Raw genomic sequence first — 922,746 nt, 5'->3', positions numbered from 1 at the left:
GCGTTCGAAATGAGAAACGGTTGCACATCAACATATTACTGGCCTCCCGCCTGACCCGGAGCGGTTTCGCTGCCGGCGACTTTTTCGTTCTGTTCCATCATGCGGTGATAATTCATCAACGCATCGCGGATGGCCCGCGTCTGGACATCCCCTTCGCCTCCGAAAAACTGCGGAAACTGGGGAGTGGCCTTCTTGAAGTTTTGCGGCATCGCTGTGTAGGGCGTGATCCATTTCGGATTTGAAATCCACAACAACGTCCAATCAGGTCGCAATCGTGATTCGACCCGGTTCAGGTTGGGTCCCCGTTTGTCTTTGGGGTCGGTCGATGTGTATTCCATGCCGCCGAATTGGTGACACTTCACGCACAAACCATCCGGACGAGGAATGTTGAACAGCTTCCAGGACTCCTCGAGATAATGCGGATACTTCGCATTTTGTATCGACAGGTACTCCGGTTCGCGCTGCGGGATGTCCTGATACGGATACTCCGCCCCGTTGACGGCGGCAAAATAGTTGGCCAGGACCAGGGCCTCCTCATCGCTCATATTGAACTTGGGCATCCGCAACACTGTTGAGAAACGCAATCGGTCCGGGTTTTTGAGGAATTTATACAGCCAAGGCGTTTGGACCTTGATCCCTTCCTGGTACAGCGGCGGTGGTGACATTTGCCACGCATCGCCCGATTGCAATTGGCTGTCCTGTTCGACCAAATATTTCACCAAGAATCTTGCGAACTCTCCGCCGCGACCCTTGTTGTTGGACACCAACTGTTGAGCTGGGACTAACATCGGTTCAGAAGGAAGCATCAATGTTTCGCCGACTTGAAGCGGTTCCCAAAGCTGGAATGAATACTCTTGATCTTCGATGGCGTCATCGGGATCGGGAGTTGCTGTGGCCATGCCGTGGAAACTGATCACCGGCAGATCCCGAGCCTCGTCGTACTCCGTGGCCGGCAGATGCATCGTCTCGCCGGTTTCTCCTTGATGAATGGGCTTCAATTTATAAAGCAGTTCAAGTGCCTCCGGATATTCGCCGCTGGTATCGGTGGCCAGCAACTCTTCCGGGTCGATCGCCGCAAGAATCTCCGGCATGTCGACCATGTGACAACCGGTGCAATTGTACTTCTTCAGCAGCTTCTCGCCCTCTAGGCGGTCCTTGTCCGGCCCGGTCGGCGTATACACATACTCCGACTCGGGTGGATCAGCCGTTAAGCCCAACACAAAGGTGACGACCGCTTCGTTTTCCTCTTCACTGAAGGGGAATTTCGGCATCCGCAATCGCTCGTCGTAACCCTTGGTTTCGATCTTGCGATAATCATAACTCCGCGGAGCACGCAGCTTTTGCCACGCAAAACCTGGGCGGCCGTGGTGATTGATTTGGTCGTAGAAATAGGCGACCGCCAGTTCCGTTTCAGGGTTTTCATCAGCGGGAAAGCTTTCGTTCTCCGCATTCATAACGGCCAATTTGGCCCGTTCCGCCGTACTGGAACCGTTGGGTTCACCGAAGTGGTGCAGATATTCCCCAATGTGTTCAAATGCCAATTTCGAGGGATCCTTGCGTCCCCAGTCTTGTAGCGCGGTTCCGATCGGACGAGCGTCTTCAAAGCCAGGAATGTCATGGCAACCGTAACAGCCATAGCGCGAAATCGTGCGACGGCCGATGTAACGCAGCTTCATTTCTTCGGTGATCGTCTCGCCGAACAATTCAATTTCATCCCCCTTGATGGTCTCTTCCGTCATATTTTCGGGAAGCTTACCATCAATCATGGCTTGCTTGGCCGACCGCAGAGAAATGGCCTTGGCCAGGAACATTTGCACCATCTCATCCAGTGCTGATTTATCCGCTTCCACACCCGGACCGTTCCACTCAAGCATGCCGAAGTTCTTCGAGCCCCCTTGTTGCAGGTAAGCAGCAATGTCCGCTGCCGGGTCAATGGTCACTCCGTCTTTGACTTCCGGATCCAAAAACAGATCAGGCATCTTTGTGCGGGCATGGTAACGGCTGGGCTCGCGAATCCAGGTATACAACCAGCGGAATCCCGCTTCACCGGGGAGCAATTTTTCATGCACTTTTGTCAGGTCCGGACCGAAGTCGGACTGGCTCTCCGGGAAATCAGCGTGATTGTGGCAATTCAAACATCCCCGCGTGGCGAATGTCTGTTTGCCCCGTTCGGCTTCCGGCGTATAGCCTTCCTCGGGTGACAATTCGTCAAATGCTTCAGAACGGCTCATTAAGTAAGCAACCGTTCCGGCAATTTCGACAGGACTGTATTTCTTGGCAACTTCATCTTGTTGGTTCGACAGATGGAAGAACTGCGGCATCCGCGTCGAAGGACGGAAGCTTTTGGGTTCTTCGACCCACACTTGCGTCCATCCGGTTGTCACTTTCGACTTGATGTGCCGCAACGAAGGACCGACCTTACGCAGCTTGCCGGGAATCGCGTTGGGGTCTTCAGCAATCTTGGCCGCTTGTTCGGGGGTGCTGGGTTCCAGACGCAAATCCGGTCCAATGGATTTCAAACCGTCATAGCCGCGAATTTCGTGGCAGCCAAAGCAACCGAATTTTTCGACCGTTTCCCAACCGTCAACCACTTTAGGAGCACTGGCTCCGAACTTGGGATGTTCAGCCAATTCTGTCACGCCATGGTGGCACTTCAAGCAGGTCGACTCCTTGAAGCGATCGGGATACATCGGGTTTTCCCAAAAATGGTTGTGGAAGTACTCGTATTCCTTCTTCCACTCTGCGGCAATGACCGGATCGTTGGGGGTATGTGAGGCATTGTGAAAACTGGTTCCCGAGCCTTGACCATCATGGCAAATCGTACAGCCGAATTTCGCCTGCGAGTGCGGACTGGATGCCGTGATAAATAAATCGGTCCGGGGATGCGTGGCGAATGGATGGGGGTATTCGCTTTCGGGAAAATCGGGAACGTTTCCAGCCCCCACACGATCTGTCGCCAGATGGCAGGTGATACAACGGTCAAACCGAGGAACGTCCTTCATTCCTCCCAGGTTGATCGTCAAATCCGGTAGCCAAATTTGTTGGATCTTGTTTGTGGGGTTGAGGTCCAGCAGCGGAACATTCACGAACGTCTTTTTGGTAATGGCCACCCAAGACTCTGGCTCTTTGGCCAGCCGGTCACCCTGAATACGGACAAAGTCCTCGGTGTGGTCCTTGAGTTCTTCCTTTGCTGCCGACTGGGCGGAGCGGAGTTCCTTCAAGACTTCAGCATTATTGTTCAAGGCCGCCGTTTGCTCGTCGAGCTCTTGCTCCATGTCGGAGACGATGGCCTGTTTGCTGTCAAAGATTTCCTTCAATTGGTCCTGACGGGCTTTGGGGGCATCCTTGCTGATTGCTAAATCATAATCGGCCCGCGCTTTGTCACGCTCCGCCCGTTTAAATTTTACAGAACGATTCAAAGCCAATGTGACGGTCGAGAGTTCGGCGATCTCTTTTTCAATCTCGTCCACTTCTGCCTGCCGACTCTTTACGTCGTCCTCGGCGTCTTTGAGTTTGCCTTTCAAATTCGCTTCGGTTTCCAAGTAAGCCTTATCGGCAATCGCCTTTTCTTCACGCTCGGCGCGCTCGGCGTCTTTCTTGGAGAATTCGCGTTGATAGACCCTCCACTCGTCGTCGTAATCTTTGACGAGCATCAATACCGTTGCGAACGTGAGCACAAGCGCGCTGATGGCAAACACCACGTGCATTCGACTCGGACGTCGCCAGAATTCTTCGTTAGCCGGCATGGTCTTCCAGACTTTCGTTTTCAACAATCCGACAGTCCGCTTCAAATGCGGCGCTGCGGATACCTCATGTCGTTTTCAAAGCAACAACTATCACGACGGACAGTGAATCATCAACTTGCCCAACGGGCCTAAATGTTGAAGAAGTATTCCGGGATCGCGACGATATATTTCAGGTTGAAGGTCCAACGCAACAACATTTTGATTGGCAAACAGGCCATGAACAAAAACAGGTTTGCCAACACGAAGTAGCGGATGAAACCCATGTGTCGGAAAAACTTGCGAAAAATTGTCACCGCCATCAACGGCGGCAGCACCAGCAAATAGGCGCCCACCAATATCAGACCCACTGATTCCCGCAACAGGATCATGACAAACTGCTCAAATCCACTTGAGCCTGGGGCAGCAATGGGAGGAGTCCGACCCATCCAAGCCCAAAAATACTCCGACAAGTTCACGTTGTTGAGCACCTCCAACTTGTGGGGGTCCCAAGGCTCATAAATGCCGAAAAAGTTCCAGTTGGGACCTCGCAAAAACGTCCCCAACACGATCAGCCCAATCCACAACGGCAAAAAGCCGAACATGAAGGTCAGAATCGCGAATTTTCGTTCATTGAACGAGTAATAACCGTTGCCCCGTTTATTGAAATCGATGTAGGGCAACGCCATCAGACCCACCAGAATCACAGACGGCAGCACCACACCGGCCATCCAGGGGTCGTAATAAACCAGCATTTCCTGCAAACCCAGAAAATACCACGGCGCTTTCGAGGGGTTGGGAGTCTTGACCGCTGAGGCCGGTTCTTCCAGCGGGGCTTGCAAGACGCATCCCCACAGCACCAACAGGGCGGTTAAGGCCACCATGCAGATCAATTCGGTATAAACCAGATCCGGCCAGACCAAAACCTTCTCGTTATCATCTTCTCCGTAGAGCGGCTTGCCGGCGGCAATGCGATCGTCGTTGTCATTGGCTTTGCGGAAATACAGCCAAGTGAAGTATCCCACGATAAATAACATTGAGACAATCGGCACGTTGTCCGGTTTGCCCACGATTTGACGGAAGTCGTAATCGGTCATGCTCAAAGCGATGAACACGATCGTCACATTCAGCAACACCCAGGCAACGGTGACGTTGGCCAGCACTCGCCTGAGCAGGATCATCAAGACGAACAGGCCGACTGTGCCGAAGAAGTACAACACCGGATTGGCCAACGCGTCGATGCCCGTTTTGACAAACTGCGGCATACGAATCAAAAACGCACTGGGATCGCTTGTTCCCGTGAAGTGCGTGACGGCCAACAAAAAGAAGCCCATGGAGATGATCGCCCAGGTCGTCGTATAGGCCAAACTGGGCCCGTCTGACCAATGCTCTCCTTCATGACCTTTGTCGCCGCTTTCGTGGTCATGCTTGCCGGGACCTTCGACATAAGCGCGAAAGGCCCAAGCCGCATTCATTGCAAATAGCAACAAATACAGCCAGCCGAGACCAAAGATCACTTCGGACGTGAGATCGGGATGATGCATCGACGATTAACTCGCAAGCAAACCAGTTGTGTGACTTAAATTTCACTGCAACGCAATACGCCGCCTAACACGACTCGGTGACGCCGTTACAGCGGTTGGCTGATGCCGCCGTCTTTGCGAACACGCCAGAAGTGGATGGCAATCAATGTCGCCACAACCAACGGAATGAAGACGCAGTGCAAAATGTAGAAACGATTCAAGGTGGCTTCACCGACAAAACGACCGCCCAGCAACACAAACCGTGCGTCACTGCCGGAGGTAATCAGGTCGAAACCGCCAATATTCAAAATCTGAGCACCTGGACCTTCACTCCCCAAAAACGGAGTCGCGCGGGCCATGTTGGAACCGACTGTAATAGCCCAAATGGCCAATTGGTCCCAAGGCAACAGATAGCCGGTAAACGATAGCAGGAGGGTCAGCACCAGCAGCAACACGCCGACCACCCAGTTGAATTCGCGTGGAGGTTTATAACTGCCGGTCAGAAAGACGCGGTACATATGCAGCCACACCGTAATCACCATTCCGTGGGCGCCCCAGCGGTGAATTTCCCGCATGATGCCCAGCGTCGCCACATCCCGCAGCGCGAGTATGTCGTTGAATGCGTGTTCGAGCGTGGGTCTATAGTAGAACATCAGCAACACGCCGGTGACCGTTTCCACCAGGAATAGGAAGAAGGTAATCCCTCCCATGCACCAGGTGTAAGACAGGGCGATCCCCTGTTTTTTGATCGAAACCGGATGGAGATGCAGGAAGAAGTTGGTCAGCATCACCACCACGCGGTTGCGACGGTCGTACGGCGCCGGATGCCGAAAAACGCTCTTCCAAATTTGCGACTCGCGAATATATTCGCCGATTTTCATCGGTGACCTCGATTGCGCCGTAGTGAATTAGTGAAACTCAACTCTACTGCCGTGACCTTTAAAAACTATTGCCGTCAGCCCCGTCTTAGGCACCAACGAAGGACTTGGGATCTTCCCATTGCCCCATCTCTTCTTGGAACTTCAGGCCTTTGTCGACCTCCAGCATGCCGTCAGCGGCGACGACGATACCATGTCGCTCCAACGGTCGCGGCGCGGGACCTTCGAAGTTGACTCCATCGATGTAAAATCCCGAACCGTGACAGGGGCATTTGAATTTTTGTTCCCCTTCCAACCAGTTCGGCGTGCAGCCCAAGTGTGTGCAAACCGTCGACAAGGCGACGATCACGTTTTGTCCTTTGTAGCGATCCGTGTGCACCACCCAGATGCCACGTTCCGCTTTCCATTTTGTCGAGACCGTGCCGAAGTCGTAATCTCCCGGCGAGCCGATCTTGAATTTGCTCGGTGGCTCGACCAACACATTGGGCAAACCGAAGCGAACCAGTGCCAACAACCACGCGCTCGCTGAGCCAGCCAGCATGACCCATGCTGCGGCGAAAGCCGACGGCACGACTAGCAGTGCGGCCAAAAAGCTGCGGCGATTCTCATCCACTGCTGCCGGAACTGGCTTGGCTTTGGGCTTACGGGGCGGGACCGGCATTTTGGGCGGCATCTTCTTGCCGTCCGCGTCGGTCGCGGCAGGAGCCGCCTTCTCACCCGCTGCTTGTTTCTCGTTGCGAAACGCGGCCAGCATTTCCTTGACCGACGGTTTGTCGCCGCTGGCGGTCGTTGCCGCTTTAGCTGGAGCTTCTTTTTTCTTCGCCGGGGCTGCAGAACCTGCCCCGCCACCACTCGCCTTTTGGGCGCGGGCGGCCGCTAGTATATCTTTGGTGGATGTCGGTTTGGCGCCGGAGGCGGCCTTTGCCTTGGGCTTCTCAGCCGCAGGAGGAGCCGCTGCTTTCTCACCACCTGCTGCCGCTGCTGCGCGTGCCGCCGCCAGAATATCTTTCGTCGACGTCGGCTTCTTAGCTGGAGCTGCCGGCGCGGACTCTGCGGCGGGTGCTTCCTCTGCAGGTGTTTCGGCGGTTGTTTCTTCCGGAGCAGGGGCCTCGACAACCTCCTCAGCCGGAGCGTCCGATGAAGATCCGGCGGATGCCTCGGCGCGACAAAACGCCAAGATGTCCGCGGTGGTCATGTTCTTCCTGTCTGGAATCTTTGCCATGCGGTTCCAAACCAATCCCTAAAGGCAGACGAGACGCAACCAATTCAGGGCGATACCTTATCGCTCGTTGATTGTGCCAATCGCTGACAATTGCTTGAAAATTCGACTCGATGGTTCAGGCGCATCGTGATTTCCGCATCGATGAAATGCCGGATCATTCACAATGATTTGAGGAGCCTCAACGTATTCTCACAACCGGCGCTGACTGCGACTGTAAGAATTCCTGATTGACGGGTCTTCTTCGATAAGTAAAGGATTTTGGCATGAAGAAACCCAGCTGACAACCGAGAAGCTCCGTTTCCGGACCGTTTTCTCAGTTCCAGGAATGCCACTCAAGTCGTTTCCCAGGCACGAGAAGCATGCAGCAACCCACAGCGCCGAATATTCGATCCAGCATCTGATTGCACTCCAAAACCACCGAAAAACTGCCCGCCAACCCCACGCGCCATGAGGGATTTCACGCCCTCCAATGCGTCGATTCAGGCCTCCGAGACGCATCGACCGAATTGAATCGTTCCGCAATTCCATACACAATAAGGAACATGCCCTCCACCCCACCATCGCCATTGATCGCTCAACTCGATGAACTCATTCGTCGGGATCCCGCACAGCGCGGGTTGATCGGAACCGAGCGAGAATTTGGCGCATTGTGCCCCGGGCATCTCGCCGCCGCTGCCGCCGAACTCGCCGAAAATGCCCGTTCGGTGGGGATCGTCACCGGCTTTTTTATTCCCGGCGGCCAACCTCCAGCCGCTGAGACCGACGGACCGCTTGGCTCCTTGTTTTTAGCAGCGATTCTGGAAAAGTTGGGAGTCGAGACCCACGTCATCACCGACAGTCGCTGTCATACGGCCCTGTGCGCTGCCGCACGAGCCATGGAGTTCCCCAGCGATCGCGTGTATCAAACCGTGATCGACGACAACGACACCGGCGAGACGTTTTTCCAATCCGCCCCCGGTAAACAACTGACGCACCTGATCGCCCTCGAACGGGTCGGCCCCTGTCACACCGCTGATTCGCTCACCATTCAGCTCCGCGGCGGGACGGTTCCGCTCAAGGAATTCCAGCAACACGTACCGCCGGCCGCCCATGACCGCTGCCACAACATGCGGGGCGAAGCGATAGACGCCTATTCCGGGAATCTCCATCGCCTCTTCGAATTCGTCGCCCAATCACGATCCGATATCAAAACGATTGGCATCGGCGACGGCGCCAACGAAATCGGCATGGGGAGCATCCCCTGGGAAAACCTGCATCGGCGACTGGAAGGAGACCACGCCGGCCGCGTTCCCTGTCGCATCGCCACCGACTGGACCATCGTCACCGGCACCAGCAACTGGGGCGGCTACGCCCTCGCCGCCGCCATCGCCCATCTAAATGACGCCCCGCAGCACCTCGCCCCCTACGACTCCGCCCAGCAGTTCCACGTGCTCGAGCAATTCGTCCTACACGGCCCCGCAGTCGACGGCGTCACCCGCCGCCAAGAACCAACCGTCGACGGCCTGCCGTTTCTGACCTACATCCAACCGTTGGAAGGAATGCGGCAACTGTTGGGGATCGACTAGCAGACACTTCCGATCAGAAGCTCAATGCTGTGAATCGCATGACAACCTTTCCACTCTCAGCGTCAAATCCTTCGATGTAGGCTCCACAATTTCCCGCACCGACGACATATACTAAGTTGTCATTGCGTACAACGGACACATAGTGATTGCCCAAGGGCAGACTCATAGAAGACGGAGGAATCGTTCCCCATACATCGGCTTCCCACCGAACTTTATCTCCAACATAGAATCTCAGTAAATCGTCTTCGCTAAGTATGCTGCGATCATAAATCGTCACCCAAAAGCGACGCTCATCATTTGTGAACGCAAAACCTTTCTGGAGAGCGCCTCTAGTTTTCACGGAACTCAGAGGAATCACCAACTCTGCGGATGTGCCATCTAGTACAACATTGTCTCCGGAGACCGTGACTTCATTGGGGGCGTTACTAAGCACCGTCCAGTCAAGTTCCGTATTATCGTCGCCTTTGATTGTTACGTGCTGTTTTTGAATGGCCAGACCGTGCATGCCGTCGCGAAACACAAAATACGTTGAAGCTCTGTCGTGACGCACAGATCCAAATTCCAGCACGGCCAAATACCAATCAGGCAACGGAATCTTAAGACGCCCCTCGCAGAATCCCACAAACCTCGCCGCATCAGCCCTATCAATTTGATAATCTCTTTTGGCGGGGAGCCCTGTGGTTTCTGGCGTCCGAAGTTCATCGCGGTTGGTTCTTTTCTGAGCCGGCCTCACGACAAGCAATTCGAATGCCGCTGAGAGGCTTACCGTATCGTTGTCGTCCATCGTCAACAGACGTAAATCATTCTCTGAACAACTCCAAAGCTCCCGATTCCATTTTACGAACAACTCTCGGTTCGTGATCGCTTTTTCGGCACCTGCAACTATCTCTCCTGTGCCTGCCGACAAATCATCGCAATGCCCAACGTTCACAGAAAACAGAAGCCCACTCACTAGACAAAAGCAGATTAAGTTAACCTTCACGACCGAGAGCCATTTCATCGAGTTTCTCCGGGAAAAGTAAAGTCCGAATATTCGCGTGGCATGTAAAAAAGGAGAAGGCCTCTGTTCGGAATCGTCAAATCGATGTTACCAAAAATTGCCGCCCCCCACCTCAATAATCCGTCACCCTCCATTCGGACTTTCCTACAACTGACGGCGATGCATCAAATTGACGAACTTTTTTTGCCGAATTGGAATGAATTCGGGAACCAATCCGAGGAATGGGTCGTCTTCATCAGGTAGTGCGACGGGCAACAACCCAGGCCTGGCGCGGATTCGCGTACAGCGAATAGAAGATCTCAATGAGCACAGATTCAGGAGTTTCTCTATGTCCGTCTTGCGACTTTCGATTCTGCTCAGCGTGGCCGCTATTCTGGGTTGCGGAGAGTCCGTGCCGACCAAAGAACTAGCCCATAAAGTTCCCGCGGATTGGGAGACGGTAAAAGCTGACAATTATTTTCGATTCCGTGCGCCGTCCAACCTACAAAAACAAGACGTACAGGGATTCGATTCATTGGTCGGAGAATTCGTCAGTCCAACACTAACATTATCTTTTGACTATGGAGCTTACTCTGATCCGCTCGACAGGGAGGGGTTCGAAGGATTCTGGACCACGATTGACGGACGTCGTGCTCGTATCGCTCGAAACGAGGAACTCATCGGAGTCCACTTTCCGGATGTCAACGGGGGGCCGAAACAACCTATGACTACCAAACTGACTATGATTGCCAAATTAAACGGCGCTCCTCCAGAAATTGGTGAGACCATTTTTCAGACAATCGAGTTTGGCAAATAACTTTCATTCAGCGCCTCTATTGGGCACTTCATTGCCACGCCCAGCGCATCGATGCGGCTCAGCAGGAGCTTCGCCCTCCCGGTGGGGCTTCAATAATCCACGACTCCACCATCCGCATCCAATTTCGGACCCCGCCAGCGGTATTTGTAATTCGGATCCGCCGCCACCTTGGCCAGCGCGGTTTCGTCAATATCTACACACAGCCCCGTCCCCTCCGGCAAGGTCACGTGCCCGTCGTCGGTCCGCTGCCAATGCGGCTTGACGATTGTCCCTAGCAGTTCATCGTCGTACGCTTCGTGGATCAAAAACAACGGTACCGAGGCGGCGACGTGGAAACTGGCTGTCATGCCCAAATACGATTGCGTGCAGTGCGGCGCGATGGGCGTCATGTAGGCCTCGGCCAGCGTGGCGATCTTTTTCATCTGGCTGATGCCTCCCGTATAGCCGCAATCGGGCTGTACGATGTCCAGCACCTTTTCCGCCAGATACGGCAGGATGCCCCAAATCGTGCGGTCCCGTTCCCCGGCGGCGAGCGGAATGCGGATTTGTTGTTTCAGCCGTTTGAAGACCTCAATATTTCCCGGCACCGCCGGCTCTTCCAGAAACAACAGGTTGTACGGTTCGATGGCGGCGGCGAATTGAATCAGCATCGCCGGCGGCACGGCGCTGTGCGCATCGAACATCACCGTGCCATCGGGGCCGACCTTTTCGCGAGCAGCGCGGACCGACTGCACCATGCGTTCAATCTGATCGGGATTGCCCGACTGCGGTTGCGGCCCGCTGCCGACCTTGATCGCCTTGTCCGTGGGATAAACGCGAATCTTCTCCCGTAGCGGCCCCCCCAATAGGCGATACACCGGCACGCCCCACAACTGCCCGGTGATATCCCACAGCGCCATATCGATCCCGGCAATCGTGTGCAGCATAAACGCCCCGCCGCGCTGATTCCGCTCCGCCCGATACAGCACCTGCCACAAATGCTCAATCCGCGTCGGATTCTGCCCGTCCAACATCTCAAACATCGAAGCCGCCAACGCCGCCGCCACCGTTGGCACAACCCCCTTGATCTCCCCCCACCCACTAATGCCATGATTCGTGTCGATCTTAACGTACACCCGATCCCGACAAATGTTGGGCGTCAACCGCGTAATCCGAATCGACGAAGTCCGATCCAAAACCGCCCCCGCCGGATCCGCCGCAAGAGCATCCCCAGCAAACAACGCCGTCCCGGCGGCTGCCCCCATTGATCCGAGCAATGTGCGTCGCGGAATGTGTGTCTCATGGGATGGTGAGGTCATAGTCAGCTCCTCGATGCGCTTCGTGAGTTCTTGGCGGCAGGATATGTAAGCCTCCATTGAACCGCGCCGCGTCGCGAATGCCAAGTCGTTCGGACATCAGTGGGGAAGCACGGCAGCAATTCGGATATCAACCGAGGAAATGTTTAATCCTCCGCACGCCCCTCGATCTGTTATTATATGATGTGAGGCGTGCTGCTTTTCGGATTTGAATTCACCGACGCATATCTGCGGGCTATCCGCGAAGCCGGCGACTTGAACCACCACCAAAGGGTGGCATTGAACTTTTCTTCGTAACCGGGCAATGGAGTCGGTACCGATGACTAAAGACGATGCAATTCACCACGCTAAAAGATTTCTTGGCGAACAAGGGATAGAGTACGATACCTTATCTTTAGTACGGTGTTTGGATGAGCGCGAAACACCCACGGTAAGAAACATCACAACGCCGACCATCAATGGACCACTCAACAAAGTGTGGCAGGTCAATTTTCGCCGTGCACAACGGTCACATACCGAATGGTTTGGCTCAGAAGAGGTTGAAATGGTGTCCGATAATAATAGCATTACAATCTTCATCGATGATGACACTGGTAGCTGTGGTTTTTTGCCGACACTGTAGAGCGGTAGGTCAGGCAGCCGCCTGACGCGCGGTTGAATGCCCCGCGTGATTCCCGTCAGGCGGCTGCATGACCTGCGTCTCTCTAACATGTGTGTTAAGTGAGGGTTTTTCAAGGGGATGTTAGGCAGGTTCGACAACAACATCTTCTGCAATGACATCGCCCACTAGATCACCTTCGAGATGTGCAATCACCAAAGGCGTACTGGGTACCCTTGGATTTCCAAAAGAGTCAAGGAATGGGGAACCGTGTGCAAACAAGACTGCTTTTATCTCTGCGTTAGGAATCGGCTGCCATTTCAAGTCAATTACAGTTAGCGGAAATTCATCACGACCATCTCGGAAAAGTTTTGTGACTAGCACGTTACTAAAAGTAACGAAAAACGTTCCATATGGTGGAATCGTTTCCACAAATTCTAGACACAACGATCTACCCTCCTCCGTGAACACGATGCCATTGATATCAACTACTTCAAGATGCCCATCGTTAGCCAATGCTACTCTCCGAAACCAGAAATTGGAGAACGGAACTCGTTAGTGTTGTGGTTTAAGATGCGGTTGCCATGAATGTCAATACGCGGCCGGTAGCCTTTCTGCAGCGAAACGTCCTCCGGGTGCCAATACTGACTTGCCCAGCAGTGTTTCCCCTAATTCACCCTACAACGCTTGAATCGCGTAACAACAACGCCCAATCACTCCCCATCTCCCCCCTCCGCACCCGCCTTCTCCGCTTCCTCCGCCGCAGCCACCCGCGCTCGGATCTCCGTATCGCACCCCTCCGCAAGAGCTTTCATCACGGGATCCTTTTCCAACTTCACGTTGGAGCGCACGCTGCCCATTGATTTGCGGCCGCCGATTTCGATGAGGACGGCGTAGACCCGTCGGCGGATGCGTGCGTCTTTATGTTTTAGATAGGGCAACACCGGACCTTCGGCGAGCGGTCCCATTTGAATCAGATACCGCACCGAATCATCACCGGAAAAGAAGTCCGTCAGTGCGGTGGCGAGCGCACGCGCGGTGGTGGGCGTGTTTAACTCGACAAGGGCCTGCATCAAGGCGGCGCCATCGTCAGGCGAGTGATGTTTCCCGCCCATTTGCAGAATCATTTGTTCGGTGTCGTCTGTTTTCCAATGCAGGATCGCCGGGATCTGATCCTTCAGACGAAAGAAGGGCTTGCCGATGGTTTGTTGCAACACCTTGGCAACCTCCTCGCGCCGCTCGTCATCCACATCCATCCGAGCCAATGCTTTGAGAGCCTTTTCGGGACGGCTGGCGTTTTCCTCTTGCAGATCGCGAAGGGCCCAGTCTAATTCCGCTTCACCCGGACGAGCTTTTCCGGAAATGTCGGCGCTGCGAATGGCGTTTTCGTCCGCTTGTCGTTTTCTTTCCTCCGCCCGCAGTTTTTCCTCGGCCGCTCGTAGTTCGGCTCGGCTGGGCAGGTGCTCCGGCAATTGGGCGGCTATGGTCACCAACCCTGCATCCGCATCGACGTTTTCCGGTTGCCCCCAATCCAGGCTTTCGGCAAACACTTGTGCATTCTCAACCGGTGCTACCACAAACTGATACTGGCCGTTCCCCAAAGCCTCCATGGCGACGAGTGAAAGTTTATTTCCGCCGTTGTCGAGCGCTTCGGTTTGATTTTGCAGATACAGTTGCACCAACTCCGGGCTTCCCTCAGCGCCGTGGACTTCGACACGCACCACTTTCTCGTCGCCATGCTGGAGCACCAGTTCTTCAATATCGGGATCCGGAATCGGCGTCGGCAATTGCGCGCGGATTTGGATCTCGCGACCCTGCACGTCCGACACGGATCCCACACCAATTTGTTCAGCAAATTCGCGAAGATTGATCGCCGGGCCGACGAGAAACGTAAACGTATTGTCCTGCCGCCCCATATTGAGGACGCGTGGGTAAGGCAAGTCCGAGCGGATCACCTTGTATTCAAAGCGGACAAATCCGGGACCCGCTTTGCCCCACTGCTTTTTGTGTTCTTGCAACGCTTTTTGTGCAGCGGCGTCTTTGTTCTGTTTGGTTTGTTGCGACGCGCGCTCCTGTGCCCCCGCATAGATGCTGTAAGCGGCGCGGAAGATTTTTCGATTCAGATAGCGGTTCGCAGCGGCTGTGTCCCCCACGACGTTATTGATCACAACCGTCGCCACTTTCTCCTTACCAAAATTGGAAAGGAGCGCCTCTTTGTCACGATCACCGCGTGCCTGGCGTCTCTTTTTCAGGCTCGCCTGATACGTTTCTTGTCGCTTCGCTTTTTCCCCTTCGCTCAAGTCTTCTGCAGCGACGCCTTCATTCGATTGGCCTGGTTCACCCTCATCGGCAATTCGCTCTTCAGCTCGATTCCGCGAAGAGACAACCATGCCGATGATCGTGCCAATGCCCAACAGAAGCACAAAGCCGCCCACGATACCGCCGATCAACAAAACCCGCTTGTCGAGGTTCGCTCCGCCACCGGATGACGACCGTTGTCGCGAACTGCCCGCCGCACCACTTCGGTTACCGGGAGCTTCAACGGTCGCACTGCAACCACGACAACGAAACGTCCGCCCCGCTTTGTCATCCGAGAGCTTATACGTCTGCCCGCACGTAAAGCATTCCGCAACAATGGCCATCGCCTGATTCCTTCGAGGAGTTCGTCTCAGGGTAAGTCAGTAGGTGAATACAAACGTATTCAGAAGAAATGCCAGGGCCACAGACTGGGGCCGCTAGAAACGCCTACCATATCCCAATAAAGACACCGCCGTCAAATCGAAAACTTCGCCCCAACTACTGTGCCCGTAGGGTGCGTCGCGACTCACCTTTCTCGCGTAGTACGGTAGATTTGCCTACCCCCAAAAACAACGCAGCCCCGTAGGTCAGGCTCCCGCCTGACGGGATTCACCTTCGATAATCAACGCCACAAGTCTTCCTGCCGTTGCCCGGAGCCGCGTCTTATATGGTCTGGGATTGAAAATGGGGTTGCCTTCACAAATCGGTCAAGTTGATGTGAAAGTACCATAAGCAAAAGCTCGTCAGGGCATTGACCAGCACAAGTATTGCCAGAGCAGCGATTCCTCCACGATAGACGCCGCGGGTCACGCGTGAGGGATCATGCCGCAACGCGTACCGTCCCCCCAGCAGACCTCCTGCGCCGACCACCAACATGTGTACGCATCCAGTCACAACTGGAAGAGTGACCAACCCGTATGTAAAGAGACTGTTGACCGGCGTAAGCCTCACCAATGCGATCAACAACGCTACCAACGAATGGTATGTATAGAATGTAAAACGAAACGGTTCGATCGCAAACGCTAAGAACCAACATAGAAAGTGCAGCCCGGCATAATACACGCAGACCTTGCCAGTGGTAATCAGCATACGCCGTTTTAGCTCGTGCAGGTCAACCTGTTGCGGCAACAGAGTATCCGGAAAGGTGGATTCAGACGATTGATGGATATTCATTCGTTGCTTCCTGGCTGCGATTCGAAGTTGGTTGAAAAGCCAGCGTACTCATTGGCAGCAGCGAAAGAAAGGCCTTCTAGTGAAGGTGTGCGGGTACCATTTCTGACGCTTCTAACATTGTCGTCGGCGAATGCCCATCACACTATCCCAACCGCGGGTGGCCCCGAAAGATCCTTTTGGGGCGGCGCAGCCGCAGGAGAGGGTTGCGAATCGTCAGCAACTCTGCGGCAAAGCTCTTGCCAACTTCGTCGGCCCAGATAGAAACGATCTGGGCCACCTGCGGGGGCAGCAGCCTCAATTGTTGTTAGATGTCGGCGCTGTCGTCTCGATCTGCTTGATCGCCTCGGCGGCCATCCGGCGGGTATCTTCGTCGGGGTCCAGCAGTGCTTTGCGAAGTTCCGGAATCATGGATTTCGCGGCCGGCCCGATCTGACCCAGATGTTGAATGGCCTGGCGGCGTTGGAAACCGCTTCCATGCTTAATCATCTGGTTTAACGTCTGGAAGTGAACCATCAGATCGTCTTCATCTTCAAAGAGTTCCCGCAAGCTTTCTCTTTCCTGTTCTTGTTGCTTAAACCACTCGCGCATCCCTTGCTCAGCCTCGTCTCGCTTCTCACCTTTCAATCCGAGTGCTTCGATCAACTCGGGAACGAGCTGTGGGTCCGGTTCAATATCGCTCAGCGCATTGACTGCCCAGCTGCGGACGAAGCGGTCCTCATCCTTCAGCAGCTTGCGTAGCGCTGGTACGGCAGACTTCGCATCGAATTCCAACCCTCCCAGAATTCCGATTGCCATTGCTCGGACGGTTGCTGGGTATTCTCCCGATGCAATCTTTACAAGATAAGGCACTTCAATCTTCGTATGACCAGAAGAGATCATCGGCATAAGGTAGGCAGGAATGGACAAAGCGACCATGGTCCCGCGCTGCTTCTGTGCGTTCTCAGATTGTTGGTCTTCGTCGTCGGTAGGAAGACTGCGGTACGACTCATTCAATACGTTTTCATACGTTTCCCATGGCAAGGAGTTCAGCAGCTTAAGCAAAATCGGCCCAACAGGTTTGTCCTCCGGCGTGGCGGACAGCAGCACGTAGAACATCGTCATTCGCGTGGATGCGGTAGATGATTTGCTGAGTATGATTCGTTCCAGATCGGGCAATGCTGTCTGCGCTTCCGGTCCCATGGCCATCAGCACTTCGGCTGCCGCACTGACAACACTTTCGTCCTTGTTCTTCAGCGCCTTGAGCAGTTCGGGAATCAGCGGATTTGCTTCCTGTCGGAAGGCGGCGCGTTTCTTGCGTCCATCGGGATCAGAATAACTTCCTCCTTCCCAAGCCCAATCCCAGGGCGAAAACTCAGTTAGCTCGTTTTCCACAAAGCTCGCTGCCTGTTCGCGGACCTCCGCGTCGGAGTCATTTAACCGATCGACCCAGTATTTAAGAGGCTTGCGGGCAGCCACCGGGTCTTCCCACCCAAACACCGATGCCACACACGAAAGCTGAACCACAAGAGCAAACAGAATAGACCGTTGCATGGCGGTGTCCTCGTTGACGGCCAGTTGCGGGAAATGTGCCTTCTGGAGCGGCAAAACGCTATAAATCAAATGCAAGAATGCGTCAATGCAGGATACCAAGCAGAGTGCTGTTGCCGTATACGCGAGAAGCTCGCGATTTGCAGGAGCCCGGTAGGTCAGGCAGCCGCCTGACGAGACTCACGTTCGATTTCAACCCCACCAAACGGGCGCCGGGCAGACCGGATTTCTAGCATCCCTTGCTACTTGGTGCTCGGTTGGAATCCGAGCCATTCTCGCCAGATTCTTGCATTCTCGCAATGTGGGTCTAGCATCGACGTAGAATCTTTCGCGAACGGTAGCCAGCAATTATCATCGTAGCCGGGCAGCGCAAGCAAGGTCATTCGGTGAATTAGGTCTTCGAAATTCTCCGCAAGGAGATAACCGTTGCCTTTCGCGTGTTTGATGCTCAAAAACCGAATGGCTTCTGGGCAGCAAGACGATTCATCAAACACCAAATCGTCGCCATTTGCGCATGTCTGTAAAATACAAACGTGCCGCCACGGATCTAGTAATCTTTCCCCTTCAGAGCGTTCGAGCATTGTTTGACGCTCTTGCTCAAGATATACAACTTCTTCCAAACTCCAAATCAGAAACATTTCTCCTCGGAAAAAAAGCGTCCTTAGAGTTTGAGGGATAATCGATTTGTCCACGGAGCGTACGTGGATGTTTACTTCTTTCGAAAATTGTGTAACGACCCGTTTAAAGCTAGCAGGTAGAGGCTTGCCAATCGTCTTTTCCACTTCAAGTACTTCTTTGGCGGTAGCAGGTGGTGCCACCTCAAAGTGAACGACACGACCACCTTTTGCAACCAATAGATCTCGAGCCGTTTCCCAATCTTTAACCCACGTATCCCATGCAGCCATTAGCGATTCTCCGGCAAACGTTTGCGACATTCGCGTTTCAGCTACATTCGGCTGTAGCCCAACCACTCTCTCCACGCCTTCGCATTTTCACATTCAGAATCAAGGTGCCAGGCTGGCTTATTGACAAAAGGCCGGATTGCACAGGAATCCCATATTGGAATGCCAATATCTGTCATTCGATCAACAAACTGTTGAAAATTGTCCCCCAGTTTGCACTGATGCGTTTCCACATGTTTTAGGTTTAATAGAACAACTTCTTCCTTATTCTCTGGATCCAGATTGATCGCTATATCGTCACCACCGCTACTAGTTTCCACAAGTAGAACACGTCGCCAAGGGGCGAATAACGAATCCCCTTCGTTCCCTTCGACTATTTCTTGCCGCTGCAATTCCAAGTGAGGCAGACGTTCAATATCCCACATGACCGACACAGCAAACACGTCCTTCAACGATTCGCTACAGGAGGAATTGTCCGGTAAATTGGCGAGAACTGAGACCCGTTGGGAGAAATTCAACAAGACCTCCCGGTAACTTGATGGAATGGGATATCCAAGTTGTTCTTCAACTTCAATGATCCGTGAGTGTAGTGCAGGAGGGTCGACTTCGAAGTGTGTCAGCGTTCCCCCGCGATTCACAACGCAATCACAGATTCTTTTCCACTCCTGCACCCAGTTATCCCAAGTCGGCATTATCGATTCTCCGGAAGTGTCGATGGTCGTCTTGATTTGAATGCAATTTGATGGCAGAAAATATTTAACCCTGCAGTTTCACCACGGGCCAATAACCCTTCACACTACCCCAACCGCAACCCCGCCGGCAGGCTCTCACCGAACACGATCCCTTGTTCGTCCGCTTCCAACTCCCCACCATCGCGCACCAGCGTTACAAAGTGTGCCGGGGCGTCGTGGTCTTCCAGCCAATCGACCACCCGCTGCCGCGTCTCGTCCGATATGTCGCGATAGCGGTCGCCGGTCTTGCGGGCGAGTTGCATCAGCGTGAAGCCCAAGACCGGATCGGGATCGCGGGTTTTGAGCAACTTGTCGATCCAAGCTTCCACAATCGTCGGCGCCAGCACGCAATTGAGCGGACCGTGTAAGGGGGCGCGGGCAGCGGCGCGGCCCAAGGCCCATGCGGCTGCTTCACGAATCGCAATCGCGCCCTCGTTGCTGATGATCTTTAACAAGACCGTGCCGAGTTCCTTTTTGACATCGAGGCTTAAGGACTCGAGCGAACCGAGCAGTCGCAGCACTTCGACAATCCCCGCGCCGCCGGATGGCTTGCCTTTTTTCTTTGACGACTTCGGACGATTGCGTACCGCCGCGAGTAACGGAGCGGCCAACGTCCAATGTTGCCCCGCCGCTAAGCCGCCGCCGATCCGCCGCCACAAAATCCAAAACTCCGCCTGACAAGTCGGGTTGGCATGAATCAACTTGCCCTGCAATTGCCGCCACGTCTGGGCGACGCGCCAATCATCGACCGCCATGCCGAAACCGGGCCGCAACGAATAACCCAGCAGGTTCAACCAACGCGCTTCGTGCGTCATGCTCAACTTGCGGCCCGCTTCGACCTCCATCAAGCATTCCCACATCTCTCGCAACAACGACGGCGGCCATTCATGCCGACTCATCCCCGCTGCGGTCGCCAGCCGTTTGACCAATGATTTGGGATCACCCGCATCGGTGAAGGTCTCTTGGATCAAGGCCCGGCAGGTGGCAATGGTCTGTTCATCCACAAACCCCGCCGATTCGCCGCCACCAGTGTGCGCTTCACGGTCAGTGTGCGTGGCAGCGCGGACGTCGAATTGCAATTTCCAAGTCCGCGGATCGTCGACTTCACTGCACCACATGTCCATCGTGCCGATCGCCGTCAAACGTGCATGCAAATGCACCGGCAAGATATTCCCGTCGGAGCTACGCGACTTGAGCACCGTCCGAATAGGCGGCAGCGCCGACATCTGTTCGCGGTCAAAGGGCACCGCATCACCCGGTTGATCGGTCAGCCGCGTACTCGATACAAAAATCGGAAACTCAACCGGCTCACGGATCCGCAAATGAAACGCGCGGTCGGTGAGATCCACTCCTTGTTCGTCTTCAATACCCGCCGGCAACAGACAAACCGCCGTCGTCTCGTCGTTCTCCGCCGATTCCGCCCCGACGTAATACGTCCGCGGCAACCCGGCGGCAATCTTTTCACCCACCCCGCGGCGCACCATGCCGTAGTACGCCGCCCCGTACGCGACCGCCAAATCGAGCCGGTCGTTCTTGAGCACCAACGGTTGCCAATCGGAGCCCGCCCCCGGCGAAAACCATTGCGATAACTGATCCATCATCCGCTCGCGCAGCGTCGTCGATTCAAACAACCCGCCATTAAAGACCACAATGTCGGGCCGCGCCGGATCGTGGTCGACCGGATCATCTTCATCGGGACGCGCATCGTGCCGATGCGCCGATAAAAAGGCCGCTAGGTAACGCGTGATCGCCGGGTCGGGCGCGTAGGGCAAACCGAATTCCTGAAACCCCGAACTGCGTCGCGATGGCTGAGCATCGAGTTCAACAGCGGGCAAAAAACCATCCAACAAAATCCGCCGCACATCCGCTTCGGAAACTTCTGTTTGCAATCCACCGCCAATCAGTTTCGATCCCCCGCCGGGCAGATTGATGACAAACGTCTCCGGCGGATTCGCACCGAGCAGCGCTTCCTTAGCGCGGCGGCACGTTCGCACAAGCACCCCCCATTGGCGCGGCGAAAGTTTCTTACCGCCTGCGGTCAGTTTTCCTTCGACGTGATGCGCGAGCGCCAGGTCCAGGTTATCGCCGCCCAGAATTAAATGATCGCCAACCGCCACGCGATGAAACCGCACCTTCCCCGCACTACCGGGACGGACGCGGATCAAGGTAAAGTCGCTCGTTCCGCCGCCGACGTCGCAGACCAAAATTTTCTGTCCCGGTTGGACATGATTTTGCCAATCGTTGCGATGCCGATAAATCCATGCATAAAACGCCGCTTGCGGTTCTTCGAGCAACACAATCCGCGGCAACTGAGCTTGCGCCGCCGCCTTAACCGTCAACTCGCGCGCTACCTCGTCAAACGACGCCGGTAGCGTGATGGCGACGTCTTGTTGTTCCAATGGATGTTCGGGAAACCGATGATTCCAGGCCGCGCGAATATGCGCGAGAATGCGACTGCTGACATCAATCGGCGAAAGCATTTCCACACCGTCCGCCCCATGCCAAGGCAGCAGCGGCGATGTGCGGTCAACTCCCGAATGGCATAACCACGACTTGGCCGAACCGATCTGACGTCCGGGAACCGTCTCGCCATGATCCCGCGCAAATGCCCCCATGATATAGGAACAATTCTCATCGCTCCAAGGCAGCCGAAGTGCACCCGCAGCAAATTCTCCGGCGGCTGGTTCGTAATGAAACGACGGCAATGTCTCGCGCGCTTCGACCTCCCCAGCAGCGACCAGTTGCGGAACATCAAACGTACAAACCGTGCCGCTCTCGTCGTCGGTGTCGACATACGCCACCGCACAATTCGTCGTCCCCAAATCAATACCGACGACAAACCGGCTAAGCGTACGTTCGTTATCCGTGGGATCAGGCATATCGGAGCGGGGCAGGGGGGGGGTGTTAGAGATGTCGGTTTTTTACCACAAACGCATGCGCGCACACGGATGGTAGAATTCCCGCCAGCCTCGGGCAAGCGAATCCCCGGAAGCGTTAGGCCATCACTTCGCTGATCGGCGTGGGATCGCTGACCAGATGCGACGGGCGGCCTTGCGGTGTGTAAAACATTTTGTCGGGGTTGATCCCCAGCTTAGAATACACGGTCGACACGAAATTCTCCGGAGAAAGAACACGGTCAATAGCCGTATAGCCTTTGCGATCCGTGGCCCCAACTACGGTATTTCCAGGAGTGCCGCCACCGGCCATCAGCACCGACATGGCATTGGCCCAGTGGTCGCGGCCCGGTGCGGTACGCCCCGCGAGTTGGGAAATCTTCGGCGTGCGGCCGAATTCGCCCAAGGCGACAACGACCGTCGTTTCCAACATGCCGCGTTGGTCGAGATCCTCAATGAGCGCCGACACCGTTTGGTCCCATTCCGGCAATCGCTTGCGACACGCCGGGAAGATGCTGCCATGGTGGTCCCAGCCACCATCATAAACAGTCACGAACGGCACACCCGCTTCGACCAATCGCCGGGCCAAAAGACAGCGTTGTCCAAAACCGTTGCGGACATACGCTTCACGCGTCTCATCCGTTTCGCGGCTAATATCGAAGGCCTCTTGGGCTTCCTGCGAAGTAACGAGATCGTAGCCTTGCGAAAAATATTCGTCATAACCACCGACCGGGTCACCGGCAGCTTTGTCGGCGATCCGCCGCAACTTATCGACCTGTGCGCGGATATCGGTCCGTCCCGCAAACCGTCCGGTCTCCAATCCGTTGGGCAGAGCAACGTCGCGGACGCGGAATTTTTCTTTGTTGGGATCATCAGCTACGACAAATGGGGCGTACTTGGCACCCAAAAAGTTGGGTCCGCCTGAGCGCGCCATTCGCGGCATAGAAAAATATTGCGGCAAGCCAGTCGGTTGACCCAATTCGTGAGCAACCACCGAACCCAGACTGGGATGAAAACTAACAAACGCACCGCAACCGACCGGAATCCGCGGCGGCGCACCGGTCATCATGTAGTGGTTACCGGCGCCATGGTTCCCTTGGTTATGACGAATCGAGCGAATCATCGAGAACCGGTGCAAATTGCTCGCCAGTTTCGTCATGTGCTCTGAGAAGTGAACTCCCGGCACGGACGTGGCAATCGGATCAAATTCGCCGCGAATTTCCGCCGGGGCCTCCGGTTTTGGATCGAACGTCTCAAAATGGGTGGGTCCGCCATCCATCCAAATCAAAATACAATTCGTCGCCTTCTTGCGACCGTTGGCCACAGCATCACTCGCGTGCGCTTGCATCCGCAATGCGTCAACAAAGTTCCCGCCAAACAGCGCGCCTAGGCCCAACTTTAGGCAGTCACGACGTCGAAATCCTTCGCAATTGGTCGAAACGGTCATTCAAAAATCCTCAATCAAAGTCTTTTCGCTAACTCCAGTTGCCGCACGAATTGAGATATTAGTATATCCTGATGAACACCCTTTGCCCAGACATCCTGACCAGTTTATCCCGGCGGAATGTGGCCGTGTGTTCACTACTTTAGCAGGGTGCCTAGTATCATTTTCGGCAATCACCCAGCGGGAATATCAATCCCGTCGGCATCACTGTCACGGTTTGACGCGCTGGAGGCCCCTACTATTCTCGACTTAGCCAGGGGGCCATCGGTCGCCAACCAACCATGTTTAACGTCAACTCACTCCGAAGCTGTTTTCGGCTGCGTCATCAACGACACCACAATCAACGTCAAAAATCCCAACGGAATCGTCACGATTCCCGGTTGGCTGAACGGCACCAGCGCGTCTCCAGCGGGCAGGCCATAGACTTTGGTGTAGGTATCCGCACTCAGCAGAATCCACCCCAGCGAACTGGTCATGCCGACCACCACAGCGGCGATGATTCCTTGTCGTGTCGTCCCTTTCCAGAACAACAACATCACCAGCGCCGGCAGATTCGCCGAAGCAGCAACACTGAAGGCCCAGCCGACGAGGTAGCTGACGTTCATCTCTTTGAACACGATGCCCAACACAATCGCGATCGCACCGACAAAGACCGAAGTGATCTTTGCCACGCGGACTTTTTCGCCATCATTCAACTCCACACCGAACGCGTGTGTGACCAAGTCGTGCGTAACTGCTCCGGCAGAGGCCAAAATCAATCCACTGACCGTGCCCAGCACCGTCGTAAAGGCGATCGCTGAAATCGCTGCAAACAGCCACTCGTTCATGCTCCGCGCTAACAACGGCGCCGCCATGTTGCTATTGGTAACGTCCATCGACCCACTGGTCATCGCTCCCAATCCCATGTAGAGCGTGAGCACATAAAAGAACCCGATACTACCGATCCCCACAATCGTACTCTTCCGCGCTGCGGCGGCATCTTTGACTGTGTAATAACGAATCAAAATGTGCGGTAACGAAGCGGTCCCGCAAAACAGTGCCAGCATCAGCGACAGAAAATTCAATTTGTCCAGCAGCTTCGTGCTGCGGATTCCGCTAAACGTGGGATGCTCGCCCGGACGCAACACTTGGTTGCCGGCGGTCGGTTTTTGGTAATAGACCGTCGTCGTTGTTCCATCCGGTTCGGTGATTTTCTGATTCCCCCACAGCACGACTTCGCTGTTTTGCAATGTGCTGAAAAACGAAAGAAACCCGAGCTTCCCGGTCCGTGACTCCCCACCGGGCAACTTCGTGACATTCCCCACCGGATGCAATTCCGCCTCACCCTTTTTCGTGCCTTTAACTTGGCCGTTGACGAGAGTTATCCCGTCCGTGTTTTGGGTCACGGACTGCGCTTCACGCAGCACCAATTGGCCCGGCGCGATTTCGGCTTCGCTCCAGACCGAGACAATCCCCGTTGCGTCATTTCGATAGCGGCGAAACTTCGTGTCGGTCCATGGCCCCTCAGGCGGCACCGGGCTTGTCCCTTTTAGCGCAGGGAGTGCGGCAAACTCCGACGCGGTGCTCACCGGACCCAGAGTTTGAAACGCATAACCATCCTCCCCACCCGCTTTAACCTCAAATCCACGCTCAATAATCATCCACGTCAAAATGGCGCTGAACAGAACCAACAGCGAACCCTTGAGGAACTGCACCCAGGTCGTTGAGACCATGCCGGCGGAAACGACGATCAAAATCACCGTCACACCCACTAAAACGACTCCCACCCAGTGTGGAAATCCGAGCAGCGGTTGGACCAACACGCCCGCGCCGACCATTTGCGGAATCAGATAGAACACACTGACCGCCAACGTGCTGATGCCTGCGGCCAATTTAATGCCCCGCGATTCAAACTTCGCATCCAGCGCGTCGGCAAATGTGAACCGCCCCAACCGCTTCATCGGTTCGGCAATCACAAACAGCGCCACAATCCAGCCGGCGAGATAGCCGATCGAGTACAAAAACCCGTCGTACCCATAGAACGCAATCATCCCGCAGATGCCCAAAAACGAAGCCGCCGACAGGTAATCACCTGCAAAGGCGATGCCGTTAACGAACCAGGGAATCTGACCGTGGGCAGTGAAATAGCCCTGCGAGGATTTCGCCTTACTGCCTAAATAAAAACTGAGTCCCAGCGTGACGGCGACGAATAGAAAGAAGAAGACCACAGCCTGGGGGGAGGGTTCGTAAATCATTTCTCCACCTCTTTCACGGCGACATCCTCATCGTCCGGTTGGCACATCCAGCCATAGATCAAAGCCAACAACACAGCAGCGATGATCAAGCCAAATCCGTACAAAATCGCCAGATTCACCCCGGCAAAGGGTAGGACTTCCATGGTTTCCGGCGCAAAGGCATTCAGAAACACAAACCCGCCATACAGCAGCAGGTACACACAGAAGAGCACCATCCCGATTCGTGCGTTGCGTTGTCGCATATCAACCTCGTCATGAGTTGCTGTGATATTTGAGAAACAACCAGGATAACGAGCCTCGTTGACGGACGAAACCGTGTCCGCTGGGTATTGCCGCTTGCCTCAGCCGCTCGATTTACCGAGCAGACCCTGTGAACCGTGTGTCCCGCCGTGCCAACCGCTCACTTCTTTTTTTCCCAAGACCTTAATATCATCAGGGGCACGAAAGCAGATTTCAGACTTATTTGGCCGGGAAAAAACCGGATTCTTAGCGGAATAGCGTAGACAGGGAGAGGTACCGATGGCTGGCGGAAATCCGTTTGGGGCAGAAACGAAAATCAAAACTGTGGGGGGCGAGTACACCATCTTTCGGCTGGGCAAGCTGATCGAGGACGGAATCGGCCATATCGAAAAACTGCCATATTCCATTCGCGTCCTGCTGGAAGCCTGTCTCCGCAACGTCGATGGCTTTGTCGTCAATGAAAGCGACGTCACCAAATTGGCTGCCTGGGATGCCAAAAACGTCGCCCGCGACGAAATCCCCTTCAAACCGGGCCGCGTCGTATTGCAGGACTTTACCGGCGTACCCGCTGTCGTCGATCTTGCCGCACTCCGCAGTGCCATGGTCCGCATGGGGGGCGACCCACAAAAAATCAATCCGCTCGTCCCCTGCGATTTGGTCATCGACCACTCCGTGCAGGTCGACGAATTCGGCACATCACTCGCGCTGATGCACAACGTCGAGCGCGAATTCGAGCGCAATCAAGAACGGTACCAATTCTTGCGGTGGGGCCAACAAGCGTTTGAGAACTTCCGCGTCATCCCGCCGGCAACCGGTATTGTCCATCAGGTGAATCTGGAATACCTCGCCAAGGTCGTGCTCACCCGCGACGGCGTTGCCTTCCCTGATAGCCTCGTTGGCACCGACAGCCACACCACAATGATCAACGGCCTGGGCGTCGTCGGTTGGGGTGTGGGCGGCATCGAAGCCGAGGCAGTCATGCTCGGACAACCGATCTACATGCTCACGCCGGAAGTTGTCGGCTTCAAACTCTCCGGAAAGCTCCCCGAGGGAACCACCGCCACCGACTTGGTGCTGACGGTCACGCAAATGTTGCGGGCGCATGGCGTGGTCGGCAAGTTCGTCGAATACTTCGGCCCCGGTCTACAACAAATGAGCCTCCCCGACCGGGCCACTTTGGCCAACATGGCCCCCGAATACGGTGCCACGATGGGCTTCTTCCCCGTCGACGATGAGACACTCGCCTTTATGCGCCGCACCGGACGCACCAACGCTGAGGTCGATCTCGTCGAGCGGTACTACAAAGAGCAGGGGATGTTCCACACAGCCGAATCCGCTGATCCGGTATTCACCAGCACGTTGGAATTGGACCTGAGCACTGTCGTCAGTTCCATGGCCGGTCCCAAACGTCCGCAGGACCGCATCTTGCTGACCAACATGAAACAGCAATGGCATAAGGACCTGGCGGAAACATTCGGCAAGTCCGCACCGTCAGCGCCCGTTACCGTCCAGGACAACGGCAGCAGCTCGCAAATCACCGATGGCGCGATCGTCATCTCCGCCATCACCTCCTGCACCAACACCAGCAACCCTTCGGTGATGTTGGCCGCCGGTTTGTTGGCACGTAAGGCACGAGCCAAGGGACTGAACCGTCAGCCGTGGGTCAAAACCAGTCTCGCTCCCGGCAGCCGTGTGGTCACCGAATACCTCGAAAAGTCCGGTCTGAATGAAGACCTCGATGCTCTCGGCTTCCAAACCGTCGGCTATGGCTGCACAACTTGCATCGGTAACAGCGGCCCGCTCCCCACGGCCGTTTCCGAAGCAGTCACCGAAGGCGATTTGGTCGTCTCAGCCGTTCTGTCCGGTAACCGGAATTTCGAAGGCCGCATCAACCAACAAGTCAAAGCCAACTATCTTGCCAGCCCTCCGTTGGTGGTTGCCTATGCCATCGCCGGAACCACCGACATCGATCTCAGCAAAGATCCGCTGGGGCAAGACACGGATGGCAACGACGTTTTCCTCAAGGACGTTTGGCCTTCGCAAAAAGAGATCACCGACACGATCGCCAGTTCGCTCGACGCCGAAATGTTCGCCACCCAATACGCGCATGCCGCCGACGGACCGCCGGAGTGGCAGGCGATTTCCGGAGCTGAGGGGAACCTCTTCGCCTGGGATGCCAAGAGCACCTACGTCCAAGAGCCACCCTTCTTCGTCGACATGCCGGTCGAGCCGCTGCCGATTGCTTCCATCAACAACGCACGCTGCCTGGTCTCCGTCGCCGATTCGGTCACAACCGACCACATCAGCCCCGCCGGTGCCATCAAACCCGATGCGCCCGCCGGATTGTATTTGCAGGCAGAAGGCGTGGCCGTCAAGGACTTCAACAGCTACGGCAGTCGTCGCGGCAATGACCGTGTGATGACCCGCGGCACATTCGCCAACATCCGCCTGCGAAACCAACTCGCACCGGGCACCGAAGGGGGCGTGACGACCTATCTGCCGACCGACGAACAGATGTCGATCTACGATGCGTCGTTGAAGTACAAAGAATCCGGCACGCCGCTGGTCGTTCTGGCCGGAGCGGAATACGGCACCGGTTCTTCACGCGACTGGGCCGCCAAGGGAACCTACCTGCTCGGCATCCGCGCAGTGATCGCCGTTTCCTATGAGCGAATTCACCGCAGCAACCTCGTCGGCATGGGCGTATTGCCCTTGGAATTCCAAACCGGCGAAAGCCGCGACGCACTGGGCCTGGACGGCACAGAAACCTTCGACATCGCCCTGACCGACGACATCAAACCGGGCCAAGACGTCGAAGTCACCGCCACCAAAGCCGACGGCAGCACCATCAATTTCACCACCCGCTGCCGCATCGACACCCCGGTCGAAGTCGAGTACTACCGCAACGGCGGAATCCTGCACAAGGTGCTCAGGGACTTGGCCGCCAGTTAATCACGCCAAACCACAAACACAATGGAGCGCTCCCCATCACCGACTCCACCCCCTCGAAGCCGCCTACCACGCACGGGCACACTGCTGCTCATCGCTGTGGTGTTGCTGGTTGGCGGGGGAGCGTTGATGGTATGGTTGCCGTATCATCGTGATCAACTGCTGATTGCTGAGGTCGAACGGCTTGGCGGAGAAACAAAGTCAGAGGTCGTTCGTCCTGTTTGGATTCCCGATGCGGTGGATGATGAGTATTTGGAACTCTTCAGCAGGGTGCGGGTCATTGATTTGTGCCACACATCCGTTGATGACGCGGGACTTGAGCATGTGCGAGGGGCAATCAGCATTGCCAACCTTGAAGAGTTACAGCTTGATGGTGCCCAAATCAGTAATGCGGGGCTTGAGCAGATCCAAGATTTGAAAAACCTATCGGTCCTGTGGCTCGACGCTCCCTTGGTCAGTGACGCGGGGTTGGAGCATATTGGAACGCTGAGTAACTTGCAGACCCTATCACTGAATATGACTCAAGTCAGTGACGCCGGACTTCAACACTTACGAGGATTGTCAAGCCTTGAAAAATTATCGCTCGAAAACACCAAAATCGGTGATCAGGGTCTTGAGCATCTGCGTGGATTGAGCGACCTTGAATTTCTCTTTCTCCGTAAGACCAATGTCACGAGGACTGGAGTTGAGAAACTGCAAAAAGCCTTGCCGGACAGCCGGATTATTTGGAAAGCACCACCGAAATAGTTTACCAAAGGGGTGTTTTCAATGACCGATTCCGTTCCTAAAACGCGTTTGCCACGCACATGGACAATTGTGCTCCTTGGCGTTGTCCTGCTAGTCGGCGGTGGAGCGTTGATGGTGTGGCTGCCTTATCATCGCAATCAAACAGCGATTGCTGAGGTCGAACGACTTGGCGGATATACAGAATCAGTGATCGTTCGTCCTGCGTGGATTCCGAATGTGGTGGATGATGAGGATTTGTGGCTGTTTGAGCGAGTAATCGTAGTTGATTTAACCGCCTCCCAAGTCAGCTACGTCGGGCTTGAGCATCTACGAGGACTGACCAACCTTGAGGAATTGTGGATGGATAGAACCCAAGTCACTGATGTGGGACTTGAGTACGTCCGAAGGCTGAACAACCTTAGGACCCTGTCTCTTATCGATACGCAAGTCAGTGACGCGGGGCTTGAACATATTAGCCAGCTAATAAGCCTTCGGACATTAACTCTCGACAATACTCAAATCAGTGATGCAGGGCTGGAACATCTTCTACAGCTGACCAACCTTAAGGTGCTATGGCTTGATGGCACCCAAGTCACTGATGCAGGAACTGAGAAGCTCCGAAAAGCACTACCTGATTGCCTCTTCAACTGGACACTACCATCGGAATAACGCCAAACCACTGACACGCATGAGCGTTTGCCATGACCGACTTTGCCAAAAAAAGCCGCCTACCACGCACAGGCACGCTGGTGTTTTTGATTGGCGTTGCAGCCTTAATGGTATGGGGCCATCTCACCGGGAACAACAGTTTCACAAATCATTCGCCCTGACTGGATTCCAGATACAGAGCACACCAATAGAGTCCCGTTCACGGGGCTAATACCGCTGCGCGGAAAACCCGGTCAACCGGGTTGGCCAAAGGCGCTAGCCGGAGATCGGGTTGAGAGGAATGCTTCGGTCAAATTCTCTTTGCCACTTAGGACCGCAGTATGCTATCATTTCAGCATGAATCCAACCGCCATCAATACTGCACTCGACCGAGCGACCGATCCGTTGCTGAGCATTCTCAGTCCTGACCAGGCGCACCGAATTATTGATTTTCACGCCGATGCCGAAATGCAGGCCCGCATTGAAGTTCTTGCCCACAAGGCGAACGAGGGTGAACTGACGGACGAAGAGCGGGCCGAATATGAAGGCTACGCGCAAGCCAATCGGTTCATCGCCATCTTGCAAGCCGAGGCGCGCCAATGAGTGCACGATCGACCGCTAATTTCCTGACCGTCATGCTGATGATCATGTCTGCCGTATGGTTGATGCTGGGATATCTCGAACCTGCTGTTTCGCGAGAGGCGCGAAATATGGTGGGATATACGAATGTGTCGTTGAGTCTTGGTACCGTTTTTTTCTTTTGGATGGCGAAGCGGGAGGCGCGGACGAAACCGGACAACGACGCTAAATGATTCCGTCTTGCCAGAACCCGTTTCAAAACCCGGTTGCGCCTGTTCAGGAATCTATAATACAAGTGGTTGCGTGACGCGTCGGAGGGTTTTGAAACTACTTGTAGTGTCCCACTTAGAATGGTGACTGCCTTAGGTGCGACTGTGTTAAGCATTGAAGAAGTTGGCGGGGGATGGTTCGGCGGCGGGGTCTACTTTGTAACGATTTCGATCGATTGCGCATCCATTATTCAATTCAAATCGGATTGGGCGGAAGCATTGCGTTGGATTGCTGAGTGGCGTGAGCGCCGAGTTGGCCAATCAGGAGACGTGACGTTTCTGATCAGGTCCGAAACGACGGCGGGATCAATGTGCGAGTTCAAGGCATTTATTGGCGAACAACTGCTAACCAATCCATTGCCCCTTGCTGAATTGCAAGGTCATCGAGTCGATGTTGCACTTTTCTTGCTCCCGGAGATGGAACAGTATTTGGATCTGACTGTACTTCCGAATGACAATTGAGCGGCGCGCATTTTATGACTTTGGATCGCTCCGCAACGCGAAATGAATGAACGTTTTTTGGACGCGCTCGATATAGAGTCCCGTTCACGGGACTTCCCCCGCGGAACGCGGGTATGAACTACCGCTGCGCGGAAAACCCCGTAAACCGGACTGAATTGCCACTCTCGCAATCAACCAACAGCGCAAAAAAAATCCCGCCGTGCTGTCCAATGGACAGCCGGCGGGAATCCGGACTTGCGGGAATCCTTAACGTTGCATGCTTGTAAAGTCTTGGTCTGCTATTCGACGCGTGTCTCGAATTTCACGGCGCCGCCTTCTCCTCCCGCAAGCGGTTCATCCAATTCCCAGCGGAGAATCAGACTTCCCGCACCGTTGTCTTCGGTGACAAATTTGCCGGCGTGGTCCGAGGTCGCAGTCCCTTCAACATAGCTCAACCGCACGGTGAGGTTGTCCATGATGACCACTTCGTTCACCGGCAGGTCGCCAATGTTATCGTATCGGATCGTGAAGGTGACGATCTCTCCTTTTTCGGCCACATGTTTGTCAGCCAACTTCACAAGACGAATCTGACCCTTGCTCTTGTCGGGATCGTCGGTGGAGGCCAACTCTTGCGCGGTCCAGGTGGAATACACTTCGTTGGACCCGGTGGTTTTGGCAGCCAGCACCGGATAGGCGCGATGCGACCAAACCGCAGCTGCTTGCACAGCTTTGCCAATCACGGCCGCTTCGTCCTGAATCAACTCGCCGGCGACGATAAACTTGTAATCCTCGAAGGCGTTGATCAACTTCGTGTTTTCGACCAAGGTCACCGGCTTGTCGACCAACGACGTGATCATGTCGCGGTCCAGGCCACTGGCACGCTTACGCATCCGCACCCGCTCGCTGCCCAGGTTTTCTTGATGCTCGACGATCGCCGTGCGGTTGTAGTAGTTCACGCCGTATTCCGAAACTTCCGAACCGACCGCTTGATCGATGTCCGTTCCTTCACCCAGCGTGCTGATGACGCTCACTGCTGCAAAACGCGGCGAGTAGACAGCGACGCGGTTTGATTTTTTAATATGCCGCTCGCCGATTTCATCGCGGTACTCAGCGATCGCATCCTCCGGATCGAAACCGCCCAGGCCGTAACCTGTGTAATGCACCGACGTGGCCCGGTCGCCGCCATCGTAAATGTATTCGTCCGGATATTTCGCTTGCGAGGCTGTGTTATCCTCGGTGATCATCGTCGGCATCGCTGGCGGAAACAACGCATGCCCGCCCCCAAAGCCGACGCCGCCGGCTGCGTTTCCATCCAGGCAATCCTCAGGGCAGTACTCCGTCCCCATGCTCTGGCCGGACAGTTGTACAATTTCACCCGCTGTCGAGTTGCGACGCGAATTCACCCGTTCGGTTTTGGCCGATTCAACATGCACGGCCGATTCCACCGGGGCTGCGACGCCTGCGGGCGTCTCTTCAATCGCGTTGACGGTGAGTGTCTCGGTGTCGGTATTGAATGGATCACCGGAGACTTGGTTCCGGCTACTGGAACAAGAGCACAGTCCCAATAACAACAGTGCGGCGGGAACATAGCCCAGACGCATTGCCGCATGTCGCCATTGCTGTGCCGCGCTGTCTGTTTTTTGAATTGTCATGTTCCCGTGTCTCTGTATTTTGCCCGGAGAGTGGTATCGCTGTGTGTACAATGGACTGAATTGATTCGCTGGTTGAAAAATCTATTTGGTAATCATCCGTGCGGATGGGGCGGCAGCCTGACCGGGTGGTTGGGCCGTGGCCGAGACAGCAATCGGGGCATGGTCGCCGAAGAAGTCATCGTTGTTCCCTTGCATCAAGGGAATACGACCTCCCAGGCGGACAATGGCCATCGGCCGTCCGTAATAATCGGCGGCGGCGAGCGCATTTTGTTGCGGCGCCAAAACTTCCACTGGGACCTTTGCGTCGAATTTGATCGGATTGGCCAATTGCGGTTGTTCCAGATAAATCACTTTGGTGACCATTCGGCCATTGAGCGCCAACTCGATTTCTTTGTCGGAGAATGTAATGGGGATCGGGAAGTCAGCCGCTCTGCCGCGCGGAGGATGCAGACGATCCAGCAGTTCGATGCTGGGATACAACTCTGCTCCGGGATGTTGCGGCATGTGACTGATTCGAAAGCGATAGACATGCCCGACAAGCATGCCGATCTGTCCAGGGGCTGGGTATTCGTTGGCCTGTCCACCCGCACCGTAGAAGGTGACTTGTCCGTCTCCGGGAAGTTCCACCCGCACCGGCTGAAAGTAGTGACCGTCGGCTTTGCCGATCAAGCCCGCCCATTGTCCGGCGACGCCTGGTGGCGTGTTTTGGTTCAACGGGTAATAGCGGCCCGAGGACTGTGCCCAAGCCGTAGACCCCGTAGCCCATAATGCCAGTCCCGCGAAAAGGATGGTCAACGACCGGCCAGCCATGTTTCGGCGGAAGAATCCGACGAGCAGCTTGGCCGTATCTTGCCGTGTCTGTTCAATGCGCCACATCACGATTGACGTTCCAGGCAATAGAGAAGAGTGGTTGCGACCGAAAAAGTGTGTCGTCACTGTCCAAGCGTTTTATTGCTCGGGGAGTTCCGACGTCTCACGTAGAATTAATACTGTTCCCGCCGCGGGCCGGAGACCGTGCCGCCCTGATTTCTGGCGGCACGGTTCCGGTTAGATTGGCAGCGGTCGTCACATAGCTCGCCGAGTGCTTACTGTTGGGCACCCGGAGGGCAGTTTTGCAACTGATTGCCGTCGAGGATCGTACGAAGTTCGATTTGACTCGCACGGTGTTGTTTGAGGTGCTCGAACGGTTTCGCACCGTAGTGGCGTTCCTCGTACTCCACGTAGTTGACGGGATCGGGCATGTTGATACCCGGCTTGTGCTTGACATCAATCAGCAGGTCACGCGTCGGTCCCGGAATGTGCATTTTGGTTTTGTTCCGAACCGTGTGCGACCGCAGTCCGGCAGGACCACCGTACGGCAGGTGCGGAGGACCGGGCAGACCAATCGGCGTGCTGGTCATCGGTTGACCCCAAATCGGAGTTCCGTTGACACCACTGACCGGATTGTAGGCCGGAACGCCGCCTATTGGACGCGGGGCACCCATCATCATCGCTGTCGGCACGCCATCGGCACCAATGTATCCAATCGGCATCGGCGGAGCGTGCTGATCGTCCTTGCCGCTGATGTGACGAATGTGCGAGGCGGGAAGGACTTGACCATTGGCACCCGCAACGGGCATCCCATCAGCCATTTCCAGATCCATGTTACCGATGCGAATCACAGCCATGATCGAGCCACGACGGCTGGCTTCACGGACAGGATCAACACCCGGGTCAAGTCTCGTGGAGACCAAGGTTTCCACACCGGCAATCGCCAGTTCTTGATGTTCCGCATCCGGCAAGTAGATGACTTTGGTCACGAAGTTGTTGGCGTCGACTTGATCGATGTCTTCGTCCGTGAGTTGAATCGGAATCGGATTGTGCGACAAGTACGCATCGGTGGTCGGCTGCGACATGTAAACTTGCAGCGTGGGATACAGCACCATGCCGGCGCGATCGGGAACGTTGGTCAACTTCAGGCGATAGGTCGCGCCTTGATTGAAGTTGTACCGTCCCGGAGCCGTCAACTGCTCTTCGGCGAATCCGCCGTTGATCTGCCAGCCAATGCCCATGCCGGCCGGGCCGATAAACCGGAGTTGCGAAGTCTGCGTCGAAAACGGTCCGCCAACTCCCATGCCACCCATCATCGGCAACACGCCCGGGCCGGGACCGTCGACCATGGGTCCGGGACGCAACAAATGTTGGGCCGGGGGCGCGTGGTATTGGTTGGAATCGACCGAAGGATACCCGCCGGCTCCTCCAGGTCCACCGCCATTGCAGTCGTCTGGACAAGTCTCGTAAGAGCTGCAGCCGACGCTCACGACGACCACAGTGCTTAATGCCAAAAAGTAGGATCTCATCATAACCCCCTCGGGTACTTAAGTAATGTGACTGGTGCCAACAGGATCCATCTCGATGAAACGTCTCCTAAACACCCCGCTCCCGCTGCGACTCAAGCGCCGGATCCAATCGTATTCCTGCGCCGTTGTCCCGAATTTCTTTCTTGTGGATTGCAGTCGACCTACCTGCGGCCTAGCGAATACACTAAAACCATCAAACAGATCGCCCTGCAGCGGCATACTTACCAACAGGAAGCATCACCGCCTTTTTGTTCACGCAGTCGAATGGCAATTTCCGTACGGCATGCGATTACAATCAGTTTTTTCGGAATAACCCGCCCCGTTTCTTTGGTGAATTCAGTATTTTCGTAACATGACAAAAACCTTGCCCATTTTATGTGTGGCTGCAACTCTCATTGCTGCAATGGCTTACGGCTATGCTGCACCGCCAGAGCTGCACCGAGCAATTCTCCCGGATTTGCCAGCTGGGCCGCAAAATCAACAGCTGCCGGCCGATTTGACGCTGGCTCAGGCTGAGACCGAGCCCGAAGAGACTGCGGAAAAACCCGCAGAAACTCCTGCGGAGAAACCGCCTGAGAAGGTGGGCAACAAAGCCACAGCGGCCGATGCCCTCAGAAAATCGCGGGAATTGCTCTCTCAACACCAATCGATCCGTGCCAACGTCATCGAGACGGTCGAAATCGGCACTCACGGGTTCACAGCCACCGGTCGCTATTTGCAGCGAGGCAAAATGAAGCTGCGGTTGGAATTCGATCTACAAATCGGACAGACCATCGGAGCGATGATGGAAGTCTGCGATGGCGAGGTTTTGCATACCCGGCACATCATCGGCGAAGAGGTCCAACTCACGCGGCGCAATGTGCGCGAAATCCTAGAAGCGGCCAGCTCTAGCAAAGTCGCCACAGCGGACATGTTTATCGCTGAAATGGGCTTCGGAGGACTTCCCGGCTTGTTAGCTGCCATGGAACAGTCGATGACCTTCGACAACCTCAAAGACGATTCGCTGGGCGACAAGAGCGTCTGGATGATTCAAGGGACCTGGAACCAACAATTTCGCAGTCGATTCCTCCCGCCGCAACAAGCCAATGCCGGACCCCAAAATGGGCAACAGGCCGCGCAGCAGTTGCCTTCGCTGGTTCCCGATTTTGTGAAAGTGTTCCTCGACCGACAAACAGGTTTCCCCCTGAAGATCCAGTACCTGAAAAAAGTGGCGGGACGCAATCACGCGCGGCCGATGCTTACGTTGGCGTTCCGCGATATTGAACTCAACGGCGCAATCGACGATAGCGAATTCACCTTCATTCCACCGGAAACACCCACTCCCGTCGATCTCACGGCACTGTACAAAGAACGCATCCGCGCCGCCGAACAGGCTGCTGCACAACAAAACAATCCCGGCGCACCGCAAACCGGTCAACCACCGCAGAACTAGCGAGATGGGGTGGGCAGTAAGCGCTCATCGCTTTCCGACTCCGAGCAAAGCCGTGCAAAAGGCGGCATCACCCGACCGTCAATCCATCGAGATGAAACGCCGCGTTCATCGTGGTGACGACTGTCTCCTGCGGATTGTGGCGGATAATGTTCACGCCGCAATTCGCTTGTCGAATCGTGGGAGCTAGTTCCAACGGAACGCCCAGCAGAGTCGCCAGATAGACGCGATTGACGACGTTGTGAGCCACCACGACGATCGATTCGCCCCGGTGTTTCTCCAACAACCCGTTGAGCACCGGCGTGACCCGGGCTGCAACATCGCCGTACGACTCTCCTTCAAGATAGCCATGTTTCGCGGGGTTTTCGCGGAAATAGGCATACTCCTCGGCGAAATCCCGCTCGATTGAACCCCAGTCCAATCCTTCCCAACGGCCCACGTCACATTCGTTAATGTCCCCGGCCGTTTGCACCGGCAACTGGTGCGGCTTTGCAATTGCCGCCGCCGATTCTTGTGCCCGCAGCATGGGGCTGGCGTAGACTTGTGAGAGAGGAAACTCGCTCAACAGCGCGCTGCACGCGGCAGCCTGTCGCACACCCAATTTGCTCAGCGGCCCGTTAATCCCTTGCCCTTGCAAGATATAAGGCTGCTGCAAATTCGCATCCGTTGCGCCGTGTCGTACCAAAAACAAATAGGTCGTGTCCGAGGGGGGAAGAGTTTTCATCGATGAAATGACGGAGAATCCATTCTGGAGGTAGGAGTGAGGCTTGAGGGGACAGGGTTGAGGGTTGGCGGGGGGCAGTGTGAAGTCGGGACGTCTAGGGTGGCTTGAAAGACTGGTGGGAGCGTTGATGAACCATCCGGTCTCTCTTTCTGCTCACGCCTGTCCCCTCACCCCTCACGCCTAATTCAACAATGCTTGCACGTCGCCATAGGTTGCGTAAACCATCAAACCCAGAATCAGCACAATGCCCGCAATCGTCAAGCGTTCGTGCAACCACAGCAACCGGCGATCGATCGATTCGAGTAGATACATCATAATCTTGCCGCCATCCAGCGGAGGCATGGGCAGCATGTTGAATACGGCCAAGCTGATACTCAACGCATTCAGGAATTTCAGCATCCCGATAAATCCACCGGAGACAATTTTATCTCCCACAGCCACGATGCCCACGACGCCCGAAACTTCGCCGGCTCCGGTGAACAATCCGCCGATGGCTGCGATCATCGCCATGATCATATTGCCGATTTGCACGACCGGTTCCACTGAGATAGCCGACAGGCTCAACCCACCCTGCGAGACGTTGTAAACCGCCAAGCAGACAAACGAGAGCAGGATATTGGCGACCGGTCCACCAAAGGCAAAGATCAAACGTCGCGAAACGGGAATCTTCACAAACTCGTCATGATCTTCCACAGCCGGCAGGACGTAGCCTCCCAGGGGAATCGCCGACAACCAATAGTCGGTCTCACCCCGCCGCCAGCCCCAAACCTTCGGGCCGATGCCCACGGAAAACCGAGCGACCGGAATCTTGGTCCACCAAGCGGCGACCAAATGCCCCAACTCATGAATTAAGATCGCCAGTCCGATCAACAAGGCGCTAACGACATATCCCATCTCACAACTCCTAGAACGAGTTTCAAAACCTGGTTGCGCTTGTTCCGGAAACTTACAAATCAGTGTCAGCGGGACGCGTCAGAGGGTTTTGAAACAACTTGTAGCGAGGTTCTATTCAATTTGATCCTCAATTATCACGCGCGGCCGATGCATGTAAAGGCGGGTTCATCGAAATCGGGCTGAAGACGGGTGTTGATTTCTCGAAACAAACCGGCGCAAACGTTGCCTTACGAAACCGTTGCGGCAAGTTGCCTCACGGGATTCCCTCACTTGCCAACAAATACCCTCTTGGCGATGTCTCTCTGGATACTGTACAATTGATTTGTTGTCCACGGTGAAGATCATGTAGGGGATCAAATGTCACAAACACCGAATGAATTGTTAGATGCAATTTTGAAATTGTCCGAGCCAGAGCGACTAATGATTGTCGAGCGTTTGATGGACGATATCTCCGAGGACGCACCTGGTCTCTCCTCAGATGATCCTAAGTTTACTGACGAACTCCGCCGTCGTTCCGGCGACTGGAATCATGCCAAATCATGGGAGCAGGTCCGGGAACAGCTTCGGTAAACGTTATGGTCGTCTACTTTCATCGCGACGCAGACCGTGAGCTACGTGAGTTGTGGGAATGGTATTCCCAACGCGATTCCACAGTGGCAACACGATTCCTTCGCGCAGTAGACAACGCCGTCGAACGCATACAGTCCCACCCACCTTCTCATCCGATCGAATTAGACTAATTTCGGTGGGTACGCGTGCGGCAATTTCCGTTTCGATTGATCTTCGAACAGCCGGATGAGAATCGAATATTGGTCTTGGCAGTCGCTCATTCCAGCCGTGAACCAGAATACTGGCAGGATCGCATATAAGTTGCCCGATGGCGGTCTGCGGTGTCTCTTTGATTATCTTGTCGTCAGAAGAAATCCCGCCGGGTGCCACTGCTGGCTTGTCCAGGTGTGTCTTTCAATCGCTCGGTTTGCCCCTGACTGAACAAACCACAACGCGCGGTTTCGGCCCTCTCCATAAAACCACTCCCGTTTGATTGGCGTTTGCCTACCAAACCGTTATCGTGAAGCCGTTGTCCTAGCATTTTTAGCGGCAACATCCAAGATTTTCATCACTCACGACGCGAGAGGAAATAGACCATGGGTCGGCAACAGGTGAACGTCGCGATTATTGGCATGGGCTTTGGTGCGGAGTTTATCCCGATTTATCAACGCCATCCGCAGGCCAAAATGTACGCCATTTGCCAACGGTCCGAGGCGAAGCTCAACGAGATAGGCGACGCTTTCGGGATCGAAAAACGCTACACCAACTACGACGACGTCCTCGCCGACCCGGACGTCGATTTCGTGCACATCAACACACCAATCCCCGACCACGCACGGCAATCGATCGCCGCCCTCAAAGCAGGCAAGCACGTGATGTGCACGGTTCCCATGGCGACCAGCATCGCCGAGTGCGAGGAAATCGTCAATCTGGTCAAAGAGACCGGCCTCAAATACATGATGGCCGAAACCGTGGTCTATGCCCGCGAATTTCTATTCACCAAGGAACTCTACGAAAAGGGCGACTTGGGCAAAGTGCAATTCCTGCAGGCCAGCCATGTGCAGGACATGGACGGCTGGCCCGACTATTGGCCCGGATTGCCCCCCATGCACTACGCCACCCACTGCGTCGGTCCCTGTATGGCACTGACACGCGACGAAGCGGAGTACGTCTCCTGTTTCGGATCGGGCACGATTCGTGAAGAGTTGATCCCGAAATACAACTCTCCCTTCGCTGTGGAAACCACGCACATCAAATTCCGCAATTCGGACCTGACTGCCAGAATTCACCGTTCACTTTTCGACGTCGCCCGCCAATACCGCGAAAGCTTTGACGTCTACGGCACCAAACAAGCTTTTGAGTGGCCGTTGATCGAAGGTGAAGATCCGGTACTGCACACTGCCAAAAAACCGGAGCCGGAAATCCCCGAGCGGATCAAGGTCCCGGACTACGCGCATCTCTTGCCGGAAGAAATCCAACCCTTCACCACCGGCGGTGTCTATGATGCGGACGACCACCAACACCTCTCCTTCACACAAGGTGCCGGTCACGGCGGATCACACCCCCATTTGGCGCACGAATTCCTCTCCGCCCTGATCGAAGACCGCGACCCCTATCCCAATGCTGTGCAATCAGCCAACTGGACCTGCGTCGGCATCTGCGCCCACGAATCAGCCCTTAAAGGCGGAGAAATCGTCCGCTTGCCGGAATTCACCCTGTCTTAGTTGCGCGGCGCAAGGTTTAGCTAGCCACAGATTGAACACAGATGAAACACGGATCAAAAAAAGAAAAAGAACAAAGAACACTTCAATTGTGATGGCGATATTCGCAATTTCGAAGGTCGTTTACTCTTTGAAAATCTGTGTTTGATCTGTGTTCAATCTGTGGCAAAGAATCCTAACTAACCTAACCCAAAACTCCCACGGATTATCTCATGTCTGCCGTTCGATTTGCCGTTGCCGGGTTGAAGCACTTTCATATCTTGACGTTCGTCAACGGCATGCGCGCTTTGCCCGATGCTCAGTTCGTCGGGTTTTATGACGACGACCCAAAACTGCGCGACCAATACAGTCAAGAGTTCGGCGTGCCCGCATTTGCCTCGGTGGGTGAATTGGTCGAGGCGACCGAGCCGGAAGTCGTCGGGGTTGCTGTTGAAAACAGCAAAAAGGGAGCGGTGATTTGCGAATTGGCTGAGCGTGGTTGTCACGTCCTGGTTGATAAACCGTTGGTCACCAGCTTTGCGGATCTCGACGACGTGGAAACGGCGCATGTCAAAACCGGCAAGCAGATCGGTCTGATGCTGATGGAACGCTACAACGGACCGACGCGGGCGGTGCGGGAGTTACTGCAGTCTGGCAAGTTAGGTCGGATGGTCAATTTCACCGGCTTGGCGCCACACAAACTCAAACCGGCGGGGCGTCCGAAGTGGATGTTTGATGCCGACCTATATGGCGGCGTGTTGAATGACCTCTGTATTCACAATATCGATCTGAGCCGCTGGATGTGGGATGAGGAACCGGTAGCCGTGACCGCCGCCGAAGGCTGTTTGCGATTCACGCAGTACGACCGGTTCACCGACCACGCCGAGGTCTTCTTAGAGTTCGCCGACAGTTCGACGGCAATGCTCCGCGCCGATTGGCTCACGCCCGAGGGCTTCCCCGCGCACGGCGACGGCCGTCAGTTTTTTGAATGCACTGAAGGGACCATCGAAATCCTGGCCGCCCCCGATATCCACCGTTTGGGGGAAGGCACGATCCACTACGACGCCTGGGACGCCGAGCGGACCCAATTGGCCCCCGCACCGCCGGAAAAATCCGCCTTCGCCGATTTCGTCGCCCTCTGTCGCGGCACCCAGCAGGCGGAGTTATTCCCGTCCGACGGTTTCCGCTCCACCCGCATCACCCTCTACGCCCGCGAAGCAGCGCGGACGGGGACGAAGATTGATCTGCGTGATAAACTGTAGAGCGGAAGAGCATTTGTTCCTGAAATAAGGATTGCATCTCGTGACAAGCGCGCCAAATGTCATCGTTGTGGCCGGTCCCAACGGCGCCGGAAAATCTACGGCGGCGCCGGCACTGTTACGGGATTTCGCAAAAGTATTTGACTTCGTGAATGCCGACATTATTGCACAGGGCTTATCAGCATTTCACACCGATTCGGTCGCGATCCAAGCCGGACGTATAATGCATACACGCATTCACGAATTGGCCGAGCAACGCGCCAATTTTGCTTTTGAAACGACCTTAGCATCACGTTCATTTGCTCCGTGGCTGAAGGAATTGCGCGCCTCCGGTTATCTCGTCCATTTGGTTTTCTTATGGCTTCCTTCGCCGGAATTTGCCATTGGACGCGTCGCAATGCGCGTCGAACAAGGTGGACATCACGTTCCCGATGAGACCGTGGTCAGGCGGTATCATGCAGGGCTAAACAATTTCTTCCAGCTTTACCGTCCGGTTGCAGATTCCTGGTCGATCATCGACAACTCTGGAACTGGAGAACAAACACCGATTGCTTTATGGCAGGAAAATGCGACAATTGAAGTGTTGCAACGCGATATCTGGCAGAAACTGTTAGACGACTACTCATGATCAAGAAAAACGAGTCGGTAAATCAAAGCGAATCGGATTCTAGTGCCATCACTGCGCGGCTCTTGGATTTCGCGAAAATCGAGCAAGTCCTCAACGAAGTCGCCCGCAAGACCGTTCAGGAACACGCCCGTGCGGGGCGGAAGATTCCCGTTTGGCGCGATGGTCAAGTTGTCTGGATTCTGCCGGAAATCGAAGACGACGGCGAGAAGTGAGCGGCGGCTTACACAATTTTCGTCCGTCGATGCGCGCGGCTGGGCCAGTTGATGACCAGGGCGGCGATCACGACCACGACCACAATGGTGGAATTGCCATTTTTCGAGGCTTCATGCAACGAGCGAAATGCACCATCGAGTGTCCGGTCCGTCATCATTTTTTCTAGTGGGCGATACACCAAAAAGTAATCCGCAATTGCTCCCGCCAGCGCGAGTGCCACCAAGCCCAGTCCCAACCAGCTGCGGATCGATCCCAGCTCGCCATGTTTGCGGGCGAAGAAACCGGCCACCAACGCGGTTCCCAGCAGTCCGAATTCCAATACGTAATAATAGGGGAAACGGATCAGCGACAGTTGCATCCGTAGCTCCGAATCAACCTCCGGCGACCGGGTCAGTCCGACCGTGATCAACACAAACAACGCAGCTGCCCCCGCCCATGCAGCAGGACACAACCGAAATAACATCAAACAAAATCCCCACATCGTCGTCACCTTTCCGGTCACAAATCTCGTCTCGCCAACCGCTGGGCTTTGCCATTCTCTGCATCGGCGGCGATAATGGAATTCCGCCGACGGTGTTACTGAAACCAGTCGTAACAGTGTACACGAATCGTGCCGAAGGATGCGATCGTTGGTTGGGACTACACAATTATTTCGCCACAGATGAAACACAGATCGAACACAGATGAACAATTATGTCGCCAAATTCCTTCGTTTCTCACTGTTCGCTTGCGGATGTCTATTCGTCGCCGCGCACCTCGATTTGCTGCTGGCCACAGAAAAACCGGCTGCCACGACGCCCATCCACAGTCCGCTGACCATTGCCGACTCACTGGCGAATTTTCAGTTGCATCCCGATTTGAAAATCGAATTGGCCGCCGCTGAGCCGGATGTGATTGATCCGGTCGCTATCCGTTTTGACGAACAGGGGCGGATGTGGGTGGTCGAAATGCGGGACTATCCCAATGGCCCCGGTGAAGGCGAACCACCCAGATCACGGATTTCCGTGCTCGAAGATCGCGACGGCGACGGCCGGTTTGAAACCTCACAAGTATTCGCCGACAATTTGCTGTTTGCCACGGGCATTCAACCTTGGCAGGCGGGCGTGATTGCCACAGTGGCCGGAGAAGTGATCTACCTCAAAGACACCACGGGAGATGGAGTCGCTGACCTGCGCGAGACGTGGTTTTCCGGTTTCGTCGCCGAGAATCCACAATTGCGGGCCAATCACCCGACGCTTGCGCTCGATAATCATGTCTATGTCGCCAACGGCCTGCGTGGCGGAAGCGTCGTTACAGAACGGGAGCAATGGGACGGGGATGCCAAACCGGTTTCAATCAGCGGCATGGATTTTCGCTTCGATCCGTTAGCGGGAAAGCCCGAAGGGGTTTCGGGTGTGGGGCAATTCGGATTGTCGTTCGACGATTTTGCCAATCGTTTCACTTGCAGCAATCGCAACCCCTGCATCCACATCGTACTGGCCGACCGGTATATCAAACGCAATCCCTTCTTGGCTGTCGGGGCGGTGGTCAATGATGTCTCACCTGCCGGAACAATCTCGCGGGTCTATCCCATCAGCAATTTTTGGACAACCTCGACCCTGCACGAAGGGCAATTCACCGCCGCCTGCGGCGTGACCATCTATCGCGGCGATGCCTTACCCGCCGCGTTTTGTGGGAATAGCTTTACCTGCGAACCGACCGGCAACCTCGTGCATCGCGACGTGCTCACGCCCAGCGGAGCAACGTTTGCCTCAACACCGGGACGCGACAAAGTCGAATTCTTAGCCTCCCCCGACACCTGGTTTCGCCCGGTGAATCTGACCGTCGGCCCCGATGGTGCGTTATATGTCGTCGACATGTACCGGGCTGTCATCGAGCATCCACAATGGATGCCCGAGGAATTGCGGGACCGCACCGATCTGGAGTACGGCAACGATCGTGGACGCATTTGGCGGATCACGCCCAAGAATTGGAAACGGCCTGCGGAACAACCGCAACTCGCATCGGCGACGTCCGGGAAACTCGTCGAATCTCTAAACCACGACAACGCTTGGTGGCGCGAGACAGCACAGCGACTGCTCATCGAACGCCAAGCCCGCAACGTGCAGCCACAACTCGAACAACTCGTGGGCGGCGACGCAAAACCAACGGCCGCCGTGCATGCCCTTTGGACGCTCAATGGCCTCGGCGTACTGTCTGACGAAGTCATCGCCACGGGGCTGACGCACATTTCACCCCGTGTTCGCGAACAAGCGGTCCGGTTGTCCGAGACGCGTCAGAGCAAATCGCAGTCGCTACAAGCCGCCGTCATGAAATTGGCTGACGATAACGACCCACGCGTACGATTCCAAACTGCGCTCAGCCTCGGCGAAGCAGCCACCGACGAGGAACGTCTCACCGCCCTGGCCGATGCCCTTGCCATTGGCGGGGCAGACCACTGGACCCGTCTAGCTGTCTTCAGCGCCGCTCCGAATCACGAACAGGAATTGTTAAAGCGCTTATGGACCAAATCCGTCGCTCCGGAAAAACTAGCTCCGCTGGCTACGGAAATCGCTGCCTTAGTCAGTTCTCGCCAGAAGCCCAAGGAAATCGGCGGCGTGTTGCAAAACCTGACCACGTTGCCCGCAGCCATGCCGGACGCAGCAAAAAGGCAATTGCAGGCGGCGCTGATTAGCGGCTTGGGGCAAGGACTCGGGCGTCGCGGCGTGAAATTGGACGCCATGCTCAACAAACTCCCGGTAGAATTCGCCGACACACAAGCGGCGGTGCAGAACGTCTTCCAGCAAGCCAAATCCACCGCAGCCAACGCGGAGCAAGACCTCGCCGCCCGCACCGCCGCCATCCAATTATTACAGTACACAACCTTCGCAGACGCTGGCTCGACGCTGATGGAACTGATTGAAAATGATCCGGCCCAAGCAATTCGCCTCGCCGGCATCGATGTGCTGGCCGGTTTTCAGGATGGCTCGATCGGACCGTTTTTGCTGACCGGATTCAGTGGACAGACCCCAGCGGGGCGACGCGCGGTGATTAACGCGCTGTTGCGAAACGATGCCCGCGCCACGTTATTACTCGATGAAATTGAAGCCCAAACCATCGCTGTTGCCGAGTTGGGAGCCACCAACGTCAATCGACTGACCAAGCATAAAAACCCCGCACTGAAGACCCGCGCCGGGAAGTTGCTCGCCAGCGCGATTCCCGCCGATCGCAAAGAAGTGCTTGCCAAGTATCAAACAGCATTGACACTCAAACCCAATCCCCAGCAGGGCAGGGCGTTGTTTGAGAAAAATTGCAGCACCTGCCATCGCGTGAGCAATATCGGCGTGGAAATCGGCCCGGACATCGCTGACTCCCGTACACGTCAACCGGCCGCCCTGTTAACCGACATCCTCAATCCCAATCGCGCCATCGACGCCAACTATGTCAGCTACTCTATCGTGACGGAGCAGGGGACCACCGTCACCGGCATCATCGCCGCCGAAACCGCTTCGTCGATCACCATCAAACAACCCGAAGGAAAACATGTAACCGTCTTGCGGCAAGACATCGACGAAGTCATCTCCAACGGCGTCTCGCTGATGCCCGAAGGCCTCGAGAAAAACCTCACCCTGCAACAAATGGCCGACCTCATCGCCTTCATCAAAAACTGGCGCTACCTCGACGGCAACGTCCCGCTGCGCGAACGATGAAAAAAAAATCACCATGGAGGCACGAAGGACACGGAGTTTAAAAGACTGTAGACCATAGGCCGTAGACTATAGGATTGGACTGCCCACGCTATTCCTACGGACTACGGTCTAAAGCCTACAGCCTCTTTCCCCGTGTCCTCCGTGCCTCCGTGGTGAACCTTAAAAAATCACAAAATCAACATCGCATCGCCGTAACTAAAAAAGCGATACTGCTGGGCAATCGCTTCGGCATAGGCTTGGCGGATTAAGTCGTAGCTGGCGAAGGCGCTGATCATGACCAGTAGGCTCGACTTGGGGAGATGGAAGTTGGTCAGTAGGACATCGACCGCTTGAAACGTGTAGGGCGGGCGGATGAAGAGGTCGGTTTGATCCTGGTAGGCGGCAATTTTGCCGTTGCGGGCTGCTGACTCCAACGTGCGGACGCTCGTGGTTCCGACTGCCACGATGCGGCCGCCTTGTGATCTGGTGTTTCGCAACTGCTGCGCGACGGTTGCATCCAGTTCGCACCACTCCTCATGCATGCGGTGCTCGTCGAGGTTTTCGACGGAGATTGGCCGGAAGGTGCCGATGCCGACGTGGAGCGTCACAAATTCCTGCCCCACGCCTTGCTGTCTACACTCTTCAAGTAATTCCGGCGTGAAGTGCAACCCGGCTGTTGGAGCGGCGACGGCTCCGTAGCTGCGGGCGTAGGTGGTTTGGTAGCGTTGCCAATCGTCCGAGGTCGCCAATTCGCGTTCAATGTATGGCGGTAAGGGAACGGTTCCAAATTGCCGTAAGATCTCGACCGCATCCCCCTCTCGCTCAGGGCGGGCGAACCACCCCCCGTCGTCATCGCGTTCCAGCAGCGTCAAATGAAATTCGGCCGCCGAATCCGCGGGATGCGCTGGCAGCAAGGTAATCGACTCACCCGGCTGCAATTTGCCCCGTGTTTTGCTTAGTATCTGCCACCGCTGCTCGGCATCACAGCCGAGATACAACCCCTCCCAAGCCCCGCCGGTGGCGGTCCGCTTGCCGAGCAATCGTGCGGGGAGCACCTTGGTGTCATTCAAAACCAGCGTGTCTCCGGCTCTCAAATACCGCGGCAGATCGGTGATGTGCGCGTGTTCGATCGTGCCCGTACTGCGATCCAGGACCAACAATCGCGACCCATCTCGCTTTTCCGCCGGTTGTCGCGCAATCAATTCGCTCGGCAATTCGTAGTCATAATCAGAAAGCTGCTGCATGAATGGTATTCGTATCTGTTTGTGGGGTGGGCCGGTTTGATCTCGTCTTTACCCGGTCTGGCTGCGACAGTATATACAGCGCCCCTTCGGCAAAAAATGCCCGCGCGAAGTTTTCGCAGTCGGAAAATGACTCCCTTCAAGACAAAGGCTGACACGTGTCGCCACCATCCCCACCGATTCGCTTGGCGTTTTGCATCACGGATCTTGATCCGGGAGGCGCCGAACGGGCGTTGGTGCAGATCGTGACCCGCTTGGATCGCACCCGCTGGGAACCAGTGGTTTACTGCCTCTCAGCCCCCGGCGATCTGGTTGCTGTCTTAGAAGCGGCCGATATTCCGGTAACCTGTTTCGGAGCCAGCGGCTTGCGGAGCATTGGCGTGATACGGCAACTGGCCCGCGCCCTAAAACAGAACCGGCCGCAATTGCTGCAGACGTTCTTGTTTCATGCCAATCTGATCGGACGCCTCGCTGCACGCTGGGCGGGCGTTTCGCAGATCGTATCGGGCATTCGTGTTGCTGAAAAACGGATAAACTTGCACCTACGTTTGGATCGACTGACAAACTCGCTGGTCGCCTTCAACGTTTGTGTCAGCCAAGCGGTGGCTGATTTTTCGATAGAGCGCGGCGGCCTGTCGCCGAAAAAAACGATCGTGATTCCCAACGGTGTGGACTACGAAAAGTTCGCACACGCGCAACCGTTGTCACTGACTGAATTCGGCATCCCGCCCGACAGCCGCGTTGTCGTGACGGTCGGACGCTTGGATCCGCAGAAGGGTTTAACGTTTTTATTGCCGGCGTTTTCAGAAGTACACTCGCAATACCCCGATGCGCATTTGCTGTTAGTGGGCGAGGGACCTCAGCGCGAGGAACTACAGTCGATGACAAACGATTTGGGTTTGAACACGCACATACACTTCGCAGGATGGCAGCCTGATGTGCCGGGGATTTTGAAGTCGTGCGACTGCCAAGTGTTGGCCTCGTTGTGGGAAGGGATGGCCAACGTGGTTTTGGAGGGCATGGCGGCCGGTATTCCGATTCTTGCCACCGCCGTTGAGGGCGTCGCTGAGCAAATCGTCAGTGGGGAAAATGGAATCGTGGTCGAGGCTGGTTCGGCCTCGGCATTGGTTGTGGGGATGAATCAGTTGCTTGACGATCCCCAAAACGCGCAAACCATGGCAGCACGCGCGCAAGTGGTTGTAGAGGAGAGGTTTACGTGGGACAAGGTTGCCGCGCAATATGACAGTTTGTATGCGGAAATTGTGGGCATTCCTCCGCTCACAAAGAGTGAACCTGGGACATAGACAGGTGGTTTTTCCGGTTAATGAGAAATTTACAGTCGCCGCAACTTATTGTTTAGCAATGTGTTAGGAGCGAAATTTGATTTAGGTCTTGTAAAACTCACCAAATTTCCCTTGACCAATGGGATTCCCTTGGTAGATTTGGCAACCGATGGGGACGAGTGGGGGAAAGTGGTGAAAAATGCCTCTGACCGGGACTTTTAACAGAAGCATGGATGACAAGAGTCGATTCGCCGTCCCCAAGCGTTTGCGTGAACAATTTGGTGAGGAGGAACTTCGCAGTATCTACGTGGCTCCGGGAACGGAGTGCTCACTAGATCTTTACTCAAAGATAGCGTTCGAAGAATTAGCGGATCGAGTTGCTACCATGTCGCCAACGCGGGCCGACATCCGCAATTTCAAGCGGTTGTTTTATGGGCGAGCGGAAAGAGTCGACCTCGATTCCCAGGGACGGATTCGGATTCCCGAACGTCTCGTGACTTTTGCCGGTCTCCAAAAGGAGGTTGTCCTGATTGGTGTCCACGACCATGTTGAGGTCTGGGACGCTGCGGTGTGGCAACAATTTTTGGAGAATCACTCTACAGATTTTGACAGCATGGCGGCTGGCGTGTTCGAATGATCGCCCATGGCATGGATGCCAATTTTAAGATCAGGGAACCAGAACCCGGCAGTTCGCACCCGCATCACCGGGTACAACAGGCTTGGAGCTTGATGAACCCAGCGATGCACATGGAAACTCCGCTGGCTACCGGGCTGTGCGGAGAACGGTCGACAAGGATGCATGACCGGCGTGGGACGGCGTGGTTTACGAGACTGAGCCCTACTGCGGATCATTCGCCTCACTAGGGTAGCATGGATGCTGCCCGAGGGGATGATTCCTCGATCTTGCCGAGGAATTTGGTTTTTAAAACCTATCCGCATTATAGCCACCTTTCCTGCGCTAGGGAACATCTGCTCAGGTTTTTCCCTATCTGATCGATTTTGCTCAGCGGCTCCGCTTCGCGACTTGAGATCACTAGCGCTGCTCTCCATACTGCACAGCATGCCCAGCTCCTCTCCTTCTGACTCAACGCCGCCGCTATCCGTCCATCTCCCCGTGCTCATGCGCGAGGTGCTTCGCGCGATCAATCCGCAGCCGGGACAAATCATCGTCGACGGCACCGCCGGCGGCGGGGGGCATAGTCGCGAAATCCTCAAACGGATCGGCGAGACCGGGACGCTTATCGGCTTGGACCGCGATCCGATGATGTTGAAGTTGGCCGCCCAGAAGGTCCAGGGCGAAAATGTTCATCTGGTCCAGGCGTCCTACGCACTGTTACCGCAGGTCTTGGAGGATTTGGGGATCGCCCAAGTCGACGGTATATTGCTCGACTTGGGATTGTCTTCGGATCAATTGGCCGACCGGCGGCGGGGATTCGGGTTTGCCGCCGAAGGCCCATTGGATCTGCGGTTCGACACCACCGCAGGGGAACCAGCCTGGCAATTGTTGGAGCGGCTCAACGAAGAGGAGCTCGCAACAATTTTTATGGAATTCGGCGAGGAGCGTTTTGCCACACAAATTGCCGCACGCATTGTTGAGACGCGAAAACGAAAACCAATCCTCACCGCGCAGGATCTGACCACTGTCGTCACTGCAGAGGTTAGCTCAAAACGCTCAGCCCGTTCCGACCGTCAACCGGCGACGCGCGTGTTCCAAGCGCTGCGGATCGCCGCCAATGAGGAGTTGGGGCAACTGGAGGTTTTTCTCAAATCGCATCTCCAAGATTTTTTGAAAACTGGCGGCCGAGGAGCCATAATTAGCTTCCATTCGCTGGAAGACAGGTTGGTAAAAAACGCGTTTCGTGATAAACACCGCTTTCGTTTATTGACACCGAAACCGGTGATTCCGGCGGCAGTGGAGCAGAGGGCGAATCCACGGTCGCGATCGGCCAAGTTACGAGCGGTGGAAAGATTATGACGGATAACAATCAGCGGCAGGATGCCGACGAACGCCCCGATGAAGATACGGATTTTGATAGGGACGCCGACCAGTCGTCCAGTGCGGCAGCCGATTGGGGTTTGAAAAAGCCCAATTCTGGCATCGGCAAGGAAATCAAAATCGGTGTGACAATCTTGGCACTGATTTGCGGAATCTTTGGCTACGTGCTGTATAAGAAATCCGCGGATGGACTCCCCGATGTCGCGATTGAGGGCGACAAGGAAACAGACGACGAAACTCCGCCTGTCGAGAAGAAAAACAAAATCGTCCAAGCGAGTAGCACGACTCCGACCGAAGAGACTTCCACAGTCCCTGCGAATGCAGTCGCGGGCACGCTTGGTGAGTTTCCGGCGACCAATGCTCGTCAACCCGATGCGTATGCTGCAAATGCTCCAACGCAAAATCACGAGCAGCCGCTCCGGGACGATTACGATCTAATGGCCGAAGCGGATGCACTTGCCGATGCGCGCAATGCCAACGCCGGCCTGCTGGAAAACGATGAATGGGAGGCCGATCCAGCTGCGGGACAGTTGTCCGACACTACGGACCTGGCCGCTGACAGCTACAACGATTTTCCGCCCGCCCAAGACCATCCGCCCGCTCAGACCGAAGAGTTTCCCGAACCGAGCGCAGACGAATTCACGAGTCTGGACGATACGGCGAATCCGTATGAGGTTGCAGGGAACGACGGTGAAATCAGCACACTCCAAGACGATTCCACAACCTTCGCCGATCCAGCCGCTGAGCAATTTACTCAGGATGAAACACAGCTCGACGAGTTCTCAAGTCAAGAATTCGCCAACGATCGAGAATTTGCCGAAACTACAGAATTCTCAGACACGCAAGAGTTCGTAGACGAACCGGCGATGGGAAATCAGGAACCGGTGGTTGAGGATTTCGAGGTCGCTAACGACGAATTTGGTGAGTTGGCTGAGCCCCAGACTGCTGAGGTGAACGATTACCGCTCTCCGGTGAATGAGGAATTGGGCGGTCAGCTAGAAGAAATGACTGAGACCGAATTCGGTGAGCCGCAGCCAACCGACCCGCGCGTCGGGGAATTTCAGAATGTGACGCGACACACCGGGCAGGCGAGTAGTACGACGATTGTGCAGCGGACCGATGAATCACCGTTGGAACCAGAACAGTCGTTTGAAAATCCGACACCAGCCCAAGACCGCGTCAACGGATACCATGCCGTCAGCAGCTACCAAAACGAAATCGAAAGCACCAACCGCGCCGCCGCTCCCGATCAATTCACGGTGGATGAAACCGGGTTCGATGAACAGGGATACGTCGGATCGACCGATGTGGCCTCCCCCATTGCGCAGGACAACCAGACCTATGGTTTCGACCAACGGCAACAAGTCGAGGAAACCTTTGACACGCCGGTTCCCCACAATGGTCCAAGCTACGTCGTCGAATCGAACGATAGTTTTTGGTCAATCGCCCGGCAGACTTATGGCGATCCCAAATATTTTCAAGCTTTAGCCAAATACAACGAACGAACTATTCCCAATCCCAAAGCCATGCGGCCCGGCATCGAAATTGCGACCCCCGCAGCTGCTGAATTGGAGCAGTTGTATCCTGATCTGTTGGGGAACGTCGAACAGGTCGCGCGGCACGTGCCGGCAGTTGAGACCCCGATCGCGTCAGGTGACTTTTTGGATAGTGAGGAATTTCGCGGTCGCGTTGGTTACGGAACCGGAGAAACCATTTCTCGCGCAGCGGCCGATGCCTCGGGTTACTCGATTGCCAGAGACGGTCGTCCTCAGTATCGAGTCTCTTCGGGTGACAACCTAGGCACGATTGCTCGGCGGCATTTGGGGAAAGCTTCCCGTTGGGAAGAGATTTACCGGCTCAACCAGGACCGCCTCGCAGACCCAAATCGCCTCAAAATCGGCACGGTCTTGCGACTTCCCGACGATGCCCGCCAGGAAGCGGTCGTCAATCGCCCCACTTACAGTCGATAACCCTAGTGGGGTTCGTGCGATAAATTCAGCGCCATCCGTCTGATCGTCGCTGCGCGCGTGCCGCCGTTATTATCCAAATTGGGCGGTTTCGGAGGCGGCATGTTTGTTCGATTCGCGGGCGCCATCGTGGTGATCGTGCTGATCGCGTTGGCCGGGATTCGGCTGGAAAAAGAGAATCTCGAATTGCGCCGCGCAGTGAGTCTGCAGCACTACCGGCTCGAGGTCTTGGAGCGACGCCATGCGCTGCACCGTTTGAAGGTCCAGCAATTGGGAGCTCCGGCGCGAATGATTGAATCGTTGGAATCGGGGAAACTGCAAGTCTTGGCCCCCGCTCGTAAACCGACAAAATCAGCCAACGAGCTCATCGCTCGCGACCCGCAGCAGGCACGGCGCTTGTACTAACTGTACCGGGTCGCGTATCGTGGGTCGCACCCAACTGGTGTGTTTTGTGTGTGGGGAAAGTAGTGGCGATGTCTCAAGACCGACAACACGACGCCGCCAACGATCCCGCGCGTACTAGTTGGCGGGAATGGCTGTTGCGTTCGATGCTTGTCGGCGTGTGGTTGGTACTGGCTGGGCGGTTGGTGTTCTTGCAGATGATTCAAGGCCCACGGCTCAGGCAACAGGTCGAAAAGCAATGGGCCGCGCACGAAGTCTTACCGGCCCGCCCGGGCGATATTACCGATCGCAACGGACGCCTGTTGGCGACAACGGTCTCGGTGCGAAGCCTGTTTGTCGTACCCGCGCAGATCGAGCAGCGTTGGCAATTCGCCGCCCAATTGGCTGATGCCCTCGGACGCGATCGTGACCAGGTGTTCCAACGCATCTCCGCGCACGGCGACAAGCAATTCCTCTGGATGGCGCGGCGATTGACCGACGAACAGGCCGCCGTCATTCGCGATTTGGACCTGCCCCGCGATTGTTTCGGATTTCGTGACGAGTTTCTCCGCGTTTATCCCCAAGGCGAAATTGCCGCTCAAGTGTTGGGTATCCGAGACATTGATGGGATCGGTCGCGGCGGGTTGGAGGAGCACCTCAATGAGGCCCTACGCGGCCGCGATGGCCGACGCTCCGTGGCGCGGGATGCGCGGGGCCATGTGGTCGAGGTCAGCGAACGCATTACCCGTCCGCCGCAGCACGGCCAAACCGTTCGGCTCACCTTAGATGCGGTCATTCAGCTGCATGCGCAACGGGCGCTGCAAAAAATCATGCAGGACTGGAAACCAAAATCTGCTTGCGCCATCGTGCTCGAACCCCAAACCGGCGGCGTGTTGGCGATGGCCAATTGCCCCACATTTGACCCCAATCATCTCAACAACGTTCCCGATGAGGCTTGGAAAAACCATGCGATTGCATCGATATATGAACCAGGATCGACATTCAAACCATTCATCGTCGCCACCGCGATCGAACAAGGGTTGATTCAGCCCGACGAAATGTTCGACTGCGAGCATGGCGAATACCGCATGGGACGGCGGGTTCTGCACGATCACCATGGCTATGGCGAGCTGAGCGTGACGGACATTCTGGTGAAGTCCAGTAATATCGGCATGGCCAAAATCGGTGAGCGGCTGACAAATCCGGGAATCCATGCCACCGCTGTGAAATTCGGTTTCGGTCGCAAGACCGGCATTGAACTGCCCGGCGAACTGAAAGGGATGTTGCGTCCGTTGCGAAAGTGGAACAGCTACTCGACCGGCTCCGTTCCCATGGGGCAGGAGATTGCCGTCACACCGTTGCAATTGATCTCCGCCACTGCGGGACTGGCCAATGGCGGACGGCAATGCACACCGCACTTGGTGGAAAATCAGCGATCAGGAATCGCGGGGCCGGCAACTGTGATCGTCTCGCAAACGGTCGATGCCAATGTTGCGGATTGGATCGTGCAAGGCCCCATGACCGAGGTGGTGCGACGCGGCACAGGGCGAAATGCGAAGTCGAAGGATTATACGGTGTTCGGAAAAACCGGTACCGCCCAAAAACCCGATCCGCAAACCGGCGCGTATTCCAACCAGTTGCACGTCAGTTCCTTCATCTGCGGTGCTCCTGCGGAGAATCCGCAAGCGCTGGTGCTGGTGGTCGTCGATGAGCCTTCCGTAGGACCCAACCATTACGGCGGAACCATCGCCGCCCCCGCCGCAGCTCAAATCCTCAAAAAAACGCTCGAACAAATGCGCGAACGCGAAGTCGAACTAGCCACCCAACCACGCCAGTTTCGCTAGCGGCATGGCCGCTTGGTGCGAGCTTCCGCTCGGAGGGGGGGGGTCCGCTCCCGTTGGTCGCTGCGCGTTGCGAGTACGGTCTCCGGGAGGGTGAGGCTCCTGCCGAGCCGCGCGCTACTGCAATGCGTCATTTGGCCAACACGTTTGCAAGCCATCCTACAGTTACCGATGCGGCTCAGCAGGAGCTTCGCCCTCCCGACGGGCTTATTGACTAGGTACGTGCTGCGGTGAATTGGTTCTGTGGCGGAAAGGGGACGCGGATCATTGCAAGGTGCGGCTGCCTCCCTAGAATAGAAGCATTGCGGTTACCGTTCACTATTCGGGGAATCCATAGCGTGGTTTTATTAGAATTCAGCATGACGCCTTTGGGCAAAGGCGAAAGTGTGAGTCCCTATGTGGCGCGGTCTGTGGAAATCATTTCGCAGAGCGGTCTGGACTATCGTTTGCACGCTATGGGGACGGTCATCGAAGGAGAATGGGACGAAGTGATGGCCGTCGTGACCAAGTGTTACGAAGCCATGAGCGTCGACTGTGACCGCGTGACCTGTTCAGTCAAAATCGATGCCCGTCGCGGAGCCAGCGGTCGGCTGGTCTCTAAAGTGCGCAGCATCGAAGATAAAGTCGCCGGCGATCTCAAGACCTCCGAATCCTAAACCCAATCGACATTCGACAACTTCTCCCGGTATGGCCTGGGGGGGATGCGTTTCTCAAGGAGTATCATGGCAGACGAAAAAAACAGCGAACTGGCCCAAGTGTTGGGGCGGATTCCCAGCGGGGTGTTCATCCTCACCTGTGGTGACGACAACGGCAACACGACCGGCATGCTGGCCAGTTGGGTTCAACAGGCGGCCTTTGAGCCCCCCACGATTTCTGTCGTGGTTAAAGAGGGGCGCTATGTGAACGACTGGTTGGGGCAAACCGGCCGAGCGGTCGTGAATGTCATCAGTGAGTCACAGAAACAATTGCTCGGCCATTTCGGTCGCGGCTTCGAACCGGATCAACCGGCGTTTGAAGGTTTGGACATCACCACTGGCGAAACCGGTTTGCCGATCTTGTCGGACAGTCTGGGGTATCTGGAAGGCGAAGTTGTCGAGAGTCTCGCCGCTGGAGATCATCGCGTCTATCTGCTGAAGGTCATTGCCGCTGGCAGCGGTCCCCGCTTGGCGGATGAGTCCCCGATGATTCATATCCGTAAAAACGGTTTTAACTATTAACGGCGGCGATTCGTCTGGTCCTTGAGTTTGTATCTGCGATAAAAAACATGCCTGAAACAGCAACGATATCGACAATTCCCGCCCAAGCACTGCAGGCTCTGCGTCGCATCGTGGGGGAAACCAGTGTGCTTAGCGCCCACGAGCAAGTGCTGGTCTACGAGTGCGACGGGTTTGTGATTGAGAAAAACACTCCCGACTGCGTCGTCTTCCCCGAGACGACTGAGCACGTAGTCGCCATCGTAAAACTATGCAACGAATATAAGATTCCCTTCGTCCCCCGTGGCGCGGGAACCAGTCTTGCGGGAGGGTGCCTGCCCGTGGGCGGCGGCGTGATGATTGCCTTAACGCGGATGCGGGGAATTCATGACGTGAATTTGCGGGATCACTATGCAGTGGTCGGTCCCGGCACGGTGAACGTGCATTTGACGCAGCACCTCAAGGGAACTGGGTTTCACTATGCCCCCGATCCTTCCAGCCAAGGGGCGTGTACGATTGGCGGGAATGTCGCCACCAATTCCGGTGGCCCGCACACCTTAAAATATGGGGTCACAGTCAATCACGTCCTGGGCGCCGAAGTCGTCTTGCCCGATGGCGAGGTGGTGCAATTCGGCGGATATACTGAAGACAATCCCGGTTTCGACTTAACCGGCCTGTTTGTGGGCAGCGAAGGAACATTCGGCGTTTGTACCAAAGTCATCGTACGGCTCACCCGCGATCCAGTCGCCTATCGCACAATGTTGGGAGTCTTCGAAACCGTGGAAGATGCGACGCAAGCAATCAGCGGTATCATCGGGGCGGGCATTGTGCCGGCGGCTTTGGAATTGATGGATCAGGGAATCATCGAAGCGGTCGAACCCGCGTTTCATTTCGGATTTCCGCTCGACGCCGGAGCGGTGTTGCTGATCGAGGTCGACGGCTTGGAAGTCGCCGTCGATGGTGAAGCGGCACAGATTGTGGAGTTGTGTGAACAAAACAACGCCCGTGAAGTCCGCAAAGCCGATTCGCCGCAACAACGCGATTTGTTGTGGAAGTGTCGCAAAAAAGCGTTTGGCGCGATCGGCCGACTCAGCCCCAGTTACTGCACGCAAGACGGCGTGGTACCACGGACGAAGCTGCCAGAGATTTTGAAGTTCATTACCGAAGCAAGTGCCCGTCACGACATTCGCATCGTCAACGTGTTTCACGCGGGCGACGGCAACATCCATCCCATTTTGCTCTTCGACGAACGCGATGCTGAGCAGGTCAAACGCGTGCTGTTGGCCAGCGATGAAATCCTCAATCGTTGTATCGAGCTGGGCGGCAGTGTGACGGGTGAGCATGGAATCGGCGTCGAGAAAATCAACTTTATGAACAAGCTCTTCACCGAAGCCGATTTGGAAACCATGGAAGCAGTGCGAATTGCTTTCAATCCCACAGGATTGTGCAGCCCTCAAAAAATGCTTCCCACGGCTGGCGCCTGTGGGATGGAACACATCGAAAAATCGCATCCCGCCCGTCGGGCCGCTCTCTAATTTCGAAACTGACGATAGACCCCATTCCGGAATTCTCTGCTGATTATGACTACGACCGAGTCGTCCGACGAATTTACTCCTACAACATCCGATGAAGCCCGCGACTTTCTCGCAGAGAATTCCGCCGGGGCAGGCCGGGCTATCTTTCCGGTTGGTGGCCGGACAGCACTGCATTACGGTTATGCTCCCACGCAGCCCGGCTTTGCCTTTTCCACGTTGCGGTTGAATCGCACGATCGACTACCCGGCGCGGGACATGACGATCACCGTCGAGGCCGGGATTCGGATGGACGAGCTGACCGAAATTCTCAAAGCCGAAGGGCAGCGGTTACCGATCGACGTTCCGCAATCCTCGCGCGCCACGTTGGGCGGCGTCTTGGCCACCAACACCAGCGGACCGCGGCGATTTGGTTTCGGCACGATGCGCGATTACCTGATCGGCATCACATCCATCGACGCCGCCGGCAAGACGTTCAGCGCCGGTGGACGTGTTGTCAAAAACGTAGCGGGTTACGATCTGTGTAAATTGATGATTGGTTCGCTGGGAACCTTGGCGGTCATCACCCAAGTCACGCTGAAGGTCATACCGCAACCGGAAATGTCACAATTACTGTGGTGTGCCGCTGCGGATTGGCAGGCCGTGGAAGTCGCGCTCGAAAACCTACTGACTTCCGCAACCCGACCGGTTGCTCTAGAGGTACTCAACGCCGCCGCCGCTCACGAAATTGCCGCCGAAGCCCGATTGGATTTGCCTTCCAGCGGACCGATCTTATGCATCGGTTTTGAGGGAGCCGCACGCGAGACAGAGTGGCAAGCCGAAACCATGTCGGTTGAGCTGGAAGCAGCCGGGATTTGCGACGTTGCGGTCGTGGCTGATGCCGAGTCGCTGTGGTTCGCACTGACCGATTTCGCGACCTCATCCGACGAACCGCTCACATTTCAAGCCAACCTGCGTCCGTCGCGACTGGTCGAGTTTTCCGAATTAGCAACCTCCGCCGGAGTCTCGCTTGCCGCGCATGCCGGCAACGGAATTGTGATTGGGCACCTCCCGGATGAAGTGACCACGCTCGATGCTGCTGTGGAATTATTGTCCCCGCTACAAGCATTGGCGCATGAGGCGGATGGCAATCTGGTGATTTTTGATTGCGATGAATCGTGGAAACAGACGATCCCGGTTTTCGGCCAAGCGCGGCAGGACCGGGCGTTGATGCAGCGGATCAAACAGCAACTCGACCCCCGGGATATTCTGAATCCCGGGCGAGTGTTTACAAAAAACGCAATGTCCGCTGCCCAATGACGGGTGGCGCTATTTAGCGGGGAAGCACGATGCAGCATCAACGGACCGCGGGGACAGAACAACCGGGCTGGCGCTGGGGGCCGTTTACGTTTCGCCTTCCGTTTTATCATACGGGCATCACTTGGCCGGAATTTTTTCAAGGCATCTTCGTCGCCGGCGCCACAGGCTTGGGACTGGTCCCGTTGTTGACGGGACCCTTCGGACTGTCTTTTGAAGAGGCGGTCGCCTGCATTTTTATCCAATCAATGCTCATTAGTAGCGCGCCGATTCTATTCGGCGAGCCGTTCGCGCCGGGCTGGGTCACCCCCGCGTTGCCGTTGGCCATTGCCTTTATTTTGGCCGTCGATGGGAATGGGAATGCGGTCTATGGTACTCCCCAAGAGAAGTTCCAAATGATGACGGCGGTCTCGCTTAATTTTGCTGCCATCCTCTTTTTTATGGGTGCAACGGGATTGGGGCATCGGTTCATTCGCTGGTTGCCCGATGCGCTGAAGAGCGGCATCATTTTAGGCGCCGCGATCGCCGCCTTGATGCGGGTTATGTTGGATGAAAAAAAGGAGCTGTTGCTCAAACAACCGATCACGACCACTGTAGCCGTCGCGATCTGTCTGATTCTCACGTTTTCGCTGCCCGTGCAGCGACTCAAATTGCGGTGGCGGTGGCTGGCGAAATTCGCAGGGTTGGGTTTGCTCCCCGGATTCGTCATTGCTGCCATTGTCGGTCCGCTGCCATGGGTCAATGAAATTAGTTACAGTGATGCAATCAAGTCGATCGGGACCAACTTTAACGACATCATTTTGATCCCCCCTTTCGCTGACCTTTTCAACAAAGTTTCTCCCTTTGCGATCGGCTGGCCCAGTCTGACAATGTTTCTCGATGGGTTTCCGCTGGCCATCATGGGCTACGTAATCTTGTTTGGAGATCTGATCACCGGTGCGGAAGTCATACAGGATGCGCAGCCTAGTCGGCCGGATGAAAAAATCGTGATCGATGTCAACCGCAGCCACTTTTCGTTGGCGATTCGCAACGCCATGATGGCGCTGTTTTCACCGTTTTTTCCAACGCAAGGCTGCCTGTGGACCGGGGTGCATGTGATTGTTGTGCAGCGCTGGCGGGAAGGACGACAGGCGATGGACTCCCTGTATACTGGGATTTCATCGTACTACGTCTTCGGTGTGCCGCTGTTGTACATGATCTTGCCGTTGTTGAATGTTTTGAAACCATTGATGGGCATTGCCTTGTCGCTGACCCTGGTCCTCACCGGATTCGCCTGTGCGTATGTCGCCATGGGCATTTCGAAAACACCGATCGAACGGGGCGTCGCTCTGCTCACTGCAGTCTCGCTGGTGGTATTTCCCAATCCCTGGGTCGGCATGTCCGTGGGCATCGTGGCAACATTGCTATTGGTCGGCCTACCCAAACGCGATCCCGACCCCGCATAGGGAGCGTCGCGACGCACCTTTCTATGTAGTACGAGAGATACGCCTCTAAGTCCCCTCACAAGAGAATCTCTTTGCGCCTTGGCGTCTCTGCGCGAGGCCGATCTACCGCAACGGAAATCGATCCATTCAGTGGCAGTCTTCCCCGGTGAGCCGGTTTTCGATTTCATCGGCACGGGTGGAGACTTCCAAGATGCTGCGGCGGATTTCTTCGACTTCGACTGTGGAGCGTAGGTGTGAGTTGACCATCACAAACATTTCCCGCCCGTCGACTTCTCGAATCGCTAAACTGCCGTGTGGGATCTCAGAATTGAGTCGCAACGCCGTTTCGAAAAATTCCGGGTCGGCCGGGCAACAGATGCTATAGATCAACAGCAAACATTCCCCGGCATGATGGTCGCTCGGTTCGACAAACAACACCTGTCGGCGGCCGTCGGGTAATTCATGGTCAATACGATACCGCAGGTCTTGTCGTGTCCAGCGAATCGACGGGTCGTTTAAAAAAGCATCGGTCAGCAACGATTCCAAATCGCGCGTCTGTCCCAAGACTGCTTGCAGCAGTTGCGCTGCTTCGATGCCGTCACAGGGACGATTGTGTGGGCTTTTGGCCAACAGCAAGCTGAGCACTTCGCCCATGACCAGACTGACGCGGGGATTGAAATCGCGAATGTTCGGCAGCGCTTCGGTTGCAACCTGCGCCATCAATTCATCAATCGACTTGGCCACATACGGCAGGCGGCCGCTGAGCATCAAAAAGTAACAGACCCCCAACGCATAGACGTCGCTCGCGGGACTGGCCGGTTCGCCGTGGAACAATTCCGGCGCCATGAAATTCGGCGTGCCGGCTAAGTCTTTGGGAAATTGCCGCAGTGTGGATATCCGTTTCGCCAATCCAAAGTCGGCGAGCTTGGCAATGCCTTGATGATTGAGCAAGATATTGTCGGGCTTAAGGTCGCGATGCACGATCCCCGCGCGATGCGCCGTCGCCAGTCCGTTGGCGATTGTCGCTGCCAAAGCGGTGGCCCGAATCGGTGTCAATCGCTGTTCATCGCGAAGCAATCGTTGCAACGAGCGCCCGGCGACAAACTCCATTTCTAAAAAATGAAATCCTTTTTCTTGTCCAATCGCGTGAATCGTGACCACATTGGGATGGATCAACGACGCCGTGGCGCGGCCTTCGTTGACGAAGCGTTCGACGTAGTCTTGATCGATCTCCGCGGATTTGGGAGACAGAATCTTCAGCGCGCAGTACCGATCCAAATCGCGGTGCTTTGCCAGATACACCCGCCCCATGCCGCCGCTGCCGATGAGCGATTCCAATTCGTAAACGTTCAGGGCGCTGCCCAACAGGTCGTCGAATTCTTCTGAGGGTTCCGTATAATATGTGCCGTTTCCGTGCCAATCGTGAATCAGCAACGTTTCCTGCAGTTGGTCGCCCATGATCTCGGGCAAGATGGCTCCGCACCGCGTGCATTCGCCATCCACAGTGGCCAGACGCTCATTGCAGCCTGGGCAGAAGACAACATTGGGGGCGGCATCGGATTGTTCGGTGATGGAATTCACGGATTCAGTCACGGTTGAGGAAACAAAGTCTGCGAACGATCAAGGGGAGCGGTTCGTTCTATTTCAACAAGAATTGGCGACAGATTCCAATATACGGCCGACATAGGCGAATCACGGGTGTTGCTTTTAAAGAGTGATTCGCCAACGGAGCGAGAATCTTGATGGGTTCTCTCACCTTCCAGCAAGTGTTGCACAGAGACTAATTGACCCCATCCGGATTGCGCGGTATACCAGACGCGCAGCGGAAAAACAGCCAACTTTTTCTGGACGCTGCTCACTTCAATTTACTATGTCCCGCCCCGGAGTACAGCGCCGGATACGGTCATTTTCCCGGTAAGGGTCCCAGATTCCATGACGCATGAACCGCCGGAGGGTACCGACGAGCCGCTGCCGCCGAGGGAGAATGACCCGCCGGTCGAAGACATCTCAACCGATGTGGGCGAGACAGACGTGGCATTGCCCGAACAGGAACAAAAAGTCGAAATCAACGTTGTGCCGCCGCCGACGTGGTTCATGCGGACGGTTTTTCCCGGTCTCGAAGCCGTTGGCTGGATGGTGGGTACGCTGATTGCAATATTCACCGGCTCTATTGCAGCGGCCATAGTGGTGAGTGTGGTTTGGATAGTGGCTCACCCCAACAGCGAGTTCTCACCCACAATTATCGAACAAGAGGCTATGTTGCCGGCGCTGATTGGCTCACAAGTATTTTTGATCGGCTTTGCGGCGCTGGGTGTCTTTGTACGGTTCGGTACAAAATTCCCCCGCACGTTGGGACTGCGGCGGCTGTCGTTGGGGCATTTGCTGGTTGTGCTCGGATTGACGTTGCCGGTTCAGTTTCTCGCGCATGCCTGGTCGAGCTTGGCCAGTGACCTGTTGGAGTCGGTCGGCATTGCCATCTCGTCGCAAGAGTACATGGATCAAATGCAACAAATCCTCGGCGCTGGTCCACTGGTCATCATGTGGCTGTTGATGGCCGTTTGCCCAGCAGTGGGCGAGGAGTTGATCTTCCGCGGTATCATTGGAAACACGCTCGTGCGCAATTGGGGAGCGTGGTGGGGCGTGCTCGCCACATCGGTACTGTTTGGCGTGATGCACCTCATGCCTATTCAGGCCATTGCCGTCATCCCCTTGGGCATGGCGATGCATGTTGTCTATCTGCTGACCAAGAGCTTTTGGGCACCCGTCCTGTTGCACCTTGCCAACAATTCCCTGGCGCTGCTCATGATGGAAGCCGCCGGCGAGTTGAGCGAGGCGGAAGCTCAAACGCTTGAGGAGCCGTTGTCGGGGGGGATCCTCGCCGCATCGCTGCTGACAGCCCTCTGTCTATTCGGCATCCTCTGGCAAACCCGCCGCCTGTCCGGTAATGCAGATGCGGTGGAGGGCGAAGGGGAGATAACTTCCAATCCCGCGACGCCCATCACCTATCTGGCTGCGGCACTGAGCCTAGCCGGAGTCGGTGTGCTGACGTATTTGATGATCATGGAATAGCGGTCGGCACAGCATGGTTCTGGCGCACGCTATTGCTTGGGTTTGTCGACTTTCTTGCCGTACAAGAGGATATCGTCGAAATTCCCCGTGTCGTCGAATGAGCCGATGCCGACTTGGCCCCAGGTGAAATTCTTATCGACGGCCGTCATCACGGGTGTTTCCATGTCATCGAAATAAATATCGATCGTGCCCGATTCGACATTGCGAACCACGCGAGCGTGATGCCAATCGTCATCCCAGTTCGTCCCGTCGGTCGTTTTGGTGGAAATCGATTTCCGGTCGGCGTCGTTGACGATAAAGATGTTGTTGGCGTGCGGATCCATCTTCTTGCCCAGGTGCACATAATACAGGTGCGACGGGTCTTGGTATCCGAAAAACATGCACAAGTCGCGGTGGCCATAATCCTTAATCGTCGATTGCAATTGCACATCCAGCACGAAGTCGCTGACGTACAAGTCCTTGATGAATGCGCGGTTGTAGGGCGAACGATAGGGGGTTTTGAGCTTAATGCTTTTGTGTTGGCTATAGACGTGGTTATCTCCCTGGTGCGTGACCTTCCAACCTGCAGCGGTCGCTGGCAGCCAACGCTGAGCCTTGCCGCTTTCAAAGTCATCTTCAAAGATCAACGGCAAGCCATCAAGCGTTTTGTCCGGTTTCGATTTTTCGTCGGCCAAGCCCAACGAGACGATCGCCGCGGTAACGACGAGCAGAGCAGTAGAAATCCGCGTGAGAGTTTTGAGCGATATCATGTGATGTGTTCCTAGGTTAAATGTCTGTGATCGTCACCGGTAGTTTGTACTGTTGTGCCGGGTCACCGCCGTGCGCGAAACGCGCGCTGTAGTTCATCCAAACTGGTCACACCCTCGGCCACCAGCCGCAAGCCGTCCTGCTGCAGGCTGTGCATGCCTTCTTTTTTCGCTTGGGCGCGGATCGCTTCGGTCGTCGGGTCTTCAAGAATGACTTTTTTCATGCCGTCGGTCATTTCAATCAATTCAAACAACGCCACCCGTCCCTGAAAGCCCAACGCATCGCATTCTTCGCAGGGATCGAACTCCTCTCCTTGCGGAGCACGTCGGCACAGTTGTGTCAAATCCTTGGGCAACCCCGCTTTGGCCAGGAATGTGGGATTGGGACGAAAGACCTGTTTGCAGTCGTCGCACAAGCGGCGAATCAACAACTGGCTCACAATGCCGCGCACCGAATCGACGACCATTTGTGGACTTTTTGTCCATTCGACCAATTGCACCAAACCGGCGGCCGCATTGGTGGCGGCGAATTCCGAAACCAGTTTTCCTTCGTTGTGGAAACTGAGAAACGTGTTTGTGGTTTCCGCATCGGTCAATTTGTTGAGATAGATGATGTCCGCTTCTTGCCGAAAGCAACGCGTCATTGCTTCCTTCAAGGTTTCGTCGGGATTGAATTCGAACGCCGTAATGTTCGGTAATTCATCGCGGCCAAGATCCCCCATGGAAAACATCTGATTCAAATAAGGATCCAAGCCCCGCATCACGCCGTGCGTAGTCGAAGTGGTTCCGGAATTCGGCGGTCCGGCGACTCCCAAAAAACCGTTGGACGAAAGAACTTCACGGAGTTTCAGTTTGAGCTCCTCGTCACCACCCAGGTCTTCCAGCGTGATCAGTTCGTGCGACAAATCTTGCACGCGGATCACCAAACGCTCGCCGCTGGCCGTCGGGGTGACGGCGATGTCGAGGATGTATTTAAACCCCTCCAGCTCAGCCCGCAGACCGCTCGCTTGTTTTTTGTCGCGGACTTTCACGTTGAGCCCCGCCAACATTTTCAGCATCTGCGTGATGGCGTTTGCTTCCTGTTTGCCCAAGCGTCCGCCGGAGTAGGGCAGGCCGTCGATATATAACGTCAATTGCGACTGAGCACCTTTAGGATCGATCCGCATCATTTCCGCACGCCTCAGCAAAGCGTCGGTGACCAGTTCCTTGGCCGGAATCAGACCTACGTCGACCAATCGCTGGGCTTTGGCCAAGTTCGGATTTTGGTCGTTGGTCGCCCCTTTGAATTTGACGTAATCATACTCTTCGTCAACTGTTGGTTCGTCGTCGTCTTTTTTTCCAAATCCAAATATCATTGCCGGCTCCCGGCTGCTAGCAGCCTCAATCGTCGAGTACGGTCACGGGGCTCCGAAAACGGCACACCGTGATCCACTCCCTGGCGGAGAATGAACGGACACGACGTGCGCACCCTGACCGTCTGTTCGTCTTCTTTATGTCTGATCCCCTGCCCACGGCAGAGATGTTGCAAATCCCAAGCGGATTTCCTCTAAAATACCCATTTGAGCGCCCCACGACAACGCTGTACCGTTCGCAAACCGGCCGTCTCACCGGTTGGAATCCGCAAGTTGGCCGTTCGACGCTCCATTGAGGGGCAAGGAGTCCCCATTGGCGGTTTTTTCCGGGTGCGGGTCGTCAACTTGATGCAGCTTCATGAATTTGCGATCCAAGTAATCCTTCCATTTCCAAGCCCAGCGGCTATGGAAAGCTTGGCCGTGGTATTGTCCGATCGCTTTGTGGTCGCCCGTCGCCAGCAATGACAAAAAACTGGACTGCGGATGGAATTCCTCAAACGGCTGGTTTTGAAAAGACCGCTCGAGATTCTCCCACAGCACCGGCCCTTGCCGGACCGCATAGACGCCCGCTTTGGGAACCGGACTATCGGGGAAGGTTGCCGTATCGCCCACCACAAACACATTCTCCGCGCTCGTCGATTGCAACGTCGGGCGAGTCGCCAGAAAACCGTCGTCCGCCTTAGCCAAATCAAAGTGGCTCAACACCGGCGGCGGTGCAGCTGTGGTGGCGGTGATGATAATATCCGCGGCGAGACTCCGGCCATTTTCCAAGGTCAATTGACGGCCATCAAAATCCGCGACGCGTTGTTGCAGATGCGTCACAATTTCACGTCGCTGTAATTCCTCCCGAGCGAGTTGCTGCATTTTGGGCAGGTATCCCCGCAGAATTGTATCGCCCGCATCAATCAGATGCAGCTGAGCCGATATCAACCGCTTGGCCAGATATTCGTGTAGGCAAAACGAAACTTCTACCCCCGCTGCGCCGCCGCCCACGATCACGACGGACACCGTCGCGCTCTCGTTTCCATCCTGCGTCACCTCCACAAGCCGTTCCCGCAAACGGTGGTGAAACGTCGCCATCGGTTTGATGCTCAGTACCGCAGGTTGTTGCTGCAACGGGTCCGGAATTTTCGGCACCGAGCCAATGCCAATCGCAGCAACGTCGTACCGCAGCGGCGACCGGTTGGCCAACAGGACTTGTTGTTGCCCGGAATCCAATCCAATCGCTTCTTCATAAACCACGCGCACACCGCTCGCAGCAGCAAGTCGATCGAGGTCGATCTCCATTTCCCGCAGTTCATACAACCCCGCCAAGGTACCCGGTAACATCCCACTATAGGCCGCGCGGTTAAAGGCGGAAATCAATGTCACGCGCACAAGCGGAATCGGACGCTCTCGCCACTTGCGTACGATATGCAAATTCGTATGCCCCGCGCCGATCAGCACCAGATCTTGAGCAGGTAACGTTTCTTGCATGACAGAATCGGCGTTAGGATAAACTGTGCGGAATGAGTCTCAACCAATCGATCATCCCACAATCAAAGCAGCGCAGCAATCGACGGCCCAGACAAGGGAAAAAGGTAGTCGCCATTCCACCCCAGCAACCAACACCCTCAAGCCTCATTCCCCAATCCTCAGCCCCACCGTCGACTTGCCGTGGGCCGACTAATGTGTCACGATTTCAGTAATAAAAAATCTACAAGCCCAAACGCCCCCTAACGAGGAACCCTCCTCATGCGTGCTGTCATTGCCGTCGTTTGTCTGGCGATCATGATCGTCGTGATACTGCTCGCACCCTCCAGCAAGGCAACGGATGATGGTCCGACGACAATCACAGTGAAAATCGTCTTCGGCGCTGATGAACAGGCCGCTGCCTGGGATGGTCGTCTGGAAGTGGATGGCGGCGAAATTCTAGAGGTATCCGCAGCGATGCTGGAAGTGGGCGATCAACTTAACGCCGACACGCGCAGTTGGAAGATCAAAACCGGTGTCAGTCAAGGAAAACGCGTTTCATTCGCCGAGCCACAGCGAGAGATCTTTGTCAAACTACAATGCACCCCCGAGACGCTGTTGCGGGTCACAACCGAGCAGGGGGACTTTGAGGTCGCACCGACGAATCTCACCGCTGGCCGGCCGACGTCCTTGCTTGATGGGCGGGCTGAAGTGCATGCGTTGGGCAATGAAAAAATGGTCGCGCAAACCGAAACCGATGACGACTTCACCGCCATCGCCCTCGACGCCAACGGGCAGCGCCACGTTGCATGGATTGCTTTCGACACAACAGCACAGACCGACCGGCTGTGGATTCAAAACATCGACAAGCCGGGGAAAAAACCGGAGTTGATCACCGATGCCGTCGAAGTCGCTGACCTGCAACTGCTCAATATCAACGGCACACTCAACGCGTTTTGGAGTTCCTCCGGCACCGACAAGAACTGGGACCTTTACACCGCTGTCCGCGAAGAACGGGGTTGGCGTTCCCAACGACTGACCACTGCAACGGGAACCGATTTTCAACTCTCCGTCGCAGCGGGATCAGACGGACGCGTTTGGGTGGCCTGGCAATCCTTCCGCAATGGCAATGGCGATATTTACACCAAGGTCCGCAGCGGTGAGACCTGGTCTAAGGATTTTGTCGTCGAAGCGAATCCGGCCAATCAATGGCAACCGTCGATCACAGTCGATGCCGACGGCCGGGCCTGGGTCGGTTTTGATTCGTATGAAAACGGCAACTACGACGTCTATCTGACGAGCCTGACCGCCAAGGGCGCCAAGGGCGACAAGATTTCTGTCGGCGAACGCATCGCCATCGCACAATCCGCCGACTTCGAAGCGCATGCCAATGTCTTGGCCACCAGTGATGGCCAAGTCTGGGTGACATATGACGCTGCGGGGCCAAATTGGGGCAAGGATTTTCGCAACGGACCCACCATCGAAAACGGCCGCTACGCCGAACCGCTGCACGCATCGCGCCGCATGGAATTGCGTTGTCTCCACAACGGCAGGCTTGAGCAGCCTACCGAGCCGCTGCCGCAGATCTTGCCGCCGGAAAAAATCGCCGTCATCGACCGAGATCCAACCAGCAAACCGTCGCGCTATTACGATTTGCCCCAGTTGGCGACCGACGGTGATGGTCGTCTGTGGTTGATGTTCCGCATCTGCCGCCAAGGCTTTTGCCGACATCCTCCGCTCGGAGCACAGTGGAATATTTATGCCACCACTTATACCGAGCAGGGTTGGTTAGAACCGATACAGTTGCCACACAGCCAAGGCCGGCAAAACCAACACGTGGCGACCGCTTCCGGAACAGCCGGATCGTTACAATGCGCCTGGGCCGAAGGAAATCGTTTTGCCTCGGTCAATCGCAAATACGCCGTCCGCGCCGGTGCACTCCCCCCAATCACTGAAGCGGCCGCCGAGATTCCCTGCGAGTCGCTCCAACTTGACCCACCCGGCACGGCCGAACCCGCTCCGCAGATCGATTGGACCATCACCCGTGGCGGCGAAGAGTTCCAAGTCTATTTCGGCGACCTGCACCGTCACACAAATATCAGCCGTTGCATGCCCACGCTCGATGGCTGTCTGACCGACGCGCACCGTTATGCATTGGATGCGGTCGAGCACGACTTTTTAGCAGTCACCGATCACACCCGCGACGTCGACGCCTTCTCCTGGTGGCGCACGCAAAAGGCATCCGATCGGTTTCATATTCCAGGCCGCTACGTGCCGATCTATGCCTACGAACGTAGCAACATGACGCACGGCGGCGGGCATCGTAATGTCTTTTTTCTGACCCGTGGAGCGGAGGTGAGCCGCAGCGATCACTGGTATGCCGGTCGCAAACTGAAACGTCCCGACAATAACCCCACTGACACGCTCTACCCTTGGCTGCGCGAACGCGGCGATGCACTGACGGCAGCGCACACGCCTGAATACGATCGCAAAGCCAACCTCGGGACATGGACTTACAATGATCCGCAAGTCGAACCGGTGGCAGAGATCTTTCAAGGACTCCGCGAATCGTATGAACGTCCCAATTCGCGTGTCAAAGAAGAAGCTTCGTTGCAATATGCCTTGCATCAGGGATACAAACTCGGCTTCATCGCCTCCAGCGATCACCTTTCCACGCACATGTCCTACGCCTGTGTTTGGGCAAAAGAAAAAACGCGGGAAGCGTTGTTCGACGCCATTCGCGCGCGACGCACCTATGCCGCCACCGACCGCATCGGGTTAGATGTCCGTATCGGCGAAGCCCTAATAGGCGAGGAGGCACAAGTCGCCGGGGAGACCGTAACCCTCTCCATCCATGCCGAGGGGACGGCTCCGATCACCGATATTGAAATTATCCGCGACGGCCAAGTCCTCGACACCCTCCGCCCCGGCACGCCGTTGGTGGAAACCACTTTCAATGACCCCGCACCATTGCCCGGAAAAAGTTACTATTACGTGCGGTTGCTACAAGATGACGGCGCAATCGCCTGGGCGTCGCCGATCTGGGTCGCAAGATGAAGTCGCACAAAGGGGACATGAAAGCGTCCCCCCGCACGCATCAAGTGGTCAGCTGTGCCGCTTGCGCTTTCGGGCGGATGTGAGAGACCTGTTCATAAGCCAAGTTGTAGCCAAGTGCCGTATAGCGTGTGATGTGGACCTCTCCTGTTCCGATCGGTTTAGCGCTGGCTTTGACAACGCAAGTTCCTGCAAATCGGTCGTGTAACGTTTGGCTCTCATCGTCGAAGGTTGTCCACAGCAAATCGTAGAGCAGATAGTTCAGACCCAAACACCACAGGCTAAATCGCAATGTCATACGAAATACCGAGGGCTGTTCACCGCGGAGCGTAATGATTTTGGCACCGACCGCGCGATATCCGAGCGTCCGCAAGGGCGAGGCCTTGATGGCGGTCATGTACAGCCAGATCCAAATCATACAGGCGAGCGTTAAATAGGGCTCGACGTTTCCGATAGTTAGGGAGGCAAAAAATCCCATGAATAACGAAATCATGATTGAGGCTGCCACGACAGACAAATCAACAATCCATATCACCAGCCGTTTCCTGAGTCCGATGTAATCCTCGGATTTGAAATAAACGCCGGATCCTAAACTTGTATCGCGCGGCCGAGGGCTCATTGCGGCGATCTAATAAATCGGATGTCGTGTCGAAAAATGGCGAGTATCACGCAGCCTTATATCACACCAAGAAACTACAACGATATCCATGCTCCCGATCTCCAAAATGAACAGAGGTCAATTTCACCAAGAATCGAAAATCGGGATTTGCAGCCAATCCGACAACCCACACGCATCGTCGTGTCCAAGCCTGTGACCAGATCTAGAATTTTGCAGGTCAACTATGACACAGGTATTTGGTGACTAGGCTGAAGCAAGTCCGCGAGTTCTGTTGATTCTCGTATTTGATGAGAATCATGGTTGAGCGAATTGTCTAAAATCGTTTAGATAGTCGCTTCATGTAGTTTCAAAACCCTCCGCCGCGTCCCGCTGACACCGATTTGCAAGATGCCGGAACAAACACGACCAGGTTTTGAAGCTGGTTCTAACCAGACCGGTCGTTCAAGCCTTTATCAGAATAAACGAAACCGAAGAATGAATTCGACGAAACAGGATTCTCAATTTGCCTGGAGAGCCATGTGCATCTTCCTGGCCTTGGGAGGTTGGATTTGTTTGCTAAAGTTCATCGAGAGATTTGAGCTGATTTCTCCCATGAACGTCAGCTTGCTACGGTTGATTTCCAGCGTGATCTGTTTTGCCTGGCTGGCGAAGTATTCACTCCAAAAGCGCCTTTCGACGGCGATCCGCGCCACATTTCTGGTGTTCGTTGTCAGTATCACCTTGGAAATGTTCTTCGGATTTACCGAGGATGTCGTCGCTTGGAATGAGTTTGCGATTGTCGGGCAGAACAGCCAAACACGTCGGCTTATCGAACAAATCCTTTCCGGATTATGGTTTAGCAGCGGCTTGTTTTTAGTCTATTTGATGATCAGGTCACTGGAGCAAACCAGCCGACAACTTGAAACAGCCTTAGCCGAACTGCACGACTCACAGGAACAGAATATCCGCCGGGAACGCTTGAGCGCTTTGGGCGAAATGGCCAGCGGAATCGCTCACGATCTCAACAATACGCTGGCACCCGTGGTCGCCTATACCGAGTCGTTACTCACCATTTCCGACCTCTCCGTCGAACAACGTCGCCAATGTGAATGCGCACTGCAGGCGGCCAACGATGCCGCAGCTGTCATTAAACGCCTGGGATATTTTTATCGCGGTCAAGATGTAACTGTGACTAACGAATTGGTTTCGCTCAAAGAACTCGTCTCGCAAATTCCACTACTCACCCGGCCCAAATGGCGGGACGAGGCGCAACTCCAAGGCTGCACTCTGGACGTGCGGTTGGATCTAGAGGACGTTCCGCCCGTAAGAGGCAGCGCCGCTGAATTACGGACGGTGCTGACGAATCTTCTGTTTAATGCCGTCGACGCCATGCCCGATGGTGGGGTGATTACGCTCAAATTGTTTAAGCAGGAAGAATCCGTCGTCGTAGAAGTCATCGACACCGGTACCAGCATGTCCGACGAACAGGCAGCACGGTGCTTTGAACCGTTTTTCAGTACCAAAAAGGAAAACTCGGGACTCGGATTGAGCGTCTGCCACGGGATTGTGTTGCAACATGGCGGAGACATCGAGATTGACACCTCCCCGCAGCGTGGTTCGATCTTCCGCATCATATTACCGATTGCTGAAAATTGCCAAGCGGCCATCGCCAAGAGGCCTGCGGCATACGAACCGAAGACCGAATTGCGTTGTTTGTATGTCGAAGACGATGCCGCTGTTCGCGATGCATTCGCCACGATGTTTGACGCAATCGGTGTCCAATTGAAGGTGGCTGCCACTGGTGACATTGGCTTGGAGATGGTGCATCAGCACAGCTATGACGTGGTCTTCACCGATCTGGGGATGAACGGCACGGACGGCGCCGTCGTGCTGGCGACCATCAAACGCATACGTCCCGACCTTCCGGTCGTCGTCGTTTCTGGTTGGCCTCGCGAGGAAGTCAGCGCCTGGTTCACCGACAAAGCACAACCGGATCACATTATCGAGAAGCCGGCGATGCTCAAGGACATCGTACGCGTACTGGCGGCGATCGACACACCCGCCCGCACGGACGAATCGGTCAACGTCTGATCGGGAAGTCGCAACCGTCGCACTATCGAAACACGCGCCAGCGGCTCGGCGGCCAATAGGTGTGAGTCACGATACCGTCGAGGTGATCGGTCGGGACTGCGTATTTCGAATGACCTGGTGCACCCTCATACCACAATCGCGAGTCCTTGGACCGCGAAGAAAAATCGCCGAGCACAAAATACTCGTCTTCTGCAAGTTGAGCCGGGAACTCCACAGTCCCTGACATTGGTTCGAGGAAATGCTCAATTTTGGTTATGTAATTCAGTCCTCGCAAATGTTCTGGCAACTGTTGTTTCGCTCCGTCTATCCACACGGCGCCGTCGCGAATCACAACTTCCTCACCCGGCAGTCCGACCAACCGCATGACGTATCTAGTCGCAGGATCTTCAGGGTAGCGAAATACGATCATGTCCCATCGCTGCGGCGACAGATATTTACTGGCGATGATACGGTCTTGCGGGTGCACATGAGTGTCGAAATTGTCGACCATGGATTCATGGAAATTGTCCACGCAGATCATCAACTGCGGTGAAGGTTGTTCTCCCTCGATGATTTGGTATGCAGAACTGACGGCGCGGCTGCCACACTCTTTGCAGACGCCTTCCCAATGAGGCCCCATCAAGGTGGGAGCCATCGAATTGGAGGGTAAGGTAAATGCCTCAAAGAGGTGTTCCCGGACCGGGAAAGCCAGAGCGATTTGCACCAGGAATGTCGAGGCAAGAGTGGGAATCCATATCAGTAGCGACTTCCACCATTTCGTACGCAACACGCGAGAAATAATCAGAACTGGAGCGGCGAAAGCCACTGCCAGAATGGTGAACGCCATCACGGTTTGCAACTGGGGAAGAAGTGATGTCGTCACCCAAGCCAGTACCATCAGCGCGAGATAGGCCGCTGATATCAGCACGGTCGCCCAGAGTGCCCGCTTAATAGTCGCCGCTTCGATTTTGGCCATCCGCGCGCCCAACCACAGGATGATTGCCTCCAGTAAAAAATTTGTGAGGAGCGATCCGACCAATACAGCGATGAAAATTGTCGTGGTGAGCATGAGCGCTAATTCGATTCCATGTGAACACGTCGAATTCCGCCACCACATTTATTGTGGTGGCTTGTCGGAGTTCCACTTTACCGTCTTCGCCAACTTCCGGTCTAGAGTCGCCCAATTCCCGGACTGGGCACTGAACATGGAAATGAAATCTCCATGGACCACCTTGATGTATTCCATACCGACCGCCAGATTCTTTCCGTCGCCGACCGGGATTTTGAGTTCATCCCAGTTTCCGGTCACCGCGCTATAGGCATAAACCCGTTTGCCAACGGCCACACCCACTAGATTTAGGCCGAGAACCGGAGTGATCGGTTCCTGCTCGCCCTTTTCAACGTCCAACGGTTGAATGCTCCATTGGCCAAGCTGGGAACTGTAAGCGGCAATGCGTGCTTGATCTTCAGAAACAACCACCGCTGTCGCCAGCGTCTCAAGCATCCCCCCATTTTGGCCTTGCGCTCCCCCAAATCCTCCTCCCCCGAATAAGCCACCCCCACCAACCCCCCCCTGAGCTGGATTGCCTTGTAAATCGTCCGCGCCCCCTCCGCCGAACTGCGCATTCGCCGGTAACGTGGCCCACGTCACTATCACACTCATCGCAGCGATTGCCGTCAAACCGTACGCGAGTCGCTTCATCGTCTTCTCCTTATCTAAAAAGAGGCCGGCGCAATCCGAGCGTTGCGTCCTGGAGAATACAACGCGATTCCGGCGAGGGATTCACGGGGCAAATTGCGCCCGGAGAGACTGGGGGCAGAGAAATCGCCCTCGATCGGGTCAGCTTACGTTGCTGCGTGTGCTTGTCAGCTAAACTGATCCAACACTGGCCGGTATTAGACTTCCTGGGTATCCGGCGTATTGTAAATGCGCTGGCGTAAAAAGAATTTCCAGTACGTGTAAGTCAAATATCCGCCGACGCAACCGGGAATTACCCAGGAAACTGGTTCGATAGCGCTCATGTACCACGGCGGTTCGGCAAGGTCGGCCAACAGAAGGATGAAAGACATACTCAGAATCATGAGCATGACCGACAACGCGAAGACGAACATCAACCAACAAAAAACGAATCCGTAGAGGAAGGCGTGCGAAAACTTTTCAGGCTGCGGATAGCGGAGATGACAATAGCCGAGCACGGTGACCATCGGCCACCAAAACCAAAACACTACAGCTGCCAAATACCCGTGCGGGCGATGCCCAAACATATCTAAGAACCTCTCTGCGATCGAGGGAATTTCGACTTCCCCGAAACGTGCGTAAATCAGCGTCGGATACTCCCAAGCTACCACTTGCAGGAACACGCCAACAAGGAACAACGCCAGACCGCTGACAGCGACCATTGCAATGGCCGCATCGCGCCGTTGATGGAAAGGAACTGCCTGTAAGAGCGCGTTACTAGGAGTTTGCATGCGACCAATCCATGCGCGAGGAGGTGGTGGTCCATGGGGGAGCTATGATCAATAACGAGAACGCTCAGCATAATTCACTCTGCACAGAGCATTCACACGCAAATCACCCAAACAATTCCACCACCGGATGGCCTTCACTAATGCGCGTTGGGCGGCCCGCTTGGCTGTAGACCGCTTCGTCCGGTGAGAGTCCGAACGCGTGGTGAATTGTCGCCCCCAGATCGTCCGGGCTGACCGGGTGGTCTTGCACATAGCCGGCATGTGCATCGGTGCTCCCATATACCTGTCCGCCGCGCACTCCGCCGCCGGCCAAGACCGTTGATTGGCAACCGGCCCAATGATCCCGCCCGGCTAGCTTATTGATCTTCGGTGTCCGTCCAAATTCCCCCGTCACCACCACCAACGTTTCGTCCAACAGACCGCGATCGTCAAGGTCGTCCAGCAAAGCGGTGAACGAACGGTCGAACGATGGCGTACAGTATTCGTGACGCAACATCGCATTGCCCCGATTCGGCCCCCCGCAGACCGGTCCGTCGATGCCGTGATTGTCCCACAAATTGAACTGACAACCATCCGGTCCGAAGAAGGTCCAAAACAGATTCACCATCCGCACACCCGCTTCGACCAGCCGTCGCGCCATCAGAAAACTTTGTCCGTATTCATTGTGCCCGTAACGTGCGCGCGTCGCGGCCGATTCAAGAGACAGGTCAAACGCCTGTTTGGCTCCATTGTCCGACAGTAACGAAAACGCGTTGCGGTAGTGTTTATCCAGATCGGCACCTTCGGTCGAATGTTGTTGCAGGGCCTTCGTTCCCTCAATTTGCTCAAGCAGCTTTTGTCGTCCAGCGATGCGTCCCGCTGGGACAATCGGTTGAATCGCATCCACCTGGAACAACTCGTGCGACAGCGAATCTTTCTTTGGTTTGTTGAGCATGAACGGATCGAACGCCGGGCCCAAAAATCCGCCGGTTTGCCCTTTGAAAAATACCGAGCCGGTCGTAAACGGCCGCGGAACCGTGACCCACGCTGGCAAATCCCCGCACCCTCCCAACAGGTTATGTAAGATTGCACCAAACCCCGGATGGTCGCTGCGGGTGGGGAAGGTCTCGTTGGGACGTGGGTTCTTTTGTCCCAACAACGAGTCCATAATCGCCACGCCATGCGCTGCGGAGTAGGCGTACTGCGAGCGGAGAATCGCAAATTTGTCGGCCCGCTGCGAAGTCAGCGGCAACAAGTCGCCGATTTGTATCCCCGGCACGTTGGAATCGATCGGCTGATACTCGCCGCGGATTTCTAACGGAGCATCCGGTTTGGGATCCCACAGATCAATCTGCGAGGGGCCCCCGCACAAAAAGATGTAGATACAATTCTTGGCCGTCGCTGCCTGACGGGGATGGGCTGATGGCGTCTCTTCGGCCTGTAGCAAGTTCGGTAGACTCAACCCGGCCAACGCCAGGGGCCCCATCCGCAATAGGTCCCGCCGCGATATCCGCGGCGGACTGCCAACAGACGGGAACAGATTCAGCATCGCGGCCTCCCCAGGGGCTACAGGCTTGAGACGACAGGCTTGAGAAAAGGCGTGGGAAAACGCGCAGGCCAGTCTGGCAAACGCCCCTTGCCATGTCTACGGCCTACAGCCTAAAGTCTACAGCCTGAGAGAATTCGCTGTCAAAGCCAAGCCCGGCGGACAGTTGTCGCATACGGAGATCGAATATGCCGGCCGTTTATGAACATCATCGCACTGTGCTCGATGCGGAAATCGATGGATTGGGACACGCCAACAATGTGGTCTACCTGCATTGGATGATCGATGCCGCTGTCGCCCACTCCGCCGCCCAAGGTTGGACCGGCGACCGGTACCAGGAATTGGGGACCGGCTGGGTCGTGCGGCGTCACGAGATCAACTACTTGCAACCCGCGTTCGCCGGTGAGGAAATCATCGTACGCACCTGGGTCGCCGATATGCGGCGCGTGCAATCTCAACGACGGTTTGTGATCGAACGTGTAGAGGACAACGTCAAACTGGTCGAGGCCACCACGAATTGGGCGTTCATCAATTTCAAAACCGGAGCCCCGGCACGCATCCCGGCCGAAGTCACCGACTCGTTCGAGATTGTCACGGCCGAGTGAACCATGCGGGTACACGTCGAATCACAACTGGACTGCGATCCCCAGACCGCTTGGGAACATGCCAAATCCAGCGCAATGCTAGTCGCCGTTTCGAAGCCCATGGTGGACCTGCGCCCGCTGCGCGGCGAGGAATTCCCTAATACTTGGCAACAAGGCATGACCATCCGCTGCCGGTCGTTCCTGTTTGGTTTTTTGCCCCAAGGCACGCGGGAATTGTATTTTGAACGGGTGGATGACACGGCCCGCGAAATCCAGACTCGCGAACACGATGCGCTGGTGCGCCGTTGGGACCACCTGATCCGCATTCAATTCGTTAGTGTGGAGGCTAATCAAAATTCGACCTGCATCTATTCAGACACGGTCGATATCAGCGCAGGCTGGCTGACGTTGGGCGTTTGGCTGTTTGCAAGCTGTTTTTACCGTCACCGCCATCGACGTTGGAGACGGATGGCGGCGAATTTCTCAAACAGCGAGAATTCCTAAACAAGGCTTTATTAATTTTCTGTGAATTTTTCGTGAAAAAATCTTGTTTTCTGATTTAGCCTGCCTATGATTCTACTGACCCGGCTAGAGCAAACAGTCCAGTTTAATCGCTGGAGCGAGCGCCTGTTTGTTCGCCGGGTTATTTTTATGCGCCGACCGGTATTGCCTCCAATTGCCCGTGTGCTGCGATTGCCTGCCGCAGTGCCATGCACGAAATGCCAGGCTGCTGGGGAGCGGGCATGGGCCGCGAACCACGAGTTTCTCCATGCCCCAGGAAGTCGTGCCTAAGCACCCTCCTGCGGAGTTGTACCAGCGACGAAATACCGCCGCACCCACAGCATGTATGCCACGACCACTCCCATACCCAGGCCCGCCATCAACGGAATATTCATGTGTTCGAACATCCCCGATTGTTCAATGATTTTCAGTTGTTCCTCCGGCATATCCATTTCGCGGTAGAAGTCCATCATGCTGATGCGTGAAAACGTGACCAGCCCTGACAGCCCGAAAAGCAAATACACGACAAGTGTCGTCCACCAGGCCGACATCTTCATTTTGTACGTGGCCCACGCCAGATAAGCCAAGAGCGGAGCTAAGGCTAAGTAGACCAAGGTACCCGGCACACCTTTCAACAGGAATCCAAAGACCGGGAGAACGCTGCCATAGCTGAGCGACAGAGGCATCGAGAGCGCCCCAAATGCTAAAAACAAGCTCAGCGACAGCACTGGCAGTGGACACTTGTCGGTCCAGCGGGGATAGGTATCCTTAAACTCACACGTCGCCTTCACGTGCTTGCTCTGATAGAAAATGATAAAGATCCCAGGCAAGATAATGTACAGACAGCCCATCGTAGCCATCATCACCGTTTGGGCAATGATCATCGCCTGTGGGGGGACCTTCTGGTCCTGAGCAGATATGCTGAGCATGTTGGGCATCACAAAGCACATCATGATCAAAGACACGAGTCCCATGGCCAACCACATCCAGGCCAGCACCAAGGTCAAAGCGCGGGCCCAGCGGCGGGCCAGAGTTGAGCCCACTCCCAACCAAATGAGCACCACAGCCACCATCCCGTACATGCCAATGGCGGGTAGCATCATGCGAACGGTCGTCGGGGCCCCGGAGGCTGGGCTGGCGAGGGTCGACAGCAACATCATTGGAACCAGCATCGCCGAAAAACAGCCCATGATGATTTGCAGGATCCCGAACACAAGAAGTCCTGTGGATCGGTCATCGAACTGCGGACTGACAACGGTTTGATCGTCGCCGCCAGCGGCACCTGGACCACTTTTTGGCTGCGCTGCGGGTGGAAGAGTATCGCCCTCAGCCTTGGCGCGTTTTTCCGCATCATCCGCCTGCGAAGAGTCATCGTTGTCGTGATTCATAGCTCGCCCTCATCTAGCGCCTGATCGACCACGTGAAAAGCAGAACGACATCATACCATCGCAAGACAAGAAGTCCTAATTGATCAGCGCGGCGACAAAGAGGGGCTAAGAAATACGACCCGGATGGCGGGACTTAACTTGTATAGCTGTCTTGAGCGTGCCGCTTCGTTCAACAGCGAATCTGTGTTTGATCCGTGTTCAATCTGTGGCTAATGATGCCGTTCATCCTCACGCACAGCCGTCACCAGCGGCGTCGATTCCACCCGGTACAGCGTCGCATCAATTTCGCGCAGGCCGTGAAAGCTGAAGCTCCGCTCTGGAGTCAATTTCCACCGCGTCCAGCTTTCGATGATGGGAACCTCCGGCGCCGGGGCGATCAGCCATTGCGGGCGGCGCTCCAGCAGGTCACGGGGGTCGGGGAACTCTTCGTGCAGGCCGAGTTCGTAGGAAATCAGCGGGTGCGAATGATAGACCAAGACCGGTTGCCCGTCGGTCTCTGTTTTCACATCCTGCACAAAGCTGGCAAATTCTTGGTAATCCACGCGCGGTCCGACATTCGCGTAGTGGTAGTACAAGCCATGCGCGCCGAGAAATGCCAAGGCCATGACCGGCATCGCCAAATCGCGCCGCCAACGGATGGCGGCAATCGTCAGCCCGCCCGCCACCATCGTGGCTAAAGCAATCGCAATTGCCAGTCTCCCATCCGCCCGGAAGGAGACCACCAAGCCCCCGATTGCCAACACCGCTCCGGCAGCCAGTGGAAACCAGGCCCTCTCGCGTCGCGCGAGCAGCGCCGCCATTTGCTCCAGGGCCAACCCGGCCAACATGAACATCACCGGATAAACCGGCAACAACAAGTCATGCCGCTTCGAGGGAATCGCGCTGAAGAACACAAAGTACGCTGCCGCCCAGATCACCAAAAAGCGAATCTGCGTCCAGTTCTCTTGGCGACGATAAGCGGCTATCGCTGTCAACACCCCGATAAGTGACCAGGGGGCGATCCGTGTGAAGAGGTGGCTGATGTAATAATAAAACGGCTGTGTTTTCACCGACGAACCGGGTAACCGCCGCGCCAATTCGTTGTTAAGCACCGTTTCCCGAAACTCCGGCAGGCGCATCACGATCAGCAGCCAAGTCGCCGTGGCAATGGAAAAAATGATGAGGCCCGGCAGTGCGACACGCAGCTTCGCCACCGACGGCCGTTCGCCCTCACGCACCGCCCAGAGCACTAGGAAAATCCCAAACAAGCACGGTCCGACCGGTCCCTTGGCCAGGACCGAGGCTGCCATAATGATCCCCAGCACCGACGATTTCCACCACACGTCCTTGACGGCCACCAACACATAAATCGCCGCATAGACCGTCGCCGTCATCAGCATATCGGTCCGTGCGAACCACATCAGTTTGGTGAAATGATGCGAAGCAATGCAGGCCATGCAGGCGAAGAACGCCGCTGGCTGCCCGAGAAAATGCGCGGTCAATCGGTACAGCAACACCAGCAACAAACCGGCTGCCAACAGCGAGGGCAATTTGATCACCCACGGGGCCGTCGATCCCACCGCTCGGCACAACCCAGCAGCCATCCAATTGTAGAGCGGCGGTTTGGTGGCGATCAGGCCGTTGACCTCAAATTGGGTCGCCCAATGTCCGTGATGCAACAGGTCCATCACGTAGCCGACCTGCTTGTTTTGGTCGCCCTCGAAAAAATCATTGGGAGCGGACAGGCGCAGCATCGCCGCAACCGCGAATAACAGCACCAGCCAATAAGGATGCGTCAGTCGTCGCAACTCTTGATGTGGTAACTCAGTCGAGCCGATCGCATCCATCGTACAGCCAACATGTCTAAAAAAGGGCCGATAAGACGATTGAAAAAGCCGTACTTACTTTTGCCCGCCACGCGCGGGCGGTCCGTGACGTCGACCTCCACCACGCGATAACCTTCGATGGCAAACAAAACCGGCAAAAAACGATGCATGCCGCGATACAGTTTGACGGACCTCAGGCAACGGCGGCGAAAGAGTTTGAATCCGCAATTCACATCGCGCAGCGTATCGCCCAGCACCGTGCGGCGAATGGCGTTGGCGAGTCGTGACGAAAACCGCTTGCTGAGCGTATCGCGGCGTCGCATCCGGCGGCCGCAAACCATGTCGGCGGTCGCGGCCGCATCAACCAATCGGGGAATGTCCCGCGGATCGTTCTGGCGGTCGGCATCCATCATGATGACCCACTTGCCGTTGGACAGCGTAAAACCAGCGTGCAGCGCGGCGGTCTTGCCGCAATTGGTCTCCAGCCGCACCACGCGAACCGTCGGGTCGGCGGCGGTTAATCGCGCTAAAACCGAACCGGTGTAATCCCGGCTGCCGTCGTCGACGAACACGATCTCAAAAGTCCCCTCGACCTCCTGCATCGCCGAGATGATTTCGGCGTAAAGCGGCTCGATATTGTCCGCTTCGTTGTAGGCGGGAATCACAATCGAATAGACGGTGACTTGCGCATCGAGCGGCGTTGCCCGCGCGAAGGGGCGTTTGATGTCAGCGGTTTGTGATGAGTCGTGCATGACGTCCGCGGCCTTGTGGGAATCCGTTCCGCAACCGTTTTGAGGCGGCTAGTCCAACAGAGTTTCAAGATCGTGTCAAGGTGAAATTCACCGACCCGGGAACTGCGGTTGTCGCTCTTGGAGAGAGTGTGTATATGGTCGTCTCCAAACCGATATTGCCGACTCTTGCTGAGCCAATGATCCTATGAGTATGCCCGTAGAAAGTGACATCGTGCGGCCGGTTCCCGGTGCATCAGCATCACCGGTCTCCCTCTCAAAAGAGCAGGGGGGCACCCCCTTATGTTCCGCGCAGTTCCTGCGTTGGTTCCTCGTGCCGGCCACCTTACTGATGGCAGGAGCGGCCGCGTTCTACGTAGACATGCCGTTGGCCAAGTTCTGCTACGCGCGCGAATATCCCGGTTTTGTGCGGCATATCCTCGATAATGCTGAACCGTTTGGAGATGCGTATGGATTACTGTTGATTGTTTGCGGCTTGTTCCTGCTGAATCCCGCCGGACGCTTTGCCGTGCCCTGGCTGATCGCCTCGGGGCTTTGTTCGGGATTGGCGGCCGATGTCGTCAAATTGCTCGTCAGCCGCACGCGACCCCAGAGCTTCAATCTGAACATCACCAACGTTGCCGCGACCTTCAACGGCTGGTTGCCCGAGATGGGGGCCAAGTCCGAATTCCAAAGCTTTCCTTCAGCGCACACCGCTGTCGGAGTCGGTTTTGCCATCGCGCTGTGCCAGTTTTATCCCCGCGGCCGCGTGCTGTTTATCGCCATGGCCGTGATGTGTGGTATGCATCGCGTGCAAAGCTGCGCCCACTTTCTCAGCGACGCATTCATCGGTGCCGCTGTCGGCTGGCTCACCAGCCAGCTCATTCTTCATTCCAAATGGTGTCCCGCCGGACCTGCGCCGCTGGGGTTATCAACGACGGAACACGCTACAACATGAAACGCATTTTTCGCCACGAAACGTGGATTCTCATCGCCGCCCTGATTGCCTTCTTTACCAACCTGGGCGCCACGCGGCTGTGGGACGAGGATGAGTCCTTCTTTGCCGCCACCGCTGCTGAGATGCACCAGCGCGGGGAATGGACCGTGCCGTACTTCAACGGCGAACTCTTCTCGCACAAACCCCCCTTCATGTATTGGATGATGCTGGTTGGGTACGAGCTACTCGGCGACAGCGAGTTCGCCGTTCGCTTCTGGTCCGCGATTTTCGGGACCGCAACCGCTCTGTTGACCTATTACCTCGGTCGGCGGCTGTTTAATGCCGAAGTCGGTCTCTGGGCCGGATTGGCGATGACCTCGTCCTTGATGTTCGATGTCGTCGCCCGCGCCGCCACGGCCGATAGCTTTCTCGTCTTCTTTTCCGCCTTGTCGTTGTATGCCTTTATCTGTGGCAGCCAACAGCGAAATCCGGCGGTCTGGTCCGGCGAAGATACCCAAACACCCCCCGACGGGCCGCATCCATTGTTGCCAAGCACCTGGTGGACGTATGCAGCCATGTACGCCGTCATGGGCCTGGCCGTGTTGGTCAAAGGGCCGATCGGCGTCCTGCTGCCGACCGCGACTATCGGATTGTTTCTGCTATGCACATCGCCCGGCAAACCGCTCAGCGAAAGCTCCTCCTGGATTTCTAAACTTGGCGCCTCTGTGGCGATTTTTCATCCGCGGCTGTTTTTTAAAACCATTTGGCAGATGAAACCGCTCACGGCCATCGCCATGGTGACGCTGGTGGCCGGGCCTTGGTTCCTGGCGGTCAGTTTGCAAACCCGCGGCACGTTTGTGCTGGAGTTTTTGGGCATCCACAATTTCGGCCGGTTTATGAATTCGATGGACGGCCACAGCGGACCGATTTTCTATTACCTGCCGGTGATCATGATCGGGTTTTTCCCCTGGTCGATTTTCGCCGTGCAAACCTTGCGGGACACCGCGCAGCGGATTGGCAGTCGGGACCATTGGCGGATTCCGTGCTTGTTTTTGGTCTGTTGGGCCAGCGTGTTCATTGGCTTCTTTTCGCTGGCAAGCACCAAACTGCCCAACTACACACTCACCGCTTATCCCGCCTTGTCGCTGCTGACAGCGGTGTTTTTGCATCGCTGGATTCATCAAACCGCAACGGTTCCGGTCGGTTGGATTCGCTCGGCGTTGGGTACCTTCACCGCGGTCGGCGTTCTGTTGGTCGTGGTTTGTCCCGTGTTGGGCCTGTGGCGCGTCGAGGGCGTGCCGTTGCTGACCACGGTCGGCGTTTCCACTGCAGTGAGCGAACAATTGCCGCTGGCCGGTTTGATCCTCGGTATCGGCCCACTGGTCGGTGGAATTGCCGCAATGATGTTGGCCAAACGGGGCCGCCCACAGCAAGCCGTCGCTAGTATCGCAATGGCCTCGGTGGTCTTTGTCACCTGCGTGCTGGCCGTTGTTGCCGTGCGTGCGGATCGCCATCAGACCAGCGCCGAGATTGCCGACACGATCAAGTTCTTAGACCGGCAAGGCGAGGTACCCGTCGCCCAATACAAATACTTCCGCCCCAGCCTGATCTACTACACCCGCCGCCCCGTAGCTCCCTGCAAGACCCCCAAAGACATCCGGGATTTCTTCGCCAGCTCCGAGCAAGCGGTCATGATCACCACCGCCAAGAAACACGAGTCGATCAAGGAACTCTTGCCGGCCGACGTGGTCATTCTCGAGCAACGCCCACAGTTTCCCAAGCAGGGAACGGTCCTCCTCTTGGGCAAACAACCCCAACGCCTCGCCGGCCGCAACCGCACCACGTATTGACGCGACCTCTGCCCGTTTCGTAATTTGAAGCGTCAGCAGTTGGACCCCATTCGGTGCACACACTGGATGCGGACGCTCCCTGTCGACCCGCTAACTTCAAATTCGTACGCCGCTCCGAGGTAACCCATGACAACGGACAAGCCGAAGTGGTGGCAGAGTTGGATGGTCTACACGCTCATCGGGTTGCTGGCGACGGTTGGGCCGTATGTCGGCGGGTATTTCTTGCTAGGGGAACACGGGCAATCGATACAAGTAACGCGATACACGAGGACGCCCGTGGATATTGTAATCACAACCCACCCCCACTATTGCGGATTCAAGCATGATTGGATGCGAAAAGTGTTTGCTCCCCTTGGCTGGGCTGAAGCTAAATTGTCGGGCGAAGTTGTTCACATTTTTTCGCGAAACGGCAGGGACAGATACCAACCGGAATGGCAAGCTAAAACTTCAAATTAGCACACGACCCCGAGGTAACCCATGACAACAGACAAGCCGAAGTGGTGGCAGAGTTGGATTGTCTACGCGCTCATCGGGCTGCTACTGACGCTTGGGCCGTATGTGGGCGGGTATTTCTTGCTAGGACCCTCTGAGTCGCTCGCCTTAAGCCCCATCACGTTCCGTGAATACGAATACGAAACCCTGCGGATTGCATTCGGTCCGTTGGGTTGGGCGGAAGCTAAACTGCGTGGCGAACGTGTCGTCATTTCGAACAGAAACGAATTTCTTGAATGCCCCCTACCCGGCGATATTGATGATTACGAACCCGGCTGGTGAACACAAATAAGCACACGACCAGACCACTCCACACCAACTGGCATTTCCCATGCTATAAGTGTGTCCTCAAAATGGGAGGGCGAGGCTCCTGCCGAGCCGCGCTGAACCCTATCGCTTGCCACCGGCACGAAAATCTTCAATCGCGGGACCAACTGAAAGCGGCTCAGCGGGAGCTTCGCCCTCCCGTGACGCGGGACGACAATTGCGAAAACCTATTTTTGTAGCAAGGCTCTTAAGTGTGACAAAGCACAGGCATCTCTACGCCGGGTGCCACTGGTTTTGCCAGTGTCGAACCAAATCGGGGAGCCATGCACAAACACTGGCACCCCGTTTTTGCACAGGCATCCCTATGCAGCCCGTCGTGGGGCCTGCGATGGGCGGGGTTGGGCGACCGGTTTCTTGGCCGGTTTCCATTTGGGCAATCCGGGACGCAGGTACCGCCAATAAATCGCTGCCAATTCGCCTGCCGCTTTGAAGAAATCGGCCGGTTTCACGCGGGAGCCGGCAACGTCTTCCCAGTGCTCCAGTGGTTGCTCGTAAATCAATTCCTTCACGGCGGGCTGCGTGCCGCGGCGGTTGTCGATCAGTCGCGCCAAGATCTCGACGTCGAAGATCCACCGCGAAATGAACGCATCCTGCAGGACGTTGGCCAATTCGGGTGAGGCACGAAACAGCTTGGCTCCACACTGGGTGTCGTAAATGCTGATGCCCAGCGCCAACGAAGCCACATTGGCGAAGACGCGGCCGAGAAACTTGCGTTTGGCGAGTCGTTTGATCGAGCGTCCCAGCAACGGAATCCGCGTGCCGACGACAATGTCGATGTCATCGCGGCGGAGCATCACAAAGCGAAACACCGGAATCGCCTCCAGCGGCGTCGCCAGATCGGCATCCCAAAACCCCACGATGTCCGCTTCGGAGTTGAGAGCCGTCAGCATCCCCCGCCTGACCGCTTCAGCTTTGCCGGAATTCACATCGAGGTTGAGGACGTCAAACTGCGCCGGCTCTTCCTCATGAAGTTCTTGCAGAATCTGCAAGGTGCGGTCACTGCTGCCGTCGTTGACGAACAAGAACCGCAGCGCATGCTGATTGGCGGCGAAACGCCGAAATCGTTCGACATCCAACCGTTGAGCTTCATTAAAACAGGGCACGACTATTGTAGTATTATTCACGGGGTCATCCTTGACTATCCGTGGTGAGTCTCATCAGTTTTAAGATCGGGGCGGGAGTGTACGCGAAGGGCATCTTCGCGGCAACCGGACTTATACCGGGACTGCACTGCGCTGATTTGATCAGCTTTCGGCCATGCTTGAAAGACGCTTGATGCCCGTGATTCATTCCCCCGCGCCGCCTTCCACACGGTCACGAATCAATTGCCCGGTCGCTTTCGCCTTCTCGTATTCCGGTTTCAGCGCCGCTCGATAATCGCGTAGCGGTTTAACCAGCGTCCGTTTGAGCACCCGTTCGCGCTCAGCCCAGACCGCGGGGTCGAGACCGGCGTCGGTCGTTATGGTCCGCATCGCCTTCAAGGAGCGGTCGGCGGTCAGGAGTGTTTCGGAAACGTCGCTGATCATCACCGTGAATGATTTCGGTTGCACAGAACCGCGATCATACCAACGCGTCTGCAAGACCTGCAGCAATCCGTTAATGTAATCCCAACGCGTCAGTGGATCCGGCGCAGCTTCGGGATGTTCGATCAACAGATTCAAGGCATCCACAATGGTGCGGACCGAACGATCGCCTGCAACGCTGTAATACGTGGAATACAACCGGTGCCGCAGTTCATTCGCCGGGACACGTTGCTCGCCGGCGCGGGAGTACAATTCAGCCGCTTCGCCATGCAAGAAGTACGTGATCATCGGATCATACGGAAAGGCAAAGTTTTCCAACTGCCGAATATCAGACGGCGATTTGGTTTTTTGAGCTTGGCCTAGCGCTGCAAAATAACGCATGCGGCGCTGGTCGCGGGGATGAAAGTCGTGCCCCGCCAATTGATGTTTCACTTGTTGAATCACCGACCGCCCGGACGCTCCGGCGGTGACCTGTTCGCGGACCGAGGAGCGATAGGCCCAGTACTGGTCAGGATAATCGCGAATCAGCTTTTGCTTGCCGGTCACTTCCGCTAGATGCTCCAACACATCGGGATCGCCGGCATCATCACCCATTTGATCCAGCAACCGTCCCGTGCGGGGCATCAAAGCAATGCCGACTTCCTGCATTTTATTCGCCCAACGGATCACTTCACGGGGCAGGGTGCAGTGGAAATGGCCGCCTGAAATGGTATTGGCCACGGTCGGGGTCTCGGACACGAATTCCGTCAATTGTTCTTGGCTATGCGTCGAAAGATTCAACACGATCGACCAGTCCCAACCACAGCCTGCCAATGCCGCTTGCACATGGGGCCGATCCACACGCGCCAGCAGACCGGGACGCACTAAACCCGCCTCGGAGTTGCTGCCCAACAGCAACATTTCTCCCGCAGCCGTTTGCAGAAACATCACATGCGCAAACGCCTGCGAAAGCGTTTTGGCAGCGACACGCAACGGTTCAGCGCCGTAATCGATGTAGCGAAAACGTTGGGCAAAGATGCCGTCCGCCGTCAATTGATTGGCGAAATTTTGATAAAACTCAGCGGTGAAATAAGCAGAGTTGTGCGGCCGGGAACTGTATCCCGGTTCAGAAACAATCACGTCATACAACTTGCGACCGGCAACCGCGAGCAAAGCGGGGTCGGCCTGCCGCACGGAGACACGGTCATCGTCCAACGGGTTTTCGTTGGTTGTCGGTAGGATCTCATTTTGCATCAGATCCAAGTAGGCCCCATCCGCTTCGACGCAGACGATTTCCGTCAAGGGAAAGTGCAGGCTACTCGAAAGCGCTCCGCTGCCCCCCATTCCCAAAAAGAGTGCCGTCTCGGGATGTTCGTGCATCAAAAACGGCACGATGCCCGGCAGAACTTCTGCTGAAAATTGCGGGTGCAATTCCGTATTGCCGGGCAGGACCGTACTGGACAAACCGTTTTCGCGAATTTGCCATTGCGATCCCCGCCGTTTCCACAGCGTATAGGTCCCTTGTTTCCCTTCCACAAGTTTATGAAGCCGCGCGTCGTCGAATTGGCTCAACTCGTCGATTGCGAATTTGCTGCGGTAGGCCATAAAGATTTCGGTGGAGAACAACGTCCGCGCCGCAAGAGCGGGATCGTAAGACGTCCGCCAGACCGGGCTAATCGCAATGACCGCCAGACTGGTCAGCATGATGCCGCGTCGCCACCAACCGGCGAAAACACTTCCCGCTGAAACAGCAGCGATTCCAGCCGCCAGCCAGAGCAATCCAGCCGTGCAAGTCGCCAAAACCGCCGGACCCAACGCCGGGAGATCCAGCCAGCGGTAACAACAAAATCCCAGTGCAGCGGGAATCAATGCGAAACGTTTCATCAACAAAGCCGTCCGTGTGCTGCGGGTTAGGGCAGGGGCGGCGATGGCCAAACCCCAGGTCAGCCCCGCCGGAAGACAGAACAGCCAGAGTATCCCGCCGCGACCGGCCGTTAACCAAAACCGCGACGATTGATAGGCGTTCATCCACAAGGACCCTTTGACCAACAGCGGAAACGCCGCCGTCAAACAGACAGCCCAGGCAGCAAACAGAAAACAAGCATGCACGCCAATGCGGCTTTGACCAGCCTGTCGACGGCTGTGCCAGATGCCAAGCCCGACTCCCGAGGCCAATCCTAGGGCAATTCCGCCCCAGGCAATGCAGAGCATTTCAGCGGAGATCAAAAACAACTGCCCCGTCATCCGCAGCCAGTTTGCCGTAATCAATCCAAACACTGCCAGCGCAATCCAGGTGGCGACGCGGACTAGGTTGAGTGTCAGAAACGTGGGAGCGACATCGGCGTCATGTTCCGTGGTCGCTTCGCTATTGAATTCGACCGGATGCACCGATTGCCACAGACAGTATAGCCCGGCCACGCCCGCAAACACGGCAGCTGTCATGGCGGTGGTTTGAATTCCCAGCCAAGGTGCCAATCCGCAGCCTGCCACCAGCAATCCACACCCGAACCCGCCAACTTGCCACGCCAACGGCACCCGGCTGTAACCGACAAATTGCAATTGGCCCGCCTGCTTAACAAACGCCGCATCACTGCCGGCCGATTCGGCCAGAATCGACCAAGACTTGGCCAAGGCCAGACAGGGAATTCCTAAAGCGACCAGCGCCGCACAAAATGTGAAGGTAAATGCCGCTGTGGGAGAATCAATCAATGACGTTCCCCAACGATGCGCCGCCCAACCAATCCGCTGGATGAGATAGGGAAAAGCCCACGCCCAAGTCGCCGTGGCGAACAACAAGGTCCCGGCCACGGTTAATAGTTTCGTGTCCTGCGCCGGTCCCGTTTTGAGACGAAACCCAATCGCAATCGTGATTGCGGCGGCCAACAGCACGGCCAAGGAGACGGCGGGCGTATTTCCCATGAGTGCGGCAAACTGTGCTTGCCAAGCCCAAAGAAAGACCCCGGAAATACCACCGACGAGGAGACACGCTCCTTTAAAGAGCGAACCCGGCGAGACGGCGGCGCGAGCGAACTTCTTAAGATGACCGATGATCATGGCGTCCTTGCCAACTGAGAATTCGGCGAATGTGCAACGTGCAGCACGACTGGTCAAACGGTGTCACCAGAGCGAAAGCCCTACCTGCACGGATTTTAAGATGATTTCAAAACGTTCTGAGTCAGATTTTGAGAGCGGTGTTGTAATCGATCGGCAGATTTTGCCGCAAGAGCAGTCTTTCGGGCACAATTGGCAGGGGCCAGAACGTCAACAAAACCGCCCCGTCCTCAATGGTCGTCGAGAACGGGGCGGGGATTTCGGTTGCAGATCGCCCTGCAGCGCGCTGGTCGATCTTAGAATTGCCATTCGGTGGTCGTGTTGAAGCTTTCACCCCAAAACCAGTCACGGGCACGGTCAAAACCGTTGCCGCCGTTGAAGTAGTCTACTCCGCTTCCTCCGTACAAGTTGTCGTTTCCGGCTTCCCCGAACAGATAGTCGTTGCCAGCTTCGCCGTACAGGGAATCATTGCCGTTTCCGCCAAGCAGGTAGTCGGTGTCATTACCACCGTAGAGGCGGTCCGCCTGGTCGCCACCTGAGAGGACATCGATTCCGTCACCACCAGAAAGGGTGTCGTAGCCGGTTCCACCGATCAGGTAATCGTTACCCCATTGGCCAGCAATAAAGTCATCACCGGCATCTCCGTACATAGAATCGTCGCCCCCACCACCCCAGACTTTGTCGTTTCCATCTTGCCCACGCATGTAGTCGTTTCCGGAATCGCCGAAGAGGTAATCTTTGTCCCGGCCACCGTAGATCGTATCGTTCCCGGACCTGCCATACAGCCAGTCTTGTCCGGAACCGCCATATAAGGTGTCGTCTCCACCCCCTGCGTATAGGGTGTCGTGACCTTGTGATCCGTAGAGGGCGTCGTTGCCACCTTGGCTGTTGATGATATCATTGCCCCAGCCACCGACGAGTGTATCACTATTCGATCCACCGACCAGGAAATCGTCTCCATTTCCCCCGTCGGCGTGCGAACTGATATTCGTGAAATTGCGGAAGTAGTCGTTGCCCTCACCTCCCTGGAATTGAATGCTATTCACTTGGGATGTCCGGAAATAGCGGGTGTGTGTCTCTGAATCTTCAAAACCAACTTGGTGTTGCAACGTGACCTTCACATAACTACGCCCGTAATTTTGAACATACACAGTATCCTCGTTGCTCGTGCCTTCGATTTTCAGAATGCCACCCTCAAGGTCGATCGAGCCGGCCATCAAGCGGCGGTCTTCCAGGTTTTCAAAGCCCAGGCTGGCCTTGGTTTGCTTTTTCGGCAGTTTTCGTTCTGTCTTGTTCCTTAGTAATCTCATCCGTAGTTCTCGTTTCATATTGAATCCGAATCCGAATCCCACCGAATTGTTCCGGCTGAGACGCGTTTCAAATCGTGACCGTGAAATGGGGAAAGTGTCACACAGACATTTCGCTCGCACGAACCAAAGCGCGAGAACCGTAGATCTGTTACACCCTTTCCTCAGAAAAAACGAAATAACGTCCAAATGAGTGAAAAACACGCGAAAACAGGGGGAGAAGCTGTCTGCTAGAAATCCGCGATTGCCGCCGAAGACCGTCGGATGGGGCCGGGCAGCGGCGGTGGCCACACTGGGCGTGGAGACGGGCATTCTTTTACAGCCGCCACGGTACCGGTCGTTTCAACCCGGAAATGTGAATTATCAGGATCTGAGCTGGGATCTGCTGGGCTGGCAACACGATCGCGCGCACTGCTCCCCAGTCAAGGAGACCGGCCATGAGATCGGGAATGTGGCCACTGCATGCAAAAAAACCGCCCCAGTGCCGTGTAATACGGGCGGCTGGGACGGTTAGGTTTTGCCGTGATCGTCGCGAACCTCAGCATAAAGCTGTGGTTCTGAAAACATTTAGCAGCTGGTCTTTCTACCAGTAATAAATGGTCTTCGTGCGATCCCCGTCACCTTTGCTAAAGTCCATGAACTTATCGTTGTCGTTAAACCAGTAACTTCTATGGGTGTGTCGCACGAAGGTGTCGCTACCGGAACCTCCGTAAATGATGTCATAGCTGCCGTCCCCGCCATCTAAATAATCGTTGCCGGAACTGCCGCTGAGAAAGTCACTCCCTTTGCCGCCCCGCAAGGCATCATTGCCGGAACCACCATCGAGGATGTCATCCCCATCCTGGCCGTACAACCTGTCACCGCCTGCACCGCCACTGAGCATGTCATTCCCCGACTGGCCTTCTAATCGGTCGTTGCCATTCCCTCCTTTGAGAACGTCGTTGCCATAACTCCCGAACAGATAGTCGTCGCCGTTTCCGCCGTCGATCATGTCATTTCCACCGTGGCCGTACATAAAGTCCTGGCCACCTCCTCCGTAGAGGCTATCACTTCCTTCATAGCCATAGAGATAGTCCTTATCTGCTCCTCCATCGATTCGGTCGTTGCCACCAAATCCATGGATCACGTCAATTCCCGCTTCGCCATAGAGTCTGTCATTACCTGCTCCGCCCCAGATAGTATCGTTGCCGCTACCTCCATAGATCCTGTTGGTGGAATTGCTGTAGTATGAGACCCTCAGAGAGTCGTTCCCTCCACGACCGTAGAGTGTATTGTAACCGGTACCGCCGTGGAGAACGTCGGTGTTGGACCCGCCAATCAACCTGTCGTGCCCACCTTCACCATACGCAGTCGATCTGATGGACGTGTCATTGCGGAAGTAGTCATTTCCTTGACCACCCTTGAACATCACGTTAGTGACGTCGGAGGCACGAAAATATTGAACGTGCGTACTCTCGTTGTGCTGCAACGTGACCTTGATGTAATTGCTGTTGAACTCGTAATTTTCGACGACCACCGTGTCATTTGTGGCCGTGCCTTCGATGGTCACGACACCCCCTTCAAGATCGATCGATCCGGCCATCAAGCGGCGGTCTTCCAGGTTTTCAAAGCCCAAGCTGGTCTTGGTTTGCTTTTTCGACAATTTACGTTTGGTCTGGTTCCTTGATAATCTCATCGATAGTTCTCGTTTCATTTTAAATCCGAATCCGAATCCCACCGAATTGTTCCGGCTGAGACGCGTTTCAAATCGTTACCGTGAAATGGCGAAAGTGTCACACAGACACTTCGCTCGCACCCACCAAAGCGCGAGAACCACAGATCTGTTACAGCCTTTCCACAGAAAAAACGAAATAACGTCCAAATCGGCGAAAAACAGCGATAAACAGGCAAAAACAGCGTGTGCCAGTAATGCTACAATGAGCATGAAATGAGTGATATTCGTTACAGAGGCTTACTGAAATGAACAGCAAACGCAGTGTGCAGTCCGAGGACTTGCCGGGACCATTCTCCATTCCGGCCGCTTGGCGCGGTGCCGAACTCTTGCAGCGCGACGATTGGCTGATCGAATTGACTGCCGACTATTTGGGTGAAATCGAAGCGGCACTCAGCTGCGCGGAAGCGAGCGGACGTCCCGTCGAACAGGGAACGATCGCAGAATTTCCACTGCCCGAGTTGGGACAACTCTTGTCGGGTGTCCAAGATCAACTCGAGCATGGGGCGGGCGGGTGCATGATCCGTGGCTTACCGGTTAAGAAATTCAGCGAAGAACAACTCCGGCGAATCTTCTGGGGCATCGCCTTGCATCTGGGGACACCGGTCTCGCAGAGTGCCGCGGGAGAACGGATTTTCAGCGTTCGCGATGAAGGTTTTCAAGTCGGCCAACCGCAGGCCCGCGGACCGAACACCAAAAAGCGGCTCAGCTTCCACACCGATCGCTGCGATGTCATCGGATTCCTCTGCCTGCAACCAGCTGCACAGGGGGGCGACAATCAATTGGTCAGCTCAGCGACGTTATACAACGTAATCCGCGAGAAACGGCCCGACTTGGCACGGGTGTTGATGCAGCCCTTTTACTACGCGCGGCACAATGTCGATCAGGGCAATGAACTCCCCTATTGCCGGCAACCAATCTTCGCCTACCACGAGGGATATTTCGCCGCCGCCTATTTGCGCGTATTGATCGACCGCGCCTATGCGCTGCCCGAACGACCCGACATGACCAACGAACAACGCGAAGCACTGGCCTTTTTAGAGGAGACAGCTGCCGACCCGCAATTGCACATCACGTTCCGGCAGCAAGCGGGTGACCTGTTGTTCTTAAACAATTGGGTCACATTTCATCGCCGCGACGAATTCCAGGACGCAGAAGAACTGGAATTACGCCGGCACCTATTAAGAATCTGGCTCGCCGTCCCCAACAGCCGCCCCCTCGACCCCCTCTTCGAAGCCAACTACGGCGCCACCGCCGCCGGGGCTATCCGTGGCGGGATGAAACCCAAGGGGTGAAGTTAAGCGACGCTGCCACCCAAACGAGAAACATTTTACTACAATATGACTTGCGAGAATCGAGTGGCTTTGCGTTGGGCTGCAAACTCGCAGTCTACAAGTGATATGATGATCAAACTAATCATAAATTTATCCGACTGGGAATCCTCGAGGTGGACGGATGCATCACCCGTGATTCCATCCGTAAAGAAAGCCGTTGGATGATCTCTCGTGAGACGAGCGGCATTCACTTCCTTCACGCGTACTGGTCGCACCGACAGCGCGAAACCCCAAATTCATTTGACGTCTGTGCTTGATTGATGACCGCTCCATTTGCACCACCACCTAATAGACTTCAGATACTAGCCCTAACTGCTTTCCCTGCCGTATTCGTTGCCATACCGTTCCTTCGCTCCGAAGGTGTGCTCGGCTACATTGCCTTCGCTCTGGTGATCTACGCAAATATTGCTCTCTGGGGGTCGATGTTATACGGATTCATCGTAACCGTCGTGTTGGCTGACCGCGATCCTGATACACTCGAATCCGACGTCGATGATAGCGAAGCTCAAGATAGCGGATAACATTGCCGTGTACACAAAGGAAGGCGTCGCGCGTCTAAGAATGGAAAATCAACTCGCCTTCCCCCGTGAATGTGGTCGTTAACATGCATGAAATGTCTGAAACGATTCAACAACTCGTAACGTTTGCAAAACAGCTTGAACCCGCCCGTGGTTACTTCGGCCCGGAGACGCTGGTTGATCTTCTCGAACAGGATTCATACGCTTTGAACTCATTTCGTTCACTATTTGATGGTGTTACCGCGGAGCAACTCGACCATCTTGAGGACCAGGAAGAATATGGCTGGATTATCGCGGGTGCAGCAGACGAACTTGATCTACTGCCAGACGATCCTCGGCTGTTCAAAACTGACAGTGAACTTGCCGGGATACCAGCGGGTGAATTGCTTGGCGAACTCTGCTCTGCATGCATCGTCAATGACGTAAACGCTGTCGAGTATCTGGCAAATCGTATTGATGTAAACCAATTGGATCACAACAAACAACTCGCACTTGGCTACGCTGTCGGCAACAATAATGTCGAATACGTAAAAACATTACTGGCGAACGGCGCCGACCCTAATTCCATACAGAACTGGGGAAACACAACGATGCACGATTGCGCGTCGACGGTCTCGTCCAAGCAAATCTGGCAATTACTCATCCAACATGGGGGAAATCCAGATTTGCAAAACGACGAAGGTAAAACTGCCATTGACCTCTTGCGGGAAACCGGTCGATCGGACTGGATGGCATGATAACAAACGGATAAACGCGAGACAGAAAAGCCAGGCTGGCTCGCTTTGCTCGATCACATCAACCCCTGGTCCGGTGATTTTAGACGTTATCAACCACAGACTCAGGACCTGTCATGGATGAAAGCTCGTTTATCGCAGCGCTTAAGGAGTCCCCAGGCGACAGGGGTGTACAGCAACGGTATGCGGATTGGTTCACCGAAGCACGCGATTAAAGTAAATTGGCTATGACAACGTTCACCGCACGTGCCGGGTGAATTCAACCGTTCTGCCAGAGTCTGTCTGATTTCATGCCTCAACCCGATCCAGCGAGTATCAAGACCTTTGCATCGCCGAAAGATCTCGGCCGGTGGCTCAAGGTGCATCACGCCACCGAAAGTGAATTGTGGGTGAAGATATTCAAGAAGAAGTCTGGGATTCCGAGCGTGACTTGGGACGATGTCGTGATTGAGATGCTGTGCTGGGGCTGGATCGACGGCGTCAAGAAGTCAATCGATGACCAAGCCTATCTCCAGCGGGTCACTCCCAGAAAAACGCGCAGCAACTGGTCAAAAAGGAATAGAGAGCATGCGGAGCGTTTGATCAGAGAGGGCCGGATGATGGAGTCAGGACTCGTGCATGTTCGTGCCGCCCAAGCGGACGGCCGGTGGGAGAACGCCTATGCGGCCAGTGAAATGAAAGTGCCAGCGGATTTCCTAGCAGCACTGCAGAGCAATCCGCAGGCGAAGCAGTTTTTTGAAACGCTCAATAAATCGAGCCGTTATGTCATCGCGTACGGATTGACAAGTGCGAAGAGATCCGAAACCAGACAGAAGCGATTTGAAAAATTCATGGACATGCTAGCCAGCGAAGAAAAGCCGGACGTGGGCTTCAACAAGTCGAAAAAGGCATGACAATACAATCCGTTGCATCGGGGCTGCGCGGGGCTTGAAATCAACGTCGTTCCCCGCGGCCCTGTGATCTGGGAACGTTCAGCGATAAAGGTCGCCTCTCATATGGCTCGTGAAAAATCTCCAGCACAAACACGTTTCGACGACATCATCAAAAGTGCGGTGACATCGGTCCTTAAACCACTGGGATTCCGCAAGTCCGCGCTAAACTTTCATCGCCGCCACAATGACGTCGTTCAGGTTGTCAACTTTCAATCCAGCCACAGTTCGTCCTGGGACAAGAAGCTATTCTACATCAACGTTGGCCTTGCGTTCGACGCTGTTTGCCAACTGGCCAGTATCGAGATCCTCGAAAAGCCCAAAGAATACGAATGCGATTCCCGGGGGACGCGAGAGCGTCTCGAAAGACTCTTGGACAATGTGCCTGACCGATGGTCAGTACGCGCCAATGAGGATTCGAGTCACGTTGCCGAGTACCTGAATTCGGCGATTGAACAACTGGCCAAAGACCTGGAGTCAATTGACGGCCTTCAGGCATACCGCACTCATCGGTGGTTTGATCAGTTTCGCCCAAAGCCAGTGAATGCCCAGATTCTCTACATCCTGGGTGATCTGGATGGCTCGTGGAATGAAGTGACTCAACTCTGTGAACTCTTTGCTGATCGGCAGGCGATCAATCAGCCGAAAAGGTGGATCGAAAAATTGGGACTTACTAAACTTGCGGCAAAGTGCTGTACATAGAACCGCCTAACCATCCGTTGCACCGGAGCTGCGGGCCGCGCAGTTATTAAAATCAAAGTTGTTCGCCGTAGCCTGGTGACGCTGGTCGTTATGTTTCAAAGGCACTCAAATGATCTCACCTGATGACTTTCGCAACCGCTGGGCTGCCGCGCCATACGCGTCAAAACTAATTTCCGTATCTACCGCTTCGCTAGCTGGGCTGTCTATATCGGACAACACAGTTGCATTCCTTACGTCTGCCGGATTACCCGCCGATGCGGCGCCTTTCCTGAGCTTCGGCGAGCTTGGCGAAGGCACACTTCACACGGTAGCTGAACAGTATAGCCTTGCCTCAGACTTCGATTGCTATCACAAAATCGGTTCTGATGATGCGGGCAACCCGATCTGCTTCGATGGCACTAAACTCGATGCGATTGTGTACTTGGATCACGATGCCAAATTCAATTGCGTATTTATCAACGGATCCGTTTCACAACTTGCGGAGTCGCTACTCGTATACCAATCGCTTGTGCAGCAAACTCAGGAACGCAATGGTGAGGACGCTTATCTTGATGGTGACATTCCCGAGGACGTCTTGCTTTGGCTTGAAACCGAAATTGCTCGAATCGATTCTGCTGCTTTGGCCGATGGTTGCTTTTGGAACACTGAACTCGCCTCACTACGACAAGAAGCAACATAACCACGCGGTGAACCCGGAGTCGCGGGCCGCGCGGATCTTGAAATCCATGACAAAGGACCGATGTTGATGCATCCGAGCACACTGGAACTCGCCAGCAACGCTTGCTGTTTGATCTGGGATACTCGTTCGGTACAATAGAACTCATCAAGTCGTGCTGCCTTTGAGTGGTAGGCACTGTTGGCTATGGGAGCCCTTCTGCGCGTATGGATCGCCAGGAGGGATTTTTTTTATCGAATTGGCAGTGAGAATTTAGCCTTTCGTGACGATTGCGAATCAGATCTGCGCGACAAGCTAGAGCTGTTGGGGATTGTTGGGAACTGCCATAGGAAGACGTGGACCAGACGGATGCAACGAGCGTTGTTCTTAGCAACGGTTTTCACAACCTGCTTTGTGGCTGGACTATCGAATAGTGTGGCGCAGGAGACGGCAACACCACACCCACTTCTGCCATCGGACACTTCGAGCCCCCGCACAACGTTGAACAGCTTCCTTGCTGCGTGCAACGAACTTTACAGCTTGGCCGATACAGAAAAAACCGCCGCAGACTTTAACACCAAGGTGCTTCCTGCTTCTGAACGTATCATGGACTGCCTGGATTTGAGCGCATTGCCCGGCGAGTTGCGTGATACAGCAGGGATTGAGTCGGCCGTCTACCTGAAAGAGGTGTTGGATCGTGTCAAGTTGCCCGAGGAAGACGACATTCCAGGTGCGACCACTGCCGATGGTAAACCGCTCTCTCGATGGCGCATTCCCGGCACCCGGCTCAGCATCGTGCGCGTTCAGGACGGATCACAAGAGGGGGCATATCTCTTTTCTCCGGAAATGGTGCGGCAAGCCGCAAAAATCTATCGTGCCGCTGAGCAACTGCCGTATCGGAAGGACGGTCCCAAGGTCTCTCCCAGGTTCTATGATCGCTACGTGGCTCTCACAAAACGCCAGCCTACACTGACTGCAGACACTTCAAGTCCGCGTGGCACGCTGACTCTCTTCCTCGACACAATCAATCAAATTTCTGAGATGATCCGCGCGGAAAAGCACATCGATCGGACCGATCCGAAATTCCTCCCGCTGGTAACACAGGTCTATCGCTGTCTCGACCTCAGTGAGATTCCTGAGTATTCTCGCGACTATTATGCAGGCGAGGCGGCAGTCTGTCTTAAGGAAATTCTTGATCGCGTCACTGTGCCTCCTCCTGAGGAAATTCCGGGCCCGGAGAATCTTCAGGCTATGGAAGGGGGGGAGCCGCTTGTCCGTTGGCAGGTTCCCAACACCAAAATCACGATCGCGCGGGTTGCAGAGGGGCCGCAACGTGGAGAGTACCTTTTCACGGTGGGGACAGTGCAACGCGCCGCTGAAATGTATGAGGAGGTCAAATCACAACCCTATCGCACCAAGGGCCGCCCAGTCTCCGTTGGCTTTCACGACTGGTATCTATCGGTTCCGGCGAATCCAACTGTGGCGGATTGGGTCGATTGGTTACCCGATGGATTTCGACACCGCACCTTGGGGCTGGCCATTTGGCAATGGATTGGATTATTACTGGCCATGATCGTGGGGCTTGGCATCATGTTTACGATCTATTGGGTCGGCGGGATCCGTAGCGAGAGCATGCGTCAGCGGGGCTTGTTGCGCTATTGGATCACCACGCTGTTCGCAATCGTTGCGATGTTTGTGCCGCTGGTCTTCAAGCATGTCATCTGGGAGTATCTTTCCATCCGGGGAACGGCACTTTACGTCGCTCAGTTTTCCGCGGATATTGTCTTCCTCATGGCGTTGATCGCGGTCATCTTAGCGGTGAGCAGTCGACTGGCAGATTCAGTGGTTGCGTTGCCCAAGGTTCGTTCGCGCCAACTCGACGCAACTCTGGTCCGCATCCTTTTTCGGGTGCTTGGCATTATCGCGGCCGCGATTGTGTTCTTGGAAGGGGGGAGGTATCTGGGGTTTCCGCTGACGACTCTATTAGCAAGCGCAGGAATCGGTGGTTTAGCGATTGCGTTGTCAGCGCAGGGAATGGTCAAAGGACTGTTCGGGACAGTCACGCTTCTTCTCGACCGACCCTTTCGAGTCGGCGACCGGATTGTCGCCAACGGTCACGATGGTGTGGTTGAGGAAATCGGACTACGTTCTACCAAGATTCGATCGTTTCTATCCAACCATTTAATTTCCATCCCGAATGACCAGATGGCTGAAAGTGAGATCGAGAATGTCGGGAAACGGAAGCATATTAGCAGGATCTCTGACCTGCACATTCCCATTGATACGCCTCGCGAAAAAGTCGATCAGGCCGTCACATCCATTCGTGCGATCCTGGACAACCATGAGGGGATGGACCCGGAGTACCCTCCTCGGGTGTACTTTAACGAGTTCAATCCAGACTCGTTCAATATCCGTATCCTCTACTGGTATACGCCGCCAGACCTGTGGAACTACTACGCGTTCTGTGAGAAAGTCAATCTGCAGATCTTTAAGGTGTTCGATCAACACGGGATCCAGTTCTCGTTGCCGTTGCGTCACAGTTATTGGAAGCACGATGATGAACAAGGTCCGCTGGAAGTCACATTTTTGGGAAATGGCGTCGACGTAAAAACAGGGGTCGACGTCACTGCGGACACATCTGATCAGGCATCTCCTGGGCCTGGTTAAGCGTTGTGCTTCTCACCAACCCAGTGCCGCGAAATCCGATCTTTTGCTGCTCGACAATCCACCTTTTATTTGAGGGACAAACAGACAATTATGAGCGACGAACGGTCGCAGGCGGGTTGGCGGACTAAGGTTGGATTCGCGATCTTCGTGGTGAGTATCGGATGGCCGGTCTTGATTCCCCTCTTGGTACTATTGGGAGTGTCAGCAACCACGACCGCAGTCTTCAGCGGTATTATGGTTGTCGCGGCGGAATTCCTGTTGATCGCCGCAGCGGCAGTCGCTGGCAAAGAGGGCCTTGCGTTCATTAAAGCCATGGTGTTCGGCTTTTTTAAGTCGTATGGCCCGCCTAGCGAAGTGAGCCGCACTCGCTACACGATTGGACTCGTAATGTTCATGACGCCGTTAGCCTTCGGTTGGGCATCACCTTATCTCGCACATTACTTCCCAGGCCTTGCGGCTGGACAGCTGGTCTACAGCTTTAGTTTTGACGTGCTGCTGTTGATCAGCCTGTTCGTGCTTGGCAGCGGTTTTTGGGACAAGTTGAGATCACTGTTTCAGCACAATGCGTACGTGGTCATCCCGGAAAAACCCTCCGCAGAAAGTACACCGCAGTGAGGAATCGTCGACGGACACCGCGCGAAAATGCAGTGCCAACGGGGGGGTGTCAAAAACCCATCGAGGTTTAGACCTGCCAAGAATCGACCGTTTTCTCGAACTAAAGCACGTAGCGACGAATTCAAACCGTGTTTCGCTTCACAACGCCCGAACTCGCCCTGGTTTTTGCCGGCTAAGAAAAAGGTGCTCGATTAGGCAGCCATCCAGACAAGGTGCTGGCTGCTTCGGGCACAGCGCACAAAAAACCGCCGACGCGTTCACGCCGACGGTTGGAAGTCCATTGTACCTATCAAAACTTAGGCCGTCTGTTGCCGTTTGCGCCGTACTCCGTATCCGACCAAGGCCAAGCCACCCATGCCGAGTAGGGCGAAGGTGCTCGGTTCGGGGACGACGGCATTGTTGACATCATCAATCTCCGCAGAGATTCCACCGATGCCGAAATTCGCGCCGATATTGAGTTGCGAAAAGCTAGAGCTGGAAAGACTACCAGCGAGGAAATCTGAAATGGAATCGAAACTGCCCAGAAAGACCTCGCTGCCTCCCTGTGCGTTTGTATCCCGCTCCAAAACCATATGGTAACTGCTCCCGTCGTAAGCGAATCCACCGATGCTAAAATTGACACCGAGATTGAGTTGCGAAAAGCTAGAGCTGGAGAGACTACCAGCGAGGAAATCTGAAATGGAATCGAAACTGCCCAGAAAGACCTCGCTGCCTCCCTGTGCGTTTGTATCCCGCTCCAAAATCATATGGTAACTGCTCCCGTCGTAAGCGAATCCACCGATGCTAAAATTGACACCGAGATTGAGTTGCGAAAAGCTAGAGCTGGAGAGACTACCAGCGAGGAAGTCTGCAATGGAATCGAAACTGCCCAGAAAGACCTCGCTGCCTCCCTGTGCGTTTGTATCCCGCTCCAAAATCATATGGACCATTCCAGCATCTGCGCTCAACGGCACGACCCAAATCACAAAAGCAACGCAAAGGGTATTCAGCTTCATTGGTTTGCCCACTTTCCATACTGTTACGAAAATATTGTTAAGTCTGCCCCAACTAAAGTTGTCTAACCGAATCTATCTCGTTCCATCCTGAATCGTTGAAACCCCTAAATCAAGAAAAATCCCTCCAATTCGTACAATTCTCCCAGTTCGACATGTGAACAAGATTGTCGGGAAATGCACTGCGGTGTGCACAGCGCACAAAAAACCGCCGACGCATTTACGCCGGCGGTTTCCACAAACCGTTCTATGTCCAAAGGCCTTGGCTTAGAAGAACCAACCTCCTCTTTTCGATTCCACGCTATCGGTATATTCGAAGAACCAGTCGTGGGCGCGATCGTAGCCGCTACCGCCACGGAAGGAGTCGGTTCCGGTTCCGCCCCACATGTCATCGTTCCCGGCTTGACCGTACAGATTGTCGTTGCCAGCTTCGCCGAACATGTCGTCGTTCCCGTAGCCGCCGTACATTTGATCGTTGCCGCTTCCACCTTTCATGATGTCGTTGCCATCCTGGCCGAACATGGCGTCTCTGTCGCTACCACCATTCATTGTGTCCGCGCCGTTACCGCCATAGAGCACATCATTTCCGGCCTCACCGAAGACGGTATCGTTGCCGTCTCGACCATACAGCCGGTCATTATCTTCACCGCCAAACAGGAAGTCCTTGTTCGACCCGCCGATCAGAACGTCGTTACCAGCTTGTCCGTAGGCAATCGAAGAGATGTCCGTGTTGTTGACGAAATAGTCATCTCCGTTGGCGCCCACAAATTTAATTTGATTGACCTGTGACGGGTCAAACGTTTTCGTGATTTGCCCAGCTCCATTGACGGTCATGGTGACCTGGATTTGACCAAATTGCTGCTCTTGCACCTGGACCACGTCGTCAAAATTGGACCCTTCGATTTCAATCACTCCACCGTTGAGTTCAATCGACGCCGCCATCAATCGGCGATCTTCCAGGGACTCAATGTCCATCTTGCGTACTTGGGGGATCGTCATCTGTCTTTACCTTTCAGTTCGTTCAAAAAGAGTATTAAAAAGTACCGTGTAAGCCACGGGTGATAGTCTGCTTAGCGACGAGAATCCCCATTTGTTACATATCTAGGTAAGAATATCTGGAATACCTCAGGCTACTCGTGAAATCGTGAGTCCCCGATTGCCGTTGTTTCAAACCGAGCCTGCGACTTACGAAGGATTGGTCGAACGCATAGCGTGATTCGCGAAAAGCAGCAGAGGAAGAGGCCGCTCTATTGGGCAATGCCCAATCAGCCTAAAAACGAGCCACGAAATCGCAGAATTCTTCGGAATCATCCGCAAGCACAGGCGCGGGAGCAGAGCTGCCCCGTTGAGATGTCTCCCAACACTCGTATTCCAACACAGAGTTACAGCGCACAAAAAACCGCCGACGGTTGGGCGTTGAAATCGCTATCGGATTCCCGTCGCTTGTTCGCGAAACTTGCAGAGCAGTTTCAGGCGGAGGCGTCAGAGGCTTTGGCAACGACTCGTCGGGAACTCACTCGTGGTCCAGGGATTCCACGATTCCCAGGAACTTTCCGCCACTCGTCAGAAACTTTCCGCAACCAGGAAAGGGCTGTTCCCATCCCGCGGCCGTCCAGCAAATTTCTAACAGCAATGAAATGTTCTCTTCCGTTTCCGGAGTGTAGGTGAGCACGACGTATGACGTTTGCAGCGGCTCGGAGTGGAGAAAACTGACCCCCCGTAATGTCACGTCCTGCGAGTAGACTTGGATTTCGCCCAGCGGGCAATCGACGTATTCAATCTCGCCTTGCTCGAAATTCACCGGCAGCACTTCGATGGGCCAACACAGCGGATAGCGATCCCGAGCACGACGTTCATCCTGTCGCAGTTGGTCGTTCGGGGCACGCCGTTTGAAGAGAGACAGTTCGGCGAACCGGTCGTCATGACGAATACGTTTGAGCAAACGTTGGATCGCGGGCACATCCTGCCGCAGGACCTGTTTGACGCCATAGCTGAGCGTTGAATGTACCATCGCCTTGCTTCTCGCAACTTGATTAGGATGGAAGGATGAACCGCGGATGGGAACCATCGCCGCCGCAAGATCGACCTCACCGCACTAGCCCCGGCAGCGTGACCGGCGTGTTGTCGAAAGCCCGGTTCAGTCCATCTTGAACAACCATTACAAACGTAGTCCACAGATTTCCACATGTCAAATTCGCTCAACCCGCAGGGATTCCCTGGGACATTGCACTGATTTCAAAACCGGGTGAAATCTGTTCCAAAGGCTTACGATTTCGTGTCCACAGGCTACGTCTGAGAGACGCATCAGACGGTTTGGAAAGGTTTAGTAGGAACAATCCCTTAGCCTGCAAAAATTTCCAGAGATGATTAAAAAAGACAACAGCGCAACAAAAAAACCGCCGACGCATTCACGCCAACGGTTGGAAGTTCTATTGAACTCTTCAAAGCTTCAAGCAGCTTGTTGCCGTTTGCGACGGACACCGTATCCGACCAGGGCCAAACCACCCATGCCGAGCAGGGCGAAGGTACTCGGTTCGGGGACGGGATTGACGACAGACGCCGTTATATAAGTCAGGCCGTCGTAGGCGCCCAGTCCGCTCAGCTGTGTTGTGCGGGCATAACCATTGTTTGGATCATACGTGTAAAGATTACCACTCCAGTCAATCGCCCAAAACAGATCATTCTCCGGGTCATAGGCCATACCATTGTTGTTGGTGAACGCACCATCAAACAGCAGGGTGGCAGCTCCCGTCGAGCGATTCAGCTCATAAAGATCCCCCGGTCCAGCCTCATTACCGACGAGCCGATCGTTCTTCGAGTCGTAGCTCAATCCATCCGCGCCCACGCCGGGATCACCCACCAGCGAAGCAGCTCCCGTCGCAATGTTCATGGTGTACAAGCCACTTGGGGATTCCCCGCTTCCGTACAGGACATTATTTGTTGAATCAAATGCCAGTCCAAAGAGGTCTGTAATACCGTGGGAGCCGATCAGGCTGGCGGCGCCGGTATTCTGATCGACGGTATAGAGGCTCTCCGCGCCCCGCCCGTCAATCATGTAGAGCGTGTCGCTATTTGGGTCATAAGCAAGTCCCCCAAAATCATAAGTCACTCCCAATGCACCGATGTCGGTGAAGGCCAAAGTATTTGTGTCGATGCTGACTAGTACATCGCCAGTCTCCCGAACCGCATAAAGCGTTCCCGCTTGGGCAGATGCGACAAAGCCTAGACTGATCAAACCGGCAAGAAAAAGATGTTTCATGAAACGACTCTTGGCTACGAATGGGATGTTGGAAATGTATTGGTTGCTTAGTACAAGTCACCATTCTGCCTCCTCACAATTTGGATATCAAGCAAAATCGTCGTAATTCTCATAATCCCCCCAAACTGATGGGCGGGACGGCAGCGGCTGCCACGATTCAATCCGCCCCTTCGGCCAATTCGCGGCGCTCGATTCCGTCAGACGTTGCCTGCGCCATTCGATGATCCGCTGCGCGCGCACCCGTTCCGCCGGGGGGAGCCAATCGGCGATCGTAGCGCACAAAAAAACCGCCGACGCATTCACGCCAACGGTTGGAAGATTCAATTGTGCCAATCAAAACTCAAGCAGCCTGTTGCCGTTTGCGCCGCCAGCCGTAGCCGACTAAGGCCAAGCCGCCAATGCCGAGCAGGGCAAAGGTGCTGGGTTCGGGGACGACGGCCATATTGCTGAAAATCTCATAACCTCGCCACGCTTCGATTTGTCCGTCGTACACAAACAGTTGTCCGTTCGTGTATCCAGTATTGTAAGCGTTCGGAATGGAACCAGCAAATCCCGTCAGTTGAGACGCTCCCAGGAAATTTCCACTCAAATCGAAAACCAACGCTTGGGCGTTCAAATAATCGATCGCGATCAAGGCATTTTGGGTTTCGTCAAAACCCAGGGTGTAACTTTGTAATAAGGGCGAGCCGGCGGCAGCCAAGTCAAGATTGATCGTCCCGCTCAAAGTCCCGTCCACGCGGCTGACAACGTTCACTGTTCCGCCATTGTCGCGCGAATAAAACTGGTTTTGGGCAGCGTCGTAGGCCGGCATTGTCTGCACGCCATTTAACCCCGGCAGCGACGCTAACGTATTGGTATGCGAACCGGTGAGCAGGCCCGCTCCATCAAGCCCCACTGTCAGCAGGCCTCGATCCCCGCCACCATTTCCAGATTGGGCATTGTAGGTGATCAATTCCAGTGCATTGGTATTTGAATTGTAGTTGAATGCACGAATGTCAGCGTTATTCGGCTGAATCACTTGAATCGGAGCACCACCCGCCGCGCTCCAGACGAAAGCAGTAAAATCAGGACTCCCGCCGATTCCGCCATAGTATTGATTAAAGCCTGCATGATAAGCAATATTCATGTGGGTGCTGCCCGATATCGGCGGCGCCTGAAACAAATTGAACGTCGGGTTCGCCCCCGTCAAAATCCCTGCCTGAGCAGACGAAGCCAAACCCAGACTGACCAAACCGGCAAGTAGAATGTGTTTCATAGTGAAGAATCTTTGAATCGAATGTGATGCTGGAAATGAGCCGCTTGCCTAGTTCAAGTCACCATTGTGCCTCGTCACAATTTGGATATCAAGCAAAATCGTCGTAATTCTCATAATCCCCCCAAACTGGGGCGGGACGGCTGCGGCTGCCACGATTCAATCCGCCCCTTCGGCCAATTCGCGGCGCTCGATTTCCGCCAGACGTTGCCAGTGCCATTCGATGATCCGCTGCGCGCGAACCCGTTCCGCCGGGGGAAGCCAATCGGCGATCTCTCGACACAATTCCCACGGGCAAATCAGTTGTTGGCGATCCGTCAGCATGGTCTGTTCTCCTTACGCGTTGACAACAAGTTGGTGGCTGCCTTGGTCGTCTTGGCTATCTTGAGTATTCATCCGTTGAACATGACAAAATACGGGGTGTAGGTAGCCCGCCAAGAAAGCCAAGAACGCCAAGGCAGCCAAGGTATTCATGAAGTTGGCTCTGGCCTGACGCATAGTCCGAATTCAAAAACTTCGCAGCTCCTCAAGTGTCCACATCCAGGCTTGTTCCTCACCCGCTCCGAACTTGTATTTTTGAACCTGCAAATCGCTCGACGCGCGTTCGATGGTCCTCCAGGAAATGTTCACCCCCGCGGCCCGCTCGCGCAACGTGACGACCGAGACGGGGTGCTGGGCCAGTTGTTCGGTCAGCCATTCCTTGGCCCGCGACCGTTGCGACTTTTTCGCCGGGGCCGGTTTGCGTTCGGCCAGTAATTGATCGCTATCGACCTCCACCGGGTCCGGTTCCCAGGCGGGCAGTCCCGGTTCGACGATTTCGAACGCCAAAGCCGGTTGCGGGGGACCGAGGTTGTTTTTGACTTGTGAAAAGAGGATCCGTTGCTTTTGTTCCGGGTCGCGAAATAGACCCCACGAGACCCGCGCCAAGGCCACAAACGCCAGCGAACCCATTCCCCGATAAATCGCCTGTGTTGTGGCGGTGTTTTTATTGAAGTGCGCCAACAGCAACACGGCAATGTTCTGCCGTTTGGCCAAGCGGGCCAGGGGGGTATAAACGGCGCGGACTTCGTCGTTGCGGTTTTGATTGGCGTTGCCCATAAAGTCGGCTGCCGTATCCAAGATCAATAACCCGGCCGCCGGCACCCGCTCGAACAGTTCCTCCAAGTGGCCGATATCGGTCTGCAGATTCAAAAACCGGTCGCGAAACTTGCCGTCGATGAACTCTTCAATCCCGCTGTCCAAAATATGAATCCGCTCACGATCACAGCTGAGCATTTCGAAGCGTCGCGACAGCGTTTCCTCGTTGTCTTCGGCCGACAGAAACACGACATCCCGCGGTTCGCCGCCCGGGGACCCGTCCGGCCAGGACCAACCCATCGCCACCCGTGCGGCAAAGTCGGCGGCGGCAAACGTCTTGCCGATCCCCGGCTCACCGCTAAAGAGTGTCAGGCTGCCCAGAGGAATGCGGCCCGGCCACAGCCAAGCGGTCTCGGTCGGCTCGACGCTCCCCAGCGTTTTGGTTTTCAATCCAGAGGACGCACCGTTGAGACGAAAGGTGGCATAGTCCTCAAAATTCAGCTTGGCGGGGTCCAGCGGCTGCGAACAATCGGTGACTAGGCCCGCTTTGTCGAGGAGTTTGGATTGCAGAGCTCGCCGGGTGCCATACTCGCGAACTAGGCCGGCGTAGTAATCGGTATGCGTATCGTGCGGCACCGCTTCGAGCGCCTCTGCGAGCGTGGAGATGATGTTCAACTCGGAGCACTGCTGTTGGCCCAGTGCCGTTCCAATGGCCAACGGATTGACCGGCTGGCCTTCACCACGGAGTTGGCAAGCGGTGCGATAGATCGCTTCGCAAGTAGAACTGGCAAAATCGCCGCTGCCCACGAGATTACGCACCGTGTCAATCCGCTGCTCATTGAGCAGCAAACAACCAATCAAATGCAACTCAACATCTGCCTGTTGCCCGACCAGCGACTTCGCTCTGCGCTGCATAAGTTCCCCGCTGTCCGCGCAACAAAAAATTCCGCACCACGCCTCACCCATTAACGTTGCAGTTGCGCGCAAAAAAACGCCGACGCTTTCACGCCGACGGTGGGAAGATTCATTTGTGCCAATCAAAACTCGTGTAGCTTGTTGCCGCTTAGGCCGCCAGGCTTAACCAACCTTGGGCCAGGCCGCCGGGTCAAGCCTCGTCTCCCGCGATACCCAGGGGAGACGATTGCCTGATCGTGACCGGATTGCGACGCGACATGCTTACTGTCTTGGCGTGGCGTTGGGGTAGGCAGTGAGGGATACGGGTTGAAATCAATGGCAAACGAGTGTGTGCCGATTCGAGCCCATCGCACGGGAATATGGCACGTTGATCGATGAGATGAGTTTCTCGGACTTCTAACTGTGCCGAATAGCGACGTGATCAGCCGACGCGCGACGTAAAGAAAAAATGGAACGGTCTGCTGGGACCTGCTATCTGGAAGAGCTGTTTTCTCCGGAGGAAAGACAATAGAAAAGTGGATTTTTTCAATTAGCTCGACTGAAATGAATCAATCAATTAGGATGAATCAATCAATTCACTAGGAATAAATCCAGAGAATGAATCCAAGGGACTACGTCAATGTCTAAAGAAACGAAGAAGCAACTCGGGATCTTGAGTATTTTGGCGATTGGATTTTTTCTGGGTTTTATCGTGGCTAACAACAATTGGAAATATGAACCTAAAGCACTTGCGGCGGATGCCAATTCCACCGAAAAGTATTCACCAGTCAAAGCACGTGGCCGTGATTTCTACACACCGAATAGCGAAACCCTGCAACCCAACGAGATGCGTTTACTCGCCTGCGGAACCGGCATGCCTACAGCTCGTCCCAAACAAGCAGCCTCATGCTGGCTGCTCGAATTGGGGAATGGAGACAAGTTTATTTTCGATGTTGGGACCGGATCAGCAGAGCGCATCTCTGCTTTCCAGATTCCCTACAATTATCTTGATAAGGTCTTTCTGAGCCACCTGCATACCGATCATTTTGGTGATCTCGATGCATTGTTTGTCGGCGGGGCTCTGGCCGGCCGTCAGAAACCGTTGCGAGTATGGGGACCGAGTGGCGGCACTCCGGAAAGAGGCACCAAATACGCTGTGGACCACTTACGCAAAGCGCTTACATGGGACTTGGACGGTCGCAAGGGAATCACCGATCCACGGGGATACCATATCGAAGTCAACGAATTTGACTACCGGGGAATGAATAAGATCGTGTATCAGGAAAATGGCGTGACGATCCGCTCGTTCCCGGCCATCCATGCCCTTGATGGTCCCGTGAGCTACAGCTTGGAGTGGAACGGCCTGAAGTTCGTGTTCGGAGGTGATACCTATCCGAACAAGTGGTTTGCGAAGTATGCGAAGGATGCCGACCTAGCAATTCACGAGTGCTTCATCGCAGTGCCGGACATGATTACCAAGTTCAAATTCACGCCACAAAGCGCTCTCGCGGTGGGCACCCAGATTCATACAGCACCTGAAGCGTTCGGCAGCGTAATGTCGCTCATCAAACCGCGAATGGCCGTGGCGTATCACTTTTTCAAGGACTTTGACACGACCGCGTCGATCAATGATCGTATTCGGAAAACCTACAAGGGCCCACTGAGTCTTTCCATGGACTACATGGTATGGAACATCACTCCGGATGAAATTCGTGTACGGATGGCAGTAGTCGACGAAGATGTCTGGCCTCCTCCGGCCACCGAGAAGCCTCAGCTTCCCGATGCAAGCCAGAGAATTCCGTATTCGAAAGAAATTGTGAATGGGAAACTCGATGTACAGGATGTGATTCAGCCGACGTATGACGAAATCAACAAGAAGTATGGACTCAAAGAGAAGCAAGATTGAATGTTGATGCGTCGGCAAACCCAATGACGTTGATTGGTTCCACCGCTGGTGAACTCTGACTGCGATGCTCGAAACCGTTCTGAATTCGTCTCAGAAACCCGCTTGCAGTGACACACGCCGAAAAACCACCGTTTAGGGCACGTGGCCCCATATCCTAACCGCGTTTCGGCTCACATCCCCCGATTTTTCGCCATCGAGGCAAACGTGCTCTATCAGGCAGCCACCTAGACGACGTGGTGGCTGCTTATGGCTGAGAGACGCACAAAAAAACCGCCGACGTTTTCACGCCGACGGTTGGAAGGTCTATAGAGCGATGTCAGCTTCAAGCAACCTGTTGCCGTTTGCGTCGGCAGCCGTAGGCGACCAGGGCGAGGCCGCCGCTCCAGTTTGTCGAGGCGTGCTACCTTGGCCACTTTCGCAAGTTCGTCACCGAGCCCCTGCGGACGGTTCGAATTGAGAATAGAAATGAGATACGCGTCATGCAAAAAACGGCCGGCGAGAACACTGTCTCACCGGCCGTTGTTAAACGCCTCGCTGATTTTGAACTAGCGAGCAAAACCGAACATCGCAGGGCGATCGTTGCGGGATTGATTGCGACCTGCTCGCTGCTGATTGTTGCTGCGGCGGTTGTTCCGATTGTTAGAGTTGACGTTCTTGCGATTGTTGCGGCTGTTGCCCGACCAGCGACTTCGCTCCCCGCTGCATACTTCCCTCGCTGTCCACACCACATGGCTAGCCATATCCAGACCTCACTTTAAACACAGCAGTTGTGCGCAAAAAAACCGCCGACGCACCCGCACCGACGGTTGGAAGATTCAAATTTTCAAATCAAGCCTCACGCAGCCTGATGCCGCCGGCGCCGCCAGCCGTATCCGACTAGGGCGATGCCACCGATGCCCAGGAGGGCGAAGGTGCTCGGTTCGGGGACGGCGGCGGCCGTCGTCAATTTCAGTTGCACGGAATTCGTATTGTTGGATCCGGCAAAAATGCCTTGTTCGTTTCCAGGCACGGACGTGATGCTGCCCCCGATGGCAAAACTGCCTCCTGCAGCTGAGTTGAGATCTGTCAATGCAGCAGCATTCAACAGGATAGACCTCAATTGCAACCTGTCGCTCGACACATACTTTCTGGCACCATAAACCGTACCGCTGCCCAGGTCATCAAAGGTTGCTACAGAATGACTGCCAAGATTCGCAAAGGGAGTCACAACCTGGTGTAACTCATAATCATGATTCGTGCCTAAAACGGCGGCGGAATCCAGGATGAGTTCGGCAGCGATAATCGGCTCCGAAACTCCCGACAAATCGAAGCCCAAATAGTTACGAAATTCTATGGAACCAGAGTGCGATGGCCCAAGACTGGTGGATACTGGTCGGACGGGATATGCGGCATGGCGTTCACCGGCACAAAACCGCCCTTGCCGGTCATCCCCTCGTAGAACCGCGCCAGCATGTCGAGACCTGCCGCCTTGGCCACCTTCGCAAGATAGTCGCCAAGCCCCTTGCGCACGTTGCGTATCGAGAATCGAATTGAGAGACGCTTCAAAAAAAACGGCCGGCGAGAAACAGTGTCTCGCCGGCCGCGTCAAATTGTCCTGTTGCCAATCTACAGTTGATTCGGAATTAACGGGAAGATCCGAACATTGCGGGACGACCGTTGCGGGTTTGATTTCGCCCGGTACGTTTCCGATTTTTGTTGCTGTTGTTGTTGCGATTGTTGTTACGATTGCGGTTGTTGTTGCGGCTATTGGCATCGAAAATCACGGTTTTGCGATCATCGATGGTCGTGCCACCGGGACGACGGTTGTTTCCAGGGCGACCGTTGTACTTAGGTCGTCGGCTGTTGTTGGGACGACGTTTGTTTCCCCCCACGCTGAAAACCACGGTATCTTGATCATCGATGGTTGCTCCGCCACCCGGCCGCCCGCCTCCGGGGCGAGGATTCGAATAGTGACGGACGCGTTGGCGGGTCAATTTACCGTGCGGACGACCGTTGCTGGTCCAGGTCCAACCAAATTCGCGAACCAACTGACCGTTGTTGTCACGGAAGTAGCGATCGATGTAACGTTTTGAACCGGGATCGACGTACATCCGACCGGGGTCGAAGGCACTCTCACGCACGCTGACGCGTTCGCGTTTGACGTAGGTGTGATCGTTGAACGGATCGTAGTAGACATCGGTCTGGCTGCCGCCGCCGACGATGGGGTTCTGAGCTTTCGCTTCGACCGCCATGTTGCCAATTCCACCCAAGACCGCCACTGTTAAAAAGATTTGAAAAGCCTTCATCGTTGTTCCCCTTGTGTGTTTCGTGTGTTTCCCGCCACCGTTTCGTGCCCGTGACCACCACGACCCGCTGTTGATTGGCGACCTTTTGTGATGCTTGCCTACCCGATCGTTTCGACTGCCGGATATGCAAGTAACACAAAGCAACGGGTGTGCCAAAGTAACAAAAGGGTAGTCAACAACTTGTAAAGCCAATCTAAGAAAGCACTTAACAAGCCTCCGTCGCAGCGGACTCAAACCACATGCGAGTATCTTATTGACTCGCGTGTAGTCGTTTATTGGGCGCCAAGATGGTGTCGGTGTCATCCTATGGATAATGATTGAAAATGCGAGTTCACAAGGGGGATACCCAAAACGTCAAAATGCCGGGCACTAATTCTGGAGAATTGTTGTGGATTTCTGAAAATAACCGTCTATGCCGCTCTTTTGGCCGTTTTCGTGGACGTTGGGGGGGAAAGCGGAAGCCTAACGGGACGTGGGAACTGTGAAGAGTCACCGTCGTCACCGTCACTGCCCCAGCCCACGCTTCACCTGATTAGCCCCCATTTGCGCGCAAAAAAACCGCCGACGTTTTCACGCCGACGGTTGGAAGTTCTATTGAGCGATGTCAGCTTCAAGCAGCTTGTTGCCTTTTACGCCACCAGCCGTAGGCGAGCAGTGACACGCAGGTAATGCCGAGAAGTCCGGCGTAGGTGGATGGTTCGGGGACCACTGCAATGGGTTCGTTAAAAATTATGTTATCGATACCGATGTTGTTCAGGTCTGGTCCCACCTGTAGCCGGATTCCGTGATTGCTCGATAGGTTGACGGAGAAAGTTGAATGACTGTTCGTCGAATAGGGGACTTGAAGATTTGTTACCGAAAGAATCGGATTGTTCAGGTCTGATAAATCGTAAATGTGATACTGAGTATTGCCGCCATTACCAAGCGAGTTGCCAAGATCGAATTGATTCAGTGTGACTAGAGCATTGTTGATTGATCTGAGATCGATGATGAGAGAACTGCCACTGTCGGTATATGCAACGTTTGTAAGATCGTTGTAGCCGGTGGGCCAAGGGAACACATGGGATCGAAACTCAATATCCACTTCTGCAGTGTCAAAATCTGTTTGCCAGGTGTTGGATGGGAGATCAAAGGTGATTATTTCAGCCTCTATCCGTCCTTCAGAAGACAGCAGCACCACCACGCTAGCCACAGCCGATATGATCGCTCGCTTCATGTCGAACCCTTGTGTTGTAGTCCTTGGTGCTGACGAAGTGTGATAGCTCTTAAATCACGCAGCCTGTTGCCGTTTGCGCCGCCAGCCATAGGCGAGCAGTGACACGCAAGTGATGCCGATGAGTCCGGCGTACGTGGATGGTTCGGGGACTCCTGTGGCGGGGGCGGTTGAATGGACCGTGAGGAACACCGAATAGTCATCGGCATTCAAGCTCCAGTAGGCGCCATTCCACAGTTGAGCCTGTGAGTCATTGAGATTCAAAAACTCGAAACCGGTTAGGTTGCCACCGAATCGCAGGATGTCGAAACGATCATCTACCGAAAGTTCGCCGACGCTGAATCCATCAACAAAGGATAGGTTGACGAATGTATTGCCGAAGATACTGATGTCCCCAGTGATATCGACCCAATCGTATTGCGTTGAACTTTTATCGCCGTCGCCGTCTGATAGACCACCCAGTTCAATCTCAAACACACCGTCGTACTTCATATAGTTACCGTCAATAGAGTAGACGCCCGGTGAATTGCCTGGAGCCAACGTCCCTGAGTCGGAAAGGTCACCCAAATGTGTCCCCGCCCCGCCGAGAACACCATAGTTCTCAAAGTTGCTGTAGGTTATCAACGTACCATCGTTAATCAGCGTGCCGTTGTTGTCGAAGTAATCGTGGTTGGTAATGTTCCCAGAGTTCGTTAGCGTGCCGTCATTTCTGACGAAGCCTTCGTTGTAGAGTTCCCCGTCATTGTTGAGTTCTCCAAAGTTTTCGAGCTCGAAGAAGTTGTGAATAGATCCGTCAGAGGAGTTCGTCAGCGTGCCTCCATTTCTGAGGGTGTCGTTGTTGTAGAGTTCGCCCCCATTGTTGAGATCCTGGGAGTTCTCGAGTTCTCCACCGTTATCAATCTGCCCAGAGTTCGTTAGCGTGCCGTCATTTCTGACGCTGCCGTAGTTGTAGAGATCCCCGTCATTGTTGAGATCCTGGGAGTTCTCGAGATCTCCACCATTTTCAATCTGCCCAGAGTTCGTCAGCGTGCCGTCATTTCTGACGCTGCTGTCATTTCTGAGGGTGCCGTTATTATTGAGTTCCCCGTCATTGTTGAGATCCTGGGAATTCTCGAGATCCCCACCATTTTCAATCTGCCCAGTGTTTGTCAGCGTGCCGTAGTTTCTGACTGTACCATCATTATTGAGATTTCCGCCATTATCGAGGTCTCCTTGGTTTTCAAGTTCCCCGAAGTTGTGAATGTTCTCGGAGTTCGTCAGCGTGCCGTCATTTCTGAGGGTGCCGTTATTATTGAGTTCCCCGCCATTATCAAGGTCTCCTTGGTTCTCGAGTTCTCCACCGTTATCAATCTGCCCAGAGTTCGTTAGCGTGCCGTCATTTCTGACGCTGCCGTAGTTGTAGAGATCCCCGTCATTGTTGAGATCCTGGGAGTTCTCGAGTTCTCCACCGTTATCAATCTGCCCAGAGTTCGTTAGTGTGCCGTCATTTCTGACGCTGCCATAGTTGTAGAGATCCCCGTCATTGTTGAGATCCTGGGAGTTCTCGAGATCTCCACCGTTTTCAATCTGCCCAGAGTTCGTCAGCGTGTCGTCATTTCTGAGCGTACCGTCATTTCTGAGGGTGCCGTTATTATTGAGTTCCCCGTCATTGTTGAGATCCAGGGAGTTCTCGAGATCTCCACCATTTTCAACCTGCCCAGAGTTTGTCAGCGTGCCGTAGTTTCTGACTGTACCATCATTATTGAGATTTCCGCCATTATCGAGGTCTCCTTGGTTTTCAAGTTCCCCGAAGTTGTGAATGTTCTCGGAGTTCGTTAGCGTGCCGTCATTTCTGACGCTGCCGTAGTTGTAGAGATCCCCGTCATTGTAGAGATCCTGGGAATTCTCGAGATCTCCACCATTTTCAATCTGCCCAGAGTTTGTCAGCGTGCCATAGTTTCTGACTGTACCGCTGTTATCGAAGAGACCACTGTTGCCGATGTCGCCATCGTTGCTGAGTTCCCCCAAATTTGACAGCGTGCCGCCGACTTGAATCTCAATCTCGCCATAGTTGTAGAACGGATACAACGAATTGTGATCCATCCCAGAAACATAAATCGTATTCCCAGCTAGGTTGGGATCGGGCAGAATTTGACCGGCGTTTGCAATTTGGATTGCCCCAGCGAGAAGCATCGTCAAGCATGTGGCTAAGGCTCGAATTGTTCGCTTCAAAACACCATCTCCACGATATCTATATTGGATCAAATTCAACCGGATAATGGCGAGCTACCGCAGTGTCGCCCATCAACGTTCAAGTCGTCAACAAGAATACGAGCCATCTGCGGATACCCACATAGATTTGCGCTAATGCGCAAGATGGTTATTTGCCAGTAAAAGCGGGATCGGGATGTGGGTTTCCACAGCGCACAAAAAAACGCCGACGCACTCTCGCCAACGGTTGGAAGTTCTATCGAGCAATACAAGCCTCAAGCCGCTTGTCGCTGTTTACGACGGACACCGTATCCGACCAAGGCTAAACCACTCATGCCGAGCAGGGCGAATGTGCTCGCTTCAGGGACGCTGGCCAAATTCGTTTCGACCGTGATCGAATGAAAATTGACCCCTGAACCGTCATGGTTCGTTGTCGTCAGTGCAATCGCCTGATTGCCCAACCACGTATCACTCACGTTTGAGAACGCGTAGGTCGTTTGGCTGCTAACATCGTTTCCAAGTGATTGGATGCCAACTTGCGTGATGCACTACGACCTGGCCAGCAGGTTACTCAACCAGACGTTCGCGTTGATGTGGAATTCCCCACGCTGCGCTAAATTAGGCAGTCGATCCCGTCCAGCGCCATGTGAATCAGCAGTCCTAGTCCCACGAGATGCACCAAGTCGGCTGCGCGTCGCCAACCCAAAGAGCGTTCCTTGCCGCCCAGCATGAGCGGAAGTGCAAACATCATGGCATAGACCGCAATCGCGGGTATTGAGTGCAGCGGGTGGAAGCCAATGGAGCAGCGCTCGGGATCGTAGATGGGATCGGCAAGCAAGTGATCCAGGTCGACGAGCATTGTCGCTATCAGAATCAGCAGAACGTATCGCCAGCGGCTGCGATAGAAGGTGAGCGCCACGATTAAGGGCACAGCGAAATGTGAGGCCAAGTGCAACATGACAGCAAATTACAACCTTCGAGTCAGTCCATCAAGCTGAGGAGCGCGTCCGGACCAACGTGATTGCGAAAGAAGGGGTGTGTCGACTTCAGCAGCGAACAGAATCACATTTTATGGGGCGACTAGGGCAGCCGCACGGGACGCTTGATGGAGTTGTGTACCACTCGCTGGCCCCGACGTGGTCGTAAAAGAGCCCAATGGTTTACGTCGTAGCCAACAAAAAAAAGCCGACGCTTTCGCGCCGACGGTTGTCCTACCCCCAGGATCAATGTTGTCAATCACGCCCCCTGTTGCCGTTTGTGTCGCCAGCCGTAGGCAACTTGAAGCTGCGTGGGTGCTGCCGGAGAATGACACGGCTATCTCACGAGCCGTCCTGACCGTTACAGTTCATCTTCTTGTGCTGTGGTGGAGCTCAGGAAATGCACATCATCAGCCATCCCCACAATTAGGCGAATGAGACTGCCGATTGCCACGAGCACCAAGCCGATACAAAAACCGGCAACGCCACACGTCATTGTATAGGCCAACGTGCTCATGCTGAAGAAGGCCACTCCCATTGCGGATTCGGTGCTGAGAGTCCCGAATACGCCGGAAACAGACATCGCCAATCCGACTAACGTCATGATCCACACGACAACGCCGGTCACTCGAAACGCTCCCGCAATCACGGCCAAACCGTGATGATTCGGCGGACTGATCGCCCGACGTCTCCGCTTGGATGAGAAAGGCTCGGCAACAGGTTCGACGCTGGATGATGAGAGCCGTTCTGCGTCTTGCTGTGGGGGGAGTGGGTTGTCCACATTCAGGTACAAATCGGAGGGATCAGTCGAGGACACGAGGATATCCTCGTCCGGGTCGATCTGCCGAATTCGAATCGGCTTACCACATTTTGGACAGTTGAACCGTTCCGCAGCGATCTCCGGGTTGATATTCAACAAAACGGTACACATCGGACAACGTAGCGAGACAGTTGATACATTCATGGTCGTCTCCTCAGTCTGTAGCCCCAACCCTTCCACGCTACAGTTCCCCACTTCGAATTTCAAGAGAATTCTCGCAAGTGCGGCGAGGAACACAACCAGAATTCCCGCCGACCCAGACTGAAATGGGCTGACCGGTAGGTGCCCAGCGCAACAAAAAAACCGCCGACGTTTTCACGTCGACGGTTGGAAGTTCAATTGAGCGATTCAAGCCTCAAACAGCTTGTTGCCGTTTGCGACGGATGCCATAACCGACCAAAGCCAAGCCACCGATGCCGAGTAGGGCGAACGTGCTGGGTTCGGGGACGACTCCGACGGCGTCATCGGTCAAATAGAATGCATGTTCTTGGCCATTATTCGACCAGTTGTCGAATGTGCCCCCTTCTGATTCGTTGCCGTTTATGCCAAATCCACCCGAAGTGGTCTCCCAATAGATTTCGTCGCGGTCGAAATTGGCTGAGAGGTGCAATCCGATCCAATACGTGACGCCACCCGTTAACGCAAGGGGATTCTGCAGGTCGACCCAATAGGCGTATTCCGTCAAGCCAACCGCGGTATTTCCCGTAGCGGTTTTCTGAACGTTTTGTCCGGCTCCCGTTGCAAACGGGGCGGCCGCCGGCGTGCCACCGGCGTCGTTGAAGAGATAATAGTCGAGCGTGCCGTCCCAGGTCCCGCCCTCAAGGGTCCAGAAATGAAGGTCGGTTAATGTCGTGTCCTGGGCGAGCACGAAATCTTCGGCCTGTATCCATGCTGTCATCTCGTTGCCGGTTGATTGATCAGGCGCGCCGTTGTCGAAGACGACCCCCGCCTGCACCGCTCCCCCCATAACAGCCAGCAACAGTGTAGACGCTAGTGAGAGCAAAGCCATTCGCTTCATGATGTTTCCCCCCCTCGGGAATTTCAAAGGATGTTGATCCTACTTTATAGGCTGGCACAGGCGTTGAAATCCCCATAACCGTTCCAGTTGTTCCAGAGTACCGTTGTCTAACGACAATTCAAGCAATAAATAAAAAAACAGTGACTAAGGGTATACCCGTGTATAGCTAGGCCGTGGAACTGAAGAAAAGTGTTGTAACTTCTCGATTAGAGCGCAGTCCCACTTTAGGCAGCACATTTTTGCTGCGCACGTTTGGCATGAGCGAAAACCGAGTCGCAGGGGGCGTGAATTTTACTAGAGGGAACACGGCTTGTGACTGCGCGAGCTGTGCGTAACGGCGCTATTCACACCTGCGGAATGTACTTGTTGAACAACTCCGCATAGTCCTCACGGACCGGGCTGAAGACGTCTAGTACCACGGCGGGGCCGTTCACCGCGACGGCTTTGTGCGGTGTGTTGGGCGGGATGATGAACAGCGAGCCCGCTTCGCAAATGCGCGTCTCGTCGCCGATCGTCAACTCGACCTGCCCCTTGAGCAGGATGCCCCCTTGCTCGTGCGGATGGTCGTGCAGCGGGACGACGGCGCCTTCGTCCATTTCCAGATACGAGAGCATCAGGTTTTCGCCATAAGGAGTCCGCATTCGGCAACCGGGGACCGGTTCGATGGCTTGGATCGTGCTGATATCAATAAACGGCATGGTATCCCTTTCCGGCGTGGTGTCGCGTTCATTTTAGGTCATGGCCATCAGCCGCCTGTGCGGTGATATAACGAGTCCCGCAGTGCGTTGGCTAAGGTGTCGATGTCGCGGGCGGTGGTGTAGAGGTGGCAAGAGACGCGCAACATCCGTCGCCCGTGCCAATGGATCACCGGGACTTCGATGCGGTGTTTCTTCCAGAGCAATCCTTGCAGTGGATCGCGGACCCCTTTTTTCAGTGGGGGTTCATCGCCTGCGGGGAGGGGGAGGGCGATCATCGATCCGTACCACGCTGGGCTGTCGGGTAGGTCGCAGGACAATCCTGTCACTTCAGCGATGCGAAAACGCGCGTATTGCGCTAAGTCATGCGAACGTCGGCGGAAATTACAGACACCTGCTCGACACAGAAAATCGATGGCTGTGGGGATCGTTAATTGGGCTGCTGCATCGCGGGTGCCCGGCCAGTGGAATTCGTCCTGCCATCGCGCCTCGGCCCCGGCCAGACTGCCCCCCCAACTGATGACCAACGGCTCGAGCTGTTTTTGAACCCGCGGATGGGCATACAGAAAGCCGGAGCCAAACGGTGCTGCCAACCATTTGTGCCCGCTGGCGACGTAATAGTCGCAGCCCAAAGTATCGAGGTCCAGCGGCAACATGGCCAACGCATGCGGCCCGTCGATACAAACTGGCACGCCCCGTTTCTGCGCGCGGTTGCAAATCTCTGCGACGGGAAAAATCACCGCTGTCGGCGAGGCGATGTGATCCACGACTAACAACCGCGTCTTCTCCGTGACGGCCGTAAACAGCGAGTCGACCAGTTCGGTGGTGTCGGTCAGGGGATCGGGCAAGGTGTGGACGATGAGCTTCGCGCCGGCTTGTTTGCAGATCGTCCGCCAGATTCTGAGCACCGCGCCGTAGGCGTGATTCGTGGTGAGGACTTCGTCGCCCGGTTTTAAGTCCAACGACTTCGCCACGATGTTCATACCGGTGGTGGCATTGTCGACGAACGCCAAATTGTCGGCCGATGTCCCCACGAATTCGCCCAGGTACTCCGCCGCATGCATCAGTTCCGATTCCATCTGCCGCACAAAGAAGTCGAACGGCTGGGATTCCAACTGGTCGGTCCAACTGTGCCGCACGTTTTGAACTTCGCGGGCAGCGGGACCAAAGGAGCCGTGATTCAAATAGATCACGTCGGGCGGCAACGACCATTCCCGCCGCCAATGCCGCCAAGCAATATCGTTCTCAGCTGAGGTGTAGCTCATGAAGGTTTTCGAAAAAATCAAGGGGTGTAGGAGTCGTTTGTAGCTTGCTCAGGAGGAAACAACGAGACCGGGAATTATTCGTTCGCCTCGCCGTTGTTGGACCCCTTAAACAACTTGCGGCCCAGTCGTTGATTGTACGCTGTCCAACGGGATTTGACGTTGGGGTCGTCGTCGATATCGCGGAGAAATTCGTTCACCTTGGCATCGAGGTTGTCGATGTGATGCAGCACAACCGCTTCGGGCGTCATCGGCACCTTGGGGCTGCCGAAATCGTGTGTGCCATGATGGCTGAGAATCAGGTGTTTGATCCGCAGGGCGGTTTCTTCAGGGAAGGGCGTTTCGTTTTCGGCGTTCCAGTCGTTCAGTTTTTCATTCAGCATCTCAACGCCAATGACTAGGTGGCCCAGCAGTTGTCCGGCGTCGGTGTAGAGAAAACTGTCCTCGTAACCCAGCTCGCGGATTTTTCCCGAATCGTGCAACAGGACACCCGCTTTGACCAGATTGAAGTCGACATCGGGGTACAGCGGCGCGATCCGGTCGGCAACCTCCATCATGTTGACCGCATGTTCCAACAATCCCCCCAGGTACGCATGATGCGCTTTGGTGCCGGCGGGGGCTTGCGTGAAGCCTTGCATAAACGTTTCGTCGGCCAGAAAACGTTGGAGCAGCAACCGCACGTTCTCGTCGTCCAAGTCGGCGACCAGTTCCGTGAGCCGTACGGTCAGCCGCTGGACGTCGCAGGCCGCTTGCGGGGCGAATTCTTCGGGGTCGAGTCCGTCGGCTGGGACGCCTTCGATCTTGGTGAGGATCATTTGCAGCGTCCCTTGGAACATCTGCACTTTGGCCTGCACCTTGACGAAGTCACCGGAATCAATGTGAGCCATCGCCGGTTCGTTGACGTTCCACATCAAGCCGCTGATCGCGCCGGTTTTGTCGCGGAGATTGGCCAATAGATAGGTATTGCCGTTGCGGTTGGCCCGCAGTTGTTTGTCGGCGATGACATAGATTTCTTCGACGGACTCTCCGTCAACTAATTCACGAACGGTACGGCGTGACATACGGGGGACTTTCTTGCGGCGATGATCCGCCTGGGATAAGAGAATGCTGATATCGACGAATCGACGGCGGCGATTCTAATGCCTTGCCCAATCCCCCAACAAGGCAACAGCAACATTGGTGTGCCAATGGTCTCGCCCAGCCCGTAGGATGCGTCGCGCCGCACCTGTCTCACGTAGGACGATTGATCATCCCCCTGACCAATCCGCCGCACCCGCATGAACGAAAGGGATTAGCCACAGAGGTCACAGAGTGCACCGAGGAAAGAAATGGATGCTCTGCTCGGGTGCCAATGGCTCGGCCAGTGCGGTTTGCGACGATGGTCGGAGGAGGGATCTAAGTCGTGGGGCACAGTTGTTTGATCTCATACCATAAAGCGGGCGTGCCGATGTACTTACCCCAGGCTGACGATGCAACAACACTGGCAAAGCAGTGGAACCCCTTTTTTCAACAGCTCTGCTAGCGCGGTTTGCGCCACATCAGCCACAGCGGCGGGCCGCCGTTGGGGAATTGAATCTGCTGCGTGACCTCGAAGCCGTGCCGTTCGTAAAACGGTAGGTTCTGTTCTTTGCTGTTTTCTAAATAGGCGGGCATTCCTTCGCGGTCCATGCGCTCGAGCATTGGTTGCATCAGTTTGGAACCGATTCCTTGGCCGCGCAGTTCTGGGAGTGTGCCGATGGCGAAGAGGTAATAGTGCGGCTCGTGCGGATGGTTTCCGTCGACGACCGCTTGCACCTGCAACAGCCGCCGCAAGCCCTGCCAACGGACGGTGCGCAACACAGCGGGGAGTTGTTGGAGCGTTTCCAGCAAGCCGACTTGCGTGCTGATCCCCGGCGGCAACCACATCGTCGCCCCGGTGCCGTCGCTCATGAGGTAGTTTTCGTCGTGCCGTAGATAGAGCGTCTCGGCCATCATCTGAAAAAACTGACGAACCGCCGCCGAACGCCGGTGATCCTGCCGCACAAACCAATTCACAGCCGGATCATCATCAAAGGCACGGGCAATGATATCGATCACGGTCGAAGTCTGAGCAGCAGTCGCTTTGACCACCGCATCGCCAGTTTGAGAATCAGCTATGGTCATGGGGGCTTGCAAGTTTGACGCGGATGGTTTTAGGGCATCCACAATTTAGAAGATTGCCCGCTGGCACACCAGGAAGCTGGGCGCATTTCTCGTGTATAAGGGTGGTCAGCACTTGGCGAAATTGGTTGACGGGAATTCATGCGATTGGGGTAAATGAACATTTGACGGAACGCCGTGCTTTTAGTGGTCGGTTATACTGGGGCAAGTTAGAATTGACTGAACCGTCTCGTCTCGATGTTAACGCAGGACCAGACGATAGGCTGAATCATTTCAGGTTAGTTGTTTTTTTGTTTCGTCGACGTATTTCCCCAGCAAGCTGCTACCCCATATTGAACTGAGATTGATTGGATGACAGACGCGCACATCTTGCTCGAACACGTGTCGATGGTTCGACGGCTGCTTGTGACGAGCAATGATTCGGAGGTTGTCCGTGTCGGCAAACTCGGCGAGATCACCTATCTGGTTGAAGAACACATCACGCAAGACACACTGGAAGTTATCGATGTTTTTTTGACATCGGGAAAGCTGCCAGACGTCGCAAGGCAATGGTGGCAGTCGAAGCGTGACGCTTTTGAACCCTATGTGGGAAAGCGGCTGTTGAAGATCGGCATGGCTTGTGGCTCGCATCACCATCACCGTGAAGTGTATATCGATTCAAAGGCCGAAAGCATCGTGTTTTTGGTGGGCTTTGATCGTCCTGAAATGCTGCCGGAAGCACTTGAGGATGCAACACCAGCGGACCGCGCACGCTGGATATTCGATCATTCGTCCAGTGACACAAGGGCAGAAGGGCAACGGGTCGTGGAAGTCCTGTTGGCCGGTCGTGCTGCCTCGGAACTATCATCCGAGGAGTTGCTCCTGCTTGCCAAGGGCTACAACTGGTGGGGGCAGAACGAAAAGGCATTGGAGACGGCAAAACTTGGACTCATCCGTACACCGCACAGTAGCGAGTGGCTCTCCGATGCACGCACATACATCCATAACGCGTACCTTGAAGACCTTCCAGGGTTCCTCAGTTCGTGTGACGCGTACATTGCCGAAGAAATCGGTCCGGCGGCCTTTTGGCATCTCCTGAAAGCGGGTGCATTCATTGAGATCGCAACGGGAGAGCGGGAAACAGAAGAATACGAGTGGATTCCAGGTGATCCAATCAAGCATCCGGAATTACTGCGACCAGCAGCGGACGCAGTTCAGGCAGCCCTTGCCTGCGATCCAGGATTACGAGACCAAGCACAGGCACCAGATTGGGTTGGTGACTGGAACTTGAGATTTGCGGCATTGTTGCAAGAGCCAGCGTTTAGCCATTTGAAGCAATAGTGAATTAGGTGCAGAGGCCACATCGGTCGAGGGTACCGCTGAATTTCGCGATTGGACAGAGACAGGCATTCTGGTACGCTTAACCAGAAACAGCCATCAAAAAAAAACAAACCCCCGCTGCAAGACGATTTGCAGCAGGGGTTTAAGTAGAGGCGCCGGTCGGATTTGAACCGACGAATGGCGGATTTGCAATCAACTCGATCACTTAGTCGGGAAGGGGCCATCACAACGCAAGGAGATCATCTATTACGAAGGAGCAACGGTGCAGGCTGTTCGATATACCGACTGGAAGGCCCACTTCATTGTCCAGAATGAAGGATGGTTTGGACCGAAGCTAAAGCTCGGCGCTCCGCTGCTGTTTAATTTGCGTCGAGACCCGTACGAGAAAGCTGCAGATGAGTCCGGCAACTACGTGAAATTTCTAGGCAAGAAAATGTGGGCATTTGGGCCGGCCAAGCGAATCGTCCAACAGCATCTGGCTACGTTTGAAGCGTTCCCGTCACGTAAGGAGTCTTCCAACTCAAACGCTGACGAAATCAAAGAACAGATTCAAGAGGACAACGTCGGTCAGTGGGCATGCTTCCGAGGTTATCTGCCAAGAAAACATCCTTAGCGATTGAAAGGGGCTGCATCCTTGAATTCAAGTCAAATATTTTTGGTGGTGGCGGCAGTGGGGTTGACGCCAATAGCGATTTCTTATGGCGCGATGCCGCAAACCAGCCTTGAGTATTTATTAGATCTTTCTGTGGAGAGCACGAATGAGAAGCACATATTCCGCGCCATCATGGGGCTCTATCTAGCACTGGCTGTTTTTTGGCTCTTTGGCGCATTTAATGGGAAATTACGGCAAGCTGCCCTATGGAGTCTTGTCGTATTCATGTTGGGGTTGGCCGCTGGCAGAACATTGAGCTTAATAATGGACGGAATACCTCACATCCTACTTCTCGTATATTTGATGATGGAACTCGGATTCGGCGTTTTGGGCCTCCTGCTACTATCGCGGTCCGGTGCGTCGGTACCCGACAGTTGAACCTGCTTGAAGCACGCAGCGTAAGGTGTGGCGGTCACAGAACCCGCCTGCAAGTCGTAGAGCGACGAACGCGCCGAGGTTGGACAAACTTCAGCAGCGAATCACAGGCTTCAACTCGCACTGGTGTTCAAGACTTCTTGCCCCAGTGCCAATTCGCCAATAGAACCGGGTTCGTGTAGTCCCCAAGGCTGAGGAGTCCAGATCTGTCGAAGATTGGAGGATGCTCTACAGCCCACCGTGGAAAATTGTCTACGGCACCGGCAAGGCTTCAAACAACAAAGCAAGAAACCATGGCATAGTGAAATTTGGCAGTGTGCAAAACCTGAGGCGATCCTTTGGCGACCGTTGGAGGACCAAAGTCATGTCGCAAGTACTGGAAGAGTTGATGCTGCACAAGTCGATCGAGACAACCACCCTGGTACTTTGGCCAGAGTGAGCATCCACAAAAAAACAAACCCCCGCCGCAAAGTCATTTGCAGCAGGGGTTTGAGTAGAGGCGCCGGTCGGATTTGAACCGACGAATGGCGGATTTGCAATCCGCTGCCTTGGACCACTTGGCTACGGCGCCTTGTTGAATCGTTCTGTGTCGTCTTCTCTTCAGGTCGATCTGCCGAGCAGGATAGGAGCTGTCCCCGTTTTGGGTCAAGCCTGTTGCAGGCAAAATTTTCTGAAAACGTCAGCTGCGAAATCTGGGTAATCTAGAGGGCTGTTTCTGCCCCGTTCTTCACCACAAAATCCGCGGCCGGCATCAGCTGTCTCCCTCAACACGGTAAGGACCTGAGGAACACGGTTTCGGTTCGACCCGTGTCGAAGTCACCGTTGCTGACAGGAACATACTTCGTCATTCTCGCGAGGGGACTTTAGGGATTGCGACACGTTCAGGGGTGGAACTCGTTGAAACGAATGCGCTTATTGCGGCGCGGATTCGTGGCGAAATCAGATAGGGAGGCAGCTGTTAGCGTGAATCAGCGGTGCCGTAAGCCATCTCAAATTGAAATCACCTACAGCAGAATTGGCTGATAAACGTGAGGATGGAATCACGAAGGCCTGATGTATACCAATCCAGCTTCATCGACCGCTTGCTGCACCGCACGTTGGGCGGCCTCGATGAAATGCTGCGGTAAGGTATCAACTAGTTGCACAGCGATGTCCATCACGGTGATTTTCAACGCTTGAATTGGCTCACTATCAGGTGATGCTTCGCTCAGGCCCACTAACACGCCTTGGGAAATGGCATCGACGATCTCATCTAACTCAAAATCGTCATGCGGGAAATCTTCCTCGACAACTTCATTTGCCAGAACAACACCTGGTCCATCAAAATCGGTTTGGAAGCGAAGGCGTACGACTGCGAATTTCCCGGGTCCACCAGTTTGGTGCACGTAGCGACCGGTTTGCACCGTATCTTGATCCAGTGCCCAAAAGAAACGCTCTCGTGTGGGAGTGAGAACCTTGATGGACTCGACCATAAAAGGGCGATTTCCTTCAAACTGGCATCAGTGCCAAAAGGCAGCGTGCGGAGGACACCACTACGGGGTGTTCGACTTGAGGTTGAACGACCGCAGCCTCAAAACCCCAGTCCCAGGCCGTCCAGCTCGGATGTGGCTACTGTGCCGTCGGTGATTTTGAACATGGCGGGGAAGAGTTTTGCCCAGCGTTTGTTGCCGGCGGGGCAGTATTGGCGTCCGTTGCCTTCGATGGCGGCGACACCGGGGATGCGGGCGGCTAGGCTGGCGGAGTGCAGGAAGGAGAAACCTGGGCAGGTGAGATCCTGCACACAGAGGAACATCTCCATTTTCTGTGCCGCTGCGGCCATCAACAGGGCTTCGGTGTGCCCTTTACAGGCTTTGAGTGCGACGCCGGAGTAGCCTTGTTCGCGGCTGAGCAGCAGGGCGTCGTAGTCGATCAGCGATTCGTCGATGACGACCGGTTTGAGTTTGGCTGCTTCGTGCATCCGGTTTTCGGGATTGGCTTTGAGATCACGGTGCGTCGGTTGCTCGATGTATTGCACGCGGTCCCACGCTTCGCCCCGTTGGTCACGGATACGGGCCAGGAAATCGAGCACGTATTGCACGTCGGCGCATTTCTCGTTGAAATCGAGCGAGTAAAACCATTCGCTGCAACCCCGTGCTGCTTGCGCCTGCGCCGCCACTTGATCGATGGCCGCCACGCGAGCGACGTCCCAGTCGAGATCGTCGCCGTTGAGCTTAATTTTCAGATGCGTCAATCCGTCGGCGGCAATCCATTCCTCGAGCGTTTCCGGCAGATCATCGCCGATTGGTTCTTGGACGTCGGCCGTGGTTAGCGGATCGAGAGCGCCGACGAGATGATACAGCGGCATCTTGGGTTTGGGTGTGCGGAGCGTGTATTGATCCAAATACTCCCCTGCGAACTGCTCGTCGAGATATTCGGCGAGGTCGTAGTTCATGAACTCTTCGGAAAGCATGTCGTAGCTATTCATGTCCGCCGCGCGGCCGTAGGCATCATGCAAGGCGGCATCGAGCGGACTGGCGGCGACCATTTGCGCTAGCTCGGGGAATTCGCCGGCGATTTCCATTTTCTGCACGATCTTGCCAGCCATGTGCGAGTATTCGCCGGAGAGACGGTAGATCGTGTCGAGCGGATGATCGAACTCGGGATAGGCTTCGGCCAGTTCGACGGTTTGTTGGGCCATTTTTTTAATGGCCGCCGCCGATTGATCCGGCGTGACCTCAGCGGAAGGCCAGGCCCAGATATTGCCCAACGGCATGCTGCCGAACCCGGTGGCCACCCGGCCGTCCCGGCTTTCCACGTCGACCTCGACATTGATCAACTCAGTCGATTCCACGACGCGCCCGCCGAATTTGAGCGGCGTGCGGAAGTCCAATGATTCGAATGTACAACGGGCTTCAAGAATCCTGACGTCGGTGGACTTTGACATGGTTCCTATGCGGGTGAAATCAAACTCTGCGAAAATTGGGGAAATCGGACTGACTGATCTTAACCGCGGGCGCGCGGATGATCAAGAAATGTTAACAGAATCAGCTATTTCCGCCTGACTTGGGTGCATTGATCGTTCGCGAGAGGTTCACAAGTTGCGCGAAACCGTCGTCCTCACTTGCCCCGTCGGCGAAGACGGTACAAATGGGATGCCCCGCTTCAATCGTGCTGCCCGGCGGTGGGATGTCGGCGATTTGGGGTGACCAGGGCAGTGGCGGAGCGGCAAAACGGCTTTCCAAGTCGGGGACCGAGTAGGCCTCCGGGGCGAAAACAATCGCCTTGGCGCTGACGCCCGTTTGTTGAACGCGGGATAGGGCAACCTGCCGGCGAAAATCATCGTGGGACGAATGCTGCTCTTCAGTCGGACGCGCGTCCGCTCGGCAGGCCCGGCAATGCCAATCCAGCAGGGGGAGGTCCCAACACCGTTCGAAGACCTCGACCGATGCGGTGTAACGGGGATTCACTTCCGTTAGCCAGGCTGTGTCTCCATCGTATAAAAAATCGCAGCCAAACAAGCCTCGCATTTCTCCAAACCGCGCAATCGTTTGTCCCATCTCTTGGATTTGACGTTCCACGGCGTACGGCAGCGTGGTGGGGCCGATCGAGCCGCAATAGGCGAAGGGAGCGGCATGAAACTCCGTCACGCCGACCAATTGCCGCGTGACACCAATCAGTTCCGCTCCGCTGGGAAACGCCATAAACAGTGCGGAATAGGCCTCTCCGTCGGCCCGGCGTTGAAAATAGACCGGGGGGTGTCGTGATAATGAAACTGCGGCGGCGATGTTCCAATGGCTGATCCGAGCGCCGCCGGCGCTGTGGAGCGGTTTGCAGACCCATGTTCCATCCGGCTCCGGTTGATCTTGTTGATCGCGGACCTGAAGCACCGGGAAATCCTGTTCCTGCAGGTGGTGTGACAAGGCGAACGGATCGCGCACTCGAGCCAATGTGGCGGGGCTGTTGCCGAGCAGCGTCCGTTGTTTGGCGATGTCAGCGATGGTTTGGGGAAAGTTTTCCAATGCTCCGGTGTAGATCCAGTCTGCCGGCGGCAATTGGGCGACCGTGGCGGCGATATCGTTGGGGTAATGAGGAATGCGCACCACCGTGGCGGCGCGGGCCAGATCGGTGTCGGCAAACAGGTCCGCACAGACCGGCCCGATGCCCGCGCGGAGAGCCGAGAAAGCCGCTGCACGGGCACTGGCGCCGCAAATCAGCAGCGGCTGTGGATTGGTTGGGGGGCGTTCTTTGGGCATCGGTGTGGTTTGGCGGTCTGCGATACTGGAATTCCGGGGTCTGAATTGGTATAGATGCCGGAGTAACACTGCTTTTTTTGTGATTCATGTCAGGTCGTTACTGCGTGAGCAGAAGATTTTGCTTTCTTTCGAAAGCCCGGTCTCGCCGGATTGTGGTTGTTACCACAGGTGTTTTCGTTTGTCGAACGCAAGATTGGCGCGCCACGCTAGGATTCTTGTTTCTAGTTGTACGAAACTGATGATACGACGCCTCAGTCAAACTTAGGAGAGAAGCTTATGTCGATGTACGTTGGAGAATCGCTGGTCGGCGAAGGGAATGAAGTGGCCCATATCGATCTGTTGATCGGCGACAAAACCGGTCCGGTCGGTGCGGCATTTGCCAGTGCATTGGCTGATCAGTCGATGGGACACAGCAACTTGCTGGCCGTGCTCGAACCGAACTTGGCCGTCAAACCTTCGACCGTAATGATCACCAAGGTCACGATCAAGGGTGCCAAGCAAGCCGTGCAAATGTTCGGCCCCGCCCAATTTGCCGTCGCCAAAGCCGTGGCTGACAGCGTCGAAGAAGGTGTGATCCCCAAAGATCAATGCGAAGATTTGGTGATTGTCTGCGGCGTCTTCATTCACTGGGAAGCCGAAGACGACAAGAAGATCTTCGAATACAACTACGCCGCCACCAAGGAATCGATCGCCCGCGCCATGAAAAATGAGCCGAGCGCCGACGAAATGGTCGCCAAAAAAAGCGCCGCCAGCCACCCGTTCTCAGGTGTGTAACGCGGTCCCGGCGTAAACAGCAAAACTCTGCGAAGCGGGGTATCGCCTTGGCGCGGTGCTCCGCTTCTTAATTGCGCGGTCCTTTTAAATTATGCCGGGGGCCACTGCTGGCTTGTTCAGCCGTGTTTCGATCGGCCGCGCGTATGGCACTGGCGGACAAGCCGCCAGTGGCACCTTATTTTCGACTCGCCTACTCATGTGAAATTCACCATGAAACGCATTCTGATCCAACTCGACACGGACCCGCAGCCGAGTACCTTCGATCGCGTGGTTGCGGTAGATTCCGATGTCGACGAGCTGTTTAGCTATGGTGGCATCACCATCGAAAATGCCGAACCACTCGTGCATGGAGCGATGTTTACACGCGGTCCGAAGGACCTCAAAAGCACGGCGATATTTGTGGGTGGCAGTGACGTGTCCGCTGGCGAATCTGTGTTGGCCCAGGTGCAAAAAACGTTTTTCGGTCCGGTACGGGTCTCGGTGATGATGGACTCCAACGGCTCCAACACAACCGCCGCAGCGGCTGTGCTGTGTGCTCAACGGCACCTGGACCCCGCAGGCTGTGAGGCGATGGTCTTGGGCGGAACCGGTCCGGTGGGATTGCGGGCAGCGCAGATTCTGGCCGGCTTGGGGGCAAATGTTCGTTTAGCCTCGCGCTCGGTCGAACGGGCTGAACAAGCGTGTGCCACGATTCGCGCGCAGGTTGAAGATGCACAACTCAAGCCGGTCGCTACTGGGAACGATGCGGAAATCATGGCGGCCTGCAGTGGGGCCGGGTTGATCATTGCCGCTGGGGCAGCGGGCGTGCAATTCCTTTCTGCCGAACAACGCAGTTCACTCGAAGCTCTGAAAGTCGCCATCGACCTCAACGCCGTACCGCCAGTCGGATTGGAGGGTGTCGACATGATGGATACGGGGAAGGAAGTCGACGGCGTGATCTGCTACGGCGCAATCGGCGTGGGCGGCCTCAAAATGAGAATCCACAAAGCCGCTGTGCGACGGTTGTTTGAATCCAACGCGCAGGTGTTGGATACGGCGGCGATTTATGAGATTGGGCGAGAGATCGGGCAATAGGTGGTTTCGGGACGGCGCGGTTTGTGGTGCACCCTACGACAAGGAGACGTAGCTATGCGTTTGACTTTGTTGCCGCTGCTTGCTGTGGCTTTGCACTCCGTTCCGGTTTGCGCGGCGGATGATCTGGCGACGGCGCTCAAGCAGCCGATTCTTACGTTGGAACAATCGGCCAAGCAGGCGGCGGAATTCGTTGTGAAACGTATTCCCAAGTTGGAGCAAGCGGATTCCGCTGAAGCTTGGCAACGCGATGCTGAGGCCTTGCGGCAAAAGGTGCTGGAGGAGGTTGTGTTCAAAGGGGTACCCGCCAAGTGGCGCGGGGGACAGCCGCGGGTGGAGTGGCTGGATGTGATCGAAACGGAACGCGGTTACAAAATCAAGAAGTTGCGCTACGAAGCATTACCGGGGCTGTGGATTCCGGCGTTGTTGTATGAACCGGATCAGTTGCATGGAAAAATGCCGGCGGTGCTCAACGTCAATGGGCACGACAGCAACGGCAAGTCGGCCGACTACAAACAACTCCGCTGCATCAATCTGGCCAAACGGGGCATACTGGCGCTGAACACCGAATGGTTGCGGATGGGAGAGCTACAAGGTTCGGCCTATTCGCACGATGATTTGGCGACCCTTGATCTGTGCGGTGTGAGTGGGCTGAGCGTGTTCTATTTGGCCATGTCGCGGGGTCTGGATGTACTGACGACTCATCCCCACACTGATCTCGACCGCGTTGCTATGACGGGTCTATCAGGGGGCGGTTGGCAAACGATCATCCTCAGTTCACTCGATAAGCGGATCAAGGTTTCAATCCCGGTCGCCGGTTACAGTTCATTGACGCAACGGGTCCTTCACCACGACAGCATTGGTGATCTGGAACAAAACCCGACCGATCTGGTCCAGTCTGCCGACTACGTGCACCTGACCGCCTTGCTCACGCCGCGGCCGGCGCTGCTGATTTATAATCGCACCGACAACTGCTGTTTCAAATCGCCCACGGTCCGCCCGAATACCTATGAACCGGTTGTCCCGTTTTATCAGCAGGCGGGGGCTGCAGAGGCGTTTGAATATTATGAAAACACCGACCCCGGTACGCACAATTATGAACTCGACAACCGACAGCAGTTGTACCGGTTTTTGACCAAACATTGGTCGCTGGAGAACAGCGACGCGGCGGAGATTCCTTCGAACGATGAAATTATGGCCGCCGAGGAACTGACCGTCGGTGTGCCGGCGAACAACACCAACTTTCGCATCTTGGCCGAAGAGGTCGCGCAGCGACTACCGCGCGAATTGCCCGGCACGGCGAATGAGCGACGGCAACTGCTCAAACAAATTCTCCGCTGGGACGATCGAACAATTGCGGGTGAGCCCCAGGGGGAACCGACAACCGTGGGCGATCTGACGGTCAGCCGCGTTTTAATCCGCGACGAAGACTGGAGTCTGCCCGCTGTCATGGTTGCTCCGGAAAACTTCACCGCGTCCGTGATGTTCATCGCCGACAGCGGGTTTGCCAACCATGCTGACGAGATCGCAAAATTGGCCGGCGAGGGCAAACGTGTTGTCAGTTTCGATCCGGTGTTGATGGGTGCAGCGCAGCCACCGGGTTCGCTTTATCAACATGCTCAGTTGATAGCCACGGTCGGCGCGCGGCCGTTGGGTATCCAAGCGAGTCAGATTCTGGCTGCCGTCCGTTTAGCGAATCAGCATTTCGAAACCCAAGGTTTAAACGTGCTGGCGCGTGGCCCACGTAGCAGTCTTGCCGCACTCTGCGCCGATGCGTTGGATACAGACAACCAGATTGCCGCCGTGGAGACCGCTGAGTTGCCGGAAACGCTCAAAGCCTATCTCCGCGAAGGCCGCAAATACAATCGCACGCCGGAGACGTATTGTTTCGGATTGCTGGAGTACTTTGATCTGCCGCAGTTGCGGGCGATGGGGCAGGCGGAGAAATAATTGGTGCTGCTCGGATTTTTTAATTTGCGTTCGGGAGGCGGATCTTGAAGAATACGGTCATCGCCGTATGCACCGATGCTGGCGGTCGAATTTCAATTCCCGCGGAGGTCTCTTGATGACGGACATACGGTTAGCGATCGGCTTGGTCGCGTTGATGAGTGGGCTGATGGTCATGTCCAACATCTTGGCGATCGTCTTCGGCCTCCGACTCAAGCGATTGTTGCGTGACGTGCCTTGTATCGAGTCCTACGACGATTTGTATGATCTCAAGGCTGAAGTGCGCGTGCAGATGCATGGGGCCTTGTTGGGGATCGCGTTGATCTGTCTGACGCTGTTGGTGACGATTACCGGCACCATTCTCTATGGGCGGATGTTTTTCTTCGTGGCGATGCTCATGTTCTCATTATACGTCATTACCGCGTTTTGGCTGTCGTCGCTCGAAACAAAAGTGCGCGCGATTCCTGTGTCTAACGAAGAGTTTCAAAAGGAACGCGACCATATCACGCATGTGTGGGTCAAGAAGGCGTTCCCCGATTGGTAAGCTTGTGTGATGTCTCCGCAGTCATCGTAGGTCATGCTGTGCATGACGAATCGCGAAAGAGTGACGTTTCTCCAAGCAGCGTCATGCACAGCATGACCTACGGCTTTTTACGCGCCGCCGATCAACTATCCTCTGAAACTTCCGCCCCTTCGATGTAATCTCGCAGCAGCGTAAAGGCCGTTCGCTCCCGGTCGCCGCCGGTCTTTTCGACGAGGATGGCTAATGCGTCCATCTGTGTGGCGATTTCCGCAGCGGGCAACAGATGCACCCGCGTTGCCAAAATTGCAGCTTCTAAGACCGCATGTTTGGCGCGGTTGAAGCCGAAGAAATCGCGGAGGCGGCCTGTGTGTACGACTCGTGCTTGGAGAGTGGTCCGTTCTTGGGAATCATCGAAGTCGTCGATTTCGAATTCATACCAGCGGCAGGCATCTTCCAAGATCGTGCCCTCGATCACCTCGGCCGGCCGTGTGACGAGCGGAGCGGTGGGGAGTCCGATGGCGGCCTCGGCCAGCAACAACACATCGTCGACTACGTGGAAGACACCTTGTGGGCGTTGGCGGAGGTTTTGATAGGTCTGCGACGTCTTGAAAGGCCGGAGAATGAGTGAGGCCATCGCCTCATCCACAATCGGTCCCATCGGAGCCACATTCAGCCGCCCCGTGGTATCCAGCGTTGTAACAATACCTTCCAAAATCATCCGCGTTCCACCGGTCCGGTCTGTGATTCATTTGTCGAAGAGGAGGGTAATCATCGCAGAACCTCTGTCGCTGCGGAAGTCTGTCGTTCGTCGGGGGGGGTTCTTAGCCACAGATTGAACACAGATGAAACACAGATTCCGAGGCAGGGGGGATCTCTCCTAAATGAGTGGCTTCGCTTGTTCTCTTTGCTGCGTTTTCATCTGTCGGTGTCCTTTCATTGCAAAGTTTTGTTTCTTGCGCAAATTCTAATTTTCGAACCGGATTTCATCGTCGTGCGACTATTGGCGTGGATTGCCTTGTGTGACAGTTAACTGTCGGTTTGGGGGTTTCGATTCCGACGTTGTTGGATCTGTGTTTGATCTGTGTTCAATCTGTGGCTAATTTCCGAGCAACCACCACTACAGCGGCTTCGGCTGGCGAGGGGGTGGGGGGGATGTTAGACTGGATGTGTTGTGGAATTGATCAATGTCCAAGCGGTACAGGTGTGGCTGTGCGACTTGATGATGCGGAAATCATGCAGCGGGTGAAAACGGGTGATGTCGCCTTGTTTGACGAACTCGTGCGCCGTTATCGCGAGCCGCTGTTGCATGTTGCTTGGAGTAAATTGGGACATCGCGAGTGGGCTGAGGATGTGGTGCAGGAGGCCTTTTTGGCCGCTTATGCCGCGCGAGAGACCTACAACCCCGACTTTTCGTTTCGCACCTGGTTGTGGACGATTCTGCTGAATCTTTGCCGCCGGCAATGGAAACGCCGCGCTGTGAAGGGGCAGGAACTGACACAAGCGTTTCAGTCCGAACGCGGGCCAAGCGAACCAGGGCAGGCTGGGTTTCAAGAACCGATTTGCCACGACTGCGGATTGGCGCAGATGTTGGAGACGGAGCAACGTCAAAATGTGCTGCGGATGATTGCCCAACTTCCCGAACCGCAAGGGGACGCGATCCGTTTGCGGTTTTTTGCCGGTTTGAAATTCGACGAGATCGCCGCTGCCATGGAAAGTGCGGTCAGCACAGCCAAGGTTCGTGTCCGCAACGGCCTGCGGGAATTGACGCAGCAATTGCAAAACGACGACGAAGGTCCGCCGGGGCGCGGGCCTTGGGGTTGAATAGGAATACATCTCGAAACGGATAGTGCTTCCCAACCGAAATCATTGAGCGGTGTAAGAGCGATGAATTGTGACCAAGCCTTTGAATGTCTGACCGATCCTGAAACCGGCGACGATTCCGCATTGCAGGATCATCTCGATCACTGTCCGCGTTGTCGTGACATGGCGGAGATTCTCGAACCGGCGTTGCGATTTGTCACGGGCGATGCTGCGCAAGATTGGTCGACGTCGGCGTGGGAGCTCTCTGCAAACGTCGCGGACCCGGAGACACGGTCACAGCCGTTTTTGACCGAACAGGCGGTGCGTGTGGCGGAAGAGGCAGCGAGCGGTTTATCGGCGCGCAACGACCGGCAGCAGCGGACGCGCCGCAATCGCTGGTTGGCGGTCGCCTTATTGGCACCGATGTTCGCCCTGGCCATGTTCCTGGCCGAACAAGAAGACGCATCGAATGCACAACCGCCGCGACAATACCGTGCCAGCGGCCCGGCGCTGGGGACCTGTACACGGACCAGCGTGGCCATGCTCTCAAAACAAGATGAGACCGACCGCGAGTTCAACGCTTATGAAGTGGTCCTATCTTGCAATGTCTGCCATCTGTTGGATCGTCCGGTCCGTCGCGGCGCGCAAGATCCTCTCAAATTGCAACCGAACAAACCGGTCGAAGCAGGAAGCCATTGGGAGACGACGCCGGGGGCTGCGCATGTTTCGACCGGCATCTCATTTCGCTGGCAAATGGCGGCCCGCGCCTCTCAGAATCGCGCGTGCTGAGTTCGCACAAATCGATTTGCCCATCTCAGTGAGCAATCTCGATTTGAGACGTAAAAATTGGCACGGCTAGCGCTGATTTCGGCTTGCCGGTATCGTCCGATTCGGCTATTTACCTTCCACTCTCCGCGGTTTGATGCGCGAGACCAGTGTGTAATTTGCCGTGGCGGCTCGGTCCGCATGGTGGAATGGACGTGACGGTCTCGCATTTTTCAAATTTCGCGACAGTCAGATTCTCTCAACACTTCTGCGATTACACATCGAGTTCACATCTTCGACAAGCATCAGCGACAACATCGGGGCTAGGTTCTAGCTGCGGTGCGGTTTCTGCTCGTTTGGTTGGCGGCTAGTCCGCCCTGTGGGAATATATAGCAAATGAACGGTGTCCACATTGACACCCACGGCAGGCGAACTTTAGGGCGCCGACGGTGCGCTTGGTTATGCGCTCTGGCTGTGCTGGTGTTTGTTACGGCGGGTTCGGTCTCGCCGGAATTGGGATTGCGCGTCGCCGCCGCACAGGAGTTTGAAACCACATCCGTGCGCGAGCAGGGTCTGCTCAAGATTCGTCGCGTGGAAGTGGAAGGCAACCGCACCATTCCCGTCGATGCGATCGCCCGCAAAATTATGATCCGCCCGGACCAAGAGGTCACCTCACAACAAATCCGCGCCGAAGTTCAATCGTTACACAAGACACGCTGGTTCTTCGATGTGAAGCCGAATCTCCGCGAGGCGGACGATGGCGATGGGTACGTATTGGTGTTCAAAGTTCGCGAACGACCGATCTTGCAGGACGTGGTCTACAAAGGTAACGAGGAAATCAAAACCAAGCAGCTTGCGGCGATTACGAATCTGCGCAAAGGAAGTGCGTTCGACGTCAGCTTGAACCGTGATTCGGTGCGGGCGATTGAATCGTACTACCAAGAAAAAGGATTCATTCACTGTAAAGTGACGTTGGAGAAGGGGGACCACGAGGATGACCGTGAAGTGGTCTTTGTGATCGATGAAGGTCCCAAGGTTGTCGTCACCAAAATCAAATTCGAAGGAAACGATTTCTTTTCCGGACCGTTGTTGAGAACTAAAGTCGTTACCAAAACACGTAAGTTGGGATTCTTCGGCGGGAAATTCGACCCGGCCAGCATTCCCGACGATATCGTGGCCCTGAAGGAATACTATTTTAGTCTGGGATTCTTTGACGTCAAAATTGAAAACGACGTCAAGCAGTCCAAGGACGGCTCGAAGGTGCAGCTCACCTATACGATCGACGAAGGAATTCGTTATAAGGTCGGCGAAATTCGCTTTAACGGCCCTCGCGTGATTGCCGAGGAGACGTTTCGCGAACAACTCAAACTGCGCGAAGGGGATGAGTTCGACGAACGAAAACTGAACACCGACATCGCCATGATCAAAGCGGCCTACGGCAAATTGGGCCGGATTTTTGCGGTCGTGAATACCGGGTCGAAGTATTACGACGAACCGGGCAAGATGGATTTGGTGTTTGACGTCAACGAAGATCAGCCATATCGCATCAATAAAATTATTGTCAAATTCAAAGGCGAGTATCCGACGACTAAAGAGTCGACGGTCTTAGATCGCATTCCGATCAAACCGGGCGACTTGGCCGATCCGGCCGTGTTGAAGTTGGCAAAAAGTCGATTGGAAGGCTCGCAGTTGTTTGCCGGCCGAGGCCAACCGGGGGCGCCTCCCTCGTTGGAAGTCAAACAAATCGACAATGAACAAGTTGAAAATGCCGCGCGGGAGGTGGTTCGCGCCCAATACACCGATGCACCCGCACAGAATCCGATCGTGAGTAACAGCCCGCAAGGGGATCCCTTTGGCGACTCCTTGGGACTTCCGCAGGCTGACTGGGTCGATTCTCGGATGTTGGACTTGGAAGTGGGAGTCGAAGAAGCACAGACCGGACGGTTGATGATCGGTGCTGGTGTGAACAGTGATAGCGGATTGGTTGGATCGGTGGTGTTGGATGAACGCAACTTTGACATTTTTCGTCCCCCGACCAGTTGGGATGACATCTGGTCCGGACGGGCCTGGCGAGGAGCGGGTCAGCAATTCCGTTTGGAAGCCGTGCCCGGTACGGTCGTGAATCGGTATTTGGCCAACTGGCGCGATCCCTATGCGTTTACATTGTTTGACCGTGACGTGAGTTTTGGAGTCAGCGGATTCTTCTTCAATCGGATTTATAACGACTGGGATGAACAACGTTTAGGGGGCCGCGTCACCCTGGGGATGCAACTCGATCGCGAATGGTCCATTGGAACGGCGTTCCGTTTGGAAGATGTCGAAATCTCGAATCCCGACGTTCCGACACCCCCTTCGTTGGCAGAAGCAGTGGGCAACAATTTTCTGTCGACCGTACGCACCAGCGTTTCTCACGACACGCGTGATGCGGCGTTCTTGCCGAGCGAAGGACACTTCGTCGAAGCCGCCTATGAGCAGGCGTTTGGCGATTACAGTTACCCGAAATTTGAACTCGAAGGCAGCCAGTATTTTCAAGTGGGCTCGCGTGCCGATGGCAGTGGTCGCCAAATCGTGACTCTGCGGGGCCAATTTGGATACACCGGCGAAGATACGCCGATCTTCGAGAAGTTCTATGCTGGGGGTTACCAAAGCTTTCGTGGTTTCCGTTTTCGCGGCGTTTCACCGCGGGAGTTCGACGTAACGGTCGGTGGGGAATTCCTGACATTGGGAACGGTGGAATACATGGTGCCGTTGATGGCCAACGACAGTGTGCAGGCGGTTGTCTTCTCCGACTTTGGTACGGTTGAGGAAAACGTCACCTTCCGCCACTTCCGAGCCTCGGTGGGTGCCGGTCTGCGAATCACAGTTCCCGCCTTGGGACCCGTGCCGTTGGCCCTCGACTGGGCTGTGCCTGTGGCCGACCAACCGTACGACGACCGGCAGTTGTTCGCGTTCTACTTTGGTGTGTTTAACTAATCGGATACGGGCGAGTGCCAGTGCAAAACCCAACCTCTTAGCGAATTGCAAAACACTGGCAGAGCCAGTGGCACACTCGGTCTTTGGTGTGATCAAGGACTTATCGCGACTCAAAGGTATTCGCCGCATTGGAATTGCCGAATTCGCAGGCTGCGGGCGGTCTAGGCGGGATCGGTTGGTTGAAACAGCGGGTTGCGGGTGAGTCGTAGTTTGTGTGCCCAATACTGCGTTAAGACACCCAACGTGGTGATGCCGTATTTGAGACTTCGCTGAAAGTTGATGCTTGAGGCTTCGGCAAAGTAGCGGACGGGAACCGGGATGTCTCCCAGTTTGAATCCGAAACGGACAGCCTGTGCGAGAAATTGGCTGTCGAAGACAAAGTCATCCGAGTTGCGCTCAAACGGGATGGTTTCTATGACTTCGCGGCGGTAAGCGCGAAAGCCGCTGTGGAAGTCGCCCAGATTCTGCCCCAGTGCGATATTCTCCACGATCGTCAGCATCCGATTGGCGAAATACTTGTACGGCGGCATGCCCCCATCCAGGGCTTCTTTTCGCGTGCGAATCCGCGAACCGAGTACGCAATCGCAGATTCCCAACCGCAGGATTTCAACGGCCAACGGGATCACGCGACTGTCGTATTGATAGTCGGGATGGATCATCACGATAAACTCAGCTTGATGTTCCAGAGCGTAGCGGTAACAGGTCTTTTGGTTGCCTCCGTAGCCCAGGTTGTGCTCGTGCTCAATCACCGTCAGTCCCAATTCGCGGGCGAGTTCGACCGTGTTGTCGCTGCTACAGTCGTCGACCAGCACGATCTCGTCGACGGTCCCAGCGGGAATATCGGCCAAGGTTTTACGGAGTGTCGTAGCGGCATTGTAGGCCGGCATCACGGCGACAACGCGGCCTGTTTTTTCGTCAGACGCAGTCTCGGAATTACTCATGGAAGTCTGTGTGGGCATGGGGGAGTTTTTTTTGGGCAAATAGAATTGAACGGACCCGCGAACAAGATGTGCGGAAACGAGAAATCAGACATTTCGATCTGTATCCTATAGTCACCGTGCTCGAAAGGCTACCGCTGCAACAACCTGAGCGTGGCAGACCTCCAACCAAGCGTGGCCGTTTTTTCTCTAGCCACAGATTGAACACAGATTAAACACAGATTTTTTCGGGGTGAGATCAAAAATCCCAAACCGACCGCTTGCGGTCGCATTGTGCGATCTCGACCGGACAACGCGCCCGCTTAATTTGTGATACGAAACAATATGGTTTTTTGTGGGAGGGCGATTTGCCTGGGTGGACGTATTTGGGTCGATCAACAGAAGTCTTTGCAATAATTTCGCGCATCGCAGACACGCTTTGACCGTTTGCAGTGCAGGGGGGAGGACGGGCGGCAATCGACAGAAGCTGACGGCGGAATCTGGGCAGAACTTAACGGCCAAATGTGTCGCCTGGGAAAACACGTTGCGTTGCGGACTCAACTGCAGGTTGCTGGAAAGTCGCACGGGGAGTTGCTAGTTTAAAGCAGTCGAATGAACGAAATTTCCCTTAAAAAAACACGGGCGGCTGTATGACAGATCATAAACGTATTCTGACCCAATGGTGCGTCCCGGTCGGCGCTTGTCTCACGATGGCAGCGACGCTCTTCATGGCTGGTTGCGGAGGTGGCGGTAACGGCGATGGGACGGGCGGAGGAAATGGCAGCGGCGGTGGACGGCAATTTTTGGATATGGGCACAGCCCCGGCCGGCGGAGCATTCTTCACCGTTGGAAACGCGCTGGCTGAGGTGCTCAATTCGCAAAAAGGGGACAACGACTGGAAAGTCACCGCCAAAGGGACCAAAGGGACGCAGGAGAACATTCGCGGGATTGATTCCGGCAAGTTGAAATTGGGTCTGGCCAATGCTGCGATTACCTATTTTGCCGTACGCGGCGAAGAGGGTTGGGACAAAAAATATCCCATCAAATCGGTGATGACGCTGGCCCCCAATGTGGCCATGTTCATTTCCAAAGAGGGCGGCGGCCCCCAAACTATTACCGAACTCAAAGGCAAACGCGTTGTGGTCGGTCCCTCGGGCGCGGGATTTGAATTCTTTATCAAACCGCTGCTGGAAGAGCACGGCGTGACTTACGACGATTTTATTCCTTCGAACAACACTCAATCGGCCGCCGTGGACGAACTGGGCGATGGCGCTGTCGACGCAGCCTTTTTGGGCGGAGCGGTCCCCACAGCGTCGATCACACAGGCTTGTTCGACGCACGACATCCATTTCATCCCGTTTGATGAAGCCGCCAAAGCGTCGCTGATTGAAAAGTATCCCTTCTTCCATCCGGCGACCATCAAAGCGGATGTTTATTCCGATTTGACGGAGGACTTTGAAGGCTTGAATGTCGGCAGCATGCAACTCATCACACACGCCGACGTCGATGAGGAAATGATCTATCAGGTCACCAAGACCATCTATGAGAACGCCAGCGAAGTGCAAAAGAAGCATGCTGCGGGGAAAGCGATTAATCCCAAGGTTGTCGTGCGTAACACCGGCACCGAGTTCCACCCCGGCGCGATTCGCTACTACAAGGAAATCGGCATCTGGCCCAATGCAGACGCCGCTGAGCCTGCCGGTGAAGAACCCGCTGCCAAAGAAGAATCCGCTGAATAGGAAACGCACTCGATGATTGAGCGGATTAAGGGCGCGCTAATTCCGACATTAGCCGTCGTGTTGTGTCTGTTCACGTTGCTGGAGGTGAACAGCTTCACGCACTTGTTACAGCAGGAACAATCCAAGCTGGCCGTCTTTGCCATGCTGGGAATGGTGCTCTGTTTCCTTACCTTTCCACTGCACAAAAAACTTGAGCATTCGAAAATTTCGCAACTGTTCGATTTCGTGTTGGCGGCTGGGACGGTGGCGTGCTGCGGGTATGTGGTCGTGCAAATGGAGCCGTTGTTCGAGAGCTGGTGGATCGACGGTCAGTCGTTGGGCAATCGCGCGGGCATGAACCTTCCGGTCGACATGTACGTGGGACTGGTCGGTCTGGTGCTGGTGTTGGAAGCCACTCGTCGTTCGATCGGATTGGCGTTGCCGATTCTCGCCGTCGCTTTTTTGTTGTTCGCGTATTTTGGTCGCTCATTGCCGGATTGGGCGTTTCCGCACTCCGGTTTAGACCTAGACGGAATAGCCTCAAGTACATTCCTGCAAAGCACCGGTATTTTCGGTGTGGCTCTGAATGTGATGTTCAAATACGTGTTCTTGTTCGTGATCTTCGGCGCGATGCTGGAAATCACCGGCGGCACGCAGTTCATCATCGACTTTTCCGAAAAAATATTCGGCGGCAGCGCCGGTGGTCCGGCCAAGATCGCTGTTTTGGGCAGTGGGTTGATGGGTTCGCTGTCCGGCAGTGCGGTCGCCAATGCCGTCACCACCGGCACGTTCACGATTCCCATGATGCGCAACGCCGGATTCAAGCCGCACATTGCCGGAGGCATCACGGCCGCCGCTGCGTCGGGAGGAGCATTGGTCCCGCCAATTATGGGCGCGGGTGCTTACATGATGCTGGAGATCGTCAATCCCAAAGGAGGATTCGTCTCAATCATGAGGGCGGCCATTGTGCCGGCAATCCTCTACTACTTTTCGATCTTCATGATCGTACACTTTTCGGCCAAACGCATCGGTGCGCATGAGGTCGATGAGTCTGAAAGCAAAGACCGCACGATTTGGCATTTGCTGTTTTCATTTGAAGGCATCGTGTTCTTTGGGGCCTTAGGTTCGCTGATCGGGTTTTTACTTGTCCCGTATTCTGCGTTCCGAGCAGTAACTTTCACGCTCGGGGTGATTCTTGTTTTGGGCCGATTGCCGATCGCTGCAAGTTTTATCCTCCTTTGGACCGTGGCCGTCATTCTCTTGACTCGGAATCACTTCGAAGGATTCCAAGCGACAACGATTGGCGCAATCACACTTTTGGAACTCCTTCCAGTTCTCTGGGTTTTTCTGTTCAGTCGAGTTTTTCCTGAGCAATGGCTGTTGCTACGGAATTGGCTTTTTCGGGACAATCCGCGCAAAATCAATTTTCGGATGATTCGCGATGCACTCGTGAAATCGGCCCGCGGCGGGGTATCGCTGATTGCCGCTAGTGCCTGTGTGGGGATCATCATCGGGATTGTTCAAGCCACCGGTGTTGCCGGCGATTTCAATAGCGAGATTGCCAAGGTGGTCGAGCACAATCTGTTTTTCGCGCTCGTGGGTATCATGACGGTTTCGATTGTTTTGGGCATGGGAGTTCCCTCGGCCGTTTGTTATTTACTGATGGCGACGCTCATGGGGCCGCTGTTGGGTGAATTGGGCGTACCGTTGTTGGCCGCCCACATGTTCATCTTCTATTTTGGCATGATGTCCATGGTCACTCCCCCGGTGGCGCTAGCTGCCTACGCCAGTGCTTCGATTGCCGGTTCGACGATCATGCGGACCGCCTTTGCTGCTTTTCGATTTTCTCTCATCGGGTTTGTGCTCCCCTACATGTTCATCTATCGCCCGGAACTGTTGCTGATGAATATCAACGGAGGACCGGCAAACTGGGGACTTGTGGTGGTCGAAGTCGGGATTGCCGTGCTGGGAACGGTTGCCTTGGCGGCGGGGATTACCGGGTTTATGTTTCAGCGGTTCAGCGACCAAACCCGCATGATCGCCTTGGTGTCGGCAGTGCTGTTATTGGCCCCCCACAAGATCGAAATTGCCGCCGACGATCCGCCCTTTAACACGGTCCGCATTATGATGACCACAGCCGGGGCGGCGTTGTTTCTTATCCTAGCAGTCACCAACCGCATGGCGGGTAAAAAGTCTTAAGCTGCTGAACAACAAGGCAGCAGTGGCGCCCGCTTTTACTAGCAGTGCTGAACGAGCCAGTGGTGGGACCCGTTGTTGGTGTTACCGAACAGGTCTGGGTTGGTGTTACCGAACAGGTCTGGCTGAGTGCTTACGAGGGCTGTGCCAATGGAAATCGCAATGTGAATGTCGTGCCGCGGCCGACTGTGCTGGAGAGTTCGATTTGGCCGTCGGCCGACTGCAGCATGTGCTTGACGATCGCCAACCCCAGGCCGGTTCCCCCTTGGTCGCGTGAACGGCCGCGGTCGACGCGGTAGAAGCGTTCGAAGATGCGGTCGAGATGTTTTTGGGGAATACCGATGCCGGTATCCTCGACGACGATCACTCCCTGCGATTCTTCGGCGTACCAAGAGACCGTCACAGAACCTTCTTCCGACGTGTATTTGATGGCGTTGTCCACCAGATTGGATAGGATCGTATCCAGGGCTTCGTCGCCAATGGGCACGATTACCGGAGTTTCGGGCGCGTGTAGCGTGACGGTCACATGCTTGCGGTCAGCGGCTGGGCGATGGTGTTCTTTGCAGCGCTGGGCGATGTGGGCTATGTCGGTGGGCGCAGGAGCTGGATTTGCATCATCGGCTTCAATATGTGCCAACGTCAACAGGTCCCGCACGGTCGCGTCTAAACGCCCCGCTTGTTCGTCAATCGTATTCAAAAACCCGATGCGATGATCGACGTCATCGATGGCTCCGCTGAGCAGTGTTTCCACGTAGGCACGGATCGAGGTGATCGGTGTTTTGAGTTCGTGGGAAGCATTGGCGACAAATTCCTGCCGGACTTTTTCTAAGCGACGAATCTCAGTGATGTCGTGCGCGACGACCACTGCTCCCGGCGCCGGCTTCCCGGCCAAGCGGGCGACGCTCATTGCCAAGATTCGCGTCTTGGGAGTATGGATTTGCATCTCCCCCTGAATGGGCGCCGATTGTTTGAGAGCTGTTGTGATCCATTCCTGCAATGGCGGATTGCGAATCAACTCCCAAATCGGGCGGCCGAGCGCGGTCCCTTCGGTCAAGCCGAACATGCGACACGCTGCGCCGCCGGCGAGTATGATCCGTTGTTCCGAATCGACGGCGATGACACCTTCGGCCAGGCTGTCGATCACAATCCGTAATTGGTCCCGTTCGGTTTTCAGCTGACGTATTCGTCCGGCAACGAGGACCGACATTTTGGCCAAAGATTCCGCCAAGCCCGGGTAGGCGACCGCCGTGGTGGCGGAAAGGGGCATGTCAAAGCGGCCTTCGGTCATTTTTTCCAGCACGAGGGCCAAGTCCTGCAGAGGTTGGCGCATGCGGCGCTCCACTAAAAAATGGACCAGCCACGAGATGACCATCAAGGTGCCAATTGCCGCTGCGGTGCTCCACAGTACGGCACCGATATGATCCCGCAATGTGAAGGAAACGACGAGAATCAATACGCCGATGACCGCGATTCCCAAGCGGTAAACGGCGGTCCATCCGCCCCACTGTGAAGAGGTGTTTGCGGTCAAGGCGCGTTCAGTTGTCGATGAGCGGGTTGCGTTCACGGCTGTGCGATCGGCGAGGAAGGCCAACGGACATATTAGTTGGGAATGACGGCAATCATGTCGAGCGTGATGGTTCGCCCCGTGCGGCCCACGCCGCGCACTGCCGCTTTAGAAGCCGCGGGCGGACGTTGGGGGTTGTAGACTTGGGGACGGTAGTCATTCAACGCGCTGCTGACTGCCGCATCGGAGACGTAATATGTCGCTTTGGCTAGATGGTCGAAGTCGCTCTGCGATTTTTTCAGAATGGTCGCTAAACGTTTGAAGATTTCAGGAACCTGCGCTGTTGCACTGTTTCCGTATAGTCCGGAAATGTACACCCGCCGTCCAGTGCCGACAGTCGCGACGCGGCTAAATACCGGCGAGGAGGTCATCCAGGGTGGTGTGGAGAATGTCAACGGTGCTTGATCGGCATCGCCGTTGGCTGCGGGGAGGTAGGCGATCAACTCGATTTCGATGCTATCGGTTGCAGTCCACTCGACAGGGACATGCGCGGGAAGAGGGCCGCCTTGAAAGTGTGCGGCGATTTCATCTTCGACGACGGCCAAGTCGGTCATGGGATTCAAGAATGATTTGAGCTGAACGACTTGTGCGCGTTTCAAACTCAGAAACTTCAGGGTCTTCTCCAGATTGGCCAATGTGTTGCGCGTGCGAGCGGCGAGGTCGTCCCCTTTTTCCGCTTGTCCGGAGATATACACCACACCGCCGCGCGGCAGAATCGAAACCGTTGCCGGGCGTTCCTGGGCAGCGCCGGGGAGGGAAATATGTGAAACCTGTGGCGGACCGTCGCCGGGAATAGCTGCGACGGCATCCAGCGCGACTAATACGCCCGGTTGTGCCAAGGTTCCCGAGACGAATGTGATCGCCGGTTGGGCGTGGTGGGCGAGTTGTTTTTTCAGCACAGTTTGCACGGCATCTGCTTGTGCGTCATCAGCGAGATAGACGTTGAGTTTGACGACGCGTGTTAGGTCCGTGTCGGCTAGTTTGAGGACGTCCGGCAGTTGCGTGAGCAGCGCCTGTGTTTGGGCTGGTGCATCGTCTGGACCGATCAGTTTTCCGTCGTCGTCCAAAGGCAACAGCTGCGAGGTGTGGGCCAACGCCACGTTGTCGATGCTGACGGCAACGGCAAGCCCGGTTTGCGGATCGGTTTCGATCACTGAGATGCGGGTGTCGTCTGCACGGCATGGGGAAACAGATAAGGCGGCCACCACTATGCTTGCCGTTAGAATTTGCCAGTTCGTCATTTCGTTCCTCTTCGCACTCATGGTTGTCTTATTATCGGTCACACCAATGTTTCCAAGGCTTCGCCAATTCCAGCAATTCCATCGACCACAGCCTCGGTGGGGATGACCAATGGCGGACAGACTTTGACTGTCTCGCGATTGGTATGAAATAACATCACCCCCCGTTTGACCGCTTCCCAGACCAAATCGCGTGCCAGTGCTTTGTCTGGTTCGCCGGTGGTTGGATCGCGCAGGTGAATTGCGTTGAGTAGGCCCAATCCGCTGACCTGGGCGATGTGCTCGGGAAAGCGTTGCTGTAACTTTCGCAGTTCCTCGCGGGCGATCAGTCCGGTTCGGTCCGCTTTTTCGATCAATCCTTCATCAAAAATGACATCCAAGTTTGCCAATGCCGCTACACACGAGAGAGGGTGTCCGGCGTGTGTGGTGGTGATGTCGGCGGGGTTCAGCGTATCCAAAATCGCCGCTGGTCCCAACACCGCCGCTAAGGGCAGCGACGACGAAATTCCTTTACCCACACATAGCAGATCGGCGCGCACATCGTAATGTTCATGGGCGAACAGTTTACCCGTTCGTCCGAATCCTGTTTGGATTTCATCGAATATTAATAGAACCTCATGGGCGTCCGCCCAACGGCGCAATGCTTGCATATAGTCCACCGGGAAGGAGAGAGCGCCCCAACCTTGCAGGGTCTCGATGAACACGGCCGCGATCTGATCGGAGTGGACGTCACGTTCAGCCAGTGCGGCGATTGATTCGTCGAGTTGCGTTGGTCCGTCCCGATTGTCGCTGGGGAAAGGAATGTGGTGAATCGCCGTGTCGGGATGTTGCAGCCAGGGTTTCGCCGCCGATGTGCCTGAGAGTTGGTGCGCCCCTAATGTCCAACCGTGAAAATCGCCGCTAAAGGCGAGGAGGTGATATTTGCGCGGATCCCGTTTCTGCCCCCATTCCCGCGCCACTCGCAAAGCGGCCTCGATGGCTTCGGAGCCGACCGTCCACAGGTAAGCCTTATCCATGCCGGGCGGGGCCAACTCTACTAAGCGGCGGGCCAGTCGTACGCGGATTTCGGAGGCAAAACTGAACTGCGCCAACAATCCTTGCTCGACATGCGCTGCTAAGGCGGCCCGAATGGCCGGATGTCCGTGGCCGCTGTTGCAGGCGACGGCGGTGGAGCTGAAATCAATCCAGCAGTTCCCGGCCGCGTCGAAAACCTGATACCTTTCAGCACGGTCCCAGACAATCGGCGGCTGATAGCAATTTACCTGCGGGAAATACCGCACCGCATCGGCCAGAACTGGCGCTGTTTCGGGGGCGGGCAATGCTGTCGTGATCCGGCGAAACGGTGTCTCGACCGGTGTGCATGCCTGGGGTGAAAAGGTAAACGCATTCGGCAGACTGCTGCTTTCCCGCTCCGTCATGGCATTCCTGACTCGATATCAATATATTTTCGCCAGTGGTCTGGCGATGAGGCGTATTTTACTGCTGAGGCGTTAATCCTCAGTGCTTGCCTGCAGAATTGCAAGTCTCTGGGCGGTCGTAGCAACATGGGCGAACCATTGACGAGTCGCCCTGTCAATCGCTATACGCAATGGGCTGTTTTAAAACGAGACATGTCGGCATTTCGCGCGTCGCTTGAAGCAGGCGGGACCGATCACCGCTCCAACGCGCACCTTGCCGTCGAAAACCAACTCCCGCCGGGAGTGGGACTCTATAGATTTAGGAAACTGGACTGATGACGAAACGTGTCTACAACTTTTCTGCTGGTCCCGCGGTTCTGCCGGTGGAGGTTTTGGAGGAAGCCCGCGAAAATCTGCTCAGCTTGGGCGATACGGGTGTGGGGATCATGGAACATTCCCATCGCGGCAAGGCGTTTGTTGCCGTGTATGAGGAGGCGGTTTCGCTTTGCCGGGAGTTGGCGGCGATTCCCGACAATTATCACGTCTTGTTCCTGCAAGGGGGCGCCTCTTCGCAGTTCTTTATGCTGCCGATGAATTTCCTGCCTAAGGAGGGCACGGCTGATTATCTGGTCACTGGGTCCTGGGCCAAAAAGGCAGTGACCGAGGCGCAGCGATTTGGCAATGTGCATGTCGCCGGCAGCAGCCAGGATCGCAATTTTTGTTATATCCCCAGCGATTGTGCCTACAGCGACGATGCCATCTACACGCATTACACGTCGAACAACACGATCTTCGGGACGCAATTCGCAACCGTTCCGGATGTCGCTTGCAAATCGCTGGTGTGCGATATGAGTAGCGATATTTTCTCCCGGCCGATCGACGTCTCAAAATATGGTGTGATCTACGCCGGTGCGCAGAAGAATCTTGGCCCCAGCGGCGTGACGTTGGTCATCATCCGCGACGATTTGGTGCAGCAGGGACCGACAGACATTCCCACGATGCTGCAATACCGCACGCACGCCGACAACGACTCGATGTTCAATACCCCGCCGACGTTCGGCATTTACATCATGGGGCTGATCTTCAAATGGATCAAAGCCCGCGGCGGACTGGCAGCGGTTGGTGAACAGAATCGTGACAAGGCGGGCAAACTGTACGCTTACCTGGATCAAAGTCGTCTGTTTAACGGCACTGCTGATCTGGAAAGCCGGTCTCAAATGAACGTGACGTTTGTCACGGGCGATGCGGATTTGGATGCCAAGTTTATCTCGCAATCAGAAGCGGCGGGATTTAGCGGACTGAAAGGGCACCGCAGCGTGGGCGGCATGCGGGCCAGCCTGTACAATGCATTTCCCGTAGACGGCGTGGACGCGTTGATTGAATTCATGCAACGCTTCGAAGCCGAGCAGGGGTGAGATGCTGTTTGAGCTGCTGCTATGTTGAAACGCTGTGGGACGCGGCTTCGCGGTGGGTGGTCGAAGTCGTTCCCAGTCGAAATTTCTCTGAAGGACAGGTGAGCCGATCGTGAGTTTTTTCAAGAATTATCTCGAAAGGCACCAGCATCCCGGCAACCAATTTCTGCATCTCATTGGGTTGCCGATCACATTCGCCCTGCCGGTGTATTTTTTAGTGCATCACAACTGGCAGTGGGCGTTGGGGGCATTTATTGCCGGTTATGCGCTGCAATTCCTGGGTCATGCCATCGAGGGCAACGACGCGGGGGAGATGATTGTCGTCAAAAAACTTTTGGGCAAGCCGTACATTGCGGTCGTGCCTCGTTCAAAAGAGTCAAAGTTTGACGATTAGAGCGCCGATACTGCTTATGACGGTTTTAACGCGCCCGATGTGTCGTTTTATTGAGACGCATGCGCGGAGCTCTCCATTTTCCGGGTCGCAATCCGGGGTGTGGCGGGTTTTTCAACCGTCAGCGACGAGTTGGTCCTGGAGGGTTCGGGGGACCTTGCTCGCACGCGACAACTGAGAAGCAGATTCATCGGTACTTTTGCGGCAAGGACGCACCATGCGAAAGCGATCATTCCGGCAATTTGTCAGCCTGTTGTTGATCAGCTGCCTGTTCACCGGCTGTGCGAGCAACCCCACGTTGTCCTACCTGGGCGACGCCCAGTTGACAGATTATCGTGCCGACGCTGAACGGATTGCCTATCCTGATTCGTGCGAAGTCGCACCGGAATCCGCGACGTTTGCCAATCCGCCCCGCAATGTACGGGACCGGAACCACGACGAGGCGTGGGATATGCCGTTGGCAGAGGCCGTTCACTTGGCGCTGTTGCACAACAAAATTGTGCGAACATCCAATCGCACGGCAACCGGCGCTATTGCGGCTGGCTCGGCAGGCGGTACATCGACCAGCACTATCGTGAGCTCTCCGCAAGCGGTGGCGTCCGTCTATGATCCGGCTATTCAAGAAACGGGTGTGCTCTTCGGCGGTCGCGGTGTGGAATCGGCCCTGTCCGAGTTTGACACCCAGTTTACCACGAGCATGGTCTGGGGCCGTGACGAGCAAATTCAAAACAACCTGTTCCTCGCCGGCGGTATTCCCGACGGGGCGACTTTGCAGTCTGACACCGCTCAGATGCAAGCCGAGTTGACAAAGGTTCAAGCCAACGGTGGACAACTGTCGTTGAGCCACCTTGTGAACTACAACTACAACAACTCTCCCGGGAACTTGTTCCCGTCGGTGTATACCGGCAACGTGCAACTTGGCTATCGCTTGCCAATGTGGGCCGGTTCTGGAACGGAGTTCACGCGGATCGCTGGTCCGGCTTCAGAAAACATTACAGGGATCGGCGGTGTGAGCCAAGGTGTGGTCATCGCCCGGATTAACAATGACATCACGATTGCCGACTTCGAAATCCAAGTCCGCAATATGATCAAAGATGTTGAGGATATTTATTGGAACCTGTATCTGGCCTATCGCCGCTACGACGCTGAAGTCGTTGCCCGGAATAGTGCCCTGCGAACTTGGCGGGAAGTCAAATCGAAATTTGAAGTGGGAGCACGGGGGGGAAGTGCCGCTGACGAAGCTCAAGCGCGCGAACAATACTTCGACGCCAAAGCCCGTGCCGAAGTGGAACTGAACAACATTTACTCCATGGAGCTCGAACTGCGGCGGATGTTGGGACTGCCGGTCAATGATGGTCGGATTATTCGCCCCTCCGATGTGCCGATTACCGCCGAATTCATTCCCGACTGGTACGTGGCTTTGGCTGAGGCACTCACCCGCCGGACGGAATTGCGACGCCAAAAATGGAATATCAAGAGTCTCGATCTGCAGTTGATTGCAGCGGAAAACCTGGCGAATCCACGGCTGGACTTTGTCTCCGCCTACCAGGTGAATATGTTTGGCGACAACCTCTTCGGTAACAATGACAATGACAGTGTGGGAACGACGCAGGGACTCAACAGTGCCTACGAACGTTTGACACAAGGTAGCCAAACCGGTTGGCAACTCGGCTTCCAATTCTCGATGCCGCTTGGTTTACGGCGTACCTTGGCACAAGTCCGCAACATTGAGTTGCGATTGGCCCAGGCCCGCGAATTGTTGGCGACTCAGGAAGTTGATATTAGCCACGAATTGGCCAACGGCTTCCAAGCGTTGAATCTCAACTACCAAACGGCTCAAACCCGCTTTAACCAAGGCCGCGCTGCTCATTTGCAGTTGCAAGCCTTCGAAGCGGAGTACAAGGTCGGTACGAAGACGTTGGACTTGTTACTTCAAGCCCAAACGCGTTTGGCCCGCGCCCAAATTGAATATTTCAGCTCCATCATCGAATACACCAAGTCGATCACCAACATTCAATTCCGCAAAGGAACCTTGTTGGAATACAACAACATTCACTTGGCTGAAGGGGCCTGGAGTCCTGAAGCTTATGAAGAAGCCCTGCGTCGTGCCTGGGCTCGCAGCTACGCCTTTGAGTCGGATCTGATGCACACCGAACCGGCTCCATTCGTCAACGACGGCCGTGTGATGGGACCAGTGGAATTCACCTCTGAAGCGGTCAACATGCCCGGCCCGGCCAACGGGGGTGAGTCGATGGAACTTCCGCTGACCGATCCGAACGGTATCGTCCCACCCCCTCCCGCCCCTCCGCTGGATGGGGAACTGGAGGGAGAAGGCTCGATCGACTATGGCGAACCTGTCCCGGCCCTGCCACCGGCTGAGGGAAATTACGACAACGACGCCAGCATCAACTGGGACGCTGATTACGAAGAAGAGCAAGCTAAAGCCTTATTCGACACGCAAAGCGACCAGGAGACCGCGGGATATGAGAAGGTCAACTTCTCCGACGCGCCCGTGATCGACAGTGGGTATTGAGTTAGAGGCGCAAATAAACGCCCCCCACCACAAGAACACCCTCTCCCGCTGGGAGAGGGCCGGGGTGAGGGTTTTCAAGCTAGGGAAGGTTCTCACGCTCTTGGTGTTTTAGCGTGAGGACTTTTTCCGATGGTGGGTACCAAGCGTCCGACCTCGATAGATGCGTCGCGACGCACTCTGCAACAATGGTGGCTATTTTTATTTGTTGGCAGAGACGTGCTATGGGAGCGTGGGGCCTAAGCCGACGATGGAATCCCGTGGGATCTTGGCATCGAGCAATGCTTGTTCCAGGTTTTCTTCTGCACGAGCACGAGCTGTTGGGGCGCGGATTACGCGAACACGAATCCCATTTTCGTCACCCGTGGTTGCGGTTGCCAATTCCACGGCTTGCTCTAAGGTGATTTCTCGAAGCGTGCCATCCGTCTCGGCAGCAATCCAATATCCACGGTCTTTGATCGTAATCTGCAGGTCGCTGCGCGTACCCGCATGGGTGGTTTTTGGCTCATCGTCGGAGGGGGAAGGTTCTTTCTCGTTGAGGTCCGGCTTGGATCCTTGCACGGGAATCACGCCATCGCCGCCATCAAATTTCGGGAGCCAATTGCCGAGGAACGTTCCGGCAACGACTCCCAACACGACCAGTCCGCTACTGATCTTTACGCCGCGGGTGACTTTTTTGGTAATCGTCATCGGACTCCGGCCTCAATCCAACTTTTAAAAATGAAGGCGTTATTGCAGTGGTGGCGAAAACCCTAAGATGGCGTATTCAAAACGAGTGCGACGATCACTGTCATCGTACATCTTTTGCGTGACCTCGGCGACACCCGTGATGGCTGCCTGACGCACGGAGAACTGCGCGTCGGACCATGAGACGAGTAAGATGACCAAGTTCTTTGGCTGCGGCAATGCTTTGTAACGAGCATAGATCTCGGCGTTAAAGCGCTCGGGGGTCTCGGCGCGAAACTTAAACGTTTTTCCGGCAGCGGTCATGGTCGTCAAGTTGTCGTCGCCGATATGGATGTCCCACACGTCACAACGTTTGAGCAATTCCCGCCAGGTCCGCAGGTGTTTGACCATCTCTGCGGCGCGGTTGCCGGCCATGGTTTCGATTTCGCGGCGCAGTTCGTCGCGTTCCGCTTCGGACCGGGCTGCCAAGACGCGTTCGATGGTTTCCTGCGGCAAGCGAAATAGCCGCGAGAGGATTTCCCCCAGTTCTTGGATCTCCTCACGCGATTGTCGCAACTCATCGCTGATTTCTGTTTCGCGTTCTTGCATGGTCGAGCGCAACCGATTGCGCTCAATTTGCAATTGGTTCCGCTCCTGCTCAGCAACCTCTAGTTTGGCCAATAGCTGCAAACGGGCCAACTCCGCTGTGTCTTGCGCCGCATTCATTTTCTGAGCAACTTCGACCGCCTGCGTCTCGGCCGTCTCTTGGACTTCCATGTATTGCGCAAAGATCACGATCAACAGCAGATCCAACAGCGGTGTCAATTGAAACGAGAGTTTGCGTCGAGACAACTTCATGCCGGCTCCTCCGGCACGAGCGAGAGTTCGCGTTTGGCGCGGACGATGGTGTCCCGCACATGTTCACGATTTTCCGCCAGACGTTCGAACCGCGTTTCCAGGACACTGTTTAAGAACATCAGCAAGATTCCGGCTGAGAGTCCGGCGAAGGTCGACCAAATCGCGTCGCCGAAGCGGCTGACGATTGCGCCCACGGTGTTGGCATCCCCACCGGTTTGCAGGGCGGCACCGATGGCGAGAATCGTGCCCAACACGCCCGCCAACGCATAGGCTTCAATCATTGTGCGGCAGATGTTGTAGGAGGTTTCAAACGCCATCGATTGTAAATACCGTCGGCGTTCATCCAGGACGTTGATCCGCGAAATCAACATCCGCCGGTCCGCATCGCCATTGGGGTCCTGCAACACCTCATCGACATCCGCCAGAAAGGCTTCAATCTGATCGGAAAGATGGCTGGTGCCGTCGAAGAGACTGCGGTGTTTGAGGCCTCGTGTGAATTCATCTAGGGAGGCGGCAATTTTTTTGAGGTCGCGGCGAAACCAGATCCACAACAATATGAAAAACACAACGTGCACCGCGCAGGCAACTGCGATGATGAACGTCGACAGGGCGGAGAGATTACCGAGGGCAGCCGTCAATGGGTTCATGAATGCTCAGATTGTGTTGATGATCCGCAAAGGGCAAGACGGCGCCGGACGTTCCGGCGCACCGCTGAAAGCGTCTGTACAATAATTCCGCACCAACGGTCCAGGTCATTCTGGCATTTCCGGCGTGTACGGACAAGGGGACCTGACAACGGCGGGTTAGGGCATTGGGGCATGCGCGTCGGCCGACTTACGTTCCAGAATGTACACAGCACTGTCCGCACGGACATTAGCTGCCCAGGCCTGTTCGACGGCGCGGCCGCGGATAATGGCCAACTCCTTGACGATCCGCGCCTCTACCACGTCCACCAGATCGCGAAAATCGGGCATCGACATCAAATGCAAATTTGGCGTGTTGTACCACTGATACCGTTCCGAGGAGGAGACCGGCGCGCGGCCCCACAGCAATTGATTCCAACGGACACGCCAATGCCCATAGTTAGGCACCACCACCAAAGCCCGGTTGGCGACACGCAACATTTCTTCCAAAATCACATGCGGATGCCGCACCTGTTGCAAGGTTTGGCTGAGCACGGCGAAGTCGAATGATTGGCTGGGAAAGGCCTCCAACCCGAGATCCAAGTCGGCCTGGATGACCGGCACGCCGGCGGTCATGCATTGGATCATCGCCCGGCGGCTCATTTCTACGCCCAAAATCTCAGCACTTTTGATCCGCCGCAATTCGGAGAGCAATAGTCCATCCCCGCACCCCAAGTCCAACACTCGACTCCCCTCGTCGATGTGCTCCATGATCACACGGTCCGTCAGCGCGGCCGACGGATTCGGCATCTTGTAGCGGCGTTTTTCTTTAGTTCGACTTGTGGACATCGTGGGGGTATCTGCAGAAAAATCGAGGTGAATATGTCGCGTCAATTGGCGGCATACGCTTCGGCCAAAAATGGTTTGAGCATCTCTTCCAGTTGGTCGACTTCTAATAAGAATGAATCGTGACCGTAGGGGCTTTCGAGTTCCACGGCTGTCACATGCCGCCGCGCCTGAATCAAGGCGCTGACGATTTCGCGGCTTTGCGCGATCGGGAACAACCAATCGGTCGTGTAGCTTGTTACTAAAAACCGTGACTGTGTGGCGGAAAAAGCTTCGGGCAATGAGCCGTAGGCTTTGGCCAAATCAAAGTAGTCCATCGCCCGTGTCAGGTACAAATAGCTGTTGGCGTCGAACCGCTCGACAAAGCGTTTTCCCTGGTGATGCAGGTAGCTTTCGATTTGGAATTCTGTTTCGCGCATCAATTCATAGGCGAACTGGTCGCTGTGTTGCAGGCGGCGGCCGAATTTCTTTTCGATGGAAGCTTCGGACAAGTACGTGATATGCGCCACCATCCGCGCCAGTGCGAGTCCAAAATGTGGATCATCGTCCTGATTGTAATAGTTGCCTTTGTAGAAATGCGGATCCGTCACAATCGCCCGTCGCCCGACTGCATTGAAGGCGATGCCTTGTGCCGAGAGTCGCGGACCGGATGCTAATATGACCGCCGTGCGTAACATGTCGGGAAAACGCGCGGCCCATTCCAAGGCTTGCATCCCGCCCAGACTGCCGCCGATTGCTCCCAGCAACCGCTCGATGCCCAAATGCCGGACCAGGGCGGCGTGCACCTCGACCATGTCGCCAATCGTGACAAACGGAAACTCCAAAGCATAAGGGGTCTCCGTGCCCGGTTTAGGGGAGAGCGGCCCGGTCGTCCCTTGGCAGCCACCCAGTACATTCGCGCAGATCACAAAATACTTGTTGGTATCCAGGCCCTTGCCAGGTCCAATCAATTCATCCCACCAACCGGTTTTCTCATCCTTGGCCGAATGCCGTCCCGCCACGTGGGCATCGCCGGTCAAAGCATGGCAGACAAAGATCGCGTTGTCCCGTTTTTCCGACAGTGTGCCATAGGTCTCATAGGCGACATGGACCGGCCCCAGAAGGTTCCCTTCGGCCACCTTCAGGCTTTGCGGGGGGGCAAACAGGTCGACATACTGCGTCGAGACCAGACCGACCGACCGCTCATCGGCGTCTTTGTGTGGAGAATCTTCAGTGCTCATCGCCGCATTCGTCACAGCCACGACCAGTTCAATATCAGGGTCTCAAAGAAGTAAAATTGGAATCCGGGAGCCTCGCCCTCCCGTTGCGTTTCGTCTTGCGAACCGCTCGCCGATTCGCGTGGTATCATTTTCGCCGAGTTGGCGGGGAATTCAAGCGGTGCGGGAAATCAACGTTCTGGTTTTTTCGTTATTCCGTCGCCGAACCGCCGAAGTAAGAGCGATCCCGTTGATCGTAACCCTCGTACTCCAAAAGTTCATAAAGCTTTGACCGCGTTTGCATCCGGTCCAACAGTCCCTGTTGCGTACCCTCCGCAGCCAATTCCCGCAGTCCCGATTCGACCGCATTCATGGCAATACGGAACATCGAGACGGGAAATAGCACCGCCCGATACCCGATTTGTGATAATTCTGTGAACGACAACAGTGGACTCTTGCCATACTCCGTCATATTGGCCATTAAAGGGACTTCGACCGCTTCGGCAAATTGGGCAAATTCTTCCGGCGTTTGCAGTGCTTCGGGGAAAATCATATCGGCCCCCGCTTCGACATAGGCGCGTGCGCGGGAGACTGCCGCATCAAATCCTTCGGTAGCCCGGGCATCGGTCCGGGCAATCAGCACGAACGACGGATCATTGCGGGCCGTTGCGGCTGCTTTAATTTTACCTGCCATCTCTAGCTCGCTCACCAACGTTTTGCCACTTAGGTGTCCGCAGCGTTTGGGGAGTTGTTGGTCTTCCAGATGAATTCCGGCAATCCCTGCCGACTCAAAGCAGTGCACGGTCCGCTCCACGGAGAGTGCTTCGCCGAACCCGGTATCGGCGTCGGAAATCACCGGTATGTCGACCGCCTGCGCTAAGTAACGGCCTTGATCGACGAACTCTGTCAGCGAAATCAAACCGACATCCGGCACCGCCGCCAATCCCGCCGACAGGGCAGCACCGGATTGGTAAGCCGCTGCAAAACCTGCCTGCTGCGCCATCCGCGCGACCAGCGCATTGAACACGCCGGGAATCATGATCGGACTGTTTTCATAGGCCTGTCGAAATCGCGCGCCGGGAGTTGTTGTCATGGCGTCCATTGCTCCGCAGTCTGTTGTATTCTGTTAGGAGGGAAAATGGTGGGACTGTCTACCTTCGCACGTTAACCTTGCACGGCTATTGCCGTGGCTGTGGCATAGGCTCGGCAGTGGGAGAGCGTCACCATCACTTGCGTCACGCCGAGGCTGTCGGCGACTTCTTTCGCGCCGCCACTCATGAGAATGTCCGGTCGACCGGACTTATGGTTGCTGACTTCGATGTCCCGCCAACTCATACCGCGGACCCAACCGGTGCCGAGTGTTTTCATCACAGCTTCTTTAGCCGCCCACCGCGCGGCATAGTGCTGCAGGTATTCTTTGCGGCGCTGGCAATATTGAATTTCGTTTTCGGTATAAACGCGATTCAAAAACACCTCACCGTGCCGCTCGATCATGCGCCCAATCCGCACGATCTCCGTAATGTCCGTTCCAATGCCCAAGATGTTCATAGCTTGTGTAGGTCATGCAGTGCATGACGCGCCTCAATTGTATTTCAGTGCAAGATCGGTCTCTCAACGGGCATCGCGTAGCCCGTGAGGGCGAAGCTCCAGCTGAGCCGTTTTTTTTATTGGGAATCGTTCGTACAACTTAGAAAGGTGTGTTGCGACGCACCCGACCGGGGCGCTGGTCGTCCCAGCTTTTAGCTTACTGTGCGTTGTCGTTGCCGTCCAATAGGGTGGTCAGTTGCGCCAACGTTTCTCGATCGGGCTGGACGGTGGTTACGACGCGGGTTGCTTCTCCTGGTTGTTCGCGGGTGCAGCGAATCACTGGAATGGCTGTGCTGCAGCGACAGGAGGTGTATTCCAAATGGAGTCGGCCCCCTTCGGGAATCGCCGGCTGCTCTTCGTCGGTGAGCAAAGGCAAACAACGGTTTCCCACTGTTGATCCCAGCACGACCGACCGTTGCGGTTCATGCCACGATTCGCACGTCACGCAAAATGGTGCGTTGACCAAACGTGCTGCTACTAATGCGCCGGCTAGGCCGCCCAATAAGACTTCCAACCCCAGCAACAACCGCGGCCATTTGGCTGCTGACTGCAATAGGGACCAAGAAGATTTCGCGAGCGGCGAAAAGCGGAGGGTCAGGTAGTCGTCGAATGCATCGGGGGGAGGCGGGGTTTCACCGAAGGCGGGGTTGTCGAAAATCAAGGCCGCCTGAGATTGCTCATCCAGCCTGTCGCGTTCTGAATTGCGCCATAAGCGGTAGCTTTCGCCGATCTGGCCTGAGAGGGCGATGATGGTCATGAGCAGCGCGGCTGGCGGCAATAGGCGACGATAGTGCATACGGCATTGGCGGGCGATCTGGCCGATCACCCAACCGGCGGCTAGGCCTAGGACGATGCTATACAGCCCGAGTAATTTTAGTCGCGACGGTATGTAAGCGGCGGCGACCATCAACACCGACAGTGCGACGACGCACAACATCAGCCACGTCGTCAAACGTCCGGCGATTGTTGTCGCCGACTCGCGAGGCTTGTCCATGGTCCATCTCCCTTGTCAGGTCAAGGAGTCGCTGGCGGGTCAATCATTTTTGCGCGCTGAGCCCACAAGCAGATCGCACACGTTCCAGCACCTCTTGTCCCTTGGCCCGCGCCACGGTTGCGCCGTCGCGCAGAATATCGCGGACCGTGTCGGGGTCTTTCTCCAATTCCTCGCGGCGCTCACGCGCGTCGGCAAAGTAGGCCAAGGCTGCTTCGTACACTGCTTTTTTTGCATCACCGTAACCCATTCCCCCGGCGCGATACCGCCCGGCCAGTTCGGTTTGTTGGGCTTCCTCGGCAAAGAGCTGGTACAAAGCGAACACCGGACACGTTTCAGGATCTTTAGGTTCTTCAACCGTCTTCGAATCGGTTTTGATCGACATGACTTTTTTGCGCATTTTCTTGGGCGCTTCGAAGACCTCGATCGTGTTGCCGTAACTCTTCGACATCTTTTCGCCATCCGTGCCGGGGACCTTGGCGGTGGCGTCGAGTGTGTGTCCGGTGGGCAGCGTCAATGCTTCAGTCTCGTAGGTCACATTGAATCGCTGCGCGATGTCGCGCGTGACTTCGATATGCTGAACTTGATCGGCTCCGACGGGGACCACATCGCTATCGTACAGCAAAATGTCGGCGGCCATCAGGACCGGATAGGTGAACAGGCCTGCGTCGGCTGACAGACCCTTCGCCTTTTTGTCTTTATAGGCGTGGCATTTTTCCAGCAGGCTCATTTGCGTGACCGTCATCAGCAACCACGTCAGTTCTGTGACTTCAGGCACGTCCGATTGCAGGAACAGCGTCGCCTGTTGGGGATCGAGGCCCAAGGCCAGCAGGTCCACCGCTGCATCGTGCGTATGCTCCTGTAACAACTCAGCATCGCGAATCGTGGTCAGCGCATGCAGGTCGGCGATGAAGTAGAACGCTTGATCGTTGTTTTGCAGGGCGATGTATTGGGAGATGGCGCCGAAATAGTTGCCCCAATGAAATCGGCCGGTCGGTTGAATTCCAGAAAGAACTCGCATGAATTACGTCTCGATATCGTGTGCGGTGGTGAATGCTTGAATCCGGCGACCAGCATTGCCGGTGGCGGGGAGAGAATGGTTAGGTGCCGGTCTATTTAACGTGCGGGAATCTGCAATGTGCCGACGATGTCGCCGAGAGATTGACAGTTTTGCTCGGTCAAAATTTCGGTCAATTCGGTGACCAATTGCTGCGCTAGTCCTGGATTGTAGAAATTTGCCGTGCCAATTTGAACCGCCGATGCTCCGGCGATCAGGAATTCCATGACGTCGTCGATCGATTGAATTCCACCGATGCCGATGATGGGAACATTGACGGCTTGTGCCACCTGCCAGATGATCCGCAGCGCCAGCGGCTTAATCGCCGGGCCGCTCAGGCCGCCGATGACATTTCCCAGAATCGGTTTGCGACGCCGCCAATCGATTGCCATGCCTTGAAAGGTGTTCACCAACGAAACCGCGTCGGCACCCGCCTCGGCGGCAGCCTGAGCGATTTCCACGACGCTCGTCACGTTGGGAGTCAATTTGGCGATGACCGGCAAGTCACACGCATTGCGAACCTGCGAGACGACCTCAGCTGCCAGTCGGGGATCGGTGCCAAAATCGACGCCGCCGCTGACGTTGGGGCAGGAGATGTTCAACTCCAAGCCGGCAACCTGCTTGTGCTGCCCAACCTTGGCAGCCATCTGCACGAATTCTTCGGTATTCCGCCCCGCAATGTTCACGATGATGGCGGTCTCTAAGCCGAGAAGATAATCCAACGTCTTGGCGAGAAAGGCGTCGATCCCATCATTATCCAGGCCGATGGAGTTGAGCAGCCCGGATGAGGCTTCGACCGTCCGTGGGGGGGGATTGCCGATTCGCGGCGCAGCTGTGAGCGTTTTGGGAATGATGCCGCCCAATTGTTTGAAATCGACAAAAGCGGCCATTTCGCGGGCATATCCAAAGGTGCCGGAAGCCACGAGAATCGGATTTGCCAATTTAAGGCGGTTGAGTTGGACGCTGAGTTGAGGCACGAGAGTTTCGATGATTTTGGTACAGGCTTATTTGAGGGCAGGGGCGAAGTGAGATGGCACCCCACGTTGCCGGATGTCTGCTCATCGTAGCTACCAACGAATGGGTCGGCAATGATGGCTGTGGCACGAGGATTTCGGTCTGCGCACAAAAAACCGGCACTTCGCGCAGGTGGCGCGAAATGCCGGTTGGATCCATGGTTGTCCGCGGACAATCAGGCAATCCCAGAACGGTTCTGCCCGGTTGTGTGGCCCCGTGAATTCAATGGGGGCCCCGTGTTGTGCCCACACAGCAAGTGTGCAGGGCGTTTTGCTACTGCGTGTCTTAGAGCACACCACCGTGCGTACGGTAGGGTGTCGTGTGGTCGGGCATGTCCAGAAACCAAAAACGTTCCCAGGTGTTCGGAATGTGACGCAAGTTTTCCGACGTATAGATCAACTCGCGGGCCCGACGGTCGGGGCTTGACGAATAAATCGGGGTGACGCAACCCACACTGACCACAAAGAGTACGGCCACAGCCGCACCAAGAATTGCCTTCCGCATGTCAAACCTCCTGAATGACACAAAACCTCCGTGCTTGCTACAGATGGAGCATCACGGCTGAAATCCATTTCGCTAACACGGGAGATAATTCCCGCACTAGTCGACTCGTTACGATCATTTGCCGGAACGGCCCAGTGGGTGTTCCAATGAAAGTGTCTTCGTGTTTTGGGTCAAATTAGGGACGCGGTTGGCGGGCGTAATTGAGATGAAACCAGTTTTGTGAATCACTGGGGGGATTTTCGTCTCACCGCCAAAGTGTAATTGTGAATTGAATGTTTGTAAGTAGGCTTGCTAGCCCGGGTTGTGCGAATCGTGCGAACTGACCGAGGCGACCGAATTGGGATAGGCCGTTTGGCCCGGCAGGGAATTTGTGTTGCCCGACTCGGTATTCGACGCATTCGTACTGGGAGGTGTTTCTCCGCCCGCCGCTTGTGTCCCATGTTGTTGCGCCAAAGCCGATTGCGCGGCTTCGACTTCCAACTGCAGGACCTTCTCTTCCATTTCCTTGCCCGGTTTGAACGTGACAACGAACTTCTCTGGCACAAAGACTTTATCGCCGGTCCGCGGATTGCGTGCTTTACGCGCAGCCCGTTTCTTGACCTCGAAAACACCAAAGTTTCGCAACTCAATCCGCCCGTCGCGGACTAGGGTTTCTACGATGGCATCGAAGGTCTTCTGGACGATCTCTTTCGTCTTCAGTTGTGTCAGCCCAATTTCCTCGGAAATGGCTTTGACGATTTCTTTTTTGGTCACGACTGAAGTCTCCCGAAAGAGTGCCCGCCGGACGGTCCCGGCCTCACATTGAGCCAAAGGAATATGTCTCAACTGTAATGCCAAAACGGACTTAGTGTCAAGTGGATTCTCTGTGGACCGTACGCTTCGGCCCGTATCTGCTGCTAATTTTACCCAAAAGTTGTATTTGTATTTGACGTGAAACAACGTTGTGACTGAAAACACTGCACCGAAAGTTGTTGTGCCGTTTGGTTCTGCTGGCGACGACGTTCGTGAATAGCGTGTTGTGATTAACTCGTTATTCAGTAGTTGGTTACGGTGATTCTTCTGGTCCGCGTTGCCTGTCATTCGCTTCGTATTTCACGGTTCGTCAACCAAACTCCCAGGATCGCTGAGAGAGGATTGACGCACCCTTGTCTTGATCATCGGTCAGGGGGTGGACGCATAATCAACAAAACCGATAAAATTGGCAGAAGTTCGCCATTTTTCCTGCCGGCTGAGCCCGACATTGGCTCGATCGTCGTTGCAGTAGCGTGACACAACCTCTTGATTTAAAAAGATATCGGCTGTGCGCGACCGGTGGATTCAGATCTGAATCTTCGCCGCTTCCGCTTCGATCTGCTCTAGGCTGAAGAAATTCCCTTGCCCAGCGCCGGGACATTCTCGCTTCAAATCTTCCCACTCCGCTTCGCTTTCGAGATTCGATTCCCAGAAGGGCCAGGTGCGACATTGGATGGGACGGACCGGATAGATTGTGCAGCCCCGTTTTTCCGGATCGAAAAACGTGCAGTCTCCGTTGGCAAAATCTTTGAGCGTGCGGCGACCTGCGAAGAGCTTTGTGTGTTCGATCTTAACCCCACCGACCGGCTCGTCGAGGAATTCGGCGATTTGGTGCAACTCCTCGTCGGAAACCCAAACCACCCCCGGGGCTCCTGTGCAGCAATTGCCGCAGCCTGTGCACTCGAATCGTAAACCATCGCTGTACCAGGGTTTCTTCGACATCACCGACCGGCCATAATGCTATTTGAAAGAATACGGGATAGACTGCTGAAATGAGCGCAGGCGGAGTGACCGCCCGTGTCAGGGTAACCGCCAGCTGTCGTTGCCGAAAGTGAAAAGAGAACGCGTGGAAGCTGAAACGACCGAAAATGTTGCTGGAATCGTTCTCTGTGGGGGCGAAAGCCGCCGAATGGGGCAATCCAAGGCGTGGTTGCCCTTTGGGCCGGAGGTGTTGTTACAACGTGTCGTGCGCGTGCTGTCGACGGTTGTCTCGCCGGTTGTCGTTGTTGCGGCTCAGGGGCAGGAGCTTCCTGAATTGCCTGCGGAGGTGATCATTGCCCGCGATGAACAGCCGGCGCTCGGTCCGTTGGGGGGATTGGCTGCCGGTTTGCGTGCGTTGCCCGCATCGATCGAGGCGGCCTATGCTGCCGCCTGTGATGCTCCGTTGCTCAAACCGGAATTCGTCGTCGAAATCATTGGGCGTTTGAAATACCATGACATCGCGATTCCCCGCGACGGAAAATATCATCACCCCTTAGCGGCCGTTTATCGCCGCAGCGTCGAGGTGAAAGTCCGTGCCTTGATTGCTGAACACCGGTTGCGGCCCTTTTTTTTGTTGGAATCGTCGGACGTTTGTGAGATAGACGTCGAGGACCTGCGCTGCACGGACCCCGCGTTGGACTCGCTGAGGAATACGAATACCCCTGAAGACTATCAAGCTGCCCTTGCAGCAGCGGGCTTTGCCATGGAACAACAATGACCGGCGGTTCTTCCTCCCATCTCGATGTCCGCATGCGCGGTTTTTCCGCGCGGGCACTCGTTGCGCAGGTCCGGGAGTGGATCGATCAACAGTGCATTCCGCTCTCCGGCGAAGAGGTGGAGATAGCTGAAGCGCATGGTCGGGTGTTGGCGGCCGATGTTGTCTCGACCATCGACGTCCCCGAATTTTACCGTGCGGCGATGGACGGTTATGCATTGCGGGGCGCGGAGACGACCGGGGCGGGGGATTATAACCGGCTTGCCTTTGACATCGTGGGAGAATCGTTGCCGGGACATGCGTTCGCGGGCGGTGTGCAAGCCGGACAAGCGGTGCGGATCATGACCGGAGCCCCCATTCCCGACGGCGCCGATGCTGTGTTGCCAGCGGAGTATGCCAGCGAGAACGACAATCGTGTCGAGATCAGCACCGCCGTCGCTCCGCAGAAGCATGTCGCTCCCCGTGGTGAAGATGTCAAACAGGGCACAACAATTGCCGCCGCCGGCCGCCGCTTGCGTCCGCAGGATGTCGGTTTATTGGCGTCGGTGGGCTGCGCGACTGTGCCGATAATTCGACAACCGCGGGTAAGAATTCTGGCGACCGGAAACGAGATCGTACAACCGGGGAGTGAACGTAAGCCGCATCAGATCTTCGATGCTAATTCGCACCTACTCGGCGGACTGATTGCCCGAGATGGCGGCGAGCTGGAATCCTGTTCCGCGCTTGCCGATTCGCGAGAGGCGATTCGAGAAGCGCTGATCGCCCCGGGCGCCGATGTGGTGTTGGTGACCGGCGGGTCGAGTGTCGGTGCGGAGGATCATGCTCCGATGGTTTTAGCGGCCGAAGGCGAATTGGCGATTCACGGCATTGCCATGCGACCCTCCAGTCCGGCCGGCATGGGAACAATCGGCAAGCGGTTGGTGTTTTTATTACCTGGCAATCCGGTCTCGTGCCTCTGTGCGTATGACTTTTTCGCCGGCCGAGCAATCCGGTTGTTGGGCGGACGCAGTGCCGACTGGCCGTATGCTCGTCGAAGCGTACCGGTGGGACGTAAAATTGTTTCGGCTGTCGGCCGTATGGATTATGTCCGCGTGGCCATTGTCGATGGTCGCGTCGAACCATTGGCTGTCGGCGGCGCTTCGATCTTGTCCTCCACCACGCGGGCGGATGGCTTTGTCATTGTTCCCGAGTCGAGTGAAGGCGTCGCGCCGGGTGGTGAGGTGACGTATTATCAGTATGATTCGATCTCGTAAGCTTCCCTTTGGCGGATTACATGTCTTTGCACAATCTTGATGAGGCCGCACGGCAGCAGCAGTTTTTGGATGTGATTGATCGGGACGAAGCCCGTGCGCGATTTCATGCCCATTTGACGCTGCAACCGTTGGGTACGGAAACCGTGACACTCAGCGGATCGCTCAATCGTGTCTTGTCGGATGAGATCCGGGCAACGGTTGATGTGCCGGGATTTGATCGGGCGAACGTCGATGGTTTCGCGGTCCAGGCGGCTGATACATTCGGTGCCAGCGAAGATGCACCGCGGTCCGTTTCACTCAACGACGAAGTCATCACGCCCGGCGTGCAAGCGGGGATCGTGGTCCAGCCGGGGACGGCGACGCCTATTGCCACCGGCGCCGTTGTGCCGCGCGGTGCGGATGCGATTGTGATGATTGAACATACCGATGTCGTTGCTGATGCTGCGGATCGCAGGTTGGAAATCAACCGCGCTGTTGCGGCGGGCGGACATATTACGTTTGCCGGTACGGACATTGCCAAGGGAGAAACGGTTTTGCGGCGCGGGGCATTGCTCACCTCGCGGGAGATCGGTGTCTTGGCGGCAATTGGGCGGGACCGTGTCGAGGTGTTTCGCAAACCGCGCGTGGCAGTGATCTCGACCGGTAGCGAAATCATTCCTCCCGGCGCACCGAGTACGCCCGGCGCGGTTTACGATTCCAACGCTGCGATCGTGTCGGCCGCTGTGGAAGAATTGGGCGGCGAACCGGTTCCGCTGGGGGTGATTGCCGACGATGAAACGAAATTGCGGGCGGCTGTCCAACAGGGGCTTGATTGCGATATTGTCGTGCTCTCGGGTGGAACGTCGAAAGGGGCAGGGGATCTCTCGTACCGCGTGGTCAGCGAACTTTCAGACCCCGGCATTGTCGCGCACGGCGTGGCTTTGAAGCCGGGCAAGCCGATCTGTCTCGCTGTCACCGTCGGCAAACCGATTGTGATTTTGCCGGGATTTCCCACGTCGGCGATTTTCACGTTTCACGAATTCGTCGCCCCCGTGATTCGCGCGCTGGCGGCCCGCAAAGATGCCCAAGCGGCGACGGTGACCGCTACGTTGCCACTGCGGGTGAACTCTGAACGGGGCCGTACGGAATATCTGCTTGTCAGTTTAGTGCGCCGCGGCGACGATTTGGCGGCGTATCCAATGGGCAAAGGCTCGGGGTCGGTCACGACGTTCAGCGGGGCGGATGGGTTTCTCACGATTGATTCGCAAACGGAAATCCTGGATGCCGACACGCGCGTTGAAGTGAAACTTCTTTCCCGCGAATTGCGGCCGGCGGATTTCGTCGCCATTGGCAGCCATTGTGTCGGCTTGGATTTTTTGTTGTCGCGGATGGAAGAACGCGGGTTTGCGGTCAAGGTGCTCAACGTCGGCAGCCTGGGGGGACTGACGGCAGCGGCCCGCGGGGAATGTGATATAGCCGGCATTCATCTGATGGATGCCGCGACCGGTGCGTATAACCGTCCGTTTTTGAAACCGGGACTGACGTTGATCGAAGGCTACCGCCGCTTGCAGGGGATTGTTTATCGCCGGGGCGATGCGCGGTTTGAAAACAAAACGGCGGAACAAGCCGTTGCCGCTGCCTGTGCGGATGCTGCGTGTGCGATGGTCAATCGAAACACCGGTAGCGGGACGCGGATTTTGATCGACCAACTGCTGGCCAAGGTGCACCCGGATGCCGAGGCGCCGCCGGCCGGGTATGGCATTCAAGCGAAGTCCCACAACGCCGTCGCCGCCGCTGTCGCCCGTGAATCGGCCGACTGGGGCGTGGCGATCGAGACGGTGGCCAGTCTGTACGATCTGGCGTTCATTCCGCTGCAGGAGGAACATTACGATTTCGCCGTGCCAGAGGACCGTGCGCAGTCCGCCGCCGTTCGCGCGTTTCGTAATCTGCTCCAAGAAGCGGAAGTCCGCGACGAACTACGGGCCCTGGGATTTCAGCTGTGACAAATGTCGGACGCGTCGCACCTTTTTACGTAGGACAACAGACGGACAATACATCACACAACAGCATTGAAAAAGAAAACCTCACGCAAAGCCGCCAAGCCGCAGAGGTTTTGGCTGGGACGAACAGGTGTTCGTGATGGATGGTTCATGTTTGGGGAGACTTCAAACCAATTGTTTTCAACCGACCGTGTGGGCTTACGAGGGGCGGCTGTGAATTCATGGAGCTATGCAGATCTCTTTACGAACTTGGCGGCTTTGCGTGAGTTTTTTTTACCATTTGTGGAACGACTCAGAAGGCGTTTAGCTCTTTGGGTGAGACATGGGGTGTCCTCTGTTGGGCGAAAACCCTCACCCCAGCCCTCTCCCAGGGGGAGAGGGGGGTTTGTTGATGTTGTGCCGCGTGTATAGCACGGAGGATGAACGGTTATGTGGGAACAGATTGCGGCCCACGAACAATTGTGGTGGTGGTTGGGCGCGCTTTCCGTTGTGTCGTTTGTGGGGGCGTTGCTCATCATTCCGGTGTTAGTGACGCGGATGCGGGCGGATTATTTTGTTTCCGATCAACCGGCCGCTGGAAGTTGGCGGGCTCAGCACCCCGCGGTCCGTTGGATGCTGCTGATCCTGAAGAATTTGCTGGGAGTTGTACTGTTGGCGGCGGGGATCGCGATGATCTTTTTGCCGGGGCAGGGGCTGTTGACGATGTTCATCGGTTTGAGCCTGTTGAATTTTCCGGGCAAACGGCGGTTGGAGATCGCCTTACTGCGGAATCCGATTGTCTGGCGACCGATCTGCTGGATCCGTCGCAAAGCGGATCGTCCGATGTTGCAACTGCCTGACGGTGTGCGTCATTGATTGTTCTAATAGGGACTTGTTGCCTTCGGGGAATTAAAAAAGCCTCTCGCAAAGCCGCCAAGCTCGCCAAGGAGGTACCGGGATAAACTGATTTAGGAACGACGGCTGCGTGGTGGGGATAACTTTTTTAAAAGGAAATTGCTTGAGCAGGTAGGGCGTGAGCTATTTAAACCGCTGCTAGCTGCTTTGACATTGCATATCTCTTTGCGAGCTTTGCGGCTTTGCGTGAGGTTTTTCTTTTAGATTGGTTCACTCAAGCCATCGTAGGCACTTGGGGGGCTGATTTGATTGGGGGAATCTGTTGTCCTACATAGAAAGGTGCGTCGCGACGCACCCTACAATAAAAAAATCCCACGCAGGCCGAGGGGGCTAGCGTGGGATTTTGGTTTTTTATTTGTCCAATTGCTGGGCCGATTAGGCGGCGCGGCGATCGGATTCTTCTGGCGAGTAGGGCTGGTGTTGTGGTTGAGCCGGAGTACTCGCGGCGGGCGTATGGCCCGGGGGTTGATAGTCGTGTCGCGTTTCTTCCGCGATCTGCGGACGCGGTTGTGGGGTCGATGCCGCTGCAGGAATTTGCGTCGGAATCGGTGTCGAGGGTTCGCTGTCGGAAACTGTTTCCGGGGCGATGGCGACAGTCGGTGCGTAAGGGGCACTGGCGGCGACTTCGGGTGTGACTTCGGCGGCTGCCGGTGTCGCTGTGGGAATCGCTGCGGGCGTTGTTGTTTGACCCACCACGCCGGCAATTGCTGGCGGAGCGGAAACAATCGCAGCCCATTCGGGAGTCAGGTCGCTTAGCTCGGCGCAATGCGTCGTGATTTTCGACCAAACCTTATGAATCATACCGCTTTTGCACCACCGCTGGTACCAGCGGTGCACGGTACTGTCGTCACCAAACTGTTTGGGCAGTTTGTTCCATTTGCATCCGGTTTGTACGCGGTAGACGATGCCATTGATCATCCGCCGCCAATCGGCGCGTTTGCGTCCGGTGCGTTTGGGGGGCGAGTCTTCCAGCAACAGCGGGTGAATCTGTTGCCACAGTTCGTCTGACATTTGCCAGGCGTTGTCCAGTTCCGTCTGGAATTCCGTCATCCTTGTTTCTCCTGGTTTAGCACTCGAATCGTCCGTGATACTAGTGTGCATCTTTTCCATGTCCCGTTTTTGCCACCCTGTCCAAAACGTGGACGATGCTTCTTGCATCCTGAACGACACAGTCGAGGATTCAAGACCGGTCGGGATAAAACTAAAAATCGGGATTCGTTGCAACCCCGCTTTTAAGACGTTTGGAGGAAAAAGGAGAGGTTTTTTGGCAAAAATGCTGTTCTAAGATGGAATCGGCGGAATTTTGGCCAATCGGAACTGCCTGCTCCCCCCAAATCCGCGAAATGCGCGGTAGAGCAGCGAGGCCGATATGGATTGCGCGGGTGCCCAAGCGGAGGGGGGGGCACGGGCAACTGGGGGCTTTGAGTTGTTGTGGCAGAGTGTTAGCTCGTCCACTTATTGATGTACTTGATGGCTGAACCGAAGACATCGATGTTGAATATCTGCCCAAAGAAAAACACAAAGACGAGACAGACAGCCACGAGGAACAAAAGTTTGCCAGGGGAATCGAACATGGTTTCACCGGGGTTGGGATCGAGGTCGCAACATCCGTGCAGGAATTGTGATTTCTTGACCGTTTGACCGCACACGGGTTGTGAGCCTCATCTTGCGAATGAGGCAATCCACCTTGAATGCCGGTCTTCCAAAACTAGTTTGGCATCTCAAATGGGGCGTGGCGGGCAAATTTCGGGGGTTTGCTGGAAAAAATGGGGGCTTGGCGACTGGTTGCCGGTAATCTGTTGGACAATGTGGGACAGTCCGACCGGATGATGATGATTGTGTCGGATTTGAGCGATGGAAGGATCGAACGGTTTGCCGCAAGTCCGCACTCTCCGCGCCAGGAACAGCACATCAAATGACTCGGAGAATTCCAGCTATTGAAAGTGACGGATCGCCATTCAGATTTGCAATCCGTGGGACTACGATGTTTGTCACGCGCGCGATTTGAAGTCCGCCCAGAGACCGACAAAGTCGAAGGCCACGATGATTCCGAACAGCCGTTGATTCGTGTCGAGGACTAATACACGGTGGATGTCTTTGTCGAGCATCAATTGCGCGACTTCGGTGGCGGTTGCTGTGGGACCCACTGAAATGAGTTCCCGGGTCATGACTTCGCTGACGGGGACTTCAGCAAATTCTTCCAATGCGAAGGCGGAGACTCGCACGCTTTCCCAGCGTTGGCGTTCCGGGTCGAAATGCCGGGCCATGTCGGAATTGGCTTCTTGGGCAAATTCCGCATGTTCCTGTTCGAAATTGAGAATGTCTCCAGCGGTCACAACGCCGACGCAGCGACTTTTGCTGTCGATGACCGGCAATCCGGTGACGTGATTTTCGGTCAAGATGGTCATCGTTTCTTGCAAGCTATCCGTCGGGGCGACGGTGATGACATCGGTTTGCATAATATCTTGTGCCAATATGTTCTGGTTTGCAGGCTTGGTCATGGGGTGTTCCTTCCAGTGCGGTTCTCGGATCGCGGGGGGAATGTGATGCTCGCGGTCTTGCTGAAACGAAAATAGCCCGGTAGCCGTTACACAACGGCGGCCAGGCTTTCATAGCAGTCTTGTCTGGGGCCGCCTCACGTGAACGGCAAATCTGGAATCACTCTACCATACGCTCAGGCAGGGATACTAGACCGGCTTGGGGGATTTCAGCCGGAGGGCGTCGCCGTGCTGACCTTCAGGCGATGGTTGGTGATCTGCCTGAGGTTGCCGGACGCATTGAGCGGTTTCTTCAAAACCGTCAGAGTGGGTGCCACGAGCGGCGTGTCCGCCGACGGGCGGCGGGAGAGGTTCGCTAGTGCGTCCCGGTCCAGCCTATGGGGACGAACTGCATCCTTCCCCCAGCCACCCTAATGTTAGGGTTGCAATGCCATCGGCGGACGAACCGCCCGTGGCACCCACTGTTGACTACCGTAGTTGTCGATCTGTGCAGATTATCGAAAGTCTATACGCGCGCGGAGGATAGCCGGCGGGCGACCGTAGCAGGCTCCCGGTTTTTAGACCGGTGCAGAATTCGGCCGACCAGCAGCGGCCACCGTCAGAAACTGCATTCCGACAATGGCCTAGCGACGAGACGCCGCTAGGGACGGAACGGGCGACGATGGGTCGTTTGTCGTTCCGGGGTCCGCGATAACACCCAACCTAAAAACACTGTGATTAACGCCAAGTTACGATATGATTCCCAGGTCATCCCGTTGAATGTTGTTGCCACGAGATGGAATGTGCGATTTGACCAGTATTCGAGCGAAAGACTGCACAACGTGGCTGCGAGGAATAAGCTGGTTGCTAGTACGCAATGGACAACCCCGTGCCTGCGCCAGTCCGCCAATTGGTGAATACGTGAACGGAATACTCTCATCGGAGTTTCTCCTCAATGGGTGAGGCCGATGCCAAGTGGTGATACCAGCGACCAAAACGTATTGGCCGATCAGAACACCCACTGTTGACAGGGAGCGTTCATATCTGACACTGGCCTCGAAGTATGGCCCGTAAAGAACGTGAAGTGAAGTTAGAGAGTTGACAGACTTATCTAACTAAACCGTAGGCCACGTTTGGCGGCGCGGCAAATGAGAAGATGTTGCCGGATTGCGTTTTTTTCAAAAAAAACTGTGCCGTCTATTTGTCCTTTTGTGTCGCGAGAAATTCCACGAGGTCGCGGAGATCGAATGGCGTGAGCTGCTTGGTCAGATCCTCGGGCATGGCTGACTTGCCTTTCACGCGCTCTTCGATTTGAGCAATTGGCACCGTGATGGTTTTGCCATCGGAGGTCATCAGTTTTAGCCGGGTGGCGTCTTCTTCCTTCACGATCCCTGCGAGCGTCTTGCCCGACTCTAGGACCAGAATCGAAGTTTCATAGCCTTTGGCAATCGCCGTATTGGGATTCACAAGGGCTTCGAGAATGTATTGCCGCTTTTGCTGCTGACCGATCGCTGACAAATCGGGACCGACGTCGCCCCCTTTTCCACCGATTTTGTGGCAACGCATGCAGGAGACCGCTGTGCGTTCGAAGAAGATTTTTTTACCTCGCCCCGCATCACCACCGGTGAGTGCGTCGCGATGCAACGCAACCGGATCCTCGTTGCCGAGTGCTGCGTTGTGTTGTTGCACTGCGGCCACTACGTCCGCGCGCTGACGTTGGCCGGCTGCTTGTCGGACGTCTAAGCGGATGTTCTCGGCGATACTGTCGGCCGCTACCTCGGCGAGTAAGTTCAGCAACAGATCATCGGCGGCGGCGGATTTGATGTGGCCGAGCGTTTCCAAGGCGGTCTGTTGTTCCCGTAGTGAGCCGTTTGTGACGGTCTCGGCGAGTAGCGGGACGGCTCGGTCGGGGGCGGTTTTGGCCAATAGTTCGCGGCCGGTGTTACGCACGTTTGCGTCTTTGTCCTCAATGGCCAAGGCGACGGCGCCGGGGAGTTCCTGGGCATCGATGGCTGCCAACGCCCGTAGACATTCGGCACGCAACTTTGCCAGCTGTGCGGAATCGCTGACGAGTGCCAGGAGTTGCGGCCCCCATGTCGGGCCGCCAAATTTGCTCAGCACGTTCACCGCTGCGACTTTGACGTTTGGGGAGGCATTGCTTTGCAGTAGCGCGCTGAGGTCCGTGTCGATCGTGGCTGCTAGGTCTTGGATAGCCCGTGCAGGCAATGGCCGCCATAAGCCAGTGACGCGATCTTTGCCGTTGGGAGATTGCCAATCGGCCAGTGCCAAGAGGGCTTCGGTGCGGATCACATCGGGCAGCGATTCGTTCAAAGCGATGCCGGAAAGCGCTTTGGCGTTCGACAGCTCGCCTAATCGGAAATTCGCATTGATAATCCGCTTTTGCAGTGCCTCGTCGGTCAGGAATTCGGGGCGCTGCGATCCCGCTACAGCGGCCAATTCCGGGAAGGCGGGATTGATGGGCACGTCGTTGATGGCGCGAGCTGCTTCGACGACCAGTAGAGGGTCGGCATCATTTAGAAAAGTGGCAATCGCCGGGCTTTCCAACCGCCGCAGCGCTAAGAGAATTCCCATCCGTGCCGCTGCGGAATTGTCATCGGCATGTTTCAATAAATCCGCTTCCTCAAGGGCTGCCAAGCCGACCACACCGGCGTGCCGCAGATAGCGATCTTGGTTGTTGTTGGCGCGCAACATTTCTAGCAGCGGTTGGATCGTCTTGTTTTCACCAGACATTTTTCCCAGTGCCAGCGCTGCGAAGAAACGAGGGCGCGGGGCGGGATCGCTCAGTAAGGTGATCAATGCGCTGCGGGCGGAGGTGTTGTCTTTGGTGTCACCAATCGTCTTTGCCGCCTGGGCGCGGACTTCCGCATCGTCGTCGCTCAGCAGCGCGACCAAGGTCGCGAACGCCGGCTTGAGGTGTTTGACGCGGAGGATCTGGCCGAGTCCCCAAATCGCGTGCAGCCGCGCGAGGCGTTTGGCGGGGTTTTGTGCGACAGTGGTGAAAACGGAAACTGCTTCTGCGGCGGGACGCGCTGCCAACTCGAATTGTGCGGCTTGGCGAATTCGCTGATTGGGATGGCCGAGCAGCGTTTGTAACTCTTCATTGGATCGCGACGACATGCCGGCGCGGGTGAGGGCGAGGACCTCCGCCACGATCGGCTCGGCGCGGGTTTTGGGGTCGAAGACTTTATAGATGCGGCCTTTGCCGGTTTTTTCCCAGCCATTGACCCAGTTGAGCAGATACAGATTTCCGTCGTCGCCGAATTCGACATCGGACGTTAATAGTTGCCAGAGGAACTTGTGTTCGTCGGCGATTTTGTAGGACGCTCCGTCCGGTTCGACTGCGAATGAACGCACTCCGCTGATGGCTGTTGAACCACGAAAGTCGGAGAGGAAGAAGTGGCCGTTATATCGCTGCGGCAGACCTGTGCCGGGATAATAGGTCAGTCCGGATGGTCCATCGGCCAGATTCACCAGTGGTGGCAGATGGTAGGCGGCTTGTCCGTCGAATTTTGGGTGCCACAGTTTTTCCGCGTTCCAGGGTCCGCGCGACGTGGGGGAGGTGATGAATTGAAATCCAATCCGCCAACCGCTGTCGCCCCCTTCGACGATATAGACCAGCCGCGCTTTATCGCCGGAGTCGGAATTGTTATCGACCGTGAACAGGTTTCCAAAATCATCGAATGCCAATTCTTGCGGATTGCGCAGGCCGCTGGCGAAGACCTCTAAGTTTGAACCGTCCGGCTCACAACGGAGGACTGTGCCGGTGTCGGGATAAAACAGATGCCGCCCCTCGGTCTGAATGTTGATGCCGCGGTCGCCGATACTGAAGTACAATCGACCATCGGGACCGAAGCGTAATCCGTGCAGGTCGTGCCCTAAAAATCCAACGTGAATGCCGTATCCGGTGTGCAGTGATTCCCGGACATCCGCGCGGCCATCGCCGTCGGTGTCCTCCAATTGCCACAGGTCGGGCAGACAGGCGTACCAAAGTTTGCCGTCGCGGGCGAGGACACCGGCGCCGATGCCTACGGCGCGGTCGTTGAATCCGTCGGCAAAGACCGTGGCTTTGTCGGCACGTCCGTCGCCATCGCTATCGACGATCATCCGCACGCGGTCATGTTCTAGGCCGTAGCTGTCGAAGACCTCGGGGGAGAAATGTTTTTTATACATCGCCACGCGATCCGCGACGGTGCGGCAGGCGAGGTCGTCGTCGAGCCAATACATGTGTCCACGCGTGTCGGTCACGCCGGCGTGATGCCGGAAGGTTTCGGCGACGAAAAATCGTCCCTGTTCGTCGATGCAAAACGCGACCGGATTGGCCAACAGTGGTTCAGCGGCGAATAGTTCGACGCGGAATCCTGCGGGGATCTCCATGCCCTCAATCGCCGCGGCCCCTGCGTTGGACGCTTTGGCTACGGGCGGATCATAAATCTCACCGGTGCTTGGCTCGGCTGCGGTGAGGAAGTAAGAGTTTGCCGTAACAAGCAGAACAGCGAGTATCAGACGGGAAAAGTGATGCATGATGGATACGCAAGAATAATTCGTGTTGTTGATAGGGATTCAGATCGGTGAATAGACGAAAATAGCATTCGCCCCTGGATTTTTGAGGGGCCTGGCATCTAGCGCACCGGGAGGCATTACGTGATCAGTTCGTTGGTCACGTTGCCGGACGGGACGAGGCGATGCGGGCGGCCGAGCAGGTCGTAAATCATGCGATTGTGTTGCACGCCCAGCAGTCGATAGATCGTGGCAATGATGTCGCCGGGAATGAGCGGCGCGCGGGAGGGAAACGCACCGGTCGCGTCGCTGGCGCCATGCACATAACCGCGGCGGAATCCGCCACCGGCCATGAGTACGGAATAGCAATAGTTCCAATGGTCGCGGCCGGCATTTGCGTTGACCTTGGGAGAACGACCGAAATCGCCCAAGACGGCTACGATGGTTCGGTCTAACATGCCGCGTTGTTTGAGGTCGTCCAACAGGCTGGCATAGGCGGCGTCGAATTGGGGCAGCAGCGTGTTTTTTAGTTTGCCGAAGTTGTTGCCGTGCGTGTCCCAGGTGGCATTGGCATCGGGCGCCCAGGAGAGGGTGACCATCCGCGTTCCAGCTTCGAGCAGACGTCGCGCGAGCAAGACGCTTTGTCCGTAGATGTTGCGTCCGTAGGAGTCGCGGACCGCGGCGGGTTCGTCGGCGATTTGAAAGGCGGCTTGTGTTGCCTTCGAGGACAGCAGGTCAAACGCCTTTTGTTGGAAGTCGTTCATGCCGATCACACCGCGGTCGTTGACGGTTTTCCCGACCGTGTCGTCCAAGCGTCGGAACAGATCGCGGCGGGAATCGAGACGTGTGTTGGAAACGTCGGCCAATAATGTCAATTCGGGAATCGAGAAGTTCTTCTGATTGGGGTCCTTGAGTACGAACAGCGGGTCATAACCGCGACCGATGAAGCCGCCGAAAAATCCGGGCTGTGGCGGACCTTTGGCTCCTTCCTTGGTGATGTAGGGCAAGGTGACTTGCGGCACAATGGAACGATCCGAGGGCCGCAGCATGGCCATCACTGAGCCGGGGGCGGGGTAGTCGTCCGGTTTGGCGCCGCCTCCAATTTCGCCGCGATCATGTCCGGTGAGCGAGCAATAGACGGCCGCCGCATGGGCATTGTTCACGCTGTGGTGCATGGACCGCACCAAGGTTGCTTCGTGCATCCACTGTGCGGAGCGGGGGAGCATATTGCTGAATTGTACGTCCGGTACGCTGGTGGCGATGGGAGAGAACTCACCGCGAATTCCCTCTGCTTGATCCGGCTTCATGTCCCACATGTCGAGATGGCTGGGGCCGCCGTTTAAGAAAATGAGGATGCAGGCATCGGCTTGGGGGGGAATGTCGACGCTCTCCGCTTCGGCTTGCAATAATCGCGGTAGCGACAGCCCCGCCATTCCCAGTCCGCCGATTTGCAACAAATGCCGCCGCGAGACAACCGGCGTACAGCCTCCGCCGATCGAGGGAGCAATTTTTTGCGACTTCGCCATGAAGAGTCCTTGGGCAATCCAGCGTCGATAGAGGACGAGAACAAATCTAAGTTTGATTATACGTGTCGATCGAACCTGGCACAATCGGACCCCGCGGCCAATCCGAGAGTCACGTCGTCATTCGTAGCGGTGAATGACACGCATCAGCGCCTAATAAAAACCGAGACCGCCTGGTCGACGCGACACGCGGTCCGTCATACAATGTTGCCTGCGACCATTTCTTGCACGGAATCAGCATTTCGTGATTCCGCATTCGTGCTGGAGAGACAACGATGAGTTATACAGTGACACTCCTTCCCGGGGACGGTATTGGGCCGGAGGTGACCGCGGCTGCCCGGACTGTGATCGAGGCGACCGGCTTTACCATCGATTGGGATGTGCAGGAAGCGGGCGGCGATGTGATCGAGAAGTACGGCACGGCCTTGCCCGAACCGGCGCTGGACTCGATTCGTCGTAACGGCGTCGCTCTGAAAGGTCCGATTACGACGCCGGTGGGGAAGGGGTTCTCGTCGGTGAATGTGAAGCTCCGCAAAGAACTGAAGCTGTATGCGAACTATCGCCCCGCCAAAACGATGCCGGGTGTCAAATCGCGGTATGACAATGTCGATTTGATTGTAATCCGCGAAAACACCGAAGGGCTCTACAGCGGATTGGAGCACGAGGTGATTCCCGGGGTGATCGAAAGTTTGCGGGTGATCACCTATGAAGCTTCGGAACGGATCGTGCGGTTCGCATTCGAGACCGCTCGGCAATACGGCCGCAAAAAAGTGACCGTGGTCCATAAGGCTAACATTCTCAAGCTGAGCGATGGGTTGTTTTTGGATGTGGCACGGGTCGTGGCGAAGGATTATCACGAAATCGAATTGGAGGAATACATCGTCGACGCGACGGCTATGCGGCTGGTTATGCGGCCGGAGAGTTTTGATGTGTTGGTAATGGAGAATCTGTTTGGCGATATCATTTCGGACCTGACCAGCGGTCTGGTGGGTGGGTTGGGTGTTGCCCCGAGCGCGAACATTGGGACCCACTGCGCTGTCTTTGAAGCGGTTCATGGCTCGGCCCCGGACATCGCCGGCCAAGGCATCGCGAATCCGACGGCGCTGATATTGAGTGGGGCATTGATGCTGCGGCATCTACGGCAGCTGGAAGCGGCCGCCAATATCGAACATGCGGTGCATACGGTTTTGGCCGAGGGCAAGACGATCACGGGCGACTTAGGCGGTAACGCGACGACCTCCGAATACGCCGCTGCAGTGGCAGCAGTTGTCGAGCGTTTGCAAGACGAGGCGTAGGGTCGGTTTCACCGGCCGTTATCGTTTGGGCGGCCTGACGAGTCGTGTTTAAAAAGCACAATTGCGTGTCGAACCCGCATTCCTCCGGCACAACTGGACCCACGAAAACATAGATCCGGAGCAGCTCATGGTCGTTTTTGACGTGTCAGTGAATGGAACTCACAAATACACTGCCGGCATCGGCGATGCAGGGGCTTTACAGGCGACGGTGCATCACATACATCTGCAAGATCACGGTACGACATTTGTCGAGCAAATTTACGCGGATGTGCTCGGCGTGCATAAGGTCGGCGAAATGCGCCGATGGCAGAAGTTGCCCCTACAGGTCGGGGATGAAGTTGTTATCAAAATCACTGAGCGCGACGACTGTGATCCCGCTGTCGACACGGAAAAGTTTTCTGTCGAAGATGGTGATGGCATGAGCTTCGACCCTGAACCGTAACGTATGCGGCGAATGCAGTAGAAGTAGGGCCGGTTTCACCGGCCATTCCCGGTTGGGCGTTCTGAAGAATAGCTGTCCCATTCTGCAACTATACTTCGAACCCGCTATTGTCCGGTACAGCCGGACCTACTTGATCAGCGATGGAAATCGTGTCGACTTTAGTGGTCATTCCAGGTCACGGTCCTCTTCAGCGGCGCCATAGAACCACTAATGCCGTTAATACCCGTTGAGATTACATCCGATCTGTGATCAGACTTTGGCTCACTGGGTGTCGCTGCAGAATCTCGGCTGATACTTGCTTAGAGGGCAACGGATCAAGCGGTTGATGTTGTCGGGCCCTTTAATTTCCAGAGTGGGAGAAATGAGCTGTGAAACGACACGCCAAGACTTCGCGGAATCTGCGCATGCGTCGAGTGAGCCTAGTGGTCTGCATCGCCATAGTGCTTACGCTCACGATCAACATACGCGTTCAAGCCGATTTGCCAGGACAGCTTGGCAAAGGCCTGGGCGGGGCGGGCAAGAAGCTTGATCGGAATGCGATTCGCGCGGAAATTGAGAAGGCGCGGCGGGAAATGGAAAAGAAGCAGCGCGAAATGGAAAAGTCGCGCTCAAAAAATAGTCGTCGTCGCTCCACGAGGAATCGGTCCACGCGAAGTCGATTGACACGCAAACGGTCGACCTCCCGAGTCAGCACAGCAGGACCAGCGTTTGGTTATCGCGTCGCGACCGGGCAGAAATTTGCGTACTCCGTCCAATTGGCCTGGAGGGTGGGTGGCGTGGAGAAACGGATCGTGGGGCAACCGCTGTACCAAGTGCGATATCGAAATGGGAGCAAATCGACCATGCTGGTCGTCGGACGATTTCGGCACTTGCGCAAAAAAACTGATGAGGAAAACTTTCGGCATCTCGCGCGGCAAGATTATTGGCTCCAGTCGGTGCAGAATCTGGAATCGAAAAATCTGGGGGCAGGGGGACATCCGGCGGTCGGCGACGTGGATTTGCCCTATCTGATGGATGAATTCGTGACCCTTCGCCAGCTTGTGATACCGCATCTGCCTTATGCCGAAGACGGCAAGGAAGGCAAGAGTGAGAATGCCGTACTGACGCACTCTGCGGATGGGCCGACAATCTGGCGCGGGTTCACAGGGTCAGGAAGCCAAGGCAAATCGTTCTCGTCAGTCACCGCCAAACCGTTGGGAGGTTCGAGTGTGCAACTCAACATACGACGAGGCTTTGAAAACAAAGCGGACAACTTCTCCGCAGTTTACTCGTCTAGCGGAATTTTTGATAAGTCGCGTGGATTGATGGCCAGTCTACGGGGGACGTATACGCTTGTCGAAGGTGGCAAGAAGTTGACGGTGTCCATCAATGTCCAGCGGCTTTCCGGCGAAGGGTTAGCGAAAGCCAAAACGACAGCGCAACAAGACATGCAAGAGATGCCCAACGCCGCCTTGCCGGTGGAAGCGATGCGCAAGCCGCTGGCTTCGACTTATCGCGAATCCTATTCCGCAAATCGCATGCCTCGTCAGGGTGCTGCGGTTGGTTATTTTGATGAATCGATGAATCAACACTTCCGGGCGATCTATTTAGGACAGCGCTCGGACGGGGAGGCCAAAATCCAATTCTCTGGCAGCCGGGAGATTCGCTATGTGCGTCCCTCGAAAATGAAACAGCTGGGAACCGGGAAATAGGACTTTGGCTATTTCACAGCGGCGCTAGGCATTTCGCAGCGGCTATTCGCCGTCGACCTCCAGTGCTTTCTTAAGCGCGTTGCCAACGGCGCCGGCGTTGGTGGCGAGGATTTTGCCTTCGCGGCCGATGAGAATGTATTTGGGGAAACCGGTCACGCCGTAGGCGGCAGCGATTTTTGATTTGTCGCCGATGCGCTATGCAGGCTATCGGAAATGGCTAAACGGCCGCGTTGCGTTCCAGGGACTCGACCACGCGCGAAAACTCGGCATCGCTGCGGCTAAGTAATTGCAGCAATCGGGCGAGCGTTAAGACGGCGTCGCAGGTGGGAGAGGATTCCCGGAACCAGTAGCGCCCCGACGTAGCGCTGCCGCCGTAGACCGCTGAATTGTCGGTCATGGTGCGTGACATCGACTCGGACGTTGCGTTGCAGGCAATCGCGCCGGGGACTTGTGCGGCAACGGATTCCTCCTCAACAACCGGTTCCCCGGGATGTTGCGTTTGCATATAGCGGAGGAGCAAGCGGGTGATGTCGAGCGGCGCTATGATTTCGCCCCGTTCGTCCAAAACATGGCAGGTGCGGGCATCGTCTTCGATGAGCAAGCCCAGGTGCGCGCGGTGTAATCGGACTTCGTCGGCGAGCAATTCATAGTCGGCATCCCCGGCCGCCAGCGGACCGCGTTGCCGTAGCGATGTCTTGGTGAAGAACAATTCGCAGGGGAGTTTTTCAAAGGTGCGGGTGAGCAGGTCTCCGACCAAGTCGCTACAGCAACCGCAGACGACTTTTAGTGGTCGCAGCGCGTGAAAATGTTTTCCCAGTGCGGCTTCGTAAGGGAGGGCCGCATGAAACGCACGCAGTTGTCCGGCTTGACGGCTCGGTCGCGGGTTGGGACCGTCGGCCAATTGTTCGATCTCGTTTAACTTCGTCCCGGTAGAGATGGGGACGGCGCCGGCGGCTTCAAACTCCAATCCGGTCCAGACAGGGCTGCAGCCTGCTCCGGTGACGAAGACGCCCGCAGTGGCTTGCATGTGATTGACGGCAAATGAAAAACAGGGCCGCGTTACTTGGCCGACGTCGATCACGCGGCAGCTCATTGTTCGCAGGGCGCGCACCACGCCGACAGCAATATCGGGCGAACTGGGCCGCTCGTCGAATCCCACCACCACCATCGGTCCGAGTCTCACCGAAGAGATGTCCATCGGTGCGTGCAGACCTTCGCGGGCTTTGAGCGGTGAGCTGCGCCACAACAATCCCGCCAACCCCGCCGCATAGGCCGCCGCGCGTTCGCGGTTGAGTTCGTTTAAGTAAATTCCGCGAACCCCTTCGTCGGTGAGCAAGCTGGCACGTTGGACGCGGTTTTCCGTTTCTTTGAGATGTACGACGGTTCGCGGCGGGATTTGTCCCGTATCGTGACGATGCACGCATTCGCGACAAGCGGGATAAAACGCCGACAGCCGCGCCAGATGCACCGATTGTGAAATCAATCCCCGTTCGCCGGGGCATTGGTATTTCGTGGTTGGCTCGGTTGTGGGCATCGGAGTCGCTGTCTTATAGTCTGGGATACTGCTGGGAACGCCAGGAACTGTAGGCGAAACGAAAATCAGCGGTCAAGAAGGATTTTTCACCGAGAGGGAATTGTCACAGCAATATGTCCAACGCACACCGCATGCATCTCAAAGGTCCGTGGCAATATCGCTTGCATGATAGCGACAGCGAATCGAACGTGCCGGCCGTTGAAGGCCGCATTAAATTGCCGGCCAGTTGGCAAGATTGTTTCGCCGATTATCGGGGAGGAGTCCGGTACGAACGTCATTTCAATTGCCCGACCAACCTCGATCCGCACGAGCGGGTGTATGTGATTTTTGAAGAAATCGGCGGGGATGCGGTCGTCCACTTGAATGACACGCAGTTGGGCACAGCGGGGGGCGGCCCAGCGGGGCCGTTTGAGTTTGAAATCAAATCGCTGTTGCAGCCGCGAAATTTATTGACCGTCGACGTGACCTTCCATGGTGGGAACGAACAACCGGGGGGCTTGTGGGCTGCGGTGGCCTTGGAAATCCGTGGTGGGTGATCGATTGACCCAGTGTGTTGGCCGACGGTCGGTTTCGCGATTTGCGAAATCTTGTGTGTGGCCTTCAGCTATCGCAATCTATGTCGACCCATTTCCCAGGGCTAGGGTGTGAATTGGCCGTTGGCCAAAAAAAATGCGTCTGACGAACCATGCTGGCCGGTGAGTTAGGCGGCTGCTTCGATGGATTGATTTTGCTCGGTGTGCGCGAAGTAACCAATGGCGATTGGGGCGTCTTGATTGTCGTGTGCCGGGCGGGTCAGTTCGATGCGGGCGCCGTGCGGGAAGACAGCGGCGACTTTGATACGGACTTCGTCGCCGTCGACCGTTTCGCATTCAATTTGCGGCGAGACGGGCAGGGGGGGGCAAAAGGTGAGGTGCACGTTGGCACGGTTTTGTCCTGCGGCGAATTTGGCGATCGTTACCCCTTCTACGGTGACGCTCCCATCGTCGGCGTCGCTACGTGTCATCCATTGTGAAACTTCAGGGGCGTGCCACGGCATTTCTTCGTTCTCCGTTTCGATGGGGCCTGCGGTGGAAATCGTTCCTGCGAGTCGTGCTTCGAGTTGGGTATCGATGTCGTTGTCGGCGACGATAGGTTCGGTTTTGGTGTCCAGGATTTTGGGGACGGCTACTTCACGGGTGTTTTGCTGTCGGTGTCGAAACGTTGTTTCCAACGCGAACACTGTGACCACGCTCACGCAGACGACGGTGGCTGAGAACCACCAGGCGCTGGCGGCACTATCGGGGATCACGATCAGCAGCACCATGAGAGGAAAGAGTGTTAGAAACGCCGGTAAGGCGCCCCACAACCAGTGCTCGCCGCGAAAATCGAGTTGATGGAACAACGCATTAGAGCCGAGCCCTACGACCGTTAACAGCACGGCTGTCGCGCAGACCACTGCAGTGGGGGGGCCGGCGGAAAATGCGCCGGCTAACCAGCGGGCGAAGACGGTTAAGGCAATCAAATTGAGCCCGCACCAGAACGTGCCAGCCACGGCTGACTTCCAAGTCAGCCATCGCTCGCGTCCGTCGATCAACTGTCCGATAAACGCGCCCATCCCTCGCCTCCGTGGTTGTGGATGTGGAAGTTGTCAAACGCGGCAACTGGCCGTTGTGCTGGCCAGAATTCAATTGGGTACTGCTTCAGCACTGATCCTATCAGTCGCTTGATTTGCACTGGCGGGCAAGCCGCCAGTGGCACCCTCTTTCAACAAACTCTTATGCGCTCGCGGCGCTCTTTAGGTCAGCGGCTTTGTTGGTGGCTTCCCAGGTGAAGTCAGGATCGTTGCGTCCGAAGTGTCCGCCGGCGGCTGTTTTGCGGAAGATCGGTCGTCGCAGGTCGAGGTATTCAATGATGCCTTTGGGGGTGAGCGGAAAGAGTTCGCGAACAGCGGCGACAATTTTTTCCTCAGGCACAGTGTTGGTTCCGCCGGTTTCGACATGCACGCTGACCGGATCGGCGACGCCGATGGCGTAGGCCAATTGCACTTCGCACTCTTTGGCCAAACCGGCTGCGACCACATTTTTGGCGACGTGCCGTGCCATATAGGCGGCGCTGCGGTCGACCTTGGTGGAGTCTTTTCCGCTGAACGCGCCACCACCGTGTCGTCCCCAACCGCCGTAGGTGTCGACGATGATTTTGCGGCCCGTCAATCCGGTATCGCCGTGCGGCCCGCCGACTACGAAACGTCCGGTCGGGTTGATGTGGTATTGCGGCGTTTTTTCCATCAACTCCGCCGGGATTTCCTTGGCGATGATTTCGGAAATGACGAAGTCGCTGATTTCATTTTGTTCGACGCTGTCGGCATGTTGCGTGGAAACGACCACTGCGCTGCAGCGGACCGGGCGGCTGCCGTCGTATTCGATTGTGACTTGGCTTTTGCTATCGGGCCGCAACCAATCCACGGTTCCGTCGTTGCGGGCCTGGGTGAGGCGATTCAAAATTCGGTGTGACAGCGCGATGGGCAGCGGCATCAATTCGGGGGTTTGATCGCAGGCGTAGCCGAACATCAACCCTTGGTCGCCGGCTCCGTCGCGGTCCACGCCTTGGGCAATGTCGCCGCTTTGGCTGTGCAGTGCCAAGAAGATCCGGCACGATTCCGCATCGAAGCCAATGTCGGTGTCGGTATAGCCAATATCGCGGCAGACGTTGCGGACGATTTCTTCGTGGTGAATGTTCGCATTGGAGGTCACTTCGCCCGACAGGACGACTAAGTCGGTCGTGCAGAGTGTTTCGCAAGCCACGCGCGAAGCGGGATCCTGCTCGAGCAGGGCGTCCAGGATGCCGTCGGAGATTTGGTCGGAGACTTTGTCCGGGTGTCCGTTGCTGACCGATTCACTGGTAAATAAGTAGTTGGCCATGCGGCACTCCGTAACAAAAAGCGTTGTGGTGAATTATTTGGGGGAAGTGGGAAAGTTCAGTGACCGAGTCGAGCATTGCTCAATCAAGCCGAATTGGAGCCACTGATTATCAATGAACTGACCCGCGGATCGTTTTCTTGTCTGAGCCAACGTATCGTCAGATATCGAGGGCATAGAAAGTTGGCCGATTGTAGGGAACTTTTGCAATGGCAACAACTGACCCTGGTGAAAGGGGGACTGGTGATAAGGGGAATTAAGCTGCCCGCTTGCCGGATGAGGCTTCGCAGGATGCCGTTTTCGGCAAGACCTGGGATATCAAAGCAACGGTTCGGGCGGTGGCTCCTTGTTGGGCTAAGACCAATTGTTGAGCGCGGCGACCCATCTCCAGTCGCGTGGAACTGGATTGCAGCAGCGCTTGGATGCGCGTCGTCAATTCTTCTGCATTGTGGACAACCGCAGCGGCGTCGTTTTTCAGCAAAATCTCCACAACATCACGGAAATTGCGAGTGTTGGGGCCGAACAGGACCGCTGCCCCGTAGCCGGCCGGTTCGATCATGTTTTGCCCGCCGCGTTTGGTCAGGCTGCCGCCGACGAAGGCAATATCGGCCAAGCCCCAACAAGCGGAAAGCTCGCCCAGTGTGTCTAATAAAAGTACCGGAGGCCCGTTGGCGGAATCGCCGCCAGTCGAATCGCCACTGGTTACAGTACTGCGGCGAGTCAACGCGAAGCCTTGCGATTGGACCAAGCGGGCGACCTCTTCGAATCGTTCCTTGTGTCGTGGAACCAGGATCAACCGCAGCTTGGGAACGCTCTTGCGAATTTCCCGATAGGCTGCCAAGGCATAGTCCTCTTCGGGCGATTGGGTGCTTCCGGCGATAAACATCGGTGCGTCGTTGGCAATCGCAAAGGCGCGGCGGATTTCGGTGGTTTGGGGATTGTGGCGATCGGTTTCGACGGCATCGAATTTGATGGAGCCGGTCACGTGCACGCGTTCAGGCGGCGCACCGAGTGCACGCATCCGCTGGGCATAGATTTCGTTTTGAATGGCAAATGTGTGTACGCTTTCCAGGAGACCCCGCACGAGGTAACGAAAGCGGGTATAGCCGCGGAAACTGCTTGCGCTCAAGCGGCCGTTGATCAAAATTACCGGGACGTTTGTGCGATCGGTTTCCAGAATCAAATTCGGCCAAATTTCCAATTCGACCAACACCACTGCCACAGGGCGGAGTCGTCGGATGGCCCGTCGGACAGACCAGGTGAAATCGAATGGAAAGTAGCAGACCGTGTCGTCGGGGAATGACTTGTCAGCGACGTCGCGGCCGGTGACGGTTGTTGTGGTGATCACGAAGTGGTAATCGGGAAGTTGCTCGCGCAGAGCGGCGACGACCGGGCGGAGTTGCATGACTTCGCCCACACTGACGGCATGCAGCCACAGACAGGGCTTGTTGTCCTTGGGTTGGGGCACGCAGCCCAACAAGCGTTCATTCCAGCCGACGCAGTATTTGCCTTGAGTCAGCATCCGCCACAGGACGATGGGCGAGATGATGACCAGCATCGTCAAATACGTGAGATTCAGCGACCAACTTTTCAGGTGATTCAGCAGCCAACCTGGCACGGGGCATCCTTTCCCGATGGTGGAGCGAATTGATTGTTTGGCAAATCTCCCCGGGAAAGCCGAGGAGGGGGAGCCGTTTGTTATTTGTGCATGCAACAGTTTTTGAATTTTTTGCCGCTGCCACAGGGGCAGGGTTCATTGCGGCCGACACGTTTTCCGTGGTTGCGAATTGGTTCGATGGCTGTTTGTTCCGAGCCGGCATTTTGGCCGGGACTGGTGTCCGCCTCCGGTGTGGGGGCCGACTCATGAACCGTCGAAGAGACCTTCCACAGTGAGCCGAGGAATTCCGGATTCGCCTCTTCCAACCGAAAAATGGCGTCCGTCACGCGGTCGGCGACGCTGGTCCACATGGTTTCAAAGGCCCGCATACCTTGTTTTTTGTACTCGACTTTGGGGTCCTTCTGGGCATAACTTTGCAGTCCGATGCCCGACCGCAAGTGGTCCATGTAGTACAGATGGTCTTTCCAAGCGGTGTCGAGCACTTCCAAAATCAGCGCTCGTTCGGCTTGGCTGAGTTCGGGGCGATATCGTTCGTCGATTTTGCCTTGTACGTCCCGGCGGGCATCGCTGCGCGGCAGAGTTTGTAATTGCGAGGCGTCGAGTTCCGCATGCAGTTTTTCCTGCGTCCACTGTGAGAGTTTCTCCAGTGGTTGGATATTTTCCGGCGGATGATCGGGAGCGTCATCGTCGTCGCCGTATGCTTCCTTGAGAATTTCGTCCGCTTCTTCGAGCAATTCGCCGTTGCGATAAAATCCGCGGCTGGCGGTGTTGAGGACCTCGACGACTTCGTCCCGGGATTTGCTCTTGATGTCTTCAAAGTCGAGCTTCGACTCGAACCGTTCGTTGGCCCAACTGATCAAGCCTTCGCGGTCGGGGCGGTCGTTCGATCCGCGTCCGGCGAGGAATTTGTTGATTCCCAGGGTGACGGGGAAGTTGATTTCTTTTTCGTGGTAGAGCGTTTCTAGTTTTTCTAGAATCACGTCGATTGCGTCGGGAATCTCGATCTCTTTGAACGTTTCGGGATCCATACGCAGGCTGAACCGATGTTCCAGCCAGCCCGCCAGTGAGCGTTGGCTCCAATCATCGGAGAGAAAATCCTTCAGCGGCGTGAGGTCGAATCGTTCGATGGCCTCATGGGCCCGTTTGAGTAGATATTCGAACAGGTCATCGCGGCCGACCTTGCGCAATTCGCGGTCGTTGGTATTCAATCCATAACGGGCATTGGCCCATTTGGAAATTGTCAGCCAGTTCCATTCCCGTTTGTCTTCAGCATCGTCGGGCAGGTTCTCTTCGATTTGATCTTGAATGAGTACTTCCGATTGCCGTTGGGCTTGATCGGTCACGTAGCTTTCGAAATCATCCAAGTTCATCTGTTTGACGTCGCGGAAGTCGAGATCGACGCCCAACTCCTGACCGGCCCAGACCACAGCGGTTTGGTGTCCGTAGGCGGGGTCAAGAATTTCTGCTGTCATGCTGCGGACTTGGTCGGCGACCATCTCCATGATCAGTTCGCGGCAATTTCCCCCGTCGAGGATATGTTGGCGATATCCATAGACGCGTTTGCGTTGCTCGTCCATGACTTCGTCATATTCGAGCAGGTTTTTACGCACTTCGAAGTTGTATTCTTCGCGTTTTTTCTGAGCGCCTTCGACTCGCTTGCTGACCATGCGGCTCTCGATGGCTTCGCCTTCTTGCATCCCTAAACGGGTCAAAATGTCCTTGACCCAATCGCCGGCGAAGATCCGCATCAGATCGTCTTCCAACGACAGGAAAAAGCGGCTCGACCCGCGGTCCCCTTGGCGACCGCTCCGTCCGCGTAACTGCAGGTCAATCCGCCGGGCTTCGTGGCGTTCGGTGCCGATCACGTGCAGGCCGCCCAATTCGGAGACCTTCTTGCCCTCATCGGCCATGCCTTCGCGTTGGGCGATTTCCTTGGCGACCTCTTCAAATTCCGCTTTTGGAACATCTAGTCGTGACTCATATTTGTGCTTGAGCACTTCCCAGGCCATCGCCTCGGAGTTTCCTCCCAGGATGATGTCCGTTCCACGACCGGCCATGTTGGTGGCGATTGTCACGCCGCTGAGACGACCCGCCTGGGCGATGATGTCCGCTTCACGACCGTGTTGTTTGGCGTTGAGGACTTCGTGCTTCACGCCATATTTGCCGAGCTGCCTGCTGAGGAGTTCTGACTTCTCGATCGAGGTTGTGCCGACCAGAATCGGTCGTCCCGTCTGGTGCACTTCGCGGATTTCCTCGCCGATGGCGTGGTATTTTTCCTGATCGGTGCGGTAGATCATATCGGGCGAATTGATCCGCTGCATGGGGCGGTTCGTCGGAATCGCCACGACATCCAGCTTGTAGATTTTCCAGAATTCGCCCGCTTCGGTCATGGCCGTTCCGGTCATGCCGCCGAGTTTGTCGTATAGCTTGAAAAAGTTTTGCAGCGTGATCGTGGCCAACGTCTGGTTTTCTTCCTTGATCTTCACCCCTTCTTTGGCTTCGACCGCTTGGTGCAGACCGTCGCTCCAGTTCCGTCCCGGCATCAGGCGCCCGGTGAACTCGTCGACGATGACCACTTCGTCTTCCTGCACCACGTAATTCGTGTCCCGTTTGTACAGGAAGTGTGCCTTGAGCGCGTTGTCGATCAAGTGCGGCCATTCCATATTGCCGGTCGTGTAAAAGCTTTCGACGCCGGCTAATTCTTCAGCCTTGCGAACTCCCTCGTCGGTCAGATGCGCCGAGTGTTCTTTTTCCTTGACCTCAAAGTGCTCACCCTTTTTCAATTGAGCGGCGATGCGGTTGGCTTTGGCGTATTTGGTGACGTCGTCATAAGCCGGGCCGGAGATGATCAACGGCGTCCGGGCTTCGTCGATCAAAATGTTGTCGACTTCGTCAATCACGGCGAATTGCAGCGGGCCTTGCACCTGCAGCTTCTTCGTCGGTTTCATGTTATCGCGGAGGTAGTCGAAGCCAAATTCGTTGTTGGTTCCGTAGGTGATATCACAGGCATAGGCGGGTTGCCGTTCGTGCGGGTCCATGCCCCCTTGGATGGCGCTGACGGTCAGTCCGAGTCCTTGGTACAACGGCGCCATCCATTCCATGTCGCGCAGCGCCAGGTAATCGTTGACGGTGATCACGTGGACGTGACCGGCGACCGCGTTGAGCGAAACCGCCAATGTTGCCACGAGCGTTTTTCCTTCACCAGTGACCATTTCGGCGATGTTGCCGTTGTGCAGAACGTAACCGCCGATCATCTGGACGTCGTAGTGCCGCATCTTCAGGATGCGGATGCCCACTTCGCGGACACGGGCGAACATCTCGGGCAACAGATCATCGAGTGTTTCTCCCGTCGCCATCCGTGCGCGGAAGTCGATCGCCGTTTGCCGGAGTTGCTCGTCAGACAATTTTTGGACTTCTGGTTCCAGACTGTTGATCGTGTCCAACAAGGAACCAGGGACGATCGTGGTTTCCTCGCCGCGGCGGTCAAAGCCGAGTCGACGCATTTGTCGATCGTTGGAGGAACCAAATAGCCGGGTATATAAACCCAGGAACCATCCGATGAAGCTACTGACGGACTCACCGATTTTGTCTAAAAATTCCATAGCTCTGCCTATCAAGCCGCGTTGACGCGACCCCCGTGTCTCGGAAAGTGCGAGCAAACCCATCGCGCTGCCAGCGCGAACAAATCACGCCGGGAAACGCTAAATTCTTGTAAATTCTCTGCAGCGCGAAGTTTATATCTTGCCGCTCGCAGGGTCAATGCCGTCACTGGCGGCCAAAATTCGCCGTGATGCTGTCCGGCAGGAACATTGGATTTTGAAACGCGGATCCCTAGAATGATAGGCACTTGGGAAGCATCTCAAAACGTGGCCCTGGCCCATGGCAGAGGGCCTTTAAGTACTCGTTCCCTCCAGGGCACCGACATGTCTGAAGCGGAAAAATACCAAACCGGCGACGCTCCCGGTCCTCATACGCACGCTGAAGAAGTCATCATCAGTAGCGATACCCACCGCGAAAACCGCGTTCCCCCCGGCCAAACCCGCACGCGCAAATGGCCCGTTTTGCATTACGGCCGTGTGCCGCACGTCGAATTGGACACTTGGGAGCTAACCATCGATGGCCTGGTTGACCAGCCGTTGAAGTTTTCGTGGAGCGAATTTGGAGAGTTGCCCCGCGCGCAGGTTTTCTCCGATTTTCATTGCGTGACCACCTGGTCCCGGCTGGGGAATCTGTGGGATGGGGTTGCCGTACGGGAACTGCTGGAACGCGCCGGAGTGCAATCGGCGGCGCGATATGTGGTCGCGCACGGTTACGACGACGGTTGGACGACAAACATGCCGCTGGCCGATTTTCTCTCGCCCGACGCGATTTTCGCCGACCGGCACGACGGCCAACCGCTCAGTGCCGATCACGGTGGGCCGCTGCGTTTGGTGGTTCCGTTATTATATGCCTGGAAAAGTGCCAAATGGCTAAAGCGGATTGAACTGGTCGCCGAAGACCGTCCCGGATTGTGGGAGCAAGCGGGCTATCACAACCACGGCGACCCGTGGACTGAAGAACGTTTCGGCGGCTAAATCACTGTTATCCAATATTTCAAAGTCAATTTTGAACCCCCCAATGGAGCGATCCCATGACTGTGCAACCGATTCCTGATGGCTATCACACAGCGACCCCTTACATGATCGTCGACGGCGCCGGTGAGGCGATCGCATTCTACGAGAAGGCGTTCGGTGCAACGGAGTTAATGCGGATGCCCGGCCCGGATGGAAAGATTGGGCATGCCGAAATTCAGATCGGAGATTCACGGATCATGATGTCCGATGAGTACCCCGACATGGGATTTCGCGGTCCGAAGTCTTTGGGGGGAGCGGGAATCAACATGATGCTGTACGTCGAGGATTGCGACACGCTGTTCGCCCAAGCCCTCGCCGCCGGCGGCAAGGAACTCCGTCCGTTAGCGGATCAATTCTACGGCGACCGCAGCGGCACATTAGAAGACCCCTTCGGGCATGTCTGGACGGTCTCGACACACAAGGAAGACCTGACGATGGAGGAGGTGGCGGCGCGGATGCCGGATGGGGATTAGTTTCGCGGTGGGGATCGTGATCAGTGGTAGCAGCGATTGCGAAGCAATCGGTGTGCCGCAGGCACAGGGCGGTGCAATTCGGCGGTCCTTTGAGTCAGAACCGTCGAGATTCAGGCAAGTACAAATTGCGGCTTCTTACTGGCTGCGCCGGTCCCGATTGCGTTGCAATCGCGGCTACCTGGTTGTTTTTCCTTACGACCTCAGGAAACTGAGATGGCATTTCCTGGCGGCGACGTGTTACGATGTGACCATGATCCAATCCAACTCCCCTATCCCCGAACTGACCGACGAACAACAGCAGGCCCTGAAAGAGGGGAATGGAGTTGTCCAGGGAGAATCGTATCTTCTCATGCGACACGATGTTTTGTTGGATTGGTTCGGCTACACACCTGACCAACTGCGCGTTGAACTGCAGCCGGCTATCGAGCAGGCTGATCGGGGTGAATTGGAGGAGTGGAATCTTCAAGAATTCCTCAAGGATGTACGCCGTCCGGGCGATGCGAAATCGGAGTAATGGCTCGACTCTTCATCACGCCACAAGCAAAAATCGACTTGGGCGACATTTGGTCGTACATTGCTCAAGACAATCCCGCCGCAGCCGATGAACTTCTCGGGCAGATTGACACCGCGTTTGGCCTTATCGCTGCGACACCGGATATCGGTTTTCGACTCGACATGATCCGTCCGGGCATCCGCTGCAAGCCCGTGAAGCGGAACTACTTGATCTTCTATGATCACCGAGAGGAGACGGTCCGCATTCTTCGGATTCTGCATGCAGCGCGAAATTACGAGGATATGCTTTGATGCTTGCATGGTTCGACCGCGCAGCAATCGGTGTTCCGCAGGCACAGGACGCCGCAATTCGGCGGTACTCTGAGTGAGAACCGTCGAGATTCAGGCAACGCACAAATTGCGGCTTCTTGCCGACTGCGCCGGCCCCGATTGCGTTGCAATCGCGGCTACTCGGCGGTTTTTCGTAAACTCAGCCTCTCCGCACCCGTTGGTCACACTCGATTGCCGGTACTCGTCCCATTCGTACAATGCAACCACTTCATGGGCAGATTTGAACTAAGCAACGATTCAATGCCTTAGTCGTGCTCCTTCAGCCAAGCATGGACGGTCTCAACTTGTTTACGAATTTCGGTTTTCCTGTAATCGCTTCGATCCCTCCACTTCTGTTCTATGATCTCGATAAAAGCCCTATTTCCACGGCGAGCATTCTTGTAATCGGCTCCCTGATTCAAGAGGTATAGGACGACCTCAAAATCGTTTTGCGCCGCTGCCTGTGCAATTGGATGGCGCCCCACACTATCAGTCTTATCGATGTCGACACCGTGTTCGACTAGCAACCTTACGTTCTCAAGTGAGCTGTTACTGATCGCATAACGAAATGGTGTGCCAGAACGAAATCGATCATCAATCATAATTTCTAAGTTGGGATCCGCGCCTAAATCTAGGGCGGTCTTCAGCCAATACGTGCCGTCTTTTAGCGCCGCTAAGTGTGTCGCACATCGGTTTCCACTCGTGATAATGTCCGGATCAGCGCCGTGCTCCAAGAGTGCCTTGAAACTATCTCGTTTTTCTAGGTCTATTGCGACAATCAAGGGTGTGCTCCCATCCCAACTACGAGCGTCAAGTGATCCACCCGCGTCGGAGTACGCCTTAATCGCGACAGGGTCGTTTTGTTCGACAGCCGTCCAAATATTCACACCTCCCGCAGTAGCGCCGCAGCCGATAATCATCGAAGTCATTATGGACAAGAATCCAGATATGAATCGCATTATCTTCAGGCTTTTGACTGAAATTCTATGGCTAAATGGTTCGCTGCGACCTCCACGTCCGATTCCTCAACGCTCGTCGTTGATACCGGCGTTTTGGGCATGGCTCGCTGTGTACGACCGCAAGCGGTCGGTTTTGGATTTTAGTCGGCGGCCGGTGGGTGGATGACGTTGGCCAGTTGGGTGGCCATGGTTTTTACTGTCTCCGCTTGCTTGGGGTTGCCGGCGAGGTTGATTGTTTCTCGTGGGTCTTCTACGTGATCGTACAGTTCCCGTGCGGTGACTTTTCCGGTGTTGAAGTCTCGCCATTCGGTGTAGCGGTACCGGTTGTTGCGGACGGAGTAGCCCATGATTTTGGGGGGCTTGCCGCGGGTGTAGGCAGGGCGGGGGTGTTGGGTGTAGGTGGCTGGTTTGACGGTAGTTGCTGTGCCGTCGAGCAGTGGTTTGAGGCTTATGCCTTCCAGGTTGTTGGGAGCTGGGAGTTCGCACAGTTGGGCTAGGGTGGGATACAGGTCCAACAATTCGACTAAAGCCTCGGTGCGCTCGCCGGCGGTTTTTTGCTCGGGCAAGGAGATGATCAGCGGCACGTGGGCGTCGAGTTCGAAGTTGGAGGTCTTGCCCCATAGGTCGTGTTCGCCCAGATGAAAACCGTGGTCGGACCAAAACACGACGATCGTTTTTTCGCGCAGTCCCAAACGGTCCAATTCGTCGAGCACCTTGCCGATTTGCGCATCGACATAACTGATGGCTGCATAATAACCGTGTCGCAACTTGCGGGTTTGTTCATCCTTCACGGCGCTGTCGAATCCTCGCAGCAATTCGCGGCCATCGTGCATGGCAATCGCCGGGACGTCACGGGGGGCGTCGGGGTTGATCGGCAGCGAAATGTCGCTGAAGTCGTACATGTCCCAGTATTTTTTGGGTGGATTGAACGGCAGATGGGGTTTCCAGAAACCGACGGCGAGGAAAAAGGGTTCGTCTTTCAGTTCCTGCAGCGCTTCGACCGCTAGATTGGCGACACGGCCGTCGAAGTAAGCTTCGTCGGGAACGTCGCGGTTCTCGGCGCGAGGGACGCCGGCCGTATCGGGGGGGAGGTCCCCTTCGACCTTTGCCTTGTCCATACCGTGCGACGCATAGTGCATGACCGCTGGAACGCTCCAAGAATCGGGGTCACCTTTGTAGTCATCCTGCCGCCAATTGTGAAAAATTTTGCCGACGTCCCGCGCGTGGTAGCCGTTGTTTTTAAACAGCTGCGGCAACGTGACGATGTCGGGATGGTTTTGGCGGAAATGCGTGGGCAGGTCGGTCACTTGCAGCGTATCGGGCCGCAACCCGGTCAGCAGTGATGCCCGCGAGGGATTGCAGAGCGCCTGTTGGCAATAGGCCCGTTCGAACAGCAAGCCGCGTTGTGCCAACCGGTCAATGTTGGGCGATTTCACGGGAGCATTGCCGTAACAGCCCAGTTCGACACGCATGTCATCGACGGCGATGAAGAGCACGTTTGGGCGATCGCGGGGCGCATCCGCGGCAAGTACAACCTCGGTGAAGGTCAATACTAGTAGCATGGAGACCAAGGATGTTAACCAATTGCGACATGTGTGCATGATCGAGTCTGCTCCGTTCTTATTTCGTCGTCAAGAAGTCGATTAAGGGACTGTAACAGAAAAATCCGCAGTGGCCCACCATGTGGCAACGTTGTGTATGCCACTGGCCATTAACCAGATGCCGAGTGTCACTGCGGCGCCAACACTCATGATCGTGCGGGGGGCATTTCTGCGAATCAATCCGACGATTTGATCGTCGATGACGTTGGTTAGTTTGTCGCGGATTTCAATGAGATCGATTTCAGGGCCGTCACTGATGAGGGCGGCTTGAATGATCACCACCTTGACCACAGTCCAGATGATCGCAGCTTGGATTTTTCGCATCAACCAGCGAACTAAGCTGGGGAGAGCGGATTCGATACGTTCGCTGCGGAGCAACTGTTCCCCGGCGGCAGTTAGGCGGCTTTTTAATTCATCGCGGCTGACTCCGTGCAAGGCTTGTGTCATGGCGGAGTTGCCGGCGGGGTTCTCGTCTGTGATGCCCAACATGATGTCGAAAAGGCTGTTGAAGATTTTCCGTCCGATACCAAATTGTTTCGCGGCCCGGTAAAACGTTCGCGCGATTGTCAGACGCACTGCTACAAAAACGGCGAATCCCGTCGTCACCACCAGTGACAAGACCACGGCGATGATGCCGGGAAGGATCGAGCCGTCATCGGCCAGGTAATAAGCGAAGAGGGCCATCAACAAGCCGTAGCCTACTGCGGTTAACAACGCCGCCCACGCGAAAGTCTTTAGAGCAAATCCAACCAGTCCCAGCAGATCGCGAAAGGTGTCGTGAACGATTGGCATGGGTTAACCTTTTCCGTTTCCATTCGACGTTTTTTGCTGGCTGCCTCCGTCGCCAGTCGCGGGTATTGTAGCAATTTGAGCAGGGTTCCATGCGCGTAAGTTTTTCTTTAGGTCCACAATCCTTCACCGGATGAGCGAATCTAAAAGCCTGGCTCGTCGATTGCTCAGAGCAAGCGGCCGCTCTTGCTATGCTTGCACGATTCGGTTGCGTCGCTTCGCTATAAAAGCCCCGGACGGTCCGTTCGCGGAAAGGATCTGCTTCGCGATTATTTTGCGATTTGGCAACAGATGCTAAGTTGGACGATTGAATCGGTTGATGCGGTGAACTACACTGCGCGTGCTAGCGAGGATGAATAAAATGTACTGGTTTGCTGGCGATACGGCAAAGCACGCGTTAAGGGAGGAACAGTTGCGCTACGGTAGGTTGTGGTGTCTAAGTCATGTTGCTCGTTCTTAACCGTGTGGCCAATACTGTGTGAAGACTTTTCCCAGGATGGGGGAGTCCGATCCCACGACGGGATGGCCCTGCAGGTGCTTTTGGGCGCAGACAGGGCGAGTAATCGTTTTTTTTGTCACCACCGATACCGTTTCCGACGAGATGAACCGCTCGAAGGGGATCTCGTGGAAACCCTCGTAAAGGCTGGTCGATTCAGCATGTGGGTGATTGATGTCGACAAGGTTGTTGACAATTGAGATCACAAAAGCCTCTATGACTGAAACGAGGACGATTGCACGGTTTTGCCATTAAAGAACGGTGGCCGTCTCAAAACGTCGATTCCAGCCGATGCTGCGCGACACATTGAATTTCAAACTGACGATGATTACGTTTTATTTTTGCCATCGGCAGTCGTGAATTTTCCATCTATGCAATCCATTCAGTCACTCAGTCATGTATGACGGGGCCGACGGGTTCAGCCCGATGCTTTTAACGGAGTCAAGCACTATGAAGAAACCTTCTGATCAGATTTCACACGGCCATTCACGTTCCATTCCGCGAACATTCATTTTGGCCACAGCCGGGATCGCGATTCTCGGCGTTTGTGCGACCGTCAGTTTGGTGGCACAGGATGAAACCTCAACTCCGGCTGAGGTTCCCGACGAACTTCAAGCCGCGCTCGTTCCATTGGATAACAATTGGAAACAATGGTCGGATGAGGTCGGGGCCGAAATCGCGGCACTGTATGCCGCGGACAAAGGAGACACCGCTGCGTTGCGGCAGCATGTCAAGACGCTCAACAGTCGGATGGCTGTGATCAAACAGGCTTTGGCGGATCCCGCCTACCGTTCGATCGAGGCGCCGCTCCGCAATTTGTATGGGCAACTTGGCCGACGGTTAAGCATCATTGATGCGGCGTTGGATACCTTAGAACTGACACCGGAAGCCCGTACGGCTCGGTTGGACAGTTTGGGGAAAAGTGTAACCTCAGCGCTGAACGCTTTGGCAACACAACTCAAAGAAATCAAAAACGGTGAGAGCTGGTTGGTCTACTTGGATGCTCCCAAGATTCGTACTTCGCTAAAAGCAGGCGGCCCGGAGGCTGCGACGGTTTTGGCCGACGTGGGCAAACGGTTTGCCACCGCCGAAGCGAGCGAGGATGCCACCGTTCGCGATTTTGTTAGCGGCGGTAAATTCCAGTCTCTCAAAGCTGCTGCGGAGAACTATGTCGAGTACTCTGCCAATCCCAACACGACTGCGAATGCTGATAGCACGGGCGACGACCTGCTGGCATTGTTTCAAAGTCTGGACGCCTTCGAAGCCCAACCCGATTCTGTGGCCTCGGCAAAAATCCGCGAAGCACACAACCGTTTGCGGGCCGGTACGATTGACGGTGGCGCACGGATCGAAGAGGCGCTACGGGCGAACTACTTCAATTTCAATGTCCGCGTGATCGCCTCTGAGGCATTCGTCAATAAATTCGTGGCCGAAGCGCGTCAGGAAAATGGCCCGGTACGGGACTTCATCTTGGGGGCTCAGGTCAGCGGTAGCCAAGTGACAGCGACGGATGTCTCGTTTGATTTTAAACCGGACCCGAACCGAGTGCGGTTCAACATCAAACTCGCTGGACGCATCAACTCCAACACGCAGGGTGTGACCGATCAAGCGACAATCTTTACGCACGGTACGCATTACTTCTGGGCGAATAAGCCGGTGCTCTTCGATGGTGATCTGTTTTACACCGAAAACGCTGATATTGCGGTCAACGCCAACAACCAAACTGTCGGTGCCAGCACCAACTTCAGCGGAATCCCGATTTTCGGGGGTATTGCCGACAACATTGCCGTCGGTGAAGCTCAGAAGCGAAAAGGGCAATCCGAAGCTATTGCCCGGGGACGCGTGAGCAGTCGAGTGCTGCCGCGATTGAATGACGAAACTGACGCGCGTTTCGTGGCGGCCAATGCCGACATGGATGAAAATGTCGACAAACCACTTCGCGAATTGGGATTATTCCCTGACGCCAAGTCGTTTCGTACGACTGAAGACGATGTCACCGTCGAAGCACGATTGATGGGATCGGGTGAATTGGGGGCTGGATCTCCCTACGCCGTCTCTGCACCGGCCAACGGCGCGCTGGTTCAAGTCCACGAAACGTGGATCAATAACAGCGTGGATCGCATGGATTTGGCCGGCAAGACGATGAACGAAGACGAGTTGAAAATCTTGTTCGAAACGCGTCTCAAAAAGCTGTTGGGAGACGACTTCAAATTCCCCGAACCTGAAAAAGGTGAGGACGACTACGAAGAAGACGAGAGCGGACCGGCGACGTTGATCTTCGCCGACCAGGATCCGATTCGTGTTCAGGTCAGCAATAATCTGTTGATCATCCGTATTCGTGCGGGTATCCAACGTGAGGACGACGATGACATTCCGACCCAGGAAATTACCATCGAAGTCAAATTTACCGTCGACGGAGATGCGATTCAGATCGAACGCGAAGGTGGTATTCGTGTCGTGCCGGTCGAATCACCCGACAGCCGGTTGAAACAACTCGGTTTCGCTTCCGCGATGCGGGGGATTTTCCAACGGGCGACACCTCCACGGACGGTGAAGCGACAACGCGACGTTCAGTTTGAGGACAAACAAGTTCCGTTGAACATCTCAAATATCGAGGCGCTCGACGGTTGGGTCACGATTGAAGTCGATTGATGGTTTTGACATGTCGACGTGAACCAGGAAATACGAAAAAGCCGTGGCCGCAGGGTCGCGGCTTTTTTCGTAGGTGCGGCTGCCTGGTAAAAATCGCCCCAACCCGCTTATCCCATAGCCTCTTCGGGACCGATAAGGAAACAAGCGGGCGTTGTTGGTCACCTTTGGTGTGACTGCCAGCACTGTTCTCTCAAAACGGCGGATTGGGCCAATCCGTTCCGATCTTAAGTCCGTTCGTCATTTCAATCGGGTTTTGTATGGCTTCTACTGTAAATTCCAGGGCAGGCAAGGGCACGGCTAGGCCGGATGAGCGTCGCGCAAGCGCAGCGGACTTGCTGCCGGAAGAATTTGTGCCGATGGAATTTCTCGGCGGAGGGGCGATGGCCGATGTGTGGCGGGTGACGCATCGCGATTCCGGTGAAATGTTTGCGCTGAAAATGTTGCGAGCGGACTGGGCGGACTATACGGTCACGCAACGACTGTTAGAAAACGAAGCCGAAGTGGGCGCGGCGGTGAATAGCCGGTACGTGGTCAAGGTATTTGCGGCCGATCTCGAGAGTTCGCCTCCCTATCTGCTGATGGAATGGTTGGATGGAGAGATCCTGGAGAGCGTGCTGCACAAGCGGGGAAAATTAGCTTACATCGATGCTCTGTGGATTGCCCGCCAATGCGCCGAGGGTTTGGAATGTCTGCGTCAGGCTGGTTACACCCACGGTGACATTAAACCGGCCAACTTGCTGCTTGCGGCGGATGGAAGTTTGAAGTTGCTGGACTTGGGGTTCGCTCGCCGCTGTCGAAAAATCGACGCTGATCAAATTCCCACGGTCGACATCCTGACCGGCACACCGGAGTATTTGGCGCCCGAAGCTCTTTCAGCGGAGCCGAGTTGGGGAGTCGCTCGCGATATCTACAGCTTGGGCGTAACGTTGTTTCAAATGCTGACCGGCCGGTTGCCGTTTCAGGCACAGCAGCCGGGCGACCTGTTGCGGAGCCAGCTTGGGGCAACGCCGCCTAAGGTCCGGAATTTCGCCGCCGATGTGCCGCGTGAGTTGGAAGAATTGGTCGCCGCCATGTTGGCCAAACAACCGGTCCGCCGCCCGCAATCACTGGAGCGGCTGATCCGCGTGTTTATGGAATTGGAATTGGCCAACATTTCCAGCAACAACGGTGCCACTTAAGAGTTTGTTTGAGTTGCTTGCTCGGACAAAAAACCGGTGCGGCAAGTCAACGAAATCACGGCACATCCCTCTAAAACCGCGCAGATTTTGAGAAATGCGTGTATGATAGTACATGACATTTTCAGCGGCAGCGGCCGACTTGGCGATCCTGGTAGGCGCTGCCGGAATGCGTGAGTGGATGGACGTGGGATGGCTGTGTGGACGAAGCAATGGCTGCGGCGCCGGGTGTGCGGAGCGTCGATTTTGCTGTGGATGATCGCCTTGCTGTTGGGGTGTGCGACGCAACTCCGCGCGGACGATGCGGCGGAACCGGTCGATTTCAATCGTGACATCAAGCCGATTTTCTCGGACCGCTGTTATACCTGTCATGGTCCCGATGAAGAACAGCGGCAAGCGGAGTTACGCCTCGATCGCCGCGAGGGCTTGCTGGCGACCGTGGAAGCGGGCGAGGGGACGCACGTCGTCAAGCCGGGCGATCTCAGTAACAGCGAAGTCTTTTTGCGGATCACAAGCGATGACGAAACGCTGCGTATGCCGCCGGCCGATGCGAATTTGGATCTTACGCAGGGCGAAATTGATCTGATCAAACGCTGGATCGAACAAGGTGCGGTCTGGGACAAGCACTGGTCACTACTCCCCATAGCAGAGGTAACGATCCCGGAAGTGGCCGATTCTACTTGGCCGCGCAATGCGATTGATCACTTTGTGTTGGCCCGTTTGCAACGCGAAGGTCTTGCCTCCGCAGCGGAGGCAAACAAGGAGCGGTTGATTCGCCGACTGACGTTCGACTTAACCGGCCTGCCTCCCACGTTGGAAGAGATCGACACGTTTTTGGCCGATGACTCAGCCGAGGCGTATGAAAAGGTGGTCGACCGACTGCTGGCATCACCACGCTACGGTGAGCGAATGGCCGTGGATTGGTTGGATGTCGCCCGCTACGCCGATACCTACGGCTATCAATCGGACGTCTATCGTGCGATGTGGCCCTGGCGGGATTGGGTGATCGAGGCTTTCAACAACAATCTGCCGTACGATCAATTTATTACGTGGCAAATCGCCGGCGACCTACTACCCAATGCGACCCGCGACCAAGTTCTGGCGACTGCTTTCAATCGGCATCATCGGCAAACGAACGAAGGGGGCAGCATTGAAGCGGAATTTCGTACGGAGTATGTCGCCGATCGCGTCGAAACCTTCGGCACTGCCTTTTTGGGGCTGACGCTGCAATGTGCCCGCTGCCATGACCACAAGTACGATGCAATCACGCAAAAGAATTTTTATCAGCTGTTTGGCTTCTTCAATAACATCGATGAATCCGGGCTATATTCGCACTTCACGTCGGCCGTGCCGACACCGGCGCAAATGCTACCGACTGACGAGCAGGCCAGTCGCATTGAAACGACGCAAGCCGCCGTTGAGGCCGCTGAATCCGAATTGGCGGAACTGGCCGCCGCACGTGAGTCCGCATTTCAGGAATGGCTGGCGCAGAGGCCGCGGCCGACCACGGTGGCGGGGTTGATCGGTGATTTTCCTTTGGAAAGTTTCGATGACAACAAGGTCGCCAATCGCGCCGATGCAGCTCAACCGGGCAACACTTCCGACGGTCCGCAAATCGTGCCGGGCAAAATCGGCAATGCTTTGAAAATGAGCGGCGAAAACAACGTGACCTTTAAACTCGGCGGCGATTTTACCCGCGACGACCCGTTTTCGATCGCGCTGTGGGTGCAGACCCCCGATGTGAAAGAGCGCGCGGTAATATTTCATCGGTCCCGCGCCTGGACCGATTCGGGCAGCCGTGGTTATCAGTTGTTGTTGAAAGAGGGGCATTTGAGCGCCGCTCTGATCCATTTTTGGCCCGGCAATGCCATTGGAATTCGCGCCACCAGCCCAATGCCGGTTGGCGAGTGGGTGCATGTGGTGATGGCTTATGATGGCTCCAGCCGCGCCGCTGGTCTGAAGCTTTACGTCAACGGTGAACACGCGGAATGCGAAGTTGTGCGCGATAAGCTGAGCAAGCAAATCACCGGAGGTGGTGCGGATACACTAACGATTGGCCAGCGTTTTCGGGATCGTGGTTTTAAGAATGGATTGGTGGATGAATTTCAAGTCTTCAACCGTCCACTGACACTGTTGGAAGTCGCGGAGATTTATGACGGAGAAACATTGGCCGCGCTTTCCGATGTCGCTGCCGACGAATTGACCGACGCGCAGCGGCAGGCAATGTTAGCCTATTACCTGGCCAATCACGACGAACCGTATCGCGCGAAACTTGCCGCGTTACAAAAACTCCGCCGGGAGCGAAGTCAGCAAATCGACCCGGTTCCTGAAATCATGGTCATGCGGGAACTGCCGCAGCGGCGGGCGACGTTTCTCTTGCAGCGGGGGGCGTATGATGCGCCTGGGGCGCAGGTGACACCGGGAGTCCCGGAAGCGATCTTGCCCTTCCCGGAAAACGAACCGCTCAACCGTTTGGGGCTGGCACGCTGGCTGACCGATCCGCAACATCCACTCACAGCGCGGGTGGCGGTCAATCGTTTCTGGCAAGCGATGTTCGGCAACGGTTTTGTCACAACGCCGGAGGATTTTGGCAATCAAGGCGCCGCTCCAACGCATCCGCAACTGTTGGACTGGTTGGCTAAACGATTTATCGACTCCGGCTGGGACATCAAAGCCTTGCAGAAACTGATCGTGATGTCAGCAACCTACCGGCAAGATTCGCGAACGCGCCCGGAACTTCGTCGGGAAGATCCGCAAAATCTGCTGTTGTCCCGCGGTCCCCAACAACGACTCTCGGCGGAGATGATTCGCGATAATGCGTTATTCACGAGCGGACTGTTGGTCGAAAAAATTGGCGGGCCCCCCGTGAAACCGTTTCAGCCCGCTGGGTTGTGGAAAGAAAAATCGAGCGCGACATACACCCGTGACGCAGGGGAGGGGAGTCATCGCCGCAGTTTGTATACGTATTGGAAACGGACCTCTCCGCCGCCTGCGATGCTCACCTTTGATGCCGCGAAGCGCGACGTCTGCGCCGTCAAACGGCAAACCACGACCACCCCGCTGCAAGCGTTGGTATTGCTCAACGACCCGCAATACGTCGAAGCGGCACGCGGTTTGGCTGAGCGGATGCTTCAGAAGAAAGACGCGACTTTACAAGATCGAGTGGGGCAAGCCTTTCAGCTCCTCACCAGTCGCCGCGCGGCAGAGCGTGAATTGGAATTGTTGTCGCAACTCTATGAAGAACAACTCGCCGAGTTTCAACAACATCCCGATCAAGCCGCCAAGCTACTCGCCATTGGCGATCACCGCAGCGATGAGACGTTAGACCCCGCTCAATTGGCGGCGCTGACGGTCGTGGTCGAAACGATTATGAATTTTGATGAGACGGTCACAAAACGATAACAGCCAAACATAACCGGGAACCGGGAGGGCGAAGCTCCTGCTGAGCCGCGCTCAACCAAAGACTTAGCCAGTAAATATATCAGCCCGCAGATGACGCAACACGTGTCATCGCGGCTCGGCGGGAGCCTCGCCCTCCCGTTCTGCTTTTCGGTACAAGGGACATTCAACATGCTCAAGCACGATCTCGCTGCCAATCAACCGGGCCTACTGCAAAACCGTCGGCAGTTCTTTTCGCGTACCAGCGCCGGCATCGGCGGGATGGCGTTGGCTCAATTGTTGGGGGGTGGCGACTCCGCGATGGCGGGGGATACGGGCGGTGTGCTGCCGTCGACGCATTTTCCCGCCACGGCCAAACGGGTGATTTATCTGTTTATGAGTGGCGGGCCGTCGCAGTTGGATTTGTTCGATTACAAACCGGTGCTCAATGAACAAAACGGGCAGGAATTGCCGGATTCGATTCGCGGCGGACAACGCCTGACCGGCATGTCGGCCAATCAAGCAACGTTGCCGCTGGCCGGATCGGCCTTCAAATTCAAGCAACATGGGAAATCCGGCGCCTGGTTGAGCGATTTGCTGCCGCACATGGCGAAGATCGCTGATGATTTATGTTTCATTAAATCGATGCACACCGAGGCGATTAACCACGACCCGGCAATCACGTTTTTCCAAACCGGTTCGCAGATTGCCGGCCGTCCTTCGATGGGGGCTTGGCTGAGTTATGGATTGGGTAGCGACAACGAAAATCTGCCGACTTTCACGGTCCTAGTGACCAAAGACAAAGGGGGCCAACCGCTCTACGCGCGGCTGTGGGGCAACGGGTTTTTGGAGTCGGTCCATCAAGGCGTGCAATTCCGCGCGGGCGCTGATCCGGTGTTGTATCTGGGAAATCCGGACGGTATCTCCGCCGCTGGACGTCGCCGCATGTTGGACAAATTGGCCGAGCTACATCGATTGGAATACGAAAAAAATCTCGACCCGGCCGTGAATGCTCGCATCGCGCAGTATGAAATGGCGTACCGCATGCAAACTTCGGTGCCGGAAGTAACCGACCTCTCCAGCGAGCCACAGCACATTTTCGATCTGTACGGACCCGACTCGAAAAAGCCGGGCACCTTTGCCGCCAACTGTCTACTCGCCAGGCGATTGGCGGAGCGGAATGTGCGGTTTATACAACTGTATCATCAAGGCTGGGACCAACATGGCGGGCTGCCCGGTGCGATCAAGAATCAATGCCGCGACACCGATCAAGCCGCGGCCGCCCTGGTGACCGATCTCAAACAGCGGGGCATGCTCGACGACACGCTCGTCTTATGGGGTGGCGAATTCGGCCGTACGAACTACAGCCAAGGCAAATTGACCGCCGACAACTACGGCCGCGACCACCACCCCCGTTGCTTCACCGCCTGGGCGGCCGGCGGCGGCATCAAACCGGGCATCAGCTACGGATCGACCGACGAATACGGCTACAACGTCGCCGAAAACGGCGTCCACGTCCACGACTTCCAAGCGACCATTCTGCACCTGCTGGGCATTGATCATTTGCGGCTAACGTACAAACATCAAGGGCGGCGGTATCGGTTGACGGATGTGCATGGGGAGGTGGTGGAGCCGATTTTGGCGTGAGGGGATTCACCACGGAGTCACGGAGGGCACGGAGGAGAAAGGCAGGAAGGAGTGGCCGGTGGCCAGTGGTCAGTGGGGTGGGGGTGAACCTTTTTCTTTGGTTGACGGTCTAAGGTACCAATTCCCCTCGTTCCCAAACTCTGTTTGGGAACGCATTTTCACGAAGCTCCGCTTCGCTGGAATCGTGGCCGCTATTCCTCGACTGGCAAACGTTGCATGACAAAAGATGCCGCATATTGGAACGAAGCTCGCCAGCGTGTCATTGAGATGCGCTGCATTGACTCGCGCCATAATTTGGTATTTGGCAGCGATGGCCACAAGTACCAAATACTCAAACGTGTATCTGAAGAACGACTGTTAGAATTTGAATCGAAAAACGAACTGCAGCTTCCCGCTGAGTATCGATCGTTCTTAACATCCTTCGGTGCAGGCGGCGCGGGGCCGGGTTACGGCATGTACGACTTTCGTAAAGTCGAATCGGCCGGTGTCGAGAGACGATTTCATCTCACCGATTCCCAAGAATGGCCCGACGACGATGATGATCCGCTATGGGATTTACCGGGCCTGCTAAATATCTCGACGTCGGGTTGCAGTCATGACTGGTGGATTGAAATCAATGGGCCACAACCCGGGACGATGTGGGTGAACGCAGGGGATCGATTGCTGCGTAGTGATTCATTTGGCACTTGGTACGGGCAATGGCTTGATCGAGTCGAATGGGGCCTTCAGAAATTCAAGCTCATCACCGACATGATCGCTTCCGAAGCAAAGATTTCTGAAATTGCAGCCGAATGTGGTGTTGAGCCTAGGAAGTTCACATGGGATGGACTGGCCTACCTTCGCTTCGAAGGGATTCCAGGCTGCTACCAAGCCAATGGCAACTGCATTTGGTCTTACGATGTAGGCACTAGTTGGATCGCATAACGTGGCGACCTAAACAATTGATCAAGACCAGCGGCATTTGACTGGCCTACCATCCGGTCCTGCTTACCTCCCCAGGAGAATCGCCGTTCAGAAAATCAATCGGCACGAGTTGCTGCATGAGAGAAATTCATGAAGGTTTACCTTGTTTGCAAATCACATAAACAGGTGATTTCAGTCGGTGATGCTGATTTGGCACATAAGCTTGTTTTCCATCACAATTGGGCGTCCTCGTCGGCGATCTTGGAGGCGATCACCCGCTTCATAAGCGAACACGTGGAATGCGATGCTGGGTGGATGTCGGAAAAATCACTCTATGATATGGAGTTGTTCGGATATCGACGAGTTGACAATCAATACGGCATTCCGTTCAAAGGACCAGATTATATGACGATTGATGAAGCCACCCAGGCAATGCGTGAAAGGGCAGATGGCGATGATAAGAAATGACCTAATCTTAAACAGCGTGGTTCGGCCTTGGTGCTGCGTCGCCTGTCAGCCCAATAGTTGGAACAAACGAAATAATGCAGTAGGACCGCGTTCCCCCTCGTTCCCAAACTCTGTTTGGGAACGCATTTTCGCGAAGCTCCGCTTCGCTGGTGTCCCAGCCGGTATTCCTAAACTGGCAAAGGAAACAACGCGACATGCCCACCCCCCACACCCGTGAATTTCAAGCCAATGAATGGCCGCTCTACCGCGAGATACGCCTAAGAGCGCTGGCCGATTCGCCCGAGGCTTTCGGCAGTACGCTGGCGGGGGAACAGGCGCATCCGGAATCGTGGTGGGTGGACCGGTTGTTGGCGGGGGTGGCATCGGTGACCGATTTGCCGCTTGTGGCGGAGGTAGATGGCGAGCCAGCCGGGCTATCTTGGGGGCGTATCGAACCGGACCAACCGGACACAGCATACGTCTATCAAGTGTGGGTCGCACCTGATAGACGTGGACGGGGAGTGGGACGTTTGTTGCTCGAATCCGTGCTCGTCTGGGCAAAAGGCCAACGTGTCGGTGCAGTGGAATTGAGCGTGACCTGCGGCGACACACCGGCGCGGCAACTTTATGACCGCTCGGGTTTTGTCCCGTTTGGCGCGCCGGAACTGATTCGTCCCGGGGCTGAGTTGTTGGAGCAACCGATGCGATTAGAATTGGACAACGGCAACAAGGCTTGAAGCCACAAGCGGACAATAAGGACCGGCGAATGGGTGCCACTGGCGGCTCGTCCGCCAGTGCCGTGTCAGGCTGGGTTTTCCTTGTTTAGGGACGTCGATCTACGTGCGCACTGGCGGGCAAGCCGCCAGTGGCACCCCGAATTGGGGGCTTTAAATGCTTAATGGAGCGCAGTCGTTTAAACGAAGCTTGAGACCATAGGTGATTGAGTAGGACCACGTTCATGAAACTCATCGAACCGAACACGGCATACATCGAAAGTTACCGCTCGGCGATTGCGGAATTCGAGCAATCGGGCATCTCCGGGTTTTGGTATTCGTTTGGGGTGATTGATGATCCGGAAGAATATTTACGGCGAATCACTCAATACACGCATCGCAGCGGTGCGAGTGGTGATGCGGTTCCGGCGAGTGTTTATTGGTTGGTGGATGGCGGGGAATTCATTGGGCATACGAGCATCCGGCATGAGCTCAATCCGGCGCTTGAGCAACATGGCGGGCACATCGGTTATGCCGTCCGTCCGTCGAAACATCGCCAAGGTTATGGGCGAGCGATTTTGGGGTTCGCTCTCCCAATTGCGCACTCCTTGGGCATTCCACGTGCACTAGTGACGTGCGCTGCGGGCAATACGGCTTCGCGCAAGATCATCGAAAATAGCGGTGGTGAATTTGTGGACGAAGTCGATTGGCAGGGGACGACTGTGTTGCGGTTTTGGGTTGCAACTTCGCAATGAAAAATATGATTTGTCTGAGCAGCATCATTTGCGAAACACGAAATAAACCGCACCCGCTAGGCACAGAGCTGCCCAGAGGTAATCGAGTTTGAGCGGTTGTTTCATGTAGTACAGCGAAAAGGGGACAAAGACGGTCAGCGTGATGACCTCTTGCATGATCTTCAGTTGCCCCAGCGAGAGGGCGGTGTAGCCGATGCGATTGGCGGGGACTTGTAGCAGGTATTCGAAAAATGCCAGCGACCAACTGACCAGCACGGCTACGATCCATGGTTTGGTGTTGAGCTCTTTCAAATGAGCGTACCAGGCAAATGTCATAAACACGTTGGAGAGCAGCAACAGAAATACGGTTTTTCCGATCACCAGCATCGGCAAAATTCCTCCGTTCAATGCCTCCAGCAGAGCAGGGCGGCTGTGGGGGCCCGATGGCTGTGGAGAAGCAGTCTAGTTGGATTGCGCCGCCCCATAGCGGTCGCATTGTTCAAGGAGCACTACGTTGACGTTTCACTCTCAGCGGCGCCTGTGCGGATCCCGAGCGTAAACAGTAACGAGACACCCGCAATCACGATGATATACCACGCCGGGGAGGTCAGGTCGCCGGTTTGGGCGATGAGCCAGGTGTTGATCAGGGGAGCGGTGCCGCCAAAGATGGCGAGCGTGAGGTTGTAGCCCAGAGCCATGCCGCTGAAACGAAGACGTGGTGGGAAGAGTTCGGCCATGGCGACCGCCAGGGTGGCTTGCAGTGCGCCGACGAAAACGGCGAAGGCGCTCATGGAGACAATGGTCGCCATCATCGTTCCGCCATCGATCCAGCGGAACAGCGGGTAGGCGGAAAGGACCAGGGCCAGCGAGCCGAAACTGAGCACGGACTTGTACCCGATTCGATCGGCTAACCGACCAAAAAACGGCATTAAGATCAGCATCAGGAGCATCGTCAACGAGTTGATCAGCAGAGCGTGTGGGATCGACGGTTTGACGAAGTGCGTGAGGTAGGTCGGCATCCACACAAACAGTGTGTAGATCCCCACGCCCAGGCTCAGGGAGATGCCCGCCACTTGGAGTACGCGGAGCGGCATTTCTTTGACCGCTTGGATCACAGGCCGGGATTCGATTTTTCCGGAGGACTGCATGGCGACGAAATCGGAGGTCTCTTCCAGCCCGCGACGCATTCGCCAGCCGACAATGCCGATCAGTAGTCCGCCCAAAAACGGCAGTCGCCAACCCCAGTCGGTAATCTGCTCGGTCGTGAGCAGCATGTGGATCAAGGTGGCTGTCGCTGACCCGAGCAGGATCCCCGCCACCGCTCCGAACATCGTCCAACTACCCGACGATGCACGGCGATCTGTTTCAGCGACCTCGACCAGATAGGTGCAGGATCCAATGAATTCGCCACCGACGGAGAGCCCTTGTGCGAGGCGCAAGAGCACCAACAGGATCGGCGCTAACAGGCCGACTTCGTCGTGCGTGGGCAGAATGGTCATCAACGAGGTGGGAATCGCCATGGCGGCGACGGACAACTGCAGGGCGCGTTTGCGTCCCAGACGGTCCCCTATCTGCCCAAAAAACATCCCGCCAATCGGCCGCGCCAGATAGCCAGCGGCAAACACGCCGAAGGTCTTGATCAGGCCGGACGTCGCATCCGAGGACGGAAAGAACTGGCTGCTCATAAAAGGCGCCAGAAAGCCGAACACGGCGAAGTCGTACCATTCCAGGACATTGCCTATCGCACCGGCGAACATCTTCTTTAGGCGGCTGTTGCCCATGGGGACATCCTTGTGCGAGCCTGTTGATTGTGGTGGCGGCGAAATGATGCGCCACCACGGGTGAGCCTCCATGCGCTGCTGATTGGGGGCGTGTGAATTGTCACCGGCCCCCAATGCTTGTCACTGGCCGCTGAATTTCCCGAGTTCGTACTTGGCTCCGCGGAAGGCCGAGAGGTAGTTGGCATCCGTGGCGAGAGCGGCTTCGAAGTGCGTGTTGGCAGCTTCTGTGTTCCCGGCCATCAAATCGCGTTGGCCGATATAGAACTGGGCTTCACACTGTTGAGCTGCGGAGATGCGTTTGTCCTGTACCGCGGTGGCTGCGGCGAGCATTTCTTCGCCGGTGGATTGGCCCAGCAAAAAACGACTGACGGTTGCCACCCAGCCTTGGGGGCCTTTTCCAGAATCCAGCAGTGCTTGGAGTTCCGCGTGGCCCTGTTCCGTTTTTCCGGCGCGTTCCAATGCCAAGCAGCGCCACACCGACAAATGGAGGGCGGTCGGTTGGAGTTGGAGAGCTTGTTGAAAATCCCGGGCCGATTCGTCGAACTGCTTGGCGAAGAATCTTGCGAAACCGCGGTTGGCGAAAGCGGTGGCGTCTTTGGGATTGAGTTCGAGTTGTCGGGAAAAATCGGCGATGGCGGGTTCGGATTTCCCGAGCGACATGCGGGCTGTACCCCGCAGGCTCAATGCCAGCGACATCCGTGGATTGAGGCCGACAGCCGTGTTGAAATCGGTCTCGGCAGCTTCGTTTTCTCCTTTGTCGATCAGGCAAAATCCACGATTGATGTAGCCCATGGCAAAGTCACTTTGAATTGCCACCGCTTGCGTAAAGTCGGCAATCGCCTCGTCCAACTGGCCTTGCTGACGGAGAAAGACGCCCCGTTCGTTAAAGATCGTCGCATTGCGAGGAAATTCCTGGACAGCGGCGGTATAGGCGGCCGTGGCCCCCGCGACATCGCCGGAGACGGCCAACAATTTGGCCATGTTGATGTGCGACCCCATTTGCTTGGGGTTGTATTTAACTGCCTGGGCATAGTCGGCAATCGCATCCCGCCGACGCTCGGCTTGCTCCGCGCGAAAGGCTCGCAGGTCCTCAGGCGTGGCAGCTGTTTGGTCAAACAGCATGGAATCGACGAGGTTCGCTTGCTCGCGTGCAAACGCGCGTTGGTAAAGCAGGCTGGACTTGTCGTTTTTTTCGACATTGGGCCTATCTATGATTGTTCCAGCGGTTTTGATCGACGTATCCGCATGGGATGGTTTTCGCTCCAAGATCGCCAAGCAGGACATTCCGTACAGATAGGGGATGTACAGATTTGTGAATTTGTCATCTCCACCCCGAATCGCGAGAGCCTGACGGGCATCCTGAATCCCTTCGCGAATCAGTAAGCGATCCGCGGATTGCCGTCCCAATTCGATTTTCGCGCTGGCACGCAGATAAAACGAAACGGGATCTTTCGGCTCGACATTCAAGACCTGCGTCGCAACCTTGATGGCTTCGCGGTATTGTCCTTTTTGGTAGTAGTCGAAGCCGCGTTGGCGGATCGCTTCGTGAGGTGACTGTGGTTGTCGAAAGTTATTGGGTTGTTGAAACGGAAATTGCGCGACGGCCGAAGATTGCAGCGATGCTAAAATGACCAACAACGCGGCACAGCGGCCGACGGACATCACACCTCGGTGCCAAGTTGACAGTCGCCGTACTCTGGAAACACCGAAACCGTCGGTGGATTGTTGAAGATCGTTCATCGAAACTAATTCTTTCCGTGGATATGGTGACTTGGTCCTATGAGCAACAATGCGGAAGCTGTGGTTGTTGTTTTGTGTCATGCGACAGCGCGAATGTCAATGCGACGGGTGATTGAGTTGAAAAAATCACAAGTCATCGACGCGATCACTGCGGCAGAGTGTCCTGGAAGCTAAGAAGTTGGAACCTAAGCGGGGCAGACCGGTGAAGAGACGTCGGCTAGGGGGCTAGGAAATCTCGATTTCTGGTGGGAATTCGCAGTCGTAAAAGTCCTAAACTCCTTGACAGTTTGACTTCGGGACATTATTGTCAACGAGTCGTGGAACGTTTGTGGGATGCCCTGCTGCATTTTTGCGGTTGGGCAAGAGGTCGCGTTACAGCGTACCCCATGACATTTCTTGGAAAGTTGTTAAAGTTATTAGAGTGGTTTTGGCAGTCATTTGCGGCCGGGACACGGTTTATTTGAGCAAAACGGCTGTTGGAATGGGAATCAAAATTGACGTCATTTCCCGGAAATCTCCTCGCGTAGGTAGTCATGAGGAAGTCCGGCAAATGAAGACAAAGAGTCCAAGGTTTCGTGGGATCGTTCTCGTGTGGCCTTTTACTTTGTCTCCATGGGGTTTCGAGAATGTAAGTGTTTAGCGACATCTCTGGCCCGTGCCTTTAAGTCAAAGGCGCATTGTGCGATTTCGGCGACATGTAAGTGTTGTCACGCGCTGTGCGAACTTGGCGAAGGCGGTGACAAAGTGGGACTAGTGCCCACTTTTTTTCGTTGGTGGGTTTGGAAATGATGTGAGTCGTCGAAGTCGGGGTGTTGCTGTCGGCGGAGATATGGTGAGCACGGCGACCGGTTTTTCTGGCCGCAGCGTTGTTTGGCTCAAATTTTAGTTGAGAGGATTGCCTGGGACGCACTAACTCATGATTGGCGGTGCGGCATGGATTGGACGCGTGGCATCGTGAACGACGGCGGGTGAAGATGAACGAAATCGTCGGTACTTCCGGCACTGGGATGGCCCATCGGAACGAGAGACTGACGAGGAAGGACAAACATGAACGGCCCTGAGCTACTACGAATCGTCGATGCCTTGCATCGCGATAAAAATATCGACAAGGAGATCGTGTTCGAGGGGATCGAACAGGCGATCCTGTCAGCGGCGCGCAAACACTATGGCGAAGAAGAGACCTTCGAGATCAATATCGATCGTGAGACGGGGGAGTCTTCGTTGAAAATTAACGAAAAGCTACTAGATTCAGACGAGCTGGGAGATTTGCTGGGCCGCATTGCTGCACAAACGGCGAAGCAGGTGATGATTCAGAAGATTCGCGAAGCTGAGCGAGATGCGCTGTTCGACGAATATCAGGAAATGCGGGGGCACATTGTCACCGGTACGATCCAAAGCCTCTCGGGTGGTACGGCTGCGGTGAATTTGGGCAAAGTCGAAGGCATCTTGCCGCGTGGAGAGCAAATCCCGGGTGAGTCCCACCGTCCCAGCGAACGTGTTCGGGCTGTGGTGATGGATGTTCGCAAAGCAGGGAGCCGAGTCAAAATTATTCTCTCGCGGACGCACGCTGACCTTGTGCGGCGGTTATTTGAATTAGAAATTCCCGAGATTGGCGAAGGTGTGATCGAAATTCGCTCGATTGCTCGTGAAGCGGGATATCGTTCGAAGGTGGCTGTCTCCTGCAACGATCAAAAGATCGATTGCGTCGGGGCCTGCGTTGGAGTTCGTGGTTCGCGAATTAAAAATATCGTGGATGAGTTGGCCAGCGAGCGGATTGATATCGTCCGCTGGAACGATTCGTTGCAAGTCCTGGTTCCCAATGCCCTGCAACCGGCGGAGGTGGAAAACGTTATCCTGTGCCCGATGTTGGGACGGGTGCTGGTGCTGGTCCGAGATGATCAATTGTCGCTATCGATTGGCCGCCGCGGTCAAAACGTGCGATTGGCGTCCAAGTTGGTCGGCTGGGACATCGAAATCATGACCGAGGATGAGCTGAACGATCAACTGGAAAGCTCTGTGATGGCATTTGGGGAAGTTCCCCATATTAGCAATGAACTCGCGGAAAGCCTTGTTGCACAGGGTTTTTTGAGCTTCGACGACCTGTCAATTATCGAGCCGGATCAATTGGCCGAATTGGGCGGTTTGACCGAAGAACAGTGTGAAACGATCGTTGAATTCGCGGACCAGGAAAGCGAACGGCTGGAAAAAGAACTACAGAAGCGTCGCGCAGACGCTCGCATGGCAGCTGCGGCAGCACCGGCGGAGACGCCTGCTGAAACCACAACAGCGGCTGACACGGAAACGGCTGAGGGCGCGGAAGCGGCATCCGATACCGAAGCAACCGAAGCAACCGAAGCAACTGAAGAAGCAGAGAAGACGGAAGTGGCCGAGGCGGCTGCTGAGGAAACCCAAGAAGCGGTTGATGCCGAATCCGAAGTTGCGGCCAATGACGAGGAAGCAGTTGGCGAAACTGTTGCGGAGGAGAGTGTCGATTCCGCAGAGCAAGTCGCTGATGAGGAGCAGAAGATAGTGGCTTCCGGTGAGGAAGTTCAGGCACCGGAAGACGGCGTCGACGACGAGACTTTGACAAAAGCGGAGGCGTCGACACCGGAAGAGTAAAACATAGTAGCGATTCCAAAACTTGCAAATAGCCGTTGGGCATCTCGGAAGACGGGGTGGTAACGGCATTCGCAAGGTGGGAATTTGGATCAACGCCGTTGTCAGGATATTTGGCGATTACAATTGATCGCTGTCATTGACCAGACAGGGCGAAGCCGCCTCGGTTCAGGCGGCGCAAAGAGGTCTTTAGCGGTACGAGCTACTCGTGCCGGTCACTTACAAAACGCTTTGAGATCCAAGGAACGCCAAGTTCCATCTGGCTGATGCCGGGTGCGGAGCAAAGGCAAACGAGGATTTGAAGCTGTAATTTGGACGGTTTATCCGGGGAGTGTTTGGATTGAAGGTTCGGATCTTCGCTCTTGCCAAAGAGTTGAAAATGGACAGCAAGGAGCTGATCGATCTTTGCCGAAAGGTGGGGATTGAGATCAAAAACTCAGCCCTTGCCAGCATTTCGGAAGAAGAGCGAGACAAAGTTTTGGCAGCTGTTCAGAATAGCGACTCCGTTGAAGCGGCGCCGTCCAGCGCTACCGGTCCGCTGGCGCCGGTCCGTGAAAAACCACCTGTGGGTTCATCGACCAAAGTCCCGGAAATTAAAGTCATTCCCTCAAAGCCGGCGAAGCCCCGTGCAAAACCGCCTGAGGAAAAACCGGAAGAGGCTCCTGAACCTGTCGTTGAGGAACCGATCTCCAAGCCTCGCGATCTGGCTGCCGAGCAGATGATGGTGCCGGTGGAAAGCGCTTCGATGCGGTCCGCCGCAGGTAAGGCTGCTGCCGCCGGTCCGCTGGCGGGGATGCGAGCGAAGAAAGACGCGGTCGAAGAGCCACCCCCAGCAGCGGAAGAACCGCCAACTGTCGGGGATGAGCCTGTGGAGGAACCGCCTGTCGTTGAGGAGGAGGTGAAAGCCGATGCTTCCTCGACGGACGTGGCTCCCATGCGTCGCGGAGACTATATTCCGCCTGCCGGTCATGGTCGCGGGGGAATGAAGTCTGTCACTCCCATGGCACCGATTGGTAGTGCTGCGGATGCGGCACCACCCGCGACAGAAAAGCAACCACGCAAGCGCAAGTCTCCGCGGTTGCCGAGTTTGGCCGCACCGGCTATGGCAAAGCCGCCCGTGGCGCCGCCTAAACCCACAGAAGCGCCGGCCCAAAAACCGGATATCCGCTTGCCCACTGATGTAATGACGCAGTCTCGGCCGCTGCAAGAATACGTCAAACAGCACGCGGAAGATAAGAAGAAAAAGAAATCGGGCATTGTCCCCGTATCGCCGATATCTCCTGACGAGCGCAAGCAGAACAAACGGGGCGCAGGGCTGATCGAAACCCGCGAAACCCGTCAAGGTAAGCGGAAACGTCGCGGTGGACGAGATGATGACGACCGGCGTCCCCGGCGTGGTATGCGTCGCAAGTCGCGGCCCACTTCCACGATCCCGTTGAAGACGTCGGCCAAGATCGAATTCCCGATCACAATTCGCTCGCTATCCGAAGCCATCGGCCGGCCCGCTAAAACGCTGATGACGATGATGTTCCAGCGGGGCGAGCCGTTGACAATCAATGCCGGCTTGGATGAAGAGACGGCCATCGAATTGTCCATGGAATGCGGCGTTGATCTCGAGGTGCGTCACGAGCGAGACATCGAACTGGAATTGGTAGAAAAACTGACCGGCGGTGACGACGACGTGGAAGGCGAAACGATCCGCCCGACGATTGTCACAATCCTAGGTCACGTAGACCATGGTAAGACCACCTTGCTGGATGCGTTGCGTTCGGCGAACGTTGCCGATGGCGAAGCCGGAGGAATTACGCAGCACATCGCCGCGTATCAAGTCGAACACGAAGGGCAGAAGATTACCTTCGTCGATACTCCGGGCCACGCGGCGTTTGGTGAGATGCGGGCACGTGGTGCCAACGTTACGGACATCGTCGTATTGGTTGTTGCGGCCGATGACGGCGTCATGCCGCAGACGAAGGAAGCCATCAGCCATGCCAAAGCGGCCGGTGTGCCGGTCATCGTGGCGATGAACAAGATCGACCTGCAAGGGGTCGACGAACAGCGCGTGCTGCAAGAATTGTCGACGAATAACGTCCTACCCGCCGAATGGGGTGGGGACTACGAAGTCATACGGACCTCCGCCACGACCCGTCAGGGCTTGGACGAGTTGTTGCACACCATTGTGCTGACGGCCGAATTGCATGAATACAAAGGCAATCCGAATGTCCCGGCGCATGGCGTTTGTCTGGAAGCGTTCCGAGACGAAGGACGCGGTGTGCTGGCTTGGTTGATTGTTCAACAAGGGACGTTGCGCATCGGTGATGATGTCTTGTGCGGACCGGCTTACGGTCGGATCCGGGCGATATATGACGATCATGGAAACGAATTGGAGGAGGCGCCTCCCAGTACTCCAATCAAAGTCTCCGGTCTGGATGTCGTACCCGGTGCGGGAGATCACTTCTTCGCGATGGCCGATATTGACGAAGCCCGCGAAGCGGCGGAGTCGCGTCGTCAACGGGGCCGTGCAGAATCACTGGCAGGACGCGGGTTGCCGCGGACGCTGGAAGACATCCTGAATCAGGCCAAAGAGGGCGATGTTCAGGATCTGCCATTGATTATCAAAGCCGACACCCCCGGTTCGGGCGAAGCTCTGCGAAGCGAAATCGAGAAATTGGACCACCCGGAAGTGCGTGTGGAAATTGTGCACGAAGGGGTCGGTGGTGTGAATGAAAGCGATGTGACGTTGGCCAGTGCCACCGGCGCGATCATCGTTGCGTTCCACGTGGTCGCGGAAGACCGCGCCGCCGCATTGGCCGACAAAGAGGGGGTCGAAATTCGCCGTTACAGCATCATTTATGAAGTCTCCGATGACATCAAGGCGGCTCTGGAAGGGTTGTTGCGACCAGAATTGCGGGACGTACCGACCGGACGTGTTTTGGTGCTCAAAACATTCAGTATCAGCCGTTTCGGAACGATTGCCGGCTGCCGCGTGTTGAATGGCACGATCGACCGGAATAATCGCATGCACGTGATCCGTGACCAGAAAGTGCTGAACAATTATAGAATTGCGTCACTGAAGCGAGAGAAGGACGACGTCAAGGAGGTCCGCGACGGGATGGAGTGTGGTATTCGTCTGGAAGGGTTTAACGACGTGAAAGAAGGAGACCTGTTGGAAGCTTACCGGGTCGAAGAAGTCAAACGGACGCTTGAGTCCACGGCGGCAGGCTCTTAACGGCGACAGCCGCGCCGCCGGCAGGTGGGCGTGGTTCCGTACGATCCGGGTTGCGCAGGCCGCAGCACTAGTGACCACAAACCGACCGCGTTTGCTCAATGAACGAGAGTGGCGCGAGGATGGTTCCCCTGACATTTGGACGGTTGATTCATGAGTTCTCGACGCTCGGCGAAAGTCGCGCAAGCAATTCTGGAATGCGTGAGTTCCACCATTTTGTTGGAATTAAAAGATCCGCGGGTGAAAAATGTCACCGTGACCGGAGCGGAGGTCAGCGCGGATTTACGCTCGGCCAAGATCCGGGTTTCGATTTTGGGCGACGAAAAGACGCAAGCCTTGACGTTGCGCGGGTTGGAGTCGTCACGGGGGTTTCTGCAAGCCAAAGTCGCCGAGCGATTAGAGACTCGTTATACTCCGGTCCTGAAATTCGTCCTCGACCAAGGGGTCAAATTGAGTATCGAAACATCAGCGATTCTCCGCGATCTGAATTTGCAACCACTAACCGAGGAGGCGCATGATGCGGCGGATGAATCCAACGTCCCCGACCTCGATGAGGAATCGGATACCGTCCAGGACGGCACACCCTTGCCAGCCAGTCCAGTCGATAAACCTCCCCCCGCACCCGACGGCGAAGTCGGCCCGCCTTGATAACACCAGTGAGTCGTGAAGGCGCGTGATTCGGTGGCGCCCCTTGTTGTTGCGACAGGCTGTCATGGCGAACAAGCTGGTACCCACCTTATAAATCACGAAACTTGGCTGTGATTGAAATTTGAAACGGCCCCACATCGGTGTCATTGCTACAAATCATTCTGGAACCTCATGGCTGCTGCACAAAAAACCAAAGCTTCCGACCGGCAGGCCGTATGCAAACGGTTGCTGACGAATTTAAAAAAACGCTACACGGGAAAGCTGCCAAAGTTCGAGAAACCCGTGCTAGAAACGATGCTGTTTTCCGCCAGTTTGGAGAATTCCACCTGGGAGGAAGCAGAGGCGGCTCACGAGCGGCTGCATGCGGATTTCCATGACCTCAATGAAATCCGCGTCAGTTCGGTTAAAGAGGCCGAGACGGTTTTCTCGAACTTAAGCCATCCCGATTGGCGGGCGCTGCGCGTCCGTAGCGTCTTGCAATTTGTGTTCGAGGACACGTATTCCTTCGAATACGATGCTCTTAAACGCAAGACGTTGGAGTCGGCTAATAAGCAGTTGAACAAAATCTCGCATATGACTCCGTTCATGCGGCTGTTCACCTTGCAACACGCCCTGGGCAGTCATTTGTTGCCGGTCGATGATCGGATGAGCAATGCGATCGTCTGGCTGGGTTTAGCGGCACCGGGTACGCCGACGGAAGACGTTTCGAATATTTTGAAGTCATCCGTCCGCAAATCGGACTCGCCCTTGTTTTGCCATCTAATACGTTGTCTGGCGACTGACCCTAAGTACGCGAAGTTCTTCGAGACCATTAATAAACACGCGCCGGAGGAAGGTTGGGACTTGGAGACCGGCGTGGAACGATTGGATCGACTATTCAAACGCGGTCCTTCTGCGTTCCTAAAACCGAAGAAAAAACGCGAGACTTCAAAAACAACGAAGAAAACGACTAAGAAAACCACCAAAAAAACAACTAAGGCACGCGGCACAGCTTCCAAGACCGCAAAGAAAAAATCGACTGGTTCAGCGACCAAGAAAAAGCCCGCAGCCAGGGTTCCCCGCAAAAAGGCCGGTGTGAAAAAAGTGAAAGTTGCCAAGCCCAAGGCAACAAAGAAGGTGTCGCGTAAGGCCAAAAGCGTGAAAAAAACGACAACCCGCAAAAAGCCAACACGCTGAAACCGGCCCGCAAAGCCGTTGCTAATCGTGCCAACCACTCGCGGCACTTTTTGTCCGGCCCCTTGCCAGTGGCAGAACGGACTTGGTGGTTGGGGAAGTCTGCGAGTACAATAGCAGACGACATTGCGGTCGTTTTTTAAAGCGGCTATTTGCGCCGACCGCGCCGTTGGACAAGTTGACACGGTATTTGTCTGCCAATAGTTGTGATCACGGAAATCTGGTTGAGGAATCAACGCGCAATTTGACGTTCATTAGCTCGACACATCGGGGAGCACCGAAACATGGGAATCATGGGACATCGTAGCGTTTTACTCTTCCTGACTGGGATTGTTTTTCTCGGGAACCCACTTGAGATTCTTGCTGATGAAACGCTGCACGGCGATCAACTCGCCTTTGCGGTCGAATCCGACGACGATGCGCCGGTCCCACCAGAGAAACCGAAAGTCGACCTTTCCAACGGGCTGAAGATACAGCCGAATGAAGACAAGTTGGAATTGCTCAAACCGATTAAACCGCGCTCGGCCGATGAGCAGATGAGAGTCGAAGCGTTGACATGGTTCTCAGTGGGCCGCATGCGTCTGAAACGGGGGCAAAACCAGACAGCGCTCGAGGCGTTTCAAAATGCTTACAAGCATGATCCGCAATCGGTGGCGATTCTGGAATCGTTGATTGCGATGTCCATCACGCTGAATCGGGTCGACGACGCGATCGATTATTCAAAGAAGTTAGTAGAGGTCGCCCCGGACCATTTCCACTCGCTACAAATCTTGGGACGGCATCTTGCCCAACAAGGAAAGATTCCCGAAGCGATCAAGATGTTGGAACGGGCCATTGCGACTGTTGAATTCAACAAGCATTCGGAAAACTATGTGCGGCTCATGCGCGACCTGGGGATTTTGTATCGCGCTACATCCAATGCTCCCAAAGCCTCAGAAGCCTATGAAGTGGTGTTCGATGCGATTGAGCATCCCGAACAATACGATTTGCCGGACAATGTGCGGCGGCAATTGATGGCCGACGTGATGACCAATTATGAGCAGTTGGGCGACACGTTTTATCAAGGCAAAAACTATAAGTTGGCGATTTCTGCTTACCAGCGGGCGATCGAGACCAAGACCGGCAATATCGGCAATGTGATCTATCATCTTGCGAAGGCCTATTTGGAATCCGGTCAGCCGGACAAGGCGATGGAAGAGTTGCAGGCATACTTCGATGCACAGCGACAAACTCAAGGGCGCGCAGCTTATAAACTGTTGGGGGTGATTTTAGAAGCGCAAGGCAAGTCGGACCAATTTCTGCCTAAGCTGCGCGAATTGGCGGAGCGGGATCGGCGTAACGAAAAGCTGCAGTTCTTCTTGGCCGAAACGTTACTGTCGGCCGATGCCCTCGATGAGGCGGAACAAGTATTGACCCAAGCGCTTGAGCGGTCCAAGGACCCCGAAGGGTTCGCAGTGTTGGCCGGGATCTACCATAAACAAAACCGGCCCAATGAATTGTTGCATACACTGGCGCGGGCTTATGCGGGGCGCAACCAACTCAACGCGATCCAGGCGGAATTGAAGGCGATTGCCGAAGATAAGGAGCTGACCGCCAGCGTAATCGCCGAGGGGCGAAAACTTAATGAGGAAGAGTTCGACTTCGCCCACGCCTATGTGTTGGCAAATCTGGCGGAACGGGCTGACGAGAAAGCGCAGGCCGAAGAGTTTTATCGTACGGCACTGAGCAAAACCCGTGTTGCCGAACAAAAAAACTCGGTGTATCTGGAACTGTCCGACCTGTTGCGTTCCCAACGAAAGTTCGACGAAGCGGCTGAAGCGTTGCAGCAGGGTGTGGATGATCCCGCGTTCATCGCCGACTTGCAGACGCGGGTGTTGTTTTATTATTGGCTGTCCTACAACTTGGAACTTGCCGGCCAAACCGAAGCGGCTTTGAAAGCGATTGGTGAAGGCATGAAACTAGCGGGGCGACCCAATGCAATTTTGAAATTACGCGAAGCCTGGGTCTATTATCATAGTGAACGAAACGACGAAGCCATTCAGCGGTTTGAGGCGATCATCAAGGACTTTGCCAGTGATGCCACCATCGTCCGCAGCGCTAAGTCCAACCTTTCTAACCTCTACGTGCAGATGGGCGATCAGCAGAAGGGTGAAGAGATTCTGGAGGAAGTCTACCGAAAGCACCCGACCGAACCGGGGGTCAACAATGACTTAGGATATCTCTACGCCGACCAAGGTAAGAACTTGGAACAAGCCGAAAAAATGATCCGCATTGCGATCGAATCCGACCCGGATAACGCTGCGTACCTCGATAGTATGGGATGGGTACTGTACAAACGGGAAAAATTTGAAGAGGCGTTGCCTTACCTGAAGAAGGCATCGGAAGATGACCTCGGCCAGGACGGCACGATCTACGATCATCTAGGGGACGTCTATCAACGGCTGGAGAAAATTGATCTCGCGGTTGAGGCGTGGAAAAAGGCATTGGAACTCTCCAAAGTCGATGCGAAATCTAACAAGAAGCTAATCGAGCGTTTGAACGAAAAACTCAAGAATCATCAGTCGCCTCCTGGTGAGTTGCGCCCAGAGCGACCCGATTCGCCGTAGCAACCCGTTGTGAATGGCGGCACTGGCCTCCGTTTCTGGGGAGCACTTTGTTTACAACGGGCAGTGAGATAAATTTGCAGGTAGGACGGACAATTTTCAACCAGTTTCAAAACCCGCTGTGGTGTATGGTTTCCTCCGAGATGGGGAATTGCTGAGATGCATTACCGGGCTTTTGCATAGGTTTTTCTCTATCATCTGACGATTGACATGGCTGGACATTCACACTGGGCCGGGATTAAACACAAAAAAGGCATCGCCGATAAAAAACGGGGTGCCCTGTTCGGGAAATTGAGCCGCGCGATTATCGTTGCCGCCCAGAACGGTGGCGGCGACCCGGCCATGAACCTGACGCTGCGCTACGCCATCGACCGCGCCCGCAAATCGAGTATGCCCAAAGACAACATCGAACGCGCCATCAAAAAAGGCTGCGGCGATATGGGCGGTGTGGTCTACACCGAGATTCTCTACGAAGGCTACGGTGCTGAGGGAGTGGCCGTGCTGTGCGATGCGCTCACCGACAACCGCAACCGCACCGCTGGTGAAGTCCGCAAATGTTTTGAGGTCCATAGCGGCAATTTGGGCGCAACCGGCTGCGTTTCTTGGATGTTTGAACGCAAGGGATTGTTCCTCGTTCCGGCCGAAAATATCGACGAAGAATCGTTGTTCGAAGCAGCCCTGGAAGCGGGGGCGGAGGATGTCAAAGCAGTCGGCCCCGGATTTGAGATCACCTGCGATCCCGAGGTGTTCGATGATGTCGACTCCGCCTTGGAAGCCGCAAAATTTACGACCGAAATGTCTGAGATTACGCGCGTGGCTTCCAACACTGTAACGCTCGACGTGGCGGGAGGCCGTAAGGTTCTCAAATTGATCGATGCGCTGGAAGAGTTGGAAGACATCCAGTCCGTGACTGCGAACTTTGACATTCCCGATGATGTCATGGCTGAAGTCGAGAGCGAATAGCGATCGCTGCTCCGGATTGGTGATCGACTCGCTGCACGGTTCATCGTTGGAATTACGGGCTGATGCGCGGTCGTGTTGCGGATCTCACAAATTGGCGCACGATTCGTCAATACTCGCCCGTTAAACGCGAATTAGGAAAGTCGGTCCTTTAAACCAGAAGGATCAAACTCCATCGGGCACTGAGGGCAGGTCGAATTCCATTCCCCGGTGGGAATTGCCACAATTGCTGAGTCGCTTCATCGCTGAAAGTCGCCTGAAATGAGCATCGAATTTCACTGTCCCGGCTGCGACAAATTGCTCAGCACATCGGACGAAAGGGCGGGGTGGCAGGCGCAGTGTCCCCAATGCAGCACTTTGGTGACAGTGCCGCTCAATCCCGACACCCCCGCGGTCCTCGACCCGGTCGTTGGCCCAACAGCCCCGGCAGTGGGTGATACGACGCCCTCGGATGGCAGTTGCTGTCCCATGTGCGGCGCGGCGGTTTATTCGGTATCGGGCCGTTGCGCTCAATGCGGAGAACGCTTCGGTGTTGATGCAGCGGAGTCGGCCAAGCGGGATTTGGTTTACGCGGGATTTGGTGTGCGTTTCTTGGCCTTCTTGATTGATTACGTGATTGCTGGATTGATACCGGGCATTGCGATCGGCGCCCTGTTGGAAGTCGGAGACTTTGCGGGCGACTTTGATGATCCCGCCGACGAGACTTGGTTTATTTCTATGATCCTGGGGTTCGTCGTGGATTGGTTGTACCATGCTGTGATGGAAAGTTCGTCGCTGCAGGCGACATTGGGGAAAATGGCGATGCGGTTGATTGTGACCGACACGGAAGGGCGGCGGATTACTTTTTGGCGGGCGACTGGGCGCGCATTTGCCAAAATCCTGTCGGGGATGATGTGCTCTCTTGGCTATATCTTGGCGGCGTTCACAGAACGGCATCAGGCGCTGCACGATATGATTTGCGGCACGTTAGTGGTGCGAGCGTGATTTCCGCGTTACGTTATAGGTCGTCGTAGACGGGATAAGCCACTGGTCCGGGAGCACGCATTCGATGATCGAATTTCACTGTCCGTTTTGCGACAAGTTGCTGGCTACTTCGGATGATAAGGCGGGACATCGCGCGGATTGCCCTGATTGTGGACAGGTCGTGATCGTCCCTGACAGTTCTGAAGTTCAGACGAACACGCCGGATCAAGGGTTCTCCCGTGATACGTCGGCCGAAAGCGGCCAGGCAGCCGTGCAGCAGGATCCACAGGGCGAAGATTCATCGTTGGAAGTGACTAAGCCTTGCCCGATGTGCGGCGCTCAAATTAAGGCGGCCGCCATTAAGTGCCGATATTGCGGCGAAGAATTCGGCGCGTTGGGGGGCAGGGGACCTGGCACGACGGATGGGACCATCGTGCCCACGCCCATTGCCATGGGGGAGGTGATGAGCAGTGCCTGGACGATTTTCAAAGAGCAGATGGGAATGTGCATTGCCACCATGGTCATCGCGGCGCTCGTGTATATCGGTAGCCAATTCTTGCTACAACTTGTATTCGTGGGCTTTTCGGTGTTAGGTTCAGGTTTGGGCGAGGGCGGAATTGCTGTCATGGTTATCGCCATCGTGATTATGTATCTGTCGATGTTCGTTGTGCAGACGCTGGTCATGTTGGGCTGGCTGCGGATAATGTTGGCGGTCGCGCGAGGTGAACCGGCCGATTTGGGGCAACTGTTTAAATCAGGACGTTGGTTGTTCCGGGCTTGCGTCGCCAATTTTCTAATCGGCATGCTGATGCTGGTTTTCATGTACGGACCGATCCTTGCGGGGATTGGCATCGCCAGCGCGTTAGGAGCCGATGAAGGAATCATGATGTTGATCGTGTTTCCGGTGGCGTTTGTCGTTGGTATTTTGATGATGACGGTCTTATCGCAAGTCCTGCCGCTGATTGTCGACCAAGATATGGGGGCGATGGAGTCATTGCGGACATCGGTTTCTATCACCTCGGGAAATCGCGGGCAGTTGTTTCTGTTGGGGTTCGTCGGCATGCTGCTGTACATGCTGGGATTTCTGGCTTGCGGTGTCGGCGCGCTGTTCACGGTCCCCTATCTGGCGGTATTGTTTGCCGTCACCTATCTACGAATGACCGGTCAGGCGACAGTCGCTTGACGCGCTGGCGTTTGTGCGGAATGATCTATGCATTGAAAACAATTCTCCGCCTGACCGGCGACCCGATATCCCCCCGGTTACGACCGCACGAACGCCGTCGTCTGAATCCACTAGCAAGGAGCCGCTGACATGTCGATCGAGTTTCATTGTCCTCACTGCGATAAGTATCTCAAGACCAAGGAGGACAAAGCGGGACGGATGGCGGATTGTCCCGGTTGCAGCCAACAGATCGAAGTGCCAAGCATCTCGGATTTTCGCTACCAGGAAACCGATGCCGAAATGACCGGCCCGATTGAATACGGCGATGTCGACGTGATATCCGAAGAGACCAAGACGTGTCCAATGTGCGGACAAGAGGTCAAAGCGGCGGCGGTTAAGTGCCGGTTTTGTGGAGAGGAATTTGGTGCGCAGCCGTTAACCGATGGCCAGATTCGTCCGACGGTGATTGACGTTGGTGAGGTGATGGGGACGTCGTGGGACATTTTTAAAGCCAATTTGGGGGCTTGTGTGGGGGCGACCATTGTCGTGCTGATGCTCAATGGATTTGTGCAACAGGGAGTTGGCGGAGTGCAGACGCTGATTCTTGGTGACCAGGCGGGGAATCAGATGGGCTTGTTAATCGTCGTTCAACTCATCGGTTTTTTGATTTCGTTTGTTTTTCAAACGTGGCTTACCGTGGGGCAGATGATCTTCTTTTTGAATGTAGCCCGCGGCAAGGAAGCGACGATCGGCCAAGTCTTTACCGGTGGCGCGATGTTGCCAAACGCACTGGGCGCGCAGATTCTGTTTACAATCATGTACATGATCGGGTTTATCCTGCTGATTGTGCCTGGGGTGATCATCGCGTTGATGTTTAGTCAGAATCTTACCTTAATCGCCGATCGAAATCTGTCGGTGATGGATTCCTTGCAAACGTCACGTGAAATCACGAACGGCAACAAGCTGAGCCTGTTCACTCTGTTTCTGGCACTGTTCGGTCTGATGATCGTTGGGATCTTGGCCTGTTGTGTGGGCGTGTTTTTCACCGCCAGCTATGGGACGCTGATGATGGTAGTCGCCTATCTGCGTATGACCGGACAACATGTGGCTGTTTAATCACCCGATTAGAGTCTGAGTGCTTTTCTGAGGTCGTCATTTCGGTCATAGGGCACTTTGGTTGACGTCACTCTTCTCGCTGTGTTCGATCGGTTCCAATTCTGGGTGTGTGGGCGCGCTTACAGACTAGCCGCTTGGTTTGGGATATAGTCGAAAGTGCATGCAACCCAACTTCCGTCGTTCGGACTCAGTCTTCCTGAAGGCGCCTCCACATGACCACACAATTGCGCAGTCTCGCCGTTTGGAAATGGGGACTGTTGTTGTTGCTGTGGTGTGGTTGTCTGTATGGTGTGTTGCGGGTGACGGAGATCCCCGGCGATTGGGGGCATTGGATTTGTGGGCCATGGGGGTGCGGTCCAAAGTTGCAGGCGTTGGTTGCCTGTCATGGGTTTTGGCTGGTGCTGCTGGCTCCCCCGACAATCATTTTCTGTGCGGCGCTGCCTACGCGCCAGGTGCGACTGATCGGTACGCTGCTGGCCGGCTGGGGGGCGGCGGCGGTCTTGATTGTGACCCTCATCCAAGGTTGGACTTGGTTACCTGTCGCGCTGCATCCGATTTATTTCGGTCAACGCGTGCTCTTTTGTATCGCTACCACAGTCGAGATTCCCATAGTGCAGTTTGTCTGTATTGGTCTGCTTCTGCGGTATTTGGCGAAATCACGCGACCGGCGCGAAGCGGCTGAAGGGGACAGGGCGAACGAGCTTGAGGCGTGAGGCAATTGACGAGAATCGGCGCAGTGCGCAAGCCGTACTTCCTCAGGCCTGACACCTCAGGTCTCAAGCCTATCCGCTGCTTGTTGTTCACTGTCGGGCGGTTTACAATCGCATCCGCAATTAAAAAACTATTGTTGCCAATAGCTCCGACGGTCCCTCCCCACGTTCCCTCCTAAGTCTGAGTTGCCATGCCGCCGCAAGAATCGAATCCGTTATTGCGTCCATTGTCTATTTTGCTCGCCGGGGTTTCGCTCGCCATTGGTTGGGGGATTCGCGGGAACTATGGACATGAAACCGGCGCCATGTTTCCCGGAGCTTTGACAGCCATTGCTGTCTGTTTGCTGTCGGGGCGCGAGGATTGGCGGCAGCGGGTAGGGCAGTTCGCGCTGTTTGGCATGTTGGGTTGGGGCTTTGGCGGGTCGATGTCTTACATGCAGGTGATCGGCTTTTCGCAATCGGGGCATGCGCCGACGCAGTTGTTTGGATTTGCCGGTTTGTTTTTGATCGGCTTTTTATGGGCTGCGCTGGGCGGTATGGGAACGGCGCTGCCGGCTGTGATGGATAAGCAACGACTGAATAACATCTTTAAACCGCTCGTCAGTCTGTTAGCGATTTGGGTCGTGCTGTACGTGGCGCTGTTTCCCATCATGCGGCTTGTCCAAGCGTATCTGGAGATCGATGGCTTTCCCGCCCCCATGCAGCGACAAGAATCGGGGTTGTATTGGTTTGACAGCGATTGGTTCACCGTGCTGTTTGTGTTGAGCGGTGTGTTGCTGTTTGATTTTATCAATCGCCGCTGTAGCCAATGGCCTCAATTGTTGCTGTTTTCGGCGATCGGCGCCGTTGTGGGTTTGGGAGTGCTATTTGGATTGACGCAGCTGGGTTGGACGGAAGCGATCTACAACACGTTGGTACAGCATCAAGGCGTCTACGGCGATCGCTTCACCGCCGACCAATTGGCTGTGACGAATTGGCCGCCGATCATTCTGCACTTTGCCACCCATGAAAAATTCCTCTGTACTGGTGATCTGTTGGGAATTCTTTTGGGCTTGCTGGTGGGCATCACTGTCTATTTTGCTATGTACGGACAGTTTCGCGATGACTCCGGTTTGTTCTTGTGGATGGCCGTCGGTTGGTTTGTTTGCTTTTTGGCGCTGCCTGTGTTGGGCAGCTTACTTTTCATCACCATTGATGGAGTTCGCTATGCCTTTGCCGACATTGGTGGATTGCGAATGACGCCTCCGCGGGGGGACAACTGGGCGGGCGTGTTGGGGACGTTTCTGGGGGCGAGTATCTACCTGTTGCGGCATCAGCTCAAGGCGGTTGTTCTGGCGGGCGTGGTGTGCGGCATCATTGGCGGGGTTGGGTTTTCGGGGATCTCTTTGTTGCAGGGTCTGTTGTTGTCGGTGGGCAATGAACGGGTTTCGGCCGATCTGGCGATTCAACAGAAATGGACCGAGTGGCAGCAAACGGAATGGGAGCCGACGGATTGGATGGACAAGACACAAAAAATGCCCACGCCGGCATTTGTGAATGAACTCCGCGAATCACGCAAAGAAGAATTGGCACCGTGGCAGCATTTTCATCGCCAGAATTGGCACAGCTTTTTGGAACAGTCGTACGGATTCGTCAACGGACTGGCGGTGATTTTCGCGATGGCGATTCTGCTACCACGGGTTCCAAAGTTGGATGACGATGTTGTCCCGCGACAACGGTGGACAGAAATTGTCTCCATTACGTTCGCGTTGCCGGCATTGCTCTTTGTGAACATGTACAAAAACATCAAGGACTGGTCCCCACTGGAGGGGGCAAAAAAGCTGTTGCCGAACGTGATGAAAGCACCGTGGATCGACTTTGAAATGTCGGCCGGGGGGTGGTTCAATTTCTTCTTTACGTTGGCCACGGTGGCGTTTGTCGGTTTGATGATCGCACACACGCGGCGGCGGTTGGCGATTGTGCCTGAGAGTTGGATCGGTCGCGGGCAGTTGTTGTATTTTCTGTTGCTGTGGGCGTTTGTGTTGGGGAATTTTGCCAAGGCGCTCGCCTATTTTGGCGAAGGGCGATTGCTGACCGAAGGGATCATCATCGTCAATGCGGTGATTGCGACCGTCCTGGTGCTGCTCTTGCCGCGGGAAGGGGAACAGGTCCGGCAGTACGGCGAAGTGAACTTCAACCGCTGGCTGCTCGGTTCGGCGGTGTTGGGGCTGATTTTATTTGCGACTGTGCCATTCATCGAGCGGAAAAGCCTGCGCAGCGTTTACGGCGACGCCCGCGTGGGGCATGGCGGGATCAATCGGCGATTCGATCCCAACGCCAATTGGAATCGTATCCCGCTGCTCAAAGGGCAACAGCACCGTTAACGGGTGAGCCTGTTTTGAAGAGACTCATCTCTCGTGCTAGACAAGCAAGGTGCGTTGCGACGCACCTTGCGGGGCCTTGCTTATCTGAGGCCGGCGAGTTCTTGGAGTTGGTGCCAGTTTTCTAGTCGGTCTTGTTTAGATGCCAGTAACGTTTCCGAAGGGTTGCCGTCTTTGTCGAAGTGTTTGGAGAAGCGGCCTTCGCTGCGGCAGAAGTCGATGAAATCGACAACCTCTTTTGTCTTGGGATTCTTCCACCAATCGTCTTTGACGGACGGATTGCCCTGCAGCGACAGCCGTTTTTTGATCGTGTCCCCTTTGGTGGGATCATGAATCAACAGCGGAAAGGCTCGCGTGTCGACCGCCAGCCGTGCTTGGTCGGTGGCCATGTTGTCAGCGACGCCATGTTCGGGCTGGCAGGTTGTGTAACAGTTGATGATCGCCGGGCCGTCGAATTCCATTGCGCCGATGACGGACTTGTAGAAGTGATTGGTATGAGCGCAGGTGGTTTGCGCCACATAGGTGCGGGGATGCATCATGGCGATTTGCGCAATCTCTTTGCGGCGTTCCTGTTTGCCGGCATGCAGTTTTCCATGAATGGTCATCTTTGTGTTCTGACCGGCATATGTTGCCGTCGAGGCTTGTCCACCGGTGTTGGAATAGACCTGCGTATCAAGCACAAAGACTTTGATGTTCATCCCCGAGGCTAGCATGCGTGACAGCGATTGAAATCCGATGTCGAACATCGCGCCGTCGCCGCCAACACACCACAGGGGGCGGTCTTGCCAACCCATCTGGTCCCAGCGGCTGCGGATGCCCATTGCATCGGCGGCCACGTTTTCGAACAGCGAGTTGGTCCAAGGAACGAGATAGGGATTATACGGATAGGTTGAGGTATAGACCGTGTTGCAGCCGGTCGCGGCGGCGATGCCCCATTTGTCGCCGTGCATATTTCCAGTCGCCGAGCAGAGCATTCGCAGGGCCGTGCCTTCGCCGCACCCAGCGCAGGACCCTGCACCGCCGGTGTAAATGTGCGTTTGTTCTTTGAGCATCATGTCGATCAACAGATTGTCGTTGATATACGACTCATCGGAGGGGCCGATGTTTTTAAACAGGCGATGACTTTTACGAATGTCGGTCATCACCTGTTCGGTCTTGGGGACCATCTTGAGCGCCAAGTCATCGCAGACGGTCACGCATTCGGCGCAACCTTTGCACTTACTGGGATCGATGATGATCGCAAACCGTCCGCCTTCTTTGCCCTTCTTGATAGGGCCGTCGTAATACTTGCGCGTCTTGGACCATTGTTTTTCAAACATCCCGCGCTCGGTCTCGTCAGGGAGGCCGGTTAGTTTCTCTTCCAACGTTGATTCGGCCAAAACCTTGCCGAGGATCGCCGTGTCGGGGCAGAGAGTCACGCAATCCATGCAGCCAGTGCAGTTTTCCGTGACGTACTCGGGGATTTCCGGAGCCACGTAGCTGAAGTCGCGCAAAGTGGCTGTCCCGGCGGGAATCAAGGAACGCGCGGTCGTCAAATCGGCGGGAAGTGATTTTTCAGCGCCGCCTACTTCGTAACCATGAATGATGCGATCATTGAAGTCGTTGACATCCAGAATCGGCAGGTCGACAGAAATGTAAGGGGCGTCAACCAGCGTGCCGTAGGAATTGTTATTTTGCGGATCGCGTTCACTCGCCTCGTTCATGTTGGCGGTGGCGGTTTCGTCGACGGTCGCCATGTGATTTCCCTTTCCTCCCCGAATCACGAGGAGATTCAGACGGTTGGTTTGTTCGTGGGAGACAAGTCGGTTGTACTGAGACTGCGAATGCCGAAGTCGCCGGACATCAGGGGTTCCCGTTGTTGATGATGTCCCGCGGGACCTCATTCATTTCGCTGTAACCGCGTTTGACGCAAGTCAGGTTGTCCTGCACGACTTGCTCGCCTCGTTTGCCGAAATATTTTCGCAGGGCCTTTTCGACACCGGCGTACACTTCGTCATCGGACATCGCTGCGTCTTGTGAGAACGGGGTCAGCTTGAGAAACGCCCCGAGCAGCACGATGCCTTGCATCCGCATTTCCAAGTCGGCAACAGATGCCACATCGCGGGCAATGCTGACCATATCTAAGAAATTCAGCCGCAACTGCCTTTCACGAATGGTCTGTTGATGATGCGGTGGGACTCGTTTCCAGACGTCGGCGGGATCGGAATAGGGGCTTTGCATCACGATGGCCCCGCCGTCCACCATGCCGGTGAGCGGGTTGCCGCTGATGAGTGCGTTGGAATCGTTGAGCACAACCAGGTCGACGTAAGCCAATTCGCTATGGGAAAAAATATGCGAATCGGCAATCGTCAGATAATAAGTCGTCGGCAGACCTTTCTTTTCGGAGCCGTATTTTGGATACGCCTGGACGTCCTTGCCGAAGACCTGTCCGCCGATGGTGGCGATCACCTTGTTGGTGGTGACCGAGCCGAATCCGCCGACTGAGTGGCCGCGCATCGAGAAGGCGCCTGGGGGACGCAAATCGGGGTCTTCTTTGATTGCCAACGACGAAGAGTGTTTAATGCCGACGGAGAAGAAATCTTGGGAGTCAGTCATCATGTTGTCGAAGATGGCGATGATGTCTCCCGGACGCACATCGCGGCTGCCGAGTCCAGCGGCTCCGTGGTAGATTTTGGGAATACGATCGATCTTCTCGATGCCATTTTGACCGGTCATCGCATCACAAAACGCCGCTTTGATTTCACGGGTCAGGTGGTTCCCGGTCGTGGAGAGTGGATCATCCATCCGCTCAATCACCGTAAACGCTTTGCAATTTTCGAGGGCTTCTACAATCCGTCGGGAAGGGAAGGGGCGGAAGCAATAGATATTCAGGCAGCCCGCCTTGATCCCTTTTTCATCGCGGAGATAGTCGACAGTGATCTGCGCGGTCTCCATGTAGGACCCGATGCCGACCAGAATGTACTCGGCGTCCTCGCAGCGATAGCCGTCCACGAAATCATATTTCCGCCCGGTGTTGCGATAAAACTCTTCGAAGGCTTCTTCCAAGGCCGGCTCGACTTGGTCGTAATACCAACGCTGCGCCAATTTGCCCTTCATGTAGGAGTCTTGGTTTTGGACGACGCCCGACATCAGCGGATTGTCGGTGTCCATCAGATTCATCAGTTTGTCTTCAGGTTTGCCGATGAATTCTTTCATGAATTCTTCTTCTGGCAAACGGACCGATTCGACAGTGTGCGTGGTCAAAAAACCATCTTGCACGTTCAAAAACGGCGTGACGGACGCTTCTGCGGCGCGGCGGCTAATGAGACATAAATCACCCGCTTCCTGCGCGTTGCGGCCGAATAAAATGCCCCAACCGCAATCGGCAACGCTCATCACGTCGTCGTGCCCAGCATGCACGTTGAGGCTGTGGCTGGTCAGTGCGCGGGCCCCGATATTGAAGACCACCGGCAGGCGTTTGCCGGAGATGGTGTAAAGGACCTCCTTCATCAGCACGAGACCTTGCCCGGAGGTGAAGTTGGTCACGCGACCGCCGGCGACGGCAAAGCCTTCGCAAAATGTGGCAGCGGAGTGTTCGCTTTCCGGCTCGACGAAGACCAACTGGTCACCCCACATGTTGGGGATGCCATTCATCATGGCCGCGTTGAAGCCGCTGCCCATGGTCGTGGAGCTGGTGATCGGAAAGGCTCCCGATCCTTGGGAGATTTTGGTTTCAACCCAGACGACCGCTTCGGCACCGTCGCACGTCGTCGGAATTCCTGGATATTGGAATTTCGACTCGTGGTGTTCTCCATCCGGGGTTCCGGTCGTACGATCTAACGCATCCGTAGCCATATATGCCACATCCCTTCCCATGAATGAATTATCCGGAAAAGCACTGCTTCACGTGAAGCACGGCGCGCCGGATTATGTCACATCAAACGATGCCAGGTTCGCTCTGAAATAAAAATCCTTCTGTGTCTTCAAACAGCTCGTCGTGGTGAGCGTCTTATGTTGAATCGCTGTTGTATAAATTCGGCAACAGGTTTTTGTCAGCCCTGCCGCAACGATGGAGTCTCAGTTCGCTATTGTAGCTAACGCCAGGCTGGCTGGCGAGTCTTTCTTCTCTGTGCCATGAAAAACGCTGCCTGCAACCTCAAATTCCATGTCACTGGCAACCTGCGTCGACCGGTTGATTCCGTAACTCGACCGCCACTGTTTATAATAACGGAAGTCGTTGTTTGAAGAATATGTGAGGTTGACCGGTCCGGATATCTGTACTCCTCCCCAGCACTTTTTTCGCGGGAGCGTTGGTCGATGCATCGTACCATCCCGGAAATCATCGATCGACTCGACATCGACGATCCGTTGTTGCTGGATGGAGCATTGGCCACGGAAATGCAGCAACGAGGGTATGATATCAGCGGTCCGCTGTGGTCCGCGCGCCTGTTGTCGGACGCCCCGCAAGCCATTCGGCAATTGCACTTGGACTACTTGAGGGCCGGTGCAGACTGCTTGATCACGGCGACCTATCAAGCCACGATACCGGGCCTCTTGGAAGCAGGTTTGAATTCGCAGCAGGCGGCGGAGAGATTGGATCTCGCAGTTCGTATGGCTGTTGAAGCACGGCAATTTTTCGTAGGCGATCCACCACGAAGCTCCGCCCAACCGGTTCCTTTGATTGCGGCTTCGATTGGTCCGTATGGCGCGTATCGGCACGACGGTTCGGAATACACCGGTGACTACGGATTGAGCCAGACGCAACTTGCCGATTTTCATCGCCAGCGAATACACCAATTTGCCGCCAGTAATGCGGACCTGTTGGCCTGCGAAACGATTCCTTCGTTGCTGGAAGCCCAAGCGCTAGTGCAGGTGTTGGCTGAGGTACCGGGGACTCCAGTTTGGTTGAGTTTTTCGTGCCGGGATGAACAACACATCTGTCACGGCGAACGTATAGCGGACTGTGGTCAATTGCTGGATGAGGTGCCACAAGTGGTGGGAATCGGCGTCAACTGCACGGCTCCACAATTCGTGGAGCCATTGATTGAGAATTTGCGTACGCAGACCGACAAGCCGATCGTGGTTTATCCCAATTCTGGAGAAACATGGGATGCGGGCCGCCGGTGTTGGACCGGCACGGCAAGCTGCGATGATTTTGTGCGAGCGGCCCAGCGTTGGCGTGCGGCGGGAGCGCGGCTTATCGGCGGGTGTTGTCGCACGGGGCCGGAGCACATTCGTGCGTTGGCAACTGCGTTCTCACGCTGAGCTGATTTTGCGGGTCGATGCAACTCGTCTGGCGAAATCCGAAGTTTGCGGCAACTGATGCTTGCTCGAATTGTGTCGGCAGGGTATGTAAAGAGGATTGTCACAGCTTTGCTTGAATAGACGCACCATTTCCTGCGGAGATACCTTGATGTATTACCATATTTTGCACGTGAATTATTGGGCCGTGCTGGTGGCCACCCTCGCTAGTTTCATGTTGGGCGGGTGGTGGTATTCGGCGTCCGGCTTTGGCCGCAGTTGGTTAGCGGCGATCGGCAAGTCGAAGAATGAACTAGGTAGCCCGGCGGTGGCGATGTCTCTGACGTTTGTGAGTACATTTTTCACAGCCATTATTTTGGCGATATTGATCAACGCCTTGGGCGATCCCAGCTTGTTTCGGGGGGCCCGCTTAGGATTCATTTTAGGGGTAGGCATCGTGGCGACTTCAATGTTTTCCGATTACCTGTTCAGCGGCAACTCGCTGGAGTTGTTTTTGATTCAAGTCGGATATCGTGTTGTGTTGCTGACCATCATGGGGGGCATCATCGGCGTATGGGGTTAATGCGCCGCAAGAAATAATATGGATGCGATTGAATACCTGAAATCTCCGGCCAAGCAAGATCACGGAACCGTAGTTGCAATTTATGGAGCGGAGCAATACCTGAAATCGGCGGCGCTCAAGGTGGTTGCCGATCAGGTTTTGGGGCACGAAGACGAAGATGCGCTACCCACCCGCTTTACCGGCAATGATGCCGAATTGGTGCGGGTGTTGGACGAACTGCGCACGGTGTCGATGTGGAGCGATTGCCGGTTGGTGATCGTCGAGACTGCGGACGAATTTGTCTCGAGCTATCGCGCTGGTTTGGAAAAGTATCTCGACAAACCGGCGAAAAAATCGGTGCTAGTTTTAGATCTCAAGTCTTGGCCCAAGAATACAAAGCTAGCCAAGAAAGTTGCCAAGGTCGGATTGGACATCAATTGCGCAGCGCTCAAGCCGGCGCAAGTGCCGCGGTGGATTTCCGCCCACGCGCGGCAGAAGTATGGCAAGACCATTGACGGCCCAGCGGCGCAGATCTTGGTCGAACTGGCCGGAACCAGTTTGGCGCAGTTGGACACCGAGTTGGACAAACTGTCGACGTATGTCGGTGAGACTGAAAACATTGACGCTGAAGCGGTGCGGATTCTGGTCGGGGGGTGGCGCGCGGAGACGACCTGGGCCATGCTGGATGCAGTTCGCGATGGCCATGTCGGACAGGCGATCGGATTGTTGGATAAACTTTTGGCCGCTGGGGAAGCTCCCATGAAGTTGTTGGGGGGCATCAATTATACGTATCGCCGCATCGCTAAGGCGACGGAGATTTCCCGGCACGGTATGCCGTTGGCCGATGCGCTCAAGTCGACGGGAATGCAACCATTTGTCGTGGGGAAGATCGTCTCCTATATGCGGAGAATCGGCCGCCCCCGTGCGGAGAAGATCTACGGTTGGCTAGCGGACGCGGATATGGACCTCAAGGGAAGCAGCGCTTTGTCCGAGCGGGCGGTGTTGGAGCAGTTGCTGTTGCGGTTGGGTGGTCGCGCGGGCACTTGAGTGTTTTGAAAAGGGCGACGAGACGGCGTTACCGGGTAACGATCATCGCCGTCGCGTTGACGATCACTCTCCAGTGATTTATCTTGGCATCGTCGATTAAAAGAACTTAAACGAAATGGAATCTCGTTGTGAATGAAACCGCTTGTCATGCTTGGCATGTTGCTGCCGGAGGCCGTATGGTCGACTTTGCGGGCTGGGATATGCCCGTGCAGTATTCGACGATCATCGATGAACATAACGCCGTCCGGCAAGCAGCGGGGGTGTTCGACATTGCACACATGGGACGCATTTATTTTCGCGGACCCGATGCGGCGGTGGTGTTGGATTCGATCGTCACCAACGACGTGATTTCGATGGAAGTCGGCCAAGTGCGTTATGCGCTCGTCACCAATGACGCGGGTGGTATTTTAGACGATGTGCTGGTGTATCGGTTTCCGGATTTCTATCTACTCGTGGTCAATGCTTCGAATCGCGAAAAAATTGTCAGTTGGATCGAAAACTTTCGTGAAGGCTTCGACGTGGAAGTCGACGATGCAACACTACAGCAATTCATGCTGGCGATCCAAGGCCCGCTGGCCTTAGAGATCCTTTCCCCACACGTGGGAGTCGATCTTGCCGAAATGGGATACTACACCGCGGTTGAAACGTCAGTGTTGGGGCATCCCGGGCTGGTCAGCCGCACCGGTTACACCGGCGAAGATGGGTTCGAGGTGATTGTCAGCAACGAACAAGCAGTGGAATTGTGGGAAACGTTGATTGCTGACGGGAAAGAGCAGGGGTTGCTTCCGGCCGGACTGGGGTGCCGTGACACGCTTCGTTTAGAATCCGCCATGCCGTTGTATGGGCATGAGCTGAATGAACAGATCGATCCCTACACTGCGGGGTTGGGATTCGCTGTGAAATTGGATGTCGGTGATTTCATCGGCCAACCGGCCCTGGCTGCCGCCAAAGAAATTACGGACCGGCGTAAACGCGTAGGCTTAGAGCTGGAAGGCCGCCGCATTGCCCGCGAAGGTGCTGAATTACTGATAGGGGACGCTAAAATCGGAGAAGTCACTTCCGGAACGTTCTCGCCTACGCTGCAAAAATCGATTGCTATGGGCTACATTGACCAGTCGCGGTCAGATGTCGGTACAGTGCTTGAAGTCGACATTCGTGGAAAGCGGGCATTGGCGACCGTCGTCGCTTTGCCGTTTTATCGGCGTTCAAAACCGTAAGGAATCCTGTCATCCATCGACACCAGCGGTGGCATAGTTCGTGTGGTGCACGGCGAGGCCTATACAGGTCTCCAACTCGCCGCTGATCGGCAAAATCGAAAAAGGTCATGAAATTTGCCGGATCACAAGAGAATTGCCTGATCTTGCGTGAGGAGAAAACGCGCAGCCTTGGGGCCAAACTTCTCGAATTCTCGAACCGATATTGGTAACCTAAACGGTCCCCGGCGGGCGATGGCGATCCGCCTGGGGATTTCCTTGCGGCTTCCTTGATTCAAGGAAGCCGAAATCATGATGATTTCTAAATTGGCGACGCGAAAGAACATTCCATGGCTGACCGCTCTAAATATCAACAAAAAGTCATTAAACGGTTTTACGACAATCGAGAGCAAATTGACCAGCAGCGCTTGAGCGAGTTGGTCACAAATCTTTTTCTGGCGGAAGGCAAAAAGAAGCGCGCGACCTTGTGGGAAAAGGCTAGCGAAACGATGTTACGATTGGGAGTTCCCCAAAGCCGTGTCGATCATGTTGTCGCTCAGGCGGATCCGGCCATTTTGGCTGAAGTGGTCAAAGAAGTCGAAGGCGGGATACATCGTCCACGGCCCAAGACCAACAAATGAATCCGTGAATGATTCGTTCCCTGCGGAAGTTTCTCCGGGTAGAAAGGTGCGGCGCTGCGCAGACAAGAGCATCTTCGTTCATTGCCTGCGGCACCCATGGCCCAACTGCACGTCTGGCGTCGACGGAGCTGTTGCATGATTCGCTGTTACCCTTTTTTTGCACCGTCCAACTAGAAGCAGCACGATGAGCAATTCGCGAAGCAGGAAAAAGTCAGGCAGTTCCAAATCCCGGTCGCCGGTTGAAATGGCGATTATCTGGGGTGGGATTCTCATTCTCGTCGGCCTCGCGTTCTATGAGTTTAAGGCCCGATCGACCTACAACAGCAATTACCAAGCAGTCATGGATGCGTTTCAGGCTGCCGAAGAGAGTGGCGAATCGTTGACGGACGAAGACGTAGCCAAACTTGTGACCGGCCACTCCATTCATGAGAAAAATGATAAAATCGGCGCGAATAAATTGTTGGCGGAACGAATGGACCGGTACGAATTCAAGGGCTTGATACAGAATCGGGAGATTTACGTCTACTACGGTTCGCATGGAGAAGACGGCCTGGTGGACGATGTCTTTTATATCGGCGAACAACCAGCACCAGAAGGCGGTGCTCCGGCAAACTAGCATTGATCCCATAGAACGGTGGGGTCAAGTCGAGCGCCGGCAGCAGATGGTGCTGAAGAAACGCGTCGTCGGCCGTTTAGTTCCCTGCGACAGATACTGTGCGCTGGCTTAAGCGGACCGGCAGACTGAGGTGACCGGCTCTCCACAGGGGGTTTTGGCAGCTGTGGTCGGCGCGGCGATCGGATCTTCTGCGGTTGAATATGGGGCGGCGGCGTTCTGTTCGTCGGCAACGACTTCGCGCTCTTGTTCCGTCGACAAAAAATAGACCGCACCGAATGCCAAGGTCGTGATACCGGTTGCTGTGAACATCGTCGCGAATCCGAATTCGTCGATGATCATTCCCAACACGGGGGCAGCAATGAAGATGCCCACTTCGGTGAATCCCAAAATCAACGTGGTCCCCGTGCCGCGATTGGCGAGCGGGAAACAGCCCGAACCGACCGAGACGACCACTGGAAACAACAGTGCGTGTCCCACGCCGCAGACGGCGGCCGGTAGCAAAAAGTGCCATTCTTTACTGACGAGCAACAACAGCAGTTGTCCGCTGCCCAAAGCGGCCATGCCGATCAAAATCACGCGGCGCAACCCGATCAATTCCATCCAGCGAGCGGCTAAGACACGGCAGGTGAATGCGCAGCCGGCGTAGGCCAAGAAAAACGTGCCGATGCCTGCTAATCCCAAATGCGTTGCATAGCGGGTGAGAAACACGGTGGGAATCGTCAACGCCGCTCCCAGCACCACGGCAATCAGTAAAATTTGACCGGGCCAGTATTGAATCAATAGCTTGTGGGCGGCAATGCTTTGCGGGGGTTGGGTATGGCGATCATTCTGAGTGAGACGGTAGACAATCAAGAAATACGCAGTCGACAATGCGGCGGCGGTCCCAAATAAAGCGGAGAACTGCGGCCAACCGGAGGGAAGGGTGGTGAAGACCAAGTCTCCCACCAAGGGGCCGATAATCATGCCAACGAAACCGCTGCTTCCCAGGCTGGCGATGACTTCCGTTCGACGGTGGGCGGGTACGATTCCTTGGACGTAAACGATCGAACAGGAAAACATGCAAGCCATGCTGACGGCGAACAAAATCCGCACGGGATAGATGGTCCAACTCAGTTGGTCAGGAGCCAAAAACAGCAGGCTGCTGATCGCCAAGCATACCGAGGACAACCGCCAAAGCAGCCGCGTGCCGTAATGGTCGATGGCTTGCCCGATTCCGAACCGACAAATGACAGCCGCCAGCATGCCGACACCGACAATCGCTCCAGCGGTAGCTTCATCGCCCCCTAAAAATGCGACAAACTCGGCAAATCGGAACGTCAGCGCATTGGCAGTCACCAACAGCACATTGGAGACGTAACAGGTCCAGAATGTTCGATTGTAGATAGTAGCGGGAGGGTCGGGATGTAATTCAGCTGTCGTATCGGTGTTCATTTTTCGGGCGCGATCATCGCGCCGTAGGCTTTCCGGGCAAGAATTCGAGCGGAATCAGCTGCGAGTACACTGTGATTCGGGGCGCTCGGTAGGAAGGTGAGAACCGTTATGTACCGGTCCTGTCCAATCTTACGCACGACGACGGAACAAGAAAAGTGGAATTGGCCAAGTTTTTCGTTGGGCGCTCTGCAAGGCGAGCCTGTTTTGCTTAAAAAAGCGGGAGAATTGGTAAAAATACCAGTATCACCCCTCTTCAATCGCCGCGACGAGATCCTGGACTGCCTGTCGACCGTCTCCAAATAGCATCAGCGTGTTTTCAGCGGCGAACAGCGGGTTGGCGATTCCGGCGAAACCCGGGCTGAGGCTGCGTTTGATGACGACCACCGTGCGGGCCTTGTCGACATCGATGATGGGCATGCCGGCAATCGGGGAGCTGGGATCAGTGCGGGCCGATGGATTGACGACGTCATTGGCGCCGATCACGATCACCATGTCGACCTGTGCCAGTGTCGGATTGATTTTCTGCATTTCCAGCATTTGGTCGTAGCGGATATTGGCTTCGGCCAACAGAACGTTCATGTGGCCCGGCATACGTCCGGCAACGGGGTGAATGCCGAATTCGACAGTGATGCCACGGGACTCCAGCAGATCGGACAGGTCGCGGACCGCGTGCTGCGCTTGAGCGACCGCCATGCCGTATCCCGGCACAATCACCACTCGTCGCGCGGTATCCAGCATCATCGCCACTTCGTCGGCGCTGGTCGATTTGGTCGTCGCATACAAGCCCGCGTCATCTTGCGAGGAGGACCCATCCGTTCCAAATGAGGTGAACAACACACTCACAAGCGTGCGATTCATGGCGCGACACATAATCTGCGTCAAAATCAAACCCGACGCACCGACCAACGCCCCGGTGATGATCAAGATATTATTCTGCAGTACAAATCCCGTCGCAGCCGCGGCCAAGCCGGAGAGCGAATTCAACAACGCCACGACGACCGGCATATCGGCGCCCCCGATTCGCACTACCAGTGAGACACCCAGGATCGAAGCGACCAATACCACCAGCCAGTAGGCCATAACCGGTTGCGTCCCGTTGATGCACCAAGCGGCGGGAAGGAGTAGCAGCAGGGCGAGAAAGGCATTCAGCCATTGCCCTACGGGGAATTTCAGGCGATCCAGAAAATCCAACTCGCTGAACTTGCCAATGGCGACCAGCGACCCCCAAAACGTTACCGCGCCAATGATTCCCGAGGCGACCAGTGCCACTAACGTCTGTGTGGCAACCACCTCAGACTCCGTATCGCGAACTGCTTCGGCGCCGGCCACGAATACCGAAGCGATTCCGCCGAAACCGTTAAAGGTCGCTACCAATTGTGGGACGACCTTCATGTCGATTTTAACGGCCAAAACCCCGCCGATCACCGCCCCGATGGCAATGCCCGCAAATATGAGCTTGGGATCGACGATATCGCGATGCAGCAGCGTCGCCACTACGGCGATCAGCATGCCTGTGCCGCCTAGATAGTTTCCCCGCACCGCAGTCCGAGGGTGTGTCAGCCCCTTGAGTCCCACGATAAAAAAGATCGCGGCAATCAAATATGCAAAATTAATGAAAGCATCCAGCGCTTCGTTCGACACGTTCTCAATCCTTTTTCCGAAACATGGCCAGCATGCGGTGCGTTACAAAAAAACCACCCACAACATTCACGGTGGCCAGGATGACGGCTATGAATCCGAGCACCGTGGCGGTCGTAGATTTTTCGGATCCGGCAGCAATCACGGCTCCGGTGAGGATGATTCCCGAAATCGCATTCGAACCGGACATCAACGGGGTGTGCAATGTCGCGGGGATTTTGGTGATGACCTCAAAGCCGACAAATGATGCTAATGCGAAAATCGTGAGGCCGATGACCAGTATTTCCATCTGTGATTCTCTCCCTACTTGGATTCCAGGGGCGCAAGGCCGAGTCGTTCCCGCATGCGGGGGTGGGTGACTTGACCATCGCGACAGACGAGTGTCTCTCGAATCACTTCGTCTTCGAGATTGATCTCTAATTGACCCTCCTCGTTGAGAAGCGCCTGCAAAAAACTGGCGACGTTGTTGGCGAACATTTGACTCGCATGATATGGAATCATGGACGGTAAATTCGTTTCGCCAATGATCGTGACTCCTCCATGCGTGATGGTTTCACCCGGTGTTGTCAGGGCACAGTTTCCACCCCGCTCAGCAGCTAGGTCCACGATCACTGAACCGGCCGCCATCGCTTCTACCATTTCAGGAGTAATCAGCACCGGAGCTTTGGCGCCGGGCACCACTGCCGTGGAAATCACGACATCACTTTCTGCAACGACGCGGTGCATCAATTCTTGTTGTTTACGATAGAATTCTTCGTCCTTTTCGCGTGCGTAGCCTCCGGACTCGGCTGCTTCGCCCGACTCCAACGGCAATTCGACGAATTGAGCGCCGAGGCTTTCCACTTCTTCTCGGACGGCGGGGCGCAGGTCGTAACCGCTGACGACGGCTCCCAAGCGGCGGGTTGTGGCGATCGCCTGTAGTCCTGCGACACCCGCGCCAATGATCAGCACGCGCGCCGGTGTGATGGTGCCGGCAGCCGTCATCATCATCGGAAACATCCGAGGCAGCGCCGCCGCCGCCAACAACCCGGCTTTGTAGCCGGCGATCGTCGCCATCGAGGACAGGATGTCCATCGACTGCGCGCGAGTGATTCGCGGCAAGAATTCCAAAGCAAAGCAACTCACGCCTCGTTCAGCCAAACGGACAATCGATTCCGGATCAGAGAGCGGATCGTAAGCGCCGATCAGGACCTGTCCGGGGCGCAGGAGTTCCAAATCTGCATCGAGAAACTCCGGATTTCCTCCACCGCCGCGTATCTGCAGGAGCACATCAGCTGCGGCAAACACGGCGGCACGATCTTGTTCGACCGACGCATCTTGAGCGGCGTATTGCTCATCCGTATATCCGGCCGCCTGTCCGGCACCCGCTTCGACAACGGTTTGCAATCCCGACTTGGCAAACGTCTTGACCGCTGCCGGCACGATGGCAACACGTTGTTCGCCAGGGAAACTCTCTCGCACAGCTCCAACGGTTAGACCTGAACCTTGTGCTAACATGATCTGAAGGTGTCCTCTCAATCGCTGCAGAGCGTCATGGCATCCATTCGCCGTATGCTAACGTCGAGAGACAGCCAGGGAAACCTTGCCGGTTGGGCGCGCAAAGGGCGTTGCCCGTCAGAGGGGCTGCTAGTCGCATTTTCCTTCGCCTAAGGGCCCCAGAACTCCTGAACCGTCAATGAAAGAAGAGCTCAAAAGGCACAATACGACCGCCTGAGTTCGTGAAAACGGCTCGGCGGACCTCCTTCGGCACTTAACCAATTGATTTCCGACTCAGCACCTGCAAAAATGTGGGTTTTCCCTTTTCGCTCTCACCGGCATTGCCAAGGATTTAGCGGGACACAGGATGAACGGACAAGGTACAGCGGCGCAAAGCACTCCGATTGGTGCGACGCGCGAGGACGAGGATGTGATTCTGGTCCTGGATTTCGGGTCGCAGACGGCACAATTAATTGCCCGTCGCGTGCGCGAACAACACGTTTTCTGCCAAATCGTGCGGCATGACCTGACGGTCGAACGCATTCGCGAACTCAATCCGCGCGGATTGATCCTTTCGGGCGGTCCGGCGAGCGTCTACGGCGAAAACTCGCCACAACCCGATCCGGCGATTTTTGACCTGGAAATACCCATCTTGGGCATTTGCTACGGCATGCAACTCGCCTGTCGATCGCAGGGAAGCGAAGTTTCACCCGGCCAGCACCGTGAATTCGGCCGGACGGCTTGCCACGTAGTCGAGGGGGGGGATCTCTTTGCCGGGGTCCCCGAAGAGTCCATTGTCTGGATGAGCCATGGCGATCAGGTCCAGGATCTAAGCGACCACTTCACAGCACTGGCGACCACCGACACGTGCCCGTTCGCCGCCGTCAAACATCACACGCGAGAAATCTACGGGCTGCAATTCCACCCGGAGGTTACGCACACGGAACATGGCGGCACACTGTTGGGCAATTTCGTCCGCACGATTTGCGGCTGTACCGGCGGCTGGCGGATGAGTGAGTTCATCCAGCAAGAAGTCGAATTGCTGCGGGAACGCGTGGGGAACAACCGCGTCATTTGCGGGTTATCGGGCGGCGTCGATTCGTCCGTCGTGGCCGCGTTGTTGTACGAAGCGATCGGTTCGCAGCTTTCGTGCATTCTGGTTGACAACGGCCTACTGCGAGCGGGAGAAGCAGAATCGGTCGTGACGTGTTTTCAAGACCATTTCAAGACCGACTTGCATGTGGTTCGTGCCGAGGAATTGTTCCTCAAGGAATTGGCCGGTGTCACCGATCCGCAACGGAAACGCAAGATCATCGGCAAGTTGTTCATCGACGTGTTTCGCAAAGAAGCGGAAAGCATTCCCGATGCGACATTCCTCGCGCAAGGAACTTTGTATCCCGATGTGATCGAAAGCGGCGCCGATCCCGACGGTCCGGCGGCCACCATCAAAGCGCATCACAACGTTGGTGGATTGCCGGCGGAATTGGGCTTTGAATTGATTGAACCACTGCGGGATCTGTTCAAAGACGAAGTGCGTGCGATGGGGTTGGAACTCAATTTGCCTGAAGAAATGGTCTGGCGGCACCCGTTCCCCGGTCCCGGTTTGGCGGTCCGCTGCTTGGGGGAAGTCCGCAAAGAACGTTTGGAAACATTGCGCGAAGCCGACGCGATCGTGATTGACGAACTAACCAAAGCGGGCCTTTATCGCGAGGTTCGACAAGCCTTTGCCGTGCTGTTGCCGATACAAAGCGTGGGGGTCATGGGCGACGACCGCACCTACGACGACGTGATCGCTGTCCGCGCGGTCGCCACCGATGACTTCATGACGGCCGACTGGTTCCACGTGCCTTATGAAGTGCTAGGCCGCATCTCGACACGCATCATTAACAACGTCCGCGGTGTGAACCGCGTGACTTATGATATTAGTTCTAAGCCTCCCAGTACGATTGAGTGGGAGTAGGCACGTGGCCGGTGGCTAGTGGCCAGTCCCAAACCGATGGCTTCGCCGTCGTAAGCAGCGCCGCATGAAAATAGCGGCGACAATTTCGTGATCTGCCATGGAATACTTGTTACACGAACTACTCTCCGGAACGCGGGAGGTCGTTTGGTCGTCGACCGATGATCGATTCGTCGTGGACATCGACGTGCGGCCCGCCGGTTTGTTGTGCGGGGCGTTTAATCCGCTGCATAACGGTCATCGCGAGTTACGGACCGTCGCTGAACGGTTATTGGTCGGCGCAGTTGGATATGAGTTATCAGCACACAACGTCGATAAACCGTCGCTACCGCACGGGGAGATGCTCGCCCGCAGCCGACAGTTCGAAAAGTCTGTCCTAGCAATCACGGCAGCTCCCACGTTTGTGCAAAAAGCAGCGCTGCTGCCCGAAACCACGTTCATCGTGGGCATCGACACCGCTGTGCGCATCGTAAATCCTCGATTTTATGAGGCGAGCACAGCCCAGATGCACAACGCTCTGTCGACGATCCGCGACCAGGGCTGCAGATTTTTAGTCGCCGGCCGCGTCGTCGGCAACAAATTCGCCACACTCAGCGATATCCAGCTGCCGGTAGCGTTTGCGGACTTGTTTGCGGAGATCGCCGAAACAGATTTCCGTAGCGATCTTTCCTCGACCGGTCTGCGCGGAAATTGACAAGAACCCGTCCTTTCATTGTTGTGTCTTAGCAGTGGACGTGTGGACAACCGGTTTTTCGGATAAAAGGAGATGGTCGACCGCGAACGGCGGAGCCTAGGAATCTGAGGATTAAGAATTGGTCCCGTAGTGTTGAAGCGTCCGTCTCAAGTCGATAATATCCACTCTCTTCCGACCAAACGGTGCCCCAGTGCACCCGCGATTCGGTCGGCAAAATCTGATTTTGGCGGTGTAGCTCAGTTGGTTAGAGCAGCGGAATCATAATCCGCGTGTCGGGGGTTCGAGTCCCTCCACCGCTATTTTTTGCACTGTCCAATTCAACCGTTCGGTCATTGCGCCTCTGTTGGCAATTATTGCCACTGGGGCGTTTTTTTGTGCGCCGGGTGTGGGGGCTTTGGACAGTTGTGATGGTGCTCTGGGTTCGCTGCTTGGAATTGAATGGCCGTTGCTGCGTGCATCAGCTTTGCGAACTTTGATGCGGTGGATCCTGTCTAAAATGGTGTGCAGGGGGGGGGCGTGGGGGCGTTTATTTCTGTCCACCAAAGGTTTTGCGGCAAGTCGATTGAACACAAAACGATCCGGCTTGTTCTGTGTTTCAGCGACTCGGGTTGCGATTTCTTATTGAATTCTTGCGAGGGACGGACGTTCGGCGTCTTGTCTAGTCCTGCTTGCGAGGATAAGATACGTGAAAATAGATGTTGTGTCAATTATTAGCTAGCTTACTAAGTTGCTGGGCCGGTTTGTGCGGCAGTCCTCGCAGCAAATTGTCACTCCGCAGGTCGTTTTTCAATCACGAGGACACTAGTACATTGAAAATCCAAACTCAATGCCCGTCAATCCAACTTGTCGGACTTTTGGCTCTCTGCGCTGGGGCCTTGGGGTGCAATCAGGGAGGGGCGGAGCCGCAGCAGGCCCCTGTGCCGAACATGACGATCGCTCAGCCGGTACGGAAGCAAATTGTCGAGTGGGACGCTTACACGGGGAGGCTTGAAGCGGTCGACTTCGTGGAAGTACGCGCTCGTGTCAGTGGTTATCTGGAGACGATTCACTTTGATGAAGGGCAGGTCGTCAACGAAGGCGATCTGTTGTTTGTCATTGACCCACGTCCTTATCAAGCGGAGTTGAATCGAGCCTCGGCTGCTTTGCGTCAGGCGGAATCGGGGTTGCAACAGTCGCGGGCACAATTGACGGTCGCAAAGGCATTGAAGTTGCAAGCCGACGCGCGGCTGCAACTGGCCAATGCCCGTGTTAAGCGGACGCGGCAATTGAAATCACAAAATGCGATTACACAAGCCGACCTGGATCAAGATGAGTCGGCGAATCTTGAAGCAGAAGCGGATCTTGAAGGGGCCAAGGCGGGGATTACTTCTGCGGAAGCTGCTATTACAACCGAAATGGCAACCGTTGAGTCGGCGAAGGCGGAAGTTGAAACAGCAGAGTTGAATCTGGAATACACGCGCATTCGCGCACCGGTTAGCGGACGGATTAGCCGTGAGAATGTCACGGAAGGTAACCTTGTGAGTGGGGGAACCGCGACGTCGACTTTATTGACGACCATTGCTTCAGTCGATCCGATCTATTGCACCTTCGATGCTAACGAACAAGAGGTGCTGAAGTATGTGCGGTTGGACCAAGCGGGTACGCGGACCAGTTCCCGCGAGGCCAAGAATCCGGTGTATCTGGGGCTGGTCGACGAAACTGCTTTTCCGCATCTCGGGCATATGGATTTTGTTGACAATCGCTTCGATACGAACTCGGCGACGATGCGGGCACGGTGCGTATTTCCCAATGACGATTTCGTCTTAGTGCCGGGAATGTTCGCGCGGATTCGTATTCCCGGCAGCGCGTCGTACGAAGCGGTGCTCATACCGGATTCGGCGATTGGTACCGATCAGGCCTCTCAATATGTTTATATCGTCGTTGATGGCGTGATTGAGCGTCGGGGGGTCAAGCTAGGTCCGATTGTCGATGGATTGCGTGTTGTTCGCGAGGGTCTCAGTGGAGGCGAATCGCTGGTGATCGAGGGCTTGTTGCAAGCGCGGCCAGAGATGGCTGTAAAAACCAAAGCGGGTGAAATCGAAGTCATCGAGGATGGATTGCCGGACCAATATGCGCCGCTTCCCCCGGATGAGTGGATCTCCCCCTCGCCGGATCCCTTGCCGGCATCAGAGGTTTCGCGCCTCAATCAGCAAGCGGATCAAGGAGGCAACTCGCAGTGAAATTTCCACACTTTTTTATTGAACGCCCCATTTTCGCCACGGTGCTTTCGTTCCTGATTTTGCTGGTCGGAGGGCTCACCTATTTCTCGCTGCCGGTATCGCAGTATCCCAACGTCGTTCCGCCAACAATCGTGGTCCGCGCCAGCTTTCCCGGCGCGACTCCCCAGGTGATTGCCGACACGGTTGCCACACCGATCGAGCAGGAAATGAACGGTGTCGACGACATGCTTTACATGGAGTCGTCGTCCAGTGCCGACGGCACTATGCAGTTGACCGTCACGTTCAAGCTCGGCACGGACCTGGATGATGCGCAGGTGTTGGTGCAGAACCGTGTGGCGGTTGCCGAAGCGCGACTCCCCGAAGCGGTGCGGCAAATTGGTGTGACGACGCGGAAGCAGATTCCAGACATGTTGATGGTGGTGCACCTAACTTCGCCGGATAAAAGTCGCGACAACTTGTATATCAGCAACTTTGCCTTTCTGCAGATTCGCGATGCGTTGATGCGGCTGGACGGAGTGGGTGATATCCGTATCGCTGGCGGTAATGAATATGCGATGCGCGTCTGGTTGGACATTGAAAAGATGACGCATGTCGACCTGACGGCTGGCGATGTTGTGGAGGCGATTCGTCAACAGAATGTGCAGGTGGCGGCCGGGGTTATCGGACAGCCTCCCACCAGTGAGACCGGCGCATTTCAGTTAAACGTCACGACTCAGGGGCGTCTGAAGGAGACGGAGGAATTCGGTAGCATTATCGTCAAGCGAAGCGAGAATGGTCGTGTGACGCGATTGAGCGATGTGGCTCGTGTTGAACTCGGCGCTCAGGATTATTCTCGGTTGAGTTACCTCGACGGAAAGCCAGCCGTTGCCGTGTTGGTTTACCAGCGTCCCGGCACGAACGCTGTCGATACGGCTGAAGAAGTGAAGCAGACGATGGCCGGTCTGCAGAAGGACTTTCCCCAAGGGATTGGCTATGAGATTGCCTACAATCCCACGGAATTTGTGGAAGAGTCCATCAATGAAGTGTTCGTCACGTTATTGATCACCACGGCATTGGTGGTGCTGACGGTGTTTGTGTTTTTGCACCACTGGCGGCCGACTATTATTCCCGTGGTTGCCATTCCGATTTCATTGATCGGTACTTTTGCGGCCATGCAGTCGTTGGGAGTGACGCTGAATACCCTTTCGTTGTTTGGTCTTGTACTGGCGATCGGCATCGTCGTGGATGATGCGATCGTGGTGGTCGAGAACGTCGAGCGGCTGATTGGCGAGGGTCTGTCACCGCGCGAAGCGGCACATAAGGCGATGGACGAAGTCGGTTCTGCACTGATTGCAACGACATTGGTGTTGATTGCGGTGTTTGTTCCGACCGTGTTTGTTTCCAGTATCAGTGGGCAGTTTTACCAGCAGTTCGCTCTGACGATTTCGATATCGACGGCGATTTCGACGTTTGTTTCATTGACGTTGACACCGGCACTGTGTGCTTTGTTGCTGAAACCAAGAAACCAAGAACAGGAGTCCGCCGAAGGAGGCGATGCGAAGCCCCGCTCTGGATTCTCGCGGCGAATTTCTCGACTCTTGTCGCGACCGTCACGGTGGTTCAATCGTGGTTTTGATTTCACAAGCAACGCATATGCTGGCATGGTGTCGCGGCTGATCCGTGTTTCCGTATTTTCTTTGCTCGTGTATGCCTTATTGCTGGGATGTACCTGGTATAGCTTTGGGATGGTGCCGACGGGATTCATTCCGCAGCAGGATCAAGGCTATTTGATTGTCAGCATTCGTCTTCCAGACGGGGCCTCATTGGCACGAACGGACGAAGTCACAAAACGGGTGGCGGCAATTGGCAGTCAGATGGATGGAGTGGCCCATGCCGTGGGAATTGTGGGGCTGTCGGGCTCGACGTTTACCATCAGTCCCAACGCGGCGGTGACATTTCTTCCTTTGGAAGACGCTAAAGAGCGCGCTGCACGCGGGCGGGGGGCCGAAACGATTGCTGCCGATATGCGGATGGCCGTGAGTGAGATTAACGAGGCCGAAGTGTTCGTTATCCCTCCCCCACCGGTTCGTGGAATCGGTCGTGGCGGTGGTTTTAAAATGTACGTGCAGGATCAGAGCGGCGCCGGCCTCGACGCACTGAGTCAAGTCACTAATCAGATGGTTGCTGACGCCAATCAACAACCGGGACTAGTGCAGGTGTTTTCCAACTTCCGTCTTAGCGTCCCTCAGATTTACGCTGATGTGGATCGGACGAAGGCACAGATGCTGGACATTCCGATGAGCAATGTCTTCGAAGCTTTGCAGGTGTATCTTGGATCGGCGTACGTCAACGATTTCAATCTGCTGGGGCGGACGTATCGCGTGACCGCTCAAGCGGAGCCGGAATTCCGGGATGAACCGAGTGACATTCTGCGATTGCGAACGCGCAGTGCCCAGGGGACTAGTATCGCGCTCGGCTCGGTAGTGGAGGTCCGACGGACCGTTGGGCCGGATCGTCTGGTCCGTTTCAATTTGTATCCTTCGGCCGACATCAACGGAGCGACACTGCCCGGCTTTAGTACCGGCCAGTCGCTGGAGACCATGGAAAAACTAGCTGACCAGGACCTGCCGCCGGGCTTTGGCTATGCTTGGACCGAACTGTCCTATCAAGAAAAACAGGCCGGCAATACGGTGCTGTTTCTCTTTCCGCTGGCGGTGCTGTTCGCATTTCTAACCTTGGCGGCGCAGTACGAAAGCTGGTTGTTGCCGCTGGCGATCATTTTGATCGTGCCGCTTTGCTTGCTGTTTGCGATTGTCGGTATCTGGATGCGGGGCATGGACAACAACATCTTGACGCAGATTGGTTTTATCGTGCTCGTCGGCCTGGCTTGCAAGAACGCGATTTTGATTGTCGAGTTCGCGAAGGCCGAAGAAGACGCCGGCAAAGACCGGTTTCAAGCTGCGGTCGATGCCTGTCGTATGCGGTTACGTCCCATTCTGATGACGGCATTTTCTTTCATCCTCGGTGTGATTCCTTTACTGATTGCCACCGGTGCTGGATTTGAAATGCGTCGTGTCCTCGGGACCGCTGTGTTCAGCGGCATGTTGGGCGTCACCATATTCGGACTGTTCTTGACGCCGGTGTTCTATGTCGTCCTCCGGCGATTCGCTAAGCCGAAGTGACATTTTGCGATGTTGTCATCGGACAACGATTTCCGGACCGGCTTCGTAGAACGAACGTCCAAAGTTATGGCGGCACATGCAAAACTTTAGCTTGTTCCCCAAGTGAAAAATAAATCACAAAAGACGCGAAGCATTCAGCACGGCTAGGCCGTGTCCTCCGTGGCTAGAACCTTGCCTGTCAGACCAATTGTATCGAAAAAGGCACAGAAGGTTGCTCCCGCAAACAGTCATCTCATGTATTTTGCGACTGCCGTCATTCCTAATGTCGATTTCGTGTCTTTCGTTGCTTTCGTGGTTTCTTTTTTGGAAATGCAAATCTTCGCAACAGACGAAACATTAAAACGTTAGTCGCACGAATAATTACAGAGGATATTAGCTAAGGCTTGTGACGCTGAGGTTGGTTTCTAGTCGTGATTGGTACAAGCATATCAGGCTTCCCGCAGGTTTCTGGATGCCTTATCCTGTGGGTTGTCAGGACACTGCGCTAGGAACGACCGAAGGAACATCCAGTGACAGAATCGGATTCAGCTCGAGAACGAGATGTGGCTGCGACGGCGATACTTCGCGAGTTTCAAGACGATTGGGAAGCCGGCTTGCGGCCCAATCTGGAAGACTATGCGAAACGTGCGCCTGAGGATGTTCGCCGGGAAGTGCTCGCGGAACTGATCAATGCCGACTTGCGGCGGCGCAGAAGCTTGGGCGAAAATCCCTCGCCCACCGACTACATCCAGCGATTTCCAGCAGATCAACCAACCATCTCCGCCGCCTTCAGTGCGATTGACGATACGATTGTCACGGAGGGGTCGAAACGGGAACCCGACTTGGGGAGTACCGAAGTCGATATTGCTGTCGGCGAAATGTTGGGGAAGTACGAAATCCGTTCGGTCCTCGGCATTGGCGGGATGGGGATTGTCTTCGGTGCCTACGACTCGGTGATTCGTCGTGAAGTCGCCATCAAGCTGTTGAGTTCGAAGCACTCCACCAATGAAAATGCCTTGTCGCGGCTGCTGCAAGAAGCGCAGACAGCCGGAGCGATGCACCATCCGAATATTGTCGGTATTTATGACGTTTTGGAGGTCGAAGGTGCTTATTACGTTGTCATGGAAAAGGTCCCGGGCGATGATCTCAGCGAGGTGCTCAAAAAGTCGACGCGCGGATTCTTGGACTGGAAACTGGCAACGCGAATCGCCATGGATTGTTGCGACGCCTTGACTGCTGCGCACTCCCAAGGCCTGATTCATCGCGACATCAAGCCGCAGAATATAATGCTCACCGTCGAATCGACGGTGAAGCTGTTGGACTTTGGTTTGGCGAAATCTGACCAGGATTCCGAGAAGGCCTTAACGCAGCACGGGACGATTCTGGGCACGCCGGATTTTATGAGTCCCGAACAGTGCAGCGCCGGTGAGATCAACCCACTGTCTGACATTTATTCATTGGGCGCCACCTATTTTGACCTACTCACCGGGCATCCGCCGTTTACAGAGAGCGGCACGCAATTGCAGGTGATGTTCGCACATTGCAATCAACCCGTGCCAAGCGTGGTCGAAAAACATCCGGAAGTTCCGGCCGGTTGTGATCGGATCATTCAGCGAGCGATGGCCAAACGACCGGAAGATCGCTATCAATCGGCGGCAGAGTTGCGTAAGGATTTAGCTGCTCTGCTTTCCGAAGAAGCACCCCCGCCCGTTGCAGCCCCAGAGGAACCAGCGGCGAAACCCTTTCCTTGGAAGATCGCCGCCGGTGGGGCAATGGTGGTCGCTGCGTTGGCTGTGCTTTTCGCCTTGAGCGGTTTGTTCAACGACCGATCGGACGACGGCCTCAATACGGAGAACGGCAACGTTGTCGCTGAAAATGCCAATCAGAACGTCCCGACTTTCCGCGGCGTTACGGCCGATACGATTCATTTGGGAACGACGACCGCTTTCAATGGGCCCAACGAAGAACTGGGCCGGAATATGGTCATCGGGATGAAGAGCTACTTCGATAGCGTCAACGATGCGGGAGGGGTACACGGCCGCCGGATCGAACTCACGGTGCTGGATGACCGGTATGATCCCGATAAATCGCTAGAAAACATGAAGCAGCTTTTCGAGGACCGTAAGGTCTTTGCGGTGATTGGAAACGTTGGCACGCCCACGGCCAATGTGACGTCGGTTTTTGCCAGCCAGAATGGGCATCTGTTTTTCTCGCCGCTCACTGGCGCCAGTTTGCTCCGCGAAGATCCGCCGGACCGGTATATCTTTAACTATCGGGCCAGTTACCAAGACGAGACAGCGGCGCTGGTCAAGTATTTTGTCGAGACGCTCCGCATCCCCCCGGAACAGATTGCTGTGTTCGCGCAGAATGATGCCTTTGGTGACGATGGGTTTGCGGGCGTTGCCCGTGCGGTGAAGGGGTATGGTATCGATGTCGATCAACTGCTGCGTGTTGGCTATGACCGCAATCGGTTTAACATAGACGAAGCGGTTTCTACGATTGTTGATGACAAGAACGAGATACGCGCCATCGTTATGGTCTCGACCTACAAGGTGGCAGCCCGGTTCGTCAAACGGGTGAAGGCTGCGAAACCGGACATGGTGTTCGGCGCGGTCTCGTTTGTCGGCAGCCGCGCTATTGCCGAGGAATTCCGTGAAAACGGACCGGCGGACGGTGAAGGAGTCATCGTGACTCAGGTTGTTCCGCCGTTTATGTCCAATGCCACCGGGGTGTTGGAATATCGCCGGCTGTTGCAAAAATATAATCCGGAATATGAGCCGGGGTTCGTATCGCTGGAAGGATTTATTGCCGCAAAAATCTTCACAGAAGGTCTGCAGTTGGCGGGACCGGATTTGACCACGGAAACATTGATCGATGCTTTGCACCGCATCAACAAACTCGACATCGGGATCGGCCCGTTGCTTTCCTTCAGTCCCTCACGACACCAGGCATCAGATCGAGTGTGGGGAACTCGCCTCACCAAAGAGGGAGAGTTTGAATCGTTCGATTTAGAATAGGAGCACCGCAGTCCGCTCTGCTTTCATATTTGCAGCAATTAGTGAATTCGCGGCGATCGTTTTCGTTTTGATAAGAAGACTGAAACCTGTCGGCCGATATGGATTGGCCGATTCAGACTTTCTTGCGGAACAATAAGCCTTCGTCGGTGTTTATAAAGTATCACGATCACGGAACAAGGGTTCCCCCAACGCCATTCAGGAGAAGTCTTATGTCGTCACTTTGGAAACCGACACGCCGTGGCGTGTTGAGTACGTTGGCGTTCGGTGCGGTTTCGTTTTCTGTACCGGGACTGTTTGCTGAAGAATTAGCGGTGACGGCCAAAATGGGCGAAGGCCCGTTCTATCCGGACAAAATGCCGTTGGATACCGACAACGACCTGTTGGTGGTCAACGATGCAATCACGCCGGCGATCGGTGATATTACGCATCTATCAGGCCGCATCCTCACCGCTAGCGGCTCGCCGATTCGCAATGCGTTTGTGGAAATCTGGCAGGTCGATCACAACGGTGTCTACATCCATACCGATTCGGCGGGGGCCGGGAATCGGGACACGAATTTTCAAGGTTACGGACGGTTTTTGACCGATGCGAAGGGGCAGTATTATTTCCGCACCGTCAGACCGGTTCCGTATCCCGGACGGACGCCGCACATTCACTTTGGCGTTAGCAAAAACGGCAGGCGGATTTTCACCACGCAGATGCTCATCAAAGGCGAAAAACAGAACAAAAGCGACGGCTTGTTTCGCAGAATCGATCAACAGTCCCGCGACACGGTGCTGGTCGACTTCAAACCAATTCCCGATTCCAAAATTGGCGAACTGGCCGCTAACTTTGACATCATTCTGGGAGTCACCACCGAAGAGTTGGAAGACGGTAGCTTGAAAGCAGGCATCGGAAAACCTCAGTACCGAGGCCAGCGTGGTCGTTAGGACGTTACGGCTTGACCGGCAAGGGGATCGTATCTGTCTATACACCGAAGGCGTAGGTAAATCCCCATTAACCATCGCTCACGACCGGCTCGCCACACAGACGAAATTCTCGTCAGCAAGTTCCTGTTCCCCATGCCAACGGTAGGCACATAAGATTCCGTTCTTAGCGACGCTGTAGTCGACGCAGGCGACGTTCGTGGCTAGGCGGCTGGGGCGGTCGGCCCATAGCCAATAGTGTCCTAGAAAGACGGGTGGTGAATCGGCGGCGTAGACGGCGCGGGTGTCGACCATGGCGGTTGTCAGTGGTGTGTCGGGGGCGAGCGGGGCAGGGGGGAGGGCGTAATCGCGGAGGCTTTTGCCTTCTGGCGATTCAAACCAGCGGACGCGGACGTTGGTGCGGAGGTTGCCGTCCTTGTCCCGGTAGGTGATCCCCTCGGGCAGGGGGAATTCTTTGCCTTTGAGCACATCGTCGACGGCTAGATAAAGGTCCGAGCCCTTGTTGGTGGCATCGACCATGAAATCCGTCGTGACTCCGCCATAGTGCTTGAGCGCCGCTGTGATTGTCGCGTGGTGGCTGGGTTGCCAGCAGGCGTGCACGACGTTGATCCCCTCCAGCGACAGCCACATGGGTAGCTTCCGAAACCAGTCGATGGCCTCGGCACGTTCGTCGTCGGTGAGTTGCTTGCAGGTCGCGGCGAATTGACCGTTGTTTTTATCGCTGTGCTCACGCAGGTAGCGGTGCGGATCGGCCGGGTGGGGCGTACTCCAGGCAATTGCGTTGAATTCGTGATTTCCCATCACCGCTCGGGCGCTCCCGGATTCGACCATCGGTCTGACAATCTGCAGCACTTCGCGGATTTGCGGACCACGGTCGATGAAGTCGCCGACGAAGACCGCCGTTCGCTGCGGATGTGCGTAGTATCCGCGTTGGCGGTTATATCCCAGCTCCTCTAAAAGTTTGATCAATTCGTCCGCATACCCGTGGATGTCGCCGATAATGTCGTACATGGTGCAATCGCGTTTCCCGAGATTCTAAGTCTGTTTTTCACGCCCCCGCAGGTGAAGGGACGGCCCTATTTGTCACTAGGCCGATCGTAGACTGTCTAGGAATGTCCTGCAAATACCACCCGGGACGGCCCATTTTTGCGGTTGTAGAATGCGGAGCGAGTACCATGTCCTACGGAGGAACGTTATAATCCGCCCGCGGATGAGTATGTTTATTCGGTTGAGATCGCTGGCACATTTCCTCAATGGGAGGGATGTTGTAGCGTGGAATCATCCAGAATTATCGACCGCTCGGCCAACTCACGACACCGTCCGCGGTTTTCGCGCCGTCGGCGTAGGCACCTTAAAAATGGACACGTAGGAAAATAGAAATGTGGATGCAGGATGTCATAGAGATTCTCATCGCGATTGCGTTAGTGCTGCTTAACGGATTTTTTGTGGCTGCGGAGTTTGCGTTGGTGAAAGTTCGTGGCGGTCAGGTGGACGAGTTAGTGCGAGCCGGGCGCCCCTTTGCGCGAACGGGGCAATGGCTGGTGGAACGCATGGAAGGGGCACTGTCGGCCTGCCAGTTGGGCATCACCATGGCCTCGCTCGCTTTGGGCTGGGTGGGCGAACCGGCCTTCGCACACTTATTGCGTCCTCTGCTGGAAACATTGGGGATTCACTCAGAAGCGGTGCTGCACACGACCGCGTTTGTGATTGCGTTTAGTGTGATCACTTCGTTGCACTTGGTCATTGGCGAACAGGCACCGAAGATCTTCGCCATTCGTCGCGCCGACCAAGTGTTGTTGTGGTGTGCCTTGCCGTTGAAGTGGTTCTATTTGCTGACTTACCCAATGATGGTGGCACTGAACGTCTCGACGGCGTTATTGCTTAAACAAGTCGGGCTAGAAGGGGTCTCGGAGCACGATGCTCCGCACAGTGAGGATGAAATTCGCGCACTGTTGCGGCAATCGCATGTGAGCGGACATCTCAGCCGGGCGGAACACCGGCTGTTGCACGCGGTGTTTGAATTCGACGATATGGTCTGCCGACGGATCATGGTGCCGCGGGTCGAGGTGGAGTTCTTTGGCATCAACGATCCTCCTCGGCAGTGCATCGAGTTGGCCCGTCGCACGAAGCATACGCGCTACCCCATTTGCAATAACTCGCTCGATGAAGTGTTGGGCGTGATTCATGTTAAGGATTTGGTCGGGCTGGAAGTCAACGACGCGTTTGACTGGAACACCATTATGCGTCCTCCACGCAAGGTGCCCGAGAACATGCCGATCAGCAAGTTGCTCCGGCATTTTCAGGCAACGCACCAGTTGTTGGCGTTTGTCGTCGACGAATACGGCACGGTGATCGGCATTGTCACGTTGGAGAACGTGTTGGAACAGATCATCGGCGAAGTGGACGATGAATTCGATAATGCGGAACCGAATATCGTCTCACAAGGGGCGAATGAGTGGCTGGTATTGGGGACGACACCGGTTGATGAAATCAGCCGCCATTTCAAAATCGCCCTGGACGTGACCGACGCTGATACGTTTTCCGGGGTCCTGGTGAATAGCGCTCAACGATTGCTTTCCGTGGGCGACCGAATTGAACTGGGTGAATTTATCGTCGACGTGGTGGAAGTTCGCGACGACTGGGCAGCGCTGGTCCGTGTGACGCGTCCTCCGGTTGAGAGTTCTGAACCGCCGCAAGATTCGTCGCAGATTCCTGAGCAATAGGCCGATGCAAGTAGTTCGCTCTTGACTCCCTATCGGCTTGTGAACTAACGAGTAAGGATGCTCGGCTCGATAATTCACCCGGCCCAATTTATGGGGAACGGACTGTATGTGGTTGAACGCATTGGGAGGCAAGTCGTTGTTCAAAAAGAGGCATCCGGATATTGGCGCGCGGCCGGGGACATTGGTCATTTCCGCGGACGCCTCATCGCCGAGAATTCACGTGATGCATTTTACACCCGAGGAGTTGAAGGAAGCGGACGTCGCCGATACCGATCAACTACACGCGGCTCACGACCCGAACACGACCACCTGGGTTGACGTGCAAGGCTTCGGCGACGAAAAGTTGATCCGCCGGATCGCCGAGAGATTTTCGATTCATCCGCTGGCGATCGAAGACATTGTGAATGTCCCACAACGCCCCAAAGCAGAAACGTATGACGATCAGATTTTGATCATCGTTCGCATGGTGAATTCGATCGGGCAGGCCGATGTCGACATTGAGCAAGTCAGCATCATCCTCGGAAAAAACTATGTCTTAACCTTCCAAGAACGCTATGGCGATGTTCTTGATCCAGTCCGTCGACGCATCCGTAGTGGCAAGGGGCCGATCCGTACCGAAGGGCCCGACTATGTCGCCTATGCCATTTTCGACACGATTGTCGATGCTTACTATCCGGTTTTGGAGCAAATCGGTAACTATTTAGAAGACTTGGAAACCACGGTCATCGAACAACCCACGCCCCGCTTGCTCAAGAATCTGAATCACGTCAAGAACCGTCTGATCAATCTCCGCCGCGCTATTTGGCCGCAGCGACAAGTCGCTAATTCACTGGCCCGCGACGAGCATCCGCTGATTGATCCCAACGTGCGTGTTTACCTCCGTGACACGTATGATCATTGCGTGCAGTCGGCCGAAGTGGTGGAGATGTACCGCGAGATGGTTACCGGCCTGATGAACATGTATCTCGCGTCGGTCGGTAATCGTCAAAATGAAATCATGAAGGTGTTGACGATTACAGCTGCGATTTTCATTCCGCTGACATTCATGGCCGGCATTTACGGTATGAACTTCGACTACATGCCCGAATTGCACGTCCCCTGGGCCTATCCCGTGATATGGACTACCATGTTCCTCGTGGCCGGCGGCATGCTATTCTACTTCTATCGCAAGGGTTGGATTTGGAATCGCGATGACGACGAGAACATTCCGGGAAAGGACGACGATCCGTGAAGCGGGCGCGTGAGATGATCCACCGCCAAACGGAACGTAAATTCCGATATCCAGGAGCAAACCGATGATCGACGGCAAACGCCAATTTCGTATACAGCTCTGGGCGTTTGTGTCGATGTGGTTGCTGTCTTCTACGATCACATTTGCTCAACCGGACGAGAAACGCGTCCTGCGAATCGGCACAAAAGAAGCGGCACCATTTTCGATTCTCAATGAAGATGGCACCTGGAGCGGGATCAGTATTGAATTGTGGCGGGGTGTTGCCAACGAGATGGGGCTTCGCTACGAATTCGAAAATCTGCCGCTGGATGAAATCCTTGCCGGAGTGGAATCGGGAGAACTCGACGCGGGCGTTGCGGCGATTACGATCACGCACGAACGTGAGCAACTCCTCGATTTTTCGCATTCTTATTTCAATTCCGGACTGGGCATTGCCGTTGCGCAGCGTCAAACGACTAATTGGTCGGCAGTGGTGAAGCGAATCTTTTCCACGGTATTCTTGAAGATCGTGTTTACAATCTTTCTCGTGTTAATGGCGATGGGCACGCTGGTTTATCTGTTTGAGCGACGACGAAATCGGGCAGATTTCGGGGGCAGCGTCTTTAGAGGACTATCGAGCGGCATCTGGTGGGCCGCCGTTACCATGACCACCGTGGGGTATGGCGACAAGGTCCCCAAGTCTCCGGGTGGACGAGCGGTTGCCGTGTTGTGGATGTACACGGCGATCATCATTATCTCGATTTTTACTGCGTCGGTGACCTCAATTCTCACGTTGTCACAACTCGAGTCAAACGTTCGTGGTCCGCGCGACTTGCACAACGTCCGTTTGGCGACCGTGGCTGATTCGACCAGTGCCGCATATTTGCGACGTCAGGGCATTGCTTTCAAATCGTTTCCGGCGGTCGATCAATGCCTTGCCGGTCTCGAACGCAACCAATTCGGCGCAGTGGTTTATGACGCGCCGATTCTGCGATATATGGTGCACAACGAACATCCGGGCCTCATCCAAGTCTTGCCAGCGACGTTTGAAAAACAAGATTATGCGATCGCGATTCCTCCCGAGAGTCCGTTTCGCGAATCGCTCAATCAAGCCATATTGCAGGTGATCACAACACCACAATGGGATGAGACATTGCGGCGTTATCTGGGCGACTGACATGCCGTAGATGATGTTGTTGTGGGAGTTTTTACGAAACGACAGGGAGCCGTAATACATTGGCGACTTCAACTTTACTCTTGGTACTACTCGCACTGGGGCAGGTCGATCCAGCGGAGACGCCGGACGGCGGTGCGGCTGAAACAAAACCGCTTGTCGTGGCGACGAAGGAAAGCCCGCCGTTTTCGTTTCGTGGCGCTGACGGGCAGTGGAAGGGGATCAGCGTGGAATTGTGGCGGCATATGGCCAACGAATTGGGCCTGGAATACGAATTCCGCGAAATGCCTTTGGACGAAATGTTTGAGGGGTTGGAAAAGGGGGACGTTGACATCGCTGTCGCAGCGATCAGCGTCACAGCCGACCGCCACAAACGCGTGGATTTCTGCCATCCCTATTTCACAACCGGTTTAGGAGTCGCGGTTAACGCTGAGCACTCTTCGGGTGGTTGGAGAGTTCTCCGCCGGATCATTTCGACACGTTTGCTCACAATTGTCAGCATCATGATCGGGATCGTCTTGGTCTGCGGCATCTTGTTTTGGTTCTTTGAACGCCAATCCAACGAACAGATGTTCGGCGGGAAACGCCGCAAGGGGATCGGGATGGGGATGTGGTGGTCCACGATCGTATTGCTGGGACATAAGGGGGTTTTTCCCGTCAGCGTTTCCGGTCGGGTACTGGCCTGCGGCGCGATGCTGGCCAGTATTTTGCTGTTTTCAATCCTGACCGGCGTGATTACATCGGCACTCACGATCGGACATATGGACGTGGGCATTTCACATCCGGGTGATTTGCGGCGCATCAAAACGATTACGGTCGAACCGAGTACGAGCGCAGAATTTTTGCGGGCCAAACGCATCCCATTTCGCAGTTATCCCACGATCGCCGAGGCGGCGCAAGCGCTCGCCGGAGTCCGCTCAGAAGCGTTGGTCTACGATGAAGCGCAATTGAAATACTTGGCGAATACCGAGTACTACGGACGGATCCACGTCCTTTCCGTCTCGTTCCATACCCAAGATTATGCCATTGCCCTACAACCCGGCAGTCCATTGCGCAAGCCGTTAAATCAGTCGTTGCTGAATTACCGAGCCAGCGAAGGTTGGCACGAATTGGTGTATCGCTATCTGGGAGAAGAAGTTGTGGATTGAGATTCCACGGCCCAGTCGGAGGAAGAATGGCCCAGCCGCCTGGTTGGAAACGCCTACCGCAACGACCGATTCAACCGCGTGCGGTGGTATTCAGCGCGCTCAGCGGAGGTCATCGATGCAAAATCAGGCGCGGTAGCATCCGTGGACGCCGGAGCAGCGGTGCTGGTCTGTGTCGTTGACGGTGTGGTGGACGTCGGCAAGCTAATGGTTGTCCCATTGCCGGCATAACTCATCACGGCGGTTTGCAGCGTCAGGTCTTCTTCCAGCGATCGATTGGGGCGGATGCTCAGTTTTTCCAGCACCGCATGATAGGCATGGACCGCTTCTTCGGGACCGATGTCGCCATTAACGATCAGCCGCAGGAATTGCACGAAGGCGAGTTGGCATTCGGCGTTGTTGATTTTACGGCCGAATAGGGCGATCCGTGCTCCGTATTTTTGCGCTTCGGCGATCAACTTAAACGCATCGAGTGTCGTACCCGCGCTGCCGCCCAATACGCCGACGATTAAATGCGGATCGTAGGTGACCAGTTCCTCCATTGCCTGTGGGCCGTGGTAGACCATTTTTAAAAAGATGGGGCGACCAGCCGTGGCGACGCCGGCCAACGTGCGGGCAATCAGATCATTGATAAATCCAGCCTGCAATTCGGGGGCGACGGCGCCGGGAACGTTGGGGTCGAAGATCTCCAGAAAATGCCGAAACCCTTTCCGCTCCGCTTCTTCGCGAAACAGTTTGTATTGCTCCAGCGTGTGCAGGTCCAATTGAAGATCGTTGTTGAATGTAACCGAGAATAAACCCAAGTCCGCCCCGCGCGAGCGCTCTTCGGTTTTGCAGTCGAGATGTCCGCATTGAATGTGATCCAGTGACGCCGAACGAAACGGCTGCGCGGGTTCCTGGTATACCGCTCCGCCACGTACCACATGCACATCGGTGGTGTCGTTCGCGCGGGCGGCGGGGGTGATGGTGGAGTTGTCGAACAGTCGTTCGTTGATCGTCAAGACTTCGCTGGTGCTAGCCGACATGAGCATGATGTCGACGACGCCCTGGTGTATGATTTCACGGATCTGCTTACGGTATTCGGCCAACGTTTTGAACCGCACCTCACCATCATGCCGCTCGGGCGATTTTCCCGGTGCACCGATGCCGAACGCCATATCCGCATCCTTGGCGTCGGCGATGATGAATTCCTTGCATCCCGACGGATCAGCATGGATAGCGGCGAGTTTTTGATCCAGCGATTTTTGCATGATAGTAGCAATCCATTCCCAAGCTAACGGCTTCGCTGTCGTATTGGGTGGTGTTTTTAAAGGCGTGCGCTCACATTTGGCAATGGATCCGCTTATGCACATCGTGTACGACAGCGGACCCGTCGGTTGGGGACGAGGTCGGATTATGATCCGGCGAGGACTTTGTCGATCGTTTCGCGAAGTACACGGGCCGAGTTGGCCAGTCCGGTCCGTTCTTTGGGCCACAGGTCCAATTCGATATGCCCCAGCACGCCCTCCCGGCCGACGACGGTCGGTACGGAAATACAAACGTCGCGTAACCCATAGGCTCCGGACTGCAACGTTGAGACCGGCAAAATGCGGCGTTGGTCTAAGGCGATGGAGTGCACAACTTCGGTGATTGCCAAGCCGACGGCGAATCCGGCGCCCCCTTTTTTCTTAATCACTTCCGCTCCGCTGCCCCGCGTCCGTTTCTCGACGTCGCTGACAAGGGAAGGGGAGTAGCCGGGCCATTTGTCCAACGGCAGTCCGGCGACCTGCGCGGCGGACCAAATCGGCACCATGCTGTCGCCATGTTCCCCGAAGATCAGCGTCGAGACTTGCGTCGCGGGAACGTCCAACCGATCGGCCAACATGCTGCGCAAACGGATGGTATCGAGTTGCGTGCCCAGTCCGATCACTTTTTCCGGCGGCAAGGACAACTCGCGCGTTGTTAAATAGGTGAGCACGTCCACGGGGTTGGAAACGACGAAGACAATCGCGCCGGGTTTTGTGCCAACTTTACGCAAGTCGGCCAGGATGTTGCGGAAGAGGGCGACGTTGCGATTGATCAAATCGAGGCGGCTTTCGTCCGGCTTGCGTCGCAATCCGGCGGTGATGATGATCACGTCGGCATCGGCGCTGCCTTCGGGACCGGCGGCATAGATCTTTTGGTCGGCCGTTACACAACTCCCGTGCAATAGGTCCAAGGCTTGTCCACCGACCAGGTCGGCGTTGACATCGACCAGAGCAATTTCACGAACGATGCCCCCGCACTGTAACGCGAATGCCGCACAAGACCCTACCAAACCGCCGCCACCGACAATGCTGACTTTCATGATGCTTTAACTCACAAGTATTTCGTGTAGGGCCGGTTTGTTCGGCCGGGATGTTTTTATGGGAGACCTGCGGTCTTGTTGGGTGCGGGGTCAGGAGACCCGCGCACGACTTGCTGAGTCTATTTCTTGTCGATTGCTGCCATGACTTCGCTGGTGATGGCTTTGACCAGGGCTTCGATGTCGCCGCCTTCTGAACCGTTGTGACCCCCGCCGTTTGTTGTGGCACCCGAATTGCCTTTGAGGTAACCGGGGAAAGCCGGCGGGGGATTGAACGCACGGGTTTCCGGAAGTTTCTCTTCATAACCTTTGCGAAACGCGCTGTTGCCGCACAGGTCGCAATCGTCGGCGTGGAAACGAGGATCGTCGAAGCCAAGTTTTTTCTTCAGGTCCAACAGTTCGCGGCTTTCGCGCTCGTCTAGGTAGCTCACCGGGCCGAGTTGTTTGGCGAGTAACAAAATTCGGCAATAGGCATCGACGATTTCGGTCTTCCAGTACGCCTTCTCCAGATCGACATCGAAGCTGACCGTGCCGTGGTTGTTGAGGATGATTGTGTTGGTTCCCTTGCCCAAAAACGGCAAGACCGTATCTGCGAATTCTTGGCCACCGGGTGTTTCGTAAGGCGCCATCGGGACTTCGCCCAGAAAGACTTCGATCTCCGGTAGAATACATTGTGGAATCGGCTCGCGGGCGACGGCAAAGGCGGTCGCGTGCGGGGGGTGGCAGTGCACGACCGATTTAACATCGGGACGGGCTTTCATAATCGCCAGATGCAACAGGATCTCGCTGGTCCGTTTGCGGGTCCCGGCGATTTGGTTGCCATCCAGGTCGACCGCACAGATATCCTCGGGAGTCATGAACCCCTTGCAGATCATGGTTGGCGAGCAGAGCACGGCATTTTCACCGACGCGGATCGAGATGTTGCCATCGTTAGCGGCGGCAAAGCCCTTTTCATAAATCCGTCGCCCAATCTCGCAGATTTGCTCTTTGAGTTTGCGGTCGTTGACACCGGAGTTCCATTGGTTTTGCATGGTGGGTATTTCCTATCGGGTGTTGGTTATCGATTGTTTTCGGAAGTCATGCCGAGCATGACATACGGGTTAGATATTAATCGTGTCTAAGATGGCGGTGTTGTAGGCGTCGATTGGTTTGTCGCCGGGGTGGAACGGTGCGGCGGCTTCGGCTCCTTCGCTGATGGCGATGCGGCTGCCTTCAGCGGCGCCGCGTTCATCGAAGACCACAAACGGTTCGCCACGGCCCGCTTTGTCTCCGCGAATCCCTTCCAACGACAACGACGTCGCCACCAGCCACGTGGCGCCGGTTAGTTCGGGGTGACATTTTGACAAGGTCACTTTGCCGATCACATCCGCAATTCGCATGGCTGGTTCCTTAATGGTTTTGTGATTTTTTCGTAGGACTGGTTCCCGACTGTCGTCGTAAAACATCGACGATCAACGATGCCGGCGGCAGGCGGGAGCCTACCCTACGTGTTGCTGCTTTGAATATGGGTTACCACAGGCGGCTGGTTGTTTCCCAATTTGCCGGTGGATGCGGTTTTTGTTTACTAAAACGTTGTAACAGTGTCTTCATTGCGAACATGCCGATGTTGGCAGGATCGAGGGCAATCACATTGGCCCCCATTTCATTCATGGTTGTGGCGACATCTTCGCTGTGGCTAACGACGGTGGCACGAATCTTGGGTGAGCGATTCGCTAAACAGGCGGCCAAACGCGGCTGCCCGCTGACGATCGCCACACCGGCGTATTCTCCGCGACTCACCGCCGAAACGGCCAAACGTGCCGCGCTGGCCGGACTTTCCTGCAACTCTAGCTTCCAATCGCCCCCCAGTTGTTCCATGGCACGCATCACTTGGGGACCGGCAGTGACCACAGCCGCTAAAAACGTTGCGGACGTCACCGTCGAAGCTGCCGTCACACGTGTCCAAGTTAAACCTTGCTCGCGAATCAGGTCCCGCGCCGAGGGAGTCAAGATCGCCTGGGCAGAGATTTGAAACCGCCGGTCGCCGTTGATTTGTTCCTTGAGTAGATCCGCCGTGATGATCGCATCCGACAGGTAGGTCACACTGACCGCCGTTTCGGCCGTCTCGGCAGGACGCATCTCGACCGGGGCCGCTAGGTGTTTTTTCACCACAGCAGCAACAATCTGTTCGAGTGTCTGTTGGTCCGTATGCATCAGTCCGGAAGTCCAATCACCGCCCAGCGGACTGGGCATGTTTCATATCCGACGAGATCGCGAATGGACTTTCCATCGCTACTCAAAATCACTTGATCGCCTTGGCCGCTCCCCAGCGGGTCGATCGCCAGTTGTGGTTCTCCATCCGGTCCACCGGCGGCGTCCAACATTTGGACGACAGCCAGTCGCCAACCCGCCAGCGATTCATGTTTGACCGTGGCAGTGGCAGTGCCCACGACTTGTGCCAGGTTCATCTGTTGTTAATCCACGGCAAAAACTTGTTTCCCTAACCGACGGCTTCGCCGTCGTACTGTGCGACCCCATCACCATTAAATAATCCGCAAGTCATCGACCAACGCACAGCGGCGTTGGCGGGTGAACGTCAACGGGCTGGTGATTCCTTCGCCGGTCGGCGTGGCGATGCTGAATGACAAGTAGCCTTCGCCTCCCAGTCCCAATCCCGCGGAACTCGGCCCGTTTTTAACAAACAATGTTGTGTCCATCTCCCGGCCCATCGTGGTCATATTCCGCACTTCGCGAGTATGGATGATGCTCGTGTGCCGAAAGTTGTGTTCATGTTCTTTGGCCAGTTCAATCCCGTGCATCGCATTGCGGCACCGTACGAATGGAACGAAGGGCATCATCTGTTCTTCGGGGACGAAAGGATTGCTTTCATCGGTTTCGCCGTACAACAGATCCGTTCCGGCTGGAACCTGAACGCCGATCAACTCGGCCAAGACCGACGCATCTTTGCCGACCAGATCGCGGTTGAGCGTGTGGTGATCCGAGCCATCTTTGGGCGGATCAAAGGCCAGTTTCGTCAGTTGGTCGATCTGTTGGCAGTTCAATTGATACCCACCGTGACGCGGCATGGCGGAGAGGAGTTCGTCGAAGATCGATTCGACAGCGAAGACTTCTTTTTCACCAATGCACAACAAGTTGTTGTCAAAGGCTCCGCCGGTGATGATCGAGCGGGCGGCGTTGTCGATGTCGGCCGTTTCGTCGACGACCACGGGCGGATTCCCCGGTCCGGCTACAATCGCCCGCTTGCTGCTGGCCATAGCGGCCCGGGCTACGAATGGTCCCCCGGTCACGCAGATGAGTCGAACACCGCGATGCGCGAAGATCTCGTTGGCGGTTTCGATCGTCGGATTCTCAATGATCGTGACCAAGTTTTCTAAACCGGTCGCTTCATAAATTGCCCGGTTGATCCGCCGCGCTCCTTCGCAAGCAATCAAACGTCCCGCGGGATGCGGATTGCAGACCAACGTATTGCCGCCGGCGATCATTGAAATCGCGTTGCTGGCCAGCGTCGGCAGTGAGTGTGTTACGGGGGTGATTTTGCCGATCACGCCAAACGGGGCATATTCGGTGACGGTCAAGCCGTGATCGCCGCTGAGGGCGTCGCACTTGAGAAACTCGACACCCGGCACGAGTTCGATGATTTGTAGCTTTTGAATCTTGTGATCCAGCCGACCGATCCCGGTTTCTTCAAGTTCCAACCGCCCCAATTCCTCAGCCTGCGCCGTGCAAAGTTGTTTGATGCACTGCACGATTTTAACGCGATCGGATACTGGACGTTGGCTAAGTGCTTTGAAACCATCGCCCGCAGCAGCGACGGCATCGTCGACGGTTTGGAATACGCCCCAATCGCCGTTGCGATGGGTGCCGTTTGTCGACCGCCCGCCGTTCCCTAGTTGGGCCAGGACTTCTTGCACGACTTGCCGGATTGCTTGTTCGGTGGCTTGCATGATTGAAATTCTCTTTGGAAATTAGCTGTTATGATTCGTCGTAGGTTGTATCGGGGAATATCCAAACTTAAGTTTGTCAGGCGGCTGCCTGACCTACGGTCTCCGTTCAATCGCCCGCCTTGAACACTGATTTAGATTTCACATGCACCTGATCCACGATGCCGATGATTGCCGCGTCGATGGGGAGTGTTTTGGTTTGCGGGGTGAAGCGGGCGCTGGAACCTTGTACGCAGAGCACCACTTCGCCTTCGCCGGCTCCCACTGTGTCGACCACAATAAACGTGCGGCCGGTTGGTTTGAGGGAGCTTTGATCCTCTTCGTCGACACGCAGAGGTTCGACGATCAGCAGCTTTTGGCCGACCATTTCCGCGACCTTCTGCGTCGAGACCACGCTACCGGTAATGCGTGCCAAAAACATGGCGTGTCCTTGTTGTGTTTGTTTACCGTTTTGTCAGTTACCCCCCGGCGAAGCCGAGGGCTGAGAGAAAATGTTAATTAGGAAATCGCTTTGGCCGCTTGGCGAGCGACGATGATTTCTTCGTTGGTCTGCAGGACCCAAATCTCCGTCGCACTGCCGGCCGTTGAGATCTTTGTTTCTCCGTCCACCTTTTGATTCAATTCCGTATCCAACTCGATTCCCGCCCAGGCCATGTTGTCGCAGACCTGCTGGCGAATCAGTTGGCTGTTTTCACCGATGCCGCCGGTAAAGACGATCGCATCGGCACCACCGAGTACCGTTAAATAGGCACCGACGTATTGCCGAATTGAGGCGACGAAGACGTCGAGCGCCAATTGCGCTCCTGCATGTCCCTCGGCAGCCGCTTCCTCCAAGTCCCGTACGTCTCCGCTCAATCCACTCACGCCCAACAAGCCGCTCTTGTTGGCCAAATCCTCTAGTAACTCTGCCAAACTCTTTCCCGTTGCTCGCATTAACACCGGCAAGGCAAAGGGATCGAAATCGCCGACGCGATTGTTGTGCGGCAAGCCCGATTGCGGACTCATGCCCAAACTGTTGGCCAACGAGACGCCGTCCTTGGCTGCACAGAGCGAATTGCTGCCTCCCAAGTGGCAGGAGATGACCCGCAGGTCGTCCCGGCCCAGAATTTCAGCAATCCGCGTGGTGATGTAACGGTGGCTGGCACCGTGAAATCCCCACCGTTGAACTTGGTAATCCGTTCGCCAAGCTGCTGGAACCGCATAGCTGCGATTGGCCAGCGGAATCGTATCGTGGAAGCCTGTTTCCAATGCCGCCACGAGCGGAATTTCCGGACACGCCTCGCGCAACTGCCGCATGGCTTTTACATACGGGGGATTGTGCGCGGGTGCGATATCCGACAACTCCTCCATCGCCGCTAACAACTCTTCATTCACAACGCGTACACCGCTGAGCCTGCCGGCGAAAACCGTCTTAAACCCAATGACCGCCACCTCACTCACCGCGCCTAAGCAACCATGCTCCGCGTCGGTCAACTGTTCTAAACAGATTTTGACCGCCGCGGCGTGATCCGGAATGTGCCGTGTGGCAGTGTCGGAGTAATCTCCGATTTCCACCTGGCACGAACTCTCCGCCGAACCGATCCGATCAATCCCGCCCCGCGCAAGTTGCACATCGGACGACAAGTCAAACAACCGGTACTTAAAACTCGTAGAGCCGAGATTGGCGACGAGGACTTTCATGGACTCGAATCCGTTCTTATTAGTAGGCAGTAGACGGTAGACAGTAGGCAGTCACTTCGCTTGTCCTAGCGCGGCCCTAGACGAACATTTTCATGACGGCTGCTTCGGGGCGGGCGATGACGTGGGCGCTGACGAGTTCTCCTGAGCGTCCTGCGACATCAGCACCGGCGTCCACAGCGGCACGCACGGAACCCACGTCACCTTGGACGACGGTCGTAATGTAGGCACCGCCGATTTGAATTTGCTTGACCAAAGTCACGTTGGCCGCCTTGAGCATGGCATCCGTTGCCTCAATTTGGGCCACCAGTCCTTTGGTTTCGATCAACCCGATTGCTTCTCCACTCATGGTCTTCACTTGTCCTAACAAAATTTTGTGATTTGAATCCGCCGCATCATGCATAGATGCCGAGGCGGAGATTATTTGGTTGCTTTGGTCGAAGGGAGGATACCCGTCAGTTCTTCGTGCGGACGCGGAATGACTTGCACGCTGACGACTTCACCAATCTTGCTGGCAGCACTGGCACCGGCGTCGACGGCGGCTTTGACTGCGGCCACATCACCAACGGCGAACACTGTCACCAAACCACTCCCGACTTTTTCCCAGCCCGCCAACTCAACGTTGGCCGCTTTGAGCATCGCATCCGATGCCTCGATCAGGGCGATCAACCCCCGCGTTTCGATCATGCCTAAGGCTTCCATCGCTTTCGCCATCTCTCTCATCTCCTCGTGTTGTGAGACTAAGTGCTGCGGATCCAAAGATCCGCGGTTTGAAAAACAATTAAAAACATCCGCTTCAGTGTCTGTATTCGGCGGCGAATTTCATCGCCATGTCTTCATCAATGCTTGCAAGCGCAGTCGCTCGATGTTGCGTGCGGGACAATCAATTCGACCTTGGTCGCCCGATCGAGCGAGACGGCGTTTCCTTCGTCGGTGTCGAGGTGGACCTCCAACTTGACGTCGTCGCTGGCACGCACCAATAAATCTTCCAAGGTTGTCGTGCAGCCTTCGGACTCAATCCGCAAATGCAACCGGTCGCCGTCGGCAACGCCGTAGTAGGCCAAATCGGCTGGCCCCATGTGGACATGTCGTTCTGCGCGAATCACGCCCGCGGTCAATTCCACAACCCCTTTGGGGCCGACGAGCACACAGCCGGTCGTGTCGTGGTGATCGCCGCTGCAGCGGACGGGCAGGTCGATGCCTAACGAAATACCATCGGTAAACGCCAATTCGACTTGCGATGCATTGCGAGTCGGTCCCAAGACCCGCACGTCGGGCAGCATCCGTCGGCGAGGGCCGACAACCGCCACAGTTTGCGTGGCGGCGTAGTAGCCGTCCTGATACAAATCGCGCATCGGTTCCAGTTTGGCCCCTGGGCCGAACAGCACTTCCACGTGCTCGTCGGTCAAATGCACATGCCGGGCGGAGATATTCACCACCAGCGGATTGGGCTGCGCGGATTTGTCACCCAGTCGCGCGAGCAGGATGTCTCGCACAACGTGTTCGATTTGTGTTCTGCTAAATCCGTTGCTCAGTTGCGTCATAGAAGAATCAACCTGTTGTAATATGATTTCGCCGGTCCATTACGACTCGGCAATCGTGACTTCGACACCGGCGTCGGCAAAAATTGTCCGCCATTGATCCGTAATTCCCGCATCGACCACAACGCGGTCGACTTGCTCCAGAGGAGCCAAATGGGCCAATGCACGATGACCCAGTTTTCCGCTATCCGTGACGACCACGACTTCCTCGGCCACTTCCATCATGCGTCGTTCGGTTTCGACCAGCAGGGTGTTGCTGTTGAACAACCCGATTTCAGTCACGCCTCCCACGCTGATAATTAACCGCCGCACATGAATCTGCGCCAACGACGCCATCGCCACCGGCCCGAGTGCCACACCTGTTTTCGGGTACAGATACCCGCCGATTGCCACCAATTCGATATCTGGCTCGTTGGCCAACAAATTGAGAATGGGCAGCGAGTTGGTGACCACTTGCAGCGATTTGCCAATCAAGTGCCGGGCGACTTCGTAGGTCGTCGTCCCGCCATCGAGCAAAATCGCCTCTCCCTCCTCTATCATGGCCGCCACGGTTTTGGCGACCGCCTGTTTTTCTGAGAGGGCCCGGGTGCCCCTTTCAGCTAAGTCCGCTAATGATTCCCCGACATAGGCCGCTCCACCACGCGTGCGGCGGATATGACCGGATCGGTCAAGATGCTCCAGATCCCGTCGAATCGTAGATTCACTGACACCGGTCTGCTCGACAAGGTCTTGTAGAGACGCAAATCCAATATTTTCAACGGTTTGCAGTATTCGGTGCCGTCGTTCGTCCAATAACATATGCTCGAAATCCATTCAGAGTAACGCGTTCCCCACACCATTATTGCGTCACGATCTTTCATTATCAACCATAAACTGTCATAGAGGACGCGCAATTATGAACTATTGTGACAGGTAGTCCTCCAAAACCAGTCATGCCATATGTGCAGAGACGTGGTATTCACGCAACATGGGAGACAACAGTGATCTACTGGCGCGAAGCGCGCGCAGGCCCTGGGACGCAGGAAGTCTCGAAAATGAGCGTCTGAACCCGCGTCTAAGCGGGCGAATCGAGTGCGTCCGCCGCAGGCAGAATGCGGACGCGGCGGCCGTCGACTTCCAGCCGACCGGCGGCAAAGAGGCGAATCGCTTCGGGATAGGCTTCGCGTTCGGCCTCAAAGACCCGGGCAGCTAGGGTCTGCGGTGTGTCATCGTCTAACACCGGCACGGGGCGCTGCAAGATGATTGGTCCGTTGTCATAGATGTTGTCAGAGAAATGGACCGTGCAGCCACTCACCTTGGCTCCGCGGGCCAGCACGGCTTCATGGACGTTGCCGCCATAAAAACCGGCGCCGCAAAATGCCGGAATCAATGCTGGGTGGATATTCATCACCCGCAGCGCAAAGTCCTGGGGGATTTCGAGCAGCGAAAGATAGCCCGCCAAAACCACCAAGTCGACTTCAGCATCGCGACAGGCATCAAAAACAGCGGTGCTGAATGTGGAGGTCTCCTCGAAATCCTTACGCGAAATCACACGGCAGTCCAATCCAGCTGCTTGCGCCTTGGTGACTCCGCCGCAATTGGCGCGACTGGCAATCACCAGTGGAACTTCAGCGTCGAGTTGACCGGCGACCTTGTGTTCCAGCAGATTGGTGAGAGTCGTCCCGCCCCCGGAGAGTAGGACAGCCAACCGAATCGGGCGGTTCAGTGGCAGTGCAACGGGGCGAACGACAGGCATGATTCCATTAGCTTTCGGGTGGGGAAAACGGGGTGGCATCGTCAGTCATTTTCCGCAGACGTTCTTGCCGGATGCGACGATCCTTTGCGGAGATTCTCCAAAGGAACGCGATCAGAATCAAGAGTGCGACCGTGGCGACAACACTTCCCCAGAAAGGTGAGATGACCGGAGCGGGTTCTTGGCGCGGAAACCATTCGATCCGCTGCGCGATGAGCAATGGCGCAATCCGGACCGCATCTTGAGCGTCGTAGGCGTACAGCTTGAAGAAATAGCCGGTCACAGCGACTTCCTCCAGCACGTCTCCTCCACGGGGCATTCCGGGGGGCACCTCACGGCAGACAATGATATAGGGATGGGTGCGCGAGTCCTCGGTGAACAGATAGGCTTGATATGCGACCCCTAAATCGACGTCGCCATCGATGATCGGCATCTCTTCCACCCGACGAACATGCCCTTGCAGCGGGACGAGTTGGCCGCGATAGGCTTGCGGGTTCTTGAGCATATCGGCGTACAGAGAAAATCGATAACGCGGACCGTTCGGGTCTTTTTCGAGTGCGAGTTTCTGATTGTCGTAAAACTGTTGTTCAAAATTGGCCAAGTTTTTTTCGGCGACGGCCTGCTGTTGTTTGTAATCCCCGGCAGCGGCGTAATCCAGAAGTTGAAAGTAGGCGTCCCGTTCATCGTCGCCGATCCCCCGCGTCTTGTCCTGCACGCTGCTAAGTTCCGGGAGACCCTCGGGGGCGTCTTCAGCTATGGCCAAATGCACCGAAGTGAGGCCAGGGGCGAGCGAAATCAGTATGGCCAGCAGCGCGACGATCCCTCTGGCAGGGCAGGGTGGCCGGCTGCGAGGGATTTCAAGGAGTTTTGAGACAGGGGTCGCCATGTTGAAATTTGAAGGGTTTCGCAAAGATTCCGCTGAGATGAGAAGCGATTACTCGTCGAGGCATCCTCGATGCCACAGGGCCAGTTTCGCAGTTTCGGGGACGAATGTCGATGCGAGCGGCTGTTTGCTGGAGCAATTGGTTCTCAGAAACGACCTGTTTCTCAAGGGGTGTCAGGAGGGGCTATTTGAGAGGCCGTTGACACGTTCTGTGGTTTACCTATAATTCCCGCAACTTTTGAAACAGATTTTCTAACGTCAAAGCCCGTGGGCGCGAACCGGGTTGCGACAGACTTACCGATGCCCGTACAGGCAGATGGTTTTGCATGTTGTGGCGGCGTTTGCCGTGTGCGACTGACGGACCACATCTCATTATCGATCAGACGGACTTTGAGGACGCCCCCATGGCTGAAAATGTTGTTGAGTTTACTGATGGAAATTTCCAATCGGAAGTTCTCGAATCGGACGTGCCGGTACTGGTGGACTTTTGGGCCCCTTGGTGTGGACCTTGCAAAATGATTGCCCCCACGATCGACGAGTTGGCGAACGACTATGCCGGCCGCGTGAAGATCGGGAAAGTCAACACCGACGAAAACCAAGCGACTCCCACGAATTATCAGATTCAAGGAATCCCCACGATTCTGTTGTTCAAAGGGGGCGAAGTCGTTGACAAGTTTGTCGGCGTGGCCAACAAAGCCAAGTTCTCCGCCGCTTTGGATACGCACCTGAGCTGACCCCCCGCGGCGACATGACCGCTGCAGGTCGTGTTGCCTGGGTTTTTCAATGCTTCCAGGGAAAGGATTCCCGGAATGAGCGAAGACGTCACAAGCAGTTCGCCGCCAGCACAAACACCGAGCGATAGCGCTCCGCAACGCCTCGGTGAACATCGTGTGGACGGGCCGCATGCGCTCCGTTCCTCCGCGTCTCCCAGCACCGTCGCTGCAATGGCCCCGGCTGCCGCGTCACAGACTCCAGTTACTGCGTCTGAGGCACCAGCGGCTGAGTCGCAGACGTCGAGTGTTGATGTCGATCAATACGCCGGCCAGCAAATTGAAGCGAATTCGGCGGTGGAACCAGCTAGCGGTGTGGGACTGTTGCGCGAAGAGCGCACGCTGTTGCAGGCCAGCCAGATCGCCGAGCGTCTGAGGACGCAATTCTCCGAAATGGACCGCCGTGAACAACGGCTGAATGGTCAATTGGCCTTGTTGGACCAAGAGCGCCGCAGTGTGCGGTTGTGGGTGAGCCAATTCGAGGAAGAGGCCGAAGAACGCGACGCTCGACTGCATCAACAGGAATCGGACTGCACCGAACGGCTCCAACAATGCGCCAAGCTTGAACACGAATTGGAGCAGCAGCGGCAAGAACTGCTTCGATCGCAAGGTGAACTGGCTGCACAGCACACGGAACAGACGGCTGAGCTCGAACGGGAACAAACGCTGCTGCAAAACCGTGTTCGCTTTCAAGAAGAGCATCTCAAGAAGGCGCGGCACGAGCTGGAGAGTCATCAAGAGGAATTTCGTCGCGAACAACAACAGGCTGTCCAGGACCGTCAGCGGACGGCGGAAAGTCTCCGCTCCCAACGGGTGCAAGCCGTACGGTTTCGCGATTTGTTGGACCAGCGAGAAAAATCACTAGTCCGTGAACGTGAGCTGATCCAAAAACATCGACTGGCCAGTCAAGATAAAAATGACGCGGACCGCGAGCGGTTGCTCAACGAACGTCAAGCTTGGGACCGGGACCAAGAAACACAGCAATCCGAGCTGCGGCGCCAACAGAACATGCTCAAGTTGCACGCCGAAAACCTCGAAGCTCGGCGGCTACGGCTTGACCGGTTGCGGGCGGAGTTGGAAGACACGCACCGCAAGACATTAGAAATGCGGCTGTCGGTCGAAGAGGCTTGGGCGCAACTCGCTCAATCCACTGGGCCGGATGTCGCCAAGCAGCGGGTCGACGAAGCGCAAACCGCGTTGGCCGAACATTACAAGCAATCCCGTGAAGACCTCATCCAACACCGTCAGGAGTTGGAGCGTGCGCAAACGCAGTACCAGAAACAACGGGATGAATTCCGCGAAGAGCGACAGGCCCTAGCCGAATGGGTCACCGAACGGACGGCACAGTTGCAGCAGCGTGAGCAGCGGGCCGCGGAGGCGGAACAGACGCTCGAGAGCCGCGAACAAACCTGGCACCAAAAGCAGCAACAATGGAACCAGGAAAAAGCACAAGCCGAGGCGGTCATTCGGGATTTGCTCAAACAGATCTCCGACCAGGAATGCGCGGAGACTACGCCAGCGGTTCGCACTGCTGACCTCGAAGATTAAACGGTTCGACGGGATCGTGCACAGAACGAATTCCCGGTGCGTTCGCCCTTTCCGGCGGATTCGGTGAAACCGGCATGCTCAACCACCACTACGCAGTGCGGTCCCGTTTGACGGGAAACTGCCCGCGATGCGGTGGAAAATGTTGCCAGGTGACGAATCCCCCGCTACGCTAACGGTAGAGTCTGGGGACTTACCAGCTGAGAGGACCCTCCAAATCAGCCCTCCCGCCTCCCACAACGCACGGATCGTTCCACGATCGGCGTCCCTCAATGCGGTCGTGAACCGCGAACAGTACTGGACGGAGAACCACGTAATGTCACGCGGATGCATTCGATTGACGATTCTGTCGACGTTCCTGCTCAGCTCAGGACTACTTGCCGTTACGGCCATTCCCGCTGCAGGCCAGGATGGCGATCAAGCGGCAAAAAAAACGCCGCAGACCGCGCCAGGTGTGGTCATCATCAAACGCGCGCAAGTCAAATTGATTGATCAAGTGGAGTTAGCCTCAGCTCGCGAAGGAATTCTAAAATTCGTCGAGCCTCGTGAAGGGGACATCGTACACGCGGACCAGGTCGTGGCGGGACTGAAGGACGAAGTGGCACGTGCGGAATACGACACAGCCAAGGCACAGGCCGAAAACGATATCGAAGTCCGTTACGCCACCAAAGCCTTTGAGTTCGCTAAAAAAGATCTCGAAAAAAGCGAAGAAGCCAATAAACAAACTCGGAGGGCATTCGCGGACATCGATATCCAAGAGAAAAAACTGGCAGCCGACAAGTCCGAGTTGCAAATCGAACAGGCCAAATGGCAGTTTGATGTCAACAAGCGAAAAGCCGATGCCGCCAAAGCTGTGCTTGAAGAATTTTCCGTCGTGGCCCCCTTTGACGGGATGGTGACGGACGTTAAAAAGTCCAAAGGCGAAGCAGTCCGCGCGGGTGACATCATCCTGGAAATCACCAGCACGCGGCGACTGAAAGTCGAAGGCATGCTGCACTACAAGGATGCTTGGCAAATCAAGCAAGGCATGCCGGTCACTGTCACGCTCGACGTCGATGAAGAAATTCTGCCAGCCAAGAAAAATTCGTTTAAGGGACGTATCAAATTCGTGGCACTGGAAATCGACAGCGTTGCCAAAGACGTGCTGATCACCGCTGAAGTGGAGAATGCCGATGGTATTATGCGTGCCGGTCTGGAAGCGACAATGACCATCGACATACGTAGTGCCGATAAACGCGAAGCCGCTCGTTGATCCGACGTCCCCATTCAGGGTGGACGACTTCACTTGGACGGCTATCGATTTCTGAATCGCTTCGACGGCGAGTATTGCGCGGAATTCAATCTGCCGCTTGCCCCACTCGGTCATTGTAGAAAGTGTCGAGTGGCCGAGCCCGCAAAAGAGCTTTGCCCATCAGCAGTTATTGCATAAGTGGCAAACAAACTTGTGAGAAATCGAGACTGATTTTACGCGAACCCGTCTTGACCCTGTGTGTCCCATCTGCAACGATACTTCTATCGGGTCGTGGAAACGCACACGACGGACTATCCACTCGTGATATGGTCGGGGCTGGCGCACCGGTCGAAGCGGGAAGTTCTGTTGGGGAAAGGAGGTGGTCTAGTGGAATATGTTTGTTGTAATAGCCAGCGAGGTGGTTCCGCCTAGACGACAGCCGGCGGGCTGTCGAAGTTGATGGCAGCCACCGACTCGTAAGGATCAACATCGATCCATATTTACGAGAAACAACAGAGGCCCGGTTCTCGATGTGAGAGCCGGGCCTTTTTTTTATTAGTAGGCAGTCGGCAGTAGGCAGTAGACAGACGGCTGAGGTTGTTTGCTGTTTTAGTTGAACCAGATGGCGAAGCCGAAGAATTCTCCGCCGAAGACGCGCATGAGTCTTTGCCAGACGCGGGGGTCGGTCAGGGGGCCGTCTTCTAGGTACGGGTCGGCTGCGGTTCCCGATACCCAAAGGACAAGATCGAATCGTCGCGGCTCGGTGAAGACACGCCGCAGGTTGACCCCGCGGGCTTGCGACTCCTGATCCCCCCGCCAAAAGGGGATCAACCGTTTGCCTTGGAGGAGGAGTTCCATTTCGTACAAGAATTCGTGCCAGGCGTCGATCATTTCCTGCTGCACGCGGACGTTGGGCAATACGCCGGTTTGGTTTGGATTGGGCAACCATTCACGGTCATCGTCCTTTTCGGCCAGAATGCGTTTCCACGACAGTCGACTTTGTTCGATCATCGCTTCGAGATGCGCGAGCGCGCTTTCCATTCGTTCCGGGGCGACGACCGGAAAATTGATCAGGTGGATAAATGCGACGATGTCGAAGACACCATTATTGATCCAACCGGTCTGCGGCTTGCTTTCTTCTGTCAAATACGCATAGGGCGTTTTGTTGTTGGAGACCAGCAGGTGCCCAGCCCGTTCAAAAAGCTCGTGGCCATCGTACGCCAATGCTATGTCACAAAACGCCGACAACAAATGGCAATACCCCCGCAGCCAATGCACGTCCCCGCCGTCGAAGGCAATCAAGAATTTTTCGCCGGCGGCTTGATCTCCGCCGCGTGTGACGGTGGCTAGCAGCTTCCAGAGGGCTTCGTCTTGGTTGGCGTTTCCATCGGAGTTCAAATCCAATCGAATGCGGCCGAAATGTAGCGGCAGTTTGACATCGGTGGTGTCGACTTTCGCCAGCGTGGCTTCGGCGACTGTCAGCTTGGCAAGAAAGCTCTCCATGATCTTGCCTCCCGCCTCGTAAGTCATTTTTTCGGGATGGGAATTCTTGGGAATTGGTAAACGCAGCAGCGGAATCTGCCCCGCAACGAACCGCGACGTCCGCAAACCGTAGCGATGGTACGATTGCCCCAGATGTTCGACCGCCTGAAGAAACTGCACCACACCGAGGCTGAAGCGTGCCTGTTGGTCGTCCGGTTGTTGCGCGATCAATTTCTCCAAGGCCACAGCTGCCTCGGTCAGTTCCCCTTTTTCCAGGTAGCTCTCCACCACCGGTGGCTGCGGGACCGCGCCTGCGGCAACAACGCAATTGGCCGCTGGATGTAACAACAAAAACGCGGGCAGGATCAATAAACAACTGTGGTGGACTTTCATCGGTCGGTTCCCCAAATATTGCGGCAGTGGAAGTGCGCGCAGCAGCGAGAAGCGTAAATCCTCGGGTGATTCGGATTCCGCTATTCGGTTGCCGCAGGCGAAGTTTCTCCCTCAGACGCGACCGTTTGTCGTATATCACGCCGGTTCACAAGAATTTTCTTGAAAATCTAAGGAACTCCAGATTCACGCCATAACCTGCAAGATTCCGCGACAGAAATCGGGCAAGTCGTCCGGTTTGCGGCTGCAGACGAAATGCCGATCGACGACGACAGCTGTGTCTTCCCAAAGGGCACCGGCGTTGATCAGGTCGTCCTTGATTCCGGGCGATCCGGTCACGCGGACTCCCTTGTAGACGCCCGCGGAGATGGGAATCCAACCCCCGTGGCAAACAGCGGCGACCAGTTTGCCGGCGGTGTCGAAATCGCGAACCAGCTGGAGCACCTTGGGATCGCGACGGAGCTTGTCCGGCATAAATCCACCCGGCACAACCAACCCATCAAAGTCGGCCGCCTCCATGTCGTCGATCTTCGCATCGGAGACACAAGGGTAGCCGTTCTTTCCCGCATACGACGTATCAGCCTGAGGCCCGGCCACGGTGACAGTTGCTCCGGCTTCGATGAGCCGCAGTTTGGGGTACCACAGTTCCAGGTCTTCGTAAATGTCGCCGACAAAGATGAGAATCCGTTTGTTGGCGAGCGGTTGTGCGTTGGGCATATTGGGGCTCCTATAGCAATGGACGCGGGCACGCGGCCGAGAAGGTTCTTCGAGCGAAAGCTAACTGCATCAACCAGTAGCAGGGCAGGGGCTGGAAGGCAAGTTCATCTAGCGAACGATTGGAACCGTTTTATAATGGATTCCCGGCAACGCGGGTATTGTATCCGGCCTTGGTCGAGGTGCTCAACAATGACGACGAATTGGCTTGACGAACTGGAACAGCGCAGATTTTTAGGCCCTGAAGAAGGACCACACGCATTTTTTCCACTCGGCGCCTTCCAGGGATACCTTTTGTCCAAACAAGCGTATCGCGGCATCATCCGTTCGGCGCACAAACGACTCTTGTTGTATTCGTTGGGGATCACCGCGGTCACGACAGCGTTGGGAGTCTTCTTTGGGATCCACTTTTACACAATGACCTGGGGTGGCTGTATTCTAACATTGTTGAATTTCTAGCGGTCATGCGCCGCGTCACATGGCGCATGCATAAATTGCCTTTTGCCATTGGGTTTCGATACTTCGCGCGTTGGGCGGATGAGCAGAGTTTGTGGCAGGGTGTTTTATTGGGACTGATGTTTCTCGCAATGCTGCTGTTGGGAATGCGCCCACCCTGGGGGAACGCAGAAATGCCGTTGATCATGGCATACTTCCTCTGCTACTCAGGCAGCCTGCTGTTTAGTCGATACAAACAACTCCGCGCAGAAGCTCATATCGCTGAGTAAGCAGCAGCGCGTGGAATCAACTCCACATCGAGCGGCTTTGCCGGCGGATCATTTCCGACGTAATGTGCGGTTGCATTTCGACCTGTTCATCCGCTGCGGGGGCGGCGATGCCGGTGCGTTCGTGAAAGCGTTTGCGAATGCCCTTGGGCAAAAAGCGTGTGAGCTGCGACAGGGAATGTCTGCCGAAGCCGCGTCCCGGCATGTAGTCGTTCAGTGGGAAGCAGACATACAGCGAGTTTTTGGCCCGGGTGAGCGCGACGTAAAACAACCGCAGCTCTTCTTCGATCTCCGCTTCGTTCTTCGTCGCCATGTCGGAGGGGATCTTACCGTCCGCCGCATGTAGCACATACACGGCGTCCCATTCCAGGCCTTTGGCGGAATGGATTGTGCTGAGCACCAGATAGTCGTCGTCCAGCGTCGGCGGACCGGCGAGGTCTTGCGTCGAAGCGGGGGGATCGAGCGTGATTTCTGTCAGAAACGTCGCTCGGTCGGGGAATCGGTTGGCCAGTTGTTCGAGTTGCTCCAGGTCCCGCAGCCGCGCATCGGCGTGGTCGTATTTGCGCTGCAACAGGTCTCCATAGAACTCAAACACGCAGTGCACTTGATGCGGCAAGTCTTTCAGCTTCGGGCCGTTGAGGTTGCGCATCAGTTCCACGAACTTGGCCCAGTAATCCTTGGCGGCCGCCGGTGGATCGAACTCTTCCCAGACGCGAAAATCGCCGCCTGCGTCGTTGAGCAGCAACATCAGATCTCGCGTTCGCTTGGGGCCGATGCCGGGTAGCAATAATAAGACGCGGACTCCTGACACAAAATCGCGAGGGTTTTCGGCCAGCCGCATATAGGCCATCAAGTCTTTGACATGCGCCGTTTCCACAAATTTTAGGCCGCCGTATTTATGGAACGGTATATTGCGGCGGGCCAGTTCAAGTTCCAAAGTCATACTGTGCTGTGATGCGCGAAATAGCACTGCCTGTTTGCGAAGGTCGACACCCTTTTCGCGATGCGCCAAAATCTCGGAGATCACGAACTCGGTCTGTTCGTCTTCATCCTGGCAATGCACCAAGACCGGGGGTTCCCCTTGCGTTTGTTCCGACCACAGCTTCTTTTCATGCCGCTGTTGGGCTTGGCCGATCACTTCGTTGGTGACATCCAGAATCGGCTGTGTGCTGCGGTAGTTTTGCTCCAGTGGAATCACGCGGGTGTTGGCGTATGTCTCAGGGAAATCGAGGATATTGCGGACCGTGGCTGCCCGGAATGAATAGATCGATTGCGCATCGTCGCCCACGACCGTCACACCTTGCCCGTCGGGCCGCAGCAATTGCAGGATCTCCGCCTGCAGCAGATTGGTGTCTTGATATTCATCGACGAGCACGCAATCAAAGCGGCTGCGGATTGCTGTGCCGGCTGCCGGGTCGCTGAGTAATCCATGCCAAAACAACAGCAGGTCGTCGTAGTCCAGGACGGCGTTTTGTTCTTTGCGATCGACAAATGCGGCGAATAACCGGCGGAGGTCGTCTGCGTATTGCACACACCAGGGGAATGAGTTCGTCAACACGTCTTGCAGGCTGCGCCGCGAATTGACGCAGCGGCTATAAATGTCGATACAGGTACTCTTGCGAGGAAATCGGGTTTCGGCCGATGCGAGATCCAGCTCCGTGCGGAGTACGTTGATCAAATCCTCGGAGTCACTGCGGTCGTGGACTGTGAACTCCGGTTCTAAACCGATCGAGCGACCATGCATCCGTAGCAGTCGTGCTGCGACCGCGTGAAAGGTGCCGCCCCAGAGTTGTTTTCCACTGTACTTGCCAACACGCGCGCCTCGCTTTTCGGAGAGATGATTCAATTGCCTCAAAATACCGTCTACACGGCGGACCATTTCGCCGGCGGCGCGGCGGGTGAAGGTCAGCAGCAGAATCCGCGCTGGATTCACACCGTCGGCGATGAGATGCGCCACGCGGTGGGCCAGGGTGGTGGTCTTGCCTGTTCCGGCACCGGCGACAATCAACAACGGATCACGGCCATGTATGGCGGCGCTGCGTTGTTGCTCGTTGAGTGTACTTAAGATTTCGTCGATGACCGGCGTCGGTTCCATCGTGCTGCTGTGCTCCCTTCCCAGCGAGACGGTTCATCCGCCGCGGCTTGTAGGGGTATGATGACCGATGCGGTGGATGATGGGAAGCGCAGCACGGTGAAAGAGGCATTTGGGGGTGAAGGAATCCTTGGTTTCTCTGGTGATTCTCAGCGAATCGATGGAAAGAACACTGCTGGAGGCGTACTATTGCCGTGTCGACTTGGAAACCTGAATTGTTATGAAAATTCTCATCACTGCCGGCCCCACACGGGAATACCTAGATGACGTCCGCTTTCTGTCCAATGCCAGTAGCGGGCGGATGGGGTATTCGATTGCGCAAGCGGCAATCGACGCCGGACATGAGGTGGTGCTGGTCAGCGGTCCGGTGGCCTTGCCGGTTCCGGCGGGTTGTGAGTTGGTTTCGGTCGAAGGAACGCGGGACATGTACGACGCTTGTCTCGCGCGATTTGCCGAATGCGACGGGGTGATCGCTTCCGCGGCGGTTTGTGATTATGGACCGCGGGAACGGACCTCAGGAAAACGGGTCAAAACCGGCCTGCCGATTACGATCGAGTTGGTGGAAATGCCCGACATCATTGCCGAACTGGGACGGCAAAAGGGACAGCGTTGGTCGGTTGGGTTTGCGCTGGAAGCACAAGATCCTCACCGGCGGGCTGTCGAGAAACTGCACAAGAAAAACTGCGACGCGATCGTACTCAATCGCACGACAGCCATCGGAGCGAACGACAATTCCATCGAATTGATCGATTCTACCGATACAACCGTCGCAAAATGGACGGGCAGTAAAATCGACATTGCCCACCGGCTGATCGCGTGGATTGTCGGTACTCTTGCTGACTGAGCAGACGGCTCAGTGCCGGAGCCTCTTACCCAATCGCTGCTGTCGGTCAGGACGTTGCTCGAATACCACACCATATGTTGCGTTTTGGCAACATGCGACAGTTGGTGTGATAGGCTTTCCATGCGTGGACATGCGCCTCCATTTTTAGGAGGACGCGAATTGTCTATGGCTCGTGATGTTGGCGAATTCACAATGTCCCTACGGAATTGCCGCAGGCGGCGTTTACTTTCGATCCTACAGAACAAACGAAGCGTCCGATGAATTTTTCACGATTGAGAACCGACCTGACGGCCCTGGCGATGCTGGCGGCCACTGTCTTTGCGGCACTCAGCCTTGTCAGCTATGACCCGGCTGATGCCCCGGGGCAGAACGTCTATCCGCCCCACGAACATGCCAGCAATATCTGTGGCATCGCGGGAGCCCATTTGGCCCATATGCTCTTTAGCGTCATGGGACTGTCCGCCTATGCGCTGGTGGTCGGGCTGGTGGTGTTGGATGTGCGTTTGCTTGCGCGACGTCCCTTTTCGGATCCCTACGTCCGTGCGACCGGTTTCGGTTTGATCCTGCTCTCCTTGTCGGTCGCTTTTCGTACGATCAGCATTGGCTTGGGGAATGTTCCTGCCGTCGGTAGCGGCGGTTATCTAGGGGCATGGGGCTATACGTTGTTGGACCGTCGTTTTTCCACGGGGGGGACGATGATTTTCGTGGCCACCGGGATGGCGGCTGGATTGATTTTGGTCTGTGACGGGTTGATCCTGCGACTGATGACGCTACTGAAATCCGGACCGGGCAAGATTTGGGGGCGATTGAATCTCGTGTCCCGTTTCTCCAGCAGCAAGAAATTCGCAAATCGAATTGCCGAACCGTTTCGGCGTCGTGGAATGGAGACGGACGAGGATTGGGAAGAGCAGTTGGAAACTCATGCGGCGGCCAATGCCGTGGAAGAAGAAGCAAGCGTCGAAGATCCCTTTACAGACGAAGCCGATGAAGACACTGAAAAACCGCGTAAACCAATTCGCATCAACCCGCCCGTTTCAGCGGTCGGCGATCGCGATCGGCTGATGGTCAAGCTCGATGCCAATGCGGACTCGGTCGAAGAGGTCGCGTTGCCCGAGACGAGCCTGTTGGAAAACGCGGACGATTTTCCGTTTGAATATCTTTCGGAGAAGGCCCGCAAAGCGGCGGCTGTGCTGGAGCGGACGTTTCAGGAATTTGGCCTGAATGTTCGTGTTTCAGAAATCGACACCGGACCGGTGATTACGCAGTTTGAATTGGAACTGGAAAAAGGACTGCGGCTGAACAAGATTACCTCATTGGCCGATGATCTGGCGGTGGCGCTGCGCGTCCCGGCGGTTCGTGTCGTTGCGCCGATCCCGGGCAAAAACACCGTCGGTGTCGAGGTCCCCAACGACAAGCAAGTCATGGTGCGGTTGCGAGAACTGATTGAGTCCTCGCCTGAGCAAACGGAAAAACATCGTATTCCGATTTTCTTGGGCAAGGATGTCAGCGGACGCCCGCTGGCAGTCGATTTAACAAAAATGCCGCACTTGTTGATCGCTGGACGGACCGGAACCGGTAAGAGCGTCTGCCTGAATACATTGATCCTGTCGATGCTGATGACCCGCAGCCCGGCGGAGGTCAAGATGTTGATGATCGACCCCAAGATGGTCGAACTCAGCCCGTACAAACGGGTGCCGCACCTAATGCATCCGGTGATCACCGACATGAAAAAGGCCGAAGCAATTCTGGCTTGGGCGGTCGACAAGATGGAAGAACGTTACGACTTGTTGGCTCGTTGCGGCGTGCGTCACTTGGATAGCTACAATAAACTTGGCAAGGAAGAGGTGCTCAACCGGATCGGTGAAGACCCCGAATCGGAAGAAGCGCACAACATTCCCGATAAAATGCCGTACATCGTGATCATCGCCGACGAAATGGCCGACATGATGATGACTTCCGGCAAAGACGTGGAAGGACACATTATTCGCCTGGCGCAAAAATCGCGGGCGGTCGGTATCCACCTCGTTTTGGCGACGCAAAAGCCGACTGTGGACGTCATCACCGGCTTGATTAAATCAAACTTGCCCGCCCGGATTTCGTTCCAGGTAGCCAGCAAGACCGACAGCCGCGTCGTGTTGGATGAAATGGGGGCCGAACGGTTGTTGGGTAATGGCGATATGCTGTATCTCGCACCGGGGACGAGTAAGGTTACCCGCGCACAGGGGACATTTGTATCCGACGATGAAGTGAATAAAGTCATTGAATTCTTCAGTGACCAAGAACCGCAATACAGCCAGGAATTGGCGCAGATCAGTACCTCGGGCGGCGGCGCCACTGGTGGCATTGAAGCGATGCGGAAGCGTGACGATCTGTACGAATCGGCAATCGACGTCGTCATCCGCGAAGGCCGCGGTAGCGTCTCGTTGTTACAGCGGGCTCTGGGCATCGGCTACGGGCGGGGTGCGCGGCTGATCGACTACATGGCCGAAGACGGCATCGTCGGCGATTACAACGGCAGCCAAGCCCGCGAGGTGCTCTACACTCCGGAACAATGGCGAGCGATCGTCGAAGGGGTCGAGGAAGACGAATACGCGATGGCGGAGTGATCGACGGTATTCGTCGTGTGCCGTCGTTGTATTGATTCCTCAGCCCCTGCTCATTGGCAGTTGCCGTGATAGCGCGATAAGATTCCGGTAGTCAGCTGTTAGCCTCACCTTCTGATTAACGATGCCTCATGATGAGGACTATCGAGGCTCTCTCTGCGCATATCACGATGTGTGTCACAGTGATCGGCGCATGAGCTGGCTCACTCTACGCCGCCTCCGGGAGCAAGGCTAAAGCGGCCAAACCCGAAATGAAGGTCGCCATTACGATCGATCTCGCCCGACGGTTGCTCAAGGGGTATTCACTGCGGTTCATTCCAATGGCACACAGTTCACTGTGAACGGCAGGGGGCTATGCGGGCGTTAATCGCACCTCTGACGTCGATGTGCCTCAAACGGTCTCTATTCGGGCAACCAGCGTATGTTGCAAGGAATCCGGGACCTGGAAGATGATTGGCCACCACGCAGGCTTATTGCCGTTTCTGAAGAAGTGATTCTTGCGGCAACAACTGGAAATTCGATGTTATCTCGAAACGCTGGCGCCCCGAAGTTTGGTCATTCGGCAGGTTCGTCTTGACTAATTCCCAACTTTCGAGAGAATTCCGCTCCGAATTGTTCTGTCGGTGATTTTGCGTGCGGAGAAAAGGATTTCATCCCGCTCGGTCAAATTGCCGATAGTGTTATTCGCAAATTCCCCAACACCCCGTTTCAGCTGAAATCGACACAAGGAGCAGTCAGTGCCCGAAGACCAAAACCTCGAAATGGATTTCGAAGAAATCGACGGCGAAGAAGAGTACGAAGAGATCTCCGGCGAAGAAGTCGATCGCGTCGTGGAGTCCCTGGAAAAACTGATCGCCTCGGTTGACAGTGAAAACGTCAAGGCTTACCTCGACGATGCTCTGAACAGCATCTATTACCTCATCCATGACGAGGATGAAGAAATGGACGATGCGGAAATCGAAGACGATGCCCAAATCGACGACGAATTGGACGATACGTTCTCTGAAGCTGCCTAAGCGTTGAATCGTCTCTTGCGAGTCAAGACTCGCATCCCCAAACAAAAACAGCCACCCCGATTTCTCAGGGTGGCTGTTTTTTTGTAACTGATTGCCAATCCGCATGTTCCGTAGAATCGTTGGAATCCCTTCAGTAAACGCGGATTAGAGGTCGATAAAACAAACGAATGCCTTCGAATCGATGCGAAAATTGTCCACACGATTTTCTCGGAATTGGGCGGTTCGAAGAGCCTTCGCGCGTTGTTGGTTATATGGCTTTAAGAAAGAGGTCCACCGGATCGGTGGACTCGAACAAGCTATGAAGTTTTTCCACCTATTGATGTTGCTGCTGATACTGCGACCCTGTCCGGCGTGTCTGGCTAATGAGGTTGTCGCAGAGATTGTAACGCCGCAGGCGGTTGGAACGTTATCTCCCCATACAATCCAAGATGTTTGCAAATGCCCGCGCCCTCATCGTCGTGGGCATCATCATGCGCCGCAGCAATCGCCCGCTCAACATTCGTGTCCTTGCTGCTTCACTAATATTTGGGCCGCACGGGTCACTTCAACGTTCAGTCTGCCGCGCAATGGCGCGGAAGAAGGGACCTTGTTGGGTTTTCAGGAAGTCGATAGCACGCAGTTGACTTTTCGAACAATCATTGAAACGACACGCGTAGCGCTCCCCAACCGTGATGAAATATCGTTGCCTTTGCTTCTCTAGCGAACTTGAGGTCGATCGCGCGCCGATTCAGCGATCCCTCTGCTGCTGACGCTGGGATTTGATGACCTCCAGTGGGACATGCCTTGTTAGTGTCATCCCCTTCAGCCCGCGTCTTCTAAATCGCACACAACTGATGTTGGGGGGCGGAGATTTCTCCGGATAGTCGCCGCTCAATCGAGAATCGCTGAAAAAAATAGAGCCCCCCTTACTCCCATTAATGTGGAAAGTCACCACCATGAATTCCAAACCCTTTGGACCACTGCGGATCATTTTGACGTGCGGAAGCATTCTCGGCGCATTGGCCCAATGCGAAGCGGCCGATCCCGTGAAAATTGCAACTCGCAGCAAGACCGAAACCTCCATTGCTGCCAGCTCGCAGCAGGAAAAATATTCGTTCATCATGTTCTGGAAAAAACAGGATGAAGCGACGAACACAATGTGGAAGAACTTACAAGCCGGTCTGGCGGATCGGTCGCAACAAGCCAATCCCGTAGCAGTGCGCGTCAATGCTCCCGAAGAAGCGGCAATCGTTAAGCGCTTCGGCGTTAGCCGTGCTCCGATGCCATTGATGCTTGCCGTCGCTCCCAATGGAGCCGTGACTGCATCGTTTGCCAAAGTGTTGGACACGACCAAAATCGACAACGCGTTTGTCACACCGACGATGACCCGCTGTATGTTAGCGATGCAGAACCGCAAGGTCGTTTTGCTTTGCGTCCATGGCGACGATCAAACAGCCCCGCCGGCGGGTGTGACCGAGTTTAAATCGATCCCGTGTTATCAAAACACATCGGAAATCGTGCACATGCATGTCAGCGATCCTGCGGAAACGAAATTCCTCAAGGAATTGGAAATCCCGCGGACGTCGCAAACCACAACGACGGTTTTCATGGCACCACCGGGTGTGCTGCTCGGTAAGTATCCGGCCAACGTGACCAAGGCGCACTTGATTTCCAAACTACGGGCCGCTGGAAAGGGCTGTGGAGACAAAAACTGCAAACATTGCCGGCCGTAACTCTGAAACCAACTCTGGAAAGGATTCCAATATGACACTCACATCCATCATCTGGAAAGAGTTGCGAGAACGGCCGACAGCCATGTTCACCAGCGTGCTGGCGATTTTGCTGGGCGTGACCGCACTCGTGGCCATTCGCAATGTTACTGTCTTCTCTGAACAGGAAGTCGCCGGCAAGCTGGATACCTTGGGCGCCAACGTGTTGGTTTTGCCCAAAGGGGTCACGCTCCAAGATTACTACGCAGCCGACATGCACAAAGAAACGATTCCCGAAGAGCATGTGGCCGAATTGGCGATGGCCGGACTGACCGGTGTCGAGGGCTTGTCGCCGAAACTGTGCGTGCCGATTACATTGCAGGAGAAATCTGCCACGCTGACGGGAATTATGCCTCAGGCCGATCTGCAAACCATGGCTGCCTGGCAAGGTGGCCAGTTGTTCAAAAAACATATAGGTTGCAAAGCCAAGATCAACGTGGCCAATGCGGCAGACGATGCCCCGGAAGCCTTAGCACGTCGACGCACGATTCAGGATCTGCAGGAAAACGATGCCATTCTCGGCGCGGACCTAGCCGCCCACACCGGGCTAAAAACGGGTGATTCCATTGAGCTGTTGGGCGAATCGTTCACCGTGATCGCCGCCCTGGAACCGACCGGGACCATCGACGATACGCGTGTCTTCGCCCATCTGCACTCCGTACAACGGTTATCCAATGCGGGGGAAGTCGTCAACGTCATCGAGGTGATGGGGTGTTGCGAGGATGTCGCTAATGGACTGGTGACCGAATTGAGCACGATGTTGCCCAATACGAAAATCGTGACGATCGCCAATGTCGTCGAGACACAGGTCTCCATCAATCGCATGATGACGCGATTGTCGTATTTGTTTCTGGCAATTTTGATCGCCGTCGGCGGTGCGAGCATGGCCAGTGCGATGTATGCAAATGTGATGGAACGCCGTCGCGAAATCGGGACCTTGATGGCACTGGGAGCGACGCCGCATTTCGTCACCCGCCTGTTCCTGTTCAAAGCTGGTTTGTTGGGCTTGGTGGGTGGTATCGGCGGGTACCTGGTGGGTAGCGTTTTGGCGCTTGTCCTTGGTCCCAACTTTGCGGGAGTCGCCGTTCAGCCGATTCCGTCGTTGGCACTGATTGCCGCGGGGACCGCGATGTTGGTCTCCTTCGCCGCTAGTTACTTTCCGGCTCGCCGTGCGGCAGGCCTTGATCCTTGTCTTTGCTTCCAGGAGGTTTGATCGCATGTTACGACTCGAACAGGTCAGCAAACTGTATCGCAAACGGCAAGAAGAAATCGCCGCGCTGCAAGAGACCGATTTGGAAATTCCCGATGGAGACTACGTGGCCATCATCGGCCCCAGTGGCAGCGGAAAAACGACGTTGTTGTCATTGCTGGGAGGCATGTTGGCCCCCACAACCGGCAAGATGTGGATCGACGACGAATCGGTCTATGATTTGCCGATTGTCGATCGCGCCCGTTTGCGGCAGAAGAAGATCGGGTTTGTGTTTCAAACGTTTAACCTCGTGCCGTATATGACAGCGCGCGAAAACGTGCAAGTCCCGTTGTTTTTGGCAGGCACAAAGCCTGCCGCGCAGCAAGAACGAGCGACGGAATTATTGGAAAGCGTTGGCTTGGCGGACCGGATGGATCACAAACCGTGCGAATTGAGCACCGGCCAGCAACAGCGAGTCGCCTTGGCCCGCACATTGGCCAACGACCCCGATTTGATCCTGGCGGACGAACCGACCGGAAACCTCGACCCCGCATCGCGGCAGATGGTTCTGTCTTATTTTGAGAAGTTCAATCAAGACGGGAAAACCATCGTGATGGTCACACACGACATTGCCGCTGCACGTACCGCACAGCGGTTGATGCAACTCTCCGAGGGAGTTCTCGTCGAAATGCCCTGCAAACCCGTTTTGAAGTCCGCTTAAGGACCTCAGTGCTGCAAGGATTCGCCCGGCCGGTGTCTGTTCCCGGACCGGGCGTCTTTGCGGATACTGCATAGCAAGATCACGCGGTCACGGGTTTTACAATTGCTATAGTGAAGGTGTTGGTACCCACGCCGAGAAGATTGCTCCTGTTTCGAATCTTGGAATAACAAGAAGCTCAACGGCAATTCCTAGGACCGAAGCCGATATCGTCTATGGAATTGGTTTCAATCGGCAACATTGTTGAGCGCAGGCAAGTCAACTCGTTGTGATGCAGTTTGCTCAGGACTGGTGGCTAGTTGTCTGCGGAAGGCGGTCCCCATTGCGTCCCCTTGCCAGGGGGTAGAGGGTAGGGGCCCATATAGGTGGCGTTGTAAGTCCATTGCGGCATCACGAAGTGGAGGGGCTGGTTGAAAGTCGGTCGGCTGTTTGAGTCTCCACTCCAGCCACGCCGCCTCCGCGGCATGCGGGTCGTGTTGTCGGCAGGCGTGTTTTAGATTCCTGGCTGCCATTTGTTCCGGCGGGTTCAATCGATTCCAGAATGCGCGCGCCCACTTTCCGAGTTGTGCTCGCTGCCAAAAGAGAATTCCACCGAGCGCCGCTACGAACAGTACTCCCAGCCCCCATCGGCCATTTTGGTCTGGGGCTTGCTTGACGGTCTCTTCATGCGGCGCGGCAGCGACCTGGAAGGTGACTGCGGGCAAGACTTTTGATCCGTACTGCTCGGATTTCGGATTCCACCAAATGTATTTTATGGTGGGAAGAGTCCAGGTTCCGGGTTGCTGAAGTACATATGTGATCGTGTCCCGGCGCATTCCGCTGAACGCGCCTCGTTCGGTTTTATCGGTGACTTCAGGTTTTCCGATGTAGACCCGAATCCCACTCGGCACATCTGTCGGTGGCGGCGACAATGCCATGCCTGTCATCTGGTCAGCAGTTTGCGTGATGGATCGGTGGAAAATCGCTCCCCGGTTGGACGGCCCAGGTTGTGGCTGCCATGTCTCGGTGACGGTCATCTCATCGGTGGTCACCAAGAAACCGATGTCGGCACTGTCGGGAGGTCGCTGGATTGTGAATCGCATTGCGGGCACTTTTTCGACATGCTCGATACCCGGACCGTCGAAGTCGTTGCGGCTGGTAAAGCGAACTTCGAAGCTGGGAAGTTCGATGTCTCCCGCAGCTTGAGAGAACAGGGCAAATTCGTGCGTTTGAATGAACCACGTCTCGCCCTCGATGACTTTGGAGGAGACCACCGGATTGCTGACTTTGACGATCACGCATCGTGGAATTTGCGGCAGGGAAAATCCAGCCGCGCCCACAAATGGACCGGGGCTTCTTAATTCGACATAAAACGTCGTTCGCTGGCCGACCCATGTTTTTTTCGCGGGGGCAGAAATGTATACGAGTTTCACATCTGCTTTCGCCGACTGGAGGAATACAAACACGCTACACAGGCCAGCGAGACCACACATGGTTTGTCTGAGGCGTCGCCCACTCATTTCTCGTCCCCAGCTTTGCCGTCGGCTTGTTGATAGGCAAATTTGGCCTTCAAAAAGTCAGCCGGGTTGGTTTGAACCTGGCGGAGCCAAATCGACTGGATCGCCGCATCGGACATCGCCTGTGCCCCGGTGACCTCGGTCTCTTGTCCGCCGGGGGGCTTATCCTGATCGAAGACGACTTTGTCGGCCCCCTCGCGTTGGTCTCCGAGATCGCCGCCTATGCCATGAATCAATTTCGCCCGTGCTGCGGCGAGATCGCGGTTTTCCTGAGCTGCTTTCCAATCGGGGCGCTTTTCGAGCACCTCGTCATAGCTGGCAATTGCCTGGTCGTATTTACCAAGCATCAGCCAAGCATTCCCCAGATTGAATTTTGATTCTGGTGAGGAGACGCGCGAAAAGGCTTGTGTCGCCTTTTCAAATTCGCCAGCACGATACCAAGCGACTCCTTGCCGCAGCGGATCTTCAAACCGTTTGGCCGCTTCGGCAAACTCACCACGACTCATCAGCCGTTGTCCCTGTTGGTCGGGCGTGAACCACAATCCCAGCCATGAGACTGCCAAGACCATGCAGAATCCTCTCATGATGGTTTCTCCGCTTCAGCCAATTCACGACGACGAAATGATAATGCCACAACCAGCGCCAAGAGTGGGGTCAGCCAGTAGCCCGCTTCCTGCCAACGACTACTCTCGCCTGCGATGCCGGCGGATGCATTTCTTTCGGCAGACTCGGTGATGGCGGAAACATCTTGGTCGTCGATTGTGAGTTCTTGAACATTCGCATCTAGTCGCTCTGCTGCATCTTGCAATGTTTTAGTTTCCGGCAAGTCCGCATCAGCGAGCGCCAAAAACTGAATCGGAACGGGGCTGGCCGTTTGATTTGCAGAAGCGATTGTCTGTGGATCTGCAGCGACCGTGTTGGCGATGACTAACAACGATCCCCCATGAGATTCTTCGCGTAACAATGCAGCGGCCTTCTGGATGGCCAAGTCCAAACGATCCCCCGGGACGGGCATGATGTCGGGGCTAATCTCCGCGGCCATTTCGGCGACGACTGCGGTGTCAGCTGTCGGCGGAAGGACCAAATGGGCGGATCCGGCGTAGGCTATCAGCCCCAGCGGTTGGCCTTTCCGCGTTTTTGCGAGGTCGGCAATTTTCAGCTGCGCACGTTCCATGTGCGTTGTCGAAGTGGAATCGGTCTGCAGCATGCTCTTATCCGAGTTCAAAAGAATCATGAGCGGTTGAGCGTCTTCAACAAATGGATTCGGTTCCAACTTCCATGTCGGGCCGGCGATCGCAATGATGCCGAGCAGCCATGCAACGGGTAAGACATACCGCGCCAGGTCTCGCTTCGAGTGTTCACCCACAATCAGTGCGTTCAATAAATCCGGATGCATTTGCGCACGCCATCCGCGCAAAGGGTCCCGGCTCCGCTGCCAAAGCCACCACAAACCAATTGATAGTGGCGCCAGTATCAGCCATTCGGGCCGCAGCAAGTGAAAATTCGCCCATATTTGGGTCATCTCTGTAACTCCAGTTTGCCCGTGTCTGGATTGACCCGAATCACCAGGTTTTTCTGTACCGGCGCAATGGAACTGCGATATGAAAACAGGAGATAGGCTGTATGAACCAACGACAACAGCAACCCGGCGGCAAGTGGGAGATAATACAGTTGGCGACGGGGACGATGGCTGAAGGTTTTGACTTTGCTGGTCTCGATCCGGTCGAGCTCCGCGTAGATCTCCTGCAAATGCTTACGGTCCGCTGCAAAAAAATAGGATCCGCCTGTTGCGGAGGCGACGTCGCGCAGTGCCTGTTCGTCCAATTTGTCTTCACCCACCGTGGTCGCGTCGCCGATGGCGACGGTGTAGATGCGGATGCCCCGTTGTGCGGCGATACGTGCCGCCTCAATCGGGGGAACTTGGCTTTTCGTGTCGTTGCCGTCGGTGAGAGCAATCATCGTTTTGGCTGGCGCTTGACTCTCTTCGAATAGACTCACACCTAGGCCGATGGCATCGCCAAACGCGGTCCGTGGTCCCGCCATGCCGACTTGGCATTCGTGGAGTAGACGTCGCGACAAATCCAAGTCGGTGGAGAAAGGCGCCTGGAGATACGGGGCATCACCAAAGACCACTAGACCGACGCGGTCGCCGTCGCGCCGCTCTAGGAATTCCCCCAGGACTTCTTTGACAGCGGCAAGGCGATCCACTTTTTGCCCCGCCTCGTTAGTGAAATCCTTTTGTTTCATTGATGCCGAGAGATCAACAAGGAGCAGCAGATCGCGCGTGGGAAATTCCTTAGTGATCGGGGGCTCGATCCATTGGGGATGCGCCAGAGCACTCAAGACAAGCAACCACAACAAGCAGGGGATGATCAAACTTTGCGTTGCTCCGGACGATGCGTCGGAGTTGGCATTGCGGCCTGAGGCTTGAGCAATACGCTCACCAAAGGGGACGCGTACTGCCCGTTGATGGGCCTTCTGAGCCGGCACGAAGGCGCGGATTAGCCACGGTAGCGGCAAGAGGAGAAAAATCCATGGGTAGTCGAATGCAAACATTTTGAGAGACGTCGTCCCGGACTACGTGTCGGTTGGTACTGGTCGGCGGTGGTGGCGGATCCAGTTGGTTGCATAGTGTCGCAGAGCTTCCACGTCGTGCGTCTCGTCTGCATCACGGTAAATTTCGTTGGCCAACTGTTCTCCGACCTGCTGGGGCAGGGGAGTTGGAGAATGCGTGGCCAACCATTCCGTCCATTGTGGGCCTGACAAACCGGCCAATGTGGCTCGTGGTATCGTGACCAGCGCGGTGCGTCTTAAGATTTCCGAAATGGCCGCCGCCGTATGCGCAGAATCCAGCTCTCGAAGCGCCGCGCGGCGATACGCATTGGCCCGCCACTTTTGCCATGCCCGAATCATGAAAAATCCCAGTATTGCCACGAATAGGGCGAACAGCACATACCATCCGGGCGCCGGCGGCCACCAGGGAACCGGTGGGGGCACGACGATATCGTGCAAGCGATCAAGGCTGGTGGCGGAGCCATTCATGAAAAGTGGGGATGGTTTCCCAAAATTGCTCGGACTTGTGCCGGGACGGAATGTGCGGTTGAGATCGGCATCACGGGAACGCGCAGCACGCGGAAGGTCTCCTTCCACTGATCCAACCGTTGTTGAAACGCGTCTTGAAAACGCCGCGAAAATTCCGCACCCGCAGGGACCTCGTGAATAGTTGTCGAGTCGCTCGCGAGCATTCCGGGCGAACCGGAGAGGGAGATGCCCATCGGATCGTAGACGGCAACTACCAGGACATCGTTATGAGCGGAAAGCAATGCCGCCAATCGTTGCGTTTCGTCATCTGCGCCGTCGAGGTCGCTAATCAGTACCACAAGGTGATCATGTTTGGCAACATGCAATGCACGTTTGAGGGCTCGATTGAGCGTGGCTTCTCCGCCGGTGAATTCCGTTTCGGTGAGTTGATTGTTGGATTGTTCGATGACATGCAACAACTGCAGTACACGGGTTTGACTGCGATGCGGACGGACTTCGATGAGTTCCTCGTCATTGAAGACAATACCGCCGACGCGGTCGCCTCCATCGAGCGCTCGCCAAGCCCCTAAAGCGGCCAATTCCGCTGCGGCAACCGATTTCATGGACAGCCGGCTTCCAAAAAACATGCTGGATCGTTGATCGACAACGAGCAGGACCGGACGTTCTCGTTCTTCATTGTAGACACGAACGTGCGGCTTGCGGAGCCGCGCCGTCGCTTTCCAATCGATCGTGCGAACATCATCACCTTGGTGGTAATGGCGTAGCTCCGCAAAGGCAAGTCCCCGTCCGCGCAGGCGGGAAGCGTGTCGCCCGGATAACAATGAGCCGGCCGGTTGGCGTGGCAGCAATGAAAACCCGCGCGCATCCGCCTTGAGCAGCATTAATTCTTCTAATGTGACAGTGACGCGTGCTTGCATAGGGTTTGCCTCAAACCGGCACCACGTTTTTCAGTAGGGACTCAATGACTTCGGTGCGGGTGACTCCGGCCGCTTCGGCCTCGTATGTGAGGTGAATGCGGTGAGCCAAGCAGGCGGGAGCGACCGCCCGGATATTGTCGGGAGAAACGAAATCTTGTCCCTGCAGCCAAGCATGTGCGCGAGCAGCCGCATCAAGGGCCAATGTCCCCCGAGGACTGGCGCCCAGGCGAATCCAATTGGACAATTCCCCTTCATACTGATCGGGATTGCGCGTCGCAAGCACCAAATCGACGAGGTACCGCTCGGCCGCTTCGGCCACATGAACCGCATGCACTTGCCGTCGCGCTTCGAAAACGACGTCTTGTGGAATCGGCGAAATCGGTGCCGCAGCTGTTCCCGATTTCTCGCCACGGACCAGCCGCAAAATGGCCGCTTCGTTTTCACTGGCGGGATAGTCGACACGAACATAAAGCAAAAAGCGATCCATTTGCGCTTCGGGCAATGGATAGGTGCCTTCTTGTTCGATGGGATTCTGTGTAGCCAACACCAGAAATAAATCCGGCAGCTTGTGTGTCTCACCTGCCACGGTGACTTGCCGTTCTTCCATGGCCTCGAGAAGGGACGACTGAACTTTGGCGGGCGCCCGGTTGATTTCATCTGCCAAAATCAAGTTGCCGAAAATCGGTCCTGGTTGAAATTCGAACGTAGCGGTATGCTCTCGATAAATCTCCGAACCGGTCACGTCCGAGGGGAGCAAGTCGGGGGTGAACTGAATGCGGCCGAACTCGCTTTCGACGAGACTGGAAAGGGTCTTCACACTGCGGGTTTTTGCGGTACCGGGCAAACCCTCCATCAAGACATGCCCGTCCGCCAGTAGGGCGATGAGAATCCGCTCGACAACATCCCGTTGGCCAATCACCGAAGCGTTCATGGCATCCGCGATTTTCAATACCGCCTCACGGGGCTCCATTCCACACTCCGTCTACAAATCGATGAGCTTCGCCTAATTTACAAAGTCGTAGGCGATAATAATTAAACGATAGTCTCTCGAAGAGAGGTTGCATGGTCTTGCAACCAGCACATCCGTAAGACAGCAAAATCACCACCTTGTTTTTCGCCGATTGCGGGATTAGTGATCACAGTGCTGGCACAATGTAGCAAGAACCGGGCGCCCTGATCAGACGCCCGGTTCCAACCTACAAAGGGGCTAGTGCGTTGCACCTGAAAGCTTTTCCATGACCTCGTCCAGATTAAAGCTCGACGGCTTCTGCCGCGGCGGGTAATCTTTGAAAGTCGCTAAGAAATTGCCAGCGTACTGTTGCGCCGGGACAAGCAGAAAAGCGTGGTCCAACAGCCAGTCATAATAGGTGTTGGAGGTGATGTCCGCTTGCTCATACGGGTCGGCGCGCAAGTCATACATTTTGGGGAGTCGCAATGTAGTAAACGGTTCGGCCCATACCTTGAGTGTTCCCCGGGCACGCTGTTCAAGGAATACGAGTTTCCAGTTCTCAAACCGCATCCCCACGATTTGGCCATCATCGTTAAAGTAAAAGAATGACTCCCGCGGAGACTCCTTTTCTTTTCCTGTGAGGTAGGGAAGCAGGTTGTACCCGTCGAGGTGCACCTTAAACGACTTGCCATCGACTTGATGTCCCTTGAGGAGTTTCTCTTTGACATCGTCTTCACCCACGGCGGCGAGAAATGTCGGCAACCAATCCAGCCCGCTGACAATCTCATTGGAAACGGTGGCTGGTTTAATCTTTCCAGGCCAGCGAATCGCACAGGGGACGCGGAAGGCGCCTTCCCAGTTTGAGTTCTTCTCATTACGAAACGGGCTCAGTCCGGCGTCCGGCCAGGTGTTCTTGTGGGGACCGTTGTCGGTCGTGTAGAGCACGATCGTATTGTCGGCGATCTTCAGTTCATCGAGCTTGTCGAGCAGTTTGCCCACATCGGCGTCATGCTCAAGCATCCCGTCCGCATATTCCGTGCGGGACGTCAAACCGGGTTTGTCGCGGAGTTCATCCCTGACGTGCGTGCGAAAGTGCATCCGCGTTGCATTCCACCAACAAAAGAAAGGCTTATCCGCCTTCGTTTGCCGTTCAATGAAGTCGACGGCTGCATTGGACGTCTCGTCGTCGATGGTCTCCATCCGCTTTTTGGTGAGCGGACCTGTGTCTTCGATCTTGCCGTCAGCACTCGATTTGATCACGCCGCGGGGACCGAATTTTTTTCTGAAAGCAGGATCAACGGGGTAGTTGCGGTTTTCCGGTTCCTCTTCGGCGTTGAGGTGGTAAAGGTTCCCCAAGAATTCGTCGAAGCCATGATTTGTAGGCAAGAACTCGTCGCGGTCTCCCAGGTGGTTTTTACCAAATTGACCCGTCGCATAACCGTGCGGTTTGAGAAGCTCCGCAATTGTAGGATCTTCGGCTTGTAGGCCGAGTTCGGCGCCGGGAAGGCCTACTTTGGAAAGTCCGGTGCGGTAGGTGCATTGTCCGGTCAGAAACGTCGACCTGCCAGCCGTGCAACTTTGCTCGGCGTAGTAGTCAGTGAAAATGGTGCCTTCTCTGGCAATGCGGTCAATGTTCGGTGTGCGATAACCGACAAGTCCCATCGTATACGCGGAGACATTTGTCTGCCCGATATCGTCACCAAAGATGACGAGAATATTGGGCTTCTTCTCCTGTGCGCGCGCGTCAGATACGCTGATCGCAAACACGGTCAGGACCAACATGGAAAGCGACAAGGTACGAATAAGGGACCTCATGACGTCTAGTCTCCAAAAAGAAATGAGTTTTGTTGCAACTGCCAGAGGTGCTTAGATGTGATACGCCTTTGGCCCAATCTGCGGATAGAGGACAGTGTCATATTTCTAACGTGAATGCCGTCCCGTTGCAAGTTCCCTGGTATGCAACGGGCGTACGATCACTACTCGAAATTGCTCAATGAGCTATTCCTCTTTTTAGAGTTTGTACCTGTTATGAAGGATGTATGAAGGACCTACCTCGCTGGGGTTTGAAACAAAATCGAAGCAATCCCGAGCTTTCAGTCTATCCCCAGATTCACTGTTATGTTGTAGACGTTACAAGCGCGTTTTTTAAGCAATGAGCCTAGTGTAAAGGCTAGAGAATTCGTCAACAGGTGAACCGAGAACGCATTAATGGCCAAGCTATGTGCCGAACAACAGCACGCATGCATTATCACAAATGACACTTGGGGTGGGGTGCAATCGGCAGTGCTAGTGCAAAATTAGATCTGCGCGATGCTTGCGAAACACTGGTAGCGCGTGCGGCCGCTGAGTGTTTGGAATCCGGGAATCGGGTGAAAGTCACCCCTGACGCAGCAGTTTGGCTCCGCGGACGATATAAATCAGCCCGCTCCAAACCGTGGAAATGATCGCACCCCACAATAGGATATCGCGGAGGAGGAAAAACTGGTCGGCAGAGGCCGATTCGGTAATCTCGGGCGCCAGCGACATTAAGCTGGCGGCAACAGCGACGCACTGCAGGGCCATTTTGATTTTACCGCTCCAGGCTGCGGAGAAGTCTTTACCTTGTTGTTCCAAAAACCCTCGCAGACCGGTGACAAACATTTCGCGGCCAATCACGATCATCACCATCCAGGCATTGATCCCCGATCCGGATTTGGCCAACAGGAAGATGAACGCTCCGCAGATGATGAATTTGTCGACGAAGGGATCCAGGATCCGCCCCAGCACGGTCACCATACCGTATCGGCGAGCAATGAATCCATCGAGAGCGTCGGTCGCAGCCGCGATCACGAAGACAACGACGCTCGTCTTCCAATACCCACGATAGTCAATCAGCGCAAAAAGTACGATCGCCAAGATCAACCGGCTCATGGTGATCGCATTCGGCCAATTCAACGAATTTCGGCCGAGATGATTATCAGGTGCAGAGGACGTCTTTTCCGGTTTTGTGGTAGCCATAAATTCGCCGATTGCCTATGCCGTTTCCAGTTCCGATGCAATTCCCACTAAATCATAGTCATGCCGCGCGGTGATTTCGACCGGTACCATGTCTCCAACGTTGATGTCGGTTCCCGTCACGTAGATATTGCCGTCGATTTCCGGAGCATCGGCATACGTGCGTCCGAGCCAGGTGTCGTCCTCGACATGCGCGTCGATGAGCACGTCCAATTCATAACCGACCAAGGAGTCACTGAAATCAAAGGCAATTTGTTGTTGCGTCGACATCAATTCACCCATCCTTTGCTGTTTGACCTTTTCGGGCAGATGGTCGGGCAACTTCACTGCGGGGGTGTCCGGCTCTAACGAATACGTGAAGACACCCATGCGTTCGAATTTGATGTCGCTCACGAAATCCTTGAGTTCGCGGAATTGCGCATCCGTTTCGCCCGGGAAGCCAACGACGAATGTTGTCCGCATGACAACATTCGGAATCCGTTCTCGCAGTTTTTTCACCAGCGCCACGCTGTCTGCCTTGTTCACGCGCCGTTGCATGCGTTTGAGCATCGTATCATTGATGTGCTGCAACGGCATGTCGAGGTAGGGGATGATCTTGTTTGATGCGGCGATGGTGTCGATCAGTTGATCCGTGAAGTTGATGGGATACAAATACATCAGCCGGATCCAGTCAATGCCGTCGACTTGCTCCAATTCTTTGAGCAACTGGGTGAGGCGGACTTCGCCGTACAAATCCAATCCGTAGTACGTAGTATCTTGAGCGACGATATTCAATTCGCGTACCCCGTCGGCGGCCAATTCCTGGGCCTCAGCGATCACCAAGTCCATGGGTTTGGTGGCATGCTTACCGCGCATTTTAGGGATTGCGCAAAATGTGCAAGTCCGGTCGCAACCTTCGGAGATCTTTAGATATGCGAAATGCGACGGTGTGATGCGGAGCCGCGAGCGGTCGTCCAGTGCACGGATCGGGGCGGGGCGGAAGACCTCACGTTGTTCGCGTGCTCCGCCAATCAAACGATCGGCGACCCGGGTGATTTCTTCACGACCGAAGACCCCGACCACGTGATCAATTTCGGGCATTTCTTCCAGAAGGCTGCCCCCCATACGTTCCGGTAGGCAACCGGCTACAATCAATCCCTTGGTGCCGCCACGGCGTTTGAGATCCAACATCTCATGGATCACGCCTTTGGATTCATCTCTCGCGCTTTCGATGAAACCACAAGTGTTCACGATCACAAAATCGGCTCCGTCCGGTTCCGAGACGAGGGAATAACCGTCCAATGACAACGCACCGAGCATGCGTTCGCTGTCGATCAGGTTTTTAGGACAGCCTAAGCTGACAAACGCGTACGTCCCCTTGGAATAGCGCGTTTCCCCTTCGGGGTCGGCGACCTGGGGCAGGGGGGGGGCTGGCTGGTCAACAATCGGCAAAGATTTCATGGACAAACTCGACATTCGCTGTTGGCGACTCCCACCAATTGCAACGTCGGTTCATACGCGTTTTGGGCGCGTGGCGACCCCAAAAGTCGAAGTGACTTGCAACGGGCGGGTGATCAGTTGATTCGCCAAGAGTTTAGCGGTCCTAGAGCGAACTTGATAGGGAACGCCAGTTCCCTCGCGATTTCGGCAAGCTTAGTCATCGGCCGGGTCTAGACCATGCTTGGCATAGATTTCCGCCTTCAATTTGAGATCCTGCATGACGGCGAGGTCGCCTGTTTCTTCATCGTAGGCATACATTTCGTACGGCCGCAGTTTGGCGAATTCGACACGGTGATCCTTCATGATTTTCTTGAATTCCTCCAGGCTGGGGAATTTTTCGTGCTGCGCTTGATAAAGTCGAATCGCACCTTGCATTCCAAACGTACTGGCTTGGCCCGCCATGCGAAAATAAAGCGTCGCGACGCCGGAAACTGGATCGGTGATGTTCAGCTTTTGCTCCAAGACGGGTTGGATGTTGGGATCGTCGCGGATGGTCGTCATGTCGACGACTTCGGCGGTCTTCTTGCCGATTATTGAATCGGATTTACGGGCCGGGCCGGAACCGCCGATCGCATTGGGCTTTCGGCGTTCTACGGCATTTTTTCGGGGAGCCTCCATACCCATGATCCCCCCACCGCCAGCCGGGGGAGCAACGCCGGGTGGGGCGGCCGGTTGGCGTTTTTCTTCGCCCATTTTTTTCATTTCGTCACAGCCCACACAGACGGTTAATATCGCCGCTATCATTGCGTATCGCATACTTGGCCCTTTGTTGTCGAGTTGTGTTCGAATTGTCATCGTCCCGTCAATCCTTTGCCCATTCCCCATCTTCGTTGACGCCCGCTTTTTTGTAGCGTTCTGCTTTGTCTTTTTTGTCTTCCAGAACCATCACGCGGCCCGTTTCCGCATCGTAGCCGTATTTTTGATAGGGGGGGAGCATGGCGAATTTCATGCCTTCCACCTTTACGAGTTTCATGAATTCTTCGTAGGTCGGATAGCGATTATTCTCGACCTCGTACATAATCACGCGTTGTTGTGCTTGCATCGTACTCACTTGGCTGGTTACGGCGGTGTAGGCTGACATCGACTGCGAAATCGGGTCGCTGCCCCCGACTTTATTTTCCACTTCCACGATGTCTTTGTTCTGCAATTCGACCTGTGCGTCGAAGACCTCCTGCGTCAGCTTTTTAATATTACTCTCGCGCTTGGGCTTCTTGGAGTCTTCGCAGCCCAGACAAACCAATAACGACAAACAGGCGAGCAGAAATCGCATGGCGGACTGGTCCTTAGAAATCGATTATAACGTTGCGCGAATCGAATGGGCGGAGGTGATTTGATGCGTCCCTCAAACGTTTCTTATCTCCGGCCTAGGCCCAAGATTCAAGCCCAATCGACAGATCGAGCGCGTCGGACCCTAAAATAGGGAGCCCAACCCGTCGCCAACTTTCAATAATTAATGGGGCGGCAGTTGCCATTCGATGTCGCTGACGCGTTGCATTTCGTCGGTGCAGGTGAGATTGAAATTCAATGGAGTAATCGTCACGAAGCCTTCCGTCAGTGCGGCGACGTCGGAGTTTAGTTCGGTAGGCGGGGTTTGTTCAGGATGCAAACCGCTCCAATAGTAGGTCCGTCCACGAGGATCGGTCCGTTTTTCGAGCATCTCGCGATAGCGTTCCAACCCCATGGGGACGACTTTCACCCCCAACGGCCAGTCTGCTTGGCATTTGGGAAAGTTGATATTCCATAGCGAACCGGGCGAAGGGTTACCGGCGAGTAACTGTCCAATGAGATCGGTCGCCAACGCAGCGGTCGCTTCGTAGTCGGGGCGGGTATGCGTCGACAGCGAGACTGCAATCGATGTCACGCCGAAAAAGGCTCCTTCAATCGCAGCCGCGACCGTGCCGGAATACAGCACATTGATTCCCGCATTCGATCCGGAATTGATGCCGCTGACGACTAAATCGGGCGGGGGATCACACAATTCCAACATCGCCGCCTTCACACAATCCGCCGGGCTACCACCGACGGCGCGGCCGAAAAGCTGGTCGTCGTGATAGACTTCGTCGATAATCAACGGCTCAAGATAGGTGATAGAATGGCTGACGCCGCTCTGTTCGCTCGCCGGTGCCACCACCTGCACGTTTCCGAGATTTTCCAGCGCCTGACGCAGCGCCGCCAATCCCGGCGCGAAGATTCCATCGTCGTTGGTGAGCAAGATGTTTCTACTGTTCCCCAAAACAACCCTCCCTGCCGTGTTTTTCCTCAGCGGCGTAGTCGGCTTTCAACGACAGGTCCGCCTGATTGAAATGCAGTACAGTACGACTGCGGGACTCGCGTTCAAAGAAGAACTCAACGCGTCTATTTCATCTATCCTAAGAAACAAAAACTCTGGGTGCCACTGAACACTGCCTAACGAGCCAGCGGTGGCAGCCAACGCGGACTAATCACGTCGGGCATCGTTTTGAACCGCGTCGGCAGGTCAGTTTTGCGTGGATATTGCCCGAATCTACGGGGGTTTCCTCCACACGAAATACCTGCGAATTGTCTTAGGGAGGAAAATCCTAACGACACCACAAAGCATTGCGACAGACGCGGTGACGATGATCGGAGTACCGATCAGGAATGGCCACGGTGGAGTGTCTTCGTACAATGGGTGGAGTAGCGGCAGCACTGGTGGTAGTTGGTCAACGTCACGTGCGGCGTCGACAGCTGGAAGAACGATTGCGAACAAAGTCGAAAGGAACGCAACCACAGAAAGCCACTCCGAAATTGACACCATGAATCGTGGCGAATCTGGGGAGGCCTTTTGCATGGATTTACCGTATTAATGGTGATTTGCTACGACAGTCAGGTTGGCACCCGACGCGCGCGGAAATATTCAACGTATCACCTTCATTCAACGTAAAACCATAGCAGCGAAGGCGTCCGCGCACGTTGATCATGGTGACTTCTGCGGCGGCCGTAGGCAAGTCCCAAGTCAATTGCCGCCGATTTTGCCGCTTGCTATGATATAAGCCGCGTTAAATATGTATGAACATGCAACTTTGCCCTAAATACACGCGATAAAATCGCGAGGAGTCCCATTCGATGGCTGCCGATCAACACGACAAACACGTTTCACGACGCCGATTCCTGGCCACCAGCGGCGTTGCCGCCACAACAGTGGCCATGACTGCTAAAAGCTACGGCAAAGTCCTGGGCGCCAACGACCGCATCCGGGTCGGTTTTATCGGCGTGGGCGGCATGGGCGGTGGGCATGTGAAGGCCTGTTTGAAATTAAAAGAATCGGACAATTTGGAGTTTCTTGGAGTTGCCGACTGCTGGAAGACCCGCGCCGATGCAGCCGCCAAGCAATTGGATACCGATAGCTACAGCGACTACCGCAAAGTGCTGGACATCAAGGAAATCGACTACGTCACGATTGCCACCCCCGAACATTGGCACTCGACAATGACCGTCGATGCTATGGACGCCGGCAAAGACGTCTATTGCGAAAAGCCGATGACGCACTCGATTCCACAAGCACAGGAAGTCATCAAAAAGCAAAAAGAGACCGGCAAAGCTATCCAGGTCGGCGTGCAAGGCATGTCGGACGATAGTTACAGCTCGGCGGCGAAGGCAATCGAAGAGGGTGTCATCGGACAGGTCGTGCAGGCGCAAATCGAATACGTCCGCCGCTACGATACGCAAGGTCCTTGGCGGAAACGTCCTTCGGTCGAAGGGAAACCGCAACCGGCCGATTTGGATTGGGATGCCTGGCTGGGGCATGCTCCCAAGCTGGACTGGAATCCGCATCACTACTTTGAATGGCGGAACTATTCGCAGTATTCGGGCGGCATTTGCACCGACTTGTTCATCCACCGCATCACGCGGATCATGAAAGCCTGCAACTTGCTGTATCCCCGCCGTGTTGTCGGCATGGGAGGCATTTGGCAATGGCCCGATGGACGGGATCTGCCGGACAACTTCGAAATGATCTGCGAATATCCCCGCGGCATGACGGTGTACGTGTTAGGAACCATGAGCAACCGTGTTGGCATCGACCATTTGGTCCGCGGCTATCGGGGGACATTGTACTTCACCGGCAGCGGTTGGGTCGCCAAGGACAAGGATGGAAAGATCTTGGCTCAACACAAGAAATCCGGCGGCGAAGATATCGTGCTGCACCACAACAACCTGCACAACCACCTCCGCAATGGTGAGGAATTGAAGTGCCCGACCGAGTTGGGACTTGCCGGCGTTGTGGCTGTGAACATGGCCAACGAATCGTGGCGAACCAACCAAATGATGGGTTGGGATCGCAAGAACGAAAAAATGGTCCCCGCCAACGAGTTGGACCAATCGCATATGCCCGAAGAACAAGCGTAATTCACGCAGCGAGCGGATTCTCTCCAAAGCGGGAGAATCCGCTCATGTCGCTGCGGCGGAATTGAGCACCTCTTCCCACAGCGTCACGTTCTTTTCCACGCTGTAGGTTGCTTCTACGGTTGTGCGTCCCGCGGTTGCGAGTTTCCGACGTAAATCGATATCGTCAGCCAACCGCTCAATCGCATCGATCCACGCGGCGGTCGAATCCGCCAGCAAACCGTTTTGGTCGTGCGTGAGAATTTCGCTGTTCACTCCCACCGGAGAAGCAATCGCCGGAATTCCCAGCGCCAAATATTGCAGGACCTTGAGGCCGCATTTGTATCGTGCCCATTCATCGTCGGGCAGCGGCATCAGGCCGATGTCGAATGCTCGCAAGTCCTCGATTTCACGCTCCGCATTCCATGGCTGAAATCGGACTTTAATATTGTCGAGCGACGTCAATTCCGCCGGCGGTTCTCGCTCGGCGATGATTCGCAATTCATAGTCCCGGTCTGCCGGCAATTGCCGCAGCGCATCTGTGATCAAACCAAGTTGCGGATAATTCCCCGCCGTGCCCGTCCAGCCGAGCACAATGGGGCGATCTACGCGATGCGTCGGCGGTTGGTATTCATAACGCGACAGGTCCAACGAGGTGGGAATTACGACAGTACGCGGATTCTGTTTTTCGCTATAGGCTGCAATCAAACGATTGCCGGCGACGACGGTATTGGAAAGTGTTGCTAATTCTTGGAACTTCTGCGGAGCACTCAGGAAAACGCCGTCGTCGACATCCAATACGAGCGTCGGAGCGATGCGGCGGAATTGCTTTTCAAAGAACGTGATTCCGCTGCTAAACAATTCCCGTTCAACCACAACCACATCAAACCGTGACCATGCGGCCCGCAATAAGTCGAGCGTGCGCGCACCCGCGCGGGGCAACTCACTCAGTCGATTCCCCAGCCAAGGCCAACCACGGTATTTGGGAGGCTTGCTCGGTGCGACGACACAATGATGCCCCCGCTGCTCAAGATACGGCACGTATTGCAGAACGCGGAAGCGACTGCTGGGGACTTCGCGGCCGGATGTAAGAAACAATATCCGCATCGTGTTCCTATTCCGCCGAATCGCTGGAGGTGGGGAAATTGGCCTTCGGCCGTGCTACAACGGTCAATCCGCCCCCTTGCCGCAACCACGCCCAAACCTTAGCGGGTATCGCTAAGAGCAGTACCAATCCGGTTCGCGGTGCAGCGCAATGTTGAATCAAAGTCGCCGCTAAGCGCGAGTTGGGAAAACGGTCGCGCCACCAATAGCCAAGACTGCCCACAAGATTGTTGGCCGTCCGCTGGTAAATAATCCGATCGGTTTCAAAACCTGTTTCACTCAGCAACCGATTTACGGTACGGGGTGTGAAATGTTGCAGATGGCGCGGCAAATCAAGTGCATACCAAAACCGACCAAAAAAACGTCGGTCCCAGGCACCGAAATTGGGAACACTGAACATCAGCCAACCATCCGGCTTCAGGATGCGGCGAATCTCTCGCAACGTCGCCTGCGGATCGTGGAGATGCTCTAAAACCATCCACAGAAAGACAGCGTCGAAATGGTTTGCGGGAAGATTGGCCGACTCCAGCGTGCCGAGTTGTACGTTCAAACCGCGTTGCTGCGCGGTGGCGACCGCATCGGGTGAAAATTCGACGCCGCTGACCTCCCACCCCTGTGTTTTTAGTCGCTCTAAAAAACCTCCGTCCGCGCACCCGATTTCCAACGCCCGACGCTGGGATTGGGTGAGGGGCGGAATGTATTCTCCCCGTGGATCCAAGAACCACCGCAGACAGCGGCGTAGCGGCCCGACACGTTGGGTTGCCGTGGTTTGCGGTTTCGCAGAATCATCATCCGGGGCGTGGTAAGGCGCATATTCGGGAGGGTAATACGCGCCGATCGTTTCTTGCGTTGGTCGTGGATTTAAGTAAGCGTGTCCACAAACGCCACACTGCACCAAGTGAAACGTACCTGGCAGGCCCAACAAGCGATCCGGTCCGGTCAGCATCAAGTGGGGTTGGTCCGCGCCGCACAACGGGCAGCAGGTTTGTTCCCAGTCGACGTCTAACTCCACGCCTTTCGACTTGGTTGATTCACTGGTCGGCATCACTGTGGTCTCCATTTTGCCGAATGCGATCTCTGAAGCCTGCCAGATAGGACACAAACATGACTGCAAATTCGTTGCGGATAACGTACATCACTCCTCCATAGGCAACGGCTGCCAGGAGAGCGGCTACGATGGAAGATAATCGAAATCCCAGTTGGATAACACAGTACGCCACTGCTGCGGCGACAGCAGCGCCGAACAGGGAATCGCGGACCATGCGCAACACTCCGCCAAACCCAACGCCTTGAATCCGCTTGCGCAATAGCCACAACATGCTGGCTGCGTTGAATAGATAATAGGTCGATGTTGCCGAAACCACGCCGATGACTCCCCACTGCGGAGCGACTAAGTATTTAGCGATTGCGCCCAGCGTGAAGCCGACGACCGAAATCCGTACCGGTGTCCATGTGTCGTTGAGCACATAAAACACGCGAGATAGCATCTCGCCGAAACTCCCCGCGATCATGACCAATGTGTAGATTTTTACTAGCTGCGAAACCATTTCGGTATCGGCTGGCGTAAACTCACCTCCTTGGAATAAATCCTTGATGACCGGTGTGCTGAAAAACAACAGACCGACCACGACCGGTGTGAGCACAAACGCCAAAAACCGCATTGCATACGCCAACTCATCCTTGAGGCCTGCTCGATTTCCGGACGACGAATGTTGGGCAATCACAGGAAAGACCACCACCGATAGGCCGCTGGATGTGAGAATCAGCATCGCGCTGGTGATGGCCCAAGAATAGTCCAACAGCGGAATGCTGGTCGGCTGCAGCAAATAGCGGTCGACCAACGGATCGAGTTTGTAGTAAGCCGCTCCTGCGACCAGGGGCGCCATCATGTGGAGGATTCGTGATAACCCCGCATCGCCTCCGATTCGTATACGGGCATGCCGTAGGAATAACGGTAACTGGATTGCGGCCCCAAGGATGGCGCCGATCAGCACGCCGTAGGCGGTGGCGGCGATCCCCAATTTTTCGTGAAGCAGCCACGTCGATAGCACGGCGATGCCGCTTCCCAGAATCGGGCTCAGTGCCGGCAATAGAAAACGGTGGTGACATTGATGCAGCGCCTGCAGCACACCGATCATTCCGTTGGTGACCGTTAGCCAGACCACAATCCGAAACAGACCGACGGTCAGCTTCAACTGTTCTCCGGAGAAATTTGGATTGAGCCGCGCTATGAGCGGTTGGGCAGCCAGGCTGGCAAGAATGGCAAAACTGGTCGTCACCAGCAGCATCAATCCCACGACGGATCCGGCGGTTTCCCAGGCGGCGCGGCGTCCGAGTCGTTCGCGGCGTTCGACGAAAATCGGCACGAAGGCAAAGCTCAGGGTGCCAATCAAGATCGTGCTGATCACCAACGGCACCGCGCGGGCCGCCGAATAGGCTGCCTTCTGTTCCCCCGTGCCGTACAGATCCGCTAGGATTTTGAGCAGCACAAACTGCAACACCAAATGCCCAAACGAACCGGCGCTCAGCAGAAACACGGATTTCAAAGAACTCTGCCGTCCGGCCATCCGCGGTCACTTTTTTGGGGTTTGGTTGCCAGATCGTCCACGATTCAAAGCAGGGCAGGGGGGGCGGCTGCCAGGGCGAAATTAAATCCCGTCACCCTGCGACATGGCACAGTTGCATTCCGCGACACGTTCATCCTTGAGCAACGGAGAAATCGTATACGAAGCTTCCACCGCCACATCGGCCCAATCCTTGGCGGCCTGCTCTGAGACGAACGGCCCGAAAAATTGAAAACCTCTGCGAATCGTGCCCAGACAGACGATGAATTCGTGTTCGACACTCATAGGACGGCTCCGCGGCGAAAATTGCAATTTGTGTTCAGATTGTTCCGGGGCTGAGAACCGAGGGAACAAAGGTTTAGATTAAGCAAACCGCCGGATTTCGCCAACCCCTGAAACGGCCGCTTCTTCCAGGACTGGTAAATAATGAACCATTATACCTTCGGTTCGCTAGCAAATACGCGGTCATACGACTCTAGCGCCACACCGCCCAACCGCTCGGCGAAATCTCGATAGGCTTCGCGGCGGTAATCCCAATGATCGGCCCGGGCGACCTGCTCCAGCCAATCGCACAAATGGATCCGGCACAGATCGTCGAAATCCTCGGTCGACAATTCCGCCTCTTCCCCGGTGACGCGATTCCGGATGATGAACGGTGGCGTGCCGCGTTTGGCGCAAGCATCCAACGTCGAGCGATCCATAAAACAATTCCAAAACGCCAACCGTTCCGCCCGCTCGCCGATCAACTCTGCCACTTCGTCCCGTTTTTCCACGGGAAGTGTGAAGTCTTGAAAAAGCTCGGTTCCGTAGATCGAATGGAACATCGCTGCTCGGCACAATTCATCGCTACAGCCCCACGCCCGGAGGTCATTGTGCACGCCGATGGCATGGGCGATGTACGACTTCTTCGTATGCGCCACATCATTCGCTCCAGCGGCGATGAAATAGTCGGTGAGTTGTTTGAAGGTGGGGGAGGTCATGATGTGCGGATCCATTTTTCGAAAATAGTGCGTAATGTTTTATGCCGATGGATACGTGAGCGTGTTCAATAAGGTGACATGAATTATTGCCGGTTCACTCAAAATTCTCCATCCACTCAATTGCTTGAGGGATTCCTTGATCCAGCATCGGGAAATAATGATCGCCTCCGGGGATCGTCTCAAACGTGACATTTTTTCCTTGCGCGTCCAAGAGACTGACAAACTGCCGCGACTCGGAGATGCGGACAACTTGATCTCCTTCGGCATGAAATAAAAACAAAGGGCAGTGAAATTCCGCCACATGCGTCTGCGGGCAACTGCGGGTTAAAAACCTTTGGACGTGGGGGAACACCAGACGCAAAAGCGGATTCTTTTCGAGTTCGACCTCCATTTCCGTAAAGTCTGATCCGGGAGCATAGGCAACACAACCGCACAAACGCGGTTCATGTTCTGCAAACAATAATGCCAACGTGCCGGCCGAACTGTGCCCAGCGGTGAAAATTCGCCGAGGATCGACCGCGGGGACCTTGGTGAGTGCAAACTCCAAGGCATTCCGCGCATTCACGAGCCCGGCCCGTGCCAACACAAATTCGTCGTAAGCATCGCCCAAGTCGGAGCCGTCCGCATTTTCAGGGTCGTCGATATTTCCATCCAAGGAGTAGGCGACGACCGCAAATCCCGCCTCAACATAGGGGATGTGTTCCGGCGCCGAACCTTCGCCCACATTGCTTCCCCTGAGTAAATTAGTTCCCGCAGGCGCTATTAACACGCACGGCAGCGATTTGTCCGCATGCTCTCCCACCGGCAAGTACAGCCACAACTGCATCGCCGTTCCCGGGCCGCCCCAATTGCTTTTGAGTTGGAGTTTGGCGATTTGGAATGAATCTTCACCAACTGTTTTCAATTCCGGGTCCGGAAAATCGGGGATCGTCACGGCAGCTAGATTGTAGGGATCCTCATTTCCCCCGAATTCATCACTCTTCCAAGCCAGGAAAACCAATCCACCAATCACAGCCATGATAAGAAACGCAGTGGCTCCCGATCCGAGCAGGATTTTGGTCGATTGTGACATCGGTGCGGCCGCCGGTTTGGGCGATCGCGACTGAGCAGCCTTTTTCCGCGGGCGCACTTTTTTCGTCGTCAAGGGGGCCAACTCTTCTAAGTCCTCTTCAACTTCCACATCAATCCCCGCTCCGCATTCTTGACAACGCACCCGCCGCCCTTCAAGTTCGTCCTTGACGCGATACGTTTGAAAACAATCGGGGCAAGTAATATCGATCGCCATGGTGAACGCCTATGAATCGGTGAGTCTTATCTGGGAATCACGACCTACCTATGTCGTAGCGATGGCTCAATGCCATTTTGATGACCGCTAGCAGTAACGATCGTCCAATTCGTCGCCCAGTTCCCGCGTTGAATGATCTATAATCTACGTTTTCCTGTCACGCAACACTACAACAATTCCCGCCGGGCTTACCGTCTGAACCAAAACAACAACGCCAGGGCAATTAGCAGCACAATCCAGACGGCAATCGCCCGCCGTGTCGCTGTTTTGGCACGCTTGGCTTCCCACCAACTCCGCGGTCGGACCCCTTGGATCAAAAATGTGCCGACGCCGGCCAAATTTACCGAGATCACGTTTGCTACGGTTAATAACATCGCACCGCTTGCGAGACGATACTGGCCGGAACCAATCAGCATGCCGCACGCAACAAGCGGCGGCATCAGTGCCACCGCAACCATCACGCCGATGACCGCACCTGAAAGTCCACGGGTAAATGCCAATGTCCCAGCAGCCCCGGCGGCCAATGCTAAGAGGATGTCTCCCAGATTCACATTCGTCCGTGCGGCGATGGCTTTATTGTCTGGATCGACTCCGAAAATGAGTCCGATGATCACAGCCACCACAAACGCCACGACGACGCCACTCACATTCGCGACGAATGCCCGCCGCATCAACTTCCAATCTCCCAATGTTGTCGCCAGTGACAGAGCAACATTTGGCGTCAGCAACGGTGCAATCACCATCGCCCCAATGATCACCGCCACGTCGTCGCGAATCAGTCCCACGGCGGCCACGATGGCTGAGAGAAATGTCATGGCCAGAAAAACAGAAGTGACGCCGAGGTCCTCGACCACATTCGTATACAGTTCCTCGCGACTGATTCGCTGTTTCTCACCCAGCGTGGCTTCGGATTCACCGTTGAGGGACTCCTCCTCCTCGTCCTCATCGCCATTCACCGCTTCGGGGCGGGGCAGGACGGCTTCGACGGGGGAGAGGATCACGTGAAAGCCTTCGAGGTCGGCGTAGCGTTCCTCGAACCGGTCCATGATCGGCTCAGTTTCCTCAGCCGGGACGAGTAGATGCAGCACAATCTGTTGCGCATCCTCATCGCGCCACCGCCCAATCACCTCCCGCCCCTCTAGCAATTCGTCGAACTCTTGGTCAGCATCGTCGGGTAAAAAAATCTGCATCAACCGCAGTGCCATGAATTGCTTTCCGTCTAGGGGCTACTGAATAATTTGAACTATAAATCACTTGAGTTTCGCCGTCGTGAAATCATCATCCCGTAAAGCCAGGAGCGGGGGCGCACGCCCAATCACACCACCGGCAGTTCCCACGGTTTACGATACTCCGGGCGCGTCCGTAGCGCATTCGCTTCGTCATCGTCGATGAACGTTTCCGTTTCCGGGTCCAATTGCACTTGTCGGCCGACGCGCCAGGCGATGTTGCCGGCGTGGCAGAGGATTGACGAAGGGTGGCCGACTGTTTCTAAATCGGCGTTCGGTTTTTTTCGGCTCTTTATGCAGTCCACGAAATTCTGAATGTGCGAAAGGCCGTCGTTGTTGCCTGAATGTTCGGCCAACAATTTGTGTTTCGGTCCGTAAGCTCGCCAGCGGCGGTTGCCGATTACGATGTAACCCTGATCGCCATAGATCACCGCTCCCTCGCCTTCCCCTTCATGATTGTAGGGTGTCCAGACTCGCATTTCGTATGTGAGGATTTTTCCCGGTCCGTCCTCCTCACCGGGGTACTCGTAATTCACTTGCAAGGTGTCGGGCCACTCTTGGATGTCATCGAAGTACCACTTGCCCCCCAGTGCGGAGATTTTTGTGGGCATGTGCAGTGGCTTTCCTCCTTGGGCTTCGACAGCTGTGCTGAGTGCCCAACGCGCATAGTCCAAGCGATGCACGCCGTCGTTGCCGAGGTCCCCGGCGCCCAGTTCAAAGAACCATCGCCAATTGGCATGAAACCGCATTTTATTAAAGGGCCGTTTCGGGGCAGGGCCGAGCCAACGGTCGTAATCAATTCCGGCCGGCGGGCTGCTGTCTTGTGGGTGCCCCAATGAACTTTGTCGTGTACTTTCCCAGGCTTTGGCCACGAGCACTTTGCCCAGCGCGCCGGTGGCGATGTAATCTATCGCTGCTTGGAAATGCTCGCCTGTGCGGGCTTGCGTCCCCATTTGGACGATGCGGCCATGTTTGCGCATCGCCTGCACCATGCGTTGCCCTTCGACCATGTTATGGCCGTCCGGTTTTTCGACGTAGACATCCTTGCCCGCTTGGCAGGCCATGATGGTGGGAATTGCGTGCCAATGATCGGGAGTGCCCACGACAATCACGTCCAGTGTCGGATCGTCGATCAACTTCAGAAAATCGGTCTCGGCTTTTGGCGGATGGCCTTGGGCGATTTTGACCACCTCGACGCCACGTGAAAGTCGCTCAGGGTCGAGATCACAAACCGTGACAACATCACATTCCGCCAGGCCGGCAAATGCAGTGATCAAAAACTGCGCCCGCCCACCGGTGCCGATACATCCCACACGCAGACGTTCATTGGCGGGAGCTTTTGCCGCTTGCGCTTCGCTCATCAAGACCGCTGCGGCAGCGGTATTGGTGGCCACGGCTGCCGAACTCTTCAGAAAACCACGCCGATTGGTCGCCGACATATTCGTCTCCTCCTGGTAAGCCATGGATGCACTTGGAGCCGTCTGGGCAGAGGGCCATTATAGGGACATCGTCGGCAAACAGGCAAACGGAGGACGAAAAGCTCTTCCAGTATCGCGTGCGAAATTGGTTCGTCCGTTGGCCACGTGTGAAACGTGCAAAGAAGTGCACACCGCGCGCCCCAATGGGGCCCGGGTGTGCAAACACTTGCCGATCCACAGACGCGAACGCGCCGCTGGTGAATACCCGCCGGTTACTTGATGAACGAATCCAACGCACCTGTCTTGGAGAGAATCACAATCACGATCAACACCGGTGACACGAAACGAATCGTGAACAACCAGACCGCTTGCAACTTCTTTCCCAATTCGCCAAACGGGGCGAAGCCACTGTTGCGATCTTCGTAGCTGACAAACCAGCCGGCGAAAATTGCGATGGCTAATCCGCCCAGCGGCAGCATGTAGCGAGTTGTTAAGTTGTCGAGGAAATCCAAGACGTTCCCATCACAGGCCGAAGCAATGCCCAATCCCCAGACCAACCCCCCGAACAGGCAAGTGGCAATGGATCGTTTCATCTTCCATTCGTCGACGAAGTACGCAACCACGACTTCTAACAATGAAACGGCGGAGGACCAGGCAGCGAACACCACCAGCAGGAAAAAGAAGCTGGAAAGGGCGGCGCCGTATGGCATTTTGATGAACAGGGCCGGTAGCGTCTTGAACAGCAACCCCGGACCTCCCTCAGCTTCCAGGCCAGCGTGAAACACGACAGCAAAAATCACCGCTCCGGCCATCAAAGCGATGAGCGTATCCAGAAACGCAATGGCCATGCCGTCACGAATCACGTGCCGCTCACTCTTGAGGTACGACCCGTACGTCACGATCGCCCCCATGCCCAATGACAACGTAAAGAACGCATGCCCCAATGCCTCTAATACGGCCGCAGCGCTCAATTTGTGAAAGTCGGGTTTGAACAAGAAGGTCAACGATTGTTCCAAGCCACCGGTGTATCCGACGTAGAACAGCAGGGCAACGAGCATTAAAAATAGGATCGGCATCAGGATTTTGCACAGTTTCTCAATCCCGCCATGAATCCCACCCACCACTACGGTGATCGTCAATGCCATGAAGATCGTATGCCAAAGCGAAGAAAGGTTTGCACTACCCGCCACCTCAGCAAACGTTCCCTCGGCGCCCAATTGGGCATCGGGCATGGCACCCAAAGAGACTGCCAGAAAATGCAGCGCCCATCCAGCGACGACAGAATAGAACGATAAAATCAAAAACCCAGAGGCTACCGCCATGCCGCCGGTCAGATAGGCGAGTATCCGCCCCAGCACGCTCCCCTCAGCGGCGAGATTTCGCATCGCTCCCAGAATATCACTGCCGCCGCGACGCCCGATGATCAACTCCGCATACATCAACGGCAAGCCGACCAGGGCGATGCAGATCAAATAGACCAACACAAACGCACCGCCACCGTATTCGCCGGTGATGTAAGGGAATTTCCATATGTTCCCCAACCCCACGGCGCTCCCGACAGCTGCCATAATAAAGCCAAAGTTCGTCGCAAACCCGCCACGATCCGGGTTACCTTGAACGCTTGCATTGGCGAGTTCTGCGCCGTTTTGATTCGGTTGGCCACTCATTGTCGCTCCCCCCCTCCGAATGATTATCCTAGCCCATAGCGCGCAGCTATGGTGTTTTGGTAACGGTCACATAATAACCGAAGCGTAAATCAGCGGCGTTTGTTACAGGCAAATTTCCATCAAAGGCGCAAAAAATGGCAAAACTTTCGATTCTGGCCGATTGTCCCTCTGAAATAGTTTTCGACGCCGGTGAACGGGGCAGGGGAGTGTTCCTTACGCGTCGGAATGACAATTGGCTGGTCAAAACGCGAGCGGATTCTTTATGATTGCTCGCACGGGCCGTGGACGGAGCGCGGCCCTTGCCTCGAGTTCCGATTTTTACAAGCAGCGACTTTGAACAATCTCACAACCAGCCAACAACAGGCGGTCGACCACAAGGAGGGACCGTTACTCGTGCTTGCCGGACCCGGCTCGGGCAAGACGCGGGTGATCACGCACCGCATTGCCCAGTTGGTGCAAAGCGGCGTGCACCCCTACAACATTCTGGCGATCACCTTCACGAACAAAGCGGCCCGTGAGATGGGCGAGCGTGTTGACGCTCTGTTGCCGGATGCCAAAATCTGGGTCAGCACGTTTCACCGGTTCTGCGCACAATTGCTGCGAAAGCACGCACGCGGCGTCGGTCTGCAACCCAACTACACGATTCTTGATACCTCCGACCAACGGAGGTTGCTTAAATCGGTGCTCACCGAGTTGGGGCACGACGTCAAACATTTTCCGCCGGCCAAAGTAGCGGCACGGATCAGCTCCAGCAAAAATCGCCTCGTCGGCCCCGAGGAATTCGCTCTCAACCCCGGGGGAGGCATCGGCGATACAATGTTGCGGGTTGTGACAGAGGCGTACCCCGCCTATCAACGCGCTTTGCAAGATAGCAATGCGGTCGACTTCGACGACCTGTTGCTGCACGTGGCACGCTTGCTGGAAGAAAACCCCGCTTTAAGGAGCCAGCTGGACGAGCGGTTTCAATACGTTCTCGTCGACGAATATCAGGACACCAACCTGCCGCAATACCGCATCGTCCGCGCGTTGTCACAGGATTTTCCGAATCTGTGCGCCACCGGCGACCCCGATCAATCGATCTATGCTTGGCGGGGAGCGGAGATCGGCAACATCTTGCGTTTCGAGCAAGATTATCCCGACGCAAAAGTCGTCCGCTTGGAACATAATTTCCGCAGTACCAAGGCCATCTTGCGGCAAGCGGATTTGTTGATCGGTCACAATTTCAACCGCAAAGCTAAAGCGCTGCTGACGGAGAATGATGAAGGGCCGCCGGTCGAGTTATTGACGTTCACCGACGGCGCCGCCGAGGCGGAAGGGATCGCGCTGCGGATTCAAGACCTCGTTGATCAAGCAGGCAGAGCATGGTCGGACTTCGCAATCTTTTATCGCGTCAATGCGCTTTCGCGGAGCATCGAACGAGCGTTGGCCCGCTTTCACATTCCGTATCAAGTCGCCGCCGGGGTCGGGTTTTATGACCGGGCGGAAGTCAAAGACATCGTCGCCTACCTACGGCTGATCGCTAACCCGGCCGACCGCACCGCGTTTGAACGAGTCGTCAACGTCCCCGCGCGGGGTATCGGCAAAACATCACTCACGCGTTTAACCGCTTGGGCGACGGGGCAGGGGGGCGGTTTGTTGGAAGCAGCGGCGCGAGCAGAGGAGGTCCCCAAGCTAACGAAGCGCGCCATTAAAGCACTGCATGGGTTTTACGAATTGATCTCCCAACTGTCGCAACGCACGGCGCAAGGAGTCGCCGAGTTGATTACGCAGGTCGTCACACAAACTGGCTATGATCATTCCTGGTTGGATGACCCCACGGAACAAAACATGGAGCGCGCCGCCAACGTGGATGAGTTGATCTCCGCAGCCCGGCAATACGATGCAGCTCACGGCGACGACGCCACGTTGGAAGGATTCCTGGAAGAAAGCTCGCTGATCAACGATGTCGACAGTCTCGATGAACATGCGGGAAGCGTGACGTTGATGACCTTGCACGCCGCCAAGGGATTGGAATATCCGGTGGTCTTCGTCGTCGGTGTCGAACAAAACCTATTGCCGCACGAAAGGGCGATCAACAGTGACGACCCGCATGAACTGGAAGAGGAGCGGCGGTTGTTATTTGTGGGCATGACGCGGGCGGAAGAGCAGTTGATGCTCACGCAAACAGCAGTGCGGGATATTCGCGGCCAGCGCCTGTCGACGATCCCCAGCCCGTTTTTGTTCGAGATGGACCTCGCCGCCACCGTCGTGGAAACCGACAGTGAATATATCGCGTGGGATGATGACTATGCCCACGACCATTCACTGGACGACTTCGAACCGATCATCAAGCAGCGCCCTGAAGAAGATGCGCCCCGACCGCAAATGATGACCGCCGCCGACTTGCTCAATGGCACCAACACCCCGACAGAAATCCCGCGCGGTTTCAGCATCGGCATGGACGTCCGCCATCCGCAGTACGGCGTAGGCACCGTCCGCAACATCGACGGCTTCGGCCGCCGCAAAACCGTCACTGTCGAATTCGCAGCAGGGGAGTGCCGTAACTTCGACATCGCCAAAAGCCCGCTGCAACCGGTGGGGCAGCGTTAAGTGGAAGTGTTTTTTTAGCCACAGATGAAACACGAGTAAAGCACAGATCAAACAAGAGACGTGCATTCCATGCAGGAAACCTCACGCAAAGTCGCAAAGGCCGCTAAGAGCCGGGCATGGTGAGTTACTTTGCTTTGCGATCTTTGCGCCTTTGCGTGAGGTGTTTTTCGGAGTGAAAAATTCAGTGACACTTTTTTAGAAGATCAGTTCAACACCTTCTGCAGTATCACCACATCCAACAATCGATCAAACTTACGGCCGATCTCCTTCAGCACGCCGACTTCGACAAATCCGAACATTTTGTTCAAATGTAGGCTCGCTTCGCTTTCGGCTGTCACGAGGGCGATTAGCGAATGGAAGTCGTGGTGGCGGGCTTCTTCGATGATTGCTACTTTCAGCGCGCGACCAATCCCTTGTCCGCGATGTTCGACGGCCACATAGAATGTCGTCTCCGCACTGATGTCGTACGCCGGTTTTTGATTCCAGCGGGACAGGGATGCCCAACCCACGACTTGGTTGTCGACTTCGGCAACGAGAATGGAATAGCGCGGACTATGGTCGTTGAACCACTGTTGTCGTTCCTCGAGTGTTTTCTCGGCGGTGTCGAACGTCGCCGTCGAGTCGCGAATCGCGGCGTTATAGATGTCGTTGATCGCATTTAGATCGCTGTGTTGTGCCGGTCGAATCACAGGCATGAAATTGCTCCGTATCGGTTGAGCAGTTGGAGGGCAGGGGGGCATTATAACGCGGTACCGCGAATCGTCATTCCACAATACTACTTCTAGGTTGTATGGCGATTCACAGTTCCCAGCGGGTGGGCCGCTAGACTACGATCAACCTAATACTTCCTCAGACTGAGCGATTACTTGAATCACACACATACATCCAGAGCGACAAAACGCATTGCCATCGTTGGGGGCGGGCCAATTGGGTTGGAGGCCGCTCTTTACGGACGCTTGGCGGGCTTTGATGTTGATCTCTACGAAAAAGGTCCGCTGGCCGCGAATATGCGGGACTGGGGACATGTGCGCCTGTTCAGCCCGTTTCGCATGAACGCCTCCAATTGGGCGCAACGCGCGATCGACGAGCAACAACCAGGCGTGCGACTGCCCGGTGACGATCAATTTCTTACCGGCCGCGAATATGCCGACCGTTACCTGCTCCCGTTGAGTCGACTCCCCATACTGTCTGAAAGTTTGCACGAACAGACGACGGTCGTCGGCATCAGTCGCATGAACTCTTGGAAAGCGGACCTGATCGAAAACCCTGCGCGCGGCAATGATCTGTTCCGACTTCTTTTGCGGGATCGAAGCGGAATAGAACGTGATGTGTCCGCTGATTATGTGCTCGATTGTTCGGGCGTCTATCCGCATCACAACTGGCTCGGAGCAGGGGGGCTGCCGGCAGTGGGGGAGACGTCAGCGGTCGGCGCGATCGAATACGGCGTCCCGGACATATTGGGCAGCCGCCGCGAATTTTACGCGGGGCAAACAACATTGGTCATCGGGAGTGGATATTCGGCAGCGACAGCGATTACAGGATTGGCACGACTTGCCGAATCGGATAAAAAAACACGGGCGATTTGGATCACCCGCTCCGAGCGCACACCGCCGCTGGCGGTTATTGATGAGGATCCCTTACCCGAGCGAGGTACATTGACGGCGAAGGCCAATCGGTTGGCAATGTCAGCGGACTCGCCCATCACATTGATGCCGCAACGCATCATTCAGGGAATTCAATTGATAGATGGGCAGGGGGGCTTTCGCGTGATTGTTCGTCATCGCGAGGAGCATGAAATGCTCTCTGCCGACCGCATCGTTGCCAATGTCGGATATCAGCCCGACCGGTCGTTGTACAGCGAACTACAAATGCACGAATGTTATGCCACCTCAGGTCCGATCAAGTTAGCGGCCGCGTTGATGGGGGAGACGTCAACCGATTGTCTGAATCAGTCCAGCAATGGAGTTGAAACATTGCGCAATCCCGAGCCGGGATTTTTTATCTTGGGGGCAAAAAGTTATGGACGCGATTCGCGGTTTTTGATTCGTGTGGGTTTGGAACAGATTGTCGATGTGTATGATTTCTTGGCCGCGGAATCGGAAACACCCATGTCGCGAAAGGGTGAGCAGGGGGCGCAGCTACAACAATGAGCATCGCAAACATTCCGTCCGTCGAACTTCAAGCGTTGGATGAACTTTGGTTTCAAGTCTCCGGCACATTGTGCAATCTGCAGTGCACACACTGCTTCATCAGTTGTAGTCCGCACAATGACAGCTTCGGCTATCTATCGCTTGACGAAGTGCAGCGGCGTCTTGAGGAATCGGTCGCCTTTGGTGTCAAAGAGTATTACTTCACCGGGGGGGAACCATTTCTCAATAAAGAATTGATCCCCATGCTCAAGGCGACGTTAGCTTACGGTCCCGCCACCGTGCTAACGAATGCGACGGTTCTCAAACCAGAGTGGTTGCGTGAACTTCGCCGCGCCGAAGAGGGGGCGGTCTACAGTTTAGAAATCCGTGTCTCCATCGACGGCCCCACCGCTGCGATCAACGATCCGATTCGCGGCGAAGGGACATTCAAACGCGCGATGCAGGGTGTTCGACTTCTCGTTGAGCATGGCTTTCTACCCATCATCACGATGACGCGCACCTGGGACGAAGCGGACGATCCTGGGATCATCAGCGCCTTTCGCGCAGCGCTGCATGAGCTAGGTTATACGCGGCCACGGTTAAAGATCTTGCCGCGATTACAAATCGGGGCAGAGGTGCAACGGACTCACGGTTATGATGCAGAGGATGTCGTCACGCACGAGATGCTGAGCGATTACGATGTGGGCCAATTGATCTGCGCACACAGTCGTGTGATCACCGATAGGGGGGTCTGCGTTTGTCCGATCCTGCTCGACTCTCCAGCCGCGCAATTGGGGGAGACGTTAGCGGAATCGACATCGCCCTTCCCACTTGCCCACGGCGCATGCTACACCTGTTATCAGTACGGCGCGATCTGCACAAATCCTTCGTCGCAGGTTGTCGAACAACAGCGCGCCGCGGATAGCAAAAACTGAAACGAATGAGTCGGGGAGTCGCGCGGTGCATCTTGCGGTCTTTGGTGGCATCTACAATAACTATCTCGCGCTGCAAGCGGCGATAGAGGATGCACATCGCGCCGGCGCTGAATCGCTGTATTGCTTGGGCGACATGGGGGCGTTTGGGCCGTACCCCGATCGGGTGTTCGCGCCGCTGCGCGACAATAGGGTGATTTGCATTCAAGGCAATTACGACAACAGCATCGGCAACGACCTGCAGGATTGCCAATGCGGCTACACCGATCCCCGCGACAATTATTTTGCCAAGTTGAGTTACGATTACACGTACGCCCATACCGCAGCTAAGAACCGTCGTTGGTTGCGCGACTTGCCGAGCGAGCATCGTATCGAAGTGGATGGCCTAAGAATTCTGATGTGCCACGGCAGTCCGCGCAAGACGAACGAGTTTCTCTGGGAGTCGACAACCAGTACGCAATTTCTGGATAAGCTCGCCGATGATTATCAGGCCGATCTGATTCTGGCAACGCATACCGGAATTCATTGGCAACGCGAATTGACCGGCGGGCGAAGGTTCGTCAATGTGGGCGTCCTGGGCCGGCCCGAAAACGATGGCCAAACCGTTGTTTGGTATGCGCAAATTCGTACCGGCGGTGATGCCGTTGCAGGGGGGATTGACATACAATTCGTGCCGCTGGAATATGTCCACCTGCGTCTGGCGCAAGAGATGCGTGATGAACGTTTGCCGGAGGAATTTGTGGCGACGATCCAAACCGGTTGGTGGACGACATGTTTGGAAGTGTTGCCCAGCAAAGAACGTCGCCGTGGGCCGTTTTAAAATAGCAAAGGACCGATCAATTGAGAGCAGTTGTGCAAAGAGTCTCCCGTGCCCAGGTTTCCGTGGCGGGTGAAATTACGGGAGAGATCGACAGTGGCTATTTGGTGCTGCTGGGCGTCACCGCCGATGACAGTCAGGATGACGTCATTTATCTGGCAGCCAAGATTGCCGGGCTGCGGATATTTGAAGATGAGGCCGGCAAAATGAATCTCTCGCTTGCCGATGTCGGCGGAGGGATGTTGGTCGTCAGTCAATTCACACTTTTGGGTGATTGCCGAAAAGGTCGTCGCCCCAGTTTCGTTGCAGCAGCCTGTCCCGAAATTGCGAATCCGCTGTACGAAAGTTTTGTCGCTGAGGTTCGCGGTCACGGAATCGAAGTGGCGACCGGTCGGTTTCAAGAACAGATGTCAGTCGAGTTGGTCAACGAGGGGCCGGTGACGATCCTGGTCGACAGCCGCAAGGAATTCTGATGTGTGAATTCGGAATGTGGCCACCACTTTGGGCAGGGGAGTTCGCCCCCAAAACCAACGTCCGCATTGGGTCGGCGAATGCACGATGATTCTCGCGAAACCCTTATTATACAGGGTTTTCGAGGTATTGTTAATGAAACATAACGGACATTATCGGACGTTGCGGATATGCTGAAATACCGGTGTTTCGTGAATGCGTACTCACCTGTCGGGATGCGACGTTCGCTGGCGACTGTTCGCGCACCGGGCCATCGAGATGGTCGCTTGCCACTCTGAGCGGCCGATTAGCTGTTGGCATCGGGAGCAATCTCAGCATCAGCGTCGGGGACGTTGTCGGTGGCCGCGATCGTTTCCGTGACAGTGGTTTCTTCAAACACTCCGATGCGGCGGAATTTCTCGTAACGCCGATCAAGCAGTTCCTCGCTCGAGAGTCCATCCAGCGCTTTGAGACTTTCCGTCAGACTGGCTTTAAGAGCCATCGCCATCCGCCGGTGATTGCGGTGCGCGCCTCCCAGCGGCTCGGGAATCACTTCGTCGACAATCCCCATTCTCAAAAGGTCAGCTGAGGTAAACTTGAGCGCCTCGGCCGCCTTGCTGGCATGTTCCACATGTTTCCACAATATGCCCGCGCAGCCTTCGGGGCTGATCACCGAATAGTAGGCGTGCTGCAAGACAGCCACGTGGTCGGCGATGCCGATCCCCAAAGCTCCTCCGGACCCCCCTTCCCCCAGCACGACCGCCGTGATGGGTGTCGAAATCCGGGACATCTCGCGGAGGTTGTAAGCGATCGTGTAGGCCTGGCCACGTTCTTCGGCGCCGATCCCAGGGTAGGCGCCGGGTGTGTCGATGAAGCAGACGATCGGTAGACCATACTTGGCCGCCATTTGCATCCGTGACAGCGCCTTGCGATATCCTTCGGGATGAGCGCAGCCATAGAGGCATTCGCTTCGCTCCTGGACCGTCCGGCCTTTTTGCTGACCGATCAGCATGATCTTGCGGCCGTTGAGTTTGGCCAGTCCGGTGAGAATGGCGCGGTCGTCCCCAAAAGCTCGATCGCCGTGCAACTCGACAAACTCGTCGAACACCAGTTCGATGTAATCGGGCGTTTGCGGCCGACCGGTTTGCCGGGCCACCTTCACCGTTTCCCAGGCACTAAGATTGTCGAAAATTTCGCGCGTCAATCGCGTGATTTCCAACTTCAATTGGCGGATCTGTTCGGCGTGTTCGGGCGTCGAATTCTCTTGCGCATTGAGATCGGCCAGTTGCTTTTCGAGTTCTTGAATCGGCTGCTCGAAAGGGAGCGGTTGATATGTCGCCATCACTGATTCTTGTTCGCGGGGGGAAATTGTGACATGCCGAATAGGGCGGTACGCCTCAGATGGTCGCGACTTCATCGCCCCAGGTCAAGCAAGCCGCAATTTTCAGTTCGCACGACTTTCGATTCGCTGGGTGCGGGCAACAAACGCCCCCAGTCCTCCGATGACGCTGGCCGCTTAGACATCGGGAAGCGTTTTGAAAATATCTTCCATATCGTCGATGCTCATGATCGTTCCCTCAGTTTCTTTTTTCGGAGGTTTTTGCTCTTTGGAAGGGGCCGGTTTCTTTTGGGCTGGTTTCTGTTGGGGCGGTTGCTCTTGAACTGGAGCCGGCGCCGAGGGTTGCTGAGGTGGTTGGGACGCAGCTGGTTGCGGAGGTTGCTGCTGCAGCGGTGGCGCCGGCATTTGCGGTTGCTGCATCCCTGGGGGCGGCTGCATCCCTGGTTGCGGATACATTTGATTCTGCATGGATTGCTGGTGCATCATCTGCTGGTAATACGCCTGTTGCTGTTGGAGCATTTGCTGATGCATGGCCATTTGTTCGGGGGTCATCGCCTGCAGCGGCATGCCTGGTTGCGGAAAAGGTTGCGGCGGCTGAACTGATGGCTGTTGGGGAGGTTGTTGCGGTTGCTGCTGTGCTGGAGGCTCAGGAGCTTTCGGCTTTTCAATTGGCTCGGTTTTGAGTACGGTTTTCGATTTGGTCTTCTCTGGTGCTTTGACACCACCAGGATTATTTTTGAGTGCCTCGGTTCGCATCGCGTCCAACCGACTGTCGATGCGTGACTCTATTCCCGCATCTTGATCTTTGAGCTTATCCTCGTTGATCTCTTGTTCCGTCCGCTGCGCCTGCTCGGGGAGTGCTTCTTTGAAGATTCGGACGTTCCGGAATTCGGACAAAAATTCATCGATGCCGCTTTGACGATTCTTAGGCGATTTGGCGAGCATCTTCAACACGATCTGGTCCATTTCTGCCGTGATGTTGTCGTTGAATTCTGAAGGAGGGGCGGGAGTGGTCTTGAGATGGTCCATCAATAGATTGTCAGGGTGCGGCGAACGAAACGGGGGCCGCCCTGCCAGGATTTCATAAACCGTAATTCCGAAGCCGTACATATCGACGAGATGTGTTAACGGCTGATTGCGAATTTGTTCAGGAGCCATGTAAGTTCGCGTACCTTGCACGAACCCCTTCTTTTTGCGGTTGACCATTTTGCCCAACGAACCGGCCGGCTTGCCTGACAGCGAAAAATCAATCAGCCGCACTTCGGAGGATTTGTTAATGAGAATATTCTCTGGTTTGACGTCCTTATGGATCCAACCTCGTTCGTGCATATGGGCCAGCGCCATCGCTGTCTGTTCGATCAGTTTGTGCGCTCGCCGCTGTATGGATGCTTTGTCGCTGACCAATTGGACCTTGGCATTAGGGGCGCGGAATAACTCCATGGCGATATAAGCGTGGTTGCGGCTCACGATGCATTCGTAGACCCGAATAATATTGGGATGCTCAAGTGACTTGCCCACCTTTGCTTCCAACTTCAATATCTGCTTTTGTTCCTTGTCTGCGAATGCCTCGGGGAGCAACACTTTCAGTGCAACGGTCCGCCCACTCCCGGAATCGTTTGCCTCCCAGACTTGGCTGTGCCTTCCTTGCGACAGACAGTTGGACAATTTGTAGTTGTCGATAGATGATTCATTTTCTGACACGGGATACTCTTCCTTCCTTAGTGCCTACTTCAGGCGTATAAACTGAGCGACGCATTCCGACCTGCCCTACGGCCTGCGTCGTTGTGCGGAATACAACCTGGAGTCCGCAATTGCCCCAACTGCTTGGGCAATTTTGAACTGTGATGTCGAGTCAAGTTGCTTGAGCGCTTATCCCGCAGCGTTTTGTACGGACATCGCAGTGGGCCACATGACCAGCACGCGTGGTGACGCCACTACAAACCTCTAGATTTTGTCTTGCGCGGCAGCGACTGCTTTTTACTCTTCTCGGTTTCTTCAGGTGCGTCGAATTCCTGAACCCACGGACGCAATTTTGTTCCATCGGTCAATTCCATCGACGCATTGACGATCACTTCGTCGTTTGGCGAAAATTCTCCCGATACATAGATCCGCTCCGAATTGATTTGGGCTAACGGAGATATCTTGATGTCGCGAACGACATACTCTCGAACAACCTGTACCTTGCGTTGCCCGTCGTCAGAATTGGATATCGCCAGGGCTGGTACCACGGCCACCGGTTCGGTCGGAATCAGATCGACATAGACCGCTTGGCCGGGGTGATAATTTCCTTCGCTGTTTTGAATTTGAATCTTCGCCATCGAGAGCGAATCGATCAGTGGGCGTAATGACTCGAATCGCGGTGGCGGTGCGGAGATTGATTCCACGACAGCCGATACCGCTTCGTTTTCCACCGTGACCGAAATTTTGTCGCCCGCTTTATATTGTGCTCGACCCGCTGGAATCTCCGCTACCAGACTCCTTAAATCGGCCAATTCCGCCACAGCCTCCCCTGCTCTCACGAATTGGCCCGGGACAACGTGCACTTGAAGAATCGTTCCCGCAAATGCGCCGCGAACAATCATTTGGTTCTGGTCGAGTTCCGCCAATTCATACGCCGCCTTGGCTGCCTCCAAATTCGCGTCGGCCAAGGCGACTTCATCGGCCGCACCGCTTTTTGCCCCGGCAATTTTTCTTTCAATTTGCCGCGCTGTCACCTCTGCTTTGGCTTTGCGTGTTAATAGTTCCGTACGCGTATCATCCATGCGAACCACGTCACCCTGCGACGGGAGCAGATCTCCCGGTTTGACGTGGACACTTTGTACGATGCCATCCACCGGCGCGATGACAGCGATGGAACGTACCGGTTCCAGACGCATCGGAATTTGATAGGTGCGTGGATCTTCGAGCACCACAGCCCGGCGTTTGATCACCAACGCCGCCGGGGCTTCCTCGGCGTCCGCCTCATTCGCAGCCCGTCGATTCGAATTCCGGTCTTGTGCAACACTAGCAACAAGTCCCAAACAGGAAATCGTGGCCGATATCGTGATGATTTTGAACGCCATGCTTCTCGAATTCACGATTATTTGACTCCTGGTTTACTGCGCATGCGCTTTCAGTCACTCCACGCATGACGCGGAGCCCGGCTGATTAACTCCTTAAGCCGTCTATTCATAGGATACGGGCGCCAGTGAGGGTGTGTCAACATTTGTCAAGGTGGCTGGTGCTTCTGGGCAGGGGGCCCCACCGCACTTTGCCGGTCGCGCGTGGCGTCAAAAATTCTTGCCGCTGGCCCCTATTGCAGGATGGCGAAATCTACTCCTATTGTGCTATCCTGAATGGGTTTCGTGCAATTCGGACAAACCCGCATCAGCTGGAGTTGTCCCACGAATGACCTCTGTAATTGATGAATTCGCCTAGGGAGGCGCGCGAAATGACCGCTTTGTTGTCCCACCTCGTCGTCCTGTCTGTCCTTTCGTCCCCCTTGGCCGATTCTAATGCCGTCGAACTACGCTATCGCGGAGCTTTGATCGAAACGGGACGAGAATCCAACGGCGACACCGTCAAACGGTTCAATCTCTACTGCCTCGTGAGCAAGGCCGCAGGAGATGGGCAGCGTTTAGCGTTTCTTGTTGATGAAAGCGGTGGCGGTTCCTGGGCTTGGCCCGAACAATACGGACAAATTGATCTCGATGCCGCGCTGCGGCCCACCAATCCGGCTCAAATTCGTTTGCTCTATACGCATGAAGGCGAACCGACTTCGATTCGCGTTCGGCGTCCACTGTTTGAACATCACGCCAAACTCGCCGAAGACGCCAACTGGACCGTTGGCAATTCCAAGTATTCGGTCGTCGGCTCAGCCAAGGTCCAAGATTGGGACTGCTGGCGCGTGGAATCAGTCACGAACTTTGGCCTTCGAGAAGAGCTTGCCGTGGAAAAACAAACCGGGCTGATCATCAGTGCCCGTCGCGATTTGACTCGTGGAAAAGGGGTCCCCTTCTCTCTTTCTTTTGAGCTGCAATCACACAAGCCGATTGAAAAAGCGGATCATGACAAATTGCAAAAGCCGATCAGCACGCTGGCTAAGTTGCAAGCGGACCTCAAACGTCCGGAAAACGAAATGAATGCCGAATTGACCTCCGATCAACTCAAGGTCACCGAATTGATCGCCGAGCAATTGCAGCAAGAAGCAGAGGACACCCCCTATGCCCGGTTGGCCGCCTCCATTCGTCGCGATCTCAAACGTCAGATGCGACGATATGATGATGTCGAGAAACTCTCGGCAAATTATGTGGGCAAACCAGCTCCTGGATTTTCTCTGCAACCACTGCGCGGCGAAGCGATTGATGCCGCAGCGATGAGAGGCAATGTTGTCGTCCTGCATTTTTGGGACTACAAATACAATCCGCTCGTCGAACCGTACGGCCAAGCCCCCTACCTCGACTATTCATTCGCCCGGTATAAAAAACTCGGCGTTCAAGTCTACGGCGTGGCTGTGAATAGCCTGTTTTCTGATGCCAACACCCGCGGTGCCGCATTGCAGAGTACGCGAAAATTCAAGTCCTTCATGAATCTCAGTTATCCATTGGCGATCGACGCCGGGGAACTGGTTGCAAAATTCGGTGATCCACGACGCGTGGGCGCGAAACTTCCACTGTGGGTTGTCATCGGAGCTGATGGCAAAGTGGCGCACTACAGTATTGGGTTTTACGACATCAATCCCGACGAAGGCCTGCGTCCGCTTGATAAAGCGGTTGGCAAGGCAGTCCGCGCCAAACGCGAGGCGAAGAAAGACTGATCCTCCCTCTAACCAGCCGGTGAAATCTTAGCGGTTTGTCACGGTTTGTTTTTGGGATTTGGGTGACACTGACTTTGCCAATGGCATCCTAATACTTCTATGTGACGATGCACGAGCCCGAGCGGCGGATGTGCCTGATTTCCCTTCAACAAGGACGACCGATCTTCACATGACCACGACGCCAGCCGCCTCGCTGACACCCGCGCCGCGTTTGGTCTCTTTAGATGCCTATCGCGGTTTCACGATGTTGGCGATGGCTTCGGGCGGATTGGGATTGGCCGAGGTTGCCACACATCATCCCGACAGTTCAATGTGGCAGGAAATTGCTCGGCAGATGGAGCACCTTCCCTGGGTGGGCTGCGTCGCTTGGGATTTGATTCAACCCTCGTTCATGTTCATGGTCGGCGTCTCGATGGCTTATTCGTACGCCAGTCGGCAACGCCGTGGCGATTCTCACGGCCAGATGTTTCGCCATGCGTTGTTTCGCGGCATCACTTTAACGCTGCTGGGCGTGTTTCTCCGCTCGAACCATAAGCCCGAAACCTATTGGACGTTCGAAGATGTCGTTTCACAGATCGGGCTGGGGTACGTGTTTTTGTTTCTGCTCTGGGGCCGCTCCGCCAAAGTTCAGTTCACCGCTGCCATGTTGGTGCTCATTGGTTATTGGACACTGTTTGCCGTCTGGCCGTTACCCGGTACGGATTTTGACTACGCATCCGCCGGTGTGGATCCCGATTGGCAGTACAACCTCTCAGGGTTCGCCGCACATTGGAATAAAAACACGAACGCGGCACATGCGTTTGACGTTTGGTTTTTGAATCTCTTTCCACGCAGTACCGCGTTTCAAAACAATGGTGGTGGGTATCACACGCTCAGTTTTATTCCCTCTTTAGCCACGATGATCTTTGGATTGATGGCGGGAGAACTGCTCCGCGGACCGCGCGGGGGCGGACGCAAGTTCTTGATCCTCATCGGCACCGGGGCTGTGGCCATGGCCGCCGGTTATGCGTTGGATGACTTCGACATCTGCCCCATCGTGAAGCGGATTTGGACGCCGAGTTGGACGATCTATAGCAGCGGGATTTGCTTATTGATCCTGGCGGCGTTCTACGGCATCATCGACCTGGCAGGCATCCAGTTTTGGGCGTGGCCGGCGGTGGTTGTCGGCATGAATTCCATCGCCATTTATATTATGACTTGGTTGTTCAAAGGTTGGATTCGTGAGACCTACCAAACACACCTCGGCCAAGAGATATTCAACATCTTCGGCGAACAATACGCATCGCTGGTCGAGCATACCGCGATCCTGTTGGTTATGTGGTTGATTTGTCTGTGGATGTACCGCCGTAAAATCTTCCTCCGCATCTAAACCACCTACGAAAATGCCAATGGCCTTTAGCTGAGATTGAATCATAGAACAGGGAATGATCATGACTCAAATCCCCATTATGGGAGACGGATTGCCGCAACCGTTGTTGGAGATGCTTGGCGCGGAATTTGAAGTGCTCGCCTGGGACGACGCTCCTGACTCCCCTGCCCTGGCCCGTGCCGAAGCGATCATTGCGTACGGACATCCCCAAGTCGATGGCCCCATGCTGGACCGGGCGCCCCAGCTGAAGGTGATCAGCAATCATGGCGTTGGCGTCGATCACATTGACGTGGCCGCTGCCCTGCAGCGCGGTATTCCGGTTGGCAATACGCCCGGTTGCCTCGATGCTGCGACCGCCGATATGACAATGGCATTGATGTTGGCGACGGCCCGGAATGTGGTGGTTGGTGACCAGTATGCGCATAGCCCGGAGTTTCTCCACTATGATCCGGCCATTCTCATTGGACAGGAAGTGACCGGCAGCAAGCTGGGAATCGTTGGCATGGGCCGTATCGGCAAACAGGTGGCCAAGCGCGCCGCCGGTTTCGATATGCAGATCATTTATCACAACCGCCATCGCGACTCCTCAGCGGAAAGCGACTACAAAGCGGAGTATCGCAGCTTAGACGATTTGCTAGCCGAGAGTGATTTCGTAGCGCTTAACTGCCCGCTGACGCCGGAAACAACTGGACTGATCTCCGGGCCACAGTTTGCGATGATGAAATCATCGGCCATCTTGATCAACATGGCCCGCGGCCCGGTGGTCGATCCGGCCGCACTCTATACCGCGCTCTCGACCGGGCAAATTGCCGCGGCGGGGATCGATGTCACCGATCCGGAACCGTTGCCGCGCGGGCATGAACTGTTGGCGCTGGAGAATCTGATCATCACGCCGCACCTGGGCAGTGCCTCAAACCGCACCCGTGAACGGATGCTGCGCATGACGGTGGAGAATCTTCACGCTGGGTTACAGGGGAAACCTCTCCCTTATTCTGTCGAGCAAAACTGACCCTCCCCCCCTGCCCTGCCGCCATCTATTCCAGCAATGGACGCGGTACTAGGCAGGCAATTTCGTGGCCGAAGTCGGCTCTTGCGACGGCTCCAAGGGATCGCTGGACAGCAGGTCTGGCTCCGACTTGGGTTTGGTGAGCATGTAATAGCCTGCTCCCATCACCGCCGTCACGACGCTTGTGACCCGAAACACCAACGCCGCCGCCACACCGGTGGCTTCAGCGGTATCCTTGGTGACGTGTCCTACAGCCGTCAGCCCATAGAAGAACGAGATCGCTCCTTCCAATGGTCCCACGCCACCGGGAACCGGAATGACCGATGCGAATAACTCCGCAGCAGGCATGAAATAATAGTGTGCCCACAGATTCGGAACCCACGCATTCAGCGATCGGGCACAGCAATAAAAGCCCGCCACCAGTCCTGCATGTCCGATGAGGCTGATCACGACAGCTAGAGAGACGACACGCCGTTTGGTTTGATAGAGGGCAATCCCGTTCAGCAGATCCGCCAACGTTTTTCCTACGTATTTGAGTCCAACCAGCTTTTGCAAGATCGGCCAGCGGGTTGAACCGGGAGTGAGCATGATCATCAGGCCCGCAACACCCACAATCGAACCGACCCACAGACTCCAGCCAACCACCGACATCATGGGCACCGAAGCTAAAAAGCCTTGGTCTTGGGTTTTATCGGCCGCAGCAGCTGTCGCAGCCGCTTCATTTAATGCGGCGGTGTCGAAGTCTACGAAGAGCGTCGCCAAAGCGCCGACCATAAACAGCGCGAGCAGTCCTAAGATGCGATCCAAAACGACAGTGGCGGCAGCGACGGCACGGCGTGACTGTTGATTCCGAGCGACCATGGCCGCTTTCAGTAAATCCCCACCGACAATGCCCGGTCCGCCGTAGTTGCAGAGCAGTCCAAATCCGCCCAACCGAAAAGCGTCTTTAAGCGTGAAGTCAAATTCCTGCGCCCAGACCAACAGGTACCAACGGACGAACGTTAAAGCAGCGCAGCCGGCGACCAGTGTGAATCCCAAAGCAAAAAAGCCCCAGTTTTTTTGGCCGTGCAGCAGGCTTTTGAAATTATCCCAATGTTGAAACAGCAAATAGCCCAACATGCCAATGGCAAAAGGCCATTTGAGTTTCCCGGCGATCGCAAAAAGCTTATCCAACGGTCGAGTCTCCTCAGCATCGTGGAATGTCGTCAACAATCCCCAACATGCGCACTTTCGATGCTGCGGTTGGATCTGCCCAATCGTTTCTTGCACGATCGCTCGCCTAAGTCAAGATGGCTTATGGCGTAACAAGCGTCGGAAACGAGCGTTGATCGATGGAGATACGGCCTAATTGCTGGAAGAAATCCACCAGGCCCAAAGGGTGACGCACATCATGGCCACTAACGAATAGAAGAAGAAAATCGTCAACATCTTCCCGATATTCGCTGTGACTTCAGTGTCGTCGGAGGAAAAATGCGCAAGTTCTTGGCGGTCGAATTCGCTGCCGGGGAATGTCGAGGCCTCCTCGGTTTCCGTCGAAACGCTCTGCTCTACAGTGGTCGCCTCATCTGACATGACGAAAAAACTCCTGACTTCTGAACCTTCAAAATCCACTGAGAGATGGTCGCGGTTGCGGAACCATTTCGTAATATCGAATCCTCGAAGCACGCAGTTTAATTCTTTTGCCTCTATGACTCAATCGATTTTAGGCAGGATTGGTCGTCCTCAGACAAGAACTGCAGCAATTATTGGGCAGTTTTCAGAGTGCTGTCACGAAATATTGCTGCAAGACTAGGAGTTCAGCAGCTCCCATAACCGGTTGTCTCCAGGATAGGGATGACCACTGTGCTGGCGAAACCCTTCGCCGTAAGCGACTCCCTTCTGCTGACCGCGGGCAGCGCTCCAGCGACGGCTACTTTCCAAGTATTCATCGATTCCATGCTGGCGGAGCAGCCAATTCCGTTGACTCGCATGACAAGCTAGCATTTCTTGCTTCAAATCGATTGAGCGGCTGATGTCGACGATGAAATCCGGCGGAATGTCGTTGCCGAACCAGTCAATTCCCTCCACCGAATCGGTGTAATACAGATGAGGAATAGCGTCGATCGGGGGGGCGGGATCCCACTGTTCAGTCGAATAATTCGGTGCCGGTGCCATGAAACAGGCATCTCGGACCAAGCGGCTGGTCATTTCGTGGTCGCTCATGTAATCCACCGGCGGCGCCGTCAGCACAATATCGGGCCGCGCGCGACGGACGGCTTCGGTTGTTTTCCGCCGCCCTTCATGGTCGATGATGATGCAAAAGTCGCGGAATTCCAGACACATATAATCCGCGCCCAACAAATCCGCTGCAGCCTGAGCTTCGCCGCGACGGACGCGGGCGATTTCCTCCGGTCCCATCTCAGCGCTCCCGCAATCGCCGGCGGTCATCGTAGCAATCGTGATCTGGCAGCCCTGCTCTTTGAGCAACGCCAAGGTTCCCGCACATTGAATTTCGACATCATCAGGGTGGGCATGAATGGCCAAGATGCGGGGCGGTAAGTGTTCGTCTGACATCTGTAAACGGATTCCAGGTTGATTGAAGTAAAACGGGTCTACGCGGCCATTGTAGCGTATCGTTTCCGATTCGTCCGGTACGGGTTTAACGTTTGTGGCATTTGTGCGGACTAGGCAAAGCTAAGTTTATTTCAGGTTGTTTCGTGAATTTTGAATAAACTCTCAAGAAAATCCTTGCCGGTTTTGAGCAAAACACCGCTGTTTTTGGTAAAATCGACTTTCAAGTCAATTCGGAACCCCGGTTCCATCAATTGTGCGCTGCCAACACGATTTGTTATTACTGAGCGGAACGATCTGTCGCGACATCGATTTCGGGCTCGGTTTTCGTATGTTATTCACATGCGCGTTGTCACTTCGCGGCAAAACTGCCCCCCCACCACCGTTATATTTAAGAAGTCTTGATCACATGGACACCAACGTTGTCAAACGTCCGCGCTCAAATCAATCCGCCCAGTATTTACGGCAAACAAAGATTCCCACGTTGATGTTTGAGACGTCGGCTGAAGCCGATAAGCATGTCTCGCTTGTCATCGAGAGTCTCATCCGTGAAAACAATTCCGCAGGAACCCCCACGGTGCTGGGATTGCCGACCGGCTCGACTCCTATCGGTGTCTACCGTGAGTTGATTCGGCTCCATAACGAGGAAGACCTCGATTTTTCGCGCGTGGTAACGTTCAATCTCGACGAATACTACCCCATGGATTCAACGTCGATTCACAGTTATCGGCGGTGGATGAACGAAACCTTCTTCGACCACGTCAACATTCCCGAAGAGAACATCCATATCCCCAAAGGGGACATTCCTCGCGAGGAAGTGGAAGCGTTCTGCGACGATTACGAACGCCAAATCGAACGCGCCGGCGGCATTGATATTCAACTGTTGGGCATCGGCCGGACGGGGCACATTGGTTTCAATGAACCGGGAAGTTCTCGTGAGAGTCTGACCCGCAAGGTCACTCTCGATCCCGTCACGCGGGGAGACGCAGCTGATTCATTTTTCGGGCTGGAAAACGTCCCCATGGAAGCCATCACGATGGGGGTCGGCTCGATTTTGTCCGCTGGAAAAATCTTCATCATGGCCCTGGGCGAACACAAAGCGCCGGTCGTGAAGCGGGCGGTCGAAGGGGAAATCACAGAAGAGGTCTCTGCCAGTTTCCTGCAAAAACATCCGCAAGCCGTCTTCGTGGTGGATGTTGCCGCCGCTAGCAAGTTGACTGCGGTCGAAACCCCGTGGATTGTCGGCCCGGTCGCATGGACGCCGGAATTGACAAAACGCGCCGTCATCGGTCTGTCGGAGAAGATCGGCAAACCGTTGCTGAAATTGAACCGCGATGATTTCATGGGAAACCACCTACACGATTTGCTCCGCCACAACGGTGAGGCAGAAGCGATCTGCATGAAAATCTTTGACGAGTTCATGCAAGGCATTTGCACGCATCCGGCCAACAAGGAAAAACAGACCGTCATCGTTTTCAGCCCTCACCCGGACGACGACGTAATTTCTATGGGAGGCACGCTGATCACAATGGTCGACCAGGGACACGATGTCTACATTGCCTATATGACCAGCGGGAATATCGCCGTATTCGATCACGATGCCCTACGGCACATTGACTATGTCGATGAATACGAAGAAACTTTCGGACTCGCCACCGAAGAGACACGCGCCTTTCATAAACGTTGTCGCGACAGCCTGGCGACCAAGCAGTCCGGCGATCCCGATACCGAAGAGCTATTGAACATCAAAGGCTTGATTCGCAAAACCGAGGCCACGACCGCGGCTGTCGAAGCGGGTGTGCCGCGTGAAAAATTACGGTTCCTGGATTTGCCGTTTTACCAAACTGGTAAAGTCACAAAACGGCCCATCGGTGAAGACGACGTGCACATTGTTGCCGATCTGTTGTCCGATTTGAATCCGGGACAAATCTATGTGGCGGGCGACCTGTCCGATCCGCACGGCACACACCGGATGTGCGCTAAAGCCATTCTTGCCGCTCTGGAAGAAGTCGACGAGGCGGTCAAGCCGGAAGTCTGGTTGTACCGGGGTGCTTGGCAGGAATACGATCCGCACGAAATCGACCGCGTTGTGCCGCTCAGCTTCGAGTTGATGCATCGCAAGAAATTGGCGATCTTCCGACACGAGTCACAAAAAGACGCCGCTCGTTTCCCCGGTTCGGACAAACGCGAATTTTGGTTGCGTGCCGAGGAACGGACTAAAAAGACCGCCGATGTCTACAACAACCTCGGGCTACCTGAGTTCTACGGGCTCGAAGGTTTTGCCCGCTGGCGTGGGCAACTATAATTGAGACCATATGCTGTAGTCTGTACGGCCGTAGGAGTGGTTTGTGGAGCGTCTCTATTACTATGGGCGATCAATACTTGCCGCCGCAGTTCTGCTCTGCGTCATTTCCTCGCCGGTGCTTGCCCAGGATGCGGCTGCTACGGATTCGCTGATTGGTTATACGCAATTTCGTGTGAATCTTCCCGGCGGCCGACACACCAACGCTGCGACAATGCGGGCGCATGTCGTACGCGGCGACGGCAGTGCTCCGCGCGAAGTCGCTGCTGAATTAATTCCCAATGCCGACACGTGGACGCAGTTCGCCGGGTGGTCCCCCGACGGAGAGACAGCCATCATTGGCAGCGGCTGGCAAGACCCCGAAAATGCCGCCTGGGAAGAAGAACACAAGACCTTCCGCATGGCGACCGGCGGTTGGACGTACGACATGCACACGCTCGATCTGCCCACCGGTAAGATCGTCAACGTCACGGCCGTTGAACGCGTCAGTCCCTACAATTCGGGCCTGTTCTACTGGCCCAATGATTCCACACAATTCGGGTTTCAAGCCTTAATCGACGGCGTTTCGCATCCCTACCGCATGGATCGGGACGGCCGCAATAAAGTCGATTTGAGCAGCGGAGCGGATGGCTTCACCTACGGATTCAATGCGTCCTCCGATGGCAAGCGGATCGCCTATCACAAGAACTACCAGGTCTATTTGGCCGATGCCGACGGCTCGAATGCGGTTCACGTCGAAACCGGCCATCCATTCAACTTCGCCCCCACTTGGTCCCCTGACGGTCAATCGCTAGTGTTTGTCTCAGGCGAGCATTACGACTGTCATCCGCACATTGTGCGGCGGGATGGAAGCGGGCTGAAAAAAATCGGTGACCGCAACGGCTATCGCGGCGTGGTAACCATCTTCGACGTGTTTGATTTCCATGGTGGCAGCAGCGACCTCCCGGTCTGGACCCCTGACAGCCAGTCGGTCATTTTTGCAAAACAAACGGGCAAAGCGGGAACGCAATTGTTCCGCACAACGTTGGATGGAAAAACCAAACAGCTCACGCATTCCAAGCCGGGCACGCTGAATTACCATCCCGTGGTCCACCCCAGCGGCGCACGGATCGCGTTAGGCTCAACGCGTAGCGGGACACGCCAACTGTATGTCATGGACTTGGAGAGCGGAAAAGTGCATGCGGTCACCGACGTCCCCAGCGGGCACGGTGCGATGTGGCCGCATTGGCAACCCCGCCCGTCGGTCACTCGCTAGCTTCGCGTGCTTTACGGCGTCGCCGGGCATCGATGAATGATTTGACGCACAGAGCGACAAATATTGCACTGATCACTGCCAATGCTCCACGAGCCATCGGACCAGCCCCCGTATCGCCGCCAAACAGTTTGATAAGTCCCGGCACACCGCCGCCAAAGCCGACGATCCCGATCAACACGGCGACATGCATGACATGCATCCGCAGATTCTCTTTGGCCTCTGCCAGCACACCGCAAATGATCGCTGGAATCCCCAAGGCGACGGGGATCAACGCCGTCTTGCTCACCTGTCCAGAACCGTAATACCCGGCGATTCCGAGCACGACAAGAATCAGCCCATATCCAATTGTGAGTTTTCCCACGGTGTTTTTCTCCTGATCGTTTTTCGTTTTTTCAGAAACGGCGCTTTATAGGCCTCGCAATTGTTTTAGATATCCCGACCTCCGGAGGCAAGGCGCATGCGCAAATACACATCCAACGATTTCGAGATTTGCTGATTTCCTCGGATGATCCTCGCTCCATTTGGAAGTCAAAAAAAGGTCTCGCGCAGAGACGCGAAGGCGCAAAGAAAGGAAGAGGATTTCTGGTGCTAACTTTGCGCGCCCATTTCTGCATTCCCCGGTTCCTGTTTGGGAACCCAATTTCTCGAAGCTTCGCTTCGAGACCTGTGCTTCATTACCGCTGCGAGACGCATACGCTATCATACAAGTGGAGCAGAGCTTCGCGAAGTTGCGTTTCCAAGCGGAGTTTGGGAACGAGAAGAAACAGTCCGACCCTCTATGATTCGCCGTGGGAGAAAACAACATAATGTTCGACCGACTCATCCGCCGATGCCTATTCAGTGCTGCCCCCCTGCTCTGCCTGATTGGGACGCTACATGCAGCTGAGGACGCCTCGCCGGTCCGCAAACGCTCCGATCCGCCCGCAATTCACTCCTCCTGGGACGACCTCTTAGAAGGCATCAATACCCCGGAGCAATGGTTGGCGTATAAAAAGAAATTGAGGCAACGCTATCTGGAACTGCTCCGCGACGATCAAAAACCAACCAAACCGCCGCTCGATTTGCAGGTCCATGAGACGGTCGAGGTCGATGGGAAGTACATTCGCAAATTGATCAGCTACAACGTCGAAGCGGACGAGCGCGCGCATGCCTATTTGGGAATCCCGCTCCGACTCAGCGAACCATCAGCGGCGATTGTCGCCTTGCATGGCACATTTGCACAGGGGATGAAACGAGCAGCTGGACTCGCAGATAATCCCAACAAGGCGTACCTCGATCATCTCGCTCGCCGCGGGTATGTGGTCATCGCGCCTGAACATTTTGTCTCCGGCACGAGAATTCCCGCGGAAGGGGCTTATGAAACCGGAGCATTTCACAAAAAACACCCCGAGTGGACAGCTGTCGGGAAATTCACTTACGAGCACTCGATCGCCGTTGACGTGTTGCAGTCGCTTCCCGAAGTAGACGACGATCGCATCGGGGCGTTGGGGCATTCGCTGGGGGGGCATGGCACGTTTTTCCTAGCGGCCTACGACGAGCGCATCAAGGTCGCTGCTTGCAATTGCGGCGCGAGTTTTTTCCGCCACAATCCCGGCGTCGAACATTGGTCCCGTGACCATTGGTACGTCTACTTTAAGCACCTGCGGCCCGAGTTGCTGAAAGGGAACTTGCCGCCGATCGATTTTCACGAAATCATCGCCCTGGTTGCCCCCCGCGCCTTTTTGGATGTCTCGGCACTCAACGACGGCAGCCCGCCAATTCAGCGGCAGCGGGTGTTGATGAACCTGAAGATCATGGAGGTCTTTGAGTTGGAAGGTGTTCCAGAGAACTTTGGATTCTACGTGCATGGCCAAAAGCATTCCGTGGAGCACGCCTCCCGGGCATTGATTTATGCCTGGATGGACAGCCATTTGCGCCCCGAAATCACAACCGCACGTCTCGTCGAAGAATGATTGAAAAACAATCTGTTTTAGACAAGTGGTTGCACGTATTTACGGCAAATGACTGGCTGGATTCTGGGACAATCCCACTGCGACTCCACCCCTTAGGCAATCGTTGAACTCCCTGTGCAGGTTGTTATAATGCGAGTGCGTGTTGAGATCGCTTTTATACGCCCATCGTGTTGACACGGTAGACGGGCGGGTTGGTGAAAGAACCTGCGAAACAAGCGAGTTCAGCAACTTTGACTCCCGCTGCCGTCCGCCACCGGCTGGATGATGCGAGTTCAATGGTCCAGCGTGGGATAGGCTGAGTGGCCCCCTACGAAAAAAGATTCCGACGGTATTGATGCGCTCCAGGCAAAACCTGCGGAACATGTTGCAAGGGGATCGTTGTCGGCAGCCGCGCAGATTATCAAATGACTGGGTGTTTTATGGAAGTTCTGAAAGGGAAATCAGTGTCGACTAAAGGTCTCAAGGGCATCATTGCAGCCGACAGTTCCATTTGTAAGGTCAACGGCCTGGAAGGCCGGTTGATGTATCGCGGTTATAACATCCACGAACTGGCCGAACACAGTAGCTTTGAAGAGGTTTCCTACCTGCTGCTCAAAGGGGAACTTCCCAATACCGAACAACTGGCCACCTTTTCCAAGATGTTGGCCGACAGCCGCGAAATCCCGGCTTCAACACTGGAACTGATCAAATCATTTCCGCAAGACATTCCCCCGATGACGGCACTGCGAACCGCCATTTCAGCGCTGGGAATGGCCGATCACGATGCTGAAAATAACGACCCGGAAGCGAACTTCGAAAAATCAATTGACCTGATCGCCCGCCTGTCTTCAGTCATCGCCGCCATTCACCGCATTCGCCACGGCCAAGAACCGCTGGCGCCCAAACCGGAACTCAGCCATGCTGGGAACTATATGTGGCAACTCAACGGACGAGATCCCTCGGCCGACGAGACGAAGGCCATGGATCTGATTTTGATTTTGCATGCCGAACACGGGCTCAACGCCAGTACGTTTGCCGCACGCGTGATCATTGCGACACTCACCGACATCTATTCCGCCGTCACCGGCGCCATTGGCGCTCTGAAAGGTCCATTACACGGCGGTGCCAATGTCGAGGTGCTTAAAGCCCTGCATAAAATTGACGACGTTGCCAATGTTGCCAAGTTTGTGGAAGGTGTCCGAGAGTCCAAAGGCAAATTCATGGGCTTCGGGCACGCCGTCTATCAGGTCGAAGACCCCCGCGCCGCACATCTCAAGGAACTCTCCCGCCGCTTGGGCATCGAAAAGAGAGAGACCAAATGGTACGACATTTCGATCGAGCTCGAGAGCCAAGTCAAAGAAGCCATCAATAAGAATTGCAACGTCGATTTCTATTCGGCCAGCTTGCAACACTACATGGGGATCCCTGGTGATATCTTCACCTGTATCTTCGCCGCAAGTCGCATTTCTGGATGGTGTGCACACATTCTGGAACAATTGTCCAACAACAAAATCATCCGCCCTTCAGCCAATTACATCGGAAGCGAAGAACGCACCTACGTGCCGGTGAGCGAACGCTAACGGATGCACTCGTAGGTCATGATTTGCATGACATTTTCATGGCAGGGTCAACTGCGCTTCGTCATGCACAGCACGACCTACGGGGAACAAGTCGCTGCCGCGTCGCTCAATAGCAGCAAAACCAGCCGCGCATTTTTAGGTAGCAGCGCTTCGTACAGCGTTTGGTGTCGAGCCAAGTCTGGCTGCACCAGCCGTCCCCTTTCTCCGGGGCGAGATCGCAGACTGTTACCGTCATCTCTGGGACGTAGGTCTGCTTCTTGTGCGCACCGGTATGCAGGCTGGCCGGGGAGACGCGGGGGGGATTCTTGGCCGTCATCACATTGGCCGCCATCAGGGCATCCATCACGTATTCCGCACAATGCAGTCCTTTGGCCCGGTTGCCGGTGAGATGATGTTTCACACCGTAGGGCCGCCCGAGTTGTTCCTCCAACTCCGCGCGAAATCGGCGGCATTGCCGTTTCGAGAATGGGCAGCGCGGACGGACGATGTGGATTTCGCCGGGCGACTGCGATTTCAAATACGCCGCCAAGTCTTGTCGTCGCACGCCCACCCCGTTGTCACTGTCATAGACGGTCATTTTGCCTTGATCCGAGACTACGGCAGCGACGTGCGTGAAGCGACTTTGCGTATAGACCCGTATCGCTAAGCAATCGCCGGCACTGAAGATCAACGTGCCGGTGGGCAGTGCTTCAATCCGTTCTACGGCTTTTGTGGCGGTCAATTCTTCAACGGGCATCTCGGTCGGCTGCGCTGTCAGCAGCGCGGCAGCGAGGATCCAAGACATGCGTTTATCTCCCTAAAATTACGATCGAAGTAGGACTTGAGGAGACGGATTCTCCCACACGTAATTCGGCCCAACTTTGGGAATCTTAGCAGATTTTTTCGTTTTTTGCGAAAATTCGCTATTTCCGCCGCCGTCGATTCACTGCGCCGGCAATGATGTAGTGCCCCGATTCGGCCGTTCCTACGTCGTCAAACAGCTCCGCCATGCGTTGTTTGTACCAGGAGATACTTTTGCTCACGATCATGATTTCGCCGCCCGGTTTCAGCATCCGCACCGCGGTTTGTAGGAATAACTCGGCGATGCGGTAGTTGGAAAAGTAAGGCGGGTTTCCTAAGAACAGGTCGTAACTCCCCTCCTCTTCGCAACTGCCGTCGGCGGTATGAACTGCGTTGAAGTTGGCCAGTTCGTTTGCGGCCACTCCCTGCTCCGCACACCAGACTGCACGTGCATTGGAATCGACGCCGGTTACGGAAATCTTGGCGTTACGCGCCGCCAGTGCCAGACCGACAGCACCGGCGCCGCAGCCCATGTCTAAAATCCGATCGTTATCGCGAACCTCAACAACTTTGAGCAGCGCTCGCGCACCGTCGTCTAAACGACGATGGCAAAAGACTCCCGGACGGCTGACAATTGTGATCAGACGGTCATGATCGGGAAACGTGAAGCGGGCCTCGAAGGATTTCAGTTTCTTCAGCGGCGCGGTTTTACGAGCAATATACACCACGCCTCGTTTTTTGGTCGCAATCCGCGTGACTTTATCGAACATCGACTGCATCAACTCGTGCAGCCAACTGTCTTTGGGGTCGTTGGTCGAGACGGCCAATCGTCCTCCCTCGACCAGCGCTTGATGCGTGGATTGTAAACGGTCCCGCGTTAATTCCGGTTCCACACCCGAATGCGTGGGAATCACAGCCAGGTCGATCGGAGTCTCGGGGAATTCGGCCGAACATGCGGTCTCGAAGTTGAGCGAAGCCCCTGCAAATTCACGCGTCAACTCGGCGAGGTAGGCGTCTAAAAAATGACAAGTGACCAGCGCAGTAGGACATACCGCGGCAAGCGCCGCTGCTGCCTGTCCACGGCTGAGTGTTGTGCACAACACGCGTATCTCAGCGGTCTGCTCTTCGAGAAGCGGGCAAACCGCATCAATCAGCAGTTGTTCCTGCACCGGCGTGGGAAGAGTTTTGACTTCAGTAGTCGAGTTTTTACGACGGCGGGGCATAGGCAGTCAACAACTTCTCGCAGGTCAGGCAGCCGCCTGATAGGAAAGATTTTGTACACAATTAATGGGAATGAGAGCGGTCACGACGATAACAACCCGCGTCGAGAGTTTCCATGACACGGCCGGGAAAATGCGGCGGAATCCGGGCAGCGAGATTATCCCAGCGTAAACCCACTCATCGATCGGCTGCCAGATACTCCTGCAACCAGATACAACCACCGAGCAGACCGAATAGCACCAAGCTCAGATAGACGATTCGTCCAGAGACCAACCCCGCGAGTTCGTTCCCTGTGGCAAACGGCCAAAACGGCTCGATTTCTGCATGCACGAGGCTGTCAAGAAAAATGTGAGAGATCCCTCCCACCAAGCCGGCTGTGATTGATTGAAACAGCAGTAGAGGCTTTGAGGATTTCGCCGTCGGGAGAAAGGACCACCGCCCCGGCCAAACGCGTGCAACAAACATCGCAACAGCAAACGTACCAGCGCCTGCCAACAATCCCGCGACGATTCCACCCAGATACGAGTGAGCATAGCGGTGAAACGGTCGCGAACGCATCCACAAATAATACAACACCTCGACATCGATCAACACGTTCGCGGTGACAAACGGCGTCAGCCAAAACATGCGGCCGGTCAGGGTTTTGATCAGCAATCCCGGCCCAAAGTGAAACGGCGTAAATGGCATGCGGTGGTCCTGATCAGCGTCTTGTCACGACTTTATTTGGAGGTTGTGGGCCACTGTCTTTGCCAGTGTTGATAAGTCGTGCCGAAAACACATCACGGCGTTTTCAACCGCACGAAATCCAACCCCACCATATACGCCTTTGCCGCTTTGGGATGCGCGCCGAGGATCTCGATCGTCAGTTTGTGATTGCCGGGCGTTAAGCCGCTGACTGGAAATGACAAGACGCCAGTCGTTACCACATCGGGCCCGTTATAAAGATCAATCGGCGCGCCCAGTTTTTTGCCATCCCACAATAATTGCACAATGCCGTAATCCCGTGCACGGGTCAGGACGATTTCCAACTCGGCCGCACCGGCCGTTTCGACGGGGATTTCTAGCTCCAATTTTGCGCCGGGACTAGCACCGGTCCACCACAAGTGATCATTGCCACTCCAGCGGTCGGCATGAAAACCGCCCATCGGTTGGCTGCGAGCATTCCCGGCAGTTTTACCAATAATCTTTAGCGACTCCCCTTCCAGCGCATCCGGCACGCGTCCCGACTTCGCGTTGATCGGAGCACGAGGGCCGCGGAGCGATACTTGATGCGGACTCGCCAAGTAACCAATCAGGTCGCGAACTTCTTCCGGCTTGAGCGGATCCAATAAACCTTCGGGCATCATCGATTGATCGGACAACATCCGCTCTTCGATATCCTGTTTGGCGATCACCACCGTGTCGTTGATCGTACGAATCGTCACGGCGCTGTCGGTCTCTTTTTCCACTAAGCCTGAAACCACTAGCCCGTCCACTGTCACCAGGACCGTCAAGCGGTAATCCTTGCCCATCACCGCACTGGGATCGAGTACATTTTCCAGAATGTAATCCAGATTCGCGCGGTTCGATCCCGTGATGTCGGGCCCGATTTTTCCCCCTTCGCCAAACAGCGTGTGGCACGATGCACAGGTCTTGGCAAAGATTCGCCGCCCATTACTAGCATCGGCCGCTTTCAACGCCTTTTTGCTGAGCAGCTGTTTGTGGCGCGCGATCAATGCTTTTTTATCCGCTGACGTATCGCGAATCTCGCCCCAGACTTGCTTGAGGCGGCTGTTGAGTTTTTTGTTATCAAAACGTAAAAGTTGCCGCACGTTATACGCATGCAAATCGGTACGCGGTACTTTTTGTTGTTCAACCGCATCTAACAGCGCCATCGCAAAACCGGGCCGCGCGACCAATGTGTTGATCGCGTCCCGTTGTTCCTGTTCGGTCAAGTTGCCGTACTCAGCGAGTACAGATATTGCGATCTTTGGATTGTCGAATGCCACCAGCGCGCGAATTGCAGCGCCGCGCAATTCCGGCTCGCCAAGCACCGCCTGAAACGCATCCGCCGCCTGTTGGTCGCGACCACGCACAAGAATGGCCAGTGCCTGTTGGCGTTTTTCTAAAGTTGCTTGGGGATCAACTAGTTGTTGGCGCATCCGTGGGAAGATCCGCTGGTCCCCTAGCACGACTGCCACCTGGTCCGCTCGGTCAAGGACGGTTTGATCAGGGCTTTTCGACAACCGGTCATAGGCGGGCTTCCACGATTCAGGCATGGGAATATTTACCCGTCCCTGAAACGCTTTCAGCATTTCGCCCAGAATCAATTTCTGGGTCGACGCATCTGCGGTTTTTGCCAGTAGCTGAGTGACTGCTCCCATACTCCCATTCTCCGACGCTGCCCGGCGGATGATGAAATGCTTCACGGTCGGAATTTTCGTCGCCGCCGCCAATTCCATCGCCCGGTCCGTATCCGCTGTGACCAACGGCTCGATGCCATACCAGTCCATGACTGGCAGGTTGTGATCGTCGCTATCCTCCGCATGCTGCACCAACGAACGAGCGATTGGCCAGCGTTGTTCCAACGGCAAACGTTGCAGTGCCGACGCTAGATACAACCGCACAACCGCAGACGGGTCCGATGTCGCCATGTCGGCCATTTGGCTGAGTATGCGCGGTGAGACCTGACGATTCTCCAGTCCCAATTGAATCGCCCAACCGCGGATGTATTCGTCGTCATTTTGCATGAATTTCTGCAAGTCTTCCTCGGTCAATTCTCCGATGACGTGCAGCGTCCAGATCGCCCGGAGTTTGAGTGCCACGTCGTTGGTCGACTCTAGAATTGCGAATAGCGCCTTGCGGACGCCCGCGTCTAGATTTCTCTCAGATGCGCGCTGTTGCAAAATTCGCCGGGCGGTGCGTGGATACCATTCGTTCTCGCGATTGTGTAACTCGACCAAATCCAGGTCGCTCAATGTGCGCAAATCGCGGTGATCCCATTCTGGCTTACCATAAGAAATGTTGTACACCCGCCCATTCGTACGGTCCCAGATTTCGGGATTCGTGCGGTGGCAGGCGTTGCGATCGTACCAGTCGATCACATACACCGACCCGTCCGGACCATATTTCATATTGATTCCGCGAAACCATTTGTCGTTGGCCAACATCAAATCGGGCGCGCGATCCCCCACATAACCCGAACCGGCCCGCTGCAGTGCGTCGTTGTTCATGCGATTGCCGTGGATGTTGTGCATGAAGATTTGGTTGCGGTATTTATCCGGCCAATTGTCACCGAGATAAATCATTGCCCCGCAATGCGCATGCCCACCTCCGGCGGCCAGCGTGTCCTGCGGTACATCGGGTTCCTTGCCCCACCAAGCATGGTCACGGATATTGCCGACATAGTGCCGATGTTTGGCTATTGTCTGAATGTTTGAGTAAATGTGCGGATTGAAGTGCTGTCCCCCCTGTCGTTGGTAACGGCCCCCTTGAATCATGTGCCACAGGTGTGGGATCACACAAGCAGTGATGAACGCTTGCCCGCGATCGTTGAAATCAAGGCCCCACGGATTGCTCGTCCCCCAAGCAAAAACCTCGAATTCATGTCGCGTGGGATGATACCGCCACACGCCGGCGTTGAGGGGAACGCGATCCTCATCAGCCGTTCCTGGCTTGCCCACATTGGAGTACGTAAAAACGCCGTGGCAACCATACAGCCACCCATCCGGCCCCCAAATAAATGCATTGAGTGTTTCATGCGTATCGCGATAGCCGAATCCATCCAGCAGGATTTGCGGTTCATCATCCGGCACGTCGTCGCCATCTGTGTCGGGGATAAACATCAAGTACGGAGCCGCCCCCACCCACACGCCGCCGAAACCGACTTCCATGCCGCTGACGAGATTCAATCCTTCGATGAACACCTTTCGCGAGTCGAGCACGCCGTCGCCGGTTGTGTCTTCCAGGATGATGATTTTGTCTTTGCCCTGCCCTTCCGGAGCACGCACGGGATAGGTGTGCGCTTCGGCCACCCAAACTCGGCCCCGCGGATCGATCGCAAACGCAACCGGCTGATGTACCTGCGGTTCTCCCGCCGCCAATTTGACGGAAAATCCCTCGGGGACCGTCATGTGTGCCGCTGCTTCCTCGGGACTTAATCCCGCGGCTAACCGCTTGATTTCCTGCGGCTGCGCATCTGAATACGTTTGCTTGTCGACGGTTTGTTGCTCATGCAACAACGCATGCGCCCCCTGCATCCCGCCCACTACAATATCGGGCAAATTATCGTGATTCACATCGCCGACAACCACCTGTCGCCCCACCCCCGTGTCATCCGCCGCTTTGTGCGGAATCCAATTCACCGTGCCGTCGGGATTGCGGACCAATTCAAACCAATACACCACCGCCCCGGCGTCCCACAGTGGGCTTTGTTCGTGATGTGACCAATACGTCTTGCCGGTGACGATGTCTTTCAAGCCATCACCGTTCATATCGGCCAGATTCACTGTGTGTAATTCTGTGAAGACCAAACCGTAACGGTTCTCATCCGGCTCGCGGCCCATGATCAAATGGCGCTCGAACGTGATCTGGCCTTTTTCCTTGACCTGTTCAAACCAGGCCAGTCCGTAGGCATGCGCTTCGAGGCTGGTAATCACATCGTTGTCGCCATCACCGTCGACATCGTAGGCAAACATATCCGCCCCGCCCGGTCCGCTGAACTTGGCGGGATGAAATGTCCACAATGGATCCCCCTTCAGCTTCGGTGGCTGGGCGAACCAACCATCTTTGGTCAGCACATCCGCGCGGCCGTCGCCGTTGATGTCTCCCACTCCCAACCCGTGCGAGAACGGCCCGGGGGTAACTTTTTCCGAGATCTTGTGAAACGTCCATTTCGCAAACGGACGCTGCCAATCAATCACGGCATAGCCAAAATAGCCGTCGTGGGTGCAGATCAACTCGGGGCGTTCATCACCGACAATATCCACAAATTGTGGGGATTCGTTGGAGACTTGGTCGAAGACCTCGTGCTTGGTCCACAATTGATCGAGATTTTGCGGGCCGGGATTTTCGTAGACAGACGCCGGCGTGCCGGGAAAGCCCACCACGAACACGTCGGGCTGTTTGTCCCCGTTGAAATCATGCACCCAGGAAAAGAAATTGTCCGCGTAACGTTCGCGGGGTTGTGGCTGGGCGGAATAGATTTCGTGTTTGGTTTTGAAGTCGGGACCGGAGAACCAATACGGGCCGTACACGATATCGTTCGTGCCGTCGCCGTTGATATCCCCAAAGGAGATGCCTTCGGAGAAATAGACATCGGTCAGCGGAACCGTTTGAAAACGGTCTAACCGGTAGTCATCGGCCGTGGCGAGGTTCACCGTCGCTACGCACAACAATGCCGCGCCAACGAGACTGTGAGACCGCAATCCCCATCGCTCAAAACCCACCAACATGCTGCTCTCCCTGGATGATGCGAATTCGAAAATCCCGATCTATGCATCATAACTCAGCGGCGGCAACGATGAAACTCGCGGCACCCAGCGTACGACCACTGTGCCATCACGGCTCGAGGGCGGACACCGGTTTGGGCGGATTCATCAGGCATGCTTCACAAACCGGTCGCGGTGGCTTCGCTACGAACGCTTCCCATGCGCATCCGAGCAGGATGATGCCGGCGAAGATCAAAAAGGCGCGGTGGCGTGGCATGGGGGTTCGTTGGATCCTCGAAGTGGATGATGGCAGCGGCCAACGTCTCGATTATACCCTATTCTCCCGCCTTGGGGGGTAAAATCACCAACCCTTTGACTCCCAAGGGGATACGAAACAAGCCGCCGCCTCCGGCTTCCGGGCCGAGTCCGCCGGTGATGTAAAGCGTATTGGATTCAGCGCCGCCGAAGGCCACGTTGCTGGTCGTGAGGTTTCCGCCGTCGTAACGAGCGATCAGTTTTCCGGTAGGATCCAATACTTGGACCTGTTTCATGCCGTAGTGCGCGACGTATAAATTGCCGGCCGCATCGAGGCACATCCCGTCGGGCTGATTATCGACCTGCCCTGCCGCTTCATCCTTAGCTGGCAAATCGGCGAACACACGACGCTTGCCCACCTTGCCTTGCCCCAGGACTTCATATTCCAAAATACGGTTCTTTTTACTCTCCGCCACCAGCAAAATCTTTCCACCCGGCCGCAAGACAATGCCGTTGGGGAATGCCAAACCCTCGTCGATCAAATGCGTCTTTCCAGCTGTATCGACATAGTGCACGGTGCCGATCGGATTGGTGTCGCTCGAACCTCCCGGATCGGTGAAATAAAACCCACCGTGCGGATCGAGTGAGAGGTCATTCGGCCCGCGAAGCGGTTTGCCCTCGCACTGCCAGGATACCGCTCCAAGAATTTTGCCGTTGGCATCCAAATGCAACATCGCATGCTGAGAAGCGTCGCACACCAAGTGCGTTCCATCGGCCAATACCTTGTGCCCGTTGGGTGCACCGGTCTTCGCCCAATCCCGATGTTCGCCGTCGGGCGTAAATTGCGTGATTGTGTCGCCCCAGGAAATGTAACCGTACCCCTGGTGGTCAAACACTACACCTTCGCAGTACTTGGGAACAACCAACACCTTCTCGGTGGTGACGTCCGCAGGCGCTGGTAATTCGTCGGCGCCGTGCGCAAAACTGCAAATACCTACGAGACCAACCGTGAAAACCATCCAGCGTAGGGTGTCGTTCATCAATCATTTCTCCCGTTTATGCGTAGGGCAGGCTCCCGCCTGCCGGAGTTGTATTAAGTGCTCTCTCTATTAGACGTAATTTAAGGGAACATTTCCATGCCCACACCGTGATCACCCGCGCCTCGCTACCCCGGACCATGCCCATAAATATGTTGGATCGGCGTTTTGTGCCCCCAAGCGATGTCATCGGGTGTGAGGTTGAACACGTCGGCGATTTTTTTCCGTTCCGTTGGGCTGGGGGTCCAGCGTCCCATGACAATCGCCAAGACCCGCGACTCCTCTAATTCGGTGCGCGCGGTCAAATCGGCGACGGTGAGTTCAAGTTGTTGGCAGAGGTCGGCGACGTTGGCGGCCATGGCTAAAAGTCCTCCTTCAATCCGTAACGGCGGTAGCGGACGTTGCGGGGATCCATTGTGTGCCCCCAACTGATCCTCACAACATCAATACCGAAAGCGGCGGCGATTTTTTCACGTTCCGCGGGAGAGGGAGTCCACCGTCCCAGGGCGATCGCCTCGACGCGCTGGGGAGACAGTCCCGATTTTGCAGCGACATCGTCAATGCCCAGACCGGTCTCCTCAAAAAACAAATCGATAGTTCTTGTAGAGGGTTGGCTCACTGTCGTTTCTCAACTGTGCGTTCCCAAATTCGTCCATCCCCGGTTGGGCAGATGACAGCCCTGAGGACCGAAATTACTTTGATTTACCCGAACCGTTTAATCCGGATACGAACTCCTCAATCGTAGCCTCTCCCTGTAAGTATTTTAGCGACTGCAGAAACTGATCGACCCGGTGCATGGTTTCGGAAAAATAGCGGTTTCCCTTGCGGCCGTAATTGAAAAACCCATGCCCTGCTTCCGCGTAACTGGCCAACTCACAGCGGTTGCCAGCCTCCTGCATGGCATCGGTAAACCACTGCACCGTCTGAAATTTGACCGTGTCATCCGCTTCGCCATGTAGGATCAATGTCGGCGGCACGCCCGTACGTATGTGGTGATAGGGGGAGATCCGTTTTGGCTCCACGCCGGTCCGCTTGGGAAGTTGCTCGGAATTCCGCACAGGGAATTCGCCATTCACCGGTGCCAAGACGACGGCGGGATTGAACAGGATCATCGCATTGGGCTGTGAACTCACGGCTACGTCTTCGTGCTGCTCATCCAATTCGGTGATCGTGCCGGTGCAAGCGGCAATATGCCCGCCGGCCGATCCCCCCGATGCAACGATCCGTTCAGGATCAACCCCCAACCGCTCGGCGTTTTCGCGAATCCAACGGACGGCCGATTTCGCATCAGCGACGCAGCGATCCGCTTTCACCTTCTGCCGCGACAGCACGCGATAATCGGCCGCCATGGCGACCATGCCCCGCGAGGCGAGGTATTGGCATTGCTTTTCAAATTGCTTCGGCGATCCTCCCCGCCAGCCGCCGCCGAAGAAAAACACAATCGCCGGCCGCCGGTCGGTCGGTTTGTGTCCCTCGGGGAAATACTCGTACATGTTCAACGCCACATCGCCGACCGTCTTGTAGACTTCAACAGTCGCACCGTCGAGGGTGGGTGGGTAGGCCTGTTTCTTGCGGTCTCGTTGTGCAGCCGCAGAACCGGCCATCGCCAACACTAAAACACTTGCAACAATACACGTCCAACGCATCGCAATTTCCCCTCGAAGAAATGCCTGTAGTGTCACTTGAAGGTAACAGTCGACGCTCCGGGAGGGCGAAGCTCCTGCTGAGCCGCGATTTACTTTGACGTGTGACCGAGGCTAACAAGTTCTGACAGATTCGCTCTCATTCAAAGCAAAACGGCTCGGCGGGAGTCTCGCCCTCCCAAACGTCCGTCTCTCATTCATGCAAGTTCGCTGCGGACACGTTCCAATAACTTCTTGGTCGCCATGATCCCTTCCGGCTCGCTCAGTTTGCTGCCTTCATACTCGATGCCGACGTATCCATGATAACCGGCGTCCAGCACGATCTGCATCATGCGAAGGTAGTCAGTGTGAATCTCATTTCCATCTGCGTCGAAATCGTGCGACTTGGCGCTGACCGCCTTGGCATAGGGCATCAACTCCGCGACGCCCTGGTACCGGTCGTACATGTTGTCGTCGCCGATACGGAAATTGCCGAAGTCGGGCAGCGTGCCGCAATTCGGATTGTCGACCGTCTTCATCACGCCCGCCAACCAAGCACCATCGGATGACAACCCACCGTGGTTTTCGACAATGATGCCGATCTTTTTCTTCGCGCCGAATTCCGACAACCGTCGCAAGCCATCAGCTGCTAAAACCATTTGTTCGCCATAGGACAATTTGTGGTCGCTGCGAGCGTTGACACGTATTGAATGGCAGCCGAGAAACTTGGCCGCATCGACCCATTTGTAATGATTCTCCACAGCCTTAATCCGCGCCGCTTCGTCGGGATCGCCCAAGTTGCCTTCGCCGTCGATCATGATTAACACATTCGCCACACCCAAGTCGCTCGCACGCTTTTTCATCTCTCCCAGATAGGCCATGTCCTTGGCCTTATCCTTAAAGAATTGATTCACGTATTCGACGGCATTGATGCCGAATTTCTCTTTGGTCGTTTTGGCAAAATCGAGATTGTCGAGTTTTCCGTCGAACAGCATCTTGTGGAGCGACCACTGTGCCAATGAGATTTCGTAAAGCGGTTTTTTGTCTGCGGCGTTAAGTTTCAAACCGGTCAAGTGTGCGATCCCCATAGCAGAAGTAACGGAAGCGGAAACGGCCAAAAACTGCCGCCGCGTAGTGGACTGTGACATGTTGTGAGTCCTCGGTGTGCGGGTGAATGTTTGAATGCAACAAAGTCCTATAATACGGTTAGCGAAAGTCGGGCGAAAGTCTGGAGAGTTCGTTTAGGCATCCGGTCGCCACGCACTCACGGCAACATCACCCGTCCACCGTCGGCAACGATCGTCTGTCCGTTGATAAAACTTGACTGGTCCGACAGCAGATAAAATACAGCGTCAGCAATTTCCCGGGGCTGCCCCATGCGGGATATCGGGGTGCCGGCAACCATATTGTCCAGCAGCGTTTCGTCGACACCGTCCAAAATCTCGGTGCCGACCAAACCGGGAGCAACCGCATTCATACGGATTCCGTATTTCACCAACGCTTCGCCGGCGCTCTTCGTGAATTCAATTACGCCCGCTTTGCTCACGGAATAGGCGATCGCCATCGGTCGTCCACGGATTCCAGCAATCGAGGCTACGTTGACAATACGCCCGTAACCCCGCTCGATCATGCGATCCTTCACAGCCCAGGTCACGAGGTACAGCCCGGTGAGATTCACGTCCATCGTGAGTCGCCAATGCGCAGCTGTCGTTTGTTCGTGCGGCAATAGCTCAAAAATGCCGGCGTTATTCACCAATAACTCCACCGGCCCGAACCGCTGTTCAATTTCGGAGACCATACCGTCCACAGCGGTTTCATCCGAAACATCCGCCGCCAAAATCTGCGCCTGTCCACCGGCTGCTTCGACCAGCCGCGCCGTTTCTTCGGCGTCCTCTTTGCGAGAACGGTAATTCACAACCACATTCGCACCCGCCTGCCCCAAGCGGACACAACAAGCCCGCCCAATCCCCCGCGACCCACCGGTCACCAAGGCCGTCGCCCCATCAAAACATTTTTCGCTCATCACAAAACCTTCAATGATCAAATGTAGGGTGCGTCGCGACGCACCTTTCTACGTAGGACAGAAGACTCACATTCTCCAAAAGAAACCTCACGCCAAGCCGCAAAGGCAATCACATCAACCAGATCTAGTAGGTCCGGCTGTGCCGGACGATTGCTGCAGTGGCTCATTTAAAAATCAGGACCATGTTCTGAGAGCAGTTGTTAACGATCAACGGCCGGTAAAACCGGCCCTAAATTCCTTCTCTGCGCCTTGGCGTCTTGTCGCGAGGCCTTTTCCGTATGAGAAAGTTAGTTCTAAAAATGTTCGCAATCATTACCGTCACCCGTCACACGCCAGATTATCGGACCTTTGATTTATCTGTGCGATCAAACAATACAAGTGTCAAATAAGCAGCAACACAAGCGATTCCATTGACCGTCATCACATATTTCACAATCTCAATTACAACCTCTGCCTCTGTACTATTCGCCTTAGCGTAGGCAGCGCACAGCAACCAAAAAACTAGAAATAGCGCTGACACCACCCCAAAGCACAAATGCGGCGTATATTTGGCCGCCCACCACCACTTCGCAAAAATCCATCCCGACAATGGCACCAAAGTGAACAACCATATAATGAGGCCTGCTCCGAGAGTCTCTGGATCAAAAAGGACGCTCGTGACAATAACCGACAGAATCGATGTCAGGCACGCCAAACATGGGGCAAATACTATATTTCTCCATTCGAGTTTTTTCCGCATCACATCTCTCCGTGAATCGTCAGCAACCCATTTCCCAATACCTCGCCTGGGACGTCTTGGGGCGACAAACATCACGGTTTTATGACCGCTATTACCACCAATCATGCTAATTCCACCACACGCCCCGTCTGTGACGCTGTCTGTGCGGCATCAATAATCCGCGTCGCCCATGCCCCATCTTCCGCTGGAAACTCCGGGGGACGATTCTCGATGACCGCGCGGGCGAAATCATTGACCACGTCGAAGTGCGCGTTGTCGGGATAGGTCGATTCAAGCAGCGGTATGTCATCGCGGCCCATAATGGCCAGCGGCTCCGCATTCCAAGGATCGCTCACAATGCTGCCTTGCGTGCCATGCAATTCCCAGGCAGGCAGACCGTGCGGCGTGTTCCAGTTGCAGACAAGTGTGAGATGTGTGCCCGATGCGTAGCGGACGAAGACGGTTTCGGTGTCGGGGGATTGCCAATCGAGGTGTGTCGTCGTATCGCAGGCCGCCCAAACAGCCGCAGGTGGGCCGAGCAAATAGTGCAATAGATCCAAGCGATGGCTGCCGACATCGGCCAGCGCCCCACCCCCCGCCCTGCCCCGCACACGCCAAATTTTAGGATCATCGGCCGCGGGGTTGAATTCGCTCAACTGCGCCACGTGCGCGCGAACGACTGTTCCGAGAGTCTGCTCGTTGAGCAATCGTTTCATCTCCCGCACCTTGGGCAACCAGCGGGCGTAGTAGGCGACCGCACAATAGATGTTGTTCGCTTGGGCGGCGGCGATCATCGCATCACATTGGGCGGCGGTGAGCGCCATTGGTTTTTCAACCAGCACATGCTTGCCCGCTTTGGCAGCGGCAATTGTTTCGGGGGCATGCCGCTCCACCGGCGAAGCCACATAAACGATCTTCACATCCTCGTCGGCCAAGAGCGCGTCGAGATTCGTATAACCGCGTCCGCCGTAACGTGTGGCAAGTTCGTCGGCCAGTGCAGCACTATGTGAATAAAACGCGGCGATATGACTATCGGGTTGTGCGAGAATCGCATCCGCGGCACGTCGACGAACAATGTCACTGCACCCCACAATTCCCCAACCCACAGTCATGACTCGCTCCCCACATCCACAGTCGGTCGTTGCCGATCACAGGCATAATCATCTAAACACAATACCGGTTCTTCCCCCAGCATCAATGCGGCCATCACTGTTCCAGTAATCGGAGAGAGTTGCAGGCCATCACGAAAATGCCCTGTGGCGACGAACAGGTTTTCCGTGCCGGGCGCGCGTCCCAAATAAGGCAACCCATCCGCCGAACGCGGCCGCAAACCCGCCCAGGCGCGTTCGAATGTCGCTTCCATTAAACACGGCACAAGGTATTTGGCAAAATCCAAGAGTTCGCTCAACCCCTCGGCGGTGTTGGTTTTATTGAAGCCAACCGATTCGACGGTTGCGCCCACTAAAATTCGACCATCGGGTCGCGGCACGAGATACTTTCTACCGTACAAAAGGATGTGGCTGAAGGGCAAAGGCTGCGCGTAGAGTAAAACGATTTGCCCACGCACTGGCTGAGTCGTCACATTGCAGCCGACGGTCTGCAAAATCTGTTGCGACCAACTGCCGGCGGAGACCAAGAACTGGCCGGCTTTCAGCATACCGTCACTTGTATTCACGCCGATGATTTTCTCACCGCTACGCTCAAATCCGTAAACGGGTGTCCCTGCCATAATCCGCACGCCGCGCGCCGTGCAAGCGGCCATCAATGCTTTGACATGCTGCGGATTGCGAATCTGTGCCATTTGCGGAAGTCGATAGGCGGAGGAAATAGTGTCCACCAAATTCGGTTCGTACTGGCGTGCGGCTTGAGGAGTTAAGGCCTCGACCTCGACGCCGCGTTGCTGGGCGAATTCGATGTCGTTGTGCAATGCGTCCGACGGTCCGCCGTAGCGAACCTCCAGCCCGCCGGAGCGTCGGTATCCGTTGTCGATACCTGTTTCCGCTTGCAACGCCTCACTGAATTGCGGCCAGAGTCGATGGCTGGCGGATTGCAAACGCAAAGCGGGTTCGGCGGTTCCCGCCTCGGCGGTCGGCGGTAACATTCCGGCACCGGCCCACGACGCTTCACGACCGAGCGGACCTTGATCGACAACCGTCACCGAGGCGCCCCGCCCAGATAGTTCATAGGCAATCGACAATCCGATTACCCCGCCGCCAATCACAATCACGTCCGACATCAGCGTTTCCGGTCTTCCTTTATTATTCCCCGCAGCGCTCCCGGTAATCTAACCACCTGATTCTAACGCATCCAGCGTGCATTTTTATAGGTCCCGTCGCAATGCACTTTTCTGCGTGGTATGTCAGACCCGAAATCAGATTAATCGCTCAGAATCAGCCAGTCGTACAGCCCGAAGCTTAATTTAGATATCGGTTGTTGTTGTTGTCGGAACTTCACTGTGGCATACTAATGAGGACTACGTAGCTGGGCCAACGACGAATATTTCGTGAATTCTGTATTGAGAACACGTTAAAAGGCGAGGGACAGCGCGATGAAAGACATCCCGGAATTTGTATGGGTCATCATCAAAGGAGTCGTCTGGATGATCCCCTTAGCGATCCTCACTCTGCGGAGTATTTTGGACCTGCGGAACAGCGACGGACCCAGCCATGCCGGCAGTTCCTTCATTTTTCCCGTGCTGCTGGTCGCCATGATCCTGCCGTTCATCGCCGGGATCACCCATCGGTCGCGCGCCGTTGCACTCGTAGCCGGGGCCGTCTGGGGGATTTTGATGCTGTCGTACTACGTCTTTACCCCCGAACTCTCATCAAAATTCTAAGAGCGGGGGAACATCTACACCCTCATCCGACAATCGCGGCTAAAAAACTCGCTGCTCTCGACTTCGCGCAACCTAGCCAGGGCTGCATGGCTCACCGCGATGACGTGAGCGATGCCTTGAAGTACTCGCGATTGAGGCGGGCGATGTTTTCCAGTGAAATTCCCGCTGGACAAGCTGCTTCGCATTCCGCCGTGTTGGTGCAGGCCCCGAAGCCTTCTTCATCCATTTGGGCCACCATGTTCAGCACGCGGTTTGCGCGTTCCGGCTTGCCTTGCGGCAACAACGCCATTTGCGAGACCTTGGCGCCGACAAACAACATGGCCGAAGCATTCTTACAAGCGGCAACACAGGCTCCGCAGCCGATGCACGACGCGGCGTCCATGGCACGGTCGGCGTCCTGTTTGGGAACCGGCAGGGCATTGGCGTCTTGAGCGCTGCCGCAATTGACCGATACGTAACCGCCGACAGAAACCACGCGGTCCAGCGCGCTGCGGTCGACGACCAAATCCCGCACAACCGGAAAGGCTCGTGCCCGCCACGGCTCGACCACAATCGTATCGCCGTCGCGAAATTTTCGCATGTGCAATTGGCAGGTCGTAGTTTCGTTGTCTGGACCGTGCGCTTGACCGTTGATCATCAAGCTACATGTGCCGCAAATTCCTTCGCGGCAATCGTGGTCAAACGCCACCGGCTCTTCGTTCTCAGAAATCAACTTTTCGTTCAGTACGTCCAGCATTTCCAAGAACGACATTTCGGTCGAAACACCGCGCAGTTGATACAGTTTGAACTCACCTTGTGCGTCGCCCGTGGCTTGTCGCCAAACCTTGAGCGTCAAATTCAGTTCACTCATCGTTATTTATAACTCCTCTGGGTGAGTTTCACGGTTTCAAAGCTGAGCGGCTCGGTATGACGTGTCGGCTCTGAGGCCGCGCCGTTGTATTGCCAAGCGGCGACGTGGCAGAAGTCATCGTCGTCCCGGCGGGCTTCATTTTCACCGGTTTGATATTCCTCGCGGAAGTGCCCGCCGCACGATTCCTTACGCTCCAGTGCATCTTTGGCAAGCAATTCGCCGAACTCCAGAAAGTCGGCCAATCGGCCGGCGTATTCCAGATTTTGATTGAGCGTTTCTCCCTCACCGAGCACCTTGACGTTTTGCCAGAACTCCTCGCGTAAAGTACGGATTTTTTCGATCGCTTCTCTCAAGCCGGCATCGCTGCGAGACATGCCACAATGGTCCCACATGATGTGTCCCAGTTCGCGGTGAATGCTGTCAACTGAGCGATTGCCGTTGATGTTGAGCATCGCTTCGGTCTGATTGCGGGCATCAACAACCGCCTCTTGAAACGCCGGATGATGCGTCGTGACCCGTGGTAATTTGACGCTGGCCAGATGGTTGCCGATCGTGTAGGGAGCGACGAAGTATCCGTCCGCCAGTCCTTGCATCAGTGCACTGGCCCCTAAGCGGTTGGCACCATGGTCTGAGAAATTGGCTTCGCCCAGCACAAACATGCCCGGGATCGTGCTTTCAAGATTGTAGTCGACCCACAATCCGCCCATTGTGTAATGCACGGCGGGATAGATTCGCATCGGCGCGTGGTACGGGTCCTCGTCGGTAATCTTTTGATACATGTGAAACAGATTGCCGTACTTTTGACGAATCACATCTTCGCCATCGCGGGCAATCGCGTCTTTGAAGTCCAGATAGACCGATTTGCCGGTTGATCCGACTCCATAACCTGCGTCACAGCGTTCCTTGGCGGCGCGTGAGGCGACGTCGCGGGGGACCATATTGCCGAAGGCGGGATAACGCCGTTCCAGATAATAGTCGCGATCCTCTTCGGGAATTTCCCGGGGTTTGCGTTTGTCGTCTGCATCCTTGGGAACCCAGACCCGGCCGTCATTCCGCAAGCTTTCGCTCATCAACGTCAGCTTCGATTGATAATCGCCTGATACTGGAATGCAGGTGGGATGAATCTGTGTGTAACAAGGATTGGCGAAATACGCGCCCCGTTTATAAGCTCGCCATGCTGCTGTGACGTTACAGCCCTTGGCGTTCGTCGAGAGGTAATAGGCGTTGCCATATCCGCCTGTGCAGAGCAAAACCGCATGACCGGCGTACGATTCGATCTCACCCGTAACGAGATTCCGGGCGACCACTCCGCGGGCGACACCATCGACGACCACCACGTCGAGCATTTCTCGGCGGGGGAACATTTTGACTTTGCCATGCCCCACTTGCCGCATCAACGATCCGTAAGCACCCAGTAACAGTTGTTGTCCGGTTTGGCCCCGAGCGTAAAACGTCCGTGAGACTTGTGCCCCACCAAAGGTGCGGTTGGCCAGCAACCCGCCGTATTCACGCGCGAACGGGACTCCCTGTGCGACGCATTGATCAATGATCGAGCCGCTGACTTGGGCCAAGCGATAGACATTGGCTTCGCGGCTACGATAATCGCCCCCCTTAACGGTGTCATAAAACAACCGCTTCACACTATCGCCGTCGTTGGGATAGTTTTTGGCGGCGTTAATGCCCCCTTGGGCGGCAATACTATGTGCCCGGCGGGGGGAGTCTTGAATGCACAGGCTCGTAACGTTGTAGCCCAATTCGGCCAAGGAGGCGGCCGCCGATGCGCCCGCCAAACCGGTGCCCACAACGACGACATCGAATTTGCGTTTGTTATTGGGAGCCACCAACTTCATTTCGAAGCGGTGTTTCTCCCATTTGTCTTCGATCGGTCCCGAGGGAACTTTCGCATCCAAAGTCGTTTCCGAGACGACGCTCATCGGCCAATCCTCTTCAGCACCCGCCGTGCGGGTTGGTGTCTCCCGCAGTGCGGGCTCGTATTATCCGTTTTCGGTCGCAAAATCTAGCGGCTGTCTGTTTCGATGAATCGCCAATCGCTGCTGACTCATCTCTTGCTAATTCATTTGGGGTCTGTCGCTGCTTCCGGAGTCGTGGTTTCAGATGCCTCCACAGCCGGCGGCGGGGTCTTCTCCGAAAAATACCCCAAGATTCCCATCAGTGGAAAAGAAGCAAATCCCAAGCCGATCGTCATCGCAAACAGAATCCCAAAAATCTTAATCGGTTTGGTGTATTTCGGGTGATTGATTCCCAAAGATTGAAACGCACTTTGAAATCCATGCAGAAGGTGAAATCCCAACACCAAGGTCCCGGCCAGATACACAACGTGGGTAAAGGATTGGCTGAGAATTCGGGCAGCATTGGCGAATTCCGTGGCCCCTTCCGGACCGGGTGAGATCACACCCAATTTAAAATGCCCGATATGAACGAGCAGGAACATCAGCACGACGAGTCCGGTGAGGAACATGTACTTGCTGGCAAAATTCGGCGCCCCTTTAGAGGTTGTTTCAACAACTTTGGAGCGTTGCATGTCGTACGGCACTGCGCGGGCGGCCCAGTTTTCGCGGGCTGTGATGATTCCCAGCGCGATATGCATGATCAACAGGATGAACAACCCGGTTTCGGCGATGGGCAGCAAAAACTTTTGCGAATGCAGCGCATGGGCATAGGCGTCGTACTGCTCAGCACCGACGTACAACAACATGTTTCCCGATAGGTGTACGACCAAAAATCCGCAAAGTGCCAGACCGGTGATGCCCATCAAGAGCTTCTTGCCGATCGACGACGACAAGGCTCGAATCAGCGAGGTCAATGTCCGTCTCCCCGAAGGTGTCTCGCCCAAGTATGTTTACTGGGGCGTCAAGTAGTGGAACTGATCAGCAATTCAGCCGGAGGCGCGTTACCGACGTGATTGCCGCCAAATCAGAAATTCTTCAGGATTATAGGACAACCGGGTACACTTTCAATCGTACCGGCAATTGTTCTTGTCACGCGAAGAAAACGGCGGCAATGAACTGTGAGTTTTGCTTAGACTCACAAAATGCAAAGCTGTGGGGTGACCATGCGGCATGGAGATCAAATCCGTGCACAATGCCACCGCCGACAAACAGACATGCAGCCGTCCGCCACCCACTAGTCATGCCCCGCCCCGCTTGTTACGACGGCGTTTGCCGACTTTTCCGCTTGCGGGAGAACGTTTTTTGTGTGCCCCCTTTTTCGGAGCAGCCATCTGCTTCTTGGCCTTTTTCTTTCGTTTGGCTTTTTCCCGGCTTGCCGCCGCCTTCTTCTTATTCGATTTCTTGCGGGGCTGCTTACCCGCTTTTTTCGACGAGGACTTGGTGCCTTTTGGGGGGGGCTGCCGTTTTTTTGTTTGCTTTTTCTTTGCAGACGAATTTTTAGTCGCTGTCGAATTCTCCGTTGTTGCCAAGACGCGGAAATTCAATTCACGGCGATCGACATCGACGTGCGTGACCACCACCCGCACCGTGCCTCCCAAACGGTATTCCTGTCCCGAGCGGCGTCCGACAATTCGATGCGATTCCTGTTCGTAGTCGTAGAAATCCTCGGCCAATGTTGAGATATGCACCAGTCCTTCGGCGGGAAGCTCTAGTCCCTGGCAGAAAAACCCGAACTTTTGCACGCCGGTAATCACAGCATCGAATTCCAATCCGATGTGATCGGTGAGGTACGTCAGCAGCTTCACCTTGATCAGTTCGCGCTCCGCCTGTTCGGCACGGCGTTCATTGAACGAGCAGTGCTGCCCCAACGCCACTAATTCCAACGCGTCCTCATGCCGTTTGTCTCCCTTGATCAGGCGGTCCACAATGCGGTGGATCGTTAAGTCGGGGTAACGCCGAATCGGACTGGTAAAGTGGCAATAATTCTCCTCGGACAATGCATAGTGCCCCAATTCGTCTGGGGAGTAGACCGCCTGCTTCATGCTGCGGAGCAACGCGTAATTCACCGCCCGCATCAGCGGTTGGTCACGAACGGCATTGAGCAAATTTTGAACATGCGACTTGCTTTGATATTGCTTCAGCTCAAATCCGAGCGAAGTCACAAATTCGCCGAATGATTTGAGTTTGGCTTCGTCCGGCGCATCGTGCACGCGGCGGAGGAAGCCGATCCCCTTTTCGGCCAACTTATCAGCGACGGCGATATTCGCCGCCAACATAAATTCCTCTATGATTTGATGGCTCGCGTCATGCTCGACCGATTTGGCCCCAATGACCTCGCCATCTTTGCCGAGCACAATTTTCGTTTCCGGCATCGAGAGTTCCAGCGCCCCGCGAGCGAAGCGTCGCGCTCGCAACAGCATCGCCAGTTCGTACATCCTCGCCAGTAAATCCCGCACTCGGGCCGGCGCTCGCGATTTGTGCTCCTCGGGATGAAAAATTATCGGCAAGACTTGCTGATAGGCAAATCGCCGCACGACTTTGATGGCGGTATTCTTGAGTTCGACATGAATCGGCATCCCTTCAGGGGAAAACTCGATCATCGCCGACTTTGTAAAGCGGACCTTGCCCTGTTGCAGACTGGCCAGCGAATTGGAAATCACTTCCGGGATCATCGGTAAAACGCGGTCGGGCAGATAGACGCTCGTCGATCGCTGTTGTGCCTCTTGATCCAGTCGTGTTCCAGGCTGAACGAAGTGAGAAACATCGGCAATGTGCACGCCCAAATGCCAATGTCCGTCGTCGCTCCGCGAGAGGGAAATTGCATCGTCAAAATCCCGCGCGGTCTTGGGATCGATGGTCACGATTGTCTCGCCGGTCAAATCCAGGCGATCTCCCAATTCGGACTCATCGAATTGCTGAGCCTGAATCCGGGCCTCTTCCAACACCTCTTCGGGAAAAGCGTCGGGTAATCCATATTCGTGAATGACAGCTGCCGTATCGACGCCCGGTGCTCCCCGCGCGCCTAGCACCTCGGTAATGACCCCTTCCCCTTGGCGGAAATGGCTGGGAAAACGGACCATTTCAAACACGATTTTGTCGTCCGGTTGCGCCCCCTTGGCGCCGGGATCCCCTACAAAAATCGGATCGCTGAAGTTCGTGCCGTCGACCTGCACGTAGCTGCGGCCGCCGCTTTCAAAATAGGTTCCTACAAACGCGTTGGTCGCCCGCTGTAGAATCTGTTCCACGCGTCCCCGTACACGATCCCCGTCCCGGCCCTTCCCTTTGAGCAATTTGACAATCGCTTCGTCACCGGTCAGCGCGTTGCCCAGGTTTTTGGGCGCGATGTAGATGTCTTCCTTGAACCGCGCCGTCTCGGCATGCTGGATCAGAAATCCAAATCCCCCGGCGGCCTTTTTAATCACGCCCGTCACAAAGCCGTGCGGAGGAGTCGCTCGCAACAGTCCGTTGCGGGTGGCAAAAACCGCCCCAGATTCCACCAAGTCGTCCATCGCTTCCCGAAACGCGGGCAGATTTTTCTTGGTGACTTTAAGGAGTTTGGCCAGCGGAATCGCTTTGACAGGCTTGTACTCGGGTTTGGCCAGAAGTTCGAGTATCTGTTGTTCAATTTTCGGCATAGAGGTCTCGGTCAGTTTGACACGGTCGTTTCAAATCAGGTTCGCGGAATTCATCAACAGAAAATCGGAAGGTCGATGTTACAGATTATCACGGAGACCCGTGAAATGGGGGAAAGAAACAGCGGTGATCGCCCATAAACCGCAAAAATCTCACCTTGCCGCCATAATATCACCGCCGACAACCGCACAATTCAATCCGCAAACACCTTTCCCGGATTCATCACATTCTGCGGATCAAGTGTCGCTTTAATCGCCCGCATCACGTCCCAGGCGGCACCGTGCTCTTGTCGCAGAAAATCGCGTTTGCCCAAACCGATACCATGTTCGCCGCTGCAGGTGCCTTCCATGTCGAGCGCGCGTTGGACCATGCGGCTGTTGAAATGTTCCGCTTCGGCCAATTCCTCCGGGCGATTCGGATCGACTAAAAACAGCACATGAAAATTTCCGTCTCCTACATGTCCCAACATCGGACAGGGCAACGAGCATTCCTGTAAATCCCGCCGTGTTTCCGCAATGCATTCGGCCAACCGCGAGATGGGAACGCAGACATCGGTCGTAACACTTCGGCTGCCCGGCCGCGATTCGATGATGGCGTAATACGCATCGTGCCGCGCTTGCCACAATTGATTGCGTTGGGCCGCATCCGTCGCCCATTGAAAGTCTGTCCCCCCCTGCTCCGCAGCAATCCGTGCAACCCGCTGGGACTGTTCGACCACGCCCTGCTCCGTTCCTTGGAATTCAAGGAACAACGTCGGCGCCGGTTCGTAGTCGAGGCCGGAATAAGCATTTACAGCACGCAGCGCTGTTTCGTCCAGCAATTCCATCCGCGCCAAGGGGATTCCTGCTTGGATCGTCTGGATCACAGTCTTCACCGCCGCAGCAACATCCGGGAACGGGCAGACGGCCGATGACAACGCCTCAGGAACGCGATGCAGGCGGACCGTCACGCCAGTAATGATCCCCAAGGTTCCTTCCGAACCGACAAACATCCGCGTGAGATCATATCCCGCCGCCGATTTACGAGCGCGGCGCGACGTGTAGATCACCCGTCCGTCGGCTAAGACGACTTCCAGGCCCAGCACGTTTTCACGCATCGTGCCGTAACGAAACGCATTGGATCCCGACGCCCGCGTGGCCGCCATGCCGCCGATTGTAGCTGCGGCTCCTGGATCGACTGAAAAGAACAACTGGCTGCCCTCCAGTCGCTCATTCAACGCAACGTGCGTCACACCCGCATCGACAACTGCGTCCAGGTCTTCGGGATGAATCGCGCGTATCGCATGCATCCCGCTTAGGTCAATGCACAGCCCACCCCGTGTCGCCACGATTCCTCCTTCGACGGCAGAACCGATGCCGTAGGGAATCATCGGCACCCCATGCCCGGAACAGATTTTAGCGATTTCTGCTACTTCGTCCGTGCTTTGTGGAAACGCAACTGCCTCAGGCGCCACAGCAGGCTGCCAAGACTCGTCACTGCCATGGACGTCGCGGACACCATCGGCCAGCGTCAGCCGATCGCCGAGCAAAGCCGTCAATGCTGATTGTGCTTGTAAGAATTTCGTCATCCGCGAATTCTAATCGTTTACTCGGCAATTCGCATCCCGACATCCATCTCGTCGCCATAACGTTATTAACGTTTGGCCGGGCGTGTCACAGCGGGTTTGGTCGTCGGTCTCGCTTTTTTCGACTGCTGAAGTTGCCGCCCCAACGCTGTGGCGGTAAAGCCTTTCAAATCGGTCCAGAAGGTTCCTTCGCCGGCATAAAGCATGTTGAGTTCAATATCATCCGGCAATCCCGTGGCGAAGACCCATTTGTTGTAGGCGTCTCCTGAACCAAAAGCGGCGACGGCCAAACCAAATTTGTCTGCCTTGGCTTCCTGAAGTAATTGGTCCGCTTCGGCGTTGGCTTGTCCTAGCAAGACCGTCGCTTGTGCCTCCAACTCCGCCGTTTTCTTGTCGATCTCGGCGATCCGTTTCAAGGTTTCCGCCTCGATTTCACGAGCCTCTTTTTCACCAAGCGCGATCCGTTCAGCCACCAACTTGGCGGTTTCAGCTTTGACCCGCTCCGCGCTCAATTCAACCTGCCGCTCTGCTTCGCGGAGTTCCGCTTCGGTTTGTGCCGTGACTTGTTTTTGGTCGGCGGTTAGCTTCAATTCGTCCGCTAAGTACCGTTGCTGAATCGGCACGCGGACGGTTTGAGGAATGTGTATGTAACGGACCAAACCATATTCCAGCGTGATGTTCTTTTTGAGTAATGCGTCGCGAAACGCTGTGGAGGTCTCCAATTGAAATTGTTGCCGCGAATCCCCTTCCAGCAATTCGACCGCTCCCAGCTGCGAACCCATGTTGCGGCAGATGCTTTCGATTTGCGGGGCGACGATTTTGTTTTCGACCGCTTCGATGTTGCCAAATTTACTGACCGCTTGCGGCGCTTGGTCGGGCATCAATCCCCAAATTGCGGTGAAGTCCATATAGATTTTGAATCCATCGTCCGAAGGGAAACTGATGCCACCGGGAACAGAGGCCATGATCGGCTCGCCACTCTCGTCGACGCTCAATTTTCCGTCTTGGTCCCGCTGTTTTCCGACGACGATGCTTTTTTCCCGGAGACCGATCTCGATGATGTCAATCTCTTGTTCTTTGGGGTTAACCGGATACAGGCCTGGCGGGAACGTGTACTCTTGAATGCCCGCCTTGGCACCGGTGATCGGGTTATCGGTCAAATTCGTGACAACACCCACATACCCAGTGGGAATATTCACCCAGCCGGAATGCTTGTCTTGATTGCTGCTTTTTTTGATTTCTTCACCCGTGACAATGCGATGACTATAGGCATAGTCGTTCACGCGATATCGCCCCGGCCCGTAAACTTTTCGAAGTTCACCTTTATATTGGGTCTCGCCTAGTTCACCATCAACCAAAAAATCTCCGTCCGGCAATTCCTTTCCTAGCTTGCTGGTAAAAATGGCCACTTGCCCCGGATTCACGACGACATCTTCAACAATTGTGCGGTCCCACCACAACGGGCAATAGAAATGCCGCCCCGGTCCCAGCATTTCTTCTAGCACGCCGACTTCCCATCCGCCCCCATCGAGTTTTTTAGCAAACTGTCCCGGTGCCGCTTTCTGGGCTGAGCCAAGTAGGCCTTTGTAGCGCAATCGCAGGCTTTGGCCCGGCTTGATCACGGTGACCTTGCCGTTTTTGATTTCAAGCTTTCCTTGCTCGACGTAAATGCGATTTACAGTCCACTCAAACGCGGACCAGCCCACGATGGCCATAATGGCCACAAATGCCACGACTCGTAGCCAAGGGCTGCGGGAAAGTTGCGGGAATTTTCGTTTTTCGCTCATATCTCTCTCCTGCCGATTGGTTGATGGCAGACGTTTTGCCGGCAGTGCCGGAATGAATGCATTGGGTTGTTCAATGTGCTGTCAATTGTCGCCGCCGTCAGTCGATGCAGACTTGGGTGGCTCGTCGGTCTGCAATGCCTTCGCGACCGGTGGTGATCCAGGTGATCCGGGCGATGTCGGTTTGACGGAACCAAACTCCTCGAAAACCTTCATGATCGGGCTGTCGGCCGTATTGATCATCAGACTGCGATAGGCCGACGACAATTTCTCAAACAACACATACTGCGAGTACTGATTGCCATCGCCGCCGAAGGCCTCAACGGCCCGTTTCCAGCCGGCGGCTTCTGCCTGATTTTGAAAACCAACCACATCGGCGGCAGCTTGACCTCTGGAGTGGATTGCCTCCGCCTCATCCTTGGCAGCGTCTAATTTCAATTGCGCGACGGCCAAATCCTGATTGGCTTTCGTCGTGGCGACTTCCCTGGCCCGCTCGGCTTCGGTCACTGTTTTGACAACGTCCTGCTCTGCCTTAACCAATGCTTCGCGCTGTTTGATCAATTCGGTCTCTTTGGCCAGTTTTTGCTCAGACTGTTGTTGCAACGTCTGTTGTTCGTATTGCAAAAGTTCTTGTTTGGCAATTTCGCGATCCCGGACCGGTTCAGCGATTGTTTCCGGCGGTTTGATCTCGGTGATCAACGCTTGAATAATTTCAATGCCCAACGGTTCGCAGGCCAACTTCATTGCTTCCTGGAACTTTTCTTGAAACTGCGTCCGCGTGCCGCCTTGGATGAATTCACGCCCCAGCTTGTTCGAGCCTTCCAGCCGACAAAAACTGCGAGCATTCGGCAGAATGACCTTGTTGATGATTTCGTCGTCGATCTTTTCGCCGTTGTTGTCTTCGTTGTAGGTCACGAAAACTTGCGCGGCCTTTTCCGGCATGACGCGGAACTCGATGATCCCGTCCAAGCTGACCCAGAAGCCATCCTTGGACGGAAACCCCATATCCTCTTCGACGGCTAAATTAAACCGCTGGCTACGGCAATCGACTTTGCTGATTCGCTTTTCATACGGATTGAAGAAATAACGCTTCGGATCGAGTGTCGTCGACTGCACGCCGCGGAATCCGTCTTTAACGATCAACTTGTGCAGCAACCCACCTTCTGGATCTTCGGCGAAATGATCCGATGTCGTGGGGATCTCTCCCGCCAGATTCGTCACAACTCCCTTAAAGCCCGCCTCGATAATCTGCGGCTCATGGAGCTCCACACGTTCTAGGTAGGGGTTAATCGCATAGCGACCTGGTCGGAGGACACCAGGAACGATTCCTTTTTGATTTTCTTTCCGAGCGAGAAACTCCCCATACGGCAAATCGTCCCCGTGTAAGCGAATTCTGACGCCCAGCTGATTGGATTCGATTTCAAATTGAGGAATCACCTTCCAGTCCCAACCGTAGGTCGTGTACTGGAAGATGTAGCGGCCTTCACGGAGCAATTCTTTTTGAATCCCTTTGTGTTCCGACGTCGGTGCGACTTCGTCGCCATTCTCCACGTCCACGCCGGTTTTTTTGATCAAAATCGCCACGTGTTTGCCGGGAACGTCGATCACGAAGTTTTGATAGAACGCTATCATGCCTCCGATTACCGCGACTAGCACTAGTCCCAACGGCACGAGTACCGAAAGCACTCGCTTTTGTGGTTTGTCGTCTTGAAGAAAAATATCGCGGGACATCAATCATCCCTCTCTAACTAGGGCCAACAGAAGACTTCGAATCGACTCAACGTAGCTTCTGGATGGTGCTACGGTATTGCTAACGGCGGCTCAAGCAGGTCGGATCAAAGATTCAGCGTGGAGTTTGCACGCCACGCGTTTATTCTGCACAGGCGGTTTGCGTTATTGATATAGCGATATCGGAGAATCCGCATCTTTTACATAATCTCTCTGACCAGATCGATCCCTCCAGCTGCCGAATCTCATACGCCCCCTGCCCTTCACTGCTTCCGTATAACTGTTGCCATCGCGCATTGTCGCGAATGCGTTGACTGAATGGACTGTTCTCGCCCTCGCTCTATGGGGCTTGGCTGCTATGTCCCCTGCCTGAAACGGTTTAAGTCGCTCTGCTTGTATTCGCGGTAATCGGCGAGTTAACGCCACGACCCCGTCAATCGGTAGGGTCGTTACCACGCTTTCCGTCTCATTGATCATCACATTTTGCAGATTCTACGTTGATGACTCAGTGCGGAGAGATTTCGCAACCAATAACTACTGGTCAGCTTCCCCAAAGTACGATCTACCTATTGCGAACGTGAGACATGAATGTGCGTTGCAAATGATTTGCAACCTGAGTGCCAACGGAGGGGCCGCCATACGAGTCCGCTCAGGACGGACTTCCCCTAAGACTGTTGGTCACAAGCGATGAAATACGATCTGGTTGTTATTGGTAGCGGACCTGCCGGACAAAAGGGCGCCATAGCTGCCGCCAAACTCAACAAGCGCGTCGCCATTGTCGAACGCGACTTCAATCAGTTTGGCGGTGTCTGTCTGCACTCCGGCACAATCCCCTCCAAGACGATGCGGGAAGCCATTTTGCATCTCAGTGGCTATAGCCATCGCGACGTTTACGGCGAGCAGTACCGCCAAAAACGTCGGATCACGATGGACGATCTGCGGCGGCAGGTCGCGCATGTCGTCGAGCATGAGCGTGATGTCGTTCAAGACCAGTTGGAGCGCAACGGGATCGACAGTTACGTCGGTGACGCGAGTTTCGTCGGCCCGCACGAGATTGCCGTCACCCGCGCCGGCGGTGAATCCGTTACCTTGCAGACCGAAAAAGTTTTGATCGCCTGCGGCACCCGACCGGCGCGGCCGGAGAGTATCCCGTTCGATGGCGAAACTGTTTTCGATTCGGATGAGATTCTGAAGTTGGCGGAGATTCCGCGGTCATTGATCGTCATCGGCGGCGGCGTAATTGGCATCGAATACGGCATCATGTTTGCCACACTGGGAGTGCGGGTAACCGTGGTTGATGGCCGGCGGCGTCTGTTGGAATTTGCCGACGCCGAAATCGTCGACTCGCTGATGTTCCACGCTCGTTCGTTGGGCATGGTGTTTCGCCTGGGTGAAGACGTCGTGGGAATTGATCGCCTGCAGGAAAACCGGATCGCTCTGCATTTGGAAAGCGGCAAAAAGCTGATCGGCGAAAGCGTGCTCTATGCTGCCGGTCGCGCCGGCGACACCGAACGCCTGAATCTCGAAGCCGCCGGGTTGACTCCCGATGAGCGGGGCCGTTTATGGTGCAACGAGCATCAACAGTCCTGGGTGCCGCATATCTACGGCGTGGGTGATGTCGTCGGTTTTCCCGCTCTGGCCAGCGTCTCGATGGAACAAGGCCGCCGCGCGGTTTGCCACGCGTTCGATCAACCGTTTCACGGCTGTGACGTCTTGCCTTACGGACTGTATACGATTCCCGAAATTTCGATGGTCGGAAAAAATGAAGACGAACTGACCAAGGAACGCGTCCCCTACGAAGTCGGTGTTGCTCGTTTTCGCGAAATCGCCCGTGGAAAGATTCTGGGAGATGACACGGGACTGCTCAAAATGTTGTTCCACCGCGAAACACGCGAAATTCTCGGCGTGCACTGCATCGGCGCCACCGCCACGGAGATCATTCACATCGGGCAAACGGTGATGGCCTTGGGAGGCACCATCGATTATTTCCGCGACACGGTCTTCAATTATCCCACCATGGCGGAATGCTACAAAGTCGCCGCCTTTGATGGATTAAACAAGCTGTCGCTGGAAGTCGAGTTCGCCGAATCCGCGCCGTCCACGTCTGAGAAGGACGAAAAAACACCCCAGCCGCGCGAGGCAAATATCGACGTCATGGCTGTGTGACAGCGACATCACAGCAGTGATTTTACGACTTGGGGATATCAAATCCCACGTCGACTGAGCATTCGGAAAAGTCGGTGGTCATCGGCAACCAATAATGTTGCGCCCAGCGCGGCGAATAGATGGTGTAGTCACCTCCGACAATCACTTGTGGCAAGCTGATATTCAGCCCCAATGTCTCCATGTGCCGTTTACCGAAACCGGCGATCATATTGGCCATTTCTCCGATCGCATCCAGAACATCCGCATCGACTTCGGTTGGCTGAATCCCTGTCATTCGTTCCAAAATCGCCATGGCTCCTTCAGCGGGAATGCTGAAGGAAATCGCCCCAGTCATTCCGCCACTGATACCAATCACCGACGTGACTTCATGCATCCGATGGCCTACGGAAACCGGCTGGATCTCCCCCATCGTACATCCACTATCCAACATCATTTCCACGACCGAAATCGTTGATTCCGCGAACGGCTTGATCAATTGCAATGCTGGATCTTGTTCAGTCGATGTCGTCATGAAACTGTTTTCCCAATGGGGGCGCGTCGATCACGATAAGTCTGTCCTTTTCTTAAATCGACCGGACTGCGCCGCACATTCAACACGACATCCGCTCGTCCGACTTCCCACTAAAACCGGTCAGGTCGTCGGCCCAATCAGGCGGGAAAATCGGAACAGCACGCAAACTCGCTCAACCGCGATTCCGACGCAATGGCTCAACCGCCTGCTGGAAATCGACGGGCAACGGTGCCGAAATGACCAATGGGTCACCGGTCAGCGGATGCGTGAACGCGATTTCCGCCGCATGCAACGCCTGTCGATCCAGCAAATGCTCTCCGTGAGAAGCACCGTAAAACTCGTCCGCCACGATCGCATGGCCGACGCTGGACAGATGTACGCGGATCTGATGCAACCGCCCCGTCAGCGGTTTTGCCTCGACCAACGAATACGGCAATTGAAATCGCTCCAGCACCCGAAAACGGGTGACCGCGGCTTTGCTGCCTGTTGCCGTCGGGGCGACGCTCATCAGTCCGTTCTCGGCTGCCCGTCCAATAGCCGCATCAATCTCGCCCGCGTCGTCGGCGACGTGACCATGCACCAGCGCCAGATACGTCTTGGCCACCCGCCCCGACTGAAAGTCGATCGACAAATTGCGATGCGCATGGTGGTCTTTGCAAACCACAATCACCCCGCTGGTCAGCCGATCCAAACGATGCACAATCCCTGGCCGCAACAGGCCCAGCAGCGGCGTTTGTCGATCGAGGTAATACTGCAACGCATTGGCCAATGTGCCGTCGTGATAATTGCCGCCCGGATGCGCACTTTGCCGCGGCGGTTTATTCACGGCGATGATGTTCTCATCTTCGTACAGGATGTCCAACGGCAGGTCCTGGGCTTCGATCAGCTTATCGGGCGGCTCGATTAGCCGAACACGCACTTGTTGTCCCGCCCGCACCCGAAACCGCGGCTCAGCCGGCACATCATCAATCCATATGCAGCCCCCACGAATCAACCGCTGCATCCGCTGCGGCGTATAATTCCGAAAATGCCGCGTCAAAAACCGATCGATCTTTTCGCGATCCAAGTAGTTTTCAACCGTGACCACGGTGGTGTAGGGATATGGTGTTGTTGGCCGGGCGTTTTGCATATGATGTCGGAACGATGTTCGAAGACAAATCCAAAAAAATCAATCGCCCTGCTTTGTAACTGTACTCGCATGACGTGGAAAGCCCGACAGCGCCGCCAATGACCGAGTCCCACGAAAATCTCTTGTTACTTCCCGGCTTACACGGCGTCGGCTCGTTGTTTCCTCCCTTCATCTCCGCCATGCCGCCGCACTGGACGACACGTACCTTCGAGTATCCGCTCGATGCGGTGCGTTCCTACGAAGACTGGACAGCAAAAATCCGTGAGACTCTTCCCGAGCGGGAACCGTTCGTCATGGTCGCAGAATCTTTCTCCGGACCAATCGCTGTCAAAATTGCCGCAACGCCACCACCCAATCTGCGAGCATTGGTTTTGACCGGAACATTCCTCTCAAACCCGGTGTCCCCCCTGCCGAAGTGGCTGGTCCGCGTCGCTAAACCTCTGTTGAGAATCGCGCCCCTTCCTCGTTTATTGCTGCGGCGATTTTTATTATCCCCAGATTCACCGCCTGAGTTGGTGCAAGGAGTGTTTCAGGCGGTCGATTTACTCCCCAAAACGACAATGGTCGATCGTATCGTGTCCACTAGCATGGTCGACGTGCGTGAGGATTATCGCCAGTTGACGGTGCCGACGCTGGTCTTCGTTGGACTGCGAGAACGACTCATTCGTCCTCGTGCGGTCGCGGAATTCAGCCGTTTGCGTCCCGATGTGCAGGTCGTCGAAATCGATGCACCACACCTCATCGTGGAGTCCAAGCCGCAAGAATCCGTTGCCGCAATCGCACAGTTTTTGCAGCAACTGCCTCGATCCGATGCGTGAATGGTTAATGCGCCGTAAAATACACCGTTTGAAATCTCATTGAGAACCCCGAACATGCAACACGACACAGCCTTTCAAATGGCAGCCTCCAATATCCGTTTCGGCGCCGGCATCACCGGCGAAGTCGGCATGGATCTCGTCGATATGGGAATGCGACGGGTGATGTTGGTCATCGATCCCGCTCTCGTCTCCTTGCCGACCGGCAAAACGGTGCTCGCCTCGTTGGACGATAACGGGATCGACTACGAACGATTCGACCGCGTCCGCGTTGAACCGACCGATGCCAGTTTTCAAGACGCAGCCCAGTTTGCCACAGCAGGCAACTTCGATGCGTTTGTCGCTGTCGGCGGTGGTAGCACGATCGATACCGCGAAAGCGGCTAATCTGTATTCTTCGCACCCGGCCGACTTTTTGGAATATGTCAACGCACCCATCGGTCGCGGCCGCCCCGTCCCCGGTCGCTGCAAACCTCTGATTGCCATCCCCACCACGGCAGGCACAGGGAGCGAAACAACCGGTGTCGCCATTTTTGACTATGTCGAACATCATGCGAAGACCGGCATCGCTCATCGCTACTTGAAACCAACACTCGGCATCGTCGATCCCGATAACAGCCGCACGCTCCCGGCGGCGGTGGCAGCGGCGGCTGGGTTGGATGTTCTGTGTCACGCGATGGAATCCTACACAGCGATTCCCTACACATCGCGCCCCAAACCCGCGCGGCCGATCGAGCGCCCGGCCTATCAAGGCAACAACCCCATCAGCGACCTCTGGTCGATGCGAGCGCTGGAAATGTGCCGCGAATCGTTATTGCAAGCCGTTGCGCATCCCGAAGACGATCACGCCCGTGGACAAATGATTCTCGCATCGGCGCTGGCTGGAATTGGCTTTGGCAACGCTGGGGTGCACCTACCGCACGGCATGTCCTATCCGGTGGCCGGTATGGTCCGTGATTTTATGCCCGCTGGTTACGTGACGGATCACCCGATTGTCCCGCACGGCATGTCGGTCATTCTCAACGCCCCCGCCGTCGTCCGCTTCACCGCTTCCGCTTGCCCGGAGCGGCACCTACAGGTCGCCGCTGCCTTGGGAGCCGACGTGAACGACTGCGACGAACGCGACGCCGGCGATATCCTCGCAGCCACGATCATCGACTACATGCAAAAACTAAACATGCCGTCCGGTCTGGCCGCTGTGAGTTATACGGACGCCGATATTCCCGCCTTGGTTCAAGGCACGCTGCCGCAACATCGCGTGACGAAACTCGCCCCTAAACCAGCCGGAGACAAAGAATTGGCGTCGCTATTTGCCGATTCATTAGAGATTTGGTGATCGGGGCGGACGGTTATTCAAGTTCGCAAACAATTAAGGAGAGCCGCCGTGCCAGGAAAGCTATCGGCATTTTTGAACGACCATGTCCCCGGCTATCGGCGTATGACGCGCCTGCCCAGTCAAGTTTTTGGCGTCAACCCTTTCGGCGGCGAAATTCAGCCGACGCGGGTTCCGATTCTCCAGCCAGGTTCCGGTCGCCCCGCATTGCCGTTTCCACATCCTTGGAATTTCGACGAACCGATTCGGATTCTCGAAACCTACTTTTGGGGCTCAGAGAGCGAACAAGGGTCGGGAAGACACAACCGCTACTTAGATTTCCCCGGCTTTTCCCCGATTCTGGTCACCCGCGATCCCGGTGTGATTCGGGCAATCACGACCAACACCGGCGACCGCGCGGGACAATTCGACCGCGACACCCTTCCCTCCACCGGCATTGCGAGGGCCACGGGAAAGGATACGCTGCTTTTTGCAAACGGCGCGATCTGGAAACGGCAACGCAAACTTGCCGCCTCGCCATTTGGCAAGACGACGCTCTTTCAACCGGAGATGTTCCATGAATTTGCCGAAACATTCCGTAATACCATCACGCTCCGTTTGGACGTGTTGCGCAACCACTTCGAACAATCCGGTCAAAAGACGTTAAGCATCTCGCTGGAACCGGAAATCAAAGTGGTGATGCTGGAGATGATCGTCAACAATTTTTTCGGCGCCGAGGTCGCTTATGAGGAGTTGCGCGATCGGTTCGTTCCGGCACTGGAACGCGTCATCGACCACATCGTCCGTGATACCGTCATCAATCAGGTCGGTATCCCGATCGCAAAAATGCCAAATATCAGCGCCCGCATCGCACAAACAAAACAGGACTACGCCAGTTTCGAAGAATTGACCGCGCGGGTCCTTGCCGCACGACAGAAGGCGACCGGACTTTGGAAGCAGTTTCGGTCCGACGCGCCCGACGAAGCCTTGCGGAGCAACATTAAGGTGTTTCTGGCCGGCGCCTTAGAAGCGACGACATCCTATGCGACGTGGACACTCTCGCATCTTGCGCGAAATTTACCGGCACAGGAAAAAGTCTATCAAGCGGTTCAAAAAATCGAGAACTACACGCCCGAAACCCTAGAATCCGCCAACTACCTGACGCATGCCTTGGATGAATCCTTGCGTCTCACACCGTCGCTGTACTTTCTTCCCCGCCGGGCCACAGCGGACACCCGAATTGAAACAGCTGACGGCCGCAGCCTGCTCATTCCCCAGGGAACGCATATTCTGTTAGACGTCTGGCATGCGAACCGGCACGACGACTTTTGGGGCATTGAAGCCACTGGTTATCCCGCCAACGAATTCGTCCCCGAGCGCTGGTCGGAATTGGCCGCAGCGGGGCGGGCATCAAAAGAAACCCTCCACTTCGGTTTCGGCCACGGCCCCCGCGTTTGCCCGGGCAAACACCTCGGCCAACTCGAAGTCGCCCTCATCGTGGGAGCCTTCGTCAAAGTGTTTCAATTCAAAGCCCTCCATCCAGAAAACCCCGCCAAAGCAGGTGTCTCCACCAAACCCCTGGACGGAACGCTGGTCGAACTGGAACTACGCTAACAGTTGTTAAATGATAGCAGGGGTGGCCGCGATAGCTCCGCTATCGGGGCGGGCGCGGCCCGTAAGAGGCCGCTATTACCGCAAACAACTTGCAGTCGGGAGACCGACGACACCCTGGACCGTCTAATTGTGGATTCCTGTGCCTGACGGCACACCGATTGCTTCGCAAACACTGCCACCCTTTCGTTGTACGACCGATTATTTAAATCGTCCCGCCACCTCCACCAATGACCGTACCATCACGCCTGTCGCTCCCCCCTCTTGATGGGGTTGGTTTTTGTCCGAAAACGCCGGGCCGGCGATGTCTAGGTGGACCCATTTGGTGTCCCCTACGAATTGCTCTAAAAACTTAGCTGCAGTGATCGCTCCGCCCCATTTGCCGCCGACGTTTTTGATGTCCGCCACGTCGCTTTTGATCAATTCGTCGTACAGTTCGTACATCGGCATCTGCCACAACAGTTCTCCGCGGTCTCGCGAAGCAGCGAGAACGGTGTCGCACCATTGTTGATCATTCGTAAACGCACCGACGACGTCGTTGCCCAGCGCCACCATGCACGCACCGGTGAGCGTCGCCAGATCGATGATGCAATCCGCTTTCTGATCCACGGCATAACTCAGCACATCGGCCAGAACTAAACGGCCTTCGGCATCGGTGTTGTGCACTTCGATCGTTACGCCGTTGCGAGCGGTGAGTACGTCGCCCAACTTGTACGACGATCCATTGACCATGTTTTCGGTGAGCCCCATCAGCGCCACGACGTTTACGGGAAGTTCCAATCGCGCAATCGCAATCATCGCCCCCAACACCGTAGCGGCCCCGGCCATGTCCATTTTCATATCCAACATCCCGGCGCTTGGCTTGAGGGATAATCCCCCACTATCGAACGTGACCCCCTTGCCGCACAAGTACAACGTCGGAGCGCCCTCCGCGCCGCCGTTGTGTTTGAGACTCACCATCCGCGGCGGTTGGTCACTACCTCGGGCGACGCCGAGTAGGGCTTCCATTTTTTCTTCGCGTAACCGGTCCTCGTCAAAGACTTCGCAGCCCAGTCCGTATTGATTCGCCAAGCCCTCAGCGACGGTGGCAAAGCTGATCGGGTTGATGTCCTGTGCCGGGCGGTTCACCAGATCGCGTGTAAGATTGACCGCTTCGCCAAAAATCTGCCCACGATCAACGGCCGTTTGCATCGCCGCTTCATCATCTGCCGGAGCAATCACGACGGTCACGTTTTCAAATGCAAAACGTTTCGGCTCCCGGTGATAAATCCCCTGCCCCATGCAGCCAACTTCCAATGCGGCAACCGCCGTTTCCAATTGGTCAGCATGCGAAAAACCGTCGCATGACAAATCGGGCAGCGCAATTGCAATCGTTGCTGTTTCCTTCGTCGATACCAATCTCGCTGCGGTCATCACTGCTTTGTCCATCGACGCGCTTGTGATCTCTTCCGGTTTCCCGACCCCCAGCAGTAAAACTCGCTTCGCGGCGATATTCGCCACGTCAAGCAACAACACGGTTTCGGCATTTTTTCCAGTCAGATCCTGGGCCTCTCGGACCCGAGAGATCGATCCCCCCAGAGTCTCGTCGAGCGACGAAACGGTTGCCGGTAATCCGTCGGCTTCGGGAATTCCTACAATGAGCCAATCCGCCGATACAGAATCGTAATTTTGTGTGACCAATTGAAAATTCATGGCAGATTCGTCCTTGGCTATCTTCGAGTGTGCAAGATGGGATTTTAGGGAGCCGTCAATTCGAGCGAATCGATTGTCGAAAAGCAAGGGCGGTGGGCGGCCGATCTTATGGACCGCAGCGGTAGCGATTCCTCGGAGCCGCGGTTAAACTGAATGTCTCCCGCCCCTTTTGCTTCGCCGACTCCGACTCTGTCATCCGCCGGCGCATTCCTCGCACGAAGGCCACAAGGAAATCTGTCTTTATGAACACCCGGACTTGCCACTTGCCGTTAATTGCTTCCCTCGTTTTGCTCGCGTTGGCCTCAGCCCCGCTATCTGTCTTCTCGGCTGACGACGAGGAAAAGCCACTCGCCGACCGCCTACCCCGCATCCCAGCCACCGAATCGAATAAGGCTTTGGACACGTTTGAGGTCCAACGCGGCTTCTCGCTGGAAACGGTCGCCCACGAACCTAACGTCGCCGATCCAGTCAGTGCTTGTTTCGATGAAAATGGACGCATGTTCGTCGCCGAAATGCATGGATATCCCTACTCGCAGGAACCGACCAAACTAAATCCTAAAGGGGGCGGCAAACAGGATGCAGGCATCGTGCGGATGTTGGAAGACACCAATGGCGACGGCATCTATGATCGCAGCGCGGTTTTCGCCGACAAGATCAGTTGGTGCACGTCGGTGCTGTGTTATCGCGGCGGCGTGTTTGTGATTTCTCCACCCCACATTTACTACTTCAAAGATACCAACGGCGACGACGTGGCGGACATTCGTGAAATCGTTTATTCCGGATTCGGCCGCGGCAACGTGCAAGCCTTGCCCAACAATTTGAAGTGGGGCTTGGATAACAGAATCTACGGCGCCGGCGCAAGCTTGGGGGCGGAAATCACCAATCGCGGTGAGAAGATGGCAAAGATTGGCCAACAAGACTTTCGCTTCGACCCGGTCAGCGAAAAACTGGAACCGCAGTCAGGCGGCGCACAATTCGGCATGTCGTTTGACGATTGGGGCAATCGCTTTTTGGCCACCAACAGCAATCATATGATTCACGTGGTCTATCCCTATGAGTATTTAGTGCGAAATCCGTATCTACCGGTCCCCAGTGTCACGCGGAGTATCGCCAAAGAAGGGGGAGCGGCTCCAGTCTTTCGCCGCAGCCCACCCGAGCCATGGCGGGTGGTCCGCACGAAACGACGGATGGAAAATCCCAAGTTCGCTAAGAATGCGGGAACCGAACGGTTTGCCATCGGCTTTTTCACGTCAGCCACCAGCCCCACAATTTATCAAGGCAGCGCCTACCCACCCGAGTATCGCGGCAACGCCTTCATTGGCGATGTGGGCGGCAATTTAATTCATCGTAAAACTGTAGAGGCCGATGGCGCAAGTTTCGTTGCCACCCGCGCCGATGACAATGTAGAATTCATCGCCTCGACCGACAACTGGTTCCGCCCGGTCAATTTCGTCAATGCTCCGGACGGTACGCTGTTTGTGCTCGATATGTATCGCGAAACCATTGAACACCCCTATTCGATCCCCGAAGACATCAAGGCGCACCTCGACCTGGAAAGCGGGCACGATCGCGGACGGATCTATCGCCTCGTGAGCCCCGACATGCAGCGCATCACGCCTCCCAAACTGGGTAAAGCCCCCGTCGAAGAACTCGTCAAAAACCTGGAATCGCCGAACATCTGGAACCGCGAAACGGCGCAGCGGCTCATCTGGGAACGCCAAGACAAATCGGCCGTCGCCCCCTTACGAAAACTATTACGCGAATCCTCCTCCGAATTGGGCCGCCTGCACGCGCTCTGCACGTTGGACGGTATCAAGTCCCTCAAAGCCGACGATGTACTGATTGGGCTGTCTGATCCGCATGCCGGTGTCCGTCAGCATGCGGTCCGCCTCTCCTCGAGCGTAGCTGACAAGTCGTCGGAGGTGATGTCCAAACTCGTGGAACTGGTCGACGACCCCGACTATCGCGTCCGTCTGCAAGTGGCATTCACCTTAGGAGACATCGCTCACGAAGAAGCGGCTGAAGCGCTCGCAAAAATGTCAATCCAATACTCCGACGATAAGGAAATGCGGATTGCCATCCTGTCATCAATGACCGCCAACGCCCCCGTCGTGGCGCTGAGGTTGCTAGCGAACGATACATTCCGTAACACCGCTCGGTCGGGTGAAATCTTATCGCTACTGGCCGGAATTGTGGCCTCGGGCAAAAACCCCGCGGAGACGGTCAAGCTGTTAGCCGCCATCAGCACGCTCTCCGCAGATTCGCTCAACGTGCAGCGGCGGATGCTCAAAGCCATTGGCGAAGGCTTGGCTCGTAACAAATCAACAATCGGCAAATTGCTGGCTGGCGATAAAAAACGCAAGGTTCCCGACGACGTGAAACAAAGCGTCGCTGCTTTATTCACTCGGGCCGGTGAAACAGCGATAGACGAGAACGCGCCCCCCGCCAACCGCAGTGCGGCTGTCGAGATCTTGGCCTATGCCGACTTCGACACAGTGGCGGACACGCTGACTGAATTGATCACGCCGCAAACACCAACGGCCTTGCAAATCGCCGCAGTAAATGCGCTCTCAACGCAAAACGACGCCCAAGTTGCCGGTGTCTTGCTCGAGGGTTGGCGCGGTTATTTCCCCGCGGTCAGAGCCGCTGTGATCGAAGCTTTGATTCGCAGCGACGACCGGACCCAGCAACTGCTCGTCGCCATGGGAGATGGCGAGGTCACTTCGGCCGAGTTACCGCGCGATAAAAAACAGTTACTGCTGAATCACCAAAACGACAAGATTCGCGCCGCCGCTCGCAAACTGTTTGGCAGCGAAGTCTCTGGAGATCGCGGCAAGGTCGTTGCCGATTATCAAGCAGCACTTGAATTGGAAGGCAATGCCGAGCGCGGTAAAAAAGTCTTCGAGAAGACCTGCTCTGTTTGCCATAAGGTAGGTGAACTCGGCGTGCAAGTGGGACCCGATTTGGCCTCCACGCAAAACAAAACGCCTCAAGACCTGCTGGTCAATATCCTGGACCCCAACCGCGAAGCTTTGCCGCAATATACGACCTACAGTGTCGTGACCTCAGCTGGCAAAACCCTTTCGGGGATTGTCACCGGCGAAAGCGCCAACAGCATTACCCTGCTCCGTGCCGAAGGCAAACAGGATGTCGTGCTGCGGGCGGAGATTGACGTGTTGGCGTCAAATGGCGTCTCACTGATGCCCGAAGGCCTCGAAAAAGACATCCCGCCCCAAGCCATGGCTGATCTGATGGCGTTCATACGCCAAATCCGACCCGCCAAAGCCAAATAACTTCGGTGCACTTTTTTTCGCGACCAATTGCCGCCGACACGCGCTTTGATTATTGTCAGAACAGAATGCCGAAGCGCGAACAGCGCTGATGCGTACCTGCACACCATTTTCCAAATGTACACTTGGGAGAAGATACCGATGTTGAAAGCCGTAAGTTTGACTGCTGTTGCCGTAATGTGCCTGTTTCTCGTTGTCCCGTTGGACTCGGGTGCTGCTGAAAAGGCGGACGAAAAAGGCTGGATCAGCCTGTTCAATGGAAAAGATTTCACTGGCTGGCGGATCAGCGAAGACGGAAACTGGAAGGTCGAAGACGGCGTGATCGTCGGCGGCGGCAATCGTTCGCACGTCTTCAGCGACAAGAAATTCAAAGATTTTGAATTCAAGACCGAATGCCAACTCGAGCCGGGCAGTAACTCGGGCGTCTATTTCCACGCCGATTACGTCGAAACTTGGCCGGTAGTGGGCCTGGAAGTCCAACTCAACAACACACACGGCGACCCGCGTAAAACCGGCAGCCTGTGGGGTGTGACGCATGCGTTTGAGTCGGCCGCTAAAGACAATGAATGGTTCGAACTGCACGTCAAAGTCGTCGGCAATCATGTGCAAACATTCGTGAATGGAAAAATGATCATCGACTACATTCAGCCCAACGGAGTCACCGACGATCGCCGCGTCCGCGAAGAAGGGGGCAGTTTCGCCCTACAGGCGCACGATCCCAAAAGCGTGATGAAGTTTCGCAACATCCGTGTGAAGCCGCTCAAGAGCAAATAGTCGAAAAATAAATAATCGTCGTGACACGATGAAAACGGCACAAGCATTACAGCCCTCGGACCTACTTCGAGGGCTGTTTTCGTTTCCCACCCAATCGGCTGCACGAAAAAACGACAGGTCTGCGAACCGCTTTTTCTTGGAAACCGCGCACGCTCAATCGGTCCGTCGGGCGAAAAAATTAGACTTGCCATTTCCAGAAACGGGCGAATCCCAGTACAGTGCATATCGTCAACTCGGCGACTGTGCGTTGGTCACTTGCACCGACACCTTTGGGAAAAAACTCCATGCATCCGCTCAGCAGCTCAAGGATCATGACAACCGTACTGCTCACGCTGTTGTCATTCGCAATCACTTCCCCTGCCAGTGGTGAACCACCACAGCGTTGGCAGCCGGGCGATCCGGCCCAGGTTTTGCCGGGACTCATTCCAGCTCCGGCGGAGATTCCCGGCATCGAACGCTGGCAGGCGATGCCATTGCCAATCAGCAGCTATGTCAAATCAATCAAGTTCAGTCCCAACGGCAAATCGTTTGCATTGGGCGACGGACGTAATGTGCGGATCCATGATACAAACTCCATGCAACTGACCGGCGTGCTTGTCGGTCACTCGGGGAACGTCACCGCGCTCGACTGGAGTCCCGATGGCCAGTGGTTAGCCTCTGCCGCTACAGACAACACCATCCGACTTTGGCAGGCCGATGGTGTTCCTGGACCGGTTTTGAAGGGACATACCGATACGGTTACCGGCGTCGCATGGCAGCCTCAGGGCGCGCTATTCGCTTCAACTTCGCTCGATGGCACGATTCGCTTTTGGCAATCCGATGGGAGTCCGGGACAGATCATTCGCGGGCACGAATCCCCCGTGCGCGTGTTGGATTGGCATCCCGACGGAAAACAACTCGCCGCTGGAGATGAGAAACAACAGGTTCGCATTTGGACTGTTGACGGCCAACCGGGACCGGTCCTCAACGGACACGTCGGTCCAATCACCGCTGTGCGTTATAGCCCCGATGGCAAATGGCTCGCATCAGGAAGTTCCGGCGTGGTCGCCGGCGATGCGCCGCAATCAGTCGCACCTGCCGTCCGATTGTGGAGCCCTGATGGCAAAGCCGGGCCGGTCATGCAGGGACATTCCCGGCAAATCAATGCCCTGGCCTGGAGTCCCGACAGCCGGCAGTTGGTCAGCGCCGCAGAAGACCGATCGGCCTTGATCTGGAATGTCGACGGCACACGGGCGGGACGCGTAGAAGAAGACGACGAAACAACGAATCTAATTTTTGCCATCGACTGGCATCCGGTGCACAATTATTTCATCGTCGGCGGCCGGTTTGTTGTCCGTTATCTCACGCTCAACGGCCAAATCGGCCCCAGTAAATTGATCCGCCCTCGCGGTTCGAAACTGATGTTCGTCGATTGGAATCCTCTGGAGGATAAAATCGCCGTCGCCGGCCGCGACGGAACTATCGACATCTGGTCGTCGGATTTCGAAGTCCGCCAAACCATCGAAGCCTTTCGAACCCCCGTCACTTGCGTCCGTTGGAGTCCCGATGGCAAACAATTGGCCTCCATGGCCTATCATGCGTTAAAAGTCTGGAATACTTCCGGCGAAAATATTTTCGGATTCCCTTTGAAAGGTTCGGTCAGCCGCGACTTGGCTTGGACGGCCGAAGGGCAACATTTGGCCGCGGTAACGAGCAGCGGCGGACAAGTCTTTCTCTTCGATGAAGAGGAAGAAATCCAAAACTTCACGCTGCACAACGCCCAAATCCATGGCGTGAGTTTCAGTCCTGACGGCACTCAACTGGCCACCGTCGGCGGCGATAGTCACCTCCGCTTGCACGAACTCAAAGACGACGCGACCCGCCGTACTCCCGGAGCAGTGCTCGAAGTGCCCGATGGCGATGTCGATGCGGTACAATTCAGCCCCGACGGCAAATGGATCGCCACGGGACACTCCACCACGGCACGATTGTGGCATCCCGATGGAACTGCCGGACCGGTCATCCCCGGGTTTGCCGCCGCGGTGCTGCGACTCGACTGGCGCCCCGACGGCCGGGCCTTTGCCACGGCCAGTTGGGATGCGAGCGTTAAAGTCTGGAAAACCGATGGCAGTCTGCTGCACGAATTGCCACCGCATTCCGCCCCCTGCTGGGGTGTCTCGTTCAGCCCCGACGGCAAAAAAGTGGTCACCTGCGGATGGGATGGAATGCTCCGCGTGATCGATGTCGAATCCGGTGCCGTGCTCGCCGTCGCGGTCTATGTCGCCGACACAAAAACGATGGAAGCCCCCCACGACGAACGCCGCCAATCACCACTCAGTTTCAACCGCGCCGGCCAATTGCTCTCCGGCGATAAAAGCATTCTCGAATCCCGTTTGGTCTACCTCGTCCAGCAACCCTCCGGGGCAATGAAGATTCTTAAACCCTCGGAATTCTTCAGTCAGGCCCCGGGAGCAGATTTAAAAACGACAGGAAACGATGAGTAAAACCTTGCCCGTTAGTTAGGGAAATGTGAATCAATGCGACGCCTGACATCTGCAATTCTGGTGATTGCTCTCGTTGGATGCGATGTCGCGGACTTTAAACCGGAGGACAGCAGTTTCACCGGCGAAGAAGCGAAATCGTACTTGTCACTTTGCGATCCGGAGCAACTCCCCGAATCAATGACTGACCTCTGGGTCTACGATGGTGGTAGTTTCGGTGGCATGATGTATTACGTGTCGTTTCAATGCGAGACGCTTGAGGATTGCTGGGCGGCTGTCCGTGAATTCCGTGCACCAGATGAAACCGAATTCGCCAATCGCATTCAAACCAAATTCGCGGTGAATCAGCATGGTCCAAGTTTCTACTTCAAGAACCTACAACATCGACACTGGGATGTCTCGCAAATAAAAAATGGCGTCTCCTATGAAACGAGTCAGAGTGATGAGCATATGGATTTCTGGGCCATTGATCTGGACCGGCTGCGCGTATACTTTCATCATGAGTCCGGGGGCTTCCCCGATGACCCGCCATCAGTCCGCCACCGCAGATGAGATACGGTGAGAGGTCACCACGCGATGCTTTGAAGCCATAGGTCCGGATTTTCAGCGTCATTCACCGCAACCTTTCTCAACCGAAAAAATTCCATTAGAACAGCGTCTAACTTGTTGTAACTATATATCTCACTGCCGTTGAAATCCGATCTGATTGAAACACCCCGATATGTCCGATTCCCATCTCTGCACCATCGCCCAGCACGGCGTCGCCTGGCTCACCATGAACCGCCCTGAGAAACGTAATGCCCTCACTCGGACATTGCTGGCGGAGTTGTTGGTCGATGTCCGCAAATTAGCGGCGAATTCTGATGTTCGGGTGATCGTATTGAACTCAACCGGCCCGGTGTTTTGCGCCGGGATGGACTTGGCCGAAATGCAGGAGGTCGCTCAAAGTCCCGACGCGGAAGAGTTTTGGCAGCAAGACGCACAACTCTTCTGTGACTTGCTCACTGCTTTGTTCACCGCCCCCAAGCCGGTGATCGCCATGCTGCAAGGTCCAGTCCTTGCCGGCGGAGTCGGATTAGTTCTCGCCTGCGATCTGGTGCTGGCCGCCGACACCGCCTTTTTCTCGCTCCCCGAACCGCGGCGCGGCATTGTCGCCTCGATCGTCACCCCGCTCTTGGCCTATCGCGCTACCGCCGGCGGGGCCTCGTCGCTACTACTTTCCGGGGAACGCATCGCCGCCACCCGTGCCCGGGAATGCGGCCTCTGCCACGATGTGGTCACGGCCGAAGAGTTGAGCGGACGCCTGGAAGAACTGATCGCCGCGGTACTGACCGGATCACCGCAAGCCTTGGCCGAAACCAAACGCCAGTTGATGGCCACTGCCGGCGCTAATGTCGTCCAACAACTCGAAGCGGCCGTCGATGCCTCCGCAGCGGCGCGAAAAACAACCGATGCGCGCGAGGGACTCTCTGCTTTCCTCGAAAAACGGTCCCCCAGTTGGCAGCCGGAAGATTAATCCACCGGCGAGCGGCGCGACTATGGCTTCAACCCCTCAAACAAACGACGGCCAATACGCACCATCGTCGCCCCTTCTTCGATGGCGATTTCTAAATCGCCCGACATCCCCATTGAAAGTTCCGGCAACGCAAGTCCTTCGTGAGCGGCGATTATTTCATCACGCAGATTCCGCAAACCGGCAAACGTCGCCCGGGCTTCACCAGGATCACGCGATTCGGGCGCCATCGTCATCAGTCCGCTCACCTCGACATGCCGACACTCCGCAACGGCATCCCAAGACGCGCGCAACTCCTCGGGAGCAAATCCCCCCTTGGTCGTCTCGCCACTGACATTCACTTGCAGCAGCACCCGGGGCGTGAGATTCAATTCTTCCGCCACGCGATCGACTGCCCGCAATAGCTTCAGCGAATCAATCGAATGGATCAATCCGGCGACCGGCAATGTTTTGCGAATTTTATTGCGTTGCAAATGCCCGATAAAATGCCAATTCACCTCGTCACCCAGCAACGGACTCCGCTGGATCAATTGCTGCGGCCGTGATTCCCCCAACTCAGTCACCCCCATCGCAACCAACGCCTGCACCCATTCCCACTCGGCATATTTGACCACCGCGATCAACGTCACCGATGCCGAATCACGTCCCGCGCGTGCGCAGGCATCAACAATTTGCTGCTGTACCGATTCGTAATTCCGATGGATCGTCTCAGATATCGTTGTCATCAATGTCGTTCACTCGTTGCTGTCACTAGCGTAAGTCGCGGGCGCAAGTCATCTGCTTTGGTACCCACCGAGAAGCACAACCACCCATACTGCGTCTCTCCTCCCAGACCATACGCCGCCCTCGTCCCTGAATCAATCGAATCGGCTGTCACACCGGTCAAGCATTTGCCAAAGACCGACGATTTTGTTAATGGTCTAACCCCGGCTACCGTTTTTGCAATGTACTTCATGATGCACCACTTTCTTTGTTTGATTTCAACGAGGGTTCGATGAGTTCCACAACATGGTTGACACGATGCAGCCTCTTCGCTGCATCTCTGGTGATTTTCTCGCACTCTGTGACCGCGGCGGAACCGACTCCGGAATTGTTGTGGCCTGACGGTGCTCCCGGTGCGGTGGGCGATGAACCGCTCGACAAACCGACCATTACCATTTTTCCTGCCCCGGCGGACATCGCCAACGGCGCTGCCGTGGTGGTTTGTCCCGGCGGAGGATACGGCGGATTGGCAGCCGGCTACGAGGGGGACGACGTTGCACGTTGGCTCAACACCCTGGGGGTGACCGGCGTCGTGTTGCGTTATCGACTCGGCCCACGCTATCACCACCCTGCCCCACTGCAGGACGCCCAACGCGCGATTCGCACCGTTCGTGCGCGGGCCAAGTCCTTGGGTGTCGACCCCGAACGGATTGGCATTCTCGGCTTCTCCGCCGGTGGCCATCTGACCTCTACAGCTGCCACGCATTTTGACAACGGCGAAGGCAAATCGGCTGACCCGATTCAACGTGAGAGCAGCCGGCCCGATTTCGCCATCCTCTGCTATCCAGTGATTTCCATGACCGATGCAGCAATGACACATACAGGTTCGCGGAGAAACCTTTTAGGCGATAAACCCTCAGCAGAGCTGATGGAGTCGGTCTCCAGTGAGAAGCAAGTCACGGAGAAAACTCCTCCCTGCTTTTTATGGCACACAACGGGCGACAAAGGCGTGCCGTCTGAAAACAGTATTGCGTTTTATTTGGCATGCAAGGAAAAAGGGGTGCCGGTTGAGTTACACATCTTCGAAAAAGGGCGTCACGGCTTAGGACTGGGAAAACCGGACGAGTCCGTTTCGGCTTGGCCTCCCTTGTGTACGACCTGGATGAAAGATCGCGGCCTTTTGAACAAAAAGTAAAGCAGCCGCAATGCAGAAGGCGGTAGATCGCGATTAACGCAAGGATTGCGTGAAGCAGATCACAGTGATCTTCAGGCCCGCGTGACTATGATTCACTCGGACCATGGTCGGGTCTGCATATGTGTGGTGAAAAACGATATTGCGAAGGGAGTCTGGGAAATGCAAAAGTCTGACCGACTTGTGTTGGTGTTAATGGCGGGTGGCGTGCTGGTCATGTTGCTGTGGATGATGCGCGCCGCGAATTTACTCCCCTCCTCGAATTCGCCCCACCCCGGGTTTGGACTCGCTCCGGGAGCCCCCGCCCCGGCCATCAAGGCTGAAGGTTGGATCAACGGTGAAGCCCCGACAGAGGAATCACTCCGCGGTAAGGTGGTTGTTGTAAATGCCTGGGCCTATTGGTGCGGCTACTGCATGCAGGATGCACCGGAATTGATCACTCTCTACAAATCTTATGAGAGGCAAGATGACGTCGTTTTTGTCGGACTGACCGCAGAAGGTGTAGCGAACCTGAGCGACTCGCGAGAGTTTGTCAAACAGGCGGGGTATCCGTGGGCCAACGGTTACGGCGCCTTCGATACCATGCTGCAATACGGCAATAACTACTTGCCCGCTGCATGGGTCATCGGCCGCGACGGCAAGGTCACTTGGAACTTGGGGATGGAGCACATCGAAAGCATGAAAGAGGCGATCGACCGCGCTTTGGCGACTTCGCCCCCCAACACTGCTCCAACCGTTGAAGAAGGTGCTGCCACCGCCGATAGTCCTAAAAATGCCGCTGACAGCCTCGATTCCACCGAATCGACAACCGAGTAACGCTCCTATCGGTAGACAACATGTGCGGGGGTCGTGATAATCCTTGTTCGCCAAAATTTGGCACTCGACGCGTATTTTCGTGGTTTCTCTAACGAAAACAAGGCTCGGCGCTTTCCTTTCAGCGATCCGCCAACGCCCGGCATGTGCCCTCGCATTCGGCGACGCAAACACGACTTGCTGCCTACCTCTCTAAGAATCCAACAATCGAATGGCCGACTCTCTTTCTCCAACCCGCATTCAAGAATGGCGGGACCGACATTACAACGCCACAGTGGTGGACCTGCGGCTCATCCATGACGAATTGATGATCATCCGCATCCGCCCCGACGAGCCATTCCCGCAATTCAGTGGCGGACAATACACGGTCATCGGCCTGGGGAATTGGGAACCGCGGACCTCCGATACTCAAGCGGAGCAGCTGAGCGAAAAAGAGCTGAAAAAAGTGGTCAAACGGGCCTACTCGATCTCTTGTCCCGTACTCGCGAATGGCAAATTGGTTGCCGCTCACGATATGGATTACCTCGAATTTTATATTGCTCTGGTGCGTGTCGCTGATCGCAAACCACCCGCGCTGACACCACGACTGTTTGCGCTTAACAGCGGCGATCGGTTGTTCCTCGGCGGCAAAATCACCGGACATTACACGCTGGAGCAGGTCGCTGACGACGATGACGTGATCCTACTGGCCACGGGAACCGGTGAAGCCCCGCACAACGCCATGCTCGCTGAACTGTTACAGCGTGAGCATCGCGGCAAAATCGTTAGCGCTGTCTGCGTGCGGTACCGTAGCGATTTGGCCTATCTCGACACCCACAAGCAGGTCGTCGCCGACAATCCGACGTACGCCTACTGCCCGATGACCACCCGGGAGCCGGAAAACCTTGACGATGCGCACCCTGATTATGTCGGCAAGCAATACCTGCAAAAATTCATCACGTCCGGTGAGCTGGAAGACGCGCTCGGTCACCCGCTGAACCCTGCCAAGACGCACGTCTTTTTGTGCGGCAATCCGGCGATGATCGGTATTCCAGAAATCAACGACGGTCAACGCGTTTATCCGCAGCCGACCGGTGTGATCGAAATTCTAGAACAGCGCGGCTTGCAAGCCGACGAAACCGGCGAACCGGGCAATATACATTTTGAGAAATACTGGTAATGGGAAATTCAATTTTCGAAATGTTCGTTTAGGATATCCCACGCAACCGCCTCCCCCTTCGAAAGGTCCCCTCCCCTCATGGGTGACGTCTTTACCACACTTGATCTGGTGATTTTCTTTGGGGCTTTGATCGTGGTGATGGGGGTCGGCCTCTATGCCGGACGCAAGGAAGAGACCTCAGGTGACTATTATCTCGCCGGTCGCAGCGTCCGCTGGTGGGGTGTCGCCGGGTCGATCTTTGGCAGCAACGTGAGCGCCAACCACATGGTCGGCATGATGGGGGTCGGCTTTACGATCGGCTTCGCTCAAAGCCATTTCGAGCTCGGAGCCATCGGCGGTTTAATGCTGCTCTGTTACGGGTTTTTGCCAGTCTATCGCAAATTGAACCTTTACACGCTCTCCGAATATTTGGAAAAACGCTACGACGCGCGCAGCCGCATCAGCTACGCCGTGATCATGGTGCTGATCATGGTCGTCGTCCAAATGGGGCCGGGTCTCTACATTGGTGCCCGTTCGATCTGCCTCGTTCTGGGGGGCGACGCGGTGCATGAAGTCGAAGCGGACGGCGCCGACGAGGGGCTGACGAGTATCCAGGTCAATACAAACTACTATTACGGATTCGTCATCGCGCTAGCAGTCGTCGCCGCCGCGTATACGATTCAAGGTGGACTCAAAGCGGTCATCATGACCGACGTACTGCAATCGGTGCTGCTGTTGGCTGCGGGGCTGGTCGTCGCCTGGTTGACCTTCCACCGCTTGGGAGGCTGGGGCGCGATGATGTCGCTCGATGCCGCCCAGGATGGTGCGCAAAAAATGCACTTGTACCTACCCTCGAATCACGCGCAACTCCCCTGGACCGGCGTGCTCACCGGTCTGATGGCGATGCACTTTTTCTACTGGGGGACGAATCAGTTCATCGTACAACGCGCACTCGGTGCGCAGTCTGATGCCGAGGCGCGATTAGGAATCGTCACCGCCGGATTTTTAAAGCTGCTGATCCCATTTTTCAGCATCTGCGGCGGCGTGGCTGCGTTTTATCTTTTCCGTCGTGAAATGCCCGGACAGAAGATCGACTCCGATGCCGTCTTCACCCAATTGGTGCTGTTGATCATCCCGGCCGGCTACGGCATCGTCGGCCTGATCTCCGCCGGCGTGATCGGCGCGATCTTGTCCTCAGTCGATTCGATGATGAACTCGGCCGCAACCATTGTGGCGGTCGACCTCTATCAGCGATACATCAATCCCCAGGCGACCGATCGGCAGATGATCTGGATCGGGCGCGTGGCGATTGTGGTCTTTGTCATCATTGCCGCACTCGTTGCAATTTTTATTCTCGACCCCAACTCGACGGACAATTTCTTTTTACAAATCGCGAACTACCAAAATTACTTTACCCCCGGGCTGTTGATCGCTTTTGCCATGGGCATGTTTTGGAAACGCGGGACCGCCACGGCCGGTTTTGCGACGATTGTCGCCGGCGTGGTTTTCTCCTGGGGTGTCGAAGCGGGTTACAACCACTACGTCGGCGGCGGCCTGAGCCGCGAGGCATACGAAATGGTGCTCAACCCCGCCCAACTCGACAATTTGACCGAAGAAAAAGTGTTCCCTGATGAACTAATAGGCATGACCTCCGAGCAACGCACGGAATTTCTTGCTGCACAGGGATCACAGATGTCGACGATCGTGCGTTATTTCGGACCGCAATTGAATTTCTTTCACCGCGTCGTGTTTGTTTTGGGACTTAGCGCTATCGTCTATGTCCTGGTCAGTTTCGTAACGCACCGCGATCCCGAAAAGGAACGCTACACCTGGACCGATCTAGGGGGCCATGCGCCCGATGACTTACGTCACATTTTCCTGGCCATCATCGCTTCCATCCTGGTCTTTGCTGTCTTGGGCACACTGTTGTACCTAGACATCGTCACCCCATTGCTCTCGGCTAGCTTGGCGTTTCTTTGGACCCTCGTGTTATTCGCGCGAGCGGCGGCAACTTCGATTGCCAAACGTGTTGTCTCCGGTAACAAAGGTGCCGGAAGGTCGGCCATAGCCCTGTGGATCACCGAAGACCGCCTCTGGGCCGGACTGCTCTGCGGCTGGGCGGTGTTTATGATGTATTATTTCAAATAATACCATCACAGACGGTGCGCTCAGATCAACTCAGCAATCGGCGCGCCATTGGGCAGGATCGGCGTTGGGCGGCCGCCATGGTCGGGGAAATGCGTCGCCAGCGGTACGCCGAGGTGCTTGTACCATGTGGCCAACAGGTCGTTGGGCCTCACCAAACGGCTGAGAACTTCGTCCCCTTTGGAATTCGTCGCCCCCACTGCTTGGCCCATCGGCATGCCACCCCCGGAGAGAAAGACCGACATCGTGCGGCCCCAGTGCTCGCGACCCGGTTGGCCTTTAAAATTGCTCAACCGCGGCGTGTGCGACATTTCTCCCATCACGACCAACAACACATCATCTTGCAGACCGCGGTAGTGGATGTCCTCCACCAGTGCCGAGGCGACTTGATCGAGCACCGGCAGGCGTATTTTCATTTGCTCAAAAATATTCCACACCGACGCATGGTCATCCCAACTGAACGCCTTTTGTCCGGGCACCGTCGCAAAGTCGATGGAAACCATCCGCGCTCCCGCTTCGACCAATCGTCGCGCCAACAAACAACGCTGACCCACCGCATGCCGTCCGTAACGATCACGCGTGCGAGGATCTTCACGGCCGATATCAAAGGCATCCCGAGCAGCATCGCCGGTCAGCATGGAGACCGCTTTGTGATTGAATTCATCCACCGAATCCATCATCCCCGACGCATCGACGTCGCGGCGGTATTGGTCGAATTCCTTGAGCAAATCGAGTCGCTGTGCAAATTGCGGTTTGGTCATGCCGGCCAACGAAGTATTCGGCACGCTGAATTTGTCGGAGTTGGGATCCGCTTTGACAACAAACGGATTGTGCGCCGTCCCAAGGTACGCGCCGCCCTGATATCGCGTAAAAGGCATGGAGACCAACGGCGGCATCCCATCAACGCGACTCCCCAGGAGTTTGCCCGTGACCGCGAACAAGTCGGGATGATCGGGGGCGTAAGGGGGCTGTTCCAATGCGTTGCCTGGATAGCCCGACAACATCGTATGCGTGCTATTCACATGCCCCGGGCTGTCGTGACTGATTGAGCGGACGAGAGCGAACTTGTCCCCCAACCCGGCCAGTTTCGGCAGGTGCTCGCTGATTTCTAAACCGGGGACAGTCGTTGCAATCGGATCGAACTCTCCCCGAAATTCCGCTGACGCTTGCGGTTTGAGGTCGAACGTCTCCATGTGACTCGGACCGCCCCACAGCCACAACAAAATGATCGACTTGCCGCTCTTTGCGGATTGCCCCGCAGAAGCGGCCAAACTTTCGGCACGCAATAAATCTGCCAACCCTAATGCGGACCATCCCACCAATCCGGAGCGCAAAAATGTCCTGCGACGTATTGTGCCGATACAAGGGGCAGGTGGTTTTTTGGGGTGTGTCATCTCAAAAGGGCCGGTGAGGAAATTTGCAAGCCGGTATTATGATGATCGTGGTCGATGCATTCTGAATATCTGCGAAAATCAGTCTTCGGCATGAACAACAACCGCCGGACCGTCATATCAGTGGATGTCGATCTATCTTACTTAATACCACCCGGTTTGCCAGTCCGGTTGAGCGACTTCGCCGGCCAGGAACGGTTTATTAGTTGTTGCCAACGTGCCGTGTGTACCTTGATGCCTGCCTACTCCGAACTTCCAGTCCCACCCTGGGCTTCTCACCACCTGTCAGATTATGTAAAAGCAAAATCGCGAGAGGCTGATTGAGCTGGTTTTTTGAGCGAAAACAGAAAGTGAAGCCGATGTTCCGGATGACCGTGCGCTGCTTGTTGTTAGTCGTGATTTGCGGGGCGTTTCCCACGCCGTCGACCGCCGCCGATGCGTATTCGCTTGTCGAAGACTATACGAACCCACGCGAATTCGCCGTGACCGTCGAAATGAAAGTCACCGGCAAGATGCAAGCTTCCGCCGGCGATAAAAAAACGGCGATCAGTATGAAACTGAATGCCGAGGCAGAACTCGATTATGATGAGCGGCGGTTGCCCCCCGCAGGGCGCGATTCCCGTGCTCTGCGCTGCGTGCGGTATTATCGATCCGCGCATGCCAACATCCAAGTTGACGGCCAAACCACTTTGCCGAGGCTGCGCCAAAAAAACAAATTGATCGTCGCCGAGGGACAACCCAACGGAGTGCGGTATCACAGCCCTGAGCGTCCCCTATACTTTACCGAGTTACAATTACTCGGTGCACCGGGAGACAGCCTGGCTGTCCTGGTCCTGTTGCCTAGCCGCGATGTGGAAATCGGGGATACCTGGAAGCTCGACGATTGGGCGGCTCAATTCTTTACGTCGCTGGAAGCTGTTGAAAAAGGGGGGATTGAGTGCACAGCCAAATCGGTGGAGAACGATTTGTTGCAGGTGCATTTCGCCGGCGAGTTGACCGGCGCCATCTACGGCGCCTTTACAACAGTTACGGTCGATGGTGATTTCTGGTTTGATGTGAAGAATAGCTATGTGACAAAAATGGAACTCAAACAATCCGAAAAACGGACCATCGGCGTTGTCTCGCAAGGATTGGATGTCGAAGCTCAAGTCACCCTGAACCGCGCCCTCAAAACGGGCGAAAAGTCATTGTCGGACGAATCGCTGGCCGGCGTTCCCTTGGAACCGAATCCGGCGAATTTGTTGATCGCCTTCGATTCTAATGCCTGGAACGTCCGCTTTTTCCACGATCGTTTGTGGCACCTTTACAAACACGAACGGGATGCTGCTGCTTTTCGCCTGGTCGATCACGGCAGTTTTCTCGCCCAATGCAAGATCGCCCCGCTCAAATCAGCGAAGCCGGGTAAACACCTCTCCGAAGATCGATTCCTCAAAGACATCCAAACGACCTTGGGAGAACAGTTTCAGGGGGTCACATCGGTCGAGCAGGTCAAAGGCAAAGCGGTCAATGGCAAAGCGGTCGATGGCGAGGAGGGACGATACATCTATCGCGTCGAAACCTTCGGGAAAATCGGTGACCATGAGGTGACCTGGATCCACTATCTGATCGCGGCGGCGGATGGACGCCAAATCGCGTTGATTTTCACGGTGGGCAAAGACGTGCAAGAAAAATTCGAAGGCCGCGACCTCCAACTCGCCACCAGCGTCGAATTCCTGCCGGTTGCCGCTTCAGCTCAACAGGCGTCCGAACCGGCACAAGCCGACCGGACCAAATGAACGCTGGACGTTAAAACCGTCACAATCGGTGATGTTGTGACCCGATCTGTTGTGAAAAGACAACACCGACCGTCCCCGCAAGCCGCCTGCGGGCTACGTTTTTGTGTAACGGGCCACCTTGCTACACCTACTGAGATGCGGTCGTGGGTGCGCCTTCACCACTGCAAATTCAATAACGGTCAATTGCGATGAATGCTTCAATTTCAAGCGAACTGGGAAACATCAGTTCCTCGTTTTGGATCATGGTGTTGCTGGCTGTTGCAATTGCCGCGGGAACGGGATTCGCAGCCGGAATCTTCTATGCGCGTTGGAGCGACAAACGCTCATTCTCACGTGCGCGGGCCGGTGTGGCTCAACTCTTTCAAACCGTTATCTCCACTATCGATACCGCCCAAGAGGTATGCCGCCTGTTGGAAAAATGTCCGGGGACGTTTCTCAAGCCCAATCAGACGGAGCAATTGGTGCAAAAACGCAACGGCTTGCTGGATGCGATTTCCGGTTTGGTGCGACGACACGATCCCAGCTTCGATGCGACTCCCCGACCGGAGGCGGCCCCCTCCCCTGCACCCACGCCGTTTAAAGTCGAGTGGACGATTGAACCGACCGACCCGTCGACCGGATTACCGGGACGGCAGGCGTTCGACGAGAACCTCGCACTGTTGATGAACGCCGGGCAAGAGAGTGAACGGACCAGCGGTCTGCTATTGATTAAAATCGACAAGTTCGAAAATCTCCGGAGCCGCCTCGGTGTGGGAGATAGCGACAAACTTGTCAAAAAAATGATGGCGGTCGTCTGCCGATCCGTTCGCGATGAGGATTTGGTCTGCCGCTATTCCGCCGACATGCTGGCCATCTTGTTGCCCGACACCGATCCCGAGACCGGGCGGACAGTTGCCGGTGCCGCCCGAGATTCCATTCGCGCGTATCATTTTCGCGTTGAGGAGCATGGCCCGGAAATTTTTGTGACAGCCAGTTTTGGCTACACCGCTTGCCGGCCGCTGGACAATCCGGATCTGGCCGTGAATCGCGGTGCGGATGCATTGTCTAAGTCACAGCAGCGCGGACGCAATCAACTGCATGCGCATGATGGTCAATCGATCAAACATTGCCTCGCCGGCTGAGCCTTCCCGCCCTGGCCGAATACACCAGACAGACGCTTTTCTCTGGTGAAAAAGTCATTTCTGGGCCAGATTTTCCTTCCGCCACCGCTGCCATTTGTCGCGTGGTGATTGTCGGCTGTTGAGTCGAATTCATGAAATCCGACCCAACAACGGCGCGCCGTTGACCGTAAGCTATTTGAGCCGACTATATTAGGCTCTTTCCGCATCGGGCAGATGCTCAACTGCATCTTGCCTCGTTTTAGGATATCGCATAGGATCGATAAGTTCCCTAAGCCAATAGCCTAAGGAACACTCGCGCGGGACGGTTTGACCGGCCCGAGAAACCCCGATTGGGCCAATTTCCGGGGTGGACCGTGGGACCAGTCGCCGAAATCAGACCCATTCATTCATCGCCACGGACAAATTGTGTGATGCCCATGAACTTAAAATCGCCATATCGCGTCGTTATTAAATTTTCGCTGGCTGTCGCCTTGCTGGTCGCCACGGCTTATGGGGCGTCTCGCCTCAAAGATGCACCCCAAGGGCAAACGCGCGTGGCGATGCTGGTGGCAAAAATGGTGGAACGCTTCCACATCAGCCATCAGTCGATCGATGATGACGTCTCGGCGAAATTCTTGGAACGATTTCTTAAGGATCTCGATCCCCGCAAATTGTACCTCACCAAGGCCGATGTCGAACTTTTGCGTCAAAAATCCAAAACCCTGGATGACGACATCAAAGCCGGCAATGTCAGCTTCGCATTCACAACCTACAAGCTTTTCACGCATCGGCTATTGGATCGGATTAAAAAAGCTCAAGTTCTCATCGACAGTGAACACGACTTCAATGCCGAAGAAGACATGGTGGTCGATGCCAAAGATACGGACTGGGCCACGGAAGCAGAACTCGACGAACGTTGGCGCAAGCAAATCAAGTATGACTTGCTGGTCCTGAAATTGGGCGACGACTCCGATGCCGACAAAGTGGCCGAGGATGCCGGTGCAGTCAAACGCAAAGACGAGGAATCGCCTGCCAAAACATTGGCAGAGGCAAAAAAACGTCTCCACAAACGTTATGCCAATATCGTCACGATGACCGAGCAGACCGAGCCGGAACAAATCTTAGAAATGTTCCTGACCGCTTTGACCACGACCTTTGATCCGCACTCAAGCTACATGTCCGCATCGACGCTGGAGGAATTCCAGATTGCGATGCGACTGAAGTTGCAAGGGATCGGCGCCGCACTGCGGGTGACCGACGGTTACACCATTGTCGCAGAAGTCGTTCCCGGTGGCGCCGCTGACGCGGACGGTCGCTTGAAAGAAGGGGACAAAATCATCGGTGTCGGGCAAGGAGAGGATGGCGAAATCACTGACGTCGTGGAAATGAAGCTTTCCAAAGTCGTCAAAATGATTCGCGGCCCCAAAGGAACGGTCGTCCGACTGCAAGTCAAACCGGCCGACGACAGCGAGACGAAAATCTACGACCTGACCCGCCAAGTCATTGAACTGAAATCCTCACGGGTGACGGGTGAGATCATTGATACCGGAAAACGTATGGACGGTCGCCGTGAAAAAATCGGCGTGATCAATATCCCCTCCTTCTATCGCGACTTCGACGCTGCCCAAAACGGCGTCGCCGATGCATCAAGTACTGCCACCGACGTCAAAAAAGTGCTGCGATCGTTTGCTTCACAAGGGGGTGTCGACGGCATCATTATCGACTTGCGAAATAACGGCGGTGGCGCTTTGATCGAAGCGATCGACGTTTCGGGATTGTTCATCGATGTGGGGCCCGTCGTGCAGGTCAAATCCTCAACGGGACGCGTCGAAGCACTGGACGATGAAACATCAGGTGTCGCTTATAGCGGACCGTTAATGGTCATTACTAATCGCCTGTCCGCCTCAGCCTCCGAGATTTTTGCCGGAGTGATTAAAGATTACAAACGAGGAATCCTCGTCGGTGACACCACAACACATGGCAAAGGCACGGTTCAAAGTGTACGGCCTGTTGATACGGAATTCCGGCTCAACAAATCAGAACCGACCGGCGGTGCTTTGAAAATTACGATTCAACAGTTTTATCGCGTCAACGGCGACAGTACGCAAAACCGCGGCGTCACCACCGATGTGTCGCTGCCGTCGCTGATTGACCATTTCGACATCGGCGAATCGTTTTTGGACAATGCCCTGGAGTTCGACCAAGTTAGTCCGGCAAACTATGCCGCGACAGCAGCGGTCAATCCTGAAATTATCTCCGCCCTGAAAAAGGATAGCCAAAAACGCGTTCTTGCGGACAAAGGGTTCCAACGCGATGAACGCGTCATCAATCGCTACCTGAAACGCAAAAACCGCAAGACGGTTAGCCTCAACGAAGAAGAGATGCGTCGCGAACGTGATGAAAGCAAGGCGGACAAGGATGAAGAAAAAGACGACACCGAGAAAAAACCAGGCGAAAACAAGCCCAAGGAGATCTTCCCGGACAAACATTACAACAACGAAGTGCTGGCCATTATGCTGGACTACATTGATTTGCTGCATAAAGGCACAACTGCCAAAGCACGCTAATCTGTCCTGCAGGACTTGCTGATGCTCACCCAAAAAAGGAAGCGGTTCATTTCCGAGCCGCTTCCTTTTTCTGCGCGCAGACAGGCCCCAGAATGCTTCAAAATATCCCGCGCCACTCGACGTTGTCCTCTCGACTTTCTAAGATACCGGCATGATTGCCATCGAAGCTGACAACCTGACGAAAATCTATCGCGTTTACCGTAAGCGAGAAGGCCTAATGGCGTCGGTCAAAGGGCTGTTTCATCGTGACTTCAAAGAAGTCCATGCCGTCGAAAACGTCAGTTTTCGGATCGATCAAGGTGAAATGGTTGCCTTCTTGGGGCCCAACGGTGCAGGGAAAACGACCACATTGAAACTGTTGTCCGGACTGATCTTTCCCACAGCCGGAACGGCTACGGTACTTGGCTATGTCCCCTGGCAACGGGATAACGCTTACCGCCGCCGGTTTTCACTGGTGATGGGCCAAAAGAACCAACTCTGGTGGGATCTGCCGGCGCAAGAATCGTTTCAGCTGCACAAAGAAATCTATCGTATCGAACCGGATGTGTTTCAAAATCGTCTGGACGAATTGACCGATCTGCTCCAAGTCCGTGACCTCGTCGGCCAACCGGTCCGCGAACTCTCCTTGGGTGAACGGATGCGGCTAGAACTCATTGCCGCCCTACTGCACGGTCCCGACGTGCTACTGTTGGACGAACCGACGATCGGCCTCGATGTGATATCGCAGCGGAAGGTGCAGGAGTTCCTCAAATTCTATCAAGACGAGCGCAAGTTGACGGTCCTGCTCACGAGCCACTACATGAAGGATGTCGAGGCCCTCTGCAAACGGGCGGTGATCATCAACGAAGGGGTGATCAAACACGACGGCCCGCTGGAGGACATCGTCGACCGCTTCAGCACGCATAAAGTGATCGAACTACAATTCTCCGGCACGACCATTCCCGCCGATTTGGCCGAATTCGGCGAGGTCTTCGACGAAAAGCCGCCGCGAGTCAAAATCAAAGTCCTCCGCGCAAAAATCCCCGTCGTCCTCACCACCTTGCTATCGCGGTACTCGATCGAAGATGTCAGCGTCAGCGATCGCCCCTTGGAAGAAGTGATCGCTGAAATGTTCACCGCCACGTCTGACGAAAAAGAACCTACCGCCGTCCCAACCGGCTCCGCATAGCCCAATGCACAAGCAATACTCCGGGTGCCACTGGCGGCTTGCCCGCCAGCGCGATACCAGGAGCAGCTCTCCAAACGAAGCACGTACCCAACCAACCGTAGGGCAGGCTCCCGCCTGCCGTGGTTTCTGTTCGACGTAACTTCCGTGTGGCGTGACTCGATCCGAGCGGCAGGCTGGAGCCTGCCCTACATTGATCGCCTGCCGTTACACCAGTCCATTCGGCTTCGCCCAGTGAATCCGCGCGACATAAACACTCCCGTCGCTGCCATGTTTCTCCACACCCTCGGGCTGCATCCATTCGCTGACGGTCACCCAGGTCTCGTCCGGGCTGATATCCGTAACACCAAAATTCCCCAGTCGTGCGCCCCGTTCGGGAACCAAGACTCGCTCTGTCTCGCGAATCACTCGTAACCGCTCAGGATCGACTTGAGCTATAAACAACGGGGCACGGTGCCGAAAGACGTGGTCGTTATTCGCACCGCGACGGGTATACACCAAAAACAATCCGTCGCTATGCGTCACCCAATGTTGCTGCGTGTTGTAATTGCCTAACGGCTGTCCATCGTCGAATCGCCATTCTTGGATCGGCTCAAACTGCTGTCCATCCTCGCTTCGCGTAATGTAACCCCGTTTGTCATTGCGAATCGTCAAAAAGTATTGGCCGCCGAAACGCGTTAAGGAGGGTTCGTGCAAGCCCCGCGTTTTGTCGTCGACATGCAATTCCGTGCCGTTCTCCAGATAGGTCAGTGTCGTGCCGTCAAAACCACACCGTGCCACGGTGACATGCGAGTTCTTTCCGGCAGGGACAAAATACAGTGGCAAAAGAATTATCCCGTCCGGCAGATCGAACCGCTGCGTGCAACCGGCTCCGGCGTCGTTGAATTTTTCATCATGCGAAAGATCCATCTTCCGCCAAGCTTTCCAATCACTTTGTTTGGGGGCATATACCGCATAAGCCGTGTGCCGCGGACGAGGCCGCGTGACTTTCCATTCGGGTGTGTAAACGACCGTGTGCCCGGTCCCCAGGAGCGTATTTGTTTTCACATGCCATTTCGGCCAAAAGTCGCTGACCGCCACCGGTCGCTCTTGCCCTTTAATGTCCTCTATCCGCGGCGCGAGCGTCTCCATTTCCGCAGCCTCGGTCCACGACTTGCCCAAGTCGTCCGTCTGCATTCCAAATACCCCTTTGAACACGTCGCTACCTGATAAGTCCAAAGTGTTCATCGTCATCACGACGCGCGGGTCACCTCCCTGCCCTGTTCCCTGCACGATTCCCGCGCGGGGATGACTCCAGCACCGTTTGCCATCAAACAACTTCGTCGGCACATCCCGCGTTAGATGATAATCAGGCGCCGTGTCGTCCGCACCGCCAACACCGCCGCAGGTCAGATAAGAAATACCAGCACACAAAGATGTCTGCAAAAAACGTCGCCGCTCAAACATCAATCGATTCCTTGTAAACAAAGTGATCAGTTTCCCGTTTAACAACGTATCAGCCCCAACCCCCCATCACAATCCTATGCAACAGCCCAGGATTCACAAGTTTCTCTCCAGAGTGTTGACACTCCGCGCACCGGCCTGTATTCAAAATGCAGGGCACAACTCGATTCCACTTCTGGAGACTCCCCCATGCAACGCTGGCTGTACGTCATCGCCGTCATGTCCATTGCTTCAACGACCTGCGCTGCTGAAGCCGTCGTTAATATCGACTCCCCGATGCCGCCTCCCAACTGGGCCTTGCTTGAACGTCAACTGCTACGCGCCCAAGCGGACGCGTGCGCAGAGTTTTTTGAGAAGTACTTCGATGAACGCGGATACCTGCTCTGCGTCGAACGCTGGGGCGGTGACGATGGGCCGGATGACGCCATCGAAAACTGTAACGGTTGGCCGATCTTGCACGCCATGGGCGCATCGGACGACGTGCTGCGGATGTACAAAAAGGCTTGGGACGGCCACCTGCGGCAATACACTGCCGCCAAAACCACGGAGGTCCCCTTTGCCCGCGACGGGATGTACTACAAGGAATTTCCCGTGATGTTCGACTGGCAACATAACGGAGAAGGGATCTCGGTTTTCAATCTGCAGGGACTTTCCGATCCCGACGACATCGACTTCGGACTGCGCGTGCGGCGGTATGCCGGGTTTTATATGGACGAAGATCCCGGTGCGCCGAACTATGACCCCAAACACAAAGTCATTCGCAGCATGATCAACGGCAGTCGCGGACCGTTGATGCGCAAAGCGACCGGATTGGATTGGGCGGGCGATCCGATCGAAGTGGAAAACCGTTTCGGACTGGGACATGGCGAACGCAACTACGAGGAAATGGTGGCCCACTTTAAGGATTACAACGACGTCGTCGGCGACCATCCGCTCAATTTAATATCCACCACGTTGGCCCTGAATGCCTATCTGCTCACCGGCGAAGATAAATACCGTACCTGGCTGTTGGAATATGTCGATGCCTGGCTGCAGCGGATGGATCAAAACGGTGGCGTGATTCCCAGCAACATCGGCCTCGACGGTACCATCGGCGGAGCCGCTGACGGCAAATGGTACGGTGGAACCTATGGCTGGGGCTTTACGGTGGTTGTCCCGCAAACCGGAAAACTGGCGGACCGCAATCGGCAGTATTGGGGCTTCATCGGTTTTATGAATGCTTATTTGCTCACCGGCGACGACCGGTATCTACAAGCCTGGCGCAAACAAGCTGACGTAATCAATGCGCAGAAAAAAATCATCAACGGGCAAGCGATGTACCCCCGCATGTACGGTGACGAGGGTTGGTACAGCTATGTGCCGCAGTCGTACGACTACAACGCGCGGGAAATCTATTTTCTCTCCATGGATCCCCAGGATCGGAGCCGCGCTCCCCAAACCGGTTGGTTTGATTATCTGGAGGGAAAAGATCCCGACTATCCCGAAAACGCATTACGCGCCGATTTCGAAATCCTCCGCCGCAAAATCGAAGGCATGCGTGACGACACGACCACCCCCGATACTCGCTTGGCCGACGACCCCATGCAGTTCAACCCCGCCCGCGTCCGCACTTTACTCCAACTGACGCAAGGGGGATGGCTGGTCGAGCGACGCGGCGCGGCATTGTTCGCGCGACTGCGCTATTTCGATCCCATCGCCCGCCGCGCGGGGCTTCCCGAAGACGTTGCGGCATTGGTCACGAAAATGACCGATGACATGACGGTCGTCACACTTGTGAACATCAACCAACAAGATTCGCGCACCGTAACTGTGCAAGCAGGCGGATACGGTGAACATCAATTCTCCTCCGTGGAAATCGCTGATGAATCCACAACCGTTGACGCCCCCCTCTTCACCGTCAAACTCGCCCCCGGTGCTGGCGAGACGATAGCTCTGCAAATGCAACGGCACGTCAATCAACCAACCATGTCCTTTCCCTGGAATCGATAAGATTCGCTGCAGGGTTTATTACTTGTTACTCGTTCCCAAGCTCTGCTTCGCAACGCAATTTCACGAAGCTCTGCTTCGCTGAGAAAGACGCTCGAGAACCATTATCTCCTCTTATCACGAATTGGAATTTAATAACCAGCTGCAACGATCCGCTCCTAAAGCAATTGAAATCTCAGGGGACACCGCACCTATGATCTTCGACATCCATAGCCACGCCTGGGCCTATCCCGATCATTTCGGCGACGATTTTCGCGACCAAGCACAACGCCGCGCCAAGCCGGGCGAGACGCTCGATTTGACGGTTCGGTACGAAGATTACCGCGCGATGGCTCCCGCAGAGGTCCGCACGGTCGTCTTCGGGGGCAAAGCCCAACTCAGTGGTCTCTGGGTCGATGACCGTTACGTTGCGAATTACGCAGAGCGGCACGGTGATAATGTCGTGGGGTTTGCATCGATCGACCCCACGCAGCCCTCCTGGAAAACCGAAATGCACAACGGTATTGAGCGCATGGGGCTCAAAGGCATCAAACTGCTGCCGATGTACGCTGGGTTTTTCCCCGATGATAAAATTCTCGATCCGCTTTGGGAGTATGCCGGCGAAAGGAAACTGCCTGTGTTGTTGCATACGGGAACGACGTTTATTGCTCAGGCCCCCTTGGAATGCACCTTGCCACGGCATGTGGACAACGTCGCCGCCCGTTTTCCCAACGTCCCCATCGTGATGGCGCATCTCGGCCATCCCTATGAAGGGGAATGCATCGCCGTGATTCGTAAACACCCGAATGTTTATGCGGACATCAGCGCCCTGCACTACCGCCCCTTTCAGTTGTACCAAAGTTTGATGTTGGTGCAGGAATATGGTGTGTGGGACAAAGTCCTCTTCGGGACCGACTATCCTTTCACAACGGTCAATGCCACTGTGGACGGGCTGCGCAAACTGAATGATATGCTCGTCGGTACCGCACTGCCGCGATTGGAGACTGAACAGATCGAGCAGATGATTTATCGCGATAGTTTTAGTTTGTTGGGAATCTCGTGAATCCGGATTGCGGAAAATGTTGAGCGACTTCACAATGGTCGCAGACACATTCGCCGACTTCTCATCCACCACGATTCTCGATTCTATGTCCACTCCTCAAAGCGATGCCGATTGGCCGAGCGGCCCCTTGCCGCCCGAACCGCCGATTCCCTTCCCCGACGTGCATTACCATTGGGATGCACTGCACGCCGCCCCTCGCATCGACGAAACCGCCTGGATTGCGCCCGGTGCGGTTGTCATGGGACGCGTCCGCATGAAGGCCCGCAGTTCTGTTTGGTACAACTGCGTGCTCCGCGGCGACAACGAATACATCGAACTGGGCGAAGACACCAACGTCCAGGATGGTTCGGTGCTGCACATCGACCCCGATTACCCTTGCATCCTGGGCGATCGCGTCACTGTGGGCCATATGGCGATCGTGCATGCCTCGGTCGTGGGCGACGGTGCATTGATTGCCATCGGCGCCAAGGTCCTCAGTCGCTGCGTGATCGGCGAAGGCGCCTTGATAGCCGCCGGCGCCGTTGTGCTGGAAGGCACGCAAGTCCCTCCTCACACTCTCTGGGCCGGTTGCCCGGCGCGTCAAATCAAAGAACTCGACGAAAACCAACGCGCCCGCCTGGCTCGCACCTATCAACATTACGTCAACAACACCGCCATCCACCTCGCTCGCTTTGGCCGCGCGCATATTGATGCGATTATCAATGGCGAAGGCATTTGAACTCAGACTCGAATTCAGCCACTCACTCGGAATCTACTTATGACAAAATGCAGCATTTGCGAACACGCCAATCCGCCACTGGCCAGGGAATGCGAAAGCTGTGGGATGCAGCTTTCTCTCGACAACGACGCAGCCGCCGCCGACAGTCGAATTCAGGACCGGGTGCACCAGTTGGTTGCTGAAGGAAATAAAATTGAGGCGATCAAATTGTATCGCGAACAGACAGGCTGCGGCCTCGTCGAAGCTAAAAACGCTGTCGAAGCCATGCTGCGCGGCGAAACCCCTCCGCCCATCGCGCCCCGCCCGCAAACGTCCTCTACGACCGATCAAGACATCGTCGCCCTACTGCACGAAGGCCGCAAAATCGAGGCGATCAAACTGTACCGCGAACAAGCCGGCGGTGGCCTCCGCGATGCCAAATTGGCCGTCGATGCCCTGGCCCGCGAACACGGCATCGAAGCCGCCGGCAAAAGCGGCGGTTGCTTAGGCCTGCTCATCATCGGCCTAACGCTCACCGCCACGGCCGGCTATCTGCTGACCTAACCCACCGTATGATTCGCAACACTGCTCCCGAAATCATGATCGACCTCAACGCCGAGAACGTCGTTTCCTACCTCAAGTCAGCCGGACACCTGGCCCCCCAGGAATCTGCGACGGCCACAGAATTATCTGGCGGGGTCTCGAATATTGTGATGCGCGTCAATCGCCCTTCCGGCGACGATTGGGTGATCAAACAGTCCCGTCCGCAATTGCGCACCGACGTCCCCTGGTTCAGCCGCATGGACCGGATTCACCGCGAAGCCGATGTGATGCGAATCTTGGACCGCCTGTTGCCGACCGGCATCGTCCCGCAAATTGTGTTGGAGGATCGCGACAATTTCTGGTTTGCCATGCAAGCCATTGATGCGAACCACGCTGTCTGGAAACAGCAGTTACTCGACGGACAAGTCGACCCCCCAGTCGCTGCGAAACTCGGCACCTACTTGGCCTCGATTCACCGCGAAACCTCGCTGCGCGGAGAACTGACGGAGATGCTGCGCGATCAAACCGTGTTCGACGAGTTAAGAGTCGATCCGTTTTACCGGCATTTGGCAAACAAATTCGCCGACGTGCGTCCTGCGATCGAATCCATGATCGACGAAATGGCCGCCACGCCGATCTGTCTGGTGCTGGGCGATTTCAGTCCGAAAAACATTTTGATCACGCCGACCGGCATAGCGCTCGTCGACTTCGAAACGGGGCATCGCGGCGATCCCGCTTTTGACCTGGGATTCTTCCTCAGCCATTTACTACTCAAAACCGTGTTACATGCGGATCATTTCGATGATTATGCTGACTTGACCCACGAATTTTGGAAAACATATCTCGCCGGAATCCAACCGCTGAAAGCAACCGCATTCGCACCGCACGAACTCCGCCGCCGCACATTCGCTCACCTGGGCAGTTGCATGTGGTCCAGAATCGACGCCACCAGCCCGGTCAACTACCTGCCCGACGAACGGCAAAAAAACATCGTCCGCAATTTCAGCCGCCAATTGCTCCTCAATCCCCCCGAAACCTGGGACCAGACCATCCAAGACCTACGCACACGCACCAAACAACCTTGAAGCCCCCCACCCCCACCGTTACGGTAAACCCCAACGTAGGATGCGTCGCAGCGCAGCTTTCGATGTAGTTAGGTATGAAAAGCGTGAACGACGTCCGTCAGTAGGAAGCCAGCCGTCAGAATATCGCAGTGCTCAACGGAGAAAACTCGCCGTGAAACTTCCCTCTCCCATGGATTACATTACATTGTCTCCGTGCGATATCGACGTTTTGTATCCTCCGCTTGGTTTTTTACCAATCCAGGAACATGAACTCGGGAACGGAGATAGCTTTGGTTTCTATTGGCCAATTGGATTTGAGGATCACCCCCCCATTGTCGCTGAAACATATCACGACGAATGGTCGGTCCAACCTCATTTCTCCTCCCTGGATACGTTTCTGACGGCCATCGATGACCAGGGCGCTGATGAAGGCGAATACATTGAACCGCCCGATATCGAGGAAGACCCTCGTTCGCCAGCTGCTTGTTTAAAAACTGCGCGCATGCGCCTCAAATCGCAAAATGTCGAAGACGCGATTGAGTGCTTGGAAACGGCCGTTTCAGTATTACCAGAATATCGCGATGCACAGGCGTTGCTGAGCACACAATACCGACGACTCGGACAAATCGACTTAGCGATCAAGGCGGCAGTTCAAGCGATTATTTCGACGGTTTGCTTTGGTGGTCACCACGCTCCACTGGTGGCGTGGCTATCACAGCAAAAGGAGTGTCCGCAAGAATTGGAGAACGACCCAATTTGGGGCAACCGTTCGAAATTGACTTTTAAATTCGGAGGTGAAAAGGAAAACGATCAATATCTCGTTCTCCGAGACGCGATTGATTGTTATCTCGATAACAGGGCATTCATCCCCGCAATGACCTTAATGCAAACTTACGGCGATCTCATGACAAATGAGACGATTTCGTTTCAGGAGCGCAACGGATTCGATCGACACAATTTTTATGTGTGGCAACGCGAGGTGGCGGCAGAGATGTACGGGAAGCCGCGAACAATGCAACCACCGCCAATTTAAACACACGTCCCGCCAGAATACATATCAACCTCAAGCCTGTCCCCTCAAGCCTCAAGCCCCCCGCCCATGTCTAAAATCGAACAGATCCACGCCCGCGAAGTCTTCGACAGTCGCGGGAAACCGACCGTCGAAGTTGAAATCCGTTGTGCCGGCAGTCGTGCGGGGCGGGCGATTGTTCCCAGTGGCGCTAGTACGGGCCGCTTCGAAGCTTGTGAACTGCGCGATGGCGACCCGAATCGTTTCGGTGGCAACGGCGTGTTGCAAGCGGTCGGCCATGTGAATCACGATATCGCCGCTGCCTTAACCGGCATGGATGCCGCTGATCAACAATCGATCGATCGCGCTCTGTGCGACCTGGACGGGACCGAAAACAAATCGCGACTTGGCGCTAACGCCATCTTGGGCGTCTCCCTCGCCGCCGCCCATGCCGCTGCCGAGGCTCAGCAACTTCCTCTCTGGAAACATTTCGCCCAACTGTGGCAGACAGCCGCCGCCGATCTCGGTCAGTTGCCGTCACCGACAGCTGCTCTAGGACAGCAACCATTGATGCCGCTGCCGATGGTGAACATGATCTCCGGCGGGCTCCACGCGGGACGCAATTTGGATTTCCAGGACTACTTGATCCTCCCCGTCGGCGCCACGTCTTACCGTGAAGCATTGGAATGGATCATCACCATCTACCACCGGCTAGGGCGACTGCTCACCGAAAAGGGATACGAAGGCGTCCTGGTTGGTGACGAAGGGGGATACGGTCCCAAGTTGACATCCAACGTCCAAGCGGTCGAACTCGTGATCGAAGCGATCGAAGCCTGTGGACGGAAACCGGGCACTGATGTCGCCATCGGACTCGACGTTGCCTCCTCGCACTTTTTTGATGGCACGCACTATCGTCTCGCTGCAACCGGCGATGAACGTCTCAACTCCGGGGACGTGATCGACTTGTTAGAAAAATGGGTCAGTGCCTATCCGATTGTCAGTATCGAAGATGGTTTAGCAGAAGATGACTGGGAGGGCTGGCAGGAATTGACGCGGCGACTGGGAGATCGTGCGCAACTGATTGGCGACGACTTGTTTGTCACCAACCGCCGGCGATTAGAAAAAGGGCTAGAACTCTCCGCCGGAAACAGCGTGCTGATTAAGGTCAATCAAATCGGCACTGTGTGGGAGACTTTTGAGACGCTCCGACTCGCGCTGCAAAACGGCTTCTGGCCGGTCGTCTCCGCTCGCAGCGGCGAAACCGAAGACCACACCATCGCCGACCTGGCCGTCGCAACCGCTGCGGGGCAAATTAAGATAGGTTCCATCGCCCGCAGCGAACGGCTGGTGAAATACAACCAACTCTTGCGGCTAGAAGAGCAAGTCGGGTCCGATGCTTACCAGGGAGGCCGGATTTTCTTGGCGCTGAAATCATAAAACACGAATCAAGATGGAACTCGCCATATAATCGTGCCCAACAGGCGTTTGAAATGAAATTTTCCCGCCGCGACATGCGTCTTAAATGGATGCATTGAACAGTTTTGTCGATAAATTTACTAGTAGCAAACCGACCGCTTCGGCGGGTTTTACGATGGATCGATATGTAGTAACGCGGTTTGCCTAAACCTTGATGAACAGTCTTCCTTTCTAAACAAGATGCGGCGACGGTGTTTCGCTCGTCGCATAAGTAACTTATGAAATTGCAACGGACTGCAATCCAACCTGTTCTGCGCAGCACCCTCTGTCTGATGGTCTGTCTCTTCGTGTGCGGTTGCCGCTTGACGGGACGCAACGTCGACAACAGCATGACCTCCTACGAGCACGCCACCATCTCCTATGATGTCGCTGGCTGCTGCCGCAATTTGCTTACGGGGGAAAGCGAAATCACCCCCGTGGCGTACAGCACCGACCAATCAACGGATGTGGAAGACTCGGTCTGGAAATCGGCGCAACTCTCGATTCAATACCCACACCCCGACGAAGTGCCGGAGATGGCCCAGGTCAAATTGCGGCTGTCGAGCCTCGCCCCGGATGATGAAATGCCCCACGTGTCAGGGGCCAGTCCGCTCGCCGGTGGGATTTGTAACGACGAACTGTGGGTGATGGACATTCCCAAGGTCGAATTGGACCAATTGTTGATCCAACTCTCCAACCGGGGCGAAACCGCAGCCGGTCAACTCCCCGCCGCCGATGCACACCTGAACGTGATGGTCAACCAACAGGCCACCGCCAACACGTCGAGTCGCGAACCGCAGTTGGACGAATTTGTGAAACGGGTCTATCAGCAGGGCCGCCTGCGAGGATTTATTCCCTGCCAACAGGCGCAACAATCCTCCCCACAGGCCACGCCGCGTTTTCCGTCGCTGACGCAAACGTCATTTCAACTCGACCAGAAACTGTAACAGGTCCGCCGCCTGTTCGGCCGTCATCTCTCGCAGCAGCATCTCGGGCATGAGCGACTTATCTTGCGGCTGCAGAATCTCGATGTCCGCGCGGGCAATGCGAATCAACTCGTGTTGATTGTCCTTGAGCACCACTTCGTCCTCGGTTTTTTCCACCAACAATCCGGCATGCACCTGCCCCCGTTTGGTTTCGACGATATAGCTCACGTAATCCTTGTGGATCTCCTTCGACGGATTGAGAATCGTATCCAAGATTTTCATCTTGTCTTTGTCCTTCGCCACATGCGTCAACTCCGGCCCCAATTCGCGGCCTTTGTCACCGATTTTGTGACAGTCGCGACACTGCACACCGGCCGCTTTGAAAAACAACTCCCGCCCCCGTGCGGCATCGCCTGTCAGGGCCAGGATTTGCTCCGGACGAACCAACGGCCCCAGACGACGCACCCGCTGTTCCTCCGGGACAAACCGTTCGAACAAATCCCGCACCAGCGGATTCGTGTGAGCGGAACCGGCGGCGATGATCTCCCCGCGTAGCGGCGAAGCGGGTGGCTCCTGATCGACCAGGCTCACCGCCACCATTGCCCCACTGACGTTATCGAGTAGCTTTTTGATTGCCGCGGTCCGTTTAGCGGCTACATCGCTGTTCAAATCTTCAGGCTGGGCGACCTCGGCAGCGGTCGTTGTATCTCCTTCAGCAGGCAATTTGGCCACCCATTCCCGAAACAACTTCAGTGCGTCTTCATCCACGACCGCCGACCCCAAAACCGGCATCCGCCCCTGCCCCAGTTTCGACAAGCGATACAAAATCACCGACCGCTCAGGAGCCCCTTTGGCAATCAACAGGCCCTTATTGATGCTGAAGTTTCCATGGTTCGGCGGGATGTTAAAAATGTTCGTCTTTTTTTCATCGCTGGTGAACTCCAATTCCATCTTCGCATTGCCACCGCCGTCCGAAACATGACAGTGCGAACAGTTGGCGTGCAAATAAGATCGCGCACGGGCGTTCAACTCGGCTGATTCGTCATATGGATTTGAAAGCTTGGGCAACTCCCCAATCGACTTTTTCGGCGATTCCTTAAACATGCCGATATGGTCCCACGCGCGGATTTGATTATCGGTGACTCCGCCAAAGTCGTAGTCCCGATTCATTTGTAACGTGTTCAGCCCCAGGACCCACTTGGCGGCGCGGGAATGGCAACCCATACACTCCGTGCGGGCCGCGTACCGCCACGTCTGCTGTCGCACTCCCGTCGGTTCCGCCGCGTCACGAATTTGGAATTTGCGATCCATGCCGTCGCGACCAACCAAATCGGCGTCGTCCCCGGCATCGTTCCACATATAGGTATACGCCATCCATTCCCCCTCTTGCCGCGTCAGCAACCGCGTTTCGATCGGACGCCGGCTCGCTGGATTCCCCGCTTCCATCTCCAGTGACAACGTCTGCGCCGCCACGGTGTGGTCGGGAAATTCCCAACCGCGTTGCCCTCCGTACGTAATCTGTTCCTCCCCCGGGACTCCTACAAATCGCTGGACGTGCGCCCCATCAACCCATGCCGGTGCATTGACCGAATAAGGCAACACTCCAGCCGCCGGAATCTGCTCGGAGACTGATTTAAACAGACCGGTCTCACTTAGTTTTCGTGGAAACTTCTCCGCAGCATGCGCCGGCGCGCCGCTCGGCACCAAGGAAAAGATTTCACCGCTCAATGCAACCAAGTACATTTCGCGATCATGATCATGGCCAAACGTCGCGACTTTATACGTCGAGTCGGACAGCCGCTGGTGGTCTTTGACCTGTTCGTCCTCATAACGAAATCCCCAGACGATGCCCGTTTCGTAATCGCAATAAATATACATACCGTAAAATTCCGGCCGTTTCTTCGCGCGATAAACGTACCCGCCGGTGATCGAACGGCTTTCCGAGTGCGGATGCTCGACGATCGGCTTGTACAATTTGCCCGGCCCCATTTCGCGTTCCAACATGAACGGGTGCGAACCTTCGTAGATGCTCCAGCCATAATTCCCGCCGCGACGAATCAGGTGAATCATTTCCCACAGATCCTGGCCGACTTCTCCGACCCACAAGTTGCCCGTCTCGCGATCAAAACTCATCCGCCACACCTGACGGTGCCCGTTGGTCCACGCCTCGGGAATTGCCCCTTCGACATCCAGAAACGGATTGTCCGGCGGGATGCTGTATTCTTTTCCCTCAGACGGATGATCGACGTCGATCCGCAAGATGCTTCCCGTAAAATCGCTCAGGTCTTGCCCCGTATTGTCGACGTCGGATCCGCTCGTTCCATCCCCCGAACCGATGTACAAGTAGCCGTCGGGACCGAACGCCAAGTCGCCCCCGCCATGGCCGGCCGTCGCCCATTTCACGATCAACGTCTCCGACCCGCGGACAAATTGTGGCGGGTTGGTTTTCGTTAGTTGAATCCGGTAGATGTAATTGTGTTCTGACTCCTGACCGTCCCGCTTGGTGACGTTCAAGAAAATATAGGCGTAGCCGTTCTCCGCATAGTTGGGGTGCAGTGTCAGCCCCCACCCACTGCCACCGATCGATTTGTCGATCCACTTCATGTCGAAGATCGCAACGCTATCCGAGACATCCGGGTCATCCTCAAAGGTCAGCAATTTCCCGCCAACCTCGAAAATGAAAATCCGATTGCTGTCCGGCTCAGGTACCATCGCGATCGGTTGGTCGAATTTGAGGTGCGGATACTCGCGCTGCAGCTTGTATGGCGGTGGAGGCTCGGGCGAACCTTTAACGCGTGACGTCGTCCAGGGCACCCGCTTTGTTAGACCAAATGGCTTTTCCGGCTCAGAGGGTTTCGATTCTGCAGGTGGGGTCTTTTCCGCGGCATCGTCGGCGTACGACAACGCGATCCAGCCTCCCCCGGCAACCAGAGACATCATCAAGCAAGTGACGTGCGCGAATAGTCGCATAGATACTCCTCTGAGGAAGCCACCCTAGTCATTTCCACGACCGTAATCATATCAACGCTCGTGCATCCGATCTTAAGCAACCCCCTACACAAGTTCAACGCGAATCATCGCCGCTGTTTTCACGATTGCTGGTGATCAAGGGCACAAAACGTTAATATCGTCAATGTCACCTATTCATCCCCTGCCCTGTTTCCTGATTGGCGCCCCGTCGCTATGTCCGCCGCACTGCTGTTTGACTTAACTCCCGATCAACTCACCGATTGGTGCACTGAGCACGGACACAAACCGTACCGTGCCCGTCAGATCTTTCACGGCGCGTTTGGGCGGCGGGTGATGGCATTCTCCGATATGAGCGATTTGCCCGCGAAATTACGCGAGCAATTGGCCGACAGTTTTCAGTTTTTCTCCTCCACAATAACTGCACACAACGTCGCCAGTGACGGGACTGAAAAACTACTGCTCGCGATGCAAGATGGCAGTACGGTCGAGTGTGTGTTGATGCGCGAAGGCAAACGACGCACCATTTGTATCAGTACGCAAGTTGGCTGCGCGATGGGCTGCGTGTTTTGTGCCAGCGGCATGCTAGGGCTCACACGCAATCTCTCCGCCGGAGAAATCACGGAGCAAATCGTCCGTTTGGATCAGCTCTTGCCGGCTGAAGAACGCATCACCAATATTGTGGTAATGGGCATTGGCGAGCCGCTTGCCAATCTTGACAACCTGCTCCAAGCGCTCGATCACGTCACGGCCGATGGCGGCATGGGCATCGGTGCCCGGCGGATCACAATTTCAACAGTCGGGCTGCCCGAGAAAATCCGCCGTCTCGCCGAGTGCGGCAAAGCCTACAATCTCGCGGTCTCGTTGCATGCCCCGAACGAGGAACTTCGCAGCCAGATCATACCCGTCAACGAGGGGATCGGATTAGCAGCGGTCTTGCGGGCCGCCGATGACTATTTCGAAAAAGTCGGCCGCCGCGTCTCGTATGAATACATCTTGCTCGGAAAACTGAATGATGCGCCGGAGCACGCGCAGCAGTTGGCGAATCTCTTAAAATCGCGATTCGCGCACGTCAACTTGATTCCCATGAATCCGGTCGCTGAGTCTTCCTTTCGCAGGCCCAGCGAACGCCGCATTCAGCGTTTTCTGGAAATCCTGCAAGAAGCCGGCGTACCGGTCACCGTTCGCAAACGCAAAGGGGCCGACATTGATGCCGCTTGCGGACAACTACGACTCCGCAAGCATAACGACAACGCACTGGTCGACCTGAAGTCCTAAAGCCGTGACTCCGGCGGACGGCTTACAAGGTTGTGCTCGCAAACTCGTCTAGCTCAAACTCTTTGGCTTCGAATCCGACTAACCGATTCTCGCGAAACACTAAGTAGTATGTTTGGCTCTTGCTGTCCGGCCCATACGCGTACATTTTGTCGCTAGCATGGTAGGCGTTGTTGTTGGTCTTGAGCAAACGGTCACTCGGTTCAAAGCGACCCGGCTGCCCAATCGCTCCATCGACTTCGGCACGCGTCATACCGTTATCGATACAATTGGCTAGCAGCCACTGCAGCGCTTCCGGATCACGGGAATGCTGATAACGTTCGCGGTGTGCGGTTTCTTGTTCATGCGTGATCTCAGGTGTTGTTGCAAACATCTGTTTGATCGGAGTGGTATCAAACGACTCGCAGCCACAGATTGCGGTCACGGTGATAAAGACCAATAACATCTGTGCGGAACGCTTTATGCATGGAAACAATGTTGCCACGTTACTTGACCTCCGAGTCAGACTACGCGCAGCCTGAGCTCACTTTGAGAGACGTGTTGACTTTGGGGGATGTGAGAGGGGCGGGAGTCTACGCGAATTCTCCGCAGGGGAAAAGAGCGTTCTTATGAAATCCGCGTTCTTGTTCAGACCACAAACAATTCCATGAATTGATCCGCCGGCAAGGCATCCAACTTCGACGGCTCGGCAAACGCCGCCAGCACTGATGCGCAGCGTGTGCTGTCGAATTGTGTCGCCATGTTATCTTGGAACTTTTGCTCCAATAGCGGCATCCCTTCATCACGACGTCGGCGATGCCCGATGGGGTACTCAACTTCCACACGCTCAGTCGACGTACCATCGGTGAAAAACACCTGTACCGCATTGGCGATCGACCGTTTCTGGGAATCGAGATAATCGTGCGAATACGCCGGGACCTCGACGACTTCCATCCGCTCCCGCAACTGATCAATCCGTGGATCGACTGCGGCCGTGTCTTCATAATCGTCGGCCGTCAACGTTCCGCGAATCAACGGTACCGCTGTCATGTATTGCAAACAGTGGTCGCGATCCGCCGGATTATTCAGCGGGCCGGTCTTATCGATAATCCGCACCGCCGATTCGTGCGTCTCGATGCGGATCCGCTCAATCTCATCCAAACGATCTTTGACCTGCGGATACAATGTGACCGCCGCTTCAACCGCCGTCTGCGCGTGAAACTCCGCTGGAAATGAGATTTTGAACAACACGTTCTCCATTACGTAACTTCCCAACGGCTGCGAAAGTTCAATCTGTGCGCCCTTGAACAACACATCTTGAAACCCCCATGTCGGGGCCGAGAGCGCCGTGGCATACCCCATTTCACCGGTTAGGGAAATCAATGCCAACCGCACCGCCCGACTGGTCGCATCGCCGGCGGCCCAACTTTTGCGCGAACCAGTATTCGGGGCATGCCGATACGTCCGCAATGCTCCTCCATCGATCCAGGCGTGCGACACGGCATTGATGATTTGTTGTTTGGTTGCCCCCAACATCTTCGCCGCAACAGCCGTACTGGCGACGCGGACCAATAGAACGTGATCCAATCCCACACGGTTGAACGAGTTCGTCAGCGCCAGCACTCCTTGAATCTCATGCGCCTTGATCATCGCCGTCAAGATGTCGCGTACCGTCAACTTTTGCTTCCCCGCACGATTCAAATAATCCGCGCAGGCCAAGATCGCCCCCAAATTGTCTGAAGGATGCCCCCACTCCGCCGCCAGCCACGTGTCATTAAAATCCAACCAGCGAATCAAACACCCGTTATTAAACGCCGCCGCCACCGGATCCAATTCATAGGCCGTCCCCAAGACCCGCGCCCCACCGGCCATCTCCGCTCCCGGCACAACCGGCCCCAGCATCTTCTCGCACGCCGGATAATTCAACGCCAACAGCCCGCACCCCAAGCTGTCCATCAAACACCACCGCGCGGTGTCATAGGCCAGCTCACTTTCAATCGATGCATCCGCCGCGTATTCCGCAATCTCAACCAGCAACTGGTCGGGAACCTGTTCCGTCACCTGAATTTTGTCGCTCATGTTTTCCTACTGAAATCTATCCCAAACTCTCCAGCCGCTAATCGGGAGCTTCGCCCTCCCGGGACCCGCTCTCGGCAAACGCAGCGACTAACAGGAGTGGCCTAAGCCCACCGAGCGGAAGCTTGCTCAGTTCGGACGTTCCATGTGCACCAACCAATCCTCATTCAGCTCGACATGCTTGATACCATATCGCCGAAAAGTATACGTCACATGAATCTTCCCATCGGCTGTTTGCAACAGCGACGGATAGGAATACTCACCCGGGTTCGCCTCCAATTTCAGCGGCGCTTCCCAGGTCCGCCCTTCGTCGGTCGAACGGGCGATGCTCAGTGGGGTCCGGCTGTTTTTCGAGTCGTTGTACACAATCACCCAATGCCCGTTGGCCATGGGAATCATTGAGATTCCCGAATCGGGATTGTTCAGCGTGGTTGGCTTTGCCTCGCTCCAGGTCTCTCCTTGGTCCTGCGAGATAATTTCCGTGATTTGCGGGTACTTGCGCATCAATGCCACCAGCGAACCATCTTCGCGCTCCGCCAACGCCGGTTGGCTTCCGCCAGTGGTGAATCCGCCAATTTTCCACGAATCCCCGTCGTCGCGGCTGATCAAAAATGTCGATCCGTCCCGTCCATCCACAACCGCCTCCACCGGCAAAACAATCGTGCCGTCCCGCAGCGTCAGTGGACGATTGCGGGGCACGGCCCACAGATCTTCGTCAAACATCTCGCGATCCTTGGACCAGGTTCGCCCACTATCTTCGGAAGTGCGGAGCATCAACCGGCAGCGATCCCACCCCCCACCACGTCGAATCGGACGCGTCGGTTCCATTCGGCACCAGACCATTTGCAGCCGTTTGCGACCATCGACAAAAATAATCGCGTTGCCCGGCGGCAGCAGTGCATCTTCGATCAACACTTCCGGCTCGCTCCAAGTCCGCGAACCTTTTTTGCGGCGGGCTAGAAAAATCATTTGGTCGTCCCCGGATTCATAATTGCCGCCGTACCAGACGCACAACAAATCCCCATTGGGCGCCTGTTCAATCACCGAACAATGGTGCACCGCCGCTTGTGGAATCTTCTCAAACACCAATTCAGACGAGAACGACAATTGCCCGTACGGATTGTCGCGTTTAATCGGCGACAATTTCGCACCAATCGCAGAGCCTAACGCCTTGTCCGATTTGGGTGTGATCTCCTTTTTCGCCAACACGTCGCGAATTCTACTCTCCAGCGCGTCGTGTCCGGCAGCATCGGCCAATCCGCCGTGATAAATCAGCTTCGACTCTCCATCCAACATAAACACCTCTGGAGTCACGCTGGCTCCGAATTGTTTCACGATCTTTCCTTGCGGATCGCGATACAGCGGAAAAATTACTCCCCGCTTTTGGATGAAATCTGCCAATTCGGCGTTCGTCACTTCCGGATCGGGGACAATACCCACAAACAGCACGTTCTTGCGGCGGTATTCTTGGTGCAGCGCTGCAATTTCGTTGATCGCTTTTTCCGTCACGGGGCACCGCGGCGACAAAAACAACACTGCCGTCGCCGGCCGTTCGTCGTAGTTGCGCATCGTCATTTTTCGGCCATCGTGGGTCAGTAGATCCACAGGCCCCATCGGCTCGCCCAGTTTCGGGTCCGCGGCAAACGTGGCTGTATCGAGTGCGGCAACGCACATTACAGTGACGGCAAACAATCGCAAAATCATGTTGGCATTCCAAGTCGTTGAATTCGGGGATTCTTAATGTCGGCCTCGTGCGCGGTTTTAGGAACTCAATTCCATCCCACGCGCGTGCGGGATTCTATTATGCCCCAAACCGACTCCCCGACTCAATGAGGAGGCCCGGAATTGTCGCGGTGATTCCCACTTCCTTTTTTAATTGGCCTTGACGTTTTTCAGGCTTTCTCCGATACCTCCAGCACTGTTCAGCTACCGGTCCCACCGGGCTATCTCAAAAGCAGGATTCGGCCCCCCATTTACTATGCGTTTGTTACAACGTTATGTGCTGTTTGAGTTGTTGCGAGTTTTCGCGATCGCTCTAACTGGTTTGACGCTCATGTTGACTTTCGTCGGCGTGATCGGCGAAGCCACGCGCAATGGGCTGGGGCCAAAATTGATTCTGCAGATCCTGCCCTACATTGTTCCCAGTCTGATGCCGTTTACCATTCCAGCAACATTGTTGCTGACAGTCACCGTGGTTTACGGCCGCATGTCGGGGGACCAAGAAATCACCGCCATCAAGGCAGCCGGCATCAACGTGATGTCGATTATCATGCCGTCAATCATCATCGGCCTCGCCCTCAGTCTGGGAACGTTCATTCTCACGGATCAGTTCATTCCCTGGGCCAAAGGCCGCACCAAGCAAATTGTCGCCACCGGGATGGAAGACATCTTCCTCGACATCCTCCGCGCAAAACACAAATTTGTCGAAGACAAAATGGGCATCGCCATCAACGTGTTGGATGTCGACGGTCGGACTCTCGTCGGACCACGAATTCACTTCAAGCGTGGCTCGGGAGAAGCAATCCATATTGAAGCTGAATCTGCCAAGTTGGGTTTTGATACGGAAAAAAATGAGATTCGCCTGCGGCTGTGGAATGGAACCGTCAATACGCCCGGTAATGCCGGAGTCCGGTTTGTCCAGGAAGATAAATCCTTTCCGCTGCCCCGCGACATCTCCGAAATGCACCCCCGTGACATCTCCATCTCGCGGATCTATGACGAAATTGATATCACCACGACCAAACGAGATGCGGAGGAACACCGCCGGATCATTCAAACTGCGTTCTCACTCACGCATGGAAATTTTGAAGCTCTGGATGTACAGCCCTTTGTCCCCGGCCAATGGGAAAACGTCTATGCCCAACGCCGCGCTGGAAAACTACGCACCGAAATCCACTCCCGCTACGCCTTGGCGGCCAGTTGCTTTTTCTTCGTGTTGCTGGGAAGTTCATTTTCCATCTATCACGGCCGCAGCCAGTTCTTGACGAACTTTTTTGTCTGTTTCATGCCGGTGCTGCTCTTCTATTACCCGGTCGTGATGCTGATGATCAATCTTTCCAAAACCGGCACTGTCAATCCGTTGTGGGGCATGTGGGCGGGTAACGCCGGCCTATTTGTCGCCGGCATCTTCATGCTCCGAAAGGTGCTGCAGCACTAAATCCGCTGATTTTGCCCCGTTTGCCCCGCTTCGTGGGGGCCTGAAACGTCGGCATACATCCCAACACGCGGTGTGCAGTCGCTTCCCTAATCGTGGCAGCGGCCTTAGAATGTTGGTCGACATTCCCCGAATGCGTTCGCCGTATTCGCCATTTAGATCCATCGGAGCCCCCCATGAAATCCCGCCCCTATCGTTACCTCTTCGCCCTGTTGGCAATCACGTTTATGGCTACTCAGTCGCCTGTCTTTGCCCAAGAGGATCAAGCTGTCGATCTAAAATCGTGGGATAAACTCACGAAACGCAAAAAAGACATCGTGGCCCGCTCGCAAGTCTTGATCAAAGAATTCCAAAAGGCGGACCTAGCGAGAAAAGAAGAGATTAAGCAGGAATATGAAAAACTGGGCGAAGAAGACCGAGCCCTTTCCGAAAAGCTTGTTGCCCTAGCGCCGGAAGTGCTCAAAAAAGATCCCGGTAACGAGGAGGCGGTGAACTTATTGTTGATCGAGTACTTCCAGACGAACCATTATCAACAAGCGGCTGACGTCGCCGATGCGGCTCTGAAAGCCGACAAGTCCGATGCGCTGATCCTCAATATCGGTGGTGTTTCACACTTCGCGATCAACAACTACAAGCGCGCCAAAGAATTGCTGACCAAAGCTCAGGAAGAGAATCAACTCATCCGTGACCTGGGCGGACGATATCTAGCGGAGTGCGATGAGTACCAGGAACTGTGGGAGGCCGAACAAAAAATTCGCGCCGCTGAGAAAAAAGCCGATGACCTGCCCCGCGTTGAATTCGTCACCGACAAAGGCCGCATCGTCATCGAGTTATTCGAAAACGAAGCTCCCAACGCCGTCGCCAACTTCATCGACTTGGTCCAAAAAGGGTATTACGACGGAATCGCCTTCCACCGTATTATTCCAAATTTCATGACCCAAGGCGGCGACCCCAATACCTTGGATGAGAATCCCGGCAATGACGGACAAGGCGGTCCCGGTTACACGATCGACTGCGAGTGCTACGTTCCCGAAGCCCGTCAGCATTTCCAAGGCAGCTTGAGCATGGCGCACGCCGGACGCAATACCGGCGGCTCGCAGTTCTTCCTCACCCACTTGCCAACCGCCCATCTCAATGGAAAGCACACCGTCTTCGGCCGCATCATCGAAGGCATCGATGTGAATGCCGGCATGGAACAAGGGGACAAGATCAAGTCCGCCAAAGTCCTGCGGAAACGCGAACACCCCTACAAACCCAAAACCAATAAATAGCAACTTCCGTTGCATTTCGATGCGACTGACCACGCATAACGGGCATTCTTTTTTGCTGAATGTCGTTAAAGTATTTGAGATGCCGCCGCAAAATTTTGTTTTTGCGGCGGCATTTTTGCGTATTCCCCGGTAGGCGAATACGTCTCGCACATCCCAAAATGACTTCCTGGAAAAAATCAGTCTCTCGCCTCCAACCTGTCGCCGGTTCGTCTCGACAGATCAAAAAAATCTCTCTATAGTCCCGCCCCTGTCTCTCAACATTTCCCCCAAAAGCACGATCCCAGCCGCCCTGAATCAAGGAACTTCCTCGGTCCGTCCCGTGGTCCAACCGCGCTATCGGCCTGTGAACCGTTCCTGTTGATTACAGCTGCGAGTCGGTGAAATCGATACGTACATTTCGAGCTAATGTGCCGTCACTCATTCCGCGACGGCCCCCATTCATTCCACACACATCGTCGATATTTGCAGGAATTTTGATCCATGCGCAATCGGTTTTCTTGCCTTGTAGCCAGCCTTTCCATCTCGCTCGTCATTTCTAGTGGCTGCACACCTTGGGGCAACCTGCAATTTGATCGCGCTGCAGCGCAAGGTCCCAGCGACGAAGTCCAATCCGAAGCAAGCCCTCCCCCCGTTGAAGAGTCACAAAACGAAGACTTTGCCGCCGATAATAGAATCGGAGATCGGAACCAACCGCTCGACGGGCGGGAATTTGAACACAGCCAACGCAACGAGGCGTCCCAAAACGACTACCTACTTGGACGCCGAGCGGAAGACGCGGGTGAACTGGAATCCGCACGGCGGTTCTATCAAAACGTGTTGCGCAAACATCCAACCCACGCGCATGCCCATCACCGCTTGGGCGTCGTGGCTGACAAAATGCAGCACTATGCCGAAGCGGAACGGCATTACGAGTCGGCACTGAATTATATGTCGCCCGACAATCGCCAAGAGATCAGCATCGTTTTTAGTGATCTGGGATACTCCTACTTGTTGCGGGGCGACTTTCCCCAAAGCGAACGGGCTTTGAACAACGCCCTCGCCTATCACCCGGACAGCCGAATCGCCATTCGCAATCTCGCGTTGCTAAACGGTTATCGCGGCGATTTTGAAATGGCCTATCAAAAATTTGCCAGCGTTGGCGGCGAAGCCGAAGCCCGTGCGGAATTGGACCGGCTGTTTCCACATTGGCAAGACAAATCCCCAGCCGGCCAAATAGCGCAGGCTACAGCGACTTCCTCCCCTGCTCTCGCGACGAACGACAACCCGCCACAGCCTGCCGCAAACTCCTCAGCATTTCCCACAAGTCGAGTCTCGAATAGTCGCGGATTCCCACAGCAATCGTCACGCGCTGCACCGTCAGTCGCCTCTTCAGAAACATCACAGCACCTAACGTTTGACACCGCGTCGCCAATCGAACCTGCAAGCATGAACCGCCCCCAGCCACAATCGTCAACCCCGCAACGGCTAACCCTGGCTGACGTGCCCGCCAAGCAACCGCTCCAAGCCCCTCCGCCACACGAATATCTCGCTGACAACGTCCCTGGACAATACACGGCTCCCCCTGTCCAATCGGCTGCGACGGAACAGCATACTCGCCCCGCTCCTCAGATCACGCAGGCTGGCTACTCAGCTGATCCACAACCGCAGCAGCGTCAGCATCTGGTCTCAGCTCCTCCCATCCAAAATCCCGGCCGAGCGACCCCACAGATTGCCATACAGGTCGATAGTTTTCAGGCCCGGCCGTCAAACCAAGCTGCCAGCCGCACTGCGCTAGCCGTTGGTGGTGCCATTGGCCTGGGGGGAATGTTTCCCACGTCGCGCGTCGAGCCCTCGCAAAACATCCAGCAAGTCTCGGCTAAGGCCCCCAATTCCATGCAATTCCACCGCGATCCTCCCGGTCAACTGCCGCCCACCACACCTTCGGTTCAAACACCTCCGGCAAACGCTCACACCGGATTGATTCGCTCACCGAACCCCGTCAGTGATCGGACGGCACCGATCCCATCGCCCAATGTCACGAATTACAGAGTGTCTCCGATTCGCAACAACAATCCACATTCGAATCCGTCGTCCAATTCGGTTCCTAACTCCTTGGCCACACCACAATCCCCACTCACCTACAACCCGGTCCGTTAGACGCAACCCATTCCAGAGAAGCACTTAATGGGATGTTTCTTGTGGAGATGCACTCGCTGACTACGGAACATGCTGTCTCTGGTCCGTTCTGGCTCGGTTCTAGTCCCAACCGCTAAGTTTCCCTGGCCCTACCGGTTGGGAATTCTTCCGCCAATCGGGTACAATGCGGATCTACATGAAACGGGGATGATTTACAACCGTCTGACTGCGGGCCAAACAGTCTTTCTCATCAATGCTGCGTCCCAGCAGCAAAGCGGCCCATGGTTTTCCATCCGGGGGTCATCACTCCTCGTTGCCTAACACTGTCGCCACTTCTGATAACCCGACCGCAATCCAAATCCACATGGTTTTCGAGGATTTGAGTTCGCTTTGATTCGAAGCTGCGGAGGACTCAGATGGCGCTTGCCGAAATCAACGGACTTTCGGTATTCCGCAATGGATTAGGAGACAATGGTGATGACAAGGCGGTACCTGCTATCGATCGTGGCGAACAAACGCATCGGCGTGCTCCCGGCGATTACCGGAGCCATTCACGAACTTGGCGGCGACATGCAGGAGGCGAGTCAGACCTCGATGCATGGCGTATTGTCCATGGTGCTCGTTGCCGACTTCCCGGAACATTTTGAATCGCAGGTGATCATCGATCACATCAGTGGAGTTGCCCGCCCCTTCGAAGCTGCAGTCACAGTGCGACTGCCCAACCCTGGCGACGATTTGGATTTGCGTCCGCCCCCGCCGAGCGAGCGGTTTTTCCTGACTGTCCACGGCGATGACACGCCGGGTTTGATTCGTCAGGTGACCTCACGACTTGCCGCTGAAAGTATTGAAATCGCCGACCTGTTTGCCACGCGTGAAGCTGTGGGTGGGCCGGTGATGATGATCTTCGAACTGGCAGTCCCCGAGCAAGCCGACTTGGCTCCATTGCGCGGTGAATTGGAGTCGATGGGAAATCACGACGGGCTGACCGTGGAACTGCAACACGAGAGCTTGTTCACCATCAAAGATGTCCCTCACCCGGTGCGTCTCGCGAACGTCATGAGAACGGCATCTCTAGGGGCTTCCGAACATTAATCTGAGGCAATGACGTGTGTTGGCAACAGGCACCTGGGAAATCGTTGCGCTCGGAAAACGACATCGCAAGCAGGCTACTCGTCAAACCACTCTGCCAACGCCGCTTTTAATTTATTGGTGCGGGTACTCAGTGCTGAACTGTCGGCCGTTAATTGAGTTCGCGCTTCGGTCAGCTGTTGCCGTTCGCTCTCTAGACGCGAGAATTCCTCTTTGACCTGACTGGTCGATTTTTCTAGTTCATCACGTTGTTGTTCGCACAACTGTTTCTCGACGCGCAACTGCTCGGCATTCGCTTGCAACGCCGTCATCTCGGCCTCGAATGTCGTACGACGCGTGTCGAGTTCAGCACGCTCCTCAGCCAAAACAGTGCGTTCCGTTTCGAGTTGGGCGCTGGCCGCTGCCAATTCGGCCGACTGAGCGGCAAGGTTGACATCGGCTTGTTGCAGTTCGTTTTGCCCTGCAGCAAGAGTCGCCAATTTTGCTGACAACTCCGCACGGCTTTTTTGAAACGCCGCTAGATCCTGCTCCTGTTGTTCTCGCTGCGATTCCAGTTGGTTCTTTAGTTGTTCCAACTCTCCGTGTTGCTTGCGAAGTGTGTTCTCCGCTTCTTGCAGATTCTGTTGTTGCTGCGCCAATTCCTGTTGCGTCTGCTGAAGACCATCCCGGTCCCTCGCCATTTCCTGGGTTGCCAAGTCGTGGTCATTGATCGATTGTTCGAAGGCTTCGCGGCGCTCCGTCAATTCCGCCTGTTGGAAGTCCAACAACCCTTGACGCTCTTCGTTTGCCTCCCGCGCGGCTTCCAATTCAGCAGTGGATTGCCGCAACTCCTCTTGAGTCCCCTTGAGGGACTCCAATTCCTCTTCTAATTTTGCACGCTCACTCGACAATGTCTTGCGTTGCGATTGCAGCTGTTCTTCAACACCCGCTGTCTGTTCAAGCCGTTGTTCCAGTTCAGTTGTTTTTGAGGCCCAGGCTTGCTCCCGTTCGTTCAACTCCGCTTGCGACTGCTCAAATGCTGTCTGGCGTAAATGCAGTTCTTCTTTCTCACGATCCGCTTCTGCACGCCATTCATCACGTTGGCGTTCAACGTCCTGCCGTTGTGCGTCGATCGCCAGCTGCCATTCTTCACGTTCCTGCTGAAAATGAAGAAGTCGTTCCTCGTGCTCGGCGAGTCTTGCTTCTTCGGCGGTCTCCGCAGCAGAGGTCTCCGCATCATCCTCGGCAAGCGCTGCGTTTTGCCAATTGCGCAAGGCTGCAATCAACTGTTGCGGATTTTGAATGCGTTGCTCAACATCTTTTGCGAGCATTTGCTCAAGAATCTTGGCTAATTCCGGATCCAGACCTTCAATCGGTGGGAACGGAGTTTGGGCATGTTGTTTGAGGATCTGGTGCTGGTTTTCCCCTTCAAACGGCGGCGAGCCGGTCAGCATCTCGAAGAACGTACACCCCAGGCTGTAGATGTCGCTCCGCACATCGACATCGTCACTTTCGCGTGCCTGTTCAGGCGACATGTACTGCACCGTGCCCACGGCGAATCCCATCCGTGTGGGAATCAGATCGGCATCGTGACCGGCGACCCCTTTTTTCCGTGCCTCGTCATCCAAATGGGCCAAGCCAAAATCAAACAGCTTGGCAGTCCCTTCACGTGAGATCAAAATGTTCGACGGTTTGATGTCGCGATGCACCACCCCTTCGCTTTGGGCATGGCCGACTGCTTCAGCAACTTGAATTAAGAAATCAACCGCCATCATCGTGTCAGGAGGCCCTTGACGGTCCATCAGATCGCGGAGATCGTCGCCGTCAACCAGTTCTAAAACAACAAATTGATTGCCCCGTCCAATATTCAACGCGCGAACGATATGAGCGTGCACCAGATTGGCGCTAATCAATGTTTCGCGGCGAAACCGTTTAAACAATCGCTCGTTTTTTAACAACGAATGGTGCGGAATCTTGATGGCGACCTTGCTCTGCAGCGCCTCGTCAAAGGCCAGGAAAACGTTTCCCATGCTGCCGTAGCCCAACCGCTCGATCAGTTGGTAACGGTTCTCCAAGATCATGGGACCGTGGTTTTCGGTCGCAAGTTGATCCGCTTGCCATTGGGAAATCGTTTGCAATTCGACCAGCCGGTCCGACAATTCGTCGAATGACGGTATTCGGCCTTCAAATTCCGCCAAGACGACGTCGATCTCTTCGCGAGTCATTAACCGATTGACGACCAGCTCATCAACCAATCGCCCGCACGGGTTGGCAAGCTCATCCTGCGAGGTGGACAATTCCAGCGAGGGATGGGGAATGGTCTCTGCCTCACGAGGCGTTTTCGGCAGTTCCTCGTCGGTCGAAGAACTTGTCTCGACCGATGTTTCCGGTGGTAAGACCGTCCCGGAAAACGGCTTTTCGCCTGCCCCTTCATAATGCACTCGCATCTGAAATTGGCCGAGCTTTAGCAAGTCGCCGTCATTCAACCGATCGCTGCGTATCAATGACCCATTGACCTTGGTGCCCCCTTTGCCCAACAGGTCGATGACCCACAGTCCACTGGGGGTGAGCATCAAACTGCAATGGACGCGAGAAATCCGGTCCCCCTCGAAACGCAATTTGCATCCGCGGGCGCTGCCGGCAAACGTCAGCATCCGCCTTAACGGTAAATCGACATCGTCCGCTGCATTGAGGAACTCCAAATGCACATCAGGCATCTCGCCCAATTCACCTTCATAGATCGCCAACGGATCGAAATCGGGAGGGATCGCAATGCGATCGCCACCATCGACCACCGGGTTTTCGAGCAACCGAACTTGATACGGTCCAATCGAGACATCCTCGTCGGCTGACAACCAACCGGCGCGCTGCGGCACGTCACCCCAACTCGTTCCCGAACGGCTCCCCAAGTCGGCACAAAACAGGCGTCCCCCAATCATTTGCAAATACGCATGACGAAAGCTGACTTGTGAGTCCTTCAGCCGAACATCGCAATTCGGGGACCGCCCGATGATGCCGTACGGATTCAGCAAGACATGCGGCTCGGATTCAACCGCGTCCGGTCGGGAGACTGCGATCCGTACCGGGGCATCCGCACCGACATCCTGTTGAAACACACGCGTTAATGTCTCGTTCACAACGCTACTTTCGGACCTAGGGGAACTCGTGGTTGGGAATGCAATCCCGCGCACAAGGTTTTTTTGGCACCAGTCATGCATTTACCGAATGGCGGCCCGAACCACCGGAAGTCACTTACACTCTCCCTTACAAGAATGATCGATCACTGAGGCAAACACAATTGGGAAATTCACCCGAATTAGTCTGCCATTTGCGTAGTTTGGATGCCTTAGTGAACGTCGGTGCATGGTTTTGCCAAATAACCACGCTTCCAGGCAGGGGTTACTACCTAATTGTCCAGTGTCGTTCGATAGACTCGCGGGCGACTGCCGGAGCGGTGGTCATCCCTTTTCCGCCAATTCCGGTGACCAAATGGATGCGACCGTCAATTGTGGTCTCCAAAATCTCCCGATCCTCCAGCAACGAATACTCCCCCTGCCAACGGCTGTCGATCCTCCAGTCCACCCCGTCGACCATCTGCTGGGCATACCGCAGGATTAGCGACTCGGTTTCCGCATCCAACATGTCGTCCATATCGTCGTGGGAATAAACGTGCGAGTCCCCCACGACCAAGCGGCCCTCATAATCTTGGACCAACAACACGTGAATCCCCCGCTCGTCGTATCCCGGTTCCGCCGCTTGCTGCGATAACTTTGCCCAGGAAGGACAATTCTGAAACGACGGGTACCGGCGAATCGATAATCCAGACGCCAAATTGGTCGGAAGTTGCCATCCCTGTTGAGGGACCGTGCGAAACATTTGAAGCTTACAGCGACGCACTCCGGCCGCAGCCAAGATCTCCGGAAACAGCGTGCGCACATCCGCGCCGCTGCAGACAAAAACATGGTTCGCCGTAAAAACCAACCCCTCGGTCGAGATCACGCGGCACTGCCCTGCACTGGCCTCCGCCCGGGAGGCAACCGTCCGCGGCCGATACTCACAATCGAATTCCCGACCCAACCACGTCAGCAGATCTCCTAAAATCGTTCGTGGCTCGATACGGATCTCGTCCGGGAAATACAAGCTGGCCCGACCATAGTCCGGACGGACAAACGGATTCATTTCCCGTGTCCGCCGGTCATCTAAAAATTCCCGGTGCAGGCCGTGATGAGAGTTCGATTCGACAAACTCGCGGATCACTGCCTCTTCAAGTTCCGTTGAAGCGACATACAGCGTGCCGTTTTGAGAGAACGGAAAACCTACCGCAGCGGCCAATTCGCGATAAACCTCTAAACTAGCAATTCCCCGTTCCGCCCACTCTCCCGGCGCCATTGCACTGGGAATACACCAGCCAAAGTTCCGCACCGAGGCGCCGCGCGGTGTGTCGTCCCGTTCGAGCAATAACACTCGCAGCCCATTTTTTGCCGCAAAATAGGCATGAAACACCCCCAAAATGCCCGCGCCCACGACAATGACGTCAAATTCCCGATTCGGCCGTCCATTCATAATCCACACACTTGTTTTGAGAGAGAGGTTTCAGCTCGGCGGGGGCAAAATCGACTGAAATATCGCCTCAATGGGCACAATTTCAGCGTCGAGTAATCCCGGTTGATTCACTTCCCCACTCTAAGATATGATAGGAGACGAAGACCCATTCCGGCAGGCCAGGGATTGGATGGCCTCCGTATGCCGAAATTATCGGCCAGTTCCCCATTCCCGCGTTTCAGGGAGAAATCAACATGGATGTCACCGGTCCCAGCACGGTCAACGGCGCAGCGCCGATTAATCGCCCGGCGGTTATGAAACCTGTTACCCGCGCAGCACAAACGGCTCCGATATCGCCGAAAGACGAAGTCGAAATCTCAGCAGCAGGTCGCGCCTTGGGCGATCTGGGCAAGTCGCCTGAGTTGCGACAGGAGCGTATTGCGCAAATTAAGGCCGCCATCGACGATGGCACCTACGAAACCCACGAAAAATTTGATATCGCCATGAGCCGGCTTCTGGACCGAATCGATAGCGGCGGAGTTTAGTTAGCGACTAGCCTCTCCCATTCGATATTTCGGATGCCTAAATTCCACCCAAAACCGTGTGGAATGACGTCTTTTCGTGCGAGTGTACTATTGGAACGGTAACACTTAGAGCGATTTCGCGATAAGTGAACGGCATCTTGACGCGGCAAAACGGGGCTGCTTTACTGGAAAGATGTCGCCGCACGCTGGAATTGCCAGTAGTGCGGCATTAGTCTTTATTGATAACGATGCAAAAGCCCCTGTCTGTTGTTGTAGTGCTGAGGTAGTCCTGATGAGTGATCTCACTGCGGTCGATGTGGCCGTTAGTCCCGAAACCAAATTTCGCGAATACCTGATGACGCAGGGCATGCGTCTGACCACCGAACGCGAAACCATTGTCCGCGAAGTCTTTGCGTCACATGAACATTTTGACGCGGACCAGTTGGTCTCTCGGTTGAATCAGCGGACCGATGGCAAGCGGGTGAGCCGCTCAACCGTCTATCGCGCGCTGGCCCAATTGAAGGACTCAGGTTTACTCAGGGCTGTGGCACGGCCCAATGATCGTGAAGTCTACGAACACGACTACGGATACCCGCAGCACGACCACTTGATCTGCAAAGAGTGCGGCGACTTGATCGAATTCGTCGATGATTCGCTCAACGAGATGCTATCGCGGGTCGCTGCTCAAAACGGCTTTCGAATTTCAGCGCATCGTCTGGAAGTCTACGGGAAATGCGCGAATTGCTGTCGCCCCAAACGGCGCCAACGCAAGACCGACATGATTTGAGCCCCAGTGGAGTTGTCGACTTTCTACAGTCGAAAAACGCTCAGTGCAAATCGTCCAACAGCGGCTCTTCGTCTTCTTCCTGTGAATCTTCGTCGCCGAGTGGCGCCTCATCCGCGGGCGGCTCCGCAGTATCGAGCGACTCCTCGTTATCCAGCGGTTCCTGGTCCAGCTGCGATTCACTGTCGTGCGGCGGTTCCCTGTGGGTGCGTTCAACGGGGATCAACCAGTACAGTCGCGATAGGCCTAACAGGACGATCATGGCCACGAGTGCCACAGCGGCCAGAATGCCGAGCGTGATGGCATCGCCAAAGATGTACCGCGATGGCGTCCACAGCCACTTCCAGCTATACAGCACAATCACGGCCGAAATGCTCAGATACGGCCCATAGGGGACGTAGGTCCGCCCTGTGAGTATCCGCACGGTCAAGCCGACGACAAGTCCACACAGCGGCCCTAGTGCGAACACGAACACGATCGCCTGCCACCCCATGAAGCTGCCGATCATGCCCATCAATGTCACGTCGCCAAAGCCCAATGCCTCCTGCCCCAACAGCCAAGAGGCAACCGCCCGCACAATCCATGTCATCCCGGCGCCAGCTACCAATCCGGTCAAACTCCAGGCCAACCCATGCCAGTGCGAATAGGTTTGAATCCACACGGGAATATACGGCCCCGCCAATCCTGGAACTGCCAGATTCCAATCGACCCACAGCGGAATCAGCTGCACATTCCCCACCGCCGTCGCCATGCCAACGCCCACAATCGCGCCCGTGGCGGTAATGGCATCGGGAATCAAGTATTGCTCCAAATCGACAACCGTTGCCGCCATCAAAAAGGTGATCAGCGCGAACTGAAACAGCAGCCGCCAATGAATATAAAACGCCGAACCTTCTTCGGGCGTCTCTTGGCAGTGTAAAATGATGACAAAATAGACCAAACCGGCGAACAAGGCCCCGGTCGCCAACTCCACGGCCAAGGTTGCCCGAGCGCGAACCCCGCTCAGCGGTTCCGACAGGCCTGCCGAAGTCCAAATCCCTTCCGGCAACCGCATCCGCAACAGCCAAAACACCACCCCTCGCCCGACAACCACGCCAGCGGCAAACGTCACCAACAACCGTATCCACAGCGGCGTATACGTGAAGAACGTCAACAACCAAGGGTCGCGCAACGAATCGTTAGCAGCAAAAAATTCGGTCATAAGTGCTTAAAAAACTCGATCCCGGCAATGGATGGCGATCATCCTAAAAAGTCGTTCACTGTCGATCCTGCCATGGTAGATCAGCCCGCCTTCGGACGCCACCACGCGGGCCATTTGTAACAGTTTGCGAGACACCACCATTACCAATTCGTAAACGAACCATCCGCGCGCCGCAGTCGCGGACAACTGCCGCCGTCGATTGCCGGGTATTTGGAGAGGGCGTTCAAATCGATTTCCACGCCTAGGCCGGGTTGCGTTGGGGGGAGAAGGTGCCCCGCTTCGTATGGCACCTGTACCGGGAACAAATCGGACAAGACGTTGCCCGGCAGTCGCGGCAATTCCTGGACGCCGAAATAACTGGTCGCCAAATCCAAATGCAAACAGGCGGCGGTGGAGACGGGGCCGAGTGGGTTGTGGGGTGCGAGTTTGATGTAATGCGTTTCGCACCAACCGGCCACTTTGAGGGCTTCGGTGATTCCACCCACGATGCAAACGTCGATCCGCGCGTAGTCGATCAGTTCCTCTTCGATCTGTTGGCGAAACTCCCATTTCGTCGCATACTGTTCGCCCGCAGCCAAGGGAACATGCACGTGCCGCGACAGTTTGCGGAAACTGTCGAAGTTCTCCATCCGCAGTGGATCCTCGACAAAATAAGGGCGAAACGGCTCTAACTCGCGGCATAGCCGGATTGCCTCGGGCGGGTCGAGACGGGTGTGCACGTCGACAGTGATTTCGATATCGTCGCCGACCGCCTCCCGCACGGCCGCGAAATCCTCCACACAGCCGCGCACCGCCGCTGAGGGTTCCAATACGCCCTTCCCCGGCACGACAGGCAGTTCGAGGCGAATAAACTTCCAACCCTCCTCAGCCGCTTGTCGAGCGGCATCGGGGAGAGCAATCGTCTCAGTCGCTTTCACGTGGGGATAACAGACAACCCGGTCACGCACACGGCCTCCCAGGAGTTGATACAGCGGCACACCCAGCGCCTTGGCTTTGATGTCCCACAGCGCGATGTCGATGGCGCTGATGGCGGAGGCACCCAGTCGATTGGCGGGGAAAAATCCGCTGCGGAACATCACCTGCCACAGATGTTCGGTACGAAACGGATCTTCACCCACCAGCAACGGAGCCAACGAATGCACGGCGGCGCCCATGGCGGGTTCCTGCCAGGTGATCCCCCCTTCGCCGATACCGTGGATTCCCTCATCGGTTTCGATCACCACAAAAAAGAAATTGCGATCTTCGCCGACGGCATAAGGGGTCACAGCTGAGATTTTCATGGATGGCCTCATCGGAGTTTAAGCGGATTACTGTTTCATTCTCCGTGCAAATTCGTCGGTCGCAAGGGATCGAGCAATGCTGCGGCTGGGGGAGGAAACATGGTTGGTCCCTGCCGTGCTTAATGGGGGCGTGTTCAACTTTTCTGAGTAATGGATCGCAATTTGCTCACGCTTGTTGTCGGTTGTTTCTAATATCGCCACCAGGGCAGCAATTAATCCGCCGAGTTATTTGGCGGAACAGGCGACCGAAGTGATGTGAAGCGGGACTAGATCGACCTCTCGAATCAACGACCTCGCCGACCGGGAATTTCCGTGACGGCGAAAGAACTCAACGTCTTAATTCATTATTCTAGCGGCAGTTAAGGAGAGACAATATGCTGTGGATGGGAAGAATTGCTGGTCTGTCGGTCCTGTTATTCTCGGTTGTTGCCAGTACCGCATTTGCGGAGGATGGAGCATCCGAAACAGCTCCGAATTCAATAACTCAGGCGGGTTGGGAAAGTGAAATCAATGGAGCAGACGTTGCCTGGATGCTCACATCTTCGGCATTGGTGCTCATGATGACAGCACCCGGTTTGGCGTTGTTTTATGGCGGATTGGTCCGCAAAAAAAATATTCTGAGCGTAATGATGCAGTGTTTCTTCCTCATGGGCATCATGTCAATCGTCTGGGCTCTGTGGGGGTACAGTTTAGCGTTTGGCCAAAATATCGGCACAGGTTTCTTCGGAGGGTTCGTTGGAGGAACAGATTATCTGTTTCTAGATGGCGTGATTCCCTTCATGAATGGCGATACGGCGGACGTGCCGATGGCAGGCAGTATTCCTCGGTCTGTGCATATGGTGTTTCAGATGATGTTTTTCATTATCACCCCTGCATTGATTGCTGGAGCCTATGCGGAGCGGATGAAATTCAGCACGATGGTTGTGTTCTCCGTCCTTTGGGGAACATTTATTTATTGTCCCATTGCGCACTGGGTCTGGGCCGACGATGGTTGGCTGTTCAACGCTCCTTACGAAGCTTTCGATTTCGCTGGAGGCACCGTGGTGCATATCAGCTCCGGATTTTCGGCATTGTTAATTTCGATCATGTTGGGCAAACGGATCGGGTTTGGAACAACGCCGATGCCGCCTCACAACTTGACGTACACGTGTATCGGGGCTGCACTCCTTTGGGTTGGTTGGTTCGGCTTCAATGCAGGCAGCGCGGGTGGAGCCAACGCAGCCGCCGCTAATGCCTTTGTGGCCACGCACATGGCAGCGGCTGCGGGCGTGATCGCCTGGGCGGGAGCCGAATGGATCTTCCGTGGCAAGCCGTCAGTGCTCGGCGCCTGTTCGGGAGCCGTTGCGGGGCTCGTGTGCATTACGCCCGCCTGCGGCGTGGTCAATCCCCTGCATGGTATCATTCTTGGATTCGCCGCCGGTCTTGTCTGTTACTTCGCGTGCACCACCATCAAGTCGAAATTCGGCTATGACGACTCTTTGGACGCATTCGGAGTACATGGAGTTGGTGGAACCCTCGGAGCGATGCTGACCGGCGTCTTCGCCACACCCACCATCGCCGAGGGAGCGAAAGGGCTTTTCACCGACAATCCTAGTCAACTCATCAATCAGGCGATCAGTATTGTTGCCGCCGGTGCACTGGCATTGAGTGGCACATTCATCCTCATCAAAATTCTCGACGCCACAATGGGATTACGTGTGACCGAAGAGGAAGAAATACGCGGTCTGGATGTTACGCAACACGACGAAGAAGGTTATATCTTCTTGTAAGAAACTGACCCAGGTGGCTGTTCCTGCGGCCCCCCGGCGAAGCCGGGGGCTCACGGGCAATGTTGCCCAACTCAAATTATTTTAAAACCCATTCTGCCTCGTCATCGCCAAAAACTATGCCTATGCTGGCAACGACCAGGAACGTATAATTGTCGCCACATCGGTGAAGCTCGGTGAGAGCATAGATATATTCCGCCGGAACAGAGAAGGACTCAGCATGAAGAAGCTTGAGGCGATCATTCGCCATTACAAATTAGAAGACGTTAAGAACGCGCTCAACGAAGTTGGTATCCAAGGCATGACGGTCTCGGAAGTCCGTGGATTCGGACGGCAACGGGGCCACAAGGAGATGTATCGTGGTGCCGAATATACCGTCGATTTTTTGCCCAAGGCAAAGGTCGAAATCGTTGTGCCCGATGAGTCGTGCCAAATGGCAATCGATACGATCATGAACGTTGCCCGCACCGGCCAAATTGGCGACGGTAAGATTTTCGTCACCGATCTTGCAGAAACGATTCGAATTCGTACCGGTGAAAGCGGCGAAGAGGCGATTTGAACCGGATACGGTCCGCTTCTCAGCTGGTTTGTTCCATGGACGGGCGGACCGCCGCGTCTGCGTGTCATCGTGGATCGAGAACTCAGTTGTCACCCGCTACCGCGGTGACGCAGCTATTTTGAAAATGTCACCTTGCCGATTGTGCCCCGCAACAATATTTGCGGGAGTTGCACCCGCCGTGTGGGGATCGATGCCCGATTTCCCAGACGGCGATAGAAACTGATGGGGCGGAATCCGAAGAATTATGGAACGTGGTTCAAGTCTCCAAGCAGCGGCTCACCTCAGTGATTCTAAAGCTAAAGTTGCCGCCATTCTCGATCGCGCCCGGCAGGCCCATATTGCGAATGCTCCTGCGTGGGAGGTTGCCACGCAATTGGCCGACGAAACCGAAACCGTGATTGTGGAATTCTTCCGCGACATGCTGGAAGGATTGAACCCGGCCGACCGCCGACTTGTGGAGCAAAACACGGCTGTCGTGAAGATGGGGGGATTTGGTCGCGGCGAAATGGCCCCCTACTCCGATGTCGACCTGTTGTTTCTGTATCGCGGCACGATTGACACGATGTTGACCGACGCATTGGGGAGCGTCGTGCGGAATTGCTGGGATGCCGGGATCAAACTAGGGCATTCGGTGCAAAATCTGCGTGACGCCGTGCGGCTGGCGCGGTCCGACATCACCTTCGCCACCTCTGCCATTGAGGCTCGACTGTTGTGTGGCGACGCGCAGTTGCTCAACGATTTCCGACAACTGTTTCGTCGCAAGGTTGTCGATCGCAATCTGCAGGCATTCACGGAATCGTGCATCGCTACACGCAGCATTGAGCGTAAAAAATTCGGGGGAACAGTCAGCCAGGTTCAGCCCAACATCAAACGCTCGCCGGGGGGGCTCCGTGATTTGCACCTGATGCGGTGGATTGGTTTCGCCCGTTATCAGGTCTCCCAAATCGATGATCTGGATAAGGTGTGGGCCTTGGCTGAGGATGACGTCAGGTTATTAGTCGAAGCACGGGATTTCTTGACCCGCATTCGTTGCGAATTGCATTTCCAGGCCGACGGGCCGCAGGATGTGCTCACCCGCGAGGAACAGATGCGGTTGGCCGACGCGATGGGCTATGAAGGCCGGCCCGGATTGAAACCGGTCGAATGCTTCATGCGTGATTACTTTCGCTATGCTTCAGCGATCGACGATCTGGCCGAACGTTTGGCGTCGATGGATCGGCCGCGAGCGATCAGTGCCCGCATTGCCGAACGTTTTTTGCCCAATCGTACTGAGGATGTCTTCATACTCAGCGGCGACCAAATCGATGTGCAAACTGACCACCATGCGCGACTGTGCGGCGATTTGAGTTTGCAGGTCAGTCTGTTCGCATTGTCAGCCCGCACAGGGATCGATCCCTCCCCCACTTTATTGCGGGATATTGCCGAAAGCCATCCGGAGGAGCCGGACGAAATCTCCCCCGAGACGGCCGAAGAATTCCTCTCCATTTTGACTTGCACCGGAGCGATCGAATCGACGCTGCGAAAGATGTACAAGGCGGGCGTGTTGGAAGCCATCATTCCCGAGATGTCACGAGCACGCGGGCTCTTGGAGTTCAACGAGTATCACAAATACACCGTCGACGAACACTCGCTGATCGCCGTGGGAGCCGTTGAGTCCTTTCACGAAGAACCGAGTTTGTTGGGACAAGTATACGGCGAGGTCAAACGCAAGCATCTACTGCATTTGGCCATGTTGTTGCACGATATGGGAAAAGGATTCGAGGAAGACCATTGCTTGGTCGGCGGGCAAATCGCCGCGGCTGTGGCAGAACGATTGCATTTGAAAGAATCGCATGGCGACCGGTTGGTGTTTTTGGTTGAAAAACATTTGGTGATGTCGCATCTGGCCTTCCGCAGAAACATCAACGACATCAACGAGATTTTGCCCTTCACCCGCGACGTAGGCAGCTTGGATATGCTGAGGATGTTGTACGTTCTAACGGCTGCGGATATTACGGCGGTCGGGCCGGGCACTTGGAACGAATGGAAGGGAGGTTTGCTGGCCGAATTGTATGAACGGTCCATGCTTCTATTGAGTGGGATCCGGCACGATGTCGAATTTAATGAACGACTCAATCAATTACGGCAGCGCGTGCGACAGTATGTGGGCGGGTCGGCCGTCTTGTCCGCCACTCTTCCCGGCGACCAATGGGTCAGCACCACAATGGCCACCTTGCCGGACCACTTCCTCAGTTCCAATAACGTGGAGCAAGTCGTCGATGACCTCAAGCAAATCGCCGCCTTGCAGCCCAACGATTCCCTGATTGACTGGTCGGCTGATCCCATCAACGGAACGGTGTTGTACCGCATCGTCACCCACGATTCTCTGGCGCAAGGCTGCTTTTCAAAGATGGCGGGGGTGATGGCGGCCATGGGGCTGGAAATTGTCTCGGCCGAAATCTGTACAACGAGCGATGGAATTGTTGTCGACAAATTCCGCGTCGTCGATCCAGAGCACGCCGAAGGAACGCCCCAAGTACGATTGAGCGAAATCAAACGTGTCATCCATCAGGTCCTGGCCGGAGACCGGACGGTCAAGTCATTGTTTCAGACGCGACGCTCCAAATCCAACAGCAGCTTGGTTGGGCCCGCGCCGTCGCCACGGATCGTGTTCGACAACAACTCCTCAGAGACCTGCACAATTATCGACGTTTTTGCCCGCAACCGTTTAGGCTTGCTGTACGCTATTACTGGAGCACTCTTTGATCTGGGCCTCTCCGTTCAGTTAGCCAAAATTTCGACCTACGGTGAAAAGGCTGTCGACGTATTCTACGTCACCTGTGAAAACGGAAAACAATTGACTGATGCCGACCAATTACGCTACGTCGCTGAGGAATTGCGACAGCGCGTCGAGGATTTTTAGCTTTTCCGGACAACTGCGAACAGCGTAGAACAAACAGCAGATCACGGAGTTTACAATTCCCGCTGAGTGCCGATGTCCACGGCAACGTTTTTGAAAAAAATGCCCTCGCGTCGAATGGAGACAGGTATTTCGCGTTATAGAGATGAAGCCATCGGGGCAACGGTGGACAGGCGCAAGCGCTGGGGAATTCGCATCTTTATCAATCTACTTTTTTAAAAAAAACGATCGAGAGTGTGCGCTCGCGATCACATCGGTTTGCGAACGTTACCGCCAATTGCTATAGTTCCGTGATAGTGAGAATGACACTGTTGCGATACAAGGAGGATCGCTGTGCAAGAGATATCCTTGGAGTTGTCGATTGGTGATGCTGTCCAAATCGGCAACCGAATTTTGTTCGTTGTCGACATTAAAGACGACGCAATCTGCTTGGATTTAAACGAAGTCAACGATGACCAGTCCACTGGCACCGCTGGATTCAATGATCGAGGCAAATTGCCCCCGCGGTAGGAGGGGCGTGCGAAATGCAGCCCATTGACCCCCCTGCTCGATTCGTCGTTATTGCTGAAACCTACCGTGTCGACAAAGCCTCTCTTTTATAGGGAGGTCGTTTGATCCAAACACAACGAATCCCCCGCGAAACCACCGCGTTGCGCAGCCAGCCGTCTGACCGGCTGCAGTGGTTCTCGTGCAATGTGGGGAAATGGCTGGACCGGCCCTCTTGCGGGTATTCGGACTCGCCAATCACCTAGACTGACGCAAGCGCCTTTTCGGCCTCTTCATGCGTCTTGTAGATCTTCCACAAGCTATCGAGTTGTGTGACCTGTAGGACTTCGGCGCAATTATCATTCAGTCCACTGAGTGCAAAAGCGTTGCCTTCGCGTTCGGAAAGTTCTTTCCACAATTTCAACAGAATTTCCAAGAACGCGGAGCCGAAAAACACCGTGTGTGATAAATCAATCACGACTTTCGGCGGATCAGCATTCCGACCACACTCCAGTAACACGACTTGCAACGTGTCGAGCAGGTGGTCGCTCAGATTATCGTAATCCGGACCAAGTTGAATCACAGTCACGCCGTTGCGAACTTCGATTTCAGGACTTTGGGGATCTACCATGTCGATGCCTGCGGGTTGATGCCTTGCTGGCGAGGTTTTGCAGTGAGACGGTCATCTCGCGCGTGTAAAACATTGGTGTGGAGACGTTTATCGTATCCTTCACGATCAATAAGTCAACGGCTTCGCCAATCGGCGACGCAGTTCTGTGGCGATGCGGGTGTTATGGCCGTTTCAGTCGTGCTTTGCGAGTTACCGCCTTAGGGAATGGCTTGTAATTCGATTTCTTGATTGACCTCTTTCCCATCCCGCCACAGGGTCAGTTCGACGACATCTCCTACTTTTCGTTTGGAGAGTTCATCAATCAAGTCCAATGATCCCCGCAATGGTTCGCCATCCATGGCGATGATGAGATCCCCCACAACGAGCTGATTCGCCTGATCGTCCCAATAGGTGGGGCGAATCCCGGAACGCGTTTTCATGCTGCCATCTTCATCGGCTTCGATCAGAATCCCTTCTAAGCCTAAGCGATGTGTCAATTGATCCAAGACGGGGCGAATTCCCAATCCCGGTCGCTCAATCTTCCCATGCTGGATCAACTCGGGAACCACGCGATTGACCATATCCACGGGAACCGAAAACCCGAGTCCCGCAGACACCCCCGACGGACTATAAATAGCTGTGGTGACACCGATCAACCGCCCCGCGCTATCCAACAATGGCCCGCCGGAACTTCCGCGATTGATCGCGGCATCTGTTTGAATCACATCGGTAATCAAACGTCTCGTTTTCATCCGAATTGACCGACCTAATCCACTGATCGTACCGGTCGATAACGAATGATCAAATCCAAACGGATTGCCAATGGCAAACACTTTTTGGCCGACCATCAGGTTGCTCGATTCGCCAATCGGAATCGGAACCAATTGGCTCGCCGGTGCATCGACTTTCAGCACGGCCAAATCCTGGTCGGGCGCCTTGCCCACCAGTTTCGCTTTCAAAACCGTTCCATCCCCCAGTGTGACGACAACGCCTTTGGCTTGGCTGATCACATGGAAATTTGTGACGATATAACCATCATCGCTCCAGACCAGCCCCGAGCCGATGCCGCTGGGGACCTCTACCGGATCAGCTGCGAGCGGGTTTGTGACTTGGTCGACTGCCGTAATGTGGACAACCGACGGGGCCACTTTTTGAAAGATCTCGATGGTTGTCTTTTCATCGGCGGCCAAATCCCCCCGCGGAGTGACAGCACGCGCAGAAGCATCAGGATTCAAGATGGACGATGCTCCAGTGCCGGAAAATCGCCAAATGGCGAACAGCGCGAGAACGACGAGTATCAAGAACGGCCAACTCACGCCATCGGCCTGAATCGGCGCGCGTCGTGGAGGTCGTTCATCCTTCGACAACATCAAACTTCTCCAAGTTGGAGGGAAATCAACCGGCCCTATTGTGTGGCCGTCAGCAGGGAACACGCGATAGCTATTTCCTTACCGACGAGTTATCTGCCGGAACAGGGAAACGTGACTGATATTATGGGCGGTTCACGCCAACTTGACCAGTCGAGTTGCCCCCTCACGCGGCTTATGCGGCTCAGGCGGCTTAGCCGCTGTGTGCGAGCTGCCGCTCGAGAGGGGGTAGGCTGCTTCCGTTGGGCGCTGCGCTTTATGGGGGGCGTTTTCCGAATCGCAACGTTTTGATTCTCCCTCTCTCTCTGGGAGAGGGCCGGGGTGAGGGTTTTCGCTCCCTCTTTGGCTGCCCTTACCAGATCAATACCCGAGCCAAATCAGTCACCGCGACGAACCATGAGACCGGGATTGCCTTTAGAGTAAATCAGCGACCTTGGAATTCAATTCTTCGACCGCTTTGATGAATTGGCTTTGGGTTTGCTCGGGGAGTTTACGGAACTCCTGCTTAAACTGCGGAGTGATCGCCGTTTCGAATCGTTGTAGGGCTTTTGTTGTGCGTTTGACGAGTTGCGCAACCGGGGGACCGACTGCCGTACCAACGGCGTCGCCTCCTTGGTCACTCGTTGCTGGGGGGGTAGTCGCCCCCTGTTTAAACGGCGAGTATTCACCTCCCGTATCCTCTTTTTGCCGTGCGGCAGCAGTGGCTGTGGCGGTATCCGGTTTGCGGTCCCGGGAGGAATTGCCGCCTTCACCGGCGGTGGAACCCTCGCCGCTAAATTCGTCGGGATCGACAACCGCAGTCGTTTCGCTTGGTACGTAGGCGACTGCCGATTCATCCTCCTCTGCCTCGGCTGTTAAATCTTCACCGTGAATCGCCCGTCGCCAGGCCTTCATTTCGGCCACAGTGGCCTGTGTTTCCTCAGCCCATTGCAGGCATTCGGCGGCATCATCCCAATTGATTGCCGAATAAAAATGCGACCACTTCAGCTTCGGATAGGACTCGTGAACATCCGCAAATGATTCCCAGACGCGACGGCGTTGAAAGACTTGATCGCCACTCAAGTTGATCAAAGCGGCGAAGTCCGCATCGGTGCGTCCCTTCGCATATTTCGTCGTCCACTTGGCCGCGCATTCGCCAACAACCCAGCGACACTGGTTGACAGCCTGTTGGGCCGTATCGATCAAAAGCTCTTCGGTTTCCGGGACGTCCGTTTTCAGCGGAGCAATTGGGTCGTTCATGCTGGTCCTTTAATGCTGTAGTCTCTGGTTTCAAAACCCCGCAAGGCGTTTTCACAACACGCGTCAATTCGCGTTGGAAGCTCACTTCCAGGGAGTCTGTTGGTAGGGAGATCGTCTGCCGCTTCTGATGACCGCACAAACCGAGGGATTCCGGAGCAGATCCATCGCTTTTTCAGGGGGGAATCTTAGAGTTGTGTGCTACTGGCTTTGCCAGCGCGATTTCAAATGTTTGGATTCGCTAAAAAGCACTGGCCAAGCCAGTGGCACCCCCAATCTCAGGTTTGGCATTGCTCTGAAAAGGTCGCAATGACATGGCATTGGGCGAATCAGCGATCCTACCGACGACGGTTAGTGATTGCCAGCGTCGGTCATGATCATTTCCAGGGCCGTTACAGATCGAAATTTTATGCCGTTATGACCGCGCCAGATTCAGTGGTCGATCGATTGAGTGGAGTAAGTCCGGCGCGACTTTTGATCGGTCGATTCGATGCCGCTGTGACGCCATTTTAGCAGGAAAAACCGGCTTCTCGGACACTATGATCGCAAATGCATTTCTTGCTAAGTAGGAAAATTCATGGAGGTATGGCCTCGGCTGGAGGTTCTGGCTCCGAATCGGCAAATCGGATCCATTGGCCTGCCAACCATCACAGTTGCCCTCTGCCTGTTTTTTCTATTGTCCTGAAAGTTCCTATAATTCCGTTGATTACGAATAGCGACATCGGTAGACTAAAAATTAGTGCATTTCCCCTATCTTGAATCTATCTACGACTCTGATCCGTTTCGGTCATTCCTGAGGGGGGAAACCCTGTTTGTCGACTCGGACTCTTCGAGCCGCATCATCGAATCCCTATTGTTGACTTTGTGAAAAGGAAGTTTTTTAAACATCTATGGATGGAGCGAATTCTCACCACAATCTAGCGAGGTTAAAAACCTAAAATGAGAAGTGCGGGCCAAACACGACAATCATTTTCACCATCAATCATTCTCTGTTTGCGATACCTAAAATTAAGGAATGCGGCATTTTGTCGGCCGGTCATGAGATCGGTCTTACTTTTCTCGTTTTCGATCGGCTGTCTTTGCATAGCACAATCGGAGGCGTGTGCGGAATCTGCTCTGATGCGGGTTGCTGCCAGCGCCAGCTATCAGGAATTCGGGCTGACGAGCAGAGGCGACGTTTTTACGATTGCCAATTTGTCGCAACATGATGCGCATCTCCAGCGGGCGATCATCAACACCAGATCCTCGTCTGCGGACGCTTATTTCCATCTCTCGGGGATGAACTCTTCTCCCTTCATGGCTGAACATGAATCCGCAACGGAGACGGGATTCACAGGGTTTGGTGGAGTAAAGAACGGCTCTCGGCGAATGGTCTTGGAATTCACCGACTTCGCTCCAGGGGAAACCTTTTCGTTTCAAATCGATGTCGATAACCGCCACAGTTGGTTCACATCCGGCAGCGATTTCGCCGGGACGACGTTAAGCACGGTATTTACCAGTGGTAACTCCACCACGGAACTGATCGGCGCGTTCAATGCGACAGAGGATTCCTGGGTTTCGGCGCTTGCGGAGCTCTACTCGCCGACCCCCCGACCGGATTTCACCAATCCCGAGCCATCGTCGTTCCTGCTGGCCCTCATCGGCAGCGCCACTCTGGGCGCATTCGTGTGGAATACCAAGCGGATTTCATCGCCAACAAATTGAGGGAGCAGCGGCGAAACCCCTTCGGTATTCAGTCGGCCAGCGGAGACGGCGCTCAGTCGCCGTTGGTGTCGGCCGGGAGAGTTTGCTCGCGCGGGGGAATGCCCCATTTGGCGGCATGGGCCCGGGACCGGCGGTGCGATTGGAGGCCGGACATCAAGAAATCGATGACCTTGCCGTAAGAGCGCAGTGACCGTGAAAACTGTTGCCGTTCTAAATTCGATTTGGCGTCGCGATAGGCCGTTCCGTACGATTTCCAGTCGACGGTCCACCCCTCTTCGATGGCCGACTGTTGCAAGTCGTGTTCGATGGTGGCGAGTTGTCCGACCAGTTTTCGTGTCATGTTGGCTTCGGCAAAACGGTAGGGGCCACCCTTGGGGACCGAGACGGGAGGGGCCTTTGCGCGCTCGCGGCGCTGGTTCCACCAGATCCATACCATCAAAATGATCTGGATGCCGGCGAGTCCCAATAAAGTGAGACCGGGGGCGAGCAGGTAGTTCAAAGCCGTTCGCAATCCCATCAACGTCAGCGGCACGCCGATGGCAAGGACAATGGACAACAACGATAGCGCCAACCCCCAACCCCAGGAGAGCCCCCCGCCATCGTCGTAGCGAGGCCTTGGTGGCGGCGTGGCGATGTCGCCGACTGGTGCGTTCACGCGGACAATCACCACGGTGATGTTATCCGGTCCGCCACGCAAGTTGGCCAGATGCACCAACAATTGACAGGCTTCGGCCGGAGGCAATTCGCGGGCGATTGTGCCGATTTCGTTGTCGTCTAACAGTCCGGTCAATCCGTCACTGCACAGCAAGAAAATATCGCCGGACAGAATTTCATGGGCGCCTTCGATGTCGACCTCAACGTGCGCCTCTGGTCCTAAGCAGCGGGTGATGACATTCCGGGGTTCGTAGAGAAAAATCTCTTCGGCCGACATTTGCCCCTGTTTGAGCAGCTCCCATTGCAGGCTGTGATCGAACGTCAACTGTTCGATGTGGGCATCGCGAATGCGATACAGACGGCTATCGCCAACATGACCGGCGATAGCCCCTGCCGGGGAAAGCACCAAGGCGGTTAACGTGGTACCCATTCGCAGGAAATCGTGATTTTGCCGCCCACGGGTATTAATGCCCGCATTTGCCTCGATGATTGCTTGTTCGAGCGCTTCGTCAATGGGAAGACTCTGCAACTTTTGATAGGAGTGCGGAATGGAATCGGCGGCCATTTTACTGGCCAGCTCGCCCACCGCATGTCCGCCCATCCCATCGGCGACGAGGAACAAATGGCCTCGTTGATGGAAGGCGTCTCCGTCCGGCGCCAGATGGATGCCGTAGGAATCTTGATTGTTTTGCCGGCGGAATCCGATGTCGCTTTTCGCGGCGAATTCCACCTTCTGCTCCCACAGCATCGCGCGGTTCCTCAAGTCCGAAGTGTATTCATTTGGCGGCACGTGTTCGGTAAGAATTCGATGGCACGCTTTCCGGTGACCAGAGCAGACGCCTCAAAAACCATCTCTAATCCATGGTATCCGGTCAACGGATACGACGCAAAGCCAACCTTTTCAACCCGTGGATTCTAGTGGATTTCGGGAAAGTGCCCTTTTCGCCGTATACGCGCATCTGTGGACATCATTTCCCCGTTGTCACCGGTCCCCCGTTTTGTCGGTCGACGATTTGCGTTGCTTCTGATTCGTGACGGAACCAATGATGTCCACCAATAACAACTGCGAAGAATAGAGCGCACATGTAAAAATTGTGATTATTATGAAACATTGCCGCCGTCTCATCAAATGCCCCAACCGACGCCTCGCCGGACATCCAATTCATCGCCACGGCGAAACGCAGGACTTCGTACATCAACGATTCCAACCCAATATCGACAATCACCAGCACATGCAGACACAAATCAACGCGATTGACGAAATACTTCCGCCGTGCTGCAAAAACCAGCAGCAGGGACATGACGCTTACCGAAACAACTCCCCCCACGACGAATGCCATCCGTGAAGGATACCACTTCCAATACAGAAAAGTTCCCATGTAAATCAGCAACTGCAAGATGCTGAAATACCAACGATTTATCGCCATATTGAGTGAACCGTATCATCGGCGTGTCGAACGCCCTACATGTATCGAATACGCCCCAAGGATTTCCGTGCGGCCGTAACTCCGACCGGCGCCGTGTTTATCCATTGCGTGAAACTGCGAGAAATTGATGATACTTGGTTTTTCCCTCTCTTTCTATAAACGAGAAACCACCGCCCCCATTCACGGTTTCCAGCGCTACCCCCCCCCCCCCTTGCCTATCCGTCCTCGCCCCTGTCGTCATAAGCCTTTAGCCACTATCCCACCTCAAGAAACGCTGAATCCCGTGCGTTTTGTTCTGAGATACCAGGCTCCTCTTGCCTTAAAAGTCGGTTTTCCCTTAAAACCTCTGACCTGTTCGCTACAGCGATCGTTGTGTGACGTATTGCGCAGCGTAATAGCTTGTCGGGCCGCAGGAATATCAAAGCAAATCTGGAAATCGTATTTTCCCACGGAACGGACTCTCGGGAGCAGTCATGATGGAGACAATTCAACGGATCAAATGGGCGACCGTTCTGGGCATGTTGGCGATGATCGCCGGTTGCAGTGACGGCAAGGATCCACACATTGCCGGCGACGACCCCAGCGGAACGGAAGCATCTTCTACGAGCGAAGTGCCGAAACTGCGCCAACAGCCCGATGAAGTCGTCACTGCCGAGGAATATGAACGTCAACAATCGGGGAATGACTCCGGCATTGTGCTCGCGAGTGGAACCGATGACGGGAGCGGTATTCGCACCGTAGCCGCCGGTGAGGAAGATGCGACGGCAGCCACCATCGACGGCATCGTCATCTTCGACGAAGATGAAACCGAAGCCGAAGCGGATGCTCCTGAGGAAAAATTTGTCGCCCCCAAAAAGGGAACGGCGGAATACTACATTCATGAAATCACCAAACTCCGTATCGCGCGGCCGCCCCAAACCAAAGATCTGGAAGCATTGCGGGCTTGGCATCGCGAACGCAGTCTAAAAATCATCGCCAATGCCGAAAAGGCTTTGGCCCTCACGCATCGCGATCCCAAGCAGGAACGAATCTTCGATGTCGCCGTGCGGAAGTTGCTGGAAACCCGTTTGCAATTGGCCGTCGATGGGGATACGGAGAGCGTGGACGCGCTCTATGAACACGCAGCGTCGCTCTACAAGCGGGATCCGAAGTCCAGCGCGGCTGCCGAAGGGGCGTTTACGTTGACGCAACTCGCCTACTCCAATTCCACAGCGGCCATCATGACCGGAACGGCCTTGAAGGATCCCCGCTGGTTGCAGGAATTCGCACGGCAATCGGAAGATTATGCCTTAAAGTTTCCTCAGGATTCCCAGCGGTCGATTCCCCTGCTCTTTGCAGCGGCGGAGCGGTGTGAGATCAATGGTCTGGATGAAGAAGCGGTACGGGCTTATTCGGTGATTGCCCAAAAATTCCCCAAACACGATGCTTCAGCCGTTGCTCTGACGATCGTGCGGCGGATGAAAATGAACGGCCGCCGCATCAAACTCTCCGGCGCGACGCTCCAAGGCCAAGCGGTTTCTCTGGCACAGCATCTGGGGAAACCGGTCGTTGTATTTTTCTGGAACACAACCGCAGCTCCCTCCGTGAAGCAGATTCCTGAAATTACCGAAGTTGTCAAAAAATATGGCAGCAACAGACTGGGAGTCATTGGTGTTTGTTTGGACGAATCGACTGAGACGTTGGAAACTTACTTGGCCAAAGAGAAGCTTCCCTTTCCCAATATCATTCATTCCGATGAAAAGAAACGTGGTTGGAACAATCCGATCGTCAAGTTTTATGGAGTCCGCCGAGTTCCCTCGATGTGGGTGATCGATGCCGGGGGCCGTGTCGTGACGACCAAAGTCGAAAGCGGGAAACTGGACGCGACGCTCGCCAAAGTCTTCAATTCCCGAACTGCCACGCGACCGGGCAAAAGCGTGCGATAGTTGCACGATTTGTCACGTTTCTACCAAAAAGAGTCTCGAGCGAGCCGCGAATTGAACTTCGCGGCTCACTTTTTGCGCTGGTTCGACAGGCAATTTCGTTCCAATTGGGGAGTCAAAAACTGATTTAATCTGAACAAATGCCAACTGCACGCCTTGACAGATGGACGCACGTATATTAGCGTGGATTGGTAGCAGAATTTGCACTACTGAATTGTTCGATTGATGAGGGTGGAGACCGATGGCCAAAAAGAATGGACTGACGGAGCGACAACAGGACATTTACGAGTTCTTGAAGGACAAAATCGTGACCCGGGGTTACGGTCCGACGGTGCGAGAAATTGGGGCGGCCTTCGAAATTCGTTCACCCAACGGCGTGATGTGCCATCTCAAGGCCTTGGAGAAAAAAGGGCTGATTACCCGTGAATCGCACATGTCGCGTGCTATTCAACTGACGGAATCCACCCAGTTCTCCGCCTCATTGCCCCTTGCCGGAAACGTGGCTGCGGGCACGCCAGTGCTGGCCGAAGAGCAGTGCGAACAGCAGGATTTCAGCAGCCTTTTTAATTCCGACGACCATTTCTGCTTGAAGGTCTCCGGCGACTCAATGATCGAAGCCCAAATTGCCGACGGGGACTTCGCCGTGATTCGCAAGCAAAGCACCTGCAACAACGGCCAAATCGCTGTGGCGCTCGTCGATGGTGAAGATGCCACGTTGAAGTATTTCTATCGCGAAGCGGGCCACATCCGTTTGGAGCCGGCCAACTCGACAATGCAATCCATCATTGTCAGCGATGCCCAGGTGCTGGGTGTGCTCGTGGGCGTCATTCGGCGATACTAGGCCCCAGATTCGTCGCTATCATTGTGGCAGCGATGTTGCCGCTACTCCGCCTGCCGCACTTTGAGCGTGTATTGGCGCATGAACCCGACGAGCATGTGCGTGCGGCCCCAGATTTCAATGTGACACTGGGTGACCTGTGAGTCTGCTTTGCCGCTGTCTGGTGCGTCTTGCGGGATGGTCAGCGGTGCGATCCATTGACGCGTTTGTCCCGGAAACAACCAGCCGCCGTCCGAATCGAGGATGTTCTGCTGGTAGAGGATACGCTCCGGATCACGGGAATGGCTCCTGCCCTCCTTCTGGGTGTGAAGCTTGCGTTCCCGATGCTGAATGCAAATCAGATTCGCTCGGATCGATTTCAAATAAATCGGCCCTGGCTGCTTGACGCAAAACCGCATCGTCGCGCCTGGTGCGATCGATTCGAATTCGACTTCAACCGTCGTGGCGGGGATCAGCAAGAAAACTAACGTTTGTTGGACGGCGGACCACACGAGCAACGCCGCCAATAATCCGATGACCACTGCAGCGGCGACGACAGCGTAGTACATCTCCGGATTGTTTTGACCCAGCACCACGCAGCCGTAAGTGATGCTGGTCAGGAGCAGACCGAAAATCCATGTGCCTGCTAATCGTCCGCCGCTCGATTGGGGGCTCTCAAGGCGGACCGGCAGCGTGGGCTGGTCATCGCTTGAGGAGACGATTGCGGTCTCCACCTCCGTATTTCCCTGGGCCATGCGGACACTCGCAATCCAATGCTAGTCGACGTTTCTCAGCCTGTCAGCATGTGCATTGCGTTTGGTGTCCGTCAAGCCCGCAGGGTGGCAGGGCAGGATCAACCAGCGGCGCGACTTTGGTTTTGGTTAATCTTGTTGTACAAGGTTTTGAGGGCGATGCCCAATTCCTTGGCGGTTTTTGGCTTATCCCCGTCGTGCTTGTCGAGGACGCTTTCGATGACGTTCATCTCGATTTCTCGTAATGTCATCGCCTGAGTCGGGGGTGTGAAATTCATGCCGACGGACTCGACGGGCGACGAATTGAGGACGCTCGATGGGAGATGGTCGGCCGTCATCGGTTGCCCACCTGCGAGAATCACCGCATGTTCCAGTGCGTTTGCCAATTCCCGCACATTCCCAGGCCAAGTATGTTTACACAGTGCGTCGAGCAATTCGGCGGTTAACAATTCCGGGGAGATTTTCGGACGTTTGAGGATCCGGGCGGCCAAGTGCGCGGCCAGGCCTGGAATATCGCCTTGGCGTTCCCGCAGCGGTGGTAGATGGATTTCGAATGTGTTCACGCGGAAGAACAAATCCTGCCGAAATGTGCCGGCGGCAACCATTTCCTCTAGGCCGCGATTCGTGGCGCAAACCACACGGACGTCGACCTGAAACGGTTCGTTCTCGCCCACACGGCGGACTTCTCCCGATTCTAAAAACCGCAGCAGTTTGACCTGCATGCTCTTATCAAGTTCGCCCAACTCGTCCAGGAACAACGTTCCGCCGTTGGCGACCTCAATGAGTCCTTTACGGGCTTTCTCCGCTCCGGTGAATGCTCCCTTGCCGTGGCCAAACAGTTCGCTTTCCACCAGGTTTTCCGGCAGAGCGCCGCAATTGACCGGGACAAAAGGTTTTCCAGCGCGTTGGCTTTGGGCGTGCACTTCTTGGGCGACCAATTCTTTTCCGGTTCCGGTTTCGCCCAGAATCAATACGGTGGAGTCAGTTGGTCCGACCCGTTCCACGAGCAATTTAACGCGCCGCATCACTGACGTCTCGCCAATCAATGACGTTGTCCCTTGCACGGCCTTCAATTGACTTTCTAAAGCCAAGGCGCGGTTGCTTAAGGCCCGTTTCTCGGAGATCCGTTTCAGCACATTGGCGATGGCGGCCAGTTTCGAGGGCTTTAACAAAAAGTCGTAGGCGCCTTGGCGAATGGCGCGAATCGCGTCGTCCAACCCGCCGTGACCGGTGCTGATGATCACTTCGGTTTCGGGTGCTACACCTTTGATGTGTTCGATCACGTCCCACCCGCTCACGCCGGGCATACGCAGGTCCACAATGGCTGCGTCGAAGGTCGCTTTATCCACAGCGGAAATCGCGGACGCGCCGTCGGCGCAGATCGTGACCTCGTGTCCCATACGGGGCAACTCATTGGCCATCACATCCCGAATCGGTCCTTCGTCGTCGACGAACAGGACGCGCAAACTATCTGACGAGCTCAACCAACCACTCCTTCGCAGATTGACGTGAACGATGTAATCATCCTAGGTGCCCCCTCGACTTGTCTGTTGCCAATCGACTTTCTCTACCGGTCGTTTCAAAACCCTCTGCCGCGTCTCACTGACACTGATCCGCAAGTTTCGCGAACAAGCACAACTGGGTTTAGAAACGGATTTAGTCCCCTACCCCGGCTGTTCCCGGCTACGCGGCGATGGTGTTCATCGCGCGGCGCGGTAAGCTAATGCAAAACCGACTCCCTTGTCCGACTCCGTCGCTGTGGGCTTCGATTGTGCCCCCGTGATCGTTGATAATGCGGTGGCTAATGGACAAACCCAACCCGGTCCCCTGGCCCACGCGCTTGCTTGTGAAAAATGGTTCGAAGAGGTTTTCAATGACACCCGGCGTCATGCCACACCCTTCGTCCTGAAAAACGATTCGCACTTCATCGGTCCGTTCTTCGATCGTGATCGACAATGTGCCGCCGGCTTCCATTGATTCCAATCCGTTGGCGACGAGATTCAATAACACTTGTTTGATTTCCGCCGGATTCGCTTCCAGATAACTCGGTGTGGCCGCTCGGAATGTGATCTGCATGTCGCGGTACTTGCTCAGATGTTGCACCATGGCGATGACTTCGCGAATCAGCCCAGTGACGTCGGTGGATTCACGCGTCGATTCGCTGCCCCGCGAAAAATCGAGCAATTTCGTGGTGATTTGACGGCAGCGGAACGATTCTTTTTGAATCATCTGCAGATAGTCGCGAATGATCTTAGCATCGCTGCTTGGTTCGGTCTGAACTTGCAGCAGATCTTCAATGCGCTCTTCCACCGATTCGGAGGCCATGGAGATTGCTGCCAGCGGATTGTTGATTTCATGGGCGACGCCTGCGGAAAGAAACCCCACAGCTGCCAGTCGTTCGGAGCGGACCAACTGCCGGCTGCGTTCGTTGACCTGCTGGTCAAGATCCCCGGCGATATCTTGGAACCGGGCGGTCATCATGTTGAACGACTCAGCCAGTTCCCCCATTTCGTCTTGTGTGGAAACCGGAATGCGATAGTCAAAGCAACCCTGAGCCACCCGACGGGCTCCTTCATAGAGCTGTCGCAATGGGCGAAAGATCTGCACATAGCTGTGGCGAATCAGCCCCAGAAACAACACGACCGCCACCGCGGTTGTCGTCCACAACAGGGTAAAGGTCGATTCATAGTCGCGTTGGGCTTGGTCCAAAGCTGCGTGAAGTCCATTGGCCGGATCGAGCATGGTTTGTGCAATTTGTTCCAATTCCCAAGTTCCCTTGAGCAATTGATCCATTGCCACCTCGTCGATGACCTTGCCATTTAAAGCGGACTTGGCCTGGTTTTCCAACTCGGTCAATTGGTTGTTGAATGCATGCAGTGAGTTGTTGAGGATCAAAAACTGACTTTCCAAAACCGGCGTCAGTGGGATCTCCTCCAGCTTGCCTTGAAAGTCGCGATAGGCCGCGTGTGCGGCGTCTGTACGGTCGCAAAAAATCTCGAGTTGCAAACGGCGGATTTTGTTGACGCGCGTCGGATCGGCGTGGGGATTGGGACGATCCACGAGCGGTTTGAACAACGCACCCGCAGCTTTCACGAGGGCGGTCTTGTTGGGCGTTTGCTGCAGGTTGAATTCCAACTCACCGATTAATTCGGCGTAGGAAGACAGCCCCCAGATGCCGCTGAAGGACGCCATCAAGAGCATGGTGAGGACCAATCCCAAGCCCAGCAAGAGCTTGCGACGTATTGTCCGTGTGAACAGCAAACCCGACCTCCCTGTCGTGGTTCGTCGTTAATGGGGAACTGAGTCATGGGCCGCCGGGGGAGCGGCTGAACGGGGGCGGGGAGTGTAGAGAGAATCAAGATTTGAGGCAAGGCCGGGATTCACGGTCTACAGTGCAGTATGCGTGTGAATCAGCAGTGCGAATGTGGTACGACTGGCGCGCAATCCCACCCCGGTAAAACTATGAAACAGTGGAGACTGTCGTGCTACAAAAAACTAGGATTGCGGGGCAGCGTTGAGGCTCCGCTGGAGCATTTGCTCGCACAACTCACCCATGCTGATGCCGATACGAGCGGCTGCTTTAGGAACCAAGCTGTGCGAAGTCATTCCAGGCACACTGTTCGCCTCTAATACCCACGGCCGGTTGAACCGATCCAGCACGAGGTCAATCCGCGCGATCCCCTGCATTTTAAGGGCATCGTAGGCGTTGCGGGCCGCTTGATTGATCGAATTGACCACATCGCTCGGGATGTCGAATTCAAACTGATACTCAGTGGTGTCGTCGGCATACTTGGCTTGGTAGTCATAAAACGGCCGATTCGGGACGACTTGAATCAGCGGTAACATCAATTCGTCCATAATGCCAACCGTCCATTCCGACCCCAAAACGCCGGCTTCCAACAGGCCAAACGCCTCTAGGTGAAAGCAACGGGTCAGGGCTTCCGGAAGCTCATCGGGACTTTGCACGACGCTCACACCCAGGCTCGACCCTTGGGAGTCCGGCTTGACTGCTAGTGGATATCCCAGGCTACGCGCCTTTTTCATGATGCCGTTGGCTGTGTCCCCTTCGTGGATTAATACGTAGGGGGGCGTCGGAACGTAGTTTTGAAAAAAGCGTTCTTTTGCGGCTGATTTTTGAAATGACAACCGTGCCGCCGCCGGATCGCTGCCGGTATAGGGCATTTCAGCATCCTCAAGAATCTGCTGTACCTGCCCATCTTCGCCGAAAAAGCCATGCAGGGCGATAAAAGCTGTGTCGATGCCGGACCAATCGTATGTCGACAAATCGACCTCAGAGGGATCGATTGCGATGACCTTGTGTCCCCGTTCCGCCAGCGCGGCTCGTACGGCGGCACCGCTTTCGAGACTGATCGAGCGTTCACTCGATTCGCCTCCCTCCAAAACGGCTACGGTCAACGGATCCAATCCCTGAGTTTCAAACGTTGTCATCGCCGGCCTCCTTGCCACGAAATAATCTCTATCTGGTCCGCTCAATAGGAACCGAATCGCACCGGGAGGGAGAGGCTCCTGCCGAGCCGCGGATGGTTGAAAGACTTCCGAAAACGGCTCAACAAAAACTCAAATCCCTGGGGTTCCCCTACGCGCAGGCGGCGTTTTACCAGATTTCGATTTCTAGCTCCAGATCGACTCCGAACTGCTCATTGACCTTGGATTTGGCCAAATCAATCAGTCGCAGCACGTCGTCGGACGTCGCATCGGCGTGGGTAATGATGAAATTGGCGTGGCGGTCGCTGATTTCGGCGTTGCCAATCCGTGTCCCTTTTAAGCCCGACTGATCAATGAGCAATCCGGCACTCATTCCGCGCGGGTTTTTGAAAATGCAGCCGGCCGATTGGGCGGTGAGCGGCTGCGTCGCCTTTTTCATGATCCAGGACTTGCGCAAGCGCCGGGTAATTTCGTCCGTATCGCCCGGTTGCAGTCCGAAAGTGGCTTCGACGATCAGTAGATCGCGCAGATTGCTTTCTCGGTAACCAAAAGTGACCTCGTCGCCGCGGCGGGTCACGAGTTCACCAGCTGAGGTTAATCCGGAGACTGAGCAGACAAACTGCCCGATGTCGCCGGCACTGCCGCCGGCATTGCCGCGGAGTGCGCCCCCAATGGTTCCGGGGATGCCCACGAGGACCTCAAGTCCCTGCAGTCCGACCTTGACCGTATGCCAAATGAGATGCGTCAGCGGGGCGCCCGCTCCGACTGTGACCTGGGTGTCATCGACGGTGATTTGTGAAAATCCGTCACCGGAAATATGGATGACAACGCCGCTGACCCCTTTGTCACCGATGAGCAGATTGCAACCGCCGCCCAAGATGTGGTACGACATCTCGTTCTCGCGACAGGCCAGTATGACCTGTTGCAATTCGTCGCGGGTCCTCGGTGTCACGAAGTACTGAGCTGGTCCCCCCAGTTTCAAATACGTGTGGGGCGCCAGCGGCTCGTCGTGGCGTGTGATTTCGCTGAAGTCGTCGAGTGAAGGCATGGTGAACCTGATTGATATCGCCGGCGCCCATAGTGATGAGCACGTCTCCTGGTTGTGCCTCATCCTCTATAGTTGCGATCGTTTGGTCAAGAGATCCACAAAAACGAGTCTGAGAATGTTGCCGGGCGATGCGGTCGGACAATTCTCGGGCGACATCGGTCGATTCGGTCGCGGTTCCTTCGCGAGCGGCATAAATAGGCGTGATCAACACGCGATCCGCATTTGAAAAACTTTCCGAAAAATCCTGCATCAAAATTTGAGTTCGCGAAATTTGGTGCGGCTGGAACGCGCACCAGATGCGGCGGTCGCCAAATTCCTCGCGCGCCGCCTGGAGTGTCGCCGCCACGGCCGTCGGATGATGTGCGTAATCGTCGACGAGGGTTACGCCTCTCCAAGATCCGATCTCCTCAAACCGTCGCGCAATCCCGCGAAATTCGCCCAGTCCTTCGCGGATCTCCGCTGCCGTTAACCCCAAACCGGCACATAAAGCCGTGGCTGCTAAGGCGTTGAGCACGTTGTGCTCTCCGGGGACTTGCAGCAGGATCTCGGCAAAGAAATCACCCTTGTAGAACAGGCGAAACCGGGTTCCCGACCAGGAGCGGCGAATGTCCGCTGCCCACCAGTCCATGCCGGGGACCAGCGAAAATGTCTCCACGTTTGCGGCGACATCTTGGCAAGCTGCCATCGTATTGCGACAATCGCCGCGGACGATCAGCGAACCATCAGCAGGTAGCTTTTGGGCAAATTGGCGAAACGCATCAACTGCTTGTTCTACCTCGGGGTAGCAGTCGAAATGGTCCGGTTCGATTCCCAGAATTGCCGCGTGCTGTGGAGATAAATCCAGGAAGCTTTGTTTGTATTCACAACTTTCAACAACGAACAGGTTGCCGCTGCCCGACCAGCCTCCGGACTGCCGCGATAGTACTTCGGCGCCCAAAATAGCCGACGGATCGCGTCCCGCGAGGTCCAGAATCGAGGCGGTCATGGCCGTTGTCGTGCTTTTTCCATGCGTGCCTGCGATGGAAACACCGACTTGGTCCGCCATCAGGCGACCGAGCATTTCGCTATAAGAGAATTGTGGAATTCCCAATTCGCGGGCAAGTGCGCGTTCTGGATTGTCCGCTTGCACGGCTGGGCTGTAGACCACCATGTCGACTTCGCCGGGAACAAAATCGCGGTTGTGCCCTTGATGGACGCGCAGTCCGCGGGCTTGGAGTAGCGCGAGATTTTCGCTCAACGGTTGTAAGTCTGAACCGGTGACGCGATAGCCCAGACCCGAAAGTAATTCGGCCAGTGCCTGCATACCGGAACCGCAGATACCGATTAGGTGCGCAGAGGGCGACTGCGGGTCTGAAGCGATCTTCGCCTCACCTCCCTTTTGAGAGAGTTGACCTTGTTGCAGCAAGCGATGTATGGCAGAGGGTGAAATCATATGCCGACGGCATCCGGGTGTTGGGGAGGGTTAACACGACCGAGAACGCTGGGGGAGACCGATCGGCGTGCGAACCGGGTTAACATCCCGAATGCGCAAGACCGTCAGTGGCATACTTATCGGTAAGATAGTCAAAATGACTTCAAGGGTTATTTCAAGAAGTGACGAGCAGCCGACGATTCCGCCGGCAGGTGGGCAATGATGCGGGGCGGGATGATAGAGGGGATTAGATCACCTGTCAACGACTTTCGGATTGCGCAAAAGAGTGGAGTTTTGCGGGGTCGGACACAATCGGCAAACACCGCTAAAACTGCCTATATACGTTACGGCAGGAGCCTCGCCCTCCCGATTTGAAGACTGGCTCTCAGGTTTCACGTTGCACTAGGTGACTTTTGCGACGAGCACAGTCCGGTCGTCGGCGGCAGGGGCTCCGTGTGTGAATTCTTTCAAGTTGCTCAGCAGTTCGTTGATGATTTCATCGGCGTCGTGGCGGCAATAGGTCAGGACGTCATCCAGCCGTTGGGTTCCGAACATTTCTCCCTCAGGCGAAGTCGCTTCGGAAATGCCATCGGTATAAAACACGATTTCATCCCCCGGACTGAGATAGTGCGAACGATTGGTGTAGGTTTCGTCCTCCAGGACGCCCAATGGCAATTGCCGTGCCCCCTCGATGGCGGAGACCATTCCCGCTCCACAATGTTTCAACAATGGCAGGCAGTGCCCGGCATTGGAATAATTCAGCAGCCGTTTTTCCGGCGTATAGATGCCGTAAAACGCCGTGACAAAACTCCCCGACTCGTTGGTGTACCGGCGGCACAGGTTTTGGTTGATATAACTGAGGAAATCGCTCGCACAGACCGGTTGATGCGGGTAGAGGTGTGCGATGCTGTGCACGATGGACATCATCACGGCCGCCGGTGTACCGTGACCGCTCACATCGGCAATCAACAGTCCCCATTTCCCCTCGGGGAGTTGGAAGAAATCGTAGTAGTCCCCACCGGCGCGTTGCGAGGTCTCGTAGTGAGCGGCGAGATGCAAATGGGGGATCTCGGGAAGCACCGCAGGGAGCAACGACCGTTGGATCTTCGCCACCTGTTGCATTTCCCGGTCGACCATCTCATAAGCGTCGCGCAGTTCAGCACTGAGTACGAGATTCTGCGTCGCTCGTCCAAAGAGGTTGCTCATCCACACCAACTCCGGCAATTCGTCCGGTTCAAAGCCATGCGCGTCGGAAAGCGACAGCACGACCATGTTCAGCGCTTCCCCTTGATCGAACAGCGGGATTGCCACCAACGAGTGTTGATCTGCAAGGTATTCCGCAGCCGGGTCGTGGGCGGAGACTTGTAAATCCTCAATCACGCGCGGTTGGCCGCCATAGAGCAATTCTCCCAACAGGCCGCTCTCCAGCAACGGCAACTCGTCGCGCTGTTTCCAGGGATTGACCGGTTCGGTCCACCCACTGTAGCGGGTAATGCGAAATTGAGGTGCCTTCAAGCCTCGGCGACTGAGCGACAGCATCCGTTCCCGCGGCAAAAGCTGTTGCATGCGTTGGCCGTAGTCGGCCACCATTTCCTGCGGATCCGACTGAGCGCTCATTTCACGCATTGTCTCCACAATAATGTTCAGCCGCTCGTGCCAGTTGTTCGCTTTATTTTTCACGATAAATTGATTCGCTTATTGCAACGGGACGAGAGGCGGCTTTATCGGCAGCGTTTGTCCTATTTGGTCGGCAGCATCGTTTCCAATTGCGTGGGGAGCGGTTTCAGGGCAGCTTTGTGCTCGGCGATTGACTGTTGAATGTCGGCAATGACGTCCGGGTGATCCTGGGCGACATCGAAACGTTCTGACGGATCATGGTCTAAATGATACAGCACAGGAGGGTCGTGCGTCACGCGTTTTCCACGTCCATAAGCGGGCTGTGTGATCAAATGCGCTTTAAACGGCCCTTTTCGGACCGCCATCAATGTTTGCCCGCGATAATAAAACACCGTTTCACGCTGGCTGGGACCGGTTTCGAATAGCACGGGCTGCAGATCCACACCGTCGATCACGCGATCCTCGGGAATCGGAACACCGGCCAAGCTGAGGGCGGTTGTGAAAATGTCCATCGTACTCCCCAGTCCTTGCGAGACCGAACGGGCCCGGATTTTACTCGGCCACCAAGCCACGGTCGGCTCGCGCATGCCTCCTTCCCAGGTGCTCCCCTTCCCGTCCCGCAACAACCCAGCCGTTCCGCCTTGATTGTCTTTGATCAACCACGGCCCATTGTCGCTGGTGAAAAAGACCAAGGTATTTTCCGCCAATTTCAGATCGCGCAGTGATTGCAAAATCTGCCCGACACTCCAATCGATCTCCTCCACCACGTCGCCATACAAACCCCGCGAACTTTTGCCCAAAAAATCGTCCGACGCAAACAACGGCACGTGCGGAAAGGTGTAGGGTAAATACACGAAAAACGGCTGGTCACGATGGTCAGTGATGAACTGGATGGCTTCGTCGGTATATCGCTTAGTGAGCGTCGGTTGAAACGCGGGGGCTTCGATGGTTTTCAAATTGCGAATTAACGGCAGCGGTGGATCGCCGCGGCGGACGACGTGCATGTCGTTGCTGTAGGGAATGCCAAAGTAATAGTCGAAGCCGTTATTCGTCGGCAGGTATTGCGGCAGGTGCCCCAAATGCCATTTGCCGACACAGGCGGTCGCATAGCCAGCGGATTTGAGCCCCTCGGCAATCGTGATTTCTTTTTCTGGAATGCCACCTGCTGAGTTGGGAAACAACACGCGGCGTTTGTTGCTACACATACCCGAACGAACTGGCAACCGGCCCGTCATCAGCGCCGCCCGGCTAGGCGTGCAAACGGGGGCAGCAGAATAAAACTGCGTCAGCTTCATCCCCTCGGCCGCCATCCGATCCAACTCCGGCGTACGAATCGTCGGATTACCGAAGCAGCCGAGGTCGCCGTAACCGAGATCGTCGGCGAAGAGGACAACGATGTTGGGCGGTTGCTCGGCGGCGAAGGCCGTTGTTGGTAGGAGGCAACCCGCAGTGACTAAAAGGATAAGAATGGATTTCATTTCGATGGTGTGCCTTATTCAGAGTGGCTTAAACTTCACGCAGATTCGGTTGTTTTCAAGCATACCATTCGGTCATCCTGATCACCACGTCGGGTCCGCACAAGATTTTTGTTGACTCGCGCATTGGATTGTTTAGACTGACGCAGTAGACGCTCATTCCTCCCACGCTCGATTCTCTTTGAGGGAAATGGTCATGACGCAGACGATTACGATTCGGGACGAGGAACTTGGCGGTGGGGCTGTCAACGAGTTTTCACTCGATTGCCTCACCGAACACATCACAGTCCGCGAACTGATCCGCAGCCGCGTTTTTCAAGAGGTCAAAGACCATAACGCGAAGCAATACCAAACGGAATTCAACGGACTGGTCCAACCGACCGATTCGGAGCGGACTCTCAATGGCTTTCAGATGAAAAAGCGGCGTCAGATCGACTGGAAGAAACAGTTTGAACAGGCGCTGGAGGGTTTTGAGCGGAACCAGATACTAATCTTGGTTGACGATAGGCAGACGGAATCGCTGGAAGAAGAGATCGAGGTCGGCCCGCAAACGGTGGTGACGTTTTTGCGGCTGACGTTGTTGGTGGGTGGTTAGGAAATCGCCGATGGCACAAATCCAATGAGCTATTACCGTGAATTTTATGATGATGTTCTGCGGCAGAATCCTGTCTCAGAGGGCGATCCGTTGTTTGACGCGCATCAGCTGGTTTCTCAATTTGTCCGAGAAAGCGAAAACACAAATTATTTCCGGTATATCCACGAACCAACTGACATCACGTACAACGCGGTTGGTAAACGCATCGGTAAGTTGATTACGACTGAAAAGGTCTGCTTAGTTCGAGCGCTGCTGCAACAAAGTGAGTGGATCAGAAAACTGCACAGACTTCCTGATTGGAAGCAACGGTATCGAGAATTACCCAAGCGACTGGATGTCGAATGTGGCGATACAATTCGCGCAGGTCTTTCGTTCTTGTTGCGCCGTAAAATGCCGCTAGTTCGAGATGATGTTTATGGTCTTTGTGGTTGCGTGAATCGGCTTGCCCCTTGGTCGCATATTAGTGCGATGAATCTTCCCGGATTGTTTGTCAAACGTCTTGCTGATTATACAAAGACCTCTGACCTCGACGAAGAATTAGTCAAGTTGGTTACTGAAACTTCCGTATTGCTGCGAAAAACAACCAAGTATTCCGATTCGAAGAAATATGCGAGGCAATTGGAGTCACTGGTTGGCGCTGTACCGCTGTGCATGATCAAACCGGGTGAGGCTTGGTCTGACATTGCCATTGCCGACTTGGAAAAGTTGGAGACCTCGGAAAAAAAGAATTGGCTAAAACTGCTTGATTGTTGTGAATGTTCATCCGAAGGTACGCACGCGGGTTGGATCAAGCATGCCAAAGTCAGTTACGATCAAGTTGATCCCGATGTCTTCAAGCGGTTTATGTTGCGCTGGCTTCCGCTAGTAAGCAAACCGCGCACACAACCCAAAAGTACGCGGTTCCGCTTCCAACCGAACCCTGATTTTTTGATTCTTGACTCACATCAGGATATCCTTAAGGGCTTGGTTCGCTGTTGTGTTTTTAGTAACGATATAGAAATCATTCGCGCACTCACTCCTCTGGCGATCAGTGCCTTTAAGAAAGTCCGGCACAAAGGCGCACGGGCCCTGAAGGTCGGAAACGCATGTATATACGCACTTGGCGAAATCCCCTGTATGAATGCCGTTGGACAACTGGCAGTGCTGAAATCGCGTCTCAATTCTAAAGCCGCTCAGCGCGAAATCGATACGGCCCTTGCTGCTGCAGCCAAGCGTAAAGAAATATCCCGCGACGAAATCGAAGAGATCGCTGTTCCTACCTACGGTTTGACCTACGTAGGAGTCCTCCGCCAGGAACTCGGCGAATTAACGGCCGAATTGACCGTGCACGGGAGCAAACCGGAAATTCGCTGGATCAAACCGGACGGCAAATCGCAAAAGAGTGTTCCAGCGGCGGTGAAACGGGACTTTGGCGACGAGCTTAAGGAACTGAAACTGGCCGCCAAAGATATTGAAAAGATGGTCCCCGTCCAAGCCGCGCGGATCGAACAGGTCTATTTGCAGCAGCGAAGTTGGGAGCTTCCCCAATGGCGGGCGCAGTATCTTGAGCATCCCTTGGTCGGGACATTAGCGCGGCGGCTGATTTGGTCATTCGAAACGGGTGGTAAAAAGGTCTCGGCATTTTATTGCGACGGCTGTTTCGTGCACAACGATAACGCACCGCTGGAGGACTTGGCCGACGATACGACTGTGACGCTGTGGCATCCCTTGGATGAGTCGATCGACGATATCATTGCTTGGCGTGAATGGCTGCTGGAACACGAAGTCCAACAACCGTTTAAACAGGCGCACCGAGAGGTCTACCTGCTGACCGATGCCGAGAGAAACACGGGCGTCTATTCCAATCGTTTCGCCGGTCATGTTTTGAAACAGCATCAGTTCAATGCGCTTTGTGCCGCGCGCGGCTGGAAAAATTCGTTACGGCTGATGGTCGACGCCACTTATCCGCCGGCACACATGGTCTTGCCCAACTGGAATCTACGGGCTGAGTTTTGGGTCGAAGGAGCCGGCGAAGAGTATGGCGTGGATTCGAACGAGACCGGCACGTATTTATATCTCACGACCGACCAGGTTCGTTTTTACCGAGATGAAGCAGCACTGAATTGGGCGCAGGTTGGCGATGGGGACTATTCTTCTACCGGCCCTGATGAAGAGGAAAATCATCCCCTAGCCCTAGAAGAAATTCCTCCCCTCGCATTTTCAGAATTGCTGCGTGACGTCGATCTGTTTGTGGGCGTCGCCAGTGCGGGGAACGATCCGAATTGGAGCGACGGTGGCCCCGAAGGTCGATATCGGGATTATTGGACCAGCTATTCTTTCGGCGATCTGGGAAATACCGCCCAGACGCGAAAAGCGATTTTAGAGCGGCTTGTGCCCCGATTGAAAATTGCCGAGCGTTGTACGTTCTCGGATCGCTTTCTGATCGTACGAGGGGACAAACGGACCTACAAAATCCACCTCGGTTCGGGAAACATCCTCATGGAGCCGAATGACGCGTATTTGTGCATCGTGCCCGGACAATCGGTCCACAAAGGAGCCGATGCTGTCTTTTTGCCGTTCGAGGGCGACCGCACACTGTCAATCATCCTCAGCAAAGCCTTCTTGCTTGCCGAAGATACTAAGATCAAGGATGCAACAATCCTCAGCCAAATCAACCATCAACCCACCGTCCAGCCGTAGCTCTTGTATTCCGTCCCAAACGTCCCATCGTCGTACAGGTCGATCACGTTGTAGCCCTCGTCGGTATGGTAATGGTCTCCTTTCCACCACAACCCGCAGACGGCGCCGCTGTTGACGAAGTCGATGCCTGAAAACGAAATCCGCTCGGTCAAATGTGTATGCCCGCTGAGGCAGAGTTTGATGTTGGTATGCTTGCGGAACAGGTGCACCAAGGCTGTTGCGTCTTGGTGCGACAACATGCGGCGTTTGCGGGGGTCTTGTTTGACGTGCTCTTGAAATTCCAAGCCGCCCACCGTGACGATCGGAATGTGTGAGATGATTGCGATGGGGGTGGTGGCGGGCGTGGTGGTCAGTTCGTTTTTCAACCACGCGAATTGAGCCGCATCCAATTCGCCGCGGTAGACGGTCTCGTTATCAGCGGTCATGGAATCGAGTACCAATATTCGCCAACCGCCAACGTTGAAACCATAATAACCTCGCTCTAGTCCCAGTTGATCCAGACTGTACTGCTTGCCCCAGCCTGGTTCGTTGCCGGTTGTTTTGCTCCCGGGCTTGTCCCAACCCCAGACATCGTGATTGCCCAAGCAATGTTTGACCGGCAGCGCGCACTCGGCTTTCCAGGTGTTCTTCCACAGCGCCCATTGACTTTCTAAGTGGCTGCGGTCGACCGCCAGTCCGTCGTAAATCGCGTCGCCGCCGTTGATGAGCAATTCGGGAGGATCATCGAGCGCCTGCACATGCCGCAGCGCTTTGGTCAGGCCGTCCGCAGCGGAGCGTTTTTCGTTGAGGTGGATATCGGTCAGGTGCGCTAACCGCGCGGTCCGCTTGCGGGGCATCGATGAATCGGCCGCCAACAACGGTGTGCCAATTCCAGAAGATAATAAAGCCGCTCCAGATCCCACAGCCAGGGATTGCAGTAATTCACGTCGATTCATGAATAAAGTCCTTCGGGACGCGGAATGAGGTATTGTCTGTTCCAAGCCGGTTGCGTGTGTCTCAACGCAACTTTCTAGGTCGGACGAGCAATTTCCCTACTATAACACGGCAATGCATTTTTTTATTACTGGAAGCATGGTCGGCACGCTGACGCATGTCTCTCGTCGACCTTGGACACGATAACGCATTGTTGTACACGGGCTTCTCGACCTTCGAACTGTCCCTTCAGTGTAAACAGAATTCCCGCGATTGTCGCACTCGGGAGTCGGTTCCTGCGTGACGATGGCCTAGGCAACGGGTTATACTCGGCTGTGTGGGGTGATTTGGGGGCGCACACACCGCTTTGATGAATTCCTTCTGTAGAGACACTGAATGAGGTTGTGGTGATGGTACTTCGATATACGACATTTCTCTCGGTTTGTTTGATCCTTTTGAGCCGTGCGGCGATGGCTGAGGATGAACCTGGCCTGCAGTCGCTGTTGACAAAACCGATCATTGGCGCCGAGCTGAGCCAGGACGAAGTGATGGAATTCACGGATGCGCGGGTGATGCCCATGCCGGAGGTGGAAACAATCGCCGAGTGGGAAGCGTTCGTTCAGCGGCAACGGCAGGCGACGTTTGCGGAGGTGATCTATCGGGGTAGCGCCGCACAGTGGCGCGATGCGGAGTTAGGAGTGGAGTACTTCGACACGATCGACGGTGAGCCGGGATATTCGATACGCAAACTCCGCTACGAGGCAGTCCCGGGGCTGTGGATCCCTGCCCTGCTCTACCTGCCGGATAACCTGGAAGGCCGCGTGCCGGTGATAATGAATGTCAACGGGCATGATGGCAATGGCAAAGCGGCACCGTACAAACAAATCCGCTGCATCAACCAAGCCAAGCGGGGCATGATTGCATTGAATGTCGAATGGTTTGGCATGGGACAGTTGCGGACCGACAATTTCGTGCATTACCGGCTCAATCAAATCGACCTGTGCGGCACCAGTGGATATGGCGCGTTTTATTTGTCGATGAAACGGGCTTTGGACGTTCTTTTGTCGCACGAGCATGCGGATCCTGAGCGGGTGGCTGTGACGGGGCTTTCCGGGGGTGGTTGTCAAACGATTCAAATCAGCGCGCTCGATGAGCGGGTGACCTTGGCGGATCCTGTCGCGGGGTATTCGAGTTTTCATACCCGCGCGCGCTATCTGTCGGACCTGGGGGACTCGGAGCAAACTCCCGTCGACTTGGCGGTGACGGCGGACTATTCGGTGCTGACCGCCATGCGGGCACCGCGGCCGACCCTTTTGACCTACAACGATCAGGACAATTGCTGTTTCCGCGCGGGATACGCCTTGCCGCCGCTCGTGCAGGCAGCGGAACCGATTTTCAAATTGTATGGTAAACCTGACAATCTGCAATCACACATCAACACCGACCCCGGCACGCATAATTATGAATTAGACAACCGGCAGCAGTTGTATGCGTTTCTCGGTCGGCATTTTTATCCGGATGATGCAGCCTACGATGCCGACGAAATTCCCTGTGAAGACGAAGTGTTATCGGCCGATGAGTTGATGGTCCCGCTACCGGACAACAATCTGAATTTGCATGCACTGGCCGTCGCCGAAATGCAATCCCTTCCCCGTGATAGCGTACTGCCCACTTCTGCAGGGGCGGCTGCCGGATGGCAACGGACCAAGCGGGCACGGCTGCGACAAGTCCTGCGGTTTCCCAAGTATGATGTTCAGGCCGAAGCGGTGGGGCAGCAGGAAGTCGCCGCAACACAAGGCACTTTTTGGCAGTTCAAAATCGGCGACGCTTGGACCGTTCCAGCAGTGGAATTGGTGCGCGGGACGCCTCAACGCACGGTGATTATCATCGGCGATGCAGGACGCGGCTCATTGACGCCGCAAGTGGAGGAACTGTTAGCGGCGAACAACCGTGTGATTGCGGTGGATCCATTTTTCTTTGGGGAATCGAAAATCAAAAATCGCGACTATCTGTTTGCGCTGTTGGTCTCAGCGGTCGGGGAGAGACCGTTGGGAATTCAAGCGTCGCAAGTTGCCGCCGTGGCACGTTGGACGGCCGCTAAGGACAACGTCCGCCGCGTCAAAGTGGTTGCAGTGGGACATCGCACAAGCGTGGTTGCCTTGGCAGCAGCTGCATTGAACGACTCGGTTATCAGTGGTGTCGAACTCCATGATTCACTCGGCAGCTTGCAACAAGTCGTCGAGGAAAACCGGCAAGTCACCGAATCACCGGAGTTGTTTTGTTTCGGCCTGCTCCTTGAGCACGACATCAAACAACTCGCCGCCCTGGTTGCTCCCAATACGGTCAGATTTGTTAAACCGAGTGAGCGCGTTCGCAGTGAACTGGTGGACTTGAAAGCGTTTTATGCGGAACTGGGAATCCAATTCGACCCGTTCCGCTAGTATCACGGTTGGGGCGGAGGCGGCGGTCGCATTTGGGGCATGATCAATTGAGATGGGTATCCTGTCCCCGCCGCCGTCAAATCACACTAAAATCTTTCCGTCTTAAAACGTGTGGGCCAATTCTGGGCGTGAAACCTCTTGGCAGGTTTGGGGCATCCGGCTAGAATCCGCCGCGGATGTTTCCGCACCGATTCCCGGTCCGGGGATCTATCCTCTCTCAGATCACTTAGCTTCTCATACATCTTGGCGACCGTGCCTAGTTCTCCCCCGATACGACCGTTGGCTTGCTTGACGTGTGCATTGCTGCTCACTTGTGTGTTGAGCGGATGTGTACATCGACGGATGACAATCCGTAGCAACCCGCCGGGTGCCCGCGTGTTTTTGGAAGATAAGGAAATCGGCTTTACGCCCGTATCGACTGATTTCACGTATTACGGGACGCGCGAAATCACTTTGGTCAAAGATGGTTATGAGACGGCCACCGTATTCCAGCCGGTTCGCAAACCTTGGTACCAATACCTGCCGTTTGAATTCTTCGCCGATAACTTAAGTCCAGCAAAGATCAACAACCGGCACGAGTTCAACTACCAACTCGAACCGCTGAGGATTGAACCGCAGGATGACATTCTGAACCGCGGCTGGGAACTCCGCAACGCCGCTCAGATTCCCGAGTAACCTCTCGACGAATCCTCTTCAGCCCTTGGACCCCACGGTGCGGCGCGTCGACTCGCGGGGACAATTCTAATGCAACGCCAGCATTAGGTATCAATCGTCGTGTACAGAAATAGAGCGTCACGACGCATTTACGATGACTGTTCCGATTAGCTCAATCGGGGCATCCCTCGAAATAACTCAAGGGCCTCTCCATTGACCACCGTTTACGCTGCCGATCAAGTGGCCTCTGCCATCACGAGCGAGCTGATCATCGGAGTTGAGAAGTGATTCGGGATTGGATGTGGTTAGCTCTACGTCCAAGGTCCGTTTGCATGAAAACGGGACTTTCGGAGTAACCTCCAGTGTGTCGACCGAATCTTTATCAACGTCTACGAACGAAGAAATACGCGAATGGTCCGAACACTGATAAGAAATGTGATTCTATTGAGTTGCCCCCATGAACGATGACAATCAGCCACCCAATAAAATTCCAGACAAGCATGAAAACGAAAAAGACGACGAGGAAGATAACGAGGCCATTCATTCCCTTTACTCCACCAGGCCGTTTCTGTTTATCGATGCAGAGAGAACATTGCGCTTTAGGGCGTGTTTTTAAATTGATTGAAATGCTGATAATAAGGTACGGCTCCCGTTTTGGATATCAACCAAGGGGGAAGCGGTATTCATAGCAACAAGTCACTGAAAGTATGGCACCGTTCTCACCAAGGAACAATGTCAATTCATACGAAAACGTCCTCAGCCTCCAGTTCTTCCCCAGAGGCGAAATTCAGGCGAGGACCATTTTATTTCAGGCCGGAGCTGCCTTTGAGTGCTCCGCCGAGGCCGATCTTTTCCGGATGCCGGGCGATTTTGTCGGCGAAGACTCTTAGGTCGCGCATGGCCGGCTCTAGGTTGCGGAGCATCACGCTCATCAATTTCGCTGTGTGATTCAAGTTATCATACAGTTCCGGATCAGCAACGAATTTCTTGAGCGAGCCATCTTCGGAATTCGCCATTTGGGAAAACTGGTTTAATTCGGTCATCAACTTATCCAACTTAACGACCGAACTGTCGAGGCTCATCACAATTTTGTGGCTGCGTAGGGCCAGCGGCCTAGTGACGTGGGACAGGTTCTCAAGATTTTCATCCGCCCTGCCGACTGCCATTTTCACGGCAGCGATGGCGTCGCGCGTTTCTTCGACCATCGTTGGGAGAGCAGCGACGGCGCGTTCGATGTTTCGTTGATTTTCGGGATTCCCGACAATCTGATTGGCGTTGTTGAGCGTGATAGTGAATTCATGCAACGATTCAGCGGCGCGCTCCACAACCGTTTCGATGTTGCCTCGATTGGTATCGACAAGGTTGTTGACGTTTTCGCCCACTTTTCTCCACTCGGCGCTTGTTGCTTCAAAGGACTCCATGGTCTTGCCCATGGTCTCCTCGAGCCGCTCAACGATTTTCATCACATCGACGGCCGGTTCGCCGACCAGGACGTCGCCGGGTTTATAGTATTGCGGGCTTTTGCCAGGTGTAAATTCGATACTCGCGTCACCCAAGAGCGATTGCGTCAGCCGTGCTTGGCTGTCACGACGCAATCTGTATTGTTCATTGACCTCGATCGTCACGGTTACGCCGCCACGTTTTTCATCGAAGGTCACGGACCCGACTTGCCCGATGGTGATGCCGTTTTTACGGACGGGGGTCAATTCTTGAACGCCGGGTGCGTCGTCAAAACGGACGGCCAGTGTGTAGGACTTTTGAAAGAGCCGTCGCATCTCGCCGAATGTAAACATCAACGCCGTCGCCACAACCAATGCTGTGACGACGAACAATCCGACGCGAAATTGTAATTGCCGCTCTGTCATCTCTCAGTCATCCTACTGCTGTATTCAAAGCGATCTGACGGAATTGTGTGATCCGTTTGTTTCGATTTCGATCGCAATAATCTTTGCTGGTCAGGCAACGGACAGTTCCCGCATCCGCTCACCTGCTTCACCGTGAACAAACTGCGCCACCCGTGAATCGGATGAGGCAAACGCCTCCTCGGCAGTTCCTTCAAAAATGATCTGTGACTCATCCGCTCCCAATCGTGGCAGCGGATAAAACATCACCACGCGGTCCGCCACCTTGCGGACGGTGTTCATATCATGCGTGACAACAATACTCGTCACGGGTCGGCGTACGCGGGTCTGCAGTATGAGGTTGTTGATCACGTCGCTCATGATCGGATCCAAACCGGTCGTCGGTTCGTCGTACATCATGATCTCGGGCACCAATGCTAGTGCCCGTGCGAGGCCGACACGTTTTTTCATCCCGCCGGAAAGATGGGCCGGTTTCTTTTCGCAGACCGAGGTCGGAAGCCCAACCTCCAGGACCCGTTCCTCGACAATCGTGCGGATTTTTTCTTCGGTCAGCGCCGTGTTTTGCCGCAACGGAAAGGCGATGTTTTCAAAAACGCTCAAACTGTCAAACAGCGCCGCCCCTTGAAATAAGTAACCAAAGCGTTGCCGTTCATAAGACAGTTCGCGCTCCGATCGCTCACTGAGTGGACGGTCCTCAAACAGCGCTTCGCCTGATGTGGGATCCAAGAGACCGATCAACAGTTTCATGGTCACGCTCTTGCCGCAACCGCTTTCACCAATCACGACCAACGTTTCGCCGCGACTGACCGTCAGATTGACATCGCGCAGCACGGGCTGATCACCGAATTGCTTCGATGCGCTGCGCAGTTCTAAAATAGGACTTTCGCGAGTCATGGGCTGCTTATGAAACGAATTGAGTCCACGAATTGATCAGATCGAATTCCAGTACCACACCGCCGCCATAGGAGGGCCAAAGCGTGTAATAAAGTGCCTGCAAAAACGCACCGAGTGCAAAGTCCAGGACTAAGATCAAGACGAAGGAAAAGACAAACGCCTCCGTCGCCGCACGGCCGACCCCTTCGGCACCGGCGGTACAATTAAAACCTCGATGACAGGCAACCACAGCGATCGCCGCCCCGAAAAATGTGCTCTTAAACATGCCGCAAAACAAGTCGTACGGCCCGACATAACTGATCGCATGATGCCAATAATGGTGGCTGTTGATATCCAACACATAGCTGCTCAAAAACCAGCCGCCTAAAATGCCGGTTGCATCGGCCACAATGGTCAGCAGCGGGATCAAGGTAAAGCAGGCCAAAAACCGCGGCACAACCAAGTAGTTCACCGGGTTAGCGCCCATGGCTGAAAGCGCGTCGATTTGTTCGGTCACCCGCATCGTGCCCAACTCAGCAGCAAGGGCGCTGCCTACACGTCCGGCGAGCATCGTGGCCGCCAAGACCGGACCGAGTTCTTTGACCAGTGAAATATTGATAATTGCGCCGAGCTTGGTTTCCATGTGCATCAGGCGAAACTGGTCGTAGGTCTGTATGGCCAGTACCATGCCGATGAAGACGCCGGTCACGATCACCACTGGCAAACTCAGTACGCCGGTTTGATACAAGCTCGGCAGCAAGACGCGTTTCCGTGGCAGCCGCGTTGTCATCCAATAGAGGATCTTCGTAAAGAAGATCGTCACATCTCCCACGTTTTCCAGGATCACCAACGTGATCTTCCCGATGACATGTATCGGTCCGATCCGGGGGAGCGGGTCTGCGACGGACGCCATGGGATGGGTTTCCTTGTGTCAGAGGCTATTGGCACATACCGCCTGCCGGCGCACGTTGCGCGGAGCGGTTGTCTCTGTGAATCGGAATGAGATGAGGAGGTGTAACTCGGGCGGGAGGATAACCGCTTTCACCAGATGAGGCGAGGGCAATCTACAGACCGTAGACGCTTAGAATTCTCATTTGAGAGGGGAGCGACTGGGAGCTTTTGCGCGATAGAATAACGCATCCCCCGTGAAATCACTGTCCGACGGGACACGTTATTTTGAGATGTCGTAACAAGCGGCTTCGCGGGCATTTCGGACGTATAACCGGCCACGGACCAAGGTCGCATGATTCCAGGTCTTGCCTTCGATTGCTTGGAAGCGGGCCAGTGGTTGGCTCTTTTTCGGCTCTGCTTTGACGAGCAAGACTTCACCCGATTCAGTGATGATGAGCAGGAGATCATCGACGAGCAGGATTTGTCCGTATCCGTAGCGTCCCGCTTTCCAGACGCGTTTGCCTGTATTGAGATCCAAACAGGTCAGGATCCCCTCATCCAAACCGTAAACGTAGTCATCTTTGACCACGAACTCGTTGAATTTGGCTTTGAGGCGAATCGATTTCCAAACCTGCTCTGCTGACCACTGGTGGCCTTCGTGTTTTACCTCCAGCAGCGCCGCTCCCAATCCATAGCCGGTCGAAATCAATATTTGCGACTCATCCAAAGGATACGGCAGAACCGCATTGACCTTAGGTCCCGTTGTCCAAGGGAAATTCCACAATTCCTCACCCGTCGCCGGATCATGTCCTGACAAACCGTTGCCGGCAAAAATCAGAAGCTGACGCTCTCCTTGAATGTCGGCCAATCGCGGCGAACTGTAGGAAGCTGGCCCATTTCCGGCCGACCAAACGCGGTCCCCTGTTAGTCGGTGATAGGCGATTAGGCCCGCGTCATCGCCGCCGGCATTAACCACCACTACGTCATCATAGACCAATGGCGAACCGGACATGCCCCAGGACAAGACCTTTGCACCGGCGTCTTCGAGAATGTTCGTCGACCAAATCACCTCGCCGGTCCGTGCGTCGAGGCAATTCAAAATGCCGGTCGCGCCTTGAGTATAGATCTTGCCATCAAAGTAGGTTGGCGTGGCCCGCGGGCCGTCGCTGCCCAGCACTTCTGAAAAACGCACGGGGTCGGTGTGTGCCCAAATCTCATCCCCGGTTTCGGCACTGTAGCAAACGACCGTTTCCTCTTCTTCGCGTTGCTCCTGCGTGAACGCCAGTCCGTCAACGACAATAAATGAGGACCAAGCGAGGCCAACGGGATGCCGCCAGATTTCACGGGGAGGTTGTTCGTCCCAATTCGTGCGAATGCCGGCATCGACGATGTGGCCGGTGCGGTCCGCTCCGCGAAAGATGGTCACGTCGCCTTCCGCCGGGACCAATTCTTCGATAGGGACGCTTTTCTCGTCCTGGCCGACTTCGGAATGTGTTTTTCGATATTCAGCGGCAATCTCTTCGGCGGTGGGGGTCCAGCGAAATGCCAACATGGGAAACACCGCGCCGGAGTATTCCTCGACACGAACGGAGTACCGCGCTGCAATGCCCAATAAGATCACCACACCCAATCCGGCAAATCGCGTGCGCCAGCGTAGTCGACTGGCGAACATCCACCACATGAGCAACAAAAAGGAAACGGTCATCGACGTCAGCCACATCGAAACCGACTGGTTGGGACGGTTTTCCGACATCGACCACCAGAGAATCGATTCGACGACCGCAGCAATTCCCAAAATCGCAACCGCCGGCCACCAACGAAATCCTTTCGGGCGTCCGGGGACATTGACGACTTCCGTTTGAGCGGCTTCGACGGAATGTTCGCCGGCTACGGGCGCACTTCCGGAATCCGCTGCGTTCCCATCAGTCTGGTCCATGATGACTCCGTTTCCCCGATCGAATTATCCTGTTGCCCTGCACCGCATTCTAGCGCCGCGGCAGAAAATGAAAAGCCCCGCCGCTGGTTATTGCAGGCGCTCGCCGCTTTCGCGATCGAACTTGGGCGGACGACGTGTTTTTGGAACACTGTCGTCGGTCTGCTGCTTCCACTGACTCAGCTTTGCGCGGAGTTGGTCGCGGACTGCGGCAAATCGCGGATCGCTGACCAAATTTTGCAGCTCGTAAGGGTCGTTTTGCAGGTCGTACAGTCCTTCAGCCGGGCGCGGCAGCGTGAAGCATTGTTGCTGGTTAGCAGTCAATTTTCCTTCCTCGCGTAATTTCAACATCGCTTGGTAGGTTTCACCGCGAACCGCATCGGCAGGCGGCGTGCCCGGCAGGTCGGTGTATGAATTATCGATGAATTTATATTGCGCTGTGCGGATCGCGCGGCTGTGGGCGTTGAAATCGTGCCAATTGTGTTCAGCGAACACCGCATCTTGAATTTCCGCATTGGGATCGGACAGTACTGCTGAAAAACTTTTCCCTTGAAACGTCGGCCCCCCATCCAGCCCAGCCAATTCCAACAATGTCGAAGAGAGGTCGATCGAACTGATCAAGGCATCTGTCGAACCGCCGGCGGTAATCTGCTTTGGCCAACGCACGATCCAGGGAGTCTTGATGCCGCTGTCGTAGACCGTGGTTTTGCCGCGGGGAAAGGGGCGTCCATTGTCGCTGAGAAAGACAACTACCGTATTGTCGGCCGCTCCCTGTTTATCCAGTTCCTCCAACACGTCGCCGATCACGCCGTCCATGCGGGTAATTTCGTCATAGTACATCGCCAGGTCGCGACGGGTCTCCGGGACATCAGGCAGGTAGGGTGGGACGACCGTGTCACTCGGTTTGTGTGGCTCGTCGATGGTCCCTTCTTGGTAGGGACGGTGCGGATCGAAAAAAGCCATCCAGAGGAAAAAAGGTTGATCCAGGGGCCGCTGCTCAATCGCTTGCATCCAGACCTTTTCTCGCCCATTGTGGATGCGGTCAAAGTTCTTTTTCTCCGACGGACCCAGATGCCATTTGCCGGCGGAAGCTGTGTAATACCCCGCTTCTTTTAAGCGGCGGGCGACGGTGATTTGATCGGCGGGCAACGGTTGATGCAATTCCGACGCTCCGGTGTTGTGCGGATAGCGACCGGTGAGGATGCTGCATCGGCTGGGGCTGCAGGAGCTGCAGGTTAAAAACGCGTTGTCGAAGCGCAGACCGTCGCGTGCCAAATTATCGATGTTCGGCGTGCGGATGTGTGGATGCCCGTAGGCGCCGCAATCATCCCAAGCCATGTCGTCGGCGATGAAGACGATGAAATTGGGACGCTCCTCGGCATAAGCCACGCTGCTACACATCAACAACAGCAGTCCACCGAGCATCAATCGCATCGTAGTGTTCCTCTTCGTGTTCGCAACGGCCGTGGTTCGGTTTTGGTGCTGCCAGCGTTACGTTTCTTCGTCCTGCAATAGGAGTTGATTGTCGTATTCTTCTTCGAGTTGGCGGACGTTTTCGGCGAGTTCGCCATCTTGTTCGACCGCGGTCGAGACTTGCATTTCCCACTCGGTGCTGGCGCCGCGCAGCTCATCGAGGTTGGGCGAGATCCCCAGGATTGTCGCCAGACGCCGCGTCACCGCGAGAATGCTCGCGGGATTGGCACCGGTTAAGTAGCCGGGGATTTCGGCGACCAGCGAGGTCATGCGCAAGTCAGCGGCATCGGCTTGTGACAACAGATAACTCACAAACGAACCCGGACCGGAGTACGTTGTGCGATGCACGCCATATTTCTCCATCGCCGGCAGCATGTCGGCATGCGAGCACGAGACATGCAGTCGCGGTTCGCGGGTATGCGGCACTCCGCCGCCGAAGGAGCCAACGAACAGAATTTTTTTGATGCCCAACTCCGCACAGACGGCGAACAGGCAATCACGAAACGTTCGCCAGCGCATGTGCGGTTCCTTCCCGACGAATAGCACCAAGTTCGAGGTGGCATCGACGGAAAACTGGTTCTCAGGCATTTGGATCTGCTTGATTAAACCATCTTCGTATTCAATATGCGGCCGGAATAGTGCGGCGATCTCCATCGGTCCGGGTACGTTTTGAATGTAAAACGGATCCGGATCAATTTCTGCCAGCGGCGTGGCGTTGAGGACCGTCACCAGTCGTCGGACCGTTCCAGTGGAAACGTCGCCGCCATCCATCCACCCCGAAAAAGCGAGCAACAGCGTTGCGTCTTGTAATTGGGCGTGACCGTGGTAGCGGATCAGATCAAGGGGATTGTCATTCATGTCACGATTTTAATGGAGACATGCCTCCCGGACAACACGCGCCGTGAAATCCGTCGATAATCCAACATGATTCACGGTGACGGTAGAATCGTATCCAAATTCGCGACATCGGACACTTAGAGTTCCGCGCGGAAATCGCGAGAATGTGCGGCGCGTTCCAGCCAGGGTCTGCGTGTCGGGCAATGAACGCCTGCTCGTCCAGTCCCTACTGGAAGCCGTGGGGCGATTCGTGGTCGCCTGGGAGGGTTTTCGTGACGTTCCCGGAGTAAACGCGCAGCGACCGCGCATTTATTTAGAGTGAGGATACGACAGTGCCAGAAGCGCACCACCAGTTAGTGCGCTTCTGGCAAGACGTGCGCAATGGGATACGGAATTGCACACGCAGCAGTCGCAAACGTTGTCATTAAGCCATAGTTAAAGTGCCGACAGTGTCACCTAAGCAATATTGGTATGCTCTCACTGAATACCCGGCATAGGGGCCGAAGTGATCCATGTCGAATCATCCAAGCATTGCAAAAACGTTGGCCCGCTAAGGTGGGGGGCGGCAAATAAATAGTAGCAATAACGACAGGTGGGGTCACATACAAATTGATTGTCGCCGAGCCTTTCGGCGGCCTTAAGCGGCAACCGTCGGACGTAAACTAGACGGCTTTTGCTCTTGGGCTTCGAGGTATTCCTGAACCGCATTAGCGGGGGAATCTCCGTAATAGTTAGCCAACAGCCCTCCTCCGCCATTTACGTAGAAGTCTTGTTTGGAAACGGTTTTCCAAGCCTGTTGCGATGTCAGTTGCAGTTTTTCGCCCAGCCAGTTCATGAAGGCAAAGCGATTGTCGGGGCGTCGCCAAAAGTTTTTGGGGACACTGAGAAACAGCCATTCCTTCCAAGGGTATGCCGATTCAAATTCACGCACAGCGGCGATGGGGGAATCGTGATGTACGTTCGACAAAAACCCGCCGCCGTTATGCGAATGAAAATCGCATTTGCTCACTCGATACCAGTCTTCAGTTTGGCGGATGTCCAACTCCCGCGCTAACCACCGCATATAGCGGCGGCGATTCCCAGGGCTTTTCCAAAATCCCTGCGGAGCGCTTTTGAACAACCATTCTTTCCAATGGACGTGTGGTAGAAACTCTTGCAACGCAGCCAATGGTGAGGCGTTGTATTTCAAGGCCAAGAGGCCAGCGCCGTGGTTTTCATCAAAATTACGTTTGGTCAATGCATACCAATCATGCGGGACGTGAAAGCCGAGTTTGCGTCCTAACCATTGCATGTAGGATTTTCGATTTTCCGCGACGTCCCAAAAACCAGCCGGGACGCGTCCGCGGTGCCAGACCTGTTCCGTGTCTGAGTTTCGTACATACGAATTTCGATCACGTGAAATTGTTGGGGGTATACTCGTCACGGGAGGGTTTGCAAAACCGTGCGGGACAGTCGATCTGTAGTTACTGGAAATCATGCTCATCGTGCTCATGTGTGCGCGTTCCTTTCACGCTGTGCTTGCAGATTGCAAAGATCTTCCGTGACCAAAATTCGCTGCCAGTCTATGCCGGTTCGTACTCACGGTCGTCAGCAGCGGGGCGTCAACGGTTCTGAGATCAGATAGAGCATATGGTGTGCCAACCAATAGTGTCGCTTCGAGAAGAATTCGTAACTAACTGTCTGGAAGGCTGTTACGGCGCGACATTTCGGCGGTCCCAGAATTAATATTTTGTGGGACGGCTGGAATTGTTGGCAAGGCTTCCTGAATTGTAGGCGTTTATACCTAGAATTTGTCGCAGACAGCCCGCGCTGAGCACTGATTGGTGAGACGCGGGGACAGCCGCGCTATTTCACCTTGAAGTTCAACGTCGACTCGGCGAATTTTTGGCCAAGTTTATCGGTTACGGTCAGCTTGAGGACGTAACGACCTTGCGCCAAATCACGAGGAATTGAAAAGAGCGATGCGATGAAAAAGTCGCGGCGGGGATATTTACACAGATCCTCCGTCGGCTGCATTTCGATCGCGTTTTGTACGGCGCGGCCACTCATGGGACCATTGCCGGGAATCAAAAACTCAATCGTCGGCGCCAACGTTGTCAGGTACAGGTTCTCGTCTGTTAAGCGTGTGGAGAAGTTACGGATCTCGGCATACAACACCACTTGCTGTCCCGGACTGAATTCCTCCGGCTCGATTCGCTTGTAGTTTCCAAAGTTCGTCACGCTGCTACACAACGCGATGTCACCGATTTCTAAATTCGCCAAGCTGCTCAGTTTGTTGGTCGCACGCGTGAAGGATTTGACTGCTTCGCTATACCGTTCCGGCCCGACAAGTTGTGGGTTGCGATCGAAATAGTTCGACATGCCGTACAACGTGTATTGCCAGAACTCTTGCTGTGCCGGATCGATGCCGGGAATCGGCTCCCAAGCCCGGGCTTGTTGCGCGGGTTGATCCGACATTAAGTACAGCATTCGCAGATAGACGTTGTTCTCAACAAAATCGCGACTCGCCGGCGAATCATTGTTCATGCCGGGACGCAACTGCGCGACTTCTTGTTCCGCCATGCCAATCGATTGCCCCAAGTGTGTCCGCCATGTCATCACGGCACGTGCCTGGTCCTCGGGGGATTGCAGCGTCAGCGGCGCGGTGTTGGCCATGGTGACATTGGTTTGTTGAACCTGTCCCGGTTGTGCGGCGTATTGGCCGTTGGGCGAATTACGAGTGTTGTCAAACTCACCCGGTTTCAGCGAGCCGACCGGCATTTGTCCCGGTTGCGGTTGTCCTGGTTGGTAGTAGGTCGGCAAATTGTCGGCTGGATCTGATGAACGCGGCGGAGTCGTATTTCCTGCTTGTGTGATGCCGCCATATTGGCCGGGCGGTTGATAATCGCCGATCCGCATCGCAGATTGGCCGGGGGCCGAGGTTTGGCCGCCATTCCAGTCCGCCTGATGGTTCACAACCTGATTGCCCCGGCCCTGTTCGGCATGACCGGCTTGCACAATGCCATGCGGGTCACCGGGAAATCCTCGCGGAGGTTGGGTCGACCCATACTGCGAATGGCCCGCATCAACGGCCGGTTGTTGCGGCGCGAAACGGCTCTGCGGAGGAACGTTTGCGCTATATTGTTGATTTGCATCGAGGGAACGCAATCGATCGGACGATGGCTTTTGATCGTTAAGGCCGTATGCTGTTTCTTGTTCGAGTTGTTGGCCTAAGTGGAAAGCGTTGAGGATTTGCGGGATCAAATGGGGAGGAACACCCTGCAAGTCGCGGCGCATGCGGGCTTTTTGCTCTGGCGTGGCCGATGCAAGTTTCCGTTCGATTAGTGCCTCGGTCTCTGTATCAAATCCCGAAGTTGGACCAGCGGCCATCGATTCGGACGTGGGTTCCGTGGTTGTTAAATTGGGATCGTGCTGTTCCGTCTTGGCGGTCGTCGCGCCCTGACGCGATTTACGAAACGCCGACATGAACCGACTTTCGGAGGGGGAAGATTCGGCTACCTTCTCTTCAGCGCCGAAGGGGTTCGCCGTTAAAGGGGAACCGGCGGACCGGCAGCCTTCTGTTGCGGCGAACAATGAGAGTAGCAGCAATGAATAGGCAAAACGGTGCCGCATCGCTTAGCATCCTTGCAAAACAGGGGACCTCCGATGGCAAATTGCCAGTCGGGACTCACGCCCAAACGCAGCCGTCCCTAGCTGGTCGGGGGATGAGAGGGGTCGCAGAGTATCGATATTGCAAAGTCAACGCAAGATCGGGTCGGCGCTGATCGACTTTTGAGACAAATGCGTTGTTTGCCGGGCCAATTCGAACTCTCTGAAGTGCATGTTTGGCTGCGTATCTCAAATGCTACTGGCCTGGGAGCGTGCCGTTTTTGACGAACTCGCTGATTTCAGCCCCGAGTTTTATCAATTGCTCTTTGAGTGATTCACAGGATGATTCCAGGCCATTCCATTCGCCTTGATGCGCGTTGTCTTCAATCTCTTGAACGATCTGCGCGGCCGGTTTCGACGGGAACATCCTTAGCAACCCTTTCACAGTATGCGCTGCGCGGCCCGTAGCCGTCGCATCTTGTAACTGCACTGCTTGCTCAAGTTTGGTCATCAAAGCTTTGCATTCCTCCACCGATGCCGAAGCAACTTCGCGCAACAAGTCGTGATCGCCTTGGACCGCGTCCAGTGCGACCGCCCAATCAATGCAACCGGAGATGCTGTCTTGCGAATCGCCGTTCGCTCCGTCGTTGGTTGTCGCTGCAGCACTATCGGTTGGTTCCTCAAAAAACTCAGCGATCGCTTCGTACAACAATGGAATGCGGATTGGTTTGGCAACATAGCCGTCCATGCCGACGGCGAGACATTTTTCGCGGTCCCCTTTCATCGCATGCGCCGTCATCGCCACGATGGGTGTCCGAGTTTGGGGCTGATGGGACGCTTTCTTATTTTTCTCGATTTCGCGAATAGCCCCCGTTGCTTCAAATCCATCCATCACAGGCATCTGCACGTCCATCAGCACTAGGTCAAACGGATCACGCTGAAAGGCGTCCAGCGCCTCTCGACCGTTGTTGGCAATGGTGATGGTGTGCTTCCACTTTTTCAAAAGTCCGATCGCCAGTTTTTGGTTGGCATAACTGTCCTCGGCCAACAGAATTCGCAATGGGCGAATATTGGCCATTTCCGAAATGGAGGTTGCCGAACCGGCGGTCGTCTCTTGAGGAACGAGTGCCAATTCCACAAGGATCGCCTGCATCAACTCTTGTCGTTTGACCGGTTTGCTCAACTGTATGGCGATTCCGATTTCCTGGGTCGGAAACTCATCCGAAGCGCGGTCGCCGGAGGTCAAAGCAATCACCGTCACGTCTCGAAATGGAGGCAACTGTTTCGCCCGCCGCACAAATTCGTACCCATCCATGTGCGGCATATGGATGTCAGTCAGGATCAAAGATATGGGGGCGCCGTCGTCATCGGAACGACGCAACATTTGTAGGGCTTCTTCTCCGGCCGAAGCGACAAGCGGTTGCATGCCCCAATGACTCACCAATTCTTCGAGGATGAGGCGATTGGTTGCATTGTCGTCGACGATTAACACGCGCAGGCCTTCGAGTGCTTCGGGGGGCAACGCAACGGTTCGTTTTGCCGGTTCCGTCACTTCCTCAAACCGAGAGGTGAAATGAAACGTGCTCCCATGATCCAACTCGCTTTCCACCCAAATACGCCCGTCCATCAAACCGACGAGCCGCGACGATATCGCTAATCCCAAGCCGGTACCACCGAATTGTCGGGTTGAGGAGGAATCGGCCTGCTCGAACGCGTCGAAAATGTGGTTTTGCTTGTCCGCGGCAATACCAATGCCGGTATCTTTGACTTGGAAATGCAGTACGACATCTTTGTCGTCCCGCGAATCACAACTGACGTTTAATACGACTTCCCCCTCAGTCGTAAATTTAATGGCATTGCCGACTAGGTTCACCGCGATTTGTCGCAATCGTCCGACGTCCCCCAGTAGAAAATTGGGCACATCGCGATCGATATGGAACGCCAACTCAATGTTTTTGCCGTGAGCTCGCATGGCGATCGACTTCATCGCATCCCCGAGACTTTCGTGCAGGTCAAACTCAGCGTCAATGAGTTCCAGCTTTTGTGCTTCGATCTTGGAAAAATCGAGGATGTCATTGATGATCGACAGCAATGACTCGGACGATTCGCGGACAATTTGTAACGATTCCCGATGTGCGACATTGAGCTGTCCATCCAACACCAATTCCGTCATACCGATGATCGCATTCATCGGTGTACGGATCTCGTGGCTCATATTGGCCAGGAATTCGCTTTTGGCACGGTTGGCCGACTCGGCAGCTTCCTTGGCTTCCCGCATCGCCTCTTCAGCCTGTTTGCGGCGGACTTCGGATTCATGTCGCTCCGTCACATCCCAGAACACCGCCTGCACCTGCACCACGTTGCCGCTCTTGTCGCGTACGGGAGATTTGCGGACTTCGTAATAACGGACTTCATCGCCCCGCCGGTTCTCTTCGACATCGATAAAGACTTCGCCGGTTTCGATCACACGGAGTTCATCGTGCCGATATTTTTCAGCATATTCATCGGGATGCAGGTCGCGGTTGGTCCGTCCCAATAACTCCTCAGGAGTCATCTCGACCAATTCGCAATAATTGTTGTTCACGAAAGTGATCCGTCCCTGCAGATCGGTCCGCGTCACATAAATCGGCAAATTGTCAACGAGTGAATGATACAGCCCCTCGGAGCCCTTGAGCGCATCTTCGGCCTGCTTGCGCTCGGCGACTTCGGATTGCATTTGGGAGTTGGACTGCGAGAGATCTTCTTCTGCTCGCTTTTGACGCGTGACATCGGTCGCGATTCCGCCAATGCGAGAAGGGACTCCGGCATCGTCGTCGATCACTGTGACGCAGTCTCGCAGCCAACGGATACTCCCATCGGGCCGCACGATACGATATTCCTGTTCGATCTGTCGCTGCTTCGGCAGTACCCGCAGATTATTGTTGACTCTTTCTCGGTCCTCGGGATGGACCAGTTCCAGCCACAAACGGGAGTTCGCAACAAAATCAGCCAACGGACGTCCGTAAATCCGCTCAGCTGCGCCGTTGAGGTACAACAATTGATCACCGGCAAGATCGGTACACCAAACCAAGTCATTGGTCGAAGCCAGCAATTTTGCCAACAATGCCGCACGTTCCGGAAGGTCCTCGCCATGCACATGCGAGGATTGAGTGTCGTTGTCCATGTGCCTACCTGTTGTCAGTTGGGCCGAATTTCAGAGAAACGGCGGTTCCCCTATCATTGTATCCACACAATGCCCTCAGCCACCAGTTGATTTTCTCTGCGCGGCTATCAATCACCGGCAGGTCCTCCGTTCACGTTGTAACACTGCCCGGTGGTCAGACTCGATTCACTACTGGAGAGATAATGCACCAAACCGGCCACTTCTTCAGTCGTCCCCACGCGACCGACAGGAACTGTGGCGACCAACGAATCTGCCACGGTTTTAGGCAACGATTCCCACATCGGAGTGTCGAGCAGCGCCGGGCTGATGCAATTCACCGCGATGTCACCCTTTCCGCCCACGGACTTGGCGATCGATTTGGTCAACGCGATCACCGCGGCTTTTGACGTGCTATAGGGGATCAAATCGGCGTTGCCTTCTCTTCCGGCGATCGAGGCGATGTTGATGATGCGCCCGTATTTTCGCTCCAACATTCCCGGCAGTACAGCGTGACAGACGAGAAAGGTGCCGATCAGGTTGACTTCCATCACCTGGCGCATCTTTTCGGCGTCCAAATCCCAACAGGGACCGACATGGCCCAGAATACCGGCGTTGTTCACCACGATTTGCGGCGGGCCGAATTGTTCTTCCAAATAGCGCAGCCCTCGTTCGACGTCCTCTTCGCTGGTGACGCTGCCTTGCAGACCCACACCGGAACATTCCAGAGCGACATGGGCCGCTTTTTCGCCATCGAGGTCAAACACGCCGACCTTCGCGCCGCAGGCTGCTAAACGATACGCAATCGCCTCGCCCAAACCCTGCCCTGCCCCGGTGACAAATGCGACTTTGCCATCGAGCTTAAAAAATGGTCCCCGTGGCTGCTCTGTCATGTTTTGATTTTCCTCAAAAACTCATCACTACGTTCAGTGAGCAAAAACGAACGGCGATTTGGATACCACCGCACTCCCGTTGGGAAGTGTATGAAGTTCTCATCCCAACAGACACGATCGGCCGCCTAATCACTTCGAGAATGCGTTATACACGGTCCAGCAATTTCTTGCCAATTTACTCAAAGTGAAAGTCGTTCTTGACCCTGCCCCTGAGGAGACCGTAGGATGGATATTAGTGATTTTTAATGGATACTCGCAGGAATCGGACCGGCGTCAGGCTTTCCCATGTTACGTTGCATTAAACAATTTGGATCAAAACGGCTTGCCGCAGCGCTGCTCGCAGTCGCTGCGATTTTGGCCGGCGCACAGGCAACAGCTAGTGCTGATGAGCCGATTCTCTATGGACCGAACCAGCAGCAGATTGAGTATTATGAACCTGCCGGTGAGGTTTACCACGAAAGCTACCACGGTGTTTATACGGCCCCCATCCCCGAGGGACAACGGCTGTATGGGCTGCGGAACTTTAAGCCGCCGGGTAAAAATATCTATGAACCGCCCCCTATCTACCAACCCCCGGGCTTTTTCCCCGGCCCCTTTTGGCCGTACTACGGTCTGTACGGCTCTGGTTTTTATGGTCCGTATGGTGGCTATTTTTACGGCGGATTTTGAGGCTGGGTTTTCTTCCGGTCGGTAAGCCGCACTGCCGAAGACCTTTATAAAACCGCTCCCACTAAAATCGATCCCAACGAAACGACGTGAGATCGAGCGACGGTTTTCCAGCAACGACCCATTCGGTCATCAATTCGCCGGTGATTGGCGCCAGCAGTAGTCCGTTTTTGAAATGTCCCGCGGCGACCAAGAAATTGTCGACGCCGGGAAGCCGGTCGAGAATCGGTAACCGGTCGGGTGTTGTGGGTCGCGCACCGGTCCAAGCATGCGGGAAGGGAACGTCCTTCAAGGCCGGCAGCAACTCACCCGCCATTTTGGCAAAATCCGCTGTGACTTGTGCATCGGGCGTCGTCACATCGCCTTCGACCATGCTGCCCCCCGTGACGACTTCGCCGGTCAGCAATTGAAACACAATCGCTTTACCTAGCACCGTGTTTTTTAATAGCGGGGATTGGGGCGCGGTTGCGATCATTTGTCCGCTGATCGGTATCAACGGCGGGGGCGTTGGCGCCTTTGCGGCAAACCAATCGGCCATCCATCCGGTGGCGGCGATCACGTGGCCGGGTTGAATCGTGCCTGCGGTGGTTTGCACCGATTGTACGCGGCCGTTGTTCACGTCCATCGAAATCGCCCGCGTCTCGGTCGAGAATTGCGCTGTCGAGGACCGCGCGAACGACAACACCGCTTTGACCGGATGGACGTGGGCTTCTGAAGGGTAATGCACGCCCCCAGTAATATCAGACCGCAGATGCGGCTCTAGCAGTTTGACCTGTTCGCCATCAATGGCATGCGCCGAAAGCCCCTCGCTCAACAGGTGCATCGCCAAATCTTCGGGCGAGGTCTCCCAATGCATCGGATCGACCGTCACGAATCCATTGACTCGCCAATCGAAGTCGAAGCCATCACGGGCGGGAAGCTTGCCCCAGAGGTCGCGACTGCGGCGCGCGAGGTTTCGGAATGCCTCCGGGTACTCGATTCCCTGTTGATCAGGCCAAATCCCTCCGGCATTCGCACCGCTCGCCAAACCGCCCACCGTTCCCGCTTCAACGACCTGGACCTGCACACCTTGTTGCGAGAGCGAATAAGCTGTCGCCGCTCCCACAATCCCACCGCCAACGATCAACACGTCGGGAGTGGTCAGCACCTCGCGCCCCGCGAACGCCTGCAATTCCGCTCGCTCTGTGTCATTGAGCGTCGCAAACCAAATCGAATCCTGTGACATCAATGCTCCTGGAGGGGATCACACACTAACTGTTCTTGCGTGGTTTATATTCAATCGTTGGTTTAATTTCTACTTGTCACATGATTCATTGAACCAGACGATTGCGTGGTATCCCAAACCCATCACAAATCCGATTATTAGTACAATTATCCAAAACGCATTCGAGAAAGCATTCGAGTAAGTCCCCAGACTGCGAACTAACCACATCGTTTCAATAACCGCAAAAGGAAAAGCCAGACAAAGTCCGAAGATGGCACTTGAAAAAACAATCCATACCGCTTTGCTTGATTCGTCCTGACTCATGAATTGACTCTGATTGTTCGTATAATCCCCAAGAAATCTCCAACGGTCTACATTTTTGCGTGGCGTCAGCCACACTCAGGCTTCTGTGGGAGGAATCTAACCGTAAAATTGACTGTACGTTTAACGGATTTTACTGTGTGGCAGTGAAACTCCGAAAAATAACGCTCTATCCGCAGAAATCAACCGTGACGTCATCCAATGGATAAATCGGACGTCGCAGATTTTGATAGTCGTAGTTCGCATAGTCGGGACGGTGGATGCCGGGGGTGTCGGCGTCCAGGATGTGCGTTGCGCATTCTCCGAAGTCTGCCCGGAAGTGAACGGCGCTTTTGACGACGATCAACCGCCGATGCTCGGGGGTCACGCCGATCACGCGGAGCATCTCGCGGTCCAGAAGTTGTTTGCGATTCGAGCTGACGACCACTTCGACCCCGCCAACCAACAACAACGCCATGGGGCCGAACTCACCCACAACTCCCTGATTCATGGGGCCGTGATGCACGAAATGTCCGTCGCACAAGGCACGCACATAGGCGGGTAACTCAATCGGTGTTCCGTGACGGTCATCCGTCTTGCCGCCAACACGGGCCTCAATCTTAGCCCCGACCCCTGCTTGATGCGCTTGAGCGGCGGTCTCAGGGTCGTGCAATATTCCGACGACGGCGTTCTGGAAATTTACTTCGATCAGCGCTCGCAACACGACCGTGCCATCGCACGGCGCACCACCTCCGGGATTGTCTGAGCCATCGGCATAAACGATTGGGCCTTCATGTGTCGCGGCAAATTCGATCATTTCGTCAATTGGCGTGAGTTGCGGCTGTAACTCATCGCGCAAAGCCCACAGCCATCCGGCCAGTTCATCCGCCTTTTTTTCTGCCAAATCAGCGTCGTTGTCGGTCGTGACCAAACAGGAGACGCCTGCAGCCAAGATGTCGGCAAATGGGAATCCCATCGCAACGGTTGCTGTTAAGACTCCCGGTTCGTCTTCCATGCGGAATACGTTTTGCATCAGGCTTTGCATCGGCTCGCGCAGCGTGCATTGCATCGGGGGCATCGTCAGTAGCGGCAATTGCCGATACGCTTGTACGGGCTGAACTTCGCCGCGAATCATGCGGACCAATAATTCGCCCGCCTCCCGTCCCCGTGCGCGCATATCGACGTGAGGATAGGTATCAAAACCAATAATCACGTCGCACGCGTCCGCCATCCGTTGCGTGATATTCGCGTGCAAATCGAGCGTCGCGATGATCGGGACGTCCGGCCCGACCCGTTCACGGACCGCTTCCATAAAGGGTGCTTCGCCATCGTCGCAGGCGGCGGTCACCATCGCGCCGTGCAGGTCGAGCAATACACCATCAACCGCCGGTGTCTCTTGTAAGCGATCAAGAAACAGGTTCAATATCGTATCGAATGCCGCTGATTCCACCACACCCGAGGGCTGTGCTTTGGCGCATATCAGCGGAATCAACTCGAACTCAAGCACATCCGCAGCATCGATGTAGCCGCCGTGAATCGTCCCGGTATTGCGGTACCGGTCAAAGACTGCTTGCCCTCCGGAGAAATCCGGCCCGCACCCGCTGTCACGTTCAAAGTCCGCCAGCGTAGTGGGTTGATGCGAAAACGTATTCGTCTCGTGCTGTATGCCGCCACTGACTATCCGCATCGGTCCTCCTTGCCGAACTTCAAGATATAACTAGCAACGCGCCACCCAAGGTTGGCCAGCAGTCGTGTTGCCGGTCACACGTTTTGCACTGGCGGACAAGCCGTCAGTGGCATCCCGTTGCTTGGGGTTGCCAGACCACTAGCGGCGGATTCGTAGTTTGGCTTTCATGCGACCGCGATTGTAGCTGTATCGGTATCGCACGCGAGCACCGTAAGCTGTCCGTCCTTTGATCTTATAATTCATACGATAATGGCGAGTGCTGTACCGATAACTCGGTTTCAGGCTGTAATCGAACCTGTACCCGTAATCGTAGACACCGACCGGAATCGTCTCGGTATAGACTGGTGCTGTCTCGACATAAACCGGAGCCGGCTGGACGTAGACCGGAGCCGTCGGCACGGCGTAAACGACCGGAGCGGGGTCGTAGATGTAATAGGGAGGCGGCGAGCCGACCATGCCGTATTGATAGGTATACGGTGCCGGGGCGATAAACGAAGGCCCCACACGCCAATACATATCTTGAGCTTGGGACGTGCTAGTGAAAAGGCTAACGGTCATGACCACAAATGCCGTTGCTGCGACTCGAAGTGCTGCCGATTTCATTGTCTAAGAACTCCCGAAAACGTTCTGGATGCGCAATCAAGCGTCCTCCATAACGCGTCGGAACTCAGACTACCATAAAATAGGTCGGTTTGGCAAACCTGGGGGGATTTTCCCGTTTCTTCCGAATGTCACATAGAGACTTCCGGCCGGCACCGTTAGTTTCGCCGTGCATCGAACGCACGCAACTGACTGATTCGTCGCGTCTCCGCGAGCGCTGACTTGGCACGTGTGATCAGATCCACTGCGTCGTCGACCTGCAACACCCGGACGGCCAACTGCAACAGGAATTCAGAACGGTCCCATCGTTGTTGGACTTCGTACATGGCGGCCAGATTCATCAGATCACAACCGATTGCGCGAATGTCGTTCAATTGCCGATGCAATTTCAGAGCGCGTCGCAAACATTGAACGGCCGAACGGTAGTTCCGCTGCAAGCCGTATACGATTGCCAAATTTCCGTAATCCGCTGCCTGCCCCGCCTGCGAATTGGCGGCTGTTTCTAGCGCCAAAGAACGCAGCAACAGGTTTTCGGCGAGCGATAAATCACCAGCGGCAATTGCGTCGACAGCCAAGTTTCCCAAATCCGCCGCGAGTTCGCCTTCGAGTGCGTTATTGATTCCCATGGCCAACGAGCGGCGTTGCAGCACGACCGCCGTATCATACTCGCCCCGCTGGCGATGCAGGCAGGCCAATTGATTGACGGCCATCGCCCGCAGTTGCGGCATGTCAGCCGACTCTGCTGATTGCAATACCTGCTGGTACTGCTGAATCGCCGATTGAATCTCACCGGCGTGCGCTAGAAATTCCGCATACTCTAAGCGAACGCAGATTTGATCCGCATGGGCCAATTGGGCCTCGAATTCGGCACGCACTTCGTGCACTCCACGTCCTGACGTGAGCCAACGTTCCGTTGACTGAGCGGCGATATACGGATGGCTCGTTGCGGGCATAATTGCTGGACGGGATGTAGCGAACTAAAGGGAATGAGACGTTGGGCCGTTTTTTGGCATTTGTAGGGTTGGTTTGATTGTATCAATGGTTCGGGAGACTTGTCCCCCGGAAAAACCACTAATTCAACAAAATCCGCAAACGTGGAATAAACGGGTTCCGGTCGTAACGATTAGCTTTGCAATGGCAGCCCAGTCCTGCACTGCCAGATTGGCAGGTAACTGTGAGGCCATCGAGCCATTGCCGCCGGGATGGCAGGGATGCTGGCGGGCAGAGACTCCGCAAGTCTTTTCAGAATAGCGGTTTGCGTTTTAAGTTGATTTGGCACGGCGTTCGCTTTTCGGTGTGACGCAGAGAGCGTGCGTCGCGCACGAGGTGCAATCTTGTGTTTTGACACATAGAGATTGCCCGATTGGGAGTCACAACAGTCTGCGCCGGTTGATTGGGAAGCGAAGAGCTGCCTCCGCACGTCGGCAAATACTGATTTCGAACACTGGAATACACTGATTGAAGGAGAGAGTTTCGATGGCAAAGAAGGCCTCGAAGGGTGGAATGAAGATTGTTCCGTTGGGAGACCGCGTGGTGCTCCGTCGCGAAGCTGCCGAGACAACGACAGCCGGCGGTATCGTCCTGCCCGACTCCGCGGCCAGCAAGCCGCAGCGTGGTGAAGTCATTTCCGTGGGAGATGGACACATGACAGGCGAAGGCAAGCGTCTTCCCCTGACCGTCAAACCGGGTGATAAGGTGATCTTCAGCTCCTATGGCGGAGACGAAATCAACGTTGGTGACGAAGAGTTGCTGTTGATGCGTGAATCGGACATTTTGGCGGTTTACTAATCGTCTCAGGTATGGCTGTTTGACTCGCGCTGGCTTATTGCCGGTATCGATGATTATCAGCTTCACCCCTCATTCAATTAACGACCCACGATACATACGTTCGTCAGATCGAATAAGAAACAGGAGAATTTGACAGATGGCCAAGATGATTGCTTTCGATCAGGAAGCTCAGGAAAAGATTCGGGCGGGCTTGAGCAAGCTGGCCAAAGCAGTGCGAGTCACGCTCGGCCCCAAAGGCCGCAACGTCATCTTGCAAAAGAGCTTTGGCTCACCCACCGTCACCAAAGACGGCGTGACAGTTGCTCGCGAAATCGAACTGGCCGACAAGTTCGAAGACATGGGCGCCAAGATGGTGCGGGAAGTCGCCAGCAAGACCTCCGACATCGCCGGTGACGGAACAACCACCGCCACGATTATGGCTGAAGCGATTTATAACGAAGGTCTCAAGGCGGTTGTCGCCGGCGTGAGCCCTATCGGTATGAAACGCGGCATGGACAAAGCCGTGACCGACATCATTGAAAAGCTGCACGCGATGTCGATCGATTGCCGCACCAAAAAGGCGATCTCGCAAGTCGCGACCATCGCTTCCAACGGCGACCAAGAAATCGGACGCATCCTGGCCGAAGCCATGGAGCAAGTCGGTAAAGATGGCGTGATCACTGTCGAAGAAGGCACCAGCCTGACGACCGACTTTGAAGTCGTCGAAGGCATGCAATTTGATCGTGGCTATCTGTCGCCGTACTTCGTGACCGATCCGCAATCGATGGAATGTGCCTTCGAGGATTGCTATGTCCTGATCCACGAAAAGAAAATCTCCAACATCAAGGACTTGGTCCCCGTATTGGAGAAAGTCGTCAACTCCGGGAAACCGTTGTTGATCGTCGCCGAAGACATCGAAGGCGAAGCCTTGGCGACGCTGGTGATCAACAAACTCCGCGGCACGTTCAAGTGCGTCGCTGTGAAATCGCCCGGTTACGGCGATCGTCGCAAAGCGATGTTGCAAGACCTGGCGGTCATGGTTGGCGGCACAGCGATCTTCGAAGACTTGGGTGTCAAACTCGAGAACGTGCAACTTTCCGATCTGGGTGTTGCCAAGCGAGTCGTGGTCGACAAAGACAACACGACGATCATCGAAGGCAAAGGCAAGACAGCCGACATCAAATCCCGCATCGAGCAAATTCGCCGCGAATTGGAAGCGTCGACCAGCGATTACGATCGCGAAAAACTCGAAGAACGCGTGGCAAAACTCTCCGGTGGCGTCGCCCAATTGAATGTGGGTGCGGCTACGGAAAGCGAAATGAAGGAAAAGAAGGCCCGTGTCGAGGATGCCTTGCACGCAACCCGCGCAGCTGTCGAAGAAGGCATTCTTCCCGGTGGTGGTGTCGCCTTGCTGCGATCCAGCAGCTCAGTCAAGCCCGGAAAATTGTCGCATGACGAAGAAGTGGGCTACAACATCATCCTGCGTGCCTGCCGCGCACCGCTGACGCAAATCTCCAACAACGCCGGTGTCGACGGTGCTGTGATCTGCGAAAAGGTCTCCGAACTGGATGGCAACAAAGGTTACAACGCCGCGACCGACAAGTTCGAAGACTTGGTCAAAGCCGGTGTGATTGATCCCACCAAAGTGACCCGTACCGCACTGACCAATTCCGCCAGCGTGGCGACGTTGTTGCTCACCAGCGACGCGTTGATCGCCGAAATGCCCAAAGAGGGCAAAGGTGGCGGCGGCGGAGATCAAGACCTGTACTAAGAAACGCCCCCACAACGGAACTGCCGTTGGTTTGGGATGCGGATAAAACTAAAAACACCCGGTCGAGAGCAAATCTCGGTCGGGTGTTTTTTTGTCGATTGTACCGCCGGAACCACTTGTCGTACTACCGATCGCGCAGCGTGTATTCGAAGCCCAAAATCTCATTCCAAGTTCGCGTGAGTTGAAATGATGCGTTGAGCACAGTCGAACGCAGAAAACCGTCGGCGTCGGGAGTCGTCTCGAGATATCCGGACTTACCGCGTTTTAGTAGCTTGAAATCAATTTCCTCGCCACGGGCGTCGATCAGCCAATACTCGCCAATGCCTGCTGCGTAATAACGGTCTCGCAGAAGTTTGGTGTCTTTGCGGACGGATGTTCGGCTGACCAACTCTACTACGAGATCGGGGGAGTCGGCGAGTTCCACGAATCTTCTACTGTCCTCTACAATTTCTCGCTCTTGGACTCGCCTCGATCGCAATGCTTCTATGGAACAGAACATGAAATCTGGTTCATTGGAGACATTTGCACTTTCGTTGATCAACAACACGCCATCCGGATAGCATTTTCCTAGATGATGTTCGATTACCATCGAGTTTAGTTTTGTTTGCAATGCGAGCTTTAGTGATGCATGTGACGAGATTTCTTCCGGGCTCAGGTCGACCACGATCTCCCCGTCAATGAACGAGATCTTGCCCCGTTCCGGATAGTCATCGGAATGGACCCAGCGTCGAAATCCCGGTAAGTCGAACGCATCGCTCGGAATCCGAACTTGTTCTTCAAATGAGATATAAGCGGTCGACATAAAAACGATCCAATACCGGAACTCGAAGGACGGTCACAGTTCTATTATATCGCTGTGCCCGGCCTCCTCCAAATTTTATTTCCCGTCAAACAACGCCCGTACCGAGTCGGCCATGATGTCGACAATGCGGTCCAAGATCTCGCGGCTGGAGATGACCGGCGGGGCGATGCAAAACACGTCTCCCCGCAGTCGGCTGAATAGGCCTCGCTTTTGTGTTTCCAGGTGCAACTTGACCCCCATATTTTCCTCTGCGGGGAATTCCTCCTTGGTCGCTTTGTCACGGACCAGTTCCACAGCCGTCATCAAGCCCAGTCCCCGAACATCGCCGACGTGGGGATGGTCGGCGAGTGCTTCGCGGAGGTTTTTGAGCAAATAGGCCCCCTTCTCTGCTGCCTGCGCGGGGAAATCTTCGGACTGGATGATTTCCAAGTTCCGTACCGCCACCGCGCAGCCGACGGGATGCGCGCTATAAGTGTAGGCGTGCATCCAGACCGCATCGCCAGATTCTAAAGTCTCGGCAATCTCTTCGCTGATGCCGATTCCCCCCAGCGGAAAATAACCCGAGGTGATCGCCTTGGCGAACTGAATCATGTCAGGTTTGATGTTCCAATGTTCCAAACCGAACATCTTGCCTGTACGGCCGAAACCGGTGATCACTTCATCGGTGACCAACAGCACCTCGTACTTGTCGCAGATTTCACGAATCCGCGGCCAATAGTCGTCCTGGGGCACGATCACGCCTCCGGCGCCTTGGACCGGCTCGGCGAAGAACATGCCCACGGTCTCTTGCCCTTCGCGTAGAATCGCTTGTTCCAATTCATTGGCGGCGGCGACTCCTTGACTGACCCCCGCCGGTCCCTCGTAGCGATACGGATACGGCGAGGGGATATGCACAAACCCCGGTACGCGCGGTTCGAACATCGGCCAATATCCGGAGATGCCGGTCGCGCTCATCGCCGCGAGCGTCACGCCGTGATAGCCCCATTGGCGGGAAATGACTTTGGTCTTTTCCGGTTTGCCCCGCAATCGCCAATAATAGCGGGCCGTTTTGAAGGAGCTGTCACTCGACTCGCCACCGCCGGAGGTGAAGAAAAAACGGGTGATGTTCGGATAGGTCAATTCGTTGACCTTCTCGGCTAGTTCAATCGCCGGTCGGTTTGTGCTGCCTGCATACCCGGAGACATAGGGCAAGGTCTGCATCTGCTGCGCGGCGGCATCGACCAATTCCTTGCGGCCATGTCCAGCGACGACGTTCCATAGCCCGGAAAGCCCGTCGATGTATTCTTTGCCATCGATATCGGTGAGAATCGCCCCTTCGCCTTTGACCCAGACGTGTCCGTGCTCTGCATGCACGCGTGGGTTGTGGAGCGGGTGGATCAAATGTGCCTGGTCGCGGGCGAGGTAATCTTGTCGTGTCTGGGTGGGCATTACCGGTCCTTATCGAAGTCCAAATGCATGGGGATGACTAACTTGGAAGGGCGGAGAAATCACCAATCAGGCTCCGCCTCTCCCAAATGGTACCAGCCGCGCCCTTGAGTGAGTAGCAACGGCAGCCTACCGGTGGCTATAATCGCAGCGGTGTCCCGCCATCCACGCTTTGGGTGGCAGGGACGATTCGTACAAATCCCCGTCGGTGCCGTGCCGCAATGTCGGCTATGGCAGCACTTTTTTGACAGCAGGTAAACGACAGTGGCACGTGAGAAAGTGATTTTGGCGTACAGCGGCGGCCTGGATACGTCCGTCGCCGTGAAATGGATCAATGAAACCTACAACATGGACGTGATCACGTTCACATGCGACCTAGGCCAAGGCCGCGAGTTGGATGCGATCAAGGAAAAAGCGATCAAGACCGGCGCCGTCGATGCGATCATCGAAGACGCCCGGAATTTATTCGTCGATAACTTCGTTTGGCCCTCGTTGATGGCCGGCACGATGTACGAGGGAAAATATCCACTCGCCACCGCTCTGGGACGCCCACTCATCGCTTGGAGAATGGTTGAAGCAGCCAAGGAGCACGGCGCTGCCGCCGTTGCGCATGGTTGCACCGGCAAGGGGAATGACCAAGTCCGTTTCGATGTTTCCGTACAGACGCTGGCTCCGCACCTCAAAGTCATCGCCCCGGTGCGCGAATGGAAGTGGACACGGACCGAAGAATTGGAATATGCCCGCAAGCACGGCATAGAAGTCGATGCGACCAAGCAAAGCATTTATAGCGTCGACCAAAACTTGTGGGGCCGCAGCGTCGAAGCGGGGATTTTAGAAAACCCCTGGATTGCTCCCCCGGCCGACGCCTACAAATGGACCACCGACCCGTTGACCGCTCCCGATGAACCGGTGGAGGTGGTCATTGAATTCGATCAGGGACGCCCGACACATCTCGACGGCGAGCCGATGGATGCGGTGCCGCTGATTGAAAAGCTCAACGAAATCGGCGGCGCAAACGGTGTGGGCCGCATCGACCACGTCGAAAACCGACTGGTGGGGATTAAGAGCCGCGAAATCTACGAAGCTCCCGCAGCTGTGATTTTGCATCATGCCCATAAGGAACTGGAGTTCCTCACACTCAGCCGCCAGGCACAACGGTTCAATACCTATGTCTCACAGACCTGCGCCGACATCATCTATGACGGGTTGTGGTTCAGCGCGTTTCACAAGTCGTTGATGGCCTATGTCTCCGAGACACAAAAGTTCGTCAGCGGTCACGTCCGCGTGCAACTGTACAAAGGAAAAATCACCGCCACCGGCATGAAGAGCGAATACAGCCTGTATTCCGAAGAGTTGGCGACGTACGAAGAGGGAGACAAATTCCCCCACGAGACGGCGATCGGGTTCATCAAAATCCACGGATTGAGCCAACAAACCCAAGCACGGCAACAGTTGCTCAAAGAAGAACCGAGCATGCGTCCGGCACGGATCATGCCCTCAGCGGAAGATAAATAGGGCGAGGCGACTTTAGAGAAAAACATTGCCAAAGATTCGTAGGTCATGCTGTGCATGACGAGACTTGCTGGGATGATACTCCTCCGAGATTCGTCATGCATAGCATGACCTACGTTTATTTCGGCGACCCCAACTTTCAGTGGGCTTTTTGATAAAAAATCCAACAGGCGGGATGGAGAACCAGTGCCGGGACGGACGTTAGCCATTGGCGATATCCACGGGTGTGATCACGCGCTCGATACGTTGCTCACCGAAGTCGACGTGCAGCCCGACGATACCGTCGTTGTGCTGGGAGATGCTGTCGACCGCGGCCCGGGGACCAAGCAGGTCATCGACCGCTTGCTCCAGTTGCGGCAGCAATGCCACCTGCTCTTTATCATGGGCAATCACGAAGAGATGTTTCTCAATGCTATGGCGGGAGGGGAATGGCTGGGGCCATGGATGATGCACGGGGGCCGCGAAGCGCTCGAGTCGTATGGCGGTAGTTTTGATGATGTTCCCGAGGAGCATTACGAATTCATGCGGTCCGGCCTGAACTACGTCGATACGCCCCGCGACATTTTCGTCCACGCCAATCTAACGCCCAGCGTTCCGCTCGAACAACAACCAGGGCAAGCATTACGGTGGGAACGGCTCACCGCCATGGAACCCCCCTGGCCCACCGGCCAACGCGTGATCTGCGGACACTCGCCACAAATGTCGGGCGACCCACTCGTCTTTCCCGGCTGGGTCGGTATCGACACCATGGCCTACGCCAAACACGGTTGGCTCACTTGTTTGGACACAGGAACCAACATCATCTACCAAGCCAACCAATCCGGCCACTCCCGCACCGGCTACCCCCAATAGCGCGGCACAGCCGCTTTGTGCGAGCTTCCGCTCGGTGAGGGGTAGGCCGCTCCCGTTGGTCGCTGCGCCTTTTGAGAACGAGGTCCGGGAGGGCGAAGCTCCTGCTGAGCCGCATCGGTTGCATAGGGCACGATTTGCAAGAGTAACACCGCTTGGGTGCGATGTTGGGTGCCACTGGCTTTGCCAGTGTATTCAGGTGACAATGTTAGAGAGAAGTTGCCTTTGACGGAAATACCGTGAACCGCCGTTGAAGAAGAATCGAGTATTTTCAACTTCCCGCCCGTATCTTTGGTTGCCCGGTCAAAAACACTGGCGAAGCCAGTGGCACCCAGTGCTCTAGTGAACCCACCACCCCTGTTCGTTCAAAAAGCGCGTCCAGTCATCTTCATTGTAGGGAGACCAATCACCTGGATCATCGCAGCCCAACGTATAATACTTTTCTCCTATAATCACGTTGTCGAGTAACTCGCCGAATGAATTGGCGATGATTCGATCCCAACTCGTTTTTTTAGTTTCACAGTCAATCTCAAGAATTTGCCCGTCTTCTAACATTAAGAAGTAGGTTTCGGCACAACCGTCTCTTCCAATTGGCAAATAGAGCCCCAATTCGGCCACGTTTCGCCATTTGGGGAGGCTTTCCGACAAGGCTTGCGCCTCGCCGAATAAGGCTGGACAACGGCAACCGCTCGGGTCAAACACCCATTCTGGGATAAAATGAGGTGCGCCAGAGCCCATGAAAAACCAGATATTAAGAGTACACCCGTCGGAATTTCGCAAAAAATCGAGATATTCCTCGCTCACAAACGGGTACTTTTCTTGCACGGCTTGGATGAATGTATCCGGCGCCGGGTCGTGCAAGTCACAGCACCCCCAAAACTTCTCATCCGCTTTGACTTTCTCGCGGAGCACTTCAAACTTTTCCCGCCAACCCATCGAATACTCTGCCTGATTGTTTGGTCTATCTAGTGGTCCCAATACAACACCCAAACCGATCGGAAAGATCGTGTCACTTGTCATTGCCCTCTGGCCACCAGCCCTGCTGATGCAGGTAATGTGTCCAAGCATCTTCGCTGTCGGGCGTCCATGCATCGGGGGCAACGATTGTTGGGAATTGAGGTCCCATGAAGACTTCTTCCATGAGTGTCGAAAACGATTGGGCAAGCGTTCGTCCCTCGCCTGGGATTTGATGGATATAGTCGATCACAACAATCCGTTGATCCGGCATCATCAACAGCCCGTCTCCCCAGGCCGTCTTGCCGATCGGAATCAGTTGGTTTTCCGTGGCGATGTCTTCCCACTCCGGAATGTCCTCCAAGTCATCCGCAAGGCTTTCCAACTCGACGATCACACCCCGGTACCTGGAACAACCTGAACCGAACAGGGTGCATATATCGAATGACGCACCATCGGAAACCCGCAAAAACGACAAATAGTCGTCATCGACAAAAGGAAACCGGTCGCGAAGTGCGGCCATAAATTCTTCCGGCGCGCCTTCAGCCGTACCGAAATAGTTTTCGAGCGAGTCATCCTGCTCACAAAAACGACGCGTCGTTTCGAGTTTTTCTTGCCAGGTCATTTTACGCTCGCAATATTTGGGGGGACAGTACAACTGCTAATGAACCCACCACCCCTGTTCGTTCAAAAAACGTGTCCAGTCGTTTTCATTGTAAGGAGACCAATCACCTGGATCATCGCATCCCAACAAATAATGTTTTTCTCCCATGATAATGTTGTCGAGCAATTCGCCAAATGAGTTGGCGATGACTTGGTCCCAACTTGTTTTTTTTGTCTCACAGTCAATTTCAAGAATTCTGCCGTCTTCTAACATTAAGAAATACGCTTCGGCGCTACCAGCCCCACCGTCGCTTGCAATCGGCAAAAAGGGTCCCAATTCGGCCACATTTCGCCATTTGGGAAGGCTTTCCGACAAGGCCTGCGCCTCATCAAATAACGCTGGACATTGAAACGCGCTAGGAGCAAACAACCATTCTGGGATAAAGTGCGGTGCGCCAGAGCCCAAAAAACACTGATAATGGATTCGACACCCGTCGGTATACCGCAAGAACTCGAGATATTCGTCGCTCACAAACGGATACGTTTTCTGCACAGAGTCGATAAACTCATCCGACGCCGGGTCGTGCAAGTCACACAACGCCCAAAACTTCTCATCGGATTTGACTTTCTCCCGAAGCAGATCAAACTTTTCCCGCCACCCCATAGAAAACTCTCCCGTATAGTTTGACTACCAAATGATCCCCAGCGCGGCATTGGAAGCGATGAGCGAGATCGCGTCAATTTCCGGTCCCCTCTGGCCACCAGCCTTGTTTGTGAAGGTAGCGTGTCCATCCATTTTCATCGTCAGCCGCCCATTTGTCCGGATACAAAAGAGTTCCAAAATTGGGGCCCATAAATACATCATCCAACAGTTGCGAGAACGCATAGGCAAGTGTTCGTCCTTCGCCAGGAACTTCGTGAATGTAATCAATGATAACGATACGCCGATCCGGCATCATTAAAAGGCCATCGCCCCCTGCCGTTTTACCAATCGGAATCAATTGGTTTTCAACGGCGACGTTTTCCCATTCCGGGATGTCCTCCAAATCTTCTCCCAGACTTTCGATTTCCGCGATCACACCCCGGTACCCAGAACATCCCGAACCGAATAGTGTGCACATGTCAAACGAGGCACCGTCGGAGATTTTCAAAAACGTCAAATAGTCGTCATCGACAAAGGGAAATCGATCCCGAAGAGTTGCCAGGAACTCCTCGGGTGCTCCGTCGGCTAATTCGAAATAAATGTCAAGCGATTCATCATGCTCGCAAAAACGACGCGTCGTTTCGAGTTTTTCTTGCCAATTCATGGACTGATCCTCGGTCACTCACATTCCCAAGAAATACAACCTATCGTCTCAAATCGCCGTAAGTCAGGCTCCCGCCGGACGCGCATCATCTGGGACGAGGCGGGCCTCATCAACACCAGCCCGCATCACTCATACGCTCAACCGCATTGAGCGGCCACAGCGGACGATGTACGTTGTGGAAATTCAGCCGCGGCCAATCGGGCATGGCGCAGCCGGGGCAATCGGCGAGGTAGGTGCCGGCGACGAAGGGGTCGTAGTCCGCGCGGAAGCCAGCTGGCGATTTGGCGACGACGATTCCGCAGGTTCGTGGATCGAGACCGGCCGCTTCGTATAAGAGTGGCGAACTTCCTGGGCCGTTCTTTTCTGTGAAGAGCACAGTGACATCGCCCGAGCGGACGACGGCTCCGCGGCCCATATGGATGGGGAGTTTTTTGCCGATGTGCCCGTCGAGGACGAAGTTCACGTCGAGCAAGTTTTCCACCGTCCCGCGAAATTCCAGCGGTTCGGAGTACTCCGGTGCGAAACTGCCGCCCACAAACGCATGAAACGGTCCGCCGATGCCCGCCTGTGTGGCGGTGGCGACTGCTTCGGGATCGACTAAAAACGTGAGTGCTCCGTGTGGAATCGGTTGTTGGGCGAGGAACTCCCGCAGCAGATGCGTGGAGTCACCCGGTGCGCCGCTGTTTGTGGCATCGGCGCCCTCGCCGATGACGATGGGATATCCCGCATGGGCTTTGGCCCGTGCGACGACTTCGGCGGGAGGAAACCGCTCAATATCAGCCATCGGCTTGCGCAAGGCCCAACACTGATCGGCCAAGTCGTCGACAATTTCCTGCGCATCACGCCGCCCCGTGGTGGAGAGGACGACCGACCACCCCAAATGTGGGCAGTCGAACCAGGGCATCGCCATGTAGATGCCGGCAGTGAGGATGTCCTCCTCTTTTTCCAATTCTTCGAGTTGTCGATAAAGCGGAGCCGGTGGGCCGGTGAATGTGTTGTGACTTTCAGCGGCGACGATCATGGGGAGTTTGCGCGACACGGTCGTCGGCCGCACCTGTTGCTCGAGCATGCACCTGAGACCGGCGACCGCGCGTTGTCCGGTTTCGAAGGCATCCAAGTGTGGGCAGGCGTGGTAACCGACCAGCAAGTCGGCGCTGTCGAGCATCAGTTGGGTGACGTTGGCGTGCAAGTCGAGCGTGCCGATCACTGGGATCTCCGGCCCGACAGCGGCGCGAACCTGGGCCAGCAACGCCCCAGTTAAATCGTGCTCATCATCGGCTGCCATCGCCCCGTGCAGGGCCAATAACACTCCATCGACCGGTCCCATTGCGTCGAGTTGCTCCGCGAAAGCGGCGCGAATCCACTCGTGCGTCGGCACATCAACCCGGCCCCAGGGCCAGCAGGCGCAGCGGACTAGTCCTGCGAATTCCACACCAGCGTCCCAGTCGCGGCAGGCGGAAATGAATCCGCCCAGTTCGCCTGTTTCGCTGTATTGGGCAACGATTTCGTTCCCCACAGCCACGCCCCAATTCTCGAAATCGGTCCGCGTCGTTGGATTGCGGTTGAAGGTATTCGTCTCTTGCCACAACTGCCCAATCGCAATCCGCATCGAACCGGTCCTTGTAAAGATTGATGATCTACAGCGGACACTCTAAGCACTGGCGGACAAGCCGCCAGTGGCACCCTCGGGCCTCACTACTGGAGCCGCAGGCCTAAAACTCCGGCGGCAATGCGCTGGCTTCGTTGAGGTTTTCGCCGATGGAAAGCAACCAGCGTTCGCCGCGGGCTTCGAGGATGACGTCGGTCCGGTGAATTTCCGCCACGGTGCCGGTGAACTGGCCGACATCCAGCATCTCGCCTTGCTTGAGCCGGATCACGCGATTTTCCGATCCCAATGTGAACCACGCTTCGGTTTCGCCTTGTTCCGTCACAGCAGTCAGCCGGGTGAAATTGGCAGGGTCCGCTTCGCCGCCGATCCCGAAGATGTTGCGTCTCACGATTGGCGAAAAGTAGGTGATGTCCTTGTCTGCGAATTCTTCTGCGATCGCCGTTGGCAAATCTTGGGCATGGGCCGAGTTGGTCATGGCGACAGCTTCAATCGAAATCGATAGGTCTAGCAATCCGGCGCTGCGCAGCGGGGTAATGCCGATTGACTGGATCTGATGCAGAAAATCGGCGCGATAGAATTCGTACAAGAAGGCTGTGAACTGTTGCAATGTCCCACGGGCACGGACGGAGAATGTGAGCGAATGATAAATGCCGTTTCGCAACACGGGGGTGCCGGAGTCAAAACTGGGGGTTGATAGTCGGGAGCGATCCACAACATCAACCAACCATTCTTGATAGACGGTCCGCGCCGTACTGGGATCGGCCGGCAGTGACTGCTCTTCCCATTCGGCAATCCGGCGGCTGGTTTTCTTGGCGCGGTTTAAAGTCTTCTTCGCTTTTAAGCGATCCTTTTCCAGTTTTTCAATCCGCTTTTGTTGGGCATCGAAAGGTTCGTCGATCAACGACGTCTTGAGCTTCTCGCCTCCAAAAAAGAGGACGATCACACCCAAGAGGCCATATAAGACTAATTGGCGAGTTTCCATTATTTCGCCCCCCCCTTCTCTGCCGGCTGCTTGTCTGCTGATGGCTTGTCTTGAGATTCTTCGGCAGGTTTTTTCGAGGATTGGGTTGTATCGTCTTCCGCTTTTTCGGAAGAAGTTTTCTTTGCAGGTGCTGTCTTTTTGGCTGTCTTGGATTTCGTCGTTGGTTTTTTATCGGCTGCGGGCGACTTATTCTCGTCCGACTTCGCTTTGCCTTTTTTGCCGGATAATTTCTCTGCTGATTTCTCAGACTTTTTAGACGCTGCTTTGGGCGGGGTCATACTCACTTTGGTTTCGAACTGCCAAGTATAACCGTTCTCCTGCACACGCTCTTGGACGCGGGGGGTCTGGATGTCGTGGGTGTCGTCGCGGAGATCCAGTTCCATGCGTGTGACCACCGCTGGGTCACGGGCTAAGCCGTTGAACGTGATAATGCCTCCCCGCGATGACGACAGCGCCATGCGTAATACCATTGCATCCCGCGGGGGTGGAAAATGGGTGGAAAACGATTGTAGTTCGTTTAGCCAGTTCACGCCGCCTGACTCCCATTTGGAGAGGGTTGCAGCGATCGCCGCTTGTTTTTTAATCGTTTTCTCGCTGGCCTTGGCCTCTTTGATTTCGCTCATCAAGCCATCGATTGTGGCTTGGTTGTCTTGATATTCTTCGTATTTCGGAAACGCCAAGACCGCCGCTGCCACCACGGCCAAACCTCCGACGAGCATCATGATCCGTTTGCGGTCGGGCGGTTTCGGGGGCTTGCGGGGATTCAGAAAATCAAACGGATGCGTCCCTCCGTCTGCTTCAGTCCGCAACATTCCCAGCAGTGCGGCGTAACTGCCTGAGTTTTTGGGAATCGCCTCGTGATCGACGCCGAGCGATGCGAAGACGTCGAAGGCGCTGACTTCCACGTCAGCGGTATGGTCGTCTGCTCCCCCGGGGCGGTCGGACGCAAATTCCCGGCGAATCACCGCGAGCAACTCCGCATGCTCTTCTTCGCGGCCCAGCAGGTAGACCGCTTCGACGCCGCGATTTCCGCTTCCGTGCGGCGCGACCATCATGGTGCGGCGAATTTCCTGCATCAACCGGCTGGTGGTCGCCTCACTATTTTCTTGAGGCGGCACTCGTACCGAGCGTGAAAAGACCACATGTCCTGCATCGACGACCGTCAGGTCGACGTCTTCGCCGACACGATTGACCAACAACGAACGTTGAGCGTTGCCCGCCGGTAACAACGCAGCGGTTGCATAGGGGCGGAGCACGATTTTTTGCGGCGATAGTTTTGCGGTTGTGCAGGCCTGTTGAATCCAGCGAAATTTTTCGGCCGTCACAGCCGCTGCCGTCACTTCGGCTGTTTCGTCTGCTCCATCAGGTGACGAAACAAAATCGACAACCGACTCTTCCGTGACGGTGGGAGATTCCCGCATCGCCAGATTTAAAACGATCTCCGGAAGTTCCGTTGGCGGGACTGCGGGGACGGAAAAATTGAGAAGTTCGACCTGCTCACGACTAATCCCCAACAATGGCGTCGCCCGCCCGACTTTAACAGACGATAAGCCGGTGCGGATTGCTTCGCCAAATTTGTCGGCGTTCGCAAAATCCTCATCTGCAAGTTCAGACAAGGATATCGCGCCAGACGCTTCGATCGTCAGCTTTTCGCCGCTGCTGTTAGCGAGAACATAGCGGGCTTCATTGCGGGTCCAGTCCAAGGCCAGCATGCGTGCCATGGGGAGCAGTCTCCAAGTGGGTTATTGCCGTCCGTGGGAAAGGTTTGCCGCGGATGGCGACCATTAACAATGTGGAGTGTGCAGCCGAACCGCAGCATTAAAGGCTTTGGAAAAGCCGGGGCTGAAATTCGAATGCGACCGAACGCACTGACTACTCCGCATCGGCGGAATCAGCGGTGGATGGTGTGGGTAGGTCTTCTAACTGCTCGCCGCGAAGCATCTCCATGTCAAATCCGCGCCCTAACAGCCGAAGGTTCTTATAGTATACCTGACGCGGTACCTCGCCGGTAGCATCAATGACCACTTCGGCGCGGGCTGAAGGGGTCCCGCTGTCAAAATAGCCAACCACCTGTGCACGGTAGACGTCACCGCCGCACGTCAAATAGGGCATCAATTCTCGCATCGTTTCCAGGCTGACCAAGTTTTGCGCCAACAGCCACGTGGGATACCGGTGGCTGGATTCTTCGGATCCACCCGGCAAGCCGCGACCGGCCAAAATCTGTTCCACCTGGGTCTCGGGCATTCCCGGGACGGCGGCGATCACCTCGCGGGGGGCGCTGTTGATATCGATTCGTCCCACCAACACGGGCGCTTGGTCGATCGTTACTTGATCCAGTAGCAGCGGCAAACTTGTCCGTAATGAATCGGGAGAACTGGTGAATGGGCTGAGAGAAACCTCGGGGGTGCCAGACGATTGCGGAACCGAGACTCGCGCATCGATCAGGTCCAGCAGGCTGGCGATTTTGTATTTCGACGGCAGATTCAAATCCAACGCGACCGTTGCGTTGGCTTGTCCTTCCTCACTGCCGGAGTATGGACCGAATTGTCGATAGGCAATGAGGAATCGCGCCCAGGGTTCGTTCAGCGCCCCGGATAATGACTGATAAAGTAGTTGCAGGTCGGGATGGTTGATGTCGATCCGCGGTGAGCCATTGGGACGCGCATTGCGTTCGCTGCTATAGAGCGTCAAATACGCTGCCCAAGGCAGTCCCGATGAACTTCCGCTCCGCCCCAAACCCCCGGCCACCGAATCCATTTCGTCTTGCTCGACGACGTGATTTTGATTTGTATCGCTGCCGAATAACAGTTCGCGCGTGACCCCTTTGACCAACAACAGTTCCTCTAGCGATTCGACTGGCCCGTTGCGAGGCTGCATGGGGGGATCCAGCCCGCTGTAGTAATCTCGTTCGGCTCCGCTGCTGCGCGGGGTGGAATCTGCATCCAACCAATCCATGATGGCATCGGCAACCGCGTCGGTCATTTCCGGCAATTGTATCAGGGCATTGCGTCCCGCATCCGGAACGGCCTGGTCCCATTGGGCGAGGACCGAAAGGTTGATGCGTGCCGATTCATTTTCGGCACCATACCGCATGCCGATGATATTTCCTTCTTCGATTCGAGGGACCAACACGCTGAACCGCACCACCGCCTGCGTGCCCGATTCGAGGTAGAGAACTTGTCCTTTGAATAAATCGGGATTGTCAAACAAACCGCCCATGGCAGTGCGTCCCGCGGGACCTTGGTCCAAGACCGCTTTGAGCAGTTCCTCTCCCGAAGCGGCCGCGTAGTCGACGTGGATTTCATCAACATTCAAGTGCGCGGCTTTGTTTTCGGTGTACATCACCGCCACAAAACCGAATCCGGCTAGGCTGATCATCACCAAGACGATCGTCACCACGATCAAGATCATCCCCTGCCGCGGGGACGAGGAGTGTTGAGCCGTTCGCTGGGAAATCATGGCGCCCCTCCCGGCAACTCTTGGCTGTCGGAGGCGGGAAATCCCAATCCTCCACTGCTAGAGTGCGACGTCTTGAGGCCGCCGGGTAGATAAATCAAAATGCGCTGCTGCTTCTGATTTACTTCCGGATCGATGAAGTTGGAGCCGACATCGTTATCCAGCACCAATTCCTCGGGTTCGGATGACGAATCCATTGCGGTTTCGTCATCTTCATCTGCGTTGAGGTCATCGGGATCGTGCAATTCCAGTATGATTTCCACTGCCGATGGCAACGTTTTGTTTTGCAAACTGTCCCAGGAAGACTGCCAGCGGCCGTTGCCGAAGTAGCGGATTTTCAGTTCGGAGATTTCCGGCACCCACATCATGGAATCGTCGATGACGATTTCCTCGCTACTGCCCACATCGGGTGAATCGGCGATTCCAAATTCGGAGGCAGCGGCGAACTCACGATCGGAGAGTGCGGTTTGCCAATCCAGGTCGCGTCGCAATAATCCCGGCGGCGGCCCGTGGTCCAGCGGGGACTGTTCGCGCGTCTCGTTGAATGTATAAAGCACGGTTCGCAATTCCGGCGCTAGCGAAGTCATCTGTTCAGCGAAGTCCACCGGTAAATCCGAGGCGGATGGGGCATTGGGGGAGACCGCGGGAACTTGCAAGGTCACGATCGCTAGCGATTGGGATGTCCCCACGATTCCAAAACGCGGCAAGGGGGAGGACTCGGACGAGGAGGCAATGGCGGCGGAGTTCTGAGACGTCTCTCCACCGGGAGTGAGTTCGGATGACGTCGCCTCTGTGCCGAATGTCATCACGCTCGAGGAGGTATCGGGGATTTCAGCAATCTGAATCGCGCCCCGCAGGTCGTCGCTGATTTGTTGTTTCAATGCACGTAACAACTGCGCGCGTTCTGTGCGTGCCGGCCCCGACTCGAATAACCGAATGTAGGTCCCAAACAGATTCCACAAACCGACCATCAAGACGGCGGACAGAATTGTGACCAACAGTACCTCCATCAACGTAAACCCACTGCGGGTCGTTAGACAGGGGTGGCGGGAAAGCGGGGGGGGAATGCGCCTCATGGGGAGATGGCCCCCGTTGCAGAGGAGGATCCCGGCGCGGAGGAGCCAAACTGTGCAATGCTCGGATCCAGCATCCAACGGACAAGCCTAACCGAGACTTCTTTTTTCTCTTGGGTCGGCGCTGTCGCCAAGCCGACTAAGTCCTCCGGTGCACGTGTGACGGTGACCGATAACGCCACGACACCGGGCTGCTCAAGCGGCAGCAATTCCTGTGAGATCACCCAGTCAGGCGAGTTGGGCAGCGGTTCCTCTTCGAGCGTTTCAGCAGGAACAATTCCTGCGAGGATTTCCGTAATGCGGGCTTCGCAAAGCAGTTGAGCGGCAGCCAAGTCCTCAGCAGTCCGGGCGTGTTTCGCGCCGATGGAGGCCAGTCGACCCAATACGACCACGCCCCCCAGTAGGATGCTCATCGCGAGTATGACTTCCATTAATGAAAATCCCTCGCGGCGAACGTCGGTCATTCTGGGACCTCAACCTTTTTCAAATCGCCTACCGTAGCGGAACCGGTTAAGCCTCGTAGCGTCACCATGATGAGGTGCCCATCTTCATTTTGCAATGTGAATTGGGCGTTGGCAGTTCGACCGTTGGGGAAAAAGACAATCGGTGCCGACCACTCTTCGGACTGGGAATCCGACAGACTGTCGACCGCTTCGACCTCTTGGGTTTCCTCGAAAGCCAGGGAGGAATAACCTTCTTCTTGGTTCTCCGTCTGTCCACCGAATACGACGCCTTCGGGCAGTTCCAATTCGAAAATCGGCAGAGCCGCTTCCGCATCTTCATCTTCGGTGACGGTTTGCTCACCTTCGTCATTGAGGGCCGAGACCGGAGCGACTTCAAAATGCCCCGTTCCCAATTGGTAGCGGAACTGGTACGCCACGCCATTTTCCATGGCGGTCAGCCGCGCCTTGGCCAATTCTGAGCGAAGCTGTTTGGCTCCACTGCGTAATTGGCTCTTGCCCAGTCCCCCGCTAATTGCCGGCCATCCCGATCCTACCAGGGAGACCACAATTGCCAGGACGACCAGCATTTCCTGGAGCGTCGTACCACGACGGCTCTGACGCCCATTTTTGCTCGTTTTTAATCTTGTTGCCAACATCGTTTTCATTTCCTGCCGTTAAGTCAAAGTCGGTCGTTCCTGGTACATATCGGCCCAAATGCCGGAGGGATTTACTCCTCAGTCGGAGTTTCTTCGCCCTCTTCGCCTTCTTCTTTCGTCCAGTTCGTGATGTCGTCGTCAGTGTTATCTTCGCCATCAGGACCGTAGGACCAAATGTCAGGGAAATCGCCCTTACCATGCTCAGGGGGAAACTCGTACTGATAATCGTTACCCCAGGGATCTTTAGGAATTTCCGATTTACTGATGTAAGGACCATCCCAGTTGGAAGTCCCTTCTTCTTCGTCGGCCGGAGCATCGACCAATGCCACAAGGCCTTCTTCGGTCGACGGATAGGCCCGTGTATCCAGGTTGTATTGCTCTAAAGATCCCCGAAACATGCCGATTTGGGTCTTGGTGCTGCTGATGTCCGCCTTCTCCCGGCTGCCCAGAATACGAGGGCCAACCATTGACATCAGAAGAACCAGAATTGCCAGAACGACCAGCATTTCGATTAATGTAAAACCACCGCGTCTTTGTGGGTTTCGTTTTGTCTGTTGAATCCGTCTCATCAATTTGCTCCCTTAAAATGCAGAACAGTTTTTTTCGTTTTTTGAATTTTTTAGCGGCGGGGATTTCCACGCCTTCGATTACATCGTTGCGCTCATGTCGAACACCGGCAGCAATAAAGCCACAAGTACGAACAAAATCACCGTGCCCATGACCATCAACATGGTCGGTTCGACGAGCCGCACCATGATGTCGATCTGACGTCCGATTTTGCGGTCGATACCGTCCGCGACATTGATTAACACGTTCTCTAAGTTGTTCGATTCTTCGGCGATCTTGATCATTGCCATCACCGGCTTGGGGATCAGCCCGCATTCGCCCAGCGGTTGCGACAGTGTGTCGCCCGACGAAATATTCTCCGCCGAAGCTTTGATCGCATCGGCCAACACCAAATTTCCGGTTGAGTCCTGACTGATTTCCAAGGCTCGTAGCAGCGGGACTCCATTTCGCAGCAGCGTGCCCAACACGCGGCAAAACCGTGAAACGGCTGAACCCAGAAAAATGCTGCCCGCAACGGGAATCTTCAATTTCCAGCGATCTACCAAATGTCGGCCGGCTGGTTTAGCCAACTGTTTCTTCACGTACGACCCTAAGGCGAACAGTCCGGCAATCAAGAAGATGCCCCAACGCCCGAGGAAATCACTCAATGCCAACAACACCACGGTGGGCGTCGGCAATCCGCCCTGCTTTTCCAATTGTTTAAACAGCTCTGCGAATTTCGGAACGAAGAACACAATCAACACGACTGTGACCACGAAACCGGCAGCTGCCAGGAATGCAGGATAAGCCATCGCCCCTTTGACGCGGCTTTTCATTTCTTCCTGCAGTTCCAAAAAGTCAGCCGTCCGCTTGAGTGCGTCTTCCAAAAATGCCCCTTCGGAACCGGCACGGACCATGCTGACGGTCAATTCACCGAACACCTCAGGATGTTGGGCAAACGCCTCGTCCAACGGTGCCCCTTCGACGACTTGGTCGTGAATCGCCGTGAGGACTTCTTTCATCCGATCGTGGGCACATTGCTCAGACAGCAACTTGAGCGAATTGAGCAACGGCACGCCGTTTTCCAATAGGTCCGACAACTGCGTCAGCGTGGAGGCCAAGACTTCCGCCTTGATTTTCCGACCTATGGACAGCTTGAAGTCAAAGAGCGATTTGGCCTTTTCTGTGCTGTCTACACGTACCGGAAACAACGCGCGCTCAGCGAGCGTATTGAGCGCTTCGCGGCGGCTGCCGGCTGTGATGGAACCCACCACGTCTTCGCCGGTCATGTTTCGGGCTGTATAGGCAAACTCAGGCATTGTCGGTCAGTTGTTCTCTTTGAAAATCATCGTGATCCCCTCACAAGTTTGAGAGGGGCGTTTTAGTCTTCTTTACTCACACGCAGGACTTCATCCACCGAGGTCCGGCCTTCGAGCACTTTTTTCCATCCGTTGTGTCGTAGTGATTGCATGCCGGCTTTGATCGCCGCTTTTTTGATAATCGTTGACGACATCCGCTCTGTCGCCAAATTGCGGATTTCCTCATTGGCACGCAGCAGTTCATACAAGCCGACTCGCCCGGAGTACCCCGCGTTACGGCAAGCGCGACAACCAACAGGACGAAAGATCTGAGCCCCTTGGTCCCGCATGAGGTCCATGGGGAAATCGTCCGGTAGTTCGTCTTTGTTCGGTTCGTAAGCTTCGCAGCATTCCCGGCAGAGGGTTCGCACCAAACGTTGGGCCATCACGCCTTCGACCGTACTGCTAACCAGAAACGGCTCGACGCCCATGTCGACCAGACGCATGAATGCGCCGGCGGCGTCGTTGGTGTGCAAGGTGCTGAAGACCAAGTGGCCAGTCAGCGAGGCTTGAATCGCATTTTCGGCAGTTTCTTGGTCCCGAATTTCACCCACGAGCACCACGTCTGGATCGTGCCGCAAGATCGCCCGCAAACTGGCGGCGAATGTCAGCCCGACTTTGTGGTGCACCTGAATCTGGTTGATCCCATCGAGTTGATATTCGATCGGATCCTCGGTGGTGATGATCTTGTTTTCTTCGTTCTTAATTTCGTTGAGCGCGCTGTAGAGTGTCGTCGTTTTTCCTGAACCAGTTGGTCCGGTGACGAGAATAATTCCGTGCGGCAGTGTGATCAGCTTTTGGAATTGGTTGTAGATGTCTTCATCCATGCCGATGCCCTTCAAGGAGAAGTTCATCTTGTCCTTGTCGAGAACACGCATGACGACCCCTTCGCCATGCAGCATGGGGATCATGGAAACACGAATATCGACTTCGCGGCCTGAAACACGCAGCTTGATCCGCCCATCTTGTGGCACGCGTTTTTCAGCGATGTTCATCTTGGCCATGATTTTCAACCGGCTCAGAATCGCCGCCTGAAAACGATTGAGTTCCGGCGGGAGCGGCTGACGTTGCAGCACACCGTCGATGCGATACCGCAGCTTCATGCCCTTGGCTTGGCATTCCAAGTGGATGTCACTTGTACGGGCTTCGACGGCTTCGCTGAGGATTTCGTTGACGAGCCGGACGACTGAGGCTTCTTGAGCCATCGCCGCGTCTTCCGACTGGTCCCATTCCAATTCGTCGAGGACTTCGATGCCGCCGGCGTCTTCGCGCTGCGCCATCAAACCATCGATCGTTTCGGCACCGACACCCAGATTTGACTTGATCAGTTTGTTCAACTCATCGGGAGCCGCCACGACCGGCGTCACGCCGACTCCGGTCGATGCTCCGACTGCGTCCAACGCGTGCAGGTCGAATGGGTCTTTGGTGGCGACGATGATCGAGCCATCTTGGCGGCCGATCGGAAAGATGCTGTAGCGATGAATCAATTTGACGTCGAACTCATGGAGCAGCGACAAATCGACGTCGTAATTCGCGAGATCAACGAGTTCCAACCCGAGCGTGGCGCAAACAGCCTGCAATGCAGCATCCTCGCTGGGTAAACCCAACTCGGCGGCAGCGCGATCCAGTCGTCCGTCGTCGGCTTGCGCTTCGCGAGCGATGCGCAGTTGACGAGCGTCGAGGACCAACGGCTCTTTAGCGGTGTCTAAGGATGTCATCGTATTTGGTGGGTATAGGGAGGTAGGACAAATTCAGCGCGGGGCCAAATCTGTTATCAACCAACGAAAACTGCAATCGACATCAACGGCTCTGACATCAACGAACGCAAAATCCGCGGGTAGTATCGGCGTGTTACAGCCTGCCAAACCAATGACCGTTGTGGTGGGTCACATGGCTTCGCTACTTCAAGGTAGGAAAACTGGTGGGTTGGTACGGGTCCGCTCTTACCGTCTAGGCCACGGTGATTGAGGACTCGTCCCAGTTCAGTTTAGGTGGGGAATAACGTATGCGACTTAGTTTATGCCAAGTTCTCATAACAGTCAATAGCTAGTCTTCCCGCTCCGGCTAAACACCATAGTGACGACAAGCCGTTGACGCAAGCTGCTTTTCTTTAAGAACTTATGAAATTCAATTGTATGCAATAAAACCGACGATTCCCCGTTTTTTTCTAGGGACTTTCCACGCTAGGGCGACAGACTGTACGCTATCATTTAGGCAAATCATCCCGTGAGGAGTCCTTGAAATCCTTTTGATATGTCAATTGTTTGATGTATCGATGCCCCTATTCCTGGCTCACTGTTCCCAACCGTGATAAACTCGCTAGAGAGCCGTTTGTGACAATCGACTGTGCGCATTTTCGGAGCACGACGAAAGAATTGATGATGACGATTAGACGTGTAGTGAAGATTGGATGCGGAGGGGCGCTGGTCGCCGTTTGCATGTTCGCGACCACGATGGCTGACGAGGCGGCCCCTTCCACAACTGCCGATCCGGTCGACCCGTTCAAGACACCGGCTCCCACCGCTGCCCCGACTCCCTCGGCAAAATTGAGTCGTTACGCGAAACGAATTATCGACAAGTACGACATGAACGCCGACGGTAAGCTGCAGCCGGCCGAATGGAAAATGATGGCAGGCAAGCCTGAGGGCATTGATGCCGATCAAGACGGTGTGATCACGGCCAATGAGTATGCCGCTCACGTGGCGGCCTACGGTCATTTCCGCCGCATGCTTTTGCTTTCCCCCAATGCAACCGAGAACCGTGCCGTCGGAGGCACGACAGGCGAAGCCTATGAAGAACAGCCCCTTCAAGACGACCGGGAATCGTTGCGACGGAGTAAGAAGTTCTACGTGCCCAGTTCGCGTCTGCCGAAAGGGCTTTCGCAGGAGTTTTTCAACCGCGACCGGGATGGCGACGGACAATTAACGCAGTCCGAATTTTCTCCGAAGCTGTCAGCGGCGGATGTGGAGCGATTCAAGAAATTGGACGCGAATCTAGATGGGGTCATCACGGCACGCGAGTATGCGCGCGGTCCCAAAAACAACCCGTCCCCACCCGACAACAACCCCGCCGCACCAGGGCAGCAGCCGTAATCGTTGCCGGCCGTTTTGCTTGTGCACTGCAACCGGTCAGCTCGGGAATTGCGTGTTTAGCGGCCCCGACGTCGTCGTCGTGAGCGGGATCGACTCCCTTCACCCGTGAGCATGTCCAGTGAATTCTCTAAGCTGCGGATGTTGAGGCTTTTGAGTTTGATCACCTTCAACCGTCGGGTGGAGTCGTCGTTGGCCGCCGTGTCCATTTGCTGTACGAGTTCTTTGATTTCCTCGAACAACGACGTTGGAGCCATCACCACAAGCGAGTTAGTCCGTTCGTCGACTTCGACGGTCAGCAACGGAGCATTGCTGGCTGCGTTGACACGTTGAATGGCCACGGCGACATCTTGCGACACACCGGCCGGCACGGGAATTGGCGGTGCGCCGCCACCGTTTTTTAATGCCGATTGATAGATCGAACGAATCACGTCTTCGATCCGCGAAGCTTCCGTGTTTTTCACCAGAATCAACCGGGGACGATTGGCGGACAGCATTTCCGGACTGTCTTCAGCATCGAGTACCTGGAGCAATTCCTCGATGGTATCCCGGTCATGGCGATTGCCGTGCACGATGATCGCATTCAGGCGTTGGTCCGGTACGATGGTCACGTTGCTGCTGAACCGCGAACGTGACGAACCACCCCGCCTGCCCCCGGTTTCGAAAAACTGTTGCAGCGTCGTGGCGGTCTGCACAGCGCTGGTGTACCGCAGTGAAAACACGACAAAGTTGTTGCCGCGTCCACCGGTGCGTTTCGGGGACATCGCTCGTAGTAGGGCTTCAAATTGGTCCAAAGCTTCCGGATCGTCCGAAGCGATCGTAATCCGGCCATTGCCCGGGGCGACAATCACCGGGAACGATGAGGGTTCCGCGTCGGACTTTACGTCAGGCGTGGTTGTCGATTTTTGCGACGTCGCGGATTCTTTAGATTGCTGCTGGGACGTCGGCTGTTTTTTAGTAGTGTTTGGTTTGGCGGATTTGTTCTGTGCAGGGACCTCTTCCGCAGGGACCGCGAATTGGGCTCCGTTCTTCTTGGCAGGTTTTGGCTTCGTTCCACCGTTACGTGATGCGTCTGGTGCTAGGCGTCGCAAACTGGGCATCACTGCCGACGGGGTGACGACGCGGATGCTATTCTTACGCAATTGAGGCCAAACGCGTTCGATTTCTCGAATGGCAGCGGCGGTGTCGCCTTGGAACGGAATCACTCGCATGCGACCCCCTTTGCCGCTTTCGGCTTGGACAGCCAAACCGGTTTCTCCCATTTTGGATAACAACTCGCGAATCTCGGCTTGCTGCTCTTTTTTGGCGCGGACGAAAAGTTGCTGAGTGGCATTGTCCGAATCGACGACCGGGGCATTCGGGTCGTCAAAATCGAAACTGCCGAATAAGCGATCGATCGACAATTCCGCCGTGAATGGTTCAATCACATCGAGTTGATACACTTCCAACACTCGCTCGTCGGTATCCATTTGTTTGAGTGTTTGTTGAATCATCTTATGTTGTTCGGGACGGGCGATGGCAGCAATTTGCCGACCGCGACGATCCAGCGACAATTTGATTTTGGGAATCTGTTGGCTAAAGGCGTTTTCCAAAATTTCCATCGCTGTGCGAGAATCGACGTTTTCCAAACGATACAGCTGCAGTGTCGACAACGGATCGGCCGAGGAGGCTCTTTCAACTTCTTGCACCATATCGGCGATTCGCTGTTGTGTTTTCTCGGGGGCCAATGCGAGGATGCTGTTATTCTCCCTGTCGTAAGAAACATCGACGTCCCGATCACGGCGAAACAACGTCCGCAAAGTAGTCTGCAGACTGCGGCCGTCCGCAGCGTTGAGCGGATACACTTTCAACTCTGGAACGCCCAGGGCTGCTCCGTCACCATCCATGGCTTCAACAGTGGCTTGGATTTTTGCGTGGTCCGCTTCCGAGGCGCTAACGACGAGGCTGTTGTTCTCGGTATCGACGGCGGCGTCGGCGCGCGGAGTTAGTGACCTAAGCACGCGCAGCGCGGCTTGCGGATCGGCGTTTTCGAAACGGTACACTTTGGGAATCAATGTGACGCCCTGCTTATCGGAGTTTTCGATAAACTCCTTGATTTTCACATGGACAGCCACCGGAGCCACGGCGGAAACAGTGTTGTTTTGTGAGTCATAAGTGACTTGCACGTCGGGGCGGTTTCGATAGGCACTTTGAATGGCCTGTGCCAATGTATTGACTTGTGCATTTATGACAGGATAGGAACGAAGTTGCGGGCCGGTACCGTCGGTGTCCTCGCGATCCATTTCCTTGATCGTAGCGGCAATTTTTTCATGATCCCCCTCGGTGGCTGTGACTACCAAGCTATGGCTACCTTGATCAACCGCCATTTGTGCCTTAGGGGTTAATACACTCAGGACACTCAAGGCCGTGTTGGGATCGGCGACACTAAAACGATAGACCTGCGCCCGCCGCGTTTGCCCCCCCTTCTCTACTTCTTCGATAAAGTGTTGAATATTTTCGTGTTGTTCGGGGCGAGCAAAGGCTAGGATCGTGTCGTTCAGTGAATCGAGTGACAGCCGAATATCGGGTTGCAGCGAGAAGTTGGTTTGCAGCATGTTGAGGAGATTGTTCGGCTCAGCGGCTTTGACCGGATACGAACGCAGCACGGAACCCCGTCCGCCGGCGGGTTCCTCCTCCATTTTGGCAATCGTCGATTTGATCAACGCATGTTCTTCGGGTGTGCCTGTCACCACGAGACTGCGGCTTGCGTTGTCGACCGCCATTTGGACTTTGGGAATCAACGTCCGCAAAATGCCGCTGGCAGCGGTCGGGTCGGCGGATCGAAACCGGTAAACCTCAGCTGTGCGAATTTTGCCTTTGTCATCGACTTCGGCGATAAAGGCAGCGATTTTTTTGTGCTGCGCGTCGGTTGCCAATGCGACGATCGTTTCGTTTTTATAATCCGCGGATAACCGAATATCTGGCTGCAAGGCAAAGTTGGTCTGCAGCATGTTGAGCAGATTGCCAGGTTCGGCCGACTTGATCGAATAAGCCCTTAGCACCGCTCCGTTTTCGTCGTTCCCATCGGCGTCCATCTTGGCGATCGTTTCAGCGATGGCTGTGTGGTCCGCTTCAATGGCGTTGACGACGATGCTGCGATTGCGGTTGTCGACGGTCATTTGAGCGCGGGGAGCCACCATCCGTAGGATCGCGATGGCGGCATTCGGATCGGCTGTGCGGAAACGATAGACCTCTGAGGTGGCCCCTTCGATATCCTTTTCGATGTCGGCAATGACCTCTTCAATTTTTTTCTGCTGCGCCGCATCGGCGAAGGCAATGATCGCGCCGTTACGCGAATCATACGACAAGCGGACTTCGGGGTGGCTGGCCAGCAGTTGTCCAACGACGCCGAATGTCGTGCCTGGATCGGCCTTTTTGACCTGGTGCGACTTGAGAAACGCCGCGTTTTCGGCATCAGGCTCGACATCGAACTTGGCGATTGCCTCTTTCATTTTTTGATGATCGGTAGCGGTCGCCACGATCACCAAGCTCCGTTGCGGATTATCGACGGTGATCGATGCCCGCGGTACGAGAGTTCGCAAAAAAGCCGCGACCACATTCGGATCGGCTGTGTGCAGACGATACATTTCCGGAGTGGCCTCGACAAAATTCTTTTCGACGTCGGCAATCGTCTCGGCAATCGTCTTGTGCTGATCCGGATGCGCGTTTGCTATAACGGCGTTATTCCGTGAGTCGTAATAAAGCTGCATGCCGCCCTGTCCGGACATGAGATTCGCCACAATACCATAGACGGTTCCCGCATCAGCCCTTTCAATGGGGTGCGACTTTAAATAGGCGGATTCGCCATCGGTTCGCTCGACGTCGATTTTGGAAATTTCGGATTGGAATTTTTCGTGATCCTCGGGTGTTGCGGTAATGACCAGCGACCTATCGCGCACGTTGGGCACCATCGGCGATGCGGGAGATATAGGCCGCACGATCGCCATTAAAATGTTGGGGTCCACGTGTTTTAGTTGATAGACATGGGCCGTCGGCTTACCAACCTTAGGCAGTTTTTCTTTGGCCCCTTCGATGGTCGCTTTCAATTCAGCGTGGTGTTTGGTTTTAGCACGGACGATCAACCGCTCACCATTACTGGAGGTGATAAACTGGGTTTCGGCGCGGAGCACGGGATCGATGAGTTGCATGACAGCGGTCGCATCGACGCCCTCAAGGTCATAAATGACGATGTTGCGCGGTTCGGTACTGCCGGCGTCCTTCTCAACCTTTTTGATAATACTTTCGATTTCGGCGTGCTCGTCCGGTTTGGCCCAGGCAACGATGCGCGGCGGATTGCCACCGAGCATCACGCGTGCCCGCGGTACGGCCATTTGGATGATCTGTTGTGCAGGCGATACTACTTGGGATTTGACCTGATAAATGACCATCGTGCCGCCGTTTTGTTTTTCCAGGTTGGCCGATATTTGGTCCAACGCGGCTTGGATTTCCTGATGCCGATCAGGTGTCGTCCAGATCAGCATGGAGTTTGACGAAGAGTCGTCGTCAATTCGGGTATCGGGAAAGATTTGCCGCAACCCACGCATTAGGTTAGCCGAATCACTTTTGCCGACCGGATAGATCACCAATTTCGGCTTGCGATCCGGGTCCAAACTCGCCAAAACTTGTTTCAAAATGGCGTCGACTTTTTGGTGGTCGGCCTTGCGGCCCCAGGCGATGATTGCTTTGGAGGTCGTGTCGTTGGTGAAGGTGACGTCCGGGAGTTGTTGTTGCAACAAGTTGATCACCGCGGCAGCATCGGAATCAGGGACCGGATAGACTTTGTAGGATTCTTGGACGTCCGCAGCAGCGCCGGAGTCGATCTTGTCTACCACATCCTGGATTTTTTCGTGCTCACTCGGCGGGGCCCAGATGAGCAATTTTTTGGTCTTGGCATCCAACACAATTTTGATGTTGGGAAAGATGCTTTGCATCACGGTCAGCGTGTTGGCCGCATCCGCATTTTTGATCTGATAGGGCACTAGCACAAATTTGTCGCCTGCGGGGGTGTCCCGCCGCAATTTGGCGATGATGTCGGCCAGCTTCTCGTGCTGGCTTTTCTTGGCCCACACCGCCAATTCTCCCGGTTCGGCATCGGTGATAATACGCATGCCGGGCATTTCGCTTTGCACAGTATCCAAAATCGTTTGAAAGCGCGTGCGCTGCGCTGCGGTCACTGGATAGATCTCTAACGAGAACTTCTCAGCTGGTGCAGCAGAGTCGACGACACGTTTCACGGATTCGTTAATCACATTGTGATCCGCTGCCGTGGCGACGACCATCAGTCGCTTGGCTTCGAGGTCGTAGGAGACTTGCGACTGCGGCGCCAGTTGCTGCAATACCGCCAACAGGCTGGCGGGTGGGGCTTCTTCGAGCGGAATGAATTGCAGCGTGCGTTCGTTGGGACCGGGCGTTTCGGGTTGAAGTTGTTCCAACGTGGCGCGGATACCTTGCTGGTCTTCGGGGATGGCAACGGCAATGAGGCTTCGCGTTTGCGGGTCAATCGTCAGCCGTGCTGCCGGGAAAAGTCCCTGCAATAACGTTTGCGTTGCAGAGGGATCGGCTTTCGTGAGCCGATAGACTTCAATTTGCGGCGACATCTCCGCCATGCCGCCACCGACCTTGGTTAAGGCCGATTTTAACATCTGGTGTTCCTTGGGAGTCCCCCAGGCGATCAGCCGTGTGGTCTTGGGATCCACCGATAAACGCATGGCCGGCAACAGTGTCTGCAATGTGGGCATTAGACTCGTCGCGTCCGCGCCTTGAATGGCGTAAGCCTCAAAGCGGGGTTGATCGGCTTCGGGAACTTCGGCGAGGACCTTGTCCAGTGTGGCTTTGAGGTCTGTGTGCCGCTGGGGGCCTGCCCAGACAAGCAGGCGGTTTCCCTCGGCATCGGGGATAACCCGCAGTTCCGGATACAGGGTTTGCAGGACGCTCGTTGTCTGCGGTTGTTGAGCGGCCTTGACCGGATAACTGGTCAGCGTGAACTTTTCTTCATCCGGCACATCCCGTTTTAGCTTCTCCAGGATCGCCTGCAGCGCCTCGTGTTCCTTGGATTTCGCCCACACGGCTAGTTCTCCCGGCTCGGCGTCGGTGATAATCCGAATACCTGGCAGGTCGCCGGTTATCGTCCCGATCACTGCTTCAAATCGTTTGCGCTGGGCGGGAGTGATGGGATAAATCTCCAATCGCGGTTTTTCACTCGCGATGGGCATGGGGAACTTTTTGATCGTGTCGGCAATCAAGACGTGGTCAGCCGGGGTGGCGGTGATAATCAATTTCTTGCCGTCGGCACGAATGTTAGCGTTGGGAACTAATGTTTGCAGCACCTCCATTAATCCGGTCGGAATGTTCACCTTGAAGGGATAGAACTGCAATTCCGGCGAATTGGCCCCGGGCTGCGTGGGTTGCAGTTGGTCCAACATGGCTTTCACAACACGTTGGTCATCTGGCACTGCGACGACGATCAAATTTCGAGTTTGCGGGTCAAACGAAACCCGGGCGTTGGGAACCAGTTTGGATAACAACTCTTGAGTCGATGCGGGATCCGCTTTCAGCAATAGATAAGTCGCTAGCTGCGCTGTCTTGCCATTTGGCCCGTCTCCCCCTAGTTGATCGAGAGACGCTTTGATTTTGGCTTGTTCGTCCGGTGTCCCCCAAGCAATCAGGCGATTGTCCACTGGATCAATGCGCATTTGCATTTCCGGCAAGACCAGCCTCAACGATTCCAGCAACTGTGTGTGGTCGCCGCGCGTGAGGGAATAGACTTCCAAACGGGGCTTCGATTCGGGCGGATTGTCGGTTTGTATTTTGTCCAACAGCGCTAGGACAGCAGTTTGTTGCGAAGGCGTCGCAAAAACATTGATCTGACCGGCCTTAGCGTCGGGAACGACTTTGATTCCGCTGATTAACTGATTGATCAACTCGACGGCCGCAGCGGCATCGGCGGATTTCGTCGCGTAGGTCCTGAGTTCCGGTTTTTCCGGGGGAGTGGGTTTGGGAGGTTGTTTGGGAGGCGCCGGTTCGGGGATAGAATCAATGACCGCACCGATCGCACGCATGTTCCCTGCGGTGGCTGTGACCAGGATTTGCTGCGTCTTGGGCAGCGGCACGCTTTTGCCTTGATTGCCCAGAAGCGGCATTATTTCCGCGTCAACTTCCTCCGCATTCTTCTTGCCCAACGGAAACATGACGCTGACGAATTCATGTTTGCCGCGATCTTCCAGGTCTTTCAGATCGATTCGAGGAATGAGGTCCTGCGGAATGCCTTCTTTCATATCGATCACGATTAGCATGCGACCGCGACGAATCAGCGTGAAGTCCTTGGTTAGCAAGACGCCGTTGAGCAGATCGATCGCTTCGGTTGGCGTGTATTCCTTAGTGTCTGTGTAGTTAAACGTTGCCGGCGGCGGGGCATCCATCACCAGCGATAGGTCCGCTTCCTGGGCGAACCACTGCAAGACTTCCGCCCAACGTTGAAATCGAAAATTGAAGCGAAGCTTGGGGACCGGGCGAATCTTGGCCAATTTCGCCCGTTGTTCTTCAGATAGGAGAGCGGCAATGGTTCCATTTTGCTCGGCGGCAATCTTGGCTTTGTCGGCGGCTTCGGCTTGGGAGAGCGCTTCGCTGCGTTTTTTGAGCAGTTCTTGGAGTTTCGTTTGCTGCTCCTCCGTCAGATTTAACTGAGCGGCAACCTCAGGGTCGGCCAGTCGGGCATAATCCAGTTTCGCCGCCGCCGGTTTTGCGGCAGCGGGGGGAGCCTTAGCAGCCGGTGTGTCGGCGGCGGGTGGCGCATCTTGAGCAATCGCAAGCGACGGGCAAATTCCGCAGAGTGCCGCAAGCAGCGACGTGCGGAACAGATGTCGACGACAAGGCGAGCAGTTTTGATGTAACGTCACGGTCTTCACTCCAGTGCGATTTGATTGCGCAAACGGCGAACAGTGCCGATTTTGCTGCTCGGAATGGATTCTCGGTGTGAGTTTCAGCGCGATCGCGCGGACGCAAGTTGAGTCCGGCCATCGGGATTGATTGATTGTCATCCTCTAAATTTCAAAATCGTCCTGAGGGACGACTCAGAAGCAGCGAGCAGTTGGGGCAAAACCAAAGTGATCGCGACGTTTAGGATGCGAATTAGGTGGGCTAAGTAGGTGGGTTTTCTCTAGAGTCGTTTTCAAAACTCGGTTGCGCAGATTCCGGAAACATGCCTATCAGAGTGAACGAGACGCGTCAGCGGGCTTTGAAACTATCTGTAATACAGTACACGCCGCCGAACTGTGGGTAAAGCGCGGATTCCAGGAAATCGGCGCAGAATTCCCGTTCAGTCCTCAGTCAACGAATGAAGGGTTAGCTCCACGTGACCTACGTGATCGGCCCCGCTTGAGGCAGTTTGGTGGGTATTGCGGCAAATCGCTGACATTTCTGGTTTACCGATTGTTCGCCGCATCCACCTTTGGAGTTGATCGGCTTCGCGGCGGAATGACAAGAATCTTTGGGGTGTTGTTTTTTGAAATCATTCCGTAACTCGCGTTGTGGTCGAGCCTTGAGATGATTGAGGTGATGTGGTCCGGCAACATGAATAGACTTTGCCGATTTCGTGGGATTGTTTGCTTGACTCGACCTTTCCGTGACCTAGGTTTTCGTTGTGCTGGTAACAACGCAGGCAGAAATCAGGAGTGGCTGCAAAGCTGCTCACCGCCTGCGTCGAACCGAAAAGCCGTCATTTATTTTGGGTGTAACCTCGTTGTGAGGTTTTTATTTGGGTGGCGGACTTTGAGAGGCGATTGCAGCCGATGCGTCGGTTGCCGGGTTTTGCGCAAGCATCCACCCACCGGGCCAATCGGAGTTCGTATGCTTGCGTCCCAGTTGTTCGCCAGAACAGCTGCGGCAAACCTGTAAAGGGAGAATCCTATGAAGACACTGGCTAAGAGCGTTAAGAAGTTTTTGGTTTCCGAAGATGGCCCGACAGCTGTTGAATACGCCGTGATGTTGGCGTTGATCATCATCGTCTGTCTGACCGCGATTACGTCGGTCGGTACCACAGCCAATACGACCTTCGAAGGCGTCGCCACCGCGATGTAAGGTTGTCATTTCAGGTGGCGCGACTGGAGAGGCGAACGCATCCGCGGCTTCATTGCCTAGGTATCGCGAACGCTTCTCCGTCACGCCGCTTGAGGCTTGCGCAATGCTCTCGGGATGCGTTGCCGCATTGGCTGGGCCCGAACTGAACAGGGAGAAGAAAATGCAGATGCTTAAGAGCGTCAAGAAGTTTTTGGTTTCGGAAGATGGCCCAACGGCCGTCGAATATGCGGTCATGTTGGCGTTGATCATCGTGGTTTGCCTCACAGCGATCACATCGGTTGGTACGACGACCAATACGACCTTCGAAGGTGTTGCCACGGCTTTGTAATCGGGGCGCGTTTTCGAACGAGATTGACAACCGTCCAGTTTCACATGCGTTGTGAAACTGGACGGCTTCTTGAGTCTCAGAGGCACTGTAACTCATTCGTAACGGCATCCATCGTGAAATGCCGTACAAGTAACCCACTTAAGAATACATAATCGAGGGCGGCTAAAATGGTACCGTTCTGGATCGAAGCATCGCTCGAATCGCTTCCACAAACAATAGTGCTCGTCATGGGCGCCTTGGTGGCATTTTTTACATTGTTCACAGTAGGCCGTCCCGGTGTTTGAGTCCGTTCGTTCAGCTCCTAGAACCAGTTTCAATTCTTGGTCTCGCTTGTTCCGTAAACTTGCACTGCAGTGTCAACGGAACGCGTCCCAGGGTTTTTGAAACGACTCGTAAGAAAAAACTTGCCACAAACATTCCCTCCGACTAATCCCCTGCCCTCCTTGGCCTGCGATGAATTTTTGTCGTGCATACAGTGTCCGAGGCGGAGTCGTAACAGAAGGACAGACGCAGTCATGGATCTACACGAGATTTTTATTCACAACTGGCCCGTCAAATTGGTCTCGGTCATTTTGATCGTAGCGGCTTACATCGACGGCAAAGAATTGCGGGTTCCCAACTGGATTACGTTTCCTATGGTCCTTTCGGGACTGGTGGCCAACACCTGGATGCACGGTTGGGCAGGCTTGAGCAGCGCACTGATCGGCATGTGCGTTGGGCTGTTGACCCTATTGCCACTGTATAGTGTGGGCGGAATGGGGGCCGGCGATGTCAAACTCATGGCCGGCATTGGGGCGTGGCTAGGCGGATGGGTGACTGTGTACGCGTTCGTCGTCTCAGCGGTCATTGGCGGCTTGATGGCGATCGTGATGGCGGTCTCCAGCGGTAAGCTGAGAAAACATTACGAAAACTTCTTCATGATCATGTTTGAATTCAAACAGGTTAAGAATCCGCGCGAACTTTCGGTAATCGCCGCGGAGCGTAAATCCAGCATGTTACTCCTACCCTACGGGATTCCGATCTGCATCGGTTCAATTGGGTACTTTTTCTATGCTGGCATGATTTAATCGGGCGATATTTTGAGATGGCGGTGTGCCCCGTTTCCAGTCGTTTTGGCTGGCAACGGGGCATGTCCGCACAACCGTTGTGATCATTCCAAGCGTTAAAACCGGTATAGATTGAAGCTTTTGACTCATCGTTGCCGATGAACCAATCGATAAGATCCTTCTAATCGAAAAACCGGGACTGATGTCGGGAATGCGAGATACGTTGCGAAGCCGGAATTGTGGGCCCATCGGCCGGCGGCTGCGTGACCAACTGCTAACCTCCCAAATCAAGCAGGTGGATCGATGAAAGGTAAATCAATCGTAATGTTGGCCGTCGCACTCGGGTGCGGCTTAGTCGCCATGATTGGCGTCCAACAAGTTCTCTCCGGAGACAAAAAAGAAGCAGCCAAAAAAACCATGCCGGTGCTGATCGCCCTTGAGGAGATCAGCCCCGGAATCGAGATTGAAGATTCGATGGTGACGTTCAAAGAAATGCCAATGGACATGATGCCAACCGATGCAGTGACATCGGCGGATCAATATGTCAACCGGGGTTTGCGCACACGTGCATTTCCCGGCACGCCGATCGTGCAAGCTATGCTCGGTGAAGAAGGCGTTTTCAGTGCGTCGAATGAAATTCCCTCGGGAATGCGCGTGGCAGCCATCAGCGTTACCGCGAAAACTGCGGTGGCAGGTTTCGTGAATCCGCACGACCGCGTTGACATTCAAGTAACGTATAAACGGCGACTCAAAGGAGTCACGACGGAACGTACCAAAACGGTTTTGGAGTACATCGAAGTGTTTGCTGTCGACAAGCAACGAGACATGATCGACAACGAATCCGAGTCGATTTACAAGAACATTTCCGTATTGGTAACTCCCGAACAAGTCAACTTGTTGCGTTTGGCGGAGAGCAAAGGCGACCTGAATTTTTCGCTGCGACATAAGGACGACGACACGCAGGAACAAGTTGCAGACATTGATGACGAATACTTCGATGCCAAGGTTCGTGCGTTGTTCGGTGAAGATGACATCGCCCCGGAAGATGCGGACTACGTCAATCCGGAATTGACCGGCGACCAGCAAGATATTCGCAATAGTATCAACGAGGAAATCGACGAGGAGCCGGTTACCGAACCGATTCCGACTTGGACAATCGTAATTTATCACGATGGCGAAAAAACGGTCGAGGACGTTCCTCTATCCGATCCCAATGCCATCGATAACATCGATGTGGAACCCACGGAACCACAAGGTACTGAACCAGAACCGGCCGCCACGTAATCCTGAAAGCAAGGACCGCAACGGCGAACTGCCGGAGAGTAACGTAGTCGTATTCAACGTTTTCAATCGCGATGGTTGCCGGGACATTTGTCAAAGCAACACCGCACTATGCGGCTTGATGAAACTTTGAAAACGACAAGAGTTTGTAGTTGAATGGTGGGGCGTGCAAGCGTCCCCACCAATATTTTCTTGTTTTGCGGGCCAATTGAAATCGCCCGAGTTGTGGTCTTCGACAAACCTATTCATGGCAAGTCGACCGCAGCCGAGCGAACACGAGTTGAAATCCCGCTCGTAATTTCCAAAAGTTAGGATAACGTTCGCAAGTTAATGGTGGCGGCCGTCGCTTCTGCCAGGAACACTGTCGAATAGGATCACGCCCGAGGGACTCTGGACGGGATCACTCAAACGAGGGAGAGTGCAAGGATGCATATGCCAATTCGGTTTCGATCACGAGGTCTTATCTGTACCTCATTATTCGCTTTGTTGTTAGCTGCATCGGCGCCTATCACCGCCGAAGATGCGTTGCCCATAGCGAACCACATGATTCATCACGTCGATCGTCCATTTACCAAATTGGAAATGGTGGAGAAATCGACGCGAGTCCTCGAACTCAAAGGCCGCATCACGACGGTCGATGTCAACGACTCGGAAGTCATTACCGCGTCTAAAGTGGAAAATCCATTCAACCCTCGGCAACTACGGATCAATGCCGGGGCACCGGGTGTCACCGACGTGACTGTCGTCGACGAATTTGGCCAAAGCCATAAGCTAGAAATCCTCGTCGTGGGCGACGTGCGGCATCTGCAATCGTTGTTGCAGCTGAGTTTTCCCGACGCTGCGATTCATGTCACCAAGGTGCAAAACACCGCTGTGCTCAGCGGATGGGTCGACCAACCGGCACAGATTCGCCCGATCATGCAATTGACCGAGCAGTTCTTCCCCGAGCCGATCAACAACATTCAAGTCGGCGGCGTCCAACAGGTCATGCTGAAAGTGAAAGTCATGGAGGTTCAACGTGGCAAGATTCGCCGATTGGGCTTCAACTTCTTCGACATTGGAAACAACGGATACATCGTCTCGAATCCGGGTAACCTGATTCCGATCCGATCACTCTCGGCCGCAGCGGGTGCCGCGACGAGCCTCGATTTTAATCCGGCCGGAGCCACGGCGATGTTTGGGATTATCAGCGACAGTAATATTTTCTCGGGCTTCGTCGAAGCCTTGAAGGAAGAATCCTTGCTGAAAATCCTCGCCGAGCCGAATCTTTCGGTGAAAAGTGGTTCCAAAGCGAACCTTCTGCAAGGTGGAGAATTCCCGATTCTTATTCCACAAAGCTTGGGGACCCTGAGCGTCGAATTCAAATCCTTCGGTGTCAAACTTGAAGCGTTGCCCATCGTGTTGGGGAACGGCCGATTGAGCCTGCAATTGATTCCTGAAGTGAGCGAACGGGACTTTTCCAGTGCCATCGAAACGCAAGGGATCGTGGTTCCCGGATTGACCACACGCCGTGTACAAACTGCTGTGGAAATGGACTTTGGGCAAACGTTCGTGATCGCGGGACTGATCTTCGATCGCCAAACAGCCACGACGTTCAAAGTTCCGGTTTTGGGCGAATTGCCCTTTTTTGGTGCCCTGTTCCGCCGCGTTCGCTATGACGAAACTGAGACCGAACTATTGATTATGGTCACACCGGAATTGGCTGACCCGTTGAAACCGTGTGAAGTCCCGCCGCAAGGCCCCGGACAATTCACAAGTACTCCGACCGATCGCGAGTTGTACCTCGATGGCACACTGGAAGTCCCTTACTACGGGCCGGAATGTATCGACTGCGAAGTTGACGGTGGCTATGTCCCGCAACCCGCTTATATCGAACCGACTCCCAACGGCAACATGCAGTACGCTCCGAGTACAGTTCCCCCGGCCCCGGCAGCCAGTGGATCCGACATCTCACCTCCGCCGACACCGCAACCCGAAGCCGCCAAACCGCAGGGAGTGGGTCCCACATTGGGCCACTCCCCAGCCAAGCCGGATTTGGTCACACCACGCTTTCGTAGTGCGGCCCCCCGGGTTCAACAAGCTTCTGTTGCTCCCTCAGGTGCCACGCCCTTACTGGGGCCGGCACCGACCAAGCGGGTGAAAACAAAGCCGCCTACGACCGTGCGAGCCAAAGCGACCTCTAAAGTGACGACAGCACCGCGAGCTAAAACGTTGAATCAAACCCGTTCGAATCGCCGTACTGGGCCGACGCAAGTCGTCCAACAGCAGCGAACCGGTCAGAACAACACGACCATCGTAAGGCGTGCTTCGGCTGCCTCAGCGCAGCCATCCGGCACAGCACCTCCTGCAAATCCGGCATTGGTCTTTCCCGATGCGAAAAAGCAGGAAGTGCTGAACCAGTTGAAAGCGTCCAGCCAATCAAAGCCCAGTCGTCGCGCGCCGCGACCGGGGTTAATTGCTCCGAAGGAGTTAACCGGTCGGACAAATCCGGACGGACAATCGTCGAGCGGAACTCCTTAAGGGGTTCCGCACCTTGAAGTATGACGGCATGATGCCGGCCAGTTCTTGAACTTCGGAGTATCTGTCCTTTTGAATCAGCGGCGAGAGACTAATGAATAACGTAGTCCGATTGGCAATTGTAGACCCCAACGACTCTTCCCGAACGACCATCAAAAATTTGTTGATGGGCATGGATATGGTGTGGTTGGAAGCCGAATGCTCGCGTTACGACTTTTTTGCCGATGTCATTTCACAGACGCAGCCCGACATCGCGCTGATAAATCTCGACGACGATGAGGAAAAAGGCTTGGCCTTGATTAGTCGCGTGACACAGGATCTTCCCGGCTGCAGCGTTTTGGTCGTCAGCAGTTCGACCGAAGGCAGCCTGATCCTGCACGCCATGCGAAACGGGGCCAAGGAGTTCTTGAGTTATCCTCTTAAATGGGAGGATTTCCTCGCCGCATTGGACCGTATTCAAAATGCGGGACGCGGCCGAGGCGGCGATGGGTCGGCGCTCTCCTGCCAAGTCGTGGCCGTCAGCGGTGCCGGCGGAGGCGTGGGGTGTACCTCTTTGGCTGTGAATCTGGGCTGTAGTCTGGCCAAAGAGGAACGCAACAGCGTCGCAATCGTCGACATCGATTTTGCCTTGGGTGATGCGGATGTCTGGTTGGACATCATTCCTGATTACACCATTCACGACGTCACTGAAAACATCACTCGCTTGGACTACTCGTTATTAAAGCGATCGTTGACGCAACATGATTGTGGTGTCTATTTGTTGCCGCGACCGGTGCAAATCACGCATGATACGACGGTCGACACCGACCAGCTGAAACGCATGATTGCCTTGTTGAAGGCGACGTTTACCCATCTGGTGATCGACGTCAGCAAGACGTATTCACCGTTGGATATGGCCACATTGGAATTGGCCGACAGCGTGCTCATGGTCACGCAACTCGACTTGCCCTGTTTGCGCAACGTCGTGCGGTTGATGCAATACTTTGACAATTTCGACGGATTGGTCGACAAAACCAAAGTAGTCGTCAATCGTTTGGGATTGGAAGAAGAACAAATCAGCTTAAACAAAGCTTTGGAAACGATCGGCCGCGAAATCTTTTGGCAGATTCCCAATGACTACGCCACGATGGTCGAGGCACGCAACAACGGCATTCCGCTCCAAATGCAAGCTCCGCGGGCGAAACTGACGAAGTGCGTCGATCAGCTCGCCGCTGCCTTGGACGGGAAAAGCGCCGCCCAGACAACAGACGACAGTAAAAAACAGCGTCGCAACAGCCTGTTTGGATTCCTTTCTAGCGGATCCAAATAGCCCGCCGCGGATGTTCGCCGCGCTGGGCATGCGCAGTGTGCAAAGTCATCGGCAGTCTTGGTTAGGCATCGACGTCCAATCGGCCACCGCGAAGTCCCAGTGCATCAGTGGCATGTTTGGTGGTTTTTTCCGCCGTCTTGGAATCACTGGCGTCTTGCTGTTCTTCAAGGTGACTGCCGCCGGGAGAGGCTTCCCAACTCTGTCGACCGTCTGCGTCGCGGTCGGCATCCAAGTCCGCTTCGACAACGTCTTTATCGATGGCTTCGGTTTGTTCGACTTGGAATTTCTGCGCCGCCTGCTGAGCCTTGGACTCTTCCTGCTGTGAGGTCGTCCGTTGGGCACCAGCGAAGGAACTCGCCAGATTGAACGCGGCTGGATTGCTCGGACCGATACTGCTCATCGCAATTTCTCCCCGTCGTTTTCATAACCGTCCTTGGTCGATTGGCGGTGATCAAAACTTAGCAGACGAGGAACTTCGGAATTCCTGAAAAGCGGGATTCTCGTGGGGGGAGCATCTAGGGAGTCAAGCACCGCGAGCATCCTCGTCCTGCCGCCCGCAGGTGCAAAAGTATAGCTCACTTCCCGGAATGCGGCACTACCAATTTTCGGCCCGTTATGGGATTTGAGAGGGCGGATCCGCGGTTATCCCTGTGGGTTTCGTCTCCATAATCGGAGTGACCTCGCCAATTTTGATCGTAGGAGACGGCTTGGTCTCGGCTTTGATCTCCTTTTTGCTGCTCGCTGGGAGAAACGGATTTGTCGGAGGCGTGATCGGGTTCTCGTCAGCCACCTTTGGGGGCTCCGGTTTTACGGGGGAGGTTTCCACCAAGCGTCCGCCGGAACGAGTTGGGCGTCCGTAGCGAATCAGAGACAATTGTCGCCCTTCGAATTTAATGTCGGAAACCAGGTAGTTGCCACCGCGGCGCCCGAGCTGCGAAGGTTGTCGCGCGCCGTCATTTTGCCAAATCGCCGTGACAGCAGTTGGGGCAACGCGACGCAGGTGTAACACCGTCGGCTGCATGTGTGGATATTTGAGAACCAACGCGATTTTCGTCGACCGCGGCGTTGATGAAAAGATCCCTCCCAATTGGCTGACATCGCGAAAACGAACTTCGGCGGCCTCATTCTTCTGTCCCAACTCGGGAGCGTGTACGGTTCGACCATTGATCAACAAACTGACTTTGGCCGTTCCAATTTGCCACAAGGGGTCCGCCCGGAAGACAATGTCGTCCATTCCCAAATTCAAATCGGCGTAACCGAATAGCGTTCGCAGCAAATGCCGGTTCACCATGGTGGGCACTTCGTTGGATCCAAGATAGGTACAGGCCCGGAGGACTGCCGGCACTGGAATTTGTCCCAGCACCTGTTCGTCGCGAAGCCAGTGAATCAATTTTTCACGTTCGCCCGCGTCCTGGTAGATGGTCATTAACGCGACCAAGCTTTGCGTCCGTTCCAAATGTGCATCAATGTTTCGCAAGGCGGCCTCTTCGGCCAGTTCATATTTACCATGCTTGGCCAATATGCGAGCGCAGACCAAATTGGCTTGCCATGTCGTGTCCGCATAGCCTAATGCTTCTTGGGCGGTCCGTGCTGCCTCGCGGTTACCTTGAAAGTCTTGAATGGCCGCTAGGTTCGCAACCCCTGCCGCCAACATTTCATCTCGTCGAAAATGCCCTGCCCCATAGTTGGCAAGGTTTTCATAAGTCTCCGCAGCCTTATCCCAATCCCCCAACGCTTGATGCGTGCGAGCGACGTGGTACCAATAAGGCGGATAACACTCCATGAATTTTTCTAATCGCTGCAGTAGACGTAAGCGGATTTCAGGGTCTGTTTCGTCCAATGCGGCGTCCAGGCTGTCCAAGTCGGCGCAGCGGATCAACCAGCGATCGGGAATGTTTTTCTTCTGGATCATTTTCCAGAAGGTATCCAAGAAGTGCGAAGAGCTGTTGACGACTTGCACCATTCGCGATTTTTCGATGTTCCATTCGGCGGACTCTTTGCTCGTTTTTAAATTGCGGTAGTCCCACCAACTGCCCGCGCCGGTCCGCAAAGCTTCGCCGTATTGAAATGTCGTCACTTGTGTACTCAATAAAAACGCGGAGGCCATCGCTTGTCGGCCGAGATTCCGCCGAAATTCCGATTTGAGATGTTGGCGCTCTTTTTCTGCGATCGTTTCGCCGCCAATTTCTTCGAGCACCTTGGTGTAGAGCGTCACGACTTCTTGATCGGCAATGCCGTTGAGGTTTAGGTTGTTGAGAATGTTCTCTTGCTCTTCGACCAACACCGGTTTCGTGCCGTTGCGCTTGATGCGAAAAAAGGCGGCGCGACAGTAGTTGAGTGCAACGGCGGCCGCACGGTCACGGCTATCGGAATTGGGGGAGCGCGGCACGTTGCCCGCTTCCTCCGCACCGACGGCGGTGGTAAGGAAAATAGAAATCGTCAAACTAATAATGAGTGCTCGCATGTGCGTGCCTGTATCTCGATTTCAATTGTTTTTCAGGAGCTGTGGCAATTTCGCCTAAGGGGGGCGAGCGTCCAAAAGGAAAGGCGAACGCAATCCACATCCGGGAATGCTCGCACCCTGTTGAAAGTCTACACGCGCACGGCAAGCGTGTCGGACTTCTCAAAGAACGGCGGACAACTTCACCCCCTGCCCGGGGTGATTCGCCGTATTAGTGAAAATCTGCGGCCCAGCGCACGGGCCGCTGCGATGGCACAACAATTAGCATCCGTATCGATTCGCAAGCTTCGCGAATCGGTACGACCTGAATATCCTGAGAATGCCAGAGTTCATTCAAGAATTGTCGGCGCGGAACGATCAACCCGCTTTGGCTCGCGTTTGAGTCCCCAGGGCGGCAAACTGTGCGGCCGGGATTGAGATCGGTGCCGTTTTTTCGCCACTGCGGCCCAAGGCGATCGAAATGGCCTGGACAACCCGTTCGAGTTGTTGGGCTGTCAGCTCCGAGAAGATCGGCAATGCCAACGTTTCGGCGGCCGCTCGTTCCGATTCGGGCAGCGATCCCGCTTCGTATCCCAAATACTCGAAGCATGGTTGCATGTGCAATGGAATTGGATAATAGATCGCGCAGCCAACCTGTTGTTCGTGCAATGCTGCCTTGACCTCGTCACGGCGGCCCTCTTTGACACGAATGCAGTATTGATTGTAGATATGATTTCGACCGGTACTGACGGCCGGCGTTTCGATCGCATCCAACAGACCGTATTCTTCAAATAACGTCTGGTATTGGCTGGCGTTATTTCTGCGAGCATCGGTCCAGGAATCCAAATGCGGCAATTTGACGCGCAATACGGCTGCCTGCAACGCATCTAAGCGGCTGTTGAGGCCGACTTCAAGGTGATGATAACCGCCGGCGTCGCCGTGAACACGGAGCCGTCGCAATCGCGCGGCCAAGTCGGCGTCGTCGGTTGTGATCAATCCGCCGTCCCCTGCTCCTCCCAGGTTTTTGGTGGGAAAGAAGCTGAAACAACCCATCGTTCCCAAAACACCGGCGCGGCGGCCCATGAGTTCTGAGCCGATAGCCTGAGCGGCATCTTCAATGATTGCCAAGCCATGTTGAACGGCAATTCGCCACAACGGTTCCATGTCCGCACATTGTCCGTACAGGTGAACCGGCAAAATCGCCCGTGTGTTGGGAGTGATGGCCGCTTCGACCGCTGCGGGGTCAATGTTGAAACAGTCTGGTTGAATATCAACGAAGACCGGGACCGCACCGGAACGATAAATCGCGCCGCCGGTGGCGAAAAATGTGTAAGGGCTGGTGATCACCTCGTCGCCCGGTTTCAAATCGAGCGCCATCAGCGCCAGCAACAGCGCATCGGTGCCCGAAGCGCAGCCGATCGCTTCGCGGGAATCACAGTAAGAGGCCACTTCAAATTCGAACTCGGAGACCTCGTCGCCTAACACAAAATGTTGCGAGGCGAAGACTTGGGCGACCTTTTCCTGGACAGCTTCAGCGATACTGGCGTTTTGAGACACCAAGTCGATGAATGGAACCGGTTCGGCGACAACGTCGCTGTGAGCGCGCAGGGGAAGAATCTCGGACATGGGCGACTCCATTCGCACATGATGACATCAAAGGGGGGAAATTGAGGCGGTAAATTACGGCCGAGGATCGTTTGTGTCAAGATGAGGTCGTGAAGCAATATTGCAGCTGATTTGTGATCTTGACGGCTGCAAGCTCAACCTCCGAACGCACCGTAGCGACGCACACCACGGATGAACATCACACGGTTGGCCACGGCCAGAATCAATATCCAACCGCCGGCAATCAACAGTTCATTGAAAAGTTGTGCATGCGTGTAATGGCCCAACATGATCGAAGCGGGGAAATACGCAAGATACTTAAACGGCAAATAAATCACCCAAGCGTTGACCGACGGGGGCAGCCAATCGAGCGGAATCATGTGCCCCGACAAAAAGTAGTTGAGCATCATGTACACGAAGATCAGCGAACTGACTTCCAGAAACCAAAACGACACCAGTCCGATCATGCTTTCGATCAAAAAACCGATCAAAAATGCGATGGGCAGTGAAATCAAAAATCCCACAATCGTGTAGCCGTCCGGCCAACCCGAAAAGTAATCCCGACACAAAAAAAACACCAACGCAAACGGGCCAACCGCCACAATGTAATACACCAGCTTGTGGGCCACGCGGTGCCAAAACAGGTAGCCCAGAAAATCGACCGGCTGAATCAGGAATTTTTTGATGGTCCCCTCACGCACGTCGCGAGCCACCCCGGTCGCTAACCCGGGCATGCTGGAAAACGCCCGCGCTACCATTGCCAACAAGAAGTAGGCGATCATGTCGTCGTAGCTGTATCCGTTCAATTTTTCCCGGGGATGGTCGGAATGAACGGCGAAGATTGCGCCCCACAAAAATATCTGTGTCACGATCGGCAAAAATCGAACAAGCGTCGCAAACGCGAAATCAGCGCGATAAACGAGCCGTTCCTCAATGCAGGTCCGCAGAATGACCCAGTTGATACGAAGTCGCGCGATCATGAACGATGATGCCAAGTGAAGACGAAAAGAAACAACCTCTGACCGGCCGCCATCATAGGAAGCACCACAACGATTGCAAAGCAAACGCATGCGTGTGCCCGTAACCGGGAAAAAATTGCAGCATCACGGGAGGGCGAAGCTCCTGCTGAGCCGCACCGGTACCTACGGCTTGGCTTGTAAATTAATCGGGCCAAATGACACGCTCGGGTCGCGCGCGGCTCGGCGGGAGTCTCGCCCTCCCGGAACACGAAAACGTGCGTTCAAGAGACCTTCACGGCTTGGAGCAAACCTCGGATGTAACCGTAACTAAACGCGAATCCTTGGTGTCCGCCGGGATCTTCGGGGTGTTTCGGAACATGGTCGGGCATGACCATGTATTCGTATCCCACGTCGCGCAGCGCCTGCATCAGTGCGAGCATGTCCATGTCTCCCTCGTCGGGATAGACCTCTTGAAAATCCCCCCGCTTGCCGCGGATGTTGCGGAAGTGGATGTTGAAGATTTTATTCCGCTCACCAAAGTGATGGATCACATCCACAATTTCGCCGGCCGGATCTTCCAGCATCTCCGCTGTGCTGCCCAAGCAAAGATTCAATCCGTGGTAGTCGCTTTCATTGATCGAGACGAATTTCTTCAGCCCGTCGACGGTCCCTAAGACGCGATTCAACCCTTGAAATCCGCCCGGCGGTGTGCCGGGGTCGTGGGGATGGCAGGCGGCGCGGATTTTGTATTCTTCGCAGACCGGGATTATGCGTTCTAAAAAATAGGTGATCCGCTCCCAGATCACATCGTCGCTGATTTTGCCTGCCCGCGTTAACGAAGGATCGGCAACCGCTTCGGCAGCTTTCCAGGTGCTATATGTCGAACCGCCGCGACCGGGTGTTCGCTCGGTTCTCAAGACGCCCAGTAGACTCATGTTGTATTTGACCGCCGGAATGCCGACAGCGGCGCAGTTGGCGATCATCTTTTGAATATGCTCAATATCGCGGTCCCGCTCAGGACTTTTCCCGAGCATGATCGCTCCTCGTTTTTCACGGTCGATGTGACTGGAGGACAAAAACGGGAGCGCGACAATATCCAAGCTCACGTCATGTTCTTCACAAACGTCACGCGTTTTCTGCAGGTCTTCGACGGACCAATACCCGCGTTCGCCAGGTTTGGGCGGGTGGCCGCAAATGTGATTCACGCCATTCCGCTTAAAATATTGCAACATGCTGGGCGAGGTCGGACCCCGCTGGCAACCGACATGCATTTTGACCGGCGGCGCGGTTTTCGAAGCGGCGGCACGTTCCGGCTGTGCGGAAGAACCTGTTTGTTCACAGCCGGTCAGGGCCAACGCCGAGGCGGCGGTCGTGGCGGTGAGGAATTCACGGCGTTGCATGATCGTGGTCTCCGTTCTGCTTAGCGCTCGAATTGTGCGGGGTCCCAAATTGTGCAGCCAATAAAGCGTTGTGGTTGTTCGTCGTTGTGATAATAGTAGATGGTGACCATCTTGCCATCAGTCCGCTGGATGCTGCGGGGATAGCCGATGTCCCAACTTGAAGCGTCGTCGCGCAGCACGAATTCGCGGCTCCAGGTTTGGCCGTCATCATCAGATATGCGGCCGCGAATTCCATAGGGGGCCCGTCGCCAACCGTAGGTCATCGCCAACTTACCGTTTTTTAGACGCGTGAGTGTAGCGGGATTGCCGGAGTTTTCGATCTGCGGCTCTTTGAGCAGATACCAAGACTTGCCGTCGTCGGGTGAGATGAACGGTTCGATCCACCAACGTTTTTTGCCATCGAAAACGCCGCCGCGACGTATCATGCTCAGGTAGCCGGTCTCGCCGATACGTACCGTAGCAGGCATGATCGCGTAGCCATAAGCGGCCGGAGGTTGGTTCCCAATCCAGCCCACCAAGTCCCAGGTCATGCCGCCGTCCAACGTGCGAATGCACAACGGCTGCCCTTCGCTACCGCTCTCTTTGGCGGCGGCGATGAAAGCGGTCAGGCGGTTTTTGCCTTCGACTATGTAGTCGGTACGGCAGAGCAATTCGGGCCGGCCGTATACCGGTAATTCATAGGGGCCGTTCCAGGTTAGGCAGCGGTCTAACGAATAGTGAAATTGACTCTTCGTGAATCGGACTGCTAAATCGGGGTTTGAAAAGTCAATCGGCTTGTCAAGTTTTTGCAGCTTGTTCTGGTTGCCGTTTTTATCGATGTAGGACGGACGTTCAACGACCCATATTTCACCACCGTCCATACTACGCGCCTGCCGCGGAACGGAGGGTTGATCGCGATCTATGTCATGCCCGCCCGTGGGATTTTTTTTGTAATACCCAAGCGTAAAGCCAACCACGATTTCGTCGCCCCAAGACCAAATCCCATTATTCGCCGGCCATCCTGCAAAGCGTTCCGGCTCTTGGAACACGACGGTGTTTTTGACCTTCGCTGTCTGTGCAAAAACATGAACAGGTGTCGCGATGAGGATTGCGGCAATGATTAATAAAAATCTCATTATTGTGCCTCTTCAATGTATGCGAATTATTTCAGCGGCTGCAGATTTTAAAGCCTCGTTCCCAAACTCTTTTGTAAACGAGGTTAATCGCCGCTTTGAGTTGCCGCGTCAAGCTTTTGGATCACTGATTGGAATGACCCCTCCACGACGAATTGCACGCCGTACGGCTGGTCACGGACGCCGGGAAAGATGATGGTACAGGTTCCGATTTCATCGTCCCCATCGTCGGATAAAACCGCATTAACTTGCATGGGATTGACTGCCACTTGCTGTCGTTGTCCAGCCAACGTGAAAATCGCTTGTTGAAACATCGGTTTTGGCTCTCCACAAATTAACCTTGTTGGAAAATACTGCGGCCCGTCTATTTCAGTGGCTGCAGTTTAATGTTCTTATACCAACAATCGCCACCGTGGTCTTGTAGGCCGATGTATCCACGACGGGGATGGTCCTTGTAAGCGAACTCAAACTTGTGCGGCGTGCCGTTGGGACGTCGGCCTTTGTCGGTCCACATGTCGAGGTCCATCATCGTCACCGTTCGGCGATTTAGTCGAACCTCCACGATGTTCTTGTTGCAGGTCAGCACCAAGTGATTCCACTCCCCCGCCGGTCGCATGACATTGGAATTCGCAGCCACGAGACCGTAAATCGCGCCCGTGTCAGTGAATCCCTGACCGCGCGTGTCATCAATGGCGACCTCCAATCCGTTGTAGCCGACATCTTTGCCCGGCAACGGTTTGAGCGGCGCGGTGCGAAAAAAGAGGCCAGTATTGCAGCCGGGACTGATTTTGAAATCGAGCGTTAGGATGAAGTTGTCCCATTGCCGCTCGTGGATCAGCATATACCCGCCGCAACGATGCGGATTGAGACTCCCCTGCTCGACCGGCCGCGCGCTGGGCTGGCCATCATTGGTCGTCCAGCCTGTGAGTGACTTCCCGTCAAACAACAACATCCAACCATCCCGTTTCTCTTGATCAGTGAGTTCGTTGTCGGCGGCAATTGCAGGCAGGCCCAGCGCAATAAATACCAACAATGCGAAAACGGTATAGCGATGCATCTTCGTACCCCAATTCTAAAAAATAACGTCCCATACCCTCGTTCCCAAACTCCGTTCGGGAACGAGGGTATGGGGGCTAAAAGTATTGCACCGACTTTATCAAACCTCACGGGTGGTTGAAACCGGCTGAGGGGGGCTTATGATGTGCGCGACGATCAACGTTTTCTGTTTCTCGAAACTGCAACAGGCGAATTCCATGGATCTGAAAAAACTGACCGATGCTCTGACAACGCACATGCCTCCGATTATGCGCTGGGCGGGGACGGTCGCGCGGCGGATTCGCAAATTCGATATCGCTGTCGATGCCAAATCGTCAGGCAGCGCGAATACCGACGCTTTGACGATTGCCGATCTGAGCGTGCAAGAATTGATCGTTGCTTGCCTGCGAGATACCGACCCGATTTTTCGCCAATGTCGCCTTCAGGGCGAGGAGTCAACAGGGGACTTTGAGCGCTTCGCAACCGAAGCACCGTACTCCATCGTGATCGATCCCATCGACGGGACCAAAGGCTATCGTGATCGCGAAGGATGCGCCTATTCGGTCATGCTCTCGTTGCAAACGCCCGAATCGGTGGAGTACTCATTGGTTTACATCCCCGAGCAGGGTGAAAACGGCTCGTGGGTGTTTGCTTGCGGCGATCTCGTGGCAACGGGACCGGACGATCCGAGCCGCCCGGCGGCAGACGTCGTCCGCACGCTGGCCCCGATTATTACTTCCGAACGCGGATCCTCGAAGAAAATCTATTTGATCGGCTATCAAAAGCAAGATGCCGAAAAGGCGCAGTTGGTGACCGATGCGGGATTGGAAGGAGTGCTCGCCGCCGATATGGGGGGCTGCCACTATTGGACATTCGCCCGGGGGGAGTTCACCGGTTCGCTCATTCACTCGCCGAACATCTATGACTTTCCCGTGGGCATGCACATCGCACGGATTCTGGGAGGTGACGCGCTGTGGGTCCACAACGAACAGCCGGTGCATCTGCGTGAGACATGGCTGGATGAGCGGGCCGACATGGAACGACTGCCGGGTATTGTCGCCTGCAGCGCCGACCGAGCGGTGTTGAAAACACTCTGTGAATTGGCCCGCGATTGGAATCCGGTGCGTTATCAGGATTGAAAAGAACGCGGGGGAATGTGTTCGACTTGAGCCTGTTTGGTGGCTTCGACCAGAATGCCACCCAATTTGAAAAAGCGGTGCAATTTGGTCAAGTACAATTGCTCCTGCCACGGCAAACCGACCTCTTCGCACATGCTATTGAGCTCGCGACGATTGTAAGTCCGGCATTTCCAGGTCCGGCTTGTCAATGCTCCGGCGACGGTGTCTTCGGTCGCAAGCAGCAGCATGCTTCCCCCGGGTTGCAACACGCGGACGAACTCGCGTAGACCAGGCCTCGGGTCGTGCAAATGTTCGATCACCCAGCCACAGGTGATGCAATCGAACGAATCGTCGGCAAAGGGAAGTTGGGTGAGGTCAGCAGTCACGTACTTAGGACGATCACTGTCCAGACGCGTCCGTGCGCGACGCAGCATTTGATGCGAGAGGTCGCAACCGATGAGTTCTGCGGAGGGATTGGTTCGTTTGAGCAGATGTCCAAGAATCTGGCCGGCACCCGCGCCAATGTCCAAAATTTTGTGAAACCGGGTGGCGTCGAACTTGCGCTCGCGGAACATCAACCCGACCAACGGTTCGTGCAGCGAAACCAGACTGGCCATGGCGAGCATCGCCCCTTTGGGGCCATCATAGAGTTGTTTCACATCCTGGCGGTACTGATTCAGGCTCAGCCCGTGCATGCCTTTGAATTCCACCAGTTTTCGCAATGCGCGCTTACGTTTTCGTCGTTGCGAAGGGGATTCCGGCTGTTGCGTGGCCATATAGTTGTCTCGTCTTTATTGTCTTCGGCTGAAAATCCAGTGTACCGCGTTATGGCATTGAGCATTCTAATGCATTCCAACCCCAGCGACTGGGGATGGGACGGTTTGCGGGTCCGTAAGGTGAGTCCCGCAAATATCTATTTATAAATCCATTCGGCGCAATTGCCCACCGAAACATGGCCTTCTTGATGAAATACCGGGAAATCGTTTTTTGCACAATAATGCGAAAAGGAGGCTCTCTCGATGCGAAATGGAAGCAGGCCGGCGGGAGAATCGGCCTCTTAATCTGCTTGAAGAGTCACAGTCGGATCATTATAGTCCATAGTGGTGACACGGAGTATCGATTGACGAACGCATTGGCAGAGCGAATGATTGTTAGAAGCCAATGCGGGGTGATACATTACCCCTAAATCAAAATCATTTCCCAGCCTACGTGATTGTCTTCACAGTCGTGGTCGTCCCCACAGAACGGGACGGGCGTGTTTTCACTCATCAAAGCTTGGCTACTTCGAATTACGCAGAGTCTCATTCGGACGTGAATGGTGCTCCTCAATACCTTTTCGTTAAAGCTGCACGGATATTGACCGTATGTCCAAAGTGGTCGAACTGACAACCGCCGATGAACCTCGTGACGTCATTCACGAGGCGGTGCAGTTATTGAGTGAAGGAGGATTGGTTTGCGTTCCGACCGAAACCATCTATGTCGTGGCCTGCGATGCGTTAAGTGAAGCCGGTTTACAGCGTTTGGCCGCTCTTCGCCAGCAACTTCCGGACGAAAAGTGCAGCTTAGCTGTCCGCGATGCCGATGCCGCAGTCGATTTTGTCCCCCAAATGAGTGAACTGGGGCAACGTTTATGCCGCCGCTGTTGGCCGGGACCAGTCATGTTGTCGTTCGACCAGTCCGCTACGGGGGGGGCTTTCGAAGCACTTTCGGCGGATTGTCAGGCTGCGGTCATGCCGAAGGGTAAATTGCGGTTGTCGGTCCCTGCCGCCGAGGTCGTCCAGGCGGTGATGCGATTGATGCCCAATCCTCTCGTCTTGCTCGGAATTCAAAGGGTTGCTGACGTTCCTAAGACTGCGGGTGAGGCGGCGATCACGTACGGAGATGCGGTTGATCTGTTGATCGACGGGGGTGCGTGTCGTTACGGGGAACCGGCGACAGAGGTTCACGTTTCGGGAGAAAACTGGGATGTGGTTTTTGAGTCGACCGTTACGGAACGGACTGTACGACGTCTAGCGAGCCACGTTTATCTGTTTGTTTGTACAGGCAACACCTGCCGCAGTCCCATGGCTGAGGCGTTGTTTCGCAAAATGCTGACGGAACGATTAGAATGCACCGAAGACGAACTGTCCGATCGTGGACATATCGTCGCATCCGCGGGAATTGCGGCCTCCATGGGAGGGCGTCCGAGTCCCGAATCAGTCGAAATTTTGCAGGCCAAGGGAATCGACTTGCATCAACACGCCAGTCAGCCGCTGACAGGGAATTTGCTGCAAGCGGCCGACCATGTTTACACAATGACCAACGGCCATCGGGAAAGCATTTTGTATGAAGCTCCACTGGCCGAGGAGCGGGTTTCGGTGCTCTCCCGGGACGGCGGAGATATTTCCGACCCGATTGGTTGTGGCATGGATCAATATTTGGAATGCGCTGACCAAATTGAGCGGAATCTCAAGGCATTGATTGCGGAATTGTTTGAGGATTGATAAAGAAGCGTCCAATTCGATTCGGCTTGGGGCACAACCGGCTGCAGGTGCGGATGGTTGTGCTTGATTTCCCAAAACCAAACCGTTTCGAACCATGGTTATGAAGTCATTTACGGGGATTCATGTCAGGTTGAGGTAATCGGCTAACGAACGCGATTCCCGGCGGGTTTTACGCGAGCGAGAGACGACTCGATCTGCCAATAACATAGATGGAAGCTGTACGAGGTTAACGCAATCACCATGAAAATCGCTGTTGCAAGTGATCACCGCGGATTCGCGATCAAGAGCAAAATTTTGCAAATGATTTCCGAAGCCGGCCATAAAGCGATTGATTTAGGAACGGACTCAATCGAAAGCGTGGACTATCCGGATTTCGCGGGTCAAGTTGCTAAATCGGTCTCCCACGGCGAGATTGACCGTGGCATTCTGATTTGCGGAAGCGGATTGGGGATGTGCATCGTGGCCAATAAATTTCCCAAAGTGCGCGCGACGCAATGCCATGACGATTTGTCCGCCGAAATGAGCCGCTTGCACAACGACTCCAACGTGCTCTGCCTGTCGGCTGACATGCTGGGGGACAAACTGATCAACCGCATGATCAATATTTGGCTCAAGACCGAATTTGAAGGGGGCCGCCACGCCCGCCGTCTCGAAAAAATTGCCGAAATAGAACGCGAAGTCGCCGCGGAGGAAGATGGCGAATAACACTCCTCGCCATCCAACAGCGTCCCTCGGGCCAGACCGCCGCGCCGCTTCCAGATTTGTCCTCGTAGTCAGTCTACGTCGAGGGGGCAGATGAGAGTGGCTACGCCATAACTTCTTGTCGCCCTGTCTCAAGCGGGTACGTCGACACATACCGGCGAGCGTGACTGCTAATCGTGGCGCGGGTGAACAAAACTCAACTCGGCTCCTTTTCAAACTTGTCCAGGGCCGTTATTGTTTTTGTTGGCTCTGCGATTGTCAGCGGGGCGATTTGGCGGTCGGTTTGCGAGGAATCAACGGACATGGACGCAGCGAACTTAAAATACCAAAAGACCCACGAATGGGCGCATGCAGATGGTGACGTGGTGACGGTCGGAATTACCGATTTCGCAGTTGCCCAACTGACCGACCTGGTCTATATCGAATTACCGGATGTAGGACGGACTGTCTCGGCCGGTGAGTCGTTCGGCGAGGTTGAAAGCGTCAAAGCGGTCAGTGACTTGTATAGCCCGATTTCGGGGGAAGTGGTCGAGGTCAACTCGGCACTCGAAAACGGACTGGAAGTCCTGTCTGAGGACGCTTTTGGGGCCGGATGGATCGCCAAGATCAAAACCAACGATGCGGGTCAACTGGACGCTTTGATGGATAAAGCGGCTTATGACAAACATTGCGAAGCCGAAGCCCACTGAACCAAAGCTGGCTTAGCCAAAGCAGACTGAGACGAATTGCCAACTGACGGCTGCCTAGTGGGTCCCCTGCCGGCGACCGTTGGATAGATGGCGGCCGTGCACGGAATCGATGCGACGCCGTCGTCGTCGGTTTGCATGCTGATATTTCTTTGACAACTTGCCGTTTTCGAATTTCGCATGGGGCGGAGCATCCGCCGGTTGCGGCGGCGCGCGGTGATACTTTGATGGAGAGAACTGGTGGCTTACCTCGACAATACGCCCGAACAACAACGCGAAATGCTGGCCACGATCGGCGCTGCGTCGATTGAGGAACTCTTCGCGCAGATTCCTGCCGAATTGCAGCTCAAACGGCCGCTGGACATGCCCCCCGCATTGACGGAAATGGAATTGCAGACGGCACTCGGGAACCTGGCAAAACAGAACAGCGAGCGACAAGGCACCTGCTTCATGGGTGGTGGCTGTTACGACCACTTCATCCCGGCCGCCGTCGATGCCATTGCCTCCCGCAGTGAATTTTACACCGCCTATACGCCCTATCAGGCCGAAGCCAGTCAAGGAAGCCTGCAGGCGTTTTATGAATTTCAAACGCTGGTCTGCCAATTGACCGGTATGGAGGTCTCCAACGCCAGCCTGTACGAAGGGGGCACCAGCGTCAGCGAAGCCGCTTTTATGGCGATGCGCGTTACCGGCCGCTACAAAAAAGTGGTGCTACTCGGCTCCGTGCACCCCGAGTACCGCGCGGTGGTCGACACCTATTTTAGTGATCTTGAATGTGAAGCGATTGTCGTCCCCACCCCCAACGGAATCGCTGATTTCGCCGCAGTACGCGACGCCCTCGATGATCAGACCGCCTGCTTGGTCATTCAACAACCCAACTTCTTCGGCTGCCTAGAAGAAGCTCGCGAATTGGTGGAAGCCGCACACGAGGTCGGCGCGCTGGCGGTCGTCAGTTGCGATCCCATCAGTTTAGGCATGCTGGTTCGTCCTGGCGAATACGGCGCGGACATCGTTGTTGCCGAAGGGCAAAGCTTGGGGACGCCATTGCAATACGGTGGGCCGTTTTTAGGGATCTTGGCCTGCCGGCAGAAGTTCATGCGAAAGATGCCGGGCCGTTTGATCGGAGAAACGACCGACCGCGATGGCCGGCCCTGTTTTGTACTCAACCTGCAAGCCCGTGAACAGCATATCCGTCGCGATAAAGCAACCAGCAATATCTGCACAAACCAAGGATTGATTGCCCTGCGAGCGACAGCCTATATGGCATTGCTTGGCAAACAGGGATTGGGCGAAGTCGCCGAATTGTCTTGTCGCAAGGCGCACTATGTGGCGGAGCGGTTGACGGCGATCGACGGATTTTCGTTGGCGTATGACCGACCTTTTTTCAAAGAGTTCACGTTGCGTTGCGAGAACGGTGCTGCCGAGGCATTGGCCAAAGCCGCCCAGGCCGGATTCGACATCGGTCCCCTGCTCTCTCAATTCGATGCCAGCAATCAAACCGACCTATTGGTAGCCACAACCGAATGCCGGACGCGGCACGAGATCGACGCTTTAGCGGATGCTCTCGCCCAATAATCATCACACGTTGCTTCCCCTACCCTCGCGGCCCTACTGTTGCAGTACCACGATCACGCGGAAATATCTCAAACATGCGTAATACACAAGCCACGCAATTGCTGTTCGACCAATCGCATCCGGGACGACGCGGAATAACGTTTCCCGCATCGGATGTTCCTGAAGGCGCATTGGATGAAATGATTCCCGCCGCTCAGCGGTCCAAATCGTTACCTGAATTGCCGGAAGTGACCGAGCCGGCAGTGATTCGCCACTATGTGAATCTGTCGACGCTGAACATGTCGGTCGACACGCATTTTTATCCGTTGGGGAGTTGTACGATGAAGTACAACCCCAAGCGGCACGAACGCTTGGCGGCGCTGCCCGGGTTGGTCGACTTGCACCCCTATGCCACAGCGCATTCGTCGCAAGGCATGTTGCAGATGCTGTTCGAAACCCAGGAGATGTTGGCCGAAATTGCGGGATTGCCAGCCGTCTCGCTGCAACCGGCGGCCGGAGCGCAAGGGGAATTGGCGGCGCTTTTGGTCGCGGCGGCGTATTTTCGTGATCGCGGTGAAAAACGAACCAAGGTGCTCTTCCCCGATAGTGCCCATGGCACGAACCCGGCGAGTGCGAACATCGCCGGCTTCGAATGCGTGCAATTGCCCAGCACAGACAAGGGGTTTGTTGATCTCGATTTGCTCAAAGAACAGTTAGACGATCAGACCGCCGTGTTCATGATCACCAATCCCAACACGTTGGGAATGTTTGAACGCGAGATTGGTACCATTGCCGAGATGGTCCATGCCGCGGGGGGCTTGGTATACATTGACGGCGCAAACATGAATGCGATTTTGGGCATCACGCGTCCCGGCGATTTCGGCGGCGACATGATGCACTACAACGTGCACAAAACCTTCACCGGTCCACACGGCGCAGGCGGACCCGGTTCGGGACCGATTGCCGTCCGTGATTTTTTAGCGGAATATTTGCCCGGACCTGTTGTCGCCAAAAATGACACCGGAGAATTTCAACTCGAGCAGCCGGCCAAATCCATTGGCCGAGTGCGGAGTTTCTTCGGCAATGTCGGCATCCTGCTACGCGGATATTGTTACCTACGCACGCTGGGTGCACAGGGGCTGCGCGAGGTCTCTGAAAATGCTGTCCTGAATGCAAACTATCTGCTGGCAAAATTGAAGGGAGTCTTGCCGGTCCCGCAGGGGGATCGTTGCATGCACGAATTCGTCGCCACAGCCAAATCGTTGGCGACGAAAAAAGGGATCACGGCTATGGACATCGCCAAGCGGTTGCTGGATTACGGTTTCCATGCCCCGACGGTCTACTTTCCGATGGTCGTTCCCGAAGCGGTGATGGTGGAACCGACGGAAACCGAATCGAAAGAAACGCTCGATGCATTCGCGGCGGCGATCTTGGCCATTTCAGAAGAAGATGCCGACTATGTGCATGCGGCTCCGCACACCACGCCGGTTCGCCGTCCCGATGACGTCAAAGCCGCCCGCCAACCCAACCTGAGATGGACGCCCACTTGTGAATGATCCCGCGGCATCCCCGACAACCGTTTGCCAAGTGCTGGTACAAAATGCGCCGCAAACCGGGACGTGGAATATGGCGTTGGATGAGGCATTGTTGGAGTCGGGGGCGAATGAGGGGCAATGTTGGCTGAGATGGTACCGATGGTCTGAGCCGACTGTGTCACTGGGTTACTTCCAAGATCGCGAAATCCCTGCCGAGCTCCGCAGCTTGCCGGTCGTGAAGCGTCTCTCCGGCGGCGGCGCGATTTTGCATCACCACGAGTGGACCTACTCGGTCGTGGTTCCAACACAGCATCCCAGAGCGCGCAATCCCCCCGAGTTGTACGCAGCGGTCCATGACCGGATCATCGGTGTATTGGCTGAATTGGGGGTTATGTCTCAAAGGCGAGGCTCAACGGCTGCATTCGCTGACGACTCATTTCTCTGCTTTCAGCGGGGAGATGCCAATGATGTGCTGATTGGTCAGCATAAGGTCCTCGGCAGCGCACAGCGTCGTCGTCGCGGCGCCGTATTACAGCACGGCAGTCTGCTGATGGCATCCTCACCCCATGCCGGGGACTTGCCGGGCCTCCATGATTTGGGTTTGAAGTGTTCGCAGGGCCAAGGGTTGGTCCAAAAGTTGGCCATTTCAGTCGCCGAACTATTTGGAGAAGCAAGATATTTGGACGCTGCACCAAAAAACACATTGGAGATGGCCGCAAAACTTCAGCAAAACCGATACAAAACTGATGGAAGCTTCGCGCAATGACAACTTTTTAATTTTTTTAGATTTCGATGGAGTAGCGCGAATTCCTTGGTATTTTCCCGTAATTTCTAGTGTGATTAATTATTGAAAACGTCGGACGTATCCCAAAGTTTTACGTGGTTTTGAGATGTTTTGTTTGACAATTTGGATTGGTACTGGTACTTTGGCGATATATCTGATTTTATTGCATTTCTTTTTCGTACTGCACGTCACTTCTAGTTGGTTTTACTTAGTAACGCAGTTGAGCGACGTTCGCTCAACGAACCGTGAACGAGGGTTATCCCCCAGGAGGAAAAGGGGAAGTCACCGAGGGCGACAGTCGCCCATTTCGCAGTCGTTGCTAAGGGTGCACAAACCTGATATCGGTCGCGTCGCTATGACGTGAATCGTCATCTACCTCTTAAGCGCATCGCCCGATTCCTTTGGCTTTACCGATCAATCTATTGGCGGAGTGATTCCACACATGCAAGCGGAAATGAAAGTCATTGGCGGCAAGCAACAAGGCAAAGTGATTCCGTTGACGATGAAGAAGTTTCTCATCGGACGGGAAAAGGATTGCCATTTGCGACCCAACAATGACCTGATCAGTCGGCACCACTGTGTGCTGACTGTGGACGAATACACTGTGCGAATTCGTGATCTCGGCAGCACGAATGGGACATACGTGAATTCAGAACGGATTCAAGGGCAGGTTGTTCTCAAAGACGGCGACAAATTGGCGATCGGGAAGCTGTTATTTGAAGTTTCCGTACGCGATGTCGACGCCCCTGCGGTTAGCAATGAGGACATACTGGCAGACGCTGCTTTGCTGGAAACGGACGCATTCACATCGAATGACACCCCGCCTCCTGCTTCGCGACCCTCTGAGACGCCCGCACAAGACGATAGCGTTTTGTCCCAGGAAACAATCACGTTACCGGCCATGAACGAGGACACCGCTTACGAGACGCCTTCAGCGGTTTATGGCGACGATACGGTCTCAATTCCCCCCCGTGGTGGGAGCGAAAACGCGCCACCGCCAGAGGCACCCCCTGCCCCGGCTCAGCAGTATCAACAGCCGATGATGATGCCGCAGTATCAACAGCCGATGATGCCGCAGCAGTATCCTATGCAGTATCCTCAGCAGATGCCGATGATGCCGCAACAATACGGGCAGCAAATGCCAATGATGCCGCAGCAGTATCCTCCGCAATATCCGCAACCAGTGCAGATGGCACCGCAACAGCATCCGCCGCAAGAAGCGTCGCCGCCACCTGCCGCTGAGCCGCCTGCCGCGGAAAAACAGCCGACAATTGACGAGATGGACGTACGGTTGCCTAACCCCGAAGAAACGGGCGCAGTCGAGCCGGCTAGTGCAAAATCCGATGAAAAACCGGCAGCGGCTTCTACTGAAATTGACCCTCGGACTGCCGCTGCGGATATTATCCGTCAGTACACGCACCGACCGCTGGGGCAATAACCTCAGCGAGGACGTGGATGCAAGAATGGGCGAGACCCGCAATGGCTCGGGTCGCCCTTCCTGGGGAAGCTAGGATTTTCCCGAGTATGCCTACCGCTTGTCGGGGGCCAAATTCGCTGAAGATCCATGGCAGGCGAATCTTTCGCATGGAGTCCGCGACTCGTTCGGCGTATAATGACGATTCGTTGCGATCCTCTGTTGTGTGGTATCGCGATCAGTCGTCGGGCGCGTCGGTCGATGCGATATCCCGACCATTCGGCTTAATTGCCCGGTGATCGCGCGCCGCCGGATTCCGAATCTTGTCTGCTTGCTGGAATCGCGGATCGCCGATTGCGCCCGTACGCGTTCATCCATTTTGACTCCCCAATCGTATGGAGATCATCGCATGCCGAATACTTCTGATACCCAACACAAGTATCAAGAGTTTCTCGACCTATTGCCGCTCACCCTCGCATTGGCTGGTTTGCCGACTAGTGAGCATGGCAAGTATTACGGTGAGGAACAGATCGAAGCCCGGATTTTCACGGTTCGTCACGCTTATCGCGCAGCACGTGCCATCGCCAAGGAATCGACGAAGTCTTAGCGAATTGTAGCGGTGCGCTGGTGCACAGTCCGCTGCAGCCATCATTTCGTGGGAAATTGATTTGCAATAACCGTTACATTCGGCCCACCAGAATTATCCGGCAACTTTATCGGATCGCGAAAGTTCCACCGATTCGTACCGATAACGTAGTCGGAAATCTACATCGCGTCGCTTTTTGGCAACATCATCGATTTGAGGGTGTATAGTTCTGTAGCACAGAGGCTCGGGACGAGCTGGTGAAAAAGACGACGCGAGGCGAACGCGCGTTATTCAAGGACGATTCTTGTGAACATTCCCTAAGACAAGAGGCGGTGCCGATGGTGGCTTACAGCAAAATGGATGCGGATTCTAAAGTTGACCGACGTGTGAACAAAGTGCTCAAAGCCGATCAACCTAGCGGGGAAAATGATGCAGCGGGAACGGCCGTCGCTGCGAAAACTTCGCGTCCGAAAGTGGAGCGTCGCCGTCAAATCGATCCGACCACTTGCGAACGAGACTATACGGATGACGAAATTGAATTCATGAAGGCTATGGACAAATACAAGCGGAGCAGCGGCCGTCAATTTCCCACGTGGAGCGAAGTTCTCGAAGTCGTCCGAGGACTGGGCTATAACCGCGACTAATGTCTGCACACAAGTCCGCCCCGCCGGCGATCGGGCCATGACAATGGATTCGCACGGCGGGAGTTGTGGTCACCAAAAACCAGATTCAAAACTCGTTTGCGCTTGTTCTCGAAACTTACAGATCCGTGTAAGTGAGATGCGCCAGAGGGTTTTGAAACTGGTTTTAGTGACTTAAGCGGCCGAAACTCATCAGCGTGATGTCGTCATTTTGCGGACGTCCATTCGCATGCCGTTTCACATCCGCAAGGATCATCTGTCCCAATTCCGCCGGATCAGCCGGCCCTTGGCAGACAAATTCCCGCAGATGATCGAGCCCGTAGAGCGTACTGTCGTGGTCCATCGCCTCGCTCACGCCGTCGGTATAGATCACAACGGTTTCTCCCGGCGCAATCGTCCGGTTGGTGGCTTTGAATTCAAAGTCCTCGAGCACACCAATCGGCACGCCGATCGCATCTTCGGGGAATTCCTCGTAACTGCCGTCGGTCTTGCGAATGATGGGAGACATGTGCCCGGCATTGACGACCTGCATTTTGTTGGTCTTTAAGTCAATGATCGTGAGCACAAATGTGACAAATCGCCCTTCGCAGGCGCGATTGCACATGTGATTGTTGATGCGGTTTACGGCATCCACTCCGTCGGAGACAAATTGCATCGTGCTTTGCACCGCGCTGGAGAGACGCGACATCACCAACGATGCCGGCACGCCCTTGCCGGCGACGTCGCCAAATGCCAAACAGATTTTGCGGTCACTGAGGCGAATCACGTCAAAGTAATCTCCGCCGACTGCTTGAGCCGCCTCGTACGATGCATAGAACTGATAGCCGGGGATATCCGGCATTTGTTCGGGCAACAACGATTTTTGCACGCTGCGGGCGATCGACATTTCGCCGTCTTGCTTTTCCTTCTCCATATGGGAAACTAGCAAACGCGCGTTGTCGTAGGAAAGCGCTGCCTGGCCGGCGACCGCCATCAGCAACTCTAAGTCCTCATTTTTGAATTGGTTGAAAGGGTTTTGCGTATCGATATTGATCACGCCCATGGGCTCACCGTCCAACCCCAATAGCGGTACGCACATCATCGAGCGAATCGTCAGGTTAGAAATCGATTCACTGGCCTCGAAACGCACATCGGTAGCCGCATCGGCTGAGAGAATCCCGGTCTTTTCCGCAAGGACTTTGTTTAAAATTGTGCGGCTGATCTTCACCGACTCGTCTTGTTCGTCCAGACGATGTTTGATCGCCTTGGGAATCATGTTGCCGCGGACGGGATCCTTAAGCATGACCACGCCCCGATCGGCGTGGGGGAACACTGTGAACAACGTGTCGAGGATTTTGGGCAACAGGGAATCCAAGTCGACCGTGCCCGCCAAACTGCTGCTGATTTGCAAAATGGCATCCAGCTTGGCTTCGGGGCGTACCTCCAACTGGCCGAACAGACCTTTGGAGGTGATGGTCCCCATGATCGTTCCCGGATCATCGTCATCATCCTCTTCGCCGGTGATATCCAGGTCAAACGCAGGGACCGGTTCGCCGGTTCGCGGGGAGGCTGTGTCCTGGAACCGCAACAGCAACGGGCCAAGTTTGATGCGGTCATCGTCGCAGAGGGCAACCGGTTCCAACACACGCTTGCCATTGATGAGCGTGCCGTTGCCGCTGCCCAAATCTTCGAGGAAAAAGGCGTCATCCCGTGGAACAATTCGCGCGTGATGTCGCGAGACCATATTGGAATCGAGTTGGATCGCGCAGTCGGGATGCCGCCCGATCGTGCATTCACTGTCGGACAGTTGATATTCGAGGGCTTCACCACCCTTGAGCAAAACCAGGGACGCCATGGCGGATATGATCGTAATTGAGGAGGGCAAAAACAGAAACTATCGAATCAAAGCCGGAGGGATCCACGCAGAACGTGATTCTCTATTCAATTTCCGGCCAATATAACGGTTTTCACGGACCTCGGCGCAAGCTGCAGCTGCCCTGCACCGATGTTTCTCGATTCTAAGCTTCGGCGCAGCCGCATGCAACAGGCAGTTAATCAGCCCGTAAAAAGATCGCAGAGCGTAACCGATTTCCGAATCATTTTGAGAGGGCTGACCAGCGTCAACCGACGTTGAAAATGCTTTCGACGTTCCCCCGCAGGACCAGTTGGCCCAATTCCGCGGCGCGCGATTCGGACCAGCCGCGACCGATGACGAAATCACCCGCCAAAGCAGAGGCCAAGATCCGGCGGTACATTGCGAACTTCGGCAGCCCAAATTCTAACTTGTACATATCGCTGTAATAGCCGATCTGTTTGGTCTTGGGGACCGCCTGCAGACGACTACGGCAATCGTGCTCGATATAGACTGGTATGTTGGAGTACCACCAATGTCCGTTGGTGACCACATTCGGGAAAATCCAACTGTAACTCACCAGTTCTTGGTTGCTGGTGTGGGCCAGTACCGAGACGGGAAAGGTCACTTGGGGAAAGGCATTAAACAACGCACGGTAATTGATCAACGACGTCCGTTTGTCATACAAGTCTTGCCCCTGGAATACGCCATCGGCATAAACGCCGCGGTTTACCCCGATCATCAAATCGAATGGTAATTTGAACTCCGCGCATTTTTCGGCCAATGTCCAAAACACAAAGCAACTCAACGATTCCGACTGGTCAGCAGGCAATTCGTCGCCAGAGACTAAGGCGGCGATAGCTCCATTGGCATCGGTGTCGGACACTTGGCGTGGTGAGAAATCAGGCGGCAATGAAATTGCACAGGCTCGCGCGCCGTTCTTTGTGAAGTGCTCAAAGAGTTTGCCAATCCCGTCGACGACACTCGCGGCATCGGATATTTCAACTCCTGTTGCCTTTTGAAACCGTTCCCGGGTTTGTGGTTTGGTGAGATGAAACACCAAATCATCGGTCCGCAGGCAGGGGACGTAGCGGTGCGTATCGAATCCTTCCAGCGGGTCGTCGAAATCGTTGGTGAGGAACACCTGTTCTAGACCGCTTTTCTTGAGGACTTGGTCTTCCCAATCCGGTTCGGCCATTTTTGCAGCGGCGGTGTCGTAGAGAGATTCCCAGTTATCGACCGTCACGTTTTCGTCTTGGAAGTCGAAAAAGGATTGGCACATCTCCACCAGCCAACTGTACTGCGCGGTGTTATCCAACTCGGCAAGTTTTGGAACGAGTCGGGCGACTTTTTCCTTGGGATCCAGATTGGGCTCTTCGATATGGGCTTTGGGTAGTCCGGCGGAGTGGGCCAATTCGGTGTAATAGTGATACCCCATGATGTCCGCGAGCGTCGTTGAGGCGGCAGAGTGGGGGTTGATATGGGAATGGGGATCGATCAGTGGAATCGTTTCCAATTCCGCGGTCAGCCGTTGAATGAGTTCTTGAGACATCGTCGAGGTCGTACTTTCCACATGGGGCTACAAAAACCAGATTCCAATCTCGCGTGCGGTTGCGTCAGACATAAAGGCAAGAATGTCGCCGCGACGCTTCAGTGGGTTTTGAAACGTTTTAAAAAACGAAACCGCCACACTGCGCGTCGGTGCAGTGTGGCGGTTTCAAGTTATTCGTTCAAGGGAAACGCGAGTTGCCGCGGTCGCTTATCTCGCTATTTTTTGGCCTGAGTATTGTCCGCGGGCGGTTTGGGGGGATCGAAATTGATGATCACCTTGCCGTCGGCACCATTCCAAATCCGCAGCACACCGTCTTCACCCCCGGCAACGACAACGGTTTCGTCGGCGGTGGCATCGGCGCTGTACATGTAGTCGGTCCCCCCGGCGAAACTGCGGAAGTTCTGACCGTTGTCCGTTTTATGATAACGCACCGTCTTGTCGCCACCGCTACTGACGATGTTGGATCCCAGCCCAATGAAGTGCAGAGACGTCACCTGTTTGGAATAACCGCCGATTGTCCGTTTTTGTTCGCCGGATGTCACGTCCCAGACTTTGATGGCGTTGTCGGCTCCTGCGCTGGCGAAGATTAATCCATCGGCACGCCAGGCGACGCCCAAGACGTGATGCGTATGCCCTTCGAATGATTTGAACGGCTTGCCGGATTCGACGTCAAAAATTTTGGCAAACTTGTCAGCCGCCCCGGAGAGCAGATAACGGCCGTCGCGAGAAAACTCGACGCCGAACACGGTATCGCTATGGGCATCGACGAAAGTTGTCAGCGGCGTTTGCTTGGCGACATCCCAGATCATCAACTCACCGCTCCGAGAGGGTTCGCCTCCACCCGTGGCTAGTTTTGAACCATCGGAACTAAAGTCCAACGCCAGTATGCGATCGGCGAAGGGGGATTGACTGATATTGAGCGGCTCCTCGGCCGAGGCACCGAGGCGTCCTACGATTTTCCAACTGGGATTGCGGTCCCAGACTTTGACCGTGTTATCGGCTGAGGCCGAGACGATGTCGCCGGTGGCGGTCAGGGCGACCGCGGTGACGGGGCCTTGATGCCCATTGAATGATTCCAGTGCGGTTCCGGATTCCGCATTCCAGGTTTGCACTGTGTTGTTGTCACTGACGGTGATCAGCGTTTTGTTGTCGGTAGAGAAGACAGCCCCGCGAACACCCTTAACCAAGGCAGCTCCGGCGGCAGTTGCCTCGGCCAAGGTTTTCTCGGCCGCTTTATGCGCCACGTCCAAATCAGCATGGGCAGCTTTGGCCTCTTCGAGTTTTTTAACGGCGCGTTGCGAAGCACGCTCCGCCGAGGCAAAGGCCTTTTTGGCAGCGGCGTCTGCATCGACTACTTTTTTGGCAGCGGCCGCGGTGTCTGTGGCGGCTTTGTCTGTTTTTTTCTGTTCGGCTTGTGCGGCTTTGAGTACGGCCGTTGCATCGGCAATCACTTTATCAGCGGCCGCTTTATCTTCGGCGGTCTTCTTGGCTTCCTCGGCCGCTTTCACCGCAGCTTGGGCGTCGGCCACTTTTTTGTCGTTGGCGGCTTTGGCGTCGGCGGCTTTCTTGGCGGCGGCTTGGGCATTGGGGATTTTCTTGGCCGCTTCTTCTTGAGCCGTCTTAGCCTTGGTTTGCGCTTCCGCTGTGGTGGTCACCGTTTTCTCGCGGGTTTCAATTTCCTTTTTCGCTCCGGCAAGCAACGATTTGGCGATCGATTTGTCTCCGGTCCGCTGGGCAACGACTCGGGCAGAGCGGTATTCGCCTTTTAATTCTGCGACCAATTTGGCATCGGCGGGATTCCAAAGTTTTGCTGATGCGCCCCCGGTCGATACAAATCGCCCGCCATCGGGCCGCACGGCAACATCTGTGACTGGAGCGGCATGGGCCATTGATTGAAGTTGTTTTCCATCGGCGAGATTCCAAACTCGCACGGTTCCATCGTCGCTACCGGAAAGGAGTTTATCGCCGGCGGGAGTGATCAGCGCGACAGCGGTGACCGGTTTCTCATGCCCTTTGATTTCCTTAGCGGCTGCCGTAACAGCAGCACTTGCATCGGCGGGGACCGGCCAGACGCGGATCATGTTGTCCGCATCGGCGGAGATAATCTGCGTGCCGTCTTTGTTCAGTGCGATGTCGTTGACGGCTGTGGGGGAAGTGATCTGCCCAGCTGCAGCGGCGTCGGCGAGGTTCCAGAGGCGAATGGTTTTGTCTAATGACGAGGCAATGACTTTGGATGAGTCGGCAGAGAACAGTACACCGGTGATCCGATCCCCTGCTCCGTTGAGAACAGCACCGGGCGAGCCATCGGCCAGGTTAAAGAGTTTGACTGATTTGTCGGCGCCGCCGGTGGCCAACCATTTTCCATCGGGGCTGATGGCAACCGCATCGGCTGCAGCGGTCTCGATGTTGAATTTCACCACGTCGCGGGGCCGTTGCCAAAGTTTGACCGTACGAAATCCGCCCGAAGCCAACAGTGTGCCGTCGTCATTGAACGCCAATGAGCGGACAAAATCTCGATGCGATGCACCGGGCTGATACATCGGTTTGCCGTCGAACTGGACATCCAGCAATGCGGGGTCGGTCAGTTCGGCGATTTGTTGTTGAGACGGAAGGTGATAAACAACAATGCGATTGGCGCGTCCGCAAGCGGCGAATTGACCGTCAGCGGAAAGTGTGACGCTATAAATCGGGTTCAAACCCGAGGGAAGCGGACGCCATTGGATCTCCTCCATAGTCCCGCCCCCGCCGGCTTGGGCCCCTTCGGAAATCCAAAGTCGCAACAAGCCCAGTTCCTCGGGCGTGAACACTTCGGCGCCGATGCTGTTGGGAAGGGGCGGCATGGCGGGTTTGCCGGTGCGTGCGATGACGTTATACAACAGGCTTTTGTCAGGATCTTTGGCGACAACAGCGGGGCCTGCTTTTCCCCCTTTGAGAATGCTGGGCACGTCTTCTAAGCTGAGATCGTTTTCGGCATCGGCCAAGTTATGGCAGGCGATGCACTTCTCTTCGAGGATCGGCAGAATGTCCTCGTCGAAGTCGACGGGCCGGTCGAGTTTGACCTCAGCCGGTTTGATCGTTTGCCCTTTTTCCGGTTTCTCGTCTTCGGCGAATACTAGCGAAGAGGAGAGAAACACAAATCCGCAAGCAATCAGCGTCGATCGACAAAACTGTTTTCGCATCGAATGCACTCCACATTTTCTGTGCAAGATTGGGCCGAGAGAATCGCCCCAGTCATTCACAACGTATTATTGAATCCACCACCCCGGTGTTTGCCGGGGATCATTTGCTAACGGTCAGTTCCAGCGGGCTGTCGACGAACGTTTCGCCGTCAAAAATCGCACTGGCTTGGATAACGATATTGGCAAGTTTGCCTTCCGTGGTGTCGGCCGTGGTTTTAATCACGAACTCACCGTCTTTCTTATCTGCCGGAATGGTGACTGTCGGAGCTGTCAGTCCGGTCACGCCGGGCGGCAGCGTGAGGCTCAAAGTCACTGGTCCGGTGAACCCGTTTTTACGAGCGATCGTGACCGGGATTTTCACCTCGCCACCACGTTTGACGGCTCCCTTGTTCGGAGCGGGAGCTTTTATCGTCAGCGGAGCCGGCTTAACGGTAACAGTGATCGAATTGGAGGGTGTAAACACGTTGACGTTGGCCGCTTTTGCCGTTTTGACTGCGGCGGCGGCAGCGGCTTCGGCAGCCTTTTTGACCGCTTCGGCTGTCTTGGCTGTGGCGGCTGCTTCGGCGGCGGCGCGATCGGCGTTGTTTTTAGCGGCTTGTGCTTTGGTAAAGGCGTCGCTGGCGGTTGTCGCTTGTTGATCGGCGGTGACTCGATCGGCTTGGGCTTTCTCAAGCGCGGCTTGAGCTTCGGCCAATTTTTTAGCAGCAGCCTCTTGGGCGGCAGCGTCGGATTCCGATTTGTCGGCGTTCGCCTTCTCGGCGGTGGCCGCTTCGACAGCTTGTTTGGCTGCAACGATGGCGACATCTGCGGCCACCAATGCTTCCCCCGCTTTGGTCGCGGCGGCTTGTGCCTCGGTGGCCTGTTTGTCAGCCGCGGTTTTCTCTTCTCCCGTTTTTTTAACCAGAGCTGCGGCCACAGTGGCTGCTTTGATAGCGGTTTGTTTTTCCTCTTCAGTACGTTTCACCGCATCGGGATTGCGGCTGTAGGAGACCTGACCCTGCCCACGCAAGTGCAGGGTATATTTCCCCGGGGCCACGTTGTCCTTCACAAACACTCGTAGAAGTTGCTCAGCTTTTCCCTTCGCGATCGCTTGTTTATCAACGTCGACATTTTTGGGCATGCCTTCAATCGTTAAATCGACTTTGTTGTCAAACCCGGCCCGCTTTGCCAGTTTGACAGGAATCAAGAGCTGGGCACCTTGGCTCACCGTGGCATCGGTGATGTCGGTGTTGATTTCGAATGGCGCCGGTTCCTTGAGGACGGCCAGCGTGGTGTTTCGGGCGACACGTGCAGCGGCGGTTAACGTTTGGTTTCCGCTCCACACAATCGTACCGCCGCGAGCAACACGGGCGATTTGTTGGGCTTTGGCGTCGAGGTTTTGTTTGGCCGTTGTCCAAGCGGTTTCGGCGGCGGCCATTTGTTTTTTCGCCTCAGTCAAGGCGGCCGTCGCTTTTTGTGATTTCTCATTCGCTTGAGCGACAGCCTGTTCCGCAGCGGTTTTCGCGGCAGTTTCTTTCGCGGCGACAGCGGCAGCATCGGTCGCGGCCTTCATTGCGACGGCATAGGCTTCGGTCGCTTTTTTGTGTTCTTCACTACCGGCGGTCAGCGCCGTTTCGGCGGCAGCCTTGTCGGCAACTGCTTTGTTCTTTGCTGTGATCGCGGTTTCAAATGCAGCTGTCGCGGCGACCTGCGCATCGGCGGCCAATTTGGCGGCGACGGCAGCATCGATGATTCGCTTGTCCGCGGCGGCCTCAGCGGCAGCATCTTTGGCCTGTTGCGCGGCTAATTTGTCCACCACGGCTTGGGAAGACATTTTCACCGTCTCGGCAGCTTGCCGGTCCGCCGTGGCTTTGGCGACGGCCGCTTCAACGAATGTCTTCGATGTTGCTTCTACGGCAGTACTGGTGGCAGCAACGGCTTGTTGCGCGGATGCCAACTTTGCAGCGGCGGTATCGAGTGCCGTTTTCGAGGCGGCGGCCGCATCAGTGGTTTGCTTGGCGAGAGTGGCGGCGGCTTCGTTCTTTTTGAGTTGTTCGGCGAGCGTTTTTTGCACTGTGGTTAACGCAGCGGTCGCGGTGTCTGCAGTTTGCTGCGTTGCTGGAAGCGAATTGGCCAACTTGTCGAGTGCCGTTCGCGCATCCCGTTCCGCTTTTAATGCGGCGGGATCATTCTTGCGAACTTTGCCGACGATTTGAATCGGTCCCATCCATTTCGAAGCATCTTCAGTTGATGTGAACATCAGCCGCGTCGAGTTCTGCCCCGGTCCGATGGTGGCAACGGGACAGGTGACCCCCGCCGGCAATCCAGCAACGGTGACGTCAATCGCGCCTTTAAAACCATCCTGGCGAAAGGCGAGGACTTCAAGTTCGGTGTGATCCCCTTTTCGCAACGCCAAGTCCCAAGTTGCCGGCAGTCCGGCGGCATTGGCGGCTAATACTGGGGGACGCGGGAGCGCGACCAAACGAAAATCAGGATCTTCGTTGCGGACTTCAATGCGATAGACCAACCGCGGATCGCCACGGCTTTCGAAGTAACGGTCGCGGACCTGAATGCGATAAATCCCATCGGCCGGAGCCACAAAGCGAAAGGCCGGGTCGTCGGTACGGGTATCGAATCCTTGTGAACCCAGGTTCGTTCCCACGTCATCCTGCGCAGTCAGCCGCTTGACGGTTTCTTTGCCATCTTTGTCGAGCGTGACCTGATCGATGATCAGCATCGGATCCACCGTGGAGCCGATGCGTTGTCCGAAGACTTCGATCCAATACACCGCCTTGGCTTTCGCCTCGAACTGATAGTAGTCCACGTCGTTGCGAGCTTGGAACTGCCCTGCTGCTTCGCCGGGGACGGTGATTTTTGTGGCCTGTGCCGCTTCGTTGTTCGGCTCGGCTTCGAGTTGAGCAGCTGATCGTGCGAATTGAATCAACACCGAGTTCGTGGGGCCTTGCGGCGTGTCAAGACGGTAGCTGAAACCATCGACGGAGGCTTCATAAGGTTGGAGGTAAGTCCCTGGTTGCAACTCGGTGGGGTCGGCTGGGACTGGGATTTTGACAGCCAGTTTCTCCAACTCACTGCCGCTTACAACCATTCCCGAGGGTTGTCCGCCGGGTAAGTTTTGGCCGTACAGTGTAAACTCGCCGGTCGTATTCGGGACTCCCGCGGGGGGCAACACAAACTCGATATGCGGACCCGCATGCACGAGCAAACGATAAATGTAGTCGTTGTTTCCCTGATACAAGAAATCATAGACACGGAGCAGATATTCACCATCGGCGGGGATCGTATAATCGATCAGCGGGTCGCCGCGCATTTCATTACGGCTAAAGGCAACACGGCGGCCGTTGGGATCGTAAAGCTCCAACGTGGCGTCCATGCGAGAATCGATCCGCTTGGCGCGGCATTCGATGATGAGCCGTTGCCCCTTGGTGGCGGGGAATTTGAAAAAGTCGATGTCGCCGGCAGCATTGCTGCGGGCATTGACGACGGCGCCTTGCTGAATTGCTGTGGCGGTCTCGGGCGTATTGTTGGCTTCGGCTTCTTGGACTTCGCCGTGGGTGCCCACCACAAACGTCCGGGGATTGCTCATGCCGAACAGGCCGGACGAGCGGACGTCGTAAACTCCCGGCGGAACTTTTTCGTCGATGCGAATCTGAAACTGATTGGCGACAGGGACTTCGCGGCCGTTGACGACCTGGGTCTTTTGCTCAGCTGAGATACCGGGATGCGAGAAATACAACCCGCTGACTTCGTCTCCGTCGGCGGAGTTGGTGATCGTGAGATCGACTTTTGCACCGGCTTGTCCGCCGGGAGGGAAGATGGCATACATCCGGTTTTGCGGCAATTGCGCGTGTGACATATTGGCCAGCATGACCAGCGTGCAGCCCGCCAAGATAAGCGAAGCGAATCGGCGCGATCGAAATCGCGGCGAAACCAGGAGAAGGCTACGATTATTTCGCATGGTCGGAAGTCCTTCACACTCGTTGGCAAGGTGGGTCAGCATGGCCAACGTACGGTTGTGGATGGTCGTGATGAAAACGTCGCACTTGAGTCGTTATGGCGACATGAGTAGCGAGGTCGATGCGGCCCTCATGTTGAGATTTCAATTCTCACATGAAACTGCCGGTAGGAGTCTAAGGCGGGAACAGGCGACATCGAAAATGTGATGCATTACCTGCAGTCGTGGTGTGTTCTGTAAGTCGTCGCTGCCGGAGTGTCGCCGCTTGGGCAAAACCAGCGAACTCGAGAGTCCCCCTCCGAAGTCCGCTGTCCGTCCAAGAACGGCTCGTTCTGTGATTAAATTTTAACGGATAAGCGGGTCGAATGAAAAGGAAAACGACCGGGATTTGCCCCGTTTGCGCAAAGTTTCGGGGTCGTTGCGGCGCAATCCAACCAGACGTTGAACCTCGCATTTCAGGGCCACAAAAAAACGGCCGGGCACATGGGAGTGACCGGCCGTGAGGCGTTTGGGGGATTGTCAAATCGACATTAGTGATTGAACAAGAATTCCTTGGTATTCACCAACGCCCAAATGATGTCCTCGAAGGCGATTTGCTTCTCTTTTTCATGCTTTGCAATATGCGCCAGGGCAATTTTCAATTCATCTTCCTGGGGAGCCCGTGAATAGACCGACAGGTACAATTCTTGGATCTTCTGCTCGTCGCTCGTTTCCTTATCCTTGGCCAAAACGGCCGCACGTCCGGAAGCATTGGAGATTTTCCCCTGGACTTCGCTGCTGTTGAGCAAGTGCAGGCTTTGCGCCAAGTTGGCTTCCTGTGAACGTTCACATTCGCAAGCCGTTTCGCCCTGCGGTTGGCCAAAGACCTTGAGGAAATAGGTGCCGACCGACGGATCGGGCAACTGCAACGCCGATGTTCCGGCGGGAAGCCCTTTGTAGCCTTGTGTGGTAGAGGTCACCTGATGCAGTGCATCGTACAAGACTTCGGCCTTCAGCCGGCGGGGATAATACCGTGAGAAGTTTTGCTTGTCTTTGAGATTGTAATCGTTGGGGATCGCACTGAGTTGGTAGGTGTTGGACTTACAAATTGTCCGGACCAGCCATTTCAGGTCGAAGTTGTTCTCAATGAATTGTTGTGCCAGATTGTCCAGCAATTCGGGATTCGACGGTGGATTAGTTTCCCGCATGTCGTCTTCCGGCTCGACAATGCCGCGGTCGAAGAAATGCTTCCAATAGCGATTGACGATGGCTTTGGCGAAGAACGGGTTATCTTTGGCGGCCATCCAGTCCACGAGATAGTGGCGTGGATCGCGGTCGGCGGGGATTTCAAACGCCGGAACCCCTAAACCAGCCGGCTTCAGTTTCGTGCCGTTGCGGGGATTCTTCGCGGTAGCGACCCCTTCGTTGTGGAAGATACGGCGGTCGCGGGCGGCACTTGCATCGTTTGCTAATTTTTTGTTGCCCACGCGTGAGAAAAATGCGGACAAGCTGTAATAGTCGTTTTGGCTCCAGCGTTCGAATGGGTGGTGATGGCAACGGGCACATTGAATCCGCAAACCGAGGAACAATTGCGCCGTGTCTTCGACCTGTTCGTTGTTCTTACTGACTTCGCGATACCAGACGACGGGCGGATTGTGGTCCATGTCGCCCGAAGCGGTCAATATTTCGCGGGCGAATTGATCGTAGGGTTTGTTTTCGTACAGGCTGTTCCAAATCCAGCGATAAAAGGCGTACGTCCCTTTTTGGTCCGTAGCTCCGCGACGTTTGTTACGCAGGACCATGTTCCATTTGTTGGCGAACAAATCGGCGTAGCCGGGACTGTCCACCAAACGATCGATCACTTTATTACGTTTTTCCGGATCGCTGTCGGCCAGAAATTGGCGGACTTCTTCCGCGGTTGGGATTTCTCCAGTGATGTCGACATAGGCACGACGGATAAACGTTGCGTCGTCGGCGGTGCCTGAAGGCGGGATGCCCAGCAACTTCAGTTTGTTCATCACCGCTTCATCGACGAAGTTGGTCGGTTCAGGCACATCGGCGAGATCGGCTCCCAATGGAATCGTTGCGCGGAACGTGGAGACTTGTCCCTGATAACGGGCCATGATGGCGACTTCGCCGCTCAAATCGAGTGACCGCACCAAGCCGGTTTTACCTGCTTCAGCCATCTCGGTGTCATTGGCTTCAAACAGCGCCATGCGGGTCACATCTTCGGTGCTTCCGTCACTGTAAGTGGCAAGGACGGTGATTTGTTGCTCGGCGCCGCGATCCATGACCCGACCGGTGGGCAAACATTGGATGCTGGTGACGACCGGGTCTTCGGGATTCCCATACGGCATGCCCTGCTCGATCCAGTGAGCGATCAGCCGGTATTCGTGGCTGTCCTCTTCCATCCGTTTTCCACCACCGTGCGGTGATTTGCCGACCGGTTTGGTGAGGAACAAGCTTTCATCGGGTGAAGCCGGATTTAGCCGCCGACCGCGTCCCTCTTTGACCAAGAATTCGTAATCATCATCGGGATAGAAACCCAAGAGCGAAAGTTTGAAACCATTTTGTCCGCTGGCTTTACCGTGGCAACCTCCGCTGTTGCAACCGAGTTTGGTGAAAATCGGCACGATCTGGTTTTTGAAGTTCATCGGCGGGTCGTTGGCAATGCCTGCGACGGTGCCAGTGAGCGACGCCGATTGTCCCGCTTCGATCGAGGCCGTAATGGTCACGTTTCCGTCGGCCAGCGGTGTGACATAACCATCATCGCTGATGGAAACAATGCCTTCCGGCTCAGCCTTGTAGGTGACTTTACGGGAGAAGTCGTGTTGTTGCCCGCTGGCGAACAGACCGGTCACATAGAGTTGTTGACTTCGATCGCGACCATTGATGACAAACCCTTTGCCGTCGATATTCGGTTCGACGCGGAGTTCAGTCAACGGGCCGGGATCACCCAAACCAGATGACTTGGTTTCCTCGACAGCCAATGCGCTTCCCGCGATAGCTGCCCAAAGACAAATGCTCCACGCAGCCAGTGCAATGCGCCAGAAACGGTCCATTCTCTGCTCTCCCTGTCGGTTTGAATCGAAACCCACCGCTTGAATCCTTTGCAATCGGTAGTGGCACAGCCAATTTTAAAAAGCTACTTTGTCATTTGAAATTTCACACACACCCTTGCGGGATTCGTGATCGTTAAAAAATACTCAACGTGCCGATTAGGTGGACAGTGCAGTAAGGTCAAGAATACCAATCAAAATATGTTGATGCAAGCACTGATGCTGCCTCAGACGACATGTCGTCCCCTCAGCGGATCGTTCAGAACTTGGCAAACAGGTCGCTTCGTAACGATAATTCGGGTGGTACTGGATCGAAGTTACGGGGTAGGTATTGGGAAGGAACGGCGTGGTGCCGGGGTTCACTTTGGAGTGTCAGGTTCAACAATCAATGGTATGATCGATTCCCTGTATGCGGGGGCAATGAGGAATGATATGTTCACAATACGATATTTCTGAGTGACTTTGCAACGACACTTTGCAGAATGAGGCTGTGGAATTTTTCTAATGCATTGTCGGTTGTAGCTGATGGTTTACAATACAAGTTGAACTTCCCCCATGTCGATGTGAGGTTGCATGGCCCTTCGCGAGCGCGAATCTCGCAGGGTTTCATGCCAAATCGGCAAATTGCCGCGCGCTCAAATGCCGCATGGCGATGAATAGTGGTTAAACCATTTGGGCAAACAATCCCCGACTGGCAAGCGGACTGCGGTGTCCGGTGCCAAATTTTACCGACTGAGTAAACATGCCGACGACCCATTCTAAGAATATCGACGACGCTATTACCGCAATTCAGGAGGGGCGACCGGTGATCGTCATCGACGATGCCGACCGTGAAAATGAAGGAGACTTCATTTGCGCTGCCGAATCGATTACCCCCGAAACTGTGCGGTTGATGTTACGGTATGGCATGGGGTTACTGTGCACACCGGTCAGTGCGGCATTCGCACAACGGCTCAACTTCAGCCCGATGGTCGATAGCCGCCGCAGTTCGACCCCGATGCAAACGCCGTTTCAAATTCCGGTGGATCATCGCAGTGCCGGGACGGGTGTGAGCGTCGAGAACCGCCTGCGAACGATCCGCGCCATCGGCGACCCGAATTCCCGCCCCGACGATTTTTTCGGCCCCGGCCACATTCACCCACTGGTCGCCAAAGAAGGAGGAGTGCTCCGCCGCGCTGGACATACCGAGGCGGCCATCGACCTGATGCATTTGGCCGGCATGCAACCGGCTGCGGCGTTGATCGAGATTTGTAGCCAGGAAACCGACGGGATGTCGGACCATCAGGAATTGAAACAGCTGGCGGTGCAATTCGACTTGCCGCTGCTAACGATTGAGGAATTGATCCGTTACCGCAGCGAACGCGAGCAGTTAATCCATCGCGAGGTAGACGCTCACATGCCGTCACGGTATGGCGATCTGCGAGTGATTGCTTACCGCGTCGAACACGAGGATCAAGTGCCGATCGCGATTGTGATGGGGGACCTCTCTTCAGTCGATGCCCCCTTGGTGCGGATGCATTCGTCCTGCTTTACGGGTGATCTATTGGCATCCCTGCGGTGCGACTGCGGCGATCAACTGCATATGGCACTCGATATGATCCGCCGCGAAGGCGTGGGAGCAGTGGTCTACTTGCCTCAAGAAGGACGTGGCATCGGACTGATCCCCAAGTTGAAAGCGTATGTCTTGCAGGACGAAGGGTACGATACGGTCGAAGCCAATCATAAGCTTGGATTCAAAGCGGACCCCCGTGATTATGGAATCGGCTTACAGGTGCTTAAGGATTTGGATCTGCGACGCGTGCGATTGCTGACCAACAATCCCAAAAAGACCGACGCATTCGCGCAGCGATTTGATCTGGAAGTGGTCGAGCAAATTCCCATTGTCGCTTCACCGGAAAAGCACCGGCAACATTACTTGGAAACCAAGCGAACCAAGATGGGGCATATTTTACCGGCGGCAGAAATCGACCCGGTACAGCCAGCGAGTGGACAGGAACTTGCCGAGAATTGAGCAATCGTTCGTAACCGACATGACTTCGAAGCGGAGACTATTTCATCTGGGGCAAAATCCGCTCTAGTGCAAAACCCGCAGTGATTCGCCGCGGCGGATCTTTTTAGCAACCTGAACGTCTCAGGACGCCACGGCGGCTGAACTTTTCATCAGTCGCAGCTTTGCCACTCTTCGATCATTTCCATCAGCATTTCCGTTTCCATGCTTTTGGCCCACACTGTTTCGCCACCTTCCAGCGCGACTTCGTGCAGCCCTTCGCATTGGCAATCCGCTTCACCACAAAAGTGCGGCGTCGCTGAAATCCAAATCACTCGGTACAGCGGAATCTGCTTGTCATCTACGCGGCAGAATATGCTCACGATGCTCACCCTGAAATCCGGTCCGCAGGCAGCCACCGAACACGGGGGGGCCACTCACAACGGAGTCAAAAAAATAAAGCACCAGTCTAAAACAACGCTGAACCATTAATCCGGCGCGATCGCTGTCAAAGCTCGACAACGCTCTGGTGCTTTGTTCTTACTTTATATCAATCAAGTCAAACCGCGAAAACATAGGTTTGCCACATCAATTATTCGTTTTAACTACATACATTGACAAGGACAATCCCAAATCAAAATCGGTTTTGGGATGACTCCAACGTGTATCAAGATGGCTCCATTTTCGATTTGTGCCCCAAAACTCGGAAGTACGGAGAATGATATCGAGTCAATGTAATTGACAGTCGTATCCAGTATATCTCCCGCGTCGCTTCCCCTTTGGGGCTGATGTTAACTCATCTCACCGCCACGGATCGTAATCGGTTTCATGACGATCCAGTGCGCGAATCATCGCCTTCCATTGAAACGGCCAACGTCCCGCTTGCGTAAGGACGGCTCGACTTTGCAAGGCGACCTCGCCGGGGACTGGCAGCACCGGACGACCGGTCGACATAGCCGCTATATTCACGTTGCAGGTCCGCTCCATATCGATCATGTCGATTAAAGCCTGTTCCACCGTCGTCGCACAGGTCAGCAGTCCATGGTTGGCTAGTACTAAGGCGCGCTTGGAGCCCAGTGACTCGACGATCCCTTTGGTCTGCTCCCCATCGATGACGATTCCCGTGTACTCGGCATAGAGAGCATGGTCGTCGTAGAATGAACAGCCGGTTTGATCCAGTGGTTCCAGGAGCATTCCCAACGCGCTAAACGCGCTGCCGCCGGGGGGATGAGTATGGACGGCACAATTCACATCGGGTCGCGCGGTGTGGATGGCGGAGTGGATGCAAAAGCCGGCGAGGTTGATCATCTCGCCGCCGGTCACAATCTCACCTGCGGAGTTCACCAACACCAAATTGTCAGCGCGGATTTCACTAAACAGCAACCCGAATGGATTGACCCAAAAATACTCCGGAGCTTCTGGCACCCGCAGCGAAATGTGTCCGGCAATCCCGTCGTCTAAACCCAAACGGGCCAGCATGCGGTACGCGGCCGCGAGTTTGATTTTTTCCTCACGCGCCTCGGGGGTGTCGGCCAGAGCGATGACGCGATCCCGTTCTTCGCTGTGGGCAGCAGTCTGCTCGTGCAGGATGGATTCCGGATTTTTGTTGACCATAGCGGCGGCCTCAGTGAGAGGATGTGAAGAAATGAAGATAGACAATCCTAAACCGACAAGCTGTTGGCGGCAACTCTCGCCCAGATTCAACGCGCCGTCAGCGGCAGCGCGTGCAACTGATTCTAAGAACGTCTATATTGGAGATTGCTTCGCCGTTTGAATTTATTACCCCGTCCCTACAACCAAAAACAACTGTTTGGACTCAATCGCCGTGACACTCACCGTCGTCAATCCCTACGATCAAAGCACTGTTGCCGAGTTGCCCTTCGATACCGAGACACAAATCGCCGAGAAACTGGACCGCGCTACGGCTGCATTTTCGGCATGGCGCCGTTTGAGCCTCGACCAGCGCGCGGCGATCATTCAAAGCGGATTGGCTAAATTGCGAGACAACAGCGAGCAAATTGTCCGCGACGTCACCTTGCAAATGGGCAAACCGCTCAAGCAGGCCCAAGGCGAACTGGCGACGTTGTTTGACCGGGCGGAAACCTGTTTGGAACTGGCCGGTGATGCGCTCAGCCCCGATATCCTGCCCCCACAGCCTGGATTTGTGCGGCGGATCGAACATGTGCCGCTGGGCGTTGTGTTCGACATCGCTGCCTGGAACTATCCGCTGATCATCCCAATCAATGTCATCGTTCCCGCCCTGCTCTGCGGCAATACGGTGCTGCTGAAACATAGCGCGAAGACGCCGCTCTGCGGACGGCAATTGGCCGACGCGTTTGGAAATCTGGCCGTTCCTGATTTGGTCACCGATGTGGTGATCAACCATGACCAGACCGCGCAGTTGATTGCCGACCGCCGTGTGCATCACGTTTCGTTTACCGGTTCCGTCGCCGGAGGACGCGAGATAGCGCGGCACTCAGCCCAGCGGCTGATTGACACCGGTTTGGAACTTGGTGGAAATGACCCCGCCTATGTCGCCGCCGATGCCGATCTGGATTTTGCCGTGGCCAACCTCGTCGACGGGGCGTGTTACAACGCCGGTCAATCGTGTTGTGGTGTGGAACGCGTGTATGTGCATGAAACACTGTACGACCAATTCCTAAGCAAAGCCGAGGCGGCGCTGCGGGACTATCGACTCGGAGATCCGCTCGACGAACAAACCACGCTCGGCCCTTTAGCGAGCCGCACAGCGCTGGGTGAATTGGAACAGCAAGTTCGCGACGCCGTCCAGCGCGGCGCACGGTTACTGTGCGGAGGCAGCCGGGTTCCGGATGAGGTCGGGAACTTCTTCACGCCAACATTGTTGGCCGACGTTCCGCAAGAGTCGGTCGTGATGCAGGAAGAAAGTTTCGGGCCCATACTGCCGGTCGCCTCGGTTGCGGATGACGCGCAGGCGTTGACGTTGATGAACGACTCACGCTTCGGTTTGACCGCCTCGGTCTGGACCAGCAATCAGGAGCGTGCCGAACGTTTCGCCAGCGAGATCAATGCCGGCACGGTGTTTCAAAATCGCTGTGACTACCTCGACCCCGCGCTCCCCTGGACCGGGGTGGGCGAAAGCGGCAAAGGTTCGACGTTATCACGGTACGGTTTCTGGCACCTAACACGGCGTAAGAGTATAAATTTTCGGACCGAGACTTAAGACATCAATTCCTATTCTAACGTCCCCAATCAAGAGGCTGTTCCATGTTCGCGAGAATTCGTATCGTAGGTGCCTTGCTGGTACTGATTACACTCTATTGCGACCAACAATCATCTCGGGCTGACGACGACATCCCGCTACGAGTCGGGTTTGGCAAGCGAGATATTACGCCCCAAGCGCCGACGCCGATGTGGGGTTACGGCGCACGGCACGCGCTGCTCTCCGAGGGAACGCTCACCCCGCTGATGGCCAAAGCGATCGTGGTCCAGGGTGAAGATGGCAAGGTGGCATTGGTCGGACTGGATATCGGCCGTGGGCCGACGCGGCAGATGATGGAGAAAATCCGTGCAGCGATATTGGAGCAAGCCGGCATTGAAAACGTGCTGATCAGTGGATCGCATTCACACCACGGTCCGGTGATAGAACTGATCGATCGTGAAGGCTTCGGCAAAGGGACGTATGACGATGCGGTCGCCTATGCTCAAAAATTGCCGGACCTGATTATTGAAGCCATCCTAGAAGCGGACAAAACAGCCCAGCCGGCGACCATTGGTGTGGGAACGCGGGAATTGACACTCAATCGCAATCGTCACACCAAACGCAAACCCAAAGCCCGTGATCCGCTGTTGTCGGTCGTGCGGTTTGATGATGCCCAATCGGGCAAGCCATTAGCGGTACTCGTCAATTTCGCGGCTCATCCCGTGATGACCAAGGGGGAAGTGCTCAAATTCTCAGCCGACTACCCCGGATTCATGCAGGACAAAGTCGAGGCCGACATGGAGACCAACTGCGTGTTTATTCAAGGGGCAGCAGGCGATCTCAGCCCCAACCCCACGGCCGATTTTCGCGAGCCGAAATTGTTCGGCGAAGAACTCGCACGGAATGTGATTGAAGTGGCCGGCGAGATTGAATCCAAACCACTGAAGCGGAACACGATTGTCGGCCACGTCGACCAGTTTCGCTTCAAATCGCGGATCGATTTTTCCGATCCGTTAGTGCTCGTCGGTTACAGTGCCGCCTTTTTTCCCGAATTGATCGTCAACTTCATCGAGGAGGCCAAAGAGGGGCATCAAGCGGAATTGAATACCGTACTGCTTGGTCGCCAGATTGCGCTGGTGGGTGGCTCGGGGGAATTCTTCTGCAATCACGCGGTCCGACTCCGCGAACGGTCCTACGTCGACCACACGCTGTTTTTCGGATACTGCAACGGCCATAACCTGTACTTCCCTACTATCGAAGCGGTCTCCGAAGGGGGCTACGGCGCCGATGCAATGGTCTCACCGGTGGAAATTGGCGCGGGAGAACAGATGATGAACCGGGCGCTGATCAACATCTATGAAATGGCCGGCAGATTCAATGCTAAAGCGAAGTGAGTTTCGGCGTCACGAGCCGCAGTCCCATATGTTCGCCACGATCTTGCGGTACGGGCTGTCTGGGTAATAGATGTAGTACGTCGTCACCAGTTTACCGTCGGGGCGCTGCACTGTGCGCGGATAGCCGAGGTCGCGGCCGCCGGCGTTGTTGTCCAGCACAAACGGTTCGCTCCAGGTCTTTCCTTCGTCGCTGCTAAATTTGGCGCACATTTGAAACGGGGCCTTGCGGTCGCCGTAGGTCACGCACAGCCGGCCGTCTTGAAGCCGGAGCATTGCCGGCGGGTTGCCTTCACCGACATCTTCGACGGCGTTGTTCAGGAACGTCCAACTTTTGCCATTGTCGTTTGACTCCCAGGTGTCAATCCAACGATGTTTGTCTTCTCCCAGTCCTTCGCGGCGGCGGGTGGTCATCACCAATTTGGTGGGGGACAACCGCACGGTCGAAGGCATGATCGAAAAGCCGTTGGGTTCGGGACCGACGTAGGACAAGAACTTCCAGGTCAATCCACCATCGGTCGTGCGGCCGCAAAAGACACGCCCTTCTTCGTTGTTGGATTTCGAGCCGGTCAGAAAGACATGACAGTCCTTGGGACCGTTGACGATGTAGTCCGAGCGGGCCATCACGCCCGGTTGCCCAAAGTCCGGGACCTTGAACGGGCCTTTCCAAGTGTGCCCGCGGTCATAGGAATAATACAGCCGCGAAACCCCGCCATGCACATCCTGGAATCGCATTGTCATGCAGAAATCGGGATGTGTGAAATTGATCGGCTCGGTGATGTCGGCCGGTGTCGGTTCGGTGTGCTTAGGATCGGTCGTGCCGTGCCGCATGCCGCCTTGGTTGATGAGCATCCCTTTATCGTTGGGGAACTCCATCTTCCATGTCTCACCGCCATCCAAACTGCGCGCTAAGACGTGATACTCTGGTTTTTGACGATCGATATTGTGGCGTTCTTTGCCCAGGTCTTTGTGCGAGCCTGTGCTGAATCCGACGAGGATTTCATCTCCCCAAATCCACATCCCATGATTGGCCGGCCAGCCGCCGAACTTGCCTTCCTCGCCGAACACGACGATTTTTTTATCGACCTGGGGTTCACCGGCACGTATCAAAATCGGATTGGCACAAATCAGGCTTAGACTGAGCAGACAAAACAAGAGGCGGCCCATGGGAACTCGCTCCGTAATTCTTTGGGGAGAGGTTGCGGTCGTTAGTGAAGTCCAATGTACCCGCTCGCTCTGAAAAACGCACGTCCGTGCCGGCCCATCCACCCCCAGATCAATGAGGGTGTGGGGCTGCACGTCAAACATCCCAAGCGCGCATCGTGCGGATTACGAAGGCGAAGCCGTCGATTTGGGATGGGTTGGGGAGCGTTTTTTTAGACCGGCAATCCAGCTGCCATCACTTTTTCGGCCTGCTTGGCGTTGAAAGCGTGGATTTTTTTCCGCAGTTCGGGGCGACTGTTGGCCATGATGCGGATCGCCAACAATGCGGCGTTCTTGGCGCCGGCGCTGCCGATGGCCAATGTGCCGACCGGAATACCACCGGGCATTTGTACAGTCGAAAGCAGCGAGTCCAGGCCGTTGAGTTTGCTTTCGATCGGTACGCCCAACACCGGCAGGACCGTGTGAGCAGCGACGACACCCGCCAAGTGCGCGGCCCCCCCTGCTCCGGCGATCAGAACTTCTACCCCCCGCTCTTCGGCGGTGGAGGAAAACTCCGTGACGACCGCCGGTGTGCGGTGCGCCGACATCACGCGGCATTCAAAAGGAATATCGAATTCTTTAAACATGTCGACTGCCGGTTTCATCGTGTCCCAGTCCGATGTGCTGCCCATGATGATTCCCACCAGGGGTTTGTCGCTGTTGCTCATTACGGTTGTCCTTTTCTTGGGTCGACCATTCCAGTTATCGAATGGCCACTATGGGGTTCCACGGGCGGCTTGTCCGCCTGTGCGGTTTGTTGAACACGCGCGGCCGGTTGAACCGGCTCTACTGTTTATTTGTCGTCGAGCAGGTTCACGGCGGCGAACTCTTGGCCTTCAAGCATGGCCAAACTGGCCCCCCCGCCGGTGCTGACGTGCGAGACCTGATCGGCAAAGCCAAGTTGCTGAACCGCAGCGGCGCTGTCCCCGCCGCCGATGATGCTGGTTCCGTCTCCGTCGGCAATTGCCTGAGCGACTGCTTTGGTGCCGGCATCGAAGGGGGGCATTTCGAAGACGCCCATCGGACCGTTCCAGACGATCGTTTTGGCGGCTTTGACCGTTTCGGCGTAGATCTCAGCCGTCTTAGGGCCTATGTCGAGACCTTCGTAACCGTCGGGGATTTTACCGGCATCGACCACCACCTTGTTGCAGTCGCCGCTGAACGCGTCGCCGCAATGCGTGTCGACCGGCAGCATCAATTTGTCACCGCCGCGCTCGATCAATTGTTTGGCCAGATCGACTTTGTCCTTTTCGACCAGACTGCCGCCAACTTGGCCCCCTTGAGCGAGCGAGAACGTATATGCCATCGCTCCGCCGATGAGGACTTTGTCACAGATACCAAGCAGGTTTTCAATGACGGTGATTTTGTCGGAAACCTTGGCCCCGCCTAAAATCGCTACAAACGGCCGTTCCGGTTTGGCGATGGCGTCGCTGAGGTATTGAATCTCTTTGGCGACCAGAAAACCAGAAACCTTGGGCTTGTCTCCCATGGCTTGCGGGACGGCGACCATCGAAGCATCGGTGCGATGGCAAGTGCCGAACGCGTCGTTGCAATAAATGTCGACCCCGTCGGCCAAGGCAGCGGCGAAATCGGCATCACCGGACTTTTCGCCAGCATTGAACCGCAGATTTTCTAGCACCAGGACTCCGCCATCGGACAGCGCGGCCCGTTTGGCTTGCGCATCGTCGCCGATTGTGTCTGTGGCAAAGACGACCTCTTGTCCGAGTAATTCAGCCAGTTTCGCAGCGGCTGGCTTGAGGCTGTATTTCGCGTCGCCGCCGTCGCCTTTGGGCCGCCCCAAATGGCTCATCAGGATCACGCGCCCTCCGCGATCGATCACCGATTTGATCGAGGGGAGTGCCATGCTGATACGGCGATCATCGGTCACGTTTTGATTATCATCCAGGGGAACATTGAAATCGACCCGCATCAAAACTGTTTTTCCGGAGGGATCGATATCAGCGATTTGTTTTTTTGCCATAGTCTCTGGTGCCCTTCTGTCAACTAAGTCGCCGGCCTTAGCGATGCAGGAATATGGCCAACGTGTGAAGTGGACAATCGTAGACACCCTCACTGGGATTGCAAGTGACCGCTTGGCTGCTGTTGAGAAATGCCTTGTATAGCGGACTTAACGAACGATCGGGATGTGCGTACGGCGCTCAAACCGGCCGAATTTGCAAAAGGCTGTGAAGGTATAGCGGTCGTGCGCGTTGTTGAATCGTCCCAGAACGACGCTACGGGTAATTCCCGGTTTGGACTTGCGGGACAGCTTCTGGAAGATCGATAGGAGTATATAGCCCCAGCTGATACGCCCCTGCCCGCCAACCGCGCGGCACGGCCCCGGAACTACAATTATACGTGTTATGACTGTCTCGTCGTCTCGGCAACCTCTACGCCCCCGACACGATCTGTTTACTGAGGAAAAGCCTGGCGATCCGGCCAGCCTTCTGCGGCTCGATCTTCGCTGCGGTTTTGGCGGTAAACATTTTGTACACGTCAACGATACAGCGATTAACAACAACTGAGAGGACGTGGCTTTGTCGACCCTTTCCGAGTTTTATCAAAAACACAGCGGCAAGTTGCTCCTCCTCACGCTGTTGTCGTTTCCAGTGCTGTTTGTCAAAGCACAAACATTGCCGGCGAACAACGACATCGAGACCTGGCTGCCTCGCGATTCCGAAGTGCGTGCCAACTATGAGGATTTCAAGCGCGATTTTGGCGTAGAAGAACTCATCGTCGTCGGGATTGAAAACACATCGAAAGATGATGTGTTGGTCGAAGCGGTTTGCGAACGGCTGGAACGGCTCGACTGTGTGCGGAAATGTTGGTCTCCCGGACGGATGCAAGCCATTATGACCAGCTTTGGCGTTGACGACGTCGAAGCGGAAACGCGACTGAAGGGATTGACCCTATCCCAAGACGGCCGATTGGTGGGATTGATTTGCTTGTTGTCCCCCGAAGGATATGGCGATCGTGCGAAGACGGTCGATGCCGTGACTGGTGTGCTGGAGTATTGCCAACTCCGGGGCGATCAGGTCCGCCTGGCTGGCGCGCCGGTCATCGTCACCGAATTGGACCGATTGGGGAGTGAAGAGGAAAACCAGAAATTCTTTTTCATCACCTTGTTGGTCTGTTGGGGATTGTTGTCCTACACCACGCGGCAATGGCAATTGTCACTAGCGCTGCTCGGACTGACCATTTGGGCCATTCAATTGACGTTAGCAGGTATTCACGTTGCCGGCGGGGAAATGAACTTCATCCTCAGCGCGTTGTCAGTGATGGTGATGATATTTACGTTGGCTGTTTCGATTCACTTCATGCATTACTACACCGCCGCACCTGACGACGACGACCCATTAAGGCAGGCATTGAAAACCGCCTGGAAGCCCTGCTGTCTAGCGACATTGACCACAACAATCGGCCTGGTTTCGTTAGCGGTCAGCGACATCCTCCCCGTCAACCAATTCGGTTATGCGGCTGCATGGGGCTCGGTGGTGGCATTGATTACCGGGTTGGGTTTAACGCCCGCTTTGATGACGATCTGGCCACCACAGGCTCAATGCGAAGAGCAAGGCGCGGCGATCAGTTCTCGCCTGGGAGATTGGATCTCGACACACAGCAAAGTCGTTTCCTTGGTCACGGTAACTATGATCATGGTGACGTGCGTGGGGTTGTTGTCGATCGAGACAAAGATTGATCCGCTCGACTTCCTCCCCAAAAACAGCAAAGTCCTCACCGACGCACAGCGTGTGGAAGCTCAACTCACGAATATCGACTCGATTGAAGCAGTCGTCGAGTTTCGTGACAACGATCTGCCCTTTACTGAGCGGTTGGAAAAGGTACGTGAAATCGAAGCTGTGATCGCCGGCCATCCCGCCGTTCGGCACACGATTTCCTCAGCGTCGTTTTTCCCCTCAGAGATGCCGCAAAACCCGTTTACGCTCGGGCGGCTATTAAAACGCGCCGAATCGCAGCGGGAGCACAACGAATATATTGCCGACGGCGAACGGCTGTGGCGGATCTCCGCGCGAATTAGCACAAGTGAAGGGTTGTCACAGCACGAAATCTTTGAGCAACTGCAAGCACGGGCCGAAGGGTTGCCTGTCCGCTTTACCGGCATCGCCCCCATGTTGAATCACGCACAGCAGGAGATCTTTCGAGGGTTTCACGAGAGCTTTTTGATGGCATTTTTGATCATCACCGGCGTAATGGTCGTTTCGTTGCGGTCTTGGAAAACGGCCATGGTGGCGATGATTCCTAATCTGACGCCGATTTGTATTGTCTACGGGATTCTGGGCTGGGTCGGTATGCCGGTCGACATCGGCATGATGATGTCCGGCAGCATCGCTTTGGGGATTGCCGTGGACGGCACGTTCCATTTTCTGGTGCACTATCAATCACAGTTCAACCGCGGAATCTCCTCCGCCCAGGCGTCGCGTGAGGCACTCCGGCAAACTGGGGGCCCGATCTTTAAGGCGGCTCTGATCTCCAGCATAGGCATGCTGGCGTTGACTCTGAGTAGCTTTGCACCGACAGCCCGGTTTGGCCTGTTGATGTGCTCGCTGTTGATTGCGGCCTTGGTCGGCGATTTGGTATTATTGCCAGCACTGCTGTGCCTCCGCCCGAGTCGTCTCCGTCAACATAAATCGGCGGCGTCGGAATTAGCGGGGCCACACAGGCTGCCAACAACGCCTGAACCGGCTGTATTGGCGGATAGGGTCGCATGACCGCCGAGAGTTTCGCTCTGAATCAACACCCTTCCCGTCGATACTTTTCGTTGAGAGCTTGCCTTTCGCAAATTTAAGATACGTCTTGAAATCGTTCCCGCAACCGAGACAATTGTCTTTCTCGCAAAAGAGAGGACGCCAGGTGTCGGACCTCTTTCTCTGTTGAGAGGTTTCAAATCTCGGGGATGCGTATCCTGATCCCTTAGTTTTCCGCGGTAAACCACAACCTGGGTTCGTAAAACTGCACAAATTTCGACAGCACGCACGACTTGTCCCATTGGAACGCTTGATCTCTTCTCACTGATTTCGGAAGCCCTTGTATGTCCTACCAGTTACTGACCGGTGCCACTGGCCTGTTGGGCCGTTATTTGATTCGTGACTTGATGCAAGCCGAAGTCCCGTTGGCGGTGCTCGTCCGCCCGACGCGGAAGGCTTCCGTGCGTCAACGTGTTGAGCAAATGATGGCTTTCTGGGAAGAACGTCTCGGACACGCCATGCCTCGACCGGTGGTCTTGGAGGGGGATATCAGCCAGGAAAACCTGGGGCTGGATGACCGCTCGGTCAAATGGGTTACAGAGCACTGCAGCGGCATGATTCACAATGCCGCCAGTTTGACCTTCCACAGTACCGGACCGGAAAGCGAACCTTGGAGGTCAAATATTCAAGGGGTGCGACACGTCTTGGATCTGTGCGAAAAGACGGGCATCCGCCAGTTTTTGCACATGTCGACCGCTTACGTATGCGGGCTCCGCGAAGGCCGCGTGCTGGAAACGGAATTGGATGTGGGGCAGGAACGGGGCAACGATTATGAAATGAGCAAAATCGACGCCGAAAAAATGGTGCACGCGGCGACGTTCATCGACGACCTCACCATCTGTCGCCCGGCAATCATTGTCGGCGATTCTCAAACTGGCTACACAAGCACCTACCACGGGTTTTACGCCGCTTTGCAGTTGGCCTACACCCTTGTTCGCTCGATGGATCCAGACGATACGGGTCGCGTACGTTCCATCGCACGATTTGAACTTTCCGGTAATGAATCGAAGAATCTGGTCCCCGTGGATTGGGTCAGTGCGGCAACGGCACATATTGTCACGCACCCGGAACTGCACGGTCAAACTTACCATCTGACCCCGCGGCATCCGGCGACGATTCGTCTGGTGAGCGATATTTTAGAAGACGCCACGCGGTTTTATAGTGCGAAGTTCGTTGGCGAAGATGCGGAAATCGACGACTGGGGCGAAGCTGAGCAAATCTTCAACGACAACATTCACGTCTACAACTCGTATTGGCGGGATGACCCGACGTTTGATTGCACAAACACCTTAACCGCCATGCCGCACCTGCCCTGTCCCGATGTGGACCGCGAGATGTTGTTACGGATGTCGAAAGTGGCGATCGACGGGAACTTTGGCGGTGGTCGCGACAAACGGGTTGACCTCGATTTCGACCCGCATCAACACCTCAAACCGTTGGTGGATGCCGGAGAAAAACAAACGAACGGCCAAGCCGACGCGCATCTCTTGGGGCTGGAAGTCACCGGTGGCGGCGGCGGCGCTTGGCACCTGATGCTGCAGGATGGCAAGTTGGTGGGGGCCGATATCGGCCGCGATCAAAAATGCACCGCCGTCTACCGTTTGGATGCCGACACCTTTGCCACTTTGGCGACAGGACAAGAATCAGCCAGCTCCGCCCTGGACAAAGGGCAATTGGTCATCGACGGCAATGGATTGTCCCGCTCGGAACTGGTGGACATTTTCGACGAAATCGTCCGCGGCTCGGGGGTTGGGAAATAACGCCCCTTGGACGTAGTCGCTGCCCTCTTACTGCTGCAGCGCTCAGTTGAGTATAGCGCCGCCCCGATTCGGGGTGCCACTGACGACTCGTATACCGGACGCACGTGAACCGACGTCCCTGGGTAGGGGGAAGCTCAGCTTTACTCGGCGCTGGCGGGCAAGCCGCCAGTGGCACCCGCATCGGAGCATAAGAGGCACCCGCGTACGCTTATCACGTAGGTCCACCCGCACCGAAGATTTCTTGGGCGCTGGCGGATTCTTGTTACATCGCCTGCGTCGGAGCGTCGGGGGATTCGTCGGTCAAGGTGGGCATTAACTGGTCCAGGATTCCATTGACGAATTGCGACGACTGCGCGTTGCCGAATTTCTTTGCCAGCTCTAAGGATTCGTCGATGACCACCCGATTGGGTGTGTCGGTATAGAGCAACTCGTAAGCACCGAGACGCAACACGTTGCGATCTGTCGGCGCCATTCGCCGCAATGACCAGTTCGCGGCCACCTCTTCGATACGTGTATCGATCACGTTGCGCCATTCCAGCGCACCGGTAAATAAGTTCCAGCAAAAATCGCGCAGGGCTTGGTCCTCAAGCCGTTCTTCGATGAATTCACCGGCAGACTCTAAATTGCCGGCGGGATTGAGATCCTGTCGGTAGAGCAGTTGTAGGGCCGTTTCTCGTGCCCGGCTGCGACGCGCCATGAAAAGCCTTAGCCTCAAAGCTGGAAGGAATTGCCGCTTGCGGCAATTAGGGGGGAGGGACTGAAAGAATGCAAGTCTGTTTTTCAACGTTGCCGAATCATCTCCGGCTAACCTCTTAGCTTAGCCATCAAATTGGCCATTTCAATAGCAGCAAGCGCGGCGTCACGGCCTTTGTTGCCCGCCTTGCCGCCGGCACGGTCCTGGGCTTGTTCCATGTTCTGGCAAGTCAACACGCCAAACGTCACCGGGACTCCGGTTTCGCGGCCTGCTTGCATAATGCCTGCAGCCACTTGTTGGTTGATATATTGATCATGGGTCGTTTCCCCTTGAATCACCGCACCGAGGCAACAAACGCCGGCGTAGTTTCCACTACGGGCAAGATTGTCGGCGACGATAGGGATTTCAAAAGATCCGGGGACCCAGACGACGGTGATTTGGTCGTCGGCGACGCCGTGCCGGTGCAGTGTGTCGATGGCCCCGTCTAACATCAGGCGGGTCACCAGTTCATTCCAGCGGGCAACAACAATGGCAAACCGGCCAGCGGAGGACAGCAAATCACCTTGGATTTCTTCAGGCATGGGTGTGTCTTTGTGAAACGATCATTGTCCGGAGAGGGAGCCACCGTCGTTTTGCGATCAAGCAATAACGGTAGGCTCGATGAAAACAAAGCAGACCGGGCATTAACTCAGGTTCATGCTTTGCAAGAATTCTTCGTTGGTTTTAGTGCGTTGCATGCGGTTGACCAACAGTTCCATGGCGTCGACCGGATTCATGTCGTTGAGGACGCGCCGCAAAATCCAAATGCGGCGCAATTCGTCTTCGTTGATCAATAATTCTTCACGGCGGGTGCCGGAGCGATTGACGTCGATGGCCGGCCAAATCCGTTTTTCCACCATGCGGCGATCTAAGTGCAACTCGGTGTTACCGGTTCCCTTAAATTCTTCGAAGATGACTTCATCCATACGGCTGCCGGTGTCGACCAGGGCAGTCGCCACAATCGTCAGGCTGCCCCCTTCTTCGACATTCCGGGCGGCTCCGAAAAACCGTTTGGGATGCTGCAAGGCATTGGCATCGACACCACCGGAGAGGATTTTTCCGGAGTGCGGAACTTCGGTGTTCCAAGCGCGGGCCAACCGCGTGATGGAATCCAGAAAGATCACCACGTTTTGGCCATATTCGACCATCCGCTTGGCCTTTTCGATAACCATCTCAGAGACCTGAATATGCCGACTGGGCGGCTCATCAAATGTACTGCTGATGACCTCGCAATTGTGCCCCTTGACGTGCCGTTCCATTTCCGTGACTTCTTCGGGCCGCTCATCAATCAGCAGCATGATCACATACGCTTCGGGGTGTGCGGCGAGTACGGCTTGCGCCAATTGTTGCAGCAAAATGGTTTTCCCTGCCCGCGGTGGCGAAACGATCAGCCCGCGTTGTCCCATACCAATCGGAGCGATCATGTCGACGACACGCGTACTGAGCACGCTGGCTTCGGCGGCTAGACGCAAGCGTGTCTCGGGGTGCAGCGGCGTTAGGTCGTCGAAGAAGACCTTCTCGGTGAGCAAGTTGGGGTCTTGGCCGTTGATGGCTTCGACGCGTAACAGCGCGAAATAACGTTCGTTTTCCTTCGGGGGACGAATTTGGCCGGCGACGATGGCACCGTTACGCAGTCCGAACCGCCGAATCTGGCTGGGAGAGACGTAAATATCGTCCGGGCAAGGCAAGTAATGGTAATCCGGGCTGCGGAGAAACCCAAAGCCATCGGGAAGCACTTCCAGTGTTCCTTCACCGAACATCAAGCCGTTGAGTTTGGTGCGTTCTTTGAGGATCTTGAAAATCAGATCCTGTTTTTTGAGTCCAGAGTATTCAGTGACTTGCTCTAGCCGGGCTTGGGTGAGCAACTCCTTCATGGTCATCCGTTGCAATTCAGCAATGTGAATGTCGCCCCGCTTGATCTCTTCGTAGCGTTCATCGGCTGAGTTGGCACGAATGCGGTCGGCTCGGCTGGCGTTCTCGTCGGAACGGCTTTGACCGCCAACGGTCGAGGTTTGCGAACCGCTTGTATCGCGCTGCATGGCGGCGCTCAAAGGCCCTGCCCCCTCGACGGTGGAGGTGGAGCCGGTTTGCTCGCTTTTGGGGCTGCGAGGCTTAGTGGACTTGGCCATTGTTCAAGACTTTCTGGTTGGTGGTCGAATGACCGAATGGATGGAATCCATTGAGGGTGGGCGAATTAAGCGACTTGGATTGTTGCCGCCGGTTTGTGGCTGCAACACTATGGAATAAACCGATTGGTGGATTTGTGGGTTGGAATTCCGCGCTGGGCGGGTGAAACGAGGTCGTTTCACGTAAGGCATGATTTTTGGTCGCGAGCTTCCGTGCTGGATGTGGACATTCTGAAAGGAGAGATACCCCGATTTTGGCTCGCATCATTTCCGCCAAGTCTCTGGAACACCCGTGTCTCATATTAGCTCTTCGCCGAACTCTCGGCAATCTTCGCGACGACTTGCCGCAGTTGTTGGGCTGCGAATTCAACAGTTGTTGAATTGTCGATGACGTGGTCTGATAATTGTTTTTTAGTCTCTAGGGGAAGTTGATTGGCTTCTCGGGACGCGAATTCCTCCGCGGTCCAGTTCCGATTTAGTATCACACGGTTGCGGCGGGTTTCCTCCGGCACGTCGATGAACACGACAGTGTCGCAAAAATCCTTCCATCCGGTTTCCAAGAGTACCGCCGCATCGAGAATGACCGCCGTGATTCCCGGCTTGGCCTGGGCTGCGGCGATTTGTTCTCGCAAAATCTCACCGATCCGCGGATGCACGATCGATTCGAGGTCTGTTTTAGCGGTTTTGGATTCCGGATCTGTTCCAAACACGAGCCGCCCCAACATGGGACGATTGATGTTTCCTTGTTCGTCAAAAAATTCGTCGCCGAAACACGCCCTGAGGGCCTGTTTCGTCGTTTGTTCGGTGAGGACTTGATGGCCGGCCTTGTCGGCGTCGACAACAACAACTGGCATCGTTTCGTGCAATTGACGAGCGACCGAACTCTTACCGGATCCGATTCCACCGACAATGCCGATGATGGGAACTGTCCCACGGTTGGTCCTGGAAGGGTTTGACAAGTGATCGAACTAAACTAGGGAGTTTGAATGGTGATCGTCGAAAAGTGGAGATCTGTATGCCGTTTTTCGTTGGCGTTCGCCCGTAGTACATCCTTGGGGCAGTGGCTGAATGGGAGGCGAAATGTCGCGCGCTGATCCGCCATCTGTTGGAGGGGCATCAAAAATATTGACTGAGGTTTTCGGCTCGGTTTTAGTGGCCCTTGAAGCCATCAATCCAGTCTCTCGACATCCAACCATGTGTTTCCAACACTGAGGTCGACTTTTAAAGGGACATCCAGATTGAGGGCCGATTCCATTTCTTCTCGAACAAGGTAGCTCAAACTTCCCAAGTCTATTTCGGGAACTTCGAAAACCAGTTCATCGTGGATTTGCAGGAGCATCACACCGCTGTGCTGTTCCTGTTGGATACGTTGGTGGGTTTGAATCATAGCCTGTTTGATGAGATCCGCCGCGGATCCCTGAATCACCGTGTTGATTGCGGTTCGCTCAGGGAGATTTCGTTGGCGGCCCAGGCCGGAGCGGATGCCGCGTATTTCACGACGACGTCCACGTATAGTCGTAGCATATCCGTTTTGAGAACAACGTTCCAGTAATTTCCGCAGAAATTTGTCGACTCCTTCGTAGCGGCCAAAATAGCCCTCGATAAAATCGGAAGCTTCTGCCTGGCTGATGCCTAGGTTAACAGCCAGCCCATAGGGACTCTGACCGTAGATCACACCAAAGTTAACGGCTTTGGCAATCCGCCGCATGTCCGAATCAACCGCTTCTGGCGCCACATGGAACACTTCGGCCGCGACAGCCGTGTGAATGTCATCTCCACGCTCAAATGCCGCTAATAATGCCGGATCCTGGCTGAAATGTGCCAACATCCGCAGTTCCACCTGCGAGTAGTCCGCACACAACAACTTCCAACCCGGTTCGCCCGGAATAAACGCCTGACGAATCCGCCGACCCGCTTCGGTGCGAATCGGAATATTCTGCAAATTCGGATCGCTGGAACTAAGCCGCCCCGTGGCTGCCACCACCTGGTTAAACGACGCGTGAATGCGACCGGTATCGGGATTGACCATTTCGGGCAGTGCATCGACGTAGGTGCTTTTCAGCTTGCTGAGTTGGCGAAACTCCATCAGTTTGGCGGGCAAGGAATGTTGTAGCGCCAGCTTTTCCAAAACCTCCTGATCGGTGCTGGCGCCGGTTTTCGTTTTTTTGATGATCGGAAGCCCGAGTTCTTCGAACAGCACGACCGCCAATTGTTTGGTCGAGGCGATGTTGAATTCGTGCCCCGCTTCTTCGTAGATCTCCGCTTCGATCGTCTGCAAACGGTCAGTGAATTCGACACTCAGCGACTGCAGTAGTTCGATGTCGATACGGATCCCGCGAAACTCCATGTCGGTCAAAATACTGATCAGCGGGCGCTCCAGGTCCCAATACAGGTCCCACAGGTCTTCTTGTTTCAGTTCCGCTGTGATGCGCTGTGCGAGTTGCCACGCGATTTGCGCATCCTCCGCGGCATATTCACCGACCTTGTCGACGTCGACTTCGGAGATTTTGATTTGCGATTTGCCTTTGCCGATCAACTCGCTGATGGGGATCATCTCGTGTTGCAGATACCGCCGGGCGAGTTCATCCAGGCCGTGACTCCGCGCCCCCGCATCGAGCAGGTAGCTGCCGACCATCGAATCGACACCCACGCCTCGTAACTCAATCCCCGCCCGCCGCAGAACCAGCATGTCGTATTTGATGTTTTGATTGCAGACTTCGACTTCGGGGTTTTCCAAAATTGGTCGCAGGGCGTCGCGAACTACATCCGCATCCAACGTTGCCTGCCCGTCGGGAGCTTGCACGGGGAGATAGAATCCCTCTGCTCCGTCCCAACTGAAAGCCCAGCCGACGATGTCCGCGCGGACGGCATCGAGTCCGGTCGTTTCTAGATCGACGCAGAATTGTTTCTGTTGCTCAAGCTGCGCGAGGAATTCGCTGAACTTGTCGGTATCGTCGACCAATTTCCAAGACCGCTCGACCGCTGGCGGGGGGGCTGGTTCTGTGGCGTCGGGGGCGAGCGTTTTGATTTCGTCGATGAAGCGGCGAAATCCGCATTGTTGAAAGAACTCCTGCAGCACGGGCAGTTGCAACTGCCCTGCCCTGGCGGCATCCCAATCGACCTCCAGCGGCAAATCGCGTTTTAAGGTCACCAGCGTTTTGCTAACGCGGGCTTGGTCGGCAAATGTCTTGAGGTTTTCCCGCAGTTTCGCCCCCGGCGCTTCGTCGGCGTGGGCCAGGATTTCTTCCAGCGTCCCGAATTTTTCGATCAGCGCACTCGCCTTCTTCGGGCCTACTAGCGGCACGCCCGGGACATTGTCGACGGAGTCCCCCACCAGTGCCTGGAAATCGACCACTTGCTCCGGCGTGACGCCCCAATCCTTCATCAGGTCCGCTTCGTCGAGATATTGATTCTTGCGGAAGTTATACAGCTTCACCTTGGGGCTGAGCAGTTGCCGGATGTCCTTGTCGCTGGTAATCACCGTCACCTCGACATCCTGATCAGCGACCATCTCGACCAGCGTGGCAATGACGTCGTCCGCCTCCCAGCCGGGAATCCCCAAAGCCGGCACGCCAAATCCGGCCAGCAATTCTTCGATCATCGCGATTTGCGGCACCAGTTCTTCGGGCATTGCCGAGCGGTTGGTTTTGTACTCGGTATAAATCTCGTTGCGTTTATTCTCTCCCCGTACATCCATCGCAGCAATCAGCCAATCGGGCTTGCGGTCGCGCAGAATCGTGATCAAATCCCGCGTCACGCCATAGACCGCATTGGTCGGCTGCCCCTGCGGACTGGTCATCTCCGGCAAGGCGTGAAAGACTTGAAAGATCAACGAAAAGGTATCGATGATATAAAAAGATCGCGGCTGAGACGTCATAAATGGCTCACGAGGCAGGGACGGCTGGTGGATAACGAGGGCAAAAATCAATACCCCTCAGCCGGTATTAAACCAGTTGCCCCGCAGCATGTACACGCAACAGGAATTCATGACGCCGGTGCAGTGGGTGGGTATTAGTGGTCAAGCCGACGCTCCTGTACGTCAAAGGTGTCGTCTTGTACTCCAAAAAAATTCCTAAAAACACTGCCAGAGGAATTTTCCTTCATCGCCGTCGGCGGAAATAAAACCATAGCCAATTCCCGCATCGCCAAAGTGCAAATCAAATGGGACATTGTCCGAATAGAGTTGAAAGAGTAATTGCCAATCGTCGCCGGGGAATTCGTCGCTCTGGATGAAAATAGGAGTTCCGCCAATTTTGCTGTCTTCGAGTTTTCCGAACTTCGTTTCTTTTTCAGCTTGTGACAGATCACTTTGCTCATGTGCGGGGAGAAATTCTGCATCATGTCCCTCGACGCAAGTGACTCGATACTCCCGTGGGCGCGTCGAGGAAGGCCCCCTTAGGTTCAATGTTGGCCCTTCGCTCAGCGGCTCGGTCTCCACCCAAACCTCTCCACCGGGCTGAATGACAATCGCGTTCTCCCCGCCGTCGGGATCCCAGGTTGGCTTGTTGCTGCCATGTTCTTCACTGTCCGTCATGAAGAGATAGGCCATTTTTCCTTGGGCATCAGGAAAGAGTTCTGGTTCGATCGCGATTTGACCAATAAACAGCATTGGTTCATCCAGTGACTCGCTAAGCGGCCACTCGGGTTCGTCAATCCATACCGGCTGCCCACCAAATTTCGTGACGGCTTCTGTGATTGGTTGCTCGACTGCGTGAAACTGAATAATTTTCTTTGCTGGCATCTCGTGCTCTCAAGTTGTGCAGCGATTATTCGGAAGTGGCGGGTTTCACTTTAAGTCTCAAGCTATTTTTGGGGCCGCGAAATCCAAGTTGTCTCCGCCAAGGGCGTAAACACCAGCCCGCGAATGTTATTTTCATCCAGAAGGTTTTTGACACGCGCGGTTGCGAACGTATAGGTATTGTTTCCTTCAGGGCAGAAAAAGTCAGAGCCGTCCCAAGTAGACTCATCGAAAAAGAGCCCAATGCGTCGGATGAATTTTCTCCCCTCCTTCTGTCCTGGCTCGATTTCTCCGCCCTGCACATCAATTGGACCGCAGCGACCTGTAATACTGAGTCCTGCGTATCCCGGGTAGACTTCGCCCGCCTTGTTGTGCAACTCGATGGGATAGGTTGACCAACCTGTGATGCCGTGTTGATTAAACAATTGCAGCACCTTAGGGCTTATATAGTACCATGCGGTATGGCGTCCCCACGCGATGTCTAGCGGTTCAGCTTTGCCCATCGCCCAGTGGGCCGGCAAGGTTGTTTTCGGACTCCACTCCCCGCGTAGTAGTGCTTCACCCGTGGTTTCATCGCCGATCAGATCCGCGTGAAAACTGCGATCAGAAGCATTTTGCGAAAAGCGGTAAACATTATCAAATCCGGGAAACATGTTAGGAGCTCCAGCTTGGCCGTGCGGCGATCGCCTATCGTGTGCGCTGGTTGCATAGAGCAACAACCGCAAACGCTACGGATTACGAATGCACAAGCTTCCGGCATCAAATCTGTGTTTGATCCGTGTTCAATCCGTGGCTAAGAAACCCGCCACTACGCAGTCGCCCTGCCCTAGTTCGCTTGGATCACCGCTGCGCTGGCTTGGCCTTGGCGGGTCACGTCGATGTTTAGGAACGTGCGGTTTTCCGTTTTCAGCGGTTCGCCGGAGATGACGTTGATCGGGCATTCGGGGTCGGGGGTGTCATAGTTCAGCGTGGGGGGGACGACACCGGATTGCAGGCCCATTAGTGAACCGGCGATTTCCAGCATGCCGCAACTGGCGCCGGAGTTGCCGAAGTAGCTCTTCAGCGAAGTGACCGGCACCGGTTTTTTGCAGCCACCAAAGACTTCGTTGATGGCGGCCGCCTCATCGCGGTCGGTTTCGATCACTCCCAGGCCGTGGGCATTGATGTGGCCGATGTCGTCGGGGGTTAGGCCGGCGTTCTTGAGCGCCTTTTGCATGGCGATCACCAACGACTTTTTCGTATCGCCGATCAAGTTGGGGCTCGTAACACAAGCTGTGCCGGTTCCCAAAATGTGACCAAGAATGTTCGCGCCGCGTGCGTTGGCATGCTCTTCGGATTCGAGAATTAGCGAACAGGCCCCTTCGGCGATGACCTGACCGCTGCGATTTTTTTCAAAGGGGCGACAGGCTTCGGTGGGGTTGTCCGCCTTGGCAACCGTATCCCACATCACCGCGTGAACAGTTTTCACGGGATGCAGTCGCGTTCCCGTGGCGGCGGCGATCATGACGTCGGCGGCGCCGCGTTCGATAATCCGTACCGCTTCTCCCAGCACGATATTGCCGGAAGCTTCGTCCATGGTTTGTGAGTTGCTGGGGCCGCGGAGGTCGTAGAAGATTCCGATGTGGCAGGCCGGCATGTTGGGCAAGTACTGCAATAGCCACAGCGGTTCCATTTTGCTGAGGCCGGTTGTGCCCCATTCATCGAAGTGGAAATTGTTCTCATCGAGATCCCAACAGCTGAGGCAGGCATCCTTCAGGACTGTTGGCGGGCTGAACATCAAGTTAGCGCCGAATTCCACGCCGAACCGCTCGGGGGCGACTTCGCCATTGCCTACCCCGGCATTTTCGATCGCTAGGTGCGATGAGGCGACGCCGAGTTGGATTTCACGGCACATGACTTTAAGGCTCTTACGCCCCTTTTTGGGGACGTAATCGCGCACCGATTTCTGGTTAAAGTCGGAGACTTCGCCGCCGATGTGCGACGGGAGGATTCCCTCTTCAAAGAGTTGGAACTCGCTAATGCCGCTTTTGCCGTTTAGGAGGCTGTCGGTGAACGCTTCCAGACCGATCCCGATAGGGCTGACGACGCCGGCGCCGGTGATGACGACGTTGGTTCGGGATTCGTGACCGTCACTCATGGGTGTGTTCTCGCTCGCAAGCGTAAATGCTTTTCTTACAGGGAGTTAAGCAGAATTGCACTGCCCGGGTGATGGTTGCGCAGCGGTCGTGAGCGAGTGAAATGCAATGAACAGCACTTCAATCCAGCATTTCGATTTCGATATCCCGACCCAGGTTCCCACCGATATTTTGTCCAAAGTATATCGGAATTAGGTGTTTGGAAGCAACCGGCGTCTGCGCGAATTGGCCGCACCGATTTTTGAATCGCGATACTGGTGCAACTCGGTAGCCCGACAGGAATTGAGATGGGCGTGGTGGGTTTTCATTAGGACCGTCATTCAGGGCCGGAAACCCACTCGAGCCCTCGCACTCATCATGTTGGCCGAATAGGCTTGATCTGCTGAGCAACCTTCCTATGTTATACAGTGATCTAGGTTGCTTGACATGCGGCCCTCATGGGGCCTAAGATACTGGCCTGATATGGATTAGGGCTTGGTCGCAGGCAAAATATTCGTTTGCAAGGCCACGTTTTCGGGTGAGTTTTGCAAAATGCACGCTCGCTGAAAGCTAATTCTACTGAATATCGATCGATGTTGCATTGGGACCGTTGCGGTCTTGGTGTCGTTCCCCAAGGTGAGCCGGCGAAGCGTTTGGATTTCGTTTGCAACCTGCTTAACCACAATGTATTACGGCAGTTGATTCATGGCAGTTCCCAAGAGAAAACAGTCACATTCGCGTTCGGCAAAACGCCGCAGTCACAATGCGATTAAACCGACGCAGGTCAACTACTGCGCTCAATGCGGCACGGCAACGAAGAGCCACGCCGTCTGTCCGAATTGCGGGCATTATCACGGTCGGACTTTGGTCGACAGTGAATAACGTCGATCGTCAGTAGTTTTGGTGGAGTCCATCCTGATAACAGAACGGCACGCAATTTGGGCGTGTGCGAAAGGTGCTTGGGTGGCTTGATTGCTAGCAGTTTCGCGTTTGAGGGGCCTTTTGATGCGTGCCCGGAGTTCGTGGATTTGTGAACGCAGGCGACGAGGTGATGGTCGCTCGATCCGGCAAGATGAATCGTTGTCGCGATACAACAATGGGCTGACAGTTGAAACGCTGCGGCGGCCCGGTGCCGGTTAGATTTCGACGTGCTATTGCCCAGTGGTGCTTGTTTGGTCCGTCAAAGAAACGAACAACCCCAACGGCGCCTCACACGGTTTGGAAACCAATTAGTCGATCAGTTCTTAGAACGTCCAGGCGTCATGATTTGGCGCGTGGGCTTGGCAGTGTCAGCCCGATAAGGCAGCAGCATGCGTACGGCATTGGACGCGATGGGCGGCGATCACGCCCCACAGCCGAATATTGATGGTGCAATCGCAGCACTTCAAGGTGACCCGAATCTCGAGGTTGTCTTAGTAGGTGATGAAGGATTGCTGGAAGATCTCGTCGGAAAGTCGGGGTATTCCGGAGAGCGCTTGGAAATCCGGCACTCGGACGGTGTCGTGGAGATGTGCGAAAAGCCGACCGATGCGCTCCGCAGCAAACCCAATTGTTCGATTGCCGTTTGTTGGCAAATGATGGCCAGTCGCGATGTCGATGCCGTGGTCAGTGCCGGCCATACCGGCGCGGTCGTGGCGGCAGGCCTGCGGACACGCTTGTTTCTTAAAGGGGTGAAACGCCCCGGTATCGCTGTGGCAGTGCCCACGATTGTCGGCCAATCGGTGCTGATGGATGTAGGGGCCAATCCAGCGGCGCGGCCTGAACACCTTTATCAATACGGGATCATGGGCGAAATCTACGCCCGCGAAGTCCTGGAAGTCGAGGACGTTCGCGTCGGCTTAATGAACATTGGCAGTGAGGACGGAAAAGGGACCGAGCTTGTGCAGGAAGCGCATGCATTGTTGTCCACCCGTCCATTAAAAGATCGATATATCGGCAATGTCGAGGGCCGCGGCGTTTACCAAGGCGAAGCGGACGTGATTATCTGCGAAGGCTTTGTAGGCAACGTCGTGCTGAAAGTCAGCGAAGGCGTGGCCCAAATGATGTTGGGGACCGTGGCGAAAACCGTGGTCGAGAATCTTTCGTCCGAACGCGAACATGCTGGGAATCTGTTACGGAAAATGAGCCAGCGATTCGTGCACAATGAGTCGGGTGGTGCTCCGTTGTTGGGGATCGACGGAATTTGTATTATCGGTCATGGCTCAAGCAATGCACATTCGATCACCAATGCATTGCGAGTCGCAACGACGTTCCGCGACCGCCGCATCAATTCACAAATTGTCGAAGCGATTGCCGCACATAAAGTCTCTTAATCGCGCGTGGGTGGCCTTGAGCAAGGAGGCCCACAGGGTGGTCTTCCGTTGCTATCGGCTTGCCAGAGGGATAACGCACTCAGCCCGGTGCTCGTGCAGTCTGGGCCTTTTCATTTCAGTCAGATCACAACAGGGATGAATCTGTGAGCAAAACTGCATTTTTATTTCCCGGCCAAGGCGCTCAGCACGTCGGTATGGGGAAAACGATTTCGGAAAAATATCCCGCCGCACGCGCACTCTACGAGCAGGCGGGCGAAATTCTGGGATTTGATTTGGCGCAACTTTGTTTCGAAGGTCCGCAAGAGAAGTTGAACGCCACGGACATCAGCCAACCTGCGATTTTCGTCACCAGTTTGGCCGCTATGGAAATGCTCCGTGCGGAGTCGCCTGAAGTCGTTGATGATTGTGCGGTGACCGCCGGATTGAGTTTGGGAGAATACACCGCGTTGGTTTTTGCCGGCGCCATGTCCTTTGAGGATGGGCTGAAAGTGGTCCAACGTCGCGGCCAAGCCATGCAGGCTGCCGCCGAAGCGACCCCCTCGGGAATGGTGAGCTTGTTGTTGCTGCAGCGCGAGCAAGTCGAGGAATTAGTTCAAGAGGCTTCGTCGGCCGGATCGATCCAGATCGCCAATTATTTGTGTCCGGGAAATATCGTTGTGTCGGGCGAGCAAGCGGCCTGTGAGCGGATTGCTGAACTTGCCGAAGCCGCCGGGGGCAAACCGGCAGCGTTGGCAGTGGCGGGCGCATTCCATACCGATTTAATGAAGCCCGCCGATACGTTGCTAGCGGAGGCTTTAGCGGGAGTGACCATCTCCACGCCGCGCATTCCCGTGGTCTCCAACGTCGACGCGGCAGCGCATGAAAGCGGCGAAATAGTTGATTTATTGGTTCGACAAGTGATCAGCCCGGTCTTGTGGGAAGATTCGATTCGTGGTCTACTGCAAGACGGTGTTGACCAGTTTTACGAAGTTGGGCCGGGGAAAGTCCTGCGTGGTTTGTTGAAACGGATCGCGCGGAAGGTTCCCTGCGAGACAGTCAATGATTCCTGAGGCTGGAAACGGCGGCGCGGCTCGTGATTTCAGAAAAGAAATTGGCCGTGTGATACGGCAAGTCCTGACCGACCAGACGGTTCGGTCATGGCGAAGATTTGTTTACGGTTTACAAGAAAGTACGAGCGCGGTATATCTTCGCACGTATGTATTTGCGACGCACATTTTGCGTCCAGCGTGCGCCAGGCGATTCGAGAATCCGCAGCCGGATTCGAACATCGAAATCAATCCGGTTTTTTTCTTAGAGGAGTTTTGCGTGTCAGTCGAAGAAAAGGTGTTTGAAATTGTCAGCGAGCACTTGGGGACTCCCCGTGAGGAAGTTGCCCGTGAGAGCGCGTTTATCGAGGACTTGAAAGCGGACTCGTTGGACATCGTAGAATTGGTCATGGAATTCGAAGAAGAATTCGATGTAACAATTCCGGATGAAGACTACGAGAAGATCCGCACTGTGGGCGATGCGATCGACTACATTGAGGAGCACAAGTAGCCGATGCGCAGGCGTGTTGTCGTTACGGGAATGTCAGTCGTTACGGCTCTGGGAAATGATATCCCAGAGTTTTGGGACAATATCTGCGCCGGAAAAAGCGGCGTAGGCCCCTTACGGCGATTTGACGTTTCCAATTTCAAAGTGCGTTTCGGCGGAGAGATTGCCGAATTCGATCCGTCTGAGACCATCTCCAGTCGAGATGTCAAACGGATTGACCGCTTTGCGCAGTTTGCGCTCGTCGGAGCTCACAAGGCGCTCGAGACATCGGGGATCGACCTGAATGATGGCGATCCGTATCGTCATGGAGTGTTGATCGGAAGCGGTATCGGTGGGTTGCAAGAGATTGAACAGCAGCATGTGAAGCTGTTTTATCGCGGTCCTGATCGCGTGTCTCCGTTCATGATCCCCAAGTTGATTGTCAACGCGGCGAGCGGAAATATCTCCGTCCGTTTTGGCTTGCGTGGTCCCAATAGTGCGATCGCGACGGCTTGTGCTTCAGCGACGAACGCCATTGGCGATGCCTTTAAGCTGATTCAAGACGACCGAGCCGATATCATGGTGACCGGTGGAAGTGAATCAGCCATCACGCCGATGGGTCTTTCTGGTTTCGCGCGGATGAATGCCCTGTCTCGGCGGAATGAGAATCCTCAGACGGCCAGTCGTCCATTCGACAAGGACCGCGACGGCTTCGTGCTTTCCGAAGGAGCCGGCATTGTCGTGCTTGAGGAATATGAACGAGCCCGGAAACGGGGAGCGACAATTTACGGCGAAGTCTTGGGCTACGGCATGAGTGCCGATGCGTCGCACATGACGGCCCCCGACCCTGAGGGCGCAGGTGCCTCTCGAGCGATGAGCGGCGCGCTGCGGGACGCCCATCTGGAACTTGATCAGATCGACTACATCAACGCTCACGGCACAAGTACCCCTTTGGGTGACGTGGCCGAAACGACAGCGATCAAGTCGGTGTTCAACTCGCACTCCAAAAAACTCTGCGTCTCAAGCACGAAGAGCCAATTGGGGCATCTGCTGGGTGCTTCGGGAGGGGTTGAGTTTGTGGTCGGAGCGTTGGCGCTTCATCATCAGACAGTGCCGCCGACAATCAATCTCGACAATCCCGATCCAGAGTGCGATCTGGACTATGTGCCCAATGAGGCACGGCCAACAAAGGTGAGGGCTGTTTTATCTAACAGTTTTGGCTTTGGTGGGCATAACGCGTGCTTGGTTATCGGCAAAATGGACTGATTTTCCAAAGTCGCCTATAGTGAATTTCCCTGAGTCGCCGGCTGTCGCCGTCGGCTTTTTTCATGCGCTAAGCCACAGAATTGCGTTCATTCCCTCACGTCAGTGCACGGTCGTCCGCCGGTAGTAATGCCTGTGCGGATTGTGCTGACGGGGCTTGAATCGTCTGGAAATGCTTTTCCGCGAATGTGAGCTATGTTTTGATTGGAACATCGCTCAGTTTCCACCTTCATTTTCAGGGTTATCTACGGTCTTTTTAAAACGACCACCATCATTTGCGTGCGAGTCTAAACCAACGTTGATGATTGGATTTTGCCCTACTGCGAAGTGAGACTTCAGTCTGGATGCGGTCGATGCATCCGAGTCATCACTTGTTCTTAGGATTGAGAGAAGAGTCGTGACGAGCGCTGTTTGCCTCACTTCTGTAAAACCGCCGAAGCCCGAGCGGCGATACGTCTCGATTCCGATTGCTACTTTGGATCCGTCCAGTTGCTATCAACTCGATCTCTATGAAGAGCATGGCACAGAGGGCCAGTACCGGCTGTTTCGCGGCCGCGATTTTCCGCTGACCGAGGAGGATTTGAAGAAGCTTCGTGTACGGGGCGTTAAGCGGTTGTACATCCGTACCGGGGAACAACAGGTCTACCAGAGTTATTTGCGGGAAAACCTATCAACTTTTATCGAAAACGAGAGCCTTCCAGCCACGCAACGTTTTCAAATTCTCAATCAGGTCACACAGGATTGTCTGCAGGAGACTTTTGAGCGTGGAGATGTGTCGGAAACCGTTGAGGCGTCGCGCGATATGGGGCGGCATACGGTCAATCTGATGAATCGGGCCGACTTGGTGGCTCACGATGTGTTCTCCATGATCAAACACGATTTCCATACCTTCACGCATTCGGCCAATGTGTGCAGTTACAGCGTCATGTTGGCCAAGGGCATAGGGATCGTCGCTGAGGAGCAGCTGGAAGAAATCGCGACGGGGGCTTTGTTGCACGATGTGGGCAAGATCGGCATACCTTATGAACTCTTGACCAAACCAGACAGACTCAGCGACGAAGAGCGCGAACTGATTCAAAGTCACCCTACGGTCGGATTTGCCCGGCTTTGTCGCCGGGAGAAATTGTCGTGGGGCCAATTGATGATGGTGTATCAGCACCACGAACGAATGGATGGAAAAGGTTATCCGGTTGGGGTGAAAGGTGATGAGATTCACCCTTGGGGGCAGTTATGCGCCATCGTTGATATTTTCGATGCGCTCACCAGCGACCGGCCGTATCATCGAGGGCAACATATCACGGAAGTCCTGGCGTATCTCGAAAGAGAGTCGGGCCGTGGTCTAGATTCGGGGATGGTCAAATGTTGGACGTCAATCATGTCCCAGAATTGCTAAATGCAATTCCCAGACAGTTAGAACTTCCGCCGCCATTACGCGCCTTCTTAAATAAACGAGGGCCCATGATGCCGGTCGCAAACGATCTGCGCCGATTCCCCCGGTTTTTCTATCCCGCCTCTGCGCTATTGAGTAGTGAGCAGACGCTCCCCGCCCTGCCCCGCGACATTGGCCGCTCTGTGGTGCTAACGAAGGACCTGTCCCGCACCGGCATTGCTCTGTTGCACACCGACCAGTTCTACCCGGGCGAGGTGTTGAAATTGTGGCTGCCTTGCGGTGAGAAGCAATTGCTGGTCGTCCGCTGCAAGCAAACAGCCGAAGCCTGCTTCGAAGCGGCCGGTTTTTTCGTCTAAGCTGTCAGTGCTGTCGTCAATCACGCTGTACTTTTGACGTTTCGCGACCAAGTCGTAATCATGGGACTGCATTGTTTGCCAATGCAGCGGCCTTTTTGAGCGATTCCAGTTTCGCTCATCCATTGCCTTCCCCCCCCTTGGTTTCGAGGAACGTCTGATGAATCGTTTTTTAACGAACGCGTTGGTGCTCTTGTTTGTGTGCGGCGCCGGAGTCGACGCTCGAGGCGATGACAAACTGATTGGCGATTGGCCATTGGCCGGCGACACGCGCGACCATTCGTCCAGCAAACTCAAATCGAAGGCCCGCGATATTGATTTGAAAGTCGCGGGGCCCCGCGGTCAGGCGAATACCGCGGGCGGATTTGATGGCCGTACCAGTGTCATTGAAGTCGAGGACAACCCGGCCCTGCATTTGGGGACGGGTGAGTTTTCCATTTCCCTGTGGGCGAATACCCAAGAGAAGTTGGACGACGTGCTGGGCGACCTTGTTGCTAAATACGACGCGAAGAGTCGCACGGGATTCAACTTGGGAATCCTCAACTTATCGGGTGTGACATCCACGCAGTCCAATCATCGGCATCTCTATTTTGGAATTGATGCGGACAAAATCGATCCGGAGTGGACCGACTGTGGACGTCCCGGAGACAATTTGTACGTCTGCGCGTTGTGTGTGTACAAAGGGGAGTTATACGCCGGGACCTTTGAGCACGGAGCGGATCAGGCGGGGCATGTTTATCGTTACGAAGGAGGGCAGCAGTGGGCCGATTGCGGAAGTCCCGACAGTAGCAATGCGGTGCAGACGCTTGCGGTCTTTGATGGGCATCTGTATGCGGGAACCGGTCGTTATCTCGCCGCTGGGTCGGCGCTTCCCGAATCGCCGAACGAAACGCCAGGGGGCAAAGTGTATCGCTACGAAGCTCCGGGGCAGTGGATTGATTGCGGCAAATTGCAGAATCCAAAGACCGGCGAATCGTTTACAACCGGCGGCTTGGTCGTCTATCAGGGCGCGTTGTATGCCGGACCCTCCAAGCATCCCGGCCGGGGGTTGTATCGTTACGAAGGGGGCGAGAGTTGGAAATTTCTGGGAGAACCGGGACACCGCGTGACCTTTCCGGTGGTTCACAACGGATCGATGTATTTCGCATCGCTGGATGGCGGAGGCATTGAACGCTACGACGGGCAGGGAAAGTTCACTGACGTGGGGAAACCCGAGGGAATCACCCAGTCGTACGGATTTGCGATTTACCGGGGCGACTTGTACTCCTCGACATGGCCCAACGGTGAAGTCTTTCGTTATGGCGGCGGGCAGGATTGGATCAATGTCGGTCGACTGGGCGATGAAAAAGAAGTCATGGGGATGGCGGTCTACAACGGTGGGTTCTTTGCAGGCACGCTGCCTTTGGCTGAAGTCTATCGCTACGACGGCGGCAGCAATTGGTCGCGGACTGGGCAACTCGATACCACGCCGGATGTGAAATATCGCCGCGCGTGGTCGATGGCTGTGCATGAGGGCCGGTTGTATTGCGGGACCTTGCCTTCGGGACATGTCTATTCGTTGGAAGCGGGCAAGAGCGCGACATATGGACACGCGCTGCCTGCGGGTTGGGTGCATCTGGCAGCGGTACGGGGACGCGATTGTTTACGGCTTTACGTCAATGGAAAACTCGTGGCCCGCTCGTCGCAGTTTGCAGTCTCAGACTATGACATCTCCACCACCGAGCCGCTGACGATTGGCTTTGGCCCACAGGATCATTTCGACGGCAAGCTTGCCGAGGTCCGCCTGTATGGCCGCGCGTTGACGGATGCCGACATCGCGCAGTTGGCGCAGGTGAAAAAGGGTGCTGCAGGTCAATAAACGATAAAAGGCGGATGGGAAAAATGCGTCGGGGTTAGTGAATACCCTCGTCGTGTTTACGTTGTATTTAACAGAGGCATGTTCAACGACACGAGACCACAAACGATTGCGGCGTGCTTGGCATGTATCCGGAAATGACTTTTCATGAACACGTTTTTTTATCTATCGCGTCCCTCAGTGAGCCAATTAGAATGAAAGAAGAACATCGAATTGAACTGTCATGTCTCCGGATGTTTGCTGAGCATATAAGTACGGAAAATTGTTGTTGAAATGGCGGTTGCCGTCGTGTCGAAACGTAAACACTACACTGCTTGGCAGTTCATTGCCGGGCATATCTAGCACGTCCCTTTTTCTTTCCGGTTGGTGTCATAGCCACTCGAAAGGAGCAACGCGACAAGCCTGTCGTACCCATTTTTGAACGACGCCTCATAGTCTTGTCTCACTCCCCATCTCTAGACCTTTCCCCACAAATGGAGTCATCCATGCGTTCCAAGATCCACACCAAGACCCGTTCAGCCCACGCTGGTAAAGTCAACAAAATGCGACGCCCCTTGTCATTGGAGTCGCTCGAAGAGCGCGTCGTGATGTCCGCCAGCATCGCGGAGATCGATGGGACCGGCAATAACCTCGACAATCCCGAATGGGGCAGTACCTACGAACAGTTGTTGCGGATCAGTACTGTTGAATATGCAGACGGGATTTCGGAACCCGCGGGGGCGGATCGGCCCAGTGCGCGGGAGGTTAGTAATGCGATCGTGGACCAGGACGCGGATATCATCAATGACCGGCAACTGTCCGACTTTGTCTGGCTGTGGGGGCAGTTTATTGACCACGATATCGATCTGACGGAGAACGGTGAACCCCACGAGTCGTTGCCGATCGAAGTTCCCACGGGAGATGAATTCTTTGATCCCTTTTCAACAGGGACACAGGTCATCGATTTCAATCGCTCCTTGTACGACGCCGCAACGGGAGATTCGGTGAGTAATGTGAGACAACAGCTCAATGAGATTACCGCTTTCATTGATGGGTCTGTGATTTATGGTTCCGATGACGTGCGTGCAGCGGCTCTGCGAACGTTTTCCGGTGGCCGGTTGAAGACCAGTGAAGGCGACCTGTTGCCGTTTAATGAATCCGGTTTGGCCAATGCCGGCGGGACGAGTGCCGATTTGTTCCTTGCCGGTGATGTGCGGGCCAATGAAAACGCGGCGCTCTCTTCGATGCATACGTTGTTCGTTAGAGAACATAATCGCATCGCTGACGAAATCGCCGCTAACAATCCGAACCTGTCCGATGAGGAAATCTATCAGCAGGCCCGGGCCTATGTGGTTGCCGAATTGCAGGCGATTACGTTTAACGAATACCTTCCCGCGCTGTTGGGCGAAGATGCGATTGCTGAGTATCAAGGGTACGACTCGACCGTGAACCCGGGCATTAGCAACTTGTTTTCGACGGCGGCTTATCGGTATGGGCACAGTATGTTGTCGCCCGAGTTGTTGCGGGTCGACAATAGTGGCGCAGTGATTGACGCCGGGAATCTTTCCCTACGTGACGCGTTTTTTGCCCCGGGCGAATTGATGGAGAATGGCATTGATTCTCTGTTGGCCGGATTGGCGCGGCAGGAGGCGCAGGAGATCGATACCCAGGTCATTGACGACGTACGCAATTTTTTGTTCGGCCCTCCTGGCTCCGGCGGCTTTGACTTGGTGTCGTTGAATATTCAGCGCGGACGCGATCACGGTTTGGCGGATTACAACCAGGTTCGTGTTGATTTGGGATTGGAGGCGGTGACCAGCTTTTCACAGATTACCTCCGACCCGGAATTGCAGGCCAAGTTGGAAGAGGTCTATGGCGATGTCGACAATATCGACGTCTGGGTTGGCGGCTTAGCGGAGGACCATGTGGCCGGCGCGAGCGTAGGGCTGTTGATCCACACGGTGATCGCCGACCAATTCGAGCGGATTCGCGACGGAGACCGTTTCTGGTATCAGAATGTCTTCGAAGGCAGCGAATTGGAAGAATTGGAGTCGACGAGCCTATCCGACATCATTTTGCGGAACACCGGGATCGAAAATATCCGCGAGGACGTTTTCCGGTTGACGACAAATTACGCGCCGGTGGCGGCATTGGAAGTCGATTTTGTGGGGTCGCGACGTAATGGCGAAATTCAGTTGGACGCCAGTGGTAGTTTTGACCTCGAACAATCGACCGAATCGTTGACCTATCTGTGGGACCTCGACAACGACGGCCAGTATGACGACGCGATCGGCATGCAAACGGCAGTCTCGATGCGGGACTTGGATTCGCGAGGTCGCTTGGTGGTCGGATTGAAAGTCATTGATGATCAAGGAAATGTCGGCTTGCAAGAAATGGTTGTCAAAAACGGCCGGCATCACCCCGGACATTTTGCCGGTGGCATGCATCACCACAACCACGGCCACCATCAGCATGGTCACCATCACGGAAAATCAGGTCACGGCCATCATGGGCATCAGGAAAGAGAGATGCCTGGCCGTTCGCACAAGGCGGGAAAATCCTTTGCCTTCATGCACGGAGCAGGACATGGTCGACACGATGACGCGTTTGCTGAATTGGCTGATGGGCTATGGGGAAACGATCTTCACAAAAAGCACAACAGGCGTAGCCGCTAAAATGGACGACGATAGACCTTGGCGTTGATCCGAAAACCCCGTAGCCAAGCATGGCGAAGCCGCTGAGTCGTTGATCTTAAAACGGCTCAGCGGTAGAGCTTTTTGGCCTAGTCAATCCACCTAACCACCACGTCCTCGGTGCTGGATTTTGGCATAGTGGCCGATGCCGCCTGCCGGTATAATTCCGCCGTGCGAAGATTCTGTTCAGAATTCCGCGCATGCCTCTCTCTCAAAACCCTCCCTTTTTCTTTCTGCCAGTGACGCGACTATTATGTCTTGCGCCACGAATCCTGAACTGTTGCGCATACGGCGGTGTTTACTGTCCGTGGTGATCGTCGCATGCGCCGGCGCCACTGGATTCGGACAATCAGCCGGGGTGGATGAGAGCAACGAAGCGGACGGGTTTGAACAGCGGATTCAAAAGTTAGAGGCGGAACTCGCTACGCTGCGGCGCGACCACGCGGGAATCGCCCCGGAATCAGAAGCTGCGGAGTCAGAAACCGTGGAATTCGCGGAGGCATTGATTCCTGCAGAGGAGTCGACGGGCGTTGTAACGATCTCGAATTGGACATCCTCCAGATTTTCGAGGTTTCAAGACGAGGCTGACGGCGCAGCCCTGCCCCAACCGAGTTTGGGAGAGGATCCTGATTTGCCGAATCTTCCTCCGGGATTTCGAGATCGTCTTGGGCAACCGCGGAGTCTGTTTGATTCCTCCGAGTATCCCACCGTGAATTGGAGCGGTTTTTTGCAGTTGGATACGGGGATTGTCGATCAGGATGAACTCAACGTTGAGTCAGTAGGGCGGGTTTCTGCCGAGAGTGGCCTGCGGCGTGTCCGTTTGCGGGTTGACGGAAATGTCCGTGAAACCAGCACTTATGTGATTGACCTGGATTTTGCCGCCTCGGGTCATCCGAGTTTTCGCAACGTCATGCTTGCCTTCCACGACGCCCCCATCGCGCAGAACATTCAGATGGGCTACTTCAAGCAGTCGATTGGCATGCAAGCTATGACTCGGGCGACAGATCTGCGGTTCCTGGAACGCACTTTGCCTTTTGCGTTTGACCCGTTTCGCCAAACTGGCATCGGTGCCTTTGGCAATTACGCGGAACGGCGGGGCAGTTGGGCATTTTCCACATTTGGCTATCCGACCGATTCGTTTGGCGTGACCACCGGAGAGGCGCTAGGGACGTCGTTATCGACTCGAGTCACGGGACTACCGTATTATGAAGATGAGGGTGCGCGACTCCTGCATCTGGGCATGGGATATAGCTTTGGCACTCCAGCCGACAATACGGTGCGATACGCCATTCAACCCGGATTTTTCGTCGTCGATCCCGGCAATCCCGATGCGAGCACTATGGTGCCGACATTCGTTGATACCGGAAAGATCCCGGCACGAGCCTTTCACATATTCAACGCCGAGCTAGCCGGCAATTTCGGTTCCCTGTCGCTGCAGTCCGAGGCGACATTCGCAGTTGTCGATCAAATCGGCGGCCCGACGTTGGCATTTTCGGGCGCGTACGCCTCGGTGGGATACGTCCTCACGGGGGAGTCGTTTGGTTACAATCGGCGTCATGGGATTTTGCGGAGCATCGTTCCGGAGCAGAACTTCGATATCAATGGCGGTCTCGGAGCTTTGGAACTGACAGCTGGTTGGTCCTACATCGATTTGGATGACAAGAATATACAGGGGGGAGATATGTGGAACTTCATCTTGGGGGTCAACTGGTACGTCAGCGAAAGCGGGCGGTTTACACTCAATATCATTCCAACACATTTGTTCGACCCCGAATATGGCCCGAGCAATGCCGAAGTTATCGGAGGGCGGGCGCAGGTTGAGTTTTAAAACGGTAAGTTGAACTAGAGTTGATTCAGTCAGATATCTATAGTCCGGCCGCCGCAAACCTCACCTATTGCGGTACTTTACCCCTCCTCTCAAAACCCGACGGGTTGGCGTTCCCTAGCTGTTCCGTCGGCTCCGTTCGCCCTATCCAGTACTCTAAATGAAGCACATTTTCTTAGCGTTGATTTCGGTAATCACTAGCGCAATTCTGCTGGTAGCGATCCCCGCTTCCGTACTCGCGGACGAACCGGTTGATGTCGACGCATTGCTGCGCCGTTTGGAAGAGGCCGAACGGCGTCTGAAGATTTTGGAAACGGGTACGCAGCGAGAGTTTGCTGACGCGGCCAGAGTTGGGCGAACCAATGCCGTGGATCCCACCTTTGCCGTCGACGTAGATAACGCGCGTACTTCAGCTATTGATCCGACGATTGAGGTGGAGCCGGCGGCGTTCTCGGTGGAGTACAATGCCTATTCCGCTGCTACGAGCCAAGGTGAATATGCTCGCCAGTCGACGTTGCCGAGAGCCAGCGCTTTCGAGATCAATTACGACAGTGGGTTCGTGATTCGCCCTGACGACAAGGACGCGCAGCCCTATCAGTTGCAAGTGAACGGCCGCATGCAAATTCGGCATGTTGGATTTGATCGCGATGCCAACTTTTACTCTAACCGCGGTGACACGTTTCGCGGCGGACCGCTCCCCATTAATAATCGCAACGATTTCGAAATTGAACGGGCGCGGTTAGTGTTTAGTGGGTTTGTCCACGATCCGAAGCTCGAATTCTTTTTAAATATTGACGGCGACTCCGACGACAATCATGACGCGATTTTTCATGATTTTTGGTTCAATTATGAGTTCAGCAAGACCTTTGATTTGTATTTCGGTAAGGCGTTCGTGCCTGGCAGCCGCGCTTGGGTGGATGGTTCGTCGCGGACACACTTTGCGGACCGTTCCATGGCGACGACGTTTTTTCGCCCGGATCGGAGTGTCGGAGTGTGGGCGATTGGCGAGGTTGCGGAAGACCTTTTCTATCGCATTATGCTGGCCAACGGGTTTAACGCATCAGATTTTCGGTTCTCGGAATTGGACACGAATTTGGCTTATTCGGGGACCATGTGGTGGGATGTGGAGGGGGATTATGGCAAGGGCTATGCCGATTTGGAGTGGCACGAAGACTTGGCGGTCCTCGTTGGCCACAGCTTTACCTATGCCAGCCAACAGGGGGTTGATTCCTTGGGACTCCCCAAATCGGAACAAAACTTCTTACGGATCAGCGATGGAACGCGATTGATAGCTCCCGATGCGTTGGCTCCGGGAGTGACCGTAGTCGGGGGGGACATTTATCTCTATGCAGTGGACGCCGCATTCAAGTATCGGGGTTGGAGCGTCAACTCCGAATTGTACTTCCGTTGGTTAAACCAATTCAAAACACTAGGCGGCCCCATCCCCTATTCGCAATTGTATGCCGCCGGCTTTTATACCGATGCCGGATACATGATCTTGGAAAGGTCCTTGGAAGTCATCGGACGCACGTCACTTGTCGATGGCATGTTTGGGACGCGTTGGGAATACGCGGCCGGCGTGAATTGGTATGTCAATGGGACGCACCAGAATAAGGTGACTTTCGACATCACCAAACTCGACGGCAGCCCCGTCTCCAACTCCGGCCCTAATTATGAAGTGGGGCAGGAAGGACTTCTGACACGACTGCAATGGCAAATCGCGTTTTGAAACTGCGATGGCCACCTGTGTCGTGACCTTGCCAGGCAACTGCAGTTGCATCTCGCTATCAAATCAACCAGAATGCATGTGTTGATTTCATCCTGGATCGGGTGCCGTCGACTGCGCTGCGGAATTGCCATGATTTGAGCAATGTGATCGGGGGGATCTATGACGGGCCCACGGACCGAAACGTTGAAGTTGCCGCCGGGAATCTCTCGCCGAGATGTGTTGCAGGCCGGCGCTCTTGGGCTGGGAACAGCATCGTTACTCCCCACATCTGCTATCGCCGCTCCCCAGGTTGCCACGCGGCGAAAGTCTGTGATCTTTGTGTTTCTGACTGGCGGGATTTCGCAGCAGGACAGCTTTGATATGAAGCCGTCTGCGCCGGTGGATGTTCGGGGCGAATTTCAACCGGTCGCCACGCGGACACCGGGACTGCAAATCTGTGAGCATCTGCCGTTGTTGGCGCAACGAACGGACAAATACGCGATTCTGCGGACACTCGCCACCGGCAGCAATGGCCACGAACTGGCTTGTCACATGATGCTCACCGGACGCTTGGATTTACCGCCGGCTTTCAACGTCAACGATGCTCCCAGTCCCAACGAATGGCCGTCGATTCCCTCGCTGGTGACGTATGCAACGCGGGGCCGAAATAATTTGCCGCCGGCGGTTGTGCTGCCGCAACCGAGCGTTAACGAGATCGGCCGCTTTCGACCCGGGCAGTATGCTGGACGGTTGGGACCGCGCTGGGAAGCATGGCACGTCGACATTGCCGCGAAGTGTCCGTTGGGAAATGGCGCTTGCCCGGACTGTTTTCGCTTTGACGGCTCACCGTTTCAGCATGGCTCACCAACGATCTTTGACACGCCGCACCTCAAATTGCCCAACGGCGGCAATGGGCGGTTATCAGAGCGTTTGAGCTTGTTGGCAGGGATCGAGCATCAACGGGAGCACATGCAGCAAGTGGCCCGTGTTGAGCAGCATGCGAGATTTCGTGAACAGGCGGTTTCGGTCTTGGCCGATCCGACGACGAAAGAGGCCTTCGATGTGGAGAACGCCGATCCGAAACTTGTGGAGCGTTATGGAAAAAACAAATTCGGTCTGTCCTGTTTGATGGCGTTTCGACTCTCCCAAGCGGGGGTGAATTATGTGCAAGTTAATCTGGGAAAAAATTCTTCCTGGGATACACACTACGGCAATTTTGCGAATCTTAAAAACAATCTGCTCCCCCCGATGGATCGGGCTGTTTCGGCGCTGATGGACGATCTGTTTGAAAGCGGCCTGTCGGAAGAGACGCTGCTGATTGTCGGAGGCGAATTTGGGCGGACGCCGAAGATCAACAAAGATGCGGGGCGCGACCATTGGGATCCGGTCAATTCGGTGTTGTTCGCCGGTGCAGGTGTCCCAGGGGGAAAGGTTATCGGCAAGACCGACGCGCTGGCGGCCTACCCGCTTTCCGGTCGGCAAACGACGGAAAACTTTGCCGCAACAATATACGACACGTTGGGCATCCCCTCCTCTGCCAGTTGGACCGACCTCGACGGCCGGCCGCATCAGATTTATCATGCCCAGCCGCTTGAGGGATTGCTTTAACGGGCCATCGTTTGCCGCTCTCCCCCTTGCAAAATCTGAGGGGCTGAAGGACGATTGACATATGCTGACAATTCAGGGCAACAAAACGAAGCACTGCGACGGCGTTTCTCGTCGTGGGTTCCTCACGATCGGTGCGTTGGGCGCCGCCGGGCTGACGCTGCCGGACTTGCTGCGTGCCGAGGCAGCGGCGGGAATTGGTTCGTCCAATAAAGCGGTGATCAACATCCATCTCGACGGGGGGCCGCCGCAGATGGATATGATTGATCTCAAACCGGATGCCCCGGTTGAGATTCGCGGCGAATTTTCACCGATCTCCACGGCGGTTGCGGGAATCCAAATTAGCGAACTGCTGCCCAAACTGGCTGCGAACGCTAATGAATTTGCATTCATCCGTTCCTTGGTCGGCTCGGCCGGGAGGCATGATGCATTTCAATGCCAATCGGGATTTAATGCCAAAGACCTGTCTTCGATCGGCGGACGCCCGGCGATGGGAGCTGTGCTTTCGAAACTGTATGCCACCGCTGGACAAGCTGCGCCGACGTTCGTCGATTTGATGCAGGGGCGCCCGCTGGTTCGCAATAGCGCCCGCCCCGGATTTCTGGGACCGGCCTATCAACCCTTTCGGCCCGACATTTCCCACCTGTTCACGCGGAAACTCGAACCGGGAATGAAAGGTGAGTTGGCCCGCTTAGGAACGGGGCATGCGACGAGTTTGGTGCTCAACCAAAAATTGTCCGCGCGGCGGCTGACCGACCGTACGCAGTTGTTGTCAGGCTTGGATCGCATCCGTCGTGACGTCGATTCCAGCGGCATGATGGATGCGATGGACCGTTTCACACAACAGGCCGTTAATATCCTCACGTCGGGGGCATTGGCCGATGCGTTGGATTTGGAGAAGGTCGACCCGGCTACGCTGCGGCGGTATCAGTTTTCCGCCAAGACAGAGGGAGAGCGTTCAAAATATAGCGACGGACCGGAGGCCACCTACAAATTGCTGTTGGCGCTGCGATTGATTGAGGCGGGGGTTCGCTGCGTGAGCGTCTCGTTTAGTGACTTCGACACACATCGCAACAATTTTAGCCGGTTGCGGAATGTTCTGCCGATGATCGACCACGGGCTGGATGCGCTGGTGACAGACTTGCGCGAACGGGGGATGTTCGACGACGTTTCCATTGTCGCCTGGGGCGAGTTTGGACGCACACCGCGGATTGATACGAAAACGGCTGGACGCCACCATTGGCCGCGCGTAGGCATGGGATTACTGGCCGGTGGCGGGATGCGGACCGGACAGACGGTTGGTATCACGGACCGCCAAGCGGCAACTGCGATTTCCCGCCCGGTGCAATTCAAAGATGTCTTTGCCACGCTCTACCGGAACTTGGGTATCAACGCGGCCGGTGTAACGGTCGATGATCCCACCGGCCGCCCGCAATATCTGCTGGACAGCGGCACGCCGTTGAGCGAATTGGTTTAATCGTCGGTATTCGTTACCGAACCCGTCGGGGCACGTCTAGCCGTTTGCGCGATTTCACAGGAACCGGCTGAGGCCGTCGTTTCCAGAGCACGGTTATGATTCCCGCGGTCCCGACGAGAACCACCCATGCTGAAATTGCAGCCATGACTGCACTGCTATCGAAAGCGAATCCTACTACGGTGATCCCACACAACAATAGGGCCGTGACGAAAAGTGCGGCGCAACGCATGGTCACCTCATAGGGGCATGTGTCATTCGAATCGAAAAGGCAATCGCCATCAGGAACAGATGTTACACGTCCGTGGGCTACCTGTGGTATCCCAGTTCCGCCATCACATCGTACAGTTCCTCGAATGTGATAAACCGCCGTCGGTGACGCAATTTGTATTGGTCGACCGCTTCGGCGAGTTCGATGACTTCCGGACGTAATGTCTGGTGGGAACTGGAGAATTGGCGTCGTTCATTGCCGGGTTGTGACCCGTCGGAATTGCTCCGGCGATCGACGAAAGTTGGGTTCTGTTCGCTGGTCTGTTGCATTAAGATGCTCCCGCGAGGACGATGCTTGTAGTCAACCGTAGTCTTCAAAATGGCGTCGGGCAAACGGAATTTTCGGATATCTCGCTCCGACAATGAAAACATCGTAAAATCGGCGTGATAATCGTCGACTGCGCCGCGTCATTTGTCGTCAGTGGGTTCGGCTACAATGGGAATTGGTATTGGCCCGCGAACATTCGGTCGCGTTGCAGCTCAACAAGATGGTGATCAGGACAAGGTCGGAGCTCATCATTTGGACTTTTGAGGCTGTTTCCGAGAGGCGCCTGACCGGCCGCCAATTACCGAGTAACGGCGTTCCTGAAACGAACCCGAAAAACAATGTGGCTCCATCTTTAGAATCGGACAACCATGGGTAATAAAGTAACTGTTCTAGGCGGCGGAGCGATGGGAACCGCGTGTGCGATCCTATTGTCCGAAAATCCGGAACAAGAGGTCGCCCTCTGGACCCGTAATCCCGAGCATGCGGCGATTATGGCACAATCGCGCCAAAACGAACGACTACTTCCCGGCGTCAAAATCCCCGCATCAGTCGCCATCACCGCCGACGTGGCCGCTGCCATTGAGGGTGCGGATATTCTGGTTGCCGCAGTTCCTACGGCTTTCTTGCGGGAGGCCCTCACGGATTGGGCACCGCTGCTGACAGCCGATCGTCCGATGGTCAGCGTGATCAAGGGGATCGAGAACGAAACCTTTCTTCGGCCTAGTGAAATCATTAGCGAGATCTTGGGGCATCGCGGCGTCGTGGCTCTGGGGGGGCCCAGTCATGCTGAAGAAATCTCGCGACGGCTACCAGCCAGCGTTGTAGCGGCTAGTGGCGATTTGTCTTTGGCCAAACGTGTACAGGACATATTCACCACCGATCGGTTTCGAGTTTATACGAATTTGGACATCATCGGTGTGGAGATGGCTGCGGCGCTCAAAAACATTGTGGCCATCGCCGCCGGTATCTGTGATGGCCTCGGTTTTGGGGACAATGCCAAGGCGGGATTGATCACGCGGGGATTGGTCGAAATGACCCGTTTTGGCACCGCCATGGGAGCTGAAGCCTCCACGTTTTCCGGCCTCGCCGGAATCGGCGATTTGGTCACAACCTGCGTCAGTCCTTACGGACGGAATCGCGAAGTCGGCGAGCGACTCGGCAAAGGGGAAACGTTAGAGCAGATCCAAGCCGACATGAAATCTGTCGCGGAAGGCGTCTGGACCACACGCAGTGTGTATGAACTGTCGGATCAACGCGATGTGGATATGCCAATTGCCAACGAGGTTTATCAAGTCCTGTTTGAAGGCAAATCGCCCACGGATGCCACCGAATCGCTGATGCTTCGTCCCCCGAAGCGAGAGTAGGCGAAACAGCCGGTTGTGCTGGCAGAAATTGCTAGGCCCATCCTCTGCATCTTATTATCCCGTCGCGTTACTGCGCCTTATTTAATCCGTACCTGGAATTCGTTGTGGTTGAAAAACTCCTCTTCACACTCGCCTGTCTCGTCCTGCCCGTACTCTGGGGCATTGTCGTGAACTGGCTGTTCGTGAAATGGCAGAATCGAAACCCACCGCAGCAACAAGCCGACCCCAACCTACCCGACTACCAAATCTAATGCGGCATGGCCGCTTGGTTCGTGCTTCCGCACGGTGGGCATGGGCCGCTCCCGGTGGTCGCTGGGGGGGTGAGAGAGTTTGTGCGACGCTGGTGACAGGCATTTGTTGGGCGAAAACCCTTTCCCCGGTCCGCTCGCAGAGTGAGAGGGGGGGGCTAATGTGCGCGAGACACTCAAATTCCGTCTAGCGTGGCTCCGACTCTTGTGGCTTGGTCTAGGGTTTGTTGCCAGGTCAAATCGGGGATGGCGATACCATCGCGGCGGCGCTCGGCTTGGCGGCGGAGTTCGATTTCACCCGGCATCAGGATTTCGTCAACACCGGGGATTTTACGGCTGCTTTTGATGTAATCGACGTATTGGTCCATGACTGTGGCGTATTGTTCGGCAGACATCAGCTTCTCGACATCGATCAGGTACATCCAAACGCCGTTGGTGCCGGGGGGGACATCGGTCCGGGCGATCCCCGCTCCTGAAAGAATGCCACAGACAATGTCCAACATTACGCTCATTCCATAACCCTTGAATCCTAAGGGCCCTCCGAGCGGAAGAATGGCGCCCGGTGCGATTCCCTTGTCGGGGTCGCCATACAAATCGGCGGGGTTGTTTGTCGGATTCCCGGCATTGTCGATGACCCAACCATCGGGAATCGACTCCCCTTTTTGCAGGGCGACGCGCACCTTGCCCTCGGCCGTGGCGGAGGTGGTCATGTCCAGCACGATCGCTTCATCGTTCCAGGGCGCTGCCATCGAGATGGGATTGGTGCCCAGTTTGCGATCCAACCCACCCCAAGGGACGACGCCGCCCGGACCGGGAGCATTGACGGCCATCACGGTGAAGAAGCCTTGGAGCGCCGCCTGATAAGTGTAGGAGCCGAGGCGGCCGATGTGATTGCATTCGCGGCACAGGACGGTGCAGGACCCCGCCACGCGAGCACGCGTCGTGGCGATTTGTAGCGCCTTGGTGGCGACCACCTGCCCAAAATTTCCTCCGCCATCGAGTACGGCCAGCGTGGGGGTATCGACATCGAGTTTGACCGGTGCACCGGGGCGAATATGCTTCTGCTCGATGTAGTCGACATATTGTTTGAGCCGCATGATGCCGTGGCTGTCGTGGCCGACGAGGTTGGCCCCCGCCAATTCCACGGCGACGGTTTGAGCTTCTTCGGCCGAAGCCCCGGCGCCTTCTAAGATACGCCGAGTGATTTCTTCCAACTGCTGAGTATTGAATGTGGGCATAATTGATTTTTGAGATGCGTTTTGTGTCGGGAAAATTGTTTGTTTTGAGAATAGCAATCGCCCTCAACAATCACCAGCGCGGCGGCGGATTTCCGCCGGTATGAGGCTCGCCTGGGCAACGACGCAATCAATACACGCAGGATGCAATCAGGGTCGGCACTCCACTTCTCAGGCTCGTCCCCTCATGCCTCAAGCCGACTTTCGCAATTTCACGACCCGATTCAACCTGTGCGGGTTATAACGACGATACTCGTTATGAGACTGGTGCGCGCATGATGCGCAACGGCGATGACTGCTGGCGGATCTCAAAACTGATATGGATTACCGCGTCGAACTCACAACCTATACCGGCCCCATTGACTTGTTGCTGTACTTGGTACGGCGTCATGAGGTGGACGTTACGGATTTACCGATCGCAAAAATCACCGCGCAATTTGGTGAGTTTCTTGAAGTTCTGGAGCTGATCGATTTTGACTTGGTCGGCGAATTTGTGGTGCTGGCCAGTACGCTCGTCGAAATCAAAAGCCGTATGGTGCTACCGCGGCCTGAGGAAGAAGAGGCCCCCGAAGTTGACGTCACCGAAGACCCCCGCAGTGAATTGGTGCGGCAACTGCTGGAGTATAAGAAATTCAAGGATGCCGCTAAGCTTCTCGAAGACCAAGCAGCGCTGTGGCAGCAACGTTATCCACGGCTCAGCGATGAGCGTCCCGCAGGCGGAAAAGGGGCGCGGCAGGATCATATTAAGGATGTGGAACTGTGGGACTTGGTGAGCGCGTTCTCGCGAATCGTGCGTCAGATCGATCCGGAAGAACAGAAAAGCATCGTCTACGACGACACGCCGATTTCGGTCTATATTGATCGCGTGGGCAAACGGGTCAAGCAGGACCAGCGTGTTGCCTTCAGCGCATTTTTCGAGGGGAGCAATTCCAAGAGCAAGATCGTGGGGATCTTCTTGGCCATTTTAGAATTGCTGCGCAACTATTATTTCCGTGCGGTGCAAGAGGACGAAAGCGGCGAAATCTGGGTCATGCCTCCCGACCCCAACCGTCCGCCGCCAGCTGAATCCGAAACAAATGCCCCGATGGAGACCGCTGAAATTGCTGACTCAGCGTCTGCTGAGCTTCCGGCCGTGACTGAGTCGGGCGAGGCGCCGCTTCCCCCGCCTGAGTGAGAACGGTTTTCAACCACTGGGCGCGCAGGACAGTCGTTGGCGAGAAACCGTGTCAATCCGTGGATTCCCCACGAAATTCGCCCCTGTTTCACTTGTATGTCCACGACTCGCGATTAGCATTTGTGCAAGCAAACAGAAACTGTCGAACGGCGCTGCCCTCGACAAAATTCACTGCACAAACATTAAAATCAAACGCGAGAACGGGAACCGAGCGATGCAAGGCAATCAAAAAATTATCGACGCACTCAATGCCGGACTGACGATCGAACTGACGGCGATTAATCAGTACTTCATTCAGGCCAAGATGTGCATGAATTGGGGCTTCAATAAATTGGGCGCCAAGCACTACGAAGAGTCGATGGGCGAGATGAAGCACGCGGAGTTGCTGATCGACCGGATTCTCTTCCTGGAAGGCGTTCCCGAGATCGCGCGTTATGACGTGATTCGCGTGGGCGAGAACGTCAAAGAGCAGTTTGAGCATGATCTCAAATTGGAAACCAGCGGCGTGGATGCTTACAACGATGCGGTAGACTTGTGCATTCAGCTCAAAGATGGCGGCACGCGGGATTTGGTCGAGAAGATCTTGGTCGAGTCCGAAGAGCACGTCGATTGGCTGGAAACTCAACTCGAGATCATCGGCACAATCGGCATCGAGAATTACCTGCAATCGCAACTGGGCGAAAGCGAAGAAGGGTAATCGCGGCGGTTATGATGTGCGTGTGGGGTCCGCTATGCGGGCCTTGCCACGTACCGTTTCCGCCTGAAATATGCCAAGTGATGCCAGCACAAACGACAGATTAAGCCATGGGGCAGAGTGCCGTCTGCGAGATGCTCGCCGCTGGAACCGCGGTCCGCACAGCGGACCCTACGTAAGCGACGAACGTTAGAGGCTGTTTTCGAATTGCTCGCGGCGGGCGGCGAGGATTTGCTTGAGCACGAGGTGGCACGCGGTGCAGCCGCTGCCCGCTCCGGTTTGTTGCTTCAAATCCTGGACTGATTCGGCGTTGAAAACGCTAACCGCTGAATCAATTTCTTCGGACGAGACGCCCAGACAGCGGCAAATCACATCGGTGCTACAGCCGCTCGCAGTGGTCTTTTCCACGACGGCAGAGGTTTTCACTGCGGAGAGAGTCGCTTTGGCAGCCCAATTAGTCATATCGGTCGATCCCATGCAGTCAACATGGATTGAGAATGAGTCTCAGTTGCACTGGTTCAATTCTACCGAAACGTCAGACGATGTCAAATCCAATTGGCACTGTCTCGATCGTGAGCGTGTAGTCCGCCGGCGCGCCCTTCATAAACCGTGTTGCGGCAATGGGTTATCTGGTTTGACTCACAATTCTGTCAGGGACCCCGTATACTGTTCGTTGAGTGCTCCGTCGGTGGCGGGGCGATAGCTGGTGACTATTGTGTTACGGATTTCAACATGCCTGAGTTTCAGTTACAGAGTGAATTTCAGCCCGGCGGCGACCAGCCAGCAGCGATTGAGGCGCTGGTCAAAGGGATTCAAGCGGGACAGAAGGAACAGGTGCTGTTAGGGGTCACCGGCTCGGGCAAGACCTTCACAATGGCCAATGTGATCCAACAAATGCAGCGGCCGGCGCTGGTGCTGTCGCACAATAAGACCTTGGCGGCGCAGTTGTATTCGGAGTTCAAGGCGTTCTTTCCGCACAACGCCGTGTCGTATTTTGTCAGCTATTACGATTATTATCAGCCCGAAGCATATATTCCGCAGCGCGACATCTACATCGAAAAAGATGCGTCGATTAACGAAGAGATCGATCGTTTGCGGCTGCAGGCGACCAGTTCGTTGGTCAGTCGCCGCGACGTGATTGTCGTGGCGAGCGTGAGTTGTATCTACGGCTTGGGGTCCCCCAAAGACTATTTGGAGATGATGTTGCCGTTGCGGGTGGGGGACGAAATCGACCGCGATGAGATGCTGCTGAAGCTGATTGACATCCAATACGATCGCAACGACATCAGTTTTCAGCGGGGCACCGTCCGCGTGCGGGGTGACGTGGTGGAGTGCTGGCCGGCGTATGAGGAGTATGCCTACCGCATTGAACTGTGGGGCGATGAAATCGAAAAACTGTCGATCATCAACCCGCTGACCGGACAAGAAGCCCGCGTGCTGGAAGACGCATACATCTACCCCGCCAAGCATTTTGTCATGCCGCAGGAACGGATTACGGCGGCCATCAAGGCGATCGAAGACGAGTTGAATGGGCGGTTGCAAGAATTGCGAGAAGCGGGCAAATTGCTGGAAGCGCAACGGTTAGCGGCGCGGACGCGATTTGATTTGGAAATGATGCAAGAGGTCGGTTATTGTCCCGGCATCGAAAATTACAGCCAGCCGTTATCAGGTCGTCCCCCCGGATCGCCGCCCGATACGCTGATGGACTTTTTCCCGGACGACTTTCTGGCGTTCATCGACGAATCGCACGCCACTTCGCCGCAAGTCCGTGCCATGTTTGCCGGCGATCATTCGCGAAAGACGACGCTCGTCGAACATGGGTTCCGCCTGCCTTCAGCACTCGACAATCGGCCCTTGAAGTTTGACGAATGGCGCGAGCGGCTGAATCAAATTGTGTATGTGTCGGCGACCCCCGGCGACTGGGAATTGGAACAGACCGGCGGTGAATTTGTCGAACAGGTGATTCGCCCGACCGGTCTCGTCGATCCCGTGATCCACATCGTTCCTGCCCGCGGCCAGGTCCCGCATTTGATGGAACAAATTCGCAAACGAGCCGAGGTCCAGGAACGGGTCTTGGTCACGACGCTCACTAAGCGATTGTCGGAGGAACTGACGCGTTATTTGTCCGAGCAGGGGATTCGTTGCAAGTGGCTGCATTCGGAATTGGACGCGATTGAACGTGTGGAGATTCTTCGCGAATTGCGAGAACACAAATTCGATGCGTTGATTGGCATTAACTTGTTGCGGGAAGGTTTGGACTTGCCGGAAGTCTCCTTAGTCGCCATTCTGGATGCGGACAAAGAAGGCTTTTTGCGTAGTGAAACAAGTCTGATTCAAACCATCGGGCGGACGGCACGGAATGTGAATGCTGAGGTGTATTTGTATGCGGATCGCGTGACCAATAGCATGCAGCGGGCGATTGATGAAACGAATCGCCGTCGCGAATTGCAATTGGCGTATAATGCGGAGCATGGGGTTACGCCCGAAACGATTCGCAAGGCGATTTCTCGCGGGATTGAGGAAGATATCGAAGCGCGGCAAGTGGAGCAGGCGGCAGCGGGAATTGGGGATGAACAACAGTACGTCACTATGGAGTTCGTCCAAGAATTGGAAGCGGAGATGCTGGCGGCGGCTGAAGATTTGCAATTCGAACGGGCCGCTGAACTGCGTGATCGGATTTTGCAACTCAAGCAACAGCTCGGACAACCGCTGACGGCGGACGAAAAGGTGGCAGAGGGGCAAGTCAAATCGCAGACCAAGAAAAAGCGGGGTCGCCGTCGTGGGGGTGGAAAACGGGTTCCCAAACCAGGCAATCGCGAGTAGCAAATTACGTTGATTGGTTGCGACCAGATTTGATGGGGTGGACTGGGAGAAACGCGTCACATGCTGAGCGCTAAGGCAGTGGATCGTTGGGCTGAAGATTGGGCCGATGGATTGAACCCAATTTTGGTGAAGGAGACGCGGCAGGTCTTCAAAACCCATTTGGTGACGATCCCGTTCTTTGCGGCGTTGGTGGTCGCCTGGTTTGTGGCCATGTCGGTTGTGATCGAACCGGCGCATCCGGAGAGTATTCTCGGCCCCAAACTTCTCAAGCCCTTGTTGTTGGTGCTCGGTGCTGCGTTGTTTTACGTCGTGCCCTACATCAGTTTCCGCAGCATGACCGCCGAGCGCGAACGTCACACGTTTGAGATGCTGGCCGTTAGCTCGCTATCCGACTCGCAGATCTTTTGGGGGAAATTCAGTTCGGCGCTCGTCCTGATCGGATTGTTTGTCGCAGCGTTTGCACCGTTCATTTCGATGACCTATATGCTCCGTGGCTTAAGCGTGTTTGACATTGCCGGGGCACTGATTGTCATTTCAGCCACAGCCACTACGTTGTCAATATTTGGTCTGATGTTGGGTGCGCTGGCGACGAAGCTGCATTGGCAGATTGTGAATATGCTGCTGTTGTTAGGTGGTTCCACCATCGCTGCTATCTTCTTGTCGGAACTTACTGCATCCATTGCGTTATCCGGCGCGGGCGTCAATCTGTGTGGCATGGCCTGTTTTCTGATTGGGTTTGTGGGATTTCCCGGTCTGTTTTTTGCGGCGGTGACGTTGGGCAGCTTGCGTCCGCCGACTATGGGGTTGGTGCGGACTTATGTCGGACAGGAAGACCTGCCGGCGATCGTGCAGGCTGCGGAAAATCTCGCTACGGCGATCGAGCAACATGTTCCGCTACGACCGGAGTCGTACACGCTGCGTCAACTTAAGAAAGTTCCCATCACGCCCGAGGCGGTGCAATCGATGGTGCCGGTCGTTGTGCGGATGGAACGGTTGTTAAATCCCCGTCAACGGCTGTTCGGGCATCTGGGGCGTTATCGATATCTGACCATCAAAGGGGCGGCGGAACCGTTGGAGATGATTTGCACTGTGCAAAACATGGTGTTACACCGCTTCGGTTGGAGTGAGTTATGCGTGGCGGATGCCGATGAAATTCCGCTCACCGAGGAATACCTCGTCTATACGATTGGCCCCGATGATTTGCGGACATTGAAACTGGCAGTTCTTCGACTTCGGGAGTTGTTGAACCGTGACGAACCGCCGGAGCTGGAAGAAGCGGGGATTTTCTCAGAACGACCCGAATCGGATGCATTGAATATGAACGATCCGGATGATGGACCACAGTGATTGGAATGATCGAAATGTCGGATCCGGCCACACCATTTCCATTGTTGTCTGACAATCGCAGTCCGCGGTTGCAGCGGTGGAATGATGCGCTGAATCCGATCTTGGTGAAGGAATTGCGGCAACTGTGGAAAAGCCGGCAATTCGTGGTCATCTTTTTTGTGCTGCTGACCGCTGCTTGGGGCATCAGCATCACGGCGCTAGTGGCGCCGGAGGTTGTTTTGAAATTCGTGCCGTTTGGCTACGGCCATACGGGACAGATCCACGCCGCCGCTCTGTTTTTCATGCTGTATGGTTGTTTGGTGATTGCTTTGAACTTTGCGGTGCCGCTCCGCGCGTTAGACAGCTTGGCGCATGAGTTCGCCGGTAGCACGATGGAGACCTTGGTTCTGACGCGGATCCCTTCGGACCGGATCACGATCGGCAAATTCTGGTGCGCCGCACTGCATATGGGGCTGTACTTCGCCGCCTTAGGCCCGTTTATTGTGGTGACATATCTATTGCCGGGGATCGATCTGCTGACGATTGCGTTGATGTTATTGGTGTCGATCGTTATTTCGACCGGGTTGAGTAGCGTTGCCTTGTGGCTGGGATCGTACTGCAAGTCCGCGGCAATGCGCCCCGTGTTGACGATGGTACTGTTGGCGGCGTGCTGTCTGACGACCTGGTTTTGGCTTTTCACCGTGTACCAAGCTTTGCAGTTGGGCAACACAGGTTGGATGATTTGCACAGGGCTTCCCTGTTGTTTTGTGCCGTGGTTGGTGATTTCGAGCGCCAGTCTTGCGGCAGCGGTGGTACGGGTGCGGCCGAAATCGCCACGTTTGAATCGCATTCAGTTTATTCCCGCAGAGGAATTGCAGCCGATCGCACTGAGCGTATTAGAATTCACCGAAGCCGTGCGTGTGCAGTTTCCAGTCGAGTACGATGAACCCCCTGCCCGACCGCCTCAATCCATGATGTTTCGCGAGGCTCAGGCCCATGTGCTCGAGTTGGCCCGCAAAGCGGACCGATTGATGAACCGTCAGCGCCTATTGCATGGAACGGTCTTGTCCAAGATGCCCCTCGTCCCGCAGCAAGCCCGCACAGCCTTTGCGCAAGTCCGCAACGGGTTTTATGCGATCATCGTCACCAATTTGTGGTACGGGATCTGCCACGACGACCCACACCCGCACGTTTGGCCCAACCGTCTGCAAATGCCCAAAATTCGCGAGGGACAATTAGACAAACTAGAAGCCGCAGCCCACGACCTGATCGCCGCATGTGAAGAAATCACCGCCCCACCAACATCGCCATCTCCTCCACCCACTAACATACCTAAAAAACAACCTCCTTCTCCCCCTGGGAGAGGGCCGGGTTGAGGGTTTTCGCACGATAGTTGATGGCCATCAGCGGTTTTCCGTTGGGGCCGTTGGTGGTTCTACATCGAAAGCTGCGTCGCGACGCACTGAGGCCAGTGGCTTTAGGTGCACCAGCGGCGGATTAGTTTTTCGAACATCTCGGTCCCCTGCTCCAACTGTTCCAACGTGATCCATTCGTCGTCAGTGTGGGCTTGGGCGATGTCGCCGGGGCCGTAAACGACCTTCCGCTTTAAGTCACTAAACATGGCACCGTCGGTTCCATAGGTGACCGTTTGGGCTTCGGTTTTTCCAGTGATGTCCAAAAACTCGTTGACGAAATCAGAATGGGGATCGACGTACAACGGCGCACCGTTGCCGTGTGCTTGGAATTCCAAACCGCACTTCTCAGCGACTTTGCGGGCGCGGTCGACGAGAATTTGCGCGTCCATGTTGGGCATCACTCGAAAATAGACGGTGCAGACCGATTGCGGCGGCGTGATGTTGATTGCCGTCGTGTGGTCATTGATGCCGATATTCCAACTGATTGTCGGCGGATTGAACCGTTCATCGCGCCAAGCGGGGTCTTGGAGGGTTTCATCGTGAATCGCCTTCATCTCGGCCAAAAAAGGAATCATGGCTAAGTTGGCGTTCAGTCCTTTGTCGGTGCTGGAGTGGGCGGCGCGGCCCTGTGAAACGGCGGAAAACCCGGTCGTGCCTTTGTGAGCATAGACGACCTCCAGCATGGTCGGTTCGCCGATGATCCCGCGGGCATCGCCCTCGACCATCTCGCGATAGAGTTTTGATTTCTGGGCGACCTGTTTGGCGCCGATATAACCGACTTCTTCATCGGCGGTGCAGGTGATGTAAAACGGTTGCTTCAATTCGTCTGCGGAAAAACGCTCGGCTGCGGCCAGGGCGCACGACAGTGAGCCTTTCATGTCGCAACTGCCGCGACCGTAGAGTTTGTCCCCTTCGACCGCCGGCTCGAACGGGCCGTGCTCTTTGATCCTCCAGGTATCAGCGGGGACCACATCGGTATGGCAAAAATAAGCCACGCCACCGGTGCCGTTTCCTTTTTTGGCTATGACGTTGGCTTTGCGAACGCCGTTGGCATCATCGTATTCGATTCGCTCGATGTCGAAGCCCAACGCTTTTAACTTGTCCTCACAATAATTTGACACTTCCACATTCGAGAGCGGACTCGTCGATTCAAAACGGATCAATTCCTTGTTGTAAGCCAATGCGTCCATGTCCGCGTTTCACCGTTGTAAATGATGCGATTGTTGATGACCGTCTCTGATGCGAGCGTTAGCCGGTGTGATTTCTCAACGGAGCCGCGAGCATCTCAGACCACGATAATTCACCGGTCCCCGGCATGTCTACCCATCGGTCGGCAAGCCACAGGCGAGCAAAATGGATTCTTGCACAGCCAAATCGTGTTGGGGGGTGAACTCGAATTCCTTTTCGCCCCGGATGACTTGTGCCAAGTCCGCGAAATCGGCGTCATACCGTGGGAGATCTTCCAGCGGAATGTCTTGGTACCCTTTCTTATAGGGTCCGCGTGGTCGCGAGAATGCGGCCTTCAGTTTGGGCGGTTCTAACGGTCGCAGGTCGGCAGTGCCTCCGTCGCCGCTGACGACAAATTGCCGCCGTCGAAACCCGTCGACCTCCATCAGGGCACTCCGCACCGTGACCGTGGCACGAGCGTATTCGAAGACCGCCAATTGATTGTCCAACAGGCCGTCGTCGTATCGTGCCGAGTGCCGGGCAAAGGGAACAACGCGGTCCGGTTTGCCCATCACAATCACAGCGGCATCGATAATGTGGCAGCCGAGTTCAAACATCGTGCCGCCGGAATATTGCAACAGCGAGCGTCGCGCTTCCAGCGACATGGTTTTGCTCATCACTGTATGCAACGAAAATATGTCCCCCAGCCAACCGTCGCGGACTGCTTTGAAGATGAATTGAAATCCCGGGTTGTAGCGATACATGTAGCCCATCTGCACGGTCAAATGCTGCCGCGTGGCATCGTCAAGCAGTTGTTTGAATTGCGGTAAATTCTCACCGGCTGGTTTGTCCAAATGAATATGTTTTCCGGCAGCAACGGCCCGCGCCCCCGTGTCGAGTAAGTCTTTAACCTTGGTTTCGATGGCGACCGCTTTCAAGCCGTCGACATTGAGGAGTTGTTCCTCGGTGAGCCAAGGGACATCTCGATAGGCGGCGGATTTCTCCATTTCGCGCCGCCGCTGTTCATCGGGTTCGACGACGCCCACGATTTCATAATCTTTGGAACGCTTGAGCGATTCAATTTTTCCCGAGGCATGGGCGTGTCCGGTGCCGATTTGACCGATCTTAATTGTCTGCGGCATGGTATGGTTCCTCAATCTCGTGGCTGTCGTTGTGTTTTGGGCTGTGGTGAGGGGCATGCGCTCGTTGCCGCACGCTTTATTTTTGTTTTGCTTAGGCTGTTAAATGCTTGTCAAACCAGGCTTTGGTGCGGGCCCACATTTCATCGGAGAGCACGTGGCCTGAACCTTCTTCGATGTAGTAAGAAAACTTGTCTGCAGCGTGCATGCCTTGATAGGCGGCGGTGATGGTTTGGATGCCGCGGCGGACTTCGTCGATGGGGCTGCCGGAATCGTGTTCGCCGAAGTTCATGTGCAGCGGTCGCGGCGCGATGAGGGCGGCGATGTCGGGCGTGTCGCCGTATTGATGAATGCCGGGTACGAAGTTGGGAAAGCAGTGGAGCATATGTTCGCGATGAATTCCGGCGTATGTGGGCAAGCAGCAATTAGCCACTAGGCATTTGATCCGTTCTTCCCACGGCCCGACCAGCCAAGTGTGCGTGGAACCCATCGAATGCCCGTAACAGCCGATCTTGTCCGTATTGACTTCCGGGTGGCTGACGAGAAAGTCGATCGCCCGTTTCATGTCGAGGATGCTTTTCCAAGCCATGCATTTTCCGTCGACGACGTATCGCAAAAATTCGAAGCGTTCGAATTGGCCGTCTTTCAATTTACCGGTGGGGTCCCGGCGTTCCTCGAAGCAGAGAGCATCGGGACAGAGTACGACGTAACCCGCACGGGCGAGGGCCGCACCGGTGTGGTGCATGGGGTTTCCCGCCAGCCCCGCCGGTTCGCTCTTGCCGAGATGATACTGCCCGGCATGTTGATGCCAAACGGCCACGGCGGGAGCGGGGTGATCGGCGTTGGTTTGGTCGGGAATTAACAAGAAGGCGGGAACCTGATCTTCCGGTTGGCTGTCATAGAACACGGAATGGATCGTGTAGCCATCCTGCGGGATCGTTTCGCGAAGTTTGACATTCAGCCTTTCCGGCTGTGGCCACTCGCCGCCAAGGCCGGTCAATAATCTCTCCCGAAAATCGATGGCAGCCATGTTCAAATTCACCTGTGTTTGCTAGGAATCAAGCTGAAGTCAATCGTAACCGATTCCCAGCCCCATCGCTATTCCTCCCTTTTCTACGATCCGTTGTGCCGAGACGCCATGTCCCAAGAAATCATCATTGTCGACGCGTTTACCGATCAACCTTTTGCTGGAAACCCGGCAGCGGTTTGTGTTTTACCTGAGCCTCGTGATGCGGAGTGGATGCAGCGTGTGGCGAGTGAAATGAATCTGTCCGAGACTGCGTATGCTTATCGCGAGGAGGATGCCTTCCGGTTGCGGTGGTTTACACCGACGATGGAAGTGGACCTGTGTGGACATGCGACGTTGGCAACGGCGCACGTGCTGTGGAGCGAGGGGCATTTGGCGAACGATGTGCCGGCGTTGTTCAACACCAATAGCGGGCGGTTGACGGCTTCGCGCGACGGTGAATGGATCAATCTCAATTTTCCCGCAGAGCCGCCGGTGGACACTGAAACGCCCAGTGTGTTGGCCGCTGCCTTGGGGGCGACGCCGATTTATGTGGGGAAAAACCGGATGGATCTGCTGGCCGAGATCGATTCAGAGGAGACGTTACGGGCGCTGATCCCCGACCTGCAATTGATATCAGAGATTCCCACACGGGGGGTGATTGTGACGTGTCGCTGAGCGTCGGGTGAATTTGATTTCGTGTCGCGTTTTTTCGCACCGAATTGTGGAGTCAACGAGGATCCGGTCTGCGGCTCGGCCCATTGTTGCTTGACGCCCTATTGGAGTGCAAAGCTGGGTAAACCGGAATTGTTGGCCTATCAAGCTTCGGCACGTGGTGGGGTTTTGCGGTTGCGATTGGCGGGCGAACGGGTAGAACTGGGCGGCCGCGCGGTCACCACCATGCGCGGGCAACTGACCGTATAACAAAAATACCCCCCGGATCTGACGGGGGGTATGGTTTTCTCCATGCCTGGATTGGTGGAAAATTACTCAGGGATTTTATCGATCAGTTTCCGCGAGTTCTTGAGTGTTTGACTAAATTCGACAGGAATCGTCATTCCGCCAGCTTCGACTGTTAGGGCGCCGGAGAACGTTTGTTCTGAATCCATCGTAAGAATACGGCCACTCGCCGGGTCGAATTGAACGGTTCCGGACGCACTATCGGTTTCGAATTTTCCCGTAACTTTTGATGTTCCCATGTCGATGTCGAGGTCACCGGTCAAATCGGTATCGATCGTGATCCGGAGTGTAGGGATTTCTCCCACTTTGTCGGGACCGACATAGGTGTAGGTCCGCTTGCCATCGAATTCGCCTAGACCGGGCATTTTGATTTTGTATGGCTTATCCCATGCGTCGCCTGGTTTGACCGGCTCCTTTTTGAACAACACGAAGAGGTCCTGGGTATTGGACACGACCGCTTCCTCCGAGCCACCCCCGGCAAATCGCTGCGCAATAGGATTGTCTTTGAGCACGTCTTGCAACAGTTGTACATAACCGTTGACTTTTTTGACTTTCCCAAGCGGTGTGACTTCCACTCCCAGGATCGCGCCGCTCAACCGTTCGTACAGCGGTGTGACTGCGGCGCCGATTTGGCTAGTCGAATCATTGTCATCAGCCTGGGAATCGAATTTGAACGACACTTGCGGCGCAAATTCGCCTTCGACCTTCAGGCGTTCGTTTTGTGTCTCGAAGAGGATCGTACCGTCTTCGGCAATTTTCTTAACGGTGTAGGTCGTCACATCGGATTGCTCAAACGTGGTGTCGACATCTTGTCCGTTGACCGATTGATTGACCTCTGTAGTGAGCGAGCTCTGGTAAATCGACTTCTCGCCGACCTTGGCTTTGTACCGCAGCTCAATGGTATCGTTGGCGTACGCGATCGCGGGCAACAGGGTGAGGCCAACGGCGCATGCCGTCGCGGCGGCCTTGAGGCGAAACAATTTCATGATGAACTCCCTATAAAATGTTTCAAAACCCTCTAGCGCTACCCGCTGACACTGATCTGCAGGTTTTTGAGAACAAACGCAACCGGGTTTTAAACAGGTTTTAGTCAAAGCAAAGTTGAATGCGGTGCACCGTGACAAAACGAATGCCGCCCACGGTCTATTCGTTTCCCAGCGAAACCTCTTGGGTGAAATTGCTGAGACGCCTTATTTCATACGCATAACTTGGATTAGTGGATCACCAGGAAATGAATTTATTGGTCATCTTTGGATCACTTCACCACCGCCGGGTGTCACGAATGCGCGCATCGTGTCCTCATCGACGTTGATGCTAATAAATTGAACCGACCCGTCGGCAAACAGGGTATTAAAGCCTCCTTGCCGTAGTTTCCCCAAACCTTTGAAAGGGTTTTCTTCGTCGAATTCCCAATCGTCTGGTTTGGTCCAAATCACCGCTTGATCCTCGTTCGCCTCGACAGCGAGAATGGTATTTGATGTTCCGTCGGTGAAATCGCGAATCTGCATTCCCTCTTCGCCAAAGAAGGCCGCATCCTCGCCAGTGATCAATAGGTAGTTGGTTTTGAAATCCTTGTTGTTCATGTTGGGGTTTTGGTAGACCGCCGGCATTTCCTTGATCAGGGCTTTGTTGTGTTCGCTATCCCACGGTTCGTCGAGGTGAAACTTCTGATACAAGCCGGGGTGTCCCAGGTAGGGCAATACATGGACGCGCCAACTGAGCAGTGGTTTCTTCTTCTCGTAGTTGGCGTGTGCCGGAAACGCGGTGAAGACGTCGTGATAGTTGTGCATCGCCAAGCCAAGTTGTTTCATGTTGTTGCGCGATTGCGTGCGGCGGGCTGCTTCGCGGGCCTGTTGGACCGCCGGGAGTAATAGTCCCGCTAAAACGGCTGATGAGGAGTATGCGGGATTGAAAGTGGCCGAGATGGTTACGTCGTTTCCTTCCCGTACCGGTTTCAGTTTGTTCTCGATCACGTCGCCGGCACGCGCCAAGTATTTGAGAGTCGCTTCTGCCACGGCGCCTTCCCCCACGCGCATGCTCATGGTGCTTTGCGCAATGAGCATTTGTTTCACAAACGCCAATGCTTCGGTGAAAATCCGCTCTACTGCCTCGGCCGACATCCCGTCGCGGCCAGTCATACGGATATAGGTTGCATCGGGGGGAGTGAGGTTCAGCCCGATGTGGACCGAGTCCAAATGATCAGGCAATGTGAACAACTGCTGAATTGGTGGAGGCATGGGCGGGGCTCCGACCAGTGCTTGATTGATCAAGTCGCGGACCGGTTCAACGGCCAGAATTCCCGTGGCATCGGCATCCGTTGCTGATTTTACTAGCAAGGTTCGCAACTCGCTATCGGCCGGTTGGTTAGCAATCATCAGGGTCAAAAACGATTCCGGAGCGATCAGGATCGTCTTTTCCTTGTAGATGCAAAAACTTGGTTCCCGGGGACGATTGGCAGCGAAGTATTTGACGTCCTCGATTTCGCGCCTCTCAGTCCGTTGCGTTAAATCCTTGGAAAGCCCCTGCGGCGCTGAGAAATGGAGGATGATGCCCCAGCTGGGGGGATTTCCCCCCATGGGTGGGGCGATGAGGGCGATTGCCTGTTCGATTTCCATGGGATTGAATCCGAAATCCCGTTTCCCGGCTGCGGCGATCACCTCTGTCGGCAGTAGCTCCAACTCCGGTTTCGCCGCCAGTGTTTGTGGAAAAAGAAACACGGCACCGACGGCCTGCTCGGGGATATGGTCCAAATTCAATTTGGGGTCAGCTTGAGCGGCGGCGGTACCAGCCGAGGCAGCGAGAAGGCAGGTCGCCAACGAGAGGGCAGTCAACGCCCGAAATCGCAGAATTGAATGCATCGAGAGGATTCCTTTTGTGCAAAATGCCCGCACGTGGGAAAAAATAGCCATTTTGTTCCGATGGCATCGACCATCGATATGTCATGCTGGAGGGATGCCCAAAACCGCTCGATTTGTCTACTTTTTTTCAGATCCCTGCCATTGCAACGATTCAGACCATGACGTCCTGCTGCTCGACCGATTCATGGGCTTCGACATCAGGATGCATGCCTTGTTCGATCATCGCCATGCGTTCACGGTGTTTGATCAGAATCTTGACGAGGCCGGTGAGGCCAAACACCAGGATCGCCGTAATCGGCACCAGGAACACAAGTGTTTCTGGACGTGATATTACATTCATCCAAGTCATGGAAACCTTCCTCCCCCAAATTTTAAATTGTCCCGCAGACACTCTGCATCGTATCGCATCATTCGTAGCAAGGCGAGAAATCTTGACAGAATCCGATGATTATCGTCAGATTCAGGCATCCCTTCTTGCGCGTCCATGGATCGCATTGCGGAATCCGGAATGATGCGCTGAGGAATGGGTTGCCAGCACGTGGCCGGAGGAGATGCAGGATGATTCGTCGAGAACAGGGCGCGGACTGGTTGATTGTTTCCCAGGTTGATCATGCGCGGTTGGCGGCCGAATTGGCCCAAGTTTGGCGACATTCCATCGCCAGTAGTTGGGGGATTAGCGAATTGTTATTCCACGCCGTTCTGAAGCACGATGACGGATGGCGCGCTTGGGAAACCGGGTTGGAAATTGATCCTGCCAATGGCATTCCGCGGGACTTTACTGAAATGCCCATGGACGTTGCGTCGGGGATCTGGACATCCAGCATCGAAACGTGCGCGACTGAGCATCCCTTAGCCGGGATTTGGGTCAGCCGCCACTTTTGCTACTTGGCCCAGCATTCGCTCTCCAGTCGAGCGGACAACGCAGCGGATGTCTCCGCTGCCCGACGTTTTCTGGCTGAACAAGAACAGTCTCAACAACAACTGCGAAGTGTCTCGCTGCAGGATGTGACTGCACGGGAATTCGCAAATCTGAGCGAATTGGGGGTTCGCTTCTTGCGACTGTTCGACGGGCTGAGTTTGTGGTTGTGCTGCGCAGAGCGGTCAGAAACGTCTGAAATCCAATGCGACGGACAGTCCGCGCGGTTCATTCCGTATGCTGACGCGCGGATTGTGATCGATCCTTATGTTCTTACGAAGCAACCGTTGACACTAGCGGTCCCAGCCCGGCGGATAGCGGCGCGCGCCTATGCCGACAACAAAGATCTGAGAGCAGCGATTGATGCAAGTCCCGTAGAGGAATTGTCGTGGACTTTTACTGCGCACGATCTTTCGTGAACGCTGGTTAGTATCTTTCACAGGTCATGCCGCACAAATGGCTCATCACGACATGCACGGTGCGCGCGTCTGTGGGAGTCTTCAGATGGTTGTCGGTGTTGATGTAATACACCGAGGCGCGAGGAATGCCCGTGGGAGCGGGGTTTTTCTTACGGTACACCAAGCTGACATGGCCGACGTTGTTGGGATGTGGATCGCGCATCGTCAATCGGAACATAAAGCTATCGATGTAACAGACCCCTTCGACGCCGATGCATTCCTTCTCCAAGGAGCACAAAGCGTTGTGGATAATCGTGCAGCCGGAACTGAACCCGGTCAGCATGACCTGAGCATTGGGGTTGCAACATTTGATCTCACGGATGCGGTCAGCCAGCGCTTCTGAGCCTCCCCCGTGGTAGTAGTTGGAAATTTCGACATTCCGAAAACCGCAGGATTTTACGTATTCAGCGAAACGATCCATACCGGCCAAGTCGAAGGCGTCGACGGGCGAAAGTACGAAGATCGGATAGATATTGTCGTGGGCGCAGGGCGGCACCGAGCGCAGATTGACCTCTAACGGCGATTCATGGACCGTGGCGCACCCTGTACTGCAGAGGGGGATCAGCCCGGCCAGTACAAGCAGAAGTTGTGAGACGCGTGCAGACATTGCGTTGAATTCGCCATCGTAAGTCGATTAGTTTTTCCCTATCTCATTCGCGGGGCTAGTTTTCGTATCGGAATTCATAGGTGTGGGATTGAACATTGGCGTCGCAGTCGATTTAATCGGCTGAACCGGAATTGTGGCCGGGGTTTTGGGCGATATAAGACGCTATTATCGGCCGACTAGGTGCAGTTTCGCACAGCTGGGTTCTAATCGGCGTCCTGAACGACATAAACGACATATACGATTGCATTAACAGATTAAGGAATCAAAGTACGATGAGTGTTGAAGTAAAGGCAGCGGAACTGGGACTCACGTTTTCCGAGGTGACACCGGGCTATTTGAATCTCTGCGCGCAAACCGGCAATTTGCTGATGACCTCCGGCCATGTCAGTGACCTGAAGGGCAAGCTAGGGGACGGAGTGACGGTCGAGCAAGGATATGAAGCAGCCAAGGATTGCGCGATCAAAATCCTGAATTCGGTGCGCAGCCACCACGGTACATTGAATGGTTTGAAGGTGATCAAATTGTTGGGATGTGTGAATTCGACGTTGGATTTCACCGACCAGCATCTGGTGATCAACGGTGCCTCGGATCTGTTGCACGAACTGTACGGCAAAGAAGGGGACGGCTACCACGCCCGCAGTGCTCTGGGATTCGCCGCTCTGCCGACGGGGGTTGCTGTTGAAGTCGAAGCTGTTTTCGAAATCATCGAAGGGTAAGCATTCGCGGCGGTATTGCCGCGTGGCGGGGCTTCGGTCTGCAGGGCCTCGACCTCACAGCGCATAAAAAAACGCCGCGTGAACTTCGGTTCACGCGGCGTTTGAATTGGTATTGCCAATTAGCGTTTGGCGATATTGTCGGTGGAAGGCACGACGAGCCATTCCCCCTTCGCTTGACGCGGACGCCGGATGACCCGGGCCTTGGCATAGGTGGGACGGCGGGTGAGACGTTGGTTTTTCACCGTGGGCTGCCAAGTCACCTTGTGCAGTTCGTTGAACAAATCGGGGCCAGCGTTTGCTCCATCTTTTTCAGCACCGTCGCCAGCTTCTGCGGGGTTAGTGGAGGGGGGGCCAGGATTCGCATCCCCATCTTTGATTTCAGGTGTCGGAGCTGCATCCTTGCCAGGAATCGGCTCTTCCGGCTTGTAGGCTTCGACGCTTTCCGCTTCTTCGCCCGGCATGGGGGGAGGAGATTCCGCTTGTGGTTTGGTCGGTTGAAAATTGTCGTCCGGTTTTGTCCCAGTGCCGCTATTCCCGTAGGTTTGCGGGGGGAGGCCCGGGTCTGGCTCAGGTGTGCGTTCTGCTGTGGCGGGAGTAGGAATGCTGCATCCACCATTCGGACAGCCTGCGGGACCGCATCCGCCGGAGTCGCACGAGCTAACGCCGCAGACCGATGTGCAACAGGAGGAGCATCCACTGGGGGCATAGTAGGAACTCTGCACACCACAGCCGCCGGGACCACAGGGGGACGGGGCATAGCTGGGGCTACATGCGGGGGCACACGCAGGTGCACACGCCGGGGCGCAACGATTTTTGGGGCAATGCGGGCCAAAAATCCCGTTCCAGACCCATGGAATCAAGCCGGCGTTGCCGACTGACGCTGTTAATAGCAACACACATGCGGAGCAGACCAGTGTGGCGCTCCATTTCAACCCTATCCGCTTCATCGTTAGCACCTCAATCAGCAGGGAAATCTACGAGAGAATTCGTTTTAGTTGTACAGTCTTCAGCGTCGAAAGCTCGGACACGAGTCTATTCCGCCGGAGGGCGACAGGACACGCCTTTTGCCGTACTTACCTAATCTCTGTTAACTCTACCTTAGTTTTTTATATCAGACCCTGTCCGACGAATCCACCAATTTCAAGTGCAATGCATGCACTTCGATGGTTTCCGTACCCCCTGCAGGGCTAGTTCTTCCCCAGACGGTATCTCGGACACAACCGCTACGACTTAACAGGCCAAATCAAGTCCAGCTGCGGCAAGGTCGCTAATTGACGCGGGTTTCGGCGATTTCAAACAGTAATGCTCGCGTTTTTTCGCCATCAGAAACCGGCTGATTTTGGGAAAGGTCGACTTCAAAAGGTCGTCCTAAGCTATTTCCGGCGAGATCTTCGAGGGTTGTCTCGACGATGACCGCAAATTTTCCGACCGGCCAGGGTTGATCGGGGAAAAACCGCCAGATGGTCTCTGCGTCGGTGACATCGATTTTGCCGACGACTTCTACTTTGTCGGCGGCGACAACGAAGATCCTTTCGAGCAGCGCACGATCCAAGGATTCATCGAAGCGGATCACTAGCGGCCGTGTCGTATTCGCCTGCGGCGGTTCGATTTGCCAACCGTCAATCGAGGGCTGAGTCGCATCAGGATCGCTCACATCGAAGGGCTTGCGAAATTCCGCGGCGAGTGGGTTTCCTTGTGTATCGCACCAATCCGCATCGATCACAAGCGTATAGTGCCGTCCCGGCAGCAGCGGTGGACCGACATCTTCATGCGGTTTCAGCCCCTTTTTGATACGACCCGGGTCAAACAACAATGTGAACCGCGTCCGGGAATCGTCCCAGAGTTCTTGATCCAACTCCAAAAAGGGATCGGTGATCGGCTTTCCATTTTCGTCGAGGAGATGGATGTAACGATAGGAATCCCCCGCACGCATCGGTGCGGAGAAATGCAGGTAAAACTTTAACAGGTTTTGTGGAAGCTGTTCCCGGCTGGGGAAGACTTCTGTGACCGCCGTTTTGGTGGGGGATTGATCGGTGGGCATCTCGAACGTGCGACGAAGTTTGCCGCTGTTGTTGATACCCGCAAACACTGCCGTATAGGTTTGCCCTGGTTCCAAGCCATATTCGGGAGTGAACACGAGTTGCTGCTGATCAACGGCATAGGAACCGAGCATGGCGGGTTGATCGCTGGCGATATTTGTCCCGACATAGACCTTGAACTGCACTCGCCAATCCTTTGTCGCACTGTTTTCGGTCTGGGCCGTGGAGAGTCCTTGTAGAGCAAATGCAGATTGGTCATTTTGTATGGGGACCAATGCCAACTCTAACGTCTGAGTGATTGGAGCGGTGCTCGTCGAACTGGCCGGCGCCTCGTTGGTGTGGGAACCGGTGTCGGTTACGTTACCGTTGCAGCCCAGACAAATCGCGGCGACGAAGCAACTCAACCCGATTCGAATGGGTTGGTGATGCGTAGGGAAGTGAGTGCGAATTCGCATGCATCCGATTCCGATGGATCTTGCGTGAAAGAATGAGGAAACCCGGATGGTGTGGTGTGCATCCGGGTTTCCGTGCGAACTCAATAGCGGGTGTCCCAGGTTTTAGGGAAGTGGGACGGTCTTGAGGTTGAACTGATTCTCGTTTGCGGGATCGACTATGAGCACGATCGCCGAGGCGTCATCCAGACGGTCCAATTGGACGACGCCTTGGAGTTCTTCAATCGTCTCATACGGATGCCCAGCTTTGTCCTTGACCCGTTCGTTGAGGTGCTCCGCCTTATTAATGCCTTCGGTGCTGAATTTCATCACGCCTCGAGCACTGTTGGCCATCATCACGAATCGTTGGCCATCTTGTTCGTAAACGATCATGTCTAACGGGCGATTGTGATTGCCCAATTCGGCAACGGTTTTTCCCGTGACTTTCGTGTCGGGGGTCAACCGCGAAATGGGGAACGTGACCAACGGAGTGCAGGTGTAGGAGGCGAGCAGATGCGGTTCGCCGCCAATGTCGAACGGAACAAAGGTCCGCACGGGCGAATGCGTTTCGATTTTTCCGTGTGAGGCGTGGTAAATCTCAACGCTTGTACCGTTGTCGATGTCAGTGAACGGAAACGCCAGCGATCGCAGTTTCGAGGCGAATTCTTCGTTCGACAGTCCGGCAACGTAGACACGGTTGTCAAAAAAGGCGATGTCGGTAATCGATTCGTTGCGTTTATTTTTTTTCCGACCGCGCTGCGTGTATTCCTGATCCGCGGGGGCCTTGGGCAATTCCGCTTTGGCAAAAGCAATGTCCTTCAGCGGCACGGCGGCAACGTCGCCTGCTGCGTTGACCTTAATTAAGGCCGGTTGAGGCTCGCCCACGGAGCGGGTGACGGAGAGATAGACGTTGCCGCTGAGCGGGTTGACAGCGACGTCGTTGATTTGGACGTTTTTCCCGGAGGTACCCAGCAGGCTGCCGATTTTTTTGTTCACGTTGTCGACATTGACGTCGGCTGGTTTACGCGAATCGGGGGCGTCGCCGGTGTCGATTGCGAAAATGGCCGCTGATTTTGCATCGCCAATAAACAGCACGCCATTGGGACCAAACGCCAACGGACCGGCTGATTTGATGTCGGGTGTACCTGATTTCAGACCGGCAGGAGAATCAGCGAGCGAGATTCCGGTCAAAAAGGTACCGCTGATCAGCACGACCAACATAAGACACTTTTTGTTGAGCATATCCAAACTCCTTGGGCAGACGTTGGTGACTTCGAATTCTGGGGCGGCTGCGCCTCCCCCTCGAACGCTGATTATCCTATCTGCGGGCGGACATTCAATCCCGAAACACAAAATTCCCCAGACCGGCTGGACGGTTTTTGCGGCAGGCGAAGTTGCCGGATTGATGCTGCTGGCACAACAGCGACTTGTTCGGTTTTCAAGGGAACTGCGGCGTCGGTATGGAAACCGGGGCTGATCCAGTACGATACTGCCGATATGCGACGAGCAGTTGTTGTGAAATGTGTCGCAAGCTTTCTAGTGTTTGTATTCAAAAATGAGTTTCGGTGACCACAAATCTTCAAAACAGTCCGCTTGATTTTTCGAACATCCAGACAGCGCGGGGACTGAGTTATCGCGTGTTGTGTGCGGGATTGGATGGTACGCAGTTCGCGTCGCGTTTGTTGGAGGATGCCCTCGGCATGGGGGACGTCTCCGGACAGGATCGACGGTTGGCGACGGAATTGACCTACGGGGTTGTCCGCCGCGAACGGACCTTGGACGCAATCATTGAGACCTTTGTGAGCCGGGGGCGCTCCAGCGTGGAACCGGAGTTGTGGTGCCTGTTGCGACTGGGCGCCTATCAACTCATTTTTCTCACCGGGGTTCCCACACATGCGGCTGTCAACGAAACGGTGGCCTTGGCTGGCAGTGTGGGACGCGCGCGTTGGACCGGTTTTGCCAATGGCGTATTGCGGTCGATGACTCGCGCGCTCACTGGAGAGCCGGTGAACGAACCCGGACGCCGTGCCGTGCCGTTGCGGGATGGCAATTATTTGGGGTTTGATCGCGATTTGTTTGCCGATTCTCACGAGCAACCGGCGGAGTATTTTGCAGCGGCGTTTGGTTTCGGCGACTGGGCTGCACGGCGGTGGTTGGAGCGGTTCGGTTTTGAGCGGTTGTTAAAAATGGGTTTTTGGTTCAACGCCGCCGCCCTGCCCTGCCTGCGCGTGAATCTGTTGCGCGTGGATCGCGAGGTCCTGCTCGAAGATCTTTCCGCTGCCGGTGTGTCAGCCTCCGAGGGGACGCTTCCCGAATCCGTTCGTTTGGGAGAAATGGCCCGCATTACGGAGCTGCCCGGTTTTCGGCAAGGCTGGTTTACCGTGCAAGATGAGTCCGCCATGGCGGCTGCGCGACTGTTGAACCCGGCGCCTGGCACGCGCGTGTGGGACATGTGCGCCGCCCCGGGTGGCAAATCGACGCACATGGCGGAGATCATGCAAAATCATGGGACGTTGTTGGCCTCGGATATCGAGTTTCGCCGAATCATGAATGTCGAGCAGACGCGGGATCGATTGGGGCTCACTATGATTTCGACGCGGACGATTTACCCCGACAGCCGCAATTTACCCGACGGTCCTTTCGATGCGATTTTGGTTGACGCACCCTGTTCGAATTCGGGCGTCTTGGGCAAACGTCCCGAAGCGCGGCATCGTGTGACAGCCGAGAACGTGGCGGAACTCTGTGAATTGCAGGCACGATTGTTGGGAGCGGGTCTGGATCGCTTAGCTCCCGGCGGACGACTGGTCTACTCCACTTGTAGTATCGAACCGGAAGAGAATCGCGAGCTCGTGCTGAAAGTCTTGGCGGGTCGCAACGACGTGGAGTTGCAAGAGGAACAGGAACACATCCCGGGTGAACCGGTCGACGGTGGTTATCAAGCGCTGCTGCAGCGGACTTGAGAATTGAACGTTGTCTGACGTGCCATCGCCTCGCGAGTGCTTGGGGTGATGTCGGTCGTTATCGTTCCGCAATTGACGGTGGATGTCCTTGAGCCTATAAACTAAAGGCCATTTTTTGGGAGCGCGCCGTCCAAATCGTTGCGATTCGCTGTAATGATCATTGACGTGAATGAGTGAACACGATGGAAGTGGTTGAAAACTCGAAGACGAGCGTTTCGTATTGGAAGATTCCCCAATCGAAATTACGGATACGCACCGGCAACACGCCGTATGGTCAGGGAGTCTTTGCCTGCGACCCCATCCCTGCCGGCACGGCATTGGGAGAGGTGCGGGGCACAATCATCAAAGGGACGGATTACCAATCGGACTACTGCATGGATCTGGGTGAGAATCAAAGTCTCGAACCGCATGCGCCGTACCGGTATGTCAATCATTGCTGCGAGCCGAATTGCGAATTGTATCAGATTGATCTTGAGGATGAGTCTGGCGTTGAGCATCCGATGATTGTGATTGAAGCCAGTCGCGATATCGCCGTCGACGATCAGTTGACGATCGACTATGCCTGGCCGGCCGAGGAAGCGATTCCGTGCGGTTGTGGAGCAGAAAGTTGCCGGGGCTATATTGTGCATCCAGACGAACGCGATCTGGCGGTGAAACTGCACAGCCGCGGGGCGTAATGGGTTGTCGGTTAGAGATTCTCAATGATTGAGCCAAGAGTGCTCATGTGCCCCTGACGGCGTCCGGCCGAGGAAAATTCCAACACTCGTTTGAGTGTTCCGATGGTAGCTGCAGCGGGCGATGCTGTGAATTCTGGATGATTTCCAGAGAAAATTATGGTTTCTCCGATCAATTTCCCCGGGCTTCTGCAAACCAGTATAGGGAGCCAATTGTTCGTGGATGTGTTGGAACTTCGCATCGATTTGCTGGAATCGTCCCGAGATGCAAGATTCTTGATAAGATTCGGTGTTCACGAACGAATGGGCGCAAGTAGCTCGCTATTCTGCTCAAATCACGAGAGAGAGTCTTGATGAATTCGCAACGAACGGTGCCTATCGGTGACATCTGGATCGTAGTCGCGGCCATTGTGATGTTTGCTATTATCCTGGGCGTGCGGAAGTGGGGTGACCAGCAATACGTGGCAGGTTACACCGAAGGGTATGCCCAGGCGGAAGGGTATACGCGGGCCCAAGCACAACACAGCGGATTGCACGAATTGACAAAAAGGGTCGCCTGGAGGCGAGATTACGCGCAGCCCGAATAAGGTATCGTAGATCGGCGCTGCCCGCAAACTCCCTCTCAACGATACCGGTCTTTCCCTTTGTGGCATGCACGACTTACGGCGCCCTCTTTGCAATCAGATATGCCTGCGTAGATCGTTTGGTACTGCGCTCGGAAAGTGATTACGTGGCATTTATATTGAACCGCTCCTAGTCTGGCGTCTCACCGCTACTCAGGACGAATTGACAAGATCTGCGTTGCCGACGATAGTAAATGGCGCAGAGGCTTACTTTTGTCTTGAGGGAACCAGTTGGTGCGGAAGGGCGTCCGAATGATGCGGACTTGTGTGATCACGGTGGGCTTGTTGTGCTCGTTCGTAGGGCAGGCTCAGGCGGCGGAGCCGCGCTCGGTTGATTTCAATCGCGATGTGCGGCCGATTTTGTCAGAGACCTGTTTTCGTTGCCACGGACCCGATTCGGCTGCGCGTGAGGCGGATTTGCGGTTGGACAACGCTGACGATGCCTTTGCGGATCGCGGCGACTTGTTTGCCATCGTCCCGGGCGAGCCGGAGAAGAGCGAAGCGTATCAGCGATTGGTGGCGGATGACGAATCGCTCAAAATGCCGCCTCCCGATTCAAAGCTGTCGCTGACCCCAGAGCAGGTGGAGACGCTGCGGCTTTGGATTGCGCAAGGTGCGAAGTATGAAAAGCATTGGTCCTTCATCACGCCCATCCGCCCTGCTCTGCCAGCAGTCCAACAGACTCATTGGCCGCGCAACGCGATTGACTATTTTGTCCTGGCTCAATTGGAGGAACGGGGCATTGCGCCCGCGCCTCGTGCCGCTCGGGAAACGTTGATTCGCCGGTTGAGCTTAGATCTCACCGGGTTGCCGCCGACCCTGGACGAGCTCGACGCCTATCTGGCGGACGAGTCGCCGGAGGCCTATGAAAAAGTTGTCGACCGACTGTTGGCCTCGCCGGCCTATGGCGAACGGATGGCCAAACTGTGGCTCGATGGGGCGCGGTATGCGGATACCAATGGATATCAAAACGATGCTGAGCGGTTCATGTGGCGCTGGCGCGACTGGGTGATTAATGCTTACAACGCGAACATGCCGTTTGATCAATTTACGATCGAACAACTTGCCGGCGATTTATTGCCCAATGCGACGCTGGAACAGCGGATCGCTACGGGTTTTAACCGGAACCACACGACGAGCGATGAAGGGGGAATTATTCCCGAAGAGTATCGTGTCGACTACGTCGCTAATCGCCTAGAGACCACGTCAACCGTCTGGCTGGGGTTAACGATGGGCTGTGCGCGTTGCCATACGCACAAATATGATCCGATCACGCAAACGGAGTATTATCAGCTGTTCGCCTTTTTCAATAACATTCCTGAAAAAGGTAAGGATGGCGACAAAGGGAATTCGGTGCCATTCATCAAGGCTCCCACTCCACAGCAATTGGCCGAACAGAAGCGACTGAAGGGGGAGATTTCTGAGGCCGAGAAAACGGTCGCCGAATTGATTGACGGATCGGCTGAACAACGGCGGGCTTGGGAAACCGCGACACGTCAACGTTGGTCCGCCCAAACTGTGGAGCGTGCGGAAGCGACTACCGACGATGTGACTCGTATTACATTTGATGGTCCTGATTCCCGCATCACGGAGAATGCGAGTCTTGTTCCGGCCCATGTGACACCGGGGTTGTTGCTTACCGCAGAGGCACCGGTCGCTCTGAGCGATGTGGGAGCGTTTGATACATCGACTCCGTTTACCGTGAGTCTGTGGCTGCGTCCGTCGGAATCCGGGCATGGGACGTTGGTTGCCCGCCGCAATGATAAACGCGGTTACGAGATCAGCCTGACTGACAAACGGACGGTCACCGTGCGGCTGTTTCACGATCGTGCTGAAAATGCCATCGACGTTTCTGCGGCGGGAGAACTGCCTACGGAACGCTGGTCCCATCTGGCGGTCACGTATGATGGTTCCGGCAAGGCGGGCAGCGTGCAGGTTTATCGGGACGGCCGTGCGGAAAAAATGGACGTTCAGCAAGACAAGCTGGATGGTACGATCGCTAGATCGGAGTCCTTGGTGCTGGGAACGTCGAAGACGGATGGTCCACGCTTCCGGGGTGTTGTTGATGATCTGCACATCTTTGCGACGGAACAGACCGCCGAGCAAATCCAAGAACTCTGTGCGGGACGCGGCGCCGATTGGGATGTTGCACCCATTGAGTCGGTGAAGTCGAAGGGCGGAGCGACGTTTGAATTGCGCGATGATGGTTCGGTATTCGTGACCGGTGCGAACCGACAGCGTGAGGATTATCTCGTCAAGATCCTTACCGAGCGGACTGATCTCTCGGCCATTCGCTTGGAGGTGTTGAGAGACGAACAGCTTCCCAAACAAGGCCCGGGACGTGGTGAAGATGGGACGTTTCATCTGAGCGAAGTCGAAGCCGAAGCGGTTTCGGTCGTCAATCCCCACAACACGCAAACAATTCACTTCACCGCTGCTTACGCCGATGAATCGCGGGATGGGTTTGATGTGGGAAAACTGATCGATGGGAATGTCGAGGGCAAAAACAGTTGGTCGGTTAAGACCAATTCAAAACGCTCGTCGCGCAACGCGATTTTGGTGGCGACGGAACCATTTGGTTTTGACGGTGGTACGATTTTGAAAATCAAACTGCGACATCAATCCGACGTTCCTTCAAGGACGTTGGGGCGATTTCGGGTTTCGCTCAATGCACAACCGACTGCTGTACCAGGCGTTGCGGAGCAAATTGCCGTCGATTTAGCGACGCCGTCGAATCAGCGGACCGCGTCTCAACAGCAGCGATTGGAGCGGCATTATATCGGCGAACAGATCGATGGGGGCGAGCAGGCACTCGCGCAGTTGGCGACATTGCAGCGTGAAAAAAACGAGGTCGAAGCGGCGATTCCGACGACGATGGTGATGCAGGAAATGGAACAGCCACGGACCGCACATGTGTTGATTCGCGGCCAATACGATCAACATGGGGACGAAGTCACAGCGGGTGTTCCGGCGAGTCTAAATCCGTTTCCAGCTGATGAGCCGCGCAATCGCTTGGGACTGGCACGCTGGTTGACCTCCGGCGAGCATCCGCTCACTGCGCGGGTGACCGTCAATCGGTTCTGGAAAATTTATTTCGGCACGGGATTGGTCAAAACCGATGAAGACTTCGGCGCCCAAGGGGAATGGCCGGTCCATATCGATCTGTTGGATTGGCTCGCCACCGAGTTCGTGCAGAATGGCTGGGACATTAAAGCGTTGCAAAAAACGATCGTGATGTCAGCTGCTTATCAACAGGATGCCCGGGTAGGAGCCGAGTTATTAAAAATTGACCCGCACAACCGTTTGATCAGTCGTGGACCACGGTTTCGTATGTCGGCGGAGATGATTCGTGATAACGCGTTGGCGGTGAGTGGCTTGCTGGTCAAGAAAATTGGCGGGCCGAGCGTGAAGCCCTATCAGCCACCCGGTCTATGGAAAGAGGTCTCGTCCGGTGTGGTCCGTGCGAACCTGTTTGAACAGGATCACGGCGACAATTTGTATCGCCGCAGTTTGTATACGTTCTGGAAACGAGCAGCGCCGCCCCCGGCGTTGCAGACGTTTGATGCGCCGACGCGGGAATATTGCGTCACGAATCGCTCGCGCACGAACACGCCGCTGCAAGCGTTGATTTTGATGAACGATGTGACGTACGTCGAAGCGGCACGCGTGTTTGCCCAGCGGTTGATGAACGAGGGACCACAGGATTCCGCCGGCCGCATTACGCGCGCCTTTCGGTTAGCAGTCGGGCGCAAACCGTCACGGTATGAGATTGTGGTTTTGCTGAAGTTACTCAAATCACGAATGTCGTACTATCGGACGCATGGGGATGCGGCGACTGAATTGTTGAGCGTTGGGGAAGCGCCCTTGGACGAAACCGTCTCCTCGGCGGAATTAGCGGCTTGGACGAATATCGCTTCGCTGATCCTCTGTTTAGATGAATCGATTACCAAAGGTTAACGTGATGCACCCGTTATTGGATAACGCGATGACGACGACGCGGCGGCATTTTTTCAGCCGCGCCGCAACGGGCGTCGGTATGGGGACTGCAGCGCTCGCGTCGTTGTTGAATCAACCGCTAACGACTGCTGACGAGTCTGGCTCTGCCGAACCGGCGGCTGGTGGATTGCCGGGCATGCCCCAATTTGCTCCACGGGCCAAGCGGGTGATTTATTTGTGCCAGTCGGGTGGACCGTCGCAGTTTGAGACATTCGACTACAAACCAGAGTTGTCCAAACTGTTTGACCAGGATGTCCCGAAGTCGGTGTTCGGTTCACAACGGCTGACTGGAATGACATCGGGACAGGCACGCTTTGCCGTGACGCCCAGTTATTACAAGTTCAAACAGCATGGCGAATCAGGAACCTGGGTCAGCGAATTGTTGCCGCATCTTGCGGAGATCATCGATGAACTGTGCTTAATCAAATCGGTGCATACCGAAGCCATTAACCACGATCCGGCGATCACGTTTTTTCAAACGGGATCGCAACAACCGGGACGTCCCAGTTTCGGGGCGTGGATCAATTATGGCTTGGGGAGCGAAAATCAAAATCTGCCGGCGTTCGTGGTGATGAATTCGATGGGGACGGGGCGTCCGGTGGGGCAACCGCTGTATGCGCGTTTGTGGGGCAGTGGATTTCTGCCGTCGAGTTACCAGGGCGTGCAGTTTCGTTCGGTGGGCGATCCGGTGATGTACTTGTCGAATCCGCCCGGATTGGATGGAGCGGGTCGCCGCGAGTTGTTGGATGGGTTGTCGCAAATCAATCAACTGCAACAGTCGCAATTCGGCGACCCGGAGATCGCTACGCGGATCGCATCGTTTGAGATGGCGTATCGTATGCAGACCTCGGTACCGGAATTGATTGATGTTTCGGGCGAGACCAAAGAGACGCTCGAGATGTACGGGGACGATGTTGCAAAACCGGGGACCTACGCGCGGAATTGCCTGTTGGCGCGGCGATTGTCCGAGCGGGGTGTGCGGTTTATTCAACTGTATCATCGCGGTTGGGACCAACATGGCGATCTGGTTCCGCAAATCAGCCGGCAATGCCACGACGTCGACCAACCGACGGCTGCGCTGATTAAAGACCTCAAGCAGCGGGGAATGTTGGAAGATACGCTGATTATCTGGGGCGGCGAATTCGGCCGTACGGTCTACAGTCAGGGGACGCTCACAAAAGACAACTACGGCCGTGACCACCATCCGCGTTGTTTTACGATGTTTCTCGCCGGCGGCGGCAGCAAGGGGGGATACAGCCACGGGGCGACCGATGATTTCAGCTACAACATTACCGAAGCCCCGCTGCACGTGCATGACCTGAATGCGACGATCCTGTATTTACTGGGAATCGACCACGAGCGGCTGACGTATCGATTCCAGGGACGTGACTTCCGTTTGACCGACGTCCATGGGACAGTTGTACGTGAACTTCTTGGATGACGCGGTGGGGATGATGCCCTACCGCTATTCGTGTGTCAATCGGTTAGCAATGGCGGACAAGCCGCCAGTGGCACCCCTTTTTTGTACGGGGTGTTGAGGCTTTGATGGCGCGAAGTCAATCGTTAGACGGTGGCTTCCATCGCTTGTGCGAACGCCGCCATTTCTAACGGGCCGCCGACGACGAATGGGGTCCGTTGGTGGATTTCCTCCGGTTGAATATCCATGACCCGCTGCATGCCATCGCTCGCGATGCCGCCGGCTTGTTCGGCGATGAAGGCGATGGGGTTGGCTTCGTATAGCAACCGGAGTTTGCCTTCGGGGTTTTTCTCGGTGGGCGGATAGAGAAAAATGCCCCCTTTGAGCAGCGTGCGGTGGAAATCGGCGACAAGAGAACCGATATATCGCAGAGCATAACTGTGGCCGTGCACTCCGCTACGGAGGTCGGTGATAAAGTCGCGATAGGGTTGCGGGAAGGATTCCCAATAGCCGTCGTTGGAGGAATAGTACGTGCCGGAGGTGGGCATGCGAATGTTCTCGTGGCTGAGAACATAGGCGCCGACTGAGGGGTCAAGCGTGAAGCCGTGTACGCCGTGGCCGGTGGTGTAAACCAATATTGTCGACGATCCGTAGACCACATATCCCGCAGCGATCTGTTTGACGCCTGGTTGCAGCACCGCTTCTCTGGGATCGGCATCTTTGGGGAGGTCTTTGGGCATGCTCAAAATCGAAAAGATCGTCCCCACACTGACGTTGACATCGATGTTCGAGGAACCATCCAGCGGATCGAATACGACGACATATTTTCCTTCGCCCGAGCGACCGTCGAACATGATCGCTTCTTCGTTTTCTTCCGAGGCGATCACTGCCACGTTTTCGCGGACGCCCAAACAGTGAATCAGTGCTTGGTCGGCATAGACATCCAGGATTTGTTGAGCTTCTCCCTGGACATTGATAGCGCCCGCTGCTCCGGCGACTTCCAGTAAACCGGCCCGACGTACACGCGATTCGGTCATTTTTGTCGCCAGTGTAATTCCCGACAGCAGCCAGGAAAAACTGCCGGAGGCGGTGGGCGAGTATTTGCGCTGCTCGGCCAAAATGTGCTGTTGCACCGTCGTAATCGACGGTTTGGAACTCTCCATTGCTCGACTGGTATAGGCCATTGTGTTTCTCGGTCCGTTTTTCCAAAAATCGATGCCAACTTGGATTTCAAACATGAGACTGTGGCGGCGCGTCTTGCCACAGGATAGCGATTTGGATAAGGGAGCCATACCCAAAGGATCGGCATTTTATTAGTCATTTTCCCGCGTTGTCCCCCGATAAGCCACTCACCATTTCTGGTGACACTGGAATTTTCAATTTAGATCGACTTGGAATTTGGTTTAGCCATATGGGAAATAACACGAAACTGGGTGTGACAGCTGCATATGGCAACAGGTAGGATTTAGCCGTTGGCGCTATCCGTTCGAGCTGATTTGACGCCGCTCCAAAGCGGAGTCACTGATATGGCGACCGTGGTGAACATACCGAGAAAACCATCCCGTTTCACGATCCGCGACGCCAACGATCGAGATGCGGTGGCTGTTGCGGATATCGTGGACACCGCATTTCAGCCTTTGCGCTCCATTTACCAACCGACGCGACGAACGATCGAGCGACAGGCCGTTCATCGCAAAAAAGGACCCCGACTGATTGGTGAGGCGGACGGACGCATGGTGGGGACGGTTCAATACGACGTTCATCCCGACCGACTGCACGCTATCGGACTTGCCATTCATCCTGATTATCAAAGGATGGGGCTTGCGCGGCTTCTGCTGCAGTCGATCGAGGATCGCGCACGAATGGCCAGTCGCCCGCTCGTCGTCTTAAACACGATTCAGGAAACAGGCAACGTGCCGATTTTTGAAAAACTTGGATTTCAGGTCGTAAGCCGAGTCGTTGCGACATGGTGTGTCAGCTCCCTGCATTCTGCGGTGCATGATGTCACCATGCAGCGTGATGTATCGTGACGCGACCAGCATCGTACGGTTGATCTCCCGTCTTCTCGATAACGTCGTACCTGGTAATTCTCGGCCGCGAATTGACACCCGCGCTTTCACGGGATTTAATCGGAACTTAGCGGGTACCAAGTAGATCACTCCCTTTGAAAATTCGCATTGCACATTCTGAAACTGGAAAATCCAGATGAAACCGTTGATCCTGTTGTGTGTTACGGCTGGCCTGTTCGTCGGCGGGCCTGCAAACATTTCCGCTGAGCCGCCAAAGTCCGGTGATCCCATTGAGCTCTCTGCTGAGTTACGCCAACGCTGTGTTGCAATCCTTCGCGAAGGTTTCGCGGCGGAAGAGTTTTGGCCATCGATGCATGCCGCTGAAGCGTTGACAGTGGCCGGTCACGGCGATGAGGTCCGCGCGGGATTGATGAAAAAATCGCCCAAGGTGACCGACGATCAGCAGCGGTGCGGCATTGCTCGCGAAATGGTGCGTGCCGGTGACCGGCGTTATGCCGAGACGATGCTGGAAATCCTGTCGCAACCAGACGATTACGCACACACGCATGCCGCGGAAAGTCTCTATAAGGTCTATGAAATCGGCGACGGATCGCAGTTGCGGGCCGCAATGGCGAATGGGGATAATCCGACTTGCCAGCTGATGGCAGCAGCGGCGCTGGCTCGGTCGGGTAGTCCGGAGGCATTTGAGTTTATCCGGAAACAACTGGCCGACGGTGACACCGATGGGCGGCGCATTGCCGCTTGGATCTTGGCCCGCATCGGCAATACCGGCGATATTCCCGCTCTGCAAGCGAATTTGAAACGTGAAACCGATCTGCTGAAAAAGAGTTATTACGTCAATGCTTTGGCCGCGCTGGCAGATAGCGGTGGACGGGAACAGTTGGCGAAAAACCTCAGCGACGAATCCCCGGCAATTCGCACCTATGCGGCCGTGTTCGCCGGTGATGCCGGAATGACAAACGTGGCTCCGCAATTGGAGAAACTGTTGGATGATCCCGAATTGGATGTACGAATACGTGCGGCGCAGGCATTGCTGACGTTGGCACAACCGGCGGTCGAATTGGGTAACATTGCTCGCGATGTGTATCCGGCGACTCCCGAAAACCCGCGGTACAGCGAAGGTTCGATTGCCGTGTTGGGTGACGGGACCTTGTTGTATGCCACAACGGAATTCATCGGCAGCGACTCTGATTTTGCCAAGGCGCGAATCATTGCTAAAACGTCTACCGATGGCGGTCGGACGTGGAGCAAATCCCGGGTGCTGCAAGAAAACATCGGCGGCAAGAATGTGATGTCCGTCACACTGCGGCGTTTGCCGAAAGACAAGTCGGGCAAAGAGCCGTTGGGGATGTTTTTTCTGATCAAGAATGACTTCAATGACTTACGAGCCTATTTGCGGATTTCGCATGACGATGGCAAAACGTTTAGCGATCGGATCCTGGTCACCGACGGGCCAGGTTATCATGTGGTGAACAACGATCGTGTGACGGTTCTAAAAAGCGGACGGCTGTTGTGTCCGGTGGCTTGGACCGAAGATGTGAAGACGGTGAATCATTTCACTTGCTACTGCGCAATTTCTGACGATGGCGGCCAGACGTGGCATCGGGGTAAAGGGGAAGTTGATCAACCCAAACGTGGAGCCATGGAGCCGGAGGTTTTGGAACTGAGCGACGGGCGGGTACTGATGATCGTGCGGACACAATTGGGATACATCGCCGCTAGCGAATCGTCCGACGGTGGGGAAACTTGGAGCGAAGCGAAGTCATGGGGTGTCAAAGGACCAGAAGCCCCCGCCACATTGCGACGGATTCCCGCGACGGGAGATTTGCTGTTGATTTGGAATCACACGTTTGTCGAGGGGGCCGGGCATGGTGGAAAACGGACCCCGTTGACCGCGGCCGTCTCGACCGATGAGGGTAAGACTTGGAGTTACGAGCGAAATCTTGAGACGCGCGACGACCAGACCTACGCCTACACGAGTATTGAGTTTGACCGTGGCCGGGCATTGTTGAGCTATTACGTCGGCGACGATAAGACGGGGCGCATATTCAGCCGGTTTCGCTCGGTGCCGGTCAGTTGGTTTTATCAACAGCCGTGAACTCCGCTGATGCGCTTGACGCGGATTGTCTGGGAGTCGATCATGGGGGGAGTCCGCTTAAAACGGTGATGAGAATCGTCCGTTCGGAAATCCGCTCCCCATGAATTGTCCCTCGCTAATCTCGTTCCCTCGAAATCCACACTACGCCTTAACGGCGTGGGTGGTGATGTTTTCATTGGTGGGAACCTGCCAGGGTGATGATGCGGCCGGTTTGGAATTGTTTGAGAAAAAAATTCGACCGGTGCTGATCCAGTCCTGTTACGAATGTCATTCCAGCCAGGAGGACAAACCCAAAGGGGGGCTGCGGTTGGATAGTCGTGAGGCGTCACGCACGGGGGGAGACAGCGGCGCTGCGATTGTACCGGGTGAGCCGGACGAAAGTCTGCTGATCGAGGCCATGCGGCACGAGTCGTTTGAGATGCCTCCGCAGTCGAAGTTGTCCGACGAGACGATCGCCGATTTTGTGAAATGGATCGAAATCGGGGCGCCCGACCCCCGTGATCGCCCCGATAGCAACACGGTCGACAACGCGTGGCCGGTACTGCTCAACGCGCGGCGCGATTGGTGGTCGCTGCAACCGGTGGTCGCACCAGCGGTACCGGAGATCGAGAAGAATCCACCGAGCGACACGATCGATCGTTTTGTTGTGTCGAAGCTCGCGGATGCGGGATTGGCGCCGCCGAAACAAGCAGCACCGCGTACGCTGATCCGGCGTGTGAGCCTGGTGCTAACCGGTTTGCCGCCGACCCCGGAGGAAATACAGCAGTTTTTGCGGGACAGCGAAGTGAACCCGGATGCGGCGTATGAGGCGCTCGTCGATCGCTTGTTGAATTCGCCGCACTTTGGCGAACGTTGGGCGCGGCATTGGATGGACGTGGTTCGATTTACCGAGACGCACGGCAACGAATGGAACTACGAGGTGCATCACGCTTGGCGATACCGCGATTACCTGATTCGCGCGTTCAATGCTGATGTGCCCTACGACCAATTCGTCCGCGAGCATATCGCAGGGGATTTATTAGAGCACCCCCGTTGGAACGACGAGCAGCAGTTGAACGAATCGTTGATTGGCACGTCGTTTTACCGCTTTGGCGAAGTGAACCACGACGATTGCGTGACATTGACGTCGATTGGTTACGACATTTTGGATAACCAGATTGACACACTCACGAAAGCATTTCAAGCAACGACCGTCGCTTGTGCGCGGTGTCACGACCACAAAATGGATGCGGTTTCCGCGGCGGATTATTATGCACTGTTGGGCATCCTCAAGAGCTCGCGGCTGACTGCCCAAACCCTCGATGCCCCAACGGTGAATGCCGAATTGATGGAGCAGTTGCGTGTGTTGAAGTCGCAACTCCGCGAGGAATTGGCGCAGCATTGGCAGTCGCAGACTGGTGATGTTGCCAAATACCTAGTGGCAGCGCAGGCGCGAATTGCTAAGTCGTCGGAAGCGGATACCCTGGCATCTGGTTTGAGTGCGCCGCGGTTGCAGGGTTGGGTGAAAGCTCTTTCTGTGGAGAAGCCGGGGATTGATCATCCGGCGCGGGCTTGGCAAGCAGCGAATGCTGCCGACGAAATACCCAACGCATGGCGCGAATTGGCGGTGAGTTTTGAAAAGGATCGCCAAACGCATGCGTCATTCAATGCGGAGCAGTTTGCATGTCTCGCTGATTTTCGCGACGATGATCCGACCGATTGGAGCGCCACCGGCCAAGGTCTGCGTCAAGGGCATACGTCGAATGGCGAATTCACCGTGGCGCATGAAGGCGACAATGTCGTGCGGAAAATTCTACCCGCTGGTCGCTACACGCATGTCTTGTCGGAGAAACTCAACGGCACGCTCCGCTCGCCCGTGATTGGCGGCGGAAAGTCGCACATCAGTTTTCAGGTGATGGGAGAGAAAACGAGTGCCGTGCGTTTGGTTTCCAACAACTGCCAACTCAACTACGCCAACTACCGTGCCTTAACCTCGTCGCAGCCAACGTGGGTTACATTTAAGGTCCCCGCCAATGCGGATATGTTGCGGACGTTCGCGGAACTGGTCACGAAATATGATAACCCCAAGTTTCCGGATCAATTGGGGACGTTGGGAGGCGATAAGACCAATGACCGCATCCCCTGGTCCGAAGCGGCAACAGACCCACGGTCGTATTTCGGTATCCTGCAGGTCGTGGCGCATGACGGCGGCGATCCGCCGAAACCGGACTTATCGCCATTGGCGCGGTTGTACGTTGAGGCCGATACGGTGGTCTCGCCCGCTGCGATTGCCGACAAGTACTCCGCGGCGATTCAAACGGCAGTCCAGCATTGGTCCGCGGGGACCGCTGACGATGATGACGTCTATTGGCTGTCCTGGTGTATGGAGAACAATCTGTTGGACCATGCCGTGACTGCCTCGCCGCAGATCGAAAAATTGGTGGGCGCTTACCGCAAAATAGAAGAACAACTGGCGCGGCCGCGATTGTCGGCGGGGATCGCCGACCTGGGTGCGGGGCAAGACCATCGCATATTACTGCGGGGCAACTTTGCGACTTTGGGAGAGGTCGTCCCGCGCAGGTATTTAGAAGTGCTATCAAGCTCCGCAACGAATTCTCAACCCACAGGCAGTGGGCGGCGGGAGCTTGCCGATCAGATTGCATCGTCGCACAATCCGCTGACGGCGCGGGTGATGGTCAATCGTGTCTGGCATCACCTGTTTGGTGCGGGAATCGTGCGGAGCGTCGATGACTTTGGTCATGTCGGCGATCTTCCGTCGCATCCCCAATTGCTGGATCATCTCGCCGCACGGTTTGTGGAACCTGCCGGCAGTGACGACAATGGTATGGGCTGGTCGGTGAAGACGCTGATTCGTGAAATAGCATTGTCGCGTACATTCCGCGCGACGGGCCGCAGTGAGTTAGCGGCCTCGGAAATCGACCCGCAGAATCGCTTGTTGCATCACTATCCAGTGCGGCGGATGGAGGCCGAGGCGATTCGAGATTCGATATTGACTGTTTCCGGCCGACTGCAACCGAAACTGTTTGGCGAAAGCATTCAACCGTTTCGCCCCGAATCGAATGCCACCCGTCGGCTGTTTGCTGGGCCGCTCGATGGGGAGGGCCGACGCAGCGTGTACATTAAAGTCAATCTGATGGAGGGGCCGAAGTTTTTGAGTGCCTTCAATCTCCCCGGCGGGAAAATCACCCAAGGCCGCCGTGATGTCACAAATGTGCCGGCGCAGGCTCTGACGCTTTTAAACGATAGTTTTGTACTGCAGCAGGCGGGGGTCTGGGCAGAGGCGGTGATTCAAGACAATGCCGTTACGGTCGGCGCACGACTAATGACAATGTTTGAATTCGCTTTGGGGCGCCGGGCAACGCTGTTGGAAATTGAGCGGTTTGAAGAACTGATCGATACGCTTGTACAGATTAAACAGATCCCGCGCGAGGAGATGCTTTCATCAAAAGAAATCTGGCAGGACGTGGCGCATATTTTGTTTAATGGCAAAGAATTCATCTACATCCCTTGAAAACGTTTTCGTTAGCCAATGAGCTGCGAAATCATGGGAACAGTTAGCCGTATGAATCCTCACATCGACAAATGCCCGGGACGCAGACCGCGACTCTTTTCGCGGCGTAGCATGCTGAAATCGTCCGCCAACGGTTTCGGGATGTTGGCGCTGTCGGCGTTGATGTCGGAACGCGCTTATGGGGCACCGACCACGGGACCGCATTTTGCACCGACGGCTAAAAACGTCATTTTTTGCTTTCTGGATGGAGGGGTCTCGCATGTCGATTCGTTCGACCCCAAACCGAAGCTCGCAGAAGTGGACGATCAACCGGCCGGTGAGATCGACAACCCGACAGCGAATGTGAATCGCAAATGGCTCAAGTCTCCCTGGAAGTTCGCCAAGCATGGTGAATCGGAATTGCCGGTCAGCGAATTGTTTCCGCACATCGCCAGTTGCGTCGATGACCTGGCTGTGATTCGTTCGATGAAAGCGGATCTACCGATTCATTCCACGGGGGTGTTGTTTTTGCACACCGGGTCCAACGTGGCCGGGCGGCCGAGTCTTGGTTCGTGGGCCAGTTATGGGCTGGGCAGCGAAAATCAAAATCTGCCGGGGTTTGTGGTTTTAAATTTTGGCGTGATTCCTTGCGGAGGATTGGAAAACTATTCCAGCGGGTTCTTACCGGCCAGTTATCAGGCGACGTTGCTCAATGCCGATGGTCCGCCGCTAGAGAATATCACTCCGGGCGACAGCCGCGCGGGGGTGCAGCGTGCCAAACTAGATTTGCTCAAATTGCAGGACCGTGCGTTTGCTGAGACGTTGGGAGGTAACGATGCCGTTGAATCTGCTGTCAAAAACTATGAACTTGCGTACCGCATGCAATCGCTCGTCCCGGACGTGCTGGATTTGTCGCGGGAAACGAAAGCGACGCATGCGCTGTACGCAATCGATTCCAAAGTCGACTCGCAGCGACTGTATGGGATTCAATGTCTCCGCGCGCGGCGGTTGATCGAATCGGGTGTCCGTTTTGTGGAGATCACTTGCCCCCCGGGGGCTTCGAACGGCACGTGGGATCAACACGGGTCGCTGAAGAAGATGCACGAGAAGAACGCTCTCGACACCGACCAAGCGATCGCCGGCTTGATCAAGGACCTCAAAGCCCGCGGGCTGTTTGACGAGACGCTGATCGTCTGGGCGGGGGAATTTGGGCGTACGCCGCATGCGGCCTCTCGCGACGGACGTGATCATCATCCCGAAGGCTTTACCGTTTGGCTGGCCGGCGGAGGCGTCAAAGGGAGCGTGGTGCATGGGGCGACTGACGAGTTGGGTATGCATGCGGTAGAGAATGTCTGCACGATGCATGATCTGCATGCGACGATCTTGCATCTCTTGGGCTTGGATCACCAACGCCTGACCTACCGTCACGGCGGCCGCGACTTTCGCCTGACCGATGTGCATGGTGAAGTGATTCACGAAATCCTGTGAACCGTATAAGCTGGCTTAAATCCCGCTGCCGTCGGCGTGGTGATGCGGCAGCATGTGATCCATGTCGAGTGCCGGTTCGGCAACTGAAAGCCGTCCCACGATTTTGGCCGGAATTCCGGCGACCGTGCAATGCGCGGGAACATCTTCTAAGACGACGCTGCACGCGGCAATTTTCGCTCCGGTGCCGATTTCGACATTGCCCAGGATTTTGGCACCGGCGCCGACCAGTACGCCATGCCGGACTTTGGGATGGCGGTCTCCGGTCGCCTTTCCGGTCCCTCCCAAAGTCACTTCGTGCAGCATGGAGACATTGTTTTCCACGACGGCGGTTTCACCAATCACGACCGAGGTACCGTGATCCAACAAGATGCCCTGACCGATGCGAGCGGCCGGGTGGATATCCGCAGCGAAGACCTCTGAAATACGGCTTTGCAGGTGCAGTGCCATCGCCCGCCGATTCTGCCCCCACAACCAATGCGCGATACGATAACTTTGTAGCGCATGAAAACCTTTGAAGAAAAGCATCGGCACATAATAGAATTCCGACGCCGGGTCACGGTCGCGGACCGCTTGAATGTCACACCGCAAGGCAGCGCGAATCCGAGGATCGCTGGCGAAGGCTTCGTCGATCACTTCGCGGATCAACATGGCCGTCACGTTCACATCGGCGAGTTTGCCCGCGAGATGAAAACTCATCGCATCTTCGAGCGTCTCGTGTTTGAGAACCGTGGCGTGCAGAAAACTGGCCAGGATCGGCTCTTGGGTAGCCGCATGCTGAGTCTCCGCGCGGATCGTTTCCCAGATCTTGTCGTCGCTCAATTTATGTGCGGCGTCGGACACCGGCGTTGCCTTTGGTCAATGGTGAGGATGGAAACGTGCTGCGCGGGGTGCGATTACTCGCGTTCGATTTTAATGCCGCTGAGAATCGGAGCGTCACTTCCATCGCGCGGGACGAATTCGACAACGAGATTGTCGGTCACGGAAATCCCAGCCACTTCGTGTACTGCTGAACGCCCGTTGCCACTATCTGATTTGTCGAGGCCCACGTTGTCCAGTAAAGTCTCGCCTTGGATTTTAACATCAAATTTCGCTGTGGCGGATGGATCACCCTGGCGCCCCGTGAAATAGAATTTAACGCGATAGCTTGCCGGATCGGCCCCCTGCTCTTGCAGTGGGATGGTAAGTTGTTTTAACCCTTCGGCCCAATAGGAATAAATCCAGGGAGACTCAACGTCTGTCAACGCTTCGGCTTGGCTGTTGATCCCGGAGTATTTCCCGCCGTCGGCGAAGCCGGTTTGCAATTCCAGCGGCAGGACCAATCCGGTTTCCTTGTAGGCTTTGGGACGAGGATAGGCCAGCCAGACGGTTCCACCTGCATCACGACGATCACCAGGAGCGCCGAAGTTGAGTGCCAAATGTTTCACCGGTGTCGATTTTCCTACGGAACTATAGATCGTCCAATCCCGTCGGGGTTCGCGCGGTTCCATCACAATGGTCGAGGCAATCGAAAATAGGCAGACACAACCCGCACTCGCTTCAGGGACCATCAACAGGCCGTTGGCGGGAATCATGTTGATCCAGCATCCGGTGCGGTGCCCGGCAAAGTGCCGCGTGCCGTTGTCGGCGTTCAGGTCGTAAAACCCGGTAAAGCCGGAGCGGAAAAACATCATGTCCGGCGTGGCAGTCATCATGCCGCAATGGTGTCCGGTACGGACCATGCTCCAGGGGACCTCTTGGCCGGTGATCGGATGTTTCCGCATGCGCTGCGCGCCGGTGTAGAGGTCAAATCCCCACGGTTCGGCGACGATCTGATCTTCGATAATGATTGGACGATGCCGATAGTTGGCATCCTTGGCCCACAACTTATGTCCATCTTCTCCCGACAGCGCCACGAGCCGGCGACTTTTGAATTCCCCGGCGAGGAATTGTTTCCAATAGTGGCCGTTGGCGTTGGCCCCGCAGAGTACCAGCACGTTGTTTTGCACCATCAAGGTCAATTTGCCCCCGCCGGTGCCGATTTCACTGCAATCGGTCACGTCGACCGGGGTTTCCCACAATTTCTCACCGGTACGTGCATCCAGAGCGACCGCCAAGCGAGCGTCAACCCGTTTCATCCGCTCTTCGGCCTCTTTCGCCTCGTCGCCGGTCAGTTTTTTTAGTTCCGTTTTGTCTTCGCGCAGCAACTCATCGCGTTGGTCACTGGTGATCGTACTGTCGATGAAGAAGACCCGTTCCGGTCCCAGGGCAATGGTGTGGTGGGCGATATGTTTGCCTTGATAGCTCCAGGCGGTCTTACCGGTCTTGGTGTCGATGGCGAACAAACCGGTCGTGCTGTCATCGGTCACTTTACCGCGACGTTGCTTACGGCGTTCGACCTCTTGGCGGATCGTGGCGGTGCCGATTAATAGTCCGTCTTGGTAGGCCAGATAACCCCATTCGTGATCTTCGCCTCCCGCGGCGGGCGGAACGGTATAGGTGGCTTTGATTTCGCCGGTCGCCAGATCAAGGTTATGACATTCACCGCGAACCATGACGAACAGATCATCGCCGCCGGCTACGAGGTTTCCGGGATTTTGATTTTGAAATACCCCGGTCCGCACAGCATTGGGCTCCTCCCGCTCCCACAAGAACATCCCGTTGTAGGCGTCGTAAGCCATGACGCTGTTTTCTCCCTGCACGATCAATCGACCGTCGATGGAAAGCGGACCAACGGCCCCGTCGTGTCGGTTGACCATTTTGCCGGGGCCGGGATCGCCATACCATAGGACGCCCAGCCCGCCCTTCAAACGGCGGTCGGTGCTACTGGCGGTGTTACCCGGATCGCCGTATTGGTGCGACCAATTGGCTGCGCCCGGCAGTTTGTCGCGGGTCAATGTGATCGCCGTTGCATCGGTCGAGGTGTGTGATTGGTCGGCCAGTTTCATGCCCGCCAACCAGTCGTGACGGCTTTGAACTGCTTGCGAGGGATCGTCCTTTTTGCCGCCCAGATAAACCACGCCCCCGAGCGGTTTGAGGTGTCGCGCGATTTCGGCTGGATTTCCGGGAACGGTTCCCCCCAGTAATTGGGTGTCGGACACGATCAAATTCGCGAAATAGCTCGAGTAAGGGACCGGTGCAAAATCAGCCTGATGCACGGTCACCCGACTACCGTAGAGCCCCGCAGCGTTGAGGGCTTTGCGGGCGGCAGCGACTTTTTCCGCGTCCGGTTCCAAACAATACAACGTCAGCTCGCTTTGCCGCGCTAGTTCATAGGCGAGTCGTCCTTGTTCGTTGCCCAATACGAGTGCGAAGCCGCGATTGACACCGGTGGTCTTTAAGATGTCCGCCGCTGCGTCTTGATAAAACTTTGTCAGTTCGTCTTGGGGATAGGGATCAGCCCCGATGTTCTTTTTAGCGACCGCCGAGGGGGCAGCGGGCGTATCGGCCGATGCGAAGGCATAGATCTTGCCGGTGCTGGTACTTACAAACAGATTTCCGCCGGCGACTGCCAATCCGCGGGCTTCGCCGTCGACCGGGGCGCTCCAAAGGGGCTTGCCCGTTTCGTTAGAAAAGGCGGCGACTTCCCCATCTTTGCCGGCGAAGACCAAATCCCCCGCCACCAACAGTGATGATTCCCCGTCAAACGGAGTTTTCCAGATGACACCCACTTGGTCTGCTTGTTGGATTTTGGCTTCTAGTTCCTTCAACTCTGTTTTGGCTTTTTCTAGTTCTTCGCCTTCTTTAGTGTAGATTTTACGCATGATCGGCCGCAGGCCTTGTTCTATTTTGTGGCGTTCGCGGCTACCGGCGGCATAAGCGTCTCGGTCGAGTTTGATCAACGATTTTCCGCTGAGCGTGTATGCATATTCATCGGCCATCGCTAACTGATATCCGGTAAACCAACCGTAACCAACGTCGCCGGTCTTTTGTTCCATCGGTAGGATATGGTGATCGCCCCAGCAGAAGATTTGCCCCGACGCTAGCAACGCCTTCGAGCCGCCAACAACCCCACCCGCGTCGCCCCGCCATCCGTGAACGCGTTTGTGGACCACCTTGCCCGTCTTGCGATCCACAGCCGCCGGCAATGATCGCCCGGAGGGGACAAACAACAATTCGTCGTTGGCCAACAAGTAACCTTGCGGCGACAAGTCGTTGCGACCAGCATCTTCTTCGCTGATCGTGTCTCGTTTCCAGACTAATGAACCGTCATTCGCGTTGACGGCATACAGGTAGATATTCTCATGCGGAAAGATTCCCGCACCGAAATAGGCGAGACCGTCATCGACGAGAATCCCGGTTCGGATCGGCCAGCGTGAAATCATCTCTTGTCGTGCGATCAACCAGTCGTCGTCGGGTCCAGCGCGGTGTTTCCAGATCAAGCCGCCGTCATCGCTATTGAGGCAATAGGCGTTGCCATCGTCCGATCCAAAGTATACGCGACCCTCGGCCACTGTCGGGGCCAAGCGAATCGGTCCCCCGCTGTAGAAACTCCACAACTCTTTGCCGTTGCTGATGTCGACGCAATGCAATTGATCATCGACTGAGGATCCGTAGTACAAGCGATCTCCCACAACGGCGACGTGAAACGCGTCGTCGAAGGTCATGCGATCGCGTACTAATTTGCCTTCGATAGTTCGGTTGTCGGTTCCCGACCACGCCATTTGCGGCGCCGCATCAGGCGAGATCGTCCAGCGTAATTGTAGCGGGGTCTTGATGGATTCGGTCGTGTGTCCGGCGCGGGCGTTATCGTGCATGTACGTTGGCCAGTCATTGGCCAGGGACGAATTGGGCAGACAGGTTGCCAATCCAATCACTGCTGCGCAAAACAAGAACGCACCCTTTGCGATTACGGGCCACGTCAAATGATTGTCATTACGGTTCGTTGAACGAATAACGTGATTCATGTCAGAATCCTTGCCTGCATTGGCGGTCTGTTGAACTATGGCTCGTGAACAATGGCTCGACTGTAGTTTATCGTGAGACTGTCGCGATAACTGTGAATTCCAGTATACTTGTTGGAATCCCTCAGTTCGAGCGACTCCGTCGAGGGTAGAGAGTTGTATGAAATTCTAATGAATACCATGCCCGCCAAAATGGGCAGTCTGAAGGGAGACGTGATGATTGGTTTACAGTCGAGGTTGTCAACATTGACGGGGGCAGTCGTCCTGGGAGTTGTATTATTTTCCGGCGTGCAGGCCGCAGAACAGCAGCCGGGAGTTCTCAAGGAGGAATTCATCTACGACACCGCTCCATTTCCCTCGTGCCACGCCTCGACGATTGTTGAAACCGACACCGGTCTGGTTACGGCTTGGTTTGCCGGAAAACACGAGAAGAACCCGGATGTCGGAATTTGGGTTTCGCGGCAAGAGGACGGAAAATGGACGCCGCCGGTTGAAGTCGCCAATGGAATTCAATACGCCGGAAAACGGCATCCTTGTTGGAATCCGGTACTGTTTCAACCCAAAGAAGGCCCGCTGTTATTGTTTTATAAAGTCGGCCCGGACCCCCGCACCTGGTGGGGCATGCTGACGACGTCGGCCGATGGCGGCAAGACGTGGGACCAACCGCGACGACTCCCCGAGGGCATTGATGGTCCGGTCAAAAACAAACCGATTCAATTGGCCAATGGCGACATCCTGTGCGGATCGAGCACCGAATACGACGGCTGGCGGGTCCACTTCGAACGGACGAGCGACTTGGGCAAGACCTGGGAGCGCGTGGGACCGATCAACGACGGCAAAGAATTCAACGCGATTCAGCCCAGCATTTTGACCTATGAAGATGGACGGATGCAGGTCCTTTGCCGTAGCCGCGAAAAAGTAATCACACAGAGTTGGTCGGAGGATGGTGGCAAAACTTGGAGCAAGATGACGGCGACCGAGTTGCCCAATCCCAATTCCGGCACCGATGCGGTCACGTTGGCCGATGGTCGACAAATATTGATTTACAATCACTCAATCCGCGGTGGTCGCGGGCGGGGATTGCTCAACGTGGCGGTCTCGGAAGATGGCAAAAATTGGAAAGCGGCATTGGTGCTCGAAGATGAAAAAGGGGAATTCTCCTACCCGGCCGTCATTCAAACCGCTGATGGTATGGTGCATTTCACTTACACCTACCAACGCAAAAAGGTGAAGCACGTCGTTGCGGATCCGTCGAAGTTCGTGCTCCACGACATTGTCGATGGCCAATTGCCTGATTGATTCGAGTGCTAATGGGCAAGTCGTTTCAGACCAGACGTGGTTTTTTTAACCGTGTCACTGCGGCGACCGGTTCGTCGGTCAAGTCATTGATGACCGGCGAGCAACGAGGGTGGGAAGTCTTCCGCGAACAAATCAGCTACGGAATCTGCCGAAACTCCGCGTCGAATACGGCGCGGCAGGTTTGATGTTCCTCATCGCTCAACCCCAGATATGGGGGGAGCATGCGTGTGGGGAATTGTGGATCACGCAGCCACAGGAAGGTCTTGTCATAACAGCCATCGATCATCCGCCGCTGACAATGGGCAAATAGACGCCGAGTGACGCCGTGCAGTAAGGCAGTGATGCGAAATAGCTCGGGCAGATCATCGTCCAACCCTGCCTGGAACAGTCGCCAAGTGGTCTCGGGGAATAGTCCCGCCTGGCTGCACAGCAGCGAACATTCGCCCATCGAGCAACCCATGGCATAATTTGACTCGAGCAGAAAATGCTGCAAATCGGGTGTATGTTTCAGTAGGTCCGCGGTGCGGGCGTAGTCGGTGGAACTGTTTTTGGTGGCGACGAGATTCGGCACAGTATCGGCGATGCGACGATACTCCGCTCCACCGATGATCCGCCCCACGCGCGGCAGGTTGTAATGCAGGAATCGGCAATCGGGGAATGCGCCGCACACCGATTTGAAGAAAAGCATGGTTTCGGATTCATCGAGCGGGCCCCAACTGGGCAACGAGATTTGAAACATGCGGATGCCGTAGTGATAGGCGCAAGCAATCCGTTCGGTGATCTGTTCCATGGAGAGCGCGATCACGCCGACTTGTGGATCGAGTCCCTCGCCGACGGTCAACTCCGCAAAGGTTTGTACAACCTGCTGAAACCGGTGATCGCTGAGCGCATAGCCTTCACCCGCGGTGCCCATCACATACAAGCTGCTGTAACCTGCCTGTAAGAACCTGTTAACATGCTCGGTGAAGGCTGCGACATCGAGTTCCCAGTTTTCGGTCCAAGGGAGCATACAAGCCGCCAAATTGCAGCGAGGGTAACGCATGGCGATGGGGGGGGCTTCGATCATCGGCGGTTCATGCTCCAGTTGGCCGGGAAGTTTCTTGCGCCGCTCAAACGGGAGCGGGGTGTCTGACTGTAGGCGCACAAAAAAACCGCCCGAATTGATTCGGGCGGTTATCAGTCTATCGTAATTGTTCAAACCTTTCATAAAAGTGGGCCTAAAAACCGAAGCGATTTGCGAATCGCACGGCACGGTGCTGGGCATACCATCGACGCTTGGCAATGTTCGACGAATGTCGTCGTTTTCGGGTTCCATCGGGCATTGTGCCAGTCTCCACCATGTCGGGCAAAATATGTGATTCTCTGCGAGGGGGTGTTACCGCGGCTTTTATTTGACAATCCCTTGTGATTTGTCGTTGTGTGGTTGGCCGGGTTGTGTCTTGCCTCACCAAGCAGGATCACAAACCGCTGACAAAACCGGACACACATTTTTCCAGAAACTGCATGGATTGCGTTATCCAGTATTCGATGTCTGGAAGTGGCCCGTAGGATTATTCGTTGCACCTCTTACAACAGTACCCTGAAGGAGGGCTGTCGCACTGTCTCGGGCATTCTGACGACGGTTTTCTGGGCCGAATCATTGAAACGTGAGCTATCTTGGTGGTGTTACAAAATTGCGATTTTTCGCTTTGACGATTGCGATGTTTTCCCAGACACCGATTCCCGGCCGTATCTCTGGTCAGTAACTAGCGAACCAACGATGGAACAATTCTCACCACCGGCTCCCTTGACGGACAGTCAAGATGAAGAAGCGATTCGACTCTTAAATGATCTCGATCATTGGGCGGATCGCTGCAAGGGGCATTATTCCACAAAACGAACGCAGCCTCGCAATACCTTTCGGCAGCGCGTTGCGGTGTTCGTCCCGGACGGGTATACGCAGTTCGCCGAAAAGACGGTGCACTACTCGTTCGAGGCTTGGGCCCGCAACCTTTCCTCAGGCGGCCTTTCGTTACTGTATCCCGGGCAACTCAAGTTTGAGAAGGCGATTGTTTGCCTCAGTCCAGACCAAGAACAAAAAAAGTATTTTTACGTACGCACGACCCGTAATCGCCGAGTCTCGCAGGAATTCTGGGAATATGGACTGCAATTCGAAGGCGTGGTGGACGACAACGAGTCTCCGTTGATCGATTAGCAACGCGATTTTCCACCCCAGCGAATTGGTCCGCAGCCGACACCTCACTACAATGCACTCTGGATAGATTTTTCCAGAGTGGCAACAGAAAGGGTGTCCCGCATGGCTGAAGGTTTTCGCCAGGAATTGGAAACGTTTGAAAACCAGTTTCCTGATCGCGACTATACAATCGAAACGATTTGCCCCGAATTCACATCGGTCTGTCCCAAGACTGGACAGCCCGATTTTGGCGAACTGACGATTACGTACGTTCCCGACAAATTGTGCTTCGAGCTGAAGTCGCTCAAAATGTACCTGCAGCGTTTTCGCAACCATGGCGCATTTTATGAGCATGTCACCAACTTGATACTGGATGACCTGGTTGCCGTCACTCAACCGCGCTCGATGACAGTTCACGCGGCGTTTACACCGCGCGGCGGCATTCGCACCAATGTGATTGCGCAGTACACCGCTGAAAATCAATAAAAAAAGCCCGACCACGCAATGGCGCGGCCGGGCAGAATTGATTGCGTTTTCCCCTGTTGGGAGGCGAATCGAATGGTCCTACTTGGGTAGTCGGTTGCGCTCAACTTTGGGGAACGGTCCCGTGAGCGCTTTCATGAACTCCACCAAATCAGCCTTGTCCTGATCGGTCAGGTCCAGCTTCTTGATCTTGTCGCTTAGGTGCGGATTGGGATGTCCTCCCTTGGCGTACCATTCGACAACCTCTTCCAGCGTTTGCTGGCTGCCGTCATGCATGTACGGAGCTGTGAATTCGACGTTGCGTAACGTGGGAGTTTTGAAGGCACCGTGGTCCTTCTTCTCCTTGGATTCTGTGAAACGGCCGAGGTCCGGATCATCGACATCCATTCCTACGCCCAGATTGTGATATTGCTCGTCGGTGAAGTTTGCACCGGCGTGGCAGGCCTTACAGTCGGTTTTCTGTTCATCGAAGAACAGCGCCCAGCCGCGTTGGGCGCTTTCCGACATCGGATGAGCCTCTGCGTCTTTCTTGGCTTGCTCGATTTCTTCATAGAACTCCGGATCATCGGTTTTGATTTCGGCCAATTCTTCGTCGCTCAGATCGGCAAACCGTTTGGCGTTCTCGGCATAGTCAAACGGTGATGCGCCGGTGACGATCACGCGTTCGAATGAGGCGAGTGCGCGTCCAACGTTATCGATCGTGACCCCTTCGTCACCGAAAATCGACTCGAATTGCAAACGATAACCGTCGATGCCCTTCAGGCAAACCACGCACGCGTCGTGTGTATTACCCATTTCGATGGGGTTGGCGATCGGCCCGACCGCTTGGGCTTCCAGTGATTCGGCGCGACCATCCCAGAATTGTTTGTCGCTTAAGATACGGTTGTAGCTGACCGGCGAATTGCGGCCGCCTTCTTGTCCGTTGACACCCACTCCAAATTGAGTCTGTCGTGCAAATCCTTCCTCGGGATCGTGGCAACTGGCACAACTGATGGTTGTGTCGGAGGAGAGCCGTGGATCAAAATACAACTGGCGGCCCAACTCGATTTTGGCAAGCGTGAGGGGATTCTCGTCAAGGCCCTTGATCGCTGCTTGTGCCGAGGCCATTCCCAACGGCAATTGAAAGTCGATGACCTTGTGGTTTTTGGGGTCTTCGAGCCATTTTGTGATTTCCTCAGTCGTCAGCGGTCCTTCGCCTGGAATTCCCGCTGTGAGAGGCGAGTCCACCGTCGGCGGCTTCGCCGCTGGTTTTTTCTCAGGAGCCGCTTTCTTTTCGCTAGCGGGTTCAGCCGGTGCCTTGGCGACTACCGTTTCAGATGGTGTTACCTCTGCCTCGGCTTTAGGCTCTGCTTCTGGCTTGGCGACAGGTTCGGCTGTCGCATCTGCGACCTCTTTGGCCTCCGGTTCTGTGGCTGTTTTAGATTCGACTGGGGTGTCGGTTGAAGCGGCGGTCGATGAACCGGGCGTGGCGGCATCATCCTTTTTTGCTGCGCATCCCGGCATGACTGCCATGAGCAACACGGCGCACAGCCATGTCATTCGTTGGTTTCGTAACTGCATTCACTCACCTCCAGGATTTAATAGCGGAAATCTCGGTTGTCTGGTTGCCTTGGCAACTTTAAATCGTAGCACCGGCGAGGCCCCGGTGCGGATCCTTGTCTTTCGTCGTGTCTATTTCTTTGCCAGTTCCGCTTCGACGGCTTTGATCACCTCGGGTGCATCGGGCTTCACGGGGGTGCGGAAGCGGGCGACAACTTTTCCGTCGCGGTTGATCAGAAACTTCTCGAAGTTCCATTCTACTTCGCCGACATCTTCCAGCCCCGTTTTTTTGGACGTCAGGAATTTGTACAGCGGGGCGGCATCTTCGCCATTGACTTCGACCTTCGAAAACATGTCAAACTTGACACCATAATTCTCTTCACAGAAAGCGATAATTTCCTCGCTCGTACCCGGTTCTTGTTTGCCGAATTGATTGCAGGGGAATCCGAGAACCGCCAGTCCTTTCTCGCCATATTTTTCGTGCAACTCTTCCAATTGCTTGTATTGCTTCGTTGCTCCACATTGACTTGCCGTATTGACGATGAATAAGACCTTGCCTTTGTACTTCGAGAGGTCGATTTTTTTGCCTGTGAGCGACTTCATCTCTTGGCTGAACACCGGATGCTCCTTTTTTTTGCCTGAGTCTTTTTCCTTGTCCTTTGCGGCGAAGCTCAACGAGGCCAACATCATGACCAGACCAGTGGCGACAATCAATGAGAGTTTCATGTGTCGTTCCTTTCTCGCCGGCCAAGTACGTAAAGTTGCTCGCCGACGAAATCAAATAAGTGGGAATTTGTAGAACCAGTTTCAAAACCCAGTTGCGCTTGTTCTCGAAACGTTCAGGTCAGTGTCAGCGGGACGCGTCAGAGGGTTTTGAAACTACTTGTAGGTAGGGTGGCCCGCGCTCAATTATGTCACGGTAGCTCACGAATTCGCAAGTCACGGAATTCTATGGGGGAACCCTCAGATTCCAAGCATAAATATCCGGTCCGCGGATCACACTCTGTGCCGCCGGAGACTTCTTCGCCGTTGACCCACAAGCGAACCTCTCCGTTGACCGCTCGGATATAATAGTGATTCCACTCTCCTACCCCTTTGCTGAGGTTTTTGGAAGGGAAACTGCGACGGCCGTTGGGAGCAAAGGGAGGGAATGGCTTCATTTTCGAATTCCCCACAGGAAAGACGTCGCCGTGCGTGGTGAACCAGTCCGACTTTTTGCCGTTTTTCTTTTCGAAATTCTCGGCATACCCGTGATCGAGGACTTGGTTTTCGATTCCGTGCGGCAATTTTCCCGGCTTAAGTCCCTCCAGCGAGGCGGGCGGAGTCCAGATGAAGACGCCGGAATTGCCGGCTGACTTCAGGTGCCGCCACTGTACCACCAATTCCATGTTGGTGTAGGTCTTGTTCGAACGAATCACACCGACCGGCTTGCCTGTGCAATGGAACGTCCCGTCTTGGAAGCTCCAAGTGTCCTTGTCGCAATTGACGTTGGTGAAATCCTCGAGTGTGAGCGATTTCCAGCCGGGCCCAGTGCCATTGATCTTGGCGGCTGTCACGGTTGACTGTGTTTTGTCCTCGTCCGCGCGGCAAAACAGCGTTGCGGATACGAGAATACCGGCGATGAGCAGGATCGAGCCAAAGTGTGTTTTCATCAGTAGGTACCGAATCGTGGAATGTGCCTGGAAAGAACGATTGTCTCAGCAGGCTATCATACCGCGACGGCAGCGCGCACGCGAGTCGTGGGAACCGGCGAATAGCAAAGGCCGACCCACAATACTTGCAGACGCTGTGCCGTGCGCTGCGAGGGCTATGTCCCGCTGGATTCGATAATTCGTTCCAGGTGTTGTTCGCGGCTTTTTTCCAGGCGGAAGGTTACTTCTGAGACTTTACCTTCGTCGTTGGGGACAAAATCAACGATGACACCCTGTTGATAGAGCGCATCCCAGCCGGGGTCGACCGCTTGAATCGGATCCCAGAAACTGAGTCGTTCAAGTCGTTTGAGAGAATTCGTCGTATGCGATTCGGTTTTGATCGATTCAATCGACAAAGTGACATCAAACGAACGACTCTGAAAAAGGCGTTTTCTTAAAGTCACGCCGTACTCAGTCCAACATTTTTTTTCTAACGGCAAAATGAAGTCCTCCGAAACTACGTTGTTGTAGCCACTACGACCAATATGTCAGTCGTAGTTTAATGGCCATTGTCTGTCCAGCGAGATCCAGTGGACGCGACGCTCCTGCGTTCGGCATCCGGTGGCCCGTCCATTCCCAATTGGCCCGCTCGAAAGGCATGAGCAATCGCGGCGGGGACTTGCGCCTCCGCCAGGACAACCCGTGCCTGATTTTCGCGCGTGAGCGCCTTCATTTCTTGTTCAAAAGCAATTGCGGCCGCGAGGCGTTCCTCGGCCTTGGCGCGGGCGATCCGGATGTCCGCCTCCGCTTGATCCGTTTGCAGGCGAGCGCCCACGTTTTCTGCCACGTCGATGTCGGCGATGTCGATGGAAACGATCGAAAAGGCCGTTTGCGAATCCAATCCGCGTTCCATGACTTGATGGCTGATGCGAACCGGTTCGGCCAGCGCTTCTGCATAGGTTTCACAAGAGCCGATCGCCGAAACGACCCCTTCGCCGATGCGGGCGATGACTGTTTGTTCCGTGGCACCGCCGATTAACTGCAGGAGGTTGGTGCGGACCGTTACGCGGACGCGGACTTTGAGTTGAATCCCGTCCTTGGCGACGGCGGAGATCATCGAAGCTCCCACGACGTCCGGGTCGGGGCAATCAATCACCTTGGGATTGACGCTGACTTGGACTGCATCCAGGACATTGCGGCCGGCTAGGTCAATGGCGGCGGCGGTGTCCCAATCGAGACTGATTTTGGCGCGGTGCGCGACGATCAGCGCGAGGACCACTTGCAGCAAATTCCCCCCGGCGAGCACATGGGCTTCCAGTGCTTGTGTCGTGATCGAATCCAATCCGGCTTGTACCGTCATCACCTTCGCTTCCACGATGGTCCGCGGATTGACTTTTCGTAGCGACATCATCACTAACGCTGCCATGCTGATGCGCGTACCGGTGACAGTTGCCCACAGCCAGAGACGAAAGTATTTGGCGACTAAAAACAGGCTGCCCAACGCAAGAAGCGCTAGCACAGCCATTCCAAGCCATTTCAGCAGGTCAGGAATCATGGCCCGCCTTAGTCACGTTTGGTCGCGGTCAGAATTTGCCCGCATTGGCAAATGGTTTTTCGTACATGAACAACCGCTTTGCATTTGCGGCACAGCCTTTGCCACGCATGCAGTCCTGATGTGCTCTTGGGTTCGACCGGTTTGGGAGAACGTTTGTATTCCGCCAAACGTTCCGCATCGGCTTGCTCAGCCGCACATTGTGGATGAATACCTTCGGCCGAGTAACTCGTAAAACCGCAGACGGGACAACGCTTCCGCAACGGAGCCGAATATAAAGGGACCGGCTTACTTATCATCTGCATCTCCGATAACGATTGACCGATCTATGGATTGCGAAGTGTGCGATAGGGATGCCGTGACGAATTCGTCGTAAGCATCACATTCCGGGCCTCGTCTCTCGATGTTAATCCCGTTGTAAATTCTGCTAACAATTGGTGTGCCAGTCGTTGATGGACTGACCATGAAAGCTTGGTCTCCCCATCCTGCGGCGACCGGTTGTGTTCATTCCAGCAAAAAAAGAATCGTCACCCCAGGTCGCAAACCTAACCGACCTGGTGATTCGGCAGCGAGTCTGTCGCATTGTCCCAGTGCTGTCGCGTCACTTGGGTGACAACACCAATTGCCCCTGCGTGGAGGTCGCAAAGAACGAATAGCCGCCACTGGGGAAGCCACTGCGCGCCATCGATGAAATTCTTGCGGACAATGTGCACTTGCATTTTTAGCACATACAAATATAGTATGTCCGACCCTGTTGGTTGTCAACAGTAGGAGCCAAACCATGAAAAACGTCGTCATAACCCGCGAAGTCTTTCTTGAGGATCGACAAGGAAAAACATTCGCCGACGTCGTCAACGACCCGGATCAGCCCTTTTATGCCGTACTCGAGTTTTTCAGCTCTGCCGATCGGCAGCGGCGTATGGAGGAAGCTGAGATTCATCATGACCGGTCTCCTTTGGCCGGCGTTGTTCGGGAGTTAGAAGCGACACCGATTATTGATCAGTTTCTGAACGAGATTCATACGCGTCGCAGCAACCGGTTGCGGCAGGCGATCGGCGTGGTGGTGCGTATCGTCATGCAACGTCGAGGTTGGCGGAAAACAGGACGTAAAGGGTCCCTAGGCGTGCGTGCAGCAAAAACCGAGAAGCGGTCGCCCCACCACAATACGGGGGGATTAGCATTTTGGTTCATCCGCGGCGAGCGATATGAACTTGAGGACGGCATGCCTTATCAGTCGGTCCGAGAACGCTGCAAAGCCTTTGAAACCGATTCACCGAGCGACGCGACTAATAAGTTGAGCGACGCATCCAAAAAGCTCAAGCAAGACAACAATTCCAACAGGCAATCAAAGTCAACGAATTCAGCGGCGGTGAATTGAAGATCTCGCTACTTCACCTGGCGTCGTTTGTGCAGATGCCATAAATGAAGGATTAGACGAGGTCTCAACAGGCAAGGAAGCAGCGTTCACGATCGTTGGTTTGCGATGCAAGCCGGCAGTGAGAGTAGATGAATTGAAAAGAACTGGCGCCTGACCGGCGGTTACTTTGTGGTGACCGTTTGTTGTGCAGGTGATTCTCGCAATCGGCTGCAGGGAGACAACGAGCCCCCCGACCGGTAGTGCGACAACTGAATGGAGAACAAACATCGCCAAGAATCAAAATACCTACGCCAAGCGTCAACGTGAAATGGAAAAAAAAGTCAAAGCCGAACAGAAACGGGCACGTCGTCTCCAACGCAAAAATGGTATCCCGGCGGACATCAGGGCGGATGATTCCGAGTCCCCGGACGGTTTAGAAACCGCGGTTGAAGAAGACGACGCGAACCTCGAAAATGACGTCAATGCCGATCCACCGGCCTGATACGAGACGCTGTGTTGCGTGTATTCGGTAGCCGATATGCTCGACAGTGCATACGAGCAAACGCATGAACGTGCAGCGGATTGAATCGTCTCGATAAATCCATGGTCGTCAGTTATAGGAGTCGTTCTTTGGTTGGTCCAGAAAGTGTTTGGGACTCTCAATTGCACCAATCGCAGCCCGTCGCATATAACGTCCAACCAGGATTAAACGGTTCGCTTGCCTCGAAGTTCGTATCTTTACTCTGATGCAAACGCTAAACCGTGAGCGTGCAATATCGCGGTACAATTGAGGCGTTCGTGTTGCGTCGTAGCGGTCGACAGCCTTGGATTGCTGGATTGCTGGATGGTTGGGTGGCCTGGGACGATGTATTCAATTGCGTTCAGACGACGCGGATGTTGCGTGACCACGCGTGCCCTGTGACCATTCGTATGGCGGGCCGAATTCGACTGAGGCTGACTTAAGGAACTAGGGATGTCATTCGTAAGGAGGGTTGAAGCTTGGTTGCTCGCATTTTCTATGCTGGCATTGCGGGCTACGTGCCGGATTAAGTTGCACAACGACCCGCGACCCGCGCTCAAGGCATCGCAAACCGCTTATGTCTATTCGATACTACACGCCCATCAGGTGTCAGCGGCTATCGAGCGTGAGAAGGGGACGGCGGCCATGGTGTCGCAGTCGATCGATGGCGACCTGCTCTTACCAGGGTTTTGGGTATTGGGCATCAAGCCCATTCGCGGCTCAAATCGCGCTCACAACCAAGACAAGGGTGGACGTTCGGCGCTGAATGAGTTAATTGCGCATGTACAGGGAGGATCTCCCGCCTATATCGCTGTCGACGGTCCCCGCGGACCACGCAACCATATTCGTAAGGGCATCGCGGTACTGTCGCGCGAATCCAATGCTACGGTATTGAACATCATTGCCGTGCCCACGCGGCGGTGGATCTTGCGAAAAACGTGGGATCGATTGCAGATTCCCAAGCCATTTTGCCGTATCGACGCCTACTTCGCTGAACCATTGCAACCCACAGAATCAGAGACCGTCGAAGAGTATCGCCGTCGCATCCAAACGTCCCTCAATGAGTTGGAGGCGAGTTACGACGGGGATGAACCGGTTCAAGCAGCTGCGCTGCGAAAAGCAAAAGCTGCCCGAACGGCTGACTGATCGATCCGGTTGAGACGGCTTGATTCCAGCGTTCCAAACGTGTTTGGTTGGTGCTGGCGATACACGTCTTCAATTCTGCTCGCCTGAGTCGCGCACACGGGCCATGGCATCTTCCAGGAAGTAATTAATATCTTCGGCGTTTTCGGCGTGCAGGACATCATAGGCATGAGCGGCGCTGCGGGCATGGTACAGTTGCTCACGAAAGTTGATGTTGCGCGTAATGGCCGTTGCAATGGCAGCGAGGACTTCGAGGTGCCTTTTGCGGTCCGCTTTGGGTGTGGCGAGCAACAGCACCGCATGCACGGGCCCGTCCGGCGCGCCGATGTTCAGCCCTTTGGAGCTAATTCCCAAAATACCCGTAATGTTTGTCCCCTCTTCCAATTCGGCATGCGGAATCATCAAGCCTTTGGAAAGAAAGGTTGATTCCAATTGCTCGCGCTCAAGCACCTTTTGGACGAACTCGTCCTGTGGAAGGGCCGGTGTGATATTTGTGGAGTAAAGTTGAGAAGCGAGAGAACGGATAATCTCGTCTTTGGTCGTGCCGGTGATGTTTACCGAGATGTGGTGTTCATCCAGGAAATCCAACAATCGTGGGAAATCTTTGTCCTTCTCGCCCGCCCTCTCGAGTGCGAATCGTGCTCCGCTCGGCCCCAGCAACTGGTTGATGGCCAGCGCTGCCAGTCCGACCGTTGTGACTGTTGCAGCAACATCGCTCAAGTGTGGGACCGACTGCACGATAATGATTAGACCGACGGCGACGCCCCCGTGTGGCACCAATGCCAGTCCCAAATAATTTCGCACGCGTTTGGGAACATCCGCGATCGACATGGCGGCAAAAGCACCGGCATATTTACCGAGGAATCTCGCCAGAAAGAACAGTACCACCAACCCCGCCGCTTGCATGACCAGCGCGAAGTCGAGCTTCATACCGGCCAACGTGTAAAAGGCAGCGAACAGCACGCCGCCAATAGAATGCAAGTAGGCTTCTGTGGAACGCACAGTATCGTGACGAACGTTGGAGACGACGATTCCGGCGAAGGTGCAGGCCAGGATACTCGATGCTCCGAAACCGGTTGCGGCACCCCAGGCACCTAAAATTACGGCAACCATTATTGGCCCCAGAAAGGCTGGGCCGACGATCGTACGCGTTAGTCCCAGCGCAATCATGGAGCAGCTGGTCCCCACAAGAAAAGCGACTCCAAACTCACGCGCCACGGAAATTAGTGCGGTCGGCCAACTACTATGCCATGAGACAACGTCACCCGCGTCTTGAGCAAGATAGGAAACGACGAACGTAAAAACCCCGACCGCGACCATGTCAATCAATGCGACTGCGGCGATCAACGTGCGCGTGAGAATTCCTTTGGCGCGAGCCTCTTGTACGACCAGCACGGTCGTCCCGGGAGCACCGGCGATCGCGATGGCCGCCAGAATTAAACAGACGCGGATCGTCATATTCTCCGGATCGATCCAGCCCCCCAAAAAGTACATTGCCAGCACGACGATAGTGGGTGTAAACAGAGCTTCGCCTAATAGCAAAAACCCAAGCCGTTTTCCCGCATTACGTAAACTGGCAAAGTGCAATGCCGCCCCGACCGTAAAGGCGATGTAGCCGAGCACAAAATCCATGAACCGATCAAACCCGGCCACCGCTCCGCTCGTCAAACCGGTGAAGGCGTCATGCTGTGGCTCAAAAGACCGCAGCAGAATTCCGGTGAAAATCCAACCCGTGACTTTGGGTAGACCGATGCGGCCAACGAGTTCGCCACCGACAATGCCGGCCACCAATACCACAGCAAGTTGGAAGAGCGAGTCATCAGGTGTGAAATGGATGTTCATGCCTGTGCCTTAGGGGCTGATCCCCAGAATGTGATTCCAAATCGGAGACAAGGCGTCCCATGGGGCCGCCGACATCGGGCATGCATAAAAAAAACCTGCATCGCAGGCGAACGCTGCTGAATACAGATTGTGGTTGTCGTCAGAGTCAAATCATCAAATCAGAACTTTACCGTTGTGAACGCAGGTCATATTAATAACGAGGATTTAAGGTTGTTGTCAAATGCACATGCTGCGAAACTCGACGGAGTTGATGATGATTTCTCCTCAATGGTCGAGTTCTGGCTGAGTTTTAATTCGCCGACGCACGCGCATTCCCGGTCCTGTTCCCACTATGATGGAGGGGAATATCAACTCGTTACATTGGGGGAGACTGCGGTCTCAATCAAGCGCGTTGTTTTGACCAAACGCGATACCAGACTCACCTCCCCAGGGACTTCCCCGTAAAGGAATTTCATGTTGTCGATTGGACTCACCATCGTGTTTTACTTGGCGGCGATAATCATCGTACGTCGCCGCTGTGAACCGCACAGTCAGATTCTGACTCTCGGCATCTTGCCGATGGTTTGGATTTCGCTGCTATCGTTGGCGGGTTTGTTTGAGACGTTGGTCGGTCTGCCCGCTACGGTCACGCTCGCCATGATTGCCATTGCCGTCGTCGTGCTGGCCGGACGGGAATTTCGCAGCGGAGGGGGAGGCTTTCCACGACCGGCAGACTGGGTTTCGGTGGTTTGCTTGACCGGATTCGCTGCGGTCGCTGTCGGAATTGCAGCTTACGCACATCGATTCGAGCCCTGGGGGGGGATTGATTCGATGTATACCTGGCAGTTAAGGGCACGCTTTCTGTTTGATGTGAACGGTCCTTGGACGAACGGGTTTTCAAACGACCTGGCGCTCTTGCATCCCGATTATCCGCCGATGTATTCGTGGGCGCTGTCCGCACTGTGGTCATTGGATGGGGCTGAGAAATCGAGTGCTGCGGTCTGCTTGTTTTTTCCAATATTTCCAGCTTGGGTTTTGTTGATGGCCGGGTGGTGGAAAACGCAGAACCCCGGATCGAACTTCCGGTTGACAATTCCGCTCGTCTGCTCAGTCGTGTTGCCAATCGCCGTTCGCATGAATGCCGGGTTAATGCTTGATTTGGTTTTAGCCTACGCGATTGCCGCTTCTGTTGCCTGGTTCGAATGGGGGCGACATCAAATATCGCGCACGACGTTCGCGACGGCTGCGTTTATTGCCGGGTGGGCTGCGTTGGTCAAAAACGAAGGGATTCTTTGGTTGCTGGTTTTCACGGCAACATCAATGTGGATCGGCACACGACGGAATTCTCCGATTCGTTTGAAAATGACATCGTCGGGATTCTTGAAGGCGTTAGTTGTTGGTGGAGCGGTTCCGCTGATATGTTTATTGATCTTCAAAGCCACCTTGGCACCCCCCTCGGATTTGGCCGACCCGGTCCGTGCCGCGCAGATATCCGAAGTCATTCAGCCGGAGGTCGTGCTGCTTCCCACATCGCTCTTGATTCGCGTGGATCAACTCTTCGAAGGCTTCCGCCATCAGCTAACGGTATCCTATTTTATTGAGAACATCGTGCCGAACTGGCGGGACTGGGGGATGTCTTTATGGATGCTTCCCGTGTTGACAGTGTGGGGATTCGTAGGGCGAAAACGAAAAGTCTCCGGTCTGTTTGTCGCGCTTTTGTTACAAGCTGTGGGCTATTATGTGATCTACTTGATGACCCCTTACTATCCGTATTGGCATCTCTCCACGTCGATGAACCGGTTGGTGTTGCATCTGTTGCCCGCATGGATCGGCGCCGTTGGGTTTGCGTCCGTTAAGTTGGAACAGTCCTCCAGCGACGCTACTCTCGCGGTAAACCGCTGGCAGGCGATCGCATCACGTGCTGCCGCTTGCTATCTGGTGGGTATGACGATTTTCATGGTGTGGCAAGCTGGCCAGATGTCGGTGGGATCAGCGGGACGGCCGGATGTGACGCAGCTAAAACAAATGGAATTTCCCGAGATCGCCGAAGCGTCGTTCGTCGCTCCCAACATCGATGCCTCAACGTTTTACGATGCGCAATTCATGGCCGTGCCGACCGTGTTGCTGGCAGATCGCCGCGCTGAGGTGTTGTTGGCACGCTTTCCCAATGAGCGGGAACTTCGAGCGTATTGCGCCGCTAATGGTTGGGATCTGCAGAAGAACATCGGCGGATTCGGCTGGGCACGCAATACCGGCGGGCAAGGATTGCTCCAACCGGGGCGAGGTCTATTTGGCAATGCTCAATAGAAGTCGAAGAACGCCCCTGGGAAATCTCATTTGCCCTACCCTACCCGGCTCAGCATTGCAAACGATACCCGACTGCGAACAAAAAAACTCCTGCATTTGCAGGGTAATTCGAAAGCATGCGTAAAGAGGCGCATGCATCGAGTGGGCGATACAGGACTCGAACCTGATAACGTAACTGACTGCGCTGGCGATAGCTTAGAACAACCAGCAGAACAAGGCGTTGCGAAATCCGGTGCAGTTGATGATGGCTTGGCCCAGTTGGTCGAAATCTGGACGCGATTATCTGCATGCGAACGAACCACCGTCATGAGAGTAATTCATGCCGCCGTTGGCTTACGGTGAAGCCCGTCATCCAAAATCTTGCGAAAGTATTTCACCAGCGGAGCACATGGACTGGCGAACTGCCCAAGATGGCAGGTTGCTCCTCCGTCTCTACTGCGCTAATTCAGTCACCCTATGGAGAAGCTGTCGGGCCGCTCTATAGCGTGATCACTTTGAGCTTTAAGTAAGGCCAAATATTGAAATCCTTGTTTTTATGATCAGGTATTGAGGCAGTTTGAACGACCTACTACCACAAACCATTATCGGTCCACGTGGATCCATTTTCTCCTTGTAGTACTAAAATGGTATCTTCACGACGCATCAAAGGAACGACCTCGACGGCACGACGCCACAGACGGAGGTCTTCTCGTTTGATGTGGTCTGAGATCTGCCTAAAGCGGCGTCCCCCAAAAAACAATGGGATACTGAGCAAAACACAGACTGCGACCCCGACCCATCCACGCACGCCAGGCGATTCAAACCAAGCAAATAGCAGGGACCCCAGTACAAGAACTGTTCCAGCAAGATGTGATAGGCAACCTAGCCCAGCGTAGCCTTCTTCTTCCGTCAAATAAGGAGAATCCGTCGATAGATGATCCGCCGATCGATTTTGCAATTGTTTTTAACAAAGTGCCAAGATAGTACAACGATTTCGTACGATTCTTGATCAAAGCTCACCACCTCAATCCTACCCCACCACGATGATCGCCTCCTGCACGTGTTGGCGCGAACGGCAGACACTATCAAAAGAGTACAAGGGGTAGGCGTCGCTCGCCAGAAAATTCCCAGTCCGGCCAGTTGTTCTACAACACCTCGCCGCTGGACATCAAAAAGCTGATGGGTGATCAGGACAATATCGGCGAGAACATGTTCTCCTGCATCCAGGCCTTTTCGCCGGCTGTCCGCGATATTTTTGAGTGCTTCGACTTTCACGTTCAGGTTGACCGGCTGTCGCGGGCCAATCTGCTGTATTTGGTCACCGAAAAGTTTGCCAATGTCGATCTGCATCCTGAGGTCGTCAGTAATGAGCAGATGGGGTATGTGTTTGAGGAGTTGATTCGCAAGTTCGCGGAACTCTCCAACGAAACTGCCGAGGAGCACTTTACGCCGCGGGAAGTCATTCGCCTGATGGTCAACCTGCTGTCCATCGAGGATGACGACGCCCTGGTCAAGCCGGGGATTGTTCGCTCGCTGTACGATCCGACTGCCGGGGCCGGGGGGATGTTGTCGGTGGCGGAGGATCATCTCAGTGGGCAGAACCCCGATGCGCGGCTGGTGATGTATGGCCAGGAACTCAATGGCGAGTCGTACGCCATCTGCAAAGCCGACATGTTGATCAAGGGGCACGACATCATCCACGGCAACACGCTGTAGAGTGATGGCCTACCGGGCGAGCACTTCGACTACATGTTTTTCAATCCGCCGTTTGGCGTGGAATGGAAAAAGATTCAGAAGGAAATCAAAAAGGAACACGCCCAAGACGGCTTCAACGGTCGCTTTGGTCCCGGTCTGCCGCGTGTCAGCGATGGGTCACTGCTGTTTCTGATGCACATGATTTCCAAAATGCGGCCGACGAAGGATGGTGGCAGCCGGTTTGGGATTGTCCTCAATGGTTCGCCGTTGTTCACCGGCAATGCGGGAAGCGGGGAGAGCGAGATTCGCCGCTATGTGCTGGAAAACGATCGGCTGGAGGCGATCATCGGCTTGCCGACCGAAATGTTCTACAACACCGGCATCAGCACCTACATCTGGATCGTGACCAACCGCAAGCCGGCTGGCCGCAAGGGGAAGGTGCAGTTGATCGATGCCAGCGGTATGTGGCAGAAGATGCGGAAAAGTCTTGGTAGGAAACGCAAGGAACTGAACGACGAGCACATAGCCGAGATCATGCGGCTGTTTGGCAATACCGCGGTACTGTTCTCGGACTGCGCGGATGGATGACAATATGTTTGGCATCGCATCTTCCCTTTGTGGAATTCCTTTTGGCCTAGCTCAGATCAATGGTCTTATAGCCTAGCAAGGTCAGCCGTATAGACCTTGCGAATCAATCGAGATGCCTTGCTGCCAACGCACGAAGTATGCGGGGGCTGAAGGTACTTTTTGTTCTACTTTTCAAGTAATTGGACGACCTCGGCGTGGCCATTTTTCTTGGCAAAATCGCGCGCGGTATCACCATCCGTATCGCGAATGGCTGGATCTGCTTTGTGTTTCAAAAGCACCTGCACAACCTTTATTTGTCCCTCAGCCGCCGCGTGCATGAGCGCTGTAAACCCTTCGCCGGTATCGGCTGCATTGACTTCAGCACCTGCCTCAATCAACAACTCGACCGCTTCCGCATTGGCGCCAGTTGCGGCGAACATCAGTGCCGTACGCCCTGTTTCATCACGTTCCCCCACCGAGGCACCCTGCTCCAGCAATAGCTTGACCAGGGGAGTGTGACCGTTGAATGCGGCGAACATTAAGGCCGTGCGCTGCTGTTCGTCAGTCGTATTGACATCCATGCCCGATTCAATGGCCCGCTGGACGGTGTCAATCTTTCCGTGAAGTGCGGCATCCAAAAAGGCCGGTACCTCGAATGTGACTTTTTTGATTTCCTCTTTTGCGGAAGGGGCTGCATGCGTCTCGTGCGCGAAGGCTTTTTCTTCGACGGCTTGGTTCGAATCGTTCAATGGCCCCGCCGTTGTGTCCGAGACCGACTCGGTCGCCTTCTCGCAACCGACCAGGAGCAGCGGCACGGCAGCCAACATGAGTATTCGAGATCGCTGACCAACGCATGTTCGGTAAAGGTGGTTTTTCATGCGTCCATGGTAGCATCCCATTTCTCAAGTTGCCACAACTGACCTTTGCCATCCCATAGGTCTGCTAGATTCGACCCGTCGAACTTAATGTCAGCGTCGCACTTGGTAGAAGTGGCGTAGTTAATGTCTGCTGCTGCCCGCGCGGTCCAATAGTGTGAAATGGAATGTCGTCGTATGGCCCTGGTCGTGCTCTCGGCCAACTATGCCGCAATTTCGTGAGCCGAAGATATAGTCCGATTGAGACAATCCGCCGGCGTCGGTATTGTCCCAGAGCGTTCAGCGGGGGGAGTAACAATGCTATCTCAGGAACTGACAAAATGTTATCGCCCGCGCTTGGGACGGCACTTTGGGCAATCGACTGGGGAGGCTTGACGACAACCATCATAGACTGCATAGTGCGTTGGAACATCCTATCTCTGTCGCTTACGCGACCAGCTGCATTTTTCCGAGTTTCACTTCGCCCTTCAGAATGCAGCCTTACGATTGAAGCCTTATTCTCTTACTGATATTCGTACAAAAATCGGGCGGAGCAGGAGCTTTTCCCTCACTTCTCGGGACCTTCATTCTGGAAATTGGACGACAGTATGGCATTGCCCTGGATTCATGCGCGCCTCGCTTCTCTCTTCACTGCAAAAAGCAGAACTGAACAAAACACCCGACGAAGAAAACAGCAGCGTAATTGGTCGGCTGAGGTTTTGGAAACGCGGATATTGCTCTCCGCTTCGAGCATTGTGATCGATGGTGAGTTTAGTGATTGGGAGGCTGTCACAAGCTACACTGACGCCACTGACGATCAACACGACACTGATCACAACGGGCAGAATGACACCCCCAGTTATGTCGACCACCCCGACGTTGATTTACTGGAATACAAAGTTAGCCACGATGAAGAAAACTTCTATTTCTATTTCGAAGCGAGCGGCGAGATTGGTGCCACTCAACAGGAAAACCTAGCTGAAGGTCTGCGATCGGGTCGTTATTACGTCATCGTGACGATTGATGTCGATAACGATGACTCGACCGGCTACTGGCTGAACGAAGGGGGATATTATCCCACTTCAGACGGCTATGACATGAATGCCGAACTGGAATTCTATAACGGAGCTATCAATACGGGCCACTACCTGCTCCATGGTGCGTTAGATGATGCTGAGCTGGAACAATCGTTTGCCGATCAATCCGGTGGCAACTATGTATGGGGAGGCCCCCAAACCCAAGGGCCATTTGACCCGGGATTCGTGGAGATTAAAGCCGGCGACTACGACCACTACACCCAGTGGGTCTACAAAAACGACGACCCCGCTAATGGCGGAAACGATTCAGTCACCTTTGTCCAGGATAGAGGACCCGTCGTTACGGGAAACATCACATTTGCCCAATCTGCTGATAGTACCAAACTGGAAATGATGGTTCCGTTTGAAGGATTCCTGACTGACCAATTTGGTAACTCAATCATTGAATTGGGGCAAACGGTGGACCTCTCCTTCTCGCTGGAAGCGAGCGGCGAACTAAGTAACGAAGTGAGTCCTACAAACCCCAATGGAGAATGGGCCTCCGATACGGGATCGCCAATTGTCGGCTATGTTTTGACCACTCCCAAGGATTACGGCGACGCGCCTGATTCTTATTCGACGTTAGCAGCCAGCAACGGGGCCAGCCATCTGGGTGGGTCCGGTCTGCATCTGGGAGCGACTGTCGACACGGAATTTGATGGTCAACCCGATGTCAACGCCTCACTCGATACTTACGATGATGGAATCACAGCCATCACCGCTTTGATTGCCGGTGACAACGTCACCGGGACCGTGGTTGCTTCAAGTTCCGGTTTTCTCAATGGGTGGATCGATTACAACCAAGACGGTGACTTCGCTGATGACGGCGAACAGTTTGTCGTTGATCAAGCTGTGGTTGCAGGAGACAACGACCTGAACTTTACGATCCCTCTCGCCGCAGTCACTGGCTCTACTTACGCAAGACTGCGCGTTAGTACGCAAGCCGGCCTCTCTTATGATGGTGAAGCTGTTGATGGTGAAGTCGAGGACTATTTCATCACGATTTCAGGCGCCGAGACGGATCTGAACATTGAGAAATCCTCCGGTCCTACATCGGTCGCTCAAGGCGAAGCGGTTACTTACACCCTGACCGTGACAAACAATGGCCCCGTCGATGTGGTTGGAGCAACTGTCGCTGACACGTTCAACGCTGAACTGGAAAACATGACCTGGACGGCGGTGCTGTCGGCAGGTGCGAGTGGGAATACGAGCGGAACGGGTGACATCAATGAATTGATCGACCTCGCCTCCGGTTCCACAATCACATACACGGTCAGCGGAACCGTTACGGCGGATGCCCAATCGTTCGTCTTCAACAAGGCCTCGGTGACAACCCCTCATTTGGTGAATGACACCGACCTGACGAACAATAACGATTACGACATTGATGTCATCACCGTAAACACGGCAACCAGCCTTGGTGAATTCGTTGAAGGAGATATCGCTCCGGGCGTGAATGACGGTGACTTTGTCAAAGAAGTTGTTTTCGGCGATTTGAACGGCGACGGTTGGGACGACGCCGTGTTCGCGTTTGTCAATGGTGGACATCAGATTTGGTTTTATGACGAGAATGCGGAAATTCTCGTCGATTCGGGCCAAGCCTTGGCAATTGAAGCAAACCCTGCGGCAGCGCACCATGCCTTGGGAACTGAAATTGCTGACTTCAACAACGATGGTTACCTCGACATCGTGGTACTGGTCAAATCGACTCAAGCCGTTTATCTGAATGATGGTGCGGGTAACTTCGGTACCGGTATCGATATCGTTGGAATCAGCAGCCTCGAAGCTTATGAAGTCGAAGTGGGTGACCTCGATGGCGATGGGGATGTGGACCTGATCGTGGCAGACGATGACGGCTCCAGCTTCGGTGGTACCGGAAATAGCCTGCTGCTCTTCAATGACGGTAGCGGCAGCTTCACGCAGATCACCTCAATGCCGATGACCACAGCCGATGATGATACCTGGGATACCACAGTGGGAGACTTCGACGGTGACGGTTCTCTCGACATCGTCTTCGCCAACTTCAATTCCGGCCAAACAAGTGAACTTTGGTTGAATGATGGATCGGGCACGTTCACGAAGTCCGCCCAGGACTTTGGGGAAAATCGTCATTGGAATGTCGAACAGGGTGACTTTGATGACGATGGTGACCTTGATTTAATGCTCGTCGTTAACAGTGGTGATCCCGATTACGTGGAACTGTGGCGCAACGACGGAGTGGGCAACTTCAGTTATGACAGCCAACGCACTTTCACCAATGAAAATGGCCAGGGAGGCATTGAAGGCATCCAAATTGGTGACCTCGATGGCGATGGCGACCTCGACGCTTTCTTTTCCACATATGGTGTAAATGGCACGATCCAGACGTGGGAAAATGACGGCTCCGGTACTTTTACGACTGGTTTCGTTTCGACCTTCATCACTCCCACTGCGCCTGACACCGCGGGGGGCTGGCGATCCCGATTGAGCGACGTGGATGGTGATGGCGACCTGGATGCGTTTGTATTTGAAGGGTTAAATGAACAAGTTCATTACTTTGAAAACATCAACAACGTCGCTCCGACGATAGCTGTTGATTCCTCGTCTATCACCGTTCCTGAAGGAACTGCTGCGACCAACACCGGTACATTCGGCGATACGGCTGGTGATACTGTCAGTCTTTCCGCGTCGATGGGCACGATCATTGACAACAACAACGGGACCTGGAGTTGGTCCTACGATACGACCGATGGCCCTGATGAAAGCGACACGGTCACGATCACCGCAACCGATGGCGACGGCGCAGCGGCACAAACCACATTTGCATTAACGGTCGACAATGTGGCCCCAACGGTAGCCGCTGACAATGCGACGGTGTCTGTTTCGGGGGGAAGCACTGCCAACAACAGCGGCGTTTACAATGATGTCGGGGACGACACCGTCACTGTGACAGCTTCCATTGGCACGCTGGTCGACAACAACAACGGCACTTGGTCCTGGTCGTTCGACACGACCGGCGAACCCAACGGCGGTCAAACGGTGACGATCACGGCGACCGATAGTGACAACGTAGCCACCCAGACGTCATTCAGCCTGACCATTAACAATCTGCCGCCCACCGTCGGCGTCGACCAGGCCACGGTGGCCGTCAATGAAGGAGGCACGGCCAATAACAGTGGCACGTACGGGGATGCGAATGGCGACCCCGTGACCGTCACCGCGTCGATGGGTACGATCATTGACAACAACGACGGGACCTGGAGTTGGTCTTACGATACGACCGATGGCCCTGACGACAGCACCGTGGTCACAATCACGGCGACAGATGATGCAAACGCGGCCGCGCAGACGACCTTCTCGTTGACGGTGAATAATCTCGCTCCGACGGTCGGGGCTGACAATTCGTCCGTCACCGTAGACGAAAACGACACCGCGAATAATACGGGTACCTATGGCGATGCCGGAAACGATGGCATTGTGCTCTCTGCATCTGTCGGTACGATTGTCGACAACAACAATGGGACCTGGAGTTGGTCATACGATACGACGGATGGCCCTGACGACAGCACAGCTGTCACCATCACCGCAACCGATAGTGATGGCGCTGCTTCGGAAACGACATTTGCGTTAACGGTCAATAACGTTGCTCCGGGAGTGGGAGTCAATAGTGCCTCTGTCGAGGTCATTGAAGGCAATACCGCAAATAATAGCGGCAGCTATGGCGACGTTGGTAATGATAACGTATCTCTTTCCGCTTCAGTGGGGACCGTCGTTGACAATAACGACGGCACATGGAGTTGGTCCTTTGATACAACGAGCACTGCAGACAGTGGGACAGTGACGATTACAGCCACAGATAGCGATGGTGCTGAATCGGAGATTTCGTTCGCATTGACGGTTGGAAATGCCGTTTCGGAACCGGCTGTTCGATCTGAAGTTCTCACGGGCGTAACCGATCAGTGGCAAATTGTTACTCTCGATCATACTTACAACTCGCTGGTTGTGGTTTCAACGGTGAATAGTCAGGCGGGAGACCCACCCGTTGTTTCTCGTATCCGTAATGCCAACGGAAACAGCTTTGAAATCAAACTACAACGGACCGACGGATCGACGACGGCAATTCCGGGCAGGAACGTTCATTACATTGCCGTGGAAGAGGGGAGTTACAACGAAACTGACCATGGAATTACCATGGAAGCGGTCAAGTATGATTCCAGCATCACCGACAACAACAGCAGTTGGGCGGGAGAACAACAAGAATATCAAAACAGCTACACCGCTCCGGTGGTGATTGGTCAGGTGATGACCGAGAATGATTCCGGTTTTTCCGCCTTCTGGTCACGCGGATCGAGTAGGTCCAATGTTCCAACACCCACCGATTTTTACGTGGGAAAACATGTTGGCGAAGATTCCGATCGAATTCGGAACGATGAAACCCTTGGCTTTATCGTGATTGAATCGGGCTCAGGAACCATTGACGGCTTGAATTTCACCGCCGGCCTGGGGGCAGATTCCGTTTTGGGAATCGATAACAGCCCTGCGTACAATTACAACTTCGCAATCAGTGGAACACCGCTGTCAGCTGTCGTCTCACAGGCTGGCATGGACGGCAATAATGGCGGTTGGGCTGTACTCTATGGAGCAGACCCGCTGTCCGCTAATTCACTGGGGCTTGCGATTGATGAAGACATCGCTAAAGACAGTGAACGAAGTCATACTTCCGAACAAGTGGCCTATATCGTCTTTTCTGAACCAACTCCCGTTCAAATTGGTAACCCTGAATTTCGTACTGATGTTCTCGGCGGGGTCTCGGATCAATGGCAGACGGTCGAAGTGGGGCACACCTATGATTCGATGGTTGTTGTTGCCACAGTGAATAGCAAGGCGGGAGACCCTCCCGTGGTGACCCGTATTCGGAATGCCAACGGAAATAGTTTTGAAATCAAATTGCAACGAACCGATGGATCGGTAGACCCAATTTCGGCGATGAAGGTCCATTATACGGTGGTCGAAGAAGGTGTTTACACTCAGGCCAACCATGGAATTACGATGGAAGCAGTCAAGTTCGTCTCGACCAGGACAGACGAAAACAATAGTTGGGTCGGTGAGGAACGTAGTTATGCCAACAACTACAGCGCTCCGGTTGTTGTCGGGCAAGTGATGTCTGAAAATGATGCTGGTTTTTCAACCTTCTGGTCTCGTGGTACTTCGCGAACCAACGCTCCGTCTGCCAACAGCCTTTATGTCGGTAAAAACGTCGGCGAAGATCCTGACTCAACACGAAATGATGAAACCATCGGTTACATCGTGATTGAATCGGGCTCAGGAACCATCGACGGCTTAAATTACACTGCTGGTTTGGGGGCTGATTCCATTGCTGGATACGGCAACAGCCCTGCTTACAATTACAATGTCTCGACGGATGGCGCGCCAATTTCGGCAGTTGCCTCACTGGCTGGTATGGATGGCGGTAACGGCGGCTGGGCCGTTCTCTACGGTGAAACACCGCTTTCTTCAAATGAGTCCAGTAACACGATTGGTCTTGCGATTGATGAAGATGTCGCCGGAGATACTGAAAGAAGTCATACCACCGAACAGGTCGCTTATCTGATCTTCTCGCAGGGACCAGTTGCGGTTGTCGCCGCCGGCGAAAATGTAGCCGCTGGCTTTAATCCCGCTGCAAGGAACACCAACCCGCAAGTTACTGCCGATCCTTCACCGGCTTTGTTGCCGTCTTCCAAGAATGGCGAGAAAAGTACCGTCTACTTGGTCGACGCAACCAGCGAATCCACATCTCTGTTCGATGTAGACAATGCAGCCGCCGAAGACGCCGCCCGACTGGTCGGAACGTCCCTGTTGGACCTTACGATTGACGATAAGTTTCATGAATCCATCGTCGAGATGTTGGCAACGGCTCCACTGAAGACTATTGGCAGCAGCGATGAGACCGATTACGAGCGAATCTTCGCAGAAATCGGCGGGTTGCTAACGGATGAATTGGCTGCGGGGTTCACAATGATTCGCGCGGACCAGTCACAGTGAGCGACGAAAGTCGAACGACGATAGTGGGTTGGTCTCAAGGTTTCCTGGAAGGACTATCGGCGGAAACAACGGTAGTAAGCCGCAGTTGTCATTTTCAAATTGGTGGGTTTTGGGGTAAGACGCTCACGGAGAGTGCGTCGTGTGGAAATCCTACTGATCAGTGAAGCATGCGGCAAGTTCGCACCATTGAATCGACCCGATCAGGTCGTTCGCGGCGAACAATATCATCGAGTACGAAGGTGTTGTTCCCCGCTGGCGGATCAATGCATGAGGACGGTAAATGCCCACAGGACGAATGGGTGCGATCTTCGTCTTGATAACGGACATATTCACCGATGAGGTAATTCAGGTGCTGCTCACCAAACAACAGATAATTGTCCAAACATTCCTGGTTGATGCTTTGGATCACCTGCTCGCAGCGCGAATTCAGGTTGGGGTTTTGCACCAGTAACCTGCCCCCATCAACCGAGACCAGAGCCTGATATACGATTCAGATTTCTGGTCCCAAAGAAGGAGGCCGGTCAGTCGAAGATTGTCCAACTTCGAGCACTTCGACTCATCAAGAAATTTGGGCGGTAGAGATAACCGCTGAGGTTTTTGATTTTGTAGTGGCTACCCGGTAAGTGCGACTACGTTGCAGCCAGCATCTCACATCGTAGAATCGGTGTTGTCGTAGTTTCGATTTCTGCGCTTCGTCAAAGTTAGCCAGTGTGCCGGGCAACATGCGATGAGGGCGCTTTCGCGATAGTTTTATGTTCTTAGAATCGGGAATGTTTCTTCATGGACACCGTCGTCTTTATCCACGGCACTAATGCTGGGCCCTGGACCTTGGCGAACTTTGCCGAGTATTTTGCTGGGAAAGGGTTTGCCTGTCATTGCCCGGCCTATCGCCACCACGACCCGTCGCCATCACCAAAAGATGCAGTGCTGATGAAGGGGTTAAGCATTGCCGACTATGTGGAGGACATCGCATCATTCGTTGGGACGCTGAATACCCAGCCCATCCTAATTGGTCACTCACTGGGTGGCATTGTCGCCCAGAAGCTCGCGAGTCGCGGCCTGGCCAGCGCTATCGTACTGCTGAATGGCAGCGTCAACTGGGGAATCCTGCCGACAACAGACCACGAGCGGGAACTAGCCAAGATGTTCATCTCTGCTGGCGCGTTTTGGGAGGAGACGCTGCTTCCCGACTTTGAAACCATGGCGCGGTTTGGTCTTAACAAGCTCGATGTTCAGGAGCAGAAGCGGGTGTTCGACCGGTTAGGGCCAGAGTCGGGACAGGTTATGTTCGAACTTTTTTTCTGGATGTTCGACGTCAACCAGACGACTAGGATCGACTATGACGCCATCAAATGTCCGGTCCTGATGGTGTCCGGTACGGACGATATAGCCGTCCCGCCGTCAACATCGCGGCTGATCGCTGAGCGCCACGGTGAGCGCACCACATTTCATGAGGCGCCCGGCTACGGTCACTATTTGAGTTTGGAACCAGCGTGGAAGGAGATCGCGGAACTCTGCGTAGACTGGATTGACCGGCAGGCGTGATACGAGACGCGCGGTCCAAAAACAATGATGGACGAAAGTTAAACGACGAAACGACGTTCCACTGAAAATCGCTTGACAGAACTGTCGGCGGAAATCATGGTCTCTAGCCCCAGTTGCTATTGCAAATTGGGAGATTGTCACGGTCAGTGCGCAAGACGAGCGCAGCCGCGAAGACGTTGGCGAAATCACGCAGCCCGTTCATACCATTGAATCAACCCGCCGAGTCGTTCGCAGCGAACAATATCTCGAGTACGATGGTCTTATTCTCCGGTGGCGGATCAATGCACGATGGCGGTAAATTCCCACAGGAAGAATGGGCGCGATCGTCTTTGTAATAACGGATGTATTCACGGGCGAGGTAGTTCAGATGCTGCTCGCCGAAGACCAGAAAATTGTTCAGGCATTCCTGCTTGGTGCTTTGGATGATTCGTTCGCATTTGGAATTCAGGTTGGGGTTCTGTACCGGTAGGACCTTGATCTTTACCCCTTCGGCTTTGAGCACATCGTCAAACTGAGCTGTGAAATTTGTGTCGCGATCTCGGATCGAATGGGTGAACTCTTCACCCTTGTCCTCGAGGTCCAACAGGAAGAACCTAGCCTGCTGATCCAACTGAGCGGCGTCGGACTGCAGCGCCACCGGCTTAGCGTAGATCTTTCGAGTTCCCAAGTTGATGAAGACGAGAGTGACATATTCGACGTTGAAACGCCGGTTTGTCGAAGGCTGCGATACCTCTTTTTGTCGCGCATCCTGTTAACCAGTGGGGCAAAGGTTTTGGTACTTCTTTTCGGTTAACGGGACTTTCGGTATCGGGGGCCGTTTTAGAAGGGTAACTTTTTCAATTAATCTGTCAGTCTACCATGAAACATCTTATTGGAACCGAACGGGATCACTGTTTGGCCAGGTGTTTCTCAAACCAAGTCGCCATTTCCGCGACGGATCGTTGCATGTCATCTGGGGTGAAACCGTGCCCGGAGTTTTCAAACTCGATCAATTGGTTTGGAATCTTTTTGGCATCGAATTCCGCTTGAATCTTGCGGCTATGATCGATCGGCACGAGGTCGTCCTTTGCTCCAGCGAGTAAGAGTGTCGGTGCATCGTCGGGAGTGACATACCTCAAGGGGGAATGACTTTCCGCTTCCTTCATTCCCAGATCGAGCGCCGGGAAATTTGCGTAAGCCGGCAATCGCTGCGGGTAGTCCTTTACCATAATCGTCAGATCGGTTGGAGCGACGAACGCCACTACGGCCTGTACCCGGTCGCTGATTCTACCGACGGGGTCCTTGTCGTCCGGGTTCCCTTCGTCGGCCGTTGTGCCGAGTATCAGGGAGAGGTGTCCTCCCGCGCTCATACCGAACACGCCCAGTCGATTTGGGTCAATCTTGTACTTGCCGGCATTTTTGCGAATGAAACGGACACTGCGGCGAACGTCTGAGACGGCATCGGGAATTCCGTAACGCGGGCTGCTGCCATGCCGGACCGCGAAGACCGTGAATCCTTTGTCGGTCAGCGGTTTGAAAAGCCCCTGCATTTGTTCCGGGGGCGCCCAATGCGAGTACCACCCACCGCTGACCATAAACAGAATTCCAACGCCATTTGCGTCGTGCGTTGGCGTGAATACGTCGAACGTCAGCGCGAGGCCGTCCTTGTGGCCGTACACGACGTCTGGAGTAATGCTCAGGCCTGAATCGTCGGCGAGAGCTATCGTCGGAACAAGCAGCAGGCAAAGTGCGATAAAAGACCGCATGTTATCAATCCTCAAATGAAATCGTGGTTTAATTGGGAGTGATCAACCGATTTTCCCGAGATGGATTTTGGCTAAGCTACGTCGGCGGGCAGTTCCACCGATGATAACCTCATGCGGCGTGGTATTCCATAAAATGGAGTCGTTTTCGCCCGACTCGACGCACCTCGAGTGGCCGGAAAGACCGGCCTGCCCCGTTTCCGTTTAAAGGACACCCCCGTTCGAAACTCTCGAACTCTCCGGTTCGGGGTGGGCTGGCGTTTAACGGGACGGGCAATAGTACGCTAGAATGATTTCCTTGCTAGTTTACAGAAATTGTGTTCGAATTTATGAATACTGTACGATGATCATACAGGTTGGCATTGGCGCCTCGAATTCGCCACGTATTAAATAAACACCGGCTGTGACGTATTTTCCTCGTTGCGTCGCGCCCTTGATTAGTCAGCTGCTTTTTCCGTCGCGGACGAACGGCCGAAACTAATGATCATGACCGGCAAGCAGGGATATAGAGTCGCCTCATCGTGCATAGCATCTTCAAGGTGATTTACGCGCCCTTTTCGTTGGATGTGGGAAGAGTCTCCTGCCATGTGATCAGCCAGGAAGGTTGGTAAAGTCATCAGAAGTTTACCAAGATTTACCAAATAGCGCCCGCCCATTCATCTGCCTCGGTTACATTCGTCGGTCACATCTCTAATAATTTGGAGCAAATCGCTTTTTTTGTATCATACGAGGAGCACATTCCTGTTTTTCAATACGGCGCTATGCCATGCTTGTGAGCCAACGCGACCTATTTCATCATAACGAAGTTACGTATTCTGTCGCTGCGACGAGTAACGGCGATGTATTCGATGTAGAGGTCTTCGACATACCAATCTTGGCTTACATCACCGGCTGCGTCCGAGGGTACGTCGCGGAATACGCAACGTTGGATGAAAGATTAATACTTAATACTCTCTTTGTTAGCCCCGTCAGATCAAACCACAGCGCGCCATACGGTTTCGAAGCCATAGATGGCCCTCCGATCGATGGTGTCGCCCCGTCGCCACCGCCTGACGGCGAATCCTCAAATTTCCACAATTGCTACCAGGATTTGAATGTCCATCTGGAATATAGCGGCGGCGTACTATTGACACGTGAGTGGATTGACTATGACGCTGCTCAACTGGGTTACAATGATGCCTCATGGCGTATTGACGTTGACTATAGTGATCTCAATGATGATGCCGTCGCCTCGTGGAGCCTGGAAGCATTTGAACTTGTCTTTGAATCTGGCGAATTGATCGGGGCATACGATCGTTCAGATCCAGTCGCCGAGATCCAAGAAAGAATTCGACGACTCCCCAGCATTGAAAAACCAGCGTTGAAGCGTTTTAAAAGGCAACTCCGCAAATTCGTCAAGTCGTCGTTCAAACATAAGTATGGGCTCGGATATAGTTGGGTCAAATCACTTTCCTGGCCTTATTCGTGAGACTTCCATTACCCTTGGCACCGGAATTCGAATAAGTCTCAGGTATAAATCGTCTGGATTTGGATAGGCTGGATGGTTGACGGGTTGGGCAATCGCTCCATGGGACAATTGACACGCCACCTCCTGTCAGCAATACCACTCCCATGAGCAGAATCACTTCCCGGTGTAGCATTTGGGCTTTGGGGCCGCGTTCGGTACGCCGAAACCGAGGTACCTGCCCTCGCCTAACGGTCCTTCATCGTTGCCACCTTCCCAGTGCGGTTATGAAACTGGCGGCGCGTGAGGATTTCGATTGCTCCCGTTGGTTTTTCGAGGATGTATCGGAATCCGCGATCGACAATCACGGGATTGCCGTCGAGAATGCGACCGTCGGGGGCAACTTTGACAGATTCACCGTCGCCAAACACTTGCAAAATTCAAAGTTGCTGCTGGGTCGAGGCGTCCCACAGGCGAATCTTGCTATCCCGTCCTCCTTAAGCGATCCATTGGCCGTCGGGACACCAAGCGATGCAGGTCGCCCGGTTTTCATGCCCTTTAAGTAAAGCCTCCGATTGTCCGTCCGGTGTCCATAACTGGATCGTACCATCGTCGCTGTCGGTGGCGAGTTGCGTTCCATCTGGATTCCACGCTACTGCCCCGGTCAATTGGCCGATGTTCAATATGCGTTCCAGCTTACGTTGAGGAGACATCTGCGATGGAGAAATGGCCTATTGGCGTGTTCGCTTCGGTCGATGTCGGCTTGGGGGTGCATCTGGAAGTGGCACAGGACCTGGAGGTGCCGACCGTGCAGGTGTATGCGCCGCACAAAGAGACCCGCACCAAACAGACCGCACAGGTAAAATTATTCAGCCTAACTTAATCTGCAGTCGCAGTCTGGATTGGCGATTCGCCGTCTCAACGGACCTCCGCCCCTTAGTTTTGGATGTTAACTCTCGATTCAGCGGTACCGAACTTACGGCGCTGCAAAATCCAAACCTAGCGGAGCGGGTTGGACGAGCGTTTGAGCCAAGATCACTGACTCACGTTACGAGTCCGTTTCGAGAGTAGCCGCTCCCACACACGCGACGGAATCTCATTGAGTTCTTCGGTGCGGACCGAATAATTGGCTCGATCACCTCAGCAGAGGCTGATAGTTGGGCCGCGTGGTTGGCTGCCCATGAGCAACTGGCGGAAAACACGGTTCACAAGAGATCAGCAAATGTGAAGATGTTCTGCCGCTTAGCCGCGCGTAGAAAGCAAATCACAACGAACCCCTTCGCTGATTTGGTCGGCTCAGTGATTCCGTCGCGCGGCTGCCAGTACTTTATCCCCAAGGAGATCGTGCCGTTGAAATGGAGGGTATTGACTGGGGGGATCGTCGAGTTCTGATCACTTCGCCCAAAACGGAGAGGTATCCCGGAGGTGACAGCCGAGTCTGCACGATATTTCCCGAGGTCTTTCCCGCCCTTCAGGATGCTTTTGGCACAGCATCGGAAGGAGACGTCTATATCTTCCCATCAGTCCGGTCAGGCGATTAGAATCTGCGGACGTGGCTCAAACGAGCGATCGTGAAAGCTGGCCTCACGCCTTTGCCGCGTCTGTGGCAGAACTTTAGGGCGACTCGATCGACTGAGCTGGCGGACCTGTTCCCATCGCATGAGGCCGCAGCCTGGCTTGGGCACACCGAGAAGATTGCTGACGGGCATTACCGTCAAGTGACGGCTGACCATTTCAATCGAGCCACGAAGGAACCGACCGGGCCGCGAACACGGCCAGAGATTCTGGCACAGAATCCGGCACATTCACCGCACGTCAAGTCTCATCAAGCCTCTTCAAGGAATGAAAAGCCCCCTGTGTTTCAGGGGTCTGAGGTAAGCCGTGATACATTGACGAGCGAATAAGTGGGCGATACAGGACTCGAACCTGTAACTTCTTCCGTGTAAAGGAAGCACGCTAACCAATTGCGTCAATCGCCCCAGTGAGCTGCGTCGGACAATCTAGGGAATCGATCCGGCGCTGTCAATGAATCTTGCCGATGAGCGAATCACTGAGTGGATTTCGTGGCAAATTGCGAAAAAATCCGCCCGTACTGAACTTCTGTGATTTTTGCGGCTTCTGCTATACTCTTCGTTCGATTGGCGCGCCGGCGCCGCTCTATCAACTTCGCGGAGACCCACACCAATATGGCCACGCCGTTTGCCGAAAGTGCACAGGGAGTGCGGCGTTTGCATGCCGCGGTTGTGGAGTTGGAGCAGTCGACGCGGTTGTTGCAGTTGCCCCCACTCGCCGGACGGGAGTGGTACGAACTGCTGACCCGCAAGTTGATGCCGCAACTGGTCGGCGATCCCTACATCGTCGCCGCTGTCGTCGGTGGGACCAATATCGGCAAAAGCGTGGTGTTCAATCATCTGGCAGGCTGCGACGCCAGTGCCACCAGCCCGCTCGCCTCGGGGACAAAACATCCCACCTGCCTGGTTCCCCAGGGGTTTTCGCAACGGCATGATCTTTCGGCCATTTTCCAGGGCTTCGTCGTCAAGGAGTGGACCGATGCAGCTGCGCCGCTGCAAGAGGTGGCCGAGCACCGGTTGTTTTGGCGGATGATTCCGGAATTGCCGGAGAATTTGCTGGTGCTCGATACGCCCGACATCGATAGCGATGCAGAGGTCAATTGGCACCGCGCCGATTGCATTCGGCATTGCGCCGACGTGTTGATCGCCCTGTTGACCCAACAAAAATATAACGACGCCGCCGTCAAACAGTTTTTTCGCAAAGCGGCCGTCGAAGGCAAGGCGGTCATCGTTGTCTTCAATCAATGCCAACTCCCCGACGACGAACAATATTGGCCGCTATGGCTGGACACCTTTTGCCGGGAAACAGAGATTCGACCTGAATGCGTGTATCTGGCTCCGCACGATCGCGAAGCGGCGGAGAATGGTCGGCTGCCGTTTTACATTCGCGAATTTCCTGTCCCCGACGAACCGTCGGCCGCGCTTGACGATGCCCGCGACCTGTCGGCGGAATTGTCGCAACTTCGTTTTGACGACATCAAATATCACACGTTGCAAACCTCGTTGGCCCGATTGTTGGACCCACAACAGGGTGTGCCGGGATACTTGGATGAAGTGCGGCTCAAAAGCCTCGACTTTCAATCAGCGGCCGAATTGTTTTCGTCGAATCAGCTGGCTCGCATCGATGACTGGCCGCCCGTGCCGAATTCATTGCTTGTGTATCACGTTCGCGACTGGTGGCGGGAACAGCGCGAGGGATTTCCTCGGGCGGTGCACAATTTTTACAACACCGTCGGCCGCGGTGTCGTTGCCCCGTTTCGCTGGGCGCGGAATCATATCGCGGGTGAACCGACCGACCCGCTGGAGGAATACCGCAGCCGGGAATGGAATACGATCGTCGAAGCCATCAGCCGCCTGTATGACGGATTGACACAACTGAGCCAATTCGGCAATGCCCTGCTGCAGCCACGATTGGAAAAAGTCCTAGCCGGAAAATCACGTGAGGCATTGTTGGAGACCCTCTCGACCGAATACAAATCGCTGGATTTGGCGGACGAGATGTCACAACTCGTCGCGGCACAGATGCATACCTTCCGCGACGACAGCCCACAGATGTATTCGTTTTTAAAACGTCTGGATACCGTTGCTGCCGCAGCCCGGCCGATGACGTCGGTCGTGTTTTTCTTTGCCGGCGGCCTACCGGTCGGCCAAGCGGTCTCTCCTTTGATGGGAGACGCCATGACGCAAGCCGCCGTGCATATCGTGGGGGATATCGCCGGCGGCACCGGAGCTGTTGTGGTGGGCGAAGCGGCTGTGAGTGGCACGTCCGAGGGGTTGCGGTATCTAGAAAGCAAGTTCCGCCAACTCCAAGCTGGTTTCACAGCCCGGCGGGTGACTTGGTTTTCCGAACTACTGCGTGCGCATCTGCTCGGTTCGCTACAAGAAGAACTCCAATCCGCCGCCGACCTGCCGCAATCGGATTTGTTTGCCAGCGTGCAAGCGATCATCGACGACCTGCGACGGCAGCCGGTGGATGTGCGGGGTTAGGCGTGCAATCGTCGCACAGACGCTTGCCGTTTATCGCCGAATTTGTCACAGTGCGGCGACGTTGTCGCATGCGTTGTGGCACTCCCGTTGAGCCGGGAGATTCGGGAGCGTTTGGTTTTTTGTGAAACGGTTTTTCAATGGATTTTCTGCAACTTGAGGGCAAAACGGTCCTCGTCTTCGGGGTCGCCAATCGTAAGAGCGTCGCCTTTCATACCGGGCGTGTGCTGGCTGAAGCGGGGGCGACTGTTGTGTATGTCGTCCGCTCGCCCGCGCGGCAGGAGTCGGTGCGAAAACTAGTTGGTGAGGCTCCCATCTATGTCTGCGATGTCGAACATCAAGAACAGATCGACAAGTTGCGCGACGACATTGCCGCGGCGCACCCCCAACTGCATGGCATTGTGCATTCGATCGCCTTCGCCGATTACTCCGCCGGTTGGCTGCCGTTTCACGAAACGCCCCGCCCTGCTTTTCTGCAGGCGATCGACATTTCCTGCTATTCACTGATCGCGATCTGCAACGCTTTCCGCGAACTGCTCGATAAAGAAAACGGCAGCGTCGCCGCAATTTCGATTTCCACCACGCGGATGGCAGCGGAGAATTACGGTTATATGGCCCCGGTCAAAGCAGCGCTCGATTCGTCGATCGCCTTTTTGGCAAAGTCGTTCTCGCAGTTCTCGCACGTCCGCTTCAACGCCGTCTGCCCGGGGTTGTTAAAAACCTCCGCATCGGCCGGCATCCCGGGCTACGTCGACAGCTACCTGTACGCCGAACAAGCCACGCTCCGCAAACAAGCGGTCAGCACCGAGGAAGTCGCCTACACGGTCGCCTTCTTGATGAGCCCCCGTTCATCCGGCATCAACGCACAAGGGTTGGTGATTGATGCGGGGATGTCGATTAATTATTTCGATGATGGGTTGATACATCGCGAGGGGTCGTAAGCGACGGAATCATCCTGCGATTAGCGAGTCGGCAGATCAAAAAACCTCACGCCAAGGCGCAAACCTCGCAAAGATAAGGAAACGGCTTGTCCCCACTGTTTTGCGGCTTGGCGTGAGTCTGTTGTCATTCGCGGCTCAGCAGGAGCTTCGCCCTCACCGTCCCCCGCTGTGTCTTACACCGCTTCGGGGCGTGCGGGGGTGGGTTGGCCTGCTCCGGCGACGGCTTTGTTCAGTGCTTTCAAGTACGCCGCCGCACTCGCTTCGATGATGTCGGTGCTAAAGCCTTTGCCGAAGTACGTGCGGCCGCCTGTTTCGATTTCGACCGTCACCTCGCCCTGTGCGTCTTTGCCGACCGAGATACTGCGGACTTGGTAATCCCGCAACCGGGCGGAGATGCCGATGATTCGTTCCAACGCGCCGAAGACTGCATCGACTGGACCGTCTCCCGTGGCGGCGTCGCGCTGCGGTTCTTGGTCTTTGTACTGCAGTTCAATCGTCGCTGTGGGAATGCTCCCGGTCCCAGCGGAGGTGTGCAGGCTGATCATCTTCCACGCATCGCCGGTGTCGCCGATGCGTTTTTCGACCAGGGCGGCGATGTCGGCATCGTAGACATCTTTTTTCTTATCCGCCAAGGCAATGAAATCAGCGAAGATTTGCTCGAAGTATTCGTCGTCCAGTTTGTAGCCCATGGCGATGATGTGATCGCGGAAGGCGTGGCGTCCACTATGTTTTCCCAACACCAAATTTGTGCCAGAAAAACCAACGTCCTGCGGCCGCATGATTTCGTAGGTCGTTCGTTCCTGCAGCATGCCATGCTGATGGATGCCGGCCTCATGCGCGAATGCATTTTGCCCGACAATGGCCTTGTTGCGTTGGACTTGCATGCCGGTGATCGTCGAAACCAACCGGCTGGTGGGGAACAAACGTTTGGTGTTGATCCGCGTATCGCAGCCGTAATAGTCGCTACGCGTTCGCAGCGTCATCACAATTTCTTCCAGTGCGGCATTGCCGGCCCGTTCGCCTAAGCCGTTGATTGTGCATTCCACTTGCCGGGCACCTGCTTCGACAGCGGCCATGCTGTTGGCGACGGCCAAGCCCAAGTCGTTGTGACAGTGCGTGCTGATCACGGCCTTGTGGATGTTCGGCACGTTTTTCTTCAGATGGGCGATGCAGTTGTAGAACTGCGAGGGTGTTGCATAGCCGACCGTGTCGGGGATATTGACCGTTGTCGCGCCGGCGTCGATTGTTTTTTCGATCACCTCGCACAGAAAATCCAACTCGGTCCGTGCGGCATCTTCGGGTGAGAACTCAACGTCGGAGCAGTAACCGGCCGCTCGTTTCACCGACTCGACCGCCTGTTGGACAATCTCGCTTTTGTCCATCTTCAACTTGTGCTCACGATGGATGCTGCTGGTTGCCAAAAAGACATGGATCCGAGTTTGCTCGGCATCTTTCAGCGCCTCCCATGCCCGGTCAATGTCTTCGTTGCGACAACGGGCCAAACCACAAATTGTGGTTCGACTGCCGAATTCACGTGCGATCAACTGCACGGCTTCAAAATCTCCGGGGGACGCAATGGGGAAGCCCGCTTCGATCACATCGACACCCAGTTCGACGAGAGCACCGGCGACTTCCAGCTTTTCGTTGGTGTTCATGCTACAGCCGGGGGACTGTTCGCCGTCGCGCAGCGTGGTGTCGAAGATGGTGATTTGTTCGCCGGACATCCCAATGTTCTCCGTGGGAAAGGTAATCGTGTGAAAAGTAAGTCGTTAATTAAAAACAAGACGGTTTGGTTGTTGCCCTGGGTTCGGTGACCTCCCCTGCCCCACAAAAAAACCCTGAGGCCTTGGAGATAAGGGCTCAGGGTCGCAAATTCGCGAAGATTCCTCGAAATAGAACCTAACCCCGTCCCTCCGTAAGCAAGGACAGTCGAAGAGCAAGGTTGAGGAGGAGGAAACGAAACATGTGTCTCAATGTCTTAAAAAGTAGTTTTTCTACGTAGTCACAATGTACAAGCGTCGATCCGGGTGGTCAAGACTAGGGCAGCGTCCACTTCGAGATGTCATGCGGAATTTTTGACAATGTCGCGAATTCCCAAGGGTTTTCTGTGAAGTCGACAAAAGTTGGTATGACAAATCAGTGTGATCGTACCACTAGCAATCGCCGGAACGGACACGCAAACAGCTAATCAGGTTCGCGGACTTTGTTTGAATCGGCGCGCACGATGGCGAGCGCCGACCAGTCATCACGATTCACTTCACAGAATCAAGATGAATTCTTTGACAGCAACAGGCCGCCGACCCGCGCTTGCGCCACTGTAGCCCTCTCCGTTTCGCACTGCTCGAAATACAGGTCAGTTCAATAAGGGCGATGGTGGGTGTTGTGTCTGGCAGCACTGTTATTCGCATTGCATCGGTCGCGGACGGTTAGCGCGATATTTTCCGTCAACCCTCAAAGCGCGTTTGGTCGTGTTATGTGAGTATTTCTGAAAATCAGCGCGCTAAGCAGGCTTTACCTTTTGATAAGGCAAGTGACTCGTCCTCTTTACAAGTACCACAACAAGCTCGGTGTGCGCGCAAATGGTTTTCCGAACGTAATGTGTTGGCAGCCGATGGGTTACGAATGAAAATTCAAATGCGCACTCAATTGGCACAATTTTTCCTAAACCATTGGACTGGTGAACTATGTGAGATCCTGTCGATTGATGAAAGGGTCGGCCTGTTTATCAGTCACGGCATGATTGACATCGTTTGAAGTTTCACCATTTTTTGTTTTGGGCTAATCAAGGGGAGAGTTACGATGAAGACTAGTTTGATGTTGAGTGCGGCCTTATTGCTTGCTTGTAGCTTAGATGCACAGGCTGGGTTTATTGACTTCGAAAGCGGCTACTCCGACTTGGAGATCATCAACAGCGCGATCGACACGGGTGACAATTTGGTCACGATCTCCACCACTGGTAACACCAACTCGGCGTTCTCCTACATTGCTGAGGTTGGAACGCCCCCTAGGACGGGATTTACCACCGGTGGAAACGCCGCAGTCAGTGACGACGAGGCTGTCGACGGTCGGGCGGGAGGGTTCTTCCTCACCGATGATACCGTGGGTGATGTCGCAATCAATTCGGCGGACTACGTCTTCAGCTTTGCCGATGGCATTACTGACTTGAGTATGGACATCTTCGACTTCCGTGTCGATGGGGGAGCACAGAACGTCGGATCGACGGCCACAGCGATGTTGACATTGTTCTCCGATGAGGCGATGACGAACATCGTTGGCATGACCTCCTTCACAGCGGATCTGCAAAATCAGCCGATCGACGGCAACTGGGAAAACCTGCTGGTCATCGCCGACGGCGTGGCTGTGAAAGCCGTCTTGGATCTGGGCGGAGTGGATCGCGGTGTGGGTGTCGACAACATCAGCTTCACCACCGAGCCGCCGCCGGTCAATCCGGTTCCCGAACCCTCGTCGTTCGTGCTAATGGGCCTCGGTGCCATTGGCCTGATCGGCTTCCGCCGTCGCCAACAACGTCGTGCGGCCAAATAACAAACGCATCGCAGCATAAGCTGCAACGAACAACGGATGCATTATCGAACGACTCCCCGATAATGAGTTGAGGTGCCGGAAGCACCAATAGGCCGACACTCAAGCCCGGACTACATAACGTAGTCCGGGCTTTTTTTGTGTTTGAGGAGAGCCGTTCGTGTCGCAAGCTGATTGAACGAAAACGCGATGGTGCATTTCGCAGAATGCGGTCGCTAAGATCTCGTGGTGCCCGTCCAGGACGGGGGATCACTGGCGGGAAAGGACTCCATGGAGGTTTCGTCAACCTCGCTGACTCCACCCGCATCGCTGGGAGAAAGAAATATCGTCAACAGCAGGATACTGTCTTCGAGACCCGTCAATGAATGTGGTGCCGAATCTGGCACATAGAGTAACTCCCCGCCCGCAAGGTCCTGGCTCCGCCCCAGACATGAAAAGGCGATACGCCCTTCCAAGCATTGCACGATCAACTCACCAGGTGCGGAATGCTGCGGTATTTCCTTGCCGGCGCTGACGACTAGTCGCACTATGTTTAGCTTTTCGGTTTTGACCAGAGACGTGGAGTGGCTGTCTGGCATTTTCGCGGGACGAATTTGCACTCGTTCACCGGGCTGAGCAGGCTGCATGGGTTCGTGCTCCCAAGTTAAGGGTGATGGATTGTCGTTCCTGCACCTCGTTTCAGCATTGTATCAACAAGAACGGCGTGGAGTGAAGAGTTGGCGATCACGTCGCCAATTACAGCCTGCTGCGGTACTGGGCACTCAGTGTCTTCGCATCGCTGCTTCGATCATATCATGTCGCTCTGGTTACATACCTCAATCCCCTGGATCGGGTGTGAGAGAAGCAGCCGGCAGAAAATTGAGATGAGCGTCCCGCAATGTGTTGTGGAATCCGTCAGAACTTGGGGGGCTGGCCGCGCGGCAGGCTGCTTCTATTTGCTTGAGCCTGTTTTGTTGAGTCATCCAGCGGAAGTGTCTGTTTTGAGAGGTGATTCGAGATGGTTACCAAGCTCACTGACAATCTTCATCAAGGTTTAACAGGACCGGTATTGAACGGATTCGCTCACTATCTTATCTTTCCGCCAATCCAAGAAATGCCGAGGCCCCAAGAGTAACGCACGCAGCGATTTGGAGAAACGGTGTCACAATTGAACAAGCAAGGCCAGGCTTTGAAACCACGCCGCCCGACGTATTGGGTGATGTGCCTGTTTGTTGTGGTGGCCGGAATCGCCTGGTATGGATCATGGCGTCAACCTGTGAATTTTAGTCACTCATTGAAGCTCAGCACCCCGCCTCAATTTTCGTCCCATCAGAGGGACACAATACGAATCGGCGTATTTAACATCCATGGTTGCAAGGGAAAAGACGGCAAACGGGACGTCGGGCGTATCGCACAGTGCATCCACGACATGGATATTGTGTCATTGCACGAAGTCCGCGGCAGTTACGCATCGAATCAAGCGCACGAGCTGGGTGAGTTGCTGGGAATGTCGGCGGTTTTTGCTCCCACGGAATGGCGATGGGGCCGCAATGATTTTGGCAACGGATTGCTGACCAACGTCGAATTCTCGCAAATGCATCAAATCCCCTTAGCGATGTCCGGTCACGCGTATCGCAACGCACTCTTAACCAGTTTTCGTCTGGAAGACAAAACCGTACAACTGCTGATCGCCCATGTTGATTTGAGCGAAGACCGGGAGCGTCAACTCTCGGCTGTCACGAACCTATTTCTTACACTCAAAACACCAGCCATCCTTTTGGGGGATCTGAACGTCAAGGCGACCGATCCGCGAATGCGCGGATTAATGGCGACGCCGGGGGTGCGCAGTGCACTTGCCGCGACACCGGGACGCGGTCGCGATTGGGTGATTATGAAGGGGTTTCGGACGGTGTCAGCGGCTGTTATCGACAACGAGGCCTCGGATCATGCGTTTGTGCAGACTGAGTTACAATTGCTCAACGAGCCGAACAGCGCCGCTCCCAGGTCGACGCGTGGCCAAGCGAAACAAGCGAGCACAGCACGAGACAAGCATTGACCGTGCGGAGGAACCGCGTTGGTAGATTTCTAAAAATGGAGTTTTGGATGGGTGGCTGGGATCAAACTGCACGGCTGGGACGCCGAGATTATCTGCTGCTGACTGTCTATTGTTTGGTCCTTTTCGGACTGGCGATGGTCAGTAGACGCGGGTTGAGCATTCATGAGAGCGTCTTGCCGCAAAGCGCACGCGAAATGTACGCTGACGGCGACTGGGTGGTTCCCAAACGGGGTGGCGCCCCGTGGATGGAAAGTCCACCGTTGCCGCAATGGGCGACTGTCGCAGTTGCGTCGCTTTTTGGCCGCTGCGATACGGTCGCCATCGTCCGGTTGGGACCGACGTTGGTGGCGACAGCGGTCGTGTTGATGGTGGCATGGATGGCCACGCTGTTTTTCGGGCGAGGACTGGGGCTGTTGAGTGGTTTTGTTATGGCTACCACTTGCCAATTCCTGCGATATGCCTGGCTGGCTGAAGACGAGATCTATTTGTGCGGACTGGTTACAGCAGCGGTCGTGTTATTCGTCAAACTGGAATTTGCTGATGCCAATCCAGCGGATGAAGTCCGCGAACCGTGCGGTTTTTTTGGCGGCCGGCGACCGGCGGTTCTCGCTCTGTTTATTGCTTTGGGGATGACCAATCTCGCAAAAGGCCTCATCTTTGGAACCGCGATGGCGGTGATTCCCATGGCTGCTTATTTGCTGTGGAACGCCGACTTCGGCCGTATTCGTCGTTACCTTTGGTTTTGGGGATGGTTGGCATTTGCCGTTGTGATGCTGGCTTGGCCCGTTGCCGCTTATTTACGATATCCCGACGTCGTCGACGTCTGGCGGTTTGATCTGGGGGGGCGACTCGATGGGAGTTATCAAGCCAGTGCCGAACCGTGGTGGTATTATCCGGTCAATCTATTGTGGATTCTCGCTCCATGGACGTTGGTGATTCCATTTGGCCTGTGGGCCACGCGCGGTGCGGCGGTACAGACGCGGTACTCCGCTGAACGGTTTTTGTGGTGCTGGGCGATCTTTGTGCCGGCAGTCTTCTCGTTGGCACAAGGCAAACACCATCACTACTTATTACATGCCATCGCTCCCTGGTCGATCCTAGCTGCGGTAGGACTGTTTAAGGTCCGCGAAGCGATGTTGGCGTGGCCCAAATCGATGCATAATCCGTTTTGGAGTTTGGGAACCACGGCGTTGCCAATCTTGGTGACGATTTGGCTATTGCGCGATCGCATCCCGGGCGGCAGCAATGTGTACCTGCCTGTGATGGTGGCTTGTCCGTTTCTGATTGTCTTGCTGTCGTGGGCCATTATGCATTTGTCTGCCACACGCGCTGCGACGGCGCTGTTTATGACGATGGCGTTGGCCTACAGCTTTGGACATGTGGTGGCTGCGAAATATGTCGACACGCACCGCATTGACACGCAGTTTCTCACCGATGTCCGTGCACAGATTCCGGCCGACGAACAGATTCTCGTCGATTTGAATGTCGAAGCCTTACGGGGGTTCATGCTGCTGTTTTATCTGGACGAAAATGCCGTGCCGTTGCACAATTTGAGTTTTGCACTGGATGACCGGATCGAGAATCCAAGCGTGTTTGTGCTGACGCGGGCCAACAGACGGGAGACGCTTGATGAAATCGGCACGACCCGGGAAGTGATGCAAAGCCCGCAGACGGGGCGAGAGACATCGGCAGCGGACCGCTTGACGTTGTTTCGGCTGACGTATCACCAGGAATCACGCGGTGTCAGTGCCGAGAAGGTTCGCATCTCGCCCATGCAAGCGATGTATCGCGATAAAGGTCCGGTACTCAGGTGAACGGCTGCGGTCAGTCGATCAACTCGATCCGCACATCTGTGAAGCGAACCGTTGAGGCATTTCCATCCGCAGCATCGACTTGAAATCCAAATCCGGAAGGAACGTTTTCGATCACGAGTGCTGACCACTCAATTTCTGTTGCTGGAGAAAATGTATCTTCTTCGGTTCCCAAGGTCATGCGAAAATTCACCTCATCGCCTTGGAAGTTATCGCCGTTTCTGAAACGTTTGCGATTATTTCCACGGTGAAGCCCTACCCATTTGTACTGAATATTTTGCAAATTATATTGCAGGGCGACGTTGTCTCGCAGCGCGCGGGTATGTGAATGGACGTGCACTTTTTTGGGGAGATCCATCCAACGGATCGTTCCCGTCACTTCCGCGTTCTCAATACCAAAGGGGAGTAGAATTAGGGAAGATTTTTGGGCGGGCAGGTGACAAACGAGTGCGTCGTCATCGACCTTCCACGCGTCATCAATGCCGTCGAACAGTTGAAACATGGTCTCGGCCGACAAATCGAGAAATCCTTCTTCGCGAAGCTGTCGGCCTAGTTTGATGGCGAGTCGATTGCGTTTGATCAGTTTTTTGTCGCCATCGTTGTCCGCCTTCACCTTATCCAACCACCTGGCTGCCGCGTCGAAGTTACCGACATCTAAAGCGGCACGCATGGCGGCGATATTTTGTGCTTGTCCCGATTCCTCTTGCGAGAAGACAAGATCGCGAAGAAACGCGTAGGTGAAACCGTCCCAGAAGACTAACGGGTCGGGGCCTTCCTTTTCCAATTGACGAAATGTGTCAGCGACCTTGTCAAAATGACTGCCGTAGGCTCCATATTTGGCATATAGGTTTCGCGCGTATCGTTTCTTGGCGGAATAGTCCACTCCGGGGCTGTTCTTTATGGCTTGAATACCCTGGTTGTAATCCGACACGATTGCCCACAATTCAGGATCGCGAGAGGAGGTGCGCACGATGGCGCGGTCGCCGGGGATTTCGATGGTATCTCGGATGAAATCCATGCTCAAATCAGGAATTCCCTCTTCGAAATATCCGGTTCGAACACACTGTCCGGCAAAAATTAATAAGTCCTCATGATTATTTTCCTCGAGATTGTTGTTCCAGCGACTTTGGAGTACATCAAACATCGTGGAGTAGGCTTGCCGGGAACGCGGACGTGCTTTGATCGCTGCTTGAAAGTGCTCGTCAACAATTTCGAACGGCATGTCCAAGTCCATTGCAACTTTGATCATCTGCGTACGAGCTTCCCAGTCTTGCGGGTTGATTTCAATGCCTTGTTCCAGCTCTTGCTGCGCCAGTTCGAGACGTTCTTCAGGCGGAACGATATCTCCCGTTTCTCTGTCGGAATTGGCCCAGGCATAGAATAACAGACCGCGCTGGAGACAACCGGAATAGCCGGGGTCTTCATTTCTCCATTCCTCAAGGATCTGTCTGACCAGTTCCGGTTCGGACATATTTTTAGCGAGAATGGCTAGTGCGGCGTAGTAATAGGAGTCGCCTTGAAATTGCGGAGCCATCTCAAGCAACGCTAGAATTTCATCGTCCGAAGCCGTCTTGCGCACGCCGGTGCATATTTGCAGCCGGTCGCATAACAATCGAATTTTTACTTTTTTGAAGCGGTCAAAGGCTTTCTCAGCTGGGTTACTGTTAAAGACATACAACTCCCAGGCAGGTAGGCACAGCGGATTACGCAGCACAACGAGAAGCAGATCCCGGTTGTCTTTGCCGAACGTCATTGTCCAGGCGATATGACTGAGTTGTTGAAAATCTTTGGATCTGAGAACCTTCGGTTTCGAAATGTGGGCGATTTCCGCTTCGCTCAGTTCAGCTCCGATTTGTTCCAACACGCCGCGAGCGATTGTCCCCGGGATCTGATTCAGTTGGTCTTTTTCAAATATCAGCGGAGTGGCCGCTTCGACGTCAGAATCGTCGAGGGTGCGCACCGCAAAGGTTAACTTGAGCTTGTCGTTTTCTTCCACGACTTGTGGCAAGACGTAATGTTTAGCGCCGATGGCAGCGAGACAGATTTTGATCGACTCGTCATCGATCTCGGTTCCAGGTTTAAACAGGCCGGCATTTAAGAGACGGGATCGCACTTCGGGCAAGCTAATTGCCATACGCCGTTGGGGTGTGTAGGCGACTGCATAGTTTGTCACGAGGCTGAGCCCCACACCGTCAATGCGTACATGTCGCTCGGCGTCGACGGCGGGAAAGATCACGACAGGCGGCAAGAGGGAAGTTGCCGGTTTGGAGAAGGCCTCTTTGATTTTGACAAGCATCTCATCAGTCTCGTAACGATCGGCCTGATCGATTGCATGCGTGATGGGAATCTCGATTTCCCCCAGTTCGGGCTCGACAGTTCTGACCACGCGAAAACCGGTCCATTTCCATCCGCCGTTGTGCGCATACCGAAACGCAGAACGACAGTACATGGCGGCGATTCTGCCATTGCCGCCGCGAAGGATGAACAGGTCCGAGCGGTGGTCCAATCGATCGAGGCACCATTCGGAAACGTTGCCGTGCATATCGTACAGTCCAAATGCATTGGGTTTGTACGCTCCAACCGGCTGGAGGACCACTCCCGGGAGACCAAAGTCCTCCTTGGAGACGCTCTCCTCCAAATAGGGGTACGGATAGGCGGGGTGGAAATTGGCGTCCTTATAGACAGCTTTGTCACCGAAGTTAAATGTCGTCTTGGTTCCGGCCCGGCAGGCATATTCCCATTCCATTTCCGTGGGCAAACGGTAGGTTTCGGATTCCATCTCGCTGAGCTTTCGGCAAAAACGCATAGCGTCCCACCATGATATACTCCCCGCTGGCAAGTTTGGTCCTTTGTCCTCCCAGGGATTCTTGTTCATCACCTCTTCGTATTGTTCCTGTGTGACCTCATAGACTCCAAGATAAAATGGCGTTTTGATCGTCTTCTCTCGCTGAAACTCGCCCTCCTCGTGCCCTTCTTCGTCTTCAGGAGAACCCATCAAGAATTTGCCTGCGGGGATCCGTACCAATTCCATGCCAATCGAGTTTTTGATTTTCTCGAGTTTCTGGGGAGCATCCTTTTCCTGCGGCGCGGGTTTTTCTTGTGCGCGCGCTTGTCGCATAGAGAGCGGACCGTAGCCGACTAGTAATACACACAGAACGATTGCCCCGGTGACGTTGCTGCATGCAACGACCAGACGAGAAGAAAATTTCCTCGACAAACGTGACGCTGTTTCCCACGACATGGCGCTTTCCCTCTGAGGCTGTGCGTTACTTCTGATCCACTCATATCCGTTTTTGTAACCCGTTGAAATTCCGAAGAACCCTTCCGTCTCGGATGCAAGCTGTTTTGACACATCTTGTCGCTGACCCGGAAAACTCATTTCACATACTGAATTTGGGTTAAACAACACACACCAGCCGGGGTGAGTGATCGATTCGACTTATTGCTTTTTGCCATCCCGGACACGCTGCAGGAATTTGCTGTAGCGGATGAATTCTGTGGAGCCGTCCGGTTTTTCCACAAGATACCGCAGGCCCTCCTCCACCGCGTCTTCATCGCCGGCGATTACCTGCCCGGCGGAATTTAGTGTGATCATGGTATCCTTGGCGAGAAACAGAACCGTCCAATCCGCTTTTCCAGACTTGATGTCCCAGACCCGAATCGTTCCGTCCCGTCCGCAGGAAACCAGCTTCTGGGAATCGGGACTCCAAGAAACCTCATACGCTGGCGCCGTATGTCCTTGAAACTGATGGTGCAGTTTGCCGTCGGGTAACCAAAGCCGTACCGTATGGTCCCAGCCGGCAGATGCAAGATATTTTCCATCAGGACTGAATTCCATACCCATTATGGAATCGACATGGCCGTGCTGCTGGGAGATTTGTTCGCCGGTTGGACTCCACAGCGTCCAGATGCCGTTGTTCCCGGCCGCCGCCAAAGTGTTACCGTTGGGGCTCCAGGCGACCGAGTCGACCTCTTCGTTTTTTCCTTCATACATATCTACGAATGCGCCGTTGACCGTGTCCCAAATCGTCAAGCTACCGTCGCTTCCGCCCGAGGCCAACTGAGTGCTGTCGGGACTCCACGTGATCGAATTGGTTCCCGAGGCTAAACCTTCGAGCACCGGGCCCGCTTCTCCGTCAGGGCTCCAGAGGAGAATCGCGCGCTCGTATGAGTCTACGGTGGCAATCCACTTGCCGTCGGGACTCCAGCGGATTCCGTTGCAATAGCTATTATGATCGGCGACATCCGGTCCCGGAGTGCCGTCGCGCGACCAGAGCTTGCCTAAGCAATCGTCTCCCGCCGCAACCAACATCTTCCCATCGGGACTCCACACGATCTTGTTGATCTTGAGTTCTTTTTCTTCAATGACGCGCGCAAAGCGGCCGTCGGCATGCCAAATGCGAATTTTGTTGTCGAGCCCAATTGCGGCAATCAACTCGCCATCGGGACTCCAGGCGACCGCTTCGAAATAGTGTAGCGGCTTGACCTCCGGGCGACTGGCCCTGATTTGTTCGATCGGGATGATCTGTACTCGATTGCGGCCGGTGACAGCGATCAAACGTCCGTTGCTGCTCCAATCGATAGAGACACCGAAGATGTTTTGCATCGAAATGAGTTCGTTTCCATTTGTATTCCAAAATCGCATCGTGCGATCTTCCGCCGTGACGACCACCATGTTGTTATTTGAACTCCAGGCGATGTCTGTGATCGGTCGGTTGTACCCACGACAGATCGCTCCGGGTGTTCCATCGGCACTCCAAAAACGGGCCGTTGCGACCCGGTCGACATCGGCCTCAAGCGGAATGGAACCGATCGATCCCGATGCGAATTGAGTTCCGTCCGGACTCCAGGCCACTGTCATGACGGGACCAAAATGACCTGCGCAGACAGGGCCGCTCGTCCCGTCGCTCGACCAGATGCGGGCCATCTTGTCGTCGCCGCCTGAGACCAGCAATTCCCCATTGGGGTTCCAATCCACCATCCGCACGGGGCCTTGATGGTCCTCAAAAATCGGTCCCGGTGTGCCGTCGATATTCCAGAGACGCACGGTGCCATCGTGTGATGCCGAGGCAATTTGATCGCCGTCGGGACTAAAGCAGATCGAGTTAATTTGTCCTTCGTGCCCCTCGAGCACGCGTGCCAGCGTTCCATCTGTATTCCACAGACGGATCGTCTTGTCGGCACCGGCTGAGGCCACTTGATTGCCCTGGGGACTCCAGGCGACTGCTCTGACTGACGCAGTGTGGCCAACCAACATGGTCTGGAGTTCTTGCGTCGCCGTATCACAGATTCGCACATATTGCCCGTCGGTGTGGACATATTGCTTGTCGTCGGGACTATAGGCAAGGCAAAAGATATCGCACAGCGGAACCTGGCGCATCACTTGCCAACGACCGACACCTGGCAGTTCAGCCGGATAGGGGATGAATCCCGGCAGGGCGTTGTCGGCATTGCCTGGTTTCCAGACCCCCTGGGATGGATCCGCTTTGTCTTGTCGGGCCGAGCGGTCTTCGTCAGCAGCGTTTGCCGAAAGAGTCCAGCATAGGGCGGACAGGACAATCATCAAATTCAGCGTCGCCCGAAAGCACATGCGGCCAACACGTTCGCTCATCCTAGGATTCTCCTGCTATGACTTGTGTGAATGGCTTTTTTAGCTGAACCGGCCGTTCTCAGTGGTTTGCAATCGCATGGCCGAAACCCAGAGATTGCCCGAGTTACTCAACGGGAGCATGAATCATCGAATACGAATAGCACGACGGCCTTCTTGCACTCAGCGCACGCAACTTATGGGAGAGACCGCCGTTGAACGTGTTGCATCGACAGAGGAAAATGCAGAAACGAGCGCTCGACACAATGGCAGCAAATAAGGTCCGTGGAAATTAAGGTAACGCTAGATGAATTAACGCGAAACAGAGCAAGCTTGTCTTACCGTATGGTCACAAAATCGAAGTGACTACCGCTGGACAACACGGCAAGGAGACCTACTGAAAACGGTACCATCAGAATTCCTTGAAAACAAGCGGAGATTTTAAATTCACGTTTGCAGCGATCAGACCCTGTCATCCTCGCTGTGGCTTGCGAGGATTATCTCAGTGGCCTCGTCTACGGTTATATTTGATAAGTGCGGCAGCTTTGACGAAAACGACCAGACGTTACGCCATAAACACAATGCGCAAAGGCAATGTGTTGTGCCCCACTGCCGATTGGGATACGATTTACATCAGCCGTATTTGATAAAAAACATGTTGGTCTCGGGAAAGCGGCGTCCATTGCAGCACGGCTGCAATTCGTTTCTACCACTTCATGAATTGTTAATCTGCGACGCTGCGCATCTGCTTCGCTGCACAACTGACCGGGCGCCTTTGATGACTGCTCCACGCAAATCTGATCGCTCTCAACGAAATTCCTTAAATCAACGCAACAAGCTACATTTGGTACTCCGGTTTGTTGCGATTCTGGTGATTGCCCTGTTGGCAGCCGGCACTGCGGTCTACTTCTTGGCGGTCCCGGCAGATCCGTTCCCTCTACCTGCCGAGCAGGTTGACGATCCACCAAATCCCGCTGTACTGACCGGTGATGCACAGACTGGCGAATCGCCGAATCTCGCATCCTCAGCGCCGGTGCATGATTGGCAGTCGAGTGATTTCGTCGGCAGCCAAGTTTGCGCCGATTGCCACTTTGAAATTGCCGAAGCATTTGCGGAACACCCGATGGCAAACACTCTGGCAAAAGTCGAGGATGCGACATCGATTGAAGTCTTGGAGGATAACACTGTCGAATTCGCAACCCACGGACGTCGTTACCGCGTCGAACGTGACGGCGACCGTGTGGTGCACACCGAGTATATGACTGATGCAGATAACAATATTGTCTACGAGCAACCCGTTGACGTTCATTACGCCATAGGGTCGGGTGAGAACGCCCGGTCGTACCTGATTGATCGCGGTGGACTTTTATTTGAGTCGCCCGTCACTTGGTACAACGATAAGCAGAAATGGGATCTTTCACCGGGGTATCACAATAACCCGCGTCAACGCTTCAATCGGCGTGTTATCGACGGCTGTGTTCAATGTCACTCGGGGCATGTCAATCCCCTCGGTGACGGCACCTCGAACCGCTTCGGAGATCCACCGTTTCAAGAACTCGGGATTGGTTGCGAACGCTGTCACGGACCGGGAAAACGGCACGTCGAAAAGTATGAAGCTGAGGACTGGGACGCCGACAGTGAGACCGCTGATAAATTGCTGATTGTCAATCCGGCCCACCTCGAACGGGGACTCAAGGATAGTGTCTGCTACCAATGCCACATGAAAGGCAAGCGTCGGATCTTGCGTAAAGGCAAGTCCTTTCACGATTTTCGACCTGGAATGTCGACTGATGATGTTTGGACGACCTTTGTTCCACCGGCGCCGTTTGACAAAGATGGAACCGCTCAGTTTTCGAGTCACGTCGAGCAGATGCACTCCAGCGCGTGCTTTGTTGGTTCCGAAGGCGCTATGAGTTGCACCACTTGTCACGACCCGCATCGATCTCCCAAACCGGACCAGCGGGCTGCCTTCTACCGGGAGCGTTGCAACACGTGTCATTCCGAACACGGTTGCTCGGTACCGATCGAAGAACGCGAAATGCCTCCCGCACTCAATTCGTGCATCCATTGCCACATGCAGTCGGTTGGGTCGAATGTCCCCCATACATCGCAATCGGATCATCGCATTTTACGCAACCCCAGCAGCCTCCAGGCGGAACAGCAACCGTCCACGCGCGGGGAGGTCTGGTCGATCTTTGGTGACAGCGAACAGCGCTTGCCAGAGTGGGAAGTCCAGCGCGCCCGAGCCATTGCCTTAAGCGATCAAGCGATCGAAGAAATGAACCAACCGCTCATGGGACAAGCCATTACCGCGTTGGAGTCCGTTTTGGCCCACGATCGCAACGACGTGCATGTATTGCATTTGCTGGGGTACTTGTACGAACTCACACGCAATCATGCTCAGGCCAAAAGCTACTTCGAAGCTGCGCTGCGTATCAATCCACAGGACGAAATGAGCCTCAAGAATCTGGGCTTGGTGGGATTTCGGACCCGCGCCATCGATCTCGGCCTAGCGAGTTACGGACGCTACTTAAAGGTCAACAAATGGGATGGAACGATGTTTGCCCCATATATACGGATGCTGGCAGCATCCGGCGACCTGCGAGCCGCTGCGGCGGCAGCTGAGCAAGGATTGCAACTCGACCCGACACAGCTAGAGCTGCGCGACATCACCGTGAAATTGTACGAGCGCCTCGGCGATCAGAAAAAGAGCCAGCAACATCTCAAATTGTTGCAAGAAATCAACAGCCAACTCACACCGTGGGACCAGAAACGCCGAGATCGGCTCCAGCAAAAAGTTCATAAAAGCCAATCGGCGGACCCGTAGTCGGTGCTTGCAAGTGATGGGGATGATGGCAGCTGTAGTCACCATGTGAAAATGGAATCTAAGTGCTGTTGCCAACTTCCAGAAATCGAAACTTCGCAACGGCAGCGGTCTGGAATCCGACGTCGGAGCGAGTTAACGATTCCATCCATCGGTGTCTGTCTCGCCTGTATCAAAAACGAAGATGAACAGAGCGAGCGATTTCTGCGTGTTTGCCGATGTCGCAATATCTTTCGGATTTCCGTTGAGCTCCTCATTCCGGAAATTGGGAATGCTCTCGTTAAGCTTCTGAGCAGCTTCGTTTCTAAGCGTGCAGCTTGTGCAATTCGCTGCACGCAACCTGCAAAACTTTGCACTGTTGGTTCCAGGCAAGTCAGGCCGCTGGGATTCTTGAAGCGAACACTTTCCATTGAAACATGGTAAAACCAGTGGAATTGATGGTCATTGACCAACAACTCCATCTGTGAAACCGTGTTGTGCAGCAATTGGCACAAGGCTTGCATCATTCGCCAATCCCTCCGCTCTACCGAAACATTGTGTCTCGGCATGGTTGCCTTACAATCTTTATCACAATGCAGGGACGCACCGTGACGACTTTGAAGCTGTGCGCGAGTCGATCGAGGAGGCTCGTCGACGCAACGCAAACGAACGTTGTCGCCGATTCGATTCGGCTCCGCTGTCTTTTTCTCCAGGAGATGCGTAGCGGCATGTCGAAGCTCGCGCTCAGGACATTTAACAAGCGCCCTGAGTACAACCATGCCACGAATGCTTTATACCTCGTCTTCCACGCCTTGTTTTCCACATTTCTGCATGAAATTCCACTTGCCGCTTTGGCCGGAATGTTGGTCTACACGGGCTACCGACTGGCTCATCTGACTGAGTTTATCCACGTTTACCGAATCGGAAAAGAACAACTAGCCATTTTTCTGACGACCCTCGTCGTTGTCTTGGCAACTGACCTACTCATCGGTGTCGCCGCAGGCATCATTCTTAAAATGGTGATTCACGTCGCCAACGGTGTGCCGATTAAGTCGTTGTTCAAACCGTACATTGAAGTACAGGAAATCGACGATAATAAGTCTCTGATCCTCGCACGTGAGTCGGCCGTCTTCAGTAACTGGATTCCGTTCCCGCATCAGATTGAACAAATCGGACTCGTGCAGAAACGGAATCTCATTGTCGATGTCTCTTGCACAAAGCTTGTGGATCACAGTGTGATGGAGAAACTTGACGAAATGCAGCGCGACTTCGAGCAAGAGGGATTAACCTTTGAAGTCCGGGGACTCGTCGCTCTGCAACCACTTGCCAAGAATACCCACGCCGCTCGCAAGAGAGGCTTGGCAACCATGCGACGACTGACAATCGTTGCCGCAGCGGATATTGAACAGTGGCTGGAACAAAAATTGTTGAACTGGGAGCATCAGGCTATACGTCGCAACCATGCTCAGGTGCTGGTCGCCACGACTTTGCGACAAGAGGAGCCGTTACGACCTCAAAAGTACGCATCGAAGTGATCGTGCCTGATGCAATCTTCGAAGGCATTATTAAATTTCTGCGGCAGGATGTACTTCCCTCTCATCGCGTCACGGTCAGCGTCGAATTGGTCGATGTTGTCCGCCGTGATCATTTTGACTAGCTAGATACTGAAGTTGAGGCCGTCCAACATTCCTGAATCGAGAGGTTTAGGAAATGATTGAATTGAAAACATATACGATATCATATCAATCCGACTCATTGCCTGACGATCATTTTGTCTTCGCCTCGTTTTGGAGTTCGCGAGCCACGGTGAGATACTAGTTGCGGGCTGTCGCATTGACCATCTTCCCGGCAAGCTTTGTCAACGCGTCTGCTTTGATTCGCCTTGCCGCTGATTCATCATTGTCAATTGCCAATAAATAATCAGCAAGTTGTGCAGCCCACTGGTTGTCGTATGAGGAAAGGGCCTTACCGGCTGCGGCCAGTAGTTTGTCCGTGCCTCCGGCCGAGTTTCGCGACACGCTCTGCTTCTGACTTTGGTGAAAGTCGAAACAGATGGGATGGGTTGCCATCGAACCAGCCCAAATAGCCGTTAAATACACTGCGGACGCCCCATTCTGGATGTCCGTAGAAGGGTTGCAAGTAGTCTTTATCAGCGAGGTTTTCGGGAAGCTGCACATACTCGACCAATTCGTCGGGCGTCATTCCTTGATTCATTCCCTCAACGGTCTTGTCGTGAATGAACTGAACGGCATCGCGATAGTCGCTGAGAACTTGCTGGACCTCCCCTGCTCCGAGAATCGGATTGGTGTGACCGCCCACAAGGGCAACGGCATCGTTGTCAGTCTGTATGGAAAACTGCGATGGTTTCGTATACTCGTCTGTTCACAAAACTTAGTTCTCAACAACCACTTTACCCATCCCTTGACCGCTCTCCAACCGCGCGTGTGCTGGCCCCGCTTCTGCGAGCGAGAACCGCTGCTCATCCAGCACAGGTTTCAAACCGCCCGACTCTGAAATTTGAGCCAGATTGCGCAGAATTTCTGCGTGTTGTTCTCGTCTGAAATTGTGCAGCATGGGGATCAGCATGAACACAACATGCAGCGACAAACCCTTGAAATGAGCCGGGGTTAAATCGAGTTCACACATCGAAACCGTAGTGGCAATTTGACCGTTGAGTGCTGCCGCCGTGAATGAGTTCTTTAAATTGGCGCCACCCACTGAATCAAACACGATATCAAAGCCGGCTCCCGCTGTGTGCTTGTCGACGTACTGCTCAACCGATTCTGTTTTATAGTTGATGCTGGTTGCCCCCAGTTGTTCGATCAATGCCAGTTGCTTCTCTCCCCCACCTGTCGAAAAGACCAGGGCACCGAAGTGCTTTGCCAATTGAATGGCGACATGGCCAACCCCACCTGAGCCACCATGCACCAACACTTTCTGATCTTTTGTGATTCCCGCACGCATCAAGCCTTCATAGGCTGTGATCGCAACCAACGGCAAGGCAGCGGATTCTCGCATGGAGAGTTGCTTGGGTTTATGGGCCATCAAGTTGCTGTCGGCAACGATGTATTCTGCCAGCGTGCCCGGCAAATCGGCCAATCCCCCTGCACAGCCATAGACTTCGTCGCCGATTGAATAATCCTGCACGCCATCGCCAACTGCCTCCACTGTGCCGGCAAAGTCCATTCCCAATATGGCCGGTGTCTGGGGGGCTAATGGTAACTCCTGGCCCATTTTGCGGATCATCGTGTCTACTGTGTTCACGCTCGAAGCTGCGATCTTCACCAATACGTGACCAGCTTTGATCTCAGGCATTTCAACCTCGGCAGCCTCAAAAACTGCATTTTCACCGTAGTCGCGGATAAGCATTGCCTGCATGGTTTTCGTCCTTTTGGTTTTCGGGACACGTTGGTGTTGCACTGCCAGCGTGTTTGTTCAGGAGTTCGTTGTCTTAACTTTTAGTTCGTCAAAATACTCTGGCCAACTCTGGTGATTGCGACCGGCCGCCATCGCAAACTGGCTTTCATTGTTCGCTGCACCGTTGCGGATGCCTTCGTAGATGCCGGCAATCACACTGCCCATGAACTCGCCAAGTTCTGCGATTCGTTCTGCGCGATAATCAGCGACAGACATCGCCCGATATTTCAAATCCGTGCCGAAGGCGTCGTTCAAATAGTCGGCCAATTGCTGCTGGGTGAGCGGTTCGCCATGCAAATTGTACGTGTGGCCGTTGTGTTTTGGCTCTGTCAGCATGCGCGCGTAGGCATCAGCCAGTTCAGAGCGTGTCGTGTAGCCGCACTTTCCCTCCCCCGCACAGTTCGCGATCTCGCCACGTTGTTTGTACGTCTCGATGTACTCGACATCAGGCTCGATGTAGATACCGTTGCGACCGATGACCCACTGCAGGCCGCTATTGCGGATATCTGCTTCTGTTTGCCGGTTGCTCTGAACAATCGGAGAGAACGCCGTATTCTCCTCAGCACCTTGAACGCTGGTGTAGACAATCTTGCCCACACCGGCCTTTTTAGCTGCTTCGATCACATTGCGGTGCTGGCCAATGCGTTTGTCCGGCGCCGCCATTCCAGAAACGAGTAGGACGGTGTCGATTCCTTGTAGCGATTTTTCCAGATCATTCGGCAAGTCGTAATCGCCCGGCCGGACTTCGACGTCAAGCGTTTCCGCTTTGCTGGGTGTTCGGGCCAATCCGATCACCCGGTCCTTGCCGACAGCCTCGATGGTGGCTTTGACGATTTCAGAACCAAGCTGACCGCTGGCTGCCGTCACTGCATATTTTGTCATGGAAAATCTCACTGCCATGTCTGAATTGCGTAGCGTATTATTGCAGTGAGTGTTCTAAGGACAAGTCGGAAGTCTAGACGGCATCACGCGGGGCGAGGGAATCTCAACGGAACTGTCCACAAGTATGCCGGGGTGTCGAGTAAAAAAATTGAGGAAATCGAACTTCTTCGCAAGCGTCCGTAAGACAATTTGGAATGAATGGCTAAAGAGCGGAAAGACTTGCGTATTTGGCTCGCCAGGGCTTACGGCCTGAATGACGGGCGGAGTCAACTGCTTCTCTTCGAGGGATGACTTTGATCTTACTCTATCCGGTTGGCCAGACTTACATTCTTCTGGGGTCTTGACCGATCAGTCAAGACTGCCTAGATTTGCAGGCAAGCAGAACCGAGGTCTTCACATTGAGAGAAACCAATGCCGTGGGAAAAATCATTTGACGAATCGGATGTCATCGAGCAGGCGATGGAGGTCTTTTGGGAGAAAGGCTACGCAGCCACATCGATTTCCGACATCACCGATGCGACAGGCATCAAACGCGGCAGTCTCTACAATGCGTTTGATGGCAAAGATGACCTCTTTTTACAATCGCTGCTAAAATACGACAGCGGTCGCAGAAAAGAGCGATTGCGGCAGTTGGAGAAGATTGACGACCCGCGTGAATCAATTTCGCGGTTCTTTGACTTTGCTGTCCAACGTGCGCTGAAAGACCCCCACAAAAAGGGGTGCTTGCTCATCAACACTGCACTTGAATGTGAGCAACACGATGACGAGGTCCGCAAGATCGTCCGCGATGCATCGCGCGAGATGTCCGCCTTTTTTGAAAAACAAATCCGACGGGGGCAGAAGTTAGGTGTCATCCCCAGCACAATCGAGCCGCGAGAAACCGGAAGAGCATTATACGCTCTGCTGGTCGGCATCATCGTATTGGGACGTGGCACGTTCGGGAAAACAGCGCTTCAGCAGATGGCGGCACAGGCGGCGCGTTTGATTTCCTGAAAGTCGCATCGGTCCATGCGAACACAAAACAGGAGTTTTACTATTCGGCGTTACGGCTGAATGCATCATCCAGAACAAGAAAAATGTTGCCCTGCGTTTTTCAACACCTACAGACCGATTGGTCACAGTTAACAGAAAGTCTCACGATGACAGATTTCGTAGTTCACACGATTGAAGATGCCCCGGAAAAAAGCAAGTCGATGTTGGAAAGCAGCAAGAAGGCCTATGGCACGGTGCCCAACCTGCACGCCGTCATGGCGGAATCGCCAGCACTTCTGGAAGCTTACAAGACCGTCTCCAACATCTTTGACAAGCAAACCAACCTGAACGCGACTGAGCAACAGATCATTGCCATGACCAACAACCGTCTGAACGGGTGCACATATTGCATGGCAGCTCACACATCGATCATGCAAGGTGCAAAGGTGGCCGAAGATGTCATCACCGCCCTGCGTGACGGCACTCCGATCGCTGATCCGAAACTGGAAGCACTGCGCGTCTTCGCGGAGAAGGTTAACGTCAAGCGCGGCTTATTGGATGATGGCGACATCGAAGCATTACTGGCGGCCGGATACACCAAGCAAACCGTCTTTGACGTGATTGTGGGGACGGCCTACAAAGTGTTATCAAACTACACCAATCATGTTGCTGAGACGCCGCTCGATAAAATGTTCGCCAAGAATGAGTGGAGTGCGGAGCCGCATCCTGCGTAAAACGATTTTTGCCCGTCAGCTTCTCCAGCAGAGTACAACTTCGTCTTACTATCACATCCTTAAAGGTCTAGACAAATGGCATTCGACGTGAAAAACAAAACCGTTCTGGTCACCGGCGCCAATCGTGGAATCGGAAAATCGATTCTGGAAGAAGCCCTGAGCCGGGGAGCTAAAAAGGTCTATGCCGCTGTGCGTCAAATTGAATCAGCCGAATCGCTCGTCGCGGAACATGGTGACAAAGTCGTACCCGTTCGTGTTGATCTAGAGGATGCGGATTCAATCACCGCTGCCGCTCAGACTGCAGCCGATGTGGACGTTGTTGTCAACAACGCGGGTGTACTCAAGCAGAAATCGGCCATTGACGCGGGGGCGATCGAGGCCCTTCAGTTTGAAATGAATACGAATGTCTACGGCTTGATGCGCGTTGCGCAAGCATTTGCTCCGGTCTTGATATCAAATGGCGGCGGGGCATTCGTACAGCTCAACAGTGTGGCATCGGTCAAAACATTCTCGAATATGGCCACGTATTGTGCATCGAAGGCGGCCAGTTACTCGATCACGCAGGGCTTGCGAGACTCGCTGCGGGAGCAAGGTACGCTTGTGGTCAGCGTGCATCCCGGGCCGATTCAAACCGACATGGGACAAGAAGCGGGCTTTGGCGACATGGCTGCTTCGCCGTCCTTAGTTGCCACGGCAACCTTCGATGCGATTGCCGAAGGCCACTTTCATGTCTGGCCCGACCCAATGGCCGAACAAGTGGGCACAGCTTATCAAAGTTTTGCCGAGAACGTGGTTGAAGCGGACGTGCAATAAGAGCTTGCGTGATCCAGCGGAGTCGAACTTGCAACTGTTTGAATTGCTCGATGAAGAAACCCCGTCGCCCAAACGACTTCAATTACCCGAACCAGAAATCACGACATGACGCGAATACTCATAGCATTCTCATTGACCGTTTTCGCTCTTGGACTCAGTGGGAACAACATCACTGCGCAAGAGACCAGCCCCAACCCCCCATCGGAGAAGCCTATGCCGCGCCCCAAAATCATAGTCTGCGACGTGAATGAGACCTTACTAGATCTTGCTCCGTTGAAGAAGTCTGTCGGCAAAGCGTTGAACGGGCGGGAAGACCTATTGCCGCTGTGGTTCTCGACGATGCTCCACTATTCATTGGTGGAAACGCTGAGTGATAACTACCACAGCTTTGGAGAAATCGGCACAGCGGCATTGATGATGGTCGCCAAGACGCAAGGGATTGATCTTGAATACGAAGAGGCAAAAGCAGCGATCGTGACGCCACTGCGATCACTGCCTCCGCATCCCGATGTCGTCGAAGGGCTCAAAGCACTCAAACAGAACGGGTATCGACTGGTTAGTTTGACCAATTCCTCAGCCGTGGGAGTGGAAACTCAGTTTAAGAACGCGGGGCTTATCGATTTGTTCGAGAAACGCTATAGCATCGACAGTCTCAAGAAGTTCAAGCCACACCCCGACACTTACCGCATGGTTCTCAACGACCTCGACGTCCAACCCGAAGAAGTCCTGATGGTCGCCGCCCACGCCTGGGATTTGGCCGGTGCCGAAAACGTGGGACTACAGACGGCTTTTGTAAAACGCCCGGGAAAGACACTTTATCCAAATGTGCCCAAACCAGATTACGTGGTAAGTGATCTCAAGGAGCTTGTGCGCGTCCTTAAAAATCAGTGACCCATCGGAACCGGACCGAAGTCGTCGAGAGGAGAGCGCAGTGGTCGCTTCGGTTATCCTTGACTCATTCCGACACGCTGCTTTTTTCCACGAGGGGCCATGCTCATCCTTCCGAAAGAACAGGCAACGGAAATAGAGGGCGAATTTCCACGGTCCCTTTCTTTGCGGGCGGAAGACGTGCTGCGATGGCGATGGCTTCGTCCAGATTCTCGACATCGATCAGATAGTAGCCACCGAGTTGCTCGGTGGTTTCCGCAAACGGGCCGTCTGTGACCTGTCGTTTCCCTTCGCGAACCTGAACGCTGGTCGCCGTGGTGACAGGATGCAGCGGATTTGATGAGATCAATTTGCCTTGCGTCTCAAGCTCATTGCTAATGCCCATCGACTCAATCATGCATTCCTTGCGTTCCTCTTCGGTCCAGCAATCTTCAGCTCCGTAAATCAGCAGCATGTATTTCATGTTATTTACTTTCTTTGTGGTTAGTATCCGGCGTCGTCGATGTACGAAAGTCGAGTCCAAGGGCCATAAGCCCGCTTCGTAATGACTTGACCGCTTTGGGCCCCATGCCATGTAATGCAGACAATTCCTCAAGCGAAATGCTTGTCAATTGATCAAGCGAAGTAAACCCGGCAGAAAACAAGGCTCGAAGCGCTGGACGTGCGATTCCTTTGGGGAAGTTTGGCCTAATCGTGTCAGTCTGAGCATCGCTACTGTTTCTTACTTTGGGATTACTGGTAATTGGACAGTCGCTTTTGTTGGGTGAGCGTTTGCGATTGCTCATACGTTTCTTCCCTTACAGTCATTAACGACCTTCATCGATTTCGCTACTTGTGCTGCTACTGAAGGCGAGGCGGAATACGTCAGGTTGACGCAATCCTAGAGCGATCCAAGCCACCACACCGATGATGATTGGGATCAAGAACGCTTCACCCGCGCGGACGTGCGTTGCCGTCGCGCCGCCCAAGTAGGCTGCAAGCAAAATCGCCGCGACGAATGCGGTCCGTGGAATCAAAAACAGCACAGCGATGGCAACTTCGACAATGCCGATCTTCACCATTACCTCTTCGCTCCATCCCATCTTGGCAAACATTTCTGACTTGCCTTCCCACTCCGTAAACTTGCCCGATGCACTGGCGAATATCAAAAACAGGGAAATGAGAAGACTCAACACCCATCCCGTTATTCGCAGTTTCTTTGACCCATTCATAATGATCCCTCGTAGGCTTGCTTTAGTTTCGCCACATCAAGTTTCACCATCTGCTGCATTGCCTGCATCACACGACGGGACTTTTCAGCGTCAGTGTCATTGACCAGTTCGAAGAACTCTTCAGGCACGATCTGCCAACGCATCCCATATTTGTCGTTGAGCCAACCGCACATCACCGGTTTTCCACCATCCGCGATGAGTGCATCCCAGTAGCGATCAACTTCCGCTTGGTCCTTACAACAAACTGAGAGCGACACACGGTCATTGAATGGTTCGTTCGGGCCGCCGTTGAGAGCCTGATACCGCTGACCGGCTATTTCAAATTCGATGACAACGACATCGCCCGCCTTGCCGCCCGGCCAAGCATCATGGTTCACCATTTTGTGGTGGATTTTGGAATCATCAAAAATTGACACGTAAAATTGCGCCGCTTCTTCGGCATTGCCGTCAAACCACAGGCAGGGAGTGATGGTTTGTGTTTTCGTCATTGTTGTTGCACCTGTCGCTAGGATTGGAATTGACCACGAAAAAAGCGAAACGCACGAAAAAATGCTGTGGTATGTTTCGTTTCAGGTCTTTTTTTGTGGTTTGACAATTGTGGTTGTAGGCAAGAACCGCACTCGGTTATTTCTGTGAACTCAATTCAATTCGGTTCGCCCGGCACCATCACCATCCAGCCGACGCCGAATTTATCCGTCACCATGCCGTATCGTGGAGACCAGAAGGTTTTGTCGAGCGGCATGTCCACGGTTCCCCCTGCGGCGAGAGCTGCGAAGGCGCGATTGCATTCCTCTTCCGTCGACACGGACAATGCGAGGCGAAAGCCCTCAAAGTTCGTCCCGTCGCCGCACCCGTCGGAGGCCATCAGCATCATTTTTCCGATGTTGAACGAAGCGTGCATAACCTTATTCTCGAAACCCGGCTGAAGCATGTCTTCAGGGACGGGATCAGGACTTTCATGAAAACGCATCAGCATGGTGACGGTCGCACCGAGCGATTCTTTATAAAAATCGAGTGCTTCTTCGCAGCGACCTGAAAAGAACAGATAGGGCTGAAGGATGCTGGATTGCATCGCGATTGTTTGCCGCAGACCTTCTTCGTGGGCTGCCGCCGTTCCCTCGGGATCAGATTCGTCGAAGTCTTCCATCTCGAAGAGCGGACGGATCTCGATGTCCGATTCTTCCTGCATGGGGTTCGGGCATTTCTTGACCCATTCCACGGCCTGCTCCATCGAGTCAACCTGCCAGAGCCAATAACCGGCGATCAACTCCTTGGTTTCCGCAAATGGGCCATCGGTCACGGTTCGGCTCTGACCACGAAACGTGACGCGTTTGCCCTCGGAACTCGGCTTCAAACCATCGCCTGCCTGCATGATCCCGGCTGTGACGAGTTTCTCGTTGAATTGCCCCATTGCCTGCAGCAATTCCGCACTAGGCATTTCCCCCGCTTCCGAACTTGCCGATGCTTTTACGATGACCATGACCTTCATGTTGTTGACTCCTGCTTTCACGGTTAAAAGTCTTCTCAATCGGTGTTTGAAGCGGAATTCACCAAGTCCAGGCGGCTTCGCTACACCAAGTAGTCGAATCAGCAATTCGCAAATCGACAACTCGGTTCAGAAAATGTCATTATTTTTGAAACCCGCTGCACGCCGCCACTGCATGATTTGGCCAAGATGATAGGACTCATGTGACGCCAGCAGATAAATGGCAATGCGTCCGATTGTGGGCGCGAACTCCCGCAATTTCTCTGGTGTGGCGCGTGAGAAATATTCGGTATGCTTCGCTCTCACGGCGGTATCGACTAGTTCATGCCGCTGTCTCAAAGTTGCCAGAAGTTTGGACTGGGAAGCGTAGTGAGAGCGATCGGTGACCGGAATCGAGCCATAACCATATTTCTGGTTTTCCTCTTCAGCGGAATCTCCCTCAGTTTCATCCAGAAGGCTTAGTAGAAAGCCGAGCGAGGCGTTCAGATGGCTGAGCGTCCATGCCGGATGATTGACGACTCCACCGAGTTGCTCCGCGAGTCGCTCGTCAGGAATGTCTGCAACCGCGTCTTCGAGCCATGTCAAATGGTCGCGGAATACGCCCAGCATCAGATCAATTGCAGGATCGTCACACTCCCCGTTTTGTTCCCTGACGACATTCGCTCCGCGAGCCGCAATGAGGGCATTGACCTCGGCATCAGCTGGACGAATCTCGAACGGCCCGACTTTCACGCCGGGATGCTGAGACATCAACGCAATGGCATGAGTCAAATCGCGAGCTTCGAGTAACAGAATCCCCCCCAGCAGCTCCTTGGTTTCGGCATACGGTCCATCTGTCACATCTACTGCGCCGTTTTTAATTCGCAGTGTCACGGCGTTTTCAGCGGTCTGCAGCGCCTCGCCACCGATAAAATGCCCACCGCGCCGCAATTCGTCGTCGTAGTCTAAGCACGTCTCCATCATCTGTCGGCCTTCCGCTTCGGAAAGTTCTGCGTACTGGTCCGGGTCATAGAATCCCAAGCAAACAAATTTCATCAGTTTTCCCCTAGTATTGATGCATTTTCCCGCGGCCAAAGCCGTGCTGGTTTCAGATTGTTACTAATTAGTCGAATGGAAGTTGATCAGATCGACAGCAAATGAATAATATCCAAAAAGTTTTCATTGTCGGCCTCTGTGGCCAGTAGGCCCGCATTGAGAAGAACGCAAACCGGCATCTGGGGATCAAGTGGTCGAAAGTGCAAGACAGGCTGGGGGCTCATCCCCTAAAGCTGTGGTCGCTCCATGAGATGGAGAGCACGGGCGGCGAACCCGATGTTGTTGGTCATCATAAACAGAGCGCAGTCTGACGATGCCGCTAGAGCGTTCCGCGACTCGTTAAGAATTTTGAGTCGCAGGCACCCCCCCGCCATGACCAATTGCTTCATCAACAAGCCGTGGATGTCTGCCCCGAGCAACTTGCTGCCGGTAACGATTGCTACGTGCTCTCGAGTTCCTTGATCTTGCAGCTTAGAAAGCGTCGTTCCGGTTCTTGCCGCGTCAATGCTATGGATTGCTCAAACGCGGCGCGTGCATCGTCATGCCTTTTAAGTCGTCGCAGCAGTTCGCCGCGTGCCGAATGCGCAAGATAGTAGTCCGCCAGTTCGCCGCGCTGAAGAATCGCATCTATCAACTGCAGTCCCGATTCAGGGCCGTCTCGCATTGCCACGGCGACGGCGCGATTCAATTCAACCACAGGCGAGGGTTCCGCGCGAACTAATATGTCGTACAGCGCGACAATCTGCGACCAATCCGTTTCCGTTGCAGTCGCGGCGTCTGAGTGTACCGCTGAAATAGCCGCTTGAATCGTATAGGAACCGATCCGGCGAGTGGCCATCGCCTGCTCAACGAGTTGTTTTCCCTCGTCGATCAGTTCCCGATCCCAACGGCTGCGGTCCTGGTCTTCAAGCAGCACGATATCGCCGTCAGGAGTCGTGCGCGCCGAGCATCGCGATTCGTGCAACAGCATCAACGCCAGCAGTCCCATGGCCTCCGCATCCGGGAGCAATTCAAGTAGCAACCGCGCCAGGCGAATCGCCTCTGCGGAGAGATCCCTCCGCGCCACCGTGTCGCCTGCGGAGGAAGAGTATCCCTCATTGAAAACGAGATAGATCACGGCCAACACAGAATCGAGTCGTTCCGGCAGATCGGTGAGTGAGGGAATTACATAGGGAATGCCCGCGTCACGAATTTTTGCTTTGCCCCGCACGATCCGCTGCGCCATTGTAGGCGGGGAGACAAGAAACGCCGCCGCAATCTCTTCGGTCGTCAAGCCGCAGACTTCGCGAAGCGTGAGCGGCACCTGGACCTTCGGGTCAATCGCGGGATGGCAGCAGGTGAAAATCAAACGTAGACGATCGTCCTCGATATCAGACTGAGCCAATGCCTGATTTTCCTCAGTCACTGCTTGAAGTCGGGCCAGCAATTCCGGTTGTGCTTCAGTGAACCGACTTCGTCGACGAATGGCATCTATTGCTTTATGGCGAGCCGTGCTCACCAACCACGAATAGGGGTTCGCTGGAACGCCATCAATCGGCCACCGCTGCAATGCAATCGTAAATGCCTCGTGCAGCATTTCTTCGGCCAAGTCGAAGTCACGAATTAATCGAACGAGAGTCGCAAAAACGCGTCGAGAGACACGGCGGTAAATCTCGCCGAAATGATCCGCTTCGTTTGGGGAGTGATCCTGGGGCATGAGGGGGCCAGTTAGAACGCACGTTTCCGAAAATCCAACTCTTCAGCATCTTACCGAAACCACACAGCGGAAGAAATGATCCGTCAGCCGAACGTGATGGCGTGAGTTGGCTGCAGAACAATTGCGGGTGATCGAATACGATCATTGCGACTAGCTCCTTGCTCTAACGCATGCGCACTAAGTCGGCTTTGAGCTTGCTAAGAGACTGACCCATCTCAGCGATAGCCTGTTGGTGGTCCGAGATATCCGTGTTGCCGCCACGCAGCGGGTCGAGCACGACTGCTTCATGCTTGAGGTACTCGGAACACGCATAGGGCACGAGGTGAGCGATTTCTAGCGGAATGGTTGTTACCCCGTTGTGATCACCATGTAGTAAATCGCCGGGGTGGATTGTTACACCCCCGACATGAACAGGCACGTCGACTGATTCGATATGACAATGGCCGTGACCGCACACCGCGCCATGACTGAAACAGGGGAAATCGAGTGCGCGCACGTTGTCCAGATCACGAGCTGCCCCAGATGTGATGAGACCCACAGCTCCGAACGTTTTGTACGTCAGGCACATGCCGTCCCCGAATGTTGCGCCCGCAGGGGGATCGTCGAGATCCTGAAACACCACGATGGTTGGTGTCGAATGACCCGCCAGGATTTCGAGCAGTTGGACGGCAGGATGGGGATCTCCCTCTCGTCGTCGAGACGGTTCGGCTGAACGAAACGTGGCGGTCGCCGCATAGCCAACCATCGCCGGCAGGTCCGGAAAACAAGCAGCAATGCGACGGTCCATGTAACCGGCAGTCGGCGAGCGAACATCAAACAGTTCAATCGCGTTGCAAATCGTGGGGGTGTCGAATCTTGCCAGTTCAGCGAGGTTTGGCGACTGCGGCGATTCAGTGACTGAGTTCATCGTGAATTTTCCAGTGGATATGATTGACGTCGGTCAATCCACTAAATACTATTTACATGCGTATCTGTAGTCAATCAAACTCATAAACCGTTGTTAAATGGTATCAATGTCCGCAGCCGTCAAAATTCAGGAAACACAGTCTGTTGACCTGGCAGATCGTCTCCGCGAGCGCATTCAGTCGTCGGGGCTCGCCGATGGCGAGTTGTTCATGACGGAATCGGAGCTGGCTGAGGAGTACGGCGTCTCCCGTACTGTGGCACGCGAGGCGGTGGGGAGGTTGGCTGCGATTGGGTTGTTGGAGGGGCGCAAGAGTAAAGGGCTGGTCGTGCGACGCCCGGATCCACTGCGATTACTTGAACTTGGTTTGCCATCGCTGATCGATTCACAGCAGGACCTTTCCGAACTGGCCATGTTGCGCTATGTGTTGGAAATGGGTGCCGTCGAACCGGCGGTGCGGAATGGGACGGATGAGCAGGTGCAGCGACTCAGCGAACTCGCAGTGGAGATGGAGGAAGCGATTCGCAACGGGAAGAGCCAACAGGTTCCGGAGATTGACATCGCCTTTCATTCCGTACTACTCGGGATGACCGGTTCGACATTGGTGTCCGGGATGCAGCGTGTTTTGGTTCGCTTTTTCGCATCGAGTCGCGATGTCGTCCCCGACGAAGCCACTGCGAGGCGAGTGATCTGGGAGCACCAAGAGCTTGCCGCTGCGGTCCGTGACCGCGATGCCAATCAGGCGCGCGCCATGTTGCACCTGCAAGCGCGGGACTGGTTGAAATGTCAGAAAGCACATGAAGCAAGTTGATGTGCGATCATGACCAAAATGTTGCTCCAAAATCTGACCAACCCTATATCCGCAATTCGATAATTATGGGCGTTTCGGCCTGCTACCAATTTGTCCCCTGTAGAAAGATATCATGAAGCTCCGAATCATCCTGGTCATTCTGGCTATGGTCTTGACCGCACGACCTCCGCAAAGCGACGCCGCAGACCGCGTGCTGTTTGCGTTCGATGATCACAGCATTCCGTGGCGTCACAACCTGAAAGTGGCGCTGGTTCAGGCAGACAAGCATCCGGACAATCCGATTCTTCGTCGCGGACCTGAAGGGGCACCGGATCATGGCCATGCGATTCTCTATGGTACCGTATTGAAAGACGGTGATACGTTTCGCATGTGGTATCTCGGCATGATTCAAACCAAGATTGAGAAAGGCCAAGCTCCTGGGTATTGGCGACCGATGTGTTACGCCGAGAGCAAAGATGGCGTGCATTGGACAAAGCTTGAACTGGGATTAGTTGAATTCAACGGCAACAAAAAGAACAACATCTGTCGTATCGACGGACCAGTCCATTCGATGACGTTGGTGAATGACTTTCTCTCTGTGCTGTACGAACCGGATGATCCTGATCCCAGTCGCCGATACAAAGTTGCCTACATTGCTCACATGCCTTACGAAGAAATTAAGGGGGGCATGAGTCAAATTGGTCGCAAAGAAAAACGCATTTGCGCAACCATCTGCGCGACCAGTGCTGATGGTTTGAGTTGGACGGTTGTGGGAGATCGTCCCGCCAATGCGGGCGGCGAACGATTCGAAGTTTCGTCGCTGTATCGCTTCGGAGATTTCTACTATTCGACCGGCCAACTTCTCTCGCCGTGGACATGGCGTCCGGACGGCTCAAAAACAGGTCGCAATGTGTTGGCTTTCCGGTCAGCGGATTTCAAGACTTGGTCTCCCGCATCCGCTCATGCATACTCGCGTCCAGGGCAGCTAACGAATCCACCGGTCGACGGCGAACAGATGCATATGGGGATGGGACTGTGGAATCGCGGCAACGTCATGGTCGGTCTACATGGCATGTGGCAGAACGCCGTCACAAAACCCGAAAAGGGTGAACACTGGAATAAAGGTGTCCGCATCGATCTGGGACTGGTCGTCAGCAACGACGGCGTGCATTTCCGTGAACCGGTCCCCAACTTTAAAGTCATCGCTCGCGGCGAAACGGGTGCCTGGGACGACAAAGCCCTATTGCAGGGACATGCTTTCGTGAACGACGGTGACAATACGATGATCTGGTATTCCCACTGGGATACCGATGGCAAAGTCAAGAATATGGAAATCGGATTGGCGACGCTGCGCCGAGACGGTTTCGGGTACCTGTCGCCTCAGGAAAGTGACAACGATGCCGAGTTCATCACCGATTTTTTCGAAGTCGCCCAGAACGAGAAAATTTCTCTGAACGTCTCCGGCGTCACGGCAGATGCACCCTTGACGGTTGAACTGCTGGATCACCGAGCGCAGCCAATACCAGGATACTCAGCAAAGATCACCAACAGCGGACTCCGCGTTCCCGTGTCGTGGTCGCAGGCTGTACTTGCCAATCAGAAACGTGCGTTGCGTGTTCGCTACCCCGTCGGCAGCCCGGCTCGCGTCTATGCGGTATACCTTTCTGAATAGCAGTCATAACCGCTGAACAAATTCGCACGTTTGAAAATCGAACTTCGTAAATATAGAGGCAGCCCGAACATGATCATCTGCGACTCCACAGAAACAACTCGATTTGCCCGTTGGCTGTTGCTGGGAAGCCTTTGTCTGGCCAGTTGTTTTACTTCATCGGCGACCGTTCAGGCACAGTCGAAACCGAAACCGCAGTCGCATGAGCCGATGCATCGCCTGACATGGGCGGAATATGAAGCGACTTTGCGGTATTGGAAGAAAACTCACCCAAGTTGGGTGACGTTGCAGTCGCGCGGCATCAGCGGTCAGAACATGCCGGTCTATTTGCTGAAGATCACCGATTCCTCAGTGCCCGATACCGACAAACAGATCTGTCTGGTCACCACGTTGCATTGCGGACCCGAACGGTCAGGATCGTCCGGAGCACTATCGCTGGTCGACTGGATGCTAAGCGACGACCCGTTGGCAGCAGAGACGCGCCGCCGACAGATTGTGCTCATCATGCCTGTCGTGAATCCGCTGGCATTGTTTTACACAGATCTTTGGCGCAACGAAAACGGTGTTGAGCCCTATGTGGGAATGGACCGTGACGGCAAGGCTTGGGATGTGAAAAACCTCACGTTTCGCCGGCCGGAGGAAGCTCCCGAAGTCATGGCTGTGCTGTCTGTTGTCGACGAATATCAGCCGGAGGTTCATGTCGACCTTCATGGAGTCGGACTTCAGGAATATGGTCCGGATGAGCTGGGCACGCGCCGCATGTATCAGGGCCAGATCATGACCGAGATCACCGGCAGCGCCTATTCCAATTATGCATTGCGCCCTTGGGATTGGCGGGTGACCGAAGCGATGATCGAAGCGGGCAAAGCAGCCGGATTTCCTTCGGATCGATTTGAAGCAGATGCACAACGTACCTTCTGGGGAAACGAACTGGCGCCACTGGGGAAGAAGCTGTGGCATGGCATGCCCAAGTTCTATACACAACATTATTCATACGCCAAATACCACACCATGATCGCGACTCAAGAAGTGGCGTGGGAACAAAGCATCGTCGAACGAACCAAAGGACTGTTTCGCATCGGCAATCAAGTCTGGAACGACGAACGACAGCCCAGCTATCCTGTCAATCGCATGAAACATTTCGTCGGGCACTTTGTTGCAGCCTACGGGAACACCGCCAGCGAACGCCGCAAAAGCCGCGTGGAGCTGTGGTCAAAGCAAAGCAATCTGGCCCTTGGGTTCATGTATCCTCAGACGATTGGTCGTGAAAGCCTGGTTTGTGCAACGACGGCAGCGGCAAAGCGCGCCGTTGCAGCTAACGGACTTCGCGAACTGCAGATTAACCTGCACGATCTGTTTGGTGAGAACGCGAAAAACATCAGAAAGTTCATCGATGCCGGGCCGGAACTGAAGCTGGCAATGGAAATTCCGAGTGCCCGATTGATGGAAGCCAAGGAGGAGGACGACGTCTCGTTCGAAAACGGCGTCAGCTTCCGCCTACGGCTTCCCTATCGCAAGCCGACTCAGCTTCAGGTGCAGCTCAATGGACAGATCTTGAAGGAAAGCCCCACGGATGGATACGAAAGTTGGTTCGCCGATGGATTTACCCAGGTTCACGTGAATGTTCCTCCGGCCAAGGCTCGTCAAACGGAACTCTACTTCATCACCTGTTCCTACACCCCGGATGAAGTTCGCCGCACTGGCTGGATGCCGCCGGCCGCGGTGCAAAAACAATTGGCCACGGCAACCGCCGATGCCACTCCGGCCAACTTCACCGACCTTTCGTATGGCGAACACTTTCGGCAATCCATGGATGTCTGGCTGGCCGATTCGAAGACACCCACGCCCCTTGTGTTCTATCTGCACGGTGGAGGCTGGGCCGCTCAGGACAAGTCGGACATTCACCAACACCTGGATGTACGCAAGTTATTGGATGCGGGGATCTCCGTTGCTTCGGTGAACTATCGCCTACTGCAGGATGCCAATGCGGCGGATGTGAAGCCACCGGTGCAATGGCCGTTGGAAGACGCTGCGCGGGCACTCCAGTTCGTCCGTTCCCAGGCCGATCGTTGGAACATCGATAAAAAGCGAATTGCAGCCTGCGGAGTCAGCGCGGGTGGATGTTCGTCGCTGTGGCTGGCTCTGCACGACGATATGGCCAAGCCGGATAGTGACGATCCCATTGCCCGCGAATCCACACGGCTGATTTGTGCCGCCGGCAAGGCGCCGCAAACTTCACTCGACCCCCGGCAACTGGTCGAATGGATTCCAAACTCCGAGTACGGCGGTCGAGCATTCGGGTTCTCCGGTCAGTCACGCCCAGAGTCATTCGCACCCTTCCTGGCAGCTCGCGATTCGATCCTCTCGCAGATCCAGCGTTTTTCACCCATCGAGCATGCCGACAAAAACGACCCGCCGCTGTTCATGGAATTTCCCGCTCAAGACGAAGTCCCCGTTGCCGGTGAACGACAATCCGACCCCACGCACTCCGCTGTGTCTGGATTGATGCTGCAGCGAAAGCTAGAGGGACTGGGAGGCAAGGTCGAACTGCGTTACAAGAGCGATGGAAAAACCGGCAGCGCCACGATGCAGGAATTTCTCATGCAGCAGCTACAGTCGAACCAATAACACAGGATCGTTCTCCAGGGAACTGGCTCAAAAATGATACGTTTCATCCAGTAAGGGTAGCGACGAGCATGAGGCTTTTTTTCCGAATCGCAGGACTTCTGGCCCTTCTGTCGAGCGTCGGCATCTGCGACGAGCCGCAGCAGCAGCCCCAACAACAGAAACAAACACCGACCGCTGTTCGTTCAGCTTTAGAACAGGACATCGTTGGCTTGTGGATGATGGGGCAATCACTGTGTGAAGGGGCCGAATCTCTGCCACTTGTGACGGCGACTGACTCCGGTTGGGGCAACTTGATGTTCCAGCGCGGGGTCCGCACCTGGGCCGTGCGTCAGCATTGTTTGGACCCGGAGAAACGGCCCGGCGACCAGTTTCGTTTCGTTCCGCTGGCAGCAACAAAGTCTGGCGGACTAGGCGAAACGATTGCCAATGGAATGGCCGATCATTTGAAGTCTCTCCTGAATGCAACGGCCCCACGAGGCACAGAGAAGCCCACGCAGGGGCCTCACTTTCTTGTGACCTATGCCGGACAGGGTGGACGGATGATCGATGAACTCTCCAGCGTTGATCAGTCAAACGATGCTCGGACTCCGAAAAATCGACAGCATGGCGGCGGTTACTACAAAACCAGTCTCGACGATGCACGCCGCGCTAAGATTCAGGCGGAAGCATTGGGGAAAACATTTTCGATAGCTGCATTGATCTGGATGCAAGGAGAAGCCAATGGGGGGCCCACCGGAGGCATCAACCCCAGTCGCTGGGACCAGGAACTAAATCGCCCCCATGGTCAGGAATGGTACCGCGATCGTCTGATTGACTATCGAAAACAATGGTCGCACGATCTGCAGTTGATCACAGAGCAGGTTCGTGACATCCCCATGTTCACGTACCAAACACAGGGACCGGCGGGCGAAGCTCAATTGTTGGCCGCAGATCGCGACGCTCATATCACCATGGTGGGACCGCACTACATGATTCCCAGCGCCGTCAACAGTCGCTACGCAGACAGGTACGGTGATCCCATTCATATGTCGGCGGACGGCGAACGTTGGTACGGCGAGCAGGTCGCCAAGGTCATTCATCGCGTTCTTATTGAAGGCGAGCCCTGGCAGCCTCTGCGCCCGAGAAAAGCGTGGATTGACTCGGACCGGACCAATATCCGGGTCGAGTTTCAGGTGCCCCGCCCTCCCCTGGTCTTAGATCAAACATTTCTTCCTCGCCAAGAGTATCCGCTGGCCGGTGGATACCATTCACTCTATGGATTCCAAATCCGGGACTCCGCCCGTGCGGTTTTAGGGATTGAAGATGTCAAAGTCGAATCTCCCACGCGCATTCGGATTCAGCTAACGGCCCCCGTGAAAGCCGAGACACGCTGCACGCTGAGCTACGGACTGCCTTATGCCGGTCAAATCGGGAAAATATCCGACATCCGAAAAGGTCCGGTAGTTGCTGAACAAGCAACCACCGAATTGCTGATTGATGGAAACATCGGTCCTCAATTGAAACCACTGATCGCCGCAGGGGCATTCTATGTTTCAAACATGCTGTCCGGCGATGCCCATGCCCGCGCACCGATTCGCTTTGTTCACCAAAAAGAGGGAGTCACCCTGCTCCGCTTCGAGGATCGCGAACTCCGCAACAACACACCCTTTACCGTAGGGCAAACGCTCACCACATTGCGGTCTTTCTCTTACGGAAACCTGAGGGATTCCGATCCGGAGAAGGCAATCTATCGGTTCGCCGACTCAGAGTACGGCACCCGCGCCTGGCAGGCCTATCCTTTGTGGAACTGGTGCGTCCTGTTTAAGCAGCTTCCGATTACAGATAAGATTGAGTGACCACCGGTCCTGACATGATTCCGTTCGCTGACTCTGCAACGGTCATCTGGATGACCGCCTTCCCGCACGGTCGTAATTAACGCGATGCCGGTTGCAACTGGCCAGCCATCGCAGGAATTCGTCTTGGTCTCCGTTGTAAGAGACGTCATGTCGAATATGAACGGGAAGACGTTGGGCTCAACAATGCCGACGTCGGTGATGCCCGTCACCACCGATTGCGCTGACTTTGCGGGCCCAAAGGCGAGGTCGCGTCGGACAGTCGAGTGCCCTCGTGAATCATTCAAAACTGTTTACAGACTGTGGGCTTCGCCGACAATCCACCTTACCGCCGCGGTGATCAGCAGCCCGGCGAGCATCCACAGAAAACAACTGAGTTTGCAGCAGTGCTCGATCAGAGGTGCTCGCTTCAATTCGTGCAGGGTCCCCATATAGAGAAATGCCCCCGCACCAAGCGACAGAACGACGGCTTTAATCAGAAGCGCGTTACCGCTCATGTACTTCCCGGCTAACTCACCTGCCACGATTCCCATAGGCGTGGTCAGTGCGAAACACGTCAGCAGAAGGATCCCCTGTTTTCGCGTCAACGTACTACGGACCGTCGTCAACGCCAAAGCAAAAGCCGCTGTGCCTTTGTGCAAAATTACTGCAATGAAGATCAGAAAAGCCGCAAATCGATCACTGATTCCCAAAGCCGCACCGAGAAAGAATGAAGGCAATGCAATCATTGCAGTCAGCATGATGGGAATGATCGCAGGAGTGCGAACTTCGTCCGGACTGGGAAGCGAGTCATCAGCAAGATGGCTCAGAAGGTGCTCTGTAGCCAGCAAGATTAAGAAAGTGGCAACCGCGATCACGGACGCGACGGGGTACTCGATTCCGGGCAGTGCCTGGTGAAACACCGAATACGCCGACGGCAGCATCATCGTCAACGCAAGAGCCAGGAAAACTCCGGATGTAAACGCTTCCCCCTTCGGGAGTCCGGCGGATTTTCGTGCCGTCATTGGTTGTGCGAACGGTGCGATACCGCCCGCAACAACGCAAAGGAAGATTGCGACAAAGTAAAACCACTTGATTAAAGTCAACTCAGCGAGTCTCCACTCGGGTGATATCCAGATTGAAGTCGCGTTCTCTCCGCAGACGATCCGAAACGAGATTCTGATTGACACCGCAAGCTGCTGCTTTGCATCACGCGATACTGGAGACGTTCTGAAAAGTCATCCGAACGCAGTAGTTGTCGCTGTAGTTTTCTCCTAAGAAATTTTACCCAGATGCAGTAAGGGTTGCAATTGTATACGCAGTGCAAAAGTGTGCCCTCCGGCCAATCGTGCGTGGAGCATCGTCGACGTGCGTGGAATGTACACGAGCAATCGTCAACTCGATGATTGCGCCATCAGATAACTTCTTCCCTCCCATCCGGGAGTTGTTTTTAGTCCATAGTGATCACTAGGGCTTGTTACTAATGCTCGGTTCTTGGGCTCAATGAGGAGAGAAATGTCAATGTCACGCCATTAAAATAGCTCCCGGTATTCAATTCGCATGAAAAAAAACTTGGGAGCCTAATGGGCGACGTTACGCAGATTCTTTCCGACATTGAAAGTGGAGACACCGGCGCGGCTGACAAGTTATTGCCGTTAGTCTACGACGAATTACGCCGATTGGCGGCCGCCAAAATGTCCCATGAAGCGTTCGACCATACATTGCAGCCCACCGCATTAGTGCACGACGCTTATCTGCGGATGGTCGACGTTAAGAATCCACGGAACTGGTCGGGGCGCGGACACTTTTTTCCGCCGCTGCTGAGGCAATGCGTCGGATTTTGATCGATATGACCCGCCGAAAGAAATCGGCAAAACGGGGTGCTGCTTACCAGCGGGTGCAACTAGAACAGCTCACTGTCGAAGGGGGGGCACAAAGTCTCGACATACTGACGCTCGACGAGGCATTGACTTAGTTCGAAGCAATCGATCCGGACAAAGCTGCAGTCGTAAAGCTGCGATTTTTCGGCGGGCTCTCCATGAAGGAGGTAGCAGCTGCCCAGGGTATATCCGACGCAACGGCTTATCCTCATTGGGCTTACGCACGAGCCTGGTTGCTGGGCAAGATCAGCCCCGCTGACGAATTATGAAATTCCTCAATAAAATTGAAATTTGGTGATCGACTCTGAGCATTTTTTACGCATTACTATCCGGCCCATCTCGTAGAAAACCCGCTCATGACTACTCAGCACAAAGCCATCGATGAAATCTTCGCGGAAGCCGTCGATATTGATTCGCCAGAAGAGCGGGCGAAATACTTAGAAGAGGCGTGCGGCGAAAATGTCGAATTGAAACTGAAGGTGGAGCGTTTGGTTTGCTACCATTTCAGCGCTGGCGATTTGATGGAGCAGACGGCCGCCCAATTGCTAGCGGATCAAAATCCCGAATCATCAGTCGACAATTCCGATATTCCAGCGAAGCGCCGATTGGGGGATTTTGAGCTCTTCCGCGAAATCGGCCGCGGTGGCATGGGCGTGGTGTACGAGGCTCATCAAATCTCCTTAAATCGGCACGTGGCACTGAAGGTGTTGCCGTTTACCGCCGTATTGGATCAGCGGCAGCTCGAACGTTTCAAGACCGAAGCCCAGGCGGCCGCCGGGTTGCACCACGGCAATATTGTTCCAGTGTTTCACGTCGGACAAGACCGGGCGGTCCATTACTACGCGATGCAATACATTGAGGGGCAGGATGTCTCTGACTTGATCAAGCAATTACGGCAAATCTCGCAGCAGGACGAGTTAGCTTTACCGGCCACTGAAGATGCCGATTTCAGTCTCGCTTCGAACGTGGCGATGGGACGCTTTGAGCCGGTAGACAAGACCCGAGCGGATGTCCCTTTCGTGGAGGATGATCATGCGAGCGATCAATCCGCACGCCCAGCTTCAAAAGCCGTGGCCGAAACCCGCACGTACGCGGCACTCTCTACAAAAGATGCCGCAAACAAACCGGAATACTTCCGCACGGTCGCTGGTCTGGGTATTCAAGCAGCCGAGGCTTTGGAGTTCGCCCACCAAAACGGCATCCTGCACCGGGATATCAAGCCTTCAAATCTGATGCTGGACGCGAAGGGGAAGCTCTGGATTACCGACTTCGGTCTCGCCCGCATCGACGGTGAAGATGGGCTGACGATGACCGGCGATGTTATGGGGACACTGCGGTATATGAGCCCCGAACAGGCCAGCGGGGACAACGATGCCGTCGATCACCGCAGCGACGTCTATTCACTGGGCGTGACGTTATACGAGATGCTTTCACTGACACCGATCTTCCCGGCGACGGATCGCTATGAATTGTTACAAAAGCGGCTGCAGGACGAACCGGCGTCATTGCGGCAAGTGAATCACCGGATTCCCGCCGACCTGGTAACGATTATTCACAAGGCGATTGCCAAGGAGCCGGCCGGCCGTTACGCAACAGCTCAGGAACTGGCGGACGATCTGCGGAGATATCTGAACGGCGAGCCGATCTTCGCCCGCTGTCCTTCAGTTTTAACGCGGGTATCAAAATGGGCCCAGCGCAATCGCACGTTGGCGTTGTCGTTCGCCGCTGCCTTTCTTGGCGGCATTGTGGCGGCATCTGCGGTCGTGCTGGTCATTCAGAACCGCGACGAGCGTCCAGTTGGGACTGACAACGTTTCTGACCTAGGTTCCGAACTCAATGATGAACACGATACAACGGCCAGGGCGTCATCGAGGATTCCCCCTCTGGAAGCGGAGGCAATCCTATCCGGGTTGATTCCGCATCCTCGAAACATCAGCGGACTTGGCCGGTGGCAGATCATTACGAAGCGGCCCTGCGTCTTCACCAACCACTTCTGGTCGCTGGACATTAGTCCCGATGGACAGTGCGTGGCATTTGGCGAGGGAGACGATGTCCGTGTCTATTCGATACCAGAGTTCGAACTATTACGTATATTCTCCGGTCATTCGAACTCGGTGATCAAAGTTGCCTGGAGTCCCGATGGCTCACATCTTGCTTCGGCGAGTGCGGATAACACTTTGCGATTATGGGAATATGAAACGGGCCTTTCCCGTACCACACTCGTGGGACATCAGGATCGCGTGAACGCCGTGGCTTGGCATCCAAATGGAAAACTCCTTGCCTCTGGCGGCGAAGATACTCAAGTTCGGTTTTGGACCATCGACGGTCGGCCAGGACCAATTCTCACTGGTCACACCGCTGGAATACGCGATGTTTCGTGGAGCCGGCAGGGAGACATGCTGGCATCAGCCAGTAAAGACGGGACAATTCGAATCTGGGATGCACAAGGCAAGAAGAAAAACGTTATCAATTCTAAGTTGCAATTTATGCGCTCAGTTGCCTGGAGTCCCGATGGACAGCAATTGGTTACGACTCACCACGGTGATCATTCGGTGCGGCTATGGGGCATTGATGGCACAGCTGGACCTGTGCTTCGAGGGCATGGCGGTATTGTGACCTCAGCGAGTTGGAGTCCCGATGGAAAAAAACTGCTTTCCTCTAGCTGGGATGGGACGGTACATCTGTGGAATGCCGATGGGACACCCGGGCCCGTGCTCGATGGGCACAATTCTCACGTAGAAAGCGCAGCATGGAGCCCCGACGGTCAATCGATCATCGGGGGTGGTGGGATTGCTGGACTAAGAATTTGGGAGCTGGATGGCAGTCCTGGGACAGTATTGAAGGGACATCCTGCGGTCGGCACTGCGTTGTGGAGTCCGAGCGGTGATCGATTTTCCGTCGCCTTTGGAAATGGTGAATCATCAGCGGTTGAGATCTGGGATGCCGGCGCAACATCGTCACAAAGCCTCAGGGGTTTAGTGAAAGATCCTGGGTCAATTGACTGGAGTCCGAATGGAGAACAATTTGCCCTGGTCGAATGGGGGCAACCTGGGATTCGAATATATAACCGCGATGGGACTGCCGGCTCCATTATCAACACCGGTTATCCAATCTCCCGTGCTTTGTGGAGCCCGAACGGCCGACAAATTGCTGTGAAGATGCGTGAAGCAACCGATTATAAAGCCCGTCAGCAAGTCATTCAGCTGTGGAATCTAGACGGCACTGCGGGCCCTATGTTGCCCCATGAGACGATAATACTTTACGGCATGGCCTGGAATCCGGACGGTGACCAACTTGCAGCGGTTACTTATGAAGGCATTCTCTACATCTGGTCGGTCGACGGTACATCACTAGACCGGCTCGCCATCGGTCCATTGACCGCATCCGTCGCTTGGAAACCGGATGGAACGCAACTCGCCACTGGCAGCGATGATGGAACGATCCGTTTATGGTCGCCAGACGGACATCCCCAGGAATTACTAAAAGGGCACGAAGATCGTGCCAATTCCATCGCTTGGAGTCCCGATAGCCAATGGATCGCCTCAGGGGGACGTGACAGTCACATTCGCCTTTGGACGGCTGCTGGGAAGCAAGTGGCTGTGCTGAAAGGACATCACGGCGACCTGGGAAAGCTTTCGTGGCACCCGGAACATTTACAATTCCTCTCATGTGGAGCGGACGGCACGGTTCGTCTGTGGGATGCGGTGACAATGCAGCCGTTGTGGATATCGAAGGTCATGTCCGATGGCCAATCTCTCAAATTCAGTCCAGACGGGAAACTCCTTTCCGGGGACAACAGTCTGTTCAATCGCGAGTTCGCCTACATCGTTGAAAAACCGAACGGTACGATTGAGATCCTCACGCCGAAAGCGTTTCTAATTCGAACCCAGTAAGAAGCAAACCCTCGGGATCCGCAGGTTGCTGTGTGCTAAACTCAAGGCGTCCGGTGATGTTATTTCTGCGAAATAGCTCCGCACCCGTAGGAACCCTCGCCGTCGTACGCGCGGCTGTTTTCCACAAGTACCCACGAATCACCATGGCGCTCACCTATGGCTAAACTCTTAGCATTTGATAGCTGCCTGCCTGCGTATCAGCGAGTGACGAAGAGAAACTTCTCAAAACACATAAGGCTACGCCATGAACCAGTTCCATGATTTGCTCGTGCTTGCTCAACTCTCTAACCAAATCGGTATCACAAGCGGCGAAATGATATTCATCGCACTTTGTGGCTTTGAACTCATTGGCCTGGCAGTGACATTTGCCAAGGCTGGCAAGCCCTGGTGGGGAACCTTCATTCCGATTTACAAAAATGTTTTTCTGCTTCAGATCGCCCCCAGGATAAAAAGGTCTCGCGAATTGTTCTTGCATCCCCAACTATTGAAACGGATAATCAAAGGGATATGACATGTCTGAGAAGAGGGACAAACGGATGGTTGATCCTCTCTTTACGACACTTTGTCAGCCAATATTCTGTTGTCCGCTCGAAGATATCATGCATTGCCCATCCTGCGGAACTGCGTTGGAACGCTCGTTGTTTCATGGAGTAACCATCGACAATTGCACCAAATGCGACGGAATGTGGTTCGACCCTGACGAACTTCGCACTGCCCTCTACAGGGCGACCTCGCCAGCGGTAGCTGGACAAAAAACAATATCCAGCACAATGCCCCTGCCCTGCCCAAAATGTCTGACTGAGATGCCTGCCGTTGAATACGCTTACCACTCGGGAATCGTGATCAACCGCTGCAGTCGCTGTTTGGGAGCCTGGCTTTCATACAGTCAATTTGATCAGATTACGCAATATCGTGTGGGCACCCTGGCCGTCAATCGACTGGCAGCGAACCACATCGATATCATCAAAGACGCCAACCGATGGCAGTTCGGCCGCGATCTACTCCACTCCCGTTTTCTTTCTAGTTTTGTCGCCGCCCTGTACTTGGTGACCGCGTTCGTTTGGGGCACCCCTGAGATCACGCTGAATTTGGTCCGCTTCTTGCTATTACCACTCGTGTGCATTTGGTACGCAGATGGGCTTGGCAACCTCACTGGCATTTCATTAGGCCTTGGGCGGCCAGTCATCACTGAGAAGACGCCCGGCGACTTTGTTGCAATTGGAGGCTGGCTCTTGATGCTTTGTCCTGCCTTTGTGGCTCTTGTTGCTTGGTAACAGCGGCCAACATGGTTTTTGCACAAGGCCCCATCGGAATCACCTTCTCTCTTTGGCAGCGGACGAACGCGTTGGGACCATGCTTGGCAATTCGGAGTTACTCGCTATGTATACGGCGGTGACGAAAACTTCCCGTGAGTTGGACTAAGTGGATTGGTCAACCCCGTCTAGGTGCCCGAGCATGCCGCCACGCTGCCGCAACTGGCCTCGATCCTCCGCAATCTCGAGCAAACCGATATCGATACCGGTGGTCACTGCCTGGTTGGTGAATGCAGTCTGTTTGGCTTGCACAGTCTCTATAAAGTTCGACTTGGGCGATTCATTGCCTATGGGGCCAAGCACTTCGATGAGCTGATTTCGGGGTACGTAGAACAGTCCCACGTGGAGCGGCCGTACCAAGGATTGGGGAAGTCCAGTTGGTGGGCGAGGCGTTGAGCGTCAAGCAGGCGAACCCGACGGCATCCTTTTCTGAACGCGGCTTGGTTGATTGTTGAGGCATTATGCAGGCTTGTGCAATGGACGCAGTACTCGGCTTGTGAAGCACGAACATCCACAACACTCAATCGTTCATCGATTGTCTGAAATTATTATGATCGTGCCTGATTAGCTCGACTGCTGTCAACGACTCGGTAGTTTAATTCCAGGGTACGAGCAGGCTCTAGAATACACCGGCACCCTTGAAGCCTAAACTCTCCTTCCGACGTAGCGTGAACACGCCCGTAGCTACAGTTGCAACTACAGTTCGCTAACGACCCACATGCGCCATTTCGATTAGTCGACGCTTGCGCTGCAAAAAGGGAGTTATAAAACTTGTCAGCCGTTCAGGATTTCGTGGAGCACGCGGCCGTTGGCGACGAGCGGCATGGGGCGGTCGGCACGGCCAGGAATCGTGGTGTGCTCATCGATGCCGACAAGGTGGTACATCGTGGCCAAGACATCCATTGGGCTGATTGGATTGCTTTGAACATAGGCTGCCTGTGAGTCACTGCTTCCCAGAACTTGCCCCGGATTCAATCCGGCGCCGGAAAGCAGATTACAATAAGCGTTCGACCAATGATCGCGACCCGGTGTCTTAGCACGTTCGATAATTTTTGGAGTGCGGCCATGTTCCGTCAGGACTAAAACCAAGGTTTCATCAAGCAGCCCCCGTTCCTCTAAGTCGATAATCAATGCACTCAGAGCGCTATCCAGGCCGGGCAGCAATTCGTCATTTAGACGCTTATAGAGATTGAAGTGTGTGTCCCATGCCGTGTTGACGACTTTATATTCGTCCCAGAAAATTGAAACAACGCGTCCACCGGCTTCTAACAACCGTCGTCCTGCAAGAACAGCTTGGCCGAACAGGTTCATGCCGTAGCGTTCGCGACGAGACATCGGTTCGCGCGAAATATCGAGTGCTTCGCGAATCTCCTGTGACCGCAATAGTGACCAAGCCATTTGTTGATGACGGCTCAGACTGGCGATGGCTTGCGAATCCTCAAAAGTGCGCTGTTGCGACTCCAGTTGACCTAACAGCGACTTCCGCCTGTTGAGCCGGTCAAGAGTCAGTCCGGGGTGTTGTTGTGCCGCACCGGAAACGGCAAACTTTAATCCTGGTTTTACGCTGACGAACGGGTCCTTCTCTTTCGAATTACTGACACCGAAGATCCCGACACGTTCAACCTCACGTTTAGCCTCTCCATCGAATTCAGTATAAACAGGGTCATATCCCCGACCAAGAAAACCACCATAAGGCCCTGAACGTTGAAACAGGGGATTGAATTTGCTGAACCGAAATGGCAAAGCAAGATTTCGCGGGATCCCAGGTGAGAGTGCGTCCGGCGACCGGCGTTCTGCCAAATAATCCAGAACACTTCCAAAGAAGGGATGATGCCGCGTATCCAACGGGTGCGTCTCACTCTGGAAATCCACGGCAGGATGCCCTGTCAGCGTAAAGACATTTGAGTGATTATTGTTGTCATGCGACATCGATCGAATCAACGTCATGCGGTCCATGATGCGAGCAATTTGGGGGAGATGCTCGCTGATGCGGACGCCGGGGATCGCTGCCTGAATCGCTTTGTGCTCCCCGCGGACTTCAGCAGCGGCGTCTGGTTTGGGATCGAATGTTTCCAGCTGTGAAGCCGCTCCGGCCAGATACAACAGGATGACTCGCTTTGCCTGCCCGAAGGTTGCTGTGTGTGCTGCCGCTTTGGCTTGCGCAGTGGGTTCTCCCAGGAGTTGCGAGAGCGTCAACGCTCCTAGGCCGCAGGAGCCGATGTTCAACACATCACGCCGGTTGAGACCGCGGCATAGTCGCTTTTTCGATCCCAGGATTCTCAACATGAGGAGATGTCCGCTTGATCGGGATGGAGACTTATTTCCGTATCCTACGACGTTATAATATACTTAAATCCATCTCGTTGTGCCAACAGATTTTAAAATGGAAATCGTTCTCGAAAATCTGCTCAATCCCCGCTGGGAGTTTCTGTAATGTCAAAATTATTCACGCTTCTAAGTGTGCTAATAGTGCTCTCGTTCACAAACGCTTTGAACGCGGAGGATTTCGCCATTCGGGATGGCGATACTGTTGGATTTTTGGGCGATAGCATTACTGCGGCAAGGACATACGGCAAGCATATTGAAAAATTCACACTGCTGCGTTATCCGGAACGCAAAGTTCATTTCATCAATTTAGGAAACGGTGGTGACACAGCAGCGGGCGGCTTTAAGCGACTTGAGCAGGATGTATTCGATAAAGGGGTGACTCTGCTAACCGTTGCATATGGTGTCAACGATATTGGTTGGGGGGCAAAGGCGGATGACGAACACCGGCAATTGTATCTCGATTCGATACAAAAAATCGTTACTGCCTGCAAGAAACGAGGCGTACGGGTCTATATTTGTTCGGCAGCAATCACCGCTGGCCATCCTGACAAGACCGAGAATAATTTTCTCCAACAGATGTGCGATGCGGGATTGGCCATTGCCCGAAAAGAGGGTGCAGGCACCATTGATATTCAGCGGACTATGCGAGACATCCAGCGGTCGGTCTATACAGCCAATGAATCTCTTCCGATTGAGAAGCAAAAATCGCTGCACGCTGCCGACGGCATTCACCTCAATGACTTGGGACAAATGGCGATGGCCTACGCGATTTTGAAGGGATTGGAAGCGCCTGCTGATGTCTCTACGTGTGTCATCGATGCTGCGGCTGGTGAGGTTCTAGAAGGAAACGGATGTCAAATCTCTGATCTCAGTGCGGCTGACGACAGATTAACATTCACGCGCTTGGACCAAGGCCTGCCGTATAACAACGGCGCTTTCGCGAATTTGATGTATCGCTTCGTGCCCATGAATCAAATCAACCAATATCGACTGACGGTCCGGAATCTCAATCTCGGCAAGTACAAGCTCACGGTGTCCGGACGGGAAATTGGGATCTGGCGAGCTAGCGAATTAGCGAAGGGCCTCGATATCGCTTCCACAACTCCGGATTCTTGGCAGCCAGGCGGTCCTTGGGATGCGCAGGCGACTGTTCTGAAGTCTCTCACTGAGGCAAGGTACGAAGTCGATTTAGCCAACCTGCACGCGAAGAGGTCGCTGCCAGAGACTCCGTTGCTGGCCTCGCTGACCAACCAAGCAAAACATGCCAACAAGGAAATTGAACAAATGCAGCGATTTGTCGCCAAACCGCGACCTTATCAGTTTGTCCTGACACGCGAGACGGATGAGACGACGATTGCATCCCCTTTGGAGAATCAGGTATTTCAACGACATGTCCGAAATGCCGGTCGAATCCTCATTCGGGGGACGACCACGAGGAATGTCGATCAGGTCCAGGTCCGCTTTCGTGGACAGCCTTTGCAGGGAGAAGTGCCGAGTGAGTGGCAGTCGATCGAGTTCAATCGGGAGGACGGGGCATTCCAGAAATCACTGGAGTTCCCCGCCGGGGGTTGGTTTTCAATGGACCTCAGAATGACCGCGGACAATCAAACCGTCGAGGAACTCTCTGTTGATCAGTTCGGCGTCGGCGAGGTTTTCGTGGGGGCGGGACAGTCCAACTCGACCAATTCCGGACAGTTTAAGACGAAACAAACCACTGGCATGGTGGCCTCGTTCAGTGGAGAGCACTGGCAAATCGCTGATGATCCTCAGCCTGGAGTCGCTGACCGCTCACAGGGAGGGAGCTATTACCCAGCGTTCGGTGATGCCCTTTATGAGGCGTATAAGGTTCCAATCGGCATCGCAGCCACAGGATATGGGGGGACGAGCGTCAACGCCTGGCAGCCAATGGATGAAGGACTATTTCGCTGGATGATGACGCGTATCGATCAACTCGGCCCGCATGGATTTCGGGCTGTACTTTGGCACCAGGGAGAAACCGATGTGGAAATGCCAAGCGACGAGTACTATGACAAACTCAAGCGTGTGATCGACACGTCCCGCGAAGAAGCGGGTTGGAACATACCTTGGCTAGTCGCCCAGGTCTCCTATCACAATCCCGATGCGCCTTCATTTACAACAACACGTACGGCACAAGCCAAATTGTGGGCGGATGGCGTGGCTCTGGAAGGGCCGGATACGGACACACTGACAGGTGATCATCGTGACTTAGATGGAAAAGGAATTCACTTCAGCCCCCAAGGGCTCAAAGCACATGGATTGCTGTGGAGCGAACAGGTAAAACCATTGATTGACAAGTCCATCCAAGAGCCATAGCGTGTGAATCAACATGAAGTTGTCGTTGCTAATGATGTTCGCCATGGGCTCCTACTCATAATGCTTGGTAAAGCGGCTAAGTGAGGAGCCGGCACTGACCGTTGAGTATGGGCCGCAGTTTGTAAATCACTTCATTTGCCGAATCCACTCGCGGAGCAACTCCACACCTTCTTCGTCAATGACGTTCGAGCCGATATGGGGCATGCGTCCGATTTTGAGCAAGGTCATGCGATGTGAAAGCAGTGAGCGGTCCGGATCGCCGGGAGCTATGAGACGCGCGTCAGTAATGCCGTAGTGGCCTCGTTCAGGAGTGGCATGAATGAGGCCGGTTTTGTCGAGCGGCAGATCGGCTGGCAACTGAAACTCGGTGAGACCCCCCCCCCAGAGTCGATGGCAGTGCGAGCAGTTTGCGTGGAGATAAGACCGCGCACGGTCGTTGATACTTTGGGACTGGTCGTGATAGTCGGCAAGTCGAGGAAGAGCATCTGGAGACTTGGGAAGTGGCTTGGCGAAGACTCCCCACTCTTCGAGTTGTGCCAGCTGATTCCGTGGTTGGCCATCGCCGTAATCATGCAGCCGGTTCATTTGCAGTGTGTTGACACCGAGTGCATATTTGGCAGCCATCGTATGACAAAGCGTGCATTCCGCTCTGCTGGGGAAGTGCCAAGTCTGCTTCCTCACGCCCCCGGGAGCGTTTTTATCCTGAATGTTCAGTACACGATCCGCTCCTTGTGCATCGAGCAGAACGGCATCGGTCTGATCGTCGTTCCAGACGTAAGTGTATCCTCGCCAAAACTGTGCCCCGTACCGCTCGCGATCGCCAGGCATGCTCTTGAAGTGCAGGAGGCGAGTCTCCAACCGGCGTGTTGACAACGGATTGCCAGCTTCCATTTCCATCGAAAATGTTTTGACAAGAACCGTGCCGTCAGAGAATCGCCAGCCGGGGGGTGGCGCGGGATAAGTGACGTCATCGAAAAGGATCTGCGAATCGCCGGGCCTAGCAATGAATCGTTCCTTACTGGCTCCATCCGACCAGAGTGGAGCATTGACGGAGTAAGGTATCAGCCCCGGCTGCGGAATGTGGTCGGTGGTGGAAACAAACAGGCCGGTCTCACTGAGCATTCGAGGAAATTTTGGCTCGTTCTCATCAGGCAAAGGAGCCGGGACCAACCGTTGGAGTGTGCCGCTCACATGGTCGACGACAAGCACCTCGCCCTGCTGGTTTTGAGCGAAAGCGACAATCCGGAATTGCGTGTCGGCCAGTTGACGTGGCTTAGTCGGTTGACCATCCACAAGTCGCACACTCCAGATCTTGCCGGTGTCGTAATCACCATAGATGTAACAGCCATGCAGGTCTGCCGGTTCGTCCGCTTCCCAAATATATCCTCCGGTGATGGATCGTGATTCGCTGTGAGGATGTTCAAGCAGCGGCGGCTGTATCGGTGTCGGTCCCAGCTGGCGGTCCGGTTTGAAATCATGGGTTCCCTCTTTGATACTCCAGCCGTAGTTGCCTCCCGGCTGTACCAGTTCGATCATCTCCCACAAATCCTGACCAACATCCCCCGCCCAGAGTCGACCCTCACTATCAAAGCTGAACTTCCAAACGTTGCGATGTCCGTAAGAATAGACTTCCGGACTGGCATTAGGCGTCTTGATAAAAGGATTGTCTACTGGAATCGCGTACGACTTGTCCCCCATGGAATGATCGACGTCGATGCGGAGGATGGAAGCGAGAAAATCGTCGATGCGCTGACCGGTCAAGTGCCAGTCGGCCCAGCCACTGCCGTCACCGGTAGAAACATACAACAGGCCATCGGGACCAAACCGGACACAGCCGCCGTTGTGACCTCCGGCTAACCAAGATAGCAGGACGACTTCTGACTGTGGCTTGGAATGAAAGCGATCATCGGGCGACGTTTCGAATCGCGACAGTCGGGTCCCATCCTCAGCCCCCTCTTTCACGATAGAGACAACAAAAAGTCGGCCATTGTTCACAAAGTCCGGATGCGCTGCGGCACCGTAAACAGTCCGCTCAAGATCTATCAACAGCTTGGGCTTGGCATGGGGCGCATCTTCAAACGTGAATAGTTTGCCGTTTCGTTCGCAGAGAAGAAACCGGTTGGTCCCGGGTATCAGACTAACCGCCAGCGGCTCGTCAAAATTCAACTCTGGAAAAGCACTCTCCAACTGATAGGGGGGCGGCGGGTCGGGTGTCCCGTGGATACGAGACGTCGTCCAGAGCGCACGACCACTTTTAGTTGAGGAGCCTTGCTCAGCAGTCAGGCTCTGGTGCCCGGTCAAGGAGAACAGGCCAATCAAGCCAAGAACTATGAGGTAAAAGTGCCGATAGTATCTGCCCAATCGTTGTTTTCTTTTTCCGAGCATTTGGTAATGCGTCCGAAAATGATATCGATACGGATTCCAGTTGTATTGAAACTCTGTTCCAGCGCCAGCCAAGCCGATTTTGACAGATGCCATGCATCGCAATCAACGAAGGGGCATCGCGGCTTGAAATGATGGGTGCTAGATATCCGTTTTCGGGCGTGTGCGAAGCGCATCAGGAGTCTGCTTTTGGGCCATCTGCTTGTCTCCCAACCGTTTGACTGCCGCCGCTGTCACCGCCGTCCCCTTTAAATTCAATTCGTGAATCACGTAGATATTGGAAATGCTATCGATCCCAGCATCCGTGATTTTAGAATTGCTGAGGTTCAAGAAAAAGACCTTTTGCAGAACATCATCCTTGTCGAGTCGTGCCAACTGTTTATCGGTTATCGAGGAATCGGCTAGGTTCAGTCCATAGACTGGTTTCTCCTTGACGACATCGGCGATGGCGCTGAGCAACTTGTCATCGATCTCTGCGCCACTGAGGTCAATAAACCAACCAACACCGTGAATGCCGTGCATGGACCGCTTTTCCATGACGGCTGATCCGCCTGCAGCGGCGACTATACCGGAAAAATCGCTCCGTTTGTCCATCATTTGCTGGTATTCACTTTTGCCCTCAAATAGGCCACATCCCGGCAACAGAAAGAATCCACTGGCGACAACCAGACATTTTGCCCACCCAGTGCGACGTAACTGGGCATCTAAATTGATGGACATCTGCAATCCTCTGCTGAAAATAATCTTGCTATGACATAGCCCAACTATCCGGCGTGCAATCATAACGGTCGAAAAGAATGTAATGTTTGCACGCCGCTACTCTTTGCTTCCTCCAGGTGAGATGATCTCCAATCCCTGCGCTGCAATACACTTCTGAAGCCCCAACGGCTTCAGGAGTGTATTGCCAGCGAAAATTAGGGACGAGTTTTAGAATTCGTTAACCACAAGGCCATCGTTCATCGACCCAAGCAGGTGGTAGATGCCCACATCGTTCGAATCAGCAGCAGAATCGTTCCACTGGATGCTGTCGTTGATGAAGTGTACTGAACCGTCCCCCAGCAAGAAGAACGCGCCGCCTTCGTGTTCACTGCTAAACGCGATCTTCGGATTGTCCACGGCGTTCGTGTCCGAGGGGTCGAGGCTATGTTTGCCGGTATTCATTTGATACTCAGTCAGGCCAGCGAGACACCAAACGTTTGTGATGCCTTGGTCGGATAACTCTTGACCGGCCCATATACCCGCCCAGAATCCTTCCCGCGAGCGACGTTCGCCGACCATAATCGTATTCGACAGACCATCGCTGACGTTTTTAATCGCAACCATCCCACCGCCGCTGGGGAAAATTCCATCGCCATCGCCTCGGTTACCATTGCAAGCCATGTAGTTCGATTTTGCAAATGTGGTTCCAACAGGCACAACCATCGGTCCGCCGGGTTGATCCGGGAAGGGGCGGTTTTCGTTAAGCCCCTCGCCGATATCCGAAGGACAAATGAATGCGGGCAAAGGACTGCGCAACCCCTTAAGACCCTCCGGGTCATTAGCGGCTTGTTCAAACGTTCTATCGCCGACACCGAGTACTTCGTAGAGGTTGCCTTGGTCCAGATACGGAAGGATCATGACCGACCAAGCCCATTGGCTGTTCAAACGAGCATCCCACACAGGTGGGGTTTCATCTAGGCCCGAAAAGTCATAGTAACTTGCAATCGGGAACACCTTGTGAACGTCGTGATAGTTGTGCAGTGCCAAACCGAGTTGTTTCATATTATTTCGACATTGTGTCCGCCGCGCTGCTTCCCGCGCCTGCTGCACGGCAGGCAAAAGTAAAGCAATCAAAATCGCGATAATGGCAATAACTACCAATAGCTCGATCAGCGTAAAACCTTGATTCTTCCTCCGGACATTTGTGCTCATACCAGCTCTCCAATTGATGGGAAATTGATCGGGATAATGTACCGATGGTTGCGTCACGTGGCGGATTCGTTGATGCGAATTAAAATGTGGCTGTCATTAGGAGAAACACGAATCGCAATCCAACTCGAAACCATCGGGGATTCTCGCATAGTTTTCATGCCCAGTCAAAGGATATCTCTTGACCGCTGGAGAATTCTTGCAAGGACCGTGCGCTCGAACCACGATAGAGTGCGCAAATTGATCCTCCAACGAGATCATTAAAAGTGCATAGATCACTAGTTGAATTCTCGGTAAATGCAACTGATATCGTCGTCAATGTAACTTTGTCGAAATGCCAGCCGCCGCAGTTTGCCGCTAGTGGTTTTGGGCAAAGTTGCGGGTCTCAAGAGGAGAATCTCTGCAGGATTAACGCCGATAGATAAATTAACCGCATGGCGAATTGCCGCCACAACTGTTTCCGACGAAGTGCGGCGTATGGCTGTTCTTTGGAGTTCCACCGAAACAATCAGTTCCTCTTGTCCATTGATTTCAGTAGAAAATACCAGAACACCACCTGGAGCAATCGCAGGGTCGGCTGCGCAAGCACGTTCCTCGATATCCTCAGGATGAAGGTTTTTCCCCCGTACAATCATCAATTCTGAGTTCCGACCTGTAATAAATAATTCACCAGCGGATAAAAACCCCACGTCTCCCGTACGAAGAAAACGATGAGACTGGCCGTCAATATTCAGCTCGAAGAATTGTTCGGCATTGAGATCCTGCCGTCGGAAATACCCGCGAGTTACGGAAGGTCCGGCGAGACAAACTTCGCCGATCTGTTCATCGGGCAACGGTTCGCCTGCGGTATCGATAATCAATACGCGAGATCCGTCAAAACATTGTCCGCTACCTGATAGGCTGGTTTGATCATCTGGCGACATTGGGAGGGCAATTTGTTGCCGGGCGAAGGCGGCGGTGCTGACCTGTTTGATCACCGGCGCAGCATCCACCGGACCGCCTGTCGCCATAAGAGTCGCTTCTCCTAATCCATAACACGGAAAGAACGCCTCGCGGCGAAAACCGCACACGGAAAATCGCTTTTCAAAACGGGCGAGTGTTTCTGTTCGAACCTTCTCTGCACCTACAAATGCAACCCGCCAAGAGGAGAAATCCAAACTCGACAGATCGTCATCGCGGATTTTTTCCAAGCAATGGCGATAACCGAAATCGGGACCGCCGGAGATTGTCACGCTGTGGTCGGACATCAATTGCAGCCAATGCAAGGGCCGCAGAACAAATTCCTCAGGGGGAATGCACCAGCTTGTGAGTCTTGCAAACATCGCGCCGAGGTAGCTGCCGACCAGGCCCATATCATGGTAATGCGGCAGCCAGGTGACGGCCCGGTCGCGCTGCGCGTCTAGCTGCATGCGTTCACAGATGAAGCGTAGGTTGGACAGTAAGTTTGAGTGAGAAATCTGTACCCCTTTGGGACGCGACGTGGAACCAGAAGTGTATTGCAAAAAGGCAATATCCTCGGCTGAGGCCTCGAAACGCGGGGCAGCTGTTTGATTCCGCCACTGGCTGGGAGTGATGACGGGTATGCCAGCGAAATAGGGATGCTGATCTCGACGCTTGTCCAAAACTTCTGCCACCGAATCGTCCACGATTAAGACTGCCGGTTCGCAGTCTTGACACAAACTGGCGAACAGCTCGCTGTTGCGGTTGAGATTGGGAACGTGCAAGGGGACCGCGATCACGCCGGCGGAGAGGCACCCCATAAACGCTTCCCAAAATGCGGCCCCTGTGGGGAACAACAATAGTGCGCGCTGACCGAATGAGGCACTTTCCGAAAGCACCGCGGACGCGGCGGCAGCACGTTCCGTCAGTTCGCCGTACGTCAGTGATTCCGCAGGTTGCCACCGCGTTGCGGGAAATACAAACAGAGGCTTATCAGCGAATTGGGACGCAGCTTCGTCAAGCTCTGTGCACAGTGTCTTCATCATTTTTCCCAAGGTGTTGTCACCGACTTAATGAAAGCATTCGCCATCGTCAATGACATATCGTATTATCATTGGCTGGACAATCCCTCTTGCTCTTGGTCCCCAGAATCGTTTCGCGACCAGTCCCCACTCTACCGGGGGGGCACGACAATTCCATGCGGCAACGCAGTCGATGTACCAGTCTAGGCAGCATTACGTTTCAAATGGAATGGAACCCCGTCTTGTCAAATTCCAATTCTCCTGGCCGTTGTCTTCATTTCCTTAGGAGGTGACTCGTGAATCTCTCCGTTGGTTTATTACTTGCGACGATCTCCCTTGGGGCCCAAGACAGCTCCGAGTATTTCAAAATCACCGTTCTCGACGACCAAACGAACCGAGGCGTCCCCCTCGTCGAATTGAAAACGGTGAATAATTGCCGTTACTACACCGATTCCGCTGGGGTAGTCGCATTTCAAGAACCAGGGTTTATGGACAAAACGGTGTATTTCTTTGTGTCCAGCCATGGTTACGAATTTCCTGCCGATCGTTTCGGTTTTCGTGGTACGCAACTGAAGGTGAGCCCGGGAGGGAGTACCACGATCCGTATCAAGCGGATCAACGTTGCCGAACGCTTATACCGTGTCACTGGCGGGGGGATTTATCGCGATAGTGAACTTCTTGGGGAAGCGGTTCCCATTGTTCAGCCGGTACTCGATGCACGGGTACTTGGTTCAGATAGCGTGGTGAATGCTAAATATCGTGGACGCATCTATTGGTTTTGGGGAGATACAAACCGCCCATCGTACCCGTTGGGGAATTTCCAGGTCCCCGGAGCAACTACATCACTTCTTGGATTTCAAGGCGTTGATCCAAATCGCGGCGTGAGTCTGAATTATTTTATCGGCGAGGATGGCTTTGCGAAGGAGACAGCCAATATGCCCGGTAAAGGTCCCACGTGGATTAACGGGTTGGTGACGCTCACTGACACGGAGGGGAACGAGCGAATGTTCGCCAAATACGTCAAAGTCAAAAATTCTATGACGGTCTATGAGCGCGGATTGGTGGAATTCAACAACGACTCAAAAGAATTTGAAAAACGACAACAATTCGACATGAAAGCGCCGCTTTATCCCTACGGGCATCCCTTCGTTCACCAAGACGGTCATACCGAGTACGTAAATTTCGCCGATCCGTATCCGTTGGTGCGGGTCAAGGCGAACGCTGAGTTGCTTCAGGACCTTGAACAATACGAAACCTACAGTTGCCTCCGCCAAGGAAGCCGAGAGCAACAATTGGAGTTGGTGCGTGACACGAATGGGAAACTCGTGTTCGAGTGGAAGAAAGACACGACCCCATGGACGCTGCAGATACAGCAGGAGCTAATAAATCAGGGGCGTTTGAATGCAGATGAGGCTTACATCCATTTCAAGGATTCAGAAACTGGCGACGCTGTACTACCAAGCCGAGGGTCGGTGTATTGGAATGAATTTCGAAAAAAATGGGTGATGATCTTTGTGCAAATCGGCGGCCGTTCTTTTTTGGGCGAAGTCTGGTTCGCCGAAGCGGACGACCTGACCGGTCCATGGTCCAAGGCAATACGCATTGTCACTCACAACAAATATTCGTTTTATAATCCCAAGCAACATCCGTTTTTCGCCCAAGAGGATGGCCGGATCATCTACTTCGAAGGGACATATACGACGACATTTTCCGGCAACGATCACCCGACGCCGCGCTATGACTACAACCAAATCATGTACCGGCTTGATTTATCGGATCCGCGATTGTCGCAATGAATCTCTGGCGGCGATGGTCACAGTGATGTTCTCTGTTATTGAATTGGAAAAAGAATACCGGAGTCGAGAAAATATTTTGTGGTGCACAGCAGAGAACTGTGTTAGTCTGTGCGATCGTTTCCCAAGTCAATTCGCTACCTGCAAGCGGGAATCGCTCCGGCCCATTTCCAATAACCATCAATGGTTGACGGCCAGTTCGTCACCAAGTCCGCGGTTAATACCATGAACGATGAAATCACTTCTTCTCCAAACGCTGGACAGCCGACTACACGCTCAGCCGCTGAAATTCAGGATTGGTTGCTAGACAAGTTGGCGGAAGAATTAGAGACCGACCGAAGCCAAATCCAGGTCAAAGAACCAATTTTGGCGCAAGGTATCGATTCGATGCATGTGGTCGCCATTGTCGCACAATTGGAGGACTGGTTGGGTATTCGTTTTTCCAGCAATCCCTTGGAGGATTATCCGTCGATTGAAGCGTTGTCACAATCGTTGGGAGCAAATGACGAGCGCGGCTAGTCCTTGCTGAACATGAATGGTGTTGCTGTCTCCTTCGGTCCAAACGGCAGTGAGTATCTTTTTGAATCTGTAGCAGCGGTTATTGCCTGAATGGCTCGGCATCTGCCGATCAGGCATGCCGGGATGCGGTTAGGGGAATTCGGCCCCGGAGAGCCTATATGCCGGAACAAGAACAAACAGACGATATGTCGCAGGCAAGCGGAACCGATAGCCACCCCTCCTCGGGCGGAGTTCCGGCCAAGTTCCTGTTCGTGTTGGCTGAGTTGCTGCTGATTGCCGGAATTGTCTATCTCTTCGACATCGAAAGACGGCGTCTTTTGTTCCCAGTGATGTGCGTGATGATTGGTGGTTTCGCGGTGCATACCTGGCTGCCGAAAACCTATCGCATGGGATTCTTTGCGTGCCTGTCAGCCAGTTGTGTTCTGATCGTTTTGGGAATGACGAACGGCCTGTACGTGCTAGGCATCGGCGGAGTACTGATCGGTATTTGCTACTTGCCCTTCGGGTTGTGGATTCGCTGGCTCATGCTGATCGCCGTGGGTGTTGTGCTCATAGCGCTGCGGAGCCGATGGCCGCTTCCGATGTGGCCAGTCCTGGGCTCGATGTTCATGTTCCGGTTGATGATCTACTGCTACTCCACGCGAAAAGCCGTGACGAACCCGCCTCTGACGACCACCTTGTCCTACTTCTTCATGGCGCCGAATGTCTGTTTTCCACTCTTTCCCGTGGTAGATTTCAACACGTTTCGCGACTCATGGTACAACCGGGACACCTGGAGTATCTACCAGAAGGGCATTGTCTGCATCGTACGCGGCCTGACCCATTTGTTGTTGTATCGCTTCATCAAAACTTATCTCGTCCCCGAACCGTATCAACTGTATGACGTGCCGCACATCGCACTATTTATGGTGACGAATTTTGCATTGTATTTGCACGTTTCCGGCCAATTCCATTTGATCGCCGGATTGTTGCATCTGTTTGGTTTTGACTTGCCGCGAACGCACGACCGATATTTCTTGGCATCGAGTTTCACCGACATCTGGCGCCGGATCAATATCTACTGGAAAGACTTCATGCTGAAGTTGTTTTTCTTTCCGACGTTTTATTCACTCCGCGGCCGAGGTTGGGGGTTGGGGCTGGCCACGGTTGTGGGAGTGCTCATCGTCTTTTTGAGCACTTGGCTCTTGCATTCGTGGCAAATGTTTTGGTTGCTTGGCCGTTTTCCCGTGACGGCTAACGACGCCTGTCTTTGGATGGGTGTTGGTGTGTGTGTTGCAGTCAATGCGCTGCTCGATATGCGGCGAGGTCACCGCCGTGATCATTCCGCGTGGCGAGCGGCATTCAGCCTTTCAGCCCGAACGGCGAGCATGTTCGCGGCGGTTAGTTTATTCTGGGCGTGTTGGACCAAGCCAGGCTTCTTGACGTTATTTGCAGGAGTACTACGTCGTCCCGGTGCCATGAACGGTCTAATGTTTGTCCTGTTGGGGTTTTTGCTTGTTATCATTCTCGGAGCCATCGTCGTCCGTCTCAAGGAATATTATGATTCTCGCAAAACGCAGCGCCCCGCGCTTTCGTTTCGAGAGTCGGCCACATTCTACGTGATGGGCATGGCATTATTTGTAGCAGTTGGTTCACCACGGTTTTCGCTATTACTCAGCTCAGACGTTTCCAGTGCAATCGCCGAATTCCGGCAGGATGCTGCGCGTGAAGATGCGATGGGGCAAGTGACCGGGTATTACGAGGATATGAATTCGACCGCCATTCAGGCGGGGCCAATGCTTGCCTCATGGTCGCCTACCGACGAAACACAGCGTGCTCAAGTGGCCGGTTTTGACTTGCTTTCCCGGCCTTCTGATCTTGCACAAGCAACCGAGTTGATACCAGGTATGCGGGTCGAATTGGACGGCAAACCAACGTCCATTAATCAGTTCGGCATGCGCGACCGGGAGACACTCACGTTGAACAAACCAACCGGGACGACGCGAATCGCCATGGTGGGTTCCAGCGTGATCATGGGGTACGGCGTAGCGGACGACGAATCCTTCGTACGCGTCTTGGAAAGTCGCATGAATGGGGAGTTGCCCGGCGGCGGGCATTATGAACTTTTGAATTTCGGTGTCGGCAAACAGTGGGCCAGCCATCGGTTAGTGCGAATCCAACGCAAAGTGTTGGGATTTGACCCCGACGCGATTTTTTACTTCGCACACCAAGATGAAACTCTGAAGTTTGTTGATCATTTGGCAAAACTCATCGCCGCCGGCAAGCTGATTCGCTCACGTCCCATCGAACAATTGATCAATCAAGCCGGGATTACCCAGGACATGTCACCGGGAATTATTCACAACAAATTGAATCAACAGCGCAACGCACTTCTGGTCGCCGTTTATCGCACAATCATCGAAGAGTGTCGAGAACGCGGAATCTTGGCGGTATGGATCTACTTGCCGATTGGAGCCGACCCCGACAACCTAGCGGCGCAATTGAAGCCACTTGCACGCGAGGCTGGTTTCGTTGTTTGCGAAGTACCGAACTGGACAGAGGGGCATTCGTCCAGCGAACTCATGATTCCCGGCCAAAAGTATCATCCACACGCGGCCGGGCATGCGATGATTGCCGAGGCCATGATGAAAATGCTCCAGGCACATCCAGAGGCACTTCCGCCGTCAAAACTGCAAGACGTTTCCGAGCCGAATTGACCGTCAAAATGTAGATTAATTGACGAACAAGAATTGACGAACATGGCTTGGCTTCTAATGTGTGATGTGCTGTTCAATCATGATTTGATGGTGTGTGATACTTGATGCTGTGTGATTAATGGGCTCGCAAAGCAGCATCGACCACCAAGACCTTGGAAAGACTGATGTTTTTTTGGTTCGACTACTGTCGCCCCTTCTCTGCTAACTCTACTCAAAATCTCCGTTCGTCTCCCTCATCGAAAATATCATTTGTCGATTCTGAATCCGCTATGCCGAGCGAGGACAAGCACGCGATTTGTTAGCCGTCGAGCAATGGTACAAAATCGGACATTCCGAGGATCAATTCAACGCCAACAGCCGGCTTCCCCGCTCTAGCCACCACAGTCGCCCCACGTTTGCTACGTCGGAGCGTTTTGTCGTTTGCGGGTAGCGTACATTCACGTCTCGCCATTTGGCCAGGTGGGCTAACGTCGTCGGTCAAGCATTCAAGTCTGGTGTGCACACTATCCATTATCTCCCCCCACGGACAGTTCGTCTATTTGTGTGCGAGCCGACCAAAACTGTCGGGACATGATCGGGACGACTTGATATCTCATGCCTTGCTACTTATCTCTTTGGTGCTCATTCACCTAAAAATTCTATGGGCCTTGACCATGGAAGCTAAAGCACAGCTATTCGAGCCACAAAGCGAGGTTGGGAGTGGGCCGACCATCGTTTATGATGCTAGGCCGGGAAAAGCTTTCCAATAACTCATCTCCGCCTGTTGATTTGCCCAACAGTAATCATGTCTCGGGTGACAACTGGGTTGGCAGGAAACGCTAGTCGTTCCGTTTCCGCATTTTCAGAAACCAGCTTTATCGTGTATACCGAAACCGAAGGCAGCCGGAAGGCGATTGGTGACGTTGACGTCCTCTATCACGACGGTTTGTATCACCTGTTCCACTTGGTGCTGCCGAATCATGATTTTATCGCCCACGCCGTCAGCACCGATGCCATCAATTGGCGGCGCGTGAACAATGCGTTGTTCATCGGAGACCCCGGATCGTGGGACGACCTCATGCTGTGGACGATGGCGGTCTCGCCCAATCCGCACCAACCGGGCCAGTGGCGTATGTTCTACACGGGCCTTTCGCGTCGGGAGCAGGGGAATATACAGCGAATCGGGTTGGCTGTCAGCGAAGACCTTTACCATTGGCACAAGGCGCCTGTGAACTGGCGCGACGAACGGGGACCGAACGACCCGCCCGCGGTGCTCCGTGCCCGAGAGATCGCTCGACAGCAGCCAACAAGTTGTCGTCATGCGGTGTTTGATGCGGAAAGTGATTTTCCACTAGAAGCTCCGCAGGAATTCTATGAATCATCACTGAACGAGGGGCGGCATTGGATCAGCTTCCGTGATCCTTTCTATTACCACGAAGGCGACCGAGGCTGGCTATTGATGGCTGCGCGCACCAAGGAGGGCCCGGTCGTCCGGCGCGGCTGTGTGGGAGTCATGGAGGAAACCGCACCTGGCAAGTTCGCCGCTCGACCTTGTTTGCATCACCCTGGACTTTACGACGATATCGAAGTCCCCAATCTCATTCGTATCGAAAATGAATATTATCTGATCGGCAGCCTGCGAGAAGACGCCAAGATTCGCTACTGGCACACAAATCAAATACGCCAGCCCTGGCGCAGCTACTACGACAATGTCCTGCTCGCACAAGGAAACTACGCGGCACGGGTTTGCCGTGATGATCGGGGTTGGCTGTTGTGGAACTTTTATTCGCTAGATGACTCGAACCGCACCTCACGCAATCTGATGCCGCCCCCAAAACGACTGTATCGAACGGAAGAGGGCATGCTCCGAGCAACAACTTTTGAGGGTCTCAACAAATGGCTGGGCGAGCGGATCGACACGCGCTGTGTGCACCCGCTTGGGCGCGGCCACGGTCGGCAGACTTGCTCGATCGACGGTAATAACCTCGAACTTGCGTGCGAAACCGGGTTTCAAGCCTATGTGTTCGATGGTTCCATCGAGTCGGCAAAAATGAGTGCAAAAATCGACCTCTGCGGACTGGGCAAGTGCGGCCTTGTGTTCCGTGTCGACCCTGAGACCCAGGATGGTTACTACTTGTCGCTCGACCTGCTCAAGGGGATGGCTCAATTGCGCGCGTGGCATACCGGTCAACCAGCCAGCGGCGAAAAAATGATGCAATTCCGCACCTTACAGGGAGGGAATTGGTACAGTGACACGCCCGGTCAAGCAGAGATTAGTCTCGTGGCATTTGGTCATTATTTGGAGTTATCCGTCGACGGCCGAGTGGTTTTGACACTTGCCGATTCGACGTTCACGGAAGGTCTTTTCGGCGTTTACCTCGAGTCGGCCCGCATGCGTTTGTACGACGTCGATCTCCGGAAAATGCGCGGGCCTGAACAGTCGGCTCACCATTTGGTGACAGGTTGAGGCAAAAGCCAAAACCAGTTCGGACAGGTGCTCAAAGAGAACGCAAACGCAGCTATTCGTGCACCGTTGTCTGTCGTTTGTCAAAGTCGTAGAGCATTTCCGAATGAGCGTCCGACGGCTGGCTGACGTGTTTTTGAGCGACGAAAACGACGTAAATCTTGGGGCAAGATCTGCTGCCGCCGAACGCTTGCACCAAATCGCCGGATCGGGTGAACGTTCAGTTGCTTCGTTGCTGGTCGATGCAATCGCCGAAACGCTCGGCATTGATGCGGTTGAACGGTTAGCTGAGGCGATAGAACGGCGTCCTTTCTGCAAGCAAACGCTATAGACGATTTGCCCGGTTGTCGCTGTACATTGGTCGGAAGAGATGTCACAGAAAACTGGTAAACACAGTATCCCGGAGAATTGCGAAGGGGAGACCAGAGGGTAGCCGAAACACGCTGTTCACTGACACGTTCGACACAATAGACGAACCGGCTGGCGGACTCGCTGGAAATACATCCCGCCAGGACGCACAGCCGGGCCAATTCGACCCACACAGCCTCGATTCTCTTTTGGAATGGGCGAATACCCGTCGTCTACTTCTAGGGCTGCCTTTGCTCGGCATTCCTGACCAGGCCTATACAGAGCAGTCAGCACCAAACCTGCCGGTTTCGGGCTACAATCCCCTGACCGGAGAATTCGAGGACGCCCCATGACCGAGACACCGGTCCAGGACACGCAGACCGCTGCGACATCGCCGGCAGGACCAATTCCCAGGCAAGCACCCATTCCAACACACATAGCAGGACACACTGTGAACACCGAAGAACAAGACACGCTCGACCAGCGAATGGGCGAAGAGGACATGGGGAACGTCACACCAAGCCCAAGGTCAGGCTATCTGCCGACGGAACCTCCTGCCCGCGCGAGGAACAGCTGGAAATCACAGTAAAACTGAGGTGTGGAGGCACGAACGAATGGCTATCGAAGAGGTTGAGAGGCTGCTGGACGAGATGAGCGAGGAGGTGGGATGATCCTCAGAACCTCGATCGGCGATCCGACAGGAAATCGATTCAGACCGGTGGGGGGGCATGATGAGCCTCAATTAGCATGTCCCTCCAACGCGGATGCGCCAAATGGTGTCAAGATGTGCAATTCTGCTGTTGCCGTGTTAGGTTTTGGGTGCGTTTATGGGGGTGTCGCTGGAAGCGGGCCCGTCCCACGGGCTGGGCGAAGGGAAGGTCGCAAACCAGTCCGAGCTCGCGCGACTGCTAAACGTCACACAGTCGCGGATGACGCAGGTCATGAATTGCCTTGTTGAAAACATCCCTTGAAATATTGGCTGCGTCGCGCTAAGTGTACTTCCTATGAGCAAGCCCCTTCAAACGAACGTGCTGTTGGAAGTTGCTTCTCTGTCGATGCGGCTGGCCACGGAATTCGTCCAACCTTATTCGCACCCCAAGAGCCCGCAAAAATTCACACAGTCACAGTTGTTGACGATCCTGATTCTCAAGGCGTATTTGAAAACAACTTATCGCGGCGTTATTGAAATTCTTGACACGTCAGACCAATTGAAGGATCGTTTGGACCTCAAACGCTTGCCACATTACTCGACGCTAAAGTACTTCGCCGATCGCTCGCACGTCCTGGAAATTGCTGACGAAATGTTGGCGGAGATTGTGAAGGAGTTCGCCGACGATGCGGACGAGGCGTCGATCGATTCGACCGGTTTGGAAACATCGTCAGCGAGTGCGCACTTCCGTGCGCGAAGCGGAAAAACGCGGAAGAAATATGTGAAACTCTCGGTCTGTATCGTAGCCGGCTCGATGTTGCCGGCCGGTTTGGTGGTCAGCTGGGGACCGCACAACGATAAGCGAGAAGCTCCTGAATTGTTATCCAAGGTGCGGCACGTCACTCAGCCCAAGCGGCTGTTCGCCGATGCGGGTTATGATGCGGAGTGGATCCATATGTATTGTCGTGAAGACTGGGATGTGAAGAGTTGGATTCCACCAGCGGTGCGTCGTGCGGACGGTAGCGTCGGCGGTGAGTATCGGCAACAGATGACGAAACGGCGGCTGAAGAAAAACGGTTACGGCCGGCGCTGGTTGGTGGAATCGTTCATGAGTGGCTTGAAACAGACACTGGGTTCGGCACTGGCGGCCCGCTCCGAGAGCAGCCTATTCACCGAAGCCGGCCTCAAAGTTCTGGCCTACGCCCTGCGGCGTTAGCAACCAGTGGGGGGCAATGCGCCAGTTTTCAACAAGGCAGTTCCGAATGTCTTGAATCTTAAGTGGCTTCGCGACACCCGTTGGACGATCGGTGGTTCATGATCCGATCGCATCTTGATCCAGAGATGATCAGAATCGCACACCAACGCCAACATTGGTGAAGAAATTAGCGGCGTCTTGGTTAAGGCCCCAGCCGGTTCGGACGCGAATTTCGAACTCTGTTGATATCAAGTAGTGGATGCCGGGGCTAAAGTATTGCGGGTTTCCCTCATTGGAATTTGTCAGCGATAACTTTACAGGGGCTTTGAGCGAAGCTTCGGCTGCATCTCGATTTCATGCTACTTCGGTTTGCACAGAAACTCGCCGCAATTCACTTTACTAACTCCAGTTGTTGCGACTGTTGAAATCCTTCTTGGCGACAGTTCTCGACGTTTGAATGGTAACATCAGAAATGATCGATGCATCCGAGTCGAGTTTGTAATCCGCCGTCTCGCCATGGCAAGCGAACCGCCAAGTAATAAAACGACCTTTCAACAGCGGGGCAGATTATTTCGACGTGATTCACCTTGCCGTTCGTCAAAGAAAATCTTGACTTTGCGAGACGAGCTTGGTATCGAATCATGAATACACACATCAAATGGCGTCACGAATCGCGTCACGTTCGCCAGAATTCTGGTCAATGCGCATTTCTTGTTTTAGCATGTATGGTTCATGCGAGCTGTCGCGCAGTCCACGTTGCCCTTCAATAAGCAACGAATTCCGTTTTGGCGCAGCGACTCGTGGTGCTGCGATCATGTGACCGTTGGAATGGTCGCATTAACACATCTTGCCATATTATGGATATTCAGTGCATCTAAGTACCATGGAGATTACATCATGTCGTGGGCAATCAGATTCGCCACAGCGTTGGCAGGTATCGCGGTTCTAGCAGCGCCGGTCCCTGCGCAGAGCATTCTCCCGCACCCAGAACAACCGTTCCGCGGCAAGATTGGACTTCGCCCCTCGGACTCCAAGAAAGACTTTCCCGAAGGCGTTAAGGCACCCAAGGGTGCACCAAACATTCTGTTGATCCTGACCGATGACGTCGGCTTTGGAGCTAGCAGCACGTTTGGCGGCCCGATTCCGACACCAACATTTGACCGTGTGGCAAATAATGGTCTGCGTTTCAACCGATTCCACACCACGGCGCTCTGTTCGCCCACGCGGGCTGCCTTGCTCACCGGTCGAAACCACCACAGCGTGGCGACCGCCTGCATTATGGAAGCAGGTGTTGGCTATCCGGGTTACAACACGCTGGTGCCTCAATCCAAACGCGGAGTCGGTGATATCCTAAAACTGAATGGTTACAACACCTCCTGGTTTGGAAAGAACCACAATGTGCCGGATTGGCAGAGCAGCCAAGCTGGCCCGTTTGATCTTTGGCCGGTGGGCCTCGGGTTCGAGTACTTCTACGGATTCGTTGGCGGTGACACCAGTCAGTGGGCGCCGGCGATCGTCGAAAACACGAAGCCAATCGAGCCACCCGAGGATGAAGCAGACTACAGCTTTGACCGTGACATGGCGAACCACTGCATCGATTGGATTCGTATGCAGAAGGCGGTCGCGCCGAACAAACCGTTCCTGGCCTATTACGCCCCTGGGACAGCACATGCTCCGCACCATGCGCCCAAAGAGTGGATCGCCAAGTTCAAAGGCAAGTTTGACCATGGCTGGGACAAACAACGCGAGATGACCCTGGCGAAGCAAAAGGAAATGGGAATTGTCCCTGCTGACACGAAGCTGACCAATCGCGTTCCGGGCATCGAGGACTGGGACTCCCTCAATGCGGATCAAAAGAAGGTGTTCGCCCGCATGATGGAAGTTTATTGTGCCGCCCTGGCGCACTGTGACCACCAGACAGGCCGCGTCGTCGATGCTGTCGAAGAGCTGGGCGAACTCGATAACACGCTGGTCATTTACATTATGGGAGACAACGGCGCGTCGGCCGAGGGAAGCGCACAGGGATTGCTGAATGAGATGACGTTCTTCAACAACATCAAGGAACCGTTTGAGCAAGTGCTTGCCAAAATCGACGACCTGGGTGGCCCGATGACGTTCAACCACTATCCAATCGGTTGGGCACATGCGATGGACACGCCGTTCCAATGGACCAAGCAAGTGGCTTCACACTTTGGCGGCACGCGCAATGCTCTGGCGATTTCGTGGCCCAAGGGCATTAAGGCACGTGGCGAACTTCGCACGCAGTTCCACCACGTCATCGATATCATGCCCACGATCCTCGATGCTGCGGGCTTGGAGCAGCCTGTCAGCGTCTACGGCGTCGACCAGGCGCCCGTGGAAGGCGTAAGCATGAGGTATGCCTTCGATGACGCCAAAGCACCTTCGAAACGCTCTACGCAGTATTTTGAGATGTTTGCCAACCGCGCCATCTACAACGACGGCTGGGTGGCCACCACCACTCCCACCACGCCGCCCTGGGTTTCCATCGCGGAGGCTACCGACCCGATCGACGGCTACAAGTGGGAACTCTACAACGTCGACAAGGACTTTTCCCAGTCGAACAACCTCGCCGACTCCGAGCCGGATAGGTTGCGCGAACTGCAGCGTCTGTTCTATATCGAAGCGGTCAAGTACGACGTGCTGCCGCTGGATAACAGCAAGGTCGAGCGTCTCGATGTGAGCAACCGGCCGAGCAATATCCGGGGACTCAGCGAATTTACCTACTACGACGGAATGGTCCGCATCCCTGAGGGATCCGCACCGGACCTGAAGAACAAATCGTTCGGCATTAGCGCGGTCATCGAAGTTCCCGAGGATGGAGCGGAGGGGGTATTGATGACGCAGGGAGGCCGCTTTGCCGGAGTCGGTCTGTACCTTCTCGAAGGGCGTCCCGTATTCCATTACAACCTCTGTGGCGTCGAACGCTATACGGTCGCCGGCAAGGACAAGCTCAAGCCGGGCAAGCATGTCGTCACGCTGGACTTCAACTATGATGGCGGCGTCGGTGAAGGCGGAGAGGCGACACTCAGCGTCGATGGGAAGAAAGTGGACAGCAAGAAGTTGCCGCGCACCATCGCTTTCCGCATGTCGCTTGACGAGACTTTGGACATCGGTGAAGACACGGGCACGCCCATCAGCGAAGACTATGAAGTCCCGTTTAAATTCACGGGTGAACTCAAAAAGGTCACCATCAATATTACCGAGCACAAACTCGACAAGGAGCAGTTACAAAAATACCGCGAAGGCCGGCTAAAGGCAGCATTGGCGCAATAGCAAACTGAGTTTTCGGATGCACGGCGGCCTCCTACCGAGGTCGCCGTGATCTCGCATTACTTCACGAGGAGATCATGTAGATGAGACTCAAACTATTGTTCACGTTGGTCATGCTGGTGGCCACAAGCACCTTAGGTTGGTGGACCGTTTCTGGCGGATTCGCTGATACTCCATCGCAAGACAAAAAAACTGCCGCACCGTCCGGTAAGGCGTTCCCGGTCAAGGTCGATCGAGATCACTATCCGGCACCGGAATATCGCTACCCAAACGTAAAAATCGGGCTGACCGCCGCAGAATCGAAGCCGGATTTCCCACCCCCAAAGGCGGCACCCGAGGGAGCGCCCAACATCCTACTCGTCCTTATCGACGATGTTGGCTTTGGCTGCTCAAGCGCCTTCGGCGGGATGATTGAGATGCCGACCGCGGAGCGACTGGCAAAAAACGGCTTAAAGTATAATGCGTTTCACACCACGGCCCTGTGTAGCCCGACGCGAGCAGCATTAATTACCGGGCGGAATCACCACACATGCGCCACCGGCGTGATCCAAGAAATGGCAACCGGATACCCCGGCTACTCGGGCATATTACCAAAGAGCTGTGGGACGGTTGCGTCGATTCTGAAAGAGAACGGCTATGCCACTGGCTGGTGGGGAAAAAACCACAACGTCCCGGACAACGAAACCAGCCAAGCCGGCCCATTTGACCTCTGGCCGACAAGTCAAGGATTTGACCACTTCTATGGCTTTATCGGCGGGGAGACGGATCAATTCTATCCCGCCCTAATTCGCGGGACGACTCCTGTGCAGCCACCCAAGACGCCCGAGGAAGGTTATCATTTGACGACCGACCTGGCCGACGACTGCATCGCCTGGATGCGTCAACAGAAGGTGATCGCACCGGATAAGCCGTTGTTCGCTTACTTTTCCACCGGCGCGACTCATGCGCCGCATCAACCGCCTCGCTCATGGCGCGGCAGGCACAAGGGGATGTTTGATGACGGTTGGGATGCCTACCGCGCAGCCGTTCATAAGCAGCAACTCGAAATGGGAGTCATCCCGCCGGGAACCAAACTTACATCACGTCCCAAGGAAATTCCCGGCTGGGCGGACCACCCCGATGATGCCAAGAAGCTATTCGCTCGTCAGATGGAGAACTTTGCGGACTTCCTCCAACACACGGACTATGAAGTCGGACGGCTGGTCGATGCTCTTGAGGAGATGGATGAACTTGATAATACGTTGGTGATCTACATCATCGGTGATAATGGTTGCAGTGGAGAAGGAACGCTGGATGGGATTCTCAATGAACTGATGAGCCTCAACGGCATTCAACCCAAGATTGAGGACATGCTCCCGCGTATCGATGACATCGGCAAACCGGGCACATCACCGCATTTTGCCGTTGGCTGGGCCTGGGCCGGAGATACTCCGTTCCAATGGACCAAACAGGTTGCCAGCCACTTTGGTGGAACCCGCAACCCCGTCATCATGAGCTGGCCGAACGCCATCAAGGAGAAAGGCGGCTTGCGCGGCCAATTCCATCATGCAATCGACATCGTTCCCACCCTCCTGGAGGTCGCAGGGATCAAGGAGCCGGCCAGCCTGGACGGCGTGCCACAAAAGCCAATCGAAGGTGTGAGCATGGCATATACCTTCGACAAAGCGAATGCGAATGCACCTAGCACGCGGAAGACACAGTACTTCGAGATGTTCTGTAACCGCGGAATCTACAGCAACGGCTGGTATGCCTGTGCCCGCCACGGCCGATTACCATGGAACAACGCCGGATCGGCGCCGCTCGATGAGGACACATGGGAACTCTATCATATCGATGAGGACTTCTCACAAGCCAATGATCTGGCTGCCAAGCACCCGGACAAACTCAAAGAACTACAAATGCTGTTCGTGGCCGAGGCAACTCGGTACAACGTGTTACCTCTCGACGATCGATTCGCGGAGCGTTTGGATATTTCCCTGCGTCCGAGTAGCTTCTCAGGCCGCAAACAAGTGACACTGTATCCGGGAATTATAAGACTGCCGGAGGGGAGCGGCCCCAAGACCGTGAGCATTAGCCACAGCGTGACCGTCAGCACTGAAATCCCCAAGGACGGAGCCGAAGGCGTGCTGATGTGCGTCGGCGGCGATACGTCGGGCTGGGCTTTCACCGTTGAGGGCGGCAAGCTCACGTATCACTACAATTGGTTTGACACCGAGCGGGCGAAGATCGAATCCACCAAGCCGCTCGCCACCGGAAAAGTCGATTTGAAGTTCGACTTCGTTTCGGAGGGCGTCGGGAAGGCGGCGACCGTCACCTTGTACGCCAACGGCGAGAAGGTTGGCGAGGGAAAGATCCCCAATCAGGTGCCGTTCCGGTTTGGGGTCGAGTCGCTGGACGTGGGCATGGATACGCTCTCGCCGGTGAGCAAAACCTATGAGAAAAAACTGCCTTTTGCCTTCACTGGGAAAATTGAGAAAGCCGTGTTAGACATTAATTAATCAGGCCGAAACGACCCATTCGCGGGTTGAGAGATGGATGCTCAGCCCGCTAATTTGCAGGGTTCTTGATGGATCGCACACTCAATCGAGTCCATCCGCGAATTATGGTATCCGCGGTTTTGGCCCATGAGAGTAAGCAGGCAGAACATGCCGACCAATCGTTGCTCTCCGGAGCGGATTTGTTCGTGGTGACTTGAAGCGGAGGTTTGGTCGGATGAGTCCGCGGGCCTGCGATAAGATCGGAGTGCAAGGGCAGTCGTACTGAGGCTGGCGGTACATATGGTGGATTGTGAACCGACCAGGCAAAGTATGCGAAGCAATTGGAACGAGAAAACGCTGACGCCAGTCGCGGTGCGGCGGGAGTGATAACCGACATCATGCCGGAGTTCACTTGTTGCTTAAATCTCGCCGGCAGGTTACCGTCATGATGGTTCAAATCGTCGCAGTTGGTTTGTGGTTACTCTTTCAAATCGTGAGCAGCCTGGGTGGAACTGAGACAGGAGTCGCTTACGGTGCTCACATCGGCGGCTTTCTCGCTGGCGTCGTGCTCGCCAAGCCGTTTTTTCGGTCGCAATCGCAATCATTCGGTGGCGTGGAGACACTATCGCCGCATTCACATTTCTTAACTAGATTGGTAATGCGGTGGACAGTGGGTTTCAATGGAAACAACGTGTGACGTGCTGCCGATGAAAATTGCCTTTCAATAGAGTTAGAATTGGACCAGCTAATGTCGGATGACTTGCCCCCTCCCGATACAGAGTTTTATGCGCAGCCCGGCGATTTTGCGTCTCGGTTTTTCGTAGATCCGAAAACGGCTGTGAGGGTGCGTTTCGGTTCAGCCAGCGACACGGGATTGGTCCGTGAGAATAATGAGGATCACTTTGCTGTGCTTCACAGGTATCGCTCACAGAATATGCTCTCGACGAATCTGCCGCGTGAAAAGTTTTCCGCAATCCGGGATGAGGCCTTTGCCTTCGTCGTAACGGATGGTCTAGGAGGAGCTGCGGCCGGGGAAATGGCAAGTCGCGTTGTGATGGAAGAGGCCTGGGAATTATCTGCCCAGGCAAGCAGCTGGGTCATGCAGTTCCACAACTTGTCCTCGCAGCAACTTAGAGAACGGCTGGAATCGTATGCATTAAGAATGCAACAGAAACTCGTGCAGATCTCTGAACGGTACCCGAATACGAAGGGCATGGGGACGACTTGGACAACAGCATATATCATGGGATGGGATGCGGTCATTGCCCATATCGGTGATTCGCGGGCTTATATTTTCCGTGATGGAAAGTTAAAGCAGTTGACTCGTGATCATACACTCGCGCAGGCGATGAAAGATTCAGGAATGACTCCAGGTGTCGCTGATCGGTTCCACCATCTTCTTACGAATGTTCTCGACAGCATAGGTGGTGAGACAATCCTGGATGTCGAACATGTCTCGCTTCAACATGGCGATCGACTTCTTTTGTGTACTGACGGCCTCTCCGACATGGTCCCGGAAAACAAGATCGTCGAAATCATGGGCAGCGTCGATGAGCCGAGAGCAGCCTGCAGAGCCTTAATCGCCAAGGCGTTGGAAAACGGAGGCAAGGACAATGTTACGGTCGTTCTCGGGAAGTTTACCGACATCGAATGATGGGCGGCTTTTTGGACCTTGGCAATGATGACTGAATCATTTTTGACGTCACTCTCATCCTGCGATCACATTCGGCAACCCACTCAAACCTGACAGTGACGCGCGAGACGGGAGCGAATAAATCCCGACGTGGTTTCCGGCATATCCTTGCAGAACACGCTATAATGTGGGTTCACCATCGGTCGCTGTTTTTCCCGACCGCAGGTGGGTAAGCTTTCCAACAAAAAATGGGACGGGCGCACTCGTGTCGCGCCCGTCCCACTTGGTAGCAAGCAAGGAATTCATTGACCCGTGTCAGTTAGCAACGGCTTTCATGTCGAAATCCTCGTCGGCATCATGAGATTTAGTTGCAAACTGGAACTTGGCACGTGATCGTTTTGGGGACCATCTTGCAGACTTGTACTTCGATTTCTTTTTCGACCGTGTGCGGCACACAGACCGAGTAGGTCTCCACTCGTTCCTCAGGCACGCATTTGCAAGTTGTCACTTGGTACTCTTGCGTCACTTGACGCGGAACACAAACGGTGTAGTTGACGGTTTTTGTCTTTTGCTCTTGAACCGTTTCGCAAACCTTGACGGTGCACGTTCGCGTTTCCTGACGGCAGAGCTGCACCTGATATTCGTAGCTCTGTTGTTCCGGAACATACTCGCAGACCTTGACGGTACAACTCCGCGTCTCTGGTTTGCAAACAGTGACTTGATATTCGTAGGGTTGTTCTTCGGAGACGTACTCGCAGACCTTGACGGTACAACTCCGCGTCTCCGGTTTGCAGAGGTTCACCTCGTACTCGTATGGTTCTTCGGAACATTGTTTTTCATAGACCGTATACTCTTCTTGCTTCTCTACAATGTTCGGCACCCAGCATTTTTGTTTGCAGCAGTTGACTTCGCGTTCTTCCCACTGCCCCTCGTCGACACAAACGGTACGGGTCTTGGTGACCGGCACGCATTTCCACACCGTGCGCGTGCCCTGCCGTTTTTCTGTGTACGGAACATTGACCGTATAGGTTTTTTCGACGTCCTTATACACCGGCTTGCACACGGTTCTCGTTGCATTCCGTGTCTCGGTGTGCGGGACGTTGACAGTATAGGTCTTTTCGACGTCCTTCCAAACTGGCTTTTGCACCGTACGCGTGGCCGTCCGAGTTTCACAATAGGGTACGTTGACGGTATATGTCTTCTCCAAGTCCTTCCAGACTGGTTTACAGACCATGTAGTTCACGTCCTTCGAACGTGTCTCACGATCGTAAACCGTGTATTCACGAGTATGCGTCGTAGTCTCGGGCACCTGCTTATAGACGGTGAACTTGCGTTCTCGTTGTTCCGTCCGATTCTCGGTACATTGCACCGTCCGCTTTTCCGTAGCCCACTCAGGGACCATTATCGTCCGCTCGACGGTCTTGCATTGAGGTTGGCAACTGGGAGCACAGTCCGCCGCAGGTTGCCCACGCTCCTCAGCGAGCGCCAAAATTGGCGACAGGCTAAGAATTACGACTAGTGATCTACCGATAAGCTTCGCGTTCGTCATTGTTGCACCTCATTCAAATCAGGCTTGGCGTTGGTGAAAAGCGCTTGTCCCTATATCCAGCGTGGACAGGCTGCCCTAGTGTAGTCAAGCTTAAAAACTTTTTTGGAGGGAAATGATTTATTTTCAACCCCAATTGTTCCGGTTGGAAACCAAGGTATCGCCAAAACTCGCCTCAATCTCCTCTGCCAGCCGTCGTTTGCTCACTCACTGCACGATCATCCCTGATGATCACGGCGCGGTCATGCACCAACCGCTGAAGCATGCGCAACACACCACCCAATTTCCTGTCCCCTACCCCTACGGCCCATCAATTAGAATCAATTTGTGCGGCCCATCCGGCTCCCAGTCATACCAACCATCCGCACCACGGCCGACCAACTGCACTGTAGCTCCGGCATCCTACGCCACATCGGCGTTGTCCCCAATCGCTGTATGTTTTCGTCATCCCTTGAGAAAGATGAACTTCTGCTTCCCGGAACTTGGTAATAATCTGTTCCGATGGATGACGCTTGCTCGGCATGATTGCCTCCTTCTTCTGGAACCAAAAACCTGAATCCTTTATCAGGCTCTAGTCTCGGTTAAACGGGCCAGGTCACGCCCTTGTTCGGAAAACCAGACGGAATGAAATCAATTCAGTCCATAGTTGCGATCACCTCCGACATCTATTTTTGCACGGTTTTCTCGCGAACCTCCTTTTGGTGCTCGACTTCCGTCCATCACCTCTTTGGGACCGCGAGGGTGACTGTGAATTTGCGACGGAACTTACAGTCATTTTAAGAATACTTTGCAATTCGAAATCAGCATTTGAGGAAATTCCGCATTCGTCGTACGGTTCATGCTGTATCCGATTTCACAGAACTCCAGCATTTGCAATTATTAACATACCGTGTGTTCCATGAAGACGTCCTACTTCCATTATTCCAAAGTTGCTGAAATTCTCGTGCCTAATCAATTCGCAAACTGACGCATGTATTTCTTTTTTACTTAAGAACAGGACGAACCGGAGCGTCACCTCTCCACTCGAGATATCCAGACATACGTTCCCAAGGATGGCCTCCTCGTATCCCGACCTATGGCGGGGGGAGGGACACACAATCATTCGGCACACAATCGTTCCCATTCATCTAGGACACTGTGGAAGGAAGGAATACCGCGGCAATGGACCAGATAACGCGAGGCTTGCGGAATTGTGAAACGCTGAAAGCGCTCACACGCGCACAGCGCCTGCAGCTTGCTGAGAATAGCAGGATACAAGTGATTCCCCACAAAACGCTTGTCTACCGGGCAACTGACCAATCGCAGCACGTCTATTTACTTGTCAGTGGGCAAGTTCGTGTTGCTCATGTCAACGACGGCGGAAAACAGTCCATTCTGATGCTTGTCATGCCGGGGCGATTGTTCGGTGAAATGGCAATTTGTCATACCGGGCCGCGTGAAGAGAGCTGTGAAGTGATCCAAGATTCAACGGTCGTTAGCATTCCTGTCACTGCGCTTCGTGGTGTAATGCAAGAAAACGGCAATCTCTCGATTGATATAATTACGCTTTTTGGCGCCCGTCGACGACGCATCGAAGGCCGCCTGAAATCTGTATTGTTCCAGAAACATCGGCAGCGACTGATGCAACTACTGTTAGAGCTTGCCGAGGATTATGGAACTCCCCAGGGGAACGGAATTCGAATTGCGATGGGGTTGTCATACCAGGAACTGGGAAGCCTTATTGGAGCTTCACGAGAGACGATTAAGAGCATTCTTGGTGAGTTGCGAAACGAACGTTTGCTGAGTATTGACCGTAGCGAAATTGTCATTACTCACCCCGCTTTTTTCTGTGCCGAACGATTGAGTGATGCGGGAAATGATTTCTGCAGTCCAACGCATCGCCTTCAGCAGAGATAGCCGGTGAAGGACGGTTAGTCGCCCATTGAGTGTCAAAGCGTCTTTGGAAGCTGGATACGAAATCTAATCGTGCCAAAACAGCGCGGAGGGGCTACTCATGACGAATGATCAACAGGAACGCATTGAGAGAAGTGACGGGCGTGATGGAGAAGGTCGAGTTGGCAAACAACCTCGTGCGGTCGTGGCACGGCGAATGTGGGGCGTAGTTGAGATTTTGCTTTTCGCTTTGATAGTCGCGGTGGCTTGGCAAATCTATTCGTCTATCGCAGTGTGGAACGATGATCCTAAACGGAATACAGCATTTCTAATCAATGGCAACGAACAAGCACGCAATAGTCGGATCGCGAACATTCCGTTTGACTTGTCTCACGTCACCGTGCCGGCGAACGAAATTCGTGACGGCGGCCCCGGCAAGGATGGAATCCCCGCATTGAGCGACCCAAATTTCTTAGAGGCCGCGGATGCTTACTATCTGCAAGGGGAGGATCGGGTCATCGGTTTTGTCAGCGGCGATGAGGCCCGCGCTTACCCGCTAAAAATCCTCATGTATCACGAAATCGTCAACGACCGTATCGGCGACGTTCCGCTAGCCGTCACGTACTGTCCGCTGTGCGACTCCGCCATGGTATTTGATCGGCGCACGCCGCTCGGTGAACGCGCGTTCGGCGTTTCAGGTTTGCTTTATAACAGCAATGTGCTGATGTACGACCGATCCGACATGGCGGAAAGCCTGTGGTCTCAGTTGCAAACAAAAGGCATTTCCGGTCCGGCGTCAAAACTCACTCTCAAGACGCTTCCGTTGGAATTGACCACATGGCAAGACTGGCGGTCCCGTCATCCGATGACCAAGGTACTCTCGACGGACGGACGCTATTACGGTCGCGATCCGTATGCAGGGTATTATGACAGGCCGCAGTTGATGTTTCCCGTGCAGCCCATGAGTGACAAATTGCCCACAAAGGCGCGCGTGCTCGGAGTGTGGACGGCGAATACCTCACGGGCCTATCCTGAGTCCATTTTTAGTAAAGAGCGGACTCGCATAGAAGAACAAATCGACGGAAAAAAGATTGTGATTAATTTCGACCCGCAGTCGCGCAGTTTACGCGTGGTGCAGGCTGATGAGGGCGTGCAATGGCTCTACTCGTTGTGGTTTGCCTGGTATGCCTTTCACCCGGAGACGTCGGTCGTCGAATGAAGCAATCCGCGGATCGATGGACGACTGGGATTATATTGGCTGCCAAAGTTCCATCGTGCCATCAGTCGGCAAGCTATTGAAGAAGGAATACCAATGCAATTCAATAATGGCAAACACCCGCGAGTGCCAACAGTGTTTCCGGCAACGTTTCCGATACCAAGAATGCGGGGGATCATAGTCGCGACCCTCTTGGCCATCCTCGCCAGTTCGCCCCTTGGCGTGCTCCAAGAAGCGCGTGCCTACCAGGAAAGCAAAGTTGTGAAGCCGGAAACTGACGCTACTCCCGCAACCGTTTCATCGCACCAACCGCCTGCTCCCAAATCGGAGGAATTCTCCCCGATTCGAGTTTTGCCCAAAATGCGTCCGATTACCGATTTTGCTGTTGTTGATGCGACTGAGGGGTCCGAGACTGTCTTGGATGATGAGATGATCCTGGGCGTCGAGATCAAAGGCGAAACGCGGGCCTATCCGATGAACATGATCAACGGTCCGTTCCGTGAAATTCTAAACGACGAAGTTGGCGGAAAAGCAATCGCCGTCACCTGGTGCTTTCTGTGTCACAATGGCATAGTTTACGCGCGCGAAGTTCATGGGGAAGTGTTAACCTTCTCCGTTTCAGGGCTGCTGTGGAAACGCAATTTGGTGATGGTTGACGAAGAGTCGGACAGTTTGTGGAGTCATATGCTGGGGCGGTCCATGCAGGGCGAATTCCAAGGCACTGTTCTTGAGCGTCTTCCCGTCACAATGACCACATGGAAGATATGGAAGTCACAACATCCCGAAACGACAGTGGGGATTCTGCGACGGACATCCCATCGCTTTCAGGGTGATTTCTACAAGGCTCCCCAGCGATTCGTGATCGGGTTCGATAACAAATCCAAAGCCCGCGCATGGGGGTTTGCCGATTTGATAAAACAACCAGTCCTCAATGAAGAGCTGAATGGCATTCCGGTGCTAGTACTCTTCGATGCGAAGAGCTTTACTGCATCGCTTTATAGCCGTTCGGTCGATGGCCAGACGTTAACGTTTACGCAGAGCGATAAACACTTACGAGATCGTGAAACGGGTCGGATATGGGATCAACTCACTGGTAAGCAGATGGGAACCGACGCCTCTCTCGCTCGATTGAAACGCTTACCAGGAGTGGTTTCGTTTGCGGGTTCATGGAAACGGTTCTATCCCCATTCAACATTCTGGGGGACTCATATTGACTACGGGACCACTGATGCGCCTGAACAGTGACGTCGTAATATGGAGTCGACGCGTTCCAGTATCTAACGAGAGATCGATCTACGCCCATCGATTATTGGCCAAGCGTCAATAACTTCAACTAAAGCCAAATGCTTCTTTTCGTTTCAAGTCACCCTGAAAGGAACCTTCTTCGTAACCATGCTCGTTGAGTCTGATTCCACAACCTGCTGAATGGTAATGGCTTACTGAGTTAGAGTCCCTTTCGGCCGACAAAAGGATAGGAACCCTCTGCGAAAATTGTCAGTAACGAATTACAGCCGGGCCGATTACATTCTGCTCGCGACAGCTGTTGTGCACTGACCCACCTCCAGAAAACAACACGATCGTACTCGATCAGTTCGTCCGCCGAGAATGACTCGGCGGGCTGATTCAGTGGCACGAACGCACTGCTTGAGGTTTTCATTATCGCTACTTTTCACATCCGTGCTCGCAGTGCGCGATTGGCTTGAAAACTCACCAGTTTGAGATCGCGGCCGCTGCTCGCTACCATGATTTCCCCCGACAGCCCTGCCAAACAATTTTTCGCCGAACTGAATTTCGTCATTCGACTTTTGCCCGTCATAGTTTTTGGACCGTGCGATCGATTCGAAATCGGGCCGGTGCAATTGTTCCCTATTCAAAACGCATGTATCCGCGAACAGCTACGTCGTTCATAAGAGATTGCGACCGGCGTAAGCTTGGCTTTCGGATCGTAGTGTCATGGCTTTTTCTTAATTTCCGGGCGGCGGTACTCAGGCGTATCGGGAACGCGTTCGATCAACTCGTTGACCTCACCATCGCGTTTGCGTAGCGTGAAAGCGTCATACAAAGCTCCGGTTGCTGTGCGAGCATCATAGCGCAACTCATCGCCATCGACGGTAATGATCTGATACAGTTGCGTATCTTCCGCCCGTCGCACGAAGGGGAATTCGTTGCGGCCATATTGTTTGGGGCCACTAACCGAAACGACATAGAGCGTTCCCGCCTTCTCGCTTTGGACGGTGACGCCGGTCGGCAGATTGTGTTCGTGGCCCATCAAACCGGTGCGGCCGTAGCTATGGTCGTGGCCTTGCAGGACGATATCGACGCCGTATTTGTCGTACAGCGGCTGCCAAACGTCGCGGATTTCTGGGTTTTGTGCGCAGCTGGACGGGTAAATCGGATGGTGGTGCGTCACGACCGTCCATTTGTTGGGATTGTCCTTGAGAACTTCTTCCAGCCAGGGCGTTTGCACGTCAATTTGCTCATTGGTGTTGAGGCAAATGAAACGGGTTCCCTGAAAATCGAACCAATAGGCCGATTCCGAAAGGCTATCGGGTCCGTTGGTGGGGAATTCAAACAGGATGGGCCAATGCTACGATCTGTATCGGCGAGGGCAATACGGAGGCCGCACGCTTAACTCCCCATGCTACCGACGGGAACGCCAGGGACTTCCCAGTTTGCATCGGCACGAACGACCAACATCAGAATGTGATCAAGGAAACGCGTCCCACCAAGACACCCAACCCCACAGGTTGCGATGACTGTTTCGCCAGCCAGCACACCGGTGGAGTGTTCTTCCTCTTCGCCGATGGTTCGGTAAATCGGGGTGCTGCTCCCAATCGAGTAACGGCACCTCCCACGCCTGTTCACGGAGCGGCTCGGTGAGCGGTACGATGATCTCCTTTTGGTGGAACAGCGTGCGGGGGACTTGGGCGAGATCAATCGTCGGGGCGACCAACGGCTGCGGTTTGCGGCCGTTGAGCGCCGCGAGCGCTAGTACGCGAATCTCGATCTCTTCATTCCCCTGTTTCAATAATTCGCCGTGCAGGAAATGTACGAAGTCGAGGATCATATCGGGGTCCTTTCCCAGTCGTCGAATCTGCCGTTCGGTGACGTAAGGGCGGATGTCGAGACTTCCCGAATTGCCCGTCTTGGGATTGGTCGCATAGAACCGCAAACCGACCAGTTTCTCGCGATAGTATTTGGAGACATGCTATAGCATGATGCCGCAAAATAGAATCCGAAAGAAAACAATCGACGCGATATCCACCGGAGCGAATAAAAATCCGCAACGTACCCCACCACCATATTGCGACGACGCATCATGCCTCTTCAAAATTTTCTCAGACTGGGCTTCACTCATTCCGAAAACCTTCAACCAAACTTAACACAGCCATCAGGACACTACGCATTGCCATTTGTACGAACCATGATTAATCAATAGTATACCGCTTTCGAAGAAACCACATCCAGCCATTTCAACCGCAGGTCGATTCGTTTTTCGAATTCACTGGTCGACTGTGATCGCCGTATTCGTCTCATCATGTCATTGCAGCATTTCGTGGAAACGTTCTCGTTCACCGGACTGTAAGTCTAGTTGGCGTAAAGCACGTTTTTGTGATCAATAATCGCCGCGCCGTTTAAGAATTCATAGACTTCAGTGGTCGCGCGCTGGGTCTGCAGTTCCGCACGAAGGAACTTTTTTCCAAATCGCCGGGAATCGATGGCTCTGTCCGCGACATGATCGATTTGGCCTTGTTAGTCACGGGCACGTCGCACGCGGTGGCTGGCAAAAAACTGGAAAGCAACATGAAAGTGACGAGTACTGGGCAACTTGATTTTTTTGCATGCGTCCACCTATTTGACCTTACCCCGATGTTTGTACCACGCTCAGTGAGAGAATCGGGGTTCAATAGTGCGGCTGTGTTCTGGAGGGCGTAGCGTGGCGAAGCCCGGAAGAACGCAACCGGCCGCAAACGCGGCGGGGGCCTGATACTCCAATGCACTATGCGGTCAACCAATAGCCCCTTTCTCGGCCCGGGCCGCCACACACGCCCCACGTTCGCCACGTCGGGGTGTTTTCTCGTGGGTGGTAGGATTCGTTAACGTTCCGCCTTTTGGCTAGGTGGGCAAACGTCGTCGCCCTGTTCGCACGGCAAAAGGCATCACACCGAATCGCCCAATGCTTAGGCGATGGAATGTCTACCCGGACGCCAGGTATATCTGTCCAATGGGACAGCGGCGAAGCACTTGATCCGGGTATTCATTCTGGAAGCGGGCGTGCCTGCGCCTCGAAAGTCGGCGAGTCTCAAAACCTTGCAGGCAACGTTTTTGACAATACAGTCCTAATCAAACGCGTCCTAAGAAATAGAACAGTCTGCCGTCGAGTTCTTGGGATTCTGCGAACGACGGTTTCTGGCGGCGGTCCTGGACACCAACGCGCGGTGTTGAGTCTGATGCGCCGCTGGAATTTGTCCCGGCACTCGACCACTCTCTGCGCAAAACTGAATCTGTACATTGTCATTGATTTTCGGGGCTCGCTATTAAAGACTATACCGAAAACCAAACTGGAACGGCGAGATATGCTATGGAAGCATTAATTACGGGCGGTACGGGCCTTATCGGGGCTGAGGTCGTTCGAACTTTGGCAAAGCGCGGTGCGTCGAAACTAACGGTTTTCGACATCAATGACTCGACACAACGGCTAGACGAGCTTGCGACCAGCGTGACGATTCAACAGGGTGATTTGGGAGAATCTAGGCAGGTATTGGACGTTGTGCGGAAATCTCAACCTGACGTGATTTATCATCTCGGCGGAATGCTGTCGCTACCGTCTGATAATAATCCACAGGCTGCGTTTTTGGCCAATGCGGTGGGAACGTACAATGTTCTCGAAGCGGCGCGGATTCACGGCGTTTCAAAAGTGATTTTTAGCAGCACTATCGGGACATACTGCCAAGATCTCGATGATCGCCCGATCGACGACCTGACCCTGCAGCGGCCGATGCTGTTTTACGGCGCCTGTAAAGTGTTCGGCGAACATATGGGGATGTTCTACCGGCGCAAATACGGAATCGACTTTCGCGGCGTACGTTTTCCGTCGATTGTGGGCCCTGGCGTCCGCACTCCTGGTTCAGTTCAGTACACCTCGCACATGATCGAGGAATCTGCTAACGGAAGGCATTTTACTATCTGGGTGCGTCCAGAGATGCGCGTTACGCTCCTGTATGTCAAAGACGCGGCGCGCGCAATAGTCGAACTTGCCGAAGCTCCAGTGGAGCAGATTCAGATGGTCAACTACGTCCTTGCCGGCCCAAGCCCTTCGGCGCAGGAACTAGCAGATCTTGTCGAACGAAAAATCCCCGGTGCCCGAATCGACTTCGAGATCGACCAGGAGATTCAAGCCCGACTCGACAAGTCCATCCATCCGATCGACGATAGGTTTGCCCGCGACGAATGGGGCTGGCAACCCACATACGATTTGGAAGCATTAGTGGACGACTTTCTCACTGAACTATCACAACACCCGCAAAGGTACGCCTAATGTCTACCGGCCAATCGCAAGTTTCGGAACAGTTCGTTGGAGCCTGGTCGCTGATCTCGTGGACCGCTACATTGCCGGACGGGACGATTCGACATCCTTACGGCGAGCAGCCGCTCGGCCGGATCATGTACTCACCCAACGGAAAGATGGTTGCCTGCCTGATGCGGCGCCATCGAATACGATGCGCATCAGACAACCGCCACGAAGCCACATCAGCGGAACGCGACGCAGCCTACCGCGATTACGTTTCTTATTTTGGGGCGTTTAGCGTTGATGCGACGAACAGTACAGTAACACATCACGTCGAAGGCGCGACTTTCCCAAACTGGATCGGGACAGATTTAGTGCGAGAGTTTTGTTTCGCGGACCAAGAACTCACACTCAGCCTGTTGGGCCCGGACGGCTCCGCACACGCACTGAAGTGGGAACGACTTTCGGAGTAGCTCAGGGAATCGAAAGAAGTGATGGCAACGGTTAGGCAAGCGAGCGTGGACACCAACTGGTAAACGGACGGTTTTCAGGAAAAATGGTGCGACGATCTTGGCAACTGAACTTCGAGGCCATCGGTACGGACAAGCGTATCATTTTCGCCTTGGACCGCCGAGGGGATGCCCAGAAATCGTTGAGTAGTTTATCGGATGTGCCATCCTCGCAACCACCTGAAAGCCAACACCTTTCACCGACAAATCTCGTAAACAATGATCCCAAATACTCATCGAGCAGAGTAGGCGTATGGCATTCAACCTGATGCGTCACCGACCGCCAGTTCCCAAGTCGTTATCCGCTCGCCACATTTGCGGCAATCCCGTCGCCGCAACAATTTTCCACCCTTCGCGGCCCGCGTGTTAATCACTCTGAACCGCTGGTGACCGCATGCCCGGCATTGCAAACCGCGCTGTTGACTATTTACCACGTTGTTCTCGGATCCCTCTCTCATCCTGCTCGTATTCCGTCGCTAGGTGTGCGAATCTAGCTAGTCCATTTGTTCACCCCGATTCTGCCCTCGCTCACATGGGTTAGAGCCCCGGAATCGAGGTACCGCACGGGCTTGTTCAGTTCCTTTACGATCTCGATTTCCGCCGCAACACCCACACTCTCCCGCCAACCATCGATTGAGAGCACAACGACCTGATCGCACTGTTCCAAGAACCGTCGGGCGTGGGCTTCCCAAAACGACCAATCCGTCGGTACGCCGTACAGTGAAATCACGTGCCCGTGCGCTACCGGCGAAAATACCACTTCGCCGGCGCGAATCAATCGTGCCGCCATCCCACCGGCCGCACGGAATCGTCGCTCGCGGACGATGGCGTCCGGATGCGAATAGGGAGATGCCAAATAGATCACGGCTTCACCTCCTCGGTGGCCGAAACCCGTTCCGCCTTCTGGCCTGTAAACTGTTCCCGGCGTCCGACGATCACTTCACAATACAGCGGATCGAGTTCCATCAGAAACGCCTTCCGCTCCGTCTGCTCACAAGCAATGAGAGTCGAACTGCTTCCGCCGAACAGGTCGAGCACATTCTCACCCGTCCACTTTCCGATCTTTAGAAACCGTACAATTATCTGGTTTACCGCAAATCGAGCAGGGGTCGCGATGCGATACGCGCATCCAGTTGTCGGCGGGACTTACCTCGTCGCACATGCCTGGATTTCCTTCGCCAACAATCCACACTGGACCTGAGTCCGACTCGGGCGGTGTGCGCCCGTTATCGACGCAGTGGTTGTCAGACGAATGGATTGCCGAAGCCCGTCGCTTCTTGTCGAAAGCCTATGGGCGTGTGGTCAGCCAGGACGAAGCCGTGGAAATTCTGATGAGCTTCCGACGCCTGACGGAAGTGTTTTTGAGCGGCGAAGAAGAGACGTAATCATGAATGTGGTGATTTGGATGCGGGTCTCTTCCCGCGCACAAAAAGAGGGGTACGCGATCGACGCCCAATTGCGAGTGACGCGAGAGAAGACAGAGCGTTTGGGTTGGAATGTCGTCCGGGAATTTGAACTCGACGAATCGGCCAAGAGGGGGCGGAGCAAAAGATCTTCAGTGAGATGCTGCGGTGGCTGGCCAAGAATGCCGAGCGAGAGAAGATCAAGGCAATCCTCTGTCACAAATTCGACCGCGCCTGCCACAACTTGCGCGATGCGGTTTGTTTGAACCGGGTTGTGAGTGACGTAAACCTAGTCATAGAAAAGAAAAAGCCCTTCGACGCACTCGTCAAAGGGCTGATTTCTAAGAAGAAGTCGGGGTGACAGGATTTGAACCTGCGACCTCTGCGTCCCGAACGAAATGGCACGGCGACGAAACCCCCGTAAATCATGGAGCAAAATCTGCTGCCGTCGAACGCTTGCACCAATGCTTGCACCAAATCGCCGAATCGGGTGAACGTTCAGTTGCTTCGTTGCTGGTCGATGCAATCGCCGAAACGCTCGGCATTGATGCGGTTGAACGGTTAGCCGAGGCGATAGAACGGCGTCCTTTCTGCAAGCATACGCTATAGATCATTTGCCCGGTTGTCGCTGTACATTGGTCGGATGAGATGTCACAGAAAACCGGTAAACACAGTATCTGGGAGAACTCGATGGCTAGACCAGAGGGTAGCCGGAACACGTTGATCGCTATCACGTACGACACGATTGGCGAAATGGCCGGTGGCATCGTTGGAGACACGGCCCGCCAGTACACACAGCGGGGCCAATTCGACCCACGCAGCCTCGATTCTCTGTTGAAATGGGTCAACGCTCGCCGGACCGCGAAAGGACTGCCGTTGATCGGCATTCCTGACCAGGCCTATACAGAGCAGTCAGCACCAAACCTGCCGGATTCGGGCTACAATCCCCTCACTGGAGAATTCGAGCCATGACCAAAACACCTGACCAGGACGCCAAGCAAGAGATGGGGGACATCCCCTCAGACCGAGCGGACGAGTATTTGGCCGGCGACGATGCCTCGCGTGCGAGGGAGCTGGTGAATTCGGTCTCCAATCGCCTCATGCGTGAGAAACGCTGGTTCGGGGTCAACGGGATCGAGAAGGAGCGGAATGAGATGATGCGTCTCGCCCGCCGCGGACCGAAGAAGATGGACAAGGCCGAAGCACAGCTCTGAAAATACGGCGAACTGGACCGGATGTACCCGCCACCAGTCAATAAAGAGGACAGTGTCCTAAATGTTGACCAGGCCGCGAAGCCCAGCGACAGCATGATTCGGGGCCTGAATGACATCCCGGACGCCTGGCCCGAGCTTCCGGCAAACAGTTCGCTGTCGGCTGAGATCGGATGGGTGCAGGCGAATCGGCTCCGGATTGTGGAAGAGAAGCCGGGCCATGCGACCGTGGTTCGGTTGGACCTGGCTCTGTCTCCTTCCCCCTCATGGGCGGCACTCGGCTGGCTCGAAACCAGCATCCGCAGCTACGCCAAGTACGTGGACGTGGCGGCCAAGGCCACGGCTTCTGATAATGGTGAAGCTGAGGTGTGGAGACGCGAACGCATGGCGATCGAGGAGGTGAAGGCGCTGCTCGACGAGATGAGGGCCGAGGGGTGATGATCTTCGAAAGGTCGATCGCCGATCCGACCGGAAATTGATCCAGACCGGTACCCCGTCTTACCTCCCCTAGTTCGGATATGCGTCTAAATTGCCGAATGAAATCCGCCGTCAAGATTGGCAAGGAGCGATTGCGTGGACTGCATGGTCGCAAGGAAACGTACGGCAGGGGACAGTCAGGCTTTCGAGCGGCGGCTTGTTTGATGCCTACCACCAGCTCCGGATTGGTTGAACGCGTCGAGTTTCTCGCGCAAACTGTGGATCGGACCGCAGGGTTTCTTGAGCGACCAGCATCCGTGGTGTTTATTACACAATGCTCGCTCGTGGGTTGAGAGTTCGCGTCCGGCACGGGGAGCTCGTTTCTTTCCTGCGGAAAGAAACTACAGACCAGTTAACGCCCTGCACCGAGAGATCGGTTGCGGGGCGTTTTGCGTTTCTGGCCTTTTTTTGCAGAGGTTCGCGACGATCTGGTCGCTGGCGGAAAAGTCTCTGTTTTCAGAGAGAGCAACCGGGCCAAAACTCTCGGACTCTCAAATTAACAGGGGGCTTGGAGTTAACAACCCGGTCCCTTTCGGGGGCTGGTTTCGTCAATTCGAAATGATGTCTGGTATGCGCGGCTTTTGCAACGGGCGTCGTTTCTAAGTGGTTATACAAAGGAGTCTTTAATTCCAAGCATTGTTGAGATTTCTTCTACCTGACAACGGAATAGTGGCGAGACGGGAGACGAGTACAATCTGTCTCAAAATCCTAGGGTTTGAATCGAATGGTATGGCATCCTCAAATCACAGGCTCATATTTTCGTATTGTGGCTCTTCTGCTAAACTCCGCACTCCTCTCTCAATCCCCGTCTCATTATGATGCACGATGCGCATAAATCCTGGAATATGGACGCTCTCTATTGCCATCTTCACCGCGACAGTTGCGCGGGCGCAGGATGAGTTGACTCCGATTGTCCCGATTTCACCTGATAGACTCATCAGCATTGAATCATCGAATGCACAAAGAGCTTCCGCGGAGGAAGGATCTGCTTCGGGCGAAGTCGGGATGACGGATGAAGTAGGTGATGAGTCCGAAGCTGGCTTTGCCAAAATCACACAAACAGGATCGTTTTAGCAGCCTGGCTCGGATGTGCCGGACATGTATTTGGGTGACGCGCAAAATGTTGATCCGGAGCGGTTTGCTGGGCAGTTTTCCTCCGACTCGCAGCGGTTTGAAATTGGCGTAGATCTCTATTCTGCTCCCGAATTCGAAGGCGGATTGATCATTTTCGGTCGCAATGTGGCGATGAAGATTGGCGGCTTGGTCAAGGCGGACTTCATCTACGACTTCAATCCTATCGATTCGACCGACTCTTTCGTCACCACCAGCATTCCCGTCGGCGCACCGCCACGGACCAACGCCCGATTTCACGCGCGGCAATCGCGGCTGAGCTTTGATACCCGTTGGAAAACCAGTGCTCAGATCGTACGGATCTACGTGGAAGGCGATTTTTTCAGCGACAGTGACCGCTTTCGTCTAAGGCATGCCTACGGGGAAATTGGCTCGCTGCTAGTGGGGCAGACCTGGACCACGTTCACAGATGTGGCGGCGGCTCCGGCGACACTCGACTTTGAAGGGTCCGTCTCCAGTGTCAACCGACGCCAGGCGCAGGCTCGTTGGACGCAGGCGATTCTGAGTGAGGATTTGACGCTGGCCTTGGCAGTGGAGGACGCGCGGTTCATTATCGAGACACTTCCGGGCGTCGACATCGCGCCACGGAAGCCATCTCCCGACTTCGCGAGCCATTTGCGTTTCGAGCAGGAGTGGGGCCGATTTCAGGTCGGCGGTTTATACCGCATCGTGGGCGGACAACTCGTGGGGGAGAGCACCGAGCAGTATGGTGACGATATGGAAACCCTCCCTGCCTGGGGCGTGAACATCACCGGTGTTGTACTGCTGACGGATGTCACGAAGTCATATTTCCAGATCTTGGTGGGCGATGGGATCGGCAGCTACCGTAGCCTGCCGGATGCCGTCCCCATTTCGGCGGATCAGATCGGACTGCTGCCCATTTTCGGTTGGATGGTCGGATTCACTCGCGACTGGAACGATTCGCTGAGTTCGAACTTTACCTACGCTGAAAATAATCTCGACACCTCCGATTTTCAGGCCGGTGATGATGTCCAACGCACGACGTACCTAGCCGCGAATCTGATCTGGAGTCCGTGGGAACGCGCAAAATTCGGGGTAGAGTATCTGTATGGTATCCGGGAGAACGTTGACGGTGCGGTTGGAGACGCGCACCGGGTTCAGGCCTCGTTCATCTTCGATTTACCCTAAACGAGCGTTTCGCTGTCATGCTGAGATCGCTTGCTTGCGAAATCATCTCGCGTTGGGGTTTTGTGGCCGATTTGTTCGTTACTCACAGCCAAATGCTGTTCTTGAATATGACCAACAGCACATCAGCAAGCCCATCGGTGTTACCTCATGCAATCCCTTGCATCGGCGCATGGAACGATTCGATGCATCCTAATGGCTGACGAGCTCCTTCTCCGATTCGGCGGATAGACTTCTTGGAATCTATCGGGAATGCGACGGTTGGTCATGCAAGGCTGGCGCTTCGAGACCGCTCATGGGCGAAGTGTGTTCCCAGCCACTGCGCAGATTGAGATCGCGTTGCGGAAAGGGAATCTCGATCCCGGCTGAGGCGAAACGCTTTTTAATTTCTGTGTGCAGTTCGGTGATCGTTCCTTCACGGCTGGCCCGGTCCGGCAGGTAGGCCCGCATTACTAAATTCAGCGAGCTGTCGGCAAACTGTTCAAATATTGCCGTCGGTCCAGGATCTGTGAGAATATTGGGATGATCAGCCGCCACGTCTAGCAAAATCTGCCGGGCTTGTTCGGTGTCGCTGCCGTAAGCCACGCCGACGGGAATCACGACGCGGTTCAGTGGGGTGCTCAACGTCCAGTTCACGATCTTGTTGGTAATTAGGGTCTTATTCGGTACAACCACTTCGCCCCTGTCCCAGTTTGTGATTATCGTCGCTCGGATCTGCATGCTGGTGACGGTACCGGTCACACCGTCGATAGTCACTACGTCGCCTACGCGAATGGGCCGCTCGAAGAGGAGTATGAGACCACACACGAAATTGGCGACAACCTCTTGCAACCCAAATCCAAGTCCGACGCTGAGAGCGGCAGCCAACCAACCGAATTGTGCCCAATCGACATGTACCACGCCCAACACCAAACTCAAGCCGACCGCAATCACCCCGTACTGACACAATGTTGTAATGGCGTTGCGGGTGCCGACTTCAATTGAGGTTGCGCGAAGGAATGCCAGTTCGAGTAAGCCGGGCAGATTCTGCACCACAAAAAATGTCACCGTCAACAGCAAACCGATTTGCAGTAATTCCAAAATCGAGAATGATTCGGTGAAGGGCAGGAGTATTGATCCCAACAGTTCTATCAAAGGAAAGCTCTGGGACCAGAAGATGATAACTGCCATTCCCACACCCAGCACATACAGCACTCTCAATAGTGTACGCGTCTGCTCACTGATCGAATCCAAGTCGAGTTCGTTCTCGTCGGGATCTACGGTCAAAATCTCTTCCGAAGCTTCCGCGTATTCCTCTGCTGCGTTGGCCTCTTGCCGCTCGCGACGTTCTTCGAGTTTCTCCGCGAACGCTAATCTGCGCTCTTTTATCATGAACCATCGCAGCGCCAACCCGTACACTATTTTGCCCTCCGCGATCAATATAACGGTTGTCATGAGCCCGATACTGAATTGTGTTGCTGTGATCAAGTAGCCCATGCATGCCAAGGCCATTAAGGCACTCGGGCACAGCAGCAGGAGCAAGAAAAAAGACCGCCGCAAGCTTGCGACGAATTTCTGGGTGTCACCGCTAGACAGCGAAGCAAGAATTCCGTTTGGCGCGACCAGAAGCCGCCAGTAGACGATTGTTATCCAAATGTGAGCCACCAAGAAACTCATTCTGGCGACGCTGGGAAAATATTTTGCCGCATTGCCGTATGCGAAGCTTGTAATCAAAACCAGGGCCGGAAAGTAAACTATGGCGAATAGTTTAATCGCGCTGCGAATTCGTGCCAGTGTCTCTTTGTTCCACCCAAAGTGTGCGGCGCCCAGGCCATTGGGACGACACACCACCATCAAGAACGCCGTATAGGAAGCGAGAGGCGTGGTCATCCACAAACCCCAATCCAGACCGCGCAGCCAATCGCTCGGGGCGGGGGCTTGCCCAAGAGCCCATGCAAAGAATCCGAATATGATCAGTGTCGGGGCGCAAAGCAAAAATGTCCAAAGTAAGGCCTTGAGAGTGTGAATGTATCGGTCCGTCGAGATGCGGCGAATCTGAACTCCGGTCGTTTCAAGTGCGGCGCCAAAACGCCTCCTCATCAGCAACAGTGCTACTGCAACGAGAATGACTCCTAGACATCGCATGGGCATGCGTCTAAAAATACTCGACAAGGCGTGTCCAAATTCGCGCCAGTGAGTTGCGGCAAAGCACCACCGAAGGCCCTCAGGAGTCTCTTTCAGCGTGCTCAGTCCAATTGGAGGACAACTTCGCATATCGAACCCGAACAGTCGATCTGAAACGTATTTTCTGACCTCTGCGGCTTTATCGAGATAGAGAGTTTTATCCCCTTCGAGCGTGGACACGGCACTGAACAGAGCGCTGTAGTGGCCCCGCAGTTCCTTCAGCACATCGTGTCGCCAAGTGATTAATTCTCGCGCTGCGTCCGTCGAGGACTCAGGCAGTTGACGCTCCAACACCGACTGATCACGCAGCTTTTGGTGAACCTGAAGGGATCCCAGGCGCAACTCCTCAAGCGATGACAGGCGAAGCATCCGCATTTCGTCTGGAGCGTTGAGCGCGCGGCTTTGTAGGCTGTACAGCAACTGCACCATGGCCATGCCACCACCCGACAACTTGACTTGCTGGCGGATGCTCTCAAACTCCGCCTTGAGGTCATTGGACTGGGTTTTGACTTTCTCGCGTGCCGCATTGACCTTTTTCAAGCTAAGGACGACGACTTCATACTCTTTGGCCAGCTCTTGCATTTCTGCGGCCATCTGAATTGCGGTCTGATCGTCTGGCGGCAACTCGCGGAGCAAATTCTCTACACGCTCGCTAAGGCGGCGCGACTTGTTGGCTAGACTTTGTTGAAACAAACGCTCCTGCGCCTTCAAAACCGCCACAGCGTTTTCGACCTGGCGTGCCAGTAACTCCTTTCGCGCTACGAGCCGTTCCTCGCGCGCAGACTGACTTAATTGCTCTTGTTTGAGCATCTCCAACTCACTACTGAGTTGCTTTTGCCTGGCCTGCAGCAACACGCGGTTGGCGATCCGCCGCGGCGATGCTGCTGCAGCGATTTCGGGTGCTGCAAACGCTGCATTGATTTCTGACAACTCTCGCTGAACCTCGGGAAGCCGAACGCTAATTTCGGCAGGTCGTCCCAAAAGGCGCGTCAATTCCGACGAGATTCTTGATCGTTCATCGGTCAACTCAGTCGCGACGGCACGCTGTCGTTCAACCTCCTGTTTGAGCTTATTGGCGTTCCCAGTTTGGCCCACTTGGGACACATCGGCGATCGTAGGAAGTGCCCGCAACTGGGCCTGAAATCCCGCGACACTCTCCGCCACGTCCATCATCGATTCGCGGTATTCCGCCACACGGGCGGTATTGTTATCGGCCTCCCGAAGAGCTTCGATAGCTTGCGTGTATATCGACTGAAGCTGGTTCTTCACGACGTCGTCGATCCCGGGATCCGATTCGATCGCAGCCAGCTTCGATTCGACCTCCCCCAAAGTCAACGTCGCATTCACATCCTTGTTCTTCTCAGTTGCTGGGCCGTTGGTGGTTGCTTTTGGCTCCTGCGCAACCAGCGGCATTGCGATAAGAACGGCGAAGCCGGCTATTACGAGTTTTTGAACTACACGTGGAATTCGATACATTAGGCTTAGTTGGGGCTCAAATTAGAAAATAGGTCTACCTTGATATTGTCCCCCAAATGCAGCTTATGGGCAAGAGAGCAGAACGCGCGACCTGATGACCTGCCCCCGGTAATGGTACCACTGGTTAAGTGGTAGTGTCGATCCAGTCGTGATTTGGCGATTACGTATGTTTTTGCATGCGGTTTGTTCCATCACACGCTCGCTCATCGACATCGCTTTTCGTAACTGCCACGAATGCCATTCCAAATTCTGCGCTGCCGCCGCCAATTCAAATCTACCGCAATCTGTCGCAATTCCCGCTCCGTCACCGCATCCTTCCCCTGCTCCACCGGCGGCAAGAACAATATTGCCTCCTGAATATGCGGCGCCAAATTCAGCAGATTCATGATCTGTGTCACCCGCACCCGGCTGACGTGCCCCAACCGGGCCCGCGCCGCCTGATTGGCCACCACGCCGTCCAACACCATCTGCTTGAACCGGATCGCCAGTGCCATCAGCTTCGAGGTGCGATTGCGTACACAATCGGGCCACTTGGCTGTAAACTGGTAGAATCGGGACGGCCAATCCGGTTGCAAACGGACAGGCCAAGCGGTTCTAGCGCGATGGATGCTTCGCCTTTTGCATCGTCGCGATGGAATCGGCCCGGACAAAAAGGCGACTTCTTATGCGACCATCTGAGTTTGAGGCGATCCACCCACATCTTGAGCAAGCGGTTGATGACATCGACTACTTCTTGACGGGGCTGGAAGAGCGGGAGAAGGTCGAAAGCGAACTGTCCGAGTTGTACGACTTGATGGCAGCTGACAAGACGCCCCCGGAAGTGGACGGGCGAGGAAAGCCCGTTCAGCTTACAGAGAAGCAAGAGAAGGCGCTTGCCGGACTAAAGCCCAACTGCTTTCAACTCATCACAGACGAACAAGCAGAGGCCCTTGCTGCGTTACCCGGCGAGCCGATGAGCGATGAGGGGTGGGCTGCCCTTCAATTCGCGTTGCGGGGCGGCTGGCGGGAATCGTCACGCCAAGCTGCTGCATGGCTGCGAAAGGCGGGAGAGACCGTTGAGGCGAACGGGACCGAAGTGGCGCTGAACGGACTCCCCGACGAACCGAATGATGCGACAGAGCTACCAGATTGGCTTGAGGCCATGCGCACAGCGGCCGAGTACGTGAAGACGATCTTGATGCAGTACCCGATCCAACGGCGGCTAACGCCCTCCACGGCGGACGGATTGACAGACCGCCTACTTGCCGGGCCGGACGATGCCGAATTGTCGCCCCGCGAACTGGCGCTACTGGAAGCGGTTCTGAAACAGCCGGTTTCGCTGCCACAAATGCAGCGGGCGAAGCAAACAACGGGCAAATCCGAGACGAACGCCAAGCTGAACAAGCTAAAGCAGATACGCGACTTCAACCGCAGCTTACAAGCGGGCCGGGAGGCGAGACAACAGGAAACCGAGCAAGCTAAAGCGGCAACGAATCAACAAGTTATTGAAGAGATTGAGCGGGAAACGCCCAAGTTGGATACCGAAAGCGTTGAATGGATTGCAGCTCGCCAAAAAAACGAAAGAAACTCGGGTTGCCGGTTAAGACATTACGCAATTACCGAGCCGCTTCAAAAGGTGGACGCAAAATGTCCGATGAAATGTTCGGAGTTGACCGCGACGGGCGACGCTGGCGACGACAAGGAACGCGGAAATCAAAGGTGTACTATTTCGTTCCAAGCCTTCCGAAGCGTTGAACGAAACCGTTGAATCAACGCTTTCAACGATTCGCTCCGATTAGATTGACACCCGATGATTCGACACGTCAGGCCGCAACCGTGTTGGCCTATCGTGAACTCGATTCATGGGGAATCTGATATCAAGTCAATCACCGCCGGCCGACTCGCCGGCAAAGCTGCTCGATGTGCAGGCCGTCGCCGGGTTGCTCGACTGCTCGACACGGCACGTCTACCGGCTTTCTGACGCCGGCCGAATGCCTAGGCCGATCAAACTGGGTTCGCTGGTTCGCTGGCCGCGATCGGTGATTGAACAATGGATTGCCGACGGTTGCCCCAAGGCCGCACGAAGGCGGCAAGGGGGCGACGATGCGAAGTAGCACTCCCAACAAGACGGCCCTGCCGCTCACATCCCAACAAGCTGATTGCGCCAGCGCCGGTAGGGAAGTTGAACATCACGACCAGGAAGGTAGGTGCCGCATGGACGGACTGAGGATTGAAGGCCTCCGGGGTGGTCGAAACGGTTCGGCGACGGTAACGGTCTCGTTGGGCCGCGAAGTGATCGAATGCCGCACGCTGAATCTGACCAAACCAAAAGACCGTGACGCATTTGTCGATGCGATTTGTGACGGGCGCGAGGGTATTGATCGTGATGAGGTGACAAAGAAATTGATTTGTCTGGCTGCGGATCTTGCGAAACCCGCAACGAAAAAATCAGCAGACAATGGCCGCGGCGATCCTGAGCAACTGCTGGCTGGAATGTCGAAATTCTCACGTGCCGAAGCACGGGCAATGCTTGAAGATCGGAACTTGTTGAAACGGAGTGTTGATGATGTGGCGGCGCTGGGCGTGGCCGGCGAGCGTCAACTGACAGCGACCATTTATCTGGTTGGAACGTCGCGGCTACTCGATTCACCATTGGCGGCGATCGTGAAAGGGCCGACGGCATCAGGCAAAAGCTATCTGATCCGGAAGACGACATCGCTGTTTCCGGCCGAAGCGGTTTTGATGGCAACGCAGCAAACTCCGCAATCGCTGTTCTACATGCCGCCTGATTCGTTGTCACATCGGTTTATTGTGGCCGGCGAACGATCGCGGGTTGAGAATGATGATACGGCCGAGGCGACGCGAGCCTTGCGTGAAATACTTTCCGAGGGACGACTATCGCAGCTCATTCCCTTGAAAGAAGGCAATCGGATGGAAACGAAGTTGATTCAACAAGATGGCCCGATCGCATTCATTGAATCGACTACGTTGACGAATATCTTTGAAGAAGACGCAAACCGCTGTGTGTTGCTTCACACCGATGAGCAACCGAAACAGACACAGCGAATCGTGCAACGGCTGGCGGCTGGCTACGGCGGCGGTGCGGCAACTGGGGACGAGCAGCGGATTGTCGAGCGGCATCATGCAGCGCAGCGGATGTTGAAGCAGTGGCCGATCGTGATTCCCTATGCGCCGCGACTAGGCGAATTGTTCGGCTTTGATCGCGTCGAAGTACGGCGGGCATTCCCGCAATTGATATCGATGGTACGGGCCAGCACGTTATTGCATCAGTATCAGCGGCAATTTGATTCCGAAGCCCGGCTGATCGCGTCGGCCGATGATTACCAGTTAGCCCGGTACTTGCTTGCTGGTCCAATGTCGCGGTTACTGGGCGGCCGAATCTCGGAACCCGCACGGCGGTTTGCTGACCGGCTGGCCGATCGATTCGCGGTTGATGAAAAATTCACCAGCAGGGAAGCAGCAAAGGGCGAATCTGCGACGCGACGCGCCGTTACGGGCTGGTTAGCGGAATTGTGTGAAGCCGGCACAGTCGAGCAACTGGAACCTCACAAGGGTAGCCGGCCCGCAACCTGGAAGCGCACCGCGGCGGAGTTGGATATTGCTGATGACTGCCCCGAATTGCCGGCGCTGGATGATGTGTTCCCTGATGGACACTTCCGACATTCCGACAAAGGGGAAGCTCATGTGGCGTAACTGCTTGCGTTGGATCGGGCGAGTATTCCAAGAAACTTCCGACGAGTCGAGAAGCGGTTGTCGGAAGCTTGCCGGCAGACACGAGAACTTCCGGCAAAGTGTGAGCGAACGCGCGGGAAAAGGCGCGATTCTTGGTTTGTCGGAATGTCGGAAGTTTAGCCAACAGATTGGATAGTGATGCTCGATTTGAATGCGATATTCGCCGACGAACCCGTGGTGGTTGTCAGGGCTGGTACGGCTGGAGACAACGCTCCTGGAACAGTGAGTTCGCAAGCGGATGTCGAGGAGCACTTCGAGGAACGGGCAGCAATTCTGGAATACGACGGCGGCTTGTCTCGAACGGACGCGGAGCGCAACGCCAGGAAACTCATCTTTGGGGATATTGACCAATAGCCAACACGCCGATAATGTGTGTATTGGCTGGCAAGCAACAGAGAAAGACATGGCAAAAAGACGAAAGAAATCGGAATCCTTCAGCGACCAGTTGCGACGGCTGATCGCTGAATCCGATTTGTCCCGCAATCAGATTTGCATTGCTGCGGAAATTGACCCTTCGCAAATGCACAGATTCGTACATGGAACTGGACGATTGACCAACGACACGATTGATCGACTGGCGACGGCTCTTAACTTCTGCCTCGTCATGAACGAGTGAAAGGTGGTGGACTGTGGCAACGCTATTCAAAAAGCAATTCACCAAACCGATTCCTACCGCAGCAAAGATTTTCACCCGTACGGTGAAAGGTGAAGCGAAACGGTTTGCACAATGGACCGACCGCAAGGGAAAACAACGCACGGCTGAACTGACCGCAGTCGGCGAGCGGCTCAAGTACGAAGCCGGAACATGGACTGCAAAGTTTCGCGACGGTGAAGGTAAGGTTTGCGAAGTAGCGACCGGATGCCGCGACAAACAGGCCGCACAATCGGTTCTTGACGAGTTACTGAGACGTTCCGAGCTGGTCAAGGCGAGAGTATTGTCGCCCCAGCAAGACAAGATCGCAGACCACCAACGAACGCCGTTGTCGGATCATTTGAAGGCATACGTCGAACACTTGAAGAGCCGGGGCGTGCACTCCGACCGCGTCAAGACGATGGAAACCCGGATGGAACAAACGGCGAATGCTTGCCGTTGGCGATGGCTCTCCGACTTGAACGTTGATTCGCGGGAAAAATGGCTTAGGACATTGACAGAGGAACCGATCGAAGATGAAACGCCTGCGAAGGCCATTTCTGCATCGGTTTACAACGGGTTCGTTGAGTCGTGGGTCGCGTTTGGCTTTTGGTGCATCGGAAAGCGTATGGCCGGCAAACGGTATCACTTTAACGGTGAAAAGCGGTTGTTGGTCAATCCGTTTGAAGGAATGGGACGACGCGATGCCAAACAAGACCGCCGCCGGATCGCTCGGGCGATGACCGAAGATGAATTGACGCGGCTACTCGATGCGGCAAGACGGCGCCCGCTGGAAGATGCGATGACGATTCGCACCGGACCCAGGAAAGGCGAAGTTGCGGCGAATGTATCAGACGAACGGACAGCGAAGTTGCGAAAGCTCGGTCAGGAGAGGTCGCTGATCTACAAGACGTTCGTGCTGACCGGGATGCGGGCCGACGAACTGCGGACGCTGAAGGTTGCCGACGTTTCGTTTGGAGATGTTCCATTCATCAAGTTGCAGCATACAAACGAGAAAAGCCGCAAAGGTTCGACCATCCCCTTGCGTAGCGACTTGGCCGCTGATCTGCGGGAATGGATCAAAGGCCACGACCGAACCGAAACCGTGTTCAACGTGCCGGCCGGCATCCTGCGAATCATGAACCGGGACCTAATAGCCGCGGGCATCGACAAGACCGACGCCGACGGCCGCATCATCCATGTTCATGCGTTACGGCATTCCTTCGGGACTCACCTGTCGCGAGCTGGCGTGGCACCCAGGGTTGCCCAAGCTGCGATGCGTCACAGCGACATTTCATTGACGATGAACACTTACACCGATGCTCGGTTGTTGGATACCGCCGAAGCGGTCGAAGCGTTGCAGATTGCTCGCGAAACCGATTCGCGAACGCTTGCACCAACGCTTGCACCAAACATGGGCATAGTGGGTCAAGTAGAGTCACACTCTGACCATTCGACCGAAGATGGCGGCGACGATATAGAGACGAAAGAAGCCCGCAAAACTCAGGGTTTTACGGGCCTTTCGTCAGTCGAGGTTTCAGAAGACCTATTGAACTTTTCCTCGCCTCGGTGGCTGAGTGGGACAGCCATGTTTCTCACCTCGTCATGGCGGCGTAGACGATCATGGCAGCAAGCCATCCAGCCTTCCGCTCCGATTGACACAAAGGCGACACCCGTGTCCTTGAGACACATTTCAAAGGGGAGTCACCATGTCAGAGAGTTCTTTTGGTTGCACGGTAGCCGATTACTTGGGACTTCAGGCCGCACGTCTGACCGCAACGAATCATTCATTGGCTGTACTGTCATTGCGGCTTTGCCCCTGTGATTCATACGAAGCGATAGCGATTCCGATCGTCCAAGACCAACTTGTTCGTCTGCGTGATGATATCAATGCTGTGCTGAGTGATCCCGAAAACTGGCTTCATCTTGCTGAAGAGCGATCAGCCAATGCGCCAGTCCCGGAAGGATTCGACAATCCTGTGGCAGCGTTTGAATCTCCGGCAGATCGGCAAGTCGGATAATTCTGGAATCCAGTAAACAACGCAAAATATCCGTCGTACCATGCGTTTGTAAGTAGCGGAGACCACCACAACTGACTCGCTGGATCGCACAGATTAAGTGCGCCTCAGCGAATCCGTGGGGTCTCCGTTTTTCGTGCGCTACTGAAACTCAAGCGTTGTACCAATATCCAGAAGGGGAAAAACAATGTCTGTAGAGATTACTCATGGGGCAAACCGTCTCACACTTCCCGTGGCAGGTCAGGCCATTCACGACGTGAAACGACAACTACGTGACGTGCTCAATGTTCGAGAAGCGGCAACCGCAGTGATCAATGGGCGAGAAGTATCCGACGAGTACCTGCTGAATGATGGCGATGTACTGGAGTTCGTTTTCCCAGTCGGAAGGAAAGGTGGAAATCATGACTACTGGTCTGAAAAAGAACTGATCGAATTCTTCGGGCCAGAACCAGTCGAGCGAATGAAGCGTGCTGGGATGACCACCACACCAGTGCCCGTAATGAAAGGCGAAGAGGTGATTTCATGGTCGAAGTGGTTGTTCGACTCTGATCACGATCCTTCAAACACCCTGAACATTCACGTTGAGATCGAGAAGGAACTTGTTCACGTAGATGGAATGACCTATCCGATCGATATGCCGCTTGCGGCCATCTTGAAATGCCTGATCGACGCCAAAGGCGAACTGCGATCGGCGCAGGACATGAAGAATGAATACCCGCAGTACATCATCGATGAGTCACTATTCCGGGCCATCAACGAAGGGCTGAAAAGACATCCGTCGGGCCTTGGCGAACATATTGAAGGTGTCAAGGGACGAGGATACCGCTGGGTGCCGCCGACGTAGCAGGTGCTTACAGGATTGTTCATGGGCGTTCCACGCTCGCACTCGTAGTCTTCCGGTGTCCGGCACAACCGCTGTCGAGACACCGGGAACAGGAGTCACGTGCTCCAAGTCATTATCGAGGAGGATTGCAAATGATTGACACAATCGCACAAGAGGTCAGAGACGTTGTTAGTCGTCTGGAGGCCATCGACCGGTCACTCAAGACCGACAAATCATCCGTAGAATCTCTGGAGACGGAATTTCAAACGATTTCGTCAATTGCTCGGCAGATTCGGCGTCGGTACATCCCAAATAAGTCGTCGGCAGTTCGAACTCGACAGAAAGATGAATCGACTGATCCGGCGCTCATGGAACTCAACGACACCTTGTCTATCGTGAGAGACCGAGTGAAAGGGGTGGCAATACACGGTCACGCCGGTTTCTACCTCTATGGACGAGCGGGAACATCGAAAACTTTTACCGTCCGGACAGCACTTGACGAACTTGAGAAAGATTACGTCTACCAGAATGGTCATGTCACTCCGATCGGTCTGTTCGAAGTCTTTGAACACAACCCGGACGGCATCATCGTCATCGATGACGTGGCGAGCATTTTTCAGCAGGCCACAGCAAGAAATATTCTATTGGCTGCTCTTGGCAGTCAACCCGATGGCAGCAGAGAGATCAGGTACACACGTAGCAACCGTACTGTCAGGGTTCGATTTCGAGGTGGTGTCATTGCCATCTCAAATATCGAACTGCATGGGGACGAAGTAATGGCCGCTCTCAAAAGCCGAGTTCAAACGCTGAATTACAATCCAACCGATGAGCAGATTGTCGCACTCATGCGCAGCATTGCTCAGAAAGGATACCAATTCGAAGACGCACGTATGACGCCGAAGCAATGCCAGAATGTTGCCGAGTTTGTCGTCGAACAAGGGCGTCGATTAGAAATTCGACCCGATGTTCGAATGCTGGTCGATAAGGCATTCAGAGATTTCATTTTGTGGAAATCAAAAGACTCTGAGACGCACTGGAAGGATCTCGTTCGAAGTTCAATGGAGGATCAATTGGTAAAGCTGGAAGTGGCCAGACGAAAACCAGTTCCGACGAAGGAAGAAGAAACGGAGTTAGAATTGGACCTGATTAGAACGCTGATTGAAAAAAACGAGTCACCAGACGATGTCGTGGCGGAGTTCATGAAACTCACCGGGAAAAGCAAACGCACATGTCAGCGCCGGATTCGGGAAGCCCGTATGGCAGGAGTGGACCAGCAGTAGTGCCAGCTATTAAGTCTTGTCGTTTTGTCATTCTGACGTGTGACATTGTGCCAGAATGACAAAACGCCAACGGCTGTGTTCACCGGGACTGACTTACCGATGAGTCGTGTACGTGCCGGGATTCGCACGCTTCATCTCAGTGATTGGGTTGCAGCGCTGGGGACTTGTGATGACCAATGTCAGCTAGTCCCAAGTCAGTCCTTTCTTTGCATCGACGCCTCTTTGACATTCACCATAGCACGTGTGTCAGAATGAAGCTGTCACAGGGACGACAGCCTGACTCGTGATTGAGCGGGTCGTGACGCTTCAATCAGTAGGACAATGCTGTTCTCGACCGCCGCAGGCGAAAAAGCCTCGTGGCGTTACGAGGTTTCTTATTGAACCAATTTCTGATGGTTCCTTCATCTTTCTTAATGCGCCACTCTTTTTGATGGTTTGAGGAAGGAACGCATCACTGGGCGGAAAAAGTGCGTCACTCATGCGTGAAAAAAAACATCACAGTTTGGAAAAAATGCGCACTAGCTGCATATCTACCTGTGAGCACTCATTCTTGAGTTGAACGAAAGGAGAAATATGAATGTTCACACACTGATGCAGAAAGTTGCATATCTGAAGCTATTGACCGAAGAGAAGCATGGAGAGTTTCGAAAGAGGCTGACACTGACTCGTCCAAATAAGTGGTTCTACGAGCGAGTCGTATTTTCATATTTGGCATACCGGTCACGCATCGGAACTGGAGCGACTGTGAGAAAAATTGCCAAAGAGACGAGCATCTCACCTCGAACAGTTTCGACAGCGTTGAAAAACCTTAATAGTCTTGTTGCGAAGAATGGTCGCACGGTTTCCTTGAATGACCCTGATCCTCAGTGGTTTTTGCCTCTTGAGAATCACGAGGGAGAACATTGGTCGGACGGGTGTTGTTATGTCGGTCTATTGGTTCCAAGGAAAGCGGCGAAGATCACGTATCGGCAAGTTGAGCGGCGTTTCGGGATTAACCACTCCGCTGTATTTTCAATTCTGATCAGTCTGTCTGGAAAGAGTGCGTACACGCTCACGACGGCAACCGGAATATCAACTTTGCTCAATGGAATTCATCGAAAGACAATTTCGTCGGTACTTGTTGACCTCGATCAGCTTGGACTGATAACGAGAGAAACATTCGGTGATCGAATGCGAGTCAATCTACTCGACATCAAGGAATCCCATTTGGATCTATTCCGGCTGCAACCGGAGCGACAAAAAATCGAAAAGAAGGAACCCACACCACCTGCTGATCGGAATGAGTATGAGTTGCGAGGCGACGGTTACGATGAACGCCGCAGAGTCTGCATTGGGCTAATGACGCAGCGAATGGCTGAACAGGCAATTGAACTTTCAAAAGAACTGAACGAAACCGATGACCAGTTTCTCGAATTCTTTTCCCAGATCAAAGCCAGAGATCAGAAGAATCGAGAGAGTGGAAAGCAGGCTCGCAGTAACATCGGTGCCTTCCTGATCAGTTGTTACAAAGGAAGAGTTGAAGCCATACGACAGGCACGTGCGGAACAGGAGGCTCTCGAATCGCACCAGCAGTGGCTAAGAAGCGATGAATTTCAAGAACAACAGCGACGAGAACAAGAAGACGCTGCCGCAGACCCGCTCCACAAGAGGCATGTCCTTACGACGGACAGTATTCTTGAGCGTGTGAAATTCGATGGTCACGCAATAAGGAATCATCAAGCAGCAGCCAGCCTGCTAAACGACTACGAACGCCACCTGCGGAACTTCATGGTTCGAGACGATCACGTTGATCCACTCATCGTTAGACAGTTGAGTTTGAAGGTGGCGAGGTCTCATCTCTGTCTCGTACTGGCGGATCTCAATCATCACTACACTCAGAAAACATGGGCATCGACAGCAGAATTCGTTGCAGGCATCAATCGGGTGCTCAGAAACATCGAGCAGGACGTACCAACATTCGAATGGTCGTCAGTGAAGGAGGTAGCCCATGCGTGATCGAGTCAGAGTTGTCGTATTCGACGACGAGATTTGTGTTTCGGATATGGATCGCAATCGGCTACACCTCGAATACTCCGAAGCATTTGAATTCTGCGTCGAAATCGAGTTCCTCAAAATGATGGATGAGATTGACGGCAACCACACCGAATCGTATTCACATCGTGGGCTGCGCATTCCGGCCTCTCAAGTTCAGGATGTTGCCGATGATATCAGCCAGTGGTTGAGGCAATTCCGGGTTAAGCCAAAACCAAAGAAAGAAGTTGATTGGAGTCGTGAAGGGTTTTGATGGTGGTGTGAATACATACCTGCATGAATGGCAAATGGTATGGCACGAACGAATGGCGAATGGTCCGAGATTACGTCTGGCAGAGGGAGCACGGCTTGTGCTTCCTCTGCCATTCTCCCGGACTGGATTGTCACCACCTGAGCTACAAGTACGGTTTTTACAATACCGAATGGGTGATACTCACATGTCGAAAGTGCCATCAGGTGTGGCAGGGGCGATACCCCTCGCACGTGCCTGACTCAAATCCGCAAAAGAATACTCTGGTACGCATTGCTGAGATTAAGAGGTGTCTTAGGGGCAATTCGTCTCGATGGGCGCATTGACGCATCTCGACGAGACCTTGGTCTGTCCCTGCGGCTGCCTGTGCTTTGTTCGTGAAGACCAACACGTTCTGAATGTGATTGAAAATCGCAGGCTGAGATCGCTTACCTTGGTAAGAAGCTTCACTTGGGATCGTAGAACATCACGTCCAAGAAGGCCGCACGTCCATGCCAGATTCGCTTCTGGTGCGGGTCGTGGGGTTCTGGTGCATTCCACCAGTTTGAGTCCATGAGGCGTGCGACGATGAGGCCCCAGTAATCATCCAGTCCGACATTCTTGGAAATCTTGAATTCTTCGCACAGCTTGTCTCGATTTTTGCTGTCGAGGCACACGAAACAATCAGGCCGCTTCATCGCCAGTAGGCGTGTGGCCGTGCCAACACCAACATTGTCAAAAGCATGTCCTATTTTGGTGAGGTACTGGTCGAAATGTTCCTCGGTCACTTTGCCTGTCAGCGGTATTTCGTCCAGAGCTTCAGAGATCTGGGGAACATTATTATTGATAGCCTGCTTGAAATATCCGTGGCCCTTCATGCTCCCGAACCAGAGCCAGTCGATTTGCTCGGTTTCGTAGATCCCTGCGATTCCACGTCGTGAATCATCATTCATGTCAGAAAAATGATCATGACTTGAGAAAAAGCCGTTTGCGGTTTCCAGCACACGAAGCCTGCCTTCGGTAGTGTGGACTCCTTTGTCGTCTTTGACGGTCCCGTAATACGTGGGCCAGTCCATCACGAAGATCGCCACATCCAATGGTGATGTCTTTGGCTTTTTCTTCTTTGTCGTCGCTGTGTATGTGCCAGATAAGGATTCGAGCCGACGTTGCTGTCGCTTCCACATTGCTCGATACCCACTCAAATCCTGCTTCGTGAGTGTTCGAGCAGAATCCATCGCAAAGTAATCGTTCAACGTTGAATCGATGGAAAGGTAGTTGCTGTTTTCGACATCATCATTTTTGTCGAATGCAACTGCGACTTCCGAATTTGACGAAAGACCGCCTTTGGTGAAATTGGAACTTCCCGTCACACAAAACCAATTTCCACCATCGTGCTCGAACAAGTACATCTTCGGATGGAACACGCCATCAGGATTCATCACAAATTTGACGTTCGGATGATCGAGAAACTGTTCGATAAAATCGGGATCGGTTTGATAGAAATGAATGCCGATGATCAACTGGTCAATCTTGTCCTTTGACTCAACCAGTTTCGTGAACAACTTTGTGTTGCATGAAGCCCATGCCACGGCCCATCGAAGTGATTTGCATGTTGATATCTGTTTTGCCAGAACCGATTCGACCTCTGATGGGCTAGAAAGAAATTTCATTCGACATCCGAGTCTGAGGTCGTGGTTGCAGTAGGTTTGGCTTCGTCAGGTAGAAGGTGGCTAAATTTATCACGCAGATACTGCATCCCCTCGGAGTTGTCTGACACCTTCAGTTCAAGCCGACTCTGAATCCAGTCAAGACGGACTTTTGCGGCATGGATTACCTGAGACCACGTTAATGCCCAAATGTCGTATTCGTCGGCGCTGGTAACATGGCCCACTTCTCGGTTGCGTTGGTTCACATCCGCCTTCGCATCAGCGGCGATGCCGTCGCTAAGAACTACGAATTTCCATCGAGTTCTCTCTTTGTCAAAATACTTGTTCTCAACGACCTTGCTTGCGTAGCGTTTCACTTGCCCTATTTCAGTTTGTGACACGTTCACGGTCGGTCGTTTGAGTTCAATGACCAAGTGCTCAAAACGATCATCGCTTTTTCTGAGATATTGCCGCCACAGTAGAAGGTCTGGGACATCATCAAGATCCTTAATCGTCTTCTTCGTTTGAGCATCAAGTGGTGATAGGCCAAGAACTTTTCGATGTTCTCCAAGAACGGTCTTGAGGCTTACATCGTCACCTCCGAGCGTGTACTCGTCACCGAAAAGCCACAGTTCCTCCACGAGTATTCGATGCAACTGTGTCCGCTCCTTGAGATGTTTGCGGATGGTCTTTTCGTGAAGGATCTGCTCCAGACCGTTGATAAATGCCAGTCGATCAGAAACTGTCTTGGCCGATCCAATGATTGCTCCAAGACTTGTCTTTCCCAGCAAATGCAAAAGATCATCCTGTTGCTCTTCTGTGAGCTTCAAGACTTCTTGCAGAATGTGACCAAGGTTGGATGGATTACTTTCGAGCGTCTCTCGCAGCAGACGATAAGTAAATTTTCGAGACCCTTTATCAACACTGTCAAACTGTGGCAGGAACTCGTGAAGTGTCGCAGCACAGATGTCGAACACATGTTGTTCTGCTTTTTGGACCGGGTTCTTTGGCACATGAGAATATGGGTAGATGCCTTCCTTACGAATGCGTTCAGCAACATGCTGAGCTTCTTCAGCTTGTCGCTGTCGGAAGTAATCACGAACCTTCGCTCTGGCGAGTTCCTTGATTCTCCGAACCTGCTGACTCAAATCGCCAAGTGCAAGACCGCCATCGTCGTGCAATGATCGTACGGAATCGGAGAGGACGTAAGCGCTGAACGAAAAACGAACTCCCTTCAAATCCAGCTTGGTTTCATTTAGTGAAACGCCATGTTCGTCACACCAAAACAGCGAGCCCTTTCGAGTTTTGTTCCATTCCAAAACTCGAAGGTCAAAATTCAGTGGCTGCTCTTCATCTGTGCCCTTGTCGCTCACCTTAATTAGCTCGTTGCGACTCACAGAACGTTCGACATCAAGTTCCTCGCCGTCATAGATGATACGGATTTCTGGGTGCCCCATCAGGTAAGGAGCAAGACGGTGTGAGAGACTTGAGAGACGACTCTCGTTATCTAAACCAATGGCGGCATCGTGGAGATCTTCGATGACCACTACACAACCCGTCGTACCGCTATGCGATGTCGGTGGTCTGATTGAAGCTGACTTCAACTTCGCACTGTTTAGCACGATGGAAAACTCAGTCACGCTACCGTTCGCAAGAGGGCGGCTGATCCATTCGACTTTTCTGCCGAGTGAAAATGCCTTGTATCTGCCTTGCCCTTCTTTTCCGTGATACGGCCTTTCGAGCTTTGGGCTTCGTCGCCTTAGCCGCTTCATCGATCCACCAATGCTGCCAAAAATCGTTTCAGCATCGTCAGGCGAAATTCCATGCCCATCATCTGTGACAGTGATTTTCGTTATGCCGTCGATTTCATTCCGGTCAAACTCGATCTGAATCGTTGAAGCTTCAGCATCGATCGCATTCCAAATCAGTTCTTCGATTGCTTGATCTGCTGAGACCTTTGCAATCTTCTCAATAGCATCGGATTCAATTCCAACTTCGATCGTCTTGGTTTTCATTATGTCTTTCCGACCCGTTGAAGATCCTTCGTGCCGTGCCCTTTTTCTTATGCTCGTTTAATTGTGATTGACACCGAAGCTGCATCCACGTCGGTAACCTCCCACTCAATCTCGCAACATGTGAAAATTGTTCCCTCTCCAACGTCAAAGCTTGAATCGTCATCAAAGGTCAATTCACATGTGACGCCATCAGCGGTCTCTCCATCTGGAAGCTCGTATTCACCTTCTTCAAAGCCACTCATGGAAACGATTCCAAAATCTTCATTGGGAAGTGACGATGCATCGATTGTTTTCGGGTGAGACCAGCAAACCTGATAGTTCGGTCCTTGTGAATCCGGCTTCGCCTGTGGCTTGCGGACTTGAATCGCCATTGGCACAGGAATATCGACGCCAATGACAATGGCCTCTCCGGGGCCAAGTGTTGGCAAGAAGGCAGCAGCGGAGCGGTCGATTTCCCCTGCGGCTCGTTCGACAACCTCCCGGTCACGATCGTTGATTAGACGATGAACGATCAGTGTCCCCATTTGGCTGAGAACATCCTGCGGAATGTCACGAGGGCGTTGTGTAGCGATACAAATTGACAATCCGTATTTTCGTCCTTCCTTGGCGACAAGTCCGAAAGCGTCTAGTTCCACCTTCAGGTAATCGTCGCCAACTGTTCGGTTGAGAAACTGATGAGCTTCGTCAAGAAAGACGACCAAAGGTTGTTCTTTGAATCTTCCCTCACGTGCCTTGTCCAATAGCACACGACCGATTCCATTCGCCACTACTTCACGTGCATGATTCCCGAACGGAACATTCCGAAGAGATATCCGAAGCAGGCGAGCGGTGTCATCGGCAACAAAGTCGTCGATTGCGTCGGCAACTGTGGTCATATCGTCTGTCTTGAACACACAAGCGTAATCGGCAGATGCCGTAATGCTCTCAATTCGCATCATCAAGGGAAGGCAGTAGCCTTCATCCTGTTGGTTGCCGTCTCCGTATCGTTCGTCGCTGTTTCGTGCATACGGCCATATGCATTCTTCACGAATCTGCTTCGCCAATACATCAACCGCAAAGAACGACCTTGGCGATTCAACATACTCTGCTTGCTCAGCGAAGGCCGCTTCCACTGGCTCTCGTCTCGCACCACGCTTGATGAGGTTTCCATTTTCGTCCGACATGTCATCACAGCGCTGCATCAATCTGAGGCTTCGTATCGCTTCACGAAGCTTTGGGCCTTGCGATTGACTGTTGGGCCGAAACAGTGCAAACAGGTCACTTTCGATCATATCTGAATGAGGGAAGGCAACCTTTTCGGCTGTGTCTGGGAGGCGGGGGCCTTCGCCAACTGTCACATGATGAATGGACTCATCTTCAAGTCGCCAGAATTCACCAGTTGCATCCAACAGGATCAGTTTTGAATTATGGCGAGTAGCCTCTTCGAGAAGGCGTGCAACTGTCCAGCTTTTCCCCCCACCCGTGGTTCCCAGCACCGCACAATGGCGACCGAATATTTGCTCGGGTGTCACACCTAGAGTTACAGAGTGGTCATCCGTTAGACACGCAAACGACAACTCAACAACATGCGGATTGTCCTTGGTTCTGCCTGAGTCAGCGATCAACCACCGTACCAACTCAGGGTGAGCAGAGTAGATCCGACTACCGAGTCGAGGATAACGACTTATCCCTGCAAGAGCCTTTGTCTCAGCGAGATCTATCGTTGCCAAAAGCTGTACGGTTCCAACTGGATGCAAATCGCCTTGTGATCCAAGCGAAGGTTCGACGGTGAGCCTCTCACGTTCCGGTAATCGAACATCAAGGACTCGACCGAAAACGGCTAACTCATCGCATTCAACAACGACGAATTCTCCGACCTCGCCACCAGCGACTCGGAGACCATGATGTAGCCGACTTCCACTATCTCCCGCTCTTGGAAGATTTGCACGAACAGAGCTTGGGCCGACCTGCGTGACTGTGCCGATGTATCGCTGGTCATCAAAGGGATGTGGCAGATCATTCATCTCATGCCTCTCCCCGCATCCGTCGTCGATGCCGCTCTTCTTCCGTTTCCGAGATAAGATCCGGGATGAGCGGCACAAACTGTTCGAACGTGCCAGCGACCAATGACAACCGGGAGTCTCCCGACTCAATCAAGCCCTGAATTTTCTCTACGGCTTCACCACCAGCAGTTTCCAGCGACGGCGATACCACGATGGTGCGAAGCCCGACATTACTTCTGATCGCTGACAAGATCGGCTGTGTGAGGTGTTTGTCATTGAAGCCGAATCCAACGACGAGCAAGGAAGTTTCTGTTTGTCGAAGCGATGACTGGAACCGAGAAATCAGATCAAGAAAAGGAGACTCGTACGACAACTCAAACTTACTGTGCCGTGGGTAGATCAACACTGGATCATCGGGGGCTTCGGTCTTAATGATCCGTTCACCCTTGTTTTGCCAATCAATGCTTCCATGAACCTTTAGCAGATGAAAGACATTCTGGATGTAGTTTGGAGACGAGCCGTCATCATCTCGTCGAACAAAATCGTAGGCGAAATAGCTGCTGTCGAACTCTTGCGGGATTGTGTGAGAGAATCCATCGACCGTGACGAAATGTATTCGACTCGCTGCTGTTTCAAACGCCAAGTCGTAGTTCGTAGTGAACAATTTTGTTCGAGAATGTTTGGTTGGCCTACGTGCAATTCGACGAAGAAAGGCTTCGTGGACATCCAGTGCAATATCATCAGATACGAAGTTGCACAACTTGCTGATCACTGCTTCAGCTTTGCGAATGAACATCGCAACATTCTTGTGCCGTTTGAATTCTTGAGAAAGAAGGCATTTCGACAGCAATAGCTCGATGTCTTGTTTGTAAACATCTTCTCCCGTGTCTTCGTCTTCAACCATCGATTGACCGACATGTTCACACACCCACTTCAGTCGCTCTTCTGTAACCTCTTCCTCGATGCCGTTCCAAAGATCCCACATCGTGGGTGCCAGTTTGCTGTCGTCTTCACCTTTGATGCAGAGCGACGTACCCAGTCCCGTCAGAACAATGAGGTTCTGGCTGCGAAGAAAGTCGGTCAATGACTGCTTTAGCTGCTCCTCGCAGCCGGGAGAATCGTCGTCCTCATCCTCTGAGGCGAATACGTCCGCCCATACCCCGTTGGTAAATCCCCCAAGTGCCCTCATTTTGATTCCTCAGTTATTCCTATGACACCACGCATGAATTCAGCCTTTCCCTTCGCTGCTCCCAATCCGGCATGAGAGAATTCAGCAGTCGGTAAAACCTTGGTCCGTGGTTGTGTTGTTGTAAATGACAGAGTTCATGAACGATCACGTACTCGATACATGTTTTGGGAGCGATGATCAGATCAGGGTTAAGAAGAATTCGTCCCTCTTGAGTGCAGCTTCCCCATCTGTTTTTCATTCGTCGAATGTCGAAAGAACCAGCGGTGATGCCGTGTCTTTCACTCTTGCTTGCCATGGCATCAAAGAGTTGCTGGAAAATCACATCTGCCCGGCTGCGAAACCAACCGGTTACAAGTCGCTTGGTTCGTGCTGTCTTCGCTCGATCAGTCAGAAAGACATTGATCTGACCACGTGACATTTTGACAATATCTTCGTCACCGCCGTAAACACGCAATCGATATTGCCGACCCAAATAGCGATGTGATTCACCGCTGACATAACGCCGGGCCGGAATAGCGGGAAGGTAGTTCTCAAAAAATCTCTGTTGCTGAAGTATCCATGATGCTCGTTTCTGCATCTTTTCATCAACGGCATCATCGGCGGTTCCAGTCGGAGCAGTTACCACCACCGACAGATCAGGGTGAACATCAATTGCCAGCGTTCTGCGACCAGAATAGAGAACTTCGTATTCGATCTGCTTACGACCGTAATGCAACATCAGTGTCCGACTATCTTCGTTCGCACTGAGGAGATTCATCGTCGGTTCTCCCTACGCTTTGCGACACGGATCACGCCTTCGATCATTTCATCAATGTCGTCACCAGTAAGTTGAAGGTCGTAGCGTCCTTTAACTGCAAACATTAGATCATCGAGATCGTTGATCATGGCGTTCTCAACATCACGATTCTCTGTCCAGTCACGGATCTTGTGTTCGTCAATTAGCTTCTTAGCCTTCAAAGCGGTTTCCGCTGCGATGCCAGCAACTACATCTCGTGGGTTTTGGCCGTCATCTGCGTCGTAGTCGGCCTTTGCCTCTTGGACTTGTGCCGATCTGGCGGTAACCGTTTCGAAACCGTCCAAGAACAAACGGAAATATGCTTTTGCTTCTGGGTCACTGCGTAACTCGGGCGGCACATTGGATGATCCTTGGTTCTTCGCTTCGTTCCAAGCATCAAACATCTTTTGGAGATAGGCTTCTTCGCTAAGTCGCTTCTCCAGATACTCTTGAATTGCTTCGTCAATAACCTCCGAAAGTTTCTGGTACAAAACAGGGTCTTCTTCCATCTTCTCCACGCATGTCTTTTTGACACGTGAAGCGATGTAGTCCGCTTTTGCTGCTGCTCCCTCAATTCCTGCAAGTTCCTCATCGAGATTGTCAACTTCAAAGATGTTGACCGGCTCAACGATTTGCTTTACCTCGTCCGCACCGATGTACTTATCGACCATGTTGCGGATCTGATCTTCGTACTCGTTGTAATCGACGGCCTCGTTGTATCGTTGTTTGACTGCCGCTCGAAGGTTGCGGAAGTATTTCATGTCATCAACGTAACGCTGGACGGTCGATTTCGAGGTGTCTTCATGAAACTTGGCCGACGACATTGCCAATTGAAGTGTCTTCGAGAACTCATTCAGAGCGTCGTAGAAGTCCTGCCGTACATCGTCTGGCCGCAGCCATTGCTGCATCGCCTCTAAATCTTGTTTGTTCTGGACTGCGCTGAAAACAGACCACACATTCGTGTGTCGCTCTTTCAGTTTGGCGACCTCTTCATCGACGTTCGTAAATGTTCCTTCAAGGTCTTCTTCATCGAAGCCGCTCAATGCATCGTACTTCTTTACTGCTGCATCGAGTGCCCCGAAGATTCCTCGGTAGTCAATGACCAACCCGAAGTCCTTGCCGTCAAAGAGGCGATTCACACGAGCAATCGCTTGCAGGATATTGTGATCACGAAGACGCTTGTCGATGTAAAGAACTGTGTTGCAGGGAGCATCGAAACCGGTGAGCAACTTATCGACACAAATGATGATCTCAGGCTCTGGCTTCTTCTCGAAGTCTTCAATCGTCCGCTCCAGATACTTCTTCTCGGACCCAAATTGATCCATCATCTGCTTCCAGAACTTCTGGATTTCTGGCACGTCATCCTCTTCGATCGTTTCGTTGTCTTCTCGTGTGTCTGGAGGCGAGATGATGACACGAGAAGACAGCCTTCGTTCCGGGTATGCCTTGCCAATTTGCTCAAACAACTGGTGATACTTCAATGCCATCGCTTTGCTGCTGACGGCGAACTGACCTTTGAATTTCGTTCCTTTGAAGTTCTCGCAAAAGTGCGTGACCAAATCGAATGCAATCTCATACAACCGCTCTGAAGTTTTTGTCAGTTCCTCTTCACGTCGAAACTTCTTCTTCAGATCGGCTTTTTGTTCGGCGGAAAGATCCTTGGTGATTCGGTCGAACCATTTGTCGATTGCTTTCTGATCTCCATGCAGTTCCGACATTCGCCCTTCATAGAGAATCGGAGTCACCGCCTTGTCTTCAACGGCCTGCCGCATTGGATATGAGTGGATGAAACCACCAAACTTCGTGGCCGTACTCTTCTCCTTCTTTAGCAACGGTGTTCCGGTGAAGCCGATGAAGCAGGCTTTTGGAAAGACTTGCTTCATTTTGGCGTGAGCGAGTCCGTACTGGCTACGATGGCTCTCATCCACCAACACGAAGATGTTGTTGCCTTCATCACGTAGATCGTGGGTTGTCGCTGCTGACTCAAACTTGTCGATGATCGTTGTGATGATGTCGGCTTTCCCGTTAGACACCAAATCGACCAGATGGCTACCGCTTTTTGCTCGCTCGACTGTCTTTCGGCAGGCAATGAACGTCTTCCATATCTGACGATCCAAATTAACACGATCGGTTACGATCACCACACGTGGGTTCTTGATCGATGTCTCCAGTGATAATGCCTTCGCCAACATCACCATCGTCAGGCTTTTTCCGCTGCCGGTCGTGTGCCAGATGACACCCCCCGGTCGCTGTTCGTCACCCTTTGAATTCGTCACCCTCGCTATCGTTTCGCCAATTGCAAAATACTGCTGGTATCGTGCAACCTTCTTCACATTCTTGTCAAAGACCGTGTACCGATACGTCATCTCAAGAAGACGCTCTGGACGAAAGAGGCAGTACAACAATCGATCTTGCGGAGAGGGCAGGCGCTGACCGGATGCTAGAAGCTCTTTCATTTTCGCAACAACCGCAGGCTTGCGGCTGTCGAACATCCGATTGAGTTGCATCGAAGTAAGTGGAGTGTTAATGAGCTTGGCAAGTTTGACATCAAGATTGTCATCATGCTCTTCCTTCCATCCCGACCAGAACTTCCTCGCCGTTCCAGTCGTCGCAAACTTGCCATCGTTCTGGCAAATCGAACCGAGAAGTTGGGAGTAGACGAATAGGCCGGGAACTTCGTTCAATCGCTGGTTGCGAAGGTGCTGGCTGATTCCTACTTCGACGGCATCTGTGTCGTCTGGTCGCTTGCACTCAATTACGGAGAACGGAATCCCGTTTACAAAAAGAACAATGTCAGGACGACGCAACTCGTGTGATGCCGTCCGCTCGACCTCAAATTCATCCGTGATATGGTAGACGTTGTTCTCGGGGTTCTCCCAATCGAGATACTGAATCGTATAGCTTCGTTTATTGCCGTCGATCGTTTGTTCTTCGGCCTTGCCCAACGTAAGCAAGTCAAATGCTCGCTCATTAGTCTTGACTAAGCCATCAAATGGAATGTCCATCAACGCATCAATAGCATTGTTTAGGTTGGTCTCCGTGAAATCGTGAGTCTGTCCTTTGAATGTGATTTGATTCAATTTACGGAGTTGTTCGAACAGAATAGGCTTCAGGATGACACGACTACGGCGATCCCCACGAAGACTCATTGTCTCGCACGGGGTCAGGTATTCATGTCCAACTTGTTGTAGAAGATGCAAAGCTGGCAAGTGCGACACAAGATCTTCGAGGAATTCGGAAACAGCCATGCCTCACTCCTCTCCGCATTCGTCATCACTAGTCTGAAGTCGTAACTTTCCACTCAGAATTCGCTCCGATAGCCCTTCCCGCCTCAGACAAAGCAGTTCGGTCTTCTCTTGCAGAATCCTAAGTTGCTCGTCACAAGCATTAAGGAATGAAGCGATCCTTGTCTGCTCCGGCTTTGGAGGAATTTGTGTTGGTATTACTGCAAAGTCCTCGTAGTAGAGCCGAAGGCGATCATCCGCAATTCCATGCGAAAAATCTCTAAATTGCTTCAACGTGTGAGGATGCTTAAAAAAATGGGCGGCAAACGCAGGGACTATGCGTTTGGTCGGCTTCAAGACTACGTAGGCAGGGCTAACGAGACCATCCTCATACGCCAGCCCGAAGGAACCCTGCCACATACGCATCATGTTGTATGCAATGTCGTCCTTCCGAACGAGAAGGTGCTCCTCATCTGTGATGTTCGTCTCCATTTTCCTATCTAACGAATCACGCCGAACGAGCCCGTTGTCAATTGTTACAGACATGATAGGCAAGCCAGCGATTCCATCTTCGGACCTACGTTCGAAGAGATCGCCCATCTCACAGGGAATCCAGTCTTCAATTTGCATGTTCGACACCCCTTAGGCATTCTTCGAGATGCTGTTCTGCGGCAACTAGCCGATGCTCAACCTGATCCAACTTGCTCGCTACGTCTTCGAGATCAATCGGAACCGGTTCCTCGTAAGTATCCACGTATCTGGGGATGTTTAAGTTATAACCATTTCGTTCGATGTCATTTTGGCTGGCTAAAAACGAATAACGAGGGATATTCGTTCTCTTCTCGCAGGCGTCCACGATGCGCTCGATGTCGCCTGCTCGCAATCGATTGTGTTTTTTGCAGTCCGCATATTCTCCACTGGCATCAACGAAAAGCACCTTGTCGTCCTGCCGTTGCCTTCGAAAAACAAGTATCGCAGCAGCAAGCTCCGTTCCATAGAACAGGTCAGGCGGCAAACCAATCACTGTGTCCAGTAGACCCTCATCGACAAGTTTTCGTCGAATCGCTCCTTCACCTCGACTACGAAACAAAATGCCATGAGGCGTTACCACCGCCACACGCCCCGACTCCGCCGTTACCGATTCCACCATGTGGCTGATAAACGCAAAATCCCCCTTATTCTTGGGTGGAACGCCTCGGTGGAAACGGTTGTATTCGTCAACTCTTGCTTCTTCCTGTCCCCACTTGTCTAGGGAGAAAGGAGGATTGGCGACGACGACTTCAAACTTCATCAAACGATCATCGGATATCAGCTTTGGATTGCGGATAGTATCCCCCCACTCGATCCTTGCGTTGTCCATCGCATGGAGAAACATGTTCATCTTGGCGAGTGCCCATGTTGAGCCGTTGATCTCTTGCCCAAAGAGTGAGTAATCGTTTGAGCCAACTTGATGTCCGCACTTGATCAGTAAAGAACCCGACCCACACGCCGGGTCGCAAATACGCTCTCCGGGCTGAGGGACAATCAAACGAGCAATCAACTGCGACACTTCAGGTGGTGTGTAAAACTCACCTGCTTTCTTGCCTGCACCTGCTGCGAATTCACCGATTAGATATTCGTAGGCATCACCTATGACATCCATCTTGCCGACTCGACTTGGGCGAAGATCAAGTCGAGAATCATTGAAGTCCTCCATTAGCGATTTGAGGCGAGAGTTCCGCTCCTTGGTCTGACCAAGACTGGCTTCAGAGTTAAAGTCAATGTTACGAAAGACGCCTTCCAGCTTCTTTTTATTGGAGTCTTCAATGTCATCCAGTGCCGTATTGATTATCTCGCCGATGTTGGCGTCATTTCTCTGCTCGTACAAACTCCCGAATGTGCAATGTTCAGGGAGTACAAACCGCTCTCGTTTCAGCCGCCGCTCGATCCGTTCCTTGGCCGTCTTGCTCTTGGGGTCGCCGTACTCCTCAACAAGCTTGGCGTAGTGGTCGTGCCAGACATCGGAGATGTACTTCACGAACAACATCACAAGGATGTAGTTCTTGTACTCAGATGGATCGACCGCCCCACGAAACGTGTCACACGCTTTCCAGAGAATGCCATTGATCTCATCCTGTGAGACCTTATCCGTCTTGTTGCCGTTTCCATTCGCCATCGACGTTCTCTTCGAACCTTAAAAAGCTGCCCATTGTTGACCAAACAGTACCACTACAATACAGTTCAAGTGGAGCATCGGCAATCGAGGCAAAGGCGACGACATGCGATTCGGCAATCGAGTCAAAGAACTTCGGCAAGAGCAAGGGCTTACTCAACAGAAGCTCGCAGAACGTCTGGACGTGAGCCTGTCGTACATCTCGAAGGTTGAGAACGAACGGCTAAACGTTGGTGACTATCCCAGTGAGAGCTTTGTCCACAGACTGGCCGACGCACTTGAGGCAGACGAAGATGAGTTGCTTCTTCTCACCGACCGAGTTCCAGCCGCAATCCGAAAACGAATTCGTGAAAGGCCAGAAGCCTTCAGACATCTGGCAACCATGTCAGATGCAGAATTGGATCGTGTGATCAGAAAGCGATGATGATGCCATGCCAAAGATTCCCAAATACATGACATCGGACTTCGTGGCCGACGATCACATCAGAGGTTTTTTTCCACTCGACAGCACTCTCGCATACATCAAGCACGGGGAATCGGAAATTCATGCATATGTTTACGATTCGATCTTTGACAAGAACGACAAGACGGCTTCGTTCTTAACCGCACCGATGAGTTATGCACTCAAAGACTCGTGCCACTTGAGAAAGGTGTTGGCTCTTGATCCGGTTTCGACTTTCTATCTTTACGATGCCGTCCTGACTCACGCTCCGACCTACTTCCAAGAGAGCAGGCCCGATCTACGTCGCCGATATGGATACTCGTTCAAGCGACGAAAGCCATTGTCACCGACCGACCAGTACCATGACTTCCGCAGAGCAAAGTATGAACTGAAGGCTGAGTACAAATATTTTGCCAAAGTGGACATCAGCAATTGCTTCAACAGCTTCTACCACCATGATGTTGCCCAATTCGTCGGAAGCTACATTTCTCATGACGATGAGGAACGCTTCGGTCAATTTCTTCGTGAGATCAACAGCGGTACATCTGTGAATTGTTTTCCGCAGGGACTTTACCCTGCGAAGACGGTGGGCAACCATTTCTTGGCATTCGTTGAAGAGAGTGCCGAGTTGCGTTCACCTGCCATCATTCGATTTCTGGATGACATCTACCTGTTCAGTAATGTTGAAAGAACATTGCGTTCGGATGTTCTGGTTCTTCAACAAATGTTGGGCTCGCACAACCTTTGCCTGAATGCCGACAAGACACGGTTCGGGTCAAAGGGAACTCCGTTCGATGAACGCAATCTCGATGCTGTCAAGAAACGCCTGCTTCAAAAACGAGAGGAGGCCGTTGGCTACGATGACACTGAATCCGACGAGGTTGATCTGGAAGAAGCCGAGCGGGAATACTTGGAACAAATCGTCAATGAGGATCGAGTCTTGGAAGAAGACTTGGAACTTGCACTGGCTTTGATTGACGAAGGTTCGACGATTATTCGTCTTGTTGAACTTGTCTGCGATCAGCATCCACACTTAATCAAACATCTTCATCGCCTTTTTTCGACAGCAACATTCGATGACGACGGAGCTTGCTGGGACATCCTCACAAAACGTGTCTCAAGATCCGACATTTCTGAATTTGAGTTGTTTTGGATCGCCAAGATTGCAATTCACTTTTACGAATTTGACCACGTGCTGGCTGAGTTTCTGACCAAGATCTACAAGCACACGAATGCTTCGAATGTAGTTCAAGCAGTCGTGCTTGAATGTCTTGACAACAAGCATGGTTTTTTGGAGATGAAGGAATCCGTGCTTCGCAATTCACCGGGTAGCATCGCCGGTATCGCAGCGCTCATGGGCCTTCGGGAAGCCAACAAGTCAAAGCGAAATCAGCTTTGCAACTACGTAGCGAAGTCAGGGTTGCACATGAAGGTGTATTCGGACATCGTTAAACGACTGTGATCGGCGGTTTGCTGGATTCTTCCAAGCGAATAGCACACAGCACTCTATAGTTCGATTGATTCTGCTCGAACACCACCTCTGCGACGGCACTCGTTCATCGAATCTCGAATAGTCACGCCGCTTCGTTTACGTAGCCGGTGTCCGTTGTCGCATGGCTACTCATGTGTCATGACCAATAGGCACTCGAAGACGCCTTCGGGAACGCCAGCTAGTTAGTTGAAGTACTTGAATTGTCCAAAATGATCGCAGGCAAGCTCAAATGCGCTTTCGTTCTCACAGAAACTTGACGAGATAGTGATGGACGATTCAGATAAAGACTCAGTTCAAACGAGCGATCGGTTTTTCATGAGACTGTCCAAGCCGAAGTCTAGCTAATGAGCATCGAAGCAACGCCACTCACTCGGAAACAGCTTTACGACAAAGTATGGACGCAGCCAATGACAAAGGTTGCTCCGACGCTGGGCCTTTCTGATGTTGGTCTGGCTAAGGTCTGTCGCAAGTACGATATCCCTCGCCCACCTGTTGGGTATTGGGCCAAGCTCGCACATGGCAAAGAAGTTGAACGTGTTGAATTACCTGAACTCAATGCCGAGGATCTGAGCGAGATCATTTCGTTCCGGGAGAACTTCGACAAGGACGATCCAGTACCGACACGCCAGAAGATTGTGGTGGAAGTCTCGGAGAAACTCACCAAGCCGCATCCACACGTTCGGTCATCAAGAAGTCGGTTAAAGGCAGCCCAAACAGACAGCAACGGAATTATCCAAGTTCCAAAATCTGATTGCTTGAGTATCGGTGTTTCAAAGAAGTGCCTCCCAAGGGCTCTTAGGATCTTTGATGCAGTTATCAAAGCGTGGGAGAACGAAGGAGGTGAAGTTCAGGTAGATCCAACTTGCTTCAGTCTTGGTAAAGATGGCGCAAGCGTTTCTCTCACCGAGACTGTTCGTCGCTACGAAAAGAATCCCAATAAGCAGCGATACTGGAAAGATTGGAGCTACGAAGCGACTGGAAAACTGTCACTTGAGATCCACGGTTACGGCGACGGCTTGAGAAAGACATGGAACGACGGAAAGATCCAAGTGCTCGAAAATGTGTTGGGTAGTTTTATCTCGACACTTCACCTGTGGATGGAGAGTGAAAAGAGCACACGGCTCGACGACGAGTGTCGTGCCCGACAGGAAGTGAAGGCCGAGTCCCGTCGCAAGATCGTGAAAGAAAAGAAAGAGTATGAAGAATCCCGGCGAACCGATTTGATGTCGTCCGTCGAATCGTGGGAAAAGTCACAACGAATCCGAAGCTACTTGGATGCTCTTGAGAAGACACTGGACAAGAAAGAAGTTGTGCCATCCAATCCAGAAGCGTTCCCCATGTGGTTGGAATGGGCACACTGGTACGCAGATGACATCTGTCCGCTTACAGTGTCACGACCTCGACCTGAGTCAGTCGAAGAACCGGAGAATTGTCTGGTTGCCGAGTTGGACCTGACCAGCGACACGAAAGACGCAATGAAGGACTTCCCTGAAGAGACAACCGATGAACTGGCCAATGTCACGAAAGATGAATTTCGTAAACGGTGCGATCATGCCCATTGGTCGATCTATCGTGAAGTCACTCTGGTACTTGAGGGGCTTGGTTACGATGTGAGTCAGCGCAGTACCAGATACTGGTAGGACAAGAAACATAACTCAATGGGAATAGCACTCCAGAACCGGGTGTTACGCCTCATTCATCTGTCTCGGTGACACGCCGTCTGGCGTGAGGACGTTCAAGAAGCCGTGAGTCGGTGAAACTTGAGACAACACTCCGATAGTCCTGTGTTTCATGCTGCTATCTGTCACCTCTGTGATCTCATGGGCGACTGTCTCAGCGTCGAGGTTGGCCCAAACATGAAACCGCAGTCGCAGGTCTCGCTGAATACTCGGAGAAGCCCCAAGTTCGAAATCTGACACCCGTAATGTCGCCGTCACTCAACCACCACGACGGAGACATTCGCAGTGCCAACCAACAATCAAGTTCGCCACGACATCACGAATCGAATCATCGAGAGCATCGAATCTGGATCGCTCCCGCCATGGAGACGCACTTGGAGACAATGCCCAAACTCGGGGTGGGCAACCAATGTCGTCAGCCGGATGCCATACACCGGCGTCAATCCGATTCTATGCATGATTGCTTCGATGAAGTATGGCTTTCAGTCAAAGCAATGGGCCACGTTCAGGCAGTGGAAGGCACTCAACGGGCAAGTGATGAAACGCCCAGAGGGCATTGAACCCGGCAAATGGGGCACAAGGATTGTCTTCGCCAAACCGATCACGAAAACAAAGACCGACACGCACGGCGATGAGGTTGAGGAAAAGTTCTTCATCCTGAAGCAGTATACCGTTTTCAACATTGATCAGGTCGAAGGCGATCATTTGAATCACCTTCGTGCAGGATGCGAACAGGACACCCGCACGGAGTTCGAGCGACTCGAACATGCTGAAGAGGTCTTTTCTGCAACCGGTGCAGATATTCGACACGGCGGCAATCACTGCTACTTCAGTCCGGCTGACGACTACATCCAGATGCCAGAGCGTGAGCGATTCGATCGTGAGTACTACGAGAGTCTGTCACACGAGTTCATTCACTGGAGCTTGAATGAACGCCGCCTGAACTGGAAAGCAGCGAGCAACGCACGGGCACAACAGTATGCGGAAGAAGAACTCGTTGCTGAGATCGGTGCCTGCTTCCTCGCCAATGAAATCGGCATCCCGATCACCGAGTCGCTCGACAATCACTCCGCTTACCTCAATGGCTGGCTGGAGAGAATGAAGGGAGACTCCAGCTACATTTTCCGGGCGAGCAGTGCCGCCTCCAAAGCAACTGACTTCATCATGAGTTTCAACCGCACGAAAGACGACGCCTCAACTGCCGGGGCAGACACACCCGTGGTCGTCATGTCCTGATCGGGACACCTGAGTTGAACCGCTCAGAGTTGATCTAAGCCGGACCTTTGACTTTGACACGAACACTCGTTGGAGCACGACCACGCCTGACCGGTCGGCACGGTCTTTCACTTCATCGACTAAGCGAAGTCTCAAAGTCATCAGCGATCAACAACGAGCGGTTCTCTCGGGGTCTGTTGCACACCCGCAACAGCGCCAACACCACAACGAAAGGGAACAGCCATGTCACTCGACCATCCAGAACAGAATACTCGACCACTGACAGCATTGGAGAAGAAGCAAGAACTCTTGGCTCATCACGTCCGGCTTGTGGCGAAGAAAATGAGCCATGCCCTGTTCGCCTTCGGAAGCCAAGGGGGACTTGGGAAGTCTCGCACAATCATCAAGGTGCTCGATGAGCATGGAATTGAGCCGATCCTGATCAACAGCCACGTGACTCCGCTTGCCTTGTTCGGCATTCTGTACGAGCACCGTGAAGATTCGCTTTTGTTCTTCGACGACACTGATTCGATGTTCTCGTCCATGGTACATCTGGGGCTGCTGAGGTCGGCACTTTGGGGTTCGCCTCGAATTGTGACCTACAACTCGTCGCAACTTCCTGAAGGACTCCCCTCGTCGTTTGAGTTTTCGAGCCGAGTGATCTTCGCCGCCAACGTCATCCCCAAGAACGATGCCTTCAAGGCCGTTCTTTCACGGGTCGATCAGTTCGATCTTTCGGCGACGAACGGTGAAGTCATCGAAGCCATGAGAAGCATCGCAGCTAAGGGATTTCAAGGTGTGACAGTCGAGGAATGCGAAGCCGTCATCGACTTCATCGAAGAACAGTCTGAAGACAGGCAGTTGTCCCTCCGCCTGCTGGGGCCAAGTCTTCGAAAACTGAAGTATGCACGTGACGAAGGAATTGATTGGCGTCCATTGGTGAAGAGTCAATTGTCGAACCTTGGCCGAAAGCAGGTCGCCACAAAGCGCCTCGACAATAAGACAGCCGATATTCGTGTGATGAAAGCAGCGATTCGGAAGCACCCCGAGTCGCCATCAGAACAACAATTGTACTGGTGCAACAAAACCGGCAAGTCGAGGGCCAGTTTCTTTCGAACGAAGAAGCGAATCGAAGCGAGTGTGGAGGCGTGACACCCGCAAGCGGGGCAATAACGTTTCAAGTCTTGTACTGGAGTAACCGGTGTCACCGATCACAGCTAAAGCAAAACTCGAAGATCAGGAACTCAATGACATTCCTGTTCTGAACCCCGGAGATCGATTCGGCAGAACGTGGCTACTGGAGATCAGCGGCTCACGCACTCCGCTTTTCCTGATTGTCGAAGCTGGCTCAGTAGGTGATGCAGTTGAAAAACTGGCGGAAAATGACTGCTACGGACACCACATCATCGTTGATGATGATTGTCTGGATGGGTTCCCGGAGGGGCAAAGGTACTACGGGCAATCAGGTCAGGTGCTCAACCTCCGTCATCTGGCGATTCATGGTGCAGAGCGTGCAGCCATTCCATTTCCATGCCGGTACTTCGGCGACAACCTGCCAGACGAAGGTGTCCTGCCTGCCGATCTGGATGAATGGGACTGGGCCACTCGTTAGACACCGCAGTTGAACGTCGAGCTAAACAAGTTGGCTGGCTTCACAGGCTGCAATCGCTTTGTTCACTGCGTCAAACAGTTCGGGCTTCGAGTCTTCGTTGATCGCTCGTTGGCGCAGTTCGTCACGGTATTGCTGGAGCATCGGTACGAATGCAGATTCACGACATGATTGAATCCCGTTTAGAACAGCGAAGTGCAAGGCGTCTCCTGAACAGGCCAGCGCCCTTGTGAGCATCGGTGTCGCCTCAACACCAAAGAAGCAGGCACTTTCCAGCAACTCCATCTGAATCAATTGGAGTGAAGTCTCCAGATCGACTTCCGTTTCCTCAACCACCTGCCACTCGTCCACCTGCATCAGGTTGCGATTCACTGATATCAGCAACGACATGATTCCCGCAGAATCCGTGCAGTTTTTGACGGCAACGCAGGCATTGAACAAAGCACCTGTGTAGCCGGACTTCAGTCCCTCAACGATCCTGTCGTCGATGGGATCTGTCAGTACGTCAGCGAAGTCATCACTGAAGCTGCCGCCTTCCAAGATTGCGCCGGTGAGACAATTTGATTTCGTCATAAAAGTAGCGTCCATAGCAGTATGTATCCCGCATCCAGTCAAACGGATTGGCAATCAACCAACACCCGCATTCAACGTGTCGAATTCGAATACATTCAGCGGAGTGCCAATCCTGAAAAACAACCAGCCACGATTTCCTCTCGGTCAATGTGCCGCCACGCCGGGAGCAATCGACGCCGTCGCCGAAACAGGCGAAGACCTTGGCTCTTTTGTCCGCCGACATCATGGCGGCGAATGGGGCGATGTTTGCGAAGAAGACGCACAGGCCAACGACGATGCTCTCACGGACGGCAGCCGTCTGCTGAGCGTCTACTTCACGAAGAACTACACCAAGCTTTACGTGATCACCGAAGCTGATCGTTCCGTGACCACAGTCCTGCTTGCGGATGAATACTGACAGGATTGAATCTGCCTACTTCTTTTTCAGCTTCTTCTTCTTTGCCTGAGCAACACCCTTGCTGATCGTGTCTGCAAAATCGGCTGCGTCCATCTTGGCAAGTACGAGGAATGCCTCTGAGAGAACACGCTTGGTTTCGGCGACGGTAATCGAAGTTTTGCTGGTGTCTACTCGGCGTGAAACATCGTTGTAAAAGTCGGACAGTTTCATCGTTGATTCCTTTCAGGAGAGGTAGTGAGGAGGGAAACATAGCGGAGAGGTCTCGGAGTGTGAAGTTTGTCACACCCGCTGTTGAGCCAGACAATCACCTACTCGGGTTCTGGAGCAGCACGATGGACGACGACTTCTCATTCAATGAGTTCGATGACTGCGAACTCTTCGACGATCTCCTCTTCGATCTGAACGAAGAGCCGACAGACGCTGCACTCGATTTGATCGAAGCCACATTCACGCTGTAGATCATTCCGTTTCAACACCCGCAAGGCCAGTGAGAACACTCACTGGCCTTTTTTATTGGAGACACACATGGGTTGGACATATCCCTTTGGAGCATCACGCAAAAGTCTGATTGAAGACCGAACACAAGCATGGGAAAGAGAATCGGCTGGCATGACCGTAAAGACAACGTGTCTTGCACACTGCTTTCGTGGTGGCAGATTCAGTGGCGTTCTGTGGGCTGTCTGGGAACAAACACATTCACAAGGCAAACAACCGACTCGGCGTTGGATCACCTGCGATCTGATCCGGTGTCACTCGGGCGAGTGGGGATACAAGGACATGAGCGAAGCGTGCAGTCCCTTCTACTATTCCTGTCCCCTCAAATACCTCGATTTGGTTTCGATCGAGCAGCACGGCGGCAATGCAGAGTGGCGTAAACAGGTCCACCAGCATCACACACGCCAGAAGGAGAAACGACAACGAAAGCGGTCTCACTGTGCTTCCTGAATGACACCCGTAGCCGAGATGTTGAGACCAATTCACCTTCCACCGGAGACAACGATGCACGACCCAACTGAAACGATCCGACGAGAGCAAGTCAAAGAGATCAATTCCGACCCCAATGGCCGTGAAGTTCTGGGAGCCAAGCATGGCGAGGTCTGGGACACGAGCGGACTTCAGCAGAAATTTGTTGTGCTGGGATTCATGGCTCCGTATGTGATTGTCGCTCGGAAGAGTGACGGCCAAAAGGGATCGCTGATGTTTCAGGGATCGCCACGTTTCTACTTTGGCTGGTCTGCGGACTGACTGGTGGTGGTTGGTCGCCGGGAGTGTCAGGGATGATACTTCCGGCTTCTCACTACTTCGAAAGTGTAAAGTGTCAGTGCCTCCCACGATTCGGCTTTTGAAGCCGTCAGAACATTGGGGAAATGACTGGTCCCAGATTCGATCCGGTGTAAAGGGTCAAGCATAAATGACAATTTACAAATGGCGACACCCGCAGATGGTTTGTTGCCACCATGAAGCAGGAGAGAACTATGCCGCAGGCCACTGCAATCTACGTCCGTGTATCCAGTAAACAGCAGGATCATCAATCGCAATTGCCCGACCTCGAACGATGGGTCGAATCCCATGATGATGATGTCATCTGGTTCAAGGACAAGTTTACCGGCAAGACGATGAGCCGTCCGGGAATGGACAAGATGCTTGATGCTCTCCGAACTGGCAAGCTGGATCGCATCGTCGTCTGGCGTCTCGATCGACTTGGAAGAACCACGAAGGGGCTTTGTAATCTCTTCGATGAACTCTGCGAACGAAAGGCGGATCTCGTCAGTATCAAAGACGGCTTCAGCTTGGATTCACCTGCTGGAAGATTGCACGCACGGATCTTGGCATCGGTTGCTGAGTACGAGAACGAAGTCAGGGCCGATCGCATACGTTGTGGCCAGTCTGTCGCTCGCAACAAGGGCAAGACTTGGGGCGGAAGTGACAAAGGGTGGCGGTGGAAAGTCACTGATGATCAGGTCAGCGCCATTCATGATATGAAGGCCGCTGGCAAGACGGTCTCCCATATCGCACGAGTCACGTCGTTGTCGAGACCGACCGTTTACCGTGTTCTTCGGGAACTGGTTCCGATCTCATCGTGACACCCGGGCGGACCCTGACCAACAAGACGGGCGTGCAAGTCTTGTTGCAAAGTTTGAATAGCAACAATTGCGCAACAAAATATTTGTCATTCGGGCCGGACGACAACCAGCGAAGGGACTAAGCACACCCTTTGTTGTAGTCCTGTCTGAGTGAGCAGCGAAACGTCTGCGCATCTTTCGTTGCAAAAAAAACGCATCGCCTGAATTCTCTACGTGCAGGTACTGTTGCAGATCGATTCAAAGGGCGAATCGCCAAAAATTGCACCGGGTGAATGACACATTGCTGTGGCAGGGTTCGATACGGCGCAATACGCATCAACGAGTTCATCAATTCGCATCACACGATCCATCCCTACGATTTCGCATGAGAGGTCGAGGGAAACATGGTCAAAGAAACACAGCAATCAATACCAGCAGAAGAGTGGCCACACGACGACGTAGTCGAATCAGCCATCACTCAATGTCAGCGCCATGCTGGCCTTTCACTATCACCGGAGCAGGCTCGAAGTCTCATTGTCAGACTTTCCAACCTGTTCAATACTGCTGGGCTTGATTGTTTGGGAGAAGAGAGTGCGGACGATGAAAAAGGAGAATAGATACGTCGGATTCGTTCGAGTCAGCAGCCGGGAGCAAGAGCGAGAAGGCTTTTCGTTGAGTGTTCAGGAAGATGGTTTGCGGAATCATGCGGAACGGAGAGGTGGTGTTCTTGTCAAATTGTTTCGAGTCGCTGAGACCGCTTCCCGACACGATGAACGAACGACATTTCGCAAATTCATCAAGTACGTCAAACAGCACGCCGCTGGTCTGGACGGAGTTCTGTTCTATAAGATCGATCGTGCTGCACGAAATCTGTTCGATTATGTCGAGTTAGAAAGACTGGAATCCGAACATGGGGTGCCGTTCGAATCAGTAACGCAGCCAAGTGACAATTCGCCGTCTGGCAGAATGTTTCGACGGTCACTTGCCACGATGGCAAGTTTTCAAACAGAGCAACAGTCGCTTGATGTTCGAGACGGACTTGCAAAACGAGTTGAGGAAGGACTGTTTCCGAGCCGAGCGCCTTATGGCTACAAGAATGTTCGGAAAAACAAGCGAGGACTGATCGAGACGGACGAGTCTGCTGCGATGAATGTGCAACGGATCTTCGAACTGTTCACGCAACACGCAGTGGGTGTTGAAAAAATTGTCGATCAATTGTTCGACGAGGGACATTTCTATTCACCGTCACACCCTCGATTCAGTGAGAGCAAGGTCTATGGCATCCTGCACGATGAATCATACCTCGGGAAGATTCGGTTCAGAGATGATTGGCATCCCGGTACACATGGTCCGTTGGTCACTCAGGCCATGTTTGACACCGCTCAGGCTTTGCTCGGTAACAAGACGTATCGCTCTCATCAGATGGTTTATGCCAGTGAACTGATCCGATGTGGTCACTGTGGTCGCCCCATCACAGGCGAGCCAAAGACCAAGGAGACGAGCACGGGAATGAAGACGTATTCTTATTATCGTTGTTCACGCTACAGTCGTGGCCAACATCCAAGAATACGACTCACGGAGAAGATACTTGATACGCAAATACTTGCGTTTTTGGAGCGACTCGACGATCGTTTTTCTGTCATGGGCGATTGGATGTCGAGTCTGCTGGAGTCAAAACTAGGAGTCAGCATTCAGCGAAACCATGTGCGAGAGAAAGAACTGAAAAGGCAACTCGCAAACTGCGAGCAGCGATCGGAGTCTCTCTGTAATAAGTGGATCGACGGTAAGATTGATGACGAAAGGTATGAGTTGAAACGAACTGAGATCGACCAACAAATTGATATCCTTCAATCGCAGTTGGACGAACAGAGAACACAGATCACAGCAGCAAAAGAACTCAGCAAAGATGCTGGTCGTGTATTCCGAATCATCATCGACCGTTGGCCGACTGCCACGTATCAGTTCAAACGTCGAGTCTTGGAGTCAGTATTTGAACGATTCAAATTAGACTCCCAGACTCTTGCCCTATGCGACGAGACACCGTTTGAACTCTTACTGGCCGATCGGTAGCTCTTCGGGTCTGGAGGAACGGAGTACCGTTAGAACTATTTGTTCCCAAATGATTGTTGGTGGTTGCGGAGCGCAGCTTCTGAACGAAAATGACCTCACCGATTGGTGAGGTTTTTTTCGTTCAGGGATGATTCAATGGTGGAACCGCAGAAGCGTTTTGTTGGCCTTGCTCGTGTAAGTAGCAGGGAACAAGAACGTGAGGGGTTCTCTCTCGACATTCAGGTCGATGCTCTTCGGCAGTACGCAGAACGCAACAATGGCGTCATCATCCGTTTGTTTCGAATTGCCGAAACCGCTTCAAAACATGACGAACGCACGACGTTCAAGGAGTTGATGGCATTTGCCAAGAAGAACGCTCAGAAACTCGATGGTTTGTTGTTCTACAAGGTTGATCGGGCGGCTCGAAATCTATTCGATTACGTTGAGTTGGAGCGGTTGGAATCGGAATTCGGAGTCCAGTTTATTTCGGTTGCCCAACCAACAGAAAATACACCCGCAGGGCGAATGCAGCGCAGAATGCTGGCGAGTATGGCATCCTTTTATACGGAGCAGCAGTCGATCGACGTGAGAGAAGGCATTCAACGACGAGTCGAGAGCGGTCTTTTTCCAAGCCGCCCTCCATACGGCTACAGGAACGTTCGTATCGAGGGACGGAGTATCGTCAAACTCCACCCGGACAACGCTGCAACGATTCGTCGGATCTTTGAGTTGTATGGATATCACAATCACACGATCGACAGCCTTGCCGATGTGCTGATTGCTGAGGGCATTGAATACCTTCCGTCAACGCCAAGGATTAGTTGCAGCAAGCTGTATGCGATCCTGACGGATCGCTCCTACATTGGAGAGATCAAGTTTAGAGGGCAATGGGTTCCCGGCACCCATGAACCAATCGTGGAACGACGGCTCTGGAACCGAGTTCAATCGTTGCTTGGCCAAAAAGTTTATCGACAGCACCAGATGACGTATGCGAGTGAATTAATTGAATGCGGATACTGCGGTTGTCCAATCACTGGCGAGCGCAAGACGAAGAGAACCAAGAGTGGGGAAAGGCACTACGTCTATTATCGTTGTACGCAGTACCACAAAGGGAAGCACCCACGGACTCGACTCACTGAGAAGCAACTTGATGCACAGATGCTTGCAGTATTTGACACGCTGCGGGTTGAGAACGAGGAGTTTCGAGACCCGTTCCGGGAGCAATTGCGGCAGACGACCAACTGGGATCAGCGATCATCTGCACGTCGAGCCAAGGAGTTTCAGCAGGAACTGATCGAAGTACGAGAGCAGCAGGATCGGTTGCTCAACCTGCGAATGCTTGAAGAGATCAGCGCTGATACCTTCGCTTCAAAGAGCCGTGATCTCCGAGATCGTGAAGCAGAGTTGAAGCTCGATATTGACGTTGCCGACCGCTCAAGACAGGAAACTATCGACATAGCAGTGAAAGCGTTTGAACTTTCGCAAAGCCTGCGTGAGAAATGGTTTACCGCTGACTACGCTGCGAAACGTCGAATCCTCGAAATCATCGGTTTGAACTGGACTCTCGACGGCGCAAGTCTTGTACCCACAATGAGAAAGCCCTTTGACCTGTTGGCCAAAGGGCTGGATCTGAAAGATAGTCGGGGTGACAGGATTTGAACCTGCGACCTCTGCGTCCCGAACGCAGCGCTCTAGCCAAGCTGAGCCACACCCCGTGTTTGGAAGTTCCCGTCAACAGCTCTGACGACACTGTTGGAAACAACCAGTCTTACAAAAACGTTGATATTGGTTTCACGGACTTTTTGCAAGTCTTCGTCGCGGATTTTACCCGTCGCCAGATTTTCCGCTCCCGCGAATCTCGGATTCACTACTTGCGAGCGGGATTCTTGTCGCCGGAAATTTTAATGCGGCCTGCTGGTTGTGGCTCGTTGTCTTGCGGGCGGGCATCTCCGGGTTGCATGTTGGCGGCCGGTCGTCCGCCGCCAGGAGCAGCCTGGACGCCGGGGTTGCCCACCAATTTGTACCCTTTGACATCGGGATCGATGAACGGTCCGCGATCGAAAAAACTCTTTTTGGGATTCACTTTGGTCGTTTCGGGTTTAAAGAGGTAAACGGTGACTGCATTCTTCGTAGGGGATGTCAATTGAATCGCAATGGGGACGTAATTTTCAGTGTCCAAAATCACATCAGCGTACTTGTATTCCTGAAGGTCGACTTGCCGCTGAGGGACAGCGCGAAACGAGAATGAGTTCGGATATTTTGGGTGCTGTTTTCGTTGAAAAAAATGATAACGTCTTTGTGCCTCTTCAGCTTTCATGCCAAAGAGAAAGGGGATTGGGCCTTCATTCAGACGCTCGCCTTGCATGTCAGGCGGAATCAACATGACCGTATATTTTTTTTCTTCATCGTCAATTTGAATGATTTCTTTACCCGTTGAGACCCAGCGTTCTGGCATTATGCCCGATAGCGTGTATGGTTCCCCGTCGGTTCTAATTTTTCGAGACTTCAGGCCTTTAGTTTTCTGGGGCGTCAGTCTGAGCAGGGCCTTGCCAGGCTTTTCATATTTGATTTCACCGGACCCGCGTTTTTCGGTGAAGAATGTATGGTCATAAATATATTTCTCAATTTTCGCCGTCAATCGATCGTGGTTGGCAGTGTTCAGTTCCCAGTCCTTGAGGAATTTCAGCATCGCAGGCGGCAGTTTTTGCGCCTTCATGACTGCGTTTTTGCGCGGGCGGGCGACGCGGCCTTTTGCGGCTGCTTGCTGGACCTTGCTCGTCGGTTTTCGGGTGGCCGGTCGGCGCGTTGCCGGTCGTTTTGTTGTCCCGCGCGGCTGAGTCGAGGGACTGCGTCGCGGCGGCGTCGTGGTTTGTTGGGCGTGCACAGAGAGTGCCCCGCTGGCAAAAAACACGAGCGCTATTGTCGCCGTGAGCAGCTTTGTCGCTATCCGATGCATGAGTCTGGGGATCCTTCCCTGCGGCCCGCGGGAATTCTATGGTTCGAAATCTCAGTCACTGCGTGAGGAATTCCTCGATGTGACCGATGCCTCGACAAGGCAAATTAATCGTATATCAATTGGCAGAAATGACTTGAGGGGAATCCACTGAGAGTGGGGAGGCGGATTCTAGCAGGAGTCACGGCATCGATCCAGACCGGTTTTGAGGAAACTTGCCCGGCAATTGTCCCCAACGGGATGGACTCAAGAGCTAATGCCAAACGGGCTAAGCTGTGATTTTTATTGGCCGCCGACGACTTCGAATTCCGCGGGGGAGCCTTTGACGCGAAACAATTCGGCCTGGACGTCGCCTTCACTGCTTGTTGAGGTATCAATGAAGAGGTCCAAGACGTGTCGTCCCGGCGCAAGTTCGATAATGAATCGCCCGTCGGCTTTTAATGGCTGGTCGTCGACCGCTGCTTGAATGGGGAGTGGAGAGTTGATCTCAAAACCGACCTCGCCTCCAATCGTCACGTCCACCTCTGCTCGCAAGTACACCAGGGGAGCGGGGGCTGCTTTGCTGGCGTCGGCTATGGGCAATCCACCGGCCACTTTGGCATAGACCGAAACCCAGGCGTCTTTGCCGAGCGCCAATGTCTCCTCGCGCAATAGATCCGCGTCAGAGGTTTCCGCAGTGATACTTTCGGGCAATTGCCGCAAGACGCGCCACCGTTGGATTGTGGGTGTTTTCCGCACAGCTAGCGGACCGGCCTTGCCCAATTCGGCGAGGAAGCGCACCAAATCGACGATTTCCGCATGCGTGAGGAACTTAGTCAGCCCTTGGGGCATCAGCGACTCCCCTTCGAACTCCTCGTCGATGTCGGTGATAGGGATTTCGATCTGGCGGCTGGTTGCGTCTTTGAGAATCAGCCGTTGATCGTTGCGGTCGACGACGATTCCTTGATGCACTTTGCCCGCATCGGTGACGACCACGCGGGTCAGATAGGCCTCTTTGATCGCCTGATTCGGCTGCATGATTGAATTGATCAGGTATTCGACCGGTGAACTGCTCCCCACGGCGCTCAGGTCGGGGCCGACTTGCCCGCCGGCTTTGCTGACCGAATGGCACTTCATGCAACTCACATCCGCTCGGCGAAAGACCGCTTCGCCACGCTGGGTGTCGCCTTCCGCCAACACCTCAGCTGCTAGCCTTTTGACTTGTTCAGGCGATAACGTTTCGGGGTTGGCGCTCAAACCGGCCGAACTGCTGAGTGCCGAAACCAAAGCAGCATCGGTCCGGCCGACGGAATACATGTGCCGCAACGCGACTTTAGCGACATCGGCGGCGAGAGTTTTCCCGGCGATAGCGGCGGCTAATTGATCCGGTCCCCCTTTGTGGCTTAAAAACGCGTCGAGTAGCGTGGCGGGAACTTGGGTTTCATCGGCCGAGGCGAGCACATCGGCAGCGGCGCTGGCGGCTGCTTCAGCGTCCAATCCCACCAGTGCTGCGACTCCCATGGAACGAATCGGCAATGACTGCCCGGGGGCAATCAACGGATCAATCGCGTGTTTCGCGGAATCGGGATCGACAGCGACCAGCGCATTGATGGCCGCTTCGCGAGTTTTGAGAGGGCTTTTGCTGTCGAGCACGATATTCTCAAGCGGTTTCGCGAGAGATTTTGCTCGGCAGGCACCGGCCAGATGAATTGCAGCCAGTTGCAGTCCGGCATCCGTGGTCTTGGGAGTTTCAGGCACGATCAGATTCGCCAGGCCGGTCAAATTTCCTGCAGGCAGGATTTTGCGGTTGTGTGCGGTGGTGGTCAGCAAATTCAGCGTTTTGATCCGTAGGTCGCGGGGATATTTGTCCGAGAGAACGGCTTGCTGAAACAAGTAGGACAAGTCGGCGGCGTTACCCCGTTGGCAGACCAGCTCGATGAGGTTCCCCAACCGTTCTTGCGGAACCCGCCCGCTTTTGATCAATCGCATCAATGGCGCCGCCGGACTAGGGGGATCGGCGGCGGTTGCTGGGGATACGGCAATGCCTAGTAGCGAGAGACACAAGACCGCAGAGAGAAATTGGTAAGGTTTGGTGGTTCGAATCATCGGCAACAAGACTTTATCGGAAGAGAAGTTGCGTTGGGGGGAATACTGAGGCGGGAGTCAGCGACGGACGAGCAAAAAGCGTCCAGTTCAGCGACGTTTTCCATCATACCAAATCGATCCAGTGAAGACAGTATGGCGACAGAATGCCCATAGAATTGAGACGTTCTGCCTACCCGTCTCATATTGACCCGTTTTGACAGAACGGATATACGAGGCCCCCCAAACCACCGGGCGAAATGAGGCCCGGTGCGCAAACTCCTAGTTGTCTTGAATCCGGCGCGCTTCCCGCGAATTTTTTGATATGGCCAATTTCCGTACACATGTCACCGTCAGCAGCCTGTGTGGCGTCGGTTTTGCTGCCCTGGGCGCAGTCACTCTCGACTTGCCGTTGGAAAGTTGCATTCTGGCCGGAGGACTGTGCGGGTTGGCAGGTATGTTGCCCGATCTCGACAGCAACAATAGCGTTCCACTGCGTGAAATCCTGGCCTTTTTAGCGGCCATCACGCCCCTGTTGATGGCGGAGCGTTTTGAGGCGCTGGGATTGTCGCACACAGGGATCACGTTGGCGGGGGCGTGCGTTTATTTACTGGTTCGATTTGGTGGCGGCAGCCTGCTGAAACAATGCACCGTTCATCGCGGGATGTTTCATAGTCTGCCAGCAGCACTGATCGCCGGGTTGGCGGCATTTTTGATTTGCGACGGTATCGATCCGCATCTCCGCGTGTTTAAAGCGGGAGCGGTCTTTGTCGGTTTTGTTTCTCATCTGATTCTCGATGAGTTTTACAGCTTGGAACGCGGCGAAGGGAAGTTGAGACTCAAAAAGTCATTTGGAACCGCATTGAAGCTGACGGCGGGGAATCACGGAGGAACATCGGCGGCGTACGGCATGTTGTTGTTGCTGATCGTGTTGGCGGTCGGCGACACATTGGTATTTCACTCAGAGATGATCAGCGAACTGCCTCCGATGCCCGTGGTGATTGACGACGGGGCGACCATCAGACGCTAGGGAAACATCCAACTGAAAAGAACGCGGGTGCCACTGGCTAGTCCAGTGTTCCATAAGAATCGCACACATTTGAAATTACACTGGCCAAACCAGACTCACACAACCCAAATATGAAATCGTGACCAAGCAACAAGCACAGTTATTGTGCTCATGATGACACCGGCTTGTTTACTGCACAGTGGAGGCAAATCGTGGAAATTTTTGACGGAATCGTTTTGGTCGTGTTGATCGCGGCCATCGTACAGGGACGTTTCAAAGGCATGGCCTGGCAACTCGCGCCGATCGGCGCGTTGGTCTTGGGCTATTTGGTGGCATTCCCGATGGCCGGATCGCTGGCGCCTTGGTTTGGCGACAGTGCCCCCATGAATCATTTGTTGGCGCTGCTGGTCTTGTACTTGGCGGTCGCTTTGGGGGTCTATCTGCTGGCCCGTTCATTGAAGGAATATATCGTCAAATTCAAACTTGAAGAATATGACAAACACCTCGGTGCCATTTTTGGCGGGGTGAAGGGAGTGATGTTTTGCTTGGCGATCATCTTCTTCTCAGTCGCCATATCCGCTCAGGCGCGCGAATATATTGCGAAAACCCACTCCGGGTATGCGGCGGCCTACATCATGGACGCACTGCATCCAGCCATGCCCGATGAGCTTCACGAAGTCCTCGAAGAGCATATCCATGCACTCGATATGGACGATATGGACCTGAAACATCGACACGAAGACGATCCCACATCCACGCACGAACAGCACGAACAACACGAACAGATCGCCACCAAGCCGGACGACGAATTATTGTTGCCCCCGTTGCCGGCCGAACTGCCGCCGTTGCCATCGCAAGAGGATCGCTACAACAACCATCAAACCGGTGACAATGGAGAGCCTCCACAACGTCATTCGGAAACAGGTGATGAAGTCTCCAGAACGTCTCCCTCGCGACAGGAAAGAGTCGTCGACGGCGTTTTGAAAGTCTTGGACCTGTTTACGGACAACTAACTCGTCTCTGGGTTCGCCTGCGAGACGACACAGACAAATACAACGGATTTCTCCACGCTGGGAAAGGACGCCGAGACGTGAAACAGCATTTTTCCAAACCAATCTATCGTGAAAGCAGCCTGTGGGGGCTGGTGTTGATGCTAACTTGTGTCGGGATTTGGTCCGGTTGCCAAACCGTGCCGGTCACCGGCCGCAAGCAGTTTCTTATCCTGCCTGAACAAATGGAAATCACCATGGGGGCGACTGCCTACGATGGTCTGATGGCCGAAGAACAACTATCACGCAACCAAGCTGCTCAGGCCATGGTCAATCGCGTGGGAGAACGCATCGCCGCGGTCTCGGGACGTCCGGATTTTGAGTGGGAATTCCGGTTGATCGAATCGGAGCAAATGAACGCCTTTGCCCTGCCCGGTGGAAAGACCGCCGTTTATGAAGGGATTCTCCCCGTCTGTCAAAACGAAGCGGGGCTGGCGGTTGTGATGTCGCACGAAATCGCCCACGCCTTAGCGCGGCACGGCGGCGAGCGGATGCGTGATTCGACGAGCATCGAAGCTGCCCAGAAGGCGTTGGACTACCTCACCAAGGACTCGGACGAATTCCAACACAAATTGCTGTTGGGTGTTTATGGCGCCGGCACAAAGTATGGAATTGCACTGCCCAATAGCCGCGCCCAGGAAGCCGAAGCGGATGAAATCGGCTTGGTTCTGCTAGCCAAAGCAGGTTATGACCCGCGGGAAGCACCGGGTTTTTGGGATCGTTTTGCCGCGATGAAGTCGGGAGATCAGCCGTTGGAATTTCTGTCCACGCACCCTTCGGACGCGAATCGAGCAGCGGCGTTACGCGAGTTGTTGCCCAATGCCTTGGAATATTATGAAGCCGCCCCTGTGAAATATGCGTCCGGCGAGATGATCGACATTACCCGTAGTTCGGGTCTCATTGAACAAGCCGGGGGAATTGATCCCGCTGTTGGAGGCGAATAGTCGGCGTAGATTGAGCGAGAGTTGATTGTTGCGGCAGCACGGCCGTCGGTTTTGGATTCTTTTTCGGCGTTGAGGAGCAATGGGACATATGGCGACAGAACAAACCACACAAGACACACAAGCTCCCCTCAAACCGCGTCGTCGCCGACTATTGATTGCGATAGTGCTCCTTGTCGGAGCGGTCTGGTTCGCTCCGGCGATCATCGCCAATACGTCGTTGCGGCAACAGTTACTGCCAACACTCGCGCCGCAATACCCAGCGGGAATCGAAGTCGGTTCCGCCTCGTTGAGTTGGACTGGACCGGTGGTGCTGCGCGACGTCACATTCCGCGACAAACAGGATGCGGAATTTTTACGCGTGGCGGAAATTGCTACCGCGGAATCGCTCTGGCAATTGATCTCAAACTCTGCCGGTATGCACCCCATCACGATCAAAGGCGCAGCTGCGGATGTTCAGTTTCGCGCGGATGGCAGTAATCTCGAAGACGTCATCATGCCGTTCGCCGATCCGACCTCCACAACTTGGCCCGGCGTAGCGTTGGAAATCACAGACAGCCAGTTGAAGATGTCCGCACCTGCCACCGGAACCGAGGCAACTTGGACCGATTTACGGGTCACCGTGCAAAAATCGCACGATCAAGGCGTCCCTTACACGATCTCCGCATCTGCATCCGCCGAAAGCGGAACATTGAAAACGGAGTTGTCGTGGCTGCCGCCCGCGGATTTGACTTCGCCCGCAGCGGGGAACGGAAAATTGGCATTGCAGACCAAAACGTTCCCGTTGCAAAGTTTGAAACCAATCTTCGATCGCATGTCGCTCAGCGACGAGTTGATTGCGGAAATGACCAGTGACGTGAAAACCTCATGGAACACCGCCGGTAAGGTGCCCGAATATCAGATTGCCGGCGAACTGCAAACCGGCAAGTTGTTGATCAAATCAGCGTCAATTTCAGCAAACGAACAAGTGCAGGCCGACTTTTTGCGGTGTGCGGTGGAGACTACCATCACGGGCGAGCGTTTCAACGTCGCTCACATGGACATCGACTCCGATTTGGCGAAGCTGCGGATCGAGGGTGAAGTGAATGTTGCGGATTTAACCGGCGCCAACTCCACCACGGCACTGCTCTCGCTGCCCAAACAGCGAGATTTTACGTTGCAAGGCCGATTGGACTTGGCCAAGTTGGCGGCAACCTTGCCCGAGACGCTGCACATTCGCGAAGGGACGAAGCTCACCGCGGGGACTGTCGATTGGCGGTTAGAGGGTGCGAAGCTGGACCGTGCGCTGGGCTGGTTTGGTCAAATTTCTGTTTCTTCACTAACAGCCGTGCATGACGGAAAGTCGCTCAACTGGGATAAGCCGATCTCACTCGATTGTGAAGCAACGATTCCCGAAACCGGTGGAACCACGATACGCCTGATTTGCGAATCCGATTTCCTCAGAGCTTCGGTGCAAGGCAACCCTGGCAAGGCTACCGTCCAAGCCGAATGTGACCTCGATCGCCTTGCTGCGGAAGTGGGACGCTTCTTGGATCTCGGCGAATTGGAGTTGGCCGGAAAAATGGTCACCTCTGCCGATGTGATTCGCCAAAACAATCGCGTCAGAGCCGATGGGACAATGGACATTCAACAACTGCATCTCGCCGGATTGGGGGGAGTTGCTTGGGATGAATCCCAATTGAAGTTGAGTTGCGCGATCGACGCGACTGTGGGCGGCGAAAATAATGCGGAGTTTCATCAGGGATCGATACAACTCGCAGCGACGGGATATCAGCTCAGCGCCGAACTCGATTCCGCTGCCAAATGGAACGCCCAGAGCAAGTCGATTCCGCTGCAAATCGCCATGCGCGGCGACCTAACGCGAATCATGCCGCGGTTGAGAACCATCATGCCGCTTGAGAACTGGCAGGCTGACGGTGAAGTTCAACTGCAGGCACATCTTACCGTTGCGCCCCATACAATTGCCTATCGTGATGCGGAATTAGCCATCACGCCACTCCGCATTACCGGCCCGGATTGCAACATCAGTGAACCCAATGTGCGAATTGCTTCTACCGGTTCTTATGACGTCAACACCTCGCAATTCCAATCCGACTCGACGACGATCACAACAGCAACGCTCAATGCCCGCGCGCAACCGATCGCAGTCGCGTTCACGAATGGCTCACCACAGGTTTCAGCGACAGTCGATTTCGCATCCCGAATCGAGGACCTGCTGAAAATCGTCGACAGCGGTGCTGCGCCGGCTGCCAGTGGCGGACTGTCGGCGCGGTTGAATCTGTCCGGCGGTGAAGGAAAACATCGACTGCAAAGCGACATCGTGATCGACAAGTTTGTCGTCTACGATCAAGCAGCCTCGGCCCCGAATCGCAATGTGTCAGCGAATATCCAGCCAGCCGCAGCCGATACGCTCTGGAACGAACCGCGACTGACGGTGGCTTCCGATGTAACCTACGAAACCACGAGCGACTCTGTGCGTATCGCCAAGATGCAAGTCAACGGCAACAAATGGAAGGCAAGCACCACGGGCCGCATCGGTGAACTGGCGACCGCGATGAATGCGGAATTGACCGGTGCGCTCGACTGCGATTGGGAACAACTGTTAGCGAAACATCGTCAATTGATCGGCGATGGTCTCAACATCTCCGGCTCCGGCCCGCATCCATTCCAATTGAGTGGACCAATATTGGCGACGGCATCTTCGAGCGGAACGTCGGACGATACTTTGTTGTCACGTCTGGACGGAAAATTGCAACTCAGTTGGAACTCGGCCGACATATACGGACTGCAGGCCGGGCAAGCCAAGATTGATACACGACTCAAGAGCGGTGTCTTTCGTATCGCCCCGCTCGATATTCCGGTGAGCGAAGGTCGTCTCACGGCCGCCCCGCGACTGCTCTTGGATTCCGAACCGATGATGTTCGTCTTGCCAGCCGGGCCGGTGATCGAAAACGTGCGGCTTTCGCCCGACATGTGCCAAGGTTGGTTGAAATACGTGGCGCCCATGCTGGCCGATTCAACGCGTGTCGACGGGCGGTTATCGATGGCAGTCACGTCGACCAAGGTTCCGCTGGACAACTGGCAGGACATGAAATCGGTGGGCACGTTGGCCATCCATTCCGCCGACGTCCGCCCTGGCCCGCTGGCACAACAGTTTCTCGAGATCGCTGAACAGATCAAAGCGATCATCAACCGCAAATCAGGCAGCAGCATCGTCAATCCTGAAGAAGCGTGGATGAAAATCGACGACCAAACTGTCGCCTTTCAGGTCTCACACGGTCGCGTGCAACACGACAGCCTCGAAATTCGTGTCCGCGATTTCGTCATCCGCACGCGCGGCTCAGTTGGCATGGACGAATCGATTGACTTGATCGCCGAAGTCCCGGTCCAGGATTCCTGGATTAAAGACGACCGCCTGTTGGGAGCCTTCCGCGGTGAGGTCATCCAAATCCCGATCCAAGGCACGCTCTCCAAGCCGAAGGTCGACCGCAACATCTTCGCAAACCTCGCCCGCCAAGTCGGCACCTCCGCCGGCACGAAGTTGCTTGAAAACGAACTGCAGAACCAATTGCAGCGGTTGTTTCGCAAATAGCCGCAACTTTGGTACCGCCGCTTTCGTGCATCATGCAACCGTGCGCTCTTTCAGACGCTCGTCGTCCCCACAACGAAATCGGGGATAAAATCGGAGAAATATCCGAAATATTTCCGCGGATTTAGACGATTTCTTCGGTTCGATCGTCAATTCTACGAACGGACGACCAATGTACTTGCAGATGCCGAGACGCTTTGAATACCAGCGATCAATCCCTGATGGACGCAATCGCCCGGGGAGACCGGGCCACGTTTGAGTGTGTTTACCGCGCGCACAAAGACGATCTACTGACGGTGTCCGCCATGATATTGAGGGAGCGGTCGCTGGCGGAGGACGTGCTCCATGACGTGTTCGTCAATCTCTCACGGATTGCCGGTGAAATTCGACTCACCGGTACGCTGCGAAATTATTTAATCACCAGTTGCCTCAACCGGGCGCGCGATGTCATCGTCAAGCGGAATCGGGAATTGCCCGTGACGCCGTGTATTGACGACGTTGCACAGCACGCATCGGATCCCGGACAAAGTCTGGCTAACGACGAGGAACTCGTACAACTAAACGCGGCAATACAATTGCTGCCGACTGCACAACGTGAGGTCGTGACGCTACACATCCACGGCCGTTTGAAATTTCGTGAAATCGCGGAATTTTTGGAAATCTCAACGAACACGGCGCAGTCTCGCTACCGGTATGCGTTGAATAAGCTACGACATATTCTGACCGAATCTCATTCACAAAATGAGGGATGAATCGATGAACAGCGACCGCGAACTCGAAGAACGGTTATCCCGCCTGCAATTGACGACGACACCGGCGCTTGATCAACAAATTCTTGATGCGGCGCTGCCAGCCAGCCTGCCACCTCGCGCTCGCCGGCGATCGGCAGGACCACTTCGCAATTTTGTGCGTCTAGGTCTCGTTGCTGCGATCGTCGTGGCAGCAGTGATTGTCTACTGGCAGTTGCCGTCGCAATCCGCCTGGGCGCAAGTGAAACGAGAGGTGCGAAAACGGCCGTGGGTTCATCTGCGCACGACGCTTCCTGGCGATGTGGAGTACCAGTCGTGGGCTGCCTTTGATAAACAGCTCGTCTGTAATCGATACGGAAAGGAAGTCCACTTTGAAAACCATCGACTTGGAGTACACGACAAATACGATCCACGGACCAATACGATTACACGCACGATCGACATCTCCGGACAATCCGGAGAGGGGTTTCTCGCTATGGGCAAATTATTTCAAGCCTTGTTTCGTGGCGATACGAATATTCAATCATCGCTGCCAGGTGTGGAATTGGCCAATCCGAAACGAAATACTATCAAAGTCGACGGCAAGGACTGGACGGAACTCACATGGGACATTCAAGAAAACGGCAAGAAAGTGCAGGACGTTACGGTGCGAATCGATCCTGTGACGAATTTGCCGACAGCAATGACGTTAAACAGTCCGGGAATGGTGCCACCGAAAGTAACTTTGGAAATTGACTTTCCCGCCACGGGACCGACCGACATCTACTCTGGCGGCGCGCCGCGGAATGCCAAACTCGTCGAAAAGAAACCCGATGCTGAATTGGTCAAAATCGTGGAAGCCATCAAACGGGCCATCGAAGAGTTCGACGACCACCGACTGCTAAAAATCGTACAAATTGCCGATGCCAAGTGGTACGACGGTTTCCCCATGATTTGGTGGATCAAGGGAAACAAGATGCGGCTCGATGCAGGCATTGAACGTCCTGATTTCAAGCTGACCGCAATTCCCGATGGCACAACGAACAAGCGGGAGTGGTGGCAACAACACCTCGAGCAGTTTTGGTTTATGCCGTTAGAAGTGCAGGATGGCAAGTTTTTTTACTTCAATCAGGAAAAACCAAAGGAGTTACAGGGGAAGTCTGGCCCGTATCGATTCAATCCTGTCCATTGGCCAAAACCACGTTGGACAAAACGCCGATCCCACACCACGTCTAAATCACGATCGATCTTCGGCTATTCAGCAAATTTAATCAACGCCGCCGCTCGCGATGATGTGAAAGTCGACGTGCAGCCGCAATCAGGCCAGCCAGGGACAATCTTAGTGAGCATAACTGGCGAACGCGTGTGGCTTGATTCCCAAAAAGGATACATGACAGTTCGCCGGGAGATCGGGTCAGCTGACAATCCTGAAAAAGTTTGGAAACCGCATTACTCCGAGATTGTGGAATCTTCTGATAAGTCCCCACGCGGCTTCTGGCACCCGACGCGCATGCGGCTTGGCGGTCTCACTCAGGAAAATGGCAAAGAGGTCCCGTGGGAATCGGTGGTCCAGCTTTACTATGACTTCGACGCCGAAATCCCCGACAGCTTGTTTCAACCACTTGACCATGTGATCGTCGATTGATCCGCCGGTCGTTGGCCGCTCTGTGGAATATTGGTAGACTGAAACTGCGAGCCTTGTCGCAGGCCGATATTTTCAAAGTTGCCCAACGGGAGACGCAATCACCGTGCCTTGTACAACCGCCATTCGCCTTCGTACTGTCTTTTGTTTTTGCATCCCACTGCTCTTACTCGGTGCCTCACCCGTCGCCGCAGAACAGCCGCAGAATATTGTCTTCATACTCGCCGATGACCTCGGGAGCGGGGATCTGGGGTGTTACAACCCCGACTCCAAAATAGCGACGCCGGCGATTGATGAGTTGGCGGCTGAGGGGATGCTGTTTCGCGATGCGCATTCCCCCTCGTCCGTCTGTTCGCCCACGCGGTACGGTGTGCTCACCGGACGTTATGCGTGGCGGTCGCGATTGAAGTCGGGTGTGTTGTGGGGGTATTCCCGCTCACTAATCCGACCGGAACGGACAACTGTTGCGTCCTTTCTGAAAACCCAAGACTACGCAACCGCGTGTGTGGGAAAATGGCATCTGGGATTTCAAGCTTCCCATCTCAATGCGCCTGATTTGCCGCCGGCGAATAAAGTGATCGCCGGTGACGATCCGCATGCGGTCGATTACTCGAAGCCGCTCACGCCGGGGCCGACGACTGTGGGGTTTGACTATTTCTTTGGCATCCCCGCCTCGCTCGACATGGATCCGTATGTCTTTGTCGAAAACGATCGCCCTTTGGAACAACCGACGGATACCGTGGCTGCGTCGAAACATCGCCGGCAAGAGGGCGGCGGATTTTGGCGGGGCGGGCCGGTCGCACCGTCGTTTCGGCATGTCGATGTGCTCCCCGAACTCGCCAAGCGGGCAACCGCTTGGATTGACAAGCAAACCGCTGAGCAACCGTTTTTCCTCTACTTGCCGCTCAGCGCGCCGCACACGCCCTGGCTCCCGACGGACGAATTCCGTGGTCGCTCCGCTGCCGGGTATTACGGCGACTTTGTGATGCAGGTCGATGCTGTCGTTGGGGCAGTCATCCGCGCACTGGAACAAGGGGGGCATACGGAGAACACCTTGATCATCGTCACCAGCGACAACGGTTCGCATTGGCCGGTGGGTGATATCAAAAAATGGGGCCACGCCGCCAATCTGCATTATCGCGGACAAAAGGCAGACATCTGGGACGGAGGCCACCGCGTCCCGTTTATCGCAGCGTGGCCCGGCCACATCGCACCCGGAACCGTGAGTGACGAAACGATCTGCCTCATCGATCTACTGGCGACCGTCGCTGCCATCAATGACGTCCTGCTGCCCAACGATGCCGGCGAAGATAGTTTTAGTATCCTCCCCGTGTTGCTAGGCGAAAAACGGGAGCACCCCATTCGCGACTCAACGGTGCACCATTCAGCGGACGGAACATTTGCCATCCGCTCAGGCAACTGGAAGCTGATCCCCGGCAACCTAGGCTCCGGCGGTTTCACCAAACCACGCCGCGTGAAACCCAAACCGGACGGCCCGCAAGGGCAGTTGTATAACCTGGAGAAAGACCCGTCGGAGCAACACAACGTTTGGGCGGAGCATCCGGAGGTGGTGGAGCGGTTGAGTGCGGAGCTACAGCGTATCCAGGACGCGGGGCGTAGTCGGTAGGCGACATTGTTGGGAAAAGGTGGCGAGAGATGTGGTTTGATATTCCCGATAAATACATGCATCTGCCTGAAACGCAACAATTGCTTGAAGCGGAACGAGCTTTCGAGAAACTGCAATCCGAGTATGACGCGGCCGTTTCGGAAGATACGCAGAATTCCGATCCGTCCACAATCTCGGCAATTTTATACCACCGAATGATTGCACAGCAGGAGTTCGAGAATGCATTGGATGCATTCAAAAAAGTGATAGGTTCTCCGCTTCCGGGCAAATTGAGTACCGAAGTCCTATCCGCGATTGAATCGGATTTTTCGCAGAATGATCGACCATTCGTCAAAGGTGCTTTGGCAGAGATGTCCGGGAAAGTTGCCGGATGGAAAGAGAGCCGATATCTTAACGAACGTGTCTGTCTCTGTGTCCTGCAGTTGGCAGCAGGCAATCGATCGCTTTTCGATCAATACGTTGAATCCGCAATCCTCGATTACCGCGACGTGATCCTCTGGGCGGAGTATCCTGGGCGAAGCCGGCGAGACGAATGACCTACACCCGCAAGCCTGTCCGCTTAAGCCAACAGCTTCTCCACCACCTTCCCATGCACATCCGTTAGCCGGAAGTCGCGGCCTTGGAAGCGGTGGGTGAGTTTTAGGTGGTCGAGGCCCAGCAGATGCAGCAACGTGGCTTGGAAGTCGTGGACGTGGACGCGGTCTTCGACGGCGTAGTAGCCTAGCTCGTCGGTCTGGCCGAGGGTTTGGCCTCCTTTGATGCCGCCGCCGGCCATCCACATGGAATAGGCGTCGATGTGGTGGTCGCGGCCTAACAGGCCGTTGCGGTCTTCGCCTTGCGGGGTGCGGCCGAACTCTCCGCCCCATACCACGAGCGTGTCCTTGAGCAGGCCGCGCTGTTCGAGATCTTTGACCAGCGCCGCCGAGGGACGGTCGACTTCGTGGCACCGCTGGTTGAGCGCCTTGTTGATTTCAAACCCCGGTCCGCCGTGGTGGTCCCAATCGGTGTGGTACAACTGCACAAACCGGCTGCCACTTTCGATCAGCCGGCGAGCCAACAGGCAGTTGCGGGCGAAGGAAGGTTTGTCCCCCTCGACGCCGTAGTCCTCCAACGTGTCGCGGGTCTCGCCGGAAATATCCATCAGCGCCGGCGCGCTGCTCTGCATGCGGTAGGCCATTTCGTAGGACGAAATCCGCGTGGCGATTTCCGGATCAGCCGTAACCGCTCGCCGCATCTCATTCAGGTCGTGGACTGCATCGACAAATTCACGCTGGCGGTTCAAATCGATGCCGTGTGGCGAGGAGAGGTTGAGGATCGGTTCTTTGCCGCTACGGAAGGGAACGCCCTGATACGTCGTCGGCAGAAATCCGCTTCCCCAGAGCGGCGCGCCGCCACGCGGGCCGCGGGGGCCGGATTGCAGGACGACGAAGCCGGGCAAGTCGGTCGATTCGCTGCCGATACCGTACGTGACCCATGCCCCGATGCTGGGACGCCCGAACCGTGCGGAGCCGGTGTTGACGAAGAACTTAGCGGGGCCGTGGTTGAAGACGTCGGTTGTCATCGAATTGACGATGGCGATTTTATCGGCGATCGTCGACAGGTAGGGCAAGCACTCGGAAATCATCTGGCCCGATTCGCCATGCCGGGCGAATTTCTGCGGCGAGCCGAGGAGTTTGGCATCTTTGTTGAGAAAGGCGAAACGTTTGTTCTCGACGTACGACTGGGGGATCACTTGTCCGGAAAGTTTGGTCAGTTTGGGACGGGGATTGAACAGCTCCAATTGGCTCGGCCCGCCCGCCATGAACATAAAGATCACGCGTTTGGCTTTGGGAGCAAAGTGCGGCGGACGTGGAGCAAGGGGATGACTTTGCACGTCAGCCCGTACCGGCGTCGCCCCGTCACCGGCCAGCAACGACCCGAGCGCCATTGCTCCCAGCCCGTAACGGCATTGGGAGAAGAAATGTCGCCGCGTTTGATCCAACAATTCGGGAGTTTGGTCGTGCATGGTTCGCTCGGTCATTAGTACGTCCAGAATGATTTCGCGTTGCCCCTCAGCAAAGTCGGGGGCGTCGTCGGTCGTGCCTCACTCCCGCGTGATGAATTCATCGAGGTTCATCAACACGCGTGAAAAGGTCGTCCAGGCAGCAAGTTCAATCGTCTCGTCATTTGGTTTATCCGTCGCCAGCAATTTAGCAGCGGCTTGTTGGTCTGCGGCGAAGGCCTCCCGTTGTTGGCGAATCAGTAAGGCCAATCGTCGCATTTCCAGCGAACTCGGTTCGCGGGCCAGACACAGTTGAAAGGCGAAGCGAATCCGTTCTTCGTCGTCTGGTGAGGCTTCTTTGAGAATCCGCTGAGCGAGCGCCCGTGCGGTTTCCACAAAAGCCACATCGTTGGCCAACGTCAATGCTTGCAGCGGTGTATTGGAACGGACGCGGCGGGTGCAGGTGACGTTCGATTCGGGGAAGTCAAACGTCATCAGCGCGGGGAACGGCTGTGATCGCCAAAAATAAGTATACATGCCACGGCGATAGCGCTCGGGGCCTGTGTTGGCTTTCCATTTCTTATCATTTTGCGTGAAGGCGTACACGCCATCGGGTTGTGGAGGAAACACACCCGTGCCGCCGATTGTACGGGTCAATAATCCACTCGTGGCCAGCGCCGCATCGCGAATGATTTCCGCTTCTAATCGCAAACGGGCCTGCCGGGCCAATAGCCGGTTGGCAGGATCGACCTGAGCGACCTCCTCACGATAAACCGACGCTTGTCGATAGGTGGCCGATGTGACGATCAATTTGTGCATCGCCTTCATGCTCCAACCGCGGGCGATGAATTCCGTCGCCAACCAATCGAGCAATTGCGGATGCGACGGTCGTTCGCCTTGCGTGCCGAAGTCATTTTCGGTTTGCACGAGACCGCTGCCAAAATAGCGTTGCCACATCCGGTTCACAGTGACCCGGGCAGTGAGCGGATTGTTGCCGTCGACCAGCCAATACGCGAAATCAAGACGATTGTGTGTTTCGGACTTTGGCAGCGGCGGCAACACAGCGGGCACGGCCGCGGTGACTTCATCCCCTGGATCCAGGAAATTCCCGCGCTTGTGAACGTGCGTCACGCGGGGCTGCTCGCGCTGTTTCATCACCATTGCCCAGCCGGCGGGGCTTTTGGGTTTGGACCGCATTTTGCGTGTCCGGGTGTTGATCAATTTTTTTAGCTCGCCGTTTTCCTCGGCGGGTGTGCCGTAAGCTTTGGCGATCTTCTTGTCCAACTCAGCAATTTCGCCGTTGAACTTATCGAGTTTCTTTTCAAATTCCGCTGCCTTGTCGGCCGGGGGTGGGAAGTTGAGGTCGTAGTCGTCGTCCGCGTCAAAGAACGCGAACATCTCATAGTATTCCCGCTGGGTGATGGGGTCGTACTTGTGCGTGTGGCAGCGAGCGCATTCCAACGTCAAACCCAACCAAACCGCCCCAGTGGTATGCAGCCGATCAGCGACGGCATCGATGCGGAACTGTTCCTGGTCGGTACCTCCTTCTTCGTTGATCAACGTATTGCGATGAAATCCGGTGGCGATCATTTGCTCGCGGGTTGCATTGGGCAGCATGTCGCCGGCGATTTGCTGGATGGTAAATTGGTCAAACGGCATATCGGCGTTGAGGGCATTGATCACCCAGTCGCGGTAATGCCACATGTTGCGGGAACCATCGATGGTATACCCGTTGCTGTCGGCATAACGCGCCGCATCCAGCCAATGTCGCCCCCAACGTTCCCCGTAGTGCGGAGAAGCCAGCAAGCGATCGACCAGTTTTTCATAGGCATCGGAACTGGTGTCGGCCAGAAACTGTTGCACTTCTTCAGGCGTGGGTGGCAAACCCAGTAAGTCGAACGTGAGCCGGCGAATCAGCGTGATTCGATCCGCTTCGGGCGAGGGAGCGATTTGTTTCTCTTCCAAACGGGTGAGCACGAATGCATCGATTGCATTGCGGATCCATGTGGAGTTCTTCGTCTTCGGTACTTCGGGCCGTAGCGGTTTTTGGAACGACCAGTGATCCGACCCGGCGCTGTCATCGGGGGTTTCTTGTTCGGGGAATTTGGCGCCACCGTCGATCCAACGTTTGATGAGGGCCACTTCGTCCGGCTTCAAGCGTTCGCCTTCCCCCTCGGGCGGCATTTGCTCGTAGTCTTCAGAACCGCTGACGACCAGGTACAGCAAACTCTCGGCGCTCTCTCCCGGAACAACCGCTTCCCCGGAATCGCCGCCGATCAAAGCAGCGCGAGCCGTATCCAAACGTAAGCCCGAAGTCTGCTTCCCGGCGGCATGACAGCGATAACAGGCGCGTTTGAGCAGCGGTTTTATGTCGCGGAGGTAATCAGTGGTCGGTTCTTCGGCGCAGCTGGGTGATGGACAACATGCCAGCATTCCCGCCAAGAGGAACCAAACCGCCGTACACCGCCACAGCATAATGAACTCCTCAAAGTTTAGAGGCGAGAGAGACTCCCAGCGAAACACGCTCCCGCAGAAGCTTCGTCTTCCCGCCGCAACAGAACTGAAACCAAGCTGCATTGCATCAAAAGACGACGATCCATTTTACCTGGGCGAACGGGGGCCTCGCAAGGACGTTTGCCGCTGTTAAACAGTGGTTTCCAGCGGATTCGTGATTTTCGGGGCTGCGGAAGGGACGGGGATCATCGCCAAATTGTCATTCGAAGCTGGTGATGACACCACCAAAGAAGCGTTCCGGGCCCTCGACGGTTTCCAGCACCAGCGCCCCTTGTGGATCGATACCCGCGCATCGGCCGGTGGTTCGATGGGTCGGGGTCTCGATCGTGACGGTCAAGCCCCGCAACGCACAGCGTTGCAGCCAGTCTGCCGGCAATTGGGGATCGTTGGCAGCCAGGCGGCGGAATTGGGTTTCGAATTGTTTGAGCAAAGCGATGAGCACCTCCGTCCGGTCAAATTCCCGGCCGGTCGCATCGGCTAACGAAGTCGCGATGGTCGTCAGTTCCGGCGGGGCATCGACAAAGCTATTGTTGACATTGATGCCGATTCCCAACACGAGTGATTGCGTCGAGCCTTCTGCCACCTCAACGAGGATGCCGCAAACTTTACCGCCATTGAGAAAGACATCGTTGGGCCATTTCAGGGCAGAACGAATGCCCGGCACAACATGGTCCAAGGCCAAGCAAACTGACAGCCCGGTTGTCAACGATGCCTGTGGCCAACGTTCCTGGCTTACTCCCAACCCGGTCGGGGAGATGATCAGTGAAAATGTGAGCGAACCAGCTACGGACCACCACGAATTGGCTCCCCGTCCGCGACCGCGAGTTTGTTGAGCTGCCAAAACCAACAGCGGACCATCCACTGCCCGGCGACGGCAATGGGCCAGCGCGACGTCGTTGGTGGAATCGACTGTTTCGTGATAGTCGACCTCCCCCACGAACGTCTCCGCAATGATTCGCTCAAGATCAAAAGGAAGTCCGCCATCCTCCACGTTAATATCATCCGCGTTCACTGATTACCCCTCGCCCCACGTCGTTATCCGTCCAGCCACTCAAAGCGTTCGCTAATCCAAAAACCGTTCACGCTCGTCCGGTTTCGGCATGCGACAGACTTCCTTCTTGCCAAATAGACGATAGCGCCAACGGGCAACCAGACGATACCCCACATCGCGCAGCGGCCGAGGGATCACCCACAGCAACGCACCGAGCACGCACCATAGCCCTCCAAGCTTCCAAAATATTCGCACCACGGCAGGCGATTTTTGAAACGTCTTTCCGGCATCCCAAAAGACAACAGAATCAAACGAGGCATCATCCGGCAGGTTGAGGAGTTTGCCGGCGGTTGTGCCTTGCAGGGGGGCGAATAAAAACCGGCGATTGTGGTCGCGAGCCATGACAAAATTGACAAAGTGATCGCACAATCCGCAAACCCCGTCGAAAAAAATCACGGACCGCGTCGGTTGTTCCGGCGGTTGTTGATTTTCCTGCGAACTGTTCGCTGCGGCGGTTTCACTCACGATACCCTCTCCATTGCAGAATAGCGTCTTATGACGAGCCAAGGACGGTCACCTTGTCCTCCTTGTTAACCGCTGTCAGAGGGCGACTTTAACTGCTTGCGTCGAATTCTGAAACCCGGCGCGTTATAAAGGCACGCCTCATTCCGTCTCGTCATTGCGGACGGTTGTTTTTTATCAAACTATCAGTGACTGAATTTAGGCTTATGGACCAAACGCCATGCGACATTGTGCTCGATATTGGCGGCGAAGGCCGGCATGCGGAGGCCTGGAATGTCAATCGTTGCAGGACCCAAACCTTGGGACGCCATGCCGGTGAGCCGATTCCCCGGTTGATCGTCGCACGGGCCGATGCCTTGCCATTTGCGGACAATTGCGTGAAATCACTCATCGTCGAACGCACGCCCCTCACACGAGCGGCGGCACGAGAATTGTCCCGTGTCATTCAGCCTGAGGGGCAAATCCTATTGCGACACGTCCCCTTAAAGGATCGTGATCGGCACGAGCCGACTTTGGCGATTTTGGGAGGAAAGGCACAACAACGCACAACCAAGATTTACGGCCAACCTGTATTGGAGACTATGGTCCAGTTTTCCGAGAATATCTCTCCGCCACAGCTTCCTACGACAGAGACGTCGACCTAATCCACGGTCGCCACCACAATGCTGGAGCGGGTTTTTCTCCCGGATTGCTGGTCGCCGCCATTATCGCTACGCTTGTCGACGATCACGTTTCCCTGATTTCCACTGTCTATCTCCACGAAAAATGCCCGTGCCAATGATTCGCCTGTTTACTGACCTTCCTGACAGCGTCGGAGTGACGCGATGAGTCAGAATGGTCAACCAAGCGCGTCCGCCCCTTACAACGGCCTCTCGTCGCGGAGCTTTGTGGCATTGCTCGTCACGCAGTTCTTAGGCGCGATCAACGACAACATGTTTCGCTGGTTGGTCGTGCCGATTGCGAAGGTCAAATTCGAGGAAGAAGGCCTCGACGCCAACCTGGCCTTGTCGATTGGGTTGTTCTGCTTCACCCTGCCCTATTTATTGTTCGTTCCCTATGCCGGTTACTTTGCCGACAAGTTCAGTAAGCGGACCGTGATCGTCGGCTGCAAGGTGGCGGAAGTCGTGATCATGTTGGTGGGCATTGCCGCTATCTCCATTGGCAACACGTTCGGTCTGTTTGCGGTGGTTGCCATGATGGGTGCACAAAGCGCGCTGTACGGCCCCGCCCGATTCGGCAGCATTCCCGAATTGCTCCGCACCGAGGACCTCTCCACCGGCAACGGCTGGATGGGCTTAGTGACCGTGGTCTCTTCGGCGCTTGGTTTTGTCGGCGGCTTGCTGTTGTTCGGCGCGACCAAACCGTACGGGACCGATCATTTATGGATTTCCACCGTCGTATTGCTCGGCGTCGCCGCAGTCGGATTGATGGCCAGTTTGATGATCCGCCGCGTACCGGCCGCCGATGCGAGCAAACCATTTCCACACAATCCGGTCCTCGACACAGGACGCAACTTAAAGCTTCTTTGGAACAACAAGTCACTACTCCGCGCGACGTTGGGAATTGCCTTCTTTTGGTTTCTAGCATCGCTGGCGAATATCAACATCGATCCCTATGGAACACAGGATCTACGTCTCCCGCAAGAAGAAATCTGGCCCCTGCTGGTGGTGTTGGTCGGGGGAGTCGGCTTTGGCAGCGTGTTGGCCGGAATCTGGTCGGGAGGCAAGGTCGAGTTAGGGATCGTGCCGCTCGGCGCCGTCGGCATCGTGCTCAGCTCCTTTTTGCTTTATCGAGCAGGCAGCGCGGCTGATTTTCCCGCCGGCGATGTGGCGCAACGCGCGATGATCGAATCATGCGTCTGGTTGTTTTTTCTGGGAATCAGCGCCGGACTGTTCAATATTCCGCTGGAAGCCTTCCTGCAACACCGCAGTTCGTCCGAAAATCGCGGGACAATTCTTGCCGCGGCTAATTTTGTGACCTTCGCGGGGATGCTGTTGGTCTCGATGTTATTTCCCGTGATGCAGGGCCAACTCAACATGAGCGCCAGCCAGGTGTTCTTGGCGTCGGGAATCGGGACTATACCAGTACTGATCTATATCTTTACATTGCTACCCGGCGCGACAATACGGTTCATGTTTTGGTTGCTTACACGGACGGTCTATCGGGTTCGCCTCAACGGACAACACAACGTGCCCGAAACCGGGGGCGCGTTAATTGTTGCCAATCATGTCTCGTGGGTCGATGGATTGTTAATCCTGACAAGTTCCTCCAGACTAATCCGCTTCCTGGTTTATGCCGATTACACAACAAATCCGGGCCTCAATTGGTTGACGCGGACGATGAAGGCGATTCCCATAAAGGGAGACGGCGGCCCCAAAGCCATGGTCCGCGCCCTGCAAGTGGCTAAGGAAGCAGTCGAAAACGGAGAACTCGTTTGTATTTTTGCCGAAGGACAAATCACACGCACCGGGCAACTGCAGCCATTTCAACGTGGTCTCATGCGAATCGTCGCCGGGACCGATGCCCCCATCATACCTGTGTATCTCGATGAATTGTGGGGCAGCATTTTTAGCTATTCGGGCGGGAAACTCTTCTGGAAATGGCCGCGTCACTGGCCATATCTCGTCTCAATTCACTTCGGGAAACCGATTCAAAAACCTGATAACGTCAGCCAAGTACGGCAGGCGGTCCAGCAGCTGGGAGTTCAAGCTATGGAACAACGCAAGGGACGGCAAATGGTCTTGCCACGGCAATTTCTGCGGAACTGTCGCAAGGGGATGTTTCGACTGAAAATCTCCGACTCCACCGGCCAAGAATGCACCGGCGGGCAAACAATTCTGCGCTCATTGGTTCTCAAACGGCTCTTAGACCGCGAGGTGCTAGCCGCTGATGAGAATATGGTCGGCGTCTTGATCCCCCCGTCCGTAGGCGCCACGCTCGTCAACGCGGCCCTCAGCATCTCCCGTCGCGTGCCGGTGAACCTCAACTACACCGTCTCGTCGGAAATCATGAACTCCTGTATCCGGCAATGCGGCATCAAACACGTGCTCACCAGCCGCAAGGTTATGGAAAAGCTCGACCTCGATCTTGATGCCGAAGTCGTCTACTTGGACGATCTGAAAGACAAAGTCACCACGACGGACAAACTGATCTCTGCTGCTCAGGCTTATTTACTCCCTGCCGCCATTTTAGAACGCATCTTGGGTTTGACGAAAATCAAATCCGACGACCTGCTGACAGTCATTTTCACATCCGGATCGACCGGGGACCCCAAGGGAGTCATGCTCACGCAGCACAATATCTCGACCAACGTCGAAGCGGTCGACCAGGTGTTTCGCTTTACGAACAAGGACACGATTCTGGGAATTCTGCCCTTCTTCCATTCCTTTGGTTTTACCGGCAATCTGTGGCTGACACTCACACGAAGCATGGCCGTGACCTACCATGTCAGCCCGCTCGATGCACGAGTGATCGGCAAACTCGCTCAGAAATACAAAGCGACCGTCCTGATCTCGACGCCGACCTTTCTACGGACTTATATAAAACGCTGTACGCCAGAGAATTTTGCCACGATTGATTTGGTGATTTGCGGCGCCGAAAAAATGCCTCTCGACGTCGCACAGGCTTTTGAAGACAAATTCGGTGCCCGCCCAATCGAAGGCTATGGCACGACCGAACTTTCCCCAGTCGTCGCTGCTAATATCCCCAGCCATCGATCAGCGATGACTAACCATGCTGGCGTCAAAGAAGGGACCGTCGGACACCCTGTTCCCGGTGTCGCCGCCAAGATCGTCGATCCTGAAACGGGCGAAGATTTGGGAATCGATACGCCGGGCATGTTGTTGATTAGCGGGCCGAACGTCATGCAGGGATACTTGAATCGCCCCGAACAGACAGCCGAAGTCATTCGCGATGGTTGGTATGTCACCGGCGACATTGCGAAAATCGACTCCGACGGGTTCATCCAGATCACCGACCGTCTCAGCCGTTTCTCAAAAATCGCCGGCGAGATGGTTCCGCACCTGCAAATCGAAAACGCTCTTCGGGATTTCCTCAGTCAAACGGACACCGAAGAAGATGACATGCAGGTCAAGGCGGTAGTCACCGCTGTGCCCGATGAACGCAAAGGAGAGCGATTGGTCGTCGTGCATTTACCGCTATCGCAAAGTGCCGATGAAATTTGCCAGCAACTCAAAGCAGCCGGCCTCCCCAATCTATTCATCCCCTCTGCTGACAGCTTTATCGAGGTTCAAGAAATCCCAGTTCTGGGCACAGGTAAACTCGATCTGAAGGGCTTAAAACAAGTCGCTATCGATCATTTCGCCCCTTCAGCCACCAGTTAATGGAAGTCCACCCCAAGTCCCAGACCCCGGGAATCGCGGGGATCCACCAATCAGGTCTAAACCCTCCCCATGAAATGACCGATGATAGTGGGGAGCACGACGGCAATCAGAAATCCCGGAGCAATCCGGGATCAAGCACAGCCCGCTTGACAGGCTAGCAACACCCTGCTAATTTTCGTGTCTCAGACGGAAACGTTCCGCAGCGGACACCGAACCGAAAAGCGGTTTTCAGTGTCCCAAAACAGACCACACGGGGGATTAGCTCAGTTGGGAGAGCGTCTGGCTGGCAGCCAGAAGGTCAGGGGTTCAAGTCCCCTATCCTCCACTTGATAACTCGCTGATACGTAACGATTTACGTAACCTGCCAAGAATGAGCAGTGCAGCTTCTACCGGCTAAATACCGGCTATTGAAGGAGCACGACTCATGGCAAGACGTCCTGGTTACAACTTGCACAAAGCCAGTGGACAAGCGAGAACTCAGATCAACGGCGTTGAGCATTGGCTGGGGAAATACAATTCCCATGAAAGCCGCCGACGCTACCGCGAATTGATCGAGCAGTGGGAAGCCGACCGCAAAGACCAAGCGGTTGGATTGCGTCCCGACATCACCGTTGGTGACCTCGTGCAGCGGTACCGCGCGTTCGCTCACGACCACTACCGCAAAAACGGGCGGGTGACATCCGAGGTTTCCGCGCTCGAAAGTGTGTTGCGGGTGATTGAGAAATCCCACAGCAAAACCTACGCTGCCGACTTCGGACCGAAGGCGCTCAAACTGGTCCGCGACAAAATGATTGCGCTGGGCTGGAAGCGGATCAGCGTCAATAAGCAGGCGGGCCGTATCCGTCGTATGTTCAAGTGGGCGGCGAGTGAGGAACTGTTATCGTCATCGGTTTATCACGATCTGATGACCGTGCAGGGGCTTGAATCGGGCCGGTCATGCGCCGTCGAGAGTACACCGGTCACGCCCGTTCCCGTAGACACGCTGACGGCGATTCTGCCGCACCTACGGCCACCAGTGGCGGCGATGGTACAACTGCAATTGCTGACCGCTATGCGCCCGGGTGAAGTCCTTCACATGCGTGCCGAAGAAGTCGACTGTTGGGGCGACGTTTGGGAATACAGACCCGGTTCACACAAGACGGAACACCATGGAAAAACGCGAGTGATTTTCATCGGTCCGAAGGCGCAGAAAATCATTGAGCCGTTTCTGAATGCTACCGAAACCGGCTATGTGTTTCGGCCAACGATGCGCAATAACAAACTGCCGGCGAATCGCCCCTACGGACGCGACTCATACCGCAACGCTATCAAGCGAGCATGTGAAAAGGCCGAAGTCGATGACTTCCATCCGCATCGCATCCGCCACACTGCTGCAACAGCATTACGCCAGCAAGGCGACGTAGAAACTTCAAAAATAATCTTAGGTCATGCAACGATTGCAATGACAGAAGTTTACGCCGAGCGCGACCACTCAAAAGCGCGTGACGTGATGAAGCAGCTAGGTTAAACGTATTGACAATGTGAGAATGGTATTTAAGATTGAGTGACTTCGTAAAATGATTGCCAAAGTTTCCACAGCAAAATAGCCGCCTTAATACTACTACTGCTAGTTTCTAATTTAGAGATTAGTGAAGCGGCTCCATTCAAAGCAAAAATTGGCTATGTGAAACCGGGCACAACCCCGGACACATTGCATTTCCGATACCTATCGTTGTAATCAGGTCAGCGTTTTAACGTGATTTCTGAGCTAACGGGTATCGGTGCGCTTTTGCGCCGGAGCCATTTACAATTTGAACTGATGTCGTTCCGTCGACTGCTTGGAGGCGGGGGACATCAAAACTGGGAGCTAGGAAGCAACCAGTTAGTCGAGAGATGCGTCTCGTATTTATCTCTTCTAACTGTTTGTGCCCTTGTTTCGTGTTTTGATGTCCCCCGCCTTTTTTTCGTCTTTGCATTTTAGAAGCTTAATTGATGACGACCGTTTCTACTTCTCGTGATGTTTTGATTGACCCGTTCGGCGAAGACACCGAGCCGATTTCACAAATCTGCAAGTCAATCCCCGGCAAGCCGTCGGCGCAGACTGTTTGGCGCTGGATCGTGAAAGGCCGTCAAGGCGTGTTCCTTAAGGCGATCCCCATTGGCCGCGAGTATGCGACCAACCGCGAAGCCGTCACGGCGTTCCTAAATGCCGTTGGTGATGCAAAGGCACGCAACTACGGGAAAAATCAGAAACCAGCAGAGAAACCGGCGAAACGCGGTCAGGCATCGCAAAGGAGTCGGTAATTGATGCGGGTTAATGATGTCGTAAAGCGGGTGAAATACCGCTGCAGAGACCCACAATGTGCGGCCGTGCACCATAGCTATTTTGCAGACGGCCGATGTGCCAGGTGCAAGCGCCCGGGCATGCTGCGGGAGATCAAACCGGGCAGCACGCTGGAACTGATTACGGCGGCTGTTGCTGATGACGACCAGCCGAAACAACAACGCGAACTTTTCCCCGAATCGATGGCATAGAAAAACCCCGCGCGGCGGCAGACCGGCGAGGTTTCCCATGAACCAATAGCAAGGAAAACAATGGCTTGTGTTCCCGATGAAATTGTACAACGCGGTAAGGGCAAGTGTCAAATTTGTAACGAACGCGACGCGGATGCTTATTGGATGGCATCCCCTGAATACTTCTACGTTTGCCAGGGATGCGCGGTTGAGAAATTGCCGACGCTGATTGTCGACAGCATGCGGATCATGGACCGTGACCGGATTAACACAACGTTGGAACGCGTTAAGTCGGCATTTTGGCGGGCGGCGACTCTCCGGCTGTTGCGGGAGGTCCGCAACAATGACTGACACCGCGACCATGGACGATCCGCGGTTAAAGGTCGAAGCCGCATTGCAGCCGCACCACATCGAGCAACTGCGGGCCAGTGGTTTGACCGACGAAACGATTCTTGCTTGTAAGTTCAAGTCGGAAAACCGCATCCAGCACATTCGCTTGATCCTGCAACACAAGACGTTCCCGAAGAAATGCGGATCGTGTTTGATCATCCCGTACTACGATCACAACGGCGACTACACCGCGTATCAGCGGGTGCGACCGGATACACCGCGAACGTCCGGCAAGGACAAGCGGCCGATCAAATACGAATCCCCGCGCAAGAGTCAAAACCGCGCCTACTTTCCCCCGCACGATTGTTGGTCCAGCGTCATCGAAGATACGCAACAGCGGATTATGATCACCGAGGGCGAGAAAAAAGCGGCCAAGGCCTGCCAAGAGGGTTTCCCCACAATCGGCCTAGCTGGTGTTTGGAACTGGAAACCCGAATCGACCAAAGTTGATTCCCTGATTGTCGACCTGGATACAATCAATTGGTCCGGCCGCGAAGTGGTTATCTCTTTTGATTCCGACATCGCCACCAATGAAAACATCCAGGACGCAGAATCGCGACTGGCGAACCTGTTGACCAAAAAAGGTGCCAATGTACGCGTTGCGAGAATTCCAGAAGCCAAGGACGGCAGCAAAGTTGGTGTTGATGATTTTCTTGTATCACACTCCGCAGCCGAGTTGCACCAGGTTATCAACGCTGCCGAAGAACCAAGCGAGATCATGATTTTAGAGAGGCTGGAAGCGTCCAGCCTTGACCCGATGACAACGGCGCGGGATTTCATTAGCGAATATGCTACTGATGGCGGAAAACGGACGTTGCATTTTTACCGCGACGAATGGATTGCTTACAACAAGTACGTCTATCGCAAAATAGAGCCGTCTGAATTGCGAGCGAGGTTGGTTCAATTCGTGGACACACTCGCGGAAAAGATAACAACGCGTGCCATCGGCAATATGGTTGATTGCCTACGGGCTGCGTGCATTGTTCCCAGCCGTCGCGTAATGCCGACTTGGCTTTGCGAGAAGCCACCGCACCCCGCAACCGAATGCCTAGTCGCGAAAAACAAAATCATCCATCTACCGACGCTGGGCACGGTTAAGAATGACCCCGCGCTACTGACCGTCAATGCCGTCGACTATGAATACAATCCCGATGCCGAGTGCCCGCACTGGTTGGAATTTCTTGCCGGGATATGGAGCGACGATCCGGATTGTATCGAGACGCTGCAAGAGATTTTCGGCTACCTGCTGCTGCCGGACACATCGCAGCAAAAGATATTCTTGTTCGTTGGTCCGAAGCGATCCGGCAAGGGGACCATTGGCCGCATCATTCGAGAACTGATCGGCCGCGATAACGTTTGTGCGCCAACGCTGGGCCGATTGGCCGGTGAATTCGGATTGCAGCCGCTGTTGAACAAAACCGCTGCGATCGTGGGTGATGCTCGACTGTCGGGCCGCAATGATGCATCGGCGATTGCGGAGGCGCTGTTGTCCGTTTCTGGCGAAGATCCACAAACGGTCAATCGCAAACACTTGCCACAGGTCGACACCGAGTTATCGGTCCGGTTCCTGTTGCTGACCAACGAACTCCCCCGGTTCACCGATGCATCGGCAACGCTGCCAAGTCGGTTTGTGATTCTCAAATTCACGAAGTCATTCTTCGGCCGCGAGGATCACGAGCTAACAGACAAACTCAAAGCCGAGTTGCCGGGAATCCTGAATTGGGCCATCGAAGGTTACAAGCGGCTGAACGAACGCGGGTTTTTCATCCAACCGACATCGGCCGATGAGGCAATCGAGGAGATGGAGGAACTCGCCTCTCCAGCAATGGCATTCGTTCGCGACTGCTGCGAAATCGAACCTGGACCACGAACCCCGGTTGATGACGTTTGGGCCGCATGGAGACGCTGGTGCGCTCGCACTGGACGCAAGGAAGGCGACAAGCAGACATTCGGTCGCAATCTGAACGCAGCCGCACCGGGCGTCATTGCGAAGCAAACGAGGGCGTTTGGTGGTCGCATACGAGCTTATGAAGGATTGCGACTGGTCGACAACGAACCAAACGACGATTCAGACAACTTTTATGGCTAACTGTCACGCAGTGTCACGCGTGCCAAATAACTGCACACGTGTAGGGAGAACATACCCAACCTACTAACCAGGTAAATAGGTTTGATGTTTGATCTATAGGGGCACGCAGTAGTGAGTCTCGCGTGACACCGCGTGACACCCCCAACCACCAACGAAAAGGAAAACCAATGCCAAGAACTGAAAAACTGACCGGTTTTGAATTAGCCAAGATCGTCGCATCATGGCTACCACACCGGGACGAACAACGTGCGTTGAAAATCATCGCACTTCACGAACGCAAAGCCATTATTTCCGACCTGCGGGAATTGATGGCGAACCACACCGAGGCGTTGCAGCGGCGTGGGGCTGCTGGGTCCTAGGAAAGGCATCCTGTCTCGTGATGCCAGTGGGAACAATCAACAGCGGAAGTATTGTGAATGAACCAGCACCGAGCCGCCGAGCGGCTGCAAGCAACACAAGGAGCCGATTGAACATGAACGAACCAACCCCCGCACCGGCGCCGGAGCATCTCAACAGATTGTTCGATGCGTTCGCGCAACTGGACCCCGAAACGCTGATTCTACTCAAAGACGGCACGCTGGGAGATGCGTTCCGCGATTCCGCACCGAGGCTGCATTGGTACTTGGCGACACAATTGGCGGCTGTGGTGCGCTCCCGCCAAGAGGGGCTTGATGGCGTTGTTGTGCAAGACCCCAATTGGCCTGACTGGGAATTCCGGGAACTGCTGAGAGCCAACCGCACTGCTATCGCGTCGGTACCGTCGGCCGTCAGTGAGCGGCAACGTGATTTCCTGGAAACGGTCGCAGGGGAGATTGCCGTAGCCTTAGAGGTGCGTTGGCTTGAACCGGACATCAAACGATTCAAGAACTTTGAGGCGAACTGAGATGGCCACCAGCAACACACCATGCGGCAAGTGTAAAGCCGGTCGGCTGAAGACCTATGCCGTCAATGAGGCGGGTGGAATTCACACGCGGTATCTACGCTGTGACCGATGCCGCGAAACGGCGAAACAATGCATCGCGGTTGGTTCGGTGCGACGTCGCTTAAGTAACAAGTCATGTCGACAAAAAACAACACCGCGTAACAATAGGGCTGAGGTGAAAACATGAACAACGAAAACGAATTTTTACGTATGGCTGAAGTCGCTGACCTGATGCGAATCTGCCGACCAACTTTATACGGCTGGATTGCGCGGGGTCTATTTCCACCACCGTTGAAACTTGGAAACAATGTGGTTCGGTATCGCCGTAGCGATATTGATGAGTGGATTGAACAACACCAACCGCAGTCGTCCGAGGCTGCTAAAGAAATCGAGGCATAACGATGGTGACTTTGAACCTTAAAGGCATGTACGAGGAACGTGAATTGCTTCTCGACGAAGCCAAGCACATCAACGCGAAGGCACAACGCGAAGGCCGCGAATTGACGGCTTCCGAAGCGACGCGGATTGATGAAATTCTTGACGTGGAAATCCCACCATTGTCCAAGGGGATCGAGCGGCAGAATAAACTTGACCATGCGATTGCCGGGCCTAACTATCAGCCTTTTATCAGCAACAGCGACGTCGATGATTGCGATGGGCTGGTATTGGCACGACGTCCGATAGATACCGATGATGACGACCGGTCGACCAGTCGAGTGCAATCGGCAACGGCCAAGCCAACTCAATGGATGAACAAGGAAACAGGCAAACCGATTCGGGTGATGGTGCGAGGTGACAAACTCCACAAGCCGACCGACCGCGAGCCGCTAAGTCTTGGCCGATTCATGGCGGCGAAAATATCCGGCAATTGGAAATATGCTCAACGCGAAATGCAGGCCGCGCAAAAGGAAGGCGACAACTCTCTTGGCGGCGTTTTGGTCCCCAGCGAGTTGAGCCGGATTCTCATCGACAAGGCACGCGAACGGAGCGTCATGTCCCGCTTGGGTATGTTGGCGATTCCGATGGAGAACGAGACGCTGAGAATTGCCCGCATTAGTTCCGACCCGACCATCAGCATGGTTGGCGAGAATGAAACGATTCCCGAATCGGAAGTCAAATTCGATTCGGTTTTGTTTACTGCTCGTAAGTCAGCGTGCATTGTTCCCACGTCTCGTGAAGTTAACGACGACGCTGTGAACTTCGCACAGATTCTTGAGGAAACCATGATCAACGCGATGGCGACCGACATGGATCGTCAAATGCTGATCGGCAGTCTTGGCACGGAAATGACGGGCTTAGTTGAGAACGCGAACATCAATGAGACGGGTTCTATTGGTGCCATCGCCAACGACGATATTCATGATGCCGTGATTGCTGTGATGGGCCGCAATGAGATGCCAACCGGGTATTGTGCCGCGGCGGAAATCATTGGCGATCTGCTTAAGGAAAAGGCATCGACCGCGGGCAGCTATCTGGGACCGTCGCCGCTTGTCGCACCATTGCAGCGTGAGCACACCGAGCATCTCACGACCGCCAACGCGTTGATTGGTGACTTTTCAAAATGTGCAATGGGCATCAGAACGCAAGTTGAAGTCGCGACCGATGAAGGCGGCACCTACTTCCAGAAATATCAACGGGCGTTCCGCATCGTGGTACGTTGGGACTTTGCAGTTTTGCGGGCTGATGCGTTCCAGCGGCTAGCAGGCATCACGACATAACCGAGATGGTTTGGCCTTTCGGCCTTGTTAGATTGGGCCGAAAGATTAAGCGGGCTGCTGTGCCGAAACATGGCAGCCCGCTTTCACACACTGAGGTGAGCACATGCCACAGGCAGCTAAGACACATCGAGCACGAGCACAGCCAACCAAGCGACGTGACTATCGTAAGACAGCGGCGCAACGTGGGTACGGCAGCAAGTGGCAGACAGCACGCAAGCGGTTCTTACAACAGCATCCCTATTGCGTGGGCTGTGATAAGGAGGGGCGCGTGACACTGGCTAACGTGGTCGACCACATCACACCGCACCGAGGCGATGACAAACTGTTCTGGGACCATGGCAACTGGCAGGCATTGTGTCGCACTTGCCACAACCGCAAGACCGGCAGCGGACGTTGACTGTGGCACACTGTTGACTGAGGGGGGCGGGCAAAATCTCTAGGCGTTGACTGCGTCAGACCGCGTGTCAGACGCGCATCTTTTTTGGCAATACTGAAAGGGTTTCACCATGGCGGGCGGACGGCCAAGAACACCGCTAGCTCATTTGAAACTGACCGGCGCCTATCGGGCTGACCGACATGGAGATCGTGACGACGAACCACAGGCGGACGGCATGCCCAAAAAACCAAGAGGTTTGAAAAAGCACGCGGCAAAATTGTGGGATGCGATTGTTCCGCAGTTGGTCGATATGGGAATCGTCGGTGAAATTGATACCACCATGATTCGGACCTGCTGCGAGATGTACCATCTCTATCGGTTGGCGTTGGCTGTGGCTGAGGCGGAGCCGTTGAACAAAGACGCTCGGATTTCGGTTAGTACCTATGCGGGATTGTTCGACAAAGCGGCGACGAAGTTGGGCATTAGTCCGGCAGACCGTACCAAGCTGACGATTCAGCCGATTGAAACGGAGTCGAGTTTGTCGACGTTTGCACGGAAACGCGAAGCGGTGGAGATGGAACAGATACTTGGCTTTGGCACGCGATAACAATTCCAATGCCAACGAAAAAACCGCCGACGCATAACGCCGACGGTTGAAGTTCTTTGACGATTTGTTTCACGCAGCTTGTTGCCGATTGCGTCGCCAGCCGTATCCGACCAGGGCGATGCCACCGATGCCGAGGAGGGCGAAGGTGCTGGGTTCGGGGACGACAGCACTGAATGGTGTGTCTGTCACGACGATAGTGATCTCTGGATTGTTCGTGTAAGTGCCGATGTTGTAGTTGCTTAAATTCGCTCCTGGTACAGTCAGCACGAAAGACCCTGTCGAGGGCCAAGGGTCAGCGTTGTTCAACTGAGTGTTAAACATTATGAAATCATCGCCTGCTGATCCAACATCATGATCGGGACCAACTCCCCAGCCGCCTGGTGAGCTAACGACACCACCCACGCCATCGCCAAATCCTACTGCATTACCAGCGTTGGCATATGCAGCGCCAAATGGGTCGCCCACATTGTCTAAAATTGTCCACTTGTTGTCGCTTCCCCAGGGAGCTGTTGCGATCGTACTTCCTGTAGCTGGGTCCATCGCATCCCATGTAAGGGGAAAGGAGTCAGCAGGTGCGGAGTCCCAACTAACCGTCCAAACAATGTCATTCAGGTCTGAGCTAGGCTGGATTGTGACCATGAACCCCGCCTGAGCGGAGGAAACCAAACCAAGACTGACTAAACCAGCAAGAAGAAAGTGTTTCATGATGAAGAATCTCTGAATCGAATGTGGTGCTGAACATGAGTCGCTTGCCTATTTCGAGTCACCATTGTGCCATATCGCAACCCGCATAGCAAGCAAAAACGGCACAATCCCTACAAACTGCCCAGACTGGGATATACGAACCGGCATGTCGGGATATGCGGTGTGGCGTTCGCGGCGGAAAACAGCCCGCGAATCGGCAGGCGTGAAGCAGATAAAACCGCCGACCTTGCAACTCGGCGGCAACGCGGTGGGAGTTTTCTGCGGTGATCGTTTGGCGCACACCAGCAGGTCAGCGGGCCGGGAAAACGCATTACCGGCTACTACCGGCTAAGGGTCTGAAACGGTTGAAATTGGGTGAAGTCGAGTGTATTCTAGTGCGAGCAAACCCCTATATTTGTAGGGGTATCAAACGCCGTAGAAGCAGCGGCGCTTTCTGGCAGCCAGAAGGTCAGGGGTTCAAGTCCCCTATCCTCCACTTCTTAAGCGGTTGAAACGTAAGAACTTACGTTACCTGGAATTTGCCAGTGCAACCTTGTGATCAACTTGTGATCAACTAAGGGAGGCACAGCATGCGGAAACCAGGATACAACCTGCACAAAGCTTCGGGCCGGGCACGGACCCACATCAACGGCAAAAATCACTGGCTTGGAAAGTACGGGTCGAGAGAATCGAAACGTAAGTACCGCGAGCTGATCCGCCAGTGGGAGGCCGAGCAGAACGCACTTGCTGCCGGTATGCGGCCAGATTTAACCGTTGCCGAACTGTGTGAACGCTTTGAGCCACACCTTCACGACCACTACCGCAAGAACGGCAAACCCACGTCTGAGGTTTCCTGTTTTCAGTCTGCGATCCGTGTGCTGGTCGAAGTCCACGGCGACACCAACGTTGCCGACTTCGGACCACTGGCGTTGAAGCAAGTACGGTCGGAAATGATTGAGCTTGGATGGGTCCGTACTTCGATCAACAAACAAGTCGGACGTATTCGCCGAATCTTCAAATGGGGTATCGGTGAAGAGCTACTTCGACCGGAAATCTTGACCGCATTGGAAGCCGTCCCTGGATTGCAGGCAGGTCGAACAGATGCCGTCGAGAGTGACGCTGTACGCCCTGTGGAGGAGTCGGTCGTGAATGCTGCCCTGCCCTACTTGGTGCCGACTGTGGTTGCAATGGTTCAGCTTCAGTTGCTTACCGGTATGCGTCCCGGAGAAGTTCTCAACATGCATGCCGACGAACTGGAAACGTGGGGTGAGGTTTGGGAATACCGCCCCAGCTCCCACAAGACTGAACACCATAATAAGCAGCGTGTGATTTACCTAGGACCACAGGCACAAGCCATCATTCAGCCGTACTTACGCGACTGTGGTTATCTCTTTCGACCGACTGGCAACAACTGGGGACTTGATCACGACCGTCCCTATCACAGGGACGCATACCGCAACATGATTCAACGTGCCTGCGTGAAGGCAGATGTTGAGGTTTTTCATCCCCACCGACTGCGGCACACGGCAGCCACTCGACTCCGACAACAGGTCGGCATCGAAGGCACAAAAAATATTCTGGGACATGCAACGATATCAATGGCAGAGGTTTACGCCGAACGTGATGACACGCAGGTGAGAGAAATCGCGAAAAATTACGGATAACATCTTGCACTTCAAAAAGACTGTGATATCATTCTCGGCACGACGGTGGTGACTCCGAAAGCGGATGATCCTAAGTCTAGTCCGGCCTGAAGTAGCCGGGCGGGTTTTCGGTATGGGTCGTTGCTGCGGGATGTCCAATCTCTTGCAAGCGTCATATCGGAAGTCTGATCTGAACACCGGGACGTGAACGCCACCAAAGGCAGATCTTCACCATTATGGTGAGGGGTCTGCCTTTTTTTATGCTCCCTCACAAAAAAACTATTCATTTTTTGGTTGAGGTTGAAGCATGCGAACCGTAGTTATCGATCCCTTCGATGAAGGCACCCTGCCCCTGGCCGAGATGGCCAAGCTACTTCCCAATCGACCCACACCGCAATGCCTGTGGCGTTGGATTACCAAAGGCCGCAACGGTGTTCGGTTGCAGGCCATTCCCGTTGGTCGTGGCTACCACACCAACAAGGAAGCGGTGACCGTTTTCCTGAATGCTGTTGGGGACGTCAAACCCGATCAGATTGCACACCGCAAGTTGAAGCCCAAGGGTAAACGGTCGGCTAAGAAGTCTGCCAAAGTGATAGAGACGCGATAAAGGCTGTTAGCGGTAAACCACGAAGCTGCACTTTTATTTCCCTACAAAAAAACAAAGCCCACAGGCCGGGACGCTTGCAGGCTTCGTTATTCATATGTCTGCTGCTCCACGGCAGCAAACCCCATCAAGGAATTTAATCATGGCATTGAGTCCAATTAACGTAAATGCGGAACGAACGGCAGCCAACCTCGGCAACTGCCCGATACCCTTTTCCAAGCTTTCGACCTGGATGTTGTGGAAAGTTCAGCGGGCCAAAAACAAAAAAGGTTGGACGAAACAACCTTGGAGTATCACCGCGAATCACGCAGTCGACCGCAAAGCGGAACCGATGACACTGTCTGAGGCCTTCAGCCTTGCCGCGAAACGGGATGATATTGGGGTTGGTTGCGTTCTACCCCCCGATATGTTTTTCATCGATTTGGATGGCGTGAGGAATCCTGTAACGGGTTTGCTGAGTGGTGATGCTCAGGAGATCGTGGACCAGTTCGCGGCGGTCGGTTGTTACATCCAGGTGACGCCAAGCGGGATGGGTTTACATATTTGGGGGGTCGGAAAAGCAGATCCCGCGTACAACGGCAAAAAACTACCTGATGGGGAATCGCAATTCTTCTGCGGAGATTCCCCGAACTTTGCGACGTTCACCGGCAACCTGCATCCGCAGTCGTCGGATGAGATAGGCGACTGTAGCAACCTGCTTGCGTCGTGGCTGCCGTCCACGTTCCCCGGTGTAAGTTTAGACCGGAAAGTTCACTCGACCGCTACGGAGACGCTGGAGGGTTTTGAGTTGGATGAGATGCGGGAACGGGTTGCCTATGTTTTGAACAAACTGCCGATTGAAGACTTCCGCGAACGTGACGTGTGGCGGAATATCGTGTGGGCGATCCAAGCGTCCGGTCTGCCGGATGAGATGGCGAGGGAGTTTGCTGAGGATTGGTCGCAGGGAGACGTGGAGTCTTTCGACGTGAGAGAGTTTGACAAAGTTTGGGCGTCGGACAAGCCCGACCGCCCCGACAGGATCACCGTGGGAACGTTGTGGCATTGGGATGAGAAATACGACACTCCCCAAGAGAAGCGACAAAAAGAAAACTTCAAACGATCCATCCAGAAAATGGCCGCGAAGCACGAAGCCGAAGAAGCCAAAGGCATTCGCGGGTATCGCAACAACTTGACCGATTTTGGCAATGCAGAATTCTTCGCGGAGTCGCATAGTGATCGCGTGATGTACGTTGTCGGCCAGAATAAGCGATACACCTGGAACGGCGTTTCGTGGGAACTTGATGATGCTCGCAAAGCGTATGTATTAGCAGCGGCAACCGCCCGCGAGATTGTTAGACGCGGGATGGAAGTCAAGAACGAAGACAGGCGGAAAGCCGTTATTGCCCACGGCATCCGGTCAGAGTCCGCGTCGAGAATCAACGCGATGCTAGAATGTTCAATACCGTTAACCGCTAAAGGGGTGTCGGACCTGAACGATGATGAAGGGTTATTGAATCTCAATAACGGCGTGCTGAATTTACGTAACGGCATTTTACTACCGCACGATCCCGACTTGAGGATTACGAAGCATTGCAAAATCGCTTACGAGCCCGAAGCGTCACAAGCGGATTGGCTAACGTTCTTGCATCAGATATTTGAGCAAGAGACCGAAGCGAAGACGCGGGAGTTAGTGCGATACGTCCAAGCGTTGGTCGGGTATGCTGCGATGGGGGACTGCCGGGAAGAGTTGTTCGTGATCCTCAACGGTGGGGGTCGGAACGGCAAGAGCACTTTTCTCAACGTCCTGCAAAATGTTCTTTGCGAGGATTATTGCATCACGTTCGATAAGGAATTGCTATCGGCCACGGGTCGGGAGCACTCGACCGGTCGCATGGATGTGTACTCGAAGCGTTTGGCCTACGTCCAAGAGACGAACGAACGGATGCGACTCAACCCCGCGATGGTCAAGCAACTGACCGGGCGAGACGTGATACGGGGGAGGAAACTGTATCAAGACAATTGGCAATTCAGCCCGACCCATACGCTGTTCCTCTCCACCAACCAACTCCCTGAATACGATACGAATGACCGGGCGTTGCAGCGACGCTTGCGTGTGGTCCCATTTCGGCAAGAGTTCTGGAAGCAAGGCGAAATTGGGATGCCCGAAGATGCGAAGCAGGCCGACACCAAACTCGAAGACCGGTTACTCGCCCAGAAAGCCGGAGTTCTCAATTGGATCGTTGAAGGGTCAATGCGGTACGAGGTCGAGGGACTGCAAACGCCAAGCGTCGTGGAAATTGCCACAGCTGACTATGCCGAGAAAGCATCCTCGACCCGCCCGTTCTTCGATGCCCATGTTGCAATCGACGCGGATCGTGTTGGGGCGACGTTGCTGTATCAAACCTACGTTCGATTCCAGAAAAGCCAAGGTGAGGCCTACGTCACAATCCGGCAGTTTACCGCCGAAGTGAAGGCGGCATTCCGGGGCGTCGAACACAAGCAAGGCAACAAAGGCCGGAAGGTTTGGGTTGGGATTAAGCTGGTCGATTTGCCGACCGTGTTTTCCGATGATGAGGCCCAACCGGGCGATGTGATTTAGTGCACGTTAGGCCAGTGAAGACCATAGAGGCAACGAGACCTTTTTTGGCGTACTTTCTCTTATCACCCTCTCTATAGGGAGTTCGCCATTTTGGGTCTGAAATGGTCTATGGTCTGTACAGATAGGTGAGACTGGAAGAGTAGGTCGTGAGAACTGTCCGTAGGTTTGATTAGGCCCCGGTCGTTTGCTAGGTTGCGGCCTACTAACGGCCTAGAAGTAGGGTTTTTACAGACCATTCACAGTCCGGGGGTCGAGGGTAAGGATGACTGGCAGGCGTGGCAGAAAGCACATCAACCATCGCAGCGAACACCTCCTCGGTTTCTGCCATCGCCCCAGGAAATCGGGGTAGCAGCAGTGAAGATTCGGGAGCAGAACGAGCAGGATCGTAAGATGAACATAGCACGGCCACAGGGCACGCCTCATGCGGTTCAGCGACAGCCCACGATCCACAGTCTCAAACTACCCCGACCTCAACCCAGGCGACTGGATGACGACTGAGGGCCGTGGCCGTGGACATCGACGGGGGGCATAGGCCGTCGAGAGCAAACCCGCCACTCGCTTAGTATCGTTCCCCCAACGTGTTTATTTGAACGGGTGATTTTCTAAAACGCTTAATACCTATCGACTCTTTTGTCCAGCGTTTGATATCATTTCGGTGCCAATTCCAACCAAGGAGCCAAACATGGGCGCCGAACACAAGACGCTCGAACAGCATCATGCAGACAGCACATACGATTCGCGGCAGCATGGTCGGCGGATGGACAACCGGATTGATCTGGATACGACAACACCGCCACCTGCACATTTTTGCCAAGCCGCCTCAGATGCCTTCAACGCGGTCATTGGCTACGCGGAAAAGTTGGATTTCACTGAATCGGATCGAGCGGAAATTGAGCGATTCGCATTTTGGCAGGGCGAATTTCTGCGGGCACAGCGTGCGATGGCAAAAATCGGCGTCAGCAATCCCGCGTACCAAAAGCTTCACGCCGAGGCCTTGAAGTCGTCCAATCACGCTCATCGCTGTGCCGTGCGGCTCGGCCTGACACCGAAGGACCGTGCCGCCTTATTGGTTCCTCGCCGTCGGGATCGGTCCAAGGCAGTCGACTCGGAAGAACACGAACGGATGTGCGTGCGTCTATTTGGGGATGCGAAGTGACGCCCATTCCGTTTTATCGTTGTTTGTTTGTTTCTATGAGTGGCTCCATCTGTTCGGCTTGATTCGTGCACACGCGGGTGCGATTCGGCATCATGCAATTGACATCAAGCCGTCGAGAATCGGTTCCCACTGGTCATCCGCAAAGGGATTGAGAACATCGGTGCTGGCATGTTTCCCTTTCTTTTTGCCTGTCATGCCGCCGCCTAGCTCTTCAAAGAACTCTTCGTGGTTCGCAAACGGCTGGGAAGCATTTTCTTGAGCCGGCACGTTCTTCTTGGGCTGCTTTGTGCGTTTGGCGGCGTCTTCGGCAATCTGCTGCAAATCACCTTCGTCAAACAAGCGATTCGCTGAGTTTGTGATCGCCGGCGCTGGTAACACGGGAGCACTTTGGCCCCGGTTTCCAGGCAAATTGATCACCCGGCCACCGTCGTGCACGGCAATGGGCAAGTCGGTGATGTTCCCGGCCACATTGAGGTGATCATCGCCCTGGCACAACCAAATCTCGATGCTTTCGATCTCCGAGGCAGGGAAACGCTTGAAATTGAAACCGTCAAAGAAATCGGCGTGGACTTTATATTTGCCGTTGCCTTGCCGGTTGATCGTGATGTGGTCGGTGTCATTCGTGCCGACGACCTGCAGCACGCCATTCAGCACACCTGCTCCGGTAACGTAGATTGTCGTTTGAGCAGTCGTGACGCCGCCATCGTCATCGGTCAACGTGACGATCACTTCAAACACCCCGCCGTCAACGTAGATATGTTCGCCCGCAATGGAACCGGAACCACCCGTTTCGGTGATGTCCGCATCGTTGGACGCCCCGTCTCCCCAATCAATGACAGCCGTATGCGTATCGAGCACTCCTGCATCGCTGAACAGCCCAGAGACGGTAATCAAATCCCCTTCATACGCTTTGTCATCTTTAGGAGAGGAACTGATGAATAGATTGATTGCCGGATCGACGTTGTTGACGATTACGGTCGTTTCATCTGACAAAGTCCCGGTGTCGTCATCGGTGATGGTGAGGTTGATTGTGTAGATGTCAGACAAAGTGGCGGTCGGATTGTCATCAAGGTACTGGTGTTGGATGGCGAATTCACGCGTTAGCGGGTTCCATTTTACTCCGCCCGCATCGATTGCCACATCCCCCAATGCCACCGACTGCACGTTCTCGGGCGAAAGCGAATCACCCCAGTTGATGTCGAGAGTAAACGTGTCAAGCACACCCGGATCGACAATAGTTCCCGACAGCGTTGTGAATCCGTTTTCATCAGTCTCCGTGCTGAAAAGATTGGAAATTGTTGGATCGACGTTGCTGACGAATGTAATAAATTCGACTTCCCCTGCGTTATTGTTTCCTTCCATGACCGATACATTTACGTTGTAACTCGCCAGCGGATTTCCACTCTCGCCATCGTCGACATAGGTGTGATCGAAAGAGAACTCAGGCTCTGATTGGGTAATCGTCTCCGTCTGGATCGCACTACCGTCGCCCCAATCAATCGTCATCGTGTAAGTTTCTGCAGTTGCCGCGTCCGACAAGACCCCCGCCAGGGAAACCATATCTCCTTCATTAATCTCCGGTGTGAGAGTTAATGACTCAAAAACGGGTAATGCTTCAGGGGTGACATTAACTTGCCAATGACCATCACGGTCTGCGTCCTGAACATTGAGCCAAACCTCAGGCACACTTTCAGTAGCAAACACGAGTGCAGCTTCGACAGGGAAACCATAGCCTACAAAAAAATCAAATTTCGCCTTGATCCTCGCTTCAAAAACAGAGAATGCGGGTCGGCTGGCGAGAGTCGAATAGGGGCCTAACACATCATTGAGAATCTCATTGTCACGAAAATCACTGACATCTGGGTGAAGCATGTCCCTGTCGAAGCTGCCGTTCTGAAATCCATTGATTGGTCCGGCAAACATGTATTCCATCCCGTCGTCATCTGTGTAAGCGGACAGGTCGACATCATCCGAATCAAAAAATCCCCCCATTTCCGTGCTGATTTTCCATCGGTACTTTTCTAAGTATGGGTCAAGATTTACCGAACGAAGTGCAAATGCACGATTTCCGTCACTTCCTGTCGAAATCCAGTTCGACCCTCCTTGTTCCTGAACCACAAAATCACGTCCGTTGTTCCTAGCTGCTGACCCACGCCTTGACAAATCATTCATCAACTCCAGTACACCGAACCCTGGAATATTGGGAAAAGACTTATGAAAACGTTGCTCATAAGCGATTTCAAGATCTTTGAGAGTCTTGTCTTCACCATCGGTAATCGCCTCAGCGAAATATCTGAGAAATAGGTTTTTCATGCCCTGACCTGTCTGGTTAGATTCATCCACGTCAAGAGTCGATGGATCATCATGAAACAGATCTTGAAATAGCTGGCGTTGGACTGCTGGATCACCTGCTGCCCAGCTCCATACTAAACCTCTTAAGCGATCTCCACGATGTTTGTGACCTTCATCCAAATCGGGGGTATTGGGATCGTCTTCCCCGTAAGGCCCGTCGTTTTGCATTGGGTCATCTTCATCAGGTGTCTCGAAATCTTGATCCACATCATTCTGATAGCCCAGAACAAAATCGACTTTGGCAAAATTAAGATTCCGTGAGGCTGCGTAAATTAGGTCGTGCGTCTTCGCGGCATAGACTCCCGTTGCCCCCCGAATACCGTCGCTCTGCATTGAAGAAAATATGAGTGCATCTTCTGGTTCAAATGGAGGCCATGCATCGCGGATGTCATTCCGATTTACTTGTTCGTAGTTATTTCGATTGGGATTTTTTCCCCCGTCAGCTAAGAATGCGATTCCCGCTGACTTCCAGTTGACAGATACGTCGTTGTCAATGATTTGTGGAGTGGACTCTGAAGGATCAGCGACTACTTTATTGATGCGAATCGCATCCGCGATCACATACTCATCAGCTTTGGTGGTCAATTGTACGGTCAAAGTATTCCCGGTGATCGTAAATACACCCAGGTTTTCCCAGATCACGCCTTTCTCATCGGTGAAATCGTTCGGGTTAACCGATTGATTGACATCAATCGTTGCCAGTGAGGTTGAACCATCCAATACTGTGTACGGCGCGTCAGTCGCCTGGTATACATTTCCTTCCCACGTCGCTGCCACCTCATACTCACCTGGTTCTAGGTCAAATGTCCAACTCGCATTGGGTGATTGGCCTGGGTAAGTCAGACCGGACTGGTAATCGCCTTGGTACCCTCCTGTCTTGTATGGAGCCCAGATGTCATGTCCTGTCGTACTGAATCCGGATTCCCCGTTCTGACCTGCGCCTTCTTCTGCACCGAAAACACCGGTTGTATTTGAATCATTTCGGTGTGTGAAGATGACAACTCGTTTGCCAGCGGCGATCAATTCCCGTCGGGTTGGCCAACCGTGCGGATTTTCAGATGCAAGGCGATCAGCTGGCGAATAGATCATGTCATCGAATATTTCCATCGCCTGATACAGTGCTGTTCTTGCGCCAGGTGTGTTTGCATCATCGTCTTCAAAATCCTTCTCTTCGACACGGTCTTCAAAATCTAGGAAAACGATTTCGTTAGCATTTGCGGGATCATCGAGCCAGTCTTTAATTCCCTGCAGCGTGTCGTCGAATTCGATTTCAATCCCAACAAGATCTTGTGCTCCATGTCGCAAAAAAAGATCCTTCCCATTGGTACCGCCTGCCCAGAGATCCATTTCAATCGAACGTACACCTACATTGAGTTGATTCGTAATGCTGATGGATTGGTTCGGGCTCGTCCCCTGAACCGTTTGAACACCGTCTCCCGTGTCTTCCGGGTAGATGCCGCCCAGAGTGTTAAACGAATTATGAGACGCCAGATACAGAACGTTGCTGATCGGTTCATCGATCGATAGGTTGCTCTGGCTTTTCAGCGCCAGCCAAGTATCGTTTGCTTCAATGTTGTTGGTCGCGGTATATCCAGCCATCCAGAGTGGCACGGCAGACAATTCATGATCGTCAATATCGCCGTTCTCTCCAAAGTCGCTACCTGACAACACCACACGGTCCTCTAATACCTGCATGCCATTGAGGGCTTTGAAGTAGAGGGAACGTGGCGGTTGTGGACGTGATTGGGAGCCTGCGAACCGGGAGGTGTGCTGTGCTTGTCGGAACAGACTTTTTACGAGACGTCGCATTTAAGGCGCCTTTCTTTGGGCGGTGTTGGTCAATGTTGCTAAATCAAGCCCGCAGGACCAACACAAAGAAATCGGCAGGCGCCATCACCGTTGCCCGAAATTGGTCGACATTCACATTACCCAAACTCAATGGCCATTTCTACAATTGGTCCATTCGTTTGATATTTTTTTGAAGATTTTCTATTAGTACAAACTCCTAGCTTCAACCCAGCGGTGACACCAAAGACTTTCGAGCCAAGCCGTTGAAAAAAGTCGCGGACCTGCGTGCATATCACGTCATAATCTTCGCTCCAGCGGGGCGTTCATACGGACTCACCCTGGCTGCTTACAGCAGGTGACGTAAGGGCTGTGTGATCGACAACGATGAGTCGCAGAGCAGCATGAAGCCCCACTGACACCCGTTATGGACTGTTGGGTTTTTTCGTAGACCGTATGTCTTCCGATTCACGGGCCGTGTTCGTGAGGCGTTATGCGTCGGCGGTTTTTTCGTAGACCGTCTGCCCATGAGCCAGCAGGTCACACTCTGATCAACTCTGATCAACTTGCCCCAAAAGTTGCTTGAAATGGGGTGTAATTGTGTATAATTACAAGCACGTAAACCCTATAAAACAAGGGTTATTGTAATTGTAGTTGATACACAAGACTGACTGGCAGCCAGAAGGTCAGGGGTTCAAGTCCCCTATACTCCACCTGACAACTCGCTGATACGTAACGATTTACGTGACATGCCAAGAATGAGCAGTGTAGCTTCTACCGGCTAAATACCGGCTATTGAAGGAGCACGACCCATGGCAAGGCGTCCCGGTTACAATCTCCACAAACCGAGTGGACAGGCGAGAACTCAGATCAACGGCGTTGAGCATTGGCTAGGGAAGCACAATTCCCATGAAAGCCGCCGACGCTACCGCGAATTGATCGAGCAGTGGAAAGCCGACCGCAAAGACCAGTCGGTTGGATTGCGTCCCGACATCACGGTTGGTGATCTCGTGCAGCGTTACCGCGCGTTCGCTCACGACCACTACCGCAAAAACGGTCGTCAGACATCCGAGGTATCCGCGCTCGAAAGTGTGTTGCGGGTGATCGAGAAGTCCCACAGCAAAACCTACGCTGCCGACTTCGGACCGAAGGCGCTAATACAAGTCCGCGATAAAATGATCGCGCTGGGCTGGAAGCGGATCAGTGTCAATAAGCAGGCGGGCCGTATCCGTCGTATGTTCAAGTGGGCGGCGAGTGAGGAACTGTTATCGTCATCGGTTTATCACGATCTGATGACCGTGCAGGGGCTTGAATCGGGCCGGTCATGCGCCGTCGAGAGTACACCGGTCACGCCCGTTCCCGTAGACACGCTGACGGCGATTCTGCCGCACCTACGGCCACCAGTGGCGGCGATGGTACAACTGCAATTGCTGACCGCTATGCGCCCGGGTGAAGTCCTTCACATGCGTGCCGAAGAAGTCGACTGTTGGGGCGACGTTTGGGAATACAGACCCGGTTCACACAAGACGGAACACCATGGAAAAACGCGAGTGATTTTCATCGGTCCGAAGGCGCAGAAAATCATTGAGCCGTTTCTGAATGCTACCGAAACCGGCTATGTGTTTCGGCCAACGATGCGCAATAACAAACTGCCGGCGAATCGCCCCTACGGACGCGACTCATACCGCAACGCTATCAAGCGAGCATGTGAAAAGGCCGAAGTCGATGACTTCCATCCGCATCGCATCCGCCACACTGCTGCAACAGCATTACGCCAGCAAGGCGACGTAGAAACTTCAAAAATAATCTTAGGTCATGCAACGATTGCAATGACAGAAGTTTACGCCGAGCGCGACCACTCAAAAGCGCGTGACGTGATGAAGCAGCTAGGTTAAACGTATTGACAATGTGAGAATGGTATTTAAGATTGAGTGACTTCGTAAAATGATTGCCAAAGTTTCCACAGCAAAATAGCCGCCTTAATACTACTACTGCTAGTTTCTAATTTAGAGATTAGTGAAGCGGCTCCATTCAAAGCAAAAATTGGCTATGTGAAACCGGGCACAACCCCGGACACATTGCATTTCCGATACCTATCGTTGTAATCAGGTCAGCGTTTGAACGTGATTTCTGAGCTAACGGGTATCGGTGCGATTTTGCGCCGGAGCCAATTACAATTTGAACTGATGTTGCACCAGCCAGTGAAGAGAGGTGCAACGGTTGGCCGGAGAGGTCGACCACTTCAGAAAATCGTCGCACTGTTCGACCCACCGAGGGCGAATCCAGGTCGGTTTGCTGAGGGTAACACGAATAGCACACAGGATTGTGCGCTCGTGATTACGTCTCGGTGAATTGATTCGGATTCGCCCTTTTTTCGTCTTTGCATTTTAGGAGCTTGATTGATGACGACCGTTTCTACTTCTCGTGATGTGATGATTGACCCGTTCGGTGAAGACACTGAGCCGATTTCAAAAATCTGCAAGACGATCCTCGGCAAGCCGTCGGCGCAGACTGTTTGGCGGTGGAGCCGGATCAACCGCGGCAACAAGCACTTTCACGGAGAGGCTTAATGAGTCCATGAACCGCAAAGAAAAAGCATGCTAAATCCCAAAATCCAAAATGCTCATTTTTTACAAAACATTGAAAGCGCACGAAAAGGCCCGGCAAGAGGGAAGTGGAAATCTCTCACCGGGCCAAGTGTTCACATTCCCTGCAAAGGGATACACGGGTGATATCAATAACACACTGGACGGACAAGTTCACTTATCTGCCGATCGACTCGAAAACCAAACGTCCGCCGAAAGGAGTGCTCAACAAACCAGCCTATCAGGGCGGAGAGAAGCCGCGAAAGTCGTTGCCAGGTGAAAACTCGGCGTGTTGGTTGGATACGTCTCAGGCGGGCTGGCAGTGGTCGAAATCGAACGGATCATCGACCACGAGCGACAACTCCAAGAAATCGGCGTTAATGCAAGTCAGTTGTAATAAGGCCTTGCCAGAAAAAAAGGCCGACCGAAAATGGCCGACCCTAGTGTGTGTGCACCGGTGAGATTAAACCCAACCACGCAATAGGGGAAGACAGATGCCAGAGATGGCGCACGAACCGACACTCGCAGAAATCAAAAAATGTGCGAGCAAATCCAAGCCCAATGGACCGAAGCTGAGAAGTTCTCACGCCGCACCGGCCGCCCGCAATGTGAATTTGAATCCTCCCATTGGAAACCCCCGGTGGCGAAACGCGAGCGAACCAGAAAGGTTAACCAAGGTTAAGACCATGAGTGACTGTGTGGGTTTGATGGAACAATATGGCGAGAGATACCGAGTGACGTTTGACCCCGTAATCGATCCGCACGGCCGGCAGCGCGACAAGATCGACCCCATATTGCAGGTCTTAAAGTGCCGCTTCGGCGAGATCTACCCGCAGGGTGGCGATTTACTGGTGATCGAATTACGGAACCATCCTAGTATTGCCCGGCAGTTGAAGGAATCAGGCTGTTGCCAAGTCCACCAAGAGGGTGAAGGCGAAATCTGGCTGCTTTTCCAGGCAGAGCACTTCGAGGCGGTGGCCGAGATCGTGAAGCCCCACCGCCGAACGCAGATCAGTGATGAGCGTCGCCGGGAACTGGCTAAGCATGTCCAACTTTTCAATGTGAGCTCTTCGATAAAACAGCGAGGATTCGACGTCAGAATCAACGCTAGCACGTCGGCGCGACAAATACCACTCGGAATCGGCAACCGGCGTTTTAATGCACCATTTGGCGGCCTGACCACCGGAATTCCCAAGATCGGAAAATGGCCCTCCAACAACACTGATCTTTGACAACATATTCCGACTGTCCCGCAACCGAAAGCAAGGCCAGGACCGTTATTTGTTTATTCCGCCAATCGGGAAGGGGTATTACGCCAACTTGATTGAGCGTCAGCCACATGATCAGCTCCACCCGGAAAAACAACATGGTGGCGCGATGCCTTTTGGCGAGAATTTAGGGAATACTCCTGCCCGGCCTGACCGCGGGCCAGGACGGCACGGAGGCAGTGACATACTCAATTGAAGCAATGTGTCCAGAATCGCCGCCACTCGCGCCCGGTGCGTGGAGGCGCAGGGCGAATACCTCAGAGAACACGGCGACTGTGATCAAGATTTTCAATACGGGGGCAGACGGCACAAAAATCGCCACGCCGCGCGTGGGCGTAAAAATACGTTTTGTGCTAAGTTGAATAGGTCCGATGCTCTAACACATGTCACACGCGGTCGATTAGGTGCAGGTCAATTGCAATAACGTTGCGGTCGCCGCCCAGTTCCAGGGCCTGTCGTGCCTCCGACGCAACACGTTAAATCTTGCCGAATGGGATGCGATCACCCATTGCCTCCCCCCCAAAATGGCATTTCATTCCCGGTATTATTTTGACCCCAAAACGCTGGGTTATTGGGTTCTGGCCAGCAGATCGAATAGGTCTTCCTCGTCGTCCAGTAGATTGAAGCCATACACAAAATCGTTCCCCAGGCCGGAGTCGATGTAGTTGGTGCCGTAGGCCACGATGAAATAGTATCCGGCGAAAGTGGAGATGTACGTGAAACCGCCGCCGACATGGATATTGTCATTGTGAGCACCGCAGAGAATCGTATTGCTACCGCCCCCGCAAATCCCGTCTAAAAGCGTCGGCCAATCATTGTGTTCAGATGATCTGCCACGGCGATATGACTGATCAGGCAGAAATGCTGGCTGCTGCACGAGTCGCAACTACGAATAACGCAGATCATGAATCCGCTGCATCTGGTGCCGGAGATTCAGGAAGAAATATTGTTTCTGCCTCAGACGGTTGCGGGTTGCGATCCGACTCACGAAAAGCTGATTTGGCCGGTTGCCACGAAGCATGGAGTAGGAAGTGCGGCGAGGGATTTGGAAGCGAATTAGCAATTTCCCAGTCAGACGGCGGTGGGACATGCCGTTGCGCGAAACCCTGGATGGAGATGTCCCACGACGCTACAATGAATTTTTTGCAGCCTGTAATTGATAACCGCTCTATTCACATTCATTGTACAAAATGAAATGGATAAATGACGAAGCCAATTCATGATTCCCGACTACGGTCTGGATCAGATTGACTGTATGGGCTAATACCAGTTCTATCAGCGGCTCAATGAACTGTCTGAGGCTGGAGCAATCCGAAGATTGACAATAGGCTGCAGTTCGGAGTTCAGCCATGAACGTGCCACGAAAGAGTCGTCTTTCAAATTAACGAAGCAAATGAGGTGGTGGTGAGTAACAATACGCTGGCTAGTCATTTTCCATTCTAAGGGCCAGTCTACCAATTCATGAATTTGCCCGAGCGAGCCGCCTGACCATCTCTTTAGATGGAGGTGCATTTGGCAAGACGCTCAATGCTGTTCATTATTTGAAATCAGTGCAGTTCCACCTCCGAACTTGTTCGCCGTTATCTCATGCTCTTCAACTCCTACGCATTTCTGATTTTCCTGCCGATTGTTTTGGCGGTCTATTATTGCTTGAACTTGCGTGCGCAAAACCTGTGGTTGCTCGCGGCAAGCTGGTTTTTTTACGGTTCGTGGGATTATCGTTTTTTGGGTCTTTTAGGAATCTCGACGGTCGTCGATTATTTCTGCGGACGGTGGATCTATCAATCCACGAATCCCCGCACGCGCAAACACTTGCTGCTGGTTAGCATTGTCACCAATCTTTCCATTCTGGGCTTCTTCAAATACTACGGATTTTTCGTAAGTTCCCTCATAGCGCTCTTGGCGTCATTAGGTATTCGCGCCAACGTGCCTATGCTGAATATCTTGCTTCCTGTAGGAATTTCCTTCTATACGTTTCAGACGATGTCGTACACCATCGACATCTATCGCGGATTGGACAAACCGTGCGATAGTATTGCGACGTTCGCGCTTTTCGTATCGTACTTTCCGCAATTGGTCGCCGGTCCTATCGAACGCGCCTCAAGCTTGTTGCCGCAACTGAGCCAAAAACGAACGATTACTGGCCGCTGTTTGCGCGAAGGCTTGATGCTGATCGTTTTGGGATATTTCAAAAAAGTGGGGGTCGCCGATACCCTGGCGCCTCTTGTAGACACGAGGTTTACTTATCCCGATCAAGCCACATCTGCGGACCTATTGTTTAGCTTGTATCTGTTTGCGATCCAGATTTATTGCGATTTCTCTGGGTATACCGATATTGCACGGGGTGTGAGCCGTTTGTTAGGCGTGCGATTGATGGTGAATTTCGCCCAGCCTTACTTTTCTACGTCAATCACAGAGTTTTGGCGGCGTTGGCATATTTCACTTTCAACTTGGTTGCGAGACTACCTCTATATCCCTTTGGGAGGGAATCGGCATGGAACCTTGATCACCTATCGAAATTTGTCAATCACTATGTTGTTGGGCGGCTTATGGCACGGCGCTAGTTGGAATTTCATCGTGTGGGGGGCCTTGCACGGGATGTATTTGTCGGTGGACCGACTGAAACATGGTTCACGGCCGCCAATTTCCGAGTGGACCTGGAGAAATTCTTGGTGGATGATTGTGAAGATGTTCGTCGTATTTCACCTCGTCTGTCTGGCTTGGATTGCCTTTCGCGCTCAAAATCTCCCCGATGCCCTGCATTTTTTAGAAGGAATTTTCGCCGGTCGCCACAATGCTGAAATCAATGAAATCTCTTGGATGAGCAAGCGCCTGTTGATATTGATAGTTACGTTGGCGGCGATTGACATTTGTCAACGGGCGTCGAACGACCACGTGGTGTTTCTGCGGCTGCCCACAATCTTACAGGGCGCATTCGTCGCGCTGCTGATCGCCCTAACACTCGCATTCGGCGGAATTGATGATCAAGTTCCCTTCATCTATTTTCAGTTCTAGCTGGTCCAAACTCTGGGACCAGGATACTGTAATCTTGCTGCGCGTCGTCATCGTCGCCGGTTTGTTACTGGTGGCAGGTGAAGCGGCCTCGCGGGTAGCCCTCAAACCGGTGGGGACATTGTGGGAGTATTGGAACCCCGAAGCTGCAGTGAAATTCCGATGGTACCGCGATGTCTGCGAATCCTCCACTGCAGATGATGTGCACATGCCCGATATACTCGTCGTTGGCGATTCGACGGCGGCGCGGGATTTTGACCCCGTCGAACTCGAGTCGCAAATCGCGCCGGGCTATGAAGTGTACAATCTGGGGTGGCCGGCGAATTTTCCGATGGCGTTCCAGTCTTCGACGATTCCGATGCTCCGCGACGGACAGCGGGTTCCAAGCGTCGTCGTCGCCTCGTTTTCTCCCAGTGCTTTTGCGGATGACGCAACGGTCCACCGGTTTGAAGCCAACATTCTCCACTCCGCTTATTGTCGTCGTCAACGAGAGGGCACACTCATTCAAGACTTCTTGTGGATGACCCGAATTCGTCCAGCTTTGCGATGGCAGAAACTTTGGTTCTCGGGCAAGCAACCCGGGCCACCCCCGCGCAAAGGTTTTTATCCTCTTGACGGACATGAAGAAAAGTCCGAGCTAGGCGGGCATCGAGATGAATTGCGCCTTTCAGAAAATCGACTCGATGTCTTGCGGGAATTGGTCGAACTATCCTCCGAGCGAAATTTCCAATTGGTAATCGTGATTCCTCCCATTCAAAATGTTGATGCGATTCCCGAAGTGACTGAATTTCGGCGCGCCCTCGAAACGATCTGCAAAACCGAGAATTGCCATGTTGTTGACTGTCTCAATGTCGAGGGGGGTTCACAAAAATATTTCTGGAACGTCACCCATTTAAACCAAGACGGCGCCAAAGTGTTTTCGCGTTGGTTTTCTAAAAATGTCTTGCGGGACGTGCTACCGCCTGCACCATAAGTTGCTCTAACACGTTATTGCCGGGTCGCATACCGGCACGATGTTGCCAAATCGATATTTGCATACAAAGGCCCATTAACCGGCCGTTCGTTGGTGCGGATGGACCGATTAGCCTACGAGCAATCACTTTAACTTAGGACGCCCAAGCCCCACTGACATGCAAGTAATTGCGGTCGCCGAGTGTTAACATGCGAACGCTGGAGAGGAAGTTCGGCTATCCGATATTACGTACATTCCGATGGTGTAGTTTTTTTATAGTTAACTAGCGGTGCTGGATTGGTTCAGTCGGTATATGGTGAGCTGGCAGTTGTCGAGCAGGTTGGACAGCACGTTTTGCCTCAACAATTTGGAAGAGGCGTTGCTGCAAAGCACGCCGAAAATTTCAAATTCCAACCAAGGCGAATAATTCACATCGACGAGTTTTACCAGTCGCTTGGAGCCGTCCGGGATTTGGGTGAGTATGGATGGCAAGGGGCGGGCGCTAGACAACGTGCTGGTGGAACGATTGTGGTGGAGCATGAAATACGAGGAGACTTACCTGAAGAGCTACGACTGCGTGCCCGAAGTGGAAAAGGCGATGTCGCGTTACTTCAGATTTTCACGCGTGAGTGATTGCACAGTGTGTTAGATAGACGCACGCCGGCGGAAGTGTTCTTTGGGAGCGATTGAGGGCGGAGCAAAGCGAAAGCCATTTCGCACCTCTGCAGAAGCTCAACGAACGGGGCCAGCGGAAGGTGTTATGGAGCAGTTCAAAGATCGCTTAACTTGGTTGAAAAGTGGTTTAGGAAATGGGGGCCACATCACTGTTTGAACTCCGAGGAGCTCAGGTTTCATAAGCCCAAGTGGCGTCGGAATTACTGTTGCCGAATGATGCAACACGCGTTAGTCCAATAATCCCTTCCACGCCATGCGGGCAAATCGTGGTTTTGTTCCAAGCACTCGCTCTCGTAGCAACTGACGCAAATTAGAGTTTGGTCATCGTGGACCGATTTACGAGTTTCTCCGTCCAAGGGTTTGTGGCAGCGCGGGCAAGTAGTCATGAGTATGATCCCGTTTTAAAACAGAATGTTAACCATTTTTATGTTAAACTTGCCTTGAACCTAACGCGACAAAAAAAAACTGGATCCCTTACTGTTTCCAACTTAGATTTTCTACCTCCCAACACGTTCGTATCAGTGGATCAGTTTTTCAAACGGGGGTTAAGTTGAGTTGCGCGGGTCGGTCGGAATATCAGGCCGTCGTCGTTGTGACAATATGAATTCAAAACTTCGACATCTCGAATTGAAAAGGCGGGCTGCGTCAGTCGGCGGAGAGCCGTCGCCTCACAGACGCGCAGTTATCATGTCGCTTGCCATCTGAATCTCAAGAACTTCGTCGGAATAACGGTGACTTATCCTCTGCAGTTCTGTCGCAGGCACCGTTCGTCAATCGCCTGGGTGATCAATGCGTTCCAAGTCTCGTTTTACTCATCCTTGCCAGGGAACGTCACGCAATAAATACGTTTACCGAATTGCTCGATGCGGCACGAGGTCGGTTCTCCGAGGCAAGATACTTTGAAGTCTCCTGAATCCGAATGGACTCCGAATGAAAATCCGGCTAGGTCCGCGGGGGTTAACGTCTCGAATCGGACACCGTCGGGACGAAAATCGATGCGGTTACTAATCTCGACATGATTGCGCAACACCAAATAGTCTAAGAGCTGCGCCGTTCCCGATAGCATGAGATCCTGCCGTCGATACAACTGAGCTAAATACTCAAGAGCTTTGACCGTGGAGGGAGGCACGTGTTGCGGGTCGTCGACGCGGTCCGCCCGCGGCTTTCCCAGATGCGTATAGACGACGCATGTGCCGCCGATGGTCAACAGCCGGTCGATGAAATCGCGGGCGAGAACCGTCGAAAGCCCATCGATGTCGGCATGCGGCCACTGCCCGTACCGGGCAAAACGATAAAACGTTTGTCCGTCGGGAAAACTGTGCGGCTCGTACTGACGGTTGTTGACCGGCACGTAATCGAATGCCCTGGCGTCCACAACTCTCCACAAAGGTTTCGCCACCACGTCGGCCACGGCGCGGGCGAGTGATATCCAGCGGTTTGATGAACGTGCTGCATACCATTCCAGTAGAGACACGTGTCGGTCCTGGCCGATCGTTTTTGTGAGTTTACCGTCCCAAATGTATCTCACGCCAACCGCGTGGACCAAATCCAGCATATACTCGTAGTTGGGATACTCATGGCCCGACGAATCTACGGACAAGGGGATCGCCTTACGGTTCGCACGATGGATCAGGTTACCGGAGAAGTTGCTGTGGTCCGTCCAAACGCGGGGAACGATGTTGTGGTGCTGGAGGATTTCACAGCCCTGTTCTGCATCCTCGCGACAAAAGCGGTGTGATCGGCTATCCTGGTAATCCCCCCAGGTGTGCATCGTATCATGGGGATGTGCCTGGAGAATCTCGGGATAGTCCCGCACATTCACTTGCTCCGGCAGCGTTTCATTATGGTTGCTGATAAAAAATGCGTCGGCGAACGGCAACTGCAATTCTTCCCAAATCAAATGATGCAGTTGCCGCCAGCGCTCAATGGTCGTGAAATCGGGGTCGTTGGAAATGGTTAACCAACTCCGATAAGGAGGTGGAACGGCGAGTAAACCGAGTTTTCTACCCGCGCTGTCTAAGCAGTGAGGTGACATTTGCTCAGTGGCTCCCATTCCAACAGGACGCGGCGACATCGTTTTCTTTGTAAATCGAATCAGCCGAACGCAATCGAACCTGATCGCGACTCGCCGCAACCAGTCGATCCGTCAATTCGGTGACCGTATCTTGAAAGTGGCGATCAACCATAAGCGCAGTCCCCATCCACGTAGCTGAATGATGGCGGCCCTGAAGCGTCGATGGCTCGGCTCATTCGAGAGTCCTCGCTATTTGACAGCCATTGATACGAGCGTTGTCCTTGACTCACTGTCCTTGCCAACACGCGGATTCCGCCGACGGCCTGTTCCATCTCCATCGGCAGTACAAGTTGTTCGACATCGAATCGCTTGGCGTGGAGAATTGCCAACCACAAAACGGCCTCGTACTGCGACGGATCCAAAACACGCACGTCAAGCATCTTCAAAGTACGCCGCCCGCGTTTTTCTGTCACAAGCAGAGTGACGTATCCAGTGCACTCGCCCCGTTCGTTCTCCAGTTCCACGGCGATGAACCGCGACAAATTCCGCACATCCGAAAAGGCGTAAGGTGGGTGAGTCGGGGCTTTCGCCTCGGGGATCCAGGGATTATCCAACATCCAATTGACGGTCTCAACGTCGCGACATACGGCGGTTGGACTTGGCAACTCGACATAGACGGGGGGGCGGACGCGCTCGACCTCTTGCGACGTCACAGTGGAAAGCTGGCTACTTGCGCGGCAACTCAAACGGCCAAGAACCGTCCGGCGAATCGGGACGTAGAGCAGTGATTGTGAAAATTCGGAGCGAGGTTTTCTGCCCGTGATCTTGGCCGTAAGCCGCCCAAATTTCCGGGTCAAGGCGCTCACCAAGTCCAGGTTGCGCAAGTCGAGTTTCAGAAATTCCAGCCGGCCGAAATCACGAAAACCGAATGCGGTACACAACCGGCGGGACGGTTCGTTAAAACCGGTGATGACCGTATCCTTTTTCATCAATATCAAACGTTTCATGAGTTGAAGCACAGCTGTGCTGGTGCGATATTCCGGCTGGACGAATAGCCCGTAGGTCCAAATCATAGGAATCTGTTCCTGACCAGTTCGTAGCACTCCCGGAATGACTCCTAGATGTCCAACGCATTTCTCCCCCGAGTAGGCGACCAACAAGCCGACATCGCCGGGCGACGCGAGGGGATTTTTAGCCTGTGCTTCCGCGCGAGCGGACGTAATCGGGCTGATAACCTGGCTGTGGGCTTGCTCCGCGTAGGAACGTGCAAATTGCGGCAGGTCCTCCGTTGCGACCGCCTCGATACGGATCCGGTTCGACATGGGATTGCCTCTGCTTGGGAAACGGGCGTTCGGTCACCTACCGGTTGGCATTCCGACGTTGGACGAGATAGTCGCCCAAGAACAAGCAGTCAATTCCCGTACCCAAAAACGTAGTCAATGCCTCACGCGGGGAATTGACCATTGGTTGGCCCTTCACGTTAAAGCTGGTGTTCAAAACCATCCTGCGTCCGGTGGCGCGGCCAACCTCCTCCAGCAACATCCAAAAGTCCGAATTGTGGTCCTGGGAGACGGTTTGTACGCGTGCGGACCCGTTCACATGCGTGATTGCAGGAAGAGCGGCCCGGTGTTCCTCGCGGACGTCGACTATCATGATCATATACGGCAGTTCGGTACCCGGATCGACATCGAACCAGCGGTGGACCTCTTCTGCCGCCACGGCGGGTGCGAACGGCCGGAAACCCTCCCTTTTTTTGACCATGGCGTTGATTCGATCGCGCATTTCTGGATGGCCGGGATCCGCTACGATACTGCGGTTGCCTAGCGCCCGGGGGCCGAATTCCATACCGCCGCGAAACCAAGCCAGCACTTCTCCGTCGGCGACGCGCCGTGCAGCGTCCTGGCAGGTCGCTTCTAGGGAGTCAAACTTGGTGACAGAAATCTCCGCCTCGAATTTGACGAGTTCCTGCTGGATGTCTTCGTCGGAATAGGCCGGTCCCAAGTAGGGTGGGGCCAATCGTTTGGCCGGAATCGCATCACCGTGGTACTGGGACCTAGATAAAGCCGCGCCCAACGCCGCGCCATCGTCTCCGGCGGCTGGCTGCACGTAAATGTCGTCGAACAATCCCGACCGCAAGAGTTTTCCGTTGGCCGTACAATTCAGCGTCACGCCGCCGGCCATCGCCAGGTTGCGTGCGCCGAGCCGCTTACCGAATGTTCCGCACAGGTGCAACATCGTATTGTCGAGACACTCTTGCAACGCTGCCGCGATATCGCGGTGGTCGTCAGTGATCTCCTCCTCCGGTGACCGAGGCCGTATGAGATTCTCCGACAAGTATTGCCGCGTCGCCTGATTTGTTTCTCGCTCTTCACGGGTTTTGTTGAGTTGCAAAATCGGAATTTTAAATGTGCCGTCGTCGTTTAATTGAACCACATCTTGAAAGAACTTGCGATAACGGCTGGGATCACCATAGGGTGCCAGGCCCATGATCTTGTATTCGTCGGCGTTGAAGTCGAAGCCGACGTGCAAGGTGATTAACGAATACAGGATGCCGATCGAATCCTGGGCGGAGACTTGCTGAACCAATTCAAGGTTTCCACCCGTGCCCCGATAGATGGAGGCGCTGTGTGCCTCGCCCATGCCGTCTATCACCACGACCAGGCAGTCATCCCATCCGGACGTCAAGTAGACACTAGCGGCATGCGCAAAGTGGTGATTTATTTGAACCACGCGGTCTTCCGGGAATCCGTCGAGATCTCGTCGGACGTGCTTCAACAATGCTTCACGGGAAAACACTTCATCGTACTGTTGCCGCGTTGCCGGGTCCAAAGCGTAGATTGCCCGATAAGGGGCATAGTCGAATCCGTGCACGAGTTCATCAACATCGCCCAGCGTCAATCCCGCTTCCCGCAGACAGTAATGGATTGCATTGACCGGAAAGGCGCCCGTATGTTTATTCCCAGTGAATCGTTCTTCCTCCGCAGCAGCCACGATGCGGCCGTCTAAGACCAGCGCCGCCGCGGAATCATGACCTTGTGAAATCCGATACTCCCGTTCCTCCAGACCCGGCCAGTGCGCTTTCTTAAAGGGCATGGCGTCTTCCAAACCACTGATTCCAATAATGTTCATCAGTTTCCGTTTCTGCTAAACGTGTATCTTGAAGTGTCGTTACAGGAGAAGGAAGAGGGGGGCAAGCCCATACCGATTTGGCCGCGAACCGATTGGTCAATCAAGATTTCATCGCGGCTTCGGTGATGCGTGTTAGTCCGCCCAATGTCGTGAACTCCTCTGGATCGAGTTCGGAAAAATCGATACTCGCGCCGAGTTCACCTTCGATTTGCGTCAACAATCCCACCAAGCCCAGCGAATCGAAGATTTCCGACTCAAAGAAATCAAAGTCGTCGCCGATATCGTCGACAGCGATCGCTTTGACTTCCGCGGCGGCGCGTATTTTTTGGAGGATAAAGTTTCTCACGTCAGTAGTTTGATCATTCATCAACGAGTCCTCGAATTTGTTCGCTCAATGTGCGACGGTCGACCTTGCCGTTGGCATTGAGAGGGATTTGTGGGACAAATATCACGCGTCGTGGCACCATATAGTCCGGGAGCGATTGCTTACAATGCGACAGAATACGCTGCGTTTCCAACTCCGGATTTTCTGTGAAGACCGCATAAATGCATTCTGCGGCCGCCTGCATCGGCGGCCAGCCGAGCGCCACCGCAGAATTGTCTCCGGACTGCCGCAGCGCGTTTTCAATCTCCTGTAATTCCACCCGATGCCCCAGCACTTGAATCTGATTGTCGATCCGACCGAGGTAATGAATGCAGCCGGTTTCATCCTCCCTGACCAAATCACCCGTGCGGTACCACAACTCATCGCTGCTGCCCAGATGGATAAACTGTTCTGCCGTCTTCGCGTCGTTGTTCAAATAGCCCCGGGTAACTTGAGTTCCGCTCAGACAGAGTTCGCCCTGTTGTCCAGACGACACCGGTTGATATTCCGCATCGATGATGGCGTGCGATTGACCGGTGAACAGCGTACCGATCGGTACGACGCCGTTTGTGAAGTTAGCCGAGTCCGCAGTTTCCGGGTTCCAAGGGAAGTGGGAAATCGCGATCGTGGCTTCCGTCGGCCCATACAGGTTTTCGACAACCGAATTCGGAGCGGCAGCCTGCCACGCCTTTGCCGAAGACGCTAGCAACGGCTCACCGCAGAACAGACTATAACGAATCGTGGGAAACGCCCCGGGTTCAAGCAATCGTAGTCGTTGCAAAAACGAAGCGACCGAAGGGACCGAAAACCACATTGTGATCTGTTTTTCGCGGATGAATTTGGCGGGCGCCATTGTGGAGCGTTCGGGGACACAGCACAAACAACCACCATTGCTCCAACATAAAAACATATCGTGCACGCTGAGGTCGAATGTCAAATCAAACGTTTGGGAAAACCGGTCCTGTTCGTTCACGCCGTACCGCTTTGTCAAATACCGCAAATAGCTCACAACATTCCGATGGCTGACCGGAACTCCTTTCGGATCGCCGGTACTGCCCGAGGTGAACAATAAATACGCGATGTCATCGTCACCTACGTCGTCCGGTACCGCTGGCAATTGAACTGACGACATCGCCGATTCGGAAACAAATTTGTGAAGTGGAAATTCGTTGGTTAGCTCTCCGACGTCCACTGTGTCTGCCAAAACCAGCGTCAATGGCCGCGAGACGCCGGGCAGCAACTGTTTCAACAAAGACACCGCTTCACTACCGACGACGATCGTCCGCATACCAGAGGCATCAATCATTTTCAGCGTGCGCTCTTGTGGAAAGCGCGGATTCAACGGTACGTACGCTTTGCCAGAACGGAGGATTCCTAATACTCCGCTATAAGCGACGAGGCTTCGAGCGGCAAGCAAGCCGGCGACGCGAGTTGGATCGTTTTGAGTTGCGATTGTGGCTGCGATACGGCCCGCGAACTGATCGAGCCTCTCGTAGGAATACGATTCGCTGCATACTTCGAGTGCCGCCTTAGTCGAGAATTCACGCAATGACGCACAAAAGCTCGTTAGGAGGTGGTATCTCATATCAAAATCCTGGGAAGGCATTCCACGTGGGAATACACATCTGAAACACTTAGGGCAACCATGAGGTTGATCTAATCACGTCATGTCTGTGAAGAATCCATCTAGTGAATCTTGCTGCAATTTTAGCGATGACGCAGAACGGGAGGCAAGGATTTTTGTAGCGTTTCGAGAACCGGCAGGAAACCGTCAAAGGCTAGGAGGGTTTTTCTGAAAAAAACAGTTGTGATTAGCGTTGGCCCTGAATCCCGAATACAACACATCCTCAAAATCGATGGGATATTCTTATCGTCTGCCGATCAGGACGTACCTAATTCAGTGATTCCTTAGGACTTCGCGGCGTTGTGACGGTCATGATTGTGTCTGACTGATGGAGCAAATTATCCAACCGAAAGGTGCCGGGGATCGAAAATTAGTCGCTTCAGTAGCTGTGGCCGATCTTCAGTGAGTCGCGGAAACAATGTCCCAGTTGTTCGGCCTATAAAATCAGCCAGATCAAACCGCTATACGCATAGCGCAAGATAGCATTGCGTTCTTGCTGTTGTACTTCCCACATTGCAATCTGGCGTGCAATGTGCATGCACAGCCACCAGCTTTGCAGACAACGAACATCGATTTTCCCAAAGCCATGCCGCAACGGCCGATGTGACAGGTGCTGTCCAAAAACGAGTTACTGCCGTTTTCGTCCCGATAGTTCTCGTTGAACTGATAAATGTCAACATACGACTGGTCACCATATATCTTGAGACTAACGGTCGCTTCCTGGTGGGTAACAGTTCGGAAAAACAGGCAATGGTCCGAAACCGGAAAAACTGTCATGTTGGCTAAGTCTAAACCATCGAAACTGGCTGTTCAGCTACGAAGTGTCAGTTCGTGTGCTGCGATTCATTCCCAAGTGTTCTCCGACAAACGTCGAGGATTACCAAGCTGACTCAAAAAATCTCCGCCCTGTAACAATACTGTATACCCGCTAGGTTGGAACCAGTCCTCTAAGAGCAACAATTGTTGGCGCTTGGGCAGGGCTGCGTATCTTTCACGGAGGTCCAATGAGGTGAGAAACTTCTCTGGCGTTGCTCGAGGCAAAGGCAACTTATTGTCGTTGGATAAACGGCTCTCCACGAGTACGCCGTTATTTTCTAAGGCAAATCCAAATGGAATCCAAGTAGAAAATTCGTCATGCGGTATAATATCGTGGATCTTTTCAAGCGTATACAACACCTCGTAATTGTTGATGTAAGCGTCGACAATCATCGCATCCACGTCTTGTTGATTTCGCAATTCCCAACCATATGGGAAATCTGTAAAGCCCATGGTCTTAGCCATCGCGATTTTTGCATGAGTGGCATCCTCACCGTGAAAGTGAGTTAAAAATCGTTTCCGCTTCATCCTTTCCGCAGACCCATATTCTCCATAAACGTAAAAGAAAATTGCTCCGTTTTTCGTCGTTAGGCGACTTAATGTGGTCAGCAATTCGCGTGGGTTTTCAAGGTGATGCAATACTCCCATACAGAAAATAAAGTCGTATTGGCCAAATTCTTGAGTATTCAATTTCGCGGCATCAATTGCCCGGAATGACACAGAAGTATCATCGTACGATTTTTTCGCCATTTCCGCGTATTGGATCGATGGTTCCGAGAAATCGATACCGAGATATTCGTTATTGGGATATGTGCTAGCGAGTTCTAACAGTCGTAGTCCAGTTCCTGTTCCAACATCCAAGATCCGCTTATTCGCGAATGTGTATCCGCATTCCATTTCAAAAAGGCGTACGAGATTCGCCAATTCCGAATACCGTTTGCCGTCTTCAGGAAGTGAAGGATAGGGATAGGATTCGTATTGCCCCAAAATGCGAGCCGGGTCACCATTGGCCGTCATGATACATGCCACTCCTTGAAACTGTTGTCACTCGAACGTCTTAAATGTCCCAAGCCCAATGCAGGACGTCAAAGATTTATCATACTTCAACAACTTCCACTCGCCAAATTTCTCTGGAATAGTTGAACATTGCTGCTCCTGTTTTTACCATTGCTACCGCCTTGTAGAACGTGCCAAGCTATCAATTCAGCCGTTGCCGCGACCGAACAGCTTGGCATGTATACCCAAATTCCGAGCCGCCTCGGCCAGCGAATACCCCTATTCGGTCCCCAGCCTCACCGCCTCAAGTTTGAACTCGTCCGTGTAATTACGACGTTTCCGCTTCATCATCTTTCATCCTCCTCATGAGCAGTATACGCTCTTGTTTGTGCGCCTATTATTCATGGGGAAGTCCAAGTGCCTACCATAGCATCGAATACCCAACTGCTCCGAGTTCGTCAGGAATGTGCTCTCGGAGTGATGTAATCGCTACATTGCTCGATGTTGACACCTATCGAAAATCTATCAGCCGCGTATGCCGCAAAGCCAAGATCCCCGAGTGGAGTCCGAACCGATTACGGCACAATGCGACGACGAGAATTCGGATGGAGTTTGGTGTCGAGGACGCGCAAGTCATCCCAGTTTTTTATGCGCGAGACGAAACGGCACGCGACGCCTATTTTCAGGAGTCGCAATGATGAGAATCGTTTCCAGATCGAACCTAGTAATTGACCCGTTCGATCCCGACCTCAAGACGCTCAAGGAGATCGGCATAGGCCTGTCTGGACGCCCCGGCGAAATGACCCTCTGGCGCTGCATGTCCAAAGGGATCAATGGCATTCTACTGCCGGTGATCCGCATTGCTCACAAGCCGGATACGACGCCCGAGGCCGTCCGCGTATTTCTCAACGAAACGAGGGCAGCATGATCCCTTGCAAAACAGAGCAGCCAAAGGCATTGCCGCCACGATTCGATGCTACGATGCCACTCAATTGGCAGCATCAATTGTAGCGGAAAACGCCGCAATTCAGTACCATTTCGTGTAACGTTCGTCTCTTGGAGGCGAGTCTTTCAATGGACGGCGCCAGATATATCCAAACTTAACATGTCCAAACCCACGGCGATGAACGAGAAGCACGAAAATCTCTCATGGCGCGCGCGCTGGTACGAAGTCATCTTCGAAGCAGACACCCCCGCAGGCAAGCTGTTCGACGTGCTGCTGCTGATTGCGATTCTGTTAAGCGTACTGGTAGTCATGTGTGAGAGCGTCGAAGCTATTCGCAAAGCTTACCCCAAGCTTCTGGTCGGCGCAGAGTGGTTCTTCACGCTGTTGTTCACGCTCGAGTACGGAGTGCGGATCATTTGTGCCCGCCGCCCCAAACGCTACATTTTCAGCTTCTATGGGATTGTTGATCTGTTGGCAATCTTGCCAACTTACGTCATCGCCTTGCCAATTTTCGAGGGCGGACCAAGTGCTCAGCGACTCGCAGTCATTCGTGCAATCCGGCTACTGCGTGTGTTTCGGATATTCAAGCTGGCCCACATGCTGTCCGAAGCTTCAGCCCTGCGACAGGCTATTTGGGCGGCTCGCGCCAAGATCGCCGTCTTCTTGTCATTCGTGTTGATTGCTGTCGTCATCGTTGGGTCGGCCATGCATTTGATCGAAGGTGGAAGAGTCGACTCTGACGGCCAACAGATCGTCACAGGATTCGACTCGATCCCAGAAAGCATGTACTGGGCTATCGTGACAATGACGACCGTCGGCTACGGAGACGTCTCGCCAACGACCGGTCTGGGAAAGGCCTTGGCTGCTTGCATGATGATCCTAGGTTATTGCATGATCATCGTGCCGACAGGAATCGTATCGGCTGAGTTGGCTCACGCCGGGGGCAAAAGTCAGACGACTCAAGTCTGCCCTGAATGCATGGGGGAAGGGCATGCAGCCGACGCCGTCCACTGCAAGTATTGCGGGGCAAAATTGTAGTATTCCCGGCGCTCAGCGCGACGCCCTGTTTTGTCGGTAGCCGAGCCCGATCATCATTATACGAACAGAGAGCGCAAGCTGTTCATCTAGGATACCGACTGTTTTTTCAGAGCGACGGCATACAAACTTGTTTGCGAACGAATGGTTGTGTCGACCTCAGTATGACTAGGGAGGCCGCACGGTCAAAAGAGGCTTTACCCCAAATCGCCGGGCTATCGGGTTCTGGCTAACTGGTCAAAAAGGCTGTCGTCCTGAGTATCGCGCAGGATCGCATTTCTGTCGTAGGTCGTACAGGCCGGCGTTGTGCAGTGGCTAACTGCGTGTTATTTAAAATCATAATTCCAGCCGTGCCAGGCAGCGCGGCAGCAGGTTGTTCAGCTAATGTGGATCATCGCCATATTGGACTCCGCCGTGCGTTCATGGTCTTTACCGTGCCGCTCTTTACGTCCCATCCATGCAAACGTCCGCTCCACAATCCAGCGAATGGGCAATAAGCTAAGCCCTTTTTTCACCCAGCGGACGCAATACGGTTCGAACAGTCCAGCTCAATGTACCCTGAATCCCATCCGGGAAATCGTAGCACCCCAAAGTCGAGTTGGCGAACACTACTTTGAACACCTTTGTGATCTAACTCATCAGCTGCGCGAACGACGACCGCCAGGATCATGCCCAGCGTATCGAGTGCGGTGTATTTCTTGTGACAACTTTCGTTGCGCACTGTTTTGGGCCGCAATGGACTGGTAAGATCGGAGCGTCGGGTTTTGATTATTACAAAGAACCACTGGCGAACGTCCCCGACGTGAAGCTCACCATGATTGACGAATTTGCACATAGAGTTCGAGACGCGGAATTGGAAGAAGCCATATAGGGGCAATTGATCATGCTCGATGAGTTGACGTTTTTTACGCGTGTGTTGTCAATTGTCGGCGACATTCTCAAGGTGCGGGCAAAAAACATCGGATTGGGCGACCTGGCGGTCGTTGAGAACTGGGATGGCGATCGATCGTTGGCCCAAGTGATTGAGATCCAAGAAGACGAGGTTTCACTGCAGGTCTTTACGGGGGGCAAGGGCCTATCGACCGAGGCGCGCGTGCAGTTTCTGGGACATGCCTCCCAGGTGACCTATTCGGAAAACGTCCTGGGCCGCGTGTTTGACGGCGCCGGCGAGCCGATTGATGGAGGGCCTCTGTTGGGTGGCGACCCTCGCGTGGAAATCGGGGGCCCGTCGGTCAATCCCGTGATGCGGATCGTCCCGAAGCGGATGATCGAGACCAAGATTCCCATGATTGATGTTTTCAACTGCTTGGTGGAAAGCCAAAAAATCCCTATCTTTTCGGTGGCTGGAGAGCCTTACAATCAATTGCTGGCCCGAATCGGCATCCAGGCAAACGCAGAGATCGTGATCTTCGGCGGCATGGGGTTGGTGTTTGACGACTACCACTTCTTTCGGTCCACGTTTGAGGAAGAGGGAGTCTCTGCACGAACGGTGATGTTTGTCAATCAAGCGTCCGACCCCATCGTCGAACGGATGCTCGTTCCGGACATGGCATTGAAAGTCGCCGAACGCTTTGCTGTCGAGCAAAAAAAACGTGTGCTAGTGCTTTTGACGGACATGACTGCCTATGCTGACGCGCTTAAGGAAATCGGCGTGTCGATGGAACGTGTGCCTGCCACACGCGGCTATATGGGGGATTTATATAGCCAACTCGCCTTGCGGTACGAACGGGCATGTGACTATCGAGGCGCCGGTTCCGTGACGATTCTCTCCGTGACCACGATGCCCGGCGACGATGTCACACATCCGGTACCGGACAATACCGGTTACATCACGGAAGGACAGTTGTACTTGCACGACGCGATGATCGATCCGTTTGGTTCGCTCTCACGACTGAAGCAGCAGGTCATCGGCAAGGCCACGCGCGAAGACCACGGGCAACTAATGAACACGATGATCCGCTTTTATTCCGGGGCGAAGGACGCAGAAAAGAAACAAGCCATGGCGTTTGATTTGTCACCGTTCGATTTTCAGTTGCTGAAGTTTGGCGGCTTGTTCCGTAGCCGGTTTATGGACATCAACGTCTCGTTGGGGTTGACGGATGCCCTGGATCTCGGTTGGCGGACATTGGCCGAGTGCTTTGGCCCGGATGAGTTGTTGATGAAGCAGGAGCTCATTGATAAATATTATCGTCCGGTGACACTTCCTGATGAATCGGACGGACAAGCGCAATGAGACTGTCGCTGAATAAAAACTCACTCAAACAACAGCGTGACCAGTTGGCTATGTTTCGTCGGTTTTTGCCTTCACTGGATCTCAAACGGCAGCAATTGTTGGGCGCGTGGAAGCAGTCGTGCCAGCAATTAGCCCAGGCCCAGCAGGAGATCGATCAGTACCAACAGTCGCTAGACCGTTTGCTTCCGCTGTTGGGCAGTTCTACCCTCCAAACTTGCGACCTGTCCTCGTTAGTGCGCGTGCGGGAAGTGGCGATCGGCGAGGAAAACGTCGTCGGCGTGCATGTACCGTTGGTTCTCGACATGGAGTTCGAACGGTCGCCCTACTCGGCACTGACGCTTCCCTTTTGGGTGGATCAATTGGTCGACAATCTTGAAAACCTAGCGAAATTACGCGTACAGTTTCAGGTGCATCAAGCCCGCGTCGAGAAATTGGGGGCAGCTGTTCGAAAAATCACGCAACGAGTCAATCTGTTTGGAAAAGTATTGATTCCGACTGCACAGGATAACATCAAACGAATCCGAATCGCGTTGTCCGACGAAGAGCGGGCCGCAGTGGTGCGGTCGAAACTCTCGAAACGAAAACGTCACTGACGAAAGAATTATCAGACGATGGCCATTGTTGCGTTGGACAAATTGACGGTGTACGGCACCAGCGGACAGAAAGCAGACGTCCTTGACGGTCTGCAGCAACTGGGCTGCATGCATCTGGTCAACCTGCGGGGCACCGCTCCGCAACAGCCCGAACTTGTCTCCAGGGAGGCCCGCGACGCTTTGCGGTATTTACAAGCCTGCCCGGACCAAAGGCGGCAAATCTTTTCTCGCACGGCATTTGAACGTGAAACAGTCATTCGCGAGGTCCTGGCGGCCAAGGAGCAACGTGATCAGTTGGCCGTGGAACTGGACCAACTGTATCAGGCGATTTCCGACCTGGAGCCATGGGGCGATTTTTTGTGGCCCGCCTCCGCCCCAGTCGGCAAGCCACAATTCTGGTTTTATAAAGTGCCGTTGAATCGCATGTCCGAGCTTCCCGACGACGTCGTCTGGCACTTAGCGAATAGCGACAATCGGTACGCCTATGTTGTCGTCATTGCGAGCGAATTGCCGGTGGATTTTCCGTTCACGCCGATCGAATTGGAGCACCGGCCATTATCGCAATTGCGGTTGCGTCTGGAAGCCGTCCAAGAGGAACTCGAGGAATTGAGTTGGAAACGTATTGCGTTGACGCGCTGGCGGCAATTGTTGAAAAACGATTTGGATGCTGCCGACGACAAGGCCGCCCAAGCCGCGGCCGCCGAGGGGGTTTTGGACGATCGGTCCGTCTTTTCGCTGCAGGGCTGGGTTCCGCATCAGGCGACGGCAGACGTGCGGAACTTCGCGGATCGGCACCAATTAGCGGTTACGATCGAACCAGTCGCCGCTGCTGAGGCACCTCCGACGTTACTGAAGAATCCCGAACGGATCGCCGGCGCTGAAGGCTGCGTCACGTTTTACATTACGCCGGGTTACCACGCCTGGGATCCGACGACGGTTGTGTATTTTTCGTTTAGTCTGTTTTTCGCCATGATTGTGGCCGATGCCGGTTATGGATTGATTATGGCGGGGCTGCTGCTGTTTTCGTGGCGTAAATTGAGCCACAATCGGTCCGGCCGGCGGATGCGTAATTTGCTGTTGGGAATTGTGAGCACCACAATCATTTATGGTGTGATCGTAGGCAGTTATTGTGGCGTCGAACCGCCGTCCGGTATGTGGCTGGACTCGCTGCGGGTGAAGATCGACGGCCAACCGATGATGAGCAATCAGACTGCAATGATGGTCATTGCGGTTGCTATCGGCGTAACTCATTTGATCCTCGCCAACATGATTTCCGCCTGGCGACACCGCAAGTCACTTCGCTGTGTGGGACATTTGGGGTGGGCCGGCATCATGCTGGGAGGCTTTCTGGCGGGAACCGGAACTATGTCGAAAATCCAGCCTCTGGCGAACGCCGGGACGACCGTGGCGATCATTGGTGGTGTGGCGGTGCTGCTTTTCAGCAGCGAACGACCTGCGGCGACCTGGAGCATCACAGTTCAGTTGCGGCGGTTGTTAGATGGAGTGATGCAGTTTGCGAATCTGTCCAAGGCCTTTGGTGATTCGCTGAGTTATTTGCGATTGTTCGCCTTGGGCTTGGCCAGCGCGCAACTCGCGGTCACATTCAACGGCTTGGCGGCAGGTGCCTATGATTCCGGAGGGATTGGCGTTTTGCTGGCGTTGTTGATTCTGGCAGTCGGACACGGCATCAACTTATTGCTGGGACTGATGGGGGGCGTGGTGCATGGTTTGCGGCTGAACTGCATCGAATTTTTCAATTGGAGCCTGACCGAGGAAGGGCATCCCTTTCAACCGTTCAGAAAGAAAGCGGAGACATAATGGATACGTTCTGGATCATGTTGGGTTGGGCCGGGATCTACGGTCCCACGGCGTTGGGCGCTATCGGGAGCATCGTGGGCTGCGCCCGCGCCGGCCAGGCGGCCTGCGGCGCGATGATCGATGTGGAAAGCGGCTACGGAAGGTTGGTGGGATTGTCGGCTCTGCCGTCGTCGCAGATTATCTATGGGATCGTCGTTATGTTTACACTCAATCGGACGCCGACCGTCGAATCGGCCCCTGGCTTGTTCGCTGTGGGTATCCTCTGTGGAGCGGCTCTGTTATTCAGTGCGGTGTTCCAGGGGCTTTGCTGTGCTTCGGCGATCACCGCGAGCAAGAGCAAGCCGGAAATATTTGGCCTCTCGGCGGCTCCCGCCGCTATCGTGGAAGGCTTCGCCGTTTTTGCCTTTATCTTCGCGCTGGTCATTGCCGGTGGGATTCCCGGCGCTAACGGTTAAGATCGGATACAACGCACGGCTGTGCTCGTCGGATCTCTGCAGCCTCGCCGGAGTTGTCGCGCAACAATGAGCCGCTAATCTATTGTTAGTTACATTGGGAGACGGAGCACATGAGTTCTGATACGACCGAATCGTCCGGCGTGCAACAATTGATCGACCGACTACATAAAGAGGGTATCGCCAAGGGGCAAGGAGAAGCTGACGGGTTGATTGCGGCAGCCCGCCGACAAGCGGCGCAAACACTGGACGATGCCCGACGGGAAGCGGATGAAATCGTCGCCAAGGCCACTAGCGACGCTGGCCGCACGCGCGCCGCCGCCGAAGACGCCATCCGTTTGGCCTGTCGCGACGCCACACATAGCTTGACCGATGAGTTGAGGGAGGATTTTGTCCGCAAGCTGCGAAACCTTGTAGGGCACACTTTGCATGATACCGATTTTCTCAAACAGTTGATCCTGGAAATCGCCCGCTGCGCCGTTCCGGCGGAATCCGCGGGCCCACAGAACGTCTTATTGCTGAATGCCGACTCCCCTGGTAGAGAGTCGGCACCGTCGCTGGATGACGACGGCCTGAATCAGTTTGTGCTGTCCCTTGGCGGCGAAGCTCTGCGTGAAGGATTAATGTTTGAAACTGCCGATTCCAATGTGCCGGGTGTCCGCGTGCAGATCGTCGACGAAGATGTGGAAATTGATCTGACCACCGATACGCTCACGCATTATTTGCTCAAACATCTGTCACCAAAACTTCGTGCCATCATTCAGCAGTGAATTCCTAGGGACTTGTTCGTGGCTTATTACACACTCATCGCCAGCCTGCCGCACCTGCCGCCTCATTTTGATGTGCCGCGCCCGCCCATCACGCGATTGCGGTTGGAGCAGCGGCTGTCGATGCTGCGTGACGACGATGCTAAAACTCTACAACAACTGTCGGACTTCCTCGCCTGGGACCGGCAACCCACGGACCAAACGGATGAACAGGTCGTCCGCCGCTACGAGCAACTGAGGCGGCGGATCCTCCACCCCCTGGTGTGGGAGATCGTGGAACACCGCATTAATTTACGAACCATCGTAGCCGCGTTACGTCGTCGCCGCAGCGGAGAGGGTCCGCCCGCGGGTGTGGGGCCGTTGGTTGAGCCAATCCGTCGTCATTGGCAGGAACCGCAGTTCGGTATGCGGCCACGCTATCCCTGGATCGAGAATTTCAATGAACAAATGCTGGTGGGAAACGCCGTCGAAGCCGAACGTATCTTGTTTGAGTGCACATGGGAATTTCGCCGCCGCATGGCAGCCAACTTCACATTTTCTTTCGAGGCGGTATTGCTCTACCTAGCGCGATGGTCCATTGTCGACCGCTGGACAAGCCGCAGCATCGAGGCCGGTCGGGCTCGTTTTGACCAATTGATCGAGGAGACTTTGGGTGACTATGCCACGCTCAAGTTTTAACGCCCACGTGACCGGCGTCGCCGGCAACATCGTATCGATCGAGTCCGACGGACCGATCATGAAAAACGAAGTCGCCTACATCAATGTCGGCGAGGACCGTTTGAAGTCCGAAGTACTGCGGGTCTACGGCAAAGTCGCGGACATGCAGGTCTTTGAGGAAACGCAAGGTGTTCGGATTGGAGACTCCGTCGAATTGACGAAGCATATGCTCTCGGCGGTGTTGGGACCCGGCCTGTTGGGAACCATTTACGACGGGCTGCAGAACCCATTGCATCAGTTGGCGGAACGCGATGGTTTTTTTCTGCATCGCGGTAGCACGGTGCCCGCCCTACCCGTGGATACACAGTGGACGTTTGAGCCGTCGTGTTCCGAAGGTGACCGACTGTTCGCCGGAGACGTGATTGGCACAGTGCCCGAACGTCGCATCACGCATAAAATCATGGTGCCGTTCGCCGAGCGGGAGGAATTCGAATTGTTGTGGATCGGCAAGGGCAACTATCGTATTGATGAAACGATCGCCCGGGTCCGCGATCGGCGGGGCCGCGAACGGGATCTGACGATGCAGCAATCTTGGCCTGTTCGCCGTGCTCTGCCCGCAGGTTTGCTGCGGCAACGACTGTGTGAACGTCAGTTCCCTACCGAGCGATTGACGACCACCACGCGGCTGATTGATACCTTCTTTCCGATTGCCCGCGGCGGTACAGCCTGTATTCCTGGCCCGTTCGGTGCCGGAAAAACTGTGTTGCAAGGATTGATTGCACGTTACTCCGACGTGGATATTGTGATCGTCGTAGCGTGCGGAGAACGGGCGGGCGAAGTTCTGGAGACGGTCACGGAGTTTTCCACCATGGAAGATCCCCGCAGCGGCGGAAAACTGATCGACCGTACAATAATTATCTGCAACACCTCATCGATGCCGGTCGCTGCGCGCGAGGCCTCGATCTACATGGGAATCACGCTGGGGGAATACTACCGTCAAATGGGTCTGAATGTGCTTCTGATTGCCGACTCGACGTCACGCTGGGCGCAAGCCATGCGAGAGACATCGGGCCGGCTAGAGGAAATCCCCGGTGAAGAGGCATTTCCCGCGTATCTGGATTCATCCGTCAAGAGTGTTTATGAACGAGCAGGATTGCTGCGGACCAACGACGGCAGCGAAGGCAGTCTCACCATGATCGGCACTGTATCGCCGGCAGGCGGCAATTTTGAGGAACCCGTGACCCAATCGACACTCGGGGCCGTGAAATGTTTTCTCGGCTTGTCATCGGAGCGGGCCTATAAGCGATTCTATCCCGCTGTCGATCCGCTGCTGTCATGGTCGCGGTACCTGGATCAACTCGGCCCTCAACTCGACCGCGAACTCGATCCCCGTTGGACGGACTCTGTAAAACAGATGACTGAACTCCTCCATCGTGGTGACAGCGTGTATCAGATGATGCAAGTCACTGGAGAAGAAGGAGTCACTCTCGACGATTTTCTGGACTACCAGCGGGCCACTTTTCTCGACATGGTTTTCTTGCAGCAAGATGCGTTCGATCCAGTGGATGTCTCCGTATCCACGGAGCGACAAAAGGGGTCGTTCCAACTCCTCCGCCGACTGATAAATCGAAGTTATGAGTTCACCGACAAGGAGCAGATCCGAGAGTACTTTACGCGACTGACCGGACTGTTTAAGAACCTGAATTACGCTGAGTGGAACTCTCAACCCTACAAACAACTTTGGGATCAAATTCATGAATTGGAGCAGACAGCGATTTCTGGCCAAGCGAAACCAGCCGAAGACCCGGCGGTGAGCACTTGACGCTACTGTGCGCCAACCGTGAATTAAGCGTGGTAAGGTTCGGCAATACTTAAAGAAAAAGGTGTTGCGCAGTGCTTGATGTGCTGCAGGCAGTGCCGAAATGCCAAGGGTGAATTTATTCATCTGAGCTTTTTTGGCCTGAGAACACGCGGGGCAAAATTCATTTGGCCGCGGGCATTCAGTAGAGCGGTTGAGACGCTGTTCGACTTTTTTTAAGGAGACAACACAGTGAGTCCCAACGAGTCATTGTGTCTTGTATGGTTAACATCGCGCGAAACCCCAGTTTGGAGGCGCCGGTTTGTTGCGCCCCATCCCGGCGTAGTACAAAAACTATACTCTCCCCAATTTTGACAACGCGTTACGACAATCACAGACTCGTATCGGATGTCCCAGTTCATTCATCCACTGTTGTTGCTGATCGCTTCTACAACGAACATCACTCGCATTATTATTCCGAGAATCCCCGCCGACATCTTGCAGTGAATGCACCGCCGAAAAACGAGACGATCGCACTCGACACGACCATCGGCCATTTACGGCTGTGCGTGCAGTGTGAATCATTGCAGGTCAGGTTTCTACTAAACGCACTCCCCGTGCGCGCTTTACTCGAAAACCTATCGAATTAAAATCATTTCGGCCGCTGGCGACCATCATCTTCGCGGACAGTTCTTCCAAGTTATTTTTCACGCGAACCTCCTTTTGCCTAACGGCTTCCGGCCATCATTTGTTTGGGAACCGCGAATAGTTTTACCTCTCCCCCGGTTCAAGTATGAAAGATTAAAGCGCAGGCTATCCCGAAGTTTCTTGTATGCATCAGCGGCGATCAACAAATTCGCGGCAATGCGGCACCGGCGGGTTCGTCGAGAGGCTGCTCGCGACCCAACGTGCGATAAATCGTCACGGGGGCGATTTGACGGTCTGTCGCCTCGCCGATGATGGTGGCATGCTGGGTTTGAGGTTGTAACTGCAACGCTTTAACGGCATCATCTGCCGCCTCCGCTGCGATGGCGGCTACGAACGTTCCTTCATTGGCGACGTGTAATGGATCAAGCCCAAGTAGCTCACAAGCCCCACGGATGTCGTTGCTTGTGGGAATATCAGCTTCGCGAAGACACATTGTCAAATCGCAAGCAGCGGCCCATTCGTGCAGCACTGCCGAAACACCGCCGCGGGTGGCATCGCGGATGGCTCGAACGTTGGGACCGACTGCTTGACGCAGAGCGGTAACGGAATCGATCAGCGAAGCGGAATCGCTAGAAGGGGGCGGATCGAACTCAAGTTCTTCTCGGGCGCACAGTACTGCAATGCCATGTCGACCGACTGGTCCGGAAACGATGAGTCGATCACCGGTTTGGATCGACTGTGGACCTGGTGGTACAGGATCGACGAGTTCTCCAATAGCCGTTGTGTTGAGAAACAGACCGTCGGCGGTCCCACAGGGAACAACTTTGGTATCACCCGTAACTACCGAGACGCAACATTTTTTTGCGGTGTTAGCGACACTTTTGAGAATGCAGTCTAACACCGCTAGTGGCAGACCTTCTTCGATGATCAGCGAGAGCGTTAACCAACGCGGTCGCGCACCGGAAACCGCAAGGTCGTTGACTGCCCCGTGCACCGCAAGCGAACCGATATCGCCACCAGGAAAAAATAATGGCGAGACGACAAAACAATCGGTTGTCACGGCCAAGCGGCGGGTGTCCGTCACGATGTGCGCCGCGTCGGGAAGGTTCGCCAATTCGGGACAGTCGAAGGTGGGTTGTATATGCTCCTCGATTAATCGGCGCGTCAATCGCGCACCTTCCCCATGAGCCAGCGTGATGCGTGCGCCGTTTTCATCAAGCGGTATCGGACAATACATTTGCCAGGCAGGATCACTCATTTCGTGGAGGCTCCTGTCTCAACTGTGGAGACGTCCGAACTGCTGCTGCTGGGAGAGGCAGAGGTACTTTTTTCGGATTGGGTTTGGCTAAAAGATGGTGCGCGCCCAGCAGAGTCATACTGGTAATAGGCTGCACACGCCCCCTCGGATGAGACCATCGGTGCTCCCAGTGGCGACTCCGGCGTACAGGCTGTCCCGAACTCCGGACATGCGGTCGGCCGCAAACGCCCCGCCAGAACATCAGCAGCGCGGCACACTTCATCCCCAAGGATCGGAAGTTGTGAGTGCAAAGAGACATGGCCAAATCGTTTCTCGGCATCGAATCGACGATATTCCGACCGGAGACTGTAGCCACCGCAAGGGATCGTCCCAAAACCTCGCCAAGGGCGGTCGTCGATCTCGTAGACTTGGGTAACCACGTCTTGAGCAGAGAGATTTCCCGCGCGGCTGACACTACGAGCGTATCGATTTGAAACCTTCTTACGTCCAGTTTCAAGTTGGCGTATGCATTCGAGGATGCCCTCCAACAGATCAATCGGTTCAAATCCCGTGACGACCACCGGCACCTTATAACGTCGCACGAATGCATCGTAAGAGGCAAAACCGGTAATCGTGCAAACATGGCCCGCCGCGAGAAATGCCTGCACACGATTATCGGGCGAATCCATTAACTCTTCCATCGCCGGCTGGACTCGGACATGCGAAACCAGCAGCGAGAAGTTACTCAGATTCAGCCGCTCCGCCTGTAAAACCGCCAGGGCTGTCGCCGGAGCGGTTGTCTCAAAACCTACGGCAAAAAAAACGACCTGCTGATCGGGATGTTGCTGCGCGAATGTCACCGCGTCGAGAGGGGAATACACAATTTTCAAATGCCCACCAGCGCCGCGCACGTTCAACAGTGAATTGCGACTTCCTGGAACGCGAAGCATATCGCCAAAACTGGCAACGACCACATTGTCGCGCATCGCCAATTCCTGTGCGAAATCAATCGCAGCTATCGGCGTGACGCAAACGGGGCAACCGGGTCCATGAATCAATTCGACCGTATCGCGAAGTTCCGATTCGATCCCGTGCCGCAGTAAACCGTGCGTCTGTCCGCCGCAAACTTCCATCAAAACCCATCGTTGAGTGGCCGTTCTACGGATTTCGGCGACGAGTTGCCTTGCAGTTGTGGGATCGCGAAATTCATCGACGTATTTCACGGCGAGTCCCTTTTTGATATTGGTGGAAGTGAGTCGGTCGTCTCCGAAAACTCATCGGGTAGGCCCAATCGCTTGAGTTCCGCAATCAGTTGCTGGGCTTCCCGGGCGTCAACGCGGCTGATGGCGATCCCTGCATGCACGACGACATAGTCACCCTCCTCTGCCTCGGGGACACAGGCCATATGACAAACGCGGCGGATACCTTCGAATTCGACTTCCGCTTTACCGAACGTCGGATCGCGATCGATCCAACGTATGATGAGTCCGGGAACGCCTAGACACATGAGGGCAGCCCTTGTTCTAAATGTCCCGTTGCCAATCTCGCCGCAGCAATCGCCAATTGCCCCGCCGCCAGTCCTCCGTCGCCCGGCGGGATTGTACCGGGAAGCCCGACGGTTTGCGGGCCGCCCGCAAATTGCTCAAGGACCAATTCTGTCAAAAGACGATTCTGGAAACATCCACCGGATAGTATGATTGGTAATTCCGCATATTTCTTGGCAAGATTCGCAATCGCTCGCGCTATCGCACGATGAAACCGCATCGCTATTGCCCCAATTTCGACACCCTGAGTCAGGTCGCCAACGATTTCAGCCAGCACCGGCCGCCAGTCTAGCGACACCACTTCGTCTATTTCGGTAACTGAGAACGAATAGCTCGCCGGCTCGGAATCGTCGCAAATGGATTCCAATCTCATCGCCGGTTCGCCTGCAAATGATACGTCTGCTAAAGGTAACAATAATGCTGCGACACCGTCGAACAGTCGACCGGCGCTCGTTGTCATTGGACCTGCCTGACGGCGTTCAATGAGTTTGGCAAGCGCCTGCAATTGCGATGTCTCAGCCTCGCCGTGTAACAACTCAATTGCAGCGGCGCTGCCCAGGGTCTCCGTCAGCAGCGATAACGCTACCCGCCACGGCTGCCGTACCGAAAGCTCACCTCCGGGCAATGTGAACGGTCGCAGATGGCCGACGCGATGGAATTGGGTTGCGGTTGCGAGTAAAAACTCACCACCCCAAATTGTGCCATCAGGTCCGTATCCCGTGCCATCAAACGCGATACCGAGTACCTTCCGGTCAAGCCAGGCATGTTCGAGAATGCCTGACACAATGTGCGCATGATGATGTTGCACAGCAATCGTTGGCTGTGGCTGTTCTTCGGCCCAACGTGTTGTAAAGTAATCGGGATGCAGATCGTGGACGATGACTTCAGGATTGCAGCCGTATAAATCGATCAGTGATCTCGTGTGACTCACGAATCGCTCTCGCGCCGCTAAACTGTCTAGATCACCAATATGCGGACCCAGTACAGCCTGTTTTTTATTGGACAATGCAACGGCGACCTTTTGATGTCCGCCGACCGCCAGAATCGAGCGGTCGGTCTGTAAAGCCAATGGCAAGGGGGCGATCCCTCGTGCGGCGCGGATGCTCACCGTCCGATTGCCGCAAGTCTGCACCACACTATCATCAATAGGACGGACGATACGACGGTTGTGATGCAGAAAAAGATCGGCAACGCCGTGCAATGATTCAGTTGCGTCGTCGTTTTCGTAGGCCAACGGTTCGCTTTCGATGTTGCCGCTGGTCACGACCAGCGGACGGCCGCATTCCCGCAACAACAGTCGGTGTAGGGGCGTTGTGGGTAACATCACGGCAACGGTATTGAAATTAGCATGTACAGATTCTGCAAGATTACCAACCAAATCGAACGGCACTAGCACGATGGGGTTGGATGCGTCAAAGAGCGCTGCGGGGAATTCCTCGGGCCGGCTCGGAGCGCTGATCATGACCGGTAGTGGCTTCGTACGACGGTGTTTGCGATCGCGCAGCCTGCGGACGGCTGTTTCACTTGTGGCATCGCAAAGCAACTGATAACCACCAAGACCCTTCAACGCGACGATGCCTCCGTTTTTCAATTCAATGGCAGCCGCAGTGATTGCGGACTTTCCTTGCTCTGTCGTTTCTCCACAACAGACCGTCGGTCCACAGTCGGCACAAGCGTTTGTTTGCGCGTGGAATCGCCGATCATTGGCACCTTCGAATTCCGACCTACATGGTTCGCAGAGGTCGAATTGACCCATCGACGTCTGCGATCTTTCGTAGGGCATGGTATGGATGATGGAATAACGCGGCCCACAGTTTGTGCAACTAGTGAACGCGTATCCTGCACGGCGGTCTAGAGCATGGGTTACCTCATCATTGCATTGTTCACAAACGGCCATGTCGTGCGGAACCAACGTCGCCACAGCACCCGTTGATTTGACCGTCCGAATCTCGAACTGTTGTAAACCGATTACCGCTGAGTGCATGCGGGTCAAATTTCCAAATCTTGCGCCCCGTGGCAATTCGGCCTGTAGCCGATCCGCGAATTCATCGATTTCAATTCCACTGCCTTCGATGTAGATTTCCACACCACGCATCTCATTCGCAACAAATCCACACAATTTGAGTTCCGACGCCAATTTCATGATTGCAGGACGGACGCCGACTCCTTGCACGCTTCCCTGCAGCAAGAGTCGGGTAGCGATGGTTGTCTCAGACCGCGGAGTGGATGACGTTTCTTTCAATTTCCGACATGCTCCTGATGTCTACCAGCAACGTTCCGCATGCGCTGTCGCGCGTCATCGAGAAATCCGCACCATGCCGCGATTCCTTCGCCGGTGGTGGAACAAACAGGAAATGTGGAAAGGTCTCGTTGAATCAAGCTGGCATCAGTAATGGCTGCGTCCACCGAAAACGGAACGTGAGGCAGCAGGTCGCACTTGCTGATCACCATTGCTTGGCTGGTGCGAAACATCTTGGGATATTTGCCTGGCTTGTCATCCCCTTCGGTGGTGCTTAACACCACCACCCTCAGATGTTCGGCAAGATCGTGGGACGCAGGGCAGACCAGATTCCCGATGTTTTCAATGAAGAGGAACTCGTAGTCTTCATCGGGAAGTCGCTGAAGACCACGTTCGACGAGCGATAACTCCAAGTGACAGGCACCGCCCGTTGTCAATTGTTCGACAGGGACGTACGGCCGCAATCGATCGGCATCGCGATCGGTGGCCAGATCACCAACGAGTACCGCGATTCTTCGCCGGTTGCCCCAGTATTTTGCAGTCGCTTCCAACAGGCTCGTTTTACCCGCTCCGGGTGACGACACCAAGTTGACGACGAACGTGCCACGATCCGAAAATGCCGAACGCAATTCGGCAGCACGGCGTTTATTTTGGGCTTGGATGTCTTGATTGACGGTTAGCTTGCGCGTCGTCGTCATGCGATATGCTCCGTTTCGTAGCCACCGCCGCGCGGTTTCGGGATGTTGGCGGCTTGGTTTGCCTGAATCGTAACGTTCAACAGTCTGAATTCGTTTCCACTCGTAATTTGGATTGCACGGGACTGGCATCCCGAACAGACGAACACAAATGAAGGCAACTCAAACTCCGCCTGACAATCAGAACAGCGTGCTTTCAACGGAACTTCATGGATGACAAACCGCGAACCGGCACAGCCAGTCCCGAATGAGAGGATCTCAAACGCTTCTCGCACCAATAACGGTTCCACACCGCTGAGCGGACCGATCTCGACTTCGATTTGTTCAACGGCCGTACCGTCGTTTTGTTTGCACAATCGCTCAACCTGTTTTAGAAGCGACCGAACGAGGGATATTTCATGCATGATTGAGTTCATTTTGAATCGAATTGGTCACCGTCGGCAATGCCCGCTTCAATTTTTCCGAAACAGAGTTCCCTCGTTCAAAGCCATCGCCGGCAATAGCCCACACGACGATCCGATGAGGAAGTCGATGTAGTCGCAAGGCGAGATCGAGCACGGCCGCTAAGCCGAAGTCGTGGCTGCCCTGACAACGCAGCCGTATAAAATCGGGAAATAGTTCTGTCATTGTAGGCACATCTGACACAACATCCCATTCCCAGCGACGGAGTTCTCCAGGCATCGCTGCTCCCTGGAATGCGTCGCAGACATGTAGGCAATCGAGGTTTTCCAGCCAATCAAGTAGATCCAATGGGATGCCTGCTTTTTTCACGGCGACGCTGGTAGGCAGACTTCCATCTTCAGCCAGCCGATCGGCAATCAGCCAGCCAATTTGGTCATCGCCGTGCGGGCTACCAATGCCCACAAACAAGGCTTTCGTCGTGTTGCTCACGATTTGGTTCGCTCCACGGTCAAGTTTAGAAAGTGCGTTGAACAACTAATGCAGGGGTCGTAACTCCGGATTAGACGTTCGCAGTCGAGAGCAGTCTGTCCGTCGTCATCGCCCATCACGTCGGGTAGCCAATCACGAAGGTCGTCTTCGATTTGCCTTTGGTTCTGCGAGGTAGGAGGGACGATTTTAGCGAACGTAATCTTTCCGTCGTCATTGACTGCATAGCGGTGATAGATCAGGCCGCGGGGGGCTTCCGTTGCGGAACAGCCTTCGCCAGCGGAATATTCGTATTCGACGCGCGGCGGTTTGAACGGACGGTATTCACGAAGAATTTCCAGTGTTTCCTCATAGGCATGGATGACTTCCAAGCCGCGGGCAATGATTGCACGGAACGGGTTGAGGCATGGCGGCGCGAAACCAATCTCATCCGCAACGCGCCGGGCCAGCGGCGACAGACGGTCGAAGTTCAGATTGACACGGGCCAGCGGTCCCACATGATAGCAGCTGTTCACTGACTTTCGTACGGATTGCAATGCGGTGCTGTGGGCGGCATGCTCTTCGGCGAATTCACCTTCGTAATCAGCCACGTCGATCAACAAGCCTGAAGTGGAAGCGACTTGTCCCTCGTTCATCGGATATTCATTGGGATGACTGAGCGCGACCATATCATAGTTGCGTTCAAAATCCGGGAAATCGAGCGTCGCCACCCAGCGGGTGGTTGCGACTGCGGCTTGCAGGCCCCATTCGAAATCGGGAATCAAACGCAGCAATTCGTCGCGCTTGGGGGCACGGTAAAATCCGCCGACGGCGACGTTGATTGGATGAATTGCGCGGCCCCCGAGAACTTCCAATAGTTCATTGCCGTGCTTCTTAAGTCGCAAACCACGATTGACTTCGTTGGGAAACCGTTCGGCCAATTCGATGCCGCTGTTGACTCCAAAAAAATCAGGAGCGTGCAACAGATGCATGTGTAAGGCGTGACTTTCGATCCATTCACCACAATACAACAGCCGACGCATGCGGCGGATTTCAGGTGTGATCGTGACGTGTAGCGCTGCCTCCAAAGCGTGCACAGCACTCATTTGGTAGGCGACTGGACAGATGCCGCAAATGCGAGCGGTAATGTCGGGGACTTCTTCCAAAGAGCGGTCGCGGAGAAATGCCTCAAAGAACCGTGGAGGTTCATAGATGGCCAACTGCACATCTTCAATCATGCCGCCATCTAATTTGATGTGCAGTCCCCCTTCGCCTTCAACGCGCGTCAGGGCTTCGATTCTGATGCTGCGTGATTCGGTCATGACCGGCCTCCTGTCGAGGAGGGGGTGTCGGACTGCTGTAAGCGATTGCCAGCATCGCGAAACGCAGGGGCATCGGCATTGAAGTTATGTAGCAAGGGGACCAGGGTTTCTCGCGTCGAACCGGTGCCGAGGTACTGCGACGTCAGGCTGTCGCAATTTGGCTGAGCGGCCGGGCCGAAGCAACCGTAACATCCGCGATCGTAGGCTGGGCAGATTGCTCCGCAACCAGCTTGCGTCACTGGACCTATACAAGGAATACCTTGCGCGACTTCGACACAAACCGTGCCGCGACGTTTGCAATCCAGACAGACACTATGTGTCGCAGTCCGCGGCTTGTGTCCGGAAATTAGGGACATCAGCACTTCGATCAACTGATGCCGGTTAATCGGACAGCCCCGCAGTTCAAAATCAACCGCGACGTGATCGGCAATCGCGGTTGACGTTTCCAGAGTTGAAATGAATTCGGGTCTTGCATAGACGCAACGCAAAAAGTCTTCGTGATCAGCCCAGTTCTTGAGGGCTTGAATGCCTCCGGCGGTCGCGCACGCGCCAATTGTCATCAAAAACCGCGATTGGCGGCGGACTTCCTGGATTCGTTCTGCGTCATGCGGAGTCGTGATCGACCCCTCTACCAGGGCAATGTCATATGGTCCTGGTTCAATCCGACTGGTCGCTTCCAGAAAGTGGACGATGTCCACCGCGCCCGCCACGGCCAATAGTTCGTCCTCGCAGTCCAATAACGACAGTTGGCAGCCGTCACATGAGGCAAACTTAAAGACCGCCAACCGTGGTTTGCGATGAATGTCGGGCAGAGTTTGTTGCACCGGAGATTTCACAGATCGTCCACTTTCAGAATGGAAGCTACTCGGTCGTAACCGAAGATTGGCCCGTCCTTACAAAGAAATTCAGGACCAAATTGGCAATGGCCACACAATCCAACCGCGCAGTTCATGTTTCGTTCCAACGACACGTAGAGATTTTCATCGGGGATTCCACACTCGCGCGCCGATTGGACTGTGTACCACATCATCACTTCTGGCCCGCAGGTGAAGAGCACTGTCTCCGCGGAACGGGGCAGTGCCATCCGCTCCAACAGCGTCGTGACGACGCCAACATTTCCGCTCCAACCATCTGTCGTACGATCGACAGTTGTTTGGACGTCGAGTCCGCGGGTTCGCCAATTGTCGTATTCGCCAGGATACAGCAGTCCCTCGGGTGTCCTTGAACCGTACAATAGGGTTAGTTGACCATAAAGGTGACGATTCGAGAGCAACTCGTAAATCACGGGCCGCAAAGGAGCGAGTCCGATTCCTCCGGCGATGAGAATCACGTCTTTTCCTACGTTACCTGCTAATGGCCAACTTGAGCCGAAGGGACCGCGCAGTCCAAGTGAAGCACCCTCGGCTAAGCCTGCCAACGTACGTGTCACGTTGCCCGCTACGCGAATTGTGTGTGGCAGCCGATCGCCGTTTGTCGGATCACCACTAATCGAGATGGCAATCTCACCGACTCCAGGCAAATACAACATATTGAACTGGCCGGGCAAAAACGTATACCGAGCGGCCACTTCGTTGTCGGTGAAAATCAGATCGTAGGTCGCAACACCGGGGGTTTCCGGCGTCACTTGATCCACGGTCACCGAATAGGCCAGCCAAGGGTCCGTAGGTTTGCAGGCAGCGGAGCCCGTCATTGTGCCGCCCCCGAGTTTGTGTTTGGTGGATTTGCGTTAATTGTCGATCGTCGAATCACGGCCACTTCTTGGGTCAGGTCAATCTCCACGGGACACCACGTGATACAGCGACCACAACCGACACAACCGGATGAGCCAAATTGGTCCTCCCACGATGCCAGCTTGTGCGTCAGCCATTGCCGGTAACGGCTTCGAACGCCGTTACGAACCACGCCACCGTTCATGTAACTAAAGTCGATGTTGAAACACGAATCCCATTCACGCCGTCGTTCGACATGGTCCCTGGTCAGGTCACTCACCTCGGTCACCGTGGAGCAAAAGCACGTCGGGCAGACCATGGTGCAGTTGGTGCAGGACAGGCAGCGTGTGGCGAGATCGTCCCATTGAGGATGATCGAGATTATCCAGCAGCAGATCGCGAAGCCCCTCTGTGTCGAGCGTTTTTGTAATCTGCTCAAGGGCCTGCTGCCGTGCGGATTCAGCTTGATGGAGTCGTTCCCTTGTGGAGGATATTGTCGGAAGTTTTTTCAGGATTTCACCACCGGCATCCGAGCCGACCTCCATGATGAATCCGTCGGCAATTTCGGTCAGCGCCAAATCAAAACCACTTTCACATCGCGGTCCTGTATTCATCGACGTGCAGAAACAAGTAGAGGCCGCCTGCGTACAATTCACGGCGACGATGAAGGCTGCGTCCCGTCGTTTCTTGTAAATGGGATCGATATAAGATCCGCCCGTGAAAACACGGTCCTGAACCCGCATCGCGGCGATCTCACAGGCACGCACGCCGAGAAACGCATAGCGTGGCGGATCGTCATCGGGCGTGCGCATGTGCCAACCGGTATCATGACGCTCCGCTGTAGCGACCGTTGCCAAGGGCGGGAAGAGAAACTGCTTCCAAGAATGCGGTCCGACAACGTACCCAAAATAGGCATCGTCATCACGCTGTTCTAGGCGGTACTTCCCCGCTTCCTGACGGTCGGTCCAGCCGCGGGGCAATTTATCCACCGAATCAATTTCGTCGTAAACAATTGCACCTTGGTCGACCGTCGGACCAACGGTTTGATACCCAGCGTTCATCAATACATCCAACAGCGACTGCAACTCGCTGGCCGGCAAGAATTCCGGGAGCTCTGTAACCTTCTCCATTTCGTATCTCGATTTCCTCCATTGCCAACGCATTGTGAATTTCCGGACTCCACCGCGCGTCGGTTAGGCTGGCTGTGTCTCGGAAAACAGATCAAGTAATTGCAGTCGTGCTGCCAGCAACCGCCGGGATAAAGCAACGGCCATCCGCTGCATTACTCTATATCCGATCTCTCGATCGGCGTCACATAGTTCCTGCAGACGCTGTCCGGGAATTGTAACCAGTGTGGCAGCATCGAGGATCGTCCCCATCGCCGTCATGCGTTGACTGCCCCAGAGTGCCGACCAACCAAGAATCTCACCGGCCCCGACTGTAAGGATTCTGATCTGACCGCGGCGCGGGACATGCATATCCAGCGCCACGCTGCCCGTGACAACGATGAACAGGCTCACGCACACAGTCCCTTCCTGAAAAAGAACGGTCCCGGCGTCTTGCTGTTGGATCTCTGAGATATCCGCGATTTTCGCAAGTTCCTCGTCCGACAGATCATCCAAAAAGCCAGTCTGACGAATCAGTTGGAGAGCGGTTTGATTCTGAGCGGCCATCATAGGTCCTTCACGGAGCAACAGAATTGGTTTGCCCAATCATAGCTAACTATATAAAAGCCTGTATCGAAAATTGCTCTGTTGTCGACGATTCGATGAAGATGTTTTTCAGCCAGTGGACAGCCCGCAGCTTAAGCTCGACTATCCCGAAATGCTTCGCGATTTCACCAATTCACTTCCGATTGGATCGAAATTCACTGCCAAAGTGCTTGTACGAATAAACGGATAATCCAAACTACGCCTCAAATGCTTGTTCGATCTCGTTCAATATGGCTTGTTCGGCTTCTGAAACGGAACCCATGCCGAGGAATCCGCCTGTAGTCTGCGCGATCGCCCGTGTGCGTCGCAAAACATCATGCCGCAGTCGTTCCACTTGCTCCTGAGTGAGCTTGCTGGCAGTGACGCGGACGTAATGCCGCCACGTGGCAAATAGCTTTTCCTCAGGTTTGTCATGTAACCAATCGTTTAATAGACGGTGGCTGGCCGTTGTCTCTCCGATCCCTTCTGCGACTGCAGCTCCCAACACCGCGGCCCGTTCTTTTGAATCAAGAATACGATCGGCCCAGGCTATTTGTACCAGTGGAATCAGTGACAGCGCGATGAGCGATTCCCGGCCTATACCGACTTCCAACAATTCGCCGAGTAGTTCTTGGTCGGCAATGCCAGTTACTTCAGAGAGATCCATCAGACCTCTCTCGCACGCCGATTCCTCCTTCAATTTCTGAATCAGCGCCTGATCGACGCGATAGAAAAACTCATTTTCCAGGCTACGTTCCCGTTCGGAAAACATATTTTTTGATAACTTCATGGCAACTCAATGCTCCTTATCAAACTTGAATGTTTCGAAACATCGTTAAACCCGAACTTTCACCATTCAAAGAGGCCGATAATGCCTGGCCCAAAATCTCCTCCTGGCGGCATCAGTCTAGGATACATCCTTGAATCGGCCGCTGATCCTAGGAATACAAAAAGCCCCTGACGTGCTGGCATCGCACACAGAGGCTCTCATGGCCGCTCGACCACCGCCCTGGCTATGGGGGCGGTCGTTTCTTATCTATTAATTATTCACCGCCAAAGGCCAAACGTCAATAGGCAGGATTCTTACGCATCGGCATGGTTGTGCAAAACTCAATAATATGCTCAGTATTAATCGTCAGCCCGCGTTCAAATTCAGGGTAGAGACGATCTGGTTGGGGAAGTGCGGCACCGCTGCTTTAAAGCAGCGCGATCGCGCAGTCATCTCCCAATGGCGGGCCGAAAATAGCGCCCAGCCCTCTGGTTGAAAGCCCGACCTGTCTATCGTGCATTGATGACGTTGTCAGTCCGATTGAAGGGGCGCTTAAACCTGGTGGCGATAATCGATGTTCTTACTGACGAACAGTTCCGGCATATCACAAATGAACTACGCATCACTTTGCGTCGAGCGCAGGGTTGAACAGACTCTCTGGATTACTTTTGCAGTCTCCATGTCGTTTAAAAATGTCTAGCCAAGTGGCGGAAAGCTAGGCTCTGTCGGAGAACTTTTGTTTTCTGATTTATGAACATCGCGGCCACTTTAACTTTCACTGGCCACAGACCAAGGAGGGTTGTCGTGATGACGCGGGATCAGCTAGCGGATGAACAATGGGCTTTCATTGACGACATATTTCCACCGCATGCGAAAACAAGACGCAAGCCTCGCGATCGACGTGTGATCGTCGATGCAACCACCGTGAGCTTGGCACCGCTCCAAACGGTTGCGGATGGTAGTCGGGCGCGAGCCGGTCCATGAAAAACTGCAGCGGTCGATTACGGCGGAAATAGATTGGGAACGGCAGCGGGGTATGTGGAGTGAAATCGCTTAACTGTTGTAAGCCACGATACGTAGATTGTGTTTTCTCGGGGCCGGGTTTTTACTCATTAAGTAAACCATACCGCCTATTATTCGTTATCAAACCCTAGGGCTTTGAACTAACGGCTCAAATGTTTTCAAAGTTTTAGATGCATCGTCGTACAACCTTCAGTACGATAGAAGCGGAAAGTTTTGTCTGAAAAACTATCTGAAATGGGACCATGATGGGCGACGTAACGCAGTTTCTTTCGAATATGGAAAGCGGCGATACGGGAGCGGCTGAGAAGTTACTGCCGATGATGTACGATGAATTGCGGCGATTAGCGGTAGCTAAGATGTTGCATGAATCGCCGGATCATACACTGCAGCCCACCGCCTTAGTACACGACGCTTATGTGCGACTCGTAGATGTTGAGAAAGCACAACGATGGGATAGCCCTGGGCATTTTTTCGCTGCTGTCGCTGAGGCCATGCGGCGAATTCTTGTTGAACGCGCGCGGCAAAAAAATGCTATTCGGAATGGTGGTGAATTCCAACGTCATGTGTTGTTTGACGTGGAATTAGCGGCCAACGTCGACCGAATGCAAGTGCTCAGTTTGGACGATGCCCTGAACCGTCTCGAAAAAGAGAACCCCAGGGCGGCCGAACTCGTAAAACTACGGTTTTTTGCCGGTTTGTCGGCTGATGAAGCGGCAGGGCTACTGGGGGTTTCACCTAGCACGTCCAGGCGGATTTGGGTCTTCGCGCGGGCGTGGCTCCGCAGTGACATGGAAGAGAACTCCAATCCCTCCACATGAATTTTCCGAAATTCTCTAGTTTCCTTGAGTTTTGTGACTGCTTTGCGCTCGTTTTTTCGCATTACTAATGCGAGCGGTAAGTCCAGAGTTCAGGACAATCAATGATGAGTGGCATTCATAAGACAGAAGAATCGATCTTTTTTCACGCCATTGACATCGAAAATGACGCTGAGCGGTCCTTGTTCGTTCAACAGGCATGCGCGGGTGATAAACAGCAGGTGGCCCGTATTGAAAGGCTGCTTCGTGCGAACCAACAAATCGGAGACCTGTTGGACATCCCCGACGGGAATGTGATCCCGATCATCGCTAACTTGGTGGAACAAACGCCGCCACCACAGCCTCCGAAAACACTTGCCCCGAACGCCCCGCTGGGCGGCACGCTGGGCGATTTTCAACTGGTCCGCGAAATCGGCCGCGGCGGCATGGGGGTGGTTTACGAGGCCCACCAAATCTCCTTGAACCGACAGGTGGCACTCAAGGTATTGCCGTTTACCGCCGTGTTGGATCAACGGCAGTTGGAACGGTTCAAAACTGAGGCCCAGGCGGCTGCAGGGTTGCATCACGGCAACATTGTGCCGGTGTTTCACATCGGCCGTGACCGGGCAGTGCATTACTATGCGATGCAGTACATCGAGGGGCAGGATGTCTCCGATCTGATCAAACAACTGCGGCAGGTCGCGCAAAAAGACGAGCTCGACTTGCCGGTCACCAAAGACGCCGATTTCAGTTTGGCTTCGGAGTTGGTTACGGGACGGTTTGAGCCAGCAGACCTGACCCGTCCCGACATGCCGCTCGACGAGGACGATGACAACTTCGCACGCCCTGATTCGAATGCTGTCAACGATACCGGTACGTTCGCGGCGCTGCCCACCAAAGACGCCACGAACAAACCGGAGTATTTTCGCACTATTGCCGGGTTGGGCATTCAAGGGGCAGAGGCATTGGAGTTTGCGCACCAAAATGGCATCCTGCATCGCGACATCAAGCCGTCAAATTTGATGCTGGATGCCGGAGGCAAACTATGGGTCACCGATTTTGGTCTCGCGCGTATCGAAGGGGATGCCGGCCTGACGACGACCGGCGATGTCATGGGGACGCTGCGGTATATGAGTCCCGAACAGGCCACCGGCCAAAACGACGCCGTTGATCGCCGCAGCGACCTCTATTCGCTGGGCGTGACATTGTACGAAATGCTTTCGCTTAGCCCGGTCTATCCATCAGCCGCCCGCAATGAGCTGCTACAAAAGGGCCTAGAGGAAGAGCCATCGCCGTTGCGACAAGTAAACAATGCGATTCCCGCTGACCTAGAAACGATCATCCACAAGGCGATCGCCAAGGAACCAGCGGACCGTTACGCAACGGCTCAAGAATTTGCGGATGACTTGCGGCGATATTTGAACGGCGAGCCGATCCACGCCCGGCGTCCTTCGGTAGCGACGCGGATTTCAAAGTGGGCCCAACGGAATCGCACGTTGGCGTTGTCATTCGCCGCTGCGTTTATCGGGGGCATTGTGGCGGCGGCGATCGTGGTCGTGGTGAAGGACCGGGACGGAAACGTGATTTCCCAGACCACCTACCCCGACGGCCATGCGGTGACGATCGAGAACGAAAACACAGTGCGGCCTCCGGAGATATCCCGGCGGGAGACGCCTTCGCCCGAACCCTTTGCCGGCTTACTTCCCGATCCTCCCGCGCTGCCAGGTATTGCCCGCTGGCAGATTGTGAACCGGCACGTCACTGGTACACCAAATAACATTCTCGGCCATTTTGCGTGGAGTCCCGATGGCCGGTATATCGCCGTTCCCACCGACGAAGTGCTGCGCGTCTACGAATTTCCCAGCTTTGAATTAAAGAGGATCTTCTGCGGCCATACCGATGGTCTTACCAAGGTTGACTGGAGTCCAAACGGCAAACTGCTCGCAACGGCCAGCAATGACGACACGGTCAGAATCTGGGACTTCGAAACCGGGACACCGAGTATAACCTTGTTCGGCAACGCGTGCGATGTGCGCACCGTGAAATGGCACCCGAATGATGGCAAGCGGCTGGTCTCGGGAAATGTCGCCGGAAATCTGAGAATGTGGTCACGCGAAGGAAAACTCTTGAAGCGTTGGCGAGGTCATCCTAACAGTTCGGTGTGGGAAATCGCTTGGAGCCCGGACGGTAAGACGTTGGCGTCGGCCGGGGCTGATGGGACGATCGCCCTGTCAAATGACCAAGGAGCACTGCAGTCGGTAATTGACACCAAAAAGGGCGCTGTATCAACCGTCGCCTGGAGCCCCGATGGCAAGCGGCTGTTGACGGCGAATCGTGGCAGCGGTGAAGTCTGTGTTTGGAAACGAGATGGCACACCGGGGCCGGTGTTCGCCGGCCACACCGCGGGGCCGATGTGCGCTGCCTGGAGTCCCGATGGCCAGCGCGTGGCATCGGTGGCCCATGACGGTAAACGCCGGATTTGGGATGTTGATACCGGCGCCAAAACGGAGATCGACGTCGGTCAGGTGGAAATGAGTGCTTTGCCAATTGATTGGGTGGCGTGGCGTCCAGGGAGTAAGTCCATCGCGACCTTTTCCAATGACGGATTTCATGTCTGGGATGCGAGCGGTGGCGTGATTGCTCAATTCGCCATTCTCGCCCGTTTGCGTGCTGCACGGTTGAGTCCTGACGGCCAGAAACTCGCCGCGAATATCGGGCACGCCGATGAATTTTACATGCTGCTCTGCAATTCCGATGGGACGCAATCGCAGTCCTTGGACCGACTCCACGAATACCCGCTTGATTTCGCCTGGACTCCCGACAGTCATTCAGTGGTGGTCGGAGGGTGGCGGCTCCACGCCATCGCGCCCCTTCTCCGTTTGTGCGGCCGCGATGGCTCGGAAGGACCGGTGATCATCAACTCACCCGACGTTGAAAAAAGTTCCGGCGTTCGCCGCCTGTCGGTGAGCCCGCACGGTAACCAAGTGGCCGTCCGCATCGTTAGCGACAAGGACCCGTCGCTGCTGCAAATCTGGAATCTAGACGGGACACCTGGGCCAATTTGCGAGGGTTCTGATATAACTAAAGTCAGGTCGCGACCGGCGTGGAGTCCGCAGGGCAACAAAATCGCCATGTGCGACGCCGGGGGCACGCTCCGCATTTGGAAGTCTGAGGACGGCCAATTGGAAAGCAGTCTGATTACCGCTGGCGGCTACGAAGTCGTTTGGAAACCGGATGGAACTCAAATCGCAGTGGTGTCGTCAGATTTCGTGCAAGTCTGGGGCATGGATGGCCTTCAAATTGCCGCACTGAGAGGCGGGGACGTGGGGCAGCCTCCGTTCGAATGGGCCACAAGCACGCACGTGAAATTTAGTGAAAACTACTCGAAAGGGCAGGCAACGTCGATCCGTTATCGCGATCCGCGAACGGGTCGGTTCGAGTGGATTCTGGCAGCGACCAGAGCCAAACAATTCGTGAAGTTTGCCGCGGACGGCCGTGTTCTTGACGGCAATCCCGATGTTGTCGATCGCGAGTTTGTCTGCGTCGTCCAACAACCGAACGGAGCGGTCCAAATCTTGAAGCCTTCGGGATTTCGTCAACGTTACCAGCAGGAGGCCCCCTGACACTCGCGCCGCACAGCGCACCTACTGCAACAATTGAAACAACCTCTGACAAAAAAAATCGGCTGGTGAGGCCGTTGTCGCGAAACACCTCCTCACCAGCCGGGAACCTCGCCGTCGTGCGCTCGCTTTGTGCGCACGGGGCGGTGGTCTGTTTTGCATGATAACCCGCAATTCCCCATTCACCAAGAGGAGGACGGCAATTCTCAGCCCTGCTTCATTGCGATTTTGATTTCTAACGTGCCCAACTCAAACAGGCGTCGACAACGATGCCAACTCCAACCACATGAAAAGGAAATCACATGAAATTACAGACCAACGTACTCATCACCGCGATCACGTTTTTCTCACTCACTCTGGGGACTGCCGCTGCCGGCGATTTTCAAACCGAAGGGCTCGTTGGCTTTAGCAATGTGCAAAACGCGTTGAGTTTTGGCGGCGACTCTGCTCCCTATCTCGCTATCGGCACTAGCCCGCAGATTGGGTTTCATCTCCACAGCGGTTCGGTCCTGCCGTTGCCGGAGACGATCCTTCCCACTGACACCGGGATCGAGTTCGAATGCGTGCAAGGTCCCCACGAAAGAGAAGGCCGCAACATCCACGTGATTCACACCAAACGGGGCAAAATCTATTGCACTTGGCATGCGGTCTTCACGTTGGATTTTATCAATGATCAGGGTGACGCCGTGCTCAGCGGCGACGGCATCTTTACTGTTGTGGGCGGCACCCGCCATTACCGGGGCGCCTCAGGCAGCTTCCGCACCTTGTTTGAAACGGAGGTCGTCAAAGCGGGTTCAGACACGGCGATTGCGGAATTTACGCAGGAGGGTGAGTTGAAGCGAAAGTGATCTTGCAACGTATCAAAAACCTCGCCGCCGTGCGTTTGTTATGAGCGCACGGGGCGCTGTTCTTGAAACAGTGACGAACCTCCGATTCCTATTAACCGACACCATGAAACACTCCCAGAAATACAAGAGGACCAACTCGATGCCCCCATTTTTTCGTTCGGCTACTAAAAGCCATCAAGCTCCTCGCTGCAAACGCACCGGCTCCCTCACCCGCCCCCTGGCGATGCAACAGCTCGAAGACCGCACGCTGTTGGCCGGCTCCATGGTGGGCCTGGGCGACTTGCCGGGTGGTACTTTTAACAGTTATGCATACAACGTGTCGGCCGACGGCTCCGTGATTGTCGGACGGAGTAATTCCACCAATGGATATGAAGCATTTCGATGGACGGCAGAAACGGGCATGGTGGGCCTGGGCGACTTGCCGGGTGGTGATTTTAACAGTTATGCATACGGCGTGTCGGCCGACGGTTCCGTGATTGTAGGACGTAGCAAATCCGCCAATGGAACAGAAGCATTTCGATGGACGGCGGAAACGGGCATGGTGGGCCTGGGCGACTTGCCGGGTGGTGATTTTAACAGTTATGCATACGGCGTGTCGGCCGACGGTTCCGTGATTGTCGGACGTAGCAAATCCGCCAATGGATATGAAGCATTTCGTTGGACGGCGGAAACGGGCATGGTGGGCCTGGGCGACCTGCCGGGTGGTACTTTTAGCAGTTATGCACGACACGTGTCAGCCGATGGCTCTGTAATTGTGGGACGGGGTGATTCAGCCAATGGAACTGAAGCGTTTCGTTGGACGGCGGAAACGGGCATGGTCGGCCTGGGCGACTTGCCGGGTGGTACTTTTAACAGTTATGCATACGACGTATCGGACGACGCTTCCGTGATTGTGGGACGGAGTAATTCCACCAATGGATATGAAGCATTTCGATGGACGGCGGAAACGGGCATGGTCGGCCTGGGCGACTTGCCGGGTGGTACTTTTAACAGTTATGCATACGACGTATCGGACGACGGTTCCGTGATTGTGGGACGGAGTAATTCCACCAATGGATATGAAGCATTTCGTTGGACGGCGGAAACGGGCATGGTGGGTCTGGGCGACTTGCCGGGTGGTGATTTTAGGAGTTATGCATGGGGCGTGTCGGCCGATGGCTCTGTAATTGTGGGACGAGGTACTTCCACCAATGGAATTGAAGCATTTCGCTGGACCGATGAAACTGACGTCAACAACCCACCGCTGGTCACATTGAACAACACGGTCACTGGTCTACCGGAGAACACCGATACGACGTCCCGCGTCAAAGTAGCCGACATTGTGGTCACCGATGATGCGCTGGGCAACAACGTGCTCTCGCTCACGGGAGCGGACGCGGGGCTGTTTGAAATCGATGGAACGGTACTCTTTCTCAAAGCGGGGACGGTCCTGGATCGGTTCGCTAATCCGGTTTTGGACGTAACTGTCAACGTCGATGATGCCACGGTGGGAACCACGCCGGACGATAGCGCCGCCCTGGCGATCAACGTGACCGAAGTCAACGAGTCGCCGATGGTGGCATTGGATAACACGATCGGTAGTTTGCTGGAGAACACCGATACGACCTCCCGCATCAAAGTGGCCGACATTGTGGTCACTGACGATGGGGTGGGGACGAACGTGCTTTCACTCACCGGTGCGGACGTGGGGCTGTTCGAAATCGATGGAACCGAGTTGTTCCTGAAGGCGGGTACGGTTCTCGATAGTTACTCTAATCCCATTTTGAACGTGACCGTCAACGTGAATGACGTCGCGATAGGAACCACGCCCGACGATAGCACGGCTCTGGCGATTGACGTGATTGACGTCAACGACCCGCCGATGGTGATGTTGGACAATAACCTCACTAGCCTCCCAGAGAACATCGATACAACGCTCCGCATCAAAGTGGCCGACATTGTCGTCACCGATGATCTACTGGGGACCAACGTGCTCTCGCTGACCGGTGCCGATGCCGATCTGTTTGAGATTCTCGGAACCGAATTGTTCCTCAAAGCGGGGGCGGTGCTCAATGCCGCCGGGAACCCTGTACTGAACGTTACCGTCAACGTCGACGACGCCGCTGTGGGCAGCATCCCCGACGATAGCGCGGCTTTGGTGATCACGGTCATCCCCTTTATCAACACCCGCCCCGTCGCCGATGCCGGGGGGCCATATGTGTTAGGCAACCGCAACAGGATCCAACTCGATGGCAGTGACAGTTATGATGCGGATCAGCCCGCTGGGACCCTGACCTATATGTGGGACTACGGGAACGACGGCACGTACGATGCCATAGGGGTGCGGCCTTACATCACCGCCGCGGACTTGAATGGACAAAGTAACATCGTCGTGCGTTTGAAAGTCCTTGACAATGATGGCGGCTCCAGATCCAACCTTGTGCGGGTGCATGGCGCGGACACTTCGGTGTTGCGGATTCGCGGCGATAATGACGGTGTCGTGGGGCAGCGACGCGTGGTTTCGTTGAAGCTTTATGGTCCGACCGTGACGCGCGAACACTATACCTACACCGTCGATTGGGGCGACGGCAGTCAGCCGCGCTTGGTGACCGGACTCTCCGGCTCGTCCATCAGTAAGAGATATGACAAAGCGGGTAATTATACGATCCGCGCGACGGCCGTCAGCAATGAAACCGGATTGGAAACGTCGCACTCACGCGTCATACGTATCCGCACAGAGCAACAACAAGGACGCGACTTCGCGGTTTCCGGCACCAGCGGCGATGACTATTTCCGCGTCTTCACTCGTTCCGGCACCGGCCAGGTGGAGATTTACCGCAACCGAGTTTCGCTGGGAGTGCATACCGTGCCCGGCACGATCTATGCCATGGGCATGGGGGGCAACGATTGGTTCGTCGGCGACAACGGCACCTATAACGTCTACTTCGATGGCGGCAGTGGAAACAATGTTTCCTATACCTACGGCGGGGATGATACGATCCTCGGTCGTGACGGCCGCGATCGCGTTTACAGCTACGGTGGGGACAACTATGTCTCGGTCGGTAACGGCAATAACGTGGTCAAAACCAACGTCGGCGATGACCACATAAAAACCGGTCGCGGCAGCGACAAGATCATCGACCTCGGCGGAGACAATCAGATCGATGCCGGCGACGGCAACAACCACATCAGCACCCGCTACGGCAACGACATGATCATCACCGGTTCCGGCCAGGATCAAGTCACCGACCTGGGCGGCAACAACCGCATCGAAGTCGGAGACGGCAGCAACGTGGTCCGCACCGGCAAAGGCAACGACACGATTCTAGGCGGTGCGCATGACGACAACATCCGCGTCGACGGCGGCCGTAATTACATCTACTCGTTTGCAGGAAACGATTTCATCATCGCCTTCGGAACCAACTTTATCGACTCCGGTTCAGGAAACGATACGGTCTTTAGCCAATTCAATCTGCTTTATGACGATAACGACCTGTTTGATCTGCTGGCCAAGTCCCGTTAGCTCGGCGGTTTGGGGCAAAGTCATCTTGAAGCTGATAAGCCATTTATACGCGCACACGGAAATCACCTCACGCTTGGAATTGTCGACGTGACCCGCAGTCGACAACCTATTTGACCTTTCAGTCACCTCACAACAGGGTCGGTACTGGCAGAGACAAAAGAGACAATTGGCGAACCGTACCTGACTGGTGTTCAAAAAGTACAGCGTACGTTGGTCTCGCCAGTCAAACGCCAAGAGATACCAACACCGTTATTCCCTTATTACCACTCGCCCTACCAACGCAAAAATCCGAGGAACGAGGCCTCTGCAGATTCGTCACAAACTGACCGAGGACGGCAAACTCCAAACTGTTAGGAGCAAGCTATCATGAACGTCCCTAAAACTTACGGGGACGCGGCTTGATTCTTCCGAGGGGCCTAAAATCAACCGTTTTTGGGTGGAGCGACGTCAACCGACATCGCATCCGTGGGGATGAGCACCCGAACCGGGTCTCCTCGCTCTCAAGCAGTCGTAGGAATCACCGTTCCACCAATTTCCCCCGGGTTGTGGCGAAGGTCGAGTGGTATCGGGGTTCCTCATGGAGATGGTCTGCGCAGAACAGACACTAACCGCTGGCAAACGCTCTGCTTGTCCTCGTTCCTGGATCACTCGGGCTGGAAGACGGAAAGCTGTCGAAAAGTCCACTGGCATTTAGCTTGGGAGAGGATGTGCTGTTACAATCGTGAAGGTTGCGAGTCTGGATCGGTTCTAGGATCAACCCAAACGGGAAATCCCGGCTAATGGTCGTATCGGAATAGGCCCAGTCTCTACTCAGCCGGAAAATTATCAGCCTTCGTCGGAAAAAATTCTTTACCAATTCCCAACAGCAAACCGCAAAAAAACACCAATGCATATCGCCCCACAAGACGAAAATCGGCTCTCTTATCTGCTTGTTAATTTTCCATGCAAGTTTGCCAAATTTTCTTGGATCGTTTCAATCACTGTGTGCGCTCTCTGCATGACCAATGACCGGCAGGTAACCGCATTGACTGATGAGGCACTCAGTGAAGTGCGCGATGGGTTCTCCAAGAGGCGGGACAGTTACCTGACTGAATATCTGGATCGACCTTTTGCTGAACTCGATTCCAGCGTCGACCCCGTGCGCTCGCTTCGTGAACTACAGCAAGCGCAATGGATTTGGTACCCCGAACAAAATTCTCCCAGTCATCCCCCCTCCGGCTTACGATATTTTCGCCGACAACTGACTCTCCCGACTCAAAACCCAATCAAAAAGGCCCACATGGTATTGGCCGTCGACAATACCTGCACAGTATCAATTAACGGGAAACTCGTCGGCCGAGCCAACGGATTCCAACACGCCAAGTTGATTGATATCACCCAGCATTTAAAACCGGGGGACAATGTCGTCACGATTGCAGCACGCAACTTGGGTGACGAACCCAACCCGGCTGGGGTGTTGGGGCTGCTGCATATCGACTTCGAGCAGGGCGCACCCCAAGTGATCGTCACCAACAATCAATGGCAAACGTCGGATCAAGTTGTCGAAGGTTGGGATTCACCGACAGAGGACAGCTCGGCATGGCCCAAGGCAGAGGAATTGGGGGCCTGCGATTCCGCACCTTGGGGGGAAGTCAAAATAATTCGGGATGTACAGATCAATCAATATGTCTTCAGTCGGTTAATATTTGCACTGGCTGCGTTGCATCTGGAAACAGAATCGGAACGAGCGAATGCCGCGATCTTGGAAGCCATTAAAGTTCTACGACAAGAGGAACAAGCGACCGGCGAATTTGGTCTGCATTGGCTGGGAGGAGTGTTTTATCGCATTTACGGACTGTTCGGCCCCGGTGGCTCCATGGAAGGTCGTCTCAGCGATGATGCTGTCCATGCCATGGAGCAACTTTTTGCCGACTGGGCTTACACCGAATCTAAAATGTCGGAATCGGATCCAGAAGACACCTGGCGACTCTGGGGCAGTGAAAATCATAGCGCGCAGCGCGACGCAACGCGTTGGGCAGCTGCGCGAATGCTGGCTGCATCTCCGCTGGGGGAAACATTTCGCTACCAAGATGGTTCCACCGCCCAAGAACAACTGGCTGCATGGCGAAAGTATCTGAAACGCTACTATCGGGAACGTGTGAAAAGGGGCATGTTGATCGAAATTTCCCCTTCCGGTTATGGTTCGCGAACCCTGCAAGGTTGGCACAATATTTATGACTTTACGGACGACCCGGAACTAAAATCTCTCGTCAAAGCTGGCCTGGATGTGTGGTGGGCCAATTGGGCACAAGAACAATTGGGCGGCATGCGGGGTGGTGGAAAAACGCGACTGTATCCTGGTGCCTGGGCCCTTGCTCACCACGATCGCAACCGTGCCATGAGTTGGTTTTACTTGGGGCAAGGAAACCGCGCCCACCATCACGAAACCTTACCAGTCATTGCCACCACAACCTACCGTTTGCCACTGGTGGTCATGGACATTGCATTGGATCCCCAAGGACGAGGTGTCTACGAATGTCAATCACGCCGTTTAGGACGCCATCTCGATTACCAACAATCACTTTCGCTCTCTCGACCGAACGAGCCAATTTACGACGTCGATCCCGAACAGGGCGGAATCGTCCGCTATTCGTACTGCACTCCCGATTTTATTATGGGAAGTTTGCTCTTCGGCAGTCACCCCAAAGACTATTGGACCGCCATTAGCCAACAAAACCGGTGGCATGGCATTATCTTTGCGGGGGAACCCAACTCGACCTTGTATCCACGATGTGAGACTGATCGCAGCACCTACAATGCACACTGGGCAATTCAGCACAAAGGAACCCTGATTGCACAAAAACTTCGTCATGCTGATGCCACCAAGGCGATGCGTGTCTGCTTTTCAACCGATCTCAAACGACACGAGCGGGACGGCTGGATTTTTGCCCAAGCAAAACGCGCTTTTGCGGCAGTCAAAGTGGTCCGCGGTACTTGGGATTGGGACGACGCTCGTTGGCTTCGCTGTTCCGATGAATACACGCCAGTGATCTTAGAAGTTGCGCGTAGCGAAGATTTCGCAGGCAACTTCGAAACGTTCCAACAAGAAATCTTGAAACAAACAGTAAGCATCGAAGATGACGTCCTGCACTACCGGGGCCTAAGAGACTCTGGCAATTTTACCTTCTCCCTGCAAAGCGATCAGGCGCCCGAATTGAATGGTGCACCGATCGATTTGGCACCGGACTACGCTTTCCAAAGTCCTTTTGTCAACGAAAAATGGGCTGAGGGCGTTGTGTACATCACCAAAGGAAAACGCAAACTGGTCGTGGATGTTCGCCAAGCAACCGACAAAAACGGGGACACCTCAGCCCCCCCATCTGGCGAAACCCCATAGACCGATTCTGAATGGTACACCTAGAGCAGCGACGGGTGTGTTCGCAAAACTGATTGCAATGCCACGGCAACCACACCATCAACGCTCCACTGCCATCCAGTAACACCACAGCCATAAGCTCTGAAGCATTAAAGTCGTCTTTGCCCCACGACTTTCCTCTGAACGTCCACATGCGGGAAGATCACCGCGACCAAATACATCAACCACAGCTGTGATCGTGGTGGCCTGGCAATTCTCACGCTACACCCTAAGAACTTCGCTGCAGCTTATCCCCGTCCCCCTTCGCAACACGTTTCGCAAATCGTGTGGCAGCGGGAACATTGGAGCTTGGCGCGGATTTCAATCAGTTCGCCGCCGCAGACCGGGCAGACAGGGCGCGGTGGTTTTGATTCTCGGTTTGTGTTTTTGTCGTTCATGATTCCCTCCTTGGCAAAATCGCCTCATGGATTATTGCGGAATTGGATGCGACCGTGCAATTGTAGAAATTCGGCACCCTTGTCATTTCATAAGTTTCGCAGCGGACTGAATCAGAGTTTCTTTCGCTTTTCGTGTCATCGCTTTGATCGCCAGTTCTCGTTTCAACGCTCGACTTCGACTCTCTTGGGCTTCTCGGTAGACCAACTCGACAGGCAAACGGCTGCGAGTATATCGCGAAGCTGTCCCGTTGTTGTGTTGCTCACATCTCCGGGACAAATCGTTTGTGATTCCCGTGTAAAGCGAGCCGTCACTGCAGCGTAGAATGTAGACGACCCAGCTTTCGGCCAATTGCTTCTTCAGCCGCAGCACAGCGACCTCTTTGGCCTTAGCTTCCACCTCGATGGTTAGGTCCAGCTCTCGCCAATATTTGGGAAAGTCCTCAATGTCAATGAAATCGTGATGTCGCCGAGGCTTTGGCCCCTCCCAGCCTTCGATGGGGCTAGAGATGTGAAACAGTGGCTCCCGGTTCCAAGTGCTGATGGCTTGCTCGGTTATCTCTTCGACAGATTTCTCATCTTGATTGCAGCGGTGATGATGGACGTCGTAGACCAACGGAATACCTTCTGCCCGGCAGAGCGGTAGCAGGTCCGAGGGTGTGTATGTCGTGTCATCATTCTCGACCGTCAGCCGGGTTCTAACCCGTGAGGACAATCGTTTCAGATTCCTAGCGAAATCAGCCAGGGCCTTTGGTTTATCGCCATACGCTCCGCCGCCATGAATATTGACGACATCAGCTCCGACCCACTCAGCAACCTCGGCCTGGTATTCCAGTTCAGCAATCGACCGATCGACTACATCGGGACGTGGCGAGTTCAGCACCACAAATTGGTCGGGATGAAAACACGTGCGGATGTCGTGGTCCTGGGCGAACTTGCCGCATGCCTTGAACTGACGCACAATCTCATCACTGTCAGGAAAATCGCATATATCGTAGCCGCATTCGGCGTGAGTCTTCACTGGCAGAACTTGACTGTTGATGCGGAAGCAGCCAATGCCGTTGTCGGCACAGAATTGAAGTGATTGCTGCAATGCCTGGGCGTTTGCCATGCACAACCCGGACAGCTTGTTCAGAGCGGCATCGCGCTCCATGCTGCTTATTGCTTTGACTGTCGTGTTGCGAAACTTGATGGGCTGCTCCAAGAAGGTGCAGCAGAGTCCCAAGCGAATTGAGGACGAACGTGATGCGTTGTTTTTCAAGAGGTTAGGCTTCCAATTTCTTCAGGTTTTATGCGGCTTCACTCGGGGGTCTTCTTCGATGCCGCCTTAAACAGCGCGTGACATTCATCTTCCAGAATTCCGCCGATCAATGTGCAGTCTTGAAACGGAGTTCGCTGTGCAACCTCTTGCGCGAAGATATCAATTTGTTTCCAACCAAGCTCTTGCAGGAATCGGATCGACGAACCAAACACCACCGTTTCGATTCCGGTCCACAGGATGGCTCCCTGGCACATCGGGCAGGGTTCAGCAGTGGTGTACAGAGCCAGCCGCCGCTCCTTCCAATCACGCACCGCACCAGCCATTTGATTGATGGCGTCGATCTCACCGTGCCACGTGGGGTTGGTGGACGACTTATTCCATCCCTCCGCAAGACTCTCGCCGGAAGACTGGTCGACAATCAGTGCGCCGAACGGAAGGTCGGGAACATTCGCAGCCAGTTCAATCGCTCGTCGCATGTGATGTTCGTGGTCAAGCATTACTCCCCCCAATTCATCCACGTAATACTGAGTTGCAAGTATGTCGCAATCGAAACCCACACGAAGTACGGCACTTGCGCCACAGCCACCCAACGATAATGCCGCCAGATTGCCACCGTCATCCAAATGATTGTGCCCCACACGATCAAAATGTCCACCGCTGCCAACGGCAGATTTCGCATCCCAAATTGAATGGGGGTGAAAATCAGGTTCACCACGAGATTCATGGCAAACGGAAGTGCGACGATCCACGGCACCTTCTTGCGAAACGCCTGCACGAATACATAGCCGAATGAGGCGATGATAATCGGGTAGAGAATCTGCCAGATCAACCCAATCGTGGACCCGGTGGGTGTCCATGAAGGTTTCGCCAAGTTGTTGTACCAGTCCATCCATTCCATCGTAGATTGCTTACTCCTTGCTCTGAGCGTAGAAGAGCATTCTTCCACACGAATCGCATACGAAAGCGGCGACTTTGCCTGCAATCGGGAATCTGCTGCTCCAAAATTCCTTCTTTGCTTTAGGAACCGTGTATTCAACCTCTCGCTGCCTGCCGAAATCATTGTCGATCAGCCTGACGGCCTTCAAGGTGCCATCGCAATCAGGACATGGTTTGTCCTCGTGACTCATTCGATATCCTTTGGGAAAAAATGGATGGAGTGGCAGGTCACTCCTGTAGGAATTCAAGCTCTGTGATAATCGGCAGGTGATCGGAAGGGAAGCGGCCGTCTCGCTGGTCGTCAAGCGTCTGGAGCCGTTTGACTTTGACCGATTTCGTGGTGAAAACAAAATCAATCCGGCGATTAGGTTCAATTTCTTTGAAACCGTTCCAAGTTGAATCTGGACCGGTCGGTTTTTGTACTGAATGCTTGTGTGCATCGAGAAACACGGGACGGGTCTGCGTCCCTTTTCCAATCAAAATGTTGTACGGAGGCGAGCCTGGCAGCGTATTGAAATCACCCGTGAGAATGACTGGATGATCCACAAATTGCTCCCGCATCTGTTTTAATAAAAGTTTCGCACTTTCGACTCGTGCCTGCTTTCCACGATGATCAAAGTGCGTGTTCATGACATAAAAGACGGTGCCTGTCTGGCGATCCTTAAGCTTGACCCAACTTGCAATTCGCGGCAGGTCTGCATCCCATCCCTTGCTGGCAGTTTTGTCGGGCGTCATGGAAAGCCAGAACGTTGCCTGATCGAGCAACTCGAAGCGATCCTTGCGGAAAAAAATCGGCGTAAACTCGCCAGCGTTTTTGCCATCGTTCCGGCCCACGCCATAGACGTCCATATCCGGCAATCGAGCTTTCAAGTCCTCAAGTTGTTCGACGAGAACCTCTTGGAAACCTGCAATGTCCACTTTGTTTTTGATGATAATCTCTGCCACCCAATCTTTTCGATTCGGCCAAGCATTGATTCCGTCGCTGGGGGTGTTTAAGCGAATGTTCCACGTCATGACGTTCAGAGATTCGGCGACAGCCTGTTGTCCCACAGTTGCCAGAATCAGAAAAGCGAAAAGAAGTCGTTTCATCAAGCTTGACCTTGTATCAATTCAGTTGTTGCTATCTGAGGTGCTAGGTAAAAAACATTCGAGATCCCCGAAACGATCCAGGCCTGAATGGTAGCAAAATCGTTCTCAGGAATCCGCTGCATCAATGCCCCTTATTTCGCTGGCCGTCTCAAACCGCACAAAAGAGGTCTCTTTCAGGAGAACCGTTTTTTCGACGTTCCTTAACACATTGATCATGAGGAGACGCATTGGTTCACCGTTTCTGCACTTGATAACGCCTTTATCCACATTGGTTTGGGGCGATCTTCGTGTCTGTCGACCTGTTCGGCCTTTGCGCATGAGCTTTGCATCAAATTTGTTCGCATCTTGCAGAGTGCCTTTCCGGAGACACCGCTACCTCGATAAATTAGCCATTGATCAGCAGCAGAGCTAAGAGCAGAGAAAGTGTTGGATGGAAGTGATACAGAATGTCGCCTGCACTAAATGTGGGTGTGTTTGTGACGACCTGCAGGTGTCGGTCGAAAACGGCCGGGTCCACGCGGTGTCCGGCGCTTGCAAACTCTCTGAATCTTGGTTTCTGGAACAAGACACGCAGCAACCACCTAGTGCGGCGATCAATGATCAGCCTGTTGAGATCCCATCCGCAATTGAATATGCCGCCGATTTATTGCTGAAGTCGCAGGCTCCACTAATTTTTGGGTTGTCGCGCAGCAGTTCCGATGGACAACGCGCCGCTGTGCAACTCGCCGATAAAGTTGGCGCAATCATCGACACAACGGCATCGCTCTGCCATGCACCGTCGATTATGGCGATTCAACATGTCGGGGAGTCGACATGCTCTTTAGGAGAAATCAAGAATCGCGCCGATCTGGTGATCTTTTGGGGCGTCGACCCCGTTCAAAGTCATCCGCGACATTTCGAACGCTATTCCGTGGACCCGGTTGGTGAATTCGTCCCGAATGGGCGCAGCGATCGTACCGTGATCGTGATTGACTCCGAGCGAACACAAACTGCCGACGCCGCTGACATCTTCCTGCCGGTCGAGCCAGGTACTGATTTCGAAATGATTTGGATGCTCCGCAGTTTATTGCGTGGTGAGTCGCCAACAGAGGACGCCTATTCCGGTATTCCCATTGATCAACTCACAGAGCTAGCGGACCGCATGAAGTCGTGTCGTTGTGGTGTCGTCTTTTTTGGTTTGGGATTAGCACATCAGCAATTGGGGCATCTCAACGTCGAGGCTCTGTTACGACTCGTCACCGAATTGAATGCCTACACGCGGTTTCATGCCCGGCGAATGCGAATGCATGGCGACGTCACGGGAGCAGACTGTGTACTCTGTTGGCAGACGGGTTTTCCGTTTGGTGTCAATTTGGGCCGAGGGTATCCGCAGTATAATCCGAGCGAATTCTCCGCCAACGATCTGTTCGAACGTGGCGAGGTCGATCTGTGCCTGTTTGTGGGGGGCGAAAGCGTTCCGCACATGTCGCCAGCAGCCCGGCGTTATTTAGAAACCATCCCGACGATTTTGCTGGACCACCCCACCGTGCCCGTCCATTTCCAACCCCAGCTTCGCTTCACGACTGCCGTGTACGGTGTGCATCTTCCGGGAGTCGTGTATCGCATGGACGAAGTGCCGATCCCGTTGCGGCAGATTTTGCCGACGACTTATCCCAGCGATGCTGAAATCTTGCAGCGGATCACGGATGCGTTTGTAAACGTCTGTGGCTAACAACGTTTCACGCATGATGATTTCGCGATACAAACACAAAAAAGCCCGGACGACACAGTGTCATCCGGGCTTGAGGTCGCCTAGTGGTGCTTCCGGCACCTCAACTCATTATCGGGGAGTCGTTCGATAATGCATCCGTTGTTCGTTGCAGCTTATGCTGCGATGCGTTTGTTATTTGGCCGCACGACGTTGTTGGCGACGGCGGAAGCCGATCAGGCCAATGGCACCGAGGCCCATTAGCACGAACGACGAGGGTTCGGGAACCGGATTGACCGGCGGCGGCTCGGTGGTGAAGCTGATGTTGTCGACACCCACACCGCGATCCACTCCGCCCAGATCCAAGACGGCTTTCACAGCCACGCCGTCGGCGATGACCAGCAGGTTTTCCCAGTTGCCGTCGATCGGCTGATTTTGCAAATCCGCTGTGAAGGAGGTCATGCCAACGATGTTCGTCATCGCCTCATCGGAGAACAATGTCAACATCGCTGTAGCCGTCGATCCGACGTTCTGTGCTCCCCCATCGACACGGAAGTCGAAGATGTCCATACTCAAGTCAGTAATGCCATCGGCAAAGCTGAAGACGTAGTCCGCCGAATTGATTGCGACATCACCCACGGTATCATCGGTGAGGAAGAACCCTCCCGCCCGACCGTCGACAGCCTCGTCGTCACTGACTGCGGCATTTCCACCGGTGGTAAATCCGGTCCGAGGCGGCGTTCCAACCTTAGCAATGTAGGAGAACGCCGAGTTGGTGTTACCAGTGGTGGAGATCGTGACCAAATTGTCACCCGTGTCGATCGCGCTGTTGATGATCTCCAGATCGGAGTAGCCGCTTTCGAAGTCAATAAACCCAGCCTGTGCATCTAAGCTACAGGCAACCAATACAACCGCACTCAGCATTAAACTTGTCTTCATCGAAATTCTCCCCTTGATAAGCCCAAAACAAAAAATGGTGAAACTTCAAACGATGTCAATCATGCCAACAGAGATATCCTCTCCGGCGTCACGGCCCACATATCCCATCACGTGCTCACTGTTGTAGCTTTGCGATAAATAAGAGGATTAGGAAAAACTGTGCCAATCGGAACGTTAGACACCGAGCGGTCCCTCTAAGTGGCCATTCTGCATGGACTTTTGCTTTTTTTTTCTTTTGAGTCACCTGTTGACTCACTTTTCGGCATGTTCAATTTGATCGTCATTTCCTTAGCAAATCGTAAAGGCTTCTTGACGCTGTTTTGGGAGGAGTGCAGCCAATGATCGATTGATCAAAGCGAACCGGTTTGGTTGGACGATGAGTTCGAAAGTGCTCGCAAGAGGAGCCATCGTCAGGCTTAGCGCTTCGATGGCTATCGGGGCAGAGACCTGCGGTGAAGAGCAGGCTTTCAGCTACGGTGCCGGTTTTGTTCGAAAATTCACGGCACCCAAACGCGCAGCTTCAGCCATTCATTCCTAGGTGTTGGGGAATCACGTCAATTAACGTGCGTCTCCCAGACCGGCGATACAGGCGATCGTCGCCTCCGACTTGAGAGGTCCATGTTTCGCTGTCGGTTGCGCGGAACCTGACGCAAACAGTTCAACCTTAGGAGTCTTTAGAGGGGAGACTTTTCGTGGAGTCAGTGATGTCGGTGCGATGCTCCAGATAGCCGACCCCGACCTATATGATGGTCGCAAAACCGGTGGCGACGAGTGCCAGTAGATAGTCCCCCAATCCACAGGCGATCCCCACCGCACCCACGACCAACACGGTAGCGGCTGTCGTCAGCCCGCGGATGGATTTCCCCGCCTGGATAATCGACCCCGCGCCCAGAAATCCCAGTCCACCAACGATTCCAGCAATCACGCGAGTAGGATCGACGCGGGTGGCTCCCTCAGTATCGGCCAATCGCTCTTGCAGGTTCCAGGCGGCCATCGTGAAGATAGCCGTCCCCAGCCCCACCAACATCTGCGTCCGCAACCCCGCCGCCTTCCCCTGTGTTTCACGCTCAAATCCCAAGACGGCTGCACACAACACCGCCACCAGCGGCTGCAAGATGATGTCGGTGTTGTAATTTATGAATTTCAGTATGATGATTGTCTGTAGGGCGGATTTTATTTGCGCTTGCAAAGTTCCACTAATTTGTCCGGGCGTTTAGGGCCATTCAGTTCTTCAAGCAACTCACTGGGGAAATCACGAAAAGGATTCCCCCACCATTTGCGAGTTTTCCGATTCCAAATGCGCCAACCGACGCCTGGAATCGCTTTGCAGACATAGCGGAATTTTGGTTTTCCCATGATGTTGGTTTTACCAGGATATTATTCGCGGTAAGCGGGAGAATGCCCTACTCTTCTCCAACCCGTACCGACACACTTGCCCCGTGCGCTGTCAGCCCTTCCTTGTCCGCCATGCGGCAAATATCCCCCGCATCCCCTCGCAAGCTTGCTTCGTCGTAACGGATAATCGACGAGCGTTTCAAAAAATCATTCGCGCACAATCCATTGGCAAAACGTGCGGTGCCGCCGGTCGGCAGGACGTGGGACGGGCCGGCGACGTAATCGCCGGCGGCGACCGGGGTGTAGTGCCCCAGGAAAATCGCACCGGCGTTTTGCAGTTTGTCCAGCAGCGATTCCGGGTTGGCGGTGGAGACATGCAGGTGCTCCGGCGCGAGCAAGTCCGAGAGCCGGCACGCTTCGTCCGTGTCGCGAGCTAGGATCAGTGCGCCATAATCTTCCAAACTGGTCCGGGCCAAGTCCCCCCGTTCCAGTTGCGCGAGTTGTGCTATCAATTCCGTCCGCACCGCATCCATCAACGGCCGATGCCAGGTGATCATCACGCCGCTTCCGGGCGAATGTTCGGCTTGAGAAATCAAATCGCTGGCGACAAAATCGGCCCGCGCCGTTTCGTCGGCCAACACCACAACTTCACTCGGTCCGGCGATGCTATCGATGTCGACGTCGCCGAAGACATGCTGCTTAGCCAGGGCGACGAACAGATTGCCCGGCCCTACGATTTTGTCGACCTGGGGAATTCCTTCGACCCCATAGGCGAGCGCCGCCACACCCTGTGCTCCGCCAACACGGATGACTTCCGTAATGCCCAACTCATGGCAGGCGGCCAAAATGTCGACGTTGTATCCGCCAAAATCAGTCGGAGGGACAATCACAGCGATCTCCTGAACACCCGCCGCCTGCGCGGGGACAGCGGTCATCAACAGTGTCGACGGATAGGCCGCCGCTCCACCCGGAATACAGACTCCAATCCGTCGCAACGGCAAATATCGCTGACCAAGCACCACCCGCCCTGCTCCGCTGGCACGTTCGATGCTGACGTCTTGGTTAAGAATCGCCTGTTGGAATTCCAAGACGTTGTCGCGAATCCGGCGAATTGTGGCCAGATACTCTTCATCGGCGGCGGCATGGGCGTCAGCCAGTTCCTCGGCCGTCACCCGCATCGTGTCAACATCCAGTTCGCGGCGGTCCAGTTTTGCGGTATAGTCCAGCACCGCCGGCAAACCTTGCTCGCGGACGTCGCCGCAGATCTTCTCGACGACCTGCTGCGGCGTGAGCGGAGCGCCAAACAGGTCGATCGTCCGCTGTCGCCCCGCTGCGGAGACGATATCGCCCTGCGGGCTGAGTTTGCGGCGCAACTCCGATAATGCCGTAATCGGGTCCTCGCTGTGGCAATTGATGGTTTGAATATTGAGTGTTTGGGAGCTGGAATCGGTCATTACCGGGTGCCGTTTTGTGGGAATATGCTCGGAAAAGAATCTTCGTCTCGCATCCTATACAGTGGGCTGGTGATGGTAAAGTTCGCCGAACGCTCTCCGGCGATCGGACCAGCCGTGATTGATCAACGCTCGCCGGGTGACTAAAGTATCATTATCGCTTGAGCCAACAGGCAAAAGGCGAGCGGCACGCAATCGCCTGCCGGTAAGGTCTCCCAACTAATCAGCCAACCAGGATAGTGAGCAAAATGCCCGACGCAATCATCGAAATGCGTAGCGACACCATGACCAAACCGACCCCCGCCATGCGCGAAGCGATCGCCAATGCGGAGGTGGGGGACGATATGTCGGGTGAGGATCCGACCGTCAACCGACTGGAGGCCATGATTGCTGAGCGGTTGGGCAAGGAAGCGGCCGTGTTTGCTTGTTCGGGAACGCAATCGAATCAAATGGGTGTCCGCGTGCATTGTCGTCCGGGAGACGAATTGCTGATCGAGGCCTGGGGACATATCGCCAGTTATGAAGCGGGGGGACCGGCGGCGCTGAGCGGTGTGACCTGTCGGCCGATTATCGGACGCCGCGGTTTGTTAGAGGTGTCTGATCTGGAAGGACAGATCCACAACGACGATCAACACCTTTGCCCCACGCGACTGGTCTGCGTCGAAAACACCGCCAATCGCGGTGGTGGCGTCGTGTATTCATTGGGGGCCATGCAACAAATCGGTGCCTGGGCGCATGAAAATGGATTGAAGGTCCACATGGACGGCGCACGGCTATTCAACGCCGTCGTGGCGGGCGGCTACACGGCACAGGAAATCTGCGAGCCGGTCGATACGATCTCCGTCTGTTTCTCCAAAGGTCTGGGCTGTCCGATGGGATCGGCGCTGATTGGATCCGAAGAGGAAATCCGTGTCGCCCGCCGTGCCCGCAAGTTATTTGGCGGTGCGATGCGCCAAAGCGGCATCGTGGCTGCTGCGGCAATTTATGCATTGGAAAACAACGTCGACCGCATGCAGGAGGACCACGACAACGCCCGCGCATTCGCCGAAGCATTGTCACAGATCGAAGGCATCGAGATTGAAATGCCCGAAACGAACCTCGTGTTCTTCGACGTCGAGGAAGGATATGGTTCCGCCTTCGCTTTATCGTCACGGCTGCGAGAATTGGGCGTGAACATCAATCCCACCGGGCCGCAGTCATTGCGGGCATGTACACATTTGGACCTCACGCGCGAGCAGTCGCTCCGCGCAGCAGAGTTGATCGGCGATAGCCTCAGCAAAGGTCTAGCCGACGTCGCCGAATCCATCACCGGCGGCCCCTACGCCAGCCGGTGAGGTGATCGGGCCAAACGAACAACGTCCCGGGACGATGTTCTTGCACTTTACGACAACAGTTTCTCGCTATTGCCCCGTAACAATTCATCCACCCCCGGCTCGCAAAATGCGACGCCGACTTCGTAACCGCCGTTTGGGTATTCTGCGGCTGTGGGGATATACCACGGTCCGCCGTCACCGTAGGCGGCTGTGGCGACGAAACGGTTGGGGGCGAGGCTTTGTGCGTGGAGTTGGTATTCGATAAAACACTCCGCCGGTAAATGCAGCAGTGCGATGTCGTTGACGTGCAGCGAACTGAGCACGATGGGAATCTGTTTCTCAACCCGACGCAACCAAGTCAGCATGTACGACGGCCGGTTGCGGCCGACGACCGCGTTATCGCGATTACTGATTTCTGCGACGAGATCCTCTTGTGACAGACTAGCGCGGGGTGTTGGCAGAATATCTTGCGTGTGCCACGACGCTTGTTGGATCGGCTGCGGTTTGAGCGACTCTTCGGATTTGACGATGCCGTCATACATACGCTCGGTCAGGATCGGCCGCACTTCGTGGGAACCATCGTTGTATTTCCCGGCAGCAATGTTGCCGGCGCACCCGGTGAAGTAGATGTGTGTGCAATCGGGCTGTTCGGCTTGGCGTTTTTTTCGAGCCAAACCGGCGAAATCACTACTCACGCGGCCATCGCCGTAATAACTCATGGGGTGCGTCGCATAGTAATGGCAGGACACCACTTTTTCGTCGCCATCATAATACGCGACCGTCTTCAGCCACGGATCAATCAATCCTTCGGGCAAGGCCCGCAATTCTTCATTCGTGCAGCTGCTGCCCCGCATGGCTTTGATTTTGCCGTTTTCATCGCGAAACACACGTCGATTCGAAGCGACTTTATCCACCTTGGCTTGTCCGTGCGCAACGTGCGTTACCGGCCGAGCGGATTTCATTGCCTCCTGGACCGCTCCCCGACCCCGCTTCAAACAGTCCTCGAAATAATCCAGCTCCACAATGTGCGGCAGGTCCCCCTGCTCCAAAATCAGCTTCTCCGCATCGAGACAGGCAAAAGGCGCGTTGTGTTGATGCACACATTGCACCGCGACTCGTTCGGGTGTCGTCCCGGCTGCCTCGGCTAAGGCCGTCCGCCATTGTACGTGCGCGTCATTCAATAGCCCCGTCCAATCGACGGCGCACAGCACGATCGGTTTCCCCGCACCGGTGAGCACAAATCCAATCGCTTCCAGCGAGTCGTCAACCGCCTCAACCGGTTTGATCCACCCTCCGCACAGCGAATGTCCCATCGGCGGCGTGACATCAAACCGAAAAGGAGCAATCGTCATGTTGCCGCTTTGTTCAGTCGACTCGGCGGCAAGCAGTGCTTCCATGCCGGAGAATAATGGGAGTGCGGATACCGCACCGAGGGATGATTGCAGAAATTGACGGCGATCAGAAGCGGGCATGAGGGCAGGCCTATTGAGATTGAAGGTGGGAGGTATCAAATGTCGTAAAACCATTGTAGACACCACGCAATGGCAGCGGCAACGTTCATTGCCAGTCGAGCCGCGCTCGTTATAATGGAAGGTGCATAGATCTTGGTTTCCGCCAGCATGGCGCCCTGTTGAAATGAACGCGTAATGTCCGATTCCCTCCCCGTCCAATTGGTTGAAAAGCGTGATGCCTTGCTCGGCATTATGTCCGGCTATGGGCGCGTGGCGGTCGCATTTTCAGCCGGAATCGACAGCACGGTGGTCGCCAAGGCAGCACAACTGGCCTGTGGAGATCGCGCGGTCGCAGTGACCGCCGATAGTCCCAGTCTAGCCGGCGGGGAATTGGAAGAGGCCAAACGCTTGGCGGCGCTCATCGGAATTCGCCACCGAATTGTGCGGACCGAGGAATTTGAAAACAGCGACTACCTCAAAAACGCCTCGAACCGCTGTTACTTCTGTAAAACCGAGCTGTACACACAGTTGGAAGGACTGGCGGCCCAGTTGGACGTTGATGTGATTGTCAATGGCGCCAACCTCGATGATCGCGGCGATCATCGCCCCGGCATGCAAGCGGCCAGTGAACACGATGTCCGAAGTCCGTTGATTGAAGCTCAGTTCACCAAAGCTGAAGTACGCGTGTTGGCCGCCGATTGGGAGTTACCCATCTGGGACAAACCGGCCAGCCCTTGCCTCTCTAGCCGCATTGCCTATGGATTAGAAGTCACTCCCCAACGCGTGCGGCGCGTGGATGATGCAGAACGCTTCCTGCGTGAGTCGTTGGACCTACGCGAGTTACGAGTGCGTCACGAACCGAATGACCTAGCCCGGATCGAAGTCCCCGTTACAGCGCTTGCGCGTTTTGCGAACGATGACATCCGCGACAAAATCACAACGCACTTCAAATCATTGGGGTTCAAGTTCATCACGCTCGACTTAGAAGGCTTCCGCTCCGGCAGCATGAACAGCGTCTTGCCGCTCGAGAGCCTAACCATGGCCGCCAAGTGACCGATGCAACCGGCAAGCAATAATGCCAATCAGCAACCGCATCGCCCATAAGGCGAGTTCCCCAAAAGGCAGCGACCAACGGAAGCGGCCCATGCACCTCGAGCGGAAGCTCGCACCAAGCCCCCCTGCGGCGGCTAGAGTTCGTACATGCGGAAGTGGCCGAAGACGACTTCTTCAAAGACAGGTTTTCGGAAGAGGCCATTGAGCTTATTGCGGATTTTGCCGCGCAACGATTGGGTCATGGCGTCATTCAGTTCGCCGACGGTCGCCCCGCGGGCAATCTCGGTCATCGCCGCCTTGATGCGGTTTTGATAGCCGGCTAAACGACGTTCGAAATGAATGACTTCATCTTTCGTACCGCGCATGATCCCTGAGACTTCGAACTCCACCACGCGTATGCCTTCACTGTCGGGAGTGGTCTTCGCGCGT

Annotated in this window: 724 protein-coding genes, 6 tRNA genes and 8 pseudogenes (2 of these 738 cut by a window edge); 365 read left to right on the top strand and 373 right to left on the bottom strand. The window is 54.8% G+C overall.

Annotated features, from left to right (window positions below):
- The 5 genes from CA54_RS22550 to CA54_RS29585 form a co-directional block, all read right to left on the bottom strand.
- Positions 1-34, bottom strand: partial view of a carboxypeptidase regulatory-like domain-containing protein gene (locus tag CA54_RS22550; RefSeq protein ID WP_146373218.1) — the 5' end (the start) only. It extends 857 nt beyond the left edge of the window; the window shows 34 of its 891 coding nt (coding positions 1-34); its start codon is at positions 32-34; its stop codon lies beyond the left edge, outside the window.
- Between the two features lies 1 nt (position 35).
- A complete protein-coding gene (locus CA54_RS22545) occupies positions 36-3,746 on the bottom strand; it encodes a c-type cytochrome (RefSeq protein WP_146373217.1) in 3,711 nt (1,236 codons plus the stop codon).
- Positions 3,747-3,874: 128 nt separating this feature from the next.
- Positions 3,875-5,266, bottom strand: a complete 1,392-nt coding sequence (locus CA54_RS22540; RefSeq protein ID WP_146373216.1) for a hypothetical protein — start codon at positions 5,264-5,266, stop codon at positions 3,875-3,877.
- An 86-nt stretch (positions 5,267-5,352) separates the two neighbouring features.
- On the bottom strand, positions 5,353-6,126 hold the full coding sequence (locus tag CA54_RS22535; protein WP_145375939.1) for a cytochrome b N-terminal domain-containing protein: 774 nt from the start codon (positions 6,124-6,126) through the stop codon (positions 5,353-5,355).
- An 85-nt stretch (positions 6,127-6,211) separates the two neighbouring features.
- On the bottom strand, positions 6,212-7,318 hold the full coding sequence (locus CA54_RS29585; RefSeq protein WP_197532730.1) for a QcrA and Rieske domain-containing protein: 1,107 nt from the start codon (positions 7,316-7,318) through the stop codon (positions 6,212-6,214).
- Positions 7,319-7,887: 569 nt separating this feature from the next.
- Here CA54_RS29585 and CA54_RS22525 point away from each other — a divergent pair.
- Positions 7,888-8,910 (top strand): glutamate cyclase domain-containing protein, encoded by a 1,023-nt coding sequence (locus tag CA54_RS22525; protein ID WP_146373215.1) that lies wholly within the window; start codon positions 7,888-7,890, stop codon positions 8,908-8,910.
- 13 nt (positions 8,911-8,923) lie between these two features.
- Here the strand turns inward: CA54_RS22525 and CA54_RS22520 are convergent, their stop codons facing one another.
- Positions 8,924-9,910 (bottom strand): hypothetical protein, encoded by a 987-nt coding sequence (locus CA54_RS22520; protein ID WP_146373214.1) that lies wholly within the window; start codon positions 9,908-9,910, stop codon positions 8,924-8,926.
- Between the two features lie 328 nt (positions 9,911-10,238).
- Here CA54_RS22520 and CA54_RS22515 point away from each other — a divergent pair, with 328 nt between their 5' ends.
- On the top strand, positions 10,239-10,706 hold the full coding sequence (locus CA54_RS22515; protein WP_146373213.1) for a hypothetical protein: 468 nt from the start codon (positions 10,239-10,241) through the stop codon (positions 10,704-10,706).
- Positions 10,707-10,795: 89 nt separating this feature from the next.
- On the opposite strand, the gene CA54_RS22510 is transcribed toward CA54_RS22515, so the two are convergent.
- On the bottom strand, positions 10,796-12,004 hold the full coding sequence (locus tag CA54_RS22510) for a mandelate racemase/muconate lactonizing enzyme family protein (RefSeq protein ID WP_197532729.1): 1,209 nt from the start codon (positions 12,002-12,004) through the stop codon (positions 10,796-10,798).
- A 316-nt stretch (positions 12,005-12,320) separates the two neighbouring features.
- Between CA54_RS22510 and CA54_RS22505 the strand changes: the two genes are divergently transcribed.
- On the top strand, positions 12,321-12,623 hold the full coding sequence (locus tag CA54_RS22505) for a hypothetical protein (protein WP_146373211.1): 303 nt from the start codon (positions 12,321-12,323) through the stop codon (positions 12,621-12,623).
- Between the two features lie 120 nt (positions 12,624-12,743).
- On the opposite strand, the gene CA54_RS22500 is transcribed toward CA54_RS22505, so the two are convergent.
- From CA54_RS22500 to CA54_RS22455, 10 genes are all read right to left on the bottom strand, one after another.
- The gene (locus CA54_RS22500; protein ID WP_146373210.1) at positions 12,744-13,115 is read right to left on the bottom strand and encodes a hypothetical protein; all 372 of its coding nucleotides are present in this window, start codon (positions 13,113-13,115) and stop codon (positions 12,744-12,746) included.
- Between the two features lie 197 nt (positions 13,116-13,312).
- Positions 13,313-15,241: a hypothetical protein gene (locus CA54_RS22495; protein WP_146373209.1), complete on the bottom strand. Its 1,929-nt coding sequence runs from the start codon at positions 15,239-15,241 to the stop codon at positions 13,313-13,315.
- A gap of 352 nt (positions 15,242-15,593) precedes the next feature.
- Positions 15,594-16,070 carry a hypothetical protein gene (locus CA54_RS22490; protein WP_146373208.1) on the bottom strand — a complete coding sequence of 159 codons (477 nt, stop codon included), beginning with the start codon at positions 16,068-16,070 and terminating at the stop codon, positions 15,594-15,596.
- A gap of 294 nt (positions 16,071-16,364) precedes the next feature.
- Positions 16,365-17,675, bottom strand: a complete 1,311-nt coding sequence (locus tag CA54_RS22485) for a HEAT repeat domain-containing protein (RefSeq protein WP_146373207.1) — start codon at positions 17,673-17,675, stop codon at positions 16,365-16,367.
- Between the two features lie 164 nt (positions 17,676-17,839).
- On the bottom strand, positions 17,840-18,532 hold the full coding sequence (locus CA54_RS22480; protein ID WP_146373206.1) for an SMI1/KNR4 family protein: 693 nt from the start codon (positions 18,530-18,532) through the stop codon (positions 17,840-17,842).
- An 11-nt stretch (positions 18,533-18,543) separates the two neighbouring features.
- Positions 18,544-19,191 carry an SMI1/KNR4 family protein gene (locus tag CA54_RS22475; protein WP_146373205.1) on the bottom strand — a complete coding sequence of 216 codons (648 nt, stop codon included), beginning with the start codon at positions 19,189-19,191 and terminating at the stop codon, positions 18,544-18,546.
- A gap of 104 nt (positions 19,192-19,295) precedes the next feature.
- Positions 19,296-22,109: a hsp70 family protein gene (locus CA54_RS22470; RefSeq protein ID WP_146373204.1), complete on the bottom strand. Its 2,814-nt coding sequence runs from the start codon at positions 22,107-22,109 to the stop codon at positions 19,296-19,298.
- A gap of 115 nt (positions 22,110-22,224) precedes the next feature.
- Complete coding sequence (locus tag CA54_RS22465) at positions 22,225-23,571, bottom strand: DUF1501 domain-containing protein (RefSeq protein ID WP_146373203.1); 1,347 nt, start codon at positions 23,569-23,571, stop codon at positions 22,225-22,227.
- Positions 23,572-23,864: 293 nt separating this feature from the next.
- Positions 23,865-25,802, bottom strand: coding sequence for a sodium/solute symporter (locus CA54_RS22460; protein WP_146373202.1), 1,938 nt, complete (start codon positions 25,800-25,802; stop codon positions 23,865-23,867).
- A complete protein-coding gene (locus CA54_RS22455) occupies positions 25,799-26,044 on the bottom strand; it encodes a DUF485 domain-containing protein (protein ID WP_146373201.1) in 246 nt (81 codons plus the stop codon). Before CA54_RS22455 ends, CA54_RS22460 begins: the two co-directional genes overlap by 4 nt.
- 277 nt (positions 26,045-26,321) lie before the next feature.
- Here CA54_RS22455 and acnA point away from each other — a divergent pair, with 277 nt between their 5' ends.
- The 6 genes from acnA (at position 26,322) to CA54_RS22425 (ending at position 31,675) form a co-directional block, all read left to right on the top strand.
- On the top strand, positions 26,322-28,994 hold the full coding sequence (gene acnA, locus CA54_RS22450) for an aconitate hydratase AcnA (RefSeq protein WP_146373200.1): 2,673 nt from the start codon (positions 26,322-26,324) through the stop codon (positions 28,992-28,994).
- A gap of 96 nt (positions 28,995-29,090) precedes the next feature.
- Complete coding sequence (locus tag CA54_RS22445; RefSeq protein ID WP_197532728.1) at positions 29,091-29,738, top strand: hypothetical protein; 648 nt, start codon at positions 29,091-29,093, stop codon at positions 29,736-29,738.
- A 21-nt stretch (positions 29,739-29,759) separates the two neighbouring features.
- Positions 29,760-30,386, top strand: coding sequence for a leucine-rich repeat domain-containing protein (locus CA54_RS22440; protein ID WP_146373198.1), 627 nt, complete (start codon positions 29,760-29,762; stop codon positions 30,384-30,386).
- Positions 30,387-30,722: 336 nt separating this feature from the next.
- Positions 30,723-30,968, top strand: a complete 246-nt coding sequence (locus CA54_RS22435; RefSeq protein WP_146373197.1) for a hypothetical protein — start codon at positions 30,723-30,725, stop codon at positions 30,966-30,968.
- The gene (locus CA54_RS22430; protein ID WP_146373196.1) at positions 30,965-31,177 is read left to right on the top strand and encodes a hypothetical protein; all 213 of its coding nucleotides are present in this window, start codon (positions 30,965-30,967) and stop codon (positions 31,175-31,177) included. Before CA54_RS22435 ends, CA54_RS22430 begins: the two co-directional genes overlap by 4 nt.
- 66 nt (positions 31,178-31,243) lie before the next feature.
- The gene (locus CA54_RS22425) at positions 31,244-31,675 is read left to right on the top strand and encodes a hypothetical protein (RefSeq protein WP_146373195.1); all 432 of its coding nucleotides are present in this window, start codon (positions 31,244-31,246) and stop codon (positions 31,673-31,675) included.
- Positions 31,676-31,953: 278 nt separating this feature from the next.
- Here CA54_RS22425 and CA54_RS22420 read toward each other — a convergent pair whose 3' ends face one another.
- The 3 genes from CA54_RS22420 to CA54_RS22410 form a co-directional block, all read right to left on the bottom strand.
- The gene (locus tag CA54_RS22420; RefSeq protein ID WP_146373194.1) at positions 31,954-33,306 is read right to left on the bottom strand and encodes a DUF11 domain-containing protein; all 1,353 of its coding nucleotides are present in this window, start codon (positions 33,304-33,306) and stop codon (positions 31,954-31,956) included.
- Between the two features lie 81 nt (positions 33,307-33,387).
- The gene (locus CA54_RS22415; RefSeq protein ID WP_449342983.1) at positions 33,388-34,182 is read right to left on the bottom strand and encodes a hypothetical protein; all 795 of its coding nucleotides are present in this window, start codon (positions 34,180-34,182) and stop codon (positions 33,388-33,390) included.
- Positions 34,183-34,391: 209 nt separating this feature from the next.
- On the bottom strand, positions 34,392-35,648 hold the full coding sequence (locus CA54_RS22410; protein WP_146373192.1) for a hypothetical protein: 1,257 nt from the start codon (positions 35,646-35,648) through the stop codon (positions 34,392-34,394).
- A 349-nt stretch (positions 35,649-35,997) separates the two neighbouring features.
- Between CA54_RS22410 and CA54_RS22405 the strand changes: the two genes are divergently transcribed.
- Positions 35,998-37,077 carry a hypothetical protein gene (locus CA54_RS22405; RefSeq protein WP_146373191.1) on the top strand — a complete coding sequence of 360 codons (1,080 nt, stop codon included), beginning with the start codon at positions 35,998-36,000 and terminating at the stop codon, positions 37,075-37,077.
- 67 nt (positions 37,078-37,144) lie between these two features.
- Here CA54_RS22405 and CA54_RS22400 read toward each other — a convergent pair whose 3' ends face one another.
- Positions 37,145-37,798 (bottom strand): histidine phosphatase family protein, encoded by a 654-nt coding sequence (locus tag CA54_RS22400; protein WP_146373190.1) that lies wholly within the window; start codon positions 37,796-37,798, stop codon positions 37,145-37,147.
- 180 nt (positions 37,799-37,978) lie between these two features.
- Entirely contained in the window at positions 37,979-38,692 is a 714-nt protein-coding gene (locus CA54_RS22395; RefSeq protein WP_146373189.1) for a site-2 protease family protein, read from the bottom strand.
- A 357-nt stretch (positions 38,693-39,049) separates the two neighbouring features.
- Between CA54_RS22395 and CA54_RS22390 the strand changes: the two genes are divergently transcribed.
- The 6 genes from CA54_RS22390 (at position 39,050) to CA54_RS22365 (ending at position 43,040) form a co-directional block, all read left to right on the top strand.
- Positions 39,050-39,262 carry a hypothetical protein gene (locus CA54_RS22390; RefSeq protein WP_146373188.1) on the top strand — a complete coding sequence of 71 codons (213 nt, stop codon included), beginning with the start codon at positions 39,050-39,052 and terminating at the stop codon, positions 39,260-39,262.
- Positions 39,232-39,432 (top strand): type II toxin-antitoxin system RelE/ParE family toxin, encoded by a 201-nt coding sequence (locus CA54_RS30245; protein ID WP_146373187.1) that lies wholly within the window; start codon positions 39,232-39,234, stop codon positions 39,430-39,432. Before CA54_RS22390 ends, CA54_RS30245 begins: the two co-directional genes overlap by 31 nt.
- Positions 39,433-39,837: 405 nt before the next feature.
- Complete coding sequence (locus CA54_RS22380; RefSeq protein WP_146373186.1) at positions 39,838-40,965, top strand: Gfo/Idh/MocA family protein; 1,128 nt, start codon at positions 39,838-39,840, stop codon at positions 40,963-40,965.
- A 209-nt stretch (positions 40,966-41,174) separates the two neighbouring features.
- Positions 41,175-42,203 carry a Gfo/Idh/MocA family protein gene (locus CA54_RS22375; protein ID WP_146373185.1) on the top strand — a complete coding sequence of 343 codons (1,029 nt, stop codon included), beginning with the start codon at positions 41,175-41,177 and terminating at the stop codon, positions 42,201-42,203.
- 40 nt (positions 42,204-42,243) lie between these two features.
- Complete coding sequence (locus tag CA54_RS22370) at positions 42,244-42,828, top strand: zeta toxin family protein (RefSeq protein WP_231963175.1); 585 nt, start codon at positions 42,244-42,246, stop codon at positions 42,826-42,828.
- Positions 42,825-43,040, top strand: a complete 216-nt coding sequence (locus CA54_RS22365; protein ID WP_146373183.1) for a hypothetical protein — start codon at positions 42,825-42,827, stop codon at positions 43,038-43,040. Before CA54_RS22370 ends, CA54_RS22365 begins: the two co-directional genes overlap by 4 nt.
- An 8-nt stretch (positions 43,041-43,048) precedes the next feature.
- On the opposite strand, the gene CA54_RS22360 is transcribed toward CA54_RS22365, so the two are convergent.
- A complete protein-coding gene (locus CA54_RS22360) occupies positions 43,049-43,504 on the bottom strand; it encodes a hypothetical protein (RefSeq protein ID WP_146373182.1) in 456 nt (151 codons plus the stop codon).
- Positions 43,505-43,724: 220 nt separating this feature from the next.
- Here CA54_RS22360 and CA54_RS22355 point away from each other — a divergent pair, with 220 nt between their 5' ends.
- Positions 43,725-46,730 carry a PVC-type heme-binding CxxCH protein gene (locus CA54_RS22355; RefSeq protein WP_146373181.1) on the top strand — a complete coding sequence of 1,002 codons (3,006 nt, stop codon included), beginning with the start codon at positions 43,725-43,727 and terminating at the stop codon, positions 46,728-46,730.
- Between the two features lie 167 nt (positions 46,731-46,897).
- Here the strand turns inward: CA54_RS22355 and queA are convergent, their stop codons facing one another.
- Positions 46,898-47,953: a tRNA preQ1(34) S-adenosylmethionine ribosyltransferase-isomerase QueA gene (gene queA, locus CA54_RS22350; RefSeq protein WP_146373180.1), complete on the bottom strand. Its 1,056-nt coding sequence runs from the start codon at positions 47,951-47,953 to the stop codon at positions 46,898-46,900.
- A 155-nt stretch (positions 47,954-48,108) separates the two neighbouring features.
- Between queA and CA54_RS22345 the strand changes: the two genes are divergently transcribed.
- The 11 genes from CA54_RS22345 (at position 48,109) to CA54_RS22295 (ending at position 60,884) form a co-directional block, all read left to right on the top strand.
- On the top strand, positions 48,109-49,254 hold the full coding sequence (locus tag CA54_RS22345) for a glycosyltransferase (RefSeq protein WP_146373179.1): 1,146 nt from the start codon (positions 48,109-48,111) through the stop codon (positions 49,252-49,254).
- A 178-nt stretch (positions 49,255-49,432) separates the two neighbouring features.
- Entirely contained in the window at positions 49,433-49,870 is a 438-nt protein-coding gene (gene mraZ / locus CA54_RS22340) for a division/cell wall cluster transcriptional repressor MraZ (protein WP_146373178.1), read from the top strand.
- Between the two features lie 423 nt (positions 49,871-50,293).
- Positions 50,294-51,208 (top strand): 16S rRNA (cytosine(1402)-N(4))-methyltransferase RsmH, encoded by a 915-nt coding sequence (rsmH, locus tag CA54_RS22335; RefSeq protein ID WP_146373177.1) that lies wholly within the window; start codon positions 50,294-50,296, stop codon positions 51,206-51,208.
- On the top strand, positions 51,205-53,199 hold the full coding sequence (locus CA54_RS22330; protein WP_146373176.1) for a LysM peptidoglycan-binding domain-containing protein: 1,995 nt from the start codon (positions 51,205-51,207) through the stop codon (positions 53,197-53,199). The genes rsmH and CA54_RS22330 overlap by 4 nt, the downstream gene beginning before the upstream one ends.
- A 99-nt stretch (positions 53,200-53,298) precedes the next feature.
- Positions 53,299-53,601 carry a hypothetical protein gene (locus CA54_RS22325; RefSeq protein WP_146373175.1) on the top strand — a complete coding sequence of 101 codons (303 nt, stop codon included), beginning with the start codon at positions 53,299-53,301 and terminating at the stop codon, positions 53,599-53,601.
- Between the two features lie 68 nt (positions 53,602-53,669).
- Complete coding sequence (locus tag CA54_RS22320; RefSeq protein ID WP_146373174.1) at positions 53,670-55,421, top strand: peptidoglycan D,D-transpeptidase FtsI family protein; 1,752 nt, start codon at positions 53,670-53,672, stop codon at positions 55,419-55,421.
- Between the two features lie 335 nt (positions 55,422-55,756).
- Positions 55,757-56,074, top strand: a complete 318-nt coding sequence (locus CA54_RS22315; RefSeq protein WP_145376020.1) for an MTH1187 family thiamine-binding protein — start codon at positions 55,757-55,759, stop codon at positions 56,072-56,074.
- 66 nt (positions 56,075-56,140) lie between these two features.
- Entirely contained in the window at positions 56,141-56,635 is a 495-nt protein-coding gene (locus tag CA54_RS22310; RefSeq protein WP_197532726.1) for a flavin reductase family protein, read from the top strand.
- Between the two features lie 47 nt (positions 56,636-56,682).
- Positions 56,683-58,146: an FAD-binding oxidoreductase gene (locus tag CA54_RS22305; protein WP_146373172.1), complete on the top strand. Its 1,464-nt coding sequence runs from the start codon at positions 56,683-56,685 to the stop codon at positions 58,144-58,146.
- A 45-nt stretch (positions 58,147-58,191) separates the two neighbouring features.
- Positions 58,192-59,442 (top strand): FAD-binding oxidoreductase, encoded by a 1,251-nt coding sequence (locus CA54_RS22300; protein WP_146373171.1) that lies wholly within the window; start codon positions 58,192-58,194, stop codon positions 59,440-59,442.
- A gap of 29 nt (positions 59,443-59,471) precedes the next feature.
- Positions 59,472-60,884: a hypothetical protein gene (locus tag CA54_RS22295; RefSeq protein WP_146373170.1), complete on the top strand. Its 1,413-nt coding sequence runs from the start codon at positions 59,472-59,474 to the stop codon at positions 60,882-60,884.
- A gap of 126 nt (positions 60,885-61,010) precedes the next feature.
- On the opposite strand, the gene CA54_RS22290 is transcribed toward CA54_RS22295, so the two are convergent.
- Positions 61,011-62,444, bottom strand: coding sequence for a serine/threonine-protein kinase (locus tag CA54_RS22290; RefSeq protein WP_146373169.1), 1,434 nt, complete (start codon positions 62,442-62,444; stop codon positions 61,011-61,013).
- A gap of 351 nt (positions 62,445-62,795) precedes the next feature.
- On the opposite strand from CA54_RS22290, the gene CA54_RS22285 reads away from it, so the two are divergent.
- Complete coding sequence (locus CA54_RS22285; protein WP_146373168.1) at positions 62,796-63,932, top strand: CPBP family intramembrane glutamic endopeptidase; 1,137 nt, start codon at positions 62,796-62,798, stop codon at positions 63,930-63,932.
- A gap of 29 nt (positions 63,933-63,961) precedes the next feature.
- Here the strand turns inward: CA54_RS22285 and CA54_RS22280 are convergent, their stop codons facing one another.
- From CA54_RS22280 to CA54_RS22270, 3 genes are all read right to left on the bottom strand, one after another.
- Complete coding sequence (locus tag CA54_RS22280; protein WP_146373167.1) at positions 63,962-64,681, bottom strand: hypothetical protein; 720 nt, start codon at positions 64,679-64,681, stop codon at positions 63,962-63,964.
- A 62-nt stretch (positions 64,682-64,743) separates the two neighbouring features.
- Positions 64,744-66,033, bottom strand: a complete 1,290-nt coding sequence (locus CA54_RS22275) for an ATPase, T2SS/T4P/T4SS family (protein WP_146373166.1) — start codon at positions 66,031-66,033, stop codon at positions 64,744-64,746.
- A gap of 249 nt (positions 66,034-66,282) precedes the next feature.
- Positions 66,283-67,506: an FAD-dependent oxidoreductase gene (locus tag CA54_RS22270; protein ID WP_146373165.1), complete on the bottom strand. Its 1,224-nt coding sequence runs from the start codon at positions 67,504-67,506 to the stop codon at positions 66,283-66,285.
- Positions 67,507-67,764: 258 nt separating this feature from the next.
- Between CA54_RS22270 and CA54_RS22265 the strand changes: the two genes are divergently transcribed.
- Positions 67,765-70,539, top strand: a complete 2,775-nt coding sequence (locus tag CA54_RS22265; protein WP_146373164.1) for a CehA/McbA family metallohydrolase — start codon at positions 67,765-67,767, stop codon at positions 70,537-70,539.
- Between the two features lie 40 nt (positions 70,540-70,579).
- On the opposite strand, the gene CA54_RS22260 is transcribed toward CA54_RS22265, so the two are convergent.
- On the bottom strand, positions 70,580-71,155 hold the full coding sequence (locus CA54_RS22260; RefSeq protein ID WP_146373163.1) for an RDD family protein: 576 nt from the start codon (positions 71,153-71,155) through the stop codon (positions 70,580-70,582).
- A 474-nt stretch (positions 71,156-71,629) separates the two neighbouring features.
- Here CA54_RS22260 and CA54_RS22255 point away from each other — a divergent pair, with 474 nt between their 5' ends.
- Positions 71,630-73,225, top strand: a complete 1,596-nt coding sequence (locus CA54_RS22255; protein WP_197532724.1) for a hybrid sensor histidine kinase/response regulator — start codon at positions 71,630-71,632, stop codon at positions 73,223-73,225.
- A 22-nt stretch (positions 73,226-73,247) separates the two neighbouring features.
- Here CA54_RS22255 and lepB read toward each other — a convergent pair whose 3' ends face one another.
- The 4 genes from lepB to CA54_RS22235 all read right to left on the bottom strand — a co-directional run bounded on the left by lepB (position 73,248) and on the right by CA54_RS22235 (position 77,201).
- A complete protein-coding gene (gene lepB / locus CA54_RS22250) occupies positions 73,248-74,273 on the bottom strand; it encodes a signal peptidase I (RefSeq protein ID WP_197532723.1) in 1,026 nt (341 codons plus the stop codon).
- A gap of 48 nt (positions 74,274-74,321) precedes the next feature.
- Positions 74,322-74,906: a hypothetical protein gene (locus CA54_RS22245; RefSeq protein ID WP_146373160.1), complete on the bottom strand. Its 585-nt coding sequence runs from the start codon at positions 74,904-74,906 to the stop codon at positions 74,322-74,324.
- A 194-nt stretch (positions 74,907-75,100) separates the two neighbouring features.
- A complete protein-coding gene (locus CA54_RS22240) occupies positions 75,101-75,673 on the bottom strand; it encodes a hypothetical protein (protein WP_146373159.1) in 573 nt (190 codons plus the stop codon).
- Positions 75,674-75,776: 103 nt separating this feature from the next.
- Positions 75,777-77,201 carry a DUF1501 domain-containing protein gene (locus CA54_RS22235; protein WP_146373158.1) on the bottom strand — a complete coding sequence of 475 codons (1,425 nt, stop codon included), beginning with the start codon at positions 77,199-77,201 and terminating at the stop codon, positions 75,777-75,779.
- A 185-nt stretch (positions 77,202-77,386) separates the two neighbouring features.
- On the opposite strand from CA54_RS22235, the gene CA54_RS22230 reads away from it, so the two are divergent.
- Both CA54_RS22230 and CA54_RS22225 read left to right on the top strand, forming a co-directional pair.
- On the top strand, positions 77,387-77,803 hold the full coding sequence (locus tag CA54_RS22230; RefSeq protein WP_146373157.1) for an acyl-CoA thioesterase: 417 nt from the start codon (positions 77,387-77,389) through the stop codon (positions 77,801-77,803).
- A gap of 3 nt (positions 77,804-77,806) precedes the next feature.
- On the top strand, positions 77,807-78,286 hold the full coding sequence (locus CA54_RS22225) for a hypothetical protein (RefSeq protein ID WP_146373156.1): 480 nt from the start codon (positions 77,807-77,809) through the stop codon (positions 78,284-78,286).
- A 284-nt stretch (positions 78,287-78,570) separates the two neighbouring features.
- On the opposite strand, the gene CA54_RS22220 is transcribed toward CA54_RS22225, so the two are convergent.
- The 3 genes from CA54_RS22220 to CA54_RS22210 form a co-directional block, all read right to left on the bottom strand.
- A complete protein-coding gene (locus CA54_RS22220) occupies positions 78,571-79,671 on the bottom strand; it encodes a hypothetical protein (protein ID WP_146373155.1) in 1,101 nt (366 codons plus the stop codon).
- A 209-nt stretch (positions 79,672-79,880) separates the two neighbouring features.
- Complete coding sequence (locus tag CA54_RS22215; RefSeq protein WP_146373154.1) at positions 79,881-81,497, bottom strand: ArnT family glycosyltransferase; 1,617 nt, start codon at positions 81,495-81,497, stop codon at positions 79,881-79,883.
- Entirely contained in the window at positions 81,446-82,228 is a 783-nt protein-coding gene (locus tag CA54_RS22210) for a glycosyltransferase family 2 protein (protein WP_146373153.1), read from the bottom strand. The genes CA54_RS22215 and CA54_RS22210 overlap by 52 nt, the downstream gene beginning before the upstream one ends.
- 190 nt (positions 82,229-82,418) lie before the next feature.
- Between CA54_RS22210 and CA54_RS22205 the strand changes: the two genes are divergently transcribed.
- From CA54_RS22205 to CA54_RS22195, 3 genes are all read left to right on the top strand, one after another.
- Positions 82,419-83,162 (top strand): phosphatase PAP2 family protein, encoded by a 744-nt coding sequence (locus tag CA54_RS22205; protein ID WP_197532722.1) that lies wholly within the window; start codon positions 82,419-82,421, stop codon positions 83,160-83,162.
- Complete coding sequence (locus CA54_RS22200; RefSeq protein WP_197532721.1) at positions 83,159-84,991, top strand: ArnT family glycosyltransferase; 1,833 nt, start codon at positions 83,159-83,161, stop codon at positions 84,989-84,991. The genes CA54_RS22205 and CA54_RS22200 overlap by 4 nt, the downstream gene beginning before the upstream one ends.
- Positions 84,992-85,468: 477 nt before the next feature.
- Complete coding sequence (locus tag CA54_RS22195) at positions 85,469-85,765, top strand: hypothetical protein (protein ID WP_146373150.1); 297 nt, start codon at positions 85,469-85,471, stop codon at positions 85,763-85,765.
- Positions 85,766-86,112: 347 nt separating this feature from the next.
- On the opposite strand, the gene CA54_RS22190 is transcribed toward CA54_RS22195, so the two are convergent.
- From CA54_RS22190 to CA54_RS22175, 4 genes are all read right to left on the bottom strand, one after another.
- Positions 86,113-86,934, bottom strand: a complete 822-nt coding sequence (locus CA54_RS22190) for a glycosyltransferase (protein ID WP_146373149.1) — start codon at positions 86,932-86,934, stop codon at positions 86,113-86,115.
- Positions 86,935-87,096: 162 nt separating this feature from the next.
- A complete protein-coding gene (locus CA54_RS22185; protein ID WP_146373148.1) occupies positions 87,097-90,366 on the bottom strand; it encodes a spermine/spermidine synthase domain-containing protein in 3,270 nt (1,089 codons plus the stop codon).
- 293 nt (positions 90,367-90,659) lie between these two features.
- Positions 90,660-91,673, bottom strand: a complete 1,014-nt coding sequence (locus tag CA54_RS22180) for a calcium-binding protein (RefSeq protein ID WP_197532720.1) — start codon at positions 91,671-91,673, stop codon at positions 90,660-90,662.
- Between the two features lie 580 nt (positions 91,674-92,253).
- A complete protein-coding gene (locus CA54_RS22175; RefSeq protein WP_197532719.1) occupies positions 92,254-93,345 on the bottom strand; it encodes a calcium-binding protein in 1,092 nt (363 codons plus the stop codon).
- Positions 93,346-93,629: 284 nt separating this feature from the next.
- Here CA54_RS22175 and CA54_RS22170 point away from each other — a divergent pair, with 284 nt between their 5' ends.
- The 7 genes from CA54_RS22170 to CA54_RS22140 all read left to right on the top strand — a co-directional run bounded on the left by CA54_RS22170 (position 93,630) and on the right by CA54_RS22140 (position 101,535).
- Positions 93,630-94,676, top strand: a complete 1,047-nt coding sequence (locus CA54_RS22170; protein WP_146373145.1) for a TauD/TfdA family dioxygenase — start codon at positions 93,630-93,632, stop codon at positions 94,674-94,676.
- A 643-nt stretch (positions 94,677-95,319) separates the two neighbouring features.
- Positions 95,320-95,970 (top strand): ankyrin repeat domain-containing protein, encoded by a 651-nt coding sequence (locus CA54_RS22165; protein WP_146373144.1) that lies wholly within the window; start codon positions 95,320-95,322, stop codon positions 95,968-95,970.
- A 287-nt stretch (positions 95,971-96,257) separates the two neighbouring features.
- Positions 96,258-96,860 carry a YdeI/OmpD-associated family protein gene (locus CA54_RS22160; protein WP_146373143.1) on the top strand — a complete coding sequence of 201 codons (603 nt, stop codon included), beginning with the start codon at positions 96,258-96,260 and terminating at the stop codon, positions 96,858-96,860.
- Positions 96,861-96,962: 102 nt separating this feature from the next.
- Entirely contained in the window at positions 96,963-97,598 is a 636-nt protein-coding gene (locus CA54_RS22155; protein ID WP_146373142.1) for a DUF4304 domain-containing protein, read from the top strand.
- A 109-nt stretch (positions 97,599-97,707) separates the two neighbouring features.
- A complete protein-coding gene (locus CA54_RS22150; protein WP_146373141.1) occupies positions 97,708-98,277 on the top strand; it encodes an SUKH-4 family immunity protein in 570 nt (189 codons plus the stop codon).
- 516 nt (positions 98,278-98,793) lie between these two features.
- Positions 98,794-100,920, top strand: coding sequence for a mechanosensitive ion channel family protein (locus tag CA54_RS22145; protein ID WP_197532718.1), 2,127 nt, complete (start codon positions 98,794-98,796; stop codon positions 100,918-100,920).
- Between the two features lie 90 nt (positions 100,921-101,010).
- Positions 101,011-101,535 (top strand): transporter suffix domain-containing protein, encoded by a 525-nt coding sequence (locus tag CA54_RS22140; protein ID WP_146373139.1) that lies wholly within the window; start codon positions 101,011-101,013, stop codon positions 101,533-101,535.
- Between the two features lie 296 nt (positions 101,536-101,831).
- Here the strand turns inward: CA54_RS22140 and CA54_RS22135 are convergent, their stop codons facing one another.
- The 8 genes from CA54_RS22135 to CA54_RS22110 form a co-directional block, all read right to left on the bottom strand.
- Positions 101,832-102,530: a PEP-CTERM sorting domain-containing protein gene (locus tag CA54_RS22135; protein ID WP_146373138.1), complete on the bottom strand. Its 699-nt coding sequence runs from the start codon at positions 102,528-102,530 to the stop codon at positions 101,832-101,834.
- 264 nt (positions 102,531-102,794) lie between these two features.
- Positions 102,795-103,526 carry a calcium-binding protein gene (locus CA54_RS22130; protein WP_146373137.1) on the bottom strand — a complete coding sequence of 244 codons (732 nt, stop codon included), beginning with the start codon at positions 103,524-103,526 and terminating at the stop codon, positions 102,795-102,797.
- A gap of 514 nt (positions 103,527-104,040) precedes the next feature.
- Complete coding sequence (locus tag CA54_RS22125; protein ID WP_146373136.1) at positions 104,041-104,538, bottom strand: hypothetical protein; 498 nt, start codon at positions 104,536-104,538, stop codon at positions 104,041-104,043.
- A gap of 438 nt (positions 104,539-104,976) precedes the next feature.
- Positions 104,977-105,786, bottom strand: coding sequence for a PEP-CTERM sorting domain-containing protein (locus CA54_RS22120; RefSeq protein WP_146373135.1), 810 nt, complete (start codon positions 105,784-105,786; stop codon positions 104,977-104,979).
- Positions 105,787-106,126: 340 nt separating this feature from the next.
- The gene (locus tag CA54_RS22115) at positions 106,127-107,041 is read right to left on the bottom strand and encodes a PEP-CTERM sorting domain-containing protein (protein WP_146373134.1); all 915 of its coding nucleotides are present in this window, start codon (positions 107,039-107,041) and stop codon (positions 106,127-106,129) included.
- 156 nt (positions 107,042-107,197) lie between these two features.
- Positions 107,198-107,362, bottom strand: coding sequence for a hypothetical protein (locus tag CA54_RS29580; protein WP_197532717.1), 165 nt, complete (start codon positions 107,360-107,362; stop codon positions 107,198-107,200).
- A 12-nt stretch (positions 107,363-107,374) separates the two neighbouring features.
- Positions 107,375-107,512, bottom strand: a complete 138-nt coding sequence (locus CA54_RS29575) for a hypothetical protein (RefSeq protein WP_197532716.1) — start codon at positions 107,510-107,512, stop codon at positions 107,375-107,377.
- A 33-nt stretch (positions 107,513-107,545) separates the two neighbouring features.
- Positions 107,546-109,030 (bottom strand): AAA family ATPase, encoded by a 1,485-nt coding sequence (locus tag CA54_RS22110; protein ID WP_197532715.1) that lies wholly within the window; start codon positions 109,028-109,030, stop codon positions 107,546-107,548.
- A 619-nt stretch (positions 109,031-109,649) separates the two neighbouring features.
- On the opposite strand from CA54_RS22110, the gene gntH reads away from it, so the two are divergent.
- Both gntH and CA54_RS22100 read left to right on the top strand, forming a co-directional pair.
- Positions 109,650-110,915: a guanitoxin biosynthesis MBL fold metallo-hydrolase GntH gene (gntH, locus tag CA54_RS22105; protein ID WP_146373132.1), complete on the top strand. Its 1,266-nt coding sequence runs from the start codon at positions 109,650-109,652 to the stop codon at positions 110,913-110,915.
- A gap of 479 nt (positions 110,916-111,394) precedes the next feature.
- Positions 111,395-111,673 carry a hypothetical protein gene (locus tag CA54_RS22100; RefSeq protein ID WP_146373131.1) on the top strand — a complete coding sequence of 93 codons (279 nt, stop codon included), beginning with the start codon at positions 111,395-111,397 and terminating at the stop codon, positions 111,671-111,673.
- A 77-nt stretch (positions 111,674-111,750) separates the two neighbouring features.
- Here the strand turns inward: CA54_RS22100 and CA54_RS29570 are convergent, their stop codons facing one another.
- The 13 genes from CA54_RS29570 to CA54_RS22045 form a co-directional block, all read right to left on the bottom strand.
- Positions 111,751-112,218, bottom strand: coding sequence for a PEP-CTERM sorting domain-containing protein (locus CA54_RS29570; protein WP_197532714.1), 468 nt, complete (start codon positions 112,216-112,218; stop codon positions 111,751-111,753).
- 26 nt (positions 112,219-112,244) lie between these two features.
- The gene (locus tag CA54_RS29565; RefSeq protein ID WP_197532713.1) at positions 112,245-112,460 is read right to left on the bottom strand and encodes a hypothetical protein; all 216 of its coding nucleotides are present in this window, start codon (positions 112,458-112,460) and stop codon (positions 112,245-112,247) included.
- 77 nt (positions 112,461-112,537) lie between these two features.
- A complete protein-coding gene (locus CA54_RS29560) occupies positions 112,538-113,200 on the bottom strand; it encodes a hypothetical protein (RefSeq protein WP_197532712.1) in 663 nt (220 codons plus the stop codon).
- A 610-nt stretch (positions 113,201-113,810) separates the two neighbouring features.
- A complete protein-coding gene (locus CA54_RS22090; protein WP_146373129.1) occupies positions 113,811-114,416 on the bottom strand; it encodes a PEP-CTERM sorting domain-containing protein in 606 nt (201 codons plus the stop codon).
- Positions 114,417-114,470: 54 nt separating this feature from the next.
- Positions 114,471-116,480 (bottom strand): PEP-CTERM sorting domain-containing protein, encoded by a 2,010-nt coding sequence (locus CA54_RS22085; RefSeq protein WP_197532711.1) that lies wholly within the window; start codon positions 116,478-116,480, stop codon positions 114,471-114,473.
- Positions 116,481-116,878: 398 nt separating this feature from the next.
- A complete protein-coding gene (locus CA54_RS22080; protein ID WP_197532710.1) occupies positions 116,879-117,079 on the bottom strand; it encodes a PEP-CTERM sorting domain-containing protein in 201 nt (66 codons plus the stop codon).
- Positions 117,080-117,216: 137 nt separating this feature from the next.
- Positions 117,217-117,561 carry a DUF6122 family protein gene (locus tag CA54_RS22075; protein WP_146373126.1) on the bottom strand — a complete coding sequence of 115 codons (345 nt, stop codon included), beginning with the start codon at positions 117,559-117,561 and terminating at the stop codon, positions 117,217-117,219.
- Positions 117,562-117,941: 380 nt separating this feature from the next.
- Positions 117,942-118,544: a hypothetical protein gene (locus tag CA54_RS22070; RefSeq protein WP_146373125.1), complete on the bottom strand. Its 603-nt coding sequence runs from the start codon at positions 118,542-118,544 to the stop codon at positions 117,942-117,944.
- Between the two features lie 211 nt (positions 118,545-118,755).
- Entirely contained in the window at positions 118,756-119,418 is a 663-nt protein-coding gene (locus CA54_RS22065) for a PEP-CTERM sorting domain-containing protein (protein ID WP_146373124.1), read from the bottom strand.
- Between the two features lie 344 nt (positions 119,419-119,762).
- Complete coding sequence (locus CA54_RS22060; RefSeq protein WP_146373123.1) at positions 119,763-120,116, bottom strand: cupin domain-containing protein; 354 nt, start codon at positions 120,114-120,116, stop codon at positions 119,763-119,765.
- 47 nt (positions 120,117-120,163) lie between these two features.
- Positions 120,164-121,378 carry an aminotransferase class V-fold PLP-dependent enzyme gene (locus tag CA54_RS22055; RefSeq protein WP_146373122.1) on the bottom strand — a complete coding sequence of 405 codons (1,215 nt, stop codon included), beginning with the start codon at positions 121,376-121,378 and terminating at the stop codon, positions 120,164-120,166.
- Positions 121,379-121,452: 74 nt separating this feature from the next.
- Positions 121,453-122,436: a 3'-5' exoribonuclease YhaM family protein gene (locus tag CA54_RS22050; protein WP_146373121.1), complete on the bottom strand. Its 984-nt coding sequence runs from the start codon at positions 122,434-122,436 to the stop codon at positions 121,453-121,455.
- Positions 122,437-122,893: 457 nt separating this feature from the next.
- Positions 122,894-123,517: a GNAT family N-acetyltransferase gene (locus CA54_RS22045; protein WP_146373120.1), complete on the bottom strand. Its 624-nt coding sequence runs from the start codon at positions 123,515-123,517 to the stop codon at positions 122,894-122,896.
- A 348-nt stretch (positions 123,518-123,865) separates the two neighbouring features.
- Between CA54_RS22045 and CA54_RS22040 the strand changes: the two genes are divergently transcribed.
- The 3 genes and pseudogenes from CA54_RS22040 to CA54_RS22030 all read left to right on the top strand — a co-directional run bounded on the left by CA54_RS22040 (position 123,866) and on the right by CA54_RS22030 (position 125,864).
- Positions 123,866-124,834 (top strand): hypothetical protein, encoded by a 969-nt coding sequence (locus CA54_RS22040; protein WP_146373119.1) that lies wholly within the window; start codon positions 123,866-123,868, stop codon positions 124,832-124,834.
- A 190-nt stretch (positions 124,835-125,024) separates the two neighbouring features.
- Positions 125,025-125,447 (top strand): annotated as a pseudogene (locus CA54_RS22035) (arylsulfatase); the annotation flags it as partial.
- Positions 125,448-125,468: 21 nt separating this feature from the next.
- Positions 125,469-125,864, top strand: coding sequence for a DUF4345 domain-containing protein (locus tag CA54_RS22030; RefSeq protein ID WP_146373117.1), 396 nt, complete (start codon positions 125,469-125,471; stop codon positions 125,862-125,864).
- 494 nt (positions 125,865-126,358) lie between these two features.
- Here CA54_RS22030 and CA54_RS22025 read toward each other — a convergent pair.
- From CA54_RS22025 to CA54_RS22010, 4 genes are all read right to left on the bottom strand, one after another.
- A tRNA-Cys gene (locus CA54_RS22025) sits at positions 126,359-126,432 on the bottom strand.
- Positions 126,433-126,901: 469 nt separating this feature from the next.
- Positions 126,902-127,333 (bottom strand): hypothetical protein, encoded by a 432-nt coding sequence (locus tag CA54_RS22020; protein ID WP_146373116.1) that lies wholly within the window; start codon positions 127,331-127,333, stop codon positions 126,902-126,904.
- 98 nt (positions 127,334-127,431) lie between these two features.
- A complete protein-coding gene (locus tag CA54_RS22015; RefSeq protein ID WP_146373115.1) occupies positions 127,432-128,784 on the bottom strand; it encodes a mandelate racemase/muconate lactonizing enzyme family protein in 1,353 nt (450 codons plus the stop codon).
- A 100-nt stretch (positions 128,785-128,884) separates the two neighbouring features.
- Entirely contained in the window at positions 128,885-130,093 is a 1,209-nt protein-coding gene (locus CA54_RS22010) for an ATP-grasp domain-containing protein (protein WP_146373114.1), read from the bottom strand.
- Positions 130,094-130,369: 276 nt separating this feature from the next.
- On the opposite strand from CA54_RS22010, the gene fae reads away from it, so the two are divergent.
- The 4 genes from fae to CA54_RS21990 all read left to right on the top strand — a co-directional run bounded on the left by fae (position 130,370) and on the right by CA54_RS21990 (position 134,429).
- Positions 130,370-130,867 (top strand): formaldehyde-activating enzyme, encoded by a 498-nt coding sequence (gene fae / locus CA54_RS22005; RefSeq protein WP_146373113.1) that lies wholly within the window; start codon positions 130,370-130,372, stop codon positions 130,865-130,867.
- Positions 130,868-131,077: 210 nt separating this feature from the next.
- Positions 131,078-131,941 carry an NADP-dependent methylenetetrahydromethanopterin/methylenetetrahydrofolate dehydrogenase gene (locus CA54_RS22000; RefSeq protein WP_146373112.1) on the top strand — a complete coding sequence of 288 codons (864 nt, stop codon included), beginning with the start codon at positions 131,078-131,080 and terminating at the stop codon, positions 131,939-131,941.
- A 54-nt stretch (positions 131,942-131,995) separates the two neighbouring features.
- Positions 131,996-133,888 (top strand): alpha/beta hydrolase family protein, encoded by a 1,893-nt coding sequence (locus CA54_RS21995; RefSeq protein ID WP_146373111.1) that lies wholly within the window; start codon positions 131,996-131,998, stop codon positions 133,886-133,888.
- A 115-nt stretch (positions 133,889-134,003) separates the two neighbouring features.
- Entirely contained in the window at positions 134,004-134,429 is a 426-nt protein-coding gene (locus CA54_RS21990; protein ID WP_146373110.1) for a hypothetical protein, read from the top strand.
- Between the two features lie 121 nt (positions 134,430-134,550).
- On the opposite strand, the gene CA54_RS21985 is transcribed toward CA54_RS21990, so the two are convergent.
- A complete protein-coding gene (locus CA54_RS21985; RefSeq protein ID WP_146373109.1) occupies positions 134,551-135,126 on the bottom strand; it encodes a DUF447 domain-containing protein in 576 nt (191 codons plus the stop codon).
- Positions 135,127-135,560: 434 nt separating this feature from the next.
- Here CA54_RS21985 and CA54_RS21980 point away from each other — a divergent pair, with 434 nt between their 5' ends.
- From CA54_RS21980 to CA54_RS21970, 3 genes are all read left to right on the top strand, one after another.
- Positions 135,561-136,229: an RNA polymerase sigma factor gene (locus CA54_RS21980; protein ID WP_146373108.1), complete on the top strand. Its 669-nt coding sequence runs from the start codon at positions 135,561-135,563 to the stop codon at positions 136,227-136,229.
- 63 nt (positions 136,230-136,292) lie between these two features.
- Entirely contained in the window at positions 136,293-136,997 is a 705-nt protein-coding gene (locus CA54_RS21975) for a hypothetical protein (protein ID WP_146373107.1), read from the top strand.
- A 450-nt stretch (positions 136,998-137,447) separates the two neighbouring features.
- Positions 137,448-139,946 (top strand): BamA/OMP85 family outer membrane protein, encoded by a 2,499-nt coding sequence (locus tag CA54_RS21970; RefSeq protein ID WP_197532708.1) that lies wholly within the window; start codon positions 137,448-137,450, stop codon positions 139,944-139,946.
- A gap of 161 nt (positions 139,947-140,107) precedes the next feature.
- Here CA54_RS21970 and CA54_RS21965 read toward each other — a convergent pair whose 3' ends face one another.
- Positions 140,108-140,905: a glycosyltransferase family 2 protein gene (locus CA54_RS21965; protein ID WP_231963160.1), complete on the bottom strand. Its 798-nt coding sequence runs from the start codon at positions 140,903-140,905 to the stop codon at positions 140,108-140,110.
- A 608-nt stretch (positions 140,906-141,513) separates the two neighbouring features.
- Here CA54_RS21965 and CA54_RS21960 point away from each other — a divergent pair.
- Positions 141,514-142,602, top strand: coding sequence for a TAXI family TRAP transporter solute-binding subunit (locus CA54_RS21960; protein WP_146373105.1), 1,089 nt, complete (start codon positions 141,514-141,516; stop codon positions 142,600-142,602).
- A 12-nt stretch (positions 142,603-142,614) separates the two neighbouring features.
- A complete protein-coding gene (locus CA54_RS21955; protein WP_146373104.1) occupies positions 142,615-144,780 on the top strand; it encodes a TRAP transporter permease in 2,166 nt (721 codons plus the stop codon).
- A 130-nt stretch (positions 144,781-144,910) separates the two neighbouring features.
- Here CA54_RS21955 and CA54_RS21950 read toward each other — a convergent pair whose 3' ends face one another.
- From CA54_RS21950 to CA54_RS21940, 3 genes are all read right to left on the bottom strand, one after another.
- Positions 144,911-146,305 (bottom strand): ATP-binding protein, encoded by a 1,395-nt coding sequence (locus CA54_RS21950; protein ID WP_146373103.1) that lies wholly within the window; start codon positions 146,303-146,305, stop codon positions 144,911-144,913.
- Positions 146,306-146,376: 71 nt separating this feature from the next.
- Entirely contained in the window at positions 146,377-147,582 is a 1,206-nt protein-coding gene (locus CA54_RS21945; protein WP_197532707.1) for a RidA family protein, read from the bottom strand.
- A gap of 38 nt (positions 147,583-147,620) precedes the next feature.
- The gene (locus tag CA54_RS21940; protein WP_146373101.1) at positions 147,621-148,997 is read right to left on the bottom strand and encodes an aspartate aminotransferase family protein; all 1,377 of its coding nucleotides are present in this window, start codon (positions 148,995-148,997) and stop codon (positions 147,621-147,623) included.
- 314 nt (positions 148,998-149,311) lie between these two features.
- Here CA54_RS21940 and serC point away from each other — a divergent pair, with 314 nt between their 5' ends.
- The 3 genes from serC (at position 149,312) to CA54_RS21920 (ending at position 153,312) form a co-directional block, all read left to right on the top strand.
- Complete coding sequence (serC, locus tag CA54_RS21935; protein WP_146373100.1) at positions 149,312-150,391, top strand: 3-phosphoserine/phosphohydroxythreonine transaminase; 1,080 nt, start codon at positions 149,312-149,314, stop codon at positions 150,389-150,391.
- A gap of 109 nt (positions 150,392-150,500) precedes the next feature.
- Positions 150,501-150,782, top strand: coding sequence for a DUF962 domain-containing protein (locus tag CA54_RS21925; protein ID WP_197532706.1), 282 nt, complete (start codon positions 150,501-150,503; stop codon positions 150,780-150,782).
- Positions 150,783-150,996: 214 nt separating this feature from the next.
- Entirely contained in the window at positions 150,997-153,312 is a 2,316-nt protein-coding gene (locus CA54_RS21920; RefSeq protein ID WP_146373099.1) for a TolC family protein, read from the top strand.
- 219 nt (positions 153,313-153,531) lie between these two features.
- Here CA54_RS21920 and CA54_RS21915 read toward each other — a convergent pair whose 3' ends face one another.
- The 13 genes from CA54_RS21915 to CA54_RS21855 all read right to left on the bottom strand — a co-directional run bounded on the left by CA54_RS21915 (position 153,532) and on the right by CA54_RS21855 (position 164,304).
- Positions 153,532-153,999, bottom strand: coding sequence for a hypothetical protein (locus tag CA54_RS21915; protein ID WP_146373098.1), 468 nt, complete (start codon positions 153,997-153,999; stop codon positions 153,532-153,534).
- Between the two features lie 39 nt (positions 154,000-154,038).
- Positions 154,039-154,833, bottom strand: a complete 795-nt coding sequence (locus CA54_RS21910) for a hypothetical protein (protein ID WP_146373097.1) — start codon at positions 154,831-154,833, stop codon at positions 154,039-154,041.
- The gene (locus tag CA54_RS21905) at positions 154,830-155,480 is read right to left on the bottom strand and encodes a MotA/TolQ/ExbB proton channel family protein (RefSeq protein ID WP_146373096.1); all 651 of its coding nucleotides are present in this window, start codon (positions 155,478-155,480) and stop codon (positions 154,830-154,832) included. The genes CA54_RS21910 and CA54_RS21905 overlap by 4 nt, the downstream gene beginning before the upstream one ends.
- Positions 155,481-155,636: 156 nt before the next feature.
- Complete coding sequence (gene metW, locus CA54_RS21900; protein WP_231963159.1) at positions 155,637-156,305, bottom strand: methionine biosynthesis protein MetW; 669 nt, start codon at positions 156,303-156,305, stop codon at positions 155,637-155,639.
- A gap of 41 nt (positions 156,306-156,346) precedes the next feature.
- Entirely contained in the window at positions 156,347-157,522 is a 1,176-nt protein-coding gene (metX, locus tag CA54_RS21895) for a homoserine O-acetyltransferase MetX (protein WP_146373095.1), read from the bottom strand.
- 187 nt (positions 157,523-157,709) lie between these two features.
- Positions 157,710-158,591, bottom strand: coding sequence for a methylisocitrate lyase (gene prpB, locus CA54_RS21890; protein ID WP_146373094.1), 882 nt, complete (start codon positions 158,589-158,591; stop codon positions 157,710-157,712).
- 71 nt (positions 158,592-158,662) lie between these two features.
- On the bottom strand, positions 158,663-159,046 hold the full coding sequence (gene acpS, locus CA54_RS21885; RefSeq protein WP_146373093.1) for a holo-ACP synthase: 384 nt from the start codon (positions 159,044-159,046) through the stop codon (positions 158,663-158,665).
- 196 nt (positions 159,047-159,242) lie between these two features.
- Positions 159,243-160,079 (bottom strand): hypothetical protein, encoded by an 837-nt coding sequence (locus tag CA54_RS21880; RefSeq protein WP_146373092.1) that lies wholly within the window; start codon positions 160,077-160,079, stop codon positions 159,243-159,245.
- Positions 160,080-160,122: 43 nt separating this feature from the next.
- Complete coding sequence (gene trpS / locus CA54_RS21875) at positions 160,123-161,097, bottom strand: tryptophan--tRNA ligase (RefSeq protein WP_146373091.1); 975 nt, start codon at positions 161,095-161,097, stop codon at positions 160,123-160,125.
- A 95-nt stretch (positions 161,098-161,192) separates the two neighbouring features.
- Complete coding sequence (locus tag CA54_RS21870) at positions 161,193-162,110, bottom strand: dihydroorotate dehydrogenase (RefSeq protein WP_146373090.1); 918 nt, start codon at positions 162,108-162,110, stop codon at positions 161,193-161,195.
- Between the two features lie 322 nt (positions 162,111-162,432).
- Complete coding sequence (locus CA54_RS21865; RefSeq protein ID WP_145376125.1) at positions 162,433-162,651, bottom strand: hypothetical protein; 219 nt, start codon at positions 162,649-162,651, stop codon at positions 162,433-162,435.
- A gap of 291 nt (positions 162,652-162,942) precedes the next feature.
- On the bottom strand, positions 162,943-163,404 hold the full coding sequence (locus CA54_RS21860) for an HU family DNA-binding protein (protein WP_146373089.1): 462 nt from the start codon (positions 163,402-163,404) through the stop codon (positions 162,943-162,945).
- 564 nt (positions 163,405-163,968) lie between these two features.
- Positions 163,969-164,304 carry a YkgJ family cysteine cluster protein gene (locus CA54_RS21855; RefSeq protein ID WP_231963158.1) on the bottom strand — a complete coding sequence of 112 codons (336 nt, stop codon included), beginning with the start codon at positions 164,302-164,304 and terminating at the stop codon, positions 163,969-163,971.
- 205 nt (positions 164,305-164,509) lie between these two features.
- Here CA54_RS21855 and mobA point away from each other — a divergent pair, with 205 nt between their 5' ends.
- From mobA to CA54_RS21835, 4 genes are all read left to right on the top strand, one after another.
- Positions 164,510-165,142, top strand: coding sequence for a molybdenum cofactor guanylyltransferase (mobA, locus tag CA54_RS21850; RefSeq protein ID WP_197532705.1), 633 nt, complete (start codon positions 164,510-164,512; stop codon positions 165,140-165,142).
- On the top strand, positions 165,139-166,392 hold the full coding sequence (locus tag CA54_RS21845; RefSeq protein ID WP_197532704.1) for a molybdopterin molybdotransferase MoeA: 1,254 nt from the start codon (positions 165,139-165,141) through the stop codon (positions 166,390-166,392). The genes mobA and CA54_RS21845 overlap by 4 nt, the downstream gene beginning before the upstream one ends.
- 20 nt (positions 166,393-166,412) lie before the next feature.
- A complete protein-coding gene (locus tag CA54_RS21840; protein ID WP_146373087.1) occupies positions 166,413-168,374 on the top strand; it encodes a molybdopterin biosynthesis protein in 1,962 nt (653 codons plus the stop codon).
- A 426-nt stretch (positions 168,375-168,800) separates the two neighbouring features.
- Positions 168,801-169,226 (top strand): PGPGW domain-containing protein, encoded by a 426-nt coding sequence (locus CA54_RS21835; RefSeq protein ID WP_146373086.1) that lies wholly within the window; start codon positions 168,801-168,803, stop codon positions 169,224-169,226.
- Between the two features lie 414 nt (positions 169,227-169,640).
- Here CA54_RS21835 and CA54_RS21830 read toward each other — a convergent pair whose 3' ends face one another.
- The 5 genes from CA54_RS21830 to CA54_RS21810 form a co-directional block, all read right to left on the bottom strand.
- Positions 169,641-170,315, bottom strand: a complete 675-nt coding sequence (locus CA54_RS21830) for a transposase (RefSeq protein WP_197532703.1) — start codon at positions 170,313-170,315, stop codon at positions 169,641-169,643.
- Between the two features lie 392 nt (positions 170,316-170,707).
- The gene (locus CA54_RS21825; protein WP_146373084.1) at positions 170,708-170,914 is read right to left on the bottom strand and encodes a hypothetical protein; all 207 of its coding nucleotides are present in this window, start codon (positions 170,912-170,914) and stop codon (positions 170,708-170,710) included.
- Positions 170,915-171,256: 342 nt separating this feature from the next.
- Complete coding sequence (locus CA54_RS21820; RefSeq protein WP_146373083.1) at positions 171,257-171,766, bottom strand: CBS domain-containing protein; 510 nt, start codon at positions 171,764-171,766, stop codon at positions 171,257-171,259.
- A gap of 1,173 nt (positions 171,767-172,939) precedes the next feature.
- Entirely contained in the window at positions 172,940-176,284 is a 3,345-nt protein-coding gene (locus CA54_RS21815; protein ID WP_146373082.1) for a PVC-type heme-binding CxxCH protein, read from the bottom strand.
- Between the two features lie 116 nt (positions 176,285-176,400).
- A complete protein-coding gene (locus tag CA54_RS21810) occupies positions 176,401-177,786 on the bottom strand; it encodes a DUF1501 domain-containing protein (RefSeq protein ID WP_146373081.1) in 1,386 nt (461 codons plus the stop codon).
- A 272-nt stretch (positions 177,787-178,058) separates the two neighbouring features.
- Between CA54_RS21810 and CA54_RS21805 the strand changes: the two genes are divergently transcribed.
- The 3 genes from CA54_RS21805 to CA54_RS21795 all read left to right on the top strand — a co-directional run bounded on the left by CA54_RS21805 (position 178,059) and on the right by CA54_RS21795 (position 181,211).
- A complete protein-coding gene (locus CA54_RS21805; RefSeq protein ID WP_146373080.1) occupies positions 178,059-179,078 on the top strand; it encodes an isocitrate/isopropylmalate dehydrogenase family protein in 1,020 nt (339 codons plus the stop codon).
- Positions 179,079-179,205: 127 nt separating this feature from the next.
- The gene (locus CA54_RS21800) at positions 179,206-179,520 is read left to right on the top strand and encodes a hypothetical protein (RefSeq protein WP_231963157.1); all 315 of its coding nucleotides are present in this window, start codon (positions 179,206-179,208) and stop codon (positions 179,518-179,520) included.
- A gap of 404 nt (positions 179,521-179,924) precedes the next feature.
- Positions 179,925-181,211 (top strand): hypothetical protein, encoded by a 1,287-nt coding sequence (locus CA54_RS21795; protein WP_146373078.1) that lies wholly within the window; start codon positions 179,925-179,927, stop codon positions 181,209-181,211.
- A gap of 217 nt (positions 181,212-181,428) precedes the next feature.
- Here CA54_RS21795 and CA54_RS21790 read toward each other — a convergent pair whose 3' ends face one another.
- On the bottom strand, positions 181,429-182,745 hold the full coding sequence (locus tag CA54_RS21790) for a hypothetical protein (protein WP_146373077.1): 1,317 nt from the start codon (positions 182,743-182,745) through the stop codon (positions 181,429-181,431).
- A gap of 113 nt (positions 182,746-182,858) precedes the next feature.
- Between CA54_RS21790 and CA54_RS21785 the strand changes: the two genes are divergently transcribed.
- Positions 182,859-183,281: a hypothetical protein gene (locus CA54_RS21785; RefSeq protein WP_146373076.1), complete on the top strand. Its 423-nt coding sequence runs from the start codon at positions 182,859-182,861 to the stop codon at positions 183,279-183,281.
- 164 nt (positions 183,282-183,445) lie between these two features.
- Here the strand turns inward: CA54_RS21785 and CA54_RS21780 are convergent, their stop codons facing one another.
- The 4 genes from CA54_RS21780 to secA all read right to left on the bottom strand — a co-directional run bounded on the left by CA54_RS21780 (position 183,446) and on the right by secA (position 190,859).
- Entirely contained in the window at positions 183,446-184,339 is an 894-nt protein-coding gene (locus tag CA54_RS21780; RefSeq protein WP_146373075.1) for a hypothetical protein, read from the bottom strand.
- Between the two features lie 160 nt (positions 184,340-184,499).
- A complete protein-coding gene (metK, locus tag CA54_RS21775) occupies positions 184,500-185,642 on the bottom strand; it encodes a methionine adenosyltransferase (RefSeq protein ID WP_146373074.1) in 1,143 nt (380 codons plus the stop codon).
- 253 nt (positions 185,643-185,895) lie between these two features.
- A complete protein-coding gene (locus tag CA54_RS21770) occupies positions 185,896-187,257 on the bottom strand; it encodes a 3-deoxy-D-manno-octulosonic acid transferase (protein WP_231963156.1) in 1,362 nt (453 codons plus the stop codon).
- Between the two features lie 80 nt (positions 187,258-187,337).
- Positions 187,338-190,859, bottom strand: coding sequence for a preprotein translocase subunit SecA (gene secA, locus CA54_RS21765; RefSeq protein ID WP_146373073.1), 3,522 nt, complete (start codon positions 190,857-190,859; stop codon positions 187,338-187,340).
- 321 nt (positions 190,860-191,180) lie between these two features.
- On the opposite strand from secA, the gene CA54_RS21760 reads away from it, so the two are divergent.
- The 4 genes from CA54_RS21760 to CA54_RS21745 all read left to right on the top strand — a co-directional run bounded on the left by CA54_RS21760 (position 191,181) and on the right by CA54_RS21745 (position 193,147).
- The gene (locus tag CA54_RS21760; RefSeq protein ID WP_146373072.1) at positions 191,181-191,831 is read left to right on the top strand and encodes a sulfite oxidase-like oxidoreductase; all 651 of its coding nucleotides are present in this window, start codon (positions 191,181-191,183) and stop codon (positions 191,829-191,831) included.
- 56 nt (positions 191,832-191,887) lie between these two features.
- The gene (locus CA54_RS21755; RefSeq protein ID WP_146373071.1) at positions 191,888-192,343 is read left to right on the top strand and encodes a VOC family protein; all 456 of its coding nucleotides are present in this window, start codon (positions 191,888-191,890) and stop codon (positions 192,341-192,343) included.
- A gap of 250 nt (positions 192,344-192,593) precedes the next feature.
- Positions 192,594-192,857 (top strand): hypothetical protein, encoded by a 264-nt coding sequence (locus tag CA54_RS21750; RefSeq protein WP_146373070.1) that lies wholly within the window; start codon positions 192,594-192,596, stop codon positions 192,855-192,857.
- Positions 192,857-193,147, top strand: coding sequence for a type II toxin-antitoxin system RelE/ParE family toxin (locus CA54_RS21745; protein ID WP_146373069.1), 291 nt, complete (start codon positions 192,857-192,859; stop codon positions 193,145-193,147). The genes CA54_RS21750 and CA54_RS21745 overlap by 1 nt, the downstream gene beginning before the upstream one ends.
- 284 nt (positions 193,148-193,431) lie before the next feature.
- Here CA54_RS21745 and CA54_RS21740 read toward each other — a convergent pair whose 3' ends face one another.
- The 3 genes from CA54_RS21740 to CA54_RS21730 all read right to left on the bottom strand — a co-directional run bounded on the left by CA54_RS21740 (position 193,432) and on the right by CA54_RS21730 (position 196,517).
- Positions 193,432-194,094 carry an ankyrin repeat domain-containing protein gene (locus tag CA54_RS21740; RefSeq protein ID WP_197532701.1) on the bottom strand — a complete coding sequence of 221 codons (663 nt, stop codon included), beginning with the start codon at positions 194,092-194,094 and terminating at the stop codon, positions 193,432-193,434.
- A 170-nt stretch (positions 194,095-194,264) separates the two neighbouring features.
- Complete coding sequence (locus tag CA54_RS21735; protein ID WP_197532700.1) at positions 194,265-195,725, bottom strand: sulfatase; 1,461 nt, start codon at positions 195,723-195,725, stop codon at positions 194,265-194,267.
- Positions 195,726-195,767: 42 nt separating this feature from the next.
- The gene (locus CA54_RS21730; protein ID WP_146373067.1) at positions 195,768-196,517 is read right to left on the bottom strand and encodes a hypothetical protein; all 750 of its coding nucleotides are present in this window, start codon (positions 196,515-196,517) and stop codon (positions 195,768-195,770) included.
- A 943-nt stretch (positions 196,518-197,460) separates the two neighbouring features.
- Between CA54_RS21730 and CA54_RS21725 the strand changes: the two genes are divergently transcribed.
- The 8 genes from CA54_RS21725 (at position 197,461) to CA54_RS21690 (ending at position 208,680) form a co-directional block, all read left to right on the top strand.
- Positions 197,461-199,662: a hypothetical protein gene (locus CA54_RS21725; protein ID WP_146373066.1), complete on the top strand. Its 2,202-nt coding sequence runs from the start codon at positions 197,461-197,463 to the stop codon at positions 199,660-199,662.
- A 257-nt stretch (positions 199,663-199,919) separates the two neighbouring features.
- A complete protein-coding gene (locus CA54_RS21720) occupies positions 199,920-200,840 on the top strand; it encodes a serine/threonine-protein kinase (protein ID WP_146373065.1) in 921 nt (306 codons plus the stop codon).
- A 189-nt stretch (positions 200,841-201,029) separates the two neighbouring features.
- Positions 201,030-204,239: a DUF1553 domain-containing protein gene (locus CA54_RS21715; RefSeq protein WP_197532699.1), complete on the top strand. Its 3,210-nt coding sequence runs from the start codon at positions 201,030-201,032 to the stop codon at positions 204,237-204,239.
- Positions 204,240-204,407: 168 nt separating this feature from the next.
- Positions 204,408-205,862, top strand: a complete 1,455-nt coding sequence (locus CA54_RS21710) for a DUF1501 domain-containing protein (protein ID WP_146373064.1) — start codon at positions 204,408-204,410, stop codon at positions 205,860-205,862.
- A 216-nt stretch (positions 205,863-206,078) separates the two neighbouring features.
- Positions 206,079-206,786 (top strand): SMI1/KNR4 family protein, encoded by a 708-nt coding sequence (locus CA54_RS21705; protein ID WP_146373063.1) that lies wholly within the window; start codon positions 206,079-206,081, stop codon positions 206,784-206,786.
- A gap of 129 nt (positions 206,787-206,915) precedes the next feature.
- Entirely contained in the window at positions 206,916-207,233 is a 318-nt protein-coding gene (locus CA54_RS21700) for a hypothetical protein (protein ID WP_146373062.1), read from the top strand.
- Between the two features lie 194 nt (positions 207,234-207,427).
- The gene (locus tag CA54_RS21695) at positions 207,428-207,949 is read left to right on the top strand and encodes a GNAT family N-acetyltransferase (RefSeq protein WP_146373061.1); all 522 of its coding nucleotides are present in this window, start codon (positions 207,428-207,430) and stop codon (positions 207,947-207,949) included.
- 221 nt (positions 207,950-208,170) lie between these two features.
- On the top strand, positions 208,171-208,680 hold the full coding sequence (locus tag CA54_RS21690; RefSeq protein ID WP_146373060.1) for a GNAT family N-acetyltransferase: 510 nt from the start codon (positions 208,171-208,173) through the stop codon (positions 208,678-208,680).
- Between the two features lie 24 nt (positions 208,681-208,704).
- Here the strand turns inward: CA54_RS21690 and CA54_RS21685 are convergent, their stop codons facing one another.
- From CA54_RS21685 to CA54_RS21675, 3 genes are all read right to left on the bottom strand, one after another.
- Positions 208,705-209,046 (bottom strand): DMT family protein, encoded by a 342-nt coding sequence (locus tag CA54_RS21685; protein ID WP_146373059.1) that lies wholly within the window; start codon positions 209,044-209,046, stop codon positions 208,705-208,707.
- Positions 209,047-209,168: 122 nt separating this feature from the next.
- A complete protein-coding gene (locus tag CA54_RS21680) occupies positions 209,169-210,440 on the bottom strand; it encodes an MFS transporter (RefSeq protein WP_197532698.1) in 1,272 nt (423 codons plus the stop codon).
- Between the two features lie 120 nt (positions 210,441-210,560).
- Complete coding sequence (locus CA54_RS21675; protein WP_197532697.1) at positions 210,561-212,180, bottom strand: tetratricopeptide repeat protein; 1,620 nt, start codon at positions 212,178-212,180, stop codon at positions 210,561-210,563.
- Positions 212,181-213,227: 1,047 nt separating this feature from the next.
- Here CA54_RS21675 and nusA point away from each other — a divergent pair.
- The 11 genes from nusA to CA54_RS30320 all read left to right on the top strand — a co-directional run bounded on the left by nusA (position 213,228) and on the right by CA54_RS30320 (position 229,717).
- Positions 213,228-214,799, top strand: a complete 1,572-nt coding sequence (gene nusA, locus CA54_RS21670) for a transcription termination factor NusA (protein WP_146373056.1) — start codon at positions 213,228-213,230, stop codon at positions 214,797-214,799.
- Between the two features lie 337 nt (positions 214,800-215,136).
- Positions 215,137-218,022: a translation initiation factor IF-2 gene (infB, locus tag CA54_RS21665; RefSeq protein ID WP_146373055.1), complete on the top strand. Its 2,886-nt coding sequence runs from the start codon at positions 215,137-215,139 to the stop codon at positions 218,020-218,022.
- Positions 218,023-218,172: 150 nt separating this feature from the next.
- On the top strand, positions 218,173-218,667 hold the full coding sequence (rbfA, locus tag CA54_RS21660; RefSeq protein ID WP_146373054.1) for a 30S ribosome-binding factor RbfA: 495 nt from the start codon (positions 218,173-218,175) through the stop codon (positions 218,665-218,667).
- 171 nt (positions 218,668-218,838) lie between these two features.
- Entirely contained in the window at positions 218,839-219,843 is a 1,005-nt protein-coding gene (locus CA54_RS21655; RefSeq protein WP_146373053.1) for a hypothetical protein, read from the top strand.
- A gap of 281 nt (positions 219,844-220,124) precedes the next feature.
- Positions 220,125-222,446 (top strand): tetratricopeptide repeat protein, encoded by a 2,322-nt coding sequence (locus CA54_RS21650; protein WP_146373052.1) that lies wholly within the window; start codon positions 220,125-220,127, stop codon positions 222,444-222,446.
- Positions 222,447-222,653: 207 nt separating this feature from the next.
- Positions 222,654-223,406, top strand: coding sequence for a YebC/PmpR family DNA-binding transcriptional regulator (locus CA54_RS21645; protein WP_146373051.1), 753 nt, complete (start codon positions 222,654-222,656; stop codon positions 223,404-223,406).
- Positions 223,407-223,664: 258 nt separating this feature from the next.
- Positions 223,665-224,387 carry an RDD family protein gene (locus CA54_RS21640; RefSeq protein WP_197532696.1) on the top strand — a complete coding sequence of 241 codons (723 nt, stop codon included), beginning with the start codon at positions 223,665-223,667 and terminating at the stop codon, positions 224,385-224,387.
- A gap of 64 nt (positions 224,388-224,451) precedes the next feature.
- A complete protein-coding gene (locus CA54_RS21635) occupies positions 224,452-225,549 on the top strand; it encodes a hypothetical protein (RefSeq protein ID WP_146373050.1) in 1,098 nt (365 codons plus the stop codon).
- A gap of 129 nt (positions 225,550-225,678) precedes the next feature.
- Positions 225,679-226,644 (top strand): DUF975 family protein, encoded by a 966-nt coding sequence (locus CA54_RS21630; RefSeq protein WP_146373049.1) that lies wholly within the window; start codon positions 225,679-225,681, stop codon positions 226,642-226,644.
- 212 nt (positions 226,645-226,856) lie between these two features.
- Entirely contained in the window at positions 226,857-227,357 is a 501-nt protein-coding gene (locus tag CA54_RS21625) for a hypothetical protein (protein ID WP_146373048.1), read from the top strand.
- A gap of 188 nt (positions 227,358-227,545) precedes the next feature.
- Positions 227,546-229,717 (top strand): hypothetical protein, encoded by a 2,172-nt coding sequence (locus CA54_RS30320; RefSeq protein WP_231963155.1) that lies wholly within the window; start codon positions 227,546-227,548, stop codon positions 229,715-229,717.
- An 80-nt stretch (positions 229,718-229,797) separates the two neighbouring features.
- Here CA54_RS30320 and CA54_RS21615 read toward each other — a convergent pair whose 3' ends face one another.
- Both CA54_RS21615 and CA54_RS21610 read right to left on the bottom strand, forming a co-directional pair.
- A complete protein-coding gene (locus tag CA54_RS21615) occupies positions 229,798-231,450 on the bottom strand; it encodes a thiamine pyrophosphate-dependent enzyme (RefSeq protein ID WP_197532695.1) in 1,653 nt (550 codons plus the stop codon).
- A 106-nt stretch (positions 231,451-231,556) separates the two neighbouring features.
- Positions 231,557-233,548 carry a 2-oxoacid:acceptor oxidoreductase family protein gene (locus CA54_RS21610; RefSeq protein WP_146373046.1) on the bottom strand — a complete coding sequence of 664 codons (1,992 nt, stop codon included), beginning with the start codon at positions 233,546-233,548 and terminating at the stop codon, positions 231,557-231,559.
- Between the two features lie 462 nt (positions 233,549-234,010).
- Between CA54_RS21610 and mmuM the strand changes: the two genes are divergently transcribed.
- From mmuM to CA54_RS21580, 6 genes are all read left to right on the top strand, one after another.
- A complete protein-coding gene (gene mmuM / locus CA54_RS21605; protein ID WP_146373045.1) occupies positions 234,011-234,958 on the top strand; it encodes a homocysteine S-methyltransferase in 948 nt (315 codons plus the stop codon).
- A gap of 148 nt (positions 234,959-235,106) precedes the next feature.
- On the top strand, positions 235,107-235,517 hold the full coding sequence (locus CA54_RS21600) for a DUF1761 domain-containing protein (protein WP_146373044.1): 411 nt from the start codon (positions 235,107-235,109) through the stop codon (positions 235,515-235,517).
- A gap of 18 nt (positions 235,518-235,535) precedes the next feature.
- Positions 235,536-236,543, top strand: a complete 1,008-nt coding sequence (gene holA, locus CA54_RS21595) for a DNA polymerase III subunit delta (RefSeq protein WP_146373043.1) — start codon at positions 235,536-235,538, stop codon at positions 236,541-236,543.
- 128 nt (positions 236,544-236,671) lie between these two features.
- On the top strand, positions 236,672-237,760 hold the full coding sequence (gene gcvT, locus CA54_RS21590; RefSeq protein ID WP_231963154.1) for a glycine cleavage system aminomethyltransferase GcvT: 1,089 nt from the start codon (positions 236,672-236,674) through the stop codon (positions 237,758-237,760).
- Between the two features lie 326 nt (positions 237,761-238,086).
- Positions 238,087-238,377, top strand: a complete 291-nt coding sequence (locus CA54_RS21585) for a hypothetical protein (RefSeq protein WP_146373042.1) — start codon at positions 238,087-238,089, stop codon at positions 238,375-238,377.
- 184 nt (positions 238,378-238,561) lie between these two features.
- Positions 238,562-238,993, top strand: coding sequence for a hypothetical protein (locus CA54_RS21580; RefSeq protein WP_146373041.1), 432 nt, complete (start codon positions 238,562-238,564; stop codon positions 238,991-238,993).
- Positions 238,994-239,101: 108 nt separating this feature from the next.
- Here the strand turns inward: CA54_RS21580 and CA54_RS21575 are convergent, their stop codons facing one another.
- From CA54_RS21575 to CA54_RS21560, 4 genes are all read right to left on the bottom strand, one after another.
- Positions 239,102-240,424 (bottom strand): MFS transporter, encoded by a 1,323-nt coding sequence (locus CA54_RS21575; protein ID WP_146373040.1) that lies wholly within the window; start codon positions 240,422-240,424, stop codon positions 239,102-239,104.
- Positions 240,425-240,667: 243 nt separating this feature from the next.
- Complete coding sequence (locus tag CA54_RS21570; protein WP_197532694.1) at positions 240,668-242,065, bottom strand: NAD(P)(+) transhydrogenase (Re/Si-specific) subunit beta; 1,398 nt, start codon at positions 242,063-242,065, stop codon at positions 240,668-240,670.
- Positions 242,066-242,069: 4 nt separating this feature from the next.
- Positions 242,070-242,351, bottom strand: coding sequence for an NAD(P) transhydrogenase subunit alpha (locus CA54_RS21565; protein WP_145376177.1), 282 nt, complete (start codon positions 242,349-242,351; stop codon positions 242,070-242,072).
- A 14-nt stretch (positions 242,352-242,365) separates the two neighbouring features.
- Positions 242,366-243,559 carry a Re/Si-specific NAD(P)(+) transhydrogenase subunit alpha gene (locus tag CA54_RS21560; RefSeq protein ID WP_146373039.1) on the bottom strand — a complete coding sequence of 398 codons (1,194 nt, stop codon included), beginning with the start codon at positions 243,557-243,559 and terminating at the stop codon, positions 242,366-242,368.
- Positions 243,560-243,905: 346 nt separating this feature from the next.
- On the opposite strand from CA54_RS21560, the gene guaA reads away from it, so the two are divergent.
- From guaA to CA54_RS21525, 7 genes are all read left to right on the top strand, one after another.
- Positions 243,906-245,498, top strand: a complete 1,593-nt coding sequence (gene guaA / locus CA54_RS21555; protein WP_146373038.1) for a glutamine-hydrolyzing GMP synthase — start codon at positions 243,906-243,908, stop codon at positions 245,496-245,498.
- A gap of 97 nt (positions 245,499-245,595) precedes the next feature.
- Complete coding sequence (locus CA54_RS21550) at positions 245,596-246,189, top strand: hypothetical protein (RefSeq protein WP_146373037.1); 594 nt, start codon at positions 245,596-245,598, stop codon at positions 246,187-246,189.
- Positions 246,190-246,414: 225 nt separating this feature from the next.
- Positions 246,415-246,488, top strand: a tRNA-Met gene (locus CA54_RS21545).
- A 627-nt stretch (positions 246,489-247,115) separates the two neighbouring features.
- The gene (locus CA54_RS21540) at positions 247,116-248,408 is read left to right on the top strand and encodes an efflux RND transporter periplasmic adaptor subunit (RefSeq protein WP_231963153.1); all 1,293 of its coding nucleotides are present in this window, start codon (positions 247,116-247,118) and stop codon (positions 248,406-248,408) included.
- Positions 248,405-251,569, top strand: a complete 3,165-nt coding sequence (locus CA54_RS21535) for an efflux RND transporter permease subunit (protein WP_146373035.1) — start codon at positions 248,405-248,407, stop codon at positions 251,567-251,569. The genes CA54_RS21540 and CA54_RS21535 overlap by 4 nt, the downstream gene beginning before the upstream one ends.
- 509 nt (positions 251,570-252,078) lie before the next feature.
- Positions 252,079-254,565 carry an ABC transporter substrate-binding protein gene (locus CA54_RS21530; RefSeq protein ID WP_146373034.1) on the top strand — a complete coding sequence of 829 codons (2,487 nt, stop codon included), beginning with the start codon at positions 252,079-252,081 and terminating at the stop codon, positions 254,563-254,565.
- 209 nt (positions 254,566-254,774) lie between these two features.
- Positions 254,775-255,494: a dioxygenase family protein gene (locus CA54_RS21525; RefSeq protein ID WP_146373033.1), complete on the top strand. Its 720-nt coding sequence runs from the start codon at positions 254,775-254,777 to the stop codon at positions 255,492-255,494.
- Positions 255,495-255,572: 78 nt separating this feature from the next.
- Here CA54_RS21525 and CA54_RS21520 read toward each other — a convergent pair whose 3' ends face one another.
- A complete protein-coding gene (locus tag CA54_RS21520) occupies positions 255,573-256,502 on the bottom strand; it encodes a metallophosphoesterase (RefSeq protein WP_146373032.1) in 930 nt (309 codons plus the stop codon).
- 374 nt (positions 256,503-256,876) lie between these two features.
- On the opposite strand from CA54_RS21520, the gene CA54_RS21515 reads away from it, so the two are divergent.
- The 4 genes from CA54_RS21515 to CA54_RS21500 all read left to right on the top strand — a co-directional run bounded on the left by CA54_RS21515 (position 256,877) and on the right by CA54_RS21500 (position 261,746).
- Complete coding sequence (locus CA54_RS21515) at positions 256,877-258,214, top strand: hemolysin family protein (protein WP_197532693.1); 1,338 nt, start codon at positions 256,877-256,879, stop codon at positions 258,212-258,214.
- A 106-nt stretch (positions 258,215-258,320) separates the two neighbouring features.
- Positions 258,321-259,445 (top strand): magnesium/cobalt transporter CorA, encoded by a 1,125-nt coding sequence (gene corA, locus CA54_RS21510; RefSeq protein WP_231963152.1) that lies wholly within the window; start codon positions 258,321-258,323, stop codon positions 259,443-259,445.
- Positions 259,446-259,509: 64 nt separating this feature from the next.
- On the top strand, positions 259,510-260,601 hold the full coding sequence (locus CA54_RS21505) for a transporter substrate-binding domain-containing protein (protein WP_146373030.1): 1,092 nt from the start codon (positions 259,510-259,512) through the stop codon (positions 260,599-260,601).
- Between the two features lie 59 nt (positions 260,602-260,660).
- Positions 260,661-261,746, top strand: a complete 1,086-nt coding sequence (locus CA54_RS21500; protein ID WP_146373029.1) for a transporter substrate-binding domain-containing protein — start codon at positions 260,661-260,663, stop codon at positions 261,744-261,746.
- A 53-nt stretch (positions 261,747-261,799) separates the two neighbouring features.
- On the opposite strand, the gene CA54_RS21495 is transcribed toward CA54_RS21500, so the two are convergent.
- The 15 genes from CA54_RS21495 to CA54_RS21425 all read right to left on the bottom strand — a co-directional run bounded on the left by CA54_RS21495 (position 261,800) and on the right by CA54_RS21425 (position 273,843).
- Complete coding sequence (locus CA54_RS21495) at positions 261,800-262,993, bottom strand: hypothetical protein (protein WP_146373028.1); 1,194 nt, start codon at positions 262,991-262,993, stop codon at positions 261,800-261,802.
- Positions 262,994-263,136: 143 nt separating this feature from the next.
- Positions 263,137-264,069, bottom strand: coding sequence for a lactate/malate dehydrogenase family protein (locus CA54_RS21490; protein ID WP_146373027.1), 933 nt, complete (start codon positions 264,067-264,069; stop codon positions 263,137-263,139).
- 119 nt (positions 264,070-264,188) lie between these two features.
- Positions 264,189-265,097 carry a class II aldolase/adducin family protein gene (locus CA54_RS21485; protein WP_146373026.1) on the bottom strand — a complete coding sequence of 303 codons (909 nt, stop codon included), beginning with the start codon at positions 265,095-265,097 and terminating at the stop codon, positions 264,189-264,191.
- A 69-nt stretch (positions 265,098-265,166) separates the two neighbouring features.
- On the bottom strand, positions 265,167-265,445 hold the full coding sequence (locus CA54_RS21480; RefSeq protein WP_146373025.1) for a EutN/CcmL family microcompartment protein: 279 nt from the start codon (positions 265,443-265,445) through the stop codon (positions 265,167-265,169).
- A gap of 130 nt (positions 265,446-265,575) precedes the next feature.
- The gene (locus CA54_RS21475) at positions 265,576-266,298 is read right to left on the bottom strand and encodes a hypothetical protein (RefSeq protein WP_146373024.1); all 723 of its coding nucleotides are present in this window, start codon (positions 266,296-266,298) and stop codon (positions 265,576-265,578) included.
- Complete coding sequence (locus CA54_RS21470; RefSeq protein ID WP_146373023.1) at positions 266,259-266,513, bottom strand: EutN/CcmL family microcompartment protein; 255 nt, start codon at positions 266,511-266,513, stop codon at positions 266,259-266,261. The genes CA54_RS21475 and CA54_RS21470 overlap by 40 nt, the downstream gene beginning before the upstream one ends.
- A gap of 75 nt (positions 266,514-266,588) precedes the next feature.
- Positions 266,589-268,010, bottom strand: coding sequence for an aldehyde dehydrogenase family protein (locus CA54_RS21465; RefSeq protein ID WP_146373022.1), 1,422 nt, complete (start codon positions 268,008-268,010; stop codon positions 266,589-266,591).
- Between the two features lie 106 nt (positions 268,011-268,116).
- Positions 268,117-268,428 (bottom strand): EutN/CcmL family microcompartment protein, encoded by a 312-nt coding sequence (locus CA54_RS21460; protein ID WP_146373021.1) that lies wholly within the window; start codon positions 268,426-268,428, stop codon positions 268,117-268,119.
- A 77-nt stretch (positions 268,429-268,505) separates the two neighbouring features.
- Positions 268,506-269,687, bottom strand: a complete 1,182-nt coding sequence (locus tag CA54_RS21455; RefSeq protein ID WP_146373020.1) for an acetate/propionate family kinase — start codon at positions 269,685-269,687, stop codon at positions 268,506-268,508.
- Between the two features lie 76 nt (positions 269,688-269,763).
- Positions 269,764-270,033: a BMC domain-containing protein gene (locus CA54_RS21450; protein WP_145376199.1), complete on the bottom strand. Its 270-nt coding sequence runs from the start codon at positions 270,031-270,033 to the stop codon at positions 269,764-269,766.
- A 71-nt stretch (positions 270,034-270,104) separates the two neighbouring features.
- Positions 270,105-270,398, bottom strand: coding sequence for a BMC domain-containing protein (locus tag CA54_RS21445; protein WP_146373019.1), 294 nt, complete (start codon positions 270,396-270,398; stop codon positions 270,105-270,107).
- Between the two features lie 125 nt (positions 270,399-270,523).
- The gene (pduL, locus tag CA54_RS21440; protein ID WP_146373018.1) at positions 270,524-271,228 is read right to left on the bottom strand and encodes a phosphate propanoyltransferase; all 705 of its coding nucleotides are present in this window, start codon (positions 271,226-271,228) and stop codon (positions 270,524-270,526) included.
- A gap of 39 nt (positions 271,229-271,267) precedes the next feature.
- Positions 271,268-272,023, bottom strand: coding sequence for a DeoR/GlpR family DNA-binding transcription regulator (locus tag CA54_RS21435; protein ID WP_146373017.1), 756 nt, complete (start codon positions 272,021-272,023; stop codon positions 271,268-271,270).
- 256 nt (positions 272,024-272,279) lie between these two features.
- Positions 272,280-272,960, bottom strand: a complete 681-nt coding sequence (gene purN, locus CA54_RS21430; protein WP_146373016.1) for a phosphoribosylglycinamide formyltransferase — start codon at positions 272,958-272,960, stop codon at positions 272,280-272,282.
- A gap of 7 nt (positions 272,961-272,967) precedes the next feature.
- Positions 272,968-273,843, bottom strand: coding sequence for a hypothetical protein (locus CA54_RS21425; protein WP_146373015.1), 876 nt, complete (start codon positions 273,841-273,843; stop codon positions 272,968-272,970).
- A 401-nt stretch (positions 273,844-274,244) separates the two neighbouring features.
- Between CA54_RS21425 and trxA the strand changes: the two genes are divergently transcribed.
- From trxA to CA54_RS21410, 3 genes are all read left to right on the top strand, one after another.
- Positions 274,245-274,574 (top strand): thioredoxin, encoded by a 330-nt coding sequence (gene trxA / locus CA54_RS21420; RefSeq protein WP_145376204.1) that lies wholly within the window; start codon positions 274,245-274,247, stop codon positions 274,572-274,574.
- Between the two features lie 75 nt (positions 274,575-274,649).
- On the top strand, positions 274,650-276,158 hold the full coding sequence (locus CA54_RS21415) for a hypothetical protein (protein ID WP_146373014.1): 1,509 nt from the start codon (positions 274,650-274,652) through the stop codon (positions 276,156-276,158).
- 313 nt (positions 276,159-276,471) lie between these two features.
- Positions 276,472-277,407, top strand: coding sequence for an efflux RND transporter periplasmic adaptor subunit (locus CA54_RS21410; RefSeq protein ID WP_197532692.1), 936 nt, complete (start codon positions 276,472-276,474; stop codon positions 277,405-277,407).
- Positions 277,408-277,995: 588 nt separating this feature from the next.
- Here CA54_RS21410 and CA54_RS21405 read toward each other — a convergent pair.
- Positions 277,996-279,261 (bottom strand): tetratricopeptide repeat protein, encoded by a 1,266-nt coding sequence (locus CA54_RS21405; RefSeq protein WP_146373012.1) that lies wholly within the window; start codon positions 279,259-279,261, stop codon positions 277,996-277,998.
- Positions 279,262-279,444: 183 nt separating this feature from the next.
- Positions 279,445-279,975 (bottom strand): type 1 glutamine amidotransferase domain-containing protein, encoded by a 531-nt coding sequence (locus CA54_RS21400; RefSeq protein WP_146373011.1) that lies wholly within the window; start codon positions 279,973-279,975, stop codon positions 279,445-279,447.
- A gap of 189 nt (positions 279,976-280,164) precedes the next feature.
- On the opposite strand from CA54_RS21400, the gene CA54_RS21395 reads away from it, so the two are divergent.
- Together CA54_RS21395 and CA54_RS21390 are read left to right on the top strand one after the other, a co-directional pair.
- Positions 280,165-280,431, top strand: coding sequence for a hypothetical protein (locus CA54_RS21395; protein WP_146373010.1), 267 nt, complete (start codon positions 280,165-280,167; stop codon positions 280,429-280,431).
- A 26-nt stretch (positions 280,432-280,457) separates the two neighbouring features.
- Entirely contained in the window at positions 280,458-280,697 is a 240-nt protein-coding gene (locus CA54_RS21390; RefSeq protein ID WP_146373009.1) for a hypothetical protein, read from the top strand.
- 16 nt (positions 280,698-280,713) lie between these two features.
- Here CA54_RS21390 and CA54_RS21385 read toward each other — a convergent pair whose 3' ends face one another.
- The gene (locus tag CA54_RS21385; protein ID WP_146373008.1) at positions 280,714-282,789 is read right to left on the bottom strand and encodes an ATP-dependent helicase; all 2,076 of its coding nucleotides are present in this window, start codon (positions 282,787-282,789) and stop codon (positions 280,714-280,716) included.
- 217 nt (positions 282,790-283,006) lie between these two features.
- On the opposite strand from CA54_RS21385, the gene CA54_RS21380 reads away from it, so the two are divergent.
- The 6 genes from CA54_RS21380 (at position 283,007) to CA54_RS21355 (ending at position 290,907) form a co-directional block, all read left to right on the top strand.
- Positions 283,007-283,630: a phosphopantothenoylcysteine decarboxylase domain-containing protein gene (locus tag CA54_RS21380; RefSeq protein ID WP_146373007.1), complete on the top strand. Its 624-nt coding sequence runs from the start codon at positions 283,007-283,009 to the stop codon at positions 283,628-283,630.
- 257 nt (positions 283,631-283,887) lie between these two features.
- Positions 283,888-286,236: a DNA translocase FtsK gene (locus CA54_RS21375; protein ID WP_146373006.1), complete on the top strand. Its 2,349-nt coding sequence runs from the start codon at positions 283,888-283,890 to the stop codon at positions 286,234-286,236.
- Positions 286,237-286,970: 734 nt separating this feature from the next.
- Complete coding sequence (locus tag CA54_RS21370) at positions 286,971-287,249, top strand: hypothetical protein (protein WP_146373005.1); 279 nt, start codon at positions 286,971-286,973, stop codon at positions 287,247-287,249.
- A 935-nt stretch (positions 287,250-288,184) separates the two neighbouring features.
- Positions 288,185-288,961, top strand: a complete 777-nt coding sequence (locus CA54_RS21365) for a hypothetical protein (protein ID WP_146373004.1) — start codon at positions 288,185-288,187, stop codon at positions 288,959-288,961.
- Positions 288,962-288,992: 31 nt separating this feature from the next.
- Positions 288,993-290,210 (top strand): ABC transporter permease, encoded by a 1,218-nt coding sequence (locus CA54_RS21360; RefSeq protein ID WP_146373003.1) that lies wholly within the window; start codon positions 288,993-288,995, stop codon positions 290,208-290,210.
- Between the two features lie 4 nt (positions 290,211-290,214).
- Positions 290,215-290,907 (top strand): ABC transporter ATP-binding protein, encoded by a 693-nt coding sequence (locus CA54_RS21355; RefSeq protein WP_146373002.1) that lies wholly within the window; start codon positions 290,215-290,217, stop codon positions 290,905-290,907.
- 224 nt (positions 290,908-291,131) lie between these two features.
- Here CA54_RS21355 and CA54_RS21350 read toward each other — a convergent pair whose 3' ends face one another.
- The 13 genes from CA54_RS21350 to surE form a co-directional block, all read right to left on the bottom strand.
- Positions 291,132-292,316 (bottom strand): BatD family protein, encoded by a 1,185-nt coding sequence (locus tag CA54_RS21350; RefSeq protein ID WP_197532691.1) that lies wholly within the window; start codon positions 292,314-292,316, stop codon positions 291,132-291,134.
- A gap of 83 nt (positions 292,317-292,399) precedes the next feature.
- Complete coding sequence (locus CA54_RS21345; RefSeq protein WP_197532690.1) at positions 292,400-292,984, bottom strand: tetratricopeptide repeat protein; 585 nt, start codon at positions 292,982-292,984, stop codon at positions 292,400-292,402.
- Positions 292,981-293,796 (bottom strand): VWA domain-containing protein, encoded by an 816-nt coding sequence (locus tag CA54_RS21340; protein ID WP_197532689.1) that lies wholly within the window; start codon positions 293,794-293,796, stop codon positions 292,981-292,983. Before CA54_RS21340 ends, CA54_RS21345 begins: the two co-directional genes overlap by 4 nt.
- Positions 293,797-293,918: 122 nt before the next feature.
- A complete protein-coding gene (locus CA54_RS21335; protein WP_146372999.1) occupies positions 293,919-294,956 on the bottom strand; it encodes a VWA domain-containing protein in 1,038 nt (345 codons plus the stop codon).
- Positions 294,957-294,977: 21 nt separating this feature from the next.
- On the bottom strand, positions 294,978-295,442 hold the full coding sequence (locus CA54_RS21330) for a DUF4381 domain-containing protein (RefSeq protein WP_146372998.1): 465 nt from the start codon (positions 295,440-295,442) through the stop codon (positions 294,978-294,980).
- Complete coding sequence (locus CA54_RS21325; protein ID WP_146372997.1) at positions 295,439-296,359, bottom strand: DUF58 domain-containing protein; 921 nt, start codon at positions 296,357-296,359, stop codon at positions 295,439-295,441. Before CA54_RS21325 ends, CA54_RS21330 begins: the two co-directional genes overlap by 4 nt.
- Before the next feature lie 10 nt (positions 296,360-296,369).
- Positions 296,370-297,329 (bottom strand): AAA family ATPase, encoded by a 960-nt coding sequence (locus CA54_RS21320; protein WP_146372996.1) that lies wholly within the window; start codon positions 297,327-297,329, stop codon positions 296,370-296,372.
- Positions 297,330-297,566: 237 nt separating this feature from the next.
- Positions 297,567-299,090: an arylsulfatase gene (locus CA54_RS21315; RefSeq protein WP_390817267.1), complete on the bottom strand. Its 1,524-nt coding sequence runs from the start codon at positions 299,088-299,090 to the stop codon at positions 297,567-297,569.
- A 594-nt stretch (positions 299,091-299,684) separates the two neighbouring features.
- Entirely contained in the window at positions 299,685-300,305 is a 621-nt protein-coding gene (pgsA, locus tag CA54_RS21310; RefSeq protein ID WP_146372994.1) for a CDP-diacylglycerol--glycerol-3-phosphate 3-phosphatidyltransferase, read from the bottom strand.
- A 15-nt stretch (positions 300,306-300,320) separates the two neighbouring features.
- Positions 300,321-301,742 (bottom strand): 30S ribosomal protein S12 methylthiotransferase RimO, encoded by a 1,422-nt coding sequence (gene rimO, locus CA54_RS21305; protein ID WP_146372993.1) that lies wholly within the window; start codon positions 301,740-301,742, stop codon positions 300,321-300,323.
- A gap of 192 nt (positions 301,743-301,934) precedes the next feature.
- The gene (locus CA54_RS21300; RefSeq protein WP_146372992.1) at positions 301,935-302,576 is read right to left on the bottom strand and encodes a hypothetical protein; all 642 of its coding nucleotides are present in this window, start codon (positions 302,574-302,576) and stop codon (positions 301,935-301,937) included.
- A gap of 7 nt (positions 302,577-302,583) precedes the next feature.
- Positions 302,584-303,051, bottom strand: coding sequence for a hypothetical protein (locus tag CA54_RS21295; RefSeq protein ID WP_146372991.1), 468 nt, complete (start codon positions 303,049-303,051; stop codon positions 302,584-302,586).
- A gap of 180 nt (positions 303,052-303,231) precedes the next feature.
- On the bottom strand, positions 303,232-304,014 hold the full coding sequence (gene surE / locus CA54_RS21290; protein ID WP_146372990.1) for a 5'/3'-nucleotidase SurE: 783 nt from the start codon (positions 304,012-304,014) through the stop codon (positions 303,232-303,234).
- An 851-nt stretch (positions 304,015-304,865) separates the two neighbouring features.
- Here surE and CA54_RS21285 point away from each other — a divergent pair.
- The gene (locus tag CA54_RS21285; RefSeq protein ID WP_146372989.1) at positions 304,866-306,146 is read left to right on the top strand and encodes a Gfo/Idh/MocA family protein; all 1,281 of its coding nucleotides are present in this window, start codon (positions 304,866-304,868) and stop codon (positions 306,144-306,146) included.
- A gap of 42 nt (positions 306,147-306,188) precedes the next feature.
- Here CA54_RS21285 and CA54_RS21280 read toward each other — a convergent pair whose 3' ends face one another.
- From CA54_RS21280 to CA54_RS21240, 9 genes are all read right to left on the bottom strand, one after another.
- Positions 306,189-307,229, bottom strand: coding sequence for a glycosyltransferase family 4 protein (locus CA54_RS21280; protein WP_146372988.1), 1,041 nt, complete (start codon positions 307,227-307,229; stop codon positions 306,189-306,191).
- Positions 307,230-307,236: 7 nt separating this feature from the next.
- Positions 307,237-308,271: a class I SAM-dependent methyltransferase gene (locus CA54_RS21275; RefSeq protein ID WP_197532688.1), complete on the bottom strand. Its 1,035-nt coding sequence runs from the start codon at positions 308,269-308,271 to the stop codon at positions 307,237-307,239.
- Complete coding sequence (locus tag CA54_RS21270) at positions 308,258-309,763, bottom strand: lipid II flippase MurJ (RefSeq protein ID WP_231963173.1); 1,506 nt, start codon at positions 309,761-309,763, stop codon at positions 308,258-308,260. Before CA54_RS21270 ends, CA54_RS21275 begins: the two co-directional genes overlap by 14 nt.
- A 111-nt stretch (positions 309,764-309,874) precedes the next feature.
- The gene (locus tag CA54_RS21265; protein ID WP_145376232.1) at positions 309,875-310,075 is read right to left on the bottom strand and encodes a hypothetical protein; all 201 of its coding nucleotides are present in this window, start codon (positions 310,073-310,075) and stop codon (positions 309,875-309,877) included.
- A gap of 149 nt (positions 310,076-310,224) precedes the next feature.
- Positions 310,225-310,770, bottom strand: a complete 546-nt coding sequence (locus tag CA54_RS21260) for a DUF6817 domain-containing protein (RefSeq protein ID WP_146372985.1) — start codon at positions 310,768-310,770, stop codon at positions 310,225-310,227.
- A gap of 94 nt (positions 310,771-310,864) precedes the next feature.
- Positions 310,865-312,055, bottom strand: a complete 1,191-nt coding sequence (locus CA54_RS21255) for a prolyl oligopeptidase family serine peptidase (protein WP_146373425.1) — start codon at positions 312,053-312,055, stop codon at positions 310,865-310,867.
- A gap of 188 nt (positions 312,056-312,243) precedes the next feature.
- Positions 312,244-313,260, bottom strand: a complete 1,017-nt coding sequence (locus tag CA54_RS21250; RefSeq protein WP_197532686.1) for a TIGR00341 family protein — start codon at positions 313,258-313,260, stop codon at positions 312,244-312,246.
- A 110-nt stretch (positions 313,261-313,370) separates the two neighbouring features.
- Positions 313,371-314,720, bottom strand: a complete 1,350-nt coding sequence (locus CA54_RS21245; RefSeq protein WP_197532685.1) for a Gfo/Idh/MocA family protein — start codon at positions 314,718-314,720, stop codon at positions 313,371-313,373.
- Between the two features lie 251 nt (positions 314,721-314,971).
- Entirely contained in the window at positions 314,972-316,366 is a 1,395-nt protein-coding gene (locus tag CA54_RS21240; RefSeq protein WP_146372983.1) for a sodium-dependent transporter, read from the bottom strand.
- 333 nt (positions 316,367-316,699) lie between these two features.
- Between CA54_RS21240 and CA54_RS21235 the strand changes: the two genes are divergently transcribed.
- Positions 316,700-318,955 (top strand): ATP-dependent helicase, encoded by a 2,256-nt coding sequence (locus CA54_RS21235; RefSeq protein WP_231963151.1) that lies wholly within the window; start codon positions 316,700-316,702, stop codon positions 318,953-318,955.
- 203 nt (positions 318,956-319,158) lie between these two features.
- Here the strand turns inward: CA54_RS21235 and CA54_RS21230 are convergent, their stop codons facing one another.
- Positions 319,159-319,650: a GNAT family N-acetyltransferase gene (locus CA54_RS21230; RefSeq protein WP_146372981.1), complete on the bottom strand. Its 492-nt coding sequence runs from the start codon at positions 319,648-319,650 to the stop codon at positions 319,159-319,161.
- A 171-nt stretch (positions 319,651-319,821) separates the two neighbouring features.
- On the opposite strand from CA54_RS21230, the gene CA54_RS21225 reads away from it, so the two are divergent.
- The 4 genes from CA54_RS21225 to dtd are packed head-to-tail and all read left to right on the top strand — an operon-like array spanning position 319,822 to position 323,306.
- Complete coding sequence (locus CA54_RS21225; protein ID WP_146372980.1) at positions 319,822-321,105, top strand: monooxygenase; 1,284 nt, start codon at positions 319,822-319,824, stop codon at positions 321,103-321,105.
- Complete coding sequence (locus tag CA54_RS21220) at positions 321,102-322,019, top strand: radical SAM protein (protein ID WP_146372979.1); 918 nt, start codon at positions 321,102-321,104, stop codon at positions 322,017-322,019. The genes CA54_RS21225 and CA54_RS21220 overlap by 4 nt, the downstream gene beginning before the upstream one ends.
- Positions 322,020-322,044: 25 nt before the next feature.
- On the top strand, positions 322,045-322,836 hold the full coding sequence (locus tag CA54_RS21215) for a metallophosphoesterase family protein (protein ID WP_146372978.1): 792 nt from the start codon (positions 322,045-322,047) through the stop codon (positions 322,834-322,836).
- Positions 322,837-322,856: 20 nt separating this feature from the next.
- Positions 322,857-323,306, top strand: a complete 450-nt coding sequence (gene dtd, locus CA54_RS21210; protein ID WP_146372977.1) for a D-aminoacyl-tRNA deacylase — start codon at positions 322,857-322,859, stop codon at positions 323,304-323,306.
- 284 nt (positions 323,307-323,590) lie between these two features.
- On the opposite strand, the gene CA54_RS21205 is transcribed toward dtd, so the two are convergent.
- From CA54_RS21205 to CA54_RS21195, 3 genes are all read right to left on the bottom strand, one after another.
- Entirely contained in the window at positions 323,591-324,625 is a 1,035-nt protein-coding gene (locus CA54_RS21205) for an acetyl-CoA carboxylase carboxyltransferase subunit alpha (RefSeq protein WP_146372976.1), read from the bottom strand.
- 174 nt (positions 324,626-324,799) lie between these two features.
- On the bottom strand, positions 324,800-326,323 hold the full coding sequence (locus CA54_RS21200; protein ID WP_146372975.1) for a serine/threonine protein kinase: 1,524 nt from the start codon (positions 326,321-326,323) through the stop codon (positions 324,800-324,802).
- Positions 326,324-326,556: 233 nt separating this feature from the next.
- Positions 326,557-327,684, bottom strand: coding sequence for an efflux RND transporter periplasmic adaptor subunit (locus CA54_RS21195; protein WP_146372974.1), 1,128 nt, complete (start codon positions 327,682-327,684; stop codon positions 326,557-326,559).
- A gap of 368 nt (positions 327,685-328,052) precedes the next feature.
- Here CA54_RS21195 and CA54_RS21190 point away from each other — a divergent pair, with 368 nt between their 5' ends.
- The 3 genes from CA54_RS21190 (at position 328,053) to CA54_RS21180 (ending at position 331,795) form a co-directional block, all read left to right on the top strand.
- Complete coding sequence (locus CA54_RS21190) at positions 328,053-329,417, top strand: peroxiredoxin family protein (RefSeq protein ID WP_197532684.1); 1,365 nt, start codon at positions 328,053-328,055, stop codon at positions 329,415-329,417.
- 169 nt (positions 329,418-329,586) lie between these two features.
- Positions 329,587-330,786, top strand: a complete 1,200-nt coding sequence (locus tag CA54_RS21185; RefSeq protein ID WP_197532683.1) for an acyltransferase family protein — start codon at positions 329,587-329,589, stop codon at positions 330,784-330,786.
- Positions 330,787-330,847: 61 nt separating this feature from the next.
- Positions 330,848-331,795, top strand: a complete 948-nt coding sequence (locus tag CA54_RS21180; RefSeq protein ID WP_231963150.1) for a 2-hydroxyacid dehydrogenase — start codon at positions 330,848-330,850, stop codon at positions 331,793-331,795.
- 48 nt (positions 331,796-331,843) lie between these two features.
- On the opposite strand, the gene CA54_RS21175 is transcribed toward CA54_RS21180, so the two are convergent.
- The 3 genes from CA54_RS21175 to CA54_RS21165 form a co-directional block, all read right to left on the bottom strand.
- A complete protein-coding gene (locus CA54_RS21175) occupies positions 331,844-333,061 on the bottom strand; it encodes a lysylphosphatidylglycerol synthase transmembrane domain-containing protein (RefSeq protein WP_146372971.1) in 1,218 nt (405 codons plus the stop codon).
- Positions 333,062-333,136: 75 nt separating this feature from the next.
- Positions 333,137-333,364: a hypothetical protein gene (locus tag CA54_RS21170; RefSeq protein ID WP_146372970.1), complete on the bottom strand. Its 228-nt coding sequence runs from the start codon at positions 333,362-333,364 to the stop codon at positions 333,137-333,139.
- Between the two features lie 216 nt (positions 333,365-333,580).
- Positions 333,581-334,345, bottom strand: a complete 765-nt coding sequence (locus CA54_RS21165) for a PIG-L deacetylase family protein (protein WP_146372969.1) — start codon at positions 334,343-334,345, stop codon at positions 333,581-333,583.
- A 406-nt stretch (positions 334,346-334,751) separates the two neighbouring features.
- Here CA54_RS21165 and nagB point away from each other — a divergent pair, with 406 nt between their 5' ends.
- Positions 334,752-336,647: a glucosamine-6-phosphate deaminase gene (gene nagB, locus CA54_RS21160; protein WP_146372968.1), complete on the top strand. Its 1,896-nt coding sequence runs from the start codon at positions 334,752-334,754 to the stop codon at positions 336,645-336,647.
- Positions 336,648-336,690: 43 nt separating this feature from the next.
- Positions 336,691-337,899, top strand: coding sequence for a TolB family protein (locus CA54_RS21155; protein ID WP_146372967.1), 1,209 nt, complete (start codon positions 336,691-336,693; stop codon positions 337,897-337,899).
- On the opposite strand, the gene CA54_RS21150 is transcribed toward CA54_RS21155, so the two are convergent.
- Positions 337,889-338,260 (bottom strand): hypothetical protein, encoded by a 372-nt coding sequence (locus CA54_RS21150; protein WP_146372966.1) that lies wholly within the window; start codon positions 338,258-338,260, stop codon positions 337,889-337,891. The two genes, CA54_RS21155 and CA54_RS21150, sit on opposite strands and share 11 nt — an antisense overlap.
- A gap of 445 nt (positions 338,261-338,705) precedes the next feature.
- Between CA54_RS21150 and CA54_RS21145 the strand changes: the two genes are divergently transcribed.
- Positions 338,706-339,851: a dienelactone hydrolase family protein gene (locus CA54_RS21145; RefSeq protein WP_146372965.1), complete on the top strand. Its 1,146-nt coding sequence runs from the start codon at positions 338,706-338,708 to the stop codon at positions 339,849-339,851.
- Between the two features lie 419 nt (positions 339,852-340,270).
- Complete coding sequence (locus tag CA54_RS21140) at positions 340,271-341,410, top strand: citrate/2-methylcitrate synthase (protein ID WP_146372964.1); 1,140 nt, start codon at positions 340,271-340,273, stop codon at positions 341,408-341,410.
- Positions 341,411-341,516: 106 nt separating this feature from the next.
- On the opposite strand, the gene CA54_RS21135 is transcribed toward CA54_RS21140, so the two are convergent.
- The 14 genes from CA54_RS21135 to thiO form a co-directional block, all read right to left on the bottom strand.
- Positions 341,517-342,194, bottom strand: coding sequence for a YiiX/YebB-like N1pC/P60 family cysteine hydrolase (locus tag CA54_RS21135; protein WP_146372963.1), 678 nt, complete (start codon positions 342,192-342,194; stop codon positions 341,517-341,519).
- 118 nt (positions 342,195-342,312) lie between these two features.
- On the bottom strand, positions 342,313-343,413 hold the full coding sequence (locus tag CA54_RS21130; protein ID WP_146372962.1) for a methyltransferase: 1,101 nt from the start codon (positions 343,411-343,413) through the stop codon (positions 342,313-342,315).
- A 175-nt stretch (positions 343,414-343,588) separates the two neighbouring features.
- Complete coding sequence (locus CA54_RS21125) at positions 343,589-344,098, bottom strand: hypothetical protein (protein WP_146372961.1); 510 nt, start codon at positions 344,096-344,098, stop codon at positions 343,589-343,591.
- Positions 344,099-344,190: 92 nt separating this feature from the next.
- A complete protein-coding gene (locus CA54_RS21120; protein WP_146372960.1) occupies positions 344,191-348,843 on the bottom strand; it encodes a PVC-type heme-binding CxxCH protein in 4,653 nt (1,550 codons plus the stop codon).
- 106 nt (positions 348,844-348,949) lie between these two features.
- Positions 348,950-349,096, bottom strand: coding sequence for a hypothetical protein (locus CA54_RS29555; protein WP_197532682.1), 147 nt, complete (start codon positions 349,094-349,096; stop codon positions 348,950-348,952).
- 58 nt (positions 349,097-349,154) lie between these two features.
- Complete coding sequence (locus CA54_RS21115) at positions 349,155-350,114, bottom strand: SMP-30/gluconolactonase/LRE family protein (RefSeq protein ID WP_146372959.1); 960 nt, start codon at positions 350,112-350,114, stop codon at positions 349,155-349,157.
- 125 nt (positions 350,115-350,239) lie between these two features.
- A complete protein-coding gene (locus CA54_RS21110; protein ID WP_146372958.1) occupies positions 350,240-350,470 on the bottom strand; it encodes a helix-turn-helix domain-containing protein in 231 nt (76 codons plus the stop codon).
- Between the two features lie 2 nt (positions 350,471-350,472).
- Entirely contained in the window at positions 350,473-350,730 is a 258-nt protein-coding gene (locus CA54_RS21105) for a helix-turn-helix domain-containing protein (protein ID WP_146372957.1), read from the bottom strand.
- 73 nt (positions 350,731-350,803) lie between these two features.
- Positions 350,804-351,757 carry an alpha/beta hydrolase gene (locus tag CA54_RS21100; protein ID WP_146372956.1) on the bottom strand — a complete coding sequence of 318 codons (954 nt, stop codon included), beginning with the start codon at positions 351,755-351,757 and terminating at the stop codon, positions 350,804-350,806.
- 194 nt (positions 351,758-351,951) lie between these two features.
- Entirely contained in the window at positions 351,952-352,881 is a 930-nt protein-coding gene (locus CA54_RS21095; protein WP_146372955.1) for a sugar phosphate isomerase/epimerase family protein, read from the bottom strand.
- Between the two features lie 116 nt (positions 352,882-352,997).
- Positions 352,998-353,756, bottom strand: a complete 759-nt coding sequence (locus tag CA54_RS21090; RefSeq protein WP_146372954.1) for an SDR family NAD(P)-dependent oxidoreductase — start codon at positions 353,754-353,756, stop codon at positions 352,998-353,000.
- Positions 353,757-354,093: 337 nt separating this feature from the next.
- The gene (locus tag CA54_RS21085; RefSeq protein WP_197532681.1) at positions 354,094-354,600 is read right to left on the bottom strand and encodes a hypothetical protein; all 507 of its coding nucleotides are present in this window, start codon (positions 354,598-354,600) and stop codon (positions 354,094-354,096) included.
- Positions 354,597-355,586 (bottom strand): Gfo/Idh/MocA family protein, encoded by a 990-nt coding sequence (locus CA54_RS21080; protein WP_146372952.1) that lies wholly within the window; start codon positions 355,584-355,586, stop codon positions 354,597-354,599. Before CA54_RS21080 ends, CA54_RS21085 begins: the two co-directional genes overlap by 4 nt.
- Positions 355,583-356,710 carry a glycine oxidase ThiO gene (thiO, locus tag CA54_RS21075; RefSeq protein ID WP_146372951.1) on the bottom strand — a complete coding sequence of 376 codons (1,128 nt, stop codon included), beginning with the start codon at positions 356,708-356,710 and terminating at the stop codon, positions 355,583-355,585. Before thiO ends, CA54_RS21080 begins: the two co-directional genes overlap by 4 nt.
- A gap of 312 nt (positions 356,711-357,022) precedes the next feature.
- On the opposite strand from thiO, the gene CA54_RS21070 reads away from it, so the two are divergent.
- Positions 357,023-357,310, top strand: a complete 288-nt coding sequence (locus tag CA54_RS21070; RefSeq protein WP_146372950.1) for a hypothetical protein — start codon at positions 357,023-357,025, stop codon at positions 357,308-357,310.
- A gap of 91 nt (positions 357,311-357,401) precedes the next feature.
- Here the strand turns inward: CA54_RS21070 and CA54_RS21065 are convergent, their stop codons facing one another.
- The 7 genes from CA54_RS21065 to CA54_RS21035 form a co-directional block, all read right to left on the bottom strand.
- A complete protein-coding gene (locus CA54_RS21065; protein ID WP_146372949.1) occupies positions 357,402-358,160 on the bottom strand; it encodes a succinate dehydrogenase/fumarate reductase iron-sulfur subunit in 759 nt (252 codons plus the stop codon).
- A gap of 2 nt (positions 358,161-358,162) precedes the next feature.
- The gene (locus tag CA54_RS21060; RefSeq protein ID WP_146372948.1) at positions 358,163-360,094 is read right to left on the bottom strand and encodes a fumarate reductase/succinate dehydrogenase flavoprotein subunit; all 1,932 of its coding nucleotides are present in this window, start codon (positions 360,092-360,094) and stop codon (positions 358,163-358,165) included.
- Positions 360,095-360,234: 140 nt separating this feature from the next.
- Positions 360,235-360,984, bottom strand: a complete 750-nt coding sequence (locus tag CA54_RS21055; protein ID WP_146372947.1) for a succinate dehydrogenase cytochrome b subunit — start codon at positions 360,982-360,984, stop codon at positions 360,235-360,237.
- Positions 360,985-361,308: 324 nt separating this feature from the next.
- Entirely contained in the window at positions 361,309-363,705 is a 2,397-nt protein-coding gene (rnr, locus tag CA54_RS21050) for a ribonuclease R (protein ID WP_146372946.1), read from the bottom strand.
- A 191-nt stretch (positions 363,706-363,896) separates the two neighbouring features.
- Positions 363,897-365,270, bottom strand: a complete 1,374-nt coding sequence (locus CA54_RS21045) for an FAD-binding oxidoreductase (protein WP_146372945.1) — start codon at positions 365,268-365,270, stop codon at positions 363,897-363,899.
- Positions 365,271-365,335: 65 nt separating this feature from the next.
- Positions 365,336-367,054: an SPFH domain-containing protein gene (locus CA54_RS21040; RefSeq protein ID WP_146372944.1), complete on the bottom strand. Its 1,719-nt coding sequence runs from the start codon at positions 367,052-367,054 to the stop codon at positions 365,336-365,338.
- A gap of 81 nt (positions 367,055-367,135) precedes the next feature.
- The gene (locus CA54_RS21035; RefSeq protein WP_146372943.1) at positions 367,136-368,782 is read right to left on the bottom strand and encodes an SPFH domain-containing protein; all 1,647 of its coding nucleotides are present in this window, start codon (positions 368,780-368,782) and stop codon (positions 367,136-367,138) included.
- Positions 368,783-369,466: 684 nt separating this feature from the next.
- Between CA54_RS21035 and sthA the strand changes: the two genes are divergently transcribed.
- The gene (gene sthA / locus CA54_RS21030; protein ID WP_146372942.1) at positions 369,467-370,945 is read left to right on the top strand and encodes a Si-specific NAD(P)(+) transhydrogenase; all 1,479 of its coding nucleotides are present in this window, start codon (positions 369,467-369,469) and stop codon (positions 370,943-370,945) included.
- A gap of 22 nt (positions 370,946-370,967) precedes the next feature.
- On the opposite strand, the gene CA54_RS21025 is transcribed toward sthA, so the two are convergent.
- The gene (locus tag CA54_RS21025; RefSeq protein ID WP_145376291.1) at positions 370,968-371,456 is read right to left on the bottom strand and encodes a chemotaxis protein CheX; all 489 of its coding nucleotides are present in this window, start codon (positions 371,454-371,456) and stop codon (positions 370,968-370,970) included.
- Positions 371,457-371,628: 172 nt separating this feature from the next.
- Complete coding sequence (locus CA54_RS21020; protein ID WP_146372941.1) at positions 371,629-372,585, bottom strand: RluA family pseudouridine synthase; 957 nt, start codon at positions 372,583-372,585, stop codon at positions 371,629-371,631.
- Between the two features lie 98 nt (positions 372,586-372,683).
- On the opposite strand from CA54_RS21020, the gene CA54_RS21015 reads away from it, so the two are divergent.
- From CA54_RS21015 to CA54_RS21005, 3 genes are all read left to right on the top strand, one after another.
- Positions 372,684-373,403 (top strand): alpha/beta fold hydrolase, encoded by a 720-nt coding sequence (locus CA54_RS21015; protein WP_146372940.1) that lies wholly within the window; start codon positions 372,684-372,686, stop codon positions 373,401-373,403.
- 54 nt (positions 373,404-373,457) lie between these two features.
- The gene (locus CA54_RS21010; RefSeq protein ID WP_146372939.1) at positions 373,458-374,735 is read left to right on the top strand and encodes a hydroxyacid-oxoacid transhydrogenase; all 1,278 of its coding nucleotides are present in this window, start codon (positions 373,458-373,460) and stop codon (positions 374,733-374,735) included.
- A 102-nt stretch (positions 374,736-374,837) separates the two neighbouring features.
- The gene (locus CA54_RS21005; RefSeq protein ID WP_146373422.1) at positions 374,838-376,325 is read left to right on the top strand and encodes a cytochrome P450; all 1,488 of its coding nucleotides are present in this window, start codon (positions 374,838-374,840) and stop codon (positions 376,323-376,325) included.
- 198 nt (positions 376,326-376,523) lie between these two features.
- Here CA54_RS21005 and CA54_RS21000 read toward each other — a convergent pair whose 3' ends face one another.
- Positions 376,524-378,014 (bottom strand): leucyl aminopeptidase, encoded by a 1,491-nt coding sequence (locus CA54_RS21000; protein WP_146372938.1) that lies wholly within the window; start codon positions 378,012-378,014, stop codon positions 376,524-376,526.
- A 242-nt stretch (positions 378,015-378,256) separates the two neighbouring features.
- On the opposite strand from CA54_RS21000, the gene CA54_RS20995 reads away from it, so the two are divergent.
- The 5 genes from CA54_RS20995 (at position 378,257) to CA54_RS20975 (ending at position 386,074) form a co-directional block, all read left to right on the top strand.
- Positions 378,257-381,307, top strand: a complete 3,051-nt coding sequence (locus CA54_RS20995; RefSeq protein ID WP_146372937.1) for a PVC-type heme-binding CxxCH protein — start codon at positions 378,257-378,259, stop codon at positions 381,305-381,307.
- Positions 381,308-381,445: 138 nt separating this feature from the next.
- Positions 381,446-382,078, top strand: coding sequence for a 3-keto-disaccharide hydrolase (locus CA54_RS20990; RefSeq protein ID WP_146372936.1), 633 nt, complete (start codon positions 381,446-381,448; stop codon positions 382,076-382,078).
- 284 nt (positions 382,079-382,362) lie between these two features.
- Positions 382,363-384,561 (top strand): WD40 repeat domain-containing protein, encoded by a 2,199-nt coding sequence (locus CA54_RS20985; RefSeq protein ID WP_146372935.1) that lies wholly within the window; start codon positions 382,363-382,365, stop codon positions 384,559-384,561.
- A 33-nt stretch (positions 384,562-384,594) separates the two neighbouring features.
- Positions 384,595-385,110, top strand: coding sequence for a hypothetical protein (locus CA54_RS20980; RefSeq protein WP_146372934.1), 516 nt, complete (start codon positions 384,595-384,597; stop codon positions 385,108-385,110).
- 169 nt (positions 385,111-385,279) lie between these two features.
- Positions 385,280-386,074: an enoyl-CoA hydratase-related protein gene (locus CA54_RS20975; RefSeq protein WP_146372933.1), complete on the top strand. Its 795-nt coding sequence runs from the start codon at positions 385,280-385,282 to the stop codon at positions 386,072-386,074.
- 20 nt (positions 386,075-386,094) lie between these two features.
- On the opposite strand, the gene CA54_RS20970 is transcribed toward CA54_RS20975, so the two are convergent.
- Positions 386,095-386,796 (bottom strand): YggS family pyridoxal phosphate-dependent enzyme, encoded by a 702-nt coding sequence (locus tag CA54_RS20970; protein WP_146372932.1) that lies wholly within the window; start codon positions 386,794-386,796, stop codon positions 386,095-386,097.
- Between the two features lie 269 nt (positions 386,797-387,065).
- Here CA54_RS20970 and CA54_RS20965 point away from each other — a divergent pair, with 269 nt between their 5' ends.
- From CA54_RS20965 to CA54_RS20950, 4 genes are all read left to right on the top strand, one after another.
- The gene (locus CA54_RS20965; protein WP_146372931.1) at positions 387,066-387,968 is read left to right on the top strand and encodes an alpha/beta hydrolase; all 903 of its coding nucleotides are present in this window, start codon (positions 387,066-387,068) and stop codon (positions 387,966-387,968) included.
- A gap of 159 nt (positions 387,969-388,127) precedes the next feature.
- Positions 388,128-388,781, top strand: a complete 654-nt coding sequence (locus CA54_RS20960) for a TlpA family protein disulfide reductase (protein ID WP_197532679.1) — start codon at positions 388,128-388,130, stop codon at positions 388,779-388,781.
- A 208-nt stretch (positions 388,782-388,989) separates the two neighbouring features.
- A complete protein-coding gene (locus CA54_RS20955; protein WP_146372929.1) occupies positions 388,990-389,937 on the top strand; it encodes a ferredoxin--NADP reductase in 948 nt (315 codons plus the stop codon).
- A gap of 78 nt (positions 389,938-390,015) precedes the next feature.
- A complete protein-coding gene (locus tag CA54_RS20950; RefSeq protein WP_146372928.1) occupies positions 390,016-392,064 on the top strand; it encodes an SLC5 family protein in 2,049 nt (682 codons plus the stop codon).
- 20 nt (positions 392,065-392,084) lie between these two features.
- Here CA54_RS20950 and CA54_RS20945 read toward each other — a convergent pair whose 3' ends face one another.
- Complete coding sequence (locus tag CA54_RS20945) at positions 392,085-393,455, bottom strand: DUF1501 domain-containing protein (protein ID WP_146372927.1); 1,371 nt, start codon at positions 393,453-393,455, stop codon at positions 392,085-392,087.
- A 347-nt stretch (positions 393,456-393,802) separates the two neighbouring features.
- Here CA54_RS20945 and CA54_RS20940 point away from each other — a divergent pair, with 347 nt between their 5' ends.
- The 4 genes from CA54_RS20940 to CA54_RS20925 all read left to right on the top strand — a co-directional run bounded on the left by CA54_RS20940 (position 393,803) and on the right by CA54_RS20925 (position 400,062).
- On the top strand, positions 393,803-395,227 hold the full coding sequence (locus CA54_RS20940) for a hypothetical protein (protein WP_146372926.1): 1,425 nt from the start codon (positions 393,803-393,805) through the stop codon (positions 395,225-395,227).
- A gap of 188 nt (positions 395,228-395,415) precedes the next feature.
- Positions 395,416-396,348 carry a GGDEF domain-containing protein gene (locus CA54_RS20935; protein WP_146372925.1) on the top strand — a complete coding sequence of 311 codons (933 nt, stop codon included), beginning with the start codon at positions 395,416-395,418 and terminating at the stop codon, positions 396,346-396,348.
- Positions 396,349-396,758: 410 nt separating this feature from the next.
- Complete coding sequence (locus tag CA54_RS20930) at positions 396,759-398,894, top strand: carboxy terminal-processing peptidase (RefSeq protein WP_231963148.1); 2,136 nt, start codon at positions 396,759-396,761, stop codon at positions 398,892-398,894.
- Positions 398,895-399,045: 151 nt separating this feature from the next.
- Positions 399,046-400,062, top strand: a complete 1,017-nt coding sequence (locus CA54_RS20925; RefSeq protein WP_146372924.1) for an ABC transporter ATP-binding protein — start codon at positions 399,046-399,048, stop codon at positions 400,060-400,062.
- Between the two features lie 204 nt (positions 400,063-400,266).
- On the opposite strand, the gene CA54_RS20920 is transcribed toward CA54_RS20925, so the two are convergent.
- A complete protein-coding gene (locus tag CA54_RS20920) occupies positions 400,267-401,505 on the bottom strand; it encodes an exo-alpha-sialidase (RefSeq protein ID WP_146372923.1) in 1,239 nt (412 codons plus the stop codon).
- Between the two features lie 186 nt (positions 401,506-401,691).
- On the opposite strand from CA54_RS20920, the gene CA54_RS20915 reads away from it, so the two are divergent.
- The 8 genes from CA54_RS20915 to CA54_RS20880 all read left to right on the top strand — a co-directional run bounded on the left by CA54_RS20915 (position 401,692) and on the right by CA54_RS20880 (position 410,245).
- Entirely contained in the window at positions 401,692-403,491 is a 1,800-nt protein-coding gene (locus CA54_RS20915; RefSeq protein WP_197532678.1) for a hypothetical protein, read from the top strand.
- A 190-nt stretch (positions 403,492-403,681) separates the two neighbouring features.
- Complete coding sequence (locus CA54_RS20910) at positions 403,682-404,530, top strand: amidohydrolase family protein (protein WP_146372922.1); 849 nt, start codon at positions 403,682-403,684, stop codon at positions 404,528-404,530.
- Positions 404,531-404,546: 16 nt separating this feature from the next.
- Entirely contained in the window at positions 404,547-405,248 is a 702-nt protein-coding gene (locus CA54_RS20905; RefSeq protein ID WP_231963147.1) for a gamma carbonic anhydrase family protein, read from the top strand.
- Positions 405,249-405,353: 105 nt separating this feature from the next.
- On the top strand, positions 405,354-405,791 hold the full coding sequence (locus tag CA54_RS29550) for a ribosomal protein L7/L12 (protein ID WP_197532677.1): 438 nt from the start codon (positions 405,354-405,356) through the stop codon (positions 405,789-405,791).
- A gap of 8 nt (positions 405,792-405,799) precedes the next feature.
- Positions 405,800-406,855 (top strand): phosphotransferase family protein, encoded by a 1,056-nt coding sequence (locus CA54_RS20895; protein WP_146372921.1) that lies wholly within the window; start codon positions 405,800-405,802, stop codon positions 406,853-406,855.
- A 40-nt stretch (positions 406,856-406,895) separates the two neighbouring features.
- On the top strand, positions 406,896-407,867 hold the full coding sequence (locus CA54_RS20890) for a tetratricopeptide repeat protein (protein WP_146372920.1): 972 nt from the start codon (positions 406,896-406,898) through the stop codon (positions 407,865-407,867).
- 66 nt (positions 407,868-407,933) lie between these two features.
- A complete protein-coding gene (gene eno, locus CA54_RS20885; RefSeq protein ID WP_146372919.1) occupies positions 407,934-409,280 on the top strand; it encodes a phosphopyruvate hydratase in 1,347 nt (448 codons plus the stop codon).
- Positions 409,281-409,537: 257 nt separating this feature from the next.
- Positions 409,538-410,245, top strand: coding sequence for a hypothetical protein (locus CA54_RS20880; RefSeq protein WP_146372918.1), 708 nt, complete (start codon positions 409,538-409,540; stop codon positions 410,243-410,245).
- On the opposite strand, the gene CA54_RS20875 is transcribed toward CA54_RS20880, so the two are convergent.
- Positions 410,219-413,194 (bottom strand): PQQ-dependent sugar dehydrogenase, encoded by a 2,976-nt coding sequence (locus CA54_RS20875; RefSeq protein WP_146372917.1) that lies wholly within the window; start codon positions 413,192-413,194, stop codon positions 410,219-410,221. The two genes, CA54_RS20880 and CA54_RS20875, sit on opposite strands and share 27 nt — an antisense overlap.
- A gap of 213 nt (positions 413,195-413,407) precedes the next feature.
- Between CA54_RS20875 and rlmN the strand changes: the two genes are divergently transcribed.
- On the top strand, positions 413,408-414,469 hold the full coding sequence (gene rlmN, locus CA54_RS20870) for a 23S rRNA (adenine(2503)-C(2))-methyltransferase RlmN (protein ID WP_145376343.1): 1,062 nt from the start codon (positions 413,408-413,410) through the stop codon (positions 414,467-414,469).
- 22 nt (positions 414,470-414,491) lie between these two features.
- Here rlmN and CA54_RS20865 read toward each other — a convergent pair whose 3' ends face one another.
- From CA54_RS20865 to CA54_RS20855, 3 genes are all read right to left on the bottom strand, one after another.
- Positions 414,492-414,911: a hypothetical protein gene (locus CA54_RS20865; RefSeq protein ID WP_146372916.1), complete on the bottom strand. Its 420-nt coding sequence runs from the start codon at positions 414,909-414,911 to the stop codon at positions 414,492-414,494.
- 182 nt (positions 414,912-415,093) lie between these two features.
- Entirely contained in the window at positions 415,094-416,524 is a 1,431-nt protein-coding gene (locus tag CA54_RS20860) for a bifunctional 2-methylcitrate dehydratase/aconitate hydratase (RefSeq protein ID WP_146372915.1), read from the bottom strand.
- A gap of 126 nt (positions 416,525-416,650) precedes the next feature.
- The gene (locus CA54_RS20855; RefSeq protein ID WP_146372914.1) at positions 416,651-418,225 is read right to left on the bottom strand and encodes an exo-alpha-sialidase; all 1,575 of its coding nucleotides are present in this window, start codon (positions 418,223-418,225) and stop codon (positions 416,651-416,653) included.
- A 274-nt stretch (positions 418,226-418,499) separates the two neighbouring features.
- Between CA54_RS20855 and CA54_RS20850 the strand changes: the two genes are divergently transcribed.
- From CA54_RS20850 to CA54_RS20835, 4 genes are all read left to right on the top strand, one after another.
- Entirely contained in the window at positions 418,500-419,678 is a 1,179-nt protein-coding gene (locus CA54_RS20850; RefSeq protein WP_146372913.1) for an LptF/LptG family permease, read from the top strand.
- Between the two features lie 173 nt (positions 419,679-419,851).
- Positions 419,852-420,946 (top strand): peptidylprolyl isomerase, encoded by a 1,095-nt coding sequence (locus CA54_RS20845; protein WP_197532675.1) that lies wholly within the window; start codon positions 419,852-419,854, stop codon positions 420,944-420,946.
- Positions 420,947-421,426: 480 nt separating this feature from the next.
- Entirely contained in the window at positions 421,427-423,082 is a 1,656-nt protein-coding gene (locus CA54_RS20840; RefSeq protein ID WP_146372912.1) for a tetratricopeptide repeat protein, read from the top strand.
- 456 nt (positions 423,083-423,538) lie between these two features.
- Positions 423,539-424,153, top strand: coding sequence for a hypothetical protein (locus tag CA54_RS20835; protein ID WP_146372911.1), 615 nt, complete (start codon positions 423,539-423,541; stop codon positions 424,151-424,153).
- A gap of 74 nt (positions 424,154-424,227) precedes the next feature.
- Here CA54_RS20835 and CA54_RS20830 read toward each other — a convergent pair whose 3' ends face one another.
- Positions 424,228-427,266 (bottom strand): protein kinase domain-containing protein, encoded by a 3,039-nt coding sequence (locus CA54_RS20830; protein ID WP_197532674.1) that lies wholly within the window; start codon positions 427,264-427,266, stop codon positions 424,228-424,230.
- A 265-nt stretch (positions 427,267-427,531) separates the two neighbouring features.
- Positions 427,532-428,692: a TIGR03364 family FAD-dependent oxidoreductase gene (locus tag CA54_RS20825; RefSeq protein ID WP_146372909.1), complete on the bottom strand. Its 1,161-nt coding sequence runs from the start codon at positions 428,690-428,692 to the stop codon at positions 427,532-427,534.
- 233 nt (positions 428,693-428,925) lie between these two features.
- Here CA54_RS20825 and CA54_RS20820 point away from each other — a divergent pair, with 233 nt between their 5' ends.
- Both CA54_RS20820 and CA54_RS20815 read left to right on the top strand, forming a co-directional pair.
- The gene (locus tag CA54_RS20820) at positions 428,926-429,216 is read left to right on the top strand and encodes a flagellar biosynthesis anti-sigma factor FlgM (RefSeq protein WP_146372908.1); all 291 of its coding nucleotides are present in this window, start codon (positions 428,926-428,928) and stop codon (positions 429,214-429,216) included.
- A 271-nt stretch (positions 429,217-429,487) separates the two neighbouring features.
- A complete protein-coding gene (locus CA54_RS20815; RefSeq protein WP_146372907.1) occupies positions 429,488-429,982 on the top strand; it encodes a Fur family transcriptional regulator in 495 nt (164 codons plus the stop codon).
- Positions 429,983-430,022: 40 nt separating this feature from the next.
- Here the strand turns inward: CA54_RS20815 and CA54_RS20810 are convergent, their stop codons facing one another.
- Positions 430,023-431,180, bottom strand: coding sequence for a prepilin peptidase (locus CA54_RS20810; RefSeq protein WP_146372906.1), 1,158 nt, complete (start codon positions 431,178-431,180; stop codon positions 430,023-430,025).
- Positions 431,181-431,320: 140 nt separating this feature from the next.
- Positions 431,321-432,460: a galactonate dehydratase gene (gene dgoD, locus CA54_RS20805; RefSeq protein WP_197532673.1), complete on the bottom strand. Its 1,140-nt coding sequence runs from the start codon at positions 432,458-432,460 to the stop codon at positions 431,321-431,323.
- Between the two features lie 374 nt (positions 432,461-432,834).
- Here dgoD and CA54_RS20800 point away from each other — a divergent pair, with 374 nt between their 5' ends.
- The 4 genes from CA54_RS20800 to CA54_RS29545 all read left to right on the top strand — a co-directional run bounded on the left by CA54_RS20800 (position 432,835) and on the right by CA54_RS29545 (position 438,194).
- Positions 432,835-434,229, top strand: a complete 1,395-nt coding sequence (locus tag CA54_RS20800; protein WP_197532672.1) for an ammonium transporter — start codon at positions 432,835-432,837, stop codon at positions 434,227-434,229.
- Positions 434,230-434,446: 217 nt separating this feature from the next.
- Positions 434,447-434,785 (top strand): P-II family nitrogen regulator, encoded by a 339-nt coding sequence (locus CA54_RS20795; protein WP_145380625.1) that lies wholly within the window; start codon positions 434,447-434,449, stop codon positions 434,783-434,785.
- Positions 434,786-435,029: 244 nt separating this feature from the next.
- Positions 435,030-437,687, top strand: a complete 2,658-nt coding sequence (gene glnD, locus CA54_RS20790) for a [protein-PII] uridylyltransferase (protein ID WP_146372904.1) — start codon at positions 435,030-435,032, stop codon at positions 437,685-437,687.
- Between the two features lie 330 nt (positions 437,688-438,017).
- Complete coding sequence (locus CA54_RS29545; protein ID WP_197532671.1) at positions 438,018-438,194, top strand: hypothetical protein; 177 nt, start codon at positions 438,018-438,020, stop codon at positions 438,192-438,194.
- Between the two features lie 238 nt (positions 438,195-438,432).
- Here the strand turns inward: CA54_RS29545 and CA54_RS20785 are convergent, their stop codons facing one another.
- From CA54_RS20785 to CA54_RS20775, 3 genes are all read right to left on the bottom strand, one after another.
- On the bottom strand, positions 438,433-438,801 hold the full coding sequence (locus tag CA54_RS20785) for an STAS domain-containing protein (RefSeq protein WP_146372903.1): 369 nt from the start codon (positions 438,799-438,801) through the stop codon (positions 438,433-438,435).
- A gap of 197 nt (positions 438,802-438,998) precedes the next feature.
- Positions 438,999-440,150 (bottom strand): S1C family serine protease, encoded by a 1,152-nt coding sequence (locus CA54_RS20780; protein WP_146372902.1) that lies wholly within the window; start codon positions 440,148-440,150, stop codon positions 438,999-439,001.
- 411 nt (positions 440,151-440,561) lie between these two features.
- Positions 440,562-441,386, bottom strand: a complete 825-nt coding sequence (locus CA54_RS20775) for a type II toxin-antitoxin system RelE family toxin (RefSeq protein WP_146372901.1) — start codon at positions 441,384-441,386, stop codon at positions 440,562-440,564.
- Positions 441,387-442,502: 1,116 nt separating this feature from the next.
- Here CA54_RS20775 and CA54_RS20770 point away from each other — a divergent pair.
- A complete protein-coding gene (locus CA54_RS20770; protein ID WP_146372900.1) occupies positions 442,503-443,087 on the top strand; it encodes a hypothetical protein in 585 nt (194 codons plus the stop codon).
- A 52-nt stretch (positions 443,088-443,139) separates the two neighbouring features.
- On the opposite strand, the gene CA54_RS20765 is transcribed toward CA54_RS20770, so the two are convergent.
- On the bottom strand, positions 443,140-444,489 hold the full coding sequence (locus CA54_RS20765) for a PP2C family protein-serine/threonine phosphatase (RefSeq protein WP_146372899.1): 1,350 nt from the start codon (positions 444,487-444,489) through the stop codon (positions 443,140-443,142).
- A gap of 220 nt (positions 444,490-444,709) precedes the next feature.
- Positions 444,710-445,168: a hypothetical protein gene (locus tag CA54_RS20760; RefSeq protein ID WP_146372898.1), complete on the bottom strand. Its 459-nt coding sequence runs from the start codon at positions 445,166-445,168 to the stop codon at positions 444,710-444,712.
- A 473-nt stretch (positions 445,169-445,641) separates the two neighbouring features.
- Between CA54_RS20760 and CA54_RS20755 the strand changes: the two genes are divergently transcribed.
- Entirely contained in the window at positions 445,642-447,093 is a 1,452-nt protein-coding gene (locus CA54_RS20755; RefSeq protein ID WP_146372897.1) for a TlpA family protein disulfide reductase, read from the top strand.
- A gap of 238 nt (positions 447,094-447,331) precedes the next feature.
- The gene (gene lexA / locus CA54_RS20750) at positions 447,332-447,931 is read left to right on the top strand and encodes a transcriptional repressor LexA (protein WP_146372896.1); all 600 of its coding nucleotides are present in this window, start codon (positions 447,332-447,334) and stop codon (positions 447,929-447,931) included.
- A 41-nt stretch (positions 447,932-447,972) separates the two neighbouring features.
- On the opposite strand, the gene CA54_RS20745 is transcribed toward lexA, so the two are convergent.
- The 8 genes and pseudogenes from CA54_RS20745 to CA54_RS20710 all read right to left on the bottom strand — a co-directional run bounded on the left by CA54_RS20745 (position 447,973) and on the right by CA54_RS20710 (position 458,659).
- Positions 447,973-448,662, bottom strand: a complete 690-nt coding sequence (locus CA54_RS20745) for a hypothetical protein (RefSeq protein WP_146372895.1) — start codon at positions 448,660-448,662, stop codon at positions 447,973-447,975.
- Between the two features lie 98 nt (positions 448,663-448,760).
- Complete coding sequence (locus CA54_RS20740) at positions 448,761-450,143, bottom strand: sigma-54-dependent transcriptional regulator (protein WP_146372894.1); 1,383 nt, start codon at positions 450,141-450,143, stop codon at positions 448,761-448,763.
- Positions 450,144-450,342: 199 nt separating this feature from the next.
- On the bottom strand, positions 450,343-451,920 hold the full coding sequence (locus CA54_RS20735; RefSeq protein ID WP_146372893.1) for a sensor histidine kinase: 1,578 nt from the start codon (positions 451,918-451,920) through the stop codon (positions 450,343-450,345).
- 234 nt (positions 451,921-452,154) lie between these two features.
- Positions 452,155-453,108 (bottom strand): D-alanine--D-alanine ligase family protein, encoded by a 954-nt coding sequence (locus tag CA54_RS20730; RefSeq protein ID WP_146372892.1) that lies wholly within the window; start codon positions 453,106-453,108, stop codon positions 452,155-452,157.
- A gap of 166 nt (positions 453,109-453,274) precedes the next feature.
- Entirely contained in the window at positions 453,275-454,153 is an 879-nt protein-coding gene (gene murB, locus CA54_RS20725) for a UDP-N-acetylmuramate dehydrogenase (protein ID WP_146372891.1), read from the bottom strand.
- A gap of 31 nt (positions 454,154-454,184) precedes the next feature.
- Positions 454,185-455,585, bottom strand: a pseudogene (gene murC, locus CA54_RS29900) (UDP-N-acetylmuramate--L-alanine ligase); the annotation flags it as partial.
- Positions 455,586-455,966: 381 nt separating this feature from the next.
- Entirely contained in the window at positions 455,967-457,244 is a 1,278-nt protein-coding gene (locus CA54_RS20715; RefSeq protein ID WP_231963145.1) for a PP2C family protein-serine/threonine phosphatase, read from the bottom strand.
- A gap of 59 nt (positions 457,245-457,303) precedes the next feature.
- Positions 457,304-458,659 (bottom strand): sulfatase family protein, encoded by a 1,356-nt coding sequence (locus tag CA54_RS20710; RefSeq protein ID WP_146372889.1) that lies wholly within the window; start codon positions 458,657-458,659, stop codon positions 457,304-457,306.
- Positions 458,660-458,852: 193 nt separating this feature from the next.
- On the opposite strand from CA54_RS20710, the gene CA54_RS20705 reads away from it, so the two are divergent.
- Positions 458,853-459,251, top strand: coding sequence for a hypothetical protein (locus tag CA54_RS20705; protein ID WP_146372888.1), 399 nt, complete (start codon positions 458,853-458,855; stop codon positions 459,249-459,251).
- A gap of 24 nt (positions 459,252-459,275) precedes the next feature.
- Positions 459,276-461,930, top strand: coding sequence for a DUF4132 domain-containing protein (locus tag CA54_RS20700; protein WP_146372887.1), 2,655 nt, complete (start codon positions 459,276-459,278; stop codon positions 461,928-461,930).
- Here CA54_RS20700 and CA54_RS20695 read toward each other — a convergent pair.
- Positions 461,909-462,865 carry a metallophosphoesterase family protein gene (locus tag CA54_RS20695; protein ID WP_146372886.1) on the bottom strand — a complete coding sequence of 319 codons (957 nt, stop codon included), beginning with the start codon at positions 462,863-462,865 and terminating at the stop codon, positions 461,909-461,911. The two genes, CA54_RS20700 and CA54_RS20695, sit on opposite strands and share 22 nt — an antisense overlap.
- 387 nt (positions 462,866-463,252) lie before the next feature.
- Between CA54_RS20695 and CA54_RS20690 the strand changes: the two genes are divergently transcribed.
- The gene (locus tag CA54_RS20690; RefSeq protein WP_146372885.1) at positions 463,253-465,283 is read left to right on the top strand and encodes an alpha/beta hydrolase family protein; all 2,031 of its coding nucleotides are present in this window, start codon (positions 463,253-463,255) and stop codon (positions 465,281-465,283) included.
- Positions 465,284-465,625: 342 nt separating this feature from the next.
- Entirely contained in the window at positions 465,626-465,958 is a 333-nt protein-coding gene (locus tag CA54_RS20685) for a PEGA domain-containing protein (protein WP_146372884.1), read from the top strand.
- 782 nt (positions 465,959-466,740) lie between these two features.
- On the opposite strand, the gene CA54_RS20680 is transcribed toward CA54_RS20685, so the two are convergent.
- The 10 genes from CA54_RS20680 to CA54_RS20635 all read right to left on the bottom strand — a co-directional run bounded on the left by CA54_RS20680 (position 466,741) and on the right by CA54_RS20635 (position 481,426).
- Positions 466,741-467,802 (bottom strand): MlaD family protein, encoded by a 1,062-nt coding sequence (locus CA54_RS20680; protein WP_146372883.1) that lies wholly within the window; start codon positions 467,800-467,802, stop codon positions 466,741-466,743.
- Positions 467,803-467,892: 90 nt separating this feature from the next.
- On the bottom strand, positions 467,893-468,693 hold the full coding sequence (locus CA54_RS20675; RefSeq protein WP_146372882.1) for an ABC transporter ATP-binding protein: 801 nt from the start codon (positions 468,691-468,693) through the stop codon (positions 467,893-467,895).
- 7 nt (positions 468,694-468,700) lie between these two features.
- A complete protein-coding gene (locus tag CA54_RS20670; protein ID WP_146372881.1) occupies positions 468,701-469,585 on the bottom strand; it encodes an MlaE family ABC transporter permease in 885 nt (294 codons plus the stop codon).
- Positions 469,586-469,843: 258 nt separating this feature from the next.
- A complete protein-coding gene (locus tag CA54_RS20665; protein ID WP_146372880.1) occupies positions 469,844-471,499 on the bottom strand; it encodes a PQQ-binding-like beta-propeller repeat protein in 1,656 nt (551 codons plus the stop codon).
- Between the two features lie 87 nt (positions 471,500-471,586).
- Entirely contained in the window at positions 471,587-472,930 is a 1,344-nt protein-coding gene (locus tag CA54_RS20660; RefSeq protein WP_146372879.1) for a sulfatase family protein, read from the bottom strand.
- A gap of 57 nt (positions 472,931-472,987) precedes the next feature.
- Entirely contained in the window at positions 472,988-473,827 is an 840-nt protein-coding gene (locus CA54_RS20655; RefSeq protein WP_146372878.1) for a PAC2 family protein, read from the bottom strand.
- 616 nt (positions 473,828-474,443) lie between these two features.
- Entirely contained in the window at positions 474,444-475,097 is a 654-nt protein-coding gene (locus CA54_RS20650) for a hypothetical protein (RefSeq protein WP_146372877.1), read from the bottom strand.
- 554 nt (positions 475,098-475,651) lie between these two features.
- On the bottom strand, positions 475,652-477,418 hold the full coding sequence (locus CA54_RS20645) for a hypothetical protein (protein ID WP_146372876.1): 1,767 nt from the start codon (positions 477,416-477,418) through the stop codon (positions 475,652-475,654).
- Between the two features lie 232 nt (positions 477,419-477,650).
- A complete protein-coding gene (locus CA54_RS20640) occupies positions 477,651-480,557 on the bottom strand; it encodes a hybrid sensor histidine kinase/response regulator (protein WP_146372875.1) in 2,907 nt (968 codons plus the stop codon).
- 107 nt (positions 480,558-480,664) lie between these two features.
- Complete coding sequence (locus tag CA54_RS20635; RefSeq protein ID WP_146372874.1) at positions 480,665-481,426, bottom strand: SDR family NAD(P)-dependent oxidoreductase; 762 nt, start codon at positions 481,424-481,426, stop codon at positions 480,665-480,667.
- 285 nt (positions 481,427-481,711) lie between these two features.
- On the opposite strand from CA54_RS20635, the gene CA54_RS20630 reads away from it, so the two are divergent.
- Positions 481,712-482,095, top strand: a complete 384-nt coding sequence (locus CA54_RS20630; protein WP_146372873.1) for a hypothetical protein — start codon at positions 481,712-481,714, stop codon at positions 482,093-482,095.
- Between the two features lie 61 nt (positions 482,096-482,156).
- On the opposite strand, the gene CA54_RS20625 is transcribed toward CA54_RS20630, so the two are convergent.
- The 4 genes from CA54_RS20625 to CA54_RS20610 all read right to left on the bottom strand — a co-directional run bounded on the left by CA54_RS20625 (position 482,157) and on the right by CA54_RS20610 (position 486,758).
- A complete protein-coding gene (locus tag CA54_RS20625; RefSeq protein WP_146372872.1) occupies positions 482,157-483,317 on the bottom strand; it encodes an NAD(P)/FAD-dependent oxidoreductase in 1,161 nt (386 codons plus the stop codon).
- Positions 483,318-483,786: 469 nt separating this feature from the next.
- A complete protein-coding gene (locus tag CA54_RS20620; RefSeq protein ID WP_146372871.1) occupies positions 483,787-485,283 on the bottom strand; it encodes a M81 family metallopeptidase in 1,497 nt (498 codons plus the stop codon).
- Between the two features lie 138 nt (positions 485,284-485,421).
- Positions 485,422-485,886 (bottom strand): hypothetical protein, encoded by a 465-nt coding sequence (locus CA54_RS20615; RefSeq protein ID WP_146372870.1) that lies wholly within the window; start codon positions 485,884-485,886, stop codon positions 485,422-485,424.
- A gap of 155 nt (positions 485,887-486,041) precedes the next feature.
- Positions 486,042-486,758, bottom strand: a complete 717-nt coding sequence (locus tag CA54_RS20610; protein ID WP_197532670.1) for a tetratricopeptide repeat protein — start codon at positions 486,756-486,758, stop codon at positions 486,042-486,044.
- A gap of 601 nt (positions 486,759-487,359) precedes the next feature.
- On the opposite strand from CA54_RS20610, the gene CA54_RS20605 reads away from it, so the two are divergent.
- Complete coding sequence (locus tag CA54_RS20605) at positions 487,360-487,671, top strand: co-chaperone GroES (protein ID WP_197532669.1); 312 nt, start codon at positions 487,360-487,362, stop codon at positions 487,669-487,671.
- 136 nt (positions 487,672-487,807) lie between these two features.
- The gene (gene groL, locus CA54_RS20600; protein ID WP_146372868.1) at positions 487,808-489,421 is read left to right on the top strand and encodes a chaperonin GroEL; all 1,614 of its coding nucleotides are present in this window, start codon (positions 487,808-487,810) and stop codon (positions 489,419-489,421) included.
- A 124-nt stretch (positions 489,422-489,545) separates the two neighbouring features.
- On the opposite strand, the gene CA54_RS20595 is transcribed toward groL, so the two are convergent.
- Together CA54_RS20595 and CA54_RS20590 are read right to left on the bottom strand one after the other, a co-directional pair.
- A complete protein-coding gene (locus CA54_RS20595; protein ID WP_146372867.1) occupies positions 489,546-490,223 on the bottom strand; it encodes a Uma2 family endonuclease in 678 nt (225 codons plus the stop codon).
- A gap of 75 nt (positions 490,224-490,298) precedes the next feature.
- Positions 490,299-491,651 carry an aminotransferase family protein gene (locus CA54_RS20590; protein ID WP_146372866.1) on the bottom strand — a complete coding sequence of 451 codons (1,353 nt, stop codon included), beginning with the start codon at positions 491,649-491,651 and terminating at the stop codon, positions 490,299-490,301.
- A 261-nt stretch (positions 491,652-491,912) separates the two neighbouring features.
- Between CA54_RS20590 and CA54_RS20585 the strand changes: the two genes are divergently transcribed.
- Complete coding sequence (locus tag CA54_RS20585; protein ID WP_146372865.1) at positions 491,913-493,163, top strand: argininosuccinate synthase; 1,251 nt, start codon at positions 491,913-491,915, stop codon at positions 493,161-493,163.
- Between the two features lie 183 nt (positions 493,164-493,346).
- Entirely contained in the window at positions 493,347-494,012 is a 666-nt protein-coding gene (locus CA54_RS20580) for a metallophosphoesterase family protein (RefSeq protein WP_197532668.1), read from the top strand.
- 336 nt (positions 494,013-494,348) lie between these two features.
- Here CA54_RS20580 and CA54_RS20575 read toward each other — a convergent pair whose 3' ends face one another.
- The 14 genes from CA54_RS20575 to CA54_RS20510 form a co-directional block, all read right to left on the bottom strand.
- Entirely contained in the window at positions 494,349-494,945 is a 597-nt protein-coding gene (locus CA54_RS20575; protein WP_146372863.1) for an SMI1/KNR4 family protein, read from the bottom strand.
- Between the two features lie 73 nt (positions 494,946-495,018).
- Positions 495,019-495,588, bottom strand: a complete 570-nt coding sequence (locus tag CA54_RS20570) for a hypothetical protein (RefSeq protein ID WP_146372862.1) — start codon at positions 495,586-495,588, stop codon at positions 495,019-495,021.
- Between the two features lie 36 nt (positions 495,589-495,624).
- Positions 495,625-496,230, bottom strand: coding sequence for an SMI1/KNR4 family protein (locus tag CA54_RS20565; RefSeq protein WP_146372861.1), 606 nt, complete (start codon positions 496,228-496,230; stop codon positions 495,625-495,627).
- A gap of 73 nt (positions 496,231-496,303) precedes the next feature.
- Positions 496,304-496,873: a hypothetical protein gene (locus tag CA54_RS20560; protein WP_146372860.1), complete on the bottom strand. Its 570-nt coding sequence runs from the start codon at positions 496,871-496,873 to the stop codon at positions 496,304-496,306.
- A gap of 109 nt (positions 496,874-496,982) precedes the next feature.
- On the bottom strand, positions 496,983-498,482 hold the full coding sequence (locus tag CA54_RS20555; protein WP_146372859.1) for a M81 family metallopeptidase: 1,500 nt from the start codon (positions 498,480-498,482) through the stop codon (positions 496,983-496,985).
- 103 nt (positions 498,483-498,585) lie between these two features.
- Positions 498,586-499,464 (bottom strand): hypothetical protein, encoded by an 879-nt coding sequence (locus tag CA54_RS20550; protein ID WP_146372858.1) that lies wholly within the window; start codon positions 499,462-499,464, stop codon positions 498,586-498,588.
- The gene (locus CA54_RS20545; protein WP_146372857.1) at positions 499,464-501,185 is read right to left on the bottom strand and encodes a hypothetical protein; all 1,722 of its coding nucleotides are present in this window, start codon (positions 501,183-501,185) and stop codon (positions 499,464-499,466) included. Before CA54_RS20545 ends, CA54_RS20550 begins: the two co-directional genes overlap by 1 nt.
- 151 nt (positions 501,186-501,336) lie before the next feature.
- Positions 501,337-502,923, bottom strand: coding sequence for a type II secretion system protein GspK (locus CA54_RS20540; protein WP_146372856.1), 1,587 nt, complete (start codon positions 502,921-502,923; stop codon positions 501,337-501,339).
- Complete coding sequence (locus CA54_RS20535) at positions 502,920-503,996, bottom strand: type II secretion system protein GspJ (protein ID WP_146372855.1); 1,077 nt, start codon at positions 503,994-503,996, stop codon at positions 502,920-502,922. Before CA54_RS20535 ends, CA54_RS20540 begins: the two co-directional genes overlap by 4 nt.
- Positions 503,993-504,457: a type IV pilus modification PilV family protein gene (locus CA54_RS20530; RefSeq protein WP_146372854.1), complete on the bottom strand. Its 465-nt coding sequence runs from the start codon at positions 504,455-504,457 to the stop codon at positions 503,993-503,995. Before CA54_RS20530 ends, CA54_RS20535 begins: the two co-directional genes overlap by 4 nt.
- The gene (locus CA54_RS20525) at positions 504,454-505,092 is read right to left on the bottom strand and encodes a pilus assembly FimT family protein (protein ID WP_146372853.1); all 639 of its coding nucleotides are present in this window, start codon (positions 505,090-505,092) and stop codon (positions 504,454-504,456) included. The genes CA54_RS20530 and CA54_RS20525 overlap by 4 nt, the downstream gene beginning before the upstream one ends.
- 71 nt (positions 505,093-505,163) lie before the next feature.
- On the bottom strand, positions 505,164-505,661 hold the full coding sequence (gene gspG / locus CA54_RS20520) for a type II secretion system major pseudopilin GspG (RefSeq protein WP_146372852.1): 498 nt from the start codon (positions 505,659-505,661) through the stop codon (positions 505,164-505,166).
- A gap of 78 nt (positions 505,662-505,739) precedes the next feature.
- A complete protein-coding gene (locus CA54_RS20515) occupies positions 505,740-506,957 on the bottom strand; it encodes a type II secretion system F family protein (RefSeq protein ID WP_146372851.1) in 1,218 nt (405 codons plus the stop codon).
- Between the two features lie 62 nt (positions 506,958-507,019).
- Positions 507,020-508,714: a GspE/PulE family protein gene (locus CA54_RS20510; protein WP_146372850.1), complete on the bottom strand. Its 1,695-nt coding sequence runs from the start codon at positions 508,712-508,714 to the stop codon at positions 507,020-507,022.
- Between the two features lie 660 nt (positions 508,715-509,374).
- On the opposite strand from CA54_RS20510, the gene CA54_RS20505 reads away from it, so the two are divergent.
- The gene (locus CA54_RS20505) at positions 509,375-510,088 is read left to right on the top strand and encodes a hypothetical protein (RefSeq protein ID WP_197532667.1); all 714 of its coding nucleotides are present in this window, start codon (positions 509,375-509,377) and stop codon (positions 510,086-510,088) included.
- A 56-nt stretch (positions 510,089-510,144) separates the two neighbouring features.
- Here the strand turns inward: CA54_RS20505 and CA54_RS20500 are convergent, their stop codons facing one another.
- Positions 510,145-518,019: a secretin N-terminal domain-containing protein gene (locus CA54_RS20500; protein ID WP_197532666.1), complete on the bottom strand. Its 7,875-nt coding sequence runs from the start codon at positions 518,017-518,019 to the stop codon at positions 510,145-510,147.
- Positions 518,020-519,028: 1,009 nt separating this feature from the next.
- Here CA54_RS20500 and CA54_RS20495 point away from each other — a divergent pair.
- From CA54_RS20495 to CA54_RS20470, 6 genes are all read left to right on the top strand, one after another.
- Complete coding sequence (locus CA54_RS20495; RefSeq protein ID WP_145376477.1) at positions 519,029-519,199, top strand: Flp family type IVb pilin; 171 nt, start codon at positions 519,029-519,031, stop codon at positions 519,197-519,199.
- 160 nt (positions 519,200-519,359) lie between these two features.
- Positions 519,360-519,527, top strand: coding sequence for a Flp family type IVb pilin (locus CA54_RS20490; RefSeq protein WP_145376478.1), 168 nt, complete (start codon positions 519,360-519,362; stop codon positions 519,525-519,527).
- A gap of 515 nt (positions 519,528-520,042) precedes the next feature.
- Positions 520,043-520,594: an A24 family peptidase gene (locus tag CA54_RS20485; protein ID WP_146372847.1), complete on the top strand. Its 552-nt coding sequence runs from the start codon at positions 520,043-520,045 to the stop codon at positions 520,592-520,594.
- Between the two features lie 282 nt (positions 520,595-520,876).
- The gene (cpaB, locus tag CA54_RS20480) at positions 520,877-521,857 is read left to right on the top strand and encodes a Flp pilus assembly protein CpaB (protein ID WP_146372846.1); all 981 of its coding nucleotides are present in this window, start codon (positions 520,877-520,879) and stop codon (positions 521,855-521,857) included.
- Positions 521,858-522,280: 423 nt separating this feature from the next.
- On the top strand, positions 522,281-524,374 hold the full coding sequence (locus CA54_RS20475) for a pilus assembly protein N-terminal domain-containing protein (protein ID WP_146372845.1): 2,094 nt from the start codon (positions 522,281-522,283) through the stop codon (positions 524,372-524,374).
- Between the two features lie 91 nt (positions 524,375-524,465).
- Complete coding sequence (locus CA54_RS20470) at positions 524,466-525,680, top strand: AAA family ATPase (protein ID WP_146372844.1); 1,215 nt, start codon at positions 524,466-524,468, stop codon at positions 525,678-525,680.
- Between the two features lie 61 nt (positions 525,681-525,741).
- On the opposite strand, the gene CA54_RS20465 is transcribed toward CA54_RS20470, so the two are convergent.
- The 8 genes from CA54_RS20465 to CA54_RS20430 all read right to left on the bottom strand — a co-directional run bounded on the left by CA54_RS20465 (position 525,742) and on the right by CA54_RS20430 (position 534,253).
- Complete coding sequence (locus tag CA54_RS20465; protein ID WP_146372843.1) at positions 525,742-526,080, bottom strand: hypothetical protein; 339 nt, start codon at positions 526,078-526,080, stop codon at positions 525,742-525,744.
- Between the two features lie 213 nt (positions 526,081-526,293).
- Positions 526,294-528,144 (bottom strand): tetratricopeptide repeat protein, encoded by a 1,851-nt coding sequence (locus tag CA54_RS20460; RefSeq protein WP_146372842.1) that lies wholly within the window; start codon positions 528,142-528,144, stop codon positions 526,294-526,296.
- Positions 528,145-528,498: 354 nt separating this feature from the next.
- Positions 528,499-529,746, bottom strand: a complete 1,248-nt coding sequence (locus tag CA54_RS20455) for a DegT/DnrJ/EryC1/StrS family aminotransferase (protein ID WP_231963144.1) — start codon at positions 529,744-529,746, stop codon at positions 528,499-528,501.
- A gap of 134 nt (positions 529,747-529,880) precedes the next feature.
- Positions 529,881-530,705: an ABC transporter permease gene (locus tag CA54_RS20450; protein ID WP_146372840.1), complete on the bottom strand. Its 825-nt coding sequence runs from the start codon at positions 530,703-530,705 to the stop codon at positions 529,881-529,883.
- Between the two features lie 260 nt (positions 530,706-530,965).
- Positions 530,966-531,955, bottom strand: a complete 990-nt coding sequence (locus CA54_RS20445; protein WP_390817264.1) for a mannonate dehydratase — start codon at positions 531,953-531,955, stop codon at positions 530,966-530,968.
- 149 nt (positions 531,956-532,104) lie between these two features.
- The gene (locus tag CA54_RS20440) at positions 532,105-533,199 is read right to left on the bottom strand and encodes an exo-alpha-sialidase (RefSeq protein ID WP_146372838.1); all 1,095 of its coding nucleotides are present in this window, start codon (positions 533,197-533,199) and stop codon (positions 532,105-532,107) included.
- Positions 533,200-533,282: 83 nt separating this feature from the next.
- Entirely contained in the window at positions 533,283-533,510 is a 228-nt protein-coding gene (locus CA54_RS20435) for a hypothetical protein (protein WP_146372837.1), read from the bottom strand.
- Positions 533,511-533,560: 50 nt separating this feature from the next.
- The gene (locus tag CA54_RS20430) at positions 533,561-534,253 is read right to left on the bottom strand and encodes a 3-keto-disaccharide hydrolase (RefSeq protein WP_146372836.1); all 693 of its coding nucleotides are present in this window, start codon (positions 534,251-534,253) and stop codon (positions 533,561-533,563) included.
- A 196-nt stretch (positions 534,254-534,449) separates the two neighbouring features.
- Between CA54_RS20430 and CA54_RS20425 the strand changes: the two genes are divergently transcribed.
- Positions 534,450-535,370, top strand: a complete 921-nt coding sequence (locus CA54_RS20425) for an inositol monophosphatase family protein (protein ID WP_146372835.1) — start codon at positions 534,450-534,452, stop codon at positions 535,368-535,370.
- Here the strand turns inward: CA54_RS20425 and CA54_RS20420 are convergent.
- The gene (locus CA54_RS20420; RefSeq protein ID WP_146372834.1) at positions 535,361-536,125 is read right to left on the bottom strand and encodes a class I SAM-dependent methyltransferase; all 765 of its coding nucleotides are present in this window, start codon (positions 536,123-536,125) and stop codon (positions 535,361-535,363) included. The two genes, CA54_RS20425 and CA54_RS20420, sit on opposite strands and share 10 nt — an antisense overlap.
- Positions 536,126-536,713: 588 nt before the next feature.
- On the opposite strand from CA54_RS20420, the gene CA54_RS20415 reads away from it, so the two are divergent.
- From CA54_RS20415 to CA54_RS20375, 9 genes are all read left to right on the top strand, one after another.
- Positions 536,714-537,832 carry an arsenate reductase/protein-tyrosine-phosphatase family protein gene (locus tag CA54_RS20415; RefSeq protein WP_146372833.1) on the top strand — a complete coding sequence of 373 codons (1,119 nt, stop codon included), beginning with the start codon at positions 536,714-536,716 and terminating at the stop codon, positions 537,830-537,832.
- 240 nt (positions 537,833-538,072) lie between these two features.
- A complete protein-coding gene (gene rpiB, locus CA54_RS20410; RefSeq protein WP_146372832.1) occupies positions 538,073-538,537 on the top strand; it encodes a ribose 5-phosphate isomerase B in 465 nt (154 codons plus the stop codon).
- 299 nt (positions 538,538-538,836) lie between these two features.
- Positions 538,837-539,223, top strand: coding sequence for a glycine cleavage system protein GcvH (gene gcvH, locus CA54_RS20405; protein ID WP_146372831.1), 387 nt, complete (start codon positions 538,837-538,839; stop codon positions 539,221-539,223).
- A gap of 237 nt (positions 539,224-539,460) precedes the next feature.
- Positions 539,461-540,795, top strand: coding sequence for an aminomethyl-transferring glycine dehydrogenase subunit GcvPA (gene gcvPA, locus CA54_RS20400; RefSeq protein WP_146372830.1), 1,335 nt, complete (start codon positions 539,461-539,463; stop codon positions 540,793-540,795).
- Between the two features lie 74 nt (positions 540,796-540,869).
- Positions 540,870-542,330, top strand: coding sequence for an aminomethyl-transferring glycine dehydrogenase subunit GcvPB (gene gcvPB, locus CA54_RS20395; RefSeq protein WP_146372829.1), 1,461 nt, complete (start codon positions 540,870-540,872; stop codon positions 542,328-542,330).
- Positions 542,323-543,075, top strand: a complete 753-nt coding sequence (locus CA54_RS20390; RefSeq protein ID WP_146372828.1) for a lipoate--protein ligase family protein — start codon at positions 542,323-542,325, stop codon at positions 543,073-543,075. Before gcvPB ends, CA54_RS20390 begins: the two co-directional genes overlap by 8 nt.
- A 460-nt stretch (positions 543,076-543,535) precedes the next feature.
- The gene (locus tag CA54_RS20385; RefSeq protein WP_146372827.1) at positions 543,536-544,531 is read left to right on the top strand and encodes an FHA domain-containing protein; all 996 of its coding nucleotides are present in this window, start codon (positions 543,536-543,538) and stop codon (positions 544,529-544,531) included.
- Between the two features lie 385 nt (positions 544,532-544,916).
- A complete protein-coding gene (locus CA54_RS20380) occupies positions 544,917-545,114 on the top strand; it encodes a hypothetical protein (protein WP_146372826.1) in 198 nt (65 codons plus the stop codon).
- Between the two features lie 317 nt (positions 545,115-545,431).
- Entirely contained in the window at positions 545,432-545,737 is a 306-nt protein-coding gene (locus CA54_RS20375) for a hypothetical protein (RefSeq protein ID WP_146373414.1), read from the top strand.
- Between the two features lie 163 nt (positions 545,738-545,900).
- Here CA54_RS20375 and CA54_RS20370 read toward each other — a convergent pair whose 3' ends face one another.
- From CA54_RS20370 to CA54_RS20355, 4 genes are all read right to left on the bottom strand, one after another.
- The gene (locus CA54_RS20370; RefSeq protein ID WP_146372825.1) at positions 545,901-547,568 is read right to left on the bottom strand and encodes a SpoIIE family protein phosphatase; all 1,668 of its coding nucleotides are present in this window, start codon (positions 547,566-547,568) and stop codon (positions 545,901-545,903) included.
- 265 nt (positions 547,569-547,833) lie between these two features.
- Positions 547,834-549,117 (bottom strand): glucuronate isomerase, encoded by a 1,284-nt coding sequence (locus CA54_RS20365; RefSeq protein WP_146372824.1) that lies wholly within the window; start codon positions 549,115-549,117, stop codon positions 547,834-547,836.
- 215 nt (positions 549,118-549,332) lie between these two features.
- Entirely contained in the window at positions 549,333-552,296 is a 2,964-nt protein-coding gene (locus CA54_RS20360; protein WP_146372823.1) for a c-type cytochrome domain-containing protein, read from the bottom strand.
- A gap of 100 nt (positions 552,297-552,396) precedes the next feature.
- Entirely contained in the window at positions 552,397-556,251 is a 3,855-nt protein-coding gene (locus tag CA54_RS20355; RefSeq protein WP_197532665.1) for a PPC domain-containing protein, read from the bottom strand.
- A 40-nt stretch (positions 556,252-556,291) separates the two neighbouring features.
- Here CA54_RS20355 and CA54_RS29540 point away from each other — a divergent pair, with 40 nt between their 5' ends.
- Complete coding sequence (locus CA54_RS29540; protein ID WP_197532664.1) at positions 556,292-556,456, top strand: hypothetical protein; 165 nt, start codon at positions 556,292-556,294, stop codon at positions 556,454-556,456.
- Positions 556,457-556,778: 322 nt separating this feature from the next.
- Here the strand turns inward: CA54_RS29540 and CA54_RS20350 are convergent, their stop codons facing one another.
- Positions 556,779-559,289, bottom strand: coding sequence for a DUF1549 domain-containing protein (locus CA54_RS20350; RefSeq protein ID WP_146372821.1), 2,511 nt, complete (start codon positions 559,287-559,289; stop codon positions 556,779-556,781).
- Positions 559,290-560,028: 739 nt separating this feature from the next.
- Here CA54_RS20350 and ribA point away from each other — a divergent pair.
- Positions 560,029-561,297: a GTP cyclohydrolase II gene (ribA, locus tag CA54_RS20345; RefSeq protein WP_146372820.1), complete on the top strand. Its 1,269-nt coding sequence runs from the start codon at positions 560,029-560,031 to the stop codon at positions 561,295-561,297.
- A gap of 149 nt (positions 561,298-561,446) precedes the next feature.
- Here the strand turns inward: ribA and CA54_RS20340 are convergent, their stop codons facing one another.
- The gene (locus tag CA54_RS20340) at positions 561,447-561,656 is read right to left on the bottom strand and encodes a hypothetical protein (protein WP_197532663.1); all 210 of its coding nucleotides are present in this window, start codon (positions 561,654-561,656) and stop codon (positions 561,447-561,449) included.
- Positions 561,657-562,074: 418 nt separating this feature from the next.
- Complete coding sequence (locus tag CA54_RS20335) at positions 562,075-562,887, bottom strand: class II aldolase/adducin family protein (protein ID WP_146372819.1); 813 nt, start codon at positions 562,885-562,887, stop codon at positions 562,075-562,077.
- Positions 562,888-563,098: 211 nt separating this feature from the next.
- On the opposite strand from CA54_RS20335, the gene CA54_RS20330 reads away from it, so the two are divergent.
- Both CA54_RS20330 and CA54_RS20325 read left to right on the top strand, forming a co-directional pair.
- On the top strand, positions 563,099-564,475 hold the full coding sequence (locus tag CA54_RS20330) for an aldehyde dehydrogenase family protein (RefSeq protein WP_197532662.1): 1,377 nt from the start codon (positions 563,099-563,101) through the stop codon (positions 564,473-564,475).
- Positions 564,476-564,519: 44 nt separating this feature from the next.
- A complete protein-coding gene (locus CA54_RS20325; RefSeq protein WP_146372818.1) occupies positions 564,520-565,848 on the top strand; it encodes a neutral/alkaline non-lysosomal ceramidase N-terminal domain-containing protein in 1,329 nt (442 codons plus the stop codon).
- Positions 565,849-565,857: 9 nt separating this feature from the next.
- Here the strand turns inward: CA54_RS20325 and CA54_RS20320 are convergent, their stop codons facing one another.
- The 3 genes from CA54_RS20320 to CA54_RS20310 form a co-directional block, all read right to left on the bottom strand.
- Positions 565,858-567,012 carry a sialidase family protein gene (locus CA54_RS20320; protein ID WP_197532661.1) on the bottom strand — a complete coding sequence of 385 codons (1,155 nt, stop codon included), beginning with the start codon at positions 567,010-567,012 and terminating at the stop codon, positions 565,858-565,860.
- A gap of 209 nt (positions 567,013-567,221) precedes the next feature.
- On the bottom strand, positions 567,222-567,716 hold the full coding sequence (gene purE / locus CA54_RS20315) for a 5-(carboxyamino)imidazole ribonucleotide mutase (RefSeq protein WP_146372816.1): 495 nt from the start codon (positions 567,714-567,716) through the stop codon (positions 567,222-567,224).
- A 125-nt stretch (positions 567,717-567,841) separates the two neighbouring features.
- Positions 567,842-569,029, bottom strand: a complete 1,188-nt coding sequence (locus CA54_RS20310) for a phosphoglycerate kinase (RefSeq protein ID WP_146372815.1) — start codon at positions 569,027-569,029, stop codon at positions 567,842-567,844.
- Positions 569,030-569,585: 556 nt separating this feature from the next.
- Here CA54_RS20310 and CA54_RS20305 point away from each other — a divergent pair.
- Positions 569,586-571,775 (top strand): efflux RND transporter permease subunit, encoded by a 2,190-nt coding sequence (locus tag CA54_RS20305; protein WP_146372814.1) that lies wholly within the window; start codon positions 569,586-569,588, stop codon positions 571,773-571,775.
- 320 nt (positions 571,776-572,095) lie between these two features.
- On the top strand, positions 572,096-573,571 hold the full coding sequence (locus CA54_RS20300; protein ID WP_146372813.1) for an SDR family oxidoreductase: 1,476 nt from the start codon (positions 572,096-572,098) through the stop codon (positions 573,569-573,571).
- A gap of 262 nt (positions 573,572-573,833) precedes the next feature.
- On the opposite strand, the gene nusB is transcribed toward CA54_RS20300, so the two are convergent.
- From nusB to CA54_RS20260, 8 genes are all read right to left on the bottom strand, one after another.
- Positions 573,834-574,268, bottom strand: coding sequence for a transcription antitermination factor NusB (nusB, locus tag CA54_RS20295; protein WP_146372812.1), 435 nt, complete (start codon positions 574,266-574,268; stop codon positions 573,834-573,836).
- Between the two features lie 107 nt (positions 574,269-574,375).
- On the bottom strand, positions 574,376-574,846 hold the full coding sequence (gene ribH / locus CA54_RS20290) for a 6,7-dimethyl-8-ribityllumazine synthase (protein WP_146372811.1): 471 nt from the start codon (positions 574,844-574,846) through the stop codon (positions 574,376-574,378).
- Positions 574,847-574,948: 102 nt separating this feature from the next.
- Positions 574,949-576,343, bottom strand: coding sequence for a transcription termination factor Rho (gene rho, locus CA54_RS20285; protein ID WP_146373411.1), 1,395 nt, complete (start codon positions 576,341-576,343; stop codon positions 574,949-574,951).
- Positions 576,344-576,732: 389 nt separating this feature from the next.
- Positions 576,733-577,389: a dephospho-CoA kinase gene (coaE, locus tag CA54_RS20280; protein ID WP_146372810.1), complete on the bottom strand. Its 657-nt coding sequence runs from the start codon at positions 577,387-577,389 to the stop codon at positions 576,733-576,735.
- A 209-nt stretch (positions 577,390-577,598) separates the two neighbouring features.
- Positions 577,599-580,307, bottom strand: coding sequence for a DNA polymerase I (gene polA / locus CA54_RS20275; protein ID WP_146372809.1), 2,709 nt, complete (start codon positions 580,305-580,307; stop codon positions 577,599-577,601).
- Positions 580,308-580,502: 195 nt separating this feature from the next.
- The gene (locus CA54_RS20270; RefSeq protein WP_146372808.1) at positions 580,503-581,171 is read right to left on the bottom strand and encodes a DUF1963 domain-containing protein; all 669 of its coding nucleotides are present in this window, start codon (positions 581,169-581,171) and stop codon (positions 580,503-580,505) included.
- Between the two features lie 62 nt (positions 581,172-581,233).
- Entirely contained in the window at positions 581,234-581,821 is a 588-nt protein-coding gene (locus tag CA54_RS20265) for a hypothetical protein (RefSeq protein ID WP_146372807.1), read from the bottom strand.
- Positions 581,822-581,994: 173 nt separating this feature from the next.
- Positions 581,995-583,305 carry a beta-ketoacyl-[acyl-carrier-protein] synthase family protein gene (locus CA54_RS20260; RefSeq protein WP_146372806.1) on the bottom strand — a complete coding sequence of 437 codons (1,311 nt, stop codon included), beginning with the start codon at positions 583,303-583,305 and terminating at the stop codon, positions 581,995-581,997.
- Between the two features lie 682 nt (positions 583,306-583,987).
- Here CA54_RS20260 and rpmF point away from each other — a divergent pair.
- The 13 genes from rpmF to CA54_RS20195 all read left to right on the top strand — a co-directional run bounded on the left by rpmF (position 583,988) and on the right by CA54_RS20195 (position 601,254).
- Positions 583,988-584,164: a 50S ribosomal protein L32 gene (gene rpmF / locus CA54_RS20255; RefSeq protein ID WP_146372805.1), complete on the top strand. Its 177-nt coding sequence runs from the start codon at positions 583,988-583,990 to the stop codon at positions 584,162-584,164.
- A gap of 428 nt (positions 584,165-584,592) precedes the next feature.
- Entirely contained in the window at positions 584,593-585,594 is a 1,002-nt protein-coding gene (gene plsX, locus CA54_RS20250; protein WP_146372804.1) for a phosphate acyltransferase PlsX, read from the top strand.
- Between the two features lie 143 nt (positions 585,595-585,737).
- Entirely contained in the window at positions 585,738-586,643 is a 906-nt protein-coding gene (gene fabD, locus CA54_RS20245; RefSeq protein WP_146372803.1) for an ACP S-malonyltransferase, read from the top strand.
- A gap of 256 nt (positions 586,644-586,899) precedes the next feature.
- Positions 586,900-587,130, top strand: coding sequence for an acyl carrier protein (acpP, locus tag CA54_RS29895; RefSeq protein ID WP_145376572.1), 231 nt, complete (start codon positions 586,900-586,902; stop codon positions 587,128-587,130).
- A 3-nt stretch (positions 587,131-587,133) separates the two neighbouring features.
- Positions 587,134-588,372 (top strand): beta-ketoacyl-ACP synthase II, encoded by a 1,239-nt coding sequence (gene fabF, locus CA54_RS20235; protein WP_146372801.1) that lies wholly within the window; start codon positions 587,134-587,136, stop codon positions 588,370-588,372.
- Positions 588,373-588,766: 394 nt separating this feature from the next.
- Positions 588,767-589,762 (top strand): HD-GYP domain-containing protein, encoded by a 996-nt coding sequence (locus CA54_RS20230; RefSeq protein WP_146372800.1) that lies wholly within the window; start codon positions 588,767-588,769, stop codon positions 589,760-589,762.
- A gap of 65 nt (positions 589,763-589,827) precedes the next feature.
- Positions 589,828-590,115 carry a PilZ domain-containing protein gene (locus CA54_RS20225; protein ID WP_146372799.1) on the top strand — a complete coding sequence of 96 codons (288 nt, stop codon included), beginning with the start codon at positions 589,828-589,830 and terminating at the stop codon, positions 590,113-590,115.
- A gap of 157 nt (positions 590,116-590,272) precedes the next feature.
- Positions 590,273-591,970, top strand: coding sequence for a LamG domain-containing protein (locus tag CA54_RS20220; protein WP_146372798.1), 1,698 nt, complete (start codon positions 590,273-590,275; stop codon positions 591,968-591,970).
- A gap of 482 nt (positions 591,971-592,452) precedes the next feature.
- Complete coding sequence (locus tag CA54_RS20215; protein WP_231963142.1) at positions 592,453-594,621, top strand: peroxidase family protein; 2,169 nt, start codon at positions 592,453-592,455, stop codon at positions 594,619-594,621.
- Positions 594,622-594,892: 271 nt separating this feature from the next.
- On the top strand, positions 594,893-596,467 hold the full coding sequence (locus CA54_RS20210; protein WP_197532660.1) for an OprO/OprP family phosphate-selective porin: 1,575 nt from the start codon (positions 594,893-594,895) through the stop codon (positions 596,465-596,467).
- Positions 596,468-596,624: 157 nt separating this feature from the next.
- On the top strand, positions 596,625-598,193 hold the full coding sequence (locus tag CA54_RS20205; protein ID WP_146372796.1) for a porin: 1,569 nt from the start codon (positions 596,625-596,627) through the stop codon (positions 598,191-598,193).
- Between the two features lie 159 nt (positions 598,194-598,352).
- Positions 598,353-599,780 (top strand): DUF1501 domain-containing protein, encoded by a 1,428-nt coding sequence (locus CA54_RS20200; RefSeq protein WP_146372795.1) that lies wholly within the window; start codon positions 598,353-598,355, stop codon positions 599,778-599,780.
- 61 nt (positions 599,781-599,841) lie between these two features.
- On the top strand, positions 599,842-601,254 hold the full coding sequence (locus CA54_RS20195) for a DUF1501 domain-containing protein (RefSeq protein ID WP_146372794.1): 1,413 nt from the start codon (positions 599,842-599,844) through the stop codon (positions 601,252-601,254).
- Between the two features lie 306 nt (positions 601,255-601,560).
- Here CA54_RS20195 and CA54_RS20190 read toward each other — a convergent pair whose 3' ends face one another.
- Positions 601,561-601,791, bottom strand: coding sequence for a hypothetical protein (locus CA54_RS20190; RefSeq protein WP_146372793.1), 231 nt, complete (start codon positions 601,789-601,791; stop codon positions 601,561-601,563).
- A gap of 366 nt (positions 601,792-602,157) precedes the next feature.
- Here CA54_RS20190 and CA54_RS20185 point away from each other — a divergent pair, with 366 nt between their 5' ends.
- Together CA54_RS20185 and CA54_RS29535 are read left to right on the top strand one after the other, a co-directional pair.
- Positions 602,158-603,153, top strand: a complete 996-nt coding sequence (locus CA54_RS20185) for an NAD(P)H-dependent glycerol-3-phosphate dehydrogenase (RefSeq protein WP_146372792.1) — start codon at positions 602,158-602,160, stop codon at positions 603,151-603,153.
- Between the two features lie 104 nt (positions 603,154-603,257).
- Complete coding sequence (locus CA54_RS29535) at positions 603,258-603,404, top strand: hypothetical protein (RefSeq protein WP_197532659.1); 147 nt, start codon at positions 603,258-603,260, stop codon at positions 603,402-603,404.
- 173 nt (positions 603,405-603,577) lie between these two features.
- On the opposite strand, the gene CA54_RS20180 is transcribed toward CA54_RS29535, so the two are convergent.
- The gene (locus CA54_RS20180; RefSeq protein WP_146372791.1) at positions 603,578-604,639 is read right to left on the bottom strand and encodes an Ldh family oxidoreductase; all 1,062 of its coding nucleotides are present in this window, start codon (positions 604,637-604,639) and stop codon (positions 603,578-603,580) included.
- Between the two features lie 316 nt (positions 604,640-604,955).
- On the opposite strand from CA54_RS20180, the gene CA54_RS20175 reads away from it, so the two are divergent.
- Positions 604,956-605,810, top strand: coding sequence for a segregation and condensation protein A (locus CA54_RS20175; protein WP_146372790.1), 855 nt, complete (start codon positions 604,956-604,958; stop codon positions 605,808-605,810).
- A gap of 214 nt (positions 605,811-606,024) precedes the next feature.
- A complete protein-coding gene (gene bfr / locus CA54_RS20170) occupies positions 606,025-606,507 on the top strand; it encodes a bacterioferritin (protein WP_146372789.1) in 483 nt (160 codons plus the stop codon).
- A 186-nt stretch (positions 606,508-606,693) separates the two neighbouring features.
- On the opposite strand, the gene CA54_RS20165 is transcribed toward bfr, so the two are convergent.
- Positions 606,694-606,966 carry a (2Fe-2S)-binding protein gene (locus CA54_RS20165; RefSeq protein ID WP_197532658.1) on the bottom strand — a complete coding sequence of 91 codons (273 nt, stop codon included), beginning with the start codon at positions 606,964-606,966 and terminating at the stop codon, positions 606,694-606,696.
- Between the two features lie 270 nt (positions 606,967-607,236).
- Here CA54_RS20165 and uvrB point away from each other — a divergent pair, with 270 nt between their 5' ends.
- The 3 genes from uvrB to CA54_RS20150 are packed head-to-tail and all read left to right on the top strand — an operon-like array spanning position 607,237 to position 612,029.
- A complete protein-coding gene (uvrB, locus tag CA54_RS20160; RefSeq protein ID WP_146372787.1) occupies positions 607,237-609,327 on the top strand; it encodes an excinuclease ABC subunit UvrB in 2,091 nt (696 codons plus the stop codon).
- 60 nt (positions 609,328-609,387) lie between these two features.
- Positions 609,388-610,674 carry an ABC transporter permease gene (locus CA54_RS20155; RefSeq protein ID WP_146372786.1) on the top strand — a complete coding sequence of 429 codons (1,287 nt, stop codon included), beginning with the start codon at positions 609,388-609,390 and terminating at the stop codon, positions 610,672-610,674.
- Positions 610,675-610,688: 14 nt separating this feature from the next.
- On the top strand, positions 610,689-612,029 hold the full coding sequence (locus tag CA54_RS20150; protein ID WP_146372785.1) for an ABC transporter permease: 1,341 nt from the start codon (positions 610,689-610,691) through the stop codon (positions 612,027-612,029).
- 101 nt (positions 612,030-612,130) lie between these two features.
- Here CA54_RS20150 and CA54_RS20145 read toward each other — a convergent pair whose 3' ends face one another.
- The 3 genes from CA54_RS20145 to CA54_RS20135 form a co-directional block, all read right to left on the bottom strand.
- Entirely contained in the window at positions 612,131-613,258 is a 1,128-nt protein-coding gene (locus CA54_RS20145; RefSeq protein ID WP_146372784.1) for a M20 family metallopeptidase, read from the bottom strand.
- A gap of 129 nt (positions 613,259-613,387) precedes the next feature.
- Positions 613,388-614,377 (bottom strand): Gfo/Idh/MocA family protein, encoded by a 990-nt coding sequence (locus tag CA54_RS20140; RefSeq protein ID WP_146372783.1) that lies wholly within the window; start codon positions 614,375-614,377, stop codon positions 613,388-613,390.
- Between the two features lie 91 nt (positions 614,378-614,468).
- Positions 614,469-615,404, bottom strand: coding sequence for a dienelactone hydrolase family protein (locus CA54_RS20135; RefSeq protein ID WP_146372782.1), 936 nt, complete (start codon positions 615,402-615,404; stop codon positions 614,469-614,471).
- Positions 615,405-615,512: 108 nt separating this feature from the next.
- Between CA54_RS20135 and CA54_RS20130 the strand changes: the two are divergent.
- Positions 615,513-616,304: pseudogene (locus CA54_RS20130) on the top strand (PhzF family phenazine biosynthesis protein).
- Positions 616,305-616,366: 62 nt separating this feature from the next.
- Here the strand turns inward: CA54_RS20130 and CA54_RS20125 are convergent.
- The 3 genes from CA54_RS20125 to CA54_RS20115 form a co-directional block, all read right to left on the bottom strand.
- Positions 616,367-617,326 carry a DUF6263 family protein gene (locus tag CA54_RS20125; protein ID WP_146372781.1) on the bottom strand — a complete coding sequence of 320 codons (960 nt, stop codon included), beginning with the start codon at positions 617,324-617,326 and terminating at the stop codon, positions 616,367-616,369.
- A gap of 258 nt (positions 617,327-617,584) precedes the next feature.
- Positions 617,585-619,198 carry a DUF1559 domain-containing protein gene (locus CA54_RS20120; protein WP_197532655.1) on the bottom strand — a complete coding sequence of 538 codons (1,614 nt, stop codon included), beginning with the start codon at positions 619,196-619,198 and terminating at the stop codon, positions 617,585-617,587.
- Positions 619,199-619,349: 151 nt separating this feature from the next.
- Positions 619,350-619,547, bottom strand: a complete 198-nt coding sequence (locus CA54_RS20115; protein ID WP_146372779.1) for a hypothetical protein — start codon at positions 619,545-619,547, stop codon at positions 619,350-619,352.
- 209 nt (positions 619,548-619,756) lie between these two features.
- On the opposite strand from CA54_RS20115, the gene CA54_RS20110 reads away from it, so the two are divergent.
- Positions 619,757-620,533: a DUF3891 family protein gene (locus CA54_RS20110; protein WP_197532654.1), complete on the top strand. Its 777-nt coding sequence runs from the start codon at positions 619,757-619,759 to the stop codon at positions 620,531-620,533.
- Positions 620,534-620,540: 7 nt separating this feature from the next.
- On the opposite strand, the gene CA54_RS20105 is transcribed toward CA54_RS20110, so the two are convergent.
- Positions 620,541-621,179 carry a hypothetical protein gene (locus CA54_RS20105; protein ID WP_146372777.1) on the bottom strand — a complete coding sequence of 213 codons (639 nt, stop codon included), beginning with the start codon at positions 621,177-621,179 and terminating at the stop codon, positions 620,541-620,543.
- Positions 621,180-621,451: 272 nt separating this feature from the next.
- On the opposite strand from CA54_RS20105, the gene CA54_RS20100 reads away from it, so the two are divergent.
- Entirely contained in the window at positions 621,452-621,895 is a 444-nt protein-coding gene (locus tag CA54_RS20100; RefSeq protein WP_146372776.1) for a RidA family protein, read from the top strand.
- A gap of 119 nt (positions 621,896-622,014) precedes the next feature.
- Here the strand turns inward: CA54_RS20100 and CA54_RS20095 are convergent, their stop codons facing one another.
- From CA54_RS20095 to CA54_RS20085, 3 genes are all read right to left on the bottom strand, one after another.
- The gene (locus CA54_RS20095) at positions 622,015-622,356 is read right to left on the bottom strand and encodes a hypothetical protein (protein ID WP_146372775.1); all 342 of its coding nucleotides are present in this window, start codon (positions 622,354-622,356) and stop codon (positions 622,015-622,017) included.
- Positions 622,357-623,162: 806 nt separating this feature from the next.
- The gene (locus tag CA54_RS20090) at positions 623,163-624,389 is read right to left on the bottom strand and encodes a hypothetical protein (protein WP_146372774.1); all 1,227 of its coding nucleotides are present in this window, start codon (positions 624,387-624,389) and stop codon (positions 623,163-623,165) included.
- A 102-nt stretch (positions 624,390-624,491) separates the two neighbouring features.
- Positions 624,492-625,607 carry a hypothetical protein gene (locus CA54_RS20085; RefSeq protein ID WP_146372773.1) on the bottom strand — a complete coding sequence of 372 codons (1,116 nt, stop codon included), beginning with the start codon at positions 625,605-625,607 and terminating at the stop codon, positions 624,492-624,494.
- 323 nt (positions 625,608-625,930) lie between these two features.
- On the opposite strand from CA54_RS20085, the gene CA54_RS20080 reads away from it, so the two are divergent.
- The 5 genes from CA54_RS20080 to CA54_RS20060 all read left to right on the top strand — a co-directional run bounded on the left by CA54_RS20080 (position 625,931) and on the right by CA54_RS20060 (position 634,059).
- Positions 625,931-627,325 carry a transcription antitermination factor NusB gene (locus CA54_RS20080; RefSeq protein ID WP_146372772.1) on the top strand — a complete coding sequence of 465 codons (1,395 nt, stop codon included), beginning with the start codon at positions 625,931-625,933 and terminating at the stop codon, positions 627,323-627,325.
- Between the two features lie 182 nt (positions 627,326-627,507).
- Positions 627,508-628,002 (top strand): SET domain-containing protein, encoded by a 495-nt coding sequence (locus CA54_RS20075; protein ID WP_146372771.1) that lies wholly within the window; start codon positions 627,508-627,510, stop codon positions 628,000-628,002.
- A gap of 350 nt (positions 628,003-628,352) precedes the next feature.
- Positions 628,353-628,586, top strand: a complete 234-nt coding sequence (locus tag CA54_RS20070) for a hypothetical protein (RefSeq protein WP_146372770.1) — start codon at positions 628,353-628,355, stop codon at positions 628,584-628,586.
- A 288-nt stretch (positions 628,587-628,874) separates the two neighbouring features.
- Positions 628,875-632,579 carry a DUF1553 domain-containing protein gene (locus CA54_RS20065; RefSeq protein WP_146372769.1) on the top strand — a complete coding sequence of 1,235 codons (3,705 nt, stop codon included), beginning with the start codon at positions 628,875-628,877 and terminating at the stop codon, positions 632,577-632,579.
- 4 nt (positions 632,580-632,583) lie between these two features.
- Positions 632,584-634,059, top strand: coding sequence for a DUF1501 domain-containing protein (locus CA54_RS20060; protein WP_146372768.1), 1,476 nt, complete (start codon positions 632,584-632,586; stop codon positions 634,057-634,059).
- A gap of 122 nt (positions 634,060-634,181) precedes the next feature.
- Here the strand turns inward: CA54_RS20060 and fbp are convergent, their stop codons facing one another.
- On the bottom strand, positions 634,182-635,219 hold the full coding sequence (gene fbp / locus CA54_RS20055; RefSeq protein ID WP_197532653.1) for a class 1 fructose-bisphosphatase: 1,038 nt from the start codon (positions 635,217-635,219) through the stop codon (positions 634,182-634,184).
- A gap of 342 nt (positions 635,220-635,561) precedes the next feature.
- On the opposite strand from fbp, the gene CA54_RS20050 reads away from it, so the two are divergent.
- The 4 genes from CA54_RS20050 (at position 635,562) to CA54_RS20035 (ending at position 643,141) form a co-directional block, all read left to right on the top strand.
- A complete protein-coding gene (locus tag CA54_RS20050) occupies positions 635,562-636,065 on the top strand; it encodes a GNAT family N-acetyltransferase (RefSeq protein ID WP_146372767.1) in 504 nt (167 codons plus the stop codon).
- Positions 636,066-636,240: 175 nt separating this feature from the next.
- On the top strand, positions 636,241-638,163 hold the full coding sequence (locus CA54_RS20045; RefSeq protein WP_146372766.1) for an exo-alpha-sialidase: 1,923 nt from the start codon (positions 636,241-636,243) through the stop codon (positions 638,161-638,163).
- 100 nt (positions 638,164-638,263) lie between these two features.
- The gene (locus CA54_RS20040) at positions 638,264-641,674 is read left to right on the top strand and encodes a PSD1 and planctomycete cytochrome C domain-containing protein (RefSeq protein WP_146372765.1); all 3,411 of its coding nucleotides are present in this window, start codon (positions 638,264-638,266) and stop codon (positions 641,672-641,674) included.
- Positions 641,675-641,725: 51 nt separating this feature from the next.
- The gene (locus CA54_RS20035; protein WP_197532652.1) at positions 641,726-643,141 is read left to right on the top strand and encodes a DUF1501 domain-containing protein; all 1,416 of its coding nucleotides are present in this window, start codon (positions 641,726-641,728) and stop codon (positions 643,139-643,141) included.
- Between the two features lie 15 nt (positions 643,142-643,156).
- Here CA54_RS20035 and cysE read toward each other — a convergent pair whose 3' ends face one another.
- On the bottom strand, positions 643,157-643,981 hold the full coding sequence (cysE, locus tag CA54_RS20030) for a serine O-acetyltransferase (protein ID WP_146372764.1): 825 nt from the start codon (positions 643,979-643,981) through the stop codon (positions 643,157-643,159).
- A gap of 53 nt (positions 643,982-644,034) precedes the next feature.
- Positions 644,035-648,024 (bottom strand): PQQ-like beta-propeller repeat protein, encoded by a 3,990-nt coding sequence (locus CA54_RS20025; protein WP_146372763.1) that lies wholly within the window; start codon positions 648,022-648,024, stop codon positions 644,035-644,037.
- Between the two features lie 177 nt (positions 648,025-648,201).
- On the opposite strand from CA54_RS20025, the gene CA54_RS20020 reads away from it, so the two are divergent.
- Positions 648,202-649,320: a sialidase family protein gene (locus CA54_RS20020; protein ID WP_390817261.1), complete on the top strand. Its 1,119-nt coding sequence runs from the start codon at positions 648,202-648,204 to the stop codon at positions 649,318-649,320.
- A gap of 136 nt (positions 649,321-649,456) precedes the next feature.
- Here CA54_RS20020 and CA54_RS20015 read toward each other — a convergent pair whose 3' ends face one another.
- Positions 649,457-650,464, bottom strand: a complete 1,008-nt coding sequence (locus tag CA54_RS20015) for a dihydrodipicolinate synthase family protein (protein ID WP_197532651.1) — start codon at positions 650,462-650,464, stop codon at positions 649,457-649,459.
- A gap of 615 nt (positions 650,465-651,079) precedes the next feature.
- Between CA54_RS20015 and CA54_RS20010 the strand changes: the two genes are divergently transcribed.
- On the top strand, positions 651,080-651,514 hold the full coding sequence (locus CA54_RS20010) for a PilZ domain-containing protein (RefSeq protein ID WP_146372761.1): 435 nt from the start codon (positions 651,080-651,082) through the stop codon (positions 651,512-651,514).
- Between the two features lie 102 nt (positions 651,515-651,616).
- Positions 651,617-651,979, top strand: coding sequence for a preQ(1) synthase (gene queF, locus CA54_RS20005; RefSeq protein WP_145376621.1), 363 nt, complete (start codon positions 651,617-651,619; stop codon positions 651,977-651,979).
- Between the two features lie 78 nt (positions 651,980-652,057).
- Here queF and CA54_RS20000 read toward each other — a convergent pair whose 3' ends face one another.
- From CA54_RS20000 to floA, 5 genes are all read right to left on the bottom strand, one after another.
- On the bottom strand, positions 652,058-653,536 hold the full coding sequence (locus tag CA54_RS20000; protein ID WP_231963140.1) for a cytochrome c peroxidase: 1,479 nt from the start codon (positions 653,534-653,536) through the stop codon (positions 652,058-652,060).
- Positions 653,537-653,647: 111 nt separating this feature from the next.
- Positions 653,648-654,241, bottom strand: a complete 594-nt coding sequence (locus CA54_RS19995) for a glutathione peroxidase (RefSeq protein ID WP_261343747.1) — start codon at positions 654,239-654,241, stop codon at positions 653,648-653,650.
- A gap of 188 nt (positions 654,242-654,429) precedes the next feature.
- The gene (locus CA54_RS19990) at positions 654,430-655,167 is read right to left on the bottom strand and encodes a 3-keto-disaccharide hydrolase (protein WP_146372760.1); all 738 of its coding nucleotides are present in this window, start codon (positions 655,165-655,167) and stop codon (positions 654,430-654,432) included.
- A 155-nt stretch (positions 655,168-655,322) separates the two neighbouring features.
- Positions 655,323-655,562: a hypothetical protein gene (locus CA54_RS19985; protein WP_146372759.1), complete on the bottom strand. Its 240-nt coding sequence runs from the start codon at positions 655,560-655,562 to the stop codon at positions 655,323-655,325.
- 143 nt (positions 655,563-655,705) lie between these two features.
- On the bottom strand, positions 655,706-656,701 hold the full coding sequence (gene floA / locus CA54_RS19980) for a flotillin-like protein FloA (RefSeq protein WP_146372758.1): 996 nt from the start codon (positions 656,699-656,701) through the stop codon (positions 655,706-655,708).
- A gap of 778 nt (positions 656,702-657,479) precedes the next feature.
- Here floA and CA54_RS19975 point away from each other — a divergent pair.
- From CA54_RS19975 to CA54_RS19970, 3 genes are all read left to right on the top strand, one after another.
- A complete protein-coding gene (locus tag CA54_RS19975; protein WP_146372757.1) occupies positions 657,480-658,076 on the top strand; it encodes a hypothetical protein in 597 nt (198 codons plus the stop codon).
- A 307-nt stretch (positions 658,077-658,383) separates the two neighbouring features.
- Complete coding sequence (locus tag CA54_RS29525) at positions 658,384-658,557, top strand: hypothetical protein (RefSeq protein WP_197532650.1); 174 nt, start codon at positions 658,384-658,386, stop codon at positions 658,555-658,557.
- Positions 658,558-659,028: 471 nt separating this feature from the next.
- Complete coding sequence (locus tag CA54_RS19970) at positions 659,029-659,721, top strand: lysophospholipid acyltransferase family protein (protein ID WP_146372756.1); 693 nt, start codon at positions 659,029-659,031, stop codon at positions 659,719-659,721.
- 69 nt (positions 659,722-659,790) lie between these two features.
- Here the strand turns inward: CA54_RS19970 and CA54_RS19965 are convergent, their stop codons facing one another.
- A complete protein-coding gene (locus CA54_RS19965; protein ID WP_146372755.1) occupies positions 659,791-661,560 on the bottom strand; it encodes a cation:proton antiporter domain-containing protein in 1,770 nt (589 codons plus the stop codon).
- Between the two features lie 453 nt (positions 661,561-662,013).
- Here CA54_RS19965 and CA54_RS19960 point away from each other — a divergent pair, with 453 nt between their 5' ends.
- Together CA54_RS19960 and CA54_RS29890 are read left to right on the top strand one after the other, a co-directional pair.
- Complete coding sequence (locus CA54_RS19960; protein ID WP_146372754.1) at positions 662,014-663,846, top strand: hypothetical protein; 1,833 nt, start codon at positions 662,014-662,016, stop codon at positions 663,844-663,846.
- Positions 663,847-664,950: 1,104 nt separating this feature from the next.
- Positions 664,951-666,072, top strand: a pseudogene (locus CA54_RS29890) (HsdM family class I SAM-dependent methyltransferase); the annotation flags it as partial.
- Between the two features lie 200 nt (positions 666,073-666,272).
- Here CA54_RS29890 and CA54_RS19950 read toward each other — a convergent pair.
- On the bottom strand, positions 666,273-666,914 hold the full coding sequence (locus CA54_RS19950; RefSeq protein WP_197532646.1) for an ankyrin repeat domain-containing protein: 642 nt from the start codon (positions 666,912-666,914) through the stop codon (positions 666,273-666,275).
- 761 nt (positions 666,915-667,675) lie between these two features.
- On the opposite strand from CA54_RS19950, the gene CA54_RS19945 reads away from it, so the two are divergent.
- A complete protein-coding gene (locus CA54_RS19945) occupies positions 667,676-674,038 on the top strand; it encodes a beta strand repeat-containing protein (RefSeq protein WP_197532645.1) in 6,363 nt (2,120 codons plus the stop codon).
- A 157-nt stretch (positions 674,039-674,195) separates the two neighbouring features.
- On the opposite strand, the gene CA54_RS19940 is transcribed toward CA54_RS19945, so the two are convergent.
- Positions 674,196-674,483 (bottom strand): transposase, encoded by a 288-nt coding sequence (locus CA54_RS19940; protein ID WP_146372751.1) that lies wholly within the window; start codon positions 674,481-674,483, stop codon positions 674,196-674,198.
- A 335-nt stretch (positions 674,484-674,818) separates the two neighbouring features.
- On the opposite strand from CA54_RS19940, the gene CA54_RS19935 reads away from it, so the two are divergent.
- On the top strand, positions 674,819-675,583 hold the full coding sequence (locus CA54_RS19935) for an alpha/beta hydrolase (protein WP_146372750.1): 765 nt from the start codon (positions 674,819-674,821) through the stop codon (positions 675,581-675,583).
- Positions 675,584-675,794: 211 nt separating this feature from the next.
- Here the strand turns inward: CA54_RS19935 and CA54_RS19930 are convergent, their stop codons facing one another.
- Positions 675,795-676,250 (bottom strand): integrase core domain-containing protein, encoded by a 456-nt coding sequence (locus tag CA54_RS19930; protein WP_197532644.1) that lies wholly within the window; start codon positions 676,248-676,250, stop codon positions 675,795-675,797.
- Positions 676,251-676,470: 220 nt separating this feature from the next.
- On the bottom strand, positions 676,471-677,328 hold the full coding sequence (locus CA54_RS19925) for an alpha/beta hydrolase (protein WP_146372748.1): 858 nt from the start codon (positions 677,326-677,328) through the stop codon (positions 676,471-676,473).
- Positions 677,329-678,091: 763 nt separating this feature from the next.
- Here CA54_RS19925 and CA54_RS19920 point away from each other — a divergent pair.
- On the top strand, positions 678,092-678,793 hold the full coding sequence (locus CA54_RS19920; protein ID WP_146372747.1) for a hypothetical protein: 702 nt from the start codon (positions 678,092-678,094) through the stop codon (positions 678,791-678,793).
- A 224-nt stretch (positions 678,794-679,017) separates the two neighbouring features.
- Here the strand turns inward: CA54_RS19920 and CA54_RS19915 are convergent, their stop codons facing one another.
- Positions 679,018-679,200: a hypothetical protein gene (locus CA54_RS19915; protein ID WP_146372746.1), complete on the bottom strand. Its 183-nt coding sequence runs from the start codon at positions 679,198-679,200 to the stop codon at positions 679,018-679,020.
- 66 nt (positions 679,201-679,266) lie between these two features.
- The gene (locus tag CA54_RS19910) at positions 679,267-679,482 is read right to left on the bottom strand and encodes a WD40 repeat domain-containing protein (protein ID WP_146372745.1); all 216 of its coding nucleotides are present in this window, start codon (positions 679,480-679,482) and stop codon (positions 679,267-679,269) included.
- Between the two features lie 5 nt (positions 679,483-679,487).
- Here CA54_RS19910 and CA54_RS19905 point away from each other — a divergent pair, with 5 nt between their 5' ends.
- Positions 679,488-679,652, top strand: coding sequence for a hypothetical protein (locus CA54_RS19905; RefSeq protein WP_231963139.1), 165 nt, complete (start codon positions 679,488-679,490; stop codon positions 679,650-679,652).
- 1,022 nt (positions 679,653-680,674) lie between these two features.
- Here the strand turns inward: CA54_RS19905 and CA54_RS19900 are convergent.
- Positions 680,675-680,748, bottom strand: a tRNA-Val gene (locus tag CA54_RS19900).
- Positions 680,749-680,955: 207 nt separating this feature from the next.
- Between CA54_RS19900 and CA54_RS19895 the strand changes: the two genes are divergently transcribed.
- Complete coding sequence (locus tag CA54_RS19895; RefSeq protein WP_146372744.1) at positions 680,956-682,827, top strand: GTPase; 1,872 nt, start codon at positions 680,956-680,958, stop codon at positions 682,825-682,827.
- A gap of 137 nt (positions 682,828-682,964) precedes the next feature.
- Positions 682,965-683,765, top strand: a complete 801-nt coding sequence (locus CA54_RS19890; protein ID WP_146372743.1) for an enoyl-ACP reductase FabI — start codon at positions 682,965-682,967, stop codon at positions 683,763-683,765.
- Between the two features lie 173 nt (positions 683,766-683,938).
- Here the strand turns inward: CA54_RS19890 and CA54_RS19885 are convergent, their stop codons facing one another.
- Positions 683,939-685,489: a 2-isopropylmalate synthase gene (locus CA54_RS19885; RefSeq protein ID WP_145376642.1), complete on the bottom strand. Its 1,551-nt coding sequence runs from the start codon at positions 685,487-685,489 to the stop codon at positions 683,939-683,941.
- Between the two features lie 751 nt (positions 685,490-686,240).
- Here CA54_RS19885 and CA54_RS19880 point away from each other — a divergent pair.
- The 4 genes from CA54_RS19880 to CA54_RS19865 all read left to right on the top strand — a co-directional run bounded on the left by CA54_RS19880 (position 686,241) and on the right by CA54_RS19865 (position 691,154).
- Positions 686,241-686,519 carry a hypothetical protein gene (locus CA54_RS19880; RefSeq protein WP_146372742.1) on the top strand — a complete coding sequence of 93 codons (279 nt, stop codon included), beginning with the start codon at positions 686,241-686,243 and terminating at the stop codon, positions 686,517-686,519.
- Positions 686,520-686,564: 45 nt separating this feature from the next.
- Positions 686,565-687,308: a PEP-CTERM sorting domain-containing protein gene (locus CA54_RS19875; RefSeq protein ID WP_146372741.1), complete on the top strand. Its 744-nt coding sequence runs from the start codon at positions 686,565-686,567 to the stop codon at positions 687,306-687,308.
- 1,195 nt (positions 687,309-688,503) lie between these two features.
- Positions 688,504-689,340, top strand: coding sequence for an endonuclease/exonuclease/phosphatase family protein (locus tag CA54_RS19870; RefSeq protein WP_231963170.1), 837 nt, complete (start codon positions 688,504-688,506; stop codon positions 689,338-689,340).
- A 47-nt stretch (positions 689,341-689,387) separates the two neighbouring features.
- Positions 689,388-691,154 carry an ArnT family glycosyltransferase gene (locus CA54_RS19865; RefSeq protein ID WP_197532641.1) on the top strand — a complete coding sequence of 589 codons (1,767 nt, stop codon included), beginning with the start codon at positions 689,388-689,390 and terminating at the stop codon, positions 691,152-691,154.
- A 10-nt stretch (positions 691,155-691,164) separates the two neighbouring features.
- On the opposite strand, the gene CA54_RS19860 is transcribed toward CA54_RS19865, so the two are convergent.
- Together CA54_RS19860 and CA54_RS19855 are read right to left on the bottom strand one after the other, a co-directional pair.
- Complete coding sequence (locus tag CA54_RS19860) at positions 691,165-694,269, bottom strand: SUMF1/EgtB/PvdO family nonheme iron enzyme (RefSeq protein WP_197532640.1); 3,105 nt, start codon at positions 694,267-694,269, stop codon at positions 691,165-691,167.
- 321 nt (positions 694,270-694,590) lie between these two features.
- Positions 694,591-696,762: a WD40 repeat domain-containing protein gene (locus tag CA54_RS19855; protein ID WP_146372737.1), complete on the bottom strand. Its 2,172-nt coding sequence runs from the start codon at positions 696,760-696,762 to the stop codon at positions 694,591-694,593.
- A 754-nt stretch (positions 696,763-697,516) separates the two neighbouring features.
- Here CA54_RS19855 and CA54_RS19850 point away from each other — a divergent pair.
- From CA54_RS19850 to CA54_RS30235, 3 genes are all read left to right on the top strand, one after another.
- The gene (locus tag CA54_RS19850) at positions 697,517-699,565 is read left to right on the top strand and encodes a cytochrome c3 family protein (protein WP_197532639.1); all 2,049 of its coding nucleotides are present in this window, start codon (positions 697,517-697,519) and stop codon (positions 699,563-699,565) included.
- Positions 699,566-700,269: 704 nt separating this feature from the next.
- Entirely contained in the window at positions 700,270-701,076 is an 807-nt protein-coding gene (locus CA54_RS19845; protein ID WP_146372735.1) for a SulP family inorganic anion transporter, read from the top strand.
- Complete coding sequence (locus CA54_RS30235) at positions 700,965-701,198, top strand: P-II family nitrogen regulator (RefSeq protein ID WP_390817259.1); 234 nt, start codon at positions 700,965-700,967, stop codon at positions 701,196-701,198. The genes CA54_RS19845 and CA54_RS30235 overlap by 112 nt, the downstream gene beginning before the upstream one ends.
- Positions 701,199-701,355: 157 nt before the next feature.
- Here the strand turns inward: CA54_RS30235 and CA54_RS19840 are convergent, their stop codons facing one another.
- From CA54_RS19840 to CA54_RS19830, 4 genes are all read right to left on the bottom strand, one after another.
- Positions 701,356-701,610, bottom strand: a complete 255-nt coding sequence (locus CA54_RS19840; RefSeq protein WP_261343744.1) for an alkyl sulfatase dimerization domain-containing protein — start codon at positions 701,608-701,610, stop codon at positions 701,356-701,358.
- Positions 701,507-701,860 (bottom strand): alkyl sulfatase dimerization domain-containing protein, encoded by a 354-nt coding sequence (locus CA54_RS30030; RefSeq protein WP_261343743.1) that lies wholly within the window; start codon positions 701,858-701,860, stop codon positions 701,507-701,509. Before CA54_RS30030 ends, CA54_RS19840 begins: the two co-directional genes overlap by 104 nt.
- A gap of 72 nt (positions 701,861-701,932) precedes the next feature.
- Positions 701,933-702,919, bottom strand: coding sequence for a zinc-dependent alcohol dehydrogenase family protein (locus tag CA54_RS19835; RefSeq protein ID WP_146372734.1), 987 nt, complete (start codon positions 702,917-702,919; stop codon positions 701,933-701,935).
- 57 nt (positions 702,920-702,976) lie between these two features.
- Positions 702,977-703,840: an SDR family oxidoreductase gene (locus CA54_RS19830; RefSeq protein ID WP_146372733.1), complete on the bottom strand. Its 864-nt coding sequence runs from the start codon at positions 703,838-703,840 to the stop codon at positions 702,977-702,979.
- Positions 703,841-704,251: 411 nt separating this feature from the next.
- Between CA54_RS19830 and CA54_RS19825 the strand changes: the two genes are divergently transcribed.
- From CA54_RS19825 to CA54_RS19810, 4 genes are all read left to right on the top strand, one after another.
- On the top strand, positions 704,252-704,833 hold the full coding sequence (locus CA54_RS19825; protein WP_146372732.1) for a TetR/AcrR family transcriptional regulator: 582 nt from the start codon (positions 704,252-704,254) through the stop codon (positions 704,831-704,833).
- A 146-nt stretch (positions 704,834-704,979) separates the two neighbouring features.
- Entirely contained in the window at positions 704,980-705,546 is a 567-nt protein-coding gene (locus tag CA54_RS19820) for a carboxymuconolactone decarboxylase family protein (protein WP_146372731.1), read from the top strand.
- Between the two features lie 75 nt (positions 705,547-705,621).
- Positions 705,622-706,359, top strand: coding sequence for an SDR family oxidoreductase (locus tag CA54_RS19815; protein ID WP_146372730.1), 738 nt, complete (start codon positions 705,622-705,624; stop codon positions 706,357-706,359).
- A 213-nt stretch (positions 706,360-706,572) separates the two neighbouring features.
- Positions 706,573-707,250, top strand: a complete 678-nt coding sequence (locus tag CA54_RS19810; RefSeq protein WP_197532638.1) for a haloacid dehalogenase type II — start codon at positions 706,573-706,575, stop codon at positions 707,248-707,250.
- Positions 707,251-707,353: 103 nt separating this feature from the next.
- On the opposite strand, the gene CA54_RS19805 is transcribed toward CA54_RS19810, so the two are convergent.
- From CA54_RS19805 to CA54_RS29510, 6 genes are all read right to left on the bottom strand, one after another.
- On the bottom strand, positions 707,354-707,710 hold the full coding sequence (locus CA54_RS19805; protein WP_146372728.1) for a YciI family protein: 357 nt from the start codon (positions 707,708-707,710) through the stop codon (positions 707,354-707,356).
- Between the two features lies 1 nt (position 707,711).
- The gene (locus CA54_RS19800; protein ID WP_146372727.1) at positions 707,712-708,032 is read right to left on the bottom strand and encodes a hypothetical protein; all 321 of its coding nucleotides are present in this window, start codon (positions 708,030-708,032) and stop codon (positions 707,712-707,714) included.
- A gap of 21 nt (positions 708,033-708,053) precedes the next feature.
- Entirely contained in the window at positions 708,054-708,458 is a 405-nt protein-coding gene (locus CA54_RS19795; protein WP_146372726.1) for a DoxX family protein, read from the bottom strand.
- Positions 708,455-708,946, bottom strand: coding sequence for a VOC family protein (locus CA54_RS19790; RefSeq protein WP_146372725.1), 492 nt, complete (start codon positions 708,944-708,946; stop codon positions 708,455-708,457). Before CA54_RS19790 ends, CA54_RS19795 begins: the two co-directional genes overlap by 4 nt.
- Positions 708,947-709,101: 155 nt before the next feature.
- Positions 709,102-709,947 carry a YciI family protein gene (locus CA54_RS19785; protein ID WP_146372724.1) on the bottom strand — a complete coding sequence of 282 codons (846 nt, stop codon included), beginning with the start codon at positions 709,945-709,947 and terminating at the stop codon, positions 709,102-709,104.
- Between the two features lie 126 nt (positions 709,948-710,073).
- On the bottom strand, positions 710,074-710,979 hold the full coding sequence (locus CA54_RS29510; protein WP_197532637.1) for a YciI family protein: 906 nt from the start codon (positions 710,977-710,979) through the stop codon (positions 710,074-710,076).
- Between the two features lie 149 nt (positions 710,980-711,128).
- On the opposite strand from CA54_RS29510, the pseudogene CA54_RS30230 reads away from it, so the two are divergent.
- Positions 711,129-711,278, top strand: a pseudogene (locus tag CA54_RS30230) (DUF4256 domain-containing protein); the annotation flags it as partial.
- A gap of 140 nt (positions 711,279-711,418) precedes the next feature.
- On the opposite strand, the gene CA54_RS19770 reads toward CA54_RS30230, so the two are convergent.
- Positions 711,419-712,675 carry an RNA polymerase sigma factor gene (locus CA54_RS19770; protein WP_146372723.1) on the bottom strand — a complete coding sequence of 419 codons (1,257 nt, stop codon included), beginning with the start codon at positions 712,673-712,675 and terminating at the stop codon, positions 711,419-711,421.
- Positions 712,676-712,838: 163 nt separating this feature from the next.
- Positions 712,839-713,582: an RraA family protein gene (locus CA54_RS19765; RefSeq protein WP_146372722.1), complete on the bottom strand. Its 744-nt coding sequence runs from the start codon at positions 713,580-713,582 to the stop codon at positions 712,839-712,841.
- 97 nt (positions 713,583-713,679) lie between these two features.
- On the opposite strand from CA54_RS19765, the gene CA54_RS19760 reads away from it, so the two are divergent.
- From CA54_RS19760 to CA54_RS19745, 4 genes are all read left to right on the top strand, one after another.
- Complete coding sequence (locus tag CA54_RS19760) at positions 713,680-714,390, top strand: FadR/GntR family transcriptional regulator (protein ID WP_315851726.1); 711 nt, start codon at positions 713,680-713,682, stop codon at positions 714,388-714,390.
- A 112-nt stretch (positions 714,391-714,502) separates the two neighbouring features.
- Complete coding sequence (locus CA54_RS19755) at positions 714,503-716,041, top strand: hypothetical protein (protein ID WP_146372720.1); 1,539 nt, start codon at positions 714,503-714,505, stop codon at positions 716,039-716,041.
- Between the two features lie 69 nt (positions 716,042-716,110).
- Positions 716,111-718,666 (top strand): alpha/beta hydrolase fold domain-containing protein, encoded by a 2,556-nt coding sequence (locus tag CA54_RS19750; RefSeq protein WP_146372719.1) that lies wholly within the window; start codon positions 716,111-716,113, stop codon positions 718,664-718,666.
- A 68-nt stretch (positions 718,667-718,734) separates the two neighbouring features.
- Positions 718,735-720,501, top strand: a complete 1,767-nt coding sequence (locus CA54_RS19745) for a phosphate ABC transporter substrate-binding protein (protein ID WP_197532636.1) — start codon at positions 718,735-718,737, stop codon at positions 720,499-720,501.
- Between the two features lie 290 nt (positions 720,502-720,791).
- On the opposite strand, the gene CA54_RS19740 is transcribed toward CA54_RS19745, so the two are convergent.
- Positions 720,792-721,583 carry a ZIP family metal transporter gene (locus CA54_RS19740; protein WP_146372718.1) on the bottom strand — a complete coding sequence of 264 codons (792 nt, stop codon included), beginning with the start codon at positions 721,581-721,583 and terminating at the stop codon, positions 720,792-720,794.
- Between the two features lie 477 nt (positions 721,584-722,060).
- Between CA54_RS19740 and CA54_RS30225 the strand changes: the two are divergent.
- The 5 genes and pseudogenes from CA54_RS30225 (at position 722,061) to CA54_RS19715 (ending at position 727,959) form a co-directional block, all read left to right on the top strand.
- Positions 722,061-722,626 (top strand): annotated as a pseudogene (locus CA54_RS30225) (ECF-type sigma factor).
- Between the two features lie 87 nt (positions 722,627-722,713).
- Entirely contained in the window at positions 722,714-726,250 is a 3,537-nt protein-coding gene (locus tag CA54_RS19730; protein WP_146372717.1) for a protein kinase domain-containing protein, read from the top strand.
- Positions 726,251-726,494: 244 nt separating this feature from the next.
- Positions 726,495-726,761 (top strand): hypothetical protein, encoded by a 267-nt coding sequence (locus CA54_RS19725; protein WP_146372716.1) that lies wholly within the window; start codon positions 726,495-726,497, stop codon positions 726,759-726,761.
- A gap of 1 nt (position 726,762) precedes the next feature.
- Positions 726,763-727,524, top strand: a complete 762-nt coding sequence (locus CA54_RS19720) for a TFIIB-type zinc ribbon-containing protein (protein WP_146372715.1) — start codon at positions 726,763-726,765, stop codon at positions 727,522-727,524.
- A 171-nt stretch (positions 727,525-727,695) separates the two neighbouring features.
- Positions 727,696-727,959, top strand: a complete 264-nt coding sequence (locus CA54_RS19715; RefSeq protein ID WP_146372714.1) for a hypothetical protein — start codon at positions 727,696-727,698, stop codon at positions 727,957-727,959.
- Between the two features lie 378 nt (positions 727,960-728,337).
- Here the strand turns inward: CA54_RS19715 and CA54_RS19710 are convergent, their stop codons facing one another.
- Positions 728,338-729,849 (bottom strand): DUF1501 domain-containing protein, encoded by a 1,512-nt coding sequence (locus CA54_RS19710; protein ID WP_146372713.1) that lies wholly within the window; start codon positions 729,847-729,849, stop codon positions 728,338-728,340.
- A 147-nt stretch (positions 729,850-729,996) separates the two neighbouring features.
- On the opposite strand from CA54_RS19710, the gene CA54_RS19705 reads away from it, so the two are divergent.
- Positions 729,997-732,225, top strand: a complete 2,229-nt coding sequence (locus CA54_RS19705; RefSeq protein WP_146372712.1) for a sialate O-acetylesterase — start codon at positions 729,997-729,999, stop codon at positions 732,223-732,225.
- 126 nt (positions 732,226-732,351) lie between these two features.
- On the opposite strand, the gene CA54_RS19700 is transcribed toward CA54_RS19705, so the two are convergent.
- The 4 genes from CA54_RS19700 to CA54_RS19685 form a co-directional block, all read right to left on the bottom strand.
- Entirely contained in the window at positions 732,352-734,703 is a 2,352-nt protein-coding gene (locus CA54_RS19700) for a PQQ-dependent sugar dehydrogenase (RefSeq protein ID WP_146372711.1), read from the bottom strand.
- Positions 734,704-734,748: 45 nt separating this feature from the next.
- The gene (locus CA54_RS19695; RefSeq protein WP_146372710.1) at positions 734,749-735,327 is read right to left on the bottom strand and encodes a hypothetical protein; all 579 of its coding nucleotides are present in this window, start codon (positions 735,325-735,327) and stop codon (positions 734,749-734,751) included.
- Between the two features lie 207 nt (positions 735,328-735,534).
- A complete protein-coding gene (locus CA54_RS19690) occupies positions 735,535-736,575 on the bottom strand; it encodes a DUF1559 domain-containing protein (RefSeq protein WP_231963136.1) in 1,041 nt (346 codons plus the stop codon).
- A gap of 218 nt (positions 736,576-736,793) precedes the next feature.
- Positions 736,794-738,500 (bottom strand): fatty acyl-AMP ligase, encoded by a 1,707-nt coding sequence (locus tag CA54_RS19685; RefSeq protein WP_146372709.1) that lies wholly within the window; start codon positions 738,498-738,500, stop codon positions 736,794-736,796.
- Positions 738,501-738,772: 272 nt separating this feature from the next.
- Between CA54_RS19685 and CA54_RS19680 the strand changes: the two genes are divergently transcribed.
- The 6 genes from CA54_RS19680 (at position 738,773) to CA54_RS19655 (ending at position 748,140) form a co-directional block, all read left to right on the top strand.
- Complete coding sequence (locus CA54_RS19680; protein ID WP_146372708.1) at positions 738,773-740,272, top strand: DUF4185 domain-containing protein; 1,500 nt, start codon at positions 738,773-738,775, stop codon at positions 740,270-740,272.
- A gap of 222 nt (positions 740,273-740,494) precedes the next feature.
- On the top strand, positions 740,495-740,788 hold the full coding sequence (locus CA54_RS19675) for an acyl carrier protein (RefSeq protein WP_197532634.1): 294 nt from the start codon (positions 740,495-740,497) through the stop codon (positions 740,786-740,788).
- 158 nt (positions 740,789-740,946) lie between these two features.
- Positions 740,947-743,484 (top strand): SGNH/GDSL hydrolase family protein, encoded by a 2,538-nt coding sequence (locus CA54_RS19670; protein ID WP_146372706.1) that lies wholly within the window; start codon positions 740,947-740,949, stop codon positions 743,482-743,484.
- 859 nt (positions 743,485-744,343) lie between these two features.
- Positions 744,344-745,930, top strand: coding sequence for a glycosyl hydrolase (locus CA54_RS19665; RefSeq protein ID WP_146372705.1), 1,587 nt, complete (start codon positions 744,344-744,346; stop codon positions 745,928-745,930).
- A gap of 103 nt (positions 745,931-746,033) precedes the next feature.
- The gene (locus CA54_RS19660) at positions 746,034-746,258 is read left to right on the top strand and encodes a hypothetical protein (RefSeq protein ID WP_146372704.1); all 225 of its coding nucleotides are present in this window, start codon (positions 746,034-746,036) and stop codon (positions 746,256-746,258) included.
- A 1,021-nt stretch (positions 746,259-747,279) separates the two neighbouring features.
- Positions 747,280-748,140 (top strand): transposase, encoded by an 861-nt coding sequence (locus CA54_RS19655; protein ID WP_146372703.1) that lies wholly within the window; start codon positions 747,280-747,282, stop codon positions 748,138-748,140.
- 129 nt (positions 748,141-748,269) lie between these two features.
- Here the strand turns inward: CA54_RS19655 and CA54_RS19650 are convergent, their stop codons facing one another.
- Entirely contained in the window at positions 748,270-748,425 is a 156-nt protein-coding gene (locus CA54_RS19650; protein WP_146373401.1) for a transporter, read from the bottom strand.
- A gap of 591 nt (positions 748,426-749,016) precedes the next feature.
- Between CA54_RS19650 and CA54_RS19645 the strand changes: the two genes are divergently transcribed.
- The 4 genes from CA54_RS19645 to CA54_RS19630 all read left to right on the top strand — a co-directional run bounded on the left by CA54_RS19645 (position 749,017) and on the right by CA54_RS19630 (position 755,541).
- A complete protein-coding gene (locus CA54_RS19645) occupies positions 749,017-751,413 on the top strand; it encodes a sulfatase-like hydrolase/transferase (protein ID WP_146372702.1) in 2,397 nt (798 codons plus the stop codon).
- 80 nt (positions 751,414-751,493) lie between these two features.
- Positions 751,494-753,908: an arylsulfatase gene (locus tag CA54_RS19640; protein ID WP_146372701.1), complete on the top strand. Its 2,415-nt coding sequence runs from the start codon at positions 751,494-751,496 to the stop codon at positions 753,906-753,908.
- 391 nt (positions 753,909-754,299) lie between these two features.
- Complete coding sequence (locus CA54_RS30220) at positions 754,300-754,584, top strand: rhomboid family intramembrane serine protease (RefSeq protein WP_390816935.1); 285 nt, start codon at positions 754,300-754,302, stop codon at positions 754,582-754,584.
- A gap of 51 nt (positions 754,585-754,635) precedes the next feature.
- Complete coding sequence (locus CA54_RS19630; protein ID WP_146372699.1) at positions 754,636-755,541, top strand: PP2C family protein-serine/threonine phosphatase; 906 nt, start codon at positions 754,636-754,638, stop codon at positions 755,539-755,541.
- A 343-nt stretch (positions 755,542-755,884) separates the two neighbouring features.
- Here CA54_RS19630 and CA54_RS19625 read toward each other — a convergent pair whose 3' ends face one another.
- A complete protein-coding gene (locus CA54_RS19625) occupies positions 755,885-757,069 on the bottom strand; it encodes a hypothetical protein (RefSeq protein WP_146372698.1) in 1,185 nt (394 codons plus the stop codon).
- A 1,158-nt stretch (positions 757,070-758,227) separates the two neighbouring features.
- Between CA54_RS19625 and CA54_RS19620 the strand changes: the two genes are divergently transcribed.
- From CA54_RS19620 to CA54_RS19610, 3 genes are all read left to right on the top strand, one after another.
- Positions 758,228-758,962, top strand: a complete 735-nt coding sequence (locus CA54_RS19620) for a Crp/Fnr family transcriptional regulator (protein ID WP_146372697.1) — start codon at positions 758,228-758,230, stop codon at positions 758,960-758,962.
- A gap of 97 nt (positions 758,963-759,059) precedes the next feature.
- Entirely contained in the window at positions 759,060-760,157 is a 1,098-nt protein-coding gene (locus CA54_RS19615) for a DUF3179 domain-containing protein (RefSeq protein ID WP_146372696.1), read from the top strand.
- 93 nt (positions 760,158-760,250) lie between these two features.
- Positions 760,251-761,399, top strand: a complete 1,149-nt coding sequence (locus tag CA54_RS19610; RefSeq protein ID WP_146372695.1) for a DUF3179 domain-containing (seleno)protein — start codon at positions 760,251-760,253, stop codon at positions 761,397-761,399.
- A 424-nt stretch (positions 761,400-761,823) separates the two neighbouring features.
- Here the strand turns inward: CA54_RS19610 and CA54_RS30025 are convergent, their stop codons facing one another.
- Both CA54_RS30025 and CA54_RS19605 read right to left on the bottom strand, forming a co-directional pair.
- Positions 761,824-761,952: a hypothetical protein gene (locus tag CA54_RS30025; RefSeq protein WP_261343742.1), complete on the bottom strand. Its 129-nt coding sequence runs from the start codon at positions 761,950-761,952 to the stop codon at positions 761,824-761,826.
- A gap of 153 nt (positions 761,953-762,105) precedes the next feature.
- Entirely contained in the window at positions 762,106-762,651 is a 546-nt protein-coding gene (locus CA54_RS19605; protein ID WP_390817256.1) for a metallophosphoesterase family protein, read from the bottom strand.
- A gap of 206 nt (positions 762,652-762,857) precedes the next feature.
- Between CA54_RS19605 and CA54_RS30215 the strand changes: the two genes are divergently transcribed.
- The gene (locus CA54_RS30215) at positions 762,858-763,034 is read left to right on the top strand and encodes an H-X9-DG-CTERM domain-containing protein (RefSeq protein ID WP_390816930.1); all 177 of its coding nucleotides are present in this window, start codon (positions 762,858-762,860) and stop codon (positions 763,032-763,034) included.
- A 7-nt stretch (positions 763,035-763,041) separates the two neighbouring features.
- On the opposite strand, the pseudogene CA54_RS30210 reads toward CA54_RS30215, so the two are convergent.
- Positions 763,042-763,335, bottom strand: a pseudogene (locus CA54_RS30210) (HTTM domain-containing protein); the annotation flags it as partial.
- A 1,401-nt stretch (positions 763,336-764,736) separates the two neighbouring features.
- On the opposite strand from CA54_RS30210, the gene CA54_RS19590 reads away from it, so the two are divergent.
- Both CA54_RS19590 and CA54_RS19585 read left to right on the top strand, forming a co-directional pair.
- Entirely contained in the window at positions 764,737-765,693 is a 957-nt protein-coding gene (locus tag CA54_RS19590; RefSeq protein WP_146372692.1) for an NAD-dependent epimerase/dehydratase family protein, read from the top strand.
- Positions 765,693-766,136 carry a lipocalin-like domain-containing protein gene (locus CA54_RS19585; RefSeq protein WP_146372691.1) on the top strand — a complete coding sequence of 148 codons (444 nt, stop codon included), beginning with the start codon at positions 765,693-765,695 and terminating at the stop codon, positions 766,134-766,136. The genes CA54_RS19590 and CA54_RS19585 overlap by 1 nt, the downstream gene beginning before the upstream one ends.
- Before the next feature lie 296 nt (positions 766,137-766,432).
- Here CA54_RS19585 and CA54_RS30205 read toward each other — a convergent pair whose 3' ends face one another.
- The 3 genes from CA54_RS30205 to CA54_RS19575 are packed head-to-tail and all read right to left on the bottom strand — an operon-like array spanning position 766,433 to position 767,252.
- Positions 766,433-766,630 (bottom strand): NrdR family transcriptional regulator, encoded by a 198-nt coding sequence (locus CA54_RS30205; RefSeq protein ID WP_390816927.1) that lies wholly within the window; start codon positions 766,628-766,630, stop codon positions 766,433-766,435.
- Positions 766,631-766,662: 32 nt separating this feature from the next.
- A complete protein-coding gene (locus CA54_RS19580) occupies positions 766,663-767,037 on the bottom strand; it encodes a DUF1937 family protein (RefSeq protein ID WP_146372690.1) in 375 nt (124 codons plus the stop codon).
- Positions 767,034-767,252 carry a site-specific DNA-methyltransferase gene (locus tag CA54_RS19575; protein ID WP_261343751.1) on the bottom strand — a complete coding sequence of 73 codons (219 nt, stop codon included), beginning with the start codon at positions 767,250-767,252 and terminating at the stop codon, positions 767,034-767,036. The genes CA54_RS19580 and CA54_RS19575 overlap by 4 nt, the downstream gene beginning before the upstream one ends.
- A gap of 161 nt (positions 767,253-767,413) precedes the next feature.
- Between CA54_RS19575 and CA54_RS29505 the strand changes: the two genes are divergently transcribed.
- From CA54_RS29505 to CA54_RS19545, 7 genes are all read left to right on the top strand, one after another.
- Entirely contained in the window at positions 767,414-767,557 is a 144-nt protein-coding gene (locus CA54_RS29505; RefSeq protein WP_197532632.1) for a hypothetical protein, read from the top strand.
- Positions 767,558-767,735: 178 nt separating this feature from the next.
- Complete coding sequence (locus CA54_RS19570) at positions 767,736-767,936, top strand: hypothetical protein (protein ID WP_146372688.1); 201 nt, start codon at positions 767,736-767,738, stop codon at positions 767,934-767,936.
- A gap of 329 nt (positions 767,937-768,265) precedes the next feature.
- Positions 768,266-768,547, top strand: a complete 282-nt coding sequence (locus CA54_RS19565) for a hypothetical protein (RefSeq protein ID WP_146372687.1) — start codon at positions 768,266-768,268, stop codon at positions 768,545-768,547.
- Positions 768,544-768,789, top strand: coding sequence for a hypothetical protein (locus tag CA54_RS19560; protein ID WP_146372686.1), 246 nt, complete (start codon positions 768,544-768,546; stop codon positions 768,787-768,789). Before CA54_RS19565 ends, CA54_RS19560 begins: the two co-directional genes overlap by 4 nt.
- 21 nt (positions 768,790-768,810) lie before the next feature.
- A complete protein-coding gene (locus tag CA54_RS19555; protein ID WP_146372685.1) occupies positions 768,811-769,224 on the top strand; it encodes a hypothetical protein in 414 nt (137 codons plus the stop codon).
- 864 nt (positions 769,225-770,088) lie between these two features.
- The gene (locus CA54_RS19550; protein WP_146372684.1) at positions 770,089-770,337 is read left to right on the top strand and encodes a hypothetical protein; all 249 of its coding nucleotides are present in this window, start codon (positions 770,089-770,091) and stop codon (positions 770,335-770,337) included.
- 24 nt (positions 770,338-770,361) lie between these two features.
- Positions 770,362-771,543, top strand: a complete 1,182-nt coding sequence (locus CA54_RS19545) for a DcaP family trimeric outer membrane transporter (RefSeq protein ID WP_146372683.1) — start codon at positions 770,362-770,364, stop codon at positions 771,541-771,543.
- A gap of 240 nt (positions 771,544-771,783) precedes the next feature.
- On the opposite strand, the gene CA54_RS19540 is transcribed toward CA54_RS19545, so the two are convergent.
- Both CA54_RS19540 and CA54_RS19535 read right to left on the bottom strand, forming a co-directional pair.
- A complete protein-coding gene (locus tag CA54_RS19540; protein WP_231963132.1) occupies positions 771,784-775,116 on the bottom strand; it encodes a mechanosensitive ion channel domain-containing protein in 3,333 nt (1,110 codons plus the stop codon).
- Positions 775,117-775,382: 266 nt separating this feature from the next.
- The gene (locus tag CA54_RS19535) at positions 775,383-775,673 is read right to left on the bottom strand and encodes a hypothetical protein (RefSeq protein WP_146372681.1); all 291 of its coding nucleotides are present in this window, start codon (positions 775,671-775,673) and stop codon (positions 775,383-775,385) included.
- A 170-nt stretch (positions 775,674-775,843) separates the two neighbouring features.
- Between CA54_RS19535 and CA54_RS19530 the strand changes: the two genes are divergently transcribed.
- From CA54_RS19530 to CA54_RS19490, 10 genes are all read left to right on the top strand, one after another.
- On the top strand, positions 775,844-776,926 hold the full coding sequence (locus tag CA54_RS19530; RefSeq protein WP_146372680.1) for a hypothetical protein: 1,083 nt from the start codon (positions 775,844-775,846) through the stop codon (positions 776,924-776,926).
- Between the two features lie 94 nt (positions 776,927-777,020).
- Positions 777,021-777,272, top strand: coding sequence for a helix-turn-helix transcriptional regulator (locus CA54_RS19525; protein WP_146372679.1), 252 nt, complete (start codon positions 777,021-777,023; stop codon positions 777,270-777,272).
- A gap of 100 nt (positions 777,273-777,372) precedes the next feature.
- Complete coding sequence (locus tag CA54_RS19520) at positions 777,373-778,872, top strand: hypothetical protein (protein ID WP_146372678.1); 1,500 nt, start codon at positions 777,373-777,375, stop codon at positions 778,870-778,872.
- Between the two features lie 177 nt (positions 778,873-779,049).
- Positions 779,050-779,265, top strand: a complete 216-nt coding sequence (locus CA54_RS29500; protein WP_197532630.1) for a hypothetical protein — start codon at positions 779,050-779,052, stop codon at positions 779,263-779,265.
- Positions 779,266-779,314: 49 nt separating this feature from the next.
- On the top strand, positions 779,315-779,527 hold the full coding sequence (locus tag CA54_RS29495) for a helix-turn-helix domain-containing protein (RefSeq protein ID WP_197532629.1): 213 nt from the start codon (positions 779,315-779,317) through the stop codon (positions 779,525-779,527).
- Positions 779,528-779,540: 13 nt separating this feature from the next.
- A complete protein-coding gene (locus tag CA54_RS19510) occupies positions 779,541-781,367 on the top strand; it encodes a tyrosine-type recombinase/integrase (protein WP_197532628.1) in 1,827 nt (608 codons plus the stop codon).
- A 380-nt stretch (positions 781,368-781,747) separates the two neighbouring features.
- Positions 781,748-782,404: a hypothetical protein gene (locus tag CA54_RS19505; RefSeq protein WP_146372676.1), complete on the top strand. Its 657-nt coding sequence runs from the start codon at positions 781,748-781,750 to the stop codon at positions 782,402-782,404.
- Between the two features lie 131 nt (positions 782,405-782,535).
- Positions 782,536-783,663 (top strand): hypothetical protein, encoded by a 1,128-nt coding sequence (locus CA54_RS19500; RefSeq protein ID WP_146372675.1) that lies wholly within the window; start codon positions 782,536-782,538, stop codon positions 783,661-783,663.
- A gap of 573 nt (positions 783,664-784,236) precedes the next feature.
- Entirely contained in the window at positions 784,237-785,658 is a 1,422-nt protein-coding gene (locus CA54_RS19495) for a hypothetical protein (protein ID WP_146372674.1), read from the top strand.
- Positions 785,651-785,947 (top strand): hypothetical protein, encoded by a 297-nt coding sequence (locus CA54_RS19490; protein ID WP_146372673.1) that lies wholly within the window; start codon positions 785,651-785,653, stop codon positions 785,945-785,947. The genes CA54_RS19495 and CA54_RS19490 overlap by 8 nt, the downstream gene beginning before the upstream one ends.
- 443 nt (positions 785,948-786,390) lie before the next feature.
- On the opposite strand, the gene CA54_RS19485 is transcribed toward CA54_RS19490, so the two are convergent.
- The 9 genes from CA54_RS19485 to CA54_RS29490 are packed head-to-tail and all read right to left on the bottom strand — an operon-like array spanning position 786,391 to position 799,066.
- On the bottom strand, positions 786,391-787,593 hold the full coding sequence (locus CA54_RS19485; protein ID WP_146372672.1) for a phospholipase D family protein: 1,203 nt from the start codon (positions 787,591-787,593) through the stop codon (positions 786,391-786,393).
- A complete protein-coding gene (locus CA54_RS19480; protein WP_146372671.1) occupies positions 787,590-789,584 on the bottom strand; it encodes an ATP-binding protein in 1,995 nt (664 codons plus the stop codon). Before CA54_RS19480 ends, CA54_RS19485 begins: the two co-directional genes overlap by 4 nt.
- Positions 789,585-789,631: 47 nt before the next feature.
- Positions 789,632-791,587 (bottom strand): ATP-binding protein, encoded by a 1,956-nt coding sequence (locus CA54_RS19475; protein WP_146372670.1) that lies wholly within the window; start codon positions 791,585-791,587, stop codon positions 789,632-789,634.
- Between the two features lies 1 nt (position 791,588).
- A complete protein-coding gene (locus CA54_RS19470; protein WP_146372669.1) occupies positions 791,589-792,755 on the bottom strand; it encodes an SIR2 family protein in 1,167 nt (388 codons plus the stop codon).
- Between the two features lie 19 nt (positions 792,756-792,774).
- On the bottom strand, positions 792,775-793,512 hold the full coding sequence (locus CA54_RS19465; RefSeq protein WP_146372668.1) for a M48 family metallopeptidase: 738 nt from the start codon (positions 793,510-793,512) through the stop codon (positions 792,775-792,777).
- Entirely contained in the window at positions 793,509-796,778 is a 3,270-nt protein-coding gene (locus CA54_RS19460) for a type I restriction endonuclease subunit R (protein ID WP_146372667.1), read from the bottom strand. Before CA54_RS19460 ends, CA54_RS19465 begins: the two co-directional genes overlap by 4 nt.
- 3 nt (positions 796,779-796,781) lie before the next feature.
- A complete protein-coding gene (locus CA54_RS19455) occupies positions 796,782-797,384 on the bottom strand; it encodes a restriction endonuclease subunit S (RefSeq protein WP_146372666.1) in 603 nt (200 codons plus the stop codon).
- Positions 797,374-798,909: a type I restriction-modification system subunit M gene (locus CA54_RS19450; protein WP_146372665.1), complete on the bottom strand. Its 1,536-nt coding sequence runs from the start codon at positions 798,907-798,909 to the stop codon at positions 797,374-797,376. The genes CA54_RS19455 and CA54_RS19450 overlap by 11 nt, the downstream gene beginning before the upstream one ends.
- On the bottom strand, positions 798,878-799,066 hold the full coding sequence (locus CA54_RS29490; protein WP_197532766.1) for a hypothetical protein: 189 nt from the start codon (positions 799,064-799,066) through the stop codon (positions 798,878-798,880). The genes CA54_RS19450 and CA54_RS29490 overlap by 32 nt, the downstream gene beginning before the upstream one ends.
- Between CA54_RS29490 and CA54_RS19445 the strand changes: the two genes are divergently transcribed.
- From CA54_RS19445 to CA54_RS19420, 6 genes are all read left to right on the top strand, one after another.
- Positions 799,013-799,330, top strand: a complete 318-nt coding sequence (locus CA54_RS19445; RefSeq protein WP_146372664.1) for a helix-turn-helix domain-containing protein — start codon at positions 799,013-799,015, stop codon at positions 799,328-799,330. The genes CA54_RS29490 and CA54_RS19445 overlap by 54 nt on opposite strands.
- A 7-nt stretch (positions 799,331-799,337) precedes the next feature.
- Positions 799,338-800,810: a reverse transcriptase domain-containing protein gene (locus CA54_RS19440; protein WP_146372663.1), complete on the top strand. Its 1,473-nt coding sequence runs from the start codon at positions 799,338-799,340 to the stop codon at positions 800,808-800,810.
- Between the two features lie 374 nt (positions 800,811-801,184).
- Positions 801,185-802,480 carry a hypothetical protein gene (locus CA54_RS19435; RefSeq protein ID WP_146372662.1) on the top strand — a complete coding sequence of 432 codons (1,296 nt, stop codon included), beginning with the start codon at positions 801,185-801,187 and terminating at the stop codon, positions 802,478-802,480.
- Between the two features lie 324 nt (positions 802,481-802,804).
- Complete coding sequence (locus tag CA54_RS19430) at positions 802,805-803,755, top strand: ArdC family protein (protein WP_146372661.1); 951 nt, start codon at positions 802,805-802,807, stop codon at positions 803,753-803,755.
- A gap of 222 nt (positions 803,756-803,977) precedes the next feature.
- Positions 803,978-804,886: a hypothetical protein gene (locus tag CA54_RS19425; protein WP_146372660.1), complete on the top strand. Its 909-nt coding sequence runs from the start codon at positions 803,978-803,980 to the stop codon at positions 804,884-804,886.
- A 49-nt stretch (positions 804,887-804,935) separates the two neighbouring features.
- Positions 804,936-805,346 carry a hypothetical protein gene (locus tag CA54_RS19420; RefSeq protein WP_146372659.1) on the top strand — a complete coding sequence of 137 codons (411 nt, stop codon included), beginning with the start codon at positions 804,936-804,938 and terminating at the stop codon, positions 805,344-805,346.
- Positions 805,347-805,367: 21 nt separating this feature from the next.
- On the opposite strand, the gene CA54_RS19415 is transcribed toward CA54_RS19420, so the two are convergent.
- Complete coding sequence (locus CA54_RS19415) at positions 805,368-805,883, bottom strand: hypothetical protein (RefSeq protein WP_146372658.1); 516 nt, start codon at positions 805,881-805,883, stop codon at positions 805,368-805,370.
- 109 nt (positions 805,884-805,992) lie between these two features.
- Between CA54_RS19415 and CA54_RS19410 the strand changes: the two genes are divergently transcribed.
- Positions 805,993-806,313 (top strand): hypothetical protein, encoded by a 321-nt coding sequence (locus CA54_RS19410; protein ID WP_197532627.1) that lies wholly within the window; start codon positions 805,993-805,995, stop codon positions 806,311-806,313.
- A gap of 15 nt (positions 806,314-806,328) precedes the next feature.
- On the opposite strand, the gene CA54_RS19405 is transcribed toward CA54_RS19410, so the two are convergent.
- Positions 806,329-806,523 carry a hypothetical protein gene (locus CA54_RS19405; protein WP_146372657.1) on the bottom strand — a complete coding sequence of 65 codons (195 nt, stop codon included), beginning with the start codon at positions 806,521-806,523 and terminating at the stop codon, positions 806,329-806,331.
- Positions 806,524-806,582: 59 nt separating this feature from the next.
- Between CA54_RS19405 and CA54_RS19400 the strand changes: the two genes are divergently transcribed.
- The 5 genes from CA54_RS19400 (at position 806,583) to CA54_RS19380 (ending at position 812,084) form a co-directional block, all read left to right on the top strand.
- Positions 806,583-806,771 (top strand): hypothetical protein, encoded by a 189-nt coding sequence (locus CA54_RS19400; protein ID WP_146372656.1) that lies wholly within the window; start codon positions 806,583-806,585, stop codon positions 806,769-806,771.
- Between the two features lie 541 nt (positions 806,772-807,312).
- A complete protein-coding gene (locus CA54_RS19395) occupies positions 807,313-807,558 on the top strand; it encodes a hypothetical protein (RefSeq protein ID WP_146372655.1) in 246 nt (81 codons plus the stop codon).
- A gap of 230 nt (positions 807,559-807,788) precedes the next feature.
- Positions 807,789-808,397, top strand: coding sequence for a recombinase family protein (locus CA54_RS19390; RefSeq protein WP_197532626.1), 609 nt, complete (start codon positions 807,789-807,791; stop codon positions 808,395-808,397).
- A 471-nt stretch (positions 808,398-808,868) separates the two neighbouring features.
- Complete coding sequence (locus CA54_RS19385) at positions 808,869-810,446, top strand: recombinase family protein (RefSeq protein WP_146372653.1); 1,578 nt, start codon at positions 808,869-808,871, stop codon at positions 810,444-810,446.
- Between the two features lie 135 nt (positions 810,447-810,581).
- Entirely contained in the window at positions 810,582-812,084 is a 1,503-nt protein-coding gene (locus CA54_RS19380; RefSeq protein WP_146372652.1) for a recombinase family protein, read from the top strand.
- Here CA54_RS19380 and CA54_RS19375 read toward each other — a convergent pair.
- From CA54_RS19375 to CA54_RS19365, 3 genes are all read right to left on the bottom strand, one after another.
- Positions 812,066-812,140 (bottom strand) — tRNA-Pro (locus CA54_RS19375). The genes CA54_RS19380 and CA54_RS19375 overlap by 19 nt on opposite strands.
- A 152-nt stretch (positions 812,141-812,292) precedes the next feature.
- Complete coding sequence (locus CA54_RS19370) at positions 812,293-813,381, bottom strand: hypothetical protein (protein ID WP_146372651.1); 1,089 nt, start codon at positions 813,379-813,381, stop codon at positions 812,293-812,295.
- Between the two features lie 279 nt (positions 813,382-813,660).
- Positions 813,661-815,346: a c-type cytochrome gene (locus tag CA54_RS19365; protein ID WP_197532625.1), complete on the bottom strand. Its 1,686-nt coding sequence runs from the start codon at positions 815,344-815,346 to the stop codon at positions 813,661-813,663.
- Positions 815,347-815,764: 418 nt separating this feature from the next.
- Here CA54_RS19365 and CA54_RS19360 point away from each other — a divergent pair, with 418 nt between their 5' ends.
- The 8 genes from CA54_RS19360 to CA54_RS19325 all read left to right on the top strand — a co-directional run bounded on the left by CA54_RS19360 (position 815,765) and on the right by CA54_RS19325 (position 826,560).
- Positions 815,765-816,469, top strand: a complete 705-nt coding sequence (locus tag CA54_RS19360; protein WP_146372649.1) for a metal-dependent hydrolase — start codon at positions 815,765-815,767, stop codon at positions 816,467-816,469.
- 191 nt (positions 816,470-816,660) lie between these two features.
- Positions 816,661-817,461 carry a CvpA family protein gene (locus CA54_RS19355; protein ID WP_197532624.1) on the top strand — a complete coding sequence of 267 codons (801 nt, stop codon included), beginning with the start codon at positions 816,661-816,663 and terminating at the stop codon, positions 817,459-817,461.
- Positions 817,462-817,538: 77 nt separating this feature from the next.
- Positions 817,539-818,441: a M48 family metallopeptidase gene (locus CA54_RS19350; protein WP_197532623.1), complete on the top strand. Its 903-nt coding sequence runs from the start codon at positions 817,539-817,541 to the stop codon at positions 818,439-818,441.
- Positions 818,442-818,529: 88 nt separating this feature from the next.
- Positions 818,530-822,030: a hypothetical protein gene (locus CA54_RS19345; protein WP_146372647.1), complete on the top strand. Its 3,501-nt coding sequence runs from the start codon at positions 818,530-818,532 to the stop codon at positions 822,028-822,030.
- Between the two features lie 218 nt (positions 822,031-822,248).
- Positions 822,249-822,779, top strand: coding sequence for an RNA polymerase sigma factor (locus CA54_RS19340; protein ID WP_146372646.1), 531 nt, complete (start codon positions 822,249-822,251; stop codon positions 822,777-822,779).
- A 4-nt stretch (positions 822,780-822,783) separates the two neighbouring features.
- Positions 822,784-824,400, top strand: coding sequence for a hypothetical protein (locus CA54_RS19335; protein ID WP_146372645.1), 1,617 nt, complete (start codon positions 822,784-822,786; stop codon positions 824,398-824,400).
- A 103-nt stretch (positions 824,401-824,503) separates the two neighbouring features.
- Complete coding sequence (locus tag CA54_RS19330) at positions 824,504-826,024, top strand: sulfatase family protein (protein WP_197532622.1); 1,521 nt, start codon at positions 824,504-824,506, stop codon at positions 826,022-826,024.
- 29 nt (positions 826,025-826,053) lie between these two features.
- Positions 826,054-826,560 carry a hypothetical protein gene (locus tag CA54_RS19325; protein WP_146372644.1) on the top strand — a complete coding sequence of 169 codons (507 nt, stop codon included), beginning with the start codon at positions 826,054-826,056 and terminating at the stop codon, positions 826,558-826,560.
- A gap of 23 nt (positions 826,561-826,583) precedes the next feature.
- On the opposite strand, the gene CA54_RS19320 is transcribed toward CA54_RS19325, so the two are convergent.
- The 4 genes from CA54_RS19320 to CA54_RS19305 form a co-directional block, all read right to left on the bottom strand.
- The gene (locus tag CA54_RS19320; RefSeq protein ID WP_146372643.1) at positions 826,584-828,029 is read right to left on the bottom strand and encodes a DUF1501 domain-containing protein; all 1,446 of its coding nucleotides are present in this window, start codon (positions 828,027-828,029) and stop codon (positions 826,584-826,586) included.
- Between the two features lie 78 nt (positions 828,030-828,107).
- Positions 828,108-830,480, bottom strand: a complete 2,373-nt coding sequence (locus CA54_RS19315) for a PSD1 and planctomycete cytochrome C domain-containing protein (protein ID WP_231963131.1) — start codon at positions 830,478-830,480, stop codon at positions 828,108-828,110.
- Between the two features lie 238 nt (positions 830,481-830,718).
- A complete protein-coding gene (locus CA54_RS19310; protein WP_146372642.1) occupies positions 830,719-831,531 on the bottom strand; it encodes a biotin--[acetyl-CoA-carboxylase] ligase in 813 nt (270 codons plus the stop codon).
- Positions 831,532-831,582: 51 nt separating this feature from the next.
- Positions 831,583-832,035, bottom strand: a complete 453-nt coding sequence (locus CA54_RS19305; protein WP_146372641.1) for a thiol-disulfide oxidoreductase DCC family protein — start codon at positions 832,033-832,035, stop codon at positions 831,583-831,585.
- A gap of 203 nt (positions 832,036-832,238) precedes the next feature.
- On the opposite strand from CA54_RS19305, the gene CA54_RS19300 reads away from it, so the two are divergent.
- The 13 genes from CA54_RS19300 to CA54_RS19240 all read left to right on the top strand — a co-directional run bounded on the left by CA54_RS19300 (position 832,239) and on the right by CA54_RS19240 (position 844,970).
- Positions 832,239-832,676 (top strand): class I SAM-dependent methyltransferase, encoded by a 438-nt coding sequence (locus CA54_RS19300; RefSeq protein WP_146372640.1) that lies wholly within the window; start codon positions 832,239-832,241, stop codon positions 832,674-832,676.
- Positions 832,677-832,856: 180 nt separating this feature from the next.
- Complete coding sequence (locus tag CA54_RS19295) at positions 832,857-836,375, top strand: acyl-[ACP]--phospholipid O-acyltransferase (RefSeq protein WP_146372639.1); 3,519 nt, start codon at positions 832,857-832,859, stop codon at positions 836,373-836,375.
- 252 nt (positions 836,376-836,627) lie between these two features.
- Positions 836,628-836,700 (top strand) — tRNA-Ala (locus CA54_RS19290).
- A gap of 99 nt (positions 836,701-836,799) precedes the next feature.
- Positions 836,800-837,882, top strand: coding sequence for a tyrosine-type recombinase/integrase (locus tag CA54_RS19285; protein ID WP_146372638.1), 1,083 nt, complete (start codon positions 836,800-836,802; stop codon positions 837,880-837,882).
- A gap of 464 nt (positions 837,883-838,346) precedes the next feature.
- Entirely contained in the window at positions 838,347-838,658 is a 312-nt protein-coding gene (locus tag CA54_RS19280) for a DUF1580 domain-containing protein (RefSeq protein ID WP_146372637.1), read from the top strand.
- Between the two features lie 291 nt (positions 838,659-838,949).
- Positions 838,950-839,219 carry a hypothetical protein gene (locus CA54_RS19275; RefSeq protein WP_231963130.1) on the top strand — a complete coding sequence of 90 codons (270 nt, stop codon included), beginning with the start codon at positions 838,950-838,952 and terminating at the stop codon, positions 839,217-839,219.
- Positions 839,212-841,347, top strand: a complete 2,136-nt coding sequence (locus CA54_RS19270; protein ID WP_146372635.1) for a phage/plasmid primase, P4 family — start codon at positions 839,212-839,214, stop codon at positions 841,345-841,347. Before CA54_RS19275 ends, CA54_RS19270 begins: the two co-directional genes overlap by 8 nt.
- Before the next feature lie 167 nt (positions 841,348-841,514).
- Positions 841,515-841,706 (top strand): hypothetical protein, encoded by a 192-nt coding sequence (locus CA54_RS19265; protein WP_146372634.1) that lies wholly within the window; start codon positions 841,515-841,517, stop codon positions 841,704-841,706.
- A 113-nt stretch (positions 841,707-841,819) separates the two neighbouring features.
- Positions 841,820-842,230: a hypothetical protein gene (locus CA54_RS19260; protein ID WP_146372633.1), complete on the top strand. Its 411-nt coding sequence runs from the start codon at positions 841,820-841,822 to the stop codon at positions 842,228-842,230.
- A gap of 222 nt (positions 842,231-842,452) precedes the next feature.
- Entirely contained in the window at positions 842,453-842,668 is a 216-nt protein-coding gene (locus tag CA54_RS19255; protein ID WP_146372632.1) for a helix-turn-helix transcriptional regulator, read from the top strand.
- A 2-nt stretch (positions 842,669-842,670) separates the two neighbouring features.
- Entirely contained in the window at positions 842,671-843,987 is a 1,317-nt protein-coding gene (locus CA54_RS19250) for a phage major capsid protein (protein ID WP_146372631.1), read from the top strand.
- Positions 843,988-844,090: 103 nt separating this feature from the next.
- Positions 844,091-844,384: an HNH endonuclease signature motif containing protein gene (locus tag CA54_RS19245; protein WP_146372630.1), complete on the top strand. Its 294-nt coding sequence runs from the start codon at positions 844,091-844,093 to the stop codon at positions 844,382-844,384.
- A gap of 109 nt (positions 844,385-844,493) precedes the next feature.
- The gene (locus CA54_RS19240; RefSeq protein ID WP_146372629.1) at positions 844,494-844,970 is read left to right on the top strand and encodes a P27 family phage terminase small subunit; all 477 of its coding nucleotides are present in this window, start codon (positions 844,494-844,496) and stop codon (positions 844,968-844,970) included.
- Between the two features lie 69 nt (positions 844,971-845,039).
- On the opposite strand, the gene CA54_RS19235 is transcribed toward CA54_RS19240, so the two are convergent.
- Positions 845,040-845,675, bottom strand: coding sequence for a PEP-CTERM sorting domain-containing protein (locus CA54_RS19235; RefSeq protein WP_146372628.1), 636 nt, complete (start codon positions 845,673-845,675; stop codon positions 845,040-845,042).
- Between the two features lie 569 nt (positions 845,676-846,244).
- On the opposite strand from CA54_RS19235, the gene CA54_RS19230 reads away from it, so the two are divergent.
- From CA54_RS19230 to CA54_RS19215, 4 genes are all read left to right on the top strand, one after another.
- On the top strand, positions 846,245-847,318 hold the full coding sequence (locus tag CA54_RS19230; protein WP_146372627.1) for a tyrosine-type recombinase/integrase: 1,074 nt from the start codon (positions 846,245-846,247) through the stop codon (positions 847,316-847,318).
- Positions 847,319-847,604: 286 nt separating this feature from the next.
- Positions 847,605-847,904 carry a DUF1580 domain-containing protein gene (locus CA54_RS19225; RefSeq protein ID WP_146372626.1) on the top strand — a complete coding sequence of 100 codons (300 nt, stop codon included), beginning with the start codon at positions 847,605-847,607 and terminating at the stop codon, positions 847,902-847,904.
- A 139-nt stretch (positions 847,905-848,043) separates the two neighbouring features.
- Positions 848,044-850,479: a phage/plasmid primase, P4 family gene (locus CA54_RS19220; RefSeq protein ID WP_197532621.1), complete on the top strand. Its 2,436-nt coding sequence runs from the start codon at positions 848,044-848,046 to the stop codon at positions 850,477-850,479.
- Positions 850,480-851,161: 682 nt separating this feature from the next.
- Positions 851,162-851,635, top strand: a complete 474-nt coding sequence (locus tag CA54_RS19215; RefSeq protein WP_146372624.1) for a P27 family phage terminase small subunit — start codon at positions 851,162-851,164, stop codon at positions 851,633-851,635.
- 90 nt (positions 851,636-851,725) lie between these two features.
- Here CA54_RS19215 and CA54_RS19210 read toward each other — a convergent pair whose 3' ends face one another.
- Positions 851,726-855,796, bottom strand: a complete 4,071-nt coding sequence (locus CA54_RS19210; protein ID WP_146372623.1) for a golvesin C-terminal-like domain-containing protein — start codon at positions 855,794-855,796, stop codon at positions 851,726-851,728.
- 612 nt (positions 855,797-856,408) lie between these two features.
- Here CA54_RS19210 and CA54_RS29485 point away from each other — a divergent pair.
- The 4 genes from CA54_RS29485 to CA54_RS19200 all read left to right on the top strand — a co-directional run bounded on the left by CA54_RS29485 (position 856,409) and on the right by CA54_RS19200 (position 859,589).
- Positions 856,409-856,485: transfer RNA gene (locus tag CA54_RS29485), tRNA-Ala, on the top strand.
- Between the two features lie 99 nt (positions 856,486-856,584).
- Entirely contained in the window at positions 856,585-857,667 is a 1,083-nt protein-coding gene (locus CA54_RS19205) for a tyrosine-type recombinase/integrase (protein WP_146372622.1), read from the top strand.
- A 507-nt stretch (positions 857,668-858,174) separates the two neighbouring features.
- Positions 858,175-858,342 (top strand): hypothetical protein, encoded by a 168-nt coding sequence (locus CA54_RS29480; RefSeq protein ID WP_197532620.1) that lies wholly within the window; start codon positions 858,175-858,177, stop codon positions 858,340-858,342.
- A 701-nt stretch (positions 858,343-859,043) separates the two neighbouring features.
- The gene (locus CA54_RS19200; protein WP_146372621.1) at positions 859,044-859,589 is read left to right on the top strand and encodes a hypothetical protein; all 546 of its coding nucleotides are present in this window, start codon (positions 859,044-859,046) and stop codon (positions 859,587-859,589) included.
- Between the two features lie 604 nt (positions 859,590-860,193).
- Here the strand turns inward: CA54_RS19200 and CA54_RS19195 are convergent.
- Complete coding sequence (locus tag CA54_RS19195; protein ID WP_146372620.1) at positions 860,194-860,502, bottom strand: hypothetical protein; 309 nt, start codon at positions 860,500-860,502, stop codon at positions 860,194-860,196.
- A gap of 710 nt (positions 860,503-861,212) precedes the next feature.
- Here CA54_RS19195 and CA54_RS19190 point away from each other — a divergent pair.
- Both CA54_RS19190 and CA54_RS19185 read left to right on the top strand, forming a co-directional pair.
- Complete coding sequence (locus tag CA54_RS19190; RefSeq protein WP_146372619.1) at positions 861,213-862,640, top strand: MBOAT family O-acyltransferase; 1,428 nt, start codon at positions 861,213-861,215, stop codon at positions 862,638-862,640.
- 34 nt (positions 862,641-862,674) lie between these two features.
- The gene (locus CA54_RS19185) at positions 862,675-863,610 is read left to right on the top strand and encodes a hypothetical protein (protein WP_146372618.1); all 936 of its coding nucleotides are present in this window, start codon (positions 862,675-862,677) and stop codon (positions 863,608-863,610) included.
- 1,462 nt (positions 863,611-865,072) lie between these two features.
- Here the strand turns inward: CA54_RS19185 and CA54_RS19180 are convergent.
- The 7 genes and pseudogenes from CA54_RS19180 to CA54_RS30315 form a co-directional block, all read right to left on the bottom strand.
- The gene (locus CA54_RS19180; RefSeq protein WP_146372617.1) at positions 865,073-866,299 is read right to left on the bottom strand and encodes a hypothetical protein; all 1,227 of its coding nucleotides are present in this window, start codon (positions 866,297-866,299) and stop codon (positions 865,073-865,075) included.
- 143 nt (positions 866,300-866,442) lie between these two features.
- Positions 866,443-867,600: a GNAT family N-acetyltransferase gene (locus CA54_RS19175; RefSeq protein WP_146372616.1), complete on the bottom strand. Its 1,158-nt coding sequence runs from the start codon at positions 867,598-867,600 to the stop codon at positions 866,443-866,445.
- A 37-nt stretch (positions 867,601-867,637) separates the two neighbouring features.
- A complete protein-coding gene (locus tag CA54_RS19170; RefSeq protein WP_146372615.1) occupies positions 867,638-869,407 on the bottom strand; it encodes a carbamoyltransferase family protein in 1,770 nt (589 codons plus the stop codon).
- A 100-nt stretch (positions 869,408-869,507) separates the two neighbouring features.
- On the bottom strand, positions 869,508-869,774 hold the full coding sequence (locus CA54_RS19165) for a phosphopantetheine-binding protein (protein ID WP_146372614.1): 267 nt from the start codon (positions 869,772-869,774) through the stop codon (positions 869,508-869,510).
- Entirely contained in the window at positions 869,767-871,356 is a 1,590-nt protein-coding gene (locus CA54_RS19160) for an amino acid adenylation domain-containing protein (protein ID WP_197532619.1), read from the bottom strand. Before CA54_RS19160 ends, CA54_RS19165 begins: the two co-directional genes overlap by 8 nt.
- Positions 871,357-872,238: 882 nt before the next feature.
- On the bottom strand, positions 872,239-873,228 hold the full coding sequence (locus CA54_RS19155) for a class I SAM-dependent methyltransferase (protein ID WP_146372612.1): 990 nt from the start codon (positions 873,226-873,228) through the stop codon (positions 872,239-872,241).
- Between the two features lie 198 nt (positions 873,229-873,426).
- Positions 873,427-873,558, bottom strand: a pseudogene (locus tag CA54_RS30315) (transposase); the annotation flags it as partial.
- A 343-nt stretch (positions 873,559-873,901) separates the two neighbouring features.
- On the opposite strand from CA54_RS30315, the gene CA54_RS19150 reads away from it, so the two are divergent.
- The 9 genes from CA54_RS19150 (at position 873,902) to CA54_RS19105 (ending at position 883,530) form a co-directional block, all read left to right on the top strand.
- Positions 873,902-874,135, top strand: a complete 234-nt coding sequence (locus tag CA54_RS19150; RefSeq protein ID WP_146372611.1) for a hypothetical protein — start codon at positions 873,902-873,904, stop codon at positions 874,133-874,135.
- A gap of 177 nt (positions 874,136-874,312) precedes the next feature.
- On the top strand, positions 874,313-875,191 hold the full coding sequence (locus CA54_RS19145; RefSeq protein ID WP_146372610.1) for an ion transporter: 879 nt from the start codon (positions 874,313-874,315) through the stop codon (positions 875,189-875,191).
- An 880-nt stretch (positions 875,192-876,071) separates the two neighbouring features.
- Positions 876,072-877,421: a V-type ATP synthase subunit B gene (locus CA54_RS19135; protein WP_146372609.1), complete on the top strand. Its 1,350-nt coding sequence runs from the start codon at positions 876,072-876,074 to the stop codon at positions 877,419-877,421.
- Positions 877,418-878,014: a V-type ATP synthase subunit D gene (locus CA54_RS19130; protein WP_146372608.1), complete on the top strand. Its 597-nt coding sequence runs from the start codon at positions 877,418-877,420 to the stop codon at positions 878,012-878,014. Before CA54_RS19135 ends, CA54_RS19130 begins: the two co-directional genes overlap by 4 nt.
- Positions 878,015-878,032: 18 nt before the next feature.
- The gene (locus CA54_RS19125) at positions 878,033-879,832 is read left to right on the top strand and encodes a V-type ATP synthase subunit I (protein WP_146372607.1); all 1,800 of its coding nucleotides are present in this window, start codon (positions 878,033-878,035) and stop codon (positions 879,830-879,832) included.
- Positions 879,832-880,287 (top strand): ATP synthase subunit C, encoded by a 456-nt coding sequence (locus CA54_RS19120; RefSeq protein WP_146372606.1) that lies wholly within the window; start codon positions 879,832-879,834, stop codon positions 880,285-880,287. Before CA54_RS19125 ends, CA54_RS19120 begins: the two co-directional genes overlap by 1 nt.
- Positions 880,288-880,397: 110 nt before the next feature.
- A complete protein-coding gene (locus CA54_RS19115; protein ID WP_146372605.1) occupies positions 880,398-881,054 on the top strand; it encodes a hypothetical protein in 657 nt (218 codons plus the stop codon).
- A gap of 18 nt (positions 881,055-881,072) precedes the next feature.
- Positions 881,073-881,729 (top strand): DUF2764 family protein, encoded by a 657-nt coding sequence (locus CA54_RS19110; RefSeq protein ID WP_146372604.1) that lies wholly within the window; start codon positions 881,073-881,075, stop codon positions 881,727-881,729.
- Positions 881,710-883,530 (top strand): V-type ATP synthase subunit A, encoded by a 1,821-nt coding sequence (locus CA54_RS19105; RefSeq protein WP_146372603.1) that lies wholly within the window; start codon positions 881,710-881,712, stop codon positions 883,528-883,530. The genes CA54_RS19110 and CA54_RS19105 overlap by 20 nt, the downstream gene beginning before the upstream one ends.
- Before the next feature lie 823 nt (positions 883,531-884,353).
- Here the strand turns inward: CA54_RS19105 and hypE are convergent.
- From hypE to CA54_RS19040, 13 genes are all read right to left on the bottom strand, one after another.
- Positions 884,354-885,412 (bottom strand): hydrogenase expression/formation protein HypE, encoded by a 1,059-nt coding sequence (gene hypE / locus CA54_RS19100; protein WP_197532617.1) that lies wholly within the window; start codon positions 885,410-885,412, stop codon positions 884,354-884,356.
- Positions 885,409-886,614, bottom strand: a complete 1,206-nt coding sequence (gene hypD, locus CA54_RS19095; protein ID WP_146372602.1) for a hydrogenase formation protein HypD — start codon at positions 886,612-886,614, stop codon at positions 885,409-885,411. Before hypD ends, hypE begins: the two co-directional genes overlap by 4 nt.
- On the bottom strand, positions 886,611-886,898 hold the full coding sequence (locus tag CA54_RS19090; protein WP_146372601.1) for a HypC/HybG/HupF family hydrogenase formation chaperone: 288 nt from the start codon (positions 886,896-886,898) through the stop codon (positions 886,611-886,613). Before CA54_RS19090 ends, hypD begins: the two co-directional genes overlap by 4 nt.
- A complete protein-coding gene (gene hypF, locus CA54_RS19085) occupies positions 886,889-889,177 on the bottom strand; it encodes a carbamoyltransferase HypF (protein ID WP_146372600.1) in 2,289 nt (762 codons plus the stop codon). Before hypF ends, CA54_RS19090 begins: the two co-directional genes overlap by 10 nt.
- Positions 889,174-889,872, bottom strand: a complete 699-nt coding sequence (hypB, locus tag CA54_RS19080) for a hydrogenase nickel incorporation protein HypB (protein ID WP_146372599.1) — start codon at positions 889,870-889,872, stop codon at positions 889,174-889,176. Before hypB ends, hypF begins: the two co-directional genes overlap by 4 nt.
- On the bottom strand, positions 889,869-890,273 hold the full coding sequence (gene hypA, locus CA54_RS19075; protein WP_146372598.1) for a hydrogenase maturation nickel metallochaperone HypA: 405 nt from the start codon (positions 890,271-890,273) through the stop codon (positions 889,869-889,871). Before hypA ends, hypB begins: the two co-directional genes overlap by 4 nt.
- Positions 890,266-890,760 carry a hydrogenase maturation protease gene (locus CA54_RS19070; RefSeq protein WP_197532616.1) on the bottom strand — a complete coding sequence of 165 codons (495 nt, stop codon included), beginning with the start codon at positions 890,758-890,760 and terminating at the stop codon, positions 890,266-890,268. The genes hypA and CA54_RS19070 overlap by 8 nt, the downstream gene beginning before the upstream one ends.
- The gene (locus tag CA54_RS19065) at positions 890,757-892,058 is read right to left on the bottom strand and encodes a Ni/Fe hydrogenase subunit alpha (RefSeq protein WP_146372596.1); all 1,302 of its coding nucleotides are present in this window, start codon (positions 892,056-892,058) and stop codon (positions 890,757-890,759) included. Before CA54_RS19065 ends, CA54_RS19070 begins: the two co-directional genes overlap by 4 nt.
- Positions 892,055-892,861: an NADH-quinone oxidoreductase subunit B family protein gene (locus tag CA54_RS19060; RefSeq protein ID WP_146373393.1), complete on the bottom strand. Its 807-nt coding sequence runs from the start codon at positions 892,859-892,861 to the stop codon at positions 892,055-892,057. Before CA54_RS19060 ends, CA54_RS19065 begins: the two co-directional genes overlap by 4 nt.
- 29 nt (positions 892,862-892,890) lie before the next feature.
- Positions 892,891-893,748 (bottom strand): FAD/NAD(P)-binding protein, encoded by an 858-nt coding sequence (locus CA54_RS19055; RefSeq protein WP_146372595.1) that lies wholly within the window; start codon positions 893,746-893,748, stop codon positions 892,891-892,893.
- Positions 893,745-894,896, bottom strand: a complete 1,152-nt coding sequence (locus tag CA54_RS19050; protein ID WP_146372594.1) for a 4Fe-4S dicluster domain-containing protein — start codon at positions 894,894-894,896, stop codon at positions 893,745-893,747. The genes CA54_RS19055 and CA54_RS19050 overlap by 4 nt, the downstream gene beginning before the upstream one ends.
- A 63-nt stretch (positions 894,897-894,959) precedes the next feature.
- Positions 894,960-895,442 (bottom strand): cyclic nucleotide-binding domain-containing protein, encoded by a 483-nt coding sequence (locus tag CA54_RS19045; RefSeq protein WP_146372593.1) that lies wholly within the window; start codon positions 895,440-895,442, stop codon positions 894,960-894,962.
- Positions 895,443-895,674: 232 nt separating this feature from the next.
- Positions 895,675-896,247, bottom strand: a complete 573-nt coding sequence (locus CA54_RS19040; protein ID WP_146372592.1) for a hypothetical protein — start codon at positions 896,245-896,247, stop codon at positions 895,675-895,677.
- Between the two features lie 1,244 nt (positions 896,248-897,491).
- Here CA54_RS19040 and CA54_RS19035 point away from each other — a divergent pair.
- The 5 genes from CA54_RS19035 (at position 897,492) to CA54_RS19015 (ending at position 909,389) form a co-directional block, all read left to right on the top strand.
- Complete coding sequence (locus CA54_RS19035) at positions 897,492-898,067, top strand: ECF-type sigma factor (protein WP_231963128.1); 576 nt, start codon at positions 897,492-897,494, stop codon at positions 898,065-898,067.
- A 101-nt stretch (positions 898,068-898,168) separates the two neighbouring features.
- Entirely contained in the window at positions 898,169-901,666 is a 3,498-nt protein-coding gene (locus CA54_RS19030; protein ID WP_146372591.1) for a protein kinase domain-containing protein, read from the top strand.
- 299 nt (positions 901,667-901,965) lie between these two features.
- Complete coding sequence (locus tag CA54_RS19025) at positions 901,966-902,511, top strand: hypothetical protein (RefSeq protein ID WP_146372590.1); 546 nt, start codon at positions 901,966-901,968, stop codon at positions 902,509-902,511.
- Between the two features lie 139 nt (positions 902,512-902,650).
- A complete protein-coding gene (locus CA54_RS19020; protein WP_197532615.1) occupies positions 902,651-906,013 on the top strand; it encodes a hypothetical protein in 3,363 nt (1,120 codons plus the stop codon).
- A gap of 997 nt (positions 906,014-907,010) precedes the next feature.
- The gene (locus tag CA54_RS19015) at positions 907,011-909,389 is read left to right on the top strand and encodes a hypothetical protein (RefSeq protein ID WP_146372589.1); all 2,379 of its coding nucleotides are present in this window, start codon (positions 907,011-907,013) and stop codon (positions 909,387-909,389) included.
- A 266-nt stretch (positions 909,390-909,655) separates the two neighbouring features.
- On the opposite strand, the gene CA54_RS29475 is transcribed toward CA54_RS19015, so the two are convergent.
- The 5 genes from CA54_RS29475 to CA54_RS18995 form a co-directional block, all read right to left on the bottom strand.
- Positions 909,656-909,805 carry a hypothetical protein gene (locus CA54_RS29475; RefSeq protein WP_197532614.1) on the bottom strand — a complete coding sequence of 50 codons (150 nt, stop codon included), beginning with the start codon at positions 909,803-909,805 and terminating at the stop codon, positions 909,656-909,658.
- Between the two features lie 82 nt (positions 909,806-909,887).
- On the bottom strand, positions 909,888-911,006 hold the full coding sequence (uvsE, locus tag CA54_RS19010; RefSeq protein WP_261343750.1) for a UV DNA damage repair endonuclease UvsE: 1,119 nt from the start codon (positions 911,004-911,006) through the stop codon (positions 909,888-909,890).
- Between the two features lie 95 nt (positions 911,007-911,101).
- Positions 911,102-911,560, bottom strand: coding sequence for a nucleoside deaminase (locus tag CA54_RS19005; RefSeq protein ID WP_146372587.1), 459 nt, complete (start codon positions 911,558-911,560; stop codon positions 911,102-911,104).
- On the bottom strand, positions 911,560-911,961 hold the full coding sequence (locus tag CA54_RS19000; RefSeq protein WP_146372586.1) for a TspO/MBR family protein: 402 nt from the start codon (positions 911,959-911,961) through the stop codon (positions 911,560-911,562). Before CA54_RS19000 ends, CA54_RS19005 begins: the two co-directional genes overlap by 1 nt.
- A gap of 266 nt (positions 911,962-912,227) precedes the next feature.
- Positions 912,228-913,088: an endonuclease/exonuclease/phosphatase family protein gene (locus CA54_RS18995; protein WP_146372585.1), complete on the bottom strand. Its 861-nt coding sequence runs from the start codon at positions 913,086-913,088 to the stop codon at positions 912,228-912,230.
- Between the two features lie 430 nt (positions 913,089-913,518).
- Between CA54_RS18995 and CA54_RS18990 the strand changes: the two genes are divergently transcribed.
- Positions 913,519-914,799: a formylmethanofuran dehydrogenase subunit B gene (locus CA54_RS18990; RefSeq protein ID WP_146372584.1), complete on the top strand. Its 1,281-nt coding sequence runs from the start codon at positions 913,519-913,521 to the stop codon at positions 914,797-914,799.
- Positions 914,800-914,970: 171 nt separating this feature from the next.
- On the opposite strand, the gene CA54_RS18985 is transcribed toward CA54_RS18990, so the two are convergent.
- The 3 genes from CA54_RS18985 to hisD all read right to left on the bottom strand — a co-directional run bounded on the left by CA54_RS18985 (position 914,971) and on the right by hisD (position 918,503).
- Positions 914,971-915,714 carry a PEP-CTERM sorting domain-containing protein gene (locus CA54_RS18985; protein ID WP_146372583.1) on the bottom strand — a complete coding sequence of 248 codons (744 nt, stop codon included), beginning with the start codon at positions 915,712-915,714 and terminating at the stop codon, positions 914,971-914,973.
- Between the two features lie 739 nt (positions 915,715-916,453).
- Positions 916,454-916,903: an MgtC/SapB family protein gene (locus CA54_RS18980; protein WP_197532612.1), complete on the bottom strand. Its 450-nt coding sequence runs from the start codon at positions 916,901-916,903 to the stop codon at positions 916,454-916,456.
- Positions 916,904-917,117: 214 nt separating this feature from the next.
- Positions 917,118-918,503, bottom strand: coding sequence for a histidinol dehydrogenase (gene hisD, locus CA54_RS18970; protein ID WP_146372580.1), 1,386 nt, complete (start codon positions 918,501-918,503; stop codon positions 917,118-917,120).
- Positions 918,504-918,748: 245 nt separating this feature from the next.
- On the opposite strand from hisD, the gene CA54_RS18965 reads away from it, so the two are divergent.
- Positions 918,749-919,834, top strand: coding sequence for a threonine aldolase family protein (locus tag CA54_RS18965; protein ID WP_146372579.1), 1,086 nt, complete (start codon positions 918,749-918,751; stop codon positions 919,832-919,834).
- Between the two features lie 47 nt (positions 919,835-919,881).
- Here the strand turns inward: CA54_RS18965 and CA54_RS18960 are convergent, their stop codons facing one another.
- Positions 919,882-921,285: a hypothetical protein gene (locus CA54_RS18960; RefSeq protein WP_146372578.1), complete on the bottom strand. Its 1,404-nt coding sequence runs from the start codon at positions 921,283-921,285 to the stop codon at positions 919,882-919,884.
- A 174-nt stretch (positions 921,286-921,459) separates the two neighbouring features.
- Here CA54_RS18960 and larE point away from each other — a divergent pair, with 174 nt between their 5' ends.
- A complete protein-coding gene (gene larE, locus CA54_RS18955) occupies positions 921,460-922,317 on the top strand; it encodes an ATP-dependent sacrificial sulfur transferase LarE (protein ID WP_146372577.1) in 858 nt (285 codons plus the stop codon).
- A gap of 134 nt (positions 922,318-922,451) precedes the next feature.
- On the opposite strand, the gene CA54_RS18950 is transcribed toward larE, so the two are convergent.
- A protein-coding gene (locus tag CA54_RS18950; protein WP_146372576.1) for a hypothetical protein crosses the window boundary here: on the bottom strand, positions 922,452-922,746 show its 3' portion. Its footprint extends 260 nt past the window's final position; only the last 295 of its 555 coding nucleotides appear in the window; its start codon lies off the right edge, out of view; the stop codon is at positions 922,452-922,454.

It is taken from the genome of Symmachiella macrocystis (assembly GCF_007860075.1).
Classification (GTDB): Bacteria; Planctomycetota; Planctomycetia; order Planctomycetales; family Planctomycetaceae; genus Symmachiella; species Symmachiella macrocystis.
Note: the sequence above shows the minus strand (reverse complement) of the source record. Positions and strands in the feature narration are given on the sequence as shown.

Coding starts and splice junctions, on each gene's coding strand:
- CA54_RS21710 (WP_146373064.1), top strand. CDS start 204,408: ATGCTCAAGCACGATCTCGCTGCCAATCAACCGGGCCTACTGCAAAAC.
- CA54_RS20965 (WP_146372931.1), top strand. CDS start 387,066: ATGAGTTCCACAACATGGTTGACACGATGCAGCCTCTTCGCTGCATCT.
- CA54_RS21400 (WP_146373011.1), bottom strand. CDS start 279,975: ATGCCCAACGCACAACCGCTCGCCAACAAACGGATTCTCATCTTTGTC.
- CA54_RS21730 (WP_146373067.1), bottom strand. CDS start 196,517: ATGCCAATCGTTCACGACACCTTTCGCGATCTGCTGGGACTGGTTGGA.
- CA54_RS22470 (WP_146373204.1), bottom strand. CDS start 22,109: ATGCCTGATCCCACGGATAACGAACGTACGCTTAGCCGGTTTGTCGTC.
- CA54_RS19570 (WP_146372688.1), top strand. CDS start 767,736: ATGCTGCGGTGGCTGGCCAAGAATGCCGAGCGAGAGAAGATCAAGGCA.
- CA54_RS18995 (WP_146372585.1), bottom strand. CDS start 913,088: ATGAAACGACTTCTTTTCGCTTTTCTGATTCTGGCAACTGTGGGACAA.
- CA54_RS22000 (WP_146373112.1), top strand. CDS start 131,078: ATGAAACGCATTCTGATCCAACTCGACACGGACCCGCAGCCGAGTACC.
- CA54_RS19280 (WP_146372637.1), top strand. CDS start 838,347: ATGACGACCGTTTCTACTTCTCGTGATGTTTTGATTGACCCGTTCGGC.
- CA54_RS20085 (WP_146372773.1), bottom strand. CDS start 625,607: ATGCTCAACAAAAAGTGTCTTATGTTGGTCGTGCTGATCAGCGGTACC.
- pduL (WP_146373018.1), bottom strand. CDS start 271,228: ATGACGCAACTGAGCAACGGATTTAGCAGAACACAAATCGAACACGTT.
- CA54_RS22465 (WP_146373203.1), bottom strand. CDS start 23,571: ATGACCGTTTCGACCAATTGCGAAGGATTTCGACGTCGTGACTGCCTA.
- CA54_RS22205 (WP_197532722.1), top strand. CDS start 82,419: ATGCCCGTAGAAAGTGACATCGTGCGGCCGGTTCCCGGTGCATCAGCA.
- CA54_RS22375 (WP_146373185.1), top strand. CDS start 41,175: ATGTCTGCCGTTCGATTTGCCGTTGCCGGGTTGAAGCACTTTCATATC.
- gcvPB (WP_146372829.1), top strand. CDS start 540,870: ATGCGTAATACACAAGCCACGCAATTGCTGTTCGACCAATCGCATCCG.
- CA54_RS20425 (WP_146372835.1), top strand. CDS start 534,450: ATGGATCTGAAAAAACTGACCGATGCTCTGACAACGCACATGCCTCCG.
- holA (WP_146373043.1), top strand. CDS start 235,536: ATGGATGCGATTGAATACCTGAAATCTCCGGCCAAGCAAGATCACGGA.
- CA54_RS21195 (WP_146372974.1), bottom strand. CDS start 327,684: ATGGCGTTCAAAATCATCACGATATCGGCCACGATTTCCTGTTTGGGA.
- CA54_RS21115 (WP_146372959.1), bottom strand. CDS start 350,114: ATGAACGACACCCTACGCTGGATGGTTTTCACGGTTGGTCTCGTAGGT.
- CA54_RS22100 (WP_146373131.1), top strand. CDS start 111,395: ATGCAAAAAACGGCCGGCGAGAACACTGTCTCACCGGCCGTTGTTAAA.
- CA54_RS22230 (WP_146373157.1), top strand. CDS start 77,387: ATGCCGGCCGTTTATGAACATCATCGCACTGTGCTCGATGCGGAAATC.
- CA54_RS29525 (WP_197532650.1), top strand. CDS start 658,384: ATGGAAAAAAAAGTCAAAGCCGAACAGAAACGGGCACGTCGTCTCCAA.
- CA54_RS21495 (WP_146373028.1), bottom strand. CDS start 262,993: ATGCAAAAATCGCTGGATCAAAAACTCGCCGCTATCCATGCTGATCCG.
- corA (WP_231963152.1), top strand. CDS start 258,321: ATGTGGTTGAACGCATTGGGAGGCAAGTCGTTGTTCAAAAAGAGGCAT.
- CA54_RS21505 (WP_146373030.1), top strand. CDS start 259,510: ATGATCGACGGCAAACGCCAATTTCGTATACAGCTCTGGGCGTTTGTG.
- CA54_RS20000 (WP_231963140.1), bottom strand. CDS start 653,536: ATGCAGTTACGAAACCAACGAATGACATGGCTGTGCGCCGTGTTGCTC.
- CA54_RS20450 (WP_146372840.1), bottom strand. CDS start 530,705: ATGATCGCGCGACTTCGTATCAACTGGGTCATTCTGCGGACCTGCATT.
- CA54_RS21655 (WP_146373053.1), top strand. CDS start 218,839: ATGGCTGCTGCACAAAAAACCAAAGCTTCCGACCGGCAGGCCGTATGC.
- CA54_RS19435 (WP_146372662.1), top strand. CDS start 801,185: ATGAGCATCGAAGCAACGCCACTCACTCGGAAACAGCTTTACGACAAA.
- CA54_RS19865 (WP_197532641.1), top strand. CDS start 689,388: ATGGGTGGCTGGGATCAAACTGCACGGCTGGGACGCCGAGATTATCTG.
- CA54_RS19655 (WP_146372703.1), top strand. CDS start 747,280: ATGAGCAAGCCCCTTCAAACGAACGTGCTGTTGGAAGTTGCTTCTCTG.
- CA54_RS21740 (WP_197532701.1), bottom strand. CDS start 194,094: ATGACTTCGATGATTATCGGCTGCGGCGCTACTGCGGGAGGTGTGAAT.
- CA54_RS19115 (WP_146372605.1), top strand. CDS start 880,398: ATGAGTTCTGATACGACCGAATCGTCCGGCGTGCAACAATTGATCGAC.
- CA54_RS21835 (WP_146373086.1), top strand. CDS start 168,801: ATGTGGGAACAGATTGCGGCCCACGAACAATTGTGGTGGTGGTTGGGC.
- CA54_RS21335 (WP_146372999.1), bottom strand. CDS start 294,956: ATGTTTGCATTCGACTACCCATGGATTTTTCTCCTCTTGCCGCTACCG.
- CA54_RS21340 (WP_197532689.1), bottom strand. CDS start 293,796: ATGCATCCGGATTTATTGAACGCACTGATTGTGGGTGAACACTCGAAG.
- metW (WP_231963159.1), bottom strand. CDS start 156,305: ATGTCCACAAGTCGAACTAAAGAAAAACGCCGCTACAAGATGCCGAAT.
- CA54_RS20575 (WP_146372863.1), bottom strand. CDS start 494,945: ATGGGTTGGCGGGAAAAGTTTGAAGTGCTCCGCGAGAAAGTCAAAGCG.
- CA54_RS19180 (WP_146372617.1), bottom strand. CDS start 866,299: ATGTCACCTCACTGCTTAGACAGCGCGGGTAGAAAACTCGGTTTACTC.
- CA54_RS19630 (WP_146372699.1), top strand. CDS start 754,636: ATGTCGGATGACTTGCCCCCTCCCGATACAGAGTTTTATGCGCAGCCC.
- CA54_RS20760 (WP_146372898.1), bottom strand. CDS start 445,168: ATGGCGATAAATCGTTGGTATTTCAGCATCTTGCAGTTGCTGATTTAC.
- CA54_RS19790 (WP_146372725.1), bottom strand. CDS start 708,946: ATGACGAAAACACAAACCATCACTCCCTGCCTGTGGTTTGACGGCAAT.
- CA54_RS19540 (WP_231963132.1), bottom strand. CDS start 775,116: ATGCCGCTGGTTGCGCAGGAGCCAAAAGCAACCACCAACGGCCCAGCA.
- CA54_RS20050 (WP_146372767.1), top strand. CDS start 635,562: ATGGCGACCGTGGTGAACATACCGAGAAAACCATCCCGTTTCACGATC.
- eno (WP_146372919.1), top strand. CDS start 407,934: ATGTCTAAAATCGAACAGATCCACGCCCGCGAAGTCTTCGACAGTCGC.
- CA54_RS20705 (WP_146372888.1), top strand. CDS start 458,853: ATGACGCAGACGATTACGATTCGGGACGAGGAACTTGGCGGTGGGGCT.
- CA54_RS19920 (WP_146372747.1), top strand. CDS start 678,092: ATGCTTGTGAGCCAACGCGACCTATTTCATCATAACGAAGTTACGTAT.
- CA54_RS22210 (WP_146373153.1), bottom strand. CDS start 82,228: ATGCACGACTCATCACAAACCGCTGACATCAAACGCCCCTTCGCGCGG.
- CA54_RS21515 (WP_197532693.1), top strand. CDS start 256,877: ATGCAGGATGTCATAGAGATTCTCATCGCGATTGCGTTAGTGCTGCTT.
- CA54_RS20440 (WP_146372838.1), bottom strand. CDS start 533,199: ATGAGATTTTTATTAATCATTGCCGCAATCCTCATCGCGACACCTGTT.
- acnA (WP_146373200.1), top strand. CDS start 26,322: ATGGCTGGCGGAAATCCGTTTGGGGCAGAAACGAAAATCAAAACTGTG.
- CA54_RS19610 (WP_146372695.1), top strand. CDS start 760,251: ATGCAATTCAATAATGGCAAACACCCGCGAGTGCCAACAGTGTTTCCG.
- CA54_RS21805 (WP_146373080.1), top strand. CDS start 178,059: ATGAGTTATACAGTGACACTCCTTCCCGGGGACGGTATTGGGCCGGAG.
- CA54_RS19000 (WP_146372586.1), bottom strand. CDS start 911,961: ATGGAATGGATGGACTGGTACAACAACTTGGCGAAACCTTCATGGACA.
- CA54_RS21840 (WP_146373087.1), top strand. CDS start 166,413: ATGTCTTTGCACAATCTTGATGAGGCCGCACGGCAGCAGCAGTTTTTG.
- CA54_RS20850 (WP_146372913.1), top strand. CDS start 418,500: ATGCGTTTGTTACAACGTTATGTGCTGTTTGAGTTGTTGCGAGTTTTC.
- CA54_RS20200 (WP_146372795.1), top strand. CDS start 598,353: ATGACGGGCCCACGGACCGAAACGTTGAAGTTGCCGCCGGGAATCTCT.
- CA54_RS22365 (WP_146373183.1), top strand. CDS start 42,825: ATGATCAAGAAAAACGAGTCGGTAAATCAAAGCGAATCGGATTCTAGT.
- CA54_RS21565 (WP_145376177.1), bottom strand. CDS start 242,351: ATGGAAATACTGGTCATCGGCCTCACGATTTTCGCATTAGCATCATTT.
- CA54_RS20220 (WP_146372798.1), top strand. CDS start 590,273: ATGAATCGTTTTTTAACGAACGCGTTGGTGCTCTTGTTTGTGTGCGGC.
- CA54_RS21920 (WP_146373099.1), top strand. CDS start 150,997: ATGCGAAAGCGATCATTCCGGCAATTTGTCAGCCTGTTGTTGATCAGC.
- CA54_RS21480 (WP_146373025.1), bottom strand. CDS start 265,445: ATGCGAATTGCGGATGTGATCGGCAAAGTGACCTTGTCAAAATGTCAC.
- CA54_RS21000 (WP_146372938.1), bottom strand. CDS start 378,014: ATGAATTTTCAATTGGTCACACAAAATTACGATTCTGTATCGGCGGAT.
- CA54_RS19175 (WP_146372616.1), bottom strand. CDS start 867,600: ATGTCGAACCGGATCCGTATCGAGGCGGTCGCAACGGAGGACCTGCCG.
- CA54_RS19760 (WP_315851726.1), top strand. CDS start 713,680: ATGGTATCAATGTCCGCAGCCGTCAAAATTCAGGAAACACAGTCTGTT.
- CA54_RS22320 (WP_146373174.1), top strand. CDS start 53,670: ATGTCTCAAGACCGACAACACGACGCCGCCAACGATCCCGCGCGTACT.
- CA54_RS21955 (WP_146373104.1), top strand. CDS start 142,615: ATGATTGAGCGGATTAAGGGCGCGCTAATTCCGACATTAGCCGTCGTG.
- CA54_RS19860 (WP_197532640.1), bottom strand. CDS start 694,269: ATGCGACAAGCGCGCGCACAAGAAAAACCCGCGCCGCAGGAAAAGGAT.
- CA54_RS19890 (WP_146372743.1), top strand. CDS start 682,965: ATGGATTTTCTGCAACTTGAGGGCAAAACGGTCCTCGTCTTCGGGGTC.
- rimO (WP_146372993.1), bottom strand. CDS start 301,742: ATGAAATCTTTGCCGATTGTTGACCAGCCAGCCCCCCCCCTGCCCCAG.
- CA54_RS21645 (WP_146373051.1), top strand. CDS start 222,654: ATGGCTGGACATTCACACTGGGCCGGGATTAAACACAAAAAAGGCATC.
- CA54_RS21295 (WP_146372991.1), bottom strand. CDS start 303,051: ATGCGATTTCTGCTCGCCTGTTTGTCGTTATTGGTTTGTCTGGGCTGC.
- CA54_RS22310 (WP_197532726.1), top strand. CDS start 56,141: ATGGCAGACGAAAAAAACAGCGAACTGGCCCAAGTGTTGGGGCGGATT.
- CA54_RS21810 (WP_146373081.1), bottom strand. CDS start 177,786: ATGGCGAAGTCGCAAAAAATTGCTCCCTCGATCGGCGGAGGCTGTACG.
- CA54_RS21170 (WP_146372970.1), bottom strand. CDS start 333,364: ATGTCAGATGAGGCGACCACTGTAGAGCAGAGCGTTTCGACGGAAACC.
- CA54_RS22525 (WP_146373215.1), top strand. CDS start 7,888: ATGCCCTCCACCCCACCATCGCCATTGATCGCTCAACTCGATGAACTC.
- CA54_RS21965 (WP_231963160.1), bottom strand. CDS start 140,905: ATGCCCACACAGACTTCCATGAGTAATTCCGAGACTGCGTCTGACGAA.
- CA54_RS20430 (WP_146372836.1), bottom strand. CDS start 534,253: ATGCATCGCTATACCGTTTTCGCATTGTTGGTATTTATTGCGCTGGGC.
- CA54_RS22200 (WP_197532721.1), top strand. CDS start 83,159: ATGAAACGCATTTTTCGCCACGAAACGTGGATTCTCATCGCCGCCCTG.
- CA54_RS18990 (WP_146372584.1), top strand. CDS start 913,519: ATGGAAGTGATACAGAATGTCGCCTGCACTAAATGTGGGTGTGTTTGT.
- rbfA (WP_146373054.1), top strand. CDS start 218,173: ATGAGTTCTCGACGCTCGGCGAAAGTCGCGCAAGCAATTCTGGAATGC.
- CA54_RS19170 (WP_146372615.1), bottom strand. CDS start 869,407: ATGAACATTATTGGAATCAGTGGTTTGGAAGACGCCATGCCCTTTAAG.
- plsX (WP_146372804.1), top strand. CDS start 584,593: ATGCGTACGGCATTGGACGCGATGGGCGGCGATCACGCCCCACAGCCG.
- CA54_RS29560 (WP_197532712.1), bottom strand. CDS start 113,200: ATGAAGGCTTTTCAAATCTTTTTAACAGTGGCGGTCTTGGGTGGAATT.
- CA54_RS20990 (WP_146372936.1), top strand. CDS start 381,446: ATGTTGAAAGCCGTAAGTTTGACTGCTGTTGCCGTAATGTGCCTGTTT.
- CA54_RS20195 (WP_146372794.1), top strand. CDS start 599,842: ATGCTGACAATTCAGGGCAACAAAACGAAGCACTGCGACGGCGTTTCT.
- purN (WP_146373016.1), bottom strand. CDS start 272,960: ATGCCTGTCGTTCGCCCCGTTGCACTGCCACTGAACCGCCCGATTCGG.
- CA54_RS19875 (WP_146372741.1), top strand. CDS start 686,565: ATGAAGACTAGTTTGATGTTGAGTGCGGCCTTATTGCTTGCTTGTAGC.
- secA (WP_146373073.1), bottom strand. CDS start 190,859: ATGGAATTTTTAGACAAAATCGGTGAGTCCGTCAGTAGCTTCATCGGA.
- CA54_RS21475 (WP_146373024.1), bottom strand. CDS start 266,298: ATGCCCAGTCCGCTGGGCGGTGATTGGACTTCCGGACTGATGCATACG.
- CA54_RS29480 (WP_197532620.1), top strand. CDS start 858,175: ATGACGACCGTTTCTACTTCTCGTGATGTGATGATTGACCCGTTCGGT.
- CA54_RS21365 (WP_146373004.1), top strand. CDS start 288,185: ATGAATTCCAAACCCTTTGGACCACTGCGGATCATTTTGACGTGCGGA.
- CA54_RS21615 (WP_197532695.1), bottom strand. CDS start 231,450: ATGGCGACCGTCGACGAAACCGCCACCGCCAACATGAACGAGGCGAGT.
- CA54_RS21190 (WP_197532684.1), top strand. CDS start 328,053: ATGACCGCTTTGTTGTCCCACCTCGTCGTCCTGTCTGTCCTTTCGTCC.
- CA54_RS19385 (WP_146372653.1), top strand. CDS start 808,869: ATGCTGGCCTTTCACTATCACCGGAGCAGGCTCGAAGTCTCATTGTCA.
- CA54_RS22075 (WP_146373126.1), bottom strand. CDS start 117,561: ATGTTGCACTTGGCCTCACATTTCGCTGTGCCCTTAATCGTGGCGCTC.
- CA54_RS19800 (WP_146372727.1), bottom strand. CDS start 708,032: ATGAGCAATCGCAAACGCTCACCCAACAAAAGCGACTGTCCAATTACC.
- CA54_RS29475 (WP_197532614.1), bottom strand. CDS start 909,805: ATGAACGACAAAAACACAAACCGAGAATCAAAACCACCGCGCCCTGTC.
- rlmN (WP_145376343.1), top strand. CDS start 413,408: ATGTCCGCCGCACTGCTGTTTGACTTAACTCCCGATCAACTCACCGAT.
- CA54_RS22275 (WP_146373166.1), bottom strand. CDS start 66,033: ATGATATTTGGATTTGGAAAAAAAGACGACGACGAACCAACAGTTGAC.
- CA54_RS20270 (WP_146372808.1), bottom strand. CDS start 581,171: ATGCCAGCAAAGAAAATTATTCAGTTTCACGCAGTCGAGCAACCAATC.
- CA54_RS20825 (WP_146372909.1), bottom strand. CDS start 428,692: ATGAATGGACGGCCGAATCGGGAATTTGACGTCATTGTCGTGGGCGCG.
- CA54_RS22160 (WP_146373143.1), top strand. CDS start 96,258: ATGCCTCAACCCGATCCAGCGAGTATCAAGACCTTTGCATCGCCGAAA.
- CA54_RS19620 (WP_146372697.1), top strand. CDS start 758,228: ATGGACCAGATAACGCGAGGCTTGCGGAATTGTGAAACGCTGAAAGCG.
- CA54_RS20100 (WP_146372776.1), top strand. CDS start 621,452: ATGAGTGTTGAAGTAAAGGCAGCGGAACTGGGACTCACGTTTTCCGAG.
- CA54_RS20645 (WP_146372876.1), bottom strand. CDS start 477,418: ATGCGGCACCGTTTTGCCTATTCATTGCTGCTACTCTCATTGTTCGCC.
- CA54_RS22110 (WP_197532715.1), bottom strand. CDS start 109,030: ATGCAGCGCAGAGCGAAGTCGCTGGTCGGGCAACAGGCAGATGTTGAG.
- CA54_RS20810 (WP_146372906.1), bottom strand. CDS start 431,180: ATGACCGAATTTTTTGCTGCTAACGATTCGTTGCGCGACCCTTGGTTG.
- CA54_RS20650 (WP_146372877.1), bottom strand. CDS start 475,097: ATGCAATGGTTAGGACGCAAACTCGGCTTTCACGTCCCGCATGATTGG.
- lexA (WP_146372896.1), top strand. CDS start 447,332: ATGGCCAAAAAGAATGGACTGACGGAGCGACAACAGGACATTTACGAG.
- CA54_RS20565 (WP_146372861.1), bottom strand. CDS start 496,230: ATGGGGTGGCGGGAAAAGTTTGATCTGCTTCGGGAGAAAGTCAAATCC.
- CA54_RS19270 (WP_146372635.1), top strand. CDS start 839,212: ATGACTGACACCGCGACCATGGACGATCCGCGGTTAAAGGTCGAAGCC.
- CA54_RS19700 (WP_146372711.1), bottom strand. CDS start 734,703: ATGGCATCTGTCAAAATCGGCTTGGCTGGCGCTGGAACAGAGTTTCAA.
- CA54_RS21630 (WP_146373049.1), top strand. CDS start 225,679: ATGTCGATCGAGTTTCATTGTCCTCACTGCGATAAGTATCTCAAGACC.
- CA54_RS20205 (WP_146372796.1), top strand. CDS start 596,625: ATGAAGCACATTTTCTTAGCGTTGATTTCGGTAATCACTAGCGCAATT.
- CA54_RS19550 (WP_146372684.1), top strand. CDS start 770,089: ATGCGCATAAATCCTGGAATATGGACGCTCTCTATTGCCATCTTCACC.
- CA54_RS21520 (WP_146373032.1), bottom strand. CDS start 256,502: ATGTACGACATTATCGGCGACATCCACGGGTATGCGGACGAATTGATC.
- CA54_RS19015 (WP_146372589.1), top strand. CDS start 907,011: ATGACCAATGACCGGCAGGTAACCGCATTGACTGATGAGGCACTCAGT.
- CA54_RS19235 (WP_146372628.1), bottom strand. CDS start 845,675: ATGAAACACTTTCTTCTTGCTGGTTTAGTCAGTCTTGGTTTGGTTTCC.
- CA54_RS22065 (WP_146373124.1), bottom strand. CDS start 119,418: ATGAAGCGAATGGCTTTGCTCTCACTAGCGTCTACACTGTTGCTGGCT.
- CA54_RS20020 (WP_390817261.1), top strand. CDS start 648,202: ATGCCCGCCAAAATGGGCAGTCTGAAGGGAGACGTGATGATTGGTTTA.
- CA54_RS20680 (WP_146372883.1), bottom strand. CDS start 467,802: ATGACAGAGCGGCAATTACAATTTCGCGTCGGATTGTTCGTCGTCACA.
- CA54_RS21685 (WP_146373059.1), bottom strand. CDS start 209,046: ATGCTGGTGATCGGAAAAACCGTATTTCTGTTGCTGCTCTCCAACGTG.
- CA54_RS19670 (WP_146372706.1), top strand. CDS start 740,947: ATGCCGGAACAAGAACAAACAGACGATATGTCGCAGGCAAGCGGAACC.
- CA54_RS20905 (WP_231963147.1), top strand. CDS start 404,547: ATGTTGAGCGACTTCACAATGGTCGCAGACACATTCGCCGACTTCTCA.
- rpiB (WP_146372832.1), top strand. CDS start 538,073: ATGAAAATCGCTGTTGCAAGTGATCACCGCGGATTCGCGATCAAGAGC.
- CA54_RS19805 (WP_146372728.1), bottom strand. CDS start 707,710: ATGAAATACATGCTGCTGATTTACGGAGCTGAAGATTGCTGGACCGAA.
- CA54_RS19935 (WP_146372750.1), top strand. CDS start 674,819: ATGGACACCGTCGTCTTTATCCACGGCACTAATGCTGGGCCCTGGACC.
- CA54_RS22475 (WP_146373205.1), bottom strand. CDS start 19,191: ATGCCGACTTGGGATAACTGGGTGCAGGAGTGGAAAAGAATCTGTGAT.
- CA54_RS21455 (WP_146373020.1), bottom strand. CDS start 269,687: ATGAAAGTCCTCGTCGCCAATCTCGGCTCTACGAGTTTTAAGTACCGG.
- CA54_RS21550 (WP_146373037.1), top strand. CDS start 245,596: ATGGAATACTTGTTACACGAACTACTCTCCGGAACGCGGGAGGTCGTT.
- CA54_RS20115 (WP_146372779.1), bottom strand. CDS start 619,547: ATGACTTGGATGAATGTAATATCACGTCCAGAAACACTTGTGTTCCTG.
- CA54_RS20455 (WP_231963144.1), bottom strand. CDS start 529,746: ATGTCCGAGATTCTTCCCCTGCGCGCTCACAGCGACGTTGTCGCCGAA.
- thiO (WP_146372951.1), bottom strand. CDS start 356,710: ATGTCGGACGTGATTGTGATTGGCGGCGGGGTAATCGGATTGTCGATT.
- CA54_RS19405 (WP_146372657.1), bottom strand. CDS start 806,523: ATGAAACTGTCCGACTTTTACAACGATGTTTCACGCCGAGTAGACACC.
- CA54_RS20360 (WP_146372823.1), bottom strand. CDS start 552,296: ATGCGAAAACAGTTTTGTCGATCGACGCTGATTGCTTGCGGATTTGTG.
- fae (WP_146373113.1), top strand. CDS start 130,370: ATGTCGATGTACGTTGGAGAATCGCTGGTCGGCGAAGGGAATGAAGTG.
- CA54_RS21780 (WP_146373075.1), bottom strand. CDS start 184,339: ATGGGCGCGTTTATCGGACAGTTGATCGACGGACGCGAGCGATGGCTG.
- dgoD (WP_197532673.1), bottom strand. CDS start 432,460: ATGAAAATCTCAGCTGTGACCCCTTATGCCGTCGGCGAAGATCGCAAT.
- CA54_RS22090 (WP_146373129.1), bottom strand. CDS start 114,416: ATGAAGCGAGCGATCATATCGGCTGTGGCTAGCGTGGTGGTGCTGCTG.
- CA54_RS30205 (WP_390816927.1), bottom strand. CDS start 766,630: ATGAGAGAGGGATCCGAGAACAACGTGGTAAATAGTCAACAGCGCGGT.
- CA54_RS21330 (WP_146372998.1), bottom strand. CDS start 295,442: ATGAATGGCTCCGCCACCAGCCTTGATCGCTTGCACGATATCGTCGTG.
- CA54_RS21035 (WP_146372943.1), bottom strand. CDS start 368,782: ATGTCCCGCGATATTTTTCTTCAAGACGACAAACCACAAAAGCGAGTG.
- CA54_RS19585 (WP_146372691.1), top strand. CDS start 765,693: ATGTCTACCGGCCAATCGCAAGTTTCGGAACAGTTCGTTGGAGCCTGG.
- CA54_RS20185 (WP_146372792.1), top strand. CDS start 602,158: ATGGGTAATAAAGTAACTGTTCTAGGCGGCGGAGCGATGGGAACCGCG.
- CA54_RS19565 (WP_146372687.1), top strand. CDS start 768,266: ATGGCTAGACCAGAGGGTAGCCGGAACACGTTGATCGCTATCACGTAC.
- CA54_RS19390 (WP_197532626.1), top strand. CDS start 807,789: ATGCCGCAGGCCACTGCAATCTACGTCCGTGTATCCAGTAAACAGCAG.
- CA54_RS21090 (WP_146372954.1), bottom strand. CDS start 353,756: ATGAGCGAAAAATGTTTTGATGGGGCGACGGCCTTGGTGACCGGTGGG.
- CA54_RS21045 (WP_146372945.1), bottom strand. CDS start 365,270: ATGACGAAATTCTTACAAGCACAATCAGCATTGACGGCTTTGCTCGGC.
- CA54_RS19340 (WP_146372646.1), top strand. CDS start 822,249: ATGGACGCAATCGCCCGGGGAGACCGGGCCACGTTTGAGTGTGTTTAC.
- CA54_RS20465 (WP_146372843.1), bottom strand. CDS start 526,080: ATGAGCAGTATCGGTCCGAGCAATCCAGCCGCGTTCAATCTGGCGAGT.
- CA54_RS21120 (WP_146372960.1), bottom strand. CDS start 348,843: ATGTTGGTGGGTTTTGAGCGATGGGGATTGCGGTCTCACAGTCTCGTT.
- CA54_RS20420 (WP_146372834.1), bottom strand. CDS start 536,125: ATGGCCACGCAACAGCCGGAATCCCCTTCGCAACGACGAAAACGTAAG.
- CA54_RS22545 (WP_146373217.1), bottom strand. CDS start 3,746: ATGCCGGCTAACGAAGAATTCTGGCGACGTCCGAGTCGAATGCACGTG.
- CA54_RS19495 (WP_146372674.1), top strand. CDS start 784,237: ATGAATGTTCACACACTGATGCAGAAAGTTGCATATCTGAAGCTATTG.
- CA54_RS21750 (WP_146373070.1), top strand. CDS start 192,594: ATGATCCAATCCAACTCCCCTATCCCCGAACTGACCGACGAACAACAG.
- CA54_RS21995 (WP_146373111.1), top strand. CDS start 131,996: ATGCGTTTGACTTTGTTGCCGCTGCTTGCTGTGGCTTTGCACTCCGTT.
- CA54_RS20665 (WP_146372880.1), bottom strand. CDS start 471,499: ATGGACCAGACTGATGGGAACGCAGCGGATTCCGGAAGTGCGCCCGTA.
- hypE (WP_197532617.1), bottom strand. CDS start 885,412: ATGAGTGATCCTGCCTGGCAAATGTATTGTCCGATACCGCTTGATGAA.
- CA54_RS21695 (WP_146373061.1), top strand. CDS start 207,428: ATGCCCACCCCCCACACCCGTGAATTTCAAGCCAATGAATGGCCGCTC.
- CA54_RS20335 (WP_146372819.1), bottom strand. CDS start 562,887: ATGGTCAACAAAAATCCGGAATCCATCCTGCACGAGCAGACTGCTGCC.
- CA54_RS18985 (WP_146372583.1), bottom strand. CDS start 915,714: ATGAAGACAAGTTTAATGCTGAGTGCGGTTGTATTGGTTGCCTGTAGC.
- CA54_RS19245 (WP_146372630.1), top strand. CDS start 844,091: ATGCCACAGGCAGCTAAGACACATCGAGCACGAGCACAGCCAACCAAG.
- CA54_RS21575 (WP_146373040.1), bottom strand. CDS start 240,424: ATGAACACCGATACGACAGCTGAATTACATCCCGACCCTCCCGCTACT.
- serC (WP_146373100.1), top strand. CDS start 149,312: ATGACGAAACGTGTCTACAACTTTTCTGCTGGTCCCGCGGTTCTGCCG.
- mmuM (WP_146373045.1), top strand. CDS start 234,011: ATGCATCGTACCATCCCGGAAATCATCGATCGACTCGACATCGACGAT.
- CA54_RS19265 (WP_146372634.1), top strand. CDS start 841,515: ATGCCAAGAACTGAAAAACTGACCGGTTTTGAATTAGCCAAGATCGTC.
- CA54_RS20635 (WP_146372874.1), bottom strand. CDS start 481,426: ATGACAGAGCAGCCACGGGGACCATTTTTTAAGCTCGATGGCAAAGTC.
- CA54_RS20800 (WP_197532672.1), top strand. CDS start 432,835: ATGCTGTGGATGGGAAGAATTGCTGGTCTGTCGGTCCTGTTATTCTCG.
- CA54_RS21745 (WP_146373069.1), top strand. CDS start 192,857: ATGGCTCGACTCTTCATCACGCCACAAGCAAAAATCGACTTGGGCGAC.
- CA54_RS19525 (WP_146372679.1), top strand. CDS start 777,021: ATGGGGAATCTGATATCAAGTCAATCACCGCCGGCCGACTCGCCGGCA.
- CA54_RS19370 (WP_146372651.1), bottom strand. CDS start 813,381: ATGCATCGGATAGCGACAAAGCTGCTCACGGCGACAATAGCGCTCGTG.
- CA54_RS20895 (WP_146372921.1), top strand. CDS start 405,800: ATGATTCGCAACACTGCTCCCGAAATCATGATCGACCTCAACGCCGAG.
- CA54_RS20820 (WP_146372908.1), top strand. CDS start 428,926: ATGGATGTCACCGGTCCCAGCACGGTCAACGGCGCAGCGCCGATTAAT.
- CA54_RS20225 (WP_146372799.1), top strand. CDS start 589,828: ATGATGCCGGTCGCAAACGATCTGCGCCGATTCCCCCGGTTTTTCTAT.
- metX (WP_146373095.1), bottom strand. CDS start 157,522: ATGAGCACTGAAGATTCTCCACACAAAGACGCCGATGAGCGGTCGGTC.
- CA54_RS19485 (WP_146372672.1), bottom strand. CDS start 787,593: ATGAAATTTCTTTCTAGCCCATCAGAGGTCGAATCGGTTCTGGCAAAA.
- CA54_RS22395 (WP_146373189.1), bottom strand. CDS start 38,692: ATGGGATATGTCGTTAGCGCCTTGTTGATCGGACTGGCGATCTTAATT.
- CA54_RS20060 (WP_146372768.1), top strand. CDS start 632,584: ATGCACCCGTTATTGGATAACGCGATGACGACGACGCGGCGGCATTTT.
- CA54_RS22400 (WP_146373190.1), bottom strand. CDS start 37,798: ATGAAAACTCTTCCCCCCTCGGACACGACCTATTTGTTTTTGGTACGA.
- CA54_RS21425 (WP_146373015.1), bottom strand. CDS start 273,843: ATGGCGACCCCTGTCTCAAAACTCCTTGAAATCCCTCGCAGCCGGCCA.
- CA54_RS20980 (WP_146372934.1), top strand. CDS start 384,595: ATGCGACGCCTGACATCTGCAATTCTGGTGATTGCTCTCGTTGGATGC.
- CA54_RS21380 (WP_146373007.1), top strand. CDS start 283,007: ATGAAAATTCTCATCACTGCCGGCCCCACACGGGAATACCTAGATGAC.
- CA54_RS20795 (WP_145380625.1), top strand. CDS start 434,447: ATGAAGAAGCTTGAGGCGATCATTCGCCATTACAAATTAGAAGACGTT.
- CA54_RS22180 (WP_197532720.1), bottom strand. CDS start 91,673: ATGAGATTACTAAGGAACAAGACAGAACGAAAACTGCCGAAAAAGCAA.
- CA54_RS21905 (WP_146373096.1), bottom strand. CDS start 155,480: ATGAACCCATTGACGGCTGCCCTCGGTAATCTCTCCGCCCTGTCGACG.
- CA54_RS19250 (WP_146372631.1), top strand. CDS start 842,671: ATGGTGACTTTGAACCTTAAAGGCATGTACGAGGAACGTGAATTGCTT.
- CA54_RS21315 (WP_390817267.1), bottom strand. CDS start 299,090: ATGTTGGTCCTGACCGTGTTTGCGATCAGCGTATCTGACGCGCGCGCA.
- CA54_RS21065 (WP_146372949.1), bottom strand. CDS start 358,160: ATGAGTGAACTGAATTTGACGCTCAAGGTTTGGCGACAAGCCACGGGC.
- CA54_RS19025 (WP_146372590.1), top strand. CDS start 901,966: ATGAAATTACAGACCAACGTACTCATCACCGCGATCACGTTTTTCTCA.
- sthA (WP_146372942.1), top strand. CDS start 369,467: ATGAAATACGATCTGGTTGTTATTGGTAGCGGACCTGCCGGACAAAAG.
- guaA (WP_146373038.1), top strand. CDS start 243,906: ATGAACGGACAAGGTACAGCGGCGCAAAGCACTCCGATTGGTGCGACG.
- CA54_RS22125 (WP_146373136.1), bottom strand. CDS start 104,538: ATGGTACATTCAACGCTCAGCTATGGCGTCAAACAGGTCCTGCGGCAG.
- CA54_RS19380 (WP_146372652.1), top strand. CDS start 810,582: ATGGTGGAACCGCAGAAGCGTTTTGTTGGCCTTGCTCGTGTAAGTAGC.
- CA54_RS20460 (WP_146372842.1), bottom strand. CDS start 528,144: ATGCGAGCACTCATTATTAGTTTGACGATTTCTATTTTCCTTACCACC.
- CA54_RS19705 (WP_146372712.1), top strand. CDS start 729,997: ATGTCAAAATTATTCACGCTTCTAAGTGTGCTAATAGTGCTCTCGTTC.
- CA54_RS20935 (WP_146372925.1), top strand. CDS start 395,416: ATGAATGCTTCAATTTCAAGCGAACTGGGAAACATCAGTTCCTCGTTT.
- CA54_RS21915 (WP_146373098.1), bottom strand. CDS start 153,999: ATGACGATTACCAAAAAAGTCACCCGCGGCGTAAAGATCAGTAGCGGA.
- CA54_RS20925 (WP_146372924.1), top strand. CDS start 399,046: ATGATTGCCATCGAAGCTGACAACCTGACGAAAATCTATCGCGTTTAC.
- rnr (WP_146372946.1), bottom strand. CDS start 363,705: ATGCCGAAAATTGAACAACAGATACTCGAACTTCTGGCCAAACCCGAG.
- CA54_RS19150 (WP_146372611.1), top strand. CDS start 873,902: ATGATGAGAATCGTTTCCAGATCGAACCTAGTAATTGACCCGTTCGAT.
- CA54_RS20845 (WP_197532675.1), top strand. CDS start 419,852: ATGAAATCCCGCCCCTATCGTTACCTCTTCGCCCTGTTGGCAATCACG.
- CA54_RS21355 (WP_146373002.1), top strand. CDS start 290,215: ATGTTACGACTCGAACAGGTCAGCAAACTGTATCGCAAACGGCAAGAA.
- CA54_RS22215 (WP_146373154.1), bottom strand. CDS start 81,497: ATGGATGCGATCGGCTCGACTGAGTTACCACATCAAGAGTTGCGACGA.
- CA54_RS21910 (WP_146373097.1), bottom strand. CDS start 154,833: ATGAAGTTGTCTCGACGCAAACTCTCGTTTCAATTGACACCGCTGTTG.
- CA54_RS19425 (WP_146372660.1), top strand. CDS start 803,978: ATGTCACTCGACCATCCAGAACAGAATACTCGACCACTGACAGCATTG.
- CA54_RS21785 (WP_146373076.1), top strand. CDS start 182,859: ATGTCCAACGCACACCGCATGCATCTCAAAGGTCCGTGGCAATATCGC.
- CA54_RS19990 (WP_146372760.1), bottom strand. CDS start 655,167: ATGAAAACACACTTTGGCTCGATCCTGCTCATCGCCGGTATTCTCGTA.
- CA54_RS19475 (WP_146372670.1), bottom strand. CDS start 791,587: ATGAATGATCTGCCACATCCCTTTGATGACCAGCGATACATCGGCACA.
- CA54_RS22070 (WP_146373125.1), bottom strand. CDS start 118,544: ATGAATGTATCAACTGTCTCGCTACGTTGTCCGATGTGTACCGTTTTG.
- CA54_RS22405 (WP_146373191.1), top strand. CDS start 35,998: ATGACAAAAACCTTGCCCATTTTATGTGTGGCTGCAACTCTCATTGCT.
- CA54_RS19360 (WP_146372649.1), top strand. CDS start 815,765: ATGGCCAATTTCCGTACACATGTCACCGTCAGCAGCCTGTGTGGCGTC.
- CA54_RS22355 (WP_146373181.1), top strand. CDS start 43,725: ATGAACAATTATGTCGCCAAATTCCTTCGTTTCTCACTGTTCGCTTGC.
- CA54_RS20510 (WP_146372850.1), bottom strand. CDS start 508,714: ATGACATCCTTAGACACCGCTAAAGAGCCGTTGGTCCTCGACGCTCGT.
- prpB (WP_146373094.1), bottom strand. CDS start 158,591: ATGACAACAACTCCCGGCGCGCGATTTCGACAGGCCTATGAAAACAGT.
- CA54_RS22265 (WP_146373164.1), top strand. CDS start 67,765: ATGCGTGCTGTCATTGCCGTCGTTTGTCTGGCGATCATGATCGTCGTG.
- cpaB (WP_146372846.1), top strand. CDS start 520,877: ATGAAAGGTAAATCAATCGTAATGTTGGCCGTCGCACTCGGGTGCGGC.
- CA54_RS20530 (WP_146372854.1), bottom strand. CDS start 504,457: ATGACCGACGTTCGCCGCGAGGGATTTTCATTAATGGAAGTCATACTC.
- CA54_RS20145 (WP_146372784.1), bottom strand. CDS start 613,258: ATGGACGCATTGGCTTACAACAAGGAATTGATCCGTTTTGAATCGACG.
- CA54_RS21675 (WP_197532697.1), bottom strand. CDS start 212,180: ATGAACGATCTTCAACAATCCACCGACGGTTTCGGTGTTTCCAGAGTA.
- CA54_RS19005 (WP_146372587.1), bottom strand. CDS start 911,560: ATGCTTGACCACGAACATCACATGCGACGAGCGATTGAACTGGCTGCG.
- CA54_RS19785 (WP_146372724.1), bottom strand. CDS start 709,947: ATGAAGGTCATGGTCATCGTAAAAGCATCGGCAAGTTCGGAAGCGGGG.
- CA54_RS20120 (WP_197532655.1), bottom strand. CDS start 619,198: ATGCATTCAATTCTGCGATTTCGGGCGTTGACTGCCCTCTCGTTGGCG.
- CA54_RS19225 (WP_146372626.1), top strand. CDS start 847,605: ATGCGAACCGTAGTTATCGATCCCTTCGATGAAGGCACCCTGCCCCTG.
- CA54_RS21265 (WP_145376232.1), bottom strand. CDS start 310,075: ATGAGTGTCGAACACGAATTCATCGTCTGTCTGGGCACGATTCGCAGA.
- CA54_RS20890 (WP_146372920.1), top strand. CDS start 406,896: ATGCGTCGCAGCGCAGCTTTCGATGTAGTTAGGTATGAAAAGCGTGAA.
- CA54_RS21815 (WP_146373082.1), bottom strand. CDS start 176,284: ATGCATCACTTTTCCCGTCTGATACTCGCTGTTCTGCTTGTTACGGCA.
- CA54_RS29550 (WP_197532677.1), top strand. CDS start 405,354: ATGCAGCTTTCTCTCGACAACGACGCAGCCGCCGCCGACAGTCGAATT.
- CA54_RS30025 (WP_261343742.1), bottom strand. CDS start 761,952: ATGACGAAATTCAGTTCGGCGAAAAATTGTTTGGCAGGGCTGTCGGGG.
- CA54_RS19090 (WP_146372601.1), bottom strand. CDS start 886,898: ATGTGTCTAGGCGTTCCCGGACTCATCATACGTTGGATCGATCGCGAT.
- CA54_RS20025 (WP_146372763.1), bottom strand. CDS start 648,024: ATGAATCACGTTATTCGTTCAACGAACCGTAATGACAATCATTTGACG.
- nusB (WP_146372812.1), bottom strand. CDS start 574,268: ATGGCGCGTCGCAGCCGGGCACGAGAAACGGCCCTACAACTGCTCTAC.
- CA54_RS20745 (WP_146372895.1), bottom strand. CDS start 448,662: ATGGCCCAGGGAAATACGGAGGTGGAGACCGCAATCGTCTCCTCAAGC.
- CA54_RS19020 (WP_197532615.1), top strand. CDS start 902,651: ATGCCCCCATTTTTTCGTTCGGCTACTAAAAGCCATCAAGCTCCTCGC.
- CA54_RS21250 (WP_197532686.1), bottom strand. CDS start 313,260: ATGGCACTGCGGTTGATGCAGATTTTTTTACCCGACGATGCTGACCAA.
- CA54_RS20945 (WP_146372927.1), bottom strand. CDS start 393,455: ATGACACACCCCAAAAAACCACCTGCCCCTTGTATCGGCACAATACGT.
- CA54_RS19125 (WP_146372607.1), top strand. CDS start 878,033: ATGGCCATTGTTGCGTTGGACAAATTGACGGTGTACGGCACCAGCGGA.
- CA54_RS22130 (WP_146373137.1), bottom strand. CDS start 103,526: ATGACGATCCCCCAAGTACGCAAGATGGACATTGAGTCCCTGGAAGAT.
- CA54_RS19640 (WP_146372701.1), top strand. CDS start 751,494: ATGAGACTCAAACTATTGTTCACGTTGGTCATGCTGGTGGCCACAAGC.
- fbp (WP_197532653.1), bottom strand. CDS start 635,219: ATGGCCTATACCAGTCGAGCAATGGAGAGTTCCAAACCGTCGATTACG.
- CA54_RS21755 (WP_146373071.1), top strand. CDS start 191,888: ATGACTGTGCAACCGATTCCTGATGGCTATCACACAGCGACCCCTTAC.
- CA54_RS20545 (WP_146372857.1), bottom strand. CDS start 501,185: ATGGCACGCATGCTGGCCTTGGACTGGACCCGCAATGAAGCCCGCTAT.
- CA54_RS19470 (WP_146372669.1), bottom strand. CDS start 792,755: ATGAGGGCACTTGGGGGATTTACCAACGGGGTATGGGCGGACGTATTC.
- CA54_RS19730 (WP_146372717.1), top strand. CDS start 722,714: ATGACTACTCAGCACAAAGCCATCGATGAAATCTTCGCGGAAGCCGTC.
- CA54_RS21580 (WP_146373041.1), top strand. CDS start 238,562: ATGAGCAATTCGCGAAGCAGGAAAAAGTCAGGCAGTTCCAAATCCCGG.
- CA54_RS20515 (WP_146372851.1), bottom strand. CDS start 506,957: ATGCCTGAGTTTGCCTATACAGCCCGAAACATGACCGGCGAAGACGTG.
- CA54_RS20385 (WP_146372827.1), top strand. CDS start 543,536: ATGCAAGCGGAAATGAAAGTCATTGGCGGCAAGCAACAAGGCAAAGTG.
- CA54_RS19755 (WP_146372720.1), top strand. CDS start 714,503: ATGAAGCTCCGAATCATCCTGGTCATTCTGGCTATGGTCTTGACCGCA.
- CA54_RS20840 (WP_146372912.1), top strand. CDS start 421,427: ATGCGCAATCGGTTTTCTTGCCTTGTAGCCAGCCTTTCCATCTCGCTC.
- CA54_RS21185 (WP_197532683.1), top strand. CDS start 329,587: ATGACCACGACGCCAGCCGCCTCGCTGACACCCGCGCCGCGTTTGGTC.
- CA54_RS20605 (WP_197532669.1), top strand. CDS start 487,360: ATGGCAAAGAAGGCCTCGAAGGGTGGAATGAAGATTGTTCCGTTGGGA.
- CA54_RS22410 (WP_146373192.1), bottom strand. CDS start 35,648: ATGATGAGATCCTACTTTTTGGCATTAAGCACTGTGGTCGTCGTGAGC.
- CA54_RS19465 (WP_146372668.1), bottom strand. CDS start 793,512: ATGAATCTCCTCAGTGCGAACGAAGATAGTCGGACACTGATGTTGCAT.
- CA54_RS19695 (WP_146372710.1), bottom strand. CDS start 735,327: ATGTCCATCAATTTAGATGCCCAGTTACGTCGCACTGGGTGGGCAAAA.
- CA54_RS22235 (WP_146373158.1), bottom strand. CDS start 77,201: ATGCTGAATCTGTTCCCGTCTGTTGGCAGTCCGCCGCGGATATCGCGG.
- CA54_RS21080 (WP_146372952.1), bottom strand. CDS start 355,586: ATGACTGTGGGTTGGGGAATTGTGGGGTGCAGTGACATTGTTCGTCGA.
- CA54_RS20350 (WP_146372821.1), bottom strand. CDS start 559,289: ATGGACCGTTTCTGGCGCATTGCACTGGCTGCGTGGAGCATTTGTCTT.
- CA54_RS19975 (WP_146372757.1), top strand. CDS start 657,480: ATGAAAAACGTCGTCATAACCCGCGAAGTCTTTCTTGAGGATCGACAA.
- CA54_RS20690 (WP_146372885.1), top strand. CDS start 463,253: ATGGTACTTCGATATACGACATTTCTCTCGGTTTGTTTGATCCTTTTG.
- CA54_RS21410 (WP_197532692.1), top strand. CDS start 276,472: ATGTCACGCGGATGCATTCGATTGACGATTCTGTCGACGTTCCTGCTC.
- hypB (WP_146372599.1), bottom strand. CDS start 889,872: ATGACGACGACGCGCAAGCTAACCGTCAATCAAGACATCCAAGCCCAA.
- CA54_RS19835 (WP_146372734.1), bottom strand. CDS start 702,919: ATGCAGGCAATGCTTATCCGCGACTACGGTGAAAATGCAGTTTTTGAG.
- CA54_RS20775 (WP_146372901.1), bottom strand. CDS start 441,386: ATGAACGACCCAATTGCTCCGCTGAAAACGGACGTCCCGGAAACCGAA.
- CA54_RS21275 (WP_197532688.1), bottom strand. CDS start 308,271: ATGCCGACCAGTGAATCAACCAAGTCGAAAGGCGTGGAGTTAGACGTC.
- CA54_RS22255 (WP_197532724.1), top strand. CDS start 71,630: ATGAATTCGACGAAACAGGATTCTCAATTTGCCTGGAGAGCCATGTGC.
- CA54_RS21010 (WP_146372939.1), top strand. CDS start 373,458: ATGCAACACGACACAGCCTTTCAAATGGCAGCCTCCAATATCCGTTTC.
- CA54_RS21165 (WP_146372969.1), bottom strand. CDS start 334,345: ATGTCAGACGAACACTTACCGCCCCGCATCTTGGCCATTCATGCCCAC.
- CA54_RS20155 (WP_146372786.1), top strand. CDS start 609,388: ATGCTGAGCGCTAAGGCAGTGGATCGTTGGGCTGAAGATTGGGCCGAT.
- ribH (WP_146372811.1), bottom strand. CDS start 574,846: ATGCCTGAAGAAATCCAAGGTGATTTGCTGTCCTCCGCTGGCCGGTTT.
- CA54_RS20095 (WP_146372775.1), bottom strand. CDS start 622,356: ATGCCGGGCGAAGAAGCGGAAAGCGTCGAAGCCTACAAGCCGGAAGAG.
- mraZ (WP_146373178.1), top strand. CDS start 49,433: ATGCCTCTGACCGGGACTTTTAACAGAAGCATGGATGACAAGAGTCGA.
- CA54_RS20040 (WP_146372765.1), top strand. CDS start 638,264: ATGAATTGTCCCTCGCTAATCTCGTTCCCTCGAAATCCACACTACGCC.
- CA54_RS29540 (WP_197532664.1), top strand. CDS start 556,292: ATGGCCAACGTACGGTTGTGGATGGTCGTGATGAAAACGTCGCACTTG.
- CA54_RS20615 (WP_146372870.1), bottom strand. CDS start 485,886: ATGAAATCGGCAGCACTTCGAGTCGCAGCAACGGCATTTGTGGTCATG.
- CA54_RS20370 (WP_146372825.1), bottom strand. CDS start 547,568: ATGGCGTCCCTGGTTTTGCTCAAGGGTGGTGAAGCCCTCGAATATCAA.
- CA54_RS19825 (WP_146372732.1), top strand. CDS start 704,252: ATGCCGTGGGAAAAATCATTTGACGAATCGGATGTCATCGAGCAGGCG.
- fabF (WP_146372801.1), top strand. CDS start 587,134: ATGCGCAGGCGTGTTGTCGTTACGGGAATGTCAGTCGTTACGGCTCTG.
- CA54_RS20755 (WP_146372897.1), top strand. CDS start 445,642: ATGATGGAGACAATTCAACGGATCAAATGGGCGACCGTTCTGGGCATG.
- CA54_RS21640 (WP_197532696.1), top strand. CDS start 223,665: ATGAGCATCGAATTTCACTGTCCCGGCTGCGACAAATTGCTCAGCACA.
- CA54_RS21485 (WP_146373026.1), bottom strand. CDS start 265,097: ATGCAAAACCAATGGAACTCCGGTGTCAACGACCGCAAACTCAAAGAG.
- CA54_RS20140 (WP_146372783.1), bottom strand. CDS start 614,377: ATGCCGCAGACAATTAAGATCGGTCAAATCGGCACCGGACACGCCCAT.
- CA54_RS22220 (WP_146373155.1), bottom strand. CDS start 79,671: ATGAATCACGACAACGATGACTCTTCGCAGGCGGATGATGCGGAAAAA.
- CA54_RS20590 (WP_146372866.1), bottom strand. CDS start 491,651: ATGCCCACCCAGACACGACAAGATTACCTCGCCCGCGACCAGGCACAT.
- CA54_RS21015 (WP_146372940.1), top strand. CDS start 372,684: ATGACCGAGTCCCACGAAAATCTCTTGTTACTTCCCGGCTTACACGGC.
- CA54_RS21110 (WP_146372958.1), bottom strand. CDS start 350,470: ATGGCCGCCAACGTCGCCGACCTCTGCCAACAACTTGAACTCACCGTC.
- CA54_RS21800 (WP_231963157.1), top strand. CDS start 179,206: ATGGTCGTTTTTGACGTGTCAGTGAATGGAACTCACAAATACACTGCC.
- CA54_RS20625 (WP_146372872.1), bottom strand. CDS start 483,317: ATGTCACAGGATTCGATTTGGTTTGCGACGCTCAATGACACAGAGCGA.
- bfr (WP_146372789.1), top strand. CDS start 606,025: ATGCAAGGCAATCAAAAAATTATCGACGCACTCAATGCCGGACTGACG.
- CA54_RS22170 (WP_146373145.1), top strand. CDS start 93,630: ATGAACAGCAAACGCAGTGTGCAGTCCGAGGACTTGCCGGGACCATTC.
- CA54_RS22505 (WP_146373211.1), top strand. CDS start 12,321: ATGACTAAAGACGATGCAATTCACCACGCTAAAAGATTTCTTGGCGAA.
- CA54_RS20920 (WP_146372923.1), bottom strand. CDS start 401,505: ATGTTTGAGCGGCGACGTTTTTTGCAGACATCTTTGTGTGCTGGTATT.
- CA54_RS21095 (WP_146372955.1), bottom strand. CDS start 352,881: ATGTCACAGTCCACTACGCGGCGGCAGTTTTTGGCCGTTTCCGCTTCC.
- CA54_RS20355 (WP_197532665.1), bottom strand. CDS start 556,251: ATGCGAAATAATCGTAGCCTTCTCCTGGTTTCGCCGCGATTTCGATCG.
- CA54_RS20785 (WP_146372903.1), bottom strand. CDS start 438,801: ATGGTAGATCCCCAAAGTCCTGAAATCGAAGTTCGCAACGGCGTGACT.
- CA54_RS30320 (WP_231963155.1), top strand. CDS start 227,546: ATGCCGCCGCAAGAATCGAATCCGTTATTGCGTCCATTGTCTATTTTG.
- CA54_RS21540 (WP_231963153.1), top strand. CDS start 247,116: ATGACGATCGCTCAGCCGGTACGGAAGCAAATTGTCGAGTGGGACGCT.
- CA54_RS19065 (WP_146372596.1), bottom strand. CDS start 892,058: ATGACCGAATCACGCAGCATCAGAATCGAAGCCCTGACGCGCGTTGAA.
- CA54_RS22360 (WP_146373182.1), bottom strand. CDS start 43,504: ATGTTATTTCGGTTGTGTCCTGCTGCATGGGCGGGGGCAGCTGCGTTG.
- CA54_RS19460 (WP_146372667.1), bottom strand. CDS start 796,778: ATGGCTGTTTCCGAATTCCTCGAAGATCTTGTGTCGCACTTGCCAGCT.
- CA54_RS20865 (WP_146372916.1), bottom strand. CDS start 414,911: ATGTTATTGGTCTTTATCACCGTGACCGCAATCTGTGGCTGCGAGTCG.
- CA54_RS19810 (WP_197532638.1), top strand. CDS start 706,573: ATGCCGCGCCCCAAAATCATAGTCTGCGACGTGAATGAGACCTTACTA.
- hypA (WP_146372598.1), bottom strand. CDS start 890,273: ATGCATGAAATATCCCTCGTTCGGTCGCTTCTAAAACAGGTTGAGCGA.
- CA54_RS19745 (WP_197532636.1), top strand. CDS start 718,735: ATGAGGCTTTTTTTCCGAATCGCAGGACTTCTGGCCCTTCTGTCGAGC.
- CA54_RS22135 (WP_146373138.1), bottom strand. CDS start 102,530: ATGAAGCTGAATACCCTTTGCGTTGCTTTTGTGATTTGGGTCGTGCCG.
- nusA (WP_146373056.1), top strand. CDS start 213,228: ATGAACGGCCCTGAGCTACTACGAATCGTCGATGCCTTGCATCGCGAT.
- CA54_RS20815 (WP_146372907.1), top strand. CDS start 429,488: ATGAGTGATCTCACTGCGGTCGATGTGGCCGTTAGTCCCGAAACCAAA.
- CA54_RS22010 (WP_146373114.1), bottom strand. CDS start 130,093: ATGCCCAAAGAACGCCCCCCAACCAATCCACAGCCGCTGCTGATTTGC.
- floA (WP_146372758.1), bottom strand. CDS start 656,701: ATGATTCCTGACCTGCTGAAATGGCTTGGAATGGCTGTGCTAGCGCTT.
- CA54_RS19885 (WP_145376642.1), bottom strand. CDS start 685,489: ATGTCCGGCGAACAAATCACCATCTTCGACACCACGCTGCGCGACGGC.
- CA54_RS22040 (WP_146373119.1), top strand. CDS start 123,866: ATGACAGACGCGCACATCTTGCTCGAACACGTGTCGATGGTTCGACGG.
- CA54_RS21795 (WP_146373078.1), top strand. CDS start 179,925: ATGCGTCGAGTGAGCCTAGTGGTCTGCATCGCCATAGTGCTTACGCTC.
- CA54_RS22520 (WP_146373214.1), bottom strand. CDS start 9,910: ATGAAATGGCTCTCGGTCGTGAAGGTTAACTTAATCTGCTTTTGTCTA.
- CA54_RS19255 (WP_146372632.1), top strand. CDS start 842,453: ATGAACAACGAAAACGAATTTTTACGTATGGCTGAAGTCGCTGACCTG.
- CA54_RS20620 (WP_146372871.1), bottom strand. CDS start 485,283: ATGCGGATAGTCAGTGGCGGCATACAGCACGAGACGAATACGTTTTCG.
- CA54_RS20215 (WP_231963142.1), top strand. CDS start 592,453: ATGCGTTCCAAGATCCACACCAAGACCCGTTCAGCCCACGCTGGTAAA.
- CA54_RS20655 (WP_146372878.1), bottom strand. CDS start 473,827: ATGAATGACAATCCCCTTGATCTGATCCGCTACCACGGTCACGCCCAA.
- CA54_RS19135 (WP_146372609.1), top strand. CDS start 876,072: ATGCTCGATGAGTTGACGTTTTTTACGCGTGTGTTGTCAATTGTCGGC.
- CA54_RS19560 (WP_146372686.1), top strand. CDS start 768,544: ATGACCAAAACACCTGACCAGGACGCCAAGCAAGAGATGGGGGACATC.
- CA54_RS20670 (WP_146372881.1), bottom strand. CDS start 469,585: ATGGCGTCCGTCGCAGACCCGCTCCCCCGGATCGGACCGATACATGTC.
- CA54_RS19520 (WP_146372678.1), top strand. CDS start 777,373: ATGGACGGACTGAGGATTGAAGGCCTCCGGGGTGGTCGAAACGGTTCG.
- CA54_RS20930 (WP_231963148.1), top strand. CDS start 396,759: ATGCCCATGAACTTAAAATCGCCATATCGCGTCGTTATTAAATTTTCG.
- CA54_RS21725 (WP_146373066.1), top strand. CDS start 197,461: ATGAAGAAACCTTCTGATCAGATTTCACACGGCCATTCACGTTCCATT.
- CA54_RS20365 (WP_146372824.1), bottom strand. CDS start 549,117: ATGTCTCAAGAACTCATTCAACGGCTGACCGCGGAATTGGAAACGATT.
- CA54_RS21300 (WP_146372992.1), bottom strand. CDS start 302,576: ATGACAATTCGAACACAACTCGACAACAAAGGGCCAAGTATGCGATAC.
- CA54_RS22175 (WP_197532719.1), bottom strand. CDS start 93,345: ATGAGATTATCAAGGAACCAGACCAAACGTAAATTGTCGAAAAAGCAA.
- CA54_RS21375 (WP_146373006.1), top strand. CDS start 283,888: ATGAATTTTTCACGATTGAGAACCGACCTGACGGCCCTGGCGATGCTG.
- CA54_RS20525 (WP_146372853.1), bottom strand. CDS start 505,092: ATGTTGGCAACAAGATTAAAAACGAGCAAAAATGGGCGTCAGAGCCGT.
- CA54_RS22150 (WP_146373141.1), top strand. CDS start 97,708: ATGATCTCACCTGATGACTTTCGCAACCGCTGGGCTGCCGCGCCATAC.
- CA54_RS22015 (WP_146373115.1), bottom strand. CDS start 128,784: ATGTCAAAGTCCACCGACGTCAGGATTCTTGAAGCCCGTTGTACATTC.
- CA54_RS21020 (WP_146372941.1), bottom strand. CDS start 372,585: ATGCAAAACGCCCGGCCAACAACACCATATCCCTACACCACCGTGGTC.
- CA54_RS19530 (WP_146372680.1), top strand. CDS start 775,844: ATGCGACCATCTGAGTTTGAGGCGATCCACCCACATCTTGAGCAAGCG.
- CA54_RS20190 (WP_146372793.1), bottom strand. CDS start 601,791: ATGCAACAGACCAGCGAACAGAACCCAACTTTCGTCGATCGCCGGAGC.
- CA54_RS20320 (WP_197532661.1), bottom strand. CDS start 567,012: ATGGGCCGCCTCTTGTTTTGTCTGCTCAGTCTAAGCCTGATTTGTGCC.
- CA54_RS22195 (WP_146373150.1), top strand. CDS start 85,469: ATGACAACAGACAAGCCGAAGTGGTGGCAGAGTTGGATTGTCTACGCG.
- CA54_RS22240 (WP_146373159.1), bottom strand. CDS start 75,673: ATGCAAACTCCTAGTAACGCGCTCTTACAGGCAGTTCCTTTCCATCAA.
- CA54_RS21585 (WP_146373042.1), top strand. CDS start 238,087: ATGGCTGACCGCTCTAAATATCAACAAAAAGTCATTAAACGGTTTTAC.
- CA54_RS19500 (WP_146372675.1), top strand. CDS start 782,536: ATGATTGACACAATCGCACAAGAGGTCAGAGACGTTGTTAGTCGTCTG.
- CA54_RS19660 (WP_146372704.1), top strand. CDS start 746,034: ATGAGCGTCCGACGGCTGGCTGACGTGTTTTTGAGCGACGAAAACGAC.
- CA54_RS19035 (WP_231963128.1), top strand. CDS start 897,492: ATGATGGGCGACGTAACGCAGTTTCTTTCGAATATGGAAAGCGGCGAT.
- CA54_RS19205 (WP_146372622.1), top strand. CDS start 856,585: ATGGCAAGGCGTCCCGGTTACAATCTCCACAAACCGAGTGGACAGGCG.
- CA54_RS20855 (WP_146372914.1), bottom strand. CDS start 418,225: ATGATTTTGCGATTGTTTGCCGTCACTGTAATGTGCGTTGCCGCACTC.
- CA54_RS22420 (WP_146373194.1), bottom strand. CDS start 33,306: ATGACAATTCAAAAAACAGACAGCGCGGCACAGCAATGGCGACATGCG.
- nagB (WP_146372968.1), top strand. CDS start 334,752: ATGGACACCAACGTTGTCAAACGTCCGCGCTCAAATCAATCCGCCCAG.
- CA54_RS21145 (WP_146372965.1), top strand. CDS start 338,706: ATGTTCGACCGACTCATCCGCCGATGCCTATTCAGTGCTGCCCCCCTG.
- CA54_RS21435 (WP_146373017.1), bottom strand. CDS start 272,023: ATGTTATTGGACGAACGACGGCACCGAATACTGCAAACCGTTGAAAAT.
- CA54_RS22540 (WP_146373216.1), bottom strand. CDS start 5,266: ATGCATCATCCCGATCTCACGTCCGAAGTGATCTTTGGTCTCGGCTGG.
- trxA (WP_145376204.1), top strand. CDS start 274,245: ATGGCTGAAAATGTTGTTGAGTTTACTGATGGAAATTTCCAATCGGAA.
- CA54_RS20915 (WP_197532678.1), top strand. CDS start 401,692: ATGCAACGCTGGCTGTACGTCATCGCCGTCATGTCCATTGCTTCAACG.
- CA54_RS19770 (WP_146372723.1), bottom strand. CDS start 712,675: ATGCCCCAGGATCACTCCCCAAACGAAGCGGATCATTTCGGCGAGATT.
- CA54_RS22165 (WP_146373144.1), top strand. CDS start 95,320: ATGCATGAAATGTCTGAAACGATTCAACAACTCGTAACGTTTGCAAAA.
- rpmF (WP_146372805.1), top strand. CDS start 583,988: ATGGCAGTTCCCAAGAGAAAACAGTCACATTCGCGTTCGGCAAAACGC.
- CA54_RS21450 (WP_145376199.1), bottom strand. CDS start 270,033: ATGAGTGGAGAAGCAATCGGGTTGATCGAAACCAAAGGACTGGTGGCC.
- CA54_RS22460 (WP_146373202.1), bottom strand. CDS start 25,802: ATGATTTACGAACCCTCCCCCCAGGCTGTGGTCTTCTTCTTTCTATTC.
- CA54_RS19155 (WP_146372612.1), bottom strand. CDS start 873,228: ATGACGGCCAATGGTGACCCGGCTCGCATTTTGGGGCAATACGAATCC.
- murB (WP_146372891.1), bottom strand. CDS start 454,153: ATGCCTTCACTCGACGACTTCAGCGAAATCACACGCCACGACGAGCCG.
- CA54_RS20105 (WP_146372777.1), bottom strand. CDS start 621,179: ATGTCTGCACGCGTCTCACAACTTCTGCTTGTACTGGCCGGGCTGATC.
- CA54_RS19820 (WP_146372731.1), top strand. CDS start 704,980: ATGACAGATTTCGTAGTTCACACGATTGAAGATGCCCCGGAAAAAAGC.
- CA54_RS20560 (WP_146372860.1), bottom strand. CDS start 496,873: ATGAATTGGCAAGAAAAACTCGAAACGACGCGTCGTTTTTGCGAGCAT.
- CA54_RS19050 (WP_146372594.1), bottom strand. CDS start 894,896: ATGGAGAAGGTTACAGAGCTCCCGGAATTCTTGCCGGCCAGCGAGTTG.
- CA54_RS20445 (WP_390817264.1), bottom strand. CDS start 531,955: ATGCATGTCGGTTGCCAGCGGGGTCCGACCTCGCCCAGCATGTTGCAA.
- CA54_RS21650 (WP_146373052.1), top strand. CDS start 220,125: ATGGGAATCATGGGACATCGTAGCGTTTTACTCTTCCTGACTGGGATT.
- CA54_RS20035 (WP_197532652.1), top strand. CDS start 641,726: ATGAATCCTCACATCGACAAATGCCCGGGACGCAGACCGCGACTCTTT.
- CA54_RS21990 (WP_146373110.1), top strand. CDS start 134,004: ATGACGGACATACGGTTAGCGATCGGCTTGGTCGCGTTGATGAGTGGG.
- CA54_RS21070 (WP_146372950.1), top strand. CDS start 357,023: ATGAAAGACATCCCGGAATTTGTATGGGTCATCATCAAAGGAGTCGTC.
- CA54_RS19030 (WP_146372591.1), top strand. CDS start 898,169: ATGATGAGTGGCATTCATAAGACAGAAGAATCGATCTTTTTTCACGCC.
- CA54_RS20995 (WP_146372937.1), top strand. CDS start 378,257: ATGAACACCCGGACTTGCCACTTGCCGTTAATTGCTTCCCTCGTTTTG.
- CA54_RS21025 (WP_145376291.1), bottom strand. CDS start 371,456: ATGACGACATCGACTGAACAAGATCCAGCATTGCAATTGATCAAGCCG.
- CA54_RS20765 (WP_146372899.1), bottom strand. CDS start 444,489: ATGCTGTGGGAGCAGAAGGTGGAATTCGCCGCGAAAAGCGACATCGGA.
- CA54_RS19895 (WP_146372744.1), top strand. CDS start 680,956: ATGGCCACGCCGTTTGCCGAAAGTGCACAGGGAGTGCGGCGTTTGCAT.
- CA54_RS19260 (WP_146372633.1), top strand. CDS start 841,820: ATGAACGAACCAACCCCCGCACCGGCGCCGGAGCATCTCAACAGATTG.
- CA54_RS19215 (WP_146372624.1), top strand. CDS start 851,162: ATGGGCGCCGAACACAAGACGCTCGAACAGCATCATGCAGACAGCACA.
- CA54_RS19590 (WP_146372692.1), top strand. CDS start 764,737: ATGGAAGCATTAATTACGGGCGGTACGGGCCTTATCGGGGCTGAGGTC.
- CA54_RS19130 (WP_146372608.1), top strand. CDS start 877,418: ATGAGACTGTCGCTGAATAAAAACTCACTCAAACAACAGCGTGACCAG.
- CA54_RS29500 (WP_197532630.1), top strand. CDS start 779,050: ATGCTCGATTTGAATGCGATATTCGCCGACGAACCCGTGGTGGTTGTC.
- CA54_RS30245 (WP_146373187.1), top strand. CDS start 39,232: ATGGGAGCAGGTCCGGGAACAGCTTCGGTAAACGTTATGGTCGTCTAC.
- rsmH (WP_146373177.1), top strand. CDS start 50,294: ATGCCCAGCTCCTCTCCTTCTGACTCAACGCCGCCGCTATCCGTCCAT.
- CA54_RS21285 (WP_146372989.1), top strand. CDS start 304,866: ATGGCTGCCGATCAACACGACAAACACGTTTCACGACGCCGATTCCTG.
- CA54_RS20535 (WP_146372855.1), bottom strand. CDS start 503,996: ATGAGGCGCATTCCCCCCCCGCTTTCCCGCCACCCCTGTCTAACGACC.
- CA54_RS20165 (WP_197532658.1), bottom strand. CDS start 606,966: ATGACTAATTGGGCTGCCAAAGCGACTCTCTCCGCAGTGAAAACCTCT.
- ribA (WP_146372820.1), top strand. CDS start 560,029: ATGCCGACGACCCATTCTAAGAATATCGACGACGCTATTACCGCAATT.
- CA54_RS20180 (WP_146372791.1), bottom strand. CDS start 604,639: ATGCCCACATTCAATACTCAGCAGTTGGAAGAAATCACTCGGCGTATC.
- CA54_RS29580 (WP_197532717.1), bottom strand. CDS start 107,362: ATGCTGACGGATCGCCAACAACTGATTTGCCCGTGGGAATTGTGTCGA.
- CA54_RS20570 (WP_146372862.1), bottom strand. CDS start 495,588: ATGACCTGGCAAGAAAAACTCGAAACGACGCGTCGTTTTTGTGAGCAG.
- CA54_RS20950 (WP_146372928.1), top strand. CDS start 390,016: ATGGGTGACGTCTTTACCACACTTGATCTGGTGATTTTCTTTGGGGCT.
- CA54_RS22515 (WP_146373213.1), top strand. CDS start 10,239: ATGTCCGTCTTGCGACTTTCGATTCTGCTCAGCGTGGCCGCTATTCTG.
- CA54_RS22060 (WP_146373123.1), bottom strand. CDS start 120,116: ATGCCGTTTATTGATATCAGCACGATCCAAGCCATCGAACCGGTCCCC.
- CA54_RS22185 (WP_146373148.1), bottom strand. CDS start 90,366: ATGATCATCGGTCATCTTAAGAAGTTCGCTCGCGCCGCCGTCTCGCCG.
- CA54_RS21525 (WP_146373033.1), top strand. CDS start 254,775: ATGTCGTCACTTTGGAAACCGACACGCCGTGGCGTGTTGAGTACGTTG.
- CA54_RS20260 (WP_146372806.1), bottom strand. CDS start 583,305: ATGAGTGACGGTCACGAATCCCGAACCAACGTCGTCATCACCGGCGCC.
- CA54_RS19395 (WP_146372655.1), top strand. CDS start 807,313: ATGCACGACCCAACTGAAACGATCCGACGAGAGCAAGTCAAAGAGATC.
- CA54_RS21560 (WP_146373039.1), bottom strand. CDS start 243,559: ATGTTAGCACAAGGTTCAGGTCTAACCGTTGGAGCTGTGCGAGAGAGT.
- CA54_RS19795 (WP_146372726.1), bottom strand. CDS start 708,458: ATGAATGGGTCAAAGAAACTGCGAATAACGGGATGGGTGTTGAGTCTT.
- CA54_RS22495 (WP_146373209.1), bottom strand. CDS start 15,241: ATGGCCATTGTTGCGGAATGCTTTACGTGCGGGCAGACGTATAAGCTC.
- CA54_RS19850 (WP_197532639.1), top strand. CDS start 697,517: ATGACTGCTCCACGCAAATCTGATCGCTCTCAACGAAATTCCTTAAAT.
- CA54_RS19960 (WP_146372754.1), top strand. CDS start 662,014: ATGTTGTCGATTGGACTCACCATCGTGTTTTACTTGGCGGCGATAATC.
- CA54_RS21690 (WP_146373060.1), top strand. CDS start 208,171: ATGAAACTCATCGAACCGAACACGGCATACATCGAAAGTTACCGCTCG.
- CA54_RS29555 (WP_197532682.1), bottom strand. CDS start 349,096: ATGCCACGCCACCGCGCCTTTTTGATCTTCGCCGGCATCATCCTGCTC.
- CA54_RS21985 (WP_146373109.1), bottom strand. CDS start 135,126: ATGATTTTGGAAGGTATTGTTACAACGCTGGATACCACGGGGCGGCTG.
- CA54_RS21130 (WP_146372962.1), bottom strand. CDS start 343,413: ATGCCCCGCCGTCGTAAAAACTCGACTACTGAAGTCAAAACTCTTCCC.
- CA54_RS21245 (WP_197532685.1), bottom strand. CDS start 314,720: ATGTCGGCGACCAATCGGCGTGGTTTTCTGAAGAGTTCGGCAGCCGTG.
- CA54_RS22490 (WP_146373208.1), bottom strand. CDS start 16,070: ATGAATATCCATCAATCGTCTGAATCCACCTTTCCGGATACTCTGTTG.
- CA54_RS22510 (WP_197532729.1), bottom strand. CDS start 12,004: ATGACCTCACCATCCCATGAGACACACATTCCGCGACGCACATTGCTC.
- CA54_RS20770 (WP_146372900.1), top strand. CDS start 442,503: ATGCGGGTTGCTGCCAGCGCCAGCTATCAGGAATTCGGGCTGACGAGC.
- CA54_RS29510 (WP_197532637.1), bottom strand. CDS start 710,979: ATGAAATTTGTTTGCTTGGGATTCTATGACCCGGACCAGTACGCAGAA.
- pgsA (WP_146372994.1), bottom strand. CDS start 300,305: ATGGCTACCACAAAACCGGAAAAGACGTCCTCTGCACCTGATAATCAT.
- CA54_RS22260 (WP_146373163.1), bottom strand. CDS start 71,155: ATGAGCCCTCGGCCGCGCGATACAAGTTTAGGATCCGGCGTTTATTTC.
- CA54_RS19190 (WP_146372619.1), top strand. CDS start 861,213: ATGCTCTTCAACTCCTACGCATTTCTGATTTTCCTGCCGATTGTTTTG.
- CA54_RS21625 (WP_146373048.1), top strand. CDS start 226,857: ATGACCACACAATTGCGCAGTCTCGCCGTTTGGAAATGGGGACTGTTG.
- CA54_RS20010 (WP_146372761.1), top strand. CDS start 651,080: ATGGAACAATTCTCACCACCGGCTCCCTTGACGGACAGTCAAGATGAA.
- CA54_RS22325 (WP_146373175.1), top strand. CDS start 53,299: ATGTTTGTTCGATTCGCGGGCGCCATCGTGGTGATCGTGCTGATCGCG.
- gcvH (WP_146372831.1), top strand. CDS start 538,837: ATGGACGCAGCGAACTTAAAATACCAAAAGACCCACGAATGGGCGCAT.
- CA54_RS21760 (WP_146373072.1), top strand. CDS start 191,181: ATGTCTGAAGCGGAAAAATACCAAACCGGCGACGCTCCCGGTCCTCAT.
- CA54_RS20135 (WP_146372782.1), bottom strand. CDS start 615,404: ATGGCTGCCATCGATTTTCGGGAGAGATTATTGACCGGCCTTGGCGGC.
- CA54_RS19055 (WP_146372595.1), bottom strand. CDS start 893,748: ATGACGGGCTCCGCTGCCTGCAAACCTACGGACCCTTGGCTGGCCTAT.
- CA54_RS21720 (WP_146373065.1), top strand. CDS start 199,920: ATGGCTTCTACTGTAAATTCCAGGGCAGGCAAGGGCACGGCTAGGCCG.
- CA54_RS20555 (WP_146372859.1), bottom strand. CDS start 498,482: ATGCGGATTGCGATTGGGCAGTTGTGGCAAGAGACGAATACCTTCAAC.
- CA54_RS21845 (WP_197532704.1), top strand. CDS start 165,139: ATGACCGGCGGTTCTTCCTCCCATCTCGATGTCCGCATGCGCGGTTTT.
- CA54_RS19815 (WP_146372730.1), top strand. CDS start 705,622: ATGGCATTCGACGTGAAAAACAAAACCGTTCTGGTCACCGGCGCCAAT.
- CA54_RS19145 (WP_146372610.1), top strand. CDS start 874,313: ATGTCCAAACCCACGGCGATGAACGAGAAGCACGAAAATCTCTCATGG.
- CA54_RS19445 (WP_146372664.1), top strand. CDS start 799,013: ATGCGATTCGGCAATCGAGTCAAAGAACTTCGGCAAGAGCAAGGGCTT.
- CA54_RS21415 (WP_146373014.1), top strand. CDS start 274,650: ATGAGCGAAGACGTCACAAGCAGTTCGCCGCCAGCACAAACACCGAGC.
- CA54_RS22285 (WP_146373168.1), top strand. CDS start 62,796: ATGACGCATGAACCGCCGGAGGGTACCGACGAGCCGCTGCCGCCGAGG.
- CA54_RS21975 (WP_146373107.1), top strand. CDS start 136,293: ATGAATTGTGACCAAGCCTTTGAATGTCTGACCGATCCTGAAACCGGC.
- CA54_RS21940 (WP_146373101.1), bottom strand. CDS start 148,997: ATGACGGAGCGGGAAAGCAGCAGTCTGCCGAATGCGTTTACCTTTTCA.
- CA54_RS21320 (WP_146372996.1), bottom strand. CDS start 297,329: ATGGAGCCCCGTGAGGCGGTATTGAAAATCGCGGATGCCATGAACGCT.
- CA54_RS20630 (WP_146372873.1), top strand. CDS start 481,712: ATGTTACGTTGCATTAAACAATTTGGATCAAAACGGCTTGCCGCAGCG.
- rho (WP_146373411.1), bottom strand. CDS start 576,343: ATGCAGCGCGATACAAGCGGTTCGCAAACCTCGACCGTTGGCGGTCAA.
- CA54_RS19505 (WP_146372676.1), top strand. CDS start 781,748: ATGTCTGTAGAGATTACTCATGGGGCAAACCGTCTCACACTTCCCGTG.
- CA54_RS22045 (WP_146373120.1), bottom strand. CDS start 123,517: ATGACCATAGCTGATTCTCAAACTGGCGATGCGGTGGTCAAAGCGACT.
- trpS (WP_146373091.1), bottom strand. CDS start 161,097: ATGCGAGTTCTTTCTGGAATTCAACCGACCGGCCGATTTCATTGGGGC.
- CA54_RS20700 (WP_146372887.1), top strand. CDS start 459,276: ATGAGCTATTACCGTGAATTTTATGATGATGTTCTGCGGCAGAATCCT.
- CA54_RS22535 (WP_145375939.1), bottom strand. CDS start 6,126: ATGAAAATCGGCGAATATATTCGCGAGTCGCAAATTTGGAAGAGCGTT.
- CA54_RS21260 (WP_146372985.1), bottom strand. CDS start 310,770: ATGACCTCCCCCACCTTCAAACAACTCACCGACTATTTCATCGCCGCT.
- CA54_RS19545 (WP_146372683.1), top strand. CDS start 770,362: ATGTATTTGGGTGACGCGCAAAATGTTGATCCGGAGCGGTTTGCTGGG.
- CA54_RS19455 (WP_146372666.1), bottom strand. CDS start 797,384: ATGCAAATTGAAGACTGGATTCCCTGTGAGATGGGCGATCTCTTCGAA.
- CA54_RS20495 (WP_145376477.1), top strand. CDS start 519,029: ATGAAGACACTGGCTAAGAGCGTTAAGAAGTTTTTGGTTTCCGAAGAT.
- CA54_RS19615 (WP_146372696.1), top strand. CDS start 759,060: ATGACGAATGATCAACAGGAACGCATTGAGAGAAGTGACGGGCGTGAT.
- CA54_RS22430 (WP_146373196.1), top strand. CDS start 30,965: ATGAGTGCACGATCGACCGCTAATTTCCTGACCGTCATGCTGATGATC.
- metK (WP_146373074.1), bottom strand. CDS start 185,642: ATGGCCAACTACTTATTTACCAGTGAATCGGTCAGCAACGGACACCCG.
- hisD (WP_146372580.1), bottom strand. CDS start 918,503: ATGACCGATTCCAGCTCCCAAACACTCAATATTCAAACCATCAATTGC.
- CA54_RS22455 (WP_146373201.1), bottom strand. CDS start 26,044: ATGCGACAACGCAACGCACGAATCGGGATGGTGCTCTTCTGTGTGTAC.
- CA54_RS21790 (WP_146373077.1), bottom strand. CDS start 182,745: ATGCCCACAACCGAGCCAACCACGAAATACCAATGCCCCGGCGAACGG.
- CA54_RS21610 (WP_146373046.1), bottom strand. CDS start 233,548: ATGGCTACGGATGCGTTAGATCGTACGACCGGAACCCCGGATGGAGAA.
- CA54_RS19555 (WP_146372685.1), top strand. CDS start 768,811: ATGTACCCGCCACCAGTCAATAAAGAGGACAGTGTCCTAAATGTTGAC.
- CA54_RS20640 (WP_146372875.1), bottom strand. CDS start 480,557: ATGGACAACGACACTCAATCCTCGCATGTGCATGGCGAGGACCTTCCG.
- CA54_RS21040 (WP_146372944.1), bottom strand. CDS start 367,054: ATGAGCGAAAAACGAAAATTCCCGCAACTTTCCCGCAGCCCTTGGCTA.
- CA54_RS22120 (WP_146373135.1), bottom strand. CDS start 105,786: ATGAAACATCTTTTTCTTGCCGGTTTGATCAGTCTAGGCTTTGTCGCA.
- CA54_RS21445 (WP_146373019.1), bottom strand. CDS start 270,398: ATGGCGAAAGCGATGGAAGCCTTAGGCATGATCGAAACGCGGGGGTTG.
- CA54_RS21125 (WP_146372961.1), bottom strand. CDS start 344,098: ATGCCATTTACGCCGTTTCACTTTGGGCCGGGATTGCTGATCAAAACC.
- lepB (WP_197532723.1), bottom strand. CDS start 74,273: ATGCTCACCACGACAATTTTCATCGCTGTATTGGTCGGATCGCTCCTC.
- CA54_RS21325 (WP_146372997.1), bottom strand. CDS start 296,359: ATGCAAGCACGCGTCACTGTCACATTAGAAGAATTAATGCTGCTCAAG.
- CA54_RS20660 (WP_146372879.1), bottom strand. CDS start 472,930: ATGCGATTGATGCTCGGTGGACTGCTGTTGTTGATGTGTAGCAGCGTG.
- CA54_RS21390 (WP_146373009.1), top strand. CDS start 280,458: ATGCATAAATTGCCTTTTGCCATTGGGTTTCGATACTTCGCGCGTTGG.
- CA54_RS22270 (WP_146373165.1), bottom strand. CDS start 67,506: ATGCAAGAAACGTTACCTGCTCAAGATCTGGTGCTGATCGGCGCGGGG.
- CA54_RS21470 (WP_146373023.1), bottom strand. CDS start 266,513: ATGAACCTGGCACAAGTCGTGGGCACTGCCACTGCCACGGTCAAACAT.
- CA54_RS19675 (WP_197532634.1), top strand. CDS start 740,495: ATGAACGATGAAATCACTTCTTCTCCAAACGCTGGACAGCCGACTACA.
- CA54_RS20045 (WP_146372766.1), top strand. CDS start 636,241: ATGAAACCGTTGATCCTGTTGTGTGTTACGGCTGGCCTGTTCGTCGGC.
- CA54_RS21135 (WP_146372963.1), bottom strand. CDS start 342,194: ATGTCTTGGATCCTCGCTGCCGCGCTGCTGACAGCGCAGCCGACCGAG.
- CA54_RS19750 (WP_146372719.1), top strand. CDS start 716,111: ATGATCATCTGCGACTCCACAGAAACAACTCGATTTGCCCGTTGGCTG.
- CA54_RS20065 (WP_146372769.1), top strand. CDS start 628,875: ATGATGCGGACTTGTGTGATCACGGTGGGCTTGTTGTGCTCGTTCGTA.
- CA54_RS19765 (WP_146372722.1), bottom strand. CDS start 713,582: ATGAACTCAGTCACTGAATCGCCGCAGTCGCCAAACCTCGCTGAACTG.
- CA54_RS20540 (WP_146372856.1), bottom strand. CDS start 502,923: ATGATTTCCCAGCGAACGGCTCAACACTCCTCGTCCCCGCGGCAGGGG.
- CA54_RS22050 (WP_146373121.1), bottom strand. CDS start 122,436: ATGTCACGCCGTACCGTTCGTGAATTAGTTGACGGAGAGTCCGTCGAA.
- CA54_RS18960 (WP_146372578.1), bottom strand. CDS start 921,285: ATGCCCGCTTCTGATCGCCGTCAATTTCTGCAATCATCCCTCGGTGCG.
- CA54_RS22020 (WP_146373116.1), bottom strand. CDS start 127,333: ATGGTCGAGTCCATCAAGGTTCTCACTCCCACACGAGAGCGTTTCTTT.
- CA54_RS20090 (WP_146372774.1), bottom strand. CDS start 624,389: ATGCGAATTCGCACTCACTTCCCTACGCATCACCAACCCATTCGAATC.
- CA54_RS19645 (WP_146372702.1), top strand. CDS start 749,017: ATGTCGTGGGCAATCAGATTCGCCACAGCGTTGGCAGGTATCGCGGTT.
- CA54_RS19160 (WP_197532619.1), bottom strand. CDS start 871,356: ATGAGATACCACCTCCTAACGAGCTTTTGTGCGTCATTGCGTGAATTC.
- CA54_RS18965 (WP_146372579.1), top strand. CDS start 918,749: ATGCCCGACGCAATCATCGAAATGCGTAGCGACACCATGACCAAACCG.
- CA54_RS20595 (WP_146372867.1), bottom strand. CDS start 490,223: ATGTCGACCGCTTATATCTCATTTGAAGAACAAGTTCGGATTCCGAGC.
- CA54_RS22140 (WP_146373139.1), top strand. CDS start 101,011: ATGAGCGACGAACGGTCGCAGGCGGGTTGGCGGACTAAGGTTGGATTC.
- CA54_RS20175 (WP_146372790.1), top strand. CDS start 604,956: ATGGATTACCGCGTCGAACTCACAACCTATACCGGCCCCATTGACTTG.
- queF (WP_145376621.1), top strand. CDS start 651,617: ATGGCTGAAGGTTTTCGCCAGGAATTGGAAACGTTTGAAAACCAGTTT.
- CA54_RS21490 (WP_146373027.1), bottom strand. CDS start 264,069: ATGAAAGTCAGCATTGTCGGTGGCGGCGGTTTGGTAGGGTCTTGTGCG.
- acpS (WP_146373093.1), bottom strand. CDS start 159,046: ATGAACATCTTGGGCATTGGAACGGACATTACGGAGATCGTGCGGATT.
- CA54_RS21005 (WP_146373422.1), top strand. CDS start 374,838: ATGACGCGCCTGCCCAGTCAAGTTTTTGGCGTCAACCCTTTCGGCGGC.
- CA54_RS19490 (WP_146372673.1), top strand. CDS start 785,651: ATGCGTGATCGAGTCAGAGTTGTCGTATTCGACGACGAGATTTGTGTT.
- CA54_RS20070 (WP_146372770.1), top strand. CDS start 628,353: ATGAATTCGCAACGAACGGTGCCTATCGGTGACATCTGGATCGTAGTC.
- CA54_RS19120 (WP_146372606.1), top strand. CDS start 879,832: ATGGATACGTTCTGGATCATGTTGGGTTGGGCCGGGATCTACGGTCCC.
- CA54_RS19325 (WP_146372644.1), top strand. CDS start 826,054: ATGTGGTTTGATATTCCCGATAAATACATGCATCTGCCTGAAACGCAA.
- CA54_RS19480 (WP_146372671.1), bottom strand. CDS start 789,584: ATGAAAACCAAGACGATCGAAGTTGGAATTGAATCCGATGCTATTGAG.
- CA54_RS29495 (WP_197532629.1), top strand. CDS start 779,315: ATGGCAAAAAGACGAAAGAAATCGGAATCCTTCAGCGACCAGTTGCGA.
- CA54_RS19625 (WP_146372698.1), bottom strand. CDS start 757,069: ATGACGAACGCGAAGCTTATCGGTAGATCACTAGTCGTAATTCTTAGC.
- CA54_RS20375 (WP_146373414.1), top strand. CDS start 545,432: ATGGTGGCTTACAGCAAAATGGATGCGGATTCTAAAGTTGACCGACGT.
- CA54_RS21240 (WP_146372983.1), bottom strand. CDS start 316,366: ATGAGTGGCCAACCGAATCAAAACGGCGCAGAACTCGCCAATGCAAGC.
- CA54_RS22155 (WP_146373142.1), top strand. CDS start 96,963: ATGGCTCGTGAAAAATCTCCAGCACAAACACGTTTCGACGACATCATC.
- CA54_RS19165 (WP_146372614.1), bottom strand. CDS start 869,774: ATGAATGATCAAACTACTGACGTGAGAAACTTTATCCTCCAAAAAATA.
- CA54_RS20325 (WP_146372818.1), top strand. CDS start 564,520: ATGTTCGCGAGAATTCGTATCGTAGGTGCCTTGCTGGTACTGATTACA.
- CA54_RS19970 (WP_146372756.1), top strand. CDS start 659,029: ATGTCATTCGTAAGGAGGGTTGAAGCTTGGTTGCTCGCATTTTCTATG.
- larE (WP_146372577.1), top strand. CDS start 921,460: ATGTCCGATTCCCTCCCCGTCCAATTGGTTGAAAAGCGTGATGCCTTG.
- CA54_RS19300 (WP_146372640.1), top strand. CDS start 832,239: ATGGACCAAACGCCATGCGACATTGTGCTCGATATTGGCGGCGAAGGC.
- CA54_RS21060 (WP_146372948.1), bottom strand. CDS start 360,094: ATGAGCGTCGTCTCGGAAACGACTTTGGATGCGAAAGTTCCCTCGGGA.
- CA54_RS22330 (WP_146373176.1), top strand. CDS start 51,205: ATGACGGATAACAATCAGCGGCAGGATGCCGACGAACGCCCCGATGAA.
- CA54_RS21460 (WP_146373021.1), bottom strand. CDS start 268,428: ATGTTTTTGGCACGCATTACCGGTAGCGTGGTCTCGACGCAGAAGGTC.
- CA54_RS19905 (WP_231963139.1), top strand. CDS start 679,488: ATGGAGAAATGGCCTATTGGCGTGTTCGCTTCGGTCGATGTCGGCTTG.
- CA54_RS19870 (WP_231963170.1), top strand. CDS start 688,504: ATGTGCCTGTTTGTTGTGGTGGCCGGAATCGCCTGGTATGGATCATGG.
- groL (WP_146372868.1), top strand. CDS start 487,808: ATGGCCAAGATGATTGCTTTCGATCAGGAAGCTCAGGAAAAGATTCGG.
- CA54_RS20380 (WP_146372826.1), top strand. CDS start 544,917: ATGCCGAATACTTCTGATACCCAACACAAGTATCAAGAGTTTCTCGAC.
- CA54_RS21205 (WP_146372976.1), bottom strand. CDS start 324,625: ATGGCGACATATCAACCGCTCCCTTTCGAGCAGCCGATTCAAGAACTC.
- glnD (WP_146372904.1), top strand. CDS start 435,030: ATGGAACGTGGTTCAAGTCTCCAAGCAGCGGCTCACCTCAGTGATTCT.
- CA54_RS19535 (WP_146372681.1), bottom strand. CDS start 775,673: ATGGCACTGGCGATCCGGTTCAAGCAGATGGTGTTGGACGGCGTGGTG.
- CA54_RS29585 (WP_197532730.1), bottom strand. CDS start 7,318: ATGACCACCGCGGACATCTTGGCGTTTTGTCGCGCCGAGGCATCCGCC.
- CA54_RS21705 (WP_146373063.1), top strand. CDS start 206,079: ATGACAAAAGATGCCGCATATTGGAACGAAGCTCGCCAGCGTGTCATT.
- CA54_RS19315 (WP_231963131.1), bottom strand. CDS start 830,480: ATGCTGTGGCGGTGTACGGCGGTTTGGTTCCTCTTGGCGGGAATGCTG.
- polA (WP_146372809.1), bottom strand. CDS start 580,307: ATGACGTCTCAGCCGCGATCTTTTTATATCATCGATACCTTTTCGTTG.
- queA (WP_146373180.1), bottom strand. CDS start 47,953: ATGCAGCAGCTTTCTGATTATGACTACGAATTGCCGAGCGAATTGATT.
- CA54_RS19285 (WP_146372638.1), top strand. CDS start 836,800: ATGGCAAGACGTCCTGGTTACAACTTGCACAAAGCCAGTGGACAAGCG.
- CA54_RS21085 (WP_197532681.1), bottom strand. CDS start 354,600: ATGATTGGTGGTAATAGCGGTCATAAAACCGTGATGTTTGTCGCCCCA.
- CA54_RS19045 (WP_146372593.1), bottom strand. CDS start 895,442: ATGATGGCCGCTCAGAATCAAACCGCTCTCCAACTGATTCGTCAGACT.
- CA54_RS21140 (WP_146372964.1), top strand. CDS start 340,271: ATGGAAGTTCTGAAAGGGAAATCAGTGTCGACTAAAGGTCTCAAGGGC.
- CA54_RS21635 (WP_146373050.1), top strand. CDS start 224,452: ATGATCGAATTTCACTGTCCGTTTTGCGACAAGTTGCTGGCTACTTCG.
- CA54_RS21230 (WP_146372981.1), bottom strand. CDS start 319,650: ATGCCTGTGATTCGACCGGCACAACACAGCGATCTAAATGCGATCAAC.
- CA54_RS20505 (WP_197532667.1), top strand. CDS start 509,375: ATGATGACGATTAGACGTGTAGTGAAGATTGGATGCGGAGGGGCGCTG.
- CA54_RS20685 (WP_146372884.1), top strand. CDS start 465,626: ATGACAATCCGTAGCAACCCGCCGGGTGCCCGCGTGTTTTTGGAAGAT.
- purE (WP_146372816.1), bottom strand. CDS start 567,716: ATGAGCAACAGCGACAAACCCCTGGTGGGAATCATCATGGGCAGCACA.
- CA54_RS20485 (WP_146372847.1), top strand. CDS start 520,043: ATGGATCTACACGAGATTTTTATTCACAACTGGCCCGTCAAATTGGTC.
- CA54_RS19685 (WP_146372709.1), bottom strand. CDS start 738,500: ATGATGAAGACACTGTGCACAGAGCTTGACGAAGCTGCGTCCCAATTC.
- CA54_RS19200 (WP_146372621.1), top strand. CDS start 859,044: ATGAGTGACTGTGTGGGTTTGATGGAACAATATGGCGAGAGATACCGA.
- CA54_RS21880 (WP_146373092.1), bottom strand. CDS start 160,079: ATGGACAAGCCTCGCGAGTCGGCGACAACAATCGCCGGACGTTTGACG.
- CA54_RS19105 (WP_146372603.1), top strand. CDS start 881,710: ATGCCACGCTCAAGTTTTAACGCCCACGTGACCGGCGTCGCCGGCAAC.
- CA54_RS19220 (WP_197532621.1), top strand. CDS start 848,044: ATGGCATTGAGTCCAATTAACGTAAATGCGGAACGAACGGCAGCCAAC.
- uvrB (WP_146372787.1), top strand. CDS start 607,237: ATGCCTGAGTTTCAGTTACAGAGTGAATTTCAGCCCGGCGGCGACCAG.
- CA54_RS20415 (WP_146372833.1), top strand. CDS start 536,714: ATGTCCAAAGTGGTCGAACTGACAACCGCCGATGAACCTCGTGACGTC.
- CA54_RS21715 (WP_197532699.1), top strand. CDS start 201,030: ATGGCTGTGTGGACGAAGCAATGGCTGCGGCGCCGGGTGTGCGGAGCG.
- CA54_RS19320 (WP_146372643.1), bottom strand. CDS start 828,029: ATGCACGACCAAACTCCCGAATTGTTGGATCAAACGCGGCGACATTTC.
- CA54_RS21600 (WP_146373044.1), top strand. CDS start 235,107: ATGTATTACCATATTTTGCACGTGAATTATTGGGCCGTGCTGGTGGCC.
- CA54_RS21820 (WP_146373083.1), bottom strand. CDS start 171,766: ATGACCAAGCCTGCAAACCAGAACATATTGGCACAAGATATTATGCAA.
- CA54_RS21255 (WP_146373425.1), bottom strand. CDS start 312,055: ATGGCGATCGATATTACTTGCCCCGATTGTTTTCAAACGTATCGCGTC.
- CA54_RS20470 (WP_146372844.1), top strand. CDS start 524,466: ATGAATAACGTAGTCCGATTGGCAATTGTAGACCCCAACGACTCTTCC.
- CA54_RS21100 (WP_146372956.1), bottom strand. CDS start 351,757: ATGCGTTGGACGTGTATTGTTGCAAGTGTTTTAGTGTTGGCGATGGCC.
- CA54_RS20310 (WP_146372815.1), bottom strand. CDS start 569,029: ATGGCAAAAAAACAAATCGCTGATATCGATCCCTCCGGAAAAACAGTT.
- gspG (WP_146372852.1), bottom strand. CDS start 505,661: ATGAGACGGATTCAACAGACAAAACGAAACCCACAAAGACGCGGTGGT.
- CA54_RS20985 (WP_146372935.1), top strand. CDS start 382,363: ATGCATCCGCTCAGCAGCTCAAGGATCATGACAACCGTACTGCTCACG.
- CA54_RS19240 (WP_146372629.1), top strand. CDS start 844,494: ATGGCGGGCGGACGGCCAAGAACACCGCTAGCTCATTTGAAACTGACC.
- CA54_RS20125 (WP_146372781.1), bottom strand. CDS start 617,326: ATGAAATTGTTTCGCCTCAAGGCCGCCGCGACGGCATGCGCCGTTGGC.
- CA54_RS19710 (WP_146372713.1), bottom strand. CDS start 729,849: ATGTTGAGAATCCTGGGATCGAAAAAGCGACTATGCCGCGGTCTCAAC.
- CA54_RS20550 (WP_146372858.1), bottom strand. CDS start 499,464: ATGGAAACTCGCCAATTAGTCTTATATGGCCTCTTGGGTGTGATCGTC.
- CA54_RS20975 (WP_146372933.1), top strand. CDS start 385,280: ATGTCCGATTCCCATCTCTGCACCATCGCCCAGCACGGCGTCGCCTGG.
- CA54_RS20490 (WP_145376478.1), top strand. CDS start 519,360: ATGCAGATGCTTAAGAGCGTCAAGAAGTTTTTGGTTTCGGAAGATGGC.
- CA54_RS20970 (WP_146372932.1), bottom strand. CDS start 386,796: ATGACAACGATATCTGAGACGATCCATCGGAATTACGAATCGGTACAG.
- CA54_RS20955 (WP_146372929.1), top strand. CDS start 388,990: ATGGCCGACTCTCTTTCTCCAACCCGCATTCAAGAATGGCGGGACCGA.
- CA54_RS20675 (WP_146372882.1), bottom strand. CDS start 468,693: ATGACTCGCGAAAGTCCTATTTTAGAACTGCGCAGCGCATCGAAGCAA.
- CA54_RS21960 (WP_146373105.1), top strand. CDS start 141,514: ATGACAGATCATAAACGTATTCTGACCCAATGGTGCGTCCCGGTCGGC.
- CA54_RS19295 (WP_146372639.1), top strand. CDS start 832,857: ATGAGTCAGAATGGTCAACCAAGCGCGTCCGCCCCTTACAACGGCCTC.
- CA54_RS20265 (WP_146372807.1), bottom strand. CDS start 581,821: ATGTTTCCCGGATTTGATAATGTTTACCGCTTTTCGCAAAATGCTTCT.
- CA54_RS22055 (WP_146373122.1), bottom strand. CDS start 121,378: ATGAGCTACACCTCAGCTGAGAACGATATTGCTTGGCGGCATTGGCGG.
- CA54_RS21735 (WP_197532700.1), bottom strand. CDS start 195,725: ATGCACACATGTCGCAATTGGTTAACATCCTTGGTCTCCATGCTACTA.
- CA54_RS21680 (WP_197532698.1), bottom strand. CDS start 210,440: ATGGGCAACAGCCGCCTAAAGAAGATGTTCGCCGGTGCGATAGGCAAT.
- CA54_RS21180 (WP_231963150.1), top strand. CDS start 330,848: ATGACTCAAATCCCCATTATGGGAGACGGATTGCCGCAACCGTTGTTG.
- CA54_RS19040 (WP_146372592.1), bottom strand. CDS start 896,247: ATGAAGTTATCAAAAAATATGTTTTCCGAACGGGAACGTAGCCTGGAA.
- CA54_RS20910 (WP_146372922.1), top strand. CDS start 403,682: ATGATCTTCGACATCCATAGCCACGCCTGGGCCTATCCCGATCATTTC.
- CA54_RS19840 (WP_261343744.1), bottom strand. CDS start 701,610: ATGGCAACCCATCCCATCTGTTTCGACTTTCACCAAAGTCAGAAGCAG.
- CA54_RS21360 (WP_146373003.1), top strand. CDS start 288,993: ATGACACTCACATCCATCATCTGGAAAGAGTTGCGAGAACGGCCGACA.
- CA54_RS19950 (WP_197532646.1), bottom strand. CDS start 666,914: ATGTTGGCTGCCGTGCCGCTGCTCCTGGTCGGTTGCGAGAAGGCGACC.
- CA54_RS22295 (WP_146373170.1), top strand. CDS start 59,472: ATGCAGCATCAACGGACCGCGGGGACAGAACAACCGGGCTGGCGCTGG.
- CA54_RS20710 (WP_146372889.1), bottom strand. CDS start 458,659: ATGAAATCCATTCTTATCCTTTTAGTCACTGCGGGTTGCCTCCTACCA.
- CA54_RS21945 (WP_197532707.1), bottom strand. CDS start 147,582: ATGACGAACTGGCAAATTCTAACGGCAAGCATAGTGGTGGCCGCCTTA.
- CA54_RS21385 (WP_146373008.1), bottom strand. CDS start 282,789: ATGGAACCGACGCCGGTCATCGACGAAATCTTAAGTACACTCAACGAG.
- CA54_RS20300 (WP_146372813.1), top strand. CDS start 572,096: ATGTCCTACCAGTTACTGACCGGTGCCACTGGCCTGTTGGGCCGTTAT.
- CA54_RS20875 (WP_146372917.1), bottom strand. CDS start 413,194: ATGCGACTATTCGCGCACGTCACTTGCTTGATGATGTCTCTGGTTGCC.
- CA54_RS19725 (WP_146372716.1), top strand. CDS start 726,495: ATGAACCAGTTCCATGATTTGCTCGTGCTTGCTCAACTCTCTAACCAA.
- CA54_RS19335 (WP_146372645.1), top strand. CDS start 822,784: ATGAACAGCGACCGCGAACTCGAAGAACGGTTATCCCGCCTGCAATTG.
- CA54_RS19210 (WP_146372623.1), bottom strand. CDS start 855,796: ATGCGACGTCTCGTAAAAAGTCTGTTCCGACAAGCACAGCACACCTCC.
- CA54_RS19450 (WP_146372665.1), bottom strand. CDS start 798,909: ATGGCGAATGGAAACGGCAACAAGACGGATAAGGTCTCACAGGATGAG.
- CA54_RS20730 (WP_146372892.1), bottom strand. CDS start 453,108: ATGACAACGTTTGAAACTCAGGGATTGGATCCGTTGACCGTAGCCGTT.
- CA54_RS20695 (WP_146372886.1), bottom strand. CDS start 462,865: ATGAATCGACGTGAATTACTGCAATCCCTGGCTGTGGGATCTGGAGCG.
- CA54_RS21830 (WP_197532703.1), bottom strand. CDS start 170,315: ATGACGGAATTCCAGACGGAACTGGACAACGCCTGGCAAATGTCAGAC.
- CA54_RS20210 (WP_197532660.1), top strand. CDS start 594,893: ATGTCTTGCGCCACGAATCCTGAACTGTTGCGCATACGGCGGTGTTTA.
- CA54_RS19845 (WP_146372735.1), top strand. CDS start 700,270: ATGTCGAAGCTCGCGCTCAGGACATTTAACAAGCGCCCTGAGTACAAC.
- CA54_RS19275 (WP_231963130.1), top strand. CDS start 838,950: ATGGCTTGTGTTCCCGATGAAATTGTACAACGCGGTAAGGGCAAGTGT.
- gntH (WP_146373132.1), top strand. CDS start 109,650: ATGTCTAAAGAAACGAAGAAGCAACTCGGGATCTTGAGTATTTTGGCG.
- CA54_RS22225 (WP_146373156.1), top strand. CDS start 77,807: ATGCGGGTACACGTCGAATCACAACTGGACTGCGATCCCCAGACCGCT.
- CA54_RS22245 (WP_146373160.1), bottom strand. CDS start 74,906: ATGAAGCGACTCGCGTACGGTTTGACGGCAATCGCTGCGATGAGTGTG.
- CA54_RS22280 (WP_146373167.1), bottom strand. CDS start 64,681: ATGATATCGCTCAAAACTCTCACGCGGATTTCTACTGCTCTGCTCGTC.
- CA54_RS19925 (WP_146372748.1), bottom strand. CDS start 677,328: ATGCGGTCTTTTATCGCACTTTGCCTGCTGCTTGTTCCGACGATAGCT.
- CA54_RS20780 (WP_146372902.1), bottom strand. CDS start 440,150: ATGTTGTCGAAGGATGAACGACCTCCACGACGCGCGCCGATTCAGGCC.
- CA54_RS21220 (WP_146372979.1), top strand. CDS start 321,102: ATGAGCATCGCAAACATTCCGTCCGTCGAACTTCAAGCGTTGGATGAA.
- CA54_RS19830 (WP_146372733.1), bottom strand. CDS start 703,840: ATGACAAAATATGCAGTGACGGCAGCCAGCGGTCAGCTTGGTTCTGAA.
- CA54_RS22480 (WP_146373206.1), bottom strand. CDS start 18,532: ATGTCGCAAACGTTTGCCGGAGAATCGCTAATGGCTGCATGGGATACG.
- CA54_RS22380 (WP_146373186.1), top strand. CDS start 39,838: ATGGGTCGGCAACAGGTGAACGTCGCGATTATTGGCATGGGCTTTGGT.
- CA54_RS20880 (WP_146372918.1), top strand. CDS start 409,538: ATGAAATTGCAACGGACTGCAATCCAACCTGTTCTGCGCAGCACCCTC.
- CA54_RS22435 (WP_146373197.1), top strand. CDS start 30,723: ATGAATCCAACCGCCATCAATACTGCACTCGACCGAGCGACCGATCCG.
- CA54_RS19965 (WP_146372755.1), bottom strand. CDS start 661,560: ATGAACATCCATTTCACACCTGATGACTCGCTCTTCCAACTTGCTGTG.
- CA54_RS20110 (WP_197532654.1), top strand. CDS start 619,757: ATGATTCGTCGAGAACAGGGCGCGGACTGGTTGATTGTTTCCCAGGTT.
- CA54_RS21345 (WP_197532690.1), bottom strand. CDS start 292,984: ATGAGAGGATTCTGCATGGTCTTGGCAGTCTCATGGCTGGGATTGTGG.
- CA54_RS21405 (WP_146373012.1), bottom strand. CDS start 279,261: ATGAAAGTCCACCACAGTTGTTTATTGATCCTGCCCGCGTTTTTGTTG.
- CA54_RS21280 (WP_146372988.1), bottom strand. CDS start 307,229: ATGCGGATATTGTTTCTTACATCCGGCCGCGAAGTCCCCAGCAGTCGC.
- CA54_RS20475 (WP_146372845.1), top strand. CDS start 522,281: ATGCATATGCCAATTCGGTTTCGATCACGAGGTCTTATCTGTACCTCA.
- CA54_RS19720 (WP_146372715.1), top strand. CDS start 726,763: ATGTCTGAGAAGAGGGACAAACGGATGGTTGATCCTCTCTTTACGACA.
- CA54_RS19230 (WP_146372627.1), top strand. CDS start 846,245: ATGCGGAAACCAGGATACAACCTGCACAAAGCTTCGGGCCGGGCACGG.
- CA54_RS22305 (WP_146373172.1), top strand. CDS start 56,683: ATGCCTGAAACAGCAACGATATCGACAATTCCCGCCCAAGCACTGCAG.
- CA54_RS19995 (WP_261343747.1), bottom strand. CDS start 654,241: ATGAAACTCTCATTGATTGTCGCCACTGGTCTGGTCATGATGTTGGCC.
- CA54_RS20835 (WP_146372911.1), top strand. CDS start 423,539: ATGACAAGGCGGTACCTGCTATCGATCGTGGCGAACAAACGCATCGGC.
- CA54_RS21395 (WP_146373010.1), top strand. CDS start 280,165: ATGACGACGAATTGGCTTGACGAACTGGAACAGCGCAGATTTTTAGGC.
- CA54_RS20860 (WP_146372915.1), bottom strand. CDS start 416,524: ATGAGCGACAAAATTCAGGTGACGGAACAGGTTCCCGACCAGTTGCTG.
- CA54_RS19345 (WP_146372647.1), top strand. CDS start 818,530: ATGGCGACAGAACAAACCACACAAGACACACAAGCTCCCCTCAAACCG.
- CA54_RS19365 (WP_197532625.1), bottom strand. CDS start 815,346: ATGCGATTGATCAAAAGCGGGCGGGTTCCGCAAGAACGGTTGGGGAAC.
- CA54_RS29575 (WP_197532716.1), bottom strand. CDS start 107,512: ATGAATACCTTGGCTGCCTTGGCGTTCTTGGCTTTCTTGGCGGGCTAC.
- CA54_RS22300 (WP_146373171.1), top strand. CDS start 58,192: ATGACTACGACCGAGTCGTCCGACGAATTTACTCCTACAACATCCGAT.
- CA54_RS20075 (WP_146372771.1), top strand. CDS start 627,508: ATGGAAGTGGTTGAAAACTCGAAGACGAGCGTTTCGTATTGGAAGATT.
- CA54_RS20435 (WP_146372837.1), bottom strand. CDS start 533,510: ATGTTTCAACAAGCGATTTTCACGTTGGCTGGACAACGACAGCAAGTG.
- CA54_RS22415 (WP_449342983.1), bottom strand. CDS start 34,182: ATGTGGCGCATTGAACAGACACGGCAAGATACGGCCAAGCTGCTCGTC.
- CA54_RS20150 (WP_146372785.1), top strand. CDS start 610,689: ATGTCGGATCCGGCCACACCATTTCCATTGTTGTCTGACAATCGCAGT.
- CA54_RS21865 (WP_145376125.1), bottom strand. CDS start 162,651: ATGCGGAAGGCAATTCTTGGTGCGGCTGTGGCCGTACTCTTTGTGGTC.
- CA54_RS21700 (WP_146373062.1), top strand. CDS start 206,916: ATGAAGGTTTACCTTGTTTGCAAATCACATAAACAGGTGATTTCAGTC.
- CA54_RS19440 (WP_146372663.1), top strand. CDS start 799,338: ATGCCAAAGATTCCCAAATACATGACATCGGACTTCGTGGCCGACGAT.
- CA54_RS21465 (WP_146373022.1), bottom strand. CDS start 268,010: ATGCAAGCCACCGAACAAGCAATCCGGCAAGTCGTGCAAGAAGTCCTG.
- CA54_RS22390 (WP_146373188.1), top strand. CDS start 39,050: ATGTCACAAACACCGAATGAATTGTTAGATGCAATTTTGAAATTGTCC.
- CA54_RS20960 (WP_197532679.1), top strand. CDS start 388,128: ATGCAAAAGTCTGACCGACTTGTGTTGGTGTTAATGGCGGGTGGCGTG.
- CA54_RS22115 (WP_146373134.1), bottom strand. CDS start 107,041: ATGAAACACATTCTACTTGCCGGTTTGGTCAGTCTGGGTTTGGCTTCG.
- CA54_RS19855 (WP_146372737.1), bottom strand. CDS start 696,762: ATGAGCGAACGTGTTGGCCGCATGTGCTTTCGGGCGACGCTGAATTTG.
- CA54_RS21980 (WP_146373108.1), top strand. CDS start 135,561: ATGTTAGACTGGATGTGTTGTGGAATTGATCAATGTCCAAGCGGTACA.
- CA54_RS22440 (WP_146373198.1), top strand. CDS start 29,760: ATGACCGATTCCGTTCCTAAAACGCGTTTGCCACGCACATGGACAATT.
- CA54_RS19910 (WP_146372745.1), bottom strand. CDS start 679,482: ATGTCTCCTCAACGTAAGCTGGAACGCATATTGAACATCGGCCAATTG.